The 749453-nt window shown below is 45.3% G+C and carries 675 protein-coding genes, 1 tRNA gene and 4 pseudogenes (1 of these 680 running past the window's edge); 303 read left to right on the top strand and 377 right to left on the bottom strand.

The genetic code is table 11. From position 1 onward, the window contains the following. On the bottom strand, positions 1–51 hold the start of the coding sequence (locus tag INR79_RS24710; protein WP_223097404.1) for an alpha/beta hydrolase. It extends 1107 nt beyond the left edge of the window; 51 of the gene's 1158 nt are visible here — the first part of the coding sequence; its start codon is at positions 49–51; its stop codon lies off the left edge, out of view. 296 nt (positions 52–347) lie between these two features. On the opposite strand from INR79_RS24710, the gene INR79_RS24715 reads away from it, so the two are divergent. Further along, complete coding sequence (locus INR79_RS24715; RefSeq protein ID WP_223097405.1) at positions 348–1277, top strand: alpha/beta hydrolase; 930 nt, start codon at positions 348–350, stop codon at positions 1275–1277. Positions 1278–1338: 61 nt separating this feature from the next. Then, a complete protein-coding gene (locus INR79_RS24720) occupies positions 1339–2256 on the top strand; it encodes a helix-turn-helix domain-containing protein (protein WP_223097407.1) in 918 nt (305 codons plus the stop codon). Positions 2257–2320: 64 nt separating this feature from the next. Here the strand turns inward: INR79_RS24720 and INR79_RS24725 are convergent, their stop codons facing one another. Further along, positions 2321–3514, bottom strand: a complete 1194-nt coding sequence (locus INR79_RS24725) for an acetate/propionate family kinase (RefSeq protein ID WP_004409006.1) — start codon at positions 3512–3514, stop codon at positions 2321–2323. A gap of 357 nt (positions 3515–3871) precedes the next feature. Here INR79_RS24725 and INR79_RS24730 point away from each other — a divergent pair, with 357 nt between their 5' ends. Further along, positions 3872–5461, top strand: a complete 1590-nt coding sequence (locus INR79_RS24730) for a putative bifunctional diguanylate cyclase/phosphodiesterase (protein ID WP_022561490.1) — start codon at positions 3872–3874, stop codon at positions 5459–5461. Between the two features lie 37 nt (positions 5462–5498). Here INR79_RS24730 and INR79_RS24735 read toward each other — a convergent pair whose 3' ends face one another. After that, on the bottom strand, positions 5499–6125 hold the full coding sequence (locus tag INR79_RS24735; RefSeq protein WP_004409012.1) for an outer membrane beta-barrel protein: 627 nt from the start codon (positions 6123–6125) through the stop codon (positions 5499–5501). Between the two features lie 363 nt (positions 6126–6488). On the opposite strand from INR79_RS24735, the gene phhA reads away from it, so the two are divergent. Together phhA and INR79_RS24745 are read left to right on the top strand one after the other, a co-directional pair. After that, positions 6489–7274 carry a phenylalanine 4-monooxygenase gene (phhA, locus tag INR79_RS24740; protein WP_223097409.1) on the top strand — a complete coding sequence of 262 codons (786 nt, stop codon included), beginning with the start codon at positions 6489–6491 and terminating at the stop codon, positions 7272–7274. A gap of 11 nt (positions 7275–7285) precedes the next feature. Continuing rightward, positions 7286–7636, top strand: a complete 351-nt coding sequence (locus INR79_RS24745) for a 4a-hydroxytetrahydrobiopterin dehydratase (RefSeq protein WP_223100310.1) — start codon at positions 7286–7288, stop codon at positions 7634–7636. Between the two features lie 71 nt (positions 7637–7707). On the opposite strand, the gene INR79_RS24750 is transcribed toward INR79_RS24745, so the two are convergent. Beyond that, a complete protein-coding gene (locus INR79_RS24750) occupies positions 7708–8280 on the bottom strand; it encodes a tetratricopeptide repeat protein (RefSeq protein ID WP_045964428.1) in 573 nt (190 codons plus the stop codon). Between the two features lie 410 nt (positions 8281–8690). Between INR79_RS24750 and INR79_RS24755 the strand changes: the two genes are divergently transcribed. After that, complete coding sequence (locus tag INR79_RS24755; protein ID WP_223097411.1) at positions 8691–8951, top strand: hypothetical protein; 261 nt, start codon at positions 8691–8693, stop codon at positions 8949–8951. A 57-nt stretch (positions 8952–9008) separates the two neighbouring features. Here INR79_RS24755 and INR79_RS24760 read toward each other — a convergent pair whose 3' ends face one another. Beyond that, positions 9009–10157, bottom strand: a complete 1149-nt coding sequence (locus INR79_RS24760) for an Acg family FMN-binding oxidoreductase (protein ID WP_223097413.1) — start codon at positions 10155–10157, stop codon at positions 9009–9011. Between the two features lie 90 nt (positions 10158–10247). On the opposite strand from INR79_RS24760, the gene INR79_RS24765 reads away from it, so the two are divergent. Then, complete coding sequence (locus INR79_RS24765) at positions 10248–10703, top strand: MarR family winged helix-turn-helix transcriptional regulator (protein WP_262415424.1); 456 nt, start codon at positions 10248–10250, stop codon at positions 10701–10703. Between the two features lie 47 nt (positions 10704–10750). Here the strand turns inward: INR79_RS24765 and INR79_RS24770 are convergent, their stop codons facing one another. After that, positions 10751–11239, bottom strand: coding sequence for a GNAT family N-acetyltransferase (locus INR79_RS24770; protein WP_223097415.1), 489 nt, complete (start codon positions 11237–11239; stop codon positions 10751–10753). Positions 11240–11293: 54 nt separating this feature from the next. After that, the gene (locus INR79_RS24775; protein WP_223097417.1) at positions 11294–12097 is read right to left on the bottom strand and encodes a Cof-type HAD-IIB family hydrolase; all 804 of its coding nucleotides are present in this window, start codon (positions 12095–12097) and stop codon (positions 11294–11296) included. Between the two features lie 397 nt (positions 12098–12494). Here INR79_RS24775 and INR79_RS24780 point away from each other — a divergent pair, with 397 nt between their 5' ends. After that, entirely contained in the window at positions 12495–12947 is a 453-nt protein-coding gene (locus INR79_RS24780) for a hypothetical protein (protein WP_004409029.1), read from the top strand. A 111-nt stretch (positions 12948–13058) separates the two neighbouring features. Here the strand turns inward: INR79_RS24780 and INR79_RS24785 are convergent, their stop codons facing one another. Continuing rightward, positions 13059–13877 carry an alpha/beta fold hydrolase gene (locus INR79_RS24785; protein WP_262415425.1) on the bottom strand — a complete coding sequence of 273 codons (819 nt, stop codon included), beginning with the start codon at positions 13875–13877 and terminating at the stop codon, positions 13059–13061. A gap of 247 nt (positions 13878–14124) precedes the next feature. On the opposite strand from INR79_RS24785, the gene INR79_RS24790 reads away from it, so the two are divergent. Then, complete coding sequence (locus tag INR79_RS24790; protein ID WP_223097419.1) at positions 14125–14997, top strand: aspartoacylase; 873 nt, start codon at positions 14125–14127, stop codon at positions 14995–14997. A gap of 66 nt (positions 14998–15063) precedes the next feature. On the opposite strand, the gene INR79_RS24795 is transcribed toward INR79_RS24790, so the two are convergent. From INR79_RS24795 to INR79_RS24805, 3 genes are all read right to left on the bottom strand, one after another. Then, entirely contained in the window at positions 15064–16065 is a 1002-nt protein-coding gene (locus INR79_RS24795; RefSeq protein WP_223097420.1) for a CobW family GTP-binding protein, read from the bottom strand. A 102-nt stretch (positions 16066–16167) separates the two neighbouring features. After that, entirely contained in the window at positions 16168–17502 is a 1335-nt protein-coding gene (locus INR79_RS24800; RefSeq protein WP_223097421.1) for a dihydroorotase, read from the bottom strand. A gap of 90 nt (positions 17503–17592) precedes the next feature. Continuing rightward, positions 17593–18051, bottom strand: coding sequence for a Fur family transcriptional regulator (locus INR79_RS24805; protein ID WP_223097422.1), 459 nt, complete (start codon positions 18049–18051; stop codon positions 17593–17595). Positions 18052–18353: 302 nt separating this feature from the next. Between INR79_RS24805 and INR79_RS24810 the strand changes: the two genes are divergently transcribed. After that, positions 18354–18716, top strand: coding sequence for a hypothetical protein (locus INR79_RS24810; protein ID WP_022606891.1), 363 nt, complete (start codon positions 18354–18356; stop codon positions 18714–18716). Beyond that, the gene (locus tag INR79_RS24815) at positions 18682–19188 is read left to right on the top strand and encodes a hypothetical protein (protein ID WP_223097423.1); all 507 of its coding nucleotides are present in this window, start codon (positions 18682–18684) and stop codon (positions 19186–19188) included. The genes INR79_RS24810 and INR79_RS24815 overlap by 35 nt, the downstream gene beginning before the upstream one ends. A 70-nt stretch (positions 19189–19258) precedes the next feature. Here INR79_RS24815 and INR79_RS24820 read toward each other — a convergent pair whose 3' ends face one another. Then, positions 19259–20302, bottom strand: coding sequence for a GMP reductase (locus INR79_RS24820; RefSeq protein ID WP_223097424.1), 1044 nt, complete (start codon positions 20300–20302; stop codon positions 19259–19261). A gap of 486 nt (positions 20303–20788) precedes the next feature. Between INR79_RS24820 and INR79_RS24825 the strand changes: the two genes are divergently transcribed. After that, positions 20789–21784: a 2-hydroxyacid dehydrogenase gene (locus INR79_RS24825; RefSeq protein ID WP_223097425.1), complete on the top strand. Its 996-nt coding sequence runs from the start codon at positions 20789–20791 to the stop codon at positions 21782–21784. A gap of 65 nt (positions 21785–21849) precedes the next feature. Here INR79_RS24825 and INR79_RS24830 read toward each other — a convergent pair whose 3' ends face one another. The 3 genes from INR79_RS24830 to INR79_RS24840 all read right to left on the bottom strand — a co-directional run bounded on the left by INR79_RS24830 (position 21850) and on the right by INR79_RS24840 (position 24041). After that, positions 21850–22293 carry a PAS domain-containing protein gene (locus INR79_RS24830; protein WP_004409044.1) on the bottom strand — a complete coding sequence of 148 codons (444 nt, stop codon included), beginning with the start codon at positions 22291–22293 and terminating at the stop codon, positions 21850–21852. Next, entirely contained in the window at positions 22293–23297 is a 1005-nt protein-coding gene (locus INR79_RS24835; protein ID WP_004409046.1) for a response regulator, read from the bottom strand. The genes INR79_RS24830 and INR79_RS24835 overlap by 1 nt, the downstream gene beginning before the upstream one ends. A gap of 381 nt (positions 23298–23678) precedes the next feature. Beyond that, positions 23679–24041 carry a hypothetical protein gene (locus tag INR79_RS24840; protein ID WP_004409047.1) on the bottom strand — a complete coding sequence of 121 codons (363 nt, stop codon included), beginning with the start codon at positions 24039–24041 and terminating at the stop codon, positions 23679–23681. 359 nt (positions 24042–24400) lie between these two features. On the opposite strand from INR79_RS24840, the gene INR79_RS24845 reads away from it, so the two are divergent. From INR79_RS24845 to INR79_RS24860, 4 genes are all read left to right on the top strand, one after another. Beyond that, positions 24401–25615: a sensor domain-containing diguanylate cyclase gene (locus tag INR79_RS24845; RefSeq protein ID WP_004409048.1), complete on the top strand. Its 1215-nt coding sequence runs from the start codon at positions 24401–24403 to the stop codon at positions 25613–25615. Between the two features lie 215 nt (positions 25616–25830). Continuing rightward, on the top strand, positions 25831–27066 hold the full coding sequence (locus INR79_RS24850; protein WP_223097426.1) for an OFA family MFS transporter: 1236 nt from the start codon (positions 25831–25833) through the stop codon (positions 27064–27066). A 66-nt stretch (positions 27067–27132) separates the two neighbouring features. Then, positions 27133–28758, top strand: a complete 1626-nt coding sequence (locus INR79_RS24855) for a VRR-NUC domain-containing protein (RefSeq protein WP_223097427.1) — start codon at positions 27133–27135, stop codon at positions 28756–28758. 217 nt (positions 28759–28975) lie between these two features. Further along, the gene (locus INR79_RS24860; protein WP_004409054.1) at positions 28976–29155 is read left to right on the top strand and encodes a hypothetical protein; all 180 of its coding nucleotides are present in this window, start codon (positions 28976–28978) and stop codon (positions 29153–29155) included. A 120-nt stretch (positions 29156–29275) separates the two neighbouring features. Here INR79_RS24860 and torS read toward each other — a convergent pair whose 3' ends face one another. Continuing rightward, positions 29276–32212 (bottom strand): TMAO reductase system sensor histidine kinase/response regulator TorS, encoded by a 2937-nt coding sequence (gene torS, locus INR79_RS24865; protein WP_223097429.1) that lies wholly within the window; start codon positions 32210–32212, stop codon positions 29276–29278. A 119-nt stretch (positions 32213–32331) separates the two neighbouring features. Here torS and torT point away from each other — a divergent pair, with 119 nt between their 5' ends. Together torT and INR79_RS24875 are read left to right on the top strand one after the other, a co-directional pair. Beyond that, positions 32332–33360 carry a TMAO reductase system periplasmic protein TorT gene (gene torT / locus INR79_RS24870; protein WP_262415426.1) on the top strand — a complete coding sequence of 343 codons (1029 nt, stop codon included), beginning with the start codon at positions 32332–32334 and terminating at the stop codon, positions 33358–33360. 120 nt (positions 33361–33480) lie between these two features. Then, positions 33481–33936 carry a methylglyoxal synthase gene (locus INR79_RS24875; protein WP_004409058.1) on the top strand — a complete coding sequence of 152 codons (456 nt, stop codon included), beginning with the start codon at positions 33481–33483 and terminating at the stop codon, positions 33934–33936. A gap of 117 nt (positions 33937–34053) precedes the next feature. On the opposite strand, the gene INR79_RS24880 is transcribed toward INR79_RS24875, so the two are convergent. From INR79_RS24880 to helD, 4 genes are all read right to left on the bottom strand, one after another. Continuing rightward, a complete protein-coding gene (locus tag INR79_RS24880) occupies positions 34054–34638 on the bottom strand; it encodes a YceI family protein (protein WP_223097431.1) in 585 nt (194 codons plus the stop codon). Between the two features lie 174 nt (positions 34639–34812). Further along, entirely contained in the window at positions 34813–35178 is a 366-nt protein-coding gene (locus INR79_RS24885; RefSeq protein ID WP_223097433.1) for a VOC family protein, read from the bottom strand. Then, on the bottom strand, positions 35162–35761 hold the full coding sequence (locus INR79_RS24890) for a DJ-1/PfpI family protein (RefSeq protein ID WP_004409063.1): 600 nt from the start codon (positions 35759–35761) through the stop codon (positions 35162–35164). Before INR79_RS24890 ends, INR79_RS24885 begins: the two co-directional genes overlap by 17 nt. 14 nt (positions 35762–35775) lie before the next feature. Continuing rightward, the gene (gene helD / locus INR79_RS24895; RefSeq protein ID WP_223097435.1) at positions 35776–37842 is read right to left on the bottom strand and encodes a DNA helicase IV; all 2067 of its coding nucleotides are present in this window, start codon (positions 37840–37842) and stop codon (positions 35776–35778) included. Positions 37843–38037: 195 nt separating this feature from the next. Here helD and yccS point away from each other — a divergent pair, with 195 nt between their 5' ends. The 3 genes from yccS (at position 38038) to INR79_RS24910 (ending at position 41100) form a co-directional block, all read left to right on the top strand. Next, positions 38038–40194 carry a YccS family putative transporter gene (gene yccS, locus INR79_RS24900; RefSeq protein ID WP_223097437.1) on the top strand — a complete coding sequence of 719 codons (2157 nt, stop codon included), beginning with the start codon at positions 38038–38040 and terminating at the stop codon, positions 40192–40194. Positions 40195–40416: 222 nt separating this feature from the next. Beyond that, positions 40417–40584 carry a hypothetical protein gene (locus tag INR79_RS24905; protein WP_022561520.1) on the top strand — a complete coding sequence of 56 codons (168 nt, stop codon included), beginning with the start codon at positions 40417–40419 and terminating at the stop codon, positions 40582–40584. A gap of 69 nt (positions 40585–40653) precedes the next feature. Beyond that, the gene (locus INR79_RS24910; RefSeq protein WP_223097439.1) at positions 40654–41100 is read left to right on the top strand and encodes a hypothetical protein; all 447 of its coding nucleotides are present in this window, start codon (positions 40654–40656) and stop codon (positions 41098–41100) included. Here INR79_RS24910 and INR79_RS24915 read toward each other — a convergent pair. Beyond that, positions 41097–42047, bottom strand: a complete 951-nt coding sequence (locus INR79_RS24915) for a TerC/Alx family metal homeostasis membrane protein (protein ID WP_223097441.1) — start codon at positions 42045–42047, stop codon at positions 41097–41099. The two genes, INR79_RS24910 and INR79_RS24915, sit on opposite strands and share 4 nt — an antisense overlap. A gap of 278 nt (positions 42048–42325) precedes the next feature. After that, entirely contained in the window at positions 42326–42889 is a 564-nt protein-coding gene (locus INR79_RS24920; RefSeq protein ID WP_022612584.1) for an NnrU family protein, read from the bottom strand. Positions 42890–43134: 245 nt separating this feature from the next. On the opposite strand from INR79_RS24920, the gene INR79_RS24925 reads away from it, so the two are divergent. Genes INR79_RS24925 through INR79_RS24935 form a run of 3 tightly spaced genes read left to right on the top strand, consistent with a single transcriptional unit; the run spans position 43135 to position 47385 of the window. Continuing rightward, positions 43135–43809, top strand: coding sequence for an ABC transporter ATP-binding protein (locus INR79_RS24925; RefSeq protein ID WP_223097443.1), 675 nt, complete (start codon positions 43135–43137; stop codon positions 43807–43809). Further along, positions 43796–46300, top strand: a complete 2505-nt coding sequence (locus INR79_RS24930) for an ABC transporter permease (RefSeq protein ID WP_223097445.1) — start codon at positions 43796–43798, stop codon at positions 46298–46300. Before INR79_RS24925 ends, INR79_RS24930 begins: the two co-directional genes overlap by 14 nt. Further along, a complete protein-coding gene (locus tag INR79_RS24935; RefSeq protein WP_223097447.1) occupies positions 46300–47385 on the top strand; it encodes a lipocalin-like domain-containing protein in 1086 nt (361 codons plus the stop codon). Before INR79_RS24930 ends, INR79_RS24935 begins: the two co-directional genes overlap by 1 nt. Positions 47386–47399: 14 nt before the next feature. Here the strand turns inward: INR79_RS24935 and INR79_RS24940 are convergent, their stop codons facing one another. From INR79_RS24940 to INR79_RS24975, 8 genes are all read right to left on the bottom strand, one after another. Beyond that, entirely contained in the window at positions 47400–47795 is a 396-nt protein-coding gene (locus tag INR79_RS24940; protein ID WP_223097449.1) for a GFA family protein, read from the bottom strand. A gap of 21 nt (positions 47796–47816) precedes the next feature. Further along, on the bottom strand, positions 47817–48554 hold the full coding sequence (locus INR79_RS24945; protein WP_223097451.1) for an SDR family NAD(P)-dependent oxidoreductase: 738 nt from the start codon (positions 48552–48554) through the stop codon (positions 47817–47819). 172 nt (positions 48555–48726) lie between these two features. Beyond that, positions 48727–49095, bottom strand: a complete 369-nt coding sequence (locus tag INR79_RS24950; RefSeq protein ID WP_022593699.1) for a DUF6559 family protein — start codon at positions 49093–49095, stop codon at positions 48727–48729. Positions 49096–49199: 104 nt separating this feature from the next. Then, complete coding sequence (locus tag INR79_RS24955; protein WP_223097453.1) at positions 49200–49916, bottom strand: sulfite exporter TauE/SafE family protein; 717 nt, start codon at positions 49914–49916, stop codon at positions 49200–49202. Positions 49917–50080: 164 nt separating this feature from the next. Then, positions 50081–50548: a GNAT family N-acetyltransferase gene (locus INR79_RS24960; protein ID WP_223097455.1), complete on the bottom strand. Its 468-nt coding sequence runs from the start codon at positions 50546–50548 to the stop codon at positions 50081–50083. 74 nt (positions 50549–50622) lie between these two features. Continuing rightward, positions 50623–50958, bottom strand: coding sequence for a zinc ribbon domain-containing protein YjdM (locus tag INR79_RS24965; RefSeq protein ID WP_004409092.1), 336 nt, complete (start codon positions 50956–50958; stop codon positions 50623–50625). Positions 50959–51095: 137 nt separating this feature from the next. Next, a complete protein-coding gene (tdh, locus tag INR79_RS24970) occupies positions 51096–52127 on the bottom strand; it encodes an L-threonine 3-dehydrogenase (protein ID WP_223097456.1) in 1032 nt (343 codons plus the stop codon). Next, a complete protein-coding gene (locus tag INR79_RS24975) occupies positions 52127–53323 on the bottom strand; it encodes a glycine C-acetyltransferase (protein WP_223097457.1) in 1197 nt (398 codons plus the stop codon). The genes tdh and INR79_RS24975 overlap by 1 nt, the downstream gene beginning before the upstream one ends. A 140-nt stretch (positions 53324–53463) precedes the next feature. Between INR79_RS24975 and INR79_RS24980 the strand changes: the two genes are divergently transcribed. Beyond that, positions 53464–54372, top strand: coding sequence for a LysR family transcriptional regulator (locus INR79_RS24980; RefSeq protein WP_223097458.1), 909 nt, complete (start codon positions 53464–53466; stop codon positions 54370–54372). Between the two features lie 3 nt (positions 54373–54375). On the opposite strand, the gene INR79_RS24985 is transcribed toward INR79_RS24980, so the two are convergent. Together INR79_RS24985 and INR79_RS24990 are read right to left on the bottom strand one after the other, a co-directional pair. Next, on the bottom strand, positions 54376–55773 hold the full coding sequence (locus INR79_RS24985; RefSeq protein ID WP_223097459.1) for an MATE family efflux transporter: 1398 nt from the start codon (positions 55771–55773) through the stop codon (positions 54376–54378). 55 nt (positions 55774–55828) lie between these two features. After that, entirely contained in the window at positions 55829–56356 is a 528-nt protein-coding gene (locus INR79_RS24990) for an NADPH-dependent FMN reductase (protein WP_223097460.1), read from the bottom strand. A gap of 189 nt (positions 56357–56545) precedes the next feature. On the opposite strand from INR79_RS24990, the gene INR79_RS24995 reads away from it, so the two are divergent. After that, positions 56546–57460 (top strand): LysR family transcriptional regulator, encoded by a 915-nt coding sequence (locus INR79_RS24995; protein WP_022612601.1) that lies wholly within the window; start codon positions 56546–56548, stop codon positions 57458–57460. Between the two features lie 52 nt (positions 57461–57512). Here INR79_RS24995 and INR79_RS25000 read toward each other — a convergent pair whose 3' ends face one another. The 9 genes from INR79_RS25000 to INR79_RS25040 all read right to left on the bottom strand — a co-directional run bounded on the left by INR79_RS25000 (position 57513) and on the right by INR79_RS25040 (position 67050). Beyond that, positions 57513–57947, bottom strand: a complete 435-nt coding sequence (locus tag INR79_RS25000) for a GNAT family N-acetyltransferase (protein WP_223097461.1) — start codon at positions 57945–57947, stop codon at positions 57513–57515. 108 nt (positions 57948–58055) lie between these two features. Next, positions 58056–58400 (bottom strand): VOC family protein, encoded by a 345-nt coding sequence (locus INR79_RS25005; protein ID WP_223097462.1) that lies wholly within the window; start codon positions 58398–58400, stop codon positions 58056–58058. Between the two features lie 168 nt (positions 58401–58568). After that, complete coding sequence (locus INR79_RS25010; protein WP_223097463.1) at positions 58569–59081, bottom strand: hypothetical protein; 513 nt, start codon at positions 59079–59081, stop codon at positions 58569–58571. A 411-nt stretch (positions 59082–59492) separates the two neighbouring features. After that, on the bottom strand, positions 59493–60524 hold the full coding sequence (locus INR79_RS25015) for a methionine synthase (protein ID WP_223097464.1): 1032 nt from the start codon (positions 60522–60524) through the stop codon (positions 59493–59495). 22 nt (positions 60525–60546) lie between these two features. Further along, a complete protein-coding gene (locus tag INR79_RS25020; RefSeq protein ID WP_004409113.1) occupies positions 60547–61521 on the bottom strand; it encodes a DUF1852 domain-containing protein in 975 nt (324 codons plus the stop codon). A 504-nt stretch (positions 61522–62025) separates the two neighbouring features. Continuing rightward, positions 62026–63450, bottom strand: a complete 1425-nt coding sequence (locus INR79_RS25025; RefSeq protein ID WP_223097465.1) for a PepSY-associated TM helix domain-containing protein — start codon at positions 63448–63450, stop codon at positions 62026–62028. A 360-nt stretch (positions 63451–63810) separates the two neighbouring features. Continuing rightward, complete coding sequence (locus INR79_RS25030; RefSeq protein ID WP_223097467.1) at positions 63811–64167, bottom strand: hypothetical protein; 357 nt, start codon at positions 64165–64167, stop codon at positions 63811–63813. A gap of 90 nt (positions 64168–64257) precedes the next feature. Then, positions 64258–66201, bottom strand: a complete 1944-nt coding sequence (locus INR79_RS25035) for a putative bifunctional diguanylate cyclase/phosphodiesterase (protein WP_223097469.1) — start codon at positions 66199–66201, stop codon at positions 64258–64260. 93 nt (positions 66202–66294) lie between these two features. After that, the gene (locus tag INR79_RS25040; protein WP_223097471.1) at positions 66295–67050 is read right to left on the bottom strand and encodes a phosphatase; all 756 of its coding nucleotides are present in this window, start codon (positions 67048–67050) and stop codon (positions 66295–66297) included. A 355-nt stretch (positions 67051–67405) separates the two neighbouring features. Here INR79_RS25040 and INR79_RS25045 point away from each other — a divergent pair, with 355 nt between their 5' ends. Next, a complete protein-coding gene (locus INR79_RS25045) occupies positions 67406–70357 on the top strand; it encodes an HD domain-containing phosphohydrolase (protein WP_223097473.1) in 2952 nt (983 codons plus the stop codon). Between the two features lie 50 nt (positions 70358–70407). On the opposite strand, the gene INR79_RS25050 is transcribed toward INR79_RS25045, so the two are convergent. Beyond that, positions 70408–71367 carry a DMT family transporter gene (locus INR79_RS25050; RefSeq protein WP_223097475.1) on the bottom strand — a complete coding sequence of 320 codons (960 nt, stop codon included), beginning with the start codon at positions 71365–71367 and terminating at the stop codon, positions 70408–70410. 324 nt (positions 71368–71691) lie between these two features. Here INR79_RS25050 and INR79_RS25055 point away from each other — a divergent pair, with 324 nt between their 5' ends. Beyond that, positions 71692–72585 carry a LysR substrate-binding domain-containing protein gene (locus tag INR79_RS25055; protein WP_223097477.1) on the top strand — a complete coding sequence of 298 codons (894 nt, stop codon included), beginning with the start codon at positions 71692–71694 and terminating at the stop codon, positions 72583–72585. A 14-nt stretch (positions 72586–72599) separates the two neighbouring features. On the opposite strand, the gene INR79_RS25060 is transcribed toward INR79_RS25055, so the two are convergent. From INR79_RS25060 to INR79_RS25075, 4 genes are all read right to left on the bottom strand, one after another. Beyond that, positions 72600–72914: an AzlD domain-containing protein gene (locus INR79_RS25060; protein WP_022599781.1), complete on the bottom strand. Its 315-nt coding sequence runs from the start codon at positions 72912–72914 to the stop codon at positions 72600–72602. Continuing rightward, complete coding sequence (locus INR79_RS25065) at positions 72911–73603, bottom strand: AzlC family ABC transporter permease (RefSeq protein ID WP_223097479.1); 693 nt, start codon at positions 73601–73603, stop codon at positions 72911–72913. The genes INR79_RS25060 and INR79_RS25065 overlap by 4 nt, the downstream gene beginning before the upstream one ends. Before the next feature lie 66 nt (positions 73604–73669). Further along, the gene (locus INR79_RS25070; protein ID WP_223097481.1) at positions 73670–74500 is read right to left on the bottom strand and encodes an AraC family transcriptional regulator; all 831 of its coding nucleotides are present in this window, start codon (positions 74498–74500) and stop codon (positions 73670–73672) included. Between the two features lie 102 nt (positions 74501–74602). Further along, complete coding sequence (locus INR79_RS25075; RefSeq protein WP_223097483.1) at positions 74603–75238, bottom strand: histidine phosphatase family protein; 636 nt, start codon at positions 75236–75238, stop codon at positions 74603–74605. A gap of 219 nt (positions 75239–75457) precedes the next feature. Here INR79_RS25075 and INR79_RS25080 point away from each other — a divergent pair, with 219 nt between their 5' ends. Together INR79_RS25080 and INR79_RS25085 are read left to right on the top strand one after the other, a co-directional pair. After that, positions 75458–77248, top strand: a complete 1791-nt coding sequence (locus INR79_RS25080; RefSeq protein WP_022561554.1) for a PAS domain S-box protein — start codon at positions 75458–75460, stop codon at positions 77246–77248. A 197-nt stretch (positions 77249–77445) separates the two neighbouring features. Next, positions 77446–78705, top strand: coding sequence for a hydroxymethylglutaryl-CoA reductase (locus INR79_RS25085; protein WP_004408225.1), 1260 nt, complete (start codon positions 77446–77448; stop codon positions 78703–78705). Between the two features lie 75 nt (positions 78706–78780). Here the strand turns inward: INR79_RS25085 and INR79_RS25090 are convergent, their stop codons facing one another. The 5 genes from INR79_RS25090 to narQ form a co-directional block, all read right to left on the bottom strand. After that, a complete protein-coding gene (locus INR79_RS25090; RefSeq protein ID WP_223097485.1) occupies positions 78781–79428 on the bottom strand; it encodes a hypothetical protein in 648 nt (215 codons plus the stop codon). A 303-nt stretch (positions 79429–79731) separates the two neighbouring features. Then, entirely contained in the window at positions 79732–82341 is a 2610-nt protein-coding gene (locus tag INR79_RS25095) for a LuxQ periplasmic sensor domain-containing protein (protein WP_223097487.1), read from the bottom strand. A gap of 18 nt (positions 82342–82359) precedes the next feature. Beyond that, positions 82360–83457 (bottom strand): autoinducer 2-binding periplasmic protein LuxP, encoded by a 1098-nt coding sequence (locus INR79_RS25100; protein WP_223097489.1) that lies wholly within the window; start codon positions 83455–83457, stop codon positions 82360–82362. A gap of 165 nt (positions 83458–83622) precedes the next feature. Next, on the bottom strand, positions 83623–84255 hold the full coding sequence (locus tag INR79_RS25105) for a response regulator (RefSeq protein ID WP_004408230.1): 633 nt from the start codon (positions 84253–84255) through the stop codon (positions 83623–83625). After that, positions 84242–85960 carry a nitrate/nitrite two-component system sensor histidine kinase NarQ gene (gene narQ, locus INR79_RS25110; RefSeq protein ID WP_223097500.1) on the bottom strand — a complete coding sequence of 573 codons (1719 nt, stop codon included), beginning with the start codon at positions 85958–85960 and terminating at the stop codon, positions 84242–84244. The genes INR79_RS25105 and narQ overlap by 14 nt, the downstream gene beginning before the upstream one ends. 200 nt (positions 85961–86160) lie before the next feature. On the opposite strand from narQ, the gene napF reads away from it, so the two are divergent. The 6 genes from napF to INR79_RS25140 all read left to right on the top strand — a co-directional run bounded on the left by napF (position 86161) and on the right by INR79_RS25140 (position 90721). Continuing rightward, positions 86161–86652, top strand: a complete 492-nt coding sequence (gene napF / locus INR79_RS25115; RefSeq protein WP_080717301.1) for a ferredoxin-type protein NapF — start codon at positions 86161–86163, stop codon at positions 86650–86652. A gap of 2 nt (positions 86653–86654) precedes the next feature. Further along, positions 86655–86957: a chaperone NapD gene (locus INR79_RS25120; RefSeq protein WP_004408234.1), complete on the top strand. Its 303-nt coding sequence runs from the start codon at positions 86655–86657 to the stop codon at positions 86955–86957. Further along, positions 86954–89443, top strand: a complete 2490-nt coding sequence (gene napA / locus INR79_RS25125; RefSeq protein WP_223097502.1) for a periplasmic nitrate reductase subunit alpha — start codon at positions 86954–86956, stop codon at positions 89441–89443. The genes INR79_RS25120 and napA overlap by 4 nt, the downstream gene beginning before the upstream one ends. A 69-nt stretch (positions 89444–89512) precedes the next feature. After that, positions 89513–89971 (top strand): nitrate reductase cytochrome c-type subunit, encoded by a 459-nt coding sequence (locus tag INR79_RS25130; protein WP_223097504.1) that lies wholly within the window; start codon positions 89513–89515, stop codon positions 89969–89971. Positions 89972–89996: 25 nt separating this feature from the next. Further along, positions 89997–90572 carry a NapC/NirT family cytochrome c gene (locus tag INR79_RS25135; RefSeq protein ID WP_223097507.1) on the top strand — a complete coding sequence of 192 codons (576 nt, stop codon included), beginning with the start codon at positions 89997–89999 and terminating at the stop codon, positions 90570–90572. Positions 90573–90583: 11 nt separating this feature from the next. Then, the gene (locus INR79_RS25140; protein ID WP_004398247.1) at positions 90584–90721 is read left to right on the top strand and encodes a TIGR02808 family protein; all 138 of its coding nucleotides are present in this window, start codon (positions 90584–90586) and stop codon (positions 90719–90721) included. A gap of 123 nt (positions 90722–90844) precedes the next feature. Here the strand turns inward: INR79_RS25140 and phaC are convergent, their stop codons facing one another. The 7 genes from phaC to INR79_RS25175 form a co-directional block, all read right to left on the bottom strand. Then, positions 90845–92650: a class I poly(R)-hydroxyalkanoic acid synthase gene (phaC, locus tag INR79_RS25145; protein ID WP_223097508.1), complete on the bottom strand. Its 1806-nt coding sequence runs from the start codon at positions 92648–92650 to the stop codon at positions 90845–90847. Between the two features lie 57 nt (positions 92651–92707). Further along, the gene (locus INR79_RS25150; protein ID WP_223097510.1) at positions 92708–93055 is read right to left on the bottom strand and encodes a phasin family protein; all 348 of its coding nucleotides are present in this window, start codon (positions 93053–93055) and stop codon (positions 92708–92710) included. 106 nt (positions 93056–93161) lie between these two features. Next, complete coding sequence (locus tag INR79_RS25155; protein ID WP_223097511.1) at positions 93162–94367, bottom strand: acetyl-CoA C-acetyltransferase; 1206 nt, start codon at positions 94365–94367, stop codon at positions 93162–93164. A gap of 19 nt (positions 94368–94386) precedes the next feature. After that, on the bottom strand, positions 94387–95127 hold the full coding sequence (locus tag INR79_RS25160) for an SDR family oxidoreductase (protein WP_022561563.1): 741 nt from the start codon (positions 95125–95127) through the stop codon (positions 94387–94389). A gap of 561 nt (positions 95128–95688) precedes the next feature. Continuing rightward, entirely contained in the window at positions 95689–96825 is a 1137-nt protein-coding gene (locus tag INR79_RS25165) for a conjugal transfer protein TraF (RefSeq protein ID WP_022611646.1), read from the bottom strand. 156 nt (positions 96826–96981) lie between these two features. Then, positions 96982–97278 (bottom strand): GIY-YIG nuclease family protein, encoded by a 297-nt coding sequence (locus tag INR79_RS25170; RefSeq protein ID WP_223097512.1) that lies wholly within the window; start codon positions 97276–97278, stop codon positions 96982–96984. Further along, positions 97275–97934, bottom strand: coding sequence for a YceH family protein (locus INR79_RS25175; RefSeq protein ID WP_022561566.1), 660 nt, complete (start codon positions 97932–97934; stop codon positions 97275–97277). Before INR79_RS25175 ends, INR79_RS25170 begins: the two co-directional genes overlap by 4 nt. 422 nt (positions 97935–98356) lie before the next feature. On the opposite strand from INR79_RS25175, the gene INR79_RS25180 reads away from it, so the two are divergent. Together INR79_RS25180 and INR79_RS25185 are read left to right on the top strand one after the other, a co-directional pair. Next, positions 98357–98671 carry a DUF496 family protein gene (locus INR79_RS25180; protein ID WP_004398237.1) on the top strand — a complete coding sequence of 105 codons (315 nt, stop codon included), beginning with the start codon at positions 98357–98359 and terminating at the stop codon, positions 98669–98671. A gap of 344 nt (positions 98672–99015) precedes the next feature. Next, positions 99016–99270, top strand: coding sequence for a YgjV family protein (locus tag INR79_RS25185; RefSeq protein ID WP_004398236.1), 255 nt, complete (start codon positions 99016–99018; stop codon positions 99268–99270). A gap of 80 nt (positions 99271–99350) precedes the next feature. Here the strand turns inward: INR79_RS25185 and INR79_RS25190 are convergent, their stop codons facing one another. Then, complete coding sequence (locus INR79_RS25190) at positions 99351–99773, bottom strand: GNAT family acetyltransferase (protein ID WP_223097513.1); 423 nt, start codon at positions 99771–99773, stop codon at positions 99351–99353. Positions 99774–99902: 129 nt separating this feature from the next. After that, positions 99903–101111: a NupC/NupG family nucleoside CNT transporter gene (locus INR79_RS25195; protein ID WP_223097514.1), complete on the bottom strand. Its 1209-nt coding sequence runs from the start codon at positions 101109–101111 to the stop codon at positions 99903–99905. Between the two features lie 568 nt (positions 101112–101679). Between INR79_RS25195 and INR79_RS25200 the strand changes: the two genes are divergently transcribed. From INR79_RS25200 to INR79_RS25210, 3 genes are read left to right on the top strand one after another with little or no spacing between them, the layout of a single operon-like run. Continuing rightward, on the top strand, positions 101680–102189 hold the full coding sequence (locus tag INR79_RS25200; protein ID WP_223097515.1) for an SRPBCC family protein: 510 nt from the start codon (positions 101680–101682) through the stop codon (positions 102187–102189). Positions 102190–102230: 41 nt separating this feature from the next. Continuing rightward, positions 102231–102584, top strand: a complete 354-nt coding sequence (locus tag INR79_RS25205; protein WP_004398231.1) for a YciI family protein — start codon at positions 102231–102233, stop codon at positions 102582–102584. Continuing rightward, positions 102581–103780, top strand: a complete 1200-nt coding sequence (locus tag INR79_RS25210; protein WP_223097516.1) for an RNA polymerase sigma factor — start codon at positions 102581–102583, stop codon at positions 103778–103780. Before INR79_RS25205 ends, INR79_RS25210 begins: the two co-directional genes overlap by 4 nt. Before the next feature lie 76 nt (positions 103781–103856). On the opposite strand, the gene tnpA is transcribed toward INR79_RS25210, so the two are convergent. The 10 genes from tnpA to INR79_RS25260 all read right to left on the bottom strand — a co-directional run bounded on the left by tnpA (position 103857) and on the right by INR79_RS25260 (position 115770). Beyond that, complete coding sequence (gene tnpA / locus INR79_RS25215; RefSeq protein ID WP_223097517.1) at positions 103857–104291, bottom strand: IS200/IS605 family transposase; 435 nt, start codon at positions 104289–104291, stop codon at positions 103857–103859. Between the two features lie 176 nt (positions 104292–104467). After that, positions 104468–107620: an efflux RND transporter permease subunit gene (locus tag INR79_RS25220; protein WP_223097518.1), complete on the bottom strand. Its 3153-nt coding sequence runs from the start codon at positions 107618–107620 to the stop codon at positions 104468–104470. Between the two features lie 2 nt (positions 107621–107622). Next, the gene (locus tag INR79_RS25225) at positions 107623–108756 is read right to left on the bottom strand and encodes an efflux RND transporter periplasmic adaptor subunit (RefSeq protein ID WP_045964544.1); all 1134 of its coding nucleotides are present in this window, start codon (positions 108754–108756) and stop codon (positions 107623–107625) included. Between the two features lie 516 nt (positions 108757–109272). Beyond that, on the bottom strand, positions 109273–110058 hold the full coding sequence (locus INR79_RS25230; protein ID WP_223097520.1) for a LytR/AlgR family response regulator transcription factor: 786 nt from the start codon (positions 110056–110058) through the stop codon (positions 109273–109275). 16 nt (positions 110059–110074) lie between these two features. Further along, on the bottom strand, positions 110075–111127 hold the full coding sequence (locus INR79_RS25235; protein ID WP_045964546.1) for a sensor histidine kinase: 1053 nt from the start codon (positions 111125–111127) through the stop codon (positions 110075–110077). Beyond that, the gene (locus INR79_RS25240) at positions 111127–112398 is read right to left on the bottom strand and encodes a hypothetical protein (protein ID WP_223097522.1); all 1272 of its coding nucleotides are present in this window, start codon (positions 112396–112398) and stop codon (positions 111127–111129) included. Before INR79_RS25240 ends, INR79_RS25235 begins: the two co-directional genes overlap by 1 nt. A gap of 1 nt (position 112399) precedes the next feature. Continuing rightward, complete coding sequence (locus INR79_RS25245; RefSeq protein ID WP_223097524.1) at positions 112400–113170, bottom strand: outer membrane lipoprotein-sorting protein; 771 nt, start codon at positions 113168–113170, stop codon at positions 112400–112402. Next, positions 113163–114446 carry an ABC transporter permease gene (locus tag INR79_RS25250; protein WP_223097526.1) on the bottom strand — a complete coding sequence of 428 codons (1284 nt, stop codon included), beginning with the start codon at positions 114444–114446 and terminating at the stop codon, positions 113163–113165. The genes INR79_RS25245 and INR79_RS25250 overlap by 8 nt, the downstream gene beginning before the upstream one ends. Continuing rightward, complete coding sequence (locus INR79_RS25255) at positions 114434–115117, bottom strand: ABC transporter ATP-binding protein (RefSeq protein ID WP_223097527.1); 684 nt, start codon at positions 115115–115117, stop codon at positions 114434–114436. The genes INR79_RS25250 and INR79_RS25255 overlap by 13 nt, the downstream gene beginning before the upstream one ends. A gap of 8 nt (positions 115118–115125) precedes the next feature. After that, positions 115126–115770, bottom strand: a complete 645-nt coding sequence (locus INR79_RS25260; RefSeq protein ID WP_022591798.1) for a hypothetical protein — start codon at positions 115768–115770, stop codon at positions 115126–115128. 271 nt (positions 115771–116041) lie between these two features. Here INR79_RS25260 and INR79_RS25265 point away from each other — a divergent pair, with 271 nt between their 5' ends. The 13 genes from INR79_RS25265 (at position 116042) to INR79_RS25325 (ending at position 131124) form a co-directional block, all read left to right on the top strand. After that, positions 116042–116773 (top strand): MipA/OmpV family protein, encoded by a 732-nt coding sequence (locus tag INR79_RS25265; RefSeq protein WP_004407319.1) that lies wholly within the window; start codon positions 116042–116044, stop codon positions 116771–116773. 128 nt (positions 116774–116901) lie between these two features. Continuing rightward, positions 116902–117576, top strand: coding sequence for a GIN domain-containing protein (locus tag INR79_RS25270; RefSeq protein WP_223097529.1), 675 nt, complete (start codon positions 116902–116904; stop codon positions 117574–117576). Between the two features lie 528 nt (positions 117577–118104). After that, on the top strand, positions 118105–119262 hold the full coding sequence (locus INR79_RS25275) for a porin (protein ID WP_004407314.1): 1158 nt from the start codon (positions 118105–118107) through the stop codon (positions 119260–119262). 61 nt (positions 119263–119323) lie between these two features. Next, positions 119324–119944 carry a DUF2057 domain-containing protein gene (locus INR79_RS25280; RefSeq protein ID WP_223097531.1) on the top strand — a complete coding sequence of 207 codons (621 nt, stop codon included), beginning with the start codon at positions 119324–119326 and terminating at the stop codon, positions 119942–119944. A gap of 275 nt (positions 119945–120219) precedes the next feature. Continuing rightward, complete coding sequence (locus tag INR79_RS25285) at positions 120220–121614, top strand: O-antigen ligase family protein (RefSeq protein WP_223097533.1); 1395 nt, start codon at positions 120220–120222, stop codon at positions 121612–121614. Beyond that, a complete protein-coding gene (locus tag INR79_RS25290) occupies positions 121604–122668 on the top strand; it encodes an acyltransferase family protein (protein ID WP_223097535.1) in 1065 nt (354 codons plus the stop codon). The genes INR79_RS25285 and INR79_RS25290 overlap by 11 nt, the downstream gene beginning before the upstream one ends. A 365-nt stretch (positions 122669–123033) precedes the next feature. Further along, complete coding sequence (locus tag INR79_RS25295) at positions 123034–123405, top strand: VOC family protein (RefSeq protein WP_004407306.1); 372 nt, start codon at positions 123034–123036, stop codon at positions 123403–123405. A 108-nt stretch (positions 123406–123513) separates the two neighbouring features. Further along, positions 123514–123915, top strand: coding sequence for a hypothetical protein (locus INR79_RS25300; protein WP_022592831.1), 402 nt, complete (start codon positions 123514–123516; stop codon positions 123913–123915). A 304-nt stretch (positions 123916–124219) separates the two neighbouring features. Beyond that, positions 124220–124441, top strand: a complete 222-nt coding sequence (locus INR79_RS25305) for a hypothetical protein (RefSeq protein WP_004407302.1) — start codon at positions 124220–124222, stop codon at positions 124439–124441. A gap of 335 nt (positions 124442–124776) precedes the next feature. Then, positions 124777–126267, top strand: a complete 1491-nt coding sequence (locus INR79_RS25310; protein WP_223097538.1) for an NAD(P)H-hydrate dehydratase — start codon at positions 124777–124779, stop codon at positions 126265–126267. A gap of 297 nt (positions 126268–126564) precedes the next feature. Then, positions 126565–127062, top strand: coding sequence for a murein L,D-transpeptidase family protein (locus INR79_RS25315; RefSeq protein ID WP_038143406.1), 498 nt, complete (start codon positions 126565–126567; stop codon positions 127060–127062). Between the two features lie 269 nt (positions 127063–127331). Continuing rightward, the gene (gene emrD / locus INR79_RS25320; RefSeq protein ID WP_004407294.1) at positions 127332–128540 is read left to right on the top strand and encodes a multidrug efflux MFS transporter EmrD; all 1209 of its coding nucleotides are present in this window, start codon (positions 127332–127334) and stop codon (positions 128538–128540) included. A gap of 208 nt (positions 128541–128748) precedes the next feature. After that, complete coding sequence (locus INR79_RS25325) at positions 128749–131124, top strand: bifunctional diguanylate cyclase/phosphodiesterase (RefSeq protein WP_223097540.1); 2376 nt, start codon at positions 128749–128751, stop codon at positions 131122–131124. A 23-nt stretch (positions 131125–131147) separates the two neighbouring features. On the opposite strand, the gene INR79_RS25330 is transcribed toward INR79_RS25325, so the two are convergent. Continuing rightward, positions 131148–132125 (bottom strand): Gfo/Idh/MocA family protein, encoded by a 978-nt coding sequence (locus INR79_RS25330; protein WP_223097543.1) that lies wholly within the window; start codon positions 132123–132125, stop codon positions 131148–131150. A gap of 165 nt (positions 132126–132290) precedes the next feature. On the opposite strand from INR79_RS25330, the gene INR79_RS25335 reads away from it, so the two are divergent. After that, positions 132291–134258 carry an acetoacetate--CoA ligase gene (locus INR79_RS25335; protein ID WP_223097545.1) on the top strand — a complete coding sequence of 656 codons (1968 nt, stop codon included), beginning with the start codon at positions 132291–132293 and terminating at the stop codon, positions 134256–134258. A gap of 64 nt (positions 134259–134322) precedes the next feature. Here INR79_RS25335 and yiaA read toward each other — a convergent pair whose 3' ends face one another. Continuing rightward, the gene (gene yiaA, locus INR79_RS25340; protein ID WP_022599208.1) at positions 134323–134799 is read right to left on the bottom strand and encodes an inner membrane protein YiaA; all 477 of its coding nucleotides are present in this window, start codon (positions 134797–134799) and stop codon (positions 134323–134325) included. 260 nt (positions 134800–135059) lie between these two features. Between yiaA and INR79_RS25345 the strand changes: the two genes are divergently transcribed. The 3 genes from INR79_RS25345 to INR79_RS25355 all read left to right on the top strand — a co-directional run bounded on the left by INR79_RS25345 (position 135060) and on the right by INR79_RS25355 (position 138423). Further along, positions 135060–135938, top strand: a complete 879-nt coding sequence (locus tag INR79_RS25345; protein WP_004407275.1) for a LysR family transcriptional regulator — start codon at positions 135060–135062, stop codon at positions 135936–135938. 225 nt (positions 135939–136163) lie between these two features. Then, positions 136164–137057: a cation diffusion facilitator family transporter gene (locus INR79_RS25350; RefSeq protein ID WP_223097547.1), complete on the top strand. Its 894-nt coding sequence runs from the start codon at positions 136164–136166 to the stop codon at positions 137055–137057. A gap of 181 nt (positions 137058–137238) precedes the next feature. Continuing rightward, positions 137239–138423: an NnrS family protein gene (locus INR79_RS25355; protein WP_223097549.1), complete on the top strand. Its 1185-nt coding sequence runs from the start codon at positions 137239–137241 to the stop codon at positions 138421–138423. Between the two features lie 19 nt (positions 138424–138442). Here INR79_RS25355 and elbB read toward each other — a convergent pair whose 3' ends face one another. Together elbB and INR79_RS25365 are read right to left on the bottom strand one after the other, a co-directional pair. Continuing rightward, entirely contained in the window at positions 138443–139093 is a 651-nt protein-coding gene (gene elbB / locus INR79_RS25360; RefSeq protein WP_223097551.1) for an isoprenoid biosynthesis glyoxalase ElbB, read from the bottom strand. A 156-nt stretch (positions 139094–139249) separates the two neighbouring features. Continuing rightward, the gene (locus INR79_RS25365) at positions 139250–140878 is read right to left on the bottom strand and encodes a methyl-accepting chemotaxis protein (protein WP_223097561.1); all 1629 of its coding nucleotides are present in this window, start codon (positions 140876–140878) and stop codon (positions 139250–139252) included. Positions 140879–142152: 1274 nt separating this feature from the next. Here INR79_RS25365 and INR79_RS25370 point away from each other — a divergent pair. From INR79_RS25370 to INR79_RS25400, 7 genes are all read left to right on the top strand, one after another. After that, on the top strand, positions 142153–143307 hold the full coding sequence (locus INR79_RS25370) for an efflux RND transporter periplasmic adaptor subunit (RefSeq protein ID WP_004407266.1): 1155 nt from the start codon (positions 142153–142155) through the stop codon (positions 143305–143307). A gap of 10 nt (positions 143308–143317) precedes the next feature. Further along, a complete protein-coding gene (locus tag INR79_RS25375; protein ID WP_223097562.1) occupies positions 143318–146470 on the top strand; it encodes an efflux RND transporter permease subunit in 3153 nt (1050 codons plus the stop codon). A gap of 187 nt (positions 146471–146657) precedes the next feature. Continuing rightward, complete coding sequence (locus tag INR79_RS25380; RefSeq protein ID WP_223097564.1) at positions 146658–148472, top strand: extracellular solute-binding protein; 1815 nt, start codon at positions 146658–146660, stop codon at positions 148470–148472. A gap of 64 nt (positions 148473–148536) precedes the next feature. Next, positions 148537–149625 (top strand): microcin C ABC transporter permease YejB, encoded by a 1089-nt coding sequence (locus INR79_RS25385; protein ID WP_223097566.1) that lies wholly within the window; start codon positions 148537–148539, stop codon positions 149623–149625. A gap of 2 nt (positions 149626–149627) precedes the next feature. Further along, positions 149628–150644 carry an ABC transporter permease gene (locus INR79_RS25390; protein ID WP_223097569.1) on the top strand — a complete coding sequence of 339 codons (1017 nt, stop codon included), beginning with the start codon at positions 149628–149630 and terminating at the stop codon, positions 150642–150644. A gap of 2 nt (positions 150645–150646) precedes the next feature. Next, on the top strand, positions 150647–152239 hold the full coding sequence (locus INR79_RS25395) for an ABC transporter ATP-binding protein (RefSeq protein WP_223097571.1): 1593 nt from the start codon (positions 150647–150649) through the stop codon (positions 152237–152239). A gap of 334 nt (positions 152240–152573) precedes the next feature. After that, positions 152574–153704, top strand: a complete 1131-nt coding sequence (locus INR79_RS25400) for a hypothetical protein (protein WP_223097572.1) — start codon at positions 152574–152576, stop codon at positions 153702–153704. 130 nt (positions 153705–153834) lie between these two features. Here the strand turns inward: INR79_RS25400 and INR79_RS25405 are convergent, their stop codons facing one another. Further along, positions 153835–154215, bottom strand: coding sequence for a PilZ domain-containing protein (locus INR79_RS25405; protein ID WP_223097573.1), 381 nt, complete (start codon positions 154213–154215; stop codon positions 153835–153837). A gap of 92 nt (positions 154216–154307) precedes the next feature. Beyond that, positions 154308–154889, bottom strand: a complete 582-nt coding sequence (locus INR79_RS25410; protein ID WP_022592810.1) for a class I SAM-dependent DNA methyltransferase — start codon at positions 154887–154889, stop codon at positions 154308–154310. Between the two features lie 602 nt (positions 154890–155491). On the opposite strand from INR79_RS25410, the gene nhaD reads away from it, so the two are divergent. The 6 genes from nhaD (at position 155492) to INR79_RS25440 (ending at position 163472) form a co-directional block, all read left to right on the top strand. After that, a complete protein-coding gene (nhaD, locus tag INR79_RS25415; RefSeq protein WP_223097574.1) occupies positions 155492–156919 on the top strand; it encodes a sodium:proton antiporter NhaD in 1428 nt (475 codons plus the stop codon). A gap of 174 nt (positions 156920–157093) precedes the next feature. Beyond that, positions 157094–158098, top strand: a complete 1005-nt coding sequence (locus INR79_RS25420) for a substrate-binding domain-containing protein (RefSeq protein ID WP_004404330.1) — start codon at positions 157094–157096, stop codon at positions 158096–158098. Positions 158099–158358: 260 nt separating this feature from the next. After that, complete coding sequence (locus tag INR79_RS25425; protein WP_004404332.1) at positions 158359–158793, top strand: hypothetical protein; 435 nt, start codon at positions 158359–158361, stop codon at positions 158791–158793. Next, complete coding sequence (locus tag INR79_RS25430) at positions 158794–160758, top strand: OmpA family protein (protein ID WP_223097575.1); 1965 nt, start codon at positions 158794–158796, stop codon at positions 160756–160758. A 17-nt stretch (positions 160759–160775) separates the two neighbouring features. Beyond that, positions 160776–161276, top strand: coding sequence for a Rab family GTPase (locus tag INR79_RS25435; RefSeq protein WP_004404336.1), 501 nt, complete (start codon positions 160776–160778; stop codon positions 161274–161276). Positions 161277–161291: 15 nt separating this feature from the next. Next, entirely contained in the window at positions 161292–163472 is a 2181-nt protein-coding gene (locus tag INR79_RS25440) for an EAL domain-containing protein (protein WP_223097576.1), read from the top strand. A gap of 59 nt (positions 163473–163531) precedes the next feature. Here INR79_RS25440 and INR79_RS25445 read toward each other — a convergent pair whose 3' ends face one another. After that, positions 163532–164542, bottom strand: a complete 1011-nt coding sequence (locus INR79_RS25445) for a hypothetical protein (RefSeq protein ID WP_223097583.1) — start codon at positions 164540–164542, stop codon at positions 163532–163534. Between the two features lie 353 nt (positions 164543–164895). On the opposite strand from INR79_RS25445, the gene INR79_RS25450 reads away from it, so the two are divergent. After that, the gene (locus INR79_RS25450) at positions 164896–166266 is read left to right on the top strand and encodes a serine hydrolase domain-containing protein (RefSeq protein ID WP_223097585.1); all 1371 of its coding nucleotides are present in this window, start codon (positions 164896–164898) and stop codon (positions 166264–166266) included. 224 nt (positions 166267–166490) lie between these two features. After that, positions 166491–167348 (top strand): alpha/beta hydrolase, encoded by an 858-nt coding sequence (locus INR79_RS25455; protein ID WP_223097587.1) that lies wholly within the window; start codon positions 166491–166493, stop codon positions 167346–167348. Positions 167349–167504: 156 nt separating this feature from the next. Here the strand turns inward: INR79_RS25455 and INR79_RS25460 are convergent, their stop codons facing one another. From INR79_RS25460 to INR79_RS25520, 13 genes are all read right to left on the bottom strand, one after another. Next, on the bottom strand, positions 167505–167840 hold the full coding sequence (locus tag INR79_RS25460; RefSeq protein WP_004404348.1) for a hypothetical protein: 336 nt from the start codon (positions 167838–167840) through the stop codon (positions 167505–167507). A gap of 26 nt (positions 167841–167866) precedes the next feature. Then, positions 167867–168181 carry a hypothetical protein gene (locus tag INR79_RS25465; RefSeq protein WP_004404350.1) on the bottom strand — a complete coding sequence of 105 codons (315 nt, stop codon included), beginning with the start codon at positions 168179–168181 and terminating at the stop codon, positions 167867–167869. A gap of 382 nt (positions 168182–168563) precedes the next feature. Next, entirely contained in the window at positions 168564–168899 is a 336-nt protein-coding gene (locus tag INR79_RS25470; RefSeq protein WP_223097589.1) for a hypothetical protein, read from the bottom strand. A gap of 66 nt (positions 168900–168965) precedes the next feature. Beyond that, entirely contained in the window at positions 168966–169307 is a 342-nt protein-coding gene (locus INR79_RS25475) for a hypothetical protein (protein ID WP_223097591.1), read from the bottom strand. Positions 169308–169358: 51 nt separating this feature from the next. Next, positions 169359–170357 (bottom strand): Imm49 family immunity protein, encoded by a 999-nt coding sequence (locus tag INR79_RS25480; protein ID WP_223097593.1) that lies wholly within the window; start codon positions 170355–170357, stop codon positions 169359–169361. A 259-nt stretch (positions 170358–170616) separates the two neighbouring features. Further along, positions 170617–172332, bottom strand: coding sequence for a hypothetical protein (locus tag INR79_RS25485; RefSeq protein WP_223097595.1), 1716 nt, complete (start codon positions 172330–172332; stop codon positions 170617–170619). A gap of 185 nt (positions 172333–172517) precedes the next feature. Then, complete coding sequence (galM, locus tag INR79_RS25490) at positions 172518–173531, bottom strand: galactose-1-epimerase (RefSeq protein ID WP_223097597.1); 1014 nt, start codon at positions 173529–173531, stop codon at positions 172518–172520. Beyond that, entirely contained in the window at positions 173528–174685 is a 1158-nt protein-coding gene (galK, locus tag INR79_RS25495) for a galactokinase (RefSeq protein ID WP_223097599.1), read from the bottom strand. The genes galM and galK overlap by 4 nt, the downstream gene beginning before the upstream one ends. A 33-nt stretch (positions 174686–174718) precedes the next feature. Beyond that, positions 174719–175771, bottom strand: a complete 1053-nt coding sequence (locus tag INR79_RS25500) for a UDP-glucose--hexose-1-phosphate uridylyltransferase (protein ID WP_223097601.1) — start codon at positions 175769–175771, stop codon at positions 174719–174721. Between the two features lie 65 nt (positions 175772–175836). Further along, entirely contained in the window at positions 175837–178956 is a 3120-nt protein-coding gene (locus INR79_RS25505) for a beta-galactosidase (RefSeq protein ID WP_223097603.1), read from the bottom strand. A 90-nt stretch (positions 178957–179046) separates the two neighbouring features. Then, positions 179047–180273, bottom strand: coding sequence for an ABC transporter substrate-binding protein (locus tag INR79_RS25510; protein ID WP_004404376.1), 1227 nt, complete (start codon positions 180271–180273; stop codon positions 179047–179049). 150 nt (positions 180274–180423) lie between these two features. Further along, positions 180424–181275: a carbohydrate ABC transporter permease gene (locus INR79_RS25515; RefSeq protein WP_223097605.1), complete on the bottom strand. Its 852-nt coding sequence runs from the start codon at positions 181273–181275 to the stop codon at positions 180424–180426. Then, complete coding sequence (locus tag INR79_RS25520) at positions 181275–182195, bottom strand: carbohydrate ABC transporter permease (RefSeq protein WP_223097607.1); 921 nt, start codon at positions 182193–182195, stop codon at positions 181275–181277. Before INR79_RS25520 ends, INR79_RS25515 begins: the two co-directional genes overlap by 1 nt. A 287-nt stretch (positions 182196–182482) precedes the next feature. Here INR79_RS25520 and INR79_RS25525 point away from each other — a divergent pair, with 287 nt between their 5' ends. The 8 genes from INR79_RS25525 to INR79_RS25560 all read left to right on the top strand — a co-directional run bounded on the left by INR79_RS25525 (position 182483) and on the right by INR79_RS25560 (position 191107). Next, positions 182483–183574: an ABC transporter ATP-binding protein gene (locus INR79_RS25525; RefSeq protein ID WP_223097609.1), complete on the top strand. Its 1092-nt coding sequence runs from the start codon at positions 182483–182485 to the stop codon at positions 183572–183574. A 353-nt stretch (positions 183575–183927) separates the two neighbouring features. After that, the gene (locus INR79_RS25530) at positions 183928–185832 is read left to right on the top strand and encodes a methyl-accepting chemotaxis protein (RefSeq protein ID WP_223097610.1); all 1905 of its coding nucleotides are present in this window, start codon (positions 183928–183930) and stop codon (positions 185830–185832) included. Between the two features lie 85 nt (positions 185833–185917). Continuing rightward, positions 185918–187624: a pyridoxal phosphate-dependent decarboxylase family protein gene (locus tag INR79_RS25535; RefSeq protein WP_022592790.1), complete on the top strand. Its 1707-nt coding sequence runs from the start codon at positions 185918–185920 to the stop codon at positions 187622–187624. Positions 187625–187758: 134 nt separating this feature from the next. Beyond that, a complete protein-coding gene (locus INR79_RS25540) occupies positions 187759–188139 on the top strand; it encodes a cytochrome b562 (protein WP_223097611.1) in 381 nt (126 codons plus the stop codon). 106 nt (positions 188140–188245) lie between these two features. Beyond that, positions 188246–188677 carry a hypothetical protein gene (locus tag INR79_RS25545; RefSeq protein ID WP_223097612.1) on the top strand — a complete coding sequence of 144 codons (432 nt, stop codon included), beginning with the start codon at positions 188246–188248 and terminating at the stop codon, positions 188675–188677. Beyond that, entirely contained in the window at positions 188674–189108 is a 435-nt protein-coding gene (locus INR79_RS25550; protein WP_223097614.1) for a hypothetical protein, read from the top strand. Before INR79_RS25545 ends, INR79_RS25550 begins: the two co-directional genes overlap by 4 nt. A 13-nt stretch (positions 189109–189121) precedes the next feature. Further along, positions 189122–189826, top strand: a complete 705-nt coding sequence (locus tag INR79_RS25555) for a DUF3047 domain-containing protein (RefSeq protein WP_223097616.1) — start codon at positions 189122–189124, stop codon at positions 189824–189826. 93 nt (positions 189827–189919) lie between these two features. Beyond that, positions 189920–191107 carry an HAD-IA family hydrolase gene (locus INR79_RS25560; RefSeq protein ID WP_223097618.1) on the top strand — a complete coding sequence of 396 codons (1188 nt, stop codon included), beginning with the start codon at positions 189920–189922 and terminating at the stop codon, positions 191105–191107. Between the two features lie 27 nt (positions 191108–191134). Here the strand turns inward: INR79_RS25560 and INR79_RS25565 are convergent, their stop codons facing one another. The 8 genes from INR79_RS25565 to INR79_RS25600 form a co-directional block, all read right to left on the bottom strand. Continuing rightward, positions 191135–192196, bottom strand: a complete 1062-nt coding sequence (locus tag INR79_RS25565) for a polysaccharide deacetylase family protein (protein WP_223097620.1) — start codon at positions 192194–192196, stop codon at positions 191135–191137. Between the two features lie 161 nt (positions 192197–192357). Beyond that, positions 192358–192834, bottom strand: coding sequence for a DM13 domain-containing protein (locus INR79_RS25570; protein ID WP_200767670.1), 477 nt, complete (start codon positions 192832–192834; stop codon positions 192358–192360). 118 nt (positions 192835–192952) lie between these two features. Continuing rightward, complete coding sequence (locus tag INR79_RS25575; RefSeq protein ID WP_022561629.1) at positions 192953–193324, bottom strand: hypothetical protein; 372 nt, start codon at positions 193322–193324, stop codon at positions 192953–192955. Between the two features lie 236 nt (positions 193325–193560). After that, positions 193561–194664: an ABC transporter ATP-binding protein gene (locus INR79_RS25580; protein WP_223097622.1), complete on the bottom strand. Its 1104-nt coding sequence runs from the start codon at positions 194662–194664 to the stop codon at positions 193561–193563. A 13-nt stretch (positions 194665–194677) separates the two neighbouring features. Further along, positions 194678–195403, bottom strand: a complete 726-nt coding sequence (locus tag INR79_RS25585) for an N-acetylmannosamine-6-phosphate 2-epimerase (RefSeq protein ID WP_223097624.1) — start codon at positions 195401–195403, stop codon at positions 194678–194680. Between the two features lie 4 nt (positions 195404–195407). Further along, positions 195408–196223 (bottom strand): carbohydrate ABC transporter permease, encoded by an 816-nt coding sequence (locus tag INR79_RS25590; RefSeq protein ID WP_004398114.1) that lies wholly within the window; start codon positions 196221–196223, stop codon positions 195408–195410. Then, positions 196220–197098: a carbohydrate ABC transporter permease gene (locus INR79_RS25595; RefSeq protein WP_004398113.1), complete on the bottom strand. Its 879-nt coding sequence runs from the start codon at positions 197096–197098 to the stop codon at positions 196220–196222. The genes INR79_RS25590 and INR79_RS25595 overlap by 4 nt, the downstream gene beginning before the upstream one ends. 83 nt (positions 197099–197181) lie before the next feature. Then, a complete protein-coding gene (locus INR79_RS25600; RefSeq protein WP_223097626.1) occupies positions 197182–198498 on the bottom strand; it encodes an extracellular solute-binding protein in 1317 nt (438 codons plus the stop codon). 263 nt (positions 198499–198761) lie between these two features. On the opposite strand from INR79_RS25600, the gene INR79_RS25605 reads away from it, so the two are divergent. The 8 genes from INR79_RS25605 to INR79_RS25635 all read left to right on the top strand — a co-directional run bounded on the left by INR79_RS25605 (position 198762) and on the right by INR79_RS25635 (position 205560). Beyond that, on the top strand, positions 198762–199463 hold the full coding sequence (locus INR79_RS25605) for a GntR family transcriptional regulator (RefSeq protein ID WP_022592778.1): 702 nt from the start codon (positions 198762–198764) through the stop codon (positions 199461–199463). Between the two features lie 155 nt (positions 199464–199618). After that, a complete protein-coding gene (locus tag INR79_RS28215) occupies positions 199619–200131 on the top strand; it encodes a tyrosinase family protein (protein WP_262415427.1) in 513 nt (170 codons plus the stop codon). Beyond that, entirely contained in the window at positions 200065–201003 is a 939-nt protein-coding gene (locus INR79_RS25610) for a tyrosinase family protein (protein WP_262415479.1), read from the top strand. The genes INR79_RS28215 and INR79_RS25610 overlap by 67 nt, the downstream gene beginning before the upstream one ends. Before the next feature lie 172 nt (positions 201004–201175). After that, on the top strand, positions 201176–201838 hold the full coding sequence (locus INR79_RS25615; protein ID WP_045965148.1) for an HAD family hydrolase: 663 nt from the start codon (positions 201176–201178) through the stop codon (positions 201836–201838). A 1-nt stretch (position 201839) separates the two neighbouring features. Then, positions 201840–202241, top strand: a complete 402-nt coding sequence (locus INR79_RS25620; protein WP_022597751.1) for a hypothetical protein — start codon at positions 201840–201842, stop codon at positions 202239–202241. 346 nt (positions 202242–202587) lie between these two features. Continuing rightward, complete coding sequence (locus tag INR79_RS25625; RefSeq protein WP_022597753.1) at positions 202588–203799, top strand: HD-GYP domain-containing protein; 1212 nt, start codon at positions 202588–202590, stop codon at positions 203797–203799. Positions 203800–203923: 124 nt separating this feature from the next. Further along, complete coding sequence (locus tag INR79_RS25630; RefSeq protein ID WP_022592772.1) at positions 203924–204595, top strand: hypothetical protein; 672 nt, start codon at positions 203924–203926, stop codon at positions 204593–204595. Between the two features lie 47 nt (positions 204596–204642). Further along, positions 204643–205560, top strand: coding sequence for a M14 family metallocarboxypeptidase (locus tag INR79_RS25635; protein WP_223097628.1), 918 nt, complete (start codon positions 204643–204645; stop codon positions 205558–205560). Between the two features lie 75 nt (positions 205561–205635). Here the strand turns inward: INR79_RS25635 and INR79_RS25640 are convergent, their stop codons facing one another. Continuing rightward, complete coding sequence (locus INR79_RS25640) at positions 205636–205920, bottom strand: GNAT family N-acetyltransferase (protein ID WP_223097629.1); 285 nt, start codon at positions 205918–205920, stop codon at positions 205636–205638. Between the two features lie 76 nt (positions 205921–205996). Between INR79_RS25640 and INR79_RS25645 the strand changes: the two genes are divergently transcribed. Continuing rightward, positions 205997–206635 (top strand): helix-turn-helix domain-containing protein, encoded by a 639-nt coding sequence (locus INR79_RS25645; RefSeq protein ID WP_223097630.1) that lies wholly within the window; start codon positions 205997–205999, stop codon positions 206633–206635. Here INR79_RS25645 and INR79_RS25650 read toward each other — a convergent pair. Further along, entirely contained in the window at positions 206632–206778 is a 147-nt protein-coding gene (locus tag INR79_RS25650) for a hypothetical protein (protein ID WP_022561639.1), read from the bottom strand. The two genes, INR79_RS25645 and INR79_RS25650, sit on opposite strands and share 4 nt — an antisense overlap. A 109-nt stretch (positions 206779–206887) precedes the next feature. Then, positions 206888–207274: a VOC family protein gene (locus INR79_RS25655; RefSeq protein WP_004398095.1), complete on the bottom strand. Its 387-nt coding sequence runs from the start codon at positions 207272–207274 to the stop codon at positions 206888–206890. 124 nt (positions 207275–207398) lie between these two features. On the opposite strand from INR79_RS25655, the gene INR79_RS25660 reads away from it, so the two are divergent. From INR79_RS25660 to INR79_RS25690, 7 genes are all read left to right on the top strand, one after another. After that, positions 207399–208085: an aspartate/glutamate racemase family protein gene (locus INR79_RS25660; RefSeq protein WP_223097631.1), complete on the top strand. Its 687-nt coding sequence runs from the start codon at positions 207399–207401 to the stop codon at positions 208083–208085. A 635-nt stretch (positions 208086–208720) separates the two neighbouring features. Then, complete coding sequence (gene arsB / locus INR79_RS25665) at positions 208721–209746, top strand: ACR3 family arsenite efflux transporter (protein ID WP_022592767.1); 1026 nt, start codon at positions 208721–208723, stop codon at positions 209744–209746. A 220-nt stretch (positions 209747–209966) separates the two neighbouring features. Beyond that, the gene (locus INR79_RS25670; RefSeq protein ID WP_223097632.1) at positions 209967–210266 is read left to right on the top strand and encodes a hypothetical protein; all 300 of its coding nucleotides are present in this window, start codon (positions 209967–209969) and stop codon (positions 210264–210266) included. 102 nt (positions 210267–210368) lie between these two features. Next, positions 210369–210914 (top strand): RNA polymerase sigma factor SigZ, encoded by a 546-nt coding sequence (sigZ, locus tag INR79_RS25675; protein WP_223097633.1) that lies wholly within the window; start codon positions 210369–210371, stop codon positions 210912–210914. A gap of 97 nt (positions 210915–211011) precedes the next feature. Continuing rightward, positions 211012–211788: a glutathione S-transferase family protein gene (locus tag INR79_RS25680; RefSeq protein WP_223097634.1), complete on the top strand. Its 777-nt coding sequence runs from the start codon at positions 211012–211014 to the stop codon at positions 211786–211788. Positions 211789–212122: 334 nt separating this feature from the next. Then, on the top strand, positions 212123–213064 hold the full coding sequence (locus INR79_RS25685) for a lipase family alpha/beta hydrolase (RefSeq protein ID WP_004398086.1): 942 nt from the start codon (positions 212123–212125) through the stop codon (positions 213062–213064). 12 nt (positions 213065–213076) lie between these two features. Next, on the top strand, positions 213077–213937 hold the full coding sequence (locus INR79_RS25690; protein WP_223097635.1) for a lipase secretion chaperone: 861 nt from the start codon (positions 213077–213079) through the stop codon (positions 213935–213937). 77 nt (positions 213938–214014) lie between these two features. Here INR79_RS25690 and INR79_RS25695 read toward each other — a convergent pair whose 3' ends face one another. Beyond that, positions 214015–214968, bottom strand: a complete 954-nt coding sequence (locus tag INR79_RS25695; protein WP_004398084.1) for a GGDEF domain-containing protein — start codon at positions 214966–214968, stop codon at positions 214015–214017. Positions 214969–215487: 519 nt separating this feature from the next. Here INR79_RS25695 and INR79_RS25700 point away from each other — a divergent pair. After that, the gene (locus INR79_RS25700; RefSeq protein ID WP_200768774.1) at positions 215488–215796 is read left to right on the top strand and encodes a DUF1289 domain-containing protein; all 309 of its coding nucleotides are present in this window, start codon (positions 215488–215490) and stop codon (positions 215794–215796) included. A 6-nt stretch (positions 215797–215802) separates the two neighbouring features. Here the strand turns inward: INR79_RS25700 and INR79_RS25705 are convergent, their stop codons facing one another. Beyond that, positions 215803–216051: a hypothetical protein gene (locus INR79_RS25705; protein ID WP_022613732.1), complete on the bottom strand. Its 249-nt coding sequence runs from the start codon at positions 216049–216051 to the stop codon at positions 215803–215805. Between the two features lie 80 nt (positions 216052–216131). Next, a complete protein-coding gene (locus tag INR79_RS25710) occupies positions 216132–217229 on the bottom strand; it encodes an MBL fold metallo-hydrolase (RefSeq protein WP_022561648.1) in 1098 nt (365 codons plus the stop codon). A 108-nt stretch (positions 217230–217337) separates the two neighbouring features. On the opposite strand from INR79_RS25710, the gene INR79_RS25715 reads away from it, so the two are divergent. Next, complete coding sequence (locus INR79_RS25715) at positions 217338–217949, top strand: TetR/AcrR family transcriptional regulator C-terminal domain-containing protein (protein WP_223097636.1); 612 nt, start codon at positions 217338–217340, stop codon at positions 217947–217949. Between the two features lie 130 nt (positions 217950–218079). Then, entirely contained in the window at positions 218080–218502 is a 423-nt protein-coding gene (locus INR79_RS25720; protein WP_022597776.1) for a Crp/Fnr family transcriptional regulator, read from the top strand. A gap of 24 nt (positions 218503–218526) precedes the next feature. Here the strand turns inward: INR79_RS25720 and INR79_RS25725 are convergent, their stop codons facing one another. After that, the gene (locus tag INR79_RS25725) at positions 218527–219105 is read right to left on the bottom strand and encodes a DUF6151 family protein (protein WP_223097649.1); all 579 of its coding nucleotides are present in this window, start codon (positions 219103–219105) and stop codon (positions 218527–218529) included. Between the two features lie 136 nt (positions 219106–219241). Further along, entirely contained in the window at positions 219242–220285 is a 1044-nt protein-coding gene (locus INR79_RS25730) for an alkene reductase (protein ID WP_223097650.1), read from the bottom strand. A 126-nt stretch (positions 220286–220411) separates the two neighbouring features. Here INR79_RS25730 and INR79_RS25735 point away from each other — a divergent pair, with 126 nt between their 5' ends. Together INR79_RS25735 and INR79_RS25740 are read left to right on the top strand one after the other, a co-directional pair. Continuing rightward, a complete protein-coding gene (locus tag INR79_RS25735) occupies positions 220412–220999 on the top strand; it encodes a TetR/AcrR family transcriptional regulator (RefSeq protein ID WP_223097651.1) in 588 nt (195 codons plus the stop codon). A gap of 356 nt (positions 221000–221355) precedes the next feature. Beyond that, positions 221356–221889, top strand: a complete 534-nt coding sequence (locus INR79_RS25740; protein WP_223097653.1) for a hypothetical protein — start codon at positions 221356–221358, stop codon at positions 221887–221889. A 64-nt stretch (positions 221890–221953) separates the two neighbouring features. Here INR79_RS25740 and INR79_RS25745 read toward each other — a convergent pair whose 3' ends face one another. The 6 genes from INR79_RS25745 to puuE all read right to left on the bottom strand — a co-directional run bounded on the left by INR79_RS25745 (position 221954) and on the right by puuE (position 226898). Continuing rightward, entirely contained in the window at positions 221954–222409 is a 456-nt protein-coding gene (locus INR79_RS25745) for a dCMP deaminase family protein (RefSeq protein ID WP_004398068.1), read from the bottom strand. A gap of 127 nt (positions 222410–222536) precedes the next feature. Next, on the bottom strand, positions 222537–223766 hold the full coding sequence (locus INR79_RS25750; protein WP_223097655.1) for a urate hydroxylase PuuD: 1230 nt from the start codon (positions 223764–223766) through the stop codon (positions 222537–222539). A 71-nt stretch (positions 223767–223837) separates the two neighbouring features. Continuing rightward, positions 223838–224362 carry an ureidoglycolate lyase gene (locus tag INR79_RS25755; RefSeq protein ID WP_223097657.1) on the bottom strand — a complete coding sequence of 175 codons (525 nt, stop codon included), beginning with the start codon at positions 224360–224362 and terminating at the stop codon, positions 223838–223840. Next, on the bottom strand, positions 224359–225399 hold the full coding sequence (alc, locus tag INR79_RS25760; RefSeq protein ID WP_223097660.1) for an allantoicase: 1041 nt from the start codon (positions 225397–225399) through the stop codon (positions 224359–224361). The genes INR79_RS25755 and alc overlap by 4 nt, the downstream gene beginning before the upstream one ends. A gap of 48 nt (positions 225400–225447) precedes the next feature. Beyond that, on the bottom strand, positions 225448–225963 hold the full coding sequence (gene uraD, locus INR79_RS25765; RefSeq protein ID WP_223097662.1) for a 2-oxo-4-hydroxy-4-carboxy-5-ureidoimidazoline decarboxylase: 516 nt from the start codon (positions 225961–225963) through the stop codon (positions 225448–225450). An 8-nt stretch (positions 225964–225971) separates the two neighbouring features. Then, the gene (gene puuE, locus INR79_RS25770) at positions 225972–226898 is read right to left on the bottom strand and encodes an allantoinase PuuE (protein WP_223097664.1); all 927 of its coding nucleotides are present in this window, start codon (positions 226896–226898) and stop codon (positions 225972–225974) included. 249 nt (positions 226899–227147) lie between these two features. On the opposite strand from puuE, the gene uraH reads away from it, so the two are divergent. Then, positions 227148–227501 carry a hydroxyisourate hydrolase gene (gene uraH, locus INR79_RS25775; RefSeq protein WP_022592749.1) on the top strand — a complete coding sequence of 118 codons (354 nt, stop codon included), beginning with the start codon at positions 227148–227150 and terminating at the stop codon, positions 227499–227501. Here the strand turns inward: uraH and INR79_RS25780 are convergent. After that, positions 227481–228104, bottom strand: coding sequence for a TetR/AcrR family transcriptional regulator (locus INR79_RS25780; protein ID WP_022561661.1), 624 nt, complete (start codon positions 228102–228104; stop codon positions 227481–227483). The genes uraH and INR79_RS25780 overlap by 21 nt on opposite strands. A gap of 189 nt (positions 228105–228293) precedes the next feature. On the opposite strand from INR79_RS25780, the gene aceB reads away from it, so the two are divergent. Together aceB and INR79_RS25790 are read left to right on the top strand one after the other, a co-directional pair. Next, positions 228294–229892 (top strand): malate synthase A, encoded by a 1599-nt coding sequence (gene aceB / locus INR79_RS25785; RefSeq protein ID WP_223097666.1) that lies wholly within the window; start codon positions 228294–228296, stop codon positions 229890–229892. 104 nt (positions 229893–229996) lie between these two features. Next, entirely contained in the window at positions 229997–230731 is a 735-nt protein-coding gene (locus INR79_RS25790; protein ID WP_223097667.1) for a GntR family transcriptional regulator, read from the top strand. Here INR79_RS25790 and INR79_RS25795 read toward each other — a convergent pair whose 3' ends face one another. Both INR79_RS25795 and INR79_RS25800 read right to left on the bottom strand, forming a co-directional pair. Next, a complete protein-coding gene (locus INR79_RS25795) occupies positions 230732–231616 on the bottom strand; it encodes an ecotin family protein (protein WP_223097668.1) in 885 nt (294 codons plus the stop codon). Positions 231617–231969: 353 nt separating this feature from the next. Then, a complete protein-coding gene (locus INR79_RS25800) occupies positions 231970–232317 on the bottom strand; it encodes a hypothetical protein (protein WP_004398054.1) in 348 nt (115 codons plus the stop codon). Positions 232318–232551: 234 nt separating this feature from the next. On the opposite strand from INR79_RS25800, the gene INR79_RS25805 reads away from it, so the two are divergent. The 3 genes from INR79_RS25805 (at position 232552) to INR79_RS25815 (ending at position 235174) form a co-directional block, all read left to right on the top strand. After that, on the top strand, positions 232552–233034 hold the full coding sequence (locus tag INR79_RS25805; RefSeq protein WP_223097669.1) for a hypothetical protein: 483 nt from the start codon (positions 232552–232554) through the stop codon (positions 233032–233034). Between the two features lie 166 nt (positions 233035–233200). After that, entirely contained in the window at positions 233201–233896 is a 696-nt protein-coding gene (locus tag INR79_RS25810; protein ID WP_223097670.1) for a VC0807 family protein, read from the top strand. Between the two features lie 246 nt (positions 233897–234142). Beyond that, entirely contained in the window at positions 234143–235174 is a 1032-nt protein-coding gene (locus INR79_RS25815) for an IS630 family transposase (protein WP_223100227.1), read from the top strand. Positions 235175–235216: 42 nt separating this feature from the next. Here INR79_RS25815 and INR79_RS25820 read toward each other — a convergent pair whose 3' ends face one another. Together INR79_RS25820 and INR79_RS25825 are read right to left on the bottom strand one after the other, a co-directional pair. Further along, positions 235217–235453, bottom strand: a complete 237-nt coding sequence (locus INR79_RS25820; RefSeq protein WP_223097672.1) for a hypothetical protein — start codon at positions 235451–235453, stop codon at positions 235217–235219. Positions 235454–235639: 186 nt separating this feature from the next. Next, positions 235640–236400: pseudogene (locus INR79_RS25825) on the bottom strand (IS5 family transposase). 446 nt (positions 236401–236846) lie between these two features. Here INR79_RS25825 and INR79_RS25830 point away from each other — a divergent pair. From INR79_RS25830 to INR79_RS25850, 5 genes and pseudogenes are all read left to right on the top strand, one after another. Continuing rightward, positions 236847–237134 (top strand): annotated as a pseudogene (locus INR79_RS25830) (IS3 family transposase); the annotation flags it as partial. Positions 237135–237275: 141 nt separating this feature from the next. Continuing rightward, positions 237276–238895: a hypothetical protein gene (locus INR79_RS25835; protein ID WP_223097674.1), complete on the top strand. Its 1620-nt coding sequence runs from the start codon at positions 237276–237278 to the stop codon at positions 238893–238895. Positions 238896–238897: 2 nt separating this feature from the next. Beyond that, positions 238898–239827 carry a GNAT family N-acetyltransferase gene (locus INR79_RS25840; protein WP_223097676.1) on the top strand — a complete coding sequence of 310 codons (930 nt, stop codon included), beginning with the start codon at positions 238898–238900 and terminating at the stop codon, positions 239825–239827. After that, positions 239814–240602 carry a hypothetical protein gene (locus INR79_RS25845; RefSeq protein ID WP_223097679.1) on the top strand — a complete coding sequence of 263 codons (789 nt, stop codon included), beginning with the start codon at positions 239814–239816 and terminating at the stop codon, positions 240600–240602. The genes INR79_RS25840 and INR79_RS25845 overlap by 14 nt, the downstream gene beginning before the upstream one ends. A 4-nt stretch (positions 240603–240606) precedes the next feature. Then, complete coding sequence (locus INR79_RS25850) at positions 240607–241218, top strand: hypothetical protein (RefSeq protein WP_223097681.1); 612 nt, start codon at positions 240607–240609, stop codon at positions 241216–241218. Positions 241219–241222: 4 nt separating this feature from the next. On the opposite strand, the gene INR79_RS25855 is transcribed toward INR79_RS25850, so the two are convergent. Continuing rightward, positions 241223–241990 (bottom strand): endonuclease/exonuclease/phosphatase family protein, encoded by a 768-nt coding sequence (locus INR79_RS25855; RefSeq protein WP_223097683.1) that lies wholly within the window; start codon positions 241988–241990, stop codon positions 241223–241225. 1 nt (position 241991) lies between these two features. Further along, complete coding sequence (locus INR79_RS25860) at positions 241992–242879, bottom strand: helix-turn-helix domain-containing protein (protein ID WP_223097685.1); 888 nt, start codon at positions 242877–242879, stop codon at positions 241992–241994. A 553-nt stretch (positions 242880–243432) separates the two neighbouring features. Between INR79_RS25860 and INR79_RS25865 the strand changes: the two are divergent. After that, positions 243433–244545 (top strand): annotated as a pseudogene (locus INR79_RS25865) (IS3 family transposase). A gap of 233 nt (positions 244546–244778) precedes the next feature. On the opposite strand, the gene INR79_RS25870 reads toward INR79_RS25865, so the two are convergent. Then, on the bottom strand, positions 244779–245435 hold the full coding sequence (locus INR79_RS25870) for a hypothetical protein (protein WP_223097686.1): 657 nt from the start codon (positions 245433–245435) through the stop codon (positions 244779–244781). A gap of 562 nt (positions 245436–245997) precedes the next feature. Here INR79_RS25870 and INR79_RS25875 point away from each other — a divergent pair. Beyond that, on the top strand, positions 245998–246867 hold the full coding sequence (locus tag INR79_RS25875) for a patatin-like phospholipase family protein (protein ID WP_223097689.1): 870 nt from the start codon (positions 245998–246000) through the stop codon (positions 246865–246867). Positions 246868–246967: 100 nt separating this feature from the next. Here the strand turns inward: INR79_RS25875 and INR79_RS25880 are convergent, their stop codons facing one another. Beyond that, complete coding sequence (locus tag INR79_RS25880; protein ID WP_223097692.1) at positions 246968–247858, bottom strand: EamA family transporter; 891 nt, start codon at positions 247856–247858, stop codon at positions 246968–246970. A 93-nt stretch (positions 247859–247951) separates the two neighbouring features. Here INR79_RS25880 and INR79_RS25885 point away from each other — a divergent pair, with 93 nt between their 5' ends. The 3 genes from INR79_RS25885 to INR79_RS25895 all read left to right on the top strand — a co-directional run bounded on the left by INR79_RS25885 (position 247952) and on the right by INR79_RS25895 (position 250451). Further along, positions 247952–249334 carry a PLP-dependent aminotransferase family protein gene (locus tag INR79_RS25885; RefSeq protein ID WP_223097694.1) on the top strand — a complete coding sequence of 461 codons (1383 nt, stop codon included), beginning with the start codon at positions 247952–247954 and terminating at the stop codon, positions 249332–249334. A gap of 188 nt (positions 249335–249522) precedes the next feature. Next, on the top strand, positions 249523–249999 hold the full coding sequence (locus INR79_RS25890; protein ID WP_223097695.1) for a hypothetical protein: 477 nt from the start codon (positions 249523–249525) through the stop codon (positions 249997–249999). Then, entirely contained in the window at positions 249996–250451 is a 456-nt protein-coding gene (locus tag INR79_RS25895; protein WP_223097696.1) for an ABA4-like family protein, read from the top strand. Before INR79_RS25890 ends, INR79_RS25895 begins: the two co-directional genes overlap by 4 nt. A gap of 74 nt (positions 250452–250525) precedes the next feature. Here INR79_RS25895 and INR79_RS25900 read toward each other — a convergent pair whose 3' ends face one another. The 15 genes from INR79_RS25900 to INR79_RS25970 all read right to left on the bottom strand — a co-directional run bounded on the left by INR79_RS25900 (position 250526) and on the right by INR79_RS25970 (position 263481). Beyond that, complete coding sequence (locus tag INR79_RS25900; RefSeq protein WP_223097698.1) at positions 250526–251035, bottom strand: hypothetical protein; 510 nt, start codon at positions 251033–251035, stop codon at positions 250526–250528. Positions 251036–251346: 311 nt separating this feature from the next. Continuing rightward, a complete protein-coding gene (locus INR79_RS25905) occupies positions 251347–251715 on the bottom strand; it encodes a hypothetical protein (protein WP_223097700.1) in 369 nt (122 codons plus the stop codon). A gap of 167 nt (positions 251716–251882) precedes the next feature. Beyond that, complete coding sequence (locus tag INR79_RS25910; protein WP_223097702.1) at positions 251883–252143, bottom strand: hypothetical protein; 261 nt, start codon at positions 252141–252143, stop codon at positions 251883–251885. A gap of 34 nt (positions 252144–252177) precedes the next feature. Further along, on the bottom strand, positions 252178–252636 hold the full coding sequence (locus tag INR79_RS25915; RefSeq protein ID WP_223097704.1) for a hypothetical protein: 459 nt from the start codon (positions 252634–252636) through the stop codon (positions 252178–252180). A gap of 123 nt (positions 252637–252759) precedes the next feature. After that, positions 252760–253692: a hypothetical protein gene (locus tag INR79_RS25920; protein ID WP_223097706.1), complete on the bottom strand. Its 933-nt coding sequence runs from the start codon at positions 253690–253692 to the stop codon at positions 252760–252762. A 210-nt stretch (positions 253693–253902) separates the two neighbouring features. Beyond that, complete coding sequence (locus INR79_RS25925; protein ID WP_410482919.1) at positions 253903–254616, bottom strand: ABC transporter ATP-binding protein; 714 nt, start codon at positions 254614–254616, stop codon at positions 253903–253905. 22 nt (positions 254617–254638) lie between these two features. Next, positions 254639–255922: an ABC transporter permease gene (locus INR79_RS25930; RefSeq protein ID WP_223097708.1), complete on the bottom strand. Its 1284-nt coding sequence runs from the start codon at positions 255920–255922 to the stop codon at positions 254639–254641. 2 nt (positions 255923–255924) lie between these two features. Continuing rightward, positions 255925–257145: an ABC transporter permease gene (locus INR79_RS25935; RefSeq protein WP_223097710.1), complete on the bottom strand. Its 1221-nt coding sequence runs from the start codon at positions 257143–257145 to the stop codon at positions 255925–255927. Then, positions 257142–258404 carry a TolC family protein gene (locus INR79_RS25940; protein ID WP_223097712.1) on the bottom strand — a complete coding sequence of 421 codons (1263 nt, stop codon included), beginning with the start codon at positions 258402–258404 and terminating at the stop codon, positions 257142–257144. The genes INR79_RS25935 and INR79_RS25940 overlap by 4 nt, the downstream gene beginning before the upstream one ends. Next, on the bottom strand, positions 258394–259524 hold the full coding sequence (locus tag INR79_RS25945) for an efflux RND transporter periplasmic adaptor subunit (protein ID WP_223097714.1): 1131 nt from the start codon (positions 259522–259524) through the stop codon (positions 258394–258396). The genes INR79_RS25940 and INR79_RS25945 overlap by 11 nt, the downstream gene beginning before the upstream one ends. 447 nt (positions 259525–259971) lie before the next feature. Continuing rightward, the gene (locus INR79_RS25950; RefSeq protein ID WP_223097716.1) at positions 259972–260319 is read right to left on the bottom strand and encodes a hypothetical protein; all 348 of its coding nucleotides are present in this window, start codon (positions 260317–260319) and stop codon (positions 259972–259974) included. Between the two features lie 391 nt (positions 260320–260710). Beyond that, complete coding sequence (locus INR79_RS25955; RefSeq protein ID WP_022597839.1) at positions 260711–261403, bottom strand: penicillin-insensitive murein endopeptidase; 693 nt, start codon at positions 261401–261403, stop codon at positions 260711–260713. A gap of 151 nt (positions 261404–261554) precedes the next feature. Beyond that, the gene (locus tag INR79_RS25960) at positions 261555–261833 is read right to left on the bottom strand and encodes a TfoX/Sxy family DNA transformation protein (protein ID WP_004397998.1); all 279 of its coding nucleotides are present in this window, start codon (positions 261831–261833) and stop codon (positions 261555–261557) included. A 29-nt stretch (positions 261834–261862) separates the two neighbouring features. Beyond that, positions 261863–262429 carry a hypothetical protein gene (locus INR79_RS28220; RefSeq protein WP_262415428.1) on the bottom strand — a complete coding sequence of 189 codons (567 nt, stop codon included), beginning with the start codon at positions 262427–262429 and terminating at the stop codon, positions 261863–261865. Positions 262430–262572: 143 nt separating this feature from the next. Beyond that, positions 262573–263481, bottom strand: a complete 909-nt coding sequence (locus INR79_RS25970; RefSeq protein ID WP_223097718.1) for a LysR family transcriptional regulator — start codon at positions 263479–263481, stop codon at positions 262573–262575. 87 nt (positions 263482–263568) lie between these two features. Here INR79_RS25970 and INR79_RS25975 point away from each other — a divergent pair, with 87 nt between their 5' ends. Together INR79_RS25975 and INR79_RS25980 are read left to right on the top strand one after the other, a co-directional pair. Further along, positions 263569–264648, top strand: a complete 1080-nt coding sequence (locus INR79_RS25975) for a nuclear transport factor 2 family protein (RefSeq protein ID WP_223097720.1) — start codon at positions 263569–263571, stop codon at positions 264646–264648. A 190-nt stretch (positions 264649–264838) separates the two neighbouring features. Continuing rightward, positions 264839–265222, top strand: coding sequence for a hypothetical protein (locus INR79_RS25980; RefSeq protein ID WP_004397992.1), 384 nt, complete (start codon positions 264839–264841; stop codon positions 265220–265222). A gap of 93 nt (positions 265223–265315) precedes the next feature. Here INR79_RS25980 and INR79_RS25985 read toward each other — a convergent pair whose 3' ends face one another. Continuing rightward, positions 265316–266509 (bottom strand): M12 family metallopeptidase, encoded by a 1194-nt coding sequence (locus tag INR79_RS25985; protein ID WP_223097722.1) that lies wholly within the window; start codon positions 266507–266509, stop codon positions 265316–265318. A 965-nt stretch (positions 266510–267474) separates the two neighbouring features. After that, positions 267475–268017: an outer membrane beta-barrel protein gene (locus tag INR79_RS25990; protein WP_223097724.1), complete on the bottom strand. Its 543-nt coding sequence runs from the start codon at positions 268015–268017 to the stop codon at positions 267475–267477. 350 nt (positions 268018–268367) lie between these two features. On the opposite strand from INR79_RS25990, the gene xdhA reads away from it, so the two are divergent. From xdhA to INR79_RS26015, 5 genes are read left to right on the top strand one after another with little or no spacing between them, the layout of a single operon-like run. Continuing rightward, on the top strand, positions 268368–269816 hold the full coding sequence (xdhA, locus tag INR79_RS25995) for a xanthine dehydrogenase small subunit (RefSeq protein ID WP_223097725.1): 1449 nt from the start codon (positions 268368–268370) through the stop codon (positions 269814–269816). Then, positions 269809–272208: a xanthine dehydrogenase molybdopterin binding subunit gene (gene xdhB / locus INR79_RS26000; protein WP_223097726.1), complete on the top strand. Its 2400-nt coding sequence runs from the start codon at positions 269809–269811 to the stop codon at positions 272206–272208. Before xdhA ends, xdhB begins: the two co-directional genes overlap by 8 nt. 21 nt (positions 272209–272229) lie before the next feature. Further along, positions 272230–273075, top strand: coding sequence for a xanthine dehydrogenase accessory protein XdhC (xdhC, locus tag INR79_RS26005; RefSeq protein WP_223097727.1), 846 nt, complete (start codon positions 272230–272232; stop codon positions 273073–273075). A 25-nt stretch (positions 273076–273100) separates the two neighbouring features. Next, positions 273101–274408 (top strand): guanine deaminase, encoded by a 1308-nt coding sequence (gene guaD, locus INR79_RS26010; RefSeq protein ID WP_223097728.1) that lies wholly within the window; start codon positions 273101–273103, stop codon positions 274406–274408. Between the two features lie 13 nt (positions 274409–274421). Beyond that, complete coding sequence (locus tag INR79_RS26015; RefSeq protein ID WP_262415480.1) at positions 274422–274916, top strand: GNAT family N-acetyltransferase; 495 nt, start codon at positions 274422–274424, stop codon at positions 274914–274916. A gap of 24 nt (positions 274917–274940) precedes the next feature. Here the strand turns inward: INR79_RS26015 and INR79_RS26020 are convergent, their stop codons facing one another. Continuing rightward, positions 274941–275480, bottom strand: a complete 540-nt coding sequence (locus INR79_RS26020; RefSeq protein ID WP_022561699.1) for a GNAT family N-acetyltransferase — start codon at positions 275478–275480, stop codon at positions 274941–274943. Positions 275481–275886: 406 nt separating this feature from the next. Further along, positions 275887–276501: a LysE family translocator gene (locus INR79_RS26025; protein ID WP_022597861.1), complete on the bottom strand. Its 615-nt coding sequence runs from the start codon at positions 276499–276501 to the stop codon at positions 275887–275889. A gap of 234 nt (positions 276502–276735) precedes the next feature. Here INR79_RS26025 and INR79_RS26030 point away from each other — a divergent pair, with 234 nt between their 5' ends. Both INR79_RS26030 and INR79_RS26035 read left to right on the top strand, forming a co-directional pair. Further along, a complete protein-coding gene (locus INR79_RS26030) occupies positions 276736–277863 on the top strand; it encodes a hypothetical protein (protein ID WP_045965023.1) in 1128 nt (375 codons plus the stop codon). Between the two features lies 1 nt (position 277864). Continuing rightward, positions 277865–279403: a hypothetical protein gene (locus tag INR79_RS26035; RefSeq protein WP_223097734.1), complete on the top strand. Its 1539-nt coding sequence runs from the start codon at positions 277865–277867 to the stop codon at positions 279401–279403. A 70-nt stretch (positions 279404–279473) separates the two neighbouring features. Here INR79_RS26035 and INR79_RS26040 read toward each other — a convergent pair whose 3' ends face one another. After that, on the bottom strand, positions 279474–280385 hold the full coding sequence (locus tag INR79_RS26040) for a DMT family transporter (protein WP_223097736.1): 912 nt from the start codon (positions 280383–280385) through the stop codon (positions 279474–279476). 102 nt (positions 280386–280487) lie between these two features. On the opposite strand from INR79_RS26040, the gene INR79_RS26045 reads away from it, so the two are divergent. Continuing rightward, the gene (locus tag INR79_RS26045; RefSeq protein WP_223097737.1) at positions 280488–281939 is read left to right on the top strand and encodes a PLP-dependent aminotransferase family protein; all 1452 of its coding nucleotides are present in this window, start codon (positions 280488–280490) and stop codon (positions 281937–281939) included. Here the strand turns inward: INR79_RS26045 and INR79_RS26050 are convergent. Continuing rightward, a complete protein-coding gene (locus INR79_RS26050; protein ID WP_004408753.1) occupies positions 281936–282373 on the bottom strand; it encodes an Lrp/AsnC family transcriptional regulator in 438 nt (145 codons plus the stop codon). The genes INR79_RS26045 and INR79_RS26050 overlap by 4 nt on opposite strands. 159 nt (positions 282374–282532) lie before the next feature. On the opposite strand from INR79_RS26050, the gene yjeH reads away from it, so the two are divergent. Beyond that, positions 282533–283786 (top strand): L-methionine/branched-chain amino acid transporter, encoded by a 1254-nt coding sequence (gene yjeH / locus INR79_RS26055; RefSeq protein ID WP_223097739.1) that lies wholly within the window; start codon positions 282533–282535, stop codon positions 283784–283786. Positions 283787–283820: 34 nt separating this feature from the next. Here the strand turns inward: yjeH and INR79_RS26060 are convergent, their stop codons facing one another. Beyond that, on the bottom strand, positions 283821–284531 hold the full coding sequence (locus INR79_RS26060) for an SDR family oxidoreductase (RefSeq protein WP_004408751.1): 711 nt from the start codon (positions 284529–284531) through the stop codon (positions 283821–283823). Between the two features lie 495 nt (positions 284532–285026). On the opposite strand from INR79_RS26060, the gene INR79_RS26065 reads away from it, so the two are divergent. Beyond that, positions 285027–286898, top strand: coding sequence for a methyl-accepting chemotaxis protein (locus INR79_RS26065; protein WP_004408745.1), 1872 nt, complete (start codon positions 285027–285029; stop codon positions 286896–286898). A gap of 248 nt (positions 286899–287146) precedes the next feature. Here INR79_RS26065 and lhgO read toward each other — a convergent pair whose 3' ends face one another. Next, entirely contained in the window at positions 287147–288370 is a 1224-nt protein-coding gene (gene lhgO / locus INR79_RS26070; RefSeq protein WP_410482905.1) for an L-2-hydroxyglutarate oxidase, read from the bottom strand. A gap of 88 nt (positions 288371–288458) precedes the next feature. Here lhgO and INR79_RS26075 point away from each other — a divergent pair, with 88 nt between their 5' ends. Beyond that, the gene (locus INR79_RS26075; protein ID WP_223097740.1) at positions 288459–290552 is read left to right on the top strand and encodes an ATP-binding protein; all 2094 of its coding nucleotides are present in this window, start codon (positions 288459–288461) and stop codon (positions 290550–290552) included. An 81-nt stretch (positions 290553–290633) separates the two neighbouring features. Here INR79_RS26075 and INR79_RS26080 read toward each other — a convergent pair whose 3' ends face one another. After that, positions 290634–291077 (bottom strand): Lrp/AsnC family transcriptional regulator, encoded by a 444-nt coding sequence (locus tag INR79_RS26080; RefSeq protein WP_196767266.1) that lies wholly within the window; start codon positions 291075–291077, stop codon positions 290634–290636. Positions 291078–291186: 109 nt separating this feature from the next. On the opposite strand from INR79_RS26080, the gene INR79_RS26085 reads away from it, so the two are divergent. After that, positions 291187–291618 carry a DUF2000 domain-containing protein gene (locus INR79_RS26085; RefSeq protein ID WP_223097741.1) on the top strand — a complete coding sequence of 144 codons (432 nt, stop codon included), beginning with the start codon at positions 291187–291189 and terminating at the stop codon, positions 291616–291618. Positions 291619–291655: 37 nt separating this feature from the next. Here INR79_RS26085 and INR79_RS26090 read toward each other — a convergent pair whose 3' ends face one another. From INR79_RS26090 to INR79_RS26110, 5 genes are all read right to left on the bottom strand, one after another. Then, entirely contained in the window at positions 291656–293773 is a 2118-nt protein-coding gene (locus INR79_RS26090; protein ID WP_223097742.1) for a TRAP transporter permease, read from the bottom strand. 85 nt (positions 293774–293858) lie between these two features. Continuing rightward, complete coding sequence (locus INR79_RS26095) at positions 293859–294875, bottom strand: TAXI family TRAP transporter solute-binding subunit (RefSeq protein WP_004408729.1); 1017 nt, start codon at positions 294873–294875, stop codon at positions 293859–293861. A 333-nt stretch (positions 294876–295208) separates the two neighbouring features. Then, positions 295209–296549: a sigma-54-dependent transcriptional regulator gene (locus INR79_RS26100; protein ID WP_022591295.1), complete on the bottom strand. Its 1341-nt coding sequence runs from the start codon at positions 296547–296549 to the stop codon at positions 295209–295211. 33 nt (positions 296550–296582) lie between these two features. Continuing rightward, positions 296583–297821, bottom strand: a complete 1239-nt coding sequence (gene codB, locus INR79_RS26105; RefSeq protein WP_223097743.1) for a cytosine permease — start codon at positions 297819–297821, stop codon at positions 296583–296585. Beyond that, positions 297811–299976 carry a diguanylate cyclase gene (locus INR79_RS26110; RefSeq protein ID WP_223097744.1) on the bottom strand — a complete coding sequence of 722 codons (2166 nt, stop codon included), beginning with the start codon at positions 299974–299976 and terminating at the stop codon, positions 297811–297813. Before INR79_RS26110 ends, codB begins: the two co-directional genes overlap by 11 nt. Positions 299977–300542: 566 nt before the next feature. Here INR79_RS26110 and INR79_RS26115 point away from each other — a divergent pair. Together INR79_RS26115 and INR79_RS26120 are read left to right on the top strand one after the other, a co-directional pair. Beyond that, complete coding sequence (locus INR79_RS26115; protein ID WP_004402661.1) at positions 300543–301034, top strand: molybdopterin-dependent oxidoreductase; 492 nt, start codon at positions 300543–300545, stop codon at positions 301032–301034. Positions 301035–301036: 2 nt separating this feature from the next. Beyond that, complete coding sequence (locus INR79_RS26120) at positions 301037–302122, top strand: diguanylate cyclase domain-containing protein (protein ID WP_004402662.1); 1086 nt, start codon at positions 301037–301039, stop codon at positions 302120–302122. Positions 302123–302264: 142 nt separating this feature from the next. Here INR79_RS26120 and INR79_RS26125 read toward each other — a convergent pair whose 3' ends face one another. Together INR79_RS26125 and INR79_RS26130 are read right to left on the bottom strand one after the other, a co-directional pair. Beyond that, entirely contained in the window at positions 302265–304577 is a 2313-nt protein-coding gene (locus tag INR79_RS26125) for a methyl-accepting chemotaxis protein (protein WP_223097745.1), read from the bottom strand. 301 nt (positions 304578–304878) lie between these two features. Further along, positions 304879–306213 carry an alpha-amylase family protein gene (locus tag INR79_RS26130; RefSeq protein WP_223097746.1) on the bottom strand — a complete coding sequence of 445 codons (1335 nt, stop codon included), beginning with the start codon at positions 306211–306213 and terminating at the stop codon, positions 304879–304881. A gap of 276 nt (positions 306214–306489) precedes the next feature. On the opposite strand from INR79_RS26130, the gene INR79_RS26135 reads away from it, so the two are divergent. Next, positions 306490–307620, top strand: a complete 1131-nt coding sequence (locus INR79_RS26135) for a fatty acid desaturase (protein WP_262415429.1) — start codon at positions 306490–306492, stop codon at positions 307618–307620. A gap of 86 nt (positions 307621–307706) precedes the next feature. On the opposite strand, the gene INR79_RS26140 is transcribed toward INR79_RS26135, so the two are convergent. From INR79_RS26140 to INR79_RS26160, 5 genes are all read right to left on the bottom strand, one after another. After that, positions 307707–308174, bottom strand: coding sequence for a GNAT family N-acetyltransferase (locus tag INR79_RS26140; protein ID WP_223097748.1), 468 nt, complete (start codon positions 308172–308174; stop codon positions 307707–307709). Beyond that, complete coding sequence (locus tag INR79_RS26145; protein ID WP_022561718.1) at positions 308171–308500, bottom strand: antibiotic biosynthesis monooxygenase family protein; 330 nt, start codon at positions 308498–308500, stop codon at positions 308171–308173. Before INR79_RS26145 ends, INR79_RS26140 begins: the two co-directional genes overlap by 4 nt. Before the next feature lie 157 nt (positions 308501–308657). Next, the gene (locus tag INR79_RS26150; RefSeq protein ID WP_022599289.1) at positions 308658–309305 is read right to left on the bottom strand and encodes a glutathione S-transferase family protein; all 648 of its coding nucleotides are present in this window, start codon (positions 309303–309305) and stop codon (positions 308658–308660) included. 9 nt (positions 309306–309314) lie between these two features. Then, positions 309315–309683, bottom strand: coding sequence for a VOC family protein (locus INR79_RS26155; RefSeq protein WP_038123323.1), 369 nt, complete (start codon positions 309681–309683; stop codon positions 309315–309317). 15 nt (positions 309684–309698) lie between these two features. Further along, entirely contained in the window at positions 309699–310394 is a 696-nt protein-coding gene (locus tag INR79_RS26160; protein ID WP_022599290.1) for an aspartate/glutamate racemase family protein, read from the bottom strand. Positions 310395–310582: 188 nt separating this feature from the next. Between INR79_RS26160 and INR79_RS26165 the strand changes: the two genes are divergently transcribed. The 5 genes from INR79_RS26165 to INR79_RS26185 all read left to right on the top strand — a co-directional run bounded on the left by INR79_RS26165 (position 310583) and on the right by INR79_RS26185 (position 316220). Then, a complete protein-coding gene (locus INR79_RS26165) occupies positions 310583–311569 on the top strand; it encodes a helix-turn-helix domain-containing protein (protein ID WP_158091134.1) in 987 nt (328 codons plus the stop codon). 138 nt (positions 311570–311707) lie between these two features. Then, complete coding sequence (locus INR79_RS26170) at positions 311708–313480, top strand: ABC transporter ATP-binding protein (protein ID WP_223097751.1); 1773 nt, start codon at positions 311708–311710, stop codon at positions 313478–313480. Continuing rightward, on the top strand, positions 313473–315200 hold the full coding sequence (locus tag INR79_RS26175) for an ABC transporter ATP-binding protein (RefSeq protein WP_223097753.1): 1728 nt from the start codon (positions 313473–313475) through the stop codon (positions 315198–315200). The genes INR79_RS26170 and INR79_RS26175 overlap by 8 nt, the downstream gene beginning before the upstream one ends. Before the next feature lie 64 nt (positions 315201–315264). Further along, positions 315265–315717 carry a GyrI-like domain-containing protein gene (locus INR79_RS26180; protein ID WP_223097755.1) on the top strand — a complete coding sequence of 151 codons (453 nt, stop codon included), beginning with the start codon at positions 315265–315267 and terminating at the stop codon, positions 315715–315717. 152 nt (positions 315718–315869) lie between these two features. Beyond that, positions 315870–316220, top strand: a complete 351-nt coding sequence (locus INR79_RS26185) for a DUF3147 family protein (RefSeq protein ID WP_022599295.1) — start codon at positions 315870–315872, stop codon at positions 316218–316220. Positions 316221–316346: 126 nt separating this feature from the next. Here the strand turns inward: INR79_RS26185 and INR79_RS26190 are convergent, their stop codons facing one another. The 5 genes from INR79_RS26190 to INR79_RS26210 all read right to left on the bottom strand — a co-directional run bounded on the left by INR79_RS26190 (position 316347) and on the right by INR79_RS26210 (position 320605). Continuing rightward, the gene (locus tag INR79_RS26190; protein ID WP_004408703.1) at positions 316347–316565 is read right to left on the bottom strand and encodes a hypothetical protein; all 219 of its coding nucleotides are present in this window, start codon (positions 316563–316565) and stop codon (positions 316347–316349) included. A 148-nt stretch (positions 316566–316713) separates the two neighbouring features. Next, the gene (locus tag INR79_RS26195; protein WP_022610935.1) at positions 316714–317694 is read right to left on the bottom strand and encodes a rhodanese-related sulfurtransferase; all 981 of its coding nucleotides are present in this window, start codon (positions 317692–317694) and stop codon (positions 316714–316716) included. A 151-nt stretch (positions 317695–317845) separates the two neighbouring features. Continuing rightward, a complete protein-coding gene (locus tag INR79_RS26200; RefSeq protein ID WP_223097757.1) occupies positions 317846–318349 on the bottom strand; it encodes a GNAT family N-acetyltransferase in 504 nt (167 codons plus the stop codon). A gap of 61 nt (positions 318350–318410) precedes the next feature. Continuing rightward, positions 318411–318641: a hypothetical protein gene (locus tag INR79_RS26205; RefSeq protein WP_004408699.1), complete on the bottom strand. Its 231-nt coding sequence runs from the start codon at positions 318639–318641 to the stop codon at positions 318411–318413. Positions 318642–318859: 218 nt separating this feature from the next. Beyond that, positions 318860–320605 carry a methyl-accepting chemotaxis protein gene (locus INR79_RS26210; RefSeq protein ID WP_004408697.1) on the bottom strand — a complete coding sequence of 582 codons (1746 nt, stop codon included), beginning with the start codon at positions 320603–320605 and terminating at the stop codon, positions 318860–318862. Positions 320606–321167: 562 nt separating this feature from the next. Between INR79_RS26210 and INR79_RS26215 the strand changes: the two genes are divergently transcribed. Beyond that, positions 321168–321785, top strand: coding sequence for a glutaredoxin domain-containing protein (locus INR79_RS26215; protein ID WP_004408695.1), 618 nt, complete (start codon positions 321168–321170; stop codon positions 321783–321785). A gap of 115 nt (positions 321786–321900) precedes the next feature. Here the strand turns inward: INR79_RS26215 and INR79_RS26220 are convergent, their stop codons facing one another. The 10 genes from INR79_RS26220 to INR79_RS26265 all read right to left on the bottom strand — a co-directional run bounded on the left by INR79_RS26220 (position 321901) and on the right by INR79_RS26265 (position 331295). Next, complete coding sequence (locus tag INR79_RS26220) at positions 321901–322047, bottom strand: hypothetical protein (RefSeq protein ID WP_223097759.1); 147 nt, start codon at positions 322045–322047, stop codon at positions 321901–321903. A gap of 140 nt (positions 322048–322187) precedes the next feature. Beyond that, the gene (locus INR79_RS26225) at positions 322188–322538 is read right to left on the bottom strand and encodes a hypothetical protein (protein ID WP_004408689.1); all 351 of its coding nucleotides are present in this window, start codon (positions 322536–322538) and stop codon (positions 322188–322190) included. 94 nt (positions 322539–322632) lie between these two features. After that, on the bottom strand, positions 322633–323724 hold the full coding sequence (locus INR79_RS26230; protein ID WP_223097761.1) for an ABC transporter ATP-binding protein: 1092 nt from the start codon (positions 323722–323724) through the stop codon (positions 322633–322635). A 12-nt stretch (positions 323725–323736) separates the two neighbouring features. Next, positions 323737–325179, bottom strand: a complete 1443-nt coding sequence (locus INR79_RS26235) for an FGGY family carbohydrate kinase (RefSeq protein WP_223097763.1) — start codon at positions 325177–325179, stop codon at positions 323737–323739. Between the two features lie 5 nt (positions 325180–325184). Further along, complete coding sequence (locus INR79_RS26240) at positions 325185–326021, bottom strand: carbohydrate ABC transporter permease (RefSeq protein ID WP_223097765.1); 837 nt, start codon at positions 326019–326021, stop codon at positions 325185–325187. Continuing rightward, complete coding sequence (locus INR79_RS26245; protein ID WP_223097767.1) at positions 326018–326956, bottom strand: carbohydrate ABC transporter permease; 939 nt, start codon at positions 326954–326956, stop codon at positions 326018–326020. Before INR79_RS26245 ends, INR79_RS26240 begins: the two co-directional genes overlap by 4 nt. Before the next feature lie 275 nt (positions 326957–327231). After that, positions 327232–328401, bottom strand: coding sequence for an ABC transporter substrate-binding protein (locus INR79_RS26250; protein ID WP_200873176.1), 1170 nt, complete (start codon positions 328399–328401; stop codon positions 327232–327234). Positions 328402–328597: 196 nt separating this feature from the next. Beyond that, complete coding sequence (locus INR79_RS26255) at positions 328598–329563, bottom strand: transketolase family protein (protein WP_223097770.1); 966 nt, start codon at positions 329561–329563, stop codon at positions 328598–328600. Further along, positions 329560–330393, bottom strand: coding sequence for a transketolase (locus INR79_RS26260; RefSeq protein ID WP_022561734.1), 834 nt, complete (start codon positions 330391–330393; stop codon positions 329560–329562). The genes INR79_RS26255 and INR79_RS26260 overlap by 4 nt, the downstream gene beginning before the upstream one ends. Continuing rightward, positions 330390–331295, bottom strand: a complete 906-nt coding sequence (locus INR79_RS26265; RefSeq protein ID WP_004408322.1) for a MurR/RpiR family transcriptional regulator — start codon at positions 331293–331295, stop codon at positions 330390–330392. Before INR79_RS26265 ends, INR79_RS26260 begins: the two co-directional genes overlap by 4 nt. Before the next feature lie 249 nt (positions 331296–331544). Here INR79_RS26265 and INR79_RS26270 point away from each other — a divergent pair, with 249 nt between their 5' ends. From INR79_RS26270 to INR79_RS26295, 6 genes are all read left to right on the top strand, one after another. Then, positions 331545–332717: an AGE family epimerase/isomerase gene (locus INR79_RS26270; RefSeq protein ID WP_223097773.1), complete on the top strand. Its 1173-nt coding sequence runs from the start codon at positions 331545–331547 to the stop codon at positions 332715–332717. Between the two features lie 123 nt (positions 332718–332840). Further along, complete coding sequence (locus INR79_RS26275; RefSeq protein ID WP_410482920.1) at positions 332841–333434, top strand: alpha-ketoglutarate-dependent dioxygenase AlkB family protein; 594 nt, start codon at positions 332841–332843, stop codon at positions 333432–333434. A gap of 158 nt (positions 333435–333592) precedes the next feature. Next, on the top strand, positions 333593–335155 hold the full coding sequence (locus tag INR79_RS26280) for a diguanylate cyclase (RefSeq protein ID WP_022602437.1): 1563 nt from the start codon (positions 333593–333595) through the stop codon (positions 335153–335155). A gap of 569 nt (positions 335156–335724) precedes the next feature. Next, positions 335725–336240 carry a YgjV family protein gene (locus INR79_RS26285; protein ID WP_223097775.1) on the top strand — a complete coding sequence of 172 codons (516 nt, stop codon included), beginning with the start codon at positions 335725–335727 and terminating at the stop codon, positions 336238–336240. 139 nt (positions 336241–336379) lie between these two features. Further along, entirely contained in the window at positions 336380–337249 is an 870-nt protein-coding gene (locus INR79_RS26290; RefSeq protein ID WP_080927932.1) for a DMT family transporter, read from the top strand. A gap of 119 nt (positions 337250–337368) precedes the next feature. Next, positions 337369–338040 (top strand): YoaK family protein, encoded by a 672-nt coding sequence (locus INR79_RS26295; protein WP_223097777.1) that lies wholly within the window; start codon positions 337369–337371, stop codon positions 338038–338040. A 103-nt stretch (positions 338041–338143) separates the two neighbouring features. Here INR79_RS26295 and INR79_RS26300 read toward each other — a convergent pair whose 3' ends face one another. The 3 genes from INR79_RS26300 to INR79_RS26310 all read right to left on the bottom strand — a co-directional run bounded on the left by INR79_RS26300 (position 338144) and on the right by INR79_RS26310 (position 340048). After that, a complete protein-coding gene (locus INR79_RS26300) occupies positions 338144–338425 on the bottom strand; it encodes a pyrimidine/purine nucleoside phosphorylase (protein WP_004408333.1) in 282 nt (93 codons plus the stop codon). 73 nt (positions 338426–338498) lie between these two features. Next, the gene (locus INR79_RS26305) at positions 338499–339344 is read right to left on the bottom strand and encodes an alpha/beta hydrolase (RefSeq protein ID WP_004408335.1); all 846 of its coding nucleotides are present in this window, start codon (positions 339342–339344) and stop codon (positions 338499–338501) included. Positions 339345–339457: 113 nt separating this feature from the next. After that, complete coding sequence (locus INR79_RS26310) at positions 339458–340048, bottom strand: TetR/AcrR family transcriptional regulator (RefSeq protein WP_022591263.1); 591 nt, start codon at positions 340046–340048, stop codon at positions 339458–339460. 288 nt (positions 340049–340336) lie between these two features. Between INR79_RS26310 and INR79_RS26315 the strand changes: the two genes are divergently transcribed. Both INR79_RS26315 and INR79_RS26320 read left to right on the top strand, forming a co-directional pair. Continuing rightward, positions 340337–341284, top strand: a complete 948-nt coding sequence (locus INR79_RS26315; RefSeq protein WP_022599318.1) for an AEC family transporter — start codon at positions 340337–340339, stop codon at positions 341282–341284. 140 nt (positions 341285–341424) lie between these two features. Beyond that, positions 341425–342456, top strand: coding sequence for an acyltransferase (locus tag INR79_RS26320; protein WP_200767754.1), 1032 nt, complete (start codon positions 341425–341427; stop codon positions 342454–342456). Here the strand turns inward: INR79_RS26320 and INR79_RS26325 are convergent. The 3 genes from INR79_RS26325 to INR79_RS26335 form a co-directional block, all read right to left on the bottom strand. Further along, positions 342453–343580 (bottom strand): response regulator, encoded by a 1128-nt coding sequence (locus INR79_RS26325; RefSeq protein WP_004408342.1) that lies wholly within the window; start codon positions 343578–343580, stop codon positions 342453–342455. The genes INR79_RS26320 and INR79_RS26325 overlap by 4 nt on opposite strands. Before the next feature lie 230 nt (positions 343581–343810). Then, complete coding sequence (locus tag INR79_RS26330; protein ID WP_223097779.1) at positions 343811–344818, bottom strand: ABC transporter permease; 1008 nt, start codon at positions 344816–344818, stop codon at positions 343811–343813. Next, positions 344811–345710 carry an ABC transporter ATP-binding protein gene (locus INR79_RS26335; RefSeq protein WP_223097781.1) on the bottom strand — a complete coding sequence of 300 codons (900 nt, stop codon included), beginning with the start codon at positions 345708–345710 and terminating at the stop codon, positions 344811–344813. Before INR79_RS26335 ends, INR79_RS26330 begins: the two co-directional genes overlap by 8 nt. Before the next feature lie 679 nt (positions 345711–346389). Here INR79_RS26335 and INR79_RS26340 point away from each other — a divergent pair. After that, positions 346390–348228, top strand: coding sequence for a methyl-accepting chemotaxis protein (locus INR79_RS26340; protein ID WP_262415430.1), 1839 nt, complete (start codon positions 346390–346392; stop codon positions 348226–348228). A 68-nt stretch (positions 348229–348296) separates the two neighbouring features. Here INR79_RS26340 and glgB read toward each other — a convergent pair whose 3' ends face one another. The 3 genes from glgB to INR79_RS26355 all read right to left on the bottom strand — a co-directional run bounded on the left by glgB (position 348297) and on the right by INR79_RS26355 (position 355679). Continuing rightward, positions 348297–350471 (bottom strand): 1,4-alpha-glucan branching protein GlgB, encoded by a 2175-nt coding sequence (gene glgB, locus INR79_RS26345; RefSeq protein WP_223097785.1) that lies wholly within the window; start codon positions 350469–350471, stop codon positions 348297–348299. Positions 350472–350944: 473 nt separating this feature from the next. Beyond that, positions 350945–353131, bottom strand: coding sequence for a 4-alpha-glucanotransferase (gene malQ / locus INR79_RS26350; protein WP_223097787.1), 2187 nt, complete (start codon positions 353129–353131; stop codon positions 350945–350947). A gap of 88 nt (positions 353132–353219) precedes the next feature. Next, complete coding sequence (locus INR79_RS26355; protein ID WP_223100326.1) at positions 353220–355679, bottom strand: glycogen/starch/alpha-glucan phosphorylase; 2460 nt, start codon at positions 355677–355679, stop codon at positions 353220–353222. A 634-nt stretch (positions 355680–356313) separates the two neighbouring features. Between INR79_RS26355 and malT the strand changes: the two genes are divergently transcribed. From malT to rsgA, 8 genes are all read left to right on the top strand, one after another. Further along, on the top strand, positions 356314–359025 hold the full coding sequence (malT, locus tag INR79_RS26360; RefSeq protein ID WP_223097789.1) for an HTH-type transcriptional regulator MalT: 2712 nt from the start codon (positions 356314–356316) through the stop codon (positions 359023–359025). 25 nt (positions 359026–359050) lie between these two features. Further along, positions 359051–359743 (top strand): hypothetical protein, encoded by a 693-nt coding sequence (locus INR79_RS26365; protein WP_262415431.1) that lies wholly within the window; start codon positions 359051–359053, stop codon positions 359741–359743. A gap of 612 nt (positions 359744–360355) precedes the next feature. Next, the gene (locus INR79_RS26370) at positions 360356–361276 is read left to right on the top strand and encodes a DUF368 domain-containing protein (RefSeq protein ID WP_045964957.1); all 921 of its coding nucleotides are present in this window, start codon (positions 360356–360358) and stop codon (positions 361274–361276) included. A 284-nt stretch (positions 361277–361560) separates the two neighbouring features. Further along, a complete protein-coding gene (locus INR79_RS26375; RefSeq protein WP_223097791.1) occupies positions 361561–363777 on the top strand; it encodes a M14 family zinc carboxypeptidase in 2217 nt (738 codons plus the stop codon). Between the two features lie 281 nt (positions 363778–364058). Beyond that, positions 364059–364493, top strand: coding sequence for a hypothetical protein (locus tag INR79_RS26380; protein WP_223097794.1), 435 nt, complete (start codon positions 364059–364061; stop codon positions 364491–364493). Then, the gene (locus INR79_RS26385) at positions 364486–365091 is read left to right on the top strand and encodes an SCO family protein (RefSeq protein WP_223097796.1); all 606 of its coding nucleotides are present in this window, start codon (positions 364486–364488) and stop codon (positions 365089–365091) included. Before INR79_RS26380 ends, INR79_RS26385 begins: the two co-directional genes overlap by 8 nt. A gap of 4 nt (positions 365092–365095) precedes the next feature. Further along, on the top strand, positions 365096–365578 hold the full coding sequence (locus INR79_RS26390; protein ID WP_223097798.1) for a copper chaperone PCu(A)C: 483 nt from the start codon (positions 365096–365098) through the stop codon (positions 365576–365578). A gap of 284 nt (positions 365579–365862) precedes the next feature. Then, the gene (gene rsgA / locus INR79_RS26395; RefSeq protein WP_223097799.1) at positions 365863–366906 is read left to right on the top strand and encodes a ribosome small subunit-dependent GTPase A; all 1044 of its coding nucleotides are present in this window, start codon (positions 365863–365865) and stop codon (positions 366904–366906) included. Positions 366907–366991: 85 nt separating this feature from the next. On the opposite strand, the gene INR79_RS26400 is transcribed toward rsgA, so the two are convergent. After that, a complete protein-coding gene (locus INR79_RS26400; RefSeq protein ID WP_223097808.1) occupies positions 366992–369295 on the bottom strand; it encodes a response regulator in 2304 nt (767 codons plus the stop codon). 355 nt (positions 369296–369650) lie between these two features. Here INR79_RS26400 and sstT point away from each other — a divergent pair, with 355 nt between their 5' ends. Then, a complete protein-coding gene (gene sstT / locus INR79_RS26405) occupies positions 369651–370859 on the top strand; it encodes a serine/threonine transporter SstT (RefSeq protein ID WP_223097809.1) in 1209 nt (402 codons plus the stop codon). A gap of 49 nt (positions 370860–370908) precedes the next feature. Here sstT and INR79_RS26410 read toward each other — a convergent pair whose 3' ends face one another. Continuing rightward, positions 370909–372003 carry a tetratricopeptide repeat protein gene (locus INR79_RS26410; protein WP_223097810.1) on the bottom strand — a complete coding sequence of 365 codons (1095 nt, stop codon included), beginning with the start codon at positions 372001–372003 and terminating at the stop codon, positions 370909–370911. A 460-nt stretch (positions 372004–372463) separates the two neighbouring features. Here INR79_RS26410 and glgX point away from each other — a divergent pair, with 460 nt between their 5' ends. Both glgX and INR79_RS26420 read left to right on the top strand, forming a co-directional pair. Continuing rightward, positions 372464–374413 (top strand): glycogen debranching protein GlgX, encoded by a 1950-nt coding sequence (gene glgX, locus INR79_RS26415; RefSeq protein ID WP_223097811.1) that lies wholly within the window; start codon positions 372464–372466, stop codon positions 374411–374413. Positions 374414–374617: 204 nt separating this feature from the next. Then, on the top strand, positions 374618–376393 hold the full coding sequence (locus INR79_RS26420; RefSeq protein ID WP_223097812.1) for a diguanylate cyclase: 1776 nt from the start codon (positions 374618–374620) through the stop codon (positions 376391–376393). A 12-nt stretch (positions 376394–376405) separates the two neighbouring features. Here INR79_RS26420 and INR79_RS26425 read toward each other — a convergent pair whose 3' ends face one another. Then, complete coding sequence (locus INR79_RS26425) at positions 376406–377401, bottom strand: arginine deiminase-related protein (protein ID WP_223097813.1); 996 nt, start codon at positions 377399–377401, stop codon at positions 376406–376408. Between the two features lie 640 nt (positions 377402–378041). On the opposite strand from INR79_RS26425, the gene INR79_RS26430 reads away from it, so the two are divergent. Then, entirely contained in the window at positions 378042–379907 is a 1866-nt protein-coding gene (locus tag INR79_RS26430) for an ABC transporter ATP-binding protein (protein WP_022594013.1), read from the top strand. Positions 379908–380197: 290 nt separating this feature from the next. On the opposite strand, the gene INR79_RS26435 is transcribed toward INR79_RS26430, so the two are convergent. The 3 genes from INR79_RS26435 to INR79_RS26445 all read right to left on the bottom strand — a co-directional run bounded on the left by INR79_RS26435 (position 380198) and on the right by INR79_RS26445 (position 382383). Next, entirely contained in the window at positions 380198–381253 is a 1056-nt protein-coding gene (locus INR79_RS26435; RefSeq protein WP_223097814.1) for a hypothetical protein, read from the bottom strand. Positions 381254–381727: 474 nt separating this feature from the next. Beyond that, positions 381728–381802, bottom strand: a tRNA-Gly gene (locus tag INR79_RS26440). A gap of 116 nt (positions 381803–381918) precedes the next feature. After that, the gene (locus tag INR79_RS26445) at positions 381919–382383 is read right to left on the bottom strand and encodes an Lrp/AsnC family transcriptional regulator (RefSeq protein ID WP_004405777.1); all 465 of its coding nucleotides are present in this window, start codon (positions 382381–382383) and stop codon (positions 381919–381921) included. Positions 382384–382739: 356 nt separating this feature from the next. On the opposite strand from INR79_RS26445, the gene INR79_RS26450 reads away from it, so the two are divergent. Continuing rightward, positions 382740–383693: a hypothetical protein gene (locus INR79_RS26450; protein ID WP_223097815.1), complete on the top strand. Its 954-nt coding sequence runs from the start codon at positions 382740–382742 to the stop codon at positions 383691–383693. Positions 383694–383695: 2 nt separating this feature from the next. Here the strand turns inward: INR79_RS26450 and INR79_RS26455 are convergent, their stop codons facing one another. Both INR79_RS26455 and INR79_RS26460 read right to left on the bottom strand, forming a co-directional pair. Further along, entirely contained in the window at positions 383696–384424 is a 729-nt protein-coding gene (locus INR79_RS26455; protein ID WP_410482906.1) for a DUF1223 domain-containing protein, read from the bottom strand. A 77-nt stretch (positions 384425–384501) separates the two neighbouring features. Next, positions 384502–385458, bottom strand: coding sequence for a DHH family phosphoesterase (locus tag INR79_RS26460; protein WP_223097816.1), 957 nt, complete (start codon positions 385456–385458; stop codon positions 384502–384504). Positions 385459–385672: 214 nt separating this feature from the next. Between INR79_RS26460 and INR79_RS26465 the strand changes: the two genes are divergently transcribed. Beyond that, complete coding sequence (locus INR79_RS26465) at positions 385673–386032, top strand: diacylglycerol kinase (RefSeq protein ID WP_004405785.1); 360 nt, start codon at positions 385673–385675, stop codon at positions 386030–386032. A gap of 44 nt (positions 386033–386076) precedes the next feature. Here the strand turns inward: INR79_RS26465 and INR79_RS26470 are convergent, their stop codons facing one another. Continuing rightward, complete coding sequence (locus INR79_RS26470; protein WP_004405786.1) at positions 386077–386295, bottom strand: alternative ribosome-rescue factor A; 219 nt, start codon at positions 386293–386295, stop codon at positions 386077–386079. A gap of 98 nt (positions 386296–386393) precedes the next feature. Between INR79_RS26470 and INR79_RS26475 the strand changes: the two genes are divergently transcribed. The 3 genes from INR79_RS26475 (at position 386394) to INR79_RS26485 (ending at position 392463) form a co-directional block, all read left to right on the top strand. Next, a complete protein-coding gene (locus INR79_RS26475; protein ID WP_223097817.1) occupies positions 386394–387167 on the top strand; it encodes a DUF4344 domain-containing metallopeptidase in 774 nt (257 codons plus the stop codon). A 285-nt stretch (positions 387168–387452) separates the two neighbouring features. Further along, on the top strand, positions 387453–389180 hold the full coding sequence (locus INR79_RS26480; protein ID WP_223097818.1) for a choice-of-anchor I family protein: 1728 nt from the start codon (positions 387453–387455) through the stop codon (positions 389178–389180). Between the two features lie 145 nt (positions 389181–389325). Beyond that, positions 389326–392463: an Ig-like domain-containing protein gene (locus INR79_RS26485; protein WP_223097820.1), complete on the top strand. Its 3138-nt coding sequence runs from the start codon at positions 389326–389328 to the stop codon at positions 392461–392463. A 45-nt stretch (positions 392464–392508) separates the two neighbouring features. Here INR79_RS26485 and INR79_RS26490 read toward each other — a convergent pair whose 3' ends face one another. Both INR79_RS26490 and INR79_RS26495 read right to left on the bottom strand, forming a co-directional pair. Continuing rightward, positions 392509–392820, bottom strand: a complete 312-nt coding sequence (locus INR79_RS26490; RefSeq protein WP_022561771.1) for a hypothetical protein — start codon at positions 392818–392820, stop codon at positions 392509–392511. A gap of 1 nt (position 392821) precedes the next feature. Next, entirely contained in the window at positions 392822–393781 is a 960-nt protein-coding gene (locus INR79_RS26495; protein WP_223097822.1) for a hypothetical protein, read from the bottom strand. Between the two features lie 550 nt (positions 393782–394331). Between INR79_RS26495 and INR79_RS26500 the strand changes: the two genes are divergently transcribed. Beyond that, a complete protein-coding gene (locus INR79_RS26500; RefSeq protein ID WP_004405796.1) occupies positions 394332–394709 on the top strand; it encodes a VOC family protein in 378 nt (125 codons plus the stop codon). 10 nt (positions 394710–394719) lie between these two features. Here the strand turns inward: INR79_RS26500 and INR79_RS26505 are convergent, their stop codons facing one another. From INR79_RS26505 to INR79_RS26655, 32 genes are all read right to left on the bottom strand, one after another. After that, positions 394720–395334, bottom strand: a complete 615-nt coding sequence (locus INR79_RS26505; protein WP_223097824.1) for a fumarylacetoacetate hydrolase family protein — start codon at positions 395332–395334, stop codon at positions 394720–394722. Positions 395335–395377: 43 nt separating this feature from the next. Further along, entirely contained in the window at positions 395378–395824 is a 447-nt protein-coding gene (locus tag INR79_RS26510) for a MarR family winged helix-turn-helix transcriptional regulator (protein ID WP_223097826.1), read from the bottom strand. A 29-nt stretch (positions 395825–395853) separates the two neighbouring features. Next, positions 395854–399528: an AAA family ATPase gene (locus INR79_RS26515; RefSeq protein ID WP_223097828.1), complete on the bottom strand. Its 3675-nt coding sequence runs from the start codon at positions 399526–399528 to the stop codon at positions 395854–395856. Beyond that, positions 399525–400748, bottom strand: a complete 1224-nt coding sequence (gene sbcD / locus INR79_RS26520; RefSeq protein WP_200767784.1) for an exonuclease subunit SbcD — start codon at positions 400746–400748, stop codon at positions 399525–399527. The genes INR79_RS26515 and sbcD overlap by 4 nt, the downstream gene beginning before the upstream one ends. A 66-nt stretch (positions 400749–400814) precedes the next feature. After that, a complete protein-coding gene (locus INR79_RS26525; protein WP_223097830.1) occupies positions 400815–401219 on the bottom strand; it encodes a VanZ family protein in 405 nt (134 codons plus the stop codon). A 30-nt stretch (positions 401220–401249) separates the two neighbouring features. Then, a complete protein-coding gene (galU, locus tag INR79_RS26530; protein WP_022561778.1) occupies positions 401250–402116 on the bottom strand; it encodes a UTP--glucose-1-phosphate uridylyltransferase GalU in 867 nt (288 codons plus the stop codon). 143 nt (positions 402117–402259) lie between these two features. Beyond that, the gene (locus INR79_RS26535; protein WP_004405806.1) at positions 402260–403567 is read right to left on the bottom strand and encodes an HlyD family type I secretion periplasmic adaptor subunit; all 1308 of its coding nucleotides are present in this window, start codon (positions 403565–403567) and stop codon (positions 402260–402262) included. Between the two features lie 10 nt (positions 403568–403577). Beyond that, positions 403578–405278 carry an ATP-binding cassette domain-containing protein gene (locus INR79_RS26540; RefSeq protein WP_223097832.1) on the bottom strand — a complete coding sequence of 567 codons (1701 nt, stop codon included), beginning with the start codon at positions 405276–405278 and terminating at the stop codon, positions 403578–403580. A gap of 225 nt (positions 405279–405503) precedes the next feature. Beyond that, positions 405504–406412, bottom strand: coding sequence for a hypothetical protein (locus tag INR79_RS26545; RefSeq protein ID WP_223097842.1), 909 nt, complete (start codon positions 406410–406412; stop codon positions 405504–405506). Positions 406413–406795: 383 nt separating this feature from the next. Continuing rightward, positions 406796–408049: an O-antigen ligase family protein gene (locus INR79_RS26550; protein ID WP_223097844.1), complete on the bottom strand. Its 1254-nt coding sequence runs from the start codon at positions 408047–408049 to the stop codon at positions 406796–406798. Positions 408050–408290: 241 nt separating this feature from the next. Continuing rightward, on the bottom strand, positions 408291–409544 hold the full coding sequence (locus INR79_RS26555; RefSeq protein WP_223097847.1) for an O-antigen ligase family protein: 1254 nt from the start codon (positions 409542–409544) through the stop codon (positions 408291–408293). Between the two features lie 2 nt (positions 409545–409546). After that, entirely contained in the window at positions 409547–410299 is a 753-nt protein-coding gene (locus tag INR79_RS26560) for a heparin lyase I family protein (protein ID WP_223097849.1), read from the bottom strand. 1 nt (position 410300) lies between these two features. Continuing rightward, on the bottom strand, positions 410301–411023 hold the full coding sequence (locus INR79_RS26565) for a WecB/TagA/CpsF family glycosyltransferase (RefSeq protein ID WP_223097851.1): 723 nt from the start codon (positions 411021–411023) through the stop codon (positions 410301–410303). Then, a complete protein-coding gene (locus INR79_RS26570; protein WP_223097853.1) occupies positions 411023–412135 on the bottom strand; it encodes a glycosyltransferase in 1113 nt (370 codons plus the stop codon). The genes INR79_RS26565 and INR79_RS26570 overlap by 1 nt, the downstream gene beginning before the upstream one ends. Further along, positions 412132–413031 (bottom strand): glycosyltransferase family 2 protein, encoded by a 900-nt coding sequence (locus INR79_RS26575; RefSeq protein ID WP_223097855.1) that lies wholly within the window; start codon positions 413029–413031, stop codon positions 412132–412134. The genes INR79_RS26570 and INR79_RS26575 overlap by 4 nt, the downstream gene beginning before the upstream one ends. Positions 413032–413054: 23 nt before the next feature. Further along, on the bottom strand, positions 413055–414182 hold the full coding sequence (locus tag INR79_RS26580) for a glycosyltransferase (RefSeq protein WP_045964907.1): 1128 nt from the start codon (positions 414180–414182) through the stop codon (positions 413055–413057). After that, on the bottom strand, positions 414179–414391 hold the full coding sequence (locus INR79_RS26585; RefSeq protein WP_045964905.1) for a hypothetical protein: 213 nt from the start codon (positions 414389–414391) through the stop codon (positions 414179–414181). The genes INR79_RS26580 and INR79_RS26585 overlap by 4 nt, the downstream gene beginning before the upstream one ends. 2 nt (positions 414392–414393) lie before the next feature. After that, positions 414394–414597: a hypothetical protein gene (locus tag INR79_RS28225; RefSeq protein ID WP_262415432.1), complete on the bottom strand. Its 204-nt coding sequence runs from the start codon at positions 414595–414597 to the stop codon at positions 414394–414396. Beyond that, positions 414590–415288: a glycosyltransferase family 2 protein gene (locus tag INR79_RS26590; protein WP_262415433.1), complete on the bottom strand. Its 699-nt coding sequence runs from the start codon at positions 415286–415288 to the stop codon at positions 414590–414592. The genes INR79_RS28225 and INR79_RS26590 overlap by 8 nt, the downstream gene beginning before the upstream one ends. 84 nt (positions 415289–415372) lie before the next feature. After that, positions 415373–416440, bottom strand: a complete 1068-nt coding sequence (locus INR79_RS26595) for a glycosyltransferase (RefSeq protein ID WP_223097857.1) — start codon at positions 416438–416440, stop codon at positions 415373–415375. 12 nt (positions 416441–416452) lie between these two features. Continuing rightward, positions 416453–417784 carry an oligosaccharide flippase family protein gene (locus tag INR79_RS26600; RefSeq protein WP_262415481.1) on the bottom strand — a complete coding sequence of 444 codons (1332 nt, stop codon included), beginning with the start codon at positions 417782–417784 and terminating at the stop codon, positions 416453–416455. A 24-nt stretch (positions 417785–417808) separates the two neighbouring features. Then, positions 417809–418297 (bottom strand): hypothetical protein, encoded by a 489-nt coding sequence (locus INR79_RS26605; protein ID WP_223097861.1) that lies wholly within the window; start codon positions 418295–418297, stop codon positions 417809–417811. A gap of 99 nt (positions 418298–418396) precedes the next feature. Then, the gene (locus tag INR79_RS26610) at positions 418397–418828 is read right to left on the bottom strand and encodes a polysaccharide pyruvyl transferase family protein (RefSeq protein ID WP_223097863.1); all 432 of its coding nucleotides are present in this window, start codon (positions 418826–418828) and stop codon (positions 418397–418399) included. Between the two features lie 18 nt (positions 418829–418846). Beyond that, on the bottom strand, positions 418847–419143 hold the full coding sequence (locus INR79_RS26615; protein WP_223097865.1) for a hypothetical protein: 297 nt from the start codon (positions 419141–419143) through the stop codon (positions 418847–418849). A 60-nt stretch (positions 419144–419203) separates the two neighbouring features. Beyond that, a complete protein-coding gene (locus tag INR79_RS26620; RefSeq protein ID WP_223097867.1) occupies positions 419204–419608 on the bottom strand; it encodes a glycosyltransferase in 405 nt (134 codons plus the stop codon). Between the two features lie 16 nt (positions 419609–419624). Next, positions 419625–419822: a glycosyltransferase family 2 protein gene (locus INR79_RS26625; protein WP_223097870.1), complete on the bottom strand. Its 198-nt coding sequence runs from the start codon at positions 419820–419822 to the stop codon at positions 419625–419627. A 10-nt stretch (positions 419823–419832) separates the two neighbouring features. After that, positions 419833–420033, bottom strand: a complete 201-nt coding sequence (locus INR79_RS26630; RefSeq protein ID WP_223097874.1) for a hypothetical protein — start codon at positions 420031–420033, stop codon at positions 419833–419835. Positions 420034–420157: 124 nt separating this feature from the next. Continuing rightward, positions 420158–422041, bottom strand: coding sequence for a GumC family protein (locus INR79_RS26635; protein ID WP_223097875.1), 1884 nt, complete (start codon positions 422039–422041; stop codon positions 420158–420160). A gap of 26 nt (positions 422042–422067) precedes the next feature. Then, positions 422068–422604: a polysaccharide biosynthesis/export family protein gene (locus INR79_RS26640; protein ID WP_004401477.1), complete on the bottom strand. Its 537-nt coding sequence runs from the start codon at positions 422602–422604 to the stop codon at positions 422068–422070. A gap of 8 nt (positions 422605–422612) precedes the next feature. Continuing rightward, a complete protein-coding gene (locus INR79_RS26645; protein WP_022590655.1) occupies positions 422613–423857 on the bottom strand; it encodes an outer membrane beta-barrel protein in 1245 nt (414 codons plus the stop codon). Between the two features lie 19 nt (positions 423858–423876). Continuing rightward, positions 423877–425277: an undecaprenyl-phosphate glucose phosphotransferase gene (locus INR79_RS26650; protein ID WP_004403373.1), complete on the bottom strand. Its 1401-nt coding sequence runs from the start codon at positions 425275–425277 to the stop codon at positions 423877–423879. 308 nt (positions 425278–425585) lie between these two features. Further along, on the bottom strand, positions 425586–426233 hold the full coding sequence (locus tag INR79_RS26655; RefSeq protein WP_223097876.1) for a LuxR C-terminal-related transcriptional regulator: 648 nt from the start codon (positions 426231–426233) through the stop codon (positions 425586–425588). A gap of 560 nt (positions 426234–426793) precedes the next feature. Here INR79_RS26655 and INR79_RS26660 point away from each other — a divergent pair. Together INR79_RS26660 and INR79_RS26665 are read left to right on the top strand one after the other, a co-directional pair. After that, the gene (locus INR79_RS26660; protein WP_004403402.1) at positions 426794–427276 is read left to right on the top strand and encodes an acyl-CoA thioesterase; all 483 of its coding nucleotides are present in this window, start codon (positions 426794–426796) and stop codon (positions 427274–427276) included. 328 nt (positions 427277–427604) lie between these two features. After that, complete coding sequence (locus INR79_RS26665; protein WP_022561796.1) at positions 427605–427841, top strand: hypothetical protein; 237 nt, start codon at positions 427605–427607, stop codon at positions 427839–427841. A 381-nt stretch (positions 427842–428222) separates the two neighbouring features. Here the strand turns inward: INR79_RS26665 and malG are convergent, their stop codons facing one another. From malG to malE, 3 genes are all read right to left on the bottom strand, one after another. After that, a complete protein-coding gene (gene malG, locus INR79_RS26670; RefSeq protein ID WP_004399946.1) occupies positions 428223–429113 on the bottom strand; it encodes a maltose ABC transporter permease MalG in 891 nt (296 codons plus the stop codon). Between the two features lie 9 nt (positions 429114–429122). Next, on the bottom strand, positions 429123–430694 hold the full coding sequence (gene malF / locus INR79_RS26675; protein WP_022603232.1) for a maltose ABC transporter permease MalF: 1572 nt from the start codon (positions 430692–430694) through the stop codon (positions 429123–429125). Positions 430695–430820: 126 nt separating this feature from the next. Next, the gene (gene malE, locus INR79_RS26680) at positions 430821–432002 is read right to left on the bottom strand and encodes a maltose/maltodextrin ABC transporter substrate-binding protein MalE (RefSeq protein ID WP_223097877.1); all 1182 of its coding nucleotides are present in this window, start codon (positions 432000–432002) and stop codon (positions 430821–430823) included. Positions 432003–432388: 386 nt separating this feature from the next. Between malE and malK the strand changes: the two genes are divergently transcribed. Next, positions 432389–433498 (top strand): maltose/maltodextrin ABC transporter ATP-binding protein MalK, encoded by a 1110-nt coding sequence (malK, locus tag INR79_RS26685; RefSeq protein ID WP_223097878.1) that lies wholly within the window; start codon positions 432389–432391, stop codon positions 433496–433498. A 43-nt stretch (positions 433499–433541) separates the two neighbouring features. Here malK and INR79_RS26690 read toward each other — a convergent pair whose 3' ends face one another. From INR79_RS26690 to INR79_RS26705, 4 genes are all read right to left on the bottom strand, one after another. Then, entirely contained in the window at positions 433542–433721 is a 180-nt protein-coding gene (locus INR79_RS26690) for a hypothetical protein (RefSeq protein WP_223097880.1), read from the bottom strand. 94 nt (positions 433722–433815) lie between these two features. Further along, on the bottom strand, positions 433816–434469 hold the full coding sequence (locus INR79_RS26695) for a LuxR C-terminal-related transcriptional regulator (protein WP_410482907.1): 654 nt from the start codon (positions 434467–434469) through the stop codon (positions 433816–433818). Between the two features lie 500 nt (positions 434470–434969). Beyond that, a complete protein-coding gene (locus INR79_RS26700) occupies positions 434970–435170 on the bottom strand; it encodes a hypothetical protein (RefSeq protein WP_004399959.1) in 201 nt (66 codons plus the stop codon). A 111-nt stretch (positions 435171–435281) separates the two neighbouring features. Further along, a complete protein-coding gene (locus tag INR79_RS26705; RefSeq protein ID WP_223097884.1) occupies positions 435282–437198 on the bottom strand; it encodes a methyl-accepting chemotaxis protein in 1917 nt (638 codons plus the stop codon). A 273-nt stretch (positions 437199–437471) separates the two neighbouring features. On the opposite strand from INR79_RS26705, the gene INR79_RS26710 reads away from it, so the two are divergent. Genes INR79_RS26710 through INR79_RS26735 form a run of 6 tightly spaced genes read left to right on the top strand, consistent with a single transcriptional unit; the run spans position 437472 to position 444193 of the window. Then, the gene (locus tag INR79_RS26710) at positions 437472–438428 is read left to right on the top strand and encodes an AAA family ATPase (protein WP_045964877.1); all 957 of its coding nucleotides are present in this window, start codon (positions 437472–437474) and stop codon (positions 438426–438428) included. Between the two features lie 8 nt (positions 438429–438436). Beyond that, positions 438437–439357, top strand: a complete 921-nt coding sequence (locus INR79_RS26715; RefSeq protein WP_223097885.1) for a DUF58 domain-containing protein — start codon at positions 438437–438439, stop codon at positions 439355–439357. 1 nt (position 439358) lies between these two features. Further along, positions 439359–439829, top strand: a complete 471-nt coding sequence (locus INR79_RS26720; RefSeq protein ID WP_223097887.1) for a DUF4381 domain-containing protein — start codon at positions 439359–439361, stop codon at positions 439827–439829. Next, a complete protein-coding gene (locus INR79_RS26725) occupies positions 439826–440788 on the top strand; it encodes a vWA domain-containing protein (protein ID WP_223097892.1) in 963 nt (320 codons plus the stop codon). Before INR79_RS26720 ends, INR79_RS26725 begins: the two co-directional genes overlap by 4 nt. Continuing rightward, entirely contained in the window at positions 440781–442580 is a 1800-nt protein-coding gene (locus INR79_RS26730; RefSeq protein WP_223097893.1) for a vWA domain-containing protein, read from the top strand. Before INR79_RS26725 ends, INR79_RS26730 begins: the two co-directional genes overlap by 8 nt. Before the next feature lie 11 nt (positions 442581–442591). Continuing rightward, complete coding sequence (locus INR79_RS26735; protein WP_223097901.1) at positions 442592–444193, top strand: BatD family protein; 1602 nt, start codon at positions 442592–442594, stop codon at positions 444191–444193. Positions 444194–444525: 332 nt separating this feature from the next. Here INR79_RS26735 and INR79_RS26740 read toward each other — a convergent pair whose 3' ends face one another. The 3 genes from INR79_RS26740 to INR79_RS26750 form a co-directional block, all read right to left on the bottom strand. Beyond that, complete coding sequence (locus INR79_RS26740) at positions 444526–445785, bottom strand: sensor histidine kinase (RefSeq protein WP_022561809.1); 1260 nt, start codon at positions 445783–445785, stop codon at positions 444526–444528. Then, positions 445782–446453, bottom strand: coding sequence for a response regulator transcription factor (locus INR79_RS26745; RefSeq protein WP_004399340.1), 672 nt, complete (start codon positions 446451–446453; stop codon positions 445782–445784). Before INR79_RS26745 ends, INR79_RS26740 begins: the two co-directional genes overlap by 4 nt. 152 nt (positions 446454–446605) lie before the next feature. Continuing rightward, the gene (locus tag INR79_RS26750) at positions 446606–448609 is read right to left on the bottom strand and encodes an ATP-binding protein (protein ID WP_223097903.1); all 2004 of its coding nucleotides are present in this window, start codon (positions 448607–448609) and stop codon (positions 446606–446608) included. Positions 448610–448997: 388 nt separating this feature from the next. Between INR79_RS26750 and INR79_RS26755 the strand changes: the two genes are divergently transcribed. Together INR79_RS26755 and INR79_RS26760 are read left to right on the top strand one after the other, a co-directional pair. Then, positions 448998–450515 carry an HD domain-containing phosphohydrolase gene (locus tag INR79_RS26755; protein WP_004399342.1) on the top strand — a complete coding sequence of 506 codons (1518 nt, stop codon included), beginning with the start codon at positions 448998–449000 and terminating at the stop codon, positions 450513–450515. Between the two features lie 165 nt (positions 450516–450680). Continuing rightward, positions 450681–451688 carry an adenosine deaminase gene (locus INR79_RS26760; protein WP_022613563.1) on the top strand — a complete coding sequence of 336 codons (1008 nt, stop codon included), beginning with the start codon at positions 450681–450683 and terminating at the stop codon, positions 451686–451688. A gap of 82 nt (positions 451689–451770) precedes the next feature. Here the strand turns inward: INR79_RS26760 and INR79_RS26765 are convergent, their stop codons facing one another. The 5 genes from INR79_RS26765 to INR79_RS26785 form a co-directional block, all read right to left on the bottom strand. After that, entirely contained in the window at positions 451771–453657 is a 1887-nt protein-coding gene (locus INR79_RS26765) for a methyl-accepting chemotaxis protein (protein WP_200767812.1), read from the bottom strand. Positions 453658–453927: 270 nt separating this feature from the next. Continuing rightward, complete coding sequence (gene cyoE / locus INR79_RS26770; RefSeq protein ID WP_223097905.1) at positions 453928–454821, bottom strand: heme o synthase; 894 nt, start codon at positions 454819–454821, stop codon at positions 453928–453930. 2 nt (positions 454822–454823) lie between these two features. Continuing rightward, on the bottom strand, positions 454824–455906 hold the full coding sequence (locus tag INR79_RS26775) for a COX15/CtaA family protein (RefSeq protein WP_223097907.1): 1083 nt from the start codon (positions 455904–455906) through the stop codon (positions 454824–454826). Positions 455907–455934: 28 nt separating this feature from the next. Further along, entirely contained in the window at positions 455935–456507 is a 573-nt protein-coding gene (locus INR79_RS26780; protein ID WP_049542134.1) for a hypothetical protein, read from the bottom strand. Then, complete coding sequence (locus INR79_RS26785) at positions 456485–457297, bottom strand: SURF1 family protein (protein WP_223097909.1); 813 nt, start codon at positions 457295–457297, stop codon at positions 456485–456487. The genes INR79_RS26780 and INR79_RS26785 overlap by 23 nt, the downstream gene beginning before the upstream one ends. Here INR79_RS26785 and INR79_RS26790 point away from each other — a divergent pair. After that, complete coding sequence (locus tag INR79_RS26790; protein WP_004399352.1) at positions 457296–457511, top strand: DUF2909 domain-containing protein; 216 nt, start codon at positions 457296–457298, stop codon at positions 457509–457511. The two genes, INR79_RS26785 and INR79_RS26790, sit on opposite strands and share 2 nt — an antisense overlap. Positions 457512–457517: 6 nt before the next feature. Here INR79_RS26790 and INR79_RS26795 read toward each other — a convergent pair whose 3' ends face one another. Genes INR79_RS26795 through coxB form a run of 4 tightly spaced genes read right to left on the bottom strand, consistent with a single transcriptional unit; the run spans position 457518 to position 461648 of the window. Continuing rightward, entirely contained in the window at positions 457518–458393 is an 876-nt protein-coding gene (locus INR79_RS26795) for a cytochrome c oxidase subunit 3 (RefSeq protein ID WP_004399354.1), read from the bottom strand. Beyond that, complete coding sequence (locus INR79_RS26800) at positions 458390–458983, bottom strand: cytochrome c oxidase assembly protein (protein WP_004399355.1); 594 nt, start codon at positions 458981–458983, stop codon at positions 458390–458392. The genes INR79_RS26795 and INR79_RS26800 overlap by 4 nt, the downstream gene beginning before the upstream one ends. Before the next feature lie 14 nt (positions 458984–458997). Beyond that, complete coding sequence (ctaD, locus tag INR79_RS26805) at positions 458998–460593, bottom strand: cytochrome c oxidase subunit I (RefSeq protein ID WP_022561816.1); 1596 nt, start codon at positions 460591–460593, stop codon at positions 458998–459000. Further along, positions 460590–461648, bottom strand: a complete 1059-nt coding sequence (gene coxB, locus INR79_RS26810) for a cytochrome c oxidase subunit II (RefSeq protein WP_022561817.1) — start codon at positions 461646–461648, stop codon at positions 460590–460592. The genes ctaD and coxB overlap by 4 nt, the downstream gene beginning before the upstream one ends. 540 nt (positions 461649–462188) lie before the next feature. Between coxB and INR79_RS26815 the strand changes: the two genes are divergently transcribed. Both INR79_RS26815 and INR79_RS26820 read left to right on the top strand, forming a co-directional pair. Further along, the gene (locus tag INR79_RS26815) at positions 462189–463895 is read left to right on the top strand and encodes a phospho-sugar mutase (protein WP_223097911.1); all 1707 of its coding nucleotides are present in this window, start codon (positions 462189–462191) and stop codon (positions 463893–463895) included. Between the two features lie 261 nt (positions 463896–464156). Further along, complete coding sequence (locus INR79_RS26820; protein ID WP_223097913.1) at positions 464157–465731, top strand: S1/P1 nuclease; 1575 nt, start codon at positions 464157–464159, stop codon at positions 465729–465731. A 7-nt stretch (positions 465732–465738) separates the two neighbouring features. Here the strand turns inward: INR79_RS26820 and INR79_RS26825 are convergent, their stop codons facing one another. The 11 genes from INR79_RS26825 to INR79_RS26875 form a co-directional block, all read right to left on the bottom strand. After that, a complete protein-coding gene (locus INR79_RS26825; RefSeq protein WP_223097915.1) occupies positions 465739–467478 on the bottom strand; it encodes an ABC transporter ATP-binding protein in 1740 nt (579 codons plus the stop codon). A gap of 42 nt (positions 467479–467520) precedes the next feature. Next, positions 467521–468453 carry an acetamidase/formamidase family protein gene (locus tag INR79_RS26830; RefSeq protein WP_262415434.1) on the bottom strand — a complete coding sequence of 311 codons (933 nt, stop codon included), beginning with the start codon at positions 468451–468453 and terminating at the stop codon, positions 467521–467523. Positions 468454–468457: 4 nt separating this feature from the next. After that, complete coding sequence (locus INR79_RS26835; RefSeq protein ID WP_223097917.1) at positions 468458–470071, bottom strand: ABC transporter substrate-binding protein; 1614 nt, start codon at positions 470069–470071, stop codon at positions 468458–468460. Positions 470072–470085: 14 nt separating this feature from the next. Continuing rightward, entirely contained in the window at positions 470086–471012 is a 927-nt protein-coding gene (locus INR79_RS26840) for an ABC transporter permease (protein ID WP_022613577.1), read from the bottom strand. Further along, complete coding sequence (locus tag INR79_RS26845; RefSeq protein ID WP_223097919.1) at positions 471009–471857, bottom strand: ABC transporter permease; 849 nt, start codon at positions 471855–471857, stop codon at positions 471009–471011. Before INR79_RS26845 ends, INR79_RS26840 begins: the two co-directional genes overlap by 4 nt. After that, positions 471857–472438, bottom strand: a complete 582-nt coding sequence (locus INR79_RS26850; protein WP_022613579.1) for an ANTAR domain-containing response regulator — start codon at positions 472436–472438, stop codon at positions 471857–471859. The genes INR79_RS26845 and INR79_RS26850 overlap by 1 nt, the downstream gene beginning before the upstream one ends. Next, positions 472435–473559 carry a transporter substrate-binding domain-containing protein gene (locus tag INR79_RS26855; RefSeq protein WP_223097921.1) on the bottom strand — a complete coding sequence of 375 codons (1125 nt, stop codon included), beginning with the start codon at positions 473557–473559 and terminating at the stop codon, positions 472435–472437. The genes INR79_RS26850 and INR79_RS26855 overlap by 4 nt, the downstream gene beginning before the upstream one ends. Before the next feature lie 789 nt (positions 473560–474348). Next, on the bottom strand, positions 474349–474789 hold the full coding sequence (locus INR79_RS26860; RefSeq protein WP_223097923.1) for a GNAT family N-acetyltransferase: 441 nt from the start codon (positions 474787–474789) through the stop codon (positions 474349–474351). Continuing rightward, entirely contained in the window at positions 474786–475358 is a 573-nt protein-coding gene (locus INR79_RS26865) for a hypothetical protein (RefSeq protein WP_223097925.1), read from the bottom strand. Before INR79_RS26865 ends, INR79_RS26860 begins: the two co-directional genes overlap by 4 nt. Before the next feature lie 69 nt (positions 475359–475427). Further along, positions 475428–475814 carry a VOC family protein gene (locus INR79_RS26870; protein WP_223097927.1) on the bottom strand — a complete coding sequence of 129 codons (387 nt, stop codon included), beginning with the start codon at positions 475812–475814 and terminating at the stop codon, positions 475428–475430. Continuing rightward, on the bottom strand, positions 475808–476740 hold the full coding sequence (locus tag INR79_RS26875) for a LysR family transcriptional regulator (protein ID WP_223097929.1): 933 nt from the start codon (positions 476738–476740) through the stop codon (positions 475808–475810). Before INR79_RS26875 ends, INR79_RS26870 begins: the two co-directional genes overlap by 7 nt. 113 nt (positions 476741–476853) lie before the next feature. Between INR79_RS26875 and INR79_RS26880 the strand changes: the two genes are divergently transcribed. Beyond that, complete coding sequence (locus tag INR79_RS26880; protein ID WP_223097931.1) at positions 476854–477660, top strand: SDR family NAD(P)-dependent oxidoreductase; 807 nt, start codon at positions 476854–476856, stop codon at positions 477658–477660. A gap of 61 nt (positions 477661–477721) precedes the next feature. On the opposite strand, the gene INR79_RS26885 is transcribed toward INR79_RS26880, so the two are convergent. From INR79_RS26885 to INR79_RS26930, 10 genes are all read right to left on the bottom strand, one after another. After that, positions 477722–478465, bottom strand: a complete 744-nt coding sequence (locus INR79_RS26885; RefSeq protein WP_223097932.1) for a sporulation protein — start codon at positions 478463–478465, stop codon at positions 477722–477724. 99 nt (positions 478466–478564) lie between these two features. Beyond that, a complete protein-coding gene (locus INR79_RS26890) occupies positions 478565–478912 on the bottom strand; it encodes a hypothetical protein (protein WP_223097933.1) in 348 nt (115 codons plus the stop codon). Between the two features lie 65 nt (positions 478913–478977). Further along, positions 478978–479757 carry a YadA C-terminal domain-containing protein gene (locus tag INR79_RS26895; RefSeq protein ID WP_223097934.1) on the bottom strand — a complete coding sequence of 260 codons (780 nt, stop codon included), beginning with the start codon at positions 479755–479757 and terminating at the stop codon, positions 478978–478980. Between the two features lie 484 nt (positions 479758–480241). Then, complete coding sequence (locus tag INR79_RS26900) at positions 480242–480676, bottom strand: hypothetical protein (protein WP_223097936.1); 435 nt, start codon at positions 480674–480676, stop codon at positions 480242–480244. Between the two features lie 93 nt (positions 480677–480769). Continuing rightward, positions 480770–481081, bottom strand: a complete 312-nt coding sequence (locus tag INR79_RS26905; RefSeq protein ID WP_223097938.1) for a cupin domain-containing protein — start codon at positions 481079–481081, stop codon at positions 480770–480772. Positions 481082–481202: 121 nt separating this feature from the next. Beyond that, positions 481203–482237 carry an acyltransferase family protein gene (locus tag INR79_RS26910; RefSeq protein ID WP_223097940.1) on the bottom strand — a complete coding sequence of 345 codons (1035 nt, stop codon included), beginning with the start codon at positions 482235–482237 and terminating at the stop codon, positions 481203–481205. 341 nt (positions 482238–482578) lie between these two features. Further along, on the bottom strand, positions 482579–483025 hold the full coding sequence (locus INR79_RS26915; RefSeq protein ID WP_200767832.1) for a methyltransferase family protein: 447 nt from the start codon (positions 483023–483025) through the stop codon (positions 482579–482581). A gap of 72 nt (positions 483026–483097) precedes the next feature. Continuing rightward, positions 483098–483688 (bottom strand): Crp/Fnr family transcriptional regulator, encoded by a 591-nt coding sequence (locus tag INR79_RS26920; protein ID WP_223097942.1) that lies wholly within the window; start codon positions 483686–483688, stop codon positions 483098–483100. Between the two features lie 6 nt (positions 483689–483694). Further along, a complete protein-coding gene (locus tag INR79_RS26925) occupies positions 483695–485176 on the bottom strand; it encodes an SgrR family transcriptional regulator (protein WP_223097944.1) in 1482 nt (493 codons plus the stop codon). A gap of 6 nt (positions 485177–485182) precedes the next feature. Beyond that, entirely contained in the window at positions 485183–486181 is a 999-nt protein-coding gene (locus tag INR79_RS26930; RefSeq protein WP_223097946.1) for a Gfo/Idh/MocA family protein, read from the bottom strand. Positions 486182–486450: 269 nt separating this feature from the next. Here INR79_RS26930 and INR79_RS26935 point away from each other — a divergent pair, with 269 nt between their 5' ends. Further along, the gene (locus tag INR79_RS26935) at positions 486451–487407 is read left to right on the top strand and encodes an alpha/beta hydrolase (protein WP_223097948.1); all 957 of its coding nucleotides are present in this window, start codon (positions 486451–486453) and stop codon (positions 487405–487407) included. A 313-nt stretch (positions 487408–487720) separates the two neighbouring features. On the opposite strand, the gene INR79_RS26940 is transcribed toward INR79_RS26935, so the two are convergent. Next, positions 487721–487855, bottom strand: a complete 135-nt coding sequence (locus tag INR79_RS26940; RefSeq protein ID WP_223097949.1) for an entericidin EcnAB — start codon at positions 487853–487855, stop codon at positions 487721–487723. 199 nt (positions 487856–488054) lie between these two features. Here INR79_RS26940 and INR79_RS26945 point away from each other — a divergent pair, with 199 nt between their 5' ends. The 4 genes from INR79_RS26945 (at position 488055) to INR79_RS26960 (ending at position 491020) form a co-directional block, all read left to right on the top strand. Continuing rightward, a complete protein-coding gene (locus INR79_RS26945) occupies positions 488055–488657 on the top strand; it encodes a LysE/ArgO family amino acid transporter (RefSeq protein ID WP_223097952.1) in 603 nt (200 codons plus the stop codon). 63 nt (positions 488658–488720) lie between these two features. After that, positions 488721–489254 carry a cysteine hydrolase family protein gene (locus INR79_RS26950; protein WP_223097954.1) on the top strand — a complete coding sequence of 178 codons (534 nt, stop codon included), beginning with the start codon at positions 488721–488723 and terminating at the stop codon, positions 489252–489254. 30 nt (positions 489255–489284) lie between these two features. Next, entirely contained in the window at positions 489285–489866 is a 582-nt protein-coding gene (locus INR79_RS26955; RefSeq protein WP_223097956.1) for an NAD(P)H-dependent oxidoreductase, read from the top strand. Positions 489867–489994: 128 nt separating this feature from the next. Beyond that, the gene (locus tag INR79_RS26960) at positions 489995–491020 is read left to right on the top strand and encodes an alpha/beta hydrolase family protein (protein ID WP_223097957.1); all 1026 of its coding nucleotides are present in this window, start codon (positions 489995–489997) and stop codon (positions 491018–491020) included. Between the two features lie 40 nt (positions 491021–491060). Here INR79_RS26960 and INR79_RS26965 read toward each other — a convergent pair whose 3' ends face one another. Further along, complete coding sequence (locus tag INR79_RS26965) at positions 491061–492083, bottom strand: helix-turn-helix domain-containing protein (RefSeq protein ID WP_262415482.1); 1023 nt, start codon at positions 492081–492083, stop codon at positions 491061–491063. A 461-nt stretch (positions 492084–492544) separates the two neighbouring features. On the opposite strand from INR79_RS26965, the gene INR79_RS26970 reads away from it, so the two are divergent. Then, positions 492545–493441 (top strand): LysR substrate-binding domain-containing protein, encoded by an 897-nt coding sequence (locus INR79_RS26970; RefSeq protein WP_049542129.1) that lies wholly within the window; start codon positions 492545–492547, stop codon positions 493439–493441. Positions 493442–493916: 475 nt separating this feature from the next. Here INR79_RS26970 and INR79_RS26975 read toward each other — a convergent pair whose 3' ends face one another. Beyond that, positions 493917–494840 carry an ornithine cyclodeaminase family protein gene (locus tag INR79_RS26975; RefSeq protein ID WP_223097959.1) on the bottom strand — a complete coding sequence of 308 codons (924 nt, stop codon included), beginning with the start codon at positions 494838–494840 and terminating at the stop codon, positions 493917–493919. A gap of 2 nt (positions 494841–494842) precedes the next feature. Next, a complete protein-coding gene (locus INR79_RS26980) occupies positions 494843–495970 on the bottom strand; it encodes an alanine racemase (RefSeq protein WP_262415435.1) in 1128 nt (375 codons plus the stop codon). Between the two features lie 102 nt (positions 495971–496072). On the opposite strand from INR79_RS26980, the gene INR79_RS26985 reads away from it, so the two are divergent. Continuing rightward, positions 496073–496996 (top strand): LysR substrate-binding domain-containing protein, encoded by a 924-nt coding sequence (locus INR79_RS26985; RefSeq protein ID WP_223097961.1) that lies wholly within the window; start codon positions 496073–496075, stop codon positions 496994–496996. A gap of 41 nt (positions 496997–497037) precedes the next feature. On the opposite strand, the gene kdgR is transcribed toward INR79_RS26985, so the two are convergent. The 4 genes from kdgR to INR79_RS27005 form a co-directional block, all read right to left on the bottom strand. Further along, on the bottom strand, positions 497038–497826 hold the full coding sequence (kdgR, locus tag INR79_RS26990) for a DNA-binding transcriptional regulator KdgR (RefSeq protein ID WP_004400687.1): 789 nt from the start codon (positions 497824–497826) through the stop codon (positions 497038–497040). A 565-nt stretch (positions 497827–498391) separates the two neighbouring features. Then, the gene (locus tag INR79_RS26995; protein ID WP_004400686.1) at positions 498392–500092 is read right to left on the bottom strand and encodes a dipeptide ABC transporter ATP-binding protein; all 1701 of its coding nucleotides are present in this window, start codon (positions 500090–500092) and stop codon (positions 498392–498394) included. Continuing rightward, entirely contained in the window at positions 500092–501255 is a 1164-nt protein-coding gene (locus INR79_RS27000) for an ABC transporter permease (protein WP_022597957.1), read from the bottom strand. Before INR79_RS27000 ends, INR79_RS26995 begins: the two co-directional genes overlap by 1 nt. Before the next feature lie 2 nt (positions 501256–501257). Continuing rightward, positions 501258–502265 (bottom strand): ABC transporter permease, encoded by a 1008-nt coding sequence (locus tag INR79_RS27005; RefSeq protein ID WP_004408021.1) that lies wholly within the window; start codon positions 502263–502265, stop codon positions 501258–501260. A gap of 382 nt (positions 502266–502647) precedes the next feature. On the opposite strand from INR79_RS27005, the gene INR79_RS27010 reads away from it, so the two are divergent. Then, positions 502648–503862, top strand: a complete 1215-nt coding sequence (locus tag INR79_RS27010; RefSeq protein ID WP_223097962.1) for an aspartyl protease family protein — start codon at positions 502648–502650, stop codon at positions 503860–503862. A 106-nt stretch (positions 503863–503968) separates the two neighbouring features. Here the strand turns inward: INR79_RS27010 and glpK are convergent, their stop codons facing one another. Next, complete coding sequence (gene glpK / locus INR79_RS27015) at positions 503969–505459, bottom strand: glycerol kinase GlpK (RefSeq protein ID WP_022592683.1); 1491 nt, start codon at positions 505457–505459, stop codon at positions 503969–503971. Positions 505460–505763: 304 nt separating this feature from the next. Here glpK and glpD point away from each other — a divergent pair, with 304 nt between their 5' ends. Further along, on the top strand, positions 505764–507326 hold the full coding sequence (glpD, locus tag INR79_RS27020) for a glycerol-3-phosphate dehydrogenase (protein ID WP_223097963.1): 1563 nt from the start codon (positions 505764–505766) through the stop codon (positions 507324–507326). Between the two features lie 42 nt (positions 507327–507368). Here glpD and INR79_RS27025 read toward each other — a convergent pair whose 3' ends face one another. The 3 genes from INR79_RS27025 to INR79_RS27035 form a co-directional block, all read right to left on the bottom strand. Then, positions 507369–507680 (bottom strand): hypothetical protein, encoded by a 312-nt coding sequence (locus INR79_RS27025; RefSeq protein ID WP_223097964.1) that lies wholly within the window; start codon positions 507678–507680, stop codon positions 507369–507371. Between the two features lie 48 nt (positions 507681–507728). After that, the gene (locus INR79_RS27030; RefSeq protein WP_223097966.1) at positions 507729–509606 is read right to left on the bottom strand and encodes a S8 family serine peptidase; all 1878 of its coding nucleotides are present in this window, start codon (positions 509604–509606) and stop codon (positions 507729–507731) included. A gap of 348 nt (positions 509607–509954) precedes the next feature. After that, the gene (locus tag INR79_RS27035) at positions 509955–511850 is read right to left on the bottom strand and encodes a sigma-54-dependent Fis family transcriptional regulator (RefSeq protein WP_022597968.1); all 1896 of its coding nucleotides are present in this window, start codon (positions 511848–511850) and stop codon (positions 509955–509957) included. 613 nt (positions 511851–512463) lie between these two features. On the opposite strand from INR79_RS27035, the gene INR79_RS27040 reads away from it, so the two are divergent. From INR79_RS27040 to INR79_RS27080, 9 genes are all read left to right on the top strand, one after another. Continuing rightward, entirely contained in the window at positions 512464–513552 is a 1089-nt protein-coding gene (locus tag INR79_RS27040; protein WP_022561865.1) for an ABC transporter ATP-binding protein, read from the top strand. Between the two features lie 5 nt (positions 513553–513557). After that, complete coding sequence (locus INR79_RS27045) at positions 513558–514658, top strand: ABC transporter ATP-binding protein (protein WP_223097968.1); 1101 nt, start codon at positions 513558–513560, stop codon at positions 514656–514658. Continuing rightward, the gene (locus INR79_RS27050) at positions 514658–515521 is read left to right on the top strand and encodes a carbohydrate ABC transporter permease (protein WP_004408038.1); all 864 of its coding nucleotides are present in this window, start codon (positions 514658–514660) and stop codon (positions 515519–515521) included. Before INR79_RS27045 ends, INR79_RS27050 begins: the two co-directional genes overlap by 1 nt. Before the next feature lie 11 nt (positions 515522–515532). Next, positions 515533–516333, top strand: a complete 801-nt coding sequence (locus INR79_RS27055; RefSeq protein ID WP_022561867.1) for a carbohydrate ABC transporter permease — start codon at positions 515533–515535, stop codon at positions 516331–516333. Between the two features lie 11 nt (positions 516334–516344). Beyond that, positions 516345–516617 carry a DUF2160 domain-containing protein gene (locus INR79_RS27060; protein WP_004408040.1) on the top strand — a complete coding sequence of 91 codons (273 nt, stop codon included), beginning with the start codon at positions 516345–516347 and terminating at the stop codon, positions 516615–516617. Positions 516618–516678: 61 nt separating this feature from the next. Continuing rightward, complete coding sequence (locus INR79_RS27065) at positions 516679–518400, top strand: extracellular solute-binding protein (RefSeq protein ID WP_223097970.1); 1722 nt, start codon at positions 516679–516681, stop codon at positions 518398–518400. Positions 518401–518703: 303 nt separating this feature from the next. Further along, positions 518704–519033 (top strand): hypothetical protein, encoded by a 330-nt coding sequence (locus INR79_RS27070; protein WP_223097973.1) that lies wholly within the window; start codon positions 518704–518706, stop codon positions 519031–519033. A gap of 116 nt (positions 519034–519149) precedes the next feature. Beyond that, on the top strand, positions 519150–519476 hold the full coding sequence (locus tag INR79_RS27075) for a hypothetical protein (RefSeq protein ID WP_004408043.1): 327 nt from the start codon (positions 519150–519152) through the stop codon (positions 519474–519476). 29 nt (positions 519477–519505) lie between these two features. After that, a complete protein-coding gene (locus tag INR79_RS27080) occupies positions 519506–519817 on the top strand; it encodes a hypothetical protein (protein WP_045963569.1) in 312 nt (103 codons plus the stop codon). A 72-nt stretch (positions 519818–519889) separates the two neighbouring features. On the opposite strand, the gene INR79_RS27085 is transcribed toward INR79_RS27080, so the two are convergent. Further along, a complete protein-coding gene (locus INR79_RS27085; RefSeq protein ID WP_022561871.1) occupies positions 519890–521032 on the bottom strand; it encodes an ROK family transcriptional regulator in 1143 nt (380 codons plus the stop codon). 207 nt (positions 521033–521239) lie between these two features. Between INR79_RS27085 and INR79_RS27090 the strand changes: the two genes are divergently transcribed. The 4 genes from INR79_RS27090 to INR79_RS27105 all read left to right on the top strand — a co-directional run bounded on the left by INR79_RS27090 (position 521240) and on the right by INR79_RS27105 (position 526095). Continuing rightward, complete coding sequence (locus INR79_RS27090) at positions 521240–522232, top strand: extracellular solute-binding protein (protein ID WP_223097976.1); 993 nt, start codon at positions 521240–521242, stop codon at positions 522230–522232. Between the two features lie 93 nt (positions 522233–522325). Continuing rightward, a complete protein-coding gene (locus tag INR79_RS27095) occupies positions 522326–523411 on the top strand; it encodes an ABC transporter ATP-binding protein (protein ID WP_223097979.1) in 1086 nt (361 codons plus the stop codon). Next, a complete protein-coding gene (locus tag INR79_RS27100) occupies positions 523408–525105 on the top strand; it encodes an ABC transporter permease (RefSeq protein ID WP_223097982.1) in 1698 nt (565 codons plus the stop codon). The genes INR79_RS27095 and INR79_RS27100 overlap by 4 nt, the downstream gene beginning before the upstream one ends. Before the next feature lie 24 nt (positions 525106–525129). Beyond that, on the top strand, positions 525130–526095 hold the full coding sequence (locus tag INR79_RS27105; RefSeq protein ID WP_262415436.1) for a PP2C family serine/threonine-protein phosphatase: 966 nt from the start codon (positions 525130–525132) through the stop codon (positions 526093–526095). A 141-nt stretch (positions 526096–526236) separates the two neighbouring features. Here INR79_RS27105 and INR79_RS27110 read toward each other — a convergent pair whose 3' ends face one another. The 5 genes from INR79_RS27110 to INR79_RS27130 are packed head-to-tail and all read right to left on the bottom strand — an operon-like array spanning position 526237 to position 534812. Then, positions 526237–526800 carry a DUF1566 domain-containing protein gene (locus INR79_RS27110; RefSeq protein ID WP_223097988.1) on the bottom strand — a complete coding sequence of 188 codons (564 nt, stop codon included), beginning with the start codon at positions 526798–526800 and terminating at the stop codon, positions 526237–526239. Beyond that, the gene (locus tag INR79_RS27115) at positions 526800–528371 is read right to left on the bottom strand and encodes a DUF1566 domain-containing protein (protein WP_223097991.1); all 1572 of its coding nucleotides are present in this window, start codon (positions 528369–528371) and stop codon (positions 526800–526802) included. The genes INR79_RS27110 and INR79_RS27115 overlap by 1 nt, the downstream gene beginning before the upstream one ends. A gap of 9 nt (positions 528372–528380) precedes the next feature. Beyond that, on the bottom strand, positions 528381–530642 hold the full coding sequence (locus INR79_RS27120; RefSeq protein WP_223097994.1) for a proprotein convertase P-domain-containing protein: 2262 nt from the start codon (positions 530640–530642) through the stop codon (positions 528381–528383). 6 nt (positions 530643–530648) lie between these two features. Then, entirely contained in the window at positions 530649–532802 is a 2154-nt protein-coding gene (locus INR79_RS27125) for a TonB-dependent hemoglobin/transferrin/lactoferrin family receptor (protein ID WP_223097997.1), read from the bottom strand. A 3-nt stretch (positions 532803–532805) separates the two neighbouring features. After that, a complete protein-coding gene (locus INR79_RS27130; RefSeq protein ID WP_223098000.1) occupies positions 532806–534812 on the bottom strand; it encodes a prolyl oligopeptidase family serine peptidase in 2007 nt (668 codons plus the stop codon). A 555-nt stretch (positions 534813–535367) separates the two neighbouring features. Between INR79_RS27130 and INR79_RS27135 the strand changes: the two genes are divergently transcribed. The 9 genes from INR79_RS27135 to INR79_RS27175 all read left to right on the top strand — a co-directional run bounded on the left by INR79_RS27135 (position 535368) and on the right by INR79_RS27175 (position 545634). After that, positions 535368–536612 (top strand): extracellular solute-binding protein, encoded by a 1245-nt coding sequence (locus INR79_RS27135; protein ID WP_223098003.1) that lies wholly within the window; start codon positions 535368–535370, stop codon positions 536610–536612. A 47-nt stretch (positions 536613–536659) separates the two neighbouring features. Then, the gene (locus INR79_RS27140) at positions 536660–537646 is read left to right on the top strand and encodes a carbohydrate ABC transporter permease (protein ID WP_223098006.1); all 987 of its coding nucleotides are present in this window, start codon (positions 536660–536662) and stop codon (positions 537644–537646) included. Continuing rightward, the gene (locus tag INR79_RS27145; protein WP_223098009.1) at positions 537647–538513 is read left to right on the top strand and encodes a carbohydrate ABC transporter permease; all 867 of its coding nucleotides are present in this window, start codon (positions 537647–537649) and stop codon (positions 538511–538513) included. Positions 538514–538519: 6 nt separating this feature from the next. Then, entirely contained in the window at positions 538520–539875 is a 1356-nt protein-coding gene (locus INR79_RS27150) for a GH1 family beta-glucosidase (protein WP_223098011.1), read from the top strand. After that, the gene (locus INR79_RS27155) at positions 539868–540962 is read left to right on the top strand and encodes an ABC transporter ATP-binding protein (RefSeq protein WP_223098014.1); all 1095 of its coding nucleotides are present in this window, start codon (positions 539868–539870) and stop codon (positions 540960–540962) included. Before INR79_RS27150 ends, INR79_RS27155 begins: the two co-directional genes overlap by 8 nt. Positions 540963–540985: 23 nt before the next feature. Next, entirely contained in the window at positions 540986–542017 is a 1032-nt protein-coding gene (locus tag INR79_RS27160; RefSeq protein ID WP_223098017.1) for a LacI family DNA-binding transcriptional regulator, read from the top strand. Between the two features lie 57 nt (positions 542018–542074). Beyond that, on the top strand, positions 542075–543004 hold the full coding sequence (locus INR79_RS27165) for an alpha/beta hydrolase family protein (RefSeq protein ID WP_223098020.1): 930 nt from the start codon (positions 542075–542077) through the stop codon (positions 543002–543004). Between the two features lie 221 nt (positions 543005–543225). After that, the gene (locus INR79_RS27170; RefSeq protein ID WP_223098023.1) at positions 543226–544752 is read left to right on the top strand and encodes an alpha/beta fold hydrolase; all 1527 of its coding nucleotides are present in this window, start codon (positions 543226–543228) and stop codon (positions 544750–544752) included. 267 nt (positions 544753–545019) lie between these two features. Beyond that, entirely contained in the window at positions 545020–545634 is a 615-nt protein-coding gene (locus tag INR79_RS27175) for a response regulator transcription factor (RefSeq protein ID WP_223098026.1), read from the top strand. A 68-nt stretch (positions 545635–545702) separates the two neighbouring features. On the opposite strand, the gene INR79_RS27180 is transcribed toward INR79_RS27175, so the two are convergent. After that, a complete protein-coding gene (locus INR79_RS27180; protein ID WP_038142317.1) occupies positions 545703–547052 on the bottom strand; it encodes a DEAD/DEAH box helicase in 1350 nt (449 codons plus the stop codon). A 367-nt stretch (positions 547053–547419) separates the two neighbouring features. Here INR79_RS27180 and INR79_RS27185 point away from each other — a divergent pair, with 367 nt between their 5' ends. Then, the gene (locus tag INR79_RS27185; RefSeq protein ID WP_004407659.1) at positions 547420–547710 is read left to right on the top strand and encodes an Lpp/OprI family alanine-zipper lipoprotein; all 291 of its coding nucleotides are present in this window, start codon (positions 547420–547422) and stop codon (positions 547708–547710) included. Between the two features lie 86 nt (positions 547711–547796). Here INR79_RS27185 and INR79_RS27190 read toward each other — a convergent pair whose 3' ends face one another. From INR79_RS27190 to INR79_RS27210, 5 genes are all read right to left on the bottom strand, one after another. Next, positions 547797–548696, bottom strand: coding sequence for a L,D-transpeptidase family protein (locus tag INR79_RS27190; protein WP_223098029.1), 900 nt, complete (start codon positions 548694–548696; stop codon positions 547797–547799). 3 nt (positions 548697–548699) lie between these two features. Beyond that, on the bottom strand, positions 548700–550139 hold the full coding sequence (phrB, locus tag INR79_RS27195; RefSeq protein WP_223098032.1) for a deoxyribodipyrimidine photo-lyase: 1440 nt from the start codon (positions 550137–550139) through the stop codon (positions 548700–548702). Between the two features lie 4 nt (positions 550140–550143). After that, positions 550144–550956: a MerR family transcriptional regulator gene (locus INR79_RS27200; RefSeq protein WP_223098035.1), complete on the bottom strand. Its 813-nt coding sequence runs from the start codon at positions 550954–550956 to the stop codon at positions 550144–550146. After that, positions 550946–551899, bottom strand: a complete 954-nt coding sequence (locus INR79_RS27205) for a YbgA family protein (RefSeq protein ID WP_223098038.1) — start codon at positions 551897–551899, stop codon at positions 550946–550948. The genes INR79_RS27200 and INR79_RS27205 overlap by 11 nt, the downstream gene beginning before the upstream one ends. Positions 551900–552066: 167 nt before the next feature. Further along, positions 552067–553692, bottom strand: a complete 1626-nt coding sequence (locus tag INR79_RS27210; RefSeq protein ID WP_223098041.1) for an FGGY-family carbohydrate kinase — start codon at positions 553690–553692, stop codon at positions 552067–552069. 357 nt (positions 553693–554049) lie between these two features. On the opposite strand from INR79_RS27210, the gene deoD reads away from it, so the two are divergent. The 4 genes from deoD (at position 554050) to INR79_RS27230 (ending at position 559502) form a co-directional block, all read left to right on the top strand. After that, positions 554050–554760, top strand: a complete 711-nt coding sequence (gene deoD / locus INR79_RS27215) for a purine-nucleoside phosphorylase (protein WP_223098044.1) — start codon at positions 554050–554052, stop codon at positions 554758–554760. 35 nt (positions 554761–554795) lie between these two features. Beyond that, the gene (locus INR79_RS27220) at positions 554796–556265 is read left to right on the top strand and encodes a lactate dehydrogenase (RefSeq protein ID WP_223098047.1); all 1470 of its coding nucleotides are present in this window, start codon (positions 554796–554798) and stop codon (positions 556263–556265) included. Between the two features lie 182 nt (positions 556266–556447). Beyond that, on the top strand, positions 556448–557938 hold the full coding sequence (locus INR79_RS27225) for a hypothetical protein (protein WP_223098050.1): 1491 nt from the start codon (positions 556448–556450) through the stop codon (positions 557936–557938). After that, the gene (locus INR79_RS27230; RefSeq protein WP_004407639.1) at positions 557919–559502 is read left to right on the top strand and encodes a sensor domain-containing diguanylate cyclase; all 1584 of its coding nucleotides are present in this window, start codon (positions 557919–557921) and stop codon (positions 559500–559502) included. The genes INR79_RS27225 and INR79_RS27230 overlap by 20 nt, the downstream gene beginning before the upstream one ends. A 65-nt stretch (positions 559503–559567) precedes the next feature. Here the strand turns inward: INR79_RS27230 and INR79_RS27235 are convergent, their stop codons facing one another. Further along, positions 559568–560461, bottom strand: a complete 894-nt coding sequence (locus tag INR79_RS27235) for a DMT family transporter (protein ID WP_223098053.1) — start codon at positions 560459–560461, stop codon at positions 559568–559570. A 166-nt stretch (positions 560462–560627) separates the two neighbouring features. On the opposite strand from INR79_RS27235, the gene INR79_RS27240 reads away from it, so the two are divergent. From INR79_RS27240 to INR79_RS27275, 8 genes are all read left to right on the top strand, one after another. After that, the gene (locus INR79_RS27240; protein ID WP_223098061.1) at positions 560628–561020 is read left to right on the top strand and encodes a DUF3302 domain-containing protein; all 393 of its coding nucleotides are present in this window, start codon (positions 560628–560630) and stop codon (positions 561018–561020) included. Continuing rightward, positions 561020–562150, top strand: coding sequence for an HlyD family secretion protein (locus INR79_RS27245; protein ID WP_223098064.1), 1131 nt, complete (start codon positions 561020–561022; stop codon positions 562148–562150). The genes INR79_RS27240 and INR79_RS27245 overlap by 1 nt, the downstream gene beginning before the upstream one ends. A gap of 634 nt (positions 562151–562784) precedes the next feature. Further along, positions 562785–564311: a sensor domain-containing diguanylate cyclase gene (locus INR79_RS27250; RefSeq protein WP_223098067.1), complete on the top strand. Its 1527-nt coding sequence runs from the start codon at positions 562785–562787 to the stop codon at positions 564309–564311. A gap of 179 nt (positions 564312–564490) precedes the next feature. Continuing rightward, positions 564491–566038, top strand: coding sequence for a sensor domain-containing diguanylate cyclase (locus tag INR79_RS27255; RefSeq protein ID WP_223098074.1), 1548 nt, complete (start codon positions 564491–564493; stop codon positions 566036–566038). 232 nt (positions 566039–566270) lie between these two features. Beyond that, the gene (locus INR79_RS27260) at positions 566271–566828 is read left to right on the top strand and encodes a DJ-1/PfpI family protein (RefSeq protein WP_022598031.1); all 558 of its coding nucleotides are present in this window, start codon (positions 566271–566273) and stop codon (positions 566826–566828) included. A gap of 221 nt (positions 566829–567049) precedes the next feature. After that, entirely contained in the window at positions 567050–567358 is a 309-nt protein-coding gene (locus tag INR79_RS27265) for a ribbon-helix-helix domain-containing protein (protein WP_004407624.1), read from the top strand. 104 nt (positions 567359–567462) lie between these two features. Then, positions 567463–568101, top strand: a complete 639-nt coding sequence (locus tag INR79_RS27270; RefSeq protein ID WP_022561907.1) for a DUF1007 family protein — start codon at positions 567463–567465, stop codon at positions 568099–568101. A gap of 2 nt (positions 568102–568103) precedes the next feature. After that, complete coding sequence (locus INR79_RS27275; RefSeq protein ID WP_223098076.1) at positions 568104–569051, top strand: nickel/cobalt transporter; 948 nt, start codon at positions 568104–568106, stop codon at positions 569049–569051. 67 nt (positions 569052–569118) lie between these two features. Here the strand turns inward: INR79_RS27275 and INR79_RS27280 are convergent, their stop codons facing one another. Then, entirely contained in the window at positions 569119–570036 is a 918-nt protein-coding gene (locus tag INR79_RS27280) for a cation transporter (protein ID WP_223098078.1), read from the bottom strand. Positions 570037–570252: 216 nt separating this feature from the next. On the opposite strand from INR79_RS27280, the gene INR79_RS27285 reads away from it, so the two are divergent. From INR79_RS27285 to INR79_RS27305, 5 genes are all read left to right on the top strand, one after another. Further along, on the top strand, positions 570253–572412 hold the full coding sequence (locus INR79_RS27285) for a prolyl oligopeptidase family serine peptidase (protein ID WP_223098080.1): 2160 nt from the start codon (positions 570253–570255) through the stop codon (positions 572410–572412). 209 nt (positions 572413–572621) lie between these two features. Continuing rightward, a complete protein-coding gene (locus INR79_RS27290) occupies positions 572622–573920 on the top strand; it encodes a phosphatase PAP2 family protein (RefSeq protein ID WP_223098082.1) in 1299 nt (432 codons plus the stop codon). Positions 573921–573994: 74 nt separating this feature from the next. Beyond that, a complete protein-coding gene (locus INR79_RS27295) occupies positions 573995–574414 on the top strand; it encodes a thiol-disulfide oxidoreductase DCC family protein (RefSeq protein WP_410482908.1) in 420 nt (139 codons plus the stop codon). Positions 574415–574657: 243 nt separating this feature from the next. Then, on the top strand, positions 574658–576025 hold the full coding sequence (locus tag INR79_RS27300; protein ID WP_045963534.1) for a YjiH family protein: 1368 nt from the start codon (positions 574658–574660) through the stop codon (positions 576023–576025). A 438-nt stretch (positions 576026–576463) separates the two neighbouring features. Beyond that, on the top strand, positions 576464–579622 hold the full coding sequence (locus tag INR79_RS27305) for an AAA family ATPase (RefSeq protein WP_223098084.1): 3159 nt from the start codon (positions 576464–576466) through the stop codon (positions 579620–579622). A 110-nt stretch (positions 579623–579732) separates the two neighbouring features. On the opposite strand, the gene INR79_RS27310 is transcribed toward INR79_RS27305, so the two are convergent. The 3 genes from INR79_RS27310 to INR79_RS27320 all read right to left on the bottom strand — a co-directional run bounded on the left by INR79_RS27310 (position 579733) and on the right by INR79_RS27320 (position 584574). After that, on the bottom strand, positions 579733–580428 hold the full coding sequence (locus INR79_RS27310; protein ID WP_004406783.1) for a hypothetical protein: 696 nt from the start codon (positions 580426–580428) through the stop codon (positions 579733–579735). A gap of 221 nt (positions 580429–580649) precedes the next feature. Further along, a complete protein-coding gene (locus tag INR79_RS27315; protein ID WP_223098086.1) occupies positions 580650–582404 on the bottom strand; it encodes an NAD(P)-binding protein in 1755 nt (584 codons plus the stop codon). Positions 582405–582561: 157 nt separating this feature from the next. Further along, entirely contained in the window at positions 582562–584574 is a 2013-nt protein-coding gene (locus tag INR79_RS27320; RefSeq protein ID WP_064668950.1) for a methyl-accepting chemotaxis protein, read from the bottom strand. 502 nt (positions 584575–585076) lie between these two features. On the opposite strand from INR79_RS27320, the gene INR79_RS27325 reads away from it, so the two are divergent. The 5 genes from INR79_RS27325 (at position 585077) to INR79_RS27345 (ending at position 589337) form a co-directional block, all read left to right on the top strand. After that, on the top strand, positions 585077–585715 hold the full coding sequence (locus tag INR79_RS27325) for a thioredoxin domain-containing protein (RefSeq protein WP_223098088.1): 639 nt from the start codon (positions 585077–585079) through the stop codon (positions 585713–585715). 32 nt (positions 585716–585747) lie between these two features. Further along, complete coding sequence (locus INR79_RS27330; RefSeq protein ID WP_223098090.1) at positions 585748–587106, top strand: serine hydrolase domain-containing protein; 1359 nt, start codon at positions 585748–585750, stop codon at positions 587104–587106. A gap of 245 nt (positions 587107–587351) precedes the next feature. Continuing rightward, positions 587352–588068: a hypothetical protein gene (locus INR79_RS27335; RefSeq protein ID WP_223100334.1), complete on the top strand. Its 717-nt coding sequence runs from the start codon at positions 587352–587354 to the stop codon at positions 588066–588068. A gap of 7 nt (positions 588069–588075) precedes the next feature. After that, positions 588076–588597 carry an RNA polymerase sigma factor gene (locus INR79_RS27340; protein WP_223098092.1) on the top strand — a complete coding sequence of 174 codons (522 nt, stop codon included), beginning with the start codon at positions 588076–588078 and terminating at the stop codon, positions 588595–588597. Continuing rightward, positions 588582–589337, top strand: a complete 756-nt coding sequence (locus INR79_RS27345; RefSeq protein ID WP_223098095.1) for a hypothetical protein — start codon at positions 588582–588584, stop codon at positions 589335–589337. Before INR79_RS27340 ends, INR79_RS27345 begins: the two co-directional genes overlap by 16 nt. A gap of 123 nt (positions 589338–589460) precedes the next feature. On the opposite strand, the gene INR79_RS27350 is transcribed toward INR79_RS27345, so the two are convergent. The 10 genes from INR79_RS27350 to INR79_RS27395 form a co-directional block, all read right to left on the bottom strand. Next, complete coding sequence (locus INR79_RS27350) at positions 589461–590147, bottom strand: hypothetical protein (RefSeq protein ID WP_223098098.1); 687 nt, start codon at positions 590145–590147, stop codon at positions 589461–589463. Between the two features lie 9 nt (positions 590148–590156). After that, on the bottom strand, positions 590157–591431 hold the full coding sequence (locus INR79_RS27355; RefSeq protein WP_223098102.1) for a serine hydrolase domain-containing protein: 1275 nt from the start codon (positions 591429–591431) through the stop codon (positions 590157–590159). Positions 591432–591449: 18 nt separating this feature from the next. After that, positions 591450–591683 carry a hypothetical protein gene (locus INR79_RS27360; RefSeq protein WP_155274497.1) on the bottom strand — a complete coding sequence of 78 codons (234 nt, stop codon included), beginning with the start codon at positions 591681–591683 and terminating at the stop codon, positions 591450–591452. A 404-nt stretch (positions 591684–592087) separates the two neighbouring features. Then, a complete protein-coding gene (locus INR79_RS27365) occupies positions 592088–594136 on the bottom strand; it encodes a prolyl oligopeptidase family serine peptidase (RefSeq protein WP_223098106.1) in 2049 nt (682 codons plus the stop codon). A 114-nt stretch (positions 594137–594250) separates the two neighbouring features. Further along, positions 594251–594883 (bottom strand): bifunctional 4-hydroxy-2-oxoglutarate aldolase/2-dehydro-3-deoxy-phosphogluconate aldolase, encoded by a 633-nt coding sequence (locus INR79_RS27370; protein ID WP_223098110.1) that lies wholly within the window; start codon positions 594881–594883, stop codon positions 594251–594253. An 11-nt stretch (positions 594884–594894) separates the two neighbouring features. After that, positions 594895–595767: a MurR/RpiR family transcriptional regulator gene (locus tag INR79_RS27375; RefSeq protein ID WP_022592744.1), complete on the bottom strand. Its 873-nt coding sequence runs from the start codon at positions 595765–595767 to the stop codon at positions 594895–594897. Between the two features lie 2 nt (positions 595768–595769). Further along, entirely contained in the window at positions 595770–596657 is an 888-nt protein-coding gene (locus tag INR79_RS27380) for an MBL fold metallo-hydrolase (RefSeq protein ID WP_223098113.1), read from the bottom strand. Positions 596658–596665: 8 nt separating this feature from the next. After that, positions 596666–597598: a phosphoglycerate dehydrogenase gene (locus INR79_RS27385; RefSeq protein WP_200767906.1), complete on the bottom strand. Its 933-nt coding sequence runs from the start codon at positions 597596–597598 to the stop codon at positions 596666–596668. A 21-nt stretch (positions 597599–597619) separates the two neighbouring features. Then, entirely contained in the window at positions 597620–598606 is a 987-nt protein-coding gene (locus INR79_RS27390) for a shikimate dehydrogenase family protein (RefSeq protein WP_223098115.1), read from the bottom strand. Continuing rightward, complete coding sequence (locus INR79_RS27395; RefSeq protein ID WP_004406820.1) at positions 598603–599232, bottom strand: glucose-6-phosphate isomerase; 630 nt, start codon at positions 599230–599232, stop codon at positions 598603–598605. The genes INR79_RS27390 and INR79_RS27395 overlap by 4 nt, the downstream gene beginning before the upstream one ends. A 342-nt stretch (positions 599233–599574) precedes the next feature. Between INR79_RS27395 and INR79_RS27400 the strand changes: the two genes are divergently transcribed. The 13 genes from INR79_RS27400 (at position 599575) to INR79_RS27460 (ending at position 613419) form a co-directional block, all read left to right on the top strand. After that, the gene (locus tag INR79_RS27400; RefSeq protein ID WP_004406822.1) at positions 599575–600471 is read left to right on the top strand and encodes a carbohydrate ABC transporter permease; all 897 of its coding nucleotides are present in this window, start codon (positions 599575–599577) and stop codon (positions 600469–600471) included. Continuing rightward, the gene (locus INR79_RS27405; RefSeq protein WP_223098117.1) at positions 600468–601607 is read left to right on the top strand and encodes a carbohydrate ABC transporter permease; all 1140 of its coding nucleotides are present in this window, start codon (positions 600468–600470) and stop codon (positions 601605–601607) included. The genes INR79_RS27400 and INR79_RS27405 overlap by 4 nt, the downstream gene beginning before the upstream one ends. A gap of 57 nt (positions 601608–601664) precedes the next feature. Continuing rightward, positions 601665–603131: an ABC transporter substrate-binding protein gene (locus INR79_RS27410; RefSeq protein WP_022561930.1), complete on the top strand. Its 1467-nt coding sequence runs from the start codon at positions 601665–601667 to the stop codon at positions 603129–603131. Between the two features lie 81 nt (positions 603132–603212). Next, positions 603213–604301 (top strand): ABC transporter ATP-binding protein, encoded by a 1089-nt coding sequence (locus INR79_RS27415; RefSeq protein ID WP_223098118.1) that lies wholly within the window; start codon positions 603213–603215, stop codon positions 604299–604301. Between the two features lie 2 nt (positions 604302–604303). Next, the gene (locus tag INR79_RS27420) at positions 604304–605806 is read left to right on the top strand and encodes a xylulokinase (RefSeq protein ID WP_223098119.1); all 1503 of its coding nucleotides are present in this window, start codon (positions 604304–604306) and stop codon (positions 605804–605806) included. Positions 605807–605949: 143 nt separating this feature from the next. Further along, entirely contained in the window at positions 605950–606915 is a 966-nt protein-coding gene (locus INR79_RS27425) for a substrate-binding domain-containing protein (RefSeq protein ID WP_223098120.1), read from the top strand. Positions 606916–606922: 7 nt separating this feature from the next. Next, positions 606923–608437, top strand: a complete 1515-nt coding sequence (locus tag INR79_RS27430) for a sugar ABC transporter ATP-binding protein (protein ID WP_223098121.1) — start codon at positions 606923–606925, stop codon at positions 608435–608437. Positions 608438–608475: 38 nt separating this feature from the next. Then, positions 608476–609444 (top strand): ABC transporter permease, encoded by a 969-nt coding sequence (locus tag INR79_RS27435; protein ID WP_022561935.1) that lies wholly within the window; start codon positions 608476–608478, stop codon positions 609442–609444. A 15-nt stretch (positions 609445–609459) separates the two neighbouring features. After that, positions 609460–610245 (top strand): SDR family NAD(P)-dependent oxidoreductase, encoded by a 786-nt coding sequence (locus tag INR79_RS27440; protein ID WP_223098122.1) that lies wholly within the window; start codon positions 609460–609462, stop codon positions 610243–610245. Positions 610246–610264: 19 nt separating this feature from the next. After that, positions 610265–610927, top strand: coding sequence for an HAD family hydrolase (locus INR79_RS27445; protein ID WP_022561937.1), 663 nt, complete (start codon positions 610265–610267; stop codon positions 610925–610927). Positions 610928–610930: 3 nt separating this feature from the next. Beyond that, positions 610931–612052: a glycerol dehydrogenase gene (locus INR79_RS27450; RefSeq protein WP_223098123.1), complete on the top strand. Its 1122-nt coding sequence runs from the start codon at positions 610931–610933 to the stop codon at positions 612050–612052. Positions 612053–612181: 129 nt separating this feature from the next. After that, positions 612182–612601 carry a GNAT family N-acetyltransferase gene (locus tag INR79_RS27455; RefSeq protein ID WP_022561939.1) on the top strand — a complete coding sequence of 140 codons (420 nt, stop codon included), beginning with the start codon at positions 612182–612184 and terminating at the stop codon, positions 612599–612601. A gap of 59 nt (positions 612602–612660) precedes the next feature. Then, positions 612661–613419 carry a DeoR/GlpR family transcriptional regulator gene (locus INR79_RS27460; RefSeq protein ID WP_004406357.1) on the top strand — a complete coding sequence of 253 codons (759 nt, stop codon included), beginning with the start codon at positions 612661–612663 and terminating at the stop codon, positions 613417–613419. A gap of 13 nt (positions 613420–613432) precedes the next feature. On the opposite strand, the gene rbsK is transcribed toward INR79_RS27460, so the two are convergent. After that, complete coding sequence (gene rbsK / locus INR79_RS27465) at positions 613433–614362, bottom strand: ribokinase (RefSeq protein ID WP_223098126.1); 930 nt, start codon at positions 614360–614362, stop codon at positions 613433–613435. Then, positions 614359–615201 (bottom strand): AraC family transcriptional regulator, encoded by an 843-nt coding sequence (locus tag INR79_RS27470; RefSeq protein WP_022561941.1) that lies wholly within the window; start codon positions 615199–615201, stop codon positions 614359–614361. Before INR79_RS27470 ends, rbsK begins: the two co-directional genes overlap by 4 nt. A 202-nt stretch (positions 615202–615403) precedes the next feature. Here INR79_RS27470 and INR79_RS27475 point away from each other — a divergent pair, with 202 nt between their 5' ends. Both INR79_RS27475 and INR79_RS27480 read left to right on the top strand, forming a co-directional pair. After that, complete coding sequence (locus tag INR79_RS27475; protein WP_086027452.1) at positions 615404–615826, top strand: YHS domain-containing (seleno)protein; 423 nt, start codon at positions 615404–615406, stop codon at positions 615824–615826. Between the two features lie 268 nt (positions 615827–616094). After that, on the top strand, positions 616095–617426 hold the full coding sequence (locus INR79_RS27480) for an MFS transporter (RefSeq protein WP_223098128.1): 1332 nt from the start codon (positions 616095–616097) through the stop codon (positions 617424–617426). Between the two features lie 99 nt (positions 617427–617525). Here the strand turns inward: INR79_RS27480 and INR79_RS27485 are convergent, their stop codons facing one another. From INR79_RS27485 to INR79_RS27495, 3 genes are all read right to left on the bottom strand, one after another. After that, on the bottom strand, positions 617526–617936 hold the full coding sequence (locus INR79_RS27485; protein ID WP_223098130.1) for a hypothetical protein: 411 nt from the start codon (positions 617934–617936) through the stop codon (positions 617526–617528). Then, positions 617937–618866: a ParA family protein gene (locus INR79_RS27490; RefSeq protein ID WP_223098132.1), complete on the bottom strand. Its 930-nt coding sequence runs from the start codon at positions 618864–618866 to the stop codon at positions 617937–617939. Between the two features lie 431 nt (positions 618867–619297). Further along, positions 619298–620419, bottom strand: a complete 1122-nt coding sequence (locus INR79_RS27495) for an acyltransferase family protein (protein ID WP_223098134.1) — start codon at positions 620417–620419, stop codon at positions 619298–619300. Between the two features lie 540 nt (positions 620420–620959). Between INR79_RS27495 and INR79_RS27500 the strand changes: the two genes are divergently transcribed. Beyond that, complete coding sequence (locus INR79_RS27500; RefSeq protein ID WP_045963471.1) at positions 620960–621535, top strand: sugar O-acetyltransferase; 576 nt, start codon at positions 620960–620962, stop codon at positions 621533–621535. A gap of 738 nt (positions 621536–622273) precedes the next feature. After that, entirely contained in the window at positions 622274–623998 is a 1725-nt protein-coding gene (locus tag INR79_RS27505) for a glycosyl hydrolase family 18 protein (RefSeq protein WP_223098136.1), read from the top strand. A 230-nt stretch (positions 623999–624228) separates the two neighbouring features. On the opposite strand, the gene INR79_RS27510 is transcribed toward INR79_RS27505, so the two are convergent. The 12 genes from INR79_RS27510 to INR79_RS27560 all read right to left on the bottom strand — a co-directional run bounded on the left by INR79_RS27510 (position 624229) and on the right by INR79_RS27560 (position 635913). After that, positions 624229–624726, bottom strand: coding sequence for a VOC family protein (locus INR79_RS27510; RefSeq protein ID WP_223098139.1), 498 nt, complete (start codon positions 624724–624726; stop codon positions 624229–624231). Positions 624727–624813: 87 nt separating this feature from the next. Next, a complete protein-coding gene (locus INR79_RS27515; RefSeq protein WP_022561955.1) occupies positions 624814–625626 on the bottom strand; it encodes an AraC family transcriptional regulator in 813 nt (270 codons plus the stop codon). Positions 625627–625671: 45 nt separating this feature from the next. Next, positions 625672–626673, bottom strand: coding sequence for a metal-dependent hydrolase (locus tag INR79_RS27520; protein WP_223098141.1), 1002 nt, complete (start codon positions 626671–626673; stop codon positions 625672–625674). Between the two features lie 199 nt (positions 626674–626872). Further along, positions 626873–628414 (bottom strand): ankyrin repeat domain-containing protein, encoded by a 1542-nt coding sequence (locus INR79_RS27525; RefSeq protein WP_223098143.1) that lies wholly within the window; start codon positions 628412–628414, stop codon positions 626873–626875. Between the two features lie 263 nt (positions 628415–628677). Beyond that, positions 628678–628809, bottom strand: coding sequence for a hypothetical protein (locus INR79_RS28230; protein ID WP_022590686.1), 132 nt, complete (start codon positions 628807–628809; stop codon positions 628678–628680). Between the two features lie 141 nt (positions 628810–628950). Next, entirely contained in the window at positions 628951–629559 is a 609-nt protein-coding gene (locus INR79_RS27530; RefSeq protein ID WP_223098146.1) for a LysE family translocator, read from the bottom strand. 23 nt (positions 629560–629582) lie between these two features. After that, positions 629583–630413 carry an AraC family transcriptional regulator gene (locus INR79_RS27535; protein WP_223098148.1) on the bottom strand — a complete coding sequence of 277 codons (831 nt, stop codon included), beginning with the start codon at positions 630411–630413 and terminating at the stop codon, positions 629583–629585. 88 nt (positions 630414–630501) lie between these two features. Continuing rightward, positions 630502–630792: a hypothetical protein gene (locus INR79_RS27540; protein WP_223098160.1), complete on the bottom strand. Its 291-nt coding sequence runs from the start codon at positions 630790–630792 to the stop codon at positions 630502–630504. A 175-nt stretch (positions 630793–630967) separates the two neighbouring features. Continuing rightward, on the bottom strand, positions 630968–632416 hold the full coding sequence (gene gnd / locus INR79_RS27545) for a decarboxylating NADP(+)-dependent phosphogluconate dehydrogenase (protein ID WP_004402854.1): 1449 nt from the start codon (positions 632414–632416) through the stop codon (positions 630968–630970). A 20-nt stretch (positions 632417–632436) separates the two neighbouring features. Beyond that, positions 632437–633153, bottom strand: a complete 717-nt coding sequence (gene pgl, locus INR79_RS27550) for a 6-phosphogluconolactonase (RefSeq protein WP_022612050.1) — start codon at positions 633151–633153, stop codon at positions 632437–632439. Then, entirely contained in the window at positions 633150–634652 is a 1503-nt protein-coding gene (gene zwf, locus INR79_RS27555; protein ID WP_223100336.1) for a glucose-6-phosphate dehydrogenase, read from the bottom strand. The genes pgl and zwf overlap by 4 nt, the downstream gene beginning before the upstream one ends. 307 nt (positions 634653–634959) lie before the next feature. Further along, positions 634960–635913 (bottom strand): phosphotransferase, encoded by a 954-nt coding sequence (locus INR79_RS27560; protein ID WP_223098163.1) that lies wholly within the window; start codon positions 635911–635913, stop codon positions 634960–634962. Between the two features lie 357 nt (positions 635914–636270). On the opposite strand from INR79_RS27560, the gene INR79_RS27565 reads away from it, so the two are divergent. Beyond that, complete coding sequence (locus INR79_RS27565) at positions 636271–637014, top strand: flagellar brake protein (RefSeq protein WP_004402849.1); 744 nt, start codon at positions 636271–636273, stop codon at positions 637012–637014. A 127-nt stretch (positions 637015–637141) separates the two neighbouring features. Here the strand turns inward: INR79_RS27565 and INR79_RS27570 are convergent, their stop codons facing one another. Continuing rightward, the gene (locus INR79_RS27570; RefSeq protein WP_004402847.1) at positions 637142–637351 is read right to left on the bottom strand and encodes a cold-shock protein; all 210 of its coding nucleotides are present in this window, start codon (positions 637349–637351) and stop codon (positions 637142–637144) included. 551 nt (positions 637352–637902) lie between these two features. On the opposite strand from INR79_RS27570, the gene INR79_RS27575 reads away from it, so the two are divergent. From INR79_RS27575 to INR79_RS27585, 3 genes are read left to right on the top strand one after another with little or no spacing between them, the layout of a single operon-like run. Beyond that, a complete protein-coding gene (locus tag INR79_RS27575) occupies positions 637903–639993 on the top strand; it encodes a protein-disulfide reductase DsbD family protein (protein ID WP_223098166.1) in 2091 nt (696 codons plus the stop codon). 4 nt (positions 639994–639997) lie between these two features. Beyond that, a complete protein-coding gene (locus INR79_RS27580; RefSeq protein WP_004402844.1) occupies positions 639998–640483 on the top strand; it encodes a protein disulfide oxidoreductase in 486 nt (161 codons plus the stop codon). Positions 640484–640494: 11 nt separating this feature from the next. Then, on the top strand, positions 640495–641244 hold the full coding sequence (locus INR79_RS27585) for a DsbA family protein (protein WP_022597265.1): 750 nt from the start codon (positions 640495–640497) through the stop codon (positions 641242–641244). Positions 641245–641251: 7 nt separating this feature from the next. On the opposite strand, the gene INR79_RS27590 is transcribed toward INR79_RS27585, so the two are convergent. Next, positions 641252–642907, bottom strand: a complete 1656-nt coding sequence (locus tag INR79_RS27590; protein ID WP_022597267.1) for a diguanylate cyclase — start codon at positions 642905–642907, stop codon at positions 641252–641254. Between the two features lie 275 nt (positions 642908–643182). Between INR79_RS27590 and INR79_RS27595 the strand changes: the two genes are divergently transcribed. Further along, positions 643183–644118, top strand: coding sequence for a DMT family transporter (locus INR79_RS27595; RefSeq protein WP_223098169.1), 936 nt, complete (start codon positions 643183–643185; stop codon positions 644116–644118). On the opposite strand, the gene INR79_RS27600 is transcribed toward INR79_RS27595, so the two are convergent. Next, the gene (locus INR79_RS27600) at positions 644075–644863 is read right to left on the bottom strand and encodes an EAL domain-containing protein (RefSeq protein WP_004402834.1); all 789 of its coding nucleotides are present in this window, start codon (positions 644861–644863) and stop codon (positions 644075–644077) included. The two genes, INR79_RS27595 and INR79_RS27600, sit on opposite strands and share 44 nt — an antisense overlap. Positions 644864–645300: 437 nt before the next feature. Next, positions 645301–646185: a DMT family transporter gene (locus INR79_RS27605; RefSeq protein ID WP_223098172.1), complete on the bottom strand. Its 885-nt coding sequence runs from the start codon at positions 646183–646185 to the stop codon at positions 645301–645303. Positions 646186–646660: 475 nt separating this feature from the next. On the opposite strand from INR79_RS27605, the gene INR79_RS27610 reads away from it, so the two are divergent. The 12 genes from INR79_RS27610 (at position 646661) to INR79_RS27665 (ending at position 658249) form a co-directional block, all read left to right on the top strand. Further along, a complete protein-coding gene (locus INR79_RS27610; protein WP_022606798.1) occupies positions 646661–647311 on the top strand; it encodes a LysE family translocator in 651 nt (216 codons plus the stop codon). 118 nt (positions 647312–647429) lie between these two features. Next, positions 647430–647858: a hypothetical protein gene (locus INR79_RS27615; protein ID WP_223098175.1), complete on the top strand. Its 429-nt coding sequence runs from the start codon at positions 647430–647432 to the stop codon at positions 647856–647858. Positions 647859–647990: 132 nt separating this feature from the next. After that, positions 647991–649814 (top strand): protein translocase subunit SecD, encoded by a 1824-nt coding sequence (gene secD / locus INR79_RS27620; protein ID WP_223098179.1) that lies wholly within the window; start codon positions 647991–647993, stop codon positions 649812–649814. Positions 649815–649823: 9 nt separating this feature from the next. Beyond that, a complete protein-coding gene (gene secF, locus INR79_RS27625) occupies positions 649824–650717 on the top strand; it encodes a protein translocase subunit SecF (protein ID WP_223098182.1) in 894 nt (297 codons plus the stop codon). 429 nt (positions 650718–651146) lie between these two features. Continuing rightward, positions 651147–652046 carry a LysR family transcriptional regulator gene (locus tag INR79_RS27630; RefSeq protein ID WP_004402826.1) on the top strand — a complete coding sequence of 300 codons (900 nt, stop codon included), beginning with the start codon at positions 651147–651149 and terminating at the stop codon, positions 652044–652046. A 96-nt stretch (positions 652047–652142) separates the two neighbouring features. Next, the gene (locus INR79_RS27635) at positions 652143–652964 is read left to right on the top strand and encodes a putative hydro-lyase (RefSeq protein WP_223098184.1); all 822 of its coding nucleotides are present in this window, start codon (positions 652143–652145) and stop codon (positions 652962–652964) included. Between the two features lie 58 nt (positions 652965–653022). Beyond that, positions 653023–653991, top strand: coding sequence for a TRAP transporter substrate-binding protein (locus tag INR79_RS27640; protein WP_004402823.1), 969 nt, complete (start codon positions 653023–653025; stop codon positions 653989–653991). A 100-nt stretch (positions 653992–654091) separates the two neighbouring features. Then, complete coding sequence (locus INR79_RS27645; RefSeq protein ID WP_223100338.1) at positions 654092–654571, top strand: TRAP transporter small permease; 480 nt, start codon at positions 654092–654094, stop codon at positions 654569–654571. Between the two features lie 11 nt (positions 654572–654582). Continuing rightward, positions 654583–655890, top strand: coding sequence for a TRAP transporter large permease (locus tag INR79_RS27650; RefSeq protein WP_223098186.1), 1308 nt, complete (start codon positions 654583–654585; stop codon positions 655888–655890). Between the two features lie 25 nt (positions 655891–655915). After that, entirely contained in the window at positions 655916–656650 is a 735-nt protein-coding gene (locus INR79_RS27655) for a 5-oxoprolinase subunit PxpA (RefSeq protein WP_223098189.1), read from the top strand. After that, positions 656650–657342 (top strand): 5-oxoprolinase subunit PxpB, encoded by a 693-nt coding sequence (gene pxpB / locus INR79_RS27660; RefSeq protein WP_223098192.1) that lies wholly within the window; start codon positions 656650–656652, stop codon positions 657340–657342. The genes INR79_RS27655 and pxpB overlap by 1 nt, the downstream gene beginning before the upstream one ends. Further along, positions 657332–658249: a biotin-dependent carboxyltransferase family protein gene (locus INR79_RS27665; protein ID WP_223098196.1), complete on the top strand. Its 918-nt coding sequence runs from the start codon at positions 657332–657334 to the stop codon at positions 658247–658249. Before pxpB ends, INR79_RS27665 begins: the two co-directional genes overlap by 11 nt. Here the strand turns inward: INR79_RS27665 and INR79_RS27670 are convergent. Further along, a complete protein-coding gene (locus tag INR79_RS27670; protein ID WP_223098199.1) occupies positions 658246–659025 on the bottom strand; it encodes a carbon-nitrogen hydrolase family protein in 780 nt (259 codons plus the stop codon). The two genes, INR79_RS27665 and INR79_RS27670, sit on opposite strands and share 4 nt — an antisense overlap. Positions 659026–659275: 250 nt before the next feature. On the opposite strand from INR79_RS27670, the gene INR79_RS27675 reads away from it, so the two are divergent. The 5 genes from INR79_RS27675 to INR79_RS27695 all read left to right on the top strand — a co-directional run bounded on the left by INR79_RS27675 (position 659276) and on the right by INR79_RS27695 (position 665857). Next, positions 659276–659746 (top strand): hypothetical protein, encoded by a 471-nt coding sequence (locus tag INR79_RS27675; protein ID WP_223098202.1) that lies wholly within the window; start codon positions 659276–659278, stop codon positions 659744–659746. 15 nt (positions 659747–659761) lie between these two features. Further along, the gene (locus INR79_RS27680; protein WP_022591472.1) at positions 659762–660040 is read left to right on the top strand and encodes a hypothetical protein; all 279 of its coding nucleotides are present in this window, start codon (positions 659762–659764) and stop codon (positions 660038–660040) included. Positions 660041–660141: 101 nt separating this feature from the next. Further along, entirely contained in the window at positions 660142–663492 is a 3351-nt protein-coding gene (locus tag INR79_RS27685) for a hypothetical protein (RefSeq protein WP_223098205.1), read from the top strand. 6 nt (positions 663493–663498) lie between these two features. After that, on the top strand, positions 663499–664935 hold the full coding sequence (locus tag INR79_RS27690) for a hypothetical protein (RefSeq protein WP_223098208.1): 1437 nt from the start codon (positions 663499–663501) through the stop codon (positions 664933–664935). Further along, the gene (locus INR79_RS27695) at positions 664928–665857 is read left to right on the top strand and encodes a polymorphic toxin type 4 domain-containing protein (protein WP_223098211.1); all 930 of its coding nucleotides are present in this window, start codon (positions 664928–664930) and stop codon (positions 665855–665857) included. The genes INR79_RS27690 and INR79_RS27695 overlap by 8 nt, the downstream gene beginning before the upstream one ends. A 44-nt stretch (positions 665858–665901) precedes the next feature. Here the strand turns inward: INR79_RS27695 and INR79_RS27700 are convergent, their stop codons facing one another. From INR79_RS27700 to INR79_RS27725, 6 genes are all read right to left on the bottom strand, one after another. Continuing rightward, on the bottom strand, positions 665902–667809 hold the full coding sequence (locus INR79_RS27700) for a methyl-accepting chemotaxis protein (protein ID WP_223098214.1): 1908 nt from the start codon (positions 667807–667809) through the stop codon (positions 665902–665904). A gap of 278 nt (positions 667810–668087) precedes the next feature. Then, entirely contained in the window at positions 668088–669314 is a 1227-nt protein-coding gene (gene gltS / locus INR79_RS27705) for a sodium/glutamate symporter (protein ID WP_004402802.1), read from the bottom strand. 112 nt (positions 669315–669426) lie between these two features. Then, positions 669427–669819 carry a DUF3224 domain-containing protein gene (locus INR79_RS27710; RefSeq protein ID WP_223098217.1) on the bottom strand — a complete coding sequence of 131 codons (393 nt, stop codon included), beginning with the start codon at positions 669817–669819 and terminating at the stop codon, positions 669427–669429. A gap of 23 nt (positions 669820–669842) precedes the next feature. Beyond that, on the bottom strand, positions 669843–670529 hold the full coding sequence (locus tag INR79_RS27715; protein WP_223098219.1) for a hypothetical protein: 687 nt from the start codon (positions 670527–670529) through the stop codon (positions 669843–669845). A gap of 34 nt (positions 670530–670563) precedes the next feature. Beyond that, positions 670564–671154: a chloramphenicol phosphotransferase CPT family protein gene (locus INR79_RS27720; protein ID WP_223098221.1), complete on the bottom strand. Its 591-nt coding sequence runs from the start codon at positions 671152–671154 to the stop codon at positions 670564–670566. A 51-nt stretch (positions 671155–671205) separates the two neighbouring features. Beyond that, complete coding sequence (locus INR79_RS27725) at positions 671206–671961, bottom strand: alpha/beta fold hydrolase (protein WP_223098223.1); 756 nt, start codon at positions 671959–671961, stop codon at positions 671206–671208. Positions 671962–672154: 193 nt separating this feature from the next. Here INR79_RS27725 and INR79_RS27730 point away from each other — a divergent pair, with 193 nt between their 5' ends. After that, positions 672155–672817 (top strand): chloramphenicol acetyltransferase, encoded by a 663-nt coding sequence (locus tag INR79_RS27730; RefSeq protein ID WP_223098224.1) that lies wholly within the window; start codon positions 672155–672157, stop codon positions 672815–672817. 55 nt (positions 672818–672872) lie between these two features. Here the strand turns inward: INR79_RS27730 and INR79_RS27735 are convergent, their stop codons facing one another. The 6 genes from INR79_RS27735 to INR79_RS27760 all read right to left on the bottom strand — a co-directional run bounded on the left by INR79_RS27735 (position 672873) and on the right by INR79_RS27760 (position 676971). Beyond that, complete coding sequence (locus INR79_RS27735; RefSeq protein ID WP_223098226.1) at positions 672873–673352, bottom strand: DUF1993 family protein; 480 nt, start codon at positions 673350–673352, stop codon at positions 672873–672875. A gap of 131 nt (positions 673353–673483) precedes the next feature. Next, complete coding sequence (locus tag INR79_RS27740) at positions 673484–673918, bottom strand: pyridoxamine 5'-phosphate oxidase family protein (RefSeq protein ID WP_223098228.1); 435 nt, start codon at positions 673916–673918, stop codon at positions 673484–673486. 125 nt (positions 673919–674043) lie between these two features. After that, entirely contained in the window at positions 674044–674784 is a 741-nt protein-coding gene (locus INR79_RS27745; protein ID WP_262415437.1) for a polysaccharide deacetylase family protein, read from the bottom strand. Beyond that, positions 674766–675359 carry an HAD family hydrolase gene (locus INR79_RS27750; RefSeq protein ID WP_022612178.1) on the bottom strand — a complete coding sequence of 198 codons (594 nt, stop codon included), beginning with the start codon at positions 675357–675359 and terminating at the stop codon, positions 674766–674768. Before INR79_RS27750 ends, INR79_RS27745 begins: the two co-directional genes overlap by 19 nt. Before the next feature lie 215 nt (positions 675360–675574). Continuing rightward, positions 675575–676285, bottom strand: coding sequence for a hypothetical protein (locus INR79_RS27755; RefSeq protein WP_223098230.1), 711 nt, complete (start codon positions 676283–676285; stop codon positions 675575–675577). A gap of 110 nt (positions 676286–676395) precedes the next feature. Next, positions 676396–676971 carry a MarR family winged helix-turn-helix transcriptional regulator gene (locus INR79_RS27760; RefSeq protein ID WP_223098232.1) on the bottom strand — a complete coding sequence of 192 codons (576 nt, stop codon included), beginning with the start codon at positions 676969–676971 and terminating at the stop codon, positions 676396–676398. Between the two features lie 98 nt (positions 676972–677069). On the opposite strand from INR79_RS27760, the gene INR79_RS27765 reads away from it, so the two are divergent. Together INR79_RS27765 and INR79_RS27770 are read left to right on the top strand one after the other, a co-directional pair. Continuing rightward, positions 677070–677834: a hypothetical protein gene (locus INR79_RS27765; protein WP_223098234.1), complete on the top strand. Its 765-nt coding sequence runs from the start codon at positions 677070–677072 to the stop codon at positions 677832–677834. A 10-nt stretch (positions 677835–677844) separates the two neighbouring features. Beyond that, entirely contained in the window at positions 677845–678381 is a 537-nt protein-coding gene (locus INR79_RS27770) for a redoxin domain-containing protein (protein WP_223098236.1), read from the top strand. 109 nt (positions 678382–678490) lie between these two features. On the opposite strand, the gene INR79_RS27775 is transcribed toward INR79_RS27770, so the two are convergent. From INR79_RS27775 to INR79_RS27795, 5 genes are all read right to left on the bottom strand, one after another. Further along, positions 678491–679273, bottom strand: a complete 783-nt coding sequence (locus INR79_RS27775) for a hypothetical protein (RefSeq protein WP_223098239.1) — start codon at positions 679271–679273, stop codon at positions 678491–678493. A gap of 152 nt (positions 679274–679425) precedes the next feature. Next, complete coding sequence (locus tag INR79_RS27780) at positions 679426–679698, bottom strand: hypothetical protein (protein WP_022562005.1); 273 nt, start codon at positions 679696–679698, stop codon at positions 679426–679428. 77 nt (positions 679699–679775) lie between these two features. Then, positions 679776–680756, bottom strand: coding sequence for a hypothetical protein (locus INR79_RS27785; protein ID WP_223098243.1), 981 nt, complete (start codon positions 680754–680756; stop codon positions 679776–679778). A 105-nt stretch (positions 680757–680861) separates the two neighbouring features. Beyond that, the gene (locus INR79_RS27790; RefSeq protein ID WP_223098257.1) at positions 680862–681479 is read right to left on the bottom strand and encodes a LysE family translocator; all 618 of its coding nucleotides are present in this window, start codon (positions 681477–681479) and stop codon (positions 680862–680864) included. Next, a complete protein-coding gene (locus INR79_RS27795) occupies positions 681479–681925 on the bottom strand; it encodes an RDD family protein (RefSeq protein WP_223098260.1) in 447 nt (148 codons plus the stop codon). Before INR79_RS27795 ends, INR79_RS27790 begins: the two co-directional genes overlap by 1 nt. Before the next feature lie 280 nt (positions 681926–682205). Between INR79_RS27795 and INR79_RS27800 the strand changes: the two genes are divergently transcribed. The 3 genes from INR79_RS27800 to INR79_RS27810 all read left to right on the top strand — a co-directional run bounded on the left by INR79_RS27800 (position 682206) and on the right by INR79_RS27810 (position 684153). Further along, positions 682206–682808 (top strand): LysE family translocator, encoded by a 603-nt coding sequence (locus INR79_RS27800; protein ID WP_223098263.1) that lies wholly within the window; start codon positions 682206–682208, stop codon positions 682806–682808. 3 nt (positions 682809–682811) lie between these two features. Then, positions 682812–683630, top strand: coding sequence for an AraC family transcriptional regulator (locus INR79_RS27805; protein WP_223098266.1), 819 nt, complete (start codon positions 682812–682814; stop codon positions 683628–683630). A 130-nt stretch (positions 683631–683760) separates the two neighbouring features. Beyond that, on the top strand, positions 683761–684153 hold the full coding sequence (locus tag INR79_RS27810; protein ID WP_223098268.1) for a hypothetical protein: 393 nt from the start codon (positions 683761–683763) through the stop codon (positions 684151–684153). A 49-nt stretch (positions 684154–684202) separates the two neighbouring features. On the opposite strand, the gene INR79_RS27815 is transcribed toward INR79_RS27810, so the two are convergent. Then, the gene (locus INR79_RS27815; protein ID WP_022562011.1) at positions 684203–684424 is read right to left on the bottom strand and encodes a hypothetical protein; all 222 of its coding nucleotides are present in this window, start codon (positions 684422–684424) and stop codon (positions 684203–684205) included. Positions 684425–684532: 108 nt separating this feature from the next. After that, on the bottom strand, positions 684533–685072 hold the full coding sequence (locus tag INR79_RS27820) for a phenolic acid decarboxylase (protein WP_022591445.1): 540 nt from the start codon (positions 685070–685072) through the stop codon (positions 684533–684535). A gap of 557 nt (positions 685073–685629) precedes the next feature. On the opposite strand from INR79_RS27820, the gene INR79_RS27825 reads away from it, so the two are divergent. After that, on the top strand, positions 685630–685839 hold the full coding sequence (locus INR79_RS27825; protein WP_223098271.1) for a hypothetical protein: 210 nt from the start codon (positions 685630–685632) through the stop codon (positions 685837–685839). Positions 685840–686083: 244 nt separating this feature from the next. Here INR79_RS27825 and INR79_RS27830 read toward each other — a convergent pair whose 3' ends face one another. Then, a complete protein-coding gene (locus tag INR79_RS27830; protein ID WP_004401174.1) occupies positions 686084–686902 on the bottom strand; it encodes a S1 family peptidase in 819 nt (272 codons plus the stop codon). 647 nt (positions 686903–687549) lie between these two features. Continuing rightward, positions 687550–688200 (bottom strand): glutaredoxin 2, encoded by a 651-nt coding sequence (grxB, locus tag INR79_RS27835; RefSeq protein ID WP_223098273.1) that lies wholly within the window; start codon positions 688198–688200, stop codon positions 687550–687552. Positions 688201–688412: 212 nt separating this feature from the next. On the opposite strand from grxB, the gene INR79_RS27840 reads away from it, so the two are divergent. Together INR79_RS27840 and INR79_RS27845 are read left to right on the top strand one after the other, a co-directional pair. After that, positions 688413–688946 carry a YbhB/YbcL family Raf kinase inhibitor-like protein gene (locus INR79_RS27840; RefSeq protein ID WP_223100342.1) on the top strand — a complete coding sequence of 178 codons (534 nt, stop codon included), beginning with the start codon at positions 688413–688415 and terminating at the stop codon, positions 688944–688946. Between the two features lie 52 nt (positions 688947–688998). After that, positions 688999–689769 carry a helix-turn-helix transcriptional regulator gene (locus INR79_RS27845; RefSeq protein WP_223098291.1) on the top strand — a complete coding sequence of 257 codons (771 nt, stop codon included), beginning with the start codon at positions 688999–689001 and terminating at the stop codon, positions 689767–689769. 10 nt (positions 689770–689779) lie between these two features. Here the strand turns inward: INR79_RS27845 and INR79_RS27850 are convergent, their stop codons facing one another. Beyond that, positions 689780–691498 (bottom strand): cobaltochelatase CobT-related protein, encoded by a 1719-nt coding sequence (locus INR79_RS27850; protein WP_223098295.1) that lies wholly within the window; start codon positions 691496–691498, stop codon positions 689780–689782. Positions 691499–691506: 8 nt separating this feature from the next. Further along, positions 691507–692463: an AAA family ATPase gene (locus INR79_RS27855; protein WP_410482909.1), complete on the bottom strand. Its 957-nt coding sequence runs from the start codon at positions 692461–692463 to the stop codon at positions 691507–691509. Positions 692464–692693: 230 nt separating this feature from the next. Between INR79_RS27855 and xsc the strand changes: the two genes are divergently transcribed. The 8 genes from xsc to INR79_RS27895 all read left to right on the top strand — a co-directional run bounded on the left by xsc (position 692694) and on the right by INR79_RS27895 (position 703482). Beyond that, entirely contained in the window at positions 692694–694502 is a 1809-nt protein-coding gene (xsc, locus tag INR79_RS27860) for a sulfoacetaldehyde acetyltransferase (RefSeq protein ID WP_004409506.1), read from the top strand. A 282-nt stretch (positions 694503–694784) separates the two neighbouring features. Then, the gene (locus tag INR79_RS27865) at positions 694785–695192 is read left to right on the top strand and encodes a nuclear transport factor 2 family protein (protein WP_004409505.1); all 408 of its coding nucleotides are present in this window, start codon (positions 694785–694787) and stop codon (positions 695190–695192) included. Between the two features lie 42 nt (positions 695193–695234). Further along, the gene (locus INR79_RS27870) at positions 695235–696665 is read left to right on the top strand and encodes an NAD(P)/FAD-dependent oxidoreductase (RefSeq protein WP_262415484.1); all 1431 of its coding nucleotides are present in this window, start codon (positions 695235–695237) and stop codon (positions 696663–696665) included. A 174-nt stretch (positions 696666–696839) separates the two neighbouring features. Next, positions 696840–697796, top strand: a complete 957-nt coding sequence (locus tag INR79_RS27875) for a TRAP transporter substrate-binding protein (RefSeq protein ID WP_404819627.1) — start codon at positions 696840–696842, stop codon at positions 697794–697796. A gap of 125 nt (positions 697797–697921) precedes the next feature. Then, complete coding sequence (locus INR79_RS27880) at positions 697922–698494, top strand: TRAP transporter small permease (protein WP_022591432.1); 573 nt, start codon at positions 697922–697924, stop codon at positions 698492–698494. 15 nt (positions 698495–698509) lie between these two features. Beyond that, positions 698510–699853: a TRAP transporter large permease gene (locus tag INR79_RS27885; RefSeq protein ID WP_022562023.1), complete on the top strand. Its 1344-nt coding sequence runs from the start codon at positions 698510–698512 to the stop codon at positions 699851–699853. A 237-nt stretch (positions 699854–700090) separates the two neighbouring features. After that, positions 700091–702949: a lamin tail domain-containing protein gene (locus INR79_RS27890; protein ID WP_223098304.1), complete on the top strand. Its 2859-nt coding sequence runs from the start codon at positions 700091–700093 to the stop codon at positions 702947–702949. Then, positions 702949–703482, top strand: coding sequence for a hypothetical protein (locus INR79_RS27895; RefSeq protein ID WP_223098307.1), 534 nt, complete (start codon positions 702949–702951; stop codon positions 703480–703482). The genes INR79_RS27890 and INR79_RS27895 overlap by 1 nt, the downstream gene beginning before the upstream one ends. Positions 703483–703615: 133 nt before the next feature. On the opposite strand, the gene INR79_RS27900 is transcribed toward INR79_RS27895, so the two are convergent. Next, on the bottom strand, positions 703616–704410 hold the full coding sequence (locus INR79_RS27900) for an IclR family transcriptional regulator (protein WP_262415438.1): 795 nt from the start codon (positions 704408–704410) through the stop codon (positions 703616–703618). Positions 704411–704533: 123 nt separating this feature from the next. Between INR79_RS27900 and INR79_RS27905 the strand changes: the two genes are divergently transcribed. From INR79_RS27905 to INR79_RS27925, 5 genes and pseudogenes are all read left to right on the top strand, one after another. Continuing rightward, complete coding sequence (locus INR79_RS27905; protein ID WP_237324231.1) at positions 704534–705493, top strand: tripartite tricarboxylate transporter substrate binding protein; 960 nt, start codon at positions 704534–704536, stop codon at positions 705491–705493. 161 nt (positions 705494–705654) lie between these two features. Beyond that, positions 705655–705978 (top strand): annotated as a pseudogene (locus INR79_RS27910) (tripartite tricarboxylate transporter TctB family protein); the annotation flags it as partial. A 1-nt stretch (position 705979) separates the two neighbouring features. Beyond that, positions 705980–707479, top strand: coding sequence for a tripartite tricarboxylate transporter permease (locus INR79_RS27915; protein ID WP_022562029.1), 1500 nt, complete (start codon positions 705980–705982; stop codon positions 707477–707479). Beyond that, complete coding sequence (locus INR79_RS27920) at positions 707463–709028, top strand: gamma-glutamyltransferase family protein (protein ID WP_223098309.1); 1566 nt, start codon at positions 707463–707465, stop codon at positions 709026–709028. Before INR79_RS27915 ends, INR79_RS27920 begins: the two co-directional genes overlap by 17 nt. A gap of 235 nt (positions 709029–709263) precedes the next feature. Beyond that, positions 709264–710118 (top strand): hypothetical protein, encoded by an 855-nt coding sequence (locus INR79_RS27925; RefSeq protein WP_223098311.1) that lies wholly within the window; start codon positions 709264–709266, stop codon positions 710116–710118. Positions 710119–710178: 60 nt separating this feature from the next. Here INR79_RS27925 and INR79_RS27930 read toward each other — a convergent pair whose 3' ends face one another. The 14 genes from INR79_RS27930 to INR79_RS27995 form a co-directional block, all read right to left on the bottom strand. Next, positions 710179–710670, bottom strand: a complete 492-nt coding sequence (locus INR79_RS27930) for a MarR family winged helix-turn-helix transcriptional regulator (RefSeq protein ID WP_223098313.1) — start codon at positions 710668–710670, stop codon at positions 710179–710181. A gap of 129 nt (positions 710671–710799) precedes the next feature. Continuing rightward, complete coding sequence (gene nrtS / locus INR79_RS27935) at positions 710800–711846, bottom strand: nitrate/nitrite transporter NrtS (RefSeq protein WP_022595853.1); 1047 nt, start codon at positions 711844–711846, stop codon at positions 710800–710802. Positions 711847–712104: 258 nt separating this feature from the next. Then, positions 712105–717078, bottom strand: coding sequence for a tetratricopeptide repeat protein (locus tag INR79_RS27940; RefSeq protein WP_223098315.1), 4974 nt, complete (start codon positions 717076–717078; stop codon positions 712105–712107). 238 nt (positions 717079–717316) lie between these two features. After that, positions 717317–718396, bottom strand: a complete 1080-nt coding sequence (locus tag INR79_RS27945) for a site-2 protease family protein (RefSeq protein WP_223100348.1) — start codon at positions 718394–718396, stop codon at positions 717317–717319. A 56-nt stretch (positions 718397–718452) separates the two neighbouring features. Further along, the gene (locus INR79_RS27950; RefSeq protein WP_223098318.1) at positions 718453–720303 is read right to left on the bottom strand and encodes a reverse transcriptase family protein; all 1851 of its coding nucleotides are present in this window, start codon (positions 720301–720303) and stop codon (positions 718453–718455) included. Beyond that, a complete protein-coding gene (locus tag INR79_RS27955; RefSeq protein WP_155400607.1) occupies positions 720296–720622 on the bottom strand; it encodes a hypothetical protein in 327 nt (108 codons plus the stop codon). The genes INR79_RS27950 and INR79_RS27955 overlap by 8 nt, the downstream gene beginning before the upstream one ends. Before the next feature lie 89 nt (positions 720623–720711). Further along, entirely contained in the window at positions 720712–722367 is a 1656-nt protein-coding gene (locus tag INR79_RS27960; protein ID WP_223098321.1) for a hypothetical protein, read from the bottom strand. Beyond that, positions 722364–725462 carry a hypothetical protein gene (locus tag INR79_RS27965; RefSeq protein WP_223098324.1) on the bottom strand — a complete coding sequence of 1033 codons (3099 nt, stop codon included), beginning with the start codon at positions 725460–725462 and terminating at the stop codon, positions 722364–722366. Before INR79_RS27965 ends, INR79_RS27960 begins: the two co-directional genes overlap by 4 nt. Before the next feature lie 146 nt (positions 725463–725608). Then, the gene (locus tag INR79_RS27970; RefSeq protein ID WP_223098327.1) at positions 725609–726709 is read right to left on the bottom strand and encodes a hypothetical protein; all 1101 of its coding nucleotides are present in this window, start codon (positions 726707–726709) and stop codon (positions 725609–725611) included. An 84-nt stretch (positions 726710–726793) separates the two neighbouring features. Next, a complete protein-coding gene (locus tag INR79_RS27975; protein ID WP_223098347.1) occupies positions 726794–727855 on the bottom strand; it encodes a hypothetical protein in 1062 nt (353 codons plus the stop codon). A gap of 197 nt (positions 727856–728052) precedes the next feature. Then, a complete protein-coding gene (locus tag INR79_RS27980) occupies positions 728053–729498 on the bottom strand; it encodes an NAD-dependent succinate-semialdehyde dehydrogenase (RefSeq protein WP_410482910.1) in 1446 nt (481 codons plus the stop codon). A 137-nt stretch (positions 729499–729635) separates the two neighbouring features. Beyond that, positions 729636–730070, bottom strand: coding sequence for an SRPBCC family protein (locus INR79_RS27985; protein WP_223098350.1), 435 nt, complete (start codon positions 730068–730070; stop codon positions 729636–729638). Between the two features lie 117 nt (positions 730071–730187). Further along, entirely contained in the window at positions 730188–730652 is a 465-nt protein-coding gene (locus tag INR79_RS27990; protein ID WP_022595876.1) for an SRPBCC domain-containing protein, read from the bottom strand. 2 nt (positions 730653–730654) lie between these two features. After that, positions 730655–730996: an ArsR/SmtB family transcription factor gene (locus tag INR79_RS27995; RefSeq protein ID WP_223098353.1), complete on the bottom strand. Its 342-nt coding sequence runs from the start codon at positions 730994–730996 to the stop codon at positions 730655–730657. A 136-nt stretch (positions 730997–731132) separates the two neighbouring features. Here INR79_RS27995 and INR79_RS28000 point away from each other — a divergent pair, with 136 nt between their 5' ends. From INR79_RS28000 to INR79_RS28010, 3 genes are all read left to right on the top strand, one after another. Next, positions 731133–731495, top strand: coding sequence for a nuclear transport factor 2 family protein (locus INR79_RS28000; protein WP_022591417.1), 363 nt, complete (start codon positions 731133–731135; stop codon positions 731493–731495). A gap of 2 nt (positions 731496–731497) precedes the next feature. Continuing rightward, positions 731498–732373, top strand: coding sequence for an effector binding domain-containing protein (locus tag INR79_RS28005; protein ID WP_223098356.1), 876 nt, complete (start codon positions 731498–731500; stop codon positions 732371–732373). Between the two features lie 518 nt (positions 732374–732891). Further along, complete coding sequence (locus INR79_RS28010; RefSeq protein ID WP_223098358.1) at positions 732892–733734, top strand: DUF6279 family lipoprotein; 843 nt, start codon at positions 732892–732894, stop codon at positions 733732–733734. 60 nt (positions 733735–733794) lie between these two features. Here INR79_RS28010 and INR79_RS28015 read toward each other — a convergent pair whose 3' ends face one another. From INR79_RS28015 to INR79_RS28040, 6 genes are all read right to left on the bottom strand, one after another. After that, complete coding sequence (locus INR79_RS28015; protein ID WP_022605931.1) at positions 733795–734358, bottom strand: pyridoxamine 5'-phosphate oxidase family protein; 564 nt, start codon at positions 734356–734358, stop codon at positions 733795–733797. 12 nt (positions 734359–734370) lie between these two features. Then, positions 734371–734745 (bottom strand): DUF4440 domain-containing protein, encoded by a 375-nt coding sequence (locus INR79_RS28020; RefSeq protein ID WP_022562049.1) that lies wholly within the window; start codon positions 734743–734745, stop codon positions 734371–734373. A gap of 9 nt (positions 734746–734754) precedes the next feature. Further along, a complete protein-coding gene (locus INR79_RS28025) occupies positions 734755–735972 on the bottom strand; it encodes a sugar efflux transporter (RefSeq protein WP_223098361.1) in 1218 nt (405 codons plus the stop codon). 124 nt (positions 735973–736096) lie between these two features. Then, on the bottom strand, positions 736097–736705 hold the full coding sequence (locus INR79_RS28030) for a class I SAM-dependent methyltransferase (RefSeq protein ID WP_223098364.1): 609 nt from the start codon (positions 736703–736705) through the stop codon (positions 736097–736099). Then, complete coding sequence (locus INR79_RS28035; RefSeq protein ID WP_223098367.1) at positions 736683–737534, bottom strand: NAD-dependent epimerase/dehydratase family protein; 852 nt, start codon at positions 737532–737534, stop codon at positions 736683–736685. The genes INR79_RS28030 and INR79_RS28035 overlap by 23 nt, the downstream gene beginning before the upstream one ends. Beyond that, positions 737534–738196, bottom strand: coding sequence for a glycine-rich domain-containing protein (locus tag INR79_RS28040; RefSeq protein WP_022591407.1), 663 nt, complete (start codon positions 738194–738196; stop codon positions 737534–737536). Before INR79_RS28040 ends, INR79_RS28035 begins: the two co-directional genes overlap by 1 nt. 349 nt (positions 738197–738545) lie before the next feature. On the opposite strand from INR79_RS28040, the gene INR79_RS28045 reads away from it, so the two are divergent. Continuing rightward, positions 738546–738713, top strand: a complete 168-nt coding sequence (locus tag INR79_RS28045; RefSeq protein WP_004406411.1) for a hypothetical protein — start codon at positions 738546–738548, stop codon at positions 738711–738713. 12 nt (positions 738714–738725) lie between these two features. On the opposite strand, the gene INR79_RS28050 is transcribed toward INR79_RS28045, so the two are convergent. Beyond that, the gene (locus INR79_RS28050; protein WP_004406413.1) at positions 738726–739922 is read right to left on the bottom strand and encodes a sugar efflux transporter; all 1197 of its coding nucleotides are present in this window, start codon (positions 739920–739922) and stop codon (positions 738726–738728) included. A gap of 254 nt (positions 739923–740176) precedes the next feature. Between INR79_RS28050 and INR79_RS28055 the strand changes: the two genes are divergently transcribed. Continuing rightward, positions 740177–741070, top strand: a complete 894-nt coding sequence (locus INR79_RS28055; RefSeq protein WP_004406416.1) for a helix-turn-helix domain-containing protein — start codon at positions 740177–740179, stop codon at positions 741068–741070. On the opposite strand, the gene INR79_RS28060 is transcribed toward INR79_RS28055, so the two are convergent. The 7 genes from INR79_RS28060 to hpaC form a co-directional block, all read right to left on the bottom strand. After that, positions 741065–741622, bottom strand: a complete 558-nt coding sequence (locus INR79_RS28060) for a nucleotidyltransferase domain-containing protein (RefSeq protein WP_038146948.1) — start codon at positions 741620–741622, stop codon at positions 741065–741067. The genes INR79_RS28055 and INR79_RS28060 overlap by 6 nt on opposite strands. Then, positions 741604–742617, bottom strand: coding sequence for a S66 peptidase family protein (locus tag INR79_RS28065; protein ID WP_223098370.1), 1014 nt, complete (start codon positions 742615–742617; stop codon positions 741604–741606). The genes INR79_RS28060 and INR79_RS28065 overlap by 19 nt, the downstream gene beginning before the upstream one ends. 6 nt (positions 742618–742623) lie before the next feature. Next, the gene (locus INR79_RS28070; protein ID WP_223098372.1) at positions 742624–743604 is read right to left on the bottom strand and encodes a D-2-hydroxyacid dehydrogenase family protein; all 981 of its coding nucleotides are present in this window, start codon (positions 743602–743604) and stop codon (positions 742624–742626) included. 43 nt (positions 743605–743647) lie between these two features. Continuing rightward, complete coding sequence (locus tag INR79_RS28075; RefSeq protein WP_223098374.1) at positions 743648–743974, bottom strand: hypothetical protein; 327 nt, start codon at positions 743972–743974, stop codon at positions 743648–743650. 526 nt (positions 743975–744500) lie between these two features. Continuing rightward, the gene (locus tag INR79_RS28080; protein WP_223098388.1) at positions 744501–746861 is read right to left on the bottom strand and encodes a Lon protease family protein; all 2361 of its coding nucleotides are present in this window, start codon (positions 746859–746861) and stop codon (positions 744501–744503) included. A gap of 653 nt (positions 746862–747514) precedes the next feature. After that, the gene (locus INR79_RS28085) at positions 747515–748684 is read right to left on the bottom strand and encodes a p-hydroxyphenylacetate 3-hydroxylase oxygenase component (RefSeq protein WP_022562061.1); all 1170 of its coding nucleotides are present in this window, start codon (positions 748682–748684) and stop codon (positions 747515–747517) included. 50 nt (positions 748685–748734) lie between these two features. Beyond that, a complete protein-coding gene (hpaC, locus tag INR79_RS28090; RefSeq protein ID WP_004406431.1) occupies positions 748735–749244 on the bottom strand; it encodes a 4-hydroxyphenylacetate 3-monooxygenase, reductase component in 510 nt (169 codons plus the stop codon). Between the last annotated feature and the right edge of the window lie 209 nt (positions 749245–749453).

A 749453-nucleotide genomic window follows, 5' to 3' on the forward strand; every position in this document is an offset into this window, starting at 1 on the left:
AATCGCAAGAACAAGCGCGAAAATTACGGTCAGTTTGGTCAGATTATGCATGGTTCTCAATAGTTCGTTCTATATAGGTTAAGTGCATTTCATAGTAGACCGGAGTTTCTATGCAGTCAGTGCACAAAACCGCGCATCGTGTATACGAAAATACGATATCAACACGTTTTTGAACCTAAGAAATTGGCAGCTGTTCTTTATTTATGTGCATTCCTTAATGGACACAGATCCGAGTGTTTCAGTTCAATCGGGATTTTGTATACACATTGCGGAGTTTTGTGCACTGACTAAAAATCCCCCACAAGTACGATAGTCACATCAACACAACAAGACAGAGAGATAACGTGATGAAAGTACAGAAAGTAAAATTCAAAAGTTTAGGACTAACACTTGCTGGTAATTTGTATCTTCCAGAAGAATTCGCCCCTAATCAGCAATATAAAACTATTGTAGTTACACCACCTGCCCACCAGATAAAAGAGCAGACCGCAGCCGTGTATGGTCCGATTTTCGCGAAACTCGGCTTCGTCTACCTTGCTTTTGATTACAACAGCAAAGGCGAATCTGAAAGCTATAAAGAAGGTTTTCGAAATGATGAAAATAGCTTCCGTAAGCATGAAGACCTGCGTAATGCCATTTCCTACCTGTGTTCCCTACCCTATGTAGACCAAAAAAAATTGTATGGCGTTGGGATTTGCGGCGGCGGCAACATTATGAGCAGCGTTCTGATTACAGATTTGCGCGTAAAAGCCTTCGCTTCAATCAGTGCAATGCTGGCAACTGACAACGTGTTCTACAGCGACAAAGCGGCTTATCAAGGTATGATCACAGCGGCAAACCAAGCACGACAACGCATGTTTGAATCCGAACAGTCTGAAACTTTCGACCTATTTGGATACGAAGATCCTGACTATCTTGAAAAGAACCCAAACCTTCCAGGTGCACAGTTAGAAGGCTATGAGTTTTATGGGACAAAACGTGCTGGTTCCGAAACTTATCCAAGGTTTTCTAACTACGTACTGAGCAACATCTATGAGTCCGCTCCCATTAACATTGGTGAGCAATACGCAAACCGCATGGTTCAACCATTCCTGGGCGTGGTGGGTGAAAAGGCTGACACCGCAATAGCAACGGAGCTGTTTTATGAAAAAGTCACCTCAGAGAAAGGACTTTTTAAAGTGCCAGGCGCAAGTCATGTAGACTTGTACGACGTAGAGGAATACGTAAACATCGCTGCTGAGAAAATTGCCCAATTTTTTGATAGTCAGGCACAGTAAATCAACGCGACTACGATTACAGTGGTAGGTAAAACCTACCACTGACAACACAGGTTTTAGCATGAAAAAATACCACTTCGCGAGTATTACAGAACAAAACGAATTACTGGGGATTCGACCGCCGGAGCACCCTTTGCTGGACGTCATCAAAATAAATTCGAAGAAAGAAGACAATCCGTTGAGCTGCGAAGACGGCTTCACAATTTCAGCCAACTTCTATTCAATCTCACTAAAACACATCACTTCGGGTGAACTGCTTTACGGACGCACAAAGTATGATTGCTCCAACGGCACCATGCTCTTCATTGCGCCAGAACAGCAGTTATCTGGAGTGGGCATAAAAGTGGATTCTGTCGCCAGAACCATCTGCTTTCACGAAGACTACATACGGGGTCATAAACTGCAGGAGGAAATTAAGAAGTACCATTTCTTTAACTATTCAGTGAACGAAGCCCTCCACCTTTCCCCAAAAGAAGAAAAGCAAATGGCGGTGATCTTCGACGCTATCGAAGCGGAATATCAAAATAATCTCGATGCGTTTACTAAAGAACTGATTCTGTCGCAGTTGAGCACTCTTCTTATGTATTCAAACCGCTATTATTATCGCCAGTTTTTGATGCGAAAAGAGCTGGATACCTCCGTTTACGACAGGTTTTCAAAACTGCTTGAAGCCCGAATCCAGTCGGTGGTCGAAGAATCATCAAGCATTCCTGAGGTAGAGGAACTGGCGCAAAGTATGAATATGACGAGCCGTTACTTAAGTGATGCGCTAAAAGCGGAAACAGGGAAAACCACAAAAGACTGGATTCATAAAGCACTGATTGAACGATCGAAAGACCTTCTGCTCTCCACTAAGGATTCCGTTGCGACAATCGCCTATTCTCTGGGTTTTGAGTATCCACAGTATTTTTCGAGGCTGTTTAAGAACAAGGTGGGTATGACGCCGTCTGAATATCGTACGGAAAACATCACACATTAGTGCAGCCAAGATTAAAAAAGCGAGCTGTCTGAGCTCGCCTTTTTCATATCGATTTCAATTCAATTTACAGCAGTTCAACCGACTGCTGAGCAATCACAAATTCTTCGTTAGTTGGAATCACCATTGCCACCGCATCAAGTGTATCCGATTTACCGATGATGCCAGACTCGCCAAAGCGTGCCGCTTCGTTGCCGTTCTCGTCTTCGACAAAACCAAGAAGCTTCAGGTTTTTCAAGATTTCACGGCGAATAGGCAGAGAGTTTTCACCAATACCGCCCGTGAAGATGATGGCATCCAGATCATTAAGTGGAATCAGGTAAGAACCAATGTACTTGGCAACGCGATAGGTGAACACTTCAAATGCCAGTTTCGCACCTTCATGCCCTTCTTCCATGGCGTCTAAAATGCCTCGTGCATCAGAAGTAAGCCCAGACACTCCCAAGAAGCCAGATTTCTTATTCAGAGTCTCGAACACTTTTTCCTGACTCCAGCCTTTCTTCATCAGAAATTCAATGATGCCTGGGTCCAGGTCGCCAGAACGAGTTCCCATCATTAACCCAGCAAGAGGTGTAAAGCCCATAGAGGTGTCCACCGATTCCCCATTGCTGATTGCACAGACAGATGCACCATTTCCTAGGTGAACCGAGATAAAGCTGGATTCGTTTACTGGCTTGTTTAGCATTTTTGCTGCTTCACGGCTCACGTAGTAGTGGCTGGTTCCGTGGAAACCGTATCGACGAATACCATATTCTTTGTACAACTCGTTAGAGATTGCGCCAGTGAAGGCTTTCTGAGGCATGGTTTGGTGGAATGCGGTGTCGAATACTGCAAATTGAGGCAACGCTGGGAAGGCATTCATTGCTGCACGAATACCGGTTGCGCCTGCTGGGTTATGAAGCGGAGCCAGATCAGCCAGAGCTTCAATTTCTTCCAGAACATCCTGATTAATTCGCACAGTTTGAGTAAAGCGCTCGCCACCATGAACAATTCGGTGCCCAACAGCAACGATCTTGTCACTCAGTTGATACTCTTCAATCAGGGCTACAATGCGGTTGATGGCATGCTGATGGTGCTGCTCAGGAGCTGTGATGGCTTCTTCTGTTTTATTCCCTTGATATTTCCAACTGATTTCGGCTTCTGGCAGCCCGAAACACTCCCCTAAACCACTTACGATTGCTTCTCCGGTTTCGGAATTGATCACAGCAAACTTAAGGGATGAACTGCCTGAATTGATAACCAGAACAAAGGAATTAGACATAAGGTACGTATCCTGTTTTTAGCTAAATATCTGAAGCATTATGCTTTCATCGAGACTTAAGCCATTATTCAATAATTTTTTAATCTTTCAACTTTCTTTTAGTCTCTTCCACATCTGATTTGAGGATTTGTTGATCTAGCGCAGAAATAAATTTAGTTAGAGTCACAAATTAAATATCACCATATGAATCACAACTAATATAAACAAAAAGCAACGCCACTCCTTGTTGACCATTTTATGAAATATGTTGGAACAGGTTGTCTATACTTGATCTGTAAACATTGCCTGAGACCAGAACAATTGCGCCTGCAGCCCAATTGAGTCATGCCTTCAGGCTGCTGTAATTAAGGGATGAGTGTGATTCTATTTGCGGATTTATTGGTCTTTCTGGGAATTGTGTTTTTGGGCTTAGGGCTCAAACCTGCTGTTCAGATTTGCCAAAAAACCCATGAAATCGGCTGGCAAATTCTTCTCACATTGATCATTGCTTTTATGATCGGTTATTCCCTGTTTCTCTTCTACCTCCTCAGTATTCGCACAATTACGTTTGTCGAGCTTGGCATGTCTGCCATTTTGTTCGGCGGGAGCCTGTTCGTAGCGCTGGTGGTTAACTATTCGCTCAAAAGCATCGGGAAAATTGATGACATAGCTCAGCTTGAACGCTACAACGCCATGCACGATTCCCTTACCCAATTGCCCAACCGCCACTATTGCATGCAGCAATTGGACAAGCGCATAGAGCGCAGAACACCATTTTCTGTGCTGCTATTCGACGTGAATAATTTTAAGTACGTCAACGACGCCATGGGTCACCAGTTTGGTGACATGCTACTACGGCAAATTTCCCAAAGACTCAGCATGATACTGCCCAAACAGGCTTTTTTTTCCCGCATCGGAGGGGACGAATTTGTCGTTATTTTGAGAACCGGTGGGCGCAGACCGATTGAAGAACTTTATACCGTCATCACTGAAGAATTGAGCCACCCGTTTAATCTTGGCGAATACAGCATCATCGCTTCTATCAGTACCGGGGTAAGTATCTATCCGGAATACAGTACCGAGAAAGACCAGATCCTGAAACAGGCAGATGTCGCTATGTACGAAGCGAAAAACTCCGGTTGTGGTCTCTATTTCTATTCAAGCGATTTGGCGGACAAAGCCAAAGAGCAACTGGATATTTCCAGCCAACTGACTTCCGCTTTGCACAATCAGGAATTCGAGTTGCACTACCAGCCAATCGTTAACACACGCTACAATTCCCTTTACGGGTATGAGGCGTTAATACGTTGGCCGCAAGCCAATGGCACCTTTATCTCACCAGAGGTGTTTATTCCGATTGCAGAACAATCCCACATCATTAGGGACATTACCGACTGGGTTGTGAATCAGGTGATCCTTGATATGCAGCTTTTTCACGAATCGGGCATTGATGCCAGTATTCATCTCAACCTTTCCGCTAAGGATCTCAATAGCCGCGCCCTGTTTAACAACCTCGAACAGTTGGTGAAAAGTGACCAGCTCAACGCCAATCGTCTTGTGCTGGAAGTCACCGAAAGCAACATGCTAAAAGATTTGAAAAATACCAAGCAAGTGCTTCAGGCTCTGCGTGAAATTGGCTTTAAGATCAGTCTCGACGATTTTGGTACTGGTTATTCCTCTCTTACATTGCTGAGAGAACTGCCCATTGATCAAATTAAAATTGATAAATCCTTTGTGTCTGGGATGCATCGAAGCGAAGCAGACCACGCGATTGTGAAATCATCTATCTCACTCGCTCATGGTTTAAATTGCACAGTCATTGCGGAAGGGGTTGAAGAAACTGAGTTGATGGTACTGTTGGATACGGCGAACTGCGACTATGTTCAGGGCTTTATCAACGGCAGAGCTCAGACTCTCGAAGACATCATATTCTGGACGAAGCAGCATCAACTAAAAAGCGCCATCTGATAGACGGCGCTTTCTTTAGAATTCTAAAAAGGGAAAGTTAGAACTGGTAACCCATAGTAACAAACATGCCGTACAGATCGGCATCGCCCTGTTTACCATCTTTCTTAAGTGTTAAATGGTTGCCACGCAGCTCAGCACCAAATTCAAAATCGTTATCCAGCTTGTAGGACGCCCCTACCGACCAAACGTAACCCGCACCTTTTGCACGAGGTTTTGAATCTTTATCAACCACACTGGTCTTTTTGTATTCCAGAGCTTCAACAAAACCGTATGAAAGACCTGCAATACCATAAATCTCGACACATTCCGTCAGTGAATAACTCACTTTTGGCGCTAAGTTTAGCGTTAGAGAACTGATCTCTTCGACTTCGTAAAGTTTTGAAGTATCAGATTTTTTCTTCGAGTTGTAGTGAATATCTCCCGAGAAAGAAACACCTAAATGCAGTTTCTGACTCTTCGTCCATGATGAAGTCATACGAGAATAATCGAGAGAAAGCGCTCTACCTGCTAACTCGTAATCCCCAACGGCTGCGACCTTAGACTGGAAACTGGATCCGCCAACTTTGGCAGTAAATAAGTGATATGTCTCTGGACGCTCTTTTGCGTTAACACCTGCAGACAAAGCTGCAACGCTCGCAAAAACTAAGGCAAACTGTTTTTTCAAAACGAAATCCAATTAATCTGATTGTGTTGCATGAGAATCAACGCGAATGAGTTCAAGCCAAAACATTCACAATATCGGGATATTCTCACAATTGATTAAGCGCGCGAGATTCTACACAAATAACACACATATCAATAGAATTATTTCCCTTTAATCGTTAAACAAATTGCCCGAATTTTCATAGTGTGAAAGGGCGCACTTTCCTAGCCACAAATAACCATTACTTCTCGCCTTCGCATCAAGTTGTAAAAATATTGTTACAGGTTAATGTTTTTACAAATCGGTTGTTTTGTAGACGATAAATCAGATTTCATTGATAGTTACCATAACAAATGCAACATATTTGCAACATAATGGTGACTTATGACTAAGCAAAGCCAATACCGTTCAAAGTCGGCAGATGAGAACGGAATCATTCAATGGACGGATGAAGAAAATAGCGTTTGGCATCAGCTTGTAGAACGCCAGTTAGGCTGTATTCAGAACAAAGCCTGTGACGAGTACATGGACGGGCTTGATAAATTGAATCTCCCGTCTGATCGGCTGCCACAACTGGAAGAAATTAACGCTGTACTCAAACCAGCAACTGGCTGGCAATGCGAAGCAGTTCCCGCATTAATCAGTTTTGATCGTTTTTTTGAGCTCCTAGCCAACAAGCATTTTCCCGTCGCCACCTTTATCCGAACAAAAGAAGACATGGAATATCTCCAGGAACCGGACATTTTTCATGAAATATTCGGTCATTGCGCAATGCTCACCCACCCCGCGTTCGCAGCGTTTACAGAGAAGTACGGCAAGCTTGGATTGAACGCGTCGAAAGAAGACCGGGTGTTTCTTGCTCGGCTTTACTGGTTCACGGTGGAGTTTGGACTGATAAAAAACCAGAACGGTCTGAGTATTTATGGCGGCGGTATTCTCTCAAGCCCTGGCGAAACCCAATACGTATACAGTGGAAAACCCATGATCGCTCCACTTGATCCTATTGAAGTACTGCGAACACCTTACCGAATCGATATTATGCAACCCAAATATTTTTATTTAGATGGCATCGAACAGCTCTTTGAACTGGCTGATCTCGATATCATGTCGTTGGTGAAACGTGCAAAATCACTTGGGTTGCACAAACCTATGTATGAACTTGAAAGCTAAAAGGAATAATGATGTCAGAAACACTTTCAGAATCGAGTTGCGAAGCCTGCCGAATGGATGCACCAAGAGTTGAAAAGCAAGAGGCAGATCAGTTACTTCTACAAATTCCTGAATGGAACCTTATTGAAATCGATGGAATCAATCAGCTTGAGCGCATATACAAATTCAAAAACTTTAAACAGGCGCTCGCTTTCACCAATCTAGTCGGAGAAATGGCAGAAAGCGAAGGTCATCACCCTGCCCTTACAACAGAATGGGGGAAAGTAACCGTGCAATGGTGGAGTCACTCCCTCAAAGGGCTGCACCGCAATGACTTTATCTGCGCGGCAAAAACCGACGAAATTCATAAAGAAAATAGTTAGACAAAGCAAAGTAAAAAGGGTCGCAAACGCGACCCTTTTTAATGATATGACTTAAAAGACTTTATACCGCTTTAAAAAATAGTCAGTTCGTTTTCAGACAGAAAAACAATGGCATCTTTGTAGCCGTTTTTAGCAGCACGATACATGTACTCAATTGCTGCATCTTCATCTTTATCACCACCTTCGCCTTCAATCAGCATTTGAGCGAAAACAAACAGAGCATTGGGCAAACCAGAATCCGCAGCAATTTTGATGTATCTTCTTGCTTTTATCGGGTCAGGACGGACGCCTAAACCCTGAGAGTAAACAGTATGCAGTTTTAGTGCAGCATCGGCATTCTGACTGGATAAAGCTCGTTTAAGCCAAAAGATCGCCTCAGCGGTGCTTTTCTCTAATCCATTACCGTGAAGTTTTATCTCCCCTAACGCTACTTGTGCAACAGGAGAGCCCTTGTAGGCGTATTCTTCGGCAAGCCCGATGTATTCATCATCAGACGCACCTGAAAGCTTGTCCAGATAATCAGAGTCCAGTAGTTGAGCCTGCTTCTTACGCCTCTTCGCCTCTGACTGGGCAATCGACGACTCAGGAGACTTGTCCTGAGAATGAGGTGCAAACAAGTTTTTGGGGAAATCTGAATCGGACACGAGAAAACCACTCAAAGCCTAAAATTATCAGTAAGGGGTGGAGAGTATGTCACGAATAGATAAACACACTCTTAACGTTACACAAAATTGCCAAGCTTCTCGCAAGTTGAGTGATTTTTCATCGCAATTTAGAAAATTAACTGGCTAGAAATCGTTGTAAATCCATACCGAACAACATGTTCATTCTCACTTTGTGACTGGAACTCATATTCGAAATTCTGACAAATACACGTGAACGATGAAGCTCAAAAAATCTTCAAATTTCCTGATCGCCAAAAGTACAATCAAATCATCACGATAATTGAGTTGTTTATAATTTAGTCACATTTGGTAACACACCTGAGTAGAGCTAGGGTGATCGTACAGGGTATGGTTAGAGTAAGAACCCAAAAATAGAACAAGGGCTCACCATGAACACAATGTCAGAACCGGCGAATCAAAACGAAAAATTTGATGAACTCATGAACCGTGCGGTAGCGCTACGACACGAAATTCGTTCGCTCGTCGATGCACCTCATAGTCCGACAAAGGCAATCTGCCTTAGAGAAAAACAACGCGAGTTGGATTACGTTCATCAACAGGCAGAAATCATAATTTATGGCGAAGGCAGTATTCCAGACCGATTGCCCACGCCGCCAGATAGAAACCACAGCCAAAGAATCACTTCCTGAACAAGATTGAATAGCGACCCAGCTCGGTCGCTATTTTTATCTCCGTATGTACAAGCATTAAATCAAGATATCAGAGACTTCTCTTCGCGGTGATTCAGGAGTTCTTTTAGCTTTCCCCAAGCGAAAAAGCATTTGCACGGTATGAGCTTCTGGAATATTGAAATACGATTTGAAGTCACGCTGTAAAGGCAACATATCTTGATATTCTTGTAAGATCTGGCTCATGGGATGTTGTGCAATGCCCAGTGACTCGGTAAGCAAGTTGATTCGGTTGTAAAGTCGCCCTACTTCTAATTGAGTCAAACGTCGGTTGTCTTTACTCACCAGTATTGCAAAGTATCGGGTGCTCTTTGTCACCGATTTTGTCAACTTCACTCCCTCTTTTCCAAAAGCTGCCGGGTCTTTTAGTGCACTCTCACGCGAAACAAAAAACTGCTCAGCCATCCAACGCTTGGCACCAGTAACACCGTTCTGCGGAAGACCAAATCCGTCGCGATAACGCTTTAACTCTTCGTCGTTAAATCGAAACATATTAATGGTCTCAAGGCTGCGTTGACTATTTTGCTCTTCAATGACCATAGCGTTGTTCAAAAAATTTCGCATGGTTTCATTCTGTTCCGCACTTTGAATCAATTTGAGCTGGAACTCAGTCCCTTTGACTGAATCAAGTATCTGCTCAAGTTCGGTTTCCGAAAGTTTTTGTTCATCGAATACCGTTTTATTCGACTGACGGGTAACGAGCAGATTGAATAACGGATCAGGCTTGACATTAGAATCAGCAACTAACCGTATTCTAGCCACTGGCTTGTTCTCTAGTACCTGATTGTTGTATTCCCCGTCAGGAAAATAAGTGACGTTCGCTCGTGTAGCAAAGTGGCTAGCTGCGACGATTAAGCTCTCAATAAATGTGCCATGCCCAATGTGAATCTGGCGGTGGATTGGATCAGTCTGAGGCAGCAAGCGTTCGCTGTCTACGTAAAGCAGAATGGTGTCTTCACCCTCCAGCGCTACTTTCCAAGGTTGAGTGTTGTGGGGGTTTGGGCAGAGCATTGCATAGCTGATAAGTGTCTTTCTCAAATCAGAATACGTCTGAGTAGGTCTTAGCAACGAGCCAGTGGTGCTGGAAAGCTGACCCACTACGACAGGACCTGCGGCCACAACAACTGCGCCTGCACCTAAGACTTTAATGAAGTTTCTTCTGTTCATTGCTATACCCTTTCTGACTAGTTTGCTAAAATACATTCCACGGAATAAATATATATTCCATGGAATATTAATCAAGAGATTTTAATCAAAATGTTGACAGAAAAACAGAACTTGTCATTTAAGATAATGATTTCGTTGGGAATAATTAATCAGCTAACAGACTCTTGGCTTGGAAAGGCTTTAGCACCACTTGGGCTAAACCAGTCTCAGTTCAATCTGCTCAACCACTTTTCTCATCAGCCAGATCGAGAGCAGACCATTAGTCAGCTTGCTCAGGTGATGCAGATGAACCAGCCTGGGATAACAAAGGTGGTCAATAAATTGTTCGACATGGGATTGGTCGACATTCGAAAAGATGAACAAGATGGCAGAAAAAAATGGGTCAGAATTAACGAGAAAGGTCTCGCAAAAGTTCAAAGTGCATTTAGCAGCTTTCTGCCCATGATGAACGAATGTTTTGATGATTGGACTGAGGACGACATGAGTCAAATGCTATCCCACAGTAACAAATTGAAAGTGTGGCTGGATAACAACAGAGATATTTAAGAATGAATGTTAGACACCGCAGCCTGTAACGGCTGCAGTTGGAATATTTAAAACTGAAACCGGATAAAGTGCATTTCGAGGTCGGTATCTACGTCTTTGGAAAGCGAATAGGCGTTGCCGACTAAGTTTTCCACCGCGGATTGCCAGAATTTAAGCGCGCCGTGATTACCGATTAGCACACGAATTTGCCAGTCCCCCGGGAAACGATTGACCACAGTATGCAAAGCCTTTTTGCCCACGCCCATACGTTTAAATTTACGCAATACAAAGAACTGAGCGACATCAGACACGGATTGATTATTGGGGTATTTTCGAACCAATACAAAGCCTGCTAACTCATCCTCAACATAAATGAAGAAAGGGGTGTGATCTTCGCGCTCCCAATACACATCAAAATTTGAAAAAGAGTATGTGAAGCGCCCTTCTTCATTTGGGTTCCAACCCATAAATTCAGACATATCGTAAATGTAATAGGGAAAAAGGTTCTCCAGAATATGGCGCGAACTTTCTTCAATCTGTTTGAGCGAAACTTCCATTACACTCCTACGTTACTTCTGAGCCAAACCACTCTTACGCACTGCATCAAATATCTAGTTCTGGTTCAGAACTTTCTCTTTGATAACGGTTAGAACGCCTTGTTCATCTTGGTGAGGAGCGGTGAAACGGGCGAGATTTTTGATCTCAGGGTGGGCATTTTCCATCGCGTAGCTGTGGTAAGTCTCTTTAAGCATTTCCACATCATTAAAGTAATCACCGAAACTCATGCTTTGTTCAAAGTTAAATTCAAACAACCCTTGCAAGTGCCTGATCGCCGTTCCCTTAGACGCTTCTTTGTGCATAAAATCTAGCCAGATTTTCGCACTAACGACGACCTGATGAGTATCCCCAAACTTTTCAGCCACCACAGGGTAAACGTGCTCTTCTGTGCCTTCGTAGTTCAGGATCGCTATTTTGATGAACTCATCATCCACTTCAAGCAAGTCTTCGACGCATTCTACTCGATGGTAATAATTCTGAATCTCTTCGAATTTGCTCGACTCAGCGGTTTCGATATAGGCAGAATTTTTACCACAGAGAACGACATCAGAATTCGGAATATCACGAACCGTGCGAATAATACTGTGCACTTCGTCTTTGGGTATCACACAGCTGTATAGCTCTTTGCCCTGATGCATTACAAACGCGCCATTTTCAGCAATGAAAATCATGTCGTCGGCAACCGATTCAAACATACTCAGCAAACTGTAATACTGCCTGCCGGATGCCGCAGCAAACAAAACTTCGCTTTGCTTTAGCGAGTCAAAAACATCGTAAAATTCTTGGGGTAGCTGCTTAGCGCTATCTAGCAAAGTGCCATCCATATCACTGGCAATAAACTTAATTTTTTCTTCCAAAACGACTCCGAACCACTTACAAATTCGCCAGTTTTAGCGACAAAAAACAATTTAGGGAGAGCTAAAATGCCACAATTCGTTACCAACGTGAACTTTTAATACTTCTTTTAACATTGATATGAGAATCAGATAAACGGTTCAATAAAAAAGCTTGCCATTTTTCGCATCCAACCAATCCCTTGTTGTGTTTAATAAAAAACTACCTTTTTTTAAACACCTGACAACAACTAACCAAACATTAACTTGAACTTCCTGATTATGGTGTAGACTTAACTGTATAACGTGTTGTAGTCAGGAGCTTATGGAAGCAAGCTTCTCACCTCACACATTTCGCCTGTAATTAACCAATTCTCGGATTGGACATAATAAATAGAGTGTTAAGAAAGAGACTCCATCGATGACGGTCATGCTTTACCCAACTAAAACTTCGCCGAAAGGCTACAGAGTTCAAGACAAAGTCCTTAACGTACAAAAATACTTCCCTTTTTCTAAATTCGACTCGCCCAAGAAGGCTGAGAAGTCTGCCTACGCATTTCAAGAACAGCTCAATGAAAAACGAAGGGTAAGAGACATTCGGCTCTCGCTCGATGTGAACCAGATATTTCATGCCGACGGCTCTGTTAAGGGCTTAAGCAAACGAAAAAGACGCTACGGAGAGGAAGTCGTCGAAGCACTTCGGGCGCAAGTTACGGTGGATGGCAAGCAAGTCTCAACCGACTGGCAACTCAAAAACCGCACCTTTCGCGAGGCTTATAAAGGCATTCAGGACTGGATTTTGGACAAACGCGGTATCGCCCGAACAAGAGAAATCACCAATATGTTTAAAGAAGCTGAACACCTTTACAAATAGCCTTGAATTAGGTTTGGGTTGATAGCTTGTAAGAGTTGAAACAAAAACGCAGTGCGAAATGCACTGCTTTTTTGTTTGCGTGAATCGGTAGAGCTGCACACCAGCTCGCGTTTAGTTTTCAAAGAATTCCATAATGGCTTTTGCTAATACTGAGGGGTTTTCCTCAATCACAAGGTGCCCGGCTTCAGGCACGGTAACAAGTTTTGCCCCCGGGATTTTGCTTTGCAGTGTGTATGCTTGATCACAGGGTATCCACTGATCCTCTTGCCCCCACAAAACTAAAACGGGTGCCCTAGCGTCTGCCAACTTATCCTGAAACTCGTCGGTAAACTTTGAATCCGCTTGCGCTATTTGTCGGTAAAATGCGGTTTTCCCTTGTTCGCCTGTCCAGGGTGCAAGTATTCCTTCAATGGCCTCTTCACTCAATTGTTGATAAGCCGCCGTCTTTATATAGGCTTCAACAATGGCGGTGTGAATATAGTCCGGGACGCCAGCAAATGCGCTTTCATGTTGCTCGATATGTTTAAAGAACGGTGAACCCCAGGGTGACAAGGCTACCGGGTCGATAACTGCTATTTTTCGATAGTCTCGGTGATCTAGAAGATGGTTGCGAAGAACCGTCGTGCCACCAAAGTCATGCCCTACGATATAGGGTGAGTCCAGTTGCCAGTATTCAATCAAAGCATCCAGAAGCTGATTCTGTATACCAAGTGAAACATCAGCATCGCTTTTATCGGATTCACCGTACCCTAACAAATCGAAATAGTGCACTCGGTATTGAGTAGAAAGCTTTTGTATCAAGTGTCTGAGATTAAACGAAGACCAAGGCGTGCCGTGAACAAGTACCATAGGTTCACCTTCCCCCTGAATGCCATACTTCACATCCCGACCTTGAAAACTAAAGGTGTCAGACAGACTCCAAATACTCATCTTCGCTCCTTGATTTTGCGTAACTGCACACATGTAAACATCTTCTCAAATATGTGCAAAGTAGAATATTAACTAATGTTGCAATGGGTTACGTTTCTCTAATCCAAGGCTTTGTGATTTCTGTGAATATTCACACATCAATAAATGTTATGATATAACGTCACTAAATTTTGTAATTTCACCAAACATCTCATTACAGCGAACCACACACCGCTTTTGACTCAATTCAGAATGGAATTTCTACCTCATGGACAAAGTTAACCAAGTACTTCTAGTTTCAGGTACTCATGGCAACGAACTTTCTGGCATATACCTTCATAAACTGATTAAGGATGGCTTGTATCCCGCAAGCCGGGATTCGTTTTCGTTCGAATCCATCATCGCAAACCCGCTCTCAATGGAGCAGAACTGTCGCTTTGTTGATCACGATTTAAACCGACTCTTTTCCTCTACCACACCAGAAGAAGAACCAGACTCCCACGAGGTAAACTTAGCCAAGCAGTTAAAAGACAAATACTCAGAGCAAAGCAATCAGTTGGTCATTGATTTGCACAATACCACCAGCAATATGGGTGCAACGCTTATTCTGCTTGCTGATTCTCCCTTCTATCAACAAATGGGAGCCTACGTTAAACAGCGAATGCCCAATGCCTATATTCTTTTTGAATCTCAGCAATCGTGGGATGAACATCCTTACCTATGCACACTTGGGCAGCATGGCGTGATGATAGAAGTTGGTGCTCAGGCACATGGCTCACTGAAGTCCGACACTCTGGATTTGATGAAAACCATGTTAACGGCGGTGCTGGATTTCGTCGAAAATCACAACCTCAACAGGCTTCCTGCCCTAAACAACTATGACGCTTTCTATCTATTTGAAGAAGTGAAAATTCCACTCGATGAAACCGGCATGCGCATTGCCACCGTTCACCCAACGATTTGCGGCAGAGATTTCGAAGCAGTAAAACCCGGAGACCCTATCTTATCGACATTCGCCGGGGGCGATTATTCTTGGGAAGGAAAGCATGATGTGTACCCGCATTTTATTAATGAAAGTGCTTACTGCAAGAGCAATATTGCCATGGCATTAGCGAAGAAAAAGCAGGTTAAGGTGGGTTAAAACAAGATAAAAACCGCACTAAAAAGCATCTGCGATCATTATCTAACTCGCAGATGCTTAATTTATCTACCCGTGAACACAGCCCAAAAGCTGAGATTCAAAGCTTTCATCAACCTGAGTCGAGATCAGCTCTATTCTGCTCTCATAACAGTCATCAAGCTCTGCTTCTGCCAGCCCATCCGACGTCATGTTGTATCCGAATATACCGCTCTCTGTGATGAATACCGCTTTCATACGCTCTACATTAAGACCAGCAAGCAGCGCTAAGAGTGTATCGCGATTAAAGATCTTCTCAGGAGAAAAGCGCCACCCCACACTGTGAAAGCCCTCCCCTTGGTTTGTTGCTTTCAGTACACCGCTTTCTGGTATCGGAAGCTCCGACGCCAGTGGTTTACTGTGATCATGATGGTGGTGATGCGGAGGCTGCGAGTGGACAGTCGTCTCCCCTTCAAATTCAGCGAAAGGAATGTCGCCATGCTGCGCAAAGATCACTCGCGTATTTGGTCGCCCAACCTTAGCGACGTACTCTTCCAACGTTGCTTTTTCGTCGCCCTGATACAGGTCCAACTTGTGACCTACCACAGTATCGGCAATCTCTATTTGCTGATTGAACGTATCGTGTTGAGTATATACCGAGTCCGACAGTTTTCGCGCGTCCACCAGCGTGATGTTTTTCTGCAGCGACAGCACTTTGCGGTAATGTGCAGACGAAAGCACTTGAAGCACTTCTTTTGGATGACCAAGCCCAGTCGGTTCAATCAAAAGGCGATCTGGTCTTGCTTCTGATAACAACTGATTCAGTGCGATCTGCATTGGCAATCCAGCCGCACAGCACATACAACCACCCGGAACTTCACGGATAAAAACCTGCTGTTTTTCATCGTGGTTACCCTGAATCAAACTGCCATCAACACCAATTTCTCCGAACTCATTAACCAGCACCGCCCAGCGCTCGTTACTGGGCTTATTTTTCATCATATGGAGAATCGCAGAGGTTTTACCTACGCCTAAAAATCCAGTAATGATATTGGTAGGCACACCCAAATTATCTATGTTGTCAGAGCTCACTTGCCACTCTCCTTCTTTTGACTCGCCAGATAAATCACCTAGCGAGTCACTCCTCTTTTGCAGTCCGTTTTTATACTAAACGGTACAGCCTGAATAGATCACTTACCTTTCAAATGACATACGCATCGCCGACGATTGCACATCAATCAACGAATCGTTGGCATAAACCAAACCACCATTCACCCAGGTATTTTTAATCCGTGATGTGAATTCATGCCCCTTAAACGGAGACCACTCGCAGTGATATAGGATGTTCTCGCTTGTTACCTTGGTTGAAGTTTGGGCATCAACCATTACCAAATCAGCGAAGTAACCCTCTCGGATAAACCCACGATCCTGAATCGCGTAACGAATGGCTGGGTTATGCGCGGTCTTCTCTACCACTTGTTCGATATTCATTCGACCGTGATGCACATGATCCAATAACGTAAGCAAAGCATGCTGAACCAGAGGTAATCCCGCTGGCGCCTGATTGTAGTCCACCTGCTTCTCTTCCCAGGTGTGAGGGGCATGATCGGTCGCAATGATGTCGATTTGATTGGTATGAAGAGCCTGTATCAGCGCATCTCTATCACTCTGGTATTTAATGGCGGGGTTACATTTAATCTGGTTACCTAGCGTGGCGTAATCCTGATTACTGAACCATAAATGATGCACACATGCTTCAGCAGTAACGTGTTTCTTTTGAATTGGTTCCGATTCGAAAAGCGCCAGCTCTTTAGCAGTAGTGATGTGCAGAACGTGCAACTGGCTTTGGTATTTCTTCGCCAAATCTACGGCATAAGAAGAAGATGCAAAGCACGCTTCGTCGTCTCGTAAAACAGGGTGATCTTCTATGGTGAAAACTGGCTTTTTACTTAGTAGTTGCTCTCGGTTTTTACTGATCACAGGTCCACTTTCACAATGAGTCACAATTAATACTGGTGCATCACGGAAAATAGCATCCAAAGCTTGTGGATGTTCAACCAGCAAGTCGCCTGTCGACGCGCCCATAAACACTTTTACACCACAGTGATTCTTAGGATCTAAGCGCTTAATCTGTTCCAGATTGTCTTCAGTGGCTCCAAGGTAAAAAGAATAGTTCGCCACCGAGTTTTGAGCAGCAATCGCGTATTTCTTTTCTAATGCTTCAATGGTTGTGGTCGCTGGACTAACGTTTGGCATTTCCATGTAACTGGTGATACCACCCGCCACAGCAGCGCGGGATTCCGTTGCAATCGACCCTTTATGAGTTAACCCCGGCTCGCGAAAGTGAACCTGATCATCAATCATTCCGGGAAGCAGATATGCCCCCTTTGCGTCGACGACGTTATCGGAAGGGTGCGCCGTTATGTCGGCTTCTATTTTTTCAATTCGCTGATCGACGATCCGCAAATCCGTTTCTATGATGGTTCCTTCATTTACCACGCGGGCATTCTTGATTAGCGTTGCTGACATAGCGTTTCGACATCTCCTTTAATGGTGGGGCTTAAAATAAATTCAAATTGGTAGGTGGTGTGCATTACCACTGCTGCATAAACGAATAGATTAAGATTGCTTTGCGCACTCGTCACACACACAGCTAATCTCTAGTTGGGGGCTGACTACTGTAAAACCCTCTTTGCGAGCAGTAGATTGAAGACCGACGATCACTTCAGGGTCTATGGTATGTTCGGTGATTTTTTCGCATTTAGAGCAAATGAAAAACTGAGAAACGCCGTGTTCGCAGTCGCGCAGAATATGAGAACACGCAATGTACTTGTTCGAGACCTGAATCTTATGAGCCAAGTGCTCACCTTCCAGAAACTCTAAGATACGGTAGACCGACATAGCCGGAATGATCTGGTTGAACTGTTCTTTGCAGTAATCCACTAACTCATAAGCAGACAACGCCCGGTTAGAGTGAACCAGAGCGCGAAGCACCAATTCTCGCTTTGCTGTTAGCTGCTTTCCATTCGCCTTACAGCCCTGCTCTACGTGTTCGATAATTGCATTAATATTTTTCATTTTGTCGATTATCCATTGCTTTCGCGCACAATGTTATAACATAACATTTCAAACAAAAACCCATAATCGAAAACAAATGTAAAAGCGCTATTGCATAAGCCAGTTTATGAAAGGAATCTCTATAGCCTGATATGCATTTTGTATCGATCCCCAAATCGAAGGAATTGAAAAACAATATGCAACCAATAACAAATCATGTGTTTCTGGCGAAAACTTGCCTACATTGAATCAGAGTCAAATTTCTTCGAGAAAGTCATCTTTTATAGATCGTCACTCTGCTAGCCTTAAGCTTTAAATCTCATATGAACTATAAGAATATGCCAGTCTCAAACGTTAAAGGTGATTTCTGCAACATCAATGGTTTTAAGCCAAGCGCGAGAACAGTTGATGCGATAGCAGAAATGAATGAAGTGATTAAAATGGCTTCTTGGCTTGAAAAAATAATGATGGTAGTCCCTCTGTTTGAAATCTTTGCTAATAAAGGGATGTCAGTTCCAAAAGCTGCTAGAAATATCACCAAATTTGATTGGGAGCAGTTTGCACAAGCGACAAAAGGCATTAGTGATGTACGCCGCAAACAACTTGAGACTATCGCTATGAAAACAGCACACCGCTCTACAGGAAAAGAATATGAATTTTGGACATGTGTTTATAACGCTCTTTAAGTGGTTTACTGGTATCTCAGTCGTCCTGAGCTCATCAATCTCAGCTACCTCTTATGAGATGTACCTTAAAGAACAAGTTAAAGAAAATTATAGCGTGTTGAACAATAAAATTGCTCTTTGCAATAAAGATCGAAAGGAGTCATTTGATAAAACCGAAATTACAAACAAGTGGTTTAACGGTTTATCGAAGAAAGATAGAGGTGAGGTCATCATCATGCTCACTAAAATCGCGGACGAACGATGTTATGCGCTGGAGTTGAAAAGCTATTCAGATTCTGTAGTTCAGTACACATCAAATACTGGAGATCAATCGGTTATGAAAGACTGGTTGATATTAAGGCGCCTCTATGCTTCACACTCGGAGCTCGAGGCAGTAGCTCATATAGATTTTGATAAAGTGATTGCGCTTAGTAAAGAGGCTCCATTTGACCAACCATTTAATGGTATGAGTTTGCTTACTCTTTATCGATAAGCACATTTCACCTCAACATAGAAATAAGGCAGGGTAGATTCCCTGCCTTAGCTATCGTATAAAAGCTTAGTTACTCTTTCCCGTATACGTTGTTTTCTTGTTCTTGTACTCGGATAAAGGTGGTGCGCTTAGTCAGTTCTTTTAGCTTAGCGGCGCCTACGTAGGTACAGGTTGAGCGCACACCGCCAAGAATATCTTGGATGGTGTTTTCAACCGGACCGCGGAATGGAAGCAATACGGTTTTACCTTCAGCTGCACGGTACTTAGCAACACCACCTGAGTGCTTATCCATAGCAGATTGTGAAGACATGCCGTAGAACTTCATAAACGTTTTACCGTCTTTCTCAACTAGGTCGCCGCCCGATTCTTCGTGACCCGCCAGCATGCCGCCTAGCATGACAAAATCGGCACCACCACCGAAGGCTTTGGATACGTCGCCAACACAAGTACAACCGCCGTCACCAATGATAGTGCCGCCTAAACCGTGCGCTGCATCGCCACATTCGATAATGGCGGAAAGCTGTGGGTAACCAACACCTGTTTTCACTCGTGTGGTGCACACACTGCCCGGGCCTATACCTACTTTTACAATGTCGGCACCCGCTAAGATTAGTTCTTCGGTCATGTCGCCAGTCACGACGTTACCTGCGGAAATGACTTTATCAGGGAATGCGGCACGCACTTTAGATACGTATTCGCACAGGTGCTCCGAGTATCCATTGGCAATGTCGATACAAATGAAGATAAGCTCATCGCTTAAGGCAAGAATGTCTTTCGTTTTCTGGAAGTCGGCGTCGGACGTGCCTGTGCTCACCATTAGGTTGTTGAGCACGTTTTTGTCGGCAGATTTAACAAACTCAGCCCAATCTTCCACAGAGTAGTGTTTGTGAACAGCGGTCATGACTCCATTGGCAGCCAGAGCTTGCGCCATTTCAAAGGTGCCGACAGAATCCATATTGGCAGCGATCACAGGGACACCAGACCATTGACGACTACTGTGCTTGAAGGTAAACTCGCGGGTTAAATTTACTTGGGAACGGCTTTTTAGGGTTGAACGTTTCGGGCGAAACAGGACATCTTTAAAACCTAACTTGAGTTCATGTTCGATACGCATGGTATGCAATTTCCTTTAGCTATGTATTGCATGCCCGTAGAAAGTTGGCTGGCAGGCCGCCTTTCAGACGCGAATCTCTTTGGCAGAAGAGTTTCACGTTTTTCGGACACAAAAAAACCGGAGCGTTGGCAGACGCTCCGGTTTTCAGCATTATAGGCACTAAAAGATTCCTGACAAGACTAATATTTGTAATTTTTTTGTGTTACCTTACCGAAGAATTCATATCTGAAACCTTTCCATTTTCTGGTTTATCTTCCTAATTTTATTTAGAAATCACCTCATCAATCTCTATTATTTTCTTTAATAACAAACAGTTAACGCTCAGTAAATTTGGGGTTTATTTTTGTTTTGAACGAGCGTATTAATAACGCAATCAGCATGTTCGCACCGTGTGAGTATACGTAAGTACCCCGCTTTTTGATGCATCAGGCAAGTCCAGGGTACTCACTTATACTAATAACTAACTCTATAACGAGGAGTATAGTCATGCTTAAGATCGCATTTTTCAGTTCCAAGTCTTATGACGAACGCAGTTTTAACCAAGAAAACGAACGTTATTCGTATCAATTCGAGTTTCATGATTTTCGATTAACCGAGCAAACCGCACGTTTGGCTTCGGGCTGTGATGTTGTATGCGCATTTGTAAACGACGATTTGTCTGCCCCGGTTCTACAACAACTCGCAGACACAGGCGTTAAAGTAGTAGCGATGCGATGCGCGGGTTTCGACCGTGTAGATTTGCAAGCTGCTGAAACCCTTGGCTTAAAAGTCGTACGCGTTCCTGCGTATTCACCTGAATCCATTGCCGAACATGCCGTGGGCATGATGTTGTGCTTGAATCGCCGTTACCACAAGGCATACCAGCGCACTCGCGATGCTAACTTTTCCCTTGAAGGCTTGGTCGGTTTTAACTTCCACGGTAAAACCGCTGGTATTGTTGGCTCGGGCAAGATTGGTCTCGCCACCATGCGAATTCTGAAAGGTCTGGGCATGGAGATTTTGTGTTACGACCCGTATCAAAACCCTGCGGCTATTGATTTGGGTGTGAAATACACGGAATTGGAAGAAGTGTACAAACACGCTGACGTGATCAGCCTGCATTGCCCTTCTACTCCTGAAAATCGTAACATGCTCAACGCCGATGCTTTCTCGAAAATGAAAGATGGTGTGATGATTGTAAACACCAGCCGTGGAGATCTTCTGGATTCTGCTGCCGCGATTGAAGCATTGAAATCTGGCAAGATTGGTTCTTTGGGTCTGGATGTGTACGACAACGAGAAAGAGCTATTCTTCCAGGACAAATCAAACGACGTGATCGTCGACGACGTATTCCGCCGCCTATCGGCATGCCATAACGTCGTCTTTACGGGTCATCAGGCGTTCTTAACCGATGATGCATTAAGAAGCATCGCCTCTGTAACTCTGCAAAGCGTGTCGGATGTGCTCAATGCTGGCAGCAGCCAGAACGAAGTAAAGGCTTAGTTTTCTGGAAAATCAAAAAGCCCAGCAGTTAAAATTGCTGGGCTTCTTTCTTTAATGAAGACAAGTTAGCTTTCTGCTACGCCTGCGATTACGGCTTCAGCGGTTGCATCCTGTATGGACAGGAACATGGATTTCACCTGACCAGTCGGCGTACGCATCGGGTTCAGAGTGATGTTCTGATACATGAACTCAGCTTGCTGGGTAATTGGGCGTACATTGCGGCAACGGAACAGGTACGGGCGCTGACGCCAGGTAATAAAACTGCGGCAACCCAAGTTGTATACGGGTTTGGCTTTCAACACAAACCATTCTTTCGGAATTTCCGGGAACACTTCAAACAGGGACTTGCCTATTGCTTCGTGTGCCTGTTTTCCGCTGTGATGGGTCATAAAGCCGTTCCAGACCTGAATGTTGTAGTTCTCATCCAACACCACCAAGCCCATTTCGACATTCTGTACCATGTCCACCATCCAGTGGAACTGTTCAAATTCTGCAGGTAGATTCAGCATTACAACTCATCCTCCATCAAGTACGCCAGTTTGTTATCCAACAAAGGAAGAGATTCGTCCACAAACATAAACAGCAGGTCACACTTAATATTGGTGCCGTCTATGTTGTAGCTTACTTCGAAGGTCATGGTTTTAGTAAAAGCACCCGCTGTGCTCTGAATAATAGAATCAATAGGAATGTGTTGCCCTAACAGAACAGGTGAACTCTGGAAAAAGCGCACTTCTGACTGCTCGCCCAGTCCATTCAGGAAAGAGCCCACCAATATATTGGATACGTCCATCAGGAGTTCGAGCTCTTCGTGCTCGTTGTCGGCCGGTACCTGCATCAGTTTATTAATATCGCTGACGGAAGAATCACTCAGCAGAACTAAAGCTTCGCCTGCAATACCTTCCCCACTGAAACCCTGACAGACACCGGATACCTGATCGTTATCAGCAAGATCCCTAAGCGCCATGTGCAGTTCGCTCACTTCAAAAATGTTGACGTTAGGTAAAGGGAGATGAACGAATACATCAAAATGACGAGCAAGCGCATCGGCTGCCCGACCAATGGCGACGTTAGCCACTTCCATGTAAATATCACGCCTTTTGAGTACTGGTAACTCAACAGGCGAAGGCATATAGGTTTGAGGTTGTGTGGGCGGCTCAATAAGGCTTTTAAGCACATCTTTCAAAGCATCTTTATTGATGGGCTTTTGAATGAAGGCTTTCGCCCCCAAAGACATGACTTTCTCTTTAGCTTTTGGCTGAATATCCCCCGATACCACCACCACTTTAATATCGATTCCACGTTTCCCGATTTCTTCTAACGTGCCGTATCCATCCAGCTCAGGCATCGTCAGGTCTAGGAACATAAGTTTGAATTCACGCGTTTGAAGTTGTTCTAATGCGTCTAATCCATGGACAGCAAAGGTTATATCTGCTCCTAAAGAAGCAGGTAGTGAACGTGCCATCTGTTTACGGGCTAGCGCGGAGTCGTCACAGATCAATATAGGAAATGACATTAATTCACCATAGGTCGCGTATGAAAAGCATACTTAAAAATAATTGCTAATACCCAGAACATATTACGTTTTTCGATAAATTATCACTTGGGTATCTTTAAACAGAATGGTGAACTTTAACACATCTAAAGATTAAATCAGCGCAAGATTCCCACCACTTCTATATACAATATAGGATATAAATGGCGTAAGGAACGGCATATTGTGTAACTGATTAATTAATAAGCGTATTTTATGCTATTTGCACCGCTGGCTCGCTTTTTGAACAATTTCATCACATGTTGCATACCATCCACACAATGTGAGCCAAATAGTGAGCACAAAAAAGCCTTCCACTTGGGAAGGCTTCTTCAAAAAATTCTTTTTTACCGTTTTTGCAAGTTAAGCTTCTGCTTCTGCAATCTGACCCGGCTTCTTGGTGATACTCTGGCGATAGCTGAACCACAGATAAGTGATGACTAAAGAGAAATAAAGGTAAGTTAATGCAAACACCAGTGGCGATGTCATTAAGCCTTTATTCACACCGACCATAACACCAACGACGGTAATCGTGAGCTTTGAAAGCATGCCGCACAATAGTAGGAAAACAGCGAATGCCGGGAAGCGAGAGCTACGGAAAGAGAACCAGTAGCAGCTGCCTACTGCTAGCGCTGATACCGCCAGACCCAACATGAAAGAATGAAAATGATCCGCAGAAGCAACACCTGCAGAAATCGAAGCGAGCATTATTAAAATCAGTTTCATATATTCACCTTCACTTAAATAAAGAGAATGCGTCCTTTCATATTCAAAATCTTAGTTTTCAGTCGCCATTTTGCGCATTTATTGCCCAATTTCAAGTAAAAATCACGATAAAACTGCATTGTTTTTCGTACATTAAGCACACGTTTACAAACAGTTAACAGCAGAAACATTTAGTTACACCCTCAAGTATTGATATTGCTAGTTAAAAGTAATTATTCAATGCTTTTGTTACAGTTAATTAACATTTAAATTTCTCATCACTAATTTAAGGGAAATTCTATTTTCGGGAGCTCGATCATCACATGTACCCCAGCTTTGTGAGATACCATTAGTGTTTTATAAACCACCAGAGCTTCGTTTTGTTTGATAGTACTTATGGCGTGGTCATTCAGCGCAATTTTAAAGCGCTCTACGTTGACTTAGCATTCGCCAAAATTTATGGGTTCGATTCCCCAGAAGATATCTACCAGCTAGATAGCTTGCTTGATCTTATCGCTCCCTGTGATCATCAAGAAGCTCTGAATACCTACCAAAGAATCCTTGCAAATCAGCAGCGTCCAAGAATGCACTCCTCTATAAATGTGGATCGCTACGGCAGAGAGTTTTCGGTTCTGGCTATCGACCATGTCATTGAGTGGGAAGGTAAGCCTGCACTTCAAGTTACGATCATCGATATGTCCGCTCAGGAAGAAGCAATGCTTCAGTTGCAGGAAAACGAACGTCGCTACCGAGAACTGGTGGAAGGCTCCCTTCAGGGCATCTTGGTACACCGCGACTTCAAACCACTTCTGGTGAATCAGACTTATGCAAAAATGCTCGGCTATCCGAGCGTCGATGCTCTGATTTCGACAGGTACCATCTTTTCTCATATACCTGAAAAGTATCAGGATGTGGCACGTTCTCGTTACGATATGCTGCTGGCGGGCGAGAACACGAGCCAGAATGTCACCGTACGAAACTTCCGACTCGACGGTTCTACCGCTTATTTCAAGCTCTCTGAACGAGTGATTGACTGGGACGGTCAGCCAGCCGTTCAGGTATCGGTATTAGACGTGACCGAGCAGCTTATTCTGGAAGAAAAACTGACGTACCAAGCGAATCATGACTCTTTAACGGGTCTGCATAACCGCCGTTTCATGACTTCGACATTAGAAAGCCGCTATAAGCTTGATCAGTCGATGAGCTGTATTCTTATTGATCTTGATGATTTTAAGTCAGTCAACGATAAGCACGGTCACGCTGGTGGCGATAAAACCCTGCGTGCCTTTGCGGCAGTTTTAAATGAAGTATTAGGCAGCCACGCTTTTAGTGCTCGCTGGGGCGGCGAAGAGTTCATTATCTGTATGAGCGATTACAACTATGAACAAGCATTGTGTTATGCCCAAGCGATAAAATCGGAAATCAATAAGTGGAACTTTGAAGAAGCCACCACGGCTTCTTTTGGTGTCGCCTGTTCCTGTGATTCTGACTCTGATTACAGCCTTATGATCCAGCGGGCAGACCGCGCACTGTATGAAGCAAAACGTCTTGGAAAAAACTGCATCGTCACTACAGATAACGATTTTTACAGTTAGACCAACGTTAAGTTAACAGCCTCGCAACATTGTCAATACCTATATCCAGCCTACTCCACCCCGATCTCGAAATTTCTCCGACTTTATGTTGAAAAAGGGATTCCAATCACATTGAGATTGTTTATAATCCGCGCGCAGTTCTTGTGTCTTTTTTTGATAAAGACAAAAAATTTTTTAGTAACCAACTTCCCCTCGCGGGTGTATTGAGAAGAGAAATGAATAAAATCGATAAAGCGATGCGAATTCTTCTTGCCGGATTCTGTATCAATCTTTGTTTGGGTATCTTGTACGCGTGGAGCGTATTCAACAAAGCCTTGGTCAGTGACTTCGGTTGGAGTGCATCAGACGCCTCTCAGCCTTACGCAATCGCAACGATCACATTCTCTATCTGTCTTCTTGTTGCTGGCGTACTGCAAGACCGCATGGGTCCACGTAACATCCTGATTTTGGGTACTGCCCTGACTGGTCTTGGTATGATTGGTTCAAGCTTCGCGGATTCTGTACTAATGCTAAACATTACGTTTGGCGTTATCACAGGTGCGGGTATCGGTTTTGGTTACGCGTGTTTGTCTCCTTCTGCAATGAAGTGGTTCCACTCTTCAAAGAAAGGTCTGGTTAACGGTCTGATTGCAGCGGGCTTTGGTCTGGCAGCGGTTTACCTTGCTCCGGTAACTTCTGCTCTGATTTCTTCTTACGGCATCAACTCCAGCTTTATGATTCTGGGTATTGGTGTTTTGATCATTGCTGTTCCGCTTGCATGCACCATTAACAACCCACCAGCGGGTTACACGCCTGAAGAGCCAAAAGTAAAAGCAGGTAAAGCGCCAGTTGCTGCTAAGAAGCCTGTTGATATTTCCTGGAAGAACATGCTGAAAACACCTCAGTTCTACTCTTTGTGGATCATGTACGCTTTTGCAGCGTCAGCAGGCCTGATGATCATTGGTAACATCACCAACATCGCAAGCGTTCAGGCGAACTTGCCAAACGCAGTTTACCTGGCTTCTATCCTTGCGGTATTTAACTCAGGCGGTCGTGTTGCGGCGGGTATCCTATCCGACAAAATCGGTGGTGTTCGCACTCTGCTTCTTGCGTTTATTCTTCAGGGCATCAACATGGTTCTTTTCGCAACCTTTACTTCAGAATTCACGCTGATCATCGGTACTGCCATTGCAGCAGTCGGCTACGGTACGCTTCTGGCGGTATTCCCGTCTATTACTGCGGAATACTACGGTCTGAAAAACTATGGTACAAACTATGGCGTGCTTTACACCTCATGGGGTATCGGTGGCGCTATCGGTGCAGCGGTTGTGGGTTACTCCATGACTCATGGCGGAGGCTTCGGTCTGGCGTACACGATTTCAGCCGTAATGATGGGTGTTTGTGTGGTATTGGCTCTTATCACTAAGCCAATCAGCGAAGCGAAAGCAGCAGAGCTTAAAACAGCCGCTTAATTAGATTTGAATCTCTACAGAGAAAGAGCTTACCCTTAAAGGTAAGCTCTTTTTTATGCGACGAATATGCTTTCACAACCACCTGAATTACCCGTTGATTACTATCACTCCAATTTCCAGCTTTTGTTGAATAACGCCATTCAGACTTATGATGATCTTCTTGCCGATGAAGAAAAGAGCTGGATTGAGTCGTACAACAAACTAGAAAAAGCGTCTCAATGCCTGCTGATCCGTCTGCTTTCGCGCAAGGGAGAGTGGTTTCGAAGTGATAAACTGGTATACCAAGAAATTGGGGATATCACAGCGTGTCTGGCTCAGCTTAGTGAACACAAGCTTATCTTTCTTCCTGACAAACTGAAGTGCAGACAACTGGCTAATTCGCTGCTCACAAAGCCTGAAATCTCAGCCCTCTACCCTGACCTGAATAAGCAGCTTCCCAAATCTGATTTAATCAGCCTGTTGCCCGATGAAGAAGTCGATATAGCGAACCTGCCATTTACCTGTATTCAGTTACTTCATGCCGAGTTGATGCCGATCTTTACAGCGCTGTTTTTTACTAACACACATCAGGATTTCACCCAGTTTGTATTGTCTGATTTAGGGCTGAATCGCTTTGAAAGCTACCCACTGAGTCGGAAACTTCGCTACTTCAACCATAGGGATGAGCTGCTCTCACTGCTCGAAATTGGTGCTATTGGTAATCAGTATTATGAATATCGAAAAGCCCCTCTTGAACATATTCAGCATTGGCTCAATGCATTACCTGCCAAAAGTGGTCATCAGGATGTCGATAAAAAACGCTCTCACCTCATCAATAAACTGGCTAGAGACTTAGAACGCCACGAGCAATTTGACGAAGCGATTTTGCATTTCAGCGAAAACGCTTTGCCGCCAAGTCGGGAGCGACGTGTCCGCATGTGGGAAAAAATGGGGTTAGACCAACAAGCCCTATCTCTCACCCAAGATATGCTGAGCTCACCTTACGATGTCGATGAATGGGAAGTTGCCCAGCGAATTGAGCGAAAACTAGTGAAAAAGCTTGGTGATAAGTCTTCTCCAGTAAAGAAGCCAAAGTTTGAAGAGGTATACATTGAACTGGATTTGTCTGAACAACGCGTCGAGGTAGCCACTCAAATCCACTACAACCAGTCTGGTTGGGAGACTTACTACTTAGAAAACTGTTTTCTCAATGGGTTGTTTGGATTGGTATTTTGGGATTCGATCTACGCGCCCGTTCAGGGAGCGTTTAACCACGCCTACCAGTACCGGCCTCTGGACCTCTATCGCCCGGAATTCAGTGAAAACCGGTCTGAGCTGATTGAGACCGATATTCATCGGTTTTTAACTTTGGGTTATAAGCCCCTCATAGAGCGCTACAGCGAAAAGTATGGCATAGCGAACCCATATGTCATTTGGGACGTGTTTACCCCAGAGCACATCACACAGGCAAATTCTGCCCTATCAAAAGATCAATTAGTTGAATTGTTTCGTGTGATGCTTTCAGACATGCGAAATTTCCGTGCGGGTCAGCCCGATCTGGTTGCCTTTAAAAATGGAGAGCTCAAATTTATCGAAGTCAAAGGACCTGGCGATAAACTTCAGCAAAACCAAATTCGCTGGCTACAGAAATTCCAGCAACTGGGTGTGAATGCTGAGGTCTGCTATGTGAATTTTTCCAAGAAAAAATCATAAAAAATTTGCGTAATTTTCATTTCTTGCTAAGTGATTGGATCTTCGAGTGATTCGTCCACATGCCTTTTTGTAAGTTATTGGTTTGTGTTTTTGAGGTATTGTCGCCTGATCCGAATCCGCTGATCCAATTTAAAATCGTTGACTATAATCCTTGTGAGATTTGCTAACCGATGTTGGCAAATCACTCTGAAAAACATTCCTCACAGGAGGGTTTAAGATGAGTATTCAAGATAAAATTGAGGACTTGGAACAACAAATCTACATCGCTTGTTCTGAAGGTAATTTCGACCAAATGTATCAGCTAGAGAATGAACTGGAACAACTTCGGGGTCGAATCGCCTTTGGAATGGAGGATGACCCTTACGCCTTAAGTGGGCTGCTCGCAGGCGATAAATGATAAATAGTGTTATTTTCCGAGCTGATGTAATCAGCATTGAAATCAAAACCCCGACAATGAACATCGGGGTTTTCATTTTTCTGACACTGGCTCTAATGTCTGTTGAACTTTGCTATCTAGCTACAATTCTAGAGTCTGCAGTGCCTCAACTGAATTATCCAGCAGAGACTTAATAGCGTCCCTCTCTCTTCTCAACAATGCCAATGGGTCTGAAGAACTTTCTATCTCGGCAAGTGCTTCTCGCAACGCTGTTAAACCTAAACTGGCGGCGGATCCTTTCAATTTATGCGCGTGGGATTTCACTTCAGTTTCATCTCCTGCTTCAAACGCCAGACTAATGTTTTCCCAGTCCTGAGCTGATGATTGTTTGAAAATCTCAATCCAGCTCATCACCTTTTCTTTACCCAACACGCTAGCATCCTGCCGAATCACTGAAACATCCAGCAAATCAAATTCAGGGGTCACGTTTTCTGTCACCAACTTTGGTTCAGTTGAACTGAAGTCAGACTCCCGGATTCCAACGGCGACATCAGGCATTTGACCTTCAAGTACTTGGGCGAGTGTATTCGCCAAAAACTCTTTTTCTATTGGTTTAGGAACAAAGGCATCAAAACCAGAAGCCAGATATTCTGATACTTCCTCACTGAAAACATGAGCAGAGACGGCAATCATCGGAGTCAGTTCTCCTCCGGTCTCAGCTAGGTTCTGCTGTTCAATACGTCGCAACTCAGCCAGAAGATCGACTCCGTTGCAGTCAGGCAAGTTAATGTCCAGTAATCCGATATCAAAACTGTGCTTCATCATTAACAACTTGGCGTCTTCGCCCGTCGTCGCTGTCGTCACTGTATGACCTAAATGCTCCAGAAACCCTTCTGCCACTAAACAGTTCACTGGGTTATCTTCAACCAGAAGAACGTTTGCCTTTCGGCATGTGCTGAGTATTGCGGGTTCTGGTGAATCTTCAGGTTCTTCCCCAACCGGTAATGGCAGGCTGAACCAGAACCGACTTCCCTCTCCGGGTTCAGAATGCACGCCAATCACACCACACATAGCCTGTATTAACTTTTTGCAGATGGCTAAACCAAGCCCTGTCCCCCCGACCTTGCCTTCACCACCACTGGCTTGGGTAAATGCTTCAAACAGAGTGTCCAGAGCCGTCTCTTCAATACCGATACCAGTATCCGAAACTTCAAAGTAGATGTGATTAGGTCGATTGGTATCTCTCCCCACATACACATCCACTTCGCCTTGATCCGTAAATTTAATCGCATTACCGATAAGGTTGGTCAGAACCTGAGAGATTCGCACTGAATCCCCAAGAAAATATCGCCCGATCTCAGGGTCAACTTCCTGATAGAGATTAAGACCCTTCTCGGTTGCACGGCTGGATAGCAGTTGAGAAATGTCACCAACCATGCTCACTAAGTCAAAGTTATGTTGGGCAACTTTCAGGTGTCCGGCTTCAATTTTCGAGTAATCAAGTACATCGTTAATGATACTTAACAGGCTGCTGCCGCTGCGATTAATGATGTCGGTGTATTTGAGCTGCTCTTCTGAAAGCGAAGTTTCTTTTAGCAGGCTGGCTGTTCCCAGAACACCATTTAAAGGAGTGCGGATTTCATGGCTGATGGTTGCCAGAAAAGCAGATTTTGCACGGTTCGCACGCTCTGCTTCGTTTCTGGCTTTGGCATGATTCAAGACTTCTACGTTCAGTTTCTGGTTGGTGTGCTTGAGTTCCTGTGTACGCTGATCAACGATCTCTTCAAGATGCTCTTTGTGGCGCTCCAGTTCCTGCTTAGCTTCTGCCTCGCCTTCTGCCACTACCTTTAAGGTTTTCGCGGTATCTCGGGCGACAATGATTGCCCGCCCCATGTCTGCCAGCTCATCTTTGCCTTTAACATCAATGTCGAGTTCCAGTTTTCCTTCGGCAACATTGAGCAACGCACTGGAATACTGGTTCAGACGCACAACAACCGACTGATACACCACTTTCCAAATAATAATTCCGACAATGGAAAGCCCAAGCATTGATAGCAAAATCAGCGTCCATTGCGCCATACTGAGCGTCTTCGACACATTCTCAATCGCCTCGGTTGAGCTCTGATTTGATTCGTCCACCAGTCGCCCGACGATGTTGTTCAGTTCAGCAAACAAACCGTGCGTTCTCGCATTCAGGCTGCTTGCCAGCTCTTCATTCTGATAACGCTGCATCAACATTTCAAAAATCTGGCTGTTTGCCTGAAGTTCATCAATTAACCCACTCATCTTTACTGAACGAGTTGGATCTTCAACTGAACGAACTCGTCGCTCCATGATCGTCAGGTTAGAATCGAACTGATTTTTAAGCTCCTGAATCCGCGAAAACACCGTCACACTTTTCACTTCTTCGATTTGGGTAAGCAAACGAAGCGCCAGAAGATGAAGCTCATGCAGGCGTTCAGTCAGATCCATATCCACTTCAACCAGCGTATCCAGGGCGTTGTATGCCGCTTCTGAATTATTACTTTCCAGCAAGTCATATACGTGAGCGACATTGGCTACCGCAACCGTGCTGGAGTTCAGTACCTGAGTGCGCGCCAGCCCTTCCAGTTCGTCGGCTTTCAGGCGCATATACTCGACTGAATCCCCAATGTCGTCATTCAGTTTGAGTCGCTTTTCCACAGCAAGACCGAGCTCAGCTAAATTGTCGATGATGTTCTGAACATTGGATTCTAGTCTATCCAGTAATGTTGAATCGAACGCGTCTGAACCGAGCAATTTAATGTGTGTGAGTAGCTGATTCAGTTCTGCAAACAGCGTCTGACCATACCTTTTCACTTCTGTCGGGCTTTCTGAATTGGCAAGGAGCTGAGCAGAATAGACGATTCGGGAACTGAGCTCTGAAACCTGACGGGCTTCTAACATGGCTGGAATAGCATTGTCGGCAAGCTGGCGCTCGGTTTTTGCTACCAGTGAGAACCCTGCAATACCAATAAGGGAAGCCATAACCATTAGCGATGCGATAGCGATGAATGAATATAAAAGCCTGCGACCTATACTCGACGGGGATAGCAGCATTTTTGCCTCATAGCGAAAGAAAATTGGGTATAACGAACCGGATTAACATTAGGTTTTTTATTGTTATTTGGTTATATTTTGCAGTGTTTGCACCCAGATTCCAAAAAGAAAGCGAAAAAATGCCAGATTGCTTTAAACACCTAAGCTGGAGATTCCGAACACCGTCCTTACGTTACCCTATCTTGGTAACCGGAAGTTTGATCTTATCAGCCTTTCCTTCGCACGCTGCAGAAAAAATATGTGCCATTTATCCTCATTTAAAGGATTCCTACTGGCTCTCGGTCAACTACGGCATGGTGGAAGAAGCCAAGAATCAAGGAGTGAATCTTAAGGTGCTGGAGTCTGGTGGCTACCCCAATCTGACGCGCCAGACTCAGCAAATTGAAGAGTGCCGAAATTGGGGCGCAGATGCGATAGTGCTTGGCACAGTGGCTCCCGATGCCTACAAACATACTCTCGCAGATTTAGTGCGACAGACTCCCGTGTTCGTCACTGTCAATCAGTTAAATACTGATAGCAACGCCTCAAAGTCGGTTCACGGTTATGTTGGGGTCGACTGGTATGATATGGGATTCAAAACGGGTAACTACCTGAAAAAGAAGCACCCCAAAGGCAGTGGAAAAGTTCAGGTAGCCTGGCTTCCGGGACCAGAGCAAAGAGGCGGAACAAAGCCTGTTGAACGCGGGTTTCATGACGCAATAAAGAGTAGCGATGTTGAAGTGGTTGTTTCCCTATGGGAAGATAACGACAAGGAGTTACAGCGTAACTTAGTTCAACAAGTTTTAGAGTCCGAACAAGTGGACTACATTGTAGGCAGCGCAGTTGCGATTGAAGCCGCAATCAGTGAGTTGAGAAATGCCAAAAGAACCGATATCGGATTAATCTCGACCTATTTGAGCCACGGTATTTACCGAGGTCTTCGCCGCGATCGTGTTCAGTTTGCACCCACAGATAAGATGGTTCAGCAAGGCAGAATCTCTATCCAGCAGGCAACTCATTACCTGAGAAATGAGCCTTTCAAATCCAATTTTGTCCCGGTTATCGAGCCTCTTACACCAGAGCAGATCAGCAAAACCGTTATTGCGGACTCGTTGTCTCCCGCCGAATACCGACCTATTTACATGGTTGAAGAAGAGAACCATTTATAGGTTAAGAGCTCCTGAGCTAACATTCTCAGCATGCTTATTGTTAATTGTCACAAAATGTTGGCAGAATACATATATACCCAGTTGCTCTATTCGTTTTGGGTATGATTCAAGGAGTAAAGAATGCAAAAAACAACAAGAACAATGCCTGCACATAAAAATGTTGCTCTGGTCGCTCACGATAACTGCAAACCTGAATTGCTGCGCTGGGTTACAGAGAATAAAGACAAGCTGCAAGGGCATTTTCTCTACGCGACGGGAACAACCGGGCACATGCTGAGTAAGGAAACCGGGCTAGCGATAAAAAGCCTAATCAGCGGTCCAATGGGGGGAGATCAACAGCTGGGTGCGCTGATTTCTGAAGGCAAAATTGATGTGCTTATCTTTTTCTGGGATCCGCTTAACTCGGTTCCACACGACCCGGATGTGAAAGCCCTTCTGCGAATTGCGAGTGTCTGGAATATCCCAGTCGCGACAAACCGCGCTACGGCTAATTTCTTATTCGCTTCTAGCCTGTTAACAGAAGAAGTGGATATCGAGATTCCAGATTATGATGCCTACCTGGCGAAGCGAACTTAAACCAGTCTTCTTAAGCCAGAGCCAAAACTAAGCAATTAATAAAGAAAACGCCGAGTCTTCAAACTCGGCGTTCTGCTATTTCTTAACGTTTTAGAGGTTATTTAACCCGATCTCAGGTTATTTGCGTTTAAATACCAACGCTGCATTCACGGCGACTGCTGGAGAAATTGGAATTCCCCCTACTGTTTTCGCCAACTCTTCTACGTTGGTATTTGGGACACCAAAACTCACCGCATTCACAACAACAGGAGATACTGTACTTACTGCGATGTATTGCGGCGTGTTAACCACAAGCAAAGACATTTTCACGGTTTTGCTACTGCCATAAAACTCAAGCTTACCTTTCACTTCTTTGATTGTGGGCTCCGTCAGTGCCGACACCTCCGCCAAATCAATTGTTCCAGTCAGCATTGCCTTAGGGTATTCATCTGTTTTAAAGAACAGGTCGCTAACACGCTGGTTACGAATCTTTACTCCGGTATCAACAGAAGATAAGTCGATATCGATTTTGAACTCACCATCTGCATTGATATTACCGCTGATCACCTCAAACTTTGCGGGTTCCAAAAAGTACTGCAGCTTAATAGTAGAGAAGTTAACGGATGAGACTTTTGGATCGAGCACATAGTGTTTATGCACCGCCTGAGCAGAGATTGGAGCGAGCGCCATAAAACTGAGAAGTAATCGGCTGAACAACGACATATTCCTTTCCTTTTTTATTTATTGATATATTCCTTTCACTTTTTCGTGCCAACACAACGAGAAAGGGCTGAGCTTAAACTAGTTAAGCACAGCCCATTGTCTCATAGATAATAAAGTTAGTGCATATCCGATTCGCGAATAAATCGTAACGAATTTCAATGCTTAAACGCTTTTTCATTCACCCCAAACGGCGAGCTCGTTACCACTTGGTTCTTTAAACTGAAAACGTCTTCCACCCGGAAAACTGAAAATGGGTTTGGTGATTTCAACGCCTTTCGATTGCACTAAATCAAAGGAGTTCTCCAGATCTTTACTGAACAACACCAACAAAGGTGCACCGTCGACCGAAGAGGAAACCGACTCCGACTTAAAGAAACCTCCCATCAAACCTTTTGCACTAAACGCTGTGTACTCTTCTCCATAATCGGTGAATACCCAATCGAACGTCTCCTCAAAAAACGTTTTGGTCGCTTCCAGATCGTTCGCAGCGAATTCAATGTAGTTGATTGAGTGATGTTCAAAATCAATAGGCGACGACATGCTTGCTTCTCCATTTAAAGTCGAGCTGGTCAGCGGTTTTCTTTGCCAGTTCCAACTTAGAAAGCCGGGAAACCAGCTGTAAGCTCATATCGATACCCGCAGACATACCAGCAGAAGTGATGATTTCTCCATCCTCTACCCAACGAGTATTTTTCACAAGCTTCACATCTGGGAATTGCTGAGCAAGATCATCCAAATGCTGCTCATGCGCCGTGACTCTGCGATCAGACAGCAGTTTGGCCTGCGCCAGTAAAAAGACGCCATTACAGACTGACGCGACTATTTTTACTTTCGACGCCTGTTCCTGAATCCAGTTGATAGCCCGCATGTTTTTCATTTCATGAGCGTAAACCCCACCCGAAACGATGAGCACATCCAATTCTGGATGATTATGGATTGAACGATGAGGAACTACCTGATAACCGTGCCTAGCCGTTACAGCGTCACCGGACTCACTAATCAGATATGGTAGGAATTGAGCGTCATAGTTCGCTGCGTACTTGTTTGCCGTTGCGAACACTTCGTATGGACCGGTGAAGTCGATAGGTTCTGCGTATTCGTAGATGTAGATGCCAATGTTCATGATTACCCTAGCCTTTATTTTTTAACGACGGGGTAACCTCCTTCTCGCAACTCTTCTACAAAAGTAGACGGATGCGCTCCGTACATTACCCACGCTTTCGATTTCGCCCGAGTCAGCGCAACATAAAACAGTCTGCGTTCTTCTGCATGGGCATAGGTGTCTTGGGTTTGTATTAGTGCACTATCGAGGTGGTGTTGACGTTCTGTTGCCGGAAACTGACCTTCATCGACACTTAAAATAAATACAAAGTCCGCTTCCTGACCTTTACTTGCATGACACGTCATAAACCGAATATCCAAATTAGAGCAGGACTTTTGCCAGTCCTTTAATTGCTCCGGACAGTGGTAGTGGTTGCGTCCCAGTAGCAGTACTTCTTTTTTTGAAGTTTGTTTTTGGTCTAATTCAAGAAGCGATTTCTCAAGTATAGACATATGCAACAAAACCACCGACTTTTGTTTAATGGTCTTATGACTAGTCACAGTTTTTTGAATTTGATCCGGATTTTGCTGAACAAACTTGGAAGAAACTTCACCAATCATGTTGTTGAAGCGGTAAGTGGTGTCCAGATAGTGGATCGATGCGCCCGGGAAACGTTTATCGAAATCGGTCGTCAGGCTAACGTCTGCCCCAGCAAAGCGGTAAATCGCTTGCCAGTCGTCCCCAACGGCGTACAGAGAGGCTTGTTCCTTAGTTTTGGGTTGATGACAAATGGCTTCCAACAGCTCAAGTCGAGCCGGAGAAATATCCTGATACTCATCGACCATAACGTATCGCCACTGCGGACGATATTTTCCAGACGCCACATACTTAGTCGCCTTGGTGATCATGGTATGAAAATCAATTTGATTATTGTCTTTGAGCATTTGTTGCCATGCCTGATAACACGGCCAGACTAATTGAAGTTCACTGTTTAGCCTTGGATACTCATCATGATCAACAATGCGTTGCTGGATTTGTTTCTTGCCGAAATTCATCGCACACAGTTGCTCTAATTGTTTTTCAAGCCACGCGATCAATTTAGGGTTTTCGGATTGAGACCCAAGTTCTTCATCTCCTTTCAGGTATGCAATTGGCCATTGCGAAAGGTGCTTCTGCCAGCGCTTAAACTGATTCTGTGTTGCCCAATGCTGTTTTAGCCACTGCACACACCACGCTTGTTTCATGTTGTCATTGGTTGCCAATGGCGTTATTTCGACACTTTCATTTTCTACATGGCGAATAATGTCCAGCCCGAGCTGGTGGAAGGTTTTTACGCTGATTGCTTGTCCGTCACTGCCCAGCTTTGTTTCCAGACGCTGACGCATTTCGCTGGCAGCATCTCGACCAAACGCCACCATTAACATGTCTTCCGGTTTTGCCTGATGGCTTTGCAGTAAATAGGAGACTCGCGCGGTCAATACACTGGTTTTGCCTGTCCCTGCCCCGGCTAATACGAGATTATGATCATTGTTCATTAACACGGCTTGCTGCTGGGATAAGTTGAGCGGGCTGGATTCCACCTGAGCAAAAAGAACCTGCCAGTATTCTCTTTCTTTTTCCAACCATTCCAGATTTCTTGTTTTCTGATTCGATTCACCGTTGATTAGCCAGTCGGACACGCTTGTCATCGCATCGGGCATACGCTGCTGTGCTTCCTCAAGGCTCATATTGAGTGAAGCGAAATCTTCAGAAACGGCATTTTTCCAGTTATTCAATTGGGAAGTAGGCAGATAAGCAGGCTGGCTTCGCATAAGATCCAACGTTTCCTGCCAACTTGGGAGCTTTTCATTCAGGCTCTTACATTGGTTGTAATGCCAGCTGGAATATTCATGCTGAGCTTGCTTTACGAAGCGATTGCAGTCCTCCCAGGGTAATCCCTGAACTAACCAGGCTTGTTGTTTATTATTTTTGCCATGAGCATGGAAAACTAAGCTGCCCCACATAAGACCTCGTTTGAGGGTAATGGAGCCGTCCCATACAGAGAAAGGAATGTGTTCTTCACTTTGCGCCGAGTTTAGTATCAGCTTATCGCCTTCAATACAGACTTCATTGTATTCACTTTGTATTAAAAATTTGGCTGACCGCGACGCCGTGACTTGCATGTATTAAACCTATAATCGAATGGAGTAAGAATCTTAGATCACGTAGCGAATCAGAACAACGTAAAGTCAACTTAAATCGTTGCGCTATTGAGTATTTCTTCAACAACCGTGCTTTTTCTTGGTGCTGGGTCATATCCCTGCTAAGGTCGAATCATGTAACTTACGGATTCCTTTATAAGAAGAAAAACTTACCCCGTGCCATTAACAACGATTTTTCGCCACTATTGGGCAAACAAAACCATCAATTACAGCGTTCGCATTGCGATTGCACTTTTAGGGATTGTGATTCCCTGTTGGTTTTACGAGCAAAACACTGCCATTATCCCTCTTATTCTAGGCATTATTGCCGCCGCCCTTGCGGAAACAGACGACAGTTTCTGGGGGAGAATGCGTGCTCTTATTCTCACGTTTATATGTTTTGCCATCGCTGCCTTTTCTATAGAATTCCTTTTTGACCAACCGGTGCTGTTCGCTATTGGTCTGTTTGTTTCTACCTTTGCCTTTATCATGCTTGGTGCCATTGGTCCCAGATACGCCAGCATTGCTTTTGGCTCTTTGCTGATCGCGATTTACACCATGCTTGGTGCGCATGAAAGCCCAAACATCTGGTTCCAGCCTGTGATGTTACTTGCCGGAGCAGCTTGGTATTACTTCATTTCGATGATCTGGCAGATCTTCTGGCCAATGCAGCCCGTTCAGCAGAGCTTAGCCAACGTATTTGAACAATTAGCTAATTATCTGGACTCCAAAAGCGAGTTGTTTCACCCGGTGACCAACCTGACGCCTCAGCCACACCGAATCAAAGAAGCCAGCCTGAACGCTGCAACCGTAACGGCACTTAATCAGTGCAAAGCGACCTTGCTTTCCCGTTCAAAACGAGGGCACATTGACGGACCGAGTGACCGTTTCCTGAACATCTATTTTCTCGCACAGGATATTCACGAGCGCGTTAGTTCAACTCACTATCGTTATCAGGATCTTGCTGAGCAATTTAACCACAGCGACGTGCTTTTCCGCTTTAAACATCTATTGCAAACACAGGCGAAAGCGTGTCGCCATATCGCAAAGTCACTGAACCTGGGTACTCAATATCAGCATGACCCTCAAAACACGCAAGCGCTGAACGAACTCAACGACTCAATGCAGTATCTTCAGGACCAGAAACGTCGCGACTGGTCACTGTCACTCAGTCAGCTTTCTTACCTGTTTAGAAACCTCTCAACCGTTGAGAAGCAGTTAAGTAATGTCAGTAACCCTGATGTAAAACAGAACGAGAACGATGATGTGCTGGATGACACCACGGCGCACACACCGAAAGCGATGTGGTTGAGAATTAAGAGCAACCTGACACCAAATTCGATTCTGTTTCGCCACGCAGTACGAATGTCGATAGCCCTTACCGCAGGATATGGGTTAATTCAGGCATTCAGTATTGATAAGGGGTACTGGATACTTCTAACCACTTTATTTGTCTGCCAACCCAACTACAGTGCGACCAGGCAAAAACTGACTGCAAGAGTTATTGGCACCATAGCCGGGTTGTTGGTAGGGGTGTTCCTGTTAACCTTCTTCCCTTCGCAGGAAAGCCAGTTGGTGTTTATTGTGCTTTCGGGCATTCTGTTTTTCGCTTTTCGCATCAACAATTACGGATTCGCGACTGCTTTTATTACCCTGTTGGTTCTGTTCTGCTTTAACCAGTTGGGCGAAGGGTTTGCTGTCGTTCTGCCAAGGCTAGCAGATACTCTGATAGGTTGCGCATTAGCCGTCGTTGCCGTCGCCTTTATTCTTCCGGACTGGCATTCAAAGCGATTACACAAAGTTATGGCGGAATCGGTTCTCGCAAATCAAAGCTATCTGGCACAAATCATCGGGCAGTATCGCGTAGGAAAGAAAGACACCCTCGCCTATCGCATTGCCCGCCGAGACGCACACAACAAAGATGCAAACCTGAGTTCATCTATCAGTAATATGCTGATAGAACCGGGGAAATACCAAGCCGCCGTTGATGAGAGTTTCCGTTTTCTAACTCTGAATCATGCCATGCTTAGCTATGTTTCTGCATTAGGTGCGCACAGAACACGGTTAGAAGACGAAACCATTCACCAGTTGGTGTTGGATTCTCACCGAGCCATACACAAACATTTGGAAATACTGCACCAGCAGTTGAATGATCAGTGCGAAGACTGCGATCTTTCCACCATTGCAGAAACAGACATAGAAAAGCGTCTGAGTGAATGGCGTGAAGAAGACGAAAGCTCCGCACGACTAGTTCTTCAACAACTTCATCTTGTCTATCGAATGCTGCCTGAGCTCCATTCGTTAGCCTCAAAGTTCGCTGTAAGAGTCCAGTAACTCCCTAGCCGAGCAACGAATTTGCTCGGCTTTCTTCAATAGCTCCCTTTTGATTTCTGGGTAAAGATCACATTACCCATATTATTCGAGCAATTCCTGACAAAAATTGAACAAATCAAGATTTCGATGCTCTTAATGTAGGTTGCGTTAATATTTGGCGCACAAAGTTTCAATATCGGTGCAAATGAGACATTGAAAACTATCAAAATCGGGAATAGAAAAATGCCACAGCATCAGTACGAACAGTTAAGGAGCAAGGTTCTTGAGTTGACGCCTGCGCAACTTAAAGACTTACAGATAGAGATTGAAGGGAAGCTAGACAAGAACAATCAACAAGTTGAGTTAACCGAAGAGGAATTAGATACCATTCTCCGCCTTTTTAGAGATTAATCTCTAAACGAAAGTTGAACTTTTACTGGCTAAAGTTTAACCTTTAAGTAGATCTCGAGGTACCTACCCATGCCAGTCTCATCCATACATTCAGGTCATGTCATTCTCCAACAATCGAGAACCATGGCTAAGCAGGCGACAGAGGAGCTGAACGAAGAAGCTCGTCTAGAAAGAGCGCGCCTCGAAGAAGTGGCAGCAGAAGAACGCATTCGCGAATCCCAACCTAATGAAGAAGTCCAAGCCTCTGAGCGTGCTGAAGAGGCCCGTGAAACTGAACTAGCGAAAGAAGAACAAGCTGAAGTTTACGAAGAGTCTTTCAATAAGCTCCCGACCGCAGATGAAGAGCGCGATATCAAACGCGAAGAAATTGCCAATGAAAGGCAAGATCGCCAAGAATCCGATTACGTAGAAGCTGCAACCAAACTGAATCAGGCAAAAAGCTATAACAGTGTTGGAGCAAGTGTGGTAACCCGCTCCAACGACATGATAGGCACAATGCTCGACATTTCTGTCTAGCTAATCGATTCCTCCTGACCCCCTTCTCTGTTTTTCATCACCGACGCCACAATTGCCGTTCCCATAACCGACACCAGTACTCCCAACGAAACGTACGTAGGAATTGCCCATGCTGTTTCTACTAGCAACATTTTGAGGCCGATAAATATCATGATGAACGCCAGTGCAGGCTTAAGATAAACAAAGTTGTCCATCATACCCTGCAATACGAAGTACAGAGATCGCAGCCCCAACAACGCAAACACATTTGCCGCCAGTACCAAAAATGGTTCGCGAGTTACCGCAAAAATCGCCGGAATCGAATCCAGCGCGAACATTACGTCCATCATCGCGATAACTGCAATCACAATCGCCATTGGCGTCAACACTAAGCCTAGTTTGTCGCGACGAACCAACGCGTTACCATGAAATTCGTTTGAGACTCTTGCTACCTTTCGAATTACTCGCTCAGGAAGCGGGCTTAATGCTTCTTCCTCTTCAGGCTGAGTCAGTTTATAACCCGTCCAGATAAGGAAGGCGGCAAAAACGTACAATATCCAATGGAATTGCTCTAGTAGCTGAGCACCCACTGCAATCATGGCTGCTCTTAGCACCAAAGCTCCAATAACCCCCCACAACAGAGCTCTGGGTCTCAATTCTGCCGGAACCAGATACTGATGAAAAATGATCGCGAAAACAAACAGGTTGTCGACGCTCAGTGATTTTTCAAGCAGATAACCGGTGAAGAACGCCGTTGCCGCTTTCCCTGAACTGTAGTGACTTTCAGGCGCATACCATTCCCAGAAAAACAGAATAGAAACACCAAATGCCATTGCGACCAAAACCCAGATTACACTCCAGATCGCGGCTTTTTTTACCGTGACCTGACCGCCTCGGGTTTGCCAGATATCGACACACACCAACAGTAAAGTCAGTGCACCAAATGCAAAATAAGTGATAGGACTCATAACACACCTCATTCCACAAACAAACATGCGGAAGAGACAGATACGACTACCCCCGCAAACCTGCGAATGTTCAAACCGTTACAGGCTAGAACACTGCTCCTTGAATGCGTTGGTCTCGTCAGAGTGAAAGCTGGTTAAGGGCTTATACCTTTGTATGCCGGAAAAGCGAACGCTTAACGGGATGACGACATACAAACTAAGAGTTCTTAGTAGACTACTCCCCAATACAGGCGGATAGTATGCCTGTATTGAGAGTACGTCAATACGATTTTTATGCGTTATCGAAGTGGTATACCAGACAAATAAACATGCAGGAAAAATGCGGTAATAAAGTATAAAACCAGGCTGATAACATGCGTTTTCAGTTCCTGAGAAACGGGAGGAATATCTGGCTTCACCCACTCCCCATCTCTTCTGTTGATCACAATAATTTCGATAATCGCCCACAAGGCTAAACCACCGAATAACAGTACCGACCGTTGTTCACCGTTACTGATCAAATGTGCCACCGCCCAGACAATCACACTCATCAATTGAGGGTGACGTATATAACGCTTAATTCTGGTTTTACCCTGCGCAGCGCCAAACAGAATAAAGCCCACCAGCATGAGCAACATGGTCAGCCCTCTAAATTCAGGACCTAACACATAAAGATAGTTTGGAATGGTGCTTCGCCAACCAAATATGATCATCAATAAACCAGCGACAACTAAGAGAGAGAATATTCCTTTGTAGCCGTTTTCTCCGACCTGGTTAATCATATTTCTCTTTAACTGCGGCGCGAGAGTGGGAACAAAATGAATCGCACTCCACATCAGTAATCCTAATATCATCAGTAACATTGCTTACTTCCTTTTTTGTATTTTGATTCGATTATTGGTCAAATCACCCACTAATGATGTGGATTTCGTCTCATAGCTGGTCACCCAGCTAGAAATCCTGTTTGCTGGCTCGGGTTTGATACAAATAAGGTGATCTATCGCTCTTCTCTTTTTTTGTCTGGGTATAAATTCAAATCAATATCTGACACCATTGGCAGACAAACTTCGTATTGATATCAATGCCTTCAATTGCAGGGAGCCACGGATTGGGACAACCACTTGTTGAACTTAAAAATGCGTCCAAACATTTTGTGGATGGTAAAGAAGCACACCATGTATTGAATGACGTTAACTATGCGCTTTCCTCAGCTTCAAGTGTTGCATTAACCGGAAGCAGCGGAAGTGGAAAAAGCACACTTCTTAATATCATGGCGGGGTTTGAACCGCTTTCTGCCGGAGAGCTATGGATTGATGGCGACAACACCTCTGAATGGAAGGAAGCTCAGTGGAGCCATTTCCGCTATCAAAAACTCGGGGTGGTGTTTCAACAGTTTAATCTACTGACTCCCCTTAACGTTCAGCAGAACATCGCGTTTCCACTTCAACTAAACAGTAAACAGTGGAACGACTGGTGTGATTATCTGGTGGACAAGCTGTCGATCAGCGAGCTCCTCAATCGTCATGTGTCTGCACTTTCAGGTGGTCAGCAACAACGAGTTGCCATTGCCCGGGCTCTTGCCCATCAGCCTCAACTTCTTTTAGCAGACGAGCCAACTGGTAACTTAGATCAAGGCGTAGAACTGGAGGTAATGGGCTTGCTAAAAGACATCGCCCAGCAAGCGAATACTGCCATTGTTTTAGTCACCCACAGCGAGACGTGTGCCGAATTCATGCAGCACCGTTACCACCTTGTCGGCGGGTGTTTGCATGAGTCTAAATGAGAACAGGCATATTCGCTCCACACTCGCCATTTTCGTCGCACATTACCGGCAGGCGCCACTTCAAGCCGTCGCAATATTGATTGGCATTGTTCTAGCGGTAACTTTATTTGTCGCGGTGCAAGCCATTAATCTCAATGCCAAACGCAGTTATGCCGAATCAACAGAGCAGCTTAGCGGACAGGCACAAAGCCTCATCCTCCCTCTTTCCGGTCAACACTACCTGCCCGAGTCTGTCTATTTTTCAGTGCGTCAGGCAGGATTAAACCAAGCCTTACCTGTCATTGAAGGACGTGTGCGAGACAATCATGGACGTCGTTGGTCAATACAAGGCAGTGATTTAATCTCTGCTATAACTTCTCAGTTTAATAAGCAAGTTCCGCGTCAGGAAAACGCAGCAACTGAAAATTCATCCATCTCTCTGTTTGATTCACAATTGCCTTTAGCAAGGCTTCTTACCGGTGAGCCATTGGTCCTTGTCAGCCAGTCGCATCACGAAAGCATGGGCGAAATCAATCAACTCATTCTGGAAGGAGTAGAAACGGACGTCATTGCGGTTCCCGACCAGTGGCAACTGGGTAGCAGAATGCTGATGGATATAGGGTTCGCGCAGCAACTGATGAAAAAAGAAGGCAAGCTCAGTTATATCGCCGTTTTTGATAAGCAGGGAACCGAAGCATCAAATTGGGAAAGGTTCCTTGACCAAAAAGCGCAATGGGTCACTAACACACAAAGCACCGACCTCGGCTCACTTACCGATAGCTTTCACCTGAACCTCACTGCCATGAGTATGTTAGCGTTTCTGGTAGGTTTATTTATTGCCTACAACGGAGTGAAATACAGTTTACTCAAGCGAAATCGCTTGCTGGTTCAGATACAGCAAGCGGGTATCACCCAGAAAACCGTTTTTGCAAGTCTACTTATCGAACTGATCTTCCTGGTTACCTTAGGATCGTCTCTCGGTTTCGTCATGGGCATTCAATTGAGCCACTGGCTTCACCCTATGGTCGCTCTGACGTTAGAGCAACTTTACGGCGCGACTCTGCTTCCCGGAACCTGGTTCTGGCATTGGTGGTTACAAGCTTTAGGTTTAACGCTTGTAGCGACGTTAGCGGCGTGCTGGCAGCATTTTAAACAACAGGTGAATCAACCCCTTTCTTCTCACAGTGGTTTATATCAAACACCAGAAAACTCGAATGAAAACCGACTGTTCTTCATTGCAGTCGTTTTGTTTGCTTCCGCACTGATTGGGCTATGGGCTAGCGATTATTTTCGCTTCACCATGGTCTGGCTGGGTGTGTTGATCGTCTCCATTCCACTGTTCCTACCTAAAGCGATGAGTACTCTTTCGCGTTGGGCTGTCAGGAAAACCACGTCTGGTCTCGTGCTCTATCTCTTTGCGGAACTGAAAGAACTGATTGCCCCGCTTTCACTCGCTATGATGGCGTTACTTTTGGCGGTCACCGCAAACATAGGGATGAATACCTTAGTCGGCAGCTTCGAGTTCACATTAAAACAATGGTTAGAGCAAAGACTGCATGCCGATATCTATGTCAGCCCATCTCAGAGCAAAATGGCTAAAGTTGAACAGGTGCTATATCAGTTTGAGGGCGTCGATAAAGTTTATAAACAATATTATGTCAACGAAAAAATTCTGGGCTTACCCACTTTGCTAGGCACTAAAGATCCATCCACGCTTGAGCAAACCATGGTTTTTAAATCTCATACACCTGATTTTTGGGATAACTTTTATTCAGGCAACGTCGTTGCCATCAGCGAACCCACCGCCGTTAAGCTTAACCTGGAGTTAGAAAGTGATTTTGTTGTCGATGCTTTGTCCAACAAGGCGTTTAAAGTGGGTGCAATTTTCCATGACTATGGTTCACCAAATGGTGAAGTTTTGATTTCTCCAGATCTATGGAATCAACTTGGGTTTTCACCTACCCCCACCAGCCTTGGAGTGAAAGTATCTGGCAATATCGAGCAGGTTCAGAAAGCACTAATCCAAAGGCTGGAACTTCATTCAAGCCAGCTCTATGATCAGGCAGAAATCAAATCCATCGCGCTAGAGATATTCTCACGTACCTTCTCTATAACCAGTGCCCTAAATGGCGTCACGCTGCTGGTCGCGGTTATCGGGCTATTCAGTGCATGTTTTATGTTGCTTGAAGCTCGCAAAGCCGCCATTGCTCGGCTCCACGCAATTGGAGTTAGCCGAGCAAAACTAATGGGATTAGTTCTGGGTCAGATAGCGGCGTTAGTGGCGTTCACTCTTATGGTCGCATTGCCTTTGGGTGCTATTGTGGGTTACGTGCTTACCGACATCATCACACTTCGCGCGTTTGGCTGGAGTCTTCAATACTTATGGAGCTGGAGTGACACCTTGGTCCTTGTAATTGTTACCCTTTCCTCGGCGCTTATCGCAACGGCATTACCTTTGTGGCGCTTAGTGAGCCGCCCTCTTATCTCCAGCTTACAAAGCGAGGTGCTTTGATGAGAACTTGGTTAAAAGCAGCCTCAATCAGTGTTGTTTTACTTTTTCTAATGGGGTGTGAAGATAAACCCCAGCAAGGAATGGGATCATGGCTGGGGGAACAAAACCATCAGTTCGCTGAGGTGACTGAAGGTGTTGAGATAAAACTGCCTGATGATCACCGTGCACACCCAGATTTTCGTCTCGAATGGTGGTACTTCACCGCAAATTTAGAAGACAACTTAGGGAACCCACTCGGCATTCAATGGACACAATTTCGCATTGCTGTTTCCCCTTTAGAACAGGCTGAAAAAAGCAGCTGGTCCAGCAACCAGATATATATGGCGCACAGCGCTGTTACCACATCAGATTCTCACCTTGCTGATGAAAAATGGTCTCGTGGACATTCTCAGCTTTCTGGAGTTGAAGCCACTCCGCTTCGTGTATTCCTTGACGACTGGCAATGGAAGTCTTCTACCCGTGATCTTTTCCCTGCCTCGCTTAACGTTAAATCCGATCGGTTCGAATATTCGTTAACCTTAACCAGCAATTCGCCTTACCAAAAGCAAGGTAAAAATGGGTACAGCCAGAAAGACAAGAATGGCGAAGTCGCTTCCTATTATTACAGCCAGCCTTTTATCCAAGTTGACGGTGAAGTGGTTATTGATGGCGAAATCAGGAAAGTAGCAGGCAAAGGTTGGATAGACCGTGAGTGGAGCTCTCAGTTTCTATTGGGTTCTCAACAAGGCTGGGACTGGTTTGCGCTTAGATTAAGTGAAGATACCAGTCTGGTTGTTTTTCAGTTGAGAGATTCTGAATCAGGCAATACCAGCTATGCCCACGCCAAGATGATGAACAAAGACGGCAGCGGTAAAACAATCGACCAAGAGCAAATAACCTTACGCGCGACTTCGCAAACAGTGATTGATGGAAGATCTTATCCGACAGAATGGCAAATTCAAATTCCAGATCACAAGATTAACCTGACGGTTTCAGCCCTTAACCCAAGTGCCAAAATGCCGCTTACCATCCCTTATTGGGAAGGTCCTGTTCAGTTTAGCGGGTCGCACTCTGGCTCGGGTTATATGGAATTGACAGGATATTAAGACTTCTAAACGAGTCAGCGATCCGCTGGGTGGTTCACGCCATCATTGGTTACCACCTCACCAAGATAAAATGGGTTGACGCCTTCTAAGCACCCAACGTTGAATCCGTATTCGTGAGGATTAGAGCGCCTTTGATGATGGGTATAAATTCCGCAATTTGAGCAAAAGTAGTGCTTAGCGGTTTGAGTGTTGAATTGATAAAGCTTGAGTACGTCCTCACCTTTGAGGATCTTTATTCCATCCAAGTCCACTGATGCCACAATCGCCCCTTTACGGCGGCAGATAGAACAGTCGCACCGCCTTGGGTTATCAATGCCATATGGTAGTGTAAGCTCCAGTACGACTGCTCCGCAGTGGCAGGTTGCCTTGTGTTTGGGAAGAATTTTGGTATTGCCTACTTGCTTAATCATCTCATGATTCCTTCCTTTGAGTTATTTTAACGAGATTCCTCCATCGACCACCAACGTATGACCAACGATATAGCTCGATTTATCAGATAGCAGGAAATCTATGGCGTCTGCGATTTCAGATATTCTGGCAAATCGTTGAATGGGCACTTGAGACGAAACATTGTCACGAAGTTGTTCATCTTTCTTGGCTCGCTCTTCCCATCTCGGTGTCCAGGTAACACCTGGAGCAACAGCATTGATTCGAATACCTTTTTCGATGTTTTCTAACGCCAGAGACTGTGTTAGCCCCTCAATCGCGTGTTTCGCCGCGCAGTACATAGTGGCATTTGGAGTAGGTCTTAGTCCATTTATTGAGCTTACATTAACCATGGTAGAGCCAGCAGACATCATTTTAATCTGATACCGAATATTCAGTGCTTGCGCCCAGAAATCGTTGTTTAGCGTAGACTTAAGATCTTCTATTTCTACCGAGCTGAACTCTCCAAGAGATGCAATTGCAGGAGATGCATTGTTCACCGCGATGTCTATTTTTCTGTAGGTTTGGGCGATGTATTGATACCAATGCGCTAAACCGCGTTCGTCAGTGATGTCTAAGCTTTGGTAATCAACACCCTTCAATTCCGGATGTGTCGAAACGGCACTATCCCAACTTGAACTGCTTCTGGAACAGGTTACTACCTTGTAGCCTTTGTTCACCCATCGGTTAACCATTTCAAGCCCAATGCCTTTAGAACCTCCTGTTATCAATGCAGTTTTCATAGGTAGCGCCTCAACTTTCCATAAACAACCATCAGCATATCAAGAAGAAACGTATCGTCAACTTGCACCACTGGGTTGTGACTGTTCGATCTGTTTTTCTGGCTCTAAGGAATAGAAAAAGGTGGCATGAGCCACCTTCAGGGAGATTTAAAAAGCGAGAATATACGATGATTTAGTATCGTGCGTGCATTCCAAAATGGTGGGATAGGTTGTCATCCATGTTTCCGCCTTTCCACCCAGAACCACCCAACAAGTTCAGAATATCTCTCGCGTTATAGTCCCGACCTTCAAAGTAGTCATTCGCAATGTCTTGCCTGATTGCAACGACAGCATGTTTTGCTTTGTCCGAGTCGAACTTGAGCGACGTGTACTCACAAAACAATGCTAATGCTATTTGTTTCTGGCGTTTACATAACTCGATACTGTTTGCTTCAACCTGACCAACGGTGTAGTAGTCGCGACTTCCATATCCTTTCATCAGTAACGGTGAAAGACGTTTTATCACCTTCTTAGTACGTCTTCTTTGTAAGTATCGAATCATAGCTAACCCTCAATCAAAAACAGGGTGATTTTAACTTAGCTTCAGTCTGATTCGGTAGCAGAAACAAGTAAGCGAGAGTAAGTTTCGAATCCACCACGAGATGCTTACATTAGTGCGGTTGCGATCATCTTTATCGCCATAATCGTAAGTAATGCTTTAATCGCGTAAATCCATTTCTCATTGTTTGCCGTTCGTCTTAACTGGGTACCAATAAACGACCCAAAAACGGAGCTGATGATCATAACGGTCAATAATGCTAAGTTTCCAGTCAGCGAAAAACCAATGATCCCAAACACCAATATCTTGCTCAGATGACTGATGGTCATAAACAGTGCGCTCGTCGCAATAATCTGGTTTTTATCTTCTAGATCTTTGGTAAGTACGCTCAATGCTAGCGGTCCATTTGCTCCAACAACCAATCCTAGACCTGACTGCAAAAAGCCAATAACGTAGTAACTTTCGTATTGACCAATAAAGGTTGAAAATCGCTTACTCCAAATATTCAACAGGATATAAATTCCAATTGCCAAAGGAATGTATTCCGTTGGCATGCTAACGATCAGGAAGCCAAAAACAATCACGCCCAGTAAAGTGCCAGCAATGAATTTGGGAAGAAAATCCCAGCGCACACTGCTCCAGGAAAAATACATTCGGGAAACATTGCTAGCTAATTGAGTTACGCCGTGAACAGGAATTATAAGATGAGGAGCCAAAAATGCGGGAAGTATGGAAATCAGTAATAGCCCACCACCAAAACCGAAGACACCTGCAACTGCCGAGGTGAAAAACGAAGCGATACCCAGTATGTAAGTAGTTTCCACTGTGACTCCTGTACCTATATCCCTCAAATCATTAGATATGAGGAAAAGTGCTCCGTTCTCTTATAACCTATCCAAAGGCATCAGAAAATCATCGGCTGGTATCCGTGTGCCCTCACTGACATTTCAATACATTAGCAACAAGTCTCTGTCTTAGTAAATGCTGACTAAATGTCCCAACGGAAAAACGGTCGGTCGCCATCCATCCGTTCAATTTTGGCTCCCAAGTTGAGATAAAACTGGTGTGCTCTATTGTTGATGGGGCTTGCTGTCCATGAAATGTGGGATACCCCTTTCTCTTGGGCTAGTTCCTTTAAGAAAGTCATAATTTTTCTGCCATGACCTTTTGAACGCTCTGTATTCAAAACCAATAGATCATCAAGCCAGACTGAAGGCAAACCACTAAAAGAAGAGTATCGATAATGGAAAATCGCGAAACCGATCGGTTCATCACTCACTTCCAATATGATTGCATGAGCAAAAGGCTCTGAGTTAAAAAATGTTTTTTGAATTCTTTCAACTGAGGTGGTGATTTCTCCTTCAAACCCTCTCATAGAGCGGTCAAAATCGGCTTTTTTGTTTATTAGACTCAGAAGAATGGGGGCATCTTCAAATATCGCTTTTCTTACTTTCAAGTTTCCTTCCTTTGAAAATTTTTTATTTTGAGATTGCTTTTAAGCTTACAAAAGCTAGCAGACCTACCAGTTCACTATGCTTTCTTTACAAAGTGAGCCGTAATCATCATCTCACCAGCACCGTCGACTTTGCAGTCCAGTTGATGGTCCTTACCATCGACAATTCGGCGAACTAGCGCTTTGGTACCAATCTTAAGTACCTGAGAACTGCCTTTGACTTTCAGATCTTTGATCATCGTGACTTTATCGCCTTCTTGCAGCAAGGCTCCGTTTGCGTCTTTTACGGTGATGGATTCTTCAGCGAGAAGCTCGTCAGGATTCCATTCATGGAAGCACTCAGGGCAAACCAAGTTACTTTGATCTTGATATACATATTCGGATGTGCAGCTAGGGCAAGGAGGAAAAGACATGGGGGTATTACTTCCTAAAATTAACTTTGATTGTATGGTATTAAACATGGCGGAAGGTTGCGAGTACTATTGCGAATATAAAATCGCAGGCATAAAAAATGGCAGCCGAGGCTGCCATTTTTTACGAATCTAATCGGTTATTCCCAATCAAGAATGACCTTACCAGACATCCCGCTACGCATGATATCGAAGCCTTTCTGGAAGTCATCAATATTGTAGTGATGGGTAATGATTGGTGTGAGGTCTAAGCCAGATTGAATCAGGCTCGCCATCTTGTACCAGGTTTCAAACATTTCACGTCCGTAAATGCCTTTGATCACCAAACCTTTGAAGATAACCTGGTTCCAGTCGATTGCCATGTTGGATGGTGGAATACCCAGAAGAGCAATTCGACCGCCGTGGTTCATGGTTTCTAGCATGGTACTGAATGCGACTTGAACGCCAGACATTTCAAGACCAACGTCGAAGCCTTCAGTCATGCCGAGCTCAGCCATCACGTCTTCCAGCTTTTCTTCCGCAACATTAACTGCACGAGTCACGCCCATTTTACGAGCCAGATCCAAACGGTATTCGTTGATGTCTGTAATCACAACGTGACGCGCACCAACGTGTTTTGCAACCGCTGCCGCCATAATGCCAATAGGACCAGCACCTGTGATCAATACATCTTCACCTACCAAGTCGAAAGACAAAGCGGTATGAACTGCGTTACCAAACGGGTCGAAGATTGAAGCAAGATCATCAGAAATTTCGTCAGGAATCTTAAACGCATTAAACGCAGGCAGAACAAGGTATTCAGCAAAACTACCCGTACGGTTTACGCCCACACCTTCTGTGTTACGGCACAAATGGGTACGTCCACCACGACAGTTACGGCAGTGACCACAGGTAATATGACCTTCACCAGATACGCGGTCGCCGATCTCGAAGCCACGTACTTCCTGACCGATCTCAACAACCTCACCTACGTATTCGTGCCCCACAACCATAGGAACGGGAATCGTTTTTTGCGACCACTCATCCCAGTTGTAGATGTGTACGTCTGTACCACAAATCGAGGATTTCTTGATTTTGATTAGAATGTCATTGTGACCGATCTCAGGCTTCTCTACCTCGGTCATCCAAATGCCTTCTTCTGGCTTTAGCTTCGCTAGTGCTTTAATTTTCATTATTTGATGATCCCCATATCGCGACCTACTTCGATAAACGCATCAATAGCTTTGTCTAGCTGCTCTTTAGAGTGTGCTGCCGACATTTGAGTACGGATTCGAGCTTGCCCTTTTGGAACCACAGGGAATGAGAAGCCAACAACATAGATGCCTTTGGCAAGCGCACGTTCAGCGAACTCTGCCGCCACTTTTGCGTCACCGAGCATAATTGGGATAATCGCGTGATCAGCTCCGGCTAAGGTAAATCCAGATTCTGTCATACGTGCACGGAAGTGTTCTGCATTTTCCCAAAGGCGAGTACGTAGATCGCCACTTTCGGCTAATAGGTCAAGAACACGGATAGATGCCGACACAATGGCAGGTGCAACGGAGTTCGAGAACAAGTAAGGGCGAGAACGCTGACGCAGCCAGTCGATCACTTCTTTCTTACCGGACGTATAGCCACCAGATGCACCACCCATGGCTTTGCCAAGCGTACCCGTGATGATATCGATACGGTCGATCACGTTGTGATATTCATGCGTACCGGCACCGTTTTCTCCCATGAATCCTACTGCGTGAGAATCGTCTACCATCACTAGCGCATCGTACTTTTCAGCCAGATCACAGATTGCAGGTAGGTTTGCAACAACGCCATCCATTGAGAACACACCGTCTGTCACAATAAGTGTATGACGAGCGCCCGCTTCTTTCGCGGCGATCAGTTGTTGCTCAAGTTCTTCCATATTGTTGTTGGCATAACGGAAGCGCATGGCTTTACATAAACGAACGCCGTCGATGATGGAGGCGTGGTTTAATGCGTCGGAAATGATCGCATCTTCTTTGCCAAGAATGGTTTCAAATAAACCGGCGTTTGCATCGAAACAAGAGGTGTAAAGAATCGTATCTTCTTTGCCCAGAAACGTGGAAAGCTTCTGCTCCAGTACTTTGTGGGAATCTTGGGTACCACAAATAAAGCGAACCGACGCCATACCGAAACCATGCTGATCCATTCCTTCTTTTGCTGATTCAATCAGGTCAGGATGGTTAGCTAAGCCAAGGTAGTTATTCGCGCAGAAGTTTAATACTTCTTCGCCTGTAGAGATGGATACTGCTGCTTTTTGAGCAGAAGTGATGATGCGTTCAGACTTGTACAACCCTTCGTTTTTTACTTCTTCGATTTGGGTTTGTATGTGCTGGTAAAATGCAGAAGACATGTTCTCATTCCTTCTTCGTTATTGTTGTTCCGCTTTGCTGCGGATTCTTTTTATTTTAAATGAACTCATTAACGACTATTATCCCTCACAATGGAAAACCATTCGTGAATCACAGGCACAAATAAAGGAACATTTGCTTAATGCTTAACCAAAAGCTCATTGCCCTGCTCCCCGATCTCGCTGCTTTTATTTTAGTTGTAGATGAAGGCAGTTTTACCGCGGCGGCGAAAAAATTGAATGTGACGCCTTCAGCACTCAGTAAGTTGATCACTCGCTTGGAATATGCGCTTTCGGTGAAGCTTTTTGAAAGAACGACGCGCTCTCTGGCTATTACCGAGTCAGGAAAGAAGGTGTACGAGCAAAGCGTTGCCATGGTAAATGCGGCTCAGCAAGCTATCGCCATATCAGAAGCAGACCACACCGAACTTGCAGGGAGCATTACAGTTGCAGCACCGGAAGCGTATTTGAATTCGGTTTTACAACCCCATATCCTACCGTTTCTGGAACATTACCCCGACATCCAGCTTAAACTTCGCGCCGTAGATGGCGACATCGATTTGAATCAAAACATTGATATCGCATTTCGACTAACGGACAAACCTCATGAAAATCAGGTTCTGAAAGAGATTCGAAAAACCAACCTCGTCTTGTGTGCGAGCCCTGCCTACCTGACCGAGAAAGGGACACCCAATCATCCAACTCAGCTTGAAAAACACGATTGCCTGTATTTAGCCGAAACCCCGAACGATCACATTTGGGATTTTCTAAAAGACGATGAGTTTTTTACGGTGGCTGTGTCTGGTCGGTATGCCGTCAACCATTCGCAAATGCGACTGGCGGGGGTGAAAAGTGGTTTGGGGATAGGGATCTTCCATGACTTTGTTGTAAAAGAAGCCTTACGTGATGGCAGTGTGGTAGAGGTGCTTTCAGACTGGACGCTAAAAAGTAACTACCACGGAGCCGTTGCCATGCAATACGCGCAGACTAAGTACATGCCCGCAAGGCTCCGTGTGTTTATCGATTACATCGTAGAAAAGCTTGCCGAGTAATAGCTATCGCTTTCCGAGCAACACCTGAAAATCTCGTTTGTAATCAGAAAGTGGGTTGTGCCCTATCAGAGCTGAATCTTGAGTCTTTAGCCACAAATTAAGCATTCTTCCCGCATACCAGGCGGCGATGAGGTTGGCGGTGGCAATTCCTGCCCATACGTAAGAAACACCGAAATAAGATCCAATCCACGCCAAAGGAATCGTCAGAATAATCGAACGTACCAAGGTAATTCTGAGTGAAGACAGTGGCTGTTCTACACCATTAAAGAATGACGTAGTAATCAGTGCCAGACCGTACGCTGGAAACGTCAGCCCGACAAAGTAGAAGTAGCTAGACCCAAACGCCAATACTTCTGGTTGATCGCTGAATATGGAGAGGATTGGCGCCGAAGCCAGTGCCACAATAGCAAAGAATAGTAATCCCCAATAAACGGTCATTCTTCCTGATATTGCGATCACTTTATCCAGCCTGCCCTGCTTTTTTGCACCGTAGTTTTGCGCAACAAAAGGTGTCATCACTACACTGAGCGCCAGTATCCCGGTAAGAACCAAAGACTCTATACGCGTGACAATACCATAAGCCGCAACAGCAGCCTCTCCGTGGGCAGATAAAGCACGAGTGATGATCGCCACCGCAAACGGTGTAAGCACCTGTGCAGCAATCGCGGGGATACCGATTCGAAAAACTGGTTTTAGCTCTTTTAAGGATTGAATAAGGGTAAACAAAACGCGGAAACTGAAAAGGGACTCTTTGAAGGCCAGGCTTACCATTAAAACAAGAATCACTAACCACGAAATCACCGTGGCAAGTGCCGCCCCCTCCAAATACATTTCTGGAAACGGTCCTACTCCAAAAATGAGCAGGTAGTCAAAAACGAGGTTCGTTACGCCACCAATCGCCATAATGATGGTGGACGAAACCATCACACCCTTTGCCATTAAAGCGGCATTCGCTACTAGCGTCCCAACCAATGCCCACATCCCTATAAACAGAGGGATCATATATTCCTTAACCAGTGGCAAGGTATCTGGTGGCGTACCAAGTAATGTGAATACCTGATCTGCACTCAACAAACCTAAAGCCCCTAACCCTATAGCTGTAATCAGAAAAAAGAGGATAGATATCGAAGCGATGGATCTCGCTTTATCGCTATTTTTCTCACCCAGTGCTTTTCCTACGACAGCAGAAACGCCCGCTGCCGTTCCCATAAACAGGCTGATAACCAGAAAATAGACAGGATACGCAAAACTCATGGCGGCGAGAGGTTGTGTGCCCAACTGACCAACAAAGTAGGTATCCACAAGTTGAAACATGAATGTCATTAACATGCCAAAAGCGGCAGGCGCCGCCATTGCAACCAGCGCAGGTCTGACAGGTTTGGATAAGATTGGTGATTCCATACGAACCTCCCTGTGTATTTGAAACGCAAGTTCCTTCTTACGTTTTTGACCAACTCTAAGCGGACAGTTTGCCCATCAGCTCTACCAGCTCTGCATTAGCCGATTCATCTTTTACCTCACCCTTCTCCATATCGAAGGTGTCATAAAAACTTGGAAGCGAGAACTGCCCAACCACATTTCCTGCAAAATGAGGAGCTCCACTCACTGCGGTTGCTAACACATTGCGTGCACCGCCTGGACCAGGAGACGTCGCCAGAAGCACCATAGGTTTGTTTTGGAACAACTTCATATCGATGCGAGATGTCCAGTCAAACAGGTTTTTGTATGCCGCAGTGTAAGATCCGTTGTGCTCAGCAAAGGAAATTACGATGGCATCGGCTTCACCCAATTTGTTAAAGAATGCTTTGGCAAGATCAGGCTGACCCAGCTCTTTTTCTCTGTCCGTGCTGAACAACGGCAGTTCATAATCATTGATGTCTAGAATTTCAACATCGGCACCTGAAACCAAACCTGATGCATAAGTGACTAGCTGCTTGTTGATAGAATCACGGCTGCTGGTAGCTGCAAAAGCGACAATTTTCATAATATTTCCTTCCTATTCACTTGAAGCCTTAAAGGAGAATACTTTACGTATTGTTAACTCCGCCGACTTCTTAGATTCTGTTTCGTTTTGATTTAGATAAACTATAGATTAATTCTATTTAATGATTAATACTTCATTTGAAAAATCATTATTTCCATATAACACTTAATAATTCTTCGAGCATAGGCAATGGCATCAGATACACAACTTCTTGATGGAATGGTTATTTTTTCCGAGGTGGTTTCTAGAGGAAGCTTTACTAAAGCTGCAGAAAGCACCGGGCATTCCACTTCTTACATCAGCAAAGAAATCAATAAACTGGAAGAAAGGCTAAAAGTGCGTTTATTGCATCGGACAACTCGCACGTTAAGCCTGACACCAGAAGGAGAAATGTATTTCGAACGCTGCCAGCAATTGATACAGGATGTTGAAGAACTCGAAGAAACATTGAGCGGAAAAAACGCTGAGCCCAGAGGAACGTTGAAAATCAGTTGCCCAATCACTTTTGGCTTGTCGCGCATTCGTCCTATTTTGGCAAAGTATTCAGCACAGTACCCCGAGGTAAACCTAGACGTAGACCTAAGTGATCATAAAGTCGATATGATTGCCGAGGGTATTGATGTGTCGATTCGAGGGACTTCTAGTCAACTGGAAGATTCAACTTTGATTAGTCAAAAAATCCTGACCAGTGATAGCGCCACTTTTGCCTCTCCTGATTATTTAAAATCCTACGGTACGCCCAAACATCCTTCTGAACTCAAGGATCATATGGCGATCTGCTATCGCCTGATAAAGAACCCTTCTTTGTGGACATATTGGGAAAAGGACGGCACTAAGAAGTCGGTGAAAGTAAAGAGTAAACTTCTGACAAACAGTCCTCAGCTTGAATTGGAAATGTGCAAAGAAGGGCTGGGAATAACACGGATGCCGAAGTTTAACCTTAGTGACGAGTTTGAAACGGGGGAACTGGTAGAACTGTTCGCGGATTACCCGAAGGTTCAGATCAATATGTACTTAATCTACCCCAGCCGAAAACACATGTCGGCAAAGGTCTCTAGCTTCATTGAATTTGTTAAACAGGAGTTGGAGTCAGAGGCGCATTAGCTTTCAGAGAACCGGACATCACTCACCAAAAAGCTTTAGTGTATTTTGAAATTCATTCGTACTGCATCAGGTACTCAAAATCGGTTTCACCTACCTCGACAAAACCTAATCTCGCATACAAATCTTTTGCAGGGTTAGTCTTTAATACACTAAGCCCAACCACAGCATTAGTGGACTTGACCTTATCAATAAGGTTTGTAATCAGGCAACTTGCAATACTCTGATTCTGAAAGTTCGGATGGATTTGAATTTGAACCAAGTGCCACTCGTTCTCTTCCTTTTTGAATTTCGCTTTGATCAAACCTGCAGAAACCCCATTTACCAGTATGATCCTTGCGTGCTCGAAGTCATAACGTATGCGGTTAATGTAGGCTTCACGAGTCACGGGCATTCCAGCTTCTCGCAAGTATTTGCCCATGGTGATCTCACGTAGGTCGAGCAGAAACCCAACATCTCCATCGTTTGCTTTTCTTAATGAGTACTGCATCTCGGCTCCCGCCGCAGGTGAATGATCAATCTATCGTATATTTTATGGGCTTAACTACGTCTATATCGAATGACTCTGCCCAGTAATAACAGGTAACCAAAAGGTCTCTTAAAGTTGCCACAGACCTTGCTCTATCGAGCCCAGAATGTATATTGCAAACGTCCCTTTACCAGGAATCTCTAATGGCGGAACCGCAATTTCCGCGCCTTGCTCCTTAACATCGATAACTGCCTGCGCAATATCTTCTACCAGCCAGTACGGGCGAGTCACCGGTGTTTCTGTTTCCCGCAGTGGCGCCCTAACTCCGACAATACAGCCATCAGACAAAACACCTGTTCTCGCGCCACCGAGTAGTTCATCTGCTCCTCCAAAATTGATCTTTTGAGCGGCTTCATACGCTTTACACACCGAATCAACATCAGGAGTGACTATCTCTAGATAATGAACTTTCATAATTTTCCTCGTTATTTTCGATAGTTTCACAACTAAGCTAACAGTCTTTGCCGATGAATAATCACAGTCAAGTCCACTTTCGGAACAATAATTTATTCATTTGAATTTAAAGTAAAAAAGCACTGGTACATTTTGTTGTATACCAGTGCTTTTTGAAAGAGGGATAGATTACTTAGGGCTAAATGGCAGAGAAGAGTGGTGTAGATTTATCTTAACGTTGCCTTCTTCATCTTTGATATAGCCAAATGAGTACTCAACTTTTACTTCTTCACCATTTGTTTTGGTGAAGAAGTAATTGCCCATTGCCATTGCAGAATCACCATCAGTAATAATTCCTTCGTTTTCCCAACGAACCTTAATATAAGGTGCCAAAGCGAAGCCTTTATCTTCTGCAAGATCCTGACCGATAAAATAGGACAAAGCTTCTTTCTGTGTTCCACGGAACTGGTCTACAGACGCCAAAGTAGGTTTAAACAGAACCTGTCCTTCACCAAAAGCATAGAATTCTTCAAGATGCTTTATCGCAGCTTCTCTTGGATCACTTGCTTTTCCTATTTTAACGATTCCCTCACCCCAACCTTTTTGTGCGGCTTCTACTTCTGCAGTGGATATTGAGCCCGCATAGGCATTAAAAGCACCAAATGAAGCAACCGCCAATGTAATTACAGATAACTTTCTCATTAGTTTCATCCTTGTGAATTTATAGAAATATTTATTTTAGATAAAAACATCATTAGATAAAGCAAACAAAGATTTCGAAAATTGTAATTGAACCAGATATTAGTTCAGCTTTCCTTACCTATGTTGTGCAATGATTTCGTTGAGCTTTTTACCAAAAAGGCAGACTACTAAATAGGACTTTTTACTCAAGGCTATTTTAGTGAATTTGGATCCAAGAGCTAATTTGGCGCAAAAAGTTTGCAATAGTTTCAGAAGGGTAGAATTTCAAGAAAAGATAAGATGATTAGATAAAAGGAGGGAGTAAATCTTATTAACAAATTTATATTTAAAATGGGTGAGTGATATTTTTGTTTCTAATGAATTTAAATAGAAAAGGGCTGCTAAAAAACAGCCCTTTTTATGTTTAATACCTTAGGAGGTCAGTTCTTTACGAAGAATTTCTGCACCTGCGCTTAGAGCATTGAGTTTGCCTCTCGCAACCTCACGGGATAGAGGAGCCATACCGCAGTTGGTTGAAGGATAAAGCTTGTCAGCATCGACAAACTGCAAGGCTTTTCGAAGTGTGTCCGCAACTTCTTCCGGTGTTTCAATGGCGTTAGTGGCTACATCAATCGCCCCAACCATCACCTTCTTACCGCGAATGAGTTCAATAAGATCCATAGGCACTCGAGAGTTTTGACACTCTAACGAAATGATATCGATGTCGGATGTTTGCAGCTTAGGAAACACTTCTTCATATTGACGCCACTCAGAACCGAGCGTTTTCTTCCAATCTGTGTTGGCTTTGATGCCATAGCCGTAACAAATATGGACAGCGGTTTCACATTTAAGCCCTTCGATTGCTCTTTCCAGAGTTGCGATACCCCAATCATTAACTTCATCAAAGAATACGTTAAATGCAGGTTCGTCAAACTGAATAATATCTACACCAGCCGCCTCAAGTTCTTTGGCCTCCTGATTTAGAATTTTGGCAAATTCCCAGGCCAGCTTTTCGCGACTCTTGTAATGAGCATCGTAAAGCGTGTCGATCATCGTCATAGGACCTGGCAAAGCCCATTTGATCGGTTTATCAGTTTGCTCACGCAGAAACTTTGCATCTTCAACAAAGACTGGTTTTTGACGGCTAACAGCGCCAACAACGGTTGGTACACTCGCATCATAGCGGTCACGGATTTTCACCGTCTCGCGCTTCTCGAAGTCAACTCCGTCGAGATGCTCAATAAATGTAGTCACGAAGTGCTGACGCGTTTGCTCGCCATCACTGACAATGTCTATGCCTGTTTGTACTTGTTCTTGCAGAGATACGCGTAACGCGTCCTGCTTTCCATCAATCAGTTCCTGATCTTCTAGCTTCCAGGGAGACCATAGTTTCTCAGGTTGTGCCAGCCAAGAAGGCTTAGGTAAGCTGCCAGCCGTTGAAGTAGGTAATAGAATTTTCTTCATGCTTTTGTTTTTCCCTTAACTATTAAGCGTAGTTTGCAGACCATTGCTCAAGAACATTTTGATAAGGTTTGATGAAGTTCTCTTCCGCAAATTTCCCTTGCTCGATAGCCAGTCTGCTGCGCTCTTCTCTGTCATAAACAATCTGAGTCAGAGAGTGATCCAGGTTTTTCAGGTTTGGCTGATAATGCTTGCCTGCCGCTGCATTCGCATTGTAAATCTCTGGTCGGTAGATTTTCTGGAAAGTTTCCATGGTGCTGATAGTGCTGATCAGCTCAAGGTTGGTGTAATCATTAAGCAGGTCACCAAAGAAGTAGAAAGCCAACGGGGCAACACTGTTAGGCGGCATGAAGTAACGTACTTGCAGACCCATTTTTTTGAAGTATTGCTCGGTCAAAGACGATTCGTTTGGCTCGTATTCAAAACCTAATACAGGGTGTTGATTTTCGGTACGGTGATACGTTTTGTTGTCAGATACACTTAGGCAGATAACCGGTGGCTTATTGAAATGTTGCTTGTAAGTGTCGGATTTAATGAAGCTCTTGAACAGCTTACCGTGCAGTTCACCAAAGTTAGCTGGTACGCTGAACTGATCTTGGTTCTTGTTATGATCCAGTAGCAATACGCTGAAATCATAATCGCGAACGTAAGAGGAGAAGTTGTTTCCGACAATACCTTCAATACGTTCATTCGTTTTATGGTCAACAATGTTTGTCTTCAAGATTTCTATTGATGGGAAAGCCTGCCCACTGCCTTCGATATCCATATCTACGGATACGATTTCAAGCTCAACAGAATAACGATCACCTTTCGGGTTATCCCAACTTGCCAGAGCATTAAAGCTGTTGTCGATCATCTTCAGCGCGTTACGTAGGTTAGCTTGACGGCTGTCGCCTCTTGCTAGGTTAGCAAAATTAGTAGTGATACGCGTACTGTCTGAAGGATGGTAATTCTCATCAAAACAAATGCTTTTGATAGTGAATGCAAAGTCTTTATTCATGGTGATCTGATTTCCAATTCTTGAGGAAAGACCTGAGAGTTTTCACGGGTTTCAGGTCTTCCCAATATTCTTTCTTATTTTCCCAGCCTGAACTTTTCACAGATTCTTGATTTGCGTCAAACGAAGCAAATAGCTTCAACTGTATTATCCACTACGCTCGGGAGTAGAATGTGTTTTATACCCAGATACCAAATTGAGTAAAAATGGTTTTCTTTCACATTTAACATGAGAAATATTCATGTTCTTTTTCGACTAGGTTTTTTCTCCGAATAATTAGTGTGTTTTTTCTCCTGCCTTTCCTCTCTAAAAGCCTCAATAATAATCCAGTCCAAACTTTCCATCGAACACCTGAGCTATTCATTAAAACTCAACATCAAATACTTCTCTCAATTTAAATTGGGGAGAAAATTTAGTGTCTAAAACACAAGATCAAAAAAGCCCCAAAAGTTTGGGGCTTAAAATGTAATTACTGTGTGGTTTAAAACTTAATTCTGTACATGAAGATTAAGCAAACCAATGGTGCAGTTTTGGCATCGCTTTTAGCAATAAGGCATCAACAATCAAAACAGTCACTATCGTCGCACCTGCAAGTGGAAAGGCGAAGCCGACCAAAACAACGGTTACGGCTCCTAGCTTCCAGATTCCCCCTTTTTGAAAGGAAGGTGGTGCTCCCAGTTTTTTCTTACCTGCTGGTCGACGTTTCCACCACATTAGCGCACCTGTTACGCTAACCGCGACGAACGCAAGACAGAAGAACACATTCAAAAGCTTGTTGATGATGCTGACTTCACCCGTGTGGAGTGCAATGCCTGCCGCCATAAACTTGGCCATCCAGTTGTAGTCTTCCCATGTCACATCTGCGAGGATTTCACCTGAGTACTGGTCGATGTGTGTCGTACGATCCTGTGTTGGATCGGTTATATCACCACTCATGGTGTTCGCACCAAGCGTAAACACGCCAGTTTCACTCTTCGGCAGATTCAATTTGTATTGAGTCATGCCAAGTTTGCTCGCAGTATCCACGACCTTGTCGATAGATACTGTTGCCGTGTTGATGTGATGGACATGGTCACCGTGACCGCCATGATGCTCATGACCTTTCGATTCGGGTAACGGCGTTTGCTCTAACCCCCATGGCACTTCCTCTTCAGTTCCATGATTTAAGCTGGCGTGCGTTTTATCTGATAAAGGAACATCCGACCATTTTTGAGCGGGAAAACTGCTCCATGGTTGCACAAATTTTCCACCCCAAATACCGGCCCAAGCAAGCCCGGAAACCAGGAAGAACAATAGAACTAATGAAAGCACACCACCTAAGTTTGCATGCAGATCTCGCATGAAGATGCGTGTTCCGCTCTGCATACGAATTTTCAGAAAACCCGATTTAGAAGCGTTGTCCGACGGTAACCAAAGGTAAATACCAGTCACCAGTAAAATAATGGACAGACTGGCAGAAATTTCGATTAGGTAACCGCCAGTGTCTCCGACGAGTAAAGTGCTGTGAATGTCATTTGCTAACGCGTACCAGCTTTCACCACGATCAATTTCGCCTTTGATGTCGCCAGTATATGGGTCAACAAGAACAAAACGGTTTGACCCGTCTTCAAACCTTACTGAAAATCGGTTTGGTACTGTCTCGCTATGTGCTGGTACAAATTGAGTAACTGTGCCCTCTGCATAGCTCTCAACAATACTAAGCTGCTGTGATACTGGAATAGAATTCGATTTAGGTTCAACAATCAGCATGTCGCCGTAGCGAGCGCTTTCAAGCTCGTCATCGAACAACATCACAATGCCAGTAAGAGACAGTATCAACATAAACGGGATGACAAATAACCCTGCATAAAAATGCCATCTCCAAGTGAGAAAATAGAGGTTCTTCGAACGTGCGAAGTCCTTTTGTTGAGCTGTTTGAGTGCTTCCCAACATAATAATTTTTCCTTTTAACGCTAAAACACTCTTTTATACCCAAGTAACCTAAAGATGCCGGTTTCAGAGCTTCATATTCTGTTTCAATTCAAGGAAAAGAACGCAGCGGAATGATGAGTCCTTTCCAAGTTCTTTGACGATGAAGTGGGACAGAATATGCGCTCCCAAGGGCGAGTTTAACTGGCTTTCATACTGTGTTACCGATTCTCGATTTAGAGCCACTAGATCTTCAAATCGGTGTCTTGTCTGAAAGCCACTTAATTCTCGCTGAGCCGAGCATCTTTAGGTTACTTGGGTATATCCAAAGCCGAGTAACTTCAGATACATGCGAGTGCGTATATTTTTGTAATAATTGTGTGTTCAGGAAAAATAAGCAGGTGGTGCTCGTGGGGTATGCAATTGATAACGCACGTTTAGAGCCAAATAAACGTATTGGTTTTCAATTGCAAAACTCAGTAGTTGGAAGATGGGTGTAGTTGGAAGATTGTTATGGTGAAAGGTGGAATAATGGCTGAATGGACAAGGCTTCCCACTGTGGGTTTTCACCTCCTGTCCTTCTTCGATCTGAACTAATTCAAATCCGTTAACGGTACATAGCATCGCCCACACACCAGCGTTGCTGCCGTGCGCATTTATGACAGGCATTAATGTCACCAGTACCCAACTCAGGGCACAAGCTAATAACATTCCTGTTTTAAATGGGGTGCGATGGATCATAACCCTTCCTTATTTTACGGTATGAAGGGTATCTCCTATTAACAAAAGATTCAAAAGAAAGGAGAACTTACACAACCACGATCACAGTGCTTATGGTAAGAATTTGTAATCGGATGTGAGCAAATCTTCGATCTCTTCTAATAGCAGCGGTTTAGAGAACAGGAACCCCTGAATTGACTGACAACCAAGCTCTCTTACCAAAGCGAGTTCCAGCGTATTCTCGACCCCTTCTGCAACCACATCCATGCCTAGGTTTCGCGCAAGCTCAATGATTGTTCGTGTAATGATTTGTTTGTCTTTGTGCATTTGAATTTGGTGAACGAAGGAACGATCCACTTTTAGTTTTCCGATTGGATAACGGGAAAGATAAGCAAGGTTTGAATAGCCGGTTCCAAAGTCATCAACACTCAGGTTAAGTCCTAGCTCCCGGAATTTATTGAGAGTGCCAATCAGCCTCTCTTCATCTTTCATCAGTATGGATTCCGTCAGTTCAAGCTCAAGAAGATGAGCCGGAACCTGGGTTTCTCTCAGAAATTTTTCTACTTCGACCAGAAGATTGTGATGATAAAACTGAATACCGGATACGTTGACAGATACGGGTTTACAGTCGATTCCTTTCGCTAGCCATTCAGCCAGTTGATTCAGAACCATTTTAATAACGTACAGACCAATTTCTGAAATCAGACCGGACTGTTCGGCAAACGGTATAAATTCACCTGGACCAATTTCACCTTTTTCCGGATCCTGCCAGCGAATCAGAGCTTCCATTCCAAAAATCGAACCCGTATCGCTATTCACCATAGGCTGATAACGAACAAACAGCTGGTTCTGATCAATGGCATTTCTCAGGCGTTTTTCCATGTTCCACTGGTTCAGAGCCAGTCCCTCAAAACGAGAAGAAAAGACCTGAGCACTTTGCTTACCCGCGATCTTAGCCTGATACATGGCTATGTCTGCGTTCCTCAGCAATTCGGTATGTGTTTCCCCGTGCAAAGGAAACACAGACATACCAATAGATGCCGAAAAATCGAATTCATAGTTGTCTTTCTTAAACGTCATGCTGATTTGCTTGAGCAGATAGCTAGACCAACGCTCTACACTGGCTTCTTGGGTGTCATCTTGAATCACCACAACAAACTCATCGCCGCTGTGGCGATATACATCACCTTTTTTACCGACTGCCTGACGCAGTTTCTCAGCAGCCGCTTTTAGTGCCGCATCCCCTGCCGCATGACCGATAGAATCGTTTACGATCTTAAAGTTATCCAGATCCACAAAAGCGACGATAAACGGAGCCTTTGCGGCGATTAATGCGTCCAAATCCTGTTCAAGCGAGTAGCGGTTTTTAAGGTGGGTCAGCATGTCGTGGTGGGCAAGAAAAGCCAGTTTATCCTCTGCGGCTTTTCGTTCGCTGATATCACGTGCAGTTCCTGCTGTTCCAACAACGACACCTTCTCTTACGACAGGCACTTTGATGAGCTCTATCCACGAACGATTTCCATCCACGGCTGTGGCAAGAAACTCGTGCCTGATGGGGGTAAGCGTTTTCATGACCTCTTCGTCATCTTCACGGTATTGCACCGCGTCTTCGTATCGGGAAAGATCAAAGTCTGTCTTTCCGATCAGCGCTTCATAATTTACACCAAATGCTCTTTGAAACTCAGCATTAACGGCAAGGAACCGTCCATCAGTATCTTTTATCCAGGCCAGGTCAGGAATGCTGTTGAGTAAAGTCTGATACTTGTCTGATCGTTCTTTAAGAGCCAGAATTTCTTCACTCTGATACGTATTCTCTTCCTGTGCTATTTCTAGTTGCTCTTCCAGTTTTGCCACCTTTTTACTGGTGGTGATGACATGAAAATGAACCAGCTGCAAAAAGGCAAATAAAGTAAGAAACAGCGCCAAACTGGTCGTGACTACGGCCTCCGGAAACGTGAATATCACAGCAAGGCAGATAACCAAAATCAGAGTGGTGCTAAGAAGCCAGAAAAGTTTTCGATGTTGTACAGCTCGAGCAATAGGCGAACGACTCATCTTCACCCTCAACGAAATTAACAGATGAGCGTACAGTATAAATTAATTTGCGCGAAAAAAGTTCACTTTTTGATAATTTTATGAACAAAAGCGTTACTTTGAACGATAATACATTGAATATTCTTCAATATTTTTTCTTCCTCTTAATAAAAGGAAGTTTAAAAACTGTTCAGGAGAGTGTGTGATAACTTTTTCTGCTGAAATCCCGGTTTTATCGATGAGCTGTGCAGCTAAGGAAAGGTTGCCCACATCCAGACAGAAATGTGCGTCAGAGCCAGTTGTAATAAAAGCGCCTTTTTCTTTCGCTAGCTTTGCGATTTCACTGCACCTTTCAACACTACCCGCTCGGCTTCTTCCTTTAAGAGAAGTGTTATTGATTTCAATCGCAACGTGGTTCTCGACGGCGCACTCAATGACTGGTTCAAATTCAAAATCGTAATTCGGGTTGCCCAGATGTCCGAGAGCGTCTACCCGACCTGATAAAATGATATTGATTAAGGCATCCGTGTGCGCAGATTTGCTTTGAGGTTTGAACACGGCTTCGTGAAAACTCGCAATCACCCAGTCGAGGTTTTTGTCAACGGATAAGGGAATATCGATGTCGCCGCAGGTGTTCATGATATTGGATTCCACACCACGAATAATCGCAACACCGTCAATAAATCTGGGTAATACCCTCTGATTACTGAAAAACCAATAATGTGGTGCGCCTGGCATGGATTCTGAGTGATCCGTAGTACAAAACATCGCCAGCCCACACTCTTTCGCGGCTTTGACATTTTCAATCAAGGTACTGTAAGCGTGCCCACTGGCATAGGTGTGAGTATGTGTGTCTACTAACAATTTCATAATGAAGATCAAACCCTAAGGTCAACAGACCCTGTTTATATTTCAATTAGTTAAAGCTTAACATTTTACGATGCCGACCGTTTGGTTTTCATTGTTTCACAGTTTGCGTAAAACGGTGACCTTCTTTCCGAAATTACAAAGAGATCCAGCTCAAATAAAAGTACTTATATGCAAATTTTTCCCATTGAAACACTTGCATATAGAGCGACCTCTACAATACTTAAAAAGCATCAGTTACAAAGGGTTAGTTACGTTCGTAATTGTTTTAGCCTACAACAAAATATTAACTCAGCCATTACATATATGGCTCAAGTTAAATTCGCATTATGTCAGTTTGCAGCATGGTGAAACTTGTATGACAAAGCACCGCTACCCCCTGAGTATCCATATAACAAGCCTGTTTATGGCACTCGCCACAGTGATTGGAAGCGTTTTGATTGCGATCAGCTACCATCACTCACAACAACTGTTACAAGGATCAGCCAAAGAGCTGAGTAACGAAAATAGCCTTAAGCTTGAAACTCTGTTTCGTGAGCAAGTCGCACCAGTGCTGACAACACTCGATTTCATGGCAATGAGCAGCTTTATTCGTCATCAGAAAGATTCAGTAGAGAAAGGCGGATGGTTGAATTCTCTGGAAATCATCTTTCAAAGAAATACCAGTCTGGTCGCGCTGTATTACGGTTCAGATAACGGTGACTTTACCCTCTACCGACCGCTATACAACCCGAAGACTGCGGAGCAGTTTAAAGCTCCTGAAGGTGCCGAGATACTTTTCCGATCTACCGACATTGATGGAAGAAACGAGTCCATGTTTCTTGATGGAGATAGTACTGTTCTCGCTGCATCCATTCGGTATGACAACCAATACGACCCCAGAAAACGACCATGGTATGCACATGCCACTGACGACCAGAAAATCCACCTGACCCAGCCTTACCATTTCTATTGGCTACAGGATATTGGTGTCACATTTGTTCGTAAGACTGCCAATAACGATTATGTGGTCGCCGCGGATTTTTCTCTTGATGGGTTAAATAAAAGTATCGGTGAACTTGCCTACGCCAGTGAAAGCCAGTTGTTGCTGTTTGACAGCGCGCTGCGACCACTCGCCTCACATCGGCTGAATGGCTCTCCAGATTCTTACGACAATATTCATCTTGGCGAGCAGCTTAAAAACACGGTATTCAGCAAACTCGATTTAAACCGAGAACTCTCTTATCAGTACTACGCAATTCAACACGGAGGCATCGACTGGTCCGTAACCCTGACCCCAGTAAAACTCACCGATAACGTTAGCCTGTGGCTGGCGGAAGCAACACCTCAGGATGCTTTGTTAGCAAACCTCTATTCCATGCGAGACAAGCAAGTTACTGTGGCCATTCTCATGCTGGTAGGCTGCTTTGGTATTGTCTGGTATATCGCGAAACGTATTGCCAGCCCGCTTCACAACCTGAACAGACAAACTGACAACATTCGACGTTTTGAATTTACCAAGACGCGCTATCCAAAAAGCCTGATCAGAGAAGTAAATGACCTGACTCAGTCCGTTGAGTTGATGGAGCACACGCTTCATGACTTACTAGAGCTCTTGCATGACACCGCAAGTAATCGGGATTTCTCAAGGCTGGCGAAAAACATCACCTACCAAAGTTACATTGTCACCAAGGCTGAAACCATCGTACTTTCGGTCTGGAATAAGAACACTAAGCAATTTGATGAGAGCGTCAATCAAGCCATCATTCCGTTGAAAATAAACATCAATTTGCTCCTTAAAAATGCAAGCTATGTTGAGGAATCATTAAAGAAAGGAGAAATTGTTCACCTTTCCAAAGAGGACGAGGCACTCAAGCCCTACCTTGTCTACTTTTACAATTCCGATTTGTATCTGTTTCCTCTTCTTAACCGAGATCAGCAACTCATAGGAATTCTGACTCTAGGATACGAGCGTCCAGTCACTGCCGCTCAGAAAGAGAAACACGACTTCCTGCGTGAACTGCTCTCTTTTGCTGCAATAGCGAAAGAAAACATTGACCAGATTCAGCAACAAAAAGACATGTTGAATGCCTTTATTGAGCTCCTCGCATCGGCAATCGATACCAAATCTCCCTATACGGGTAAACACTGTCAGCGTGTCCCTGCTCTCGCAGAAATGCTGACTCAGGCTGTTGTTGATGACAAAGGTCGTTTTGAAGATTTTCAAATGACGGAAAAAGAGTGGGAGGAGCTTCACCTTGGAGCTTGGTTACACGATTGCGGGAAAATCATCACGCCTGAATATGTGGTTGATAAGGCGACAAAACTGGAAACCATTTACGATCGCATTCACGAAGTGCGCATGCGCTTTGAATTACTCAAACAAACAGCCCATACGCAATACTGGAAAGGGCTAAGTTCAGGCAAAGACCAGAAGGAACTGAAACAAGCGCTCGACGCAGAACTGAAATCGCTGGATGAAGATTTCAGGTTTATCGCTGACTGTAATCTGGGTAGTGAGTTTATGGACGACAGCAAGCTGGAAAGAATCGAAGAAATCAGCAAGCGACAGTGGACTCGAACCATCGATGACCAGCTTGGTATTTCTTGGGTAGAGAAAAGCCGCTGTGAAGATCCGGCTCCGCTTCCTGTTATGGAATCGGTGTTATCAGATAAGCAAGTACACCGTATTCCATGGGCTGAGGGCTTCAATCCAAAGCAGATGTGGAAAGAAGACTTCAATCTCACACCTGGGGATTACCATTATAATCGCGGTGAGCTTTACAACCTGTCGGTACGTTCTGGCACACTCACAAATGAAGAGCGCTTCATTATTAATGACCACATCATTCAAACCATCGACATGCTGGATAAACTGCCTTATCCGGAATATCTCCAAAAAGCACCGGAAATTGCAGGTTGCCACCATGAGCGTGTAGACGGAACGGGTTACCCCAGAGGCTATATGGCTGGAGAATTGTGCGTCCCTGCGCGAGTGATGGCAATTGCTGATATTTTTGAAGCCCTGACAGCCAGTGACAGACCTTACAAGAAAGCCAAGAACCTTAAAGAGTCCTTGTCTATCATGACCAAACTTGCAACTACGGGGCATCTCGACCCAGAACTGTACCTGCTCTTCTTACAGCAAGGTGTGTATATGAAGTACGCCAGAGAGTATTTATCTACAGAACAGATGGTTGAGGTAGATGTGAAATCTCATATGACCGAGGTTCTTATTCACCTTTCTAAACTGGCTAGTGAAGCCAAAAGAGCTCAATTGGAAGCGGAAGCTACTAAGAAAACGACAAAAGGTTCTACCACCACCAGCTAAATGAAGATGCCTACAAAAAGCACGGTGATTACGATCACCGTGCTTTTTAATTACCTCGTTTCTTTATAGATAACGAACCCTGCCCTCATTCCCTCAATTGCGGGTTTCAGAGCTTTATGGATTCGCACTATCCCCTTTTTTAGCGTATTCATCATGCTGGCCAGCACAATCAGGCTTATTCCCATTATTTTGTGCCCATCTAATGACTCTGAGAACAACGTGAATTGCCAAATGCAGGTGAAAACCAAATTGGTGTAGATAAGTGGTGCAAGCTGCGACCCAGTCTCCACCAGTTGATACGCTTTTGCGCGAAATACCTGGGTGTTCACGATCAACAGTGACAACACCAATAACATGATCCAGACAAACTCATGTTCTTCTGGCATCGCAAGTAATGCCGTGTCGGTATGGCTTGGTCCGATAACCAGGTAAACGGGAACCAGAAACAGAAACGCCAACAGAAATGTCCAGGCATTGAGAGACGCAGGCGTCATGCTCCCCTTTGATGCCCTAAAAAGCGCCAGTTGAGACCCAGCAACCAGAGCACCAGCGGCTAACCCCACCAACAGCTCCCATTTAAATGAAAACTCAGATAAATCTCCCGCTAACAGCAGAACGCCTGCCGCCATAATGACCAAGCAAACAATATTCATGGCAGAAATTTTTACTTTAAAAATCAATCGCTCAAGTACGGGAATAAACAGGGGTCCGGTACTGAATAAAACGACAGATTCGACTAACGTCAGTGTCTGCATCGACCAAAGAAAGCAGAGCTGACAGCCCGCCATACAAATTGAACGGACCCAAAGCGCTCGCCACATTTTACGATGTGGAAGGTAGAACTGCGTCAGTGCCATGAACGCGAAAAGGATAAACGCAGGAACAAAAAACCTCAGCATACTGAGTAATTGCACACTCAGGCTTTCTGTAAGTAATTTTGAAAAGACCCCATTCAGTGAAAGACTGAACGTGGATACCAGCATAAATACAATAGGTTTCGATAACGTCATATATATCTCCTGTTGATACCCATTCTAAGGTGCTGGCAAAAAGAAAAATAACGATTAAAATTAACCAAACCTGTAAGTTTTACTTACATAACCTGAACTCGGGATAAGAGGTTAGCTAGTCCGTTAAAATAACCAAAAATTTTCTACCGAGACATTCTAATGAGAAATTTTTACTTAAGACAAGGCGAAACCACGAACCAATAACAGGTTATTGGGAGAGGGTTCAACGCAGTATTAAGTGAAAAGAGCCATTAGAAAGCAAGTTGTTATCCCTAGTTCAGGTTACATATAAAATTCATTGAACCAGCAAGCAGAGAGAAGAAAATGCCACCGTTTAAAGCCATTTATACTTTCATTGCCGTTGCAAGACTGGAAAGCATGACTAAAGCAGCCGACGTTCTGAATGTAAGCCATTCAGCGGTTAGCCAGGCTATCAAAAGCCTTGAAAACTGCCTCAATGTTACTCTTTTTGTTCGCTCAGGTAGACATGTTCATCTGAATGAACAAGGAAAACGGTACTTCCAGCAGGTTGCTCCTGCTTTTGAAACCGTGGTATCTGCTACCGAGAAGCTGAAACAAAATCCAGATGATGGTCGCCTTACAATAAACATGGTGGCATCGCTTGCGCTGCACTGGTGGATCCCCAGAGTGGAAAAATTCCAAGGTGCAAATCAGGAATTGGACGTAAGGATTTCAAACATCATCGGAACGTTTGATTTACCAGCAGAAGGCGTGGATTTAGCAATTATTCATGGACAGGAACAGCATTGGCAAGACTACTACTGCCATAAATTACTGGATGATGAACTTGTGATGGTTGCTCACCCGGACTTAGCGAAAAGCTCCCGAAGCGCTCAGGATTTGCTTTTAGAAGTGCCCGCCATTTTTGTATCGAATGACCGACGTAAAAAGGACTGGGCTCTCTGGTGTGAAGCACGCGGTGTCAGTATTCCACTTAAAGAAAACAACCTGACTTTCAATACATCGGTTCAGGCCATCCATGCGTGCCGTAGAAAGCTCGGAGTACTCATTACCCACAAACTGTTTATTGCAGACGATTTACATCATGAGCTACTGACTCAGGTCGATGTTTCAGTAACTCACCCTGAGAACACCTTCTTCTATGCCTGTCATCCATCCCGCCTGAATTCTGAAAGTGTAAAGTCTCTTCGCAGCTGGCTTGAAGCTGAGTTTTTAGAAACCACTAAAGAGCTGTAAGGCAGTCTTCTTACTCAAAGAACTAGGTGCTTTAGGATTAAAAACGCAGCCACTCCAACTAGCGTGGTTGTCAGTACATTTTTTGTTTTCCAGGCAACAAAACAAGACAACAATGCTGCCAGAACGTAAGGGCTGGTCGGCGATATGTGAAGCTCTCCTTCGGGAACAAATACGATAGGCGCTAAAATCGCTGTTAACACCGCAGGACTGGCATAAGAAAGCAATCTTTGAAACTGATGATTCAGCCGAAGCGGCAATCTGGGTTCTAAAAACAGATACCGGCTAAGAAATACAACTGCTGTCATTGCCAGAATGTACCAGTAAATCATGCTTTGCCCTCCAACCTTTCACACAAGTAACCACTGATCATTGCAATCACACTGGCAATCACCAGACCTCCCTCCACTTGTTTCCACGCAAAGTAAACGGAAAGGACTAAAGCGACAAACACAGACACTAGTACAGGTCGATTTTTCACCGTTGGCACCACAATACCAATAAAAGTAGCGGCAACGGCGAATTCCAGCCCGAGTTCATTCAAATTGGGGATAGTACTGCCAGCAACAATTCCGGCAAAAGTCGCCACGTTCCAAATCAAGTAAAAGCTCAACCCTGCGCCAAATGCGTACCATGGCTTAAATTGCTTCGGGGTTTGACTGCCACAAAACGCAAACAATTCATCCGTTAACAGAAAACCCAACACCACTCGCCAGCGCCCTGGCAACGGGCTGATTTTATCTCGCATTGCCACGCTGTATAGAAAATGACGCGATGTAATGAAAAAGATAGTGACGACAAGCGCACCCAGTGTTGTACCTGCTTTGATCATGCCCATTGCCACCAACTGTGCGGCTCCTGCAAACAAGATCAAAGAAAACGCCTGCCCTTCCATCGGCGTAAGACCGCTGTCTATTGCAAATGATCCCGCCAATATTCCCCAAGGGACAACGGCAATACTGAGAGGCAACATCTTGATGGTGCCTTGAATAAAAAGTGAAGAGCGAGATTCTTGAGACATATTTTCCTTAAATGAATCATCTGGGTGCACGGAAAAACACTCAGAGTATATGTAATACGTGTGAGGTTAAGCTGCTTTAGCAAACTGAGAAGGGGTAATGCCCATTGCCGACTTAAAATGTCGGTGAAAATGGCTTTGATCATGAAAGCCCAAATCATGAGCGACATCCATGACCTTCATTCCACTTAACATCCATTTCTTTGCCAGCCTCAATCGAACCTGCACCTGATAAGCATGAGGTGGAATGCCGTAAGTTTTTTTAAATTCACGCGCAAAATGGTAGGGGCTTAGTGAAGCAATTGAAGCCAGTTCTTCCAGAGAAACGTCAGCTTGAGGTAGATCGTCCAGAAACTCTTTCGCTCTTTGAATATTACGTTTTGCGGACGCCATATCTGACATGTTCGGTTCATTCTTCCCATGTCGAATAACAAGCTTCATTAACGCTTCGTAGAGGGCTGTTTCTCGGTAAAGCCGAGTTGAATCTGACTTTAGCACGGAAAAAAGCTGACGAAATCGGGAAGCCAGTTCCGGGTCATAAACAACTGGTGCTGGAAAATATGGAGCCCCACAAAATGACCGCCCAATCTGTTCAAAGTGCTCAGGAAGCGGATACATTGCCTGATAAGACCAACCTCCTTCAGTAGCGGAATGCCCATTATGTAATTCGTCCGCATTCACCAGAATAATGCTGTCGCTCGGTGCAACATGGTTTCCACCACTGCGGTAAAAACGCTGAGCCCCCGTTTCGATTACGCCAATGGTGTAGCCTTCATGGCTATGACAGGAAAAGTTTTGCTTTTCGTAACTCGCTTCCAGTAGCTCCAGCCCGCCTAATTCTTGTGCAATGCAAAAATTAGCGAACTCTCTGTTTTTCTTTTTGGTGCGAGTTGTACCCATAACTTTCCTTGTCTAATGCTTACTATTGATATGCCATCAATCCTTGGATGTTGACGCGATCATCCTATCAAAGCGCTCAATAGAAAAATTGTATAATTTTGCTTATTTGTGCCATGTGATATCGCAGAATTTTTCGACCCGCCATTTGCCATTTTCAAAGCACAAAATAGATTCACTTAGGTTGTCGGCATAAGGTTCCTGCCATATCAGTGAGCGCTCAATGCCAGCCAGTTCACTGACCACGGTTTTGATCCAGCCTGCATGAGAAACAACAACGACGGTTTGACCTCCGTATTCTAAAGCAATGTCCTCAAGTGCTTTCAGCCCCCTTTCGCGCAAGTCTTGGAAAGATTCACCAGTATCAGGTTTGTAATTCTGAGGTGCATTCCAGAAAGCGGTATATCTCTCGTTATCACAAAGATTTACCTCCTCTGTAGATAAGCCTTCCCAGCTTCCTAAATGAATCTCTCTCAACCCTTCCATTGTTTTGATTTGTTCTTTTGGTAAGCCCGTTAAGATGTTGGCGGTATGAACAGTTCTTCCACTTGGTGAAGACAAAACAGCATCGAATGAAACCTGCGACAGTCTTTCTTTCGCCAGTTCAGCTTGCTCAATACCTAGCTGAGTTAATGGTGAATCATCATGTCCCTGAAGACGCTTTTCCAAGTTCCATTGAGTCTGACCATGTCTAAATATATGAATACGCGCCATTTGAAACAACCTTGTCTGTCCGTCCATTGTCGTTCCAATATACCGACAACCTGGATCAATTGACAAATTTGGTTATTAGATATCTAAGGTTCTATCAGTGCGAAGCTTTTACCACAACATCACTAAAATGACCTAAATAATGAAATAATTGCTCAAAATTGGAACAACACAAAATCGGTGTCTAGACTCAAAGAAAATAACTATTACTGGCAGCACAACGTCGATAGAACAAATTAGGATCGAGCAATGGGATTATTTTCTTTAATGGGTGGGAAAAGCCAAAGCAATGGAAACGTGAGTAATCAGATTATCGACAATGCGCTGGATGCCGTTGTTTCCATTGATAAAAACAACAAGGTATTTTACTTCAATAATGCCGCTGAAAAGCTCTGGGGTTATTCAGCCAAGGAAGTCATTGGCAAGAACGTTAAGATGCTGGTGCCGGAAGAATTTCAGGCTAACCATGACAACTACGTCAACCGAAACCGTACGACGAATCAAAATGTTATCGTCGGTACCTCTCGTAAACTAGAGCTCGTCAGAAAAGATGGTAGTAAAGTTTGGGTCAGTTTGGCATTAACCAGAACTAAGCTTTCAGATGGCATCGGCTACTCGGCATTCGTTAAAGATATTTCCGAAGAAATGAATGCTCAGCAACGGATTGAGCAAGTGCTGGCTCAATCGGTCAATGCCGTGATTTCTATTGACGGCGATAACTGCATTACTTACATGAACTCGGCAGCGGAAAAACTGTGGGAATACAGTGCTGAAGAGGTCATGGGCAAAAACGTAAAAATTCTGGTTCCGAGGGAAATTCGAGACAAACACGATTCCCTCGTCAACGCAAACCGCGAAACCCGAGTCGACAAGATTGTGGGAACCAGCCGTGATATTGAGCTTGAAACCAAGTCTGGAAAACGGATTTGGGCGAACCTTTCACTCTCAAGAATTGAGCTTGACGGTGAGATAGGATACACCGCATTTGCTCGTGACATCACCGCAGAGCGAGCAGCCAAAGAACAAATGGAGCAGGTTCTGCATCAGGCCATTGACGCAGTTGTGACAATCGACAAAGACAATATCGTTACCTTTTATAACCCTTCAGCCGAAGAATTATGGGGCTATAGCGCTTCAGAAGTTATCGGTCGGAACGTAAAAATGCTGGTTCCTAAAATTCACCAGCCTCGGCACGATGAATACGTAAACGCTAACCGTCGAACTGGCAATGACAAAATTGTTGGATCCAGCCGAGAGCTTCAGTTAGAGAAAAAAGACGGCACCGAAATTTGGGTTGCATTTTCTCTTTCCAAGATCGAAATCGACGGCGAAATTGCCTATACCGCATTTGTGCGGGACATAACCGAAGAGCGCATGGCGCAGGAAACGATCAACCAAACGCTCTCACAAGCCCTTGATGCCGTAATTACCATTGACGAAAAAGGCATAGTTAGCTTCTTCAACGCTTCTGCAGAAAAGCTTTGGGGTTATAAGGCTGAAGACGTTATCGGGAAAAACGTGAAAATGCTGGTTCCCGTAGAGTTGCAACCGAATCACGACGGATTTATTCAGCGTAATCTTAATACTGGTGAAAACAAAATCGTTGGTACCAGTCGCGAAGTTCCCATTAATCGCCCAGATGGTAAAGAAGCATGGGGATTGCTGTCTTTATCGAAAGTAACTCTGGACGGCAGAACTATCTACACCGCATTCATTAAGGACATTTCAGCCGAAGTGAAGCAGCGTAACGGTATGACTGAAATCATGGATCGCGTGGCCAATTCAAGTAATGAAATTTCCGAAATCGCGAAAGTCATTGATGGTATCTCAGACCAGACCAATTTGCTGGCATTGAACGCAGCCATCGAGGCTGCACGAGCCGGTGAACATGGACGTGGGTTTGCGGTCGTAGCAGATGAAGTTCGCCAATTGGCATCTCGATCTTCAGAATCGACAAATGAGATTAACCGCCTCAGTGATGGAACTCAGAAGCTACTCACAGAGCTCGCTGATGTCCTTAAACTCAAAACTGGCGGATAAACATCCCGAAATCCAAAGGAGGCGCAGGGTGCGCCTCTTTTTTATTGGTATAGTTAAATTACATAGTGAATTGTCAGTTACATGACCATCCCTGCTCTGAATAGCAGGAGCGGATATTGTAACTTTCGGTGAGTCGTCCTTGTTTTATCTGCCCCCGCGGGTAGAATCCTTTAAAAATATTATTACACGCTTCACTCATGCCAAAATTGAATGCACTTGAAAACACTGGGCATTACTCGATTCAAGAACAATGTTCGCTGGGTCAGATTGAAAATAAGCTTGCCCCAGACAACAAGCCTCCGGTAGTCACTCTGCCTCGCTCCCCTTTTCTGACGGATAAAGCCATTCAGAACCGCTGGGCGATAATCGATGATGATGCCCTGCAAGAAGTCTTACTCGATCCTGCCACTTACAAACAACGAAAAGCGTACAGCAAAAATATCGAAAACTTTATCGGCTCTGTGAAAATGCCACTCGGAGTTGCAGGTCCTTTACGAGTAAACGGTCTGTTTGCTAAAGATGACTACCTTGTTCCTCTGGCAACAACAGAAGCTGCATTAGTCGCGTCTTATCATCGAGGATGCCAGTTGGTTACGGCATCCGGTGGCGCATCGGCAATGCTGATCAATGAGGGAGTAACCCGTACTCCTGCATTCATGTTTGACAATTTGGCAATGGCAGGACAATTCGTCGGCTGGGCTACCAGTCAGTACGATACCTTCAAATCACTGGCAGAGTCGACGACTCGCCATGGAAAACTTAAAGACATCAGCATCACCATTGAAAGCAATCAGGTCTTTTTAGTATTTGAATTTCTTACCGGGGACGCGTCGGGGCAAAACATGGTAACCATTGCTACCAACGCGGTTTTTGAGTACATCCTCAAGCATTCTCCCATGACACCAAACCATGCCATCTTGGACGGCAACCTCTCTGGTGACAAAAAAGCTAATGCCCACACCATGAGAAGTGTCCGAGGTAAAAAAGTGTCGGCAGAAGTACACATTTCGCGTGAGATGGTAAAGAAGTACCTTCACACTAACCCTGAAGACATGGTGAAATTCGGGCAAATTACGACTTCTGGCGCTCTGCTCAGTGGATCTATTGGTGTAAATGCGCATTTTGCCAACGCTCTGGCCGCTCTCTACATTGCCTGTGGGCAAGACGCAGCCTGTGTTGCTGAGTCTGCAGTGGGTATGTCCCGTATGTCAGTGAAAGAAGATGGTAGCCTCTACGCGAGTGTGACCTTACCTAATTTAATGCTTGGCACAGTAGGCGGCGGAACTGGCTTACCTTCTCAAAAAGCGTGTCTGGATATTATGGGGCTAAGCGGCACAGGAAAAGCCAAAGCTCTGGCAGAAGTCTGCGCATCACTTTGTCTGGCTGGAGAGCTGTCGATCGTCGGCGCTTTTTGCGCGGGGCACTTTACTAAAGCGCACAGTAAACTGTCGCGCTAAATTTCTCCAAATCAATGAAAAACGGCTAGCTCCTAAAGGGCTAGCCGTTTTTCTACAATTCAGTTTTTCACTCAGTTAGAAAAAGTGACCATTTGCGTGAGAACGGTTGTTTTCTGACGTCAAAGATTCACGGTAAAAACTCAGCACTTTCACATTCAGTGCGATGATAGATACCAGAATCAGCATGCAGTACAAAGGCCAGCCAAGCAGAATTGACATCAGCTGTATTTGTTCGTGAGACGCGTGAAGAGACAAATAGAATACCAACGCTTTTCCCAAAAAACACAATATCCACATCGCGCTTATTTTCTGCCACATTCTTATGTATTCGTCTGGAAACTGTCGGTGCAACGCTTTCAAATGCTCGTAGGTTGCTTCAGCGAGCAACATGGGAAGTGGAAAGCGAAGGAATGAAAATGCCAACATGATGACCGCAATTTGCAGTGCTCCTGTCATGTAGGAAAATTGTGGGAATGCATCGAGCAGGGACTGAGGTAAATGTAAGGATACCATCCACTCTATAAGCCCAAACAGTGCAAAGAAAAATGCAACGATGCTTTTTCGGGTTGAATAAATGGAAACAAAGCACCCGTAAGCGGACAAAAACAGAATGCACCAGAACATCCCAAAAAGATGTACCAGTGAGAAATAGAGTATTGCGGGCACCAGCAGGACGAGAATGTTCTCCTGCGTCAAGATGCTCGGCTTAGATAGCCTGTTCATATTGCCTTCCCTGACCAACGTTTTTAAATAGCACCCTGAATTTCTTTCCGTCTATGCGCGGTATTTATAATTCAGTAAATTCAGGCTGAGTACTCTTAACAGAGTATCTTCAGGTGGGTAAATATAATCCAGCCATTTATTTATTAATTTGATCCATGTATCAGATACAAGGCCAATTACGCTAATTTAAAAAATAACATTTTTGTTACTTACACTTATGCGTGAGATTAATTTATAAATAAAGGGCTCATTCATCAAAATAAGCCCTTTATTCAAGATTTCGCAAAAAGAAAATTAAGCTAGCTAAGTGCCGGTGGCAGCATTATCACCATTGACCACTTTCAAATCCTTCACTTTAAAGTGGTGAAAAGCGTTATAGAGCGGTTTTTCTTTGAGGGGTTTTACAATTACGAAGTTTGCGCCTGCTTCAAGAAACGCGTTTTTGGTTGATTCAAACGCATCCGCTGTGCAGGCATAGATTGGTGTTTCAATACCCATTTCGTGTCGCATTCGCCGTGTGGCTTCAACACCGTCAAGGTTAGGCATCTGGTTATCCATCAAGATAAGATCGTATTCCTGAGTCTGCACCTTTTCTAATGCAATCAAGCCGTCTTCCGCCCAGTCTACTTCCATCCCATATTTCTGGCAGAAGGCTTTAGCTATAAAGGCGTTACTCTTATTGTCTTCCACCAGCAACACTCGAATACTGGAATCAAACAGAGTGGCAGGATCTTCATGATTCGAGGCTTCCACTTCTTCGCGCTGAATCTGACTGACCACAGTCACAGGTAACTGTATGTAGAATGACGCCCCTTCTCCCTGCATACTGGTGACTTTGATGGAGCCGCCCATCAGGTCCAGAAGGTTTTTTACAATGGCTAAGCCCAGCCCGCTTCCACCATATTCCCGCGTGGTGGTAGATTCTGCCTGAATGAATGGTTCAAACATGGTTTCCAGGCTGCTTTCTGAAATCCCGATCCCTGAATCACGAACTTCAAGCTTTAGAATTTCTTTACCGGGTTCATGGCTTTCCATCATAAAGCGGACAATCACGCCACCTTCCGATGTAAACTTCACTGCATTACTAAGCAGATTAAACAGAATTTGGTTCAGACGAACCTGATCGGTTCTAATGATCTGCTTTTCTGGGATTTCATTTTGAATTTCGAGAGACAGCCCCTTATTTACACACAGCGGCATGTAAATGGTCTCAAGCGACTTCACCAAATCACGGAAAACAAACTCATTAAACTCGATATTAAGTTTGCCCTGTTCAATTTTCGAAAAGTCTAAAATGTCGTTCAGTACCGTTAGAAGGTGCTCACCACTCTGGTAAAGAATATCGACTTTTTCCTTGTTTTCCGGTTTGTCTAACGTGCTCTGAAGGATTTGAGTAATACCGAGAATTCCGTTTAACGGAGTACGAATCTCGTGGCTCATTTTTGCCAGGAAGTCCGCTCGGGCGACCGCACTTCGCTCGGCCTCGATTCGAGCCAGGTTACTTTGCTTCTCTGCTTCAATCAGCGTGGTAATGTCTTGTCCCTGCCCGATGATAGCGTGGATCTCGTTATCAAACTCTAACGGTGACAAGTTCCAGCGATAGATCTTATTCTCAATGGGAACGTTAACCCCCATCAGGGTTTCGCCCGTCATTACCATACGCAGGTAAAACGCGACTTTGCTCTGAAAGCTTTTAAAGCGGTCATCTATCTCGCTGTCACTCATATCCAGCTTTGAATTCAGAGCGCGCTCTGCGGCTGGGTTCATCCTTAGAACACCACCCTCGGTGTCCCAAACAATGATCGGAGAGAGTGAAAAGTTAAACAAATCCTGAAACGACTTGTCTTTTTCTCTCAGTTCCTCAAACGTCTTTTCTAGCGTGTGACCCACATGGTCAAACTCATAAATGCTCGACCCTTGAAACTCCGAGGATTCTATACGATCACCCGCCGAGCGTGTGTATTCCATTAAGCTTTTCAGCTCGTTCGAAACCAGACGCTGAATGATCTGTCTGGTCAGCAGTGCCAGTGCAAACATGGTGAACATACTGATCGCCAGACCAACTTTGTAGTTCTCTTCCAGAGTCAGAATATTGGAATTGGTCTGAATGGTGTAAACATAGATCGGCGTGTCTTCACCGTTTACCAGCAGATTTGTTGCATTGAATAAATGCCCACCCGAAGAACCCGTATTATCCTGATTCAGGTCTTCAAGCACTTCATTATAAAGCGGGTCTTCAGAGTTGATGGTACTGGCGATAGGTGTGTAGTCGATCATCATGATCACCGCATCACTGTTGGACGCGACTTGCAGTTGATCAATTAGGGATAAATTACGATTCAGCACTATGGCGATGTACAAATGCCCTAACACCTGTCCATTTTCCAAACTAATGATTGGTGTTCTGCGAATGAGCAAATTCCGTTCACCCAACACCGTATCCTGATTAATGTAGTGCCAGTCTCTCCCAAAGCTAATAGAAGTAGAAATCCGCTCGAGATGTAGATCAGTCAACCCGTAAAACAATCCATTACCATCATGCCATTCTACGTCCCCATTATCAGAGGTGATAAACCGAAAATCAGGAGAGTTAAGCGGGTCGTTTTGCTCTAAATCCAAAAAGAAAAAATCAACCTGATCGGGGCTGTTGCTAGTGAGGTTATTTTGCAGAGTAATGTTGAGTGCATTGCTGTCTTGATGGCTTTGTAACGTGGCTAACTTATAGTCGAGAAGGTTTTGTAATAAAGAAGACGTTTGAGTAGAACTACGCGCTACTTCCTGCTTAATAATGCTGGATGAGAAATGGTAGCTTTGTACCATTACGCCAACGGTCAAAACACCAAAAATGATGACAATCAGGCGAACTATCAAGTTCGCCAGTGAGCGTCTTTTGGTCGTAAGTTTTTTAATCATCCTAGCTTGATACTTCCATTAATCAGAATATCTGAAAGCACGTAATTTTAGCTCTTGTATTCTTTCTTCACTGTCCTGACTGGTGACAATTTCAAAATCACCGGAATAAACGGTAGGTACGGTCTTGTCTTCAAGATCCATTTTGATGGCCTCTGCCATCGCAACGCCTGTATCATCGTTCATTCTCATAATGGTAACATCCAATTCACCTTTTTGTATCGCTTCTAATTCAGCGCTTCCACCACCCCAGCCGTTGATAATTATGTCATTTCTGCCAAGTTCTTTAATCGCGTCGGTCGCACCCAATGCCACGTCAGTCGAACACGCGTACATGAAGGCTAAATTGTCGCCTTTTTTAATCGCATTTTTTGCGGCCTGATAGCCACTTTCTCGGCTCGCCTTGGTGTAGAAAGATGAACGAAGTTGGTAGTTTTCCCCTTCGCTACTCATGGCATCGATGAAAGTATCGCCACGTGCAGCACTGATGTAGCCCTGAGAAAAGAAGAGCACTGAGTAGTCTGCGCCTCGCGGAAAACGAGATTTAAAATGGCTGGCGAGCGCGCGACTTCCTGTGGCATGGTCAAAGCCAACATACATAAAGGGTTGATTTTGTTCCCACGCTTTAAGCGGTGTGGTGATGTTTTGCAGTATGAGTTTGGTATCTGGACTATTGAGAACGTGTTCGATGAATTTTCTGTGTCGACCGGTATCTAAGGTGAAGATCAAATAGCCTGACTTGTTACGGATGGCTTCCATCAAAGAAGCACTTTGCTGACGAATGTCTACATTCGGGCGAGTAAAAACTTTGTTAATTTTATACTCAATGCCCAGTTCATCCATTCTTTTGCTGAATGCTTTGATGTTTCTGCGCCAGTAATCAGACACCTGCTCACCGGGATAGATAACCGAGATCGTGACAGGTTTTCTCTGTTTTACCTTAAGTGGGACGGGCTCTGAGCGAACGACATCACTAAAGTTTCTGACCAGTGACTGCTGCTCTGGAAAGGTTTTAAGGAAATCACTGTATTCCCAATACCCGTTGAGAACTTGTGCTGCGTTTAAGCTCGACGTTAAAGCCAAACTGATGGTGCCAACCAAAAGATGTCGCAATTTCATATCTTAATCACCAATTTGCGTGAAGCATCACGTTAATATAGTTGATGTAAAAAAGAATTTGTATCGCAAATGCTTAGGATTATTCTGACTGCTTATCCTTAATGCAATTCATCTTAAAGTTTGGCACGAATCAACAAAAATGCATCATGTTGCAATGATATTTTGCTATCTCGGGTCACCAAAGTGCTCTAAATACAAAATTGTGGCGGCGGTCCGGGATGGTACTTCCAGCTTCTTTAACAAGCTTTTCATGTGAACTTTAACAGTAGACTCGGAAATAAACAGGTTATCGGCGATCTGTTTATTGCGAAACCCCTTCGCCACTTCTTTCAGGATTTGATGCTCGCGATCGGTCAGCAAATCCATAATAGAAGGGTTATTGGTGCGCTCATTCAAGTATTTACGGACTTCGTCGCTGTAAATTTTATTGCCAGAAAGCGAGTCTTTAATTAATTCAATCAGTTCATCGGGCTCTGTGTCTTTTAGCAGATACCCGTCTGCGCCAGCTTTAACCATGGTATCGATATCGCTCGGGCTGTCCGATACAGTCAAAACAACAATACGAGCTTCAATGCCCTCAGCACGGAATGCTTTGAGTGTGTCGAGCCCCGACATGCCCTTCATATTGAGATCGAGAAGAATCAAGTCAGGCTGTTCTTTCAATGCAATGGCAAGTGCATCAGACCCATTACTTGCCTCACCTATTATGTGAAACTCCTCTTCAAAACTGAGTAACTGAGTGATGCCTTTACGCATCAGCGGATGATCATCGACGATCAGCACATTACATGTCGTCATTTATGCTCTCTTCTGCGGTATAATTTAACTGAATATGGCACCCTTCTCCGGGAGTGCTTTTTACAGAAACGTGCCCATTCAATCTCGCTGCACGCTCCTCCATAATACTTAGACCATAATGGTTGATTTTGTGGTGGTTTACATCAAATCCTACGCCATCATCCGTTATCGCAACCGAAATTTCATTGTCTTTTTTACGACAGTGCACAGAAATTTTCGTTGCCTCGGCATGTTTAACCGCATTCAATACAGCTTCACGAATCAACTGAAGAACATGAACCTGCTCATTAGCCTGCACATTCAAAGAAGCAACTTCGTTTTGAATGACGATTTTTGCTTCCGTCTGCTCCTGCAGTGGAATGACCATCTGCTTTAGGGCATCGTCAAAGTCTGCATCTTTAATATTCAATCGGAAGGTATTGAGGAGTTCTCGCAGTTGGGTATAGGCCGCAGACAAACCTGAATCAATATCGACAATGACTGAAGGGATGGCTTCCTGCTTGGCTGGACTAGAAGAGCCAAGTGCTCTTTTAAGCAGGCTGACCTGAATTCTTAAGTAGGAAAGAGACTGAGCCAGAGAGTCATGTAGCTCTCGCGCAATGGTTGCCCTTTCTTCCATTAGCAATAGGTACTCTTCCTGTTTCTGTGTTTGTGAATAGTAAATACCTTGCGTTAACACCTGACAGATACTGTCGATTAATTCTTTGTCTGGGCAAGGTAGCATGTACTGTACTTCAAGTGTACCCAGTTCCTGCTCGTCCAGAGTCAGCGGTAACCGATGCCAGTCACTATAGTCTTTAGGCTCACCTTGCCGAATGACTTCACTCTGCTTTCCTATGCCTACAGTGAGCTTAACCGCGGCGATACCCTCTAAGCTGAACAAGTATCCAACTACGGTTTCAATATGAGATCTGGTAATACGTGAAACATTAAGTGCCTGAGAGCAGTTATACAGCACTTGCAAGGAATCATTGGCATGCCTCAGTCGGTGAGTCTTCTCCCCAACCGCTCGTTCCAGACCAAAGTACAGTTCGCCCAATTCCCTCGCCATGGAATTGAAAGTATGCGTGAGGCGTGACAACTCATTGTCACCAGAAACATGAAGTGAGACATTAAAATTTCTTTTCTGGATCTGCTCACTGGCGTGGCTCAATCGATTGAGTGGATTAACGACTTCTCTTCTTACATATCGAACGACAAAGGTAGAAATGATCAGTATGCCGCCAAGCCCGACTCCACCAATCCAGGAAAGTGCAATAAGCTTTTGCTCAGAATGCTCCTGAAGATCAAACACAAATTCATCTATCTGTTCTACAAAGTCGGCGACCTGAGTGAGGTAGACGTCGTTTTGTTGGGATAAGAGCAGCCCGTTCAACTGCTCCCACCTTTGAATGATCAACACGTAATCGGTTTGGATGTCTTCGGGCACCGTCCAGTGTTTTAAGGCTGACATAGAGGGAGAAAACAGAGACTGCTCAAACTGCTCTACATGAAGTTCGAAGTCTAACGAATGGCTCTGAATATCATACGCTAACCGATAACTCTGCATTCGCATTGAGCCAGCCACATTGACCGCTTCGGCATCATTCAGGCTTGATGCCAACGTAAAAATCGCAAAACTCGTGGTTGCTATCGACAAAAGCAATATCCAGAGCAGCGCCTGTGCCACTGTACTGGTTACTGGCTTTTTCAAAATTTTAAACAAATACAACCCTCTTTGAACGTCTTACGCCATCTTGCATATTCATTAGCGCTTGAATTACTGACAATTTTATTGATCTAAAACAGTTTAGTCTTTGATTACCCCTTTAGGGTTATTTAATCAAATATGTCCAAAACTAAACTGTTTATGTGGAGTAATGAAAGTCTGTTAACAGATTTTAATAACTTAATGCAGAGGTGGTTTTGGTCGACCCAATCCGAAGACGTCTATTCACAAGAAATAACGAAAGCGAAAACCAACCTCGCATGCCGTGGGTTAAAGACGCCCTTGAGTTTACAGAGCAATGCACCCGATGTAACCAATGCGCTTCCGGTTGTGAAACAAAAATCATAAAACTCGGTAGCGGTGGCTTCCCCATTGTCGACTTTGACCTGGGAGAATGCACGTTTTGTTATCAATGCGCAGATGCCTGCCCGGAAAAACTCTTTACCCCCCAAGACTCCACACCCTGGAACGCGAAAGCTGCAATATCAAACACCTGTCTTGCAAGCCAGAACGTTGAATGCAGAAGCTGTGGTGATATGTGCGAAACCATGGCTATCCAGTTCCAGTTATCTATAGGAAAAGTAGCACAACCAAATTTAAATCTTGATGAGTGCAATGGCTGTGGCGCCTGCGTATCAGTGTGCCCGACTTCATCCATCAATGTGAGCATAAATAACAACGAGAGATAACTATGGCACTAAATGAAGTGCACATTTCCAGCTTGGTGGTTCACGTTTCACCTCAGCATTTGGAGAGTGTGAAAACCCAGATTTCGCAATTAGACAGCGCAGAAATCTACGGGGACAGCCCGGAAGGAAAAATCGTGGTGGTTTTGGAGACCGAAAATCAGGGATTCATTACCGACACCATTGATGCCATTAACCAATTAGCCAACGTTCTGAATACAGTTTTGGTTTATCACCAGATTGAACAGGAACTGGATGGCGAAGATAAAAACACTGGAACTCAACACCAAATTGAGGGTGAAGCATGAAAATGACAAGACGTGCGTTTGTTAAGGCAAACGCAGCTGCATCAGCCGCCGCAGTCGCTGGTATTACCCTACCCGCCTCCGCCACCAACCTGATTGCCAGTTCAGATCAAACCAAAATCACATGGGACAAAGCGCCTTGTCGTTTTTGCGGTACTGGTTGTTCTGTTCTGGTCGGTACACAGAACGGAAAAGTGGTTGCCACACAGGGTGACCCTGAAGCCCCTGTAAACAAGGGATTAAACTGCATCAAAGGCTATTTCCTTTCAAAGATCATGTACGGAAAAGATCGCCTCACTCAACCTTTGTTGCGTATGAAAGATGGCAAATTTCACAAAGATGGTGATTTCCAGCCTGTATCCTGGGACACCGCATTCGATGTGATGGCCGAAAAATGGAAAGACGCGCTGAAAAAGCATGGTCCTACTGGTGTGGGTATGTTTGGTTCAGGCCAATGGACCGTTATGGAAGGCTACGCCGCTGCCAAAATGATGAAAGCGGGTCTGCGTTCTAACAACATTGACCCTAACGCTCGCCACTGTATGGCTTCTGCGGTAGGTGCTTTCATGCGTTCATTTGGCATTGACGAGCCTATGGGTTGCTACGACGATTTCGAACACGCCGACTCCTTTGTACTTTGGGGTTCAAACATGGCAGAAATGCACCCCGTGCTTTGGACTCGCATCACTGATCGCCGATTGAGTCACCCTCATGTGCAAGTTAACGTGCTATCAACTTATTATCACCGCTCGTTTGAGCTGGCTGATACCGGCTATATCTTCAAGCCGCAAAGTGACCTAGCCATTGCCAACTTTATTGCGCATTACATCATTGAAAACGATGCAGTTAACTGGGACTTCGTTAATAAACACACCAACTTCAAACAAACTGCCACTGATATTGGTTATGGTTTGAGAGACGACGACCCGCTGCAAAAGCAGGCGCAAAATCCAAACTCTGGCAAAATGACGTCTATCTCGTTTGAGGAATACAAAAAGTCTGTCGCTACTTACACAGTAGAGAAGGCATCGGAGATATCTGGCGTTGCACCAGACAAACTCATTGCTTTAGCAAAACAATACGCCGATCCAAATACCAAAATCATGTCACTTTGGACCATGGGGATGAACCAGCATACTCGTGGCGTTTGGATGAACAGCCTGATCTACAACATTCACCTACTGACGGGCAAAATTTCGACTCCAGGTAACAGCCCATTCTCGTTAACAGGTCAGCCTTCCGCATGTGGTACTGCTCGTGAAGTGGGTACCTTTGCCCACCGTCTGCCAGCCGATATGGTCGTCGCGAATCCAAAACACCGTGCGTATGCTGAAAAAATCTGGGACATTCCATCGGGTGTTATTCCACCTAAACCTGGGTACCACGCCGTATTGCAGGATCGCATGCTTCGCGATGGCAAAATGAATGCCTACTGGGTGATGTGTAACAACAACCTGCAAGCAGGTCCTAACATTAATGGTGAACGCCTGCCGGGTTACCGGAACCCAGAGAACTTTATCGTTTGTTCCGACCCTTACCCAACAGCAACTGCGCAAGCTGCCGACCTTGTATTGCCTACAGCAATGTGGATCGAAAAAGAAGGCGCTTACGGTAACGCTGAGCGACGCACTCAAGCCTGGTATCAACAGGTTGATACCGTTGGCGAAGCAAAATCTGATCTTTGGCAAATCATGGAGTTTTCAAAACGCTTCAAGATGGAAGAAGTCTGGACAGAGGAAATGCTCGCCAAAGCTCCGCAATATCGTGGAAAAACCATGTATGACATGCTATTCAAAAATGGCGAAGTGGATAAGTTCCCTATTGAGGAAGCTCGTGAACTTAACGACGACGCCCACCATTTTGGATTTTATGTTCAAAAAGGACTGTTTGAGGAATACGCAAGATTTGGACGTGGTAAAGCACACGATCTCGCACCCTACGATGTTTACCACCAAGTTCGCGGACTTCGCTGGCCGGTAGTCGATGGTAAAGAAACCTTATGGCGCTATAAAGAAGGCTCTGACCCGTATGCTAAGAAAGGTTCTGGGTGGGACTTCTATGGCAAGCCTGACGGTAAAGCCTTTATCATTTCCGCTCCTTATGAAGCACCTCCTGAATCCCCAGATTCTGAATACGACATGTGGCTGTGTACTGGGCGTGTGCTTGAACACTGGCACACTGGCACCATGACTCGCCGAGTTCCTGAGCTGTACAAAGCGGTTCCTGATGCGGTGTGCTACATCCACCCTGCGGATGCCAAAGCAAGAAACTTACGCCGAGGTGAAGAAGTACTGATTGCCAATAAACGCGGTGAAGTGAGAGTCCGTGTAGAAACCCGTGGGCGAAACCGCCCGCCACAAGGCTTGGTATTTGTGCCGTTCTTTGATGCACGAATCCTCATCAATAAGCTGATTCTAGATGCGACTGACCCACTTTCGAAGCAGACAGACTTTAAAAAGTGCCCGGTCAAAATCACCAAGATCGCTTAAGAATTTTGCTTCTGACCGCTTTCATAGCGGTCAGACAATCAGAATTAGCCTAATGGCGGAGAACTCATTATGAAAAAAATTCTAGTAACACTGCTGTCGGTCGGTGCACTTCTCAGTGGTGCAGCCATAGCCGAACTCGATAACCCTGGAGGTATTGGCGGGTTAGAATCTCTGCGTGGAGCTTCGGAGCTGGAAACCACTCGACCTGCTGACGACTTCAAAAAATACCCTCGTGAACAGGTCCTGGAAAGTAGCTATGTTTATCAGCCGCCTTTGATTCCTCATAACATTCGGGGATACGAAGTTTCTCTGAATGCAAACAAATGCCTTGCTTGCCACAGCTGGAAAAATGCCAAGGAAATGGGCGCAACAAAAATCAGTGTTACGCACTACGTAAACCGCGAAGATGCGGTGTTGGCTGACATGTCACCAAGACGTTACTTCTGTCTTCAATGTCATGTGCCTCAGGCAAACGCTAACCCACTTGTGGAGAATGAATTCCAAAGTGTTGATTCTCTCAGCAAATGATTTTTAGCGAATTAAGAGGCTGATTATGAAGATATTAAAAACATTTTGGCAACGGTTGAAAACCCCGAGTAAAGCAGCGGCAGGTATTGTACTGTTTATGGGGTTTTCCGGTGGTCTTCTCTTTTGGGGCGCTTTCAACACCGGAATGGAAGCAACCAATACGGAAGAGTTTTGTTCCGCGTGCCACGCCCCGATTGTGGCGGAAATACAGGAAACCATTCACTACTCAAACCGTTCTGGTGTTCGGGCTATTTGTTCTGACTGTCATGTTCCTCACGAATGGACTGATAAGATAGTACGTAAAGTGCAGGCTTCAAAAGAGTTGGTAGCGCATTTTATGGGAACAATAGATACAACAGAGAAGTTTCAGGATCGACGCGCCTACTTGGCAGAGCGTGAATGGGCTCGCTTCAAAAAGAATGATTCGCTCGAATGTCGGAACTGCCATGAGTTTGAATATATGGACTTTTCTGAGCAAAGCACTCGCAGCGCAAAGCAACATTCAACCGCTCTGGCATCAGGTGAAAAAACATGTGTGGACTGCCATAAAGGCATTGCGCACAAACTACCAGACATGCACGGCGTTGAAGGCTGGCAATAAGGAGAAAATCAATGAGTACACTTGAATCTGTGATTTGGCATGTGCTCGGCTACTCTGCCATGCCAATCATCATTCTGACGGGTTTCGCGGGTGTGGCAGCCGTATCTTTGTGGCTGCTTTCCCTAGGAAAAGATAAAGATCCACAGTAGACCCAAGTTTTAGCACCTTTGCTTGCTATGGGCATTTGCCCAAAAGAAAACTCCCACCTTACGGTGGGAGCTTCTTTTTCTAGCCAACTGAGTTGTTAGAGTTATTATCTTAGAATGTATAGTTTAAGCAGTTTCTGCTTCTTCCTCTTTCACGATATCTTCGATAACAGGAAGCGTTTGTTTCACATAATCCCCTGGGGCAACTCGGAGAACTGGGTAGTCTTCATTGCCAACACTAAATGGCTCGCGTTGCTCTTCTGGATTAAAGCCAAGCAACCATTTATGCCAATGTAGCCACCAAGAACCTTCATTGTGTTCAGCGTTAGCCATCCACTCTTCAGCCGTGTCATCCAGGTTATCGTTAGTCCAGTAACCGTACTTTTTCTTATCCGGATGGTTAACAATACCTGCAATGTGACCTGACTCTCCAAGAACAAACGTCTTGTTACCACCAGTCTTTAGCGCACCACGATAGGTTCCCTGCCAAAGCGCAATATGGTCGTCTTTGGTAGAGATGAAGTAGCTTGGAATACGAATCTTATTCAGATCGATCCATACACCACCAATCTTGACGCCTTTGTCTTTAACCAGTTTATTTTCCAGATACAATTCCCTGAGAAGGAAGTTATGTGTTTCCGCGGCTACATTGGTACTGTCGCTGTTCCAGTAAAGCAGGTCGAAATCGACTGGGCTGTTACCTTTTAGGTAGTTATCAATGTAGTAGTTCCAGTACAGACTGTTCTCTCGCAGCAGGCTAAACGTTACGCTCAACGAACGACCATCCATGTAACCTTGGAGATTGTTTTGGGCTTCAATCGCACGTATTACTGTGTCATTGATATAGGCACCAACTTCTCCAGGTTGTGAAAAGTCCAGTAATGTCGTGAAGAATGACGCAGACTTAATGCGTTTTTTCATTCTTTTTGCAGCATAGTACGCAACGGTTGAAGCAAGCACTGTCCCGCCGATGCAGTAACCTGCGGCGTTAATTTGCTCTTGACCGGTAATAGATTCAATTGCACTGACCGCTTTAACCACACCATCTGTCACGTAGTCGCCAAATTCTACCTTAGCCTGAGAAGGACCAGGGTTACGCCAGGACATCATGAATACCGCGTGACCTTGCTCTAGCAACCATTTCACCAGAGAGTTTTTCTCACGCAGATCAAGGATGTAATACTTATTGATAAACGGTGGCACAATTAGCAGCGGTGTTGCATTTACCTGCTTCGTTACCGGGCGATACTGAATCAGCTCAAACAGTTCATTTTGGTAAACAACATCACCTTGAGTATTAGCCACATGTTCGCCAATTTGGAATGCATCCGTATTAGTCATACGAATCTTCAAAATATCGGCACTAGCTTCTACATCTTCTTTGAAGTGCTGCAAACCTGTCAGTAAGTTCTCGCCATTTTGTTCCATTGTAAGCTTAAGCAACTCCGGGTTGGTCGCGATAAAGTTGCTTGGAGATAAAGCGTTAATGGTTTGGCGAGAGAAAAAGTTCAGCCTTTCTTTGGTTTTTTCATCCAGACCTTCAACTGAGTTGATTGTGTCTAGATATGTGCGGCTAAACAACAGATAGGACTGCTTAATAAAATTATAAAACGCATCATCTTGCCACGCTTTATCTTGAAATCTCTTGTCCCCTTTTTCGGCTTCAACAACAGATTCCTGGTTCGCTTGCAGCGCAACTTTTTGCCAAATCTCTAGTTGCTGTTCCCACCATTTAGTTTGAACTTCAAGAAGAGCAGCTGGCTGCTGAGCGGCTTTTTCGAATAACTCTGTTGTATCTTCTAGGCTGATTTCGTGCATCGCCTTATTAAGAGGGGTATTGACGGCTGCCTTGCCTTGCTCAAGATCTTTCCACCATTGCTGGTTGCTCTCTTGGAGCTTAACAAGGTAGTCCGAAAAGAAGTTTTGAAACATGATAAAACCCTTTCTTCGGATCAAAAAAACGCCACCCGTAAGGGTGGCGCCCTCATCTTAAGCTGGAGTAGAAGCTTTCAGACTTTCAGAAGTGATTTGCTCAACGTCTTCTTTGAATTCATTAGCAATGGATTGAAGCTTGTTGCTGTCGTCCATAAGCTGTTGAGAAAGACGAGTAATAACAGACAGTTGCTGATTACTGAAAGAAGCCAGAGAAGCCACATCTTTCACTTCACCTGCCGCTTTAAGCTGAGCAAGACCTAAATCGCTGTATGAACGTAGTGCATTTAGGTGAAGTTCAGTAATTACTTCAGCATTTTTGGTGAATAGTTTGTTGATTTTTGTGTAAGGTTCGAACGTTTTTTCAGTTTGATCGGTAAAAGCTTTAAAAATGTCAGTGTACATAGTGTCTCTCCTGATAAACAAATTTCCATTAAGTGAATCGATATTTCCCAATAAGTGAATCGATATTTCCCAATAAGGGCTCCTGCCCCAATGGGTAAAACAGTTGTTAACTGCGTTTCAGTACTACTGCAGTGCCCATTCCACCGCCGATACAAAGTGAAGCCACTCCGGTACTGCTGTTTTGGCGCTTCATTTCATGAACCAGAGATACAATGATTCGATTTCCAGATGCCCCTAGTGGGTGCCCCAGTGCAATTGCACCGCCATTAAAGTTGGCCTTGGATAAGATGGTCTCTTTATCCACTTCATGGTGTTCCGCAAGCTGGTAAACCACACCCAGTGCCTGAGCAGCAAAGGCTTCGTTTAACTCAAATACGTCTACATCTGAAATGGATAATTCAGCTTTGCTCAAAGCACTCGTTACGGCTTTGACTGGTCCTAACCCCATTACTTTAGGGTCCAGACCTGTTTGTGCGTAGCTTGCCAACTCGCAAAGCGGGGTCAGGTTTAATCTCTTAACGGCACTTTCCGATGCCACTACCAGTGCACTTGCACCGTCATTGATGCCAGAAGCATTCCCAGCGGTCACAGTACCTTCACGGTCAAAAGCAGGTCTTAGTTTTTGCAGCCCAGCAAGACTAGCATCGGATTTAGGGTACTCATCGGTGTCAAACACAATCGTTTCACGACGCTGTTTCACTTCAACCGGAACAATCTCATCTTTGAATTTTCCAGCTTCAATGGCTGCCACTGCTTTTTGCTGGCTAGATAGTGCAAATTGATCTTGCACCTCACGAGACAATCCAACTTCCTTGGCAATGTTTTCGGCAGTGACTCCCATGTGGTACTGGTTATAAACATCTGTCAAACCGTCGGAAATCAGTAGATCTTTAAAACTGATATCACCCATTTTCTGACCTTGACGTAGGCTTGCTGGAGCAGCAAATGGGATTTGAGACATCACTTCAACGCCTGCAGCGACAACGACTTCGGCGTCTCCGCTGCGAATGTGTGATGCGGCATCCATAAGGGTTTTCATGCCACTTCCACACACCATATTGAGTGTGTATGCAGGGGTAGTTTCTGGAACACCGGCAAAGATTGCAGCCTGACGACCGACACCCATGCCCTGACCAGCACCAACAACATTACCTACAATCACTTCGTCGACTTCGGTTGGGTTTACATTGGCGGCTTCAAGCGCACCTTTGATCGCGGCAGCACCTAATTCACCTGCTGATGTGTTTTTTAATGTTCCACCAAACGCACCGATAGCCGTACGCTTCGCAGAAACGATGTATACCTTTTCCATTTTTTAATTCCTTCTGAAGTTAACTCATGTACAGGCCGCCATTGACTGACAAAGTTTCGCCAGTAATGTAAGCCGCTGCATCGCTTGCCAAATAGCTGACCGCTTTCGCAATCTCATCTGGTTGAGCTAGCCTCTTCATTGGAATTTCGTTTTTAATGGTTTCCAGTACGTCTTCACGGATGGCAGTGACCATTGGTGTTGCCGTATACCCAGGAGCGACAGCATTAACTGTAACGCCTGAACGCGCACCTTCGGCTGCCAGTGATTTGGTAAAGCCGATCATGCCAGCTTTTGCAGCCGCGTAGTTCGCCTGACCAAATTGCCCCTTTAGACCATTTACTGAGGTAATGTTGATGATTCGCCCACCCCCCTTTTCGCACATAGCGGCAAAAAGCGGTTGGGTAACGTTGAATAAGCTGTTCAGGTTTGTATCGATAACATCAAACCAGCTGTCAGCCGACATTTTTTTGAAGACACCGTCTCGGGTAATCCCAGCGTTGTTAACAACAACATCAGGTGTACCTTCTTCTCTGAGAAGTTTTTCAAGCCTTTCACTGCACTCAGCAGTGTTAGTAACATCAAGTTCAAATAGTACAACCTGATCTTCCGTGAATTGCTTCTCATCGAACCATTCTTTTGCACACTTATAGTTACCAGTGTAATAGGTCGCGATAATACGATAACCTTCACTAACTAATTGCGTACTAATAGCCGACCCGATTCCACCCTTGGAACCAGTGATCAAAGCGAGTTTTTCCATTAATGACTCCGTTCTTACAACAAGCGTGACGCAAGACGTCAAAACCAACTGACGTTATTTTTAACGCCTCAATGAGATTTATTCTTAGAGCTTTTTTAATACGTCTTAAAGACTCTTATTTGTTATTTAATTTAATTCGAGACTGTGACGTTTTTATTGCTTGATATTTAAAATAAGCAACATTTTTAATAAATCCACACACAAAGTTTAGTTTATTAGAAAAACAAGATCACAGTCTCAAATATCAGGTACTTATGTTAACAAAACGGTGAACAAGAAAAACACTGTTTACATTTTTTATACATAACAGTGCAATTCTTAATCCATTATTATATTTTTCAGTAGGTTAAGTGACTATATTTATAGATGTATAATTTAATTAAATTACTAAGGGATATGTTATTTAGGAAGTAAAATTAATTCTAATAGAAATAAAAACCATATAGTTCATTCAATTATATTGACATAAATATCAGGTTTTTTATTAATGAGAGAAAATAAAGGCTTTTTATAAAATAAAGGGCAGCAATAATGTGCTGCCCTTTATTATTAAAAATAATATTAAAACGTAAAACCTAAACTTGCTGAAGCACCAAATTGGTTATTTCCAGCATAACTACCTGCTAGGTCAATATTTACTACGTCAAATGGGCTTAGCCCTAAGCCAAATGTAACAGAATTATCTACTGTACTCTTAGTATCCATTTCGTAGCCCACTCTTAACTGAGCCCAGTCCCAGGCGTTGGCTTCTGCCCCTAATCGAACAAACTGAGTATCATCCGCTACACCTACAAAACGCGTTTGCGATGTTAGATCAGCATCTGCCGCTACAGTGAAAAATTCCGTTGTGTATGCAGCACCAACCGTCATCTGAGGCTTCAATTCGTAAACGTATTTGGTGTCGGTTGTGATCGACTGCTTCATGATGTCTTTGATGGCAAATGCCGCTCTGAAGTTACCAAGAAGCCATACTGCGCCTAGGTCAATGTTGAACGCAGATTCGTTAGTTTCACCTTTATCGTACTCATCAAGCTCAAAGTCGTTTACGTTGATGTTTTGAGAGTATGTGGTGAGCTTTTGGAACTTAGGAGTGATACCAAGAGAAACTCGCTGACCAGCTAGATCAAGCTGCTTTGCCAGCGCGAGACCCACTTCTGTGTAGCCGAATGCGACCAGATCAACATTGGTATCCTGTATACGCTGATTCGTATCGGTAAGGCTGTCTGAGACCTTGTTTGCCACGTCTGTCACACCGATAATTTCAACATAACCAGACGTAAACAGGTTGGCTGCCACCAGGTTAGTTGGCAATGCGGCAGCAACGCCAATATTTCCTGATGCTGTAAGAGGCTTATGCCCTGCCAGAGAGTCCAGGTGACCATTAAGCTCGGCTAATAGATCGGTAGAAGGTGAGCTCTGTACTTTTTTATAAGTTTTTTGCACGTCATCAATGACTTCTATCGCATTATCGGTATCACGAACTTTCACCCCACCGGCGGGGATTAGAATTGCAAAATCGTCAGATTCATCGATAACTGCCGCCAAGGCAGGGTTATAAAATGGGGCGACTAAATACTCACCTGAAGCCACACCCGTATTTCCCATACCATTCCCTCTGCCATCAGCTACGTGATTGGCTGCAGAAACGGAAAGAGACAGCAAAGACAAACCAAAACCCACTGCATATTTGTTATTCATAACGATATCCAATTTTATTTATTTTATAGCTCAATGAATTATAAAATTCATTCATGGAATGAAACTCACTTTCCATTCAATTAAATATTTTAATGTATAAATTCGCAACTAGCTTCTGATTTGTGTGATTTACAACCAAGTTTTATAAGTTGAAGGCTAAGGTAAAGCAGGAAGGATTTCTAAAGAAGTGGGTAATCTATGGGTCAAAATCATCCGCTCTTTCTGACTTTTTGAAAGGCGTTTGATTTTGTATTCGAGTTTCATTGCTGTACTTTTAGAATCGGCAATATAAAACCATTCAAGGGTTAACGGGGTTTTCCCTCTTAAAAATTTAGCGCCTTTTCCGGATTGATGCTGACGAAACCGACGAATCATATGGTCGGTTACGCCACAATAAAGAGAGGAGTTTTTGTCCCTGATAAGATAGACAAACCAGGGATTACTTTTAATCATTGATTTACAAGTGATCGGATTTGAGAAAGTGATACTTTCAGCTCTTCAATTTCATTTCTTAGCTCAGACACTTCATTCTCTAGCGCTTGAATTCGCGAATTGTCACCGACGGGCTCCGAAGCAACAGGTAATGATTCAATATCAACTTCACCGCAGAACAAATGCTGGTAGCGTGACTCTCGTTTGCCAGGCTCTCTAGGCAGCTTTACAACTAGCGCTCCCTCTTCGCGATTTGCCATCGCTTCAAGCACTGCTTCCGTTTCTTTTACATCTGCAAAAGTACACAGCCTGTTGGTGCGCGTTCTGAGTTCTCCGGGTGTCTGAGCACCTCGAAGCAGCATACAACACACTACACCTTTCTCCTGCTCAGTCAGTTTCAAACTGCCAAATTCAGTATTACAGAAACGGTGCTGATATTTTGCGGCACGAGCATTGAAGCTACTTTCGTCTGTGACGAGACGGCGCTGCATCAGTGAGTCCAATGCATTTTGCACATCACTTTCACTAAGCGAGAGGACAGGTTCCCGATTGCTTTTTTGGTTGCACGCCGAAGTCAGGCTGTTTAGCGTTAGGGGATAATGATCAGGCGTTGTGACTTCCTTTTCTATCAAACAACCTATTACCCGAGCTTCTATCGCGTTCAATTCAATGCTCATTCGACTTTCCTTCTTAATTCGTTCCTATTGATAACCAAACCTGCTCAGTGATTTGTAACCAATGGGATTCGCTGTGGCTTGCCATCCAAAGATAGAACAATAATTTTACTGCGGCTGAGTTCTATTTCGGTGAGTTCCTGCAACTGACGCCCTGTTTTGTAGGATGAACTTAACTTTTCTCTCTTAGAATGAGAGCTGTTTTCGGGTTCTAAATCGTCCTGAGGCGTCATAGTATCTTTAAAACTTATAAAAAGAGAAAAGAATGATATAGCGGTTATCCGCGTTAAGACAACTCTTGTCGAAGTGGATGCCTAAAAATTCGTCATAAGACGCAAGGGATTGATCTAAAGTCTGTTAAGCCAACCAGCATTGTGTTTTAATCGAAAAAAGTTACTCATTTTGATTTTTGAGGTAAAAATCCCATGAACAACGTTTTTGAAATCGTTAACCAAGCTCGTCGTAAGAACAAGCTAAAACGTGAACTTCAAGACAACGAAAAGAAAATCCGCGATAACTCTAAGCGTGTTGATCTTCTTGAAAACCTGCTTGACTACATCAAGCCTGAAATGAAGCACGATGAAATTGTCGCTATCATCAAGAACATGAAAGCGGACTACGAAGATCGTGTTGACGATCACATCATTAAGAGTGCTGAAATCTCTAAAGTTCGCCGTGACATCAGCCGCAAAATTCGCGAGCTGACTGAAGCAGACAAACAAACTCAAGGCAAAAAATAAACTGCCTGACTGTCTGCACCCTGATTTTCAGGGTTAGCACTCGTACGTACAAAGCCTCTGCTTAGCAGGGGCTTTTTAGTGTCTGTTGAAAAAAACATTCACCTAATCTAACCGATTCATTGCATTCATTACTTCAACAAATATCGGTATGAGGAAATTTTTTTCTGCGTTTAACGTTTGCGTAATCGCTTACTCTCACTTTCCTTAATCCACTGTATTCCCGAGTAAATCAAGCCTTGGTATAGTGACGAAAAATGACCATTCGGGGCACGGATAACCCCCTTTATCTCATGAAGAGAAGAATTGGTAGCGGTAAACACCGATGAGAATAAGAGGGTCAATTTATGGAATTTAGCACTGTTGAAATTTTGGGGTATGCGTCTTCTATCATGGTAGCGATCTCGCTAATGATGAAAGACATCGTACTGCTGCGTGTACTTAACTTTATTGGATGTGCACTGTTCACCACTTACGGTTTAATGATCGATGCAATGCCAGTTGTTGTAACAAATGGCTTTATCGCATGTGTGAATGTCTACTTCCTGCTGAAGATGTACAACGAGAAAAAAGCAGCCAGTCTGGAAACAGCCAAAGCCTGATAAGCTGAATCGTTTATAAGAAAAGCCAGTGTCTTCACTGGCTTTTCTACTTTCTGGTTGATTAGAGTCTGTTGACCTTGTTATTTTTTAACGCCATCCAGACGCTTTCCCATACTCACTGACTCATCAATGCTATAGCCTAAGTATTCGTAGAATTGAATGACTTTGGCGTTAGTGTTTCTGACCTGAAGATTTATCTTGGGGCACCCTTTTTCCTTTAACCGTCGCTCAAGATCTTCCATAAGTAAGCGTCCTGCTCCGGTTCCCTGATATTCAGGATCCACAGCTAGGTAGTTTGCCCACCCTCGGTGACCTTCGTATCCCCCCATAACAGACGCGACAACCTTGCCACTTTCTTCCATAACCAGAAACAGCTCCTTATCGTGAGCCACTTTAATATCGATGTCCTTGCTTGGGTCGTTCCAGGGAACCACTAATCCGCAAGCTCGCCATATTGCTATGATGCTTTGTTTGTCTGAAGGCTGATACGTCCTGATATTCATTCGCAATCCTTTTCTATAACACTGATTTTCTAGCTTATTACAAAGTACCTAAATAAAAAGGCTAGGAGAACCCCCTAGCCTTTGATATTTATGAATTTTTATAAATTAAGGTCTGTGGACCTTAAGTACTTAAAGCAGAATAAATAATCCTGCCAAGCACGCACTCATCAGGTTTGCCAGTGTGCCTGCAAGTACCGCTTTGAAACCTAAGTTTGCCACCTCAGAGCGACGCTCTGGCGCGATCACACCAATTGAACCTAGCTGAATGGCGATAGAGCCAATATTGGCAAACCCACATAATGCAAACGTAACAATCACTTGAGTGTGCTCAGACAGCTTCTCCTTGTTCGCCACAAAGTCGATAAACGCAACAAACTCGTTCATCACCACTTTCTGACCAATATAAGAACCAGCAGCCAACACTTCGCTGCCCGGAACACCAATCACCCACGCTAGAGGCGCAAATATATAGCCGAATATGGCTTGCAAAGTGATGCCACTGAAGCCACCCCATTCGCCAAGTGTTTCAAGACCGGTATTGACCATCGCGATGACACTCACGAATGCAATCAGCATAGTGCCGACAGCAACGGCTACTTTCATACCATTCATGGCACCACTGGCAAGTGCATCAATAACATTGCTCTGTTCTGCTTTATCCATTTCAACATCAAGCTGCTGCGATGGTGTTCCTTGCTCCGGAACCAGAATCTTAGCCATCAGTAAGCTACCCGGTGCCGCCATGAAGCTTGCCGCTATCAAGTACTTCAGCTCCACACCCAGCCCAGCGTATCCGCCCAGAACACTGCCCGCGACCGATGCCATACCACCAGCCATTACGGCAAACAGTTCAGAACGCGTCATTTTTGACAAGAACGGACGAACCAATAGCGGAGATTCACCCTGAGACAAAAAGATATTACCAGTCGCAACTAACGACTCTGCTTTACTGGTTCCCAGAAATTTCTGAATGCCGCCACCAATAAACTCGATGACTTTCTGCATAATGCCAAGGTAATAGAGCGCGGAAATCAAAGCACTGAAAAAGATAATGATTGGAAGAACACGGATTGCAAAAATAAACCCACTACTCGCCAGATCACCAAAGAGAAAAGCGATGCCCTCGTCAGCAAACCCCAACAGGCTGGATACACCGTTGCTCAGATTGGTCAAAGCCAACTGTCCCCAAGGAAAGTACAGGACAAGTGCCGCAAAACCAACCTGAAGGATCAACGCTCTGGATACCGTTTTCCAGTTAATGGCTTTGCGATTCTCTGAGAAAGCGTAGGCGCAAATCAGTAGGGTAATAACACCCAAAATGCTAAAAAGAATGTTCATTATCAACCCTGTTATCGAATGGAAATTGAAGAAGCGCCCAAGCGCAATTCAGACAGTAAATGGCAGGGTTGTGATGGCGCGGAACTGAACCACCCCAGAATGGAATTGGAAAAAATCGTCATTGCGGATTCACCTTTACAAGCAGTTAAAATTAGCTGGTCCGGTCCGTGGGGTCATTCACATGCTTAGAATCTGTTGACTCTCGTTAGCAATCCTTGTGACGGCTTGTATTGGTTATGCAAAACGTATCAATCACAAAAGATCAACACGCCTCTATATCGCCTGTTCAAATCAATAAAACAGCCGAATGTGCCAGCTTCGGCTTATAACCGAGCGAGAAGTATAGCGGCACAAATGAGAACTTCATCACATATTTTCACGCAAACGTTCAAGCGTATGAATAATGTTCAAACTACGCTTTACTATTGTTTTCAATGGGTCATGGCATTTGATTTCCACCATTAGAAAAATTTTTTAGATTTTTTTTGTGAATATGTCTTTTGAGCCGATCGTTGTTCGTCATGTCAATGAAAAGCAGTTGGGCTTTTTCATTTAAAGGAGAATTATCATGACACTTACTACGATATTAATGGCGGCTGTAGGCATACTGGCAGTATTAGCATTGGCAACTCTTTTGTTACCCAGACACATTGAAGTCGAAAGACAATCTATGTTGCCTAAGCAAGCCAAAGACATCATCAATCTGGCTGCTTCAAACAAGGGATACCAGAAATTCAATCCATATAAATCGGCTGACCCAGATTTAAGTATTCAACATTTTGGCCCGGAGAATGGAATCGGTTCTGGTTTTCACTTTAACGAAAAAGATGGCAAAGGCAGCCAGGTGGTTTCATCTGTCACGAATCACTCTGTTCAGTACAGTATTGATCTTGGAGCAATGGGGCAGCCCACTCAGATCATCAAAGCAGAACCAAAAGAAAATGGTGCACTCGTCACATGGCGCATGGAAATGGATTTAGGGAACAACCCAATTGCTCGAGTATTTGGTTTGTTTATGGACAAGATGGTAGGCAAAACCTTCGAAAAAGGTCTGGATAACCTAGCGAAAGCTGCTTAACCCACCAAATTTAAAACTTAGCGAACTTAAGGAGAAAAACGATGCGCTATACATTTTTACTTTACACCGACCCGGCAGATCTAGCAGACATGACTCAGGAAGACTGGATTGCAGAAAAAGAAGTTTATGGGGCTTACATCGAATCACTGCAAAAAGCAGGAGTGTTTGTCGATACAGACTGGTTGCAGCCAGTTGATACTGCAACCACAGTCACGCTGAAAGACGGGACAAAGCAGGTGCAAGATGGTCCTTTCGCAGAGACACGTGAAACGCTTGGAGGGTTCTTCGTAATCGATGTACCCGATCTGGATGCTGCTATGGTTTGGGCTGAGAAGTGCCCTGCTGCAAAACGCGGGAAAGTTGAAATTCGCTGCTCAGCAATGGATTCACTATGAGCAAAGAATATCGTGCCGCCGAAATGGCGGCACGTTCTTCATACGGAAAGCTGCTGGCGTATCTGTCATCCAGAACCCATGACATTGCGCTCGCTGAAGACGCATTAGCCGAAGCCTTTACTAAAGCACTCAGCCACTGGAAAGAGAACGGCATCCCGAACAACCCAGAAGCCTGGTTGATGACAGTCGCCAAAAACAAGATCACGGATCGCCAACGTCAATTGGTTCGCTTTCCCGAAGAACCAGAAATTGAAGAGGAAGCGAACATGGAATCCGACTCCCCCGCTCTGCCAGACAAGAGACTCGAGCTGATGATGGTTTGTGCTCACCCAGCCATATCAGCGGATTTACATACGCCTCTGATGCTGCAAACTGTTCTGGGAATTGAAGCAAAAGTGATCGCCAGACTCTTTATGTATCCCCCTGCTGCGCTGGCAAAACGCCTCGTCAGAGCAAAAGCCAAGGTACGTGACTCTGGCATCCCCTTTCAGGTCCCAGATCCTTCTCAGTTACCTTCACGTTGCAAGACAATATACGAAGCCATTTATGCTCTACACACCTACGACTGGCTAGATCCAAACGATACTTTTGGTGAAGAGGCATTGTATCTGGCGGACCTTCTTGTTTCTTTCGTTCCTGACGATCCGGAAGCCAAAGGGCTTGCTGCTCTGATTGCCTTTGGACACGCGCGACGGTTAGCCAGAATTCATGAACAGACCTTGGTCCCCGTTGAAAAGCAAGACATGACTCTGTGGGACGACAGCCTTTCACTGTATGCTCAACGTAAACTGAAGGACGCACATGCGTTAAATCGCGTTGGTCGCTTCCAGATTGAAGCCGCGATTCAGTCGGTTCATCAGGCTAGAAAGTCTTCCGGAATAACGGACTGGGAAGCCCTGAGTAAGCTTTATCCCGCGTTAATTCAGTTTGCTCCTTCTGTTGGCGCGAAGGTGGCTTATTCTGTTGTAGTGGCTAAACACTTTGGTTACGAGAAAGGGCTCAATCTTGTTCTGGATTTAGAATCTGAAATTGGTTCTGGTTTCCAGCCTCTTTGGGCAACGAAAGCTGAATTCTACCGCAAGCTCTGCCAACCTAATGAAGCCGCCGACTGTTATCAGAAAGCCATTTCGCTCTCGACGGATACGCCAACCATACGATTCCTGGAAAACCAGTTAAATTCAATTAGATTAAACTGATCGCTGAACAGGCTTGTAAATTACCACCTTCTAAAGAAGGTGGCTTTGTGTGAGCCCCCTAAAAGGGGGCCTTTGTTTAGTCCAATGCTAATTGTTGCTGTTCCACGCGCTCTTTCTTCTCCTGATGTCTTACATAACGTCGAATGATTTCTTTATTAATTCCTACACTATCGACAAAATAGCCCCTTTGCCAAAAGTGGTTACCCCAAAGCTTATTTTTCCTCAAATATGGAAACTTACTGAAGAGTTTTAAGGCTATTTTGCCTTTCAATACGCCCATCAACTTGGATATGGATAGCTTGGGTGGAACTTTTACTACTAAGTGCACGTGGCCAATCTGGACGTTCAGCTCGACAACTTCACATCCAAGTTGATTACAGTAAACATTTATACACCGATAAACTTCTTTGCCTACATTGTTCTTCAAGATCCTAAATCGATATTTTGGTGTCCACACTATGTGATATTGACATCTCCAAAATACGTGGGAAGCTTGATTGTATCTGCTCATGTTATTTGTCCTCTTTGACTTCGCTAAAAATCAAGGGAGCATTTAACATGGGTAGAACTACAGGCAAAGCCTAACTGAATGATAACCACCTACTGAAGTAGGTGGTTTAGGGCTAAAAATAAAAAAGCCCCAGATAAACTGGGGCATGCAATATCAATTTACAAAGCTTGTTAGTGTTACTCGTCTTTAAGTTCCACCAGCTTAGTACTTCCACCATGGAACTTTTCACGCTTGCGCTGAACCATGGCATAGAAGCTCGGAATCAGGAAGGTACCCGCCAGTAGCACGCAGAGTAAGCCACCAACCAGTGACACACCCAATGAATTCTGACTGATGTAACCCGCACCTGACGCAAAGATTAGCGGAGTAATACCCAAGATAAACGACCAGGAAGTCATATTCACGGCACGGAATCGCAATTCACCACCATGAACAGCGGCTTCATCGATCGGCACTTCTTTGTTCTCACGCTCCAATTTCGCGAACTCTACAATCAAAATGGCGTTCTTCGCTGCGAGGGCTATCAACAACACCAAACCAATCTGGGCATACAGGTTCAGTGGAATGCCCGTCAAGTTAAGCGCCATAAACGAGCCCAGTGTCGCTACCGGAACCACAAGAATGATAGCCAGTGGAATCGTCCAGCTCTCGTACTGTGCCACCATAAACAGGTAAATGAAGATTAGAGCCAGTGCAAACGCATAGATCGCCTGATTGCCTGCTAACTTCTCTTGATACGCCAATCCTGTCCACTCGTATTGATACCCATGAGGCAGTACTTCAGCCGCAACTCGTTCCATTGCTGCAATAGCATCACCACTGGAATAACCCGGTGCCGCTTCACCCTGAATGACAGCAGAACGATACATGTTGTAACGCCAAGCCACATCCGGTTCGAAGACCTGCTCATAACTCACCAAAGTACTTAGCGGGATCATGTCTCCAGACTGGCTACGAACATGGAACCTGCCAAGATCTTCCATGTCTGTTCTGTGTTCGGCATCTGCCTGAAGTGTCACACGGAAGTTCTTACCAAACATGGTGAAGTCGTTAACGTAAATGGAACCGAGGTTACCCTGAAGCGTCTGGAAGATTTCGCCCAAAGGAATGCCAAGCTGTTTAGCTTTCTGGCGATCAATATCCAGATAGAAGTGCGGAACGTTGGCACGGAACGTACTGTAGGTGTACAGAATTTCTGGCTGAGCGTTCGCTTTAGCCATGACTTCGCCCATAACCTGAGCTAAGTCGCTTCGATTTCGACCTAACGCATCTTCAAGTACGAATTCAAAGCCAGAGCCTGCTCCCATTCCCGGTACGGCAGGTGCTCCCATTGCAAATACGACAGCTTCTGGAATTTCCTGTGCCGCGCGAGCATTAATACGATTCGTAACGGCAAAAGAAGAATGATCGCCGTCCAGATTGTTTCGGTAGTCCCAATCCTTGAGTTTAACGAACAGTGAAGCACCATTTGATGCCGCCGCACCGGTCAGAAAGGCATAACCATTGGCGACAGTCACACCTTCGATACTAGGCTCCTGGTTGATGACATCCATCAGCTTTTCAGTTACCGCTTTGGTACGAGACAGAGAAGCGGAATCCGGTAACTGGACGTTAACCAGCATGATGCCTTTATCTTCCTGTGGCACGAATGCTGTTGAAGTGGTTTTCGCAAGGAACGAAACCGCCGCCACTGCGACACCAAAGAAAATCAGAGCCAGAATTGTTTTCTTAACCAGAAAACCCGCTGCCTTACCATATTGACTAGTAACTTTATCCAGAACCCGATTAAAGGCATCAAACCATTTCGCGGTATTGCCTCCGCCTTGCTTAAGCACCAGAGAACACACAGCAGGCGATAAAGTAAGCGCATTAATCGAAGAAATAACAACGGAGATACAGATAGTTAAAGCGAACTGACGATACATGATCCCTGTGATGCCCGGTAGCATTGCCACTGGAATGAACACGGCAAGGAGAACCAGTGTTGAGGTAATGATAGGCCCGGTTACCTCTTTCATTGCCTTAAGCGTCGCTTGCCTTGGCGTTAAGCTTGGATCGCGTTTCATGATGGTATCAACGTTTTCGATAACCAGAATCGCATCGTCTACCACGATACCAATAGCCAGAATCAGACCAAACAGAGTTACGGTATTAATGGTAAAACCAGTTGCCAACATGATGGCAAAGGTACCAATCAAAGAAACGGGAATGGCAATAACCGGAATCAGAGTGGCACGCGCACTGCCCAGGAACAGGTAAGTAACCGCGATAACCAAAAGAATGGCTTCAATAAGTGTTTTGACTACGCCTTTAATCGATTCTTCAACAAACAGTGTCGTATCGTAACTGGTTTCGTACACCATACCTTCAGGGAAAGTCTTGGAAAGCTCTTCCAGCCTTTCCATCACCAAACCACCACTCTCAAGAGCATTCGCACCAGACTGGAGAGAAAGCACCACGATAGAAGCGTCCTGACCACGGAATAAGCCCGTACCGTTGTAAAAGTTTTTGCCCAGTTCTACACGAGCGACATCTTTCAAGTAAACCGCAGAACCGTCTGGGTTAGCACGAAGCATAACGCCTTCAAACTCTTCCACTGTCTCTAGTCGACCTTTAGTCACCAGGTTAAACTGCACTTCCTGTGGGTTAGCGTATGGTGCCGCCCCGATGTTACCTGCTGCTACCTGAACATTCTGCTCAGCAAGGGCTGCATATACATCCGAAGTCGTCATTTTCAGCGACGCCAGTTTTTCCGGATCCAGCCAGACACGCATTGCGTACTCACCGCCACCGATAACACTCACGTTACTGATGCCTTTAACACGAGCAAGCTGGTCTTTAACGTTCAGGTTCACGTAGTTGATCAGGAACTGATCATTGTACTTACCCTCAGGTGAGTAAAAGTTCAGTACCATCAACAGGTCAGGTGAATTTTTCTTCACCGTGACACCCACCATTCGAACCTCTGGTGGCAACTTTGATTCGATCTGGGTTACACGGTTTTGAACGTTGACCTGAGCCATGTCTGGATCGGTTCCGATATCAAAGGTCACGTTTAACGAGTAAGAACCGTCGTTGGCACTCTTCGAAGACATATAGATCATGTCTTCCACGCCATTAACGGAGGTTTCTATCGGGTCGGCGATTGCCTGCTCCACGACTTCTGCACTGGCACCAGTGTAGTAAGCCGTAACGTTAACAGAAGGTGGGCTGATTTCCGGATACTCAGAAACCGGCAGTAGAAGCAATGAAATTGCCCCTGCCAATGTAAGAATGATGGAGATGACCAGCGCGAATTTAGGGCGCTGAATAAAAAATCGGCTCAGCATGATTAAGCTCCCGTGTTGGCGGAATCGGAGTCTTGAATATTGACAGGCATTCCATTCCTAACACGTTGCAAGCCTTGCGTAACAACCTGCTCTCCCTTAGCAAGCCCTTCTGTCACGATGACACCTTGCTCGGTCTGCTTTCCTAGTGTGATGTTTCTGCGCTCAGCTATGTTGCCTTTGGCAACAATCATGATGAAGTCGCCTTCAAGATCAGTCTGAACAGCGCGCCTTGGTATCACCACCACTTCTTCTGGTGTTTGTTCCTGAATGGCAACGCGAACATGCTGCCCCGGTAATAATGCGTGTTCTGGGTTGGCGACGCTGGCTCGAAGTGCAATTGTCCCGGTGTTCAGATTAATTCGGTTACCGATGAAATCTAACTTGCCTTTGTGTTCATACACGTTGCCATTTTCAAGCTTGATCACTACTTCAAGCGCTTTTGCAGCTCCTTCACCATCACCTTTCACTTTATCCATTCCAAACTCCAGTCTTTCCCGCTCACTCACGTTAAAGCTGGTATGAATTGGGTCCAAACTGACAATGGTGGTTAAAGGACCGGAAGAGGGAGAAACCAGATCACCAATACTCACATTGCTGCTGCTGATTCTTCCTGTGAATGGCGCAGTAATTTGAGTGTGAGACAGGTTAACATTGGCGAGATTGAGTTGTGCTTCTGCGGCTTCTACCTGAGCTTCGGCACTCAATTTCGCCGCTGTAAGCGTGTCAAATTCAGATTTGGAGATGTTGCCTTTCGGCAAGAGATTTTTGCCACGCTTGAAGTCCATTTCTGCTTTTTTCAATGAGGCATGTGCCTGTGCCAATGAGGCTTTGGCGGTTGCAACCTGAGCATCAAAGGAGGAAGGTTCGATTTGATATAAAACATCGCCTTTTTCAACAAGCTGCCCCTCGATAAACAGACGATCTTTCAGATAACCAGAAACCTGTGCAGTAATGTTGGCATCTTCAACGGCTTGTACTCTGCCAACATAGGTTTTACTCTGTTGATGCATGACGGTGGTTGACTCCATAGCCACCACATTAGGCGCTACGGCGTTTCGATTTCCTTGTTCTGCTTCACCACATCCTACTAATACTAATGAGCTGGCGACTGCCAGACTGAGTAATGTTTTCTTCATGTATCTACCATTTTTTAGAAGAGTTTTGAGTTTTGTCTAACGGATAATGCCTTGCTAGCGCGATTATGATTTTACTTTTAACCAATTATCCGTAGCCGGAATCACCAACATAAGAAATGTGACACAATAGATGTCAGCGAAACCGTTGCGATATACGCAAGTTACCTCATATGATTGCCTAGTGGCGAGTAGAAATGATTTTCATGACGCGTTTTCAGTTTTTGATTCAGCCCCGTAGGATCTTCAAAGTGATGTTTCGCCAGAAAACCAATGCATTCTCACTAAACCAAGGTTCAAGAGATAGCTTGCGTATATTGACAGTTATTTTTGTTAGAGTGCTGCAAATATCTCACATAAAATTGTGTCAGTTTATTGCAAATTACAAAGAAGTGATAAAGTCATCATTTTTATGTAGTTACCTATTACATTTTACATATAGTTCAACATAAAATAATTCATAAAAATGATAACCTAATAGCCTGGGTGTGGAATGGCTAAAGTTTTGAATTGGGCAGGTTACATTCCTTTGAACAGAGACTGAGAGGCGCGGCTGACAGGAAGCTCTTTCTGACCTATCACTACATACATTCTTCCGGTCAGATCTTTTCTAACTTTACTGATTCGTGAAACAGAAACAATGGTCGAACGGTGAATTTGCCAGAACTGATTGGGGTCAAGCTGCTCCAACAGTTCTTTCAACGACATTCTGATTAAATACTCATCCAAATGGCTTTCACCATTCTGGCAATAAACAGAGACGTACTTATCTTCGGATTTGAAATACACCACATCATCGATAGGTATGAGGTGTATCTCGTCCCCCATTGATGCTTTTATCCAGTGAAGGTAGCTTTGAGGTTGAGTTTTCTCAGGAGAGAGTTGTTCGAACAGCTTTTGTAAATCAGGTTGACTACTGGCTTGGTGATCATTCAGTCTCTGCTGCACCTTCGCAACCGCCTTTGTCAGACGCTCTTCGTTTATGGGTTTCAACAGGTAGTCTGTGGCATTGTTATCAAAGGCTTCTACGGCGTATTCATCATACGCCGTTGTAAACACAATGTGGGGCGTGTGTTGAAGCTTATTTAGTTTATTCGCAAGTGTTATGCCGTCTAGCCCCGGCATTCGGATATCAAGAAAAACGACGTCGGGTTCGTGCTCCAGGATGGCATCAAAAGCACTTTTACCATCACCGACTTTAGCGACAATATCCAACTCTAGCCAGACATCGTTTAATTGCCGTTGTAAGTGATGAAGTAATAAAGGTTCATCGTCCGCAATTACCGCTTTTACATACTTTGCCATGTCTAATAAACCTTTATTATCTGCTTTGAAGAGAGCCCAATGCCAACCTGTTAATTGAGATGCGAGAGGTAACACCCTGAGGGTCATTCTGGATGACGGAAAGGGATGCATCTTCCCCAAACAAGGTCTTTAACCTGGCACGAATATTCTGCAACCCTATTCCATGACCACCTGACGACTTGTCTGCCAATAGACCAACACCATTATCTCTGACCTCCAAGACGACTTCCTTTCTTCCATCCAACACTTTTACATCGATGTGACCACGATTCAGGCTCGGCTCCAAGCCATGAATAACGGCGTTTTCTACCAAAGGTTGCAACAGAAATGGGGGAACCATTAAGGATTCGGTAAATTCGTCTTTAGTGACATTGTAACTCATCAGCTCGCCTAATCGTATTTGCTGAATCCCTAAATAGGCGGACAACAAATCCAGTTCATGATCAACAGGAACAAGCTGTGTGCGGTTCTTTCTTAGGGTTGCCCTAAGCAGATCCGTTAATCGAGACAGCATTTGCTTAGCTTTATTCGGGTCACTTTCAATAAGCACGTTGATGTTTGCGAGAGTATTAAACAGGAAGTGGGGTTCTATTTGGCTTTGCAATTGTTGTAGCTCACTTAAAACCAGCGCTTTTTCCTGATCAGCCTGAATGCGTCGCGCTTTCTCTAACTCGTGTCTGGCTTGTGCTTTCTGTTCTGCCGAATAAAAGTAGTAAAAGCAAAACGCCGTAAAGATAAAACCCAATAACACGATAGGCTTCATGTCGGAGTACGATGCAAAGCTTGGGTAATCACTCACCCAAAAATGTGCGTTAACACTGCCGCCCAACATAGAGATGGTGAGTGCGACTAAGTTGACTGTTCGTCGTGATAGCTCGGGAAGCACCAAAGTAACCAGATAGCCACCGACAACCGCGCTGTAGCCAAAGCCAAAGCTGATCACTATGTGCGTGTAAAATGGAGCTTCCCAGACAAATGAAGTGGTGATCGCGATGATAAAACAAAATAAAGAAGTGAATAGAAAGCTTTTTAGCCACTCATTTTTGGCTAGCTCTGACCCCAGTCCCATTAAAATCTTCCTTTAAAATTTAGCAAAATCATACTGTTAGTTTTTAGGTTTTTATAGAGTGATTTATCTTTACCGTTGTAAAAACGTGCGGCAAGTTCGGTTTCAAAGCGGGACGCCCCATCGTCGTACCATTCAAAACTCAATCTTGGTGTTGAGATCACACCACCATCTTCGGGCGCTATCATCAAATCCACTGTGGGCGTTAGCTTTTCAAACCAACCCGGAGCAGCAGTCCAGTGCTGTCCCTGCCAGTTTTGAGTATCTAATGTCCAGTGAAACATGACGTTGTGTTTAGTTAAGTTGGCATTTGTGAGTCCCAGTCCGTAGGAATCGGCAAGACGATCCTGACCATAAGTTTCTCTAAGCGAGGTCGCTGAAACCTGTGCATCTTCCCATTCTTCTTTCCCCCATGCTCGGCTGTCATACCAGTATTCTGCAATGACGCTGTGTCCGGAAAAGCTGCTCCAGGTTATACCTGTCATGACTTGTTGCGCAGCCCCCTGCGTTTCTAGCACAACGGGTGCCAAAAGCTGATTTGGCTGATGATAAGCAAGATGTTTTCTTTGAATCACTGCCGATGAATGCCACTCCCATTCGCTACCGAAAACAGTTACCCAACTAGCACCAACCAGCCCTTTTCTTACGTCATCAAAATAGCCGATAACCTGAAATTCGCTGTCACCCCGCAGACCGTAGTAACGAACGCCTACCCCATGTTGTTGCGTGGCTTTTTGAATCTCTGTGGTTTCTTGTTGAGTCAGCGAAGACGTTGTAGCAATCGCCGTCCATTCCCCTTCGGCTCCAAAGTGGGACAGGCTGACTACGCCTACCCCTTCTTCAACCTGAATCCCTACTGGGTTTCGACGATAAGGATTGAATACGTCCAGCGGACGATAACCATACCCCACCCCATAATCCTGACGAATTTTTCCGACGGTTGCATCCAAAGTCGTACCAGCGAGATCCACACTTCCCTGCCAGAAAAGCTCTCTGATGATCAGGTCTGATTCTGGGTCTACCGAGCTGTCAGAGTGATAGATGTCATTTCCTAGCAAAGCCAGAGACGCGTTGAACGATTGGTAACCCAGCTCCACTTCTAAAAGCGCATCGACGCTCTGGATACTTTCTTCATCTGAAGCAAACACACCATTGGTTGCTTGGTGCTGAGTCGTGTCTGAACTTATCATCCAGTCCCAGTTCGATGACAGCTCTGACGATAACGCCACCGGTGAAACAAGCACAGACAGGATTAAAGGTTTTGCTATCTTCACGTTACAGCTCCGACACGTTACTTCTGACTAAAAATGAAGGGTTGTAGTACTTGTCTTCCAGCTCATAAGACGAGATCTCCTGATATTCAATGGTCGTCTTTTTACTAGGCTGAATTTTATCTAACAAGGTCATGCTGACTACGGCATCTTCATTATTACGTTCACCTTTGGTAAACCAAGCCACCTTCGCCAGTTTGCCCGATTTCATTATTAGATTTGCCTTTACAGGAAAGTCTGACTCCTGCTCTAACCAAAGCTCGATAGAATGGTAACTTGCGCCTTTTGTCTTGGCAGTCAGTAGCAGTTTGTTGGTTTGGATCTCGCTACCCGATAGCGTAGTCAGGGTTTCTTTTCCTTCAAATACCCCCTGATAATCGTCACTCCAGGTCAGTGTTGAAATATCACCTACAGACGCTTCACCTAGCAATTTCTGCATGGGTGTAATTCGAATTGGTCGGCGACTTTTGGGCATAACCAACCAGTAGTTATCTTCCAACATCAGCATCTTCTGCCCGGCTTCCACTCGAGATTTAAACACCACCAGTGACTGCCTTTGAGGGCGAGTATAAACGTGGTACTGATGTGTTTTTTCCTTCTCACCGTTTTTGAAAACGTGCACAACAGAAACAACTTTTGAGGATTCTTCCTCTATACGGAAGTTATCGGCATTTTTCAGCATGGATGTCACGTCGTTTGCGGCAACTTGACCACTAAGCAGTGCTGCTGTTGCCAAGACAAGATTCAATACCTGACGAATAGAACAATTAAACATATGCAAGTGCCTCGGTGATGGGTTTGTTTGCTCCCTTTCTGGCAGAGAAGTAAGCCGCCAATACGCAAATAGCGACGACTCCCAATGTAGAATAGGCAGCCAGTTCTGGAGAGAAGTTGATTTGTAGTGGGTAACCTTCTGTGTGACCTGGAGGAGGTGGCATTTTAATTTCCACAACCAGTAGCAAGACTGAAGCAATCAAACTGGCAAGTACACCAATCAGGCTACCGATAAGCGCAAGTAACCCAGCCTCTTTAATGAATGAAGAAATGATCTCGTTAGAGTATGTGCCAAGCGCAGAAAGTGTCCCGATTTCTCTTGTGCGTTCGGTGACAGACATGGTCATGGTATTGAAAAGCGCAACGAATACCACCAGCGCCATGATTAGTCCCATAATGCCGAAAATTCGGTCATACAGATCTTTCACTTTCTTGTAGAAAAACGCTCTGTCTTGCCAAGGTGTAATCTGTATCTCCTGATCCAGTACAGAAGAATCCAGCAACTGTTGAGTTTGGTTCTGAATTGGGTTGGTTTGCTCGGTATCGAACAAGAATACCGACAAGGTGCTGATTTTTTCTGTTACCAATAGCTCTTGAGCAGAATTAACATGAAGATATAGCTGGCGCTTATCCAGTTCAGGAATACCTGTGCTGTAGATGCCATGCACTTTAAAGTCCAGCGCGTTTAATGCCCCTTCACTGGTGGTGGCTAACAGTGTTACCCAGTCTCCGATGCTAACCTTGAGGTTTCTGGCGAGTTCATAAGCAAGCATTACTTGAGGCTCATCAGCGTTGTAGCGGCTGGAGTTCATGCTGGTCAGGGTTCTGCCTTCTTTCACATTCAAGAAAGGACCTTTCATGTCGAATTCTTTCTCGTTAACGCCATTACCAACAAAAATGGTCGACTTGTTGCCGTTTGAAATTAAGCCAGTGAAATAAACTCTGGGTTGTACCGAACGAACCTTGTCCATCGCCATGATCTTGTTGACCAGCTCTTTGGTGCCAGAAAGCCCGTTGGATAAAGGCATGTCTTCGTCCTGCTCGAAATACCCGACCTGACTTAGTGTCAGATGTCCAGTGTCACGAGCCGTCGACTCCTTCAAAGATTGATAAGTAAATAGCCCAAACCCGCCAGCACTTACCATGGCGAAAACAGCAATGGCAATGATTAAGATAGAAAGTGCGCTGCGGCGAGAATTGCGCTTCAGGTTTAAAAACGCATACCTGAGGTTTTCAAAATACGCAGAGATAAATGAAACTCGATTTAGCTGACCCATTTCAGAGCCTCCTTTTGAATAACGCCATCAAACAGGGCGATACTGCGATCGCACCGTTCTGCCATTCGGTGATCGTGAGTGGCAATCACAAAGGTGGTGCCGAATTCATGCCCCAGCGACTTCATTATGTCGATAACAAGCGTGGCACTTTCGCTATCCAGACTCGCTGTTGGTTCGTCGGCGATGATCAGTTTGGGTTTGTTGACTAGCGCACGGGCTATGGCCACTCGCTGTTGTTGTCCCCCTGAAAGATTGTCTGGTCTGTGATGGACGTATTCACCGAGTCCGACTTTGTCCAGCATTGAAAACGCGATCTCTCGCTGCTGGACTCGGCTGTGACCGTTGAGTTTCAAGGGGTACATTACGTTTTCCAGCGCGGTCATCACCGGAACCAGATTGAACTTCTGAAAAATGAATCCCATCTGGTAGCGTCTGATTTCCGCAGCTTGTTTTGGTGTTTTGGGCAGCGGTTTGCCCTCGAAATGAACATGTCCGGAATAGTCAGTATCAAGAAGACCAAGCACGTTTAGCAGAGTACTCTTCCCGGAACCGGAAGGACCACAAAGTGCGACCATCTCCCCTCTTTCTATTGTCCCAGTTGCGCTTTTCAGAGCGGGAACGTCAATCGTCCCCAACTGATAGCTCTTATTGATTTGATTAAATTCAATCATATTGCCCCCTAAGCCTCATTGACCAGGGCTTGAGCTTTTTGGGTCTCGGGGTGTGATGCGTCTTTCTTTAGCATCACTGCCAGCCACTCTTGCGCGCGCTGTTGATCTTCAGCCCGAATGGCAGTCTCAATCGCAAATGAATAAACCCATGAAGTCGCAGCAAAAGGTGCCTGCTCAAATTCTGGCTCGGCAAGCAAATCGATATAAAGATCGTATCCACGATCGAAGTGATTAAACATATCCGGCAACTGGCTGAAAGTTGCCGCAGACAATGCTCTGGCAAGGTATGTGTCCGGCAATCCCTGAATCACAGGTTGAGATTCGACAGGAACCGCTTGAGAGGCGATAAGGTTAAGCCCCTTATCAATCGTTGCCAGACCCTGTTCTACGTATTGCATTTTGTTCCAGGGCATCCAGGCATCACGACCCTGCATCGTTTGTGTGCTGCCAAGGTAAACCAGACTCAGTGGCTTAGCCCCTTCTTTCTGAATCAATTGATTGAGTTGTTCGAAAACCAGCTCTACTTTGTCACTGTCGCCTGCTGCCGCCAGGTTGTACTGCTGAATAAGTTCATTGGATGGATTGGCAACAGCTTGCGAAAGTCCCGCCAGTAGCAGTGAAGAAATAATAAATGTGCGTTTGATGAGTTTCATAACCGATATCCATTCTGTTGTTTGGTGAAGCTAGATTAGCAACGCCAGATTCCAGAATCAGAAGAATGCGATAAACGGTCGTTATAAGGAGTGAATGGTAATCTATACTTTTTAGGCACTTATTTTGCAGTTCTTTCAGGTGGCAATTTTTATTTGCCGCATGTGAAAGAAAAAACGCAGTTGCCAGTTCTATATGGTTGTTATACCCAAGTGACCTCAGAAATCCATAAAGCGAGGTCACTTGGGTATAGTAAGGTCATGGAAGTATATTATGAAAAAACTTGTCGCACTCTCATTAGCATTGGTATCTGGTTCTACATTCGCATTCGAGCCAGGTGAGGAATACGGCATCATTGGTGCTAGCGGTACATTTGGACAATCGGTTTACTCTACCGAAGATTCTGCAAAGTTTGGCATTACGCCTAACTTGTTTTATTACGGTGAACGCGGATTTATTGACGGCAGCCTGGCAAGCTACAACGTTTTGCCATACGTCGGTATCTCCGGTAACTGGCGTTTTGCTCAGGTATCTAACACTTTTGATACCATTCCAGATGGTATCGATGAGCGAGACGGTAACCTGGAATTAGGTCTTACCATAGGTACACCTGGCGCTCGGATTACCTACCTTCAGGATGTTATGAATGTCCACGGTGGTAAAGAAATTCAGGTTCACCTAGGAAAAACATTCAACACGCCAATGCGTCGATTCACACTGACTCCTTACGTGGAATTAGACTGGAGAGACAGAAAGCTGTCCGACCATTTGTACGGTGTCAGCGCTGCAGAATCCAGTGCATCCGGATTGAAGCAATATGACGCATCTAGCAGCTTTGTCTATCAGGCTGGTGTAATTGGTTTGTACGACTTCTCGAAGAAGTTGGTGATCATCAGTAAAGCAAGAATGGAAAGTCATGATGATGACAGCCCAATCGTTCAGCGTAATTTTGGTTGGTCATTTGAAGTTGGTCTTACCTACAAATTTGCTGGGAAATCTTGGTAATTTTAGCTAAAACAGTTAGTTAAATTCACCAAGGGATATAACAACCCCTTTAAAATCAAACAATTAGAAATTGGCACACATATTGAAATACCAAGCATGTGTGTCAATTCTAATTTAAAGGGCTAGTTATGTTTTCTCAATCAAGGTTTTACGCGAGTTTCTTATTCCTAACCGGGATCGTTTCTCTGGTTATTGCTGACTCTGCAATGGCAGACGAAGAACGTGCATTTCCTACCACTTCCTTCCACTCACTGGGTGTTTCTAAAGACATTAGCGTCAACGTTCAATGCGGAGCAAAACCGATGGTGATTGCTCAGGGTCACGAAGACGTACTGGATAAGCTTTCTTTAAAGAACACCAGAGGCAAATTACTGATCAGCAATGAAGGCGAAGATCCCGGATGGTTTGCGACAAAACACCTCGACATTACCGTGGTAACCGACAAGCCACTCACAAGCGTCGAAGCAAAAATGGGCACAAACCTCACCGCTGTTCCATGTGCCATTTCAAGCGACGAGTTAAAAGTAGTGGGCAGCATGGGTGCAGAAATCTTCGTTGAGGGCAAGGTTTCAAACTTGGATGCGCATTTGTCTCTGGGTGCTAACTTCAACAATTCAGATTCTTTACTTGATGTCGAAAATGCCAATATCGACTTTTCAATGGGAGCCAATGCCTATTTGTGTCATGCCAAACGGGTGACAGGTTCTCAGGAAATGGGCGCTGCTCTCTACGTCGGTGAAAATACTCGTTATAAAATTGATCAGGTAATGGGAGCCGTAGTTTCCTACGATGGCTGTTGGTAAAAAGATTGTTGATAGAAAAACTGCGAGTAAAAATAGTTTTACATAAAACCAAAATAATCGTACTATTCAAACTCTAGGAGATAAAAGGCGAGACAAAAAGCACACGAGACAGTCTCGCCTGACAAAAGTTCACCCTGTTCTATCCCCTTGCAACGAGATATGCATCAAGCTTTTTATATGCGACATCTCAAAGCATCTAAAACAAACAAAAAATCTCCGTATGTTCCCTTCTATTTCAAGCCTTACCCGAGCACTCTCTTTCAATTATTCCTCTCTCTAAATCGCTGATTATCTATTTTTACATCCGTTTGCACAGTGATGCTATCCCATTGAAAAATATGGCTTTATATTTTTCTAAAAAGCTAAATTTTGACCGTCTTCAAATCCATAACTGCTTGAAAATACCCAAGAAAAATTTCTGATTAAGCTTGTTCACGTACTCAATCTAACAACAACGATTCTCTGTGCGAGTATCCAGCGGCCTACAGGAGCTGGCACAGAATTCAGCTATACACTTTAGGAGTAAACATGAACAAAATCTTTAAGCCTAGCATCATCGCAATGGCAGTAAGCAGCGTTGCACTGACAGCATTTCCAACTGTCGCAGAAGAAACCGATGCGAAATACGATGTGTACGGAATCATCGCGTTACAGGCGCATTATCGTGACTACGAAAACTCCCCTAGCCTTACTGGCTTCCAAACCAACAATGAAAGCCGCATTGGTTTCAGAGGTTCTAAACAATTCCAAAACTTTGGTCCTAAATTTATCTGGCAGATAGAAGGCGGCTATGTCGACCCTTCTTATTCTGATCACACGGCAAGCGGTGGTTTTGGTGAACGAGATACTTTTGTCGGTTTTGAAGACTTTGACTCGTTCGGCCAATTCCGACTAGGTCGTGTTCTGACACCACTCTATGAAGTGGTTGACTGGCCAGGTGCAAACCCAGGTCTGGGTGATGTGTGGGATTGGGGTGGCTTGATTGGTGGTGCAAAATTCCAGGATCGCTCATCAAACACGGTTCGTTGGGACTCACCTGAATGGGGCGGTCTGACTCTGGATGTGGCTTACGGAAGAACCAAAGCCGCAGCAACCGGAAGTGACGAAGGTTGGTGGCAAGGCGCTGCTGCACATTACAAAGTAGGACCAATCCAGTTTGATGCAGCCTATGAGATCAACCGCAACACTGCTGAAAGTTTTCAGGATGGCACGCTTGATCCCGACGCCCATGACCCATCAACCAAAGATACCTTTAACCGTATCTGGGATAACAATACTTACCTGATTGGGGTTCAGGGATGGTTTGAAAATGGTATTTCCTTCTTCGCGCAGTATCGTATCCAGGATGCAAAAGTTACCGAAGGCGTCGATAACGGGCGTGAGGAGAAACAAAATGCCATGACATCTGGTTTGATGTACAACACAGGCGACTGGCAGTTTAAAGTGGGCTACACCAAAAACTTTGAGCTAGAAGTGAATGGCGAGAAAGTGGCAGACTCAGCTGACGATATTATCTCTGCTCAGGCGATGTATTTTGTAGACCCATCTGCGGTGCTTTACGTACGTGCTCGTGATGTCACCATGGGTGGTAACACGGTTGACTCCGGTAACGCAGGCATGACTTATGATCGCTGGAAGTCAGATTCATTTAATGAAGTATCCGTTGGCGTGGAATACTACTTCTAATCAGTAAAAATAAAACTCAGGGCGGGATATTACCCCGCCCTAACCTGTTTCTGGAGGCTTCATGGCATTCGTTTTACGTATAGTTGTCTTAGCACTGGCTGGCTTTACCAGCTTTACCTTTGCATCCCCATTCACATTGAACCTAAGTAACGAGCTCACCCCAAGAACCCTCAATGGCGCTAAAATTGAGAGTCAGTGGATTAAGTCCAGCTCAGCTCTGGAGATTCAGCCCGGATTAAATCAGATTGCCGTGACTATTGGTCAGATCGTGGTAGAGGATGGCAGAAGAACCAAATACTATTCGCAGCCCTACGTCCTTCTTTTCGAAGCACATGAGTCACTGACTTTAGATTACAAGGCGTTCAGAACAATGAGTGATGCACGCCAATTTGAAAAAGCACCAGCCTTTACTCTGACCGATGCCTCATCCAACTCAATCGACTACAAGATAGATACGATACACATAGGCGGTTTGCAGACGTTGCAAGACTTTGAAGGAGCGATTCGCCGGTATAACGAAAAGAAAGCTGGTCCGGCTGTCTACCGCTCAGAAAAAGAGACGACCGTTACTTTGACTCATTCTGAAGAACATCTTCTTAAATCAGCGCAATCTGCCTTTCAGGATTTAAATTCTGATACTCAAAGAAAGTTTATGGCTTGGGCGATGGAGAATTTAAAGTAAAAAAAAGCGGGCACCGCATGCCCGCAAAGCCCGTTCCGGCTGAAAGAATAGTGCTAGACCCAATTAACCTTTCATATATTGGGTATATAATTCATTGCGGCGGCTAAGATACCATTTGAATATCAAACATACAACACATCATTCCATTTATTTTGACTCTCATTCTGAGAAGGTCGACTTCTTTATATATTTATATCTTTAAAAACAATACGTTATAAACCTACATATATTGGCACTTCCCTTGCTATCTCTCATATAGATATCAAGGAGATGCCATGTTTTCTACCCAACAGCAAACAGACTACAGCAAACACCTGACCACGATTTTGTGTGTCAGTGCGCTGTGTGCTGTGCTGGGTGGGCTATGGTATCTGGTCCCGCACCCGGCGATACCTGTTGCACTTGCCATTGTGCCTTTTGCTATTCTGTTTACACTTAATTTCCCAGTCCTTCTTGCCCTACTGTTTATCGTTTTCTCTTATTTCAGGTTGCATGAAGCGTTTCCTGTTTTAATGCCTTTGCGCATTCCTTTGCTGCTCTCACTGGCGACGCTGATGACCTTTTTCTGGCACATAGCCATCACACGAAATATTCAGTTCAAGCCAAGTAAGGAACTGAAGTGGTTTGCGGTGTTTTTCATTATTGTGATGCTCGGAATTCTGTTTGCTGGTAATAAAACGGCATCCATCAATTACTTCACCAGTACGTATGTCAAAATCGCCATCATGACACCCGTCTTGTCATGGATCCTTACTCAACCCAATCACTTCAAACTGGCTATTCGCCTTTTCTGTATTGCCGGTGGACTGGTCGCTTTTGTAGCTATCTCGAACAAACTCGCTGGAATTGGTCTGGTAGAGGGAACGCGAGTCACCATCGGCAGAAGCTTTCAATCGGTACTTGGGGATCCAAATGACCTCTCTTTGGTCTTACTGTTTCCCTTCTCGTTTGCACTTGCTCTCGTTATGGCTCCGGGTATGAACAGATATGAGCGTGTCTTCGGTGCCATTACCAGTGTACTCATTGTATGGGCAATCATTGCGACTCAAAGCCGAGGCGGGCTACTCGGCATTGCCAGCGTGCTCGGCATTTTTGCTTATCGACGTGTGAAATCTAAAGCGCTGCTGTTTTCTGGCGGTGGCGTTCTTATGGTGATCTTGTACTTCGCTGCTGGAATCAGCGGACGAAAGTCTGGAGGAGCCGCAGAGGAAGGTATTGATGAATCAGCCATGGGGCGGATTCATGCCTGGGAAGCCGCATTCAAAATGGCACTAGACAACCCGGTTACCGGAGTTGGCATCGATAACTACTTCTACAACTATTACTTCTACAGCAGCTACTGGGACGGTAAGAACCATGCGGTTCACAGTACCTGGTTCGGCGTATTGGGTGAAACAGGGTTTGTCGGTCTTTTTGTTTTCTTAGCCATGGTGATCACCATGTACAAAACTGCCATCTACTCACTCAGAAAAGTCAGTGAGAACATTGATCGATTCCCACCTGTCACTTATGCCATGAGTGAGGGCACGTTAGCCGGAATCATCGCTTTCAGCGTTTCGGGTTCTTTTTTAACTCAAGGGTTTACATGGCCTGTCTACATTCTGGTGGCCCTGACGGCGGCCAACTATCATTTCGTTAAGCAACACGGGGAGAAAAATCATGGAGAATAGAATTCCATCACTGGATGGGCTGCGCGCAGCGTCCATTTCTCTTGTCTGTTTTGGTCACTTGGTTGGTACCGTAAACTTTCCGCAGATATTCATGCCTCTTCACAATTTGGGCAACTTTGGCGTGAAGGTCTTTTTTGTCATTTCAGGATTTCTAATCACCACCCTTCTGCTGAATGAGATGAACAGAAACGAAAAAGTGAACCTGTCTCAGTTCTTCATTCGCCGTATATTCCGACTGTTTCCGGCTTTCTATTTTTACGTGCTCTGTATCGCAGTGGCAGAATATGCTGGGATTATCTCCCTGATGCCCGGTGATCTCTTCCACGCTGTCACTTACACCATGAACTACCACCACGAGAGAGAATGGTGGTTAAACCATACCTGGTCACTCGCGGTTGAAGAGCAGTTTTATCTTCTCTGGCCCCTACTTCTGACTTTGTTGGGTAAAAAGCACGCCAAACACTTATTGGTCATCGCTATAGTCATCATTCCTTGCGTTCGCTACTGGATGTGGTTTGAAGCAGGCAGTTCCCCTTCAGCCATGACACGCGAATTTCAGGCAATCGCCGATGCACTCGCGATGGGCTGTATTCTCGCTTACATGAAGGAAAGTGGCTTCAGGCTCCCTGAGTTTTTTGGTTCTGTCTGGTTCATCGTGATACCTGCTGCCATGATTCTGGTTCCTAGTGCAATCTACAAACTTAGCCCTGCCTGGTTTTATGTCGCTGGGCAAACCATCATCAATGTTTGCGCCGCTTTGATGATTTTACGCTATAGCCAGTTCAATCAGGGCATCACCTTTAAATTGCTTAACAGTAAGCCTGCCGTTTGGCTGGGTGTTTTGAGCTACTCACTGTATCTGTGGCAAGAACCTTTCCTAAATTCCTGGACCCGAGAGTGGTACGCCAACTGGCCGACTAACATCATTCTTGCGTTTGCATTCGCTCTGTTCTCCTATTACATAATTGAGAAACCGGGGTTAAAGCTACGCAAAAAGCTGATGACACCCCGTGAGAGTGTGAGGACGGTAAACACAAGAGGATCGAAAGCGTGATATACCTGACCCAGTACGTTTAACCATAACAGCACAGGAATCACATGGCTTCTTACTAGGGTCTGTTGACCTTTCGAGATGATTTTTGCAGCAATTTGTGGGTTCTTTATACAAGGCAGTGCTTATTCGGTGTAGTCGCTCTACATCAATAAGCGGTAACACAGTAGAAAGGAGCCACAAATGCTGCCCGAAGGGTTCGGTTCTATGCGCTTTACTCTTTGTTGCAAGGTATTTGCTTAGAATAACTAAGCTAAAGACCTTGCGCCGCGATTAAAACACATAGAACTCGAACAAAATTTAACCGCGAAAGGTCAACAGACCCTAAGAATTGATAGCCACGTGAGCAATCAAACAAGGAGAGGACGATGGAACTGGGTGCATTTTCGGTTAGTTTAACCGTCAAAGACTTACAGAAATCCAAAGCGTTTTACCAAGCGCTAGGGTTTACTGAATTCGCAGGTGACGAAACGCAAAACTGGCTCATCATGTCTAACGGTGAACATAAAATTGGGTTGTTTCAGGGGATGTTTGAGAAGAACATGCTGACCTTCAACCCCGGCTGGACGCAAAGCTGCGCTACCCTTGAAAACTTCACCGATGTAAGAGATATCCAGAAGCATCTGGAAAGCTCGGGGATTACGCTTGCTTCCAAAGCCGATGAAAACAGTTCAGGACCAGCGCATATTATGCTGGAAGATCCTGATGGCAATCCCATATTGCTAGACCAGCATGTTTAGGGTCTGTTCGGACCCTATATCACATAAAGGTGTAACTATGATTGAATGCCCATGATTTACTCGGTTCAATAAACCAAGTTTGGGGTTCAATTCATAAAGGAACACATCATGATCAACGTACACTACTCCTATCGCGAAGGTGATGCGAAAGAGCCCACTCACTTCTCATCTGAAAACGCAACCATCGAGCAGGTCATGTCCATTCTGACCGAATACCCTTGGGATACCGAAGGCAACTTGCCAACAGAAGAGCACGCTGGCGGTGGTATTTTTGTGGAAATCACCAATCACAATAAGCAGGAAGCGACCTTTCAGATTGTGCCTTTTGGCAATGAGCATTGCATGTTGTTTGCTAACGTTGTGTTGAAAAAAGGGTTTCTCGGTATATTCGGAAAGCAGAGCGTTTCAAAAGATTTTGAAGAGCTGACACCCGAACAAGCTATCGAACGAATTAAGCCTTTTTTATCCGTTTCAGTGCCATCTATCTACGAAGAACTTGCTTCAATTTAATTTCATTTTCTGTCCGCGACAGGAAATTAACCCTGTCGCACACATGGTCAAAATTTACATGTCGATTGGCAATTTTATTGAAGTAACCTCTCATTTCATACTCTTACACCCCACTTCTCTGCACTCTTAATACAATCAGTTGAGCTCAAATTAAAGCTTGATATCCGAACGGAATATCCAGCCACTCAAATGTTCTTAAAACGCGTTTGACGCTGTCAGATGTGGCTCCTAAAGTTTGCTATACCCTCACTTGTTCTGAATAGTCAGTTCAGGTTTCCACACACCAAACATAGGAGTCATTGTTATGAAAAGAGCCAGTTCAGCCTATCGCCTTCAAATGATTAAAGAAGTCGCAATTAGGAATCAGCAGCAACCGGTCGATGACCCTATGGCAAGCCACATACGCCAAATGTTGGCAGAAGACCCAAGTAAAGATCAGAAAATGGAAGACCAAAATCGCTTTATCGGTGTTCACTTTGATGAAAACGCCGGAGGTTGGGTAGATGATCGCTGGAGTTTAAAATAGAACTCCAAACTTCAGATTAGAACAGCCAGCGACTCTCGCTGGCTGTATCAAGATGTTCATAAAGCTATACTCAAATCCCTTCCATAAGCAAAATTCTAAGAAGCTTTCCCCTCTAAATCGTCACATGTATTCACACCAATTGCTGATAAAACCTCTAATAAAGACTATTCTAATAGTTAGTGCTTTCCCATAATTTTCTCGGTTCTATGTGGTAAAGAAAAACTGCTTATGTGTCTTATTTTAAAAGCAATTTTTCATTCAAAACCACATAGGTCTTACCTACACTCAGGATTCAAAACACAGGGCAAACCTGAAAATTAAAACAGGCTAGGACAATGAACAATCAACACACCCCGATTTACACCACTTCGCAAATTAGAGAAGGTGAAAAACTGGCGGCAAAAAAGCTCGGTATCCCGATGTACGAGCTGATGGAAAGAGCGGGCAAAGCCATCTTTCACCTCATGACTCATGAATACGCCACGGCAAAAAAGATACTGGTTTTATGTGGCACCGGAAACAACGGCGGTGATGGATACGTCGTTGCCAAGTTGGCTAAACTCTCAGGATTGGATGTGACTTTGTGGCATGTGGGCGACTCTGACCGCCTTACGGGTGACGCCCTGACTGCGCAACAGGGTTGGCTGGGTATCGGAGGGGAAATTCTTTCGCCAAGCTCATCCTTTCCCAAACATCTGGAACTGATCATTGATGGCATGTTGGGTACAGGGTTGTCTGGAAACGTTAGGCGACAATACGCAGAAGTGATTGAACGTGTGAACCTGCACCCTGCTCCTGTTGTTGCGGTGGATGTTCCTTCAGGGCTTTGTGCCGATTCTGGCTTCCCTCTCGGGACAGCATTAGAAGCCGAATTTACCGTAACATTTATCGGAATGAAAAAAGGTCTGGTCACAGGGCGCGCAAAAAACTTTACCGGGACGTTGAGTTGCGATTCTCTGGGGACAAGCGAGTATTTTAAACAGAATGTTTCCACGCCCTATCAGATGATAGGTTCAAGAATCCTTGATGATGCGTTACCCAAACGAAAGCCTAACAGCCACAAAGGTAATTTTGGCAAGGTGCTTTTGGTGGGCGGAGCCCACGGTATGGGGGGCGCTATTACTCTCGCAGCTTCTGCCTGTGCACGTACTGGTGCGGGGTTAACTAAAGTCATCACATACAAGGACAATGCTCCCTCTTTATTAGCTACGCATCCAGAAATCATGATCGATCCAAACATGGGCAATAAGCATCTGGTCAATGACTCACTTCAATGGGCAGACACTTTGGTTTTGGGACCTGGGCTGGGTCAACTGGTTTGGGGAAGCGAACTCTATCATCTATTCTGTCATCTTGATCTTCCAAAAGTACTGGACGCCGACGCGCTTAACTTTCTGGCTACTCAGCCAGATAAGGATGAGAACCGTATTATTACTCCCCATCCTGGTGAAGCCTCCCGATTACTTGAATGCACAGTGGCAGAAGTAGAGGACAACCGCTATCAGGCTGCGGCGAACCTGCATGAAAAATTTGGTGGGGTTGTTGTATTAAAAGGTGCAGGCACCATTGTTTATGATGGTGGAACCTTCTGGGTCTGCGGTCAGGGCAACCCCGGCATGTCGACAGGTGGAATGGGAGATATATTAAGCGGTGTAATCGGCAGTTTGTTAGGGCAAAAACTGAACTTGCTGGACGCTGCGAAGCTAGGGGTATGGCTTCACAGTAATGCCGCTGACTGGTGTGCCAGAGAGGAAGGCACAATCGGGTTACTCGCCAGTGATTTACTTCCGTATTTGAGAAAACTCATCAACAAAATGGAAGAATAATGATTGCATTAGACCTTTAATTTCGAAAATTGCATCCGGCTTGTAAAAGCGGGATGCGGTCATTCTTTTAGGTCGCTTCCAGCAATAATGTGTGTTAACCAACCGCTCTTACCCAAATTGTCGTGTGATGCAGGCTTGCATAAATTTCATTCAGACATAAGAGCTAGGCTGATAATCCATGTTCATTTTTTCTCGCTCAATTCATAAACTTGAAGTAGATTGCTCGTATAGTTCATTAACACAACAGTAACCATCAGGGTCAATTTAATGGTTACGACAGATAAAACATTTATAAAAATGATAAAAAAAACACTCACTCTTTGCCTTTCAATCATAACGTTGTTTCTCCCTACACTTGCCTGTTCCTCGGTCGATCTTGTCAAAGTCGTCAAGGCTGAGAGGAAAATGTACCTAATTGATGAAGGAAAAATCATTAAGGAATACCGGATCGCTTTAGGTGGCTCTCCCAAGGGGCATAAAGTTCAGGAAGGCGACCACAAAACCCCAGAAGGTCGATACATTCTGGATTACAAAAAAGAAGACTCGGCATTCCACAGAGCCATGCACATCAGCTACCCCAATACAGCAGACAAAGCGAAAGCCAAAGAGCTGGGCGTCGATCCAGGTGGCTTTATCATGGTTCATGGCAACAACCCTAAGAACAAATATCTTCAGGTAGACTGGACTGAGGGCTGTATTGCCATTACAGATGATGAGATGGACGAGTTTATGGATTTAGTTCAAGTGGGAACCCCAATAGAAATAATGTGGACAGAATCCGACCAACATAACTAACCTCGCCTTCATTTCCCTTTTCTCAATAGCCCAAGGAATTTACTGTCATTTATTTCGCATTAGTTTTTCTAATCATAATCATAGAAAACTATCGTGCTTGGGCTATCTGTTTTTTCTTGTCTGGCAAAGGCTTTACTCTTACTATCTCGCCCGTATCGGGATTTTGTGTTGTATCTGGTAAATATACAGTTTAAATAAACGCCAGATAGCATTTCTTTTCATATCCCAAGTATCGAAATACCCAATATTTTCCATTAGGAGTAGTAAACATGCCTTCATCTGTGCCTTTGGCTCGGTTGACTTTTCTGATCGCAATTCTGACCGCTGTTGGTCAGATGACTCAAACCATGTACGTCCCCTCTATTGGACATATGGCGTCTGAGTTTATTGTTGATCCTGCCGTATTGCAGGCAGTAATGGCGTGCTATTTGATTCCTTATGGATTATCTCAGTTCATATATGGTCCGCTCTCAGATCGCTTAGGCAGAAAGCCCATTATCGTGGTTGGACTGATCATCTACCTACTGGGTACCTTGGTTGCTCTGTTTGCACACAATTACGATGTATTCCTGTTAGGAAGCTTTATTCAAGGGGCAGGTATTGGCTGTGGTGGAGCAATGGCCAGAACACTGACACGCGACTGCTTCGAAGGAAGCAGGCTGCATCGAGCCAACAGCCTAATCAGTATGTGTGTCATCTTTTCGCCATTAGTTGCTCCATTACTAGGCGGATACCTGACTGAAACATTCGGCTGGCGCAGCAGTTATCTGTTCCTTGCGTTGTTTGCAGCGGCTGTCGTGCTCACCATGATGACAAGCTTTAAAGAGACCCTGCCCAAATCAAGAAGAAATGCGGCACCAGTCTGGCAGAATTATCGATATGTTTTATCAAATCGCCGATTCCAGGGATACCTAGGATGCCTTATCGCAACATTTTCAGGTGTTGCTGTATTTGAAGCTGCAGCTGGGGTGTTATTGGGCGGAACACTTAACTTACCGGCAACGGTAGTAAGCCTGCTATTTATTGCACCAATTCCCGGCTATCTTGCAGGTGCAGGGCTTTCCAGCGTGATTGCGGAAAAGTTCTCCGAAAAATACGCGATGAACTTTGGTTTGATTGCTGCAATTCTGGGCTCTGGTATTGTTCTGTTCCCAGGTTTGAACGACCAGACCACTGCCGTGACTCTGGTTGGTGGCGCTACCGTCTATTTCCTTGGTGCCGGGGTGTTGTTTCCTGCGGCAACAACGGGAGCGATTGCACCATTTCCTGCGCATGCCGGCACGGCTGGCGCAGTACTAGGTGGAATGCAGAATTTTGGGGCTGGTGTAGCCACATTAGCGGCTTCTGCACTGCCTGCAAGCAATCAGCTTCCTCTTGGAATCATTATGCTGGTGTGTGCCATTGCAGCCTTTGTAAGTTTGATTTGGGTAGACAAGCATCCTGACTCTCAACAAAATCCTGAAATTTCTGCGATATAGATCCAGCTTTAGTCTCGCGCTCATGACATGTCATAAATCTGTCATGAGTGTTGACTAATCTCACAACCTTATGCGCCCTCTGTTTATCATTTACGAATACGCAAATGAGTCAGTATTTATATTTACAGTTGATAATAAATATCATTTACATATTTAAAAAATATGACTAACATTAATCGAGTTGCTACCAGAAAGACCTGAGAAAAGATTGAAATATAACCGGATTCAGCCGCGAACAACCTATATTTGGCTAATAGGAATTTTAGTCGCCCTCCTTTGTTTATTTACAATTAACTATTACGAAAACAAACGCTCGCAATACGCCCTTGAACTGCAAACAAACGAAAAGGTAAAAACCTTAGAGAAATCTATTGATTCTCTTACTACTATTCTGCATTCCACTCGTGATTTCCTTCAAATTAACAACAACTTATCATCAGAACAATTTCATACGCTGTTAAAAGACAGGACGGGTATTGGTTCTGGTATTCATACTATTTTCTGGGCACCTTTAATTTCGACAGAAGACAAACTTCAAGCGCAAAGCCTGGCGAATCTCAGTGGTCAATTGGGTTATGCGATTACTCCCTCACTTTCAACCACTTATGCCTGTGCCAGTTGGCTTGGTCGACATGCATTCCCCGTGCTGTTTGCCTCCCCTAAATTTGAAGGCAGCGACTTTCTGGGTTCAAGAATTGAGAGCCATTGCCCAAACAATTTTGCATTAAAACGGGCGATAGAAATTAACGAAGTGAAGGCTTCCACGTTTTACCATGAAGGAAGAAGAGGGTTACAAATCTATTTGCCTGTGCAGTCTGGAAGTGGGCAAACTTTAGGCATTTTGGTAATGAATATTATCCTCCATGAATTTTTAGAGCTGACGTGGCAGGAAGAAATCATTGCGAAAAATATCGATATATTGGTCGAAGACGACGATAGTCGTCAGCTATTTAAAACTGAAAATCAAAGCGTTAAACAGAATCAATACGGTTTGATCAAATATCCATCAGCCACACGAACATTATATTTCCCTATATTAGATAAATCGTTAAGTGTCACTGTTACACACTTATCAAAAGACTACCGACCCTATATTTACAGTACGGTTTCAACATTACTGATTTTTATGCTGACTCTGTCGGTTTCAGTCAGTGTGAAAAGCTATGCTAATCGGCTCAGAGTATCGAATAAGCTGGTCGCTGAGAAAACCCAGAAACTGCGTACACAGGCAACACATGACGCACTCACTGGTTTGTTCAACAGACAGGCGCTTGCCGAACAACTTCAAGAATTTATTGAGAACATCACTCCAAACGGAGGCAATGGCTTTGCCATTCTGTTTATCGATTTGGATCGTTTCAAAATCGTCAACGACTCGATGGGTCACATGGTGGGCGATCTCCTTTTGCAGCAGGTTGCGTTAAGACTACAAAGCAACGTAAGAAATGACGACATATGCTATCGATTCGGTGGCGATGAGTTCATTGTCTGCCTGCGAAACAAGCTAAATCGCTACGACATTAATAACGTCTGCCAGAGATACCTAAGCGCTTTAACCGAGCCTTACAACTGTAATGGTCAGTTATACAACATAGGTGCGAGTATTGGAGTCACGACCGTCAATTCTTCCACCCAGACGTTAACCAATATTCTGCGGGAAGCCGATACAGCCATGTACCGGGCGAAAAAATCTTCATCAAGCCAGATTGTTTTTTACGAAAACACCATGTTTGATCAGGCAAAGCAGCGATTCACTATCGAAAACGAATTGAGTGAGGCACACAATAGAAAACAGCTGTTGCTCAACTATCAGCCCGTGTTTTCGACCGAATCAAACCAGCTTTCAGCATTTGAAGCACTGCTACGCTGGAAACACCCGGATAAGGGTTGGATTTCGCCAGATACCTTCATTCCTGTTGCCGAAGAAACCAATCAAATCATTGGGATTGGCGATTGGGTGCTAGAGGAAGTGTGTTCAACCATTCAGGAACTATGGGACAAATCTGAATCAGGGAAATGCCCACGCATCAACGTTAATGTATCGGTAAAGCAGCTTAAATCGGGACATATTATTAAAACTCTTCGTCATGTACTGAAAAAGTACCGATTCCCAGCCTCACGCTTAGGTGTCGAAATTACTGAATCGACACTTTTAAACCACAGCACAGCACTGAGCACGCTCAAGCAAATCAAATCACTTGGGGTGAGCCTGTATTTGGACGACTTTGGGACCGGCTATTCCTCGCTATCTGTTCTCAATGACTATCCATTCGATGTTGTAAAGATGGATCGCAGTTTCATCTGGAAAATGGACAAACCGGGAGACAAATCTGCTCAGCTATGTGAAGCCATTATTCAGATGTCACATGCGATCCAGTTGGAAGTGGTGGCAGAAGGGGTCGAAACTCAAGCTCAGTTAGACATGCTCAGAAACTATGAATGTGACTACATTCAAGGGTACTTAAAAGGAAAGCCCGTTTCGAAAAACGAGCTTTCAAGGTTTGTGGGCGCATCAAAGACGGTACAAAGGCTTACTGCCATCTCTCACCCTTCAACAAGACCAGAGAAAGTAGAAAAAGCCTGATGGGCTCTGGCGAGTTCGTTTTTTTAGCTGTCGGCGGGATAAACCAACCCAATCTGCTTTCTCACTTCCGTCAGGATCTTCGCAGTAGACAAAGAGCGTTGCTTTGACACTTTGTCTGCTTTTCCTTCACGAACTAACTGCACAAAAAACTCGGCTTCATAGCGCATGCTCTGTTCATCTGAAGGCAGCGTAATATCTTGCGCCAACTCCCCTCTGGGTTTGAACTCTACTTTTTCGGCGTCTGATAGCGCATGGATAATCAGGTTACCTTTTTCGCCCTGTATCTCACTAGGAATGGCAGAATCTGCAATTTTAGAATGGAGAATCACCACATCAAACCCATTGTACTCAAACAGCATACTTCCCTGCCCGTCCACACCAGAATCCAGCATTGTTGCGGTTGCGCTCACGCGTTCTGGTTCCCCAAACAGGCTGATAGCACTGGCAACGCAGTAATATCCGATGTCCATAGCTGAGCCATTCGAAAATTCTGGATTAAAAGTATTTGGGTTTTCACCATTTAAGTATTTCTGGTAGCGAGAAGAATACTGACAGTAGTTCAATACGGCTTTTCGAACAGGCGCGATGTCGTTCATGCGCTGTTTTATCAGGTTGAAGTTAGGCAGGTAGTCAGTTTTAAAGGCTTCAAAGAGAACAACCTGATTCTCTTCTGCTGCCTGAAACATCTTTTGCACTTCATCGTAGTTAGAAGCAAGCGGTTTCTCACAAATAACATGCTTCCTGCTATTCATAAGAGCAATAGCCTGCTGGCAATGGAATGAATTAGGGCTTGCAATGTAAACCGCATCTATGGATTCATCTGAGCACAGTTCACCGAATTCAGTAAACACCACCTCACAATCAAACTTCGACGCAAACTGCCTGCCTGTTTCTTCAGATCGTGAATAGACAGCGCTCAGTGCATATTGTTCGGTCAGCAGTGCTGCATTTAAAAATCGTTCAGTGATCCAATTGGTTCCAATAATGGCTAACTTAATCATTCGTAATTCCATGAAATCTCACAAGACAGAGGGAATTGTGACTGAATCAACTGATTGTTCAACAAATTATTTACAACTATAGATCTATACACTTCAATAAACTGAGTACTTTAGATTCCAACTCAGGTTGTTCCTTACTCATTTTTCGCAGATTTCGGAGTCGTTATGTCAGACGTATCACCAATCTGGTCACCAGATCCAAACCGGGTCGAAAATGCTCATATCACCCAGTTCATTCAGAAAGTGAACAAGGACTTTGATTTGTGTCTTTCTGACTACCCATCTCTGCACTCGTGGTCCGTAAGTTCTAGTGAAGGTTTCTGGACAAGCTTGTGGGACTTTACCAATCTGATTGGCAATAAAGGCAATACTGTCAGGGAAGTGGGTCCCTCAAAATGGGAATCTCCAGCAAGCAGCCGCGACACCTTATGGTTCCCTAATGCTTCACTCAACTACGCCGAGAATTTACTGGCTAATGGATCTCAAACCCCAAACACAATAGCTATCGAGTTCCATAATGAGCGAGGTCAGCAGGTAAGCCTAAGCTGGCGTGACGTTTGTGAACAGGTGTCAGTTATCCAGCAATGGCTAATAGATTGTGGTGTAGAAGAGGGAGATGTTGTTGCCGGCTACCTCCCCTATTTACCAGAAACCGTCATCGCGATGCTTGCAGCAACCAGCCTTGGAGCCATATGGACTTCAACATCTCCTGATTTTGGTATCGACAGTGTTTTGGAACGATTTGGGCAGGTAAAACCTAAAGTATTGTTCTGCTGTGACGGGTACAGCTTTGCGGGTAAACAGCATTCTATGCGCGAAAAGAATCAGGCATTAAATGAACAGCTTGTTTCACTTAATCAAGTCTGTGAAATACAGTATTTAAATACCGATGTGCAAAGCGATTTTTCATCTTGGTCAGTTATCCTCGGAAACTACGAAGCAAAGAAGCTGGAATACCAAAGAGTCGGCTTCAATTCACCTCTGTTCATTCTTTATTCCTCAGGCACCACTGGCAAACCAAAGTGCATCACACACTCTGTAGGCGGTACTTTGCTGAATCATATGAAGGAACACCAGCTTCACTGTGACGTTAAACGGGGAGATAAAGCTTTCTACTACACCACGTGCGGGTGGATGATGTGGAACTGGCATGTTTCTGCTCTGGCTAGCGGAGCAACGCTCGTCATATTTGATGGTAGCCCGGTATTCCCGCATCAAGGCATTTTATGGGAACTGGCAGAGTCCTCCAAAGTAAAACTGTTCGGTACTTCCGCAAAATATCTGGCTGCATTAGAAAAAAACGGTTACCACCCAGATCAACATTATGATCTAAGTTCAGTAAAAACGTTGTGCTCTACTGGTTCCGTTTTGTTTCCCGAACAATTTGACTATGTCTACCAAAACATTGGTGGCGAAATACATCTTGCTTCGATTTCCGGCGGAACCGACATCTGCGGTTGTTTTGTTTTGGGTAACCCTATGTCCCCAGTCTATCGAGGTGAATGCCAGGCGGCGGGCTTGGGGTTGGATGTCCGTGTCTTTAACAGTCAGGGGAATTCTGTTCTTGGTGAAAGAGGAGAACTTGTCTGCCTTAACAGCTTTCCAAACCAGCCAATCGGTTTCTGGCAAGACAGTGGTGAGCGTTATCACAATGCCTATTGGGGAGAATTTGAGAACGTATGGCATCACGGTGATGATGTGGAAATGACGTCCAGAAAAGGAATGATTTTCTATGGGCGCAGCGATACCGTACTCAACCCAGGCGGGATAAGGATCGGCACTGCGGAAATTTATCAGCAGGTGAATCAGCTAGATGGCATTGTTGATTCGATTGCCGTTGGTCAGCAATGGGAAGGGGACGAAAGAATCGTACTGTTTGTTCAGATGGAAGATGGGCAAATTTTGTCGGACGAGCGAATTGACGAGATCAAGTCGACACTAAAAAATCGATGTTCACCCAGACACGTTCCTTCTCTGATTTATGCGGTTAGCGACATACCAAGAACTAAGTCAGGTAAATTGGTGGAAGTGGCTGTTAAAGAGGTCATCCATGGCAATGAAGTCAAAAACATTGGTGCCATTGCCAACCCAGAAGTATTGGGGGAAATTGCCTCGGTTTTCGCTCAAGGTTGAATGCAAAAGCGCAGGCATATGTGCCTGCGCTTGAAACTAATATCTGTTAGTCTAATTTTGGTATCTATTTTTTATCGTCAGTAGCTTCGGACTCTGACCAATCTACTTGAGAGTGATGCTCTTCTTCTACTGGTTCTTCTGCTTTTTTCAGTAAACTCATGTCACGAGTATTTTTCTGTACCGTAATAGCAGCAAAGAGAGACATTAGAAACGCCAGACCATAGAAGCCTTTTTCGCTAAGCAACATATCAGCATTCCATAGCCCTGCCCCCATTAAAGCAACTGAAGCAATTATCGCTACCCATGAAAGCCCAAAATACAAATCTGTTACAGGAATACCTTCAGACTTATCCCGAACAGTTTTTTGCAACGAAATGGCAGCATACAGACCAAGCAAAATAACCGTGAAGTAAAATCCTTTTTCATTCAGTAGTAACTCTGAGTTCCACAAGCCCAGAAGAAACCCACCAAAGCCTGCAAATAAGCATGCCCAAGATGCACCGATAAACGCTTTTGTTGGTTGATTAATTACGTTTTCCATATTCTTATTCCTTCTCTCACCTTGCAATCGAACACTGTTTTATTGCAAATAATCTTGGCTCAAGAAATCGAATCAAACAAGAAGAAATTTAGAGCCAAAATTCTAAATGCGACATAAGTCACATTAAATTGATACTCCTACTTTCCTGAAATCGACGAGGTATTTGCAGAAACAGGATTTAACCTACACGCATGGATCGGTCGTAAATGGTTGCGATATCTGCTATTTTTCTGATATCCAAACGATAAGAGCTCAAACACATGAACCTTTCCCAAATCGAAGCCTTTTGCACTGTTGCTGATTTAGGATCTGTTTCGGAAGCTGCAAGACAACTTGAGTGCAACCGAACCAAACTCAGCATGGCGATAAAAGCACTGGAGAAAGAACTGGATACCGAGCTTTTTGTAAGAGCAGGCAATCATTTAAGCCTTTCAGAAGCAGGCAAAGCGATATACAAAGATTGTGAAAGCATGCTTGTGACTCAAAAACGCATCATGCAGACTTGCCGTCAAGTGTCTGGTGAGTTTAACGCTGAAGTTTGGATTGCTCGCGACGATTCACTACCGGATGAGCTGTGGCAAAACTTAGCTCACCAAATCAACAAAAAATTCCCTGCAACTTCTTTCAACATCGTTCTTGCGTCCAGTGGAGACCTTGCGAATCTGGTTGAAACTCAACAAGTCGATTTTGCATTTGGCGTCGATTACGAACGTATTGATGACCCAAGAGTTACCTACCACCCAATTGGTAAAATTCGCATGATGTCGGTTTGCAGATCTGGGCACCCGCTTACCAAAATGCGTCGTGTAGCGGATGAAGACCTGAGAAACGCAATGCAGGCTTCTATCGCTTACCTGAATGAAAAAGACAACCCAGAGCTACAACCCTTTTCATTACGCTACATTGGTTTCTCTAGCTTTGATTACATGCTCAATACCATTCTTGATGAAGATGCGTGGGGCGTACTACCTGAACCGTTAATCCGCCCTTTACTTCGAGAAGAACGGATTTCGGTTATCAAGCATACCTATGGTCTGACTCAGGAAGATTACTGCATGTTCACAGCAGCGGGTATGACTGAAGATTCCGCAATGGTATGGCTAGCCGATCAACTCAGTGACTATCTGTTTGATTTCTAGCTTCGCACTCAATACCTGCGTTCCATTGAGAGATTGGCTCTGTTTAATTAAGGCACATATCACTCACCGTCAATATTTATGACACCAAGATCAATCAATAACTTATTGTTTTAATTTGTTTTTTGATTATTTTATCTATTTTCATTTCTATCACTAGCCATAAACTGTTTGTAAAAACACCATCTAGCACGAAAAATAAAAGAGTGTTTACCGCCGAGATATTTTATGTGTGCCAGGACAAGCAAAAACGAAAATAGTGTTCTTACCTTTTCAGCCCTTTTAGCATCAGGCTTTGCGTTTGGTGGTTTAGTGCTGGGGCTATGGGTTGGTTCATTAGTCATTGTTTTTGACGGCGTTTATTCTCTAGTCAGCTTACTGTTAACTTTATTGTCACTTGCTGCATCCTGGTACATTCAAAAGCCCTCTGACGCTCAGTTTCCTTTTGGACGAGCGGTAATTGAACCCATCGTTATCATCATCAAAGCCACCACAATTCTCGCGGTAGTCAGCTATTCCCTTTACTCGGCTATAGAAGCCATGTTCACTGGTGGTCGCGAAGTCGACGCGTCGATCGCAACTCTGTTTGGGGTTGTTAATGTATTAGGTTGTGGGTATGCATGGTGGTTTATTGCACGAAAAAGCAAGCAACATTCTTCTGGGCTGATTGAAGCCGAATCCAAACAGTGGCAAATGGATACCTTGTTAAGTGTCGCGGTGACGGCAGGCTTCGTGATAGCGTGGCTGGTTTCCGTTTCACCAGCAAGCGCATACGCCGTTTATGCTGATCCCTTAATGATGCTTTTAATGTCTTTCTACTTTATTAAAGTGCCATTCGACATGCTTAGAGAAGCAGCGCGAGAGTTGTTGATGATGTCACCAGACAAAGAACTATGTCAGAAGGTAGATAACAACATCTCGGCGGTAGAAAAAGAGATGCCGCAGGACATTCATGTCACTGGTGTAACAAAAATTGGTCGCGAACTTCGGGTTGATGTTGACATTCTGACAAACAAGAAAGCCATTGATATCAAAGATATTGAGCAGACACGTAACAAAATTACTCGTCGATTGTCGGCTCTGCCTTACGATCTCCAACTGAATCTGAATATCTCCCACTAATAATCTCTACCTGAGGAAGCAGCTCCACACTGTTAGGCGGATTGCTTCCTCTGATCAAAGGCGTTAATCGTTAGTCTTTTCTATAAAGATTCCCTCCCCCCTAACCTTGATCAAAGTTTAACTGGCTTAATAACCTTAAAGTTGTATTATAAATACATCTTTAAGGTTATAGGTGCTTCCTATGTTAAACATTACTGATCTGCGTGTTGAAAATCGTATCCCTCCGTTACTTCGCCTTGGTTTCCGTCCTTTCTTTCTGGCTGGTGCTTTGTACGCCATTGTTGCAGTTCTCGTTTGGGTTTACGCCTTTCAAAAAGGCCAACCCGCCGCTCTGAGTGTGCCAGCATTATGGTGGCATGTGCATGAGATGTTCTTTGGATTTGCTATGGCCATTGTCGCCGGATTTGTGCTAACCGCAGTACAAAACTGGACAGGAGTGAACGGCACTAAAGGGAAAGTTCTCGCCATCATCTTTTCACTCTGGTTGATACCCCGACTTTTGTTCTGGACGCCAGCACCATTGTGGCTGGTCTCTTCAATTGAAGCGCTTTTTTTGTTCGCGGTCGCATGGGAAGTTGGCTGGCGTGTATTTAAAACAAAAGGCTGGCGAAACCTGTTTTTTATTCCAATGTTTTTGCTGGCAACCGTTGCTAACTTTGCGAGCTATGCCGCTATTAAGGGTATGCCCCCCTTTCCAGCGAGTGCAGTATGGCAATCTATGATGTGGTGGTTTGTGTTGCTGCTTGCCATTATGGGTGGGCGTGTCATTCCTTTTTTTACCGCCCGACGTTTTCAGTTCGAAAAACCCCAACCTATCGTATGGTTAGAATGGGTTGCAAACTTCCCATTAGTACTATTGTTCATCACCAGCTTTTTTCCACTCCTACCACCGCAAATCGGTCAGTGGCTAATGCTTACCTCAGCTGTGGGGCAGTTTTATCGTGTTGCCCGCTGGAAACCATGGAAGACACTTTCTGAACCTCTGGTCTGGTCACTGCATTTGGCGTATCTGTGTATTCCTTTAGGACTGGCGATTAAAGGATTAACATCGGACTCGTTTGTTAATCACACCATGATCCATTTATTCGCACTTGGTGCTTTGGGTGGGTTAATTCTGTCAATGATTTCCAGAGTGACCATGGGACACACGGGTCGAGAAATCTACAAAGGACCGAGTATGTGGCTGGCTTTTGGAGCGCTTATTCTGGCTGCTGTTTTAAGGGCAATTGGTGTCTCTGTTATGCCTTCGTACATGATGGGATTTATCCATGTATCAGCGCTTTTGTGGGTAGTCGCCTTTGGCATGTTTGTCTGGCATTTTGCGCCTATGTTATGTACACCAAGGGTCGATGGCAGACCTGGCTAGGTCTGCCAGTAAATGGATGCTATAGACGATCGAGTAAAGCTTTAACCAGCTTATTAATGCCTGATGACGCTTCCGAGATGGAGCTAGCAAGCATGTAAGCTGGCGTAGTTATCAACTTGTTTGCTTCGTCTACAACAATATCTGAGACCTGACAATCCACATGTTCAGCTCCCATAGTTTCAAGTGTTGCAGCTGTTTCTGCATCAGTTCCTATCGTCAGTTTGACACCTTGGCCGTAAATTTCAGGCAGCAAAGCCGGAGCAATACACATGTAACCTGCTGGCTTTCCTGCAGAGGCAAACGCTTTACAAGCCGATAGCACTGCATCATCAACTTTGCTCTCCTTCCCTTCAAAAGCAAAAGTTGAAAGGTTCTTAGCCGCGCCAAACCCGCCAGGAACGAGCAGCGCATCGAATTCACTTACATTGAGACTTGCTACATCCTGAATGTTTCCACGAGCGATTCGAGCCGCTTCCGTTAGGACGTTACGCGTCTCCGGGACTTCTTCACCTTTCAAGTGATCAATGACGTGGTGCTGACTGATGTCAGGAGCAAAGCAGTACCACGAAGCTCCATTCTGTTCGATAGCAAATAGTGACAATACTGCTTCATGAATTTCTGCACCGTCGTAAACACCACAACCACTTAAAATTACCGCAACTTTCTTCATTCTTTAACCTTCCTTGCCTGACGTATAACCTCTCGCACAAACCATGTCTTAATCAGACACGGTTTTGTACTAAGCATTTATAGCAGAAGAGATGAAGCAAAAGCGAGATCGTGCTCAGACAAAAGACCCGCCATATGGCGGGTCTGAAAGAAGAGATTATAACTTGAAGAATGAGAGCTGGTGTTTCTGCTGCTCAGCCAGTTCAGAAAGTTCACCGCTTGCGGTGGCACTCTGGCTGATTCCCGTTACGTTTTGGTTAACTAACTCAGACATGTTATTGATGTTACGGTTGATGTCTTGAGTAACCTGAGACTGTTGTTCTGCTGCTGTCGCTACTTGCGCATTCATATCATTGATATCAGCAACGGATTCGGTAATACCAACCACTGAGTCGTTCGCCTGATTGCTCAACTCTTCATTGCGCTTCAGCATTTCCAGGCTGGTCTGCATACTTTGGTTTGCAAGCCCGGACTTCGCCTGAAGTTCTTCAATGATTGCCTGAATCTCTTGAGTAGAATCCTGAGTTCGGGCTGCCAGCATTCTTACTTCGTCCGCAACCACGGCAAACCCGCGACCAGACTCACCTGCACGTGCCGCTTCAATTGCTGCGTTCAGTGCCAACAGGTTAGTTTGCTCTGAAACTCCGCGAATTACCTCAACAACATTGTTAATCTGTTCTGACTGATCCTGAAGTTGGGTCACAACCTGAGCTGCATCATTCAACGCAGATGACATTTGCAAGTTTGCATCACCCGCTTCGCGGAAGACTTCAAGGCTAGCCTTGGCAAGATGATCAGCCTGTTTTGCCGTTGAATCTGCTGCTGTTGCATTGTCAGAAACGTTGTCAGCCGTGCTAGCCAATTCAGTCACTGCAGAAGCAACCTGATCCAGTTCATTCTGTTCTTGTTGCGCGTTGCGCTCTGCCTGAGTCATTACAGCCGCAAGCTCTGTAGATGCTGAAGCAACGTCTTCACTGATTCGAGTCAGAGACTCAACAGTCGTATGAAGCTGTGCAACTGTGGTATTCACGTCTGCACCCAGTTTTGCAATTTCGTTCTCACCGTCTTGTTCAGCGCGCACAGTCAGATGACCTTCTGCCAACTTACGCATCACATTCTGAAGTTTGGTCACAGGTTCCACAATTAGCCCCGATAGCCACCAAGCCAGAGCTAAGGAAATAGCAAATACCACCAGCAAAATGTAAGTCGCATTGGCTTTAACGTCTTCATTGCGTTGCAGGCTGTCGTTCAGATGCTCCATCGCGTAGTCGTTAACACGCTTTGATAGCGAGTTAATTTCTTCAACCATGTCATTACCCACGGTGCGGTATTGAGAAATAAACGCATCAAACTCCGCATCAGAAAGCGTGCCCTCATCGTGCTTGTCGAGCACAGGAACGGCACGGCGTGAGTAATCGACATAAGCAGAGATAGCGCTCTTTACTTTTTCAACTTCATGTTGGAAAACCGTTGTTTTCTCTAACTGAGCAAGATTAGTGGTGAGGATTTGACTGTTTTCACGCAGATGCTGTTGAAAATCGTCACGACGGCTTGGATCGTAGATGGCGTATACCGCGCTTATACGAAGTGGGTAAATGGTGTCGTCCAGCTTCGCTAACGTATCTTTGTAAAAAACCAGCGAACTGACGTTGTCTGCCATGTCCTTTTGTTCTGCCTCAAGGTTGAATTTCGTTACCCAAAGTGAACCGAAAAGAGAAATCACAAGAATCAATACTGGAATAAGAATCTGGACTCGAATTGATATATTTTTCAAAGAAAATGGCATAGACACCTCATACAGTTTTTCACTGCATCCTTGCTGGTCATTTATAGAAAGGTGAAATATAGAGATTCATCACATTTTTGTCCACAATAAAAATACGTTTTACATAAATTAACTGGTTAATTATTGAGCCATTAATTTGACTTGCAGTCAGTTATTTGGCGATCCATTAATAACTGTATATTTTTATATCGAATAACAGACAATAAAAAATAATTGATAGAATTATTAAAGGTTGTTACAGAAAATTAACAGCCAGTAAATGCTAATATTTTTTGGGAAATTTTCGAATTACAAGTCGAACTTCAATATATAATCGACATTTAGACATCTATACTTCCACTAAAAATTAAAATTCCCAATAAAATCATAACTAGCTGTTATAAATAGATAAACATTCTTTATAAGTAGAAAATCGAAACTGAGTTTTTCGGTGAAAAGCCAATCAGCCATTACGATTAACCTTGGCTTATCTTTTTCAATTTAACATTAATTAAAATGATAATTCTTTTCATTAACTCATGATTATTACAGTTTTAAACTAGATGTTAATTTTATAAATAACTGAGCTATTTGGATGGAAAGGTTTAAACAAATTCGCCTGTTTATTCTTTAAATATCGTTTTATTAACTTCGTCAACTATTACCATAAAATAAAGTCTGAATGCATCTCACATATATAGATATAAATACACTCTTCATCTCTAGTCATAATTTATTTGTTTGACTGCTTTTCAAACTAGACATCACACAGTGTTAATAGAAAACAGTGGTCACAAACTGTCACTATTTCTTTACGTTATCTAATTATAATGGCATCAGTACAGCTTTAAAAATCGAGCTCTAGCCATGTATTTGCTTAAAGTTTGCTGAGTTTTAGACATTATGAGTAAAACGCTCCAACGCCGGTCAGAAACAGTCGAAAAATTCTAAAGCTCTAACAAGTTGTTAATGCTGGAAGGAGCAGAATCACTACGAGATTGTTGAATAGAGCACACTTGTCTGATGCTTAACATATTAAGATTGGTGGATGTCGCCAACATGTGGTTTATTGCACCACGTCGCGTTCAGATTCAGACAGGGTTTTAACTTAACTATTTGTTTTTTAAAGCATATAAAGCTGGCACCTTGCTTGCTATTTAGCTTTAAAATGTATCACCTACAAATATAGATAGTGTGAACGTTTTTGGGCTTTGAGTGTCTCTGGTTTAAGAACAAAACCAGAACATAAACAAATTCGTATTTAGAGAAGCATTTTGAACACAAAAGGGAATCAAATGTTAGGTAAATCCATTCGTTGGTTGGCACCTGTCGTCATTCTAGGTGGCGCTTATGGCGCATTCAGTGTCATTGCGGCAAACGGTCCCGAGCCAGAAGAAAAGAAAGAAGTCTTAAGCATTCCCACAGTTAAGGCTGAAAACATATTCCCAAGCGATCATCAGGTGGTGATCACCAGTTTTGGTGAAATTTCCCCTGTCGAGAAAACGCGATTGTCAGCACAGGTTTCGGGTGAGGTCATCAGTTGGCACCCTAATTTCGTTGCAGGTGGCATCGTTAAACGTGGTGAAGTCTTATTTCAAATAGAGAGAGACAACTATGAAGCCGCGGTGCTGCAAGCAGAAGCAACCCTGGCCAGCGCAAAGGCCTCTCTGATAGAAGAGCAGGCAAAAGCCAAAGTAGCCGAGAAGCAAGCGAAAAAGCTCAACAACAAGCAAGTGACGGATTTGTACCTGCGTAAGCCGCAGGTTCTGAGTGCGAAAGCGCAAGTTAAATCCGCTCAGGCTGGGTTAAAACGAGCGAGACGCGACCTAGAAAATTGCACCATCTATGCCCCTTATGACGCGCTGGTTGTCTCCCGAAATATTGGTGTCGGTCAGTTCATCTCCGCAGGTTCAGAGGTGGCAGAACTCAACAATATTGAAGCCGCAGAAGTGAGTATCCCTATCGCTGGTTTTGACAGCTCATTCTTGCCTGAACAACCGAAAGGCATCAAAGCATCGATCACAGAAAATGGTATTCGCTCCATCCAGCGAGAAGGCTATATCGCACGTGATTTGGGTTTGGTAGACAGCAGCACACGTATGGTGAACCTAGTCGTACAACTTGATGACCCATATGGCATTCAGTCTGGAGAACCCGCGTTGAAATTTGGTTCTTACGTTCAGGTAAGTTTTGCAGGAAAAGAGCTGAAACACATCTATCGCCTTCCGCAAGAATTAGTTAAGAACCGAACAGTGTGGGTTGTCGATGAAAACAATCACCTCGAACCCAGAACGGTTGGTGTATTGCGTGAAGAAGGCGAATTCTTCTTGATTGGTAGCGGCATTGAAGAAACGGATCAGGTTGTACTGACTGTCCCTGAATACCCGCAACAAGGCATGAGTGTAGAAGTCGCTCAGTCGGGAACAGAATCTGCAAAATTGGCTAAGTAAGGACGGATTCATGGATTCGAATACATCAAACCAGCCCAAAGAAACCGGGTTGATAGCCTACTTTGCGAATAACTCAGTAGCAGCTAACTTATTGATGGTCTTTATCATCATCATGGGTGTCGTGAGTTATTTCTTCATCCAGAGACAGATGTTTCCTAACGTTGAAGTCAATTACGTTAACATCAGTGCCTCATACCCTGGAGCTTCACCTCAGGAAATCGAAGAAAGCATCCTCATCAAGATCGAAGAGCAGCTGAAAGATGTCACTGGCATTAAGAAGGCGGTTTCCAGTGCTTCACGTGGAAGTGCTCACCTGTCGTTAGAGATTGACGTCGACCAAGACCTCAAAGACGTGCTCGACAAAGTGAAACAAAAAGTCGACACCATTTCGACCTTCCCTGCCGCTATGGAACCCGTGAATGTTTATCAGGTTGAATGGCAGCAGGAAGTAATTGAGCTTGCGTTGGTGGGCGACATGCCGATCAGCAAGCTCAAACCACTTGCAAAAAAAATCGAAGACGAGTTACTCCAGCTTGGAAACGTTTCTTTAGTGGAACTTAGTGCGCCTAGTGAAGAAATTGCGATAGAGGTTCATCCTGACACGTTAAGGAAATACGACTTAACGCTTAATGACGTAACCGAAGCCATTAAGCGCTACTCCGCAAACTACTCTGCAGGTGAAGTCCGTACGAATACAGGCATGATTTCCGTACGTATTGAAAACCAATACTACCGTGGAGAAGAGTTCCGTAATATTCCGGTCAAGATTGGCGACAACGGTGCGAAAGTCTATCTCCAGGACATAGCAAAAATAAAAGACGGGTTTACAGAAGGTAAGCGCCACTTCAAATACTCTGGGCAAAATGCGGTTTATCTGTCCGTTAACGCCACCAAAAAGCAAAACATTATCCCAGTTGCCGAATCGGTAAAGACATACATAGAGCAGAAAAACAAAACACTACCTGACGGCATGCAGATAAAAACGCTGGTCGACATGACCTACTATCTGAACGCCCGACTGGACATGATGTTGAAAAACCTGCTTCAGGGTGCAGTGTTGGTTGCCATCATGCTCAGTGTTTTCCTGAGGGTGAAACTGGCATTCTGGGTAATGGTCGGTCTTCCGGTCTGTTTCCTGGGCGCCATGATGATGATGCCAGTGGTTGGCGTCAGTATTAACATCATTTCTTTGTTTGCCTTCATTATGGTGCTTGGTATCGTCGTTGATGACGCCATCGTCATGGGGGAAAGCGCTTATTCGGAAATCGAAAAACACGGCGGGGGAATCAACAACGTCGTCAGAGGCGTGAAAAAGGTCGCGACACCTGCAACATTTGGTGTACTTACCACCATCGCTGTATTTGCTCCCTTCATTATGTCGACCGGACCGGAACGTGCATTCTTCTTTGGCATCGCTTCTGTTGTTATTTTGTGTCTGATATTCAGCTTGATTGAATCCAAGTTGATCCTGCCTGCTCACCTTGCTCACACAAACTTCACACCAATTAAAGAAGGCAGTTGGCGAGACCGCTTTAACAAGCGATTCTTCGGATTTGTTAATGGTCCATACCGTCGATTTGTGGAAACCTGCACACACTGGCGCTGGTCGGTGCTGGCTACCTTTGCAGGCATACTGGCTATTAGTCTCGCTCTGGTTTTCTCCAATCATGTACGCGTTGTTCCGTCTCCCAAGGTTCCACACGATTTCCCGGGTATCAAAATCGAGATGAATGACAACGTCTCCGATGAACAGACCATTGAAGCTCTGCAAACCATTGAGCAGGTGATCTGGAAAGTGGAAGATGAAACCATCAAAGAGCACGGTCAGGGTATGATTAAGGACCTCCTCTCGATGAGCCGCGGCCGAACTGGTGGACGACTCGTTATTCCACTCGTCGATGAAGAACTGAGACCTTTCAACACGTTTGAACTTTCCAGGCTCTGGCGTGAACGTCTGCCTGTTATTCCGGGGCTGAAAACCATCACCATCCAAGATGACGTTAATGGCGGCGATGGTGGCGATGAATTTGGTTACCTGCTCTTTGGCTCTGATATCGATGTATTGAATGATGCTGGTCGTGAGTTAATTACTAAACTTCAGCAGCAGACTGGTCTGTACGATATATCTTCATCCATAGACACTGGTAGCAAAGAAGTTCTGCTTTCCCTTGCTCCTGTCGCTTATGACCTGGGTTTGGATCTCCAGTCCATCGCACTTCAGGTTGGTGGTAGCTTCTATGGTGGAGAAGCGCAGAGAATCATTCGTGACGGTGAAGAAGTCAAAGTCATGGTTCGCTACCCTCAGCTAACACGTGAAGCGTTTTCATCTTTACGATATGCCGTGATCACTACACCTGAAGGCAAGAAAGTCATGTTAGGTGACGTGGTAACCATAGATCAAAAACCGGGTATCAGCAGCATTCGTCGAGAAGGTGGATATCGAACTGTGTATGTCTATGGTTCAATTGACGAAGAAGTTGTCGAGCCTAATGAAGTAGTCGGCACAGTTCGAGATACACTACTCCCTGATCTTTTAGCAAAATACCCCGGGGTAAAAACGCAGTTAGGCGGCTCAATTGAAGAACAGCAGGCTCAGCAAAATGAACAGATCGCCTTCTTTATCGCGGGTATGATCATCGTGTACATACTGCTTGCCGTGCCTTTGAAGAGCTATTCTCAACCTCTGATCATCATGTCAGTCATTCCATTCAGTCTGACTGGCGCGATATGGGGGCACTACTGGTTCGGGCTAGATCTCAGCATGATGTCAACGTTCGGGTTGATCGCTGCTGCAGGTGTGGTTATTAATGACTCACTTGTCATGACGGACTACGTTAACCAAGCAAGAGCAAGAGGCTTATCTGTAAAAGATGCGGTGATCGAAGCGGGATGCGCACGATTTAGAGCCATATTGCTGACGTCCATCACCACCTTTGCGGGCGTTTTACCCATCATGTTCGAAACAAGCCTACAGGCCAGATTTGTTATCCCTATGGCGGTAGCACTTGGTTTTGCGGTTCTTTTCGCTACATTGCTGACCCTAGTGCTCGTTCCTTGTCTCTACCTGATTCTGCAAGACATAGGAAACATCCTAAAGTGGATAAAGAACAAAGCCTTATCGCTCTTTCAAAGGCGGAAACCCACTGAAACAACACACGCATAAAACCAAACGCAGCGCTTAGTCGCTGCGTTTTTTATTGCACTTTGTACGAAAAAACAGGTCACATTAGAAGGCATATCCTCTTTTCAAATCAGCACATAGCTGCTAAAAATCTATACAGGACGACGGTTTTTTAATCAAAACAAAGACTTTAAGCGTAGATCGGTGGATCTAGACAGGGAGAATGTGGATGCAAAAGAAAATAGCGGTTGCATTAGGTCTGGCTCTTCATTGGGGAGTGGCTTTTTCATCAGAAGTTATCGAGACCGACAGATTGGTTGGTTTTGGAGAGGCTAAATACCCCGCGGGTTTCCAGCACTTTGATTTCGTTAACCCAGATGCCCCCAAAGGCGGAAAAGTGACTTATGGAGTGATTGGCACCTATGACAACTTCAACCGTTTTGCTTCACGCGGGGACCCGGCAGCTTACACCCGAGAGTTATACGATACCCTGTTTTACAGCTCTACCGATGAACTCAATACCTCCTACGCTCTGATAGCAGAAAAAGCCCGCTACACCAAAGACTATGACTGGATGGAAGTGGACATACGCCCTGACGCGAAGTTTCACGATGGCACGCCGATCACTGCCCACGATGTAGAATTCACGTTCCAAACCTTCATGACTAAAGGTGTCCCTCAGTACCGCACCTACTACAAAGACGTCAAATTTGTTAAAGCACTTAACGATAAAACGGTTCGAATTGAGCTGAACAATGGAAACAAAGAAGTCTTGTTCTCGCTAGGCGGTGGTACGTCTGTTCTGCCCGAGCACTTCTGGAAAGACAAAGATTTCTCAGAGCCTTTATCCACGCCGCCAGTTGGAAGTGGTCCTTACAAAGTAACAGACTACAAGTCTGGGCAGAGTGTTACGTATAGCCGTGTGAAAGACTACTGGGCTCAGTCGCTGCCTGTAAATGTTGGACGCAATAACTTTGATACGGTCGTCTACGACTATTATCGTGACGATACCGTGATGCTTGAAGCCTTCAAAGCAGGCGAATATGATTTTCGTCGGGAAACCATCGCCAAAAACTGGGCAACAGCATACAACGGCATTAACTTCGATAAAGGCTATATCAAGCAAGAAGAAATTATCCACTCCATCCCTCAAGCCATGCAAGGCTTTATTTTCAATGTTCAAAGCCCTGTATTTCAAGACGCTCGTGTTCGTGAAGCTCTGACTTATGCCATGGACTTTGAGTGGATGAACAAAAACCTGTTCTACAACCAATACTCTCGCACCAGCAGTTACTTTCAGAATACCGAATATCAGGCGAAAGCTTTGCCAGATGAGAAAGAGCTTAAAATCCTTTCCACTTTCAAAGGTAAAGTGCCGGATCGTGTATTCACAGAGGTTTATGCTCCACCAGCAACTGATGGCAGTGGACGAATTCGTAGCCAGATGCGCACCGCATTCAAATTACTGAAAAGCGCGGGCTGGGAACTCAAGAATAAAGTCATGACCAACGTCAAAACGGGTGAACCCATGGCGTTTGAACTTTTGATTTACAGCCCGAGCACCGAGCGCATCGCTATCCCTATTCAGAAGAATATGAAGCAAATGGGGATAGAGATGAAAATTCGAACCATTGATACCACTCAGTACCTCAAACGCTATCGTGACAGAGACTACGACATGGTCTTCGCTTCAATCTCTTCGGGTAACTACCCTAACCCAAATGTTCAATTAGTTTGGCACAGTAGCTATCTGGACAGTACCTACAACCGACCCGGTTTAATCGATGCCAGCATCGATTCACTGACAGAGCAAATCGCCGCCAGTCAGGATGATCCAGAAAAACTTATCTACCTTGGTCGGGCACTTGACCGCGTGTTGCAGTGGAACTTCCTCGCCATTCCTTCATGGCACACAGGCATGTTCCGAATTGCCACCTGGGATAAATTCGCAAGACCGGAAAAAAGTCCAACCTACGATTTAGGTGCAGATACCTGGTGGATAGATACGGAAAAAGCCCAAAAACTGCCTGAAAAGCGTCGTTAATACCAAAAATAATAACAAGTGCCAGCCAACAGGCTGGCGCTCAGACCAAAGTAGTAATGGATCTATGACAGCCTATATTATTCGAAGACTTTTGTTGGTGCTCCCAACTTTGTGGGCAATCATCACCATCAACTTTTTTGTTATTCAAATTGCACCGGGTGGACCTGTAGAACAAGCGCTAGCGCAAATGCAAGGGCTGGAATCAGGGATCATGGAACGCTTTACCGGGGGCGGGCAAGAAGTCGCGCAATCATTGCCTGCCGATGATCAGGGAAGCAACTACCGTGGCTCTCGCGGGCTGGACCCAGAAGTGGTTGAGGAAATCAAAAAGCAGTTTGGTTTTGATAAACCACTCCACGAACGCTATTTCGACATGCTCATTAACTACGCTACCTTCAACTTTGGCGACAGTTTATTTAAAGGTGGCAACGTAATCGACCTTATCGTTGATCGCCTTCCCGTCTCTATATCACTGGGGCTGTGGAGCACAATAATCATCTACTTAATCTCGATTCCACTCGGTATCTTAAAAGCCATCCACCATGGCTCTCGCTTCGATATCTGGAGTAGTGCGGTGGTGATTGTCGGATATGCAATCCCCGGTTTTCTGTTCGCCATTCTTTTGATCATCCTGTTTGCCAGTGGCAACTACTTCAGTTGGTTCCCGCTGCGTGGTTTGGTCTCTTCAAACTTTGATCAGTTAACCTGGTATCAGCAGATTATCGATTACTTCTGGCATCTGGCTTTACCCACTTTAGCTATGGTCATTGGTGGCTTTGCAACCCTGAGCATGCTGACCAAAAACTCGTTTCTGGATGAGATCAATAAGCAGTATGTGGTTACGGCACGTGCCAAAGGATTGGACGAGCAGAGTATTCTTTACAAGCATGTATTTAGAAATGCCATGCTCATCATTATCGCAGGCTTTCCTAGCGCTTTTATCAGCATCTTCTTTACTGGCTCCATGCTTATCGAAGTGATGTTTTCTTTGGAAGGCATTGGATTGCTTGGATTCGAATCGACCATTCAGCGAGATTATCCGGTGGTGTTCAGCACTTTGTACATCATGACGCTGCTTGGCTTACTGCTCAGTATTATCTCCGATCTTACATACACTTGGGTTGATCCAAGAATTGACTTTGAAGCGAGGTAATCATGAGTCCACTTTATGAAGTTCGCTGGCAACGCTTTAAAGCCAACAAACGTGGTCTGGTGTCGCTTTGGCTGTTCAGCCTCTTGTTTTTATTGAGCCTGTTCGCAGAACTCATTGCTAACGACAAGCCACTATTGGTCAGCTTCGACGGACAATGGTACTACCCTGTTGCCTTCGAGTACGCGGAAACCGATTTTGGTGGAGAGTTTGAAGCCGAAGCCGATTACACCGACCCGTATGTCAAAGAGCTCATCGAAGAAAAAGGATACCTGATATGGCCCTGGATTCCTTTTCATTACGACACCATTAATTACGACCTCACTCACCCCGCCCCATCTCCACCAGACGATGTAAATTTGTTAGGCACAGATGACAAAGGTCGAGATGTGCTGTCTCGCATTATTTATGGCTTTCGAATCTCGGTGTTATTTGGATTTGCCCTAACCATTGTTTCTAGCGTGATTGGAGTTGTGGTCGGCGCCTCTCAGGGCTACTACGGAGGGCGTCTGGATTTGTTTGGTCAACGTTTCATTGAAGTGTGGTCAAACATGCCTACGTTGTTTTTGCTGATCATCTTGTCCAGCTTCGTGGAGCCTAATTTTTGGTGGTTACTCGGCATCATGGTGCTTTTTAGCTGGATGGGGTTAGTCGGTGTCGTCCGGGCTGAATTCCTGAGAGGCAGAAACTTCGACTATGTAAAAGCCGCTCATGCTCTGGGTGTCAGTGATCGACGGATCATGCTAAGACATATGCTGCCCAACGCCATGGTGGCGACTTTAACCATGATGCCGTTCATATTGTCTGGTTCCGTTACCACATTGACGTCTTTGGATTTTCTTGGGTTCGGGCTGCCAGTCGGCTCCCCTTCACTCGGAGAACTGCTGGCTCAGGGTAAAGCCAACTTGCAAGCTCCCTGGCTTGGCATTTCTGCCTTTGTCGTGCTCTCAATCATGTTAAGCCTGCTGGTATTTATTGGTGAAGCGGTACGTGATGCCTTCGACCCCCACCAACAGAGGTAACCATGACTGAAACGATTCTGAAAATTCGTGATTTATCCGTCGGGTTTGGGCGAAAAAATGACGTCGAGGTCGTCACTCATTCCGTCAACTTATCCATTCGTAAAGGCGAAACATTGGCTTTAGTAGGTGAAAGTGGTTCCGGCAAATCGGTTACCGCTAATGCCATACTCAGGCTGCTCCCTAAAGGCAGCGCGCATTACCTTTCTGGAAGTATTCTGTTTGATGATAAAGATCTCCTTACTTGCAGTGAAAGGCACCTAAGAGGAGTACGTGGTGGTCGAATTGGCATGATCTTTCAGGAACCCATGGTGTCGCTAAACCCATTGCACAAGGTTGGAAGGCAGCTAGTCGAAACATTGGAAGTCCATCGAGGAATGCGCTCCAATCAAGCCAGAGAGCTTGCATTGCAATGGCTTAATAAAGTGGGGATCCGAAATCCAGACATTAAAATCGACGCCTACCCACATGAGCTTTCAGGCGGAGAAAGGCAACGCGTCATGATTGCTCTCGCGCTGATTAACGAGCCAGAGCTGTTGATTGCAGACGAACCAACGACGGCACTGGATGTGTCCGTTCAGGCGCAAATTCTTGATCTACTGAAATCACTTCAGGAAGAACTGGGAATGGCTATGCTGTTCATCACTCACGACCTAAGTATCGTCAGACAAATTGCGGATCAAGTTGCGGTCATGCAACACGGAAATCTGGTTGAAACGGGTCGATGTGAAGACATCTTTGCCAACCCTGAACATCCCTATACCCAACTGCTTATTGAGTCAGATCCGAAAGGTCTACCCGTTGAGGTAAATCCCGAATCAGAAGAGATGATAAAAGCAGAGCAGCTAAAGGTTTGGTTCCCCATAACAGGCGGTATATTCAAACGTGTGGTTTCTCATGTAAAAGCAGTTACCAACGTGAATTTTCAGTTATTGAAAGGACACACCATCGGGTTAGTGGGTGAGAGCGGCTCGGGTAAGTCCACAACTGGGATGGCTATTTTGCGCTTACTCGACAGTGAAGGCACCATTCTCTTTGACGGTGAAAAAATCAACGACTATTCACGCCAACAAATGCTGCCGCTACGAAAGCGCATTCAGGTTGTGTTTCAAGACCCCTTCTCTGCATTGAATCCCAGAATGTCGGTCGCTCAAATTATTGGTGAAGGGCTAAAAGTGCACGAAGATCTGCCTGACAACGAGCTCGATAGCCGAATTTGCAATGCCATGAGCGAAGTCGGGCTAGACCCGGAAACTCGCCATCGCTATCCAAATGAGTTTTCAGGCGGGCAAAGACAGCGCATCGCGATTGCACGAGCCATTATCCTTAAACCTGAATTTGTGTTGCTTGATGAACCCACTTCTTCACTTGATCGCACCGTTCAGGCGCAGGTACTGGATCTTCTCAAGTCGCTTCAGGAAAAGTACGGGCTAACCTATTTGTTCATCAGTCACGATTTAAATGTCGTTAAATCGCTTTGTCACTACACTTTAGTGCTCAAACAGGGCGAAGTGATAGAGCAAGGTGATACCGCCAAACTGTTCAACGCACCGGAGCACGAATACACTCGCCAGTTAGTGAATTTATCGAAACTTTAAGTTTTCGTCTTTAACCCGAACCTGACTGAGCAAATCATATTAGACTCTAGTTATCAGTTGTGTAACAGCTTCTGTTTTGATGTCTAACAAAATTTCTAGGCTCACTACTAAATCAGTACAAAGAGGTTAAAAAACTTGCACATCAAAATGACTTCGTTATATTTGCAAGAATGACAGTGTTAATGATTTCATACCAAAAACGATTTATGCACCCTCGGGGACCTCAAGGCTCGGGTGGCGTCGTTATGTGACAAAGAATTTTGCGGAAATCCCCCGGTCTAAACCCGGGGGATTTTTGTTTATTCCGCTCCCTTTTTATTCAAAGGAGCAAGGTATGCTTAATTTATTATCTCAATCACAACTTATCACTTCGCTTTCTATTACTGACCTTAGCGATCCACGTCAAGCTCCCGATCATGCCATCGGGTTGTTGGTCAAAACAGCCACTCAAACCCTTAAAAATACTTGGCAGTGCCGTGTTAACACAGTACGTATGAGCCCCGTGGTTCCGATAGAGAATAACTATGACCGCTTAAATTACCCTACCGATGGTGCTGCACGCGACGCAAGATACACCCGATATGTAACGGAGCAGTATATCCTCCGTACTCAGACTTCCAGTGCCATACCCGATGTTCTGACCAGCCTCAACGGAGAAAGCTTGCCCGATCAACTTATAGCATTACCCGGTCTAGTCTATCGACGAGACTGCATTGACCGATTGCATTGCGCTGAACCCCATCAGTTAGATCTCTGGCGTCTGGTCGATAATCACCAGCATCAAGCAATGACCTCAAATGACTTAGAGCTGATGATTGCTGAATTGATGAAGGTACTTTTACCTGAGAATGAATGGAGAATTACTCCATCACCGCACCCATATACGACTGAGGGAGTTCAGATTGACGCTTTATGGCAGGGAGAATGGGTAGAAATTGGTGAATGTGGCTTGATTAACCCACAGATCTTAAAGAATTCCGAGCTGCACCATCATAGTGGTTTAGCTATGGGACTTGGTTTAGATCGACTGTTGATGCTTCGTAAAAACATTCCTGATATCCGTCTGATAAGAAGTAAGGATCAGAGAGTATTATCCCAAATGTATTCACTGGAGCCATATCAGGAGGTTTCCATGATGCCATCTATCACCCGTGATCTTTCCTTGGTAGTAGCAGAAGAAATGGATGAAGAACAAATTGGCGACCTAATTCGGATCAGTTACCCCCAACAGAAAGTAATTGAAGCTCTTAATGTAGTCGACGAAACATCGTATGCAGACTTACCAAATGGAGCGAGGAAGCGTCTAGCAATGCAGCCTGAACAAAAAAACGTCCTGCTTCGGCTGGTTATTCGGGATATGGAACAAACTCTAACATCCGAACAGGCAAACCAGGTTCGTAATCAGGTTTATCAGCTTCTGCATCAAGGGAGTGTGATGGAACTGGCTGAAGACCGGTCTCTGTAAACAAAAAAACCGATAAAGCACTTAAAAATTAAGTGCTTTATCGGGGTTTTATTTCGCTAATTTTCTCGAGACATACAATGCTTTAGCAACTGTTTTAAATACAGGGTGTATGTTTGGATGAAATTGGAGCCTAGTCGGCTTGCCTGTTTGATTCGTTCTTCGTTTTTATTGAGTCGAAAAAGCCCGGATATTTTTTCCGAATCCGAATTTGTTCAGCGGTCATGTGTTTCAGACTAGGACCTTCTGCGAGTTTTATCACCAGCTCAGGACCATCGAGTCTAAGCACTTCGCCTTTTATTTCGACGGATTCGCCGCTACTTAGAATAACGACTCCTTCCACTTCTGTTCCTCGCCCTACTTTTACTTCAGACGAGAACAGTAGGCGAAGCCCTTTCTCAGAAATCTCAGTCACGGGGAACTGCTGCCCCCACGCTTTAATACGTGGTCGCTCGGTTTTTGGGTATCTCAATCGGTAATACTGTCGAGTCTGAGTCGAAATACTGTGTCCCATTTCACTTCTTTATGCGTTATAAACTCTGACAGCTTAGCAGATTCTTCAAACGGATTCTTCGCACCTACCCTGAATAATAGGATCGGCTCAAATTACTTTTGAGCTACACCCATCAGAACCGATAAATCGCCTTTTTGGGATTCAATTGTAAATGGTGTCTCGACTGTCACGCTGCTAAAACCAGAAGTTTCCAGTGTCTTCTTAGCTCGCTTAATGGTTATCCCGTGATCTTCTTTGTCGTTTTCAGCCAACCAGTCCCAATGAACAAATAAACCACCTTCGTTCAACAGCGATTGAATGACCTTGGCGGTTTCATCAAAGTTGCCAAGGAACCCACATACGGAAGACGCAACAACAATATCGAACTGACCTCTAAAGGCAGGATGATAGGCGACCAAACCACGCGTGAGCTCATCTACGACGGGCTCGACGTTCGGCAATTCTTTTGCGTCCAGTTGCTCGATCATCTTCTCGGACGAATCAAGCGCGACAATTTCCTTAACCAACGGTGAAAGTTTCTGCGACAACAACCCTGTGCCACAACCAAAATCCAAGACTTTAAGTCCCTCAAGGCTCACCAGCTTTTCGAGCTCTTCGAAAGCCTTCTGAGCATAAATCGCAGTAGAAGCATCTTGCTCCCAGTTTTCTGCGTATTCATCCCATTCATTGGACATGGTGTTTTCCCCCAAAATATTTCAAACTTATACCCAAATAACCTGAAGGTATTCAAGATACTTGGGTATAAGCGCAGGCGAAAACGCGTATAGACTAAACCAAAGCGACTGTAGATACACACAAAGCACGACAAAAGTTCATAAAATCGGGCGTTAAGTCTAAATTGTATCAACTGCCTGTTGAGATTATTTCACTTCTCCGCTTTGAGTTCGGTTAAAAACAGCGCACTGTCACCAAACTTTATTCTGTATTTCATCAGTATCCACATTACCAAAACCAATACAACTCTTGTCGACCTATGGAATTTATACCCGTCAAAAACCCCTTAACGAAGTTAAGTGGACATTAAACTCTGATTTTCATGGAAGCGGAGCCGGATACCCAAGCTACATCACTTTTATACGTGTCTAAGTTGTATAAAATACCCGCAACATCACTTTGTTTGAATGTGTAAACGATTGTCAGAGGTCACCAAATTTTCTCAGCCCTTTCCGGAACTCGATCAATCAATTCCCGATTTAAACACTTCAGTGATGTATAGCTGCCATAAGATGCAGTCGATATTTTAGGATAAATTAAACCTCAAGGAGTCGAGTAAGTGATGAGTGCTTTTTTACGCCTGCTGATTGTGTTTTCTTCTTTCTTTTCTATTCCCGTTTTAGCTGCTGAGTCATCCACAAGTTACACCACCTCTACCGTCGGGTACGCTTCGCTCATTATTTTTGGGCTCGCATACTGCTTAGTGATGGGGGAAGAATATTTAAAGCTCAGAAAGTCCAAACCTGTGCTGCTGGCCGCCGGTATTATCTGGCTAATGATTGGTTTTGCGTTTCAAGCCAATGGCGAAATAGAAGTGGCTAAGCAAGCCTTGGAGCATAACTTATTGGAGTATGCCCAATTGCTGCTCTTCCTATTGGTAGCAATGACGTACATCAACGCCATGGAAGAACGACGCCTATTTGATGCTTTACAGGCATGGATGGTGAATAAAGGGTTCAACCTGCGTACTCTGTTCTGGATTACTGGGATTCTCTCCTTCTTTATTTCTCCGATTGCCGACAACCTTACAACTGCCCTTTTGATGTGCGCTGTCGTAATGAAAGTTGGCGGGGACAATACCCGATTTATTAATCTTGCCTGTATCAACATTGTGGTCGCGGCTAATGCTGGCGGTGCATTTAGCCCATTTGGTGACATTACCACCTTAATGGTCTGGCAGGCAGGGCTAGTTTCTTTTAGCCAGTTTTTGACCCTATTTGTTCCCTCGGTTGCTAACTACGTAGCACCTGCACTCATCATGTCTTTCTTTATTCCAAAAGAACAGCCGGATGCAGTGAAAGAGGTGGTCGAATTAAAGCGTGGTGCCAAGCGAATCGTTGCACTTTTCTTGCTTACCATAGCAACCGCCGTTGCATTCCACGGCTTCCTGCACTTCCCTCCTGTTATTGGCATGATGATGGGTCTGGCATATCTGCAATTCTTCGGCTTCTTCCTTAGAAAGACTCTTCCTATGTCGCTGGCGAAGAAACGAGCTAAAGCTCGGGCATCACACGATGAAGAGGCACTAAAACGCTTAGGCTCCGTGGTTCCATTTGATGTATTCCGTCGTGTATCTCACGCCGAGTGGGATACCCTGCTCTTCTTCTATGGTGTCGTGATGTGTGTGGGTGGCCTTAGCCTTATCGGCTATCTTGGCTTGGTCTCAGAAATCATGTACACCCAGTGGAATCCGGTTTGGGCTAACGTCATGGTGGGAATACTTTCGGCTATTGTCGATAACATTCCGGTGATGTTCGCGGTGCTGACAATGCAACCCGATATGTCACTCGGCAACTGGCTACTGGTAACTTTGACCGCTGGTGTGGGTGGTAGCTTATTGTCTATTGGTAGTGCCGCTGGCGTGGCATTAATGGGGGCAGCTCACGGTAAGTACACCTTCTTCGGGCATCTAAAATGGGCACCTGTTATTGGTATTGGATACGCCATCAGTATTGCTATCCATATGATGATAAACGGTTCTTTGTTTTAGAGTTATGATTTCAGCGGCTAACCACTTAGCCGCTGAAAATGTAAACGCTTTCCATTCATTTTGTTTCTTTAATTCATTACCTTAGTGCACTGGATCATTGATCTAAACGCGAAGTTTGCCTTTTGTTTTCACTAACGGTTACAGTAAAGGGTCACTTTTTTCAGGATCCCATCAATGGCAACAATCAAGGACGTCGCAAAAGCGGCTGGTGTATCCGTCGCCACCGTTTCCCGAGTTATCAACCGCTCACCGAAAGCCAGTCAAAAAGCGATAGAGTCTGTCAGTCAGGCTATGGCGCAACTTGGCTACCGTCCTAATGCTAATGCCAGAGCATTGGTTAGCCAGTCGACAAACACCATGGGCGTTCTGGTCAGTGATGTGTCTGACCCTTTTTTTGGCACATTGATCAAAGCTGTTGACGACGTCGCTCATACCCGCGGAAAGCATTTGCTAATCGGAAACGGTTATCACAATGCGGATGAAGAGCGAGAAGCCATTGAACTGTTGGTGAATAGCCGATGCGAAAGCTTGATTATTCACGCCAAAGGGTTGACCGATGAAGAACTGCTTTCTTACACAAAGGAAGTACCGGGAATGGTGCTAATCAATCGTCACATCCCCGCTATCGCTCACCGATGCATTGCTTTGGATAATTACAAAGGCGCTTATCTTGCCACCGAATACCTGATTCGTCATGGGCACAAAAACATCGCCTGTATCTCTTCTTCTCACCACATTGAAGACGTCGATGCACGGGTTTCGGGTTATCTTGCGGCACTACGCGATCACAACATTGAACTGTCTGATCGCTATATCGTTCATCGAAATCCAGACAGTGAAGGCGGTGAAGATGCCATGACTCACCTGCTTACCCAGTCTTTACCTATTTCCGCTGTCTTTGCGTATAACGACTACATGGCGGCAGGCGCAATGTCCATCCTTGAAGAAAACGGGCTGGATGTGCCGGAGAATGTTTCCATGATCGGTTTCGACGACGGTCCTATTGCCAAATACCTTTCCCCAAAACTCACCACGATACGTTATCCGATACAAATGATGGCAGAGCAAGCGGCAAGGCTTTCACTTGCGTTGGCAGATGGTGAGAAGATCGACAGTGAATCTGTGGTTCTTTCCCCCACTCTGGTCAGACGAAACTCCGTTGATAAGGTGCGAGACTAGCGCTCGCTCACCTGTATTGGCTAAATTTTATTCGAAATATCAACAAACTCTAATACCCTAAAAAAGCAGGGTTATTTCGTAATCAGGTCGTTTCTATATCGCCTGAAGCTCACGCTCGTACCTAAGAATTTTTCCCGTCTCATTTATTCCACAAATTGCCAAATCTCTGAGCACAATATTTGATTAAATCTTAATCACCACATACGCTTATTGATAAAGCTGACTAGCTGGATGCGACCTGAAAATGAAAGGGAAATGGTATGACTAAGCAAGCAAAGAGCTCAGATGTTGAAATTGAGCCTCAAACAAACGGTGCGGATCAACTAACACAAATACAGCAACTGCTTTTTGGGGAACGCGCTGAATCCATCGAAAGTGCTATCGAAGAGCTATCAGACAAAACCAACCAGACCTTTATCCAGTTAGAGAAAAAACTCGATTCCATCAACCTTCAGATTGCCAAGCTGGCAGATTCACTCGAAGGTCTCGCTGAAACCAGCCAGCAAAATAACACTAGCCTAGAGATGCACTTCACACAGGAAGTTGGCGAACTGTCGCAACAACTGCACGATAAACACGAAGAAGCATTGAGCAAAATCGACAGCGTCTCTGAAGACTTGAGAAAGAATAAAGCCGACAGAAAAACGTTGGCAACGCTACTTTCAACCATGGCAGACGACCTCGACGGACAATAAATGATCAGCCGGGACGACTCGCAGATCGAGGAACTCCGTTCTTTGGTGCTCGGAGAGCAGTACGAACGTGCTCTCAAAGACTATTTAGACAAAAACAGCGACACTGAACGTGTCGCTGAAGTCATTGTTGAAGCAATTAAAGCGCGAAACAAAAAGAACAACGAAGTCACCGAAGAGCTTTCACCTATCATCAATAGTGCTATCGAAGTTTCCATAAATAACAGCACTCAGAAGTTTGCAGACATTCTTTACCCTGTGATTGGTGCGGCGGTCCGAAAATCCGTCAGTGCCACATTCAATCAGCTGATCGCTTCGTTAAATCAGGTGCTTACCCAGAACTTCAGCTTAAAGTCGATTAAATGGCGTTATCAGGCGTGGCGACAGGGAATCAGCTATGCTCAGTTTCTTCTAATGAAAACCTCCGTTTTTCAGGTTGAACAGGTGCTTTTGATTCATCGGGAAACGGGTCTGCTACTCAATTCCGTGGCATTTGAAGGTGCTGAAACCAGCGATCCTGAACTGGTATCCAGTATGCTGACGGCTATCACCGATTTTGTTTCCGATTCGTTCAGAGGAAACAGTGACGACACGCTTGAGGGTGTCCGATTGGGTGAGTTAGTTCTGAAAATCGAAGTTGCCCCGCACGTTATTCTGGCAGCCGCTGTGCGAGGCATTCCAAACCAGCATTTGGACGTAACCATAGCTACCACTGTAGAAAGCATTGAAGAAAAGTACGGTGAACGACTGTCCAACTTCAACGGGGACAATTCAGAATACGCCGAGTCCCAGCCACTGCTTGAAAAATGCTTGATTGGAAATTCGCTCGAAGAAAACGCCAAAGAGCGATTCCCGTGGAGACTGTTCGTTATTCTTCTGCTGTTTATTGTTTTTGGTTTCTACAAGTTATTTGTTCACATCAATGTGAGCAATGAACACGACGTCACCAGACAAATTTTCGAGTTCGAACCTAACTATCTGGTTGTTGAATCCGTCATTGAAGACGAGAACATTACCCTTTCAGTCTTACGCAAACCCGGATCTCGCGAACCCTCTGAGATCCTTAACAATATCAGCTACCTTCATACCACTCAGAATATTGAAGACAAAGTCGTCGACTTCAACGAATCCGGTGAAATACCCAGATATCAACTCACTCTTACTGACATCATACGTCACAACATTCTGGCGAATTTGAGTGAAAGTGAATCAGTAAGAGTATGGGTATCCGATCGAGACGTTAAGCTTTCAGGACAGTTAAAACCTTCAACTTTAGCCGGGCTAACCCATTACATAAAACAGGTAGATGGCAACCTGGGAATAGATTCCAGTAAGCTGCAGCTTCTTCCAGATGAGATTTCGCAACCAGAACGACTGCGCAATGCCATTGTGGTCAGCGACATCAAGTCCATGATCGGCAACAGTGAGTCACTGGCTATTCAAATTGAAAATCAAAAAATTGAGCTAAAAGGTGAAATCTCTGAAACCACAGAGAGCCAGATACGCAGTTATCTGGAGCGATCCGCACCTGAACTATCGCTCATTTCTCAAAAGCTCAAAGTGACGCCTGTCATTCGTAACAAAACTCAGGAGTACAATCAGCTTGCTCACAACCTGAGTCAGACCAAATTTCAGTACGACGTTAACTTAGTCTCTCCGACAGGCGGAAATCAGGACGTAGCGCGTTTTGTCAGTCAGGCAAAATCTCTGGTCAGCCTCGGACAGGAACTGTCACCGCGTTTGACACCCATATTCATTGTGACCGGTTTTTCAGACGATGTAGGGACTGTCGAACGAAACATACAGCTCAGTAAAGAAAGGGCAGAGAACGTGAAACAGGTAATGGTAGAAAATGGCATCAATGCCAACCACATCATTACCTTAAACATTAGCAATATTGAGTCATCAGAAAGCATTTCATCCGCATTAAGAAGAGTCACCATTGATGTGATTAACAAGGATTTGTGAAGGATTAGAGGGCACGCATGAAAGCCAAAAAAATCTGCATGATTGGCGCATTTGCAGTTGGGAAAACCAGCTTAGTGCGACGATACGTTGAAAGCATTTTTACCGATAAGTACCACACCACAATTGGGGTGAAAATTTCCAAGAAATATGTCGACCTTAGCCCCGAACCTGTTCAGCTTCTACTTTGGGATCTGGAGGGGAAAGACGTATACACCAACATTAATACCTCTTATTTACGCGGAGCATCGGGCGCCATGCTTGTGGTCGACGGCACACGCCCAGACAGCCTGGACGTAGCCGATGAACTACGAACTCTGATTGTGGACAATTGTGGCGATATACCGATCACACTGATGCTAAACAAGTGCGATCTGGAAGATCAATGGTCAATCGGAAACGACAAAATCACCCGGTTAGAAGAAAAGTCTTCCGCCGTTTTTAAATGCAGCGCCAAAAGTGGGCAAAACGTTGATGAAGCGTTCCAGAAGCTTGCTGAAATCATGCTTGAGCGAGACTGATATAGGGAAATAGCGATGAACCATTTGGAAGCCGTTCTCACGTCACTGAACTACGTAGTACTTGTTAGAAATGAGGATCAGTCATTTTGCTCACTGACACCGGAAGCTGAATGGTTCAGGCAACTATATTGCGAGCAAACAGGCGCAACCTTTAGCGCTAAGAAACTGGATGTTTCTTTAGCCTTTCCTTTCATTGAAAACTTCATTATTGATGCGGACACGATTTGGGGAGAACCTGAATCCACAGAATCGATAAGCTCTGGGGTATGGACAGAATCAGACGCCGAAGGTGAAGAGCTTCAGCTCACAGCAATTGCTTCCAATAATGCTGGTGAGAGCTTGCTGATCATCGAAAATCGGACTGAGCACTTTAAGTTCGAACAGGACATGATGCAAAAAGCCAGAGACATCGCCTTGCTCAATGAAAAACTGGTGACTGAGCTCAACCACAGGCAGCGTAATCTGCAATCCGATATTGCCCGACTGTTTGACGAAAACGCCAGCATGAAAGAAATCAGCGACTCCGTAAAATCGGAGTCTGCGGCCGTTATCATTTTCAACTGTAAAAGCAAAGTACTGAGCGTCAACAACGAATTTAAAAAGCTCTTTCATATTGAAGACGTGGCAAGCTCCCAATCACTGGCTTTGCTTGAGCGTTGGTGTAACGAAGCCGAACCCGTTTACCCCGAGATGAACCGTGTGCTCACCGCTGGTTCTTTCTGGGAAGGTGAGTTTTCGACCAAAACGATTCAGAACCAAAAACATTTTATCCGCCTGAATATCGCACCGATAAAAAATGAGCGTCAACAGGTCACGCACTTCGTCTGTATCGTTCACGACATATCCGAGCTTCGTCTGGATGATAAACATGACGACAGTAACTATACCGGCTACGAATACACCACTCAGTTGCCAAACCGGCGCTACTTCTGGCGCAAACTGCAAGACACGGTAAAAGCGTCGAAAAAGAACAAAAATACATACTCGATTCTATATATCGACTTAGATTACTTTAAGCGAATTAACGACAAGTACGGTTTTGAGCAGGGTGACAAAGTACTCAATCTCATTGGTTCAAGAATTTCGCGCTGCGTGAAACAACGAGATTTTGTGTCTCATCTGGGTGGAGATGAATTCACTATTATCGCAGTTGGGGCAGCAGAACAGCTCAAACCCATGTCTGATCGACTGCGTCGCTCCATCAGCGAACCTGTTCTGATAGCCGGAGAATCCGTGAGCATTACAGCCAGTATCGGGATCGCCACGGTAGAAGATAAAGTCAGCCTTGTTGAAGTGGTAAAGCACTCCGATCTTGCCATGTCTTCCGCTAAAGAGCTTGGACGAAATCAATGCCGAATTTACACAGAGCAGCTCGATCTCACCTTCTCACTTCGTTTACAGCGTGAACACGATATTCACGATGCGATAAAAAACGACGACTTCCACTTGCTGTACCAACCCAAAGTGAATGTTGAACCGTGTGACGAGTTCAATGTAGAAGCACTGGTACGCTGGGAGCATGCCACCGAAGGCACTATTTTCCCCAATGATTTTATTCCGATTGCAGAAGATTCCGGTCAGATAATTCCCCTTGGTCGTTGGGTATTGGATCAGGCTTGCTATGACGCAAAATCCCTACTGGATGATGGCATTAATATTCGTATGGCGGTCAACGTATCAACCAAGCAGTTGAAACACCCGGACTTCTACAACCATGTAAACAAAGCTTTAGAAAAGAGTGGATTGCCATCCCACCATCTTGAACTTGAAATCACCGAAAGCGGTCTGCTCGCCGACATTGATTCTATTCTTGATGTTCTTGGCAAAGTGAGACAGCTTGGCGTCACTGTTGCTCTGGACGATTTTGGTACAGGCTTTTCTTCCCTGAACTATTTGCGGCAGATGCCCGTCGACTTCATTAAGATCGATAAAGAGTTTGTTGACGAACTGCCTGCTAATAATCAGAGCATGCTGATCACTACCTCGCTGATAGAACTCGCGCACAGCCTAAACCTAAAGGTGATTGCAGAAGGGGTTGAGACTTTGAAACAGCTCAACTGCCTGACCAAAGTGGAATGCGACTACATTCAAGGCTACTACTTTTACAAGCCATTGCCCTTTAGCCAACTAGAACTAGCGTACAAGACTGAAACGGAAGAAAAACGAATAGTGTTACCAAAAAATAACCGCCTCTGATTGAACAGTTGGCGGTTATCCTCAGTTTTAGAAGTCAAATAAACAGCTAAACACCTTTCCTAAACATAGGTTGAGTCGTAATCGCTGTCGGTAAAGACCTGAAACGTGTCGGTCGATGTTTCGAAGGTCAAGGAGATAAAGTCATCAGCAGAAAAACTATGAGACTCTAGATATTCCGATTCCTCTGCCGTTAGCGCACGCGCTTCTGTGATCAATGAAAACTGAAAGTATGGCGACCACTCTTCCATCCAAGTGCCCGCATTAGAAATGATCAAGCCGAAGCCCGTTTCATTTGCTGCGTCGTTATGGGTCAGCATTTCGTTGTTAAGAATCAAATTCACATCATCCCCGACGCCAACAATGGCTTCGAAGTTAGAGTACATGACATGATCTTCGAAATTTGAATGTTCATTTCGATTGTTCCCCAACTTCAGTACATCGAACCCAGAACCACCATCGACGTTGCGAGTCATCTGTGGCGGTGTTCCTGGTTCGTTTGGACCAAACAGTTCTTCGTAAATCGCATCTGATGGGCGTGATATCCATGTGGCAGGAGAGCTCAGGTCTGATATATCGACAATGTCATCCCCCGAACCCGCTTTTATATCAAACTCAGTAAACTGTGAATTTTTAGAATGCGTAAATACAATGTGGTCGTTTCCGGCACCAGAATCGATAGTAAACAGATTACTCCAGAGAGCATTGCTGCTATAAGCAGAAATAGAAATGATATCCGCCCCATCGCCTGTTGTGACTTCGCCACGCTTGGCATTTTCGATTACGACTTCTGAACCCGTATTGTTCGCAAGATTCACATCGATTTCGACAAAATTGCTGATGAAAACCGACTCGCTTTCGCCTTCGACTTTTGCTTCTTTGTAACCCTGTTTATTCCAAGAATCCGAGCGAATAAATACAGACTGACTTGAGTCATCGAGGTGTTCAATAGAAACTCCATCGCCCGACCAACTATCAAAACCTACGACTGAGGCGGCTGCGTTATCACCGTTGAGGTCGTTAGCACTACCGGTACCGTCTATGTTGGTTGTTCCAATAAATGAACTGATCATAATTCCCTTTCCATAAGTGTTAGTTTATGTCACCAGAATCATAAATTCAGAATGAATAGCCTTGCATAATCAGGCGTCAAAATAGTAATAAAATGAGCCTTAATTTTATAAAACTACCAATATGAATCATTTCTTAGTACAACTAAGCTCATCACTGGAATTAGCTTTCTAAACTAGTGAATTACTATCGTATTCTTTGCAGCACATAACTTCCGCCAGAAGCTGAACATTTTGTATCAAAAAGAAAGTTGTCTACGTATTAAAAATAATATATTCAACAGGTTAGAAACCTCTTTTATATCAATATTATCCATTGGCTGTATTCGGCAAGTTATGGGATAAAAAAGTATTACATGCACATTTTGAATCACTCTTTTACTTTGATTTTCGCATTCGCATTCTTGCTGGGCTGTTCGTCTCCCGCTAAAGAAGTAGATAACTCCACCAAACTCCATATGATTAATCACATTTCAAGTTACGGTTCAAAGCTTGGAGAAGCGTGGTCATTTAAAGGTGAAGCCTATGTTTTAAAAGATGGAAAGCCTCTTATTCATGTCAATACTGAATCAGAAAAACCAGAAACCTATTTAATTGGTTCGATAACTAAGCCTATAACTGCAACAGCAGTGATTAAATTAGCGGAAGAATACAAACTCGATACCGAGGCACCAATTGGTCAATATTGGCACGAGCTACCCGACAACCTAAAACCACTCTCAATTACTCAGCTTCTTAGCCATACTTCAGGATTAGGTGACATCCCAAGTTTGTACAAAATAGACTCCAGTAACGATCCCAAGGACGTCTTTGAAGGTATTGCCCAATCACCGTCGTATTTTGAACCTGGCACTGGATATAAATATTCCAACGCAGCTTATTACTTATTGGGACTTTTCATCGATCATATCTCCAAGCAACATTGGTTAGACTACATTTCCGAAACAGTGAGTAAACCCGCTAATCTAAATAGCATGGGTTACGGTCAACCCAGCGTACCAGGATGGGTTCGCTATAATGCTCACCTAATCCATGCAGATAAGCCCGCGGTCGAAATTGGTCGTTCTGCCGGGGCTTTGCACTCGTCTGCTCACGATCTCGCCAGCTATGCGTATCAACTCACAATGGGAAATATCGTTCCCAGTAGCCAATTCCGCTACATGACCACCAACCATGTTAAGAGCTCAGAGAGACAGCACGGAGCAGGGTTTAGTATTAGTGACATTGCTGGTACCGCGACTGCGGGGCATGGAGGTAAAATTCAGGGGTTTTCTAGCAGACTGCAATTTAGCCTGAATGGACATTGTGTCGTCGTTATACTTTCAAATAACCAAAACTTCAACGCTTCGATGTTGGCTCACGAGCTATTAAAAATATGCCTGACGGGTGAAGCCGTTTCACCAGCAAATGAACCTGATATTTTAGTTGCCAGTGAACAGTTTAAACAGAAGGTAGCAGGTAGCTATACGCTTTCCTCACCGCCAAAAGCCGTTGCAAAACTGTTAGGAGAAAAATTGATTCAAGACATATCTCGTCTTTCTCTGATACCAAAGTGTAAAGGAATAGAACTTTCTAACGATGCGAATGCTCAGCCCCCTGCTCTACTCTTTGTGACAGACGACTACAAGTTAATAGGCTTAGATACAGGTATAACAATAACGAGTAAAGATGGATTTGAGAGTTTCATTCTATCCCAAGGAGGCTTATCCATAGAATATCGAAAATAACTTTTTGAGGTTAAGACTTAAACAAATTTGAGAATCAACTTACTTAAATTTCATATGTTTACATTGATATTTAAGCTGTTAGCCGCAAATTTTCTAATCCATTTCATTAATGCGCCAAATGAATACTATATGAATGTTCATTTATATAAATTATCCAAGCTTAGAGGTAACCCATTGGTTTCTCTGAATTCATGTAATAATTCATAAAATAAGAGGCGTAAACCATGAAAAAATGGATAATTTTTCTTGCTACATTTTGGGCGTCAAGTTTGCACGCTTCAGGCTTGCTGCAGTGGCCTGAAATAAAGTCGCACACTTTGACTTCCACGGTACTGGAAGAACAACGTAGAGTCTGGGTATCTTTACCCGGCAACTATCACAACAACCCAGATGCTCAGTACCCGGTTATTTACTTTACAGATGGGTCTTATCTCATTAAAAACATTCAAGGTGCCATGTGGGCACTGAATACTCGCGCTGATGTCCCAGAAGCCATTTTAATTGCCATTGAAAACCCAGATAACACTCGCGCTCGTGATTTAACTCCAACCGTATATACCAATGAGTTTTCACCACCGGGTGCCGTGACGGGTCAAAGTGCGCAGTTTGAGAGGTTTATCGTTGAAGAACTTGTACCTTGGGTTAACGCCAACTATCGCACTGATGGATTCGAGGTTATCGCAGGTCATTCTCTAGGTGGGCTATTTGTGGTGTCCAGCCTAATTTCACCAGCAGCAAACTCCGTTTTTGAAGGCTATGTGGCAATGGATCCTTCCCTGTGGTGGGACAATCAGGTGATGATAGAGCGAGTCACAACAGCGGCAACCAACATCCCGTCTAACCAGCATATGGTCTACATTTCCGCAGCGTGGGAAGAGAACATTCCACCTGAGTTTATGGATTTGTACATCAGCCACATTGGCGGAATTGACACAGTTTCTAAAGTAATTGAAGCTCAATATCCTTTGAATTCAACTTATCAGATAGAAACAACAGAATCACACAGAAGCATCGTATACAGCAGCCTGTATAATGGCATCCGAGCTGTATTCCAATGCTACCCAAAGATTTGTGTTAAGTAATATAAGAGCTAAATAACGCAGAAGCCCCATTTGGAATGGGGCTTATTACTATTAAGATACACACCTGTTTTACATATACATTCTTACATAAGATACTTCGCAATTAGATGAAACAGACGTATTCAATTTCTTGGTATCTGATGGTTACGAGAGTTTCTAAGGGCAACCATTTAACGGACAAACTTCAATCCAACGTAAGTCTTCAGAATTATCCCATAGGTGGCAAGTTCCTAATCCTCTGACATTCGCTAGTGTTTTATCAGCTGCAAACGCAGTGAGAACAAGAGATGCATGTACACTATCTTTGTGAACAGAAAAGCGTCCAGTAGTGGCGCAAGATGGACGGTTCGATTCAGAATTTCCAGCAATCTTAAACAAGATCGCATCATTGACTGAACCAATATGGACAATCTTTCCACCTTGGCTATTTCCAACAGCAAATGCTGAAGATGTAAAGAATAAACCAAACAAGACTAACAAATACTTTCTCATTTCTATTTTCCTAATTGATGTTAATTTTAACCTGCTGGGTCAAACTGTGTAACCAAGCAGTATCCTGTGCCATTTTCTCGACCAGCCACATAAACGGTTCCTGATGTTCTACCTGCTGCCCATGCAGTTAGCACGACAGAAGTCAGTGCTGTATGTTCCTGCTTGATCATCATCCAGCCGTAGGGTGAACCTGCGCATTTCGAAGGTAACCCTGAATCCATCATAATCAAAATTCCAGAAGTCACGGCAGTAAGATTACTGATTTTGCCCGACTTGTAATGACCGGAAGCAAATGCGCCAAACGGTAGAAACAATAGAACGAGCCAAGCCAACTTTTTCATAAAATCCCCTTATTAATATGTCATATATTTAACCAGCGCGATGAACACGAATATACCCGTGAACACAATCTCCTCTCACACCAAACCCTATATTCACTTTCTCTTTTGATGCATAAGCCGTTAATAATCGAGAAAGTAACATTTGCCTTCTGTCGCTCGGTATCGTATCCGGAATAACAAAATAGTTAGATTAACAACCTGGGTGAGGTTTAGGCTTACTTTCTAACGTAAAATATATTTTTTTACCATCCAAAAATCCAAAAGTTTTTAATAACACCAATCAAATTCGAATTATAATTCGCAAAGGTCGCTCCGTTCGCAATTATCAAAAATACCTATTGCAATATAATAAATATTCATTTACTAACAATTGATACATTAATTAAAAACGCGTTTCTTGAAGTGCAATAAATGCCCCTTCACAACTGCCTTCTTCCGAGTGAATTCGGACCTTTTTACCAGAAATCTGTGCAGCCATTGCAACACTTAAAACTTTATCTATAAACTCAGAGCTGTGGCGGCTAAAAGTAAAGCGGGCAACACCTTTACAGTCTTGGTTTAAATGGGTAGCACTATCACTGAAATAAATACGCAAAGATTTGTCTGCTTTAAAATCGTAAACCTTAACCCCTTTTAACGTACCAAAGCCGATATCTTTTGCATTAACAACGGGCGCAAGAAAGCTTAACGCCAATAAAATGATTGGAATTTTTTTCACAACTATTACTCTTTAAATTTAAGAAAGTTAATTCTACTCATCAGTTTGTATTGAGAAAAATGTTTATTATTTTGGATAAACAAATATCCCTTCTATTGAGCAGCTCCACCACCCTGTATGGTTTGTTTGCTCATATCGAATTTGTCCTTTAAAGCTTTTTGTGGTCATCATAGTAAGTAGCAAAGAGTAATACTCTTTATAATTAGGATTACTTTTACTGAGCCGCCCACCCTTATCTCCATAGCAACCTGGCATTGCACCTGGCTGAAACTCAATATAAAGACCATCACCTTGATCATGATGAAATCCAACCGGATACAGCGTTTCTATTTCTGGACCCGTTTTTACTTGTGCTTGAGCCGTAAAAACACACGCAACCAAAGCCGTTGCGAGTATTCTCTTTTTCATTATCTATCCTTAAATTAAAGAGGCTTGCTGTCACAAGCCTCTTGTTTCCTTTTATTGGTTGCCTAATACGTGTTCCAGATCGAACACGGGGGGATTGGCGAGGACTTCCTGACGGGTGGGGCCTTCGCCTTTAATGATAGTTAGTGGCATATAGGGTGAGTCAAACGTCACAGTTTCACCATTTCGTTGGTAGTGGAGTGAAAGGAATGCCATGGCGTGAAGCGCCAAGTACGTTTCTGGCAAGCCTAGCTCCAGAGACTCACTACCACGAGGTTCATCACTGCGTGGGAGTATGTTGGCAAAGTAATCATACTGCCTCTCTATGGCAAGCCGAGCTAGCTCATCTAAACTAGAAGGCAACATACTCCAAAGGTGAAGCACTATTCTCGCCAGCGGTTCAAGGCGATGGTAATACACCTTTTCAACATCACGGTTAACGGCTTGGGTGATAACCCCCACCGTCAATGTTGGTGTTACCTTATCGGCAAGCGCTTGCCTGACGCTTTTGTCTTGTTCGTTTTGAACAAACGCTTTTAATAAATGAAAGTAAGCGCGCTCAATGTCGTTGTATAGATGAGGGGCTTCGCCGTAAAAATGCCTCTCCTCATAACTTGCCATTTCATTCAGTGCTTCGGAATTACGATTTAACACCGCCGAAGCTACACCGTCTAACCAATGTAAAACAGTGGACGTTCTCAGCTCTCCCAAGGTGCCTTGCGGGAAATGCAGTGTTTGCCCCATAAACTCAACATCCAATGGTGCCTCTCGGATGTGCATTCTCGCATTTTGATACCAACATTCCCCCCAATACGCCAACAGATAGCGGCTGTGAGCGGAGGGATATTTCAAGATAAGGGACTTAGCCCAGTAATCTCGAAACTCACCAGTACAATATGAACAACCGTGTTGAAATTTATCCACATTAAAGACGTATTCAAGGTCCTCTTTCCGATTACTAATGTCTTCTAACAGATATTCGACTTGGCGGTGCTCAAAGGCGGCATCATCTGAAAGGTACTCTCTTCTGTGGTGACTATATATATTTTTCATTCTTAGTTGTCCAACGTCGGCATTTTAACATTTCTCATATCATACTCTTCGATCTTCACCTGCCCCAACTTGTTATCGGACATGGTTTGATGAACGAATTTGAATAGCTTGAGATTTTTCTGAGGTACCATTATTAGAATCGTGTCCAACATATTGTTAACCGGTTCTTTGAATTGAGTAGTCCAGAAATTACTCCCATCCATCAAAAAAGCCAGCTTGATACCCAAGCTGGCTTTCAAAAATAACCAAGTTTTCTAAGTTACTTTTTCATAATAAAGAATTCTAAACAGGGGTTTTCGCTTTGGTTCCATGGGAACTCGCCTCTTATACAGAAATCGACATGTCGGGATTTGTCTGAACCGAATTCGAAATTATATGTTGTGCTTGATGAAACAAGCTCACGGCGTCCGTTTTCGTAGTCCCAGTATTGGAATTCTAACATTTGGTCATTGGCATTGAAGATTGAGTCTGTCGCATCCAGTTTTACGGAATTTGTTCCCTCAATGTCGACAATGATCAGGCTTCTTGCCATGTCTTTAGGTTCGTAGCGAACACCATTCACTTTCACAATCGCTTTTGGTGGGTTGGGTTCATCGCCTCTTATGTAACTCCATGAATTATAAAACTTATACTTGCCCACAGGAACAACCCGTCCATGTACCGAACTGTCGAAGCCTGACGCAAACTCGTAGATGTTATTGTCCACCATTACATCTACTCGGTAGTTTTTCGCGGTGCCCACTTTACCCAGGGTGAACTGGTTGGATTTGGTGATCACATCCATGATTTTCTGGTGACCGTTGTGCTGGTCGAAAACAAACCAACGATACGTAGGGTTGGCAACATGTGCAGACGGTGTGGCTGTAATTACAATATTGTCATTTATATTATGCGTACTGGTCGAAACCCAGTTTTCGAGTGTGGGCTCTTTTGCCGTTTCTGTTTTGGTGTTTTTCAGTTGCCAACGTTTGGGGGCACATTCTCGTGTGCTTGTTGGGCACCAGTTCAGGTGTAATTGACCTGTCGCAGGCATTTTGAAGTACAGCACTTTTGCCGCTGGGTTAGCGCCAATTTGCTCAAAAAAGCTCACTAATGCACCACCGTTAACGCCTTCATAAGGAGCCCAGGTTCCGCTTAGTGCCGATGTCTCATTTGAATCAATCTTAATGCATTCACCATCCTTAACATCTACCGGATCAGACCCGACAGTCACAGGTGAAATAGTACGGCTGTTGGCATCAGTACATTCAGTCGCGTTGGCGACCCCATCAACAGTGATCTGAATGTTACCGTGCCAGGACTCAGTAGCAGATTTTGCTCTGATAGGTACTCTAATAGAGCCGGATTCACCCGCATTCAGATATTGGTACGAACCTCCAGGATCGTAAGCCAGAGATTGTCTGTTGCCTGATACAAACAAGCCACCTTTGAATGTATGACCAACCATCTCAATGGTCGCTGCATCACCATTAAAAAACTCGCTGGCGTTAATATTTAGAGTGGCATCTTCATTGACGTTGTATGTGAACTTGGGGGCTGCATCATTCACCTGAATTTGCATGTCCACACATCTTGGGTAGCGACTCGTGTTGCTTTGATTTTCATGGGTCGCGCAGTAAGAAAGGCTATGATTACCCGCTTCTGTAAAGGTGACAGTGAAACGTCTCTCGTCAGCACCATTGACGATGGTTCCATCTGGCTTGGTGTGTACCCATTCATTGGATTTGATTTTTGCAACCGAGGAATTACCTATAAACCTTAACCACTGTCCAGCAAGAACAGATTTGGTTGCCTTAGCCCCAGCAGGTAAGGCGTAGTAACTCTCGTGATCAACGGAAATATAAGAACCTGCCGATGTGATTCCACGTGTAGGTTCTTTTGGAATTGTCGGGCTCGTTGGGTATTTGGAATCAGAACCTCCTCCACCGCAGCCTATCAACACACCAGCAAATGCCATCATGGCAATATTTTTCATGTAATTACCCTATATACACAAACTAATTCGCCTTCAAGTCATTGATTAATGACCTGAAAGCGCTGAATAATTCAAGAATAAGTAATGCGCAGAAGGATATGGAGAATTGTTCGCATTACCATATGTGCGCAGTTTATGTACAAGGATGTTAAATTGACATAAATATTATTTAAAACAGCGGGTAATCACCGCTTGAATGAAAACCGGAATTCTGTGCGGTTGAGATAAAGATCCCTAGCTTTGAGTAGACACGCTTCCAGATTGGTATTGGGAGAGTTCGGCAAGCATTGAGTTTCTAGCGCAACACCTTCGTGTCGGTGATAAGTGCCATCGCGACTGGGCTCGCCAGCCAAAAAGTTACCCGTATAAACCTGAATGGCTTCTTGGTTAGTGGCAATGCCAAGGGAGACAATTCCGTCAGATGACGTTAACTGGCATTGAGAGTTGTCGAAATTTTCATACTCAGATAACAAGAATGAATGGTCGTATCCTCCAACCTTCTGCTGATCTTCGTCTGTGAGTAAATCCTCCATAATGGTTTTACCTGCACGGAAATCGAACCCAGTTCCTACCACAGGAGTCACACCACTTTCTGGAATGCCATCTTCTCCAACGGGAAGGTAGCTGTCGGCAGAAAGTTGCAAATGATGTTCAAGAACATCCCCTTCACCATCGAGGTTAAAGTACGCATGGTTAGTCAGCGCAACGATTGTGTCGGATTCAGCGGATGCAGAGTACTCAATCACCACTCGGTTGTCGTCCGTTACCTCGTATCTGGCTTTTACTGAAAGTTCAGAAGGAAAGCCTTGATCACCATCTGGCGACGTGAGTGTAAAAACCACACATTGTTTATCCTGCCGAGCAATCGTCCAGCGCCTTTTGTCAAAACCGCTTTCCCCACCGTGTAAACAGTGGGGAGGTTGGTTTTGCGAGACCTGATAGGTTCTATTTCCGAGTTCAAAACGCCCTTGGGCTATTCTATTGGCATAGCGGCCTACGCTTGCTCCAAAGTAAGCGCTTTGCCGATAGAAATCGTCCATATTATCGACGCCAAGCAGTACTTCTCTCGCCCCTTCAAACAAAGGGATCTTGCAGGAAAGCCAGGTTGCACCAATATCCATCAGTTCGATTGAAAGCCCGTTCTCGTTCTCTAATCTCACTACTATCGGCGGTTTGCCGTCGCTTGCCTTTCCTATCATAAATCCACCAAAGAAGTCCCAACCTGTGCAGAACAAACATGAAGCTCTGCTTGCAATCCATATTGTTCATAATAGACGGGTAAGACTTTCTCGCGAATGACTTGAATAGCACTTTCGGGAACTAACGCGATAACACATCCACCGAATCCGCCTCCTGTCATTCGAACACCGCCATTGTGCCCAATAAGTTTATCAATCTTATCTACCAGAAAATCAATTTCTGGCACCGTGATTTCAAAATCATCCTTCATTGAAAGGTGGGACTGACGCATCAGTTCAGAGAGCTCATAAACATTGCCTTGCTTAAGTGCTGAACTGGCTGCCAGAGTTCTGGCATTTTCAGTGATGATGTGCTTTGCTCTTCGGTACACCACATCGTCCATTTCTGACTTGGCATTTTCGAGCTGTTCAATCGTCACGTCTCTTAGCGCTTTAACATTGAAAAACGCGGCGGCGGCTTCACATTGCTCTCGGCGCGTATTGTATTCACTGTCGACCAAGCCTCGGCTTTTGTTCGAGTTAACAATAAGCACGGTAAGTTCAGATGGTAAATGAATAGGCTGAGTTTCAAGCGAGTGGCAATCTATAAGCAGCGCGCTTCCCTCTTCCCCTTTGGCAGAGATAAGCTGATCCATAATTCCACAGTTACAACCAACAAACTGGTTCTCCGCCTCCTGACCTATCAATGCGAGCGACTGATTATCAAGACCTAAACCATAGAGCTCTGTCATGGTCTTGCCTACCGCCACTTCAAGAGAAGCAGATGAGCTAAGACCCGTACCCTGAGGAATGTTGCCAGAAACAACCAGATCCGCACCACCAAACTGAAAGCCACGCTGACGAATATGCAAAACGACACCACGTATGTAGTTTGCCCACATTTTATTTGGTTCATGATGAATGGGTCCCGACACATCAAACTCATCCATCTCGCTGCCATAGTCCAACGCAACAACACGCATCAGATTGTCATCTCGTTTTCTGGCGGCAATCACGGTTTGATAGTTGATGGCACAGGGCAGAACAAAACCGTCGTTATAGTCGGTATGCTCACCAATCAAATTTACACGTCCCGGTGCCTGAATCAGATGCGACGGGGCTTCTTTGAATACCTCTGTAAATGATTCATTAACGAAATAAACCAGTGCGTTCATGTTTTCTCTCCAACTACCTATTTCTACCGACCATTAAGCTTCCTTGTAGTGCACATCGCTCAACTGCGATAGGCGCTCTGCCGCTTGTTCTGGCGTTAAATCTCTTTGATACTCAGCCAGCATTTCATAGCCAACCATAAACTTCCGCACAGTGGCACTTCTTAGCAGTGGCGGATAGAAATGAGCATGCAATTGCCAGTGCTCAATATTGCGCTCGTCTTTGAAAAATGGCGCAAAGTGCCATCCCATGGAATAAGGGAAGGAGCAGTTAAACAAGTTGTCGTAACGCGTGGTTAGCCTCTTAAGAGCTTGCGCCAAGTCGACTCGCTGTTCTTTGTTTAACTGGTTAAACCGAGTGACTGAAAACTTGGGAAGCAAGAGCGTTTCAAATGGCCAGGAAGCCCAGTAAGGCACGACCGCAATCCAATATTCCGTTTCAACAACCACTCGCTCCTGTAACGCTTGTTCTTTCACTGCGTAATCCAACAGCAAATTGCTACCGTGCTGATCCTGATATTCCCAAAGCAGCCCGTCTTTACGTGCTATTTCATTTGGCAAAAAGCTGTTCGCCCATATCTGTCCGTGAGGGTGCGGCTGAGAACACCCCATCAGTTCGCCCTTGTTTTCAAACGCCTGAACCCATAAATACTCTTGTCCCAGTTCCGTCACCTGTTCGTCCCAGGTATTAATCACCTCGGTAATTTGAGGCACGCTCAACTCTGGAAGGGTTTTGCTGTGATGAGGCGAAAAGCAAATCACCCGGCTTAATCCGTTCGCTGGACCACTCTGAAACAGCGGGTCGGAAGATTTCTCTGGTCCCGGAGAGTCTGGCATTAAGGCGGCGAAGTCATTTTGAAACACGTAACAACCTTTATAATCTGGATTTTTCTCGCCAGAAATACGGGTATTTGTCGGGCACAAAAAGCAGTCAGGATCGTAAGATTTTGAGCTGCTTTCTTCGACTTCTTCATTTTGCCCACTCCAGGGGCGTTTCGCTCTGTGTGGTGACACCAAAATCCACTGACCAGTCAGTGGGTTATATCTTCTATGCGGATGCTCTTTTGGGTCAAATTGACCAGAATTCATTATTCTTTCCTTGTGTATACGTTTACATTTTTAAATCAATGACTTCTCAGTGGGTCTGTTGCCAACTAATTTTTTGAAGTATTGGGCTTTAACATCACCTGATAGTGAAAGTGTTTCTCTTTCAATTGGAATTCCTGATGGACACTTGGCGTCCAGGAATCATCGCCACCAACGCCCATATGTGCTGTATCAACATTCACATAGAGCTGACCACTCAATGTCAGGTCGCATGTGTGCGTGGCTTGGCTAACCTGCCTTGGTTCATACTGACTAATGCCTAAGTGAAAGGCTTGTCCTCTCACTCCGGCGATGTTCAAGTCTCCGACAGACGCCGTAGACACATCGCATCGCAAGCCAGATTCGCTAGGGAAAATATATGGCGTAAACCAGTCTTTCGCGGCAAGTTGATAGTGTCCAAAATGCGCCGACAGAATTCGGTCCGGGTAGTTTTCATGGGGACCGCGCCCAAACCAGTCGACAGACTGATTTTCATCGACCAACACAAAATCAAATCCAACTCTTGGCAACGGCGGCAACCCTTCAGATACTTCGACCTTGACGTCGATTTCCAACGCTCCGTCAGAACTCACTGCATACGTCCAACACGTTCTAATCAGACAAACCCCATTGTGCTGGTGCTCAAACGTTGTCTGTATGATGGCTTTACTCGCGAGATTGGTCGCGTCAACTCTGACGCATTGTGGCGTCATATCCCACAGCCCACTCTGCTGCCAACGCGCCACCCATGAGTTCGGGTCCACGCGGTTCGCTTCGCTGGTTCCGATGTCGTTGTCGATAGGGGAACGGTAGAAACAGTCTTTTGGTACTCGTTTAAATACTTCTTTGTCGCCAGCACGCCAGCTCTCAATCAACCCGGTGTTTTTGTTGATACTGAGCATAAACCCTTCACCCTGAACTTCGATAACCTGAGCGTTTGCGTGAAGCATTACATCGCCGTTTGGCGCTTCTTCTACATAAGAACTAAGAGGCACTAACGATGGGATTGATAGCTGTTCGCTGGCAACTTCAAACCCTTCTTCTGCCCAAGGTAACTCGGAATCGGTTACCACGTGAAGGTTCAGATAACGCGGTGCTTTGGCAGTTTCCGAGATGGCATTCTCTGAAAGTACCAATGTGGTTTTACTGTCGGCAGACACTTCTAACGGCAATTGCCCTAGCTCCACCAGCGTGTCGCCTTCGACTAATTGCCAGTGCAAATTGAGCGGGATATCGGATTCGAACAGATGCTCATTGGTGACTTCGACGGTTATGGGATTTGTATCGGCTAAGCTGAACTGAAAAAACTGCTGAGCCTTTTTCACTTCATGAATCGTCGGATGTGGTGTTCTGTCTGGGAACAGCAATCCGTTAATGCAGAATTGTCTGTCATTGATGTCGTCACCAAAATCCCCACCATACGCCCAATAAGGTTGTCCCTTGTCGTCTAACTTAGTGATTCCCTGATCAACCCAGTCCCAGATGAATCCCCCTTGGAGTCTAGGGTAGGCGCGGAATGCTTCCCAGTACTTGTGGAAGTTGCCTAAGCTGTTTCCCATTGCGTGAGCGTATTCACATAAGATCAGCGGTCTATTCTCGTCTGGAAGTGATATCCACTTTTTAATGCCACGTCGGCTGATCTCGTCTTTTTGATTAGGAAAATACTCGTCTCGGTCGACTCGCGAATACATAGGAGGAATGATGTCGGTAGCCGCGGTATCTGCCCCGCCACCCTCATATTGTACAGGTCTTGTCGGATCGGACATCTTGATCCATTGGTACATGGCGTGGTGATTTCCACCAATGCCAGACTCATTACCCAGCGACCAGATAATCACACTCGGATGATTTTTATCTCGCGCAACCATACGGCTGGCGCGCCTCATATAAGCAGATAGCCATGAAACATCGTCCGACAGACGGCACATTGGGAACTGTCCGTGGGATTCGATATTAGCTTCATCGACCACATATAAACCGTATTGATCACACAACTCATACCATTCTGGGTGGTTAGGATAGTGTGAGGTTCTGACTGCATTAAAGTTGTTTTGTTTAAGCAGAATGATGTCTTCTAACATGTCATCACGCGTGACAGCGTGACCACGTTCAGGATGATGCTCATGTCGGTTCACCCCTCGAATCAACAGCGGTTTACCGTTGATCATCAGTTGTCCGCTCTTAATCTCTACCTGTCGGAAACCAACATCATAGGCTTCACAATCAAGCAGATTCCCCTGTTTGTCTTTGAGTGATACCACACAGCGATAGAGGTAAGGCGACTCTGAACTCCACTTTTTCGGCTCAGGTACAGGCAAGTTGTGATGAGTTTTGTCTGCCCAGCCACCTTTTTCATCAATGAATACTCGTCCGGTGAATTCAGGACGTGATTCCAGCACTCTTGTACCGTTCGCATCAAATAGCTCAATACAGGTGTAAGCGTCTTCATTAACCTGACTCAGCGTTGTTTCGACACGTAAAGTGGCATCGCGATAACAGGCATCTAAATGAGTTTGAATGGTGACATCTGCAATGCAGAGTCTGGGCTTTTTCAGCAGGTAAACGTCGCGGAAAATACCACTCAGCCACCACATATCCTGATCTTCCAGATAGCTGCCATCAGACCAACGAAATACCACAACGGTGAGCTGGTTTTCGCCCGCTTCCACAAAATCGGTCAGATCAAACTCGGCAGGTAAACGGCTGTCTTGTGAGTACCCTACCCATTCACCGTTACACCAGAGATGGAAGGCTGAATTAACGCCATCAAATACAACTCGGATCTGCTCTGTTAACTCATCTTCAGAAAGAGAAAACGCCCGGCGATATACGCCTGTCGGGTTGTCTTTGGGGACAAAAGGCGGGTTGTCGGCAAACGGGTATTTTACATTGGTGTAGATTGGGAAATCGTGACCTTGCATCTGCCAGTTGCCGGGAACATCGATGTTGTCCCAGCCTGAATCGTCAAAATGTCTGGCGACCTGCTGTTCTTCTATTTCTTCGGGTTTGGAAAACAGGTTGAATGCCCAAACTCCATTTAAACATACGCGGCTCCCCTCACCTGCATTCAACGCATCTTGGGAATCTTTAAAACTAAATAACGGAGCATGAGCGCTGAGCACATTATGATGAGTGACATGGTGGTTTTCCCATTCACGTGCTGAAAAGATGTCTTTAAACGTTCTCATAGCCATACTCGCTGTAGCCGCTGTTTGTTAGCTTTCATTTGAAAAAGAATGCCGCAGCCCTACACTGCGGCAAACTGGTTAAAACCAGAGTTATTTAAATGTTCTCTGGCGCGCTTTTTCCAGGCGCTGAAGAATCTTGTCCAGACGATCTGGGTGAACCATAAATTCCTGGAACCCTTTCATCCCTTCTTTCGCCATTGCAGGATCGGTGTCACGGTCATAGAACTGTGCCGTACCTACTGCTTTACCCAACATTTCCACACCTACGTTCAGGAACGGATCATCTTTAACCGATGCTTTGTTGTTGGTTGGGATTTGCAGAATGCTGTCGTTAATCAGCTTCTGAATTTCAGGCGTTGCGACAAAGGCAAGGAACTTACGTGCTTCTTCTTTGTTCTTCGCTTTGCTTGGAATATGGATGGTATCCATTGGTGCGTCTTCCGCCAGACCAACCGATGGGTCGATAACAGGGAACTGAAAGAAACCCATTTTGCCGTCCATTTCAGGTGGGAAGTTTGGTGTGATGAAGTTACCGATTAGGTACATTGCCGCCTGACCGTTGTACAGGAATGGCTGCGCTTCCTGCCAGGAATAAGACGCGTGGTTGTCCAGGAAGTAACCAGGCTCGACCAACTCTTTCCACTTGGCGAATGTTTTCTTAACACGATCGTCGGTGTAAGGGACTTTACCGTCCATGAGCTGAATGTGGAAATCCAGACCATTGGTACGAAGGTTCAAATAATCAAACCATCCCGCGGCCGTCCAAAGGTACTTGGTTCCGATGGCAAACGGCGCAACGTTATTTGCTTTCAGCTTGGCTGCCGCCGCTTTAAATTCGTCCCAGTTTTTAGGCTCTGCAATGCCGAATTTATCGAAGATATCTTTGCGGTAGTACACGCCCCATTGGTAATAAGTGTATGGCACACCGTATTTTTTACCGTTTACGGACATCGCAGGCGCTGCGGCTGCAAAGTCCTGATTCATTCCGTTGGCTTCCCACAGGTCACTCACATCTTCAAGAAGTCCGCGATCCACAAAAGTTTTCATGCGGTTACCTGCAAACCAAAATACGACATCCGGTGGCGACGTTGCCAGCCAGTTTCGAATCGTCGTTTTGTAGGATTCGTGGTCGTACAGGTTGTATTTGACCTCTACATCTGGGTTCGCTGCCTTAAAGCGCGACACCACTTCGTCCCATGCCTGTTTTGGTGCAGCATCTGAGGCATTGGAGTTAATCACCAATGTTCCCGCGACTGCTGAACCAGCGACAGTTGCAGCAAGCAAGACTGATGCAGCTAAGTGTTTCACGTATTTCATAATAAGGTCCTTGTTGTTGAGCTTTGCTCTTGTGGTCCAAATTTTTTAAGCCCCGTTTAACTTCAAAACTCGAAGTCGTGGGTGTTTTTTATTATCTAATCGCTATCGCCAAATTCAGTTGTTTAGGCTGATGTTCTGTGTTCAATGCATTTATCCTTTTGTCGCCCCAAGGGTCAGACCCGCGATAAAGTGGCGTTGCATCGTAAAGAACAGAACCACTGGTGGAATAGCCGCGACCACAGCACCGGCAGAAATAAACTGCCAGGAAGCAAGCCATTGTCCGCGCAAAGCACTCAAGCCAGCCGTTACCGGTCTTACTTCGTCACTTTGCACAAGTACCAGCGCCCAGAAAAAATCATTCCATATAAAAGTAAATACCAGCACAGACAACGCTGCCAGTGCAGGTCGCACAAGCGGTAGCACCACGTACCAGAAGATCTTCCATTCGCTCACCCCTTCAACCCTTGCCGCTTCAATAAGAGCATCGGGGATTCCGACGATAAAGTTGCGCATAAACAAGGTGCAAAACCCTGCCTGAAATGCAATGTGGAAGAAGATCAACGCCCAGCGGGTGTCGTACAAACCAAAGGTAATAGTCAGGTCGCGAACCGGAATCATCAGAATCTGAAACGGCACGAAGTTACCCGCGATAAAGGTGGCAAAAATCCAGATGTTGGCTTTGAAGTTGTATTTTGCGAGTGCATAGCCCCCAAGCGTTGAGAGCGCAACCGCACCTGCCACGGCAGGAATGGTGATCATCAGGCTGTTTAGCAAGTACTGCCCCATAGGGGTAGAGGTAAACACCTGAGAGTAGTTTTCGAAAAACTGAATATCGCTGGGTATACCCCAATAGTTACCTTTGTTGATGTCTTCTATCGAGCGAATCGAAGTCATCATCACCGCTATCAATGGCAGCAGCCACATCAGAATAGAAATAGGCAGCGCAACGCGGTAGCTGATATTGGTCAGGCGTCCTGCCTTTTGAATCGGTTGCGGATACATTATTTTTCACTCCTCAACATACGCCACAAGAAGTAAGCGATGTACACATCCATAATGAGAAACAGAACCACCGACACCGCGGCACCAAAGCCCATTCGGTAATTGAAAATGGATTCTTCATACATTTGATACGCCAGCACTGAAGAACTGCCCCAAGGTCCACCCGCCGTCATGGTTGCAACCAAATCGAAAGATCGAAGTGCACCAATAACGGTAACCACAATGGCAATAAAAGTGGCAGGACGAAGTTGAGGCAGCACCACATACCAGAGCATGCGCCATTTCTTTGCACCATCAAGGCGCGCTGCTTCTATTTGTTCTGGATCGAGATTATTCAGCCCTGTCAGGTACAAAATCATGCAATAGGAAATTTGCGGCCACAGCCCAGCAGCGATGATTCCGTAGGTCACGTACTTTTCGTTCGAAAGGATGGCGATCGGTTCAAGCCCTAATCCATTTAAAGCTATGTTGAATAATCCGAAAGTCGGGTCATAAAACCAGGCAAAGACCAATCCAACCACTACCTGTGAAATAACGAACGGGAAAAAGAAGAGTGACTTCACAACTCGAATCCCTTTCACCTGTTGGTTGAGGAAAAGAGCGATAGCCAGCCCCGCTGGTGGTGCAATCATGAAAAACACCAGCCAGAGAAAGTTATTTTTGAGCGATGTGTAAAACGCATCTGATTCAAACAGCTCGACGTAATTATCAAGCCCGACCCAAGTTTTATCCCCTAGCCCGTCCCACTGATAAAAGCTCAGCCAGATACTGTCGATGATTGGGTAAATAACGTAAACCACAAAGATGACCATGGCGGGAAAGAGGAAAAACCAAGGCGTAAGCTGTCGCATGGTCGAACGCTTCTTTCTGGCAGAAGGCATCCGACTTCCTGGGTATATCGTTTTCACAGATTGTTCCATTTTTATGCATTCCCTTTTACTTTTTACTCAAATCCCTGCATCAAGATGGGGCACTAAGTTGAGCAAAAACACTTCTATTCTCTTTGCATCTACGTTCAATATAGGATCGTTGAAGAAATTTTGCACAGTAATAAAACTCAAAGTGTAAACGTTTCCACAAAAATCACTCAATTGGTGCATTTTAAGTTGATCACGATCAACTATTATTAACAAGTCACTAACAATGTTTGCGTGTTCACGTATTTTAAATTTCAGTTACTACTACTGCTTGTGCTCGGGAGTCCAAAATGGCAGACATCACGTTACAAAACGTCATCAAAGAATATGGTGACATCCGGACAATTCACGGGGTGGATCTGGAGATCAACAACGGAGAGTTCGTCGTTTTTGTTGGTCCATCAGGTTGCGGTAAGTCGACACTGCTTCGGTTGATTGCGGGTCTGGAAGAGATTTCAGGTGGCACAATAGAAATAGAGAACGAAGTCGTAAACGAAGTTGACCCTGCCGAGCGTGGCGTTGCCATGGTATTCCAGTCTTACGCGCTTTACCCGCATATGACAGTAGAAGAAAACATGGGCTTTGGGCTCAAAATGACCGGGCATCCCAAAGAGAAGATAGAAAAGCAAGTTTCGATTGCGGCGAAAACGCTCCAGTTGGAACCGCTTCTTAAGCGTAAGCCTAAGGAGCTTTCAGGTGGTCAAAGGCAGAGGGTGGCAATTGGCCGCGCCATTGTCAGAAACCCCAAAGTCTTCCTGTTTGATGAACCTCTGTCCAATCTTGACGCCGAATTACGGGTCGAAATGCGTTTGCAAATCGCTAAGTTACATCAGGAGTTGCAAAACACCATGGTGTACGTGACTCACGATCAGGTGGAAGCGATGACACTGGCAGACAAGATCGTGGTACTCAGAGCAGGAAACGTCGAACAGGTTGGTACGCCACTGGAGCTTTATCACCATCCGAAAAATGAATTTGTTGCAGGGTTCATCGGTTCTCCTAAGATGAACTTCGTTCCGACAGAGTTTATTTCACTTTCAGCTCAAACTCTCACACTAAAAACACCTGACGAATCCATTATATCGTTACCATATGACGGAGAAATTACCGCTAAGCCAGGCGATAAACTGACTTTTGGAATTCGACCAGAGCATCTCCTTATTGGCGAAGAAAGTGCCATAAGTTTCCAGTTCGACAGTGAAGTGGTTGAGCGCCTGGGTAACAGCACTTATCTTTTTGGTCAGGCTTTAGGCGTTGATGGGTTTACAGTACATTCCCCAGGGGATCAGGAAGTTACCAAGTATCAAACTCTCACACTTGGTTGCCGCGCAGAAGATGCACATTTGTTCTATGCAAATGGGTTACACGTCAACGCTTCCTAAACATATTTTGGGGGCGTTAAGCCCCTTTTTTCCGTTACAAATCCTGTAAATATTTATTTCAGAAACCAGCATAAAATCCTGTTTATACTGGTAGTAAAGTTCTCACTTCTGAATCTTATGAAATAAGCTCATATTTAGCGTGATGAATATCACATTTGCGCACACCACTGCATAGAAACCGCTCCTCGATAGTTTTATTACTATGGCATAATCCGCCGGATATTAATTCGGAATAAATTAAAACAATAAAACATAACTCTAAGTTAATCAGAGTTTGTCGAAACATTTGTTCAAATCACTTTGACAATTCGGTCAACAAAACCCAGTTCACTTACTAGCGTATGAGGATAATTATGCGATTAGGTTTTAAAACGCGAATAAACATTAGCGTTGTCTTGCTGGTTGCGGTTTCTCTGTCAGTGTTGGCAACTATAAGCATCATCAACCTCAAAAAAGAAATGACTTCCGGGCTTCAGTCCATTACTCAACAAAAGCTCAATAGCCATGTAAAAGAAATTGAAGTCGACATGGAGTCCAAAATTCGGACCATCCATCAAGGCGCTCTCCACTTCACCAACGAACTGAGCGATCAGGAAAATATTGACCGAGTACTTCTTCTTACAGAAACCTCTAAAATCTCGGCGGTAATGATCGCGTACAAAGACGGTCGTAACTACATGTCTGACGACGGCGGTATCAAAGAAGAAACTGACCGATACCTTACGCGTCCTTGGTTTACAGAAACTGCTCAGAAAGGCAGAACCATCACCAGCGATATCTATCAGGATATCGTGACCAAGAAGCAAGTGATCAGTATCTCAGCTCCGGTCTACCAAAACGGTGAACTGATTGCGGTGTTGATTGGCGATGTTCGCCTTGATCACATCGTCGAGCAAGTTGGCTCCATGCGCTTCGCTGGCGGTGCTGCTACCCTTTCCGACCGCAATCACAAATTCTTTGCCAGTGATGATCCAACAGACATCGGTAAAACACCTTCTCAGGTGAGCCCGAGCTTCCAAGTGATTGAGAATGGTTTCCGCTCTGGTCAGAGTGGTCTGGTGCACTTCCCTTATCTTGGTATTGATTTTGATGGTTACTTCCAGCGCATCAGAATTGACAGCGAGAACTACTGGACTCTGATGGTTTTCGTTGATCGAAACACAGCGCTAACCGAAGTGAACAGTGCGATTAAAGAATCCATTCTGGTTGGTTTCCTTTTGCTTGCTGTTTCTACCGTGATTATTTTCGTTGTCATCAGCCAGCTATTCCGCCCGCTCGACAAGCTAAAAGCCGCTGTGCTTGACCTGTCTAACGGTAATGGCGACTTAACTGCACGCCTTAAAGTCGAGCAAAATGACGATTTGGGTCAGATTTCAGAGGGCTTTAATAAATTCGTTTCTAACCTGCAACGCATGATTGGCGATATCGCTGACTCCAGTGTTCAGATTTCCAAAGACATTCGCACCCTGACCTCCTCCGCCAGCCAGAATGAACAAATGCTGCTTTCGCACTCTTCTGAAACGGAACAGGTTGTGACTTCCATTACTGAAATGAGTGAAAGCGCACGCTCGGTTGCCGAAAGTGTTCAGCAGTCCTCTCAGGTAACAGAAGCCACCAGCGTTGAAGCACACAACTCGAAAGGCATTGTAAATAATGCCGTTGAGACAGTTCGTTCACTGGTGGATGAAGTGGAAGAGATGGCAGAGCGTATTCAGGTGATGAATACAGACGCAAACCAGATCAGCGCTGTTCTTTCCGTTATCGGTGACATTTCTGAACAGACCAACCTGTTGGCGTTGAACGCCGCGATTGAAGCAGCGCGCGCCGGAGAACAGGGCCGTGGGTTTGCCGTGGTAGCAGACGAAGTTCGTGCCCTTGCTGCGCGCACCCAAAACAGCACGACCGAAATTTCCGACATGCTGACACGCCTGCTCGATGGAACAGAAAAAGTCGTTAACGCAATGGAGAACACCAAATCTCGTTGTCAGATCACGGCTGAGAAAACATCTGAAGTTTCCGGCAGCCTGGACGTGGTGTCCAACTCGGTAAACCAAATTGATGACATCAGCAGCCAGATTGCTACCGCAACGGAAGAGCAAAGCGCCGTGTCAGAAGAGATCTCGCGCAATATGCTGGCGATACGGGACATTGTTGAATCGCTGGTCAACAGCGGTCGCGATACGGTCAACGTAACTCAATCACTTTCAAACTCCAATTCTCAGCTCGAGAAACTGGTCGCACAATTTAAAGTGCAATAAACAAAAAGGGCATCAGGATTGATGCCCTTTTTAATGTAACAAAAGGTCAATAGACCCTGTATATCTATAAAATAGAGAAAAAATCATGGACATTTCTTTACTGAAAAATCAGCAGGCTAACCAGACAACTTCTGAGTTCGATAAGCTTTATAACGAGGTTTTTCGCGATTTCTTTTCGCGTGATGAAAACCTCTGGCCTATCTACAAAGATCCTGGCTTTGCGGCTTTGAACCAGTTCCGTGCCAAACACCTACACCCACACGAGCGCATGAGTGCCTTCACAAACAGCAACGATCTGCACCAAGCTTTGCTGTCTCAAAACCACATGCCCGCGAAGCGAATGAAACCAACAGGTCAACCGGAAGACGTACTGGCATTTGCTGCGGCGTTATCAAAAGACTGGGAAAACCCTTCCTCGGTAGAAAACGTGATCACAATGCCTTCTGACCCAGCCATTTATGGTGCAATGATGGGAACACTGGCAAACCCTAACCTTGTGTACAGCGAATACGCAGGGATGGCAGAGCAGCTTGAAAAGAATGTGGTTCGCCAGATCGCTAACGTGGTCGGTTACGACCAGAATGAGTCTACCGGTCTTTTCACTCAGGGCGGTACTTTCTGTAATCTGTATGGTTACCTTCTGGGTATTCGTAAATCTCTGCCTGAAGCCATCTTCAAGGGTCTGGATTCTTCACAGGATTACCGAATTCTTAACTCGCAGGGTGGTCACTACTCCAATATGACAAACCTGTCGTTATTGGGTGTCGACATCACTAAGAAAACAATCCGTATTAAAGTGACAGAAAGCCACGAGATAGACCTAGTGGATCTGGAACGCAGCATGCGTGCGTGCTTTGATGTCAATACGGTTGTACCAACCATCATGCTGACTATGGGTACGACGGATACCTTCGCCATTGATCAGGTGAAGCCGGTTTACGACCTGCGCGAGCGCCTGTGTGAAGAATACGGCATTCAGGTTAAGCCACACATTCACGTTGATGCCGCTGTAGGCTGGTCGATGATGTTCTTTATCGACTACGACTTCGCCGGTAACCCAATTGGTATTAACGAAGCGACCCTAAGAGGGATCGAAAGCGTAACGGCACGCCTGCGTGAGCTGAAGTACGCCGACTCATTCACCGTCGATTTCCAGAAGTGGGGTTATGTTCCATACACGTCCAGCCTTGTGATGATCAAAAACAAGCAGGATATGGAAGCATTGAAAAACGATCCGAAGAACTTCTCTTACTTCGAAAACGATCTTCAGGAAGACACGCACCTTCAGTCGACCATTGAATGTTCTCGTGGTGCGACAGGTCTGTTTGGCGCTTACTCTGCTCTGAAATATATGGGTCTTGAGGGCTACCAGACTCTGATTGCACACAGCCTTCAGAATGCAAACTACATGCGCCACCAGTTAATGCAGGACTCTGCATGTAAAGTCGTGGTGCCTGAAAACCAAGGTCCAAGTGTAACCTTCCGTTTGTACAACCGCGATTTCGTGAAATTTGCAGAAGAAGAGTTTGAAATTGAGCGCCATAGTACCGACAACGAAACCATAAAAGCCCGAATGGAACGCAACACCGAGTATCACCGCCATATATTCAACAACCGTGGTAAGTTTGGCCTGTACACCAACTGGGTAGAGTTCATTTCACGTTCTAACTACGTAGGTCGTGGTATCTACTCTTACATTCCGGGAGAAAAAGCGGTATTCATGAACCCGGCAACACAACGTGAGCACATTGATCAGTTCCTTGAGCGTTTGTACTACGCAAGTGGCAAGTAAACCGACCTCACATCGAATATACTTTTAAATCTAAGCCGGATTCGTCCGGCTTTTTTACGCCCAACACATTCAAAATTCAGCAAGAAATTGGCGGCAACTTCCGCTAGAATCCTCTCAAAACATAAGGATAAGCAATGAAGACAGCCGTCGTTTTACTCACCTCTCTATTCGCATTCAGTGCCTTCGCCAAAACCGCTCTCTCTGCCAATATGAAGCAAATGAAGCTGGCTTTTAATCAGGCAGCAGAAGCAACAACCATTGAAGGCATGAGAGCACCCATCGAAGAATTTGAACAGCTTGTTATTTTGTCCGCCAATGGCAGCTACCCACCGGAACGTGAAGAACTCTACCAGAGTGGATTCAGCAAACTCACCAATGCGGTAGAGCGTATTGAAACCAAACTGGATGAAGGGGATCTGGACGGAGCAAAAACCATTTTGCGCGAAATCGATGACCTAAGAAAAGAGTACCACGATAAGAAAAAGCCAAGCATCTGGTCGACCCTGTTTGATTAACCCTTACATCGATAAGCCAAAAAACAATCTATTCTGTCTCACCGCTACGTTCAGCTAACCTATATATTAAAGCCTTGGTTCTCTAGTAGCGGGTACGAAAAACGGGATGGAATATACAGGTTCATGTGAATGCGGTTCAAACCGCCTTCTTGCAAGGTTACCTAAACCTATTGAAAGTTACGAAGCCAGAGCATGCCAATGCGATTTCTGTGTCCCTCGTGGTGCCGCTTATTTGTCTGATCCAGCAGGCACCCTTTTCATTTCCGCTTCCAACCTGAAATCCCAGTCTCAAGGTGCAGGTTTGGCGCGATTCTGGGTATGTCAGCAATGTGACTCTTTGGTCGCTGTAACCTACGATTTTGAAGGCAAAACAAAGGGAGCACTCAACATATCTGCGTTGTCACCTGATCTTAAAACGCGAATCAAGGTCACACATGCATCACCTCATTTACTGTCTGCTGAAGTAAAAACGCAACGTTGGCGGTCTTTATGGATGGACACAATCTTTGAGCTGCCAGACACACAGGAATCACTATGAAAGGCTTCATGATACTCGCTTGTTCTGCCGTACTTTTTGCAAACACCGCAACCGCATCGAGCATAGAAAACTATTCTGAATCTTTAGTTTTTGCGCAGGTTGAAAAAGTGAAAGCGGTTCAGAATGAAAATGGAAGCTGGTGTTTCCATACTACTGTCCGACACAACGATCAGGGCTGGGACCATTACGCCGACGAATGGCAGGTGCTCGATTTGAAAGGAAAAGTGCTTGGTACCCGAACGCTTGCCCACCCTCACGACAACGAGCAGCCTTTTACCCGCAGTAAGTGTGGAATCAAAATTCCTGAATCTGTCTCAAAAGTCGCAGTGCGAGCTAAGTGCAACATTCACGGTTATGGTGGCAAACCCGTAGTTGTTAATCTGAACGTATCAAATGGCGATGGATTCACCGTTCGTAAGTTTAACCAGTAACAAGACCCCACTTATGTTCTGTCATTTCACCACACGTCACTTTAAACGCTATTTGAAAACAGCAACTGCGCTTCTTTCAATTAGCTTCGCCGTTGCATCTGCAAATGCCAGTGAGATTCTCAAAGTATTAGAAGATGGCGATGCCTCTGAGTGGAAACAGGAGTCGTTCAAAGGGTTCACAAATTATGAACCCACTATGCTTGATGGAGTTTCAGTATTGAAGGCGACCAGTAACGGCACGGCTTCAGGTCTGTTTCTGAAAAAAAGAGTAGATTTACTACAGACCCCTTTTCTGAACTGGAAATGGCAAGTATCCGAGGCATTGCCAAAACTGGATGAGCAAAGCAAAGAAGGCGATGACTACGCCGCGCGTATTTACGTTGTGATCGACGGCGGGCTGATGGCTTGGAGAACACGTTCTCTGAACTACGTTTGGTCTGGTTCTCAGCAAGCAGAAACCTTCTGGGATAATGCTTTTGTCGGCTCGAACGTTTGTATGGTGGCAGTTCGTGGTGAAGATGCTCTGACGCAAACCTGGTACAGTGAAAAACGTAATGTTTATCAGGACTTAATCACGTATCTCGGTGACAAAGGCAGCGAGCGAGCCAATGAAAGGGCGTATCGTTACATCGACGTTGTTGCCATTATGACAGACACCGATAACAGTCAGACAAGTGCCACAACCTACTACGGCGATATCTCGTTCAGCGCGCAGTAACTTCCGACCACTTTTATCGGTTGTAACTCACTTGTTTTTTATACAAAAAAACGGGCATATTAGATTACCTAATCTAGCTAAGACGCTCATCCAATGATCAAAGCCATCTATTTCGATTTAGATAACACACTGGTCGATCGTAACGCCAGTATCGACAAGTTTAGTCATGAGTTTGTCCGTCATTTTTCTACGCAACTTAAGAACCCGAACGTGGAGTACATAGCTGCATCGATCAAAGATATTGATAATGGTGGCTACCTCCCAGCGGATTCAAAATATGACCGAATCTACAAAGCACTTGGTGCAGAGCTTCCTACCATTTTGGAATGGCTCACTACCCCAAGCTCTCAAGAAATCGAGCAATTTTGGATAGACCACATCCCTGAATGTGCGGTTGAAATGGATGGTGCTTCTGATCTGATTTCCACCTTAAAATCCGTAGGTATGCATTTGGGTATCATCTCTAACGGTGAAGAATGGAGCCGACAACGTACTGCGAGAGCAACGTCATTTGCGAGCAGCTTTGATCAAATCGTCAGTTCTGAAGTCGCTCAATCGAAAAAGCCAGACACCAAAATTTTTATTGAAACCGCGAAAGCAGCAGGTTTCAAACCGGAAGAATGCATCTATGTTGGCGATCATCCAATTAACGACATTCAGGGTGCAGCAGAAGCAGGTATGCACCCTATCTGGCTTTCGGGTTTTCATTCCCCCCCTTCTCCAGCGTTAATATTTAAGTCTGCCGACCATTTGGGCGAAGTGTTGGATCACAGCCTTGCCTCTATTAAGCGACACCAAACAGCTAACATTAAGATGCATTTTCTTGCCGATGAACCAGAACACGCAAAAACAATAGCGCATTGGTACTTCAATGAATGGTCAAGGCTGTCACCGGACCTTACCGAAGACAAACTTTTCAGCTCTATCCAGCAAAACGCTCATCAAAAATTCGATCTGCCGTTAATGATGATCGCCAAACTAGAAAAACAGCTAGTGGGTGTTACGGAAATAAAACTCCGAGAAAACAGAGATTACCCGGAATATGAACACTGGCTGGGCGGGATCTATGTCCACGCAGATTTTAGAGGGTTTGGCGTCGCGTCGATAATGTTGGAAAACGCCAAGCAACACGCGAAACGTTTGGGTATCAAGACCCTATACCTTCAGTGCGAAAGCCACAATGTTGGTTTGTATCTACGAAATGGCTACCAGGTTTTGCACTCCGCGAAACATCATAATGTAGACACTACGATACTTTCCACCGAAGTGTGTGATGATTAAAAAGGGGCCAAGCCCCTTTCTCAGAAATTACCAATTGTGAACGACGATATCGCCACGATCAGGTACTGCATCAAAAATGATGGACTGATCGTCCCACTTAAATGGTATTACCTTTCCACCCAGCTCTACCTTGGAAACACCAAATTGCGTCGGCACTTTCACTTTTAAAGTTAACGGCTCGTCGTATACTTCATCCGCCAAGCCATCTTTTAAGTTCAGCGTCATGGCTTTGGCATCGACACTGACCAGTTCCACTTCTGCTACCGCTTTTTGTCTGTGGTACTTTATGGCTTTTTCTAACGTTGTAACCCAGGCATCGTCTTTTGATTTCACGATGTCTAACTGGTTTTCGAAGATTCCCTGAGGAACAACCTCACTCCAGTCGGCTCCTCCATCTGGTCCTACAATGCTGTGCCACGTCAGGATATACAACCCACCTGAATCCAGAGCAAAATCGAGCACGAATTCAAATTTCTCCAGATCTTGCAGAATATAAGCATTGGTGGAACTCAGCTCGTAATACGCCCCTTCCGAGGTAGCAAAGTCGTAAGGGTTTACCACGTATTTTGCCGGATCCCATCCGCGAGCTGCGATGAAGCCAGTATCATGCAGGTACTGTTGAATACTGCGGTTGTAGCTGCCAAACGGGAAAGCAAAGGTTGTAGGACGCTTACCTGTATTGGCTTCAATACGGTCCGACGCCACTTTTACTTCGTCGTCATAGCGATCAGGACCGACAGGTGGACGAGTTATGCCCTGCCAGTCGGTGTAGTCATAATTAAAGTCGTGGTGAAGAACAGTGTGATTAGCCATTTCAATGCCGGCGTTATGACCTTCAACAATGGTGTCCCACCCTAACCACTCTGCTGTATCTGTCGTCACAAAGATGGTTGCTGCCATGTCTCGTTTAATCAATTGAGGGATGGCGATATCTTTCTGACCAGGAGAATAGTCATCAAAGGCGAGAACTACTGCGGCATCCTGAAAGCCTTTCCAGTTGGCGATTTCGTAGTCCAGCTGAGAAGTCGCCAAAACCGGGGCTGTTACAAGCCCCATACACGTCATAAGAGTTAACTTGTTGATAGTCATCGTATTATCCTTGTGTGAATAACCGTCAACCATCCTGTGTTACTTATCGATTATATTCAAAGTTTTATAAAAGAAACTCAGTCAGACACTCATGCCTCTATGTAACTGACTTTTAACATAATTACTAATTTATCTCGCAAAGAAATTGTCGGAAAGCCGCTCTATTGATACTTTGCTGCGGTGATAAACTGACCAAAAGACTCACACCACACGATCACACTATTGAAGTCAGACGGGTTAATTTCTGATGAGACTTCTACTGCAAAGTTTTCAAAGGTTTTGATATCACCAACCTGAACCATGGAAGATTTCAACCGATTGAAATCCGATTCTGTTTCAACAAATTCAGGCGACAGGTAAAGCTTGTAATCCGGTCCCGGTGCCAGTGTTCCCATTAAGGTAATGAACTCAGGTCCAACCGAAACAGTACCCTCGCCCCAATGCAGGGCATCGCTGTCTTTCAATTCGCGTTTAAATTCCGCGGTAAACTCAGTGCCAGCCGATTTGGCTTTGATTGTTTCTGCGGTTGGGGCTGGTGGCGCAGTAAGGATAGGTAAAGCGTATATTCCACCGGCAAAGCCAATAAACCCCACCACTCCATGCGTCAGTAGAAGTAACGCTAACGTTCGCTTTTTCATTCTTTTACTCGCTGTATCTATTTGAAATCACAAACAACGAGTGTAGTACAATTCGAAGCAGTTGGGGTTTAGGAACAAATTTGAATGGGTAGCTTTTTCAGACTGTTCAATTAGCAAGCTAGTCCTCTATCAAACCTTGTTTCTTAAGCTCTGAAGTTATTGCGCCATTAGTTCTGCCGTGGTTTTCAGCCAGAACAGTAATTCCTACCCCTGAAATAAACTGAGTCCTCAAATCATCCCGTTGTTCTTGCGACCACGGTAAACCTGCATTTTTAGGCAAGCCGTTAGCAACATTGTCTTCCTGTTTTTGCTCTAGACTTTTCTTTACTTTAGTGGCTTTCTTAGGTGGGTTTTTAACAAAGTCGAGAGTGTAAAAAAGTGCCCGAATCACGTCAGGGCTATTGTAGGGAGATTCGCTAGGCAGCACTTCACCTGTCTGAGGGTTAATTCCATTTGCCAACGCTTCAACAATTTCAAGATGCCTGTCCATTCTTATCTAACCTCCTGTATTCAATTAAGCATGTAATGAGCACAAACAAAGCTGAGATCTTTACAGCGCAATAAGATCAGCAGTCTAGGGACGTTAACCTATCTTTTTTAACCCTAAATTGCCATGTGTAATGAATCAGATTTCACTAATAATAATTCTTAGAATAAGTATGGGAAGGAAAGGTCTTTGGAGGATCTTCGTTGGATATGACTAAAAAATGAAGCCCCAAATGGGGCTCAGGTATCGATTCTTAGCTCGGTAGATTTATCAAAGAACACGGCTTTGCCTACATCCAGAACGACTGAGAATTGCGCTCCGAATTCAATATCAGATTCAGCGGAGCAACGAGCGATGATTTCTGTACTGTTTATTCGGCTGGTGACCAGAATATCAGGACCTGTCGGTTCCAGTACTTCGGCTTTCAGTTGTAACCCATCCTGAACTTCGCTCTCTGTGACCTGAATATCTTCTGGGCGGATGCCCATGACTATTTTTTCGCCATCGTATTTTCTTAACGCACAAGGGAGCGCAAGGTGCTTCTCATTACCCTCTGAACCCGACAGCTTGCAAATGGGTTGTTCGGCAGAGTCCAGCTCGATTAGAACCTCAACAAAGTTCATCGAAGGTGACCCCATAAACCCAGCCACAAATAAGTTATTGGGCTGGCTGTAGATTTCCTTCGGTGTGCCTAGTTGCTGCACTTCTCCGTCTTTCATTACCGCAATTCGGTCGGCCAGAGTCATGGCTTCAATCTGATCATGGGTCACATAAACAATGGTGGTCTGAAGCTGCTGATGCAGGCGCTTAATTTGCGTTCGCATATCAACTCGCAACTTAGCATCTAGGTTAGATAGAGGTTCATCGAACAAATACAGTTTAGGCTTGCGGGCTAGTGCTCGCCCCATGGCCACACGCTGGCGCTGACCACCCGACAAATGTGCTGGCTTGCGATCAAGCAAATGGGAAATTTGAAGCATGTCGGCAACCCGGTTTACCTCCTCATCTATTCTCTGCTTTTCCCACTTACGGATCTTCAAGCCAAAGGCAATATTGTCGAAAACCGTCATATTGGGATACAAAGCGTAGGACTGGAACACCATCGCGATATCCCGGTCTTTAGGTTCTACCTGGCTGACTTCTTGTTCTTCGATGTATATCTCGCCTGAGCTGATGTCTTCCAGCCCCGCAATGGTGTTCATCAACGTGGATTTACCACACCCAGAGGGACCAACTAGGATAAGAAACTCGCCCGATTCGATGGCGATATTGATCCCTTTAAGTGTTTCCTGATCAGCATTCGGGTACGTTTTTCTGATTTGTTGTAATCTCAGAGACGACATGCAAATTTCCTTACTACTTGGTGATGACCTGTTGGTCAAGATGACGTTCATGCCCTAACTTTGCATGATCCACAAACCATTCAGTAACCAGTTCTGGTCTGGTGATCGCAGTACCCACTGTGCAGCTCCAGGCACCGGATGCCAGCACTCTTGAAACTGCACTGGGTGAGTTATAACGACCTTCTGCCATTACACGTAAACCTTGCGCCACCCATTGTTCTACAAGGTCAAAATCGGGGTCTTTCGGTACCACCTCTGTGGTGTAACCAGAAAGGGTGGAACCGATCAGGTCACAACCCAGTTCAGCAGCCACCATGCCTTCTTCAAACGTCGAGCAGTCTGCCATGACGCATTTACCCTGAGATTTCACCAGACTCACGAGATCCGCAAACGGCTCCGGACGCTGACGAAACGTTCCGTCGATTGCGATGATGTCTGCGCCCGCATTAATCAACCCAATCACGTCTTCTTTCATCGCGGTAATGCGAACGGGATATTGTTCAAAATCGCGTTTTACTATCCCGATAATTGGGGTATCGACATACTTTCGGACAAACTCGGTTCGTCTTACCCCTTCAATTCTTAGCCCTTTTGCACCGCTAAGGATGGCGGTTTTGGCATACGCCAGCACAATGTCATCTTTATCCATCGGGCTGTCTTCCACTGGCTGGCACGAAACCACCAACCCGCCATGTAGCGCATCAATCACAGGTACTGCATCCATATGATATTTCTTCATATTTTTATCCTTTCACCGCACCGCCCATTACGGACTGACCAATCTGTCTGTAAATCAAAAGTCCCAGAAGCGTTGGGGGTAGCGTGCCTATTACCATGACAGCGGCAGCCACTCCCCACTGAACGCCACCGCCTCCGGCTGCAAAGAAGAAGGACGCGCCCACCGTGAGTGGAACGGCGTCTTTTGTCGTTAGCATCAAACCAAAAAGAAATTCATTCCATGCGGTGATAAAACCGAAAATAAGCGTTGTAGCCAGTACGGGTTTCGACATAGGAATGGCGACATTCACCAAAAACGTGAATGGGCTTGCTCCATCCACCAGCGAGGCTTTGTCCAGCTCCGTTGGAATGTCATGAATGGCGTTAATCGACATCATCAACGCAAGAGGCAAATTCACAATCGCCAGAATCAGACCCAAGCCAAGTTTGCTGTCGAGCAAATGGAGTGGCTGATACATCATGTAAAGCGGAATGGCGAAGATGATCAAAGGCACTGCACGCAGGTTGATCACCGCTGGCATGAGAATACGAGTGCCGTAGCCCTTTCGAACCATTACGTATGCCGCAGGGAAACAGAAAAGCAAAGGCAAAACCGCACCTATACTGGCGACCACGACACTGTTCATCAGATACGCAATCACATCAAAACGATCTGAGATGGCAAAAACCTGAACATAGTTTTCCAGTGTCCAGCTTTCGACCCACAAGCTGGCATTGGAGGCAATTTCCGCATTGGATTTAAATGATGTCAGCAGAGTCACCAACACCGGGAAATTCATCAGCAAAGCCGCAATGGCAAAAACGATCCAACGTCCGATCATGACTGCGCTCCTTTCTTTCTCGAAGAGAAATAGTTAAGAGCAAACAACACAGCAAAGGTGACGAATAGCAGCAGCATGGAGGCCGCCACCGCCTTGCCGATATTGCCTTGCTTGAAGAATGCCAGATACACGTAGATGGAAAGGCTGGTCGTCGATCCACCTGCCCCACTTCCGGTCAGGACATAGACGTTGTCAAATACGCGGAAGCCGTCGATAAACCGAACAAACAAAGCGGTAAACAACGCCAGTTTCATGAACGGCAGTTCAATGTTCCAGAACAGCTTGAATCCGTGCGCACCATCCAGAGTGGCGGCTTTTCTCACGTCTTCAGGGATTGCCTGATAAGCGACATGGAACAGTAAGACAGCGAATGGTGTCCATTGCAGAATCTCAATGGTCATCAAGGTGTAAATAGCATTGTTGGCGTCCAGAAATGCCGGGCTGTCGCCAAACCATTCCCACAAATAAAACGGAACCGGACCAACAAACTCATGCAATACCAGACGGTACATTAGACCCACCAGAGCAGGTGCTGCCATCATCGGCATCATCAAAATGGCCATTAACCAAGGGTGTTTCTTTAATAGTGGTGCGAGGTACACCGCGAGAAACAGACCCAGTACACATTCAACCAATGCGGTAATAAAACCAAACTTGAATGAAAAGTGGGTTGCCTTCCAAAACAGCGGATCGTTGATGACATCTACAAAATTATTAAAACCTTGAAGTTTGGGGGAACGAAGGTTTTCGAACGTCACTTGCGAAACGCTGTATACCAGGTCGGCAACCAAAGGAAATCCCAGAAACAACGTCAGGAATAAAACCAGAGGCAACGTAAACAGTCTGCTTTGCTTGTCTACAGTTGGCTGAATCATACATCTCACTCTTGCTTGGCTTTAAAGAGAGGGGGTTCAAAGGCTGGCGTGCATTCAGCACGACCAGCCCCATACGACAGGCGCTACTTAAGCAGCTCTTTCATCGACTTTTCAGTGTTTTCCAGAGCCTGATCCAGGCTCTGTTGCCCTGCCCAATAGCCGGTAAACTCACGAGCCTGAACTTCGTACACCGTCAGCGCATTGCCTGATGTACCACCATTCATAACAAACCCGTATTTTCCTGCGTACTCACCCAGAGTTTTGAGGTCTGGTCGCTGGCTTTCCACGTCCTTAACCACATTCTGTCTCAGTGCAGGGTTACCGCCCGCCAGCGCATAAGCTTTCGCGGCTTCCGCAGTTGCCAGCCAGTTAAGGAACTTACGTGCACCTTCTTTATTGGTTGAGGCTTTGTTCAAGCCAAAACCCAGACCATGAACGTGAGTGAAGCGTCCGTTTGGACCTTGTGGAGGAGGAGCAATACCCACTTTGCCAGCAATGGTCGGATTCTTGCTCGCATCGGTTAAATCACCCGCTGCCGCGTTCCATTGAAGCATGGTGGCAGCCTGACCTGCACCAAACGCTGCGTTGGCTTCTGCGTATTCATAGGAAAGCGAATCTTTTGGTGACGAACCTGCATCGTAGAGCGACTTGTATCGCTCCAGCGCGCTGCGATAGCCATCAGAATTTACAACCACGTTTCCGCTTTCGTCTAACCAGTTACCACCATAGGCTTTAGCTGCGGAATGCCAGACCATCATGTTGAACAAGAGGTTTTTCATTTGCAGAACCGTACCGTAGCGAACCGGGCTCTTGCGGTTTTGCTTCTTAGCAAAAAACAGTGCTGTTACCTTGTAATCGTCCCAGGTCCAGTTTTGTGGGTTAACCGGATCCATCTCTTTTCCAAAGGTCTTTTTCGCGATTGCGCGGTATTCTTTCTTCCAGTCGTCATCTGACAATAACTGGTCGATCAGATCAGAGCGGTAGTACATAAAGTGCAAAGACAGATCAGTCGGCACGCCATATTGCTTGCCTTGATACTGCATGGTTGCCAGCACTTTATCGTCGTAAGCTTCGTTAGAAGTTAAGGTGATAGGTTCCATGTAAGGCGAGTAACGACCCAGTGAATAGGTGGCTGTCAGGTTGATATCGAACTCTGTTGTACCAGCAGCCAAATCAGACTGCAGTTTGTCCCAGAATCCTTCACGGTTAAAAAACAGAGCTTCAACCTTGTCGTTGTCACTCAATCCACTTTTTGCATTGTAGATTTCGATGGCTTTACGTAATGCTGTTTCTTCCGGACCACCTGGCCACCCTAAAACGGTAACAGTGGCTTGTGCCTGGCAGGCAAAAACCGCAGCGATAGAAAGTGCAGCAAAACTCATTACGGATTTACGAATCATCTTCATTCTCCCTTTCGTCCCTAACCCTAATTGTAGGTTGCATATTGAGCGCTCCTTTAAATTAATTGCTCAACATTTCACCTATAGAATTAGATCAAATGGTCTATATTTACAATCCAACAGCAGACCAAAACTGTTTCATTATTGATACAAATGTTAATTTAAAGTGACATTAGACCTGAAAATAGGATTTTTTTGGTTGAAGCATGCACACACGTTCATTAGGATGGCTTTATTGGTCTATACCGATTCAAGGTCTCCAGATGACAAAAAGAGCAAGCGTAAAAAACGAATTAATGAAGTTTATTGCTAACAGTTCTCCGGGCATGCGTTTGCCCTCTGAAAGGGAATTGAGCAAGCGTTTTGATGTGGCGCGGGAAACATTAAGGCGATGCTTATTAGACTTAGAAGCCGAGGGAAGAATCATACGTAAAGTGGGCGCTGGCAACTTTGTAGCGGATCGCCCTGAAACTAAGCAGCTTTCTCTGCGATCTTTTTCTGAAGAGATGCTCGCTAAAGGCTTAAAGCCGACCAGTCGAATCATTTCAACAGAAACCTTGTCTGCCGGAGCCAAGATCAGCCAGATGCTGAACCTTTCCCCATCGGAACTCGTCTACAAAATCATGCGTGTGCGATACGCCAATGAGCAACCCATGGCGATGGAAACCGTCTATTTACCATGTAATCTTCTTCCTGGTTTTTCGCCAGACAGGCTTTCTACGGAATCCCTGTACACCATTCTGGAAAATGATTATCAGTTGTCACTCAATCAGGCAGACCAGTTTATTGAAGCCACCGTTGTTGAACCCAAAGAGGCAGCGCTATTAAATGTTGCGCCATACAGCGCAGGGCTGCTGATTGAAAGGAAAATGATCGCTACCGACGATACGCCTATTGAGTTCTGTAAAACGCTCTATCGCGCTGACAAATATAAGTTTGAAGTACAGATACGACGCCCATCCTGACCCTCAGTGTCAGTCTAAAAAGTGACTGGCACGGGGGATTCATATGCCATTGCTTACTGTGTCGCACATTTAATACATCTCTCTTCTCTATTTGCAACCAGACTTATCGAGCCGAACACAATAAACCACACCAAACACACCGACAGGAGTTAAGGATGACTACCGTTGCAAAACTTAACTACCGGAGGAAACAAGCAGGACTTCCGTTAATTCGATTTAACCTACTAAAACTCAATCCAGAAGATGTGCAAGACTTGCGAGATGCTTACGCTGCCATGTATGAAATCTCGGAATTGGCAGTGGGCGACAAGCGTGGCTACTCTGCCCTTGCCAGAGCTCACGGTTATGATCAGGACTTGTGTCACGATCTTGATTGGGCATTTCTTACCTGGCACCGCTCTTACGTCTATTCATTTGAGAAAGCACTGAATACCGCACTCAAATGGAAACGGGAAGATCCGGACTTAGAGTTGACTCTACCCACGCATCAAATGGCTTGCCTAAGCTGCTCAACGAGCTTACCTACACTAACGCCGATGGCGATGAAACCGACAACCCGCTTGCAAGAGCAAAAAGCCTGTATCGAGTTATCTCTCAGGGTTTGTCCGGAGACGAGGAGTTCACTCACAGATACCCAGATCAGTTTAGGCAGAACATACCCGTACTGAAAAATGAGGTTGACCGATACCTGACGAACCCAAGCTTTGTTCGCTTTCAGGCGGATTTAGATCGCGGTGCTCATGGCGCTATTCACGTGTTTGTGGGCGGGCAAAATTCCAGCTCTCCTTTGCCAGCGAACAGTGGGGATATGAGCAGAGTGATATCGGCATCCTATGACCCCATTTTCTGGCTGCACCATTGTATGGTCGATAAAATCTGGGCAGACTGGCAAACCCTTCATCCGCATACCAATATTCCTCAGATCATTCTTGATCATGTGGTTTACGACAGTCGAATTGGGTCTGACCTTATCGATCATGAAGAAACACTCAGGTACATCTACTCAGAAGATTCCGTAGAAACCGCCGTTGCTGATACAGGCACCGTGGATACCATTACGCCGAAACCTCTCTCGGCTAGTGTGCACCATGTGAAGGAATTGAATCTAGGCGGTGTGGAAGCGGGATTCGTCAGAGCTCAACTGGACTTCTTGCGACTGAGACCACCTAAGAACAGTTTCGAAATTCGGGCGTATATCGATAATCCCGGGTGCAATGAATCTACTGGGTATGATGACCCAAGCTTCGCAGGCAGGCTCATGTTGTTTGGTCATGGGCAATGTCATGGCGCCCCCGGACACTGTAACCCATCCCTGGCGACGAGAGACAAATACGACCTACGGTCAAAACACGCTCTGCGCTATGTACACACCCGCTATTCCATGGACGTCACCAGCGGGTTACGCCGCTACATCGGGCGAAAGAAGTCGATTGCTCATTTAAAGATTCACCTGCTAATTCTGGATTGCGAAAATCAGGTAGTAGCGTCGGATTCGATTCAATACGACGGATGCGCATTACGCACATTTGCAAAGGGCTAAGACTTGTCACCTTACGTGACAGCAAAGGCGGCGATCGTCGCCTTGATTTTGGTCGCTTTGCGCAAGAGGTTTATCTGTAAATAGGGAAAGTTTATCGTTCACTATTTTTCCTGCTGTTTTGTAATGATTTATGTCACAATACGACACTCTGTTCCAATTAACATTTCCTCCTATGAATTATCAAGCCGCTATTTTCGATATGGACGGGCTCCTTCTTGACACTGAAAGAGTCTGTATGACCATATTCAAACAAGCCTGTGAAACTCTCGATATTCCGTTTCTTGATGATGTTTATTTTTCTATCATTGGCAAGAACGCTGCTGGTATCGAACAAACTCTGCGAGCAGGCTACGACGAGTATATTGATTACCCCACCCTTCATGGTGAATGGAAGAAACATTACGATGGCGTAGTGCTTAACCAGGCGATCCCGGTCAAAGATGGCGTTGTAGAACTTCTGGAGTGGCTCAAATCCAAACAGGTCCCCCTTGCGGTCGCGACCTCCACAAGAAAAGAAGTGGCGAAGGTAAAATTAAACCTTAGCGGTCTGGATGGTTTTTTCGACAATGTAACAACGGGTTGCGAAGTCACCCACGGAAAACCCAACCCTGAAATCTACTTACTGGCAGCAAATCGCCTAAAAGTTTCACCACTTGAATGCCTTGCATTTGAGGATTCAAATAACGGTGTACGATCGGCAGTTGCAGCCCAAATGACCGCCTTTCAGATTCCAGATCTGGTGCAGCCTTGTGACGAAGTTAAACGTTTTGGTCACCACATCATGCCATCGCTTCACGATGTACTGGATCACTTGAAAACGCTGGACAGACCTTGAAATGCGAACGCTAAAAATTTGGCTGTCTATCGTTTCACTGTTCTTGCTTGCATTCTCAGCGTGGCTATTTATGCCAGCTATCAGCAAGGTTGAAAAGCAAGTACTTGAGCAGGATCTAGCGGAACCGTTTCGCTTGGTAGGTTATCGCGTCATTTCGACCGATCCTTCAATAGATGCCACCTATCACTATTACCTGACGGTCAAAGGTTCAGACATTGATGAGGAATCACCTTTTCTTATTACCAGTGATCCTTTTATTAAGGTAGATAACTTCGACGACAACTCTCTACACATATCTGTTACCGGAAAAATTGAGCTTTACAGAAATGATTTATGGGTCAAAAAAGACGATGAAAAACTTCATCATTGGTACATAAGTATGCAGTCAAAATACATTAGATGACCCTAATAAAATGATTCTAAAGTGCAATTACCCCACAAATAATGTGATATTTCCATAAGTTAAATTAACAGTTATAACAATTAACCCATTACTCAAATTATTTGCTTTTTTATTTTAAAGCTCATTTCATATTTGAGAAATAAGATGTGGGTCTCATAATAGATTTCGTTTTTTGCAATCGATCTCTCCAAAACTGCAAGAGATCACCTAAACTTAACAAGTCTCTGGTAAAGGAGTTCCGGCAGACATTTTTATGATAGCAACGCCGTGCAAGATAAAGGAAAAATGCAATATTTATAAATCTCATCCATCTTGAATTTATGCGGCAAATACTGGTTATGAATTGATGCAATACAAACCTGAGAATTCTATAAAAATAGCTATTGAGCACCTTAATATCGGGATGTTCGTGACAGGCATTGAAAACAGTGAGCGAGTAAACCTCTCTAACGCTGGGCGAGTTTCGTCCCAAAAAGCCATTACACAGTTAGCAGACAGCGGAGTACGTTTTGCTTGGGTAGATGAAAAACTCTCTGCCAAAGACTGCGTATTCAAACCCGTTTTAGATGATGAACCAAAGGCAGAGAAACAAGACGAGCCAGAAGTGAATGCTCCGAACAAAAAGCTGCCTTCAAGAGAAATCAGACAAAATAAGGCCAAAAAGCTGATTGCAGAAGCGAAAGGGCTGGCGCAGAAACTGCTCAATGAAACGTTTGAAGGCAACACATTCGAAGTTGAGGCTCTGGAAGACTGGGCAGACGATGTTATTGAAACGGTTTTAGTCGATTCCGATGCCATTAAATGCGTGTCGGCACTCAGAAACAAAGACACCTACCTGCTTGAGCACTCTGTTAACGTGTCATGCCTGCTGGTAACTTTCGGCAAACATCTCGGAATGGATAAGACGTTACTTCGTGAATTGGCCATTGGCGGCATCATTCACGATGTGGGTAAGATCAAGGTGGACGACAAAGTTCTGAACAAACCTGCACGTCTGACTCCGGAAGAGTTTGAACACATGAAGCTCCATCAGGTGTATGCCGGAGACATCATCGAGAATGTTGAAGGGCTAAGCAAGGTAAGTCAGGATGTCTGTCTGATGCACCATGAAAAGCTGGATGGAAACGGCTACCCGAATGGATTGAAAGGCGACGAGATTCCGCTGCATGGTCGCATGAGTGGCATTGTGGATATATATGACGCCCTCACCGCACACCGTTGCTACAAAGAAGGCATGAGCTCTGCTGAAGCTTTTAAGATCCTTCTTAGTATGACCCCTGCCCAGCTCGATCAGGATCTGGTGTACAAGTTCATTAACTGCATTGGGGTATACCCGGTCGGTTCTCTGGTTGAATTGAGTGATGGTCGTGTCGGGATCACCTGGACGTCAAACAGTCAGCAGCCACTTAAACCCGTGGTGAAATGTTTCTATTCCAGAAAATTCAAACGCTTTATTGAAGTCTCCTATGTCGATTTGAAAAACAGTAATGTGAAAATCGAGGGCGCAATTTCTCCGAAAGATATTGAAGTGGATCCCGCCCCTTTCTACGACACCTAATTGGATAAAACGGCAGCCCTGGCTGCCGTTTCTGTTCCTGACAAACCCTTACATGCAAGCAGTAACACCCTCCGTCAATTAGCGTCTAAAATTCAGACAAATCTACCTGACTGACAATCAAAAAATGACTCGAACAATCCTACTCTCCTGCATACTTTCTGCGCTTGCGTCTACCCAGACAATGGCTTCTACCAGCCAATATTCATCAGAATGCCACCCAGAAATACTTGAACAAGCTGATATCACCAATGAAGACGCAGCACAATTTACAGTTGATAAAGAGGGACACACGGCAGAAGTTGCTGGTGTAATCTGTGATGGTACGTTAATCGCTGCTTTTGACATGCTCGACAATCACCCCAACCTGAAAAAAATTGTATTTCTCGATGTTGGTGGCTCAGTGGACGATGAAACCAACCTAAAACTGGCTACTCTTTTCCACTCGAAAAAGCTGCACACGCATGTGTCTTCCAAGTGGAATCAAACTGATGAGTTTGGTGAAGTAATAAAAGGAGGGGTTGCATCAGGCGGGACTGACCTGTTTCTTTCTGGTCACAAACGAACTGTGGATAAAGGCGCTTATCTTGGCGTTCACTCTTGGTCAAACGACGAATACGAAGGTGCTGACCTGCCAAAAACACACTCAGAGCACAAACCCTACATCCGCTTCTACAAGCTTATCGGTCTCCCGCTACCAGAGGATTTCTACTTTTTTACCTTGGAAGCCGCAACTGCAGAAGGCATGCATTACATGACGCAAGACGAATTAGAAACTTATCAAGTCATTACTGAATAAGGATATAATACACATCGAAAAAACTAAAACTGCAAAATAGGTGAACAATGAAAAGCGGATTTCAATACCCTATCGGAACTCAAGGCCAGCCTTGGGGCGACAAAGAGAAAAAAGCGTGGCTGGAAACGACGTCAGTAAAACGTGACTACAACAGTGACGTTGTCACCAAAATAAACGCCTTACGCGAACGCTTTGACGTCTTCCAATACGGTGCACTGAGTTACGATACCGACCGCTTCCCACTATTTGCTATCAAGAGTAAAACTTGGGACATCAACCGAAAGACGATTCTAGTGACTGGCGGCGTTCATGGCTACGAAACCAGTGGTGTTCATGGTGCCCTTAAATTTGTTGATCAACTTGGTCATGAGTATGAAAAGCACCTTAATCTGATTGTCGCACCATGCATAAGCCCTTGGGGTTACGAAACCATTAACCGTTGGAACCCTAACGCTGTTGACCCAAACCGTTCATTTTATGAAAACTCGCCCGCTGAAGAGTCTGCCAACCTCATGGCAATGGTGAAATCTTTAGGTACTGGCATTTATGCTCACATCGACCTTCACGAAACAACAGATACCGACGAGTCTGAGTTCCGCCCCGCGCTCGCAGCCAGAGATGGATTGGAATACATAGAAGATCTTGTGCCCGACGGTTTTTATCTGGTAGGCGATACCGAAAACCCGAATGAAGCTTTCCAGACCGCGATTATCAAAGCCGTGGAGAAGGTGACGCATATCGCTCCACCAGACAGTGATGGCAACATCATTGGTTCGCCAGTGGTTCAACATGGTGTGATTAATTATCCAACCAACAAGCTAGGCTTGTGCAGTGGATTTACCGGGTGTGAATACGGTACGACCACCGAAGTGTATCCAGACAGCCCTAAAGTCACCGATGAAGAATGCAATGATGCACAAGTCGCATCAATTAAAGGTGGGCTGGATTACCTGCTTTCTTTGTAACTTCTGAAAGATCAAAAAGGATGGCTACTCGCCATCCTTTTTATTTGCTGCGTTATAGGGTCTATCGATCTAGGATTATTTGAGTAAATGCTGCCAGTTTTCATGCTTGTTCAGGTAGTGCTTCACATAGCTGCATTCCGCCACAATTTTCACGTTCAGTTTTTCAAATTCTGGCAAAACCGCTTCCATCATTACGGAACCCTTACCCTGACCTCTGAATGCTTGTGGCACTGAGGAGTGATCGACATACCATACGTCTCCATCCGGGCGATACGTTACCTTTGCCCATTGGTCTGGTGCCACTTCAATTTTGAATTCATGGGTCTGGCTATCATGTACTACAGCAATTTTTTCACTCATTAATCTCTGTTCCTGTTTAAATCTACCCAACTAATTTGTGTTAATCTTAAACAATCAGCTCGTTCAGTGAAACCTTATGCATCAAGCTAATATCATCGAAATCTGGAAATCGAAGGCAGACGCAGACAAACGTGCGTTTGTGATTCCGGATGGCTGTCAGGATGTCATCGTTGTCCAACCGAACCAAGCTTCACCAGTCATTAATATCTCCCCACTTTATACTCAGACTATTGCTGTCGATATCGAAAAAGGGACTGAGATGCTTGGCTTCAGGCTAAAGCCAGGTTGTTCGTTTAAAGGCTTAGATCTCGCAGCTTTGAAACAGAAGCGTTTTGATGAAACATGGTTAGAGGATTACATAGAAAACAATACGCAGGTGAATGACAACGTTTGGGAATTACTTCAATGCATTAGAAAGGAGTCGGGAGACATTACCAGTATCGCTGCTGTGCTGGGAGTCAGTATAAGAACGTTACAAAGAACCTTAAAACAACATACGTCTCAGTCTCCCCTATTCTGGCTGCGACTGGCGCGGGTTCGCCAGTGCGCAAAAGCCATCATAACGAGCGGAAACCATTCAGATATTGCCTACGACTTTCAGTATTCCGATCAGGCGCATATGTGCCGGGAAGTAAAACACTGGTTGGGTGTGACGCCTACTCAGCTCGCGACAAGACAGGATATACGAGCTCAATTGTTTGATGAAGGGTATTAATCCGCTTCTCTGCTGCGAAAATGCTTCATAACGTAGTACGCAATGGTTGCGAATATCATTGCAGCAGCCCAATAGCGTTCATCTTCTAGGTTAGCAACCGTTGCTAAAACTCCGACAACCAGCAGAAACAGCTTTGTTTTCATATATAAACCACTTTGAAATTCATAAATTTAACCCCGATACTATCAGGTTCGGGGTTAACTGAACAAAGTGAGCTTATCCCAAAGCGTAATTAGGGTCTGTTGACCTAGGCTAAACACCAGAAACGGGGGAGCATATCTCTATCAGGAAGCCATTAATATCATGCACATAAGATGTGGTTTGCCCCCAAGGCATTTCCTCCACAGGTTGAACAAGCTCTGCTCCTGCGTCTAATGCTTTTTGCAACGAACCTGCCACATCGTCCGTTTCAAATGCAATTTCAAAATTGGGTTTCCCTTTAGTCGGGCGCTGCGCTCCTTTTCCAAGTCGATTCATCAGATCCAACGAAGAGAGTGATAACGTGGTGTTTCCTGTATCCAGTTCTGCGTAGTCGCCCCCTTCATGAAGCATCGCTCTTTTCAAACCAAAAGCATTTTCATAAAACTCTAGAGTTTGTTCCACGTTTTCAACATATAGAATGGTGTATTTCAGCTTCATTTTCTTCTTCCTTTGGTTAACTGAGAACGTCAGATTAATGCCCCAATAGCCTTCATGTATTGAAAATACGCGACACACCCAAATGTAAGTTAAGGTTGGACAAACAATATCAGGGAGACACGGAATGAAAAAGATTGGAATCGTTGGGTGCTCGGCAGAAGGTGCCGCACTTTGTTACACCACGATTTGTAGCGAAAGTATCGCTAAATTTGGCAATTATCAGCACCCCGATATCAGCATGCACACACCGTCTCTTTCTCTTTATGTCGATGCCCTGAATCAAGGCGACAAACAGAGCGTTGCACGGTTAATGCTAGATTCTGTTGAGCGCCTGAAAGCTGCTGGTGCGGAATTTGTTATCTGCCCTGACAATACCATCCATCAGGCTTTTTCTTTAGTCGAGCCCCACTCCTCTCTGCCTTGGTTACACATTGCAGAAGTGGTAGCACAACACGCAAAAACAAAGGGATATAAGAAAGTGGGTGTACTGGGTACTCAATGGCTAACCGAAAGCGATGTTTACCCTGTCAGCATGAGAAATGCTGGTATTGAAGCTGTACTACCAAACGCAGAGCAACGTAAAAAAGTTGGAGAGCTGATCATGAATGAGCTGGTACTTGGGCGGACACCAACAGAGGCAATTGAATATTTGCAGTCTGTGATTGAAGATTTCCAAAATCAGGGGTGTGAAGCGGTTGTTTTAGGCTGTACGGAACTGCCAATTGTGCTGAGCGATGAAAACTCCCCTATTCCAACACTGGACTCAACACGACTACTGGCCAGAGCCGCCATCGAATATGTCACTTTATAATGATATTTAGCAGAGATAAAAAGAAAAAGCCCCAGAGTTCAATAATGAAGTCTGGGGCTTATTTGTGATCTACACTCATATAATCATCAGGATACAAACGACTGATACGAGTGAAAATAATACGGTACGGCTTACTACGCCGAAATGTGAATGTTGAATCATTTCTTGATGCTGCATCTTCTCACCCATTGATTTGTTACACTATGATTTCAATGTAATGACATTTCTGATTTTTTTCAATATTGCTCGCAGTGCCACTCCAGCCGAAGCTGAACTCCTAAGTACCATAAAGCCTTATTGAAAAAGGTCTGGATGCAACTTACTCAATTTAGTGAATTTTTTATTACAGACTTTTGTTTGTTCAAATCATTCAAGTTATCCCCTTCGAAGCAGGCAAAAAGGCAGAATTGTCCAAGGTATTGAAAAATCGTCCAAAGACACTCACTCCCCTATTCCCACCTCAATATCTATCAGGCTGAATCAATAGATCTCGTTCATTTGGATGCTCAATTTTCGATTGACAGTGAAAGCAATTGAACTAACATATACGCAAATGCATATATGCAAATTTAACCAATCATCAGGCTGTCATTTGTAACAGATAAACTGACATGTTTGATTAAAGAGTGATTCCCATGGGTATTTTTGAACGATTTTTAAGTGTTTGGGTCGGTCTCGGCATGATCGCTGGGGTTTTAGGTGGATATGTTTTCCCTGACTTTTTCTCGTATTTAGCGTCGCTACAGTATGCACAAATCAATATGGTTATCGCGGTACTGATCTGGCTGATGATCTACCCAATGATGATGCAAATAGACTTCTCGTCCGTTAAAAAAATTCATCAGAGACCGCAAGGCATACTCATCACCGTGGTTATTAACTGGTTGGTGAAACCCTTCACCATGGCTTTACTTGCGGTTGTGTTCATGCGATATGTGTTTGGCAACTGGATTGTCGATGATTTGGCAGAGCAGTACATCGCGGGCATGATCCTACTGGGTGTTGCACCTTGTACAGCCATGGTTTTTGTGTGGAGCCAGTTAACGAAAGGTGACGCAAACTACACCCTGGTACAAGTTGCCATCAACGACATCATCATGGTGCTCGCGTTTGCCCCTATTGCCGCACTTCTTTTAGGAATGACCGACATTACTGTTCCTTGGGATACCCTGCTCCTGTCTGTATCTCTGTTTGTCATCGTGCCTTTGGTCGCTGGGGTCGCAACAAGGCACTTCCTGAAAGATCAGAAAAAGGTCGATGCACTTGGAAATACCATCAAACCTCTTTCCATTGTTGGATTAGTGGGTACTGTGATTCTCTTGTTTGGCTTTCAGGCGAATACAATTCTTGATAACCCAATCGACATTGTGTTGATTTCTATCCCTTTACTTATTCAAACCTATCTTATCTTCGCGATTGCGTATTACTGGATGAAGAAGTCGAAACAACCTCATTGTGTCGCGGCTCCAGGTGCAATGATAGGTGCATCGAATTTCTTCGAACTTGCGGTTGCTGTGGCTATCAGCCTGTTTGGGGTTCACTCAGGTGCCGCACTGGCGACCATCGTTGGTGTGCTGGTTGAGGTTCCGGTAATGCTCTCTCTGGTGGCTTTCGCCAATAGAACGAAAACAGATTTTTCACCCGTTGAATCGAATAGCTGAGCAATTACAAGCTGATAACTGAGCCATAAAAAACACCAGCCAAATCTCTTCTCGCAGAGCTCATATACGTTGCTACAATTGTTAGTACCCGAGTGATCCCCTCGGGTACTTCATAAAAAGTATCTTTATATTTTAACCATATTATTCAACGTGTTATCTCGAAAAATCAACTTAGCACTGCTAGGTTAGCTACAAATTCAGAGTTAGGGTTGGAAGCCAAGTGAAGAAGTCAGTTTTATTGCTCATATTGTTATCGTCCACCAGCTATGCGAGCTCGTGGAAGAAAGAAATTACGGCTTATGCATTTGAAGGTTTAAGCCATATTTGTTCTCAGTCTCGTGAACTGAATTACAATCAAAGATCGGAGATGAGAACCATCTACATCAATAAAAAATTAGAACGAAAGCGAGAATACCCCGCCAACAAAGATTACGCTTACTACGCGTCTAAGCAGATTTGGGATTTTGGTGAAGGCGACAGCGCTAGCTATTCAGAATGCGCAGCCATCCTTAAAAAGTAATCAGCTCTGACGTTGTTTTGGTAATGATGTTGTTTTGATAATGATATTGCTTTGATAATCTAGGTCACTAGGGATTTCGCAATTGTACGAGAACACCACGCTATGAAAAATTTCGAGACCGTATGGCAGGAATACCAACAAAGCCTCAAAGCATTTTTACATTCCCGGGTATCCAGCCCAGATGATGTCGAAGATATTCTTCAGGATATTTTGGTCAAAACATACGAAAAGCTGGATACGGTACAAAACTGGGAAAGCCTGAAGTCGTGGCTTTTCCAGATCGCAAACAACGCCATAATGGATTTTTACCGCAAGCGAGCTCGACAGTCCTCGGTAGACGAGCGAGATCTGTGGTATGCCAATGCAGAAGAAGAACCAACACAGGACTTTTCTCGCTGCCTGCTTCCTTTCATTCAGACACTACCAGAACAGAGCGCCAAGCTGATTTTCGCCGTTGATATTCAGCAGGAATCTCAAAAATCTCTGGCACTTCAGGAGAACATTAGTTACTCCACCCTCAAGTCTCGCGTTCATAAAGCCAGACAAGAGCTCAAAAAGCAGTTTGAAGACTGTTGCCATGTCACCTTAGGGAAAAATGGCGGCATGATAGATTGCGATTCAAAATCAAAAAGCTGCGATAGCTGTTAAAGTCTGTCGCTCTTTCGAGGTAATTTTTTCATTTTTTCTTCGTCTTTTTCTGAGCCCCTGCGTCTTATAGACAAATCACCAAGAGAGAACAGAAAAAATGAAAATTATCAGCTTTACAATCTGCCCATTTGTACAACGTGTCACCGCTTTGCTTGAAGCGAAAAAAGTGCCTTACGACATTGAATACATCAGCTTGAGCGACAAGCCAGATTGGTTTTTGGAGCTTTCTCCTAACGGACAGGTGCCACTGTTAGTTACCGACTCTGGTCAGGCATTGTTTGAGTCCGACGCGATCGCGGAGTACATCGATGAAGTCACAACCCCACTTCAGCCCAACCTGACTCCCGAGCAAAAAGCGATTAACCGTGCCTGGAGTTATCAGGCAACAAAGCACTACCTGACGCAATGCAGCACAATGCGCAGTAAAGACGAAGAGACTCTGAAAGAACGAGGCGCCAAGTTGATTTCCGCTTTTGAAAAAGCAGAGAAAGCTCTGAACGAAGGTCCGTTCTTCAGTGGTGAAGAGATCAGCAACGTAGATATAGCCTGGCTACCACTTCTTCTTCGCGCTCACATTGTGAAACAGTACACGGGTTTTGACTTTCTGAGCGGTCTGCCGAAAACGCAGAAATGGCAGAAAAAGCTTATGGAAACTGGAGTTGCTGAAAAATCTGTTTCAGAGGAATTCATCACCAAATTCACTAACTTCTACCTTTCCGAAGAAACGGAGCTTGGAAGAAAAGTGTGTTGCGATACAGATTGTTGTGAAGAAAACAGAGGCGACTGCTGTGATGAAGGCGACGATTGCTGCGTTGAGAGCAAACCATCGCTAAGCATTAACAAAGTTACCTGCTGTGCGCCTGATTGTTGCTAATCGAGTGTAGCTACTCAGACTAAATATCAGGTTCTGATCACACAAATGCCCATCTCCGGCTGTTTTAAACATTCATGCTGGGGGTGGGCTTTACTCTCCGGCTCTCATACCCAAACCTTCGAACAATGAGATGCTCCCTTTTCAACTCACTTCAAAAGATAACTTCTATATTATTTAATGTCTTAGCTCTTTCCCGGTCTTTTTCTTGTTCATAAATCAGTCACCTGAAAATATTCGTTTTCTTCACAGTTCTCATTTTTGAACCAAAATAGCATTAACATTTTCGCTACATTCTATTAACTCATCCGAGGTCTAACTTGTAGAGGAAAACGACGTGAAAAGGATTCTCACACTCGCTCTATTGCTCTCCGCCAGCACCTTTACCTGGGCTGGTGCTAGTGCCGGAGGGGCAACCCAAACTGGCTACACCCAAACGCACTACCCTATCGTGCTTGTTCACGGTTTATTTGGCTTCGATAAACTGGCTGGCGTCGACTATTTCTTTGGCGTCCCACAGGCACTGACGAAAAGTGGTGCCAGTGTTTATGTTGCACAGGTCTCCGCCACTAACAGTTCTGAAGCCAGAGGTGAACAGCTTCTGGCACAGGTTGAATCCGTTCTGGCGGTTACTGGTGCCAGTAAAGTTAACCTTATCGGACACAGCCACGGCAGCCCGACTTCCCGTTATGTGGCATCTGTCCGACCGGACATTGTCGCGTCTGTGACAAGCGTCGGAGGGGTCAACAAAGGCTCTACCATTGCAGATATCGTTAGGGGAACAGTGCCGCCCGGCTCCGTTTCTGAAGATCTCGCCGTTAAAATGGCACAAGGTTTAAGCACGCTGATTGGTGTTCTTTCAGGAGGAAGTGCTTTGCCACAAGACCCGCTTGCTTCACTGCGCTCGTTAACGACTAAAGGATCGCTAAAATTTAACCGCCATTACCCCGAGGGGGTGCCAACCTCAAAATGTGGCAACGGACAGAAACGGGCGAGTAACGGCGTATATTATTACTCTTGGAGTGGTACCTCGACCGTAACTAACGTGCTAGACCCTTCTGATGCGGTGATGGGTGTGTTAGGACTAGCCTTTAGTGAGCCGAATGATGGCTTGGTTGGAAGGTGCAGTAGCCATCTGGGTCAGGTGATTCGAGATAACTACAAGATGAATCATTTGGACGAAGTGAACGGGTTACTGGGAATCCACCATCTGTTCGAAACCGATCCGGTCACGATTTACAGGCAACACGCTAATCGCCTTAAAAATCAGGGATTATAAAAGGTACATACTATGAAAAAGATCGCTCTGCTTATCGCAATTATCATCGCCTCGGGGAGTGTGGCGGCGGTCTTTTTTCTTTCCCAAAATGTTGGCGAAGGCAATGACGCAGTCAACCGGAAGTTCGGTTCATTACAGGGGACAGAGGTAGATCAGGAGTCTTCCCGTAAGGTCATTGATTACTTTCTTGCAACCATGGGTGAACAACCGTTAAGCGACATAAAAAACCAAAGCACCCAGTTTCAACCGCTCGATCCTAATCTTAAAATCAAAGATGCGGAATTCGATAAATTCATCGAATACAAACTCGCGCTGAACGAACTCGCACCTACCGACTATGAAGTGCTAGACCTTAATGCGCTGCAAGATCTTCACGCCAAAGTATTGGACGTACAAGCTGAGTATTTCGATGAGCTTGAGCGCGACAACTATTTTGCTGAGGAAAACCTGATTCGGGAAATGGCGCTAGAAAAATTACGCTTACAACAGCAAGCCACAAGCGCCTCCGACTTTAACCATCAATGGCAGCAATATCTCGCGTCTAAGCCAGACTACATACAACGCAGCGATAAGAACGCCAGCCTAGTAGAGAAGTTGAATGGTCTTAACAATTTATCTGAACAGGAAAGACATCTGGCAAGGGCAGATTTGGTGGGAGAGGAAGCCGCGAACCGGCTTGCCGACCTGGACAATCAGCGTGAAGAGTTTGACTCTCGAATGAAATCTTATTTAAGCCAGCGCGATTCCATCAATCAAACCACCTCAAGTTCAGAGGAAAAAGCACAATCCATTGCGTCACTCAGAAACCAGTCTTTCTCAGAATCCGAATTTAGGCGAGTAGAAGCGCTGGAACGCATTCACGACGCCAACTAACAGTCAAACATCACCTCCAGTACGCAGATTCTCACCGGACAATAACCAACATGCGTCGTTCCAAATAAAGATGACACTTAAATGCTACGAAACGTATTTTTACCGGCATTTTTTGCCCGATACATGGCCTTGTCTGCCATCAGAATCAAGTGGCTGATGTCCGTCCCGTGCTGAGGATAGGTCGAAATGCCAATGCTACACCCTACATGAATGGATTTCCCATCCACTAAAATAGGCTCGTTGAGTGACTCAATCACATTGTTTGCGATGCCTACCTTACGTTCAAAATCGTCGTTACTCAGTGCCATTCCGATAAACTCGTCACCACCAATCCGGCTCACGTGTCCGACATCACCAAAGTGTTTCCTTAAACGCTGGGCGGCAACCTGGAGGACGCAATCGCCAGTTTTATGCCCCATACGATCATTCACCTGCTTGAATCCATCAAGGTCAATAAAGTAAACATACACATCACGCGCTTCCTGCTCAGCCCTCTCTAATATATTGTCGGCATGCTGAAACAGATAATTTCTGTTTGGCAAATGCGTAAGCACATCGAAATACGCCTGTTTTTTCAACTCATTTTCCAGTTCTTTGATTCGCGTAATATCGCGGCTAATGCCAAACAGACCCACAATGTCTCCCGACTCGTCGTAAATTGGTCTTTTACTGGAACTGACCCAACGTACGTTGCCATTCAGATCATAATAAGGTTCTTCGATTTCAGTGAGTGATTGCCCTTTCTTGATCACGTCTTCTTCCATTTTGAAATAAACGCTGGCGTGTTCTTTCGGAAAGATATCAAAGTCTGTTTTCCCCCTGAGTTCTTTCCAGTCGCGATGTTGAGTCAGGTTAGCAAACGCTTGACTGGCATAAGTAAATTCATGCTTTGAGTTTTTGAAGTAAATAAAATCCGGAGTGTGGGCAAGGAAAAAGTAAAAACGATCCTGAGTGAGCAGCAGCTTTTTTAACTCGCTGCTCAAAACCTCATGATCGGTATCCGATATCAAATTATTTATTGTATTTTTCATCGTTGATTATGCATCTTTTGATTTAGTCCATGGGAATACCCATGACGCCCGTTTATACCGAGCGAAGTCTTAGCAAAGCATTTCTGTGTACGTATACCCAAGTGACCTCAAGATCCAGGATTCAGAGCTTCATATACTGTTTCAATTCAAGGAAAAGGATGCAGTGGAATGATATGTCCTTTCCAAATTCTTTGACGATGAAGTGAGACAGTATATGAGCTCCCATGGGCGAGTTTAACTGGCTTTCATACTGCGTTACCGATTCTTGATTTAGAACCACTAGATCTTCAAATCGGTGTCTTGTCTGAAAACCAGTTAACTCTCGCTGAACCTAGTATCTTAAGGTTACTTGGGTATATAAATATTAGCGCTACTCAAATAGTAGACATAATGCATATAAATTCGATTGATTAATGAGAGAATTCTTGAAGTTGCCCCAAGGTTGCAACGGAAGAGTGATATACTCGGCTCAAACAAAAAGGGCTAAAGCCCCCAGAAATTTTAAGCAGAGTAATGTCAATTAAGTCACCATGTGTTGCGGCATGCAAAAATAACGCAGGAATGTGCAGCGGTTGCTACCGTACAATCAATGAAATCATCGGCTGGAAAGATAAGACGGAAGAGGAACGCTCGGAAGTCATGAATAAGCTTTCCGGCGAAAAACAAACTCACGCCTGCGCGAAGTGTGGCAGCCCAACTTACTGTGAGATAAGCGCTGGTGGCAATCATTGCTGGTGCTTTGAGCTCGAAAAACGGGATACCAGCACATTAAACAAAACAGGCACTTGCCTGTGCCGCAAATGCCTTTCTGAATTACCATTGGAATAAAACGAGCTATTCCTTAGGGTTTTGCGCGTACCAGGCATCTAACAGTGACTTACCGTAAATAACCTCAGTCTGCATATGAAAATAAAACAGGATAAGCAGTACAGCGGCTACACCAATATTGAACCAGAAGGTGACGCGCTTTCGCTTCTGTTCGCTGAAAATGGCAAGCTGGACGCCCACCAATACTAGCGGGTAACTCAAAAGAATGGCTAAAAACCAACCTAAGTAGCCGGATATCGCCATTGGGTCTAACATGAAAACCTCCTTGCCACACGAATACGCAACAAGGAGATTATCATTCATCGAATCTATAGGTTAACGACTAACCAGTATTATTAATTAAAACTTAATGTATTTTGGGCAATTTTCCCTTCTTCCCATGTTTTCTCGCCTTCCACTTCTCGCCACCAAAGCGAAGTTTGTGGGATGTTATCCAGCGTAATTTCCTGTCCAAACTTAGGCGTTAGCAGTGTTACATCATTCTCTTTGGCTAGACTTAACACTCGCTCGAAGGGTTCGTACCAATCGTGCAGTGACAGGTCAAATGTTCCGTTGTGTATTGGCATCATGTGTGAACCGGTTAGATCCAGGTGTGCCTGCATACTCCCTTCAGGCATCATGTGGATATCACTCCACAGTTCGTTGTATGCGCCGGTTTCAACCATAGTGACATCAAAAGGTCCGAATTTTTCACCGATCTCTTTAAACCCTTTGAAATAGCCACTGTCACCACTAAAGAACAAATTGCGTTGCTTACTTTGAATAACCCAGCTCGCCCACAGCGTTTGGTCACGATCGAACACACCACGACCCGAAAAGTGCTGCGCCGGCGTTGCTACAAACTTAATGCCAGCGACACTGATTTCATCCCACCAATCCATTTCGACTACTTTGTCTGGGCTAACTCCCCACTCGATCATGCGCTGACCAACTTTTAGCGGCGTTAAGAACTGTTTCACTTTGCCATCCAGCAATTTGATGGCGTCTTTATCCAGGTGATCGTAATGGTCGTGACTGATTACGACCACGTCAATTTCGGGCAAGTCCTCACCACTGATCGGGCTTTCATGAAAACGCTTGGGACCCGCCCACTGAACGGGTGAAGCACGCTCACTCAATACCGGATCAGTCAATATCAGCTTACCATCCAACCTCATTAAGATGGTGGAATGCCCCAGACGAAACATTGCGTCGTGTTCTTCTGCAAGCTGCTTGGCAGTCACTGGCAGCACGGGAATTTGCGTGCTTGGTGTTGGCGTCACTCGATTAGCTTTTACATAAGCTTTAGTGATTTCCCAGATATTCGCTGCGCCAGTTTCGTAGCTGGTGTCGGTGTTAACGAACTTACCTTCTACATTGTTAGACGATGTGAATTTGTATCCTGCTGCTGCCATAACGATGACCCCTATACCGATTGCAATGTTACGTTTCATATTGGAACACCAAAAGTAAACTATACGGTGCAGTTTACTTTTGGCATTTCAAAAAGTAAACTGGTCAGTGTAAAATAATTGAAATTAACACTTTCGTACGACAAAAGAATGGTTGAGAAAAAAAAGACTCGAAGTGAACTGAAACGTGAAGCCATATTAGAAGCAGCGACCAGTGCTTTTAAAGAGTTTGGCGTTCAGGCCACCAGCATGGATAAGCTCGCACAACTGGCGGGGGTTTCGAAGCGCACGGTGTATAACCACTTTGCGACCAAAGAAACTCTGGTGATGCATTTGGTTTCCGATCTCTGGAAGCGCGCTATGGTAGATATTCAGCTTGAGTATTGCCCAGACACATCGCTTAAAGCACAACTGGCAGAGATGCTGAAAATGGAGCTCGACTTTATTGGTGCTCGCGAATACCTGGACTTATCACGCGTGGCATTTGGGCATTTGTTCTATAACTCAGAAGAGCTGCAAAAAGAGATCGAAAAGATTTCGGCTCAGGAAACGGCTATCCACCGTTGGATCAAAGCTGCAATGGATGATGGAAAGCTAAAAGCGCTCGACCCGGAGTTTGCCAACGGGCAGCTGCATAGCCTGATCAAGGGCAGTGGTTTCTGGCCGCAGCTGATGGGAATGAGAGCAGAACTGTCTGAAGAAGAACGCAAAACCATTGCGGAAGAAACCGCAGAAATGTTCCTGTGTCGCTATCAAAGCTAAGACCTCAGAAACTGACTTCGATTGCCTGACCGTCAAACGAGTGTAAAAAATAAATCACTCAATATCACAGGAAATTCGTGCAGTATGTGTCACACTTAACCTTATAGGATCCGTCGAGCAAGGAGCGAGAATGGGTGACACATACTTATTGCACTGCCCTCATCTGTGCTGCTTACCTTCAACTATCCAGTCCAAAATTTACGCCATAGCACAGCACCAAAGGTTATCGGATAAACAAACCATTGTGGAAACAGGTAACCACTGGCAATCCATAATCTGGCTTAAAACAGGGACGATTCGGCTCTACACATTAAATGAGCACCAAGAACATAATATTGCTTATTTTTCAGATGACGATTTCCTGTGGCCAGTAACGGAATCTTTGCGCAACCAGCCATGTCCTTTCACAATTGAAACCCTTACACCGGTGGAATTCTGGATTTGGACATATGATGAATTTCGAGAACAATTCAAAAAAGAGGAAGACTGGCGAACCTTTCACACTCCGTGGTTGAAAGCGTTTGAAAATACGAAATCGAAAAGCGTGACTTAACTGATTAAGCAAAAACTTAGCGAATCAGCGCAGAATCTTGGGTTTTACAATGGCTTTAGACTTAGGACCATCGTCAAAAAGTACGTTGGGTTTACCTTTCCCGGTTAGCTTCCAGCCAAACAACTTGGTGAGGCATCGGATCTGAATTCGACCTTCCCCTTGCTTGCCGACCAGTTCCTGACTCGGATCAGATAACGCACTTTTGACATTCACACCACCCAGCGCAGCACCAATCTTTTTATCCGTATTTTCACCATCAGCAAAAAAGCTTTCTAGCACACCAATGAAAGGAATCGTCTCTGGTTTTAAAGTGTTGCCAATCATTGTGTTGCAGCAGGTTGTGTACCAGCGATAAACGCCTTTTTCAGATAGCCTCAGACATGCAACTTTATCCAGACCAGTATCAATAACAAAATGATTCAGGGGAACCTGAAATATCCTGGAACCTCCGCAAGGCGTAAGCTCCTGATCCTGATTTAAATCGTGAGCAAACGTGCGACAGTCACCACAGTAGCAAATCAGGCGATTGCCCAGTTTCGGTGAAACGTTTTTGATGTGACCCGTAACTTCACCGCATTGGCACGACAGTTTTAGTATTTCCATACACTCCCCCTTTACGAGGTTCACTCTGAGTATTCGGTTCATTTTTATGAAAACATAAAAAAGCCATTCGCGAAATTACGAATGGCAAAAAACAAGGAAGGAGTTTATACCCAAGCCAGTTTGGGTATGTTTAGTTCTAGTAAAGCGTAGTCAGCATTTCTTCAGAGTATTCTTTCAATGCTTCACCTTTCTCGACTCTTTCTACAAAGTCGGGATTAGCGATAAATGGACGACCGATTGCTAGCAGATCAAACTTGTCTTCGGCAATCGCCTGACTGCCAGATTCTGCTGAGTAACCACCATTGCCAACCAAAGTCTGCTTGTAATGCTTACGCAAGTAAGATGTTGGCGTGCCGTCGAGGTAATCGTACTCGGCGCTGTCATCAAAGATACCCACGTGCAGGTAAGCTAGTTGACGTTTGTCCAGTTCAGACAGGAACAGATCGAATACTTCACGATCTCGCTTGTCCGCATCCATATTAAAGTATGCCGCTGGAGAAACGCGAAGCGCAGTGCGCTCTGCTCCAATACGCGCGGTAATTGCATCAACAACCTCTAACGGGAATCGAACCATGTTTGCTGCATTACCACCGAATTCATCGTCGCGGGTATTACTTGAGTAGTGCAGGAACTGGTCAATCAAATACCCGTTCGCACCGTGAATTTCAACACCATCAAACCCAGCATCAATCGAATTTGCCGCAGCTTGCGCGTAGTCTTCGACAAGTTGAGCTACCTCATCTTTCGTCACTGGTTTTGGCGTGACATAAGAGAGCTCACGCATTCTAGGAACGGATCCATCGACGCGAACTGCGGAAGGGGCTAATGCATGCTCACCATTCCAAAAATGAGGGTGGGAAACACGACCCGTATGCCAAAGCTGAAGGAAGATCTTTCCACCATTCTCATGAACGGCATCAGTGACTTTGCGCCAGCCCTGAATTTGTTCTGGGCTGAAAATACCAGGCGTATTTGGGTAGCCCTGACCATCTGGGCGAATGATGGTTGCTTCAGCAATGATCAGACCAGATTTTGCACGTCTTCCGTAGTACGCAGCCATTTCGTCGGTCGGTACAAGATCGTCATCAGCCATGCATCTTGTCAGTGGAGCCATCAGTATGCGGTTTTGCAGAGTAATTTCGCTATTCAACTGAAATGATTCGAATAAGTTCGCAGTCATCTTGTTATTCCTTTTTTGAATGTCCATTCAAATTAGCCTTTCTTGAATGATCATTCAAGTACTTTTTTGAATGAACGTTCAAAATGTTCTAGAATGCGATTACTAATATTTTTGTAGAGTAATTTGATGCGCAGCGCAGAGTTCGACCGTGAAGAAGTTCTTCGGTCTGCCATGGAAATCTTTATTTCCAAAGGCTATAGCAAAACCAGCATGCAAGATTTAAAGGCGGCAACAGGGCTTCACCCTGGGTCAATTTATTGTGCTTTTACCAACAAACGCGGATTATTGCTTGCGGCTTTAGAACAATATGGCATTGAAAGCGCAAAAGTATTTGAAGCTCAGTTCGAAGGGCATGAATCTGTTCTGGAAGCGTTCCAGTCGTACCTCGCTCATGTGGTAGATGAATGTGAGCGCGAAGAAGTTAAAGACTGTCTGCTGCAAAAAGCTCTGAGCGAACTCTCTCAGCAAGACGAAGAAGTGGAAGCTGTGATTTCTGGCTTGATGGAAAAGTGGCGAAACAACATCGCTGGCAAACTGATTCTGGCACAGGAAAACGGCGAGCTTTCTACCGATGCTGACTGCTCCGAATTGGCCGAGTTCCTGGTAATGGGGATCTATGGAATTCGAACCTTTTCTCATACCAAGCCACCTGCAGGTACCCTAACCCGTCTTGCAAGTCAGTTGTTTGAACATATACAGCAAAAAGCAGCGTAAAGCTGCTTTAGTTCATCTCTGATTGGTCTAGATTATCGTCTATTAATCATACAAATAACCCAGTATCACGATGCTCTCACTTGTATATGAAAGATCTCGCGGTATCGTTTCCTCTCACTTCGAAGTGTTTATATAAGTTGCTTACTTTTTTCATATAGAGCGCAAAAAATTATTAAACTACCACTCTAACAGCGACAAGAATCTACTTAATAGCTCACGTTGAGAGTAATAAATCTACAGCCTGAAGATTTAAGTCAACATTGCCATTACATTTCTTACACCTCTTACGTTTCTTTTCTTATCAATCAGTTACAAGTAATGCAACATGACTGCGGAACAATCAAAAGGAGAAAAAAATGAAAAATGTTCTTGTTGCCGCACTTATCGCATCCGCAACTTTTTCTGCTCAGGCAAATACTACGCTTGTATTCGAAGATCAAACAACAATTGCCTCTCAAAGTGCTGTAAATGGAAGCGATAATATTCGTTCTCAAGCTATTCCAGATAAATACTTTGAAAGATTTAAAGTTAAAAAAACAGACAACTTCAACCAGTTCACGTCCGGTTATTCTTACTGGCATGCAAAAGACGTTAAAGTTACGCTTGGAGAAAACGGTGCTATTTTTAATACGCTAAAAGTTTCTACAACTAAACAAAACTCTTTGGTCATCGCTGTGACCAAGAACACCAATAACCCTGTTTTCGACGTCTATGTAAATAACACTAAGTTTGCGGAAAACATCGATTCCACAAACCAGAACATCGTTATTGGTGCTCATCGCTTCCATTCCGCTCAAGATTACATCAATGTCAATTTGGTTCCTGTGGATGGCAGCTCAAGCAAAACACTTGTGATTGACAACATCAAAACTTACACGCACGAATACTAAAATATACTGAACCGAAACCTAAAAAGGGCTTGATAAATCAAGCCCTTTTCTATGTTTAAATCCGTTAGTTTTTGAGTAAATCCAAATCTTCAAGTGGTAGCCAGTCTACTTCTACGCCTGCTTCTTCAAACATGCTTTGACTGACCTGAATTTTATCGCCCCAGCGAGAAAGAAAATCTTCTGTTTGAGCAGGGCAATGCACTGCTTTGATTCCCGTTTGGATGATTTTGGCGGCACAGTTTGGACAGGGGAAATGCGTTACCCAAATTTCACAGTTATCAAGATCGCGCTTCGCGAACAAAATCGCGTTTTCTTCAGCGTGGAGTGTTTTCAGATACTTCATATCGCGTTCGTCGGTTTCTGCGCTGTCTGAAATACCATGCGGGTAACCATTAAAGCCAACCGAAACAATGCGATTATGCTTTGTTATCACAGCGCCAACTTGCGTTGATGGATCCTTACTCCAGGAACCAACCAGTTCAGCCATTTGGAAAAAACGCTGCGCCCATTTAGAAATCATTCCACTCCCCCACTTAATTAAATAAAAATATATTCAGGTAATATAGCATCTTAGTATAACTAAGAAACCGCCTAGCCCTGTTATATCAACGATTTCACCAGAATTTCTCTCAAGGTCCAACCACTGGCTACTGAATCTGTGCGCCTTCCGCTGCCCAATCCCCGATCAGCGTGCGTTCTTCTTCCGTCATCTGGGTCAGGTTGCCAATGGGCATCACCTGAGTAGTCACCGTTTGCGCTACAATTCGATCCACATTGTTTTTAATTTCTTCCGCTGTATCCAATACAACTCCTGCTGGTGCCGTCTGAAATGCCACATGGGTTGGATTGGCTGAGTGGCAGACAGTGCAGCGCTCTTTGATCACGGAATGCACCTTAGTAAAAACAGATGTTTTGCTCGCCTCGGGTTTTGTCTCGACCTGACTTGTGCTTGCAGTTTCCGTTACCTGAGAGACAACAGGTTTACTCGTCGGTGAAGTGATAAAGGCCAGTGTCATCATCCCAACTGCCGCAGCTGGGAGTGTCCAGGCAAACTTCTGGCTACCGTGACGAGTATTAAAGTAGTGTCGAACTAAAATACTGAATGCTGCAAGCCCAGCCAGAATTAGCCAGTTCCAGTTGGAACCATAGGTACTCGGGAAGTGATTGCTGATCATGATAAACAGCACAGGCAAAGTGAGGTAGTTGTTATGACGCGATCGCAGCAGCCCCTTTTTAGGCAGAGTCGGATCAGGTTCCTCACCTTTTTCGATGGCACTGACCAGATTCCTTTGGGCAGGCATAATGATTCTGAACACATTTCCTACCATGATGGTGCCGATGATCGCCCCAACATGAATGTAAGCACCGCGTCCACTGAATACCAAAGTCAGCACGTAAGCTGCCGCAACCAAGAGTGCAAATATGATGATTCCGAGTAACAGAGGGGTTTTACCAAGGGCAGAGTCACACAGCAGATCGTAAACAAACCACCCTACAACCAGCGAGCCAATACCGATGCCTATTGCTTCAGCAGAACTTAAACCCGAGCCCGGCGCAATCAGATAGATTTCCGCATTAAGGTAATACACAATCCCGAGTAACAGCATCCCTGTTATCCAGGTGAAGTAAGCCTCCCATTTAAACCAATGGAGTTTTTCTGGCATTTCAGGAGGAGCGAGTTTGTATTTTTCCAGATGATAGATACCACCACCATGTATCGCCCACAAATCCCCTGCGAGCCCTGTTTTTGGGTTGATGCGATTCAGGTTATTTTCCAGCCACACAAAATAGAAAGAAGCCCCAATCCATGCGATTCCAACTATCATGTGAATCCAGCGAATGACCAAATTCAGCCACTCCGTTACATGTGGATCCATCTATAACTCCTTTTTACTGTACTTTGCGTACATGAATGACACATTCCCTGTGTTTGCGTGTCCCCATCCAATCAGGTAGGAAACACACCAGATGCGAGCGACAAGCTCCGTATTTCTGAAGCCTGAAAGTAGTATTCGTCGCAATTACTTCCTTCCCCACTTCTGTCTACAATCAGAAACTGATCGTTTGAACTCAGGGCAAGCACAGGGTGATGCCATATACCTTTATGATAGTTCACCCCCTGCTTTCCGTTGCTCAGGAAAGCCCGTAACGTGTTTGCATCTGGTTTATCAGAACCAGTAGCAACTACGATCAAAAAAGGATTTCCAAACAAAGGCATAAAAGCCTGAGAACCAAGTGGATGGCGCTCTAACATCTCAATGTCTAACGGATAGCTCAGCGGCGTTGCCTCAAAAATACTGATGATGGTGTTGCCACCACAAGCGCTGGTATCGGCTTGCGCCAGATGATGAAATCGCTTGGTAGAACCATTATTGATAAGGAAGAACTCACTGCCTTCGCTTTCAATTACATCACCAAATAGCGAAAACGCGTCTTTGGTCAAAGGTTCAACAATCAACGGTTCGGCGCTCATTGACTGCTTTCCATCAGACTGGTGGTGGAAGAGCTCACTTTGGGCACCACAGCTTTCGTTCCCACAATTCGCAAGCGGCTGACACCACCATCAGGGAAGATGTTTAATCGCACATGCGTAACGGGTCCCATCGGATTAATCTGAGATTCGAACTCATGAATTGCGTCTGCCGTAAGTTTTTGCGGAGGTAACAGCTCTCGCCAGAAAAGGCTCTGAGTTTCGATCTGCTCGTCGGTGCCTCCTTTTACAAAGGCGGCCTGTATTGAACAGGTGTCGGGGTAATTTCCCTTAAAGTGTGCTGTATCCACCAACACTTTCTCTACATTACCTACATGACCCAGAGCAATGATCACCCAGTCATTGCCAGGTGTACGCCGTCGGGCGGTTTCCCAACCGTCACCCATGTTTTCCCCACGACCTGGCCCCAGAAGATTGCTCTTTTTGCCATAGTGTTCGTCGCTGCAACTCAAAGCTCTTCCACCGTAGGATACAGATGCCAGATCAACCGGCTGAAGTGTGTCTATCTGATTCCAGTCGACAGCAGGCAAACCATAAACTCTTAACCGAGCGATACCGCCATCTGGATAAATGTTGAGTTTCACGTGGGTGTAATTACTGCCAGATGCAATTTCAAACAGGTGTTGCTTGTTTCCCGACAAGCTGACCGAGGGCAAAATCTCAGTCCAATAAGTATGTTCGTCAGGATCAGAATTTGGGCAATAACACGCCTCTATCGAAGCGGATGGAGGGAAGTTTCCGGTAAAGAAACGCGTATCAATATCCACGGCTGAAATTTCTCCGGTCATCGCTAAACGGACTACGCAGTAATCGTGCCCTTCTTCGCGCTTGCGGCGACTTTCCCAGCCGTCCATCCATTTACCGTTGTCGTCGTAAACGCCTTCTTTCCAAACCGGATCTTCACGACGAATTAGCCGGCTTTTATCGGCGAAAAAATCGTCGGTGGCGAAAATGGCTTCGGCACCTAATTTCTGATCGGCCAGATTCACTAAATGATCGATGTTTAAAGACATATCCATGTTCGTCCCATATCACTTTGGCACTTCACTGTGCCTTCAGGTAGCACCCTATAAGTCTTGTAATCTGAAGAGCGCTATCTTATTAATTTCTTCTATCGCCTGAGTGAACTCAGCGACTGCGGTGTTCTCCAACCTTTGTTCAAATGACTCTAAAATTTTGTGCCGATTCGACCCCTTTACCGCCATGATAAAAGGGAACTGAAACTTAGCTTTGTAGCGTTCGTTAAAATCGGTAAATCGCTGAAACTCTTCAGGTGTGCACTGGTCAATCCCCGCCCCCGCCTGTTCAGAGGTCGACGCCTGAGTCAGCTCGCCGTTCATCGCTGCCTTTCCAGCCAGGTCGGGATGCGCAAGAATCAACTTAAGCTGAGCGCTTTTGTCTGCCTCTTTCAGAGCAGTTGCCATCTTTTGGTGCAGGTGCTCGATATTGTCATCCTGTTCAGAAATGCCTTTCTCAAACGCTTTTTCCGCCACCCAAGGGCTGTGTTCATAAATGTCGGCAAACGTTTGAATAAACTCGCCTTTCGAAAGAGAAGACGGTTTGCACGCTTTAAAAAGTGCCATGCTTGTTCCTATTTTTTATGCGACGTTTCAAACGGGTGGTGTTGGTGCCAATGCTTCGCAATGTCTACTCGTCGACATACCCATACGTCGGGGTGCTGCTGCACGTAATCTAAGAAACGCTTTAATGACGCGATTCTTCCCGGTTTGCCAATCAACCGACAGTGCAGCCCGACAGACATCATTTTTGGTGCCCTTTCGCCTTCCTCGTACAGCGTGTCGAACGTGTCTTTCAGGTACTGGAAGAACTGCTCTCCGCTGTTAAAACCCTGCACAGTAGCAAAGCGCATATCGTTGACATCAAGGGTGTACGGAATCACCAGTTGGGGTGTTTTCCCTTCCATATGCCAGTAGGGTAAATCGTCATCGTAAGCGTCTGAGTCATACAAAAAGCCGCCCTCTTCTGCCACCAGCTTACGCGTATTGGGGCTGGTTCTGCCGGTGTACCAGCCCAGCGGGCGATCACCCGTTAGCGCCTTAATTACCGATATGGCTTTAAGCATGTCTGCCTTTTCCAGATCGGGGTCGATACCCTGATAATCGACCCAACGGTAACCATGGCTGCATATTTCATGCCCGGCATCGACGAACACTTTGGCAAGTTCGGGGTAGCGTTCCAGTGCCATGGCAACAGCAAAAACCGTCAGTGGCATGTTGTACTTTTCGAATAGCGCTAAGATCCGCCAAACCCCAACACGGCTTCCATATTCATATATGGATTCCATGCTGATATGGCGTTGCCCTTCGATTGGCTGCGCTGCCGGAATCTCCGACAAAAATGCCTCTGATTCTGCATCACCGTGCAAAATGCAACGCTCTCCACCCTCCTCGTAATTCAGTACAAAAGACAAAGCGAGTCGTGCCCCACCTGGCCATTTGGGGTCTGGTGGGTTTTGACCATAGCCAATCAGATCTCTCGGGTATTCGTTGCTTTTCACTGATCGTTCGCCTCCCACCGCGTGTTATATATAATTGTATACAATTCATTGATAGAAATGTAAAGAGTGCAATTATTAACCACCTCATTTGAGAATAGCAGCTATATTTGAAGAGGTTAGGTGGAAAATTGTGTGTTATTCGGCTTTACAACGCTGCGTGAGTTCACGAAATGACAAACTATTCGCTGACGAATTGCATCGATTCACTTTAAATAAAACGAAATTGTGTACAAAAAAGGATTTTTGGAGATGGGAAAACTCACGACACACGTACTGGACACCACCCATGGAGTGCCTGCTGCCGCCATATCCATCGAGCTGTACCGCATTTCAGGTAATGAGCAGATGCTGCTCAAAACAGTGAAAACTAATAACGATGGCAGAACGGATGAGCCAATGCTGTCGGGAGAAGAGTTTAAAGCAGGAAAATACGAACTGGTGTTCCAGGTTGCTCATTACTATAAAGAAAATGGCATCGAACTAGATGGTGTTCCCTTTCTGGACGATGTGGTTATACGCTTTGGGCTCAGTGACGAAGACAGCCACTACCACGTGCCGTTGCTGGTTTCGCCATATGGATATTCAACTTATCGCGGGAGCTGATCGGAGCCCGCAGCCTTTGATCACCATTTGAGCGATAAATGACGCCGCCTGTTCAAAGTCGGCTTCTTCCAATTCGGTTTTATTCATCACTGTACAGATCTGCCAGCTAAAATCGGCATACGTTTGAGTGGACGCCCACAGCATAAACATCAAATGATGAGGAGAAACCTCATCCATCAACCCGCTTTCAACCCAGTCGGAAAACTTTTCGACCATATCGCGCGACTGCTGGAGCAACTTTTCTGACACTTCCTTCGGCAGCATCTTCCCACCGCTCATCACCTCATTCGCAAACACTTTGGAGGCGTTCGGATGGTCGCGAGAAATACTGAGTTTGGTGTGGATATACTGCGTTAAAGCCTCGACTGGGTCGGTCAGCTCTTCTAAGGGTTTAGACGCGTCGAGTAAGGGCTTGGTAATGGTATTAAGCACCGCATCATAAAGCTTTTCTTTGTTGCTGAAGTAGTAAAACACATTCGCTTTAGGCACTTCGGCTGCTTTGGCAATATCAATGATTTTGGTGGCTTCATACCCGTTCTGAGCAAAGCATTCGCTGGCGACGGATATGATGAGGTCGTGATTTTTTTTACGAATTCTGGACATGAAAAAGCTTAGCAAAAAGAAAAGTAACTCATTGAATCTAGACTAACATATGCCACGCCAATATTCAGATGCATAAACGAACCAGAACTAAGAAAGATGAAAATATGTACAAAAACGTTTTGCTTCTCGCTTCAAATTCCAATATAAAAAATACAACATTGTATACAATAATAAAAACTGGAGCGACATATGGAACGGAATCCACAAGCGAAACTCAATGTGGTGGGCGATCTTTCCCAATCAGGGTACACGGACATTTTCTCCCCCTCTGCCAGAGCGTTTTTAGAAAGCTTGGCTTCCGCTTTTGAACCAAGACGCAGACAACTCATTAAAGCCAGAGAACAGAGACAAGCTCGGTATGACGACGGAGAACTGCCCGGCTACAGGCACGACACCAAGAAAATTCGGGATAACAAAGGCTGGCAAGTTGCCGAGATCCCTCTCTCACTGCAAGACAGACGCGTCGAAATCACAGGACCGGTAGATCGGAAAATGGTGATAAACGCGCTGAACTCTGGCGCAAAAGTCTTTATGTGCTGCTTTGAAGACGCAACATCTCCAACCTGGGACAATATGATTCAGGGGCAAATTAACCTGAGAGACGCCAATGACGGCAGCATTGCGTTTGAAGACACTGTAAAAAACAAACGCTACCAGCTCAATGACAGCCCAGCGCAGCTTATGGCACGACCTCGCGGTATTCATCTTCCTGAACGGGGTCTCGAGCTAAACGGCGAGCCAATAGGTGGCTGCCTGATGGACTTTGCGCTCTATTTCTTCCACAACGTTGAATCCAGAAAAGCCAAAGGAGAAGGCGTTTATTACTACATCCCTAAGTTAGAGAGTATGGAAGAAGCGCAGTGGTGGGATGATGTTTTCAGTTATACCGAGCACTACTTTGCAGCCAAGACAGGCACCATTAAGGCAACGGTATTGATTGAAACCCTGCCCGCTGTTTTTCAGATGGAAGAGATTCTCTATGCCATGCGCAACCATATTGTAGCGATGAACTGCGGCCGGTGGGACTACATTTTCAGCTACATAAAAACTCTGAAAAATCATGGTGACCGTATTTTGCCAGACAGACACAGTGTTGGTATGGACAAGCCATTCCTTGAAGCCTACAGCAAGTTGTTGATTCACACCTGCCACCAGCGAGGCGCACTAGCAATGGGTGGGATGTCGGCGTTTATTCCAGCCAAAGATCCCATCGAAATGCAAACAGTGACCAACAAAGTCATCGAAGACAAATCTCGCGAAGCCAATAACGGTCATGATGGCACCTGGGTCGCCCACCCCGCTTTGGTGAGCATCGCAATGGACGTATTCAATGAACGCTTAAAAGGCGAGACCAATCAACTCAAAGTTATGCCAGATATCGACCACATCAGCGAAGCAACGTTGTTAGAGCCAAGTGCGGGTCCAAGAAATGAAGAAGGCGTGTGCAAGAACATTCGCATCGCGCTTTATTACATGGAAGCGTGGATTCGGGGAGAGGGTTGCGTCCCAATCTATGGATTGATGGAGGACGCCGCCACCGCAGAAATATCCCGCGCCAGTATCTGGCAATGGATACATCACGGCGTCACACTCGACGATGGCACCATCTTTACCAAATCGATATTCAAAGACTGGTTACAGCAGGAAATCAAAACCATTGAAAGCGAGATCGGCAGTGATGTATTTCATCAGCGCCGTTTTCTGGAGACGGCGGACTTGTTCTATCAAATTTCCACCGATAAGCAATTCGTGTCTTTTTTAACGTTACCAAGCTATCCACTACTGTAGAGTTCAAAACAATGTCGACTTCTTTTTCTGTCAGATTCGATTTTGCTTATCACTTAGGTATACAATTAAAAATACAACGAGTTGTACCACCCTGATAGGACATCATGGCAAGTTTGAAAGACAACGAATCTAACCCAATCAAAACCAGAGTACCCGGTCAAACTCAGGACGACGTGGTGTACTGTCATATATTCGATGCCATATTGGAGCAGAGGCTTCCTCCGTCAACCAAGCTGAGTGAAGAAGCATTAGCCGACATTTTTGGTGTAAGTCGCACCATTATCCGCCGCGCACTCCATCGCTTATCCATTGAACAGGTTGTGGACATTCGCCCTAACCGAGGTGCCATGGTCGCCGCCCCTTCCAAAGAAGAAGCCAAGCAGATCTTTAAAGCTCGTGAAGTGCTAGAAATGGCGATTACAGAGCTGGCCGCAGAGAACGCCACTGAGTCTCAAATAAAGGCATGTAGGGAATTGGTTGCAGAGGAAAACAGCGCCTTCGAAAATGGGGATTATGGTCGCGGGTTGCGCTTGTCGGGTGAATTTCACATCAAGCTTGCAGAAATGGCAGACAACTCCCCAATGCTGGCATTCCAGCGCAGTCTGGTGTCGCAAACCTCACTGTTGATCGCCCAGTTTGAAAGCAACAACAATTCAAACTGTTCTCAAGACGAACACGCTTGCCTGCTCGATGCCATCGAGAAAAAGGACCAAAAAGAGGCGCTCAAACTTATGGAAGAGCACCTTCATCATATTCGTTCAAAACTCAATCTTGATGGGCAAGCTAAGTCGAACGATTTGCATGTGGTATTTTCAGATGTAATTAAAAATAAAAATTAATTACCGCACAATATTTTTTACGGAGTATTTCACTTCGAGATCTTCAGGTACGTAAATAACCAAAGGCTCAGAGCTGTCGTAAGAAAATACATTGCTATTTTCTACTCTTAATAACTCCTTATTTTCTGAAACAGAAGTACAGACTTTAAGAGTTTGAGTAATACCATAACTAGGAAGAACATAATGAGTGCTTTCAATTCCATTAGCTGGTTTTTTAATAATAGTCCCATCTAAAGCTGTTGAATTACAAGTCTCGGTCACCTGTTTATTTATAACGAAGTCTATTAATTTCTCAGACTCATTTTCTAAAGATGGTAATGTAAATTCATGGCGCTTGAGACCCGCATACTCATCAACAACTTCCTGAACTTCTCCTACCTGCACACACACATTTAGAATTGGTTGATTGCTTTGTTCAGAGCTTACGAATGATGCTAGTAGTGAAGTGAATAGATCATCTGAATTATTAGAGTTTTCGATGCTCCCATCACCCAACAATGGTTGATATTTCACCGTACCTCGAATACCTGTTGCTTCTATACTTGCTTGAGATGCTTCACCACCAAAATCAACTAAAAATTTAGGTGTAGTAACGGTAAGTCGATTGCGTTCTTTTTCACCAGATAGCGCGTTAACCAAAAAACTGCGTAAGGCACGACGCTGAGTTCGATCGCGATACTCGGTTCTAAAAGTAGATAGTTGAGCTGAAGTCGGCACGTGATAATTGGTGCCGTGAGCCTGGCAGGCAGCTTGCACTTGTGCCAAGTCAGTTAAATTGGTTTGTAAGTCAATCCATTTATGCTGAACAAATATGTTTTCATTACTTTGGGCAAAGGCAGAAAAAGCACTAATAGAGAGTGCAACCGCTAATATTGTTTTTTTCATTTTATTTCCTAATTACTAGTTATTAAACTTAATTATTAAGACATCTCAAATAACTGAGCCATCCGAATATGTAAAACGGAAAAAATATAGTATCAACTCAAATCAAATAGCATAGAGAGCAATACTTAAAACTCTTTTAACGGAATTAAATGCATATCATTTATGTGCCATAAGGAGCTTAATGCCATCTTAGAATATCAATTGCATATAAATCGAGAGCATAACAATATTAACTTATAACAGCACATATCATTTAAATTAAAAAGACAAAACACACTTAATGATTCAAATTGTACTGCCACGATTCCTTTGACAATGTGGTTCAAGTCGGAACCTTACAACATGTCGAAGCATTAGCTTTCTTGGTTACTCACCGCCTTCTTAAGTCGCATGATGCGGCTTTCTTTGTAGCCGAATATCCCGACCATCATCACCGTAACCCCAATGCACATGTTCAGTTGCAGTGGAGAGTAAACATGAAAGTTCGAGATCAGGAAATACAGCATCATCAGTAAAAGCATGATCTGAATAATCCAGCGCGGTTTATCATTAAAATCGAAGGTGTTGGATGCAGAGTCATACTTCACATGCACACGACCCACCAAAAAACCCAGGTTGATCAGCAACCCACCATCACCCGTTGAAGGTTTGTAATCGATATAGTTCAGCGCTAAATACTTCTCTAGACCTTTCAGATCCATTCTGTTTTTCCTTTCTGTTACTTCTTTGGAGAACCGACAGAGCGGATAATAACAGAATCACATTCATCCGCAGACTGGCGAAGCGAAAATGCGCTGGTTTTGTTGTTACCAAGTATGATTCAAAGCCTTTAAGTAAGAACTGCATCGGATTGTTCGCTAGTGGATTTCAATAACTTTAGAATAACTCACTGACAGAACTTATAATTTGCACCTTTCACCATCCGAGGTTTCTTGATGACATCACCTTCCAAATGGCTGGCAAGCTTAATTTTTGGGGTTTGGTTGTCACCCACTCTTTTCATTGCTCAGGGTTTTCTGGGAGGATTCGGTTGGCAGTTTTCAGCGATCGCTTTACCCTTTCTGTTTGTCAGCCAGTACTATCTTTTTTACACCTGCATACTGAATCGAAAAGCATTTACCAACTGTTTGATATCCATTCCTTTGGCATTCGTAGCATGGCTGATTGTTGCATTATTTATAGCGGTAGTTTCGAGCGTGAATTTGATGGTGGGGATGGAACGACTAGGTCTGATTTCTTTAACCACCTTGGTTGGATGTTTGGTAGCCTTCGTTTTTTCTCTCTTCTACCAAACTCCACTGGAAAAGCATCTAAGTGACTACAACAGATATTTTGTATTTCTGAGCTTTATTTTACCTATGATCGGGATGACAGTTATTGCAGCATCGTGGTTAATGTCAGAAACCAAGTTTATATAGCAACTGCGTTTTTTGGACAAAAGCTCACCAATGGCTTTGTTAAATTGACGACCAACTTCATAAGTCGTTACAGAACTCGCGATTTAACCCTTTACATCTGACGCCAAGCGTAGAACACTGCCCTTCGAAGTTTTAGTACCCGACACAGTAGAGTCAGTAAGAGATTATGAGTAACACGGCACCGAAAAAGTCGAACCCCCTATTCGAGATCCTCTTTAACGTAATCATCCCTTCTTTCATTTTGATGAAATTCAGCGGTGAAGAACATCTGGGAACAGCCATGGCGCTCGTCGTCGCCCTAATGTTCCCTATCGGATACGGCGGCATGGATCTTATCCGCAACAAGAAATTCAACTTCATATCCGCATTGGGTTTCATCAGTATTTTATTGACGGGCGGAATCGGCTTGTTAGAACTGGATACACGTTGGCTCGCATTCAAAGAAGCTCTGATTCCAGGTCTTATCGGTTTAGCGGTGTTGGGTTCTACCTTTACGCGCTACCCGTTTATGCAGAAGATGATTTTAAACGACTCCGTGTTTAACCTCACATTGATCCACGAACGTTTAAAAGAGAACGGTAAAACTGAAGCGTTCGAACGTTGCCTAACGTCTTCCAACTACCTGTTTGCAAGCACCTTCGCATTTTCTTCAGCGATGAACTATTTCCTCGCTACTTGGATTGTGACCAGCCCAGCAGGCACACCTGAATTTAACGAAGAGCTAGGCAAGCTAACGCTTTACAGCTACCCAGCGATAGCGATTCCAAGCATGCTGATGATGTTTGGTATCTTCTACTACGTATGGCGTCAGATCCGCGCAATGACCAATCTAGAAACCGAGCAGATTTTTCACGCGAAGTGATGGTGAGTTTCTGGTTAACTAATTGCAGTTAGTTTAAGTAGATAAATTTAAATCGCCCTCAACATTGTTGAGGGCGATTTTTTGTTTGGGTTTATTAAGTTGCTGGAGTATCTAGAGCAGCATTTGAACATAAGTGATTTAGTGCACACACAGAATGCACCGTTATCAGATAAGAAAAACTCTTTATATACCCGTGATCATTGAAGGTGCTTGATTTTCTTCGAATAGAGGATCATGCTAGCAGCTATGAAAATTACTCTGACCAATCAACAGAAGCAAGAACTCAAAAAACAACATAGCACGACTCGTGATGGACGAGTTCGTGACCGTATAAAAGCAGTTATCCACGCGAGTAATGGTTGGAGTCCCGAGGAAATTGCTGATGCACTTCTTATTCATGAATCCACTGTTCGACAACATATCAAAGATTACCTGCAATCGAACAAGCTCAAGCCTGAAAATGGTGGAAGCCAAAGTAAGCTTTCTGCTACTCAAACAATGAACCTAATCGAGCATTTGACTGAGAAAACCTATTCTCACACACATCAAATTGTCGCCTACGTTAAAGAGGCATTTGGGCTTGATTACACGGTTTCGGGTATGAACAAATGGCTTCACCACAATGGTTTTAGCTACAAGCAACCGAAAGGCGTTCCACACAAGTTTGATGAAGCAAAGCAGCTTGCATTCATAGAGGCTTATGAAGCGCTAAAGGCAAGATGTGGCAAGAGTGAATCAATAGTCTTTATCGATGCCGTTCACCCAACACTATCCACAAAAATATCTCATGGCTGGATACGAGCTGGTCAGGATAAAGTGATTGAAACAACGGGTAATCGTAGCCGATTGAACATGATTGGTGCACTGAACCTTTCGGATATTGGGGCAACCATTGTCCACGATTATGAGCGCATTAACAGTGAATCGATTGTTCGTTTTTTCTGTCAGTTAAGAGAGAGCTATCCGTTAACCCATAAGCTTCATATCATCTTAGATGGTGCGGGATATCACCGAAGTGACTTAGTCAAAGATGCGGCGTTTGTCTTGAATATTGAACTGCATTATCTTCCGCCTTACAGTCCAAACCTCAACCCAATAGAGCGGCTATGGAAAGTGATGAATGAGAAGTCGAGGAACAACGTTTACTTCAAACGAAAACGGGACTTCAAGGCGGCGATAGACCAATTTTTTGCAGTGACTCTTCCAGAGATCGCAGGCTCTTTGGCATCTCGAATTAATGACAATTTTCAGGTTCTCAAGCCTGCATCTTCAAGTTGATTCGGTATAGTATAACTAATCACATAATTCTTAAGCAGTTCGTTATGCCTTGGACATCAAAGTTGTCGTAATCCCGTACTTAGGGAAAATTGCGATATATTGAGTATCTGTAATTTCTAATGACGCCTCAAGTTCATGCTCACCTTGGTAGCCATGTTTTTCAAATAACCCTCGTAAGTTTTCCAACTGACTATCTAGGTGCTCTTCTAAATTGTTAAGCATTACTTTTTGGCGATCTTTTGTCATTACTGCTCGTAAGTTAAAACCAGAACTGGCCATACCCCCTCCTATTGGGGCATATACCGTTCTATCTTGAACAGTTACGAAACTATTAGTATTTTTCCTGCGCAAAGTTAAACGATCTTGTTCTGTTAATTGTGTTGCAGAAGTAGCACCTTTAACTGTGTATTTTTCTAATGGATAATTTCAACTAGGGCGTGTTGATCTTTGCTGTACATTTCGTATTCAACAATACATTGGTAGCCACATTAACATGAATGCCAGCGAGAACATGTTGGCATAATTCCTTTCTATATTGTCATATCTACTTGAAATTGCTCGATAATGCTTAATTCTTCCAAAGGCATTTTCGACCAAGTGACGACAATTGTACAGACACCCAATCCATACTGTCTTTGTCTATATCTTGTCCGTAATTGCGTTTAGCAATTACCGTTTCTCCGCCACGTTCCTTAACAAAAGTACGGAAAGGTTTTCTGTCATATCCTTTATCACAAACGATGGTATTAACTTCATCGAGTTGTTCAACTAAGCTTTCGGCATGCACTATATCGTGGCGTTGTCCTTCTGATAAATCAAAGCAAATAGGCAGACCACCACTATCCATAGCTAAGTAAACTTTGGTTGAGTTGCCCCGCGACTTTTCCTATTTACTCTGAGCTTTCAGTAGCTGCACCTGTGCTATGCTGATGCGCTCGAACTATAGAGCCATCAAGAAAGACCCATTCAAAATCAGCCATACTAGATAAGCTTTTGAAAAGCTTATCTAAAATTCCTTTCTTTGACCAAAGATTAAATCGTCTGTAAACGGTGTTTCACTCTCCGAACTCAGAGGGTAGATCTCGCCAAGGAATACCTGCCCTCATTCGATAAAGTATTCCTTCAAATGTCATTCGATGTTCAGTTTTATCGTAAATATGACCTGTACTTTTCATAACTTGGAGTAGCAGTTCCCATCGAATATCAGTTAGCATTGTTCTTGGCATGGTATTGGTTATGGTTTTACTTTTGGCGAAGCAAATTATAACTCTTTACCACGCTGTTCAAAAAACACGCACGGAAGATCAACACGCCCTAATCTGCTCCAATAGTTTTGGACACCTCTTTAAATGAGTAAAATAACTCACAGAGGTGATTAATGACATCCCCAAAGAAAACCAAAAAACTATTCAGCAGAGTTCAAAGAAGAAGCCTTAAAACGTGCCGCTAAAGTTGGAGTCGCACAGGCTGCACATGAGCTTAGTATTATAAATCTCGACTTCACGCATTGCGAAGTTCAGCACAAAAGAAAGCGCTCACGTCTGAACGAGAAAGCCTTCTGGCTGCAGAAAATGTAAAGTTAAAACGCCTCTTGGCTGAGCAAGTGAGGAGTTAAAAATCCTAAAAAAGACGGTTACCTACCTCGCGAAGAACCAAAAGTAACCAGATCTGGAAAGTCATCGTTCATAGTGACCGAGGTAACCAATATTGCTCTCACGCTTATCGTGATTTGATTAAGAAGAACGATTTAATCCAAAGCATGAATAGCAAAGGTAATTACTGGGACAATGCCTGTGTTGAAAGCTTCTTCCATTCGATGAAAGTTGAAGCGGTTCAATACGAACCAATTATGAACCGTGAAACCATACGTCAACACATATTTGAATATATTGAAATTCATTACAACAAGAAGAGTAGACATATTGCCTTGGGCTATTTAAGCCCAGAAGGATTTGAATAATTAAATGTCGCTTAATGCAGTGTCTATTTTTGCTGGTTCAGATCACTCTAATCAGTTTTTAATCTAGATATAGTTGGGTGTTTGCTCTTATTATGAAACGGAGTGCGTCATATTGAACTTTGAACTGATGGATGAGAAAGCATGGAACTTGAGCTGCCAGAACTGACCAATGTATCGATACAAATATCTTCGCTTTTCCCTATCGACATAACGGAAGCTGTAGTTGCAAAAACAATATATCCAGAACTCAACGTAACGATTTACCTAAACAGTGAAACAGCCGAAAACACTAGATCTAGGAAAAATTCAGGTAGCTCAAGAGGAAGCTTTCCTTTAATGGAACTGATTTGCCAATCTCATATGAAATGGCAACAAAAACATACTAGTTCTATGATGGTTGACAACATCAAAGATGAACTCTTGCTCTATATTGAGAAAATGTACGAACTAACAAAAGAATGCTCTAAAGATGTTCATAATCGTATAGATAAGTTGAGACAAGTTGCAAATAAATCTGATCCAAACTGTAGTTGGTCTGAGCTATCAAGAAACGTCTTAAATTTTATTTTTCGTGACTTAGAACTAAGCAACTTCTCTATCGAGGAAAATACAGAACAAAGGTTCTCAGGTGACTTAAAAAAAAGTGAAAAAGAAAGGTTAATAAAGTATTTAACTAGCTTACCTGACAATATATCGCTGACTCTTAATGATAGTGGAAAATTACAAATAAGAAATAATAAGGAAGAATGGGCTAGTTATAATAAAATTAAAAAAGAAAAGGAAAAAGTAACCCTTAGTGGTAAAGAAAACTTTACCATTCACATTGAAAAACTAAAAAATAAAAATATAAGATTAAGAGGATTAATTGAAAACTTAATCATGCATGATTCAAACCACCACTTAATTGATTTACCTTGGTATGTTACTGAAGCTAAGTTTAATACCAAAGAATATCATGGGATAGAATTTATAAGTCCTTTATCAGTTAAAAGCGAATATAGGAAAAAGCATATATTGAACCCGTCTGGCTATAGTCTTCTTGATTATAGTCATCATGACGCTACTTTATTTTGTAATAGTGTCTTAGGATTCAACAGTAAAAGTGGACTATTTATTGATGAATACAAGGAAATCCTAAAGTACTTACCAACGACAAAAGAAAGATATGCTAAAAGCCAAACATCACTGAAAGGATATATAGAACATAAAGAGAATCACCATAAAAAAAGTTTTTATTGTCAAGATGTTAATGGTTTTATTAATGAGAATTATCCGAGTAATTTTGGTGATAGATGTTCTTTTTTGTCAGCAATGTTGGATATAGCATCACCTTCAGAATACAAAAGCAAAATTGATACCGAGAGTGCTAGTAAAAACATAAAGTCTATAGCTAATTTAGATGAGTTGACATACGAAAGTTTAGTTGAGTTAGTCTTAAAATATGATAAGGAATTAGGTGATATACTGAGAGTAAATAGAAAAAGTCTAAACACAGGTAAAATCAATTACTTTGATAGGAGTATCACTGATGAAAAAGAGATATCTCGTAGCTACAAACAGGTCAAAAAGATGTTTAGATATCTAGCTCAAGAATATTATTCTTGGCTTTGGTCTAGTGTAACAGGCACCCTTAAATCACACATTTTAAGCATGTATTTAATATTTGGAAAAGAAGGATTAAAAAAAGAGTTTATAAATCTATGTAAAAAGAGAAAAGTCAATAAAAGATACCAAACATTCTCTATACAATATGAGGATTAGACATGGATATCAAAATAATAAATTATGAAACAAAGTGGTTGGAAAAGTGCCTTGATATTTACCATTTTTTTGACAAAAAAAGAAACACTAATTTGAGAATAAACGGTATTTTTAATAGATATGAGTTTTCTGAAGAAAAAATAAGATTCAGAAATAGATACTTAATTATTGACACTTTAGATAACGTTTTAGCCATCTTAGACTTAAGAGAAAAAAAATACTCTCAATTAGGAGCTAAATGCATTTTTAGCAATCAAAACCCTCAAAAAGCAAACTACTCGAAAATATTAAATCAAATGATTCTCTTTTTATCTAACACAAACATACACAAAGTTAGAATAAATACAATGCCGAATAACATAGAGTTGAATGAAAATTTACGAGAGTATGGATTCAAATCAAAAATAAAACTTGAAAGAGTTAGGTATCCCAATAATAAATTGTGCAAAAATCTGAATTTAGAACCATCTAATTATAAGTATTCTATCCATACAGATTTGGATAATGTTGACCAACTAGAATATGTAAAATTAGTAAACGACTTTTATGGAGTATCGTGTATTGATTTGAAATGGCTTAAAAAAAACAGTCCTACAAATAAACTTCATTCGATTTATTTATTAATAACATGTCACGACATAAATGATAACCTAGTTGGTTTTTTATCTTCCTATATAGGTTATCCAAACGAAAGCTGTATTATGCAAGAAAATACTTTTGTGATTAGTACGCATCGGGGAAAAGGCATCGCCTCTAATTTAAAGAGCATGCTTATAAACTACAATGGAAACAGTAGTAAATATATAATAACTCATAATAATTTTGATGATAATTCAATGGATAAGATATCAGAAAAGTACTCATTCGTAAGATCTGAAACATACATGAGTTGGGCATTAAACATTAAAGGAAATTGTGATGGCAAGATATAGAATAAATATTGATGGTTACATGTTAGACGTTTATGAAAAGGAAAAAGGAAAGTCTAAAAAGTGTGCTCTTTTACTATTGGGATTCCCTGCGACTTTAGGTGAAAATAGTTTAACTGCATCACTGACCGAAAGCGGTTATTGTGTACTAGTGCCACATTATCCAGGCACCTATGATAGTTCAGGTTTGTTTACTCCTCTAAACTCTATAGAAATGCTAAAAAATATAAGTATATTTATAGAAAGAAAAGAAGCTGTTAATTTGAAGAATAACAGTAAAGTTCAAATACCTAAATCTATTGATTTAATTGTTGGCTATAGCTTTGGAGCATTTATCGCAGTTCATTCACTATCCCATTTCCCATCCTGCAATAAAGCACTGTTTATTTCCCCAGCACTAACTTATGGAAAAGCAGACATAGATATGGGGTTTAGAGAAAATGGTTCAGATTTCATCAACTATATTAGAAGAACTCGTCCACATACTTATCGTTTAGGTGATGATTCAGAGTGGCATGATTTCTATAATGGAAAACTTAATAAGATACCTAAGCTATTACCTAAAACACGGAATATATCAATATTGTCACTAATTGGGACTAATGACACTTCTATTAACAGTGGTATTTTCATAGATAATGCAGATATCTTTTTTAGAAAGTATACCAAGGTAGAAAACAATGAAACTTTTTTAGTTTCAAACTCTGGACATAGTGTTGGTTCTATTATGAAAAAGACCTCAAAAGCAGCTTTAAAGGTTAGTAATTTTATAAAGTAACATTATGTTGTATGAAATATCTGAGCTTATAGATGATGAAATATTATCTCTCAATAGAAATGTAGTGATAGGAATAACGGGTCCAACTGGAGTTGGTAAATCGTGGCTAACTCGTAAATTATCTAAACTACTTGGTGGGGTGGTATGTATAAGCTCAGACGCTTATTTACCTAACAATCCTTTACTCAGAAAAAAGTATATAGATCTTGATCCTTACGTAGACTATGGTGAACTAGAGCGTGATATAATCAAATTTTTAAAAGGCGATTTTATACACACAAAATTATATTGTCATAAAAGTAGGAAAGTAAAAATACAAGACTCATCTAATAAGAGAATTATGATTGTTGAGGGTAGTCTAATATCGTGCTTTGTTAATCCAGAGCTATTTGATTTGACAGTTTTTTTGCAGCCACAGCTTGGAAGTGAAAATGAACTTTTTATCGATACCTCAACTAAGAGAGACTATTCGCAAGAAAAAAAAGAATCGATGTCAGTCGACTGCATTAAAAACTATAAAAATCATATGGAAACACTCAAAAAAAACGCAGATATTATCATTGAAATAGGAAGAAACAGAGCATGGCTAAACGTAAAAAATTTCAAAGATAAATGAACCTTCATATTTCAAATTCTGATTTTAACCCAAAATGATCTGATATATAGTTTCCATTTTCATTAGGTTCCAAACCAAAAAATGATGAACTAATGTTTATAATTCTTTCAGTTTTTTCCTTATAAAAAAATATATAATCAACTTTATCTTCTAGCCCTCTTTCAATTGCAATAGGGTTGTATTTAGATTTTTCTCTGTACATATTTATATAACGTTTATCATTGTGACAATTAATTACATTTTTTAATAAAGTACTTTGCAACACTTCTATTTCATTAATTTTTGAGTTAAAGTCTCCTCCTATTATAGTAGGTGTCGCGTTATATCTATTTATAAATTTAACTTTATCAACAATAACTTTCAATTGTTTTCTTCGATAATCTTCCAATCCTATGCCGTGACTTAAATGTGTACAAACAATATTTAATTTCTTTCCTCTAATTTCTATTCCTGAAAATATCGCACTTCTTGGTTCATCCTTAAATTTTGTAGGTAATGAAATTATTTCTTTATTATAACACGTTCCTTTGTATGCTATTAAATTACCGTATTCACTAGAATCATTCTTAATAGTAGCTCCAAATATTATTGAATAACCATTCTCAATAAGATATAAGATTGCAGGATGCTCATCTGCTACAAAGAGTACTTCTTGCATAAAAAGAATATCAAATTTTTCTTGTTCCAATACATCTTTAAGTAACTGAATTCGCTGTTCGAACTCCCCTTTCCTTCCAAAAAAATTAAGGTTTCCTACTTTTATTCTTGACATTTTAACCTTCCATCAGTTTCTTAAAGTGGGATATCAGCATCTCTACTTCTTCATATTGTCCTTTTGACTCATCACAAAAAATAGAATCAAATCTGCTTTTTTCTGCTTTGACAAATGCTGCATCGTTGTACTCTGTTGCTCCTCTTGTAGGGCTATTGTGCTTACTTCTATATTGAATTAGTGATGTATCATCAAAAATATACGGTATGTGATAATGACCAACGTAGCTACAACATAAATCAGGTCCTTGATCTCTATCAACTCCCCATATTTTATCTACTTCTCTTATACATTCACTAAAAAACTCTTTCCGAATCTCTTTATCTATATAACCAAAAACTTTTTCCTCATACCGTTTAGAGTTAGACAACATTATTTTTATTGAATGATTTCTTTCTTTATGAGAAAGAATGAACTCCTTCAATCTAAAGTCAAAATCTGGATAATGGAGCTTTTTTGATTTTTGCTTGAAGTAAACATCTGGGTGACAGAAAAAGGGACCTGTTATAAGAGCTCTAAAGGAAGAAGACTGTCCCAGCAAATCATATGCACGATTTACAAACTGAGTTCTTGAATCTAACACAATAGGGGTATCAGCGTTTGAAATCTGAACTGACTGTTTTTTTGAGGGGACCTCACGTGAAGAGTTAGGTAAAATCTTGATCCTCTCATCTTCCGGTATGGCCAAAGCATCACAAATATCACGAATTACTCGAGGTTGAACCGATTTTACCAAAGCTCTCTCATACTTTGAGATATCTGAGGATCTAGACTCTTGGCCGAACGCCTTTAAGGCTACATCTGCTTGTGTTAGCCCTCTTAGTATGCGGTAATTTTTAAAAAGCTCTCCTAATCGCTCTGAGTAGCTTTTTTCGCCAAATTCAGTCATTTTCGCTCCTTTTCAACAATGTCGACTTCTTACCAAATGATTACTATAAGAATGAACAACGGAGGAACACATTATGATGAAACTTTTTCATACTATTATCTATATGGTGATGTCACTCAGCTACTTAGTTCCTATATTGGGATTAGATAGAAAGGCTGGTTACTACGCGCTATGCCTAGCTTACTTACTTTTATCTCTATCTTCAGTACTTACAATACAACATTTTAAAACTTGGAAACGTGACAAGAAGTGACAATTTCAGTAGTTATAATTCAATGCAATAGCCTGAGCTTGATGTCAACAAAGCACAGGCTGTTGATTTATTGCAGTCAGGCTGAAGACTTCATACGTAGCCCATTTCATTGTTCGGCAATAGTAATAACAAGGTTATCTACAAAATCACATGTAAACGTACAGATTAAGCTACGTAACCGTAAGTTCACAGATTGTAGTCGCTAGTTGCTTGGATGAAAGTGGCTTCTCCAACTAGGCATTCACATCAACGGCTTCACACTTGGGGCAAGCCTCGTGTTTGATATTGGTAGATAAAGTTATGATGGACTGGGTCTTATTAACGGAAGAAGCCTTAAAACATACTGCTAAAGTTCGAGTCGCACAGGCTACACATGAGCTTAGTATTTATAAATCTTGACTTCACGCATTGCGAAGTTCAGCACAAAAGAAAGCGCCCACGTCTGAAGGAGAAAGCCTTCTGGCTGCAGAAAATGCAAAGTTAAAGCGCCTCTTGGCTGAGCAAGTTGAGGAGTTAGAAATTCTAAAAAAGACGGTTACCTGCTTCGCGAAGAAATAAAAGTAACCAGATTTGAGTTGATTAAAAGCAATCACGGATCATTCTCCTTCGCTAGAATAATACGCGTATTGTCTGTTTTACCAAGAGGGTATTATTCATGGTTAGGGGCTTGTCAGCAGCCAAGCAAACGAAAAAGGGCGCAACAAGTTTGTGATGAAAAAGTCAAACACATTTTTGATGACAGTAAAAAGCGAGATGGTGCTAGACGTATTCAAACGGAGCTTGAAGAACAAGGGCATAGACATTACATCAAAACCATCGCCAGTAGTATGGAGCGCCAAGGGCTTGTTGCTAAGGCTGGTCGTAAGTTTAAAATCACAACAGCCAGCAAACATTCGTTTCCAGGTGCACCAAATTGGCTGGAACAAAACTTTACCGCCAACAAACCAAATAAAAATGAGCAGCGACATCGCCTATCTGATGACGAGCGAAGGTTGGTTATATCTGGTCGTCATCATTGATTTATATTCTCGTTCAGTGATTCGCTGGTCGATGAGCAATCGGATGACTTCAACGTTAGTCTGTGATGCACTGAAAATGGCTTTGTGACGCAGAGGTAAGCCAAAGAAATTCATCGTTCATAGTGACCGAGGTAACCAATATTGCTCTCACGCTTATCGTGATTTGATTAAGAAGAACGATTTAATCCAAAGCATGAATTGTAAAGGTAATTACTGGGACAATGCTTGTGTTGAAATCTTCTTCCATTCGATGAAAGTTGAAGCGGTTCAATACGAACCAATTATGAACCGTGAAACCATACGTCAACACATATTTGAATATATAGAAATTGATTACAACAAGAAGAGTTGGCATTGTGCCTTGGGCTATATAAGCCCAGAAGGATTTGAATAATTAAATGTCGCTCAATGCAGTGTCAGTTTTACTGGATCGGAGCATTAGGATATTGACCCAATCACCAAAGAAATCTGCTTTTAGCTTCATTATTACTCCAAGATTTGAAAATTTAGGAAGGCATACACCTGCTTAACATGCTGCAAGGGCATCACTCTCAAATAGACCACCTTAATAACAAATATCAATCCAAATTAAAATGTCACAGGTTGGTAGGCAGGCTGAAGTAATCATTATGGCTTTGGGGGATGAGGCTCCGTTCCAATAACAAGGCAAATCAGCACAACTAGAGACAGTGCTGCCACTCCAAGCTTCAGCAAAGGCTTTGATTCAATGTAAATAAGATAAGGTGGTTTATATTTGTCATCCTCTGTATATAAGACAAACCACCACACAAGTATATTTAAAAAAAGGCTATAACCCAAAAGTACACTTGCAAGAATAGAATGACCTAACATACCCCAAGCTGAAATCGTGCCACCACTTAAGGCGACTACAACCATCGCGACTAGAACTCCGAACGTCAACGCGCCAACCTCTGCAGCCATATTAAAGATTCGTTTAGCTGCATTTAAGAAATAGTAAGATACCACCTCCCCTCTGACTATTGAAATAAGAGATGAAGTGCATATTAAGATAGCTCCAATTACAAAGAGCATATTCCAAAACAAAGGTGATACAGCTTGCCTTGTTGCTAGGTACAAATAGTCATGACCAATTAGATCTCTTGAGTAGTAGCTAATGCAGAGAGCGGCAAAACCACAAGCAATCGTCACCCAGTAACGAGAAACGTATCTTGTAAATACCTCTGAACATCCGCAGCTCGGTGCCAAAGCATTACCCTCAGAATCCAAGCAAGGACCAAAAACATGCTCTTTGAATTGGTTCACGATTCATCCTTAATGTTAAGCCATATCGCTTTAAAGACGGATTTCTTCCGAACTTGTATTCCGTTTATCTTACTATCACCAAATATAAACCTAGAGGCATATCAAACTAATGTGTGAAACGGGAGAGGTTTTCAGGTTAATATGCCTAAAACTTCCTCATAAGACGCTGCTTAATGGAATAAGAAAATATGGTCCAACGCGTTGTGCTTCAGGTGATTGATTCGTTGGAGCAAATATGTATTCTGAATTTCCTTAAATTCCTTCTTCCTATCTAAATTTATGCCATACATAATGAATCATATTGCTAAAAAAGGATTGTCCAAGATCAAACGTCTCCCTTACGAGTATTGAATAACATCCTTTTACCCTAAATCTACCGCTTGAATTTATTTACGTTATAGCAAGTTAAACTGCCTGTTTCAGTACAGTCGCAACAACAAACTCAACGAAATTGCACTGAATCAGGAGATACTGGTCAAGCTTTAGAACCTGTCACTTGAAAAAAACATCGCCAGACTGGATTCTGTAACGCTTTGATCTGTTCTAATAAACCGAGCCTCCCATGTTGAAAACACTCATTCCTGCCTCTTTATCACTGCTGTTGATGGCATGTTCATCACCAAACGTCTATAACGATCTGAACGTTTCTGAACCCATTGCAACCGGGGAACACAAACTTGGCGTGGCTTTTGGGGGCGGAGGTGTACGGGGCTTTATGCACTTAGGCGTGTTGAAAGCGTTGGAAGAAGAAGGCATAAAACCGGAAGTGGTCAGTGGAGCGTCTGCGGGCTCGATTGCAGCAACGCTTTATGCCTCTGGTATGCGATTCAGCGAGATGGAAGTTGCCATCGAGAAACTCGAAATATCTGACGTTACGGACATTGTGCTTTCGTCCAAAGGGTTCGTAAATGGTAAACGCTTGTCCGACTGGATCAACGCGCATGTCGGCTATAGCGATCTGGCGGACATGCCCATCCCTGTAGCAGTGACTGCCACCAATATGACGACACGTAAGACTGTTGTTATCCGTTCTGGCGACCCTGGGCATGCAGTACAAACCTCTTCCACCGTGCCAGGTACTTTTGTTCCCGTTGAAAACCAAGGTGATATCTTAATTGATGGCAGCGTATTCAGTGTTGTACCGGTTTATACCGCAAAAGATCTCGGTGCTAAAAAGGTCATCGCAGTCGATATTTTTTGCCACAATCAACCCGCACCGGAATTGACTATAAGTAAAGTGTTGCTTGCGACGTTCAGAATGCAGAGCTGTAGGCTGTCACAACAAGAAATGGCCAGCGCAGACGTGCTCATCACACCAAATTATGAACCGAGCAGTGATGTGTCGTTTAACGACAGGGCGAAGGCGATTGAAGCGGGCTACATTGCCACAAAAGAAGTGATGCCACAGATAAAGGCGTTACTTTCCAACTAACCATCGAGAGGGGGACATTTCTTGTCCCCTTCCCTTTTTTAAGATCTTCTTTTATCGACTAAAACACCACTCTATTCAACCCTGCAACGCGGTTGATTTTTCAATTCGCTAAAGGCTTAGGCGTTAACACACTTTTGCTCGTCGCAGGCTTCACAATGAAGCCAATACCGATGAGGAAGAGTACACAGGCGATCATTTGTGCTGTGCTTAGCATCTCGTCATACATAAAATAGCCAGAAATCAGTGCGAATACGGGCACCAGTAAGGTTAACGGTGCGGTGGTGCTGAGTGGGTAACGAATCAACAGATTACTCCATACCCAATAACCAAATAATGTGGTTGGGTAAGCCTGAAATGCTACAGCGATGGTGGTTTTCATGTCCCACACTTCCATGGCATGCACCACAATATTTGGACCGTAAATGCTCACCGCAAATAACACCAGCGGGATAGGCGCAAATAGCATCCCCCAAACATTAAAAGCGAACGCCTGAGTGGTTTTCGACGCCTTAACAATCAATCCCATTATCGTCCAGCTCGTCGCGGCAACCATAATTAGGAATACCCCTTCTGCTGTCAGGTTGCCGTTGGTGGCTGAGATCAATACCAACAGTGCCGCCAACGCAATAACAGCCCCAATGACTTTGCGCTTAGAAGCTATTTCTTTCTGGATAAACACACCCACAGCCATGCTGATTAAAGCGTTGGAGGACAAAAGCACCGAAGACATGCCGGACGAAAGACCCGCAGTGATAGACCAAGACGCCATCCCCCATACACCTACGCCAAAGACCACACCGTAACCCGCCAAATAGCGCCACTCTACGTTTGGTCGGCGAATAAAAAAGATGGCTGGAATCACGGCCAAAGTGAAACGGGCAGCAGTTGCTAACAGTGGGTGAACATCAGTAATTCCCATCTTGATCATTGAAAAATTAAATCCCCAAATGGCCATCACTAAGGTTGCTAGTAATAGGTCGTTTTTCTTCATAACTGTCCTCCTTTTTCCTTGAAAAAGAGTATTACTCGGGTACAGTTATCGGTACAGATACAATTTTTCTAACAAAAAGCGGTACAGTTCCTTATGAGTATGTACAGAACCTTAGCCAGTCGATTCATTCGGGAAATTGAGGCTGGAAAACTTGCCGAAGGGAGTCGGATGCCATCGCTCAGGCAGTTCTCTAAGCAGCAAGCCGTGAGTATGTCGACAGCCGTAAGTTGTTATCAGGAACTGGAATCGCAAGGCTGGATCCACGCGCGCCCTCAAGCGGGGTATTACGTGTCTCAGCAACGAAGCAAACATAACACTCCAGAGTGGGCGAGTTTCGTCAGTAAAGTGTCTTCGGTTAATCAAAACTTCGCGATTCATTCCCAGCACAATGGACCGCTTGGCGTATCGAGCACCACCATTGATGACGTGTCACTTAATGAACTGGAACGCAGCTTTCGACGCGCCAGCAAACGAATCGGCAACCGCTTAAACCAATATCCAGACACACAAGGTGAGCCTTTATTGCGCAATGCCTTGAGCGATCACTTTTCCAAACTTGGGCTGAACTTTACCCCAAGTGAGTTGGTGATTACCTCTGGTTGTATGCCAGCCATTAAAGCCGCGCTCGAATCCTGTTCACAGGTAGGTGATGCGATTGCAATCAGCTCGCCCTGCTTTAGCGGTATTCTGGATTTGCTTGGTCAAATGGGTCGAAAGATTGTTGAGATCCCCTCTCTGGATGACGGAATCGACCTTGCGCAGTTGGAAAACCATTTGAAGAAAGGGGTGGTCAAAGCAGGCGTATTTTGTACCTCACACATGAACCCGCAGGGGATCACCATGTCGGCGGTCCAAAAACAAAAGCTGGCAGATCTGGCTAATTTTTATCAAGTTCCGATAGTCGAAGATGACGTTTACCTTGAACTTTCCTATTCAGAACATACGCCATTGCCCGCCAAATACTATGATAAAGACGGGTATATCCTATGGTGTGGTTCGGTCTCGAAAAGCTTGTCGCCAAGCTACCGCATAGGCTGGTGTATGCCAGGGCGATACACCGACCAATATTGCCAGAAGCATGCCGCTTCCTGCTTTGGGATCTCGCTTCCTATGCAGCTTGCTATAGCAGATTTTATTGAGTCTGGTCATTACGCCAAGCAGCTAAAACGTCGTCGCAGCAAACTACTTCAACTCAGACAAACGTATCTCAGCTATTTGTCGGATCGCCTGCCAGAAAACGTGAACATCAGCCATCCTCAAGGGGGAATGGTGTTGTGGCTACAAGTCCCTACCCTCAACGTTACCCAGTTCACCTCACTACTCGAAGACAGCAAAATCGATATCCGATTGGGTCACTTATTCAGCACTCTGTCTCTTTACGACAACTGCTTAAGGATCAACTTTGGTTTTGAACTCACCAAAGAGATACAGAAAGAGCTGGACGTATTGATTGATGCGGTGAAGCGGTCTTGTTAAGTCATTCACCAACAGAATTCTTTCACACAAACCCATTTACAACTCATGCCATGTGTTGCTATTCTTTTCGCGGGTTTGCAGGACGCCCGGCTCGTGAAAGTTCAGTCACCTGTGCAATAAAACAATTTAGTTACTGACTCTTATCTTTGGTCCCTAACGAGACAGACCAACCACTCGATGGAGTTTGTATGCGTAATCAAAAATCCCCTATTGAATCGAATTCACTGACCTCTTCAAAAACCAATCCCGCTGTTGAGTCCTTGTTGCGTGAGGCTCGAAAATTACACCGTGTTGCTAAATCTGGCAGTGTTTCTGATGCCACGCCCATTATCCGCAGGGTCGAAAAGTCGGGTGTCTGTTTCGGACAGTCTGTTTCCTCTTTGTACAACCAACGCCAAACGTTAAAGCGAAAGCACTTTCTGCGAATGCTGGCAATTGAAGCGGGTTACAACAGCTGGGAATCGTACAAGCCTGTTTTGCTTGCTCAACAAGATGGGGCGGCTTTCACTCCCGACTTTGATGAGAAAGTACTCTCTACACTGAATCTCTGGTTCTCAACGGAAGAGGAAGCCCAAACCTATGCCAATCAACACGGTGGAGAAGTGTTGAAGTATGGTAATCAGGCTGTGGTCATCCCTAGAAATGCAAACGGAGAAGTTCAATGATGGCTCAATTAGCATTTGAACTGGGCAGCACGATCGCTTTGCTGGGATGGTTGAGTATGATATTAGGGGTAACACTACCCTCACAACGGATCAGCGATGGCTTTCTGCTGTGTGGTGGACGAGTGATCCCCTTCCTGCTTTCTCTTATTTATCTGTTTCTTCTGGTTAAATATTGGGGAAGTGCTCCCGAGGGAAACTATTCAAGCCTGGTAGGTGTGGGGTTGCTGTTTGAATCGCAGGGGAATCTCGCCGCTGGCTGGCTTCACTTTTTGATTTTTGACCTGTTTATAGGGCGTTGGATGATCGATGATTTGAAGCGTTCAGGTAAAGCTCGATGGCGATTGCTGCCTTGCCTGCCCCTCACTTTTATGTATGGTCCGGTAGGTTTGGTGTTGTATTTCGTTTTTCAGCTTTTTGATAAGCCCAATGATTCGGCTTTGTATGCCAGATAGCTTCGTTCAATTGGGTTTTGTTCACCATTAAACCAGTAAAAGCCTCAGGCTATACAGCTTGGGGCTTTAGAATCTTAGAATGGCATTGGAACATACAGTTTAAACTTGCTTCCATTCCAATATAAGTAGGTGTCATTAGCAGACGGAGTAGGCACTAGAATCACCTGACGGGTGGATTTTTCTATATCCGATACTTCTTCGTTCAGTACGTCGGCATTAACAACTGCCAGTTCAAGGTCGAGTTCAAAACCCAGTGCATCGCAGGCTTGTAAGACGTGTACGTTATCTTCAACAGGGATGATAATCGACTCACTCTTTAAGCTGCCACCTGTGGTGCATTTGTACAACTCATCCCAAGGGCTGTATTGGAGCTGACTTCCTTCAGTTATAGCCATTTTTGATATGTCTGCGTAAATAATGTCTACAGAATTACCGGATACCACTTCACCAGACAAGATCTGTTGAACATGGCTCGCTTGGACGGTGTCTGTGGTGATTGTTTTTCCAGAAAGTGCTTTCGCGCTAAAAAGGCTGGTTGTAAGCGCAAATCCCAGCACTATTGTTATTGCTTTATTGATTCTCATTGTCCTCCCTAACCAAAACAACGTTTGATAAAACCACTTTTGATTTATGCAATTTGCAAAAAACTGCGATTTAAAATTGCAAATATGCAACAAAACAAATAGCAAACGTTTGCCAACCTCCATTTTCAAGGGTTTAAAACTGGCACGCGAATTGTATTGTAATACTTGACCCTTTTAAGCCGAGGGTCACCTAGCCAACTGACGTTGTTAGTGAATGAATTTGTTCACAATTGTATAGCCAGCCGCACACTAGTTTGCGACTGGCTTTTTTTAAGTCGAAGCTTTCAGAAAGATGCCAAATCACACCTAACTTAAGCTGGTTCTACTTCTATGTAAGAGACCTTACCGTCTAAGCCGTTATCTGAATAATAAGAGACTTCAACTGCTTGGTGAGGTTTGCCACTTTCCTCAAATGTACGAACAATAACCTCACCCTCAAACGCCTCTGTCACCTCAATCCTTGTCCAGTCATCATCCTTACTTTTGTCTGGTGAGTCGTAAACCGTTATTGTCACTGGACTCTTGATATTGACTAACTTGACCGATCTCGCTTCGTCGTTGTCAAAGCCCTGATCTCCGTCTTTGCAATCGATGCTGTAGTGCTTATCTGCCTCTAGTGCATTACCAACCTGATCTTGCGTCGCACCATTACCTTCCCAAAAAGTGATTACTCCACTCATGTTTATATTCTCCTTAGTCGTTTCAAGTTTAAAGAACAGCTTGATTAACACTAGGATATAAAACTAAGTGAATACTTAAAAAGACATATAAAAGCCAGAGTATGTGATCAAATGACCATTCGGTAGAGGACATCATACATAACACAATCAACTCGTTAAGCTCTGGATCAAAACTGGATGTAGCCAATCACCTCTCCACTTTTGGTGGATATTGTTCTTGGGTAGAAAGCTTCAACGTCCTTTGCTGTTTTAGTCGCGGCACTTTTCTGAATAAGTGCCAAGTATTCCGATTCCGGCCAAACTTGGAATGTAGGGTCTACATTCTGGCAACAGGCATTCTTATCAAACAGAGACTTGGCTAAAAGCACTTCGTCGTCTTTAAACTCTGAATAGACAAGGTTTTCAGACTCCCACTGGTGGTAAAACATAATTTGCTTCTCGCTCTGATAAACGCCTTAAACACTAATGTGGCAAAGTTTTGGGTGAGTTCGCTCCATAGATTGCGAAGACTTTCTTCGAGCTCGTAAAGTATTGAACCCAAAACGCATAATAAATCCAGGAAAGGAAAATATTGAAGAACGGGCTTGGGTCATAAGCGCCCTTAAGGTTGAAGTACGCGTAAGAAATCAGAAAGGTCACCACTCGAAGAGTCATGTCGTAACCTATTAACTTTCGTATCTTGGCAGGAGTCTCCGAAGCCTTGTTTCTTAAAATAAGCAGTATTAGCGTAGATATAACGATGGAGGGAGTGGCTTCCAGTAGAAGAACCCCATATATAGAGACTTCATAGCTGGATAACGTACTGGTCTTGTCACCCAGACCTAACCAAATGATGAACAGGTAAATCACTGTTCCTAAAATTACCAATACATTTGAGATAACAAATAAATAGAGAGTGCTGGATTTGTTTTTTGAAGACATAACTTAAACTGCGTAGTAACAACAAAAGAACACACGCTTTGAATACGAACATTCAAAAACCTGTGTTCTAAATATTTTTGGCTAATTGCACCAAGCCAACTCTGGTTCGGTGTTTGTTCCCAATTATGATTTCGGCACTACTGACTTTGCAATAGCATTAACTTGTTCTTCGACTTTGGACATTTCCGCAGAGTTACCGACAGAAACCAAACGTATGTAAGTGCCCGTTTTGGTGTAACCGACAAATTGAATCGCCGTTTTACCTTCTGCTTCTGCGACTATCTTGTAGCCTTCACTCTCTGCAAACTTAACTTTGCTTTCAGATGTGATTGTTAGATTTTCAAACCCAACGAGTGACTTAATCAGCGCAGTGGCGTGTTTGGCGGGCTCTGGGAAACGGGTTTTGGACATGGAACTTCCAATCATCAGCACAGGCTTTTCGCCTGACTTATCAATACCTTCGAATGTCGTGAGAGATACTGTGGAATTACCCATGACATCAGCGACGTTGAAAGGCTTTTCTGGCTGGAAAGTAAAAGAAAGCAAAGCCAATTTATCGGACAATGAAGCAGCCTTGCCAATTTCAATACTCTTGATTGAAGCCATCACTTTTTCGTGATTGAACGTTTTGGTGTCCATTAGGTTGTATGTCACCATCACCGTTTTCTGCCCTTTGAAAAGAGCGATGTACTTATCAACACTTACACCAGATACCGCCTGTTCACCAATCACAGCAGGCGCTTTGTATCCGTCCATTTCTAGCAAAGTGACGTCATTCACCTTAACCCCTTGCTTAGCAAAGCTCTGCTGCACGGTTTCCAGATTCCCAAAAAGAGCAGATAACTGACCAAACGCTTCTAAAGGCAGTTCCATAACGACTACGCTAGAACTGTTTTTGGCATTCAGATAACCAGCAAAGGTATCTGAAAGTTCAAACCCGTCAGGTTTCGGCATACTCACGGACGTACCTGGAATCTGAACCAGATCCTTTGTCGCCCATGAGAAAAATGGCAACATGACCAGCGATACAAAAAGCAGAATGTTCGTTTTAAGCATTGTCCCTAACCTATCTATAAAACTGAACAGAAGAAGCTATCACAACTAACTCACTAGAATAACTCACAAAAATAAGAAAATTATACTTATGCGATCTCGGACTAAAGCTTGATATTAACGCCTGAAACAACTCTGTGATTTTGGGTGGGAAATAACAGAGCCGGATCAGTCAGTTGTCGATGTCGTTCAGCGCTCTCTCCTTTTCCCCCCTTAAGCAAGCTCTTTACTGCTTTTGGGAGCACGATCTGAAATCACCTGTCCGTCCTTTATCGTGATGATCCTGTCTGTTCTATGAGCCAGCGCCTGATCGTGGGTAACCACCACAATGGTACGCCCTTGCGAATGCAGTTGTTTAAACAGCTTTTCGATTTCCGCTCCGGAGTTTGAATCCAGAGCCCCCGTCGGTTCATCTGCAAGTAAGATCTGAGGGTCGTTGACCAGTGCGCGAGCAATAGCGACCCGCTGTTTCTGTCCGCCCGAAAGCTGATTCGGCTTATGATGTAAACGCTCACCTAGTCCGACTTGCTCCAGTAGGTGTGTTGCTTTTCTCTTTCGCTCTTTGGCGCTGATCCCCGAGTACACTAAAGGCAACGCGACGTTATCTAACGCTGTCGCGTATTCAAGCAAATTAAAGCTCTGAAAGACAAAACCAATTTTCTGGTTGCGAATGGCTGCCAGCGCATTGGGCGATAGGGAAGACACGTCATCTGCGCCCAACTGATATTCTCCGCTTGTCGGCGTGTCTAAACACCCCAGCACGTTCATCAGAGTGGATTTTCCTGAGCCAGAGGGACCCAGAATAGACAGGTACTCGCCTTTTTCTATGCGAAGATCCACGCCATCCAGCGCTCTGACTTCGGTCTCTTCTCCGCTGGCATAGTATTTACAGATACGGTTCAGGGTTACCAAGGGGGAATCAGACATCTTGTTCTCAAAGTTCTCGTTATTATTCACTGTGTAATGCCTCCAACGGCGATACGCTGGCAGCGCGGTTAGCTGGCAACCAGGCCGCCAGCACGCCAATCACCATCAAAGCGGTGACGACAACTGTCACGACAACAATCGACAGTTCCGGCACGGGTTTGCCCAAGCTTTCGTACAACGCATTACCTTCCAGATCCAGCACGCGAAATAGCGTTACCACACCGAAGGTCAGTAACAGCCCAAATCCTCCGCCCATCAACATGGTCATGATGGACTGAGTCAGGTAGTGCATCCGGATTGCCAACGGGGTTGCGCCCACCGCCATTCGAACGCCAATGTCACGGGTCGACCCTTTGACCATGGCGTACATGATGTTGGCGATACCTATTCCCGCCACGAGCAGGGTTATCAGCCCCACCAACCCCAGAAAGCTTTGCAAACCGATTAAAAACTGGCGCATGGTCTTCTGGTTCAGATACATGTCGTCCACCTGAACCACTTGCTCATCCAGTAAAGACGCGCCGTGTTTGCGAACCAGTACCTGCCGAATCACACTGGCAAGCTGAACCCTGTCTGCTGATTTTTTCGGTTGCACATTGATGGCCTGAACAGGCTCATTGGGGTGAAAGCGCTTCCAGGTGTTCAAGGGAACAAAGGCGGCGTAATTGATCGAATCACCCCGCTCAACGTTGGCGCTGTTTTTCGCCAGTACCCCGACCACCGTGAAAGTGCGTGCACCAACCTTAACGGTCTTGCCCACAGGATCGGTGTTGAGTTCCACCGAGGCAAACCAGTTCATTTCCTCGTACTCATTAAACAACTCAACCGCCGTCAGGTAACCCAAGACAATCACATCGCGCTGTTCGTTTTCATCTCTGGGGTTAAGCCAGCGACCACCCGGCAGCACCTCAAGCCCTGCCAGGCTGGCGTACTCCGGTTTTACTGCGAAAGGCTTGATCCAAATTGAGAGTTCGTCCCTAGACAGATTCTCACTCCATCTGCTCGTGGGCAGAGCTCGCTTAACATTGGGCAATGCCGCAATGACTTCGGCATCAGTTTCTCCCAGCTTCAATGCTTTTCCCTGAAAGAACTGGCTGTTGCTAACGGTGGCTATTCCTCCGGTCACATAAATCAGCTGACCGTTTCCACGCTCTGCTGTGCTGATCACGCCTTGCCGAATACCTTCTCCTACCGACAGCATGACACCAATACAGAGTGTCGCCCACGCCACCGCAAGTATGGTCAGTCCGAGCCGCAACTTTTGAGCCGCCATTTCCTGAAAGATTTGTCTCATCGGTAACTGCATGTCTACCCCCTCGAACTCAGCGCAATAACGGGCGTCAGACTCGACGCTTTTCTTGCCGGGAAATACGCAGCCAGCAAAGCCATCCCTATAACTACGCCAGACGACAGCGCCACTGAATCTGGTGTGATGACAGGAATGCCAATCCATTCAGGTAGCAGGCTGTGATTCACTTCCAGTAAGTTCACTGCTCCAAACGAAAACAGCAGACCGACCAGTGCCCCGGTGAGCACCAGTATCAGACCTTCAAACAGAAATTGGATCAGAATGGCGCTCTGAGTGGCTCCAATGGCTAATCGCACACCAATTTCTCTGGTGCGCTCTGTCACGGATAAGAACATGATGTTGGCGACGCCCAATGCCCCAACAGCCAGAGTCATCGCACCACTGATGCCCAGAAAAGCCTGAATGGCGCGCAGAATGCCTTTGATTGTGGCAACGTTGTCGCTGTAATCCGGCATGTGGAGTGCGTCATGGTCCGTCGGATCAAACTTCATGCTATGAGAGAAGAAATTCAGCAGTTGCTGACGAAGCTGACCTGAACTGATTTGGGGGATAGGCTTAACCAGCACACGGCTGGGACTTCCGGACCAAATATCCAGATACGTTGAGCGCGGGATCATCACCATGCGTTGAGCACCAAAAGACTGGGTAGCGTCTTCGCGGCTTAAAATCCCCACCACTTTAAACGGAATGCCCGACACTTTGACAAATTCGCCCAGTCCGACACCGCCCATCATGGCAACCGTCTCCCCAATAATGGCGACCCGGCGGTGGTGCGTCTGATCCAAAGGAGAGAAGTTACGAGAACCCGGCTGAAGCTTCAGGTAGGACAAGGGAAAATAAGCCTCATCCACGCCAACCAACATATGGGTTAGCTGGTGCCCCTGCATATTGGAGATGCTCGCTTCCCACTGGTCGTACACCACCGCTAACCGCTCCACATAAGCCGCTTTTGACAGTTGCTTAAGGGCGCTTTCCTGAAAGTGCATGTCGCGGCTAGAAGGCAATCCATTCCACGACTTACTGGTTCTGCCGGGAAAAATCGTCTGAGTCTCATCCGCCAGCTGTGAAAACATCTGGCTTTGCTGTCGGTAAAACCCTTCCCCCAACGCAATCAGCACCACCACCGCGATAACGCCCCAGGCAATGGCAAGAATGGCTAACAGGCTTTTGATTTTGTGGGCGCTCAGAGTCTGCCAGGTCTGAGTCAACAGCGCAATCATGATTCTAGCGCTTGAGAGATCAGAGTCATAGTATCGTCGTCCAGTTGCCCCGCAACGGCAAGTAGCTCGACCCTCTGTCGCCAATACTCATACAGATTATTCTTTAACTGGTGTCTGGCAGTGTAAAGGTCATTGTGCGCATCAATAAGTTGTGACGCGTCGATCATTCCTGCGCTATACAAGGTCTGCTGTGTTTTCAGCACCTTTTCACGGGAATCAATCAGCGCCTGAGTAGCCATTACCTGTTGCCAGTTAATGTCGACCTGAGAATACGAGCGCTGCACCATTTTGCGAATGTTGATTTCCACCATTTGCATGGCTAACTGAGCCTCGCGGATGTTGAGCGACGCGGTGTCTACTTTGTTCTGAATGGTGCCATTGAGATCAATCGGAATACTTAAGCTCAAGCCAGCAGTGACGTCATTGTCGGATAAGTCTGTTCCGTGCTGATTGTAACCGAGGTTACCGGTCAGTTTGGGGTAGTAGCCACTTTTCGCCGTCTCTTTCTCAAACTCCCGTACCTGAATCGTCTGAGCCGCAACCAACAGCTCTGGGCTGTTGTCTTTTGCAAGCTTGATCCAGTCAGACTCAGATTCCACCTGTTTTTTAGGCTCAGTCAACGGGTCATTCCGGATCTGATCCACCGTGTCAACGTCGCGAAGGATCAGGGCATGCAACTCCAGTTGTGCCTGAGCAAGTTTTGACTGGCTATTCAGAATATGACTCTGATCTGCCACTTCATTAGCCAGCATTTGCTCCACATCGATGGATTTGACTTTTCCGGCTTGGAATCGCTGCTCTGCAATGGTTCGTTGTTTACGGGTTTCCTGCCGCTTGTTTTCGGCGAGTTGCAAATCGCCCTGCGCACTGGCGACATCGAGATAAGCCAGAATCAGTTTTTTAGCGAGTTCATTTCGGGTTTTCGACAACTCAAGCTTCGAGACCACAACACTCGCTTCAGCGCTGTCTAACTGGGTCCAAAGACTGCTGTCCCAGATAGTCCAGTCGAGCGTCGCACCTAAGCTATTGCTGTTTGACCCGTTTTGATTCCAGTTTGCATTAGCCGACGCACTCAATGAAGGCAATCTTTCACTGCGGTTTAAGTCGAGGGCATTTTCCTGCTTTTCAATATTAAGAGCAGCTTGTTCAAGCTCAGGGTTGTTGGCTTTCGCCGCCTGCCACGCTTCTCCAATCGAAAGGGCATGCGCCGGACCAAATACCGCAATGCAGCTCATTAGCCACAGTGTTCTACTCACCATGCGGGGCTCCCATTATGCTCGCGTCGATGATCTCATCGGCTTCACTGACTCCGCTTAGCACTTCAACCACAATGCCATCGGACATACCCAGTTCCACAACCTGAGTTCGATACCCAAGCTCTGATGCATCCGCTATCAGCACATGAGGTGTCTCGCCTTCGAACTGCAATGCTCGCTCCGGCACCACCAGCACGTTCTCTGCTTTTTTTAACGTGATTGTGGCAGTAGAAGAAAAGCCAGAACGAAGCTTTATGGTGTCGGGGATGGTCAGCTCGCCCACTTCCACTTCAAACCCGTTATCAAACCCGTTGGATTTGCTTTCTGAGTGAGCATTCAGCTTCTCCGACTGTATTGCCACCTTTGAGAGCACACCCTGAATGGCAGTATCTGGAAACGGCGCAACGGTCAGTGTGACAGGCATTCCCGGAAGCAATATTGCGGCATCATGTTCGCTTACACTCCCTTTGAATACCATCTGCTGTAAGTCTGCAATGGACATCATCTCCGTTGCCGCCTGACTGGCTTCGGTAGAGATAATAGGCGCGCCCACTTCCACTTTTTTGTTCAGAACCGTGCCATCAATAGGTGAATAAATAATGGAGGTCAGTTGCGCACTGCCTACCGACGCTTCTCCGCTGCGGATCAATGCCAGATTCTGTCTGGCCTGAAGCACTTTCGCTTCGACGGACTTCAAATTCGATTTCGCGTTCACATAGTCGTCGTAGTTTGAAGGGATCACCTTCTTCTCAACCAGACTCTTTAAGTTGGCGTGCTTTTGCCTGGCGGATTCCATTTCTGCTTCTGCCTGCATCAGCATTGTTGAGGCATCGGTCAATGCCTTGGGTGTCGGGTTAGGTCTGACTTTGAGCAGTGGTTGCCCCTCAGAGACCTTGTCTCCTACCTGAACATACAACTCCCCCACAATGCCGTTGATCTGAGACTTGATTGAGACAGAATGCGCGGGGACGATGCTCCCTACCGCCACGGCATTTTTCTCAATGGTTCCCTTTTCTACGGTGAGAATAGGCAGAGTTTGTGTATCTTGATTTGAATTTAGATAGGCGTGTGCCCCGTACCCTAAAAGGGCAATCACACTGATGGATACGATCCAATACTTCACTGTTTATGACTTCCGAAAATTAACAAATTAAGATGCTCATCCGACCTAAAATCGAATGATTAAGTTCCCAAACGAAAAATAAATCCTCAAGGAATGAGGAGATAGCGAATCATATGAATAAAAATCATAAAAATTCGATTTATAATTCAACATTTAATTATTACCCTTTGTTTTCCACAAAGGAGACCTCAATAAAATAGAGTTGAAAAACCACCAATAAAGTGCTTTTAAAGACGAACCCCTTTAAATTTAAGGCGACGTTCTAAAATGCAAACGAAAAAATTCAACTATTTTAATTTGAGAAATTTAAGATTAAGTGGCCGAAATTGACACTTAATTTCCCTTAGTTAAAAAGTGCTATATTTGTATAATTTACACACTGCGAAAAATTCAATTGGGAAAGCATAGATATACTCCCTATTTTTTGGAATGAATTTTAAACAGTATCTACTTGTTAAGCTTCAATCCAATAATTTTAGGGTGTTGTCCCACGCAACCATCCACTAACACTGAAAGTGATTTTCCTGTGGACTGTGAGTCTAAAATCATTGCGAAAAGGCGCTCGACGGTCTGAGGTTGTGTTACTTCAAAGTTGGAGGAAAACAAGTACATGCTCTCTTTTGAAGACCATCGGCAGCGCTCAGGGTCGTGAAACTGTGCGTTTTCAACGTAAAATCCATGCTGGTCAGGTGCCCAAACAATATCTTTAACGGTTTGGTCACCATTTGTCCACGACGCTGCATAACTGGATATAGATAAAATAGAAAAAGTAAAAGCAACAACCGTTTTTAGCATAGTTAAAATTCCTGAGTTTAAAGATGAGAAAATCGTCTAATCCCGATACTGTTCCACTTTTGACAGCTGTGGTTATTTTTCGGGGATACTCACCATCTAAGACATAAAACACAAAAGACTCTGAATTTAAACATTATCTTTCGTCTTAAAAATAAGAATATGAACAAAGATCAAGTAATGTATAAGGTCAGGTAATGGCGAAAATAATCGGGTAATAATAAACACCAAATTTATTTGATATAAATATTAAAGAAGCAGGTATAAAGCAAAAAACACATATAGTGAAGTGTTTACAGTAATAAGTCACAAACCGTCACAAACGTTAATAGCACAACAGCCCATTTAATTATCTTTGGCTATAACTTTGTACTAATCACAAGGAAACAACACATTACTTTTTGCACGGGACGATAAAATCAACGTGATAGTGTTCATCGTGTCGAACCCAAGAACGTCTTTTAGAAAGCCGGATGTTGTCCTTAATGTAGGTGCCATAGGTGGTTTTGAACAACCCAGCTTGCAGTTTGGGATCGAAAATAACTCGCCATAGGTCATGCCCGCGTTTTTTCGATTCTTTATGGAGTTCAACCAGATGTGCCGCTAAAGCGGTGTAGTCGATTTCCAATCCGTCGTATCTGCCTTTTTTGTCTAACTCAATGTCGTAACCTAGCTTATTAAAGGGGTGCGTCGGCAAGTGTACAGACTCCCCATCTTCGTTGATCATGGGTGTCATGAAGTCAACCGACAAGCCATTGCGGTGTGTTTTGTGTGGGCTGAATTTTCCACCTTCCTCAAAGCCTGTTTCAGCGTATTTGAATACCTTGTCTGGGTGCGATTGCTCCAGATTCTTGTAAGCAGAAAGAATAATGGCTTTCACTTCAGAATGTACGTAGGTTCGCCCTGCTACGCTTGCGGTATAACTGTAGGTTTCGAAGTTTTCTCCATAGAGTGGAAGTTTTACCCCTCCCTCTAAAGACCCATTTGAGGTTGTTCCAAAGCAAACGCTTTTTTGAGCACCGATTACGGGAAGTGAAAGAATCGAGAGAGATAAAAACAGTTTGGATAATCCGGTCGATGGGCGCATTTGAATTCCTTTTTAAACCACTAAGGCATTGGACAATGCTATCTGTGGCTGGGTGTCAGGCTGAAGTGAAGTTTCAGTATACTTACGGAATTTGCGAAGCAGAAAGAAATAGCGCCACAAGTGGCGCTATATAATTTATTTTTAAGCATTTTTACTTAGGCGCGAGCCCCATCTCGTCTAAACGCATTAAGACTTCGGTTTTGCGCTGTTTAGCGACTTCTCGCCAGTCGATATTTTCCTTGGCTCCGATTATGGCGTAGATGGAGTTCAACCCCGTGCCTTTTACTTTCGCTTTCAGCTTTGCATAAAGTTCATAAGAATCGGCGAGCATGAAATCATCAACGGAGTGGATACCCACCGTTGCCAGAATTTCCTCACTTTTAGGACCAAATCCTTTCAAATCCCTCAAACGCTTCTCGCCTTTACTCATATCTTGTTTCCTAGAGCCTATTTACCTAACTATTCCCAAACTAGAATTCCATCTTTCACGGCACAATTGGCAACCTCGTCCTGACTGTTTTCAATATACACTTGCTGCGATTCAGATACATCGTAGGTGAGGTATTCTGAACACTTTGCACTCTGCCCTGTTCCAATAACCACTTTGGCGCCTGCCTTTAACTCACACGTGACTAATTTGTCCAAAGGAGACCACTGATAACAGATCTCATAGTCTTCTCGGTACTTGGCGACCTTTCCTGCTGGTAAATCGTATGCCCACCACTGACCAAACTGGCTGTATGGGTTGGTACTGTTCCAGGCGCGATACAAAGTCACCTGAGTTCCAGCTTTGCTTTGGTACACCTTACCCTGACACAGTTTCCCTTCTTCAGGGGCACCCAACGCGCTGCTTAGCAAGGCTTCGTCTTCTACAACTTCGAAATACGGAGCGAGTCTTTCAGGTAAATCGATACTGCCCACACACTGAGAAGAATTCAGATCCGTTGTTGCCGTATCAGTTGATTGCGGTTGACTGGCACAGCCAGCAAGCATAAGGACAGAAAGTCCAAAAATAGCATTTTTCATTTTACATTCCTTCGTTATTTTAAGTCGGGCGTTTTCTTACCCCTGAATTTGACGCCTAAAGGCTGCCACAATATGCAATTACGGTCATTAGACCCACCTAACGAAGTTGGACTGTAAAGAATGTATTTCGACTTGGTTTATTTCTACTTTGCAGTACTAAAGGGCGATTGGATGGTTTCACGTACCCACTTGTGACGCGCAGAATGGCTATTTTGCTGGTGCCACAGCTGCACAATTGAATACGGTGTCAGATCCACTGGTGCGGGGCAGTGTGCTAGCCCTTTAAAAATCGAATCAGCAAGATTAGAAGGCATGGTGGTAATGATATCGGTACCACGAATCAAGCTCGCCAATACATTAAACGACCCAGTTTTTACGGCGATCTTTCTTTGCTTGCCTTTAGCGATGATTTGGCTGTCTGCCTCTGTTTTCTTGATGTCGCCTAACACGATGATCCCGTGTCGGGCTTGGCAGTATTCATCGAGAGACTGAGGAGCGCTTCGAAAATCGGGGTCGTAATACACCACATCGTGATCCGAGATTAAGCGTTTTTGACGAATGTCTGTGGCATCAATATCGATGTCGGGGTTAATGGCAAGATCCGCGACACCTTCTCTTAACGCCGTTGGAATATCCAACCCTGAAATGGCGTGTACGATACGAATCGTCAACTCCGGCGCTTGCTTTTGAAAAATAGGGAATACTGGTTTGATAATGTGTTCAATCTCATAGTCATTCGCCATAATGGTGAACTCACCTTTGTCCAAAGATGGATCGTAAGTCATGTCGATCGTCATGGCTTCAAGTTTGGCGAGCACAACCCGTGCATCAAGCGCGACCATATCAGCCCTTTCAGTGGGAATAAGCCCTCTTCCACTTCTTACAAATAAGGGATCATCAAGGATTTTTCTGAGCCTTTCCAAAGCATGGCTGGCAGAAGATTGGTTGATGTTCAGATGCTGAGCAGCCCGCGATACTGACTGGAAGTCGTAGATGGCAAGAAACTGGGTCAGCAGTTTTCCATCTATAGCTAAGAAATCGGTTTTGTGCATATTACCTATTCATATGGTCATATTGTTTGGCATTCAGACACTCAATAGGATGAGTTTTCTCCCAAGATGATAATAAGGAACAGAAAAATGTCTAAGAAACTCATACTATCAAGCCTAATTATGGCAGCGCTGTCTGGTACTGCCATTGCTCAACAGGGCGAAAGAATTTACTTCCCCGGCGAACAACGCGTCGCGTCGTATTCTCAACAGTCTCAAACGCATCAGCCAATTCGCTTCCCTGGTCAGTCCTATCAGAATCGATATCGTTATTCTGCAGAAACAATGGCATCTATGTTTGCAGCGGAAGGCTTCTACCAGGAAACACTGATCGAGCACAAATACGATACTTATTACAACTACATCGACAGAGACGTTTACATTCAACACTCTCCTGATTATCCCGATGGTGCAGAACCTCTTTTTAACGAGTTAACCGAATACCTTCAAGGTATTAGAGACACAACTGAAATCAAGGTTCTTAGAACAATAGCCGAGGACGATTACGTAGCGATTCATTCTTCATGGGCAACCACGGGTGAAAATGGCGAAGTGTCGACGGATGTGTACATCGACATTTGGCGAACTGAAAATGGCAAACTGGTCGAACACTGGGATCACTATCAAACCATGAGCCCGAACCTGGACTTTACCGGTCCTGAAGTAAATATGGACGCTAATCAAAACAGAGAGCACAACCGCAAACGTGCGTTGTACTTTGTAAATACATACAATAACTTAGAAGACAGCGCTAAATTGGAATACCTTCTGGCAGACAATTTCATAGCCTACACAGCCGACGCACAAGTCAGTAAATTTGATCACATAAATAGCCTGGAAGAAGCGGCTCGACAGAAAAAGCGTTTCGTTCGAACTCCGGCGAAAGCCATCGCTATGGGTGATATGGTCCTGGTCCACTCTAAACACCTCGAAGTGGGCTCAGACAATGAGTTTGGAACGGGTCACATCGATATCTTCCGCTTTAACAATTCAGGAAAAATCGTAGAGCAGTGGAATATTGCCCAGGATGTTAAGTCGTTCTACGAGTTAGATGCTGCAGGTGAGCTGGTGTTAGATGCGGATGGTAAACCTGTTGTCGCGCTCAATACCTGGGGTCAGCCAAACCGCAGAAACAATAACGACATCTTTGCGTACCCTTACAAAGGTTAATACCCCCTTCGAACCACCACTCAATATCTACCCAGAGAGCAAGGACGCTCTCAACCTGCCACTCTGAATTTCACGCCCACTTTTGTACTTAACCGATACGAATTAGATAAATATTGAAATTATGCAGAAAGTTATGCAATCTTAACTTCTTTTATTTAGCCCAACCTTTGTTTTCGTTTAAGGAAAAACCATGAGTTCAAATACGATTCTCAGCCAGTCCCTAATTGTGAGCGGGCGTGATATCCCACTGAAAGAATTGTTGTTTGCTAAACGCGTGCTGAACAACTACATGCTGATTGCTTTGGACAACAGCCCGGCAGAGCTTCTGGCAGAAATGAAACACGCTGTGAATAGCGTCGATTACTTTAAAACTGACTCCGACCCTTGTGAAGCGCGCAATGCAGTAAGTGCCATGTTTAAAGAGGTGGAAGCCGCAGAATCGTTTGAAGATTTTAAATCCTTCGCGGCGAAACCTTCTCAGGCGCTACATGAACTGATTGAAGATCGCGCTCAGTTGATCAAACAAGAACGTGATTTGTTAAGAGAATCTGGCTACGACGTATCAAAAATTTAAATTACTCGCGCCTATAACAACAATAAAAAGCCAGCCTATTCAACAGGCTGGCTTTTGTTTGCATGAAGGAATATTGTTTTGAACTAAGCGGAATTACTCAGCTTTGATGGTAACAGTGACACCAGAACTCGCACGGTAGCCATTTATACCAATATGCCACTTACCTGCTCCCGGGTTATCAATCACACAGCTCTCAGCATTACCATTGCGCCAAGGTCGGCAGTCATGCTGTGAAAGCGTAGGCTGGGAACCTTTTCGAACGTACAAATCTACGTCGCCAGAACCGCCCGATGTGGTGATCGTCAGCTTCTTATATCCACTGCCGATCTCCTGCACGTGGTGATGCCATGCACCGCGTTCTACTCCTATATTGGTAAGAGTTTCATTAATTGGCTCCGGACCGCCTGGATTTGGTGGAGTGGTGCCACCACCACCATAAGTTTCCTGAAGTGCCGCAATATCATGCTCAGTCAAACGCTGGCGCTGACCTAGCTGGTTGTTCGGCACAGAGGTATCTTTAGAAGTGATGGTCGGCTGACCGTTAATACTGAAAGATCGGTAAGAGTAATGCATGATGGAGCGAACATCGTAAGGACCGATAGACGTCGTCACCGCTCCTTTCTTGCGGAAGTTGTGCTCTTTGCCCTGTTCAATATTGTTCCAGTGGATGTTTACGTACTGGTCACGGTCTGCACGCGACTGTTCATGCCAGAAACCTAACGCATGCAGGAATTCGTGAGCCACGATACCCGGCGTGCCACAGCCCTGTCCAATAGACAGGTTTTGCGCTCGACCGGTGTAACCCACCGACGAATAACAGCCTCGATCCCGAATGATGCGTACGTAACCAGTCTGATTGCTTCTTTCAACAAAGCGGACGTTCGATACGTTCTCTATCCAGCGCATCCCCTCTTTAATTGAGGCGACGTCGTGAGCAGGGATGTTGCTTGCAATGGTATATGGAACGACGCCATTTGGCCACTTAGCGTGACCACTCCACGACGCATATCCCGTCACTTCACCATCGTTAGCAAAGCGCATCGGTTGAACACCCAGGTTCTGAACATCTTTGGCATTACCCAGCACAATATCGCCCTGGAAAACCGCCGCTTCACCGCCTTCTAGTGATTTTACATCGTAAGACACAACATCATTCGTCCCTATAATATGGGTTTGCTGTGTATCCAGGATCGGCACAGTTGCATTTACATCTGATTCACTGGCACCAACAGCGATTATTGGAGTCAAGGTCAATACAGATACGGGTATAACTACATTTAGTTTCATTATTATCTCCATATATTTTTTGAACCCACTTCACAGCATTTAGGCTTATAAAAATAAGCCTATAAATAAGTTTTAAGTACGGTAAAAACTCAGAGAAGATATATTTCTCTAAGTTATATAAGTTTTAAAACTCAGCACACTATCTATCAAATTAAAATGAAGTGGTGTCAATATTATTAATAGAGACATTGAGAATTTCAATTAACGAAATGAGGATATATTTAATTTTACTTTCTTATTTACTCATCATTGACTAGAAGTCACAGAGATAAAATCGCTTTGAATGACAAATCTTAATATTGAGCAATGATTATTTAATGACATAACCAAACACTGAGATAACATAGAAATTAATATCTATATTTTACAGCCAGTTAAAACCAATCATTAGAAGAACGAATTTTAAAAAATGACAAATCCATAACAACAGACAGGGTGAAATAGTTTATTTAAATAAAAAACTAAAGATATGTTATATCATAACAAAAATAACAGGCAGGACAAACTTACATTGTGATTAAAATATTAACTTTGGTATTAGGGTTTCATTTAATCCATGTAAGCCCGACTATTTTACCCTCGTTAATAGCTAAAAATTAAGTTTAATCACAAACAATGCAATTATAAATGCGATTAAGAACATCCATCTTGCTTTATTACTCTCGATAACGGTGTAATAGTTCGGGTTAAAAAGAGGCTTTTTATTACTGTCAGATTTCATGGTCTTCTCCTAAAAAATACGGCAGACCCTAACACAGAAACAGACACCTCTACTGTAAGCATCAGTAAGCCACACGCTTACATGATTACTCAAGTTTTCAAGATATACCCGGTGATCTCTCAACAGCGAATTTAACTGGCTTTCATACTGTGTTACCGATTGCTTGATTTGGAATCACTAGATATTCAAATCGGCGTATTGTCTGAAAGCCAGTTCTCTATTCTTTCGTCGAGAGGGGCTGATTTTAAAACCGGAAGTTAAGCCCGGCTAAGATGGTGTCAGAGTAATAGCTGTTTTCAAACATAAAGCGACGATAGTCCAAGCTGAGGCTAAATGTATCCAGCATGATGAGCTCTGCTCCACCTCCAAAATATGGGTTTACTCCTTTGTGGTGTTCAACCGTTTCTGCTCCACCAGACTTAGGCTTGAGTGTGCGTTGCAGATCGGAATGGCTGACACCACCCATCGCATAAAAATTGAAAAAGCCCACCGGAGCAATGTTAGCCTTCAAACCAGCAAAGGTCGCATCATACTCAAACGTTTCTGTGTTGTCGGTAAGTGCACCGGTCACAATGGCGTTGGTCACTCCCGAAGCGGTTGCATAACCAATTTCAGCAGAAAAATTGGGATGGAATTGATAGGCATATTCGAATTGGGCTGCAACCCCCACATCGCCTGAATCATCATTATTGATGGCTGCTCCACCAAGTTTGATGCCCAAATGGTGGTTAGCTGCGAGGGTGGAAGTAGATAAAAGTGTGGCAAGCAAGAAAGTGATGTTTTTCATATCTATTAATCCTAGATAGGCGAACCGTAACTGTCTGAAACTAGAGATATTTAATCAACTAATGTCAAGACGCATAATTTAGCCGGTGAAACTTGCTTAACATCTGTTTTTGGTAAGAGCCATGAAATCAGGATTACACCAACACGAAAACGCTCTAATACAGTGGACGATATTCAACCAGCTATTCTTTAACGGCAATCACTCAGTAATGTTTATAGTTATTTATATCCAAGTGACCCACTTATCCAATCTTTAAGACGAACTCTTCATTTGTTAACAAAATGTTGACCTTCTGGTCAGATTATTCAAAACTTGACCAATGGGTCAGTTTTTATCACGCAGGAGGACTCGTGATATCGTTTTTGTTAAACCAGTCTGTACAACACATTGAAGGTCTGTCTCCCAATACCACCGTTTTGCAATACCTGAGAACCCAGTTAAGGAAAACGGGAACAAAAGAAGGTTGTGGCTCTGGGGACTGCGGTGCGTGTACTGTGGTACTTGGGGAAGTCGTTGATGGGAGGTTGGTTTATCAATCGGTGAACTCTTGTCTGACGTTTGTTTCATCACTTCATGGCAAACAGTTAATCACTGTAGAAGATCTTAAAGACCCCAGCGGTTGCCTTCACCCAGTTCAGCAAGCCATGGTGGAATTCCACGGCTCACAATGCGGTTTTTGTACCCCCGGCTTCATTATGTCGATGTTTGCCTTACTGAAAAACAAACCAAAAGTGACAAAACACGATGTCATGGAAGCGTTGTCGGGCAACCTTTGTCGCTGTACTGGTTACCGACCGATTGTTGATGCGGCACTTTCACTCAATAGCAATCAAAACCTGAGAGATCAGTTTTCTGCATTAGAAGAAAAAACCATTGCGCACCTTAATCAGCTTTCGGCTCAGAAAGGTGAGCTTATCTTTGGGAATTTTCAATCTTATCTGCCTACCTCAACGGATGAACTGGCGTCACTACTTGTGGCTAATCCAGATGCCAGACTTGTCGCGGGTGGAACCGATCTCGCACTTGAAGTCACGCAATTTCACAAACCCATTCAAACACTCATCAGCTTAGCTTCTGTTGCCAATATGAAAGAGTGCAAACTTGTGGATGATAGCCTTGTGATTGGCGCGAATGTGACACTCAGCAACGCTTATCAAGCACTTTCTCAACACTTCCCAGACTTTGGTGAACTGCTTCACCGCTTTGCTTCGCTTCAGATACGAAATCAGGGAACACTCGGTGGCAACATTGCGAACGCCTCCCCGATTGGCGATTCTCCCCCATTGCTGATCGCATTAGGTGCAAAAGTAGCCCTAAGATGTGGCAATGAAACCCGAACTCTGCTTCTGGAAGACTACTTCATTCGGTACAAGGTCACGGCGCAAAAGCCCGGGGAATTCATTGAATCGATTCACATCCCTCTGCTCCAACCTGAACATACCTTTAAGGCTTACAAGCTTTCTAAGCGACTGGATGACGACATTTCTGCCGTTTGTGGCGCGTTCAACCTGACCATTCAGAATGGAAAAGTGACCCGAGCGTGTATTGCTTTTGGCGGAATGGCGGAGATCCCTAAGCGTGCAAAGCACTGTGAAAACGCGTTGATTGGTCAGGACTGGAATGAAAATAGCATTCTTGATGCGATGAAGAAGCTCGTGGATGACTTCGAGCCTCTGAGCGATTTCCGTGCAACCAGAGAATATCGCGCTTTGGCAGCCGCAAACCTGTTGCGACGTTTTTACATTGAATCCACTCATTCACACAACCAAATTGAAACCAGGGTAACGTCTTATGTCTAGTGCGCCGAAAACAGCCATGAGCCACGAAGAGATGGTGGCTCTGTTCAAACAGGATCTAAAAACTGGCGTAGGTAAAAGTGTTAAACACGACAGCGCGTCAAAACAGGTTACTGGCGAAGCGATTTATATCGACGACAAGCTGGAATTCCCAAATCAGCTTCACGTGTACGCCCTGCTCAGCCCACATGCCCACGCAAACATTATGAGTATCGACCTTTCCCCCTGCTATGAATTCGAAGGTGTTGCGATTGCGATAAGCAGTGAAGACGTACCCGGTAATTTGGACATAGGTGCAATCTTCCCCGGGGATCCTCTGCTCGCAGATGGCAAAGTCGAATACGTCGGACAACCAGTTATTGCTGTTGCAGCGGAAAACATTGACGTCGCGAGACAAGCCGCGCAAGCTGCACAGATCGAATATGAGGTGTTGCCTGCTGCACTGGATGTGGAAGAAGCACTCGAAAAACGCCTGTTTGTTACCGATACCCACCAGCAAAAGCGGGGGGACTCCAAAGCTGCCCTCGCCAAAGCCAAACATGTATTAGAAGGCAGCCTACACGTTGGTGGGCAAGAGCACTTTTATCTGGAAACTCAAATCGCCACGGTCATGCCCACCGAAGATGATGGCATGATTGTCCACTCCTCCACCCAAAACCCAACCGAAATTCAAAAGCTCGTTGCCAGCGTACTTGGTGTGCCTATGCATAAAGTTCTGATCGACGTGCGAAGAATGGGAGGAGGCTTCGGAGGAAAAGAAACTCAGTCTTCCTATCAGGCTTGCATGGCGTCGGTTGTCGCCAAGTTAACGGGTCGACCGACCAAAATGCGAATGTCCAGATCCGACGACATGATGATGACGGGCAAACGCCACCCATTTTTTAACCGATACAAGGTTGGGTTTGATGACGCTGGGGTCATTACAGGCATTGAGATAGATGTCGCAGGTAACTGCGGATATTCGCCGGATCTTTCCAGCTCTATTGTTGATCGAGCAATGTTTCATTCCGATAACGCTTATTACCTTGGGGATGCGACGGTGACCGGTTATCGCTGTAAAACCAATACGGCATCGAACACAGCATTTCGTGGGTTTGGTGGTCCTCAAGGCATGATGACCATTGAGCACATCATGGATGAGATAGCGAGCTATCTGAAAAAAGACGCGCTTGATGTGAGACGCGCAAACTACTACGGAAAAGACGAAAGAAACGTTACCCACTATTTTCAGACAGTGGAAGACAGCGACTTCATGCCTGAAATCACCGAGCAGTTGGCGGAAAGCTGTGAATACCATAAACGCCGGAAAGAAATCGACGCCTTTAACCAGCAAAGCCCAATATTGAAAAAAGGGCTGGCCATTACCCCAGTGAAGTTTGGTATTTCGTTTACGGCTTCTTTCCTCAATCAGGCGGGCGCTCTGATTCACATATATACCGATGGCAGTATCCACCTTAACCACGGTGGCACAGAGATGGGGCAAGGGCTGAATACGAAAGTAGCGCAAATCGTTGCCGAAGAGTTTCAGGTCGACATCAGTCGCATTCAAATCACGGCAACCAACACTGAAAAAGTGCCCAATACTTCTCCGACAGCTGCATCTTCAGGTACGGATCTGAATGGTAAAGCGGCGCAGAATGCTGCCCGAAATATCAAAGTACGACTGGTAAATTTTGCGGCGGAACACTTCAAAGTAGCGCCTGAAAAGGTGAAGTTTAAAAATGGTGTGATTCAGGCTGGCGAGAATCTCATTGAGTTCGATGAATTCATTCAACTGGCATACTTCAACCAAATTTCACTTTCCAGCACTGGATTTTATCGCACCCCCAAAATCTACTATGACCATGAGAAAGCTCAGGGCAGACCGTTTTACTACTTTGCTTACGGGGCATCCTGCTCGGAAGTGATCGTAGATACGCTTACGGGAGAGTACAAAATTCTGCGAGCGGATCTATTGCATGACGTAGGCGCATCTCTGAACCCAGCCATCGATATTGGTCAGGTGGAAGGCGCATTTGTTCAGGGAGCTGGGTGGCTTACCACCGAGGAACTGGTATGGAACGAACAAGGTAGGCTGACCACCAGTGGTCCCGCGAGTTACAAAATCCCGGCGGTTGCTGATATGCCCATTGATTTCAGAACGCACCTTCTGCAAAACCGACAAAACCCGGAAGACACGGTGTTTCACTCTAAAGCAGTGGGCGAGCCGCCATTTATGCTTGCCATGTCTGTCTGGAGCGCACTGAAAAATGCAATCAGTTCCGTTGCAGTGGGAGATGCCCGACCTCATTTGGATACGCCAGCTACGCCAGAACGCGTGTTGATGGCGATTGAAAAGGTGCGGTTGCCACAGCCAACACCACAAACAAAACCTGAGACAGCATCAGAGAAATAATCGGATCCGCGAGGGAAAGTTATGTACAACGACAACTGGATTCAGGAACTGGCGAAACTTGAGAAAGCGAATCAAGCCTGCGTAATGGTTACGGTGCTTGATGAGCGCGGATCAGTTCCCCGCGGAGTCGGCACCAAAATGCTGATAACTGAAGACAGGTTAATCGCTACGATCGGGGGCGGTCACCTTGAGCATCTTGCTACCCAAATGGCCAGGCAAATGCTCGAAGACAAAGCAACCGACGTCAACGTTGAAACGTTCAATCTTGGGGCGCGTTTGGGTCAGTGCTGTGGCGGCATGGCAACGCTTTGTTTTGAACCCATCGGAACACGCAAAAGGCACCTGTATCTTTTTGGTGCCGGACACGTCGCCAAGGCACTGGTTAACGTTGTCGCCACTCTGGACTTTGAGATCTCATGGATTGATCAACGTGAACACGAGTTTCCGAGCGACACGCCAGCTAATGTCGAGGTTCTGGTCAGTGACGACCCTGTTGGCGAAGTCAACTTTGCCCATGAAAACAGCTACTTTCTGGTGATGACTCACAACCACCAACTCGATTTTGACCTGACAAGAGCTATTCTTGATAGAGAGGACAGTTGCTACTTCGGGGTCATTGGTTCGGCAACCAAACGTAAGAAGTTCAACATGAGGCTGAAACAGCGAGGCTATAAGGACAATCAGCTCGAAACAATGACCAGCCCCATTGGGCTCAGCGATGTTCCGGGAAAACTTCCTGCGGAAATTGCCGTATCGGTCGCTGGTGAACTGATTGCTCACTATCAGGCAGAAGAGGTCAAAATTCGCGGTAAGGCTCAACCTTCATCAAACAACTTGTCCCATAAAATACAACAAAAACAAGCCTAACGGACGTAAGGCAAAAGGAAGCAAAATGACAACAAAAACACACGCTTTTCGAAGCGCGGTGCTACACAGTGTGGCTGACCCACAGGAAGTAGGGTTAGAACACTCTTACCAATATTTTGAAGACGGTATCGTGGTTGTTGAGAACGGGTTAGTGACCCAGATTGGCGAAGCAGAACAGCTGTTACCAAGACTACCCGAAACCATAGAAGTTACTGAATTCGAAAACAAGCTCATCACTTCAGGTTTTATCGATACGCACATCCACTACCCACAAACCGGAATGATCGCATCTTATGGCGAGCAGTTACTTGACTGGCTGGAAAACTACACCTTTCCAGAGGAACTTCGATTTAAAGATCCTGAATACGCGCGAGAAGTGGCCACCCTTTTTCTGGATGAACTGGCGAGTAACGGCACTACAACCGCGCTTGTGTTTGGCACCATTCATAAAGCATCGGTAGATGTTTTTTTCGAAGAAGCCGAGAAACGGAATTTAAGAATGATTGCGGGCAAAGTGTTGATGGACAGAAATGCGCCAGAATCATTAACCGATACGCCTGAATCCGGCTACACCGACTCGAAAGCGCTAATAGAGAAATGGCATAAACGCTCTCGCTTGCATTACGCCGTCACACCAAGGTTTGCACCTACCAGCACCAACGATCAACTGGCAACTGTAGGTAAGCTTTTAGAAGAATATCCAGACGTTTACATGCATACGCACCTTTCAGAAAACCAGAAAGAAATCGACTGGGTAATGGAGTTGTTTCCGGAACGCAAAAGCTATCTGGATGTATACGATCACTACGGTTTGCTGCATAAACGTTCTGTATTTGCGCATGGCATTCATCTGTCAGATTGTGAATGCCACCGTCTGGCAGAGACAGAATCAGCGATTGCATTCTGCCCTACCTCCAACCTTTTTCTAGGTTCCGGGCTGTTTAGGCTTAACAAAATGGAAGAATTTGGTATTCGAGTAGGCATGGGCACGGACGTAGGTGCAGGCACCAGCTTCTCTATTTTGCAAACCATGAGTGAAGCGTACAAAATCATGCAGCTACAACAGGAAAAGCTTCACCCATTAAAGTCCCTGTATTTAGCTACATTAGGCGGAGCCAAAGCTCTGCATCTGGATGACAAAATCGGAAACCTTGCCGTGGGTAAAGAGGCGGATTTTGTGGTGCTGGATCTTCATGCAACCCAACTAATGAAATTCCGAATGAACCAAGCCAAAACGCTGGAAGAGAAATTGTTCGTTTTGATGAGTCTTGGCGACGACAGGACAGTCTCTGAAACGTATATTATGGGAAATCGTACTTACCCCTCGGAGTAATACCGTGAAAAACATGCAGCTCTTTCAGACAGATCGGCTTCAGATTAATAAAGTTGAACTTACGGATGCCAGTAAGCCCGACTTTCTACAGCAGATCCCTGGCATTCTTACTCCAGCAGTCACCCATGCCCTTCCGCCTCATTTTCAGGGAATTGAAAACTCAGAATCCGCAAAAAACTGGCTAACTAATGCACTCTCGGAAGGTCAGGTTCTTTCTGTAATGCCTATAGAAAGTAATGAACTAATGGGCTTTGTGTTTTTGTATCAGGAAGACAAAGAAAATCTGCATCTGGGATATTTGCTTGGGGAGTCTTTTCAGGGGAAAGGGTTTGCGAAAGAAATGCTCAACGGACTGCTTCAGTGGTGTGCAGATTACACCGAAACAAAATCAATAGTAGGCGGAGTTGAAACCTCGAATGTTGCTTCAGCTTCGCTACTGCTAAAACTCGGCTTCACCAAAACCTTAGACGGCAAGGGCGACACCGAGTTTTATCGATATGACTTTTGAACTTAAAAGTTAGGGTCTGTTGACCTAGACAAACGTTTCTGCTTTTCGCAGCAGAATAGAAGGCGATGTCCAGGTAAATACGGCTTCTTTAACTTTCGACCCACACGGTGCTTTCCAATCACTCAGGTGAGACTGTGTAGCGCCCAAAGCCAGATAGAAATGTTTAGCCGCAACGTTCTGGTCAAGAACTTCCAAATAAACACCAGAATCTGGAAAGTACTTCTCTGCCCACTTGGCGGCTTCCAGCATCAGCTTAGTGCCTAAACCGTGCCCTTGATAAGCAGAATCGATGTGAAGGTTGTCTATGATGGTGCCATATTCAAAATTGTGATTGCCATAAACACAGATGAAACCGCAAAGCTCACCTTCGTTTTCGAGAATAAGCACATTTTGATTAAATGAAGGGTTGGTCAGTCTGGTTTGCCAGACAACAATTCTGTCATCTTCTGCGTACTGATCGAGATAGGCGTCGGTTACCAATCCTCGGTAATTTTGCTGCCAGCTTTTCGCGTGAAGCTGGGCGATGCGTTCGTAATCCTGATACTCGGCTTGTCTTAGTTCCACTCTTCCCTCCTTGAGTGTAAATTCTTCCATTTTCGGGTGATTTCCATTTGGACTGACGCCCAATTCACCTCATCTTGTTGTTCAGTTTTACAGGCTTACTGCCCTTAACTGTTATAGTTTTAATACAGTAAAGCAAAACTAACCACATTTCTCACTATTTTTGAGCGATATGACTACAAAAATAGTAAGCAAAAATATATATATCCAGTCCATCATCCCAAATCATATATAAACCTATAGTCATATATATTCGATTTATACCCAAGTAATCCCAAAATGCTTGGTTCAGAGAGAATCAACTGGCGTTCAGACAAGACGCTGATTTAAAGATCTAGTGGTTCTAAATCAAGAATCGGTAATGCTTAAAAGATAAGACCTGACAGGGAAGGAAATTGTTGCGTGTGGGTCAGACGACCCACACAACGCGAAGTGCAAGCGCGATAAGAATAACGCCTGAAATACGGTCAATCAGCACGGCTCTCTGACGAATTTTGTCGATAACCAAAGGCATGGAAAGCAACAACGTAATCAGCGTATACCACACACCATCGACAATAAGAGGCGTCGCGACAATCACAAATTGATTAAAGAGATCGTTACCCAATGCCACAAACTGGCTGAATAATGCAATGAAGAACAGAGCTATTTTGGGGCTAAGAATGGAAATCAGAAAACCCTCTCGGGCTGAAGCAAGAATTGATACCTTTTCTCCCGCTTCTAGGCGCGCAGCGACACCACCTTTGGATCTTAGTGCATTGAACCCTAAGTAAGCCAAGTATGCGGCACCAGCATAACTGATGGTTTTAAATAAGATCGGTGACTGCTGCAATACCACGGCTAAACCAACAATGGTAATTAGTGCATAAATACCAATGCCAATCGCATGCGCCCATGCCGCTGCTAACCCATTCACTCGCCCACCAGCCAGAGTATGCTTAGAAACCATCACTAAGCTTGGACCCGGAGACATTGCTCCAAGTAAACAAATGGCAAACAAAGATAGCCAAACGCTGAAAGTCATCGGTACTTCCTTTTCTTTCTAACCGCAAGAGCCCGACACTTTCTCATTTAGCACCACCCACTTGCAAGTTTTCTTAGCATCCAAAATGGCTGGACCGTCAACTTATTGAGAAAAATAAAAATTAACATAAAATTTACATTCATATAGTTTATTGGATGCATATCACAATTTTATATAACGCAGCTTTTATACTATTCAATCGGTTTAATTGGGTATAAACGCAAGGAGGCGTGAATGATCAACAAAATCGGTTTTTTTATTTTCCTCAGTACGTTCATTTTAACGGGTTGTATGTCATCGAATGTGAAATGGCGTCACGGAAATTTACCTAATCATAAGGAAGACTGGGTTAGGTTTAAAACCAACTATTTTTTCAGGGTCATCAATACCTGTGAGCCACCAAAGCCTAAAATGCTATCGAATAAGGACGGGCTAAACAGCAACAAATACATGCTTAGTGATACTTTGTACCGCTTTACTTTAACTGGTAAAGCAAGTGAATGGAGCAATGTGAAATTTGAAGCGGGTACATTACTCGCAAGCCAAATTGACCCTTTTTCCAGTACCGTCACCTTCAACAAAAACACAAACAAATTCGACTTGGTATCATCAGGCAATCAAGCGAGTATTAACACTTCATCGGAACAAAAATCCAAGCTATCCGACATTACTCTTGCTATTGAAAAAATTGAAGAAAAGCTGGCAGCGGAAGAAAAAAAAGCCGAAAAAGACAGAGACATGGAGCTGATCACTAGTTATCGAAACCAGAGAAACCAGCTTGAGAGTGCCAAAGAAGAAATATTCAAATTTCTTTACGGTCATACCAAAGTGATCCCCCCTATTTCTTTATCTGAAGCAGATAAAAACAGCATCCGAAAGCAGGCTTCTTTCCAAGCTCTCACCTCAGCCCAGCAAGAGAACTTTCTCCCAGACTCTGGGGTAATATCCGCAAACTCTGTATTTGCTGAATTTATTACCGACGAAACAAAGCAACAGCACGCCAAAGAGGTTGCACAAACCACCTATTCAAGGAGCGATTGCCCGCCCGGATTCTCACGCAATCATGGTTTTCTGATTCTTGGTCCCGAGGGTTGGAAGCACTTCGATCCGGAAGAAAGGCTTTTGCTCGCAATGTACACCTCAGAGAAACCTCTGATATCGACAATGTCCGAACTGTCGCAAAAAATGACGCAAGCGCACAATCAGACACGCCTGAATGAGAAGCCGTATCAGGACGAAATTCAACGCATACTTCGTTCTCAAATATCTTTCCTGAGAGCAGAACAAGAATGGGAAACTAAGGTAGACGAATTAATTCAGTCACTTGAAGACCAACCGGAAGCTGATGGGGAGGAAAAATAAAATGAATAAATTTTACGCTCTCATTGCCTTAGTGTTCGCTCTTTCAGGCTGCGCGGGCAGCTCTATGGAAGTTGCGGTAGACGTTTATCAGGGACCGCTGTCCAAATCAAAAGAAGTGCAATGGCAAGAAGTTCAGGTTTTGGCACGACTTGTATGTGTTGAAGATTTAAGGGTTGTCGTCAACCAAAATGATAAAAAAGAAATCATTAGTGTCGAGGAACACAGAGATGGTGACCAAAGGTCCTCTTACGAGGTGATTGATTCGAGCCCAAAATTTCAACTGGAAAAACCAACGCTAAGGGGCTCGGTTAGCCATGACGAGCAAGTCAAAAAACTTGAAAGCTATGCATATTGCGCAAGCCGAGTACTTCAGAATGCATACTCCGAAGCATTGTGGAAAGATATCAAGGAAATAGACGGTATTGGCATAGAAAGAACCGTCATTCTGGCTCGTAATCTCCTTTCTCGTAGTGAACTCTTGTTACAACAGCTTAAAGGCGAAAATCGCCATTTGTTGCCGCTCAGTGCTTATTTGGCAGAAGCGTCACCATCGCTGTTTATTGAGTACTGCTATAACACCAGCGATGCACTTCCTACAACAATCAAAAACGAGCCATGCAACTTCAAACGAGCAGACAGGTTCGCAGAACCTAATTTGGCCGATGCGCTATTGAGCGAACAGTACTGGCAGCGGATTAACCACGTACACAGTTCCGGGATGGGAGACGTAGCAACAGCCTTTGTTAAGGACGACATAGGTAACTGGTCCTTAAAAAGCTTTGATTCTAACCCCGAAGAATTACTAAAGGCTTATCAGGATCTTTCTCTCAAAGCATTGTCTTCTGCGGCAAAGATCGCTTCAGGAACCGCCACACCCGTCTCGATCAACAGCTTAGAGTCATCCAAAAGGCTCACCGCTTTTGCAGAGAGCATTGCCTTTGGCGACTCAGCCAGTACATCAAACGATATTGCTGAAAAACAGGTTACTACTCTCAGACAAGAAACCATTTTGGCTCTAAAAGACATTAAGCAAAGTTATTCGGATAAAAAGGCACAAATCGAAGAGGCTAAACCCCAAGAAGATGAAGCAGTATTAACCGGAAAACTGGAAGTGCAAAAAGAGAATGCCAAGAAAGCAAAACTGGCACTCTGCAATGTGCTTAAAAGTTCTTCTGAAGGAGTCCGAGACGGCAGTGGTTTATGCACACCTTCACAAAGTGGAGACACAAGCAAACTATCGGCAATGAAAACTTACTGGCAGAATCAGTTGGAAAGTGATCCGTTATTGTTCTCGCAGAACAAAGGGAGCCGCTTAGCTAAATGGTCTGAGCTAATGAATACCATCGACCTAGCCGTAGCGTCGGAAACCCAGTTATTGGCTCAGAAACAAAAGCAGAAGGATTACGAAACGAGCCTATCGCAGTTAGAAAAAGAGTTTGATCAGGAGGTTCAGGTAGAACTGGATCGCTATGCGTTAAGGCTTTCAAATCTTCAGGATCTTAGCTTAGATACTCGAGCTCTCACTCCCCCTGCAAATTAATTAGTAACGGCTGAACATAATGTATAAACCACCTATTCATATAGGTGGTTTGTTATTTACATTGGGCTGGCTAAGAAACACATTTTGACTTAGCCGTCTCTTCAGAAGCGGCAACTCTGGGCTTTCCTTTGGAAGCCACCAGATATACCGCTAATGCGGCACATCCGAACCCTACTACTCCCATCAAATCAAAGCTTTCATCGAAGAGCAGCCACGCCTGAATCGCTGTCACAGGTGGCACAAGGTAAAACGTGGAAGCGACTTTTTCCGATTCGCCGTGCTCGACCATGTAGAGCAACAGCAATACCGCCAGTACTGACAACACAATCACAAGCCAGGTCAACGTCGCTACAAATGTGGGAGTCCAGTGAATATAAAGAGGCTCAAATACCCACGCCGTGCCTGCAAACAAAATCAGGGATGCGAGATATTGCCAAGTTACGCAAGTAACCAAATCGGTTCCCTGACAGAATTTCTTTTGATAGAGAGTGCCAAAGGTAATGCCTAATAAAGCAATGATTATCGCGGCATAGGAACCCAGCTTATTGGAGTCGTCCACCCATTCCATCTTGCCGTGGAGCACAAGGAAAATTCCGACCAATCCAAGCATTAAACCGCCCCATTGGAGTGGGCGCAGCACTGTGTTTCCGACAACCACCAAAACCACCGCCGTTATAATGGGCTGTAACCCAACCAGAAGTGCGCTTAAACTGGCTGGCATACCAAGCTTGATGGCGACATAAGTCCCTCCCAGATACATACCATGAATCATCAAACCAGAAATGCAGGCATGCATCGCTTTTCGGGCTGGCAGAGCTTTGCGCCTTAATAATACGACTAAGGTGCTGAGAATCAGTACATTCAGTCCGGTTCTTACAGTAAGCAGCGTTGCGGGGTCAGTGTACTCAAGCCCCAACTTAGATCCGACAAATCCTGAAGCCCACAAAACAACAAAGATCCACGGAATCCATTTTGTTGGCATAGCTCTCTCCTATAGTTATTTTGTGATTACTTTATTGGATACAGATTTACAAAAAAGGTACAGTTAGTTGCAAGTTGACGGGTACAGATTGAAAGGCGAGTGATGGGAAGCAAAAAGTATCAGGAAGTCATTGAGTATATTCACACTCAGATAGCCAAAAACCGTTGGTTAGCTGGAGAGAAAGTCCCGTCCATCAGAACACTCAGTATGGAGCTCTCTGTTTCTCGCAATACGATTATACGCGCGTATCAGGAACTCGAAGCCGCACGAACACTCTACGCAGAACCACGATCTGGCTATCGCGTGCGGGAGGAAACCAGATCAAACGCCCCTTCTCAGGTCGATGCGCCAGGGTATGTTGACCTGCTGGAGACCACTAAGAAGTTTCTTGAAACCCCATTGGCAAACCATCAAATGCCTGCGGGCTGCGCTCATCCTGATACTGACTTTCCTGCCATTAAAACGCTGTATGCCGAAATCGGGCGCCAAAGCCGGTATCAAGCCCATATCCCCAGCCACTATCAACTGCCTCCCGGTAACCATAAGCTGGTGACTCAGCTCAGAAGCCTTTGCCTGGACAACGGGATTGAGTGCAATGAGCGTGACATACTCGTCACGCATGGAGCACAACAGGCCATCAGTTTGAGCTTGCAGGCACTGACATCTCCCGGTGACATCGTTGCCGTTGAATCTCCCTGTTACTTTGGCAATTTATTGCTGATGGAATCTTTGGATCTTAAAGTTATCGAGATCCCCAGTTGCCCGGTTACAGGCATAGATGTAGATGCCGTTGAACAGGCTCTCCAGAAATGGCAGATAAAAGCACTACTAGTCACTCCCAATTACAGCAATCCAACCAACTCCGTCATGCCATTAGAAGCAAGGCAACGCTTGTTGGATGTCTCTGGCGAGTTGCCAATAATTGAAGATGATGTATTCGGAGAACTCTACTTCGATACCAGACTACCGTCTCTGGCAGCATTGGATACGCGAGGGCGAGTGGTTTATTGCAGCTCGTTGTCTAAAACGCTGGATTCTCGCCTTCGACTGGGTTGGCTGGTCGCGGGACGCTATCGAAGTGTGATAGAGAAAAGACTTCTCAGCGATAACATGGGATCGCTCAATCTCATTCAGACAGCCGTTGGCGAGTTTTTGTCTACGGGGAAATATCGCCAGCACCTGATGAAGATTCGTCGTAACTACTCCAAAAAGCAAAAGCAGTTTGTGACCTGGCTTAGAGAGTCACTGGACGAACAGCCTGCCTTGAAAGATCTGTATTCAATGAACGTATCAAACGGCAACTATTTATGCTGGATTGAATTCCCAGAGGGGATGGACAGCGACCTTCTGTATGAGCAATGCTCAAAAGAGAAAATCAGCATTTTCCCGGGTTCGGTCTTTGCCACAGGCGATCAATTTAAACAGTGTGTACGATTGAGCTTTTCACGGTTTGCCCCAACAAGGCACTGGCAAAAAGGGCTCAGAAGATTTGCGGAGTTAGCTGCAACGCATTATGTAGGGAAAGCTACTAAGGGTAAGCAAGCGCCGCATTAAAAGCGGCGATTGAAGAATTCAGTCAGCACAGTGTGGGTAATCAGGTGTTTGAGATGCGGCAGTGCCTGAAGTTCATCCCGAATTTCGTTCAGACGCTTCATGCTAGGGGCTTCAATGTAAACCATCATATCGGTTTCACCGCTTATCGCATGGGCCCATTTCACTTCGGGTATTTCCCCGACTTTTGAACCGTACTTGTCACAGCTGTGTTCAGCGCGAGAAGTGTCAAAATAGAGCGCGATATAGGCATTAATTGAAGATTCTGGTGGTGCGATTTTCACGTGGTAGCCAAGAATGACGCCATCTTCTTCCAGCTTTTTCATCCTTGACGTTACCGCGCTGCGAGACAAATTCACTTCGCGCGCAATATCGCTCACTGAGCATCGACCATCTTCTGCCAAAATGGCGAGAATTTCCTTATCAAACTTATCCAATTGCTTTCCTGTATTGTTATTTTAACCACTGACACAAAGTGTCAGCGAAATGTGTCATTTTAACGGCGTCTTTCGTCACTTTGCCAGATGTATCTTATTAATAAAAAAGATAGCCTGAAAGTGAAATGCATCATTAAAGTTTCTCTAAAGGATTAGGCATTGCAAGAATTAAAAAAAGAAATCACCCTATTTTCTGGTATTGGGCAGCTGTCCACGACGTTACTTGGCACAGGTTTATTTATGATCCCGGCAATCACTGCCGGAATTGCGGATAAAGCGTCCTTGTGGTCCTGGCTCATTCTCTTTATCGCGATTTGCCCCATCGCCCTCACCTTTGCCATGTTAGGAAGACATTTCCCCAATGCTGGCGGTACGGCACATTTTGTTAGGCTGGCTTTTAACGCCAAGTTAGAGCGAAGTGTTGCCTGGCTGTTTTTGTCCGTCATCCCTGTCGGAGTTCCGGCTGCGGTTTCATTAGCCGCCAGTTTCGCTACGCCCTGGCTTCCGGAAGCCATCCGAAGTCAGTTTCTTGCAGAATGTCTGACCGTTGCCTTGCTATTGGGCGTGAATCTTCTGGGCAGTAAGTCATCTTCTCAACTCCAGACCGTGATTGCCCTGAGTTTGTTTACCCTGATCATTTTGTTTTTTTGGCAGGGTGAGGTTCAACCTTCCGATCTCACCATGCCCTCTTTCTCCTCTGTCGACTGGGTTTCGGTTGGCTCCGCACTGGCGGTTATGTTCTGGTGTTTTGTGGGTATCGAAGCCTTTGCCCACATGGGAGAAGAGTTTAAAAATCCAAAGCGGGATTTCCCCATTGCTATTGTGCTGGGCTGCTTTGTTGCTGGTTTAACTTACTGGGCGTGTTCTGTTGTGGTCATCAAATTTCAGGCTTATGGAAGTGTTGAAATGGAAACGGGAGCTATTCCCTTGATCACAGAACAGCTCTTCGGTGTACAGAGTAAAATCATAATCAGCGTCGTGGCATTTTTTGCCTGCTTCGCCAGCGTGAATCTGTATCTTCAAAGCCTCTCTCGCATGCTCTGGAGTCAGGCTCGTCAATACAAACCAGAGGGAAAACTCGCTCAGCTTTCAAACCGAGGCGTACCTGCAAACGCGACTTACGTAATCAGTATTACTCTGTTGCTTTCCCTGCTATTGGGACGCGTGGTTGGACTGGATTTGGAGATGTTTGTGAAACTGGCCAATGGCATTTTCGTCCTTATCTATCTGCTTGCCATGTTGTCGGCAGTGAAGTTGTTGACCGGTTTCTCGAAAAATCTGGCGTGGCTGTCTCTGGTTCTCTGTGTTTTGGTTTTCGCCTGCCTGGGATGGGCAATGCTTTACGCTCTGATCATATTCGCGCTATTACAGCTTCCTATCAGGAAAAGAAAAGAGCCACCAATCTACAATTAGTGGCTCCCGACTAAATTGAAATGTAAGGGGTGAGCTACAGGCTTGCCCCACCGTCTACATCAATAATTGAACCTGTCATAAACCCATTTTCCATTACTGAACGGGTCAGTGCGGCAATTTCATTGGCATTCCCTATTCGCCCGACGGGTAGCATTTTAGCGGCAACATCGAACATGCTGTCTCTTACATCCATTGGCATGTTAGAAAACGCATCGGTTTCCGTCAGACCCGGGGAAATTAGATTAACCCGCCTTGGTGCAAGCTCAATAGCAAGCGTTTTGGTCAGTGCCTGTAATGCGCCGTTGACCATGGCAACACCGCCTGTATCCAGCATACCTTTTCTTCCGGCAACACCACCAAAGAGCGTTATCGACCCTTCTTTGGAAAGCTTCTTAGCCATCGCCTGAATCACCCGAAGATAGCCCAGCGCTTTAACATCAAAAGCGTTCGAAATGGCATTGAGAGACGTGGCAACTATCGGTCCCCATGCGACGGTGCCACTTCCGACTAACACCAAGTGATCGATATGGTCGATATGTGCTGCGAGCTTCTGAACACTTTCTGTGTTGGATAGCTCCATAAAGTGACCATTGACGAATCCGTTTTCTATTTTTGCCTGAGCCTGTTCGATGGATTTCAAACTTCGCCCAGTGATCGTCACCTGATATTGATTAGATTCAGCAAGTTGTTTTGCTAAAGCCAAACCAATACCTTTTGTTCCACCTATTATCAGCACATGTTCCATATCGTGACTCCTTTCTTATTATTTCCGCTCTTGTTGAAATCTAACGTTTCAACTAAGAACGTATTGTTTAGCGCATCCCCCAGCCCGTAATATAACGTCCAAATATATTCTTTAATCAACCTGATTCATTGGTTAAATAAGCCAAGTCAGATCGCAAGGGTATAAATTAAGCGTAGATGGGGTTTTCGAAAAGTGCCTGTAATTCAAGTCATTTAGTGAACTTTTCCCTGAACTTTGAGAGCCTGTCAGAAAACGATGAATTTTCGAATCACGAATTAATTCAACAATCGACATAAAATCACAAAATAAGGTGAATATTTTGTAAGAAATATTTACAGATATACGTCATACTCTACTCGTTACTAACTAAAAACTCAGTTTCGGTAGTAACCACTAATAATAATATTCTTACCCACCTTGTTCTGAGGTAGTGGGTATCTAAAAGTACTTTATCCAAACGCAACGAATTCGTTTGGAAGTGGTAGAGGGATAACTATGAAATTTAGCCATAAGGTTGTTGCTGCTTCTTCGATATTACTGTTGATCATTCTTAGCGTTCTGACTGCCCAGCAGTATTTCTCTATGAAATCTGAGCTGGAGCATCAAGTCACCGAAAGCGTGAGTGAAATTGTAGACGGGGTTCGAAACACGGTCGCAGCAGACATAAAAGGCAAAAAAGAACTGTCGCAGTATGCCACTGACATGCTTCAGGCAGATCTGCGTAATCGCGACTATGTTGAAGGCGTTATCAGTCAGGCAAGCATCAAACAAAACTTTTTGCTGGCAGGACTGGGTTATGAAAATGACGGCTCTAACGTAAATAATGACCCAGGCTGGAACCCAGGTTCAGACTGGGATCCAAGACGCCGCCCTTGGTACATCGACGCCAAGAATGCAGGCAAACTTATCATCACTGCGCCATACGCTGACTCAGCAACTGGCGAGATTCTGGTTTCTATCGCTGTGCCTGTGCGCGAAAACGGCAGCTTTGCCGGGGCTATCTTCTACGATGTAAGCCTTGCAGGTTTGGCAGAGGTAGTGAACAAAGTTGACCTCTTCAATGCTGGATTCCTGTTTATTGTGGCTGGTGACGGCACCATCATTGCTCACCCAGATGTTGACAAGAACGGTAAGCAAATGAATACCTTCTTACCCAATGTGTCTATTTCTGAAGAAACTCAGGAGATAGAGTTAGAAGGTCAGCTCTATGCGACAGATTTTTCTAAAATTCCGGGTGAAGACTGGTATGTGGGCGTAATGCTGGATGAAAGCATCGCTTACTCCGCGGTGACCGATCTGCGTAATCATTCGATCGTTTATACCCTTGTCGCTTTGGTCATCAGTATTTTTGCACTGCTATTCCTAATCAAAGTACTTATGCGTCCGTTGGATTCATTAAACGACGCCATTCAGGACATGGCTTGTGGTCAGGGGGATCTGACCAAAAGGCTAGACACCAATACCGATGCAGAATTTGCCCTGCTCGCATCTGGGTTCAACACGTTTGCTGAAACACTCCAGCAACGCATTCAGCGGACTAAAGAAATAAGTGATAGCATTCGTAGCGTAACGGAAACAACGGCGCAAGGTGCTCAGGATTCCGCAACTGCCATGAACACTCAGATGCAGGAACTTGAGCAACTGGCGACTGCAATGAATGAAATGGCAACAACCTCTTCAGACGTTGCAACCAATGCACAGGGCGCTGCGTCGGCTGCGAAAGAAGCGGATAGCGCAACAGAAGACGGAACCAAAGTAGTGGGTTACACCACTCAGGCAATCAGTGATCTGTCGACCCGTATTGATGAAGCAGTAGAACAGGTGAGACAACTTGAGTCGGCAACCTCGAACATCGAAACCATTCTGGAGGTGATCAATGACATCGCCGACCAGACCAACTTGCTGGCATTGAATGCTGCGATTGAAGCGGCGCGTGCAGGGGAATCTGGGCGTGGGTTTGCGGTGGTGGCAGACGAAGTTCGTACGCTGGCACAACGTACTCAGGAATCGACAACTGAAATCCGCAACATGATTGAACAGCTTCAGTCTGGCGCAACAGCGGTTGCCAGTGCCATGGGGCAAAGCAAAGAAACTGCCGATGATACCGTTCAGAAAGCGCAGGAAGCGAACATTGCTCTGGAGCGTATCCGTGGCGCAATTCAGCAGATCAGCGACATGAATATTCAAATTGCATCAGCAGCTGAAGAACAAAGTCTGGTGGCGGAAGAGATCAACAACAACACCATTAACATCAAAGATTTGTCTGAACAGGTAGCTACCGCCGCTGAAGGGGCAAACGAGGCGATGGCGTTGCAGACTCAACATGTAAGGGATCAGGACGAGGTGATGAGTAAATTCATTGTCTGATTGCTTTAAAGGGTCTTTTGACTCTGGTTACCGAAAAATGCCTGACCCACGTCAGGCATTTTTGTTTTAAACCTCAGATTTGGATAAGAAACATCATAAATTATTGAATAATTAAAAATTATTATTTTTGGTCTTTCTAGACTGAAGTTTTTGTTGATAACAAGGCGAATTTACGCGTCAATAGCGAGCCTATTGTAAGTGAATTCAACGCAGTTAGCGGCAAAAACTGCGGCTAGAAAGGTGTTCTGTTATCCAGAGTTGAGGTTTCTCACCTTGTCACAAATGTAGTTACCGATAGGGATTGCAGACGTCGCTGCAGGAGAAGGCGCATTACACACGTGCAAACTGCGCTTGGATTCTATAAACAGAAAATCATGTACCAAGGTGCCGTCTTTCAATACCGCCTGCGCCCGTATACCCGCCGGATAAGGTTCCAGATCATCCAGTTTAATACTCGGGCAATACTTGTTCACCAGTTTCAGATATCCGGGCTTCCACCAGGAGTTTCGGGTTTCAACCAGACCAGTTTTAAAGTGCTTAGCGAGCACGCGCCAAAAACCGGAGAACTGAACCATCTCCAAAGTATCTTTCACGCTAAAATTGAGCTTTCCATACCCTTCCCTTTTCCAGCCTTGCACCGCATTTGGACCTACCGTTACGCTGCCGTCAATCATACGTGTCAAGTGGACGCCGAGAAATGGCAGGTCCGGATCCGGAATGGGATAAATCAGATGGTTCACCACCTGATTGTGTTTCGGCGCCAGTCGGTAGTATTCACCGCGAAATGGAACAATCTGGAAATCAACGGGAAGATCCATCAATGTCGCTACTCTGTCTGCCATTAGGCCACAACAGGCAATCAGAAATGAGGATTGGATGCGTTCTTTCTGATTGATTTCTACTTCGACTCTTTCGGCGTTTTCATCCAAAGCCGTTACCGCAGAGCCATAGCGAATCTCTCCCCCCATCGCTGTAAACTCTTCAGCCATGGCATTACAGACTTGGGTATAGCTAACAATACTGGTTGTGGAAACGTAAATAGCGCCCAAGCCTGTGATATTAGGCTCTCGTACTTTTAGCTCCTCCTGGTTAAGCATTTCAACGTCAATACCGTTGGTCTGACATCGTTCGAACAGAGCTTCCATTCGGGTCACTTCCAGCGGGGTTGTCGCCACCAGTAACTTTCCGCAGTTTTCGACCGGAATGTCGTGTTTGGCGCAGAAAGATTTGGTTGCTTCCACACCCTCTCGGCAAAACTGCGCTTTCAGACTGCCCGGCGCGTAATAAACGCCTGCATGAATAACACCACTGTTATGCCCCGTCTGGTGCTGTGCCAGTTTTTGCTCTTTCTCAATCAATAAGATGTCCGCTTCTGGCTCGCGTTGTTTGAGCTGCCATGCGGTAGACACTCCAACAATGCCACCACCTAAAATCACGTAATCGTATTGCATGCACCTAACTTTTAATGCCATGTTTTGTTTCACAATTTTGTTACATCTTGGCTACCAGCAACAGTACTTTTGCTAAACTCTTGTTCAATTAGTGACAGAGGACAAGAAGTTGTCACGACCCCTTCGAAAGCTACCCGTAATATTGTTGGTTATTCTGGCGATGAGCCTGACCTTATTGTTTGTTCGAGACACAGCAAAAGGCTGGTTGCTGGATCGCACCCACATGAATGGACAAGACCGGCTCCTGATCTACGTTGGGGATATACGGAGAACGCTGGCAAGATACGACTTTCTTCCCTATCTGATTGCTGAACATGAACCAAGTCGCGCGTTGCTAGAGGGCGATACAACACAGTCAGGCGTGGTGGAAACCTACCTTGCTCAGCTTGATAAGGCTTCGCAAACCCGTGGCTGGCACCTGTTGAATGCCAAAGCCAGTTTAGTGGCCAGCAGCAGCCCGGTTTATCAATGGCGGGAATCGGATGGTTTAGCCATTCAGTCTTTGATGCAGCAACTAGGTGGTGAGGTCGTTACCTTGAGCTACCTGTCTCAGGGGCAGGCAAGGTACTACCGGGCAGCCCCCATTTATGGCAGTACTGGACTGATTGGTATTGCCGTCGCGAGAATCAATCTGGAAACGTTATCGGAATCATGGCTGGCCAACAATGAGTTCCTCTTGATCTCAGATCAGCACAAACGCTTTTTCCTCTCCAGCGCTCAATCGATTCTGAATAATCAGCTTGGCAAAGACAGCATGCCGTCTCTGCGCCCATTTCTGCTTCCCGACGGCACCGAAGTGAATCTTGTCGATTTTGAGCGTAGCCCCTATCTGGTTCAAAGCGTTAACCTCGACGACCTAAAATGGAACATTCACTATTTAACGCCTATTAAAGAGCTGGATGACACGGTAAATACCGTCACCCTGATTGCTGCCATCTTAATGTTGCTGGTGGTTGTGGTGGTGTTGCTCACCATCGAGCGACGACAGAAAATCCGCTCCCGAGAAGCATTGCAGCAGGCGATTTCCGATTCAGAGCGACAGCTACGCTCGATAATCTCAAAAACCGATGTCGGTCTTCTGATGCTGACGGAACAGGGACGCGTGGCATACATCAACCCTATGGCGCTGCGATACTTTGGTCTTTCCGAACCACTGGCAACCAACATGGAAGCGTGGCAGCTTTTTGAAACCATGGTTGGTAACACTACCGTTATGTCGATGCTGAAAGATCTCTCTAAACACAAGGACATCGCTGAATTAAGCGCGGTTGAGGTCATGGCGCAACGAAGTGATGGTTCCCGTTTCCCTGTTCTGTTCTCTCTGACTTACATCACGTTTGGTGCGCAGTCGGGGTATCTGGTCACGCTGATCGACATTAGCAAAAGAAAGAAAGCGGAAAACGCACTGCAAAAAGTCAATCATGAACTGGAAGAGCGAGTCAGGGCACGGACCATCGAACTGGAAGCTGCGCAGGATGAACTGGTTCAAAGCAGTAAGATGGCAGCCCTCGGGAGAATGTCAAGTGCCATTACTCATGAGCTGAACCAGCCTTTGACCGGAATCCGAACCTTATTATCCAGCAGTGGTTTGTTAATAGAACGAAACCAAACCGAACAGCTGAAAGCCAATATGAGCTTGGTGGATAGCCTGATTGATCGAATGGCCGCGATGACATCCGAGCTGAAAACCTTCTCTTATAATCGTTCTCAGGAATTGGTCCCGGTTTCGTTAATCTCTGCGACTGAAGAAGCGCTGACCTTACATGCAGATGCTCTGGAAAAAGTTGAGGTTGTTCAGAACTGGGAACCCAACCTACCCTATGCACTAGGAGATCCTCACCGGTTAACTCTGGTCATAGGGAATCTGATTTCAAATGCGGTGGATGCCATGGATAAAACACAGTCTCCTAAACTTTCCATCTGGGGGACAACCAATGGTGACAGGGTGGAACTTCATATCATGGATAACGGTATGGGCTCGTCCGATGAAGCTTTGACTCACATGTTTGAACCTTTCTACACAAGCAAAAAAGTAGGAAAAGGCCTGGGCTTGGGGCTGGCAATATCGGCTAACAGCATGAAAGAAATGCAGGGAAAGGTCTGGGCTAGAAACAACTCAGGGCAAAACGCAGAAAATAAAAATGCCACACCAGATTGGAGTGCTGGTATGACGTTTTCTTTGAGTTTAAAGAAGGAGAATTAGAGCCTTTCTTTACTTGCCTTAAAGACATATCACTTGGCAATAACGGCATAGAACAAGGAAACTCAAATACACACCAACTCATTAAGAGCGTTCATCTTTTGGTGAGTCCATCACTACATGCGTCGTTATCGTGGCAACATAAGGAAGAATACCCAAAGTATCTGCATGAAACGCTTTGTAAGCTTTTATATCTTTCGTCTCGATACGTAAAAGGTACTCAAATTCACCCGTTACATTGTGGCATTCACTCACTTCTGAAGATAAAGCGATCGCATCTTCAAACTCCTTTTGTGCACTTCTGGTATGGGTAGAGAGACCAATACTCACGTAGACGATAAATCCTCGATCAACGAGCTCGCTATCCAGAGAAACCCTGTACCCTTTGATAACACCCGTACGTTCCAGCTCCTGTACTCGTCTTAAACAAGCAGACGGTGAAAGCCCTACTTTAGCTGCAAGCTCGGCATTAGTGATTCGTCCATCCAAGTGGAGCTCTTGCAATATTCTTTCTCCAATTCTATCTATATTCAAATTTTATTGCTCCATGTGAACTTCAATAACAATATAAGCAAGAACATTCAGTGTATCTCAAAATATAATGATGTAGATAATTTGCTTAACAGAGGATGCCAATTTGTCGGGTTTACCAAATGACACTCAAAAACGTTTTGTCGCCGTATTAAACAAGAAGATGGAAACTGGCAGAGCACTCAATGTTCTGGGGCACTTGAGTGTCGCTCTTGCTGATCTATTAGAAAAAGGGAATGCATGTTATGTCGATTATGAGGATAAGGATGGCAATATTCATCCAAATATGAGTCATTACCCTTTTATTGTTCTCAGAGCGGACAATTCTAACAAGCTACGCAAGTTAAGAGAGGGGGCGTTAGAGAACAATATTACATTTACTGATTTCACCGACACCATGATTGAAGGTGGTTCAGATGAACAGCAGAGGCGCACCAAAGATACGCCTGAGTCAGATTTAAACTATTTGGGCATCTGCTTGTTTGGCAACTCAGAAGAACTTCATACCATCACCAAAAAATTTAGCCTGTATAAATAGATTTCCTCCAATGAAAAAGCAGGCTTTCGCCTGCTTCTTAATCTGTCTTCAATGTATACGATTTATTTTCAGCCCGATAGCTGTGATAAAACAGCGCGACAAACGATGCCAGTGCTACAAGACGAACCGCGAGTGGTATTTCAGGCCACATCATGACGACACCAAGTGCTGCGACCAGTATTCTCATCCACCAGCTTAGTGTTGATTCTAAGTAACCTTCTAATGCCGCTATCAGTGCGTATACGCCAAATACCGAGAATATGCCGATGGTGATCACCGCAACCGGATCCCAACTCACTAACGCGGTATAAGCCATGATGACCGGAACAATGTACAAACCTTTGGCAATTTTCCACGCCGTCAGACCCGTACGCATAGGCGGAGTTCTGGCTATAGTCGCCGCGGCGAAAGCTGTTAAACATACTGGCGGGGTAACGTTACTGTCTTGCGATAGCCAGAAAATGATCAGATGCGCCGCAAGCAAAGCCAGCCCGACTTTTTCCATGCCAATCGCCTGCTCTAACAGAGTAGGCAGGAAGTCGGCGGGCACTAACGCAATCAGGCTTTGTGCCTGTTCGACGGACATAGGCGAATTGAGTACCGCTAGTTGGTCGGGTGCCGCAAGCATAAAGATGGCTTTGGCTTCTTCTGGCAACTGCCCCAACGCCAGCATATCCAGAAGCTGGTCCTGAGCAATCAGGTTGTACAGCGCAGGTGCGGACAACGTACCCAACACTATGTATGCCGCAGTTACCGGAAGCCCCATCCCTAAAATTAGAGAGGCTAGTGCGATCAGCAGCAACATAATCAACAGTGAACCACTCGCCCACTCATTGATCATCAGAGAGAAGGTATTCCCTACTCCAGTTGTACTGATCACGTTGATAACCAAACCAATACCCGTGAGTAGTACTGCCGTTGTCGCCATGTTTCTCGAACCTTGTGCCAGCGCTTCGAATATGGCTTTTATGCCCATCTTGTTCGGCGATAGCCAGGATGCAACCACCACAGACACAATCGAAATTCCCGCGGCATAAGTCGGCGTGAAACCCGATACCAGCAAGTAAACCAGTACCACCAGCGGAATCAGGTAGTGCCACCCACTTGCCAGTACTTTGAGAACGGGTTCGCTATTTGAATCGACCTGATGAACGCCACTGCGCTTGGCTTCGATACGAACAAAGAAGGCTACCGACAGAAAGTAGATCATTGCTGGCACAATTGATACTGCGACAATATCGACGTAAGGAATCTGCGTATAGGAAGCCATGATAAACGCACCCGCTCCCATAACAGGAGGCATCAACTGCCCGCCGGTAGATGCTGCGGCTTCTACCCCTGCTGCAAATCGTGATGGAAAGCCTGCTCTCTGCATCAACGGAATGGTGATCACCCCTGTTGATACCGTGTTCGCCACACTGGATCCCGATACGGATCCCATCAGACCAGAGCCCATTACCGCGACAAATCCCGGTCCGCCGATGACTTTGTTCGCCGCAGCGCGAGACACGTCGATAATGAAGTCCCCTGCTCCCGAGCGAACTAAAAACGCTCCAAACAGGATGAACATGAAAACGTAGCTCCAGCTGATTCGGGAAATGGTTCCGAACATGCCTTCCGAAGAGTAGAAACTGCGATATAGCAGTGTTTCTGCGCTGAGACCGGGAAAATGAAACACACCCGGAACCCACTGACCCCACCAAACCACATAGGTAAGGGAAATCACAATAAGCACTGGGATAAACCAGCCAATGGTACGACGGATGATTTCAAGCACCACCACAATACTGATGATGGAGAACACCCAATCGGAGGTGACAAATTTCACCCCTCGGTCATAGAGCGCATCTTCCGCCAGAGGAATGTAGATAAGACAGGAAACTGCTGCCGCTGCGACAACCATGTCTATTGCTAGCGCGAAACGACTTTTCTTCCAACTTTTTCGGGCAGGATAGAGCAAGGCACAGACAACGGAAAAACCCGCAAAGTGTGTCGCGGATACCCACAATTCGGGTAACGTCGCCAGTGTATTAAACCAAATATGTAATCCCGCCAGCACAATGCCTACGGCGGTAATCAACGTCGTCAACCAGGGAAAATCGGTTCGAATGGGCAGCTCAAATTGCGCCAGATCGACGTCTTTTTTATCTTCCATGATGTATTCCTCATGTACTGCAGACAATCTATTCCCGAACCGGGCGGGGGGACACCGGCTCGGGAACAGTAACCTGAGTCAGGTATTATTGAACGATGAGGTGAGAAGGAATCGCGATGCCCTGTTCTTTGTAATAACGCGCCGCACCTGGGTGAAGCGGTACAGGCAAGCCAGCAATCGCTTTTTCAATTGCCATCGCTTTTGTTGCTTTGTGAATGCCATTTAGGAACGTCAGGTTTTCATAAATGGTCTTAGTCAGCAGATACACGTCATCGTCACTGATGTCATCGCGTACGGCTAAGAAGTTAGGTTGTGCGATAGTGTTGATGTCTTTTTCCTGACCTGGATAGGTGTTCGCAGGAATCACAAAGCGAGTCCAAAGCTCATACCCGTTGTTCGCTTCCTTGATTTGCTCATCGGTAAAGTTCAGGATTTGAATTTGATTACCCAAAGCAGCATAGGCACGAGTCACCGCGCTCACTGGTACACCTGCCGGAGTGTTCATGCCATCAATCGCACCGTTTTGCAGCGCATCTGCACTCGCACCATAACCTAGGTAAGCCAGATTGAATTTATCCGGGTCCACATTCAGGCCAGACATGATCTGACGACCGGAACCTTCAGTCCCTGAGTTTTTCTTACCAATAGAAAATTTCTTGCCATTCAGCTCGGAAAGATCGCTTACTGTCCCTGTTTTTGCGAATTTTGAACGCACTACAAAGTGCTCAACGTTTTGCCACAACATGGTGACAGAGCGCAGGTTTTTCTGAGGACCAGACTGTTTCACTTTACCTTCGCCATTCCACGCCCACGCACCATACAACCCTTGCAGAATCGCAAACTGAGCTTCGTTTTCGCGCAGAAGTTTTACGTTCTCACCAGACCCGGCAGAGCTGATGGCAGAAAGCGCAAACTTATGTTTGGGTTCAAGCTTAATTTTACTTAGCGTCGCAAGTGCTACGCCAACAGGGTAATAAGTACCACCAGTGGATGCTGTAGCCAGTATGTAGCTGCGATTTTCCGCTGCATTCGCAACGCCGGTTACCGAAGCTGCAAGTGTCGAAGCAAGAAGAAGGGATTTCACGAGTTTGTTTTTTAACATGTTTACGCTCCATGTAGGGTTATTGACTCACTCAAATTCAATTTGGTGAGATTGTTGTTTCTCCTTACATGGCAACTTACATGCCAAAACATAACTCTTTGTTTTTATTTATTTAAATAATTTTAAGTAGTAGAAATGAGCAAAAATGTGCTGATTAGATAGGAAATGAATGAGCAAGATCTTGCTCATTCGATTAATTGTAAATTCCTTGTTAAAACTGACCTCGGAGCAAAATTTTGACCTTTAAACTGAAGAGCTTGCCGTGATAGGCAAAATTTTGCTCATTTCAAACTCGCGCGTCTGGGGGAGTTTAATGAGTGTTTTTGCAGTCCATTACTTACCCAAATAATCTTGTCGGCTTAACCCGTACTTTTGCATTTTTTGATTAAGGGTTCGGCGAGGAAGGTCGAGTTCTGCCATCACCTGAGTGATGTTCCCTTTGTGCTCTCTTAGCGATTTATCGATCACTTTTCTTTCGAAATTGTGTACCTGAGTTGCCAGAGAAAGCGTATTAACGACCGGCTCAGAGCTCAGTGATGCTGACTCAGAAAGTATATCGGCAACAGACAGATCATCATGTGCAAAACGCGTCGCCACATTCTTAAGTTCACGTACATTGCCCGGCCAGCCATAACTCAGCAGCGTTTGTTTGTCGCTCAGTGTGGCTGGTCTGCAGCTTGAATTTGCCTGACGGGAGTAATGCTCAAATAGAAGCACAACGTCCTTATCTCGTTCTCTGAGAGGGGGAAGAGTCAGTTGAGCAACGTTCAGGCGGTAATAGAGATCTTGTCGGAAATTTGGGTGATCAAACAGATTGTCTTTAGCAGCAGCGACAACTCTCAGATCTATATTGATGGGCTGATTCGCTCCCACCCTTTCGACAGTGTGTTCTTGCAGAGTCCTGAGCACTTTTACCTGCATTGAAAGCGGCATACTTTCTATTTCATCCAGAAACAAAGTGCCTTTGTCAGCGTACTCCAGCTTTCCTATTCGCTGCTTTCCTGCCCCTGTGAAGGCACCGGCTTCATGCCCAAACAACTCACTTTCGAACAGGTTTTCTGGAATGGCGGAGCAGTTTATTGGAACAAACCGGTGCACGCTCCGTCTGCTCAGTTTGTGAAGGCAGTTCGCCACCAGTTCTTTACCACACCCCGTTTCACCATAAACGATTACATTGGTATCCATGGCTGCAATTTTGGCTAATTGCTGTCGGAGGTTCACCATGACTTCACTCTGACCAATCAGAATCTGCTCTAACCCATCCAATTGCTCCAGATAATCGAGACGCTGCTGACTCTCTTTCTTCGCCTGCAAAGAGGAGAAGGCATCACTGACGGTGTCAATCAATCTGTCTGGGTCGAAAGGCTTTTCCAGAAAATCATAAGCTCCTTCTCGCAGCGCTTTCACCGCCATGTCCACATCACCATGCCCTGTCACCAACACAATTGGCACATTAGGGACTCGGTTCAAAATGGCATTCATCAGAGTCAGACCATCGGAATCTGGCAGCCTGACGTCACTGACAATCACACCGGTGAAAGTGGGAGAGATCCCTTCTAATGCAGATGTACCATCGGCAAACTCCGTCACCGAAAAGCCCGCCAGTTGCAGCCATTGGCTAGTCGCCTGACGAACGATATCATCGTCTTCGATGAGTACGATTTGAGAATCCATTCTTCTTGCCTTATTTCGGTTAACCTTTTGCGGTTATATTGAGCGAGATACCCACGCTTTCACTGGTTTAAACTGTAGCACCCAGTAAGAGGTCATGGCTACGATCACAGCGTTTACCGGACCTATACCCGGAATAGTCAGCGCGCCAAACACACCTAGCGCTACGGCAGCTATCCCACACCAGTTTATTTCTTCAAACTCGACGTTGGCATAATCCAGATATTCTCTGCGGCGTGTCAGATAATCCGCAATGATAACGCCACCAACAGGTGGAATCGCAATCGAAAGGAAGTGTAACCAATCAATGAAATGATCATGCAGCCACAGAGCGAAGATGGTTCCAAGAAAACCGTTGAGTACCGACAAGTGATGACTTGGCAATCGGGTGATATTAGAAAATGCCAAACCTGAAGCATATAAAGCGTTGTCGTTAGTGGTCCAGATATTCAACCCCAGAACAACGATGGCAGGAATCAGCAAGCCCTGCGCCAGCATCGTATCAAACAGATCAGCATAACCGATGCTGTAACTGCTGAGAGCACCAAGAACAAACATCACGGTATTGCCTGCGAAGAAGGCCAGAGCGGTGATGATCAGCGCTTTCTTGTGGTTCTTTGCAAAGCGAAGGAAATCGGCACTTAATGTCGCGGCACTGACAAAGGTTCCCACCACTAAAGTTAACGCTTCCGACATCGTCAGTTTGTTCTGCATATCGCCAAGCTCACCATAAAGCGCGCCCACGCTGAACGTCTCCAGTGCGCATTTTACCGAATAGCCACCAAACAAAAGTATGGCAGGGACGGCAATGGCAGACAGGAATATCAGTGCAGACATACCAAAATATGCGGTGCTCACCATCAGTAGCCCGCTTACCGCAATCAGTATTTTTACATCAACACCTGTTACCTTACTGACCGGAATTGCAAACATTGCAACACCAACACCAAACCAGCCAACCTGGGTTCCCCCTAAAATCAGAGACGGTAGCCACGAACCTTTGTGACCAAACGAGAAATGAGTTAACAGGTGGGTAGATAATCCGGTGGTAGAGCCGATATACCCTAATACCCCAGCATAAGTAGCGAGCATCAGATTTCCGATGAGAACAACCCAGATAAATTCAGAACTGGAAAGCCCGTTCCAGACTACCCCGCCTGCCTGCATACTGGCGGAGAAAAAGGTCAACCCAACCAATACTAGCCCCAGAGCTAGAGTTCGCTTTCGGGCGTAATAAGGAACAGGTCTCAGGCTGAAATTTTCATCAAATATCATGCCCTTTCCCTTTATGCTCTAAGTGAAAATCGGTGTAGCTGGTAACAGTGTTGCGACCCATTCGTTTGGATTGATAAAGCGCCCTGTCCGCGCGCTGCATTAAATCTGTCAATGTGTGCTTTGGGAAATACTGCGCAACGCCAAAACTACAACTCATGGAGCCAACTTCTTCAAATTGCTCCGTGTTAACCGCTCTTCTTAGCGTTTCTGCCAGGTAAGAGGCTTGTTCTTCCGTCTGACCCGGGCATATCACAATGAGTTCTTCACCACCCCAACGCCCTACCAGATCGGAACCTGATATGTGGCTTTCAAACAAACGGGACATGGTGATTAACGCCTGATCTCCAATTAGGTGACCGTAGTGGTCATTCAGAATTTTGAAATGGTCAATATCGCCCAGAATGACGCTGAACGGCTTTCGGCTGAACCCAAACTGCGCGACCTGCTCTGCCAGCACGGTATCAATGGTATAGCGGTTATACAGCCCTGTGAGCCTGTCTTTGGTAGAGAGCTCTTCCAACTTCCTGTATTTCACTTGCAAAACGTAGTAGCTGTAACCCATGGCACCCACGACAATACAACCAATCACTAGTACTGCCCAAACCAAACGATTATCGCTGACCGGCTTATAGTTCACAGGCGTCCAGGAATTCAGAATGGAAGAATGCAGGCGAATATCCATGTTCTCTATCGCCTTATTCAGAATTTCGGCAAGCTGGGCTTCGTCTCGGCTGACACCAACGCTCAGCGGAAACGCCTGATTCATGCGGCTCCCAACCATTAGATTCGGGAAGTAGTGCTGCAGGTGATAAGTCACGACGGGCAAAGCGCCAATGAAACCAAACAGCTCTTTGTTTTCGACCATCTGCAAACCGGTATATGCCGAGTCTACGGGCACAAAATTGATGTCTGGATAGCGAGCCTGAAATTCATCCGCCAATCCATGATTGCGATTGAAACCAATGTAGCGCCCTGCCAGTGCGCTGATTTCGGCGGCGTAAGGGGTATTCTGGTGTATCGCAACCGCAACAGGTAAAGATAAGTAAGGCTGCGTGTAAACCAGATAGTTCAGGCGAGACTTAACTGGGCGACTCAGGCTTAAAATGTCACAGGCTCCGGAATCGACAGCTTTTAAAGATTCTTCCCAGCTTGCTGTAGGCACATGTTCAAATTTGATGTTCAGGCTTTTTTCAAAGAACTGCACATATTCGCCAGTCATGCCCTGAGGTTTACCATCCAATACGCCTTCCACAGGCAAGAAATCCGGATGAATACAGTATCGAACGCGTTGCTTTTTATTCAGATAGTTTCGATCTTCTCGGTTGAGATTAAGAACATTGACTTTGTTTGCCTGATTATTGGTCAGCCATTTGCGTTTTAGTGACTGAATGGTCTCTGGTGAAAGAGAGCGATACGCTTTGTCCAGAATTGATGCCAGTTGCGGTCTGTCGCTTCGCACCGCCAGCGTCTGGAAATAAGTACCGAGGTTGGCATTGTCTGCCAACGAGAACACACGAAGCGGAGAATCGATGTAGTTTTCAAGATAAAAGCGCAGCACTTGTTCACTGTCCATTGCTGCATCCGCCCCACCGCTGATCACCTTCTCGATGGAATGAAGCGTATCCTGAGTTTCTATTAATCGTATGTCTGGATAATTTTCCCTAATGACAGGAATTTCTGCCGCGCCTTTAACCACCGCTAGTGTTTTGCCGATGAGATCAGACAGGCTGCTCACCGAAGTGACAGAGTCACTAAATAGCAATGCGTTGGTTACGGCAAAGACTTTTGAATCAGTAAAGGTCGCAAACTGCTTTCCCTCTGAAGTTGGGGTCATATTGGAGATGATGTCGATCTCCCGCGCTTTCAGTTTTTCCAGCGCTTCTGTCCAGTCTGCCACGTCGACAAACTTAACCTTGCTCCCGACCTGCTGAGCCAGTAAGAGGATAAGCTCGGTCGAGTAGCCTTTCCGCTCACCAAATTCACGATAGTTGAACGGCGGCCAATAATCTTCCGAATGAACCTTCCAAACGGGATGGCGTTCAAGAAATAGCTTTTCTTCAGCCGTTAGCGCTTCCTCTCCCTGAGCTTTAGCCACCAAAAACAGCGTTACCACCAATGGAATTATCCAACGCAGCAAGTGAATAAATTTATACATCTAGGGGGGAGCATCCTCTTAAAATATGAGCTTCAAATTAAATATGAGTTTAGATATGGATTTAGTATCACATTTGGCTAAGCCAAAATTTTAACTCACCTAAGGATGATACCGATTCCAATTCCTTAATACTTTATAGTCATGTGTGATCGAGTTCAAAACTCACTATTTAATTTTATAGTTTTAATGCAGTTAAATAGTATTAACTGATGAATAGTGTGAACACACACATTGCATGCAGTGCATATATATAAAAATAACTTCATAAAAATTGTGTATTTAAATCATTTTGGCATTCGTTTTTTCTAATTATTTCCTAAACTTAATATGGAAAAATATGAATTTTGAGCCACAAGATAAAATATTTTCCTTGAGAAGAGATTTAATTATGACGAGTTGTTAACACACGCATGGAATTTTCACATTAGATTCGTTCATAACAAGTTGAGCCGTATGCTATTCTTGTTTACAAGACAAATCTCAAAATTCATACACCTGAAAGGCGTTTCGCTCTAAAATAATAAAAACATCAACAATAATTTCGTAAAGCTTTCCGCGGAGGAGACATGTTCTTAAATTTTAAAAACGCGTTCGTTTTTATTTTTTTACTTATATTTTCGGCACTTACTTTAGCACAAAGTGATAGAACGATACTGACCGTTTCTGGTCAAGTGGAAAAAAGCCGAAAATATTCGTTGGAACAAATTCAGTCGTTCCCACAATTGTTGATTACCACTAATACCCCATGGACCAATGAAGCGCATAGCTACAAGGGTCCGACTCTTGAAGATATTCTTAACGATGCCAAGGCAAAAGGTTCATGGCTGACCTTAAAAGCGCTGGATAAATATCAGGTGACGGTTGACTTCGAGCGCATTCGCCAGTTCAAACCCATCTTGGCCTGGGAAGATAACGGAAAAAAGATGACAGTAAGGGGTAAAGGTCCATTGTGGCTAATACTGCCAAAAGACCACCACAAAGAGCTTGAAGCACAGATTTTCAATGATTACATGGTTTGGCAACTCGTAACCATTGATGTCTTCAGTGAGGAGCCCTAAGAATGCCGCTACCAAGCCGTCTTCAGACCCCTGTATTACTGACTGTAGCGATTCTGTTTACCCTTTGTGCCGTTGTTAGTGTGACTCAAATAGTTAAAAGCCTGGATCTGCTGGCGGTTAACGAACACTCCACCGGGCGGGCTATTGTTCAGTTAATGCTGCTGCATCAGGAATACATGAATGATGCAGAGAATTATTTCAGAGGGCTAATTGAAGTAGACGAGCTGCTGACCAGCTATGACTTAACCTGGTCTGCCTTCGAAATATTGCTTGTCGGTTCCGAGTCTGCAAATTTAATGGAAAGACAGGGACGGCTTGAAATTATTGTCGATACTTTTGAATCTTTTAAAGAACTTGACCCCACACTGGATTCTTTTAACGAGATTCATTTTTCACAATACCTCGCTCACGGTCAGCAAACCTCCGAAACCATTAATGCTTTGCTAAACGAGGAGTTTCAGCGAGTCTCAGAGAAAAATTATTCCAGAGATTTGGAGCTGGTGCGTCTGAACAGCATCATGGGTTACAGTTACGCGGGGCTGGCGATTTGTGGCAGCCTTCTGCTTTACATTACGTTAAAAGACCGACGTAAAATAAGCCACCTGGCCTACCATGACTCTCTTACCGGGCTTGCCAATCGAGCGGCACTTCAAAACCAACTTATCGACCTGAAACGTCAAAACAGCGCTGAATTTACTGTGCTCTTACTCGATCTGGACGGTTTTAAACTGGTGAATGACACTTATGGTCACGACGTGGGAGACCGGCTTCTCAAACGCATCAGCGCTCGATTACTGAAAACCTGTGGTGAAGGCGACTTTATCGCACGTCTGGGTGGCGATGAATTTGCCATTATTCAACACTCTCAGGAAGAGCCTCAGGTTCTGCCTGAGAAAATCATTGAGTCTCTCTCTAAACCTATCAAGGTTGGCTCCGTGGATTGTAAAGTCGGCGTGAGCATCGGTATCTGCCTGGCAAGCGAATATCAGGACACCTGGGTCGACATTCTTAAGGCTGCAGACATTGCCATGTATCAGGCAAAATCTAATGGCGGCAATAGCTACGACTTCTTTGATGATGCTGCTTAACTCTGTTTAGAAACTTGAACGACAAGTCGAACTTTCTCTATCAAGGTCTGTTGATCTTAGAAACTTCAAGAATATAAAAACAGCGCGTATTTACGCGCTGTTTTTCATTTTTCTAGTGACTTATGAATGCAGAATCTATGGTCTAGTATCTGAACTGACCCACTTTGCGGTTCAAGTCCGTCGCCTGATCCGACAGACCATTGACCACGCCTTCTATATCGTTGGTCTGGCTTGTTACTCGGACTGAAGCGTCTGCAATCATAGTGATGCTGTTGCTGATGTCCTCTGTCACCGTGGATTGCTCATTGGCGGCCGTCGCAATTTGCAGGTTCATGTCGTTCAGCTCTGTAAGCATGTTGGTAATCTGCTCCAGCATTTCGGTGTTCTGACGACAACTTTCTGTGCCTTTTTCAACCGAAGAGTTGGCGTTATTGATTCCCGATGCCACAGCCTGAGTTTCACCCTGAAGGGCTTCAATTTTGCCCCGAATCTCTTCAGTAGAAGACTGAGTTCGGCTCGCCAGAGAACGAACTTCATCAGCCACCACAGCAAACCCTCGACCTTGCTCACCTGCCCGAGCCGCTTCTATCGCTGCGTTCAAAGCAAGTAAGTTTGTCTGCTCGGCAATTGACTGAATAACATCGAGCACTTCACCAATGGAGTTGCTTTCTTTAACCAGCCTTTCGATGGCTTCGTTAGCGCTTTCCATTTGAGAAGTCAGCAGCCCCATCTCATTGCCAAGCTCACGACCAACCATGGCACTTCGCTTACCTGTATCGTTTGCATTCTTCACAAACTCAGCGGCTCGACTGGCAAACTGTGCAACTTCAGAAACGGAAGCACTCATTTCATTAACCGCAGCAGCAACAGCATCTGACTTGGTGTGCTGATCGTTCACGGCATTTCGCGTATCAACCATGCTGGTAGACATATGCTGGCTGTTTTCCGTCAGTTCATTGGTTGCCACTGAGAATTCCCGAATAATGCCTTGAAGCTGCTCGAAGAGCCCATTGACAGCGACCGCAAGCTCAGACATTTCGTCTTTACCTTTTTCATCCAGTCTTGCCGTTAAGTCTTTAGAACCACTGATCTCAGTAATTTGAGCCGCCGCTGCTTTGATCGGTCTGGCAATGCCCCCCCCGACAATGGAAGCGCCAATGGCAGACAACACCAAGAGAATCACAGTACTTAAACCTACAGCGGTGAACACGGCACTGTTAAGTGCGCCTACATCGGCAAGCGCTTCCGCTTCATCTATTTCGCTCAGAATCGCCCATTTAAGACCTGCTACGGTGATCGGACCGTACGCAGAAAGGACAGGAACGCCGCGGTAATCGAGGATAATCTCACTACCTGTCTGACCAGACAGCGCTGCCTGACTACCTACTGTGTTGACGGGCTGACGACCAATCGCACTGTCTTTGTCGCTAATCGCAGATACGATTTGATTCGAAACGCCGGCACTGGTCAGTGCTGCCAGATAGCCCGGTTTGTCTTCTAACAAGAATCTGGACTGGCTTCTGAGAAGTGTATCTGGTCCCACGAGGTACGTTTCACCGCTCGCTCCTAACCCTGCATCCGCCCACTTACCGTCGTAGGTCATGATGCTGTTTATCGCATCAACAGGCATCTGGAAGACAAGAACACCTAGCTTATCGTTACCATCATAAACCGGAGCCGCCATAAAAGACGCTGCCGCTTCATACGATGGATAATAGGGCTTGAAGTCGACAAGGAAGAACTGATTTTTAGCCTGTGATTTCGCGCCGTTAAACGCTTCTGCCAACCCGCTGTTTTTATAAGGTCCGGAAATTAAGTTCGTCGCGTAATCCAGTTCTTTAAACACCGAATAAACAACGTTTCCTGAATTATCCACGAGGAAGATATCGTAATATCCAAACGCTTCAAGAAAGTGTCGGATAGAAGGATGGTAAAGCTCGTGAGCAACATCATATGAGGTATTTAGCGTATCTTTATCTAAAAGATGTTTTTCACCCAGACCATTGGAATTAACGCCAATATAACGAGCCTGTAAAGCAACACCGATATCGTTTATTTGGCTGAGTCGGTTGAGCTCGTTCGCTGAGTTCTGACCATTACTTTCGCGGTAAGTTTTCCCAAACTCACTGCTGTAATAGTTTTTAAGTTTATTTTTGTCAGATTCAGATACACGATTTTCTGGATAAGAATTAAAAGCGGCGGTGAAGTCTTTAAGTGCCGACTTAGTGGAATTATTATCCGCTAAGGTTTCTAATTGATATCGAATCTGATCGAAGTAACTTTCGATTTCCCGTTTTTTTATTTCCCGAATAGAAATAAGTTGGCTAGTTGCTCTATCATAAATAGCCTGTTCCGATAACCCTGATGCTCTCCAGGCAACGAAGTTTCCGCTAACGATAACGCCTATCGCGCAGAGTGAAGAACAAGCGATAATAATTTTTGTTGCGATCTTCATGTTTCCAACCCTATCAGCCTTTCTACCATTATTTTTATAAGAATGTAGGCAATAATTTCATAGAACCTAATTCTAGCCTGCTGACTTTGCTATAAATATTTTAAAAAATAGTCCACATTTTTCAGTGTGGTACAAAATGTAATGAGATACATACCACCTTCGTATAAAGATCACGATTATTTGAATAATGTCTTGTATTTAAGACATATATTTTATAGGAATTTGATATAACCACTTTCAATATAAGGATTAAGTCTAATCGCAAGACCCACACAAAAAAGAAAGTGAGCCAATCAACAAATTATGGATAGATGATTAAGTAGCTATTCGGTTTAATTTCAAGAGATTCGGAAATGCATTTAAAATCATAATCAATTGATGTATTACTCACTAATAGTTCATCAACAGATTTTATATTTTTACCTTTGTTTAGTGCTATTAACCCTACTTTACCTCTGGAAATTATAATGACATCTTTATCTACAAATTCGACTTCCATTTGATGACCGTAAGTCAAATTATGAAATTCCAATAAAGATTTCATTTTTTGGCTGCGCCAGTTTTCCGCCCAACGAGATATATTCTCTTTTTCTGAAAAAGTTCGCTCTGGTGGCTCAGCATAAATCAGCGGTACACCACCATCACGCCCAAGAATATAGGCATAAGCCAGCCATTCGTTCGACTCTGACATAACCAAATCTTCAAATACGCGATTATTTGGAATGTCGTGAGTGGTTGCAAAAGTGACAGCCCTTGGGTTAGACAGAGCCTGCCCCAGTGCATAAGGGTTGACCAGAGATTCGAAACTGCCTTTGTCACCTAGTGCATTAAAAAGAGTGTTGAAGAGTGGAAAGTCGTACGCTGCAAGCTGTGTTTTTTCCAGGTAAGGTTTGAGGAAAACTTCGTATTCCTGACGAGTTGCGCCACCATCTGTGATGATTTCACCGAAGATATGCATGCCTTCTGTGATGTCTGGCGTCCAAACCTTTTCCAGATGACTGAGGCTGATGTGTTTGGCGGCATCAATACGAAAGCCACGCACTCCCATCTCTTTCATCGCTTTTAGATAGAGTCTTTGCTGCTCAATGACGTGCAAATTGTCCGATAACGTTGGTAAACCCGGATCAGCCGGGCCACTGCTGATTCTTCCGTTTTGTACTTCCCACTGATCTTGCCAGTCGACAATACCAAAAGGTTCGATAAAATCTCGCTCAATAAAAAGAGGGACAGATAGATCGCCGAATAGTCTCAGCTCAGAATAGAGCTCCGGATTTGAATGGTATTCTTGTATATCTGCATCAGAAGGAAATTGTAAGTCGCTGCGAATATCCGATTCGTTGGCCATGTGATTAAACACTACGTCCACATAAACCCAGATATCATGGCAGTGGAGCTCCGCCATCATAGCTTTAAAATCGAGAGTATTGCCAAGTGGGTTGTCTATTACACGATAATCCTGCGGCTGATAGCGCTGCCACCAGTACTTTCCGCGGTCAGATTTCATCGATTTTAACGGGGGAGAAACCATGACAGACCGATACCCCAGAGACCTTATCTCTGACGCATGTTCTGCAACTTCTCGGTAAGTCCAATCAAATACGTGCAGGATGGCATTGGCTCTTTCACCTTGCTCCATCTTTAACCACTCTCAATCACTTTAGACGGAGCACTATGTTACTTAGATATCTGATTTGATTGCAATCCCCAAGATTTGTTGACCTTTAGCCGTTAAATTCCGTTCGATTCAGAAATGCATTGGTCGCAAACCAAAGTTTGTCGCTCAACCATTAGTTGCTAAGCTTTATAGAACACGATCATAACTTCCATTTTCTTACACTTCGAATCTTGACTTACACGTGTACGCTGAATATATTCTAGTGAACACATGTAAGCTGAAATGGAATTAAATAAAATGTCTGAAACCGAAAGCAAACCTCCTCTGATATGGCTGAATGTCAGCGTATTTTCTATCAGTATGCTTCTGGCTGTTGTCGGTGCGCCCCTATACGGCTATGCCTTTGGTTACGGATGGGAACACGCTTTTTGGCTGGTACTGACTTTTAGCTTTTGTAACCTATCCATCACTGCCGGATACCATCGCCTTTGGTCTCATAAAGCGTATGATGCTCATCCAGTAGTGAGATTTGTGTTTGCGTTAGGCGGCGCGTTTGCTCTCCAGAACAGCGCATTACATTGGTCTTCAGATCATCGGGTACATCACCGTCATGTCGATATCAACGACAAAGATCCGTACTCTGCCAAGCGCGGATTCTGGTTCTCGCACATTGGCTGGATGCTCAGACATTACAACAAAGCCACCTACTCCGACTACTCCAATTGCCGCGACTTACAGAAAGACCCGATCGTAATGTGGCAGCATAAGTTCTACGTTCCTCTCGCCATTCTTATGAATCTGGGTGTTCCAGTCCTGCTTGGGTTAATACACGGAGACGTATGGGGAATGCTATTGGTCGTGGGTGCCGTTCGTCTGGTACTGAATCATCACACTACGTTCTTTATCAATTCTCTGGCCCACATTTGGGGTAGCCAGCCTTATACAGATAAAAATACCGCGCGAGACAACGGTTTTCTTGCCTTTCTGACGTTCGGTGAGGGGTATCATAACTACCATCATATCTTCGAAAACGACTACCGTAATGGCATTCACTGGTGGCAATACGATCCAACCAAATGGATGATTCGCCTGTTTTCGTTTGTTGGATTGGCAAGCCGGTTAACTCGATGCCCGCCGATTCGAATTGAACGAGCAAAAATTCAAATGCAGCTAAGAAGAGCCAGAGCTCAGCTTCAGAACAGACCTCAATCGGCGACGTTACTCAGTTCGTTGCAAGCCGAGTACGATCTCTTGTGGAAACAAATGCAGGAATATTATGAGGTAAAGAAGCAATTGATGGAGGCGAAAAAGACTGATCTGACGAGAAAGTACGAAGCCTCGCTGCTCAAGATTCGATACCAGCAGGTTCGCCATACTCTAAAGCTTAAAAAGCAGAACTGGAACCGGCTCGTGGCGGAATACGCCTAGATAGCTGTTTGTTGCGAAAACTTCAGTGCAATAAAAATGCTCACCAGAGGTGAGCATTTTTTGTTTTCTCGAACAATCGAAAAGAGTTATTGAACCGTTTTTTCCATCAAAAAATTGGTCAGTGTTTTACCACGGATTTCAACTTCTTGTTGTTGAATCACTTCAAAGCCAAAATGCTCATAAAACGAGCGAGCCGTAATACTGACTTCAGAGTAAAAACGCTTAATACCTTTTGCTCTTCCAACGGAAAAAATATGATTCATCAGCGCAGCGCCGACGCCTTTACCCTGATGCATGTGATGGCAAAAGAAGTGATCAATCAGACCATCTTTTTGTAAATCGGCATAGCCAACGACTTTACCATCAAGCTCGGCAATGAAAGGTTCAATAACGTTCATGCGTTTTTGCCAGCGTGCAAGTTCGAAGCGTTCGGGTGCCCAGGCTTTTACTTCATCTTCCGTGTAATCCCCTAAGTTCACTTTTCGAACCGTGTGAAAAAAGAGTTTCCATGTTGCACGTGCATCCTGCTCGTTGTAATGGCGAATGAGGATCATGATGCCTCCTCAAACGAATAGTCACGTTCAACCTTCGCTATACGGGTTTTGTATTCAGAATACCACTGCTGCCTGCCTTGCTTCTGAGCTTGCAGGTGCTCAGCGTTGGCTTTCCAAAGTTTGATCGATTCAAGATCCTGCCAGTACGAAACCGTGATACCCAAGTCTTCGCGTGCTGATTCAGCACCCAAAAAGCCCGGTTGTTCTTCTGCGAGCTCCATCATTCTGGCGGCAGCATCACCATATCCAACATCATTCTTCGACTTGACGGAGCTGAATATCACCGCGTAATACGGAGGCTCCGGTGTGTTTGCAATCAACGACATAAACTTACTCCTTCACATGCACCCAAGCTTTTCGGGTACCAAGTCTTTCCCTTTCAAATGAGAGAATTGCTTCCATAAAAGACGATAATTCGCCTGAAAATTGTTTTGGATTATTGACCTTTCAAACTGATTTTTTGCAACGAAAGGTCAACAGACCCTAATAATCTTCTCTGGCTTTCAGCTCAGAGAAATCACTCATAACCCACTTTTGGTACCCGCTTCTTTGTTTTAATTTGAGGTACCATTGGTTTACTTTCTCAGGCAGGGAAATTTCCAGCCCCTGCTCGGTTAATCGATACAGCACAGCCCCTACACAGATATCAGCCAGTGATAGCTGTTTTCCTGCAAGGAAGCCCTCTGTTAAACATTCTTCTATCGTTTCCAGCGCTTTTAAGCAAGTCTGAATATCCTGTTCTATTTGCTCAGGATTCTGCTTGTGAGCGGGCATTCGGTAGAACCCCCAGAAGGTCCCCATAAAAGCTGGCTGAAAAATAACCTGAGACCAGTCCATCCAGCGTTCATATTCTGAGCGCTCGAAAGGCGTCAAAGCCTCACCGTATTCCGCTGCCAGATATCGAAGAATACTGTGTGATTCCCAGATAACTCTTTCACTGTCAAAGCCGGGGTTGTCATCAACAAGAACCGGGACTTTCTTCATCGGGTTCAGGCGAACAAACTCTGGCTCATCTAGCCCGCCAAAGCGTCCACCAAGTTCAGTTAGCGAAAACTCCACTCCAAGCTCTTCGAGATACCAAAGCACTTTCTGAACGTTAAATGAGGTTTTTCGCCCATATAAAGTAATCACTGGTATTCCCTATACATTCTGTGCAATGCGCCATAACACGCCGCAAGGATCTGTCACAACAAAATCGAGCATTCCCCATGGCTGTTCTACTACAGGCGTTACCTGCACCTGATATTTCTCTTTGATTTGTTTTTCGGTTAAGACCTGATGCCAGGCTTTTGCATCTTCCACCTGAAGATGCATCATAAATTCAGAGATATGCTGCGCTTCGGGTAAATCTTGAAGTAAAAAGTTGTGCTGCCCTAAAGAGAAAAACGCAAGATTACCCATGTCATTTTTAAGCTCAAAGCCCAAGTCCTGATAAAACGCCTTACACAATTCATAATTTGTAGTCGGGATAAAAGCTTTAATATCAACAGTGTTTAAGTTCACAGTCATTGTCATACTCGTTGGTTAATCGGAAAGTGCAAATTCAACAGCACTTAAGGCATGCAACTCTGTTGTGTCAAACAAGGGGGTATCGGTATGTTCTTGTTTAACCAGCAATGCGATTTCGGTACAGCCAAGAATCACGGCTTCCGCTCCATCAGCTTTGAGAGACTGAATCACATCAAGATAAATGGCTCTGGATGTATCGAGGATTTTGCCGTGACATAATTCTTCATAGATGATTCGGTGGACATCGTTTTGTTGCTCTTGGTTAGGTACCAATACCGATATCCCAAACTCTTGCTCAATACGATTACGATAGAATTCTTGTTCCATGGTGAACCGGGTGCCAAGCAACCCAACCTTTTTCACACCATGAGTCTGAAGTGCCTGCCCTGTTGGATCTGCAATATGGATAAGAGGAATAGTGACCGACGCCTGAACTTCTGACGCAACTTTGTGCATGGTGTTGGTACAGATAAGAATGCAGTCAGCACCTGCCGATTCAAGCGACTTTGCAGCATCCGAAAGTATGGTAGCCGTTGCGGCCCAATTGCCTGTTCGCTGAAGTTCTTCAATTTCTGAAAAATCAACGCTATACAAACAAATCTTTGCGGAGTGAAAGCCACCTAGCTTCTGGTTGGTTAATCGGTTTATGGCTTGGTAATAACTGACCGTTGATTCCCAGCTCATGCCCCCAATCATGCCAATCACTTTCATTGCATTGACCTCCTATCAAAATTTCCGTACCAAATTAACAAAGACTCAACAAAACTTCGATATAAATATGCATGTTATTGATAAATTTTCAAAATGGCTGTTCAAAGACAGACCAATGTCATTTTGCCTGCTCAAAAATGTATCTTTTCTTGTGTTACAGAAGAGTAAATAATAACCTCACAGTATTAATGATAACTACTCTCAATAGCATGAACGGATTCTATCGCTTCCAGTTTGACCACATTGAAATGTATGACCGTGTTAGAGAAACGGGCTTTTACGGTCTGGATACTTCCTTTGGTGTCATCAAAGTCAATCAATATGAACTGGATAGCGGATTGAGAACGGGCATCATCGATGGCAAGTTTAACCGCCCGGTTGAGATGTATTCTGAAGAGGGAATGGCACCAAAAGAGCTGACCATCTTTGTCAGCACCGGAAACTGCTGCGAGTGTTATTTACGTTCCCTTGATCGGCGCTTTTTGATCTCTCCAAATAAGGTCGCGATATACTTCGCAGATGAAGTGTCGGGCTACACACGCTCTCAGGATGAGAAGTTTCAGGGCGTTTCTATTAATGTGTCTCTTGATGCTATTCAGGCTCTGATTGAAAGCTACAAATGCAAAGAACTTGAGCGCTATTTTTCCCCTGCTTTTCAGAGTCAGCCCAGACCTTTCCTGTATACTCTGGACGCCACGGAATCCATCATCGCCATAGCTCACCAACTGCTTGCGTGCTCTTCCGAGACACTAGCAGAAACTCTTAAATATCGTGGTCTAAGCTGGCAGTTACTTTCACTCACATTAGAGGAAATGGCACCAAAGCAAACCTGTTCCGGTAAGTTAAACCAAACGGATGTGAGCAAGATTCATCAGGCTCGCGATATTCTGCTTAATCGCATGGAAGCGCCACCTTCCCTTAATGAATTAGCCCATGAAGTAGGCTTGAATGATTTCAAACTCAAACTGGGTTTTAAAGAGATATTCAATCAAACCGCTTTCGGCTGCCTGCATCAGCAACGCATGGAAAAAGCGCGCTCAATTTTGTTGGAGCAGCGGAGCAATATAATCCAGGTCGCGAATGAAGTGGGTTATCAAAACCACGGCCATTTCTCTGTGGCTTTTAGAAAGCACTTTGGACTCACACCAAGAGATTACTTAAAACTGACCCAGTAGATAACGTCAGTCCTTAAGACAAAACCTCTTGTTTTTATATTTATTTTCAAATAGTTAAATAAATCCTTTATTGAGCAGACCTTTTCCTTTCTTCACGTCAGACTTGGCTAAGTTTGAAAAAAGGAAAAAGGAACTTCAATGAATCAGGAAGCTCTGACCAGCTTGCGCTGGCTCTTTCAGGTCTCTGCAGAGCACAAGATCAAGTTGGTTTTATCTATGATTTTATCGGCGGCAAGTGCCTTATGCGCACTTGCCCCGTTTTATTTTGCCTACCTTGTTTTAGAGCAGCTTTTAAGTGACCAATTTGATGCGACACAAGTATGGAACTGGGCGGGTTTAGCCGTGCTTTTCATGATCGGTCGCTACCTGATGTTATTGGGTGCAGTTATGCTGTCACACAAATCGGCGTTCGCCATTCAGTATCGAATTCGCGCACTGGCATTAGGTCATATGGCAAAGCTGCCTATGGGATTTTTCAGTCGAAAAAGCTCTGGCGAAATTAAAAAGATTTTGTCTGAGGATGTCGATCGGGTTGAGCTGTTTGTCGCTCACCACATTTCCGATTTGGTCACATCCATCATCACACCTTTAGCGGTATTTGTATTCTTGCTTTTTATTGATGTTCGCATGGCACTGGCTGCTTTGATCCCTATCCCATTGGCCATTTTCAGCCAAATGAGTATGTACAAAGGGTTTGAAGAAAAATCGCGCCACTACCATGAATCTTTAGAAAATCTCAATGTGAGTGTGACTGAATACCTGCGTGCAATGCCTGTCATCCGCGCATTCAACGCGGGTGGAAAACCACACAAGCTATTCACTACTAGCCTTGATAGCTACCACAAGTTAGTGGTGAGCTGGATTCAGGATGCAGGCTGGCCTTTTGCCGCTTTCAAAACATTGCTGGACAGTGGATTGGTGGTCTTACTCCCTATCGGGGTGTATTACTGGTCTCAAGGTTCACTGGACGTTGCAAGCTTTACTCTGTGCATCCTGTTAGGTGTGGGCATGATGGAACCTTTATACAATTTAACCATGCTAACAGGGCACTTGAGCCAGATATTTGAAGGAGTAACTCGGCTTCAGTTTTTGATGAAGCAGGAACCGCTGTCAGAGCCAGACAAGAGCGAAACGGTTTCGAACTTTGGCGTAGAGTTCGATCAAGTCGGCTTCCGATATTCAGAAGAATCCAACCTGGTGCTGAATGATGTGTCTTTCAAACTGGAACCGGGAACCATGACAGCGGTTGTTGGGCCGTCAGGTTCGGGCAAATCAACGCTTGCCATGCTAGTCGCCAGATTTTGGGATACCCATGAGGGTGAGATTCGAATTGGTGGACGGCCAATCAGATCTCTATCGCCCAGTTACCTGATGGAAAACACGGCTTATGTTTTCCAGGACAGCATCATTCTGAGTCAGTCAGTGCATGACAATATCACCATGGGCAGCGCGGCATCAGAGCAGGATGTCATTAATGCAGCGAAAGCCGCTCAGGCACATGACTTCATTATGGCGTTACCCCATGGCTATCAAACCATGTTGGGTGAAACCACAAACTTAAGTGGTGGTGAAAAGCAGCGCATCGCGATTGCCCGAGCGATGCTAAAGAACGCTCCTATCCTGATTCTGGATGAAGCTACTGCTTACGCCGACGCTAACAATCAGGCTTTGATTCAGGAAGCACTAGCTTCACTAATGAAAGGCAAAACGGTCATTGTGATCGCTCATCGGCTCTCTACGATTGTTGATGCCGACTCCATTCTAGTGTTGAACAAAGGCTCTCTCGTCGGACAGGGCACCCATCACGAACTGTTGGCTCAGTGCTCGGTTTATCGAACTATGTGGCACTCTCATCAAGCCTCACGTGAATGGAACCTGTCGACAAAAGAAGAGGAGCTGATCGATGCTTAATCAAATGAAAACGCTGACAGGGACGCAAAACGAAGGGCTGACCCGGAATGTCCTTGTTGGATTCTGCGAAGCGCTGCTAATGGGGCTGCCTTTTGTCCTTGTCTATCTGGTCGTAAAAGAAATGTTCTCTCCGACGCCAGACTTAGAATACATCTGGGTGTGTTGCGCCATCATGGCTCTCTTGTTTGCCGTTCGCGTTGTTGTTGCCCGTAGTGTAATGGTGAGCAATCAGATATTTGGGTACGATGCCGGAGTAAACATACGCCGTAATCTGGCAGCAAAGTTGAAAAGAGTTCCAATGGGGTATCTGCTCAGAGTAGATCCCGGCAGCCTGAATTCCACCATGCTTCAGGACGTCACTTTCACCGAGCAGATCTTCTCGCACCTGTTCTCGCAATTGGTGATTACCATTAGTCTGGTTGCTTTAGTTGCCATCGGGCTGACCTTCGAGGACTGGCGCTTAAGCCTAGCGATGTGTATCGGTCTTCCTATGGCAATTGTAACCTTCGTTCTTCTTAAAAAAGCAGGCGCAGTCCTTAGTCGCGCTTTACTGGATAAAGTCGCGGAGATGACCGGATCGTTAATGGAATACATTCTTTCCATTAAGCTGTTAAAAGCCTACAACCTGGCTGGCAAGCGGTTTTCCAAGTTGGATGATCAGTTGAAAGACATTCAAAAAATGAGCCTCAAACACGAATTTGTAGCCGGAGTCGCCCCTCTCGGATTTGTTTGTCTGGTAGAACTTGGCTTTGCCACCATGCTTCTGACTTTGGTCTACCTTTACGTTGGTGGCGATTTACAGCCACACGTGGCTGTATTGTTTATGATCGTGTCCAGCCGCTTCTTCAGACCTTTGATGTCTATTGCGATTTTCCTTGCTGAGCATAGCTTTATGCAGCAGGCGGCCAATCGCATTCAGGAAGTTCTTGATGCGCCAGAGTTACCACAAGGTCACACTCAAGATACGCTCAAACCTACCATAGAGTTCGATAATGTCAGCTTTATGTATGCCCAGGAACCCGTTCTTAATTCCGTCAGTTTTCGTTGTGAACCCGGTACATTAACGGCATTAGTCGGTCCTTCAGGTAGCGGAAAGACCACAATTACCAGCTTAATCGCACGTTTCTGGGATGCCCCTCAGGGACAGGTACGAATTGGTGATCACCCCGTAGACAGCCTGGCTGCCGAATGCCTCGCCGATCACATCAGCATGGTGTTTCAAGATGTCTACCTTTTCCATGACACCATTTTCAACAACATCACTATTGGGATGGCAAACCCGAGCAGAGAGCAGGTAGAAGAAGTATGCAAAGCCACCTGCTGCTGGGACTTCATCTGCGAGTTACCAGATGGTTTGGATAGCATGATAGGAGAAGGTGGAGCGACACTATCAGGTGGTGAAAAGCAGCGATTGTCTATCGCCCGAGCCATATTAAAAGACGCGCCAATTGTTCTTCTGGACGAGGCGACAGCCTCGCTGGATCCGGAAAACGAATACGATATTCAGCAGGCTTTGAATGCGCTAATCAAAAACAAAACCGTTATTATGATAGCCCACAGGCTGAACACCATTGTTCATGCCGATCAGATTTTGGTTCTCGACAACGGCAGTATTGTTGAGCGAGGTAAACATCAGGATCTTCTGGAGAATCAGGGCTTATATTGTTCACTTTGGGAGGCTCAGCGTCAGGCGCAAGGCTGGAAAATGAAAGCCTCCTGACATCGTTTGTCATATGGGTTCCTTATTCTCTCCTGTGCAAATTCAACCGAATAAGGAATCCGCTATGAGAATGGATAAAATTGAAAGCTTTGAGGCGCTAGGACTCACCATCCGTACCAACAACCACGATGAAATGAAAACTTCTGGTTTGAAGATCGGTCAGTTATGGCAGGAATTTTATAGTCAGGTAGCCCCTAAACTATCCAGCAATTCCATTGTTTATGGGGTTTACCACAACTATGAATCGGATCATCTGGGCGATTTTGATGTAGCGGCTTGCGCTACAAACCTTTCAGATGACAGTGAATTCGGCACTAACATTGTCAAATCGGGTGAATATCTGGTGTTTTCTAATAAAGGGAAAATGCCGGAGATGGTGGTAGCGTGCTGGCAACAGGTCTGGGCGTTTTTTGCGGACGAAAACTGCGAATATGACCGCGCCTACGATACGGACTTCGAGAAGTATCTCTCGGAAGAAGAAGTCGAAATATACATTGGGGTATTGCCAAAATCCTGATGACTTTCGGCGAGTTGGAATCGCTTCAATTCACGCCATAATCTCTTAGTACACTGGTTTGCTTCCAGATCTTGTTTTACCGAATCAGAAATATACGTACTGTATGATAATTGTAGTACCATTCGGTAAAACACTTTAAGAGAGGCTTTGCTATGGCGTGGATAATTACCAAATACCTGCTTACTGCGACCATTGTTGTTTTGGTATCAGAGCTCGCCAAAAGAAGCGATAAGTTGGGCGCTCTTGTTGCTTCACTTCCTCTCGTAACCGTGCTGGCTCTGATTTGGCTCCATCTGGAAGGTCAGCCGAAAGAAAAACTCTCCAATCACGCTTTTTACACATTCTGGTATGTGGTCGCCACCCTTCCCATGTTCTTAGTATTTCCAGTGTTAATGCAAAGATTTCCGTTTTTCATTTCGCTCGGAATTGGGGTCGTTATAACCATGATTTCGTTCGCGATAATCGTATACGTCGCCCGTTCCCTGGGCATTGATATTCTTTAGGCTATTGGGATCTGTTGACCTGGTTAGTTCATAACCGCCAGATAAAGCACAAGGAATGGTGCCACCAGCCCAAGAAATGCAGCCAGACCTAAGTAATAGAAATACGCATTTTTCATAAATCACCTCTTAAAACGACAAATTTCTTTCATATCGCCCAACGATGTAGGCGACGTAACCTACTTTGAAAACACCTGCGAAAATGATGGTTCCAATGTGAGCAATGGCTTGCTGGATGATGGAGAAGTGGTTGGCATACGGAAAACTGATCAATAACGTAGCCGTCATAATGAGCAAAGAAACAATCATCACTGTTCCACCAATTTCACTGACTCTTTTAAAATCCATACCATACCTCATAACATGCATTTTAAATACATGTTATGAGGTATTATTAAAATCGTCAATACAATTTGAGAAGAATGAGCTTTATTCAGATACAAAAAATCCCTCCGACATTTCTGCCAAAGGGATTTGTGTCTTTTATTTCAGCCTGTTACTTAGACTTTCTTTGCTGCTCTTTACGAGCCAGTTTTTCTTTTCTTCGCTCAGCGATAACTTGATCCGCCGCACCACCAACGTGAGTTTCTCCACGTTTTAGCGCCAGTTGAACTTGTTTCTCGCGCTCACGGAAACGTGCTTTCTGCTCTTCTGTGTAGGTGTCTACGCACTTAGGGCAACTTACGCCTTTTTCAAAAGATTCAGATTTCATGTCTTCTGCAGTGATTGGCAATCGACATGCGTTACACATTTCGTAGCTGCTTTTCTCGAGCTGGTGATTAACCGCCACACGTCCATCAAATACGTAACAGTCACCTTCCCAAAGGCTCTCTTCTTGAGGTACTTCTTCTAAATACTTAAGAATGCCGCCTTCCAGGTGATAAACCTCTTCAAAGCCCTGCTCTTTCATATAAGCCGTCGACTTTTCACAGCGGATTCCACCAGTACAGAACATCGCCACTTTTTTGTGTTTCGCCGGATCCATGTTTTCGGCTACGTAATCCGGGAACTCGCGGAATGTGTCCGTTTTTGGGTTTACAGCGTTTTTAAAGGTGCCAATTTCGATTTCGTAATCGTTACGCGTATCCACAACAAAAACTTCAGGATCAGAAATCAGATCATTCCATTCATTAGGTTTTACATACGTACCCACCACATGACGAGGGTCGATACCTTCAACACCTAGAGTAACGATCTCTTTTTTCAGCTTTACTTTAGTGCGGTTAAATGGCTGAGCGACGTCAAAGGACTCTTTGTAAACAATATCAGCCAGACGGGAGTCCTGTTTAAACCAGGCAAGAAGTGTATCGATGCCTTCACGAGTGGAAGCCACAGTGCCATTGATGCCTTCCTGCGCAAGCAACAGGGTGCCGCGGATTTCGTGTTTTTCCATCAAAGCCTTAAGAGGCTCACGCAATTCAACATAATCTTCAAGACGCACAAATTTGTACAGTGCGCATACAACATATTCAGTCATGTTCATTCCTATTAGCGGGCTGGATCGTAAATCCAGAGCTGTTTTACTTTAATCGCGCGAAGTATAGCGGAGTACCATCCATACAAACACAGACAAACTTTAAGGATAAGTTATCACGACGTAAACAAATTGATAGCTAGGGTCTGTTGAACTAGTGCTTAGAAATGGAAAAATACACCAGTTCATCAAATCCATAGAAGTTGATGTCTGGTTCTGGGTGCATTCCCAACTTTTCAAGCACACGGATGGAGGCAAAATTTTGATTGACGGCTACACCGTATATTTTGCTCAGTTTACTCTTTTCAAAAGTGAACGCTAGGCAGGCTTTCGCTGCTTCCTGAGCAACACCTCTCCCCTGAGTTTCGGGTAGGATGGCGTAGCGAATTTCAAAGATGGTTGGATCAGGGGACTCTTCTACACCAACATAGCCTAGCTTTTTACTATCATCAGCTTTGTCGAGAACGGTAAATGTACCAAACCCGTGCTTTGCCCAATGTGCAATGCGGTTTTTGATATTGGTATGGATCTGCTCATCGGTATAGGGCTTTCCTGATGGCAGGTAGCGAGTGACGACAGAGCAGGTAAGCAGCTCTCGATAGATATCCAGATCGTCTTTCGATGTAGGAACCAGAGTGAAATTTTCTGTCTCGATCATGTGAGTCCCTTTCACGTAGATGCCTGAACAATCTTATCCCAGATTGGCTTTCGTCACTGCATTAATCAGAAGAAAGCGTCTGTTCTTTTTGTTTGCGTTCAACCTGGCTGTACTGGTAAGCAAAAGCTTGGTTCTCAAACGCAAAAATGGCAGAAAATGAAATCAGCAATGCACTTTTAACGACTTTAAACGTGCCTTTGGCGACTTTTTCAACGGTGGATTTTTCGATGATTCCCGCTTTGACCAAAGCAAAAAGAACCACCCATTTTAGAAGAGAGAGCAATGTAATCATACGTCTGAACAACCTTAGTAATGAACAATGGCTCTTCCTTGACTACACAAATTAGCTTTGTATGAGTGATAGCATTCAAACATACAATACGACATTCCATTATTTTGTAACGCCACGATTATACATAAAAAATATGGGATGTCACTCATATAGATCATACTAAGACAAAAAGAAAAATAGGCGCATTTAGCGCCTATTCCATAGTCAACCTGAATTGATTAGCTGACTTTAAATCGACCGACAACGTCACTCAAGCTGCCTGAAGTAGCCGTCAGTTCTCGGTTGATTGTTAAGGTGTCGGATGCATTGTCGTTAAGCTGATGCACGATTTCCTGAATCGCCGCCATATTCTTACTGACTTCATCAGTCACCTGACTTTGCTCTTTCGCTGCTGTCGCAACCAATGAGTTAATTTCATTAATCTCCACAACAGAATCCGTTACCAGGTTCAATGATTCCATGACCTCATTGGTACTTTGCGCCGTTTCTTCACAACTTGAGCGAGTGGACTCCATTGCAGATACAACATTGTCTGTTGCACCACGCAATTTTCCGAGCATTTCGTTAATCTGCGATGTGCTTTCCTGAGTTCTTGCTGCCAGAGCACGAACTTCATCGGCAACCACAGCAAATCCACGTCCCTGCTCACCTGCTCGTGCCGCTTCAATGGCTGCATTCAACGCCAGCAAGTTGGTTTGTTCGGCAATATCGCCAATCACTTGCAATACGGAGTTAATCTGGTCAGTGTCGTGGCTCATTGTACTGATGGATGTCGACATAGAACCCACTTCATTAATCAGAGAATTCACGTTCTCTACTGCTTGCTGAACGGTTCGCTTAGAAGCGTTGGCATTCATATTGGTTGTGTCTGTCAACTCAGCGGCTTTAACCGCGCTGTCAGCAATTGAGTCTGCGGTCGCACTCATCTCGCTAATTGCGCTGATCGCCTGCTCGGTCTCTTGTGTGTGACCATCCAAGGTAGAAAGGTTAGATTGCGACTGTGTGCTGAGTTTCTCAACAGCTTCATCGATACTACGGGTGGAAGTCGATACATCTATAAAGTTCTCTTGCAGTTTTTCAATGAACTTATTAATCGAGGATGAAATCGTACCAATTTCATCTTTTGATTTAACAGACAACCTTTGAGTTAAATCGCCAGTGCCATTCGACAGTTCTGCAACCATATTTTTAAGGGAAAGTAATGGTCGGAATGCCTGATGCAGAGTCAGGGTACTTAACGCAATAACAATCAACCCGATGAGTATTAATACTATCGTGATTTCATTATTCAATAGCGCAGTGTTGTCTCTTATATTTTGAAGATCAACATAGCTATTCAATGTCCAGCTCATGCCATCCATTTCAACAGGGCTGCTTATTTTCTGTAAGTCGCCATCAATTTTATTCGAAAAGATGGTTTGATTAGACGCTGAAATCAGTTCCACATAACTGCCTTCAATTGCGTATTTTCGAATTATATCGGAGAAGATAATTAGATTGACGGTATAGAAATCAGCAGAACCACCATCCCTATTTACGGAAATAGTTGAATAAAGTTGTCCATCAATTAATGAAGCCTGGCTCACATCAATCAGTTTCGATTCCATTGCTTTTGCCATCTTAAGGTACTTATCTCGCTCTTCACCTTCGAGCCTACCTTCGTCACCAACGGCAATAACACCTGAAACCACCTTAACGACCTTATCGAACATCGTGGTTTCTTTTACTTCCTGCGGAGTGTCAATCATCATATTTGAGCTAACGGCTAATGAGACGACATTCTTCATTTCATCGGCTATTCGTTCATTCAATAACTTTGTATTGTGCTCTATTTTCTGTACATCAGATTCGTAAATGTACTCACTAATATAGTAATTAACACTAAGATATGAGGTAACGATAGTGATTAAAACTGATAACGAAATCAGAATTATCATTTTTAATTTAAAGCTTACCTTGCTCATAAAATATAGTCCCTAATATATTTATCTAAAAGCGCAACTGACAGCAATTAAAACCTGTTTCATATAAATAAAGTTATTAATAGCCAATTTACATTAACACAAAGAAGAACAATAAATGTGCTATTGCTCACAGCTCAATAAATATTCAAACTATTATCATTTAAATACAGTTTTCAACTTTACTAAAAAGCGCAACGAGTTTAATTAAAAATAATATCTTTAATAGTTAATTAAGTTTCCCACTTTTTTTATATTGCACATAAAGAGGGACAATTAGCACAATGAATAAATAATCCATTCCTCAAATTATGTGAGCATTTCCAAAATATGGCTGACCTTATTTCACGCAGCTAAATATCACCCCGCATTTCGAGCCAAAAATGCAACACAATGAGCCACTAGATAAAAATGATAGTTTTATCTATTTGCTATAATTTTTTGAGCAGGAAACACCCGTTGCTTCCGTTGATTGTCTTTAGGTAAGAAATTTATTTTTATGAGATGAAAGATTTTTTTCGCTATCCGGATCTAATAATCCAATACACATTATGAGGAAACATCCATGCCAAATCCGATCAAAATCACACTTTACCGTTGGGGTGGGAGTTGGGGACCATTCAAAGTCAACATCCCTTGCGGCGAGTGCACGCTGACGAAAGATATCCTGCAAGATACTTTCGACACCGAGTTAGCGGGCATTCCGATTGATCTGGAGATTAAGGATTGGCTTTCTCACTGGTGGGAGCCACTAAAATATGGTGCATGGCACGCCCCTATCCTTGTCGTGGAAGGTAAAGTCGTTAGTCAGGGAGAGGCACTTAACCGCGGCGTCTTAGTGCAGTCTGTGATTCAGGAATGGTCTAAGCGCGACAAATTACGCGGTAACATTGTGTATGGCAAAGCTACCTGCCCTTACTGTGTAAAAGCGAAGCGTTTGTTGGATGATTTGGGCGTAAAGTACGAATACCATGATGTTGTGAAAGAGAGTGCGGCGCTTTATAGAATGATTCCCGAGGTAAAAGCCATTATTGGGGAGAAAACACCGGTGACAGTACCTCAGATTTGGCTGGATGGAGAGTACATTGGTGGCTTTGACAACCTGGATGAACATATCGGAAAAAACGGCTTGCGCCCAGTTCCTGATAATGTGATTGAAATGGAATCGAAAAACGCCAGCTAGTTCTTTTGCGCTTTAGACACCCAGAAAGCTTTGCGCAGACAGCTATGACTCAACGTAAAAGACCCAATCATTTGATTGGGTCTTTTAGTTCGCTCCATCGATCATAACCATATCCTTACCTGGATTTTTTCACCTTCGTTGCAATTCGGCGCAGCAGTGAAACATTCTCTACTTTTGGCGTTGGTGTGCCGTAAAGTTTTTCTTCAACCATGCGCTTTGCCATTTGATTGGCGACGTATACTGAACCAAGATCTAGACCCATGTGACTTCTCCATAAATGTGATTTGACGCACATTTTACTCTTAACGAAGTCAGAATCAACATCTAGATCACACTTTCATTGCAAATTAAGTAACCAACTGATGAGTATAAATTTATGGGCAAGTATACGGCGACAATACGTTACGAACGTTTCGGCTGCTTATAGGTTTTACCCGCCGCCTGATAAGTGTCTCGTTCTTTTATTTCGAACATACTAAAGAAGAACCAAGCAACAAATTTAATTACGTCATCGCCTTCGTTCATTACGTGCTCAACGTACTCTTGCTCTTCCCCCTGCTCGTTTTCCTGAACAGTCACGTGGTAAATACGTTTTTCGCCTTCTACCTCAGCCAAAGCAAACTGCCCTGTTAACGATTCTGCTGCCTGAGCAACTTCTTCATCCTGATGTGCTTTGAGTGCAGTCAAAGCGTCGGGCAGATTACTTTGCTCGCTTAAAGCTTTAACCAGTGTTTCAAACTCTTGTTGTTGCATTCTTTTTACCTTGATTGGGAAAGGGCACATTGTATCCCTAAGTGCACAACAGAGGCTATCCTTTAAAAGCCTTGAGTAAGACGGAAGAAACTTTCTAAAAGTCTTTACGGGAAGACACCCGTGTCCCATGCTGGTCGAAAAGGTGACTTCTTTTGAGAGAGCCATACACTTTGACTGTTTGCCCTACTGAGACATCTATCGACTCGCCTCCTTTCACAATGATTTCTCTCTCTTCACAATACAGATAGAGGTAACTCTCGCTTCCTAACATTTCCACAGCAAAGAGTTTCCCTTCAAATGAGAAATCCGACTCTTCGGGCGAAAGAGACAAGTACTCAGGTCTGACTCCCAGCGACATGTTCTCCGTTACCTTGCTTGTACTTTCACATTGAATGCGGTGCTCAGCGCCAAAGAAATTAAACGTGACCAGTTCGTCCCGTACATCTGTAATTTTTACAGGAAGAAAGTTCATAGCCGGAATGCCAATAAAGCTTGCGACAAAGCGATTAACCGGATTGTGAAATATTTCCAGAGGCGTGCCTTGTTGCTCAATTCTGCCTTGGTTTAAGATGACGATTCGGTCGGCGAGTGTCATGGCTTCCGTCTGATCATGAGTAACATAAATCATGGTCGCCTGAAGCTTCTGCTTCAGCTTTAGCAACTCAAGCCTCATGCCCACTCTGAGTGCTGCATCCAGGTTGGATAAGGGTTCATCCAGCAGAAATAGCTTGGGGTTTCGACTTATTGCCCGGCCTATCGCCACGCGTTGCCTTTGCCCTCCTGACAGCTCTCTTGGCTTACGATTTAGTAGATGGGTTATTTGCAAGGTATCTGATGTGGTTCGGACTCGTTTACGAATCTCTTTTTTGGGCACGCCTGAAATTTCCAGCCCAAACCCGATATTGCGCTCAACTGTCATGTGCGGATACAAAGCGTAGGACTGAAAAACCATCGCAATAGAGCGATCAGCGGGCTCTCTCTCCGTCACATCATCGTCGCCGATGTACACTTGCCCATCGGTCACTTTCTCTAACCCTGCAATGATTCTCAGCAGTGTGGACTTTCCGCACCCTGACGGTCCCACCAGCACACAGAACTCACCATCTTGAACTTTTAGGTCGAGAGGAGAAATTACCTGATTGTCACGAAACGATTTACAGACATTGAGCAGACTTAAATTCGCCATATCCTTTCTCCATTACTTTTGAGCTTCAATCGCTTGATTTCGGTAACTTCGCCATTGTTCGCGGTAGTCAGACGATAATGGGTATGTATCAACCATCTCCAACGATGAAGTTGAAACCACAATGTCATGGGCTGACATCTGTGAATCAGCAGCAAGCAAAGCCGCGCCAATCGCGCTGGCCTCTGTTTCATTCGTTTTATAGCAGGGTACACCCAAGGTGCTTGATATGACGGCAAGTAAAGGTTCAACCCTGGCACCTCCTCCTGAAAACACCAGTTTTTCAACCCTGATTCCGATGTCTTCTGCCCGGTTTAGTATTTCGGAAAACTCCAAAGCGAAGCCATTTAGGAGAGCCCTGACTAAATCCACTCGTTCTGTATTCAGAGACACGTTATGCCAGGAAGATCGAACATTGTGATTCGGCTGTGGGGCACCAGAGCCAGAAAGAAACGGCAGAAAATAAACTTGGGAGGTAGTGCTTAATGCCTGACTGGAGAGCACCCCAAACTCTTGCCTCGATAGTTGATACAGACCCATAAACCATTCCAGCGTGCTCCCTAATGAGGGAATCGTGCCGATGATCTGTTCACTGTCTCCAAACCCGAAAGGAAACCAGTGGAAATCCCCTGTCCATTGTTCTGGAAACTGCTCTTTTTTTGTATTAAATGATAGGACTCCTGAGGTTCCCAGAGAGACAGAAACCGTGCCTTCGAGATGCCCGCCAACGGCTCTCGCAGCTGTTGCCTGATCACCCGCCCCAACAATAAGAGGAACCAATGTGTTGTTCTCACCGCTTGAACTTTTCAGGCTGATTTTCCCTGCCTCTTCTCGCCCGTCAATTACTTTTGGCAATGCACGCTGTGTTAGCCTAGTTGTCGATAAAATGTCTGCCTGCCACTGACAAGTGATTGGATCAAAGCACTGCATCCCTGCAGCTTCGTTCGCATCGGTGACAAACAGAGAATCGGGTGCCAACGCTTTTCTTACCGCATCTTTTGCGCAGTAAATTCTGGCGATTTTATCGGGTAATGTGGAGTCCTGAGACACTGCCCACAGCCATTTGGCAAGGGTAAAATCGGGGAGAGGAATATTCCCTGTCATATCCAGCCATTGCTCGCGAGAATAGTTCACGCTAGCCAGCGCGTCGCTGCCATCCATATCCAGCCACAGTTTTACCGGAGCAGCACTATTCCCCGAATCATCCACGGCAAAAAAAGTGTGCATTTGCCCAGTAAAACCAATCGCCTCAGGGCACTGAATGGCTGACAACTGTTGCAATAAATCATGGGCAACAGCTTCCCATCTGCTGGGGTTTCTTTCTGGTTCAGACAATTCGTTGTAGGGTTTCGACGCCGACCAACATACAGCACATTCCGAGCCTGAAACACTTATCAGGACAGCTTTCATTGAAGATGTGCCCACGTCTATCCCAGCGAAAAATCGTTTGTTTTCCATGTTCATTAACCTTTTACAGCCCCTGAAGTCAGCCCACGTACGAATGCTCGCTGAACAACGATATAAAGCACGATAAGTGGAATGGCGATGATTGAAAGAATGGCAAACAGCGCGCCCGGATTCGCCATGTAGAAACCCGAATATTGCATCGGAATTATGGTCAGAGTTTTCATTTCCGTTTCAGTCATGATCACCAACGCGAGGAAAAACTCGTTCCAGGTGACTATGAACTGCCAGATAGCGACGAACACAAGCGCCGGACGCACCAAAGGCAGAGCAATATGCCAGTAAATCTGCATGGCATTGCACCCATCGACCTTCGCGGCATCAAAAAGCTCTTTTGGCGAATCTTCAAAGAACGCCTTGAGAACCACTACGGCAAAAGGAACACCTAGTGCGACATAAGGCAAAATCAGACCAAGATACCGATTCACCCAGTCAAAATTTTTGAGCAAAATTGCCAAAGGTAATACCAGAGAAGCGATGGGCACCATAAGCGTGGTCAGTAAGATGGAGTACATCACCAGAGATCCCGGCAGCTTGAGTACCGATATGGCAAAAGCGAACATCGACGATATAACGATGACCATAGCGACTGTCACTACCGTCACGATCACGCTGTTAAGAAAGAAGACGTGCAGAGGGTTGTCAGAAATGACCGTCACAAAATTGTCCAAAGACATCGGCCATACGAACAGTGAGGGATCGAACACCTGAGCTGGCGTACGAAGTGACATGGTAAACATGTACACTTCTGGAATCATCCAGATCATCAGCACAATCAAAAGAGAGAGGTGAATCGCGACACTTCTTCTTATTTCGCTGTTGGCGGGTTTCTTCATGCGTCTTTCCCCCTTTTTTCTCCATCCGGCTGGCTGCCGAGAATGACAATTTGCAGAACGGAAAGAACGAATGCAATCAACAGAACCATAACCGACAATGCGGCTCCGATGCCTAAATCACCAATGACAAATGACTGCTTAAAAATGTAAGTGCCAAAAATCTCACTGGCTCTGTTTGGTCCGCCATTAGTCATTAAGAAGACGATAGGGAATGTCTGCAATGTCCCGATGATGCCCAGCATCAGTAAGGATTTTGTTGAAGAAGAAAGCATGGGAATAATGATGGATACAGCCAGGCGAAACCCTTTCGCTCCATCAACCCGAGCCGCTTCCAGTATTTCTCTTGGCAGATTGGTTAACCCTGCGATGTACATCAGCATGGAAAATCCAGTCCATTGCCAGATGTTCACTATGATAAGCGCGTATATCGCAAAGTCGGGGTCCCCCAGGGGAGAATTAGACAGCTGAATCCCAATCATCTTCAGGTACTCCTGCCCTATTCCATAGTAAGGCGCGTAGATCTGTACCCAAATCAGGCTGACAACCGAAACCGATGTCACTACAGGGAGAAAGAAGCAGGTTCTGAAAAAGGCGCGCCAGCGATTGGTGTAGAATTCGATAAAATAGGCTATCGTCCCACCGATAAGCATCTGGACAGGAATCGTAATCAAAGCCCATAAAAACATGTTCTTCATTACTGTCCAGAACACCGGATCCTTCATTACTGACACGTAGTGTTCAACACCGACAAATTGATCGATTCCACCAGAACCTTCGCTCAACACGCTTTTGGTGAATACCCAGGCAATGGGGTAAGCGATAAACACCATAAAGATAATCGCTGCCGGGAGCAGAAATGAGTATCTGCCCAACCACCGTATGAACGACAGTTGGTATGAACTGGCAACCTCTTTTGTTACAGGTAATGAGTTCATAGACGTTTCACCTTAATCGGTCAGAAAATGACGCATGTAATGTCAGCCATTCGCGTGCTTTTTGATGACAAAATAGAATAGAACCTGCCGACCCCAGAAGTGGCTGATCTTTCATGTATAGACGTAATCAGGCTGAGAATGCGCGATATGGGATCGCCTAATTGCCGCATTACGCGTTACTCGTTGTTAGCTTAGACGGCTTCAAACAGAAATACTCATTGCGAACTGAAGCCTGAATTGTCTTGTTGAAAGACCAGCCCTTTGCTGGTTACCGCTTATTTCTTCAATACTTTAGCCGTGACGTTCTGCATATCCTGCATCGCTTTTTCTGGTGAAATACTGCCCGCAGCCACACCGGAAAGTGCATTTTCCAGAGCATCAGAAATGGTTGGATTTGCAAATCTCTGGTTCTCGGCAACCGCCAGATCTGTCATAAACCGCGCAGACATGTCATGAACATGAGCGCTGATGTCTCCTTTTGGTCCATGCCCTTCAAACGCGGGAAGATCGTTAAGGTCATTCAGTGCCTGTTGCAGTGCCTCGCCATTTACTAAAGACGCCAGAAACTTCCATGCTGCCGGATTATCCTGACCGTTTTTGGTGAGACCATAACCGATATCGATACCACCAATAGGTGGTGAAGCTCGGTCTGAATCAGGCATCGCCGGAAGGTGGAAGAAGTCAAACCCATCCATGTTTTGAACGTATTCAGACAGTGGTGGTGGAAACTTACTTTCCTGCATCCACCAGGAACCCAATGCCATCATACCCACTCGACCCTGAGCAAATAGCTGCGCGCCAGTCGGGTAAGCATGAGCACCAAGGGCACCGGTTTGGAATACGCCATCGTCAAACAGTTTCTTCCATGACTTCATCGCTTTCACAAGTGCCGGATCTGTCCATTTCGCCTGACCGTATTGTGCTTTTTCGATCAAGCCCGGAGAGTACTGATTCGCAAGCATCAGGAACACGTTGATGTTCTGCCATCCATCAGCGGCTCCCTGAAACATCGGAATGTATCCTTTGTCACTGAGCGTTTTAGATGCGGAAACCAACTGACTGTAGCTTTTAGGAACACTTATCCCAAGTTGTTCAAATATCTTCCGGTTGTACCAAATTGCCAAAACTTGCGATTCCTGTGGAAGAATATAGAAGTTTTCATCTCCAACCGGATTCCCCATGCGCATCTGCCGAACGTTTATGGGAAACACATTTTTAATCCAGGCGTCTCCCCACTCCTTCGACGCAAAACCGTTCAGAGGGGCAAGGTGTTCACGATACCGCTGAGTAAACGACCCCGGCTGCAAACCGATAACATCGGGTAACCCTCCCGATACGGCGCCGGCTTTCAGGGCTGTAAGGTACTCTGGTGAGTAGTTGTAGTAGGTGTATTTAACATCAATGTCTGGGTTGTTCTTTTCAAAAGCCTCAATGGACTTTTGCATGGTTCCTTGAACAAACCACGACCAGACTGTAACTGTCTCTTTCGCTGATAATGGTGCACTCAGTAACGCTATGAAGAGTGTAGAAAGAGATATTATCCTTCGACTTTTCATTTTGCTGAACTCCTTTTCCATAATTAGCTACTGGCGACTCATCCTTACCGCTACATGAATTGCCAGAAGGCAAATTCGCCGACACTCACGATATCAATGCCGACAGTTTTTTCACCAGCGGATCACCCGCCAGTTCAAATGCTTCTAGTAGTGCATCTGGGTGACCGGACTCTCCAAATCTGTCCTGAACGCCTATCCGATGCAAAACGTGGGAATGGGCACGGGCATCGAGCAATTGACTCACCGCATCCGCCAGCCCACCATGAATTGAATGCTCTTCGACTACTGCAACAGGGGCATCAGTGTTCATCACGATATCCGCGAGTTCACCACCTAAAGGTTTAATGCGAGTCACCGCTACCACCTGAACTTTGAGACCCTGCTCTTCCATCACTTTTGCCGCATCCAGCAGCTTTGAGGTTAATGTTCCAGTGGTGATGACCATTAAGTCACTGCCCGGCTTCATAACCCGATATGCCGGTGTTTCATTTTTTGGTTTGGATTTTTCAGTCAGCAAGGTGGGAGACGGGAAGCGTGAGAGCCTGACATAAGTTGGACCTTCATGAGACATGATGTCATTCACCACCCACGCCAGATCATTGGCATCAATGGGAGAATAGACCCGAATGTTTGGGATTGACCTCATGATGGCGATGTCTTCTACCGCCTGTTGCGTTGCGCCATCTTCCCCTAAATTGATTCCTCCGTGAAATCCAAAGAATTTAACGTTCAGTTTTGGATAAGCCACGGAAATGGCAATTTGGTCGCATGCTCGTCGTGTCAGAAAAGCCGCGAAAGTATTCACAAACGGAACCAGCCCCATGGTAGAAAGCCCTGCCGCGATACCGACCATATTCTGCTCAGCAATTCCGATGTTGAGGGCGCGATTCGGGTACTGGCTTGCAAATTCAGCAGTCTTGGTGGATTTAGACAAGTCGGCGTCTAGCATATAGACATTTTCATGGGCATTGCCGACAGACATAATGGTTTTTGCGTATGCGTCTCTTAGTGAGACCAAGCTATTGGGTTCAAACGGAGTTTCAATATTCATGATGACATCACCTCTTTGCAGGCCGCCTGATACTCTTCATCACTCAATGCATGACTGTGCCAGTCCACCTGATTTTCCATAAACGACACGCCAGCACCTTTAGTTGTATTGGCAATCACTACTTTGGGTTTATCTGCCAACTCATCAGAAGTTGCCCACTGAATAGCACCCAACACTTCTTCCATTGACTGACCATCTACTTCGTACACCGCCCACCCAAACGACTCCAGCTTCTCGCGGTAAGGCATCAGGTTCTGAATGTCTTCCACCCTTCCGTCGTTCTGAATGCCGTTTGCATCGAGAATGGCGACTAATTTTCCTAACCCGACACTTCCGGCGTAAGCGATCGCTTCCCAGACCTGGCCACTGTTCATCTCACCATCACCCAAAACGACAAACGCAAAGTGCGAGCTATTGATCTCTTGCAGAGCGATCGCCTGCCCAAGCCCCACCGATAACCCCTGACCAAGTGAGCCGGTCGACATTTCAATTTCAAGCAGACGAGAGCGATCCGGATGCCCTTGAAGCCTTGATCCTAGTTGTCGCAACGTTTTCAGTTCATCTACGGGAATCAAACCAGCCAACGCAAGGACTGAGTAAAGGGCAGGAACGGCATGTCCCTTCGATAAAATGATGTGGTCCCGATCGGTTGTGTGAATCCATTGAGAATCAGGCTTTACTCGCCCGAGATAAAGTGCGACCAGTATTTCTATGCAGGACAGACTTCCACCGGGGTGACCGGATCCAGACGCGTATATCTGATCAAACACGTATTTTCGAGCGAGCCTCGCAGACTCCTCTAGTTCTGATATCTGAGAATGCTGTGTCATGTTTTTGTCCTTTTGGTTTCTTTCAAGAGTTTTCCACGATCCAACGCCCGATTAACTTGATCAGCTATAACCACTCTGCTTGGAGAATCGACGACAAGGCATTGATAAATAACTTCATTAAACATAATTTGCATCATTCGGTTCATCGCCGCGTCCATACCATACAGCCCGGTTCCCGGAGGAGTCAGAACCGTCAGATCCGCCATTTCATCGAGCTGAGATCCCGACTTTGCAGTCACCACCAACAGCTTGCTGTTGCGCTCTTTAACGGTATGAGCCACCTCGACCATTTCCCGAGTAACACCCGAGTAGGAAATGATGATGGCTAAGTCACTTTCTTCCATCAGTGACGCCTTAACCAACTGGGTGTGGCAATCCAAATCACAATGAATGGATAACCCAATGCGAAGTAATCGCTGATACAAATCGAAAGCTGCAATCGCCGACTGCCCTACTCCGAACGTAATGATCCTGCTGGCTGCGAGAATTTCGTTTAACGTATTCTCCAGCACGTCAGACTGCTCCAGCATGTCTGAGAAACGCAATGCGCGGACGGAACAATTGCCAAACACTTTATGAGCCACCTCTATCGCCGTATCACTGGCTGACAAGTCTGGCGAGCTTTCTGGGCTTGACTCAACCTGCGCTTTCATTGCCCTGCTGCTTTTCAGAATTTCCATTCTGAGTTCTCGCTGTCCGGTGTAGCCGAACCTTTTTGCAAGACGCCCGATGGTGGCTCTGCTGGCGTTGGCATTCTGGCAAATTTCGTCCGTGCTCAATGTCGCCAGCTTGTATTCCGATAGAGAAAGCAAGTACTCAACTAAGCGACGCTCTGTTGGACTGACTTTGCTTTGAGTCATTCGGTGAATAAGGTTTTCGTTCGATAAATTTGAATCTGTCATCGGCTCTTAGCTTTGACTCAAAATGAATCAATTTGAGTCATCTTTATTGATAATGTAGTTAATATGATTTATAACGACTCACATTGCAACTGTTCAATAAATGACCAATATCGCATTTTTGAAAATCAGTTCGAAAACCCACGCAACGTAACTAAGTGCCTTTCTAAAGCTGTTTCGTTGTGGAAGTACTGATGAATCACGGTTCATTGCTGAGCACTTAATGACGCAGGTCGAACTCATGGAGGAGTAATGGAAAGCATTGAATTTCAAGCAGCTCGGTGTCGCCGATGGCTAGAGCAACATGCGTTACCTTTATGGCTTGGAAAAGGGTTTGACGAAAAAAACGGGCTATTCGTCGAAGGGCTTTTGACGCCGGGACAAACGTATTTTGAACCGGGAATTCGATTCAGGGTGCAGCCTCGGCAAGTGTATGTCTATTGCCATGCAACTAAGCTGGGCATGATCGATGGACTCCCTCAAATTGAATCTGCCGTAACGAAAGGATTTCCAAAGTTTGAATCAGAAAACGGAGGCTATTTCTTTTCAATCAATAATAAACGTGATCCTCACAGCATGGAGACCGAAGCTTACGATATTGCCTTTGCGCTCTTGGGTTATGCATGGCACTACAACCTGGCCAACAGCCAGCAAAGTAAACACCAACTGGAATCCATCTTTGAATGGTTAGAGCAGCATCTGTCGGACAAGCAAAACGGAGGGTATTTTTCTTCTGATACCAACAGAGTGTTGCGAAGCCAAAACCCGCACATGCACCTTTTTGAGGCGACTTTGGTTTGTTATCAATTCACTCAAGATCAACGCTGGCTATCTAGAGCAAAAAACCTTTATCACTTGTTTAAAAGCAAATTTCTGGGCACAAATTGCCTTCAGGAGTTTTTTGATTCTCAACTGAACCCTAAGCATGAAAAATCAGAACGTATCGACCCCGGTCATCACTATGAATGGATATGGCTTTTAAACCAGTATCGAAACATGACAGGGGAAGACACCAGAAAAGAAATTCATACGCTGCAGCAGTTTGTTAATCTGCACGGACACAACGAAAATGGCTTAGTGAGAGACGAGGTGCTCATTGACGGTGAAACCCTTCGTTCTACATCCAGACTGTGGTGTCAGACAGAGTACCTTAAGGCGCAAATTGCGCTTTGGGAAACGGACAAGCTGAATACATACCGAGTTGGCATTTCTGAAGCAGTGAACAACATATTCAAGTTCTATCTGGACGAAGCAGAACACGGGCTGTGGATTGATCAGGTCGATGAAAATGGATTACCTATTCACTACAAAAGCCCAGCCAGCACCTTTTATCATCTATTCCTCGCCTTTTCTGAATTGATTAGAGTTGCTTCAGAACCACACTCTGATAAGTCGGAAAAACATACTGAATCCTGTACCTCATAATCCACTTTTTACTCTCTCAATATTTGTTAAAGTTGATGGGTTCAAAACGATATTGAATGTGAAAAGTAGTAAAAATTGAGAGTAAATCAAGCACAGGAGGAGGTGCAGTTGGAAAACTATGACATGTTCGCAGAGGAAAGCGGTCGTTGGTTCGAATTCCCAAACGCAAAAATCTACTGGGATCCCAATTTTCTTACTGAGTTAAATGCCAATAAATTGCACATCAAGCTCACTGAATCCCTTCCATGGAAGCAGGAAATGATCACTTTGTTTGGAAGAAAAGTACTCCAACCTCGCCTACAGGCTTGGCATGGCGACGCATCTTACACCTATTCGGGGTTAACAATGAACCCTCACCCGTGGACACCTGAACTTCGAGCTTTAGAGAAAAGTTGCCGCCAAATTTCAGGGATGACCTTCAATTCGGTGCTTGCAAACCTGTATCGTGACGGCAGTGACTCTATGGGCTGGCATCAGGACAATGAACCAGAGTTAGGCACCAACCCGGTAATTGCTTCAGTATCTTTGGGAGACACGAGACGCTTTGCTCTTAAACACAAACATCTGGATGAAAAACAAGAATTTAATTTAACGCATGGCTCCCTTTTGATTATGGCGGGCGAAACTCAACATTATTGGTTGCACTCGGTTCCAAAAACAAAAAAGGCGAAGAAACAAAGAATTAACCTCACATTCCGCCATGTTATTGATAAATAAAAACTTTCATTCTCTCAATAAAAATACGTATTATGAAAAAAGTATTGAAGTCGGTGATACTGCGTCAAGAATTCATAATAATTTCACTGAGCCACTTATTAAATAAATTAGCATATGCAAATATAGGGTTATCGTAATTCTGCTGGTTCTCAAACTCCATGTTGGTCAAACTTACTCGTATTCAGGCGTTGCTCGTTTTATTTACGACATGCTTAGGAAGCTTAAGCTCCTGGTTTGTCTATAGCATCGCTGCGACTGTCGAGAAGCAAAATGTTGAAACCAGCTTGTATGAAATTGCTTACACTCAAGCCCTTGAAGCACAGTATCTGTTAGATAATGTCACAGGGTTACTCGAGTCATACGGGGCCTTGTTTTCAGCGTCTGAGCAGGTGTCGCGCAAAGAATTCGCTCAATTTTCACAAATCATGCTTCGTGCCCAGTACAACATTCTGGCGATACAGTGGGCACCCAAGATAACCGAAGCGGAAAGGCTTCTTGTTGAATACAACTTAAAGCAGGAAGGGTACGCCCCGAAAGGTTTTTTCACGACCAACAGCAATGCATCGCAAACGCTGAAAGCTCCAGATCAAGCCGTATACTTTCCAGTCATGTATACCGAGCCTCTGCAACCCAACAAAAAAGCCATTGGGTTAGAGCTGGCTAATCGCCCATACAACGAACACGCCATTCGTCAATCGGCAATGTTCAGACGCATTCATGCCACCAGCCCATTCTCGATTGTGCAAGACCCAGACGGTCCACTCGCAACCGCCATCTACTTTCCAGTATTTCAGCAGCATGAGAATCACAGAACTCTGGATAAGAACGTTTTTCCACCAGACAATTTGAAAGGCTTTGTGATAATGCTGGTAAAGCCTGAACGTTTGCTTCTGAACAATCTGGCAAATCGGGACCACATTCATTTCGTATTGAGTGATGTGACTCGTGACACCAACAAACGTATCTTTCCTTTGGTGAACGATGAACCCGATGGTCATCTTTCTTACAGTTTTCCGCTAACATTGCCCGGCAGAACATGGCAATTGGACATTCATTTCACCCAAACCATGCCTATTCTCTGGATCCCCTACCTTGTCTTATTTGCATTTTCTGCACTGACATTAGTTGTTTTAAGTGCGATGGTTTATAGCTTTTACAAAACGTCTGTCATCTCAGATGCCAACGAGCAGCTTCAAAGGCAAAAAGAAGTGTTGCAGGATTTGGCGATGAAAGATCCGTTGACGGGGTTAGTAAATCGATTGAGTTTGCAGGAGCAGGTTTCGAATCTAAAGTTAGAACCCCAGCAAGTTACGGCACTTTGTCTGCTTGATCTCGACAATTTCAAACACATTAATGATCGTTTTGGTCATCAACAAGGCGATAAGTTTTTAAAACAGATCGCGTCTATTATCAGTGAACACTTTGAAGGGATAGGGATTACATCACGACTCGGCGGTGACGAATTCGTTTTTTTGTTAACGGAAGCCCAATCTCACGAACAGATTGGTCAGCTTTTACAGTCTCTGCTGACTAAGATTGAGCATGTTTGCTCCTGTGGAGAGCATACCTGCGACGAGCATCCGGTGTCCGCAAGCATTGGTGTGGTGATGACCGCAGGTCCGATCCGCGAGTTCGAGCAGCGCCTCAATCAGGCGGACAACGCGATGTATATGGCCAAAAGAAACGGGAAAAATCGTTTCTATATTATCTCTGAAGTGTGACTTTCATTTTTTACTTCTAAAAAGAAAACCCCAACACTTTCGTGTTGGGGTTAAGTTTTTCTGGCAGCGTTCCAGCTACTTAACGCATCCCGCGTCATTCACTCCATCAATGTTGCAACATCCTGCTGCCTGTCCGTTACGCGCCTTCCAAAGCGGTGTCCATTTGTATCCTTACCTTCGCTATTCCGGTAGCGAAGCAACCTATTCCGTAGGTATATCCAAATTCTTCCGTGCGCGTCCCTGATGACTGTCCTTTGTATATAAAGCTTCGTGCTTTATTCCAATTTAACTGCTCTTTCCTTAGAACAGCGTCGTATCCTGTCGACATGAATAATATTAGCTCCGGATTGAGTTTTTTCTGGCTAACCAGAGCAAAAACCTTTTAATAACTTATAAGTAACATCTAATATTCTTAATAATATTCAGAGGGTTATTAAGTCAGCGCTTTAATGTAGCATCCGAAACTTTCACCATTTCCTACAGCATTTGTGAGAGATTTCCTACATAGAGTTTCCATTTTTTATTATCATGCGTTTTTAGTCAGTATGCGCTAGTTCACAAAAATAATTATGCTTGACCATTTGTCCGAGATCCCCCAACTGGTGGGCTTTATCGCCTTTCTGTTTGGGTCGGCTGCGTTTGCCCATAAATGCAGCTACCGTATGAGAATCCATCTCGCTTTATTTCAGGTGTTGCTGGTTGTCCATTTTGTATTGATGGATGCAATGACAGCTGCGACCACCTGTGCAGTGAGTGTCCTGAGGATCTACTTTTCTACTCGCACTCAGTCTTCGTTTCTAATGTGGGTATTTATCGGTCTAATCTGGGTTCTGGGTTTACCAAACGCTTCAGAACCTCACCAATATCTCACGCTTTTGAGTACTTCGATTGCTACATGGGGAATGTACAAATGGGAAGGGCTGGCGATGCGTGGCACCGTTCTTCTCAACACATTATGCTGGCTGGTTCACAATCTGATTCTTGGATCAGTCGGTGGCATTCTTATGGAAAGCACATTTGCAATAATCAATGCCATCACCATGTTCCGGCTCTATAAAAGCCAGCAGTCCACCCTTTCTCCATAGAGCATTAAACTTTGGTCGAGGTGAAATAGTCAGCCATTTGCTATATGGTCGTTAATGCTAGTTGATTAAAAGGACATTAATTTTCAACGTGCTAGCCTACGTCGACGAGAGCAACCATAACCAAAGCCAAGGAGAGTGAATGAAGGCAGTAATGTGGATGATGGGAACATTATGTTCGTTCACCTTTATGGCAATTTCTGCCAGAGAATTGGGTGAAGCGTACACGCCCGTTCAACTGGTCTTCACTCGCAGCGTCATTGGACTGATTCTGGTCTCCCTGTTACTGATGCATTTTCGTCAATTTCATTTAGTAAAATCGCCTAAAATGGGCATCCACCTTGGAAGAAATCTCATCAACTTTGTGGGGCAGTATTCATGGTTTGTCGGCATATCCCTTTTACCGCTTGCCAATGTGTTCGCCTTAGAATTCACAGTGCCACTCTGGACACTTCTGATTGCGTGCTGGTTTCTCAATGAATCATTTACCAAGGTAAAAGCTTTTTCTTTGTTGCTCGGGTTTATTGGAGTTCTGGTGATCGTTAAACCGGGGGCAGATATTTTCGACCCGGCATCATTTGTTGTCATCCTGGCTGCGATCAGCTTTTCCACCGCTTACGTGTGCACTAAATATCTCGCCGAAACAGAACCGCCGCTGGTGATCATATTTTTAATGTGTTTGATTCAGCTCCCCATTGGGTTGGTCTTGTCTTATCAAGACTGGCAGATGCCAATGGGCATCGAATGGCTACACCTCTTTATTGTTGGTCTGACTGGTTTAACCGCTCATTTCTGTATTGCGAGAGCCATGTTGTATGCCGATGCAGGGGTGGTCGTCTCCCTCGATTTCTTCCGCTTACCTATTATTGCTGTTGTGGGCATGTGGCTTTACAACGAAACGCTAGACTGGTGGGTTTTGTTAGGAGGCATTTTAATGCTGGCGGGCAATATTCTGAACATGCGCAGTCAACGCTCAGCAAACGGAAGTTCAAAACCAGCGGAAAGTGCCTAGAAACCGCGAACGACAATCGATTGCTGTTGCCCTGGATCAATCCAACGTAGTTTTCTGGCGCACGCTTCTTATTTCAGCGTTAATATAGCTTTCTTTCTCAAGCAGGCTGGTTGTTTTATATGCTAACTCGGTTACCCCCCTGGGTTGAGTATGGTGCCTTTTGTCTGGCAGCCATCGCAGGTATCGTCAATGCTATTGGCTTATTAGGGTTCCAGCATCAATCCGTATCGCACCTTTCGGGTACGCTTACATTACTCGGGACTGAGTTACTTTCATCTCCTGCCAGTTCACTGCATTTACTCTGGGTCGTCCTCTCTTTTTTAGCTGGTGCGGCGGTGAGTGGGCTGCTCATACAGAACACAGCATTGAAGCTGGGTCGTCACTACGGCATTGCACTTGTTCTGGAAGGCATACTCTTAAGCCTGGCGGCATGGGTTCTTACCAAAGGATCCATTTCTGGTCACTATTTAGCCTCTGCGGCTTGCGGATTACAAAATGCTATGGTGACAACCTACAGCGGAGCGGTAGTCCGTACCACTCATATGACTGGCATTATTACTGATTTAGGGTTGCTGCTCGGGGCTCGGCTGAGGGGTGAAAAACCTGACCGCAGGAAACTCGGCTTATTTATGGCGCTTCTTTTTGGATTTGTATTCGGTGGGAGTCTGGGGGCTTATCTGTTTTCGATATGGGCGTTTAACGCGTTACTTTTCCCAGCCATTTTCGCCTTTAGTGTCGCTGGAGCCTATTCGCTCAAACTGGCTTTGAGCGCAAAAAACGAAAAAACCTGATCCAACTGTTCTGGTAAGCCGTATCAGGTTTTGATCTTTATTTGTTTTTCCGCCACATAGACTGCTCCGGCGTATCCCTACGACGGCTATGTGGCTTCTTTTTTTACAGGTACTCGCACAGGTAAGCGGTTGGCTGCTCTACCTTAAGGTCAAACGATGAGTTACGTGGGACATCAAAGGACTCCCCTGACGCGTATGTTATCCATTCTTCGGAACCGATGACACGAACGGTCAAATCGCCTTTCACGACTGTCATTCTTTCGGGTGCTTCAGTTCCAAAGGTATATTCACCTACTGCCATCACTCCAACACTTAAATTTTGATTCGCCTGCACAAACCCGAGTGATTTAACCTTGCCGTCAAAATAGGTATTTTCAGTAATCATTTTTCTTCCTTGTGTTTGAATTACTGATTGTTTTTACCTTGTTCCGTAAAAATGTGCAAGCCAGTGTTTTTAGTTACAGTAAACCGTCAAATGCCTTCATGACTTCTGGGGATTTCATTACCCTGCCGTGCCCTTGTCCGGTCGTAGTTACCAGTTGAACACGTTCAGCTTCTTCACCGGCTTTTTCCGATACCGAATATGGCGTAAATTTGTCATCAATGTCATGAACGATGACACACGGCGTTTTTCTTGCCATTAGACGAGCATAGGGATCGATGGATTGTATAGGGAAGTTATATTGACGCTCCACCTCACCAACCACCGCATTGAATAGTCTCATTGAGTACCCTGAACGACGAATACTAGAGAACAGATTTTCCAGGTAGTTCAGAACGGGAGCAACAAGAATGATTGGGCAGTTTTCTGCCTTTTGGTGTCGGCTTTCAAGCACTGAAGCCGTCCCCATACTATGTCCAATGATGCCCGCAAATTCATCCACACTGTCAAGCACGGTATCCAGCCCCTCAACAAACGCAGGGATATGCCCTACCTCCCCTTCACTTTCGCCATGCGCTGGGTGGTCATACGCCAAAGCTGTGTACCCTTTGGAAGCGATGTGTTCCATTAGTGGAAAGAACTGGTTAGAACTGCCTGACCACCCATGGGTAAGCACCCACACAGGTCCGCTCCCTAACTGATAGGTGGAAAGCTTGCCATGGCTGGTCGTTACCGTACCTTTGATTAGCCCTTGTGGTGTGGGATTTTTAGGTGCCAGTCTGGCGGGAGTCAGCAACACCTTTCGCGCTGTCTTCATCGCGTGTTTTGGCGCAAGGGTGTGGTGAAGACGCGTTGTACAGTTCACCAGACTTCGCTTCAGGCTGAACTTGTTGGATGCGTTAAAATAAATCTTCTCACTCATGGTGTTGTCATTCCCTTAAAATAGAACGCTCGTACTATTTATAGTTAAAAAAATGGACTGGTTAACCAGTCTTGTCTTTATTTAGTCTTTGGTTTTAGGGTCTGAAGACCCTGCTATTTCCGCCAGTGATCAAACAGGAAATTCACGCTCAACCAGAAACGTTCACGGCTCACTTGCTCACCCTCTACAGAATAAAACAGCTGACTACTCAGATAAGCACCGTAGAGCTGAAAAACCGCCTGTTTTGCATCCAGATCGACCATAAAAATGTTTTGCTCTTTGGCTTTCTCGACCTGGATTTCAAGGTAATGAAGCCATTTTTCAATACCAGCAACCAGGCTCTTCTGGATAGCGTTTCCCTCTTCAGCATCGCTACGCCATGCATCAAGAAACATGCAGCTCCCCTGAAAGGAGTGATTCCAGGTCAGCCAATTTTCAAGCAGCAGCCGGATTTTGGCTTCTATATCGTCTGAATACTTTGTTCTTGCAGGTTCAACAACCCGCTGCGCAAAAATCAGGTTCGCATACTCAATCACGGTAACCTGCAAGTTCTCTTTAGAATTAAAGTGCGCGTAAAGACCACTTTTGGACATACTGCAATGCCTGGCTAACTCACCAATCGTCAGGCTTTCCAAGCCGTCTTGGCTGGCGACATGGAATGCGGTTTTCAGTATGTTTTCTTTGGTCAGTTTGCCTTTACTCATCAGAACTCTCAAAAGTGACAAAGCGAACGAATCAATTCGCGCTTTTTATTAATAGCACAGTCGTTCTTTTTTACAACCTGTATTTAATCTCAACCACGCTAAGAATGGTTAAATGATATGACATCTTATTGAAATTATTACTCAAAGATATAATGATAGTTTAAATATCTTTGTGATTCTTGCTTGTCATTGGGCACCAAAACCGCGAAACGATGGCATCTCTGTTACCGAGAAGATACATTTGTATCCAAATCACTATTGAACATCGCATATTTCTAGGAAGTCTTTATGCTCGAACAGCTCGCTTTTTCTGCCAGTATCACCGGACCTATCTGTTTAATGCTGGTGCTTGGTGTCTTTCTGAAACGAGCGAATCTGATCAACGAAGAGTTTATAGAAACGGCTTCAAAGCTCGTTTTTAAGGTCACGCTACCAGCGTTATTGTTTCTGAGCATTGTTCAGTCCGATTACGATGTGGGAAAAAGTCTTCCATTTACCTTGTATGGATTGGCTGCAAATCTGGTGTTTTTTCTGTTCATGTTTGCTTCAACCAAAATGTTCTTTAAAGATTCCAGTGACATAGGCGTTATTGTCCAAGGTGGATTCCGTTCTAACTTAGCTATTATTGGCTTGGCCTACATGGCAAATATGTATGGGGAACAAGGCGTCGCAAACGCAGCGCTTTATGTAGGTGCCGTTACCGTTCTATACAATATTCTGGCAGTAATTGCATTAAGCCCAAAACAACAGGATTCGAAGTTGAAAGCCTTTTCCATGTTCGGAAAATCGATCACTAAGAATCCGCTGATCATCGCTATTTTGCTGGGTTTTGTATGTTACGCACTGTCCGTACCCATTCCTGAAATCGTCTCACATGCTGGCGGTTACTTTGCAGACATGACGTTACCACTGGCTCTTCTTTGTACTGGCGGTTCCCTCAACCTTCGCTCGCTCAAAAAAGAAATCAACTCCACCTGGTTTTCCGCGGTTCAGAAGCTCTTTTTGTGCCCACTGATTATAGTCGGAGGCGGATTGTTACTGGGGTATCGTGGGATGGAGTTAGGGTTGCTGTTCTTTATGACGGCATCACCTACCGCAGCTGCAAGCTATGTGATGGCAAGAGCAATGGGAGGAAACCCCACATTAGCCGCTAACATCATTGCACTGACTACAGTCGGCTCATTACTCACCTGCTCTGTCGGAATTGCAATGCTGACTCATTTTGGCTTGATGTGAATGTTAATTTATCCACATCTGGCAACTTTCGTTTCATTAAGAACTCTTAATCTAACCCATTTCGTTTTATGACGTGGCTCAGCGTAACCTAATGAAATACTGGGTAAAGTCGAGAAATAAACCCTAAGAGTGAGTTCTTTATGTCGTTAGTTCATTCCAATAAAATTGCCAGTTTGGAGCTGGGTCGACTGATAGCCATGTTTGCTATCATATTTCTTCATAGCCAATCGCTCAATCACCCAAACGCAAGTGATGCGGTGATCTGGACGGGTTACGCTCTCAATCAGCTTTCCCGTTTTGCTGTGCCTTTCTTCTTTTTGCTCTCAGGGTTTCTTATTCAACCCAAGTTAAGCCGCGATCCTTTTACCACACTCAAAAACTACAGTTTGCCCTTGATTCAGGTCTGGTTAGTGTGGAGTGTCATTTGCCTGCTAATGCCATTTAACTGGCACGCCTTCTTAACAGATGGGTATATAGCAGAGCGTAGTGGGTATTGGGAATGGCTATTGCAAAACCCTCTAAACACTTTCTTTGAAGGCGGGCTGGTACACTTATGGTTTATCCCCGGTTTGCTTTGTGCCGTGGCAATTATTGCCGTGGGCGTGCACTTTAACTGGACGAGAGGACTGATCCTGATTGCTGGCGGTCTTTATGTGTTTGGTGTTCTGGCTGGAAGCTATCGAGAAGTCACGGGAATAGAATTCCCAATTTTCACGCGGAATGGACCATTTTTCAGCACATTAATGGTACTGATTGGCTTTGAAATCCGTCGGTTGAATCTGACGATGAATATTCAGTCTGCCATCATCGTAGCTTTGGTTGGATTGTCACTCCATATGGGAGAAGCCGAGATTCTGACTGCCTATGGAACGCCATTTAATACTCATGATTTTCTGGCGGGCACACCAATCTGGGCAACAGGATTATTCTTCATCCTGCTGGCAAATCCAGACTGGGGACGTCGCGATTGGGTGATGAGCCTGTCTAAGCTGGTGCTAGGGATCTACGTGGCACATCTTCCTATTCAGATTCTGGTCGACAATCTGGTCCGTTTTGCAGGATTGGAAGCGTTCACCCGAGATTTTGTATTGGTGAGCGGAACACTCATTTGCAGCGTATTGTTTGTGTGGAGCCTGTCTAAGACTCCTCTCAAAAAAGTACTGTTCCGTTAACTAAGGCTGCTGATAGGAATGCGGATATCATAATACAGACCACGATCTCCACTGGAAGCAAACAGAGTGCCGTGAAGGTTGATGGTCACCAGAGTATATAAAACCGAGGCACTCAACCCAATGTGGCGAGTGCTTCCTTTTTTGGTCGTAAAGAACGGTTTGAACAGGTTCGTCAAAACATCGGTACACACACCATTGCCGTTATCCCAATATTCCATACACAGTTCTTGATCTTCAATGCTGACGTTCAGGTTCACGACCCTTTCGAATATATTCTCAAAGGCGTGATGTATCGAATTGGTCAACAACGTGGATACAATCTGGAAAATAGGGCTTGGGTCAATATCGATTTCATCCTCACCACTGAACACTTCCATCTCGATATTTTGCTCTTCCAGCTTTGGCCGAAGTAACGACGCGCATTGCATCAAATAGTGATTCAGTTTTACTGCTCTGACCCGATGTTCAAGCTGATCCACCGCCACAGTTTTAAAGGCATCGACCTGTTTGGAGGCAGTGGCGATGTTCCGACTACTCATTTCCAGGCTCGATTCCGCAGCTTTAAAAAACTCATTCAGTTCTTTGCCAGTTAAAGTCTGATTCTGGGAGGAACGAATGACAGTCTGCAACAGGTCAGAAAGATGTGAAGACGCTGTCGTGGCAACACCTAGCGGGGTATTCAGCTCGTGGGCAACCCCAGAAACCATTTCACCAATCGCGGCGACCACTTCACGGTTCACCATTGCCTGATGGGATTTCGCCAAATTCAGGTGTGTTTTTACCCTGGCAGTCACCTCTTCACTTCGATAGGGCTTGTAGATGTAGTCCACACCACCAGCATTGAGCGCATCGACAACAAAATCTATTTCAGAATGGGCACTAACGAAAAGGATCGGGATACCGCTCAGCGCAGGGTGAGACTTGATTTCTCTGCATGCTTCAATCCCACTCATTTCAGGCATATTGATGTCCATCAGAACCATATCAGGAGTGTTCGTTAACATTCCCTGAATGGCTTGTTCCCCCGATGTTGCTGCCCGCACTTTGTAGCCTTCTGTCACCAATATCTTTCGCAATACGTGCAAATTCTCAGCAACATCGTCCACAATGAGTATCTCGCTCATTTGCCACCCCCAAAAATCCTTTTCGAAATAGCCCAAAGGTATGATTCAAATAATTTAAATATAGGTGATATTTTTCATCTGAGATCAAAAACGGAGGCGAAAACACCTCCGTTTGGTTAAATTCTCACTGAATAGCCATCATCTTGCCAAAATGCCATCTCTTTCGATGTGGGCTCTTGATACTCAGTCTATTGGGATGACAAGTTTCTACTGAACGTATCAATGAAGCGTTAACGGGCTTCTCCCTGCCATTTGAAGAAGTAAGCTCCAGCAAGAAGAAAGACAACCGTCATCAGAGCAAGCGTTACAAGGTGCCCCCATATATCTGCGATTCCTGCGCCATCCAGCATGACTGCTCTGGCGGATTCCAGCATATGCGTCAACGGGAAAATCTTGGTCATTTCCTGAATAAACTGAGGACTGCCTTCAAGTGAGAACCAAACACCCGATAGCATCATCATTGGCCAGGAAATCAAATTGAGCATTCCCCCGATGAATTCTTCAGATTCAGAACGGCAGGCAATTAACAACGCAAGAGAGATGATGGAAGACGTTCCAAGGAATGCCACCAGAAACAGAGTAAAAAAGCTACCAAGCATATAGAAATCGAAAATCAGGTGGCTACCTAGGAATATACCTGAGCTGATAAACATAACTATGACGAGACGGGACAAAACCTGAGCAGACAAAAACTCGATAGCTCTCAAAGGTGTCGCCTTGAGCCGTTTTAGTACCGAGTTTTTCCGGTAACGAACAATCACATATCCAACACCAAACAAACACGAGAACATCATATTTACACCTAAAATACCTGGAACTACCCAATCTAAATATCGAATGGCTTTTCCGTCTATTGTGTATTTTATAAATTTAGGTTGTTGTCCTAAGAGTAATTTTTCAACAATGTATCCACTCGAAGAGGATTGATTTATCCAATATGCTTTCTGGTTAAAATCAACCAACAGGTCAATCTTATGTTGTTGCAATTTAAGCTCAGCATTTTTACCGTCTTTATATTCTATAAACTCTAAATATTTCAATTCTTGAAATGGTGTCGAAGTTTCATGTGACAGATTTATTACACCCACCTTATACAAAACCTTATTTTCGTCCGAAAAGACAAACGCAAAACCAATCACCATTAATATTGGAAAAACCAAATTCCAACCCAATGCACTTCGATCTCGCATAAACTCATAATTTCGTGCGACAAGCACGGCTAAAAATCGGCTAAACATTTTCGCTTTCCTCTTCTATTAGCGTGTGCCCGGTCAGCTTTATAAACAGGTCGTCCAGATTTGCGGATTTAACTTGCAAACCTTCCAGAGAAATATTGGATGACATTAAGTTTGTGAGCGTTTTTTCTACGTTTTCTGACTGAATAAAACAGCGCCCTTCCGAATAATGCACCGACTCGCCATTCAGAGAGGCATTAGCGGTATGCGATTCTGGCAGGCTGATAAGTGCGCCAGAGAAATGCTGAGTCAAAAGGTTGTCCGGCGTATCCATCGCAATGATGCTGCCTTTGTTCATAATGGCTATTTCATCACACAGGTATTGTGCCTCGTCCATGTAGTGCGTGGTAAGCAACACTGTTTTGCCATTAGCTTTGATTTTATTCACCAAATCCCAGAATAAGCGTCGGCTATGGGGATCGAGCCCCGTCGTTGGCTCATCCAGAAAGATCAGCTCTGGGCCGTTAATGAGTGCTAATGCCAGAAGCAGCCTTTGCCTCTGCCCGCCTGAAAGCTTTCGGTGATCCTGAGAAACAAAATCCGATAACTGACATAAGGAGACTAACTCGTCATAAGGCATGGAACGGCTATAAAACGCGCCAAACATCTTGAGTGTTTCTTCTACTGTAAGGTAATCCTGCAATGCCGTATTTTGAAATTGGATGCCAAGTCGGTGATACACGTCTTTAGTGATGGGCTTACCGCGATATCGAATTTCGCCGCCTGTAGGCTGCATTATTCCTTCCAGCATTTCCAGAGTCGTCGTTTTCCCTGCTCCGTTTGGACCCAGTAAGCCAAAACATGTCCCTTGCCTTACACCGAAGCTGACCTCTTCAACGGCAACAACAGATTTGAATCGCTTATGCAGCGATACCGCTTCTATTTGATATTCCATATGGTTTTCTGCCCACTGTCTTCCAGGTTTTTCTTATGAGTTGAACCAGTATATACCCAAGTCTCTTTGCAAATCACAGGCTAAAGATTGCGCTGAGGTATGTTTTAAACAAAATCTCGAATTAATTCAGGTCGAATGATTATTATTGGTATTTTGCTTGAATAAGTCATGACCTTTAAATGAAATAAACTTTTATGAAAACAATACACCTTGACTCGTTTTTGATGTTGTTGGGTACTATCATTCGGTAAATATAGCGAACGTTATTTCATACAAAAGCACAATTAATAACGCCGAAATTATAGGAAAAAATCATTCTGTTAATATATTTTCATATTTTGGTTTACGTATGATTATTATTTCAGCTAGCTCAATCTTGATATTTTTCCACTATTAGATTGCTTTCCATACAACTTATATCATAAGCTAATGATATGTAGACGCTTATTCCATTATTCAGAGAATATTTTTCATATTTTATGTTGAATGTTCCATTTTTTGCTACTTTAGTTATTAGAAGAATAATAAATGCGGCTTTATCTTTTACGGAGAAAAGACAATGGGTTTGGACAATATTTCTATTGCTAAAAAATTATCGATAACGCCGGCTGTGCTGATTGCTATATTAATAGCCATCGCTGTAGTGAGCTCAAATCTGCTAAATGGGTTGTCACAGGATATGAATAAGATTTCCTTTGATTTAGCCCCAGATACTGAGCTAGCAGCGGAAGTAACTGACAGTGTTTACGGCCTGCGCTTAACGGTAAAGAACTTTATAAAAACGGGGAAACAGGAGTTTGTTGATAAATTCGATCAACAAACCGCGCTATGGACTGAAGACATGACTCGCGCTTACAAAGAGATTCAAAATCCTGAGCGGGTAAAAATGTTGAAAGCCATTGAAGAAATGAAGTCGACTTACCTTTCCACATTCAAAGGTACAGTGGTCTCCAATATGAACAGCCGTAACGAACTTGTTAACGGTACTCTCAATGCTAATGGTCCACAGATTGAACGTAAACTGACCAAGGTAATGGACACAGCTAAACGCGACGGTGATGTCGTGGCGGCTTACCATGCCGGACGTGCGATACGTGCTCTTTTACTTTCCCGTCTTTACGTATCCAAGTTCCTGGTTGAAAACCAGCCTGCACAGGTAGAACGCTTCAACAAAGAGTTCAATGCTTCAGAGAAAGAGTTAGACACACTACTCGGAACGCTTGAGAATCCAGAGCGTCGTCGCCTAACTACTGAAGCCAAGGAGCTATTAAATCAGTATGAGACTGCTGCAAATAGCGTCTCGCAAATGATTTATGACCGAAACGATGGTATCAAGATTTTAGATACTGTAGGTCCTCAAATTGCGCTCAAGGTTGCCGAACTTAGAGCTTCTATAGGTGGTTCGATGGGCGACGCTGCCAATCACGCCAAATCAAATACCGAAACATCAACATCATTGCTGTTCATGCTAGCGGCAGCGGCGGTGATTGTTGGTATTCTCGTCTCTTTTGTGGTGACAAGAGCCATTACCAGCAAAATTCAGTCTACTAACGATGTGCTCAAAGACATTGCACAGGGTGAAGGTGACCTGACCATTCGTATCCCTGTAAATGGCAGCGATGAACTGGCATTGCTGGCGAGTAACTACAATACGTTTGCTGAGAAACTTCAAAAAACCGTCACTGAACTGAACACCGCCTCTTCCAGCATGCTTACCTCTGCGCAAGAGTTGACAGTGAAAGCAAGCAGTACGCAACAGGAAGTGCGTGAGCAGCAATCTCAGGCTCAACTGGCAGCTTCTGCGATGACAGAGATGTCAGCAAGTGCTCAAGAAGTGAGCAACAGCGCTCAGCAAGCCGCTGAACTCTCACAGTCTACTGCTGAAGCAGCATCACAAGGTACAAGCGTTGTGGTGGAAGCAGCTACTTCGATGCAAAGTCTGTCTCAGCAAATCTCTGACGCTAGTGACACAGTAGAGCAAGTCCGCTCAGACAGTGAGCAGATTGGTACAGTTCTGGATGTTATCAGAAGCATTGCAGAACAAACCAACCTGTTGGCACTGAACGCCGCTATCGAGGCTGCTCGTGCAGGTGAACAGGGTCGTGGATTTGCGGTGGTAGCTGATGAAGTTCGCTCTCTGGCATCCAGAACGCAGGAATCGACAGAAGAAATTCAGAACATCATCGTCAGCTTGCAACAACGCTCTGAAAGTGCGAGTCAGGCAATGACGAAGAGCCGCTCAAATGCAGAAGAAACCGCTGCTCAAGTTCAGTCTGCTGAAGAAGCACTGACTTCCATCGACGGCTTTATCGCGCAAATCAACGACTCTATCGGTCTGATTTCAAGCGCAGCCGGTCAGCAGGCTACCGCAGCTGATGAAGTAAGCGTAAATGTGAATACCATGTCTGATATCTCCGATAAAACACTTACTCAGTCCATGGAAACCACAGACTCAGCAGAGAACCTGAACCAAGTTGGTAATCAGGTAAGCCGTCTGCTAGGTCAATTCCGAGTTTAAGATACCGCAAACAAGAAAGAGCGAGCCAATTGGCTCGCTCTTTTATTTTCATCTGGTTACAACGCGACTTATTTTAGCTTATAGAACACCGTCGAAAGCGGCGGAATTCGTAAGTTAAGTGACTGATCCAGCCCTTCACTTTCCACTTTTTCCGTTTGAACAACTGAGTGAACATCAAACCCACTGCCGTTGTACTTAGTGTCGTCCGTGTTCAATACCAATTCGTATGCCCCTTCATTGGGAACACCAAGCCTGAATCGTTCGTGTGGAACAGGCGTAAAGTTGGAGACAATCAAGATACGCTCTCCAGACTCACTGATTCGCTCATGAGCAAGAATACTCGCATCTTTGGCATCCTGTAGCCGCCACTCAAAACCTTCAGGGTCACTGTCCTGATCGTGTAACGCTTTTTCTTTCCGGTAGAGGAAATTCAGGTCGCGAGTCAGATCCTGCACGCCTTTGTGGCGATCAAATTGCAATAAGAACCATTGCAATTGATCGTCATGGTTCCATTCGGCCGTCTGACCAAATTCTGCGCCCATGAAATTCAGTTTCTTCCCAGGCTGACCATACATATAGCCCATGTACGCTCGGAGGTTAGCCGTTTGCTGCCATTCATCACCGGGCATTTTATTGTGAATAGAACCTTTTCCGTACACGACTTCATCATGAGACAGCGACAGCACATAGTTCTCGCTGTGTGCATAAACTAGTGGAAACGTGATGGTGTCGTGGTGGTATTTTCTATGCACTGGGTCTTCTTTAATGTACGAGAGACTGTCATGCATCCACCCCATGTTCCATTTAAAGCCGAATCCCAGCCCCCCGATAAATGTGGGAGCGGAAACTCCGGGAAATGCCGTGGATTCCTCTGCAATGGTCATGGCGTTTGGAAAATGCTTATACACTTCCTCATTCATCCATTTCAGAGTGGCAATAGCATCGTAGTTTTCGTTTCCACCATCCATATTAGGTAACCATTGGTCGTGGCTACGGGAATAGTCGAGATAAAGCATCGAGGCAACCGCGTCCACACGAATACCGTCTATGTGGAATTGTTCAAACCAGTACAATGCATTAGAGACCAGGAAGCGACGGACGTGCTCTTTTCCCATGTCATAGATGAATGAATTCCAGTCCTGATGCCATCCTCTGCGGGGGTCAGGGTCGTGGAAAAGTGGCGTACCATCAAAATTCGCCAGACCATGATCATCTGAAGGGAAATGGGCAGGAACCCAGTCCAACACCACACCAATATTTACCTGATGGCACTGATCAACGAAATATTTGAAATCATCCGGTGAACCGAATCGGCTGGTTGGTGCAAACAAACCAACAGGCTGATACCCCCAAGATCCGTAAAACGGATGCTCTGATACTGGCATCAGCTCGACATGGGTGTAACCGAGATCCACCAGATAAGGGATCAACTGGTCAGCAAGTTCACGATAATTAAGAAACTCACCGTTCTCGTTTCGTTTCCAGGAACCAGCGTGAAGTTCGTAGAAAGAGAGCGCTTCTTTTCGCTTTTGGGTGACCGGGCGTTGCTGCCACGTTTCATCCTGCCAGTCGTATCGGCGGTGATCATAAGTCAGCGACGCAAATGATGGATGCTGCTCAGAATGGAAACCCCAAGGATCGGCTTTGTGTGGCAGCCCTTCCCCGTCGGGACCTTTCATTTCAAATTTGTATTGAGTGCCTTCTGGCAGGTCAGGGATAAATAGCCCCCAGATACCGTAATCCAGCTTTTGCAGTGGATGCCTTCTGCCATCCCAGTAGTTAAAAACACCAACGATGCTTATCGCACTGGCGTGAGGCGCGTAGACCAAAAAGCGAGTCCCGTTGACCTGCTTTCCACCGCGTTCGAGGGAGATAAACTGAGCACCAAGCTGATGGTACATCTGTTTGGGGGTATGTAAATCTTCGTACTCTGCGTATAACGCGTGATACTGATATGGGTCATCGACGATCTGTTCCGTGCCAGACCAGTCAACCGCTAAGCGATAATGAACATGGTTCAGGTTCATGTCGCCTTTCAACACAAAACCGCTTTTCTCTTCTCTTTCAAGTGGAATGCGGTTTTGATCTTCTAATACCAACTGAACATTGTCTGCACCCGGAATCCAGATTCTTAACGCGATACCTTCTTCCTGACTAAACGGCCCCAGAAAAGAAAATGGATCAGCAAATGCAGCTTGCGAAAGTTGGGCATAGGCTTGTTTGGATTGTGTTTTATTATTCAACGCCTTGTCCCCTGACGATTATAAATGTGAGCGGTTAAGCTCCTTCCTGATGAATAACATCTGAGCTTGAATCAGACAGCGTTACCGCACAGGTATATTGAAAGCGATTCAGTCTAGCATGGATGCCAGAAAGTGAAAGCCAATGCATATTAATGCTAGGGTCTGTTAACCTTTCGAGCTGATTTTTGCAGCCATTTGTGGATTCTTTATACAAGGCAACGCTTATTCGGTGTAATCGTTCTACATCAATAAGCGGTAACGCAGTAGAAAGGAGCCACAAATGCTGCCCGAAGGGTTCAACTAGGCGTCCCCGGTCTATACCCTTTACTCTTTGTTGCAAGGTATTTACTTAGAATGACTAAGCTAAAGACCTTGCGCCGCGATTAAAACACATAGAACTCGAACAAAATTTAACCGCGAAAGGTTAACAGACCCTATTAGCCTAAAACATCATTCAGGCTACTGGCTTTTGTTTAACGCTGCTTTCTAAGCTCTGTTAAACGTTCTGCTAACTGATGGATATTATCCTTGGCAAATATGTCATCCAGATTAGAGGACAACTTACGACGCCAGTTAGGGTATTCATCCACAGTGCCCGGAATATTGACGGGTTTGTCCATCTCTAACCAATCTTCGAGCTGAATACTGAGTAACGCACTGCTACCAGCAGCAAGGTGCATTTGAAGCGCCTCACTCAGGTGTCTGTCCATCGGGACTTTAGAGGCATCTCGACCCACACCTTCCGGTAAGTAACCATGCCACGCCACGCTATTCAGAATCTCTTGTTTGGAGCGAAGACGATCATCAAACAGTTTATTAAGCTGCTCTTCATCGGGGTACAAACCCAGCTCTTCCCCCATTTTTAAGTCGTCGCAATGCCAGAAACCTCTCAGGGTTGGCATATCGTGAGTACAGAGGGCAGACATCGACTGCTCAGCATAGTGTTGAGGTGAGAAGTACCCACCGTCTTCCGCCACTTCGAAGAAGAACACTTTGTATGAATGAATGCCCGCTTCAGATAGCAACTCGACAATTTCATCAGGCACGGTTCCCAAATCTTCGCCGATAACGGAGCACTGGTGGCGATGACTCTCTAATGCCAGCAGTGCCAGCATCTCTTTCACTGGGTAGTAGATATACGCACCTTCTGATGCGTTTTGCCCTTTAGGAACCCACCAAAGACGCAATAAACCAAGAACATGGTCAATTCGCAGTGCTCCGCAATGAGTCATGTTTGCTCGTAACAGCTCAATGAATGGCTTGAACTTTCTCGCTTGCAATTCCTGTGGATTCAACGGTGGAAGCCCCCAGTTTTGCCCCAGCGGACCAAGAATATCTGGCGGTGCCCCTATGCTGACGTCCTGACACAATTCTCCCGTATCTGCCCAGGTTTCAGAACCTGAATCCGCGACACCAACCGCCAGATCCCGGTACAATCCAACCTGCATACCCTTCTCTTCTGCAAGTAACTGCGCTTCTTTGATTTGGCAGTCCGCTAACCACTGCAGGTAAAGATGTAGCTGAACCAAATCCTCATGGTCGACAATAAACTTTCTTACCGCCGGGCTATGGTATTTGCGATATTTTTCAGGAAATACCGGCCAACCCCATGTATCACTGTCATCTTCTTTAAGATAGGCATGCAGGGCGTCAAAGGTCGCCTGCTGCAACAAGCTCTGTCCGCCTTGATCAACAAACGAAACAAATTCAGTCGCACGGTCGGTATTTTTCTCAAGGTGACGTCGTTTAAATTCTGTGTAGAGAATGGGCAGGACACTCATCTTCAGTGCCGAGACTTCACTATAGTTGACCCAGTGGGATTCTCTGGCTTCCTGTAGCCTCTGCTGAAACTCAGCACTTCCCACCAATGCCTGAGCGTCGCTGCTAAGTGCAAATTCAGGAACCGAACTGACATCAATATAAAGAACGTTTAGCCAGCGACGAGATGATGGGCTGTACGGGCTTGCGCCTTCAGGGTTAGCTGGGAACAGAGAGTGGATCGGGTTGAGACCAATGAAATCGCCACCACGCTCCGCTACCTGGCTCACGAGTTGTTTCAGGTCACCAAAATCGCCCATTCCCCAGTTATGAGAGGTTCTTAAGGTGTACAACTGAACGCTCGGTCCCCACATTTTTTCGCCGCACAGCAAAGGTTCCTGTTTGTAGCAGCGCTTAGGGGCAATAACCAGAGTCATCTCATAAGGTGCTTTTCGACGTTTACGAGTAATACTAAGTTTGTGATAACCCCACGACAGGTTGTTTGGCAGCGCAAAAACTAAAGGACCGCCTGATTTTCGCTTGTCGCTGACGATCTGGGACTGGAGATATCCTTCCAGCATCTCACCGTTTTCGGTTTCCAGACGCCAGCTAAACTCGCTTTCTCGGGCACTGGCGCCCAGATTCAGTTCAATATGAACATCCTGATCGTCGGTCAGAATGAGGATCGGTTCGAGAACCGGTTTCTTGTGCTTCTTCTCGGCAGATGCTAGCAAAGCCTTGTCATTCGAGACGTCGTAGCCGAGTGAATTTAGTAAATGCGTAATGGTATCAATAGAAACATCGGTTTCCTGCCCCATGGCATTAATGTACTTTTCTGCAATGTTCGCTTTGATCGCGACTTGTTTAATAGCCTCTGGCGTTGTTTTTCGGACTTCTTTCATTATTTTCTCCGGAGGTGACTTATGCCCTCTTTTTCGCTGACTGTGGATACCTTGATAAAGTCGGTATCCACAGTTTCAGCAACAAGCGTTATGAACGTTTTACTGCTTCCAGTTTCCAGATGTTGTTTACGTAATCTCGAATACTGCGGTCGGAACTGAATTTACCCACTAGCGCAGTGTTCAGAATCGCTTTGCGTGCCCACCCTTTCTGGTCTCGGTACTGCGCATCCATATCTTCATGCGCTTTGATATAAGAAGCAAAGTCCGCCAGAACCAGATATGGGTCCCCTCCATCTAATAGGCTTTCATAGGTTGCTGCCAGACGACCCGGTTGCCCCGGTGTGAATTCGTCCCCAACAAGAAGATCCAACGACGCTTTCAGTAAATGGTCCGCATGGTAGTAATCGTATGGGTTGTAGCCTTTTTCACGTAATGCCTGAACCTCATCCACTTCTAAACCGAAAATGTAGATGTTGTCGTCTCCTACTTCTTCACGAATCTCTACGTTTGCTCCGTCCATCGTACCTATGGTCAGTGCGCCGTTGAGGGCCAGCTTCATGTTTCCGGTTCCTGAGGCTTCTTTACCAGCGGTCGAAATCTGCTCTGAAACATCCGCAGCAGGGATGATAATTTCAGCCATACTTACGCGGTAATCAGGCATGAACACCACTTTCAATTTGTGCTTAACACGATTGTCGTTATTGATTTTCTCAGCCACTTTGTTGATGGCGAAGATGATCTCTTTTGCAAGGTGGTAGCCGGGTGCTGCCTTTGCTGCGAAGAATACGACACGAGGTGCCATATCGAATTTCGGATCATTAAGCAATCTGTGATAAAGCGACAGAATATGTAGCAAATTCAAGTGCTGACGCTTGTATTCATGCAGACGCTTGATTTGCACATCGAAAATGGCGTTAGTATCCAGCTCAATGTCCATATTCTCTTTAACCCAGTCTGCCAGACGCTGCTTATTAGCTTGCTTCACACGCATAAAGTCTTGCTGGAAGGTTTCATCGTCTGCGAATTTTTCTATCTTTCTCAACTCATCGAGATCAACGATCCAGTCTTCCCCAATCTTACTGGTAATCAGATCAGATAATTCTGGATTACAGAACTTCAACCAGCGTCTCGGGGTAACTCCGTTTGTGACGTTTTGCAAACGCCCGGGGAACATCTCGTTAAACTCTGGGAACAGATCTTTCTTTACCAGAGCAGAGTGAAGCGCGGCCACGCCATTAACGGCATAAGATCCGACAACACAAAGGTTCGCCATACGAACCATGCGGTGCGTACCTTCTTCAATGATCGACAGTTTGCGCATCTTATCGACATCACCCGGCCACTTCTCTTTCACATCGTGCAGGAACAGGTGATTAATGTGATAGATGATCTCCATATGGCGGGGAAGTAAGCGTTGCAGAAGCGCTTCGCTCCAGGTTTCCAACGCCTCTGGCAGCAAAGTGTGGTTGGTATAAGCGAAGGTTTTCGTACAGATCGCCCAGGCATCATCCCACTCAAAATCGCTCTCATCCACCAGAACTCGCATCAGTTCGGGGATCGCCACTGTTGGGTGAGTATCGTTCAACTGAATGGTTTCGTATTTTGGTAAGTCTTCGAGCGAATGACCATTCGCCTGATGGCGGTGAAGGATATCTGCCATTGAGCAACGTACATGGAAGTATTGTTGCATCAGTCGAAGCGTTTTGCCTTTTTCGTGGTTGTCGTTCGGGTATAGCACCTTAGTGACGTTTCCGGCATCGATAAGCGCATGCTGCGCTTCAAAGTAATCGCCGTTATTAAAGCTTTCCAGACTGAATGGCGCTATTGCGCGACATTCCCAGAGTCTCAGTGGGTAAACGGTGCGGCTCTGGTATCCGACAATCGGCATATCCCAAGGCATTCCCTGAACATACATGCCCGGCTTCCAGCGACGCTTTTCGACGCCGTCATCATTCACGTAAACATCCACGTGACCGTAAAATCCGGCTTGTTGTGCCAGTTCCGGACGCGCGACTTCCCATGGGTAACCTTCAACTCCAGCCCATGCATCTGGCGCTTCTTTCTGATGGCAGTCTTCAAAAGACTGACGAAACAATCCGTACTCATAATGCAGACCATACCCCACTGTCGGGAATTGTTGCGCGGCACAAGAATCCATAAAGCAGGCGGCAAGTCGACCCAAGCCACCATTACCCAGTGCCGGATCGCGTTCGTTTTCTAAAATATCAGTCAGGTTCTGCCCTAACTCTTTGACGACCTCATCGACAACGTCATACAGCCCAAGGCTAATAAGATTGTTACCGGTAAGACGACCGATCAGAAATTCAAGAGACAGATAGTTAACGCTTCGGGCATTCTTAATTTTTGGGTCGTTTTCTGTCTCTAGTAAGTCAAATGTGGTTAATTCTGCAAGCGCTCGACCTGTCGCCAAATACCATGCTCTTTCTGATGCATTTTCAACGGTGGTCGCATAAGTGGCAGCCAAATGCTTTTTTACTGCGTTTTTGAACTCTTCTTTATTGAAATTCACGTGCTCTGTCGGCTTCATTTGGAATTCTCGCTGTTGGTTTTCCATGTCCCCCCAAGCTACTCACGCATCGGACTACCAGACGCCGCTAACCTGAATCAGTCGAGCCATCCGCGGACGAAAATTCAGCACAAGAAAGCTAACTTGGGTTCAAAATTTGTTGCTCCGTATTAAGGGCTGTTGATCCTAAAGACCGGAGCGTTGTTTATCTTCAGCCGAACACGCGAGCAAAACATCATCCTGAATGAAAGGAGGAGGAGGAGGAGGATTAAGGGCGTAGGTAGTAGAGCGAACGATATTGGTGAGCCAATGAGCAAAACTTGTGCAAACGATTCATGGATGGTGATTTACTTCACCTTTTTAATGCAATAGAACCTACATTGAGAAGTTTAAGTAGCTCCCACGCAAATTATATTCGACAAATGAATCAATACGGTGCAGTTATTGTCACTTTACGCAGCGATAAATTTCTCTTTTTATGTGTTTACTTATTAAATTCCTCTGGAAAGTTGAGCCATAAATAAGATCTAAATCACACTATTAAGGCGTAGTCCTCCCCAGAATATCCCCTATCTTTAGATTTAAGAGATCGATCAAGGATGGTGAGAACCCCTCCTCGTAGTATCCGGCGTAGAAAACATCAATAAGAAAAATTATGTGGATTCCCTCTAAACTTACTCGCCCTAAACGCTTGCACAACGCCATTATTCGCCCAAGAGTTCTTGAGCTGTTGAAACAGGCTCCGCACTACAAACTGATTCTATTTCGCTCTCCTGCTGGTTATGGCAAAACGACGATGGCTGCTCAGTGGCTGGCAGAACAGCCAAACGTTGGCTGGTTTAGCATCGACGACAGCGACAACGAGAGCTTTCGCTTTGTGAACTACTTTTTGCGGGCATTGAACGTCGCAACCGACAATGCTTGTCGCAAATCTCAGTCTCTGGCGGAAAAGCGTCAGTTTTCCTCCCTTAAGACCCTGTTTAGCGAGGTGTTTGCTGAAGTCAGTCAGGTTACAGAAAGCTGTTTTGTCGTTCTGGATGATTACCACTGTATCGAGAATGAAGAAATCCATGAAGGCATGCGCTTCTTCCTTAAACATTTGCCAGACAACATTACACTGGTCGTAACCAGCCGTGCACTGCCGCCGTTGGGTGTGGCTAATTTGAGAGTTCGCGATCTGATGATCGAAGTAGATAACGACTCGCTGGCATTCGACAACGAAGAAACCGCTCGCTTTTTCAAACTCCGTGTAGCAGACGGGATTGACGACTCCACCGCCAACGCATTGCGTCATTATGTCGAAGGCTGGCCTTCTGCATTACAGCTCTTTGCCTTACAGGCTCAACATCAGAAAAAGTCTCTGGTGCAGTCTGCTGAAACCTTATCTGATTTCAACCATACGCACCTTTGGGATTATTTACTCGAAGAGGTGTTTGAGCTACTGGATTCAGAAACCCGCCAGTTTCTTATGCAGTGCTCCGTATTCGATACGTTTAATGATGTGCTGGCATCAAAGGTAACAGGCCGGGAAGACGCGCTTGGAATGATCGAAACACTAAATCGATTCGGCCTATTCATCTATTCGCTTGAAGGAGAACAGAACTGGTATCGATTCCACAATCTGTTCGGTGAGTTTCTTAGTCACGAGCGTCAGACCCACCTCCCCGCACAAGACAATAAGCTGCATATCTCTGCTGCTCATGCCTGGCTATCATTGAAAAATCCGGATCAGGCTTTGAGTCATGCCTTAAAATCGAAAGATGATGATCTGATTGTGGACGTACTGGATAAACACGGCTGGGCAATGTTCAATAAGGGTGAACTGGTTTTACTTGATCGAGCGTTGGAGTATTTACCACCCGAAAAAAGATTCAGCCAGCCCAGCCTTGCTCTGCTGCGTGCGTGGCTAGCCCAGAGTCAGCACCAGTATGATAGGGTCGCCTCACTGCTTACAGAAGCCGAGCAACAGCTAAAGTTAAACAATATAGAGCTCACCAATAATGATCAGGGTCAGGTCAATGCCCTACTCGCACAGGTGGCAATTAATCAGAATGAACCAGAGAAAGCGCAGACGCTGGCAGATTTAGCACTGAGCCAGCTTTCACCAACAACCTATCGCAGCCGAATAGTCGCAACTTCCGTTATGGGAGAAGTGAATCACGTATTAGGGCACCTAGACCGCGCCTTACCCCTTATGCAGCAGACCGAAAAGCTGGCGAGACAGTATCAGATCATTCCCCAGGCTTTATGGGCACTGCTTCAGCAGAGTGAAATACTAATCGCTCAGGGATACGTTCAGGCCGCTTATGAAGTTCAGGACAACGCATTAAAACTGGTGGAAGAACAGCATTTACACCAGCTTCCGCTTCACGAATTTTTGCTTAGAATTCGAGCTCAGGTACTTTGGGGCTGGAACCGACTGGATGAAGCTGAGGACTGCGTCCACAGAGGTCTGGATGTTCTGGGTAAACATGATCAAAGCAACCACCTTCATGGCTACTCTATGCTTGCACGCATTGCCATTGGACGAGGTGAACTGGATAAGGCATCGCGCTATGTCGATCAAATTTTGCACCTGATTCAGCTTTCTGATTACCACATTGACTGGAGTGCAAATGCTTCACTTTCACTGTTGCTTTTCTGGCGGGCGAAAGGAGCAACACAAGAGATTGAACAGTGGCTTGGTAACGTCCATCGCCCGACTGACGCAAGAAACCACTTCAGCCAGCTTCAGTGGCGAAACATTTGCAGAGCCTACGCAAGCTTAAATATGCTTGAAAAGGCTAGAGATACATTGGCATTTTTGCAAAGCGAGGCATTGAAAGCCAACTTGGTCACCGACCAAAACCGCAACCTGATCGTTGAAGCGTCTATCCAAATACAATTAGGCGATTCGGCTTCTGCCGAGAGTGCATTAGAACAAGCCATTAAGCTGACCACTCAAACAGGTCTTGTTGGGTATTACCTAATCGAAGGTGAAATCTTGATCTCGCCGCTGCAAAAACTGCTCAGCAACGACAAAATAGGTGACTTAGAAAAACACCGTATTCAGCAGCTACTCAAAGACATCAGTAGCAGGAACCGAAACCGATCGGTGCATTTTGATGAACAATTGGTAGAGAAACTGGTGAATCACCCCAATGTGCCGGAACTGGTTCGAACCAGCCCCCTAACTCAAAGAGAATGGCAGGTTCTAGGGCTAATCTATGCTGGTTTGAGCAATGAGCAAATCTCGCAGGAGCTGGACGTTGCAGGAACCACCATCAAAACCCACATTCGCAACCTTTACCAAAAACTGGCGATTGCCAATAGAAAACAGGCAATAGAAACTGCCGAAAATCTTTTGCATTTAATGGGCTACGCATGAAGCCTAAAGAAACGGACAAGGAGGTATGATGCTAGTTGAGTGGCACCCAAAAAGGTTGTGGTATTGCGATACCACAATTCGTCGTCATGGGGTTGATTGTCTTCACCGGATGATAGTGGTTAAGCGCGCTGACGGGACGCTTATCATCATTAATCCAGTGGAACTCACCACTCAGTTGCAACTGGTTCTGTCTGATCTTGGTCTTATAAAACAGATCTGTATAACTTCACCTACCTATCACCCTACACTGTCTGAATGGTGGCTTGCCTATTCCGAGGCGCAGTTTCTCGCCACACCAACAGTTATTCAGCAGCGTTCGGATCTGCATTTCGATGATGCACTCTCCTCACAAACTCATAAATCGTTACAAGGTGAACTGCTTCAAACCTCTCTGTTAGGCTCAAAGTTACCCAGAAAGGTAATTTTTTGCGATCCGCAAAGCCGAACGTTAATCCTGCCAGATTTGCTTTTAGCCAACCAACCCCATCTACCCTTACCTCAGCGCCTGGTTACCGTTATTTTGGGTGCCGGTAAAAGCATTGTTTTTCCCTTTTCTGACAGAACTCAATTCGAAAGAATGTCTCTCCTAAGAGCATCGATTCAGGAAGTGTTGACTTGGCCAATTGAGCACATAATTTCAAGTAATGGACTGACAGTAGGCAAAGACGGGAAAAATGCTTTCTATCAGGCATTTCGATGGGCATTTGTTTCCGACTAAGTCCTTCCAACTCATTTTAATCACTCAACTCATCTTTACTTTTGTGAAGTGCATTCAAATCCAAATTGGGAAGAAGTTGAGCTATAGAGCACAGTTTTTTCTTCATTTTCGCATAATGCAATTCCCATTTTGCAAATCACTGCAAAATGTAAAACAGATCGCATATTATGTTGACTTAATTGTCAGCAGTTGCAGTCGCTTTATCGACCATTGTCACAAAAATGAGAGTGATAAAAGAAATGTCATGAATATTTAAAAATATTCTTTTAATACAGAGGCTTATATTGATTTTATGGTTGTTTAGGCAAAAAAATAGCCAACCGCAATAGGGCGATTGGCTTATATTTTTTGTGAACAAATCGGGTTCACTAACAACGTCAGTTGGCTAGGTGACCCTCGGCTTTAATAAGGGTCACATGTATAAATGCAATGGGTGTGCCAACTTTTCAAAACTAAAATCTAAGTTACTGTAAATGACTCATTACTCAGTCGGAAAATAGCGCCACCTCTGAACACAACTGACATACATCCTCATTAATATGTCGCTTTTCTTCATTGGTTTTCTATATCATAATCCATTCAACCTTTTATCGAAGAGAATGAACGACCTAAATGAATCTTTTAAAAACCTTTTTTAAAGGTGTTGCCATGGGTGCTGCCGACGTAGTACCAGGCGTGTCTGGCGGTACAATCGCATTTATCACAGGCATTTACGACACGCTTCTGGAAAGCATTCGTCGTGTTAACCCTTCTATTATCGGCATTTGGAAAAGAGAAGGTTTTAAAGCCGCCTTCGACCACATCAATGGTTTGTTCCTTATCACTCTGTTCAGCGGCATCATTCTTAGTATTCTGACGCTTGCCAAACTTATCTCGTGGCTCTTGGTTGAACACCCGATTCCACTTTGGTCATTCTTCTTCGGTCTGATCTTGATTTCAGTTGTGCATGTACTGAAACAGGTTGAGAAGAAGAACATCGTGACTGGCGTTTTCTTATTGCTAGGTGTCGGCTTTGCTTACACCATCACTGTCGTCAGCCCTCTTCAGATGGCGGATACCAGTTTGAATATCTTCATCGCAGGAATGATTGCTATCTGCGCCATGATTCTTCCTGGTATTTCGGGCAGCTTCATTCTTTTGCTGCTGGGTATGTATGGTCCTATTCTAGCTGCGGCAAAAGGATTACAGATCGACGTTCTGATGTTGTTCATGCTGGGCTGTGTAGTGGGTATTCTGAGTTTCTCTCATGTTCTTTCATGGCTATTGAAAAACTTCAGAGACTACACGCTGACATTTTTAACAGGTCTTATGTTGGGTACCCTACCGAAGATCTGGCCATGGAAAGAGACAATCTCCTGGCGCACTAACTCCAAAGGGGAGCAGGTGCCGTTGGTTCAACACAATCTGTCTCCGTTTGAATTCGAATCTGTTATTCAACAACCGTCTCAACTGACTCTTGCCATCGTAATGATGCTGGTAGGTATCGGGTTGGTTTGGGGGCTTGAGAAAGTCGGTTCGCGAACTGAATCATAATTTCGATTTTCAAAGATCTTACCTAACCAATGCCAGTCAGCGAACCTGACTGGCATTTTAATTTGAGGATTACGCCGCTTACCCCCACCAGCTAAACACCTCCAGTTTACGAGGAATTTCTTCCCTCCAATATCTCACTTTTTTTGGAACAAACGGCTGATTTTTCAAAGTAAACTGCACAAATTGCGTCCACTTTTGAAACCCGAGCTTCCCTCACAATACTCTGACATTTGTCTATATTTCAGCCTTACATTTTACCCTGACACCTCAGTCAGGAGAATATAATGAAAACGGAAAAAACAAAGAAAGTACTGCTTTCAGTCACTGCACTTCTGCCGACGATGATTGCAGCCAATCTCGCGTTAGCTGCGAGCCCGGATACACAAAAAATCGAAAGTTTGATACGTCAGGAAATGAACGATACTTCCAGTATCTACACAGTTAAGGCTCCAAACCCCGACTTGTATCGAAAAGCACTGATTTCACTCAAATCCAAAGTTCTCGAATCCGATGAGACTAAGATGACTTTCATCATGTCAGTGTCGGATGAAGAGAAAAACGACCTAACACGTCTGGGATTTAAGTTCTCTGATGCTCAGAACTGGATCAATAAGCGAAATGAGAAACTGGAAAAGAGAATCGACAACATTCAGCGTCGCGCTCGCTCTAACTCAGCCCCTCTGAATACGGGTCAGATACAAGGCATTCCAGGGTACTCTTGCTATGAAACGGTTGAAGAAAGCTATTCGGTAGCCAGAGGGTTTACCACCACCTACCCAAATCTTGCGGAGTGGAAAGACGTCGGCGATTCCTTTGAGAAGACTCAGAGAAATGGCGGTTATGATATTTTTGTGCTGAAGCTGACGAATAAAGCTAAAGCTGGCAATAAACCCGCGCTGTACATTAACTCTGCGATTCACGCTCGCGAATATACAACTGCTGCGCTGACGCTGGATTTCGCCAGATACCTGTTAGAAGGGTATGGAAATGATGCTGATGCCACCTGGATTCTCGATCATCATGAAATTCACTTAATGATTCAATCCAACCCCGATGGCAGAAAAATGGCAGAAAGCGGTCTGTCCTGGCGAAAGAATACCAACACGAATTATTGTGGACCAACAAGCAATCAGCGTGGTGCAGACCTGAATCGGAACTTTACATTTAGTTGGAATAGCACCACAAACGGTTCGAGTGGTAATCAATGCGACAATACCTATCGCGGAACTAGCCCGGCATCCGAACCAGAAACCAAGGTTATCGAGGCTTACGCAAGAAACCTATGGTCTGACCGACGAGGTCCTAACATCAATGATGCTGCACCACTGGATACCAGCGGTATTCACCTTGATATTCACAGTTACAGCGAACTGATGCTCTGGCCATGGGGAGGAACCCAGCAAGCGGCACCAAACGGCCCTCAGTTACAAACTCTTGGTCGGAAACTGGCGTACTTCAACAACTACTACCCAACACAATCCATTGGTTTGTACCCAACAGACGGTACCAGTGATGGAGTGAGCTATGGCGAGCTGGGTGTGGCTGCGTTTACTTTTGAACTCGGTAAACAGTTCTTTGAAAGTTGCAGCAGCTACGAAAACAAGATCAAGCCCGACAACCTGAAAGCTCTGATTTACGCTGCCAAAGTTGTCAGAACGCCTTATGTCACACCTTCTGGTCCTGACACAACTCAAGTGAATATCAGTAACGGTGCGTCCGGCTCTGGCGTCAATGCTGGTACTCAACTCACAATAACCGCTACGGCTTCGGATACCCGATACAATAATCGCAATGGTACTGAGCCCTCGCAAAACATTGCTGCAGCGGAGTACTACATTGATGTTCCGCCTTGGGACACTGCAAATAACCCGACACCAATCGCGCTGAACGCAGTAGACGGATTTAATCAAAAAACAGAGCAGGTTACAGGGGTTATTGATACTACCGGCCTGTCCGAGGGTAAGCACATGGTATATGTGCGAGCGAAAGACTCACAAGGTAACTGGGGACCCATTACCGCTGAATTTGTGAATATCCGCTCGGGCGGCACCAACCCTCCTGCAACTGGTTACTGTGACACAAAGAGTGGCAATGCACGATATGAGTGGATCCAGCAAGTAGACGTAGGCAACTTCTCGCATCAATCTAATGCTGCAGTCTACAGCGATCATACGGAATCTAAGATCAACAAATCCATTGCTGTCACATCGGGGCAAAACAGCCTTACCCTGACTCCGGGGTATTCTGGAAGCACGTATCGTGAGCACTGGAAGGTTTGGATCGACCTGAATCAGGATGGTGATTTTGAAGACGCAGGAGAAAGTGTATTTGCGACTTCATCCGCCGCTGCTGGGAGCGTAAACGGTACGTTCAATGTCCCTGAATCCGCTAAAAAGGGGAAAACAACCATGCGCGTTGTTATGAGCTACAACTCAATTAATAGTGCTTGTGGGACATTCAGATACGGTGAAGCTGAAGATTACACAGTGGATATTCAATAAGAAACCACGTGTAAACACTGCTTGGCTTAGCTTTTAGAATTAAGCAGGACACACTTAAAGGTTGTTATCAAAGGCTCTAAGCGCTCACGCTTAGAGCCTTTTTCTTTTCAGGTAGATCGATCCAGCTCTCGATAAAGTATACGCAATCGTTTTGCTTATTTCCTTCGCCGATTTATTATTCGAATGAATACACGATAGTCACATTCTGACGTAAATACCCTTACGTACCGTATTCTATGTGCTAGCATTCACGCGTTTATAAATTAATAACTTAACCACACATGCTCCAAAGACTGATTCCTGTTTCTTTAATTTTTCTGGCGATGCTGGCAGGCTATTTCGCCCCGACCATACTGGCGCAGTTCTTACCTGACGACCAAGAAGTGGATCTTGCGGAATACTGCATGCTTTCGACTGAACCCTGCAAAACAGACGGTGCCACCATTGTACTGGAGCACGACTCCACCAAACCGCTGGAGCCAACTCGTATTTTTGTTGTCTGGCCGGAAAGTACCGCACAGTCTCTGACTCTTGAGATGGAAGGGCTTGAAATGGATATGGGGGTTGTTAAGTTCCGGTTGGAAAATCAGGGGAATGGCAACTACGAAGGTGAACTCATGTTGCCCGTTTGTACTCTGGATGCCATGACCTGGTTAGGTAAACTCAGTAACGGCGATGAGAACGTAAAAACTGCAGTAAGGATGACACATGAATAAAAACTGGGCACTGGCGCTGGTTGTGGCTTTCGCACTTGGCGTTTCTTTAAAAGTATATTTTGATCAGCAGAGTGAATTAGTTAATCAGAATGTTCAGTCTGCTGACAGCTCTGTCACACTATTCGGAGCCGACGAAACACCTGTTAACCTCTACGATCAGGCTGACAGCCGAGTTCGTGTTATTTACTTCGGTTTTACACGTTGCCCTGACGTCTGCCCTACTTCACTTGCGATGCTGGCAGGCGCACTGAATCAACTGGACGATGCGGATAAAAATCAGTTCAGACCGCTGTTTATTTCGCTGGATCCTGAACGAGATGCTCCGCAGCTCGCCAGCGAATACGCTTCATATTTTCATAAAGACATCGAAGGGCTTTCTGCACCTTTAGATGTTACAAAACCATTAGCCAGCAAATATGGCGTTATTTTTAGAAAGACCGAACTGGAAGGTTCTGCGTTGGAATATACGCTTGACCACAGTTCTTATTTCTACTTTTTGAAGCCCGATGGAAGTTTAATTACTAAAGTTCCTCACGCTCTTTCTCCTGCACCTGTATTGGCTGCTATGAAAGATATTTTAAAGGATAATCAAGGATAAGCTGATGAAACGTAAAGCTCTTCTACTTGCCGCTCTGACCCTTGCTCCAATGGTTGGCGCAGCGCATCATGATCACAACCACAAATCTGAAGGTTTGATGATTCACGAGCCTTATGTGCGTGCCACACCACCGAACGCGCCAACCAGCGCCGCATTTATGCATATCATGAACACTTCAGATAAAGACCGTGCCATTGTATCTGCCACAACACCTGTGGCGGGTCGTGTGGAACTTCACACAGTGATTACTGAAGGTGATGTAATGAAAATGCGCCAGGTAGACAGTATTGAGATCCCAGCTAATGGTGATGTTTCCCTGAAGCCAGGTGGATTGCATATCATGTTGTTTGATCTTACTAAGTCCCTAAAAGAAGGGGATTCTGCAGATCTGACTTTAACTTTTGCAAATGGCGAAGTTAAAACCCTGAAAGCGCCGATTAAGAAGGTGATATCAGGCATGAAACACAAGCACGATCATCATCACTAAGTTGCTAACGTAAAGTTTCAGCGATATGATGCACAGGAGCTCAAACAGAGCTCCTGTTTTATTTCTACCAAAGATAAGGAGACATGATGATTGTATTCAATACCCACCCGGCAAAAGAAAACGTTCGTCGATAAATTCATTAGCTTTTAATTCGCGATTCCTTTCTGTTGCCCGGTGATTCTCAGCCGGGGTCTATGCGTCTTTTCTGACGTACATCCAATGTAATTCGACCCCAATACCATTGTATATGGCGCATTCGTGTGCGCGTTGTCTGGGGAAGACAAATGAATTCAAACTACACTTTGCCACAACTTGGATGGCAACCATTTTTTCAACAACAACTGACTTTAGAAGACTACGAAATTCACCGTATTGCACGTGTTGCTGCTCATCACCGTTCTCAATATGAGGTGTGGACTGAGCAAGGTTCCGTGTTTTTACCTGTAACATCCAGTCTTCCTGAAATGACAGTCGGTGATTGGGTACTTCTGACTTTAGAAAATCAGTTTGCCAAACTGCTTGACCGAAGCTCCCAACTTTCTAGAAAAGCGGCTGGAACTAAGGTTCAGGAGCAGTTAATTGCAGCAAACCTCGACACTCTGTTTATTGTGAGTTCACTGAATGCCGACTTTAATTTAAGCCGGATTGAACGTTATCTGGCACTTGCGAAAGAAAGTGGCATTCAGCCAGTCGTCGTGCTGACTAAGAGTGACTTAAGCGAGCAAACCGACGAGCTAATTGCTCAGACACAGAAGCTAGATTCATTGATGACAGTGACCGCCATTAATGGTTTAGACGAACTGAGCGTCGAACAACTTCGTCCCTGGTGTAAAGCAGGTACTACGGTTGGCGTCATCGGTTCTTCCGGTGTAGGTAAGTCGACTCTGATCAATACGCTTTCTGGGAAAAACTCTCAAAAAACATCGGGAATTAGGGAAGATGACAGCAAAGGTCGACACACAACAACGTCTCGATCCATGCATCAGATACCTAACGGAGGTTTGATTCTGGACACACCTGGGATGAGAGAACTTCAATTAGCTGACTGTTCTCAGGGTGTGAGCATCACCTTTTCCGACATTGAAGAATTAGCGCTGCAATGTCGATTTAGTGATTGTCAGCATGGAAGTGAACCGGGTTGTGCCATCAAAAAAGCCATTCAGAATGGTGAGTTAGAGGAAAGGCGACTGAATAATTACTTTAAGCTTCTTCGAGAGCAAGAGCGCAATGGTGCGACTCTCGCAGAGCAAAGGCAAAAATTTAAGTCACTGACCAAGATGTATCGAAGCGTTCAGTCTCACCGCAGGCATCAGAAATCCATGGAGTGATGCCCGAGCCGGATTTAATTGTCTTTCTGAAAACAACAAGCCCACAGATTTCATTCTGTGGGCTTTTTTAGCGGTTCTCATCCAGCTAAGATAACATTCGATGACTTTCCGATTTTTTCTCAGATGGTTTGGGATCTTTGACCAAAAACTCAAAGTTTGCGACGTGCTTTCTCAGCACCGTTGACAACTTGCTGAGATTAACGGGTTTGGACACAAAACCGTCCATCCCCACTTCAAAGCAACGCTTTTTCTCTTCAGCCAAAACATTTGCTGTTAAGGCAACAATTGGGACTCTGAGGCTGGAACTGGCTTCCATCTTCCGAATTGAATACGTTGCTTCAAACCCATCCATGACGGGCATCTGACAATCCATAAGAACTAAATCGTAATGTTCTATCGCGCACTTGGATACGGCAACTCTGCCATTCTCTGCAAGGCTCACTTCAACACCGAGGCGCTCCAGCATCTTCTTCATCACTACTTGGTTGGAAACCTGATCCTCAACCAGAAGTACTTTCAGCATCGTCTTCATCGGAGACGGTTCATGTTCGCCAGAGGTGGCAACGGGTACCGATGGGCGCTCAAAAATAGCCCGAACCTTGTCTTCTAAATGATTGGTTTCGTAGGGTCTAGCCAGACAAATATCTACGCCGAATTTCATCGCTTCTTTGTGATCGAATTTAGACGATGAAATCATCATAATTGCAGGGCTGTGTTCTCCGATGTCTTTCTTGATTTTTTTCACAAAATCAAAGCTATCGAGGTAAGCCAGATCATGATCAATCACCAAGAGACGGTAAGGAAGCCCTTTCTTTAATGCAGTGCGAAGCATGGTTCCTACATGGCTGATGTCCTGACAACAGGTAGACTCCCACCCCATCTTATCCAGTTGAATCGACGTGATTCGCATATTCAGACAGTAGTCATCCAGCAGCAAAACTCTGGGTTTTTCGTTGTCTTCATCACAAATGACTGGCTGCTCAACCGAATGAGAAAAGCGCAGAGTGAACGAGAAATGCGTACCAATTCCAGGCTCGCTGTCCAGCTTGAGCTGCCCGCCCATTAAGTGAATGAGATTGCGCGTGATCCCCAACCGGACACCTGCGGTCGCACGTTCCACATCCTGACTGTTTCCCTGCTCGAATATTTCTTCCTGTTGGGATTTATCTATCCCTATTCCACTGTCTTTTACTTCGAAAAGAATGGTTTCTGAACTTTCATCGTAAGACAGATGCTGAACATCAAGAATGACGTAACCGTTATCGGTGTACTTGATGGCGTTAGAGAGCAAGTTACGTAACACCTGACGAATTCTGTTTTTATCACCAAGCAAGCGAGGGCTGATACTGGAATCTAAAGTGCACTGGAAAAGTAAGTCTTTCTCTGTGGCTTTTGAACGGAACATAGCATCAATATCATCCACCAGATCATTGATGCTGAAGTCTTTCTTCACGATGTCCAGCCGACCGTTTTCGAGCTGGGACATGTCATGAATATCGTTAACCAGATCTTGTAGATTCCCTGTTGCCTTGTGGATGAGCTCACTGAATTCTTTAAGCTCTTGCTTACTGGGTTCTTCTTTTAGCAGCGATACCATTCCAACATAGCTGTTCAGCGAGTTTCGGATCTCATGACTCATTGTCGCCATTAACTCGCCTTTTCGCGCTTTGGCTATCTCTGCCTGCTGACAGCTGTCTGAAAGCTGAATGAAGGTTTCCCGAATGCGATCAACTGCGTTGTTGTAACGTTCGTTAAACTGAGTCACTTCGTCCTGAAACAGCCGAGAACGGAGGAGAATTTTACGCGGGAGATTGTTTTCGTCGATTTCACCCACTCGCCTTGCCATCTGGCGAACTGGTTTTATGACGTTTTTCATTAAAACCACGTACCCCAACATGGACACAATAAGAGCAATAACTACATGAGACAGAACCTGTTGAACTACCGAACTGATATCCCGAACCATACTTTCTGGCTTCGCGAGTGCGATCGTTAAAGTTTGTTCTGGTAAGAACTCGTCCTGTTCCAGAGTCCACGTGAGGATGGTCGACCTTTCCGACGAGAACAGCCCCAAGCGAAGTGCATCATCAACCGCAGGAACGACACTGATGCCATCCACTTCGGCAAAGCGGTACAGCTCTTTCACCACCATTTCCAGTTTGACGGCGTCTTGAATCAGGGCAAATTGTTGTATTTTAGGAATGAAATACGTATCAACTGACGCAAGTATGGCCTCTTTTCTTTCTGAGCTTGCCTTGTGTTCCCAAAACACGCTTGAAAGGGACGATAGCACCGCGAACAGAACACCTAAGGTGCACAACAGAAACAATGTCTGACGGGACAGGCCTAACCTAGCTTTCCAACTCAATACGCTACTTAAGATAGTCATTCGATAACCTTGTAACGTCTGCTTTTTATTCATTAAGCATAGTCTGGATTTCGCGACTAGATGAAAAACCAGTTGCTTATTGGTACTTTTTTAAACAGCTCAGAGTTTTCTTTCAGAGAATCAACCTGATGCGAGGTGAATCTGTTCTCAAAAATCTTAACTTTGGTTTAGTAAGGCGCCGAAGCGCTATAGATTAAAGAAACCATAAAATTCCACATATACAACATATAAAACCACAATTAACATTATTATCTAATTTTTATTACATTAATAACTTTTATATTGTAGACAATAATACTGTTATCTATATCATCATCAATGATTATAAAAACACGATAGATTTACAGGAAATCCCATGAACAGTTCCTCCTTGTTCTTTCGCCTTGCAAACGGCAACCTCGTAATACAGATACTTCTTGGCATCACCTTTGGTGTTGCATTGGCATTAACTTCACCAGACACAGCAAAGCAAGCCAGCATGTTGGGTGAGCTTTTTGTTGGCGCTTTAAAAGCAGTCGCTCCCATTTTAGTCTTCATTCTTGTTGCTGCTTCTATTGCTAACCAAAAGAAAAACCAACACACCAATATGAAACCCGTGATTGTGTTGTACCTGCTGGGTACATTCTTCGCGGCCCTGACTGCGGTGATCATGAGCTTTGCGTTTCCAACTTCTCTTACGCTGGTAGCGGGAGCTGAAGGCGCGACGCCTCCACAAGGTATTGCCGAAGTGTTGCATACCCTGCTGTTTAAGCTGGTTGATAACCCGGTCAACGCTTTAATGAACGCTAACTACATTGGTATTCTCGCCTGGGCTGTTGCTTTAGGTTTGGCGCTTCACCATGCGTCAGATACAACAAAAGCGGTATTTGAAGACTTAAGCCATGGTGTGTCTCAAATTGTTCGCTTCATTATTCGCCTGGCACCATTCGGTATTTTTGGTCTGGTGGCGTCCACATTTGCAAACACCGGCTTTGATGCACTGTTTGGCTACGCGCACTTGTTGCTGGTCTTGCTTGGCTCGATGGCGATCATGGCATTGGTCATTAACCCATTAATTGTTTTCTACAAAACCAAGCAAAACCCTTATCCGCTAGTATTTACATGCCTGCGAGAAAGTGGTGTGACTGCGTTTTTTACCCGCTCAAGTGCAGCTAATATCCCAGTCAACATGAACCTGTGTTCGAAACTTAAACTGAACGAAGATACTTACTCAGTTTCTATTCCTCTGGGCGCGACCATTAACATGGGTGGAGCGGCAATCACTATTACGGTGCTGACTCTCGCCGCTGTTCATACTTTAGGTATTCAAATCGACATTATGACGGCACTGTTACTGTCGATCGTCGCGGCTGTTTCAGCTTGTGGGGCGTCAGGGGTTGCGGGAGGTTCTCTACTGCTTATTCCTTTGGCGTGTGGCCTGTTCGGGATTCCAAACGATGTGGCGATGCAGGTGGTCGCGGTCGGATTCATCATTGGTGTGATTCAGGATTCAGCAGAAACCGCGTTAAACAGTTCTACAGATGTCGTCTTCACCGCTGCGGTCTGTCAGTCTTTAGAAAAATAAACCTAAAAAAATGCCTCGCAAATCGCGAGGCATTTTTCTATCCGTCCTTTTAGGTCATTGCCTGAGTGTAATCAGGAGAGGCTGGCTTGGTTTCTTCTGTATTCTCGAGCGTCCGAACAACAAATTCGTCACCATGAATTTCAGGAAAGTACTCTTCACGCTTATACATTTTATTCAAAGCTTTAATAATGGAGTGCTTTTTGATTTTCCCTTCATCCATCCGAGCTTGAATAGGCTTGGTTAGCCCCTGCAAACCAACAATTGCATCGATACCTATTGCATTGCCAATTTCATCTCGACGCTTTTTCGCTTTTGCAAAGCCAGAATGTGCTGATAAGAAGAACCAGATGTATGCCAGAGCATTACCACGAGAATCTGTGTCTGCCCACAACTCTCCGGCAAAGTACTGCGCTCTGCCACTTCCCGTTTCAGCTGCACGCTCAAGCCAGTATGTTGCTCGGGTTTGGTTTTGTTCGACGCCTTGCCCTTCCGCGTAATGACGACCCAGACGAATCATACCCTCAGTGGAGCCCTGTTGAGCCGCACGATAGCTCCATTCAGCCGCCAGAGTCGCATCGGGATTTGGGTTGGATTCCGCAACGTGCCAGTCGCTCATGTATAGCTGGGCATCGATATTGCCTTCTTCTGCAACTTCTTCAATCAAGTCGATGCCTTTCTGCATATCCTGATCAATACCATGCCCTTTCAGTAAACATAGCCCCACTTCAAATTGGGCTTGCTTATTGCCACCACGTGCTTCAATCACCTTGTTCCAATACTTTCCTTTGAGGTTCATCATGTGATTATCACTAAAGCGGTTACACAAGCGAACCACACTGTACATCGCGATTTCGTTGTCTGCATTTGCTGCACGCTCATACCAGTGTAAGGCTTCTCTTGGGTTACCCAGTTCGGCTTCTTTGGCCAAAAACAACTGAGTTGGAATGTGCCCGGTCTCAGCCTTATAAACCCGTTCTTGGTGTTCTTTGGCTTTTGATGCTTCCATCGCCTTTTTATATGCGGCTTCGCGAGCGATTTTTTCTTTCTCTTCCGCACGCTTTTTATTGCTGATGGTGATCATACCTATCCCGACTAAAACGAGACAGATTACGGATGCACCGATGGCAATGGTCATTACATTCATATGGGGCTGCTGCTGGTGAAAACAGGCTATAGTGTAACGGTTTTATTGTGTCATTTTTAGGGTGAATTGTTTGAAAAATTGTCTCTCGAGTTCTTTTTCGTATCTAGCTCATTAAAATCAGCTATTTATCACCTTCAGATTTTTGGCTCTGTTCGCTGAACAAACCACACATTTTGATCAATTATCCCAAATCCCCCATACAAATTGTGATGTTGAACCCCTACTAACCGAGATAAAACTCAAAAATTTAAATCTCCTGGCGACATCAAACCGAAATACTTCTTCTCTAAAAAATAATGCTTAGTAAGGTTGACGAACGGTCATTAAAAATCATACTTAAATTATTACTCAAACCTATGCATATCAATAGGTAGCGCTGAGGAATGTTCTCGGCGTACGAATTGTAGGTATAGCGGAAAGCATTAACGCGAGCCGCCAAAAACAAAGAACAAAACGAGATATGGAAACCAATAAAGCACGTCCTTTTCCGCTTGGTGCAACCCTAGACTCGATGGGCTGCAACTTTTCTGTTCACGCACCTGATTCAGAAGACATTCAGCTCGCATTGTTTGATTCTGACGATGAATTTGTCTGCTACCCAATGAACAGTTTTCGACGGGGTATCAAAGCGGTTTACATTGAAAATATACAGCCAGGTCAAAAATACGGTTACATCACAAACCACAATGAGGAAGAATTGCTGGTTTCTGACCCTTACGCCAAATCATTGAGTGCCCCTTTGCACTACGTTCCTCCCTATACGTCCGAGAAAAGTTGGGAGCTTGCCAAAAGCGTGGTCATTCAAACCGACTTTGACTGGCAGGGTGTTACGTCGCCTAACCGACCTCGTGAAGATTTGGTCTTATTTGAAACTCACGTAAAGGGGCTGACTCAGCTCCACCCCGAGATAGCAGAATCACAACAGGGGACCTATCTTGCTCTGGCTAGCAAACCCATGCTGGAATTCTATAAGAAGCAGGGCATCAACACTTTGCAGCTTCTTCCCATTGCAGCATGTATGCATGAACCTCACCTGTTAGAGCAGGGAATGCAAAATTACTGGGGTTACAACCCTTTTGTCTTTATGGCTCCAGACCCACGCTATGCGGAAAAAAATGCCGTCATTGAGCTTAAAACCGCCATTCGCGAACTGCACCGTCACGGCATCGAAGTTATTCTCGATGTGGTTTACAACCATACTGCTGAAGGGGGTATTGACGGACCCGCATTCAACCTGAAGACTCTGGATACTCTTCATTATCTGTCTCATGAAGGACAGTTCTCCAATTACACCGGCTGCGGAAATACTCTCGACCTCACCCACCAGCCAACCCTAAATTTGGTTATGGATACTTTGAGATATTGGGTAGAGGAATATCATATCGACGGATTTCGATTCGATCTCGCCGCCACTTTAGGCAGAAACCGCGATCACTTTAATCACAAAGCTTCCTTCTTTCAGGCAGTTGGGCAAGATCCTGTTCTTCGAGAGACCAAACTCATTGCGGAGCCCTGGGATATCGGTCCTCACGGATATCAAGTCGGTGGTTTTCCTGACGGCTGGAATGAATGTAACGACAAATTCCGAGACATTAGCCGGAGTTTCTGGCGAGGAGATCAAGGCTACCTCAAAGAGTTTGCTACACGTTTGATGGGCTCCAGAGACATTTACTCAGCCAGTCGCTGGCCTGAAAAGCTCACCATCAACTACGTCACCTATCACGACGGTTTTACCCTTCAGGATTTGGTGTCTTATAAACACAAAAACAATCTGAAAAACGGTGAAAGTAACCGTGATGGACATGGAGATAACCGAAGCGCCAATTACGGAGTTGAAGGCGAAACCAACAATATGCTCATCAAAGCGATGCGCGAAAAGCAAAAACGCAATTTTATGGCGAGTTTGCTGTTCAGTTTTGGGATCCCGCATATTTTAACGGCAGACGTACTCTCCCATTCACAAGACGGTAACAACAACGCGTACTGTCAGGACAATGAACTGAGCTGGTTAAACTGGAACCTCACGGAAAACCAAAAACACTTCAAAGACTGGCTGGCAACCGTCATTGAGGGAAGAAGAAAATACATGATGCCTTTCGTCCGAGCATTCAGCGGTGATACGCGAAACGATAATCGAGTCTCCTGGCTACGTACCGATGGAGAGGTAATGTCACACGATGACTGGAATGTGGTGAGTGCGATTGCCCTCCACCTTGGCATTGGCGAAACCGGTAACGAACTCTTGTACCTGATCAATCAGTCCAGTGTACCTGCCAGATATAAGTTGCCAGATTCTCAGGATCAACACTGGCAAATTATCTGCGATACGTCGTTAAACCATCAAGCCGACGAAGAGGTCTCTGGCGAACAATTAGTTACCCCTATGTCGCTTATGATTTTGCACAATTAACAATTTTGGAGGCTTTCTGCCTCCAATTTAAAATTTAGACATACATCACATTAACATTTATAAATTAGCTCAACTCATTTCTTGTACAGATTTGTTAATTTCTGTTTGCAGTGCACTAATTTGCATTGAAGCACCATGAATTTAGGTCTAATATGACGAAAATAAAAATGGGATCTATGCCCAAATTTTAATAAAAAAACGTCTATGGCTTTACCAAAATTTCTAATCAGATTCATACGTCCGTTTATCGTATTTTTGATAGCGGGCATGTTCTATTTGGCTTATTTAGAACTGCAAAAAACAGAGGCACTGGCTTATCGACAGTCACAGGCCAACATTCGTACGGCAAGCTCGTTGATTCAGGCTCATTTGGAATCAACGGTCAGCAAGTTCTATATTCTTGAACAAACTTGGCTGGAAAAGGGTTTTCGCGAATACCAAAACATCGTTCGGCAAATATTGCTGGAAACGCCTATTTACTCAGATATTGTCCTGCATTCTGAATCGAAAGATCAGTATCGTTCCTATCACGGCACTTCTTTAACAAATAGCTCAGCCAAAACACTCACATGGAGAAAGCTTCATGATTATGGTGACGAATTCTACGTATCTTCTATTTACGAAAAAGAACCTGATCACTGGGTGTTTGCCGTCAAACATTCCAATCCTAAGTTACTGTTTAACGTCTGGATTGAGTTTGATCTTCTCTATACCACTCAACATTTCAAAGACTTAAAAACTCTAGAAGATGGGTACGTGTTTGTTGTAGATGCTTCTGAGAAACGACTGGTTTTTCACCCCGACCCTAAGCGTGTCGGTACTCGTTCCATCAGTTATGGTGCAGGCATTGAAGATCGGGTAGACAGTGGTATGCGGTACGGAAAGATTGAGTATTACTACAAGGGAGACAATAAAATTTCGGTGTTCGATGCAGATAACGATCTTGACTGGGTGTTTGTATCCGGAACGGGTCGAGCAGACATTCTGGCCAGCTCCTATCAAATCAGCCTGACCGCGATTGTTTTTTCTTCCCTGTTATTTCTGACAGTTGCGGTTAACTACATCACTTTCCAGCTTAATCAGGATCTTGCCAAGCTGAATCGGGCATCAGACCTGCTGGAGTTTAAAACCCAGATGAAGAACATCTTCAAGCGGTTTTTCAGTCACAATGGTGTCCAGTTATGCCTGTATGACTCCGATACTCATGCATTTTCTTCCATTGACTACCATGGCAATCTTAAAGTCATGCTGCAAAGTGAGTCACTTGCCAGTCGCTTAGGTAACCAGACGAATTTGAGCTATAAAACCGCAAAATATGGTGATGAACTGGCGCAAAGCCTGAAAATCGATTCTAGGCACTACACCATTCCATTGATCAACCAAGGGGAACTCACAGGAGTTATCTATCTGTGTTGCAGTTTGCCAACCTACCGAACGTTGATTCTTCTGGTGCGAGATTTTACCCAAGTGTCGCTTTCTAATCTTATGCTGAATCACAAGCTCAAAAACAAAGATGGCATGACCAATCTGGACAACAAACCTCAGTTGTATCGACACTTGAGTACGACTGTGGATTCTCCAAACCGCTATCTGGCCTTTGTCGATATTGATAACTTCAAATCCATCAATGACACCTATGGCCATCAGTGTGGCGATCACGTCATTATTGAAGTTGCCAATACGATGCGGTCCCTGTTTTCTGCTCCCAGAGGCATCAGTGTTGCCCGCTACGGAGGGGAGGAATTCTGCATTCTGTTTGATGCATTAACCAGTCAGGAAGCGTTCGAAAGGCTGGAGCATTTAAGGGATGAAATAGAGAACACGGATTACTGTTACCACGACATTGAACTGAAAGTAACGGTAAGTATTGGCTTGACCAAAGCAGAACAAGATCAACACTCGTCAATTGAGAGGGCTGATCTCGCACTGTATCGCGCTAAAGACGCAGGAAAAAACCAGGTTATTATGAAGGCTGCTTAGGGTCTGTTGACCCTAGAGTGTTGCAACTCGTGGTGGCAGAAAGACTTCGCCAAGCATACAGCGAACGCTTCCGCCACCAATGGTCTCAATAGTAGAAACATCGAAAGGAAGCAGTTTACCGTGCTGAGATAGCTGGGTACGTTGTGTGTCGCTGAATGCATTGTACGCAGACAAAGACATAGCAATCAGCTTATCGCCATTCACCGACTGGAGCTCAAGAATGTTTCCGCAGAACTGGTTCATCTGCTCAATGCTGATGCTGATCACCTGACGATCTTTCGCCAGCGACTTCATCACGAAACGGCGCTCGTATTCAGGGATAACTTCATCACAAATGACGCTAAACGACTCGCCAATCGCCATCATGACGTTGGTGTGATAGATAGGGTGCCCTGTTTCTGGCAAAGCGGTCTGAAAGCTGATCACCCTGTCATAACCTATCTGTTCTGCATAGTCTTCCAAAACTTCTCGATCACAGCGTTGAGATAAAGCGGCATACAAAGTTCGGTTTATATGGTCTTTCACCATAACACCAGTGCTTTCCAAATAAGCATGCTTATCTGTGTACTTAAGTAGGCTTTCGTTCGTTGAATGGACTTGTCTGCCAGACTGTTCTAAGGCTTCGATTAACGCATTGGAGCGAACTTCCTGTCGGCGGTTTTCGCATGCCATTGGAAAAGTGAAGAATTCACCATTGCCAGTTGTACTGAACCAGTTGTTGGGAAACACAGCATCTGGCGTTTCAGCCTGACCTGTAGGGTAATCAAACTCAACAACCTGAATACCATTTTGTCTTAACGTCTTCACCATATTGCCAAACTCTGCCATTGCCTTTTCTCTGATAACCTCAGTAGATTCATTGACAGAATGCTGGAACTCATTGTCCTGAGCAGTTTCGGCGTTGAATGCAAATTCCTTTGGCGGAACCATAACAACACAGTTTGCATTTTGAACACCCTGCTCGCTACACAAGAGGGCATCGACATTATGATTTGGTGAATTAAACATGTTTTCCCTGACAACTTTGGATGGAACACATTTGAATTGTAAACACTATGTTAAGTGCTTTTTCACTGAATTCCCTTAAGTTTAGTCGACAAACTTGACCAAAACACTGCAAATTCATTAAATAACCAAAATTTTAGCTGTAAATAAGAAGCTACTTAGTGCAGCCTCATATCATAAATGAATAGTCATAACTTTCTTGAATGTTCTGAATACCTTGCTATTACCAATACATTTCTCTGATTATTCTGGTGGATGCATCAAATTAATAAGTTTTTAACTAATGTATGTTTATGCTGATAAATTGCATTGAAATAGAGTATCGACAGATGTGAGACTTCAGGTAGCAGTTAGAAGAAAGAAGCTCAAAAAACACTCTATACGGTGCATTTAGTTGATTACATTGTGAAAGTATTGGTGTAAAGTGTGCCCCTCATGATTTCTTGTGGTGTGTACGAGAAATCACGAATATTTCTGAGCTACTTCAATCTCTTATCTTGTCGTTGCTTATTCCAGTAGCCAGAAATACATGAAGAGCTCCTCTCCTCTTTATTAATTTCACTTAAACAAACTAAAAATATTTTTTCAGTTGCGCGACTCCCTGCGTCTTATGCGGCGAGTGGTTTTCTATTAGGAAGGATCTATGTTCAAACTGTTCGAAAGCTTTACCACAGCTTTTCCAAAGGATGAGCCCGAACAGCCCCCAAAAGGTATATTCGCTTTTTGTAGGTACTACACGAGAGGGTATGAAATCCCACTCGTTATCATGGCGATTTTCGCGACCATTGTTGCCATCATCGAAGTTTCTCTGTTTGGCTTTATGGGTGAGTTAGTTGACTTGCTCGGTCAAAGCGATCCAGAAACGTTCTGGCAGGAAAACAAAGACACGCTGATGTGGTTTGGTTTTCTGCTGATCGTTGCCATGCCTATTCTGGTGTTGGTGTACTCACTGCTGACCCACCAGACTATGTTGGGTAACTACCCTATGTCTATTCGGTGGATGGCACACCGCTACCTGCTAAAACAGAGCCTGTCATTTTATCAGGACGACTTTGCAGGGCGAGTCGCCACCAAGGTCATGCAGACCTCTCTGGCAGTGCGTGAAACCGTTATGAAAACCTTTGACGTATTTGTGTACGTCACCGTGTATTTCACGTCCATCGTTGTCATTCTTGCACAGGCAGACTGGCGACTTATGCTGCCGATGCTGGTTTGGCTTATTTCATACGTCAGCATTCAGATTTACTTTGTCCCTCGTCTGAAAAAAGTGGCAGCAGAGCAGGCTGACGCACGTTCTACCATGACTGGACGAATCGTAGACAGCTACACAAACATCGCGACGGTTAAACTGTTCTCGCACAGCAGACGAGAAACGGCTTACGCTGAAGAAGGAATGAAGGGCTTTCTCGACACAGTACACCGCCAGATGCGCTTAGTGACCGGCTTTGACGTGTGCGTTGAAGTGTCTAATTATCTGATGGTTTTTGCTGTTGCAAGTATGTCTATTTTCCTTTGGATGGACAACGCCATTAGCGTCGGTGCGATTGCCATCGCCATTGCACTTGCTTTGCGCATCAACGGCATGTCTATGTGGATCATGTGGGAAATCACGGCTCTGTTTGAAAACATGGGTACGGTGATGGATGGTGCAAACACACTTTCCAAACCCATTGCCATCGAAGATAAGAAAGATGCAAAAGATCTGTCTGTCGAAAAAGGCGGCATTCAGTTCGAAGACGTGAGTTTCCATTACGGCGAAGATAAGGGTGTAATCAACAACCTGAATCTTGACATTAAACCGGGTGAGAAAGTCGGTCTGGTCGGGCGTTCAGGTGCAGGAAAATCCACCTTGGTAAACCTGTTGCTCCGTTTCCACGATGTTGAGGGCGGGAAGATTAAAATCGACGGTCAGAACATCGCTGAAGTTACCCAGGATTCCTTACGCAGTAAGATCGGAATGGTGACGCAAGATACGTCTCTGTTGCACCGTTCAATCCGAGATAACATCCTGTACGGAAATCCAGACGCCACCGAAGATGACATGATCAACGCAACTCGTCAGGCACAAGCGCATGAGTTTATTGAAACGCTGACCGACCCGTTTGGTAATTTGGGTTACGACGCACAAGTCGGTGAGCGAGGTGTGAAGTTATCTGGTGGTCAGCGCCAGCGTATCGCTATCTCTCGTGTTTTGCTAAAGGATGCGCCTTTATTGATTATGGACGAAGCGACTTCTGCTCTGGACTCTGAAGTGGAAGCTGCCATTCAACATAGCCTGAATGAGCTAATGGAAGGAAAAACGGTTATCGCAATCGCGCATCGTTTGTCGACCATTGCAGCCATGGACCGACTCATTGTTCTGGACAAAGGAAATATCGTGGAACAAGGCACTCACCAGGAGCTGGTTAACTCTGGTGGTATCTACGCTCAATTGTGGGCGCACCAGACGGGTGGTTTCATTGCTGAAGATTGTGAGTTAGAAGAAGCACAAGAAACATCGAAGGCATAATTCTGTTATATCTTTAAACGCAAAACGACGGCATCGCGCCGTCGTTTTTTATGTCTGAGGGTATTGGAATGGCTATCCCGAGGTCATGTTACTTAACCTGAACTCGGGATAAGAGGTTAGCTAACCCATTAAAATAAATGAAAATTTCTATTGAGACATTCTAATGAGAAATTTTCACTTAAGACAAGGCGAAACCACGAACCAATAACGGGTTATTGGGAGAGGGTTCAACGCAGTATTAGGTGAAAAGAGCCATTAGAAAGCAAGTTGTTATCCCGAGTTCAGGTTACTTAGCACTGAAATCGCTCCCTTTCTTCCCGGGACACTAAACCGTACTTTTGAAGCTGCGGAAGAACCTTGTTATTGTCTTCTTCAAAGAAGCACTTCCCCGCCTTTCCCCAGAAATTATAACGCCCCTGATACAGAGATTTCAGTCTTACCAGTGCGCGCAGACACTTGTTTTCTATCAGCATGTATAAAATGGTGTATTGCCAACATTTCTCCGTTTCGTTGTCTGGGCATCCATTAAAATCTTCATGATTTAACGCAGCATTCGCAACTGCATCATTTTCTTCAATCAGTTTTGCCAGTAATGGAATGTTGTTGTACCAAAACGGTAAGTTTGGATCGCTCTGATAGGCTTTCTTAACCAATGTCATTGGTAACCGTTCATAAAAGCCGTGATGATCAGCAAAACAATCTCGTTGGTTCGCAAACATTACTTCTAAGAGCTCAGACTCCACCCATGCGCCTTGCTCATCTGTTGGTAAAGTTTTGATGAGAAAATCAAATTGTTCGAACAAGTCTACGCCGTTTGAATATTGGAGATTGAGAAAGTGAGCGAGGTCTGAATCACTGACTAAACCATCAACAGACATCATTCGCTCAATTGCATCTTGAACCGCTGAAGGACATGAAAACACTGAGTTCAACCACTGTTTTATTTCTTTGGAGTAATCATTCCAACACACCCCACACTCAGAAAGTACAAAATCCGCGTGTTCTACGTGAGCATAAACTTCCGTGACGAGATAAGAGACTTCATCTTTAGAGGCATTCTCAAAAAAACGCATTTGATAATAGAGAGGTTCTTTCGACATCCAAAGACCACAGGCAAACGCATTTCGAGCTTTGATGGACTGTTGCATGATCAATTCATACTCTCGATCGTCTCTCACACTTCCCTGTTGCCCTAAAAACTCTGTACAACGGTCAGCATTCATTTGGATAGAAAGCAGAACGTCATCAAGCCAAGACGCTTTCACAAAGGGATGGTGAGATTTGTACCCCTCTAGATTGTCTGCCAACAAATAATTTAAAGCCTTTTCAGATATGTCTCTATTCATGACGTTGCTCCACTTGTTCCACAAATGCCACCATTTCGTTGGCAGCATCCATTCCATATACAGTAGTGCTTCCTTATCTCGCGGAGATAATAACACATACAGAACATCATTCCATATGGTTTGAGTTTATTATTAAATTTGAACCAAGATCATATTACCTGAATTTCTATATTCACCTAATATCATTTAATTAGACTATATGACTAAAAGTTAACTGTATTGTCGAATTTATTCATTAACAAAAACTCATTTCCCAGTAAATAAATCTATACAGTTGTATTTTTATCAGTGAACACAACGAACAAAATACTCAGTAATTCATCTCGAGCTGAGTAAATATGAGCCTTTTAGAAAAATAAGAGCTTTCTAAATAAGTAAGGGAGCTGAAAATCGCGCTGAGCGAAAAAGGGGAGAGATAGTTTTCTGACACAAAAAGCAAAGCCCACACCGAAGTGTGGGCTTTGCTATAAAATCTGGAGCGTGCAGCGGGAATCGAACCCGCATCATCAGCTTGGAAGGCTGAGGTAATAGCCATTATACGATGCACGCATCATCGTTGAACGAGTTCTATATTGCCATAGGTATTGAGAATTGGAACCCCTTCGCATCACTTTTTTCTCACAAACTCAACCGTTTGCTGATTTTTGAATCAAGGTGGACAGGCTTTAATCGAAAATTTGAATTTTGGTGTCGTACTTGACCATGTTCATTGAGATAAGCGTCGTGAAGTTTTTTACATTTGGGTCGGAATAAAGCAGTTCTTCGCATAGCGCTTCGTAGCTTTCCATGTCTGGCGAGTCAATGAGCAACACAAAGTCCACCTCTCCCGTCACTTTATAACATTCTTTCACTGCAATGCTCTTACGCACCTTATCGATGAACGTGCGATTCATTTCAGGGCGATCCCTCTCCATAAACACTTCGACAACCATATGGATCATAGGTCCAAGTTTGGCATGATTGACCAACGCCACTTCTTTTCTAATGACGCCTTCTTCTTTTAATCGCTTAACTCTTTTAAAACATGCAGGAGCAGAAAGACCGACTTTGTTTGATAGCTCGACATTAGTGATCGAGCTATCTTCTTGTAACTGGCGCAAAATGGCTTTATCCAGCCTATCTAAAAACATCTTATATTCCCTTCTAAGCTTTAATCCATGTTCTATCTCTTGTGATCAACAATGAAGCATCGTGCAAGCGTTGTTCTGAACAATTCAGGTGTATACCACTTTAGTTTGGCGGCTGTGTACCATTTTAAAAACCCTTATCTATATATGGGATTCAAGCGACAGTTTGCGACATCCCTCCCTTGAGTTGGTGTAGATTATGCTAATGGCTATGAACGCTATGCTCACACTCCCGAGAAATAATATTATTAAAAACAGATAAAAAAAGAAATTTATGAAAAATATAGACCTAATTAATTAAAATTATTTTTCGACTACTCCCTTAAAATGTTGACAGGTCAATCAGTAAGGAAGATTTAATGAAAGCGTTGTGGAATAGCGGTATTAAACTGGGAAAGGATATTCTAAGGGTGTACTGGACTCTGCTGAAGATCATGGTTCCAACCCTTATCGTGGTCAAATTGCTTGATAGCCTCGGAGGTACAGAATGGCTGGCAATCTTGCTCTCGCCATTTATGGAAGCTTTGGGCTTATCTCAAGAGTGGGGGTTAGTCTGGGCTGTCGCCATTCTCACCAATATCTACACTGCAATGGCTATATTTTACGAAGTCGCTGGTCAGGCAGATTTTACTGGTGCTCAGATTACGGTTTTAGGGCTACTCATTCTGTTCGCACACTCACTTCCTATGGAAGGTGCGGTTGCTAAAGCCGCTGGCGTACCATGGTGGATGACGATAGTGTTTCGCGTTGGAGGAGGGCTTGTTATCGGCTGGCTGGCGCATTCCGTTTATCAGGCTGGGGGCTGGCAGCAATCCAATGTTAACCTGTTATGGCAGCCCGAACCTCTCGGTGAGAGCTGGGGCGATTGGGCTATGGATCAGCTTAAGATGTTGGTCTCTATCTTCTTTATCATTTCTGTTTTGATGATGCTGTTGCAGTTACTTCGTGTGCTTGGCATAGAAAAACTGTTACACCTTTTGCTCGCCCCTTTGATGAAGGGGCTAACCATAGGAAAAGAAGCCACCAACATTACGATTATTGGCATCACATTGGGGCTGAGCTTTGGTGCTGGTCTGCTTATTGATGAAGTAAAACAGGGCAAGGTATCCAAACGCGACACTCTTATCGTGGTCTGTTTTCTTGGGCTTTGCCACAGTATCATTGAGGATACCTTGCTTATTCTGCTTCTCGGCGCAGACATCTACGCCGTATTGTGGGGAAGGCTGATTTTTTCCATCGTTTTGATAGCGATTTGGGCAAGATTATTATCAAAGCCGGATGACACCTACCCTTCCCCTGTTACTCATCCATAAGATTATTGGATGTAACCCGCAACGGTTTGAACTGGCTGACTCTGGTTCCCCTTAGTCAGCCAAACCGCAACGGCATCAGCATTGTTTGCGACCATGACGTCATTAAAGTTCCACTTTTTCTCAGAGGTAAGCTGGTATTTGTTCAGTACAACAAAGTCATGCTCCAGCTCTCTGCCTCTGTTCTCTCCTGCTGCAATTTTTGTACGTTCATCCATCGCCAAAAGCACAAGATGAGCCGTATACCTTCCATTTTGGTCATAGTTCAGACGGAAGTTATCGCCTTCTTTATTCAAAGTAAGGGCGCCCCTATCATTAGCTTCTCTGGCTGGTAGCTGGCTTCTGGAGAAAAATCCGCGCCACTCATTTCCATCGACAACGAAACCTGGTGTATATACCGAACTCAGAGAGCCATACGCGCGATACAGTCTTTGGCGTTGGCTGTATGCAGGGTGAGCAAACTCATCTTTCCAGCCTAAGTAGTCCCAGTAGTCGACGTGAAAAGCGACAGGAATAATGTCCTTCCAAAGTTTGGCAGATGATTGGAATTTGCTAAGAAAGCGGTCGGCCGGAGGGCAGCTAGAACACCCTTCGGATGTGAACAGCTCGACAAGTTGAGCTGGCTGCCCTTCATGAGTCCAGGTTTGAGCGACAGCATTTGGCGCAAATAGCGTTGCGCCAGTTGCCGTCATCAGGCTTGCAGAGAGAATTGATGTAAAAATGGTCTTGTTCATGGTCATTGTCCATTTGCAGTAACCATTAAACAGACCAGAAAGAACCGAAGATTATTTCATTGGTTTTGAAGCTGCACCTATGCGTAAAAACTTTCAACCCTTTGGATAAACGCACTCAAAGAATCCGCTGGCAATGCATTGATACCTGCCGCCGCTTCTCGACCTCCACCGGATGGAAATTCACTACAGATTTGCCCTGCACCTTGTTTGTTACTCAAAGGGGCTCTAAGTGAGATCGTAAAAGTGCTATCTGCATTTTGGGTCACGATAGCATGAGCAGAGTTAGGGGTTTGATTCGCTAGATGGTTGCCAAGTACACCACTGATTCTGCCAGACCAAGCTTCATTTGGAAGTTGAATAACCGCCAGCTTATCTGACTGATGAACAGGCTTTGCTGCTAATGCGTTCGCAAAGTCTTCTTCATAAGCTGCTTTTAAAACGTGATATGGGGATTCGGCACTATTGATGGCATCAAACGGAGAACTGAATGGCAGTAGCGCTTTGAAAAGATCGGCTGGATGATAGTGAAGATCATCCACTTTAGCGCCATAACCGTTGTAATTTAACAGCGTTCCAAATTCTTTGAGCAATGCTTTCTGCTCGTCATTGAGTCCCTGCTCATCTGCCAAAGCATCCGCGGTTGCAATCATATTATCGCCATAAGCTGCAGTGATTGCCCATAACCTGAATTTACCTTCGAGGAGCTTATCTATTATCAGCGCAGTGCAGGTATTAGGATCCGTATCGATATGTGCATGCAGAAATTCAGACGCAGGGATGTCACCCGGACGATGATGATCGGCATAGAAAACTTGAGATTGCGCTTCAAGCGCTTTGTGCAAGGCGTCTATGTTCTTTTCCATGGAGATATCGAGCACCGTGACCTGATCGCCATTTTGAGCTTCAATTTTACCAAGCAACTTTATATCACGCTTCACACCTGTTACCAGCTGCGCGTCGCGGGGCTCTTTTAATCGAAGTTGTAATAGCGCAATAATGCCGTCTGCATCCCCATTAAAGACATCGTAGTTCATCCGTTATTCACCTGTTATTTTTCAGAATCCATTGCCAAAGCGTGTGCTACATAGAGTAAGAAACCACTCATAGCTGTCAATGAAATTAACCCTATGAAAAAAGAATAAAATATTCCGATAACTCTTTATAAACCTCAATTTAATCCAACATAGCACCCAACCTCACAAATCAGGTACAATGCGTTCTTTGTTTTTTGGAAACTGTAGGAAAAAAATGAAACCAGGTGCAACCGGACTGACTCGCGTGGTTCATGCGACTCGATATTCTATGAAAGGGCTACAAGCGGCGTGGAAAAATGAAGCTGCTTTTCGTCAAGAAGTGGTACTTCTAATCTTCCTTAGCACCATGACATTTTTCTTACCTGTTACACCGCTTGAGCAAGTTGCCATGATCAGCGTGGTACTGCTGGTCATTATTGTTGAACTGCTTAACTCCGCGGTAGAAGCGGTGGTGGATCGATTTGGTTCGGAATGGAATGAACTGAGTGGGCGCGCAAAAGACATTGGTTCTGCAGCCGTATTTGTTGCTCTACTCCTTGCAGGGCTGGTCTGGACAGGCATCTTGTTCCTGTAAGTCATATACCCCACAAAAAAAGAGCCCTATTCAAAAGAAGCGTATTATGCGGCTTGCTTTGAATAGGGCTCTTTGCCTTTATGTTTGTTTTTACGGTTGAAGCTGCCTTTTCCTTTCTTCGCTTTAACAACTCTAGTTCGAAATAGTTCGCTGGTTACTACCGCTTTCAGGGCGTTATCTTGAATCACTCCCCTACCATGTTCATGCTGCAACACTTCAGATTGGTCTGATATTGGCTGCACCTTTTTACCTTTCTTTGCCATAAAGGGCTCCTTTGTCTAATTCGACGCAATATTGTCTTTCAACAGTTTAAAAGTCAATGCTACTTTTATACTCAAAACTCCCAAAATAAGAGAGCCCTATGAAACGGATACTTAATGGCAGCCTACTCGCGACCGCTTTTCTTTCAGCATCTGTCTTGGCAAAAAACAATATTGAACTCGTCTACTTAGAACCCAACAGTGAAGACGAAAAAGCCGTAAAGTCGCTACTCGTCTCAAGTGGTGTTAACGAATTAGTTGTCGGCTTCGGAGAAAACTTATTTCCCTTTGATAAACCACTGACCATCGAATATGGCTCAGACGACGGTCCTCTTTTTGACCCTGAATCCAACACTGTCCAAATGCCTTACTTCTTTGTCAGTGAAGCCCAAAATTACTTTGCCAAAAACAGTTATGAGAAAAAGTACGGTAAAAAGGCTGAACAAGGGGCGATAGACACTGTACTCCACACTTTGTTGCACGAGCTTGGACACGCTTACATCGCAGACAAACAGATCCCAGTCTTAGGTAAAGAGGAAGATGCAGTAGACAACCTCGCGACGATTGTGATGATTGAATACGTTGAAAACGGCGCAGACGCGGCTATCAGTGCTGCCGACATGTTTGACTTTGAAACAGAGGGGCAACCCGATCATTACCAATTGGTTGAATACGCAGGCGAACATAGCTTTAACTTACAACGATACTTTCAGACGCTTTGCTTGGTATATGGCAGCGATCCAGAAAAATTCTCCGGATTACTGGATGAAATAGGGAAAGATTACCGGGAAGAAAGAGAAGGCTACTGCGAATACAACTACAACACCATCAGTACGAACTGGCACACGTATTTAGGTGAATTACAAAGCAAGTGACAATGTCACTAAAATATTTCCAATACGAGTAATAAAAGCATCATAAAACCCGCATCAAACTGACATTTTTGTGTCATCAAAGCCGCACAGACTTTAGTGCGGTGAATGATCATATACCCAAGTAGCCTCAAGATGCGGTCACTTGGGTATATATTTAGGTTCCTTAGTCCTAAGTCATCCACCAGTGAAATTACCACTGACTTTTCAGTCAGTTTGAAAGGCATTGAAGCTTGCGTATTTACGGTTCTCAGTGCTTAAAGTATATGGATATATTGGAATATCAGGATGAAGACCCTATCTCTTTTGGGCGCTTGTAGCGCTTTTTTTGTGTCTGTTGTTTCTCAGGCAAATTCTCTTCAAGTGGATTTAGTCGGACGTTATCACTCTGGCATTTATGGCGAAGGTGCTACCGAAATTGTCGATTTCGACAAGCGCTCTGGCATGGCTTATGTGGTTAATGGCGCCAAAAACCGAATCGACATTCTTGCTCTTTCTGCATTGTCGTCAACGCCATTGAGTAACCCAACCACGGCAAATACCCTCGTCGCTAAATCACTGCTGCTTCCGCAAACTGTGACACTTGAAAACGGAAAAGTCATTCCTCTGGGAGGAGCGAACTCAATTTCAATACACGATGATCTTATGGCTGTCGCCGTTGCCAACAAAAACAAACAAGCACCAGGCGTGGTGGTTTTCTATCGATTAAAAGACAACGCCTCGCAGTATTTGCATGCTGTGGAAGTGGGTGCGTTACCTGATATGGTGACATTTACACCTGATGGTCGGTCTGCATTAGTTGCGAATGAAGGTGAGCCAAGCAAAGATTACAAAATTGACCCTGAAGGCTCCATTTCTAAGATAAATGTGAAGAATGGTCTGCCAGCACAAAATGCTTCTCACATGACATTCAAAACCTTCGAAAACCAGAAGGCAACACTGATTTCCCAAGGGTTTAAATATGCCAGCCCAGAAGGGACAACATTGGCTCAGGATATTGAGCCAGAATACATCGCTGTCAGCCCAGATAGCCGTTACGCTTGGGTTAGCCTGCAAGAAAATAACGCAGTAGCCAAAATCGACATAGCCGCAGAAAAGATCGTTCAGGTATCTGGTTTAGGGTTGAAAGATTATGGTGAGGCTAAAAATGCTCTGGATGTCAGCGACAAAGACGGCAAGGTAAACATTCGTCCGTGGGAAGGCGTTTATGGCCTGTATCAACCCGATACGATCGCAGCCTATCAGGTTGGAGGTAATGATTACGTTGTGACCGCGAATGAAGGAGACGCCAGAGATTACTGGTTTTATGCTGAGAACGAAGCCACGTGCCTTCAGGCAGGAGGAAAAGAGTTTGATGCAGAAGATGGTTGCCTTGGCTACAGCGAAGAAACCCGTGCAGGTAAGCTAAAACTGGAGCCCAACCACCCTCAAGCCAACCATTTAGCAAAAGCGGAGCTTGGTCGTTTAAAAGTCACGACCGCAATGGGCGACGAAAATGGCGATGGCATTTATGAAAAAGTGGTCGCCTACGGAGGACGCTCATTCTCCATTTGGGATACGAATGGAAAGCAGGTCTTTGACAGCGCAGGAGAGATTGAAAAAGTCGTCGCTAAGCGCTATCCGACTATGCTGAATACCAACGAAACCAAAAACAAAATGGACAACCGTTCCGATGATAAAGGCGTGGAGCCAGAAGGATTGGCTCTTGGCAAAATCGATGGCAGAACATACGCATTTGTCGGGCTTGAGCGAATGGGTGGTTTTGTCATTTATGACATTACTTCCCCAGCCAACTCGACCTTTGTAGATTATGTGGTTAACCGAGATTTTGATGCAAAGTTTGAAATAGATGACGAAGCCGACCCAGTCGCGACCACCGGTCAATATGTCGAAGCCGGTGATTTAGCTCCGGAAGGGTTTAAGTTTGTAAGCGCAAAAGATAGCCCGATTAAACGTCCGCTACTATTGGTAGCGAACGAAGTCAGTGGCACTTTGTCCGTGTATTCCCTCAAGTAAAGCGTTGTCAGCTCCCTTTATGGGAGCTGACATCTTTCCCTAGCTTAATCAAGCATGGCGTTTTGTTTAACGCTTTACACACTAGCCCTGTATTCAATCAAATATAATTTTCAGCCTACTCTAATCCCTTGCTTTTGCTGAAAATATGATTAAAAAGCCTTTAGTTCTATCCATTTTAATTGCGACTTTATCGGTTGGGTGTGGTGGTGACTCTTCTAGCCCTACAAACGGAACCCCACCCAGTGGAAATAACTCAAAACCCACCCAACCCGACATTCCAGATACTGGAATAAGTCAGTTCGAGCAGTTACCTAAGACGTTTAGTAAAACTATTCAGTTCGCTGGTCGACCTTATATGATTGAGCTAGAGAAATTCTCAGTACGACAGAAAAACGCACAGTTCTACGTGCTCAATTCAGATGACTCCAACCAAATCAAGCTGCTTGATTACGTTCCAGAAGTGCGCAGCTACAGAGGTAAAGTGATCGGGCAGCCCGAATCTATGATTGTGGGATATATTGATGGTCAGAATAAGTTCTACGGGCGAGTCTTTTATGGGGGGATTAAAAGCTGGGAAATAAAGAACCTGGATGTAGAAACTCAATATAAAAATACTAAAAGCCAATTGGACGATATGAACCGCTCTCCGTCTGATCTTCAGCTGACCTCCAACAGCCATAAACTGCCCGAGCCTTCATTAACCAGCCCTATTCCGGGAAAAAGTGAGTTCTACCTCCAACGAGCTGATATTACCTTCCACGCAACGGAAGACAGCTACACCAAGATTTTTGGAAGCAATCTGGAATCAGCTATTGGCGGAATGGACTACGTAGCAAACCTGCTGGATTATCTTTTTACGCGAGATGCCCTTATCCGTTTTAGTTACCCCGGTGGCTTAATCACACAAAAATCCGGTTCTGTGTCGCAGGGAGAACAACAAAGCGCACTACGAAAAGCATTGAAAGGGCAGTTCTCGCTGTTTCACTACTTTACTGGTCCAAAAAATTCTGGCGCGAACGCTGGGCTTACCAGCTTCTGTGAATTTAGCCTGTCAGCATGGTGCACCCTTCATGAAATCGGTCATGCGTTTAACCTGGGTCACAACATTGGCCCTGAAACCAATAGTGTAATGGGTGCTGTGGAACTCATTCCTACTAATGCAATTTCGGTAATGAAGTCCTCTCCTGCTGCAACCAGAGGAACGATTGTTGGTCCGCTGCAGTCAAGAATAAGCCCGAACGCCAATATTGATCATCTGGATGTTCATCGAGATGGGAAGTCATCCATTAACGTATTAGAAAACGACTTTGATGCCAATGGTCCCCTCAAAGGTGGGAGCATCAAACTCCATCACGTAGATTCCCGCTCTCATGCCTTTGGCAGCGTTAGTTGGAGTCCGAATGGAAAGGTGGTTTACCAAGCACCAAAAGGTTTTGTTGGAGACGACCACTTTCATTACACCATCATTGATGATTCAGGAATGAAAGATGAATCAGAGGTTCATGTCAAAGTTGTATCCGACTCCAGAGTCGCCTTTTTCAAGAAGAGTCGATTTAACCAGAGACATGACTTAGAAACTTACGCGAGAGAAAAATATCGTGTTGATCAGGTTCATAACCTGGCTGGTAAGGAGCAGTATACTTCCCTGCTCCACCGCAATCCTAAGTACCCTAACCTCGGTTTTACCCAGCAAGTACTAATGGAAGGCAGTTACGACACGGTCTACGAGAAAAATGACACCATGACTCATCGAGATTATATGCCTCATGAGCTCGCTCCGGGGAAATCAAGCTTCTCTGTCTCCCTAACGCTGACTCAGGATGGTGATTTCATTTCCCGTGGTGGTGATGGACAGCTGCACAAAACGATTCAGGAGCTGTCATTGGTTGGACAGGGAAAACTGGATGATGGCTATTCGCTCTCCTATTTCAATGGCAATCAACATAGGGTGGTATCGAAAGGTGAACCAGCCAAAGGATTGGGATGGACACTGGTTGGACGACAGTTTTTCACTCAGCAGAATTTCAGTCAACGCCCACATGAGGTCCACGCATACGCGTCACCCGACGCTGTTGTCATCAATGATAACAAACCCCACGTGATCACCTGGGTCGTGAATCGAGAGTCAAATACCGTTACAACATATGTTGATGGAAACGCCATACCTATGGCATTGGACAGCGATCCGGCAAGATTCATGGTAGATGTTCCTTTGCCTGAAAACTTTGGAGGCGTCTACCCGGGAGGTACGCATTACTGGTATAGCTCGGGGCGAGACTTGCATACTGAGTCTTATGGTCCTTGGTTTATGAGAACAACCAATTCCGACGCAGGCAAAAAGAACCCGAGTATTTGGGAATCATCAACAAAATTTCTTTCAGAGAAAATGGATGTCGATGACGTCCAGATATTTACTTATGCTTTGACTCCAGACCAGGTGAAGCAAATTGCAAAAGGTCTCCACCCAGCCTACACCCATTCTCCTTTTAATGGTCAGGCAGTATTCTTTGACCAACCCATTAATCTTAAATGGGAAAATGAGAACGCGAGTGAATTCAAGCTCACCTATGGTTTTGATCCATCTCTTAACCGCCCCGAATTTTCCAGTCTAATGGGAAGTAAGCGATCAGTTGCGATTAACGTCAATGACGCCCGAGATGCACTTTACTGGCGTATAGATAGCAAAGTAAACGGCACTTGGGTTAATGGTCACGTATGGTCTGTGAGAAATCGTCTTCAAATTGGCAATATGCTTTCTTTGACCTTCACTAACGATGAACTTACGGGGTCTGACTCTCCAGATGCTGGTGCATGGGGCAAAAACGTCTCAAAGAACTTTGGCAATGTCCGCGTATCAGTCAGCAACCAGAAAGAATCAAATGGGCGTTCTACACTGCTGCTGCGAGGAGATAACGCCAATATTGCGTTTGAAAGTACCAGTGGACGCGAAATCAAACAACTCAGTGTTTCTCTAGGGTCTTACAACCGTGCCAAAGAAGGAGAGCTTGCCGTTCAGTATAAAGTGGGGAGTGAATGGAAAGACATTCGTGTCCTCCATAAAAATGGGCTCCCAACCGGGCAAAACTACAATGGAGACTATTCTGATTTGGCTGGAGTTGGAAATGGAAAAGGTGGACCAGGAAAAAACCGATACGCTCCTGAAGGCACCGATAACTTGAGTACGTATAAAATTATCTATCCATCCGGAGTTTTTGAGTCTCGAATCATTGTTCGAGGTCACCCTAACGTTGTCGCTGTGCTTGATCACGTGGTGATCATGTAGTTATTTTCAACCCTGACAAGCACTGAAAGCAGATTGAGGTGTTTGTCAGGAAACCACATCCAGAATTTTGTCGATCGCTTCTACAACCTTCTTGGAAATGACCAGCAGTTTTACGTGATCGCTGAGACCCTCTTCGGCTTGTGCCGCAACTTGCTGCTGATCTTTCAATAAGGCAATAGCAGAATCTACATCGCCAGAAACCTTGCCTGTGCGTTCAAACATCCAGCGATCCAAGCGCTGAAACAAGGCTTGTTGCTGCTCTCGTATTTCTATTTGCTCTTGTCCTGTGGCCAACTCTGCGGCTCGGTTTAAGGCTTGTAGGCTCGCATGTATTTCATCGATTACTTTATCCGTCATCTTATTTTGCCTCGCCTTTGCAGACTAGTTTGCTGTCCTGAACTTCTACGCCTGTTTTACAGCTAGCCAGTAGATTCTTAGTGGTGTTAAATCGCGCGGATACCTCTTTCATTCTTGCCTGCGTTTGAATCAATGTGGCTTTGGAGAAGGTTTCGTTTACCAGGCTCAACGACAACTCATTGTGTGTCGACTTAAAGGTATCAATCGCCTGCAATGTTTGCTCGACCAATAAAGGGGTTGCCGCCATGGTTTCCCACTGTTCATACAAACGCTCTATTTCTTCGCGGCTTTTATTGAGGGGTAATTGTCGAATGTCTGCACGACGGTTGAAGTCTTGTATTTCTTCGCTCAAAACGTACGAACGTGAGAGGTAAATGGCTGTGCCTATCTGATTTTTCTTGATTAGCTCCATTAGGGAGTCACTCAGTTCAGAAATAGCAGAATCTGACGAAACGATGATGCTCTTCAGCACCCTCTGTTTTTTCTCTTCACTGTATCCACTCGCCAATGTCGCCATCGCACTTTGAATCAGACCAGCTTCCTGCTCTGACGGTTTCAGCCCATTCCAGCTCGAAGATTCAGCTGCTTGATAAAAGTTGAATGCTGCGAGGCTTACGTCTGCTTCATTGCTGGCTATAGCTAGTCGATGTAAGGCGTTCGCGTATTCTCGCAGAGCATTAGAAATACCAAGAATTGGAGATGAATCGGGTAACTGGAATTCCGCTAAAGGTTCGAACTCTGAAGATTTGAGGTTTGCATTGGAAGAGCCACTGTATTTTGCCGCAAGCAGAGTTAAATCCCGATGTAGTTTCGCGTCGTTATACTCATTAACAACACCTGATACGTGTTCAAGCATGTTTGATGCGGATTGGCTGAAATCCGCGACTTCTGTATCGGGAACGTGAGAACAACCACCGACAACAGCCAACGAAAGTACAGCTAAAAAGTGTTTATTTAACATCCATTTATTTTCTTTCACATCATGTGTTATTCACATGGTCGCATGTTTGAGAGGGCTAATTTGAGAGGAGCTGCACAAATTTTGTGATACGCAATTTCTACAAACCCGATGAATTGTTTTAAAAATTTCAAAGAGTTATACAAATATCACTGCACATGATTGGCTATTATATTGATTAACATCTGATTAATGAGATTCTTACTTCGGTCATAAAATTATGCTAAAACATTGTCTTGCTGCTATACCCAAGTGACCTCAAGATACGGGATTCAGAGCCTCATATTCTGTTTCAGTTCAAGAAAAAGAACGCAGCGGAATGACCAGTCCTTTCCAAGTTCTTTGACGAAGAAATGGGACAGAATATGGGCTCCCAAGGGCGAGTTTAACTGGCTTTCATACTGCGTTACCGATTCTTGATTTAGAGCCACTAGATCTTCAAATCGGTGTCTTGTCTGAAAGCCAGTTAATTCTCGCTGAACCTAGTATCTTGAGGTCACTTGGGTATAAAGCTCGCCACACCGCGAGCGGACAATATGGAAGGAACCTAGAAATGTCTGTCGATCGACTGATGACCACGCTTTGCACCCATAATTTGCTTGCGTCTAAAACGTTTTATCAAGAGCTATTTGGCTTTGAAATCGGATTTGAAAGTGAATGGTTTATTCAATTGATTCACCCAAAAAGCAAGGTTGAGCTGGGTTTGATCGTCGCAGGGCATGAACTAGTTCCTCCCAGATATCAGGGGGCTGCCAGTGGCTTATTTGTTACTTTAGTGGTTGAAGACGTAGAAGGCGTGTTCAAGACTGCTGAACAGCACAACTACGTTGTACTGCAAACGCCGGAGCCCACATTTTATGGGCAGAAACGCTTACTACTAGAAGACCCTGCCGGGGTTTTAGTTGACGTTTCGACCCCACTCCCGATTTAAGCGAGCTAAGTTATTTTGCTTCCCACTCTGTTTCAATCAGAGTTTTGTCATTGCATTTGATTCGGGCGAGAAATACATCGCCCTTCTCGACAGTCCCAACACCTTTTGGGGTGCCTGTCATAATCACATCGCCATCCTCCAGTTGAGTATACTCAAGCAGTTCATCGACAATTTCTAACGGTTTGAACATCATGTCTTTCACACCGCCAGATTGCACTCGAACGCAATTAATAAACAGCTCTAGAGTTAGGTTTGGGATATCGGCATAAGAAATGGGAATGAATCGACTGAAAACAGCACTTCCATTAAAGGCTTTGGCTCTTTCCCATGGAAGTTGCTTAGATTTTAACTCCGACTGCAATGCGCGCTTGGTTAAATCCAGACCAAAGCCAACATGAGTAATTTGACTGTTATGGATAACAAAACAGATTTCACCTTCGTAGTGCAGAGGTTCTTGATGATAAGAGGTTAGCGTCGTGCTAATAGAACTGTTTGGCTTGTTAAATACCACCATTTGGTCAGGAATGCTGTTATTAAGCTCAGCAATGTGTTCCGAGTAGTTTCTTCCTACACACAACACTTTAGAAGGGCTTATCTTCTTATTCTCAACCAATACTGTGTTCATTTTCACTCCCTGAAAATTCTATACCCAAAAGGTTCCGATGTGGCTAGCCGATTTTATTGAGCAGTTTTTCGCACAATCGCTTCATAGTGATCAAATCATCCAGATCCATATCGAGCGAGCACATCATTTCCTTAGGAACTGATTCCGCTTGTGCTTTTAATTTCTGCCCAGATTGTGTCAGATGAAGCTCGCGCACTCGTTCATCATGCTGCGCGCGCTTTCTCTCCACCAGCCCTTTGCCTTCCAGCCGCTTTAGCAACGGGGTCAGTGTACCTGAATCCAGATACAGTTTATTCCCTAGCTCTTTGACGTTAATGCCATTTTGTGACCAAAGCACCATCATGACCAAGTACTGAGGATAAGTCAGGTCCAGCTTATCAAGCAAAGGTCGATACGCCCTGACGACGGCATTGGTTGCACTGTAAAGAGGAAAACAGAACTGATTTTCCAGCTTTAATTCTGTGGTTTCAGAGGTTTTATCTCTTGTCATTACTTATCAGATCTCTAAGGTCGTCGGAGTTAAGGGTTAAAGCGATATTCAGGCGCTAGCTCACTGATACCTAAACCACTCTTCTTGGTCACTTTTAGCTGGACTGGAATGCGTTCTTTCATCGCTTCTATGTGGCTGATGACACCAATCATTTTTCCAGATGCGTTCAGACTATCTAACGCATCCAGCGCGATATCCAATGTTTGCGCATCTAAGGTGCCAAAACCTTCATCCAGGAACAAGGAGTCTATGCTGGTTTTGTGGCTAACCAGATCGGACAGAGCCAGTGCCAGTGCAAGACTCACGAGAAAGCTCTCCCCACCCGATAGTGTTTTGGTGTCCCTTTCATTATCGCCCTGCCAAAGATCCAATACCGTAAGCTCAAGCCCTTCCCCTTGCTTTCTTTGCAATTGATATCGACCATAGAGTCTCGAAAGTTGTTTGTTCGCCAGGTAAATCAGATTATCGAGGGTCAGACCTTGGGCAAATTTACGGAATTTGTCGCCCTTCTGGGAGCCGATCATCGAATGCAAATACTGAATGTCATCATACTCAACCCGGTACCGTTCAATTTCTTCAAACAATGAGGATTGCTCTTCTCGCCTTTTGTCGTCGGACATCAGTTCCTGAGTGATTTCACCTTCACGTTTCGTCAGCCCTTCCAGATGTTTTTGGGCTTCGGTCTGTTGGTTTTGGATGTCTTCTAGCTTGATATCATTCCACTCAGACGCTTTCTCATGGCAGTTCAGAGCACTCAGTTTCTGATTAGCGCTTTCCTGAATGGCTTTAAGCTGAGTAATCGAATCATTCAACGACTGCTTGAGCTGCTGAATGCGAGCTTTTTCCTCGATTGGTAACAACGCACTTTGGAACTGCTCAACAGTATCAAAGGGGCTCGATGACAAAGCTTGTTCCCATTCACTCTGGATCTGGCTCTTTGAAACCGCAGCATTGCTTAGGCTGTTATTGATTGATGATTGCTGCCCGGAAAGAGATGCCTGCTTTTCTTTCAGAGACTTGTGCTTAGCCTGAATCAGCTCGGTGCTTCTTTCTGCCTGTGCCACTTGTTCACGAGCTTTCAGCCTTTCATCGTCAACTGACTTGTTTGCAAACACTTCCGTTCGTTTTGCCATTCGTTCATTAAGCAGATCTGACGTTTCGACTAACTGCTTTTGCAACTGGTTTAAAGCATCCGTTAACTCACTTTGCTGAGAATCGAGATTTTTCTGTTCTGCCAATACCAAGGTAACCGAATGACGAAGCTCGCTAAGATGTTTTTCCTTATTCTGAAACGCGTCAACCTGATCTTTTAGCTCATTAATCCATAGCTCGACATTCTGGTCTGGAGCCTTCAGATTCGCTTCTGACATCGCACTTTGCAGATCCTGACGTTGCTCCAAGCGTTGAGCTTCCTGTTTTTGCTTACGCTCAGCAAAATCCTGTTGTTTCTTCTCAATCAATTGGATGTCTTTCGTTTCAAGCTTAAGCTGATTTTCAAGCTGCACTGCTTTCTCTGACAGTGTGGAAGTCTGCTTCTGCGACTCTTCCAAAGCTTTTTCTGCGGCTTTCAATTGACCGATCTGAGACTGACTGGCTTTGACCTTTTCTTCTAGGCTTGCTGTCAAAATTGCTGCACTAGAAGGCGTAACAATATCAATAGCTGTGTCTAGTGCCGGAAGTTTTTGGTTCCACTGCAACTGGAGTTGTTCCAGTTCCGTTTGCCCTGCCGACAGCTTGCTCTGATTCTCTGAAAGTTGGAACTCAACAGATTTTATCTCGACCGACAGCGCTTCTCCCTGACGCTTTAATTCAGAGAGGTGTTTTTCTGCTTCTTCTTTTTGAGCAATGGTTTCTGGCACCGACACGGCACCATCAGCAAGTATCGGATGTTCAAGACTGCCGCACAGTGGACATGGCTGGTCATATCTCAGATTGGCTCTGTAGACAGCAAGATGTTCTTCCTGTGTCACAAGTTGAGCAAGTGACTGAGCTAGCTGATTCTGAGATTTGTATTGTTCCCGTAAGCTGTCTCGCTGCTGATTTTGCAGCTTCAGTTCAGACTCTTGCTGCGCCATTTTTTGAGACAATTGCTGTTGCTCATTAGAGACTAGAGACCAGCGTTCCTGAAACCCTTGTAACTGGTGGGAAACAATAACTTGCTGATTCATTGTTTGTTGTTGAGCTTCCATCTCTTCAAGGCTGGATGCTCCAGACAAAGCCTGATAACTTGAACTCAACTGAAGTTCTTTTTCTTTGTTCGATTTGAGTTCTGAATGAGCCAGCTCCAACTCAAATTCTATTTTTTGCTGCTTTTCAATATGCTCAGCTTGCTGAATACCGAGTGACGACAGATTTGAATCAATCTCGGTCAGTTCGCGACTTGACTCTTCAAGGGCTGTAAGCTGGACTTTCCAACCTTCCAGCTTTGGAGCCACGTCTTTCAAATTTGCATTTTGTTCAATGAATTTTTCGCTCTCGGCGATCGTATCACTCTGCTCTTTCAGTTTGGTTGTGAGCTGATGGTAAGACGCATCCAGCGTATGCTTTTTGTTGTTCTTCTCATGAATTTCAGACTGCAAGGACGATTGCTTTTGTTTTCCTTGTGCAATGTCACTGTCCAAAGGGATAACCGTTTGTGTGATCAGGTCTTCTAACGCCTGTTGAGCGACCTTAGTACTTTGCAACGTCGATTCTGAAACTTTAACTTCCGCATCAACTTCCTTGCATTCGGACTCCAGCTCAGTTGCCTGCTTGCGAAGGCTCTCTAGGGATTCCGTGTACTGGCGATGTGTATTATGTATGTCAGAAAGTTTGTCATGCAGTGGTTTGATTTGCTCTGCAGGCTCGGCATCAGAGAGTTTATCGAGCTCTGGCTTGGCTTCGGCAAGTGCTGTTTTAGCATTAATCAACGATTGCGACGTTTGGCTAAGCTCCGCTGCCAAATCGGTTTTTTCTTTTATCCAGTTAGCGCATTGATCAAAGGATTCTTTCTCTTTTTTTGCGGTTCCATGCTGTTTTTTTAGCGAAGACAGTTCTTCATTTAGCGATTCACGATAAGCCGCTTCAAGCAACTGAACGCCTTGAGCCCTTGATTCTAAGGCAATCAAGGTTTGTTTTGACTCTGACCAATGCTGGTGAACCCGTTCTGATATAAGACCGTAGATCTCAGTGCCTGTTAACTCTTCTAACAACTCTGCACGTTCGGATTCTTTGGCATTTAGGAAAGCCGCGAACTGACCTTGAGACAGCATCATGGATTTGGTGAATCTGTCGAAATCCAGCCCGGTAATGCGCTCTACCTCTTCCAGCTTTTTCTTCGCTTGCGAGGCGATCACTTTTCCACCTTCCACCTCAGCAAGTTCCACTTCCGCAGCTTGAAGCTTGCCGTCCGCTTTTTTGTGTGAACGACGCATGCTCCAAAACGCTCGGTAGGCTTTCCCTTTGACCTCAAATTCCACTTCTGAGCAGCACTCAGACTCTCCTCTGGTCATGGCTTCATTGCTGGACTGGGTTAACAACCCAAGCCGAGGCGTTTTGTGATAAATCGCCAAACAGATTGCGTCAAGAAGGGTTGTTTTTCCCGCACCAGTTGCACCAGTAATCGCGAACAAACCATTGTCGGTGAATGGTGACTGAGTGAAGTCGATCTTCCACTCACCTTTTAAAGAGTTCAGGTTTTTAAGCCTCAGAGACAGTATTTTCACTTTTTCTCCTCCTCGACCTCAGCGACAATGCGAATGAACTTCTCTTCAAGCCGCGCTTTGCGAGCCAGTTCTTCATCCGTTTCAAATACTTCTTGTGCAATGCGTTTAGTAAAAACGTCAAATGGGCTTAGTTCGTCCAGCGTTTCATTTCGTTCCTGACTGAGCGCCTTTCTTCTTGCGGACTGGCTTCGTTTAAGCTGCAGCACTTCAACAGGAAGATCTTCTACCATCTTTTGAATTCTTTGCTGTAAATCTGACAGGTAGTCGTCGATTTCAACCTCAATACTCAACCAAACCGTTTCTTCACTCTCAGCATATTTCTTCAGCACGGTTTCCAACTCGGTCAACGAACCAGATACAGTTGCCATTGGCTGAAAGCTTGGGATTTCTAACGAAGTGATCTCTGGAGAATGGGAATGTTCAAAATTGAGCAGAAGCACCTGTTTGTTCGACTTTAATTCATCAAAGCTGAGTGGAATGGGGGAACCACAGTATCGGATGTGTTCTTGCTTTGCGACAATCTGCGGGCGATGAATATGCCCCAGAGCAATATAGTCAGCGGGCGGGAAGCCGTCGGCTGCAAACCCTTCCAGTGTTCCAATGTAAATATCGCGTACAGATTCCGACTGCTTTACACCTAATGCCGTTAAATGCCCTGTGGCGATAATCGGAACATCGACACCTAACGCTTTTCGCCTCTCAACTGCTGCCTGATAAACACTGGCGTAATGATCTTTAATTGCATCTGCAATTGCTAACCTTTTGTCAGTGGAGGAGTCTCCCGACTGGCTAATGACTAAATCACGTGGACGTAAAAACGGGATCGCACAAAGCAGCGCACCCACATTTCCACTGCCGTCTGTCAATTCCACAACCTGATCCTGGCTTTGTTCTAAGCTACTGGCAATCACATGAGTATTGAGATAGGCGAGAATTTGCTTGGTTTCATTCAGGACGGATACTGAATCGTGATTTCCTCCCAATACCACCAAAGTGCAGTCTGATTTTTGCAGTTGCACCACAAACTGATTATACATTTCTCGGGCGTAACTTGGGGGAGATCCTGTATCGAAGATATCTCCCGCGACAATCAACGCATCGACATTATGCTGTTCAATTTGTTGGAGGAGCCAATTCAGAAAGGATTGATGTTCGTTCTTTCTGCTCTTTGTGTAGAAGTTTTGCCCAAGATGCCAGTCTGAGGTGTGAATGATGCGCATGTCATTGTTTTTCGTTTAGAACATCGCACAAGTGTAATAGCAGGTAGAAATCAATGACAGCGATTTTTAGGTTGTCGGTCTGTTAAACCATTGAGCATGAGCAAATAAAGTGAAGTGGCATATCAGTACACCCGCTAGACACCCAAAAACATTGCAAGCCATATCCAGCCAGGAAAACTGCCGTGTTGGTAACCAAATCTGCAATAACTCATCTGTTATCACAAAAAATAGCAATAACGCGACCATTGGCTTGTTAGAAGCGCGACTCGCTAGTCCAGCTAACCCACCCAGTACCAAGGCAAATGCGACGTGGAAAATCAGGTCGTGTGACTGAACTGCCTGTCCAAGATCACCAGAAAGCAGACCGGCACTTTTCAAAATCGAAAGGCTAGCAACGCTTAGCACGACCAAAACAAACAGACCAACCACGAAGTTGGCATGATTGGTCTGTTGAGTATCGAAGTTTTTCATTCAATATTTCTCTGAATTCGGTTCAGAGTATTATTTCTTACCAGTCACTTCTTTTGCAAGCTCGGAAGAACGCCCTTGCAAATAAACATTTTCGTAGCAGTAGTTTGTTGCCTCGATGTAACCTTCAACACTACCACAGTCAAAACGCTGACCATCAAACTTGTACGCCAGAACACAACCAGCTTTGGCTTGCTTTAGAAGCGCATCAGTAATTTGAATTTCGCCACCTTTACCCGGCTCTGTTTGCTCGATCAGTTCGAAGATGTCTGGTGTCAGAATATAGCGACCAATGATAGCCAGATTACTTGGTGCTGTACCTGGCTCTGGTTTTTCGACCATGTCGTCAACTCGGTAGAGCTTGTCTTTGATCATCTCACCCGAGATCACGCCGTATTTGTGGGTTTCTTCAACTGGCACTTCTTCTACTGCGACAATAGAACAGCGAAACTGTTTATAAAGCGCGACCATTTGAGCGAGCACGCCTTGCGCTCTGTTTACACAAAGGTCATCAGCAAGAACCACAGCAAAAGGTTCGTCACCCACCAGCTCACGCCCTGTCAGAATCGCGTGACCCAGACCTTTCATTTCACGCTGGCGAATGTAGGTGAAATTCGCGGCATCAATAATTTCACGAATGTCGATCAACAGCTCTTCTTTGTTAGTGCCACTGATCTGATGCTCCAGTTCGTAGTTTTTGTCGAAGTGATCCATTAGAGAGTGTTTACCACGCCCTGTCACCACACACATGTCTGTCATTCCTGCCTGAATCGCTTCTTCAACCCCGTATTCAATAAGAGGTTTGTTTACGATAGGCATCATCTCTTTCGGCATTGATTTCGTTGCCGGTAAAAAGCGCGTTCCATAGCCAGCTGCCGGAAATAAGCATTTCTTGATCATTACAACTCCGTTTCTTAGTCCTGTTTGGGTCCTTGCCCAAAAAATTTATATCTTTATTGTTATTGGTAAATGTACTCGCGTGGGTATATCAAGACCTGTTGACATTACCCTCGCGATATTTCAATTGGATTTTAGTTATGTCATCAACTCTCTCGGAATGCCCTGAGAAGGCTGACTTTTAGAGGTTCGAGTAGATAGTCCAGCGGACGCTTCTCTTCGAGTAGCACATAGACTTCCGCTGGCATACCCGGATAAAGTTCCAGATCTGGATTCTTAGAAATTTCGTCTTGGTTAAGCTTTACCTTCACCTTAAACCCACTGACTTCCTCGCCGTTGGATTCAATTCTGTCTGCATCAATGTAAACCACTTCGCCATGTACTGGTGGCGTCGTCCGGAAGTTAAATGCAGAAAGACGAATTAAGGCTTGCTGACCTATTCTCACGACATCAATATCTGTCGGGTTAATTATGGCTTCGACTATCAGGCTGTCGTTGTCTGGTACAATTTCCATTAAGCTTTCACCCGCGCCAACAACTTCTCCTGATGTGTTCACCTGCAAACCAAGTACCACACCGCTAACGGGGCTCTTAACCACCGTTCGCGCCTGTACATCACTGGCTAACTTGAGCTCTGCTTCAAGCGAGATAAGAGCATTGCGAACTTCTGCAATTTTGGTTTCAACTTCAGATCGGTTGCGTTGCTGAATGGCACTCTTTTGCTGTTCAAGCTCTGAAACAGACAAGATCTGACCATCAAGTTCTGCCTGAACTGAAATGATGTCAGATACGAGCAATACTTCTGAACGCTTCAGTTCCAGCACTTTCAGACGTGAAGTGAAACCGTCGGCAAGAAGTTGATCGTGCATCTCAATTTCGTCATTAAGGAATTCGAGGGCTTGCTTACGCTGAGCGAGCATTTGAGAAGAAAATGCTCGGCGATTTTTGGTCTGTTTCAAGCGCGAATCGACAATATCCAGTTCTTTGTTACGCATGTCCACACGACTTGCGAATAGAGACTGTTGGTTCGCGATTAAGGTTTCAATTTCCAGCACCAAATGTGGAAACAAATCCTTTTCCAGATTAGGCACAAATCGATCCAGATTGCCTCGCTCTGCCAGCAGACGCTGGTATTCGATCTGACGGCTGATCCACGTTAGCTGTGTCTGCTTAAGGCGACTCTGAAAAGTGATGTCTGAGATCTTAATCAGAGGCGCACCTTTCTCGACTTGCTGTCCTTCGCGGACATACACATCGGCAACAATGCCACCTTCAAGGTGTTCTATGCTCTTACGCTTGCTTTCAACAATCACGATACCTGAAGCAATAGCGGCAGAATCGAGTTTGGCAAACCATGTCCAGGTTGCAAAGAAGCCTAGGCTAACTACTAGGAATACTAAAGCACGACGAATCAAGCGATTGTTATCTGTCATTAAGGAGAGAGAATCTTTCATATCACCGCTCCTAGTACTTAATAGCCTGATAATTGCTATGGCTAGCAATGTTCACGCTATTCTTATTCTGTTTGGGTTTGTTTTCGTAAGCATCGTGAATAACACCGTCTTTCAGCTCAACCACGTAATCCGCCAATTTCATCATCTGAGGTGAATTACTGACGAAGATGATTCCTACCCCCGCCTTTTTCCATTCATCCAGATTCTTAGCCAGTTGCTGAACCATGGCGTTATCTAAGAAAGACGTTGGTTCATCCAAAATGAGAAGTTTGGGCTGATAATAGAAGCACCTGGCGAGCGCAAGACGCTGCATTTCACTGCGAGAAAGCTCCACACCTTCAAGCCCCAGAGTTGTTCCATAACTTTGAGGAAGTTTCGCTACAAAACTGTGGCAAAGTGCCGCCTTGCTGGCTTTCACTACTTTTTCAGGTACATCCAGATCAAGGTGATCCCCGAAACCACTGATGTTGTCGGATACCGACGCATCGAATACATCTATCACCTGAGGCAAGTAGCCAATCGATTGAGCCAGACGGTTTGGATCGAGCTTATCAACATTGATGCCATTAACTCGAACCTGCCCCTGAGAGGGTGAGTAGTAGTTAGCGAGTAGCTTGAGTAACGTTGACTTACCCGAACCAGAAGCACCTTTCACCGCTAAACAGTGTCCGGGCTTGAGATTGAAGCCAATATTGTGAACCAATAATCGCTCACCGATACCACGATAGGTAACCTTATCTACGGACAACTCAATCTCGTCCATTGCGATATCCATCTTATTGTCGTCCTGATGGCTAGCAAGAATGGTGGAAATACGCTTGTAAGCTTCTTTTGACTCTAGCCAGCCAAAGTACTGGCTTGCACCCTGATCGATTGGGGCGAGGATTCTCGCCAGTAGAATTGAAGCAGCCAGCAAAGAACCCGCCATAATCTGTTCCTGAATCACCAACCAAGCACCTACGGCGAATACACCAACCTGAACACACATGCGGATGAATTTAAGTACAGTTTGCCCGTGGTTGGTCATTCGCTTAGAACGTTCATCCTGTTCCAGTGTTTTTGACTGTTTTTGTCTCCAACGATCAACGACTTTTCCGGATGCCTGATAAGACTTAAGCAACTTGCCTTTACTGAATAACTTTTGAACAGAAGACGAATGCTGAACAGAAAGCGAACGTGCCTCTTTCATATTTTTGTGGGTAAAGAGAAGCAGTAATCCGCTGACGGCACCCAATACAATAGTAGAAAGCAGCGCATACATGCCCAGTAATGGATGCAGCAAAAACAAAACGATAATAAAAATAAATGTCCAGGGGAGGTCTGACAAACTGCGATGGAACGGCGAAGCTAGATACTGTTTCGTTAACTGATGATCTTGAACGGCTTTGTGTGCTGCCGCAGCATTTTTAGATGATAAGCCTAAGCTCTTTTGAATCAGCAATTCACCAAAAGAACTGTCATAAATTGAGGACAGATTATTGAGAATCTGTTGGCGCGTATAGTCCATACAAACTTGCACTAACAGCAAGAAAATCGCAATTAAAGCGAGAAAGAGCAACGTGTCTGTACTTCTTGAAGAAAGAACGCGATCGAATACCTGCAAACTGTAAATTGGCAGTACGAGAACCAGAAGATTGGCGAATACCGAGAAAACTTGAAAATAGAAAAAGTTTTTCTTTTGGTACGTTGAGAAAGTTGACCAGAGTTTCATAGACGTATATTGCCTGCGAGTTTTTTATAATTATTCCTAACCACCCTAACTTTTGTCTGTCGCTGTTAAGAAAAGCCACAACCAAAAATTAAGAAGCCTGAGTATAGGATGCCTTTGATTCAACGGGCATATCGAAAAGTTACATTGGGAATAATTTCAAACCTGTGCATGAGCTAAGTATGAAAAGGGATCGCTTCGATAAAGCGATCCCTCAGTAATACTCAGTTAAACAGCTGGTGCGTAGTCTGAATCTGAAGTCAGAATCTGGTAAGCACCCTCTTCTGTGTACACAGTAACAGAATAGAAGTCATCCGCATTCAGACCTTGAGCGTCAAGATACATTGCTTCATCCGCAGTTAGCTCATAACTGTCGTGACCCAGAATGCTGCCATCCAACGTGATATCAATGTTGGACAGTACAAGACCGAAGCCGACTTCTGCTTCCGCGTTGTTTGCCGCCAGCAATGCGTCATCAATGGTCAATGCTGCTGGTGCAATTTTGCCTGCGCCACGAACTACTTCGAAGTTTTCAAATGATACCGTATCCGTACCACTTAGTTTCAGTACATCAAAACCTGAACCGCCATCAGCAAAACGATGTTCTGCGCCGACAGCTGGACCTAATAGACCTGATACGTCCACAACGTCATTCCCTGCTCCTGCGTCTATTTCAAAACGAGTAAATTGGGAATTCTTTGCATGGGTAATAGTGATAATATCGTTACCAAATCCGCTGTTCACTTCAAATAAATTGCCCCAGTTCAAGCTATTTGAAAACGCAGCAATAGTAATTGCATCATTACCGTTGCCCGTATCAATCGTACCGCGTTTAGCATTTGCTACCAGGATTGAAGCGCCTTGCGAATTATTATTATCAATATCTACGTCAACAAAGTTGTTTACGTAAACAAGATTATCATTGCCATCTACTTTTGCTTCCTTATAGCCTGCTTTGTTCCAGGTATCAGAAGAAAGAACCGTGGCACTCAATATGCCACCTGTGGATTCTAGGCTTACACCATCTGCTGACACGCTACCAGTTCCAATAAGAGAAAGAGCAGCGTTGCCTGCATTCAGACCTGACGCTGAGCCTGTGCCATCTGTATTCGTCGTCCCTACATAAGTTGTAGTCATTTCCATGTCTCCAATTATTAACAACACAAGTTAACCAGCATCAAGGTATAAGGCTTATTATTTTTGATGCCAGATTATTGATATCAGGAAAAATTATATTGACCTTAACATCAATTTGACACTGCCCTGACATACAATAATGACAAAATAGGACTACAGCATTAGGGTTTACTAACCTAATATTAAAGGGTTAATTAAATAAGGTGACTTTTCCTAATTTTAGGCATGACAATATTGGTCCAATTTTTTAAAAAATAATGAATAAAAAAACTCAGTACTATTTTTTTATTAGTAACAATAAATAAGAAAATAAAAGAAGAAGTGTTCAATTACATGTAGATCAAAGAGTTAGCTCTACTCATACCAAACTAATGAATTAGTGCCTAATCCGGCTGAGCTTCACCCTCTACTTCTCTAGAGTGGCAGAACAAAATCATACTTAGAACTAGAACCCATATAAAAGCGTTACTTAGCAGTACCCCACTTGACGCAGATGCAATGGTTAACCCCCCCGTAATCACACTAATTGCAATCGCTAACTGTTGTTCATAAGTGTGAGTCAGTGTCTTGGACATGAGCGCAGAAAACATACACTTACCTATCCAAACAATAACAACCATACTCCCAGGAATGCCAATGCCAAGAGCAAGATCCATATAGGAACTGTGTGTTGATCTTGCAGCCCAACCAAACGCCGCCGAATATTGATACATAATTTCAGGTCGGCTAAATACCCCTATTCCATACCCGAACAATGGTCGCTCAAATATCAACCCATAAAGAACTTCCCATAGCCCTGTTCTTCCTGTCAGAGTTGGATCTCTCCCAAGTAATATCAGAATGTCGTACAGAAACGCATTTAATAAAATGACCAGGAAAATAAGACCTGTGGAGTAAAACGCCAGCAACACTATTTTCTGGCGAATCATGGGTTTGGCTATTACAAAACGTACAAAGAAGAAAGTGGTTATAACCACCATCATTGTCAACAATGCCGTTATTGACTGAGACATAATAACCATTAGCAAACAACACAAAAATAAAATCAGTTGCTTTAAATCTCTACATTTTGATTCAAACCACCAACGCTGAAGGAAAATAATACTGATTACAGCAAAAAACGAACCTGCTCCGTTTTTATGAACAAACAACCCTCGCCACGCACCAGCATGTATACCATTCATGATCGCGTACTGTGGAAACAGGAACACATATATGACATTCAGTACGACAACTGCAGTAAAAAAGGTGACCAGCGTTTTGTATAGCACTTCGGGTCCGTAATAACGGTAATAAAGAAAGACAGGCACCGAAACAACAGAAACCGAGATTAAATACCTAAGAGCGAGACTTGAGTTTGGAGAAAATAGAATCGAAAGTAAGCTGAACGCAATAATGATGTATGCCAGTACACTGATCCTCATCTGTGCCAATATTCGTTTTCCCGTAAAGAAAAAGAATAAAGCAATAAGGGCAAGCTGTGCCATTTGCATGTACTTTTGCGGTGTGTAACTGATGTTACTAATTAAATACTGAGCAGCAGGATAACCGAATCCCATATTGGTTGATCGGATCAACACCAGATAAAACAGTGCTGTCAGACAGAAAAAATTAAAAGAATCTCTTCGAATCAGCATACTTAGTTAAGCTCCAGATCCTTTGTTCCATAACGTCGGTGGCATACATAAACCAACGAAACCGGATTTACCGTAGAAATAAATTCTTTTTGCTGAATTGTTTTTGGAGCTGGCAGGCGAAAATGCCATCATCAAAAGTGCACAAACAAAAAATACCGCTGAGTTCACTCCAAGCTAAGTTTTTTGCACGTATTCAGATGGCTGTTCGACCTAACCAACAACGAAGTCCACAGATGAGTAACTAATCCGGTTGAACTTCATCCTCTACCTCTCTTGAGTGGCAGAACAAAATCATACTTAGAACTAAAACCCATATGAAAGCATTACTTAACAACACACCACTTGAGGCAGATGCAATAGTTAAACCGCCAGTAATCACTCCAATTGCAACCGCTAACTGCTGCTCATAAGTGTGAGTTATTGTCTTAGACATGAGCGCAGAAAACATACTCTTACCTATCCAGATAAATACAGCTATGCTCCCAGGAATGCCAATACCAAGAGCGAGATCCATATAGGAACTGTGCGTAGTTTTTGCCGCCCAACCAAACGCCGAGGAATACTGATACATGATTTCCGGTCGGCTAAACACACCAATTCCATACCCGAACAACGGTCGCTCAAATATCAACCCAAATAGCACTTCCCAAAGTCCTGTTCTACCTGTCAGAGTCGGGTCTTTCCCGAGTAAGATGAGAATGTCGTACAGAAAGACATTCAATAATGTCACTGAGAAAATAAGACCTACGGAGTAAAAAGTCAGCAATACTATTTTCTGACGAATCAGTGGTTTGGCTATTACAAAACGTACGAAGAAAAAAGTGGTCATCACTATGACCATTGTCAGCAACGCCGTTATCGACTGAGACATGATAACCATTAGCAAACAACACAAGAATAAACCCAGTTGTTTCATATCCCTGCGTTTTGATTCAAACCACCAGCGCTGAAAAAATATAATACTGATCACCGCAAAGAACGAACCAGCTCCGTTTTTATGAACAAAGAGCCCTCGCCAAGAACCCGCATGCACACCATTCATGATCGCGTATTGCGGAAACACAATGACATATAAGATATTCAGCACGACGACTGCCGTAAAAAAGGTGACCAACGTGTTGTATAGCGCTTCTGGTCCGTAATACCGGTAGTAGAGAAAGACTGGTATCGAAACAACAGAAACTGAGATCAAATATCTAAGGGCAAGGCTTGAGTTTGGAGAAAATAAAATTGAAAGCAAGCTGAACGCAATAATGATGTATGCCAGCACGCTGATCCTCATCTGCGCTAATAGCCTTTTCCCTGTAAAGAAAAAGAATAAGGCAATGAGAGCAAGCTGCGCCATCTGCATGAACTTTTGCGGTGTATAGCTAATGTGACCCAATAGGTGTTGAGCAGCCGGGTAACCGAAACCCATGTTAGTGGATCGGACTAATACCAGGTAAAACAGTGCAGTCAGACAGAAAAAATTAAAAGAGTCTCTTCGAATCAGCATACTTAGTTAAGCTCCAGATCCTTAACTTTCAGGCTTATCTCGGGGTACTTATCCCAGCTTGTTGGCTTGTAAATACCCAGTTTAAAAAATGGCATTTTGGCATCGTTAAATGTGTTTGGACCGCAGGTTTCGCTTAGCAAAACCCCATTTAAATAAGTTTTGAGACACTCGTTATCAGAAGTAGACAAAACGCCTTCTATTCTAAACTGATTCCATACATTAGCTGCGTAGCTCACACCTTCGAAAAGCGTCCGAGAACGAATAGAATTACCATTTGCAGCACAGGAGCCACGTTTGGTGCTGGATATCTTCTTCTGATCCCAGCGGTTGTACATTCTGAGTTTTCCGTTTTTGGTTTCTAAAGCCATGATTGGGCAACGCCAGCTTTCTCCTTTGTCAGGGAAGGAATGAATTTGGAAATAGCTGTGCCACTGATTGGAATACTGGTAAGTATCGTTAACCAAAAAGCGAAAGCTCAAGGAGAAGGGTTTGTCTCGTTCAAGCCCTTTTTGAACTGCAATTTCACAGCGCTTCCTGCCTTTTTTAGGCTTTAGCTTGAACTCTACAGACGTGCTGAGCGATCCTTTGTCCCATAATTCTGGATGACACTCGTAAACGAATGAAACCGGATTTTCTGTAGAAATAAATTCTTCTTGTTGAAGTGTTTTTTTTGGGCTGGCTGACGAAGAAAAAGTCATCGTCAAAAGTGCACAAACGAAAAATACCGCTGAGTATCGCTTCCTGCTGACTAACATATTATCCACTCAATTTCACAATCATAGCTCGGGTCAAGAAAGTGACATTTCCAATAACATATCGATTGAACAAGCGCTTCGGCTCTCTCATTAACCGGTAAGCCCACTCTAAGCTGAGTTTTTGCACCCATTCAGGTGCTCTTTCAACCTTACCAGCTATGAAGTCTACAATAGCTCCACCGTTGATGGTCGATATGTTTGGATACGTCTCGCATATCATTTTAGACACGGCTTCTTGCTTAGGCATCCCCATTGCCATCACCACCAAATCAACCTCGTGATCGGCAAGATGTTGAACATATGCAATAGGTTCCTTAAAGCCGTCAAGAACGGTCACTATTTGTACATTCTGAGTTTCAAGTTTTTGTCTGGCAACCGTCAGTTCTTTGTTTGTTGAACCAAACAATGCCACTTTTTTCCCCTGATACACCTGAGTAAGCAATACAGGAATGAGATCGGTGCCATTGAGGTTGTATCCAGGCTCCTTACCCAGCATTTTGAAAAGGATCTTTACACCAATGCCATCTCGTAAAACCAGATCGCTCGCCATGATGGAATCGACAAAGCCCGAATTTCTGCATCCGAGATTAAAAGCATGAGCATTCAGGAATGCGATATTGAGCCGTTTTCCTTCTTCAAGATACTGACGACAATGTTGCACAACCCGATCGGTTGATTCAAATACGGTAATTTTTGAAACGAACTGACGAAATTCCAATTTCATTAAACTGCTGCCTTAATGTGGTTGAGCGCTTCTTTTGCTCGTACTGCCCAAGTGTTTTGTTTTGCAAACGCTTTTCTTTTTTCTCTTGTTGATGGAGTATCAGATTCAATTGCCTTGCCTATTGAATCAACAAACTCATCATCCGTTTCGACAACGTGGACCAGTCGTTTACCTTCCTTGTCAAAGTCACATTGGCTAGAGACAGACGGAATACCAGCAGCGCAATATTCATATAACTTCAAAGGGTTACGGTACTGATTGAAAGGAGACATTCGGTAGGGACATATTCCGACTTTAAATGTGGACATAAAATTGGGCAATTGTTCGTAAGGAACTAGCCCTGTCAGCGTTAAATTCGAATATTTGTGAGAAAGAGCCGTAATGGCGTCATTTCCAACCTTTCCTACCATCATTATGGTCATGTCAGGATAACGCTCGCAAACCTGTTCAATTAAACGCTCATCGGTCGACTGATCGATAGAACCTACAAAACCAATAACGTTTTCCGAGACAGAATCTCTGTCGAATGCATTCACCCATTCACTGCCCACAGCGTTAGGTAAATACTGTACATTTGAATGTGAAGTCAGCTTAGAAAGCTTCTCGACCAGTTGATGGCTGGTTGCGAAACATGCGGCGCTGTTAGTCACACAGGCTTTCAATGTTTGCTGATAAGAAGAGTAATGAGAAAACGGATACTCTTTATCATCATCGTAATTATCGTAGTGAGTGTAAGCGTACGGCACCCCAACCCCTTTTAAATAAAGGTATTGGTCTGGCTTGTAAAACCAGAGACAACTCACTTTGCTGCCAGAACGCTTTCCCGCTTTCGTTACTTGCCATTTGATCGGCAAGGTTACCGTGAGCCAGCGAGCAAGTGCGTTGTTCATTGTCCAGCTGACTGGCAGTAAAGTAAGTAAAGGCAGCACTTGTACGTTGCCAATCTTTTCCGGAGTCTTGTAGCTACTGTCCGCCTTTAAAAACCATTTTGGTCTTTTAAAATAAAGCAGAGGTGTGTCTTCATTACCCAACTCCTCACTTATCGCCTTGATAAAAGGACGACGATGAAATTTAAGGTACTGATCACTGATTGAAAAAATTGCAATACTCATGAGTAATGACCTGCCACTATGCCGTCATTCATGAATATCCCCTTATAAAAGCCCAGCAACCAGACAAAACCACAAAAATACATGGCGGGACATAATACGAGCAGCATGAATGGGCTGAATGCGTATTTGAGATTACGAAAATTAATTCGAGTAATTTTTGCCAGCATCATCAAAGGCAGTAGTAGCGCAAGTACCCATTTATTCATACCACTATCCTTCTTCTGATAACGAAGAAAGAACAAATTGTTCCCCGTTATATAGATTTTTTTAAGGACTTTCTTGAAGGGAGAATCCTGAATCTGGTAGCCAATCACATCAGGAAAGAAGTGCAGTGTATGACCCATGCGTACCAGCTTTTCCGTCAGTTCCGTATCTTCCATACGTGAGATATCAGTGAACCCGCCCACTTCATCAAACAGCGTTTTCTCGATGATCATGAGCGCCGAGCTTAAATTTGCGCGCTCTGTTGGCGTGCGAGAGGACTGGGATTCGTTATTAAAATAATAATGCTCGATATAGGAGGTCAGTGTTAGGTCTCCTTTTTTGTCGAGATCCAGTGCACCACCAAATATTTTCACACCATCTGCTATGTGATTTGCAACGTCTTGAAGCGCTTGTTCATCCAGAACAACATCAGCGTCAACAAAAACAAGATAATCGCCGTGTGCTGCGTTAGCCCCTATATTACGACCACCACCGGGGTTAAAACGTTTTTCTTCTTTAAACAAACGGACAAACGGGTACTGAGCACAAATCTGGTCGACTTCAATCCCCGGTGAACAATCTACAACCAATACCTCTGCGTCAACCACATCCAACTGCTTAGCCAACGCAGTCAGGTTACGTCCCAAGTGATCTTGAGATAGGTAGGATGGAATAATGACGGAAAGTTTCACTGACGTATCCCTACTAAATTTAGTTAATCCTGCTGCAGCACATTTTTATAAATGCTTTCAAGTGCTGCACACTGTTTACCTAAGTTGTGAGTCTTATGAACAAACTCGACAGCATTCTTACTGTATCGGTCCCAACGCTCATGGTCATAAGACAGGTTAACAATCGCATCGGCCAACTCGTCAACGCTTTCTTCGCTGACCACAGTCCCAGTCTCACCATCAATAATGGCTTCAGGCATGCCGCCAGTATTGAAAACCACAGCCGGCGTCCCTACTGCCTGCGCTTCCACAATAGTCAGAGCAAGCGCCTCTTCCTGCCCATTAGGCATTCTGACGCTTGGTTGTACATACACGCTTGCTCTTTGCATCCAATGTTTGACCTGTTCTGGTGTCTGCCGACCAGTAAACTCAACCTGAATGTCTTTTGAGTGAGCCAGTTTTTCAAGATGGGCTTTTTCTTCACCATCTCCCACCAGCACCAGCTTGTAGTCAGGGGCAAGTTTTTGAACTTTCGACATAGCTTCAATCAGAAATCGGTGCCCTTTTATTGGAATCATTCGACCGACACACAAAATGATTTTTTCTCGTTTTATGCTTTCAGAGGGCGTAAAGAAATCAGTATCTATACCAATGTAATGACGTATGATTTTGTCTTCAGGAAACCCAAGGCGTACCATTCGTTCTTTAATCGAGTCTGAAACGGCAATAAACTGAGTCGCCCTGTCAGCCAGTTCAAAACGCTTATCCATATACCGCAAGTGCAATCGCCCGTGCTTTTCCAATGAAGGGCGTTCAATCACATCAAAACCATGAAAAGTTACAACTAGCGGAGTATCTAATTTTTCGGCAAGAGATAAAGCCGTCAATCCATTAGGACCAAAATGAGCATGTATAAGATCTGGTCGCAAAGACTTAAAGCGGCTCAGAAGATTAGGCAAAATTATACCTAGCTTGAGCAGCCTGTCGGTTATGACTCCGAACATCCCAGATTTCACTATATGCGTTCTCGCTTCTGGTAATTGAAGCCCAGACTCTACTCTGTCACTACCAAAATATTGTGCTCGATATTGGGTAAGAGCTTCTCCCTGAGCCCGTATAAATGTCTCTGAATGCGCGAGAAGATGATTTGAAAAAATAATGACGTTATTCATATTATTTCGACTTTATTCAGAGATTGGCGAATACCCAACTGCCAGGACGAAGAAATCTGTTTTAAGCAAACAACACGGCTTGCTACGCCAATCAAGCAGGTAGCAAAAGAAATAGCCACCAAAGGCAACTCTATGTTCATCTCGGAAATCGCGAAGACAAAAGCAAATGCCATTTCAGAAACGGTCAGCGAAAAAAATGCAATGCCCATGGTTAACGACCTGCTGCGATACCATCACTGACGAATATCCCTTTATAAAAGCCCAGCATCCAGGCAAAACCACAAAAGTACATGATGGGACATAACACGAGCAGCATGAATGGGCTGAATGCGTACTTGAGATTACGAAGGTTAATCCGAGTAATTTTTGCCAGCATCATCAAAGGCAGTAGCAGTGCAAGTAGCCATTTATTCATGCCGCCATCCTTCTTTCTGATAACGGAGGAAGAAGAGATTATTCCCTGTTATGTAGATTTTTTTGATGACTTTCTTGAAGGGAGAATCCTGAATCTGATAGCCAATCACATCAGGGAAGAAATGCAGAGTATGCCCCATACGTACCAGTCTTTCCGTCAATTCGGTGTCCTGCATACGTGGAATATCACTGAATCCACCTATTTCATCAAACAGTGCTTTCTCGATGATCATAAGCGCCGAGCTTAAATTCGCGCGCTCAGTAGGCGTGCGAGAAGACTGGCTTTCATGATTAAAATAGTAATGCTCAATGTAAGAGGTAAGCGTTACATCCCCTTTTTTATCGAGATCCAGCGCGCCACCAAATATTTTCGCTCCATCTGAAGCGTGTTTTGCGACGTTTTGAAGCGCCTGTTCATCCAGGACAACATCAGCATCGGCAAAAATAAGATAATCGCCGTTTGCTGACTTAGCCCCAATATTACGCCCCCCACCAGGGTTAAAACGTTTTTCTTCTTTGAGCAAACGGACAAACGGGTACTGAGCACAAATCTGGTCGACTTCATCTCCAGGAGAACAGTCGACGACCAATACCTCTGCATCGACCTTATCCATCTGCTTAGCCAAAGCCGACAGGTTACGCCCCAAGTTATCTTGAGATTGGTAGGATGGAATAATTACGGAAAGTTTCACTGACGTATCCCTACTAAATTTTGTTAATTCTGCTGCAGCACATTCTGGTAAATACTCTCAAGTGCTACACACTGTTTATCTAAGTTATGAGTCTGACGCACAAACTCCAATGGCATTTTTACTGTATCGGTCCCAACGCTCATGGTCATAAGACAGGTTCAAAATCGCATCGGCTAACTCGTCACTGTTCTCTTGGCTAACCACGGTTCCTGTCTCACCATCAATAATGGCCTCAGGCATTCCACCAGTATTGAAAACCACAGCGGGCGTCCCCACTGCCTGTGCTTCCACAATAGCTAAGGCAAGCGCTTCTTCCTCTCCATCTGGCATTCTGATGCTAGGTTGAACATACACGCTTGCTCTCTGCATCCATTGTTTAACCTGCTCTGGTGTTTGCCGACCAGTAAACTCAACCCGAATGCCTTTGGATTGAGCCAGTTCTTCAAGCTGCGCTTTTTCTTGGCCATCTCCAACCAGCACCAGCTTGTAATCGGGGGCAAGTTTTTGAACTTTAGACATGGCTTTAACTAAGAATCGTTGCCCTTTGTAGGCAGTCATGCGCCCAACGCAAAGAATGATCTTTTCACGGTGAGTCGATTCATCTGGTGAAAAAAAATGAGTATCGATACCAATGTAATGCTGAATGATCTTACTTTCAGGAAACCCGAGTTTTACCATTCTTTCTTTTACCCACTTCGATACGGCAATAAACTGAGTCACATTGTCTGCAAGTCTCGATCTCCGATCCATATACCGGATATGCAAGCGCCCATGTTTTTCCATCGTTGGAGATTCAATGACGTCATGACCATGAAATGTGACCACAAGGGGGGCACCTAGCTTCTCTGCAAGCGACAGTGCAGTCATTCCATTTGGACCAAAATGAGCATGAATCAGTTCAGGTTTGAGCTTTCTCATTCTTCTGAGAAAGTTAGGATGCACGAAACCCAATTTAAACAAATTGTCCGCCAGAGTTCCCAGCATGCCAGTTCGAACAAGATGAATACGATCACTAGGAAGTGAAAGCCCTTTTTCAACTTGATCACTCCCTACATACTGAGCCTTGAAGTGCTTTAATGCTTCTCCCTGTGATCGGATAAACGTTTCTGAGTAGGCAAGAAGATGGTTTGAAAAAATAATGACGTTATTCATATCATTTCAACTTTATCTATTCAGAAATTGGCGGAAATCCTGCTGCCATGAGGGATACACTAATTTCATGCAAACCACATAGCTCGCCGCACCGATCAAACAGGAGGCTAGGAAAATTATCGCTAATGACGATTCAATAAACTGCCCTGAGATTACAACAGCAAACGTCATTCCAAGTGAAGCCAACCAAGCAGCGGAAACGGGTTTAATCTGGTAAAACCAGCTAAGCCCAAATATTTTGTTGTAGCCTTTCATACTAAACGGCATCGTTACGAAAACACGTAAAAGCATGCCAAATGCGGCTGCCATCGCACCGTAGGTAGCACCAAGTAATGCAGTAGTGGCTAACGCTACCAATGTAGCAACTACATCAGAAATCAAAGCTGTACTCGGTTTTGCTACCGCAGTAAATGATACTGGAACATAGATCCGAGCAAGGCTAATCACGGCGACTATGGCAAAGATCTGAGTGGGTAAAATCGCATCTAACCACTTATCACCAAACAGCCAGGGAACAAACGTTGGAGCCACTAAGGCCAACCCAACAAACAATGGCGTGACTATCATGGCAGTGAATTTTGTGGATGCCAGGAACAGTTGACGCAGCTCTTCTTTTTCGTTTTGTCGACGTGAAAATACAGGCAACGCGTAACTGAGCAACCCACTTGCAATAGCACTACGTGGCATTTCAACCATACGCCATGCAAATCCAAACAGACCGACTGCCGCTGTCCCTGATGTCACTCCGAGCAAAATTGGAATACCTCGAATTGAAGCGTCCCAACTTAAGCGTCGAACGCACAGCATCCAACCAACAGAACCTAGCTCAAAAAAGGCTTTGCGCTGAAAGCTCAGTCCAATTCTGTGGTTGGAAACCAGAAGTAGATAAGCCAGACCGACAACTTCAATCATCACTGAGTGGGCAACCACAGCGACACTGTCAAATCCATACAAGGCCAAACCAACTCCTGAAGCGGCTCCAACTAAGCGAGATAACATCGAACGTTTTGCCAATGTATCAAATCGCCCTGTACGACGAAGTATCGCTACATAAAGCGATGCCATGCTGACTAAGATGATGTGGAGTAGCGAAAATACAATTAGACCAAAAAGTTCTGTGTCTAAAGCAAGCAACCAGCAAACTACCAATATCGAAAAACTTAGGGCAACACTTAAGCTAATGCCTCCCCAAAACGCGGTATCAAAGTGCACCGACTGTGGATCTTTATGCTGAACCAGTGCATCTTCAAACAGATTGCCAAAAATGTACGCCGCCCCCTGACCAATAGACAGTGCAAGCACCGCCATACCAAATACTGACGGAGTCAGAAGCTTTGCATAAATGAAAACGTGGCGATAGAGACAATTTCATGCCAAACTTTTCAATGCAATCCACAGCAATTTGATAACACGACTATTCATTGCAGCTTTCTTTGCGTCTTCTGCGTAGGTCTCATCGAGCTTTAATCCAAGCCAGCACGTAGCATAACGTCGCAGTTTGCCGTAGCTGTTATCACGCATGACAACATCGTTACCAACAAGTAAAGACAAAATCATGCCATGAAGCCTGTCTGTATCTACAACGCTATAGGATGTAAATCGCTCAACCGCCCTTTTGATCAGGTGATTGAGTACCATTTTCCAGAATGCATCCAAACCCAAATTTAAATGCAGTTTATTTTCATATCTGGCAAGCCTTCTGGCGATGTTGTAACAACGTTCATCAAATGGTTTGAAAAGATCGTCCCAATCAAATCTGTCGCCGTCTTCACCAGTATCTGTTGCTTCGATGTCTCGTCTTCTGAGGCTTAGTGTCCCCTCGGAAGTGCGAGCAATACCTTTCCAGCGATCTGACATCGCAAACGCCATATCTGGAAGCAGTTTTAGGTTGCCTCATCGAAGGCTTCACTCATTACGTCGAATGAATGCTCATCTCGTACAAACATATAAAGATTGTTATGAAATTAAAGAGCGGCACCTTTGAGTCAACTGAGAAGGATCCTGATAATGAACCGACTGAGGCATGATCAACACTTTGTTATTGGAAATGCCTCTATGACTCGCTCGCGGAGCGACTGATGATGCGATACAGTCGCCGAAATTACCGCCACCGTGAAGGACCAAAACTGTGTCTTCTGAGATATCACGATAGAAAAGACGTTCCTGATTTCGTTCTGAAATACGGGCAACGATATTGACATTCAAAGCACGAAATAGCGCTTCTGTACCTTCCGCAATAAGTAAGTCACCGACATTGAGGTGGACAGGATAATCGATGAAAATCGCATCCTGATTCTCTAAATGAGGTCGAAAGTTATCAAGCAAAGTTTGCTTCAACGAATCCAAAATCTGCTCGTTGAATGGAATGACTGGAGCAAGGTTTTCCACGTTTTTATCCCTTTGGTTTTACTGGTACAGGCTTAGCACTTTGAAGCGCATTTTGACTCGCTGCATAACGGTCATCCCCTGAGTAGGAGAGCAGGAATCCATGTATGCCTTTGCTTGTGCGTCTGAAACACGGCTGGTTGAGTTTCCACGCACGAACCGCTTTTGGTACCATTCCAAAACCTTGGAAAAGCCCTTTAAACGTTGACCAGATAAGACCAGAACGAATACCTCTCCAGACCAGGATGCCGGTATGAAAAACTGCAGTTGGCAGGAAAGTTCTGAACTTGAAATGAAGATAAGTTTTGTTGCGGACATCAAACGTCCAACGACCACCAGTCCACGCCACTCGATGCTCAGCAGACACTTTGTGACCAATCACCACCTCAGGTGAATATTGATCTTGTAATGAGCGTTCATCAGTCGCTTCGATAGGTCAACTTCTTCATGAAGGAAGAACAGGTCTGAGTCGTAGCCTTTGATCCCATCAAATGCTTCTCTTCTCAGCATATGACCAGCACCGACAAAGCGGTCTGTGTAAAAAGTGGTTTCTGCCGCTTGGCTTGCACTGTCATGGTAAGACCAGCTTGTCAGATCATCCTCCTGACTCCCAAAACGCAAGATTCGGAAAGCCAACGCGCCCAGCTCTGGCTCGCTACGCATCAGCTCACATGCCTTAGCAAGCTGATGCTCGTCGACAAACTCTGCATCATTATCAAGAGCGACAATGAACTCTCCTGTGCCCTGATCAGATGCCTGATTTCGACCTCCAGGTACACCCAAGTTTGGCGATTACAAACTAATTGAATTCTAGAATCTTTAAGACAATGCTGACGCAATTTTGCCAGCCCGTCAGTTTAGAGCCCTGGTCAACAACGATCACCTTAAGGTCAATCCCTTGCTGTGAAAGTGCGCTATCAATAGCGTCCAGAGTATCGTCTATCCGATCCCATGACAGGATCGTAATATCAACTGATGGTGTGTTTACATTTTCCATTTTTTATAACCTAGCTGTGCTCATAGCCGTAGTACTGATAAGCATCCTGCGTTTTACTTTGATCCTGATTGAGAACAACACCTTCAATCACACTCTTGTATTTGAGCATGCGAGAAATCGCGAAATTCAGTTGATTAACCTTGGTGCTGTTTGCTTTCACTACCATGACGCAAGACGTCGTCACGTTAGCCACCAACATTGGATCGCTCACTACATTCACTGGCGGGTATCGATGATGATTCGATCATACTTTTCGCTCAGTGATTCAATCATTTCTTTATATTGTTCAGAACCAAGCAGTTCTTGAGGGTTTGGTATCAGAAGACCTGATGTCATCACATCCAGCCCTGACTCTCATGGTGATAAATACAATCTTCCAACTCTGCCCCCATCAAGAGGTGGTTGGTCATACCCGGTTGAGCATTGCTAAGACTGAACCTCTCACCAACTGATGGCTTACGTAGGTCGCAGTCAATAAGAAGCACTTTTTCCATAGCAGCAAAAGACTCTGCCAGTGCTACAGACACCGTGGTTTTGCCTTCTCCAGAAATCGGAGAGGTTACTGCAACGCACTTGCGCTTACTTTGCATAAGGCTGAGTATCAATGAGGTACGAATACTTCGAATCGACTCTCCAAAGTCTTTATGTTCTTTATCGAGGAACAGCTCAGCGCCAATCTTAGATTTTCGATACTTCTTAGCTATAATTTTAGGTACGCTACCAAGCCCAGTAAGACCCACCTTCTCTTCTACATCGGCACGACGCTCAAACGTATTTCGCATTGCCTCAAGTATGAATGCTGCTGCTAAGCCAATAATAAATGCGCTCACCGCTGAAATTGCGATAATCAACACCTTGCGTGGTTTAGCTGGTACCAATGGGATACTGGCTCGGTCCGTAAAGCGGGCAATTGCATTTTGATAGTCACTGGTTGCCGATGTTTCTTTCTGGCGAGTCAGGAACAAATCATAAAGCTGGCGGTTGGTGTTCACTTCACGGCGCAGTGTTTCAAACTCGGCTTTCTTGAGTGTTACGGACTGGAATTCTTTCTTTTTCAGTTCTAACTCTCTCTTCAAGCCGCGTTCTTGCTCCAACGCCGTTGACAGTTCTTTTTCAATACCAACAACAAGCTGCTTCAGAATCCTAGTAGAACGGTTCTGTAATGCTTTCAGCTCTGCCTGAGCACGAATCATCTTGTCGTGTTTAGGTCCATAACGTTTGGATAATTCAAATACGCGCTTTTCCGCATCCACTTCATTAGAACGGATGTCGCGAATCTGTGGGTGATTAGAGACCTGCTTGATTGCATACAGACTCGAAAGGTCGGCATCACGATTTTTCTGTAGTACAGAGTAAAGGGATTCTGCCGCTAAACGGCGATCTCTGGCTTCAGACAATTGGTTGGTAAGGTTGGTCAGCTCAGTGGTAGCCAGACTGTCGATACCAGCGGCATCCACCAATCCTTCTCGCTCCATAAACTGAGCCAGTTTTAGCTCAGAGGCTTGTAACTGGAGCTGCAACTCACCCAAACGAGAGTTAATCCAAATAGAGGCTTGTTGGTTCGCTTCTAATTGAGACTCAACGTGGTTTTGAATGTAAGCTTCACCTACCGCATTGGCCACATTGGCAGCCATTAAAGGATCTTTTGATAAGAAAGTAATGTGTACCAACTGAGTATTTTTAACCGGAGTTACTGACAAATTACTCTTAAATTCACGCAACACTCGCTGACGGTGGCTGTCTTCTAGCTGCTCGTCCAACACAGGTAAAGGCTTTTTAATGTAGTTGGATAAAACGGGTAGGTTGTATACCGTTTCTTTAGCATTTTTAATAAAAGCTTTCAGCCCAGAAGGTTCACCAGAATTTGAAATCGCATTATTTGCACTTTCAATCACACCAATACCCAAATCGCTGATCACTTTTTCTGCAATTCGGTTTGAGCGAATGATTTCGTATTGCGTTTGGTAATATTCCTGCTTACTGGTATCGACACCAACTACCTGTTCGATTGATATGACTTTTTTCTGTTGATTTTCAATTAACAACGTAGATGTTGCTTTAAATTCAGGAGTAATGGTCAATACGTAAAAGGTTACACAAGCAGTAACAAAAACAGCAAAGACAACGATAGCCAGTAAATTCCTTTTAACCAGCTGAATGTATTTACTTAAATCAATGAACTCGTCATTGCGCTTTAAGTCGTCACTTTTCACTAACATAGATTTGAATTCTTATTTTCAATGATTTAGAAGAAACTTTGCTCAATGACAATGATGTCACCAGGGTTAACAGACTGCCCAAGGGGAACCCCTTTTTGAGTCTGTCCCTCGCCATTTGGCGTAATATTGATTTTTTTACGCGCAGCTCTGTCGGTAAATCCACCAGCAAGGGCAATGGCTTTATCAACCGTTAATCCAGGTTGATACTCGTAACCGCCTGGCTTCTTCACTTCTCCATTCACGTAAATTTCACGAAAAGAAATGAAGTTAACCATCACTTTAGGGTTAATCAGGTAATCACCTTTTAACCCTTTCTCAATGGCAAGTTTAAGTTGCTGAGCTGTTTTCCCTTTTGCAACCATTTCGCCTAGGTATGGGTAATCGAAGGTGCCACTTGAGTTAATCAAAAGCTCGTTAAAAGAAAGATCCGGCTCGCCATAGACATTTATCTGAATTCGATCACCAGGTCCGATTTGGTAAGTTGTCGCAAATGACGCCGCTAGCCCCTGAAAGGACAGCAAAGAGAGCATCGCGACAAAAAAAGATAAAAATGTTTTCTTCATAACTCCAACTAATATGCAATGGCACCAGAAAGTGACCAGACTAACTGGTCATAACCGTAACCTTCCCAATTTGATGTTTTGTTCGTCTTTTTAACCCCAACAAAGAAGTCGACGATTTCATTAAACTCGTAACCCACATTGGCAGACCACTCGACTGCACGTTCATCACGCAACACACCATTCTGAAATGCCCCGGTGTATTCCTGATTACTTACTACCGCAGTTGCCCGCGTATAAATCTGCGGTCTCCAGTAATGCTTCCACCCAACATTCAGAATGGTTTCTTTTACAAAGTCCCCATCTTGATCAGGATCCCTAGCCACTTGTGAGGTCTGAATACTCCAGGTTGAGTGATACAGCGGGTTCCAGTCCAGCCCCACTAACCAACTGAGTCCAGTAAAGTCTTCACGGTCAGAATCGTCGAAGTTTTTATCCTGAATACCGACCTTGGCATATCCAGAGGTTTTCCCAGAAACATCCCATTCAAGACCAGCGTAGTAGTTGTGGGTCAAGCTATCTTGGGAAGGCACACCGTTTGCAGTGAAGTCATAATTCTTCTTAGCGATCTCGTATTCAAAAATCGCCTTTGTGTTGGTCAACCAACGATACGCAAACTTCAGTCCAGCATAACGATTGTCATAGTCTTTAAAGCGAGAACTTCTGGAGTCTGAAACACCGCCAAGATGGCGAAAATTTTTGTACTCCAAATCGCTGTAACCCAATTTGGCTTCGATTCTTCCTTTTGCTCCCGGAGCCCCGTAAATGTATGTCGTGACGATAGAGCGATTTAAATATTCCAGCGGTCTGTCAATGGCTGATGAAGTATTGTCACCTTCCGTAAGCCCGGTACCGCGAGCCTCATGTAAACTCGCGACTCTCAAGTCGGCTTTGATTGCATGACGCAAACCCAGCTTGATCAAGTTGCGGCTATCAAAGAAGTGGTCGGTGAAATTGTCTTCTGAGCTAGAAAAGTAACGCCCATGACTGAGTCTGTACGATAAAAGAAACTCGTTTTCTCGTGGTTGAAACTTCAAAGACACACCGGGGTCGACAACAAGGAAAGACGTTGAAGTCGCATCGTTTGAGTCAGACACTCTCAACAGGTTGTCATTCTGACCAAACCGGGCTTTGAACCCAGGGGCAACTTCAATACCAGACTCTGTGACAAAAGGTTCAGCTGAGATTGGAGCAACGTTTGCCAACGCCATTATTCCCGACACAAGACATAAGGAACGTTTTACGGAATACTTCATAGTCTTACTGCTCTCTGCGTTAATAAGCTGCTTTGCCTGTGAACCCTTTAAATATAGTCAGAAATACGATCTTTAGATCCATGCCAAACGACCAATTCTGGATATACGCAAGGTCAAATTCGACACGTTTTTCCATCTTGTCAATGGTGTCTGTTTCGCCTCGGTAACCATTCACCTGAGCCCAGCCAGTAATCCCCGGCTTCACTTTATGACGAAGCATGTAGCGATCGACTATTTGACGAAACTCTTCGTTATGGCTGACAGCGTGAGGTCTTGGACCAACGATAGACATTGAGCCCTGAAGAACATTAAAAAACTGAGGAAGTTCATCCAATGACGTCCGGCGAATAAAAGAACCGAAGCGAGTAACACGCGGATCGTTCTTTGTGGCTTGCTTAACTACCGCGCCGTTATCCATCACTTTCATTGAACGGAATTTCCAGACTTTGATCTTTCTTCCATCCAGACCATATCTGTCTTGCTTGAACAAAACAGGTCCTGGAGACGAAAGCTTAACGCCTAACGCTACGGCAAGAAGCACAGGTGATATCATCAGTAGAATGATGGAAGACAAAACGATGTCTTCAAGACGCTTGATCCACGAAGAGAAACCATTGAATGGCGTATCAAATACACTCAGTGTGTGAACATCACCGATGTGGTGCCATCTCGAGTGCAAAAGGTTATATGTGAAGAAATCAGGAACCAGATAGGTATTGGCTGTAGTGTCGGAAAAACGAGCCAAGAAATCTGAGATTCGCTTGTTAGCATGAAGCGGCATCGCAATGTAGACGTGTTCGATTTCGCCTTTTTTTGCTCGCTCCAAAGCTTTCTCAACATTTCCTAGAATTTTGTAAGACGTCGATTTCTGCAGGCGCTCAGCGTTTCTTTCATCGTAAAAACCTTCCAAAACTACACCGTGTTGAGAGTTGCGCTCAATCTCGCGAGCCAGCTTTAGTCCGTGTTCAGTCAAACCTATAATTACGGCCCGACGGGTATTGAACCCTTTTTTACGAAGGTTAAGTAATACGAAACGATAAACACATCGCCATAGCATTAGGATAACGGGTGCGACAACAAACCACGCACCAATAACGACACGTGAGAAATCGACACCTGTTTTTGTGAAGTAACCTAAAGCAAGAAGAATTACGGTTGCGACAAACCAAGGAAGGAGAGTCAGTTGGCACTGCTCCCGGAGCGTATTTGTACGCCATGATCGATAGAGGTTTGCACTTTCTGCGCACAGTAGATACGAGATAATCGCTATAACACCAATAAGGTTGTAATCACGATTAAACTCGCCTACATAAAGCAAGGTTAAAACAAAAAGGGAACCACCTATTATCCCAATATCAGCTAACCGAAATAAGAAAGCAAACTCAGTCTCATAAGAGCGGATCAAGCCCTTCTTTTCCATATCCATATCTGACCGATAGTTGTGTTGATTTAAAGTACACGCAATTGCGTACCTCTTTACTTATTAATTCACACCTAACCATTCAGACGAACATAGATACCTATATTATCTGTCAGGTTAAGTGTAACCATAAAAGCCAGAAAGAGCTACGCGATTAGTTATTATGATTGATAATTCGGTAGATAATTTATCGAAAAATTGAAATTATTTAAGTGGTTAAAAGAATGATTTTAGTAGGCACTAAATTTAGTACTTCAATTCATCCTAAACTAGTGCCTATTTGTCATCGTTTTTAAGCAAGAAGGGCGTTACAGGTGTTTTTTAGCCCAAGCCATAGCTTGTAGGCGGTTCCTAACCTCAATTTTCTTGAAGATATTGTAGAGATGTGACTTGATAGTATGCTCACTTATGAATAACTTATCTGCGATTTCAATATTTGATTCGCCCGTCTTCAAAGTTTCCAGGATTTCTATTTCTCTACGGGTCAGGTCCACCTGAATAGCTTCATCTTCCATGTAGCTTGAATCATTTTTTTGATAAAAGCTCAGCAATTGATTAATCACTTTTCTGGGTAACCAGTTTTCTCCCTGAGAAATGGATAACAATCCATTACATACGCTTTCTAAGTCGTCCCCTGCACCAAAACATCCGTGAAGTTTCTTCCACTTAACTAGCTCTTTAAATTCAATGTCTTGCTCGCTATTAAGCAAGACTACAGCCGCCAACTCTTCAGATTTAGCCAATACTGCGGCGATCCAATCAATGTTGTCCTTAACACTCAAATCCACAAGTGCAATGAACTCTTGTCCCGTGAGAAGTCCGTTTTCTAAGCCATCATAATCTACCACTGTCACCGTAAGTGGCACATGCGATTCAACGTAACTCTTGAAATAGTTACTTTGAATATTCTTGTTGGTAATGAACATTATATTAGCTTTATTGCTTGCGTTATCCATACTAATACCAATTTTCCATCAGTCTATGTTAATGCCTTTTTTGTAAGAGTATCTCCGTACTCATTGTTTTCTAGCATCATTCTTATCTAGTCAACCGACTTAATAAAGTAAGCAGAAACTTGAGAGTATACAATTGCCAAGTGACTTTGCAAAAAAAACTATTCTATATATATACCTTTATAACTTCTTTCTTAGTATTGAGACGGGAAATACCCACATACTAATAAGGTAGATTTATAAAACTTTTCTCTCAATTCCTCTTTCTAATACATTTCTAAACTCAGTACTAGAATATTAGTGCAAACTGAGAATGCCAGCCAAAAAAGTGCTAGGGTCATTGCAACGTAGAGACAGTACGATATTCGATGCCACTTACCATATTGCATTCATTTGAATGCATGACATCAACCGCAAAAATAATCACCAAGCTTATAAATATGCAATTTATTGTTGATTTATTTCAATTTAATTGAGCTTTAATTTACGCTGGGTTACCACTATCACAGATCCCCCAATACCCCTGGGCTACACTTAAGTTTTAACACTTGGTATTGGAATTTATGAGCAATAGTCAAAGAGAGATAACACTACGCTTTCTGGCTGAACCGACAGACGTCAATTTTGGTGGCAAAGTCCACGGTGGCGCCGTAATGAAGTGGATTGACCTCGCCGCATACGCCTGTGCGGCTGGGTGGAGTGGTAAATACTGCATTACAGCTTACGCAGGCGGCATTCGATTTGTCGCCCCTATACGAGTAGGTAACCTGGTAGAAGTAACAGCCAAAGTCATATACACCGGACGCTCTTCAATGCACATTGCGCTCGATGTGCAGGCAGGAGACCCAAAATCCGCATCCAAGATACTCACTACGCACTGTATCGTTATCATGGTGGCAGTGGATGAAAATGGTCAGCCCACCCAAGTCCCTGAATGGGTGCCTTCTACCCCAGAAGACATTGAACTCAGAGAATCAGCGATTCGCTTGATGGAAATGAGAAAACAGATTGGTGCTGAGATGGAAGCCCATGTTAAAGATAAATAACTGATTTAACGTATGGCTCACTTTATCACTGTGGCACGAAAAGTGAGCTCTTCTTAAAATTCTTAAGCGTGAGCAATATCACATCTATTTTCTTTCTTATTTGGCTCACAAATTCTTTCACGGTAGTTAACGAAACCACTCATTTCCAAGGCACTGTATTTGCGAAAAAACATCATTTTCGGCTAAGCCTGTTGTACCGCTCACTGTCATCATTTCTTAACGAATTTTTGCTTCAATGTGCGATGCTTTCTTTATCTGAAAGCACGAAATTTCCTGTCAATGGAAACAAAATTCAGCATACACAACAGCAAAAAGCTTTTAATCAACAATGATGAAATTAAGTGAACAGACAATCCGGAATCTTAAGTCAGTGGAATATCAGTGGGTAAGAACTCTGTACGTGGAGGGCTACCAATCCAATGAAATCAACCACTACATTCAGACATGTTTTGGAGGTGATGAGGTGTTTGCGGATTTATTTCGTCGTGTGGCTTTGGATCAGGAGAGCATATACGTATTGATGCAACACTTGGGTTGGGCTCCATCAAGCAAGGAAAATCTCTAGCACTCCTCACTTACAGTTTTCTCACTAATAAGATTGAAGTGAGCCGCAATTTCATTGATAGGTTGATTACTAAGTGTCGCTCAGCCTTTGCAAGTCAAGATTTCCTGTTATATTCACAAAGTCTCCTTTAGCAAGTTCTAATTTGGAAAGCTCACACGCTTTACCGGATGATCGCTTCTTATAGCAGCAAATAAAAAGCCCAAGCTTAAAGCTCGGGCTGTTGTTACAAGAAACTGTCAGCAAAATGTAAGGAACTCGGCTAACAGCCAGCTATGCGTAACCAAGTAATTTTTTGTGTACTTGAATCAACTGATCAGCGGCCAAACCAATTTGTTGATTGTACACAGATTATTATACTCGTGAATAAATCACGAACCTCTATTATCCTTTAACTCCACCCGCTGTCAATCCTCCAATTAGCCACCTTTGCGCGAGTAAGAACACGATAGTAATTGGAATTGCAGATAAAACAGCCGCTGCAGCGAAATCTCCCCATAGATAATTTTGTGGATATAAGTACTGTTGCATACCTACAGCTAAAGTATAGGTCTCTACATCAGAAAGAAGCAAGGAAGCGACAGGAACTTCTGTGATTGCCGCAATGAATGCCAGAATAAAGACCACTGCGAGAATTGGAACAGATAAAGGCAACAAAACCAGCCTGAACGCCTGCCACGGCGTCGCTCCATCTAAAGCAGCCGCTTCTTCCAGAGAGGAATCAATGGTCTCGAAATAACCTTTTATCGTCCACACATGCAAAGTTATCCCTCCAAGATACGAAAAGATAAGCCCTCCATGGGTATTTAGACCAACAAAGGGAATGTATTGCCCTAACTTATCGAACAATGCATAAAGTGCGACCAGCGCCAGCACAGCAGGAAACATCTGAAAAATCATCATGGCTTTCAGTATGGTTTCCTTTCCACCAAACTTTAGACGAGCAAACGCGTAAGCTGATGTGGTAGATAAAGCCACAATCAATACGGAACTTACGGCAGCCACCTTCACAGAATTCCACAACCAGAGCAAAACCGGGAAAGGCGGTGGTGTAACGGAACCATCTTCATGCGTAACAGAAAACCCAAGTGCCAGTTTCCAGTGTTCCAGTGAAGGATTAGAAGGAATGATTTCTCCTGTCGCAAAATTGCCTTCTCTGAATGAAATCGCAATGACCATGACGAGTGGGAATAGAATCAACCCCAGAAAAAGCCACAATGCGGCATGCGTTGCCCAGACTCGATACCTGAGCGATTTTCCTTGAACCATTGGCATATTCTTCTCCTATCGCTCTGATAACTTGGTAAATCTTAGGTTGAGCAATGCAAGCCCACCAACTAGTAGGAAGATCAAGGTAGCAATAGCACTTGCCAGACCAAAGTCCTGACCTCCAGCACCTTCAAATGCGATCCGGTAGGTGTAGCTCACCAAAAGATCGGTATAACCTGCAGGCTCGGATGTTCCGATTCGATTTGGTCCCCCTTCTGTCAACAACATGATCATCACGAAGTTATTAAAGTTGAACGCAAAGGTCGCAATGAGCAGAGGCGTTAGCGGTCGGATCATCAAAGGAAAGGTGATGTGAACAAAATTCTTAATTGGTCCTGCACCGTCAATTGCTGATGCTTCGTAGAGGTCATCAGGAATGGCTTTCAAAAGCCCCATACAAAGAATCATCATGTACGGAAAGCCCAGCCAGGTGTTCACTGTAAGAACCATTACTTTTGCAAGAAACGGATCCGAGAACCAACTAGGACTGATCCCAAACAATGCGTTCAGTACCAGGTTAATTTCACCAAAACTCTGGTTAAACAGCCCCTTGAAAATCAGAATTGAGATAAAAGACGGTACCGCATAAGGAAGAATAAGCATCACTCGGTAGATGGCTCTTCCTTTTAGTGCCTCCCATTGAACGACACTCGCAAGCACCAATCCGATCATCAAAGTAAATACAACCGTGCACACCGAGAAAACAATGGTCCAGATGAAGATACCTATAAAGGGTTCTTTTATCCCCTCATCTTTCCAGACACGTTCAAAGTTGGCAGCTCCTATGGTCACAATGAATCCGGGCGATACGGGGTCTCCTACATATTCTCCATTCTCATACGGCTGATAATATCCAATATCAAAATTAGGTTTGTAAGTCAGTTGATTTTCGTTGTTGTGAAGTGATTCTCCATCCTCAAGTAACGAATATCTTGGCGCTACTGACCCCATTTTTCTCAGACCATTCATGGTCAAAGAAGCACCATCTGGCGCATTAAACGTTAGGTCAGATAGCGTTTTTCTGTACTTGATGACCGTTTTAATCTTCTCTTTAGTGCCTCGTAACTGTTCAGTGGGCTCCAGTTGAATGGCTTGTGCTGGCGGCTGTGTGAAATCTATAGCCGGAGAGGCTAACCAGTCATCGCCTTGTTTAACGTATATCCGGTAACTACTGTCAGTTGAATGCAACTGAAAAGGATAGCTCTCGCCACTTTGAAAGGTTTGTGCCAAAAGCACCGACTGAGCTCTTTCGAAAGACAGTTGGTTCTTCGCACTGTAGTTTGTAAAAGCCAAGCCTACGGTATAAACCAGAGGGAAAATGATGAACAGAATCATCCCGGCAATACCGGGGTAAATGTAACGATGAGCGTAAGCTTTTCTGTTGCCAAAAATGGCGACAGCGAGTGCTGTTAAAACAACGGTTAATATAGCGAACGCAAACTCACCCTGAGCATACATCAAGACACTTGCGTAACCATTAAGCAAGGATACAGCAAGCAGAGTCAGCCACTTAACTGCTGAACCTTTTGTAGAAGAGGAAGGAGAAGCCGGTTCTTTGAAGTGTCCGGCGCTCGACACTGACTGCATATTGGCACCTGCAAAAAAACAAATAATGAGGTCTGCTGACCTGAGTCACCGTGATCATGGAATAAGATCAAGTCAGTAATGGTAAAGACGGTACACCCTAATACCTGAGTGTACCGCCATTTAGATCTACTTGGTCATTTGCTTTTCTGCGTCACTTAATGCCGACTCAACGCTCTGGCGACCATCGACGATGTTGATCACAGCATTTTTAGCCGAGCTCCAGAACGCGTTCATTTGAGGGATATTTGGCATCACCTCACCATTTTGCGCGTTTGTCATGGTAGCCGCGATTCGTTTATCTGCAGCAATTTCCTGCTGGAAGGAATTCAAAGCAACAGCACCAAGCGGTTTGTCATCGTTAACGGTGCGTAACCCTTCGTTGGTCAGTAAGTAGCTCTCAATAAACTCAACAGCCAGATCTTTATTTGGAGACGCCGTACTGATTCCTGCTGTTAAGACGCCAACAAATGGCTTAGATGGCTGACCGTTAAATTTAGGTAGGGTTGCAACACCATAGTTGATGCCAGATTTTTCAATGTTACCCCAAGCCCAAGGACCATTAATTGTCATAGCAACATTGCCCTTGTTGAATTCAGATTCCGATACGGAGTAATCCATATCAGGAGAAATCACGCCTTTATCAGCCAGAGACTTCACAAATTTCATGGCTGCTGCAACACCATCTTTATTGATGCCAGCATTCTTAACATCATAATCACCAGCCTTGGTCTTAAACGCGTATCCTCCGTCTGCCGCCATCAAAGGCCAGGTAAAGTAAGGTTCCTTCAAGTTCCACATAATGGCAGACTTGCCTTCTTTCTTAAGCTTGGCATTGATGGCTTCAACTTCTTCCCAATTTTTTGGAGGCGCTGGCAATAAGTCCTTATTGTAAATCAGTGATAAAGATTCAACTGCGACAGGATAACCAATGTATTTGCCTTTGTAGGTAACCGCATCCCATGCAAAATCAACGATGCCCTCTTTGATCTCTTTCGAAGGGTTCACCTCCACTAATAGACCCGACTCCGCATAACCACCAAATCGGTCGTGCGCCCAGAACACAATGTCCGGACCATCACCGGTTGACGCCGTTTGAGGAAACTTATCCTGCAAAGAATCAGGGTGAGCTACCGTCACTTTAATTCCAGTATCTTCTTCGAAGCGCTTCCCAACTTCAGCCAGACCGTTATACCCTTTGTCGCCGTTAATCCAGATGGTTAACTGACCTTCTTCAATCGCGGCATACGCTGGCAAAGTTCCGATAGAGGCAAGAGTGCAAAGTGCAATCGCACGAATGGGAGCTTTCATATTGTTATCCTTTTTAATATGTAGGGTGCAAGGCTAATACTGCGTTACCTCCAATGAAACATCATCATCCTAATCACTACGCCTTCAGGGCTGTATTACACTTTCGTGATCAATTTGGAGTTTATATGAAGATTAAGATCACAAAATATGACGTTAGTGTGACTAGCCCCAAGAAGTCTCAGGTAGGGAAAGCCTTCCGTTGATGACTGATTAGAGCGTACTCCTCCCCACCTACTCCCCCTGTCCGCCTTTAAATCAGGAGGATCTTTTTCTATGTCTGTTCGGGCAATATACCCAGACAGTGCGAGAATCGGCTAGAATAGCTGAAAATACCGACAGATAGAATTATCCCTATAGTTCAAAGATTTACAAGAAAGGAAAGCAGTATGGCAAGCGTAACGCTTAAGAATGTATCCAAAGCCTATGGCGATACTTTAATTTCAAAGAACATTGACTTGGATATAGAACAAGGCGAGTTTGTCGTATTTGTTGGTCCATCGGGTTGTGGAAAATCAACGTTATTAAGGTGCATCGCGGGTCTTGAAGATATTACATCTGGCGACCTGTTCATTGGTGATACTCGGATGAACGACGTTGAACCTTCCAAACGTGGTGTGGGTATGGTTTTCCAGTCTTATGCGCTCTACCCTCATTTAAACCTGTACGACAATATGTCTTTTGGCCTGAAGTTGGCAAAGGCAGATAAGGGAGAAATAAAAGAGCGCGTAACCAAAGCCGCCGACATACTTCAACTTAGCCATTTATTAGAAAGACAGCCTAAAGCCTTATCCGGAGGACAACGCCAGCGTGTTGCGATTGGTCGAACTTTAGTTTCGCAGCCAGATGTGTTTTTGCTAGATGAACCCTTATCCAACTTAGATGCAGCATTACGAGTCCAGATGCGCAGCGAAATCACCAAACTGCAGAAACAACTGGGCTGCACCATGATCTACGTTACGCACGATCAAGTTGAAGCCATGACAATGGCTGATAAAATCGTTGTATTGGATGCAGGTTACGTTTCGCAGGTAGGTAGACCACTAGAACTATATCACTACCCTCAAAACCAGTTTGTCGCCGGTTTTATCGGATCGCCTAAAATGAACTTCATTGATGTACGGGTTGAAAAAGCCGAATCAGAACGTGTTCTTGTTCAGGCTTCACAAGGCCAGACATTCTGGGTTCAAGTTGATGGTTCTGAACTGGTAGGTGGAGAACAGATGATATTGGGAATAAGACCAGAACACCTTACCGACGCTGAAGAATCTGAAGTGCAACTCGGTGGCATTGTTCAGGTTGTAGAAAAGCTAGGGAACGAAACGCAAGTTTATCTCACTCTTGATCATTCCGGCTCAGAGTTCATTTACCGAGCACCAGACACAATCGAAGTCGAAACAGACATGCATTTTAACGTCGGCATCGCTCCGCACCGTTGTCATTTGTTCCATAAAGATGGCAAAGCCTGTAAACGGTTGTTTAGAGAGAGAGGCGTATAAAAAAACAGAGCCCGCTTTTGGGCTCTGTTTTTTTGAACAAAGATCAGTTAATACCGTCTGTCCACTTTATGCGTTCAAACACCTCTTTGTGAAGGGCCTGATTGGACTGCTCTAAGTGCAGAATAAGTGATTCAATCTTCTCAACCCAGGTTTCTTCATGCAGGTCATCAACCATAGCTTCTCTGTTTCGCAAGCTTTCGGGCTTGTCTTCATTGTCTGCCATACTCTCGCTCCCCCAGCGGACTTCCTATAGAAAAGCGTAGACCATATATACTCAAGTATCCTCAAGATACTTGGTTCGGCGAAATTTAAATGAGTTAAACCAGCTCTTCCTGGCTGATGTTTTCCTTTGCCCAAATAAGAGCCTGAAGTCGATTCTTTGCGTGAATTTTCTTAAACAGATTATGGAGATGGGTTTTCACCGTATTCTCACTAACAAAAAGCTTGTCCGCAATTTCTGTGTTGGTCGCACCTTTCGCTAAGTGGCGAATAATTTGCTGTTCGCGCCGTGTGAGCTTTGAATAAAGGTCGTTTGTGGTATTGGTCTGACGCTGGCGATAATAAACAATGTATTCCTGGGCGAGCTTGCGGCTCAACCACATATCGCCATTCTGAATAGCATTAATACCTTTTGATAAGGTGTCTATTGAATCGTCTAAATAAAAAACACCGACCAGATTTGGCCAATTCATCAGCGATTTGTATTCCAATTCCTTTTCACAATTCAGCAATACCTCTTGGCATTGAGGGAAGTGTCGCTTTTTGTATTTCAGGTACTTGGATAAGAATTCATCACAAATTACGCTCATGTCAATGACAACGAAGCTATCAGAAGGGAGAGAAAGATGAATATCTTCGTTTTCCAATATCGACTTTAATTGAAGCGTTTCCATATAAATATGGAGAGATTCTTCCAAAGATCGCTTAAGCAGCTGCGATTGCATTGTGTTATTTGTTATTAGGGTAAACACAACGGTGTTCCTTATATTTATTATGCCAATCTGATTGAGCTCTATACGTTATTAATATATTTTTCGTTGTCAAGGCACGCACTTCAAATACAACAGAATGCGTATCAATAGCCTATCTAACCAATTGATTCAAAAGAAATCTCACAATTGAGACAATCTTAATCTTTTATTTGAGAATTCTGTTTGCTTAATTTTATCGAATGGAGAACTCAATAATAAAGTGAGTAATATCACTAAGTGTGTGTATTTATTTGCGACTGAATCACGCCAAACTTTTTATTTTGGCGCACATCTTCTTGTAAAATAAATAAGGTTTACAAACTACTGCCCGATTAAATTATATTGATATGTATCTCAATAATCATTGTCAAAAATTTCGAATGAGTGACGTCGCTTCCGACAGAAAAGTCAGTACCGAATTTAAGGTCTTGTTTACTAGGCAATAAAAAAGCGCCCTAACAGGCGCTTTGATGTCTTATATGATCTCTAATAAAAGAAATTTAGTGAATTGGGGTGGCACCCTTCTCAGCAAATTTCCCAAAATATTCTTCCATGATTTCAGGAGTCAACTCTCCGCGGGCTTCCAGTTCTTTCAGTTTTGCCACGATCTCACGCTGCTCTTCGATAGAAGGTAGCTTCACTTCTGGCTCACTGTTCATCTCTTCTGAGATGGCTTCTAGTTCTTTTTCAAAATCACTCATAACGCTTTACCTTACAAAATCACTTCCGTAATTTTATACTCAAGTTGCCTTAAGATTCCAGTTTCAGCACATGAACCAGAAGAAACGAGGCACAACCAGTGCCCCAGATTCTTAAAGTTTAAAGTTACCCACCATCGCGTCCAGACGTTTAGAGAGTGACTGAAGCTCGGCACTGGCATCTGCTAACTCTTGTGCTGTATTCGTTGTCAGCTCATTGATGGAATTGATTTCCTCAATGTTCTCGTTAATGGTGTGCACCACGGTAGACTGCTCTTCTGTCGCCGTTGCAACCTGAGTATTTCTGTCTGAAATGTCGCTGATGCTTTCAGAAATTAATCCCAGAACTTCCACAGCCTGATCGGTAGATTCTACCCCTTCCATGGTCACCGCCTGTCCGGCTTCCATTGCAGACACAGCATCTTGTGCGTCGGCCTGAAGCTGATTAATCATCTTCTGGATTTCTTCTGTTGAATCCGCAGTGCGGCTTGCCAGGTTTCGGACTTCGTCTGCAACAACAGCAAATCCACGACCTTGCTCACCTGCGCGCGCTGCTTCGATTGCGGCGTTCAATGCCAACAAGTTTGTTTGCTCTGAAATGTCTCGAATCACATCCAGAATAGAACCAATGTCCTGTGTCGTGCCTGCCAGTTTCTGTACAACACCACCAATGTGCTCAATGTCCGATGCTAAGCGGCTGATTGCGTCTTTGGCACGGAAAACAACGCCTCGGCCATCTTCAGTGTTTGATTCAGCGCCACTTGCGGTCTCTGCGGCTGTTGCTGCATTTGAAGCGATCTCACTGATGGTAGCGCCCATCTCATTGATCGCCGTCACCACCTGAATGGTCTGATCGCGCTGATTCTGACTATTGTCATGGGTAATGTGCGATTTCTCGGCGACACCCTCTGCCGCAATCTGAAGCGCATTACTGGTTTCTGCCACTTCTTTTACAGAATTATGGATTTTTTCAATGAACCCGTTAAAGCCCTGAGACAGCTTAGCGATTTCATCTTTACCATTAATTTCAATGCGCTGAGCCAAATCGCCGTCACCTTCACCTAACTGACGGAAACGCTCTGCTATCACATTAATAGGCTTAGTAATGCTGCCCGCCAGAATCAAGCTTAATGCTACGAAGATCAGCGCAACGACTAGCGTCGTAATCATCATCTTCTGTGCTGTAGAATCAAGTTCCGCAAATACTTCATCTACCGGCACCTGCGCGACGATAAACCAGTCCATTGAAGGTACGTACTGGCTAACAACAAAAACGTCTACACCGTCGTATTGAGAGCGAACAATGTTATAGCCAGATTTATTCAGTAGTTGAGAAGCTTCAGAACCGTAGATTCCAGAAAGGTTGGTATTAGTTTTCGAAGATTGCTTATGAATCTGAACCTTACCCTGAGAGTCAGTCAGAAAAACAAAACCGGACTGTTCAATCTGGAAACTGTTAAGAAGAGAAACCATGTCGTTCAGAGACTTAGATAAGCCAGACATGGTTTTACCGCTGGTGATCTGATAGTTGGCAAACATTTTCACTTCACCATTTGCTTCAGTAAATACGCTCACCATGGTTTCCTGACCAGAAGAAGTAAACCCGAAGAACCAGCCATCCTGTTGACGATTTAACTGACGCAGGAACCCATTCTGGTTCCAGTAATACGCGGATTCACGGTTTGCAACCGACGCGTCATTCAAATTGTACTGAGTGCGAACATTATTTAATTGTTCTACCAGCATTTTTTCTGTTGCCGGATCGCGGTCTGTTGTACTGACTGCCTGTTGAATGAATGTGTTGTTAGCAATCTGCTCAGCAGCGTTAAGAAGCTGAGAGACTTCCTGATCCACTTCTGAGCTGACTAGGTTCAGCATGGAAGGAAGTTCAATTTGAACCAGACGATGTTCTAATACATCACGTGCTTGGTTTTGAGCCATAAAGCCAACGATACTGGTAGAAGCTAGCACTGCGAAAGCCATACCAATAACGATCTTTTGTTTAATGCTCATAGAGAGAGAGCCGATCATAAGATTTGCCTTATTTAAAACTAGGGGTAGGAGGAGTCTTCAACGTTCTTTTTTTGTCAATCAAAGTTAGGCTGAAGTAGGTAACAGTTTGTAACGTATCGGCAGATTATACAGAACCTTTACTGACATTTTTACAATTTACTTGTAAGCGTTTTATGAATCGATGCCTTTAATCTTGATTTTTCTAAACGAACCAATATCTTGTTGCTGAACTTTTTTCATTTTTGTTAGTCGGATTTGTCGACAAAGTTGTTAACTGGAGCCCTTTTAGACATGCAAATGAACTTATTTCAGCAATTGCAGGCACATTTAAATTCGCAAGTCATTGGTCAAAATGAGCTGATTAAGCAAATACTTGTTGCATTACTGGCAGATGGTCACATTTTGGTTGAAGGACCACCCGGTCTTGCCAAAACCAGAGCAGTAAAATGCCTGGCAGACTGCATTGAAAGCGACTTCCACCGAGTTCAGTTCACCCCTGATTTGTTGCCAGCAGACTTAACCGGAACCGATATCTATCGCCCGGAAACCGGTACGTTTAGTTTCCAGAAGGGACCCATTTTCCACTCCTTAATTCTGGCTGATGAAATCAACCGTGCTCCTGCAAAAGTACAGGCAGCAATGCTTGAAGCAATGGCGGAAGGTCAGGTCACTGCTGGCAGTAAAACCTACGCACTGCCTGATTTGTTCCTGGTAATTGCTACGCAGAACCCGATTGAACAGGAAGGCACCTATCCGTTGCCAGAAGCGCAACTTGACCGATTCCTGCTTCACCTTGAAGTCGATTACCCGGATGCCGAGAGCGAACTGGCTATTTTGCGTCTGAACCGAGGCGAAGCGCTAAATCATGAAACCGCTCAGCCCGTTAAGATCAGTCAGGCAGACATTTTTGCAGCCCGAAACGACGCTCTGTCGCTGCACATGGATGAGTCTATCGAGCAATACATCATTCGTTTGATCATGGCGACAAGACAACCAGAGACTTACAGCGATGAACTTGCCAACTGGCTTGAAATGGGGGTGAGTCCTCGCGCAACGATCGCGCTTGATCGCGCAGCCAGAGCACACGCCTGGTTAAGTGGTCGCGATTTTGTAACGCCGGAAGATGTTCAGGTGATGGCTTACCCTGTACTCCGCCACCGAATGCTGCTGAGTTACTCGGCTCAGGCACAAGGCATCACAGCGAACCATGCGGTGAAAACCTTACTCTCTCTGGTTGGCAGCGCGTAGGGGGAACCATGTCGCAATTGCCACCTTACTCCAATGGTGCATTTCTTTCTATTGAAGAACTGCTCTACTACAAAAGCCAGACCAGCAAATGGCTTCCTCCTGCCAAAAGCTTGTGGTCACAACTGAGCGGAAGCCATCAAAGCCGGGCGAAAGGGCGAGGAATGAATTTCGCCGAAGTCAGACAATATCAGGCTGGCGATGACATTCGCTCTATCGACTGGCGGGTAACGGCACGTACAGGAAAAGTACACACCAAACTTTTCGAAGAGGAAAGAGAGCAGCCTGTCATCCTGTTTATTGACCTGAGCAGCAGTATGCGTTTTGGCTCTTCCCTCCTTTTAAAGTCTGTGCAGGCTGCACATCTTGCAAGCCTGATTGGCTGGCTTTCGGTTCAAAGCGGCGACCGCCTGGGCGCTGTGATTTATGACGGTCACAAGATGATTGATATCAAGCCAACCGCCCGTGCGAAAGGGGTTCTGAATGTATTGGATTCGCTGATCAATACACATAATGAATCGTTGCAGTCAACCGAAGAGAAACGTGAAGGGCTTGGATGGACAACCTCGCTGGAAGCACTGCATCGCTTGTGCCCAAAGGGCAGCGATATCGTATTGTTGAGTGATTTCCTTTCATTTGAAGATGATGAATTTGTTCGTCTGAGTCAAATCGTTCAGCACAACCGCATCCGGGCGATTCAGATCTTTGACCCGTTGGAACAAGGCGTCACTCACTACAAGGGGCAAAACGCTGTTAGCGATGGCAGGCGCAGTCGGTGGGTCGATTTTTCATCTTCCAAAACCAAACAAAGTTTTCAGCAAGATTTTGAGTCCCGCTCAGAAAAACTGAAATCAGGCTTTAACAAGTTAGGCATTCATTTCAGCCACATTTCATGTGGGGAAAGCCTAATGGAACAACTACACAGAGGTTAGAATGCAAGGCAGTACTCAATCTCTTCCTCTGGCACCCATTCATCTTCCTCAGGAACCCGGCATCTGGCCACTTGCCTGGGGATGGTGGGCACTCATTGCGGCTGTTGTTATCGCATTAGTGCTCGGTGTCTATTTCTTTCAGAAGTACCAAAAAAAAGTCCGTGCAAAGCGCGAAGCACTTAAACAAATTAAAAATATTACATCGGCGTCTGAATCGATGAATATCGTCAGACAAGCTGCGCTCAGCTATTTCCCCCGAGAGCAGGTCGCACCGCTCACTGGAGAGGCTTGGTACGAGTTTTTGGATGCGCAAAACGGTCAGTCTCGCTTTGCGGAAAAATCAGAACAATGGAACAACGCACTCTATGCCTCTGGAGAGCCCTCTCAGGAACTATTAAAGGAAGCAGAAAAATGGATCAAACAGGCATTGCCTCCTCGGTCTAAAGTGAACTTGAAGAAGGTGAAGTCATGATTGATTTTGAATGGCTTTGGGCATTTTTGCTTTTGCCTTTACCTGCTCTGGTTTACTTTTTAGCCCCTAAAGCACAGGAACCTCAGGCAATCCAGCTACCCAGCGTGCCGGATACTCAGTTAGGTAATACACCCAACCGAAGCGGTCAGCGGATCCTTTTATTACTCATGTGGCTTAGTCTTGTAACTGCCACTGCGCGCCCAGTCTGGCTTGGCGACCCCGTCGAATATTTTCCTGAACATCGCGACATGATGTTGGTTGTGGATCTTTCTTACTCAATGAGCCAGGAAGACATGCAGAAAGACGGGGACTACATCGACCGCCTGAGTGCGGTAAAGCAAGTGGTGGGAGACTTCGTCACCAAACGAAAAGGCGATCGTTTAGGTCTGGTTCTGTTTGCCGATCATGCTTATCTGCAAACACCCCTCACCCTCGACAGACAAGCGGTAAAGTCGCAATTGGATCGTACTGTACTTAAGTTGATAGGCACAAAAACGGCTATTGGTGATGGAATTGGTTTAGCCACGAAAACCTTCATTGATAGCGACGCCCCACAACGGGTGATGGTACTGCTGAGTGATGGCAGTAATACCGCAGGTTTGATCGACCCCATTGAAGCGGCAAACATTGCCAAAGAGTACAACGCGACCATCTACACCGTGGGTGTGGGTGCGGGCGAAATGGTGGTGAAAGACTTCTTGTTTGAACGTGTGGTCAACACAGCAGAGGATCTGGATGAGAAAACGCTGATCCAGATTGCCGACATGACGGGCGGGCAATACTTTCGGGCAAGAGACAGTCAGGAGCTAGCAACCATTTACGATACCATCAATGCATTAGAACCCGTCTCCAGTGCCAGCCAGACATGGCGACCAAGAGCAGAATGGTTTTGGCTACCTCTGATATTTTCTCTGTTCATTTCACTGGTTCTCGCAGCGCTAAGGAGAAACCATGGCTGATTTCCAACTGATGAACCCACTATGGCTGCTCGGTATTTTACCTGCCCTTGTGATTGCATTGTGGTTAAAAGCGGGTTCTGACTCAAAAGGGCTTATTGCCCCACACCTAGTTCAGGCATTGGGTGTAAGTCAAAAAAGAAAACACTATTTTCATCTATTCTGGCTGGGATTCTGGGTAGTGAGTTGTATCGCCCTTTCCGGGCCTAGCTTCGAAAAGCAAACCCGACCGGCATTCAATGTCAGCCACGCCCGAGTGCTGGTTATGGATATGTCGCGTTCTTTGTATGCAAACGACATCAAGCCAAACCGATTGCAGCAATTGAAATTCAAAGCGCTGGACTTACTTCCACTTTGGACGGAAGGCAGCACCGGCTTAGTCGCGTTTGCTGGAGGGGCATACACTATTAGCCCATTAACCACAGACAGCAGTACACTTGCCAGCCTGATTCCAGACCTTTCTCCTGAAATCATGCCAACTCAAGGAAGTAATGTGACAGCAGCCGTCCAGTTGGCGGTTCAGTTAATGTCGGATGCGGGGCATCAGGCGGGTGACATCGTACTGCTCGCTGATGAAATTTCTCAACGTCAGCAAGAAGACATCGCTGAGATTCTGGGTGAAAAATGGCGTCTGTCTGCCATTGCAGTCGGAACTGAGCAAGGTGCGCCTATTCAGCTTCCGGGGGGCGAATTGCTTAAATCAGCCAGTGGCAACACAGTCATCGCTAAAACGGACTTTTCTGGTTTCCGGAATCTGGCTCGTCAGACTGGCGGTGTATTTTCTGCGCTCAGAGGCGATGGCAAAGACGTGGAAGCCATTGCCCGACTCTCTGTGAATGCCTCAGAAGCACAGGAAGAACTTGGGCAGGAAGTGAGCGACAGAATCAACAATGGCTACTGGCTGTTGCCTGTATTGGTATTGGCTAGCCTGTTTCTGTTCCGCAAAGGACTCATATTCTCCCTGATGATCTTTGTATTACCTCAACCAAATCTAGCAGAAGCTGCGCCATTCCAAACAGACGATCAGGCAGCGTTTCAAGCTTTTCAGAATAAAGAGTTTGAACAAGCTGCTGAGCAGTTCCAGTCAAAAGAATGGGCTGGTGCTGCATGGTATGAGGCAGGAAACTATGACAAAGCCATCGAAACTTTGGAAGGCGTCCAAGGAACAGATGCTCAGTACAACCTTGCCAATGCTTACGCCAGAAAAGGTGAGCTGCAAGAAGCCATCGATGGTTACCAATCCGTTCTAAAAACTGACCCCGAGCATCAAGACGCGGCGAAGAACCTTAAAATTGTTGAAGACGCTCTCAAGCAACAGCAACAGCAACAGCAACAGCAACAGCAACAGCAACAGCAACAGCAACAGCAACAGCAGGATTCTCAAAGCGACTCACAACAAAGTCAACAAAACTCAGAGCAGCAGTCCACGCCTGAAAATCAAGATGAACAGCAGGAAAGCAGTAGCGATCCTCAACCGTCTTCAGAACAGGAAAATGACGCCAAAGAGCAGCAAGAGCAGCAAGAGCAGCAAGAGCAAAGTAAAGCTGATGAGTCGGAGAACACTCCGCAACAGAATGAATCTGAGCATTCGGATGAAATGTCTTCAGAAGAGGAAGGTCAGGAGCGTTCACCAGCTCAGTTGTCCCAACAGGACAATGCAGAGCAGGTCGACCCGAAAATTCGACAGTTAGAACAGATTCAGCAACAGGGCGACGCAGGCAACTTACTTCGCGCACAAATGATTTTACAGGAAAGGCAAAACCCAGCACCGCAGAGGTCTGAGCAAACATGGTAATTCGCAAAACAATGTCATTAATTCGTTGGTTTTTCTCATTGGCTTTCATCAGCATGTTCACCGTGTCATCAGCGTGGGCAAACACTGTCGCGACAGCGACCGTGAACAGAACAACTGTCAATAAAGATGAAGTGTTTCAATTGAAAGTCGCCGTTAATACACGTGCATCAAACAACGCGGTCGATTTCTCGGTACTGCAACCCAACTTCTACATGGGAAGACCAAGTTTTAGTTCCGCTCAGCGTTACATCAATGGACGCTCTTCGGTCAGCAGTGAATGGACAGTCGCACTTGCTGCCACCAAAACGGGCATTCTGACCATCCCAAGCTTCGAAATTGAAGGGGCAAAAACCGCCCCTATCGCCATTCAGGTCACCAACAATACACAAGGTCGTACTCAGGATGACATCATTCAGTTCACGGCTAGTCTGGATAAGGACGAACTGTATGAAGGAGAAAGAACTCAATTACACGCAAGGCTGATCATCAAAGCCGACTTAAGAAGGTTGCAAAACACCAACATCGAATCAGCATTTGGTGAAGGGCTGTCAATCGAACCGAAAGGAGAAAGTAACCAGTACCAAAGCGTGATCGACGGAGTGGAAGCCACGGTTGTGGACCAGTCTTTTTACGTGATCCCAGAGCGTGCTGGTCAGCTGACCGTTCATCCACCGCGATTAACTGGCGCACTGGTAGAACGCGCCCGAAACGGTGGCACTCGACTGATTCAGCTAGACAAGAGTGCTCCGGCAATAGCATTAAAGGTCAACGCAAAGCCCGATTCGTATCAGGGAGCGTGGTTGCCGACGCCTTCACTGTCTCTGGATCAGCTATGGCAGGATGAAGATGGGGAGCGTATCAACGCAACGACTCTAAGTGCTAAAGTGGGTACACCAATCCAGAGAACTTTGGTTCTACGCGCGAAAAATCTCAGCCAGCAGCAATTGCCTAATCTGAAGATAGATTATCCAGATCAGATTCGTGTGTATGACGAAGCACCTAAGTTTTCACAAGGCAAAGATGGCGACATCATCATGACGCTCAAGCAGGTATTGATAGCTAAAGAAGCGGGCGAGTTCACTCTGCCAGAAGTGAATATTCGTTGGTGGGACAGCATTAATGGTGAAGAGCGAACCTCCACCGCGTCCAGTATGAATATCATGGTGGAGCAAGGTGATGCCATTGCCGTTAGCCCTATGATTCAGCCAGAGATCCCAGTGGAAACGGTCACTGTAACCGACAGAGGCATTTGGCCTTATCTGACAGCAGGGTTTGCGACGCTCTGGTTAATCACCCTGACACTGCTGGTTAAAGCCAAACGCACATCAAAACCTGCTTTAAATGAAAAGGCATCCAGAAAGTCTTCTGGTTCAGAGGCTGACCTTCTAAGGGCAATCAGCAGTAGAGATGGTATTGCGTTTGATCGTGCTTTCAATGTGTGGAAACAAACCTACCACGCTGATGAAGCACTTTTAACAGAAGCCGAAAACTTCAGGGCATCGCTGTTCGGGCGAGACAAAACATCGTTTGATGAGAAGGGGTTGGTATCAGCGATTAAATCTGCCAAACCCTTAGATTCTGGAAAAGAAAGTAGTGCCCTAGCCTCTCTTTAGAGAACAGACACTGCCGATGGAAACAAAAACGCGCTGATATTCAGCGCGTTTTTCTTTCTAATGAAGTTAGGGTCTGTTGACCTTTCGAGCTGATTTTTGCAGCAATTTGTGGATTCTTTATACAAGGCAGCGCTTATTCGGTGTAGTCGCCCTACATCAATAAGCGGTAACACAGTAGAAAGGAGCCACAAATGCTGCCCGAAGGGTTCGGTTCTATGCGCTTTACTCTTTGTTGCAAGGTATTTGCTTAGAATGACTAAGCTAAAGACCTTGCGCCGCGATTAAACCACATAGAACACGAACAAAATTTAACCGCGAAAGGTCAACAGACCCTAGGCTTTAAGAACTTTTTGTTTTTCAAACTCAACGGTGACATACACCATGCCGTCTTTGGCAGCAAAGTCAAAGCCCCAAAGCTGAGTCTGACAAATCCGTTTAACCAGCTCCAGACCCAGCCCAAATCCGCTGGACTGCCTTCCCTGATAGTTTGCCGCATTCGAAATACACACCGATTTGCCTGCGATTTCAATCCCGACTTCGCCGTGTTCGGCGTACTGGAATGCATTACGGATCAGGTTACTTAACACGATTTTCAGCAAGTCAGGGTTCGCATCTAGCTGGCTTTCCCCCTGAACATTCACAGACAGGGATTTCTGCTGCCTTAAATAGCCGAGATCTTCCACCAACTGTTCACAACAGCCCCTTAAATCCTGATCCATTTTCTCTAAAGGCTGACCGGACTCTCGTGCCAGCCAAAGCAATGACTGAGTCAGTGACTGCATGTTATCCAGCGCATAACGGGCGCGCTTTAATGGGCGGGAAGGAGGAATTTGTTCGTCTATGGTGTCCAGCGACGCCTGCATGATTGCGAGCGGAGTGCGAAGTTCGTGGCTGGCGTGGCGTAAAAACTGGGTTTCACGTTCGTTGAATCGACTGACTCGGTCAATGGCATCTTCAAGCTGCTTTGCCAGCTCATTTAGCTCCGTAAAACGGTACTTTGGTCTTGGTTCTTCGTTCGGCGTACCGAGGGTCGAAGCCCAACGGTTAAGGTGAACAAATGGAGCACCGATGCTTCGCATCCACCAAAGTGCCACCAGAACGAGGATTGCAGAGAAGCAAATGAGCGACCATATACTCTGCTCTATAACGGTGCTGGCAAATTCTTCAATCAACCACTCAATGTCTTCGACCGGATACTGGCTCACCAGATAGACGTATTCACCATTATTCAGTAAATGGGACATGATGGAGATGTGGTATTCCTCACCATTAATCTCTTTCATCACTGACGTTTCATCTTCAACATGGACCTTGTCGGCTGAACCAAATGTCTCTTTGATGTGTTGAGGCAGGCTTTCCCAGTTGCGATAAGCTTTAGTAGAAGAAAGTGTGGTAACACTGGAATCCGGATCTTTTTCCAAATGCCTGACCATAGCGCGAACGTCCATCCACGCAGCTGTATTCGAGACTTTTTCCAGGCTCAGAGAATACTGAACCATGGCGATAATGATCATATCGATGACAAGGAAGAAGCCGAATAGCACCAGCTTCTGCATAAGATCTTTTTTCAGTGAGATAGAGTAGGCTTTCATTCCAGTTCCTTAATCTGGATGCCAGCATTAATGCGGGTATGCAGCAGAGGAGCACCGAAAGGCTTATCCAGCACTTTGCGCAGGTTACTAAGCTGAACATTCAGATTGCCTGGCTCGACGGGATCGTCCGGCCAAACGGCATTTTCAAGCTCTGGTCGTGGGACAACGCGCGGGCTTTGCAACACTAGGTAATGAAGGATCTTCCAGCCAATTGGCGTCATCTTGAGTTTTTTACCAGCTCGATACGCCTCTTGCGTATTCAGGTCGAGCTCCAGGTCGCCAATTTTCAGGTTGCTGGACACATTTGGTTGAGTACGTTTGGAAAGAGCCTGAAGCCTTGCCCAAACAACGGGCATTGGGCAGGGTTTAACGACAAAATCATCGACGCCACTACGAAACCCTTCCAGCTCATCTTCAACCGTATCGTAAGCAGTCATCATGAGTACCGGAGTCTGGACACGTGCTTCACGTAGCATTCGGCATACTTCGTAGCCATCCATCTTGGGCATATTTACGTCTAAAATGATGACATCATTGTCTCCTTGAAGCGCCAATGATAATCCGCTCTGTCCGTTGTAAGCGAAATCACATTCCACGCCCTTCAGTTCCAGGTAATCTGCCAATGCTCCCGCAAACTGATTGTCATCATCAATGATCAAGACTTGCATCTTATTTCCTCGTCCTTTCCTTCAACACTTTTCCAGTGTCTTTAAAGCCGTAAGCCCCATAATTCGGGTCAAGCTAGCATGTAATCGATTAATATAATCTTAAGTGACGGGGGACCACAACGAGGGCGAGTAACGAAATGTTTGGAATGCGATCAGGCAGATTCTTGTTGTTCTTCAAGGTTGAGTTGAAGCGGCACAGTAATCACAAATTCTGCCCCTTTTCCGAGCTCAGAAGAACACTCAATTTTGCCCTGTAATAACTGGTTCACAAGGTTGTAAATGATGTTTGCTCCTAGCCCACTGCCACCCTTTCCGCGCTTAGTGGTTACAAAAGGCTCGAAAATACGTTTAAGTACGCTTTCGTCTACGCCCTGCCCCGTATCTCGATAAAGAATAACCAAGTGTTCTTCCTGAGTTTCAACCTTGATGAAGATGTTTTTGTCACCTTCCCACTCATCGAATCCGTGGCGGATGCTGTTAGCAATGAGGTTGGTATAAATCTGGATGTAGCAGCTTGGATAGCTTTCAATATTAATATTGTCCGGGCATTCCACTTCCACTTTGGCGCGTGCGACTTTGATCTCATGGGACAATGAGAGCAACACTTTTTCCAGATTTTCTTTCACATTGAAGGGATACACAGACTCACTGCTTTGATCCACTGCCACTTGCTTAAAGCTTGAAATCAACTGTTCCGCACGGGACAGATTGGTTGATAAGATCTGAGTTGATTCTTTTAGCGACTCAATCGCCGCAGAAAACTGGCTTTTCGACAATTTTCCCGTCTCGAAACCTTTCTGCAAAACGCGAACTTTCTCATCAATAAAGCTGGTCGCGGTTACGCTAATGCCAAGCGGGGTATTGATCTCATGGGCAACGCCGCCAACCAAGCTTCCAAGAGACGCCATTTTCTCTGCTTCGATAAGAGATTCCTGAGTATCTTCCAACTGGCTCAGAGTGTCGGAGAGCTCATGATTGGCTTCTTCCAGAGAACGAGTTCTGTCCATCACTTTCTGTTCCAGCTCGCGATTGAGAGAAATCAGCTGATTTTCTGCATTGGTCAGCTCGGTTACGTCTATTCCAAAGCACATGACCCGTTTCTGTTCTTTGTTCTCCACTACCCGCCATTGCAAGAACCGCTGGCTGCCGTGTTGATCTTCCATTGAGAACACCAGATCAAATTCTGGAATGTTTTGTACCAGCTCATCCTCGCTCTCTTTTTCGACATCTTCATCGACAAAATATTCAAACCAGCTTTTGCCAATAAGGTCGCTTTCCTTAATGCCCAGCAGCTCTTCAACCTCAGAATTCACCAGTTGAATTTCAAACCTATCGTTGAGTGAGCAAATCAAAGAAGGAGATGACTGAATAATCACACGGGTAAAGTCACGTTCGTATTCCAGTTGTGAATTGGTCTTCACTCGCTTGTTCAGCTCACTGGTTATCCGATGCCGTAAGGAGTTGATCGACGCAACGAGTGTGTCCAGTTCATCCTTATGCTCGCTCCTGTCCAACTGGAGCATATTTTCTTCGCCGTTTTGCTCAAATTTATGCCCCTGAACAAAAACGGAGATGTGATTGATATGCTTGATAACCACATGATAAACAACATAAAGCACACACATAGCGACAAGGAATATCTTCACCAGTTGGGTTTCTAAGATGATGATTGCCCTTTCCCACAACTTGCCATAGATCTGGTCGTAGGAGGCTTCAATTCTCAGTCCACCAATCCTTTCTTCTTTATGGATGAGATTGAATAGCTGGCTGTATTCGTTGGTCGGGCTTTGGTCACCAAACTCGACGACGGAGTTCAACGTACCGTTATGAAATGAGAAGATGCCGACGTATTCTACATTGGCGGCGGTCAGAATGCCTCGAGCCTGGATCTGCATTTGTTCTTCATCCAGATTCCACAAACTATTTGATATTGAGGAGGCAAGGCTTTGTTCCAGCGACACAATAGAGCTTTGCAGCGCATGCACTTCTTTCTTGTAATCCCAGAAAAGCTGAACGGCAGTAATGACAACAGCGAGAATAGAACTGCATAACACGATGTATATCAGCAACCGAACTGCCAGACTATGACGGTTTAAAGTTTTCAGCGTTGGCGCCATTCTTTGAGATTTACTGCTGTCTGAAACGCTTGAGCTCATCTACTGCCCTCATCCTTTCATGGTGTTTATGCCATCGCGTTGCTTCAAATTTTTTGCTGCTTTGAATTGGGTATTTTTATTCGCACTAAATGCTTGTACAGGTTACGTTCACCCCATGAGCTAAGAGGTTAATTTAGCGCTTTCTGATCTAGTATAGACAGTGACCGTAGATTTTCTTGATATAGAAAGTAATTTTCTCCCTCAACCCCTGTGCTCTGGCGCTTCTCAGCCCGATGAGTTTTATGAGCGGACAGAATTTGTGCTTTAAATGAAAACTTTGTCTACACTTGATTCAGATAGGAAGCTTTTTGCGCTGCTCGTTATCGTGAGGACAGAGTGTCAGATAACAAAGCTTTACACAGGGACAGACTGAGATACGAGGTTAACGATGGGAAACGATGATCAATTCCTCTTTTCAGATCATGAAGAAGAAACAGAAATTGAAGAGCGTGAGACGTGGAAAATTCTCATTGTCGATGATGACGCCGATATCCACAAAGTCACCCAATTTGTACTGAACGACTTCGAATACCTAGGAAAGAAACTCAACTTTTTGAACGCTTATTCCGCCGCGGAAGCCAAAGAAGTGTTCGCAGAACATGACGACATTGCGGTTGTCTTTCTTGACGTAGTCATGGAGTCCAACCACGCAGGTTTGGATCTGGTTGACTGGCTGCGTGTCGAACAGAGCAACAAAACGAGTCGTATCATTCTGAGAACCGGTCAACCCGGTGACGCACCAGAATCAGAAGTCATCAAAAAATACGAGATCAACGACTACAAGAACAAAACTGAGCTGACAGCAACCAAGCTGAATACCACGCTTTGCGCAGCGCTTCGTTCTTACCGTGACATCATGGTGATTGAGAACACCAAAAAAGGACTCAACACCATCATTAATTCTTCCGCATCCATTCTGGTGGAAGACAACGGTGCACACTGGCTGGACGGTATTCTTTCTCAGCTTTCTGCCCTGTTGCATTTGGGAGAGGTGCATGCCTTTAACTTTGCTGCACAGGAAGTCGAAGGAAAATGGCAAGTCGTGGCCTCTTCCGAAGGGGGCGAAGGTCTGATCGGTAAAGACCTGAATGAGTTCATCTCATGCTCAGTGGACGATGTCACATCAACCAAAGACCGTTTCATTCAGGTGAAAGATGAAGAATTTCTGATCCCGGTGAAAGTGAACAAGAGCGTTGGTCTGTTGGTGGTGCACTGCCCGAAAAACAGCATCGAAGAAAACATCGAGATCCTCGATATTTTCATCCGAAACATTACCATTGCGTACGAAAAAGTGATTCTGCTTAACGAGGTCAGAGACACCCAAAAAGAGATCGCATATCGATTGGGTGAAGTGGTCGAAACGCGTTCAAAAGAATCCGGAAGCCACGTTAAACGCGTAGCGGAAATATCGCGCTATCTCGCATGCAAATTTGGCTTGCCTCCTGAGCAGTGCGAAAAGATCAAACTCGCTTCTCCTCTGCATGATATTGGCAAGATCGCCATTCCAGATGCCGTGTTAAACAAACCCGGAAAGCTGGATACAGAAGAATGGGTCACCATGATGTCTCACGCTAGCGTAGGAGCAGAGATTCTAAAAGGGTCTAATTTAGAAATACTCAATATCGCCGCCAATATAGCGGGGTATCACCATGAGAAATGGGACGGCTCCGGTTATCCCGATAAAATCAGCGGTGAAGACATTCCTATTGAAGCCCGTATTACTGCCGTCGCAGATGTGTTTGACGCTTTAGCATCAAAACGCTGCTACAAAGATGCCTGGCCGAGCGAGAAAATCTTTGAATTATTCCAACAAGAAGCAGGGAAACACTTCGACCCGAAACTCACCGAAATATTCCTGGAGAACTTTGACGAGCTTCAGGGCATCAGGAGTTCATTTCCCGACTAACAACGTCACTTCAATTTCCTTAGCCAGCGGATACGCTGGTTTTTTTTGTCTAAAACCTCGTCCTTATGCTCAAAAATTATCCACTTACTGGGCTATGCTAAAGACACTCCCATAACAACATCCTGAGATCTCGTTGAGGTATCAGGTCATCAATAAGGAGTTTCTATGCAGGAATTTATCCGCAGATTACCCAAAGTTGAATTGCACTTGCACATCGAAGGCTCTCTGGAACCAGAACTGATGTTTGAGCTGGCAAAACGCAACAATGTCTCCATTCCATTTCAATCGGTTCAGGAAGTGAAAGACGCGTATCACTTTCATAACTTGCAGTCTTTTCTGGATATTTACTATCAGGGAGCGAACGTACTTATCCACGAACAGGACTTTTATGATCTCACTTGGGCTTACTTACTTCGCTGTAAGCAGGACAACGTCGTACATACCGAGATTTTCTTTGATCCGCAAACTCATACCGACAGAGGTATCGCTTTTGAAACCGTCATTAATGGTATTTCCAGAGCGCTAGAGAAGGCGAACAGCGAGCTTGGAATAAGCAGCCAAATCATCATGTGCTTTTTGCGTCATCTCGATGAGGACGCTGCTTTCAAAACATTAGAGGAGTCACTTGCGTTCAAGGATAAAATCATCGGAGTTGGTCTGGATTCTTCTGAAGTTGGGCATCCACCGGAAAAATTTGAGCGTGTGTTCGCCAAAGCTAGCGAGGAAGGCTTCTTAACCGTTGCTCACGCAGGGGAAGAAGGTCCTGCACAAAACATCACAGATGCATTGGATATGCTTCATACCACTCGTATTGACCATGGCGTGCGATGTGTGGATGACGAAGCGCTAGTTGAACGACTGGCAAGAGATAGGGTGCCTTTGACTGTATGCCCGCTTTCTAACACTAAGCTCAAAGTGTTTGGTGATATGAAAGAGCATAATATTGTGGACTTGTTGCGCAAAGGGTTGTGCGTCACCATTAACTCTGACGATCCGGCGTATTTTGGCGGTTATATGACGGATAATTTTTTAGCGGTTTCTGACGCGCTTTCTCCTTCCAAAGAAGAGCTCGCACAATTTACCTTAAATGCCATCGAAGCCAGCTTTATCTCACCACCCTATAAGGAAGAACTGACCGATTTGGTGAGTAAGTATTTGCAGCAAGCAAGCTAAAAGCACGTGACCTTCAACACAAAGAGCCCCGAATATGCTTCGGGGCTCTTTTGTTAACCTGAACTCGGGTTAAGAGCTTAACTTATACTTTAAAGCGATTCACCGATGCCTGAAGTTCACTCGATACGGAGTTCAGCTCCATAGCTGTCTGAACATTACTTTGAACGTCCTGAACGGTGTTTCGTGCCAGATCGTTCACATTCACCACATTTTCATTAATGTCTGTCGCTACATGTGACTGTTCTTCAGCGGCAGTAGCAATCTGGTTGTTCATGTCCTGAATCTTGCCAATTTCGTCTTGAATAACTTGTAGCGACTGGCTTGCCTCATTTGATTTCACCAGAGTTTTCTTGGCGTTTTCGGCGTTTTCTTCCATCATGCTGACAGATTGCTTCGCCTGCTCTTGCAACACAGCAATCATCGACTGAATCTCGTTGGTGCTTTCCTGCGTCTTGTTTGCCAGATTACGTACTTCGTCTGCCACCACCGCAAAGCCTCTGCCCTGCTCTCCGGCACGTGCAGCTTCAATCGCAGCATTCAGCGCCAGCAGGTTAGTTTGCTCTGCGATGCCGCGAATCACGTCCAGAATTCCGCCTACATTCAGGGTTTCTTTTTCTACTTCCAAAATAGAGGACTGAACGCTCTGAATGTTGCTGACAAGCAGGTTGATGTCGTCGTTCATTTCACTGACCACACTCAACCCGTTTGAAGAGGACGCGCTGGCGTCATTGGAAGACGTTGATGCCTGCATAGCGTTCTGTGCCACTTCAGCGACCGTAGCCGTCATTTCATTCATGGCTGTCGCGACCTGCTCCAACTGCATCATCTGAGATTCTGAAGAGCGATTAACCTGATTAGAAGAGGATTCAAGCTGACCAGAAAGATCCGTTAGTGCCGCAGAAGAAGCATCAATATTACTGATGATCTGCTTGATGCTTTCACCCATGATGAGCGTTGAGCGGTATACACCCGTCTCGTTGCCCTGCAAAGGACGCACCTTAGTCAGATCCCCTTTGGCGATACGATCAACGAATTCTTCAATCTCTTTAGGTTCACCACCAATTGGGCCGTACATCAGTTTTTCTACAGCAAAGTAAACCACTACGATGCCAATAACCGCAAAGATTAGTCCGGCAACGCTGTTGATGGATACCATGGTGTTGGAAGGTTCGTTAATGTCGTCCCAGTTTGCCCAAGCCCACACAGACCAGCCTAAAGATTCGATTCGAGAAGAAACCACGTAAAAGTCACCTTTGTCGGGAACAGTATACGAGTGCTCACTCTTGTCATGAGATCCAAACTGACGGTAGCTGGGGCGCAGCTCAAACAGGTTCTTACCGATAAACTCCGGGTAGCTTGCCGCCATAAGAAACCCATCGGAGCGTGACACGAACAGATTAGGCTCTGCCGACAGTTCGTTGATGTACTCGGTGATGTCGCTCATTTTCAAGCTTAAGCCGATAACAGCATGAACGTCACCGTGCTGGCGAAACGGAATCACTACCGACATAGTCAGGTGACCGGTGGTTGCCATGTAAGGGTTAGTCACCGTGCGTTGCGCGCCACTGAACCCTTTGATGTACCATTCACGCTGTTTTTGCTTGGCGTTGAAATCAGCAATCAAGCCATTCGTATCGTAAGTTGTGCCATCTGGCAGACCTACATACATGTTCAGCACTTTCAGGCTGCTTTTCCCTTGCTTTAAGGTATTGATAAGAGCTTCATCAATAACCACATCACCCGTAGCATCTATGGACATACCTGCTGCGACTGTTTCCAACGCGGTAAAATATTTATCCATTTTGCCTTCAACGGCTTTCGCAACAAGGAAAGATTTATTGGAAAGGTTTTTACGATAGTCGTCGGTGGTGGCAGTTTTAAATTCGAAGTATCCGATAACGGACGTGACGAGGATGGTGAAAGCTATCAGAAACCCGATAGCCGTCACCAGTTTAGATTTCACACTCATTTGATTAAAACTCAGCTAGTTCTGTTGGTATTGTGTGAAATCTATCAGTAAGACCTTGTTATTTGGAAACATATTTTGCACTAATAATTAAACAAAATTATCTATTTCTTTAAGAGTGAGATTTCATTCACTTTGTATAAAGAAACCTTAAAAATAGCGAATTTTCATGCATTTTTATTCCCTTACACAGCTAACCAGGTTTGAAGCCCGAATAAAGCACTACACAAATCCAACATCAACAGTGAGCCAATAAGAAAATATATTTATACTTTAACGAAGGAAATGGTCTGCCAGTAACGCGACAAATAAGAACATCAGTTGGTAAATCGAAAAGATAAAGGTACGCATGGCATCCCCCTCTTCTTCACGATATTTGAGTTTCCAAGCTTTATAGATAAACCCTGCACTCAGGAAGCTAGATGCAATCAGGTACAGCAATCCACTCATGCCCACCAGCACAGGGAACAGACACGCTATCGCCAATAGAATGGTGTATAGCAAAATACTGGTCTTCGTGTATTCCACACCATGAGTCACGGGCAACATTGGAATGTCGGCACGAGAGTAATCTTCTTTGCGATGGATCGCCAAAGCCCAGAAATGCGGGGGCGTCCAGATAAAGATGATCATCACCAATAACCAGGCATGAGAGTGCAGCTCGTTGGTTACCGCAGTCCAGCCCAGTAAAGGCGGCATAGCACCTGCTATTCCCGCAATGACGATGTTTTGTGGTGTGGCTCGTTTGAGATAAAGGGTGTATACCGAAGCGTAACCAACGAGGCTTGCCAATGTCAGCCACGCTGTTAGTTCATTTACCTGCCAGTAGAGCGCCACAAACCCCAACACGCCCAGTACTGCAGCGAATGCAAAGGCGTTCACCGCTTTTACCTGACCGGTGGGCAGAGGGCGCTGGTAAGTGCGCGCCATAATGGCATCGATACGGCGATCCACCAGGTGGTTAAACGCAGCAGCACTGGACGCCATCAGCCCAATACCAGCTAAGGCGATCAAAGCCTGGGTAAGAGGAAAGTATCCGTCGGTGGCCAGAATCATCCCGACGACTGTCGTCAGCAGCATCAGTGCCACCACTTTTGGCTTGGTGAGCGTGTAGTAGTCGCGCCAGGTTGAACCTTCAACGCCGGTCTGAGTTATTGATTTGTCCATCGTTACAACCTCCTTTCCTGCGCAACCAAGGGCTCGGACACACTTCGCCAAACATGAAAATTGATGTAAACCGTGCAGAGCAGCAGTAGTGCAGCCCCCAGGTTGTGCGCAACCGCCACAGGCAATGGCAGGTTAAAGACCACATTGCTGATACCCAGTATAAGCTGAAGGCTGAGCAGCACCATCAGGGAATACGCCCCTTTTCGCAACTGAATGTGGGTTTGCTGAAACAACTGATGCGCCAGTCCGACTAACACGATGGTAGTGACAAACGCCCCAATGCGGTGGGAAACGTGGATGGTCATACGGGCGCTGTAATCCAATACCCCAAACTCATAATTGGTGTGGCCCGCCTGCCTGAAATCGAAAGCCTGAGCGAAGTTAAGATAGCTGGTCCAGTTTCCGTCGCAAATTGGTAAGCTAGTACACATCAATGCGGCATAGTTGGAGGATGTCCAGCCTCCCAGTAAAATCTGAGCCACCACCACAATCAGCGCTACCGCGGCATAAAGCTTCAGTGCCGGATTGGTTACCTGAACAGGAGCATGTTTTGAAGTAACCGAGGACGGATGCCCGTCACTCACCATAAAATGCGCCACCTCATTTCGCTCATAACCAATTTCCTGTTTCAACCTCGCATAGAGGAGGAAAAGCAAGCTGAACAGAGTAAAGCCCCCGATCAAATGCAACATCACAATCACGGGCATCAATTTGAGGGTTACGGTCCAGGCTCCTAAAGCCGCCTGAAAAACCACAAGCAGAGACAGACTAACAGGAATCACCCGACCACCATGACGGGCTTTAAGCGTAAGGTAGCTTATGGCGAAAACGATCATTCCCAGTGTTCCAGCCAGATAACGGTGGATCATTTCCAGCCATGCTTTGTAAGGTTCAACCACGCTTTCCGGGTAAAGCTGACTGGCTTTAGACAGCGCTTTTTCGGAAGTAGGTACACTGATGTGACCGTAACAGCCCGGCCAGTCAGGGCAGCCCAACCCCGCATCGGCAAGCCGGGTATAGGCTCCCATCAGAATGACAAAAAAGGTCAGTATCAGGCTTATTTGAATCAGTCTGATGATATTCATACGCGCCCCCTAATCCCTGAAAAAAAGCTTACCCTACTCGTGATAGCTTGAGCAGTTTCCTAAAGTCAGCAATCAGCCCTTTGCTTTGCTGAATCAAAAGATCCGGATTGATTTCCTTTGGATAATGCATCACCAGTTGTCCGCGAGGATCCACGATGATGTATTCCTGTTGTTCAAATTTCGCCAGAAAATCTCTGGTCGATGTCACGCGCTCAAAGCTGTAGTCATTGAGCACTGAGGTATCACTTTCCGAAGTCACGTATACCGTAGGTTGAACCCTGTCCTGATACTTTCCCAGTGAAACGTAGCTTTGTTGAAGCAAGTGCAACTGTTGCTGGCATAAAGAGCCGCACTTCGCGGGAAGCACATAACCCAGTTGCCACTGCTTGTCCTGCGAGCCGGGCATCTTGAAATCGGAAAGATAGCTTTCTGGCTCCACTAACATGCCTTTATTGGTTACTCCCGGCTGATACCAGTTCATTTCCAAAATCAACTTCGCCACGATAGCGGGCATGGCAAACAGAGCCACTAGCGCAATCAATATCAGCCTCCCACGATTAACACTGGGAGACGGCACATTATTCAGGTTTTGTACTGTCATCATTTTCCCCTTTGGGTAACAGACGCACACCAAGCGCCTTAAGCAGAATCATGGTCATAATCAATGCGAATACCGCCGCCATGGAAAACCATTGCAACGAGTAACCAAAATGTTTTTGAGAAGAGAGAGGAACGGGTCGCCACGGTTGTTCCAGTCGGATATCAAGGTTGGAAGGCTGAATCACAAAAGGGAGTAGCGGTAACCCTAGCTCAGGTTCCAACTCAGTCAGATTTAGATTTTGAATACGCTTTGGCCAGCCAGCTTCGGCATAAAGCTGATCGCTGACCGGATTGATTTGTCGTTGGTAAACACGTCCTTCAACCCGAACGGGGCTTACGGATGTTAACGTCTCAACATATGGCAGGACACGTCGGTCAGATCCGGTTTCAACGAATCCAAGCTCGATCAAAACAAATTGCCCAGACGTTTCATAACCAGAGAGTACTTTGGCAGGCTGAAGGGCAAGATAACCAACTTTGCCATTCCAGATCTGGTTATCGAGCAATATCAGTTTGTCACTTGTTGGCTGTATTTCTGCGGTAACGCGGGTTCCGGTAACGTTGTACTCCAGACTAACAGGTTGCTTTAAGATTTGAGCATTCAGCTCATCGAGAGTAATGGGCGTCATAGTGGCGCGATCAGCCAGTGCTTTTTCGTAGTCTAACTTTTGCTCTCCACGTCCCAATTGCCAGAAACCCAGCTTGATAAGCACGGTAAATACCACCAAAGTTAAAATCAGGGCGAACCAAAATTTTGGTTTTAACGTCAACGCAACCCAGGAGGTCAACATGGCTGCCTCATTGTTTAAACTGGTTCTGGTCCTGACACTCTGTTTCATTATCTTCAACCTTGGTCGCGCTTTAGTGGTGATGGTGAAAGGCGATAGCGATAAACCTGCCAGTCACTTTCTGGGTCGTCGTCTGATCTTCTCCGCTTTGGTTATTGTGCTTTTACTTGTGGCTTTAAAAGCAGGCTGGGTCGTTCCCAACCCACGCCCGTATTAATGGTTCCTACAACACGTAGACAAAGACAAACAGGCAGAGCCAAACCACATCGACAAAGTGCCAGTACCAGCTGCCCGCCTGAAACGCGAAATGGTTATCTGGGGTAAAGTGATCGTGGGCAATTCTTGCCAGCAGCACCGAAAGGAATATGGTGCCTAACAGAACGTGCATGCCGTGGAAGCCCGTCAGTAAGAAGAAGGTATTGCCATATATCCCCGATTGAAGGGTCAGCCCCATTTCCTGATAGGCATGGACATACTCTTCAACTTGATAGAACAAGAAAGCGATGGCCAGAATAATGGTGATTTCTAACCACACCACCAGCGCCATTCGATGATTCTTTTCCAAGCTGGTGTGCGCCATATGCAGAGTGACAGATGAGGTCAGAAGAATAACGGTGTTAAGCAAAGGTAACCCCTGCCATCCCATGGCTTCGGTGGTTTGCCCTGAAGGGGTCAGCGTGAGCGGCCACATAGCTTCAAAATTTGGCCACAACACCTCGTGAGTCATCACATTGTTGTCTGCCCCGCCAAGCCAGGGGACAGCGACCATTCGGGCATAAAACAGTGCGCCAAAGAATGCGCAGAAGAACATTACTTCAGAGAAGATGAACCAGCTCATCCCCTGCCGAAAAGAGATATCTATCTGTTTGGAATAGAACCCCGACATGGACTCGCCAATCACATTACGCATCCACCCGATGAACATCACCAGAAAGACAAAAAAACCACCGAACAGGAACACACGCCCGAAGACACTGCCCGTTTCTAGGTTTTGCACCGTTACCCCTGCCCCTACGGCAATAAAAAATAGTGCGATAGCCCCAACAATGGGCCAGATACTGTGGGATGGAACGTAATAACTTTGGTGTTGTGTACTCATTGCACCGCTCCTTGATCTGTTTCTGAGCGTGAAATCAGAGCCACCGTTTTTTGTTCTTCGGGCTCTGTGATATTGAATAGCGTGTAAGAGAGAGTCAGGGTATGAATGGAATCGGGGATCGTCGGCTCAATGTAGAAAATCACTGGCAGCTCGGCGCTTTTGTTGCCTTCCAGAGGCTGGCGGTTAAAACAAAAGCATTCGATCTTATTGAAATACGCCGCGCCGTTCCCCGGAGCAATTGACGGCACTGCCTGCCCAACCAAATCCGCCTGATTTAAGTTGGTGGCGATGTAGCGCGTTTGTATGACTTCTCCGGGGTGAACATCCATGACCTTTTTGGCAGGAGTGAACGTCCACGGCATGTCTGGCTTTACATGCGCCATAAACTCAACCCGGATGACGCGAGAGGTGTCTACCTGCATACCGACCGGGCTGCTGACCGCTTCATTGCTGGGTTTGCCATTGATGCCCAACTGCTCGCACATGATGTCGTACAGCGGGATCAACAGAAAACCAAAACCAAACATGGCGACCACACTCAGCAGCAACCATCCGGTGAGCTTGCGATTAGAGCGATTTGCCGATTCCATTGCTCTGCCCTCTGTCAGTCAATTTTAGGTGGCTGACTGAATGTATGGTGAGGCGCAGGGCTTGGCACTGTCCATTCAAGCCCTTCGGCTCGCTCCCAGACCCTGGCTTCCGCTTTTTCACCACCTTTGATGCATTTGATCACCAGCCACAAGAAAATGAGCTGCGACAGACCAAAGGCAAAACCGCCTATCGACACAATCTGATTCACGTCGGCGAACTGGATGGCGTAATCCGGAATTCGTCTGGGCATTCCAGCCAGCCCCAGAAAGTGCATAGGGAAGAACAGTACATTGACTGAAATCACTGAGCACCAGAAATGCCATAGACTCAGCTTGTGGTCGTACATATGCCCCGTCCACTTAGGAAGCCAGTAATACGCCGCCGCCATAATCGAGAAGACAGCACCAGACACCAGCACATAATGGAAATGCGCCACAACAAAGTATGTGTCGTGGTACTGGAAATCCGCTGGCACAATCGCCAACATCAAGCCCGAAAATCCACCGATGGTGAACAGCACAATGAATGCAATGGTAAAGAGCATTGGCGTCTCAAAGGTCAGCGCCCCTCGCCACATGGTGGCTACCCAATTAAACACCTTCACTCCTGTCGGCACCGCGATAAGCATGGTGCAATACATAAAGAAGAGTTCAGCAAATACAGGCATCCCAGTGGTAAACATATGGTGCGCCCATACAAGGAAGGACAACAACGCGATACTACAGGTCGCGTAAACCATAGAGTGGTAGCCGAATAACTTCTTACCGCTGAAGGCGGGAATGATGGCCGAAACTATGCCAAAAGAAGGCAAGATCATGATGTACACTTCCGGGTGCCCGAAGAACCAGAAAATGTGCTGGAACATGACTGGGTCACCGCCTCCTGCCGCATCGAAGAAACTGGTACCAAAGTATTTGTCTGTCAACACCATAGTGACCGCGCCTGCCAGCACAGGCATGACCGCAATCAACAAGAAAGCCGTAATCAACCAGGTCCATACAAACATAGGAAGCTTAAACCACGTCATACCCGGAGCACGCATATTCACAATGGTCACAATCACGTTGATTGCGCCCATGATGGAGCTAATACCCATGATATGAACCGAAAACACAAACAATGCCGTGCTGTCTGGTCCATAAGTGGTCGAAAGCGGCGCGTAGAAGGTCCAGCCAAAGTCGGGACCGCCCCCTTCCATAAACAACGAGCTGATCAAGATGAGAAACGCAAAAGGTAAGATCCAGAAACTCAGGTTGTTCATGCGTGGCAGCGCCATGTCCGGTGCGCCAATCATCATTGGGATCATCCAGTTTGCCAGCCCGGTAAACGCTGGCATCACCGCACCAAACACCATCACCAAACCGTGAACTGTAGTCATTTGATTGAAGAACTGAGGATCAACGAGCTGCAACCCAGGCTGGAACAGCTCGGCGCGAATGATCATCGCCATAAAGCCGCCCGTTAAGAACATGGCAAAACTGAACCAGAGGTAAAGCGTACCTATGTCTTTGTGGTTGGTGGAATACACCCAACGAGCCCAGCCAGACGGCGCTGCATGATGGTCATCATGTTCGTTTTCATGAGAATTTACATCGGTTGAACTGTTCATTGTCCCTCCCCGCCACGCAACGCGTTAACATCAGATGCCTGCGCCATGTCGCCTTTGTCATTCCCCCAAGCGTTTCGCTCGTAGGTCACCACCGCCGCGATTTGCTCATCCGTTAGCTGGTTACCAAACGCCTGCATTGCCGTGCCAGCTACCCCGTTTAACACCACATCAATGTGCGTGGTCATGTCTCCCAATGTGACTGGGCTGTCTTTCATTGCCGGGAATACGCCCGGTACACCAAGACCATTTGCCTGATGGCACACAGCACAGCGCTCGTTATACACCTGCTCACCCATCGCCATCAGCTCGTCCATTGAAAGCTCTTTGCTGAGTGCGGCTTTTGCTTCTTCTGCCGCCTGCTTCGCGGCAAGCTTCTGAGCCACTAGCCACTCATCAAATTCTTGTTCTTCCATCGCGTGTACCACGATGGGCATAAAGCCATGATTTCGACCACACAGCTCCGCACACTGACCGCGGTAAACTCCGGGTTCGTCAATACGGGTCCAGGCTTCGTTAATGAATCCGGGAATGGTGTCTTTCTTGACGGCAAAATCTGGCACCCACCATGAATGGATAACGTCGTCTGACGTCAGTAGGAATCGGACTTTGCGATTGATTGGCAGAACCAGTGGGTTGTCGACTTCAAGAAGGTAATTGGCACCTTTTACCTCGTCACCCTCTATCTGCTTGGAAGAGGTTGCAAGAAGGCTGAAAAATTCGACATCCTCGCCGAAATAGCTGTAATGCCATTTCCACTGAGATCCCGTGATTTTGACCGTGAGATCGGACTGACTGGTGTCTTCCATTTCAATCAGCGTGGTGGTTGCAGGCACAGCCATAGCAACAAGGATTAAAATGGGAATCACCGTCCAGATAATTTCCACTTTGGTGCTCTCATGGAAGTTGGCCGCAACCGCTCCCTGAGATTTGCGGTGTTTAAAGATGGCATAAAACATGACACCGAAAACCACGACAGCGATAACAACACAGATGTAAAAGATCAGCATATGCAGGTCATAAACCTGCTCACTAATACGAGTTACACCCCGAGTCATATTGTATTGGCTTCCAGACCATGCCACCGACGGGGTTAGCGCTCCCCACAAACACAAAGACGTTAATCTTTTCAAAAGATTTCTCCTCTGTTTTTCCACCTGCCGTTTCACGCGTTTGGTAGCTCAACGCGTTACTGGCAAGTATCAGATCTCCGCCCAATTCCGTTTGTGTTTTTATAGGCAGTGATCCACTTCGCATTTCCTCACAGGACTGTGATGGAAAGCACGCCATAGAACTTTGAAATTATTTCCAAGTTGCTAACTATTTGTTATGGCTTTGTTAATAACCCTAGATTCTTAACGACAATTGTTCAAGAATTAAGCAACATCGCACGTTTTGGAATTAGACTTTGATCGCCAAATGGGTCATTCCTATGTCACTGCTTTCCTATACTTGAAACTGAGATCATGCGGTAAAAATGAGGAGAGTCGATTTTATCGATTGCGACCACATTGTGAGATCTAATCCACAAAAAAAGGTGTGAACGACATTGGATATACATTAATTTAGGCTGAAAGCATTTCTAACAGGACAAGACTATGAATGACTTGATAACAAGATGGCTGGAAAGAGATCCTGACCCTCGCACTCGCGAAGAGCTGAATGCCCTTCAAAGCGGTAATCACAACGAAGAACTGGCGGATCGTTTTAAAGGTCGTCTGGAATTTGGAACCGCTGGCTTACGCGGCGTTGTAGGTGCAGGTCCAAACCGCATGAACCGCCTGGTAATTCAGGAAACTGCCACTGGTCTTGGGCAATACCTGTTGAAATCGCAACAAGACGCAGCATCAAAAGGGGTGGTCATCGGCTACGATGGTCGCCCAGACTCCAAGCAGTTCGCGCATGACACAGCTTCCGCTCTTGCCGCTCAGGGCATTAAGGTCTATCTGACTCACGATGTCGCGGCGACTCCAATCGTGGCGTTTGGCGTTCTGCATCTTGGTACTGCTGCGGCAGTTGTCGTAACAGCAAGCCACAACCCACCGGAATACAACGGTTTTAAAGTGTACTGGGAAAACGGTGCGCAAATTATCCCACCACACGATTCTGGTATTGCAGCAGAAATTGACGACGCGGCAGCGAAAGATCTTAACCTGATGCCACTTGAAGAAGCGGAAGAAAAAGGCTTACTGGTTTGGCTGAAAGAAGACTACTACCAAACATATCGCAGCACAGCGAACTCCAGCCCTCTTCTGCAAAACAAGCAGCAGCCTGAAAACCTTTCACTGGCCTACACGGCAATGCATGGTGTTGGAGCCAACATGGCTGAGACCCTTCTGGCTGATGCAGGTTTCACTCAGGTTCATAGCGTGGCGGCACAACGCGAACCGGATGGCACCTTCCCTACTGTGAACTTCCCTAACCCTGAAGAGAAAGGGGCGATGGATTTGGTTATCGCGGAAGCTAAGCAGCACAATGCTGAGCTTGCCTGTGCTAACGACCCGGATGCAGACCGCTTTGCTGTTGCTGCGCGCCAGGCAGACGGCGAATACAAAATGCTGACTGGCGACCAGGTGGGCGTACTGTTCGGTCACTACCTGCTTAATCAGGCCAATGATAACCAGAAACTGGTGGGTGCGACTATCGTATCATCCAGCTTGCTGGCAAAAGTTGCAGAAGCCGCAGGTGGTACGTTCTACAAAACCCTGACTGGCTTTAAATGGCTGACTAATGTTGCGATGAAAGAGCAAACGCAAGATAAGCAGTTTCTGTTCGCGTATGAAGAAGCGCTGGGTTACACAGTCGGAACGCTTGTCTGGGATAAAGACGGCTTAACAGCGCTGGTAGCGTTTGCTCAACTGGCAGCAGCGCTAAAAGCACAAGGTAAAACCGTTTGGGACCAGCTAGAAGAAATTTACCGTCAGCACGGCATGGTCGTTAACGCTCAACACAGCATTGCGCTTGATCCGTCTGCGCCACCTATTGGTGATACTCTTCGCGCGAACCCGCCAACCACTATTGCGGGTCAGACGATTGCCAGTGTTGAAGACTTCAAACTGTCTAAGCAGACATTTGAAGATGGCAGCGAAAAAGCACTGAATTTCCCAGTTAGTGATGTGCTTATCTACCATCTGAGCAACGGTTCTCGCGTCGTGGTTCGTCCGTCAGGCACCGAACCAAAACTGAAATGCTACTACGAAGTGGTGGAACCATTTGCTTCTGAAGAAAGCTACGCTCAGGCACTAAACCGAGCAGAAGAAAAAATTGATATGCTTATCAGCGAACATCAGCATTCTCTGCAATAATTAAAATAAATCAGGGGAACATATACATAAATAATTCCCTGATATATAGCGATGATTGATGCCCTCCTATGGAGGGCTTTTTTCTGTCAGTTGCTGCCAGATTCTTGTATTAACAATGAAACAACACACCACATTTCTTTTGGTTCCTGCCAAGAATATGCAGCTGTCTTAATAGTCAAACAGACACGTAATAATCCGCTTCTAAACTCTTTGTTGATAAGTCGAACAACACGTCAATATCAACAAACTGGATAGATAGCTATGAACAATAAAGGAATCACCTTCATTGCATTGGCAGGATGCCTGTTAACTTCTTCTGCCTCATTTGCATTTGGAAAATATGGGCATCAGGTAGTCTGTGACGTCGCATGGCGAGCCATGTCTGCAAAATCTCAGGATCAGGTCGCAGCCCTGCTGAAAGACACTCGATACCCTACCTTTGCCGAAGCGTGTGTTTGGGCAGATGAAGTTAAAAGCAACCCAGAATTTGATCGCGCGAAACCCCATCACTACATTAATGTAAAAAAAGGGACTCAGAATGTGGAACTCACGCAACGCTGTGACGATAAAGGTTGCGTGGTATCTGCAATTGAAGAATACAAGAATATTCTGGCTGGCAAACCGAGTGGTAACCCTCTGTATTTCAATGACAAGACCAAAGCTCTGATGTTTTTAGGGCATTTTGTCGGCGATGTTCACCAACCCTTGCACGTCTCCTACGCCGAAGATTTAGGCGGTAATAAAGTCAATATTACCCATGATGGTAAAAGCTCCAATCTCCACCGCTTCTTTGACAGCAAGTTGATTGATGAGTCGGATATGACCTGGCTGGAATACGGGGAAGATCTCTACAATGACTTGGTCGCTATCGACACTCAGGCATGGGAGAGTTCCAATACGCTGGACTGGGCAAACGAGTCTTACCAAATCACTCAGCAGATTTATCAGGAATTGCCCGAAGATGGCGTCATTTCTGCAGAATTTGAAGACAAATACCAACCTATTCTGAAAAACAGAATCCAGCAGGCAGGTTATCGGCTGGCAATCGTGCTGGATGGTATTTTAGCCGCAAGCCCAGTTTCAGAAGCTCAGCCTGTCGATAAGAGCGACACCGATTCGGTTGAATTGATGGGTGGAAATTACTACGCAGACGCGCAGGGAAAAACGGGGGTAGAGCTTCATCAAGCACTTAACCTGATCATTCGAGATCATGAAAAACTCACTTACAAGCAAGTGTATACAGCGCTCGACTACACCGATGAAGACCCGTTCAACACTGATAACGTGATTCTTCTGTACACCCAACGATCACAGAGCAAAACGTCCAAATATAAAGGTGGCAGAAACAACGACCACTGGAACAGAGAGCATGTCTGGGCAAAATCACGTGGTTTTCCATCCAAAGGACAGGCGGCGTACACCGACCTTCATCACTTAAGACCAGCCGATGTCACTGTGAACTCTTCTCGCGGCTCAAAGCTGTTTGACGACGGTGGACAGGATCATGGAGAAGTCTTGGGAGCGCACGCCGATAACAACTCTTTTGAACCACCAGAAGCGGTCAAAGGCGACGTTGCCAGAATGATCTTTTACATGGCGGTTGCTTATGATGGCAATACTGGCGGCACTCCAGATTTAACTTTACATCGGGGTTCTACAGCGGCTAAAAAACCAAAATTTGGACACCTTTGTACGCTGTTAGAATGGCACTTGAACGATCAGCCATCAGACTGGGAACGAAGACGAAACGAGCGCATCTTTGAACTGCAAGGCAACCGAAATCCATTCATTGATGTTCCCAGCTATGCCGATGCCATCTGGGGTGACAGGTGTTAAAGAGGGGCTAATAATTCATTGCGACAATATGCCCGTTGCCGACCTGCTCGTAATGTAAAGCTTCATCTACGACGGAGGTTTCGCGAACTGGATCGGGCATCTTGTGTTGGGACAAAACCGAAGTCAGATCGCGTTTCACGTTCACATCCGCTATTGGCACAGCCTGCATCAGTCTTTGGGTGTAGCTGTGTCGTGGTGAGCTGAGCACTTCGTCTCTTGGTCCCATCTCCACAATTCTTCCGCCATGCATCACGGCAACGCGATGAGAGACCTGCTCGACCACCGCCATATCGTGAGAGATAAACAGGTAACTGACGCCCGTTTCCTTTTGCAGCCTTTCCAGCAGTTCGAGCACTTGCGCCTGTACCGAAACATCGAGCGCCGACACCGATTCATCAGCAATGATCAATTTAGGTTGAGATGCGATGGCTCTGGCAATCGCAATGCGCTGTCGCTGACCACCAGAAAACTGGTGAGGATAGCGATGCATGTGATTCGGCAGCATATCGACCTGCTCTAACAATTGAGCGACGTAACGCCCAACCTCGTCAGGCTGGCAGATACCATGAATCAACAATGGCTCGCTTAATAGCTGTCTGATGGTTTTTCTCGGGTTCAGTGAACTGTATGGATCCTGAAACACCATCTGAATGTCTTTTCGAATCGCTCTTAAATTCTGACCCGCTAACCCATTCAGTTCGTTTCCATTCAGGTTTGCGCTACCCACAAATGGCAGCATATTCATTAGCGCTTTGCCTGTGGTTGATTTACCACAGCCACTTTCCCCGACCAGCCCCAGAGTTTCGCCAGGTTGAATCGAGAACGACACATTCTCTACCGCGCGCACTTCGAGTTTGTTTTTTTGCCACCAGACGGACGGCACGGGAAAACGCACACACAGGTTTTTCACTTCTAACAATGGAGAAGCAGGTTCCACCGTGTCGACTGGTTTGGCGTGCCCAAGCTTAGGTACAGCCGCCAGCAAGTCGCGGGTGTAGTTGCTGGATGGCGCAAGAAAAATACTTCGCACATCGGATTGCTCTTCCACGATTCCCTGATTCATCACCACGACTTTATCGGCCATTTCAGCCACCACACCCATGTCGTGAGTAATCATCAAAACACCGGTATCAAAGTCGTCTTTCAACTCATTCAACAGAGTCAGTATCTGAGCCTGAATAGTCACATCCAGAGCGGTGGTTGGCTCATCGGCAATTAATATCTTAGGTCGACATACTAACGCCATGGCAATCATGATGCGTTGCAACATACCGCCAGACATCTCATGAGGGTACTGACCAAAGCGTTTTTGAGCGTGAGGGACTTTTACCGCATCCAGCATGCTGATCGCCATCTGTCTGGCACCTGCTGTATCGACTTCTCTGTGTGCTCGTATTGCTTCACACAATTGCTGCCCGGCGGTCATAAGCGGATTTAAGGAGGTCATTGGCTCCTGAAAAATCATCGCAATGTCGTCACCACGAATGGTTTGCATTTCCTTCTCAGAGAAAGCCAGTAAGTCGCGTTGTTCAAACCAGATCTTCCCGCCCAAAACTTTGGCTACCGGAGGAAGCAGCCCCATAATGGCGGTGCTGGATAAGGACTTACCACTGCCAGATTCACCTGCAATACACACGGTTTCGCCCGCATCGATTGAAAACGAAAGATCATCCACCACTCGGTTCAGGTGCTGACCTGCTGCAATCGCAATAGACAGGTTTTCCACTGACAATAATGCCTTATCCATTTCCCCTTCCTTGTATTTCCAGCTGAACAAGATCCGTAGACCTTATTCAAACACCACGTTTGGCATGTAAAAAGAGACCAGCCAGTTTGGTATGTCCACGATTTCACTGATCCGCAAGTCACCACACACCGAGCAAAGCATATAGGCTTCTTCCGGCGACATATGGTGCTGAGCACAAAGCAGGTCAATCATCTGACTCACTGCACTTCTTGCACCTGCCATGAGGTCGGGTTCCACACCAGTCGTCACCTGATAGCCTTTGCTATCGAGATGACGGGTCACAGGACCCGTTGTCGTGAAATACGGCGTCTGTATTTTCAGATTGTCTACAACGTCCAGCTCAACCACCACATTCATCGGGCTTTCAATCGCTGTTCCGCAAACCTCCCCATCCCCCTGAGCGGCATGGGTATCACCGATGGAAAGCAAGGCACCTTCGACCTCAATAGGGATATACAGCGTTGTGCCTGCCGATAAGTCGCGAATGTCCATGTTTCCACCAATACGCCTTGGCGGGACTACAGAGTGATCGCCACTGGCAGCAGGAGCAACGCCAATGGTTCCGGCGAAAGGCTTCAGTGGCACTTTTGCCATAGTGCTAAACGCAGCAGGAGCCAGAGTCGCAGAGTCGTAAGACCAAAGATTCAATGCTGGGGCTTCAAACTGATCCGCAAGCAGACCAAACCCTGGGATATTGGCAGTCCAGCCAAATCCGCTGGGTTTGAATTCGTGGATGGTGAGTTTTAAAACATCACCAGGTTTTGCCCCTTCGACATAGATAGGACCAGTCACTGGGTTGATTTTGCCGAAATCCAGCCCGGCAATATCACCCACAGTGGATGCCCGTGTCAGTTGACCGCCGGAGCTGTCGAGGCACTCGAACTCCAGCGTTGTGCCTCGACCCACGCGAAACGCAGGTTCGATAGCGTTATTCCATCCATGGTGATGGTGCACACTGTGGATGGTCTTTATCAATGAGTTATTGCACATCTTTCACCCACACATTTTCGTAGTTAACCGGGATGTGTACAGGATCGACGAAGATACTGGTATCACCACCTAAGCGTTCTGAACGAATGGTAAAACGGCGTTCATTGAAAACTGGCACCCAGGGAGCATCTGCCATCAGATCCACATAAATGCTTTCCCACTCTTTCATACGTGCAGACTGCTGGCTTTCAGATACCATGGCATCTGCTTTGGCTGCGCGATCATCGAGGTTTTGATTGCAGTACCATGACCAGTTCCATCCCCCATCAACCGCACCGCCACAGCCCAGAATAGGACCATAGAAGTTTGAAGGATCCGGGAAATCAGCAATCCAAGCCATACCACCCGACCAGATCATTGGCGCCTGATCCGCCGCACCACCAGCCGCAATCACATTGGCTTGCGCCAGAGCTTTGATTTCTGTTTTCACACCAATTTTGGCGAGATCCTGCTGAATGGCCTGCGCAATTCTTGGTTGCGGATCGGTATTGGCGACATAAAGTTCGGTGGTAAACCCATCTCCTAAGCCCGCATCAGCCAGCAGTTTTTTGGCACCATCCGGATCGTAGGCGTAGCCCTTATAACTTTGGGAATAACCTGGCATCGCTGGCGGCAGAGGCTGGTTGGCTGGAGTAGCTCGACCATTGATGATCTGGACGATACGACGTTTATTGATCGCCATGTTCACAGCCTGACGCACCTTGACGTTATCAAAAGGTTTCATCTTCACGTTCATAGTGATGTAGCCAGTGTGTAGCTGGTCACCGGCGATAATCAGCGGTTTGTATTGCGGGCTGTTCTTCATTTGCAGGAACTTGGCTGGCGGAATACCGTCACCTGCGATATCGACTTCGCCTTTCTCTAACCTCAGCAAGGCAACAACAGGTTCCTGACCGACTTCAAAACGGATCTCATCCAGATAAGGCAATCCGGGTTTGTTGTAATCCGAATTTCGGACAAACGTCAGTTGTTGACCGAGCTTCCACTCGCCCAGCTTAAATGCACCCGTTCCGACCGGGTGTTTACCGAAATCTGCCCCCCATTTCTCAACCGATTCTTTCGGAACCACAAACGCAAAGTTGATCGCTAATACATGTAAGAAGGTGGCATCAGGGCGAGATAGTTGGAAACTCACCGTGTAGTCATCGACTGCTTTTATACTGGCTAACCCTTTGGACTGCCCACCGTTAAAGGCATCAAACCCTTCCAGCGAGCCAAAGAATCCTGCGCCCGGGCTTTGTGTGGCAGGGTTGACGGTTCGTTCTATGGAGTATTTTATATCGGCGGCTTTGACTTCTCTGCCGTTATGGAATTTGATCCCTTTCTTGAGCTTGAAGGTGTAGGTTTTGCCATCTTCGGAAATGGTGTAGCTTTCTGCCAAGTCAGGAACTAGCTCGGTTGTGCCCGGCTTGTAATCCATCAAGCCATCAAACAGGCTTTTGATCATAGACCAGTTTTGCCAGTCGTAACCAATGGCGGGGTCTAACGTTGAAACATCATCCTTGTACGTGACAATCATACTGCCACCCTGCTTGATGTCTGCCATTGCGAGAGGCGACGCCATCACGCAAGACAGCGCTGCCGCTACTGCTAACTTTTTCATCACACTTGTCCTTGTTACAGTTTTTTCAGGTCAATCCTTGGATCGACAAAAGGTGAGAGGAGATCAGCCAGCAAATTCCCCAACACGATGGCAACTGCAGAGACCAGTGTGACTCCCACAATAATGGGGATATCAACACGCTGAATCGCTTGCCAAGCTAGCTGCCCAATTCCGGGCCATCCAAATACAGACTCAACCACCACCATGCCCCCGATGAAGATGCCTATATCGATAGCGATCATTGAGATAATCGGCAAAATCGCGTTAGGAATCATATGTCGGAAGATGATTCGGGTTTGGCTGAGCCCTTTGGCTTTTGCAGTCCGGATATAGTCCTGATGCAGTACTTCAATCATTGAAGAACGCATCATTCGCGCATACCAACCGCTTCCCAGTACACCGAGTGTGATGGCAGGCAGAATCAGATGTTTCCATTCGCCATACCCACCAATCGGGAACCAGGACCATTGCACTGCAAAGAGATAAAGAAACATCATTGCAGCCACAAAATGGGGCGAAGAAACGCCCACAAAAGAGAAGATCATTAAGCCTCTGTCCAGTGCGCTATTGCGCTTGAGCGCCGCCACTATGCCAAGGCTTAATCCGATAACCAGTTCCACGCCAATCCCCGCAACCATAAGCTGCAAAGAGGCCGGCAAACGTGCCGCGATCAGCTCCGAAACCTCGGTTTTCTGTAGCCATGATCGCCCCATGTCACCTTGCAGCAGATTGGTTAAGTAGCGCCAGTACTGTTCGTAAAACGGCAGATTCAAACCCAACTGTTCACGTATGTTGGCAACGGTTTCTGCCGTGGCACTTCGACCCGCTATCTGCCGCGCCGGATCCGCCGGTAACAGATACAGCAGAAGATAGGTAATGAATGTCACGCCAAGTAGAATCAGAGCAGCGTGAAACAATCGTTTGATCAGGTAGTAACTCATCCCGCTTCTCTCCCGTTTAACGTTGGGTCCAGCGCATCACGCAAAGCATCCCCGAGAATGTTGAAGCAAAGGGACAGCAGAATAATCACGCTGCCGGGGATAAACACCAGCCAGGGAGCAACGCTAAAGTAGGTCTGGTTTTCAAAAATGATGTTTCCCCAACTCGGAATGGGCGGCTGTACCCCAATGCCCAGATAGGACAGCGTCGCTTCCAGAAGTACGGTTGTTGAGATACCCAATGTTCCCCATACCAGCATGGTGGGCACTAAATGAGGGAAGATATGGGAAAGCAGGATTTTCCATTCCGGAACACCAATCGCTTTCTCTGCGGCGATGAAGTCTTTCTCGCTGATTGCAATGGTTTCGGAATACACCACTCGGGCAATTTGTACCCAGTTCACCATGGCGATCACCATCGCCACTATCCATAAACTGGGGGTAAAAATGGCAGCCAGTGCAATTGCCAACAGCAAGGCAGGAAACGCCATCATCAAATCGGTAAAACGCATCAGTGCAGTGCCAACCCAACCTTTGAAATAGGCGGCAATCACACCCACCGTGGTTCCTATCAGAATCGCCACCCCATTGGCTACTACACCGATGAGTAATGAAGTTTGAGAACCATAAATAATACGAGAAAGTAAGTCCCGACCAAGAAGATCCGTTCCTAGCCAAAAGACTTCGTTTGGAGGTAGAGGTGCCCCCTCTAAGGTTAACCCTTCAAAGAACTGCTCTGTCGGGTCGTAAGGGGCAAAGATGGATGCGCCTAAAGCCAGCGACACGATCACTACAATAATCATTACCGAAACGCACACAGATGGTCGAGAAAGCAGAGATTTCCACATTAGCCTTCTCCTCGCAGCCTTTCATAGGCGACATTACCCTGAGTCAGCTCAATGCATACCTGCTCAACAGGTACATTTCGCTGCATAGAATAACTGCGAAGTAATTCGTAAGCTTGTGACTCGGAGATCTGGTGCTTTTCCATCACCCCAATCACAGCCTGAATAACCACGGGTCTTAGCTTGTGCCGCATCTTCAAACTTTCTAACTCTTGATGCATTTTGGCTTGTTGCTGAGAAAGCTTCAGTGCCATATGAAAAGCCGCATACAGCCCCGTCTGATGAATGGGCTTACCCACAACCGACATCGCTCCCATGGCAATGGCGCGCTCAATTTCGGTCGGCGAGCCGTGGGCAATCAGCCCGACAATTGGCAGTGCCTGCGGAATGGCTTTTTGAGTATGCATATCGCTGAAATAGTGCTGCACATCGATAAGCAGTAGATCTGTTTTCGTATTGTCGACAGAATCAGTAATGTGGCATTCGATGCCCATTCTTTCTGCCGCTTTTCGGATTTGCCCACATGCGCGTTCATCTCGGGAAACCACGGTGATTTTGTCGATGGAAAGGGAAGCATTGATCATTTGACTACCCTCAGCTTGACTGAGCTATTCAGTGGTTCCATATCTGTAAGAAACTGCTGCGCTATCAGATACGGATTCGGTTCGATAGGTGGGTAACATTTCACAGTTTTGAAGTCATCACCATCACGCTCACCGATAAAGCATGGCAGTATCGCGTGCTGGTTTTTGGCAATCATTAAAGTGTGCCCCATTGGTGTGTCTGTACACACTTTACCTAACACGGCACGAATAGACGTGACATCGTCACTTTCTGCAATAGCGATGGCATTCGCCAGACTCAGAATAGAAAGATAAGCGCCGACAAAGTTACTTGAGACCGGCTCACCGCATGACATGGCCATTTTCACCTTTTCAGTGAATTGGGGGTTCACCGACTGGAAAAAAGTCAATGCAGTGAACAAACGCAGGTTAGGCAAGGCGCGAATGCTTGCCAACTCACATTCACTGAGGTTGCTGCTCAAGACTGGGAGGGATTCGGCGCTCCATGCATCATTCAATTGATGCAAAAACGCATAGCTGGATTCACCAACTAAATTATTAATTACGAAATCGGGTTTCTGCGATTTGATGTTCTCGATAGACAGCCTGAAATCGGTGGTATCAAACCGATAGTAGGTGTCCTCGATGATTTCTCCACCAATACTGTCGATGGCATCACGAGCAATGCGGTTACTCTCCCAACCCCAAATATAATTGGAGCCCAGCAGCGCCACTCGTTTTCCAAAACGAGGAACCGCATACCGAAGGATTTGCAGTAGATTCTGGTTTGGACATGCGCCGTGATACACCACATGCTCATCGCATTCGTAGCCTTCATATGGGCTGCCATACCAGAGCAATGCCTGATGCTCGTGCACATCCGGGATCACTTCTTTGCGAGCACTTGATGTTATGGTGCCTGCAATGTGCCGGATTCCGCTTTTCAGCAGAGATTGCGCGCCGTTTATGTACTCATCCAGATTGCCCTTTGGGTTCACATGAACCCCTTCAAGCTGAAATGGATAGCGATCATCTGCATTGACCTGCTCGATGGCATAAGACGCACCAAGAAGTGCATTGCTTGCAATCCTTCGATAGGTGCCGTCTGTTGAATACAGCAATCCGACGCGATACGTTTCCATACGTAATCCCAGTTCCACTATTTCGTAAATAAAAAGTTCGTAGTAAAAAAGTCCGTAAATAAAAAAGCCTAAATGAATTCGGGTCAGCGAATTCATTTAGGCTTCATTACCTTGCTATGCATTTTTTGAGGCTGACCTGATCCTGATATCAGAGCTCAATGTGTGCGCCTGATTTGGCTCGACAGGCAACAACACGGTACAGGTTACTACGCCAATGCAGTAGGCTTCTAGCACCTTGTACACGTGTAATGATTACACCTTACTTAAAATGTGGTCAATAAAGAAAATCGATTTACTCTTTTATAAATCTTAGAATTGATACTTATATTTTAATATTTAAATGCGCTTGGTTGAGTAATAGATAAATTAACAAACCATTATTAATCATATGGTTAGTATAATTTTTAAATTAGGAAGATGAATAAATATGTTTTGGGCATTTGTTCTTTCTCATTAGTGAAACAAATTGAATCTTGTACTTTATACCCAAGTGACCTCAAGGTGCAGGATTCAGAGCCTCATATTCTGTTTCAGTTCAAGGAAAAGGACGAAGCGGAATGACCCGTCCTTTCCAAGTTCTTTGACGAAGAAATGGGACAGAATATGGGCTCCCAAGGGCGAGTTTAACTGGCTTCCATACTGCGTTACCGATTCTTGATTTAGAGCCACTAGATCTTCAAATCGATGCCTTGCCTGAAAGCCAGTTAATTCTCGCTGAACCTAGCATCTTGAGGCTACTTGGGTATATAAGGCAAGGTTTCGTGTAGAAGAGCCAGAGGAGTAAGAACACTATTGAACCCAACGAAACAAAATATCTGGGAGCCCCTCTTCATTGTCACAACTGCCTCCGCATGCAACAAACCCAAGGGACTCGTAAAAGCTAACTGCGCGTTGATTGACTTCAAAAGTCCTCAATTCGAGGCAACCTGATGATTGTTGCTTGGCTAACTGAACCAAATACTGCCCTATGCCCTGGTTTCGATAGTCGGATCGAATGTAGAGCTGATTGATCTCTTTTTCGTTAAACGCAATGAAGCCAATAGCGCGGTCTTCGTGATTGGTGACAACACGGATTCGATAAGAAAGAGGAAGGATGTGGCTAAGAAAATGAAGATGAGACTCAAACGAATGGACAGGGCTGATATTGAGCACCTCTTGCATGGTGCTACGCCAAAAACAGGTGATGTCTTCAGCGTACTTTTCTTTAAACTCAACAACTTGATACTTCATAGGCGTTCATAAACCGAGTAAGACCAGTAATTTTCGCCATTTGACTCAACTTTTTTCCATCCTTTGGAGCTCAGTTCTTTGGCGATCAATCGATTCATTATGCCATGCCCAAGCAGAAAAACCGATCCGTGCTCAGTCGCATACTGATGCAGTTTTCCGGCTCCGGTTTGCGCCCTCGCTCTGGCAGTTTTGATTGACTCACCATTAGTAGCAAAGCCAAACAGCCATAAAACACGTAATATAACTGCCCATGTGAAGAAGGATAAAAAGGGCCACGACCAGTTAAAATAAGGCAATGGGGATTCGCGAAAAACGGCATCGGTCTCGTGAATTTCTTTCAAGCCTAACTTTTCTATCGAGCCAATGGCTCGGGGCAAGTCGCTACTTAGGGCAAACTGACAACTCTGGGAAATCGCCAGTGAGGAATGTGGAATGGTCTGAGATTTTTCAAGCGCTGACTGCTCGTATTGCTCGACGATTTCTCCCAGTTTTAAGGATGAAAACTTTTGCTTTTTCAATGCATCAAGGTCGAGCTCAGGTCGCCCGTGACGCATAATCACTATTCTCATAAATACTGCTCGTTAAAAAAATTCTGAGAAGACTAACTTTTTTAATCTAAACAGCATATTAAGTAGGTTTTAGCGAATTTCGTACAATTCCAGAGGTAAGCCGTCAGGATCCTGAAAGAAGGTGAACCGACACCCGGTAAATTCATCAACTCGTACCGGTTCCACTTCAATATTGTTTTCTTCAAGATGACGAATAACCGGGTCTAGATCATCAACAGAGAATGCGAGGTGGCGTAGCCCTCTGGCTTCAGGCTGTGTAGGTCTCGGGGGAGGGCTTGGAAAGGAGAATAATTCAATCTGGTTTCCGTTGGGCAAGCGTAAATCCAGCTTATACGATTGCCTTTCTTCACGGTAATTTTCCGCGACTACTTCCAGCCCTAATACATCGCAATAAAACGCTTTAGACACTGCGTAGTCGGAACAGATAATGGCGCAGTGATGAATGGCATTTAGCATGATGAGGTTCCTTCTTCATTTTTGCTATTCAGGCAGTCGTCCCAGTACGGAGGCGTTCCGTAACTTTCGACAAGAAAATCAATAAACACTCTAACTTTCGGTGCTAACTGGCGCGAACTTGGATACACCGCCCAAATCGCGGTGTCCGACTTAAGTGGATAATCGGCAAGGATCTGCACTAAATCGCCACGCTTTAGGTGTTTGTAAACACTCCAGGTAGAATTGATCGTTACTCCGAGCCCTTCTGCGCAGGCATCCCGCACGGCTTCTCCATTGTCGGCAGTGAAATTGCTGTAGGTTTTGACTGCCAGCGTTTTATCACCCGACTCAAACTGCCAGGTGTCGAGCCCCATCAAGTGGATACACTGATGCGTTTTTAATTCATCGGGGGTCTTAGGTTCACCATATTCTTTGAGATAGTCAGGAGAAGCACACAAGATACGGTTATCTGGTGCCAGCTTTCGGGCAATCAAGCTGGAGTTTTTGAGCTCCGCATTTCTGATAGCTACGTCAAACCCACCTTCCACTAAGTCGACAATCGCATCTGAAAACCTTACATCCAGTTGGATGTCGGGGTAGCGAGACAGAAACTCTTTAAGTACGGGCATGAGGTGCATACGACCAAACGAAGCGGGTGCTGTGACTCTGAGTGTTCCCGCAGGATGTGTTTGCCCGGCCCCAACAGAAGCTTTCGCCGCTTCAATACTCGCCAGTACTTCTTCTGCATATGGCTGGAAAATTTTGCCTTCTTCGGTGAGTGAAACTTTTCTCGTTGTTCGGTGCACCAACCTGACACCCAACCCTTCTTCCAGCTTACTGATGTAAGAGCTGGCCACAGCAGGAGAAAGATTAAGTTCTTTACCAGCTACGCTGATGTTGTGAGTCACCGCTACTCGCAAAAACAGTTTGAGATGTTCAATATTCATAATGCTTTATTTTCAATATTATTTTGAAAGTGAATATATTAAATACACTATTATCAAGTTACGACATACTAATTACAATTTCATGCAGAAATTCTCACAACGGACAGATCGCAATGAAAAAAACAATCTTACTAACAGGCGCTACCGATGGAATTGGTTTAGAAACGGCAAAGATGCTCTACTCGGATGGGCACCACGTGCTATTACATGGCCGAAACCCATCTAAACTGGCAGATGCCGAGTCTCTGCTGTCCAGCCTTGGTGGTGAAGGTTCATTCGAGCGATACGTTGCGGATTTGTCGACGATCAGTGGAGTGAAAAGCTTAATAAGAGACATTAAAAACAAGCACAGCCACCTCGATGTCGTGATAAACAACGCTGGCGTTTACACCGCGCCCCATACCGATACTGAAGACGGTCTGGACATTCGTTTTGCGGTGAACACGTACGCGCCTTACCTGATCACGAAAGAGCTATTGCCTTTACTTGACGGAAACAGCAGAGTCGTCAACTTGTCTTCGGCTGCCCAGTCTCCTGTTAACCTTGGTGCATTGAGCGGTCAGTCTAAGCTTTCTGACAACGCCGCCTATGCGCAAAGCAAGCTGGCACTCACTGCCTGGAACCACCATCTGGCAAACACTTTACCCAAGCCTGCTCCCGTTCTTATTGCCGTCAACCCGGGCTCGCTCTTGGGCAGCAAAATGGTTAAAGACGCTTATGGTATTCCCGGTGGAGACATCCGAATCGGCGCGGAAATTCTGACCCGAGCTTCACTTAGTGAAGAATTCGCGCACGCTAACGGACAGTATTTCGATAACGACTCCGGAAAGCTGGCGCCACCGCACCCAGACGCAGCCAATGCAGCGAAAGTTGAAGCCATTGTCAGCACAATGGAAGACGTTTTGAAAAAGCTGAGATAATCGGTAGTGGAAATGAATAAAGGGCAGTGAGAACTGCCCTTTTGTGTTTTCGCTTGTTAGGTTATACCGACAATATGCGGGAGACCGCATCCTGAATCTGCCCGGCAGATGCATTTCGGTCCAGGCTGAAAGCGACGTATTGGTCGCCACGTAAACTCATGGCTCGATCCACTTCAGCCAGACAATGAACCATGTTTCCATCAAGAATAAATGAAAGTTCGATTTCTTTGCTGGTGACGAATCCGTTGTTACGGAACTCGATTTCCTGATAACAGCCTGACTTAGACTGGAAGGTGTTTGCTCGCAAGTGCCCTTTTTCAACATCCGCTTTTACCATAGTAAAGCCTGCTGATTCGATTGCTGAAATTACACTCGATACCACTGGCAGAGGCTTCACTTCAACAAAATCGCGATCTTTTGGATCAATAGCAAAATCGATATCCAGAGTTGTTTCTACCCAGACATGACATTGGTTATGTAAGGCGTTCAGCGCAGTAACGGGCGTTTCTTCGTGAAGCTTCAGTTCAAAATTAACCTGCTTTTCCTGCCCCGGACCAATAACAAACGGGTCTACCGCTTGTAGGTGCCCTAGCACAAACGACGGGTAGCTTGTGCCACTGTCAGACTCTACTTTCACCTGAGTGCAAAGCTTCAGTTTAATAGCATCGATTTGTTGCTCAACGTCTCCACCCTGAATATGAACGGTGCCTTTTAAGGTGTCACCCTGCGTTACGCTCATGTTCTGCAACACAGTGTCGACCTTTGCCGCTCCAATACCCAATGACGCTTTCAACTTTCCTAACATATCGAATCCTTATAATTTGCTTACGACCATTAACTGTGGGCTGTAGCACGTAGATTCAAGTGTAGGTATTGATACATCTGCCAGAAACTTTGATTCAACCTAAGAAATTACTTCTTCTTTCTGAAGCTTTTCCAGTTTTCTTTCCCATCGGGCTAATTTGCAACTCGCAACCTGATTAAGGATAGTTTCCATTTCTTCAATGTTACTGATTCCTTTCTTATTCAGTTCCAGAAACGCAATATCCAGTGCGCATAACGCGACATCGATGGCTTCGCCAACAACACCATCATCCCCACCTTTTTCGGCGGGTAACTTACCCTGAGCGAATTGGATCTCAACCGCCAGTTCCCCAACCTCTTCCGTGAGTTTGAAAAAATTGAAATCAAAAGTTCTGGTGTATCCTTTCACACCAGCAATCGATGCCTGAATCAATTTTGTTGTTAACATAGTCACCTCAATAAGAAAGGGCGCGAATGCGCCCTTGAAATGTTAGTCGGTTTTAAAAAAAACCTTTAGAAGCTGTAGCCGATACCAGCACCAACGACTACGTCTTTTTGATCCCACTTGCCTTTTGCATAAGACAGAGAACCTTTTAGAGAGATACCATTCTCGAAGCCAGTGCTTGCACCGATTGCAATCGCGTTAGAACCGTTGAAGTGACCAACACCCGCACCAAAAGTTGTTTTACCAGATACAGTTGGGATGTTTGCCATTGCCGCTACGCCAGCAATACCGTTAGACATTTTGCCTTCGTTTTCGTTGATGCGCATTTCTTGACGGTGTTGACGCTCAGCCATATCGTTGAAGCGTGTTTCCAGGCTATCCACGCGACCTTCGATAGCAGACGCAGCATTAATTATTTCTTTTCCTGCAAATTCAGCGGAATTTTCAAGATCAGTAATCCGGCGTTCATTATTAGAATCTATATCTGGTAACTCACTATTGTCTAACACAGTCACATTGCCTTCTGAATCGACGTGAACATCTACAGAACCGCCGTTTTCATGAATATCATTGACTGTAATGGTTCCACCCTTATTTGCATCAATATTCTTGGCGTCAATTGAAATGTCAGCAATTTCAAACGATTCAATTACCTTGCCGTCGCGGTCTTTAATTTCGCGAACAATCCGAGCTGTACCAGCTTGCTCATCGATTTTAAGGTTCAGGTTTTTATCAGTAGCCCATTCAACAACATCGTCAACGGTACCTACATTGATAGGAGCCGTAGCTGCCATTGCACCTGCAGAAAAAACAGAAACGAGAGAAAGAGCGATAAGAGATTTTTTCATCTTAAAACCTTTGATTGGTTAAGACGTCCATGTTTCACATAGAGAGCCTTATCCATTCAGACCCTCAATTCAAAAGATTTGTCATTGAAACTAATGCTCCACACTCGAAACAGAAAGCAATACAAAAGCCTCGATGTGTCTCATTCGTGACAACGAGGCGTATAGTACACAGACTGACTTTAGATTTAAAGGTTTAATATTAAATATTTTAATATCGAACATTAAATTAATAATTAAGCAATTGATTTTACATGTAAATATTTTAGTTTTTTCTTTGAAATCTTCTACAAATCATCAATTAAATTAATTTATACCTTTAAGATATAGGCACCAAAGATAGGATTAAAACCACTACGATTAACAAGCGTAAAATAGAGACTAGGTGAAGAGACTAGAAGAAAATTAAGTACTGAAACACAGGAAAAACAAAATTAGACGATATAAAACAATTGGGGATTTTGAATAAATCATCTAGTACAATTTGTCACCCTAAATGTTCAATGTACCAGGTACCATGACATGGACCATTCTGAAGGTTCCATTCGCCCTGGATTTTATTACCCTCTGCAATGCCGGAGAATCGGTAGTCCCACTGTGGGTGGCTAGCATAGAGTTTGATCTGGTTGGATTCAGAGATCCACCCTTTAAGTGAGGTGCCATTGTAGGTTAAAACCAAATGGACGAAGCCATCAACCACATGTCCTTCAATGGTTGTTCGCTCACACATATTGCTGTTGGATTCGTCGAGTCGACGACCGACCCATTTTCCATCGAAAGCGTTGGAAACAGCGAAATCGGGTTCGCTTGGCAGTTTGGGAAATGAATCGGGGTTGCTAGATGCGAACCAGCCTAACTGGCTTCCTGCAAATAAAAACACCACAAAGCCGACACCAAGTAACTTCATCCCAATTTTTTTCATCTGACATCCAGCTCGCTGTAATAATAACCCCATGAAAGATAAACTTTTTATCAGGACAACAACACTTATTGGATGGGGAATGCGACTCGCTTCTCAGTAGAAAATCGCTAGCCAGACAGTGGTCTCGTTTGGCGAGGTTTCTGCGACTTTGTGCTTCTGGTGTGCAGGAATATTTAAGTAGTCTCCTTTCTGCAATGTGACACTTTCACCGTCTTCAAATTCGATAACGCCATATCCAGATAAAACCAGTATCCATTCACTTTCTTCCTGGTCATACCAACCCGACTCAGGTGATGATTGCCCTTTAGAGAGAATACGTTCAATTCTTATGTTTTCTGTTTTCACCAGATCTTCAAAGATTTCTTCGGGGAGTTGGGATGGAATGTTGTCAAAGAGATTAGCCATACTGAGGAACCTTCATTACTTTTTCTCCAGTTTATCCGGAGTTTCATGCGGTTACCTCGACCAGTACCTAAGAATTCGCTTATCACTCAACCAGCCCTAACGGCTGGCTGATTATATTATTCTATGCTGACTGCGACTTTATTTCGCCTTCTTTTGAACCAAACCATTTACTGATGGGTGCAGAAAAAACAAACCTTAGTTTTATCATTTCGGTGATTTTCAGAGCGATAAGAGGAGCCACAATGGCAACCAAACACCCAACAATTAGGTGGACTGAAAAAGACTGAATGCCTAACACTTTGGTGAGAACAACTCGGACCCCACTTCCCGCCAGAATGTGCATAAGGTAAATGCCCATGGATGCTGACCCGATATAGCTTAGCCAGCGCAAAGAGCGCTTTTCTAAGACCATAGATAAAGACACCACAAACACAATTGAACTTATAGCTAGAATCAACGAAAGCAGCCCGCGTTGGCTGTAGTTCATACCCAATATTCCGTGGTATCCAGCTTGCAATACCACGAAGGTGACAAAGGAGATCAACAGGAACTGGTGCTTCGCAAAAACACTCTCTCTAGAATACACGCTGAAAGCAATACCGAAGAAGAAATACACTAAGTTTTGGTACAGGTAGTTCAGTAACTGAACGTTAGGTAGCAAGGTATTGAAGACGTAGATCAAAGCAGTACCAACAAACAGAATCGCCGTCAGAGAGCGGGCAGCAAACGAATAAATGAAAGCACTGACCACAAAAACCAGAAACAGAGCATACAGAAACCAGAATTGTGCGCGGGGCTCCCAAAGCAGCGCAAATACTTCGCTAAAAGTAACGTTGCCATTGGTATAGTTAGACAGTACCGCTTCTATTCCCCCCTGAAGGATCGACCACAATATATAGGGATAGAAAATCGTGTCTATTTTGCTGAAAATCAGCCTCTTCGAGCCCCTTTTCTCAAAAGACTGATAGAAAAACAGCCCCGACAAAAAGAAAAACAGAGGCATGTGAAAGCTGTAAATCACGCTATCAATCAATGAAAAGTGCGTCGGTGACATTTCAATCCCGGCGTTTTGTAGCCCTCGAGCAACATGCCCGTAAACCACTAAGATGATCCCTATCCCCTTGGCGTAATCCACCCAATTCGTTCTATTTTCCACGACGATTCCTTAATTGCTGTTATGCAGTTCTTCTGTTCGAAGATGAGCAAGCAATTTCCGTCTAATCGAACATGAATTGAAGAACTGATTGATGCAGCGACCATACTCAATAAAGAGTGCAAGGAAGTGACTTGATTGTGAGACTTGGGAAAAAAAGTTGAGCTAAATTTTTAACTTTAAGAGAAAATAGAGCAATTCAAACCATTATAATTCAAAACTTTAGCAACGATTAGCATCAATCCAAAACTTTAATTAAAAGCTCAAAAATGGCTAGTATGAAGAATGAAATGCTGCTTTATACACAAGCAGCATGGACGGAAAAATCAGATGGGGTGACGCTCTCAAATCCAGCGTCGAACTGACTTGCTGTAGTCTTCGTACTCCTCACCAAACTTACTACGCATCATGTTTTCTTCAAACGCGATATACCAGCGGTCGGCGATCAGTATAAAAAGCCCCACGATTGCAAATGAGGAAATGGCGGCACCAAATAAAATTGCAAATCCGACAAGAGCAACCGTAAAGCCCAGATACATTGGGTTTCGCGTGTATTTAAATGCCCCGGTAGTCACCAGTTTGTCGGGTTCGCCAAAGGTCATGATGTTGGTTTGTTCTTTGCGAAATAAAGCACTGCTTTTGGCAGCCAAACCAATACCCGCGAGCACCAATGCTCCACCGAAGAAAATGGCGGGTTGCCCGATTAGATGCGGAGATCCTAAAGACCAACATACCAACGCCATGACGGTAATAGAAATGAGGAACAGATAGGGAGGAAGTAACTTTTTCATTGGCATTTCCTTGGAATTCATTGACCACACAATGACGCCCAGTCTAACGTTTAAGGATTTGCCTACCTTAACCTATGTTAAGCCCATATCTCGGCGAATTCGGGAAAGGGTCACATCGGTAATGCCTAAATACATTGCAACATGGCGCAACGGGATTTGAGTGCTCTCGTCACCAAATTCCACCAAAAAATTCTGGTAGCGAGTTTTTGCATCCAGCATCAACAGCTCCGCTTCGCGCCGTTCTTTCTTCAAAACCAGTTTTTCGTAAATTCTTCGGATGAAAGTTGCCCAGAAAAAGTCATGCTCTGAGAGTTCGACCAGTTTGGAGTATGGAACGGAAGCGGTAATGCAGGGAGTAATGGTTTCAGCATAAAGCGGGCTCGGGCTGCCCTCTACGATGGAACTGATACTGGTGAAAGCCCCCCCAGCCCGCACTAAAGATTTGTTGCGCTCAACTCCCTCTGCATCGAGATAGAAGTAACGACCAATACCGGAAAGCAGAAAATGAACATCGGATACGGTCTCTCCTTCTGAAAAGATCCGCACTTTGTCTTTTCGATCTAAAACAGAAAAGTATTCCATCGATTCTTCTGGCAGTGGATGCTCTGGAACCACAGCACTAAGAAACCTATTTAACCTTTCTGAATTCTGCTTCACTTTCATCAATTCCTATTTAAAACCGTTTTGTATCATATTATCCGATACCCAAACGTCTCCAAGTTCACACCAGCCAAAACCATTGACGATTGTATTCTCGACTTTGCGTGAGATCTCTAAATGAAATGGCTCATCTTTTAGCAAGGTGAGCACTTCTTCTTTCTGCGCTCTCTGGAACAATTCTGTCAGGTACTTTTCAGCTTCTTTCAGATCTGGTGTATTTCGGATTTTGCATAACTCCACATCGTATCTGCCCTGTTTAAACGGAAACAAAGTAAGGAACGAAAGCCAGGATACGAATCGGTCATCTTCCTCTATCACGCTACAGAAAACGGTGGTGAATTCCTTGTCGTATTGAGCATAAGGCACCTCTTTACCCTCTGATTCTGGACAACGGTTTTGGAAGATAGCTTTGCACTCGGAGTTATCTTCAAAACTGATTCGTTCATTTGAATCATCTAGGGAACTGGAATTGCGAATTTCAATAAAAGTGGAAAGCTTTTTACTGGTTATTCTTTGCGTTTTTTCAGGTAGCTTTACGCACAATTGGTTGATTGCACAGACTTTACTGTCCGCCCATTCAGGGTAAACCCAAAGTTCTACACGTTCGACTAAAGGAACTTTGTGGGTATAGCCAGTATGACGAGCCAGTCGAAGCATTTTGGAAGAAAACACAGCGACAGAAAAAGCCCCCGAACCCACTAAGCCACCTTTGACAATCGCTTTGTAAATCGACGTTTCTGCTCGTGAAAACAAATGCGGTAAATGCCAGTCCGTGACATTCAGCTGTATTTCAATAACTTCAGGAGACAGAGCTTTAATGGTATTGATATGTTGGTAGAGCCGAGACCAGTAACGGCTGCCAATCAAAGCACTTAGGCAACGAGCTACGTCATTGGCGGTCAGTGATGTTCCATCGTGAGACTTGGCACCACTGTGAATTTGAAATCGCCAGCAAGTCCCGTCGGCATTGCTTTGCCAGTGATAGGCGAGATCCCCTTTTATCTCTCCTTGAATGATTCTGGTTAGGCGCTGGCAAACCTGAGTCACCAAGAATCGCTCAGTCCGCCGTAGTGATTTTAAGGGATGTAAGTTTTCCAACTCTCGGTGAAATGGAATGTACAGAGTTCGTTGTACACCAGGCTCGCTTCGCGATAGAAATGCCTCCAGCTCTTTGCCTGAATCCCGTCCACCAAACCCAAACAAGTTCAAAAGCTGATCCACACTGCCGCTTTCCGCCATTGGTCGAGCTAATTGGTAGCATGCGTCTATCGGTTCTTTCAAACAAGATAGGGTCGCCTTTTTATTTCGACCAGATTGCGCATCCCATTTCAGCCACCCCAGCGCCACCAGCTTTTTTATAAGTGTCTGGACATAGCGTTCACTCACATGAAGTAGCGCCGCAAGTTCACTGAGCTGACAAGCAGAATCTCCCGGACCGTACGCACGAAAGATCCCTTCATATATTTCCAGTTTTCTTCTTTGGTTTTCCATTGTTTTTTAAGTTAGGTGTCCGTATCCAGACGCTTTGAGTCCTTGCTCCATCAACGTCAATACTTGCTCTGTGATCGCAGGTTTTAAAATGTCCGAATCAAGCTTGCCCTGCAATACCAGTTCAGAGAAATGATCGATTTCGTATTCAAACCCATTGCCATTCTCCGGAGTAGTAAGAGACAGAGTTTCAGTACCATGGGTAATGTCAATGTTTAGTGGGTTCCACCATTTATCCTGAATGGTAATGGTGACGCCTTTTCCTATCAGAATGGCTTGTCTGGGAAGGTTCTGCACAATGGATGCGGCTATCTCCCCTTTCACGCCTTGATGGAATTCAAAACGAGCATCTTCATCGACTTGGGATTCGGGATGATGGGTTTTCAAAGTCACTTCAGGAGAGTACACGTTCTTTCCTAGCGTGTTACACAAATCGCAATACAACCAGAGCGCATACACGCCAACATCCAGAGTCGCACCGCCTGACAGTTCTGGATTAAAAATAAACAGGCTCAAATCAAAATCGTGGTAATTGCCAAAACCTGCTTCAATTGACGTCAACGATATTTGATTGGTAACCAGATAAGATTTCAACTCCCGATATGCAGGAAACGCTACCGTCTTCATCGCTTCAAGCAGCAGAACCCCATTTTCTTTCGCCAATGCACGCATTTCCAGCCAATCGGCGACATTGGTAAATGCAGGTTTTTCTACCAATACATGCTTTTTATGCTTTAGAAACACTTCCACAACAGGCTTGTGATATGTGTGAACGGTAGCCACATACACCGCATCTAATCCAGGATCACGAGCCATTTCTTCATAGCTTCCAAAACATCGCTGACAACCGTAGTTCTTTCCAAACTCACTTGCCCGAGTCTGGCTTCTGGCTGTCACAGCATACAGTTCACCCTGCTTGCTATATTCCGTCAGCGCCTTTGCGAATCGTTGAGCGATATTGCCTAACCCTGCAATGCCCCAGCGAACTTTCTGACTCTTTTCTTGCATATTCTTCTCCATGCTTAAGCTCAAGACAGTTAAGAAAGTGTATCGCTGAACGTTGCACTTAAATATGGAACAATTCTGCGGAACTGTTCCAGTTTTATCAAACCCAAGGGCAATACTTACGTGCTACTTGGTTAGCTCAAATACTTTTATCCTCATGCTTGAGAACGAAAAAACACTGAAAACCTGAATAGTGCATAGCAACTTTCTGATTATCTCCTATTGATAAAATAAACATCAATTTATCAACCTCGTCAGGGAAGGGAGGAAGCATGCTTGTGATCACCAACCGAAATATTCAGAAAAGCCACTTTGTGAACGGAACAGGCGATCATCAAGCCTTTGGAGAAGGGTTCAACAGTAAAGGACCAAATGAGATCCGACTGGCGAAAGCACAGAAAAACGGGGATACATGGCAGGTAAACATGTTAAAAGAACCCTCCAAACTGACTCACCAAAACTTACCTTCGAAGCACGCTCTGGTCGAATTACGGCAGTCGATGCAAGCCAGTGGAAAAAATGGTGTGTTGTTTGTACATGGATTCAACCAGTCTTTTGAATCCAGCTTAAACAAAGCTCACGATATTGAAACGCTTTATGGTGTTGAGGTAATTGTATTTTCCTGGCCATCGAACCCGGGTGGCTTTGTAACCAAAGAGTATCGAACGGCCAAGCGAAACGCGCTGGCTTCTATTGGCGCACTAGACGCAACGCTCGAAAAACTTGGCGCATACCTTAAAGCTCCGTTTGATAAAAACGCACTGAAATCCTGTCACACTAAATTCTCGCTGATGACCTACAGCCTGGGTAATTTTCTGTTCCAGAATTACGTGAACAATGCCCTTTATGAAGATGAAACCCGCATTTTCGATAACGTGGTTTTGTGTCAGGCAGACGTTGATAATTCAGACCACGCATGTTGGGTGGAGAACATTGAAGCGGGAAAACGCGTGTATGTCACCATCAATGAAAATGATGGTGTTTTGAAGTGGTCCGACGCGAACTTTCAAAAAGACAGACTGGGAAGAACCGCACGTAACCTGACTGCGAAAAATGCAGCGTATTTTGATTTTACGGATGGACCGGATGTCGATAACACACATGGTGTTTTCCATGTGTATACCAACGATGTGGTTAAAGGTTTCTTTCAGTTAGTCCTTAATGGTGAACGGGGAGAACACACCAAAGGGCTAACATACGATCAACACAAAAACGCTTATCGGTTCTAGATCAAGTTAAATCAGGCTAAGTGAGTTTGTGCACTTAGCATATACTCAAGTAGCCTCAAGATGCTAGGTTCAGCGAGTGTTAACTGGTTTTCAGGCAAGGCACCGATTTGCAGATCTAGTGGTTCTAAATCAAGAATCGGTAACGAAGTATGAAAGCCAGTTAAACTCGCCCTTGGGAGCTCATATACTGTCTCATTTCGTCGTCAAAGAATTTGGAAAGGGCTCGTCATTCCGCTGCATTCTCTTCCTAGAACTGAAACAGTGTATGAAGCTCTGAGCCCTGCAACTTGAGGTCACTTGAGTATAAATTCAATTACTCGGTCGCCTCGTGAATCGTCTCTTTGGTGTCTTTCCAGATCTTAGATGAATCTTCTTTCATACCATCCCAAGTTTTGGCGCAACCGCCGAGAAAAAGAGCCATTACTACGGCAATAAGAGAAGCTTTCATATTGTTTTTCCTTAACTAAAAATCTTGACGACAAATCATAGCAAAACCTAACGACCTTTCTTAATCAATCCGCTGCATACTTTAGGGACATTTTTACTTTCTTTAGACATTCTTATATACCATTAAAATTTCTATTTGAGTAATTAGTCATTTCTCAGGCATTCTTATTCCTCAATAAGCAATAACAAAAGGATTTCAAATGCTTTCGACGTACATAGCCGGTTTTACTCTTGGGTTGTCTTTGATTCTGGCTATCGGTTCTCAAAATGCCTTTGTACTTAAACAGGGCATTAAAAAACAACATGTCTTCCTGGTGTGTCTGGTTTGTGCAAGCTCAGATGCCATCCTCATTTCATTGGGAGTGTCGGGGTTTGGTGTTTTGGTTAAGCAATTCCCCATCATCGAACAAGTCGCCCGTTTTGGCGGGGCTGCGTTTCTCCTTACCTATGCATTTCTGAGCTTCAAATCCGCGTTTAAAGAATCCCATGCCATGAACCTGGCAGGAGAATCTGAATCGTCATGGAAAAAAACCGTTCTGATTTGCTTAGCCTTTACCTGGCTTAACCCGCACGTTTACTTAGATACCGTAGTTTTGCTGGGTTCGATTTCTACCCAATATGAGTCCACAAAACTCTATTTTGCTCTGGGTGCGATCAACGCCTCATTCGTGTTCTTTTTTAGCCTTGGATATGGTGCCAGATTGCTTAAGCCATTGTTCCAGAAGCCGACTTCATGGAAAATACTGGAGTTTCTGGTTGGTGTGATGATGCTCGCCATCGCCATCAGCTTGGTATTGGAATAACTGTCTATCAGACCGCCAAGGCAATAGGTGGTGGTCAAAATAACCTTAGAACCAAGGATGCCCATGAAATCCGCACTCGTTGTGATTGATGTACAACAAGCTCTTATTGAGCCAGAACCAAAGCCTTACGAGGCATATGAAGTCTTAGAAAGGATCAATACCGCCTCTGAATGGGCGCGCCGAAACGATATCCCTGTCATCTTTATTCGACACGAAGCGCCAGATTCTATCGTTGAACGTCATAGCCCGGGCTGGCAGGTTCACGAAAAACTGATTCAGGCAGCATCAGATAAGTATGTAAACAAAAATACTCCCGACTCTTTCAACAATACGGAACTAAAAGAGGTACTGGACGATCTGAGTATCGACCACCTTTACGTTTGCGGCTACGCGACCGAGTTTTGCGTGGATACTACGACGCGCCGGGCAGCTGGTTTAGGGTACCCCGTTACCCTGTTAGCGGATGCGCATACCACTCATGATAAACCTCATGCGAGCGGTGCCGTAATTCGAGAGCACCATAACTGCACCCTGCCTTCAATACGGAGTTTCGGCGTTAAGATCGAAAGCGTTAAGGTAGAAACGATTATCAGCTAAAGGTATACCTAAAAATCTCAGGGAGAGAAAATGAAAACACTGGTCGTGGTTACGCACCCATTAAAAACCAGCCTTTGTCAGTATCTGGCTAAAAACGTCATTGAGCACTTAGAAAAGCAAGGTCATGAAGTAACGGTCAAAGACCTCTATCAAGAAAATTTTGAACCAGCGCTTAGCGAATCTGAACGGGGAAGCTATTACAGCCAGAACTTTCAGCCTGAACAAACCGCAGACGACATTCGCCAGTTGGAAGAAACTGAGTATCTGGTACTGGTTTTTCCGACCTGGTGGTTCAACTTTCCAGCCATTTTAAAAGGATGGTTCGATCGCGTTTGGGTACCCGGTCATGCTTATAACCATTCACCAGACATGAAAGCCATCACCCCCAATTTAGATAAGCTGAAGAAGGTTACGGCAGTCACCACACTTGGTGCTCCTTGGTGGGTTGACAGGTTTGTGCTAAGACGCCCAATGTACAAAATTCTGAAATATGCGTTGCTGGAGGCCTGTGCCAGCCAGTGTAAGTTCAGGATGCATTCTTTGTATCAAAGTGAAATTGTTTCACCAGACAAAGTTGAGCAGTTCTTAAAACAAGTAAAACGCACCCTCTAGGGTCTGTTAACCTGACAAACTCAGGTATCAAATCCTGTTTTCGGGCGTCCTGGATCGTGATTTAGGACGCCCGAGTTCACTTTCCCCATCATAGTGAGTGCTCATTCACCTAACAATGAGACTCCAGTATGAAAGCATCTTTAATCCTTGCGCAATTGGCACTGTCCCTTTCCGTTACATCGGCTTTTGGTCACGATGTTGGCTTCACGCAAACCACTCTGAAAGAACAAGATCGAGATCTTCATATCACTCTCTGGTATCCCACTGTTGATCAGTCCGTTCCGATTGAAAGAGTCGCAGAGAATATTGCTTTTGAAGGCATTGATGTTCGTAAGAATGCGAAATCCACTCAGCCTGAACCAGCGCCATTGGTGTTGCTGTCTCATGGCTATCGAGGCAGTTGGCGAAACCTGAACTGGCTGGCGGCAGAACTGGTGAAATCCGGTTACGTAGTGGCAGCCCCCGATCATCCCGGTACAACAACATTTAATACATCCCCAGAACAGGCTGCAAAATGGTGGGCGAGACCACAAGATATGTCCCGTACATTAAACTGGCTTTTAGAACAGCCTGCCTTTTCTGACCAAATCGATTCTCAGCGCATTGCTGCCATTGGGCATTCCATGGGCGGGTGGACGGTTATCAACCTTGCAGGTGGCGAGATGGACGCACAACACCTCGCCAATGAATGCCAGAAGCATGAAAACCCCAGAGTATGCGAGTTACTGCCAGAAATGGGATTAGATAAGCCGACTAATGGAAAAAACCAGCTAAAAGACGGGCGTTTCAAAGCGGTGGTATCGCTGGACTTAGGGTTAGCAAGAGGCTTTTCCCCTGAAAGCCTGAACAGCATTGATATCCAGGTTCTGGTTCAGGCGGCGGGAACCAATACAGCTCAACTGCCCCATGAGCTGGAATCGGACTATCTTGCGAGCGCTATACCTTCACAGTTCTCTCATTACGAACGGTATGAAGATGCTACTCATTTCAGCTTTATGCAGATCTGTAAGCCTGCTGGCAGGGCTATCATTGAGGAAGAACACAAAGGGGATGGGATAGTCTGTGACGATGGCAACCAACGCTCACGGCATGAACTTCATAAAGCCATGAGCCAATCGATTATCCAGTTTCTGGAAACAGCATTTAGCCGCTAAACAAACATTGGGCATTGGTGTGTTTCAATGCCCATTTTGCTTAAGCTTGTTTGCGATATCGACTTGGGGTGGTTTCTGTTACCCGGCTGAATTCACGGTTAAAGTTCGATTTGCTGTGAAAGCCGACCATTTCGTAGATTTCGGTTACGGTGTGATTAGTGGTTTCCAGAAGTCTCATGGCATCTTGAATTCGGTACTCGTTGATAAACTGGGAAACGTTTCTTTGCTTTAGTGCATTCACCGCAGACGAGATTTTTCTGGAAGGTATGCCAGCCTTCCTTGCCAGTTTGTTCAGGTTTAAGTTCGGATCAGCGTGCAAATTGTGCTCTGAAAGCAGTTCCTGAACCACATCCAATACTGCCTGACGTTCATTTTCATCCTGTTCTTCCGAACGGGTTGATTTTACCTGAGTGACAACAGGCAGCGCTTCACTTGGTTCCGCCACGCTTCCACTTGCTACGGTCACAACATAAGCGAGAACGGGCAGGATTAAGCTGTGCCCTACCGATAAGATGGCAACCACATTTTTCCCTTCTGAAAGAGCGAAATCGATCACTATTGCTATATCCACCAGTGCAGAGAAAGCGAGCAAACCGGCGGCGAAATAAAGCAAACCTTTGAACGCGGGCATTTGGGAAAACTTTACGCCTTCCCAAACGTCCGATGAACGCTTATTGAGTCGGAATAACGCCACCGCATACCCCAGATAAACCAAGACGATAAATACATCGACAAAACCATAAAGTGCTGGGGAATCAGAAATCAGCAAAGCCGCACAGGCAACTACAGGGGTTTGAAGAAGTTGCCACTTGCCCTTTCCAGAGAGTGCGTGTGTGAAGCACCACCAGGTCAAAGGTGGAACTAATGATGCCACTATGGGTTGAATGTTCCTGACCCATTCCCAATCCGTCGTCCATCTTAGCCCCACCAGGCTAATTGTGACCGCACTGCATGCAATAAAGATCAACGCAGGCAGGTAGGATTTGTTTTTGCGCTGTGACAATGAAGCAAACAAGACAACCAGAAGTAAAACCACAACAAAGGGCAGAGGGATAGACGGCATGGTCAAAAAACACTCGAACTGAAAGTTTTAGTTAAATTTTGTAACACATTACAACACACAAACATGCTTTGTTCTCGACTTTTTCACCTGGCAAATCTCAGAGAAAACGCCACTTTCTGTGACACTTGTTCCACTCGATTTCTGCAATGAAATTCATTGTTTTATTTGTGCAATAGTTTATTTGAGAAATACAATTCCCTTTCAAAAAATTGACTTGAAATTAAATCTATAAAATCTATAAAATGAGATTTAAAACTATACAAAACACAACGTTCAGCTAGGAAAGTCGTATAACGATGGATATTCATTTCACGTACTCATTCCTAATTTCTGTACTCACTTAATTCAAGTGAACTGTTTTCATTACCATTGAATATTTTAAAAATTCTACAGGCTATATTCAAATTTTTTGAATAAGTTTGTATTTCAATTTTTATTATGGGAGAAGTACTTTGGAGAATATGAAGCGGTATTGTATTTTTTCTGTCGTTGCAAGTGCGGGAAGTATGACAGCAGCATCAAAAAGACTTGGTATGTCCCCTTCTGCAATCAGTCAAAATATCTCTCAATTAGAGAACGCTCTGGGAGTCACATTATTACATCGCTCTACTCGCGGTTTATCGGTTAGCGAAGCGGGTCAGATCTTGCTGCAAGGTTATGGTCAAATGCGTTCCCATTTTGAAAGCCTGGAACAAAAGCTGTCGGACTGCCGCGAAGGCGTGCGTGGGGAAGTTCGTATTTCGTGTTCTGCTGGCATGGCACAAGAAGTGATTGCCAATGCACTTTCAAGCTGTTTATCTGCCTACCCTGAATTAAGGGTGACCCTCATTACCGGCGAAGAAGCAAGAGATATTGTTCAGGAAAACATCGACATAGCCATAACACTTGGCGATGCCAAAGACAGCAATCTGGTCTATCGACCACTCGGAGAGATGCCAAGAGTCGTGTGTGCTTCTTCTCACTATATTGATACTTATGGAACCCCAGATTCCATCGACGATATCATAAACCACCACTGGATAATCAATTCCGACTGCTGCGCTCAAAAAACCATTTGCAGCGTCGCCAACATTGAAGACAAACGCGATCTCAATGTTCGCTTTAAAGTAAACAATGATCTCGTGGCTCGCGCTTTTGCGATAACAGGGCAAGGGTTAGCACTTATACCGCAGGAGTTTGTCCGGGAACATTTAAACCTCGGTGATTTATGCGAAGTATTAAACGGCGTGAAGTGGCCGAACATAAAGGTGCAGGCTTTAACCGTAAGCCGATCTGTGCCTAAAAAGGTGGAAGTAGTTTTGGAGGCGCTGAAAGCGTTTTTTCATTCCGAAGGAAAAAAAGCAAAAGCTTTGCATTAAACCACCAGCAAGGATGATGGCTCAAGGACCTGAACGAAGCGCAAAGCTTTTGCGGGAACCTGAACTAGTAGTAGCGTGTTAATAAAAATTTCGTGTAATTCTGCTGTGTTAGCAGAGTTTGTTAAAGCTGCATGATTAATTTCCACACAAGCAAATTGTTTTAATTAATGTAAATGCAGCTTTAAGTAAATGCGTTAAAGCATCTATGTACTACCTTTGGCAGTACTCGAATCACCATAATTTACCTCCTGACGTTTCTTTATTTGAATTATAAAGAAAACCACCAATCTGGGTTATCAACCCTATATAGCCCGGATTTACGTGTTTTTCTTAACCGTTTTAGAATATCGCGTATTGAGGCATTAGATAATAGGTAAAAACTGAATTCTCTTTTAAGTAATACGAATATTAGTTAAGTATTAACTTAAATATTAGCTTCATTAACAAAATACAAACGTTTGCTTTTTTATCTCCTTCACTTGTTTTCTGTATTTGAAGCCTGAAGTAATCTGGTTGCAATATATAAATCTTGTAACGCGATTCCAGAGCTATCAAATAGTGTTATTTGTTCGCTATTTTTCCTACCGTCTTTGAAATGGTTTAGAACGTCGCCGATCTCCGAAATGTCTTTCTTTTTCGGCGCATGTTGAAATTCTCCAATCACTCTGGACTGTTTCTCATAATCACAGAACAAATCAGCGCTTTGATACAGCTCGGTAGGTAACTCTTGCTTACCTATTTTATCTGCTCCCATCGCCGAAATATGCGTACCCGCACGAACCCAGTCTGCTTCAAACAAAGGCGCTTGTGAGGTCGTTGCCGTAACAACGATGTCTGAGCTTTGACATCCTGCTTTGGGGGTTGAATGGCATGCATCAATACCCTGTTTACGTAGCTTGGCTATCAACGCTTCCGACTTCTCTTTGCTTCTTCCAACCACCATGACTTGCTTGATGTTTCTTATTTCATTTATCGCACAGACTTCATAAAACGCCTGATGACCTGTACCAAACACAGTGAGTGTTTCTGCATCTGATCTTGCCAGAACATCTGTCGCCACCGCATTTGCCGCCGCTGTTCTATAAGCATTGACTTCACTCGCTTCCACCGTCGCCATCAAAAGACCGTTTTTCGGATCCAGCAGAAATATGACCGTACTATGACAAGGTATCCCCTGTTCCACGTTCCCAGGCCAGTAGCTGCCCGTTTTCCACCCACAGACATCAGAAGTCGACGCAGATTTAAGAGAGAACATCGTCCCTTCCTCTGCACCTTCCGCATTCACAACAGGGAAAAGTTGGGCATCTCCATTAACTGATTTAAACGCCGCCTTGATCGCCTCGTATGCCAGCGAGTGACTGATCAACTTCCTTGTTTCTTGTTCACTTAAATGAATCATCTTTACCAACCCTTAATTCTGTTCCAGATTTCGATATTCCCCGTCTCATCAAAGACTTGATATTCCAGATGCATCGCTGCTGTTGCACAGGCATGATTGGGCAAGATTCGCAGTTGAGTCCCGATGGGAAAAGCATCCAAAGAGGCATCCGATAGCTGAATAATGCCGTGCTCCTGATTCAAAAGCGTCACCTGCATATCAGGTATCAGGTTCCCATTGTGATCCGTCACTAAACCGAAGCAGTCAGCGTTCAAACCCGGATCGGATGAGAGCGCCATCCAGCCAGCATCGGTAATGAGCCAGCCTTTTTCCTCGTTGTGACCAATCACAGTCGTTACCACAGATAAAGCAATATCCTGCCACTGGCAGACGCCGACATGCTTCATGACCAGATCGAAGAAGCAATACACTCCAGCCCGAACTTCCGTGATGCCCGTATAATCCTCGCCGTAGAATGCAGTTGGCGTTGAACCAACACTGACAATCGGGCAATTCATTCCATGAGATTTGAGGCGATCAACCGCCAAATTCGCGCATTCGATCTCGTTCTTTGCCGCGTTTTTAAGTTCTTTTGGGGATTGGCAGAAGTAAGATTCTCCCGCATGCGCCAGTACGCCCTGAAACACGGCATAACTGGATGTAATTGTGTTCGCAATGGCAATCAACAGAGAGGAGTCGGCTTTGATTCCGCCGCGGTGACCATCACAATCCAATTCAATCAACACAGGAATTGGGCATCGACTTTCGCTAGCAAAGGACGCCAAAAACTCGGCCTGTTCGATGGTGTCGACAATCACAGAGATATTCGCCTGATACCGTTCCATCAGATCTTTTATCCGGGGCAGTTTTTCTTCTGACACGCCAACGGCATAAAGAAAGTTCTTATAACCCACCTTCGCCAGAGCTTCGGCTTCCGCCAGAGTAGAAACGGTGGCGGGTGAATCAAAGTCGGCAAGGAGATAAGGTGCGGCTTCAATAGAGCGAACGGTTTTCAAATGAGGTCTCAAAGCAACGCCAGAGCTTTCAAGGCGACGTTTCAATCTATCTACATTGCTAAGAAATTTAGGTTTATCCAGCCTCAGATAAGGCGTGATTGGAGGGCTGAGCCTGGTACTTGTATTGTTTTTCATTTTGACTTCCATATTCGAAACTCAGGTAATTTTTGTAGTATGGAAGAAAGTTATTTAGACTAAAATTTACATTATTTAAGACATTAATTAGGTTTAAACCAAATGATCACCACAGAGGATTTAAGATTCATACAGGTGGTTGCCAGCCATCGGACTTTATCCGATGTCGCGAGATCTCTGAACATTACCCCCCCTTCCGTCACACTCAGGCTGCAGAACATAGAGAAGAAGCTCTCTATTACTATTATTCAGCGCCCATCCAGAACCGTGTCGTTGACAGAGGAGGGGCAACTGTTGCTCGATAAAGGCGCATCCATTCTTCATCATCTTGATGAGTTACAGGAGCTGCTGGATGAAAACAAAACAGAGGTAAGTGGAAAACTGCGTGTTCTTGCACCATTGGGCTTCGGCAATGACTATGTGACTCCGCTGCTGGCAGAATACAAAACTATGCACCCCAAGCTCGAAGTCGAATTAGAACTTTCCGACAACCCTACCTGGTCTCACCATCACAAATGGGACATCATCATATTTATTGGCAAGCTGCCGAATTCGACACTTCGAATGGTTACTCTGGCTAAAAATCAGCGATTCTTATGTGCTTCACCCGAATACCTGAAAACCAAAGGCTCCCCTGAAGCTCCTAAGGACCTGCGAAGCCATCAGTGCATTGCTCTGAGAGAAAATAACGAAGATGTTACGTTGTGGACGTTTACCAACCCTGAAAATGGCAAAGAAGAAACCGTAAGAATTGATCCCGCAATGGCGAGTAACGAGGGACGAGTCGTCAAAGACTGGGGGATAGCTGGAATGGGGATCATCATGAGATCGGAATGGGATGTCCAGCCACAGCTCAATAGTGGTCAACTAGAACGAGTGCTGCCAAACTACCAACTGCCAAATGCAGATATCATAGCCTTGCTCAGCACTCACCGTTCAGAACGATCTGGCCGAACGTCCGGTTTTCTCGCGCTACTCAAAGAGCGCTTGTCTTGCGCTCCCTGGAAGAACAAAAGCGGAGGGTAGACCTCCGCTCTAGCTAACCTTTCATCCCGATTTCAGGTTATTTACTTTCCGTGTGGGTAAGCTTTGCAACCCAGTTTGAGAGAAATTCGCTCGGCTGCCGCATGAAGCTCGGCAATGTATTCCACTTTTTTCTCTTCCGTAAAACGAATCGTTGGCAGTGACACACTCATGCCAGCAATTACCTGATTGAATCGGTCATAAACGGGAACAGCAAGACAGCGAAGCCCAACTTCCTGTTCTTCGTTATCTTCACCAAATCCCTGCTCTTTTACCTGAGGAAGTTCCGCAAGAAGTGATTCCACATCTTCGTGGGTGTTTTCCGTTGATTTAGTGAATTCAACAAAAGAAAGAATGTTGCGCGTTTCTTCTTCGTCTCGCTCAGCTAGCAGCACCTTACCAATCGCGGTCGTGTGTAGCGGATTGCGGCGACCAATTCGAGACTGCATACGAAGATTGTATTTAGAGTCGATCTTATGGATGTAGATGATGCCATCACCATCCAGCGCACCTAAGTGCAGGGCTTCATTGGTCAGGTCAGAAATACGGCGCATTTCAATGTCTGCCAAGTCAACCAGGTCAACATACTCTAGGGCACTAGCACCAAGTTCAAACAATTTCAGCGTCAGGGAGTAGTTCTCACTTTCCCCTTCCTGAGAAACGTAACCCAGTGTCTTCATTGTTTGTAGGAAGCGGTAAACTGTGCTCTTCGACATCATAAGCCGTTGAGCTAATTCACTGATACCAATGTCCTTTTGCGTACTCAGTGCCTGTAAAATCCCAAATGTCTTTAGAACCGAAGATACCGATTCAGGTTGTTTTGTTGTTGTCATTATTACTCCACGTATAGCTTGGTTATGGGTGGAATACTTCAGCGTCCCCTGCCAAAGTCATCGGGTTGTCTTCTGATTTCAAGAATTCAACATAAATGAAAAATTACCACTATCCCAAATGTAACTAATTCAATTTAAAATAATGTTCTATAAAAAAAAAGAGTCATAAACTTTTTTTTTTGAACTCTGACTTGGTAGGTGTTCAATTTTTTTTAATAAGATAATGAATTATCAGGATTATAACGCCTAAATGCATCAATTTTAATGTGCGATAAACTGTCTATCAATATGATTTAAACCTCTTTTATCAGCTCAATCATTTTATTCTATGTTCGTATTTATCTTATAAATTTATAAACTAAACCCAATTAATTCATTATTAAATTAATTTTAAAAATGCGTAATTATGCATAAAGAAAACGATTTCCAATCTTATATCTGCAGCTTATCGTCGCATATTCATGCATATCTATACCCAGCGAAATCTTAAATTTAAGCCGATTTTTTACCGTGAATGAAACAGAAAACCTCCAAACATGGAGGCTTTCTTGTACCAAAATAAAGGTTATGCAACGTGCTCACTTTCTATGGAATCTGGAAGCTCGGCCACAGGAACGGCCGCGATCAGTTCCCGCGTATAAGGTTGAGTCGGGTTATGAATGACCTCTTCCACACTCCCCTGCTCCACAATTCGCCCTTGCTGTAACACAATTACGCGGTCACAAAAGTACTTAACGGTTGCAATATCGTGAGTAATCAGAATGAAGGCCGTGCCATAGGTGTTCTGGAATTCAATCAGCAGATCCAGTACCTGAGATCGCAGCGATACATCCAGTGCCGCCGTCGCTTCATCGGCAATCACCACTTTTGGCAAGGTCACTAGTGCACGTGCAATCACGATACGCTGTCGCTGACCACCGGAAAACGCATGCGGATAACGGCTGGAAAACTCAGGTGGTAAGCCCACCCACTTCATCATATTCCTGACGCGCTCTTCGCGTTGTTTTGCATTCATTTCGGAGCGAAGTAGCTTGAGCGGCTCTTCAATAATATCGAATACCGTCATGCGTGGATTTAATGACGACCAAGGGTCCTGGAAAATCAGACGCAAATCCGCAAACAGTGGATCGCGTTTAATACGTTTGTAATCTGATAGCTCCAGCTCAATACCATTTTCTTTATCTACATATTGAATAGAACCCGATGTGGCAGGTGCCATTCCCAGAATGGCGCGTCCCAAAGTACTTTTACCTGAACCAGACTCACCGACAATGCCCAGAGATTCACCGGGATGAAGCACCAGATTGGCATCATCTACCGCGGTCATGATCTGTTTCTTCTGGAACATCTTCGCTGGCTTTTCAAATTCTTTGGTTACGCTGATCACGTCAAGAATTGGCTGGTCGTTTTTCCCTTCAATAAGCTGGAACGGCTTTTTCACCTTAGACGGCTTTTCCAACGCTCGCGTGGCATGCATCAGTTTAACGGTATAAGGATGCTGAGGGTTTTCGAAGATCTGTCGCACATCGCCACATTCCACCAACACGCCCTTTTCCATTACCGCGACGCGATCCGAGATCTGGGCAACCACACCTAAGTCGTGAGTGATGAACAGAATCGCCATTCCGATCTCTTTTTGCAGTTGATCGAACAACTCCAGTATTTCTGCCTGGGTGGTTACATCCAGCGCCGTGGTTGGTTCATCGGCAATCAGAATGTCTGGGCGGGTGGCGATCGCCATGGCAATCACGACACGCTGTCGCTGACCGCCTGACAATTCAAACGAGTACTTATTGATTAAGCTTTCCGGCTCCGGCATCTGTACCTGAGCCAGCAGTTCAACGGCTCGATCGTGCGCCGCTTTTTTTGAGATATCCGGATCAACCAGACAAAGGACTTCTTTGATCTGGTCGCCAACCGTATGCACCGGGCTGAGTGCCGCCATCGGTTCCTGTGATACCAGAGAGAAGTTAAAACAGCGCAGCGAGCGCATTTCTTTGCTTCGCGGGTCTATCTGAGTAATGTCGATTACCTGACCAGAATCTGTCGTCAGCAGAATCTCGCCCGAATCGATTCGACCGGGGCGGTCAAGAAGCTGCATGATGGCACTGGAAGTTACAGACTTACCAGAGCCTGATTCACCAATCACTGACAAGGTTTCGCCTTTGTACAGGTCAAACGAAACGCCTTTTACCGCGTGGAAATGCTCCGTACTGGTTGGGAAGCTCACATTGAGGTCTTTTACTTGTAGGATTTTCTCAGACATTATTTCGCTCCCTGATCATGGTATGGGTCACACGCATCTCGCAGACCGTCGCCAACAAAGTTCATCGCCAAAATGACCACCACTACTGCTGCGGCCGGAATAAGAAGCCAGGATGCTTCAGCCAATGCGCGGATGTTCTGCGCTTCCTGAAGTAATACCCCCCAGCTAACCATTGGTGCCTGCAGACCAAGACCAAGGAAACTCAGCGCGGTTTCACCCAGAATCATGGCTGGGATTGCTAAGGTAACGACAGCAATGATGTGGCTAAGGAAGTTCGGCACCATGTAACGGCGAATGATTTCGAATGGGCTATTGCCATCTAACCAAGCTGCGGCGACGTACTCTTCACTACGAAGAGACATAAAGCGGCTTCGCACAACGCGCGCCATATCGGGCCAGGACACCAAACCCAGAATGATAGTGATAAGGAAATACTTGGTCAGAGAACTCCATTCTGAAGGCAGAGAAGCAGACAGCGCCATCCATAAGGGCAGTGTTGGAATGGACTTCATAAACTCGATACTGCGCTGGATAAAGTTATCAATCGCACCACCAAAGTAACCAGAAATACCACCAATCAAAATACCCAAAACAAAGGTTGTAAATACCCCCATCAAACCGACAGACAGGGAAATTCGCGCACCGTAGATCAGGCGAGACAGCATATCGCGTCCCATTCGGTCTGAACCCAGGATAAAGAAAGGCTGCCTTGGGTTTTCAGGCACAATGAACTTGTAAGTCATTGGAATAAAGCCCATCAGTTCATATTTTTCGGTTTTGCCAAAGAACTCGAAGTACACCTTCTTGCTTTCATCCAGAGTGTAATGGCGTTTCAGGGTTCGCATGTCGGTTTTACTCTTGTAAAACGCCAGATGCGGAGCCCAGCGCCAGCCATCATCCGTGCTTTCAAACAGGCTTACAGACTGCGGTGGTGCATAGGTGTATCGACGCCAGTTTTCGCTTGGGTCAAACGGTGCGAAAAACTCGGCAAACATAGCAACAAAGTAAATCACCGCAAGGAACCAGATGCTGTACCACGCAAGTTTGTGCTGACGCAGCTTGATCTTGATAAGTTGCCATTGCGTGGCTGTGCTGAGATCCAATGGCTGCTTTTTCTTGCGGCTAAGCAGCTTTCCAAACCAATTCATAGTAGACGTTGTCATGATTAAAACTCCTTCGACACGCCAACGCGTACGCGGGGATCAACCCAGTACAGCAGCAGGTCAGAAATCAGGGTACCGATAATTGTGAGGATGGACATGATGAGCAGGACGTCACCCGCAACGTACATGTCTTGAGCGCGCAATGCAGAAAGCATCAGTGGTCCCAGTGTAGGAATGTTCATCACCTGACTAACAATGATGTCAGCGCCTAACAGAGCCGGTAGCATCCAGCCAATGGTAGAAACAATAGGAAGGATTGCGATGCGAACTGGGTACTTCATGATAAGTTTGGCTTCTGTCTGCCCTTTAGCTCGCGCAGTTTTTACATAAGGTTTTTTCAGCTCATCCAATAGGTTGGCACGCATGATTCGGATGATGCCCGCCAAACCGGCGGTTCCGACCACTAAGATGTAGATCCAGCTTCGGGATGCGGCATCCATAAACTTCGCCCATGACATTGGCTGATCAAGGAACTCTTCGGAATACAGACCGGAAACCACGGTATCAAAGCTGTAATAACCAATCAGAAGCGCGATGATGGCAATCACGAAGTTAGGCGTTGCCATACCAATAAAGCCAAAGATAGTCGCCACGTAATCGCCAAACGAATACTGGCGCAGAGCGGAATACATGCCGATTGGAATAGCCACTAAGAACTGAAACAGGAACACCGCCAGTGCCAGACACACTGTTGGCCAGATTCGTGGCTCTATGGTGTCCCAGACTGGTTGGTTGTTGGTGAGAGAGATACCAAGATCACCAGTCATAAGACCAATCATCCAGTTGGCGTAACGTTCAAGGAGAGGTTTGTCCAACCCATACATTTCCCTGAGCGTGTAAATCATTTCGGGGTCAACGGTTTGCCCCATGGACTGGAGCTCTGCAATTTTAGACGAGGCGAAATCGCCGGGCGGCAAGTCGATCACCGCAAACACGACAATGGAAACAGCGAATATGGTGACGAGTATCGACACCAGCCGTTTACCAGCAAACAGAAGAAAGCTGTTCATATTGTTCCTTAACTTCGAAACCTGTTGTGGCTAGGGTCTGACGACCCTGCTTATTATTCTGTAACCCAACCATTAGGCGTTGAGCATAGAAAACGAGTCTATGTGCACGTTGAAAAGCGTCCTTTCCCCTGTGCAATTTTATTAGAACGCACTAAATAATATTTTTGAAACGCTTTTTCATATTTTTGCCAGTCACATCAGCAAAAATCTTGCGAAGCGTGATCAGCGCCAAATATTTCTATCAGTAACGAGGGATTCGAGGTGTGTTCTGTAAGAGGAAGGTCAAATATATTAGCAGTCTCGCTTTTACGACAAAATCTATCTAGCGAATGCTGTAAAACAAGTTGTGTACATTCCCGATACGGACCAATCAGGAACTACTATGAAAAAACTTACAATAATGTTCATCAGCGTCGTAATTTTGCTTGGCTGCACAAGCAATACTCAACAAAGTGGCTTGTCCGAAGTTCTGTTAACCAAGCCGTATACAGAAACTAAGAGCTTTCACTCTGTTATTCCTATTCTTACCATTGGAAACAAAACACACCTTTATGCCAGCATCAATGGCAAGCGCTACAGCTTTATTCTGGATACGGGTTCGCCAACCATTTTAACCAAACAGGTTGCCGACGAACTTGGTCTGGAAGTCATGGATACCAACAAGGGAAGAGATGCAAATGGCAACCTTGTCTCGATGGATATTTCTATTGCAGATTCCATTGAAATTGGTGATGTGGCGTTTAGAAACGTTCCGGTTTTCATCTTTGATCCGTCTGGTATTCCATCTGCGACATGTAATTTGGATGGTGGTGTCATCGGTTCAGAGATCATGCCGCTTGCTGCCTGGCAGCTCAACTTCAAAGACAGTGAAGTTGTAATCACCAGCGATGTACGAAAACTCGATTACACAAAGGGGGCAGCGCGCGCGATTTTGAAAAAATCCGGCTATCCCCATCACCCGATTCTGGAACACAGAATTAATGGCAAGTTTACCGACAACCTTATGTTCGACTCAGGTAATACTGAAGTCTTGCATCTTAACCAACTCGCCCTTAATCAAATGATCACCGATGGTGTGCTGTCCAACCCCAAAATTGAAGGGCACGGCTCCTTTGGAGGATCCGCTGGCGGACAGGCAGAATCCACCGTGTATTATCAAACTCCAATTGAGAGTATGGAGGTTGGAGGTCTTGAACTGAAAGACTTCCATGCCTGGACAAGAACTACCCCTCCTTCTCTGCTCGGTGCCAAGCTACTAGAGAACCACATAGTGACGCTCGATTACCCAAATCGAGATGCGTATTTCTATAAATTTCAGGAAAGGCGTAAAGAACGAACAAGTTGGGGATACAAAACAGCCATCAGTGAGCTAAATTCCCTGTATGTTAGCTTCTTGGAATCACCTTCTCTTGCTGAATCGGCAGGTCTTCAGCTGGGAGACCGGATTCTGAAAGTGAACTACCGCGATACCACCTATATTGATCCTGAAAAACATTGCGAAATCTTACGCTGGCTACCTAACGCACGTGACGGTGAAACACTGGAACTCAAGGTACTGCGTGGAAACGCTCATGAGATCATAAAAATGGAAAGGTAGGTTTGTTTGGGGTTGTTTAGAGTCTGTTGACCTAGAGCCCTGAAAACTATCCGATACTAAAGCACATACCCAAGTGATTGAAACGGCAATCACTTGGGTATTATTTTTACTGGGTCTGGGTTTGACGAATAGCTTTCTTCCAGCCTTTATAAAGTCTGGTTTGAGTTTCTCGATCCATTTGAGGAGAGAATACTTTGTCGATCTGACGTTTGCTGTCCAGCTCCTGTTTGTCTTTCCAGAACCCAACTGCCAGCCCCGCCAAGATCGCTGCGCCTAATGCAGTAGACTCGGTCACCGAAGGACGAATCACTTTGGTGTGAACAATGTCCGACTGGAACTGCATCAGAAAATCATTGGCTACAGCACCGCCATCAACACGAACCTGATTCAGTTTAATACCTGCGTCTTCTTCCATAGCTTCCAGCACGTCCCGGCTTTGATAAGCGACAGATTCCAGAGTGGCGCGAATAATGTGGTTGCGATTGGTTCCGCGCGTTAATCCAGTCAAGGTTCCTCTGGCGTGCGGGTCCCAGTAAGGTGCGCCTAAACCGACAAACGCTGGCACTAAATACACGCCATTCGCGTCTTCTACTTTTTCCGCAAAATACTGGGTATCGGACGCATCTCGGATCAAACCCAGTTCATCACGCAACCATTGAACGGTAGCTCCGCCCATAAATACGCTGCCTTCCAGCGCGTAGGCGATTTCATCCCCAATCTTGTACGCAATGGTGGTCAGCAACCCGTGTTTGGAATGAATGGCCTGATTCCCGGTGTTCATCAGAAGGAAACAACCCGTCCCGTACGTGTTCTTCACCATGCCTTTTGTGAAACACTGCTGACCAATCATCGCAGCCTGCTGATCCCCTGCGATGCCTGAAATTGGAATCTCAGATCCTCCGCCTATGCTGGCATAACCATACACTTCACTGCATGATTTGACTTCTGGCAGCATGCTGCGGGGAATGTTAAACAGCTCCAGCAGCTTTTCATCCCACTCCAGCGTATGGATATTAAACAGCATGGATCGAGACGCATTTGAAACATCAGTTACATGAGACTTACCATTGGTCAGCTTCCAGATAAGCCAGGTATCGACCGTTCCAAACAGCAAATCACCGTTTTCGGCTTTCTCTCTCGCGCCTTCAACATTGTCGAGAATCCATTGTATTTTGGAACCAGAGAAGTACGCATCAATGACCAGCCCAGTGGTTTTCTGAATGTATTCACCCCACCCCTCGGCTTTAATAGCATCACAAGTTTCAGCAGTTCGGCGGCACTGCCAGACAATGGCGTTATACACCGGATGACCTGTGTGTTTATCCCAGACAATGGTCGTTTCACGTTGGTTGGTAATACCAATTGCCGCTACCTGTTCGTTATCGATGTCCGACTGGGCGAGCACTTCGGTGAGAGAAGAACGCTGGGTTCCCCAAATTTCCATTGGATCGTGTTCCACCCATCCGGCTTTTGGATAAATCTGACTGAACTCGCGCTGGGTGGTACTCAGGATGTTGGCATCCTGATCGAAGATAATAGCGCGAGAACTGGTTGTTCCCTGATCTAAGGCAACGATGACTTTGTTGCGAACTTCCATGAGTGCTCCGTGTTCCTTTTTCATTACCATTCTTGAAAATTGATGTTCATTCTTCCATCAAATGTTCGTTTTCGCAATAAAACACTCAAAGGTTAATCGAGTGTAAATGAATAACTGTGAACTTGGTTAAACCTGACAAAAGTGTCACCCATACTTTATCCATATGACAATTCAAGGACAGTATTGATACTGTGACAAGCTCATAGACAATAAAATTTTGTTTATTTTTCACTCGACCCATCTATCAATATGTGTATATACTGCGCAATAACGAAAACAAACGAACATTTACGAAGGTAAAGATATGTCTACCCAAGCTGAATTCGATAAAACGGCTTCCGCTAATGAACACAATCCAAACAGAGAAGATTACGATGTTGTTGTCATCGGTGGTGGTATCAATGGCGTTGCTGTAGCAGCCGATGCGGCAGGTCGGGGGTTAAAAGTGGGGCTGTTCGAAATGTCCGATCTCGCTTCCGCCACTTCGTCGGCAAGCAGTAAGCTTATTCATGGCGGATTGCGCTATCTCGAACATTATGAGTTTCGTTTGGTGAGTGAAGCACTGGCAGAACGCGAAGTCTTATTGAAAAGCGCCCCCCATTTGGTTGCACCTTTACGTTTTCAGCTACCACACAGACCACACCTTCGCCCTGCATGGATGATTCGCACAGGATTGTTTCTTTATGATCACATAGGAAAGCGCGTTTCGCTTCCTGCCAGTCATGGAGTTAATTTTGGAGAATCCAGCCCGTTACTCCCTGAAATGAAAGCGGGCTTTGAGTATTCAGACTGCGCAGTGGATGATGCCCGCTTGGTGATTGCCAACGCTCAGTTAGCGAGCCAGTTAGGTGCAAACATTGAGACTCAGACTCGCTGCACTGGCGCATCTCGCAGCTCTTCTGGCTGGGAAATCGATATCGAAAACACACAGACTCATGTCGTCAAAACCGTATCTGCCAAGGCCTTGGTTAATGCCGCAGGTCCCTGGGTTGATCGATTCTTTGATCATCAACTTAGTCTGCCATCGCCACGTGGGATCCGACTGGTAAAAGGCAGCCATATTGTGGTGCCGCGAATGTACCCTGAAAATCACGCTTACATACTGCAAAACGAAGACAACCGGATTGTTTTTGTCATTCCGTATCAGGACAAATACTCGTGCATTGGTACTACGGATGTTGAGTATCAGGGTGATCCTTCTAAGGTCGAAATCAGTGATGACGAGGTGGATTACTTGTGTGACATCGTCAATCAGCACTTTGTCGAGAAAGTCTCTCCTGAAGATGTCATTAATACCTGGTCTGGTGTTCGTCCTTTGTGCGATGACGAATCTTCCGACGCACAAGCAGTAACGCGAGATTACACCATTGAACTGGACGACATGTTTGATGATGCCCCTCTGCTTTCAATTTTTGGTGGCAAATTAACAACGTACAGAAAACTGGGGCAAGCCGCAGTCAATAAACTGATTCCGTTCTTCCCTTCGATGAAAGCGCCGTGGACAAAAGAAGCAACGCTGCCCGGTGGAGACTTCATCAACAGAGAGCAGTTGGAGATTGCACTCAAAAATCGCTACCCATGGTTAGACGGTACGATCATCCGTCGCTGGGTAAGGTCTTACGGTACATTAAGCCATCGCATAGTGGAAAATCGTCGTTCAGTTCAGGACATGGGAATCGATTTCGGTTATGGATTGTATCAAGCCGAAGTGGACTACATGATTCAGCACGAATGGGCGGTCACAAGTGAAGATATTTTGTGGCGACGCTCCAAGTTAGGAATTGAATTCAGTTCGCTAGAAGTTGAAAAACTGGAGCAGTATTTAAACAGACACATCAGCGATTCAAACTTGCAGCATGCTGTCTGAGTCCACTCTATACCCAGTACCTAAACTGTCTGGGTATCAATGCTAGTGAGAAAAAGGGTCGGAACCGCTGTGCATTTCTCTTTCCGGAACCAGTTCTACGTATTCCACACAAGCCTGATTCGTCAGGCTTTTTGCCTGTTCTGAAGTGGCTTCTACGATAAGAACCTTATCGTGGAGGAGTTCATCGATCACCGTAATGCTTTCAGACGCCAAGCTTTGCTGCAGTTCGGCTTTACAGCTTTCCACAAACTTCACGTAGTGCTTCATGGTCGCCTCCGTTTCATGGGCAATTGCAATAGAACCCACAATGGCTGCTGACATCAATACGCCTATTACTCGCTTATTTTTTTTCATTCGAGATCCTATTAAGAGAAAGTGCCTCCGAAGAGGCACTCTTAGGTATTACAAATCACATACGTGTGACCAGCTGTTGTCGCTGCCCGGGATAGAACGTGTCCACCAGTTTGCTTGATAAACTGCACCGTTGTGAACCAGTTTGTCACCAGCACCTGCGTGGTTTGGGTTACCTGCCCAGTCAGCCTGAGGCCAGTTAGGGTAAACATTCAGGCCAGTCGCATCACAAACGGCAGGATCAGGAATTGGCTCACCGCCGTTACAGCCAAGATCTAGGTATTCTTTCGCTGCTACTGCATTCACTAAACCATGACCAGTGCGGTTGTCGCGACCTGCTACATCCAGGTCTGTTGCTGTTGCGCTTAGCGCCTTACGAACCTGAGCGGCAGTACATTGAGGGTGGTAGCTCCATACCAGAGCGGCAACGCCCGCAGCGTGTGGAGCTGCCATAGATGTACCGTTGTAGTAGGCATAATCTTCACCTGTTGTCACGCTCACCGTGATTGGCTGGCCAACCGCCGCTGCAAACTCCTGACCCAGTGTACGGTCAACCGTTACAGAAAGCAGTGGTGCTTCATTTTTCGCATCTACAACAAATGGATTTTGCAGACCAGTCAGTTCTGAGTTGCTGTATACGATAGCTGCAGATGCACCCGCATCGTAACATGCTTTTACAGCATCGATTTCTGGACGAAGACCAGGACGCTGATTTTCAATACGCTCAACTACACAGACTTTGTTTTTCATGTCACCACAGACATATTTGCCTGTTGTCGTATCACAGACTGCGGCAGGAGCAGTTTGAGTGCCTGATATTTTAGCTGGCTCGAATTTGTCCAATGCGTTTTTGATGTAACGGTTGTGAGGAACAATACCGCGGTTAAAGTAACTTTGTGCGTTGTACTCGATATCAGCAAGTACACCTTCGCCCATTGTAACGGTTGAAAGTACCGCCACACCCGGTGCTGCAATCTCTACCTGGTTGGTTGCTTGAGAGAAGGCCGCATGATCCAGCGCTGTATCAACAGCTGCAACCGATACCACTGAATCGTAAGATGCAGGGTACTTGTGCTTAGTATTTCCGTCGTTACCAGCAGAAGCTATAAATAAGACACCATTATCACTATGGCGCTTAAACGCGGCTTTTTCCGTTACACTGAGCTTGTTTCCACCCAGACTCATGTTAACAACATTCGCACCATTACTGACACAAGTGTCCACTGCTTTAACCAAACCAGAAGAGTATGTCCAACCACTCTCACTAAACACTTTGATGATATGCAGATTCACGTTTTGGTTAGGCATTACACCTACAACACCTGTATTGTTCGCTACTGCTGCAATTGTGCCTGCTACGTGAGTACCATGAGCGTTTCCTGCTCCCGGAACGCTCCAGTCGCCAGTGCCTATGTCGTTGGTACCTGTTACCTGGTTTGTCGCCAGATCAGTGTGCGCAAGATCGTAGCCTGAGTCGATAATACATACCGTTCGGTTACCCGCGTTAACGTCGGACAATAACGTTGCACCTACAGAGTCTTGACCCCATGGCGTGAGCTCACTAAGCAAGAATCGTGGTTGGTCAATTTCAACATATTCTACGTCCAGATTATGTTGCAGAGCGCTTAGCGCAACCTGGTCAACTTCGACACTGTAAACTGAGCTGTCACCTAATTTTTCTATTTGCTGTGCGTTAATGCGATCCAACACAGACTCTTGTACAATTCTTTCCCCAGAAAACTGGCTAAGACCCATTCTGGCAGGGCTTTCAGACATATTGCTTTTAAATTTCACTAGGTATTTAACAGGCAGCTCAGCTTCTGAAACCTGGGTAAAATTATCGGCTACAGCATAGCCAGACGTGAACATCGCCAAAGCCAATACGGTAGGCTTAAATAGCCCGACGTTCTTTCTGTTTAACTTAATCATTTACTCATTCCTTGTATTACGCATTTATGCAATTTGCTTTTTGGTGACCCGAATAGGTAACCATTCGAAAGCTGCCCTGCTATAAAACAATGCCTATAAATCGAGCAAATAATTTATAAATTAAAATTTATTGCAATGCATTGCACTCTCATTTGCAACACTTTTAGTTAACATTAAAAAATTAAACAGAATACCTTATAAATCAATATGTTAATAAGAAAATAGTGACTATGTATGCATATAATAGTCATAAAATTCGTAATAAGAGGAGAAAATTAAGCCGCAGTAAGAATCAGGATATCAACAAAAAACTCAATAAAAACAATCACAAAGATCACAACATGCTTTTTATTTCAGACCACTTTCTCTAAGCCTTTTGTAAAGTGTATTTCGACTGATATTAAGCTCTTTGGCGGTTTTCGAAATATTGCGGTTCATTCGCTCATACGCCTCCAACCAGTCTTCTTTCTCTTCTACTGTGGTTTGGGATTGAAGACTCGTATTTACTGGCGCGACGAATGGACGAATATTGGAATCATGATTTGTTGAGCTCTGTACATCGGCTAAGAAATCATCCGGCAAGTCATCCACCTGAATCGCTTCCGGCTCTGCCATCGCGAGTGCAATCTGAATCACACTCACCATCTGTCGGATGTTGCCTGGCCAAGGGTGCGACTTGAACAGAGACAAAACCTCCATAGAGATTTGCCCTGGCTGGTCGCCACTGGAAAACTTACTCAATAAGTACTGAACCAAAGCGTCTTTATCAGTACGCTCGCGAAGCGGTGGCAACGTAATGTTCAAGCCCGATACGCGGTAGTACAGATCTTGCCGAAACTTGCCCGCTTCGACATCCTGCTTTAAATGTCGGTTGGTAGCGGACACCAATTTGAAATCCACTGGGTACGAAGTCGTTGAACCAAGCGGGGTGACCTTTCTTTCCTGAAGCACGCGCAATAAACGCGCCTGCACATTCAGTGGCATGTCACCCAATTCATCCAGAAACAACGTTCCTTTGTCGGCTTTGCGAATAAGACCGATATACCCTTTGGTGTGCGCGCCCGTGAACGCGCCTTTTTCGTACCCGAACAATTCCGATTCCACCAGTTCAGAAGGAATTGCTGCACAATTCACCGCAATTAGGGGGGCTTGTGAGCGTTCACTCGACAGGTGAAGCGCGTTTACGAACACTTCTTTCCCGACTCCGGTTTCGCCATTGATCAAAATGGGAATATCCGTGTTCAGTATCTTGCTGGCTTGAGTGATGGCTTTCGACAGCCTTGGATCGCCCATGTTCAGGCGTTCAAGATCCAGTACATCGTCTTTCGAAACCGCTTTGGCCGCAGGTTTTGGGGCATTGCGAAAATCCAGCGAACGTCCTTGCGGGATCTTCGGTGGCATCACAATGCCATGGAAATTGAAGTTATGCTTGGACCTCAGAACCAGAGGGGTATAAGAAGGGTGTGCCAGTAATTGATCCATGCGTACGTCAAACAGCTGATCCAGATTTTGAAGAGCCAAATCGCACCCTAGCACCACTTCTGCCCGACGGTTGGCAGAGACAATGGTACCTTGTTCATTGAACACCAATAGACAGGACCATTGACTATCGATGTTCTCTTCACTGGTATTAAACCAGAACAAGTAGTGATCCGAATTAAAGCGGGAAACAATCAGCTGGTTTTCAATGGCCTGAGACATCAGCTTCACCATGCCAAGCGTATGGGCTGTAGGCATGTAGGTGTCACTCGATATCGCCAACACCCCTGTCATTCGGCGATCAGCGTCAAACAAAGGGGCAGCCGAGCCTGTCATAAATCGGTTGGAAGCGAGAAAGTGTTCATCATGGAAAATCTGAACAATATTGCCTGTTTCTAAAGCCGTGCCAATGGCATTGGTTCCTATCAGTCCTTCCTGCCAATGCACACCGTGGCGAAAAACATGAGGCTGATTTTCCTGAAAAAACCGTTGCTCTCCCCAGCTGTTCAGCACCTGCCCGTTGGTGTCTGCCAGCATCACTAAACAATTACTGTTAGAGAGAAGGTTGTCGTAAAACGGCAGCACTTTTTGCTGCGTCGTTTGCAGCAAACCATGGTGCTGATCGAGTGACGAGGTGAAGTCGGCGTCACTCGCCATTTCTATGACTGGCGTACTGGAATGCGCCAGCCCAGCATCACGGCAGCGTCGCCACGAGCTTTCTATGATCGACTGGTGGGAACGATCATTATTCTTATATTCGTCCATGAAAACCACATATTACAGCTTAGGGTCTGTTGACCTTTCGCGGTTAAATTTTGTTCGAGTTCTATGTGTTTTAATCGCGGCGCAAGGTCTTTAGCTTAGTCATTCTAAGCAAATACCTTGCAACAAAGAGTAAAGCGCATAGAACCGAACCCTTCGGGCAGCATTTGTGGCTCCTTTATACTGTGTTACCGCTTATTGATGTAGAGCGGCTACACCGAATAAGCGCTGCCTTGTATAAAGAACCCACAAATTGCTGCAAAAATCAGCTCGAAAGGTCAACAGACCCTCACAATGCTCGAAAGGATGAGCGAAAAATGTTCGAAAACGAAAATGCTATTCAATCAGTGTTCAGCTCAAATTAGCACAAACTGAACACTTTGAACACATTTTGTTAACAAATGTGATCTCACACTGTTAAGGATAAAAAACTCAATATCTCATAAAGTTAAAGTGACATTTCTATTAATTCATTGTTTATAAAGGCGTTAGATTGTTTAAAACGCCGTTTATTTTCGTTTAACAACAAACTGGCACAGTTCTGGCAATAACGAACATTATCGAAAATTAGCATACCCAAAAATTTAAAGATAATTTCGAAGTTAAGGAGAACTTAGTGTCATTAACACTTGAGCAGGTAAGCAAATTGGTGGACAACGAAGTCCACATCAATGAAGCCAGCCTGACGTTCGAACCGGGCTCGTTTAACGTGCTATTGGGGAGAACGCTGGCGGGGAAGACTTCATTAATGCGGCTCATAGCCGGTTTAGATAAGCCCACTTCAGGACGAATTCTGGTCAATGGCGTAGACGTAACAGGTATGCCTGTGCGTGAGCGCAATATCTCAATGGTGTACCAGCAGTTCATCAACTACCCCAACCTTTCGGTTTTCGAAAACATTGCCTCTCCGTTGCGGCTGGCAGGCATGGCAGACAAAGAGATTCAGGAGAGAGTACACGCCACAGCAGAAATGCTGCGAATTACAGAATACCTGAACCGTTTGCCATTGGAGCTTTCTGGTGGTCAGCAGCAGCGTACTGCAATGGCAAGAGCTTTGGTCAAAGACGCCGAGATCATTCTCTTCGACGAACCGCTGGTTAATCTGGACTACAAATTGCGTGAAGAACTTCGCCAGGAAATGCGCGAACTGTTTCAGACTCGTCACACCATCGCCATTTACGCCACAACTGAGCCTAACGAAGCATTAGCTCTTGGAGGAACCACTACTATTCTGCACGAAGGCAGTGTGATTCAGTCGGGCATCACACCCGAGGTGTACCACAAACCCAATACTGTCACTTCAGCAACCCTGTTTAGCGAGCCCCCAATCAACCTGATGCGCGGAAAGGTAACAGACAGCGAAGTGTGTTTCGATGAAAAGGCTCACTTCCCTTTGAATCAATCTTTGAAGCATTTGGGACAAGGGGAATACATTTTTGGCGTGCGTCCTAGCCATTTGAGTTTGCTGCCTAAAAACGACGACGACATTGAATTGTCGGTTCAGGTTGAAGTGGCTGAAATCAGCGGTTCTGAAACCTTCCTCCACGTGTGCAATAACCACTTTGAAATGGTGCTGCACTTACCGGGGGTTCACAGCTACGACGTTGATGAATCGATCAAGATTTACATCCCTATTCATAAGTTTTACGTGTTCGGCATGGATGAACAGTTGATCCATGCCCCTAGTCATCATCTGTTGGGGTAATTGATATGGTTCAGATAACACTTAATGCCCTGGCGCATACATACGACAAAAAGAAAGGTCCCGATTCCACCTACGCCATCCAGGAAATGACTCACACCTGGCACCAAGGGGGCGCTTTTGCACTGCTTGGTCCTTCTGGGTGTGGGAAATCCACCCTGCTTAACATTATCTCCGGGCTGATGAGCCCATCGGATGGCGAAGTGCTGTTTGACGGGGTGAAGGTGAATGACATTCCTCCACAAGACCGAAATATCGCGCAGGTTTTCCAGTTTCCGGTGATCTACGACACCATGTCGGTGTACGACAATCTGGCATTCCCACTGCGCAATATGAAGGTGAACAGCGCCAAAATTCACTCAAAAGTGACCGAAATTGCCGAAATCTTAGAACTCACGCCCGTTTTAAAGAAACGCGCCGAGCACCTGACGGCAGATGAGAAGCAAAAAGTATCCATGGGACGCGGACTGGTTCGTGATGATGTTTCCGCGATTCTGTTCGACGAACCACTCACGGTGATTGACCCACAGCTGAAATGGAAACTTAGACGTAAGCTCAAGCAGATCCATCAGCAATTCAACATCACCATGGTGTACGTCACGCATGATCAACTCGAAGCCTCTACCTTTGCCGACAAGATTGCGGTGATGTACGACGGTCAAATTGTGCAATTTGGTACGCCACGTGAGTTATTCGAAAAACCGAACCATACCTTTGTAGGGTATTTCATCGGCAGTCCGGGAATGAATCTGATTGAGGTGATTCCTACCGACAATGGCGTGCGTTTCGACGATGTTGACTTGCCACTTTCCAACGCTTTGAAAGAGAAAATTCTGGGTGCCAACACCCACAACATCAAAATTGGCATTCGCCCCGAGTTTGTTCATGTATGGGAGAAAGAAAACGACAGCGCAATCCGCTGCGACGTGTCCCATGTAGAAGACCTCGGCACCTATAAGATTCTGACGCTTAAAGTGGGCAAACAGGAAATCAAAGCCCGCTTGCAAGAAGATCAGCCTGTGCCAGCCAAGGTGGCTTACATCAGCTTCCCAGAGCAATGGACCATGGTGTATCTGGATGAATTTTTGATTGGGGAGAGGGAAGACTAATGGACAAGGTCACCAATAACAAAGCTTGGTTTTTAGTGCTGCCCGTATTTCTTCTGGTGGCATTCAGTGCGGTCGTCCCATTGATGACGGTCGTCAACTACTCATTGCAAGACATCTTCGACGCCAACACCGCCTACTTTGTGGGAACGGAATGGTACAAAGAAATGCTCAACGACGAACGTTTACAAGGGGCGTTATTTCGCCAGTTTGGTTTTTCGTTTGCCATTCTTTTGATCGAAGTGCCTTTAGGCATTCTGGTGGCGCTGGCGATGCCAGCTAAAGGCAAAGGCTCAGTCTTTTGCTTGATCGTTCTGGCGCTGCCACTACTTATTCCACTCAATGTGGTCGGCACCATCTGGCAAATCTTTGGTCGTGCCGACATCGGTCTGTTCGGCTGGGCATTGAACAGCATTGGCATCAACTACAACTACGCAGGCAACCCTGTGGACGCATGGTTCACCGTGTTGCTGATGGACGTTTGGCACTGGACATCATTGATCGCGCTGCTGTGTTACTCCGGTCTGCGTGCGATTCCAGACGCTTACTACCAGGCAGCTCGAATCGACCGCGCTTCAAACTGGGCCATCTTCCGCTTCATCCAACTTCCGAAGCTGAAAAGCGTGTTGCTGATTGGTGTGCTGATCCGCTTTATGGACAGCTTCATGATTTACACCGAACCCTTCGTGCTGACGGGTGGCGGTCCGGGTAACTCAACCACCTTCCTCAGCCAGGCGTTGACCAAAATGGCGATCGGTCAGTTCGACATTGGTCCGGCGGCGGCGTTCTCCATCATCTATTTCCTAATCATCTTGCTGGTTTGTTGGGTGTTCTACACCGCAATGACGCACACAGAGAACAAGTAGAGGATTGAATCATGACTAAATCAAAACTATTCGGCCTCATTGCTTACGTGGTGTTTTTGCTGTTGCCGATTTACTGGCTACTCAACATGTCGTTCAAAGAGAATCAGGAGATTCTGAGTGGCTTGAGCTTCTTCCCAGAGAACTGGACGTTCCGCAACTATCAGGTGATTTTTGAGGATCCCAGCTGGTACATGGGCTATGTGAATTCCATCATTTATGTGGTGATGAACATGATCATCACTCTGATTGTAGCCTTGCCCGCGGCATACGCCTTCTCGCGTTATCGTTTTGTCGGCGACAAACATTTGTTCTTCTGGCTGTTGACCAACCGGATGGCACCACCAGCGGTATTCCTGTTGCCATTCTTCCAGCTTTATTCATCGGTTGGGCTGTTCGATACGCACATTGCGGTCGCCCTCGCCCACTGTTTGTTTAACGTGCCGCTGGCAGTTTGGATTCTGGAGGGCTTTATGTCGGGTGTTCCACGCGAAATTGATGAAACCGCGTACATCGACGGCTACACCTTTCCGAAATTCTTTATGAAGATTTTCCTACCGATGATCCGCTCTGGCATCGGGGTAACCGCCTTCTTCTGCTTCATGTTCAGCTGGGTTGAATTACTGCTGGCAAGAACCCTGACTTCAGTGGATGCCAAGCCCATATCGGCGGTTATGACCCGAACGGTCAGCGCCTCGGGGATTGACTGGGGCGTGCTGGCCGCGGCAGGGGTACTGACAATTCTGCCCGGTATTTTGGTTATCTGGTTTGTGCGCAATCACGTGGCGAAAGGCTTCGCCCTCGGACGAGTTTAAGGAGAAACAACATGAACTGGATGGCTTGGACAACTCCATCAGCACTGTTTTTCACGGGGATCGCCTTGATCCTCGTCACCATGACGATTTTGGAAATCAAATACCCCTGTGTGGAACGCAAAGGTTTTTTGCCAATTTCCACCACCCGTGGGGATCGTCTGTTCATTGGTTTACTCAGCGGAGCCTTCATTCATTTGGGCTTCGTAGGGCTGAGTGAAATCAGTATTTGGGTGCCATTTGCAGTCTCTGTAGTTTGGCTATGTACCGTAATGAAATGGGGATAATGACGCTAAAAGCTACACATAAACATAACGTGAAATATATGAATAACAGGAGTTATTAGTAATGCAAAAGGATATGAAAAAAACATACTTAGGACGTTGTATGTCGCTGGCCATTTTGATGGCAGCGGTGTCACCTTATGCGAATGCCGATATGGCCGCAGCCAATAAATGGCTGGAGTCTGAGTTTACGCCATCTACGCTTTCTGTGAAAAAACAGCAGGAAGAGATGCAATGGTTCATCGATGCTGCAAAACCATTCAAAGGAATGGAAATCAACGTTGCATCAGAAACCATCACAACTCACGAGTACGAAGCGAAAGTATTGGCGAAGGCTTTCTATGAAATCACGGGTATCAAGGTCAACCATGACCTGATTCAGGAAGGTGATGTGGTAGAGAAGCTGCAAACCCAAATGCAGACGGGTCGTAATATTTACGATGCTTACGTCAATGACTCCGACTTGATTGGTACACACTTCCGCTACGGTAAAGTGGTCCCTATCAGTGATTTCATTGCCGGTGAAGGTGCTGTGGTCACCAACCCAATGCTGGATCTGAAAGACTTTATTGGTTTGAGCTTTACAACAGGACCAGACGGTAAAATCTACCAGCTCCCGGACCAGCAGTTTGCCAACCTATACTGGTTCCGTGCCGACTGGTTCGAGCGCGCCGATTTGAAAGCCAAGTTTAAAGACGCTTACGGTTACGAGTTGGGCGTACCACTTAACTGGTCTGCGTATGAAGACATCGCTGAGTTCTTTACCGACAAAGTGAAAACCATTGATGGCGAGCCTGTATACGGTCACATGGATTACGGTAAGAAAGATCCTTCCTTAGGCTGGCGTTTCACCGATTCATGGTTCTCCATGGCCGGTGCTGGTGACAAAGGGATTCCAAACGGTCTGCCTGTCGATGAATGGGGTATTCGTATCGAAGGTTGTCAGCCAGTGGGCTCGGATGTCTCTCGTGGTGGTGCAACCAATGGTCCAGCAGCCGTTTATGCAACCACAAAATACGTGGACTGGCTGAAGAAGTATGCGCCACCAGAAGCACAAGGCATGACCTTTGGTGAAGCAGGTCCTGTTCCTGCGCAGGGTTCTATCGCACAACAAATCTTCTGGTACACCGCCTTTACTGCGGATATGACCAAACCGGGCTTGCCAGTGGTGAACGAAGACGGCACGCCAAAATGGCGCATGGCGCCTTCACCACGCGGTCCATACTGGGAAGACGGCATGAAATTGGGCTACCAGGATGCCGGTTCCTGGACCTTCCTGAACAGTACACCACTTGATCGCCGTAAAGCCGCTTGGTTGTACGCGCAATTCGTCGTGTCTAAATCTGTGAGCTTGAAGAAAACGCTGGTGGGTCTGACGCCGATTCGTGAATCGGATATCAATTCGCAAGCGATGACTGATGCTGCTCCAAAACTGGGTGGTCTGGTTGAGTTCTACCGCAGTGATGCGCGTAAACAGTGGACACCAACTGGGACCAACGTGCCAGACTATCCAAAACTGGCGCAGCTGTGGTGGCAATACGTGTCTGAAGCAGCCAGTGGCGAGAAGACTCCACAAGAAGCACTGGACGGCTTGGCGAAAGCACAAGACAAAGTCCTTCGTCGTTTAGAGCGCAGTAAAGCTCAAGGTGAGTGTGGTCCTAAGCTGAACCCAGAAAAAGGCGCAGAATACTGGTTAGCTCAACCGGGCTCTCCGAAAGCCAAACTGGCGAACGAGAAACCACAAGGCAAAACCATAGCCTATAAAGATCTGATCGCTACCAAGTAATCGAGACAGATCGACCTATTTGCTTCTGGCTTAGGGAATCTGGAAGCAAACCAGCCAGCAATGTGTAGGGCATTGCTGGCTTTTTTAGTTCGAATAAACACGCACGCTTCAACAAAAGCAGCAAAATAGAATGTATAAAACCCGCTTCTCTTTATTTAACTGAGAGTTAGGTTGTAAATGTATGGAAATAAAGTAAAAAAAAGCCTTATCAATGGCATACTTCCGATCGATTTTTCAGGGAAATGAATTCGCCCTAGAATTTCAAAATTGACAAATAAATCAAATAACAACTTCAGGTATAAAATGAAAAGGCTTATTCAACTCACAATGATTTCTTCTATGTTACTGACTTCCAATGTAGCTCTTGCAAAGGGGTCTGGCTGGAGAGACATCAAACAAATCGGTTGCCATTTGAATGATGGAACATGCTACGCAACTCTAGACACCACTGTGGGTCCCACACAATGCCGTTCCAGTTCCATCCGCTGGAACAAAGACAATGCTGTATCAGGAAAAGAAACCTTGAGTTTGTTAATGACCGCTTCTACGGCTGGAAAAAAGGTCAGCTTCAATGTGGTGGATACGTGTTACGGCAATTATCCAACATTCAATTACATTGTGGTCCAAATGTAATAATGGCGGTTTCCTGGAATAAGATTCTTGAATCCAATAAATATTCAACAAGCTAAGTTAGCTCTTGTTTCGATACATTGTTAAAAGCGTTAGTTAATTAGACACATAAAGTTACTATGATTAGAAATATTCTTCTCTTATCTGCATCTCTATCATTTCTTGGTAGTGCATCCGCAGCTTCCTACTCTCAAGACACAAATACAGTAAAGAAAGTGTTCGCGAATCCGAATGGGGCAATTGCACTACAACTTGATGGTGGGTTCCCTAATGCCATCAGAGCAAATCAGTGCAGTAGAAATAACGGTTGGGCAGGGTTATCCAAGTCGGACGATGTTATTAAGTCAACCATTCTGACTGCAAAAGCATCAGGTATGAAACTTACGGTCACTATTGAGGGCTGTGAAGGGTCCTGGTTTAAAATCAAAGATTTGTATCTTCAATAAAAACGTTATTTGGAAAAGGATTATTAATAATGAAAAAGTTGGCTTTGTTATTAAGCTTGGTATTTAGTGTAAGTGCGTATTCAGCTGACACATACCTAGGTGGTAAAGTTTACGACATTACCAGTACTCAGTCGGGTTTGCTGATTCGATTTGAGGGAAATGTTGTTCCCTCAAGCTGCCCAAACCCAAATAATTGGGGATGGATGGTGATCCCAGAAGAAAATAAAACGATGACTTCTGTCGCTCTGGCAATGTTCACGCAAGGGAAAAGAAATGCGACCGTTTATACAAATGGTACAGTTGGATCATTCTGCCGTGTGATTCAATATGACCCACATTAATTAGAGATTCAAAAACGAGAGCCTGGCAGGGAAACTGCTAGGCTCTCTTCATTTGTACACTACTCAAAACATCTAACGGTCTGTTTTATGGATCCGCCCCTGATATCTTGCTGGGTTAATTAACTCATCTATAGGCAGCACCGCAGCACCTAGTTGAGGTTTTATATCAGTCGTCGCTCTTACTATTTTCGGCGGCTGAATGGCAAAGTCTTCACCTAATTCAGTTTCTTCACTAATGGACTCTTGGATCTGATTGATCAGGCTGGAATGTAAGGTTCCACCAATCACAATCGCATCCGGGGCGAACGTTCGGGCTATCACCAAACAAAGCCACTTTATTTGCTCGGTAGAGCGGGCAACCCATTTTTTAACGCAAGGCGTGTTCAGGTGTTCATCCGTCAGTTGATCCAGCCTCTCCAGTTCAATTCCTTCTTTGACTAGAGTATCCAGTAAATCCTGACCTGATGGTCTTTCCTTAGATTTCGGAAACAGCCCTGAGAATTCAGCGGCAACCTGACTGTGACCTAAATAGAGGCTTTGATCGATAATAGCTGCACCACCGATACCATAAGATAACCAGATATAGCAGTAGTGCTGGTGCGATTTGCAGGCACCATAGTAAAGCTCGGCAAGACAGGCGGCTTTCGCATCATTGATGTGATAGACGGGAAATTCAAAATACTGGGCGAGATCGTTTCTAAAATCTATCGACGGCCAGTCGGCAAACTGCTGAGTTTTTAATGTGCGCCCCGGCGTATCGGTATGTTGCCCGGGATAGCTGACGCCGCACCCCACCACTCGGGAAATATCACTGCCTGACTGCTCCAGTTGCTGATGAATACTCTGACTGGCCTTAGTCAAAATGGTATGAAAATCCCTGTTATCAATGGAAAACTGCTCTTCCGTGATGATATTTCCTTCTAGATCTGCCACGCAGGTATACAAGGTATCTGGGTCAAAATACACGCCAGTCGTCAGCAGACTCTCTGATTTGAGCTTTAGCAATTTAGAGGGGAACCCTTTTTGACCCTTTTTAGTCGGATCCGGTATTTCCTCCATCACACCATGCTCAAGCAATTCACTGGTTAATCGGGTAATTGTTGCTGGCGTCACGCCCAGCTCTTTGGTCAGAGTAGCTCGCGTCTGAGGACCATATCGTCGGATGTGTGCCACAATCCGTCGAATATTCAACTTTGCAAAAATATTTACAACCACTCTTTGTTCCATTCACTTCATTTTATTGGTTTTTTAGATCATCACACTGATCCCCCCCATGCGAAAACAAAATTCAGAAAATTTGATCAACTTCAAAACAAATTAAGCTGTTCATTTTTTATCCTCTGGATTAATTTACATTGTGTAAATTAATAACTAATATCAATTCTAACAATAAGGAAATCGACGCAGAGAGGGAGAAACAATATGCGTTTAAGTAAAAAAATAATATCCAGAATACTGGTTGCTGCAATTGTGGGAATTGCTTCATTTGGCTCATATGCTGCTGATGTAATTACGGTTTACACCGCCGCACCTCAGAAATTTGTTGACGCTTTGGTGCCAAAATTTGAGAAACAGACAGGCATTGAAGTGCAGGTCATCAAAGCTGGCTCAGGTGAACTGCTGAATCGTCTGACCGCGGAAAGTGACAAGCCCGTCGCCGATGTTTTGTGGAGTGTTGACGGCACGGTCATCGACTTTAACCCAACCCTATTTAGCCCGTACAAATCAGTTCATGCTGAAAGCCTCATTCCGGGTTTGGTTAAAAGTGATATGTGGTCGCCCTTCACTGCCGTTGTCATGGTGTTCATTGTTAACGAAGCAAAGCTGAAAGGACTGCCCGTACCGGCAAGTTGGGAAGATCTATCCAAACCTATCTATAAAAGCTTAATTTCATCAGCAAGAGCCGACCGCTCTGGCTCCGCATTTATCCAGTATGCGACGGTAATGCAGATCTATTCTGTGGAAGAACAAGCCGCTCTTATCTACAAAGGTGCACTGGAAAATTTCGTCCTCTCCAACAGTTCTGGTGCGGTTCCTCGATTTGTTAATGACGGCGAATCCCCTATTGGCATCACGTTAGAAGATGCGGCACTGCAATACAAAGAAGGGGGTGGTCCGGTAGAAATCGTTTACCCATCTGAAGGCACTGCACTGGCACCCGATGCCATTGCGAAAGTTGCGGGAAGCCCAAATGGCGCAGGTGCTGAAAAATTCATCGACTTCATTCTTTCAGAAGAAGGTCAGAAAGTCGTTGCTTCTCTTGGTCGCCGACCTGTCCGTACCGACGTGGAATCCAACCCACTTCTTATTCCATTAGAAAGAGTTCCTGTCATGGATTACGACTTTAAGTGGGCAGCAGATAACCGCTCACGCCTTGTCGAAAACTGGGCAGATTGGGTTTTAGACGTTCAGTAAAGAATCCAGATTAACCTTTTAGAAAACGACTTATTAAGCAGTGGCTTGAAGCAGAGCCACTGTATTTTTTAGCCAAATTACAGAGGTGATGAAATGGCAGCCGTACAAATTAACGGAATAAGAAAGCAGTATGGTGACGTTGTCGCATTGTCAAACATTAATATTTCGATTGAATCGGGTTCCTTTTACACGCTACTAGGACCAAGTGGGTGTGGAAAAACTACCCTGCTCCGCACCATTGCAGGATTTCACCGCCAGAATTCAGGGACAATCGTTGTCGACTCGCACTCAATCGAGAACGAACCAGCACACCAACGCGATGTTGGTATGGTATTTCAGGATTACGCCGTCTTCCCTCATTTAAGCGTTGAAGACAACGTCGCGTTTGGTTTGAAGCAGCGCAAAGTTGCAAAAAACGAAATGAAAAAGCGCGTAGAAGACGCATTGAAAATGGTTCAGCTCTCGGAGTTTGCCAAACGCATGCCACACGAACTCAGTGGAGGGCAACAGCAACGTGTAGGGCTTGCCAGAGCAATCGTTATCAACCCTACGGTTTTGCTTATGGATGAACCGCTTTCCAATTTGGACGCAAAACTCAGGGTAGATCTGCGTGCTGAGCTCAGAAAAATTCAGCAAAAAATGGGAATGACCACGGTATACGTTACACACGATCAGGAAGAGGCACTGGCCATGTCCGATACAGTTTGTGTGATGTACAAAGGGATCATTCAACAGGCAGCGCCACCGTTTGAAGTTTATAACCGTCCGGCAAATCGCTTTGTTGCCAACTTCGTTGGTGGAAACAACTTCCTTAGAACCTCCAATCAAGGTGGTCTCATCTCATTGAGCAGCGCAGATAAAGTGATAGGTGACTATCCTACTGATGCTGATAAGTCGATGGAAATCGTCGCCGCTGTTCGTCCCGAAGCAATCTCTTTACACGCAACCTCCCCTTCTGAACACACTTTTGATGTAAAGGTCACGGTCGAACAAATCAGTTTCATTGGTAGAGAAATGGAAGTGCACGGCAAAACAGCTGATGGAGAAATACTAAAAGCCGTTACCCGCCCAGACGAAACCATTATGAACATCAAAGAGGGAGACCAAGCCTTCATGTCTTTTGACCACGAAGACATCTCTTTGTTTGAAGATTCAGAAACTGGGAGAAGATTGCAATGAATACTCCACGCATTGCGGCGCCACAGGGAATAACCAGCCTGTTTCCTAAATTCCGTCAACTGGATTTTTGGTCGTTTGTTTCCATCGTCACCGTCGCCATCTTATTCATCCTATTGATACTGCCCATCTTTAGCGTGTTTGTAGTGAGCTTCTTCGATGCCAATACAGGGGCGTTTACGCTCGACAATTACATTAAGGTTTTCACTAAAAATTATTACCTGACTGGGCTAAAAAATTCACTTTACGTCGGATTTATGGGGACTCTGGGGGCATGTTTACTTGGTGTGCCTCTGGCCTTTTTCACCGCTCGTTTCCACATTTGGGGAAAACAGTTCATCTCAACATTAGCCATTCTGGTATTGGTAGCACCACCGTTTATCGGTGCTTATGCGTGGATTATGATGTTTGGATCAAACGGTTTTGTGACTAACTTCTTCGCCCAGTTTGGCATAGAAACCCCTACCATTTACGGAGCAGGAGGTGTGATTCTGGTGTTCACACTCAAGTTCTTCCCCTTTGTGTACCTAATGACACAAACGGGACTCAAATCGGTCAATAAGTCTTTCGAAGACGCGGCTGAAAACCTCGGCTGCAATGCACTTGAACGCTTCTTCAAAGTCACTCTGCCATTGGTTTTCCCTGCGGTAAGTACGGGAGCCATCATCTGCTTTGTTCTTTCTATTGCCGACTTTGGTACACCTGCGATTTTGGGGCGTGGATTCAGAACACTTTCAACCATTGCGTATTCGGCTTATACCTCTGAACTGGGCGGAAAACCGACCATGGCTGTGACCATTTCTTTGGTCATGATGGCTATTTCTATGCTGGCTCTTCTGGCACAGCGCAAGATTCTGGCAAAACGCAGATACGCCAGTGCTCTTACCAACAGACCCGTCGTCAGCAAGCTAAAAGGCATACAAAACGTATTAGCACACGTGTTCTGTTACGCCGTCGTACTGGTCGCTATGCTGCCTACCATGGTGGTGGTTTATACGTCCTTCCTGCAAACCAATGGTCCCGTCTTTACCGGAGGGTTCGGTTTACAGAGCTATGCTCGGGTAATCAGCGATGCGCCGGAAGCGATAGTGAACAGCTTCTCTTTTGCGTTGGTTGCTGTTGCACTTATCGCGATTTTCTCGGGGCTGATTTCTTACCTGATTGTACGCCGGGACACCAAAACATCCGGCATGATCGACTTGCTGATGATGGTGCCATATCTGGTTCCCGGGGTAGTGATCGCCATTGGTTTTGTTACTACGTTCAGAACCGGAATGTTTGACCTGACCGGAACCGCCGCGATCATCATTATGATCTACTTTATCAGGCGACTTCCCTATGGCGTTCGTTCCACGACAACCAATCTGAGACAGATTAAGCCTTCTCTGGAAGAAGCTGCCATTAACTTAGGTGCAAACCCTTTAAAAGCATTTGTGACTGTCACTGTTCCTCTCATCCTGCCCGGGCTAATTGTCGGGTCACTGATGAGTTTTATCACCGCAATTAATGAGCTGTCATCGACATTGATTCTCTATAACTCAGGAACGGTAACCATGCCGATCAAAATCTACATATCGGTATTAGACGGGGAATTTGGTATTGCAGCAGCACTCTCGACCATTCTACTGGTGAGCACTGGGCTCTGTGTTTACACGGTTTTCCGTTTCTCAGATGACAGCGAATCATCGTTTGTTTAAGTATTTCACCAACAGAGTTTAACTATGAACATATATGCCTTTTCACGTTCGAAAAGTAGGAACAATAAAAAGCCTGGGGATGACGCTATGCTCATTGTTCCGGGAAACATCATCGCGCTGTTAGACGGTGCAACTGATCCTTTTGCCAGTTTTAAAGAGGGCGGAGACAGTTCCGGAAGATACGCGTCCAACACAGTTGCGGCTATTTGCGCAGAACTTTTCAGTGACAAGGCATTTAGGGAATCATCCGCAGAATTTATTCTGCGGAGCATTTCCGAAAGATTCGCAGAGTGTATGTCCAACCACAAATTTGTGCATTCCCCTTCAACGACCCTATCAATGGTAATTTTTCTGGAAGATAGCCTGCGCATTCTTAATGTTGGGGATTCTGGGGTCCGGGTAAATGGCACTGATGTTTATTGCCACCACAAGCCTATTGATTCCGTTGCAACCACCACAAGAATTGCCATTCATCACAGACTTAAGGACATATTTCCAGACCCGGATACCTTAGAGAAAGTCACACGCCGGCTCTCTTTCCACGGTTTTGAATGCGGGGTGGGCAACCAGCTCATCGACAAAAAGGACGTCGATAACATACTGGCAAGAGTACTTGAACAACACAGCAAAATTGCTTCACATGAGGATCTCGAACGATTTGTTCTTAAAGGTATTGTCAGTCAGAAAATGTATGCCAATAACGGCGAGCACCCTCTGGGATTCAGCACACTGGATGGCAACTTGCCTTTAATGAACGACGTCATCGATACCACTCTGAGTATAGAAAGCGTGCGGACACTGGAGCTCTTCAGCGATGGGTATCTGACCATGCCAGCAGGAACAAAAGTGTCAGATTGGGAAGAAGAGTATGCACGGGTAGAACAGCTCGATTTCGCCAAAGTTTCTGACTTTGAAAATATTAAAGGGTCAACTTCCGAAGAATTTTTTGATGACCGCTCGATTATCTCTCTGGAAATGACCACACCTTAAACCTCTAGGTCCTTCCCTTGTTTGAGGATTAGGTCGCTGCGTCCCCCTCTTTTTGCAGCGACCCTTTTTCATTTGCCACAAACAAAAAAGCCAGCCTTTGAAACAAAGACTGACTTTTTATCATTCCGAAGCTTTTAGAGTTTACTTGCTGTCTGAAACCATCATAATCGCGTAGTTTGCACCAGCTTTATTGGGTTCTTGAGTGTATATTTCACCATGTACAGTATTCAAAACAAGTACTGCATCACCCGAACCAACAGGTGTTGAACTCCAAATCGTTCTTGTTGTGACAACATCTTTATCAATGAAATTAGGAAATGCCTTAGAATTTAACATTGGTGTATGGCAACCTTTTTCAATCAGTGATTGTAGCTCTTTGATATTCGGTAAACGCCAGTTTGTCACACCCGCAAATTGATAGAGTGAATCTAGAGGCGAGTTAGCGATGTCATTAGCTCTTTGAAGTGCTGGTTGCCATAAGAACTCCGCCGACTTTCCGCTACAAGAAGATTGCGCCGCATCCCATGCTTTACCGACAGGACACCTCATCCAAGTTAGACCTGTCTTCAAATCTTTTACAATGCCGGAATCCTGAACAACAAACCTGGAATTCGGAGCTGAACGACTGATGTTTGGGCTACAAATTTGAGCGAACGCACTCACGGATGTCAGTAATAAAACTGATGAAATCAACCACTTTTTCATTATTTAGTCTCCTTATTCGCAACCAAACGAGTTGGGAAAATCCAAGATTCGGATGTGTCATCTGAATAAGAACCTGTAAAAATCCCATATTCATCGAATGCTATTGTGCCCAAGCTCCAAGCAAGTTTTCTTATTTTTCCAGTGTAAGAAGCCGCATGTGTTGGGCTCACTAGGTGAACATAGCTAAAGTAAACCACCCCATCTTCCTCCTCACGGTAACTGTTTGCGTAGAAGCTGTCAGACCATACAATGCCGTGTTTTAGGTAAGGTGCCTCATCTTCTGAGCCAATAGTTTGGTTAGGGAAGTACTTCATATTCAGACCCGCAATCACCTCACCAGGATCACTCGGCGCTTTATTCGGAAGTGGGCTAGTACTGCTAAAGTCTATGATTCCATACAGCTCATCTCCCGTAGGCAAACGCCAAGTAGATAAACCGCAGATATTTCGTTTACTTAACTCATCAGCGTACTGCTGAGTCGTACAAATTCCGTCGCCAGTAGTCTGACAAGTAGCCGTCAAAACGTCGCCTTTGTTAGAAGAAATACGATCTTTGATTTCCAATGCAAACAGGCGATCTAAGTGCTGGATGGAAGAGGTATCATTAGATTTCACTTCCCAAATCAATCCGGTGCGTTCATCGGACACGCAAGACCATTCAGTGGCGTCATCTGCCAGCTCGTTGCCCTGAGCATCGAGCTTTTTGAATTTAAAACCGTTGCCAGTGTTAGCCTGCTTATCCGTGACATCAAGACCATACATAGCATCCTGACCCGGGTAATCCGATGGGTTTTCGGTCTGGTTTTCAGTGTTTGAAGCATCCGAGAAGAACTTAGTCAGACCCGTATCATTCAATGGCTGTAAAGTGAATTTGGCTTTCGACAGTTCAGTCACTGCTTTAGTCAGATCTTCAGCCGATGCGTTAGCATCCGTCAACGCTTTGTAGTCTGCTAGCGAAAGTCCAGCGGATGCCAGAACGCTTGAACGGTTCTTATCACCTGCAGCTTGAGACAGCTTTACTACATTCGCTTCAAGTACGCTTAGCGCGTTGGCATTCAGGTTTTTTAACAAAGAACCTGACAGGGCGATGTTCGCGCGCTTAATTTCGGTTTCTACCTGAGAAACGGCCTGAGACAGCGTTAAACCATTATCCATTGCGCCAGAGATCAGTGTCGTGATGCCATTGATAACGTTGTCGCTCTTCATTCGACGATTCGGCGCAGCCAAAACAGTCTGGCTTCCCGCTGAGGCAGGGCTAACACTGCTTAATGCAGAAGCTTGCGCCACACCTGTGTCCATAACCGCCAAAATGGGAAAATCATAAATACTCAGGCTAGTACTGGTGATGGTAAAAGCGCCATTGCGTGCAATTGTGCTCGCCTCGGATGCATCGCAACGGTAGTTTTGGTTTGCATCCACGCATACTTTTGCGCTGGCAGGGACATTTGCTGTCGTAATGTTGCCAGATAAGTCATAAGTCGGAAGGCTGGTTGAGCTGGCAGAATCGCCGCCCGAACCACCACAACCAGCGAGCAGGAGAGCTGCCGAAAGCAGGGTCAGTTTTGTTTTCATAATGAACTCTTAGTAGTACTTGCGGTTCCGAAGCCAGGCTCCGGTAAATAGAATGAGCAAACTTAGCCAGGCAATAGACGCCCCGCCTGAAGATTGCATCGTCGACGGCTTTTTATTGTTATCTGTCGTCGTATTCTCACATTGATACCCACTCAGTTCGCTGACACCCCATTTCAATAAAGTGCCTGTGTCCTGGTGTGCAAAGTCGGTGATTTCCAGTCGCCAGATGCCATACATGCTGGTTCCTTTTAGGGCATCTAATTCCTTAGAGTTGCCCGCTGCGAAGTGGCGTTTGAACGTATTGCCACTGCTGTATTCATGAGGCTTAATTCGGATAACGACGTTATCTGGGCTGGTCAGCTTGAGTTCGATATCGGTAAGCTTTTCATGCTCCAACTCGAAATAAACCCCAAGGTTCTCTGAAATGGATTTTTGAGCGTATACGTCATAGCTGAACGACTTAACGCCTAAGTTATTGTTCTGGTCCGCATCGGGAATGGGTGCGTTGACTGAAGTGAGTGGTGTGACAAATTTCGGCTGTCCGTATACAAGCTGCTCTGTATGCTGCCAGCGGCGAACAGACTGGTTGCTCGTAACCTGATATTGGATGTCTAATGCCAAATCAAAAGGCTTGGCACAAACACTATTTGCCAGACCTGAAATATGAATCTTCTGAACAGCCGAACTGGCATCAGAAAAGCCGACCTCTTTCGCCAAATCGGTACGGGCAACACCATCGATACTGCTTAGTGATAAGGTGCGCTGGATTAGCAGATCAATGCCATGCTCAGGTTCGATAAATTTGGGCGTATTGACCACACGAAATGGCTCTTTAATCAGCCCGTGAATATCAAAATTCGCTTTTAGGATCTGAGCGTATTCCTTGTCCGAATACAGTTTGTTAGCAACAAAAATCATGCTTTCTGCCAGATCGTGCATTTTCATACCGCGACCTAAGCCATACATGGATTGCAGCACAATGGTGTCAAGCTCCGAGAAAGCGATCTGTCCATATTTGGCGACCGATTGTTTCAGTGACTGGAACAAAGGAGTTGACCAAAGCTCATCGCCCAGTTCTCCGCCCACATATTCGTGTGGTCGGTATTCACTTCTTTCAAAGTAGCGAGCACGCTGATTCCAAAGGCTTCGGGTATTTTTCTTGAAACCGAACAATCCATCCCAGTTAGCGAAGGTATCCAGTTCAAAAGATTCGCTCTGCGCGTACTGAACGCGGTAGCTGTATGACCCTGCCCAGTAGTCGCCGAAACCTTCTCCGATGGCTCCGGTATGACCATAGCCCCAGTCCGGCACAATCTGATAATGGATGCCATGCCCTAATTCATGGATTACCACATCGGCATCTATTGCGTCTGGCGAGCCTGTAATACCGAACATGGCAGCTTTAGGACCGAAGTAATATGTCGAGTTATCTTGCGACAGTCCCCTTCCGTCAAAGCGAACGGGTTCAGAAAACAAATCAGAACCCAGTGAAGACAGGTATTGCAACGAATGATCAAGATGGTAAAACGCCATAATCTGCGCAAATTCCGGCATGTCATAAGTCACTGAACTTAGCGCTGCTTCAGAAGCAAATTCAGCAACACCTTCCTGAGCCAGAAACGAGCTGGTCGGGCTGGTTTCCCAGGCTCCAGTATCCGCATTTTTTTGTTGAAGCTCCTTCGCATCCACCTGACGCACACGCTCGTTTGCCAGATATAACTTGCCACCAGATTCAAGAACAGATACAGGCTTGCTCACGTAACGAATAGAATGCGGGTAGTCTTCCAGGTATTTCCACAAAGTATCGGGCTGCGGAACCTTATCCATGGTACGAAGATCCGGGTCGAACACATTGACGTTCACAGACTTGATGGAACCTGTTGCCAGTTCTGGCGGCTCCAGTGCCTCAAGACGCCTCGGATTTTCTAGCTCAACCGCAGTGATAACTAACCCGTTTCGCACAACAGTATCTTCAAGGCTTTTGAATATACGGGTGACACGCTGGTCGTTATCCACACTCAGAACGACCGCTCTCTGATGTTTGTATTCACCACCCACCAGCACATCGAAGTTATAGTGCTTGCCGAGCTTACTTTCGGTGACGTAACGCAAACGGAATGAACCAACATCAGCATAACGCTGGCTCACATAGTTCAGTGCTTCACCATCACTGGTCACTGTGGCTGCATTACTCGGGTAGTCCCATTCCCCAGCCGTTGCAGATGAAATAGAGGCACAAAGCAGGGTCGGCAAGAGGTGCTTTTTCATCATGCCCCCCTAGAACTCGTATTTCGCGTTAAGTGTGAAATAGCGACCAGGTTCGGTTGAGAAAGAGGTCTGATGCTTACCCAATCCGGCAATGTCCTGATAACGCGTAAATTGACTGTCCAGCAGATTGATCACGTTAGCGCTTAGAGTCAGGTCATCCCAAAGGACAACGCTCGCACCTGCATCCAGTGACTGCCAGGCTTGAGTCTGGTCACACGGCACTTCCACTTGCAGTTCATTGTTGCAAACAGGCGTTCTGGTCATTTCAGCAGCCCAGTTCATTCGAAGATAACCGCTCAACGCATTGTGTTCGTAGTCGAGCTGAACGTTGCCTTCCCATGGAGTCAGAGAACGGATGTAATTGCCATCGCCATCTTTTCCATCGACTACGCCTGCTTTGGTCGATACTGCCCATTGCTCATCAATCTGGTAAGCCACTGAGAATTCCACCCCCTGCGTAAACACATTTTTCTTGTTTACATACTGGTACAACGAATTGCCGTTTGAATCGCGCCCTATTCGTTTAACATCAATGAAGTTTTTGTACTGGGTGTGGAAAACCGCTGTCGACCAGGACCACTGACCGTCCTGATATTTAGCGCCTAGTTCGTAAGAGTCGCTGGTCTCTTTTTCCAGATCTAAATTCGGAATAATGTAGAACGGGTCAAGTAGGTTAAACAGGTGAGGTACAAAGCCGTATACCTTGTCGTAGCTCGGGGCACGATAGCCATGGTTGTAGCTGATGTAACCGTTCAGAGATGGCGTGAACTTGTGGGTGACGGACAGACTTGGCGACCATTCTGAACTACGGGTATTGCTGATTTCATAGCCACCAATCTCACTTCTTTTTTCCGGCTCTAGATGATGAAAATCAAAGCGTGCCCCAAGATCGAAAGTCCAGTTTCCGTGGGTTGCTCTGTCTTTGATGTATGAACTGAATCTGTGAGTCACCACTCCTGCAAACGGCGACTTATCCTGCTCGTTCAAGCCATTGGTGTCGAATGTCTTGCGGGTAACCGGGCGATTGTACGAACGACGGTCTACCTCTACACCGTAAACGATCTGATGCTGCATATCGGCAAAGTCAGTAAGTTTATTGGCGTCCAGATTGATGCCCATCGCGCTGTCATTAAACTCACGATGATCATCTTCATTGCGGTACTCCGTGATGCCTCTGTTATCACGATAAATCGAGTAATTGCGATCGCGCTGCGACGTGGAATCACGCAGGTAACCTTTGGTATTCAGCTCGTCGTAAAATGCATTAGAAACAGTATGTTGTGTCCCAAGTTCAACGCCAATCGTCCGGGTAAAGACTTTGTCGTTGTAATGGCTAACGTCCCATTTTCCATCCGGCTGAACAATATGCGTGCCTTCATCGCGATTAACACGGTTAAGGTAGTAATTTGCTTTGGCTTTGAGAATAAAATCGTCATGCAGATAGTGGTTAACCACCGCATCCAGATTGTAGCCGTCGATATCGCGATTATAGAGATCCTGCTTATAATTTCGGGTCTCTTCACCCAACCAGTAGCTGGCGCGAACTAGTGCTTCGGTATCCTGAAAACGAAATGCGGAAAGCGCATAGCTTTTGGTTTTGTTACTGATCTGGGTGTAGGTAGTACCTACCTCGGAATGGAAATCTTTCCCGTGCAGATAGTCTTCTGGCTTCTTGGAAACCAGTACCACAACACCGCCAATAGCACCGGAGCCGTGAATGTTCGAGCTCGCCCCTTTCACAACTTCGATTTGCTTGAGGCTGTTGATATCAAAAGTATCGCGTCCCGCGCCATCATTGAGATCCAGAGCACCGTAGCCATCCGACATTTTTACACCATCTTTCACAATGGCGATTCGGTTTCCTGTCATCCCTCGAATCACGATGTTCTGAGGTCGACCCGCTCCACCAGTAACGGAAACGCCCGGTTCGGTGTCCAGCGCGTCATAGAGTTCTGTTGCCCCTTCCTTTTCCACCTTGTCCAGATCAACCACAGAGATGGAGCCCGGCACTTCAAACAGAGGAGTGTCGATTTTGTTAGCCGTAACAACGACGGTTTCGACAAACTCCTGTTCATTTTGAGTAGAAACTGTGCCGCTTTCAGCGAAGCAGATATGAGAAAACAACGCAGCAGATACTGCGACAGATAAAGGAGAAAGTTTCATCAATTACTCCGCTGATGAGTGTTGAACAAGTGAAAGGAGAAAAGCGTACTCTTCCGCCTGAAAGTTCAGTGCGTGTCGGCGGTCTGGTCGATGGCCAGATACGAAATCAGTACGCAGAAGATAAGGGTTGTCTGCCGTGCTCAGCTTTTGTATTCGGGCGATGTATTTTGCCCCTTCCCAGAAAGGCACCCGGCGGTCCTGATACCCAACGCGCACCAGCACAGGCGGATAGCTTTGTTTTTTAAGGTTTTGGTATGGGTCGAATTCCAGCATCACGCGTTGTTCCTGAGCATCTTTAGGGTTTCCCCATTCCAGATGCTGCTGATCGCTGAGTGGCAGGGTGCTGTCAGACATGCTATTCACCACATCCAGAAACGGAACCTGCAATACCGCACCCTTATACAGATCCGGTTTTTGATTAATTGCAGCCGCTACCAAAGTCCCGCCAGCACTGCCACCAATAGCGAGCACAGGACGCTGACCATGCTGGAAAGTTTTCATAAACTGGCTGGCAACATGAAAGTCATCAATGCCGTTCTGTTTGTTGATGCCGCGACCAGAAACGTGCCAGTCGCTACCCAGAAAGCCACCACCACGAACGTGGGCAATGGCGTAGATCGCGCCCTGATTAAGCACACTCACAATTTGCGGCATAAAGTACGGACGCATGGTTACGCCATATGCACCGTAGCCATACAAAATAACTGGCGAGTTTTCAGTCAGGGTGTCTTTTCGATACGCAAGTGTGACAGGGACTCGAATCGAACCTTTCTCAATCCAAATTTGTTTAGAGACGTATTTTTGAGGGTTATGTTCTGGGTAGAAGTCTGAAGATAAGTCGGAAACAGTTCCGGATTCCACATCCAGTTCCGACCACTTTGGTGGCTGCACCAAAGACATGCTACGAAGGCGAATTCGGTTACTGGAAAAATCACCGTTGCGTTTAACCCAAGTCACCACGCCATCGTCGCTGAGGGATTTTTTCCACAGCGTTTTACCATTACGAACTGCCGTCAGGTATTTATCCTGACCACGTAGCGTCGCCACAACCAATGCCGATTCAAACAGGTAGAAATTATCAATCATTTCACCTGATTCAGGTCGGAAAATCAGTTGGAACTCGCCTGTCTCAGATCTCAATGACTTTTTCCAGATGGCAAAGCCATTGTTATGGTTTGAATTCAGGAAAAGTTGATCGTCAGCAACATCGGCAAAGTATTCTTTGCCGTCTTTTCTCGGTAGAAGTGTTTTAGAAAGCGCGCCTGTTTTCAGGTTAAGCAGAACCTGCTCAACACTCGACTCATTGTTGGACTGGATTACCGCCCAATGGCTGTCACTCGCCAGATACGCAGAAACAAGCCATGCAGAATCACTCTCGGTAAAGACCGGAGTCTGTTTTTTGGTTTTAAGATCTATCTGGACCAGTTTGTAAGGGCGTAACGTAGGCAGTTCTTGTTTAATCACAAAAATGGATTGTGAATCCGAACTCCATAGAATCGTCGATTCTGTGCCGTCTGCGACCAAAGACTCTGAACCCGTCTCAAGATCAACAACAGAAATTCGGTGCTCACCGGTTCCCGTGATGTCTTCAGCCAAGGCGATTTTTGCTCCATCAGAACTCAAACGCCAGGCAGCCAAATGGTAATAATCGTGGTCTTGCTGCCTGCTGGAAAGGTCCAGCAATACTTCTTCGGATGCAGACTGTGTGCTTTTCATCAAAATGGCACGCTGACCATTTTTGATGCCCAGTTTGTAGTACACACCTTGCATCAGAAGCCAGGGTGAATCGGCTTTGACAACGTTATCGTTCTGCCACTCATCAAGCAGTGCCTGTTTTAGGGTTTCGTTCCCTTTCAGATACTCCTTTGTCGCATTGTTTTGCTCTGACAAAAATTGCTTCACTTCACCGTTGCTGCGAGCGTCGTCCCTAAGCCAATCAAACTCATCCTGAGCCAAAACGGACGTGCAAAACAGACTCGTGAATAAAACAAAAGATGAACGCCAGCGCATAAGCAACCCTAGAGATATTGATGGAACTTATAAAAGGGCGCGCATGGTGCATTTAAATCAAAATGAGATCAATTATCATTTTCATTATTATTTGAATCGAATCACATAAAATTAATCCAAATGGCTACTTGTCATTCAATCGTAAACTTTCTCGCTACAAAACTAGAAATCAATAAACGCATCTTATACAGAATATTAATTCACTTTATATCCAGAAATAGTAAAAACACCTATTAAAAAGCGAGTTTATGAGCAGATAATAAAACAAATTACCAGATATGAAATTCCATTAACAACTTATCACAAACACCACATAACGTGATTTAGATCACACTAAAACCATCAACACTTACTTTGAAAGGCTACTATTTCCTATGAAACTGTTTCATGAAATTTTTCAAAGTGCCTTACCTTTCAACCTTTCAGGAAATGCGTGTTTTTCATTCGAATTTAGCGTGATTTATATCACTCTTTGTTTGAATACATTTATCAATACTCCCTCCACATCCAGTGACTAGCACCACTCCCTACACCATAAAAATATAAGGACATACCATGAAAATCCGCACTTTAGCCGCACCTTGCGCGCTTGCTTTAGGGCTGGCTTCTGCCGCTTATGCTGAAGACAACAAGATTCGCTTTGACGGTTTTCCCGACTTTGACAGCAGCCTGAAGGTCATTCTTCCTGACTTTCAGAAGCAGTCCGGTATTCAGGTGGATTACCTGATGAATAACCACGGTGATCACCACACTAAGCTGACGACCAACTTAGCCACAGGCTCCGGAGCTGGTGATGTGATAGTCGTGGACGTAGAAAAAATCGGTCCGTTTGTGGCTTCCGGTGGTTTGGTCAACCTTTCCAAACAATATGGTGCCGATAAGTATCAGTCTCAGTTTGCTCCCTACGCCTGGGCTCAGGGAAAAGGTGGCGACGGTTCTATGTATGGCATTCCCGTCGATCTGGGCCCTGGGGTGATGTATTACCGCACAGACATTTTTGAGAAAGCAGGAATTGACGTAAAGGAAGCGATCAAAGACTGGGATTCCTATATTGATGCCGGAGAAACTCTGAAAAAACAAGGTGTCCAGTTAATTGCCTCTGCGGCGGATGTAGCACAGGCAATCATCTTTACCACAGTGCCAGAGGGTGAAGGCTTGTACTTTGACCAAGAAGGCAATCCTGTTGTGACCTCCAAACGATTTGTTCACGCCTTTCAGGTCGCGAAAAAGATTCGGGATAAGCAGCTAGACGCGCGAATTCTGGCTTGGTCGAACGAATGGTATGAAGGATTCAGAAACGGCACCTTTGCCACTCAACTTTCCGGCGCATGGCTGCTAGGGCATTTGAACAATTGGATTGCGCCAGACACCAAGGGTAAGTGGGCAGTGTCACACTTGCCGGACGGTATTTACGGTAGCTGGGGAGGATCTTTTCTTTCCATTCCTAAGCAATCTAAGCATCAGGATGAAGCGTGGAAGCTGATCGAGTACATGACGGTCAATCGTGATGTTCAGTTGACCCATTTCGAAACCATTGCTGCGTTTCCTGCCAACACCACCACCTACAACGATCCGCTTTTTGAACAGGAAGTGGCGTTCCTTGGTGGTCAGAAAGCACGTCTGCTGTTTGCAGATGTTGCCAAAAACATCAAACCCGTCCAGCCGGGCAAAGGTGATCACGTCGCACGTTCGATCATTCTGGAAAATGCTCTGATGGAAGTACTGGATGAAGGTAAAGACATAGAAACCGCGCTGAAAGAAGCGGAGCGATTGATCAAGCGTCGCACCCGTAACCTGTAAACGAATAGGAGGCGAGTTTCGCCTCCTTAATCTGGAGTAAGCAGGTTATGGACACTGCAAACAGCAAACCCGTTGATTTAATTGATCAGCAGCCATCAAATCGGTTCAGGCTAAACAAGCTCACGCCTTACGGATTTTTGTTGCCATTTATCGTGATCTTTTCTGTATTCGGAGTGTTTCCCCTGTTGTTTTCCGTCTACCTCTCGTTTCATGCCTGGAACCCGGTAGAAGGTCTGTCAGCCATGAAATTTGTGGGTGTGGAAAACTACGAAATTGCTTTGACTGATCCCTGGTTATGGCGCTCACTGAACAATACCTTGTGGCTGGCCATCACTTCAGGGGTGGCTCAGCATCTCGTCGCGATTCCTGTCGCTTACATTTTAGTTTCGATGGGAGACCGACTTCGCCACTGGCTGACCTCGGCGTACTTTTTGCCTTTCATCACTTCAACGGTGGCGGCTTCGCTGATCTTTTTCAACATGTATTCCCCTAACAGCGGGATTATCAATCAGTCACTGGCATACCTTGCCGACAGTACCTTATTTGGCTGGGCATTCGCTTGGGTGAATGACTATCAACCCATACGCTGGCTAGACGACGCTACGCTGGTAAAACCGGCGATTGCCATCATGGTGTTCTGGAAATATACCGGCTTCAACATTGTGCTCTACACCACAGGGTTGATGACCATTCCCAAAGACATTCTTGAAGCAGCACGCATGGACGGAGCCAACGCATTTCGCAGATTCTGGAGTGTTTCTCTTCCCATGATCCGCCCTTTTGTGTTCTTCGCCGTCACCATGACCATCATAGGTAACCTACAGTTATTTGAAGAACCCTTTGTTTTAACACGTGGTACGGGGGGAACCGGGCAGTCCGGCTTAACCATCTCTATGTATCTCTACAAAGTGGGATGGGAGTGGTTAGAAATGGGCACAGCGTCTGCCATTTCCTGGCTATTGTTCGCGCTGATTGCGTTTTGCACCTGCATTCAGTTTTTCTTCTTCGGTAAAAAAGGGCTGGGAGAACAATAGATGTCGACACATACACTCAATCCAAATCAACGCTGGATAGAACTGGCGACCAAGGTGTTAATGATTGCTCTGGCGACTGTACTTATTGTTTCGGCACTCATGACGGTGTTTCCATTTTTATGGTCTGCACTGCTTTCTACCCGCGACCGCACGGAAATCTTTGGTTCTGGCATCAGCTTTGCTATCGGAGATAGTCTGGCTATTAACTACGCCAAGCTGTTAGAAATCATGCCTTTCTGGCAAGCCATGTTTAATTCCATTTACGTAGCGTTTCTGGGTACGGCTATTTCGCTGCTGTTCTGTTCAATGGGCGGCTACGCGTTTGCGGTATACCAGTTCAAAGGCAAAAACATCCTGTTTGGTATGTTGGTGGGTTCCATGATGATCCCGCCAGTGCTTAGCCTTATCCCCTACTTCATGATCGTGAAGTTCCTTGGGCTGCTGGATAACCATGTTGCGGTCTGGCTACCGTTTACTACAACGCCATTTGGTATTTTTCTTATGCGCCAGCACGTCGTAACCTCCATTCCAAAAGAACTACTGGAAGCCGCAAAGCTCGATGGCGCAGGCGAATTCAGAACGTACTGGAGCGTAGTACTGCCCTTGATGAAACCTGCATTAGCGACCTTAGCCATCGTCCAGTTCGTGTTCTTCTGGAACAGCTTTATGAACCCGCTGGTCGTGCTCACCTCTCCAGAAAATTACGTTATTACTCAGGCTTTACGCAGTGTACAGGGCATCCCAAATACGCCTTGGGGCGCTGTAATGCTTGGCACCACTATTTCCATCCTTCCTTTGGTTACAGCTTATCTGTTTGCCTCAAAGCAAATGATCAGTGGCTTAACCTCCGGAGCCGTTAAAGGATAACTCACCATGAATATGTATCAGCTTCCAAAACATTCCGCCATGCTTTCTAAAGATTTCACTTTTGGCGTGGCCACGTCTTCCTATCAAATAGAAGGCGGCGTGACTCAGGATGGTCGTTGCCCGTCCATCTGGGATACGTTCTGCCTTAAACCTAACGCCGTCGACAATCAAGATAATGGTGATATCGCTTGTGATCATTACCATCTGTGGAAACAAGATATTCAGATGATCAAAGACTTAGGCGTGGATGCGTATCGCCTTTCGATGGCATGGCCACGAATCATCAAGAAGAACGGTGAAACCAATCAGGCTGGGCTGAAGTTTTATGAGCAGATCATTGATGAATGCCATGCTCAGGGGCTGCGCGTATTCGTCACCCTTTATCATTGGGATTTGCCTCAGTACCTTGAAGATCGTGGTGGCTGGCTCAACCGGGAAACTGCCTATAAGTTTGCCGAATACGCCGAGGTGGTCAGCGCGTATTTTGGCAACAAAATTGACGTGTACACCACGCTGAATGAACCCTTTGTGTCTGCCTTTCTGGGTTACCGCTGGGGCGTTCACGCTCCGGGCATCAAAGGAGAGAAAGAAGGGTTTCAGGCGTCACACCACTTATTGCTGGCGCACGGATTAGCCATGCCATACCTTCGAAAAAATGCCCCCAAGTCGATGCATGGAATTGTTCTGAATGTGACACCTGCGTATCCGGAAACAGAGGCTGATCAGAAAGCGGCAGATTACGAAGATGCAGAAAGCTGTCACTGGTTTATGGAGCCCATTTTGAAAGGTCGCTACCCCGATTTGGTTCTGGAAAAACAGGCGAACAACCTTCCTGTTATTTTGGAGAAAGATCTGAAAATCATCAGCGCTCCCATCGATTATCTGGGCATCAATTTTTACACCCGTTCAGTCGTGCGTTTTGATTCGAATCGCAACATTCAGTCGGTCACTCAGGAAAATGCCGAACATACCTACATCGGTTGGGAAATCTACCCTCAGGCGCTGACTGATGTCCTGATCCGAATCAAACATTACTATCCGGACCTGCCCCCTATTTACATCACTGAAAACGGGGCAGCAGGTAACGATAAACTGGAAAATGGAAGCGTCAACGACGAACAGCGAATGCACTATTATCAGTCTCATTTTAATGCAGTAGACAAAGCCATTGAGGCAGGAGTGCAAGTAAGTGGTTACTTTGCCTGGAGCTTAATGGACAACTTTGAATGGGCATTTGGTTATCAGCAACGATTTGGCATTGTGCACGTGGATTACTCTACTCAAAAACGTACGTTGAAAAACAGCGCCATTGCCTACCGAAATATGTTGTTAGAGCGTCGGGGAGGACAACAAAATGGCTAAGGTGGAATTCAGAAATCTGAAAAAGTCTTTTGGTGATGTCGAGGTCGTCAAGCAGTTCGACTTTACCGTAGATGACGGTGAATTCGTTGTCTTTCTTGGTCCTTCTGGCTGCGGGAAATCCACGACTCTGAGGATGTTGGCGGGACTTGAATCTATCTCCTCTGGTGAAATCTTTGTTGGCGACAAATTGATGAACCCGATAGATGCCAAAGACCGGGATCTCGCTATGGTGTTCCAGAGTTACGCCTTGTATCCGCATATGACGGTATACGAGAACATTGCCTTCGCCCTTAAGCTCAAAGGCATGGCTAAGCAGGATATTGATGCCGAAGTGCGTAAAGCGGCGACAATGCTGGAATTAGAACCTTTACTGGACAGAAAGCCGAAAGCCCTTTCCGGAGGGCAACGCCAGCGGGTCGCCATGGGACGCGCGATGGTTCGCACCCCGAAGGTCTTCTTATTTGATGAACCTCTTTCAAATCTGGACGCCAAATTGCGCGGCACCATGCGCGAAGAGATAAAACAACTACACCGGGAGTTAAAAACCACCACTATCTACGTCACCCATGATCAAATTGAAGCCATGACACTGGCTGATCGTATCGTCATCCTAAAAGACGGATACGTAGCGCAAGTCGGTACGCCAACGGATGTATTTAAGCGTCCCGCAAGCAAATTCGTTGCCCAGTTTATTGGTAATCCATCAATGAACATGCTGGATGCCAAGTTGGAACAGCACGAGAATAACTGGTGCACTCGACTTGGTTCTTTGATGATTCCGCTCCCTGAACGATTCGAAAAAAACGCCAGCAAAAACTTAGCACTGCATTTTGGTATCCGACCGACAGATATCCACCTTCGACCAGAGCAAACAGGACACGATAACGTATACTCTGTACCTGTAAAAATTCTGGATAAAGAATTGCTTGGCGCCAGTATTTTGTTGAAAGGCGAACTCGATGGGCAACCACTTACCATTGAAACTCAGGCAGCAGAAGTGGATGTGGACTGCCTGACACTTTACATGGATATGGACGCGATTCACCTTTTCGACGTAATGAGTGAGAAATCGCTGGCGTCTGACTAACTTAGTGCAAATGTTTGAGTTGTATGACTGAATCAAATAGAAAAGCGAGAAAGAAAAAAGACGCCACAGTGTATGACGTGGCTAAACGTGCTGGTGTTTCCGTCAGCACCGTTTCTCGCTTTTTGAATCGCAGCAGTTATGTTTCAGAATCAAAAAGCTTACGGATAGAAGAAGCACTAAAGAGCACAGGTTACAAACCCAATTTCCAGATCAATCTCGGCGAAAATCGACGCTCCATGACGATTGGCGTGCTGGTTCAGAACCCGGAAAGCCCACACACCAATCGCATGTTGATCAACATGGAAAGCTTACTGATGGATCATGGGTATTCACTGGTGATTGCATCGGGTCACTGGAAAAACCAAGCCGAGTTGCACGCGCTAGAGTATCTGGCGCGAAGTCAGGTAGACGGGGTGATCATCTTTACTGGCAGCCTCACCGAGAAACAGATCTTAGAATTTAGCGAAGCGTTACCCACAGTTGCCGTTGGTTACCACGTGAATGGGAACAGAGTTCGTTCACTTTGCATCAACAATGAACTTGGTGGTTACATGGCCACGCTTCACCTGCTGCAACAGGGGCATGTGGCTATCGCGCACATTAAAGGGCATGCCAGCCAGCCCGATGCTCGCGCCCGCTTTTCGGGGTATCAGAAGGCACTGAAAGAAGCAGGGATAAAGCCGATTAAGGCGATGATCAAACAGGGCGACTTCACATCTGAAGTTGGTTACGAAAAAACCATCGAGTTGCTGGACTCCAACGTTCATTTTACTGCTCTGTTTGCTGCCAACGATGAAACGGCTTATGGCGCGATGAAAGCTCTGCACGACAGGAATTATCGCATTCCAGAAGACATCTCTATTGTCGGGTTTGATGATCTCCCTACATCCAGATTCTTTACTCCGGCTTTAACCACCTTACGCCAGCCAATAGAGGAACTGGGTGCTGTCAGTGCGGATGCGCTGCTAAAACTGTTGTACGGAGATGAATTTGATCCGCGAGTTCCCCCAATTGAGCTCATCGTCAGGCAATCCACTAAGTCACCATTTCGGTAAAATTAACTACCCGCATCCTATATTGCGTATTCCTCTTTTTCACAATGGAACAGTGTTATGCGGACTGGAAAAATCATTTTATTAGGATTAATCACTTCTCTATGTTCAACGCTCGCAGTGGCAAACAGTGCGTTAACCTTACCCCGGCAAGATGGCAGCGAAATTCACTACTACCTAAACAAAAAGCAAGCGGTGCCATCCGAGACACTTCTGGTTCTGATTCAGGGTTCCGACTGCAATAGCGTGACCCAGATTAAGATGATTGAAGAAGATCTCCCCGCCGCCGCTCCTACTGCGGATATTCTGACCGTAGAAAAATACGGCATCACCAACAAACTCAGCTACGATGAGGATCCTGAACGCAAAGACTGCCCAGAAGCCTTTATTCAAAACGATGCCCTGAGTCAGCGTGTGGACGACTACCTAAAAATTCTGGAGAAAATCAAATCTCAGCATAAATATCAGCAGGTCTATCTGATCGGAGGAAGCGAAGGCGCTTTGGTCGCCAACCTGCTTTCAGCGCACCCAGATCACGTATCAAAAATCGTGGCATTTAACGGCGGTGGCGCTCGATTTATGGACGACCTGGAACACGCAGTTAAGCTCGAGATTCCGGAAAAAAAGGTGTACACCGAAGTAATGCAGGAAATTAATGAGTTCACTCAATTCGTCCTGAATAGCGAGCCTGTTGAATTCAATGTAAGCGGTCATGGCTTTAAGTGGTGGCGCGAGATGCTAGAGCTAAATCAGACTGAGGTATTGAGGCAATCTCAAGTACCAGTTCTTTTAATTCAGTCAGAGGACGACACCAATGTTTCAGTTGAGCTTGCAGAGAAGCAATATAAAACATTGGAAAAGGAAGGAAAATCGAACATTGAATACCTATCAATTACTGGGCTCGATCATTCGCTTGGTGATTCAGATGGAAAAAGCCAAGCGAATAAAGTGGTTGAAAATATTAAAGAATGGCTGATAGAAAATCCTTAACCAACAAAAAGCTGCTTGAACGCTTAAATTCAAGAAAATCCTGAGAGTCATCTCAGGATTTTTAATAAAGCCAGTGGCAATCCTATAAAATTCATGTAGATAGAAATATGCATTCATTTTCTTAATTCACAAACCGAATATATGAAGTTGAATGTAGCTAAAAATGCGAGCCCTTGCGGCTAGGCAAGGGTTAGTATCAATAAAAATAGGACTAATCAATAATGAAAAAATATTTAGTTGTTGGCTCTCTCGCGTTAATGGTTACTGGTTGTTTTAGTGAATCCGGTAATTCAAACAGCTCATTTATCAAAGACATATCCTCACAAAACAATCCAGATAACTCCACTGTCTCTGCGCTAAACTGCCCGAGTAATTTCGACTGCTACATGCTCACTGTTCCCAAGGACTATAACGATCCTTCGCTAGGTAATGTAAAAGTTCATTTCGGTATGCAAAGAGCAAGAGTGCCTTCAGAAAGAATTGGAGCTCTAGTCTTCAACTTTGGGGGACCAGGTGGATCAGCGGTTGATGGTGCAGCTTACATGGCAAGTACTGAGCTTCCAAAAGCCATTACTGACAAATTTGATATCGTTGGGATTGATCCCCGAGGCAGTGGTCAAAGTGCTTTCGCTAAAGAACTAACGGAGTGCAGCAACTCTCCGCTTGGTAGCTGCGAATCAGAGTACACAGAATTTGCGCAGTATATAGGTACTAATTCACTTATTAAGGACATCGACAGTCTGAGACAGGCTTTGGGTGATGATAAACTCAATTTTCTGGGGTATTCCTACGGAACTCGAGTCGGCGCTCTGTACGCAGAAATGTTCCCTAACCAAGTTCGCACTTTGATTCTGGATGCCCCAATGCCACCTAATTCGCAAAATGCCGTTGACCTGTTCAGAGATGGTGCTTTGGGCAGAGATATCATTGCAACTTACCGCCTTAAAACCCCTGCCAGAAAAGCAAAACTGGAAGCGGTTATCGAACAAATCTACAACGATGGTTTCTACGACGACAATCATGGCAACAGGCTAAGTGCGCAGCATGTCGCTCCATTCCTGTATGATTATCTTGCTGCTCGTGACAACAAAGGAGCCTGGCAGAGTGTAGAACAGGCTACGTTTACTTTTTTAGATACCGACGATGCTTCCCAGCTCTTTAACCTAATTTCAATTCCACAAAGCTTTAACGCGAAAGTGGGTTTTAACAATGAAGAAGATCAGAACCGCTATAACGCTTTGTTCAAAGCCGTTGTCTGCACCGATGAAATCACACCAATCACACCAAGTGACGTCGACAATGCAAAAGCTGAGATAGAAGCAATGTCGAAAATCTACGGAGTGAATGATTCTAACTTGGCAGGATTTTGTTCGGAATGGGATAATCCACGCGACCCCATCGCGATTGTAGAGAATATGAGCAATAAACTTACTGGGCAGGACATCATGGTAATTGCAGGAAAATACGATGACGCAACGCCTTATATTTGGGGAGAGAGTATGGAGAGAGCGTTTGGCACTAATGCGACTTTCATTACCATTGATAACCTTGTCGGACACGCGTTCTCTTACACATCCATCCCTTGCCTGGACGAAGAAGTCACACACTATATAGTTAATGCAGACATTAAGACGGCTGATAAGACCTGTGATGTCCATCAGCAGAATAGTAACTTAGGCTATGGCGTTAAAAAGCTATCGCCACTCGACAATATTCAAGGTATAGGTAACTTTACCGAACGCTTCTAACGTAAACACCAAAACCTCAGCAAATGCTGAGGTTTTCTTTTCATATCCCTTATAAGCAGATGCCAAAATTCATTTGCTACATAAACAACATAATCCGATGCAAAATCCCGTTGTAAGTCCTAAGTGAATTCAGAGTACCTGGCTAATATTCAGCTGCACTGTGATATTAAAAGTAGCGGCTCTGACAATCGCTTACATTCCAATCGCTTAGGATGGTTCCATTCTCTGACATAATCATTGGATAAAAATAATCTAATCAGGTGTCAGATGAAAATTCTTGTTGTAGATGATCACTCTATCGTCAGGCAGTCCATTTACTATTTGCTCAGAGACCGAGGTTATACGATTCTAAACGCGATAAATGGTCGAGAAGCGGTGAACATTCTTCAGTCTGAAGAAATAGGTTTGGTTATCTTGGATATCGGCATTCCAGAACTGAATGGCTTTGAAGTAATGAAGCGTTACCCACCTTCCCCATCCACAAAGTTTCTGGTGTTCAGTGCCGTTGAAAATGAGAGCTTAGTAAATCTAACCGCAAACTTTGATGTTTCTGGGTTTATCTCTAAATCCGATGAGCTTCATAAATTTGTAGAAGCCGTCGATACCATCTTACTTGGTGGAAAATACTTCCCAAAAGAACTTGAAGTAAACAACACTAATTCCGATGCCAGCAAAGTCTCATCATTATCTCAACGAGAATTGATGGTGCTGACTTCAATTGCAAAAGGCATGAAAAATCGAGAGATTTCGTCAGAGCTTTATCTAAGTGAAAAAACGGTAAGTACTTATAAAACCCGTCTGATGAAAAAGCTGGAAGTGGGTAATGCCGCAGAGCTGTTTGCTTTCTGTGAACGCAACCGCTCAAGACTACCGCCCTTCTAGCGGCTGAATTACAGGTATTAAAAAGCCCAGCAAATGCTGGGCTTTTTAATTCTGGTTCTTAGTAAACCTTACTCGTCGCCGTCGTTACTCGGTGCTGGCTTTTTCTTTTTCACCATGAACACCTGATCACCAACGTCGACATTGGTGTGGAATGACTTATCGCGTTTAACGGGCTTCTTCGCTGTCTTCTTCGCCTGAGGCTTGCGTTTGCCTTTATTCGCCTGACCTTTTCGGTAGTCAGGCTTACGAGGTTTCAAACCTTTGAACTTGCCCTCTAACCCTTCCAGCTTGGAGAAAGTCAGGTCTTGCTGAAGGAATGTTTCTACTCGCTTAAAGCTGTCCCAGTCTTTCGGACCCACCAGAGAAACCGCGAATCCTTTGTTGCCAGCTCGGCCGGTACGACCAACACGGTGAACGTATTCTTCGGTATGCTTTGGCATATCAAAGTTAATGACGTGCGTGACGCTCGCAATATCCAAACCGCGTGAAGCAACATCCGTCGTCACCAGTATCTTAAATACGTGACGCTCAAACTGGCTCATGATGGTATTACGCTGGGTCTGATTCAGGTTTCCACTCAAGGCAACGGCTTTCAGCTTTTTCTCGTTCAACTCTTTGGTTAAACGATCGGTGTCTGCACGCGTTGCAGTAAAGATGATGACCTGACGGTATTCTGCCTCTTCAAGCACGCGCTCCAGAATGGCTTCTTTATGATCCAGGTGATCACAAAGGTAAAAAGTCTGGGTAATGTCTTTGTGTTCTTCATTCGCACTGCCAACTGAAATACGCTTTGGTGAATCCAGCATTTCAGAGGCAATGTCATTCACTTCAGCGTGATCAAGTGTCGCTGAGAACATCAAAGTCTGGCGGCGACGGTGTTTTGCCGCGTTATGGATACGGCGCAGCTCAGGAGCAAAGCCTAAGTCCAGCATGCGGTCAGCTTCATCCAGAATCAGCGTATCCAGTCCATCCAGAAACAGAGAACGATGCTCAAGGTGGTCGGCAAGGCGACCCGGTGTCGCAACGATAAATTTAGGGTTTTTGCGAAGTGCCTTAACTTGGTCGTTAAAGTTTTCACCACCAAGAATCAAGGTCGCGTCGTAAGACAGACCACCTAGCATCGAGCGTAGCTCGCCATAAACCTGCTTTGCCAGTTCACGGGTAGGAGCCAGAATCACACCACGAGGATCTTTGCTTGAAAAGGCTTTGGTCTTAAGAGCTTTGTGAAGCAGAGGCAATACAAATGCCAGCGTTTTACCCGAACCTGTCTTGGATGAAGCCAGCAGATCTTTACCCGCAATGGCAACAGGAATGGACTGACGCTGAATGTCAGTAGCTTGCTTGAAGTCGTAATGCTTCAGGTTTTTCAGTAAGCGATTGTCTAGCCCTAAGTCTTTAAATTGCAAAGGATTCTCCAGTTAGGCGGTACACATAAAAGTCAGATAGACCGTAATAGCGCCGTATAATACCCCTTTTTAAGGGTTAGATCACAAAAAATAGTTAACACTTCTATATTTAACGGAGATTTGACGCATTCTCCCTGTGTAACGCTATCTACAAATTTGTCATTTTCATGTTAGATTTTAGGTTGATGCCGTCAGATGGCGAATTTTTGTGCCATATTAGAGACAAGTGACGACATGGTATGGGTTCGAATTTACGTACGGCTATGTCCGACACTATGATTGAGTAGCAGCCATGACATGCCAGTACCCTTTTACTGATATAGCGGTCCGGTTACATGGGTAGAATCAGCTACGTAAAAATGTCCAACAAGGAGTTCATATGAACAACAAATTACTTTTAGCAGCGGGTATTTCTTCAGTTCTGTTTTTGGCCGGTTGCTCTGGTACGCCAGATACAACGTCTAAAAAAATTGATGAGTTGACTAATCAGGTTCAGCAGCTCAGTCAACAAGTTTCCTCACTGCAATCTTCTCAAGAAAAAGCAAGCATGAAAGCGGAAGAAGCAGCTTCTGCCGCAAACGGTGCGAAAAACGCAGCGATGTCAGCTCAGCAGGAAGCGTCGCGAGCGAACAGCCGCATCGATAACATTGCTCAATCTTATACAAAATAAATTGATATCCTGAGCAATAGAAAATGGGTGCGACAGCACCCAGATATTTTCGCTTGCTGTCGGTTATAAACGACAGATCTTAATACTTACGGCGTGGCAATTTCGATTGGCACGCCGTTTTGTACCTGAACGGCAGCTCTGGCTTTCGCGTCTGAGATATTGAATTCTTCCATCCACCAGCCTAGTTCCATCGGCAACTCTAGTCTCGCCTGCACACCTTTGCTGTTTGTCAGAGGTTCATGTACCTCGATAAACACGCTTCGGTCTGGCTCCAACGACATTTTTATCGGTTGATTAACGATGCGTACCTTTTCACCTTTGTTGGCACGTTGAAAAAGCCACTCTATATCTTTAGGTTCCATACGAATACAGCCGGCACTCACACGCAAGCCAATCCCAAAGTCCTTGTTTGTACCGTGAATCAGATACTCACCCGATCCATAAGCCAGACGCATGGCATAATCCCCCAGTGGGTTTTCAGGACCGGCAGGAACGACCCTTGGCAAGCTGATGCCTTTGGCTTCGTACTCTTTGCGAATGGATTTTGGAGGCGTCCAGGTCGGGTTAGGGATTTTGGCGGAAACACGTGTGGTCATCTCTGGTGTATCCCGACCAACTCGCCCGATCCCCACAGGAAAGACATGCACCACGTCCTGTCCTTTCGGGTAATAGTAAAGGCGCAGTTCAGGAAGGTTAATCACAATGCCCTCACGGGGGGCATCAGGAAGAATGAAATGGGAAGGAATGGTTAAGACAGAGCCTTCAGGCGGTAGAAACGGATCGTACCCTTTGTTCGCGGCCATTAAAGAGAGGAATCCGACATCGTATTGTTTGGCAATCAGGGCAAAGGTTTCACCGTCCTGAACCACATGGCGTTGCACCTTTCCGGCTAGATTGCTGCCTTCAATAGGCAGAGGAAATGTCGCCGCATGCACGCTGTGTACAACCAAAGACAACCACCAAATACGACACACGGCTTGTTTCATTCTTTATCCTTTCGCTTTCTTATACATGTCTAACGCCATTTCACGCTGGGTTTTATGATCAACCATGGGTTTGGGATAGTCCAGTGTGTGGCGCTTTGTCCAATTCCATGGCTGATGAATAAACTTCTGAGGTACTTCTTTTAATTCAGGAATCCATTTACAGATAAACTCGCCCTGCGCATCAAATTTTTCCCCTTGAGATATCGGGTTGAAGATACGGAAATAAGGCTGACCATCACACCCTGTTGATGCAGACCACTGCCATCCGCCATTATTCGCGGCATAGTCCCCATCAATCAGTTTAGACATAAAGTAGTCTTCGCCCTTTCGCCAGTCGATCAACAAATCCTTAGTCAGGAAACTTGCGACGATCATTCTTAAGCGATTGTGCATCCACCCAGTCTGGTTTAACTGCCTCATCGCGGCATCCACAATTGGGTATCCCGTTTCACCGTTTTTCCAGCGCGTTAACCAATCCTCGTCATTGTGCCACTCAAGGTCAATGCTCCAGTCAACAAACGGTAAGCCTTTGCTCAGTTTTGGTTCAAATTCGAGAAGATGCTGATAAAACTCGCGCCAGATCAGCTCACTGAGCCAGGTTTGCTCCCCCTCATTCAACTCATCAAAGTTCTTTAGCCTGTCATTTTCCTGATAGGTTAGGCGAGCAATGCATTGTCTTGGAGAAAGGCACCCCAAAGCCAGATACGGAGAAAGACGACTGGTGCCTTCAATGGCAGGCAAATCTCTGTCGTCTTTGTACTGGGAAGCACTTTCGCGACAGAAATCTCTCAGTTTCTGGATGATGGATTCGGTGTCCACAGCATAAGCCGCGCTGTCTTCCGTTGGGTATGTGAAGTGGCACTTATGATTAAATTCTTCAACGATATTGAGCAACAACCCTACCCCGGGGAAAGCGTCATTTGCGCGCTTCAGCCTTGGCGAGACCGTCACACCAGCCATAGAGACCTTGGCTAACCATGCACGCTTAAACGGAGTAAAGACTTTGAAGTAATCGCCCTGTTTATTTAGAACGCTTCGCGGAGGCATGACGCATTTGTCGTGATAAAAATGAACGTCTTTTCCTTCTATTTCGAGAGCTTCTATCTGCCTGTCACGTTGCTGCTCGTTCAATTCATACTCGCGGTTCGCGTGCACACCATTAACGGTTTCAAGACGCAACAAAGAACGAATCATGGAAACCTGATCAGCGAACATCGAGACTTCCTGATACAACAACGGAATATTGAGTTCGTGCAGTTCTCGTTGCAATTCATATAGCCTGCGATAAAGGAAATCTGCCTGAATCGGCGCTTTGTTGTGTGATTTCCATTGCTGAGGGGTCGCCAAAAACAGAGCCACAACGGGTTCACCAGTCGCGACTGCCTGATTTAGAGCGGTGTTATCTATCGTTCTGAGATCACGACGAAACCATACGATTTGCATAGGGCTAAGCTTGCTCCTGATTGCTGAAGTAGACCTGATGGATAAGTGGTGAATACCCTACTTCGTAAAATTTAGATTCAACAAACTCTTTGATGTCACCCGCGACCTTGGCACCAATATTTTTGCTGCAATGGAAATACACCTGAGACACTTTGCCCGGGTCGAGCATTTCAGATAAACCGCTGATGTCTTCCACCCCTTCTAGCATGGTGACTCGGTTTCCACTGTCTGACAGCAGCAAAGCATGGATTCGGGTATCAACACTGCCTGCTGAATCGAAACTCACCAGCAATGCTTTTTTGTTTGCCGCGACCTTGTTTTCAGACTCGATGATTCGGTTCGACACCGTAATCAACAAAGACTGGAACAGAGAGACCTGAAGCGATCGCTGCGTCGCTTTCACCGATTCCAGCGCCTCCTGAACCGGATGAATCACCTTATCGACCACGTGCTGTGTGGGGTACTCCTTAAACAGCCCCGACAGGATTTTGTCGCCTTTTCCCGAATCCATTTCAGCAATAGCCTGAAGCAGTTGTTCTACTTCATGTAATGATTCATCAACCACTTGCGCCTGACTGGACCGAGCTCCGTTCTTAATCAGCTCTTTCACTTTGCCGATAGGCACGCCTTTATTGAGCCAGCCCTGAATTTCTCGTATCAGGTCGATGTCTTTTTCTGAAAAGAGTCGGTGTCCTTTCTCGGTACGTTTAGGCTGAATTAACCCATAGCGGCGCTGCCACGCTCTCAATGTAACGGGCTTGATGCCCGTCATTTCTGAAACCTCTCTGATCGCAAAGCGAGGGGTTTTATAATGCATATCGTAATCTCAATTCTTGTGGGTATGGGTCCAGAAACTTTTGTTGCTGCAGGTAAGCATCTGGGAATGTACTCAGGTAATGCTTAATCAGCGTTAACGGTGCCAACAATGGCAATAAACCCTGACGATAATCGTGAATGGTATCAGCCAGCTCTTTTTTCTGACCTTTGTCTAATTCACGTTTGAAGTATCCCTGCAAGTGCATCAGCACATTGGTATTGTTTTTGCGACTGGCGCGGTGCTTGAGTGCGTTCATAAATGCAGTGCGATATTCAAGGTAGAATGTCTCTGCGTCGTAGTTTTTAATATTGGCAACCAAGCGACCCAGAGAACGGTAAGATGCCGGGTGGTGTGCCATCAGCGTCAACTTATAGCGGGAATGGAACTCGACTATTTTCCTCGGTGTCGGCTTTCCATCCATCGAGTCATAGAAATCTTTCAATGCATAGATGCGAGAGATAAAGTTTTCCTTTAGAAACGGGTCATGAAGACGGCCGTCTTCCTCAACAGGCAACCACGGCATTTTTTCCATCAGAACTTTGGTGTACAAGCCCACCCCTTCTTTCGATGCGCTGTGTTTTTTGTACACTTTTACGCGTTCCATCCCGCAAGTGGGAGACTTGGCGCACACCACGTAACCGCATAGGTCTTCAGAAATCAGCTCTTCGACTTTGTTTTCTGAGTAATCCAGCATTTGTTGTGTGTACACTTTGTCCTGATTTTTGGATTCAACCAGAGCGACGCGCTCTTCTTCACTGATAAGACGGATGACAGGGCGGGGAACAGGCATTCCGATACCCACTTCCGGGCATACAGGAACAAACTTCACGTACTCCGAAAAGTCTTTTACTAAGAAATTATTGATCTTGTGGCCGGAGTCAAAACGAACTTTTTCACCAACGACACAAGCGCTCACACCAATTTTGATTTCATTCGTAGCCATAGTCTCGCCCCTTTTTCCTGAATCAGGTGGATTGATTAGTTTGTACAATTATTTTTCTTGTACAACTATCTATAGCAAAACGATCACATCGATACAAAAAATATTTTTGTATCGATATTTTGTACAACTTAAGATTCGGGAAGAAGAACTAGAAAACTGATATAAAATTAGAACGTTCGGGATTCACGCACCAGTGTCTGCAACTTAATATAGGTTTGGTATCTTTTTTCGTGAACTTGCTTAATTCGACCATCAGCAGGTGTATAACTTTCCCCAAACGCAGACATCCCTTTCATCGCTTCCTGCATATCTGGATAGGCGTTGGCAGCGACTGCCGCGAGGATCGCGCTTCCCAGCATCACGGGTTCTGGTGCCTGAGGTGCCACCACTTTCACTCCCGTAGCGTCCGCAAGAATCTGGCGTATGAGAGGATCCTGTCCTGCACCACCACTTATCACCACCTGACTGATGCTAAGCCCACGCACTTCCTGCGCTTCGATAATCTGTCGCAAACCATAAGCCAGACCGCAAACACCTGCTACGTAGAGCTTTTGGAGATTATCTATCGAATGTTCCATATCCAGACCCAAAATGGCAGCGCGTGCATCAGGATCGGCATTCGGAGCCCGATTACCTAAAAACTCTGGCAATACGTGCATCCCTTCCACCATAGTGACCGCGTCACTCCACTTGGTAATCTGGCTTTTCACGCCTTCAGATAGATAGTGCACTGGCGATTTACCATCAATATTCGCCATGGCTTTCAGTTCTGAGTAGGCAGGATGCAAACTCACTAAATGATCGATAGCGGCTCCTGCCGCCGACTGGCCCGCCTCATTGAGCCACATGCCCGGCACCATTGCTGAGTAGTAAGGCCCCCAGACGCCCGGAACCAATACCTGATTCGGTGAAGATGTCATGGTGCAAGCGGAAGTACCAAACACATAAGCCAGGCTGGCACTGGGGTCTGCTTCTCCTTCTTCATTCAGAGCACCAACAGATCCTACCCCACCAGCATGAGCATCAATCAAACCAGCGGCAACTGTCGTGCCTTGATTAAGCCCCAAATGTTCAGCCGCGTCTTGAGTCAGCCCGCTTGCAAGCGCGGTTCCCGGAGCGACGATATCGGTTCCAATTTTACTGAACCCGCCATCCGCCAAATCATCTAAGCCAAATTTACGGAAGTAGCTTTCGTCCCAACGACTTTCATGAGCCAGATATGTCCATTTGCAAACCGTTGTACAGATTGATCGCGCCAGAGATCCGCTGGACTTCCAGGTGAGCAAGTCGGTCAGGTCAAAAAAGTAACGAGCTTTGTTGTAGGTATCTGGTAAGTTCTCTTTCAGCCAGATGAGCTTTGGCGTCTGCATTTCCGGAGAAATACGGTTGCCGACAAATTCCAGCACAGAGTGACCTTGTTCGTTAATACGTTTTGCTTGAGGTGTTGCGCGCTGATCCATCCAGACAAGGATATTTCGTTCAGATTTACCATGAGTGCCGACCGAAAGAGGTTGATCGTTCTCTCCAATCACAACTAAAGAACAGGTGGCATCAAACGAGATACCTATTACGGCATCTTTTGATACTCCCGACTCAGACAATACCGTCCGGACACAGTGACCAACCGATTCCCATATCTGGTCTGAAGATTGTTCATAGTGCGCGTTGCCCTCACTGAACATAACAATGTCCTGCTTAACTGAACCAATCTGTTTGCCTTTCAGATCAAACAACCCAGCTCGCGCGCTACCTGTTCCAACGTCTACCCCAATCACATAACGGTTATCTGGCATGTTTCTCCTTCCTTGTTTCTTTGTAGATAACGCCAACTACAGATAGTTAACACCCTAACTTCAAACGATGGAATATGCGGAAAAGAGTAATGTCATTTTTGACACAGCATTGATATTAAAACTGTGCGTCTGAATAGCAAACGTTAAGCAAATCGATTGCATTCCCGCTTTCAACACATTTGGTTATCAATAGAGGTATTTGGTAGGAAATAGCGTTTTTCTGTGACTTAGATCTCAAGGCGTTAACGCTGACAGGGCTAGTATTGCTCCCAAGAAGAAAACCCTGTTCAACAGATTTGGTAATTGTTGTCGCACGTTTCCTGCGAATTACCAGAACTCACTTTGGAGAGTATCAATATGGCAACCCCACACATTAACGCACAAGCGGGCGATTTTGCAGAAACAGTCCTAATGCCAGGCGATCCGTTGCGCGCAAAATTCATTGCAGAAAACTTCCTGGAAGACGCTAAGCAAGTTTGTGATGTGAGAAACATGTTTGGTTTTACTGGTACTTACAAAGGCAAAAAAGTGTCTGTGATGGGTCACGGTATGGGTATCCCATCTGCGTGCATCTACACTCACGAGCTGATCTCTGAATACGGTGTTAAAAACATCATCCGTATAGGTAGCTGTGGTGCCGTAAAAGACGACGTAAACCTAATGGACGTCGTTATCGGCATGGGTGCATCGACGGACTCTAAAGTGAACCGTATCCGCTTCGCGAACCACGATTTCGCAGCAGTCGCTGACTTTGGTCTTCTGGAAGAAGCAGTGAAGCAGGCACGTGCGAATAACGTGCCGGTGAAAGTGGGCAACGTATTCTCTGCCGACCTTTTCTACACACCTGAAGCGGACATTTTTGAAAAAATGGAGAAGCTGGGCATCTTGGGCGTAGATATGGAAGCGGCTGGCATCTACGGCGTAGCTGCTGAACTTGGTGCAAAAGCGCTGACCATTCTTACTGTTTCCGACCACATCATCCGTGGCGAGAAGCTGTCTGCTGAAGATCGTCAAAAATCATTCAACGACATGATGACAGTTGCGCTAGAAACCGCACTTAACCTGTAATTTTTTACAACCATTTTATTCCCGAGGGGGCGATCGTGTCAGATGGCAAGCTGCCAAAAGATGCAGATGGGTTGCAACTCAACTTTTGTAAAACATTGGCGTGTGACAACTTTGGATTGAGTGATGCAGAACGGTATGTTTTGCAGCATGCTAACCCTAAGCGTCCGGCGATGGTGTGCCGTGAGTGTGGTGCTTTCCCCCCCTTACTTAATAATCGCGAAGTTCTGAATGAACTGAGCAGGCTTAGAGCCGTGCATAGCGACGGTTTGCCAGCGTGTCGTAACCCCAATTGTGAAAATGCTGGCAAAACCGTCCATACCCACAAGCATCTTTATCATGCGTTCGGGTACAGTGGCGATCGTCAAAGATACCGCTGTAAATCCTGCCAATCGACGTTTGTTGATAAATGGTCCGGCAGCAATGCCAAAATCGAATTTCAGGAACATCTCCTCGGTTACCTGTTTACTGGCTATTCCGTTCGGGAAATTTGCCGCAAACTCGTCATTAATCCTAAAACGTTCTACGACCACGTAGACCAGATCGCCAGCCGCTGTCGTCGTAAGCTTGCGATGTTTGACGCTCGATGGATGAATCACGCTTCGGAATATCACCTGTCATCTCACTACACCGTGTTGCAGCCTAACAGCCAGAATGGCGTATTCTGGATTGTGACAACCGACGCCGATACCGGATACGTGCTTTCCCAGCATGTCAACTACTCCTTCGACGATGAACCGGCAGGTAACGTCGATCACAACCCGTATGAAGAACCTTCTCGCTTTGTCTCCAAAGACTACAAGCCGGAGTCTTTTGAAGCCGTGACTCGCCCTGCAACCTCATTGCGGGAAAAGATCGACAACAAGTATCAGGAGATTCTGGCACGAGGTAATGTTGAAGATCCTATGGGGAACTTGTCCCAATTCAACTACCCTTCCAAAGGTGCATTGATTCGACCGCCGTACACTTCTTATGCACATTACCTTCACATTCTGAACATGTGTGAGGAAGAAAAACGGGTCTCGATCTTTATGCCTCAAGACCCAGTATTGCGCTCGGCAGCGCTCTCTGTCTGCCTTCCGAGAATCCAGCGCCATAATATTGACTTAATGTACGTCGAAGAAGATGGCAACTGGCAAGACGGTGGAATTGCTCAAAAAATTGACATCGTACACATGGGATGGTGGCGAGACAGGTGGGCAATCAGGAATGAAGAAAATCGAGCCAAAGGCATTTGCTACCTAGCAGGCGACAACGCCGACCTGGAACATTGGCTAAGCCTTGCTACAACGAAACAAACGCAATATTACCAGCAACGTTTTCAGTTGCTATTTGAAAGCTTTATCAACGAACCAAGACGTAAACTCCGCCCAGGCGGATTACTGCCTCTACTGGATATTTTCCGAGCTTGGCACAATTTGTGCTACCAAGACAAGAACGGAATGACGCCTGCACAACAACTTGGGTTGGCGGACAAGCCGCTTACATTACGGACTTTGTTGTCCTGATTTATAGAATCAGGTTCTGAATGCATAACATTCATCAATGAGATAATTGGCAATCTGCCACATTAGTTGTACTTCATTGAGAAAATGTGGCTATTATCATTGTATTGGTGGTGCCATTCTTAATGAGCGCACAATATAATAACAAAGTTGAAATTAAGATACGTAACTGCTTGGACTAAACATTGGATAAAGCCCAGATATTAATTGAGAATGAGCTAGAGCAACTACGTGCTCGAATTGAAAGTGAACCCGAAGGGGTATTGCTTCAGGCGAAGCAATGTTTAGCTCGTGCAGAACAGATTTTGTATCACGAAGGCGTTATCCAAGCCTACATCGTCATCTCCCGTTGTCATTGGTGTTTGATGAGCTACCAGAAAGGCATGAAAGCCATTAAGGAAGCGCTCGCAGGTCAAAACAGACTCGACAATGACAACTATCTTCCTGAAATTCTTCATATTCACGCACTCCAGTTCTGGGGGCAAGCCAAATACTATTCCGCTCAACAATACTGGATCAACGCGCTGGAGCAGTCCGCTCTGGTTGGTGAATCCACGATTGAAATTGAGTCTCTGATTGGTTTGGGTAACGTATGGAGAATCACTGAAGACATTCATTTGGCAAGGTCTACACACGAACTTGCCGTAAAAGTTGCAAACAATGCCCGAATTGACTGGTTGGAAGGCAAAGCTCGTATCTTACTTGCCTGGGATTACTACCTACTTAACAACTACGTAGAAATGCTCTCTGTGCTTGATGGCGCAGAAGAAGCGTTGAAATATCATCAGGACCCAACCTGGCGCGCAGAAATTTGCGATTTTCGGGGTTTGGCACTGATCGGGCTCGAACGTCTGGATGATGCTGAAACCTCCACCATGGAAGCCCATCATCTGGCGATCAAACACGATCTGACCTGGATGAAAGCGCACTCTTTTATTAGCCGCGCCCGCTTAGAGCTTATCCGCAAAGATTTCAGTACCGCAGGTGAGCTTCTTCAACAAGCGGAAGATGCCGCCAAACCGTTCGATAACGGTGAACTTCTTTCACAAATTTGCTTTCAGCAATCGGTCGTGGCAGAAGAAAGTCAAAACTTCGAAAAAGCACTTCAATCGTTTAAGAAATACCGTCGCTACTCCATACAGATGCTTAAAGAGCAGACCAACCGTCTGGGTATGGACAAGGCCAGAGGATCAAAACGACAGCTCGAACAGCGCGCAAGAAAACTGATTAATCGTATTCGTGGTCAGATCGAATTCAACCGCGAAAAACGCTACTCCAATGTGGTGTCTGAAACCTATTGGTGGGAGCAGATGGTTCTGTTCAAGTCAGAACTCATGAAATCGAACCATGCGGTCATCATGATTGAGCATGAAGACAGCAACTATCTGGAGATTTGTATAGAGCTCGCCCACTGTTTGTGTGGTCGCAGCGACTTAATTTCTCAACTGGATGAAAGCCGCGTAGGTATGCTGATTTCAGAAAAAGGTGACGAGGCAAGCAAACTTTATGATGTGGTCAGCCAAATGATTTCCATGTATCCGTGGAGTCGTCGAGGCTTGAAAGGCAAAGCACCGAAAACGTCGTTACACGATATTTTGACGTTCCCATTCACACTCGATCAACTGGTCGAAAAATCAACCCAAACGGAGCAAGCTGATGGAAGCGTTACTAAGTAAAGTCTCTGAAGCTGGGTTGGATCCGGCTTCTGTTACTGGCGAAGATGCGATCATCTTCTGGGATCACGTTCGCCAGCACATTGCGACCACAAATCTTGAGCGTTCGCACTGCTACCTTATCAGTTCAGAATATCGCGCTAAATTGAACCAACCTAAATCCAGCCTGGACGAATTACGTGAAGCGGTTGCATTGCTTTCGCTTCCTAAAGATGTTGAAGACATTCTGACCATCAAATCAACACTCGCAGACCGTCTTTACGAAAACGGCGATTACGCACTGTCACTAAAAGAGTGCGTTGAGCTGTCCAACATTTCAGTGGAATACGGCTACATCGACTACTACGTGATGGCGGTACTTGGTATGGGCAACTTGTGTGATGCCTATGGCGATCACGCTCGCGCGCTCAAGTATTATCAGAAAATCAGCGGTATCGACCACGCCATCAGCAGTCGTTCTTTGCGTCTGCGTTGTAAGCTGTACATGGTGTCTTGTCTGATTTCTCTTGGTCGAATTGCCAATGCCAACGAACAGCTTAAAGAATGCGAAGAACTCAGTATTCTGGTTTCAGACAAAGTTCTGGCAGGCCAAATCATCCTTTATCAGGCGCGCATTCTGCGCAAGCAAAAGCTGTATCAGGAAGCGTTGCAAGTACTGGCAAAAGCACGTTACTCGCTCAACAATGTGAGCGCGTTCTGGCTTTCTAACATGATGCGGCTGGAACTGGCACGTAGCTTAAATGCGGTTGGCAGAACCGATTTGGCCGAATATACCCTTAATTCGGCGGTAAAGCGAATCAAGCTCAATAACTCGCCCGTGCTTCTAAAAAGTCTGTATGAGTCTCTGAGCGATGTCTTTGCCTCTCAGAAAGACTTTAAACAGGCGTTGGCGTTCGAGAAAAAAGCCTTCCGAATTGGCACGGATTTGGTGAAGAATATCCCTATCAGTGACTTGGCTGGCTTCCAGCTTCGTCGCCTGTCCCGCTTCGAACTTCAACTCAAGCTGATCTTGTCTGAACAAGAAAATAAAGAGCTTAAGGAAACCACCGAAACCCAGAAAGACAAAGTGGCTCAGTTGCAGCAAGATGTGTTCACCGACCCACTAACCAGCCTGCACAACCGTCGCTGGCTGGATGTGAAGCTCAAAGATCTTCTGTTACACGAAACGCCTTTTACTCTGTTGGTTATCGACATTGACCATTTCAAATCCATCAATGATGAACTCAGTCATCTGGTTGGTGATAAGGCAATCGTTAATGTGTCGCACGAACTGGCGGCGCACTTTAGATTCCGCGGCGCATCCTGCGTGCGATTTGGTGGTGAAGAGTTTCTGGTGATTCTGGAAAATACCAATGTTGAGCAGGCTGTTCTGCACGCAGAACACTACCGCGAACGAATCTTCCAGTTTGGCTGGCGTGAAATCCTCGGAGAGCGTGGGTTAACCGTCAGTATCGGTGTGACCAATCACCGTGAAGGGGAAAACACTCAACGTACTTTCTACCGAGCAGACAAAGCGTTGTACCGGGCGAAAGCCAAAGGTCGAAATCAAGTCTGTTACGAAGTGTAGATATAAAATTCTTTACGCAAAGCCATCCTGCCGGATGGCTTTTTTGATCGGAAAAATCGTTGTGTTTATAGAAAGAAGAGCGAGATCCCACCGACAGCAGCCAGAGTACCAATCACACTGCTGGACGACACTTTCTCTCCGTTCCACGCATAGATGAATAATATGAACAACGGGCTGGTCGCAATTAGGGTCTGTGCAATCGCCGGGTTGGCATTTTTCAACGCAATTTGCTGTAACCAGAGCGCGAGAAACGTCCCCACTAATATCGCAAGCAGCAATGTAAGGTGGGCTTTGCGATCCATGCTTCCCCAGTTGCTTTTAATGGATTTGAATGGCGCAGGCTCAAGCAGGCGAATCACAGCGGCTACTGCTATCACCCCGATACTCAGCCGAATCAACGCGCCCAGCAGTGGCGGAATGTCTCCAGCCACCAAAGCGTAATGAGAAATCACCACACCACTTGCCTGACACACACTTGCCAGCAAGCCAAAACCGATACCCGATACAGAAGCTTTTTGGTCAGTGCCTGACGGTTTAAACACCACAAACGTGACCGCAGCAGTCGTAATGACCACGCCTAACCAACTCTGAAAGCTCAGTTGTGAACCTAGAGCAACCAAAGCAAGAACACCAGACAGCGGAGGTGCTAAGGATTCCAGCAGCAGGGTTTTATTGGCTCCGATTCGCTTTAGAGCGGCAAAGTAGGCGCTATCCCCTGTCGCAATACCGATCACTCCGGAGATCGCCAGAATGAGAAAGTGATGACTGTCCATCTGCCAGGCTTCTGCTGGCATTGGCAGCAAAGGCAACACAACCAGCATCATTGCAGAAGCAATAACGCCTTTCACGATGTTTAATTGCAAGGCAGAAAACTGGTGGCTAAAACGCCCGTATATCCAGGTAGCAACCGCCCAAACTAATGCCGCGAGTAACGCCGCCGCTTCTCCTATGTATCCCACTCGATTTCCTTATATAAATTGAAGGGAAAATAATCTCATACTCATTCCGCTATCACCAATTGGTGCGCAACTCTCATGATGCAGCTCGGATAAATATTGGTTTCCATATGAATCAAGCGATATATTAAGGTCTGAATTTTCTACAGAAATTAAGAGGAAGCGTTTTATGTTTCTTGATTACTTTGCACTGGGGCTGCTGGTATTTGTCGCTCTCGTGCTCTTCTACGGCATTATTGTCATTCACGATATTCCCTATGAAATCGCTAAAGAAAGAGACCACCCTCATCAGGACGCCATTCATGTTTCCGGCTGGGTAAGCCTGTTTACCCTGCATGCTATCTGGCCTTTCCTATGGATCTGGGCAACGCTGTGGCGCAAAGAAAGGGGCTGGGGTTTCCATAAACTGGAAGAAGAGCAGCATGACATGCACCACCGTATGGATGTGCTTATTGATCAAGTCAGTGCGCTGGAAAAAGAAGTGGCAAAGTTAAAATCCAGAGACACTGTCACGCAACCCACCCAACATCCGAATAATGAAATCAAGCAGGGAGACGAATAATGGATTTACTGCTGATTATGACGTACGCCGCGCTGTGTATCGCCATCTTTAAAATATTCAAAATCCCGCTAAACAAATGGACGGTTCCTACTGCAGTTCTTGGTGGCGTTGTCCTGATTGGTACGCTGATATTGCTGATGAACTACAACCACCCATTCACCCAGTTTGGTGGTCAGTACTACTCTACAACACCTATAGTGCCAAGCGTTCAGGGCAAAGTGGTTGAAGTTTCTGCAAAAGCAAATACCCCCCTGAAAAAGGGTGACCCGCTGTTCAAGATTGACCCAACTCTTTTCGAAGCCGAGTTAATAAGAAAGCAGTCGGCGTTAGCTGAAGCAGAGCAGACCGTGCTGCAACTCGAATCTGCGTATAAAGAAGCGCAAGCTGCATCCATAAAAGCGCTCGCAGACAAAGACAAAGCGGAGAGAGAATTCCAGAGGTACGATAAAGGCTTTAAAAAAGGCGCATTTACCGAGCAACAGCTTGATACCAGACGTCAGGCATTTAAAGGGGCGCAAGCCAGCTATCATGCTTCTCTGGCTAAAGCCAAACAAGCACAACTGGCTTATGAATCCGAAATCAATGGCGAGAACACCTTGATTGCCAGAATGAAAGCTGAAGTCGCTCAGGCTCAGTTCAATCTGGATGAAACCATAGTACGAGCCCCGACTGATGGCTACGTGACTCAACTGGCATTGCGTCCAGGTATGATGGCAGTGCCGTTGCCCCTTCGTCCGGTAATGACGTTTGTGCATACCGAAGAAGAATACTTTGTCGGGGCATTTCGTCAAAACTCCCTACAACGCTTAGAGCCAGGATTTGAAGCCGAGTTTCTCTTTAAAGCCTTACCGGGAAGAGTATTTAAAGGTGAAGTTGTTGAAGTGATCCCAGCGATTGGAGAAGGACAGGTTCAGGCGTCGGGTGCGCTGCTTTCTTCCAGTGCCATCCGCAGCAACGGGCGTGCTCTGGTGAAACTGAAAATTACTGACGATTTATCAAGCTACCATCTGCCAATGGGCAGCAATGCAGAAATCGCGGTGTATTCAGACAGCTTTACTCATGTGTCTGTGATGCGAAAAGTCCTTATCAGAATGAAGAGCTGGCAGAACTATTTGTATCTGGATCATTAAAACAAACCCCGCTCCCAAAAAGGGGCGGGGGAAAACCTAATGGGGGACCAATTCACACTGTTTTAACACCAAGATGGTTGAGCCTCGTGTCTAGGGAAACTCTTCACTTTGATCAAAGGTGATTTAAAATCGAACCTAACAGGAACTGGAAAGGTTTTCTTGGATATTACGAAAATATGAAACCTGTAAAAACAGTAATAAATTGTGAGAATGATTTCCTCTTTTTATGAAATGCACATCAATTTCGTCTCAGGTATGAAGCACATATAGACAAGTGAAATTTCGCGCATACATACTAGATAGATATTCAACAAGTACCAAAAATATCAAGAGCCAAATAAACCCTCAAATGCAGTAAAAAAATCCAAAAACACCATCAAAAAAACCCACCAATAGCACTTTTATTTCATCGAACAATATCTATACGATATCTGCTTTATTATTTAAACGGCTCAACCTTAAGAGGAAATGTCAAAACTATCAGTTAAAAATCAAACTTGCATAATGCTTTGGTTAGGTATCATTAATCAATATTTTAGAGAACTGTTTTGGTTCTGTCGGATCGCGCTTGTTCCACTTAGATTTTGACTGCTAATCAACGTTAACTCCAAGGGAAAAATAATAAGAAACTCTGATGTCAAAACTTACCCTTTATCCCATCGTGTTAATCATGGTGTTTTTGGCGCTTGGTCTTTCCCACTTCCATTATCAAGCCGAAAAAATTCGCCAGACAACTTTATCAACGCTTGAGGTTCGTTCGAATCTGCTTCGCCTGTATGTGCGCCTGATGTCTGCCAAAAACACCGCGATGAAAAACTCTATCGAGTTGGATGTGCAGCAAAAGTCTATTTTAAAAGCGCGTGCCGATTTGATTAAAGAAATCACTTACTACCCTGAGTTCAACACCTACGCTCTGTCGGCTTTCGATCAGCCAGAATTGGGGGATTGGTTAAAAGGCACGTTAACCATGGATGTGCCGTTACAGTCGGCAAATGATCCTATCTCAGAAGAGATTGCTGCTGTGCTCTCAATTAATGAGCAGGCGGGAACAGTCATTGATGATCTTAAAATGACCGTTTGGGCATATTACCTGTCGAAAAACCGGTTTTTGTTTCTTTCCCCTAAGCTGCCTGTCGAAACTTTCCAGTTCAGTGACATTCTTTATGAAAAGCCTTTCTGGACCGAGCTTCTGCCTGAAAAGAACCCAGACAGAAAACAGGTAGTGACAGAACTTTATGATGATGCCGCTGGGCAGGGTTTAATGATCACCATTTCCGATGCGGTTTATCGTGGAGATGAGTTCTTAGGCATTGTGGCAATAGATATTGGTCTCGATCTGATGACTTCCCTACTGAAAGTTGGCGCAGCACCCGGTGAGTCCTACCTGATTGATGAAAACATGCAATTAACCGCCAGCCTTAGCCCTTTCGCGCTGGGCGATAAGCTGCCTATCCTGGTATCAGATACTGGAGAAAACTGGAAAGAGTCGGATGAAGGTTGGTTCTATTGCACGCCAACCATAAACAAAGAACTGTTCTTGGTGCATCGCCTGAAGAAGACAACCTTGCTGCTTGAAGCCATGAAAGCGTCATCCACTGTATGGTCACTTCTGATGATAGGGTGTGTGCTGAGTATTCTTTCGTTCTTTACCTACGTTTCTGCTAAGAAAAACAGGCGATTGATGCTGGTTGACCCGTTAACAGGTCTGTATAACCGACGCGGTTTCTACTCTTTCATTCAGCCTATTTTCCAACAGTCTTTAAGAAACCAGCAAAAGTGTGGTTTGCTGGTGATCGATATCGATCACTTTAAAAAGATTAACGACAGCTTTGGGCACAATGTGGGTGATGAAGTGATCCGCTCTATAGCCGCCGACATTCGGAGGGTGGCCAGTCAGTCTTCTGTGGCGTGTCGTTGGGGTGGCGAGGAATTCGTCATTCTCCTTCAGGATACGACTCTGGACAGGGCACATTGGGTGGCTGAGAAAATTCACCTCGCCATTGCAAAAAGCAAGCACGGTTCTAAATCACTCACAGTAACGGTAAGTATCGGATTAACTGTCAGTTCTGCCGACATTAAGGTCGATGAAATGATGAAAAAAGCGGATATTGCCCTTTACGAAGCCAAAGAAGCAGGTCGGAATCAAACCGTTATTGGTTAGTTCTACTGATCCGCCTCCCACATTTGACAAGCTGAATCCAAGTTATTTGACGATGTAATGGTTAACCGCAGTTATATCAGCTAGATTTAGAAGTAATATTGTCGCAGAAACGAACTGATAACCCGAACTCCCGTAACCCTAAAAGAACCAAATATTTAACCGACAGTGGAACACACTTAATGAAGAGAAGTTTGTACATTCCTACTCTTTTTTCAGCCTTGTTGGCGATTGTCGGCTATGTGTATTACGAATCTGAGCTGGATGAAATCCGTCGCAGTTCCATCAACACAGTCAATGTTCGTGCGGGACTGTTCGAGCAGTATTTCAAACTCATCTCAGCCCATAACACCGGGCTTAAAAATACCATGATCCACTCGTATCATTTTGCGGAAGAAGGGAAGATCAATCTTCCACAGTGGATCAATGCGATAGAGTACTTCCCCGAATACGATATTTACGCGCTGTCCGCTTTTGATCATCCAGAGAAAGCATCAAAGCTAAAAGGCACCTTAACCATGATGGAGCCGTTTAACCCTAACAACAAAAAGCAGCGTTACGAAATGACAGCCGCGTTGTCGCTGAATGAGCAAATCAGTACTTTGGTCAGAGAGCTCGGTGTTGCGGTATGGTCGTATTACATTTCCGCGAACAAATATCTGTTCCTTTCTCCTGAGCTGCCAGTTCGAGAGTTTCAGCTCAGTGAAGCAGACTACAGACGTCCATTCTGGGTTCAGGCTCAGCCAAAAGTGAACCCTTACGGTCGGCAGTTTGTATCAGACCTGTATGAAGATAGTGGTGGACAAGGGTTGATGGTCACCATTACCGATCCAGTCTGGATCCATGATGAGTTCTTTGGTGTCGTCGCCATCGATATTGGCATCGACAGTTTGCTGGATCTTCTGCAAGTCAGTAACTCTGTTGGTCAGTCATTTCTTGTGGATGAAAACAAGAAAATCGTTTCCTCGCTAACGGAATTTGAGGTAAACGAAACCATCAACTTCCCTGCCCCTTCGGATGGGATGAACTGGGTAGAGGACAAAGACGGATTCTACCTTTGGCGTTCTGTGGTGCCTAATGAACTGGATTTGGTGCATTTTGTCAGCCGCGAGCAATTGCGAGACAAGGGCATCAAACATTCAATGACGGTTTGGATGCTGCTACTCATCGGTATGGTATTGAGCTTCAGTGCCTACTTCCTTTACGTCGCTTTCCGTCGTAACCAAAGACTGATGCGTATCGACCCACTGACCAAGATCCAGAACCGAAGGGGATTCTTTGACGAACTCGACAACGTGTATCCGAGCTACGTTAACAGTAAATCTGACGTTGGGCTGCTGATTCTGGACATCGACAGCTTCAAACCTGTCAATGACACATACGGACATCTGGTTGGAGACGACGTTCTGATCTCCATTGTTAAGCGAATCAGTTCGGTAATACCCAGAATATCGTCGGTTTGCCGCTGGGGCGGTGAAGAGTTTATGGTTTTCCACCCTTCTTGTTCTCCAGAAGAACTGGAGCAACTGGCCGAAGAAATTCGCCATCAGATCAAAGCCACACCGCATAGCGACCTGTCACTTCCTGTCACCGTCAGCATTGGTGGCTACTTCGGTCAGACGAAATCCAATTTCAATACTATGGTTCGCCACGCAGACCGCGCACTGTATACCTCCAAGCATAAAGGGAAAGATCAGGTCACCGTCCATTATGAGCCCAGCGAAGACTAGCTTTTCTCGAAAAATATAATTCTCATCTGATTTAACAAAATTGCATCATTTCCATCACTCTGTGAGTCATATCTCGGCTGTAGTATTCCACTGTTACCCGTACAGCCTGGAGTTCGGCAATTCTATGCCCGACAAGGAAAACCGGAGACATCGTCATTCGTGAAGCTAAAACTCAGCTTGGGTGAGGCAATGGAATGGCGAAGTATCCAAGCTATATTGAGAGGAAAATACAATGGCTAAAATTCTACTTCTTGCAGGCGATTTCGTTGAGGATTACGAAATCATGGTGCCATTTCAGGCACTGCAAATGGTCGGTCATCAGGTTGATGCGGTTTGCCCAGACAAAAACGCTGGCGACACTATCAAAACCGCTATCCACGATTTCGAAGGCGATCAGACATACACAGAGAAACCTGGCCACAACTTCGCACTTAATGCCTCTTTTGCAGATGCAAAAGCCTCTGACTACGATGCTCTAGTGATTCCGGGCGGTCGCGCTCCAGAATACTTAAGGCTAAATCAGGATGTATTGAAACTGATTCAGGAGTTTCACCAGCAGGACAAGCCTATTGCAGCAATTTGCCACGGTGCACAACTGTTGACAGCAGCGAACGTTATTGAAGGTAAAGCCGTATCGGCTTACCCAGCATGTGCGCCTGAAGTGAACGCGGCTGGCGGTCAGTATCAGGACATCGCAATGGACCAGGCGTACACAGACGGCAAACTGGTTACCGCACCTGCCTGGCCTGCACACCCTGCATGGTTAGCCCAGTTATTAAAGCTTCTATAAGCAATTTCTCGGTTCACTTAACATTTCAATGTAACAGCCAGGGTTTCTTCTGGCTGTTTTTGCTTTATTATCGATCACACAACGACAGAAAATGATGAGTTGGTAATTTGCAGGACGCAAAACGGTCGATTCATCAGGCTAATTACCCGAGAGACTTCTCTAAACCAATATATTGAGGCTACTTGGGTACAAAACCTAAATCTCACATTTGGGAGACAATTATGTGTGAAATTTATTCCGGTGCGGAAGAAGAACTTTTTGAACTAAAAACCCGCTCTATCCGCATTGACGGTGTAGTAACCAGCATTCGACTAGAAGCCATTTTCTGGCAGATCATTGAAGACATTGCCAAAAAATCTGAGCTTTCCATCGGTGCTTTTGTTACCCAGATCTACAAGGAAGTGCTTGAAAAGCGTGGAGAGATAAGGAACTTTGCTTCTCTCCTGCGAGTGGCATGCACCACTCATCTCAACAATGGCGAACGACTCACGCTTTTTCCAGAAGTTAGCGTGAAGAAAGAGTTAGTTTAACCCTGTTATAATGTAACAATTTTCTGATTGTCATTTTGTATCAATTCCCTTAGTCTTGGCAGAAATTTAATATAAAACCAATTCTAATGAAATTGATGCATCCAATGCGACAAACGCTGACTCAGCTATGTCGCATTCTCATTTTACTCCTGCCTGCTTCGCTCTCCTTCGCGCATCCACACTCGTGGGTCGATATGAAAACTCGTGTTCTTGGAGAAGGTTCTGATATTTCCGGTTTCTCAATGGAATGGACGTTTGATGCCATGACTTCCGCCTACATGCTAGACGGTGAAGACATGTCGGAAGAAGTTCGGGAAGCCACACTTAAGCAACTTGCGCTGTCTGTTATCGACAACATGCTCTATGAGCACTACTTCACTTACTTTTTCGAAGGCGATGAGCCCATCCGTTATAAACAGGTTATGGACGCAAAGCTGACTTTTCACCGGGGCAAACTCACTCTTCACTTCGAACTTCCGTTAACCAAAGACAAAGACGCAAACGGTAAGAATTTAAAGCTGATGATTTTCGAACCCAGCTATTACGTGGACATGAGCTGGAAAGCCAACAGCGCTATAGAACTCAGCACATCACTTCGAGAACAGTGCAGCTTTGATGTGGTGGAACCTACACCAACAGCAGAACAAATGGCTTATGCCCTTTCACTGCCGCAAGATGCCGACCCCGATAACACCTTAGGTCAACTTTTCACCCAACACGCCTACATCACTTGTAAGGGGTAACCATGCCAGACTTTTTTTCAAAGCCTTATCTCAAATGGGCGTTTGCATTCCTTTTTCTGGCGTTGGGTTATCAGTTGTGGCAAAGCTGGCCAACGCTATTACTTAAAAGCATTCAGCTACAACGAGACTTTAATGGTCAGTTAAGTGACCTTCTTTATGACATTCAGGAAGAGCATCAGGGGGCATTGTTAAGCTTCAGTATAATCAGTTTCATCTACGGTATTCTGCACTCTCTGGGACCTGGTCACGGCAAAGTGGTGGTTTCCACTTATCTGGTCGCAAAACCAACTCAGGTGAAGACCAGCCTAATCATCACCATCGTTTCTTCTTTTGTTCAGGCTCTGGTCGCCATAGGTTTGGTCTCGATTCTCCTTTGGGTTTACAAAGCGTCCATGCGCGACATTCACTCCAAGGCGGAATCCGTCATGATGGTCAGCTATTTCTGTGTATTATTGTTTGGTCTGGTGATGATCGTTCGATCAATTCGGAAGATAAGAAACCCCTCACAATGCTGTCATGGTCATGAGCCTAAATTTGCCAATGACTGGAAAGAAGTTGTCGGTCTGATTTTGACTATTGGTCTCAGACCCTGCACGGGTGCCATCATGATCCTGTTGTTTGCCAACATGGTTGGGGTTTATTGGGTAGGCGTATTGAGTGCGCTGTTGATGGCGGCGGGAACCTGTTTAACAACCTCCACCATCGCCATGTTGACTCTGGGTGGTAAAAAAGTCACTACCAATCTGTTTAGCCGAAAGCACAAGCATCATCATGAGCACAGCCACCATCACGGGCACGATCATGACCACAGCCATGACCATGATCATCACCATCATCATTCTTCCTCTCGGGCTCCTCATTACATGACGCTGGCAGGTGGTGTTGTTCTGGGTTTATTTGGGCTGCTGCTTCTGCAGTCTGGCGATGTGGCATTCAGTCGAGTGATTTAAAACCCCTAAGCTTTCTATATCCATTAGGATAAAAGGAAAAGGGGAATCGCTTTCGATTCCCCTTTTTTCAAACCAGTACCATTTCAACATCCACAAAATTGAAGTCTTTATCCAAAGCCTGTTTCATATTGTGGCGAGCATCGGTAACTGAACCCGCAGGTTTGTCTGCAAGCTCTTCCAACGCCAGCCCCACTATCACTAGGTAACTGCTGCCGGTTTTGCTGATGTTCAGACTCTTTGCGCTGATCCCACAGGCTTGCAAATGCTGATTGACCGACGTTTCTATTTTTTCATGCTGTATCTGATCTTGAAGTTTTCCACCAGCTAACTCGATAAAGGCTTCCTTAATGATTCCAATCGGCTGCTTGATCATCAGAGTAGTCAAGATAACCACAAGCAGAGCATCACCGATATAGAGTAAGAAATCCCAACTGCTTCCAGCAGGCACGTATCCGATAACAATCAGAATCAATCCGGTAGAAGCAGAAAGCACACCATCGATAAACGAGGCTTTCTTGTCTACTTTCAACATCGAACTGGCATTCCCTATACGCTTATTCTGCACGTGGTAGAGCAGCGACAGTCCCCAGCAGATGCAAACCATCGCAATGGCGTAGTACACGATCGGTCCGGTATTGATTGGCGCAATATTTCCACCTTGCAAGTAGGTGAAGATCTTAGTGCCATTGCCAGAAATCGCAGAAATGATCACCCCTATCAGAAGTAGCCCCTTCATCATGGAATACAGTGCCTCAGTAACATACAAACCGAAGGGAAAGACTTCGCTGCGAACACTTTTTATCTTAGAAATTTTTAACGCAACCATGGATGAGACAAACAGGATAAAAGACATGTTGCCATCCAGAAGCAGTGCCTCTGATCCAGACAGGTAAAAAGTCCACCAACCACTGAATGCCATGACAAGATTGGCGGCGATACCAATTTTGATGGATTGCTGTTCCCGTTGGGAAATTTGCTCTTTCATGATGCCTCGAAAGTAAAAAATGCGTTTGCTAAATCATATCACATCAAATCATTTTCAATATACGATGATGCTTTTGAAAGTTACTTTATGCTTTGCTCAGTACCATTCATCGAGCCTTGTCACAAATTATCTGGGCTCTTATAAACTGAAACGTCGTACGGGGTGTATTTTGTAGTACATTTCGCTTTCCCTCAAACACTCGTTTCAAGGAAGTTCATGAAAAGCAAAGTGTTACTCCTGGCAACTGCGGTTGCACTTTCCGGCTGTAGCGTTCCCTCCGACAATTCGGAGAGCACATCAAATCAATTCGCACAGCACATAGAAAACATGGCTTTAAAATACCCGGTCACCAAGCAGGTTGAAGTGGTAGACGAGTATTTTGGCACTCAGGTGAAAGATCCTTATCGCTGGTTAGAAGATGACCGCAGCGATGAAACCGCTCAGTGGGTGAAAGATCAGAACCAACTGACGTTCGATTACCTCTCGCACATTCCATACCGTCAGAGCATTGAAGAACGCCTTACCAAGCTGATGGATTATGAGAAAGTCAGCCGCCCTTTCAAAAAAGGGAAATACACCTACTTCTATAAAAACGATGGATTACAAAACCAGTACGTTTTGTATCGTCAGTTGAACGATGGTGAACCGGAAGTGTTTATTGACCCGAACACGTTCAGTGAAGACGGAACTACGTCGATGTCTGGTGCTCGTTTTTCCAAAGATGGTTCTCTGGTGGCTTATCAAATTTCCAAAGGTGGCAGCGACTGGCGACAGGTTGTTGTTCTAAATGCCGAAACCAAAGAACAAGTGGGCGAAACACTGGTAGACGTCAAATTCAGTGGCATTTCATGGCTGGGGAATGAAGGCTTCTTCTACTCAAGTTATGACAAGCCAGAAGGCAGTGAGTTGTCTGCCAAGACAGATCAGCACAAACTGTACTTCCACAAATTGAATACCAAGCAAAGCGAAGACCAGCTTCTGTTCGGCGGTACTGAAGCAGAGAAGCATCGCTATGTTTACGGTTACACCACAGAGGATGATCGTTACCTGATGATCTCTGCGGCTGTATCCACTTCTGGCAACAAGTTGTTCATTAAAGATCTGGCTCATCCTGAGAAGCCTATGGTACCCGTTTTGAACACAACCAAATCGGACACTTATGTTATCGACAGCCAAGGCAGCAAACTCTTTTTGGTGACCAACTTGGATGCACCAAACAAACGAGTAGTGACGGTGGATGCCAACGCGCCACAACCTGAAAACTGGCAAGATCTGATTCCGGAAACAGAACATGTTCTGCGCGCTTCTACCGCTGGCGGCTACCTGTTTGCCAGCTACATGGTCGATGCAGTGTCCATGGTGCAGCAATACAAAATGAACGGTGATCTGGTTCGTGAAGTGAATTTGCCGGGAATTGGCAGTGCGAGCGGTTTCTCAGGAGAAAAAGACGACTCTGAGTTGTATTTTTCCTTTACTAATTACAGCACACCAAGTTCCATGTTCAAGATGGACATTCAGTCAGGTGAAAGCCAGCTGTATCATCGTTCAAAGTCGCCATTTGCGTCTGAAGAGTACGAATCCCGTCAGGTTTTCTATTCATCAAAAGACGGCACCAAAGTTCCAATGATTGTGACCTACAAGAAAGGCACACCAATGGACGGAAGTGCGCCGACTATTCTGTACGGTTACGGCGGTTTTAATGTAAGCCTGACACCGAGATTCAGCCCGACTCGTGCAGCATGGCTGGAAATGGGTGGCGTATATGCAGTTGCCAACATTCGCGGTGGTGGTGAATACGGAAAAGAGTGGCATAAAGCAGGCACACAACTTAACAAGCAAAATGTGTTTGACGATTTTATTGCTGCCGCAGAATACCTGATTGATGAGGGCTATACCTCTTCGGAGAAACTGGCGGTTAACGGTGGCTCGAATGGAGGCTTGTTGGTAGGCGCGGTCATGACTCAGCGACCAGAACTGTTCCAGGTGGCGCTTCCAGCGGTTGGCGTACTTGATATGCTTCGCTACCACACCTTCACAGCAGGTGCTGGCTGGGCATACGACTACGGTACCGCCGACCAGAGCAAAGAAATGTTTGAGTACCTGAAAGCCTACTCTCCGGTTCACAACGTGAAGCCAGGTGTCGAATACCCTGCCACCATGGTGACCACAGGCGATCACGATGACCGGGTTGTACCAGCGCATTCTTATAAGTTTGCCGCTGAGCTTCAGGCCAAGCAATCGGGTTCCAACCCTGCCTTGATTCGTATCGAAACAAACGCAGGTCATGGCGCTGGTACTCCAACCAGTAAAGTGATTGAGCAATACGCGGATATCTACAGCTTTACACTCCACAACATGGGTGTTGAGAAGCTGTAAAAACGTAAGCTTGGGTTTAATAACGCAGCCTTGTGCTGCGTTTTTTAATCTTGCTGAATAGAGATGCCAGACGGTTTAACGAAACCCATTAAATAGGCTCTCATCCCAATTAGAATATTTACTTTCAGTTATATAAACAGCACGTATAATACGCCGCTGCATTACAGATTGATTCCAAGAATGAATCATTTCAATTAAAAGGAAACACAATGAAGTTACGTGCTTGTGCCGCGATGATCATCGGCGCACTGGGTACGGCCGCACCGGCTATGGCAGCGTCCGAAATCACCGATATTCGTTCAGACTCAACCGTTGAAACTGGCGATATGCTGCAACTATTCATCCCGCTTAGTGGCTATATGGCGGCATGGATGCACGACGACTGGGAAGGCGCAAAACAGCTGACATATTCTGTTCTGGCTTCTCAAATCATTGTAGATACCACTAAAAAAGTAGTAGGTCGCCAACGACCAAGTGGAACCAGCCCACGCTCTTACCCTTCTGGCCATGCGGCAGCTGGGTTCTCAGGCGCACATTTCTTGCAAATGCGCTACGGTGCAGAATGGGGTATCCCAGCCTATGCTGCAGCGTCTTACGTAGCTTACAGCCGTGTACATGGTAAGCGCCACTTCGTGAGTGATGTAACCGCCAGTGCTGGTATTTCTTTCCTGGTGAATCAGTATTTTGTGTCTCCTTACGCTGCCGATGGTGTTTACATGAACGCGCAGCAGACGGAAGACGGCATGGCGCTTAACGTGACCATTACTGAAGAAGCCTTTAACAAAGAGCGTACCGCCAAGGATAAGATCCAGCACATTGCTACGCCGCTTTACAATAAAATCGAAGTAGGCTTAGGGTCTCACCTGAACTTCTTCACGGAAGACCTGATCGCAAACAGCCACTTCAGCGACACAAAAAAGGTCGATAAGCTGCAACCATACACGCGAATCACATACTCGCGTGAGCTTTCAAACAATGACATGCTGGACTTTGAGTTCATCCCAACGGAATTGCGTGTAAATGGTACAGCGAAAGAAACGTTCAAATACCAAGATACCACGTACAACAAGGGTGAATCTCTGGTGAGCGAATATCGCCACTATATGTTGGGCGGTAATGTTTACAAAGGGTACGAACCTTTAGATAACTTCGATGTGAAGTTTGGTTTGGGCTTCTACGCACACCATTTCGGCTATGAAATCGCAAATGCTGAAGAGTTAGGTCAGCATGAAAAACGTGAATACCTGCGTATTCTGCCTGCGATGACAGTACGCGCTACATACACCTTATTCGACAGCCTAGATCTGACTGGTGAATACCGCTATCAGGTTTGGGGTAACAATAAGCACAGCACGGCAAAACTAGGTGTTAACTACCAGATAAATCGTGCATGGGATATGGGTCTGAACTACTTAGCTTCTTCAACAAATCTGCCAACCAGCACAGATTTTGATGCGGTCAGCTACGACAACAGTTCTGTAGAGCTGGTTTTTTCGAACCGCTTCTAACCTCATCATAAACGCTGAATTCAAAGCTCCGAATTTCGGAGCTTTTTTGATCTTGGCGGAAGGTTACTCGTACAATGTCTGAAGACACTGCTAACGAGAAAGAAATGACACTCACTATTTTTTATGACGGCACCTGCCCGCTGTGTAAAGCGGAGATGAACCAGCTAAAAAACTTCGATACCCATCAGAAGCTGAAGCTCGTCGATATCTATCAGCCTCAGTTCAGTGAGCAATACCCTCAGATTGATGTAGCAAGCGCGAATCGCATTCTTCATGCCATTGACGGGAATGGAAACCTGTTACTCGGTCTGGATGTGACCCAGGCCGCGTGGAATGCTGTTGAACGCAAACCCTGGGTCAACTGGCTACGTAAGCCCGGTATCCGTGTCGTCGCAGACTGGGCATACCTAAGATTCGCCAAGCACCGCTATACCATCTCATGGCTTCTTACCGGAAAACGCCGTAGTGACTGCGAACAATGCCGCCTCCCATAAGGTGGCATTTCTGTTTACTTCTTGATCCAGTTATCACTTCTGTATATCTCGCTACTTAAATGCAACATAGTTGTTACAATACTCCACCTATCAAACTATTAGCCGCCGTTATCACTGAATATTTAGTAATTAACATTGAATAGTATTGCGTTAACCATGAAAAGTAGTTACTCTTCGCATCAATGAATGAATACTAATGTTTAGTGAATAATTATTTACTAGCGGTAACAAGAGTATAAGAAGATGGATAACGTAAACACAGTCAGCTCCTCCAAGAGCAAAAAGAATTTCTGGGTATTTTTGATCCCTTCCTTACTGGGTCTTTTCCTATTCATGGCACCAGTCAGCTATCAGGGTGATATCACTATCCCTGTTGCGATCTTAGCGGGTGCACTAAAAGATCTATTGGGCGACATGGTTGTCCCTTTGGTTACTGCAGTCATCGGCTTTATGTCTGTCGCAACCATCATTAATAAAATCGCAAAGCCTGCTTTTGTTGCGAATAACACTTTTCTAACAGGTCTGTTTGATCCTTCTCCTCTTTGGTTTGCCGTTCGTACCATTGGTGGTATAGCTGTACTGATGACTTTCTTCCAACTGGGTCCTAAAGCCATCTGGGAAGAAAACACTGGTGGGCTGGTATTGGAAGGACTATTGCCAACACTGTTTGCTGTTTTCATTTTTGCTGGCTTGCTTCTTCCTCTGCTTCTTAACTTTGGTCTGCTGGAGCTATTCGGCACGCTTTTAAGCAAAATCATGCGCCCTCTGTTTAACCTGCCGGGTCGTAGTGCTATCGACTGTATGGCTTCATGGTTAGGTGATGGCAGTGTTGGTATCCTGTTGACCAGCAAGCAATACGAGAAAAAGTTCTACACCCAACGTGAAGCGGCGGTTGTCGGTACCACCTTCTCTGCTGTATCGATCACTTTCAGTCTGGTTGTACTGGCTCAGGTAAACCTTGAACACATGTTCCTGCCTTTCTATGGTGCTATCTGCCTGGCAGGTTTAGTTGCCGCGGTCATCATTCCTCGCCTTCCACCACTGAGTTACAAAAAAGACGAGTACATTGATGGTACTGCACCAGACGCCAACGAAAATGCGATTCCTGAAGGTTATAACAGCTGGTCTTGGGGTATGAATCTGGCGGTTGAAAAAGCAAGCCGTGTGAAATCAGCAAAAGAAGTGTGTGTTGAAGGTCTGAAAAACGCAGTGGACATGGTATTCGGCGTGCTACCAGTGGTGATGGCGTTAGGGACGATTGCTTTGGTTATTGCAGAATACACTCCGGTATTCTCTATTCTTGGTCAGCCTTTCGTACCTTTCCTTGAGCTTCTGAATATTCCGGAAGCGGCAAAAGCCTCTGAAACCATCGTTGTTGGCTTTGCAGACATGTTCATTCCTGCAATTTTAGCGGCATCCATTGAAAGTGACCTGACTCGTTTTGTTATCGCTGCCATGTCGGTTACTCAGCTTATCTACATGTCTGAAGTGGGCGCACTACTGCTAGGAAGCCGTATCCCAGTTAACCTAGCAGAACTGTTCATCATCTTTATTCTGCGTACGCTGATCACCCTTCCTGTGATTGCAGGTGTTGCTCACCTCATCTTCTGATTTATCAGTGAACCTTCACTCCAACCCTCGTCAATCTGGCGAGGGTTTCTTTATTCCGAATACGCACTGCAACAAATTCCGTTACATTTTTCTAAGAACCCCCGTAATTTATAAATAAATCAATAATTACTTTTTATTCATGCAGTTAGAATTGACTAAAAGGTCAACTTACGCCTATTTCTAGTAAACGCCCTCCACATTTAGCCCTCTGAAACATAATCGTCATTGTTTTTTACTTGGCTCATTTTAATATTAGAAATTGTGATAATGAGAACATATAAATGTATCAATGAATTGAATGTCTCTCATTTTTTGCTATTAGTTATTTTTTAAGCAATTCAAAGCAATAACTATCTTTTCTATCAGTAAGACCTTTGTGTTTTCGGGCACAGAGTTTTGAGCATCTTGCGCTTCCGATTAACTAAATGGATTTTAAAAATGAGTTCTAAAGATGGTCGCCTGCCATTAAACGGGGATTTGCTAAAACAACTTCGAAAGCAGAAAGGATTAAGCCAGGAGAAGTTAGCGGAACAATGTGCAGAAGAACGCCTGTATGTGTCCTTGTCTTCGATCAAGCGTGCCGAATCAGGAAGCAGCATCCTTTACAGAACAGCGAAAGAACTGGCTAAATTTTATGATGTATCGGTAGAAAGCCTCATTCAGAACTCCGCCCCCGATTTGCAAAAAGAGCTGGCTACTGTCCCAGAATACAAACGTCAGGTTTTAAGGCTTGCTATCGAAATTTCCGACGAGAACTTACGCGAGCGTGTTGAAGAGCTCAACGATAAGTCCTACAACTATTACCACAAAGACGGCAACTTTCTTGAGTTTGGATGGCTGACAAATTCCAGTGATGAATTTGTGTTTGAACGCATGCGTCGGCTGTGCGCCATGCTGCAATTCACGTTGAAGAACCAGATCCGCCTCTTTGTGGAAGCCAGTGAATCGCCGACAAACCAGATTGATAATCAAAGTATTGAATCAGCGACAAAAACGTTGCTTAACCAAGTCACCTGGGGAGACATTGTTGCCTGCCCTTGTTTCGTGTCTTCAAACTGCGCCAGACCAAGAAACGTGTTCCTGCCTGAAAACCCAGATTACCGAGACTGGCGCATCGTATCCATGTGTCAGGTTCAGACCGATTACTTTGTCGGTCGGCAATCTGAACTCAGTCAACTGAATACTATGGTCGCGGACCTCTACCAACACGGAAAAGGAACCACTGTCTGCCTCACAGGTATGGCAGGGATAGGCAAAACCCGTTTGTTGCACAAGTTTATCGACATGCTAGAAGCACAGCACCGTTCCCCTGTTCGTCTGCAGGTTTTAAACTTTGGGGTTGTGAATTCGCTTCTGCCGACTGTTAAACTGATTCGCGCGTTGTTTGGGTTTGGTGAAAATGACGATCATGCTGATATTCGCCAGAGAATCGTCCTCTCCCCTATTGCCTCTTCTCATCACTTGTTTATCTACTGGCTGATGGGGCTTAAGCTACACGAGTCAGAGCAAAGACTACTCGATGTTATGGAACATGTATCTCGCCAGCGCGCTATTGAAGAGAGCATCATCGCACTGCTGACTCACAGACCTGCAGAATCCAAAGAGCTCATCGTCGCGATTGAAGATCTGCATTGGGCAAATGAGCTGTTACTGACCATTGTTCAGATCGTAGCGGCACAAAGTCATAAATTCCCAGTAATGCTTGTGCTCACCTTCCGCTCTGAAAATCATCTGCTCAATGCGCCAGACTGGTTCCAGACCGCTCAGACGATCGCATTATCCCCTCTTAATATGGATGAATCGATACAGTTGGCAAACTGGATGGCACCGGGTAACCAGGATGCTATCCAAAGATGCGTTGAGCGCGCCAGTGGGCATCCCCTGTTTTTGCGTCAGTCTTTACTTTGTTCCCGGCTGGGGAATACTGTTCCTGAATCGATGGAACACCTTGTTATGGTGCAACTGTGTAAGCTCGATTCCAACAGCTTGTCTGCCATTAAAGCTGCGTCGGTATTTGGTCAGTGTTTCAGCCTGGAGCAGCTTCAGTTCGTCCTTAATGACGAGAATTACTACCCAAAAACCTTGCTTGAAGTTGGTCTGATCAAACATTCCGATCAAGGGTTTATGTTCCACCATGACCTGATTTGCTCTGCAGTTCAGAAACAGCTTTCGGAGAGTGAAAAACAGTTACTGAATGAGCACTGCGCCAAATGGTTTGAAGAGCGAGACAAAAAACAGTTCGCCCTGCACTCAAAACGTGCCAAGTGTAAAGACGCGTTCACTATTCTGATCAAAAGCGCCAAGGAATACCTTGCCAGCTTCCAGTTTGAGCAGGCACTGGAACTGATTGAAGAAGCGATAGAGATCGTCCCCAAAAGCGAAACTGCGTATGCGCTAAACCTGAAAGGAAACTGCCTTTACTCGATGGGTAAAGTGAAAGAATGCATCCATTTTCTAGAACAGGCAGCGAATCACAACACGGATTCCACCGCATCCAGCCAGTATTTCATAGATTTAGCCAACCCTTATCAGGTAGTGGATGCGATTGATAAAGCGCTTTCAATATTGCAAACCGCCCAAGACATTTCGGAACCTTCCAAGCAATATGCTCAGCTCTCGGAAGTGCACTCAATGAGAGGCAATATCCTGTTCCCGACAGGAAATATCGAAGCCTGCGAGCTAGAGCATCAGAAAGCGCTGGAGTACAGCCAGAAAGCCAACTGCGACAAAGCAAAAGCCAAAGCGTTGAGCGGTCTGGGCGATTGCGAATATTTACGTGGCAACATGACCAACGCATACAACAACTTCAGGCAAAGCCTGAGCATATGCGAGGAAAATCAGTTTCTTGAGATAGAAGCATCAAACCGCTACATGTTGGCATCTACTCTGATTTATCAGTTGGAAACGTCTCAGGCGCTTCAACAATCTCAACAATCAGCCACGCTTGCCTACCTAACGGGTAACCGAAGAGCTGAAATTGTGTCACGTTTAACCGCAGCATGGATCCTGCTCGACTTCAACGCACTCGAGCAGGCAGACAACGAAATCACCATGGCTCTTTCTATCGCCGAGGAATTCAACGCCGTCAGGTTCATCGCCTGTTTGATGGAAGCCAAGGCTCGTCTCAAGTGGTATCAAAATAAACCTGATGAAGCGAAAGCATTCATCGACAAGGGTTTGAAACTGGTCGAGGAAAACAACCTCCAGGCCTTTATTGGCCCCTGGCTATGCGGAACCAAAGCCATGGTCAGCCCATTCTGGCAAGAAGCAAGAGAGGCGCTGGATACGGGAGAACAGTGGCTTGCCCAGCCTTGTGCAGGGCACAATCATCTTCGTTTCTATCAGCAAGGCATTCGAACTGCCTGGAATTTAAAAGATCGTACGCTGCTTGCCAACTACCAGCAGCAGTTGAAATCGCAGTGTGAACCATCGCCCTGGCGCGACCTTTATCTGAATCAGGCTGACGTAATGCTGGCATTGTTAACTAATAACAGCTCCGAGGCTCAATTGGATGCGTTTAACCAGCAGGTAAAACAAGCGAATATTTTGCAAGCTCAGATCTCTACAGATGAGCTGAATGCAATGCCTGTTTTCTGAGATTCACATGCTCATGTAGAGATATAAAATAAGGGATGGATACCTCTCGCTTTCCTACGTTCCCCCAAACATAAGAGAGGGAGGTATCGCAGCTTCATCCCAAATCACGTTTAGACCAACTCAGTCAGCACCGCTTCATGAATTTCACCCGTGTTGGCACCAATCTGAACCTGAGTACCAAGATCCGAAATGAAGGTCCAGACGGGTTCTTTGACATTGAGTGAAACGATTCTGGAAAGCGTCAGGTAAATGAACTTTCCTCCCCAGTCTCCGGTATGGAAAAGCTCAATGGCTTGCTTGTAACTCACCTTGTAACCGTCAATCACGCCCAGCCCCATTGGACACATAACCTGATTGGCGTGTGTTAACCCTAACCCGCGCTCCGCCTGATAGTACTGATAACATTCGTCTCCCTCTCTCACCAGATGCTCAAAGCCGAGCACATCCTCTGCAGATTCAGCCACACCATTGTTTAGAACCGCGGTCAGGCTAACCAGCTCAAACTGATCCACCTTCTGATTTTGAACCACATTAGGTTCCTGAATCCGCTGAATATTGGTGATGTAGGCGCCACCATCTAAAGGCGTGAAAATGGAAACCCAGGCAAAGAAATGCAGAGCAGGTTCATTAACCCGGTTTGCTTTGCACAGGTAGCGATAATTCACTCCAGCAACGACTTGAGTCTGGACTTCAAAGGGTTCGTAGTGAACACCAACAAATCCATCAAATGCCGAATTGAAGACCGACTTATCTTCCAGATTTAATTGACGAAAATTAGACCAACCACCAAGCGCGAACCGGGACATGAGTATTTCCTTTTACAAAGAGTATTTAAAATAAATCAACGTATTCAGCTTAGTTTTAAGGTGGCAAAGAATCTGGTTCAGTTTGGTCTCAGTTGAAAAGGAATAAAGGTTTTTAGAGGCTTTAAAAAGCAAAAAGCCACCCAATACTCAACACAACATATTGGGTGGTTCGGTCAAAAATAGACGAATGGGATTTTCTTTACACTAAGATAGCTTTCTCTTTATGAGAAGACAGGCAGAAGCTTATCTACGGCATTTTCAGCTTGTATCCAGCACGTTTCCTGCAAGCCCACTTCCGCACACCAAGACCCAGCGTAAACGATAGGCGCGTAGCCATTTTGTTTTACGTTGATTGCCAGGCTCTTATGGTATTCCTCAATATCATGCTGGCTTTGGTGCGCTGCTTTGTCATACACATTATGAGCAAAGTAGAAAATGGCCTTGTTATCTGTTCGACCCAGCAGGTTTTTATTGTTACCAGATTTCAGGTGCTTTTGTGTCGACTCTGGAAGCTCTGTTAAGTCTGTACCACACAAGAAGTCCAGATTCTCATTGGAATCGACGGTGCGAAGCACAAACTTATCAGCAATAGGTTGTGTTGGATTCAGGGTAACGAAATAGCTCAGTTCTGGTGCGTTCCTGATATTCGGGTTACACCAGTCGTTTTGATGACGGTTTTCCTGGAAAGTGATGCTGTAAGGCACCATAGCTTCTCCATGGCGAATCGACACGTTGAACGTTCTCCAGCTGTTGACATTGGAAGAAATGACGCTGGCGTCTGTGTGCACGATACCAATACTCTGGGTGTACTTGATTCGGGCAAGAATAGGGTCCAACACATTGCCTTGCTCTGCATGTGCACCATCGAAGGAAATTTGAGTACGAGCATGATTCGCGTGAATGGTGCTAACTACAGCATCAAACGGAGCATTTCTTAAAGAATCGTCTTCTGTGCCTTTAATACTAGCAATTGAGAAGCCGGAGCCCTCTGCTTTGAACTTTACATCCACACCGGTGTGAATGAACAGTTTTGGATCGCTTGGGTTAACGTTAAAGCTTTTTTCCAAATAAGCAGTCAGGTGCTCTATCCATCTTTTTGTCCCGCCGACAAAGTAGCGTCGATCAGGGAATTGCTCATCTGTTCCTTTCCCTTCCTGGTATTTGAAGTAACCAAATGGGGAGGCAAGCGGAAGATGTTGTGGTCCTTTGTCTGAAGTGAAGAACATGGCTGCCACTCGAGGGAAAAACAGGTTGTCACGCACTTCAATGATCAGTTTTGCCAGTTCAGGACCAGGAATATCTACAAGAGAAGGTTCGTTTCGGATGGCTTGATAAGCATCAAAACAAATGTCAAATTCTGGCGATTGCTCCTTGTTATTCGGAAACCCTTCAGCGAGGGCGATCACCACTTCAAAAAAGGTCTGCAGTTCTATGTTCCACGCTGCATTTAGCTTTTTCTCACAATTGCTCATATTGGTGCCATAATCCACAATCGCAGTAAATACTGTACCTTGCGGCGTACCTGACAGGCTAAAGCGTCTATCCATCGGGCGATCCATAGAAACATGGATGTCATCGGTGTAGAGGTGTTGGTTATCCTGAGAGAAAAAGCACGCCGTATCTTCAATCGGTTTTAGGTTCCTCTCATTGAAATATTCTGTCTTCGTCATCACCTTTTTAAGGGTGTGGTACTCGCTAAAGTTAACATCATTTACACCCATATCGGCCCAGCGTACCAATGTCATCGGATCGATTTTGTTACCTTCTGAGTCAACACTGTTGGTTTTACCCATGTTCAGAACAACGGTATGCGCGTTGCCGCCCAGTTCCTGTTCTTTCTCGAACAAGTGAACGCGAAACTGGTCCAGTTGATTGCTTTCTGAGAGTTTGTGATACAGGTAGTAGCAAGTTGCCAAACCGGATGTTCCGCCGCCAATGACAGCGATATTTTTCACGTTTCCGAAATCTTGTTGCATGGTTAACTTTCCCTATTATTCTTAATTGGTGTTAAGTAAATAGGGTAAAGGTTCAGGTAAAGTGAAACAGTGTCAGTTTAGTATCAGATGGGCAGATGAACGTCATTCTATAGCAGCCCCGCGCTTGATGCGGGGCTGAGTAAGGTAAAAAGAAAGGCTACAACTGGAACTGTGCCACCATGCCTTCAAGCTCTTTAACTTTGGTGTATAGGTTTCGGGTGGACTCAGAACTGCGCTGCGTTTTTTCAACCGATGAATAGGCAATCTGGCTGACTTGAGCGATGTCGTGCGCCATCTCTTGTGTTGCAGTGGATTGCTCTTCTCCTGCAGTCGCAATTGAGTGAATCATGTTATTCACATCACCCGCACGCTGAACGATTTTCTCCAGCGCTTCACCTGCCGAGTTCGACAGTTCAACGCCTTCCGTCACTAACTGGGTACCTTCTCCCATTCTCTCCACCGCAATTCGGGTCTCGTTCTGGATAGAGGTGATCAAACCGCTGACCTCTTCGGTCGCTTTAGAAGTTCTCTCAGCCAGCCCTCGGACTTCATCGGCAACCACTGCGAACCCTCGTCCAAGTTCGCCTGCTCGCGCCGCTTCAATCGCAGCATTCAGAGCCAGAAGGTTAGTTTGCTCGGCAATATCGTTGATCACTTTGATCACATCGCCTATCTCTTCCCCTTTCCTTCCAAGGCTGTCGACCGTCACAGCCGACTCGTTCACTACATCCGCAATTCTCTGCATTCCATGAACCGTTTCCTGCATCAGTTTGCCCCCGTCTGTCGCGACCTTACCCGCCTCCTGAGAGCTTTGCGCAGCATCAGAAGACTGCATCGCAACCTCTCGCACCGTTCCGCTCATTTCCTCAACGGCACTGGCTATCAACGCTGCTTTGTCTGCCTGAACCTGAATGTCACTGGCAACCTGATTACTGATTTCATCCACCTGTTTGGTGTTGCTGGTGACCTCTCCGGCAACAGACGAGATCCCCGAAACCAGTTTTTGCAGAGAGTCCTGCATTTCATCAATTGAATTAGCCAGTTTTCCAATGTCATCATTGATGGTTTCGTTAATCGCAGGCGATGTGAGATCCCCCTGAGCGATATGGTCAGCTTTTTCGTAGATCACACTAATGCGGCGATTGATGACACGAGTCAGCATCAGGGCAACCACAATACTTACGATGATCACAACCAACGCGTTAATGGATAACCAAGCGACAATCTGATTCATCTTGTCGTTTACTGCGGAAATGTCTTTGGTTACGTCTGCCTTTTCTTCCCGTGACGAACGGTCCAGAATCTCTTCCAATGGCAATACCACGCTGTTTTCAAGCGTATTGACCAAAGCTATCGCCTTCTGTTTTGCCGCAGGGTCAAAACTGTCGAATACCCTATCTGCGGTTTTTAGAATCTGCGAATAGTAGGCTTCTATCTGCTCAATCGCTTTCACCTCATTTGGACGTCGCTCCAATGGCTTTAGCTTTTCCAGATAGCTTTCAAAAGATTTGGCATCAGCAGCAAAGGCTTGGCGGGCATTTGCATCCCCCATGATATAAGCATTAAGAGAGGCGATCATATCCCCTGCTTCATCAATCATTTCTAAGTAATAGCGAACGCCGGGTAAGTCATCATTGAGAGACTCACTGAGCTCAGTGGTATTGAATGCGTCAGCAAATTCCTCTTCTTTCATCTTGTCGAGAAGATCTTCAAGCGGGTCACCGATATCTCGGTTCAGTTCCTGTACCCAGAGTTTTGCTTTCTGCTCAGTTGCGGGGGAATATTTAGCAAACACTTCTTGCTCTACCGAACGGATATACTGGTCAGCCAGTGCTCTGATCTTGTTCATTTTGTCGATTTCAGCCTGACTGTTAGATTCAAGCTTATACAGCAGAGCGTAATAGTGTTCGAATCGGGCAACACTAGTGCGAAAAGATTCTATTTCATCCTCTTCCCCATTGAGGTATTCCAATGCATACGTCTGTAAGTCTGCAACTTTGTCGTTCACATTCAGATAAGCCAGTACCCCGGGCACATTGTCGTATTCTATTTCTTCGGCAAGTTTGGCGGAGTCCTGAACGGCAGACCAAACAATATAAGACAGGATTAGAGTTGTTAGTAATATAAAGGAGAAACCAGCGTACAGCATTTGCGTGAGTTTTAAATTCATGTTTGTACCAAGCACTTCAATTGAGACAAAAGGTCGGGCGACCATAGCGCGGAGTATGCGCCGGGCTAAGCTTGATTCAATGAACTAAAAATGAAGAATGAATGAACATCTCGCAATGGTTGAAAAGTTACATAGTGTCTCTAAATTGAAAAGCCTTTACCTGAATCTGTAGCAAATTCCCAAGTCTCGGGGTCAAAGCTCAAGGTTATATTGAGCCAATAGAAAAAACTTATTGAAGATCGGAGGCAACTACAAACAAGAGGTTCTCTCCTGCCACACATAAGCAAACTACCATCCTTTCACACGTGAGCACCGCGGGTTAATTCCTGAGGCTAACCTTATCAGTACATCTCAGATAGTTAGACATGAAATAAAACTAAGAAAAATCAAAACTAGAAACAAAGATTTACTACTAAAAATCAGTTAACAATTAATAAAAGCCTTAGAATGGTTTAATATAAAATCAATTAGATTTTGTATGAGACTCAACTGGGGTAGAAACATGAAATTCAAATCAAGAGTAATGACCACGCTGGCATTAGCTATCTCCACTCTATGCGGTTCCCATGTGACACAGGCGGAGGAACTGGTTCAGGGAACAGATTACCGCGTAGTAACCGCCCCAGTAGAACAGGATGATGATGTACGAGTGTATTTCAGCTTCCGGTGCGGTCATTGCGCTACTCTGGACCACATCTTTGCTGAAGTATCCGATGAACTGGCGGGCAATGCTTGCGTTAAAAAAGTGATTCTCTTTGATCCGAAAGACAAATTGGATGTTTTGCATGCTAAAGGGCTAGCGGTTGCTGAGTCTCATGGATTGGATAAGAAATACACTTCTCGTATGTTCACAGAAATGCGTAAAGGCAGCGCACCACAATGCCTGAATACCATGACTGAGTTCTTTGGTCGCAAGATGGGTATCGAACCGATGATTTTCCAAAAGCAGTTCCTCTCGCAAGAAACCAATAAAAAAGTTGATGCATATCTATTAGATGCAAATCGAATGAGGATTACTGCGGTTCCATCCGTTATTGTCGGAAACCAGTATCAGGTGATTCCACAACGTGTGACTTCATTTTCTGAGTACAAAGATCTGATCAAAAAAGTGGTCGATAAAAATCTCAGTAAAAATTCGTAATTCATAGCCCTACATATTCCTCGGAGATAGTTATGAAAAAAACAATTCTGTCTGCTCTAATCGCTGCTGCGACCTTTAGCGCTCATGCAGTGACATACCACCAGCCAAGCATAGAAATGGAAGCAAACTTAAATGCTTATGGTGCAGGGGTTGCAAACTGGGAAGAAGCGCGTTTTATGCCATTCACAATGTCAGACGCTCATCTGTACCACCATCACGCGATGATTAAACATGGTGAGGCAATGCCCATTAAAGTGGTTGGTAGTCTGGATGTGTCTAAGATCCTGATTGATCACATTGTACCTAACAAGAAAATCAGTGTTTACGACGTTATGCGAGACCGAGGGTCGGTTTCAAGCTTTGTGGTAATGAATAAAAACGGTGAAATTCTTCAGGAAGAATATTGGAACGGTACTGACAAGGATACACTGTTCCACATCATGAGCTCTCACAAGTCATTCTCCTCAATGGCTTTGGCTATCGCAGAAGAACAGGGGCTGTTCAAGCGCTCTGAACCTGCGAGTAAATACATTGAAGAACTGCGTGGCACACATTGGGCTCAGGTTTCAATTCAGGATTTTGCCGACATGACTAGCGGCATTCAGGAACTGCCTAAAAGCCGCGATGGTTACCACTGGTCATCATACGGTTCAGGTGCCTCAGGGTCTTGGGATAGTGCGATGCCATCCGTACTTGGCTATAACGGACACATTGTTAAAGAGGACGGTTCTGTTCTTCCAAAACCCGATTCACTTGGAGAGCTAACCAGTTTTAGCGAGTATCTAACCTACTTCGCAAACAACATTGAGCCGAGCTTCAAAACGGGTGAAGTATACGAATACAAAGATCTGAACACCGAGATGCTGGGTCAGGTGGTTGTGCGCACATCAGGTATGACTTTGGCAGAGTTTTTTGAAAAGTATCTTTGGACCAAGGGCGGATTTACATCCGACTCTGCAATGTACACGAACTACCTGAATGAGAGTGCGGCATCTGGTTCTTTCAATGTTACAACCCGTGATTTTGCTATCGCGTCTTACCTGATGGCTAACGATGGCAAGAACTGGAAAGGCGAGCAGGTTCTCCCGAAAAAATACGTTGATGAAGTCAAGAAAGGTGACGCCAAGGTTAAAAGTGCTTGGAATAAAGTTTCCTATGAGCACCTTTTGGTGCCAAATGCGTTTTACAAAAACCAATGGCGTACAATGACCCATAATGGGCGTACTATCTCAACCATGATAGGTGTGAACGGTCAGTTTTCTGCGTTTGACCACAGCACTGGAAACTCCATTGCTATCACGGGTAACTATCGTCAACCATCCGGGCAGCAATTGGTCATGACCTACGTGTTTGACTCCATCTACAACATTTTTGAAGAACTGGATAAATAGATTCAGATGAATCTTATCTGACAATAAGCCATGCGCTTAAATGCGAAAGCCACCGAAATATCAGGTGGCTTTCTTCTTTTTCAATACCACTTCTGCTCCAATCCTTCTTAAGAAATTTGAGCCAAAGCTCCACCTCAAACTATTAAGAAACGCCCAACACGATCAAATAAATTCTAATTCCCTGCATCCAAATTGGCGGTTTCTTCGTCTCTTGTCATGAAGTTCAAATAATAAGGAACATGATGATGAAAAAAGCGCTTATCACGGTACTTACTCTGATCCCTCTGGGTTGCGCAACTGCCTCCAAAGATTCTGTAGAGACAAGCATTGGCGATGTCTATGTGGACAATTCGGGAAAGAGTTTATATACGTTTAGCAAAGACCCTGCCGGACAATCCGTGTGCACAGGTGGATGCGCTGAAAAATGGCCGCCTCTTCTTGCTCAGGGAAGCAATCAATCCCTGTTTTATGGGCAGAAAGGATTCAGCACCATCACAAGAAATGACGGAGCTAAGCAGTGGGCGTTGAATGACAAGCCTTTATATCGCTGGTTCAAAGATACAAAGTCGGGTGACATAACGGGCGCGGGTATAAAAGGCGTTTGGCCTCTTGCCCGTGCCGATGATGTTAGCGTAAAGCTTTACAATGATGGAAAACGTCGATTTTTGGTCGATAGTAACAATTTAACGCTCTATACCTTCGACAAAGACAAAAAAGATCAATCAGTATGTTATGGAGAATGTCAGGTTAAGTGGCCACCCGCTTACGTTGATTCAAAGCTCATTGAGCGAGGAGCAGACAAGCTAAAACTGTCTGGTGATTTTGGTGTTACCCAAAGAAAGGACAACACCTATCAATGGACATACAAAAATCAGCCTCTTTACCGATGGTTTCAAGACACCAAACCGGGAGAGACTAACGGAGATGGTGTAAAGCAGGTATGGCACTTGGTTAAGCGATGAGGAAACTGTGAGTTTAGATAAACACCAGATAGGTTTACTGCTCTCCAAAGTTGCGCTTCGGGACCGCGAGGCTTTCGAAGCGCTCTATCAGTTGACGAGCACAAAGCTTTTTAACGTCATTGTTTGTGTTGTCAAAGATGAGCACATCGCCGCAGACCTCTTGCATGAAGGATTTGTGAAACTTTGGTACAGCAGCAGCCGGTTCCCCGTTGACTATCCCTGGGCATGGCTTTGTCAGAGTATGCGTAATCTCGCGATCGACGAGGTCAGAAAGCAGGGGAAACAAAGAGAAAAAGTGCTTGCCTCTTTTTCTGAAGATCATTACCACACAGCTCTCCATCATGTCGACGAAGGTCTCAAACGGTGTTTAAAGCAATTAAATGAAGACAAACGCAATGCCATTGTTCTGTCTTATCAACACGGGATGAGCCACCGAGAGATTGTGCAACACATCAAAGCACCTTTGGGCTCTGTTAAGTCCAATATTCGCCGCGGATTGCAGGAGTTAAAACGATGCCTAACCAAATAACCCAAGGTCAGCGCTATCTTGACTCTGAGTTAAGAGACAAACTGGCTGGTGAATACGCACTGGGAACACAAACCCCAAGAGTTCGCCGACGGCTTGAGCAACTTATGGATTCCGACCCGACCTGGTGGGAACACATTGAATCATGGCACTCACATTTAGCTGGATTAAACCCGGCAACCGAACTTTTTAGAGATTCAGAAGAACTTGCAGCGCCGCCTAAACGAGTCTGGCAGCAGATAGAAGCAAGTACCTTCAACATTAAGAAATCACCTCAAGGATTCAAATGGTGGTGGTTACCGACAGCGATGACGCTTTCGTTACTCATTGGCACCTTGATTCAACCCGTTTTGATTCCGGTTTCCACAATACCTGATAGTGCAAATGTGCGCCCGGTGAGCTACCTGGCGATGATGTCCTCCGAATCCCATCCAAATCACTTTGCATTGGTTGCGTATCAGGGAGACAAACCCGGAGAGTCTAACATTCAAATACAATTCAACCTTGGGCTGCAGACACTCCCAATGGCTGAAGCCGTCGTCTGGATGAAAGACAAAACAACAGGTGAACTCAAACTCATCGATAGCTTAGCCAACATTCAAAAAATTCGCTTTATGTCGCCAACGGAATGGAAAGCGCTAAAAAACAGCTCAGAGCTTCTGGTTACGATGAATGAAAATCCGAACAGTCGGATTCTGTATCGGGGTGAGTGCGTAGAACTTAGTCAGGGTGAAGTGTTGTGAGTTACAAGCGACTAAAACTCTTCTGTTTAAAGCACTAAAAATCTGTCTGTTCTCATTCAAAGCAAAATCCCCGAATCATCTAGTTCGGGGATTTTTCTAATTGGCGATTAATTAGAAAACTGCTCAGAAGTAGTAATAGAGATTAACCCAGGTCTTGCTGTCTGTTTTTCCATTAACTTTGCTCAGTTCATGTTTAAATCCAATGCTGGATTCGTCCGTTAACATGTATCCGCCTCCAAGCTCTAGCTCGTTGGTCCAGTCTTTGGCTTCGTAAACGTATGTCGCTTTGGGGTTTGCGTATAACCAGTGACCGGCATCGAACCCATACATGGCGTACAATCCGGGCTGTGCTATCCAGGACTCTACTTTGTGACCGTTATCTTGAGCCCCGACCTTACCCGCTGCCAGCATAGGTACTAGCATCACGTTAGATGTCAGCTCAAATTTTTGAACCATGCCGCCAAGTAACCCGTTACTTGTTGTATCGCCAGTTTTGCCGCCAACAAAATCTACCGACAATCCGAAGCCGTTGTCCTGATCAACGTTGAAATAACGAACACGATAATTGTAATCTTTGCCGTTGTCCTGCAAACCAAAGTCTGCAGACGCAATGTGCTCGCCAGTACCAAAGACCAATGATGCCTGCGTACCATCGTTAGTTCTCTGTACTCCCAGACCACGATATGAAGCAGTCGGGTCGCCATAGTTCACATCGTTTTGTGTTTCTTCTGCCATGGTCGCGCATGAATGAAACAGAGCGCATCCAGACACAATGGCACAGACAACAGCAGCTTTAACCTGAATAGACATATCAACTCCTTACTTAGAAAGCGCATCTAGGATGGCAGGAACGAACTGGTGGAATTGCATAGCAGCAAAACGTGGTGTTTCTGCCACTGGATAGCCACCATTCAGAGTGATAACTGAGTTGGTTGTCTTCTCGATAGCGCATACCTGACCATTCACACCGACCATCGCCAGAACTCGGTAGCCACCTACTTCAAGAACTCGGAACTGATCTTTGTAATAGCCCGGAGCCAGAGCAGACTCTTTACTCTTAAGCCACGCACTTCGTACTTCATCGTTACCGTTCCAAAGGTCAGCTACGAATTTCGCAGGCAATACCTGTTCGCCTTTCTCATTCTTTCCATCGTTCAGAAACAAAAGGCCAACACGCGCCAGATCTTTGGTTGCCATGTTCATGCCAGTAGAACCCATCGCGAGTCCTTTCTTGTCTGACATAAAGTGTGCATCTGCTGCCACCCCCACTTTTTGCAGTAAGTCCTGCTCAAGAATGTGAGTGAACGATTTGCCAGTTGCACGATCGACAATCAGACCCAGCAATTCGCTGTTCACGTCCTGATAGTCGTACTTTTCACCCATGGCATAGTCCTGTCGCTCTGTAATCAGAGGGAAGAAATCTAGGGTGCCATTTGGGTAGGGTTCAGATGCTTTTTCACCGTAATAGCCCTGCGCGTCAGAAAGGCGAGTATCCCAGTATTTCTCGGCAGTGCCGGCAGCCAGTACGACCGCAGTACGCATATCAGAAATTTCCTGAACCGTCGCCGTTTCAAATGCTGTTCCTTTCAGCTCAGGCACGTATTTGATTGCCAGCTCTTCCCAGTCAAGCGCACCTTTACCCACAGCAATAGCAGCAGCCATCGCAGTAAATGATTTGGATACAGACATATCAAGATGAGTAGAGAATTCATTCAAACCATTGCCAAAGTGCTCATGAACAATCTTTCCATCTTTGATGATCACCGCATTGTGGTTTTGCATGCGGTTAGCAAGAAAATCCTTTGCTGAAATGCTGCCATCAAACTCAGTCACCATCACCTTTTCAAGATCGAGCGGTACGCCTTTCTCGAATTGCAGAACAAAGTCACCTTTATGCAACGTGTAACTGTGAGTGAACTTATAGACATGAGGCATGGCAGACGCAATATATTCAGGGGTTTCCCATGTTTGACCCGTCATACCAATAGATTCTGCGGCTGCGATGAATTCACGGTCTGGTGCTTTGAAAGTCACGGCCTGTGCACCAAAAGCGGTAGTTGCTGCGATTAACGCTGAAAGAAGTGTTTTCTTCATAGATTTGTCCTCAAATTATTACTGAGATTTGTATTGTTTAAAGGCTTTGAACACTTCATCCATATCTATGCCCTGCTTTGCCAGATACCCTAGAACCCATTCGTATTCCTCGACTGAAATGGCATAAAGAGCGGGTGAGTTATTTGCCAACACGCCCAACGTGCCAAAGTCTTCGGTAACTTCTTTTACTGGATTTTTTCGGAACTCGCTGATTGCTACCACGCGATCACAAGACAATAGTTTCTTAGCCATATTTATTACAAACCTTGTACCAAATTAATTAATTGTTTTATATCGTATCATTTATTTTTCTGTAGTAAAGACTTTTCGGTTAGAAGTAGCGAGAACAAGCAGCACGCCAGAAATCTATAGATTACTTTTAACTTTTATTTCATATAGATAAGAACTATTAAGTGAGGTTTTAAATTTTCTAATTCGGAATGAAAATCAGATATAAGGCACTGAAAAAGTACCATTCTAGAAACCAATAAGAGGAATTGGCTTACATAAAACAATTTGAATTCGCTAGATACTGAACTCAAGATGATTCAGATATTCTTAGATGTGTCTGTTGATGGGCAGGAAAACTGAGCAAATTTTCAGTCACACCATAAAAAAAGCCTCACATGGAGGCTTTTTCTGCATTAAGAGCGGGCTTAAACCTTGGGCTCAAAACCCATATGGTGGAAGCTGAAAGCGTAAATATCGGCATTCAGATCCAGAATCTTGCTCATTGGCATTCCTGCCCCATGACCCGCATTGGTGTCCACTCGGATCAGCACTGGGTTTTCCCCCTCATGTTTGCTTTGTAGTTCAGCAATGAACTTGAATGAGTGAGCTGGCACTACGCGATCATCGTGATCCGCCGTGGTCACTAAAGTCGCTGGGTAGTGTGTTCCCTCCTTCACGTTGTGAACTGGGGAATAACCCGCAAGGTAGTTGAACATCTCTTCATTTTGCTCGGAAGTACCGTAGTCGTATGCCCAACCTTCACCGGAGGTGAACGTGTGGTAGCGCAGCATGTCGAGTACGCCAACCGCTGGAATCGCCACTTTGAACAGATCCGGACGCTGAGTCATACACGCGCCCACCAGCAAGCCACCGTTCGAACCACCATGAATGGCTAGTTTGTCTGACGATGTGTACTCTTCTGCAATCAGGTATTCCGCGGCAGAGATGAAATCATCAAACACATTCTGCTTCTGCAGTTTGGTGCCTGCAATGTGCCACGCTTTGCCGTATTCACCACCACCACGAAGGTTAGCGACGGCATACACGCCGCCCATTTCAATCCAGGTTGCAACGGATGGGCTGAAATACGGTTCCAGACTCACATTAAAACCGCCGTATCCGTAAAGCATGGTTGGGTTGTTGCCATTCAGCTCCAGACCTTTGCGGTAACAGATAGTCAGCGGAACCAAAGTTCCATCTTTAGATGGATAGAAGACCTGCTTAGATTCCAGCTGCTCGCTGTCGATTTGGCACTCAGAGCCACGATGAAGCTCAGTCACACCCGTTTCTGGATCAAAGCGATAAGATGAAGACGCCACGATGTAGTTAGTAAAGCTGTAGTAAAGCTCTTTGGAATCTTGGCGACCATCGAAACCAGACACACAACCCAATCCCGGCAGTTCAACATCACGGACTTTTTCGCCATTGTAACGGTATTGAACGACTTTAGTGTTCACGTCTACAAGGTAGGATGCAAATAAGTAACCCGCACCAGTTTCAATATCAAGCTGCTGCTCCTGTTCCGGAATCAAATCTTCCCAGTTTTCATCAACAGGCGCTTGAGCATTAACCTTCACCACGCGACCCAACGGCGCATCTAAATTGGTGTATATCAGTAGGTCACCGTCATGGTGCTCAACAACGTAGCTGTCCGCCTGATTTTTGTCGGTCACCAATACCAGTGGTGCATCTTGCTGGCGCAAATCACGAACATAGAGCTCGTTGCCCGACGTTGATTGCGCACCAGAGACAACCAGAAAAGCGTCGTCTTCTGTGGTGTAGCCGGAGACATAACGGAATTTCTCCGCATCGGAACCGCCGAACACCAATACATCTTCGCTTTGTGGAGTGTTCAGCTTGTGGTAGTAAAGCTTGTGTTGTTCAGTACGCGCCGACAACTCACTTCCTTCTGGTTTGTCGTAACTGGCGTAGTAGAAACCTTCGTCACCAAACCAGGAAATGCCGGTGAATTTTGCATCCAGAATCGGCGCTTCAAGCTCCTCGCCTGTTTCCGCATCAATAACGTAGATGGTGCGCCAGTCACTGCCACCTTCTGAAACGGAATACGCGACCACTTTATCTGACTTAGAAAATGAAACACCACCCAGTGAAGAGGTGCCTTCTTCACTAAAAGTATTAGGGTCGAGGAAAATCTGTGCTTCGCTGCCTTCTTTCTGACGATAAAGCACGGCCTGATTTTGAATACCGTCGTTTTTGTAGAAGTAGGTGTAATCACCGTGCTTGAATGGCTGAGAGACTTTTTCGAAGTTATTTACTGTTTCGAGTTTTTTACGAATTGCATCGCGGAAAGGGATCTGATTGAGGTGTGCAAATGTAACCTCATTCTGGCGGCTTACCCAGTCTGCCGTTTCTTCGCTGCGGTCATCTTCCAGCCAGCGATAAGGGTCAGCCACTTTGGTCGAGAAATACTGGTCAACAACGTCTGACTGTTTGGTTTCTGGATACTTTGGCACTTCGCACTCCTTTGGTTAGTTTTACAAGCTAATCATCTCACAAAACTTAGGGTAAGAAGTGTCGGAGTGCCAATTGCTCAGGAACTAGTCCCAGTTTTACCAGATCCTGATACTTTAACCGGAAACAGAGCTGACTGCCGCGCGAATTCGATTGCCGATTTCATCCCACTTGCCCTGCTCCATCAGATCTGTGCTTGCCAGCCAAGTGCCACCACAACACACAACGCGGTCAATAGAGAGGTAATCTTTAACGTTGCCGATATTCACACCGCCTGTGGGCATAAAGCTAACGTCACCATAAGGCGCTAGCAGCGCTTTTAGCATCGGAATGCCACCCGAGGCTTCTGCTGGGAAAAACTTCAGCAGGCTAAAGCCACTTTCTAACGCAATTTCAATTTGGGAAGGGGAATTCACTCCAGGAATGAACGCAAAATTTTTGCTTTTGCAATAGTTCGTCACCGTCGGGTTAAACCCAGGTGCTACCCCAAATTTCGCACCAGCCGCTATCGCTGCATCCACTTGTTCGGGTTTGATTAACGTCCCTGCCCCCACGCACAATTCTGGCTGCGCTTTGACCATAATAGCAATCGCTTCGGCAGCCATTTCGGTGCGAAATGTAATTTCTGCAACGGGTAAACCATTATCCATTAGCGCATTAGCAAGAGGCTCAGCCTGCTCTAAAGAAGTAATAGAAATAACGGGCACAACCTTATGCTGCGCCAGCGTTTGAAAGACGTCCTGCGACATAAATTCATCCTTTATTCGTTATCAAAATGGTTGGAACGGAAGCGTGATAATCGCTCTTTCATCGAGGTGATTCGGTCTCGGTGCCCTTCTTCCTTATTCAGTGACACGGCGGTCGCCAGAATATCCACCACCACCAACGCGGCAATACGTGAAATAGTAGGGGTGTAGCGATCGGTGTTTTCCAGCGTTTCAACCACCAAACTCAAATCACACTCCTGACTGAGCGAACAGCCACGACGCCCGGTAATGGCAATGACTTTTGCGCCATGGTCTTTGGCTTCACGCACCGTCTCAATCAGGTCGATGGTTTCTCCATTGTTTGAAATCGCAACCACCACATTTCCTTCTCGCATCATGGAAGAAGCGATGAATTGCTGGTGCGCATCCGTGTGGGCATTACAAGGCACACCAAACAGGGGGAATTTCTGCTGCGCATCCAGTGCGACAATGCCAGAAGCGCCGAATCCGTAAAAGTCGATTTGAGACGCATTGGAAAGCAGCTCAACAGCCGCTTCCATTTTCTCGATATCCGCATGCTGACGCGCCCAGTCCAGACTGGTAAGCGTGAAGTCGAACAATTTTCGAGACACCACATGAGTGCTGTCCCCTTCTTCCAACGCCGCGTGAGTAGGTGTCACACCAAGGGCGATGCTCTGAGCCAGTCGAATCTTTAAATCCTGAAAGCCGCTGCACCCCACGGCCGTAGAAAAGCGCATTACTGTGGGTTCACTGACTCCTGCGGCTTTCGCGGTCTCGACCAAGGTGCTGTTGATGGCTTTATGAGGGTCAGACAATACCCACTCAGCCACCTTGCGATCCGACTTGCGGAGCTGGTCCAGTGAGCGGGTGATCATTTCAATGACATTAGGCTGCTTTTGCTGCAATGCTAACTCCTTAACCTCAAACGATATTCGACATTCAATTGCGCAGGGAAAACAGAAATACTATCAGCGTTTTGCTGCGCTGCTGCACAAATTTTTTCTGGTTCTATGGTGTTAAACTCAAATAAGCCGAAATGATGCGCAATCAGTGTCGGAATTTGTGCCTGCTGACAAATCTCTATCGCTTCGTTCAGATGGAAGTTTCCGGGTACGCCATTGGATCGTCGCGCTTCATCCCGGCCATTAACAGGCAATAGAGCCACATCTGGCTTGAGCTTTTGAGCCAGTTCAACCAATCCATCAAATGGAATGCTGTCTCCCGAATGCCACACCCGTACCTTTCTATTTTTAACGGCAATATCCAGAACATAGCCCAAAAAGCGGCTATTGCCCTGTTCGTCCCGTTCAATCGCTTCGTGCGCCGCCGGGAGAACATACACGCCTATGAATTCATTAATCTGGATGTGTTCATCATCCGACACCAAAGTCAACTTGGATTCTTCCAACCCACTTCTGATTTGTGCTTCTTTACTTTCCGCTCTGGGGGCAACCAGAAACACGCCATCCGCTTGGCGAAAGATCGGCTGAAGCGTAGCTGGATCCATGTGATCGGTGTGTTTGTGGGTGCAAAATACGCCAGAAAAATGTACCAGTTGATCAGGGGAAATCGGCGCTTTCATCATTCGAATGTGTGGGAAACGCGTACCTTGATATTTCTCTGCCAGAGAGTCAGACAGATACGGGTCAATAAGCCAGACCTGATTTTGATAACGAATCAAAAAGCCTGCCTGCCCCAACCAGAACAAACTGACCGACGCTTCCGGTTGAAGGTACTGGCTTAAAAAGTCAGCCAGCTCACCATCAAATACCAAAGGTTCGAATTGCACCTGCATATATTGTTCTATACCTCTAAAACCTGAATCAGATTATCGACCGCCGCGTGGGTAGCCTTATCCACGCTCTCCTGCGTATACCCGCCGATATGGCTGGTTGCGATACAGCGCTCGTGCTGCCAAAGCGGATGATTCGCCGGCGGCTCGGTATCGTACACATCCACCGCGTACACCGAAATTTTACCACTGCACAACCCATCATAGATGACATCGTGATCCACCAGAGAAGCACGGGCCGTATTGATGATAACCACCCCATCTTTTAGCTGATGTACGTTCTCAGCACCAATAATGGGTTTGCCGTCTAATGGCGCAGGGCAATGGAAGGTGATGATATCGGACTGGCGAAGCAAATTGTCCACTTCGCAAAACTTAAAATCGTCGTTCAATACCAGTTGCCCCTGAAGAATCGGATCGTAAGCAATAACCTGTGTTCCAAGCCCTAGCGACATTTGAGCGACCTGACGACCAATCGCTCCCATACCAATCACGCCAACAACTCTGCCCTGAATTTCATGCCCCAAAGCTCTTGTCCATTGACCTTGCTTCAATCCTTCTGCGGTTTCCGGAATATGGCGCAGACCAGACAACATCATGGCAATTGCCAGTTCCGCGACGCCTCGGGCGTTTGCTCCTTCCGCTCTGCAAACCGCTATCCCCTGCTTTTCTATGGTATCCAAAGGCAGATTATCTACCCCTGTGCCATTTCGACTAATGGCTTTGAGCGATAATGCAGACGTAATCACCCGCTCAGAAACGGGCTCCACGCCGGCAATCCAGCCTACGCACTGAGGCACAATTTCCAGTAGCTCCTCTTCGGTCGGGGATTTTCCCGGTTGGCAGAACACCAGTTCATACCCCAAGCTTTTGAGCTTTTCAAAAGCGGGGTGACCATTCAAAGACAACGAGCGCGGTGTGATCAGAATTTTTCCCTTTTCCATGGGTCGCTTAACTCCTTCGGCTTAGGCGTTTTGGGCAATTTGGCAAATGGTGTCGAAATCTTCACCACGAACCGGAATATCAACATCAAAAACTTCAGCGATCACCCGCGTCCATCCATAAATGAAGTAGACCCAGCCATCGTGAATCGCCAGTTGAGCTTGTTCTTCCTGTTTTCTGGCCTGATGCAGAAAATCCAGTTCGCCGCGATAATTCAGTTCCCACACAATGGCATACTCAGGAAAACGCGCGTCATTGCTAATGGGGGAACCCGGTGCATCTTTTCCAAGCCCGGTCGCATTGATAACCAAAGAGTGCGGAGGCATATTGGCTAACGTCTGTTCGTTGCTGGGCTGTTCGTTGCTTAGCTGCTCGTTACCTGATTGTTCGCTTCCTTGCGCTTCGCCCACCAGAACGTAGTCGACGTCCACCTCTATCTGGTAGCGGCTCAATACTTCCGCCAACTCATCCAGCCGATGCTGAGAAATGTCCGATACCACGATCTTATTCGGTCTCTGGTCCTGGCTTAATCCCTGCGCCAAATGCCAGCAAATCGCCGTCGCGCTGCCACCAGCCCCCATCACAAACACTTCTCCACCCGTATTAGGGAAATGGCGCTCAGGTAAAATGTAATCCAGCGCAAAGCCCGAAGTAATGGGGTCTTTGGCACTGCATCCAAACTGCTGACCTCGTTTGTACAGACAACTGGTTTCATTCATTTTGATGGCATGATCGTCAATTGAATCGAACAAATCCTGACTTGCCTGAAAGAGATTCAGTTTATGAGTCGTCACCAGCGCCCCAACAGATAACGGATCACGCTTAATGAATTCTGTCACCTTGCGATAATCATTAGCGGGTGCGTTCAGAGGCAAGTCGATACCTGAAATCTTCACGTCGCCAAGCTGCAAGTGTTTCGCCCATTCCGGAAACACTTTCATGATCGAGCTGTGCTTGGTGGACACCCCAACGAAATAAAAGGTGGGCTTTGAGGCGGGCGTTAAATTCATCCGACGCTCCCCCTGTACAACTGTTGGATGCTCTCGTCACTTCTGGGCTGATACTCGGGGTTTTCAGAAAGCACCCAACCACCATTGCCATCCGACAATACGCGATGCTTCATACCACCCGATTTTTCAATAATCGAATAGTCCTGACCGCTGTCGCTCGGGTAGCAAAAGAACATCACAAATTCACTATCACCTGTATTTACGCTGCGATGGATCCAGTATGGCGGTACGTAGCAGACATCATCAGGACCAATTTCAATCACCTTGGTTTCCCCTTCTGGCGACTCCATCAGCATCAGTCCATGCCCTTTTTTACCAATGTACACTTCTGGGCGGTCGGCATTGGCATGGATATGACCGCGAGTCATAAAGAATTCATTGCCTACCCTACCTGGCTGCATCTTGGTGACCCCAAAAATCATATCCTGACACCGCTCTCCCGGATGGTAGTCGGTGACTTCGTACACCACCTGCTCTCCGAGTTTTGGTTTGAGTTGTTGATAGCTATTCTGGTCTGCGTAGAGACCATCCAAGTCATCAAATCGCTTCTGATATCGCCGATCTGTCCCTGTCAGGCTGCCGGAAGACACATCAATGTGGCAGCTCACTGGATCCATAAGTGACATAATTATTCCCTCATTCTCCATCACAATTGCCTACTCTTTGACTGAACATTCATAAAAAACGGCATAAACACATAACAACGCTCGTTAAGAATGATGAGTTCGAATTTCAGCTCTTTTTAGTATTAATACTACACATAAATAAAAGATCAACCCGTTTTGAGATTTAAATTGTGCATATTTTCACCTTAAAAAGTTAATAAAGTGTAAAATATGAGCTTGACAATATGGATTTGTGTATTAAAAATACATTTAAGCTAAGTTGTAGTTCTGTACATAGCGCTTCATGACGAAGGGCAGGAAAGTAAAACTACCAAAGGACAGGTTCATTCAAGGAGTCACAGAATGCCGACAGGGACACTCAAACCCAACCAGACAGATTCCATCAAGTATCTGTTTGTGTGGCCAGCACTGTTTATTGTGTTGCTGGTTACCTTGTTCCCACTGATTTACGCGCTGACGGTCAGCTTTCAGTCGGTACGCCTGATCCCACCGCTACCAGTCAGGTTTGTTGGCTTCGATAACTATCAGTCGTTACTGGAATCTGCCCGTTTCTGGCAGTCGGTCGGCACCACTCTCTTCATTGTTCTGAGTTCTGTTGCCATTCAGTATGTAGTGGGATTTATGCTGGCTCTTGCGTTGCACAACAAAGTGCCGGGGGAAAAGCTGTATCGTGTAGTATTTCTACTTCCTATGTTTATGGCACCCATCGCAGTTGCGCTGGTCGCACGTATGATGTTCCACTCCGCACTCGGACCGGTGAACGATTTCTTTAGCCTGCTGGGTTTTGAAAACTTGCCGTTTCTGACCGAAACCAGCTGGGCACTCGGCGTTCTGGTTACTGTGGAAGTGTGGCAATGGACGCCTTTTGTGACCTTGCTGATGCTGGCGGGTTTGCAAGGGTTGCCTAAAGATGTGTATGAAGCCGCCTCCCTAGAGAACGTGCCACCCTGGCGTCAGTTCTGGGATATCACCTTCCCTATGCTTCTTCCTTTGTCCGTCGTAGTCGTTTTCATCCGGATCGTCGAAGGGTTCAAGATCATCGATACCGTCTACATTTTAACGGGAGGCGGTCCCGGTACATCGACCGAAACCCTCACCCTGTTCGCCTATAACCAAGGCTTCAAAACCTTCAACTTAGGTGAAGCGTCGGCACTAAGCTTCCTGTTCCTTATTGTGATTGTGGTTCTGGGTAGCGTTTACCTGGCTGCGGTTAAACCAGTTGTGGAGAAACGCACATGACCGATTTCGCCACAGACAAACTTTCAACCTCGAACACGGATGTGAAACCCGCTATGTCAAAACCAAGTTCTGGGAACAGCAGTCATCGTCAGACAGAGCCACATTCGATGAAACAAGCGCAGACGGATCTCACTTTTAAGTGGATCGCCACTATTGGCTGTATCGTGTGGTTGCTATTTCTGCTGGCTCCGTTTTACTGGGTCACCGTAACCGCATTTAAGCCACCGCAAGCGGTCAATGGCGGCGCAACGTATTTGCCGTTTATCGATTTTGCTCCCACTCTGGAAGCGTTCCGAGAAGTCATTTCCGGTATTCGCGGTGACTTCGTCGGACCATTCTGGCACTCCAGTTTGATTGCTTTGGTGTCTACGTGTCTGTCCGTACTGCTGGGCTCAATGGCAGCTTATGGCATCGCAAGGTTTGAGTTTCGTATCCGCTTACTGGCTGGTATTACGTTCGCCGTTGTAGGGATCGGAGGGTTCTTAGCCCTTACCGAACTGGTTGAATTTGCGATTCCTCAGGCCATATTGATTTCTCTGGTGGCGGCGTTTGTCAGCTCGTTCTTTATCAACAAACTGCGCTTACCCGGACCGGTATTGGGCAACGACGATGTGACCTTCTGGTTTGTGTCCCAACGCATGTTCCCACCCATTGTTTCTGCGTTCGCTCTTTACCTGTTTTATGCCGAACTCGGAAAGCAGGGCGTTCAGCTTCTGGACAGTTTCTTTGGCATGGTGGTGGCGTACACCGCATTTGGTTTGCCTTTGGCAGTGTGGCTGATGCGCGATTTCTTCCGTTCCATTCCAGTTGAAGTGGAAGAAGCCGCCATGGTCGAAAACGTACCGAGGCTGCGCATTTTCTTCGACATTGTATTGCCGATGTCGAAACCCGGTTTGATAGCGACCTTTATGATTACGCTGTCGTTTATTTGGAACGAGTTCTTGTTTGCACTTTTACTGACTTCGTCACGTTGGCAAACCCTGCCAGTGGTTTTAGCAGGGCAAAACTCAAGCAGAGGCGATGAATGGTGGGCGATTTCAGTCGCAACACTAATATCAATAATACCGATGATCATCGTTGTGTCTCTGCTCGGTCGACTTATGAAATCCGGACTATTATCCGGCTCTATAAAATAACAACTTTCACCATGGATGCCCTACCTACTGATAAGGGCAAATTAGAAGGAATTAAACATGGAAAGGAAAATACGTTCTTCAGCACTGGCCGTTGCCCTTAGCTTAGGTGCAGCCGCTTTTTCGACCCAAACACTGGCAGCGTGCGAGCCTGATTACTCCGGTGTGACGGTGACCGTCGGGTCTCAAAATGGTCCCTTTATTGCCTCCGCTCTGCGCACCGCAGGGGATGCATGGGAAACACAAACCTGCGGAAAAGTGAAAATTGTCGAGTTTCCATTTGGCGAGCTTTTTCCTAAATTTTTGACGGGAATGCAGACAGGATCGAGTGAGATCGACGTCATTTCCTACATTCCGGCATGGCTGCCAGACTTTAACCTGTTCCTTTCAGAAATGCCGAAAAGCATGCAGGAAGGCGAATACTGGCAAGACATTCACCCCGTTTATCGTGAGCGTCTGATGCTTTGGGACGGCAAAGTGAAATCCGCTACCATGGATGGCGACATGCACATGCTGAACTACCGCGCTGATCTCTTTAACGATGCTGGTGAAAAAGCCGCCTTTAAGAAGAAGTACGGCTATGAGCTTGCCGCGCCAGTCACCTGGGATCAGTACTACGACATTGCTGAATTCTTCACTCGCCCGGATGAAGGTCTATACGGCACAGCGGAAGCTTACAAACGTGGCGGTCAGCAGTTCTGGTACTTCTTCTCTCATGCTGCCAGCTACACCAACGATCCAAAAAATCCGGGCGCGATGTTCTTCGATCCAGACACCATGGACGCACAAATCAACAACGCTGGCTGGCTAAAAGCCCTGAAGGACTACAAGCGTGGCTTAGACTACAACCCACCGGGTGCACTAAACAATGGTTCGGGTGACGTTCGTCCGTTGTATGCAGGTGGCAAGGTGGCGATGAACATCGACTGGGCCGACTCTGGTGTGCTAGGCGCAAACCCCAAGGAATCCCGTATTGTGGGTAATGTACGCACCGCCATGCTGCCAGGCTCTAAATCCATCTGGAACGCCAAAGAAGACAAATGGGTGGAATACGGCGGTGTCGTTGCCTCTCCATTCCTTGCTTTTGGTGGCTGGCAGTTAGCGGTTCCTCAGTCGTCTAAAAACAAAGCGGCAGCGTGGGACTTTGTGAAAACCGTGACCAGTCAGGAGCAGTCTTCCAAAGCCATCGTCACCGCGAATACGGGGGTTAACCCATACCGTCTGAGTCACTACGATAACATCGATAACTGGTTGGCGATCTTCTCTAAACCCGAAGCGGAATCATACTTAGCGGCGCAACGTGCGTCTCTGGATGCACCCAACGTGGCGCTCGATCTTCGAATTCCGGGTTTCTTCGCTTACACCGAAATTCTGGAAATCGAACTGTCTCGTGCTCTGGCAGGCAAAGTGTCTGAACAGGAAGCTTTAGACAGCATTGCCAAGCAATGGGACCGACTCACAGACGATTTCGGTCGCGAGTCACAGCTTAAAGCGTATCGCAGCGCCATGGGTCTGCCTGCGAAATAAGCCTGTCTGGTTCCGCTACCACAGCGGTGGCGGAACCCAGCTTATTGAACTCAACCAAAGGATGTACAAGGAGTCGATGCGGTGACACACGTTAGCTTAACCAACATCAAAAAGTCGTATGATGACATCAGCGTTATCCCGGATCTCAACCTCAATATTGAGCAAGGTGAGTTTGTGGTGCTTGTGGGTCCGTCCGGATGCGGCAAAACCACTACCTTGAGAATGATCGCAGGACTGGAAACCGTCACCGATGGGCACATCGCCATCTCGGATCGCGATGTCACCTACGAGCAACCCGGCACTCGCAACTGCGCCATGGTGTTCCAGAATTACGCGCTCTATCCGCATATGACGGTGTACGACAACATCGCCTATGGCATGAAGGTGCGCAAAGAACCGGCAGACGTCATCAAAAAACGTGTTTCCGATACCAGTGCCCTGCTGGGGATTGATGCATTGCTGGACAGAAAACCTCGTCACCTCTCAGGCGGGCAGCGCCAGCGTGTTGCGATTGGGCGAGCCATTGTCCGTCACCCAGATCTGTTCCTATTTGACGAACCACTTTCCAATCTGGATGCCAAGCTGCGCGTAGAAATGCGCACAGAAATCAAGCAGCTGCAACGCAAACTCGGCACGACAGCGGTATACGTTACCCATGATCAGGTCGAAGCCATGACCATGGCAGATCGAGTGGTCGTGATGCAAAACGGGCATATTGAGCAGTTTGCCTCGCCCATCGAAATATATGAAAAGCCCGCAAACCGATTTGTGGCCGAATTCATCGGCACACCCAGCATGAATTTCCTTGCGGTGACGGTGGGCGCAGACGCAACCTTCGTTACTTTAGACAGCGGCGAAACGCTAGACATTGCCTCACCCCACCAGACCAGCCTGGTTAAATACCGAGGCGAAAAGGTCGTCATTGGTATTCGCCCGGAGCACACGCTGGAAGCACTGGAGGAAACCAGCAATGTAGTGGGTGTTTTACCCAAAGCGATAGAGCCACTCGGTTCTCACACCTTGCTGATCTCCGAGTTAGCAGGCGAACCGTTCACCGCACAAGTTGACAGCCACTTCCCTGCCAGTGTTGGGCAGCTCAGTAAAATCAAAGTGGATATGTCCAAAGCGCACTATTTCGATATTCAAACTGAAATGAGAATTGGGGATTAACCATGTCGAGCCCAATCTATTTGGTCATCGATGTCGGTACTGGCTCAGTCAGAGCCGCCGCCGTTGATAAAAGTGGTCAGATACTGGCGTTTGCCAACCGCGAGCATGAACAGCATGTTCCAAGGTATGGATGGTGCGAACAGCGCCCTTCGGACTGGTGGGACGGCGCGTGTGAGTCTATCCACGGTGTGCTTGCCAAATTGGGCAGCTTATCTAAGGACATTCGCGCCATCGCCTGTTGCGGGCAGATGCACGGCACGGTTCTGATTGACGAATCGGGCGAACCCACCCGTGAGTTTGTCCCTTTGTGGAACGACAAACGCACCATTGATTTGGTGAATCGTTATCAAGAGGACTTTGGGCTGGATTCCTGTCTGAAAAATACTGCCAATCCTCCGACTCCGGCATGGCCGGGCTTCAAACTCCAATGGTTTTCAGAGCATGAACCACAATTGCTTGAAAACAGTTGGAAAGTACTGATGCCGAAAGACTTTATTAATTTTCGACTAACGGGTGAAATTGCATTTGATACCACAGAAGCATCCGCCAGTTTCTTAATGGATGCGGATTCGAAAACATGGTCCGATACCATGATTCAACAGTTAGGCATTCCCAAACGTCTGCTGCCTCCGTTGCGCGATCCGCTCGATATATTGGGAAGCATCACCGCCAAAGCGGCTCGAGATACGGGCTTAACTGAAGGCACTCCTGTGGTGGTTTCGGGTGGCGACTTTCCGGTTACGCTTGTGGGTTCAGGCATTACCGAACCGGGCTTAGGTTCTGATGTGACAGGGACTTCCTCGATCATCACCCTTGCCAATTCAGAGCCTGTTCGACATGAAGAAGTGTGCAACGTTTTGATCCCCGGTAACCATTGGGGGGCATTCTCGTTGCTGGATGCGGGAGGCGACGCCGTTCGCTGGGCAAAACGCGCCATGAACGAAAACACACTTTCTTATCAGGAAGCCACGCAAAAAGCAGAGCAATCACCGGCGGGCAGCCGCCAATTGTTCTTCTTACCTTACCTGACCGGAGAACGCCTTGGCGCGACACGTAATTCCCGAGCGCAGTTCTTTGGTCTGAATTCCGGGCACAGTCTGGCGGATCTTCACCGTTCAGTCCTGGAGGGTGTGGCATTCGCGGTACGACGTCATATCGAACAGATGAGCCATGCCGATAGTCAGGTTGAGCGCATCATTGCAGCCAGCGGCGGTGCCAAGTCGGAATTGTGGCTGAAAATCAAAGCCAGCATGTACAACACCCCCATTTTGGTACCTAAAGAACCGGAATGTGGCGTGATCGGCTGTGCCGCCATAGCCGCAACCGCGACGGGGCAATTTGATTCTCTATCTCAAGCCGCCAGGCAACTGGTGCAGATTGAAAAAGAGATCACCCCAGACCCGAGCTGGAAAGCCAGATACGATCGTATGTATCCCGTGTTTAATCAGATAAAGGATGCCACCAGCGGTCTCTACACCGCTTTAGATCAACTCGAAGAAGACTGAATTTATCCAGACCGATGAGGTGTATCGGTTTGGATTTTTTTCGCCATTCAATGTTCTAAAACTACATTTAATGGCGAGAAAAAAGCAAAAAGAGCAGGAAAACCGAATTATTCGGTACTTTTAATTAAGAAAAGGATTGACCCATGAGCAAATTAGTAAAACTAGCTATCGTCACAGCCTGCTTGGCTGCCAGCCCACTGAGCTACGCTGCCAAATGCAAAATTGGCATTTCAATGAAGACACTAAGTGCGCCTTACTTTGCTGCACAAGAAGTGTCTGCCAAAAAACACGCCGAAAGCCTTGGGTGTGAAGTACTGTCTACCGATGCCCAAAACAATCTGGTGAAGCAGATCGCCGATGTAGAAGACATGGTGTCGCAAGGCATTCAGGCATTGATCATTAACCCTCGAGACAGCGAAGCACTGGTGCCCGCCGTTAATGCCGCCAGTGCAGAAGGTGTGAAGGTGATTGTGATTGATTCCACCCTGAACCCAAGTGCTAACTTCATCACTCTGGTTCAGTCTTCTAACTCCCAGAACGGGCAGTTGGTGGGTGGCTGGATCGCCAAAGAGATGAAAGGCAAAGATCTGAAAGTCGCGCTGTTGTCTGGTGAAAAAGGTAACGAAGTAGGCAAAGAACGTCGCTTAGGTGTGATTGCTGGAATCATTGAAGGTCAGCTTAAAAACGAAGGTGAAACCAGTATTGAAATCGTCGCTCAGGGCTGGGGGGGCTGGAACAGTGAAGGCGGATTGAAAGCGATGGAAGACATCCTTGTCGCCAACCCCAATGTGAACATCGTGCTGGGTGAAAATGACTCCATGGTATTGGGAGCGAAGAAAGCCGTTGAAGCCGCCAAGCTGAAAGGCAACGTGTTACTGGTTGCGGCAGCCGATGGTCAGAAAGAAGCACTCAGGCTGATCAAAAGCGGCGGTTACGGAGCTACTGGTCTGAATGACCCTGCCCTTGTTGCGTCCACAGCGGTGGATCTTGCCAAGCAAGCCATCGACGGAACACTGCCAGCCACAACAGGCAAACTCACTTACACCAAGCCTGCGGTCATTACTCAGGATAACGTCGACGACTTCCTACGTGACGACGCGGTGTTCTGAGGCAGTTATGGCAAATGAACACCCACTGATAAAAGTGAAGGACTTGCACCGCTACTTTGGCGGTGTCAAAGCCCTGCAAGGTGTTAACTTCTCCCTGAAAAAGGGAGAAGTGCACGCCCTGATCGGGGAAAACGGCGCAGGGAAATCCACCCTGATGAAGGTGATCGGCGGTGAATACAAACCCACCAAAGGTCAGCTCCGTATTAAGGGAAAAGAAACCGTCTTCCGCTCCCCCAAAGACGCGTTCAGATCCGGTATTGCGGTTATCCATCAGGAAATGGTGTTGGCACCAGACTTATCAATTGCTGAAAATATTTTCCTGAAAGAACTGCCCGGTCTGGTGAACCGAAAAGCGTTGCAAAGCCGCGCGTCGGAACTGATCCGCAAGCTTGGGTTTAAGCTGGATCCGTCCCTCCCCGTCGGTGAATTACCCGTCGCCCACCAGCAGATTGTCGAGATAGCCAAAGCCCTTTCGACTCACGCGAAGATCATTGTGTTTGATGAACCAACCGCCGTGCTGTCCGAGGGCGATGCGCAACGCTTACTGACCATCATCGACGATCTGAGAAAAACCGGCGTCGCCATTGTTTACATTTCACACCGTCTGGATGAAGTGTTGCAAATCGCAGACCGCATCACGGTGCTCAAAGACGGACAGTCCATTGAAACGCTGGATAACACCACACCGGAATCGCTTACCGTCGATGACCTGATCCCACTGATGGTCGGCAGACCCTTGAAAGATCTGTTTGGTGAGAAAACTGATCATGCTCTGGGAGATACCGTGTTGTCGATAGAAAACCTGTCGGACGGCAAACGCTTGTCCCCCTTTAATATGGACGTTCGTGCAGGTGAAATCCTCGGGCTGGGTGGTCTGGTGGGGGCGGGTCGGACCGAAGCCATGCGCCTTTTGTTTGGTGCAGACAAAGCCAGCGCCGGCACCATCAAAATCGAAGGGAAAACCGTATCCATTCACTCCCCCTATCACGCGGTGAAGCACGGTATCGGTCTGGTTCCTGAAGATCGCAAAGCGCAGGGGACCGTGCTCGAATTTTCCATCGCCCACAACATCACCATGGCAAACCTCAGAGACGTTCTGATCGCAGGTGACCTGATTCATCCAGCCAGAGAAGCCAGAATCGTCACCGATTTATCGAAGAAGCTGACCGTGAAATACCACCAAAGCAGCGATCCGGTTTCCAGTCTGTCGGGTGGCAACCAGCAGAAAGTAGTGTTGGCGAAATGGATTCACGCCCAATGCAAAGTCTTAATTCTGGACGAACCCACACGCGGTGTCGATGTAGGCGCCAAAGTCGAAATCTATACCCTGATCCGCTACCTCGCGACCTTAGGTGTCGCGGTGATTGTGATCTCTTCTGAACATCAGGAACTGTTTGGTTTGTGTGACCGAATTCTGGTGATGAGAGAAGGCGAAATCACCGGCGAACTTACCCCTGACGATTATCAGGAAGTCAATTTACTTCGATTAGCAATGATTGCCACGGATCAGGCTGCCAGCTAATTCCAGAATGCTAAGGCAGAAATAAAAAAGATAAGGAAATGGATATGGTTGAAACCGCGTTAAAAATCCAACACCACCTCCAGAAATGGGGAACCCCCATGATACTGGTACTGCTGCTGATCTTTGCCAGCAGCCAGTCGGATGTATTCTTAACCGAGCGCAACATCATGAACGTGCTGCGCCAGATTGCGGGCATTGGGTTACTGTCGATAGGCATGCTTTTCGTCATTTTAACCCGAGGTATCGACCTCTCTGTGGGTTCGATTGCGGCACTAGGCAGCGTTCTGTCTGCCATGTTTGTCGAACATATGGCTCCGGGCACTTCTGTTGTCGTCACCGTGCTTATTGGCGCAACCTGTGGTCTGGTTTCTGGTGTGTTAATTGCCCATCTTAAGCTTCCACCGTTTGTGACCACCCTTGCGATGATGACCATTGTTCGCGGTCTGGCGCTTATTTTCTCGGAGGGGCAACCTATCGTGATGGGCGAACCCGGTCAGTTGCTGACTCAGTTTGGTTCCGGTTACCTGTTTGGTGTGCCTTTACCCGTGATTTTAATGCTCACCCTATTTTTGATCGCCGGGGGCATTTTAACTTACACCCGATTTGGTCGCTTAGTGACGGCAATAGGTTCCAACAGCGAAGCGGTGCGCCTTTCCGGTATTCGCGTCAACCGCTACGTCGTCTCGGTGTACGTAATTTCAGGCGGGTTAGCCGCCCTTGCTGGCATCATTTCCACCAGCCGGACAGGCGTGGGTTCTGCCACCATAGGCGTTGCCGCTGAACTGGATGCCATCGCCGCCGTTGTGATAGGCGGAGCCAGTTTGATGGGCGGTCGGGGAACGGCGTTAAACACGCTGATCGGCTGTTTGATTCTGGGAGTGATTGCTAACTTGATGAACCTTGCCAAGGTGCCGGGTTACCACCAACAGGTCTTTATGGGTCTTATTATTGTGATTGCCATGCTTTTGCAATACGGAACACATCTACGTGCAAAAAGCAGCGGTTAGAATAGGAAAAGTCACATGTACCTTGAAAAATTTATGTTAACGGGAAAAACCGCGCTGATTACAGGCGGTGCACAGGGAATTGGGTTTGAGATTTGTCATGCGCTGCTCGATGCCGGAGCAAGCATCATCATCACAGACATTAATTCGCAAACGCTAGAAAAAGCGCAGTCGGCGCTGAACGATCTGGCGCAGGGAAAAGGCACCACCATTCAGACACTGGTTCTGGATGTCAGCGATTCCGAGGCAGTGAACAACGCGGCGGAAACGCTTGCCAACAACGGAACCTCGGTAGACATTCTGGTCAACAACGCGGGGATTGCGATCAGTAATCATCCCGCTGAATCCATGACGGATGAGGTCTGGCGCAAGGTGCTTCAGGTCAATCTCGATGGGGTATTTTACTGCTGCCGAGCGTTTGGCGCGCAAATGCTGACACGAGGTGAAGGGGTCATCGTCAATATGGGCTCCATGTCGGGTTACATCGTCAACCGACCGCAGGAGCAGGCTCAGTACAACGCTTCGAAAGCGGCAGTGCATCAGCTCACCAAATCGCTGGCTGCCGAGTGGGCAGAGCGTGGCGTTCGTGTTAACGCCGTTGCGCCCACCTACATCGACACCGAAATGAACCGTTACGTGACACAAGACAAAGAGATGTATCGGCAATGGGTAGACAACACACCCATGAAGCGATTGGGGAAACCCGAAGAAGTCGCTTCTGCCGTGCTTTTTCTGAGCAGTCAGGCATCCAGCCTGCTGACGGGCACCATTTTAAAAACAGACGGCGGCTACACTTGCTGGTAGCCCAAAATAGGGAATCAGAATGCGAGACATTGACAAATCGACACTGAAATTTGAAGGCGTACTTTGGGACATGGATGGCACTATCGCCGATAGCGAACCCATCCATGAAAGAGCCATTCGCACCACACTCAACAAGCAGGGTGTGGACCCGACACACGAAGATCTGCTCAATGTGCTCGGCACCGAAGGCATCAAAACCTTTGAGTACTTCCGTGACAAGTACGATTTGTCTGTTTCCTTTGATGATTATCGCAACGCGAACTACCAGTATTTTTGCCAGCATAGCGACGAAATCACACCGTTGTATGGCTGTGATTTATTCCGAGCTTTTCGAAAGGCGGGTGTCCCTCAGGCCGTGGTGACCAATTCAGACCGCATTCTGGTTAATGCAGCGCTGGCAGCGTTAGAGATTGAAATCCCCGGAATGATCGTGGTCGCCAGAAATGATGTGAAGAACGGTAAACCCTCCCCTGAGGGCTACCTGAGAGCGGCATATCTGCTGGATATTGAACCAGAAAAGCTGGCCGTGATTGAAGACAGCCCATTAGGAGCCAAAGCGGGTATGCTCGCAGGCATGGAAGTGATCGGTGTGCCGCTTCCTGAGCTTCGGGATCGCTTTCCTTCCGAACTGCCTGTGGCGCTCAACGGCGATGAACTTCTCAAGGCATTATCAAAAGGTTAAACCATGACATCCCCGACTCTGCTCACCACCAACTTTCCTTCCCGCTATGTGCAGGGTTCTGGAGCGATGGTGCAGCTTATTCCCGAGCTTGATAAGCTTGGGAAACACCCTGTTATCTACATCGACCAAAATGCCTACTCGGCAGTGATTGACGCATTGCAACCGATTCCCAGCCATGTGTCGGTGTTTTCTGTCGAAGCCGAATGCACCACGAAAAAAATTGAAAAGACGCTGGCGGATCTGCAATCGCACAACGCAGACTGCATTGTCGGAATGGGCGGTGGCAAGGTGATCGATTTATGTCGGGCGAGTGCCGACATGCTGTCGGACAAACTGGGCAGAATCATTCCTTTTGTCAGCGTACCAACGGTCGCTGCAAGTGATGCGCCCTGCTCCTCTCTGGCGGTGATTTATTCTGAAGAAGGCGCTTTCGTTAAAGATCTGTTTGTGAAACGCCCACCCAATCTGGTTTTGGTGGACAGCGCTATCGTCATCGGAGCGCCAGCCCGAACTTTTGCGGCTGGCATTGGCGACGCCATGGCAACCTGGTACGAAGCGGAATCGTGCCTGAATTCAGGCACGGGGAATTTTTGTGGTGGGTTTGCGACTCAGCTCTCCACCATGGTGGCACAGCTCTGTCGTGACACTTTATTCGAAAACGCCGTACAGGCTGTGGAAGATTGCCACAACAAACGGCTTTCTCCTGCATTTGAAAAGGTGCTGGAAGCCAACATTCTGCTGTCGGGCATAGGGTTCGAATCGGTGGGAGTCGCATCTGCACACGCTGTTCATCACGGTTTAACAGAACTGCCCGCCAGCTACGAGCGCGTTCATCATTTAATGCACGGTGAAAAAGTCGCTTTCGGTGTGGTAGTGTCTATGATTCTCAACGATAAACCTCAGTCAGAACTCGAAAAAGTCATCCGGCTGTTTCAGGCAATAGATCTGCCCTGCAATTTGGATGATTTAGGCATTAAGCCGACCGACACTCATGCCATCGATATCATCGCCACCAAAACCTGCGAAGCAGGCAGCATTGCGTACAATGAGCCAGTTAAAATCACTCATGAGATTGTTGTCGATGCCATTCAACGAGCCCACAAAGCGGGCAAGGCGATGGCGTAACGCTCGGCAGATGATGGTCTGATTCTCATAATTATGAGAGCCCGTTTAAATTTAAGATTTGAAAATGCATAGAAAAGAATAAGGGTATATACTTTCGATAAATCAACCTGATAGACCTAAGTAGGTAGCATGATCATTGAGGTAACGTACCACCCCGATAAGCAGGATTTAGAGTCCATCTACCAAGCTTTGCGTGAATTCAACGAGCCGTATTTCCCCGACTTAGACGAGAAAGTTCTCGCGCTGTTTATTCGCGATCACCAACACCGTGTGGTAGGTGGCATTGCTGCCCATCTGTTTTATGATTCCCTTCATATTCATCGCATCTGGATTGATGCCAATTACCGTCGTAAAGGCATTGGCACCAAACTGCTTAAAACCGCAGAAAGAGAAGCCAGAAAAATGCTGGTTAAAAAGATTTTTCTCGATACCTACAATTTTCAGGCACCCGAGTTCTACCAAAAACACGAATATCAGGAAGTAGGACGCTATCAGGGCTACCCGAAAGACGGAACCGACAAAATCTTTTATAAGAAGACGCTGATCTGATTGGGCGAATGCGAATCTGTGTTAGGCTATCTGCCGGACAATAGAAGCCGGAGTTAGCTGTGAAACAAACCCAACGTCATCATGAAATACTCGCTTTGCTGGATGAGCAAGGATTCCTCTCCACCGAAGCCTTTGTTGAGACGTTCAACGTAAGCCCACAAACCATTCGTCGCGACCTGAACGAACTGGCAAAACAGGGGCTGATCAGCCGACACCATGGCGGTGCCTCTCTCTACTCCAGCACCGAAAACGAAGCCTATTCCACCCGGAAAGTCAGCCATCAGGAAGAAAAAGCCCGTATCGCCGCAGAGCTGGTCAAGAAGATTCCAAACGGCTCCTCGCTTTTCATCGACATCGGCACCACTACCGAAGCAGTCGCTACTGCCCTTCTCAATCACAAAGACCTTAAAGTGGTCACCAACAACATCAACGTCGCCAGTATTTTAATGGCGAAAGAAGACTTCACGGTGATCATTGCTGGCGGGCAGATCCGCAACAAAGATGGCGGCATTATTGGCGAAGCGACCCGCGAGTTTATTGAACAGTTCAGAATGGATTTTGGCATCATCGGGATTTCAGGCATCGACTCTGACGGCAGCTTGCTGGACTTTGACTATTCGGAAGTGAAGATTGCGCAGGCGATTATCGCCAGTTCCCGCCAGACATTACTGGCCGCAGACAGCAGTAAATTCAATCGCGGTGCTATGGTCAACCTTGGGCACATTTCTCAGGTAGATTCATTGTTTACAGATGAAATGCCCGCCGCCGAGCTGGTAGAAGTGATCAAGCAGCACGAAGTCGAACTGCTTGTTTGTTAGTGATCAGCGCTCGCTAATCCATTTGCCCCTGATTTCTTAAAAAGGCTTCCACTTCACCTATGTAAGGAATGGAAGTCTGAGCCCCGAAACGAGTCACCGACATCGCCGCCGCCGCATGTGCAAACACAATCGCGCCTTCTAACGTACTTCCACGGCACATCCCAACAAGCAACGCACCGTTAAACGTATCTCCGGCTGCTGTGGTATCCACCGCTTCAACCACAAAGCCGGGAACCAGATACCCAACACCAGACTGGCTGACCCAGACGCCTTTCTCGCCCAAGGTGATCAGAACGGTTTCCACGCCCTTTTTATGAAGAATTTGGGATGCCTTAGAAGCAGACTTGTCGTCCGTCACTTCAACACCCGTGAGGATTTCTGCTTCTGTTTCATTTGGGGTGATCATCGTAACCTTGGCAAGCAGATCATCGGGCAACTCGCGAGCGGGCGCGGGGTTTAACACCACTTTACAACCGGATTGATGGGCAATGTCCACCGCGTGTTCAATGCCATCCAACGGTGTTTCTAGCTGAAGGAGCAAGTAGTCGCCACTTTGAAGGGTGTCGGTAAAGGTTGAAACCACAGGAGCGGTCAGGTAACCATTCGCCTCTGCCGAAATGCAGATGCTGTTTTGACCAGAATCGGTCACCTGAATCATGGCGATACCTGTCGGGCAATCGGGCTCCACTTTCACACCAGTCACATCGATGCCGTCCGATTCAAATTGCTTGCGAATGCCAAGCCCAAAAGGATCATCACCTACACAAGCAATAAAGCGGATATCTGCGCCTAACCGCGCGCACGCAACGGCCTGATTCGCCCCTTTTCCACCGGCGACAATTCGGTAATTTCTTCCGGTTATGGTTTCACCCGGACGAGGAAATTCAGGCACTTGCATAACGTGATCGGCGTTTACACTTCCGAATACAATGATTCCGCTCATAATTCTCCTCTTCCTGTTTCTTCCTTGGAAGCAATCCAGTTCCGTGGTGACAAGCCGGTGATTTTCCTAAATACCTTAGTAAAACCTGAGTAGCTCTCGTATCCAACCTGATCCAGCACCCAATGCATCGGCTTACCCTGCAATATCAGAGACTGCGCAACCCCGATCCGCCAATGAGCGATGTAGTTCCCTGGGGTCATCCCAACAACCTTTTTAAACGTTTCGATAAACACGGTCCGAGACATGGCGCACTTTTCCGCCAGATCTTCTAACGAGTATGGATGATATGGAAGCTGATGGATCATATTAAGCGCATCCGCGAGCCGTGGGTGAGACAAACCGGCCAACACCCCTTCTTTCATCAAGTTTTGTTCAACTATGTGACGAAACAGCATGATCATCATGACGTCGCTCAGCTTATCTAAGATCACCTGTTGCCCTAAATCCGCGTTCGCTGCCTCTAAAAACAGTGCCTCCATGATTGGAGAAAGCGACGGCATGGTCTTGAACGGGATCACGATGCGATCGGGCAAGGCAGAAAAAAGCAGCTCCCATTTTCCCTCGCTGTATTCAATGGTAGAACAGACCAGATGAGCGCCATCGGAAAGCCCTTCAATCACATGCGGCACCGTTAAAGGAAAGTACACCAGCGATGGCTCGGTGATTTCCAGCTCCCGCCCTTTATGGTCTCGTAGCCTCAAATGCCCACCACGCAAAATGTGCAAATGCCCCTGATTGCGGTGCGGTTCGCTGAATGAAGACACACCGCAAAGCTGACCAGAGTAGAAAACTTCTGATCGCATAGAGAGTTGCTGAATTAATTTCGAAAGTGCATCCATATTTCCTCCGTACTATTGGCACACTTTTACGCACTTATGTACCCAAATAGACCGGACATCTGCCTTAAATTACTTCACACACGGTCAGGGCAAGCCGCAGATATTACGGAAACCTGACATTAAGAAGATAATAAAAAGGAGTTTTCCTATGTCTGTTTCAAACAAATCTCTTAAGCGCCTTATTAGTTTAGGCGGTATCGCAATGCTTCCTTTCTCTGTGATGGCTGCCGACATCGATGTAAGTGCAGATGCCAATGACCTGGCCATTCAGGGTTACGACCCGGTAGCGTATTTCAACGCAGCAGAGCCAACGAAAGGTAACCCTGAGTTTTCTGCAACCTACAAAAACGCGATTTACCATTTCTCTACTGCGGCAAACCGTGATGCATTCCGTGCAGACCCAGCGGCATACGCACCACAATACGGCGGCTACTGCGCATTTGGTGTAGCAATGGGTAAGAAGTTTGATACCGACCCACTGGCGTGGAAAGTAGAAGCTGGCAAGCTTTACCTGAACTTGGATAAGTCTGTTCAGAAGCGCTGGTTAGAAGATGTAAAAGGCTTTGTGCAAACGGCTGATGGCAACTGGCCTGAAATCAAAACTGTAAGCGCAGACAAACTGTAAGTTTCCCCTCCCTTGCACTGGGAATCTCTCCCTCTGTCCATATCCTTTTGCAAGGGATCTTTTTATTCACTGTCTTGGGTTAGCGCCCATGAAAAAGCCCCGTCAGGGGCTTTTGTTTATTTGGACTTTGGAACGTTAAAGCTGATTTTCTCACTTAACTAAGTGATGGATTTTGCAACAGCCCCATGATTTCACCCATAGAGGCTTTTACCTTCAATTTAAAAGGGTATATATCTAATGGTATGTTGTTCAAAGTACTGAAAACTTCATGACACTCAAAGAAATCCTGCAAATCCGCAATGTGCGTAACTACCTAGTGTTTCGAAGCAGTTACTTTGCGCGCTTTTACTACCCTGTTTTCACCCTGCTCTATCTGGATTACGGCTTAACCCTTTCTCAATTCGCCATACTCAACGTGATTTGGGCGGCAACCATTGTGATTTCTGAAGTCCCATCGGGCGCGTTTGCCGACACCTTGGGGCGTAAAAAACTGGTCGTTTTGTCTTCGGTGGTGATGTTCATTGAAATCGCCATGATCGCCCTTGTGCCTACGGGCAACCCCACACTGGTTTTCGTTGTATTTATGATCAACCGGGTATTGAGTGGATTAGCCATGTCTCTGGCGAGTGGTGCGGATGAAGCACTGGCTTACGACACCTTAAAAGCCCAAGGCAAAGAAGAAGTGTGGCCGCAGGTGCTGCAAATCCAGCTTCGCCTTTCTTCTGGGATCGGCATTTTTGTTACTTTGCTGGGTGCCGCCATGTACGATGTGAATTTTATGGCAAGCGTCTATCAATTTCTTGGATTCGCTCCGCCAGAGAATACTCAGGACATCATGCGTATTCCGGTCTTTGCCACCTTATTTGTTGCGATCATCGCCATTTATGCTGCGATAAACATGGAAGAAGACAATCACGCTTTGCCAACCCACAGCAGCAAATGGGAAACCACCGTCGCCAGCTTTAAGCTGACACTCGATACAGGAAAGTGGGTCATTGCCACTCCTTATGTGCTGTTTATATTGCTCTATTACAGCTTGTTCGAGCACATATCACGGATGTTCTTAACCATGAACAGCCAGTATTATCGCGCCATCGATATCCCGATTATCTACTTCGGATTTATCGGTGCTGGAATAAGTATGTTGCAGATTCTGCTGGCAGGGCAAAGCCGACGATTAGCAGAAAGCATGACACCCAGAACTTTTCTATTAGTGATGGGGATCGCCACTGCCATTACTTACTATTTAATAAGCCTAGGGTGGTCGATTTACGGAGTAATACCCGTTCTGGTGCTGATTTTCATTAATATGACGATGAACATCTTCATAAGCTACCACCTTAATAAAAAGACCGAATCGCACAACCGAGCCACCGTCTTGAGTTTTAAGGGATTGATGTTCAACCTTGGGTACGGATCAATAGGCATTCTTTACGCCTACTATTACAAACTCGTATCCCAGAGCTACACGGAGCAAGAGATTGAACAACACCTCGATTTCTTAGCGTCCCTCTCTTCATTCTGTTACTACTTCGCATTTTGGTTTGTTGTGATTAGTGGATGGTTTTACGTTAAGAGTAGGAGGGAGGGGATTTTTTGAATGGCGGGAAGTTGTATGAGGTTTTCTAGCGTGTTTTTGGACAGAATTAAGCTAGATCACTTGCTCTAACTTAATTCATTTGGATAAGGAAAAGTAACTTTAATCCTTGACTGTTTGTTGTGTGTCGCTCTCTTGTATTGCACTAGATCTTAAGGTAGCACCAACAGTCCCCTCAATGATTTTTTCTTTAACCTTATCGACTTTATCCTGCTTCATAACGTAGACATTGACATATTTAGCAAACATCTCAAGCTCTCGTTTATTGGCAAAATAGTTATTGAGAATTTCTAAACCTAGTTCTCGGGAGACACAAGCACTCAACTTTTCTTCCACTTCTGAGTAGTTGGTATCCTTTTTTTCACACTTCACTGAATTTGTCTTACTGACTTTAGCAACCTTAAGACTAAGAGTATATTCCCCTGTTTCTAGCTTTTTTAAGTCAGAATCAGTAAGAGTTTCTAACTGTTCAATCAATTTCTGCAAAAATTCTGAAATAACTTTCTTACTCATCTATACACCTGCCACCGCCTGAAACTCGTCAACAAAAGCATTAATTTCCATCACAACATCTGAGTATGTACCACTATTGTATGCATGAAGTGTAACAGGTATGCCATCTTGTGGGGCAGAAGCAAAAATAGATTTATTCTCTCTAAAGTAAGTCCCAAACGTTGGAACTCCTAGACGTTGTGTTTGAGAGATGAATTGCTGTTGAGAACCTATTGGATTGCCGCTATAGATTTGGATCATAGTAAATACAACCCCAAGCATATGCGGGTTTGATGGTCTTATGGCAGGATCTATGCTTACGAATTCATTAAACTCAGTTATCAACTGATTGACACTTCTATGCAGATAATCGATCCCAAGTGTCGATAGATAATCAGGTTTCGCAGGTATTAAAATTTGGTCTGAGGCGATAAGGGCATTTTTAGTTACAATATTAAAGTTAGGAGGACAATCAATTAGAACAACATCATAATTACCAGAAGCATATTCGATTATTGAGTCTCTTAACTTGCCATGAACTTTAATATAGTTAAGTTTAGCTTGATTCATATTAGCACCACCTAACAATGTTGCTAATTCTAAATCGACATTGATTAACCCTAAATGAGAAGATATTAAATCAACAAAACCACTAGAACCAATATTTTGCAAATGACTGTTAATGGCTGTAGGTCTAATTACAAAGTTACACAACGGTGGAGGAGCAAATCCTTGGCTGATATCATCAAAGTAATTTTTGATCGTATGTGTGTCTTTTAAAGACTGATTCCAATAGTCTGGAGTGATGAATGAAAACGTTAAACTCGCTTGTGCATCCATATCTAAAAGTAAGACTTTTTTGTTTCTTCTTGCTAACTCAGCCGCAATATTGGCAGTTACGGTTGTTTTCCCAACACCACCTTTGTAATTAATTACAGATATTATTTTCATATTTGCCCTTATTTGTTACTTATTGAATACATGAGATACATGACGCTAGTTTCACGATAATTGTCATCTTTTGCTTCTCACACTATGCACTCCCGCTCATATTAGTTCAACTGGAAATCAATAGGTTAAAGCATAAAGAAAGATGTTAGACTGTAAAATACAGGCCTAACAACAGGAACTCTTGACTTTAAACTCAATAAGATAAGTTTGAGTAGGGAAAACTCTGACTAACAAGATATGAATGAGTCAAAGGTCAAACGTAGAATGGGGCAAAAACATGTTACAGATCCTACCCGCGAGAAAGCTTCAGTCGCAAACATTGATAGCATGTTAGTTTCTGAGGAAAGCTCGCTAGGTATAGCAAGTAGCAACAAATATCACAGATAATAAGCTACTAACTAGTGGCTTATTACCAAATACTCCCATCCAGCTCAAATCAAACCAGTTCTCCCCTTACTACAATGTCCAGCCGCTTTTCGGCTTTTCCCTTCATCTGGAATGCGCAAAAGCCTTAGCATTGCCATTTTAAATATCGGAGCCAGCCTGCGTTCTACTTGTGTATGAATGACATAGGCTGCCACCAACATGAGAGCAATGGTCGAAGTGACTAAAACAACGGAATCAACGGAATCACCAAAGTGATTGAAGATGATATAGCCGATGTTTTGGTGTACCAGGTAAATCGGGTAAGTCAGCACGCCAAGGTAGTACAGCCACTTTTGTCTGAGTATGTTTTCTTTACAGAAGGCGGTAACGCAGAACAGCATAAAGAAGGCGATGTTGAGAGTGGCAATGACCGTGGTGTTGAAAGTGATAGAGAACCATCCAGACATTAACTCACCAAACAATGTCGATTGCTTAACCATATAAACGAACGACAGTGCCAGCAGAAGCATTTTAAAGGCAGACGCGCCATCACGGCGAATACCATCACGACGAATAAAGTAGAACACGCCTCCGGCGGCAAAATACCCGCTCCAGTGAGGAAAAATAGACACCCACATGTTCATTTCTTTAGCCCATGGGTGGAATAGAGTGGCCGTTGATACAATGAGTACTATGGCAATAACATGCAGAAAATACTTCATCATTCTAAAAAGCAGCATACCAAAGACGAGTAAGTAAAATTTCACTTCAAGAAACAGAGTCCAATATGCCCCATCGACAGGCATATGCCCAAACCAGTAATTCACCATGGTTAAATTGGCAAGGAACTGTGCACCGTCAACCGTGAATTTGGGAGCGCCAAAATAGACGGTAATAATGCTGGTCACGGTCAATGCGAACCAGTAGGCAGGAAACAGACGGGAAAAACGAGATGCAACAAACTTGCGAGCGCTGCCCCCTTCTACGCTCATAAAAATAACGAAGCCACTTATGACAAAAAAGAAATTGATACCCATATAGGCGTATCGGCTCCAAATACGAGTATTTTCTAGATCAATAACAGGAGCATGTCCTGCCATATGTGCAGAATAGGTATAATGAAAAATCACAACAAAAATTGCTGACAAAAACCTGAGCAAATCTATTTCGTAAAACCTTGTCTTCATATTTAATTGTCCATAAATTCAAATAAAAATCTTTTGAAACAGCGCAATATTACCCATTCAGCACTTGTAACTATGAGGTGAACACTCAACGAAGAAAGACAATTAACCAGCACGCAAACTTAACTTAACATACTGTTATAAAATGGGTTTATTGCTACATTCACGAACTACAATCGTACAGGGGTTTATGTAAATCAGAGATAAGCAGTTATTAATTATGTGCTGAGACTCATAAAATAAAATATTTACAATGAGTATTTCATTCAACAATTAATAGTTAGGAGTTGAAGTTAAATAATCCTTAATAAAACTTAAATTAAAAAATTAAATATCGATTTATATTGATATTCTTGTTTTCACAAACGTCATTGTAATAGTCGAATAAAGTAGCATTCGAGTATTTAAAAAGTCTGGATAGTTTTCTAAACGGAATTCGAACATTGGATGGTTTCCCTCTACTGGCGAACCAATGAATAGATAGCTCCACCAGTGATACAATGTTACCGCAGTAAACCGATAGATAACGAGTTGAGGGGCAAGATGACTGAATTTGAAAAGATGCTCGCAGGGAAAGATTTTGATGGTAGCGCAGACAGTGTTGACCGTATCCGTCAGAATGCGTCTAGCTTGTTGCAAGCCATTAACCAAAGTACCGATGGCGATCAACGCAGTGAATTATTTCGACAGCTTATGGGTAGCATTCCAGATTCTAGCTTGATCCGCTCTCCCTTCTATTGTGAATTTGGTAAGACCATCTCAATTGGCGAAAAGACCTTCATCAACATGAACGTGACTATGCTGGACGGCGCGAAAATTACCATTGGCAATAATGTGTTGATTGGTCCGAATACCCAGCTTTACTGTGCTAGCCACGAGCTGAATTACCTTGCACGTCGGAACTGGGAAACTTCCTGTGCTCCTATAAACATTGAGGACGATGTGTGGGTTGGCGGTAATGTTGTGATCAACCAAGGTGTCACCATAGGTGCAAGATCTGTGATTGCAGCCAATTCAGTAGTTAATAGCGATGTTCCGCCAGATTCACTGTATGGCGGAACGCCTGCTAAGTTAATCAGGAAAATTCATGAAAATGGTGAAGAACTTGGTAACGAATAGGTTTTAGTTAGAGAGATTCCTTATCGCACACTTCGAAAAGTACAGCAGCCACTACTGCCCTGCCTCAAATAAGGTATATCCCGTACGCGAAAATCTAGCATTCTGCTTGGGTCATAACCTGGGCTTTAACAACTTGGTCTGGCATCTCTAGAAAATGAGCTGTTTGCCTTGTCGCCTAATATTCTGAATCGCGTTCAAAAATAATATTATCTGATACAGAAAAATACAGTATTACACTCCAATTAATAACAGTATTGGTCGATTATTAATATTTATCCTGTACGGTATCTTTGCCTGTAAATAAATATTCACGTTAATAATAAAAATCGATATTTCTCATTAAAAATTTAACTTCATTCATTATTCTTCTTCATTAATTTTGAATTTTTATTCGAATTATTGTTTCTAAAATAACTCAGTCTTCTTATTGAGACAGTATTTTTTCTTCAAAAAATAACTCGAATAAAAATCACAGAACAAGCATTAACAAAGGGAAAATATAATAACATCAAATTGACATTTAAATTCAACCCTTTGTTTTTATTGAACTTTAAAACCAAATCATCGTAAAAATGTGACTTTAATAAAATACATATACAACAACAGGCATATGGATCAAATTTTATAAAATATATAACGTAATTATTAGCAGCAACAAACATAATCTTGGTAAAACAAGAAACATTTAAAATCATTAAAACTTAAATTTTATTAAAGGTAGATAAAATGAAAACATCTATGAAAATAGTAAGTTTAGCTATATTAGCAGCGTGCAGTACCGCTGCGTATAGTGGTCCGAAATGGACTCAGGCTGAGAAAGTATTTAATACTTATGAAGACAACGCCTCGCTATTACCAGTAGCAGGTTATGTCTCTAACTGGGGTGGATACGATCGTAGTTTTGATATCAATGACATTGAAGGAAAATACGACAAGTTAGTTTATTCCTTCATGGCGCTTTGTGGCACCGAGATTGGTGACCCAACGATTACTTCTGCTGTTAAGTCTGCGAAGAAAGTGTGTGCCGATGGCGGTTACCCTGACTTCACCATTGTGTTTACCGACCCATTTGCAGATCTCCATAAGGATCTTGGCGCAGGTAGCGGTAACTGGGTAAGTGAACTAAACGGACCTGCAACTTTTGAAGCAGGTCAGGAACACGCTGGTGGTTTGGTTGCTGTTCTTCGTGAAATGAAGAAGCGTGACCCAGGCTTAGAGCTTGCTTTCAGTGTGGGTGGCTGGTCGCTATCTGAACCATTCTCTCGTATGGCAAGCACATTTGAATCTCGTAAAGTGTTTGTCGACAGTGCAGTGAAGTGGTTCACTCTGTATCCAATGTTTGATCAGCTCGACATTGACTGGGAATACCCAGGTGGTGCGGGTGCGAGTGAAAACTCGTGGTCTCCAGACGATGGTAAGAACTACGCGCTTCTTATCAAAGAGCTTCGTATGGCTCTAGATGCTGCTGGTATGCAAAACAAGAAAATTGCTATCGCCGCTGGTGCGCCTGCTTCAAAACTGGACGCGTCAAACATCAAAGCATTGATCGATAACGGTTTGGATTATGTTCACTTAATGACGTATGACTTCATGGGTGAATGGCAGGACAAACTTGCTCACCACACTAACCTGTCTGGCGAGCAGCTTAAGAATGACGATACGTTCCACTCTGCTGAGAAATCCATTGATTACATGATCGACGTGCTTGGCATTCCATCAACGGCGATTCAGATTGGTTATGCAAACTACAGCCGTAACGCTGGTCAAGTGAACCTTCAAAGCGTTTCTCCACTGATTGGTTCGTTTACGCCGGGTAATGCTGCAAACAAATCTTATGATACGGGTTCTTCTGAGCTTTACGATTACGCGAACAAGCTCGTGAGCTTTAAGAGCACAGGTGCTGCTGGCATGCAGGGCTATGAGATTTACACCGACATCGATGCGAATGCAGACTTTCTGTTCAACAAGACCACAAAACAGTACATAAGTGTTGATACACCTCGAACAGTTTACGCGAAAGCGGCGTACGCGAAAAAACGTAATCTGGGCGGTATTTTCAACTGGATGGTCGATCATGATCCTGGTTACCACATCAATGCTGCACGTGAAGGTTTAGGCTACAAAGTCACTCAAACTAAACTGGACATGACTAATGTTATTAATACGTGTGGACTTATCGACGTTAACGGAAACAAACTGACTGAAGAGGACTGTAAAATCCTAACAGGTGTTAAAGCTGGCTCTATCGGTCCAATTGAACCACCAACGAAGCCAATTGAGCCACCAACAAAGCCAACTGAGCCACCTGCAGACCTATGGGATGCGACAAAAATTTACCGAACTGGTGATATCGTAACTTTCGAAAACAAAAAATGGAGAGCGCGAAACTGGGCTCAGGGTGGTGATAACCCTAAAGTGTCATATCAAAAAGATAAGTGGGGTAACTGGGAACCTGCCAACTAATACCCGCTATTTTTAGTATTCTCTCATTTGATCCCTGTTCTGGTTAATCCAGAGCAGGGATTTTTTGCAAATTACACTTCCCTACAACACAAAAAAGCCTCCCGAACCATTACGTTCTTCGAGGCTTTTCAAATAAATAGAGTCGATGTGCAGGTTCAAGAATACTCCAAGACTGAAGTATGATCTTGGCGTTATTCGTTAACCGTTATCAGATGTTAGCTCTTCCTGAATTAATTTGGGGAATGTAACCCCATTCTGTTTCCTTCTGAGTCGCGGAATATGGCAAAGAATCCACTTTCGTCAGCATGAGCGGTTTTGGGAATAACGATTTTGCCGCCGTTTTTTTCCACTTTATCAAGAACAACCTGAAGGTTGTCTCCCCCGTTTAGGTATACCGTGACACCACCTGACGAAGGTTGAAAACCTTCTTCTTTTAAAACCACGCCAATCACTGCCTGATCTTCATAAGGAAACAAGCCCATTTCCATGCCCGGCATTTCCATCTGCTCAATATTGATGCCGAGGATTGCCTGATAGAAATTGATGGCTCTTGAAATATCTGTTGCTGGGATTTCAAAAATAGAAATATAACTGTTCATACCTTCTCCATTTTGATTCATGACTGAATCGCCTTTTGGTTTTTCTGATTCAACTCGGTCTGCGCCATAACAAACAGTGTAGCCAAAAGCTAACATTGCAACGGTAAGACTCAGCATTACCTTTCTCATGTAACCCTCACATCTACTGATTGAAATGTTAAGGAAAGGTTATGCAGTCAATGGGAAAAGGAATTGTAAAAATGCGACAAATTGAATTCACTTATAGAACATGGAAGAGAGAGTCATGTTTTCATTTCCTAAGAATTCTTTTGGGCTGACTCCGGTAAACTCTTTGAAATCCTTAATAAAGTGCGATTGATCATAGTAATCATTCTGGTAGGCGATTTGGGTAAGGTTTTCCTCTTGGTTAAGCATCATTTTTAACGCGCTTTGAATCCGAATCAATTTACCTAACTGTTTCGGGCTGACACCAATTTGTTTAACGAACATCCTTTCAAGTTGCCTTCTTTTGGATGGGTCTTCTTTGAGGATCTTGCTGATCGATGTGCTTCCTTTAGTTGCGAATAGAGTGTCTATTGTTGTTTTAACGATATTATCCACTGTCTTCTGTTCACTAAGCTTATTCAGAAGAAATGATTCGATTATCTCTATTCTTTGTTTCGTATCTGCTGCCCTAATAATGTCTTGTTCCAGTTGATTAGCCGTTTTTTCGTCGAATAACTGAGCTAACGGCGTCTCGGTATTTTCCAATGCTTTGATAGGTACGGTTATAAAGTTGGCAAAGCCATAGGGGTAAAATCGGATCGCAAATGTGTCGACGCGCCCCGTCGCCTCAATATAAAAAGGGTCGATGATATGCCCCAATACCATGGCTCTGGGCTGCAGAATGAAGCTATCTTCAGAGGTATACCTTTTGATATCGTCTCCCAGAATGAACGCCATTTCGATATTGCCGTCTGGGATGATTCGCTGTCTTTGAGTCTCCTCCATTTCAGGGACTTCCAAAGTCCAGTAGCAACTGATTAGCGACTCTAGATCTGGGTGTGGTTGAAAGGTCTGATAGTTCATAAGCGATTCATTTCCCTATGTTATGCGCCACCAAAGTGGCTTCCATCAATCATCCAATAGCATTTCAAAAAATAATGCTCTGGACGTTGCGGAGTTGTCCCTGTGAGTAGCATACTCTACATGCGTTTCCTCAGAAGCGCTTGGAGATAACCTGATGCTCCAAAGCGCATTTAGCTGATTTGGCACAACAGAGTAACGTACGTCAATGATACGTAACTCATCAGTTGGGTCCTGCGCGACATACCCATTGGAAAACCAGCGGAAACGTTCAATATCTTTAGCTTGCTGTGAATCAGGTTCGAGCCAAGGGAAGTCTCTGCCGACATCTAACTTAGCCACGGATTCACCGGTATAGGTTTTCACCGACGTTCCCACCCTTACTGCATCCACGTAATAGCTGTCTTCGGTTTCATAAACCACTTTCCAAAGTAAAAGGTTCGCGAAACTTGGTTTGGCTTCAAGTTTAATCGGTGCATGCTGTCTTTCTTGTGCCAATTGCCAGCCTGCCGCTTCCGCTCTGTCTCTTTGAATCATTCCAAACGTCAGATAGAGCAACACCCAAAGAAAGGCGACACGGGCGAACAAAGGGTTTCGCTTCAGTATTCCAAATACAAGTAGTACCAGAATAGGTAGCGTAAATACAGGATCAATAATAGACACCGTGTTCCAGGCATAACGTGCATTACTCAAGGGCCAAAACAGCTGTGTGCCATAGCTGGTGCAGGAATCCAGCAGCGCATGAGTACCATAACCTAGTGCACAAAAGATCCAGCTTTGCCTGAACGATAGCCCCTGTCTTTTTGCGATCAGCGGATGCAAGACCAAGGCACAGATTAAGCTTCCAATAGGGATGAAAAGGAGTGAATGAGTGAACTGCCGGTGGAATTCCAAATACAGCAGTGGGTCGGTTGATGAACGAATGAGCACGTCCAAATCCGGAGCCATTCCTGCGAGCAGCCCTAACGCCCCAGCAACAACCACGCTCTGTTTTTTGCTCACCGACTGAGGCAAAGAAGCGCCTAGTAAGCCCTGCGTTAATGGATCCATCAAGTATTCTCAATTAGAGTTAAACCGAACACAGTTATACTGTATTACTTAATAGCAAGATCATCAAAAGTGCTTTCATTTCAGTGTAAAAGGGAATGAACGAGTTCGCTAATCTGAGTATCCAAAACGCGTTGTGGACACACAAAAAAACCTCGAAGATCGATATGGTCTTCGAGGTCTTTTAATCAATAGCTTGAAATCAATGCGACGACAATTTTAAGGTTTCAGTTAACTCTTTCCGATCGTCATCAGTCAAATTATCATTTACATATTTTGTCAACCAGTCTATCGGATACTCAATAGTCGCCGGATGGTTACGCTCATTCCTAACACCAAAATTTTTCGATGCGCCATTATCGAGAAGTAGCTGTATTAAATCCTTGCTGGCATATCTGACTGCGTAATGTAGAGGTGACATATTCGATGTTCGGAGGGTATATTGGCACCTATCATCAGGAATAATTGTGCCAGTGTTCACTTGAGCTCCCGCTTCAATAAGTAGCTTAGTTGATTCATAACTATCATACTGAGCCGCATACATTAGCGGAGTCTTGTTGAAGACATTTTTATTATTAGGGTCAAACCCTTTTTCTAAAAGATATGCAATCGCTCTTGGATATGTGACGGAAGCATTTAATATGCTTTCATTCGTATCGTACCATCCAATTTTTTGAGAGCTTTTTTCCATATGAGATACATCTATTTTCATTATCTGATCAATAGGTAGCTTTTGCAAAATTGCCCTTCTTAACTGGATTTCTTCTTCAGTTTCAAAGGGTTTATACATATAAAACCTTATTCCAGAACTAATAGCACTTTTTAAGGCATAATTTGCTATTTTTTCCGCCTCAACTGCCCCCCAATGAAAATGGTCTTGGTAGAATTGAGTCAATTCAACTGTTGCAGAATTAATTTTTCTAACATAGGAATTAAAAGCTTCATATTCACTTAAGCCTTGTAGCGCCCAAAGCTCCAAGTTTCTAAAATCTATTTCATATGTAGAATCATCGTAATTATTGTAATTTACTTTTTCCGGTGTTTGTTTTGGTGCATGAAGTAATCTTTTAAACTCATCGCTTATCCTGATAGACCAACGTCCATGAGTTGCCATCGAACCACAGAAACTAGCCGATCCAGACTGTCGTCTCAGACCTCGTACATACCCTCTCAAACTTAAAAGAGTATCTTGCATTTCATAGTAATCGCTTTTTATTAATTTGATTTGCTCAGTCGTTGGCATTTTATTTAAAGTGCAAAGATGCTTCCAAGAAGCATCACCGAGTAACTGGTGAAGTTGATCTTCTTCCTTCCCAGAGACATAAAGGTAATACTTCCCATCATCTGAAGATAAAATGTGCCCTTCTCCTATTGGAGGTGATCTTTCTGATAATTCATTATAAAAATCCCTGTCGTCCCTCCGGTTAGGAAATGGCTGAACTGATGCTAGATATTGATATCTTTCACAAGCACCTCCACAGCCTGCATGCCTAAAATAAGTTAAATAGATAGTATTTCCGTTTATTTTAATTTCTTTACCTGCATTGCGTTCTAAAGAAGATGGAAAGTTTCGATCTATATCTCCATCCCATAGTTCTTTTGTTTTTGGAAGCATCGTTTGACAAACAGGATCATTATTTACCTTTAGAGTTGGCTGAAACCATGATTTTGAGAATCCAGCCGCTTCTGAATTTAATGACATTAACGGACTAAATAACAACAGAAATAATCGACTATTCTTCATAACTTACCTTTTTAGGTTCATTTAAAGTATGTAACGTGAAGTAAAGAAGTCTATGCTCAAGTCAACGCTAACAGATAAATCAAAAGTCAAACCTATTAGGAATCACAAAATAATAATGTTAAAGAATTATATATGAGAAAAACATTTATTATTCAAAGTTTAAGTAGTATTTGTAATAAATAAAAAGCCTCGAAGATCGATATGGTCTTCGAGGCTTTTTAAATGCATGGAGCAGTGAAATTGCGGAATCCAAATGTATTGGATTAAAGCGCTTCTTCCTGGGCTTGCTTTACCAATGCCTGACGTTGAGCTTCCTTCTCGCATGACGAGTTATCTTTGTTATCTTGCTCGTTTTCCAATTCACTTGGTACGAACACATAGTATTTATTGAACATCTTAGAACCTCAAACTGCATGATTTACTGCGCCTGAATAATGAGTGCGACGCAACAAAGAAGCAGATACTAATGACTTTGTGCTCAATATTCAATCAGGATTGTGTAATCAATTGTCAGAAGTTGGTGTTTGCGATGAGCTTCATACGGCATGATTCAAGAGGGGAAGGTAAGCGGTTTCGTAACCTAAACTGATCGCGACAACAACGAGTAGCCAAGCTAATACTTTGTTAAAAATAGAGAAAACCCTTGGGCTCCTGAGTTTGTGACCGACCACTTCCCCTAGCATTGAATAAGAACTGGGGGCACCAAAAGCTAATGTGGCAAGTACGCCAGACCAAAGCATTGCTTCGCTTCCCTGAATCCCAATTGCAGGAAACTGTACAGCGGCAACAGGCAAAACGGCAGCTGGAGCTTTTGGATTAAGCAACTGCATAACGAAGCCGTCTTTAAAGTTAAGAACATGAGTTTCCACGTTTAGCGACGCAACCTGACTGCGATAGAGTTTCCAGGCGATGTAAAGGATGTAGCTGCACCCAACCACTGCCACAACGGGTAGCCATGCTGTTGGAATTAATGCTTTCCCAGCCCAGCTTATCGAGGCAAACAAAATGAACATTGCGACACCTACTCCAGCGTAAAAGCCAATGTATTGCTTGGTGTTATTTTGCAGCCCAGCGTTGAGTGCCAATAGGTTTACAGGTCCGGGCGTGTACATGACCCCTATGGCGTAGGCGAAGATTTCGAACATTGGATCTATCTCTTGATAAAAGTCTAGGAAAGGCGTTGTTTTTGGTATTGTGCTGGCGTCATTCCATAAACACGCTTGAAGCGCCGGTTGAAATGGCTGCTGTCAGCAAATCCGGCTATTTGGGCGATATCGGTAGCGGTTTTCCCCGACTCCAGAAATCCTCTCGCCAGATTTAGTCGGCAATTGAGCACGTATTGATGAGGCGTCATGCCGTATTGCGCTTTAAAGACCCGAATCAGATGGTATTTCGACATATTGCATGCGTGGCTGATGTCATCAATTGAGATGTCCTCTCTGGCATGCGCATGAATAAAGACTTTGGCTCTTTGAAGCAGGGTTTCACGGCGTGTGTTTTTCACGGGTATCTCAGGTGCCTGCCCACTCATTCGAATAATGGAATGGGCAACTTCAAGCAACGCAGCATCGTATTCCACAGTAGATACGCCGTCTTCAGACATCCAGCGTGACAGGGTCAAAATTTGCTGACGAAGTATAGGGTCGCTCGACAGCGTTTCTTTGACTCTTGCCTGATTGGGGTTTACGACTCCCAAAGTCTGAAAGTGCGAAACCAATTCGTCTGGATGAACATAGAGCATGACGTATTCAAGATCTTCTGTTCCCCCAGATTGCCCGTCGTGCACATCTTCTGGGTTGAATACCATCACCCCACCCGCTGGACTTTGGTGAAACTGAGTTCGACAGAAGAAGTCTTGCCGTCCTTTTAAAGTTACGCCAAAGGAATATTCTTCATGGGCGTGTTTGTCGTACGTAAAATCGCTCATGCTAGCGCTCAGCAGTATTAGCCCGTCAATGCTCTGATTTCCCTGATAGTGAAATTGATTTTTGTCCTGCATGGTCAATTTCCCGTTTATCCTTCATGAGTCCAGGTTACGTCTTTTATCATCGCTCAGCTTGAACAAAATTGCTCGTTTTAGAAAGCAGTTAAAATAGCACTAGCAAACTTATAAAGGTTACCGTAATCCCACCAAAGCCGAGTACCTGCAAAACACCTTCAGGGTATTCCTGCTGCCAACTTGGGAATAGAATTGCCATGTATGAAGTAAAGGGAACTCCGATAGCGAAGCTTCCTATCCGATGATGGTCAGGCAGTTCGACAAAGAAAGTGAGATAGATGGCGTAAACCAAAAAGTAGAATGTTCCTATCCATTCCGTGCGATGCAAATCTCGCCATACAAAAAACAGAGAAACGAAAGGAATGAAGATTAAAGCCATTGCTGCCTCGAAAATATAATTTATCTATTGCAGGTAACCATACTTCAATGAATAGGTAGAAAGGGGCTATTTTTCACATACGAGTTTGCAATTGTGATCCAATTTCAGGATATAGAAGCTTTAAAAAGTAAAAAGGGCGCCGATTGGCACCCTTTGAATTTGGATTACGAAGCAATTAAACGTCGTAAGTAGTAGACGCAGTGTCGCCGCCTGTACCAGTCCAGTTCGTGTGGAAGAATTCGCCACGCTCACGGTCGATACGCTCGTAAGTGTGAGCACCGAAGTAGTCACGCTGAGCTTGAAGCAGGTTAGCTGGAAGACGTGAAGTTGTGTAACCGTCTAAGAAAGATAGCGCAGAAATCGTACATGGCATTGGGATACCAGACTCAAGAGATTTCGCTGCTACTTTACGCCATGCTGCCAGGCTGTTTTGTAGGATGTTTTTGAAGTACTCGTCAGAACCTAGGAACGCGATGTCTGGGTTTGCTTCGTACGCATCACGGATGTTGCCTAGGAATGCAGAGCGGATGATACAACCACCACGCCACATTAGTGCTACGTTACCGTAGTTTAGGTCCCAGCCGTTTTCGTTCGACGCTTCACGCATTAGCATGAAGCCTTGAGCGTAAGAGATGATCTTAGATGCAAGAAGCGCTTGGCGAAGTGCGTCGATCCACTCTTTCTTGTCGCCTTCAACTGGAGTGATCGTCTTACCGAACAGTTTTTCAGCTTCAACACGCTGGTCTTTCAGTGCAGACAGGCAACGAGAGAATACAGACTCAGAGATAAGCGTTAGAGGAATACCCAGGTCTAGTGCGTTGATACCCGTCCACTTACCAGTACCTTTCTGACCGGCTGTGTCTAGGATTTTCTCAACAAGAGCTTCACCGTCTTCATCTTTGTAGCCAAGGATGTCAGCCGTGATTTCAACTAGGTAGCTGTCTAGTTCAGTTTTGTTCCAGTCAGCGAATACTGCTTGCATTTCGTCAGCTGAAAGACCAAGACCGTCTTTCATGAACTGGTATGCTTCAGTGATAAGCTGCATGTCACCGTATTCGATGCCGTTGTGTACCATCTTAACGAAGTGACCCGCACCATCGTTACCAACCCAGTCACAGCAAGGCTCACCAGCGTCAGTTTTTGCAGAGATACCTTGGAAGATTGGCTTAACCGCTTCCCAAGCTTCAGGCGCACCGCCTGGCATGATTGAAGGACCAAAGCGTGCACCTTCTTCACCACCAGATACACCAGTACCGATGAAGTGGATGCCTTTCTCGCGACAATGCGCTACGCGACGGTTTGTATCTGGGTAGTTAGTATTACCACCGTCGATAATGATGTCGCCTTCGTCCAGAAGTGGGATTAGGTTTTCGATGAACGTGTCTACAACGTCACCAGCACGAACCATGAGCATCACTTTACGTGGTGCTTCTAGCTTTTCTACTAGCTCTTCTAGAGAGTATGCACCAACAATGTTTGTGCCTTTCGCCGGGCCTTCTAGGAACTCGTCTACCTTCGCAGCAGTACGGTTGTGAGCAACCACTTTAAAGCCGTGGTCGTTCATGTTTAGGATAAGGTTTTGACCCATTACTGCTAGGCCAATAACACCGATATCACCTTTCATTATTTATCTCCATTAATCGATCAGGCAATTTTACTTGCTGCGTCTGAATCTAAGTACCACTCGGTTTCGCCCGCTTTGGACTGAATTTTCGCCGCCGGATAAGGCAACGCTTCCGCTGGAGTGGTGTGAATTTCGTGTACGATCTCGATCTTGCCTGCGCCTAGCACCAAGTAGCTAATGCGCTTTGCCGCTTCCAGAACTTTTGCTGTTTTGGATACGCGGATTTGACCGGATTCAGGATGAGAAGCCAAAACAGCTAGGTTCTCATCGTTATAATTGGTTTGCCCCGGGAACAGGGAGGCAGTGTGACCATCTGCACCAACACCCAACAGGATCCAGTCAAACACTGGCGTGCCGTTTTCGGTTGGGATTACATCTGCCATTTCTTTTGCAAAGCGTTCAGCTTCAACTGCTGGCTCGTCTTCACCACGAATGCGGTGAATGTTTTCTGCCGGAATCTCTACTTGGCTAAACAATAATGTATTCGCTTCACCGTAGTTACTTTCCGCATCATCCGGTGCTACGCAGCGCTCATCACCCCACCAGAAGTGAAGGTTGTTCCACTGAATGGATGTAGCGTAAGCGTCTGTCGCAAGCAGCTTGAACAACATCTTTGGCGTGCTGCCGCCAGACAAAGAAATGTGAACAGGCTTGCCTTGCTCGCTGAACGCTTTCAGCTCGTTTGCTAGGCTTTCTACTACCTGATCCGCAGTTTGGAAGATCTTATGATTGATCATAGTTCGCAGTAATCCGTGTCGGTAAGGTTCTTACAAGGGAAGCGCCATGCGCGTCCGTCGCGCTGAAGCAGCTTGTCGGATTCGATTGGTCCCCATGTTCCGCATGCGTAGCCAAACAGCGCTTGTGGATCTTGTTTGAAGTCCAGAATAGGCTGAACATATTGCCAACAAGCTTCTACTGCATCACTACGGGCAAATAGAGTAGCATCACCGTTTAGCGCATCAAGAAGCAGGCGCTCATATGCCGTCAGCATTTGCGTTTCTTCCAGAGAAGCGTAATGGAAGTTCATTTTCACTTCTTTCGCGTTGAAACCTGCACCTGGCTCTTTCAGACCAAAGCTCATCTGAATGCCTTCGTCTGGTTGAATACGGATGATCAGTTTGTTTTCTGGCGCATCCAAACCGAATACTGGGTGAGGCGTGCGTTTAAAGTGAATGACCACTTCTGTTACACGAGTTGGCAAACGCTTACCAGTACGCACGTAGAATGGCACACCATTCCAACGCCAGTTGTTGATGTAAGCTTTCAAGCCAACATAAGTCTCGGTACGAGAATCTTCTGCCACACCCGGCTCTTCACGATAACCCGGTAGGAATTCACCACGTACATCCGAACCTGTGTACTGACCCAAAACAAGGTTGTTTCGAAGGTCTGATTCATCAAGCGGCTTCAGGCACTGAAGCACTTTTACCACTTCATCACGCATAGAGTCTGCGTTGATTTGTGCAGGCGGCTCCATACCCACCATTGCCAGTACTTGCAGCAAGTGGTTTTGGAACATGTCACGAACCGCACCAGAGCCGTCGTAGTATCCGCCGCGCTCTTCAACACCCAAGAACTCTGCACCTGTGATTTCAACGTAATCAATGAAGTTACGGTTCCACAGTGGTTCAAACATCGCGTTAGAGAAGCGGAAAACCAACAGGTTTTGAACCGTCTCTTTACCCAGGTAATGGTCGATGCGGTAAATCTGGTGTTCCTGAAAATGTTCGTGGATTTCTTTATCCAGCTTCTGAGCCGATTCCAGATCGTAACCAAATGGTTTTTCGATAATAAGACGACGCCAGCCTTTACTTTCGTCGTTGAGACCATGAGCAGCAAGTGCTGCTGGAATCACGCTGTACAGACTTGGTGGAGTGGCTAGGTAGAAGAGGATGTTGCTTTGTTCAAACTGGTAAATGTCGGACAGTGTATCCAGACGCGTCGCCAGTTTTGCGTAATCGCTAGTGTCAGAAGTATTGATCGCTTGGTAATGAAGGTGATCAATAAACGCATCTAACGTTTCAGGTTCCGTTTTTTCCATTTCCTGAAGAGAGCGTTTCAACTTGTCGCGATAAGACTCGTCGCTGTACTCGGTACGACTCACGCCTAAAATCGCAAAGGACTCTGGAAGCTGCTTATTTGCATACAAATGGTATAAAGCAGGGATCAGCTTACGGTAAGTCAAATCGCCAGAGGCACCGAAGATAACGATGCAGCTGTTTTCAGGTATTACCATCATCTTTCCTTAAAAGAGGGATTTTAATGGGACACAAACTATCAGTGTCCCAAGTAAATTAACAATAGGTGTTAACTATCAGTCCGAGAGGTAAGAGCTATGGGCTACTTAGTGTTCAACTGAGCTAAAACAGCGTGCTACTTTACCTCAGCTAACCGCGATACGCATCCCAAAAACTTACCTATTTCAAATTTGTTGAGAAAAACTACAAAATTTCTGTAACGTTTACAATATATCAAACAATAATAATTATCATTTACAAAAAAACAGCTCAATCATTTGGAAATATGGTATTCCAGAAAATTCGTTACTTCGCGAGGTAAGACAATCCTTTTGTAGCACATGCTTTTGAATATTTATTGATCTTCCAGTGTTCTGGACTCCATCCCTCTAGGAACCTTAGAAAATCCGCCCAAGCCAGGTAGTAAAAGGGACGCCAGCTTTCGGTGATCTGCTTTGCGTCTTGTTCTGGATGATAGAACAAAATCGCCTCTTCAAATTGAGAAAAGTAGTAATCTAACAACAATTCCTCAAAATCTTTTGCCTGATCGACAGGTACGCAGCTGCTGATGAACAGCATCACGTCTTTCATCGCACAACCATGACCGACGTATTGGAAATCGACAGCGGCGACCTGAGCGTTGTCCTCGGAAAAACAGAAATTTGCTAACTTAGCATCGCCATGAACCAGGGTAGGAAATGGGGTATGTTTTAACGCCTCGTCAATGGCTGACGCTTGCTGTTTTAAGTCACTGTCTGGCATCGCTTCCCATTCATCTGGTCGGGTGTCCAAATGCCAGTATGTCCCCTGATCCCAAAGATTGGTTTCCTCACAACCTAAATGTTTTGCATGAAAGTTGGCGAGCCACTTGAGGCAGAGCTTCCAATGGACAAGAGAGGACTCTTTGACTATTTGGGTTAGCCCCCAATCATTGAGATCAGACATGACGATTACATAGTTGGCTGGATTAGGATCCACATCAAGGCCAATGGGCATTAAACAGCGAGGATCTTTTTGTTTGGAAAAATGCTGATACCAGTTTGCTTCTATTACATAGGAAGCCAGCTTTCGTTCTGTCGATCTCGCTGTATTCCACCCTCTGGGATGAGCAAGTGTGTCCGGCAGTTCTATCCATTTGGCAATAACAGACTGACGACACTCAGAGTCCAAATACCAGCGCTCAAGCCGCCCAAAATCACCCCACAGTTTTTGGATGAGTGCTTTCTTGCACGGCGCAAAGGGTGGCTGCAATTTGTCCATTTCAGAATTTCTTAAAGTATTGATGAATGCTGTGTATTCTCGCTCAATTGGCAAGAATTAGCTAACAGAGTGAGTTATTACTAAACTAAACACATACAATGACTCAAATTTGAGCTTTTGAATGTATGTGCCGGACCGATGCTGGAAAATTGAGCGCAATTTATTCGCACAGCTCACATTAGGCAATGATGATTTAGCTGTTTTATAAATCATTCCTTATAATGACATCGTACTCACTAACTTTGTTAATAAGTACTTCAATCTATTGACCTTATTGTAGATGATGAGTACCGTTGTAATCGGAAAAACAACGATAAGATAAAGCATTACAAAGACTTAAAGTCGAAAAGGAACACCATGGCTGGAAACTCTGCAGAGGCTAATCTTCAAAGCAATACTGAGCAAGAAGTATTTAAAGGCGCAGAAACAACACTAAAAAGCTCTGATGCATTAGGGATGATTGAGCACAATAGTGACACGACGATCAATATCTCGACACCTGTAGGTATCAATTACAAGGGGATTACGCCCTTTATCGGTACGTATGGATCAGATTTTATTCTACTTGCAGCCCCAGATATTTCAGACGAAGACTACGAATACTTCTTTCAGGAAGGGTTTTGGGTGAACGTGAAAGCCATTTCACCCCGCGGAGAAGGTGCACTCATCTATTTCAGAAGTCAGATCATGCACATTGTGAACGAGCCCGTTCGCATGATTATGATTTCTATCCCGAGCACCATGAAAGTACTTCAGCTAAGAAAAGAACCAAGATACGACGTTTCTCTTGCCGCGGTTGTGGCATATAACGGTCAGCGTTTGGAGTGTGAGGTACGTGATCTTTCGAAAGGTGGTTGTCGAATCGTGACCAGCCCGTTGATTCGGACCTTCCAGATCGAAGAGAAAGTTCAGATTGCGATTGTTGAACGAACCCGCAGCAAACTGGATTTGCCTATTTTGAGTGGAACAATATGTAATATGCAGCGTTCTCATCACTATGCCCGCTACGGGATGATGTTTGATGAGAAGGGTAAAAAGAATGTGCAGAAACTCCTAAGCCATCTCAAATTTGATGGTTCAAAATTGGCACTCAAAGCCTAACGTAAATTGTATTTTCTATAGAAAACAAAGGATAAGAAACACACTTTCTTATCCTAAAAACAAATTCGCCCCGCTCTCTCAAAGAGAAAGCGGGGCGCGATATTCTGATCTAATCTAAACGATTAAATTAGATTTTTTCTACGTTCGCAGCCTGTGGACCTTTCTGACCTTGTTCTACTTCGAACGACACTTTTTGGCCTTCAGCAAGTGTTTTGAATCCGTCACCAGTGATAGCGCGGAAGTGTACAAATACGTCTGCACCACCGTCTTCCTGAGTAATAAAACCAAAACCTTTTTCTTCGTTAAACCACTTAACTGTGCCAGTTGTCTTAGACATGGGTATTTCCTAAATTGAATCTTTGTATCTCGTAGCACGACAATCGTGCCAATATATCAGCCGGAATTAGAATTACTTATGAGAGGTCTTAACATCGAAAAGAAAACACTTCAGGAACAGACCGCAGAGCAGTAGGTTAGAGAAGACTTCTTGAGTCAGAAACAGCAAATAAATAGGTCTGTGTACAGGCCAACCTCCAAGTTACGCGAGTTTCCGCTGTGTGTATATGTTTTTCTTCGATTATCGTCAAAAAATAACGTTGATTGTGATATCTGTGTGCAAATTCCACAATATTCACACAGAGTTCATGAAAGTTTTGTAGGAATTTCTCGTTTTTCCAATTTCCGAACCCTCTGTTTGTCAAAAAAATTTTCTTATTTTTGGGAATATTTTCCGCTAAACCTGGGTCTATTCCCTCGCAATAGATACAACTCTTTTGCCAGATTCTTCGATTAGCTCAGGTTTCGTGTTCATCAAACCATGAAAACGCAGCCCTGATCACTATCCTTTCGCTCCCGAATTTGGGTATTAGGTATACAATTTCAAAAGATATGAGAAACCATCACGCACCTGACATCATGCCTAACTGCCCTAAGTTGCTGCTACTTCTGCTGCTCTTTTTCTGTATTTCGCCGAGTGTTGCGGCGAATACAACCGGGTGGATGGCGAATGAGCAGCACCCTCCAGTACAAGTGAAGTTATCGTTGCCCGGCACCACGAATAAAAATCAAAAGGTGGTGCACGCGCTGTTAGAAGTCACGCTGGAAGATAATTGGAAAACCTACTGGCGATCACCCGGAGAGGGCGGTGTAGCACCTTCCATCAGGTTATCTCCATCTACAAACATCGATCAGATAAACTGGCACTGGCCAAGTCCAAACTACTTCCAGCAGTTTGGCTTAACGGTTCAGGGCTATAAAAACTACGTGGCGTTTCCGCTCGATATTCAGCTTAAAAACTGGGACGAAAGTGCCACGTTTAACGCAACCATAACTTTGCCAAGCTGTACCGACATTTGTGTGCTCACCGACTACCCTGTCTCTCTCAGTTTTACTCCAGCTGAACTAGTTCCTGACTCTGAAATCTTGTTGCGTCACAACCAGGCGATGTCCAAAGTGCCTTTGAAAGAGGGAAAAGCCGAAATCAAAGAGGTTGTCTGGGACGAGACAAGCTCAATGATTCAGGTGACTTTGTTTCATCCTGATGGCTGGCAGAATCCGAACGTATTCATCGAAACCACAGAAGATTCAGACGATCAATTCCAGCAACCTTCTCTATCAATAGAAGGAATAACGTTAACAGCCGTAAGCCAGGTATCGAATACCTTTGGCAAAGTTCAATTTGATTTGCCTTCTTTGCGAGTTACGGTTCTTGATGATCTGCTCGCGCAGGAACTATCGACGACGTGGAAGAAAGGGAACGTATTTCAAATCAGTGGCAATCTGCTTTCCATGCTCTGGTTTGCGTTTGTTGGCGGTCTCATTCTGAATGTCATGCCATGCGTGTTGCCTGTTCTCGGCATCAAAATAAACAGTTTGCTTTTATCTGCGCCTAACAAGCGAACTCAACAAGCCCAATTTTTTGCATCCGCTGCTGGAATACTGGTTTCGTTCTGGCTGATTGCGTTTGCCCTGATTGGCTTAAAGTGGGCAGGATACACCATCGGATGGGGTATCCAGTTTCAACAGCCATGGTTTCTTGCCTTTCTGGCACTGATTACCCTGGCATTCAGCCTCAACCTGTTTGGTGTATTCGAAATCAAATTGCCTGGAAAAGTGTCAGACTCGCTGGCGAAGGATCGCGGAAAAGGGTTGGGTAACCATTTTGCTCAGGGGGCATTTGCTACTTTATTGGCGACACCTTGCAGTGCTCCGTTCTTAGGCACCGCCGTCGCATTTGCGCTTGGCGGAAGCGTTCAGAATGTCTTGCTTATCTTTACGTTTCTTGGATTGGGTTTTGCAGCGCCATGGCTCGTCTTCGCACTCTTTCCGAATAGCACGCGCTTTCTTCCCAAGCCCGGCGCATGGATGAATAAGCTGAAGATTGTCTTTGCATTGATGATGTCGCTCACCACTTTCTGGCTGATCTCGCTGCTACATGCGCATATCGGTCAGTTTGGCACCGTCGTCACGGGAATCGCGACCTTGGTTTTACTCTTGATCCTTCTCACTTCAAAGTACGGTGCAAGGCTTGTAGCAATATTCAGCAGTGCGACGTTACTGGTGGTTGGACTGGGTATGATCATCGCAGGTACAACATCATCATACTGGGCTGAACCAATCGTCGATGACTTAAACTGGCAGCCGCTGGATTCGCAAGCCATTCGAGCTCACGTCGCTGATGGCAAGCTGGTGTTTGTCGACGTTACGGCGGATTGGTGCATCACTTGTAAAGCCAACAAAATCGGCACACTTCTTCAGTCTCCTACGTATGAACATTTACAGGAAAAAAATGTCGTACTGATGCGCGGAGACTGGACGACTGCCAACAGTAAAATTACCGAGTTTTTAATGAGCCACGGACGTTATGGCGTACCACTAAACGTCGTCTATGGACCAGATTCACCTTTAGGCACTCCATTGCCTGTTTTGCTTACACATGATTCGATTTCACGCTCTTTAGAAGCGGCGAGAGGAAACTGACCCAATGTTTAAAATAATAAGAAACCTCACTGGCTACCTGTTACTGATTGTCCTTATTACCGGCTTACTGGATTGGTGGAGAACCAAGCATGTCGACTTTTATGACATGCCAGAAACGCGAGGGATGACCATAGATGGCACCTACGTTGATTTAAAAGAGCTCAGCAAGGAAAAACCTGTTCTGGTTTACTTCTGGGCGACCTGGTGTGGCGTGTGTACCCTGACCAGCCCAACCATTGATTTGCTTTCCGGTCACTATGAAGTGGTCTCAATAGCGCTCGCTTCTGGTGAAGACGAACGCCTTCAGGAATACATGACACATAAAAACTATGACTTCAAAGTCATCAACGACTTGAAAGGCAGCATTAATCAATACTGGCGAGCTCAAGTTACCCCAACTATTGCCATCGTCAAAGATGGTGAAATTCATTCAATGACCACAGGTTTCTCCACTCCATGGGGATTGTGGCTCAGATTGTTGCTGGCATAAGGAACCAGAAAATGACTCAAATAACCAAGTGGCTTGGCGGAATAAGTCTTGCCTTCAGTATGGTGAGCGTAAGTGTCGCCGATGCCGTCAAACCTTCAGAACAGCTCACACCGGAGCAAAGTGTTCAACTGGCGGAAATCGATTCTATTCTTCGCAGTCATCCACAAATCATTGCAGACTTAAATCAGAGCCTGAAAGGTTACGTTGCGCAGTTGGAGCGCACGGAAAAGGCATTAGAAGATCAAAGAGAATGGCTGACTAAAGCGCCAGAACACAGTAAAGCAGGTTCGGACAATCCGAAACTGACCATCATTAACTTCACGGATTACAACTGTCCTTATTGTAAGCGGTTGGAAATCGGTCTGGCGAAGTTACTTACTGAAGTTAAAGATGTGCAGGTGGTAAATGTTTACGTGCCATTACAGCAGCAGATTGCAAGTGGTACCAACACTAACTCTGCTTTCTACGCTTTGAAAGTGTGGGAAAAAGAGCCAGAGAAATTTGCCGAAGTTCACCGCCAGTTGGTGGCTCACCCAACCCGTCACGATGCCGACTCACTCAATCGCATCGCTAAAGACACAGGAACAGAAAAGTACTTGGAAACAGGTGAGCGAGAGCAAAGCATCGTGTCGAAAAACATGCAGGCATTCAGCGAACTGGGTCTGAGAGGCACTCCGGCAATCATCATTAACGATGAGATCGTTCCGGGCTTTATTCCATACGCTCAGCTTAAAGAAACGGTGGACAAAGCTCTGAACTAAGTTTTCTCTACCCTGAACTTGCCTCACGAGGCAGCGTTTTCAGGGGCACAGCGGTGGTTTTTAAGCCGCTGTGCACATGTTGGTCCCGCCCATTCTCTTTTGCCTGATACAAAGCAATATCCGCATCTTTCAGTAACCCTTCCACTCCATTAGATGATTCTGGGTAGGTTGCGATACCGATCGAAACCGTCACCTTTCCAAGCATTTGACCATTAAGTTTTGGGTTGATGTCTCTGACGGCGTTGCATACGTTATCGGCAGCAAGAATAGACTCTTCCAGTGACGTATCGGGCAGTAAAATGGCGATTTCTTCTCCGCCAATCCGGCACACTTTGTCCTGCTCCCGAGTGGCTTTCAGCAACACGCCTGCTAGCTGCTTAAGCACAAAATCACCGGCATCGTGCCCGAAATTGTCGTTGAAGATTTTGAAATGATCCATATCGACCATCAGCAGCGAGAAACTCTGTTTCTTGCGACTTGCGACATTCATGTCCTGCTCGATGGCATCTTCCATATAGCGGCGATTAAATAGACCAGTCAGAGGATCTCTCAGTGCCTGTCGTCGCAGCTCTTCCTGAAGCTCCAGGTTCGCAATGGCTAATCCGATATGTTCCGCAACAGTGCGACAGAGGTTGTACTGGCGCCGGCACTCCTCTTCGTCTCCAAAAGCCAGATGCATCATACCTACAGTGTTGCCGTGCGCGATTAAAGGAATACAAAGCACTTGCTCGTCATTTACATTTGGCATGTGCTTACAGGGCATGGCAGCGAGATCGTCTCTCGCCATATGGCTTTTCCCTTTACGCAGTGCCCAGCAATCATCCGGCGGGTAGATGTTATCGCCAATCCAGTCACCGCCCCACACCAGTTTTACTTCAAGCAAATTTCTTGAAGAACGCATTATTGAAACCGCCCCTAAAACATCCCCAAGTATCTTAGGCGCCAGATCTTTCACCACCTGCTCCGCTTCATGGATAGTACTGCATGCCGCCAGCAAGCTGGCAAGGCGGTTGAGTAACTCCACTTCCCGAGTCTGCTGTGCATACTGTGCTTTGTATCTGTCTTCTTTTTTCGCCAGATGTTGAACAATTTGACGGTTGTTTAGGTAGGTAATCACCAGCATCACCGCCAGCGCAGAACACATGACCAAGAAAAAGAAGGTAATGAACCTGTCTATGGCTGAGTTGATGTATTCGATGGGAACCGATATCCGTGCGACGCCATAAAAATCGCGTAAGGCGAAAGGTTTAGCGACATGCAGATATTCGATCCCCTTGGTTTCACTGAAGCGCATCGCATTGCCTACTCCCAGCTTCAGTGCGTTTGAAAACTCTGGATGGTTATTTTGTGGAGGCTGGCGAATCAGTTGGGCTTTGGATAATCCTGTATCAAAAATCAGCTTACCCTGCTCCGAAATAATGCTGATCTCATGCCGCTTTTGAGCAAAAGGCGTTTTCTCAATAAATTCATCAAAGGCTTGGTAAGAAGGGGAATCTACGGAAACCGACAACCCATAAATAATACTATCCAGCTCAATGTGTAATTCATTTGTGATCAGGCTGACGTATGATTCTGACAAGGCTTTCTGAAGCACAGCAATCGAGCCGACGAACAATGCAGTCATCGCAATAGCAGGCATATAGAGCTGTTTCGCTTTAATCACACTCTTTCTCCAATCACACTCTCTCCGTTTATCAGCAGCTTCGCTTGTCGTTTCTCATGCCTATCGCTCGGTCACGCCCCCATCAAACCTGACCGTATCAGGGCTTTAAAGTTACTAATATTTCTTTTTTATATAGCTCAAATAATAAGCTTAGTTGCAGATACTGGTTTTGTATTCCTCTCTGAAATTAAATATATCTTCACATAAAGATACTTTACATGGACGTAAAATAGGCGTACATTAGCCACCATTATCTTCACATTGATATAGTTAACATGAATATATTCCTAGCCATGATCCCCGCTTTCTTTTGGGGTACTACTTACGCAGTTACCCAGTACACCGTTCCGGACTGGCCACCTCTGCTGCTGGGTTTTGTTCGTGCTCTGCCCGCTGGCTTACTGCTTTTCGCACTGAAACCCGTGATACCTGCAAGACATCAATGGCAACCTCTTCTTATCTTGTCTGTGATTAACATTGGCGCTTTCTTTGCGATGATCTTCCTGATGGCGGCAACGCTACCCGCAGCAATTTCCGGTGTTGGTATGGTCTCCGTCCCTATCTTTGCGATGATTTTTCAATGGCTTTGGTTCAAAAAGCGACCATCTATGGTTCAGGTGGTATCCGGGGGAATTCTGGTGGCATTTGCGTGGTTCTTATTTGATCCTAGCCAGTTGTCGCTCAGCGTTGTCGGACTGGTCGCCATGTTCTGTGCCATCTGCTGTATTGTTATTGGCAGCATGCTCACTCAGAATCTGTCTAAGGACATGCACTGGTGGGGAGTGCTGAGCTGGCAGCTCATTATTGGCGGGGTAGTTCTCGGGCTGGTTACCGGGCTTCAGTTTTGGGTAGATCCCGCCACTTATCAAGCCGTTCTAAGTAACGACATCAGCATCCGAAACTGGGCGGGTATTACATGGATAGTGCTTCTGAATACCGCACTTGCGTATGGTATGTATGTCTGGCTGATTCGTAAGATGACGGTTGTTGAGTTCACATTCAGTGGAATCGCAAACCCGGTAGCGGGTATCACTGGTGGAGTATTGCTCATGAACGAAAGTTACAGTGCCGCTCAAATCGGATTAATGATGGGTATGATCGCCGTTTCACTGCTGCCTAACTTTATCAACCTGTGGCGAACCAAACGTCGAATCAAAGTTTCGGCAGTTAAAACAGAGAATACTCAGGATAATGTTCCTGTAACGGATTGAAGAGATACCCCTGATATCCCCAAAACGCAAAGGGTAGCAATTGATTGAGTGAATCTTGATCTTCTACCCTTTCCACAATCCACTTCGCGTCACTGGCGGCTTTCTGACTAAGAATGATGTCCAGCTTCTGATTAGGTTCAGCGAGTCCGGATTCAAGATTAAAAAAGGGATTGTCTACTTTCACGTAATCGTAAAAGCCAGCACTGAGCTCGTCGTCCCGAAAGTCATCACCCACCTGATAATCATCCAGAGCCAGTTTAACTCCAACCTGTTTCAGCTTTTCAATTCCAGACAGGTAGTCTTTGTTTTCAATTGAATATTGTCTTTCAGTGGTCTCAATAACCAGAGACTTACCATAGCTTCGCAAATGAGAGTGCACAGCTATCAGTAAATTGACTGTCTTCTTATTGCCAAGGGCATGACGTTCAACATTCAGGAATAGACATTCAAATGGGAAAGAAGCGGGATCGACAGAAATAAGGAAGTGAAGCTGCTGGTCCAGAATATCTTTGGCAAGGCGTTTTCCAAGTTCTCCCTTCATAAAAGAAGTGTGGATAGACGCGTCTTCCTGCGACAATAACAACTCGCTGGCAAGTAACTTCTTATTTTCGCTAACGATGATTTCGTTTTTAAACTGAAAGCGGGTTTTGTCTTGCCCAGAGAAGTCTTGGGGGGGCAGAGGCACAGAACCAGTTTGGTTCCGTAAACAGAGATCGTGACCAGATTGTTTTACGTCTATGCCCATTTAGCAACTACCTTTCAGCTTGGACTACTACTCATTCCTTTTTAAGGCACGCTGATCGGATCAGTGATGCGCAAGTGCCTTTGAATACAAACATAAGCAGTAGGGGATCTCGAATCAAACCGTTTTGACTCAAAACCACATTAATAGTCGACTAATATCTCTATTTCGCATTTGTGAGACAGAAATAATTGTAACAACACATGTTTTCAAGGGAGGCTTTTACTTTCTTCTTACATTCAGAGAAAGAGATTGTGATAGGAAATTGGCATTTTCACTGCTTACATTAGCTAAAGCACATATTCGAATTAAAATCGGCAGAAATTCCAACCCATCCAGAAAGTCCTGCTCAGGTTTAGCTTCTAACCAGTTAGTAATCCTAAGAGTTTCATTGAAAACATCACAATAACCATTCAAGAAAATGCGGAAAAACCCGGGCTTTAAACGACTTTCCTGCGCAAAACGTTTTTGGGGGAGAAACCTGTGACCAACATAGTGCCACTGACCACTAATAGGGTTCCAACCGTGGTATTGAAACCAATTGGTTCATCCAGCACCAGATTGCCCCATAGAATCCCGAAGAAAGGAATCAGGAAGGTCACTGATAACGTAGAAGCGGGACCAATATCATCCACCAGCCGGAAATAAAGAAGGTAAGCCAGACCAGTGCATAAGACCCCAAGTACTACAACAGAGGACCATTCCACCGTTGTAGGAGTTTGCGGCATGGGTAGCCAGGGTAACAGTGGCAACACCAGAATAACCGCTCCCCACATGCTGCCGTGTGCGTTATCGAACGACGATATCTTGGGGGCGTTTTTCGCATAGTTAGTCGCAATGCCATAACAAGAGGCAGCCATCACTCCAGCAATAATAGGTAGGGTTGCACCTTCACCGATTTTCACGGCATCCCACCCAACTAACACTGCCACACCAATCACACCGAGCACTAAACCTAATGCGCCTTTCATCGACAAAGGCGTGCGATGCCAGAAATAGGCAATCACTGCCCCCCAGATGACGGCGGTGGAATTTAGAATCGACAGAGTAGACGCATTCAGGGTCTGAGCTGCATAGGCAAACAACATAAAAGGCATAGCCGTGTTGAATGATGCAATGATCAGAAAGTGCTTCGGATATTTGAATAAAACTAATCGACGACGAAGAAACAGCGACACCAGTAACAGGCTAATGGCAGCAAAAAGCACACGAAACTCGATCAGGTAAGCAGGACCAAAACTGTGGGCGGCGATCCGCATAAAAAGGAATGACGCCCCCCAAATGGCGGCCAGACATACCAATCGAAAAAAGCTTGCTGCTGTCATTGATTACTCCTTTTCATTTAGAAATCACACTCTGTATTAGGTTGGCGTATACCCAAGCCACCTCAGGATGTAGGATTCAGAGCTCTATCTTCTGTTTCAGTTCAAGGCAAAGAATGCAGTGGAATGACCCGTCCTTTCCAAATTCTTTAACGATGAAATGAGACAGAAGATAAGCTCCCAAGGGCGAGTTTGCTTAGCTCTCATGCTGCGTTATCGATTCTTGATTTAGACCCACTAGATCTTCAAATCGATGTCTTGCCTGAAAACTAAGCAACACTCGCTGAACCTAACATCTTGAGGTAGCTTGGGTATAGAAGACAATTACAAATGTTATTGCAGTTCCGATAATGGCGAACCTACCCACAGGTTTTGCGTTTGGAAGGCGCTTTCGAACAAAATTTCGCCCCTAATTAACATTAAATCAATAAGCAGGATAGTATGATGAAGGTTCGTGTCTCTGTGTGAGGTAAGTGAAATGGATTTCAGTATCTTAGGTGTTATGTCTTTAGAAAACTGGCTGGCGTTTTTGTCGATTGCCTTTCTTGCCACCGTTACTCCCGGTCCTGCCATTCTGTTGGTGATGACTCACTCATTAAGTAAAGGGTTTAAACGCTCACTCATGGCGATTGCTGGCAACGTCAGTGGTTTATTCATTATGTCTCTGTGTTCGGTATTGGGGCTCAGTGCTTTAGTACTCAGCTCTACATCTGCATTTCTGGCGATCAAGTTTATTGGCGCTTTGTATTTGATGTACATGGGCTGGAAAATGTGGAGACATGGGATTCAGTTTGACTTTGATGCTTCTGAATCACCTAACCAGTATCGTAAATCTAACCTGTATTTTCAGGGTATTATGGTGGCACTCACCAACCCGAAAGCCATAGTCTTTACTACTGCTCTGTTTCCACAATTCATTACACCGAGTGAACCCCTTGCCGCACAGTTTTCCCTGCTCGTTGGTACTTTGATTGTGTGTTCGGCTTTGTGTTTAACCGCCTATGGTTACTGGGGCACTAAACTTCTGCGACGTTCAACGAAAACCGTGCCTGTTCGCCGATTATCCCGCATTTTTGGCACCACATTTATTGGCGCAGGCGTCACGTTGGCGGCGACAGCAAATCGCTGATCGAGGTTTAAATCTCTATGATAAGAAATCGATAAGTAAGATTTAGATTTTTTTAGTTGTCCGAAGAATCGTTCAGGAATACTATCGACCCAACAAATTTGATGAGCGACTTATATTAATGAGAACCTTGGCAGTCCTGCTGTTTTCGCTACTGCTGACTTTTAGCCAATCCGCGTTTGCACAGGCGGAGGTTTCTGGCTATCCCTCTCAGTCTCATCAAATTGAAGTACAACTCGGTGATGAACCTTCCTCTTCCACCGATGTTAGCCAATCTGGCGATTTTGATTCCCACTCCAAGCGCATACCCGAAGGGCTTATAGCTTCTTCTCGTGTTGTCTCGTGGGCACAGGAACGCGTCGTTCCCACCCCGGATTACGAACTTATTGCTCAGTTGGGCGGAGAAGATCGCCCGCCGAGTTATCTATTTTTTACTCTTTCTATCCCATCTGTCCTCTGGTCTGAAAAAGCGGTCGGCTCAAATCCGCACCGGGTCTCAGGCTGGAAAGACTCCAATCAGCTCTACGTCCAGCTCAGTCAGAGAAGCTAGGTTCCGTTGACCTAACATCTAAACTCCCGACGCACCTGCGTCCACTTCCCTTTTTTATGAGTTTATTGCGATATCAGGCAGTCCTGATGTCGTGCCGTATGCGTTGGCATTCGGCATCAAAGAGGTATGACTATGTCTTCTCCACGCACTCGCGCGAAAGCGCCCGAGCGAATGAATCACTACGCCATCTGGAAATACGTAGTGCTTCTTACCGCTATTGTTTTACTGGCTTTAAGCGCCCTGCCTTCATGGTATGGCGACAAGCCCGCGTTAATTATCGACCAGCCTAAAGCAGATCTGAGTATTGAACAGGTCTCACTTGAGCTAAAACATCACAATATTCCTGTTCGCGAAATCACTGAAACTGGCAATCAAATGGTGGTGCTGCTTGAAAGTGAGCACGACCAGACCAATGCCAAAGCCGCTCTGCTCCCTACTCTTGGCGCAGAAACGCAAATCACTTTGGCTTACCAGTCAGTCGCACCAGTCTGGTTAACCCAGATGGGCTTTCAGCCCATCGATTTAGGGTTAGACCTGCGTGGCGGCGTTCAGTTTTTATTGAAAGTGGACGTTGACCAAGCTTTGCATGAGAAACAGCAAACCTTAGCGGATGACATTCGTACTACAGCCAGAAAATTGCACATTCGGGGCATTCAGATCAGCCACTCTGTTGATCATCAAATTACTGTCACCACACAAACCGAAGATTCCAGAAGCGAGATCGGGAAAGCGATTCAGGAAGCGTTTCCACAATGGCAACAACATGGGCAATCCAACAAACTGGTTTTGTCGATGCCAAAACAAAGCATCGATGAATTTGCTCAGCAAACACTAAAGCAAAACCTCAGCATCCTTCGGTCGCGAATAGAGGAGCTCGGTATTACCGAAGCGTCTGTGCAGCGTCAGGGAGACGACTACATACGAATCGAATTACCAGGAGTGCAAGATCCTTCTCAAGCAAAAAGTGTGATTGGCGCTACCGCCAGTCTGGCGTTTCACGAGGTGGAAACCGAAAGTTCAAAAGGTCGGATTTTTAGCGCGTTAGATGAAGACGGAAACCGAGTGCGACTGGTCTCTAAGCCCGTAGTGAAAGGTGAACACATTGTGGATGCCCGAGCAGGCTTAGATGAAATGGGACGCGCCGTGGTGAACATTTCTCTTGATCTGGCTGGCGGCGGCGACATCAGTGATTTTTCAGCGACTCATGTTGGTAAGCCGATGGCAACCCTGTTCAGTGAGTATGTGTCTGATGCACAGGGTAACTTCAGTAAGCAAGACAAAGTAATCAGTGTGGCAACCATTCAAAGTCAGCTAGGTACGCGCTTTCAGATAACAGGGGCTGGCAGCATGCAAGACGCGCAAGAACTGGCGCTGCTGCTTCGTGCTGGCTCATTAACTGCACCAGTCACCATTGTAGAAGAACAGGCTATTGGGGCGTCGTTAGGGGCTGAAAATATCGAAAACGGATTCTCTGCTCTGGCTCTGGGCATGGGGCTTACTCTGGCATTTATGGCGGTCTGGTATCGCCGATTAGGGTGGGTTGCCAACCTTGCGTTGCTCAGCAATATGATCTGCTTGTTAGGTTTGATTGCCTTGATTCCGGGGGCAGTTCTTACCCTGCCCGGAATAGCTGGCTTGGTATTGACGGTTGGCATGGCAGTAGACACCAATGTCCTGATTTTCGAGCGCATTAAAGACAAACTTGGCGAAGGGCGCAGTTTCGCACAATCCATAAACCTCGGCTTTAACAGTGCTGTCAGCACCATCATGGATGCCAATATCACCACCTTAATCACCGCCGTGGTGCTTTACGCCATTGGTAATGGCCCGGTTCAGGGCTTTGCACTCACTTTGGGGCTGGGGATTCTAACCAGCATGTTTACGGGCATCTTCCTTTCCCGCGCAATTATCAACCTCATTTGGGGGCAGGATGCCCGCCGTGACGTTCGCGTATAGGAGTTCAGTATGAATATTCAAAACAACATGACTCAAATTCGTCGCTGGACGAGCATTTTCTCTATTGCTCTGGTGGTTATCTCCATCGCTCTTTTATCAGTGAGAGGGCTGAATTTAGGGCTGGATTTTACCGGTGGAATGGTGAGTGAATTTCGCCTGTTATCAGACGTTAGCCAAACGGAGCTGACTCAGTCTCTTGGCCCAGTCGTTGGCGACTCTCTCTCCATCGTCAAAGGGGGAGAACTGGGTCGCTGGACACTGCGTTATTCCTCAGAAAGTCACGCAACTCTAGATCAAGTGAAATCGACTTTAGCTGAACTGGATACCCACGCCGAAGTGATCAGCAGCAGTATGATTGGCGCGCAAGTTGGCGACGAGTTATTTGATCAGGGGGGCATGGCGATTCTGGTCAGCATGCTTTGCATTATGGGTTATCTCTGTCTTCGCTTTGAATGGAGACTGGCGAGCGGTGCACTTCTGGCGCTGTTCCACGACGTGATTGTGGTACTGGGCTTCTTTGCATTAACCCAACAAGAGTTCAACTTAACCGTGTTTGCTGCGTTACTCGCGATACTGGGTTATTCGTTGAATGATTCGATCATCATTGCAGATCGAATCCGGGAACAGATTCTGGCAAAGCTGGACTGGAAAACCAGTGATGTGATCAACTCAGCGGTGATCAGTACCTTCTCGCGTACCATGGTGACATCAGGTACCACGCTGGTCACTGTTGGTGCGCTATGGCTGATGGGTGGTGCACCGTTGCAAGGGTTTGCTAGCGCCATGTTTATCGGCATTGTTTCAGGCACCTGGTCGTCCATTTCGATTGCTACGGTATTACCGGAAATGTGTGAGCTAAAAGCAGAGCACTATATTCCCGCAGAAATTGATGGTAACCCTTAAGCACATCAACTCAACGAGCTCGCTTTCTCAGGAAGCGAGCTTAATTTTCACTTTGTCCGCTCAGTCACATCCCTAATTAGGGTCTGTTGACCTTTCGCGGTTAAATTTTGTTCGAGTTCTATGTGGTTTAATCGCGGCGCAAGGTCTTTCGCTTAGTCGTTCTAAGCAAATACCTTGCAACAAAGAGTAAAGGGTATAGACCGGGGACGCCTAGTTGAACCCTTCGGGCAGCATTTGTGGCTCCTTTCTACTGCGTTACCGCTTATTGATGTAGAGCGACTACACCGAATAAGCGCTGCCTTGTATAAAGAACCCACAAATTACTGCAAAAATCATCTCGAAAGGTCAACAGACCCTATTAAAATAACAAGAATCTTGCAGAGGCTCTGTTCGTTCATTAAGTTTGGAAAAGACCCTAAAGGAAGAACAATGAACTTCAAACGCATCGAAACTTTCGTACTTGTCGCCACGTTAGGCAGCTTTCGCAAAGCTGCTGAGCAGCAATTTACGACTCAGCCTGCTATTTCCACTCGTATTGCAGGTTTGGAAGAAGAGCTCGGCGTAAAACTCTTTGATCGCGATGCGTCCCCTATCGTATTGACTTCGCAAGGCAAAGAACTCTTACCCTACGCAGAAAAAATGCTCTATATGGCAGAGCAAATGCACAAGCGTGCAGATATCAGTCGGCTGCTTTCTGGCACTCTGCGTTTGGGGGTATCAGAGACGATTGTTCATACTTGGCTCACCGATTTTCTCAAAGTTTTGCACCAAGAATTGCCTAACCTGGACGTAGATATGACAGTGGATGTGACTGGAAATCTTCGTAATGGCTTACTTGATCGCTCCTTGGATCTTGCTTTTTTAATGGGTCCGGTTTCCGAACCGACCGTCAACAACCTGGAATTATGCCAGTTCCCGTTAGTTTGGATCGCCAGCACTCAACTGGATTTGCCAGACAAAACCATTGAGCTGGAAGAACTGGTTCAATATCCCATTATCACTTACGCACGCAACACGCGCCCGTTCACCGAAATCAGCGAAAAGTTTATGCAGATTGATGGACTTCCCGCGCGTTTCTTCTCATCCAGTTCCCTCTCTGCTTGCTTAAAACTGACTCAGGACCAAATCGGAATTTCGTCACTGCCCTACGCTATGGTCGCTCCTGAAATCGCAGCGGGTTCACTCAAAAAATTGAATGCAAAATGGGAGCCTTCAGCGCTTAGCTTCACTGCCTCTTATCCATCGGTTCCATTTAACAGTGCCGCCAAGCTGGCAGCTGACATCGCGGTGAATGTCGCGTCTGAGTTCGAACTCAATGCCAATAAATAAAATTTATCGCCAGACTTAAAAAACCATAATTGGACTTAATGCGCTAACAGAGCAACACTTGATTTACATTTCATTAACAACGGACTGCTTTGCGAAATGCTCATCAAGAATTCTCAACCTTCTGCGTACAAGTCGCAGCTGTTTGCTCAAGCCTCGGAAGTCAGAAAACAAATCCGAACTGGTAAATTCAACCAACCCACCAGCGGTGTGGCATCTGGACTGGTTCAAGGCAACATCGTCATTCTCCCTCAAGAATGGGCAAATGACTTTCTTCGATACTGTCAAAACAACCCTGTCGCCTGCCCACTAATCGCGGTCTCGCAGCCAGGTTACCCGCTCCTCAATACTTTAGGTGAAGACATTGACATCCGAACCGACGTGCCCGAATTCAATGTTTTTCACCATGGAAAGCTCACTGAAACCGTCACCGACATCAATAGCCTGTGGCAGTCGGATTTTGTCACCTTTGTTCTAGGGTGTTCATTCTCTTTCGAAGACGCATTAGAGCGCGCAGGTCTGACGGTGCGAAACATTGAATCCAACACTAATGTCTCTATGTACCGAACCAACATAGAGACAACTGCGAGTGGTCGGTTTCACGGAAACATGGTGGTGTCGATGCGCCCGTTTTTAGCCGCAGACGCCATTCGCGCTATTCAGGTGACTTCTCGTCTGCCAAAAGCCCATGGTGCCCCTGTTCATATCGGGGATCCTAAACTGATCGGTATCGACGATTTATCGAAACCAGATTTTGGTGACGCGGCAGAGGTACACCCGCACGAACTACCTGTTTTCTGGGCTTGCGGTGTGACCCCGCAGGTGGCAATTGCACACGCCAAACCACCGATTGCGATCACACACGTACCCGGAAAAATGCTCATCACAGATTGCCTTAACGACGAACTGGCGGTTCTGTAATCCCCCGATTCCCGTTAGGCAAACATACAAAAGCAAAATAAAAATGGAGATACACAACATGAAATGGATAGCAAAAACCGCAGCAGTATTGCTCAGTGGTCTGGCTGCTCACGGAGCCATGGCAGCAAAGTGGCACATGCCCACTCCTTATGGTGACGGACATCTACCCACACAAATCGCCTACCAATTTGCTAAGGATATTAAGAGCTACACTGATGGTGACATCGACATCACTGTCTACTCTGGTGCTTCTTTGATGAAACACCCAGAAATTCCACGTGCGGTTCGAACTGGTCAGGTTCAACTGGGCGAGGTCTTCATTGGCATCATGGGTAACACACACCCAATCTTCAAGCACGACAACATTCCATTCTTAGCCACTGACTACGAACAGGCGAAAAAACTGTGGCTAGCAGCGAAGCCTGAAGTGGAAAAGCAACTCAGCAAAGAAGGGTTGATGCTGCTATACACTGTGCCTTGGCCAGCCCAAAGTTTGTACACCAAGCAGCCAGTCAATTCGCTTGATGATCTGAAAGGCAGCAAAATGCGCGCGTACAGCCCATCCACTTCTCGCCTTGCGGATTTGATGAACACCACCCCAACAACTGTGCAGCTTCCTGATATTCCACAAGCTTTTAGTACTGGAATCATCGACGCCATGATCACCTCACCTTCTACTGGTGCCAATGGGCAAGCGTGGGATTACCTAAGCCACTTCACCGAAGTAAAAGCGTGGATTCCTAAAAACTTTGTCGTGGTGAATAAGCGTGCATTCAAACGTTTGAACAAAAGTGAACAACAAGCGATTCGCCAGGCCGCTGAAAAAGCAGAAAAATCAGCTTGGGATTTGGTGGTAGAGCGCGAAGCACGTGACACAGCCATTCTGGCGGACAACGGCATCAAAGTGACTCAACCGTCTGACAAGCTGATCGCTGAACTACAAGCTATTGGTGTGACCATGACTAAAGAATGGGAACAGGAAGCACCAAAAGAAGTAAAAGCGGTACTCAACAAGTACAACCAATAATACGAGAGGCTCTGCTCGGTGGAGCCTTGTTTTTAAAATAAACAGACCCTAGGTATTGCTGTGAGGTTTTTCAGTGAATACGTTTAAACACACTCTATACATGTTGTCCGGCTATTCTTCTGGGCTGTGCATTGTGCTTATGATGCTGATCATACTGGCTCAGGTTATCGGTCGAATGTTTGGGTTTATTGTCCCCTCAGCGGAAGACTTTTCCGGTTATGCACTAGCAGCGTCTACCTTTTTTGGGCTGGCATATGCCTTTCGCGAAGGTGGACACATTCGTGTCACGTTAGTGATTCAGCGATTACCTGCGAGTGTTCAGAAGTATCAGGAAATCGCCATACTCATTTTTGCGTTCCTTTTAGTGACATTCATGAGCTTCTACTGTGCCCACATGGTATGGGAATCGTACGATTTCGAAGAAGTCACCCATGGCTATATTCCTATCCCGTTATGGATCCCTCAGGTGCCCGTTGCCATTGGCATGATAGGGCTCAACCTCGCAGTGCTTGATAACTTGATCATCGCGCTGAAAGGCGAAACACCGACATACAAAGCCCATGAAGGCGAAACACAATAAAGGAAGCCGACATGGATATTTCAATCATTTCTATCATTCTTGCCCTGACGATGATTCTCATGCTCGCCGCAGGGATCTGGGTGTCGTTAGCACTCGTCGGCGTTGGGGTCTTTGGGCTCTACCTAACGGGAAACGAGCAAATCGGGTTGCTCTTTGCTACCTCAAGTTGGGGAGGCAGCACCAGTTGGTCATTGACTGCTCTTCCCATGTTTATCTGGATGGGTGAATTGCTTTTCCGTACCCGATTATCGGAAGACTTGTTTAAAGGGCTGTCGCCATGGCTGAGCAGTTTTCCAGGAAAGTTGCTGCATGTGAATGTGCTCAGTTGTGGCATTTTCGCGGCAGTTTCCGGATCGTCTGCTGCCACTGCTGCCACCATTGGGCGTATGACTTTGCCCGAGCTCAAAGCCCAGGGCTACAGCGAAAAAATGGCAGTCGGCACACTCGCGGGTTCAGGTACATTGGGGCTACTGATTCCTCCTTCCATCATCTTAATTGTTTATGGTGTCGCCGCGGAAGTGTCCATTGGTCGCTTATTCATTGCAGGAGCCCTTCCGGGTCTCATGTTAGTCGCCATGTTTATGGGCTATACCGCACTTTGGACCTTAATGAATAAAGACGGCTTACCTGCACACAACTCAGAGCAAATCTCTTTTTCAGCGAAACTGGCGGCGCTCAAGAAATTATTGCCTATCGTTGGGCTGATCCTATTCGTTCTGGGTTCAATTTATGGCGGGTTAACCACACCAACAGAAGCGGCTGCATTGGGCGTCTTCGGGGCTATCGTGTTGGCAAAAGCGACCGGTTCGTTATCAATGGATAACTTTCTGGACAGTTTGCTCGGGGCGGTCAAAAGCTCATGTATGATCGGGCTGATCCTAGTCGGCGCGCACTTCCTGACGTTGGCGATGGGCTTTCTCGGTATCCCTCGTGCACTGGCGGAGTGGATTGCGACATTCACCTTATCCCCCTTTGAACTCCTGCTCTACCTCACGGTGCTGTTTGTGATTCTCGGCTGTTTTCTGGATGGCATTTCGGTCGTAGTACTGACGGTTGCCGTTGTAATGCCGATGGTGCAACAAGCGGGCATCGACTTATTGTGGTTTGGTATTTTCATCGTACTGGTGGTGGAAATGTCTCAAATTACACCGCCTGTAGGGTTTAACCTATTTGTCATTCAAGCGCTTACCGGAAAAGACATTTTGTATGTTGCCCGAGCGGCTTTGCCTTTCTTCTTATTGATACTAATTGGGCTGGTGTTGATCACGATATTCCCAGACATCGTCACTTACCTGCCCACCACCATGACACAAAGATAACGAGCGTTATTTAAGAGAAAAACCAATGAAACTAAATTGTGATATGGGTGAGTCCTTTGGCTGCTGGGCCAAAGGACAGGATTCTGACGTCATGCCGTTTATCGATATGGCTAATATTGCGTGTGGTTTTCACGCCTCAGACCCGCTAACGATGGACACTACCGTAAGACTGGCGGTAGAAAACACTGTCGAGATTGGTGCCCATCCCGGATACCCAGATTTAGTGGGGTTTGGTCGCAGAAACATGCACTGCCAGCCCGACGAACTCGAAGCCATGCTGATTTACCAAATTGGAGCATTGGATGCGATTTGCCAGAAATACGGGACAGAAGTCAGCTACATCAAACCCCATGGCGCTATGTATAACCAAATGATGAAAGACAAGCAGATGCTGTCCACCATCATGAAAACGGTACGTAAAGTGCGTCCACTTTGCCCATTAGTGGTGATGGCTACACCCAACAACGACATCATTCGCACCATGGCACATGAGCATGGCATCGAAGTTTGGTTTGAAGCCTTTTCCGATCGTGCATACAACGACGATGGCTACCTAGTGCCCCGTACTGTTAGCGGCTCGGTTTACCACGACTTCACGAGCATTCGGAACCAGATCTGCCAGATCATAGAAGAAGGCTGCGTGACCACCATTACGGGGAAAAAACTTGCGGTTGACGTCGATACCATATGCGTTCATGGAGACGGCGAACATGCAGCAAGTGTTTGCCAAGCGGCGGCTGTGATGAGGAGGTCTGCCTAATGCGGATTGAAGCTGTCAACGAGATGACTTGCATCGTTTATTTTGGAGATACCATCAGTGAACAAACCGCCCAAAAAGTCAGTTGGGCAATCGGTCGTCTTCGTCAAAAATTAAGTGACCAGATCGTCGATATCATTCCGTCATACACCTCGATTTTGGTGTGCTATGACGTAAATAAAACCGACCGATTCGCCATCATCGCACAGTTAAAAAAAGCATTGCGAGGCATCAAGTCGGCTCATACCAATACTCAGGCATCCAACGTGATTGATCTGCCCGTTTACTACGGCGAAGAAGTCTCGCTCGATATCGAGGAGGTATGCGAACACAATGGGCTAGGTCGAGATCAGGTAATTCAAATTCATAGCGAAAAGCTGTATCAGGTATATGCGATAGGATTTAGCCCGGGCTTTGCGTATTTAGGCACAACGGATGAGCGCATTGCCACGCCACGTAAGTCAACTCCACGATTAAAGGTACCAACAGGCAGTGTCGGGATTGCCGACAACCAAACCGCTATTTATCCCAGTCCAACTCCCGGTGGTTGGCAGATCATTGGGCGAACCCCCACCAAAATGATCGATTGGGAAAGTGACGGACTCGCCAAAGTTGCAGTCGGTGACTACGTCCGGTTTCGGTCAGTGTCTAAACCGGAATTTCTGGAATTAGGAGGCAGTTTCGATGAGCTTTAATGTCATCAAGCCCGGATTTCTTACCTTAATTCAGGACTTAGGACGCTATGGTTACCAACACATGGGTATCACCACTGGGGGTCCCATGGATGAACATGCATTTTGCTGGGCAAATCGGTTACTCGACAACGAGTTAAACGCCCCCCAGCTTGAAATTACGCTGGGAAAACTTGAACTTCAGGCCAGCGCCAATACCTGCGTCGCCTTAACTGGTGCCGACTTGAATGCGCGCCTGAATGACCAGAAAATCCTCCCCTGGCACACCTACGCGGTTAAAAAGGGTGACACTCTGAGTTTTGATGCTCCAGTCAGCGGGCTTCGCGCGTATTTGGCGGTTGTCGGAGGCTTTCAACTGGCAGAAACATTAGGCAGCGTTGCCTCTGTTCCACGGGAAAAAATTGGGGGACTGACTCAAGGTCAGCCGTTAAAAGAGGGGGACGTGCTCCATTTTAATGCCTCCCGTAAAGACATTAAATCCCGCACGCCAAAATGGGCGATTCCGGATTACAACGCCCCTCTTGAGCTGGGTGTGATGTTGGGATATCAAAGCGCATCTTTCCCGAAAAGTGCGCTGATGACCATGCTTTCAAGCACTTACGAAGTATCACAAAATATTGACCGCATGGGTTATCGCCTTACAGGGAAACCGATTCACGGGGAGAGAGACGGCATTGTTTCTGAAGGCATCGCTTATGGTGCCATCCAGATCCCCAAAGACGGACAACCCATCGTCTTAATGAGAGACCGGCAAACCATTGGTGGCTATCCGAAAATTGGCTCGCTAAGCGCTTTAGGCGCAGGACAACTGGCGCAAAGAGCTCCGGGTTCTCCCGTCAGTTTCTCTATTATGGATGTGGGGGAAGCCGAGGCACAAAGAGTCATCTTTAATCGCGTGATTCAAGCCTAGTATGTAAAATCAGATAAGATTTCCACCGCAATTTCAGACGTCTTTGTTGGATGAACGACAAAGACTTCTGGCTTGTCATACAGAGCTTGGTACACCTCTTCTCCGTCTGCAGAAATGACTTTGCTGCCCCCCATGTTTTTCGCATCAGGCACATTGGTACCGTTTGGCCAATTGCACTGAATCATTATGGCACCTAAACGCTTAGCCATCGCTCTGGCTTCACGTTCATAAACTGGACCTTCAAATCCATTCGTGCTTTTTTGTGTGTCATAGCCAATGTAACTTGGCCATAAGATCAGATCGACACCAGAATTCGACAGTTCAGCCTCAACCTCTTTTAAATCCAAGACTTCTCGACATAGCACGACTGATAAGGTTATCCCCTCAATTTGCATCACAGGGCGATTATTGCCCGAAGTAAAAAATGTTTGCTCACTTGGAGTAAGCCCTATCTTGTCCCAGACACACACTTTCTTACCGCTTGGCGCAAAACAAAAGTAGGAATTGTATACGTAGGAGCCATCGATTCTGGGCATTCCCACAAACAAGTGAACCTGATGTTTTTGAGCCAACTCAGACAGAAGCGCTTCCCATTTATGGCAATTTTCTGGAGTGGCCAAATCCACAACTTTGCGATTGAAGCCGGGGACGGCGAGTTCGGGGAATACGAAAATACGATGTCCCTGCTTTGCTCCTTGAATGACCAGATTCTGAACCAATTCAATTTGAGACTGGGCATCTTGCTGCATCCACATTTGCGCGATAATACATTTCATAGGACAACCTCTCTTTCTCCAAGGTCGGAGATATTATCGACAAGGATGTTGTGCGCCAGAATTGACATTATTAACTTGCTAAGCATGGCTCAAACATAGAAGAAACCACCTACAATCAGCAAGATACAGATTGACTTTCCAGCACCTCTAGCGCCGACTGAACAAAGCCTGCAATTCGTTCAGAAACTCGGCATAAACGGAGCAACAAATCGCCTATAATTCGATGATATTTACTCTTATGGGTGTTCGTATGTTTAAACGAGTTTTGGTGCTGTTTCTTTCACTGCCTGTTTTGTCCACCACTATGGCTGCTAACTTATGTAAGTCGGAACAGCAGATGATCCAACAGTGCAGTTTTGGTAAGAAAAGCGTGTCTGTCTGCACCGCAAGCGAAGACACCATTACCTACCGTTTTGGTACACCCGAGAAAATTGAAATGGAGATTGAATCGCCAGTCACCAAATACCATGAGGGTTACAGTGGTGGTGGTGCAGGGTATCTGTTGTTTGAAAACGGTCCGTACGGGTACACGGTTTTCAGTCGAAGTATGCGTGGAGAAAGGCTCGAAGACGGCAGCTATGAGCACCTGACGGAAGCGGGGATCATCGTCAGCAAAGGGAAGAATGTGATTGCTGAACTGGATTGTGTGAAGGGTGACATGACTTTTGGCGAAGGTAAATTGCCTGATTATGAGCCTATCGATACATTGCCATTTTTCTAGCTTAGTGGATACGAAATGAAAACCGTCAGTTACCTCGTTCAGGTTCATACTTTACCGAAAGATTTGGCAGAAGCCGCTGAAAACCCAAATCATGATTTGTATACCACTTCCAAGATCTATTCCAAGCTGATCGATACCGACCATTTATGGGAGGTCGATTCCATAGATGAAAATGGGCAGGTCTGGATTGCGGTGAACTTTATAAATACAGAAGGCGATGCTGAGTTTCACACAATCAAAATTGATTCAGGTACTTACAATAAAGTCGATTACGACAACTACCCTATCAACTGATCCTACATTCAACATTTCTCATATTCGAAACGGTTAATAATTAACCAACCCTGATACCGTAAGTTTTATAAAAACTTCACACAACGTCACGGTACAGGGATATGAAAGATCCAGTGTTCAGTTTCTCCACACCGAGAAACCACCAAACGATCAGCCATCAGGATGAACGGGATTTCGCCATTCGGCTGACAGCTAACGCGCATGCTGCCACGCACTATTTATCGCAGCTTCCCACTTCCAGCTCACAACGCATGCAGGCAGCAGCGCGCTCACTGAGCGACAGCTTTCAGAATCTGCGTTCTCTGGGACAGTTGCAAATTCAGTTCGCAAGCCTGATTCAGTTCCACAGAGAGGTACACGACGAACGTTATCGCACCTCTTTTGATGAAATCGACGATGCGATAACCAGTGCTGCTCCCAGTATGCTGTCGCCTACCGAGCAAAGTTTATTGTGGGATAATCTGATCCACCGCCTTTGGGTGGAATACAGCCAGGTCACCATAGAACACATTCTTGCGATTCTCTCCTGTGATCATTTCCTTAGGGTTCACCGAGATGTAAGGGGTGACGACTCCCTTGAAGAGGCACAGATCCACCGAAGGCTAACACTGGCAAAAAATGCCAGAGCAGTGATTTCAGCGATTGTCGATAACCGCGTCAGTACTGAACCTGATTTTGGGCTCACGACAGTGCAACACCGATTGCTGGAAAACATCCATAAGCGAAACATCCGCGCAGATAAGTTAGTACAGACTCGTCAGCTAAAAGATCAGATCCGACGCGAGGTTAAAAGGATTGGGCGAGCTCGGCAACAGCCCACTTCTCCTTCTACACCAGCTACCTCGGCAACGAGTACCACCAGCACAATTGCAACCGCAAATATCTCTACGGCTGTGTTTCAACCTGCTGCTGTTTCACTCGACGATTTATCGCTAAGCCTTTCTTCTTCCCAAACTCGTACATTTCAACGTTTATCTATGGATGCTGCGGATGCCCATGAATTACTCAGTATGGTGGAAGGGGAGTCGGAGGATGCCGAACTTACACTAGCCGATGAAGATGATGATGAAATCGAGCAGGAAAGCACCATTCTGGTTATGGGCACGGAGATCGCAGTCGAAGAACGCATTCCCAACAGAGCTGTTATGGCGGGGATCTCGGAAGAGGAAGGAGAATCGCAGCTTCATGTAACTTATTTCAGAGATCAGGGTGATCCGATGCTCAGCAATGCAGAAGCCCAGATCAACGGTCGCACATTACGCGGTGAACCTTTGCCCGAACGTGTCGGTGGCTTTCAGACTTTCAGGTTTGACTTACCTGATTCTTCTCGCCAGCCAGTGAACGTTGATTTGCACCTGACTACCGCCGATTCTCAAACTGCCACTATTATGCCGACGATGTTAGTCAGCCAGCTTCAGACGGGATCAACGACTCTGCCATGGGTACCGGAAGGGCTGGACGAACTTGGTACACCTCCTCCAACCTTGTTTGGGGTAAACCAAATTGGCATGGTGGATTTTTATAGGGTGGAACAGGAACTTGCGTGTATCGAAGCGGGAGAACCGTCCCGAACTGAAAACCTGTTAGCACGAGAATACAAAGAGCGCACGACTCGTCGTTTGGATGTGACAGAAATTGAAACCGAAGCGACCAGCGAAAGTGCCTACGAGCAGCAGTCGGATTTAGAAAGCACAACAAGACACGAAATCAGCTCTGCGGTTGAAGAAGTGTTAGAACAGGACTCCTCACGCAACATTAACGTGAATGCGGGGGTGTCGGGTGGTCCTAAGTATTTGCAGTTTTATGCCAATACGGCAATGACGTTTGCGACTTCTCACTCCCGTCAGGAAAGCCGTTCCCAAGCCTTGCAGTACGCTCAAAGTGTCACCGAGCGCGTGCAGCAAAAAATTATGTCTAAAACCACCAGCAAAAGACGAGAGCTGCGCCAGCATCAGTATGAAGAAATCAACAAGCACGGATTGGATAACCGAGCAGGCGAAGACCATGTGTTTGGCATTTATCGTTGGCTGGATAAAATCTATCGCCACCGTCTGGTTCATGTTGGTCAGCGTGCCCTGATTGAATTCAGCATTCCAGAGCCAGCCAAGCGCTTCATTCAGGCTCAAGAGTTGGCTGTGCCTGAAGATGATTTCACCAAACGTGCCCCTAAAAAGCCAAAACGCTTTGGAGTGAAGGTGCCAAACGATGTTACCCGTAATAACTACCGAAAGCTGGCAGCCCGTTACGGTATTTCGATTGAAGCACCACCCCCGCACCAAATCACCTTGATGCGTGGGTTTTCCGAGAGCAAACCGCCGTTGGCCGAACCGATAGACTTAAATAATGTTCCTTACGAGGATGTGCTTACCTCAACGTACGAAGTCGAAATCCCTGAAAACTACACCGCTTTCTTTGCTAAAGTGGCAGCGCAGGGGACACCCGGCTTCTCAGATGCGACTCGACATCAGCAATTGGATGGCAGCTCCGATGCTATTCCGTTTACCCTCAGATTTTACGTAAAACTAGGAATCGACCCTATTCCGGGCGTTTCAGTGAACGGAGAAATTCAAGCCGAACGCTACTTCGAGCCGAGCGTTAGCACCTTGCTTCCAGTTTCGGTGATTTTGCCTTGGTATCACCGTTCGTTTATCTGCCATGTGGAGGTGCACTGCCGGCTCAGAAGACGTATTTATCGAGAATGGCAGTTGCGGGCATTCAACGACATTATGGATGCCTACCGCGAACAGAAAGCGCAATATGACGAAGAAAAGGAACGGCATGAGGCTCAACTCGGCAGCGCGAACACCAACCCGAGATTCAAAAACGAAATCATCCAGAAAGAGTTGCGTCAGCTCGCCATGTATATGATTCAGGAACCGTTCAATATCAAGGTTGCAAAGAATCATTACATTGAACGAGAAGGCAAGCTGCCCAAATTGCGTTTGTCTGACAAGCTCGACAAACACAGCGAAATGGTGCGCTTTTTCGAGCAGGCGTTTGACTGGGATGACATGGCCTACCATCTGTATCCCTACTACTACGCGAAGAAGCGGGACTGGACGGCGAAACTCAGTGCGCAAGTCACCAAAAATCGTAAGTTCAACGCCTTTATCACCTCTGGAATGGCGCGGGTTGTGGTGCCTTTGCGACCGGGGTTTGAAGATGCCGTCACCTACTATCTGCAAACCGGACAGGTCTGGTTTGGTCAGGGCTTAGTGATGGATTCTGAGAACGACCTGTACCTTTCTATCGCTCAGGAAGTGTCGCAGGCAGAGGAAACGACCATCACCGAAACCTGGGATACTAAGGTGCCGACTAACCTTACCATCGTGCAGGATCAGGCGGCTGCCATGGTTGGAAACGGTCTGCCTTGTATTGATGGCGAAGGCATTGGTCAGGGTGACAGCCGACTCGCCCCGTTACCGGCGTCTAACGACGACAGTGAAGTCTAATTCGCTATGAACGAACACCAGCGACTTCATCACTATGCCGACAAAATGATGTCAGAGCAGCCAGTATCCGGACGATGTGATTACACCATTCTGAATCCGGGGAAAACCAAAATGCTCAGGCTTCGGGTGACATATACGCCCGAAGTGCTCGAAGTGCCGTATTTGGGAAAGCTGAATAATCTGCAGCCCGGCGAAAGTTATGAATATGATATCTATCTGGGGAGCAGCGCGGTTGAGTTACTTGCTCACTACCACAAGCAAGGCAATACAGCAGCCGATGGCACCATTTACGCGGAAGTTAACGAAGGGGATGTACTTTCCAATTCACTCTTCATCTTAACCGTGCCCGGCGAGCGACTTGAGCACTCCATGGGTATGAGTGGTCGCCTTATTCATCTTTTGCCCATCTTTGTTGAGATGTTTGATGGCAAAGCCACCACCAGTTTGGTAACTCTGCTGGATTTAAAAAACGATGGGCAAGATTCTGAAAACGGAGAACAATCGGAGGAAAGTGATTTCAAGTTATTTATTGTGGAATCGCTAGAGTCGCTCTCCAAGATATTAGACGGGTTTAGCAAGGATCTGGTGTCCGATCTTCACGTGCCCAGAGAGCTCTGGCATCCAAAAGAGCGTCCGGCGGATTTCAACCAGATGGTTCAGGAGGCGGGTGAAACCATCAATAATGGTATGAACAGTATGCTAGTCGCCATGGAGTCGGTGATCAGTGACATACAGTCCGCCATTGATTACGCGCTAAAGGAGCTCGAAAGCTGGGTGGTAGGTGCAATGGATACGATTGTGGATATATTCAAAGGCATTGTGGACACACTGGATGATGCAATCGAATTTGCAGAAGGGTTGGTGGTATCACTCACCCTTCTACTCAAGCGATTTAAGGCGGGGTTTGCTTCTTTTCTTGCCCATGCCAAAAGTGCTTTACTCTGGATGGATAGAAACCGCCCTGATTTCAACGAAAGCATTGATACCTTTATCGGTTTTTTTGGTGGGGTATGGGACGGTATTGTGGACTCTATTCTTGGCTTTATTGATACCCTTTCCCTAATTTTACAATTGATCATTGGCGCATTTAAACATGGTGGAAAACTGGGTGATGCCTTCAATCTTATGTTGGAAGTCGCAGATGATTTCATCGCGGTGTTGCGCAAAATTCCGTGGGACAACTTGTGGTACCTTTTCACCGAAGAACTCTACCCAGAGGTAAAAACGTTCTTTACGGAAACCAGTGATGAGCTGATGTTCGCTATTGGAGACGCCATATCCCGAACCCCTGCCGCTTCTGGCTACTACTTTGGCTACCTTGTCTACAACCTGGTTGAAATGTTCTTTCCCCCTTTAAAGTTTTCCAAAATCTCTGGTGTTGCCAACGAAGCAGCGGATCTCACCAGCAAGTTCTTCCAGAAAATGGCGAAAATGAATGGCTAGCAAAGTACAAAAAGGTGTTGCTGGCAGAAAAGTGGCTAAAGCGTTAGACCTTACCCCTCCGCTCAAGATTTCTAAGATCATCATTGCTCTGGACACCATTACCATGTCCTTAAGAAAGCGACTGATGAAGTCGAAAAATGCCTCAACCAAAGGCATGAGCAAAGCCGTTTCTGAATATTCCGATGCCCTGAAAGCAGCAAAAAAGAGAGGGGCGTATTTGCGCGCCAAAAAAATGCTGAATAGTGCTACCGAGCCCGTCAAAGCAATCCTTGATATTAAAGACAAAGGCGACTGGCTTCCTGCTGCCCCTAAGAATGCCAAGATCTGGCTATCAATGAAGCTGGACCAAAAAAAATGGGCACAGACCCGACTCACTGGTGCAATACAAGAGATGCGAGCACTCATCCTCCCCAACAAACAGGTTCGGTTCGACATTGCAGGGGAAGTCAAACCCTCTATTTCGCCAATAAGGGGAGAAAAAGGCATGGACTTTAAAGATGAGCTGCCCTCCCCCTCCAAAAAGCGTTACAACGGGCATTCTCTTAAAGGCTTTGAGAGAGCGCACCTCTGGGGACATGGCTTTGGTGATGAAGCCAAACTTGGTTTGATGTATGCGCCAAAAGCGCTCAATCAAGAAGTGCAGAATTTTGGTTTTGAGAAGTTTATCCGCGAACTACAAGTCCTTTCTCAACAAGAAGGAAGAAAGGTATTTTGTCGCTGTAAAGCGTTCAGTCACCCACCCAAAGGAAAAAGCCTGAATGCCGCGAAAGGGGAGCTTCTGATATCAGAAGTATTTTACGAAGTGGTCTATGAAGCCAAAGATGGCAGAAAGATTGTTGGAAAGTTTGCAGCCTCGATCACCGAGCCGCCAGAGAGCAAGGTCATCTTAAACGAAGCCGAATCTCTGTTAACCGAAATTTAAAAAGGCACGCCATAGCGTGCCTTCTGATTTCAGTCAGTTAAGATCTAAACCTTAAAGCGGCTCAGCAATTTGTCCTGCTCCTCAACCACTTTTTGCTGCTCACTGATTGAACCCGTCAGGTTGCCCATAAAGTCAGAAACATTCACAGAAATGTCTTTGGTTTTCTGAGCATTACGGTTGACCTCTTCACTTACAATGCTTTGTTGCTCTGCGGCAGATGCGATCTGATGAATCATATCGGTGATCTGTCCCATTGCCTGGCGGATCGCTTGCAGAGCTGAGTCTGCGTCTTGTGAATGCTGCAGAGTCTGAACCACTTCTTTCTGGCTTGATTCCATGACCACCAATGCCGATTTCGACCCCGCCTGAAGCTCATCAATCATGGTGCCAATTTCTTCTGTTGAAGCCTGAGTTCTCTGAGCCAGAGTTCGTACTTCATCCGCCACTACGGCAAACCCGCGACCCGACGCACCCGCCCTTGCAGCTTCAATCGCGGCGTTCAGCGCCAGCAGGTTGGTCTGATCTGCAATGTCGTTGATCACTTCAAGCACAGACTCAATTCTTTTAGTCGCCTGATTAAGTTCCGTCACCACGGACACGGCTTCTTGAACTTTATGAGACAGTGCATCTGTAGATTGGGCTGAATCTTCTACCAGAACGGCACTCTTCTCGATATTGCCGTTAGCACTTTGGATTGCTGTTGAAGCTTGCTGAGAGTGGTTTGCCACCTCTTTGGCGCTCACAGACATTTCATCAATTGCCGCAGCAAGCTGATCCACTTCCTGCATCTGATCAGCGATAAAGCTCTGCGCCTTATTCGCACCTTCTGCCGACGCAGTCATGCTGGTCGAGATGTCTTTGCCCAGCGATTTAGTGTCGGAGATCAGGTTCTGAAGCTGGGACATCAAAGCATTAATGCTTATGGCTACTTTGCCAATTTCATCTTCATTGGTTACGTCGATACTCTTGGTCAGATCGCCGTCACCGTTTGTCAGGTCATCCACTTTAGATTGCAGACGATTCATCGGCTTAAACAGCATCTGCAGTGTCAGCATAATGCCGAGTACAGAGAGAATAATTAGACCCACAGCCACCAGAACCATGTTGAAGACAAGGTCGCTCAGGCTTTGGTATGCCTTTGCCTGATCTACGCTCACCAGGTAATACCACGAAACGCCGTAACCCAAATGAACTTCGTCGTGGTAACCGATACGATTGCGACCCGCGCTGTCGAACACGAATGAACCGTAACCCGAACTTAGAACTGTGGTTTTGTGTGGAGCAAGTGATGCAATATCAGACAGGTTGGTTTCGCCCGCCGTGCTTTTCGGTGACGAGGAAGCAATGACAGTACCTTGTGAGTCAAATAGCGAAGCAATGGCGCCTTCTGGAAGATTGTCATTGATTCTTTCATTCATGATTTCCAACGTAAGATCGGCCAGAAGAACACCTTTTAACGCAGTACCTTCGTAGAAGGGTTCTGCAACACTCACCATGAGTTTTTTGGTGGACGATCCGCGGTAAATACCTGTAATTACCGTACTACGCTTGGCTTTTGCCTGTTTGTACCAACCACGTACTCGCGGGTCATAGCTGTTTGAATCGTATTTACCTGAGCGTGAACTAAACGCGCTGCCGTTTTCAAAACCGACAACAATCGCAAATACCTGAGAAGAGTCTGCCACTTGTTTAAGAAGTAATTGAGTATCCTCTTCTGAATACTCTGTAGCGAAAGTCGGAGCAACATTCTGTAGTGTACGGCTGACATTGTTCATCCAGGTTTCTATAGAGTTACTGACTGCGTCTGTTTTCAAAGACGCACTGTAATCAATACTTTGCTGCTTATCTTGAGCTAAAAAGTAATATGAGATGTAGAGTGAAACGCTAAGGGATAAAACAAGCAGCAAGGCGGCTACCGCAATGACTCGCTGCTTAAAACCAAAATTAATCATTCTTGTACCTGTCAGTTTTTTCGTCACCTTCACGGTGAGCCAATAATTACAGGATAAGAATTGTACTGATTTGCAAAAATATTGGGAGTAACATCACATTAACAGTTTATCATTCTGACTATAAAAAACTTAATATCTTTATGTTTTATAAATACAAAATAGATTATGTAAAAATATATCTATATTGTATGTAAATGTAACTTTACCCAATCATATTCATAATTTATTTATTGAAACGGTCAATTTTAGAACAACTAATGAGCTTTAAATCAAATATATCAACTTAGTAATCCGACAAAATATGGGATGATTAAAGCGTTGGCGAGGTCGATAAAAAACGCACAGACCAGCGGCACTATGATGAAGGCCTGATGGCTGTTTCCGTATTTTTGCGCAACGGCAGACATATTTGCCATCGCAGTCGGAGTAGACCCCAGTGAAATACCACCAAAACCGGCACAAACAACCGCAGCATCGTAGGTTTTACCCATCAGCGGAAATACAACAAAAATAGCGACACAGATTGCGACCACAAACTGCGCACCTAAGATGACGAAAATAGGTCCAGCCAAATCAACTAAAGCCCAAAGCTGCATACTCATTAAAGACATCGCCAGAAATGCTCCCAGCGCAATGTCGGCTATCAGGGCGATGGCTGGGGTACGTTTTGGCCAACGTGTTCCGGTTAAGCGAGGGTAAGAGTCCGGAATCAGATTAGAAATAAGAATACCCGCGAACAGACAAGTCACGAACAATGGCAAATCCAGTCCGAATTCTGAAACCGCTTCATTAAGAAATGCCCCCAATATCACACAGATATGGATGGCCAGTACCGCATCTAGAAAGTCATACGCATTAATACTGGGTTTAGGGTTGTCAGCCGATGTTCCGACGTCCATTTTTTCGACTTTAGCCGGGCTTAAGTTGTGACGGTTAATCAGAAATTTAGCGATGGGACCGCCCATAATACTGGCTAAGATCAGCCCAAAAGTCGCACTGGCTATGCCTATTTCCATTGCCGTGTTTAAACCGAAGCTTTCACCAATTTTAGGTGACCAGGCAATCGCTGTTCCGTGTCCGCCTATCAGTGAAACCGTACCACTCAACAAGCCTACGATATCCGGCTGCCCCAACATGGTCGCAATACCAATACCCGTTAGGTTCTGGATAAACATGTACCCTATAGTGATGGTAAGCAAAATGATAAGTGGTTTCCCACCTTTGAAGAGATCTTTCAGGCTGGCATTGATACCGATAGTGGTGAAGAAGTAGACAAGAAGAAGATCACGCGCCGCCAAATCGAATTCGACATCCACTTGAGTCACATAGTGCAGAATAGCAAAAAGAACGGAGACCAAAATGCCCCCGGAGACAGGTTCAGGAATACTGAATTCCCTTAGCCAGTGGCTCGCCTGAGTCAGGCGACGACCCAAGAACAGAACAATGATTCCCAGAGTCACCGCCAGAAATGATTCTACCTGTAGCACTCCATCTACGTAGTTCATGCTTTCTCCCTAAAATGAACATCTTCAAAGGCTTATTTAAGGAAGTTAATCTAGCACAGCTAATTTAATGGGCAACATGTGGAGTATCATTACCACTTATTCAAGGTGCACTTTATACAAAGTCGTATTCAAAATCGTAGTAGTGCTGACCTTCTTCAATTCGGATATTCATTTTGCCCGCCAGCCCCTGTAACTCATCAGATCCCGAGTTGGGCACCACTTCCAGTATTAACGAATCGCTCCCATTCGCCATAATGCCATAGTGCTGCAACACGAAGCTTCCTTTTTTACCACCGAGGGTTCCAACTACTTGCTCAATGGCGACATAGCCTGCGGAGCCTTTTACTGCCGTCACTGCACTGAGCATTTCGCCTTTGCTGTGCGCTGAAAGCTCACCTTTAAATTCTTTATCAATCGACATGCGTCCAAGATTTACGCCATCCACACCCTGAGCAAACGTCTCCATTGGTTCTAGCTTTACTTTAAATTCACCTGAAATTTTCATCGGTTTTCTCCCTGTTATTGTCCCTATTCGTCACTACCAAAGAATGCTTTCATGGTTTCGGTCAGTGTAATGATTTCACTTGCACCACCCGTCGCGAAGACAGCGCCTAAATCCACAACCTTCTCACCCGATTTGGTCGCCACTCCAGATAGAAAGTCTTGTAACAATGCTTTGAAATCAATGAAGTCTTCTTCTGGAATCACCTGATTCACGTCCTGCAGAATTTTTTCTCGCTCACTTTGGCTAAAGAAGTGATCGATAAGATCCACAAATGAAGACTGAGTTATTTTTACGATCTCGCTGTTAAATGAGTTGTCTGCAAAGTGCCCTAAAGCTTTCAATTTCGCCTGCACACCCTGCTTAACAAACGCATCTTCTATCACCATGACAATCTTGGCGGGCGCGCCTTGTTTGCGCTCCCCCTGCAACTTAGATTGGTGCAGCAATGAAAAGAACTCCGCCTTGATGAATTCGTCTGCATTGTCCAGAAACAGCAACTTGGCTTTGTGTTTGATGGTTTTGATACGCGACTCAGTAATTTGAAGTTGTAAACTCAACTCGAAATTGGATTTGTGTTTTAGATTGCTGTGTTCCAACAACAGGTACATCACCAAGGTATCGATTTCGCTTTTTGACAGGCTACCAAAACCCCTGTCGAGATAATGCTCAAGAAACGTATCTACAAAACCCTCTTTATTGTCGATGTTCATTTCTGTCCCCTAGTTTCTATAGTCGTCTTTTCTTTTAAGACCTATTTTCTCTTGAGATTTGCGCCTCTACTTTTGCCCCAATTTTCAACGCAATTGTGTCTGCGCTTTCCTTGCTAGTGTCAACCCACATGTCGTATTCAACATTTTTATGTACGCGGCGCAACTGCTCCCTGGCCGACCCCAGCTTTCTGTCTCCACGTGACTTTTCCCGTTGCTCCAAAAGCGACTCTTCACAGATTACCCCAACAAAAAGGCAGTCTTTTCCTTTGAGTACATCTCGCCACAGGGTTATCTCTTCATTCCCATCAGCAACGTCATCTACGATCACTTTTAGCCCACTTTCGACCAGATGTTTAACCGTTGTTCGGTAGGCGTCATTCACCTGAGTACCGTACTGCCCCTTACGCACACGAAATACGTCGCGACCTTCTAAGCATTCCTTTTCCCAATAGAATCCATCAGCGTGCTGAGTTTCGTCTCCAAGGCTGTTTGCCTTATCCGGCATCATCGAGATAAAAGTATCAATACCAATGTGCAGGTAGTAACCCGCCAGCTGAGATTGAAGTGCTTTAGCGATTGTGCTTTTTCCACTGCTGCTCGGTCCATTGAGAAAAATCACGTCCATATCTTTTCTTTATTCCTGCTTAAGATCCGTTTGAGCAATTTACAATGTAAATCATAGAAACTGATTGAGGGCTAATCCTATCATTTCAGGATGTTCCTGATGTATCGCATGTTCAGAAAACGGAACATTCATAAACGCGCTGTCTGGCAGTAGATCAACAAGGTAAGTCGCTTCTTCCCTCGAAAAAAGGAAATCATTGTCGCCTCTTATGATCAATACCGGGCAAGTGATATTGGTCATTTGATTAACCGGATAACCCGTTTCCGATCTATCCAGCCAAACAGCCTTTACTCTATCAATCAGAGTAGAAAAATCGGGCTGCGGATTAATTTCTTCATATCTGGAGACGTCTTTCGGGAATTTCTCCCGCCACATTTCCACAGATAAGGATGACAAAATGGGTTCTACCGGGTCGTTCTCTGTTAGTCGCCACTGTGAACCCAGCGACACCACCTTTTCGACTGAATCTGGATGAGCCGAAGCCAATCTGTAGGCAACGATCCCTCCATCGCCAAACCCGAATATTGAGTATCGGGAGACTTTTAAATGGGACAAAAGCGCTTCAATGTCTTCCTGATAACGCTGGTAGATTAGTGGTAATTCACCTATTGTCGATTGCCCGTGACCACGAAAATCGACGGATATCACTTTGTACCCGTTGGGCACAAAATCCAGCAATGGATTCAGGTCATACATACAGCCCAACCCGCCATGCAAAAACAGCAGCGGTTTGCCCGTCGGATCCCCGCTCACTTCGTAGTAAATACTCGCGCCGTCTATTTTAAGGTGCCCTTCTTGCTGAAACATAGTGACCTCGTTATTTGGAATTGATATCAACCCATTCTATCTAAAGAAGATGTCAGCTTTTGTCAGCAGGATTTTGCTCCCAGCAATCTTTCTGAAATAGCTGTATTTTGTCGCTATTTCATCAAGAGCAATGCCTAAATTAATGCAATAATACACATAACAATTAACAACAACAGTCAGCTAGGAATCATGTATGACAGCGTCAGCAAAAACCGTTGATAAAACGACTTGGGGGCGAACGCCTCACTTTGAACACTTTAGCCAGCGAGATTATCCTTATGTCGGGTTTTGCGCCGATGTGGAGCTCACCAATAGCTTTTACTACGCAAAAGCGCATTCCATTTCGATATTTAACTTGGTGTCTTACGCCGTGCTCGCGGCTGCCAACGAGATTAGAGAATTCAGGTTGAGGATCCACGGTGATGAGGTTGTGGAATATGAGTCTTTGCGATTTGGCTTTATCGCCATGACCAAAGAGCCACCTCTTTTCAGTTTTGGTGAAGTAGAAAATGGTAAGAGTTTTTCTCAGTTTGCAGAGTATCTTGAGGCAGAAAAGGCTCGTATCTCTGAGAAGGTAACTCTAGAAGGCGGCCCTGACAGAGACGACGTTATCTACACATCTTGCCTGCCATGGCTAAGGTTTACGTCCTTTGTTCACCCAGTGAACCTGAATATCCCTTCTAGCATTCCACTCATTTCCTGGGGAAAGATCATTGATAAAGATGGGTATGTGGATATGCCCGTCTCTGTTCAGGTCAACCACGCCTTAATGGACGGTTGGCACATTTCTCTTTACTACAAAAAGCTTCAGGAATTGCTGGCTGAGCCTGAAAAGTTAGTGAGTGAGATGGGGTAAATCCTACAAAGAATGGGAGTGAGAGCTCCTATTCTTTTCTTGCTGCTTAATAAGGCTATTTAACGAAATGAAATCCTTTTGGGTATTGGTGCAAACCATCAAAATCTCCTTTCCCTAGCTCTACCCCATTCGATTTGGCAATCGCATAAACCATACTCATATGAAACAATAAGTTAGGAACGATATAAAGAGAAATGAATTCAGATTGAGGTAAGCTGACATCGGCGAAACCCGCTCTATCCTGAAGCATTACATTGTCGTCGAACGATTTTATATCTGGTGCTTGTTTGAGGTAACTTAAGGTTTCATCGATCTGTGTTATCAAAGACGCAAGTCCACTTTCTCGTTGATCAAACGATATCACTTCAACACCCAAAAGTGGGCAATATCCCCTCAAAGCAAAGTTGGTGGCTATTTTGGCATGTGCTTCCAAAGGAAACATTCCTTCAGAGAGCGAGCACTGAAGTGTATCTGATGGCACTTTTAAGAGAATGACCTTTAGCTGAGTTAAGTAACGCGTAAAGACTTTTTTCACGATTCTGAATTCCCTGTGGATACCAATGATTAGGTTAGTTCGCAGGCAATACTCAACACAAGCCTTTACAGGTGAATCTTCGCCCTAAGTATTAGGATTGAGCAAACTCAGCGATTCCCAAGCCACTACTATCAATATGATTGATCCCTCAGAACAACCGTTTCTGGTTCAAAACACACAAAGACATTTTCTGTGTTTGACTGAAAATCTAAGAATCGTTTATTCCAAGAAGACTTATCGTCACCTAAATACTTAGTTAGTAAGCGTTCCGCACGATGACTGTCGAAGCTTTTAAGACTTGCACTACCTCTAAAACCTGCATGTATAGACTTCCCAGAAAACCTATCCCAGTCGACGATGCTTATTGCACAGTTTGGCTGTTTCACTATCCGTTTAGGGAAAGAATCTCCTTTAACAGAGATGATCCATATCTTCTCTTCCTCCCAAAGAAACCAGACTGGTGAACAGCACGGATTAAAATCGGTATCACTTGCAAGGAAGGCATAAAGCGGATTTGACATGAATTCGTCAAGCTCAAGCCCTTTAGTTTTCTCAATAATTTTCATGTAATACTCAGATTAAAATGTAACGCCCAATAAAGAGGGAGGGGGGCGACGTAAAAGCAAAGAACTTAACGTTAGAAATTAATTCTCGCCAATGTATCACCATGGATATCCAAACTTCTCTTTCGCTAGCCATCAAGCCTCAAAAGCTCCGAAACCGTCACGAATTGATAACCTTGCTCTATAAGCCCTTCGATCACCAAAGGTAAAGACTGGCGTGAAACTTCGTTGTTGCTACCAAAGACATGCAGCAGAATGATGGATCCGGGTGCAGCTTGTTCATTGATGTGTTTTGCTATTGAAGAGGGGCTTTTAGCAATATCTGGGTAGGTTTCTGGCTCAATGTTCCACGTAACGGTGGTGATCCCGTTTTGATTCAGGTAGTAGGGAAGCGTAAATAGCTTGCTTCCATAGGGCGGTCTGAAAGTTATTTCACCAGAATACCCGATTGAGCGGATGAGCTCGTTGGTGCTTTCAATCTCTTGCTCTATTTCACTTACGCTTTTTAGTACAAGCCGATTATGAGTGTACCCGTGATTACCTATCTCATGGCCATCGAGAACGATATGTTTGGCCGCTTGAAGGTTCGACTTAATTCCGCGACCGTTTAAGTAGAAGGTCGCTTTTACTCCATATTCATTGAGGGTCGCTAATACTCTAGCTGTGTTTTCTTGGTTCCAAGGACCATCATCAAACGTAAGGGCGATGACTTTTTCTGACGTTCTAACCTCAGAAATTATATCGCCGAACAACTGATAGCTTCTTGCTTTGCTGAGTTGCCACAAGCCGACAGCAACAGAAAAAAGTATAAGGATAGATGCTATTATTTTCTTCACCTGTCCCTCTCTTTTCATTTCATCGGTTTCCACTGGTACAGTTTTTCGTCAGCTAATTCCAGCATTGGAAGATCTTCATAAGTATCCCCGTAAGCGTACACTTTATCGTAGTCAGCCAGGTCAACAGCGCGTTTGAGAAATGTCACTTTATTTTCTTTGCTGCAATCCCCTTGAACGTATCGCCCGGTATAACGACCATTTCGCACTTCGAGCTCGCTGCAAACAGGCGTAATACCTAAAGGCTTGCACCAAACTTTCAAATACACATCGAGAGACGCTGAAACCAGATAAATCTGGTCACCTCTTTTTCGGTGCCAGTCCAGTTTTTCTTTGGCTTCGGGTCGGATAACCGTATTCAGATATTCATCGGCATACTGTTCTGCAATCTGAGCAACATCATTTTCTTTGCGCATCCAGAACGCGACTTTCGAGAGTACTGGTCGGGTTTTAGACGCCTGTAGCCAACCTAACTTGTAGAGAAGAATTACAGGCAACGCCAACAGCCCACCTATTGCGATACGAAGCTTAGGTGTCGCGTAGAAAAGAAACTTGGTATAGGTATCTTCGGTGGTGATAGTGCCGTCAAAGTCAAATAGCGCAATATTCATTACGTGGGTTTGGTCCAAACTTGATTTACGAAAGAAAGGGGACTGCCTTCGTGGGGTTATAGCCTACTTCTTTTTTCATATTAATAAGGCAAAAGTATCACACCTAAAAATTTCAATAAAACCAAAGGGTAAAATATCAGATGTAACCAAGAGAACCTTGCAACAAAGGGAAAGATCACTATGGTCGACGCGATAAACTTTATGCCTACATGAGCTTAAAGATCCTCATTGGATAGCATAGGGCTAGTCGCATTAATTAAGTTCAACATAATTAATCTGGATTTGCAGGGTAAAGGTTCTTCTGTCATTACATAGCTAAGCAGCACTGCAGAAATTAACTTAGTTTCTTCACTCGCCTCAGCTTTTAGCCAAACATGATCATGAATTTTCCAAGGCGCCGGAGAGAACTCAGCGACAACCCTGTCGTTGAGGAAAATAGTTTGTGGGTCAATTCGGAACTGGTTTCCAGCACGATCATCCAATACCCATTGTTCGAGATACCATTGTTTACCATTGAGTTCAAACCCACCAAGATTCGGGGCTTGGGTCATTTTAACGCGTTTCCGGAGTAGTTCATTTTCGTAGGACGAATGATACCTTTTGATGGCACAGTGCTGCTTATATTTTAATGATATATGACTTCCATCGGGACCAGCCTGAGTGATTACCACTTCTCGGTTGTAGTCTTCTTCTTCATACCTTTCCGTGGAGTTATAGTGACTGTCGCTGGTGGTTTTTCCTTTGTTTATTTCGCTAGCATAACTGCCAAACCTGATGTTTTTCCCAGGCATCCAGCCTTGACGCCCATTCGCTTCATATCTTTGGCTGCCTTTTAAAAAATGGGGTTCTCCAGTATTGAGTGGCGTTATAATGCAACCGGACAATACCCCTGTTGACGCCAAAACAACCCACCATTTTTTGATCATCTACCTAGCCTACTTCTTTTTTATATTGATAAGGCAAAGTATCACACCTAAAAACATCAATAAAACCAAAGAGTAAAATATCAGAGGTAGCAAAAAAACTTTAAATGGGCTTAAGAAGCCTTATGCTCCACACAGACTAATTCAACATCTTGTGAGCTCAGAGGCACTTGGGTAAGCCCACAAAAGTGGCTACCGTTATCAAGTGTTTGATTATGGGTGCAGGTTTTACAAACACCAAAAGATTTGTACTGATTCTCTTTCTGAGCATTCAAAAGCAACAGTTCCAACTGCTTTTGTAATGTATCTACATCCACCCCTGCAGACTGCGCCTTATCCCCCTCTAGGGCAGAAAGCAATGAGCGTGAAGGGTATCTTTGTTCAATCAACTCCCTGCCCTGATGGTTGATAACCAGATGCGTGACCCGCTTATCATCAGGGTCAGCCACTTTTTCTACATAGCCTTTATTTTCCAATACCTTAAGGCTTTGAGATACCGTCCCTTTTGTCAGCCCTAAATATTCGGTTACCGCTTTGGGTGTGTCGGAAAAGCGGTTACAGATCGACAGATAATACAGGGCATCCAGCTGAACAGGTTGCAAGCCGTGTTCGGCTAGACCTGCTCTGGATTCATTTCGGATTAAATTTCCGATTCTGTCGAGTAATTGATGAATAACGATTGTGCTCATAACTGAATAGTATCGACTCAAAACCTTATTGACAAGTTTATTTATAGTCTGGTAGATCTAATTTAGTTTCGACTCGAAACCAAATTAAGGATAGCAATATGAGTACTAAAAATTCCAATATCACCGTTCTTTCTGCCGCCATCTCGGCCGTGTTTCTGGCAAGTTCATCTGCGACCTTTGCACACACGGCTCACACGGGTGGCTTGCAAGCGGAAAAAAGCAATGCGACGGTGTCTGCGTTTGACATTGTTCACACCAAAGTCACGACACAGGGAAATACAGCAACGTTTCACATTGCCGTGTCTGGTCAGGCTGGAACCGTCAAGCCCACGCCAACAGGGAAACTGGCAGGCAGTGATGTGTTTTCTTACGTTTGGCCAACAACGTTAAACAGCGCCGAGGTCGGATTTGAAAAAGATGCAGGAATACTGGCCTTTGCCGTTACCTCTCATCCCGATTTTGATGACACGCCTTTGTACGACGAAAATGGCGATGGCGATAAAGCAAACGATGGTGATGTCTGGCACAGCCATTGGGTAGTGCTTCACCCCAATGAACAATGCGGACCCGGTGCGCTGGGCGTAGTCGACATTCCAGAAGGAGCAAAACCAAAACTGCCCGCAACCTGGCCAGAATTACCGCTTCTGATTGATAGCCCGGACTACACACCAAACTTCGACGGAGAGTCGCTCAATGTAGAGGTTAAGTTTGAAGACATTAATGCCCTTAAACTCGCGAATTTTGATGGCGTTACCGCCGGGCTTCGAGTAAACGCAAGTGCTCACTCACCATTGCTTTGCGTTAAAGATGTATTTGATGTGGCGTCTGGCAACCTTAGTTTGCCGGGCGTTGTGAATCAGTAAGGAGGCAACAATGAACACTCTTCCCATTGCACCAGAGTGGAAAACTTCCGCTTGGCTGAATGCCGATGTGCCAATCACCCTGAAAGATCTGCGTAGAAAAGTCGTGGTATTGCACACTTTTCAGATGCTTTGCCCTGGCTGCGTTAGCCATGGGCTTCCTCAGGCATCAAAAATACACAAAGTATTCAGGGATGACGATGTAGAAGTAATCGGGCTTCATACTGTGTTTGAACATCATCAAGCGATGCAGCTCGACTCCCTGAAAGCCTTTATTCATGAGTATCGGCTGAGTTTTCCTATCGGGGTAGATGCGCCATCCGGTGGAGACATTCCGCTTACGATGGCTGAATACGGCTTGCCCGGTACACCTACCTTGATTCTTATTGATAAGTTGGGGCAACTGCGATTCAGTCATCACGGAATCATAGACGATATGGTGGTTGCAAAAATGATTACAGACTTACTTCATGAGGAGTTTAAGCCTGTAGCACCGCAGGCAGAGGACTCATTCAGTCACTGCGATGATGAAAAATGCAGCACTGGTTAAGCTGAATTCGAGGTATTAAAAAACGGCAGCTTGTGTCGTTTTTTAGGCGTGGTGCTTCCACTCATCCACGCCTTTTTTACACACTATTTACAACCTCACAAGACCAGAACTACTCCCCTCTATTTTCAAGGAGAGGGTTACTCTTTGTTTCTTTATTAGTTTCAAGAGGAACGAATTCGGTCTGCCCACCCACGACTTTGGCTTTACCTTTTGCTCCTAACGCCCATAAGAAGTCTTTCTCTGAAGCGATTTGCGGACGCACCACGATCTCACCAGACGCAACGGCATCGACGTTAAACTTGGTAATGGCATTGCCATCGTTATCGTTAATCTGAACATCTTGAAGGGGAGTTTTGGTGGTGAGTTTGATTGGTCCCTCTGACCAGCCATTAATATTAAGGGTTTTACTGTTTCCCTGACTGTCTGTGACGACAACATCGTAACCCAAAGTGTTTTGACGCCAGTCAGTTGATCCGTATGGTATGGATTGCAACGTGTAGTTGTATGAATCTGTGGGGTCGACCAATTTGGGCTCTGTCGCGGCATAGGCGCCAGATATAAAAAAACTCATTGTCGTTGATTTAGGTGCAGTATCCCCTGCTCCTTTCTTTTCCGTGGTTTTCTCTACTCCTCCAACAATACTGGCGATTAAGGCCGGTGCCGCAATGCCTGCAATAATAAAGTCTCGGAGTTTACGACTGTTTTCCACCGTACTGACCGCCACGATCCCCCCGATCCCGAAGAGCATGAGCAGCCCAACAAAAAAGCTCCAGGAAATGGGCTCGGTCAATTTTGCGTTTGTGGTTTGGGTTAAAACCGTTGCCAGCATAACCAGTTTGGGCAGTACACCTCCTACTCCACCTGCCAGAAAGTACTTCGCGCTATCTAACATTTTCCTATCCTCACAAGAGATTCGGGCTAGAAAAGCATAGAAAATAAGGCAACCATTTGCAGTGAAAGAATGAGCTAAATACGCATAGTATCAATTATGGGAAAGGCAGGTGGGCTGTAGGGTGAACTCTTCTCGAATAAGGAAATAGTGATTTAATCTTCTTTTCGTTTTTCAAGCTCGTTCTGATACCAGGTTTCGTTCACAAACCAGCTTAGCGCACCAAAAATCAAACCCGCTACAAAACCGATTCCTGTTACGACAGATAGGTCAAGAGAAACAACGACCGTCTCATCAAGCGCTGGCACAACATACCCAGAGAGCAAAGCAAAAAAGGCAGGAATAATTGCCCAAGTAATGATGTACCTGGCTTTGCCAGCTTTGCGTTTCTTTTTCCAACGATTAAATTTGTGCTCTAAGGCGTTCATACCTATCTCCTCATACGGCATTAAGCAGCCGCTACGATAATGCATATTTTAGTCGAAGACAAAGCAAGACAGGTCGTTTATCCGTTTCTTATCCTACGACTTAAGTTCTCTACAAATTCAGCAGGACAATCAACACCAAGATAAATGAGATTTCCAGACCGCAAGACGATTCTCACATTAGGCACTCCAGACAGGTTTAACACCTGAGTTGTCCTATTCGATTTCACGGCTTGGTCATGTAACTGTACCGAGCTTATCTTTGCGTACTCGATTTCCCGAGAGTGAATAACACCATACCGAATGTATAAACGATCTTCGCCCAGCGAGATCGGTCTGCGACTTAATGCTTTGTATTCGGCAATCATAAAATGCATCCCGGCGAGTGTAAGCACAGTAACCACGTTTGCAACCAAAGGATTGATAAGGAAATGAAGCAAGATGTGCGTGAAGGGAATTTCAAACACGATGATGAGAATAAACCCCAAGACATTACTTTGTGCGCCATCTTTTTGGTGGTAGCTAAAGTGCTTTTCGCCAAGGAAATGGGTCTTCGCTATCTTTTGGGAGAAAAGCGCGTACGCCCAGACTCGAATTTCAAATGCCGCCCAATTGGTCAGCAAGTTTTTCCCAAACTTGTCTTCCAGTGGCTGACTTATTGCTCTGTCTGGATCTCCCCCATAGTTCAACTTTTGCCGAATCATAAGAATGACCGTGGCTAGCACTGCGCCTTCAAAGATAAGAAATAAAGGCACAATTAAATATCGGGCATACTCTAAATAAGACCAGAGAAACTTAGAACTGGCAGGAAGAATAAAGCTTCCGAGTGTGACAACCGCGCCAAAATAGATCATGGCGACTGTTGTTGCCTGCTTTTTGTCTTTAATGCACAAATAACACAGCAAAGGTAAGACAATTAGGCCATCGACCAATAAAAACCACTCGGGCTTGTCTGACGGAAAATGTATCCAGGTTCCGGAAGTAAGATAAAAGTAAGACCAGAAGAGGCAGAGTACAAAGAAGAAAGCAAAAGGAATGACATAACGGGTGCGAGTGGACATGGCGTTCCCCCTATCTGGACAATATCCAACTGCTATTCATTAAATCAGACATGCACCTAAAGCGACATTAAGCCGCCTTATTCCCTGAACCGATTTACTGCCCCCCTAAGACTGTTTAGAAACCAGTAGGCTTCCACCTGAAACACCTAAAAACAGAGCGCATCCCCGATTAAACAACCTTGCCATACGTGGCTTTTCAAACCAATGACGCAGGTACAAACCCGATAGTGCATACAAACTTATGGCACACAGTTCTAGCAATAAAAACAGGCTCCCTAAAATCGTAAATTGAGTATTGATATCTCCGCTGGTATCGACAAACTGTGGCAGGAAAGCGGTAAAAATCAGAATCGCTTTCGGGTTTCCAGCCGCCAATGCAAATTCTTGCTTAGCCAAGCCAGCCTTACTCTTGAGGTTATCCATCTGCTGCACTGGAGACGCTTCTGAACGCCAGAGCTGAAAGGCGATCCATAGCAGGTAAGCCGCACCCACCAGTTTAATGGCGAAGAAAATGGTTTCTGAAGCGTATAAAACTGCAGCGAGACCAGAGGCTGCCAGTGCAATCATGACAGCGAATGCGGCAATACGCCCAAGCCCTGCGATAACAGCGGTTTGAAAACCGTAGCAGCGGGCATTATTCAGAGACAACAAATTGTTCGGTCCCGGCGTCATGTTCAGAGCAAAACACGCAGGAATGAATAGAAGTAACTGCAAAAGATCCATTACTTTTGGTCCCTGATAACAATAGTGCTAGCGAACTTGTCGCCAAGACGCTGTCTCTTCTTCCCCAAAATAAACATGGCATCAAAAATCCATAAAATAGGAGAAAAGAAATTGCGCAAAAAAGAACGCCACAGCGAGCAGTATTCACCATTCTTCTTGTTTAGAACGGTCATCCCCAGCAGATGTTTGCCCAAGCTTTTGCCTTTAGGTAAACCATCTGAAAAAACAAAATACATGCCCGCCAGATAGAGTGAAATAATGTCCGTCAGATCCCTTTCGACCGAAAAGTAATTCAAACTGCTGAGCAGAATAAGGTAGATACACCAGGTCACAATACCGTCGATGACCTGCGCAACGTAACGCCTGCCAGGGCTTGCCAGTCTGTAATGGGATAAATCCGGGGTGGTTTGAGGTTCTGTATCAACCTCAGTCGCTTCAATGCTCATTATTTATGTCCATATATAAGGTTTTTATCTAGCCAAACTGATTGATTGCCAAACACCGAACCTTAATATACCTAAGACAAATCAAGAAGCTAAGCTTAAATCGATAGAAACTCGACTTCTAAGCTCTTGTCTTTGATATGCCAGACCATCTTTCGACTTCACGTACTTCTCGAACAGCCTCTTCAAAAACGTAAGGAGCTGTCTCCTGCAATTTCATTCAATACTTACTTTTTCGCATTCAGTAATTTGGACTGTCTGAATGACGTAAAAGGGTTACAAAATGGAATCGCTCATCATTTCAATGGTGGTATTTGCCTTTGCAGGGGCAGCCACTCCGGGGCCAGTGAACATTGTGGCAGCAACCTCGGGGGCACAATTTGGAGTGAAAAAAGCATTGGTGTATGTTGTTGGTGCGTCTGTGTCTTATGCAGTAGTTGTATTGCTATGTGGATTAACCATTGGTTCGATTCTGCTTTCTGTACCGGAATTTTCATTCTACCTAAAAGTGGCAGGTTCTCTTTTTCTGCTTTATCTGGCGTACCAGATTGCCTCATCTTCGCCTGTAGCATTACAACAAACGAACGCAAAAGCTGACCCACCCGGATTTGGTAAAGGGGCAATGACGCAAGGTTTAAACCCTAAGGCCTGGTTGTACGCATCATCGGGGATTTCACTCTTTGTTGCCGGAACAAACTCTGCGAACTTGTATTTAACCCTGCTCGTCACTATTTCTTTAGTAGTGTGTTTTGTTGGTGTCGCGATTTGGGCGGTTTTCGGTCAAGCCATTGGCCGTTGGCTAAACAGTTGTAAAAGACAAAGAATGTTTAATGTATTTATGGGTTTACTGCTTGCAATAACAGTAGCGGGAATGTGGTGGGAATAATTAATGAAACAGGATGATTCGGTTTTTCTCGCTCAATCAAGAAGCTTGCCCTTCGTCGAAATGCGAACCGCATGCGACTCTTTTGCATGCTATCAGGCTCACTCGCATGATGAGTTTTCATTTGGAGTGATTGATGGCGGCAGTGCCAGTTATCGCAACCTGAAGAAAGTTCATAACGTTCATCGAGGTCACACTGTGACCATTAATCCCGGAGACATGCATTCCTGTAACCCAGACAAAGCCCAATGGTCATATCGGATGCTGTTTGTTGATACTCACTGGATCGGGCAACTTCAGCAGGAGTGGACAGGAAAACACGGTCACGACTATTTACCCTTTATTCGCAACTATGAGCAGCGCCCAAATCTGTATGCTCAATTCCACCAGCTATACCGGGCACTCCTTGTGGAAGACAATCCGTTAACCACAGAGTCGTTAATGATTGAATATCTCGCCATGGTATTCGGGCAGCCACAACTGGAAGGCAAGTCCATACAGAAACCAGAGCCAAACCTGAATCGGGTTTTAGAAATGATGGGCGACCAACTTGATAAAAACATCGCTCTGGATGATTTTGCTCAGGAAGCCAATATGAGCCGATACCAGCTCATCCGTGCGTTTAACCGCCATTTTGGGTTATCTCCTCACGCATATCAGCTCGATCAAAGGATCATCAAAGCGAAATCGCTACTTAAGAATGGGTTGTCTTTAGCTGAAACAGCCTCAGAAACTGGGTTTTCTGACCAAGCTCATTTCCAAAGGCATTTCAAAAAACGTTTAGCCATTACGCCCAAACATTATCAGTCATTTTTCGTTGAGTAGACTTCTGATTGAAGCCGAAAGAAAGTCACTTCTATCACTTTGAGCCAGACCGAGAAATCAGAATAATCCTATTGTTAGATCCAAACTCAAACCCTAAGCTGAGTCATCTTTTGGTCAAACTGCAATCTCTATGCTCACCCTAATAAAAAGACTTAGTGTTTTTGCACTTTCAGGTTTGTCGTTTTTTAGCTTCAGTGCAGAGAAAGATATACGCTTTCCACTCCAATGCTTAGGTACAGAGCCTTTCTGGTCACTCAACGTCAATCAGGACAGCGTCATATTCGAAGACTTAGAGGAAAATAGAGAAGAGTTTTCGATAAAAAATATTGTTCAGAGCAACAACCATATCAACCGATGGTTCATCACCTTCACTTCTGAAAGCAAGCCAACAACGAAGTTAATGGCGCTACATCGTACCGGAAGCTGTTCAGATGATATGTCAGATTCCAAATACGATTACGAAGTAATGATCCTCACCACAGGTACGGCTGCATTCTCTGGATGCTGTAATAGGTTGGATTAGGTAATTTTAGATACCTCGCCTGCTGGCAAGGCACTTTTATTTGACCAGACTAAGCATTCACTGCCAGAAAATTACGCCATAGCGCTTTTAAGAAGTTAGGTTTCTTGGTTTTCTTTTGATTTTTTCTGTTTGCTCTTCTGGTTTCACGTTTTTCCTGAGCCTGATTTGCTAACTCGGCATATCGACGTCTTTGGTCGGAATCGAGTACGCTTTTCTTCCACTCATTGGAATTCCGATGGCTTGCTGTTGGATTCTTCTGATGACCACACATATTGTACCTCCGCGCGTAAGTAAAACGACGCTACAATCTATATGACCTTATATGTGAAAGATAAATTTCAGATGCAAAAGCCGAGCTCTTTGCACCTGAAATGTCTGGCTATGCTGTCGCAGCGCTCTCTGGTAGCAGATTTTTGTCCGGCAGACAGAATGGATAATCTTCAGGAAGCTCGCTTGGTGGGCATGCTATGACTTGCTCGTTATCGGGACCGCAATCCCGCATGTAGATAAGAGTGGCAAAGCTATCGATGATTTCCGTTGGATATATAGGACCAGCGTCGCGCAACGCTTCCATTTCTTCTAAGTGTTCATTTTGGTAACAAGCAATTTTTTCGGGATTATTCACAATCCAACGCGGGAAATAAATCGCGCCATGAACCACAAAGTCATGGAGATTCAGGGTTAGTGAAACATCCGTACCGGTTGGCTCTGTCCAGGAAACTCGGTAAAGATTCTCACCCACCCTAGCTAAGCAAACCGTTTGATCTTTCACCCAACGACCAGCCACGATGCCACTGTGGACGCGGTAATCAATGGTGGTCCTGTTTTTTACATATAACTCGTAACGCCACCCTTTGTCGTAGTTGTAGATAAAACTTTTCCCAACAAACTGGCTAAGATCTTCTCTGTCAAAACGCATGAATTCACCCTTTTAAAGTGCGCTGCGAGTCAAAGTAAACAGCGCTTGAATTTATTTTATAAAATTAATTTTTATTCCATAAAACAACGGTCTGTAAATTCGCGGATCTTGTTTCTATGACTTTTAGTCCATTTCTTTTCATTGGCGGGGATATATTTGAAGTTTTGCCTGTCATAACTTTCAACGGCTTCGTGTTGCCGTTGTGAAATCGGTTGGTTTGCAAGGTGATGACACTTGCTGTACTCTGTGTTTCGCCTCATGACATTCAGCTCAGACGACTCTCTTCAGAACTTTCTCAGCTCATATAATCCAGCAAACTAACGCTGTTTCTACTCGATACTGACTATGCTCATTGAGCTAACGTCATTAAATCGTTTTAAAATTTACCAAAAACTGCAACATTCGCAGTCTTAAATTAAGTGGTAGCGAGAGTACTTAAACTCTCTTTATTCAATGACCAAGGAAAACATTATGTCTAAATCTATGGGACGACATCGCTTTTGGTTCTACAAGTGCCGAGAGAAAAATCCAAAACAAAACCACCAAAGAGGAAATCAATGAGAATCGAATTCAATCTTTTTGAAGACAACACTCAATGGGAAGTAACAACCCATCAAATCAATAGCGACATTTTACTTCGAAGCGTTCTAACTCAAGGTCACGTTTCAGATATCAACCTACGCTTTGCTTACGATGAACGATCGAGCAAGGGCACCATTTCAAATACTGACAATCAGGTCATTGGCGATTTCGCTGTCCGCTTTTAATCAGTCTGCGCCGCAACACTAGTCATCTTTAACTACACACCTATTCACAGATACTGCCGCCCGTATCTGGGAATAAACAGTTGTTCCTAAAACAGTTAATAAACCAGACTAAAATGCCACCTGCCTGCCGAGTGTTATCACGCTGACGGGAGTCAAAACAATAAAGTGAGCACTGAAACACACAGGTGACATTATTAACTGATTGGCGCTAACCAATCCCTGAACTTAATAGTGGCGTATTGGCTTAAAGATCCGTTGGTTTCACGCCTGTGATGTACTTAATCCAACGATTGAAGCGAGTTACATTGGTGTAAACACTTGCACCATCACACTGAGGTGCACCACGAGAGACAACACCAAATAGGAAGTTTGTGTCTCCAATCGCTCCCACAAGAGGTCCACCGCTGTCACCGTAACAAGCAGATGAAGCACCTTCATAAGTACAAATGACATTCTTGTAGTTTTCTTTGTCAAACTCGCCGACATCCAGTACTTCCGCCAGCTTGTCGTGACATTCGCGTTTAGTGATGACTGGAGCCGTGGTTGACCTGAGTGTTTGTGAAGGTTTCCCTGTTTCAGTCATACCCCAACCTGAAACGCGTAAATAATCCCCTTTGGATGCGATTGCGCGTTTCACTTGTCGTGTCGGAATCTTAGCCGGTGTGTATTTTTCGTGTGCTTTGGTTTCCAACCTGATAAGAGCAATGTCTGGTTCAACGAAAAACGGATTGTAATCGCGAGGGAAAACTATTTCGTCAATATCGATGATTTGCCCTTGCTCAATCTGGCTTAAATCTTCCTCTCCAATAGCGACTTTCAGGAATCTGTCAGAGTTGAATCCGTCGACACAATGACCTGCTGTTACCACCCATTCATCTGAAATCAGCGTTCCACCACAACCTTGTCGATACCCGTCGTCGGTGACTAAAACTAATGCGACCATATACGGTGCCGACTCATGTGTAATCTCATCGCCATTGACGATTCTGGGTTGTGCAGCGTATGACGCGGCGCTAAACACACCCAATCCTAATGCTAAAGTTCTTAAAATAAGAGTTTTCATGCTTGATACTCTCCATGTATTTGTTGATTAAAAAGAAGCGCATATTGCGCCACTAAATATTTAAATATCTGAGAGTATTTTTATTCCTAATAAATGATAAAACAGGATCTTTATTCAAATCGCACATATACAAATGAGATCATTATCAATGATAGATATATTAATAGAACACGAACATTCAGTATTAATTCACCTTTAATTCCAAAAACACCATAGAATCCATTCCGCTATCTCTTCTTTATATATTGGAGAATAGAAAATCAAAATAGACAAATAAAACCTTTATAAGCATATTCTTATATTATTTTTACTTACAAGGCCATTTCGACATATGGTATCAGCAACCATTAAAAGTTAAGGTGATTATTGAGCTTATTTAGAATTTAAATATTCCAAACCTTCTTTGATGTATATTACATAATGACACAAGGCTTTCTATTTACAACCTAGAATATATCTAGAAAGTAGTTCTGATTAAACAAAATATTTAATATTTAAAAACAGCTCATTCTTGACCGTACTGTTTATATTCTTAATTTCTGTGGCAGATAAAACTCTCGTTTTTTTGAATAGACAAGCAACTGGCGTTGAGTCATTCCATTGGATACTTAGAAAAAACCCCGATTAAATCGGGATTTTTTGCTGAATTAAACCGCTACCGCGTCAAACAGACGAATCTTAGTGAGTTTGGTGACTTCATCAATGTACTGTCGAACATCCTTAGGAAACTGAATGCCCTTCACCACAGTTAAGTTGCGCAGATGTGGGTACAGGTTTACATCATCGTAGCTGATGGCGTTACCACGCTCAGAAGGTAAGGTTAACCACTCAAGCTGCTCAAGATGCGCGTTCATTTTTGCCAGGTATTCATCCGTTTTAGCATACGCCTCTTCAAAACTCATCCCGATCATCGCAGATTTGTTTTTTGTGAACCATGCTTTTGCGTCTTCACTGCCATATTCTGGCAATTCGATCATTAGCCAGCGCGGGTATAGCAAAGGTCCACTGAACTCAAAGGATTGACCTAACCAACCACTGATCTTGTCGCCAAACTTAGCCTCAGTTATCACCGGAGAACCGTCAGACTCATCCAGGTACTGAGCAATGTCCAAGCTTTCTGCCATGTAGCTACCGTCTGGTTTTTCCAGAATCGGCACCATGTTTGCCCCTACCTTTTCAATACGAGCATCGACATCGTGGTTTTGCAGAAAGACTTCTTCAACAGCAAGGTTTTTTAGCCCCGCCACCATCATTGCTTTGATGCAATATGGGCAGTGCTCAAATACAAACAGCTTCATTTCTTCTCCTTAAGAGGCTGAATTTTTCAGCAAGTGTATCAAACTGAACGGATTTCTCTAACTCGTAAACACGACAATAGTCAAAATAACCAAATCGCTCAAAATAAACCAAATAGAATAAAATTTGAGCCATTCTGTTCATTTCGATATGCTCAACCCTCGTAACCTTGTCCTTAGTTTTTTAAAAGGCTATCGAAACAAGGAGAACGATGATGAAAGCCCAATATCTTGCTCTAATGTTTACTGCAGTATCAATGAATAGTGCAGCGTTCACGCTGACCAGTGGCGACATTCAGGAAGGCTCTCGGATGGAAAGTACATTCGAATTCAAAGGTTTTGGCTGTGAGGGAGACAACCTTTCCCCGGCATTAAGCTGGAAAGATGCGCCGAAAGGCACCAAGAGTTTCGCTATTACGGTTTATGATCCAGACGCACCTACCGGAAGCGGGTGGTGGCACTGGGTGGCGACAGACATTCCTGCCAACGTAACAAGTTTAAAGCGTGGTGCGTCGACTCAGGTTTCGTTTGCGGGTAAAGAGCGAAAAAGCGATTACGGCGTGCTCGGGTTTGGTGGTGCATGCCCACCGAAAGGACACGGTATGCACCGTTACCAATTCACGGTTTGGGCATTACCAACACAAACCCTTAACGTGCCAGAACATGCTTCGAATGCCATTGTGGGTTACACCTTGAACAGCACATCCTTAGGCAAAGCCACGCTCACCGCGACCTACGTGCGTGAGTAATAACATTCGGGTTATCAAAACGGATTCAAACGCAAAGGAAACAGGCACTCAAATGACCGCATCGCTAATTCAGGCTGGACACTTCCATGCAGCAACATCACAACCGCTGCGCAACGTGTTGATTTACGCGCCCACGATCATTTGGGTCGCCCAAGGTGAAAAGCGTCTTTGGTGGCATGAGGAAACACTCAACTACACCGAATCTGACTGGCTGGTTAGCCCCGCCAGTCACTATCTTACTTTTGTTAACGAACCTACCCAGTTGCCTTTCCACTCCCGAACCTTAACGTTTTTAGCACCACCACCCAGTGACTGGGTGACCGAGTCTGAACAGCAGAAAGACCACAATACGATGAGAATTAAGGTCACGCCTACTCTGGCTTTCTGCTTTGAAACGTTGTTTGAATTGGCGAACAGCGGTCTCACCAGAGAGGCACAAAAGCAGTTTCTTTACGGCTTCTATGCCGAGCTAAAACAAGCGGGCGCGCTACACAAGTTGTTCCCTCACCAAACCACCGAAATCAAAGAAAAGCTGGCTCAGTACCTGAACGTTAATCCGGGGCATGATCATAAAGTTGAAACTGTCGCTGAGCACTTTTTTATGAGTCGCGCGACTTTAAACCGAAAACTCGCAGCGGAAAATACCACCTTCCGGCAGGTACTGACAAACGTACGAATGGTGTATGCATTAGGGCTGATGCAGCAATCTCGCAGTCAGCTGTCGGTGGCATTATCTTGCGGGTATCAATCGGAAACACGTTTTGCGAATCGCTTTAAACAAACCTTCGGTATCACACCCAAGGAGTACGTTCGCACCCTTTAAGAAGGAGGACTCACCGAGAATGCGTCGCCGCATCAGCCAGTCTGTCTATCACGTTAAGGAGAGTTTGCGTGTGGAAATCCTGATCTGGTTCGACTGCAATATGATGAAGGTACAGAGCACTCAAATCCAGCCCAACGCCCAGCCCCATTATCGTGATACCTTGCTTACTCATATCTTCAATGACTCTGCATAAATGATGCGTGAGGTAATCCTCGCCATTGGCAAGTTGAGTAGCTGTATCCATCGGGCAGCCATCGGATATCACCAATAACAATTTGTGTGTTGCACTGCTCTCAAGGAGCCTTTGGCTCGCCCAGGCAACCGCTTCACCGTCTACCCCTTCTTTGAACAAATCCTGCTTGAGTAATGCCGCAATTTGCCCTTTCGACTGCGTCCAAGTGTCGGTTGTTTCCTTAAAAATAAGATGCCGAACATCATTTAGGCGACCGGGTTTTTGTGGCTTGCCTTGCTTCATCCACTCTTTATACGCTCGACCGCCATTCCATTCTCTGGTTGTAAACCCGAGCACTTGAGAAGGAATATGAACCAGTTGGGTAGCTCGTACCAGAACATCGATAAATAAGGTAACGGATTTGATGTGCTGGCGCATTGAACCTGAGCAGTCCACCAAAATAGCCAGCTCTGCATTGGGCTTTGGTTGATTCGGTCTGGTGTAAAACACCCGATTCTCCGTTGGGGAGGCAATCAGCTGCGTCAATCGACGTCCATCTAATCTGCCTGCTTCTTTACCATACTGATAGTGCGGCTCACGAGGCAGTGCAAAGCGTTGGCACAACCGCTGAGCGATTCGCCGCACGGATAGACCTGATTGAAGAAATTCAGAATCTAACTCTTGTCGATATTCGTTCAATAACGCAGATCGAACCAAAGTAGCGGCGTCGCGTTCTTCATCGAACGTCCGTGTAAATACATGGTAATCCTCTAATTCTGTAGAGACCGACTTAGCGTTGCCAAGTTCGGCAACTGGCATAGAGGCGTCAATTTGAGATTCGCTGTCCACCAGCAGTTGAAACACCGCTCGGTTATTGGTTGGGGTCTGACTCACTTCGTCTTCAAGCCATTCATCAATATGCTCGGCGGCGAGCGTGGCTATCTCATTTGCATGCTGAGCAAAATCTTCCTGACTTTGCCTGTTTTGACGAAGACCAAGCAGTGCGTTCCCCATAAGAGGGGCAAGCCACATTCGTGTGGCTTCGATCTGGTCTTCGACTCCTTCAGGCAAAGGCTGGCTGCTAAGTCGGGAACGCACCATATGGACGATGGAGAAAAGCAGTATGCCAACCTGACTTTCTAATAAACCCGACTCTACAAAGCTAGAGGACCAACGTTCAAAATTTGCGTCTAGATTGTGTGTCATGCCTTGATGCAGTGGCGATACTCGGGTTTCGACTCGAAGCTGCTCAAGAAAATCGAATACCCAAGCCGCCACTGGGTGACGGGGACGAGTTTGGTGGAAAACAGGCAAATCCGTATGCATAAGATGCAAAGCCCAGCCATCTACCATGCCTCTTTGTGCATCCTGCCCTTGTGGTAACGGGTGCCATTGCAAATGAGCAGCAAGATAGACCAGCCGATTACCATTTAAGTACAGGTGGTGACCTCTAAGATCAAGATGCTCTTCGTCGAGCAAAGAACGTAGAATGGACATCATCAGCTCCCGTTGGAGCTGCTTCGATTGTTTCGCACTGATATTCTCTTTAAATGCCATAGCGACCATCACTCAGAAGGGAACAAGTCGCGTCCAAAGCAGCGTTGATAATACTCAGCCAATATCGTCTGTTCAGATTCTTCGCATTTGTTGTAGAAAGAGAGGCGAAACGCTAGCTCGCAACTTGTGAAAATATGGCAATTCTCCGCCCAACTGATCACGGTTCGCGGCGACATCAACACAGAAAGTTCACCCGTCGCAAACCCTTGCCGGGTCAGTGTTGCCATCGCAATCATACGATCAACTAGCGCTTTGCCTTCTGGATTATTTTTTTCAGGCACCCGAGCCAAAACGATCTCGGCTTCTTTGTCAGCAGGCAGATAATCGAGCTTGGCAATCACATTCCAGCGATCAAGTTGAGCATGGTTTAAAACCTGAGTACCGTGATACAACCCATTGAAGTTCCCAAGCCCGACTGTATTGGCCGTCGCGAACAATCGAAACTGCGGGTGTGGCGTGATCACCCGGTTCTGCTCCATCAATACCAGTTTGCCTTCTTTTTCCAGAAGCCGCTGAATAACGAACATCACGTCAGGTTTACCTGCATCATACTCATCCAAGATTAACGCGACGGGTCGCTGCACCGCCCAGGGCAAAATGCCTTCTTGGAATTCTGTAACCTGCTTTCCCTCTTTCAGCACAATGGTGTCTTTGCCTACCAGCTCCAAACGGCTGATATGTCCATCCAGATTGACTCGTAAACAAGGCCAGTTCAAACGTGCCGCCACCTGTTCAATGTGTGTCGACTTGCCAGTGCCATGCATGCCCTGAATCAAGGTGCGTCGGTTGTGAGTAAACCCAGCCAATATCGCCAAGGTCACTTCTTCGTTGAACTGATACGCTTGGTCAACTTCAGGCACATCGGGCGTAGGCTCTGAAAATCCGGCTACGCTCATGTTCACGTCCAAACCAAAGGTTTCCCTGACCGAATACTGGGTCGCGAGCTGATCCCTTCTCATCTCCATCGTTTATCCCTTTCTTCATTTTCCGCTCATTGTTCATCAGCCAGTGTCGCTTGAATACCGTCCATGCCCATTTTTGATATGTAAATATCGTTTTATGGAACAAATAATTCCAATTTGAATATTTTTATTGACGTTCAATTTTTGTCCAATTAGAGTGATGTTAAATTTCAGTTAACGAGATGTTTGATTCCATATTTTGAAATTTGACTTACTTCATCAAGGAGAATGAGATGAGCGAGAAAACAAGAAGCGTGGTTGAAGGACAAGCACGCATGACCCCTTCTGAAGCATTTGTAGAAACACTGGTGGCGAACGATGTTCAGGACATGTTTGGCATTATGGGTTCTGCATTTATGGATGCGATGGACATCTTCGCCCCTGCTGGCATTCGCTTGATCCCAGTAGTACACGAGCAAGGCGCAGCTCACATGGCAGACGGTTACTCACGCGTTTCTGGTCAGCACGGAGTGGTGATCGGGCAAAACGGTCCCGGCATCAGTAACTGTGTCACTGCCATTGCGGCTGCATACTGGGCACACAGCCCTGTGGTTATCGTTACGCCAGAAACCGGCACCACCACTATGGGTCTGGGCGGCTTCCAGGAATGTAACCAGCTTCCTATGTTCCAGGAATTCACTAAATACCAAGGGCACGTTACCCACCCGGGTCGTATGGCAGAATACACTGGTCGCTGTTTTGATCGCGCCATGAGTGAAATGGGTCCTACTCAGCTCAACATTCCCCGTGATTACTTCTACGGCGACATCAAATGTGAAATCCCGAAACCGGCTCGCTTGGATCGAGGTCCGGGCGGCGAGCAAAGCCTGAACGACGCGGCAGATATTCTGGCTGAAGCGAAATTCCCAGTGATCATCTCTGGTGGCGGTGTTGTCATGGGCGACGCGGTCGAAGAGTGTAAAGCGCTGGCTGAACGCCTTGGTGCGGCGGTGGTTAACAGCTATCTGCATAACGACTCATTCCCGGCCAGTCATGAATTGTGGTGTGGACCACTTGGTTACCAAGGTTCTAAAGCGGCGATGAAGCTGATTTCACAGGCAGACGTGGTGGTTGCTCTGGGTTCTCGCTTAGGTCCTTTTGGCACCTTGCCACAACACGGCATGGACTACTGGCCAACCAACGCCAAGATCATCCAGATCGACGCAGACAACAAGATGCTTGGGTTGGTGAAGAAAATCTCTGTCGGCATTTGTGGCGACGCCAAAGCCGCTGCCGTGGCACTGACTCAGCGACTGGATGGTCGCAACCTTGCCTGTGATGCCAACAAGCAAGAGCGCTTTGCGAAGATTCAAGCGGAAAAAGCCGCCTGGGAAGAAGAGTTGGATAACTGGACGCACGAAAAAGACGCTTTCAGCTTAGACATGATCGAAGAGAACGCTCAAGAAACCCCATTCTCTGGTGGTGAGTACCTACACCCACGCCAGGTCTTGCGCGAGCTAGAAAAAGCCATGCCTGAAGATGTGATGGTGTCGACCGACATCGGTAACATCAACTCCATCGCCAACAGCTATCTTCGCTTTGAAAAGCCGCGCAGCTTCTTTGCAGCCATGAGCTTCGGTAACTGTGGTTACGCCTTCCCAACCATAATTGGTGCCAAAGTAGCTGCACCACATCGCCCTGCTATTTCTTATGCTGGTGACGGTGCCTGGGGCATGAGCCTGGTTGAAACCATGACCTGTGTTCGCCACAACATTCCGGTCACAGCAGTGGTATTCCATAACCGCCAATGGGGCGCGGAAAAGAAAAACCAAGTGGACTTCTACAACCGCCGCTTTGTTGCTGGTGAACTTGATAACCAAAGCTTCGCAGACATTGCCCGCTCTATGGGTGCTGAAGGCATCACGGTCGATAAATTAGAAGATGTGGGTCCGACGTTGCAAAAAGCCATCGACATGCAAATGAACGAAGGCAAAACCACCATCATCGAAATTATGTGTACTCGTGAGCTGGGCGACCCGTTCCGCCGAGATGCTCTATCAACCCCTGTACGTCACCTCGATAAGTACAAAGATTACGTGTAACAGGCAGCCGCTGCTGGGCAGTTTTTAAACTGTCTGGCGGCCTTTAAGAACTTTGAAATCCTTGGGTTTTCGGTTCAAAAATCACGCTAAGTTGTAAATGCTTTGTTAAAAAATATTGGTATCTATATCTCAATATGGAACGTAATGTATCGCATATTGAAATAATAAAACTGTAATCTAGCGAAACAAACGGTTGTTGAATCTGACTTCATTCAGGGCGTTTTTCCTGATTTTTCTCTTATCGATTCATGTTTGTTCTGCCCATTTTGAAGGAACAAGAAAATGAACACTAGCAATCAAGATCAAATCACAATTCAAACACTTCAAGGATTTAGCGACGCTTGGAATGCTCACGACATTGAAGCTTTACTCAGTTTCGTGACCGACGATTGCGTGTTCCACACCGCCGCAGGTCATGGGCTGCAAGGCAACACATTCACAGGCAAAGACGCTTTGCGCGATGCGTTTGCTGTAGTTTGGAAGAATTTCCCAGATGTTGAGTGGAAAGACCCTGTGCATTTTGTCTCTGGAGATCGCGCCGTCACTGAATCAACGTTTTGTGCAACCACCCCAGAGGGCGGCAAAATTGAAGCTCGTATGGTGGATGTGTTTACCGTTCGCGATGGAAAAATCCAAGTGAAAAACGCGTTCAGGAAAGATCGTCCCGTCTTATCCGAAGACGTCGCATAGTCAATGGAGAAGGTGATGAACTCTGAATCAATGAACGCCAACATGGTTGGAGGCATGGAGACCCAAGGGAAGGCAAACCGCCAATCCCATAATCCCTACGACCCAAGTTACGATCCACTGACACGCCATAATCCGGGCACAGGTCAAGCCTACGCACCAACATACTGGATAGGCACCGCTGGTACTCCCCCAGAAGACGATGGTCCTATTCTGTCGGATACCGATGCCGACGTTGTGATCATCGGTTCGGGTTACACCGGATTAACGGCAGCCATATACCTCGCTGAACATTACGGCATTCGCGCTACCGTTTTGGAAGCCAACAAAGCCAGTTGGGGGTGCAGTACCCGAAATGGTGGACAAGCGCAGTGTGCCAGCGGTCGCTTAAAACGCTCGCAATGGATCCAGCGTTGGGGATTAGACACCGCATTGAAGATGCACCAAGAATGCCTAGATGGCATGGAAACGTTCAAAGAGCTCATCAAAGACATTGACTGCGATCCACAACCCGGCGGACACCTGTACATTGCGCACCGCAGCAAAGTAATGCCCGCGTTGGAAAAAGAAGCCAAGCTGCTGCGCGATACCTTTCACTACGATGCCCAGATTCTGGATGCCGACACCGTCAAAAAGCAATTTGTCGACGACAAAGAAGCAGCAGGTGCCATGCACGAACCAGAAGGCATTGGTATTCATGCAGGAAAACTGGCGTTTGGTTATCTTGAAAAAGCGCGTCGTTTGGGGGTCAAAGTACACACCAGCAGCCCAGTGATTGGGTGGAAATCGGAAGGCGACGTCCATTACATCAAAACACCGGGTGGCATTGTAAAAACCCAAGCCGTTGGCGTTGCGACTGGTGGATATACTTCTCAAGGGTTGCATCCAGAACTCAAAAACCGCCTGCTGCCCATTTTGTCCAATTCGATTGTTACACGTCCGCTGACGGAAACAGAACTGGAACAATGCAATTTCCTCACCAAGCAAGTTCTTACCGATACTCGTGTGCTGCGCCACTACTATCGTTTGTTGCCAGACAACCGCGTGCAAATCGGATCGCGCAGTGCCATCACCGGAAAATCGGCACCAAAAGACAAATTCAAACAATTTCTTGTCAACGATTTACACCGTAAATTTCCGGCACTAACGGGCATTGATATCGACTATTCCTGGTGGGGGTGGGTAGATGTCAGCCACGACATGATGCCCAGAATTTTCCAACCCAATCATCGCGAGTCCATTTACTACGCGCTGGGCTACGGGGGTAACGGCGTGATGTACTCGGCTCAGGCAGGAAAAAGGCTTGCCCAGTGGATTGCTGGTGAAGGCAAACAACTCGACTTACCTATATTTCAATCAAAATTACCGTTTCCCAACGTGCGCGAAGTGGTGGAATCCGAAGCGTTTGCACCGTTTCGCCGTCTAGGACAACGTTTTCTTTACAAGTGGTATCACTTGAAGGATGAGGTGCTGTAAACCGCACCCATTTTACATCGACAACTGAGGAGAATAGCGAGAATACAGGGGCGTCTTGCGGGTTTCGTTCACCCTTTAAACAGCGAATTCGCGAGCTACGCAAAGATCGAACATGGAAGAAAGGTTACAACAATGAAACTGAACACAACAAAACTGATCTCTTTGGGAGCGCTGATGGCAGCCGTTATCGCCGCTCCGGTCGTCTCCGCCAAAACATTTAAGATGGCACTGGGCGATGCAGCAGGCGGTACTCAGTGGGAGCTGGGCACCAAATTCAGTGAATTAATGGAAGAAAAAACGGGTGGAAAGGTCAAGCTGGATCTGTTCCCGAACGGTCAATTGGGTAACGAGCAAGATACGGTGAACAACGCCGCCATCGGTTTGCTGGATTTCTCGGTACTGGCTATTAATAACGTGACACCGTTTTCTCCTACCGTTGGCTTGTTAACCATGCCATACCTTATCCAAAGCGCGGAAGAAGCGAAGTCCTTAACGCAAGGTCCTGTTGGTGAAGAGCTGATCAAAAACACCATTCGCGATGCCAATGTTCGTATTGTTGGCTGGGCATATTCTGGCTTCCGTGTGCTGACTAATTCTAAGCGCCCAGTCAAAACGCTGGAAGATCTTAAAGGGCTGGTGATTCGAGTACCGAAGAACGACATCATGATTTCAGCCTATCAGGCCTGGGGTATCAACCCGACGCCAATGGCGTGGTCAGAAACCTTTACCGGCTTGCAGCAAGGCGTGGTAGATGGGCAAGACAATCCTTACATCACTGTACATGCGATGAAGTTTAACGAGGTGCAAAAGTACATCACCAACATCCGCTATATCTTCTCTATCGAGCCCTTGATTGTGAGCGAGTCTATCTTCCAGGAGCAGTCCAAAGAGGTGCAAGAAGCCATTCTGGCGGCAGGAAAAGAAGCGACCGAGCACAGCTATCAATTCTTGCTGGAGTCTGAAGACAAGATTCGCAAGGACTTAGTAGCAAAAGGCATGGTGATTACCGAGCCTGCCAACAATGAAAAAGAGTGGATTGACCAAGTCACACAAAAGGTTTGGCCGAAGTTTTACTCCAGCATTGGCGGAAAACAAAAACTGGATGACACGCTGAAATCCCTGGGTCGATAAATCCATCTATCGCCACAAATTACGCCTTACACGAGGTATTGAGGCTTTGCCCTTACATACTCTCCAACACATGGCACCCCCACCTTTTTAGGTGGGGTGCCTTTCAAGCTCGCAGAGGCAGCGTCATGAAGTCATTCAGGAAACATTTAAACAACATTGAGGAGTACACATGCTGCTTGTTACTCGCCTCTTTCGTGATTCTTTTGTTTTCGCAGATCGTACTGCGTCAGTCCATCCAATATTCGATTCCGTGGGGTGACGAAGTCGCCACCTATATGTTCGTTTGGTTCGCCTATTTAGGGGCAGTCGTGGCGGCAAAAATGTCGGCACACAACCGCGTAAGCTTTCACTTTCGCTTTTTCCCTCCAGTGGTGAAAACCGTTTGTGAAACCATTGCTGACCTCATTTGGGTCGCGTTCAATTTGTACTTCGTCTATCTCAGTTACGATTTTGTATTCAACAAAATGAACCTCTTCTGGAAGTCCCAAACCACCGGGATCCCAATGAAGTACTTCTACCTGATTTTGCCCATCGCTTTCTTCTTAATGTCGGTGCGTATTCTGTGGAATAACTACGAAAAACTGGTGCTGGGCATTGAAGCAACGGACCCAGAAAGCGAAGAGATTCAAAAACATTCGTTAAAAAACGACTTTCTTAAAAACAAATTTTCGAAAAGCACGGCCTACAAGGCTGAGTAAGATGGAGCTCTACGCATGGAAGCCTACTTAACTCTGATTCTATTTGGCAGCTTTTTGGTGCTGCTGATATTGGGAGCGCCGATTACCGTCTCCCTTGCGGGCGCTTCAATGGCGGCCTATTTACTCTTAGATAAAAATCCCATTGCTTTAGTACAAATTGCGTTCACCTCGGTGGGCAATTTCCCATTGATGGCTCTCCCAGCGTTTGTGCTTGCTGGGGCACTAATGGAAGCAGCAGGCATATCGAGACGGCTGGTGGACATTGCCGAGAATTTAGCAGGACCTGTCACTGGCGGATTAGGCATGGCAACCGTGGTGGCATGCCTGTTTTTTGGTGCGATCTCCGGTTCAGGTCCTGCGACCACTGCTGCTGTAGGCATGTTGATGATTCCTGCGATGGTGAAGCGCGATTATGAAAAAAGCTACGCGTCTGCCGTTACTGCTGCATCGGGCGGATTGGGGATCATTATCCCCCCTTCAATCCCGTTGGTTATCTTTGGAATTTCCTCTATGGGGTTGATGCCACCACCAGAAGCGATTGCCGAACACGGCACGTTTTCAACCGTCTCTATTCCCAAGCTTTTCGTAGCTGGTGTCCTACCGGGTTTGATCATGGCGCTATCGCTGATGGCGACCAACTACTTGATCGCTAAGAAAAGGGGTTACAAAGGTTTAAAAGAGAACTGGGATCCCAAAGACATTCATGGTGCAATGAAGAAGGGCGTGTGGTCTATCTTGGCACCGTTCCTCATTTTAGGGGGGATTTACAGCGGTATCTTCACGCCGACAGAATCTGCAGTTGTCGCGATTTTCTACTCGCTGTTTGTCGGGCTATTTCTTCACCGTGAGCTCACCTTTCAAAGCATCATCAAATCGCTTTCCACTACAACCTGGATAACGGGTCGCGTGTTGCTGATCCTTTTCGCTGCCACTGTTTTTGGTCGCCTTCTGGTGGAACAGAAAATCCCGGTGGTGGTTGCGGATTCGCTGCTTAGCCTGACCGACAATATGTACTTAGTGTGGACACTGACCATCAGCTTGCTGATCTTCATTGGTATGTTTATGGAAACCCTGGCCGCTATTATGATCATAGTGCCAGTGCTACTGCCGATCATGTACATGCTTGGGGCAGACCCCACTCATGTTGGCATTGTAGTGGTGTGTGTATTGTCAATTGGCTTTGCCACTCCGCCCCTTGGGGAAAACATCTTCGTGGCATCGGGAATTGGCGGCTCTACAGTCGAGCAGATAACGGCAAGAATTCATCCGTTTGTGATTACCTCGGTGATCGCGGTCTTTATCATCGCCTTCTTCCCAAGTTTGTCGTTGTATTTGCCTAAGTTGGTCGGCTTTCCATAAAGCTCAATGCAAAACGCCAAAATATTCTTCAGATGAGCCTGCCCCGATAAAAACTACTCTAAGACCTTCAAACGGAGGTCTTTTTCTTCATCTATAAGCTCAAATATTCATCTCATAAATATTTATAATGAGATCCTCTCCCGCAGTTACCCAAACTTACACTCTGTTAACAGAATCCGTAGTAGTATCGTGTGCTGAAAACGAAAACATCATTACACAGTAGTCGAGCGGTAAATCATGACGAAAACGTTTCTGAAGATAAGTACTCTTTCTCTGGCAGTTGCACTAGCGGGATGTGGCGGAGGAGAAGGTTCTAACAATGGTCAAAGTGGCTCAACTCCCCCAAGTAGCGGCCCTACAAAAGAGCTGAATGTGACGGCTATTGACGGTTATCTGAGAAACGCCAAAGTCTGGCTAGACCTTAACAACAACTTTGCTCACGACATCAATGAACCCTTAGCAACAACAGGAACGGGCGGTCAAGCTACCTTAAATGTTGAAAATATCTCATCACCCTCTTCATACCCTGTGGTTGTCGAAGCAATAAAAGGCACAACGATAGACGAAGACTCAGGTGCAGCCGTTACCCGGAACTTTTTGCTGAGCGCGCCTCCCGGCGATCTGATCATTACTCCTTTAACCACGTTGCTCAAACAGAAGATGGACCGCGGTTCTTCTGCTGAGCAAGCTAAGCAAGCCGTCGCGTTCGAATTGCAAATTGACGCTTCCAGCGTTTCAAAAGACTACAAATCAGAGAATCTCGCCGATGTTGCTTTTGCCGCTCGCGTTTTGGTTCACCAATCTATAATTCCAGAATCTCAAACTGTGGCAAATGCGCGCAAACAAAGTACTGACAACGCAGTTCAGAAAAAAATCGCTGCCATTGGGCAACTCATCAAATCAGAAAAATCAAAGCCGAACCCAAGCTTCGACAATAAAACCGTTCAGATAACTGCATCCAACAGCACAACCACCGCAGTCATTCAAAACGACCGCGATAATGACGGTTATTGGGATCACACAGACGCACAGGGAAACCTGCTTTCAGCCACAAACTGGAATGTAAATTCTCACGGAGCCTGGCCAGCAGGCGCTGACCTCTTTCCAACAGATCCAAATGAGTATGCGGATTCAGACGGTGATAAAGTCGGCGACAATAGCGATGCATTTCCCAATGATGCATCGGAATCCAGCGATACCGATGGCGATGGGGTTGGTGACAACAGTGATGCTTTCCCAAGCAATCCAAATGAACAGAAAGATTCCGATGGAGATGGTGTGGGTGACAACAGTGACGCTTTCCCAAATGATCCTAATCGCTCAACGCTACCGACTTTGATCATCAATGAGGTGTCCACGACTCGATACATTTCGGACCAACGTTGGGTAGAAGTTTACAACTCGGGCAGTAAAGACATTGACCTTAGCCAATATGTATTGAAGTCGGGGGCGATCCGTAATCAGTACAGTCAGTTGAATAATTACAGTTTCCCGCTACCTCAAATCATACTGAAAAAAGGGGAGTACATTCTGCTTCAAGCAAAGGCTATCAATAATGCCTATGCGGAAACCGGCAGTTCAAATCAGGTTATTACCATTACTGAAAACAGCTACGTGCCCTACTGGACAGACAGTGGCTTTGTCGAAATTGTTCAGGTCAGCAATAATCAAACTGTAGATTTCGTCCGTTTTGGTTTAAATACAACCTCCCCGACATCTGGAAACAACTGGGCAGGTACATCGACTATTGAACGACTGCCACAAGTTCTTGGCAGAAGCTTATCGCGCCCCCAAAATCATACTGATACCAATAAAGCGGAAGATTGGGCAGTTGTCACCTTTGCTACACCAGGCGGCATCAACGACGTCAATCACTGTACGTCAGATACCGATAATGACAACGTTCCGGACTGTGCAGAGCGCCCCAATACAACTTACGCAGGCATGGACATGTATAGTTGGGGAGCTCGGGAAAACCAACCGGATATTTTCATAGAAATTGACTACATGGACCCCACAAATGGCAATCGTCAGGCGGCTGATGAGGGCATCATTCCGCGTAAAGAAGCACTCGACAAAGTTAAGTTTGCCTTCCAGAACCAAGGTTATTCGCTGCATTTCGATACCGGATCACTGCACGGTCAGGATCACAACCTAGGTGGTGGTAATCAGGTGCCCTTCTCACTTGGTATCAGTCTGAGCCGTTCTTACAATCCGGTGACTCTACAAAGCTACAAAATTGAGCATATGGATATCCGCCGCCGACTGGTCTTCTATTACATGATGTTTGGCAACAGCCAGAACAGAACCGGGGCATCGGGTTCTTCAGGAGTCGCGGAGATCAACGGAAATGACTCCCTCATTACCTTAGGAAGATGGGGACTTAATAGTCGCTCAGTACTTGCCAGAAATACCCTGATTAATTTCCAGTCTGGCACCATCATGCACGAATTTGGTCACAATCTGGGTCTTCTTCACGGTGGCAATGAAAACCTTAATTTCAAACCCAACTACTATAGTGTGATGAACTACATGTACCAGTTGGACGGGCTTTCAACACTTGGTCAGACCGAGGGAGATCGCTATTACTTAAGGAACTATGAGCAACAACTTGCCAATCAAAACTGCCGGAATACGCCTCAGAATTATGCCACCACTACATCAGAGTTGATCAACGGTCCGTATGGCTCGCCGGACAACTTTAAAATCGATTACTCAGATGGTTCTGGTCAGCCACTGGACGAAACGAATCTGGACGAAACGAAAGGGCTAGGTCGAAGCGTAACAGACAGAGTCGACTTTAACTGCGATGGTGATAGCAATGACACAGCAGTGTCACTGGATCTCACTAATGTGAGTGCCACCAGCCAGACCAACGGTAAGACCAGCCTGACTGATTTTAACGACTGGGGTGCAGTTAGCCTGAGGTTCCGAGATACATACAGCGGCAATACAGGCGCTTATCGTGTAACTTCCCAGCACTCGGAGCAAGTTACGCACGACTATTTAGCAAATGACAGCCAGGAGTACATTGTGGAAGCGGCACCTTCTGCCGAATTTTTTGAACGCTTGAAAAAGCTAGGGGTTATTGATTGATGTTAAAGTTGCTGAGCGGGATATTCATATTGGGCGTTCTGACTGCCTGCTCCGAAGCAGGTGCGGAGAAACCCGTCAATCAGTTTTCGGTCGAAAACGATCAGCTTCTTTTTGAGAAAAAATTCGTTGATGACTGGAACGTTAACCAGAATGTACCAAGCTGTTCAGATTGCCGCAAAGAGTCTCAAATCAAATACCTGCCCGATGGTCCTGAAGTGTATGAAACCTTTCTCAATAGTTCAGGGCTTCAATTCATGCTAGGCAAAAACATTCGTCACCCTTTTGATATTGATTTAGGAAACGACATCGTCACATTCCGTTTTTCTATGATTGATGGTGATGTGTATTTGCAAGCGGAAAATCATGAACCTAAGCCAGTTTCTAATGATGTTCAGCTTGAGTTGGACATTTCGGATCATCGCGTCAGCTTTACGTTTTCGGATATTTACATTCCAGAACCAACACCAGACACAATATCAAACGAACAGCCTAAGTTTTCCGTGGATTTCTATTTGACGACTTCAGCTAAATAACCTGAACTCAGGCTCACTACTTATTGAAATAACAGTAAAAAGGCGACCATTGGTCGCCTTTTTTAAGGAACTTGATTGTCCAGTAAACAGCAGGACAACCCTATCGATCGCACTCTGTGCTTGTCTACTGCTCTTATAACCCCAACCGATTATTCGGGTTTATACGAGCAGCGACGTCTCTCATCAGTGGCAGCAAGTCTTGCTTTAAGCGCTCTTCATCCCAAGAAGGTGTTTGAACCACCGCAACTAGACAGGCTTTGACTTCGTGATGGCTACCGTAGATAGGCACGCTTAAATTCAAGTTACCTTGTCTCACTTCTTGGTGAGTGATACAGAAACCTTGCTCTCGTGCTGTGTTAACTTCTTGAATAATTTCGTTGGGATCCGTTTGAGTGTAAGGCGTCACCTTTTTCAGATTTGAATGCTCAAGGTAATGCTGGACCGCTTCTGAAGTTTTGGAAGATAAAAACAGTCGCCCTGATGTTGTGCAAAACAGTGGGAGCCTAAATCCGGGAAAGTCGTTTTGGTAAGCTTCTTTATTGCTCTGTAAGGGAATCAAATAAGCTATATCGTCTTGAAAGGGCACACTTAATCCAATCCGTGCGTCCACTTGCTGCCTAAGCTGCACAATATGGGGATAGGCAGCGTTAATCAGAGGATCGGAGCTTAAAAACTGGCTCGCCGGAAATAAAGATCGCATCGCGATTTTGTACCGCTTCGAGTCCGGATCTTTCACTAAATACCCTAAAGTTTCCAACGTATATATGTAGCGCTGAGCCGCGCTTTTTGTCATCCCAGTAAGCTTAACAATTTCTGTGAGAGAAAGACTCTCTGCAGTACCAATGAAGCTCTCTAAAACAACAAACGCTTTCTCTACTGCCCCAACATAAAGTGCGTTATTTTTGCGCTCTTCGCTCATGCTTTCCATTGCTCATCTATCCTCAAAATATTGCATTGCTCAATTTTTACACTTGACAACATTATTAACAAGATCGAAACTTAATATCACAATACAGTAACATGTATTACAATGCAATACAAAAAGGAACTTATGATGAAAAGGATTTTTTCGATTTTAACTTTAATATGGTTAACCGTTTGGAGTGTTCATAGCTCGGCAAACAACTGGCCAAAGCGCAATATCCAACTTACGGTGGGCTATGGGGCGGGTGGAACAACGGACTCGACTGCACGCGTGCTCGCTAAACTGTTAGAAGACGATCTCGGTAAAAAGGTGGTTGTCGTGAATAAACCTGGCGGTGGCGGCGCGGTTGCTGCATCACTGGCTAAAGGCGCTCGTCCCAATGGCTACGCACTATTCACTTTCACAACTGGGGCTGCTGTGCTGTCCCCACACATGCAAACACTGCCCTATGATCCATTGAACGACTTCACATTGATCGCACAATTTGCTCAATGGAATTTGGGGATTGTTGTACCCGCGGATGCGCCATACGACTCACTGCCTCAACTCATCGATTACGCCAAAAAACACCCAGGAAAGCTCAGTTACGCCGTTGCCGGATCGGGTACTCCGCAACACCTAACAATGGAAAGGCTGGCAAATCGCGAATCGTTAGAATGGAAAGCCGTACCTTTTAAAGGAGGGGCGGCATCGGTCACAGCATTACTTGGTAAACATGTCGACTTTATGGTTGGTGCTACTGAGTGGCTACCCCAAGTTCAGTCGGGAGAATTTAAGCTTCTTGCCATCATCACCGACAAAAAAATGAAGCAATTCCCAGACGTTCCAACGCTGTTAGATCTTGGTTATCCAATCAGCGCGCCCTCTATTTTGGGTATCGCTGGGCCAAAGGGCATCCCTCAAGACATCGTAGAAAAGCTCAGTCTGTCGATATTAAAAGCCAGTGGCTCTAAAGATATGGAAGAAATTATCCAACGTCTGGCAATGCAAACAAGCTACCTCGGCCCGAAAGATTTTCGCTCTAAGGTAGAACAGGAATTCGAAATTCAGGGCGCCATCATTCAACAAGCAGGTCTTGGAAAATAAATGGAGGTTGGCGAGCTTGCTCTGAACTAGCTCGCCACTATAAAAATGACTGAACGTAAAAATATAATTGCATCATGTGCGCTTGTTGGGTTTTCTGTTGCACTGATGGTTTATTTAATCCCAACTCAAATCGTCGAGTCTAGTGGGGGTTATCGCCGCGGCTTTTCCCCTACGCCGCCTGTATTGCAACAGGTCTTGGGGGAATGGCGCTGTTTGTTAGATCCATTCGCCGCCCTAGCTCTACAAACTCAGAAGTGAAAAGCACCTTTAGCCTATTGCCCTTGTCTGTGCTGGTTAGCCTAGCAACATTTATTTTCTTATTTGAAAAGGTTGGCTATTTCGTTTCTGCACCTGTACTCATCGCCGCATTAATGCTGATTTACGGAAACCGAAGCCCACTCATAGTACTGACGACAACCGCAGTGAGCAGCATCTCGCTTTATGTGATGTTTGTGTATGGGTTGAACTTATATTTGGGGGGATAAAATGATCACAGATATTTTCTCTGCCATCGTTGTTGTATTCGAGTTTCAAAACCTATTGGCGATCTTTATCGGCGTTGCATTTGGCATTTTCATGGGCGCGGTTCCGGGTCTGACTGCCACCATGGGTATCGCGTTGGTGATTCCATTAACCTACAACCTGGACACCATTACTGCTTTCTGCATTTTATTAGGTGCTTATAAGGGCTCACTCTACAGTGGGTGTATACCAGCAATTTTGATCAATACGCCGGGTACTCCCGCCGCAGCCGCCACGGTTATGGATGGTTTTCCCCTCACCCAAAAAGGGCGAGGTTCAGAAGCGATGGGAGTTGCATTGTGGTCGTCCGTAATTGGTGACGTAATTTCCACCATCGTATTAATCTTTGGTGCGGTCTTTCTCGCTAAATTTGCGACGAATTTTGGTCCTGCTGAATTCGCCACGTTAGTCCTATTTTCTTTGAGTATTGTCGCCAGCGTTTCCGGTAATTCATTAATAAAAGGTCTTATTGCCGCGTCGTTAGGCTTTTTGTTTGGAACCGTTGGGCTAGATCCCATTCATGCCACACCGCGATTTACCTTTGGCTCCGTCAATTTGATGAATGGTATATCCATCATGGCAATGCTAATCGGATTATTCGCCGTGTCTGAATTGCTAGTCCGTTCGGAAGACATAGGCAAAAAGAGGTCAGACACCCCATTAGCCAATAGGATTAGGGTGACATGGCAACAAATTCGCGCCCTATTTCCCACTATTTTTCGCGGTTCAATCATTGGTACTGTATTAGGAGCTATCCCCGGTCTTGGCGCAACACCAGCCGCATTCCTCTCCTACTCTGAAGCAAAAAGAAACGCCAAGCAGCCTGAAGAGTTTGGAAAGGGGTCGCTAGAAGGCGTCGCGGCATGCGAATCGGCAAACAATGCCACTTGCGGAGGTGCTCTTATTCCTCTTATGGCTCTTGGTGTACCAGGAGATGTTACGACAGCTGTTCTACTGGGCGCATTTTTGATTCATGGATTAGCGCCAGGACCGATGTTATTTACGGACAGTATCGACTTGGTTTACGCCATATTTATCGCCCTGCTGACCGCTGCACTGATGCTGCCATTATTAGGTGTTATAGCTATTCGGCTGTTCTCGCATATCACCAGAATCAGCCCGTCGATCTTGTACCCTATGATCGCCATACTCTGTGTTTTGGGTGTCTATGGGTTCAATTCCAGTGTCACCGATCTCTGGGTCATGCTGTTCTTTGGCTTACTCGGGTACGTAATGAGAAAATTTGAATTTCCTCTCGCGCCTATGATGATCGGCTTTGTTTTAGAGCCAATAGGAGAAAGCTCAGCACGTCAAGCACTGACTATCTCTTCGGGCGACTGGTCGATATTTTTCTCGACCCCCATCTCTGTCTTATTCCTCGTATTAACGGCAGCTTCCATCATCTTAATTGGTTATCGCACCATTCAAAGTAAAAGGACTTCACACAGTGGATCAGATAAGTAATAGCTTAAAGCTGTCTAAAAACACCTTACATTCCCAAAAAGGTATGGTCACTTCTCAAAACAAGCTCGCTTCACACGTTGGTGTCGATATTTTGAATCGTGGTGGAAACGCGGTAGATGCTGCAATTGCCACGTCTTTTGCGCTAGGTGCGGCTGAGCCCTGGATGAGTGGTATTGGCGGCGGTGGGTATATGATGGTGTTAAAAAAAGGTGAGCATAACGCACAGGTCATTGACTTTGGTATGCGGTCTCCCGCTAATCTCAACCTCACCGACTACCCACTCACGTCTGAAAGAGGCGGGGATCTTTTCAATTGGCCACGGGTTAAAAACGACCACAACATCAAGGGCGCAAAGGCAGTGGCCATACCCGGTTGTGTCGCAGGTATGGGGTTGGCACATGAGTGTTTCGGGACACTTGACTGGTACTCACTTATCCAACCCGCCATCTCTTTGGCCAAGAAGGGGTTATCCGTGGATTGGTATTGCCAATTGATTTTATCTGGCGCTGCCGCCGACTTGTCGGCGTGTCAAACCATGAAAGACACCTTTTTTGACGATTCGGGTTTTCCTAAATCCTCACCTTGGAATGTATCAACACAAAATATCTGCCATTTAGAAAAGCTGGCATGCTCTTTAGAATCAATTGCAAAGAATGGTAGTGCTGAATTCTATGAAGGGGCGCTTGCCCAATCCATCGTTGCGGATTTAAACAGATTGGGCGGTCATCATACCCTTAACGACTTTAAGAGCTATCGAGCGCAGCTCAAAGACGCAACCCGATTTCCCTATCGCGGCAATCATGTATACATCACACCGAATATGACTGCAGGACCGACACTCAAGCGGGCGTTTAATTTACTAGAAAGAGCCTTACAGCCAGGTCAGTCTTTGAATGCCAAAGCTTACTCAACATTTGATCAGGTTTTTAGAAAGTCTTATCAAGAGCGGTTGGTCGAAATGGGAGACATCGAAAGTGAGGGGATGCCGAGTTGCACCACACACTTTAATGTCATCGACAGCGAAGGCACTTTGGTTTCAGTGACCCAAACATTGGTCTCTATTTTTGGTTCGAGAATCATGCTCCCAACTTCGGGAATCATCCCGAACAATGGGATTATGTGGTTTGACCCGGAGCCCGGGAAACCCAACTCCCTTGCTCCCAACAAAAAATGCTTATCCAACATGTGCCCAGTGCTCATCGCTCGAAAAGATGGTACATCATTCGCGATAGGCGCATCAGGAGGGAGAAAAATCATGCCCGCCGTTGCACAGCTGTCCAGTTTTATTATGGATTACAACATGAATGCCCATCAAGCAATGCACGCACCCAGAATAGATACCAGTCAACCAGACAAAACCTATGTTGATGAAGCACTAGGAAAAGACATTTTGAGAGAACTTGAAGGCGTGATTGAGCACTCGGAAGCTGTTAAGAGATCCGTTTACCCTTATACCTTTGCATGCCCCTCGATTATAGAAAGCACACGTGCAGGCAATTTCGGTATAACGGAAATTAGCTCTCCGTGGGCAGATTGCGCCACTCAGTAGAGGAGTTCTCAATAAACAGTCACCAACACTGTTTGTTTTGTGAACATTTATGAATATGGAGTGAAAGCAAGTGAGAGTCTATGCCAATTAAGTAAGAAGTGCTCTCATTTGCAAAACTGGCTCGCTTGATTGCTCTATCATTAGATTTCTTCCTCAGTTAAATCTGTATGCGAACGCATTATGTGAATCTTCTTCACTTTTGCCTTTGGCTAGACAGTTAACAAGGAATAAGTTAATGAAAAATAAATACATCCTACCTATTGCAGCCATTGCGCTTGCATCCACTTCACTGACATCTCAGGCAAAAACGTTGGATCTCCCTCCTGGCTGTGAGTATGGACGAGTAAAGTCTTATGACTTTAAATCTGAAGATGTGCAGCAAGCGGTAAACAACGGCTACGATATCTACCAAGACCCAAACTACCAAGAGAACCAGCAAGAGTATCAGGACTTTTTTGAGGCACTTCTTAACTTGTTTAACTCGTTCGACTACTTGCGTGTGGAAGTGCCAAAACACGTCGCCCAAAACGAAGTATTCCGAGCAAAAGGTAATCTGTTTGATCGCTTGGCATATGTGCGTTTTAACAACTCAGAATTTGGCTACGTTGGGAAAGATAAATCCAACTGGGATGCGAACTCTTACCACAATATGAAGTTCTCTAATACGTATGGATACGGGTTAGTTTGGATAAACAGAGCCAGTGGAATGTGTTCCGCAGAAGGGGTATGGGTGCAGAAAAAACCTCGTATCATTCAAGGTAACGCTTACCAGTCTTCCGGTAGTGTGAAAGCGAACATTAAATATTTGGTCGATAAATACTCGACTGCTGCAAAAGATACCAGCGTTAATGCCCGTCTGACCATTCGCGTCAGGGATGATCTGTATGGTCGAACGGCTTCAAAAACCTACAGTTTAAGTAGCCTCAGTGGCTCTAAAGTCATCAGTGTTGTTCCAGCAAACCCCGGCGTGAATAGCGTTTCTGTGACTTTATCTGACGGTAAATACTCCGATGGTTTGTCTCTGGGTTACGTACATGTTCCAGGTACGCCAACTCCGCCACCAAACTGCCCACGTTGCCAGCCATTCTAAGAATTGAGAGCCAATAACCGGTACAAAACGATCAAAAAGGCGACCATTGGTCGCCTTTTCTTAATCTTCTTTTTCCTGAGAAGCCAGTAGCTTACTGAGCAATATTGCCAGCGCGTCTCGCTCTTCTTTATCTAACCCTGTCAGAATCGTTTCACTGTTTTCTATGTGCGCTTCCACCGCTATATTAGCAAGTGCTAGCCCTTCTTCGGTAAGAGATACTTGCACGCCACGTCTGTCATTAGGATCTGCGCTGCGCACGACCAGCCCTTTGGATTCCAGCTTATCGATACGGTTGGTCATTGCGCCAGACGTTAGCATCATAGATTGAAGCAGGTTATGTGGACAAAGGGTGTAAGGGTCGCCAGAACGGCGCAAGGTCATCAACACATCAAATTCACCGGAGTTCAGACCAAATTCCGAGAACGTTTTGTTGAGCTTAGGCGCAATATGATCTCTGAGCTGGCTGATACGGCCAAGAATGGCCATTGAAGAGGGGTCAAGATCAGGTCGTTGTTCCCGCCACTGTCGCAGGATGGTGTCCACTTTATCCATTATTTTACTTAAGGTTAAGAATCTTAATTAGAATTAACTTTAATGGAATCGTGAAAAACTGGCAACTCTACAGGCAAACAAAAGGCTGCGTCATAGCGCAGCCCATTTCAAATAACTGACAGAAATTTTTTAAGACGCTTTCACAACGTGCTGGAGGTCCTGAATCAATCCTTCGCTGAGCTCCATATTATTGGCGGAACCTTCCACTGCGGCTTTGGCATCTTCAGCCAGTTGCTGAACCTTCCCAGCCACCTTTTCCATCTCTGCAATTTGCCACTGAGCTCGTCCATGAACATCCGATGCAGCAGAACGAATCTGATCGATGGCAACAGCCACCTGCTCCGCTTCTTCCTGGCTGGTATTTTCCTGCATTTTAGACATAGACTCAGCAAACAATCTGGCATCGTCCGCTAGCCTTGTGCTGGTTGAACTCAGCTCTCCCATGAGTGCGTTGATTTGCTGAGCATCTTCACCTGACTTATTCGCCAGCCCTTTTACTTCTTCCGCTACAACGGCAAATCCACGACCAAATTCACCAGCTCGTGCCGCTTCAATCGATGCGTTCAATGCAAGTAAGTTTGTCTTATCTGACAGAGACGTAATGGACGACGCCATGTTTTCGATCTGAGAAAACTGATGGCTCAGGTTGTCGATAGATTCTTTTAAGTTCGCTGCCCAGTCCGAAGCTTGCGAGAATTCTGTCATAAACTCTGTCTGACGCTTGTTCATCAGGTTAAAGTTGTCATGGACACTGTGGATTTGCTCCTGCGAGACTTCCGCCAATTTTGCCAGCTCACACGACCCTGTCGTCACTTCATGGGCTTGATCCACCACAGCTTCTGCGAACGCCAGACGTTTTTTAGAAGCCTGATTCACGTTTCCTGCGTTATTGCGCATTGACTGCACTTTCTCTCTTGCTCCAGACAAAGTGTCACGACACACCAAACCTGCTGTATCTTCTGGGCATTCGGGTGCAACCATGTTTTTGGCAACCGACTTAAGAGTAATCTGACTGCTCACAATAGAGACAATGAATGGAACACAGTACGTGAGAAGCGCTTTAATGACATTAAACTCTTTTGAGCCAAACAGAGCATCGTACTGGTTGATTAAATTGAGGATGGTTCCGACAATAACAGCGATAATAACTGCACGCTTATAGAGAGCAGATTGCATAATATTCCCTTTATTTATAATTGGCTGTAGATACGTATAGCGGTAACGAATGTACCTACCGAATACAAACTTACCGTAAGTTCTGTACTACAGCGAGTACTAAATTTATGAATTACCGTAGACAGACCTGAGCTGGAATGGAAATATTTCAATGCAATCAGTCAACTAGCGAAAAGTGTGATTGACCACTCATCGTTGGGAATAAGCGGTCAGACTCCATCGAGTGACTGTGAGTTATCACAGCCACTCGGATTCAAGCTACTTAATTTTCAAACCTAGCTTGAATTTTTCATATAACGCCGCAACACCTGTCAGCTGTTTAAGTTGGATAACGTACTTAATTAACGCTTTTTTGGCGTCTTGCTCAGATCCGGTCTGAATATTCAGGTAGTTCGCGTGCTTTGTATCGCTACCACTTAGCGGCTGACCTTGCTCTGTTTTTTCGTAGCAATGCGCTGCTATCTTAAGCAAGCGGAGTATGGTTTTCTCCTCTTCCGACAACCTGTCCGGGTTAACTCTTTCCAAATCGGCGAGATAGACAGGCTGATGGTCTCGCATCGCAAAGTTCAGTCTCCATAAACACAGGCGATCAAAACTGTTGTCTGGGGAACGTTGTAACCCAGTTTCAACGGCTCGCTTTGCAACATCATAGTTTTTGATTTCTGCACTGGTTGTCGCCAGGTAATAATATGAGGCTGCCGATACACCGGGGTTATCGAACTTATCGGCTTTGCTCATATAGGTAACCAGTTCATAGCGACGCTCTAACAGGAACAGAGCCAAACACCTCGCATCTACCATGTCTGGGAATTGTTCTGTTAGCCGGTCATATTTCTGCCAAAAAACGTCATCTGGATACTGATTCTGTTTAGTGACACCGCTTAGATATTCCCGTGAAATGGCTTTCCATACGGCATCAGACACTTCGCTTTCTCGAAGCACTTCTTTCACTGTATCGAGACCAAATTTCTCCTGAACTTCTTTTTCAGCCCAAGATGATGCCGCTGCCGGATCCAGCCGATCATCACTCAGATTTACTTTGGTCAAGATCATTAGCTTGCGGTACAGATGGTTATCTTTCTGTTCAGCAATATGGAGTGAATAGGCGTATAACCATTCCGTATCTTCGCCGCACATTAATAAGAGCTCATAGCGAGCTAAGACGGATTCGTGCAAGTCGTAGCGCAGATCGATTTCAATCCGGCGAACGTCCAGCCAGGGCGACTCGTGAAAGCGCTCCATTTCCGTTAGCTGATGTTGGGCTTTCTCTAACCAGCTTAACTGTAAATAGAAATCGAGCAGTGAAAATGCGGCATCGGCGTTAGCAGGCGCAATACTGTACGCATTTTCAAACAGCTGAAGAATGTCTCCTTCGTATTTGCCACTGTCCAGCTCCTCATAACCACGCGCACACTGAATTAAAATTTCAGGATCATGAGGGCACAGTTTCACCAGCGCCTCTACGCTTTCCAACATCTCTGATCGGCTGTTCAGCGCTTTTGCCCAATCGAGCTTTAACTTCCACGCCTCGACAAATCTTGGGTTATCAGACAACAGATCCGACAGAGATTTCATTGCCTGCCCCATGTCACCCCAGCGAGCAAAAATCTCTGCGCGTTTAATGGCAATGGTGATCGGCGGTGTCCCCTGCCAGATTGGTGCATCTATCTGCTCTAACGCTAGGGAGTCCTCACGATGCTCGATAAGTAAGTCAATATAGTGAATGTGGCAGTGGATGTAGGTTGGGGACAGCGCCAGCGCTTTTTCTAAACAGGCTTTTTTCTCTTCATAGCTATCAACCAGTTGAGACTCGACCAAAAAGATCTCTGGTCTGTCGCTCATCTCCACTTTTTTAGCATTAAGCAGGTTATGGAAACGCTCGCCATTTTGCGTCCAGTTTCGCAACGCTCGCCAAGCCCATAAATAATCCACATCAATGTGGAGTGCCTGCTCGATCAGTTCGATAGCCCTTTCGTCACGCCCAAACTCTTTGTAGCAGTAACCAATATAGCCATACAGAGATTCGTCATTGGGGTTGTGGGATTTACATTTTTCAAGAATCGCCAGCCCGCGCTTCGCCTCTCCTTGTTCTTCAAGTAGATCGTAATATGCCTTGGCAACCGTCGACCAGCCGGGTGCAAGAGTCAGAGCAGTTTCAAACGCTTCTGCCGCCGCCGCTTTATCTTGCTTGAGTAAATGCAATTCGGCCTTTTCGTAAAATACGCGGGGAATCAAAGAGAATTTGTCACAGCATTGCTGAGCAAGGGCAAGCGCCTCATCCAATTCATTTTCCGATTTGTGCTGCAAGACTCTTAACACCCACACCGACCAGGTGTCGCTGTGTAATTCCAGCATCTCTTCACAGAAGCTGCGCATTTGATCCAGTGGCAGCCAGCCATCGGCGTACGACCAGAAATTCCAGATCGCATCAGAAATATCACCGGACTTTTTGAGTACATCAATCATAAATGCAAAAGCGCGTAATCGATCTTTGGGTCCGATGTGGCTTCTGACCATGGATGTGGTTACCAGATCGTGATTAGGGTTGAGCTGATAAGCATTGCATGCCGCTCGCTGCGCTTCGGCCCACTCAGAATGAATGGAGTGATAACGAGCGATCTGAACCCAGACATTGGCCGAATTAGGCTGAGCCTCTTCCAGTTTGTCTAGTAACGGCTTCGCATTGCTGTAATCCTCTTGATCCAGATAATGCTCTGCCAGTTTGCACATCGCATCGTAGTCGTTTGGAAATTTCTCCAGCAGTTGTTTCAAAGCATCAATTCGCTTCTCTTCAAGAGAGTGCAGGTGAGAATAGCTCCAAAGCAAAGCGGCACTATGCGGGCTTTCTTCTAACCTTCTTTCTAGCACTTGATCGGCTTCTTGAACCATGCCAGTACGCTTAAGGATGTTCAGGTAATTTTCGAGGTCTTCCACAGAGCTGACTGGGTTTTCCGAGACCTTTGCATACAACTTAATGGCTTTTAGGTTATTGCCCAAACGGGACTCTTTCGCCGCCAGTAATCGTTGACGGTCGATTTCATCAAGCACATGACTTTTGAGTTCAAAGAGCGGATTGAATGTATCCCAAACCCCGTAACTCAGCAGTTTCTCCAGGTACATGTGGTGCAGGGACGGATCATCTGGGTGTTTTTCAGCGGCGACCTTTAGTGTATCGAACGCCTGATCCATTCTGTCTTCCATCTCATAGGCATAAAACAGCGAATACGCTGGGCTTACAGATGCGGTGATCGAACGCTCAAAATCAGCCTTCAACGCTTCAAGCACTTCTTCTGAACGTCCCAACTGACGGTACGCCAGATAGTAGCTGCGGATGTAAGACGAGTTGATGTGGTCTAAACAAACCGCCCAGAAGTAGTACTGACAAGCTTGTTCTTTGTCGAGTTGTTCCCACGACGCATGCCCAAGATTCCAGAAAAATTCTGCGCTTCCCCAAATGCTCGCTTTTCCTTGCTGAATCAGAGAATTTCTTAACTCCTTGTATTCAGGTTTGCTGTCTGTCGCCGCCAGCAGGTTATTGAAAATATCGCCATGACCGTACGCTTTGTACTGTTCTGCCAGCCAGTCTATCGCTGGTTTTTCTCCTTCTAAGGCATAAATGCATTGGTATTGTGACCGAATCAGGTAAACCACATCGGGGAATCGCTGCAGTAATTCTTTGTTCAGGTCATAAATGGCTTGGTTATCTCTGGTCAAAATGGCGGCAAGGCGCTGACCCAGTAAGATAAGTCGATGTTGGTCATCGATAGATGCCATGGCTCGCAAATGTCGATTTAATGCGGCGACATCCTCTTTGGCATAAGCGGCTTCCAGTTTTCTCCAGGTGGGGTACAAATTCGCGGCAGGCAGCGAGAGCAATGCGAGTTTTGACTCCTGCTCCTCAGGCACAATCGCTACACACTTAGGACCATTAACGGCATCACATTCTATGGTTTCTTTCAGAAGTGCTTTGCGGTTACCCGTATTGGACGGGTCCATCAGCATCAGCAGTCCAGAATTGGGATCGTAGCCCCGTACTACCTGAAGGTGAGAAGAAAGCCCCTGAGTGGTGACCAATGTAAGCGGAATGCCTGCACCCAGAACATCCATAACGGCTTGTTCTTCCAGATCAAACTCAAGATAGGCAAAACCATTGTCTGATAGCCATTCTCGCTGGCTCTCTTCCGGTGTACCGCCATAGCAGATAAGGCTGGCAATCTCGTCTTCGTTGACTTCCTTGCCCCAAAACTGAGCAATCGCAGCCAAAGATGAAGGCGCGCAGGTCATGTGTTTCTGAGCGATGTCCGGAACGGCGACTTTCAAAACGGGTTCAAAGTCTGAGCTTCTCTCCAGATTCTCTTTAAGTATTTTATTGAATGGTGTTCTGGCGCTTTGCAGATGCTCCACCGCCCGAGCAAGATCTTGGTTGTGCAGCGCGATTTCCGCTTTGAGATACTGGAGATAATCATCAGAACGCTTCGTGCCATGCACACTGTATTTAGCCACTTTTTCCAACGCCTGCTCGCACTTCTCCATCTCGAGATTATCAAAACAGAGGATGGCGTAATCCAGCCACAAAGGAACCGACTGAAACTCGGTAATCAAAGGTTCCATCAACGCCATTGCGGCTTGCTTACCTTTGTGCAGTTTTGTCAGTGAAGCTAGGGATTCGAGCGCAGCAGGTGTTTTTTTGTCTTCATAGCTGGTTAACGCAAGCTGATACGCTTCTTCGCGCTTCCCTTCTTCTTCAAGTACCCGAACCCGAATTCGGGTGAGCCAGTCTTGCGAATCCGAATGCTCGCTAGCTTCATCGAGTAGCCTGTGAGTCGTGGCAAAATCACGTAAACGGGAATAGAAAATGGCTTCGGCAGCTATCCAGTCCGATACTTCTGATGGCTTGGATGCCAGTTCTCGCCATTTTGCGAGTATGTCGTGACAGTGCACGGCACCTTTCTGGTAGAAGAAATAAAAAAATGCCCGAAATGCGGCGTTACTATCTGACTTGTTTCGACGCCAGATTTTCAGTGTCAGATATTCCGCTGCGCGAGCACGGCCAAGCTGGCGGAGTAATTTAGCAAGTAGCTCAAGTTGTTGAGTCTCTTCCCAGTCAGCATGGTTGCCCCACTGACTTTCTGCAATATGAAGAGCATCCAGATACAGCCCTTCTTCCATCAGTGTTTTTGCTCTGTTGATTACGGCTTTTTCTGACCTTTCAACCACTTGCTCAGAATCCATTCTGCACTCCAATTCACCAACGTTTTAATTTTCAAGAATTTTATTAAAGTAAATATACCCAAGTGACCTTAAGGTACTTGGGTATAAAATAACAACTTTGGTTACGTCACTTTATGAGCTGAATAAAAAAATCAGCATTGATTATGATTCAGGCTTGAGAAAACGAGAAAAGGCTAAGGGGGAGCCTTAGCCTTTGTGCTCGAATGGGATGTTGGAAAGAATGCGATGTTGGAAAAAGCTAGCTCGCCATAATCAGCATAGGTAAACGAAGGATCTCGTCACCGGATGATGCCATGTACACCATGATCCCGACTAGAGAGGCGACCAATCCCAGATACCAAACAAAAGAAACGACCTGACCGTAACGGTCTAGCGGAAGAAGATGGCTATTGTGCCGAGTCCGCCATTCAATCAAAATTTCGATGCTACCCATGATCAACAGGAAGCCAAACAACGCTAACCCCAAGGTATAACTGGCAACCACACCCGCGAGAGCTGCAAGAATGCACATCACCAACCCAGCAACGCTGTTAAATGAAAAGCTGATGCTCTTTAGTACGTGCCCGCCATCTAGCGGCAATACAGGCAGCAGGTTGATAAGGTTTAGAAACGCATTGAAGGCGGCGAGACCAGCAAAGAAGATGTTGCCCGTTACCCAGTAGACCACCAGTAAAACCAAAGACAACACCAAACCAAAGGTTGGTCCCATTATCGATATCACTACGTCTTGCCAGCGCGTGTTGATTTTTTCATCCGAGAGCGCAAGACCACCCAAGAATGGAATCAGATAGATACCTTTGGTTTTCATACCAAAGTATTTCATTGCGCGAATGTGCCCGTATTCGTGGAACATCAAACACGCCAGTAACGCAATCGCAAATTCAAACGAGAAAAACCACGAGTACGCCGCCAGGCTCAACGCGGCTAGCACCCCTTTGATGACTTTGGCACTTTTCAGTGCCTTCATACCCAGAGCAAACAGCCCGACCACGCTGAACTTACGCTCTTGTTTTACGGGTGTTACCGGGGTTTGTCTTTCGATGTCTTTGGCGTCGCGTCGACCTTCTGCCACCACCTGCTCATTGGCTTTGGCAGCGAAGTGCACATAGAACGGCTGCCAGTTCAAATCCACATTGACCTGGCAATCAATGGCTTGCTCGCCATTGGTCAACTGAAAGCTGTGCAGGTGTTCCTGTCTGTCAGCATTTGCGTCCAACTGCGAAACAAGGGTGTTGTCCCAGAATAGCTGCTGCCAGCCTGCCATGGACCCTTCCAGTCGTAATGGCTTCCCTAAAAAATCGATATTAAACAGTTCCAACTGCGTATCCTGTTTTGCGTTCAATGGCGCGTAGTTTAACCTGAATTTGGGTTTGCTCAAGTGAGATAGAGGTACAGAAGCGATAGTACTCCGATAACAATGCATTTGACGTTCCAGGGTGCGCGGAAGAACAAATGAATCAACACCAGAGGCAACATAAGCGTGACCAATACGTACTCTCGGGCTGTCCATACCTTGTTGGCATCAGAATCTAGCTCATCCCAGCCGTCACCTTGCTCAGATTCAACATTCTGACTTTCCGTATTTGCTCGCTGCTCGGCTCTTCTTGCGCTTTGTTCTGCTCGTTTCTGTTCCGCTTTTTGGTTTGGCGTGAGCTCCAGTTCGGGTTCCGGTTTTTCTTCTGGTTGCCACCAGTTTTCACGCGGAGCTTCCCCTTTTGCAGCTTTCGCTCTAAGCAAGCGTTTGTTCAGTGCCGTCACTTTGCCATGTTTGGTCTGGATGCCGTATTGGCGTTTTAGGTGAACCAAGGTCTTTTGCAGAGGAATGCCTTTTTCCGGATCGACCATCGCGACAAAATTGGCATAGCCTTCAAGAGATCGGAACAAATCGCCCGTTCCCCACGTTTTGCCTTCCGGACCATCTAACTCAACCTGCTTCAATACTGCTCGAAAACGTTTTAGGGTTTTACGATCCACCGACAACTTGTCGTTCACCACCACACCCGTGACTTCCTGCTTCTGATGGCTACGCATCACACGGGTTTTCTCTGGGTGGAGTGTGAACCCTTCGTCAATAACAATTTGCTTGGCTCGCCAAAGCAGCGATTGCACTTTGTCGGGTTCATCGGTGGAGAAGGTCAGATCATCAGCGTATCGGCTATAGGTAAACCCGAGTTTATCAGCCATTCCTTGTAGCCTTGCATCCAGCCGACGACACAGAGCATTGGTGATGGCTGGGCTGCATGGAGAGCCTTGCGGTAACCGGCGTTCTCCCTGAGCGACAAACCAGGTTTTACCGTCCATCTCGAGTTCCTGAACTTCCGGCTCTGTGGTCAAAAGCCCAAATACCGTAGCGAGTTCCTCACTGTAACCCTGCGCGCGAAACAGCCCTTTCACCCGCTTGTAGCTGATGCTTGGGAAGAAGTCTTTCAAATCCATATTGATCACCACCGCCTTACCGACATGGGGCTGAGCATTAGTAACAATACTTTTCCCCGAGACGAATCCGTGCGCGGTCTGATGTACCGTTAACTTCTCCAGAACATTGTCGAGCAGCCAGTACTGAGCACGTTTAAGCCTTGGCATGGGCGCAGAAATATGGCGCTCACCACCCGACTTTTTGGCGATCGTAAAACGCTGGTAATGGGAAACGTTCGATACGTCTTTCTGATAGGCAAGAAACCGCAGTTCAGAGACCGAAATACCCATCGCCTGAGCAAGTGAGGCAATATTTTCAAAATGAAGGAGATCTAGGCTTTCCAGCTTGCCAGCATCGCTTTCTTTGTTCACTAGCCCCAGCGAAACGTCGTCACCCAACCAGGTGAAGCTCTCTTTTTGTTTGTGATACCACGCCAGCGCGCGTTCGTATCGCTCTTGATTACGTGCCTGACGTGTCTGTTCCCGCTTTTCCAGCGCCGCTTTCTTTCGCTCTTTATGAAGTGCTTCCAATGCCTTTTCAGGGTCAGAATACAGGCTGTCGAGCTGGCTCAGTTCACGCATCTTGCGCATCAGTTCAGCGCGGCGTTCAATGAATTCCTGCGTTAAGTTAGGTTGCTCTTCGTCCTTATCCCAAAAACCAAGGCGAATCATTTCTTGCAGGATGTACTCGTCTTTACTGGTTTCCCGAATGCGATCATAGATTTCCTGACGGGTCAGTTTTGTGGCTGAGTCAGACAACGTTGCCTCCTGGCTATCGGATTGGGATGAGTGATGAGAAGTATCAGACATAGACCGCCTCCCCTTTAATCAAACGGGTATGCAGTGGCGTGGTGCCATAATGAGAAAGTCTGGAAACAAGGGAAGAAGGAGAAAGCAGCGCGACGCGATATTCCTTCGAAGAGTTCTTAGTACTGAGGGTATCAACTCGATGCCGTACGTTACCTATACCGCTCATTGACTTCTGTGAAGTCACACCGCAATAGCGGTATAGGTGACTGTACGGCTCAGTAAAGATAGCATCAGTGATGCGTGGGCAGTCTTTAAACCTGAATGGCGATCCACCATTCGAGATGCAAGGTTCTTCTGCCGCGCTGCTATGGTTTCCCATTGTATGTCTAATGGTTTGTTCAGCAAGTAAAAATTGTGAGACTTGGCTCTGTTTTGAGAGGCAGTCCGGGTTTGATAAGACAGCGTTCATCATGCGGTTACCTCCTCGCCCAGTTCTCGGGCAGCTTGCATTCGAAGCGCAAGCATGTGTTCACAAGGTCCCTGTCTTAGTTTGTTGGTATGCCAGAAATGGCAGTCGCATTCGCCTCCTATCAGACGCTGATCTCGGTCGATTCTCAGAACCGAGCGATACTCTTTTCCATTGTCCAGAGTGACGCCCACAATCTCTTTGATGCCAGACTGCTCCGTAACCTGAATCACGGAAACTAAATTGGCGGCGACCAGACGGCTGGCTTTTTCTTCTCTCTCATTGGTAAAGCGAATTTGATCCAATGCGATAGGTTGATTGTAGAGATGTCGAAGTCGGTACACATCCAGACTCAGGTCATACAAAACCTGTCCCAACTGGCTGTATTGCGCGAGCGCCGATTTCACCACACTCACGTCCAGCGCTAACCGGGATGCCAGGCTGGAAGCGCTCTCTTGTTGGGTTTCCTTGAGTGCTAAATAGACTCGCTGACTGGTCAGCTCATCCACCGTTTCTCGCGGAGCGAGCAGGTCAAACTGGCCAGCAGCAGACCAGTCATTAGCACTCCATCCAGACAAACCAAGCGTGAACGTCATATCACCCATGTTCGCCACATAAAAGGACGGCATGCCATCCCCCAGCAAACAGACATCAAAGCTGTCTGCAATAGGCAGTAAGCGCTCTAGAATCAGGATGCGTCTACGGCCCCAGGTGCGAATGGTTCGGGCTTTATCACCACGGTAGACGGAACGAGGACAGGTAATCACATCGCCCCATGGCTCCATCACAATCTTAATCGGTTGGTCGGGTGTTAGTTCAAAACGCATGGAACGCGGTCCTACGCGCTCTTTTTTGCGTTTCAGCAACAGGCAGATGTTATGAATTTCCATTGGATGAAGCCGGAACTTCACCATTGGCAATGTCATGGCAGAGCTGACTTGCAGGAAGCCCCGTACCCACGAATCGGGAAGATCAATTTTCTTCTCATCGAATGCTGCGCTGCCGGAAGTCTGGACGTTGAACCCGTCGGGATCCACTTTCAGCAATGTTTTGCGATAGTCCCGAATCTTCTGAAATTCGTCGTACAACCCTTGGGAGTAGTCAATATTGGTGGTGCCGCATTCTTTATCGCTGACGTTTTCAAAGGTGTCGTAGTTGCAGCTCAGTTTGCCGTAACTGGATTCGTCCTCTGAGAAACATTCAAAAAAGACCTGATCTGGGTGAACCGTGATGACGGGGTCAAGCACATACCAGGCATCCATGTCGTGCTTGTACAGGTACTTAAAGTACTTGTCCTGCGCTTTGTAAAACGGTGACATGATTTCTGCCGAGGCTTTACTCATTTCAGTCAGTTCGGCTTTGACCTCTTCTAGCTCCTGCTTGACTTCACCAGAGCGACTGACAAATTCTGCCAGTAATCGTTCTTCTTCCTGCGCCAGCCAGTTCTGGTATTCATCCCGGTTTTTGGGCACAAAACGCATGTCCGAAATGACCACATCATGGAGCGCAGAAATGGCTTCCCGAAAGATGTGTTTTTCTTTTACCTCACCCACAAAGAATGTCGGGGCGCGAGATGTATCTGGAGAGAACGCGACATCGGTCGATTGGCTACCAGAACGAACCTGACTTTTGGATGCGTATTGATAACTCACTTTCATGATTCGTTCTCCATGGTCGCGGCAACTGACGAAGCCACGTGGCGCGGCGATTTAATTTCAATGGGCATCGCCAGACTGCTCTCTTGCTGTTTAAGCGCCAGCACGGCTTTTAGGATTTGTGCTTTGTCTTTGTGAACAGAAGTCAGGGACTGACGAGTCAGGATTTCTGACACCATTTCCATCACCTTCGGGGAAGCAGTGGCTTGCTCTGTCATGAACGCCAGCACTCGATCTTTTGCTACCCGCCCGCTGTTTACACGGCTGAGCACAGAGATGAAGTAAGGTTTTAACGCCAGCAGAATGGATTCATCTCCCGATGCATATTGAGAAAGGAACTGGGTCACAAACAGCTCTACATTGGCAGCAGGGTGCTGACTTAACTTGAGTAGGTACTGTTTCCCATCCGTTTCATCAAAGAAACGTTGCAGCAACTCTCGCCCAAACGCCTGCACCTGACCATCTGGGTTGTCACACACTGAAACTATAGCTTCTGGGGTCCAGTGCTCGGCTGTCATATGTTCGCGGCTAAACTCAAACGCAAACTCTTTGGTATCCAGCCAGGCACTCGCTAACAGAGCAAGAAACCCTTCGCTGTCTTCAAGCAATGATTTGGGCTCGCGCTCAAAGTGTGCTCTGGCGATCTCTCTCAACGCAAAAGTGTTGCTATTTGCCAGTAACAGCCAGCTTGCGTTATCGAGTTCGCGGTCCAGTGTGCGTCCGTTAAAGCTATCAGACAGTATAGGGAGCACGACATTGTGTGCCATTTCAGATTTTGCCGTCGCCAGTAAAAACACTTCATTGAGTGACTTTATCGACAGCTCGCGTTCAAATTCTTGCTGAATAAAGGCTGTAACCAAACGTTGCAAATCTTGATCGAGTTCTCTCTGATTCAGCAGTGCGACCAGCTTACCGAACACCAAACCTCGGTTGTCATTGCTTCTTTGGTAAGCCGCGGGCAGTGCAGTCAACACGGCTTTACGTTGGGCTTCGTTATTCTTAAGCAGCAACGTCAGCAAATACGGAAGGTTTTCAACCAGCTCATCCGGAGACTGCTTAGAGAGTAGTGCGACACTGAAAGACTGGATCTGATAAGAATCACTGACCTGAATAGCGTCAAAGATGGCAGTAGGAATGTCTGACCATGCGACATCAAGCGACATCAATAGCTCACACCCCAACAACGTATTCGGAGCATATTCGCTGAGAACAAGCGCTTCAATCTGGCTTAGAGATAAGCCAGACAAGGCATCTTTACAGTGCAGCTTCAACCATTCGGCTAACCATAGCGCCTGCTCAATTGAACGCAGAGGATAAGAAGTCAGACGTTGCGTCAGAAGGTTCAGCACTTCTGCCTGACCGCTTCTGAACAGCCCATTGCGCTGCATTTTTTCATCCAGCCAGTCTTTGACAATGGCAGACTCCATGGTGAGCAGCGCGACCAGTACATCGGCAGTTTTGGATAAGTCAGAAATCTTATCGAGCTGTTCTAACGCCAATGACTGGGCAGCTTCAATACCACTTTCTAGCAGAAGCACCAACTGCTCACCCGACAAACTATTACGCTCTAGCTGCGTATCTATAAGTGGTTTAGCGAATTGCTGGCAAACACTGTAGGGTCTGACCATCAAATTCACCAGAATATCGAGACCGAGTGCTTCTATGTAGCTGGTGTTGTCTTGCAAGGCTCGAATGGCAAACTCACAAACAGGCTGGCATTGACTCGCCAAAGCAAGTTCCAGCAAATTGTGAGGCACTTGATCCCAGAGCTGGGAAAACGCTTCCCCTCGCCCTTCAAAGATGACATCTGGGTTGAACTTCCAAACGTACCCCGCTTCGCTTCGGGCGTAGGCTGGATGCTCTTTTCTCAAAACGGCGTTAAAGGTGGCATAGCGAGCAAACGCATCGTAATGATTGACCGATTTCAACTGCCGACGCCAGTTTGAATCGTACTCGTAGATCTCCGACGTTTTGGGCTTTTTGCCGTCGCTGTCTTTAAATTGCAGCAGAATCTGAGTAGCCATTCGCACGTAGTCCGGGCTTTCGTTCACACCCAGCTGCTTTAACACTCGCCACTGGCGGCGCACCAGATAATTGTGTGTATTTTGCGAATGTGCCAACCGCGCCTCTGGCGACTTCAGCTCTTTTTCTACCTCTAACCGACCATGCTGATGCGAATAGTAGTATCGCCAGCTCTTTTGGAAAAATGGGTTTCTTTGCTCAAGCTGGAATTGAGCGATAGCGAACGTAGTGGCATCAAGACGAAATTCGCTCATTTTCAGGATGTATCGAATCCCCTGAAAGGCGTTAGGCACAAAAGGTATGCGAGGCAATGACTGTTGCAGGGCGTTTTGAATGTTCTCGTCAAACCAGGATTGCAAATACGCCTGTTTCAACAGCGAATTGATGTTGGTATCCGGCGTGGTTTGCGCCACAAACTGATCAACTTTACGAGTGAACTCTTCCGCTTCCAGCAAAGCGTGACCAGATAAATCGCGATAGGTTTGCGCTCGTTCTGATTTGGGTGTCAGAGAGAGAATGGCTTCCATTGCCAGAGCAGAGAATTTGGCGTCAGCATGGCTCAGATACGGCTTGATGGTGTTGATGTCGGATTGGCTTCCTATCCGGCCAAGGCTCCACAATATGGCGTAATCCAGTTGCCAGACTTTACTGCCCAGTTTGGACGAAATCAGTGCCGCGAGATCGGGATTCGCGACAGGGCGTAAACGCCAGATTTGGCGACCAAGAGCGTAGCCGTCTTTCTCATTTTCAATGCGCTTAACCAGCGACGCATGATCAAACAGGTCCCCTTCGCTTTCTTCATTGGATGGCGTGTAAGCAGAAAGCGCATTCAGGTCTTCATAGCCTTTATTGATTTTGGACACCACCACGCTGTCAAACAGACGTTCAGCCTGCTCAAGCGCCACTGGTTCACGGGTCTTTGTGCCTTCTCGAAGCGTGCTGCCTCTTCGACCATAGCGAAAGTTCACTAAGTATCGATTAGGGTCTGAGGAAGCTTGTTCCACCAGATCCACTTCGTACACTTTATCGGAATTGTCCTTTTGATATCGAAGCCGCGATTTCCGTATCAATTTCATGCCGTCGCCCTAAGCCATTTTCATCATTTTGGACGACTTTATCACATAATAATCAACCTATTACATAAGCAAACGCTGCGTTTTAGGTGTAATCCACAAATTGAGAAATGCACCGCTTTTTTGGAGTTTCTACTGAGAAAAATGTCTTACTGACTGGCGTTTTTCAAAAATTCCAGACGAGATTTCTCTTCTTCTGATGGCTGATAAGGTTCATCGCTCAACTGAGCAAGGTCGAATTGACCTAGCGAATAAGTGGCTTGTTCACTGATGCCATACCCGTTTTTCTGACCGGGGAAATCCGACAACTTCTCCAACTGGATATAACGAAGTTCGAACTCCGACTGATGCCCTTTAAGCACACTTTTGTGGGCTTTCAGGTTAAGCACCTGGTCACCAGATGGCAGCTTTTTTGTCGCGGTCAGTGACGCAACGGGCTTGCCGTTAGAGGAAAACAAACTGGCACGGAGGCGGTACGTCCCTTGTTCATTCAATTCCAGACTAACGGGGATGATCATATCCGCGTTCTCACTGACCGGAGGTTCGACACCCGTTACTTTGCCAACGGGCAGGTAATACCGGAAGTCAGCCGTTAACACATCGTCTCCCTGAGCAAACGTTACTTTGGCTTTCACTCGTAATTCTTCCGGCCAGTCTGGCTTGGATTTGAAGACCACCTCGCTACCCTCAACGGTTTGACGAGCGAGGCTGTTTCCGCCTTTTACATCTCTTAAATCTACGTGAACCTGTTGAATTTCAAGTGGCGTTTCAATGAATACCCGAATCGGCTCGGGATAAAAGTACCGGTACTTTTCCAACCGAATCGCCGCTTTCTGTTTTCCTCCCAGAATAGGGAGCTCCACCTTATGAAATCGATTCGGATTAAGGGCTCTGGGGTCTTCATCATCAAGCGGTGGTGAGTAGCCGGGATGTTGCAGCTCTTTTGCGTATGCGCTGGCAATGATGCTGAACTGTTCTTTCAGAGATGTTTCCAGTTCTTTTTCTTTTGTGTCCGGTTTATCGGACTCTGGGGACTCACTAGTAAGTTCAACGTTGGCATGAGGCTCTGAATGCCCGGTCGCTGCTGGAGGCTTGTCTGGCTTAATTTCCTGCGTCGGATTCTGATGAAGTATGTCATCGTCGCAAAGCTCCATCCAGGTGACCATACCAACCAATACAATGGCGAGCAGAATCACGAACCTTCTTACATATACATTCCCAGAAAAATAAACCGAACCGGGCATTTTCATAAGACACCTCAATTGGCGGAAGACGACCCGACAGATGCATTTTGATATGCACTGTCGGGCTAGGTGGACAAATTCTAATCACCTTTAACGTGCACCTTCCAGCAGGTCATAAGTCAATTGAGACATTGATTTGGAATCTGAATCTTTTACGTAACGATAAGTATTGCCTGACCACCAGGAACTTTGGTCTTCCGTCAAAACGCGTACCTTGCTGCCATCAGGCAAAGTGAGATGGACTCTCACCGGAGCTACTCTGCCTTCGTGAGCATTATCGATAAGCGTGCTGTGGGAATAATCTTCGCCCATCAATAATGGGTAGTGATGCGCCATAAAACTTGTTACGCCTCTGGACTGGGCAGCCAGCTTCCCATCGAATGCCACAAAGGACGAACAACTGTTGTAGCTGCCAGAAGACTGGGCTCCACAGCTTGAATGCGCGGCAACAACACCATCGTCATGACCGGGAAGAAAACCTGCTGTCAATCCCCAGAAGTCAGAACTGTCACCAACGACACGGATCCTTGGTACCCGACTGTCAGGCGAAGGTGACAGTTGTCTTGCGTTACCGACTTTCAAATCGTTCAGTACACCAACGTTATCTGTTGTTGGGGTCATACCAAGCCAAAGAGACAGCGCTTGTCGCAATGTCCAGTTACCCACGCCACCTCCTTCCGCAGCATTGATCGCCATATCTGCAAGCTCTGAACCTCCGCCAGCACCCGCAAAGTCCAGTGTAGTGATGATGTTTAGCGGTGCCATCCCTGCGTTTTCCAGCCAGCGTTTCTGGTTGTCTAGAATATGCCGGGCAATCAGGTCCCCCGTTGAATGTGTCACGATGATGCAACCTTGTGAACAGGTATTATTTCGCGATAGTGACTGGAGCTTTGGCCACACATAATCAGACGCGATTTTACCCTGCACACGCTCGTGAGATGGCCAGTCAATCCGTTCGTCAGCCCGGCTTAACCAGTAAGATTGCCAGTATTCTTCACCAGTTTGAGCAACCTGCTGAGCATTCGGTTTTTGCTCTAGCTGGCTGGCTTGAAAGCCATGAATCAAAATGACAGGGTGTTGTGATATGGCAGCAAAAGCCGCCGTGGAGATCCATGCCGTTAAGCATGTGAGAGAGCAGATCAATACTTTCATTTTATAATTTCTCTTATGTGTTATAGAAACAAGAGAAAGAATAGAAGTTGAGCAATCAATTACTAGATTATCAGCTCACACTTTCGAAGTTTTGTTAACATTTTTGCAACATAGTCACAAATTCAGACAAAATACCGATATGGAAAAGGCAGCGTCATGCTGCCTTAATCTGTCTGTGCTTTCGCTAAGATTGAGCTCTACAACCCACCCATTAACATGTACTTGGTTTCCAGATAATCTTCGATACCCTGACGCGCGCCTTCGCGCCCAAGCCCCGACTCTTTTACACCACCAAATGGAGCAACTTCTGTTGAGATCAAACCCTCGTTAATCCCTATCATGCCTGCCTCTAGCTGCTCTGAAACCTGCCAGCTTCGTCTTAGGGATTGAGAATAGAAGTAAGCCACCAATCCCGCATCTGTCTGGTTAGCGCGCTCTATGACTTCCTCTTCCGTATCGAAGGTAAAAATCGCGGCAAGCGGTCCAAAGGTTTCTTCGTGAGCGACCCTCATATCGTCGGTCATTCCGGTCACGATCATAGGAGAACAAAACAGATTGGTCGGCTTTTCTTTAGAGCCCAGCACCAGACTTGCCCCTTTGTCCAAAGCATCGTTTAAATGGTCATAAACCTTATCCAGACCCGCTTGATTGATCATCGAACCAATCTGGTTATCGGGGTCGAGCCCATCACCTACTTTAAGCGTTTCAAACGCCGCCTTAAGTTTTGAGACGAAGGTGTCCTGAACCGACCGATGAACAAATATGCGATTCGCACAGACACAGGTTTGCCCCGCATTTCGAAGCTTGGCAATCAATGTTCCTTGAACCGCAGCATCTAAATCTGCATCTTCAAACACAATGAATGGCGCGTTGCCACCCAGTTCTAAAGACAGCTTTTTCACTGAACCGGACGATTGAGACATCAACAGTTTGCCTACTTGAGTTGATCCGGTAAATGAGACCTTACGAACGGTTTTGTTGTCGGTGAATGCGCCACCAATGCCTGCCGCATCTCCAGTGAGGATGTTGAAAACGCCAGGTGGAATGCCAGCCTCTTCAGCCAAAGCGCCCAGCGCCAAAGCGGTAAATGGCGTATCGGGAGCGGGTTTGAGTACAACGGTGCAGCCTGCCGCTAAAGCGGGACCGCATTTTCTTGTGATCATCGCAGCGGGGAAATTCCATGGGGTTATTGCCCCAACGACTCCCACTGGCTCTTTAGTCACCACAATTCGGGCGTCGGGCTTATGAGAAGGGATAGTTTCTCCGTAAGCACGTTTGGCTTCTTCAGCAAACCATTCAATAAAGCTCGCCGCGTATGCGACTTCGCCTTTTGCTTCGTGAATGGATTTACCTTGTTCTGTGGTGATGATGGTAGCGAGATCGTCACTGTTTTCCTGAATCAGTTCAAACCACTTCTTAAGCAGGTTGCTGCGCGCTTTGGCAGTAAGAGAGCGCCACTCTTTCTGTGCCAGGTTAGCTTTAGCAATGCACTGCTCCGCTTCTTCTCTGCCAAAAACAGGAACCTGACCAATCTTTTGACCCGTTGCCGGGTTGTACACGGGTTGTTGTTCAGCCGCCTCTCCGACCCAGTTTCCATCGACATAACAAAGCTGTTTGAACAAATCCATATTTTGCAGTTTCACAGAGCACTCCATTAGGAAAAGTGGTTAACTGCCTAATACTTGTTCTAAATTCCGGAACAAATCAACCCATTTTTTGTGAAAGAGTGATGTAAAGGTGTAAGAAATCCCTCACTCGCAGAACCGAGTGAGGGATTAGTTTAAATATTCTGTTCATTAGGGTGTGGAACCCCTTTTCCAGTCTCCAGATAGCTCTTCAGGCTAAGCCCAATAAACAGCCCCCACTTACAGTTGCAGTGCCCAAAAAAGGGTCCCATTTCTGGCCAGCCTTCGTGAGTAAAGCTCAGTGCTGCCCCTCGCTCGTCTTCAGAAATGATGAACATAAAATGCCCCATCTCTTGCCAGGGACCTTCTACACACTGCCACACAACTTTTCGGTTTTTCTCCAGACTCACCAACTGCATTTCGACTTTATGATCACACTGAGGGCCAAAGTAAAAGGAAAGGTTTTCCCCTAATATGGTGGTGGCGTCTGCTTTGGTCCACCAGTTGGACAGCCCTTCACTGCTGGTGATCGCCTGATACAGCTTTTCCGGTGTGGTTTCCATGACTACATGATGATGTATGCTCGTCATAATGTGCTCCTTGCTATTTATGTACACCAAAAGGTGTACTATTTGATTTTAAAAAAAGCACTGCACCAGTGCTTCGTTTTACTTAAGAACGATTGACGCGCGCAGGGTCTGGTTACCCTAGTCGCTTATCAACCTTTCCAAACTGTCCAGACTGCTGAGCCAACCCAGCTTATGCCCTTCATAAGCAGATTCATCAGGCAGCTTCTCATGAAGTAATGTTAGGCGTGTCCGCTTATTCTCTACCTGCTCAAACCTTAATGTCACCAACGTGGATACATTCTGATCTTCACATCCACCACAAGCCTGATCTGCCAAAACCCATGTGAACACCAACTGCACGTGTGGATCAACAATCACAAATTCCCCGAAATGGCTGATTTCGTTTCCTTCCGGTGATTGAATGACAATTTCGTACTTTCCACCCTGCACTGCATCCACGTTTGCTGAAATCACATTGTGATCAGTCGGACCAAACCACTGGCTTAACACACCCGCTTGTGTCCATGCTTCGAACAGAGTTTTATCATCTGCCCGGAATTCTCGTTGCAACTTTAGTGCTGCGTAACCCCGTTGAGCCGACATCTTTAATCGCTCTCCGTTAACTGCTTGTCTATGTAGAATTCTAGTGCATCAAACTTGTCTTCCCAGAAAGTCTGATAGAAGGCCAGCCACTCATTCACTTCCACCAGCGGATCGGGATTCAGCGAGCAAATATGTTCTCGCCCGACTACCTGCCGAGTAAGCAGTCCGGCACGTTCCAGAATCTTTAGGTGTTTGGTCACCGCAGATTTGGAAATGTTATTGGGGTTCGAGAGCTCTTTCACTGGCAGGGACCCATTCGCTAGCTGGCGAACCATTTCGCGTCTTGTCCCGTCTGCCAATGCCATAAATACATGGCTGAGCTGTTCATCTTTAATGTTTACCATAAGGTGTACAATAGATCCGGATCTTAATCTTGTCAAATAGAGGATCCGATCTTCTTTTCGATTCCGCACAAAATATCAAAACTCGCTACCTCGCTCAGTTCAAAATACAAGGGTTAAACAAAAACGGAGACACACCATGGAACATCGAGATACTTGGGAAACGTACGTACAAAGCTGGAAAGTGGAAACAGCAGAAGAGAAGCTGGCGTTGTTTGACCAGTGCCTGGCTGAAAAATCGGTATATACAGATCCTCTGACGCAGGCTCGAACAAAAGACGATCTTGTGCAGTATATGCTGGATTTTCACCAGCAAATAGATGGCGGGCACTTTGTCACCACCTATTTTTTAAGCCACCATAACAAAAGCGTTGCCAAGTGGAATATGTGCAATCGCCAAGGTGAAATATTGGGAGAAGGCATCAGCTTCGGTGAATACAACGAACAGGGAAAGCTGATTGCAGAAACCGGATTTTTTGAAGTCCCAGAACAAGGAAACTGATTTTGAGATACATCGAGCGCATACAGGCAGGAATTGCCTTTGTCGAAGCACATCTAAGCAGCAGTTTCGAATTGCATGAAGTGGCAAAAGCCGCAGGAATGAGCCAGTGGCATTTTCAACGAATATTTAAAGCGCTGACTGGTGAAACCTTGAAAACTTACATTCGCAATCGCCGGCTTTCGCAATCTCTTGCTGCGCTCGAATCCGACCATCACCGAATCATTGATATTGCTCTCGACGCGGGTTATGAATCTCAGGAAGCGTATACCCGTGCGTTCAAGTCGCTGTTTGGAATCAATCCTAACCAATACCGCCATGTTGAACACAAAAAGCAGTGGTTGAAGAAAAATGAAATCACCGCCGATTATCTAAAACAACTGGCACGCAATTCCGAAACCTTGCCAGAGTTTTATCATCAACCTGAGATGTGGCTTGCTGGTTTGCACACCCGCTTTCACAGTTCAGATTCAGATAAGAACAACATCGCCGATAAGCTCCCGGCACTTTGGAATGACTTTCTTCCCAGAATTCAGGAACTCGGCAATCTGATTGACAGTTCAACCGCCTACGGTGTTGTTCAGCCCGTCCACGACAACACGGACTTGCTGGAATACTACGCTGCCGTTCAGGTAGAACCGGATACCTCACTGCCTGATGGATTTTCACTGGTCAGGATACCAGGTGCGCGTTATGCCAAATTTGCTCATCGAGGCTACCCGCAGGCATTAGACGAGAGTGTCAATTACATCTATTCCAACTGGCTACTGAATCAGAACTGTGTTCACACGCTGGGGCCGGATCTGGAAATCTACGGACCAGAGTACAAAGAAAACTCAGAGGCATCCTGTATCCATTACGCTATCCCAATCACCCCGTAACGCCCGTCAACATTCCTGACATAACCTTCAGACGAAAAAAAGCCACACGCAAAACGCGGGTGGCTAAATCAATTGTGAACAAATATCGGTTCACTAACAACGTCAGTTGGCTAGGTGACCCTCGGCTTTAAAAAGGGTCACTCTTAATAATGCAGCAACCGTGCCAACTTTTTAGATCACATTTTTGTTCGAAATCCCATCATATCTCTCAAAAAATCGCCACAAAATACAATGACATTCGCAAATTGCAAATGCACTTTGCAAATTATAGCAATATAAAACCTGTTTCACTTATGACGCAATAAAAATTGTCTCACTTATAAAACGCCATGCGTAAATCAATGGTGGTGGATTTCTGAGCTGTAAACGGAAGAATCTGGTTCATAACCGATGGAACGCACATTGATCTAGGATGTCATAAAGAAAGTATATTTTAGATATACCCTTTGATGCTCGGGTCTAGGTTCAATCCTTTGCTTGAGTAACATCCCTGAGAATTAAATCAGCAAGGAATCGCTATGCTCTGGAAACGTCTTTTCCCACTTGTCTTCGCTTTTGGGCTTTTTGGATGTACCACCAAATTAATCTATAGCAACCTCGACTGGATAGTGATTGATCATATCGAGGACTACGTTTCCCTTACCTCAGATCAGGAAGACATTATTGAACTGAGCGTTCAAAAACTCAGTGACTGGCATCGCTCAGAAGAACTCCCCCGTTACATCGAGCACTTGAATGAACTGGAAAAAATGAATCCCGAAACGGTGGATGCTGATTATATTCATACTCAGATTGAGAAATTTCGTCAACATGCAGAACGTATTATAACTAAGGCATCACCCAATATTTATGCGCTTGTCAGCCAACTCGACCAAGAGCAGATCGATGAATTGATGGAAAATACCGCCAAAGAAAACAAAGAGTTTCGCGAAGAAAACAACGACAAAACGGAAGAAGAGAGGCGAGAAACCTATCAGGAACGTATGGAAGAGAACCTTGAAGACTGGATTGGCAAGCTCACCAAGGAACAGAAAGCCATCATCAAAGACTGGTCACAGGACATCAAAATTACGTATTTTGACTGGGCAAAACACGACGAAGTCATGTTCGAACAACTCAACACTTTATTCAAACGCCGTGACGAAGCCAGTTACTTCCAATCTACTTTCTTCAGAATATTTGATGACCCAGAAAGCTTCTACACCGAGGAACTGAAACAGAAACTTGAATTTAACAGGCAACTTGCCAGCGAACGCATTGCCAAAGTCATTAATCTGATGAACGACAAACAGAAAGCGCACTTCAAAGAAGAAATAAATGACTGGAGAAGCATCGCCCAGGATCTGGCAAAAAGCGATTGACTTGATTCGAACGCTCTATGAAAAGTTAAAAAATTGCCCCGTATTCTCGGGGCAATTTCATTATTCCGTCTCCAAACCCGCGCGTTTGACGATTTCGGTTTCAAAACCGTCTATGCTGTGCTGATTTTTCTTGAGCCAGTATTTTCTGACTCCTTCTTCCCCTTGTCTTTCTGACCACTTCGCCAGTTCTTCTCTGTCACCGATATAGTCATAAAACGGTACTGACATACCACAGGATGCCTGAACCAAATTAATATCGAGCAAGAAGATTTGACGGGTTGCGACACTATGGGGAAACAGATCAACGTAGTTTGACCAGTCTTCATCGCTTGAATGGATAGCTCGCGCATTTCCGTACGCTCTGAGGATCAGCGGCGAGCCTTCGAATGCACAGAACATGATGGTCATTCTGGGGTTTTGCAGCACATGGGCTGCGGATTCATTACCGCTCCCTGTTAAATTCTGCCAGGCGATGGTTTTGCTGTCGATTACACGAAGCGAGTCGCCCCCTTTTGGCGATAAGTTAACGGTGCCCGTTTCACCAGCAGTACCCACAAAGTAGATTTTCTGCTTCTGAATAAACTCGATATGCTTGTCCGATAGCTCTGCGGATTGTTGTCCCATAATCCCTCCCTTTTATTGAGTCACTTCAAATGCTTCACATAAGGTTCCCTGATGATAGACCAATTGCCAGCCCTCACCAGTAAACATCCATATAGAAGAACGCTTGGCATGGTCGAAATACTCGCCCTGTTCATTGATTAAAGCGGTTTTGTACAAGAGCATCTGAACCGATGGCTTAAGAGTCATGCAAACAAAATCTTGAGAGTGAACGGGAGGTTGGGTATCTGGTTCCTGCTCCATATTTTTGAGCATATCTTCAAAGTTGTATGTGACGCCGGACTTGCCAACTTCGACAAACTCGGGGTGCAAAAGCCGATGAATTTCTTCTCCATTCTTTCGCACGCCAGGTTGATGCAACGCTTTTTCCTGCTCAATCAATATGTCCACTGTGCCTCCTTAGCCATTTTCTGCCTGTAACGCTTGCTCACGGGTAGTGAAAGACTGAATTTTCTTTTCACTCACAATAAGCAGTATCGCCGCCACGATAATACTGCCAGCACACAACATAAGCGGTGCTTTAAACCCAAAGTACTGTGAAATCAGCCCCATCAAACTGGAGCCAATCATAGTGCCTATCAGCATTGAGTTGGTATAGATTGCCGAGGCTTTTCCGATGCTGTGAGGCGCCTGATCCTGCATGATGGTGACGCCAAGCCCAACAAAAATACCAAAAAACAGACCGTTAAGAAGTTGCAGTGCTAACAATACTGGCATTGAGGAAAACAAAAACATGCCCGAATAAAACACAATGGCAACGGCGAAACCAATCCCCATCACTTTTAACTTGCCTATTCTCGCTGACCATGTGGCAACCATTAACATAACCGGGATCTCAACCGCAGCCGTTAGTCCAAGTAAAATACCCGGATAAGAATCGGGAAACCCCAGCTCTTTCGTAAGATACAAAGGCATGGTATTGAGATAGCTGCTGTTCGCGATGTTAGCAATAACCATTACCGCACCTAGCCACCAGATGGTAACGGGCATTTTGGTGCTCGGTTCAGCTTCATCTGCTTTCTTTTTGGGGCTAGATGATTGATGCGGTTTAAGATAAAGCGAAACTAACAATATCACCGTAAAAGCAATGCCCGCAGAAACGTAAAAGTTAGACTGAAAACCAAGATTATCAACGGAGAAAAACGCCAGCGGAGGTCCAACAATCCACAGCAGAGAAACGGAAGATCGCATTTGCGAGTTCAACTTAGTGCTGTCTTTTCCAGTGGCATCAGCATAACGGCGAATCATAGAAAGGATGACGGGAATTGAAGACGAGGCAAATGGCATAAAGAACACTCCTACCAGTAGGGCGTGCCAAAACTCAGTCGCCAAAGAAAAAGACAAAGCGGATAACAGCAGCCCAAAAAGAGTTAATATAAATATCCATTTACTCGACACACCTTTGTCTATCAGCCCCAACAGCTTTTGGCTGACGAAGATGGTAATAATCGAATAGGTGGTGGTGTACAAACCAAGGTAGACGGGATCGGCGTTCAAACCGCTGACCATAAACAGACTCATGATTGGAAGGACAAACGCAAACGACAAGGCAGTCATTCCGTTCACAGCAAAGAAAACGCCACCTTGCCCTCTGAGAAGATCAAATTTTTGTTTCATATACCTAGCCTTAGACTTCTACCAGTTTTGATGAAGTTTTTTATTCGTGTTTTTCAGATCTGGTTTCTCATTCAGGCTACGCTCTGGCTTGTTAATGAGGTCGAAATACCAGAGTCTGCTGCCTCTATCTTTTTACTGCTAAGACAAAAAATGTATGCCAGTGCTTGAGATTACCAATTTTGGTTTTACCCGGTTCATTTCTTTCATGAAACTCTATGATCTCATAGCCTTCAAATAACAATTCGACTTGTTCTCGACGAAGTGGTGTGACAACTCTCCCCGGTTCACTCACCCAAGAGTCTTCCGGTCCTAAAAAGCCACCAGCAAAAACACCTCCAGATGCCAGACTGTCAGATATTCTTTGCCATGTGGATTCAAACCGATTTGGATCGGCAAAATACAAGCTGGACATGGCTATCATCACGCCACAAGAAGGGTAGTCGTACTCTTCAAAGCTGTTGTTTTCGACCTCTACCAACGCATTTTCACTAAAGCGTTCATGACAGATTCGAATCGCTTCGGGTTGTATGTCAAACCCGTGCACCTGATAGCCCGAGTTAGATAGATAATGAATGTCCGCTCCTGTACCACAACCACAATCTACAGCGACTTTGTATCCCGTTCGGTTGAGGTCTATGGCGCGCTTTGTCCAGGGAGAAGGCTTTCTGTTTAACGTTTTCTGATAGAAAGCACGCCAGAGTTCTTCATTTTCAGGTGGTTGGTTTCGTTGCATACTGTAAGCTCTGATCTTCCAAGTAATTTGCCAGAGAATGGCGGGCTCTAAAAAGTGTGGTGACAACCGGCTGGATATTCAGCTTTTCTATATCAGCCGCATCTTTGCCATGTTGTTGTTCGAACTTCTCCCAGCTTACCGGAATAGCGGCTTCAATATACCCTGAATTAAGTAAAAGCTTTGCATAGTCTTCTGGTGTGTATCCTCGCTCTTCAGCAATGAAGTACTCAGCCTCATCTGGCTGAGACTCAACCAGTGTTTGGTAAAAAGCGGCAACATCTTCGACATGCACATAGCGGTTAAAACCATGAGATGGCGACGCATATTTAAGTTCTTTCCCGGGATTTTCACTCAAGATTCTGAAGAGCTGACAGCTTTCCCCTCCGTAGATAAGACTGGGACAATAGACAATTTTCCAAAGATCTTGCCTCGCTTGATAAATGGTCTTCTCATCTGGTGCAACAATATCAAACGGTTTAATTTGAAACGCATTCAGCTCTGAAGGACTGGCTTTTCCAAACAACCAGACACCAGATGTATGAACCTTGGTTGCTCCCTCTTTAGCAAAGGCATTCAAAGCGGTTAAAAGAGCTCGCTCGACAGAAGCAATTTCATCTGGCGAATGTTCAGACCAATGGGGTCTTGCGCAGTTGATAACGGCATCAAAGCAGCCGTGCATGCCCGTATCATCAAGACGAACATCTTGTTCACTCTGTAACTCTCCCCTTTGCAGTGTGAAGACTTGCCACCCACAGGATTCAAATTGACGGACAACGTGTCGCCCTACATACCCGTTTGAACCCGATACGAGTACTTTTCTTCTGCCCACTAATCTCCTCCTCCGCAACTGCTTCCTCCACAGCTACTTCCAGTATCAGACGAACAGCCCGCGGAGCCCGAACAACCAATATGCGAGGCACAATATTGGTCGCTTTTCTTACCATCGCAATTCAGGGTGTAATGAAATCCGTCTTCGATATTCAGCATGGCATCAATGGCAAATATCAAAGGAAGTTTGGCTGGATAACGGATATCTATCCCCTCTCGCCGACAAGCTAACCTCCAGGCGCGCTTTATTCCTTCTTGAGCCACCGTAGGTGACGCCATGGCTTCGGTTGGTGTGTGATGTAAAAACTGACCAAGTGCATTTTGGCAAAAACGCTGATAAGCCTTGGTAGAAAGAATGAATTCATGCCACGCTACATCAACAACCTGTGAAGGCATCGCGACCGTTTTCCCACCCGCAGCGTTACAGATATGAAAGTAATCTCTCAACCCTTGAATAACAAACTTAATCCCGGAATCTGTTAGGTGTGGATAAGTTTTTCTGATCCTGTCTGGAAGATGATTTTCGAATGGAAAGTGATCGATAAATTCCTGACGAGCTTTTTCTTTCCGTCGATTTCTGGCAATGATGGCAATAACAATCACAGGTATCGAGAAAATCAGCACCAGCGGAATGGTGATAGCCAGGGTAGTAGTCATATCCATATAAAACTCCAACTGTCCCTAAAACAATCCGGTATCTTGTGTAAACCATTCAGTAAGTGCAATTTACGGCATATAAATACATGAAGCCGACCGAATTTTTTGAAATTACTCACATTTATCGAACGTAAGCCGAATTATTTCATGAACAATTAGTGATTCTTTTATCATTATTATCAAAATGTTACATCGACTTTTATCTAGGTAATTAGAAAAGACTATAATTTACAATACGTTACACCGAATTGATCCTAACAAAAAATTCATTATTTTCTAATAATAATTATCATTAGGGTTTGAGCACTTTCGTAAACCCTATTTTGAATTCCGATGCGAATTGAAGGGGGAGTCTATGAATAAGGTTCTGGTTCTTGTGTCGCTGGCATTCCTGCTTTCTGCTTACTTCATTCATTTGATGGAGGAGAAAGAGTCTCCTCCTGTCGATCAGTCAGAAAATCTGCCCAAATACGAACCCCAGCTCAAAAACGAAGAACCTGCACATATATCGCGAATTGCGTAAGGTCTGTTAATTTTACTCTGTCGCCAATTGAGCGCTTTCTTGGGTTTTGTTGGCGCTCAGAGCAGCGAACACCAAGAACATCAGCCCCAGAATCGTGCCTGCCAGACTCAGGTAAAGAGTGCTGTAAAAATTGTACACACCCGCAACTACACCGATAGCGACGCTAGACAGTAGCGTACTGCCTTGCAAAACATTGGAAAACAGAGTCGAAGCAACACCCAGTTGATCCCTCATCATATCCTGAAGCGCCACCATTCCAAGAGTTGCCGTTACCCCTACAAATACGCCATTGCAAACTTGCATTGCAATAATCTGCCATGGAGAAACCACGTAGAGCATACCTGCAAAGAACAACATTCCGCAGACTAACCCCACCGCCAGCACTCTATTACTGCCATACTTTGTGGCTAGCCAACCTGCTGCCAGCATAATCGGGATCTCGAAAAGTGCCGCGGCGCCGTAAAAAGTCCCAGGCCAGCTGTCACCCAAGCCCAGTTCTTTGGTCACATATAAAGGCATTGCCGTTACGTAGAGACCATTGGCAAAAAATGTCATCAACATCGCGAAGCAAAACAAAACGATGGGGGCTTTTTTGTACCAAGGGATTAATACTGGCGAATCTTCTGTTTGTTCTTCTTTCATGACCCCGTCAGGGAGAAAAAAGAAGATAACCGCAATCGTCGCCACGATCACCACCGCCGAAACCATAAAGGTCGCCGCAAAACCAAATTCCGCTTTCACAATAAAAGCCGCTGGCGGTCCGAAAACCCAGGCAAGCGCCATCGCAGCACGCATAGAAGATAAAAACGTTGTGGCTTTGTCAGCCAGGAATTCATCGGCGTATTCCCTAGCAAGAGCAAATGCCTGACCATAGATAGCGCCACCAACGCTGCCAAAGACAAAAGCAATGGCAACTGCCAGGTAGTAATCGCGGATAAATGCAAAGCCCAAAACCGTTATGAGATAGCAGGTGAACGCAACCAGCAAAATGACCTTTCTGCTCCACCCACGATCAGAGTAGTAAGCGATAAACTGAGATACCACCACTGTACTAAAAACGGTGAGTACCAAATAGGCACTTAACATTGCAGGAGTGGCTTCCAACGCTTCAACCATAAACAGGCTTGATAACGGGAAGAAAAATGACCCGCACAAACCTGTAGCGAACGTCGTAAACATAAAGAGTAAGACGGTTCGATCTTTCCACATAGACCTTATCCTTTTCGTTTTATTGTTTTTTTCAGATTGCATTTTAAAAACGCAGAGTGGCCACTCCGACATAAACAACCACCGACTCGAGGGGAAGTCAGTGGCTAAAAATAAGTCTACTCAATATATGTTGATAGATTGGTATAAATCTGTCGTCTGTCGATACTTTTCCTTCAAATTTCCTTTTCACTTTGACAGAAAAATACAGTACACAATATGATGAGCTCAGCCGATTTTGAATACTTGGAAAGTTCATGCGCCCTTTTGTAGAAGCGATAAGCGATAAAACTCAGTTCAACTGGAAAATCCAGGATTATGTGTGCGATGTACCTAAAAGTGGGTTTACGTGCGCCTGGCATTATCACGTTGAATACGAACTGGTGCTTTATATCGATCCGGGGCAATCCTTCAATGGAAATTACTTTGCAGGCGACCATATAGGCAACGTGGACCACAATACATTGTTACTATATGGACCGGGTTTGCCTCATATGATTTCTGGGCGCTCCAAAGCAGACGCCACTCGTGCCCACACCACCTTAATTCTCTGGTTTACTCAAAGCTGGATAGACAAATTGATCGAAGCCGCTCCTGAACTGACACACCTCAAACCCATGCTTAGAAGGTCATATAAAGGACTGGAGTTTTCCTCACAAACTGGGGCAGCGGTTCATAACATTCTCAAAGGATACAAAACTCAGTCCGCTCATCAGCAACTGTTCTCCGTATTAGAAGCATTGACGGTTCTGGCGGAAGATGAACAAGCCAAAACATTAGCCAGTTCAAGCTACGCGATAGAGAGAATGAAAGAGCCGGACGAGAGCTTCAATCGGGTTGAGGCTGCCAGACGGTACATTGAAAGTCACTATGATAAGCCGATAAAGATCCACGATTTTTGCCAGAGCCTTCATATGAGTGAAAGTTCTGCCTATCGCCTGTTTGAAAAGCACTTTAAAGAGAGTTTTTCAGAACACCTGAAGAAATTTCGCATTGGAAAAGCCTGTGAATTGCTGGTCAACACTGAAATCCCTGTCTCCTTGGTTGCTGAGCGCTCTGGCTTCAATAATATGTCCAACTTCAATCGACAATTCAAAAGCAGCAAAAACATGACCCCTTCTGACTTTCGCAGTCAGTTCAATCGGTCATAGTTTTTCAGCTAATCGCTTGAGGTATCCTTTCGCCAGTTGATTGTCTCCGCGGCTTAACCATTTGATGCAATCAAACAGCTCCCAAATCAGCCCCTCATCACCATTGGTATAAACCGGAAAGTCTTTATGCTCTGGTGGAGGGGTTTCAACAACTCTTGGCGGAACAATATCCGCTTTATCAAATAGAATCTGGTAAGGGTTACAAACTGGAAACGCTTCCGATTCATCTAGTACATGAATCTCGGCACTGGTCATGTCACCAAACAGGTACTTTCGAAAGCAAGCCTTATCGCTGTGGTTGCCCTCCAATCGATAGAAGATATCTTTTCCCGTCTCAAACGCATCGAAAGCAGCCTGACATGTCCGATGGAAGCCATGACGAGTAAACACCAAAATGTCGGCATCCGAAACTCTGTCACCAGTTCCTTTTGCCAATGAGCCAACAAGAATCGCAGCTAAAGCATCCTGATTGGGCTCAAATGCGTTAACCGCATCTTCAATTAACTGAGCCTGAATAGGCAGTGTTGATAAGTTCATTGGTCTAAGATCCATGGTGACTCAATACTGATTGTCTTCTCATCAAAATTTATCGACATTTCCACACCCAGAGGTGCCACTAACATAGGGTGTGTATGACAACTGTCAAAACCGTACAAGATAGGCACTCGTTGACCGTTTAATACTTCAACTAGGACGCCCAGTGGTGTTCTACCTGTACCTTTATCGTCAAACAGCTCATGTTTGCCCAATACAATTGCCGATACTTTATCGAACACCCCACATATTTTTAAATGAGCAAATGATCGCTCTACGGTTTCAATCCCTTTCAAACTGTCTTCGATTAAAAGTATGTCTCCAGAACGGACTTCTGGCATAAACGGGCTACCCCAAATCCCAGCCATGGTATTGAGGTTTCCTCCAATCACTCGACCAGATACTTTCCCCTCTCCCAAGAAAGCCCACTGATTCTTTGAAACGGGTTTTGGTGCATTTTGAGTTTCCCAGTCAATACGAGCATCAGTCCAGTTTTCTGGCATTTGATAGGGGCACGGAACAGAAGATCTTCGTACCAGAAATTGCTCAAAAGATGCATATGTTTCATCAACCAACGGAGAAAGCTCACCAAAAGATGCCACTAAAGCAGGACCATAAAAGGTGACTAGCCCAGTTTTTGCATAAATACCTAATAGAAGTGCCGTAACATCCGAATAACCAATGATGATTTTTGGATCTTTTTTCAGCGCGTCGTAATCAATATATGGGAGAAGTGCATTGCTATTGTTACCACCAATGGTAGACATTATGCAGCGCACGCTCGGGTCGCGGATTAACGAATTTAGCTCCTCCGCTCGTGCTTGAATGGACCCTGAACGATACTTATCTGACTGGCCAGTCAATGAACCACTTACCAATTCAAAACCTTTGTTCTCAAGGAATTTCTTAGCGCGTTCAAATCTCTTAGGTGCGAAAACAGTGGCAGGCGACGAAGGAGAAAAGAATGCTATCTTCTCCCCTTTATTTAATTTAGGAGGAAATAAGGTATTCATAACTTTCTATTCTGTTAACTCACTATCTTTAGGCACCAAATTCTTGGGTTGACCGCTAGCAAACGCAACGACGTTTTCGAACGCAATCTGGAAGTAGAGCTCGTAGCTGTTTTGCTCCACATAGCCTAGGTGGGGAGTAGCAACAACATTTGGTAAGGTTAAAAGAGGTTCATTCTCGGGCGTTGCTGGCTCGTTTTCAAACACATCCAAGGCGGCTTGTTTGGTGGGTACACGGACCAGTTCTTCATAAAGTGCATTTTGCTCAACCAGCTCTGCGCGGCTAATATTCACGAACAAAGAGTCGGCTTTCATCTCCGCCAGATCTTCTTGTCGCACAAAGCCTCTGGTCACTTCATTCAAACGCAAATGGAGAGAAAGAATGTCTACAGTCTGGAAAAACTCTTGCTTAGAATTCGCCGAGAGAAAGCCATCTTTCACCGCTTTTTGGCGTGAGTTTTCACTGCCCCATACCATCACTTGCATATCAAATAACTTGGCAAACTGCGCAATACGCTGACCTATTTTTCCGTATCCCCAAATACCTAGAGTCTGACCGTGTAATGTTCGCCCCAACCCCATAGACGATTGCTGCCATTGCCCTCGGGCTAATTGAGACGAATACGAAGGGATATGGCGCGACGCTGCCATAATCAGAGCCCAGCCCAATTCCGATGGCGCGACAGGCGAACCTTTTCCTTCCGCAATTTCGACTCCAAATCGGTGGCATAGAGCTGGATCGATATGGTTACTGATTTTTCCCGTTTGGCTAATCAACTTAAGGTTGGGTAGACGAGAAAGCAGTGCTTCCGTAATTTCTGTTCTTTCACGAATCAAAACCAATGCATCAAAAGGCTGTAACCTCTCTGCGAGACGTTCTGGATCTTTTATTGTGTCATTGAAAACGGTCACTTCGTGATATTTCAGTAGATCAAAACAACTGAGTTGAGTGACGGCATTCTGATAATCGTCCAATATCGCGACTTTCAATGATTCCTCCTGATAAAACCTTCCATGATTCAGAGTTAAAGCGCTAACTAAAATCGAATTCGTTGTTGTGCAATTTCAATACGTTAACCAATGGTTCTTCCCAACCTAAACACTCTTTTAACTGAGCAACGATGCCCTGTACGAATTGACGTTCCACGTTTATTTCAACTTTTAGCAGTGGGTAATTTTCTACTCCACCGATAGCACCTAATACGGGACTGGAACCAAGCAACGCTCGATGAGACCCTGTGACAGAGCCAATCGCCCAGCAGTGATCGTAGTTGCCAATTTTATCGACGCCAGCTTCGTGCAGTGTACTGAGCACCTTGTCTTTTTGGTCTGGCTGACAAAATATTTCAAGTTTGTACATGTTAGATCCTTGCAAAAACGAAATGCGAAACCAGTTTGGGGATTTTTATAATTGGTGAGTACTGGAGAATCGCGCATTTCGGATAGATAAAGTCACCTTTTCATTGAGCGTTATCATCTTTTCCCGACATTGTTCTGAACACTCAAAGAAAGTTTGGAAAAGTGAATATTTAACCTGTTCTCGGGATAAAAGGTTAGCTAAACCATTAAAATAAATGAAAATTTCTATCGAGACATTCTAATGAGAAATTTTCACTTAAGACAAGGCGAAACCACGAACCAATAACGGGTTATTGGGAGAGGATTCAACGCAGTATTAGGTGAAAAGAGCCATTAGAAAGCAAGTTGTTATTCCGAGTTCAGGTTATTTAATACAGTAATGGAGAACCTGTGTAGTGACCACTTGCGCTAACTGATTGCTAGAGGGGAGTCACGACAAATTCTTAGTTAACCAATTTTAGAATTTACATGGTAAATACGAGCTAAAAGAAAAGGGGCTTTCGCCCCTTTAATCTGATCATCAGTTATCACTTACGCAGCGCATTCAGCTTCGCTTGAGCAATGCCAAACACCGAATCGATTGGGTAAGCACCTTCATCACCCAAATCGCCTGGTTTCTTCCCGGTAAAGATTTCGATGGCTTCGGTTACATGTTCAATCGCCCAGATGTGGAACTCGCCTTTTTCTACCGCCTCTACAATATCAGCGCGTAACATCAGGTTATGAACGTTGGCTTGAGGGATAATGACACCTTGCGACGAGTTACGCCCTTTGATCACACATACGTCGAAGAAGCCTTCGATTTTCTCGTTAACCCCACCAATCGGCTGAGACTCACCGAACTGGTTCATTGAACCCGTAATCGCGATGTCCTGGCGGTTTGGCAATTTAGAGAACGCCGAAACAATGGCACATAGCTCTGCCATGCTGGCACTATCGCCATCTACCCCACCGTACGACTGTTCAAACGTGATGTGAGTGGTTAACGGCACTCTAGCGGTTTTGCCAAATACGGAGGCTAAGTAAGCCGACAGAATCATCACACCTTTAGAGTGAATGTTACCGCCGAGATCAACGTTACGCTCGATATCGATCACCTCACCGTCACCATAGGCTGTAGTGGCTGAGATTCGGTTTGGTGCCCCAAACATATGATCGCTGGTGCTCAGTACCGACAGCGCATTCACCTGCCCCACGGCTTCCCCTTCCGTCTTGATTAGGGTTGTTCCGTTGGTAAAGCTTTCCATTACACTGTCTTTCAGCCTGCCTACTCGCATCTCCTGGCTAGCCAGAGCCTGTTCAACGTGGCTTGAACGAATCAAGTTCGATTTCGCCGCACGAGCTACGTAGTTTGATTCGCGCAGCAGGTTGGCGATATGCGCTGAATGCAGTGAAAGCTTAGTGCAATCACCTGCCCGGCGGGAACTGTGCTCGATGATTCTGGCGATAGCTTTTTTGTCGCAGTGCAGCATGCCATTATCGTGCACGATACTGGAAATAAAGCGCGCGTAATGAAGCTCCGCTTCCGGTGTTCGCGTCATCTCATCTTCAAAATCAGCGGTCACACGGAACAGTTCACCAAACTCCGCATCATAGTGCTGCAGCAATTGATAGGTTCGGTAATCACCAAACAGGATAATTTTCACATCCAACGGAATCGGTTCTGGATCGAGTGAAACCGCACCGGTTAGTGTTAACTCTTTCTCCAGTGAGGTCAGGCTGAGTTGGCGCGCGCGTAGGGCTCGTTTCAGACCATCCCAAACATAAGGTTGTTCCAGAACCTTCACCGCATCCATAAGCAGCACGCCACCATTGGCTTTATGCAGACTACCAGGACGAATTAGGGAGAAGTCGGTAAACACCGTTCCTTTAAAGGTCGCGGTTTCTGTATAACCGAACAAACTGTGATAGTTCGGGTTGTCTTCCACGATGATTGGGAAATTCTCACCTTTCTGGCTGACAAGCACGTTGATTTTGTAGCGGCGCGGCAGTTTTTTATCCAGTGCTGCGGTAGAGACTTCACCGTGTTCATTGGCTTCTTCAAGGAAGATATCGACGTTCTCGATGATGTCCTTTTGCAACTCGCTCAGATACTTTTTCACCTCCGAGAAATCGGAATAGTCTTTTTTCAGTTGCTTAATGAAATGGCTGATTACATCCAGCGTCACTTCACTGTTCAGCTTGTGGATTTTCTCAGTGTACGCTTCTTCCCACTCCGTCAACTGACGGACCATGGAGCGTAAGGAGATTTCCAGCGAATCGATGGTTTTATCGAAATAGTCCTGCTCTTTTAATGTGAGTTCATCAAAAGACTCTTCGGTATGCAGATCTTCTCCATTCATGGCCACAAACTGGTAATCACCCTGGTTGGTGATAGTTAAGCTGATACCACGCTCTTTCGCTTCTTTGCTAATGCCTTCCAGCTCGGTTTGCTGTTTGGCAGCAAGCTGGTTCTTCAGCTTATCAGCACGTGAATAGTAGATTTCATTGTCAAAAGCCAACGGCATGGCTTTGACCAGTTTAGTCATCAGCTTTTCAATGTCTTTGCTCAGGCGGCTACCGACTCCAGCAGGCAACTTAAGCACTTTAGGGGTGCGGATATCTTCAAAATTGGCGACATAGCACCAGTCGAAAGTTGACTCATTGTCGACAGGGTGACGATTCAGATAACGCAACACCATGGTGCGCTTACCTAAGCCGTTACGACCAATCGCGTAAATGTTGTAGCCTTTCTCTTTAATGGACATAGCGAACTCTACGGCTTTTTGCGCGCGCTCTTGTCCTACAATCTCGTCGATCGGCTCTATAGTCTTGGTTGACGAATATTCAAAATCTTCCGTTAAAGCTTGAACGTATAAGTCGTCTGATACCAGTTCTTTGATCCCCATAACGCCTCCTTACACTAGATTTTAGTTCTTGTTTTCTCTATCCATTGACAGAGCCTGATTAGGCTATGTGGCGACACAAAGGCGACAAAATTAAGCCGCCCATATTCAACAAGTTAGCATAGAGAATGGGTCTGAGATGTGGCTCAACTATCATTAGAGGGAATTTTAGGTTTAATTGCACACTTTATAACCAATCTAGGTTATATGGCAGGTAGCGTCAGATTTAGTCGTGTAGAGGGTGTCTATTTCTGGAACGCAGAAAAGAAAAAAGCGACTCATAACCATGAGTCGCTTAGCAAAAATGAGGCAGACTGAAAATTTTCAACCTTGCCAAAAGCTATAAATTACACTGGAAGCAATGTGAGCAATGTCGTGTCAAACGGAATTAAGAATTGGCTTGTTAGGAACAAACTGTTTTCTTCTCCCCGCCGACAGGTAAACAATAGTCATTCTCATTTTCATTGTCAACAAAATATTGAGAATTATTCTCATCTGTTACATTTGATGCATAAGTGCTCTACTTCGAACTTAAAAAATGTTCTTTTCTATTCATTGGGTTAGCGACAACGAAAACGCGGTTCGCTCTTGAAAAAAAAGCGAACCGCGCATCAAAATTAATTGGATAATTTTGCTCTAAGCAATAAAAAGAACCATTAAACCATAGTTGGATCAGGGTCTAACCCCATCAATTCACGCCCAAAGATCTGCTTACACACGTCATAGTCGGTGTATGCGTGAGCACCAGTCATGTGAGAATCGCGGAACAGCCGCTGTGCTTCGTTGTCTTCAAACCAAGAATTCCCACCCATTGCTTCAAATAAGCGATCAACCGCTTCTATGCACATTTTAACGGCATACGCCTGATTGGTACGCCAATGTGCGAGCTTCTCGCGGTCTGGGTAGCGTTTCTGTTCGCCGTACTCTTTATGTTCCTCCCACGTCTTTTCCAAGAATGCGCGCGCGGCGTTCACCTGATGGGTCGATTCCGCCAGCCTCATTAACGCAGGGGTTGCGGCACCCACATTCGCTCCTGTGTATGCACGAACACGGTTCTGGGTCTTTTCTTTGAACACGGTCAGCATGCGCTCGGCAATACCTAAACTCACCGCTGAGAAGCCACAGGCAAAATATGGACGGTAAGGAGCATAGAAAATCTTGCTGTCAGGATACAAATCGAACCCGGCAGATTTGCCTTCCATCATATCTTTAGCTGCTTCGATACGATGTTCAGGAATAAACACGTCTTCTAAGATTAAGGTTTTGGTTCCGCTGGATTTCATGCCTGCCGCAAACCAATCGTCTTGAATGGCATATTCACTTCTTGGCACAACGCCAAATGAGTATATGCGTTCCCCCTGAATACCTTCGCGCCAGAAACCTAAAATCGCCCATTCGGCGTGGTCACAACCACTGCTCCAGCGCATATGCCCGTTAAACAGTACTCCACCTTCTACTTCCACAATTTTGCCAAACGGTGCAATGCTGCTGCTTGCCGTAGCATCGGGATTTTCTCCCCAGAACTCTTCTTGCGCTTGCTGAGAGAACATCGCCATCTGGTGGCTGTGTGTAGCAAGTAAACTCGCTGCCCATGCAGTTCCGCCACACGCGCCAGCTAACGCTGCTACACAATTGGTAAACTCCGGAAGTGAGACTTCTAAACCACCGTAAGCTTTTGGCTGCAAGGCACGGTGGAAATTGATGCTTTTTAGAAGCCGAATGTTCACTTCCGGAGGGGTTCTGTCTCGCTCTGCCATGGCAGCATTTTCGGCAATGGTTGGGAGAATCTTATTTAATTCTTCAAGTAAAGGGTTTTGAGTATTCATAATTCGTCTCACATTATTGTATTTTTAAAAGAATGATTGGTACTTTTAATTTAAGCCGCCGTTGCTTGTTCATTTTTAACCGTTCTAAACTCTCGATTAAAATAAATAAGGGCGTCTTTACTTGAGTTAATATTGATATCTTCAATTTCTACATAAAATACAGAATGCGTACCCACTTCATTAACAGACTTTATTCTACCTTCGAGGTTTGCAATCGCACCATCCAGTTTTGGCACACCAATTTCAGAGAGCGTCCAATCCGGCAACTGGAAACGTTCATCCATGGTCAGCTTTGTCATTCCCGCAAAATGATACGACATAGGCTCTTGTTCCTGACTGCAAATGTTAATACAAACATTCTCATTTTCTCGGAACTTATCGTGACTGCCACTTTGTTGGTTTACGCATACCAGCATGGTTGCTGGGCTATCACTCACTGAACATACTGCCGTGGCAGTAATACCGCCTAAGCCAGCCTTTCCTCCAGTGGTTACAATGTTCACTGCAGCTGCAAGATTCGACATAGCATCTCTAAATATCTTTTGTTTATCCTGTTCCATTTTCATATTCCCTTCGAGTGTAGGATCACAATTCCATATTAGATAAAGGGGGATATTTAGATATGGCTTTTCCTATTAATGGATTGCACTTTTCAATCTCAGTAAAACTCAAAATAATTTTAAATATCTGAAATAGATATAAATATTAACAATCAATAATACCAAGCAAATTATCCAATAGTTTTTACTTAATGAATCTATTTGATATA

This window comes from Vibrio sp. SCSIO 43132 (assembly GCF_019904195.1).
GTDB lineage: Bacteria > Pseudomonadota > Gammaproteobacteria > Enterobacterales > Vibrionaceae > Vibrio > Vibrio nigripulchritudo.

What these genes read in the sequence shown, in the direction of transcription:
- INR79_RS24715 (WP_223097405.1), top strand. Translation starts at nt 348, where the DNA reads ATGAAAGTACAGAAAGTAAAATTCAAAAGTTTAGGACTAACACTTGCT.
- INR79_RS24720 (WP_223097407.1), top strand. Translation starts at nt 1,339, where the DNA reads ATGAAAAAATACCACTTCGCGAGTATTACAGAACAAAACGAATTACTG.
- INR79_RS24725 (WP_004409006.1), bottom strand. Translation starts at nt 3,514, where the DNA reads ATGTCTAATTCCTTTGTTCTGGTTATCAATTCAGGCAGTTCATCCCTT.
- phhA (WP_223097409.1), top strand. Translation starts at nt 6,489, where the DNA reads ATGACTAAGCAAAGCCAATACCGTTCAAAGTCGGCAGATGAGAACGGA.
- INR79_RS24745 (WP_223100310.1), top strand. Translation starts at nt 7,286, where the DNA reads ATGTCAGAAACACTTTCAGAATCGAGTTGCGAAGCCTGCCGAATGGAT.
- INR79_RS24755 (WP_223097411.1), top strand. Translation starts at nt 8,691, where the DNA reads ATGAACACAATGTCAGAACCGGCGAATCAAAACGAAAAATTTGATGAA.
- INR79_RS24760 (WP_223097413.1), bottom strand. Translation starts at nt 10,157, where the DNA reads ATGAACAGAAGAAACTTCATTAAAGTCTTAGGTGCAGGCGCAGTTGTT.
- INR79_RS24765 (WP_262415424.1), top strand. Translation starts at nt 10,248, where the DNA reads ATGTTGACAGAAAAACAGAACTTGTCATTTAAGATAATGATTTCGTTG.
- INR79_RS24770 (WP_223097415.1), bottom strand. Translation starts at nt 11,239, where the DNA reads ATGGAAGTTTCGCTCAAACAGATTGAAGAAAGTTCGCGCCATATTCTG.
- INR79_RS24780 (WP_004409029.1), top strand. Translation starts at nt 12,495, where the DNA reads ATGACGGTCATGCTTTACCCAACTAAAACTTCGCCGAAAGGCTACAGA.
- INR79_RS24785 (WP_262415425.1), bottom strand. Translation starts at nt 13,877, where the DNA reads ATGAGTATTTGGAGTCTGTCTGACACCTTTAGTTTTCAAGGTCGGGAT.
- INR79_RS24790 (WP_223097419.1), top strand. Translation starts at nt 14,125, where the DNA reads ATGGACAAAGTTAACCAAGTACTTCTAGTTTCAGGTACTCATGGCAAC.
- INR79_RS24800 (WP_223097421.1), bottom strand. Translation starts at nt 17,502, where the DNA reads ATGTCAGCAACGCTAATCAAGAATGCCCGCGTGGTAAATGAAGGAACC.
- INR79_RS24805 (WP_223097422.1), bottom strand. Translation starts at nt 18,051, where the DNA reads ATGAAAAATATTAATGCAATTATCGAACACGTAGAGCAGGGCTGTAAG.
- INR79_RS24810 (WP_022606891.1), top strand. Translation starts at nt 18,354, where the DNA reads ATGAACTATAAGAATATGCCAGTCTCAAACGTTAAAGGTGATTTCTGC.
- INR79_RS24815 (WP_223097423.1), top strand. Translation starts at nt 18,682, where the DNA reads ATGAATTTTGGACATGTGTTTATAACGCTCTTTAAGTGGTTTACTGGT.
- INR79_RS24820 (WP_223097424.1), bottom strand. Translation starts at nt 20,302, where the DNA reads ATGCGTATCGAACATGAACTCAAGTTAGGTTTTAAAGATGTCCTGTTT.
- INR79_RS24825 (WP_223097425.1), top strand. Translation starts at nt 20,789, where the DNA reads ATGCTTAAGATCGCATTTTTCAGTTCCAAGTCTTATGACGAACGCAGT.
- INR79_RS24830 (WP_004409044.1), bottom strand. Translation starts at nt 22,293, where the DNA reads ATGCTGAATCTACCTGCAGAATTTGAACAGTTCCACTGGATGGTGGAC.
- INR79_RS24835 (WP_004409046.1), bottom strand. Translation starts at nt 23,297, where the DNA reads ATGTCATTTCCTATATTGATCTGTGACGACTCCGCGCTAGCCCGTAAA.
- INR79_RS24840 (WP_004409047.1), bottom strand. Translation starts at nt 24,041, where the DNA reads ATGAAACTGATTTTAATAATGCTCGCTTCGATTTCTGCAGGTGTTGCT.
- INR79_RS24850 (WP_223097426.1), top strand. Translation starts at nt 25,831, where the DNA reads ATGAATAAAATCGATAAAGCGATGCGAATTCTTCTTGCCGGATTCTGT.
- INR79_RS24855 (WP_223097427.1), top strand. Translation starts at nt 27,133, where the DNA reads ATGCTTTCACAACCACCTGAATTACCCGTTGATTACTATCACTCCAAT.
- INR79_RS24860 (WP_004409054.1), top strand. Translation starts at nt 28,976, where the DNA reads ATGAGTATTCAAGATAAAATTGAGGACTTGGAACAACAAATCTACATC.
- torS (WP_223097429.1), bottom strand. Translation starts at nt 32,212, where the DNA reads ATGCTGCTATCCCCGTCGAGTATAGGTCGCAGGCTTTTATATTCATTC.
- torT (WP_262415426.1), top strand. Translation starts at nt 32,332, where the DNA reads ATGCCAGATTGCTTTAAACACCTAAGCTGGAGATTCCGAACACCGTCC.
- INR79_RS24875 (WP_004409058.1), top strand. Translation starts at nt 33,481, where the DNA reads ATGCAAAAAACAACAAGAACAATGCCTGCACATAAAAATGTTGCTCTG.
- INR79_RS24880 (WP_223097431.1), bottom strand. Translation starts at nt 34,638, where the DNA reads ATGTCGTTGTTCAGCCGATTACTTCTCAGTTTTATGGCGCTCGCTCCA.
- INR79_RS24885 (WP_223097433.1), bottom strand. Translation starts at nt 35,178, where the DNA reads ATGTCGTCGCCTATTGATTTTGAACATCACTCAATCAACTACATTGAA.
- INR79_RS24890 (WP_004409063.1), bottom strand. Translation starts at nt 35,761, where the DNA reads ATGAACATTGGCATCTACATCTACGAATACGCAGAACCTATCGACTTC.
- helD (WP_223097435.1), bottom strand. Translation starts at nt 37,842, where the DNA reads ATGCAAGTCACGGCGTCGCGGTCAGCCAAATTTTTAATACAAAGTGAA.
- INR79_RS24905 (WP_022561520.1), top strand. Translation starts at nt 40,417, where the DNA reads ATGCCACAGCATCAGTACGAACAGTTAAGGAGCAAGGTTCTTGAGTTG.
- INR79_RS24910 (WP_223097439.1), top strand. Translation starts at nt 40,654, where the DNA reads ATGCCAGTCTCATCCATACATTCAGGTCATGTCATTCTCCAACAATCG.
- INR79_RS24915 (WP_223097441.1), bottom strand. Translation starts at nt 42,047, where the DNA reads ATGAGTCCTATCACTTATTTTGCATTTGGTGCACTGACTTTACTGTTG.
- INR79_RS24920 (WP_022612584.1), bottom strand. Translation starts at nt 42,889, where the DNA reads ATGTTACTGATGATATTAGGATTACTGATGTGGAGTGCGATTCATTTT.
- INR79_RS24930 (WP_223097445.1), top strand. Translation starts at nt 43,796, where the DNA reads ATGAGTCTAAATGAGAACAGGCATATTCGCTCCACACTCGCCATTTTC.
- INR79_RS24935 (WP_223097447.1), top strand. Translation starts at nt 46,300, where the DNA reads ATGAGAACTTGGTTAAAAGCAGCCTCAATCAGTGTTGTTTTACTTTTT.
- INR79_RS24940 (WP_223097449.1), bottom strand. Translation starts at nt 47,795, where the DNA reads ATGATTAAGCAAGTAGGCAATACCAAAATTCTTCCCAAACACAAGGCA.
- INR79_RS24945 (WP_223097451.1), bottom strand. Translation starts at nt 48,554, where the DNA reads ATGAAAACTGCATTGATAACAGGAGGTTCTAAAGGCATTGGGCTTGAA.
- INR79_RS24950 (WP_022593699.1), bottom strand. Translation starts at nt 49,095, where the DNA reads ATGATTCGATACTTACAAAGAAGACGTACTAAGAAGGTGATAAAACGT.
- INR79_RS24965 (WP_004409092.1), bottom strand. Translation starts at nt 50,958, where the DNA reads ATGTCTTTTCCTCCTTGCCCTAGCTGCACATCCGAATATGTATATCAA.
- tdh (WP_223097456.1), bottom strand. Translation starts at nt 52,127, where the DNA reads ATGAAAATTAAAGCACTAGCGAAGCTAAAGCCAGAAGAAGGCATTTGG.
- INR79_RS24975 (WP_223097457.1), bottom strand. Translation starts at nt 53,323, where the DNA reads ATGTCTTCTGCATTTTACCAGCACATACAAACCCAAATCGAAGAAGTA.
- INR79_RS24980 (WP_223097458.1), top strand. Translation starts at nt 53,464, where the DNA reads ATGCTTAACCAAAAGCTCATTGCCCTGCTCCCCGATCTCGCTGCTTTT.
- INR79_RS24985 (WP_223097459.1), bottom strand. Translation starts at nt 55,773, where the DNA reads ATGGAATCACCAATCTTATCCAAACCTGTCAGACCTGCGCTGGTTGCA.
- INR79_RS24990 (WP_223097460.1), bottom strand. Translation starts at nt 56,356, where the DNA reads ATGAAAATTGTCGCTTTTGCAGCTACCAGCAGCCGTGATTCTATCAAC.
- INR79_RS24995 (WP_022612601.1), top strand. Translation starts at nt 56,546, where the DNA reads ATGGCATCAGATACACAACTTCTTGATGGAATGGTTATTTTTTCCGAG.
- INR79_RS25000 (WP_223097461.1), bottom strand. Translation starts at nt 57,947, where the DNA reads ATGCAGTACTCATTAAGAAAAGCAAACGATGGAGATGTTGGGTTTCTG.
- INR79_RS25005 (WP_223097462.1), bottom strand. Translation starts at nt 58,400, where the DNA reads ATGAAAGTTCATTATCTAGAGATAGTCACTCCTGATGTTGATTCGGTG.
- INR79_RS25010 (WP_223097463.1), bottom strand. Translation starts at nt 59,081, where the DNA reads ATGAGAAAGTTATCTGTAATTACATTGGCGGTTGCTTCATTTGGTGCT.
- INR79_RS25015 (WP_223097464.1), bottom strand. Translation starts at nt 60,524, where the DNA reads ATGAAGAAAATTCTATTACCTACTTCAACGGCTGGCAGCTTACCTAAG.
- INR79_RS25020 (WP_004409113.1), bottom strand. Translation starts at nt 61,521, where the DNA reads ATGAATAAAGACTTTGCATTCACTATCAAAAGCATTTGTTTTGATGAG.
- INR79_RS25025 (WP_223097465.1), bottom strand. Translation starts at nt 63,450, where the DNA reads ATGTTGGGAAGCACTCAAACAGCTCAACAAAAGGACTTCGCACGTTCG.
- INR79_RS25030 (WP_223097467.1), bottom strand. Translation starts at nt 64,167, where the DNA reads ATGATCCATCGCACCCCATTTAAAACAGGAATGTTATTAGCTTGTGCC.
- INR79_RS25035 (WP_223097469.1), bottom strand. Translation starts at nt 66,201, where the DNA reads ATGAGTCGTTCGCCTATTGCTCGAGCTGTACAACATCGAAAACTTTTC.
- INR79_RS25040 (WP_223097471.1), bottom strand. Translation starts at nt 67,050, where the DNA reads ATGAAATTGTTAGTAGACACACATACTCACACCTATGCCAGTGGGCAC.
- INR79_RS25045 (WP_223097473.1), top strand. Translation starts at nt 67,406, where the DNA reads ATGACAAAGCACCGCTACCCCCTGAGTATCCATATAACAAGCCTGTTT.
- INR79_RS25050 (WP_223097475.1), bottom strand. Translation starts at nt 71,367, where the DNA reads ATGACGTTATCGAAACCTATTGTATTTATGCTGGTATCCACGTTCAGT.
- INR79_RS25055 (WP_223097477.1), top strand. Translation starts at nt 71,692, where the DNA reads ATGCCACCGTTTAAAGCCATTTATACTTTCATTGCCGTTGCAAGACTG.
- INR79_RS25060 (WP_022599781.1), bottom strand. Translation starts at nt 72,914, where the DNA reads ATGATTTACTGGTACATTCTGGCAATGACAGCAGTTGTATTTCTTAGC.
- INR79_RS25065 (WP_223097479.1), bottom strand. Translation starts at nt 73,603, where the DNA reads ATGTCTCAAGAATCTCGCTCTTCACTTTTTATTCAAGGCACCATCAAG.
- INR79_RS25070 (WP_223097481.1), bottom strand. Translation starts at nt 74,500, where the DNA reads ATGGGTACAACTCGCACCAAAAAGAAAAACAGAGAGTTCGCTAATTTT.
- INR79_RS25075 (WP_223097483.1), bottom strand. Translation starts at nt 75,238, where the DNA reads ATGGACGGACAGACAAGGTTGTTTCAAATGGCGCGTATTCATATATTT.
- INR79_RS25080 (WP_022561554.1), top strand. Translation starts at nt 75,458, where the DNA reads ATGGGATTATTTTCTTTAATGGGTGGGAAAAGCCAAAGCAATGGAAAC.
- INR79_RS25085 (WP_004408225.1), top strand. Translation starts at nt 77,446, where the DNA reads ATGCCAAAATTGAATGCACTTGAAAACACTGGGCATTACTCGATTCAA.
- INR79_RS25090 (WP_223097485.1), bottom strand. Translation starts at nt 79,428, where the DNA reads ATGAACAGGCTATCTAAGCCGAGCATCTTGACGCAGGAGAACATTCTC.
- INR79_RS25095 (WP_223097487.1), bottom strand. Translation starts at nt 82,341, where the DNA reads ATGATTAAAAAACTTACGACCAAAAGACGCTCACTGGCGAACTTGATA.
- INR79_RS25100 (WP_223097489.1), bottom strand. Translation starts at nt 83,457, where the DNA reads ATGAAATTGCGACATCTTTTGGTTGGCACCATCAGTTTGGCTTTAACG.
- INR79_RS25105 (WP_004408230.1), bottom strand. Translation starts at nt 84,255, where the DNA reads ATGACGACATGTAATGTGCTGATCGTCGATGATCATCCGCTGATGCGT.
- INR79_RS25120 (WP_004408234.1), top strand. Translation starts at nt 86,655, where the DNA reads ATGGCACTAAATGAAGTGCACATTTCCAGCTTGGTGGTTCACGTTTCA.
- napA (WP_223097502.1), top strand. Translation starts at nt 86,954, where the DNA reads ATGAAAATGACAAGACGTGCGTTTGTTAAGGCAAACGCAGCTGCATCA.
- INR79_RS25130 (WP_223097504.1), top strand. Translation starts at nt 89,513, where the DNA reads ATGAAAAAAATTCTAGTAACACTGCTGTCGGTCGGTGCACTTCTCAGT.
- INR79_RS25135 (WP_223097507.1), top strand. Translation starts at nt 89,997, where the DNA reads ATGAAGATATTAAAAACATTTTGGCAACGGTTGAAAACCCCGAGTAAA.
- INR79_RS25140 (WP_004398247.1), top strand. Translation starts at nt 90,584, where the DNA reads ATGAGTACACTTGAATCTGTGATTTGGCATGTGCTCGGCTACTCTGCC.
- phaC (WP_223097508.1), bottom strand. Translation starts at nt 92,650, where the DNA reads ATGTTTCAAAACTTCTTTTCGGACTACCTTGTTAAGCTCCAAGAGAGC.
- INR79_RS25150 (WP_223097510.1), bottom strand. Translation starts at nt 93,055, where the DNA reads ATGTACACTGACATTTTTAAAGCTTTTACCGATCAAACTGAAAAAACG.
- INR79_RS25155 (WP_223097511.1), bottom strand. Translation starts at nt 94,367, where the DNA reads ATGGAAAAGGTATACATCGTTTCTGCGAAGCGTACGGCTATCGGTGCG.
- INR79_RS25160 (WP_022561563.1), bottom strand. Translation starts at nt 95,127, where the DNA reads ATGGAAAAACTCGCTTTGATCACTGGTTCCAAGGGTGGAATCGGGTCG.
- INR79_RS25165 (WP_022611646.1), bottom strand. Translation starts at nt 96,825, where the DNA reads ATGAATAACAAATATGCAGTGGGTTTTGGTTTGTCTTTGCTGTCTCTT.
- INR79_RS25170 (WP_223097512.1), bottom strand. Translation starts at nt 97,278, where the DNA reads ATGATTAAAAGTAATCCCTGGTTTGTCTATCTTATCAGGGACAAAAAC.
- INR79_RS25175 (WP_022561566.1), bottom strand. Translation starts at nt 97,934, where the DNA reads ATGAGCATTGAATTGAACGCGATAGAAGCTCGGGTAATAGGTTGTTTG.
- INR79_RS25180 (WP_004398237.1), top strand. Translation starts at nt 98,357, where the DNA reads ATGAACAACGTTTTTGAAATCGTTAACCAAGCTCGTCGTAAGAACAAG.
- INR79_RS25185 (WP_004398236.1), top strand. Translation starts at nt 99,016, where the DNA reads ATGGAATTTAGCACTGTTGAAATTTTGGGGTATGCGTCTTCTATCATG.
- INR79_RS25190 (WP_223097513.1), bottom strand. Translation starts at nt 99,773, where the DNA reads ATGAATATCAGGACGTATCAGCCTTCAGACAAACAAAGCATCATAGCA.
- INR79_RS25195 (WP_223097514.1), bottom strand. Translation starts at nt 101,111, where the DNA reads ATGAACATTCTTTTTAGCATTTTGGGTGTTATTACCCTACTGATTTGC.
- INR79_RS25200 (WP_223097515.1), top strand. Translation starts at nt 101,680, where the DNA reads ATGACACTTACTACGATATTAATGGCGGCTGTAGGCATACTGGCAGTA.
- INR79_RS25205 (WP_004398231.1), top strand. Translation starts at nt 102,231, where the DNA reads ATGCGCTATACATTTTTACTTTACACCGACCCGGCAGATCTAGCAGAC.
- INR79_RS25210 (WP_223097516.1), top strand. Translation starts at nt 102,581, where the DNA reads ATGAGCAAAGAATATCGTGCCGCCGAAATGGCGGCACGTTCTTCATAC.
- tnpA (WP_223097517.1), bottom strand. Translation starts at nt 104,291, where the DNA reads ATGAGCAGATACAATCAAGCTTCCCACGTATTTTGGAGATGTCAATAT.
- INR79_RS25220 (WP_223097518.1), bottom strand. Translation starts at nt 107,620, where the DNA reads ATGCTGAGCCGATTTTTTATTCAGCGCCCTAAATTCGCGCTGGTCATC.
- INR79_RS25225 (WP_045964544.1), bottom strand. Translation starts at nt 108,756, where the DNA reads ATGAAGAAAACATTACTCAGTCTGGCAGTCGCCAGCTCATTAGTATTA.
- INR79_RS25230 (WP_223097520.1), bottom strand. Translation starts at nt 110,058, where the DNA reads ATGGCAAAGTATGTAAAAGCGGTAATTGCGGACGATGAACCTTTATTA.
- INR79_RS25235 (WP_045964546.1), bottom strand. Translation starts at nt 111,127, where the DNA reads ATGGGACTGGGGTCAGAGCTAGCCAAAAATGAGTGGCTAAAAAGCTTT.
- INR79_RS25245 (WP_223097524.1), bottom strand. Translation starts at nt 113,170, where the DNA reads ATGTTTAATTGTTCTATTCGTCAGGTATTGAATCTTGTCTTGGCAACA.
- INR79_RS25250 (WP_223097526.1), bottom strand. Translation starts at nt 114,446, where the DNA reads ATGGGTCAGCTAAATCGAGTTTCATTTATCTCTGCGTATTTTGAAAAC.
- INR79_RS25255 (WP_223097527.1), bottom strand. Translation starts at nt 115,117, where the DNA reads ATGATTGAATTTAATCAAATCAATAAGAGCTATCAGTTGGGGACGATT.
- INR79_RS25260 (WP_022591798.1), bottom strand. Translation starts at nt 115,770, where the DNA reads ATGAAACTCATCAAACGCACATTTATTATTTCTTCACTGCTACTGGCG.
- INR79_RS25265 (WP_004407319.1), top strand. Translation starts at nt 116,042, where the DNA reads ATGAAAAAACTTGTCGCACTCTCATTAGCATTGGTATCTGGTTCTACA.
- INR79_RS25270 (WP_223097529.1), top strand. Translation starts at nt 116,902, where the DNA reads ATGTTTTCTCAATCAAGGTTTTACGCGAGTTTCTTATTCCTAACCGGG.
- INR79_RS25275 (WP_004407314.1), top strand. Translation starts at nt 118,105, where the DNA reads ATGAACAAAATCTTTAAGCCTAGCATCATCGCAATGGCAGTAAGCAGC.
- INR79_RS25280 (WP_223097531.1), top strand. Translation starts at nt 119,324, where the DNA reads ATGGCATTCGTTTTACGTATAGTTGTCTTAGCACTGGCTGGCTTTACC.
- INR79_RS25285 (WP_223097533.1), top strand. Translation starts at nt 120,220, where the DNA reads ATGTTTTCTACCCAACAGCAAACAGACTACAGCAAACACCTGACCACG.
- INR79_RS25290 (WP_223097535.1), top strand. Translation starts at nt 121,604, where the DNA reads ATGGAGAATAGAATTCCATCACTGGATGGGCTGCGCGCAGCGTCCATT.
- INR79_RS25295 (WP_004407306.1), top strand. Translation starts at nt 123,034, where the DNA reads ATGGAACTGGGTGCATTTTCGGTTAGTTTAACCGTCAAAGACTTACAG.
- INR79_RS25300 (WP_022592831.1), top strand. Translation starts at nt 123,514, where the DNA reads ATGATCAACGTACACTACTCCTATCGCGAAGGTGATGCGAAAGAGCCC.
- INR79_RS25305 (WP_004407302.1), top strand. Translation starts at nt 124,220, where the DNA reads ATGAAAAGAGCCAGTTCAGCCTATCGCCTTCAAATGATTAAAGAAGTC.
- INR79_RS25310 (WP_223097538.1), top strand. Translation starts at nt 124,777, where the DNA reads ATGAACAATCAACACACCCCGATTTACACCACTTCGCAAATTAGAGAA.
- INR79_RS25315 (WP_038143406.1), top strand. Translation starts at nt 126,565, where the DNA reads ATGATAAAAAAAACACTCACTCTTTGCCTTTCAATCATAACGTTGTTT.
- emrD (WP_004407294.1), top strand. Translation starts at nt 127,332, where the DNA reads ATGCCTTCATCTGTGCCTTTGGCTCGGTTGACTTTTCTGATCGCAATT.
- INR79_RS25330 (WP_223097543.1), bottom strand. Translation starts at nt 132,125, where the DNA reads ATGATTAAGTTAGCCATTATTGGAACCAATTGGATCACTGAACGATTT.
- INR79_RS25335 (WP_223097545.1), top strand. Translation starts at nt 132,291, where the DNA reads ATGTCAGACGTATCACCAATCTGGTCACCAGATCCAAACCGGGTCGAA.
- yiaA (WP_022599208.1), bottom strand. Translation starts at nt 134,799, where the DNA reads ATGGAAAACGTAATTAATCAACCAACAAAAGCGTTTATCGGTGCATCT.
- INR79_RS25345 (WP_004407275.1), top strand. Translation starts at nt 135,060, where the DNA reads ATGAACCTTTCCCAAATCGAAGCCTTTTGCACTGTTGCTGATTTAGGA.
- INR79_RS25350 (WP_223097547.1), top strand. Translation starts at nt 136,164, where the DNA reads ATGTGTGCCAGGACAAGCAAAAACGAAAATAGTGTTCTTACCTTTTCA.
- INR79_RS25355 (WP_223097549.1), top strand. Translation starts at nt 137,239, where the DNA reads ATGTTAAACATTACTGATCTGCGTGTTGAAAATCGTATCCCTCCGTTA.
- elbB (WP_223097551.1), bottom strand. Translation starts at nt 139,093, where the DNA reads ATGAAGAAAGTTGCGGTAATTTTAAGTGGTTGTGGTGTTTACGACGGT.
- INR79_RS25365 (WP_223097561.1), bottom strand. Translation starts at nt 140,878, where the DNA reads ATGCCATTTTCTTTGAAAAATATATCAATTCGAGTCCAGATTCTTATT.
- INR79_RS25370 (WP_004407266.1), top strand. Translation starts at nt 142,153, where the DNA reads ATGTTAGGTAAATCCATTCGTTGGTTGGCACCTGTCGTCATTCTAGGT.
- INR79_RS25375 (WP_223097562.1), top strand. Translation starts at nt 143,318, where the DNA reads ATGGATTCGAATACATCAAACCAGCCCAAAGAAACCGGGTTGATAGCC.
- INR79_RS25380 (WP_223097564.1), top strand. Translation starts at nt 146,658, where the DNA reads ATGCAAAAGAAAATAGCGGTTGCATTAGGTCTGGCTCTTCATTGGGGA.
- INR79_RS25385 (WP_223097566.1), top strand. Translation starts at nt 148,537, where the DNA reads ATGACAGCCTATATTATTCGAAGACTTTTGTTGGTGCTCCCAACTTTG.
- INR79_RS25390 (WP_223097569.1), top strand. Translation starts at nt 149,628, where the DNA reads ATGAGTCCACTTTATGAAGTTCGCTGGCAACGCTTTAAAGCCAACAAA.
- INR79_RS25395 (WP_223097571.1), top strand. Translation starts at nt 150,647, where the DNA reads ATGACTGAAACGATTCTGAAAATTCGTGATTTATCCGTCGGGTTTGGG.
- INR79_RS25400 (WP_223097572.1), top strand. Translation starts at nt 152,574, where the DNA reads ATGCTTAATTTATTATCTCAATCACAACTTATCACTTCGCTTTCTATT.
- INR79_RS25405 (WP_223097573.1), bottom strand. Translation starts at nt 154,215, where the DNA reads ATGGGACACAGTATTTCGACTCAGACTCGACAGTATTACCGATTGAGA.
- INR79_RS25410 (WP_022592810.1), bottom strand. Translation starts at nt 154,889, where the DNA reads ATGTCCAATGAATGGGATGAATACGCAGAAAACTGGGAGCAAGATGCT.
- nhaD (WP_223097574.1), top strand. Translation starts at nt 155,492, where the DNA reads ATGAGTGCTTTTTTACGCCTGCTGATTGTGTTTTCTTCTTTCTTTTCT.
- INR79_RS25420 (WP_004404330.1), top strand. Translation starts at nt 157,094, where the DNA reads ATGGCAACAATCAAGGACGTCGCAAAAGCGGCTGGTGTATCCGTCGCC.
- INR79_RS25425 (WP_004404332.1), top strand. Translation starts at nt 158,359, where the DNA reads ATGACTAAGCAAGCAAAGAGCTCAGATGTTGAAATTGAGCCTCAAACA.
- INR79_RS25430 (WP_223097575.1), top strand. Translation starts at nt 158,794, where the DNA reads ATGATCAGCCGGGACGACTCGCAGATCGAGGAACTCCGTTCTTTGGTG.
- INR79_RS25435 (WP_004404336.1), top strand. Translation starts at nt 160,776, where the DNA reads ATGAAAGCCAAAAAAATCTGCATGATTGGCGCATTTGCAGTTGGGAAA.
- INR79_RS25440 (WP_223097576.1), top strand. Translation starts at nt 161,292, where the DNA reads ATGAACCATTTGGAAGCCGTTCTCACGTCACTGAACTACGTAGTACTT.
- INR79_RS25445 (WP_223097583.1), bottom strand. Translation starts at nt 164,542, where the DNA reads ATGATCAGTTCATTTATTGGAACAACCAACATAGACGGTACCGGTAGT.
- INR79_RS25450 (WP_223097585.1), top strand. Translation starts at nt 164,896, where the DNA reads ATGCACATTTTGAATCACTCTTTTACTTTGATTTTCGCATTCGCATTC.
- INR79_RS25455 (WP_223097587.1), top strand. Translation starts at nt 166,491, where the DNA reads ATGAAAAAATGGATAATTTTTCTTGCTACATTTTGGGCGTCAAGTTTG.
- INR79_RS25460 (WP_004404348.1), bottom strand. Translation starts at nt 167,840, where the DNA reads ATGAGAAAGTATTTGTTAGTCTTGTTTGGTTTATTCTTTACATCTTCA.
- INR79_RS25465 (WP_004404350.1), bottom strand. Translation starts at nt 168,181, where the DNA reads ATGAAAAAGTTGGCTTGGCTCGTTCTATTGTTTCTACCGTTTGGCGCA.
- INR79_RS25475 (WP_223097591.1), bottom strand. Translation starts at nt 169,307, where the DNA reads ATGAAAAAGAGAATACTCGCAACGGCTTTGGTTGCGTGTGTTTTTACG.
- INR79_RS25480 (WP_223097593.1), bottom strand. Translation starts at nt 170,357, where the DNA reads ATGAAAAATATATATAGTCACCACAGAAGAGAGTACCTTTCAGATGAT.
- INR79_RS25485 (WP_223097595.1), bottom strand. Translation starts at nt 172,332, where the DNA reads ATGAAAAATATTGCCATGATGGCATTTGCTGGTGTGTTGATAGGCTGC.
- galM (WP_223097597.1), bottom strand. Translation starts at nt 173,531, where the DNA reads ATGATAGGAAAGGCAAGCGACGGCAAACCGCCGATAGTAGTGAGATTA.
- galK (WP_223097599.1), bottom strand. Translation starts at nt 174,685, where the DNA reads ATGAACGCACTGGTTTATTTCGTTAATGAATCATTTACAGAGGTATTC.
- INR79_RS25500 (WP_223097601.1), bottom strand. Translation starts at nt 175,771, where the DNA reads ATGAATTCTGGTCAATTTGACCCAAAAGAGCATCCGCATAGAAGATAT.
- INR79_RS25505 (WP_223097603.1), bottom strand. Translation starts at nt 178,956, where the DNA reads ATGAGAACGTTTAAAGACATCTTTTCAGCACGTGAATGGGAAAACCAC.
- INR79_RS25510 (WP_004404376.1), bottom strand. Translation starts at nt 180,273, where the DNA reads ATGAAATACGTGAAACACTTAGCTGCATCAGTCTTGCTTGCTGCAACT.
- INR79_RS25515 (WP_223097605.1), bottom strand. Translation starts at nt 181,275, where the DNA reads ATGTATCCGCAACCGATTCAAAAGGCAGGACGCCTGACCAATATCAGC.
- INR79_RS25520 (WP_223097607.1), bottom strand. Translation starts at nt 182,195, where the DNA reads ATGGAACAATCTGTGAAAACGATATACCCAGGAAGTCGGATGCCTTCT.
- INR79_RS25525 (WP_223097609.1), top strand. Translation starts at nt 182,483, where the DNA reads ATGGCAGACATCACGTTACAAAACGTCATCAAAGAATATGGTGACATC.
- INR79_RS25530 (WP_223097610.1), top strand. Translation starts at nt 183,928, where the DNA reads ATGCGATTAGGTTTTAAAACGCGAATAAACATTAGCGTTGTCTTGCTG.
- INR79_RS25535 (WP_022592790.1), top strand. Translation starts at nt 185,918, where the DNA reads ATGGACATTTCTTTACTGAAAAATCAGCAGGCTAACCAGACAACTTCT.
- INR79_RS25540 (WP_223097611.1), top strand. Translation starts at nt 187,759, where the DNA reads ATGAAGACAGCCGTCGTTTTACTCACCTCTCTATTCGCATTCAGTGCC.
- INR79_RS25545 (WP_223097612.1), top strand. Translation starts at nt 188,246, where the DNA reads ATGGAATATACAGGTTCATGTGAATGCGGTTCAAACCGCCTTCTTGCA.
- INR79_RS25550 (WP_223097614.1), top strand. Translation starts at nt 188,674, where the DNA reads ATGAAAGGCTTCATGATACTCGCTTGTTCTGCCGTACTTTTTGCAAAC.
- INR79_RS25555 (WP_223097616.1), top strand. Translation starts at nt 189,122, where the DNA reads ATGTTCTGTCATTTCACCACACGTCACTTTAAACGCTATTTGAAAACA.
- INR79_RS25560 (WP_223097618.1), top strand. Translation starts at nt 189,920, where the DNA reads ATGATCAAAGCCATCTATTTCGATTTAGATAACACACTGGTCGATCGT.
- INR79_RS25565 (WP_223097620.1), bottom strand. Translation starts at nt 192,196, where the DNA reads ATGACTATCAACAAGTTAACTCTTATGACGTGTATGGGGCTTGTAACA.
- INR79_RS25570 (WP_200767670.1), bottom strand. Translation starts at nt 192,834, where the DNA reads ATGAAAAAGCGAACGTTAGCGTTACTTCTACTGACGCATGGAGTGGTG.
- INR79_RS25575 (WP_022561629.1), bottom strand. Translation starts at nt 193,324, where the DNA reads ATGGACAGGCATCTTGAAATTGTTGAAGCGTTGGCAAATGGAATTAAC.
- INR79_RS25580 (WP_223097622.1), bottom strand. Translation starts at nt 194,664, where the DNA reads ATGTCGTCTCTGAGATTACAACAAATCAGAAAAACGTACCCGAATGCT.
- INR79_RS25585 (WP_223097624.1), bottom strand. Translation starts at nt 195,403, where the DNA reads ATGAAGAAATATCATATGGATGCAGTACCTGTGATTGATGCGCTACAT.
- INR79_RS25590 (WP_004398114.1), bottom strand. Translation starts at nt 196,223, where the DNA reads ATGATCGGACGTTGGATCGTTTTTGCCATTGCGGCTTTGCTGATGAAT.
- INR79_RS25595 (WP_004398113.1), bottom strand. Translation starts at nt 197,098, where the DNA reads ATGATTCAGCCAACTGTAGACAAGCAAAGCAGACTGTTTACGTTGCCT.
- INR79_RS25600 (WP_223097626.1), bottom strand. Translation starts at nt 198,498, where the DNA reads ATGATTCGTAAATCCGTAATGAGTTTTGCTGCACTTTCTATCGCTGCG.
- INR79_RS25605 (WP_022592778.1), top strand. Translation starts at nt 198,762, where the DNA reads ATGACAAAAAGAGCAAGCGTAAAAAACGAATTAATGAAGTTTATTGCT.
- INR79_RS28215 (WP_262415427.1), top strand. Translation starts at nt 199,619, where the DNA reads ATGACTACCGTTGCAAAACTTAACTACCGGAGGAAACAAGCAGGACTT.
- INR79_RS25615 (WP_045965148.1), top strand. Translation starts at nt 201,176, where the DNA reads ATGAATTATCAAGCCGCTATTTTCGATATGGACGGGCTCCTTCTTGAC.
- INR79_RS25620 (WP_022597751.1), top strand. Translation starts at nt 201,840, where the DNA reads ATGCGAACGCTAAAAATTTGGCTGTCTATCGTTTCACTGTTCTTGCTT.
- INR79_RS25625 (WP_022597753.1), top strand. Translation starts at nt 202,588, where the DNA reads ATGCAATACAAACCTGAGAATTCTATAAAAATAGCTATTGAGCACCTT.
- INR79_RS25630 (WP_022592772.1), top strand. Translation starts at nt 203,924, where the DNA reads ATGACTCGAACAATCCTACTCTCCTGCATACTTTCTGCGCTTGCGTCT.
- INR79_RS25635 (WP_223097628.1), top strand. Translation starts at nt 204,643, where the DNA reads ATGAAAAGCGGATTTCAATACCCTATCGGAACTCAAGGCCAGCCTTGG.
- INR79_RS25640 (WP_223097629.1), bottom strand. Translation starts at nt 205,920, where the DNA reads ATGAGTGAAAAAATTGCTGTAGTACATGATAGCCAGACCCATGAATTC.
- INR79_RS25645 (WP_223097630.1), top strand. Translation starts at nt 205,997, where the DNA reads ATGCATCAAGCTAATATCATCGAAATCTGGAAATCGAAGGCAGACGCA.
- INR79_RS25650 (WP_022561639.1), bottom strand. Translation starts at nt 206,778, where the DNA reads ATGAAAACAAAGCTGTTTCTGCTGGTTGTCGGAGTTTTAGCAACGGTT.
- INR79_RS25655 (WP_004398095.1), bottom strand. Translation starts at nt 207,274, where the DNA reads ATGAAGCTGAAATACACCATTCTATATGTTGAAAACGTGGAACAAACT.
- INR79_RS25660 (WP_223097631.1), top strand. Translation starts at nt 207,399, where the DNA reads ATGAAAAAGATTGGAATCGTTGGGTGCTCGGCAGAAGGTGCCGCACTT.
- arsB (WP_022592767.1), top strand. Translation starts at nt 208,721, where the DNA reads ATGGGTATTTTTGAACGATTTTTAAGTGTTTGGGTCGGTCTCGGCATG.
- sigZ (WP_223097633.1), top strand. Translation starts at nt 210,369, where the DNA reads ATGAAAAATTTCGAGACCGTATGGCAGGAATACCAACAAAGCCTCAAA.
- INR79_RS25680 (WP_223097634.1), top strand. Translation starts at nt 211,012, where the DNA reads ATGAAAATTATCAGCTTTACAATCTGCCCATTTGTACAACGTGTCACC.
- INR79_RS25690 (WP_223097635.1), top strand. Translation starts at nt 213,077, where the DNA reads ATGAAAAAGATCGCTCTGCTTATCGCAATTATCATCGCCTCGGGGAGT.
- INR79_RS25695 (WP_004398084.1), bottom strand. Translation starts at nt 214,968, where the DNA reads ATGAAAAATACAATAAATAATTTGATATCGGATACCGATCATGAGGTT.
- INR79_RS25705 (WP_022613732.1), bottom strand. Translation starts at nt 216,051, where the DNA reads ATGTTAGACCCAATGGCGATATCCGGCTACTTAGGTTGGTTTTTAGCC.
- INR79_RS25710 (WP_022561648.1), bottom strand. Translation starts at nt 217,229, where the DNA reads ATGAAACGTAACATTGCAATCGGTATAGGGGTCATCGTTATGGCAGCA.
- INR79_RS25715 (WP_223097636.1), top strand. Translation starts at nt 217,338, where the DNA reads ATGGTTGAGAAAAAAAAGACTCGAAGTGAACTGAAACGTGAAGCCATA.
- INR79_RS25720 (WP_022597776.1), top strand. Translation starts at nt 218,080, where the DNA reads ATGGGTGACACATACTTATTGCACTGCCCTCATCTGTGCTGCTTACCT.
- INR79_RS25725 (WP_223097649.1), bottom strand. Translation starts at nt 219,105, where the DNA reads ATGGAAATACTAAAACTGTCGTGCCAATGCGGTGAAGTTACGGGTCAC.
- INR79_RS25730 (WP_223097650.1), bottom strand. Translation starts at nt 220,285, where the DNA reads ATGACTGCGAACTTATTCGAATCATTTCAGTTGAATAGCGAAATTACT.
- INR79_RS25735 (WP_223097651.1), top strand. Translation starts at nt 220,412, where the DNA reads ATGCGCAGCGCAGAGTTCGACCGTGAAGAAGTTCTTCGGTCTGCCATG.
- INR79_RS25740 (WP_223097653.1), top strand. Translation starts at nt 221,356, where the DNA reads ATGAAAAATGTTCTTGTTGCCGCACTTATCGCATCCGCAACTTTTTCT.
- INR79_RS25745 (WP_004398068.1), bottom strand. Translation starts at nt 222,409, where the DNA reads ATGATTTCTAAATGGGCGCAGCGTTTTTTCCAAATGGCTGAACTGGTT.
- INR79_RS25750 (WP_223097655.1), bottom strand. Translation starts at nt 223,766, where the DNA reads ATGGATCCACATGTAACGGAGTGGCTGAATTTGGTCATTCGCTGGATT.
- INR79_RS25755 (WP_223097657.1), bottom strand. Translation starts at nt 224,362, where the DNA reads ATGAGCGCCGAACCGTTGATTGTTGAACCTTTGACCAAAGACGCGTTT.
- alc (WP_223097660.1), bottom strand. Translation starts at nt 225,399, where the DNA reads ATGGATATGTCTTTAAACATCGATCATTTAGTGAATCTGGCCGATCAG.
- uraD (WP_223097662.1), bottom strand. Translation starts at nt 225,963, where the DNA reads ATGGCACTTTTTAAAGCGTGCAAACCGTCTTCTCTTTCGAAAGGCGAG.
- uraH (WP_022592749.1), top strand. Translation starts at nt 227,148, where the DNA reads ATGGGAAAACTCACGACACACGTACTGGACACCACCCATGGAGTGCCT.
- INR79_RS25780 (WP_022561661.1), bottom strand. Translation starts at nt 228,104, where the DNA reads ATGTCCAGAATTCGTAAAAAAAATCACGACCTCATCATATCCGTCGCC.
- aceB (WP_223097666.1), top strand. Translation starts at nt 228,294, where the DNA reads ATGGAACGGAATCCACAAGCGAAACTCAATGTGGTGGGCGATCTTTCC.
- INR79_RS25790 (WP_223097667.1), top strand. Translation starts at nt 229,997, where the DNA reads ATGGCAAGTTTGAAAGACAACGAATCTAACCCAATCAAAACCAGAGTA.
- INR79_RS25795 (WP_223097668.1), bottom strand. Translation starts at nt 231,616, where the DNA reads ATGAAAAAAACAATATTAGCGGTTGCACTCTCTATTAGTGCTTTTTCT.
- INR79_RS25800 (WP_004398054.1), bottom strand. Translation starts at nt 232,317, where the DNA reads ATGGATCTGAAAGGTCTAGAGAAGTATTTAGCGCTGAACTATATCGAT.
- INR79_RS25805 (WP_223097669.1), top strand. Translation starts at nt 232,552, where the DNA reads ATGACATCACCTTCCAAATGGCTGGCAAGCTTAATTTTTGGGGTTTGG.
- INR79_RS25810 (WP_223097670.1), top strand. Translation starts at nt 233,201, where the DNA reads ATGAGTAACACGGCACCGAAAAAGTCGAACCCCCTATTCGAGATCCTC.
- INR79_RS25815 (WP_223100227.1), top strand. Translation starts at nt 234,143, where the DNA reads ATGAAAATTACTCTGACCAATCAACAGAAGCAAGAACTCAAAAAACAA.
- INR79_RS25820 (WP_223097672.1), bottom strand. Translation starts at nt 235,453, where the DNA reads ATGGCCAGTTCTGGTTTTAACTTACGAGCAGTAATGACAAAAGATCGC.
- INR79_RS25835 (WP_223097674.1), top strand. Translation starts at nt 237,276, where the DNA reads ATGGAACTTGAGCTGCCAGAACTGACCAATGTATCGATACAAATATCT.
- INR79_RS25840 (WP_223097676.1), top strand. Translation starts at nt 238,898, where the DNA reads ATGGATATCAAAATAATAAATTATGAAACAAAGTGGTTGGAAAAGTGC.
- INR79_RS25845 (WP_223097679.1), top strand. Translation starts at nt 239,814, where the DNA reads ATGGCAAGATATAGAATAAATATTGATGGTTACATGTTAGACGTTTAT.
- INR79_RS25850 (WP_223097681.1), top strand. Translation starts at nt 240,607, where the DNA reads ATGTTGTATGAAATATCTGAGCTTATAGATGATGAAATATTATCTCTC.
- INR79_RS25855 (WP_223097683.1), bottom strand. Translation starts at nt 241,990, where the DNA reads ATGTCAAGAATAAAAGTAGGAAACCTTAATTTTTTTGGAAGGAAAGGG.
- INR79_RS25860 (WP_223097685.1), bottom strand. Translation starts at nt 242,879, where the DNA reads ATGACTGAATTTGGCGAAAAAAGCTACTCAGAGCGATTAGGAGAGCTT.
- INR79_RS25875 (WP_223097689.1), top strand. Translation starts at nt 245,998, where the DNA reads ATGTTGAAAACACTCATTCCTGCCTCTTTATCACTGCTGTTGATGGCA.
- INR79_RS25880 (WP_223097692.1), bottom strand. Translation starts at nt 247,858, where the DNA reads ATGAAGAAAAACGACCTATTACTAGCAACCTTAGTGATGGCCATTTGG.
- INR79_RS25885 (WP_223097694.1), top strand. Translation starts at nt 247,952, where the DNA reads ATGAGTATGTACAGAACCTTAGCCAGTCGATTCATTCGGGAAATTGAG.
- INR79_RS25890 (WP_223097695.1), top strand. Translation starts at nt 249,523, where the DNA reads ATGCGTAATCAAAAATCCCCTATTGAATCGAATTCACTGACCTCTTCA.
- INR79_RS25895 (WP_223097696.1), top strand. Translation starts at nt 249,996, where the DNA reads ATGATGGCTCAATTAGCATTTGAACTGGGCAGCACGATCGCTTTGCTG.
- INR79_RS25900 (WP_223097698.1), bottom strand. Translation starts at nt 251,035, where the DNA reads ATGAGAATCAATAAAGCAATAACAATAGTGCTGGGATTTGCGCTTACA.
- INR79_RS25905 (WP_223097700.1), bottom strand. Translation starts at nt 251,715, where the DNA reads ATGAGTGGAGTAATCACTTTTTGGGAAGGTAATGGTGCGACGCAAGAT.
- INR79_RS25910 (WP_223097702.1), bottom strand. Translation starts at nt 252,143, where the DNA reads ATGTTTTACCACCAGTGGGAGTCTGAAAACCTTGTCTATTCAGAGTTT.
- INR79_RS25915 (WP_223097704.1), bottom strand. Translation starts at nt 252,636, where the DNA reads ATGTCTTCAAAAAACAAATCCAGCACTCTCTATTTATTTGTTATCTCA.
- INR79_RS25920 (WP_223097706.1), bottom strand. Translation starts at nt 253,692, where the DNA reads ATGCTTAAAACGAACATTCTGCTTTTTGTATCGCTGGTCATGTTGCCA.
- INR79_RS25925 (WP_410482919.1), bottom strand. Translation starts at nt 254,616, where the DNA reads ATGTCTGATTCCCCCTTGGTAACCCTGAACCGTATCTGTAAATACTAT.
- INR79_RS25930 (WP_223097708.1), bottom strand. Translation starts at nt 255,922, where the DNA reads ATGCAGTTACCGATGAGACAAATCTTTCAGGAAATGGCGGCTCAAAAG.
- INR79_RS25935 (WP_223097710.1), bottom strand. Translation starts at nt 257,145, where the DNA reads ATGATTGCGCTGTTGACTCAGACCTGGCAGACTCTGAGCGCCCACAAA.
- INR79_RS25940 (WP_223097712.1), bottom strand. Translation starts at nt 258,404, where the DNA reads ATGGTGAGTAGAACACTGTGGCTAATGAGCTGCATTGCGGTATTTGGT.
- INR79_RS25950 (WP_223097716.1), bottom strand. Translation starts at nt 260,319, where the DNA reads ATGCTAAAAACGGTTGTTGCTTTTACTTTTTCTATTTTATCTATATCC.
- INR79_RS25955 (WP_022597839.1), bottom strand. Translation starts at nt 261,403, where the DNA reads ATGCGCCCATCGACCGGATTATCCAAACTGTTTTTATCTCTCTCGATT.
- INR79_RS25960 (WP_004397998.1), bottom strand. Translation starts at nt 261,833, where the DNA reads ATGAGTAAAGGCGAGAAGCGTTTGAGGGATTTGAAAGGATTTGGTCCT.
- INR79_RS28220 (WP_262415428.1), bottom strand. Translation starts at nt 262,429, where the DNA reads ATGAAAAATGCTATTTTTGGACTTTCTGTCCTTATGCTTGCTGGCTGT.
- INR79_RS25970 (WP_223097718.1), bottom strand. Translation starts at nt 263,481, where the DNA reads ATGCACAAAACCGATTTCTTAGCTATAGATGGAAAACTGCTGACCCAG.
- INR79_RS25975 (WP_223097720.1), top strand. Translation starts at nt 263,569, where the DNA reads ATGTCTAAGAAACTCATACTATCAAGCCTAATTATGGCAGCGCTGTCT.
- INR79_RS25980 (WP_004397992.1), top strand. Translation starts at nt 264,839, where the DNA reads ATGAGTTCAAATACGATTCTCAGCCAGTCCCTAATTGTGAGCGGGCGT.
- INR79_RS25985 (WP_223097722.1), bottom strand. Translation starts at nt 266,509, where the DNA reads ATGAAACTAAATGTAGTTATACCCGTATCTGTATTGACCTTGACTCCA.
- INR79_RS25990 (WP_223097724.1), bottom strand. Translation starts at nt 268,017, where the DNA reads ATGAAAAACATCACTTTCTTGCTTGCCACACTTTTATCTACTTCCACC.
- xdhB (WP_223097726.1), top strand. Translation starts at nt 269,809, where the DNA reads ATGTCTAGTGCGCCGAAAACAGCCATGAGCCACGAAGAGATGGTGGCT.
- xdhC (WP_223097727.1), top strand. Translation starts at nt 272,230, where the DNA reads ATGTACAACGACAACTGGATTCAGGAACTGGCGAAACTTGAGAAAGCG.
- guaD (WP_223097728.1), top strand. Translation starts at nt 273,101, where the DNA reads ATGACAACAAAAACACACGCTTTTCGAAGCGCGGTGCTACACAGTGTG.
- INR79_RS26015 (WP_262415480.1), top strand. Translation starts at nt 274,422, where the DNA reads ATGCAGCTCTTTCAGACAGATCGGCTTCAGATTAATAAAGTTGAACTT.
- INR79_RS26025 (WP_022597861.1), bottom strand. Translation starts at nt 276,501, where the DNA reads ATGACTTTCAGCGTTTGGCTATCTTTGTTTGCCATTTGTTTACTTGGA.
- INR79_RS26030 (WP_045965023.1), top strand. Translation starts at nt 276,736, where the DNA reads ATGATCAACAAAATCGGTTTTTTTATTTTCCTCAGTACGTTCATTTTA.
- INR79_RS26035 (WP_223097734.1), top strand. Translation starts at nt 277,865, where the DNA reads ATGAATAAATTTTACGCTCTCATTGCCTTAGTGTTCGCTCTTTCAGGC.
- INR79_RS26040 (WP_223097736.1), bottom strand. Translation starts at nt 280,385, where the DNA reads ATGCCAACAAAATGGATTCCGTGGATCTTTGTTGTTTTGTGGGCTTCA.
- INR79_RS26045 (WP_223097737.1), top strand. Translation starts at nt 280,488, where the DNA reads ATGGGAAGCAAAAAGTATCAGGAAGTCATTGAGTATATTCACACTCAG.
- INR79_RS26060 (WP_004408751.1), bottom strand. Translation starts at nt 284,531, where the DNA reads ATGGAACATGTGCTGATAATAGGTGGAACAAAAGGTATTGGTTTGGCT.
- INR79_RS26065 (WP_004408745.1), top strand. Translation starts at nt 285,027, where the DNA reads ATGAAATTTAGCCATAAGGTTGTTGCTGCTTCTTCGATATTACTGTTG.
- lhgO (WP_410482905.1), bottom strand. Translation starts at nt 288,370, where the DNA reads ATGGCATTAAAAGTTAGGTGCATGCAATACGATTACGTGATTTTAGGT.
- INR79_RS26090 (WP_223097742.1), bottom strand. Translation starts at nt 293,773, where the DNA reads ATGGAAGATAAAAAAGACGTCGATCTGGCGCAATTTGAGCTGCCCATT.
- INR79_RS26095 (WP_004408729.1), bottom strand. Translation starts at nt 294,875, where the DNA reads ATGTTAAAAAACAAACTCGTGAAATCCCTTCTTCTTGCTTCGACACTT.
- INR79_RS26100 (WP_022591295.1), bottom strand. Translation starts at nt 296,549, where the DNA reads ATGGATTCTCAAATCGTACTCATCGAAGACGATGATATCGTTCGTCAG.
- codB (WP_223097743.1), bottom strand. Translation starts at nt 297,821, where the DNA reads ATGATATTTGATGAAAATTTCAGCCTGAGACCTGTTCCTTATTACGCC.
- INR79_RS26110 (WP_223097744.1), bottom strand. Translation starts at nt 299,976, where the DNA reads ATGTATAAATTTATTCACTTGCTGCGTTGGATAATTCCATTGGTGGTA.
- INR79_RS26115 (WP_004402661.1), top strand. Translation starts at nt 300,543, where the DNA reads ATGTTCTTAAATTTTAAAAACGCGTTCGTTTTTATTTTTTTACTTATA.
- INR79_RS26120 (WP_004402662.1), top strand. Translation starts at nt 301,037, where the DNA reads ATGCCGCTACCAAGCCGTCTTCAGACCCCTGTATTACTGACTGTAGCG.
- INR79_RS26125 (WP_223097745.1), bottom strand. Translation starts at nt 304,577, where the DNA reads ATGAAGATCGCAACAAAAATTATTATCGCTTGTTCTTCACTCTGCGCG.
- INR79_RS26130 (WP_223097746.1), bottom strand. Translation starts at nt 306,213, where the DNA reads ATGGAGCAAGGTGAAAGAGCCAATGCCATCCTGCACGTATTTGATTGG.
- INR79_RS26135 (WP_262415429.1), top strand. Translation starts at nt 306,490, where the DNA reads ATGTCTGAAACCGAAAGCAAACCTCCTCTGATATGGCTGAATGTCAGC.
- INR79_RS26140 (WP_223097748.1), bottom strand. Translation starts at nt 308,174, where the DNA reads ATGATCCTCATTCGCCATTACAACGAGCAGGATGCACGTGCAACATGG.
- INR79_RS26145 (WP_022561718.1), bottom strand. Translation starts at nt 308,500, where the DNA reads ATGTCGTTGATTGCAAACACACCGGAGCCTCCGTATTACGCGGTGATA.
- INR79_RS26155 (WP_038123323.1), bottom strand. Translation starts at nt 309,683, where the DNA reads ATGACTGTGAACTTAAACACTGTTGATATTAAAGCTTTTATCCCGACT.
- INR79_RS26160 (WP_022599290.1), bottom strand. Translation starts at nt 310,394, where the DNA reads ATGAAAGTGATTGGCATGATTGGGGGCATGAGCTGGGAATCAACGGTC.
- INR79_RS26165 (WP_158091134.1), top strand. Translation starts at nt 310,583, where the DNA reads ATGATAACTACTCTCAATAGCATGAACGGATTCTATCGCTTCCAGTTT.
- INR79_RS26170 (WP_223097751.1), top strand. Translation starts at nt 311,708, where the DNA reads ATGAATCAGGAAGCTCTGACCAGCTTGCGCTGGCTCTTTCAGGTCTCT.
- INR79_RS26175 (WP_223097753.1), top strand. Translation starts at nt 313,473, where the DNA reads ATGCTTAATCAAATGAAAACGCTGACAGGGACGCAAAACGAAGGGCTG.
- INR79_RS26180 (WP_223097755.1), top strand. Translation starts at nt 315,265, where the DNA reads ATGAGAATGGATAAAATTGAAAGCTTTGAGGCGCTAGGACTCACCATC.
- INR79_RS26185 (WP_022599295.1), top strand. Translation starts at nt 315,870, where the DNA reads ATGGCGTGGATAATTACCAAATACCTGCTTACTGCGACCATTGTTGTT.
- INR79_RS26190 (WP_004408703.1), bottom strand. Translation starts at nt 316,565, where the DNA reads ATGGATTTTAAAAGAGTCAGTGAAATTGGTGGAACAGTGATGATTGTT.
- INR79_RS26195 (WP_022610935.1), bottom strand. Translation starts at nt 317,694, where the DNA reads ATGACTGAATATGTTGTATGCGCACTGTACAAATTTGTGCGTCTTGAA.
- INR79_RS26200 (WP_223097757.1), bottom strand. Translation starts at nt 318,349, where the DNA reads ATGATCGAGACAGAAAATTTCACTCTGGTTCCTACATCGAAAGACGAT.
- INR79_RS26205 (WP_004408699.1), bottom strand. Translation starts at nt 318,641, where the DNA reads ATGATTACATTGCTCTCTCTTCTAAAATGGGTGGTTCTTTTTGCTTTG.
- INR79_RS26210 (WP_004408697.1), bottom strand. Translation starts at nt 320,605, where the DNA reads ATGAGCAAGGTAAGCTTTAAATTAAAAATGATAATTCTGATTTCGTTA.
- INR79_RS26215 (WP_004408695.1), top strand. Translation starts at nt 321,168, where the DNA reads ATGCCAAATCCGATCAAAATCACACTTTACCGTTGGGGTGGGAGTTGG.
- INR79_RS26220 (WP_223097759.1), bottom strand. Translation starts at nt 322,047, where the DNA reads ATGGGTCTAGATCTTGGTTCAGTATACGTCGCCAATCAAATGGCAAAG.
- INR79_RS26225 (WP_004408689.1), bottom strand. Translation starts at nt 322,538, where the DNA reads ATGCAACAACAAGAGTTTGAAACACTGGTTAAAGCTTTAAGCGAGCAA.
- INR79_RS26230 (WP_223097761.1), bottom strand. Translation starts at nt 323,724, where the DNA reads ATGGCGAATTTAAGTCTGCTCAATGTCTGTAAATCGTTTCGTGACAAT.
- INR79_RS26235 (WP_223097763.1), bottom strand. Translation starts at nt 325,179, where the DNA reads ATGGAAAACAAACGATTTTTCGCTGGGATAGACGTGGGCACATCTTCA.
- INR79_RS26240 (WP_223097765.1), bottom strand. Translation starts at nt 326,021, where the DNA reads ATGAAGAAACCCGCCAACAGCGAAATAAGAAGAAGTGTCGCGATTCAC.
- INR79_RS26245 (WP_223097767.1), bottom strand. Translation starts at nt 326,956, where the DNA reads ATGAACTCATTACCTGTAACAAAAGAGGTTGCCAGTTCATACCAACTG.
- INR79_RS26250 (WP_200873176.1), bottom strand. Translation starts at nt 328,401, where the DNA reads ATGCAAAAGTCCATTGAGGCTTTTGAAAAGAACAACCCAGACATTGAT.
- INR79_RS26255 (WP_223097770.1), bottom strand. Translation starts at nt 329,563, where the DNA reads ATGAATATTGAAACTCCGTTTGAACCCAATAGCTTGGTCTCACTAAGA.
- INR79_RS26260 (WP_022561734.1), bottom strand. Translation starts at nt 330,393, where the DNA reads ATGACACAGCATTCTCAGATATCAGAACTAGAGGAGTCTGCGAGGCTC.
- INR79_RS26265 (WP_004408322.1), bottom strand. Translation starts at nt 331,295, where the DNA reads ATGACAGATTCAAATTTATCGAACGAAAACCTTATTCACCGAATGACT.
- INR79_RS26270 (WP_223097773.1), top strand. Translation starts at nt 331,545, where the DNA reads ATGGAAAGCATTGAATTTCAAGCAGCTCGGTGTCGCCGATGGCTAGAG.
- INR79_RS26275 (WP_410482920.1), top strand. Translation starts at nt 332,841, where the DNA reads ATGTTCGCAGAGGAAAGCGGTCGTTGGTTCGAATTCCCAAACGCAAAA.
- INR79_RS26280 (WP_022602437.1), top strand. Translation starts at nt 333,593, where the DNA reads ATGTTGGTCAAACTTACTCGTATTCAGGCGTTGCTCGTTTTATTTACG.
- INR79_RS26285 (WP_223097775.1), top strand. Translation starts at nt 335,725, where the DNA reads ATGCTTGACCATTTGTCCGAGATCCCCCAACTGGTGGGCTTTATCGCC.
- INR79_RS26290 (WP_080927932.1), top strand. Translation starts at nt 336,380, where the DNA reads ATGAAGGCAGTAATGTGGATGATGGGAACATTATGTTCGTTCACCTTT.
- INR79_RS26295 (WP_223097777.1), top strand. Translation starts at nt 337,369, where the DNA reads ATGCTAACTCGGTTACCCCCCTGGGTTGAGTATGGTGCCTTTTGTCTG.
- INR79_RS26300 (WP_004408333.1), bottom strand. Translation starts at nt 338,425, where the DNA reads ATGATTACTGAAAATACCTATTTTGACGGCAAGGTTAAATCACTCGGG.
- INR79_RS26305 (WP_004408335.1), bottom strand. Translation starts at nt 339,344, where the DNA reads ATGAGTGAGAAGATTTATTTTAACGCATCCAACAAGTTCAGCCTGAAG.
- INR79_RS26310 (WP_022591263.1), bottom strand. Translation starts at nt 340,048, where the DNA reads ATGAGTAAAGGCAAACTGACCAAAGAAAACATACTGAAAACCGCATTC.
- INR79_RS26315 (WP_022599318.1), top strand. Translation starts at nt 340,337, where the DNA reads ATGCTCGAACAGCTCGCTTTTTCTGCCAGTATCACCGGACCTATCTGT.
- INR79_RS26320 (WP_200767754.1), top strand. Translation starts at nt 341,425, where the DNA reads ATGTCGTTAGTTCATTCCAATAAAATTGCCAGTTTGGAGCTGGGTCGA.
- INR79_RS26325 (WP_004408342.1), bottom strand. Translation starts at nt 343,580, where the DNA reads ATGAGCGAGATACTCATTGTGGACGATGTTGCTGAGAATTTGCACGTA.
- INR79_RS26330 (WP_223097779.1), bottom strand. Translation starts at nt 344,818, where the DNA reads ATGTTTAGCCGATTTTTAGCCGTGCTTGTCGCACGAAATTATGAGTTT.
- INR79_RS26335 (WP_223097781.1), bottom strand. Translation starts at nt 345,710, where the DNA reads ATGGAATATCAAATAGAAGCGGTATCGCTGCATAAGCGATTCAAATCT.
- INR79_RS26340 (WP_262415430.1), top strand. Translation starts at nt 346,390, where the DNA reads ATGAATAAGATTTCCTTTGATTTAGCCCCAGATACTGAGCTAGCAGCG.
- malQ (WP_223097787.1), bottom strand. Translation starts at nt 353,131, where the DNA reads ATGAAAGAAGTCCGAAAAACAACGCCAGAGGCTATTAAACAAGTCGCG.
- INR79_RS26355 (WP_223100326.1), bottom strand. Translation starts at nt 355,679, where the DNA reads ATGAAGCCGACAGAGCACGTGAATTTCAATAAAGAAGAGTTCAAAAAC.
- malT (WP_223097789.1), top strand. Translation starts at nt 356,314, where the DNA reads ATGTGGATTCCCTCTAAACTTACTCGCCCTAAACGCTTGCACAACGCC.
- INR79_RS26365 (WP_262415431.1), top strand. Translation starts at nt 359,051, where the DNA reads ATGATGCTAGTTGAGTGGCACCCAAAAAGGTTGTGGTATTGCGATACC.
- INR79_RS26370 (WP_045964957.1), top strand. Translation starts at nt 360,356, where the DNA reads ATGAATCTTTTAAAAACCTTTTTTAAAGGTGTTGCCATGGGTGCTGCC.
- INR79_RS26375 (WP_223097791.1), top strand. Translation starts at nt 361,561, where the DNA reads ATGAAAACGGAAAAAACAAAGAAAGTACTGCTTTCAGTCACTGCACTT.
- INR79_RS26380 (WP_223097794.1), top strand. Translation starts at nt 364,059, where the DNA reads ATGCTCCAAAGACTGATTCCTGTTTCTTTAATTTTTCTGGCGATGCTG.
- INR79_RS26385 (WP_223097796.1), top strand. Translation starts at nt 364,486, where the DNA reads ATGAATAAAAACTGGGCACTGGCGCTGGTTGTGGCTTTCGCACTTGGC.
- INR79_RS26390 (WP_223097798.1), top strand. Translation starts at nt 365,096, where the DNA reads ATGAAACGTAAAGCTCTTCTACTTGCCGCTCTGACCCTTGCTCCAATG.
- rsgA (WP_223097799.1), top strand. Translation starts at nt 365,863, where the DNA reads ATGAATTCAAACTACACTTTGCCACAACTTGGATGGCAACCATTTTTT.
- INR79_RS26400 (WP_223097808.1), bottom strand. Translation starts at nt 369,295, where the DNA reads ATGACTATCTTAAGTAGCGTATTGAGTTGGAAAGCTAGGTTAGGCCTG.
- sstT (WP_223097809.1), top strand. Translation starts at nt 369,651, where the DNA reads ATGAACAGTTCCTCCTTGTTCTTTCGCCTTGCAAACGGCAACCTCGTA.
- INR79_RS26410 (WP_223097810.1), bottom strand. Translation starts at nt 372,003, where the DNA reads ATGAATGTAATGACCATTGCCATCGGTGCATCCGTAATCTGTCTCGTT.
- glgX (WP_223097811.1), top strand. Translation starts at nt 372,464, where the DNA reads ATGGAAACCAATAAAGCACGTCCTTTTCCGCTTGGTGCAACCCTAGAC.
- INR79_RS26420 (WP_223097812.1), top strand. Translation starts at nt 374,618, where the DNA reads ATGGCTTTACCAAAATTTCTAATCAGATTCATACGTCCGTTTATCGTA.
- INR79_RS26425 (WP_223097813.1), bottom strand. Translation starts at nt 377,401, where the DNA reads ATGTTTAATTCACCAAATCATAATGTCGATGCCCTCTTGTGTAGCGAG.
- INR79_RS26430 (WP_022594013.1), top strand. Translation starts at nt 378,042, where the DNA reads ATGTTCAAACTGTTCGAAAGCTTTACCACAGCTTTTCCAAAGGATGAG.
- INR79_RS26435 (WP_223097814.1), bottom strand. Translation starts at nt 381,253, where the DNA reads ATGAATAGAGACATATCTGAAAAGGCTTTAAATTATTTGTTGGCAGAC.
- INR79_RS26445 (WP_004405777.1), bottom strand. Translation starts at nt 382,383, where the DNA reads ATGTTTTTAGATAGGCTGGATAAAGCCATTTTGCGCCAGTTACAAGAA.
- INR79_RS26450 (WP_223097815.1), top strand. Translation starts at nt 382,740, where the DNA reads ATGAAAGCGTTGTGGAATAGCGGTATTAAACTGGGAAAGGATATTCTA.
- INR79_RS26455 (WP_410482906.1), bottom strand. Translation starts at nt 384,424, where the DNA reads ATGAACAAGACCATTTTTACATCAATTCTCTCTGCAAGCCTGATGACG.
- INR79_RS26460 (WP_223097816.1), bottom strand. Translation starts at nt 385,458, where the DNA reads ATGAACTACGATGTCTTTAATGGGGATGCAGACGGCATTATTGCGCTA.
- INR79_RS26465 (WP_004405785.1), top strand. Translation starts at nt 385,673, where the DNA reads ATGAAACCAGGTGCAACCGGACTGACTCGCGTGGTTCATGCGACTCGA.
- INR79_RS26470 (WP_004405786.1), bottom strand. Translation starts at nt 386,295, where the DNA reads ATGGCAAAGAAAGGTAAAAAGGTGCAGCCAATATCAGACCAATCTGAA.
- INR79_RS26475 (WP_223097817.1), top strand. Translation starts at nt 386,394, where the DNA reads ATGAAACGGATACTTAATGGCAGCCTACTCGCGACCGCTTTTCTTTCA.
- INR79_RS26480 (WP_223097818.1), top strand. Translation starts at nt 387,453, where the DNA reads ATGAAGACCCTATCTCTTTTGGGCGCTTGTAGCGCTTTTTTTGTGTCT.
- INR79_RS26485 (WP_223097820.1), top strand. Translation starts at nt 389,326, where the DNA reads ATGATTAAAAAGCCTTTAGTTCTATCCATTTTAATTGCGACTTTATCG.
- INR79_RS26490 (WP_022561771.1), bottom strand. Translation starts at nt 392,820, where the DNA reads ATGACGGATAAAGTAATCGATGAAATACATGCGAGCCTACAAGCCTTA.
- INR79_RS26495 (WP_223097822.1), bottom strand. Translation starts at nt 393,781, where the DNA reads ATGTTAAATAAACACTTTTTAGCTGTACTTTCGTTGGCTGTTGTCGGT.
- INR79_RS26500 (WP_004405796.1), top strand. Translation starts at nt 394,332, where the DNA reads ATGTCTGTCGATCGACTGATGACCACGCTTTGCACCCATAATTTGCTT.
- INR79_RS26505 (WP_223097824.1), bottom strand. Translation starts at nt 395,334, where the DNA reads ATGAACACAGTATTGGTTGAGAATAAGAAGATAAGCCCTTCTAAAGTG.
- INR79_RS26510 (WP_223097826.1), bottom strand. Translation starts at nt 395,824, where the DNA reads ATGACAAGAGATAAAACCTCTGAAACCACAGAATTAAAGCTGGAAAAT.
- sbcD (WP_200767784.1), bottom strand. Translation starts at nt 400,748, where the DNA reads ATGCGCATCATTCACACCTCAGACTGGCATCTTGGGCAAAACTTCTAC.
- INR79_RS26525 (WP_223097830.1), bottom strand. Translation starts at nt 401,219, where the DNA reads ATGAAAAACTTCGATACTCAACAGACCAATCATGCCAACTTCGTGGTT.
- galU (WP_022561778.1), bottom strand. Translation starts at nt 402,116, where the DNA reads ATGATCAAGAAATGCTTATTTCCGGCAGCTGGCTATGGAACGCGCTTT.
- INR79_RS26535 (WP_004405806.1), bottom strand. Translation starts at nt 403,567, where the DNA reads ATGAAAGATTCTCTCTCCTTAATGACAGATAACAATCGCTTGATTCGT.
- INR79_RS26540 (WP_223097832.1), bottom strand. Translation starts at nt 405,278, where the DNA reads ATGAAACTCTGGTCAACTTTCTCAACGTACCAAAAGAAAAACTTTTTC.
- INR79_RS26545 (WP_223097842.1), bottom strand. Translation starts at nt 406,412, where the DNA reads ATGACTACAACTTATGTAGGGACGACGAATACAGATGGCACAGGCTCA.
- INR79_RS26550 (WP_223097844.1), bottom strand. Translation starts at nt 408,049, where the DNA reads ATGCTGATTCGAAGAGATTCTTTTAATTTTTTCTGTCTGACAGCACTG.
- INR79_RS26555 (WP_223097847.1), bottom strand. Translation starts at nt 409,544, where the DNA reads ATGCTGATTCGAAGAGACTCTTTTAATTTTTTCTGTCTGACTGCACTG.
- INR79_RS26560 (WP_223097849.1), bottom strand. Translation starts at nt 410,299, where the DNA reads ATGTTAGTCAGCAGGAAGCGATACTCAGCGGTATTTTTCGTTTGTGCA.
- INR79_RS26565 (WP_223097851.1), bottom strand. Translation starts at nt 411,023, where the DNA reads ATGAAATTGGAATTTCGTCAGTTCGTTTCAAAAATTACCGTATTTGAA.
- INR79_RS26570 (WP_223097853.1), bottom strand. Translation starts at nt 412,135, where the DNA reads ATGAGTATTGCAATTTTTTCAATCAGTGATCAGTACCTTAAATTTCAT.
- INR79_RS26580 (WP_045964907.1), bottom strand. Translation starts at nt 414,182, where the DNA reads ATGAATAACGTCATTATTTTTTCAAATCATCTTCTCGCGCATTCAGAG.
- INR79_RS26585 (WP_045964905.1), bottom strand. Translation starts at nt 414,391, where the DNA reads ATGGGCATTGCATTTTTTTCGCTGACCGTTTCTGAAATGGCATTTGCT.
- INR79_RS28225 (WP_262415432.1), bottom strand. Translation starts at nt 414,597, where the DNA reads ATGAATAAATGGCTACTTGCACTGCTACTGCCTTTGATGATGCTGGCA.
- INR79_RS26595 (WP_223097857.1), bottom strand. Translation starts at nt 416,440, where the DNA reads ATGAATAACGTCATTATTTTTTCAAACCATCTTCTTGCCTACTCAGAA.
- INR79_RS26605 (WP_223097861.1), bottom strand. Translation starts at nt 418,297, where the DNA reads ATGTCAGATCGCTGGAAAGGTATTGCTCGCACTTCCGAGGGGACACTA.
- INR79_RS26615 (WP_223097865.1), bottom strand. Translation starts at nt 419,143, where the DNA reads ATGTCCGCAACAAAACTTATCTTCATTTCAAGTTCAGAACTTTCCTGC.
- INR79_RS26625 (WP_223097870.1), bottom strand. Translation starts at nt 419,822, where the DNA reads ATGGAAAATGTAAACACACCATCAGTTGATATTACGATCCTGTCATGG.
- INR79_RS26635 (WP_223097875.1), bottom strand. Translation starts at nt 422,041, where the DNA reads ATGTTAGTGAAAAGTGACGACTTAAAGCGCAATGACGAGTTCATTGAT.
- INR79_RS26640 (WP_004401477.1), bottom strand. Translation starts at nt 422,604, where the DNA reads ATGAAGAAAACATTTTTATCTTTTTTTGTCGCGATGCTCTCTTTGCTG.
- INR79_RS26645 (WP_022590655.1), bottom strand. Translation starts at nt 423,857, where the DNA reads ATGAAGTATTCCGTAAAACGTTCCTTATGTCTTGTGTCGGGAATAATG.
- INR79_RS26650 (WP_004403373.1), bottom strand. Translation starts at nt 425,277, where the DNA reads ATGGAAAAGAAGGGCTTGATCCGCTCTTATGAGACTGAGTTTGCTTTC.
- INR79_RS26655 (WP_223097876.1), bottom strand. Translation starts at nt 426,233, where the DNA reads ATGGATAACGCAAGCAATAAAGCTAATATAATGTTCATTACCAACAAG.
- INR79_RS26660 (WP_004403402.1), top strand. Translation starts at nt 426,794, where the DNA reads ATGAGCAATAGTCAAAGAGAGATAACACTACGCTTTCTGGCTGAACCG.
- INR79_RS26665 (WP_022561796.1), top strand. Translation starts at nt 427,605, where the DNA reads ATGATGAAATTAAGTGAACAGACAATCCGGAATCTTAAGTCAGTGGAA.
- malG (WP_004399946.1), bottom strand. Translation starts at nt 429,113, where the DNA reads ATGCCAATGGTTCAAGGAAAATCGCTCAGGTATCGAGTCTGGGCAACG.
- malF (WP_022603232.1), bottom strand. Translation starts at nt 430,694, where the DNA reads ATGCAGTCAGTGTCGAGCGCCGGACACTTCAAAGAACCGGCTTCTCCT.
- malE (WP_223097877.1), bottom strand. Translation starts at nt 432,002, where the DNA reads ATGAAAGCTCCCATTCGTGCGATTGCACTTTGCACTCTTGCCTCTATC.
- malK (WP_223097878.1), top strand. Translation starts at nt 432,389, where the DNA reads ATGGCAAGCGTAACGCTTAAGAATGTATCCAAAGCCTATGGCGATACT.
- INR79_RS26690 (WP_223097880.1), bottom strand. Translation starts at nt 433,721, where the DNA reads ATGGCAGACAATGAAGACAAGCCCGAAAGCTTGCGAAACAGAGAAGCT.
- INR79_RS26700 (WP_004399959.1), bottom strand. Translation starts at nt 435,170, where the DNA reads ATGAGTGATTTTGAAAAAGAACTAGAAGCCATCTCAGAAGAGATGAAC.
- INR79_RS26705 (WP_223097884.1), bottom strand. Translation starts at nt 437,198, where the DNA reads ATGATCGGCTCTCTCTCTATGAGCATTAAACAAAAGATCGTTATTGGT.
- INR79_RS26710 (WP_045964877.1), top strand. Translation starts at nt 437,472, where the DNA reads ATGCAAATGAACTTATTTCAGCAATTGCAGGCACATTTAAATTCGCAA.
- INR79_RS26715 (WP_223097885.1), top strand. Translation starts at nt 438,437, where the DNA reads ATGTCGCAATTGCCACCTTACTCCAATGGTGCATTTCTTTCTATTGAA.
- INR79_RS26720 (WP_223097887.1), top strand. Translation starts at nt 439,359, where the DNA reads ATGCAAGGCAGTACTCAATCTCTTCCTCTGGCACCCATTCATCTTCCT.
- INR79_RS26725 (WP_223097892.1), top strand. Translation starts at nt 439,826, where the DNA reads ATGATTGATTTTGAATGGCTTTGGGCATTTTTGCTTTTGCCTTTACCT.
- INR79_RS26730 (WP_223097893.1), top strand. Translation starts at nt 440,781, where the DNA reads ATGGCTGATTTCCAACTGATGAACCCACTATGGCTGCTCGGTATTTTA.
- INR79_RS26735 (WP_223097901.1), top strand. Translation starts at nt 442,592, where the DNA reads ATGTCATTAATTCGTTGGTTTTTCTCATTGGCTTTCATCAGCATGTTC.
- INR79_RS26740 (WP_022561809.1), bottom strand. Translation starts at nt 445,785, where the DNA reads ATGAAAGCCTACTCTATCTCACTGAAAAAAGATCTTATGCAGAAGCTG.
- INR79_RS26745 (WP_004399340.1), bottom strand. Translation starts at nt 446,453, where the DNA reads ATGCAAGTCTTGATCATTGATGATGACAATCAGTTTGCGGGAGCATTG.
- INR79_RS26750 (WP_223097903.1), bottom strand. Translation starts at nt 448,609, where the DNA reads ATGAGCTCAAGCGTTTCAGACAGCAGTAAATCTCAAAGAATGGCGCCA.
- INR79_RS26755 (WP_004399342.1), top strand. Translation starts at nt 448,998, where the DNA reads ATGGGAAACGATGATCAATTCCTCTTTTCAGATCATGAAGAAGAAACA.
- INR79_RS26760 (WP_022613563.1), top strand. Translation starts at nt 450,681, where the DNA reads ATGCAGGAATTTATCCGCAGATTACCCAAAGTTGAATTGCACTTGCAC.
- INR79_RS26765 (WP_200767812.1), bottom strand. Translation starts at nt 453,657, where the DNA reads ATGAGTGTGAAATCTAAACTGGTGACGGCTATCGGGTTTCTGATAGCT.
- cyoE (WP_223097905.1), bottom strand. Translation starts at nt 454,821, where the DNA reads ATGGACAAATCAATAACTCAGACCGGCGTTGAAGGTTCAACCTGGCGC.
- INR79_RS26775 (WP_223097907.1), bottom strand. Translation starts at nt 455,906, where the DNA reads ATGAATATCATCAGACTGATTCAAATAAGCCTGATACTGACCTTTTTT.
- INR79_RS26780 (WP_049542134.1), bottom strand. Translation starts at nt 456,507, where the DNA reads ATGACAGTACAAAACCTGAATAATGTGCCGTCTCCCAGTGTTAATCGT.
- INR79_RS26790 (WP_004399352.1), top strand. Translation starts at nt 457,296, where the DNA reads ATGGCTGCCTCATTGTTTAAACTGGTTCTGGTCCTGACACTCTGTTTC.
- INR79_RS26785 (WP_223097909.1), bottom strand. Translation starts at nt 457,297, where the DNA reads ATGTTGACCTCCTGGGTTGCGTTGACGTTAAAACCAAAATTTTGGTTC.
- INR79_RS26795 (WP_004399354.1), bottom strand. Translation starts at nt 458,393, where the DNA reads ATGAGTACACAACACCAAAGTTATTACGTTCCATCCCACAGTATCTGG.
- INR79_RS26800 (WP_004399355.1), bottom strand. Translation starts at nt 458,983, where the DNA reads ATGGAATCGGCAAATCGCTCTAATCGCAAGCTCACCGGATGGTTGCTG.
- ctaD (WP_022561816.1), bottom strand. Translation starts at nt 460,593, where the DNA reads ATGAACAGTTCAACCGATGTAAATTCTCATGAAAACGAACATGATGAC.
- coxB (WP_022561817.1), bottom strand. Translation starts at nt 461,648, where the DNA reads ATGACTCGGGGTGTAACTCGTATTAGTGAGCAGGTTTATGACCTGCAT.
- INR79_RS26815 (WP_223097911.1), top strand. Translation starts at nt 462,189, where the DNA reads ATGAATGACTTGATAACAAGATGGCTGGAAAGAGATCCTGACCCTCGC.
- INR79_RS26820 (WP_223097913.1), top strand. Translation starts at nt 464,157, where the DNA reads ATGAACAATAAAGGAATCACCTTCATTGCATTGGCAGGATGCCTGTTA.
- INR79_RS26825 (WP_223097915.1), bottom strand. Translation starts at nt 467,478, where the DNA reads ATGGATAAGGCATTATTGTCAGTGGAAAACCTGTCTATTGCGATTGCA.
- INR79_RS26835 (WP_223097917.1), bottom strand. Translation starts at nt 470,071, where the DNA reads ATGAAAAAGTTAGCAGTAGCGGCAGCGCTGTCTTGCGTGATGGCGTCG.
- INR79_RS26840 (WP_022613577.1), bottom strand. Translation starts at nt 471,012, where the DNA reads ATGAGTTACTACCTGATCAAACGATTGTTTCACGCTGCTCTGATTCTA.
- INR79_RS26845 (WP_223097919.1), bottom strand. Translation starts at nt 471,857, where the DNA reads ATGTGGAAATCTCTGCTTTCTCGACCATCTGTGTGCGTTTCGGTAATG.
- INR79_RS26850 (WP_022613579.1), bottom strand. Translation starts at nt 472,438, where the DNA reads ATGATCAATGCTTCCCTTTCCATCGACAAAATCACCGTGGTTTCCCGA.
- INR79_RS26855 (WP_223097921.1), bottom strand. Translation starts at nt 473,559, where the DNA reads ATGGAAACGTATCGCGTCGGATTGCTGTATTCAACAGACGGCACCTAT.
- INR79_RS26860 (WP_223097923.1), bottom strand. Translation starts at nt 474,789, where the DNA reads ATGAAGTATCAAGTTGTTGAGTTTAAAGAAAAGTACGCTGAAGACATC.
- INR79_RS26865 (WP_223097925.1), bottom strand. Translation starts at nt 475,358, where the DNA reads ATGAGAATAGTGATTATGCGTCACGGGCGACCTGAGCTCGACCTTGAT.
- INR79_RS26870 (WP_223097927.1), bottom strand. Translation starts at nt 475,814, where the DNA reads ATGCTAAATGCCATTCATCACTGCGCCATTATCTGTTCCGACTACGCA.
- INR79_RS26875 (WP_223097929.1), bottom strand. Translation starts at nt 476,740, where the DNA reads ATGAATATTGAACATCTCAAACTGTTTTTGCGAGTAGCGGTGACTCAC.
- INR79_RS26880 (WP_223097931.1), top strand. Translation starts at nt 476,854, where the DNA reads ATGAAAAAAACAATCTTACTAACAGGCGCTACCGATGGAATTGGTTTA.
- INR79_RS26885 (WP_223097932.1), bottom strand. Translation starts at nt 478,465, where the DNA reads ATGTTAGGAAAGTTGAAAGCGTCATTGGGTATTGGAGCGGCAAAGGTC.
- INR79_RS26890 (WP_223097933.1), bottom strand. Translation starts at nt 478,912, where the DNA reads ATGTTAACAACAAAATTGATTCAGGCATCGATTGCTGGTGTGAAAGGA.
- INR79_RS26895 (WP_223097934.1), bottom strand. Translation starts at nt 479,757, where the DNA reads ATGAAAAAATCTCTTATCGCTCTTTCTCTCGTTTCTGTTTTTTCTGCA.
- INR79_RS26900 (WP_223097936.1), bottom strand. Translation starts at nt 480,676, where the DNA reads ATGAAAAAAATTGGGATGAAGTTACTTGGTGTCGGCTTTGTGGTGTTT.
- INR79_RS26905 (WP_223097938.1), bottom strand. Translation starts at nt 481,081, where the DNA reads ATGGCTAATCTCTTTGACAACATTCCATCCCAACTCCCCGAAGAAATC.
- INR79_RS26915 (WP_200767832.1), bottom strand. Translation starts at nt 483,025, where the DNA reads ATGAAAAAGTTACTTCCTCCCTATCTGTTCCTCATTTCTATTACCGTC.
- INR79_RS26920 (WP_223097942.1), bottom strand. Translation starts at nt 483,688, where the DNA reads ATGAAAGTGAAGCAGAATTCAGAAAGGTTAAATAGGTTTCTTAGTGCT.
- INR79_RS26925 (WP_223097944.1), bottom strand. Translation starts at nt 485,176, where the DNA reads ATGGAAAACCAAAGAAGAAAACTGGAAATATATGAAGGGATCTTTCGT.
- INR79_RS26930 (WP_223097946.1), bottom strand. Translation starts at nt 486,181, where the DNA reads ATGCAAGAAAAGAGTCAGAAAGTTCGCTGGGGCATTGCAGGGTTAGGC.
- INR79_RS26935 (WP_223097948.1), top strand. Translation starts at nt 486,451, where the DNA reads ATGCTTGTGATCACCAACCGAAATATTCAGAAAAGCCACTTTGTGAAC.
- INR79_RS26940 (WP_223097949.1), bottom strand. Translation starts at nt 487,855, where the DNA reads ATGAAAGCTTCTCTTATTGCCGTAGTAATGGCTCTTTTTCTCGGCGGT.
- INR79_RS26945 (WP_223097952.1), top strand. Translation starts at nt 488,055, where the DNA reads ATGCTTTCGACGTACATAGCCGGTTTTACTCTTGGGTTGTCTTTGATT.
- INR79_RS26950 (WP_223097954.1), top strand. Translation starts at nt 488,721, where the DNA reads ATGAAATCCGCACTCGTTGTGATTGATGTACAACAAGCTCTTATTGAG.
- INR79_RS26955 (WP_223097956.1), top strand. Translation starts at nt 489,285, where the DNA reads ATGAAAACACTGGTCGTGGTTACGCACCCATTAAAAACCAGCCTTTGT.
- INR79_RS26960 (WP_223097957.1), top strand. Translation starts at nt 489,995, where the DNA reads ATGAAAGCATCTTTAATCCTTGCGCAATTGGCACTGTCCCTTTCCGTT.
- INR79_RS26965 (WP_262415482.1), bottom strand. Translation starts at nt 492,083, where the DNA reads ATGCCGTCTATCCCTCTGCCCTTTGTTGTGGTTTTACTTCTGGTTGTC.
- INR79_RS26970 (WP_049542129.1), top strand. Translation starts at nt 492,545, where the DNA reads ATGAAGCGGTATTGTATTTTTTCTGTCGTTGCAAGTGCGGGAAGTATG.
- INR79_RS26975 (WP_223097959.1), bottom strand. Translation starts at nt 494,840, where the DNA reads ATGATTCATTTAAGTGAACAAGAAACAAGGAAGTTGATCAGTCACTCG.
- INR79_RS26980 (WP_262415435.1), bottom strand. Translation starts at nt 495,970, where the DNA reads ATGAAAAACAATACAAGTACCAGGCTCAGCCCTCCAATCACGCCTTAT.
- INR79_RS26985 (WP_223097961.1), top strand. Translation starts at nt 496,073, where the DNA reads ATGATCACCACAGAGGATTTAAGATTCATACAGGTGGTTGCCAGCCAT.
- kdgR (WP_004400687.1), bottom strand. Translation starts at nt 497,826, where the DNA reads ATGACAACAACAAAACAACCTGAATCGGTATCTTCGGTTCTAAAGACA.
- INR79_RS26995 (WP_004400686.1), bottom strand. Translation starts at nt 500,092, where the DNA reads ATGTCTGAGAAAATCCTACAAGTAAAAGACCTCAATGTGAGCTTCCCA.
- INR79_RS27000 (WP_022597957.1), bottom strand. Translation starts at nt 501,255, where the DNA reads ATGACAACGTCTACTATGAATTGGTTTGGAAAGCTGCTTAGCCGCAAG.
- INR79_RS27005 (WP_004408021.1), bottom strand. Translation starts at nt 502,265, where the DNA reads ATGAACAGCTTTCTTCTGTTTGCTGGTAAACGGCTGGTGTCGATACTC.
- INR79_RS27010 (WP_223097962.1), top strand. Translation starts at nt 502,648, where the DNA reads ATGAAAAAACTTACAATAATGTTCATCAGCGTCGTAATTTTGCTTGGC.
- glpK (WP_022592683.1), bottom strand. Translation starts at nt 505,459, where the DNA reads ATGGAAGTTCGCAACAAAGTCATCGTTGCCTTAGATCAGGGAACAACC.
- glpD (WP_223097963.1), top strand. Translation starts at nt 505,764, where the DNA reads ATGTCTACCCAAGCTGAATTCGATAAAACGGCTTCCGCTAATGAACAC.
- INR79_RS27025 (WP_223097964.1), bottom strand. Translation starts at nt 507,680, where the DNA reads ATGAAAAAAAATAAGCGAGTAATAGGCGTATTGATGTCAGCAGCCATT.
- INR79_RS27030 (WP_223097966.1), bottom strand. Translation starts at nt 509,606, where the DNA reads ATGATTAAGTTAAACAGAAAGAACGTCGGGCTATTTAAGCCTACCGTA.
- INR79_RS27035 (WP_022597968.1), bottom strand. Translation starts at nt 511,850, where the DNA reads ATGGACGAATATAAGAATAATGATCGTTCCCACCAGTCGATCATAGAA.
- INR79_RS27045 (WP_223097968.1), top strand. Translation starts at nt 513,558, where the DNA reads ATGGTTCAGATAACACTTAATGCCCTGGCGCATACATACGACAAAAAG.
- INR79_RS27050 (WP_004408038.1), top strand. Translation starts at nt 514,658, where the DNA reads ATGGACAAGGTCACCAATAACAAAGCTTGGTTTTTAGTGCTGCCCGTA.
- INR79_RS27055 (WP_022561867.1), top strand. Translation starts at nt 515,533, where the DNA reads ATGACTAAATCAAAACTATTCGGCCTCATTGCTTACGTGGTGTTTTTG.
- INR79_RS27060 (WP_004408040.1), top strand. Translation starts at nt 516,345, where the DNA reads ATGAACTGGATGGCTTGGACAACTCCATCAGCACTGTTTTTCACGGGG.
- INR79_RS27065 (WP_223097970.1), top strand. Translation starts at nt 516,679, where the DNA reads ATGCAAAAGGATATGAAAAAAACATACTTAGGACGTTGTATGTCGCTG.
- INR79_RS27070 (WP_223097973.1), top strand. Translation starts at nt 518,704, where the DNA reads ATGAAAAGGCTTATTCAACTCACAATGATTTCTTCTATGTTACTGACT.
- INR79_RS27075 (WP_004408043.1), top strand. Translation starts at nt 519,150, where the DNA reads ATGATTAGAAATATTCTTCTCTTATCTGCATCTCTATCATTTCTTGGT.
- INR79_RS27080 (WP_045963569.1), top strand. Translation starts at nt 519,506, where the DNA reads ATGAAAAAGTTGGCTTTGTTATTAAGCTTGGTATTTAGTGTAAGTGCG.
- INR79_RS27090 (WP_223097976.1), top strand. Translation starts at nt 521,240, where the DNA reads ATGCGTTTAAGTAAAAAAATAATATCCAGAATACTGGTTGCTGCAATT.
- INR79_RS27095 (WP_223097979.1), top strand. Translation starts at nt 522,326, where the DNA reads ATGGCAGCCGTACAAATTAACGGAATAAGAAAGCAGTATGGTGACGTT.
- INR79_RS27100 (WP_223097982.1), top strand. Translation starts at nt 523,408, where the DNA reads ATGAATACTCCACGCATTGCGGCGCCACAGGGAATAACCAGCCTGTTT.
- INR79_RS27105 (WP_262415436.1), top strand. Translation starts at nt 525,130, where the DNA reads ATGAACATATATGCCTTTTCACGTTCGAAAAGTAGGAACAATAAAAAG.
- INR79_RS27110 (WP_223097988.1), bottom strand. Translation starts at nt 526,800, where the DNA reads ATGAAAAAGTGGTTGATTTCATCAGTTTTATTACTGACATCCGTGAGT.
- INR79_RS27115 (WP_223097991.1), bottom strand. Translation starts at nt 528,371, where the DNA reads ATGAAAACAAAACTGACCCTGCTTTCGGCAGCTCTCCTGCTCGCTGGT.
- INR79_RS27120 (WP_223097994.1), bottom strand. Translation starts at nt 530,642, where the DNA reads ATGATGAAAAAGCACCTCTTGCCGACCCTGCTTTGTGCCTCTATTTCA.
- INR79_RS27125 (WP_223097997.1), bottom strand. Translation starts at nt 532,802, where the DNA reads ATGAAACTTTCTCCTTTATCTGTCGCAGTATCTGCTGCGTTGTTTTCT.
- INR79_RS27130 (WP_223098000.1), bottom strand. Translation starts at nt 534,812, where the DNA reads ATGCGCTGGCGTTCATCTTTTGTTTTATTCACGAGTCTGTTTTGCACG.
- INR79_RS27135 (WP_223098003.1), top strand. Translation starts at nt 535,368, where the DNA reads ATGAAAATCCGCACTTTAGCCGCACCTTGCGCGCTTGCTTTAGGGCTG.
- INR79_RS27140 (WP_223098006.1), top strand. Translation starts at nt 536,660, where the DNA reads ATGGACACTGCAAACAGCAAACCCGTTGATTTAATTGATCAGCAGCCA.
- INR79_RS27145 (WP_223098009.1), top strand. Translation starts at nt 537,647, where the DNA reads ATGTCGACACATACACTCAATCCAAATCAACGCTGGATAGAACTGGCG.
- INR79_RS27150 (WP_223098011.1), top strand. Translation starts at nt 538,520, where the DNA reads ATGAATATGTATCAGCTTCCAAAACATTCCGCCATGCTTTCTAAAGAT.
- INR79_RS27155 (WP_223098014.1), top strand. Translation starts at nt 539,868, where the DNA reads ATGGCTAAGGTGGAATTCAGAAATCTGAAAAAGTCTTTTGGTGATGTC.
- INR79_RS27160 (WP_223098017.1), top strand. Translation starts at nt 540,986, where the DNA reads ATGACTGAATCAAATAGAAAAGCGAGAAAGAAAAAAGACGCCACAGTG.
- INR79_RS27165 (WP_223098020.1), top strand. Translation starts at nt 542,075, where the DNA reads ATGCGGACTGGAAAAATCATTTTATTAGGATTAATCACTTCTCTATGT.
- INR79_RS27170 (WP_223098023.1), top strand. Translation starts at nt 543,226, where the DNA reads ATGAAAAAATATTTAGTTGTTGGCTCTCTCGCGTTAATGGTTACTGGT.
- INR79_RS27175 (WP_223098026.1), top strand. Translation starts at nt 545,020, where the DNA reads ATGAAAATTCTTGTTGTAGATGATCACTCTATCGTCAGGCAGTCCATT.
- INR79_RS27185 (WP_004407659.1), top strand. Translation starts at nt 547,420, where the DNA reads ATGAACAACAAATTACTTTTAGCAGCGGGTATTTCTTCAGTTCTGTTT.
- INR79_RS27190 (WP_223098029.1), bottom strand. Translation starts at nt 548,696, where the DNA reads ATGAAACAAGCCGTGTGTCGTATTTGGTGGTTGTCTTTGGTTGTACAC.
- phrB (WP_223098032.1), bottom strand. Translation starts at nt 550,139, where the DNA reads ATGCAAATCGTATGGTTTCGTCGTGATCTCAGAACGATAGATAACACC.
- INR79_RS27200 (WP_223098035.1), bottom strand. Translation starts at nt 550,956, where the DNA reads ATGCATTATAAAACCCCTCGCTTTGCGATCAGAGAGGTTTCAGAAATG.
- INR79_RS27205 (WP_223098038.1), bottom strand. Translation starts at nt 551,899, where the DNA reads ATGGCTACGAATGAAATCAAAATTGGTGTGAGCGCTTGTGTCGTTGGT.
- INR79_RS27210 (WP_223098041.1), bottom strand. Translation starts at nt 553,692, where the DNA reads ATGCCAGATAACCGTTATGTGATTGGGGTAGACGTTGGAACAGGTAGC.
- deoD (WP_223098044.1), top strand. Translation starts at nt 554,050, where the DNA reads ATGGCAACCCCACACATTAACGCACAAGCGGGCGATTTTGCAGAAACA.
- INR79_RS27230 (WP_004407639.1), top strand. Translation starts at nt 557,919, where the DNA reads ATGGAAGCGTTACTAAGTAAAGTCTCTGAAGCTGGGTTGGATCCGGCT.
- INR79_RS27240 (WP_223098061.1), top strand. Translation starts at nt 560,628, where the DNA reads ATGTTTCTTGATTACTTTGCACTGGGGCTGCTGGTATTTGTCGCTCTC.
- INR79_RS27245 (WP_223098064.1), top strand. Translation starts at nt 561,020, where the DNA reads ATGGATTTACTGCTGATTATGACGTACGCCGCGCTGTGTATCGCCATC.
- INR79_RS27250 (WP_223098067.1), top strand. Translation starts at nt 562,785, where the DNA reads ATGTCAAAACTTACCCTTTATCCCATCGTGTTAATCATGGTGTTTTTG.
- INR79_RS27255 (WP_223098074.1), top strand. Translation starts at nt 564,491, where the DNA reads ATGAAGAGAAGTTTGTACATTCCTACTCTTTTTTCAGCCTTGTTGGCG.
- INR79_RS27260 (WP_022598031.1), top strand. Translation starts at nt 566,271, where the DNA reads ATGGCTAAAATTCTACTTCTTGCAGGCGATTTCGTTGAGGATTACGAA.
- INR79_RS27265 (WP_004407624.1), top strand. Translation starts at nt 567,050, where the DNA reads ATGTGTGAAATTTATTCCGGTGCGGAAGAAGAACTTTTTGAACTAAAA.
- INR79_RS27270 (WP_022561907.1), top strand. Translation starts at nt 567,463, where the DNA reads ATGCGACAAACGCTGACTCAGCTATGTCGCATTCTCATTTTACTCCTG.
- INR79_RS27275 (WP_223098076.1), top strand. Translation starts at nt 568,104, where the DNA reads ATGCCAGACTTTTTTTCAAAGCCTTATCTCAAATGGGCGTTTGCATTC.
- INR79_RS27280 (WP_223098078.1), bottom strand. Translation starts at nt 570,036, where the DNA reads ATGAAAGAGCAAATTTCCCAACGGGAACAGCAATCCATCAAAATTGGT.
- INR79_RS27285 (WP_223098080.1), top strand. Translation starts at nt 570,253, where the DNA reads ATGAAAAGCAAAGTGTTACTCCTGGCAACTGCGGTTGCACTTTCCGGC.
- INR79_RS27290 (WP_223098082.1), top strand. Translation starts at nt 572,622, where the DNA reads ATGAAGTTACGTGCTTGTGCCGCGATGATCATCGGCGCACTGGGTACG.
- INR79_RS27295 (WP_410482908.1), top strand. Translation starts at nt 573,995, where the DNA reads ATGTCTGAAGACACTGCTAACGAGAAAGAAATGACACTCACTATTTTT.
- INR79_RS27300 (WP_045963534.1), top strand. Translation starts at nt 574,658, where the DNA reads ATGGATAACGTAAACACAGTCAGCTCCTCCAAGAGCAAAAAGAATTTC.
- INR79_RS27305 (WP_223098084.1), top strand. Translation starts at nt 576,464, where the DNA reads ATGAGTTCTAAAGATGGTCGCCTGCCATTAAACGGGGATTTGCTAAAA.
- INR79_RS27310 (WP_004406783.1), bottom strand. Translation starts at nt 580,428, where the DNA reads ATGTCCCGGTTCGCGCTTGGTGGTTGGTCTAATTTTCGTCAATTAAAT.
- INR79_RS27315 (WP_223098086.1), bottom strand. Translation starts at nt 582,404, where the DNA reads ATGCAACAAGATTTCGGAAACGTGAAAAATATCGCTGTCATTGGCGGC.
- INR79_RS27320 (WP_064668950.1), bottom strand. Translation starts at nt 584,574, where the DNA reads ATGAATTTAAAACTCACGCAAATGCTGTACGCTGGTTTCTCCTTTATA.
- INR79_RS27325 (WP_223098088.1), top strand. Translation starts at nt 585,077, where the DNA reads ATGAAATTCAAATCAAGAGTAATGACCACGCTGGCATTAGCTATCTCC.
- INR79_RS27330 (WP_223098090.1), top strand. Translation starts at nt 585,748, where the DNA reads ATGAAAAAAACAATTCTGTCTGCTCTAATCGCTGCTGCGACCTTTAGC.
- INR79_RS27335 (WP_223100334.1), top strand. Translation starts at nt 587,352, where the DNA reads ATGAAAAAAGCGCTTATCACGGTACTTACTCTGATCCCTCTGGGTTGC.
- INR79_RS27345 (WP_223098095.1), top strand. Translation starts at nt 588,582, where the DNA reads ATGCCTAACCAAATAACCCAAGGTCAGCGCTATCTTGACTCTGAGTTA.
- INR79_RS27350 (WP_223098098.1), bottom strand. Translation starts at nt 590,147, where the DNA reads ATGTCTATTCAGGTTAAAGCTGCTGTTGTCTGTGCCATTGTGTCTGGA.
- INR79_RS27355 (WP_223098102.1), bottom strand. Translation starts at nt 591,431, where the DNA reads ATGAAGAAAACACTTCTTTCAGCGTTAATCGCAGCAACTACCGCTTTT.
- INR79_RS27360 (WP_155274497.1), bottom strand. Translation starts at nt 591,683, where the DNA reads ATGGCTAAGAAACTATTGTCTTGTGATCGCGTGGTAGCAATCAGCGAG.
- INR79_RS27370 (WP_223098110.1), bottom strand. Translation starts at nt 594,883, where the DNA reads ATGTCGCAGGACGTCTTTCAAACGCTGGCGCAGCATAAGGTTGTGCCC.
- INR79_RS27380 (WP_223098113.1), bottom strand. Translation starts at nt 596,657, where the DNA reads ATGCAGGTGCAATTCGAACCTTTGGTATTTGATGGTGAGCTGGCTGAC.
- INR79_RS27385 (WP_200767906.1), bottom strand. Translation starts at nt 597,598, where the DNA reads ATGGAAAAGGGAAAAATTCTGATCACACCGCGCTCGTTGTCTTTGAAT.
- INR79_RS27390 (WP_223098115.1), bottom strand. Translation starts at nt 598,606, where the DNA reads ATGAATTTAACGCCCGCCTCAAAGCCCACCTTTTATTTCGTTGGGGTG.
- INR79_RS27395 (WP_004406820.1), bottom strand. Translation starts at nt 599,232, where the DNA reads ATGTCACTTATGGATCCAGTGAGCTGCCACATTGATGTGTCTTCCGGC.
- INR79_RS27400 (WP_004406822.1), top strand. Translation starts at nt 599,575, where the DNA reads ATGCCGACAGGGACACTCAAACCCAACCAGACAGATTCCATCAAGTAT.
- INR79_RS27405 (WP_223098117.1), top strand. Translation starts at nt 600,468, where the DNA reads ATGACCGATTTCGCCACAGACAAACTTTCAACCTCGAACACGGATGTG.
- INR79_RS27410 (WP_022561930.1), top strand. Translation starts at nt 601,665, where the DNA reads ATGGAAAGGAAAATACGTTCTTCAGCACTGGCCGTTGCCCTTAGCTTA.
- INR79_RS27420 (WP_223098119.1), top strand. Translation starts at nt 604,304, where the DNA reads ATGTCGAGCCCAATCTATTTGGTCATCGATGTCGGTACTGGCTCAGTC.
- INR79_RS27425 (WP_223098120.1), top strand. Translation starts at nt 605,950, where the DNA reads ATGAGCAAATTAGTAAAACTAGCTATCGTCACAGCCTGCTTGGCTGCC.
- INR79_RS27430 (WP_223098121.1), top strand. Translation starts at nt 606,923, where the DNA reads ATGGCAAATGAACACCCACTGATAAAAGTGAAGGACTTGCACCGCTAC.
- INR79_RS27435 (WP_022561935.1), top strand. Translation starts at nt 608,476, where the DNA reads ATGGATATGGTTGAAACCGCGTTAAAAATCCAACACCACCTCCAGAAA.
- INR79_RS27440 (WP_223098122.1), top strand. Translation starts at nt 609,460, where the DNA reads ATGTACCTTGAAAAATTTATGTTAACGGGAAAAACCGCGCTGATTACA.
- INR79_RS27445 (WP_022561937.1), top strand. Translation starts at nt 610,265, where the DNA reads ATGCGAGACATTGACAAATCGACACTGAAATTTGAAGGCGTACTTTGG.
- INR79_RS27450 (WP_223098123.1), top strand. Translation starts at nt 610,931, where the DNA reads ATGACATCCCCGACTCTGCTCACCACCAACTTTCCTTCCCGCTATGTG.
- INR79_RS27455 (WP_022561939.1), top strand. Translation starts at nt 612,182, where the DNA reads ATGATCATTGAGGTAACGTACCACCCCGATAAGCAGGATTTAGAGTCC.
- rbsK (WP_223098126.1), bottom strand. Translation starts at nt 614,362, where the DNA reads ATGAGCGGAATCATTGTATTCGGAAGTGTAAACGCCGATCACGTTATG.
- INR79_RS27470 (WP_022561941.1), bottom strand. Translation starts at nt 615,201, where the DNA reads ATGGATGCACTTTCGAAATTAATTCAGCAACTCTCTATGCGATCAGAA.
- INR79_RS27475 (WP_086027452.1), top strand. Translation starts at nt 615,404, where the DNA reads ATGCTTCCTTTCTCTGTGATGGCTGCCGACATCGATGTAAGTGCAGAT.
- INR79_RS27480 (WP_223098128.1), top strand. Translation starts at nt 616,095, where the DNA reads ATGACACTCAAAGAAATCCTGCAAATCCGCAATGTGCGTAACTACCTA.
- INR79_RS27485 (WP_223098130.1), bottom strand. Translation starts at nt 617,936, where the DNA reads ATGAGTAAGAAAGTTATTTCAGAATTTTTGCAGAAATTGATTGAACAG.
- INR79_RS27490 (WP_223098132.1), bottom strand. Translation starts at nt 618,866, where the DNA reads ATGAAAATAATATCTGTAATTAATTACAAAGGTGGTGTTGGGAAAACA.
- INR79_RS27495 (WP_223098134.1), bottom strand. Translation starts at nt 620,419, where the DNA reads ATGAAGACAAGGTTTTACGAAATAGATTTGCTCAGGTTTTTGTCAGCA.
- INR79_RS27500 (WP_045963471.1), top strand. Translation starts at nt 620,960, where the DNA reads ATGACTGAATTTGAAAAGATGCTCGCAGGGAAAGATTTTGATGGTAGC.
- INR79_RS27505 (WP_223098136.1), top strand. Translation starts at nt 622,274, where the DNA reads ATGAAAATAGTAAGTTTAGCTATATTAGCAGCGTGCAGTACCGCTGCG.
- INR79_RS27510 (WP_223098139.1), bottom strand. Translation starts at nt 624,726, where the DNA reads ATGAGAAAGGTAATGCTGAGTCTTACCGTTGCAATGTTAGCTTTTGGC.
- INR79_RS27515 (WP_022561955.1), bottom strand. Translation starts at nt 625,626, where the DNA reads ATGAACTATCAGACCTTTCAACCACACCCAGATCTAGAGTCGCTAATC.
- INR79_RS27520 (WP_223098141.1), bottom strand. Translation starts at nt 626,673, where the DNA reads ATGGATCCATTAACGCAGGGCTTACTAGGCGCTTCTTTGCCTCAGTCG.
- INR79_RS27525 (WP_223098143.1), bottom strand. Translation starts at nt 628,414, where the DNA reads ATGAAGAATAGTCGATTATTTCTGTTGTTATTTAGTCCGTTAATGTCA.
- INR79_RS28230 (WP_022590686.1), bottom strand. Translation starts at nt 628,809, where the DNA reads ATGTTCAATAAATACTATGTGTTCGTACCAAGTGAATTGGAAAACGAG.
- INR79_RS27530 (WP_223098146.1), bottom strand. Translation starts at nt 629,559, where the DNA reads ATGTTCGAAATCTTCGCCTACGCCATAGGGGTCATGTACACGCCCGGA.
- INR79_RS27535 (WP_223098148.1), bottom strand. Translation starts at nt 630,413, where the DNA reads ATGCAGGACAAAAATCAATTTCACTATCAGGGAAATCAGAGCATTGAC.
- INR79_RS27540 (WP_223098160.1), bottom strand. Translation starts at nt 630,792, where the DNA reads ATGGCTTTAATCTTCATTCCTTTCGTTTCTCTGTTTTTTGTATGGCGA.
- gnd (WP_004402854.1), bottom strand. Translation starts at nt 632,416, where the DNA reads ATGAAAGGTGATATCGGTGTTATTGGCCTAGCAGTAATGGGTCAAAAC.
- pgl (WP_022612050.1), bottom strand. Translation starts at nt 633,153, where the DNA reads ATGATCAATCATAAGATCTTCCAAACTGCGGATCAGGTAGTAGAAAGC.
- zwf (WP_223100336.1), bottom strand. Translation starts at nt 634,652, where the DNA reads ATGGTAATACCTGAAAACAGCTGCATCGTTATCTTCGGTGCCTCTGGC.
- INR79_RS27560 (WP_223098163.1), bottom strand. Translation starts at nt 635,913, where the DNA reads ATGGACAAATTGCAGCCACCCTTTGCGCCGTGCAAGAAAGCACTCATC.
- INR79_RS27565 (WP_004402849.1), top strand. Translation starts at nt 636,271, where the DNA reads ATGGCTGGAAACTCTGCAGAGGCTAATCTTCAAAGCAATACTGAGCAA.
- INR79_RS27570 (WP_004402847.1), bottom strand. Translation starts at nt 637,351, where the DNA reads ATGTCTAAGACAACTGGCACAGTTAAGTGGTTTAACGAAGAAAAAGGT.
- INR79_RS27575 (WP_223098166.1), top strand. Translation starts at nt 637,903, where the DNA reads ATGAGAAACCATCACGCACCTGACATCATGCCTAACTGCCCTAAGTTG.
- INR79_RS27580 (WP_004402844.1), top strand. Translation starts at nt 639,998, where the DNA reads ATGTTTAAAATAATAAGAAACCTCACTGGCTACCTGTTACTGATTGTC.
- INR79_RS27585 (WP_022597265.1), top strand. Translation starts at nt 640,495, where the DNA reads ATGACTCAAATAACCAAGTGGCTTGGCGGAATAAGTCTTGCCTTCAGT.
- INR79_RS27595 (WP_223098169.1), top strand. Translation starts at nt 643,183, where the DNA reads ATGAATATATTCCTAGCCATGATCCCCGCTTTCTTTTGGGGTACTACT.
- INR79_RS27600 (WP_004402834.1), bottom strand. Translation starts at nt 644,863, where the DNA reads ATGGGCATAGACGTAAAACAATCTGGTCACGATCTCTGTTTACGGAAC.
- INR79_RS27605 (WP_223098172.1), bottom strand. Translation starts at nt 646,185, where the DNA reads ATGACAGCAGCAAGCTTTTTTCGATTGGTATGTCTGGCCGCCATTTGG.
- INR79_RS27610 (WP_022606798.1), top strand. Translation starts at nt 646,661, where the DNA reads ATGGATTTCAGTATCTTAGGTGTTATGTCTTTAGAAAACTGGCTGGCG.
- INR79_RS27615 (WP_223098175.1), top strand. Translation starts at nt 647,430, where the DNA reads ATGAGAACCTTGGCAGTCCTGCTGTTTTCGCTACTGCTGACTTTTAGC.
- secD (WP_223098179.1), top strand. Translation starts at nt 647,991, where the DNA reads ATGTCTTCTCCACGCACTCGCGCGAAAGCGCCCGAGCGAATGAATCAC.
- secF (WP_223098182.1), top strand. Translation starts at nt 649,824, where the DNA reads ATGAATATTCAAAACAACATGACTCAAATTCGTCGCTGGACGAGCATT.
- INR79_RS27630 (WP_004402826.1), top strand. Translation starts at nt 651,147, where the DNA reads ATGAACTTCAAACGCATCGAAACTTTCGTACTTGTCGCCACGTTAGGC.
- INR79_RS27635 (WP_223098184.1), top strand. Translation starts at nt 652,143, where the DNA reads ATGCTCATCAAGAATTCTCAACCTTCTGCGTACAAGTCGCAGCTGTTT.
- INR79_RS27640 (WP_004402823.1), top strand. Translation starts at nt 653,023, where the DNA reads ATGAAATGGATAGCAAAAACCGCAGCAGTATTGCTCAGTGGTCTGGCT.
- INR79_RS27645 (WP_223100338.1), top strand. Translation starts at nt 654,092, where the DNA reads ATGTTGTCCGGCTATTCTTCTGGGCTGTGCATTGTGCTTATGATGCTG.
- INR79_RS27650 (WP_223098186.1), top strand. Translation starts at nt 654,583, where the DNA reads ATGGATATTTCAATCATTTCTATCATTCTTGCCCTGACGATGATTCTC.
- INR79_RS27655 (WP_223098189.1), top strand. Translation starts at nt 655,916, where the DNA reads ATGAAACTAAATTGTGATATGGGTGAGTCCTTTGGCTGCTGGGCCAAA.
- pxpB (WP_223098192.1), top strand. Translation starts at nt 656,650, where the DNA reads ATGCGGATTGAAGCTGTCAACGAGATGACTTGCATCGTTTATTTTGGA.
- INR79_RS27665 (WP_223098196.1), top strand. Translation starts at nt 657,332, where the DNA reads ATGAGCTTTAATGTCATCAAGCCCGGATTTCTTACCTTAATTCAGGAC.
- INR79_RS27670 (WP_223098199.1), bottom strand. Translation starts at nt 659,025, where the DNA reads ATGAAATGTATTATCGCGCAAATGTGGATGCAGCAAGATGCCCAGTCT.
- INR79_RS27675 (WP_223098202.1), top strand. Translation starts at nt 659,276, where the DNA reads ATGTTTAAACGAGTTTTGGTGCTGTTTCTTTCACTGCCTGTTTTGTCC.
- INR79_RS27680 (WP_022591472.1), top strand. Translation starts at nt 659,762, where the DNA reads ATGAAAACCGTCAGTTACCTCGTTCAGGTTCATACTTTACCGAAAGAT.
- INR79_RS27685 (WP_223098205.1), top strand. Translation starts at nt 660,142, where the DNA reads ATGAAAGATCCAGTGTTCAGTTTCTCCACACCGAGAAACCACCAAACG.
- INR79_RS27690 (WP_223098208.1), top strand. Translation starts at nt 663,499, where the DNA reads ATGAACGAACACCAGCGACTTCATCACTATGCCGACAAAATGATGTCA.
- INR79_RS27695 (WP_223098211.1), top strand. Translation starts at nt 664,928, where the DNA reads ATGGCTAGCAAAGTACAAAAAGGTGTTGCTGGCAGAAAAGTGGCTAAA.
- INR79_RS27700 (WP_223098214.1), bottom strand. Translation starts at nt 667,809, where the DNA reads ATGATTAATTTTGGTTTTAAGCAGCGAGTCATTGCGGTAGCCGCCTTG.
- gltS (WP_004402802.1), bottom strand. Translation starts at nt 669,314, where the DNA reads ATGAACTACGTAGATGGAGTGCTACAGGTAGAATCATTTCTGGCGGTG.
- INR79_RS27710 (WP_223098217.1), bottom strand. Translation starts at nt 669,819, where the DNA reads ATGAAAATTTCAGGTGAATTTAAAGTAAAGCTAGAACCAATGGAGACG.
- INR79_RS27715 (WP_223098219.1), bottom strand. Translation starts at nt 670,529, where the DNA reads ATGAACATCGACAATAAAGAGGGTTTTGTAGATACGTTTCTTGAGCAT.
- INR79_RS27720 (WP_223098221.1), bottom strand. Translation starts at nt 671,154, where the DNA reads ATGGACGTGATTTTTCTCAATGGACCGAGCAGCAGTGGAAAAAGCACA.
- INR79_RS27725 (WP_223098223.1), bottom strand. Translation starts at nt 671,961, where the DNA reads ATGTTTCAGCAAGAAGGGCACCTTAAAATAGACGGCGCGAGTATTTAC.
- INR79_RS27730 (WP_223098224.1), top strand. Translation starts at nt 672,155, where the DNA reads ATGACAGCGTCAGCAAAAACCGTTGATAAAACGACTTGGGGGCGAACG.
- INR79_RS27740 (WP_223098228.1), bottom strand. Translation starts at nt 673,918, where the DNA reads ATGAAAATTATTGAGAAAACTAAAGGGCTTGAGCTTGACGAATTCATG.
- INR79_RS27750 (WP_022612178.1), bottom strand. Translation starts at nt 675,359, where the DNA reads ATGAATATTGCGCTATTTGACTTTGACGGCACTATCACCACCGAAGAT.
- INR79_RS27755 (WP_223098230.1), bottom strand. Translation starts at nt 676,285, where the DNA reads ATGATCAAAAAATGGTGGGTTGTTTTGGCGTCAACAGGGGTATTGTCC.
- INR79_RS27760 (WP_223098232.1), bottom strand. Translation starts at nt 676,971, where the DNA reads ATGAGCACAATCGTTATTCATCAATTACTCGACAGAATCGGAAATTTA.
- INR79_RS27765 (WP_223098234.1), top strand. Translation starts at nt 677,070, where the DNA reads ATGAGTACTAAAAATTCCAATATCACCGTTCTTTCTGCCGCCATCTCG.
- INR79_RS27770 (WP_223098236.1), top strand. Translation starts at nt 677,845, where the DNA reads ATGAACACTCTTCCCATTGCACCAGAGTGGAAAACTTCCGCTTGGCTG.
- INR79_RS27775 (WP_223098239.1), bottom strand. Translation starts at nt 679,273, where the DNA reads ATGTTAGATAGCGCGAAGTACTTTCTGGCAGGTGGAGTAGGAGGTGTA.
- INR79_RS27780 (WP_022562005.1), bottom strand. Translation starts at nt 679,698, where the DNA reads ATGAACGCCTTAGAGCACAAATTTAATCGTTGGAAAAAGAAACGCAAA.
- INR79_RS27785 (WP_223098243.1), bottom strand. Translation starts at nt 680,756, where the DNA reads ATGTCCACTCGCACCCGTTATGTCATTCCTTTTGCTTTCTTCTTTGTA.
- INR79_RS27790 (WP_223098257.1), bottom strand. Translation starts at nt 681,479, where the DNA reads ATGGATCTTTTGCAGTTACTTCTATTCATTCCTGCGTGTTTTGCTCTG.
- INR79_RS27795 (WP_223098260.1), bottom strand. Translation starts at nt 681,925, where the DNA reads ATGAGCATTGAAGCGACTGAGGTTGATACAGAACCTCAAACCACCCCG.
- INR79_RS27800 (WP_223098263.1), top strand. Translation starts at nt 682,206, where the DNA reads ATGGAATCGCTCATCATTTCAATGGTGGTATTTGCCTTTGCAGGGGCA.
- INR79_RS27805 (WP_223098266.1), top strand. Translation starts at nt 682,812, where the DNA reads ATGAAACAGGATGATTCGGTTTTTCTCGCTCAATCAAGAAGCTTGCCC.
- INR79_RS27810 (WP_223098268.1), top strand. Translation starts at nt 683,761, where the DNA reads ATGCTCACCCTAATAAAAAGACTTAGTGTTTTTGCACTTTCAGGTTTG.
- INR79_RS27815 (WP_022562011.1), bottom strand. Translation starts at nt 684,424, where the DNA reads ATGTGTGGTCATCAGAAGAATCCAACAGCAAGCCATCGGAATTCCAAT.
- INR79_RS27820 (WP_022591445.1), bottom strand. Translation starts at nt 685,072, where the DNA reads ATGCGTTTTGACAGAGAAGATCTTAGCCAGTTTGTTGGGAAAAGTTTT.
- INR79_RS27825 (WP_223098271.1), top strand. Translation starts at nt 685,630, where the DNA reads ATGAGAATCGAATTCAATCTTTTTGAAGACAACACTCAATGGGAAGTA.
- INR79_RS27830 (WP_004401174.1), bottom strand. Translation starts at nt 686,902, where the DNA reads ATGAAAACTCTTATTTTAAGAACTTTAGCATTAGGATTGGGTGTGTTT.
- grxB (WP_223098273.1), bottom strand. Translation starts at nt 688,200, where the DNA reads ATGAAGCTGTTTGTATTTGAGCACTGCCCATATTGCATCAAAGCAATG.
- INR79_RS27840 (WP_223100342.1), top strand. Translation starts at nt 688,413, where the DNA reads ATGAAAGCCCAATATCTTGCTCTAATGTTTACTGCAGTATCAATGAAT.
- INR79_RS27845 (WP_223098291.1), top strand. Translation starts at nt 688,999, where the DNA reads ATGACCGCATCGCTAATTCAGGCTGGACACTTCCATGCAGCAACATCA.
- INR79_RS27850 (WP_223098295.1), bottom strand. Translation starts at nt 691,498, where the DNA reads ATGGCATTTAAAGAGAATATCAGTGCGAAACAATCGAAGCAGCTCCAA.
- INR79_RS27855 (WP_410482909.1), bottom strand. Translation starts at nt 692,463, where the DNA reads ATGGAGATGAGAAGGGATCAGCTCGCGACCCAGTATTCGGTCAGGGAA.
- xsc (WP_004409506.1), top strand. Translation starts at nt 692,694, where the DNA reads ATGAGCGAGAAAACAAGAAGCGTGGTTGAAGGACAAGCACGCATGACC.
- INR79_RS27865 (WP_004409505.1), top strand. Translation starts at nt 694,785, where the DNA reads ATGAACACTAGCAATCAAGATCAAATCACAATTCAAACACTTCAAGGA.
- INR79_RS27870 (WP_262415484.1), top strand. Translation starts at nt 695,235, where the DNA reads ATGGTTGGAGGCATGGAGACCCAAGGGAAGGCAAACCGCCAATCCCAT.
- INR79_RS27875 (WP_404819627.1), top strand. Translation starts at nt 696,840, where the DNA reads ATGGCAGCCGTTATCGCCGCTCCGGTCGTCTCCGCCAAAACATTTAAG.
- INR79_RS27880 (WP_022591432.1), top strand. Translation starts at nt 697,922, where the DNA reads ATGAAGTCATTCAGGAAACATTTAAACAACATTGAGGAGTACACATGC.
- INR79_RS27885 (WP_022562023.1), top strand. Translation starts at nt 698,510, where the DNA reads ATGGAAGCCTACTTAACTCTGATTCTATTTGGCAGCTTTTTGGTGCTG.
- INR79_RS27890 (WP_223098304.1), top strand. Translation starts at nt 700,091, where the DNA reads ATGACGAAAACGTTTCTGAAGATAAGTACTCTTTCTCTGGCAGTTGCA.
- INR79_RS27895 (WP_223098307.1), top strand. Translation starts at nt 702,949, where the DNA reads ATGTTAAAGTTGCTGAGCGGGATATTCATATTGGGCGTTCTGACTGCC.
- INR79_RS27900 (WP_262415438.1), bottom strand. Translation starts at nt 704,410, where the DNA reads ATGGAAAGCATGAGCGAAGAGCGCAAAAATAACGCACTTTATGTTGGG.
- INR79_RS27905 (WP_237324231.1), top strand. Translation starts at nt 704,534, where the DNA reads ATGATGAAAAGGATTTTTTCGATTTTAACTTTAATATGGTTAACCGTT.
- INR79_RS27915 (WP_022562029.1), top strand. Translation starts at nt 705,980, where the DNA reads ATGATCACAGATATTTTCTCTGCCATCGTTGTTGTATTCGAGTTTCAA.
- INR79_RS27925 (WP_223098311.1), top strand. Translation starts at nt 709,264, where the DNA reads ATGAAAAATAAATACATCCTACCTATTGCAGCCATTGCGCTTGCATCC.
- INR79_RS27930 (WP_223098313.1), bottom strand. Translation starts at nt 710,670, where the DNA reads ATGGATAAAGTGGACACCATCCTGCGACAGTGGCGGGAACAACGACCT.
- nrtS (WP_022595853.1), bottom strand. Translation starts at nt 711,846, where the DNA reads ATGCAATCTGCTCTCTATAAGCGTGCAGTTATTATCGCTGTTATTGTC.
- INR79_RS27940 (WP_223098315.1), bottom strand. Translation starts at nt 717,078, where the DNA reads ATGGATTCTGAGCAAGTGGTTGAAAGGTCAGAAAAAGCCGTAATCAAC.
- INR79_RS27950 (WP_223098318.1), bottom strand. Translation starts at nt 720,303, where the DNA reads ATGTCTGATACTTCTCATCACTCATCCCAATCCGATAGCCAGGAGGCA.
- INR79_RS27955 (WP_155400607.1), bottom strand. Translation starts at nt 720,622, where the DNA reads ATGGGAAACCATAGCAGCGCGGCAGAAGAACCTTGCATCTCGAATGGT.
- INR79_RS27960 (WP_223098321.1), bottom strand. Translation starts at nt 722,367, where the DNA reads ATGAAAGTGAGTTATCAATACGCATCCAAAAGTCAGGTTCGTTCTGGT.
- INR79_RS27965 (WP_223098324.1), bottom strand. Translation starts at nt 725,462, where the DNA reads ATGAAATTGATACGGAAATCGCGGCTTCGATATCAAAAGGACAATTCC.
- INR79_RS27970 (WP_223098327.1), bottom strand. Translation starts at nt 726,709, where the DNA reads ATGAAAATGCCCGGTTCGGTTTATTTTTCTGGGAATGTATATGTAAGA.
- INR79_RS27975 (WP_223098347.1), bottom strand. Translation starts at nt 727,855, where the DNA reads ATGAAAGTATTGATCTGCTCTCTCACATGCTTAACGGCATGGATCTCC.
- INR79_RS27985 (WP_223098350.1), bottom strand. Translation starts at nt 730,070, where the DNA reads ATGACGAGCATACATCATCATGTAGTCATGGAAACCACACCGGAAAAG.
- INR79_RS27990 (WP_022595876.1), bottom strand. Translation starts at nt 730,652, where the DNA reads ATGTCGGCTCAACGGGGTTACGCAGCACTAAAGTTGCAACGAGAATTC.
- INR79_RS27995 (WP_223098353.1), bottom strand. Translation starts at nt 730,996, where the DNA reads ATGGTAAACATTAAAGATGAACAGCTCAGCCATGTATTTATGGCATTG.
- INR79_RS28000 (WP_022591417.1), top strand. Translation starts at nt 731,133, where the DNA reads ATGGAACATCGAGATACTTGGGAAACGTACGTACAAAGCTGGAAAGTG.
- INR79_RS28010 (WP_223098358.1), top strand. Translation starts at nt 732,892, where the DNA reads ATGCTCTGGAAACGTCTTTTCCCACTTGTCTTCGCTTTTGGGCTTTTT.
- INR79_RS28015 (WP_022605931.1), bottom strand. Translation starts at nt 734,358, where the DNA reads ATGGGACAACAATCCGCAGAGCTATCGGACAAGCATATCGAGTTTATT.
- INR79_RS28025 (WP_223098361.1), bottom strand. Translation starts at nt 735,972, where the DNA reads ATGAAACAAAAATTTGATCTTCTCAGAGGGCAAGGTGGCGTTTTCTTT.
- INR79_RS28030 (WP_223098364.1), bottom strand. Translation starts at nt 736,705, where the DNA reads ATGCAACGAAACCAACCACCTGAAAATGAAGAACTCTGGCGTGCTTTC.
- INR79_RS28040 (WP_022591407.1), bottom strand. Translation starts at nt 738,196, where the DNA reads ATGGATATGACTACTACCCTGGCTATCACCATTCCGCTGGTGCTGATT.
- INR79_RS28045 (WP_004406411.1), top strand. Translation starts at nt 738,546, where the DNA reads ATGAATAAGGTTCTGGTTCTTGTGTCGCTGGCATTCCTGCTTTCTGCT.
- INR79_RS28050 (WP_004406413.1), bottom strand. Translation starts at nt 739,922, where the DNA reads ATGTGGAAAGATCGAACCGTCTTACTCTTTATGTTTACGACGTTCGCT.
- INR79_RS28055 (WP_004406416.1), top strand. Translation starts at nt 740,177, where the DNA reads ATGCGCCCTTTTGTAGAAGCGATAAGCGATAAAACTCAGTTCAACTGG.
- INR79_RS28060 (WP_038146948.1), bottom strand. Translation starts at nt 741,622, where the DNA reads ATGGATCTTAGACCAATGAACTTATCAACACTGCCTATTCAGGCTCAG.
- INR79_RS28065 (WP_223098370.1), bottom strand. Translation starts at nt 742,617, where the DNA reads ATGAATACCTTATTTCCTCCTAAATTAAATAAAGGGGAGAAGATAGCA.
- INR79_RS28075 (WP_223098374.1), bottom strand. Translation starts at nt 743,974, where the DNA reads ATGTACAAACTTGAAATATTTTGTCAGCCAGACCAAAAAGACAAGGTG.
- INR79_RS28080 (WP_223098388.1), bottom strand. Translation starts at nt 746,861, where the DNA reads ATGGGGATCAAAGAACTGGTATCAGACGACTTATACGTTCAAGCTTTA.
- INR79_RS28085 (WP_022562061.1), bottom strand. Translation starts at nt 748,684, where the DNA reads ATGAATACTCAAAACCCTTTACTTGAAGAATTAAATAAGATTCTCCCA.
- hpaC (WP_004406431.1), bottom strand. Translation starts at nt 749,244, where the DNA reads ATGGAACAGGATAAACAAAAGATATTTAGAGATGCTATGTCGAATCTT.